We start from the raw sequence: 711,161 nt of genomic DNA on the forward strand, positions 1-711,161 counted from the left end.
CGCACTGACAGCGGCTGGTTACACCGACACCCAGGTACAAACCTTCGGCTCATCGCGCGACATCATGGTGCGCGTGCCGAACCGCGCCGCCGAAAACTCGAGCAAGGTCTCCGACAAGGTCATGGCGACCCTGGCCGCGGTACCGGGCCCCAAGGGCGAGCTGCGCCGGGTCGAGTTCGTCGGCCCGCAGGTCGGCGAAGAGCTCGCCACCGATGGCGCCATGGCGCTGCTGATGGTCGTGCTGGGGATCGTGATCTACTTGGCTTTCCGCTTCGAGTGGCGTTTTGCCGTATCGGCCATCATCGCCAACCTGCATGACGTAATCATCATCGTGGGCTTCTTCGCCTTCTTCCAGTGGGAGTTCTCGCTGCCGGTGCTGGCCGCCGTGCTGGCGGTGCTGGGCTACTCGGTGAACGAATCGGTGGTGGTTTTCGACCGCGTACGCGAAACTTTCCGCAACAGCCGCATGCGTGGCCTGACCGTGCCACAAGTGCTGGACCACGCCATCACCAGCACCATCAGCCGCACCATCATCACCCACGCCTGTACCCTGATGATGGCCTTGTCGATGTTCTTCTTCGGCGGCCCCACCCTGCATTTCTTTGCTCTGGCACTGGCCATCGGTATCTGCTTCGGCATCTACTCCTCAGTGCTGGTGGCAGCCCCGCTGGTAATGTGGCTGGGCGTGTCGCGCGAGCAGTTCATCAAGGCCAAGGTAGAGAAGGAAGAGGCCGTCGTCTGAGCGGGCATTATCCCGTTTCACGCAACAACGGCTCCACAAGGGAGCCGTTTGTCTTTTACAGCTCTTCTGCCATCATTTATAAGACTGAATGCACAAGGAATCTTTCATGACTGTCAGCACTCGTCGTATCAAGGTCTGGGATCTGCCTCTGCGCCTCTTCCACTGGAGCCTTCTCCTCTGTGTTGCGGGCGCGGTGATCAGCATTGAAGTTGCCGACAACATCGACTGGCACCAGCGCTTCGGCATCGCCGTGCTGACCCTGCTGGTGTTCCGCCTGTTGTGGGGCATCGTAGGCGGCCAGCACGCACGCTTCGCAAACTTCCTGCGCAGCCCGGCCAGCATCCTCAGCTACGTGAAGAGGATGAAAAACGAGAAAGGTCCGACCGTCGGCCACAACCCGCTGGGCGCCCTGTCTGTGGTGGGCTTGCTCGCTGTGCTGCTGTTCCAGGCCGGATCGGGCCTCTTCCTCTCCGATGAAATCATGTTCGAAGGGCCTCTATTCAAGTTCGTCAGCGGTGAGATCGCGAGCATCCTGGCCGAAGCACATGAAGCCAATGCTGGCATCATCTTCACCCTGATCGGCCTGCACTTAGCAGCCATCCTGTTCTACCGCTTCGTCAAGCGCGATAACCTGATCAAGCCGATGCTAACCGGCAGCAAGGAAGTGCCGGCAGAAACGCCGGTCCAGGACGCCAACGGCGGCTCCGCCCTGCTTGGGCTGATCACGCTGGCGGTAGCAGCCGGCGTGGTCTGGTTCATCGTCACCCTGTAACTTTGTTTCCCTGACCGAAAATGGCTTTCGCAGACAACCTCAAGCAACTCCCCGGCGTATCCCATCTGGCGGCTCTGCAACTGCTCGACGCAGAAGGCAATGTCGTCGCCACCATCGAACACAAGCCGGGCCAGATCGGCTCGCTCGCCGTCTACAACCATCTGGCCCAGTTCTTCGGCGCCGTGAACACCGAGGCCGCCAGCAAAGGGCTTGAGCTTTATGCTGAACATACTGAGGACGCACGTCAGAACCCGGGCAAGCATCTCAACATCGACCGTCTGATTTCGGTGGCCCGCGACGGGAACGTTTTGCGCGTACGCCATGTCTTTGCAGAATCCGGCTCCTGAAGCAGGGCCGTTTTGAAGGGTGCCGCCCCCGGCACTTTTGACTCCAGCAGCAGCCACCACCCAAGAGGGACACGCAATGAAGATTCAGCATCTCGCCGCCATCGCTATCGCCAGCCTGTCGATCAGCGCCGCTTTTGCGCAAGCCAAGCCGGAAGACCAGATCAAATACCGCCAGTCCGCCATGACGGTCACCGCCCGCAGCGTCGGCGTACTCAGCGCCATGGCCAAGGGCGATCTGCCCTTCAACAAGGAACTCGCTCAGCGTCACGCCAGCACGATTGCCGATCTCTCTGATCTGCCGCTCGCCGCGGGTGCTTATGGCCCCGGCACCGACAAGGGCGCACCGACCAAAGCTGATCCGAAGATTTGGAGCGAAGCCGATAAGTTCAAGGCTGCCTTCGACAAGTTCAGCAGCTCGGCGCGCAGCCTGCCCGCCGCCTCCGGCGATCTGAATTCCCTGAAGACTGCACTGGCCGATCTGGGCAAGACCTGCAAGGGCTGCCACGACGACTACCGCATGAAATAAGTCGGATAAGCAGCAAGCCCCAAGCCGATGCCCGCGCATCGGCTTTTTCATTTCAGCGTCCGTGCCGTGCCAATGCCCAGGCCACGTGCTCGCGCACCAGTGCTGACGGATCGTCAGCCCTGCTTTGCAAGGCTTCGAGCACCGCTGGACTGGTTGGTGCATTGCCCAGCCCGACCGCCAGATTGCGCAACCAGCGCTCATGGCCGATACGGTAAATGGGGGAACCCGCCAGACGCTGCGCAAACTCATCCTCACGCCAGGCAAACAGCTCGACCAGAGTGGCCCGGTCGAGCCCGTTGCGCACCGCGAAATCCGGCTCCTGAGTCAGCCGCGCAAAACGGTTCCAGGGGCAGGCGAGCTGGCAGTCGTCGCAACCATAGACACGGTTACCAATCAGCGGCCGCAAGGCTTCCGGAATGGGACCGGCGTGCTCGATGGTCAGATAGGAAATACAGCGCCGCGCATCGAGCCGGTAGGGCTCCACGATGGCCTGAGTTGGACAGGCGGGGATACAAGCCGTACAGCTGCCACAGTGCGCGCGGACCGGGGTATCCGGCGGCAATGCCAGATCCACATAGATCTCGCCCAGAAAAAAGAAGGAACCGGCCTCGCGGTTGATCAGCAAGGTGTGCTTGCCGCGCCAGCCGAGGCCGGCCCGGCTGGCCAATTCCACCTCCAGTACCGGAGCGGAATCGACGAAAACCCGATGACCGTAGTCACCGACCACCGCAGCAATGCGCTCAGCGAGCTTCTGCAGGCGAGTGCGCAAGACCTTGTGGTAATCACGTCCCAGCGCATAGCGCGAGATCGCGGCGCGGCCAGCTTCGCCTTGCAGGCGGATAGCCTCCGTTAGATCCGGCTCCGGCCAGTAATCCATGCGCAGCATGAGTACGCTGACAGTGCCCGGCACAAGTTCTGCCGGACGGGCACGCTTGAGCCCGTGACGAGCCATATAATCCATGCCGCCGTGGAAGCCGGCAGCCAGCCAGTCGAGCAAACCCTGCTCGGCCGAGCCAAGGTCAACGCCGCTCACACCCAGCCCGGCAAAGCCCAGCTCGTGGGCCCAGCTCCGGATCTGCCGCAGCAGTTCATCAGTTTGAGGAATCAAGGAATCGGGATGCATCACGCCAGCGATGATACCTGCGCCCAGCGCCTGCCACTTGCCGATGCAGCGGCCACTGAAGCCCTCGGTGCGGCACTCGCACCCGTGCTGGCGCCCGGCCTGGTGATCTGGCTCACGGGTGACCTGGGTGCCGGCAAGACCACGCTGACACGCGGCCTGTTGCGGGCGCTGGGCCACACAGGAAGTGTAAAGAGCCCCACCTACACCTTGATAGAAGTTTATGCTGTTTCTAGAATTGCGCTGTATCACTTTGATTTTTATCGATTCACGCATGCAGATGAATTTCTCGAAGCGGGGTTGGACGAATACTTTGGTGGCGAGGGCGTATGTCTTGTTGAATGGGCCGACAAAGCTCTGCCCTACGTTCCACAGCCCGATCTCGAGATCCATCTGCAAGTGGCCGGTGAAGCGCGCCTGGCCAGCCTTGTCGCCCGCAGCCCGCGCGGCGCAGCCTGCCTGAAGGACATCTGCCTGCCATGCTGAATTCAGACCAGCGTTTTGCTCCGCCCCGCCGCCGCTTGCTGAAGGCCGCAGCCGGTTTGATGACGCTCTTGGTCACACCAGTGGGTCTGGCTCAGGGCGCCTCGCGCGTGCTGGCGGTACGCGTATGGCCGGCCCGTGATTACACCCGCATCACTCTCGAATACGCAGACTCGGTGCGCTACAGCCACCAGATCGTGAAGAACCCGGAGCGTCTGGTCGTCGATCTGGAAGGCGTCGAGTTCGACAGCGTGTTGCAGAGCCTACCCAGCAAGATTTCGGACAATGATCCCTATATCAAACTGCTCCGTGCCGGTCGCAATCGCCCGGGCGTGGTGCGCTTAGTGGTCGAGCTGAAAGCCGAGATCAATCCGCAGATTTTTACCCTGCCACCGGCCGGCAGCTACGGCCCCCGCCTGGTGCTGGACCTCTATCCGACCCAGCCGGTCGACCCTTTGCTGGCCCTGCTCGAGAAGGATTCGCCAGCCGCGGTTACAAGCCCCGAAGCGCCGGCGGCAAACCCGCACGAAACGCCTCGCCCGGCTCAAGCCGAGAAGGATGCGATCAAACCGGCACGCGGTAACGTGCGCCCGATCACCATCGCGCTGGACCCCGGCCATGGCGGCGAAGATCCTGGAGCCGTAGGCGCCAAGGGATCCTTCGAGAAAAACATCACCCTCGATGTGGCCCAGCGCCTCAAGGCCAAAATCGATGCTGAGCCGAACATGCGCGCCATGCTCACGCGCGACGCGGATTTCTTCGTACCGCTGCAGCAACGCGTCGAAAAAGCCCGCCGGGTGCAGGCCGACCTGTTCGTATCCATTCACGCCGATGCCTTCATCCGCCCGGAAGCGCGCGGCAGCTCAGTCTTCGTGCTATCCGACAAGGGCGCCACGAGCACTGCCGCACGTTGGCTGGCCAACAAGGAAAACGCAGCCGATCTGGTCGGTGGCGTCAATCTCGGCGTCAAGGATGCACATCTGGCCAAGACCCTGCTCGATCTGTCGCAAACGGCCACCCTCAATGACAGTCTGAAGGTTGCCAAGTCCGTCCTTGGCGAGCTTGGCAACGTCAATCAACTGCACAAGGGCCAGGTCGAGCAGGCCAGCTTCGCCGTGCTGAAGGCACCGGATATCCCCTCCCTGCTGGTCGAGACCGCATTCATCTCCAATCCGGAAGAAGAAAAACGTCTCAATGACGAGGCTTATCAGGACCGCCTCGCCGAGGCCATGTTGCGCGGCATCAAGCGTTACTTCGCAAAAAACCCGCCGCTGGCCAGCACCCGCCCGGCCTGAGAAGCCCGCGCAACACCCGCGCAAATTCTTCAGCAATTGGAAATTTGGCAAAATTGTGACGCTCTTCGTCACCCCGGCTTCCGCCTGACGGCAAGCCGAATGCCCCGCGTGCCCGTCTGCAGGCGCAAACGCGTGATAAATATCACAACCACCTGCATGGCACAGGGCTTGCGGATGGATCTACATCCATTTCGCAACACCCACCCATGCCGCCTCGGGAATTCGAACAACTTGTCGCCCGCCTCAACCGCGAAAGCGAGCAGCGCCCGGAACTCTACCGGATCAAACTGCTCGCCCTCACTGCGTTGGGCCACCTCTACATCCTTGCACTGCTGCTGCTCTCATCCTTGCTCCTGTTGTGGGGGCTGACCGAACTCGTCCATGATGAAGTCCTGCAGGGGGCCAAGCTGCTGCTGTTAGGCAGCATTGCCGGCATCATGTTGTGGCGCTCCACCCGCATCAACCTGCCCGCACCACAAGGCCAGGCGCTCTTGCCCGCCGATGCGCCGCAACTCTTCGGGGTAATCGAAAAAATCCGCAGCAAGCTCGGCGGCCCGCCGATCCACCGTGTGGTGGTGAACGACCTTTTCAATGCGGCCATTTTCCAGGCGCCTCGGCTGGGCATCTTTGGCTGGCACCGCAACACCCTGATCATCGGATTGCCGCTGATGCAGGCGCTCTCCCGCAAGGAGTTCGCCGCCATCCTGGCACACGAATACGCCCATCTCTCGCGCCAGCACGGCCGCCTGGATACCTGGATCTACCACACCCGCCTGTTGTGGTCGCAGGTCCAAGCCTCATTCCGCCACGACAGCAGTCTCATCGAAGCCATGCTGACCCGCTTCCTGCGTGGCTATATCCCGCTCTTCCAGGCCTACAGCCTGGTGCAGGCTCGTCGCGATGAGTACGAGGCCGATCGCCTGGCCGCCAGCGTGGTTGGTGCGCAAACCATGGCGGATGCCTTGATCGCCCAAGCCATCCGCGGCCGCTTCATCGAAGAGCGCTTCTGGCAGGATCTATGGTCGCAGGCCAGCAGCAAGCAGCACCCGCCTTACCTGCCGCACACCGCGATGCGCACCGCCCTGCACCTGGGCCTGCCCCAGGAGGATGCCCAGCGCTGGTTTGACGAAGCACTGCAACACTACACCGGTGCCCAGGACACCCACCCGAGCCTGCGCGATCGCATCCTGGCCCTCGACACCGGCACCGAACTGCCACCAAACGCGGTACATAGCGCCGCTCAGTCTCTGCTCGGTGACCTTCTGCCGCGCCTGCAACAACAGTTCGACGAGCTCTGGCTGAGCCACAACGAGCAAACCTGGCGTCTGCACCATCACGCGGCCGCCTCAGCCCGAGAAACCGTGCAGCGCATGCAGGGGCGTGACGCCGCCAGCCTCAGCCCCGAAGAGCTGAGCCACTATGCGCTGGCACTGGACACGCTGGGGCGCAAGGACGAAGCCCTGCCGCTGCTCTGCCAGGCGGCCGACCATCCGCATGGCTCGGCCGACAGCGCCATGGCCGCCGCCCGCCTGCTGCGCGAGCGTGGTGACGAAGCACTCACCCACTATCTCCAGCTGGCGGTGCGGCGCAACCGCGAACTGTGTGCAGATGCCAGCCTAGAAGCCGAGCATTTCTACCGCCAGCGGGGCGATGAAGACAACGCGCGGCTGTGGGGCGAACGCCTCAACGACAGGGTGGCCTGAAAACGGGCTGGACACCATAGTTTTCATTTGTTGCCCGTCGGGGCATACGGGGTTTGCGCTAGAGTCGCTCGCATGTGATTCCGGAGTCGCCAATGCGCCTCGCTTTCCGCCTCCTCGCCGCCCTTCTTTTTGCCAGCGGCCTGTTCAGCGCAGCCGCCCAGGCTGGAGAGCTGCGCTATAGCGAAAGCGTGCTGCACGAGCCGATCAACAGCCAGGATTGGCTCGGGCGGGGGGTACGGGGCGAAATGCTCGTCACGGTATTCCGCCCGGAGGGCGCCGGCCCTTTTCCACTGGTTGTCATCAATCACGGCCGTGACAGCCAGCGTCGCGACGCCGTCCAGCGCTATCGCTTCGAATCCGCCAGCCGCTACTTCCTCAGTCGTGGCTTTGCCGTGGCCGTCCCGACCCGCCTCGGTTACGGTGCCAGTGCCGCCGCCGGCGATCCGGAGAACATCAGCAACCGCTGTGCCCTGAGTGCGTATGAGCCAGCCCTGGATGCCGCTGGCGCGCAGATCGCCCGCGTCGTCGAGCGCCTGCGCCAGGAAACCTGGATCGACCCGCAACACCTGATCCTGCTCGGCCAGTCGGTCGGCGGATTAGGCAGCCTCGCTGGCAGCGCGCGCGGAATTGTGGGCATCACCGCCACCATCAACTTTGCCGGCGGCCATGGCGGGGATGCCGAGCTGCACCCGGGCCAGCCCTGCAACCCGGAGGCTCTCGCCGAGGCTTTCCGCCAGTTTGGCGCCCAAGCCAGCAGCCCTAGCCTGTGGCTGTACACCGAGAACGACCGGCTCTTCGCACCCGAATGGGCGCAACGCTGGCATGGCGCCTACACCGCCGCCGGCGGAAGGGCTGAACTGCGCCTGCTACCGGCCTTCGGCGATAACGGCCACGCCCTCTTCGCCCGCGGCGAGCACATCTGGCAACCCATCCTTGACGACTTCCTTGCCCGCCTCGGCTTGCGCCACGCACACCGTATCGTTGGCCAACCCACTGCCGACCAGAAAGGCTGAGCGCCCCACCCAAGGCATAATGGCAGCTGCCTTCACTCAGGAACTGCCATGAGCCCGACCGAATTTGTCCTGCCTGTCCCGCCCGTCGTCTCCCTTCCGGTTGCCGGCAGCCATGCGCATTTCCCGGTACGACGCATCTACTGCGTCGGGCGCAATTATCTGGAACACATTCGCGAACTCGGCAACGACGAGAAGGAGCCCCCGATCTTCTTCACTAAGCCGCGCGATGCCATCGAGCAGGATGGCGCAACTATTCCCTACGCGTCTGCCACCCAGAACTACCACTTCGAACTGGAGCTCGCCGTGGCGCTGCAGTCAGGTGGCTACAACATCCCCGAAAGCAGCGCTCTCGACCACGTATTCGGCTATGCCGTCGCGCTGGACATGACTCGCCGCGACATCCAGAAGCAGCTCAGCGCCAAGGCCGCGCCCTGGGATGTGGCCAAGGGCTTTGATCACTCAGCCCCCTGCGGAGCCATTTATCCAGCAAGCAGCATCGGCCATCCGGCCAGCGGCCGCATCCACCTCACGGTCAACGGCGAGATCAAGCAGGACTCGGATCTCAAGGCCATGATCTGGAATGTGCCGCAGATCATCAGCCGCCTCTCGGCCTTTTTCGATCTCCAGGCGGGCGATATCATCCTCACCGGCACGCCGGCTGGCGTCGGGCCGATTCAGCCGGGCGACCTGCTGGTGGGTGAAATTGCCGGCGTCGGTCGCCTGACCACCCGTATCGGCCCGGTCGCTGCCTAAGCCCCACCCTCGGAGAATCTTCATGACTGGCTGGATCGCCCTTGGAATCCTGATCTTCGTGCTCGCCTACGGCGTGCTGCTCTATAACGGCCTGGTCAATCTCAAGCACGGTGTTGCCCGTGCCTGGGCCAACATCGACGTAGTACTGCGTCAGCGCCATGAAGAGCTGCCCAAGCTGGTCGAAGTCTGCCGCCAGTACCAGCAGTTCGAGCAGGCGACCCTGGAGCGCGTGATCAGTGCCCGCGCTGGCGTAGCCAGCGCCCGCGAGCAGCACGACATTCCAGCCCTGAGCAGCGCCGAAAACAGCCTGCGCGCGAGCCTTGGCCAGCTCTTCGCTGTCGCCGAGGCCTATCCGGAGCTACGTGCCAGCGAGCACTTTCGCCAGCTACAGGGGCGTATCAGCGGGCTGGAAAACAGCATCGCAGATCGCCGCGAGCTCTACAACGAGGCCGTCAATCTCAACAACGTGCGCGTCGAACAGTTGCCGGACCTGTTGATCGCCCGCCTGTGCGGCTTCGGCCTGCAGCCCCTGCTCGAATTCGCTGCCACCGAGAAGGCTGACGTAAATATCGCCCAGCTCTTCAAGGGCTGATGCGCCAGGCGCCTCCCGACCTCGGCTCGCTCCTGCGCGACCTGCTACCGGCACTGGCCGCGGCGCTGGGCTACATCCTGTGGCTTGGGCTGCAAGCGCAGCGCCCACAGCCCTGGCAGCTCGCCCTGCTGCTGGCCGCCAGCCTGCTCTGCCTGTGGATGGGTGCCTATCGCCGCTACCGCCACTACGCCGATACGCCCAGCGCCCCGATCGCCAGCGCGCCCCAGGGCTACATCGCCATCGAAGGCATTGGCCGTGCCCTGCCGGGTGAGCCCTTGCGCTCGCCGCTCAACTACCTGCCCTGCCTGTGGTATCGCATCGTGCAGCGAAGAAAGGATGGCCAAGGGCATTGGCATGTGGAGCGCGATGAAACCAGCGACGCCAGCTTCTTCCTCGAAGACGAAGACGGCAATCTCTGCAGCCTCGATCCGCGCGATGCGCGTATCGAGGCAGTGCACAAGGATGAGATTCGCCTCGATGATTGCCGCAGCACGCAATGGCTGCTGATCCCGGGCACCCGGCTGTTCGCCATCGGCCATTTCGAATCCCGCCGCCCGATCGAAGACCGGGCCTCAGCCGAAGCCGAGCTACGCGACAAGCTCAGTGACTGGAAACGGGACCGCAGCAGCCTGATGCAGTTCGATACGGATCGCAACGGCGAGCTGGACCAGGCCGAATGGGAACGCGCCCGGGCGGCCGCACGCACAGAAGTACTGGCCGAGCGCGAGGCGGCCGCGGACTTCCCTCCCTACCACTGCCTGCGCGAACCCGCTGACGGCCGCCCCTTCGTGATTTCAGATCACCCGCGCGAACAGGTCATCGCCCACCTGCAGCGTCGCCATCAAATGATGCTGGCCGCCTTCTTCCTCGCCTTGCTGATCACGGCCTGGCTGGCAAGCCACGCCTGAGCAGGCTTACGCGGGAAGTTCAGGTCAGCGCCAGCAAGGCGCGCAGATGCGCTTCCGATCGCTGGAACTCGCTCTGTTCGGCTGGCGTGAATTCGTAGTTCAGCACCCGCTGCACTCCGCTGCGCCCCACCACGCAGGGCACGCTCATGACCAGATCCTCCACGCCGTACTCGCCCTGCAGCAGCACCCCCAGCGGCAGCACCGAATGCTCGTTGGCCTCGATGGCGCGGATGATGCGGAACACGCTGGCCGCAATGCCGTGATTGGTGTTGCCCTTGCGCTCGAAAATGCGGAAACCGGCGTCCAGCGTCTGTTGCCGAATGGCCGCATGATCCGGTGGCGGCAGGCCGTTCAAGCGACAGTAGCTGGCGATATCCAGCCCGGCCACGTTCACCAGGCTCCAGGGCACGAAGCCGGTCGCACCATGGTCGCCCAGCAGATAGCCGACCACATTCTTCGGATCGACCTTCACATGCTCGGCCACGATGCGGATCAGGCGCGCCGTATCGATCAGGGTGCCGGCCGAGAGCAGACGCTCCCTCGGGTAAGAGGATGACCGCAGCATCACCTGGGTCATCACGTCGACAGGATTGGTCACGTTGATCACGATTGCACCGGGCGAATGGCGCTCCACCTCGCCAATGATGCCGCGCAGGATGCCGCTGTTGATGCGGGTGAGATCGTCACGGGTCTGACCCTGCTGGAGCTGGGCCCCGGCCGTGATCACGACGATGTCGCTGCCGCGCGTCTCCGGATAGTCGCCAGCGACCAGGGCAGGATTCTTGGCATATGTAAAGGCCGTGGTGTGGGCAAAATCCCAGATCTCGGCCTCGGCCTTGCCGCGGTTCTTGTCGACAGCCACGATCTCGGTCACCTCGCTCACATTGAGCAGCAAACCGACGATCTCGGTGCCCACCGCCCCCATGCCGATCACGGATACCTTCATGCCCTGTCCTTTCATCTGAGTGCCTTGCAGGCAGTCTAAACCTGCAGGTCGCTTGATCCTATCCGTAGCCGTACGGAGACGGATACGGCAAGATCTGGGTTTTCATGCATCCTCTGCCCGGAACCCTTGCCATGCTCGCTCGCCTCTCGCAGTTCATGCTCGCCATATCAGCCGTCGCACTCGCCTTCACGATTGCAGGCTGCAAGCCGAAACAGGATGAGGGCGCCAGCAGCAGCGCCGCACGGGTGGTCAAAATAGGCTTCGCCGCCCCGCTCACCGGCCCCCAGGCTCACTATGGCAAGGGCTACCAGAACGGCGTGCAGCTCGCCCTCGATGATGCCAATGCGCTGAACCCGCAGATCGGTGGTCAGGCTGTGAAATTCGAGCTGGTCGCCGAAGACGACATGGCCGACCCGCGCACCGCCACCCAAGTCGCCCAGCGCGTGCTGGATGCCGGAGTAGCCGGCGTGATCGGCCACTTCAACTCGGGGACCTCGATTCCCGCCTCCAAGGTCTATTCCGATGCTGGCATGCCGCAGATCGCCATGGCTACCGCACCGGCCTTCACTCAGCAAGGCTTCAAAACCACCTTCCGCTCGATGACTTCCGACACCCAACAGGGCTCGGTGATGGGCAAGTTCGTGGTGGCCAAGCTCGGAGCAAAGAAAGTGGCTGTCATCGACGACCGCACGGCCTATGGCCAAGGCCTCGCCGACGAGTTCGACAAGGCTGTGAAGGCCGCCGGTGGCAGTGTGGTGGCACGCGAATTCACCACCGACAAGGCCAGCGACTTCATGGCCATCCTGACCAGCATCAAGGGCAAGAAGCCGGACGTGATCTTCTTTGGTGGCACCGATGCGCAATCCGGCCCGCTCGCCAAACAGCTCAAGCAGATCGGCCTCAATGCACCGCTGTTGTCGGGCGAGATGACCCGCTCCGATACCTTCCTGAAGCTCGCCGGTGACGCTGCCGATGGCACCATCGCCTCGCTGGCCGGCCTGCCGATGGACAAGATGCCCGGGGGCCCGGATTTCGTCACCCGCTTCAAGGCCCGCTTCGGTGAGCCCGAGATCTACTCCCCTTATGGCTACGACGCCACGCGCATCCTGATTGCCGCCATGCTCAAGGCCGACTCGACCGAGGCCGCGAAATACCTGCCGGTGCTGGCGGCGATCGAGCATGCAGGCGTGACCGCACCGAAGATCGCCTATGACGCCAAGGGCGACCTCGCCAATGGCGGCATTACGGTCTACAAGGTAGTGGGCGGCAAATGGGAAGTGATGGAAACCATCGCAGAGTAAAGCGCCGCGCAGAAATGCCAAGGGCCGGCGATGCCGGCCCTTTTTTCTTTTCCTGCGCCGTTCAACGGATGCAGACCCGACGCACCTGCTGGATATCCGTATCCCCGCTCAAGACCTTCTCGATGCCATCCTGACGCAGGGTGCGCATGCCGGTTTCAAGTGCCGTCACCATCAACTCGCTGGCCGGCACGCGCTGATGAACCTGATGCCGGATCTCGTCATTGCCCAGCATCAGCTCATGCAGGCCAATGCGGCCACGATAGCCACTCTGGTTACACTCCGGGCAACCTGAGGCGCGATAGAGCACGATTCGCCCGCCAGGCGCCGCGAAACGCTCGTGCCAGTCCGCCAGGATCTCGTTACGCGCTTCGTTCGGGTTGTCGCGGAACTGGCGGCTCTTGCGCAAATCTTCGCAATACTCGTCAAGCAAGGCAGTGACCTCTTCGTCACTCGCTTCCTCGGGCGCCCGGCAATGCCGGCACAGACGCCGCGCCAGACGCTGGGCCAGCACGCCAAGCAGGGCATCCGCGAAATTGAAGGGGTCCATGCCCATGTCGAGCAGACGTACGACCGACTCCGGTGCGCTGTTGGTATGCAGGGTGGAGAACACCAGATGGCCGGTCAGTGAGGCCTCGATACCGATGTGCATGGTTTCCGCGTCACGCATTTCGCCAACCATGATCACATCCGGGTCGGCTCGCAGAAAGGCGCGCATCACGGTTGGAAAATCCATCCCGGCCTTGCGATTAACCTGCACCTGGCGCAAGCCGCGCTGGGTGATCTCGACCGGGTCTTCAGCGGTCCAGATCTTGGTTTCCGGCTTGTTGATGTACTTCAGGATCGAGTGCAGGGTGGTGGTCTTGCCAGACCCGGTCGGGCCGCACACGAAGAACACACCATAAGGCTTCGAGATCGTGGCCTCAAGGCGCGTAAGGTTGTAGGCCGACAGGGCCAGCTTGTCGAGCGGGATCGGCTCGCCCTGCTGCAGCAGGCGCATCACCACATCCTCCAGCCCGCCAGCGGTCGGGATGGTGGCCACCCGCAACTCCAGATCCAGCGGGCCGAACTTGCGGAACTTGATCTTGCCATCCTGAGGCTTGCGACGCTCCGAAATATCCAGGTCGCACATGATCTTGATGCGCGCCACCATCGGGTTGCGATAGGCCGCCGGCACTTCGATGTAAGGCACCAGCAAGCCATCCTTGCGGAAGCGCACGAGCATCTTTTCCTTACCCGGGCGAGGCTCGATATGGATATCCGAGGCGCCCTGACGATGGGCGTCGATGATGATGCGATTGACCAGCTTCACCAGCTCGTTGTCGGCCGCCGCCGTGATGTCTTCACTGGTGCTGCTTTCACCCTCTTCAGCCAGATCCGAGAGCAGGTCACCCACGCTCAGCTCGTCGTCCGTATGCTCGAAATACTGGCCGACAGTTTTTTCGAACTCGGTCTGGGTCGTCACCCGATAGGCCAGACGCACATTGGGAAACACGTTCAAGGCCACCCGGCTGCCAATGACCTGCTCCGGATCCACCGCCAGGATCACCACCCCCTCCTGCGTCTCTTCTAGCGGCAGCCAGCCATTCTGCAGCGCGTAATCGCGCTTGATATGGCGCAGCAGATCCATCGGCTTGATGCGATCCGCCCGCCAAGGCTCATAAGTCACGCCATAGAAGCGCGCCATCGATTCGCCAATATCGGCAAGCTTGCAGTGCTTGTCCTCAAGCAGCAGTTTTTCCGGCGTAATGCCACGCTGCCGCGCCAGCTCGCCCAGATGCTCCATGTCATCCACCGGCAGATGGCCCTTGATGGCCAGCCAGTGGTAGCGCGAACGCAGAGGCACGGTCTCGTGCAGGCGCTGCGAGAAGGCGATGGCAAAGGTCTGGGCAAGCGCCAGCACGCCCTCCTCCTCGACCGTGCTGAAACTATCACCATCCTGGGTGTTCATGAGCTGGATCACCCCCAACAGCGCGGCCCTGCCCGGCTGCACGAGCGGCGCCACGAGCATCTGCTTGCAATGAAAACCGCTGCGCTCATCCACTTCATGCCGGAACTCGATAGCCGGCGAAATACGCATGAGCTCTTCCGCGTCATACACATCATGGATGTTGAGCATCTGCTGATGCAGCGCACAGTAGCCGGCGATACTCTTGTCAGAAATCGGCAAGCGCAGCTTCTTGGCCATGTGCAGGCCGGTTTTCACGCGCGTGCTGATGCTGGTGCCGCCCTCGTCAACCACATAGATCGTGAGTCGCTCGGCACCGAACAGCGCACAGATATCGGTGGAGACCTCAAAGATAATCTCGTCGATATTGGCCGTGTCGTGGATGCGGGTGTTCAGCCCTTGCAGGCTCTTAAAGAAGGCCAGCCGACGCGAAATGGCGGTACCGGATTTCAGGGAAGTATTCATGTCCAGCCTCTCATACCGGGAACACAGCCAAGCCACACACCATAGTGTGCCTGCGGACCTCTAGAGATCGAAAGTCTGGCCGTTCCCGAGCAGATGCAGATGTGGGCGCAAACGCCCGTCGTAGGCCAGCACTTCGCGGGCCAGCAAATCGGCATGGCCCGGCTTGAAGTGCGTAACGAAAATTTCCGGGCTTCCGTTCAGCCTATCCAGAACCCGGTGCAGCATGCTCGGCGAAAGATGCCGGGCTGCGTGCGCCAGATCCTGATGCGCATTCGGAAACGCCGCCTCTATCAAAAGATAGTGCAGATCTTCAATCGCATTCAGGGCGGCTACCTGTTCGTCACATACCGTGGTGTCGCCAGAGAACGCCAGCGCGCCCCGCTGCCCCCGCAATGCATATCCCTGAGACGGCACCGAGTGCAGGGCCGGAATCGGTGAAATAGCCCGCTCGCCCAGATGCACGGTTTCGCCCACTTTCACCGGCTGCATCCGCAGCAAAGGGTGGAGGCGATCCGGAATGGCGGTGAAATCAGGCCAGATCAGCCAGTTGAAGACATGCGCACGCAGAATGCGCAGGGTTTCCTCGCTGGCATAGAGGGTGATCGGACGCGAACGCAGGTCCGCCACGGTGTCGATCAACATCGGCAGCATTGCCAGGTGATCGAGATGCGAGTGCGTCAGGAACACATGATCTATCGCCATCAGCGCATGAAGCGAAAGCTCGCCTACGCCTGTCCCGCAATCGATCAGAATATCCTCATCAACGAGCAGCGAAGTCGTGAGGTTGGCTTTGCCACCAATCCCTCCACTACAGCCGAGAACCCGGATCTTCATGCCGGGAAGAACTCAGGCAGCGCCATTTGCACGCAGGTAGAACTCCATCTTCACGCCAGCAATCTCGATCACGTCATGATCGCCGAGGAGATGTGCCTGGGCATCGAGTTGCTTACCGTTGAGGATAGGGAAAGAGTCGCCTTCCACATGGGTGATGAAGTAGCCATGCGGACGACGCGTGATCACGGCCACCTGCACGCCTGGTTTACCCAGCGTGGTGAGCGATTTGGAGAGTTCAAGTTCGCGCCCGGCATTGCGGCCGCTGATGATCTGCACCACCCCCATCGGCTCGTTGCCTGACAAGGGCGCGGCCTCGCTCTGGGTGCTCCAGTCCTCACCATTGGTAATCGATGCTTCGGCACCGAAGCCCACCATTGTTTCCGTGTGCGCACGCGGCGCGCCGCCAAGCTTGTTGGCTTCGGAGGGGTTGATGAAGGCCTTCTCGAAAGAGTTGCCAAGGCTGGTGTCCACCGCATCCTTGAGAAACTTGATGCGGTATTTGCCAAGCTCGACGACATCGTTGTCCTTCAGCACATGCTTCTTGACCGACTGCCCATTCACATAAGTGCCATTGGTGCTGTTGAGGTCTTCAAGAAAGGCATCGTTGAGAATAGCGACGATCACCGCGTGCTCGCCACTGATCGCCAGATTATCAATCTGGATGTCATTGTGCGGCTTGCGGCCGATGCTGGTCCGCTCCTTGGTGAGCGGGATCTCCTTCAGCACCAGACCGTCCATGCTCAGAATCAGCTTCGGCATCTTGTCCTCATTGCGTCCTGTATGCGCCCGGGCTTTTTGAGTCCAGGGAGAATATCGCTCCAGTTTGCGCGGAGCCTAGCCATTAGTATGGCATCGCTACACGCAATCCGGCAGATTTCACACTTTTGCGAGCCGTCTGCGGGGCACAGACGGCCTGCTGGTTTCAGACGTCGGTCTTGCCGACCTCGGGCTTGCGCGCGCCGAGCATTTTTCCCAAGCCCCACACCAGCAACGCTCCGCCAACGCTGGCGGCGTACTTGATGAGACTGATCGGCTCACCGGCCGCATCCGCCGTCCAGGGCAGCAACACCGGATCGGACACCGCCATATGACCCGCGATCCAGCCCAGCAGCATGGCCCCCAGCAGGATCACGACCGGGTAGCGTTCCATCAATTTGATCACGATCTGGCTGCCCCACACGATGATCGGAATGCTCACCAGCAGACCGAAAATCACCAGAGGCATCTTGTGATCGCCCCCAGCACCTTCTGCAGCGCCCGCAATTGCGATCACGTTATCCAAACTCATCACGAAGTCCGCCACGATCACAGTCTTCACCGCAGACCAGAGCCTGTCACTCGCCTGGATGTTGCTGTGCTCGTCATCGCCCTCGGGTAACAGAAGCTTGACGCCGATCCAGATCAGCAAGGCCGCGCCGATCAGTTTCAGGAAGGAAATCTTCAACAGAGTCAGCGCGAAGAAGATCAGTATCACGCGCAACACGATGGCGCCCACCGTGCCCCAGATGATGCCTTTAGTGCGCTGCGCAGGCGCAAGCTGGCGACAGGCCAGCGCGATCACCACCGCGTTGTCGCCCCCGAGCAGGATGTCGATCATGATGATCTGGCCCACAGCCAGCCAGAATTCAGCGTGTAAAAAGAACTCCATTTTCTTCCAGCAAATAACAGGACAAAGAAGGCCGGAGCTTACCCGAGTCTGTCGCCAAACGGCTGACCTGAGACAGGGCAAGCACCCGAAAAAACAAAAGGCCGCTTGCGCGGCCTTTTGTGACACCCGGTGAGGATCAGAGCATGGCCTTGAGCAGCTTGCCCATCTCAGACGGATTACGCGTCACCTTGAAGCCACACTCTTCCATGATGGCAAGCTTGGCGTCGGCGGTATCCGCACCACCGGAGATCAGCGCGCCTGCATGGCCCATGCGCTTGCCGGCGGGCGCGGTCACGCCCGCGATGAAGCCCACGATCGGCTTCTTCATGTTTTCCTTACACCACAGAGCAGCTTCAGCTTCGTCCGGACCACCGATTTCACCGATCATGATGACTGCATCGGTATCAGGATCATCGTTGAAGGCCTTCATCACGTCGATGTGCTTCAGACCATTGATCGGGTCACCACCGATACCGACGGCCGAAGATTGGCCCAGACCGATTTCGGTCAGTTGCGCCACAGCTTCATAGGTCAGAGTGCCGGAACGCGAGACCACGCCGATACGGCCTTTGCGGTGGATGTGGCCAGGCATGATGCCGATTTTGATTTCATCCGGGGTGATCAGGCCGGGGCAGTTCGGACCCAGCAGCAGGGTGCGCTTGCCACCTGCGGCTTCCTTGGCCTTCATGCGGTTGCGCACTTCCAGCATGTCGCGGACCGGAATGCCTTCGGTGATGCAGATCGCCAGATCCAGGTCAGCCTCGACGGCCTCCCAGATGGCAGCAGCGGCGCCAGCCGGCGGCACATAGATCACGGACACGGTAGCACCGGTTTCCGACGCAGCTTCCTTTACCGAACCGTAGATAGGGATATTGAAGATCGACTCGCCAGCCTTCTTCGGGTTCACACCTGCCACGAAACAGTTCTTGCCGTTGGCGTATTCCTGGCACTTCTCGGTGTGGAATTGGCCGGTCTTGCCCGTGATGCCCTGGGTGATGACCTTGGTGTCTTTATTGATGTAGATGGACATGTCTTGAACTCCTCGCCGCGGCCTCAGGCCACTGCGGAAACGATCTTCTGGGCGGCCTCTGCCATGGTGTCGGCAGAGATGATGGGCAGACCGGAGTCAGCAAGAATCTTCTTGCCGAGGTCTTCGTTGGTGCCCTTCATGCGCACCACCAGCGGCACAGCCAGCTTCACTTCACGTGCAGCGGTCACGACGCCGTTAGCGATGGTGTCGCACTTCATGATGCCGCCGAAGATGTTGACCAGAATGCCCTTCACGGCCGGGTTCTTGAGCATGATCTTGAAGGCTTCGGTCACCTTCTCGGTGGTGGCGCCGCCGCCCACGTCAAGGAAGTTGGCCGGCTCGGCGCCGAACAGCTTGATGGTGTCCATGGTCGCCATCGCGAGACCGGCGCCATTGACCAGACAACCAATATTGCCGTCGAGCGAGATGTAGGCCAGATCAAACTTGGATGCTTCGATTTCAGCTGCGTCTTCTTCATCCAGATCACGATATGCAACGATGTCCGGGTGACGGAACAGCGCGTTCGGATCAAAGTTGAATTTGGCGTCCAGTGCCTTGATGTTGCCGTTGCCTTCGAGGATCAGCGGGTTGATTTCCGCCAGCGAAGCATCGGTTTCCATGTAGCAGGTGTAGAGCTTCTTGAAGGTGTCGACAGCCTTGTCCAGCGAGCCTTCCGGCACGCCGATACCCTTCGCCAGTTCCAGACCTTGCGCGTCGGTCAGACCGGTGGCCGGATCAACGAAGACCTTGATGATCTTTTCCGGGGTGTTGTGCGCAACTTCCTCGATGTCCATACCGCCTTCAGAGGAGGCCATCATGGCAACCTTCTGGGTGGCACGATCAGTCAGCGCTGCAACGTAGTATTCCTTCTTGATGTCGGCGCCTTCTTCGATCATCAGGCGACGCACCTTCTGGCCTTCCGGGCCAGTCTGGTGAGTAATGAGCTGCATGCCGAGGATTTCACCGGCGATCTTGCTCACTTCCTCCTTGGAGCGGGCCAGCTTCACGCCACCGCCCTTACCGCGACCACCGGCATGAATCTGGGCCTTCACAACCCAGATCGAGCCGCCGAGTTCGTCGGCAGCCTTGACCGCTTCTTCAACGCTGAAGCACGGAATGCCACGCGGAGTGACTACACCATACTTGCGCAGGATTTCTTTTGCTTGGTACTCATGGATCTTCATTTTTTTGCCCTTGTGTCGCACCGCACCCTCTGCAAGCGGGGTACTGGTACGGTTTGAGTCGTCTATGGAGTGAAACGCACGACGGAACCCCGGGCTCACGACCTTCGTCGTCTGTCCGCATGACTGCGGCCATCAAATCAGGGCACGTGTATCTCTGCAGGGTAGTTGGATTCTATACCGAATCTTATATAAGAGTACGCAAACGCCGCGGCGCAGCAAATGCGGGAATGCGCTTACAGGAAGATTCGGAACAGACTTCACGGGATTTGACGGCAATGACAATCCCTTTACAGGCAGGACTGCGTAATAAGCCACGCATTGCAACCTTTTCCGGGCTTTCCCCCGTATCAAACAAGCGCCTGAGCCCCTAAAATGAGGGACTGATGAGAGATAAAAACATCCGCATCATGCCCCACGCCAGACGCCTGCTGCCAGCCCTGCTTGCCAGCCTGGGCGCGGTCACCATGTGCGTACCGGTATCGGCCATGGGATTAGGCTCTGCCAGTACCACCAGCCGGGTCGGCGGCCCCTTGCGGATCGAAATACCGGTTCAGGCGGATGACGCCGAGCGCATCGAACTTTCCTGTCTGCGGCTGGCCTCCCGGCCGTCGGACTACGGTGATGACTTGCCCTGGCTGAGCAAAGCCAAGCTGAGCATTGAGCAACGCAATGGCCATCGCCTGCTGGTGATCAGCGCACCAAGCAACAGCCACCCGGCGCTGGTGCTGGGCGTGCAGGTGAGCTGTGGCATGGAGATGCGCCGCGACTACACCCTGCTGATTCTGCCTCCGGCACCTGAACTGCAGCCCGACATCCAGGCACCTGCCCTGCGCTCGACCCCCGTCGTGGAGGCTTCAGCTACGCCCCGCCTGCCGACAGTCAATACGCTCACGACACTTGAGGGCGACACGGCTCGCAGCATTGCCAACCGCTTGTACCCTGCCGACAGCTCTGCTCAGCGCCGCATGGCCCGTGCGCTGCTGGCCCACAACGCGAGTCGCCTGAATGGCCGCAGCGGCACCTACGACCGCCTGCCTGCCGGTCTCACGCTTGAAATCCCCGCCTTGCCCGCCAGCCTCGCCGTGCCCCCTCCGCGCGAACCCGGCACGGTGCCTACACCGGGCACTGCCGTGGCAGAACGCAAACCAGTGGCCAGTGCCCCCAAGCCTCCGCCGCACAAGAGCCACGATCGTCTGGTTGTCAGCGCTGCGGGTGACGAAGCTGCACTGCAGCTTTCCACCTCGATCGGAAAACGTCGCGAACTCAATGAAGACCAGCGTGGCCGCCTACGTACCGAGATGCAGCTGATTGCCACGCTGGATGAAAAGATTGCCACCCAGCTCGAACTGGCTGATCGCCTGCGCCAACTCGAAGCCTTGCAATCCCGCCTCAAGGAAGACGCGGATCGCCTGGAAAGTGAATTGCGCGCCCAGCGCGCCCTGCAGCAATCCGGCCCGGTCGCCGCCAGCACACCGCTCGCAGTGCCCGTCGCACCGCCGGCCGTGACGCCCACCGCCGGGACGAACAGCGCCTGGTATCTCCAGCCGCTGCTCTGGCTGGCCGTAGCGGCCGGCCTTGCTGCAATACTCATAGCCGCCCGCTGGGCCTGGCTGCGCCGCCGGCACAGTCCGCTTGAAGGTGAAACGCTGCCGCTGCCTGCCGGCAACGAGGCGGGGCTGGCCGGGCACCTGATCGAACCGCTGTCCGAAGCCGACATCTGGCCGGACGAAGAAGGCCATGCGCCGCAGACCAATCCGCGCCTGGCTGCCAGTATGGAGGGGGCACTTGGCCAGTTATCCGTCTCCGGGCTGGGGCCAGCTTCGATGCTGCAGATCGTGGAGGACGATGTCGAAGAGCATGACTCTGCTGTCGAACTGGCCGAAATCATGATGTCCTTCGGACGTGTTCAGGGTGCGGCGCAGACTCTTGCGGACTTCATCCGAGCCAATCCGAAGCAGGCCGTGAAGCCTTGGATCAAGTTGCTGGAGGTCTATCGCGCGGCCGACATGCGCAGCGAATTCGATGCGCTCACCAGCCAGCTGAACAAGACTTTCAACGTACGCACAGTGGCCTGGGACGAATTCGAGATTGCCCGCCAGGCACCGGAATCGCTGGAACACATGCCGCACATCCTGGCGCGCCTGCATGACACCTGGGGCCGCCGTGAATGCCAGGCACTGCTCCACGAACTGCTGCGCGACAACCGTCAGGGCACTCGCCAAGGCTTCCCGCTTGTCATCATCGACGAGATCCTGCTCTTGCTGGGTATTCTTGAGACCCAGATCGGCCCCTACCGGCCAGAGCCGGGGGACCCGACCCTTACGCCAATCGCCACCCCGTCGCGCAGCGCCAGCTTTACTGCACCGACCGCCCCACTGGCGGTACCCTCAATCGTGCCTGAGGAGCTGGTCACCCGCCCTGCCCCACGTGAGCCGGAGCCCACTGCAGCGGTGCTAGCCAAACCCGAAGCACTGCCTTTCTCCTCGAGCAACAGCCTTGGGCAGCTCGACTTCGAGCTGGACATGACCGATCTGAGCAAGACCCTGCACATCAATCTGGACGAACTCGGCGGCGACACCATCGCACCGGACGAATCACGCCACTAAGCCTGCCTAAGCTCTGCCGTGTCGCGGGCTCAGTCTTGCGGCCAACAACACATGCAGCGCGGCTCAGACCGTGCTCTCGCCAAAGAGCCGGAATACCTTCAGAGAATCATCAACCTTGCGCGATGAGCGGGTCATCGTCTCCATCGATTGCCAGAGTTCGCGCAAGCCCTCCTGACTCACCTGGGCCAGGCTCGAGATCTGCTCCATGTTGCCGGTGATCTCCTGCCCGGCCAGCGTCTGCTGATCCGAGGCACCAGCAATATGGCGAGCCAGATCGAGCGTACGATCGCTGGCGGACTGGACGGCCAGCAGACAATCAACGCTGGAGCGCATGGTTTCAGTGCTGGCCCGGGCGACATGAGAAGTCTGATCCATGGCCATATCCACCGAAGCGGTCAGGCGCTGGATGTCCTCAACCATGGTGTTGATCTCAGCGGTGCTGCGCGTGGTGCGCTCGGCCAGCTTGCGCACCTCATCGGCCACCACCGCAAAGCCTCGCCCGGCTTCACCGGCCCGCGCCGCCTCGATGGCTGCATTGAGCGCGAGAAGATTGGTCTGATCGGCAATCTCCTTGATGGTGTGAGTGATGCTGCCAATTTCGGCCACGGCCCCGTTCAGCTCGCCAATCTCGGCGCGTGCGCTATGTACTGCAGCCATCGCAGCCTCGGAGTTGGACATGCCCTTGGCCACGATTTCGCGTCCGCTCGCCACTTGCTCACGAGACTCTCCTGCCGCCTGCGCCGCCTCGCCGGAACTGCCAGCCACCTCCACCACAGACTGACAGAACTCCTCGGTCGCCGCGGCCACCGCCGAGATGCGATCGTACTGCTCGTCGATACGCTGGCTGATCGCATCGGCATGCGCATTGGCCATGCCAGTGTTGTGCAGGCTGGTGCGCATGGCTTCGCGGATATGATCGATGCTGACCAGCCAGCGCGTCTGCATCACCGAGAGTGCATTGCTCAGACGGCCGATTTCGTCCGCTCGGGCGATATCGAAGCGATGCGAGAGATCGCCCTCACTCATCGGCACGATGGCTTCATTCAGCCGCTGCAAGGGACTAAACAGACGCTGGCGCATCAGCAGCGCACCGACCGGCAGAAGCAGCAAGGCGAGCAGCGTTGCTGCGCTGCCCGTCCAGGCCGGCCAGGCCAATGCGCCCACGAAAAGGCTCAGCAAAAGGGGAAGGGCGATAAGGGCAAACAGGGCATAGCACTGCGCGGCCAGGCTCAGCGGTGAGGAAGACCTCGCGGCCCCGCGGGCCGCAGCATCCATGCCGGCATACGCAGCCTCGGCAGCGCTGATCTGCTGCTGCGTCGGACGGCGGCGCACCGACATGTACCCGACGGTGCCGCGATTGCGCGTGATCGGCACGATCAGCGCATCCACCCAGTAATGATCGCCATTCTTGCAACGATTCTTGACGGTGCCTCGCCAGGGCAAACCGGCCTTCAGATCGGCCCACATGGCGGCAAAGGCGGCGCGCGGCATGTCGGGGTGGCGCACGATGTTGTGCTGACTGCCGATCAGCTCATCACGGGCGTAACCACTGATAGCCACGAAGGCTTCGTTGGCATCCGTGATCTTGCCGTGAAGGTCGGTCTGTGAAACGAGATAGGCGTTGGCGGGGAGTTTGACTTCGTGACGAGTGACAGGCTGATTCTTGTTCATGGTGGCATCGGGTTGGCTGCGATGACGGGTCTGATTCGCCCGCCTTCAACCCTAACGGCTCGATACCGCCCGACTTTATGGCCACACAACAATAGTGGTCATATTCGAACCTGTCATACCGCTTCGAGCTTGGCCAGACTCAGCAACAGCCACTTCACGCCGGCCGAGCCGAAGTTGATTTGCAGCTTGGCGTCCTGCCCACTGCCCTCGGCGGCGATGATCACCCCGTCGCCGAACTTGGCATGGCGCACCAGCTGGCCAATGCGCAGGCCTGCGAGATCGCGGCTTTTCTGCACGGCGCCGGCTCCCGGATTCCGCTTCGCTGCATCCGGGCTACTGTGCTGGCTGTTCCAGGCCGCGTTGCGCGAAGGGGTGTGATAAGCCCCGGCCCCAAAACCGGCTTGCACGCGCGGCGTGAGCCACTTGAGCAGGCCTTCCGGAATCTCGTCGAAGAAGCGGCTCTTCATCGCGTAACGCGTCTGGCCGTGCAGCATGCGGCTCTGCGCCAACGTGAGGTAGAGGCGTTTTCTCGCCCGCGTCACCGCCACATACATCAGGCGCCGCTCCTCTTCGAGGCTGGCCAGATCATTCATGCTCTGCTCGTGCGGGAAGAGCCCATCCTCGACACCGGTGATGAACACGGCATCGAACTCCAGGCCCTTGGCCGCGTGCACCGTCATCAGCTGCACCGCGTCCTGCCCGGCCTCGGCCTGATGGTCGCCGGCCTCCAGCGAGGCATGGGCCAGAAAGCGTGAAAGCGGGTCCCCCGGCAGCGCCTCTTCTCCCTCAGCCGGCGGCTGCTCGGCTTCGTTCATGAAGTAGCGCGCGGCACTGACGAGTTCATCAAGGTTTTCCAGCCGCTCCTGCCCTTCGCGCTCGGCACGGTAATGGGCGCGCAGGCCAGAGGCATCGAGGATGTGATCGACGATCTCGTAGAGCGGCAGGCCATCGGTGGCGCGGCGCATCTCTTCGACAAGGCGCAGGAAGCCGCCGATGGCGGCGGCCGGCTTGCCCGAGAGGTGCGGCACGGTGGCGTAGAGGCTGGTGTTGAAGCTGCGCGCGGCATCCTGCAGCTGTTCCAGCGAGCGGGCGCCGATACCCCGTGTGGGGAAATTCACCACGCGCAGAAAGGCCGTGTCGTCATCGGAATTCGCCAAGAGGCGCAGATAAGCCAGCGCGTGCTTGATTTCCTGACGCTCGAAGAAGCGCAGGCCGCCATACACCTTGTAGGCCACGCCGCTGGAGAAAAGCTGATGCTCCAGCACGCGGGACTGGGCGTTACTGCGATAGAGCAAGGCCACATCGGAACGCGAAGCACCGTCACGGATCAGCTGCTGAATCTCCTCGACGATCCAGCGCGCCTCATCCATGTCGCCCGGCGCTTCATACACGCGGATCGGCTCGCCGCTGCCCTGATCGGTCCACAGGTTTTTGCCCAGACGCTTGGAGTTGTTGGCAATGATGGCGTTGGCCGCATCGAGGATGTTGCCGTGCGAGCGGTAGTTCTGCTCCAGACGGATCACGTTGGCCACCCCGAACTCGCGCTCGAAGTCACGCATATTGCCCACTTCCGCGCCACGGAAGCCATAGATGCTCTGGTCATCATCGCCCACGGCAAACACGGCGGCGGGTGCTTCGGCGCCGTGCGCGGCGAGCAGCTGGAGCCACATGTACTGCAGGCGGTTGGTGTCCTGAAACTCGTCGACCAGGATGTGGCGGAAGCGCAGCTGGTAATGGCGGCGGATCGGCTCGTGGCGGCTGAGCAGTTCGTAGGAACGCAAGAGCAGCTCGGCAAAATCGACCACACCTTCCTTCTGGCACTGGTCTTCGTACTCCTTGTAAAGGCCCACGCGCTGGCGCGTGTAGTCGTCCCAGGCCTCGACCTGGGCGGCGCGATGGCCGGCCTCTTTGTTGCCGTTGATGAAGTGCTGCAGCTCGCGCGGCGGGAATTTCTCGTCATCCACGTTGAGGGTCTTCAACAAGCGCTTGATCGCGGCAAGCTGGTCGGCCGTATCGAGGATCTGGAAGGTCTGCGGCAGTACGGCCTCGCGGTAGTGGGCGCGCAGCATGCGGTTGCACAGGCCGTGGAAGGTACCGATCCACATCCCGCGCGTATTGATCGGCAGCATGGCGCCGAGGCGCGTGAGCATTTCCTTGGCGGCCTTGTTGGTGAAGGTCACCCCGAGAATGCTCGCCGGGTTGGCCTGGCCGGTCTGCAGCAGCCAGGCGATGCGGGTGGTGAGCACGCGCGTTTTGCCCGAGCCGGCGCCGGCCAGAATCAGGGCGGCCTGCGGCGGCAGGGTGACGGCGGCGAATTGTTCGGCGTTGAGGTTTTCGAGCAGCTTGGACATGGAGGCGCAACTTCAGACGAAGCACGCATTTTACAGGGCTGCCAGCCACCGCCGGGGCGCAGACAAAGATTTCACCCTAGGCCTCGGCCAACAGCCCCTCCAGGAGCTGGGCGGCGGCATCGAAATCGAGCGCCGAGATCAGTACGGTCAGTTGTTCAGCCAGCTCGGCGCCGCACGCGCCGGGCAAGCCTGCGCGCAGGTATTCGAAGCTGTCGAGGGCATCCATGTCGTGCTGATGCAGCTGACGCAGCAACTGCTGAAGCGCTACACGATCTGCTCCGCTGGCAGGGCTGGTTGCCTGTTTGCGGGTTTCAAGGTGAGCGGTCATGGCGGGTAGGAGCAGATCCAGACTGATCTCGATCGCATTGAGCGCAGCCAGCGCGGCATCAGCATCGCCCTGCTGCATGCCGACCTCACCGAGCCGGGCCTGCTCCGAGAGTGCATTCGCACCGATATTGGCCGCTGTCGATTTCAGGGTGTGAAAGATCCGCCCGGCATCCTTGAAGCGCCCCTGCTCAAGATGATGGCGCAAGGCTTCAGGCAAAGGAGTCGCTTCAATGCAGAACTGCAACAGCAGTTCGCGAAACAGCGCCTGGTTATTGCCAATGCGGGCCAGGGCCTCACTCGTCTCGAGACCGGAGATGGCAATCACCTCGCCGGCCGGCGTGGATTCACCCGCATCTTCCGGCGACGCCGCCACGGTGTGGGAAAGGCTGTGGCCGAGCGCGCGTTCGAGGGTCTCGATGGTCAGCACGGCGTCCAGCGGCTTGCTGAGAAAATCATTCATGCCAGCGGCCATGCATTCTTCTCGCTGCCGCTGCAGCACGCCAGCCGTCATTGCGATCACCGGCAGCTTGATGCCCAGCTCGCTGCGCAGCAGGCGGGTAGCGGTGCAGCCGTCCATCACCGGCATCTGCACGTCCATGAGAATGGCAACGTACAACTCCGGATGGGCCCGCAGGCGATCCAGCGCCTCCTGCCCGTTGCCGGCCACATCGAGGATGGCACCAGCTTGCTGGAGGATGCCACGCGCCACCATCTGGTTGATGGCGTTGTCTTCCACCAGCAGCAGTCGGGCCCCACGCAGGGAGCGCGCCCTTAACTGCACTTCGGGCAGCTGCATGATGCGGCGCAGGTCACGATTATTGTCACGCCGCGAACAAGCCTGCATCACCGAATCGAGCAGCGTGGAACTGGTGACTGGCTTGATCAGCACGCCATCGAGCGACACCAGCAGCGGATCGGCATTGAGTTGGTCCCGCCCGTGCGCGCTGGAAACGGCCAGCACGATCGGCGGCAAGGCATCCGGCTTGCGCTGGCTCAGTTGCTGGAGCAGGCGACCCCGACCGCGATCGGGCATGTTCCAGTCAATCAGCACGATATCGGGATTGCGGCCACGAGTGATCACACGGGCCATGGCCTCGGACTCACTGGCGCAGCTCTCGCAACTCACGCCCAGAGCTTCGGCAGCCGCCACCAGGGCTCCGCTGGAACTATCGCTGCCATCCACCACCAGCAGATCCTGGATCTGCAAGCCCTGCAACGGCGGCGTCTGCGAAGCCTGACCTCCGGCCAAAGCCTGCATGCGCACGGTAAATTTGAAGCGGCTGCCCTGCCCCGGCATGCTGGTGACACCGATGGAGCCGCCCATCATTTCAACCAGCCGTTTGCAGATGACCAAGCCCAGCCCGCTACCGCCATAGCGCCGGGTGGTGGAGGTATCCGCTTGGGTAAACGGAGCAAACAGGCGCCCGATCTGCTCCTCGCTCATGCCGATGCCGGTGTCGCGCACCTCGCAACGCAGGATGATTTCGTCGCCCTCTCGCTGCAGCAGGCCGATGCCAACCGACACTTCGCCGTTGCCGGTGAACTTGATCGCATTGCCAGCCAGATTCACGAGAATCTGCTGCAGACGCAACTGGTCTCCCAGCAGGATGCGTGGCAGCGCCGGGTCGACCTGGATATGCAGATCAATATCCTTGTCAGCCGCGCTAACGGCCATGATGCCAGCCAGCGCATCGCATAAATCACTGAGGTGGAAAGGCACCGGAGCCAGCTCCATGCGCCCGGCCTCGATCTTGGAGAAGTCCAGGATGTCGTTCAGGATGCCCAGCAAGGCCTTGCCGGAGACTTCGATCAGGCGCAGTTGCTCGCGTTGCTCGGCATCCAGGCGCCCGAAGCCAAGCACCTGGGCCATGCCCAGTACCGCGTTGAGCGGAGTACGGATCTCGTGACTCATGTTGGCGAGGAACTCGCTCTTGCTGCGACTGGCCGATTCGGCGGCCTCGCGCGCCTCGCGCTGCATGCGTTCAGTCTGTTTGCGCGCGCTGATGTCGTAAGCAATCCCCATGAAACCCGAAATCTCTCCCTGCACATTACGCAGGGCCGTGACGGTCAGCATCACTGCTAGCGTGGAGCCATCCTTGCGTACATAGGTCCATTCGCGCGCTTCAGCTTCACCACAGCGGGCCTTGTGCACGAAAACTTCATAACCCTCGATGAGCAAACCAGTCTGTTGCGAGAGCTCCGCCCCACGGCACCTCAGCTCGTCTGGCAAATGGAAGATGGCGGGGGTTGCACAGCCAATGAGCTCGCCAGCCGGGTAGCCCAGCATGCGCTCCGCGCCGGTATTGAAGACGGTGATCAGCCCATCTTTATCCGACGCCACAATCGAAAACTCACTGGCGGCATTGATGATGGCCTGGAGCAGGTTCTGGGTAGCTTCGATGCGCTGCTCGGCGCTGTAGCGAGCAGTGACATCGCTGACCATGGCCAGGGTCTGATGCCCCTCCGAAGTATCCACCGGGCTCAGTGCAATTTCGAGTGGAAACTCGCTGCCGTCTGCACGCAGCCCCGTAAGGTAGCGCCCCTGCCCCATCAGCCGCATCACAGGAGCCTCCTCAAAACCTTCACGCAGGCGCTGATGCAAGGCACGCGCGCCTTCCGGCAGGAGGGTTTCCAGCGGCTGTCCGAGCAGGGAGCCTTCGGCGTGGCCGAACATGGCTTCGAGCCGCCCATTGAGCAAACTCATGCGCCCCCGCCTATCCACCATCACGATGCCACTGGGGCTGGCATCAATCACCTGACGGAAGCGCGCCTCGCTTTTGCGCAAATCAACCGTCATTTCGCGGGCTTTGGCTTCAGCCTGGGCAATCACCAGACGGGAGGAGCGCGCGCCCACCAGTAGCAAGGCAAACAATAAAAAGGAAGTCAGGATGCCGCTCGCCAGCACTACTTCCGGCAACTTGTCCGCCGTTTCGGACATGAAATTTTCATTGGGCGTAAAAACAGCCTGCCATTGCCTCCCTGGCAGCTCAAGCTGCACCTGGATCACAAGATCATTGCGTGCTGCGAGTGCCAGCTCCTTGGCGGAGTCAGAGGCGTAAAGCAAATGCGCAGGGCGGGTATCGGCGCCATCAAAAAGCTGCAGGTGCAGCAACCTATTCTCCTGATGACCGAAAATCCCTTCCATGAGTTCGGCCACGCGAAAGGCCGTAAACATGAAGCCGCGGATCGCCCGACGACGCTCACTCAGCGACTCCAACGGCACACCACTCAGGTACACCGGCGCGAACATCATGACGCTTGGCCTATCCTCCCCTCCGTCCAGAAACAACCTGACCCGGCCGGTTATGCTACTGCTGGCGCTATCCACAGCAAGCGCCATAGCCTCGCTGCGTATCGGCTCGATGAATTGATCGAGGCCCAATACACGCTCTTGCGCTGCGCGCGACCAAGGCTCACCGAACACGATGGGGGCATAGCGCGCTCGATCACCTTCAGGACGGACCCGATACTCACCCAAACCGCTCTGGCGCATCAGCCGCTCATGATTCGTCAGCTCATGCCGGTGGACCAGCTCGATATAGCCAACCCCCAAGATTCCCGGATAGCGTCGCTCCAGATCCAGGCCTCGATAGTAAGTTGAGAACTCCTCACGGGTTACCTCGTCACTGGCCTGCAGGAGGCCAGTGGCGCCCAGCAGGATCTGCCGATAAGCATCAATACGCTCCTCAATCAAACGATGAGCGTCCGCCACCCGCAACTCGAAGGTGTGCTGACGCACACCCTCGACATAGCGCAGCAAGGACTGCCAGGCCACCAGGCTCAAGATCAGTCCGAACATCAGGACCAGCCAGGGAATCGCATCCCTGAGGCGCCGTCGGACCTCCGCATCCGCCAACGATCCGGAGAGCTGTCTCATGTGCCACTCTCCGCCAGCATCACCCGGTTGCGCCCCGCGGCCTTGGCCCGGTACAGCGCGGCGTCCGCCGCGGCAACGATTTCATTGTTACCGCCGTCGATAGCGGGTTTTCCAGCGGCTACGCCAACACTGACGGTCACCATGCCAAACGATGAAATTTCGTGGGGCAGCGCCAGTGCGCGCACCCTTTCAACCAGGAACTCGCCGAAGCGACAAGCCTCTTCGCGTTCGGTATTGGGCAGAATCACCGCGAACTCTTCACCGCCATAGCGCGCCGCCATCTCTCCAGGCCGGCGCGCCGACTCCTCGATGCACAGAGCGATCTGGCGCAGGCAGGCATCGCCGGCCTGGTGACCGTAGAAATCATTGAAAGGCTTGAAATAATCGATATCCACGATCGCCAGCCCCAGCGGGCCTGGCGTGCGGCGATGGCGGCGACATTCGATCAGCAACTGTTCATCGAAGGCACGGCGATTGTGGATGCCGGTGAGGCCATCGCGCATGGCCAGCTCGCGCAACTGATCCCCCTGGCGCTTGAGGGTGAGATGGGTCTTGACGCGCGCCCGCACGATCGGCTCGGAAAGCGGTTTGGGAATGAAATCCACCGCCCCGGCGGACAGCCCCGCCACCTCGTGATCGACACCGGTATATGCGGTGATGAAAATCACCGGCACATCCATCAACTCGGGAGTTTTCTTGATCAACGAGCAAGTTTCCAGCCCATCGATTCCGGGCATCTCCACGTCCAGCAGAATGATGTCCGGCATCAACTCAATGGCCATGCGGATCCCGGAATCACCGCGTGTTGCGAAATGCACGTTGCCCATGTCACGCACGAAATGGCTCACCAGACGAATACTGCTGGGCGAGTCGTCGATAATCAGGATCTTTGCTTCGCGTTCAAGCGGACGGGCAGCCATGCGTGCATGCATCTCCAAGCCGGCAGCCCGAAACAGGCTGCTTAGCGGTTTATCGGATGCGCGCGGGGAGACTTGAACTGCATGGAAGGGAGGGATGGGCAGCCTGAGCTGGGTGCTGGGTGCTGGGTGCTGGGTGCTGGGTGCTGGGTGCTGGGTGCTGGGTGCTGGGTGCGCCAGATTGTGTAGGAGCGGCCTCTGGCCGCGAAGGCTTGCGGCCAGAGGCCGCTCCTACAAGATCAAGCCCACCGGAGCGAAGCTTTTAAATCAAACTTCGCCCGACGCAAAAATCGAGTGGCAAGCGTAGCGAGCGGCTCAAGGTCGCGAGGAGCATCGCAGCCGTACTGAAGTACGGCGAGAAGCACAGTCGCGAGATTGGGCCACGCTTAGCTTGCCACCGATTTTTTTTACATGACAGCGCCAATCTGCCAGGGCAGAAACTCGTCGTTGCCATAGCCCAGCTTCTCGCTCTGGGCCTTCTCGCCCGAGGCGTAGGCAATGATCGAATCGAAGATGCGCTGGCTGATCTCTTTCATCGGCACGCCGTCGAGCAGATCACCACAGTTCACGTCCATGTCCTCGCGCTGGCGATTCCACAGGGCGTTGTTGGTGGCAAGCTTGATGGTCGGTACGCCGGCACAGCCGAAGGCCGAGCCGCGCCCGGTGGTAAAGCAGATCAGCTGGGCGCCGCCGGCAGCCTGGCCGGTCGCGGAGACCGGGTCGTAGCCCGGGGTGTCCATGTACACGAAGCCCTTGGTGTCGATCTGCTCGGCGTACTCGTACACGCCCTGCAAGGTGGTGGTGCCGCCCTTGGCGACCGCACCGAGCGATTTCTCGAGGATGGTGGTGAGCCCGCCGGCCTTGTTGCCGACCGAAGGGTTATTGTCCATCTCGCCGCCATTTACGCTGGTGTAGTGCTTCCACCAGGCGATGCGGCCGATCAGCTTGTCGGCAATTGCCGGAGTCGCCGCACGGCAGGTCAGCAAATGTTCGGCGCCATAGATCTCGGGCGTTTCGGAGAGGATGGCGGTGGCGCCGTGGGCGACCAGCATGTCCACCGCGCCGCCGAGAGCCGGGTTGGCGGTGATGCCGGAATAGCCGTCCGAGCCACCACAGTTCAGACCAATGATCAGATTGCTGATCGGCGCATCTTCGCGCTGGAAGGCATTGGCCTTGGGCAGCATGGCTTCGACCAGTTCGATACCCTTGGCGATGGCCTTGGAGGTGCCGCCGAGTTCCTGGATGTTGACGCTGCCGAGCATGCCTTCGGGATAGGTGCCGAGTTGCTCGATGAGCGGCTGAACCTGGTTCATCTCGCAGCCCAGGCCCACGAAGAGCACACCAGCGAAGTTCGGGTGCTGGGCATAGCCGAGCATGGTGCGCTTGAGCGCCAGCATGCCCTCACCTTGGCTGTTCATGCCGCAACCGAGCGGGTGCGGCATCGGCACCACGCCGTCAATGTTCGGATAGGCTGCCAGCACGCTGCGCGAGAAGTGGTTGGCAATCGCCCGTACCACTGTTGCCGAGCAGTTTACGGAGGCGATCACGCCGATGTAGTTGCGCGTGCCGACCTTGCCATTGGCACGCTTAAAACCCTTGAACAGTGCAGGCTGAGCGACTTTCGGCGGATCGAAGCGAGCGGTACCGACAGCGTAGTCGCGCTCGAATTCGCCCACGGCGAGGTTCTGCACATGCACATGCTGGCCGGCGGCGATATCGGTCTTGGCGAAACCGATGATCTGGTTGTAGCGGCGAACCGATTCACCCTGCTTGATGTCGTGTGCGGCGACCTTGTGGCCCGGCGGTACGAGATCGCGCACAGTGCAGGTTTCGCCCGGAATGGCGTTGCCCGGCATGAGCTGGCGGGTGGCGATCACCACGTCGTCATTTGCGTGAAGGCGGATGGCGATGGAAGCGTCCATGATGGTTCCTTGCGTACTGGTAGGGTGCGCACTGCGCACCGTTTCGTCATGTGTCGGGAAGAGTCCGCGTGCGCGGTGCGCACCCTACAGATTTGCCATCGCGGCCTTAACGCCCTGTGCCTTGATGGCCGTCAGCGCGCGCGTGACCTGCTCGGTCAGCCCCGCGACAGCGTTCAGATCCTCGCCCCACAGGCGCGCATCGCCGAGCATGCTGCGCACGCGACCGGCAAGGTCTTCGCCAGCCTGCCAACCGCGCCAGGCTTCGCCCAGCGCGGAGAGGATCTCGGCGTTGTCGCGGATCGGGTAGCTACCCGCATCACGTTGCCCCACGAATTCACCCTTGGCATCGAAAGTGCCCTGATAGAAGTTCAGCAGCGCGGCCAGCGAGAAGGACAGGCCTGCCGGCGCCTTGCCATGCACAGCCACGTAATCCTTGACCGTCGGCAGCACGCGCACCTGCCACTTCGACACCGAGTTCAGCGCAATCGAGATCAGCTCATGACGGATATGCGGATTGGCGAAGCGCTCCATGATGGTGTCAGCGTAGGCGCGGCGTTCGGCATCGGGCAGCGGCACGAAGGGCACGATCTCTTCGAACATCACCTGCTTGAGGTACTTCGACACCACCGGGTCTTCGGTCATCTGCTCCACGGTATCCAGCCCGGCGCTGTAGGAAGCCAGCGATGAGGCGGTGTGGGCGCCGTTCAGGATGCGCACCTTGCGGGTGCGATAGGGCTGCATGTCGTCAGTCCACACCACGCCGAGCCCGGCCTTGTGCAACGGAATTTCGTCGGCCAAGTGCGCCGGGCCTTCGATCACCCACAGCAGGAAAGGCTCGGCGGCCACCAGCAGCTTGTCTTCGTAACCGAGTTCTTCGCAAAGCTTGGCAGCCTCGGCAGCCGGGTAGCCCGGCACGATGCGGTCAACAAGGGTATTGCAGAAGTGATTGTGGGCCTTGATCCACTCGGCAAATGCGGCCGGCAAACCCCAAGCTTCGACGTGCTGCAGCACGGTGGCGCGCAGCTTCGTGCCATTGGCTTCAATCAGCTCGCAGGGCAGGAAGACCAGGCCGGACGCGGCCGTGCCGCCCAAAACTTGGTACCGCGCCCATAGCAGTGCGGCGATCTTGGCCGGGAAGTTGTCCGGGCAGGCAGCCCCCTGAGCTTCGGCCACATACGCGATGCCGGCTTCGGTGGTGTTGGAGATCACGAAACGCAGCGCCGGATCGACGGCCAGGGCCAGCATTTCATCCCATTGCGCGTACGGGTTCAGGCACTTGTCCACACAGCTCACGATGCGGCGCGACTCGAAGGTCTGGCCGCCTTGCACGCCGCGCAGCAGCACGGTGTAGAGGCCATCCTGGGCATTGATCAGGTCGGCAATACCGCGCGCCAGTGGCTGAGCGATAGTCACGCGGCCATTGAAATGCCCTGCCCCGTTGGCAATATCGATCAACCAGTCGGCAAACCCGCGCAAGAAGTTGCCGTCTCCGATCTGCAGGATCTTCACCGGCGGCTTGCCTGCCGCAGCGTCCAGCGAGTACTCGGCGCGCACCTGAGTGGTGGCAAGGGTCGAACGATTCAATGCAAGCACGGACTGCCTCCCGAAATGAAGTCACGCGGCTCAGCGCCCCAAAAGCGGCCAGTACGCCTGACAAATTAAAGAATTTGACGCATATTAGTTCAAGTTGTCTGACAACTCAAGCAGATGTAAACCCTGATCACGGGCCGGCTACAAGCCTCGAGATGAGCGCCGACGCTAACGAAAAACGGCCTGTTCCGCGAGGAAACAGGCCGTTTGGTCGGGCTGGGATAGTCCTTAGCCGAAGAAGAAAACCGGCATCGCCGCGAGCGGGATGATCGCCCCCGGATACTGGACCACGATGGAGGCCAGCTTGTTGCCGTAGCGACCGGCGATTTCGGGCGGCTGGCCAGCCAGACGGGCAGCCAGATAGCCGCCGGCAAAGGAGTCACCGGCGCCGGTGGTGTCGACGACCTTGTCCACACGGAAGGTCGGCACCATGATCGGCTCCTGGCCGCGCACGCGGATCAGGGTCGGGTCAGCACCGCGCTTGACCACCACTTCCTCACAGGGCAGCGAGTAGGCGTGGGCCAGGGCGGACTCTTCATCCAGACCGTAGAGCGCGGCATTGTCTTCGAGCGTGATCAGGGTCAGGTCAGCGTTGGCGAAGGCGCGGTCGTACCATTCGGTCGTGCGCGGATCGCCACGCCACACGCGGGGCCGATAATTGTTGTCAAAGAACACCTTGCCGCCGCGCTTGCGCAGGCGATCGCCCAGCTCGAAAAGGGTCTCGCGACCGGAATCCGGCAGCACCGCCAGCGAGATACCGCTGAAGTACAGCACATCAAGGTCGTCGATATTCTGCTCGAGCAGGCTGTTGTGCTCCTGGCCGACGAAGAAGTCCTTGGCCGCCGACATGTCGCGCCAGTAGAAGAAGGTGCGCTCGCCGGAGTCGTCCACCTGGATGGTGTAGAGGCCGGGCATCTTGCCTTCGACCCTGCGCACCATGCGCGTATCGATACCTTCCTTTTGCCAGGCTTCGACCATCTTGGCACTGAAGGCATCCGTGCCAAGCTGGGTGGCGTAGGAAACCTGGATGCCGCTATCCGCGCCGAGACGGGCCAGATACACAGCAGTGTTCAGGGTATCGCCGCCAAAGGTTTGCTGCATGGTGCCAAACATCTCGCCGCGCAGCTCGATCATGCATTCGCCGAAAAGGGCGATCCGACATTTCTTTTCCATGTGTTTTTTCCTGCTGGATTCGCGGGTTCGACGAGGGGGTCGCCGCCCGATCAAAATTCTAAACAAGTTCGCACTGCGGAACGCCGTGCCACCAGGGCTTTGCTGCCGGACGATGACTTAAATCAATCGCTTCGCCATTGTGCCATTGCCAAAGCTGATTCAGCACCCGACCACCGAGCATAAGTGCAGGAAGCATGACGAGCGGGATCACAGCCCGCCGGCAAAGCCCAGCTGCCGCCAGGCCTCGTAGGTCACCACGGCGACCGTATTGGAGAGATTCACGCTGCGCACATTGGGCATCATCGGCAGGCGCAATCGCTGCTCTGCGGCGAACTCGGCCAGCACTTCGGCAGGCAGGCCACGCGACTCAGGCCCAAAAACCAGCACATCACCGGGCTGGAAGGCCACCGTGTCATAGCGCACCGTGCCCCGCGTACTCAGGGCAAAGAAGCGCCGTCCCGCGAGTTTGGCCCGGCAGGCGGCCCAGTCGGGGTACTGGGTGACGACCGAAAGCTCGGTGTAGTCCATGCCTGCGCGCTGCAGCTGCTTGTCGGAGAGCTCAAAGCCCATCGGTTCAACCAGATGCAGACGCGCGCCGGTATTGGCGCACAGACGAATGATGTTGCCCGTATTGGGCGGAATCTCGGGTTCGAAAAGGACAATGTCGATCATCCCGGCATTATCCCTCCGGTTGCGCCTGTACGACAGTTCTGCCACCAATCCAGTGCCGGCCATCAAGCTGTCAACCGGCACAACCGTTAAAGCAATTAAAGTACGACCAAAGTCGTATCTAAGTATCTGAATTGGTTCGAGTAAGAGCCGAAGCAAGGAATGACGAACAGCCTCCCCCAGCGCCCTGCCGAAAACCCGCACCCCTCACGCGAGGAGGGCGAGCACCTGCTCGCCTGTCTCAACGCAGCCTTGGCCTACAGCCGTTTCGAGGAAGCGGCGGCGGCCGTATGCAGCGAATTGCAGGCGGTATTCGGCTGCGAGCTGGTTGCCCTTGGCCTGCTGCGCGGGCGCAGTGTGCGGCCGCTGGGCTGGTCCGGTGTGGCTGATGCGCAGGCGGCACTGGCGCTCGGGCGCAAGATCGGCGCAGCCATGGATGAATGCGTGGATCAGCGCTGCAGCCTGCGTTATCCAGCCGCCGCCGGCGACCCGCCCCGCATCACTCTGATGCACGCAGAGCTCGCCAGCGCGGATCTGGGAGCAGCGATCCTGAGTGTCCCCCTGCCCGCTCGCCTGGAAGCTGTGGGCTGTGTGATCCTGCTGCGCGGCGAGAAACAGCCCTGGAGCGATGCCGAACGCAGCATGGCCGAGGAGATTGCCGGCCTGCTTGGCCCGGTGCTGCTCCTGCGCCAGCAAGCGGACGAGCCATTGCGCCGCCGCCTGCTGCGCCAGCCGGGCGAGTTGCTGGAAAAACTTCAGGGTCCGCGCAGCCTGCGCCTGTGGCTGGGCCTGCTCGGCGTGGCAGGCTGTCTGCTTGCCGGTGGCCTGATTCCGGTGGCCGACACGGTACGGGCCGAAGCGCGTCTGCAGGGCGAGATTGAACGCAGCATCACGGCCCCGGCCGACAGCTTCATTCAGGATGTACTGGTACGCCCCGGCAGCAGCGTTGCCGAAGGCGAATTGCTGCTAACCCTGGCAGACCAGGATCTGAAGAGTGAGCAACGCCGCCTTGAGAGTGAGCATGCGCGTCACCGCAGCGAACTGGCCGAAGCCTTCGCGCGCCAGGACCGCGCCCGCATGGTGGCCAGCCAGGCCAAGGTCGAGGAGGTCGGCTCGCAGCTCGATCTGATCACCGACCAGCTCGCCCGCACACGCCTCACAGCGCCCTTCCCCGGCGTGGTGATCCGAGGGGATCTGCAGCAGCAGGCCGGTGCGCCGGTCAAGCGCGGTGACGTGCTGCTGGTGATCTCGCCACTCAGTGCCTGGCGTCTGATCCTGCAGGTTGATGAACGTGACATCGCCCGCCTCGCCGCCGGCCAGCGCGGCGAGGTGAGCTTTGTGGCCCTGCCCGGCGAGCGCTTTGCGCTGCGCGTGAGCCGCATCACGCCGGTCGCTCGGGTAGTGGACGGTCGCAACGGCTTCGAAGTGGAGGCCACCCTGGAGGGGCGCAGCCAGGCCGTCCGCCCGGGCCTGGAAGGCGTGGCCCAGCTCCACATGGGCAGGCGTCCGCTGTTGGCCATCTGGGGCAGCCGTCTCGCGGACTGGCTGAGCTTGCGCCTGTGGTCCGTATTCGGCTGAAGCATGAGCGAGTCGCTGTTCAGCCCTTACTGGTATCGCGCCGCACATCTGCATCCGCAGCTCGCCGGCAATACCCGGATCACCCGTCAAGTTTTCCGCGACGAACAGTGGTATGTACTGAGCAATCAGGCCTCCGGCCGCCAGTTCCGCGTCAATCGCCTCGGCTACCAGCTCATCGGCCGTCTTGATGGCCAGCATTCGGTGCAGGACATCTGGGATGGCCTGATCCGCGAACTCGGTCAGGACGCCCCCAGCCAGCATGAAGTGCTGCGGGTACTCTCAGAGCTGGCCGGTGCCGGCATGCTGCGCAGTGAGAGCAGCCCGGATCTGGGCGGCATTTTCGAAGCGACCCGGCGGCGGCAGCAGGGAGCGAGTCGCCTGAACCCGCTGGCCTTCCGCCTGCCACTGTGGAATCCCGCACCCGTACTGGACTTTCTGGCCCCCGCCACGCGCTGGCTCTTTACTCGCCCGGCTGTGCTGCTGTGGACGCTGCTGACACTCGGCGCACTGCTCCTCGCCCAGCTGCACTGGCCCGAGTTGCGCGCCTACGCCAGCCTGCACGTAGCCAGCCCGCGCAACCTGCTGCTGCTGTGGCTGACCTATCCCACGATCAAGCTGATCCATGAGTTTGCCCACGCCCTGGCGGTGCGGATCTGGGGCGGCGATGTGCACGAGCTGGGCGTCACCTTCTTCCTCGTGATGCCGGTACCGTATGTGGACGCCTCCTCCGCCTCGGCCTTCCCCGAGCGCCACCGGCGGATTCTGGTGAGCGCCGCCGGCGTCATGACCGAAGTCGCCATCGCCTCGCTGGCCCTGCTGCTGTGGCTCAATCTCAACGATGGTGTACTGCGCGAACTGGCCTTTGCCTGCATGCTGATCGGCGGGGTATCCACGGTGCTGGTCAATGCCAACCCGCTGATGCGATTTGACGGTTACTACGTCTTCGCCGACGCCCTCGAAATGCCGGGCCTCGCCGCACGGGCAGATGCCTGGCTGCGCTACCTCGGCGAGCGCTGGCTGCTCGGTCACCGCGAGTTGCCGCCACCGCCCGGCACCGAACACAAGCGCCTGCTGCTGAGCGTATTCGGTGCCGCCTCGCTGATCTACCGCATCAGCCTGCTGCTGGGCATGGCGCTCTGGCTGGGCAGCAAGCAATTGCTACTGGGCGCCTTGCTGGGCCTGTGGCTGCTGCTGCATTTCGCACTCCTGCCGGGCTGGCGCCTGCTGCGCCTGGTCTTTGCCGGGCGCCGCCTGCACAGCACACGCGGCCGCGCGATCGCAGGCCTCACCAGCCTGTTGCTGGCGGGAGTCGTGGTGCTGGGCGTGCTGCCGATGCCCTGGATCACGCACGCCGAAGGCCTCGTGTGGGTGCCGGACGAAGCCCGGGTGCGCAACGAGGAAGAGGGCTTCGTGAGCCGCATCCTGGTCAGCAACGGTCAGTCGGTCAGTGCCGGCACGCCCTTGCTGGAGCTCGAGAACCGCGAACTCAAGGCCCGCGCCAGCCAACTGGCCAGCCGCCTGGCCAGCCGTGAGCAGGCCTATCAGGGCTCCCTGCTGAGCAATCCCGCTGAAGCCATCGCACTGGCCGAAGAAGTGCATGCCCTGCAGACCGAGCAGGCTCGCATGGAAGAGCGGCTGGCAAGCCTGCTGCTGCGCGCACCGGTTGCGGGCATCGTCGGCATGCCCACCGCACGCGACCTTGAAGGGCGCTTCTTTGCCCGCGGCAATGTGCTCGCCAACGTGCTGAACCCGGCCACCCTCACCGTCCGCGCGGTGCTGGGGCAACAGGATATCGAGCTGTTGCGGGCCACAGACCCGCGCGTCGAGATCCGTATCGCCGGCCAGCCACGCGAGAGCCTCGTTGCCCGCAGCCGGCCGGAGCAGCCTGCGGCCGGCTACCAACTGCCCAGCGCGCTGCTCGGCGACCGCGGTGGTGGTCCTTTCCTGACCGACCCAGCTGACCCGGACGGCCTGCGAACCCTCGAGCCTGTATTCACGCTCGATTTCGAAATCCCGGGCAAAGCCCTGCCACGCATTGGCGAGCGCGCCCGGGTACACATTTACCATGCCCCGCGCCCACTCGCCGTGCAGTGGTGGCGCAATCTGCGCCAGGCCTTCGAGCCACACTTTGGTGGAGCCGGCGCATGACGAGCCGAAGCCGCCCTCCGGTGCCCGGGCTGTTGCTGGGGCACTACCCCGAACGCATCGAGCGCGCCCATCACCCGGACCTCCCCTGGCTGCGCTGCCTGCTCGCCGATCTGCCCCCCTTCGCCCATCCCCGCAGGCGCCTTCTGAGTGAGCGTGCCACGCGGATCCTTCAACGCAGCAAGCGTCTGCGTGCGACTCCGGCGGCCATGCCGCTGGCCGAGCTGGCCCGCGACGGCTTCGCCTCGGCCGCCGCCGAAGCCTGCTGTGCGCGGGTGTGCCTGGAAATCGAGAACACCCTCGGTCGTAGCCTGCGCCCGGCCCAGATCATGGCCGCGCTGTGCGTGCTCGACGGGCGCCTCGCCGAACTGCCCACTGGCGAAGGCAAGACACTCGCCAGTGCCCTCGCCGCCTGCGTCGCCGCCCTTGCCGGGGTGCCGGTCCATGCAGTGACCAGCAATGACTACCTCGCTGCACGCGACGCCGCCATGCTGCAGCCGCTCGCCGCAGCGCTGGGGCTGCGCGTAACAGCCATCGATCCGGCCATGAAGAGCGAGGCCCGGCGCCAGGCCTATGCCGCCCACATCACCTTCTGCTCTGCGCGCGAACTGGTCTTCGATTACCTGCGCGACCGCAGCCGCACGCACGACCGCGTGCTGCGCGGCCTGTGCATGGCCATCGTGGATGAGGCCGACAGCGTTTTCATCGACGAAGCGGCCACCCCCTTCATCCTCTCCGAGAGTGTCGACGAATCTACCCAGCAGGCGCTCTATGTACAGGCCCTGAGACTGGCCGGGCAAATGAAACCTGGCTTCGATTTCCGCGTGGACGGGCGCGACCAGAGCGTGCACTTCTCCGATCAGGGGCTGGCGCTGATCGAGGCCGAAACCCTGGACGACATCCCGCTATGGGGCGTGCCGCGCTACCGTCAGGAAATGGCCGAACTGGCCATACGCGCGCTCTACATCCTGCGTCGCAACGTCGATTACCTGGTCAGCGAGGGCAAGATCCACATCATCGACGCGAACAGCGGGCGCCGCGCCGAGGGGCGCAGTTGGTCGCGCGGTTTGCACCAGATGGTGGAACTCAAGGAGCGCTGCAAACCCACCCTGGCGGCCCGCGTGATCGCCCAGATCACCTTCCAGCGTTTCTTCAGCCGCTACCACCTGCTCGGCGGCATGAGCGGCACCCTGCTCGAAGCCCGCAGCGAACTGCTCGAGGTCTATGGCCTCACGGTGGAGCGCATCCCGGTCGGCCGACCCTCCAGCCTGCGCCTGCTGCCGCCGGTGGTATGCAGCCATGCCGGCGCCAGCCAGCAAAAGCTGCTTGAAGAGGTCCGTCAGATGCAGTCGGCCGGGCGACCGATACTGATTGGTACCGACTCGGTCCGCGAATCCGAGCGCATCAGCCATCTGCTGCGAAGTGCCGGCCTGCCCCATCAGGTACTCAATGCCCGCCAGGATACGGCCGAAGCCACCCTCATCGGGCAGGCCGGGCAAGCCGGTGCGATCACCGTCACAACCAATATGGCAGGCCGTGGCACCGACATCCTGATCGACGAGGCTGTTGCCCGCGCCGGCGGCCTGCATGTGTTGTCATGCCAGCACAACAGCGCGCGCCGCATCGACCGCCAGCTCTTCGGCCGCGCTGCACGCCTGGGCCAGCCGGGCAGCGCGCGCACCCTGCTATCGCTGGAAGAAGGCCTGCTGGGGCGCTACCTCGGCAGGAGGTGGCACAAAATATTGCAATTGTTTAGCTCAAAGCTAGACGACACTATGCCTTTAGTAGTAGGCAAAATGCTACTGAAAATAACCCAGTGGCTGGCCGAACGTCGTGCCCGCAATGCCCGTCAGCGCTTACGGGCAGCCGACACGCAACAAGGAGGAGGACAACTGTTTGGCACGCGCCGTGAATGAGCGCCGACAGACAGAAATAATCATGACAAGAACTTCGTACTCAGGCCCCCTGTGCAGCTTGCTCCCGGGGCTGCTGCTCCTTGCCTGCGGTAGTGTGGCTGCCGCGCCAGCGAATAGCCGCACCGGTGACATCCTCGGCTGCCTGCTCACGCCGGCCGCTGAAGCCGAGATCGGTAGCCCCGTGGTCGGCATCCTCGAGCAGGTGCTGGTCGACCGCGGCGACAGCGTCCGCAAGGGTCAGGTCATCGCCCGCCTGATGAATGACGTCGAGCGCGCCGCGGCCTCCGCCGCAACCCAGCGCTCAGAGAATCGCGCCGAAGTGGCCGCCGCCAAGGCCGCCTACGAATTCGCCCAGCGCAAGGCCGAACGCGCCGAGGAATTGCTGCTGCAGAACTTCATCTCCCCCCAGGCCCGCGACCAGGCCGTGTCCGAAGCCGAGGTGGCCGCCATGCGCTACGCCCAGGCCCAGGAGCAGCGCATGGTGGCACGCGAAGACCTGTCGGTAGCCCATGCCCAGCTACGCCAACGCAGCATCACCGCCCCCTTTGCCGGCGTGGTCGTGGAACGCTACTTGCAGCCGGGCGCACGGGTGGAAGACAAGCCGGTCCTCAAGCTCGTGCAGCTCGATCCACTGCACGCCGAAATCGTGCTGCCAGCCACCCGCTTCGCTAGCCTCCGGGTCGGCCAGAACGCCCAACTGAGCCCGGAGATGCAGGGCGCAAGCCCGATCCAGGCCCGGATCAGCCGGGTCGATGCAGTGATCGACGCAGCCAGCAACACCTTCCGCGTACGCCTCGTACTGCCCAACCCCGGCAACCGGATTCCGTCGGGCCTGCGCTGTCAGGTCGTATTCGAAGAAGGGCCGCGCTGAGCGGCACCCGCCATGTGGCTGCCCCCGCTCCTGCGCCAGTTGCTGGGCCGCACGCCGGCCCGGCCGGCGCGCGCGCGTCCGCAGCGGGCGGTGTTCGAAGAGATCGAGGCGCGCCTGCTGTATTCGGCAGACTTCGCCCCCGGCATCAGCGAGCTGGCACCGGTCGCGGAAATCCGTCTCGCCGAGCCTGACGAGGATGCAAGCGCCACCACCCAAAGTAGCCAGAGCAGCCACGCCCTGATCTTCGTTGACGCTTCGATCGAAGACGTCGCCAACCTGCAGGCTGACATCCTGCGTGCTCAGCCGGATGCCGAGATCATCTTCCTGGCGGCAGACCGTAATGGCATCACCCAGATCAGCGAAGCCCTGCAGGGGCGCACAGGCATCTCGGCCATTCACCTGCTGGTGCACGGCGGTGATGGCAGCCTGCAACTGGGCAACACCCTGCTCGATGCCAGCAGCCTCGCCCGCTACAGCGAGGCACTGGCCGGCTGGCAGGGGGCACTGAGTGCCGAGGCAGATCTGCTGATCTACGGCTGCAACTTCACCGCCGGCGAGGCCGGCCTGCAAATGGCCGATGCATTGGCACGCCTCACCGGCGCCGATGTGGCCAGCAGCGATGACCTCACCGGCAGCAGCGCGACCGGGGGTGACTGGGTGCTGGAGCAGCATACCGGCAGGATCGAAACCGCCAGCTTGCTCGGCACCGGCACAGAGCTGGCCTGGAGCGGCACGCTCAACATCGTCACCGGCACCACCAGCACCGCCACCACCGACACCATCGGCGCCACCAGCCTGACTTTCTCGCACACAGTGGATGCGGGCTCGAACAGCCTGCTGATCGTCGAATACAGCACTCGCGGCACGACCTCGCCGGCTTCCATCACCTGGAACGGGATGGCCCTCACCCGCCTCGACACAGTATCCAATGTCGATGTAGTCACCACCGAGATCTGGTATCTCAAGAATCCGGGCGCCGGCACCGCCAATATCGTGGTCACCATGCCCGGCCCGGCCAAGGAGTTCTCAGTCGGCGCCACCACCTTCCTCAACGTCGACCAGAGCAGCACATTTGGCACGGTAGCCAAGGCCACCGGCATCGGTAGCACAGCGAGCGTGAACGTCAGCTCGGCCAGTGGTGACCTTGTGATCGACAGTCTGGCCACCCGCCAGCAGACCGGCAGCCCCACCCTGGGCGCTGGTCAAAGCCAGCTGTGGACCAACTCGCCCGGTATCGGCAGCGCGGAGCCGCGTGGCGCCGGCAGTACCGAGGCCGGAGCGGCCTCGGTGAGCATGAGCTGGACCCTCACCGATTCCTGGGAGTGGGCCAGCCTGGGGGTGTCACTGAATGCGGCTCCGAACACCACGCCTACGCTCAACGCACCCGCCAGCTATGTCGCCACCGAGCAGATCAGCCTCGACCTGCAGGGCACCGGAATTACCGTGGCCGATGTAGATGGTGATGTGCTCACGGTAACGATCTCCACCCCGAGCAATAACTCGCAGTTCACTGCAGCCGTTGGCAGCACCGGCGTCAGCGTCGTCTCCGGCAACGGCAGCAAGAGCCTGGTCGTCTCCGGCACCGCCAGCCAGCTCAACAACTTCTTTGCCGGCAACGGCTCGGCCACCCTGAGCTTCCGTCAGGCCGGCGACACCCCCACCGCTTCGCTCACCATGACGCTCAGCGTCAGCGATGGCGTGGCCAGCAGCAATACCAGCTCGACGATCACGATCACCGCGGTCAACGACCCGCCAGTACTGGGTACACCGACTTCGATCAGCGTGACCGAAGACCTGGCCACGGCCCTGACCGGTATCACGGTGGCGGACAACGATGCCGCCAGTAATCCGCTGATCCTCACTTTCACGGTCGGCAGCGGCAGCCTCTCCGCCACCTCGGGCAGCGGCGTCACGGTGGGGGGCAGCGCTACAGCCCTGACACTGACCGGCACGGTCAGCAGCCTGAACAGCTTCATCGCAGCAGGCAGCCTCAGCTACACCACGGCCACCAATAGCACCAGTTCGATCACACTGGGGGTCAGCGTCAGCGACCAGGGCTACTCGGGCAGCGGCGGTACCCAGACGGCCTCTGCCAACATCACCCTCACCGTCAGCGCGGTGAATGACGCGCCAGTCATCACCAGCAACTCGGGTGGCAGCACCGCCAGCCTCAGCGTGGCGGAGAACACCTCGGCCGTCACCACCCTCAGCGCCACCGATGTGGATTCGGCCAGCCTCAGCTATGCCATCACGGGCGGCGCAGATGCAGCGCGCTTCACGATCAACAGCAGCACCGGCGCGCTGGTGTTCGCCAGTGCTCCCAATTACGAAGCCCCGAACGATTCGGACGCCAACAACAGCTATGTCGTGATCGTGCAGGTCTCGGATGGCAGCGGCGGCACCGACACCCAGACCCTCACCGTCACCGTCACCAATACCAACGAAGCACCGGTCATCACCAGCAATGGCGCTGGCGCTACGGCGACGATCAACGTCACCGAAAACGCCACGGCCGTCACCACTGCCACCGCTAGCGACGAGGATGCCGGCGCGACCCGGACCTGGTCCATCACCGGCGGGGCCGATGCCGGCAAATTCACGATCAACAGCAGTACTGGGGCACTGACTTTCTCTGTGGCGCCAAACTACGAAGCGCCCACAGATGCCGATGCCAACAACAGTTACATCGTCAGCGTGCAGGTATCGGACGGCTCCCTGACCGACAGCCAGAACATCACCGTCACCGTCACCAACGCCAATGAAGCGCCAGTCATCGGCAGCAATGGCGGCGGCGCCACGGCGGCCGTCAGCGTCAGCGAAAACACCAGCGCCGTCACCACCGCCACGGCCAGCGATGCAGATGCCGGCGCCACCCAGACCTGGTCGATCTCGGGGGGGGCCGACGCCGCAAAATTCACGATCAACAGCAGCACCGGGGTGCTGACTTTCATCGCCGCCCCCGACTACGAAACCCCCACCGACAGCGGCGCCAACAACGTCTATGACGTGGTCGTTCAGGTCTCTGACGGCAGCCTCACCGACACCCAGGCCATTGCCGTCACTGTCACCAACAGCAATGAAGCGCCCGTCATCAGCAGCAATGGTGGCGGCGCAACGGCCAGCACCAGCGTGGCGGAGAACAGCGGCGCCGTCACCACCGTCAGCGCGACCGACAGCGATGCCGCCAGCACGCTCAGCTACTCGATTTCCGGTGGTGCCGATGCCGCAAAATTCACGATCAACAGCAGCACCGGGCTACTGACTTTCATCGCCGCTCCCGACTACGAAAACCCTAGCGATAGCGGCGCCAACAACGTCTATGACGTGATCGTGCAGGTCTCTGACGGTAGCCTGACCGACACCCAGGCCATCGCCATCACGATCACTGCCGTGAATGACGGCACCCCCACCCTCACCAGTCATGGCGGCGGCACCAGCGCCTCGATCAGCGTCGCCGAAAATACCAGCGCCGTCACCACGCTCACCGCCACTGACTCCGACCTGCCGGCCCAGACGCTCACCTACAGCATCACCGGCGGCACGGATGCGGCCTTCTTCACGATCAACAGCAGCACCGGCGAACTCAGCTTCAGCACTGCCCGCAACTACGAATCCGCAGCGGATGCCAACGGCAATAATGTGTATCTGGTCGTCGTGCAGGTGTCGGATGGCACAAACACCGATTCGCAGAGCTTGTCGGTCAGCATTACCGATGTCGATGAATTTGACGTCGGCGCGATCAGCGACAGCAACGCGTCGGCCAACAGCGTGCCGGAAGGAGTGAACGGCGCCACCGTGGGCATCACCGCACACGCCACCGACGCCGATGGCAGCAGCAACACGGTCACCTACTCGCTCTCAAGCAATCCGGGCAATCTGTTCGCCGTCGATGCCAGCAGCGGCGTGGTGACCGTTGCCTCGGGTGCGAACCTCAATTACGAGGCGGCCACCAGCCACAGCATCACCGTGCAGGCCACCTCGGCCGATGGCTCCAGCAGCAGTCAGAGCTTCACCATCAGCGTCAGTGACGTCGATGAATTTGATGTCAGCAGCGTCAGCGATGGCAATGGCGGCGCCAACACGGTCGCTGAAAATGCCGCCAACGGCACCGCCGTCGGCATCACGGCCAGCGCCACGGACGCGGACGGCAGCAACAGCAGTATCAGCTACAGCCTCAGTGACTCGGCCGGCGGACGCTTCGCGATCAACAGCAGCAGCGGTTTAGTCAGCGTCGCCGATGGTAGCCAGCTCAACTATGAGGCCACCACCAGTCACAGCATCATCGTGCGGGCCACCTCGGCCGATGGCTCTTACTCCGAGCAAGGTTTCACGATCAGCCTCAGCGATGCGGACGAATTCGATGTCGGCGCCCTGACCGACAGCGATCCGGCCAGCAACGAAATCAGCGAATTCACCAGCAACGGCGCCACGGTCGGCATCACAGCCCAGGCCAGTGATGCCGACGCTACCAACAACAGCATCAGCTATAGCCTGATCGACTCAGCCGGTAGTCGCTTCGCCATCGATACCACTACCGGCGTCGTCACGGTTGCCGATGCCTCCCGACTGGACTTCGAAACCGATGGCAGTCACACCATCATCGTGCGCGCCAGCTCAGCCGATGGATCCCACACCGACCAGAGCTTCGTCATCACCCTGCTGAACGCCCAGGAAGGCGGCGTGGGGGCCATCAGGGACGGCGACGCGGGCGTAGAGAATGTCATCGAAAACGCCGGTAGTGGCACGCTGGTGGGCATCACGGCCCAGGCCAGCGACCCTGACGGCGATCCGATTACCTACAGCCTGTCCAGTGATGCAGCGGGGCGCTTCAGCATCGACACCTCAAGCGGCGTAGTCAGTGTTTCTGCCTTCGGAGGCACGCCGGGCGAGCTCGATCGCGAGCAGGCGGCCAGCTACACGATCACCGTCAAGGCCAGCAGCAGCGACGGCTCCTTCACCGAGCGCAACTTCACGATCACGCTGGGCGACGTGGATGAATCCGATGTTGGTGCCATCAGCGACAGCAATGCCAGTGCCGACAGCATCACCGAGAATGCCGCCAACGGCAGCCGGGTCGGCATCACGGCCCTGGCCTCCGATGCCGATGCCACCACAAACAGCATCAGCTACTCGCTCTCAAGCAACCCCGGCAACATCTTCAGCATCGATGCGGACACAGGCGTCATCAGCGTCGCAGATGGCAGCCAGCTCGATTACGAGACAGCCACCAGCCACGCCATCACGGTGCTGGCCACCTCAGCCGATGGCTCCACCCGCAGCCAGGTGTTCACCATCGCCGTGGTGAATCTCAACGACAACACCCCGGTCATCACCAGCAATGGCGCTGGCGCAGTGGCCGCCATCAACCTGGCCGAGAACAGCAGCGCGGTGACCACCGTCACCGCCAGTGATGGGGATGCCGGCAGCACGCTCAGCTACAGCATCACCGGCGGCGCAGATGCAGCACTGTTCAGTATCGACAGCAACAGCGGCGCCCTGACTTTCCTCGCCGCCCCTGACCGCGAGCTGGCTGGCGACGCCAATGGCGATCATGTCTATCTGGTCGATATCCAGGTCAGCGATGGCGACCGCACCGACAGCCAGAACCTGGCGATCCTCATTACCGACGTGGATGAATACGACGTCGGCACCATCACGGACAGCAACACCGGCAGCAACACGATTTCGGAAGTCGTCGCCAATGGCTCAAGCGTTGGCATCACGGCCCTGGCCAGCGACGCGGATGCCACCAGCAACACCATCACCTACAGCCTGAGCAACTCCGCCGGTGGCATTTTCAGCATCGATAGTGGTGGCGTGGTAAGAGTCGCGGACCAGAACCAGATCAATTACGAGAGCAACACTTCGCACGCTATCGTCGTGCGTGCCACTTCGGCAGACGGCTCCTTCTCCGAGCAGGGCTTCACGATCAACATCAGTGATATCAACGAGTTCGATATCAGCGCGCTCACGGACGGCAATGGCGCCGCCAACGTGGTGGCCGAGAACGCTACCAATGGCAGCCTGGTGGGCATCACCGCCCAGGCCAGTGATGCCGACGGCAGCAACAACAGCATCAGCTACGCCCTCACGGATAACGCTGACGGGCGCTTTGCGATTGACGCCAGCACCGGCGTGGTCAGTGTGCTGGACGGCAGCCGCCTCGATTACGAAAGCGCCACCAGTTATGCCATTACCGTACGCGCGAACTCCAGCGATGGCTCGAGCAGCAGCACGAGTTTCACGATCACGCTGACGGACGCCGACGAGTTCGATGTCAGCGCACCGGTCGACTTCAACCTGGCCAGCAATCTGGTAACGGAAAATGCGGCCAACGGCAGCCTGGTCGGCATCACCGCCCGCGCCCTCGACCAGGACGCCAGCAACAACAGCATCAGCTACTCGCTCAGCGATGATGCCGGGGGCCTCTTCACGATTGATGCCAGCACGGGTGTCGTGACCGTCGCCAACGGAGCGGGGCTCGATTTCGAAACCACCAGCAGCCACAACATCACGGTCCAGGCCAGTTCTGCGGATGGCTCAAGCAGCAGCGCCAGCTTCACCATCCACCTGGCCGATGCCAACGAATTCAGCATCAGCGCGGTAACGGACAGCAACGGAGCGCTAAACCAGATCACGGAAGACGCCGCCAACGGCACAGTCGTCGGCATCACGGCCAACGCCTCGGACGCGGATGCCAGCAGCAACACCATCAACTACAGCCTCAGCGATGATGCCGGCGGACGCTTCGCCATTGATGCCACGACAGGGCTTGTCAGCGTGGCCGACAGCGCGCTGCTCGATTACGAATCAGCCACCAGCCACACCATCACCGTGCTCGCCACTTCGGCCGATGGCTCCACCAGCAGTCAGAGTTTCACGATTGCGCTCACGGATATCGATGAATTCAACGTCGGAGCCATCTCCGACAGCAATGCCGCGGCCAACAGCATCAACGAGCATGCCGCCACCGGCAGCGCCATCGGCGTCACGGCGCATGCCAGCGACGCAGACGGCAGCAACAACAGCATCAGCTACGCGCTGACCAGCGACGCCGGTGGCCTCTTCAGCATCGACGCCAGCACCGGCGTGGTGAGCGTGGCCAACTCGGCCGGGCTGGACTTCGAGCTCGCCAGCAGCCACAGCATCACCGTACTCGCCACCAGCAGCGACGGCTCCACCAGCAGCCAGAGCTTCATCATCACGCTCACCGACAGCAACGACAACGCGCCCACCATCACCAGCGAAGGCGGCGGCGCCACGGCGTCACTCGCCACAGCGGAGAACAACACAGCAGTCACCACGATCGTTGCCACTGACTCCGATGCAAGCAGCAGCATCAGCTACAGCATCATCGGTGGCACGGATGCGGCCCGCTTCTCGATCGACGCCAGCACCGGCGTGCTGCGCTTTATCGCTGCACCAGATGCCGAAACCCCGATCGATGCAGACCACAACAATGTCTATGAAGTGATCGTGCAGGCCTCGGACGGACTCAACACCGACAGCCAGAGCCTGTCAGTCAGCGTCGCTGATGTCGATGAATTTAATGTTGGCAGCATCACGGATACCGATCCAGCCTCCAACAGCATCAGCGAAAATGCCGCAGCCAACAGCACAGTCGGAATCAGCACCTTCGCCAGCGATGCGGATGCGAGCAACAACGGCGTCAGCTATACGCTGCTCGACAACGCCGGAGGGCGCTTCTCGATCACCAGTGACGGCGGAGTGATCCGGGTTGCCAACCCGGCCCTGATCGACTTTGAAACGGCCAGCAGCCATACCGTTACCGTACGCGCCACGAGCGCAGATGGCTCTACCAGCACCCAGAACTTTGTGATCACCATCCTGGATGTCGACGAGTTCGATGTCACTCAGCCCAATGACAGCGACGCCAGCCCCAACAGCATCAGCGAAGCAGCCAGCAACGGCAGTGTGGTCGGCGTCACCGCGCATGCCAGCGATGCCGATGGCAGCAACAATGCCATCACCTATTCGCTGACCAGCGACGCCGGCGGGCTCTTCACCATCGATGCCAGCACCGGCGTGGTGACCCTCGCCAACGCCAGCCTGCTCGATTACGAGAGCGCCAGCAGCCACTTCGTCAGCGTGCTCGTCAGCAGCGCGGATGGCTCCAGCAGCACCCGCGCCTTCGTGATCACGGTGGCCGATGCCGACGAGTTCGATGTCAGCCCGCTCACGGACACGGACGCCCGCGCCAACAGCCTCACCGAGAATGCGGCCAACGGCACAGCCGTCGGCATCACCGCCTCGGCTTCGGATGCCGACGGCAGCAACAACGCCATCACCTACACCTTGAGCAATGATGCCGGCGGGCGCTTTGCCATCGATGCCACGAGCGGCGTCGTGACGGTGGCCAACAGCAGCCTGATCGACTTCGAGTCCGCCAGCAGCCACAGCATCACCGTGCTCGCCACCTCGGCCGACGGCTCAAGCAGCAGCCAGAGTTACACGATCAACCTCGCGGACAGTGACGAGTTCGACCTCGGCGCGGTCACGGATAGCAACGCCGCCGCCAATCTGGTGAGCGAAAACGCGGCCAGCGGCAGCCCGGTCGGGCTCAGTGCCTCCGCCACGGACGCTGATGCCAGCCACAACAGCGTCAGCTACAGCCTCAGCGATGACGCCGGCGGGCGCTTTGCCATCGATGCTGTGAGCGGCGTCATCAGCGTCGCCAACGGCGCGCTGCTCGACTTCGAGGCCGCCAGCCGTCACACCATCACCGTACTCGCAACGTCAGCCGATGGCTCCAGCAGCAGCCAGAGTTTCACGATCCAGCTTGCAGACGTAGATGAATTCGACATCGGTCCGCTCAGCGACAGCAATGCCACCGCCAACAGCGTGAACGAAAATGCCGGCGCCGGCACCTCCGTGGGGATCACCGCCAACGCGGTGGACGCCGACGCCAGCGACAGCATCCGCTACAGCCTCAGCGACGACGCCGGCGGACGCTTTGCCATCGATGCCACGAACGGCGTCGTTAGCGTCGCCAACGCCGCCCTGCTCGACTTTGAGTCCGCCAGCAGCTTCAGCATTACCGTCATCGCGCGCAGCAGCGATGGCTCGGCCAGCAGTCAGGCCTTCACCATCAGCCTGGTGAATATCAATGAAGCCCCCGGCATCACGGCGCCGGCATCCGCCAGCGGACTCGCCGGCAGCAGCCTGCCGCTGGCGGGGGTCAGCCTCAGCGATCCGGAAGGCAACATCAGCGAAGTCTCACTGAGCGTTGATCAGGGCAGCCTCAGTGTCAGCCTCAGCGGCAGCGCCCGCATCGCGGCAGGCGCCAACGGCAGCTCCCAACTCACGCTCAGCGGCAGCCAGAGCGATCTCAACACCACCCTGGCCAGCCTGCGCTATCAAGCCAGCAGCAGCTTCGCAGGTGAGGCCAGCCTGAGCCTCAGCACCACCGACGCGGGCGGCCTCAGCAGCAACACCAGCCTGCTATTGCAACTGGTGAGCATCGTCACCGACCCAGCAGCGCAAGCGCCGGTCACTGATCCGGAGCCGCCCCAGATCATCACGCCCGAGCCGGTTGTGCCAGATGAAGCGGCCCCCCCTCCGGAACCGATCCCGCTACCGAGCGGCAGCGCTGCACTGAGCGATGGCGGCAGTGCCGTCATTGAAATCACGCCAGACGATGAGCAGGCCTATCAACTCCTGAACCCTCTTGCCGCCAACAACATTGAAGAGCCCGCCAACTTCGCCCTGCTTGGGGGAGAGGATGTGCTGGCTTTACTGCGCCGTATCATCCAAAACGAACCCAGCGGACACGGTGCAGTCGTTAGCGAAACACTGTTCGTGGCCACGCCCTCACCCACGGACAAGCTTGATCAATTGCTGCGTCTGTCACCCAGCCAAGCCGGCCAGGCTGCCGCCGCAGCGCTGACTGCCGGCGTGGTGTGGTGGGCCGGCCGTGCCACGGGCCTGATCACGGCCCTGATGGCCTCGGTACCGGCCTGGCGCACGGTCGATCCCTTACCCATCCTCGGGCGCAACAGAAAGCGTGCAGTGGAAGAGGAAGAAGCCGAAACCACCACCCTGGGACTCGAACCCGAGCCGCTGCAGCCAAGGCGCGGAGAGCCCCTCCTGATGATGGACATCACAGATTGAAACTCACCCTTGGCCCTACCGCACGGATCAGCCTCGGCCTGCTCTCGCTGGCCGTCACCCTGCTGCTGGCGCTCGATCTGCTGCTCGGCGTGTTTCCCGACCCGGCCCGCCAGGCTGCCCAGGCCCGGCGTCAGTTCGCTGAGAACATCGCGATCCAGGTTGCCTCGCTGCTGATGCACGATGAGCGCGAACGGATCGGCCAGATCCTGCCCGAACTCCTGCGCCGCGATCCGGCCCTGCAGAGCATCGGCGTACGCACGGCGGACAGCCATCTGCTCGTCGCCACGCCCCAGCACGAACTGCTATGGGTGCAGGGCGATGCGCAGGAAACCGGACGCAGCCGCTTTGCCGTACCGATCGGCTCCGCCAGCCGGGGCGAAGATTCACGCTGGGGTCAGGTCGAAGTGGCTTTTAGGCCCCTCGACAAAGGCCTCTTCGCCTTCTTTACCCCGGCCATCAAGCTGATCCTCTTGTTCTCGCTGGCAGGCAGCGTGATCTATTACTTCTACCTGCGCCGCACCCTGATTCACCTCGATCCCTCTGCGGCCGTGCCCGAGCGCGTGCAGATGGCCTTTGATGCCATGAGCGAAGCCGTGGTGGTGCTAGACGCCAAACAACGCATCGTGATGGCCAACAGCAGCTTCGAAAAACTCCTGCCAGACGACACCACGCTCGTTAGCGGCCGCAGCCTGGAGAGTTTTCCCTGGCTGCGCATGGGCCTTGAGCACATTGATGCCATCCCGCCCTGGGAAGACTGTTTCCGCAGCAAGGCACGCTCCGAAACCGCCATCTTTGAGGCCACCGACGGTAACGGCAAGGTGCATCGCCTGGTCGTAAATGCCTCGCCGGTGCTCGACGCCAAGAACGCGGTGCGCGGCTGCATGGTGTCCTTCAACGACGTGACCGAGCTTGACGAAGCCAACCGCCAGCTCGTGGCACTGATGGCCGACCTCTCGGAATCCAAGGAGCAGCTCGAAGTGCAGAACCGCGAGCTGTACCGCCTCGCCAACGTCGACCCGATGACCGGCGCACGCAACCGCCGCTCCTTCTTCCCGGAATTCGAGCGCCTGTTCGCCGAAGCCCGCGAACGCGATCTGCCGCTGGCCTTCATCATGGCGGACATCGACAAGTTCAAGTCGGTCAATGACAACTACGGTCACGCCATCGGCGACAAGGTGATCCAGAAATTCGCCAGCATCCTGCTCGCCTCGGCGCGCGACACCGACATCGTCTGCCGCTACGGCGGTGAGGAGTTCTGTGTCGCGCTGCCCGGGGCCGACGCCGAGCAAGCCTGGCAGGTTGCCGAGCGCATCCGCGAGCGGGTCAAGGCCGAGGTCGGCTCATCCCTGCCACTGGACCCGCAGCCGATGATCACCTCAAGTTTCGGCGTGGCGTCCATCATTTCGGGTGCCGAAAGCGCCGAACAGCTCGCCGACTTTGCCGACCAAGCGCTCTACCACTCCAAGCACAACGGCCGTAACCGCTGCACGACCTATAGGGTAGGCATGGCGCAGGACAAGAAGGGCTGAGGAGACATCACGTCCACGCTGCACGGCTTGGACGCTCCCGCTACAAGCCCGCAGGCAAAAGCGGCTGAGTGGGCCTTGCTCAGTCCGGCCGCTCCCTGAGCGTTCTGGCCAGCACCAGATTCGTCACCCGGGCCGCGCCGGCCTGCTTGAGGCTGCGAGCCACTTCGTCCAGCGTAGCGCCACTGGTCATTACGTCATCCACCACCAGCACATGCAGCCCGCTCAGATCCGCCACGCAGCGGAAGGCACCGCGCACGCAGCGGCGCCGCTCACGTTGCCGCAAGCCAGCCAGCTGGCGCGTATCCACATCCCGCAACAGTGCCTGTGCCCGCACTGGCAGCCCCAGTTCGCGGCCAAGCCCGCGCGCCAGTTCCATGGCCTGATTGAAGCCACGCTCGGCCAGGCGCCGGCGATGCAAGGGCATCGGCAGCAGGCAATCCGCCGCCACGCCACGGCTTGCACCGGCCAGCGCCTGCACCATCCAGCCCGTGAGGCCAAAGCCTTGGCCATGCTTGAGCGCCAGCACCATTTCACGCAGCGGATGGCTGTAGATGAAGGGCGCATGGGTGGCATCAAAATGCGGCGGACGGCGCTGGCAGCGCCCGCACAACACGCCCGCGACAGGCATCGGCAAGGCGCAGCAGGGGCAACCCGGAGCCGGCAAAGCGCGCACCTGCGCCGCACAGGCCGGGCACAGCGGCTGCCGCCCCGCCTGTTCCCCGCATACGAAGCAGGTCTGCGGCCACAAGCCGCGCAAGACACTCGATCCGTACCTTGCCGCATGGATGATGCGGTTTGACAAGCCTGCGGCTTCTCCCGGATCATCGCCGGCTGTTTTCACGAAGGTCAGCCCCATGAATTCCTGTTCCCCCGCCGAGCACAAGATCTCCTTTCATCGTTCCGCCGAAGTCCGCGAAGGAGAATGGAGCACGGATGCGGTGGCCGAACTGTTCGAGCTGCCCTTTGCCGACCTGATCTTCCGCGCCCAGGAAGTGCATCGTAAGCACTTCGATGCCAACGCCGTGCAGCGCTCGACCCTTCTGTCCATCAAGACCGGCGGCTGCTCGGAAGACTGCAGCTACTGCTCGCAATCGAAGCGCTACAAAACAGGGCTGGAGTCCGAGCCGCTGATGAGTCTCGACGAAGTGCTGAAGATGGCTCAAGCCGCCAAAGACAAGGGCGCCAGCCGCTTCTGCATGGGCGCCGCCTGGCGCAGCCCGAAGGAAAAGGATCTGGAGCCGGTGCTGGAGATGGTCAGCGAGGTGAAGAAGCTGGGCCTCGAAACCTGCGTGACCCTGGGCATGCTCAAGGATGGCCAGGCCGAACGCCTGAAAGCAGCGGGGCTGGATTACTACAACCACAATCTGGACACGGCTCGCGAGTTCTACTCCGAGATTGTCACCACCCACACCATTGATGACCGGCTGGACACCATCGACAAGGTGCGCAGCCAGGGCATCAAGGTCTGTGCCGGCGGCATCGTCGGCCTCGGTGAAAACCGTCGTGCCCGCGCGGTGCTGATCGCCCAGCTCGCCAATCTGAATCCGGCGCCGGAATCGGTGCCGATCAATGGCCTGGTGCCGATCGCCGGCACGCCGCTGGCCGAAGTACCGGCGCTGGACCCAATCGAATTCGTGCGCACCATCGCGGTCGCCCGCATCACCATGCCGACGAGCTATGTGCGCCTCTCGGCCGGCCGCCAGCAGATGAGCGACGAGACGCAGGCGCTCTGCTATCTCGCCGGCGCCAACTCGATCTTCTCGGGGGACCGCCTGCTCACGACGGACAATCCGGACGCCGATCGCGATGCAGGTTTATTTGCCAGACTTGGCATTCAGGCTGTCTGACAAGCACAAGCAAAGCCTGACGTACACTGCGGATAACCTCAGCTTGGGGAATGCTTCACGCAGCCCCTAGAATGTCGCGATCACGACAATAACGACAATGAAACGCTTCCGGCCACGCGCTGGAAGCCCGCCATTGCACGCCATCAGCGAGAAAACTGCAGCAGGCCCCGTTTTTGCTGTACTCCGCCTACCTTCCAGTCACCCGTGTCCATCATGCTCAAGTCAAAGCTGTCACGCCTTCTCTCGCTACTGGCCCTGTTGCTGGCCTCGCCTGCTGCTTTCGCGGCTGGCGGCCCGGCCATTGCCGGCATCCCACTGGAGTTCTTCATTTTCGCCGCCACCCTGCTCGGCGTGGCCCTCTTCCACCACTACACATTGCAAGTCGCGCTCAGCGGGCTGGTGACCGTCACCGTTTACAAGCTGGTCTTCACCGGCTTCAAATTCGGCGCCGGCTTTGCTGGGCTGGGCCTGCATCTGGCCCATGAGTGGGTCACCCTGGCCAATCTGCTGTGCCTCTTGATGGGCTTCGCCCTCCTCGCCCGCCACTTCGAGAAGAGCCATGTGCCGGTGGTGCTGCCCAAGTACCTCCCGGACGACTGGAAGGGCGGCTTCATGATGCTGGTGATGGTCTTCGTGCTCTCCAGCTTCCTCGACAACATCGCGGCCGCATTGATCGGCGGTGCGATGGCTCACCAGCTGTTCAAGGGCAAAGTGCACATCGGCTACCTCGCCGCCATCGTGGCTGCCTCGAATGCCGGTGGCTCGGGCAGCGTAGTCGGCGATACCACCACCACCATGATGTGGATCGACGGCATCTCGCCTGCCGACGTGCTGCATGCTTACGTGGCCGCCGGTGTCGCCCTGCTGATCATTGGCTACTTCGGTGCCAAACAGCAGCATGCCTACTCGCCGATCCTCAAGAATGCTCACGCCCATACCAAGATCGATTGGGCTCGCGTTGGCATCGTTGCCACCATCCTTTTGCTGGCAATGGGCACCAACATCATCGTGAACCTTCACTATGCCGACATCTCGGACAGCTTCCCATTCATCGGCGTCGCCGTGTGGGTGGCCATCCTGATCACCATTCCGGTCCGCCGCCACGACTGGGAGTTGATGCCGGAAACCTTCAAGGGCTCGGTCTTCCTGCTCTCACTGGTGGTGATTGCCTCGATGATGCCGGTCGAAGCCCTGCCGCCGGCCTCGTGGATGAGTGCTCTGGGGCTGGGTTTCGTCTCCTCGGTGTTCGACAACATCCCGCTGACCGCACTGGCGATCCGCCAAGGTGGCTTCGACTGGGGCGTATTGGCCTACTGCGTGGGCTTCGGCGGTTCCATGCTGTGGTTCGGCTCCTCCGCGGGCGTGGCGCTCTCCAACATGTACCCGGAAGCGCGCTCGGCCGGCAAGTGGCTGCGCCATGGCTGGCATGTAGTGCTGGCCTATGTGATTGGTTTTGCCGTGATGATGGCTGTGGTTGGCTGGCATCCGCATGCGCCGCACAAGGAAGTTGCGCCGACTAGCACTGCAGCCGCCGAGCACTGAGTCGGCTCGCGTATTAAACTCAAGGCGGGCAGCGCAGGCTGCCCGCCTTTTTCATTTCCCGCCATGCCCACATCCACTGATTTCGCCCTCGATCAAGCCCTGTTGCGCCACCGCTTCGCCGCCTCGGCGCCGCAGGCTGCACAAGGCGATTTTCTCGCCCGCGAAGTCAGCAGCCGCATGGCCGAGCGCCTCGATTACATCCGCCTCACGCCAAGCCGCATCCTCGATCTGGGCTGCGGCCATGGTGCGGATCTGCCCATGCTGGCCCAGCGCTATCCCGAGGCCTCCTGCATCGGGCTGGACTTCGCCCAACCCCGGCTCGACCTGGCCCGACCGCAACGCGGCCTGTTGCAGCGCCTCTTCGGCAAAAGCACCGGCCCGCAACTCGTCTGCGCCGATGCCCAGCACCTTCCACTGGCGCGTGCCAGCACCCAACTGGTGTGGAGTAATCTGCTGCTGAACTGGTTGAGCGATCCGCTGCCAGCCATCAAGGAATGTCATCGGGTGCTGGAAGTGGGCGGCCTGCTGATGTTTGCCACACTGGGGCCGGACACCCTGAAAGAACTACGTGCAGCCCTGCCGGACCATGCCGGCGAGCGGGTGCATCGCTTCATCGACATGCACGACCTGGGCGATTGCCTGGTGCAGGCGGGCTTTGCCGACCCGGTGATGGACATGCAACGCCTCACGCTCACCTACCCGGATGCCGACGCGATTTTCCGCGACCTGCGCGCGGCGGGTGCCACCAATGCCGCCACCAACCGCCCGCGTGGCCTCGCCGGCAAGGCGGGCTGGCAAGCCGCCCGTGCCGCGCTGGAGCAAGCTCGGCAGGATGGTCGCCTGCCCCTCACCCTGGAGCTGGTTTTCGGCCATGCCTGGAAAGCAGCCCCCAAGCAGATCGAAGATGGCCGCGCAGTGATCCAGTTCCATCGCTGAGAACTACACACTTCGGGGGAATGGCTGCGCAGGAAAGCAGCCAAGTGCCGTTCCGGAACAGGCGGCAGAAACGACGAGTCAGTCCTGATGACGCGTTCCTTCTTCCTCCTCGCAGCCCTCACCCACACACACCGCATTGCGCCCACCATCCTTGGCCGCGTAGAGCGCCCGGTCCGCGCGCAGCAGCACCGACTCCATTTCCTCCTGTGAGCCGCGGAACACCGCCACGCCAATGCTCGACGAGCACACATGCTCACCCGGCTGGGTGCCGTGCAGGTGGTAAGGAGTTGCCAGCGCCTGACGCAGCTTCTCGGCTACGGCGATGACCACGCACAGCGCCTCTTCGCGGGTCTCGCCCACGTCTTCGAGCAACACGACGAACTCGTCCCCGCCAAAGCGCGCCACCGTGTCGCCCTCACGCACATTGGTAGAGATGCGATCAGCCACCAGTTCCAGCAGGCGATCCCCTTCGGCATGGCCCAGGGAGTCATTCACTTCCTTGAAGCGATCCAGATCGATATAGAGCACGGCGCCGAAGCGCTTGCTGCGTCCGCTCTTGGCAAAGGCATGGCCGAGGCGATCCGCGAACAGCCGCCGGTTGGCCAGCCCGGTGAGCGGATCATAGAAGGCCAAGTTGCGGATCTCGCTCTGGTGCTGCACCTGGCGCGTAATATCAAAGGAGCTGCCAACGTAATGCGTGGTGCGCCCCTCCTCGTCACGCACGGCGGTGATGGTGAGCCACACCGGATAGACGCGACCATCCTTGTGACGATTCCAGATCTCGCCCTGCCAGAAGCCGGAATTGTTGATGCAGCGCCACATCTCAGCATAGAACTCGACATCGTGACGACCGGAGTGGAGCAAGCGCGGAGTCTTGCCCAACACCTCCTCGGAACTGAAACCGGTGAGGTCGCAGAAAGCCTGGTTCACTTTGATGATGACGCCGGCCGCATTGGTCACCAGCATGCTCTCGTGCGATTCAAACGCCACCGCAGCCACGCGCTGAGCCTGCTCATGGCGCTTGCGCTCACTAATATTGCGCGTCACGCAGCGCAGTAGCAGGGCTCCGCCCTCCGGGTCCACCATGCAACAACTACTCAGCTCCACCGGTACCGCCCCACCCTGCGCGCACAGGTGCTCCAGTTCGTCCAGCCAGGCATGCCCAGCCTCCACCTCGCCGCGGCGATAGCACTCCACGCGCTCCCGCCAACGTGCCTGCAGCCATTCCGTGCGACGCGCCCCGAACAGCATGGCTAGCCCGCCAAGCAGCGCATCTTCCGCGCAGAAGCCGCACAGCGCCCGCAGCGATGGGCTGCAATAAGTAATTCGCATATCGACCGGATCCACGCACCACACCACATCCTGCATACTCTCGGTGAGCGTGCGGTAGCGCTGCTCGGATTGCGTCAGGTGCAGTTCGGCGTTGCGCCGCGCGGTGATGTCCACGATCACCCCGACCAGGCCGATAGTGCCGCCCTGCCGATCGAGCAGGCGTCGCGCCGAAAGCATGCCCCAGAAACTTGTGCCGTCGGCACGGCAGTAGCGCCGTTCGATATTGAGCTCGCGCATCTCACTGCTCACCAGCTCCGCAATCCGCTGGCGCACCCGCTCACGGTCTTCTGGCGGCACCAGATTTTCGTAGGGCATGCCCGGCATGCCTTCGCGTACCCGGCCAAACATCTCTGCCATGCGCTGGTTCACCCGCCGCACCACACCGAAGGTATCCACCTGCAGCATGCCCACGCCCGAGGTATCGAACACGCTCTGCAGCTCGGCCTGGCTCTGGCTCAGCTGTTGCTGAACCTCGGCACTTTCCTGCAAGGCCTCGACGGTACGCACGTGGCTGGTGAGGATCAGCCCCACCAGGCTGGCCAGCAGTGCGCTGGCCAGTGTGCCGAGGAGCAGCATGCCGCGTCCGTGCAAGCCCTTGCCGCCCTCTTCGAAGCCAGGCAGCGAGTGCGCCCGCAAACTCCAGCTTCGCCCCGCCACCTGCAGCGTGAGCGTGCTGACATAGTGCTGGCTGCTCGCCCCGGCCCAGCGCTCCGAGCGGTACAAGAGCTGCTCCGGATCCGCCGTGGCACTGTCGTAGAGTTCGAAGGCCAGTTGTGTCTGCAGCTCCGGCAACTCGCGCGCCAAGAGGCGCCCTACCAGATCCTTCATGCGCAGCGGCGCAAAGGCCCAGCCCTGCAGACTCTCGCGCCGCTGCGCCACATCCAGCCCACCTTCGCCTTCACGGTAAACCGGCACATAGAGCAGCACGCCGGCCTGCACATCCTCATCGGTTTCCTGCTCCAGATGGACGCGCCCGGAGAGCGCGACTTGTCCGCTATCACGGGCACGCGCCATGGCCTCCCGACGCACCGGATTAGTAAACATGTCAAAACCAAAAGCACGCTGATTGCGCCAGTCAAAAGGTTCCAGAAACAGGATGCTGGTGTAGAAGCTGCGCGCAGCTGCCGGGCGTACGCCGTAATTCGGAAACCCCTCGGCACGCACCCGAGCCTCGTGCCGGGCCAGTTGCTCCGGTGCAAGCAATTGCGCAAAACCAACCCCCTGGATGCCGGGATAGCGATCCCCCAGACGCAATACCGCCACGTAGTGCCGGAAGCCGGTGCGATCCACCTCGCGGCTGGCTGCAAAATAGCCCGCCACGCCCCGCAGCACCTGAGTTGAAGCAGCAAAGTGCGCATCCAGCTGGCGCACGAATTTGCTCAGCAGGAAATCAAACGCAGCCTGGCGCTGAGCCGCCTGCTGCTGCTGCTGGGCCTGCCATAGCCCGACACTGGCCAGCACCCCGCAGCCAAAAATAACCACCGGCACCAGGGCCCGCAAGCGCAGCAGCGCGGGCATGGCGGGTACGGGCAGATGCAGCAAGGTTCTCATGGCAGCCTGCATGGAAGACGGATGAATCCAGCTTCCAGCCTAGGCAGACGCTATGCATACAACCGCACACAAACCCGACAGGGCAATACAATCAGGGCTCACTTTCGCAAGGCTCGCGCATGACTCCCGTCTGGTTGTTCGATCTCGACAACACCCTGCACAACGCCGGCGTGCACATCTTTCCGCACATCAACCGGGCCATGACGGTCTACCTTGCCCGTCGCCTCGACCTCAGCCACGAAGAGGCCAGTGCCCTGCGCATGCATTACTGGAGCCGCTTCGGCGCCACCCTGCGCGGCATGGTGCGCAACCACGCCGAGCGCCCGGCCGATTTCCTCGCTGCCACCCATCAGTTTCCGGATCTGGGCGCCCTGCTGGTCTTCGACCGCGCCCTGTTGGCCAGCCTGCGCGCCTTGCCGGGGCGCAAATACATCTTCTCGAACGCGCCACGCAGCTATGTCGACGAGGTGCTGCGCCTGACTGGCCTGGATCATGTGATGGATGGCAGCTTCGCCGTGGAAGACCTGGGCTACCAGCCCAAACCGCAGATCCGCGCCTATCGCGCCGTGCTGCGCCGGCTCAAGGTGCCAGCCTCGCGCTGCATCATGGTGGAAGACACCGCCATGAACCTGCGCCCGGCACATTGCCTAGGCATGCGCACGGTGTGGATCACGCCACATGCCGCGCCGCGCCCGCTATGGGTGGATCTGCAGCTACGCAACGCCCGCCAGCTGCGCCGCGGCTTGCGGCGCATCCAAACCAGCGCGGGTGGAAAATCGTAGCGAGCGATACAAGATCGACATGAGGAGCGGAAACGTATGTGGATACGTTGAGCACCGGAGTGTCGAGCTTGCGTCGCGCAGTAGATTTGCCCCCGCGCTCAGTCCAGCGACTCGACCCGGATCCAGTACTCACTGCTCGTTTCGCTGCGCCCACGCTCATAACTCGTCAGCCCATGACCAGAGGTTTCGCTCTGCTGGCTGATGCCACCGAGCGGAATCCACTGCCCGAGTTTGCCACTCACCGTGGTCGTCAGCCCGCTGCCGGACACTCGCCCGTTCCCCGCGATGCGCTGGCTCTGCGGTGCGATCGACACCGTCACATTGTCACCCGCCAGGCGCGGCCGCGCAGCGAAGCCACTGCCAGCACTCACGTACTGGGTGGTGCGCGTCACCGTCGTGCCGCCCGGCCCCTGCACCACCTGCGTGACCGGCTGCGGCACGGACTGGCCGAGCTGGATGAAGGCCTCGCCGTCTTCCACAGTCTGCACCTGAGAGACAATGTTCTCGCGCCGCTCCCGGCTGCCCGCCTCTGCGCCGGCGCGCACGGCGCCGCCTACTTCACCGTTGCGGATTACCACCCGGCCATCTGCCCCCACATAAGTCTCCTCACGGCTCTGGCTGCCGCCCTGCCGCACTGAAATCAGCAAGCGCCGCACCGGCGTGTCGATGGCTTCCAGCGCTCGCCGCAATTGGGCCAGATTGGCAGGCGTGGTGCGCACAATGAGTTTGCCGCTCATGGCCGACAGGCTGCCACCTGGCTCCAGCAAGGGCTGCAGGGTTGGCAGCACCTGCTCGGGCAGGCGATGGCGCAGCGCAATGATTTCCATCTGCTGCTGGGCCGCCAGCGGCAGGGCGAACGCACAACACAGCAGGGCAAGAATCAGACGCAGCATGGCAAAGCTCCGGATAAAGGGATTTCGATTGTAGGTGGCCAGCCCCTAGGACACAGAGCTTTTCCGGACGCCCGGGGTGTGGCCCTGTATGATGCGCTCCCCCTCTCCACCCGGCACCTCGCCATGAACGCTCCCGAACACTTCATCCCTGGCAAGGATGCCTCCCTCGAAACCACCATCGCCACCCTGCAGGCCAAGCTTGCCGCAGTGGGCTTCCGTGCCGAGGAACACAGCTGGCTCAACCCGGTGGAAGGCGTATGGTCGGTACACCTGCGCGATGCGGATTGCCCCCTGCTCTACACCAACGGCAAGGGGGCAACCCAGCTCGCCGCCCGCGCCAGCGCCCTCGGCGAGTTCTTCGAGCGCCTGTCCTGCAACTATTTTTGGTCGCACTACTACCTCGGTGAAGCCAACGCCAGCGGCCAGTTCGCCCATTACCCGCAAGAAAAGTGGTTCGCCACCCACGACGAATGGGAATGGCCCGAAGGAATCCTGACGCCGGAACTGCAGGCCTTCTACAACCCGGATGGCGAAATCGACTCCGAAGCCCTGGTGGATATGAACACCGGCAATCTGGAGCGCGGCATCTGCACGATCCCCTATCTGCGCCAACGCGATGGTGAAACCGTGTTCATGCCGGTCAACATCATCTCCAACCTGTACGTGAGCAACGGTATGTCGGCCGGCAACACGCCGACCGAAGCCCGTGCCCAGGCCCTGTCCGAAATCCTTGAGCGCCATGTGAAGTTCAAGGTGATCCGCGAAGGCCTGTGCCTGCCGGAAGTGCCGGCAGAAGTGATCGCCCGCTACCCGGCCATTGCCGCCGGCATCAAGGGCCTGCGCGAGGCCGGTTTCGGCATTCTGGTGCGTGACGCCTCGCTCGGCGGCGAATTCCCTGTCATCAACGTCACGCTGCTGAACCCGCACGATCAGGGCGTATTCGTGAGTTTCGGCGCCCATCCGCGCTTCGAAGTGGCGCTGGAGCGGGCGCTGACCGAACTACTGCAGGGCCGTGCGCTGGATGCGCTCGACGGCTTCCCGGCCGCCAGCCACGACCTCGAAGACGTAGCCTCGACGCCCAATACCGAGATCCACTTCGTGGACTCCTCCGGCACGGTGCACTGGAACTTCCTCGCCAACACGCCGGACTTCGCATTCTGTGACTGGAACTTCGCCGGCAGCACGGCAGAAGATTTCGAGCGCCTCGCCGGCATCATCCACGCCGCCGGTCACGACATTCTGGTCGCGGACTTCACACATCTGGGCGTGTATACCTGCCGCATCATCGTGCCGGGCATGTCAGAGATCTACCCGCTGGACGAGCTGGACTTCGACAACAACAGCATCGGCAACGAACTGCGCCCGAGCATCCTGCACTGGCAGGACCTCACCGAGCCGCAATGCGCCGAGCTGCTCGAAGCGCTGAACGACATTGATCTGGACGAGCAGAAGCCAGTCGCCGCCCTCATCGGTCTGGCCGCCGATCCGGACAGTCTGTGGGCGGATCTCCGCGTAGGCGAGCTCAAGTGCCTGCTGGCGCTCGCCATCGGAGATGAAGAAGCCGTGGACGCGGGCCTGCTGTGGGTGAGCAACTTCTCCCAGATCAACCCGGCGCGTCGCCGCGTCTATAGCTGCATCGAGAACCTGTTGCGCCTGGACGACGACGAGCGCTACATGGAAGCTCTGCTGGGCCTCTACGGCAAGGAAACCCTGGAGCTGGCCATGGTGACGCTCAGCGGCGAGCTGCGCTTCTTCGGCACGCCCTCGGCGGGGATGAATCTGGAGGGCTGCGTGATGCACGGCAAGCTGCTGGAGGCTTACGCCAAGGTGCAGAAGCTGAAGTAAGCAGCGTTCAAGACATAAAAAAAGCGCCGGAAGGCGCTTTTTTTATGGGCGACAACAGCGCTGTCACTTACCCTTCTTGAGCGCAGCCGCCGCCTCTTCACGCACCCGGCGCGCTTCATCGAGCAGGAACTGCTGGTAGTCCTCCAGATCGCCGTCGAAGGGTTCGACACGGCCCTTGGAGACCAGCCAGAACTCGTCGCACACAGATCTCAATAACGCCCGGTCGTGGCTCACCAGCATCACCGTGCCCTCAAATTCATTGAGTGCCACACCGAGTGCATCGCGCGTGGTGAGATCCAGGTGATTGGTCGGCTCATCGAGCAAGAGCAGGTTCGGGCGCTGCCACACGATCATGCACAGCACCAGGCGCGCTTTCTCGCCGCCGCTCATGGTGCCGACCGGCTGGTGCACCATCTCGCCGCCGAAATTGAAGGTACCGAGATAGGTTCGCAAGGCCTGTTCGCCCGTCCCCTGCCCGCCCCTTAGGTTGGCAGGCAGGCTCTGAGCCAGGCGCACCATGTGCAACAAGGGCGAAGCTTCGGGATCCAGCACGTCCAGCTCCTGCTGGGCGAAGTAGCCGATGTTCAGACCCTTGCCCTCGCTGATCTCGCCATGCGTGGGGATGAGTGCATGGGCCACAGTCTTCACCAGGGTGGATTTGCCCTGGCCGTTGGCCCCCAGGATGCCGATGCGCTGGCCGGCCAGCACCGAGCGGTTGATGTTGCGCACGATGGTGGTGGGCGGCGTGCCAGCAGGTGCGTCGTCCGCCGGCGGGTAGCCGAAGCTGGCGTCCAGCATCGACAGCATCGGGTTCGGCACATTGTTCGGTTCCTTGAATTCAAAGGTGAATTCCGCATCCGCCAACACCGGGGCGACCTTTTCCATCCGCTCCAGCGCCTTGACACGGCTCTGCGCCTGCTTGGCCTTGCTGGCTTTGGCCTTGAAGCGGTCGATGAATTTCTGCAGGTGGGCAATCTTGTCCGCCTGCTTGGCCAGCGCCGCTTGCTGCAGCAGCATCTGTTCGGCACGCATTTCCTCAAAGCGGCTGTAGTTGCCGCCGTAGCGCACGAGCTTCGCGTTGTCGACGTGCACCGTCACCTGAGTCACTGCATCGAGGAACTCGCGGTCGTGACTGATCACCACCATAGTGCCGGCATAGCGCTTGAGCCAGGCTTCGAGCCACACCAAGGCGTCCAGATCCAGGTGATTGGTCGGTTCATCCAGCAGGAGCAGATCCGAGGGACACATCAGGGCGCGCGCCAGTTGCAGACGCATGCGCCACCCCCCGGAGAAGCTGTTCACCGGCTGATCGAGCTGGGCGGTAGAGAAACCGAGGCCAAGAATCAGGGCCTGGGCACGCGAAGCCGCATCATGCTCGCCGGCATCGTTGAGCGCCATGTAAGCGTGAGCCATGGCCATGCCATCGTCACTGGCTTCGGCCGCAGCGACTTCCGCGCGTGCAGCAAGCAGCACGCTGTCGCCCTCGATCACGAAGTCGGTCGCGCTCTGCTCGGTCTCCGGCATGTCCTGCGCCACCTGGGCCATCTGCCACTGGGTGGGAATCGAGAACTCGCCGCTGTCTTCATGCAGCGTGCCATTGAGCAGACCGAAGAAGGAGGACTTGCCGGCGCCATTGCGGCCAACCAGACCGATCTTTTCACCGGGCGCGAAATTGACTGAGGCGCGGTCGAGCACGACCTTGACGCCACGACGCAGCGTCACGTTTTTTACGAAAATCATGGAAAAGGCACTTCGAGGGGGGCCGGCATGATACCCCGCCACCGACGCCCAAGGCATCAAAAGCTACAGCCTCGAGATGAGTGCGCACGGAATCACCGTAATTTCTTGATCCGCGCACAAAACTTGCGGCACCATGCATCGCTTTCCATACCGTTCCGCGTGCCTGTTCGAATACCTGCACCGGTATGCTCACTCAACACTTCTCGTCATGGAGTTCCGCGCATGGAAGCCATCGTCAATCAGATCAACAGCATCATCTGGAGCCCGGCCCTCGTTTTCCTGTGCCTGGGCGTGGGCCTCTATTTCTCGATCCGTACCCGCTTCATGCAGGTTCGCCATATTCGCGAGATGTTCCGTCTGATGTTCGACGGCAAAGGTTCGGACGCCGGCGTATCTTCCTTCCAGGCACTGGCCATGTCGCTCTCGGGTCGAGTCGGCACTGGCAACATCGCCGGCGTGGCGGCGGCCATCGCTTACGGTGGTCCTGGCGCGGTGTTCTGGATGTGGATGACGGCTTTCCTCGGCGCCTCCACGGCTTACATCGAGTCCACCCTCGGCCAGATCTACAAGGAACAGAACGACGGCCTGTATCGCGGCGGCCCGGCCTATTACATCGAGAAAGGCCTGGGCTGGAAAAAGTACGCCTGGGTCTTCGCACTCGCCACCATCATCTCGATGGGTTTCCTGCTGCCGGGCGTGCAAGCCAACAGCATCGCCTCCGGCCTCAAGAACTCGCTGGGCATCGCACCGGAAGTTTCGGCGGCCATCATCGTGGTGCTGCTGGGCTTGATCATCTTTGGCGGTGTGAAACGCATCGCGCGCTTCGCCGAAATCGTGGTGCCCTTCATGGCGCTGGGCTACATCCTGATTGCCTGCGTGGTGATCGGCCTGAACATCGACAAGCTGCCGGGCGTGCTGAACCTGATCTTCAGCAGCGCCTTCGGGGCCGACGCCGCCTTCGGCGCCATGCTCGGCTCAGCCATCCAGTGGGGCGTGAAACGCGGCGTGTTCTCCAACGAAGCCGGTCAGGGCAGCGGCCCGCACCCGGCAGCCGCCGCCGAGGTGAGCCACCCGGCCAAGCAAGGCATCGTGCAGGCCTTCTCGATCTATGTCGACACGCTCTTCGTGTGCTCAGCAACCGCCTTCATGCTGCTGATCACCGGCCTTTACAACGTAAAGGGGCTGGACGGCACGATGCTGAGAAACGCCCTGCCCGGCACCGAAGTCGGCCCGGCTTTCACCCAGGCCGCAGTGGAATCCGTGCTGCCCGGCTTCGGCAGCATCTTTGTGGCGGGTGCGCTGTTCTTCTTCGCCTTCACAACGATCATCGCCTACTACTACATCGCCGAAACGAATGTAGCCTACATCAACCGCAAGGTGGGCCGCCCCTGGTTGCTGTTCGTGCTGAAAGTGGTGTCGCTAGCCGCCTGTCTATATGGTGCTGTGCGTTCGGCTGATCTGGCCTGGACGCTGGGTGACATCGGCGTGGGCATCATGGCCTGGCTCAATATCGTGGCCATCCTGTTCCTGCAAAAGCCCGCGCTGGATTCGCTCAAGGATTACGAAGCACAGCAGGCGAAAGGCCTGGAACCGACCTTCCAGACCACCGCTGCAGACCTGCCGAACGCCGAACTGTGGGTCGGCGAAGACTGAACACGGCCCTCACCGCGGCGGGTACTCAACCCGCCCGGTGCGGCTCCGCCAGATATTCGCGCGAGCGCATCTCGATCAGGCGTGACACGGTCCGCGGAAATTCCTGAGCATTGGGGCCTTCGCGATAGAGCTCGACGGCCTCAGTCGCTGCGCTGACGATCAGCTTCACCCGCGCTTCGTAGAGCACATCGATCAGCCAGGTGAAACGGCGGGCTTCGTTGCCTTGTTCCCGGGTCATCACCGGCACATTCGAGAGTAGTACGGTGTGATATTCGCGGGCGATATCCAGGTAATCGTTCTGCGAGCGCGGGCCGCCGCACAAAGTAGCGAAATCGAACCACACCACGCCGGGCGCAACCCTTCGCACCGGCAGCTTACGCTCCAGTACCGTGATTTCGCCGGGGCTGCCGGGCGTACCCGCCATCTTGCCAAAGTGCCCAGCCAGCTCGCGCTGAGCTGCCTCGTCTGCCGGCGTAATGAAGATATTCATGGATTCAAGACTGCGCAGGCGGTAGTCGGTACCGTCATCGACCTCGACCACGTCAAACTGCTGTTTGATAAGCGCAATGGTCGGCAGGAAATTCTGCCGCTGCAGACCATTTGGATAGAGACCATCCGGCGGGTAATTGGAGGTCATTACGAACACCACACCGCGCTCGAATAGCGCCTGCAAGAGACGGCCGAGAATCATCGCATCGGCGATGTCGGAAACGTGGAACTCGTCGAAGCACAACAGGCGCGTCTGCTTCGCGATGTCTTCGGCCACCCGGGCGAGTGGGTCATCCTCGTTCTGATGCGCACGCAATTGGGCGTGCATCTCGTGCATGAAGGCATGAAAGTGCACCCGGCGCTTGCGCTTGTAGGGCACGGCATCAAAGAAGCAATCCATGATGAAGCTCTTGCCCCGCCCCACCCCGCCCCACAGGAAAACGCTGCGTGGCAGATCCGGATGAATGAAGAGCTTGCGCAAAGCCGTGCGGCGCTGCGCCTTGAAGCTCAACAGCTCTGAGTAAAGCTGCTGCAAGCGGGAAATCGCGCGCAATTGTGCTGCATCGGCCTTATAGCCGCGCATACCGAGCAAGGCGTCGTAGGCATCGCGCACGCCGAATTCTGGGACGTTGAGGATCTGATGTGAGTCCATGCTCTTGCCTCGGTAATTCCAGCCTCTGGAAGGTTTGTTCTGTGCAGGGGAAGCGCTCCAGAAGGCTCCTGCAAATTTCGTTCGGCGACATGTATGCGAACTTCGCTGCAAAACGAAGAAGGGCAAAGGTTTTGGCCTTTGCCCTTCGCTGATGCTCAGTGCAATCTATTTAGAAGTGCAAAGAACGCTTGTCGACTGCGAGAGCTGCCTCATGCATGGCTTCCGACAGGGTCGGGTGCGCATGGCAAGTACGCGCCAGATCTTCGGCGGCGCCGGCAAACTCCATGGTCACCACGGCTTCGGCAATCAATTCGGAGGCATTGGTGCCGATGATGTGCACGCCCAGAATCTGGTCGGTTTCAGCATGCGCCAGCACCTTGACGAAGCCGGTGGTGTCACCCTGACCGAGCGCGCGCCCGTTAGCCAGGAAAGGAATCTGCCCTTGCTTGTAGGGCACGTTGCCAGCCTTGAGCTCCTGCTCGGTCTTGCCGACCCAGGCAATTTCCGGATGGGTGTAGATGACCCAGGGAATCGTGTCGTGGTTCAGGGTGGTGCCTTGACCCGCGATACGCTCAGCCACCATCACGCCCTCTTCCATGCCCTTGTGCGCCAGCATCGGGCCCGGCACCACGTCGCCCACCGCCCACACGTTCGGCAGGTTCGTGGCGCAGTGGTGATCCACGGCAATCCGGCCGCGCTCGTCGAGCGCGAGGCCCACGGCTTCGGCATTCAGGCCTGCGGTGTTGGGCACGCGGCCCACAGCCACGATGAGCTTGTCGACTTCCAAGGTCTGATCACCGTCATCGTTTTCGTACTTGATGACAACGGTCTTCTTCTTGGGGGTCACTTCCTTGATCTGCACACCCATCTGGATATTCAGGCCTTGCTTGCTGGTGAAGATCTTCCAGGCTTCCTTGGCCACGTTGGCATCAGCCGCCGCAAGGAAATCCGGCATGGCCTCAAGGATGGTGACTTCGGAGCCGAGGCGCTTCCACACCGAGCTCATTTCGAGGCCGATCACACCAGCACCGATCACGCCGAGGCGCTTGGGTACGCCGGAGATATTCAGCGCACCGATGTTGTCGACCACCAATTGCTGGTCCACCGGGATAGCTGGAAGATGGCGCGCGTGCGAACCGGTCGCCACGATGACGTGGGTGGCGGTCACGATTTCTTCACCGATTTTCACCTGCCACTTGCCATCCGCATTGGCCACGAAACTGCCATGCCCAGGAATGAAGGTAACCTTGTACTTCTTGAACAGGCCTTTGATGCCGGTAACCAGCTGGGTGACGATATTGTCCTTGCGCTTGATCATCGAGGGCACATCGATGGTCACGTTATCGGCCTTGATGCCGTGCATGACAAACGAGTGAGTTGCCTGATCGTACAGTTCGGACGAGTGCAGCAGGGCCTTGGACGGAATACAACCCACGTTCAGGCAGGTGCCGCCCAGACGCGGCTCGCCCTTGGGGTCTGCATAGGCCTCGGATTCACAGCAGGCGGTCTTCAGGCCCAGCTGAGAAGCACGGATGGCGGCCACGTAACCGGCGGGACCACCGCCGATGACTACGACGTCGAATTCTTGGCTCATGTGAATTCCTTATTCCTTGGGTAAAGCTCCGGAGCACCAGCCCCGGAGCATTCGCCGTTATCAGATATCCAGCAGCAGACGGGCCGGATCTTCCAGCGCTTCCTTCATCGCCACCAGACCCAGTACAGCCTCGCGGCCATCGATGATGCGATGGTCATAGGACATGGCGAGGTAGTTGATCGGGCGGATCACGATCTGACCGTTTTCAACCACCGGGCGATCCTTGGTGGCATGGATGCCGAGAATTGCGGACTGTGGCGGGTTGATGATCGGGGTCGAAAGCATCGAGCCGAACACGCCACCGTTGGAGATTGAGAAGGTGCCGCCGGAGAGATCTTCCATGGAGAGCTTGCCCTCCTTGGCCTTGGCACCGAATTCGGCAATCTTCTTCTCGATCTGCGCAATCGACAGCTGGTCGGCATTGCGCAGAATCGGCACCACCAGGCCACGCGGCGAACCGACCGCGATACCGATGTCGAAATAGCCGTGATAGACGATGTCATTGCCATCGACAGAGGCGTTCAGCACCGGGTACTTCTTCAGCGCGGCGACTGCAGCCTTGACGAAGAAGGACATAAAGCCGAGCTTGATGCCGTGTTCCTTTTCGAACTTTTCGACGTACTTCTTGCGCAGTTCCATGACCGGAGCCATGTTCACTTCGTTGAAGGTCGTCAGGATGGCGTTGGTAGCTTGCGATTGCAGCAGGCGTTCCGCCACGCGGGCACGCAGGCGGCTCATCGGCACCCGCTCTTCCGGGCGATCAGAGAGTACGGCTTCAACAGCCGGCGGCACAGGCGGTTGCGGCAGAGCGGCAGTCGAAGTTGCGGCCGGAGCGACCACCGCCGGGGCGGAAACCGAGCTGCCCGTAGCAGGCTTGCTCACGCCCAGGGCATCCGCCTTGGTCACACGGCCTCCGGGGCCGGACCCTTGTACCGCGGAGGGGTCCACGCCCTTCTCAGCGAGGATCTTGCGGGCGGCCGGGCCGCTACCGGAGGCGGCCGCTGCTGCGGCCGGCGCGGTAGCGGCCGGAGCGGCAGGCGCTGCTGCTGCGGCCGGGGCCACGGCACCAGCCTTGGCTTCAGTGTCGATGTGGGCAATCAATTCGCCACTTACAACGGTGGAGCCATTGCCCTTGACGATCTTGACGATCACGCCATCGGCCGGGGCCGGTGTTTCCAGCACGACCTTGTCGGTTTCAATATCGATCAGGTTCTGGTCGCGCTTCACAGCCTGGCCTTCAACTGCGTGCCAGCTCACCAGGGTCGCTTCGGAAACGGATTCCGACAGTTGCGGCACTTTGACTTCGATGATCATGTTCTGATTCTCCAGTTTTTATCCGTGCTGCTGCGCTCAGGAGCGCGGAGCCAGGTCTTGTCCGAGTTTGCCGAAGGCACCTTCCACCACTTCGCGCTGCTGGGCATTGTGCACCGCGTAGTAGCCCACGGCCGGCGAAGCCGAAGCCGGACGGCTCACCAGATACAGGGTGTGCTTGCTGCCCATCGAGCGGGTCAGGTGCTGACGCGAGGCGATCCAGTACCAGGCTCCCTGGTTGCGCGGCTCTTCCTGACACCACACCACTTCCTTGGCATTCGGGTACTTCGCCAGCTCAAGTGCAAAGGCATCGTTGGGGAAGGGATACAGCTGCTCCAGACGCACAATGACCGTGTCTTTCAGATCCTTGGCGCGGCGCTCGGCCAGCAGCTCGTAATAGAGCTTGCCGGAGCACACCACCACGCGCTTGACCTTCTTGGCATCGAACTTGTCGACTTCACCAATCACGGTCTGGAAGCTGCCATTGGCCAGGTCGTCCAGCGAGGAGATGGCATCCTTGTGGCGCAATAGCGATTTCGGTGTCATGACCACCAAGGGTTTGCGCAGCGGGCGCACCATCTGGCGACGCAAGAGGTGGAAGATCTGGGCCGGAGTGGAAGGCACGCAAACCTGCCAGTTGTTCTCGGCACACAGCTGCATGTAACGCTCCAGACGACCAGAGGAGTGCTCCGGGCCCTGACCTTCGTAACCATGCGGCAGCAGCATGGTGATGCCAGCCTGACGACCCCACTTGGCTTCGCCGGACGCGATGAACTGGTCGATCACCACCTGGGCGCAGTTGCCGAAGTCACCAAACTGGGCTTCCCACACGACGAGCTGGTTCGGCTCGGCCGTAGCGTAGCCATATTCGAAACCCAGGATGCCGGATTCGGACAGTACCGAGTCGATCACCACAAAGGGTGCCTGTTCGGGTTGGATGTTGGCCAGCGGCACAAGATTGCCGTCGTCCCACTTTTCGCGGTTCTGATCGTGCAGTACAGCATGGCGGTGGAAGAAAGTGCCACGCCCGCAATCCTGACCGGAGATGCGCACGCCGTAGCCTTGCGCCACCAGCGACGCGTAGGCGAGGTTTTCGGCCATCCCCCAGTCCAGCGGCTGACTGCCATCACCCATGGCCTTGCGGGCCTCGATGATGTTGGAGACGCGTGAGTGCAGGGTGAAATCGGCCGGCACATCGACCAGACGCTTGGCCAGACGCTTCAGCTCGGTCATCGGCACGCCGGTCTTGGCATCATCCGTGTATTCCTTCTTGATGAAGGGCGTCCAGTCCTGAGCAAACTTCCGGCTATGGCCGGAAAGCACCGGGTTGTAGAGCAGCTCGCCACGATCCAGATGTTCACGGTATTCAGCGATCATCTTGTCCGGCTCGTCAGCACTGATTACCCCCTGCCCGACCAGCTTGTCGGCGTACAGCTTGCGCGTACCCGGGTGCTGAGCAATCTTCTTGTACATCAGCGGCTGGGTGACCATCGGCTCATCCGCTTCGTTGTGACCGAGCTTGCGATAGCACAACAGATCGATGACAACATCCTTCTTGAAGGTCTGGCGGAATTCGACGGCCAACTGGCAAGCCAGCGCCACCGCTTCCGGATCGTCAGCATTGACGTGGAAGATCGGGCATTCGCCCATCTTGAAGATGTCGGTGCAGTAGATCGAGGAACGCGAATCACGCGGATCCGAAGTCGTGAAGCCGATCTGGTTGTTGATCACCAGATGCACTGCGCCACCCGTGCCATAACCACGAGTCTGGCTGAAGTTGAGCAGTTCCTGGTTGATGCCCTGGCCAGCCACGGCAGCATCACCGTGGATCAACAGCGGCACCACCTGGCTCTTGCTGACATCATTGCGGCGAGTCTGGCGCGCATAGACGGAGCCCTGAACCACCGGATTCACGATCTCAAGGTGAGAAGGATTGAAGGCCAGAGTCAGGTGCACCGGTCCACCAGCAGTGTTCACGTCGCTGGAGAAACCCATGTGGTACTTCACGTCACCAGCCGACAGGTCGGAAGCATGCTTGCCTTCAAACTCTTCGAACAGCATCTTGGGCGCCTTGCCCAGCACATTGACCAGCACATTGAGGCGGCCGCGGTGGGCCATGCCAATCACGATTTCCTGCACGCCCAGCGAGCCAGCAGTGTTGATGAAAGTATCCATCGCCACGATCGCCGTATCGCCGCCTTCCAGCGAGAAACGCTTCTGGCCGACGTAACGGGTGTGGAGATACTTTTCCAGGGTTTCCGCTGCGGTCAGGCGCTCGAGGATGCGCTTCTTGGTCGGCACATCGAAGGACGGCGTCGAGCGGATCGGCTCCAAACGGCTCTGGATCCAGCGCTTCTGCTGCACGTCGGCCATGTACATGTATTCGACCGCCAGCGTGCCACAGTAGGTCTGGCGGGCAGCGTCGAGAATCTCGCGCAGGGATGCCTGGCTCTTTTCCTGAAACTGGAAGGAGCCGATGTTGAAGCTGGTGGAGAGATCCGCTTCGGTGAAGCCGTAATAGGACGGCTCCAGCTCGGCAATCGAGGGGCGCTCCTGCCGCTTGAGCGGATCGATCTGTGCCCAGCGGTTACCAAGGAAGCGGTAGGCGTTGATCATCTGCAGCACGCTGATCTGACGCTTGTCGGCCACGCCAGGCGTAGTGACAGCCGCCGACAGAGGCTTACCCTGCTTGGCAATCTGCGCAAACGAAGCGATGACGGGTGCATGAGCCACATCACGGCTTGCACCCGGCAGGTTCTGCAGCGAATCGAAATAATCGCGCCATTGATCTGGCACGTTCGAGGGGTTCTCGAGGTAAGTCTCGTAGAGCTCTTCAATGAACGGCGCATTGCTGCCGAACAGGTAGGAATTGAGCTGGTACTGTCTCATCTTGGATGGCCTTTATCTCTGCGGGGGCCGCTGGTGACCCCCGGTTCTCGGGCGGTGTTCTTGGCTTAACGGAATGCCATCGGCTTCACATCGCGCTGCGGTGCGCCGGTGTAAAGCTGACGCGGACGACCAATCTTCTGCTCCGGATCGCCGATCATTTCGTTCCACTGCGCAATCCAGCCAATGGTGCGAGCCATCGCGAAGATGCCAGTGAAGAGCGACACGGGGATGCCCATGGCCTTCTGCACGATGCCGGAGTAAAAGTCGACGTTCGGGTAGAGCTTGCGGGACACGAAGTACTCGTCTTCCAGCGCGATCTTTTCCAACGCCATCGCCAACTTGAACATTGGGTCGTCCTGCAGCCCGAGCTCGTTCAGCACTTCGTGGCAGGTTTCACGCATCAGCTTGGCGCGCGGGTCGTAGTTCTTGTAGACGCGGTGACCGAAGCCCATCAGCTTGACGTTGGAGTTCTTGTCCTTCACCTGGGCGATAAACTCACCGATCTTCTCGACACCACCCTGCTTCATGATGTCTTCCAGCATCACCAGACAGGCTTCGTTGGCGCCGCCGTGTGCCGGCCCCCACAGACAAGCGATACCGGCAGCGATACAGGCGAAGGGGTTGGCACCGGAGGAGCCGGACAGGCGCACGGTGGAGGTCGAAGCATTCTGCTCGTGGTCCGCATGCAGGATCAGGATGCGGTCCAGAGCACGGGCCAGCACCGGGTTCGGTTCGTACTTCTCGCACGGCGTTGCGAACATCATGTGCAGGAAGTTGCTGGAATAGTCCAGATCGTTACGCGGGTACATGAAGGGCTCGCCGATCGTGTACTTGTAGGCCATCGCGGTAATCGTCGGCAGCTTGGCAATCAGGCGCATTGCCGCAACGGTACGGTGCTCCGGATTGGCGATATCCAGAGAGTCTTGGTAGTAGGCCGACAGCGAGCCGACCATGCCAACCAGAATCGCCATTGGGTGCGCATCGCGGCGAAAACCTTGATACAGACGGGTCAGTTGCTCGTGCACCATGGTGTGATCACGCACGGTCTTCACGAACTCGTCGTACTGGATCTTGCTCGGCAGCTCGCCATGCTTGAGCAAGTAGCAGGTTTCGAGATAGTCGCAGTTCACCGCGAGTTGCTCGATCGGATAGCCGCGATACAGCAGCTCGCCCTTATCGCCATCGATGTAAGTGATCGAAGATTTGCACGCAGCCGTCGACATGAAGCCTGGGTCGAAGGTAAAGGCACCGGTCTTGCCATAGAGCGTGCGGATGTCAATGACATCCGGACCGATGCTGCCGGAGAGCACCGGAAACTCGTAAGACTGGCCATTGAAGCCCAGCGTCGCGGTTTTCTGTGTAGTCATGCCTGCTTTCCCTTCTGTAGAACGTGTAGGTGCTTCTGTTGGTGCTGCTAAGGGTAGTTCCGGTGCGCTCTGCCTCAGCAGGGTCACCATGTTTTTCCACTTCTCGACCGTACATTCCTGCTTGCCGTTGAGCATGGCCCACAATTCGTGGTCATCGCAGGTCAAGAGATCCTGCAGCTCGAGCAGTTGAGCTTCGTCGAGCTTGTCGAGTTCCGTAGCGGCAAAGCGCGTGAAGAACAGGTCAATCTCCAGCAGGCCACGCCGGGCCCGCCATTTGATCTTCTCGCGCAGAGCCTTATGTTGTGCCATCGATCAGACTGCCCGCGACAACATCAATTCCTTGATCTTGCCGATGGCCTTGGTCGGGTTCAGATGCTTCGGACACACATCCACGCAGTTCATTATGGTGTGGCAACGGAACAGGCGATACGGGTCTTCAAGGTTGTCCAGACGCTCGTTGGTCTCATCATCACGCGTATCGGCAATGAAGCGATAGGCCGCGAGCAGGCCAGCCGGGCCAACAAACTTGTCCGGATTCCACCAGAAGCTCGGGCAGCTGGTCGAACAGCAGGCACACAGGATGCACTCATAGAGACCGTTGAGCTCTTCGCGCTCTTCAGGGGTCTGCAGGCGCTCCATCTCCGGCGCCGGCGAGTTGCTCACCACGTAGGGTTTGATCGAGTGGTACTGCTTGAAGAACTGGGTCATATCCACGATCAGGTCGCGGATCACCGGCAAGCCAGGCAGCGGACGCAGCGTGATCGGCTGCGGCAGGCTGTCGATATCGGTCAGGCAGGCCAGGCCATTCTTGCCGTTAATGTTCATGGCATCCGAGCCACACACACCTTCACGGCAGGAACGACGGTAGGACATCGAATCATCCAAAGCCTTGATCTTCACGAGAGCATCGAGCAGCTTGCGATCGGAAGGATCAAGTTCGACCGATAGATCCTGCATGTAGGGCGCTGCATCCTTGTCCGGATCGTAGCGGTAGATTTTGAATTTGACGGTACGGGTCATTTCTTGTCAGCTCCCGGCAATCAATAGGCACGCGTCTTGAGCGCAACGCTTTCGACGGTCAACGGTTTCAGGTTTACCGGCTTGTATTCCAGGCGATTGCCTTCACGGTGCCATAGAGTGTGCTTGAGCCAGTTGGCATCATCACGGCCATTCGGACGCTCCGGGGTATCCGGGGCATCGTCACGCACGTGTGCGCCGCGCGATTCAGTACGGGCATTGGCCGAGATCATGGTGGCCTTGGCCACTTCGATCAGGTTTTCAAGTTCCAGTGCTTCGATACGCGCGGTGTTCCAGACCTGCGACTTGTCCTTGATCTCGGTCTGCTGAACCTGCTTCTCGATCTCCAGAATCTTGTCGACGCCCTGGGCAAGCATGTCCTTGAAGCGGAACACACCGGCATGCGCCTGCATGGTGCGCTGCATGGCCAGACGCGTCTCGTGCACGTCAGCGCCATTTTTCTGGGTATCCAGACGATTGACACGCGCCAGCGCCTTGTCGATTTCGCCTTGCGGAATCTCCGGCAGAGAGGCAGGTTCGTTCTTGATGAACTCGATCATCGACTCACCCGAGCTCTTGCCGAAAACCAGCAAGTCGAGCAGCGAGTTGGTGCCCAGGCGATTCGCGCCATGCACCGAGGCACACGCACATTCACCCGCAGCGTAGAAGCCGGCGACCGGAGCGCCATTAGCCACTACTTCGCCACGATAGTTGGTCGGAATACCGCCCATCTGGTAGTGGCAGGTCGGCACCACCGGAATCGGTGCCTTGATCGGGTCGGTGCCGGCGAACTGGATCGAGATCTCGCGGATGCCCGGCAGACGCTTGTTGATCACGTCAGCATCAAGGTGGGTGATATCAAGCAGCACGTGATCCTTGCCGGTACCACAGCCGCGACCTTCGTTGATTTCGGTGACCATGGCGCGCGAGACCACATCACGCGAAGCCAGATCCTTGGCGTTCGGCGCATAACGCTCCATGAAGCGCTCACCCGAAGCATTGCGCAGAATGCCGCCTTCGCCACGCACGCCTTCGGTAATCAGCACGCCTGCGCCAGCCACACCGGTCGGATGGAACTGCCAGAACTCCATGTCTTCCAGCGGAATGCCGGCTCGCGCCGCCATGCCAACACCATCACCGGTATTGATGAAGGCATTGGTCGAGGAGTAATAGATACGACCGGCACCGCCGGTGGCGAACAGCGTAGCCTTGGCCTGGAATACCGTGATTTCGCCGGTTTCCATTTCCATTGCAATCACGCCCAGCACTCGGCCATCGGGTGCGCGCAGCATATCCAGCGCCAGCCACTCGACGAAGAACTGGGTATTGGCCTTCACATTGCGCTGATACAGCGCATGCAGCATGGCATGACCAGTCCGGTCAGCCGCCGCACAGGCACGACGCACCGGCTTCTCGCCGAAATTCGACATGTGGCCACCGAAAGGGCGCTGATAGATTTTGCCTTCGTCGGTACGGTCAAACGGCATGCCGTAGTGCTCAAGCTCGACCACGACTTGCGGGGCCTGCTTGCACATAAACTCGATCGCATCTTGATCGCCGAGCCAGTCTGAACCTTTGACCGTGTCATACATGTGCCAGGTCCAGTGATCCGGCTCGGAGTTACCCAGCGACGCGGACACCCCACCCTGCGCAGCCACCGTGTGCGAGCGGGTCGGGAACACTTTGGAAATCACCGCGGTCTTCAGGCCGGATTCGGCCAGAGTCACCGCAGCACGCATGCCGGCGCCACCAGCACCAACGATTACTGCATCAAACGTACGCTTGGCGACTTTCACTTACAGCCTCCACAGGATCTGAGCGACCCAGCCGGCATATCCGGTAAGGGCCAAAAGGGTGATGGCGTGCAGAGTCAGACGCACGCTGATCGGCTTGACGTAATCCATCCAGATGTCGCGCACACCAATCCAGGCATGGAAGAGCAACGACAAAGCGAACAGGAAGGTCACGAATTTGGTAAATCCGCCGCTCATCAGGGTACGCCACGCAGCGTTATCCCAAGCTGGCAGAGCGGCAATCCGGACCAGCATGTAGACCGTAAAGAAGGCCATCACGGTTCCAGTCACGCGCTGGGCCAGCCAGTCGCGAAAACCGTAGTGGGCACCCACTACCAGACGCTTCACCATGTCAGCACCCCCAGAAAAGCGGTCAGAGAAAGGCTGATCACCAGCACAGCCATTGCGCTGGCGCGGGCCGGGGCGAGCTCAATGCCAATATGCATATCCAGCAACAGGAAGCGAATGCCGGCACAGAAGTGATGCAGATAGGCCCAGAGCAAGCCCAGCAGCAAAAGCTTGACTACTGGCAGGCCCAGCACTGTGAAGACCATCGCCTGGCGATAGCACTCCAGTTGCTCCGGCGTACCAAGACTGGCACCGAACAAGGCGATCAACACCGGCAGACAGAGGAACAAACCGATCCCACTGATCCGGTGAAGAATCGACACAAACCCGGGCAAGGGCAATCTGATCTGCATGAGATTCAGATGTTTGGGCCTTGCCTTCCTGACTGTAGCTTCTGCCATCGTGCGCACCTCTCTTTTATATGAATCCGGCACCGTTGCGCGCGGCACCGACCTGTAAATCCGTCAACTCAGTTCATTGATATAGAAGTGTTCAGCGGTCGAGTACAGGCCGCGTCTCCACTCCACCGGCTTGTCGCCGTAGGTATACGCCAGTCGCTCAACGGAGAGCAGGGGCGTGCTCTCCTGTACATTCAGAACGTCAGCCACCGCACGGTCAGCCGACACAGCACGGATCTTCTCGGTCGCTCGCACCATGCGCACACCAAAACGGGATTCAAAAAGACTATAGAGCGAGCCTTGCCACTCCTTGAGCATTTCCAGGCTCAAGCCCTGAAAAACATCGCCCGGCAAGTACATTTCATCGATCACCACCGGCTTGCCGTCAAATTTCAGCACCCGGCGCACGATGAAGATCTGGCTGCCAGGCTCGATACCGAGGTTGCGGGCCGCCTCCTGCCCAGCCTTGCCGCGCAGACATTCAAGCGGCTGACTCTTGGGCAGCACCGGACCGCCATTGACGGCCTTCAAACGCAGAAAGCGGAATACCGCGCGCGGATCCTGATGAGTGGAGACAAACGTGCCCTTGCCTTGGCGCCGCACAAGAATGTTCTCGGCCGCCAACTCATCAACAGCCTTGCGTACGGTGCCCTGACTCACACCGAAGCGCAGCGCAAGCTCCTGCTCGCTCGGGATCGTTTGCCCCGGGAGCCATTCCCCAGAGTCAAGCGCCTGAACGATCAGATTCTTGATCTGTCGGTACAAGGGGCTGAAAGTTGGCGATTCGTGTGCCATAACGATCATTCAAGCACAAATGACCCACTTCGTCCATATCCTATTCTATATCTTATATAAGACATAAGTTAGCTTTTGACACACCAGCACTCGAAGTATAAACTCCAACGCAAATACCGCAGTACACAACAGGCAACACACCCGCAACCCCAACGAGACGCAGCGCGATCAGCGCTTATAAACAGCCCTATAGCTACAAGGAGCCCCGCATGTCCAAGTCGCCCATCCGTGTCACCGTTACCGGCGCTGCCGGTCAGATCGGTTACAGCCTGCTGTTCCGTATTGCTTCGGGCGAAATGCTCGGCAAAGACCAGCCAGTCATCCTGCAGCTGCTCGACCTGCCGCAAGCCCAGAAGGCGCTGGCCGGCGTGATCATGGAGCTGGAAGACTGTGCTTTCCCGCTGCTCGCCGGCGTGATCGCCACCGATGATCCGGCCGTGGCCTTCAAGGACACCCAGGCCGCCCTGCTCGTCGGCGCCCGCCCGCGTGGCCCCGGTATGGAGCGCAAGGACCTGCTCGCTGAAAACGCCAAGATCTTCACCGTGCAAGGTGCAGCGATCGGCCAGTACGCAGATCCGGATTGCCGCGTCCTGGTGGTGGGCAACCCCTGCAACACCAACGCCTACATCGCCAAGGAAAGCGCCAAGAAGTTCGGTCGCGTTCCGGCCAAGAACTTCACCGCCATGCTGCGCCTGGACCACAACCGTGCCCTGTCGCAACTCTCCGGCAAGACCGGTCGCCCGGTTTCCAGCCTGAAGAACCTGATCGTGTGGGGCAACCACAGCCCGACCATGTATGCCGACTACCGCTTCGTGACCAGCAATGGCGACAGCGTCAAGGCCCTGATCAACGACGAAGCCTGGAACCGCGACGTGTTCCTGCCCACCGTCGGCAAGCGCGGCGCCGCCATCATCGAAGCGCGCGGCCTGTCCTCCGCCGCCTCGGCGGCCAACGCCGCAATTGACCACATGCACGACTGGTTCCTCGGCTCCAACGGCGAATGGGTCACCATGGGTGTCGAGTCCGATGGCTCCTACGGTATTCCTGCCGGCATCATCTACGGCGTGCCGGTCATCACTGCCAATGGTGAATACAAGCGCGTCGAAGGCCTGGAAATTGACGACTTCTCGCGTGAAAAGATGAACTTCACCCTGAAGGAACTCGAAGAAGAGCGCGCCGGCGTTGCCGACCTGCTTGGCTGATCACCTCCAGCTGCAACAGAGAGCCCAATGAGCATCGCATCCAGCCGCAGCCACCTGCCCCCGGATGCCGTGCTCTATCCAGAGGGCAGTCCACTGCCCCGGATTCCCGTTGTCGAGCATTTCGCCGGCAACGAGAAAACCATGCGCAAGGCCATGGCCTTGCAAGCCGAGCGCGGCGCCGTCTTCGACATCACCTGTGATTGCGAAGATGGCGCTCCCGCCGGTGCCGAGCGCGAACACGCCGAGATGATTGCCGCACTCATCATGAGCAGCGACAACCATTTCCAACGCATCGGCGCACGCATTCACGACATCACCCACAGTGCCTGGCGCACCGACCTGGAACAGATCGTCGGCCTCGCCGGCCCCCGCTTGGCTTACCTCGTTCTACCCAAGGTGCGCGGCGTCTCTGACGTGGAGCGCGTGCTGGTTGCCCTGCGCGAAGTCGCGCAGCAAGGGGGGCTTGAACGCGAAATCCCCTTGCACGTACTGATTGAAACCCACGGTGCGCTGCACCAGGTGTGGGAGATTGCCGCCCTGCCCGGTGTCGAAACTCTGGACTTCGGCCTGATGGATTTCGTCAGCGCGCATCACGGGGCAATTCCGGCCAGCGCCATGCGCAGCCCCGGTCAGTTCGAACATCCACTGATCGTCAGTGCGAAGAGCCGCATCGTCAGCGCAGCACTGGCACATGGCGTGCTTCCGAGCCACAACGTGTGCACCGAACTGGTGGACATGGCCGTGATCGAAAACGATGCCCGCCGCGCTCGCATGGAGGCCGGCTTCCTGCGCATGTGGAGCATTCATCCCAACCAGATCGAACCCATCCTGCGCGGCATGCAGCCCAGCGAAGCAGAAATCGGGACTGCCGGAGAGATCATTCTCGCCGCCCAGGACGCCAGCTGGGGGCCGATCCGCCACCATGATCGCCTGCACGACCGGGCCTCATATCGCTATTACTGGAGTGTGCTCAAACGGGCACGCGCCACCGGCATCACCTTGCAAGATGAAGTATTGAAACGTTTATTCGCGTAACCCAAACCTGTAGAAGCGGCCTCTGGCCGCGAGCGGATTCGCGGCCAGAGGCCGTTTCTACAAAATCAGGAGGAAAGACCGTGCTAGTAGCCTACCGCCAACACGCCGCCGAACGTGCCGCCCTCGGCATCCCGCCCCTTGCGCTGGACGCCAAGCAAACGGCCGATCTGATTGAGCTGCTGAAGAACCCGCCGGCCGGCGAAGAAACTTTCCTCGTCGACCTGATCACTCACCGCGTTCCGCCTGGCGTGGATGATGCCGCACAGGTCAAAGCCTCCTTCCTGGCTGCCGTCGCCCATGGCGATGTGGCCTGCCCGCTGATCTCCAAAGCCAAGGCCACCGAGCTGCTCGGCACCATGGTCGGCGGCTACAACGTCAAGCCTCTCATTGACCTGCTCGATGACGCAGCCCTCGCCCCCATCGCCGGCGCTGCGCTGAAGACAACCTTGCTGATGTTCGACTTCTTCCACGATGTCGCCGAAAAAGCCAAGGCTGGCAACTCCGTCGCGCAAGACGTGATCAAGAGCTGGGCCGAAGCCGAATGGTTCACCTCGCGCCCCGAATTCCCCAGCAGCATCAAGCTGACGGTTCTGAAAGTGACTGGCGAGACCAACACCGATGACCTCTCGCCCGCGCCCGATGCCTGGAGCCGCCCGGACATTCCCCTGCATGCCCTCGCCATGCTGAAGAACACCCGCCCCGGCATCACGCCCGAAGAAGACGGCAAGCGCGGCCCGATCAAGATGATTCAGGACCTCGCCGCCAAGGGCAACCTCGTTGCCTACGTTGGCGACGTGGTCGGCACCGGCTCCTCGCGCAAGTCGGCGACGAACTCCGTGCTGTGGTGGACCGGCGAAGACATTCCCTTCGTGCCGAACAAGAAATTCGGCGGCGTCTGTCTCGGCGGCAAGATTGCTCCGATCTTCTTCAACACTCAGGAAGATGCTGGCGCGCTGCCGATTGAAATTGATGTCGCCAAGATGGACATGGGCGACGAGATCGAACTGAAGGTCGACCACGCAACCGGCAAGGTCACCGCCACAAAGGGCGGCGCCACCATCGCCGAATCGCAACTCAAAACCCTTGTGCTGCTCGACGAAGTGCGCGCCGGTGGCCGTATCAACCTGATCATCGGCCGCAGCCTCACCGGCAAGGCACGCGAATTCCTCGGCCTGCCCGTATCCACCCTGTTCCGCCTTCCGCAAGTGCCAGCCGACACCGGCAAGGGCTATACCCTGGCGCAGAAGATGGTCGGCCGCGCCTGTGGCCTGCCTGAAGGCACCGGCATGCGCCCCGGCACCTACTGCGAACCCAAGATGACCTCGGTCGGCTCGCAAGACACCACCGGCCCGATGACCCGCGACGAACTGAAAGACTTGGCTTGCCTCGGCTTCTCCGCCGATCTGGTGATGCAGTCCTTCTGCCACACCGCCGCCTATCCGAAGCCGGTCGACGTGAAGACGCACCGCGAGCTCCCCAAGTTCATCAGCAATCGTGGCGGCATCGCGCTGCGCCCCGGCGACGGCGTGATCCACAGCTGGCTGAACCGCATGCTCCTGCCCGACACCGTTGGCACCGGCGGCGACAGCCACACCCGCTTCCCGGTCGGCATCAGCTTCCCGGCCGGCTCCGGTCTGGTCGCCTTCGCCGCCGCCACCGGCGTGATGCCGCTGGACATGCCTGAATCGGTGCTGGTGCGCTTCAAGGGTTCGCTGGATGAAGCCCAGAAACGCGGCGTTACCCTGCGCGATCTGGTGCATGCCATCCCCATGTACGGCATCAAGCAAGGCCTGCTGACGGTCGCCAAGGCCGGCAAGATCAATGAATTCTCAGGTCGCATCCTGGAAATCGAAGGTCTGCCGGATCTGAAAGTGGAACAGGCTTTTGAATTGTCGGATGCCTCCGCCGAACGCTCCGCCGCCGGCTGCACGGTGCGCCTCAACAAGGCCCCGATCGTCGAGTACATGCGCTCCAACATCGTGCTGTTGAAGAACATGATCGCCGACGGATACGCCGACAAGCGCACCCTGGAACGCCGCATCCAGAAGATGGAAGACTGGATCGCCAATGGCGAATTGCTGGCACCGGATGCGAATGCCGAATACGCTCATGTCATCGAAATCGATCTGGCCGACATCAAGGAACCCATCCTGTGCTGCCCGAACGATCCGGATGACGCCAAGCCGCTGTCCGAGCTGGCCGGCACCAAGATCGATGAAGTCTTCATCGGTTCGTGCATGACCAACATCGGCCACTTCCGTGCAGCCTCCAAGTTGCTCGAAGGCAAGCGCGATATTCCTGTCAAGCTGTGGGTGGCTCCGCCGACCAAGATGGACGCTTCCGAGTTGACCAAGGAAGGCCACTACGGCGTCTTTGGCAGCGCCGGTGCGCGAACCGAAATGCCCGGCTGCTCACTGTGCATGGGCAACCAGGCGCAAGTGCGTGAAGGCGCAACGGTGGTGTCGACCTCGACGCGCAACTTCCCCAACCGTCTGGGCAAAAACACCAACGTGTTCCTGTCCTCAGCCGAAGTCGCGGCGATTGCCTCCAAGCTCGGTCGCTTGCCTACCGTTGCCGAGTACCACGCTGACATGGGCGTGATCAATGCCGACGCCGGCAAGATCTATCGCTACATGAACTTCGATCAGATCAGCGAATACAAGGAAGTAGCCGACGAAGTGAAGGTCTGATCGCCTGTCGCGTTCATCCCTGAAAAGAGCCCGTCCGGAGGAATCCGGGCGGGCTTTTCAGCTTTTTACCGGTCTCAGGCTGGAAAAAGCTCAAAAGACGCTGGTCAAGATAGGCCACATACATATAATGGTCAAATTCGGCAACTATAGTACTTTCGGCATATAACCAATTACTTAGACCCAGACCATCGTGGCCACGGTTCGACCCGATTCGACTGCTGCGAAACCGCTCCGCTCGCGCCTCTCCAACCCGGACCGGCACGCCCCGGAGCAGATCTACCTTTTCGAAGCCCTGCGCGAGCTGGCCTTTGAAACCTGTCTGGAAGTAGCTGGCAGCACCCTGCGCATAGGCCTCGCCGCCAGCCATTGGCAACTGGAACAAGCCCGGCGCCTGCTGGAGCAGTTGCAGCCGCAGCATCCGCCCCTTGATCGATTGCCAGCCCCCGAACTCGAACGCGTTGTGGCGCTGGCGCTTCATATCAGCCCACGCCGGCAGCGCGCTCAGGGCGTGATCTGCCTGCGCCGCGACAACCCCGCCGGCCTGCAGCTGGACCTGCTGCACCGCCCGGCACTCGACGCGCTGCGCGCACGCGGCGCACGCTTGGTCGAAGTCGAGCGACTCGCCTTTGACCAGCATATTGCGCCCGAGCAGCTCGCTCGCCCGATGATCCAGGCGCTTGCCAGCACCGTTGCGGACTGGGACAGCACCGATATCCTTGCCGAATGCCCGCGCAGCCATGCCGGCTTCTATTGCAGCCAGCTCGGCTTCAAGCGCCTGGGCAAACAGACGGACGCCAAGCGGCTCCTGCTCTGCCTCAGTCGCAAGCAGCTCACACGTTTGCAGGCCAGTAGCAGCGAAAGCTGAGTCCCGGCCTTTGCCGCCCCGCCAGAAACGCAAAAGCCCGGTTCAACCGGGCTTTTGCTTGTCCAGGGAAACGGACTATTTGCTCGCCAGCTTGCCACACAAGGTGCTCTGGCGCACCACCAGATCGTGCGTAAGAAGCGGGTTCTCGGGAATCGCACAGGCTTCCGGATAAGGCTCGCCGCGGCGCTCGCAGATGCGTCGCACCAGAAGGCGCAGCGCCACCTCGGCCATGCGCGGCGTGTCCTGCGTCATGGAGGTCAGTGGCGGGATCAGGTAGGCGCTCTCGGGCAGGTTATCCACGCCCATCACGGCAAGGTCTTCCGGCACACGCAAACCCAGCTTGTGGGCTTCGGCGAGCACACCGATTGCCATCCGGTCGCTGCCCACGAAAACCGCATCCAGCTTCGGACAGATTTCCAGCAAGCGGCGCAGGCCAGGGCCGCCGGTATGCACATCCCAATCGCCCTCCACCACGTTGCGGGCCATCTCGCTTGTACCCGCCTCGGCCAGTGCGGCCTTCCAGCCTTCAACCCGCTGCTGCGACACCCAGCGATTGGTCGGGCCGGCAATATGGCCAATATTCTTGCGCCCCAGGCTCAGCAGGTGGCGGGTCGCCACACGCCCTGCTTCGAAATTGTCAAAACTCACGGTATCCACACCAGGACGCGGCTTGGCATTGATGGCCACCAGCGGCATCGGCAGGCTGGCAGCATCGAAAGTATCCAGCCAGGCATGGCTATCACCGATTTCGGGGCCCGCCCAGATCACGCCGTCCACCTGACGCTCGATCAGATAATCCAGCATGGTACGGATGCTGCCGCTGCTGAAATCGGTCATTTCCTTGATCAGCAGCGCATAGCCCATCTTGTCGGCCTGGCGCACCATACCGAGGTACGCCACGCCGGACACCAGATAGCCCTGGCCGCCGTTACTCACGACACCGATGGTCTGGCTGCGTCCGGTGCTCAACTGGCGCGCCAGCGCACTGGGGCGGAAGCCAAGGGTATCGATGCACTGAAGCACGCGGGTGCGCGTCTCCTCGGTCACATGTTCGCTGCCATTCACCACGCGCGACACGGTCTGCTTCGAAACGCCTGCCAGCTTGGCCACGTCGGCCAGAGTCACCCGCTTGTCTGCCGCTGAATTCATCCTCTTTCCTTTCTCTTGCCCAACGAACCCGCATTGAAGCAATGCCATGCGCCGTACGAGGGCATTATTTCGGCGATTATGGCGCGAAAAGCCGCCTGGCGCATCGTTCCTGCACGCACCGAAGCCGTTCAAAACCCGGCCAGATCATCTGTGTTGAAACGCTTTTTTCAACATCTTCGAGCAAACTGCGTCCTGCTACCGAAAACAAGCCCGAATGCTCAGCGCGCGGAGCACTCTAGCCGAGAGCCCTTGCCTCCCGGCCAAGCGCCGGACGGTTCCTCGCGGGCATAATCACGGCCATGTCAGCCCCCACCAGCCTTCTCTACCTCGACACCCTGCTGTGCCTGCGCCAGCACGACAATCCGTTCGACGCCGACAGCCCCTACCTCCTGCTCTTCGCCGGCCAGCCTGGCCCACAACCACAGGCCGATGTAGTCCGCATCACCAGCCGGCACTGGCACAACCGCACCCGCAGCGGGCGCCTGCATCTGGTTAACAGCTGGGTTCATCACGATGTACGCCCCGCCAGCGTGCTTCTGGTAGCCATGCTGGAGCAGAACTGGCAGCTCGATCTCAACGATGCCGCCCTCGAATCCTTGCGCCGCGCAATGCAGACCCGCTGGAGCCATTTCGTGCGGCGCATGGCATCTGCCAGCCTGCCACTGGCTGCCCAGCATGCCTTCAAGCGCCAGCTGCAATGCCTGTTGCGCAATGATGCCCTGATCCAGATCCGCCCCCTGCCGCTGAGCACCCTGCATGGCACCCTGCCCGCACTGAACTTCAGCGGGCACGGCGCCCGCTACCGGGCCAGCTTTCACACTCGTCGCTTGCAGCCGGCTGGGCTAACACTCGCCTGACGCGCAGCGGCCTTCCGTCGCCCCGAGGGAAACCTGCGCCAGCAACGCAGGTACAAACAGGGGCTGCTTTGTACCCGTGCCCGATGCGCCTGCCCTATCCGCTCTCCCTTCCCAAGCTGCTGCTACTCGGTTTCGTACTGGTCGCCCTGCCTGCAGTGCTGGCCTTGTTCGGCGCCTATTTCTCGCTCGCCCAGCTCAGCCAGCGCAGCGAAAGCGCGATCACCCGCGCCACGACCATCACCCGCGACAGCCGTGCCCTCAGCGAACATCTCACCGCCCTGGAGCGCCTCGCCCGCCAGCAATTGGTACTCGGCGACGAAGCCGGGCTCGGCACCTATGCCCGCCAGCGCACAGCCTTCAACGAAACCGCCGAACGCCTCCAGCGGCACGCTGACACGCTTGATCTCGGCAGCAACCTGGATGCCCTGCGCTTGGCAGAAAAGAGCATCTGGCAAAGCCTGCAGCCAGCGGAACTGAGCCAGAACCGCGGCCCGGCTTTGCTCAAAGCCTTCGCGGCCATGAATGACAGCGCCAGCCTCATCATCAACCAGGCCGACGCCCGCATCGAGGCTGACATCCAGTCACTGCGGATCGAAGCGGCAGCAGCCCGCCGCCAGTTGCTGCAGCGCTTGTGGATCCTGATCCCGATCAGCCTGCTCCTGGCGCTGGGCATCACCGCCCTGATCCGGCGGCCCTTCCGCCAGATCGAGGAAGCCATGCGCGGGCTCGGCGAAGGGCGTTTCGACACCCCGATCCGTGTCACCGGCCCGCGCGACATGGCCCTCCTCGGCCAGCGTCTGGACTGGTTGCGCACGCGCCTGCAGGCACTCGACGCGCAGAAGACCCGCCTGCTCCACCACGTCTCGCACGAACTCAAGACGCCGCTCACCGCCCTGCATGAAGGCACCGCACTGCTGCTCGACAAGGTGACCGGCCCGCTCAACACCGAGCAGCTCGAAGTCGTGCAGATCCTCGCCAGCAACTGCCAGCGCCTGCGCAAACTGATCGAAAACCTGCTCGATTACAGCGGCCTGCGCTTTGCGCCGGGCGATCTGCGCCGCGAGCAGATCGCGCTGACGGAGCTCATTGCCCTGCTCATTGCCGACCACAAACTCGCCGCCGCGGCGCGCAACATCCGCATCGCCTGTGAAGGCGATGCGCTGAACTTACAGGCGGACCGCGAAAACCTCCGCGTGATCCTCGACAACCTGCTCTCCAACGCCCTCAAATACGCCCCGCCAGGCAGCAGCGTGCTCATCCGCAGCAGCGCTGGGGCCGGCCAGATCTGCATCGAAGTCTGCGACGAAGGCCCCGGCATTCCGCTCGAGCTGGCACCTGGCATGTTCGAAGCCTTCGTTCAGGGGCCGGCGCCGCAGGGCAGCCCGGTCAAGGGCAGCGGGCTGGGGCTGTCCATCGTGCATGAACTCGTCGCCCTGCATGGCGGCGAAGTTTCGCTACACCCCAATTCCCCCCAGGGCACGCGCGCCTGCGTCCGCCTGCCGCTCACCGGGTCTCCAGCATGAAAGCCCTCTCCAGCCTGCTGCTCGCCAGCGCGCTCGTCTTGCTCGCTAGCGCCTGCAGCACTACCGAACTCAGGCATGTTGGCCTGCTTCAGGCAAGCAGCGAAGCGGATCTCGACATCCTCCAGCAGAGCAGCCGGATCCGCGCCATGAACCCGGCCGAGCTCGCGGCCGAAGCCGACAGCCTGCAAAAACACTACGCCAGCAAGCGCAGCGAAGAACGGCGCCTGCAGCTCGCCCTGTTTCACGCCATTGCCCCCAGCCCGCCGGGCGACCGCGCGCGTGCCCTGAGCCTGCTGGATCTGCCCCCCTCGGACGCCAACGGCCGCGGCCGCAATCACCCGCTGGCGCAACTCTTGCTGCCCATGCTGCAGGACATCCGCCGCCTCGACGACGCCCAGGCCAGCAGCCAACAGAAGCTGCGCGAGGCGCAGGCAGGCAATGAACAGATGCGCCAGAAGCTCGACGCCTTGCGCGAGATCGAGCTGAAAATGCAGGAACGCCCGAAAGCCAAATGACTCAGCCCCCCACCGCCCCCGAAGCTGCCAACACCCGCGTGTTGCTGGTTGACGACGACCCCGACCTGCTGCGCCTGCTCTCGATCCGCCTCAAGGCCAGTGGCTTTGCCATCCGCTGTGCCGACAGTGGCCCTGCGGCCCTGGCGGCAATCGCCGCGCAGCGGCCGGACATCATCGTCACCGATCTGCGCATGGCCGGCATGGACGGACTGGCTCTCTTCGACGCGGTGCGCCAGCAGCATCTCTCGCTACCGGTGATCGTGCTGACCGCCCACGGCAATATCCCGGAGGCCATCGAAGCCACCCAGCGCGGTGTGGCCGGTTATCTCACCAAGCCTTACGACGCGGGCGAGTTAATCGCGCAGATCCGCCGCGCCGTCGGCAGCTCGGGCGATGCGGGTGAATCGCGCAAACCGGCGGCCTGGCGCAGCGAGATCCTCACCCGCAGCGCGCTGATGGAAGACTTTCTGCGCCAGGCCGAGTTGGTCGCCGCCAGCGAAGTCAGCATCTTCATCAGCGGCCCCAGCGGTGCCGGCAAGGAGCTGCTCGCGCGCGCCATCCACCAGGCCAGCTCGCGCGCCGGCAAGCCCTTCGTGGCCATCAACTGCGGGGCGATCCCCGAGCAGCTGCTCGAATCCGAGCTCTTCGGCCATGTCAAAGGCGCCTTCACCGGCGCCCATCGCGACCACGACGGGCTGTTCCAGTCCGCGCGCGGCGGCACGCTCTTCCTCGACGAGATCGGCGACATGCCCACGCCCCTCCAGGTCAAGCTGCTGCGTGTGCTAGAGGAGCGCGAAGTACGCCCGGTTGGCGCCACGCGCAGCCTGCCGATCGATGTACGCATCCTCTCCGCCACCCATCGCGATCTGCATGTCGCACGTAGCGAAGGGCGTTTCCGCGACGATCTGTACTACCGCCTGAATGTCGTCAGCCTTGCCCTCCCCTCGCTGGCCGAGCGCCGTGAAGACATTCCGCTGCTCGCCCAGCACTTCCTGTTGCGCCTCGCCGCGCGCTACAAACGTGCCGTCACCACCTATTCGCCGGAAGCCATGGCGCTGCTGCTGGCGGCGCCATGGCCCGGCAACGTGCGCCAGTTGCTGAACGTCGTCGAGCAGACCGTCGCCCTCTCCACTACCCCGGTGATCCCCGCCGCGCTGGTCCAGCGTGCGCTGCAGGATGAGGGCGGCGCCATCGAATCCTTCGAGGAAGCCCGCCAGCGCTTCGAGCGTGACTACCTCGTGCGCCTGCTGCGCCTCACCGACGGCAAGGTTGCCCAGGCTGCCCGGCTCGCCCGGCGTAACCGCACCGAGTTCTACCGCCTGCTCGCCCGCCACCACCTCGAAGCAAGCGCCTTCAAGGACGCTACAGATCCGGCCGGGCAGGCCTGATCCGGGCTGTCGCCGATTCGCGACAGCGCCTCGCCCGGCGGCAAGGGGCTTTGCCCGCAGCGGCCCGAAAAGCTGTCGCTGCAAGGCGACACCCGAGGCCCGGACGAGATCTCACAAATAACAAACAAACCGTTGATTAATAATGATTAGTTGAATCTGGCACGGCCTCTGCACTGTATCTCCTTGTCGGCGCTTCGCTCCTTGAAGGCCGCCCCGCTCACGAAGGAGACCAGATGTTCCATAAAGCCCTGCCCCGCAGTTCCGAAGCCGCAGCGGAGCGCCAGCCCCGCGTCACCCACACGCCCGGGGCCTATCCGGCGCTCCAGCCGCAGAACCGCCTGCGCGACGCCGCCGAACTGAACGCCGCCCAGGCCGCTCAGCTCGCCGCACAGACCAGCAGCAGCCCGGACACCCGCCATACACCCGCCCCGGTGGCAGACACCGAATCACCCAGCCGCCTGGTCGTCGGTCCCGAGGTCAAGCTCAAGGGCGCCGAAATTCTGGATTGCGACACCCTCATCGTCGAGGGCCGCGTCGAAGCCACCATGGATAGCCGCGTGCTGCGCATTGCCGAGAAAGGCGCCTTCTCCGGCAAGGTCGGCATCGATGTCGCCGAAATCCACGGCCACTTCGAGGGCGACCTGACTGCCCGCGACAAGCTCGTCATCCACGCCACCGGCCGCGTACGCGGCACGATCCGCTACGGCAGCCTGCTGATCGAAGCCGGCGGCCAGATCAGCGGTGACGTGCAGGCACTGGAACACGCCCGCTCAACCGAAACCCGCAACTCAGGAAAGGAGGCCGATCGCCCGAAAATCAGCGCATTGATCACTTCGGCGGCCTGATGCCGCCGGATGTTCGACAAACGGGTGGGCGACGTCCGCCGCAGCGTTCGCTGCAAGGCGCTGCGGTGCGCCCGCCAGTTTGTTGAACCGCGCTTGAAGCCGTCCGGTGGCCTGTCCTTCCTCCTCAGGTCAGCTGGCTGCCTCAAGCCACCACACTGCTCACTACTTCAGGCCCGGCCCAGACCGGGCCTTTTTTTGTGCCGGGCAAAACGCTTTACCACCCTCGCCGGATATGTATAAAATGATAATCATTCTCATTTAGTTCATCATGCCCGATACACATCCTCGGGCACAGGGAGTCCGCCGTGTCCGCCACCGCTGCATCCATCGCTGATTTTGCATTCCACCGGCAAATCGAGGCGCTCTATACCGAGCACCATGGCTGGCTGCGAGGCTGGCTGCGCAAGAAACTCGGCAATGCTTTCGATGCCGCCGATCTGGCCCACGACACCTATCTGCGCCTCCTCAGCAGCGGGCACATGCCGCAGCAGGATGAATCCCGTCGCCACTTGAGCCAGATTGCCAACGGTCTGGTCATCGATCTGTATCGCCGCCGCCAGATTGAAGCGGCCTATCTGGAGGCTCTCGCCCTCCTGCCGGAACAGCAGGCGCCTTCCGAAGAAGCCCGCGCGCTGGTCATTGAAGCCCTGGTCGAGATCGATGCGATCCTGCATGGCCTCGCTCCCAAGGCGCGCATGGCGCTCCTCATGTGCCGGCTAGATGGCCTGAGCTATCGCGAGATTGCCGAGCGCCTGGAGGTTTCAGTCTCTTCAGTCGAGAAATACATCGCCACCGGGCTGATCGCCTGCCACCGCGCGCTGCATGCCCAAAACGCCTGAGCCGCGCACACCGATGAACGCCCCGGCAGCCCCCGACGCCACTGCCCTGAGCCCGGCCATCATCGCCAAAGCGGCCGAATGGATGGCCCGTTTGTGGTCGGAAGACGCCCGTGCGGAGGATAAGGCTGCCTGCGGGCAATGGCGGGCCGCCCACCCCGATCATGAACGTGCCTGGCAGGAGCTGCAGATCTTCGAGGACAAGCTTGACGGCCTGCCGTCCGAGCTCGCCCATCATGTGCTGCGCGAGCCCGCAGATCAGGCCTGGCAGAAGCGCACGACCCTGCGCCGCCTGTTCGGCCTGGCCATCGTAGCGGGCGGCGCTGCCAGCCTGCTGCGCAGCACCGACACCTGGCAACGCGGCACGGCGGACTACGCCACTGCCACGGGCGAGATCCGCGAGATTCAGCTGGCGGATGGCACATCGATCGTGCTGGCCACCGCCACCCGGATCGATGTGCGCTTCGATGCGCAGGAGCGGCGCATCGTGCTGCACGCGGGCGAAATCCTGATCACCACCGCACCGGACCCGGCCAGCGTGCACCGCCCTTTCCGGGTGCACGGCCGGCATGGTCGCATCGAAGCGCTGGGCACCCGTTTCAGCGTGCGACAGGACGAAAACGCCTCGCAGGTCGCCGTATTCGAAGGCGCGGTGGAGCTGCGCAGCCGCCGCAGACCGGACCTGGCCATCCGTATCAGCGCCGGCGAAGGCAGCCACTATTCCGCCACCCGGATCGCGCCCCTCACACCGGTACAGGAAAGCGCAGCGGCCTGGCGCAATGGCGTGCTGCTGGCAGAGAACATGCGTGTGGCGGACTTCGTCGCCGAACTCGCCCGCTACCGGCCGGGCCTGCTGCGCTGCGATCCGGCCGTAGCAGAACTGCGCGTGAGCGGCGTGTTCTCCCTGCGCGACACCGATCGCGCCCTGCAGAACCTTGCGCTGGCCCTGCCCCTGGTGCCGGTCTATCGCACCCGCTACTGGGTCACCCTGCAGGCGAGCTGAGACGCTGATTGGCTGCTCCGTGCCAAAGGCAGGAATGCGTCCACGGCTCCGATGCGCAGGCGTAATTTTTTCGCCCCGAAAAAAATTCAGTCTGGCATTGAGGGTTTCGCAGTCTCGTTCGGAATACCTGATGAAGCCACTCAATATTCCCGAACCGAAAGGACCGCAGCATGGCCAGACACGCCTCCCTTCCCTCTTCTGCGCAACGTACTCTGCCGCGTAAGCAGGGCCTCGCCAGCTTTGCCCCGAGCGGCACCACCAGCGCCGTGCGCAGCGCCCTGATGACAGGTCTGATGCTCGGTGCCGTCGGCGTCACCACACCCCTGGCCTACGCCCAGAGCGCAGCGCCCGCCGCCAGCGCGGCGCGCAGCTACAACATCCAGGCCGGCCCGCTGGATCGGGTGCTGAACAGCTTTGCCGCCATCGCCGGCGTCGAGTTCAGCTCAGATGCCAGTCTGCTGCAAGGCCGCAGCAGCCGCGGCCTGTCCGGCATCTTCACCGTCGAGCAGGGCTTTGCCGAACTCTTGCGCGGCCAGGGTCTGAACGCCAGCCGCCAGGGCAACGGCAGCTACATCCTGGTCAAACCCGCCGAACAGGGTTCGCGCCCGTCCGGTGAAGTCACTCTGGCTGCGGTCAAGGTCACCGGCACCACCGTATCCCCCACCGACCTGCCAGCGTCCTATGCGGGCGGCCAGGTGGCGCGTGGCGCCAAGCTCGGCGTACTGGGCAACGTCGACGTGATGGACGCCCCCTTCAACGTCACGGCCTACACCGCCCAGGCAATTGCCGACCAGCAGGCCGCCACCGTCGGCGAAGTGCTGCGCAATGATCCCTCGGTGCGCTTCACCACCAGCGACGGCCACAATGCCGAGAACATCACCATCCGCGGTTTCGAGATCAACTCCTCGGAACTCGCCTTCAACGGCATGTACGGCATGCTGCCCGGCGCCCATGTGCCGACCGAATTCGTCGAGCGCGTCGAAGTCTTCAAAGGTCCGGCCGCCATGCTCTCGGGCATTGCCCCGAGCGGCGCCGTGGGCGGGGTGGTCAATCTGGTCACCAAGCGCGCCACCGAGCAGGATCTGACCCGCCTCACGACCAGCTACGCATCAAACTCGCATCTGACACAAGCCGCCGATATCGGACGCCGTTTCGGCGCGGAGAAGCGCCTCGGCGTGCGCTTCAACGGCTCGCTGGGCTATGGCGAAACCACGCTCGAAGACCAGAAAAAGCGCGACAACTTCTCCTCCCTGGGCCTCGACTACCGGGGTGAACGCTGGAAGATGGAACTGGACGCCTACTCGGCTCACCAGAACCAGTCCGACGGCAGCCCGCTGATGGTCGGCTTCAGCACCTTGGGGCGCGTCATCGATGCGCCGGATACCAGCAAGAACGCCCTGCGCGGCACCTACGCCCACCAGCGCACCGATGGTGCCATGCTGCGCGGCGAGGTGGAGCTGACCCGCGGCCTCTCCGCCTACGCGGCTCTGGGCACCGCCAACTACAACTACGATGGCTTCATCAACGGCACCCGTGTCGTACTGACCAATGCCAATGGCAACGCCACCGGCCAGACCTACAACCAGGCCGGCTATACCCGCTCGAGCTCGGGGGAAACCGGCCTGCGCAGCAGCTTCAGCACGGGCAGCATCGCCCACCAGATGGTCGCCAGCTTTGCCCAGCAACACACCACCACCGGCCTCGCCACGGTGAACACCAGCGCCAGCTACGTCACCAACATCTACGACCCGAAGACCAATCCGACCATTGCCGGCGCCCACGGTGCCGTCGCCCGCTCGGCCGACAACATCTACTCCAGCCTGGCACTCGCCGACACCCTGAGCCTGTTTGAAGACAGCACCCTGCTGACCCTCGGCGCCCGCTCGCAGAGCGTCAAGCAGAAGATGGCCACGCCCACCGCCTACGAAGAGAGCGCCATCACGCCGATGCTGGGCTTGGTCGTGAAGCCCTGGGGGCCGGAAGTCTCGCTGTATGCGAACTACATTGAAGGCCTGAGCCCGGGCGTCGTAGTGTCCTCGGTGTATGCCAACGAGGGCGAAACCCTCGCACCGTACAAGACGCGCCAGAAGGAAGTGGGCGTGAAGTGGGAGCACGGCAGCTTCATCAACACCTTCAGCCTGTTCAGCATCCTCAAGCCGTCCACGATTTCCGTTGCCACCAGCGCCTCGCGCCCCACCCTGGCACTGGATGGCGAGCAGAAGAACCAGGGCTTCGAGTGGACCATCGCCGGTCAGCTGAGCCGTCAGGTCCGCATGCTCGGTGGTGCCGCCTACACCGTGGGCGAACAGGTGCGTGCCGCGACCGCCGCCAACGATGGCAAGAAGGCGCCGGGCGTGCCGGCCTGGACCGCCAACCTCGGCAGCGAATGGGATCTGCCCTGGATCAGCGGGCTGACGCTGAACGGGCGTGTCACCTACACCAGCGCCCAGTATCTCGATGCCGCCAACAAGCTTGAGTTGCCGTCATGGACCCGCTGGGATGCCGGCGCGAACTACGCGCTCTCGGCCTTCAGCAAGCCGGTGGTGCTGCGTTTTGCCGTCGAGAACCTGACCGATGAGCACTACTGGTCCGGCCGCTTCGGTGAAGGCTTCGCCACCCTCGGCGCACCGCGTACCTACAAGCTCTCGGCCACGGTGGACTTCTGATGCTCGCGTGGCTGCTCTCCGGCCTGCTGCTCGCCCTGGCGGGCAGCTTCGCCATTCATCTCGCCTCGCCCCACCAGCGCTGGCGCGCCAGCGCGCTGGCTGCGCGCCCCGCCCGCCTGGCCGGGGCGGCCCTGCTGGTGGCCGCCCTGATCGCCCTGGGCCAGACCCTGCACAGCGTGGTAGCGATTTTCGTGCTGCTCACCTGGCTGATGCTGGCCTTCGTGTTGCTGCCCTATCTGGGGGCTCTGATTGCCCGCAAGGAAAGCCGCTGACATGACGACAACAAGCTCCAAACCTGCTCCGATCCGCCGCGACTGGATCGCCAAATCGCTCGCCGGCACACTCCTCGGCTTCACCCTCGCCATGGGCTGCAGTGGCCTGCTGATACTCGCGACTGCCGGCCTCGCGCCCGGCACGCGGGCCCAGTTCGCGATGTGGCTGGTCACCCCGATCTGGCTGGGCGTACTCAGTGGCTGCTTTTTCTTCAGCAGCGGCCTGCGTGCCTGGCTGTGGCTGGGCGGGGCCAACCTGCTGGTCTTCGCCACGCTGCTTCTGGCCCGCCCGGCCTGACCTTCTCTCCTGTACATCATGCGCAGCGACTACATCCGCATCTACAAAACCGTTCATACCTGGACCGGCATCCTCACCGGCATGGCGCTATTCATCGCCTTCTATGCCGGGGCGCTGACCGTCTTCAAGGAGCCGCTGGCCCGCTGGGCCGCTGCGCCTGTTGCCGCCCTCGAAGTACCGCTCGCGGAAACGCCCGCCCTGATCGCCAAAACCCTCGCCGCCCATCCGGGCGCCGCCAAGGGCTTCCAGCTGAATCTCAAACCTGCCGAGCATGAGCCTGCCCGCCTGAGCTGGGTCGAACGCGAAGAAGGCCAGGACGATCACGACACCCTCAATGGTCGCCACTACCGCGCCACGCTGGATGCTCAGGGCAACGCTCTCATCAGCGAAAGCCAGCCCTCGCAGCTCGCCGAGTTCATCGACATCCTGCACCGGGTGGTCGGCCTGCCCTTCGATACCGACCCCAACCGCTGGCTGATGGGCGTGGTCGCCGCGCTCTACGCGCTGGCCCTGGTCTCCGGCGTAATCGTGCTGCTGCCCACCCTGGTAAAGGACTTCTTCGCCCTGCGCCTGGGCAAGAACCTCAAGCGCATGTGGCTGGACGCGCACAACGTGGTCGGCATCATCAGCCTGCCCTTTCACATCGTGATGGCCATTACCGCCGTGGTCTTCGCCTACCACGACGGCCTCTACGCCCTGCAGGACAAATACCTCCACAGCGGCCGCCTCGCCAACGCCTTCAACCAGCAACGCCCGGCCGCCAAACCGGCCCCGCGCGACCCGGCGGACATGCTCCCGCCCGTCACCCTGCTCGAACGCGCTCAGGCGCTCTCGCCCGGCTTCGAACCCAGTTCGCTGCAATACGTGAATCTCGCCGGCCCGCGCGCCATGGTGCGGGTTTGGGGCAGCGATCCCGCTGCACTGGCCCCGCGCGCCATGGGCGGCTTCGTGGCGCTGGACCCATGGAGCGGCAAGGTTTTGAGCCGAGACTTCCTGCCCGGCGCCCAGGACGCAGCCAACACCACCCTTTCCAGCTTCTTCGCCCTGCACTTCGCCACCTTCGGTGGCACTCCGGTACGCTGGATGTACTTCCTGCTCGCGCTCGCTGGCGCCTGGCTCTTCTACAGCGGCAACCTGCTGTGGATCGAGTCGCGCCGCAAGAAACAGCGCCAGGGCGAAGCACTGCCCGGCCAGCGCCTGGATACGCGCCTCCTGGCTTCGGCCACGGTGGGCGTGTGCATCGGCTGCATCGCCGGCGTCTCGCTGACGATTGCCTGCGCCAAATGGCTGCACGGCCATGTCGCCGACCTGAATGCCTGGCACTGGTACGTGTATTACGGCGTGTTCTTCGCCAGCCTCGCCTGGGCCTTCTGGCGTGGCGCCGGCCGCGCCGTGGTGCCCCTGCTGTGGCTGGCCGCTCTGGCCACCTTCTGCATCCCGCTCACCACCCTGCTGGCCTGGCTGATTCCCGGCCTCGGCCTGTGGGCCAGCAGCAGCCTCGCCGCCCTGGGGGTGGACCTCACCGCGCTGGCCGGTGGCCTGGGCCTCGTGTGGATGGCACGCGCCACCGCCCGGCGGGTGCGCCTCGGCGCGGATGACAGCGTGTGGTCGGCCCGCCCGGCCGAGCCCACGCCCGCCTCGGCCCCAGCACCGAACGAAGCCTGAACGAAACTTGGCACGGCAGGCTGAGCGAGTGCAAGCTTGCAAAGCCTGCCGCCAAGACACGGGCAAACCGCCAATCAGGCCATGATCACTTGCTCATCCCGTGGGCGCGGAAACCAATGCGGAAGCCGCCCCAGTGGCGGCCCGCTACGTAGATGGGCGCAGAAATGTCGTACATCACCTCGCCCGTATCGCGCCGGTAAGTCTGTGTCAGGAAATCCAGTTCGTGCGCACCGCAACGGCTGCCAACACGATCACTGAAAATGCGCTTGGTGCGGTTGTTGACCATGTCGCGCGCGCGGTCGCCGGTCAGGGCCTGGCTAAAGCGCTTGTTGTGCGTCGGGAAGTAACCGCGCTTATCCACCGCACCGGCATACACGATGTGTGGATAGCGCTCCAGCAAGGGCTCCTGGATCGCCGGGAAGATCTCGTCCGTCAGCGTGTTCAAAGGCGGTGTGGAACTTCTGCGGATCGGTGCCTTGAATCGGCAGGTATTGCTCGTCGAAGAGCTGATCGAGGCTGATGCGCTTGTCGGCCAGGGCACGCTCCAGTGCCGCCCCGATCTGCCGCGCTGCCTCGCGCGCCACTTCCGGCGTTTCGCGATGCTCACGCATTGCAACTTCGCCTTCCGCGCCGATCTTGTAGACCTCTTCCAACTCGCGCATGCTCGCCGCCAGTTGCTCAAGCATGCGCCGATGCGTCGCCGCCACGCCAACCCGCCGTTCGTTCTCCTGCGCCAGGCGCACGATCTGCTGCGCCTCGGCCTCCAGTGCCTGGCAAGCCGACACCTGCGAGCCCATGTCCTGCACGATGCGCTGCACCTGATCGCGGGTCTGTTGCGCCCCCACGAAGATGGCTGATAGCGCCTCCGCTGCGCGCTGGGCACACTGTGCCCCGTCCCGCGCCTGATCACTGCTCTGGGTGATGACAGCGATGGCCTCGGCCGTGTCGGCACGCATGCCGTCGGTGATGCCGGTAATGTCGGCCGTCACCCGTGTCGTGCGTTCGGCCAGTTTGCGCACCTCATCGGCCACCACCGCAAAGCCACGCCCTTGCTCACCGGCGCGCGCCGCCTCGATGGCCGCATTGAGCGCCAGCAGATTGGTCTGATCCGCGATCTCGTGAATCTCGGCGATCATGCGGGCGATCTCCTGGCTCAGATCGCCCAGGTGCGTCACACGCTGCGCAGAATGCACCGCCGACTGGGCCAGCGACTGGATCTGTAGCTGCGCTTCACGCACCGTGCGGTCGCCCTCCTCGGCCAGCGCGCAAGCCTTCATCGCCAGCGCGCCCGCCTCGCCCACTTCTGCACTGGCGGCCAGCGTCTGCTCGCGCATGCGCACGATAGCCGCGCCAGCCGATTGCGCTGCGGCAGACTGCGTAGCCCCTGCTGCCAGCACACCATCCGTTTCCTGCTGGAGCACCAGGCAGGACTCGCTGACCCGCTGCGCATCCTGCACGATCTTGCCCAGCATCCCCTGCATGCCTGCAACGAAGCGATTCACCGCCGCAGCGGCCCGCCCGGAATCCCCCTCACCTTCGTCCACGCGCCGCGTCAGATCACCATCGGCGCTCATCCTGGTGAGCACGGAAGTAATTGCTTCGCTGCGCCCCAGGCGTCGCGAAAAGCGCTGCGCGCCCCAGGCGCCCCCCCCCCCCACCACCAGCCCGGCAAGCACAAAACGCCAAGCCGGCGCACCGTTCGCCAAGGAGCCCGCCAAGCTAGCCAGCAGAGCCAGAAAAATGCCGAACATCACCCACACGCCCTTGCCCTGCATGCTGTACTCCTCCGGCTTTCAAGCCCAAACAGAGATATCGGACGATGGCGGGGCAAACTTGACGGCCCACACCAGAACAAGGGAAGACCCGCCCTGCCTTTCGCGCGGCCCCCCCTGTTTCGTCATGCCCCGACGCACAGCCTCAAGGTATCCTTACGTTTTTCCAATCCCCATGAACAAGGACTTTCCAGAGCCGCTTCCTGCCTGGCCTCGCCCACAGCGACAGTAAAGTAGTACAGCAAGGAGGCGCGACAAGGCTGGAAGCGGTTCTGGGAAGTCCCTTAAAGGCAAAAAATGGCTCAATACGTCATGTCAATGCTGCGCGTGAACAAGGTTGTTCCGCCCAAGCGTCAGATCATCAAGGATATTTCCCTCTCCTTCTTCCCCGGCGCCAAGATCGGCCTCTTGGGCCTTAACGGCTCGGGCAAATCCACCGTGCTTCGCATCATGGCCGGCGCCGACAAGGAATATGACGGCGAAGTGCAATGGCAGCCGAACATGAGCATCGGCTACCTGCCGCAGGAGCCGGAGCTGGACCCGAACAAAACCGTGCGCGAGGAAGTTGAATCCGCGCTGGGCGAAGTCATGGAAGCCAAGCAGAAGCTCGAAGAGGTGTACGCCGCCTACGCCGAGCCGGATGCCGACTTCGACAAGCTCGCCGAATTGCAGGCCAAGTACGAGAACATCATTTCCACCAGCGGTGCAGACGTGGAAACCCAGCTCGAAATCGCCGCCGACGCACTGCGCATTCCGCCCTGGGACGCCAAGATCGGCCCGCTCTCCGGCGGTGAAAAGCGTCGCGTGGCGCTGTGCAAACTCCTGCTTTCCAAGCCAGACATGCTCCTGCTCGACGAGCCGACCAACCACCTCGACGCCGAATCCGTCGAATGGCTGGAGCAGTTTCTGGTGCGTTTCCCCGGCACCGTGGTGGCCGTCACCCACGATCGCTACTTCCTCGACAACGCCGCCGAATGGATTCTCGAACTCGACCGTGGCGAAGGCATCCCGTGGAAGGGCAACTACTCCAGCTGGCTGGAGCAGAAAGGCGCGCGTCTGGCCAATGAGCAGAAGCAGGAAGATGCTCACCGCAAGGCCATGAAGGAAGAGCTGGAATGGGTGCGCCAGGGCGCCAAGGCTCGTCAGTCCAAGAGCAAGGCCCGCTTGGCCCGCTACGAGGAAATGAGCGCGGTCGAATACCAGAAGCGCAACGAAACCCACGAAATCTTCATCCCGCCGGGCGAGCGCCTGGGTAATCAGGTGATCGAGTTCAAGGGCGTGTCCAAGGGCTTTGGTGATCGTCTGCTGATCGACAACCTCAGCTTCAACGTTCCGCCCGGCGCTATCGTCGGCGTGATCGGCCCCAACGGCGCCGGTAAGTCGACCCTGTTCCGCATGATCCAAGGCATGGAAAAACCGGATTCCGGCGAAATCGAAATCGGCTCCACCGTGAAGATCGCTGCGGTCAATCAGACCCGCGAAGGCCTCGACGGCAGCAAGACCGTGTTCGAAGCCATTGCGGACGGCGCCGACATCCTCACCGTCGGCAAGTTCGAAATGCCAAGCCGCGCCTACATCGGCCGCTTCAACTTCAAGGGCGGCGACCAGGCCAAGATCGTCGGCAATCTCTCCGGTGGTGAGCGTGGCCGCCTGCATCTTGCCAAGACCCTGGTCGAAGGCGGCAACGTACTGCTGCTCGATGAGCCCTCAAACGATCTGGACGTGGAAACCCTGCGCGCCCTGGAAGACGCGCTGCTCGAGTTCTCCGGCTGTGCGATGGTCACCTCGCACGACCGCTGGTTCCTCGACCGCATCGCCACCCACATCCTGGCGTGCGAAGGCGAATCGCAATGGACCTTCTTCGCCGGCAACTACACCGAGTACGAAGAAGACAAGAAGAAGCGTCTGGGTGAAGAAGGTGCCAAGCCCAAGCGCATCCGCTACAAGCCGATCAGCCGCTGAGCCGTTCAAGGCGCAAGCAACAGAAAGCCCGCCACTCCGGCGGGCTTTTTTTGTCCGGCCTGCACGCAAGCCAGGGGCACAACTCAAACCTCAGGCTCTGCCCGGCGCTTGCTCAGAGCCTTGTGCAGGCGGCTCAGGCGGCCGACCTCGACTTCCAGCCGGGCAATCTCGTCCGACTCGTTTTCATGATCCTGACCAGCACCGGCCAGATCGAATTTCCGGGCCCGCACCGACAGCAACCGTTCCTGGCAGGACTCCATCATTTCGCTTGCCGCCTTCAAGGCGCGCTGGATGTTCGCCGCGGAGAGCTGGCTCGCGGCATCGCTGCGCAAGGCACTCCATTTGACCAGCCCGATCCCGTAAGCCCGTACCTCGTACAGCGCAAGCAGGCTGTAGTCGGGCAGGTTCTGCGGGCGCAAGCCTTCAAACAGTGACAACTCCTCGATGCTCTCCTTGAGGCCGAAAGCCTCGTCGCGCAGTGCATGGAAGAACATCATCAGCAACTCGTACTGCGAGAACTGGCCACGCAGCAGCCGGGCGTAAAAAGCCTTGTTGCGGATGGCACTGCGGTGCACGAAGCTCGCGATGTTCTCGATGCTCTGATAGTAGTGCTCCACGAGGTGGCCGAAGCGGATGTAGTTGTCTTCGTAGTAATCGTTCAGCCAGGCCAGAAACTCCTCGCGCTCGTCCCAGTTCTGGCAGCGCTCGAGCAAGTCGTAATCAGAAAAACTCTCGCCGTACAGGCGATGGATCGCCGCCCGCCCCCTGAACAGGCCTTCGTGATCGCTCAGTTCCACTGAGTTGAGGATTTCCTGATGCAGGCGCAGGAGCTGGAAGAAGGTGTTTTCGAATGCCTGAGTTTCGGCCGCCCGTGCGCTCGCCTGGGCCTCGCGCTTGACCTGCTGCAATTGCTCGCGCTGCAACACTACCGCCACCAGCAGGCCCACCACCGATAGAAAGCCAAACACTGGGTTGAGGAGGCCGCCGAAGAAATCGCCCAATGTGCCGAGCTTGGCCGGATCCTGGGGGGCATCAACCCCCCCCAGCCCCTCGGCGTGACTCAGGTAGTAATCCAAAACGGTATAGCCGAGCGCCAGCATCAGCAGCGTGGCTGCGAGCAAGGCAGCGGCCAGCACGAACCAGTTCGACCGGACCAGCCCGAACATCACTTGCCTCACCTCTTTCATCTCGCCCTCCAAGCCCGGCACGACCGCCTCAATGAGGATTTACGACCTTGGCGCGCAAAAATTGACCGGATCGCCCAGGCCGGAAGTCATCCCTGTTGCTCACGCGCAGCCCAGTCGCCCAGACCGCGACCAGAAATACCGGAAACGACAGGCTTGTCAGAACCTTTTCCCACACCCGCAAATCCAGCCTAAACGGCGTACAAAAACCACAAACCAGGTAAAAAACCTTAAAGCCGTTCGCCACCCTCAAGCAGCCTTTCCATCCAATGCCAAAAGCATTCACGGATGAAGCACGTCACACTTTTCGAGCTCGATTCAAGCAATACCTTTCAAGGAAACCCAAGTGAAAAAAGTGTCTCTTAACAGCCTGACCTGGAGCATGTTGCTGTGCGCAGGTCTTCTGAGTGCGTGCGGCGGTGGTGGCGGTGGAAACGGTGGTGGAAGCAGCAGCGGTAACGCTTCGTCGGCGGGCAACACCAGCAGCACGGGCAGTGCCGGCGCATCTTCCGCAGCGGGCAACCCCTCTTCCAGTGTGAGCAGCGTGGCGACTTCCTCCGCCAATACCTCTGCCGGCAGCAACACCTCGTCCGCAGCCCAATCCTCCACCGGCGCCAGTTCCTCGGCCGGCAACACCTCGTCGGCAGCCGCCAGCTCTTCGGCCGGAGCAACGTCTTCTGCGGCAGCCAGCTCCTCGGCCAGCAGCATCAGTGCAGCCCTGGGCGTCACCACCGGCAATCCGTTCGCCGGCGCCGGCATGTACGTCAATCCGGATTACGCTGCCGCCGTGCAGCAATCGGTGAACATACTCTCCGCCGGCTCAAACGATGCCCGCATCGCCACGGCCATGAAGTCCCTCCCCACCGGTGTCTGGATCGACCGTATCGACGCCATTGAAGGCGGTGCCCTCAACAGCGGCCGTCTTGGCGTGGAAGGCCATCTGAAGGAAGCCCTGGCCCAGCAGAAGCTCAAGGGCGGCGCGATGACCATCACCTTCGTCGTCTATGACCTGCCGGATCGCGATTGCGCATCGGCCGCCTCCAACGGCGAGCTGAATGCTGCGACCGGAGGCATGAGCAAGTACAAGACCCAGTACATCGACAAGCTCTACAGCATCTTCGCCAAGAGCGAGTACAAGAGCCTGCGCATCACCCTGGTGATCGAGCCGGATTCGCTGCCAAACCTGGTCACCAATGCCGGTGAAGGCGCATCGATCCCGGCCTGTGTCACGGTGAAGAGCAACAACACCTATGTCGAAGGCGTGCAATATGCCGTCGGCAAGTTCGCAACGCTCACCAACGTCTACCAGTATCTGGACATTGCCCACTCCGGCTGGCTGGGCTGGGACAACAACCGTGCCCGCGCCGTGAGCTACTTCAAGACCTGGGTCGGCGGCATCAGGAATGGTGACCTCTCGGTGATCCGTGGCTTCGTAACCAACGTTGCGAACTACACTCCGCTGGACGAACCCTTCTTCAACGGCACCGCCGATGTCGTCAACACCGGCGGCAGCACGGCCTTCTACGAGTGGAACTACATGGTCGACGAGCTGAGCTATGTCGACAAACTGCGCGCCGAATTCGTGGCTGCCGGCTTCCCCTCGGGCCTGGGCTTCATGATCGACACCGGTCGCAACGGCTGGGGCAGCGCACTGCGCCCGACCTCCGCCGCGGCTGACGTCGACAACATGCGTATCGATCTGCGCAACCATCGTGGCAACTGGTGCAATGTGCGCAACACGGGTGTTGGTGCGCGCCCGAAGGCTGCACCGGACGCTTCACGCAGCTATCTGGACGCCTACTACTGGGTCAAGGGCCCGGGTGAGTCCGACGGCACCAGCGACAGCTCCGCCACCAGCGCCAACTCAGAAGGCAAGCGCTTTGACGTGATGTGCGGCAGCGGCAACATCGATGCCCTGCAGAATGCCCCGCACGCCGGCCACTGGTTCCACGATCAGTTCATGATGCTGGTTCGCAACGCCTCGCCGGCGCTGTAAAAACCACACGCAGGCAAGACGATGGGCAAACAGCTTCGCCCATGAAAAAGCCCGCCAGCCGGCGGGCTTTTTCATGCGTCCTCGCAAACCCAGGATCACTTCAGCGGCGTGAAGTCGTAACCCTTGCCACGCACACTCAGCGTTCCCACACCAGGGCTGGTCAGGTGGAAACCCGCCACCAGTGCATTCTCGGCAATCGCCAGATCGGCAATGCGCCGCCGCGTGGCCTTGGCCGCCTCGGCATCCATATCGAACATCACGGCCCACTCGGGGTTGCGCACGAACATCGAGACATTGGTGGTATCGGCCCAGTACAGCAGCTTGCGGCTACCGCCTTCGATCATGAACACGGTATGACCCGGGGTGTGGCCATACGCGGCAATGGAACGCACACCCGGCAGCACTTCCTTGCCCGGCTCGAAGCGAATCACGCTGCCAGCCAGCGGCCCGAACACGCGCCGTGCGGTATTCAGACCACCGCGCGAGGCCTCAGGCGTGGCGGTGTAGCGTGCCTCGTCCATCCACCAGTTCCATTCCGGTGTCGGCACATAGATCTTCGCATTCGGGAACACCACCTGGCCGGCCTTGTTGCGCAGGCCATTGATGTGATCGCCGTGGAAGTGGGAAATCACCACGGCCGTGATCGACTTCGGATCGATGCCCGCCTTGCTCATGTTCTCTAGCAGCTTGCCGCTGCCCGCCGCACCGAACTCGCCATTGCCGGTGTCAAAAAGCACACGCTGGCCGCCCACATCCACCACCAGCGAGTTATAGGGCACCTCCAGCTTGTCCGTCGGCAGGCCGGCCGCCTGCAGATCGGCCTGCACCTCGGCCAGCGACGCATTACGCACGAAGTTCGCGTCCAGTGCACGTGCGCCCTGACCATCGCTCAGCATGGTCACACCCACCTTGCCAAGATCCACCCGTGCCGCCCCCTCGGCCACCTGTATCGCCCGCGGCACGCTGCTGGCGCAGGCCGACAGGAACACACTTATCAAGGCCGCGCCCAGCACGGTCCAGCCTGCAGAAAACGGTCGGTTCTTCATGGTCACGCACTCCTCTGGGGATAGGTTCAAACAGTGGATAAAGGCGTCCGGGCCATGCAGCCAATGCAGCCCGGTCAGGCTTCAGGCCTGCCACACGCGAACAAAGTTCCGTGCCCGGGCGGCAGGTCGCCCGCCAGTGTAGGCCAGCACGCGCCGGCGCCCCTCTATCGAAGCCATGCAGACAGGCAATCGGCCGTACGTCGGGCCTTGCCGCTTCAGGCCCCGGCGGGGTCGCGGGAGGCGCGATAGCAGTTCCGCCCGGCCGCCTTGGCCGCGTACAGCGCCTGGTCGCCATGCAGCAGGATGTCGTCGAGCGCTTCATCAGCCAGGGCCAGATGCCCGCCCACACTCACGCTGATGGCGACCTGTGCCCCCTCCGCGCCGCTCGGCTGCGGATGGGCCTGCACTGCGGCACGCAGCCGCTCGCCGAGATGGTCGAGCACCTCCGCATCTGCCACATCGAGCAGCACCAGAAACTCGTCGCCACCCCAGCGCGCCGCCACGTCATAGGGGCGCAGAACGCTGCAGATCGTGTCCGATACCGCCTTGAGCACCTGATCCCCGACCGCATGGCCATGCCGGTCGTTGATCTCCTTGAAGTAATCGATATCCAGCCACAGGATGCCGATGCGACCATGCTCACGAGCCGCACGGGCCAGCCTCGCCTCGATGCGCTCGGTCATGCCGCGCCGGTTCAGCAGTTCAGTCAGCGGATCAATCTTGGTCAGGCGCTCCAGGGCCATCGTCCGTTCCTGGATGCGCGCCTCCAGATCCAGGCGCGATTCGATCACGCTTCGCGCCATCCGGTTGAAACGCTCCAGCAGGCCGCGGATTTCACCGGCACCGGCATGCTCCACCTGTACGGATCCGGCCGCCGAGGGCTTGCCCGATTCGATTTCGGACATGGCGTGATCCAGCTGGCTCAACGGTTTGAGCACGAAATGCCCGAGCGCAAGATTGAAGAGCAGCAGCACGCCCAGCAAGGTCAGCACATAAGCCACGAAGATGCCGGCAAAGCCTCCCAGTGGCAGCAGCACATCGAGATCCAGCAGGGTGATCTCGTACCAGTCGACTTCCGGCACATAGCTCACGCCAACCAACTGGCGCTTGCCATGGATGTTGACGAAGGTGGTGACGACGCTCTTGTGCATCGACTCCAGCTCCTTCATTGCGGCGAACACAGCCTGGCGGTCGAGCTGGCGATCAAACAGCAGGTCCAGGCTCTTGTTGGCTGCGCCGTGCCGGCTGATCGAGCTGAAATCGATGAAGGACTGGTTACGATGCAGCTGGATGGCTCCGTCATGATCCACGAAGAGCGTGGTCACACCTTCCCCTCCCACCTCCACCACATCCCGGATGAATGAGGTGAGGTCCAGCCCGGTACCTGCGATGCCCAGGATCTCGCCCCCATCGCGCATCAGCACATCCACCCACAGCTTGGTGATGCCCAGCTCCGGATCAGGATTCACATTGATGTGGAGATCGCGCCCCTGACGGATCAGGTCAAAGAACCAGGCATCCTTCGTCTCGCCACGCTTGAGAGTGTAGCGATACTCGTGACCGCTGAACGCGTTGGCGGCGTTGTTGTGAAAGTAGTGACCATTCCGGGTCAGGCCGACAAAGTAACTGTGATCGGTGAAGTTCTGCCGAAAACGCTCCATTTCATCCAGCGCCCGCGCCTTCTTCCGCGGACTGTCCGGATCGCGCGCCCATTCCAGCAGGGCGGGCGAGTCGGCCATCTGGCGCGACAGCGCCACCTCGCGCAGGATCGGCTGCAGCGTGCGGCTCCTGTCGTACAGCACCTGTTTCTCGGTGTAGCGCTGCGCCCACATCTCGAAGATGTTCTCCGCCATCGCACGCACCGTCAGCCAGGACGGAATGGCCGCCACGATGAAGAGCAGAACGGTCAGCAACAGGAAGCGTGGCTTGAGATTCATGACCAGAAAGGGATAGCGCGCCGTGCTGACCAGCATAGCCTCGTCAGCCATCGCCGAAAGTCGGAAATGCATCGGTTTCCGGCGGCTAGCCTGCAGCACCGACCTGGCCCTGGAAGCAAAAAGCCCGCCGAAAGGCGGGCTTTGAGGATGAGGGCTACAGACTGGGGATCAATAGTTCCAGTTTTCCTGGATGCGATTGACCGGTGCCGGATCCACGCCATTCCCGGGAGCGATACCTGTCTTCTTGCTGCCACCCGTCTTATCGATGGCGGTCACATCGGCGGCGGTGAGATTGCAGGAAGCAGTATTCCACTCGGCGCCGATGTCACTGGAATCGCCCGAGCCCTTTTCCACGCCCTTGAAGGTATGGCAGACCTCGATCTCGCCATTCCAGCGCAGCAGCAGCACATTGCGCAGAGTGGCTTTGTCGGCCGGCGAGCCGTTCGAGTAGCTGCTGTTCACACCCACGATGGTCTGGTGGTTGTGAATGCGCGAGTTCTCGATGATCACCGTGCGCGGGCCCTTGTTGCCGGTGCAGTCACCGCAGGAGCGATAGAACTTGCCGCCCTTGCTCTTCCAGTTGTCCGCCACGAAGCGGGTGATGTGGAGTGTGCCCTGGCCATTATGCTGGAAGGTCTTGTCGGTGCCGAGGAAAGCGCCGCCGCAATCCACCCGCATCGTGGTGCCGGGGCCGCCCTTGGCGGTAGCCGCATCTTCTCCGAGGTCTTCCCACCACACGTTGTAGACCGAGCAGTTACCCACGCAGTGCACGCCGTCTGCCGCCAGATTGCCGATCACCGCATTGCGCAGCGAGGCCCCCTCCTCCAGCAGGAACACCGGCGGCTGGCCCTCGGCCTGCCCACCGTTGGAAAGCTGGTAGCGCTTGCCGCCCGCGTCATAGGTTGTGCCAGCCGGCACCACATGGGTGGCGGTAAGTGGCACCGTATCTGCGGCCCCCACGTTCACGTAAGCCGGGCAGCCCGGCCAGGCCGAAAGCGTCACCGTGGCGCTGGTGGCCGCAGCCGAACTGGCGCTGGAGGCCTTTGAGCTGCTCACGGCCGAACTCGAAGCCTTGGAGCTGCTGGCTGCCGCAGCGCTGGAAGCAGCGGCACTGCTCGCGGCTGCGCTGGACTTGGCGCTGCTGGTCACGCTTGAGGATGAAGCCGTGCTGCTGATCGAGCACTCGTTGGTCCCGCCCGCCACCTTGGTGCCAGCACCAAAAGTGACCTCGCCGCACACGAAGCTACCCGAGAGCACTTTGTAGGTGAATTGATCGGAGCGGCCATAGGCCACCATCGTATTGGCAGCCACCGTACAGGTTTTACCCTCAGTACAGATCGTGGTGTAGCCCGCGGGCCGGTTGGCCGCACTGGCATCCAGCGCAACGCCCGCGATCAGCGCCATCAGCGCCAGGTGTTTGAATTGCATACTTGTCTCCTTGCTTTGGTTTTCTTACAGGACCGCCGAAGCAGCCCTGCGCTCGGGAGACCTGAACCAGGCGAACAAACGCAGCTCCCCGGAACATCCCCCGCCAGAAAGACTATGACCGCCACATGCCAAGCGCAAATCCGCCTGTCCATTCGAACAGGGTAAGTGCCAGACGGCAGCGTCTGGTCAGAGCCCGGATCAAGAAAAAGGCCGCCCGCAGGCGGCCTTCCAGATCGGGCGATGAAGCCTCAGCGGGTGGCGCAGAAACCGATGGAGCCCAGGCTGGCCCCGGCGGCCAGCGTACTGTTCCAGCCCGAGCCCTCGAAGCTCAGGGTGCTGCCACTTTGCTGCCAGCTCGCATTCCACATCTGGCTAACCTTGCCACTCACGGTGAGGCTGGCGCGCCACACCACTGCAGCAGCGGAGCTGTTGCGCACCGTCACACTGGCGCAGTAACCGCTCCCCCAGTCATTGTTGATGGTGTAGCTGGCGACCACGCCCCCTGCGGCAGTGCTGCTCGCCGCGGCACTCGACGAGGCAGCAGCGGAAGAAGCGGCCGAGCTGGCGGCCACTGAACTGGCGCTGGCGGCTGAACTGGCCTTGCTGGAGGATGCTGCCGACGAAGCCGCCTGCGATGAGGCGGCGGACGAGGCGCTACTGCTCCAGGTCCAGGTCGAAGCACCGCGCATGATCGAGGTGATCAACTCCGGATAAGCCCAGCTGAGCGTAGAGCGGTTCAGGAGGCCCATCACATCCGTCGTGCCGCTGTTGGTGTAGAAAACATTGTTGTCCCACACCAGCGCCGGCACGCGCGCCTTGGCGGCCGCCTTCACGTAGTACTCGGCATGCTTGATGCGCTCGGCCAGATTGCTCTTGTGCGTGCTGGCCCACTCGCCCATCACCACCGGGATGCCCTTGGCTACGTAACGGGTATTGATCCGCGCAAACAGCCCGTCGATGGCAGCCGTATCGGTAAAGGTCGAAGTACCCGGCACCTCCATCGCGAAGGCAAAGGGCAGATAACCGTGCACCGAAACCGCAATCATCGCGTCCGAGGGCAGCGTGTAGCCGTCAAGCTGATGGTCATAGGCCGAGGCCGCATAGGTCGGCAGCATCACCAGGCGCTTGGCGTTGTTGCCGCCGGTGGCGCGGATCGTCGTCAGTGCGGCCTTGTTGAGGCTGTTGATCACCGCAAAGGTCTCCGCTGTGCCCCACCAGTCGTCACCATTGCGCGGCTCGTTCATGGTTTCGAAGATCAGCTTGTCGCCATAACCCTTGAAGCGCGTGCCGATCTGCTGCCAGTACTTGCTGAGGCGATCCTTCGCTGCCGCTTCATTGGCATAGGTGGTGTTGAGCCAGCCATTCTGCGTGTGATGCACATTGATGATCACGTACAGATTGTTCTTCAGCGCGTAATTCACCACCTCTTCCACCCGGCTCATCCAGGTGCTGCTGATCGTGTAGCTGCTGCCGGTTGCGTAATCGTCCCAGGACACTGGCACGCGCACGGTCTTGAAGCCCGCCTTGGCCACCGCATCGATCATGGCCTGGGTCGTCTTCGGGTTCCCCCAGTTGGTTTCACCACCGATGGAATCCAGCGCATTGCCCAGATTCCAGCCGGGCATCATGTTGTCGGTGATCTCGAAAGGCGTATTGGCAGCCTGTGCGCCGGCGCTCAACAGCAACGCGGCCAGGAGCAGGAAATTTTTCAAGGGCTTCAATGGCTTGTGCAAGATAACTCTCCCCGGAGATATGACGAATTCGGGCCAGCACCTGAAAGAGCCCGCTGGCGGCTTCGGGAGTGATGCTCACTGAGCCGGCCGCGCCGCACCAAGCCAATCTCGACGACCGGCCGGCGGCGGCGGCGGACTGTTGCCGCAGCGCCTTACGCGCATAATGCGCAGGCCTATTCAACGCCCGAACCACCGTGCCCCTCCGCCTGCCCGAACTGAACTGGTCCTCGCTGATCACCCCGCTGCACGCAAGGCTGCCGCCCTGGCTGCAAAGCCTGCTGCAGCACCTGCGCCACCCCGGCTGGCGCGAGATCCTCGGTCTGCTGGCCCTGCCCCCGGCGCTCATTTTGCTGTGGACACTGCTGCTGATCCCCTTCACCCCGGGCATCTCGGATATCCGCAAGGCACGCGATGAATCACCCACCCGTGTGCTCACCCTGGACGGCAAGGAACTCGCCAGTTTCAAGCGCGGCAACCGGGACTGGGTTGCGCTGGAGGCCATCTCGCCGCGCGTGATCGACGCCCTGATCGCCACCGAAGACAAGCGTTTCTACGACCACTTCGGCATCGACTTCTATCGGCTGGGCGGTGCCTTCCTCGCCACCTTGCAGGGCGACACCCAAGGCGGCTCCACGATCACCCAGCAGCTCGCGCGCAACCTCTTCCCCGAGGAAATCGGCCGCCGCCAGAACATCAACCGCAAGCTCAAGGAAGCCATCACTGCGCTGAAGATCGAGGCGCTGTACACCAAACAGCAGATCCTCGAAACCTATCTCAACACGGTGCCCTTCCTCTACAACGCCTACGGCATCGACATGGGCGCGCGCACCTACTTCGGCAAGCCCGCGCGTGAGCTGGATCTGCTCGAAAGCGCCACCCTGATCGGCATGCTCAAGGGCACGGCCTACTACAACCCGGTACAGAACCCCGAGCGCGCCCGCGAGCGGCGCAACCTCGTGCTCTCGCTGATGGCCCAGCAGGACAAGCTCGAAGCCAAGCGCTACGAGGCGCTGGCGAAGCGCCCGCTGAAGCTCGATTTCGAACGCCAGAGCGTGGAGCCCGGCGAAGCCCCCCACTTCACCGCCCAGCTCAAGCGCTGGCTGATCGATTGGGCCGACAAGAATGACTACGACATCTACACTGACGGCCTCGTGGTCGTCACCACTCTGGACTCGCGTCTGCAGAAATACGCCACACGCGCCGTGGAGCAACGCGGCCGCCAGCTGCAAGGCGTTGCGGACAACGCCTGGGCTGGTCAGTGGCGCGCCGGTCACCGCATCGTCGAAACCCTGATCCGCGAAACCAAGCCGTATTCGGAAGCCATTGAAGCCGGTGAAGCACCCGAAGCCGTACTGAAACGCCTCAGCCGCGACACCCGCTTCCTGCGCCAGCTGCGAGAGGACAAGACCCGCGTGCAGGCCGGCTTCCTCGCCATCGATCCGCGCGACGGCGCAGTGCGCGCCTGGGTCGGCAGCCGCGACTACACGGACGACGCCTGGGACCATGTCCATCAGGCTCGCCGCCAGCCCGGCTCCACTTTCAAGCCCTTCGTGTATGGCGCGGCCTTCGCCCAAGGGATGAAGCCGGACGACACTTTCCTCGACGCGCCGGTCGAAATCCCGCTCGGCGGGAGTGAGGTCTGGCGGCCGGACGACGCCGAGCCGCCCAGCAATGAACCCATGACGCTCGCCACCGGTCTCGCGCTCTCGCGCAACCGCATCACCGCGCAAGTCATGCAGCAGGTCGGCCCCGCCCGCGTCGCGCATCTAGCGCGCGCCATGGGCGTGCGTGAAAGCAAGCTCGATGAAGTGCCCTCGCTGGCACTCGGCACCAGCCCGGTCACCCTCTACGAGATGGTCTCGGCCTACGCCACGATTGCCGACGAAGGCCGCTACCGCGTGCCGTACATGGTCGCGCGCATCGAAAATCGCAAAGGCGAAGTGCTCGCCGAATTCCAACCGAACGCGCCGGAGCGCACGATTTCTGCGGCTGCACTGGATACGCTGCTCGACGCCATGCGCGGCGTCGTCACCCGTGGCACCGGCGCCGGCGTGCGCGCCTGGGGCGTAAAGGGCGATCTCGCCGGCAAGACCGGCACCACCCAGGGCAACACCGATGGCTGGTTCATCCTCATGCACCCGCAACTCGTCGGCGGCGCCTGGGTCGGCTTCAACGACGCGCGCATCACCCTGCGCAGCGACTACTGGGGCCAGGGCGCGCACAGCGCGCTGCCCATCGTCGGTGATTTCTTCGCCCGTGCTCAGGGTGCGCGCATCGTCGAGACCGACGCCCGCTTCGCCAAGGCCGTAGACGACACCCTGCTCGGCCAGTTGCACAAATGGTATGACTCGGTTTTCGGCGCCGAAACGCCGGTCGAAACGCCCGCGCCACCTCGCCCCGTGCCCGCTACGGAACCAACAGCCAGTGCCCCGCAAGCCGAGGCCTCGGCACCAGAAGCGCCGCCGGCCAGCGAGTCGGCCCCGGCCGAGCCTGTAGCGCCCGGCAGCGCCCCGCTCCCGGCCGGTTCCGCGCCGGTGTCTGCAGCATCAGCGCCAGCGCCTTCGGCGAGTCAGCATTTATAAGGGAGCCGGAATACAGACACGGCCAGGCCAGGCTGCTAAAAAACCTCTCAAACCTCCAAGTCAGTCGCCTCGCCGGTCTGGCGAGCCAAGCGCCGGAAGCTGGTATCGACCATTTCCTGATAGCTGCGGACCATGGCGTCCGCCCCGCATTCTGAGTAGGTGGGGCGCGCAAAAGGAGCATCAACCTCCTCCAGTACGCGCATGACAATCAGGTGCGCCTCAGGCAAACGCCGACGTAACTCAGCAACGCTCTGAGCCAAAGCCCGGGCATGATCTTCAGGCGCCACACAGGTAATGAAGACGAGCGGAATATCAGCATCCGCCTCAATTTCGGCCAGCGCGCCGTGACTCAGATAGCGCGCCTCAAACTCCTCGCTATGCAGCACGTTGACGCACGCCTTTGCAACAACGATGGCAACCGGGTCACCAATATCCGTCACCAGGATGCTGCAGTCCCGCCGTGGATTCAGGCTGCGATAGCTGTCCGGAGTGCCGTTATCCGGTGCCGTAATGCGCAGTACAGAGCCCTGGGTCGAACTCCGGCGCAAGGAACGCTTGCGCGACATCGCCTCAATCAAGCCAGAAACTGCCCTGTTCATGTGCGCCTGCTCATCCCGGGTGATTTCGTGCTCACCGAAGTCGATATAGGCCAGCTTGACCGAAGCCAGCAAAACCTGGTCGCAGTACTCGCGCAATGGCTTGTCCTTCAGAAACTGCCTGAGCCCGCGTACCAGTTCGGGAGCATCCCCCGAGAGCGCACGCTGATAGAAACGCTCGACATGACTCAGTGCAGGCAGGTCTCCCAGCAGGATTTCAAGGAAATTCAATGCAGGCACGTAACGCCCCGCCACCACCAGACACAGCGTCAGCGGTGTGGACAGAATCAGTCCGACCGGGCCCCACAAAGCACTCCAGAAGATGGCTGAAATCACCACCGAGAGCGGCGACAAACCAGTGGAGTGACCATACAGTTTGGGCTCGAAGAACTGTGCAACCACAATCTCGACAAACATGAACACGAGCAAGGTATGGATCACGGGTGCCCATCCCTCAGCCATGGCGGCTGACATGAGCAGCGCCGCTCCTGCCGCCAACCAGATGCCGATATAAGGCACAAAACGCGACACAGCAGTGAGTGCCCCCCAGAACAAAGCACCACTGATCCCCGCCAAGCTCAAACCGGCGGCGACCAGGCTGCCCACCAGCGCATTCACCGCGAACTGGGACACAAAGAAACGTGACAGACGCTCGGTTGCGTCCGTGATCGCCTGTGTTGTGGCGCGCAGATTGCTGCCCCCTGCAAGGCGGATCAAACGATCGCGCATCAAATCAAAATCAAGCAGGATGAACACCAGCAGAATGAAGACGATTCCCCCTGTCTCAAGGGGAGGCACAATCCGCTCGGCTAGCTTAGAAATGATCTCGAAAGGCTTGGGGTGAGGCTCAGCAATCTGCACTTTCACCGGTTGCTCACGGCCATCCAATCCTGGCGAAGCAATCAGCGGAGGCAAAACGGTTTTGGCAGGCGGCTCTGGTGACAACTTGTTCACCAGATGATCGGCCTGGGTCAGCAACGCATCCAGCTTGCCGAGCGTCAAACGATCCAGCGTCTGGAGCTTGTTGCGGATGGTCGACTCATATTGCGGCAAGCTGCTCGCCAAACGGATGGCCTGGGAGCCGAGCACAACCGCCGTGATCGAAACCGCAGCGAAAAGCAGGAAGACCGAGATCGCCACCGCCTGCACCTGTCCCAGCCCCCAATGGCGAAGCCGGCGGATCAGCGGGGCGACAAGCAAACCGAGAAAAATAGCCAGAACGATGGGGACCAGAACATCCCGCCCATAGTCCAGCAATAGCAGCACCACAGCCCCTCCCAGCAATTTCGCAAGCTGGTCACTAGGTGTTGGCTTCGCAGTTTTCAGGGTTGGCATGGGGTGGGTTTCATCATGAACAGGTTGGAAAGCGTCTCTCAGAAACTGCTCACGATCTTACTGCGAGGCCGTGATCAGAGCTCATGCACTGCTCGGAATCCTCATTTATCAACATAAACGCTGGTTCCTGCGCTGCTCCTCACCCTGCTGACGGCCTCTCGCTACCGATCGTGAACAGCCTCTCACCGCTGGGGCACATACCCAGAATTGTGTACGAGCTCAGGTGTTTGAGCACGTCAGGCAAAGCGGCAAAGGACAAGCCTTATTCCTGCATATCCCGCTCTGAACGGCTAGCTCGTCATACTCAAGCACGGCCTTGCAGCCACGCAAGAAGGGGCACCCCGGTTTTCCCTGACTTAATTTCCGGACGGAAGGGACGTAATAAAACAGCATTCCGGCGCGCCGGCCGGCAATGTGTGATGCTTTGCGGGAGCGAAGTCATGGCCGAAATGCACCGGCTGGAACCCGATCAACTGAAACTGGATCAGCCCCTGCCTTGGGATGTCTATGACGGCAGCGGCCATCTGCTCCTACGCAAGGGCTTTGTAATCCAGAGCGACGACCAGATCGCAACCCTCATCGAACGCGGCATGTATGTGAATGCTGCCGAGTACCGCAAGCATGAAGCCGAGAATACACCGGCCCGGTACGATGCAATGTCACTCTGGGAAAGCGTCCAGGCCCACCTGGCTTTCATTGCCGAAGCCATGCCTCAAGACGGCAGCATGCAATCCGAAATTACCCGCCTCGCACGCCAGGCGATGCTGATCTCAGAGCGCAGCCCGGATCTGGCCCTGGCTGCAATCATGCTGCTGGATCAACGCAATTATCCGGTAGCCCACAGCCTGCATACCGCCCTGATCGCCGACATGGTCGCCCGCTCCGCTAACTGGAGTGCCGCAGAGCGGACCAGCCTCGTCTGTGCCGCGCTGACGATGAACATCGCCATGCTTGAACTGCAACTACGCCTGTGTAACCAGCAGGAAAAACTCTCACCACAGCAGCGTACCGCCATCAACAATCACCCTGCCGAAAGCGCGCGCCAGCTGATCGTTTGCGGTGTGGAAGATGACGAGTGGCTGCGTGCCGTGCTCGAGCACCACGAAACACCGGAAGGCCTTGGTTACCCGCGCAAGGTCCGCACGCCGAGCGATCTGGCCATGCTGGTCCACACGGCAGACGTCTTTTGCGCCAAGGTCAGTCCGCGCTCCCATCGCAAGCCGATGATCGCCAGCGAAGCCACCAAATCTGTATTCACCAAACTCGCGCACGGCGGGAAAAACCCCTTCCCTGCAATGCTCGTGAAAGAAATCGGCATCTACCCGCCCGGCACCATCGTCAGGCTCGTTAGTGGCGAAACCGGGGTTGTCCTCAAACGCGGGCCGAACGCAAAGTCCCCCGTCATTGCCACCCTCATGAACGCCAGCGGCATGCCGTCACTCAAGCCGGTCATCCGCCATACGGCAACCGACGCAAGCGCCGCCGTAGGTATGGCCCTTTCGCTGGACAGAATCATGATCGGCGTGAACTTTCATCAACTCTGGGGCGCCGCCGAACACTGAATGCCAGCCTCAGGTACACGCCAGAATCAGCCGCCCATCCAGATTTCGACTCGCCCAAAAGCTGTATCACCCGGCATGCTATTTATAGCGTGCCATACCCTGAACCGGACCTAATGGGGCTCGCAACCCATCAAGGTTGCATTGCAACCGGCACCGGGTTCAAAGTCTCAACGCCAGAATCCTCGTGCGCACAGACAACCCGATTACGGCCTGTCGCCTTGGCGACATAGAGTGCCGCATCGGCATGCTGCATCAAAGATTCGAGCTTTTCAGGCTTGGGCGCCGTGATCAAGCCTATGCTGATCGTCAATGTGGTCTCCAGATTGTCCACAAGAGGAATAGCCTCGACCGCCGCCCGCAAACGCTCCGCAATCGTCTGTGCCTGCGCTTTATCCGTATTGATCAGAACCAGGCAAAACTCTTCTCCGCCAATCCGCCCCAGAATGTCACCCGTGCGCAAGGTGGCCTGCAAAGCTTCGGCACACAGCCTCAACGCCTGATCTCCGATAGCGTGACCATGTCGATCATTGATCTGCTTGAAATGATCGACATCAATCATGAGCACGCTGATCGGGAATTTCCCGTGCTTGAGTGCCTGCGTACCCATGTCAGTGAATGCGCCACGATTCAGCACACCAGTTAGGCTATCCAGCATTGCTTTCCGAAGAAGATCCTGATTGAGCCACTCCAGCTTGGCCAACAGGATCACCAGCGTGCACATGATGCCGTAAGCAAGCCCGCCCAGAATCAAAATGGCCTGAATCGGGCTCTTACCGAGTAATTGTGTGAACGGTGCAGGATCCAGCCAGCACAGCAAAGCACGCACGAAAAAGCACAGAGCAAAAAGCGCCGAACTGATGACCAACCATCTTTGCAGCAATGAGCCGGGGGGCCAGGTACCACGCCTGAGCATCAAGCTGATCAGCACAACCTGGCTACCGTAAACAATACTGGTAACGATGACTCGCATGGCAATGTCATCAATAAAGATCAGCATCAAGACACAGATCAGCAATACCGGGGCAAGCATCACCCAGCGGGGAACGGCCTGATCGACCAGGCGTCCGAAAGCCAGATGGGAAACAGAAAACGCACACGCAGCACAGCCGTTGTACAGAAGGATTGCAGCCAGATGCGGCATCAACGGGCGCAGGAACAGGAGCAGGTTGCCTGTGCCATGCATGATCAGCGCTAAAGACCAGAACCGCGCGCTGGCATGACTGTGTCGCTCACACATCAGCAAGGCTGCCAGCAGCCACTGCACGATTGCCTGCGTCATCAGGAGAGTAGGAGAGTCAAGCGAGAGCATGCGTTGTCCAGTTGAGCTGGGGCATCTACGTCGCAAAGCATGGGGACGCCCGAAATAAGCCTTGTGAGCGAGACTGTCGAGGCATTTTAAGTGGCCGAACAATCACAATTTCAGGGCAAATGCTGAAAGCAGCTCAAGCGCTTGTTAATTTTCTTGTCCGCCGCGCCAAATCACACACCCGCGGCTGTGCGCGTAGGCCCCAACAACACAAGACCAGCTTCCAGACAGCGCCAGCCCCACCCTTGCGCAAAGCACTCCAGGCAAGACTGGCTACCGAAAATCGGGGCAAATTCAAACCTTGTAGCGGGCGACCACCCCCTGCATCGTCCGGGCTAACTGATCCAGCTCATTCGCAATCCGAGCGCTCCCCTGTGCCGTCTCGCTGCTCTCCTCTGCCATTTGCGCAATCCGTTCCACATGCCCGGCAATATTATTGCTGGTGCTGCCTTGCTCCCGGATAGCACTCGAGATTTCTTCAGACATATCCAGCACACCACGGCTGCTCGCATGAATCCTGTTGATGGCGTCGCAAGCCACGCCAGCACGCAGCACTCCGTTATCCACCATTGCGACCGCCTCCTTCATGCGCTTGGCTGCATCCTGAGACAGCATGCGAATCGATTCAACCATGGACGAAATCTCCGCCGTCGAGCCCGCGGTTCGCTCGGCAAGCTTGCGTACCTCATCGGCAACGACCGCAAAACCACGCCCCTGCTCACCGGCACGCGCAGCCTCAATGGCAGCATTCAGCGCCAGCAGATTAGTCTGATCAGCTACTTCGCGGATCACCAGCACAATGCTGGAGATCTTGTTCCCGTGCGCCTCAAGCTCGGTGATGCTGCTCGCTACATGGTTGACGTACTGAGCGATCGAATTGATGTCATTCACAGTCTCATTAATGACATCAATCCCCTCTCGTGCAACCTGTCCGGCTTCGCGCGAGAGATCACGCGCCTCCCCAGCCCGGTCTCCGACATGGTTGATGCTCACGGTCATCTCTTCGATTCCGGCTGCCATGCTTGAAGCCGCATCACTCTGCTTCCGGGCAGCCAATGCACCTTGCTCTGCACTCAAATTCATCTGACCCGAAGCCTGTCCAATACGGTGTGTCTGCTCCGCAATACTGCGGAAGCTCTGGGCAAGCTTGTCAACCAAGCGGTTCAGGCCCTGCGAAACGCGTGCAATCTCGTCGGCCCCTCTCACATTGGCCCGCGAAGTGAAATCCAGATCGCCTTCTATCCGGGTCATCGTTCGCTGGATGTCTGTCAGCGAGATATTGATTCCCTGGATAACCGAGTAACTCATCCAACCCACCACCAGCACCGCCACGATGCTGGTCATGATGGAGATCACAACGCTACGGTCTGCATTCGCCAATGCCGAGGCGGACTCTGCCTCAGCCGTCTTCATACCCAGCCCCAGATGCTCATCCAGCAGTTTAGAAAGCTCTGCCCGTTTGCTACCCATCGGCCCCGCCATTTGAGCATCCGTCCCGGAGGTACGTGCCCGCTCAAGGTAGGTAGAGAGCATGCCCAGATACTCGCCAAGCAAACCCTTCTCCGCCTCATACAACGCTCTGCCCTTTTCAGTACGAACCATGGCCTCATAGCTGTCGAAATTCTTGCGGATACTTCCCTTCAGTGTTTCAAGATCTCTCAGGATGGACTCCTTGGCAGCAGCATCCTGCGCCAGGGTGAACCTGAAGAGTCCCAGAGCTATCTGCTGCTGTTCTGAACGCACGGTGTGCATCAGATCAAGCCCCGGAATGGAACGGCTGTTGATCGTACTGATCGCCTTCGCTTGCTTCACCGAAGACTGAATCCCCACCAGGCTAACTATCAACAAGGCAAAGCCGGCGCAGCAGGCCAGCAAAATCAGTTTCTTGGCTATGGTCATGACAGAGCTCGCGAAATATCAGGATGAGAAAAGCGTGTCATCTTGAAATCGACAAGTGCCACGGAAGCTTGAGGCTGATTACTGGCCCTTAAAAACAAACTAGCGACAAGATCAAACAAAGAGGGCAAAAAAAGCCCGGCAACGAGGTTTTTACTTCATTTCACACATGCCCTAAGACGGCCACACACTTGGCGAACAACTCGAACAGCTCGAAACCCTCACCGGGATTCGCCCGAAACAGGCGTTTGTGGATCGCGACTATCGTGGTGCCGACGTGCCTGAGGGTTGCACGATGTACGTCTCAGGTCAGAAGTGGGGTGTTAGCGCAGCGCTCAAGCGTTGGATCAAGCGGCGCAGCGCCTTCGAGGCGCTGGCCCGGCGTTTGAACACTTGCCAAGCAAGTATCTGCGTCAGCCCGATCACTTCATGTAACAGACTGAATAGCTCGACGCTGGAGTGCACGGAGCATCACATCAAGCAATGCACGCAGGTGCAGAATGGAGTGATGCCCTACCGGCGCATTCTTCGGCATGGCCTGCAATACAGCAGACCATGCCGGCTTAAACAGAAAAATCATGCGAACGCCATTTCTTCAGCACGTACTCCGGCTGGCTGGCATTGCGCTCACTCGTGAGACACGCCCAGTTTTCACGCACGCCACTGCTCAGAGGAGGCAATAGCATCAACGCTCCAAAACCTTGCGCCAGAACTAAGGCTTCAGGAAGGGCTCAAGATCTTGCGCGAATCCAGGCGAGTTCAGAGTTGATCTCGTTACAAAGAAAATACCGGGATCAATCACATTCTGCTCGGGCGCCTTACCTGAAGCTGCTGCGTAGGCAATCCTGACCCCCAGATACCCCATTTGATAAGGCCGCTGCACCACCACACCGTACAAATGATCCTTGTTCAAGGCATCAATGAATGCCTTGCTCATATCAAATCCAATAAGCCTCACCTTGCCGGCCAGCCCCGCCTTCTGAAGCGAACTGAGGGTCGCCAGGGTTGTGGATTCATTCGGCGTAAAGATGCCATCAAAGGGTTGTTTTAAACGCTCAAGAGCGCTTTCTGAACGTGTGCGCGCTTCGCCCACATTGCTTCCGATCCACTCGTCGAGCACAACCGAAAGCCCCGCCGCTTTCACTGCCGCCATGAACCCTCGTTCCCGATCGTCTGTCGACGTCACCCCGCGCTTCATCCGAAACACGACCACCCTCCCATGCTTGCCGAGGATACGGGCCATCTCCCTGCCGGCTACGCCTCCCGCCAGATAGTTATCTGTTGCCACTATCGCGGCAGCTTCACTGCCTCCGAAACTGCGGTCGATATAAACAGTCGGCACGCCGTTCAAGCGCAGTTGAGCAACCTCCTTGGCGCGCTCAGGCACATTCGGCGCCAGCACCAAAGCGCTGCAGCGTTTTTGCGCGATCACCGCCAGAATTTCCTTCTGGGCATCCGGATTATTTTCATCAGACGGGCCACGGAAATAAATATCCAGGCCCAGCTCGAGCCCGGCCTGCCGCGCGCCACGCCCAACCTCCCCCCAAAAGGCGTAGCCCCCACCGGCAGGAACCACGCCAATACACGCCTTCTCAGCGGAAGCGCCCATGCTGACGCTGGCGCACCAGGCCAGCAACACAAAACGCATGAAGATGCTGTTGCAATGCACGTCCTTCTCCTCCGCGGAAAAGACATGAATAAGTCATCACTTTATAGGAGCGCACGCGTGCACAAGCCAAGGCCGTGCTCATACAGCGCGTGCCAAGCGACTGACAACTCAGGCCAGCCAACACCCCTCGTCAAACAGGCTGCGGCTCATGGCTTTTCAGCTCACAAGCAACGACCTCACCCGATCAGCGTGAAGCCAGCTTGAAGCGATCCACGCTGCCGTGAAGCGCATTGGCCAGCGATTTCATATCACTCGAAGTCTGCGACATCGAAGCGGCCGCCGCGGTGTTTTCATCGACCATGCGAACTACGATCTCGACCCTCCCGGCAATGTCACGGCTAGCAGCCGACTGCTCCTGGAGCGCCGAGGAAACCTCATCGATCGATTGCTGCACAGACTGCGCTTCCCGCTCGATCTCATGGATGAAAAGATCTGCGTTGCGCGCCATTTCCAGACCGCGCTGAACAGAAGAAACCGCTTCAAACAGCTTCTGACTCATCTGACTGGAGCCGGACTGGATAGCCGTGACCATTGCACCGATCTCCTGCGTGGAATTCGTGGTGCGCTCGGCCAGCTTCCGCACCTCATCCGCCACCACCGCAAATCCGCGCCCCTGTTCACCAGCACGCGCGGCCTCAATGGCCGCATTGAGTGCCAAGAGATTGGTCTGGTCCGCCAACTCCTTGATCACCTGCACGATCGAAGAGATGCGCTCCGACTCCTGGCCAAGCGCACGCGCCGTATCCGAACTCTGGTTGATCGAGTCGGCAACCGTATCGATCTGGGCCACCATCCGATTGATGTCCTTGCTTCCCTCATTGGCCTTGGTACGTGCCTGGGTTGAGGCCTGGCGAGCCTGCTGCGAAATATCGGTGATGTGATCAATGCTGGTCGACATCTCCTCCAGCGCAGCGGCCATTGCGGAGGCGGACTCCGACTGGGTCTCGATACTGTTATGAACGGCTCTGGCCGTGTCCTCAAGCTGATGGGCTGCCGCATCAACCTGCGTCGTACTGCCGCGAATGTTCCCTAAGGCCTCGCTCATGGCGAAGGTCATGCGTGCAAAAGCCGATTGCAACTGGCCAACCTCATCTTTGGAGCTGCTCTGGATGCGCACGCTGAGGTCTCCCTCCGCCAAACGGCCAGCCTGGCCTATCATCTCCTGGATAGGTGCCGTAATCGAACGGGTCACCAGCAGCGCACAGATCACAGCGGCCACCGCCGCCAGCGTAAAAGCCACCAGCAATAGCAACTGGCTGGAGCGCGCATTCGCCACCAGTAATTCGGTGATGTCCGCAGCATGCGTCTCCACAGTCGAAATCAGCTTGTCTGCAGCAGCCTGCATCGCACCTGCAGCGGGGCCACCCTTGCCCATCGTGGCCAGCGCCCCCTCGCGATCACCCGCAGAGGCCTGCCTGACGATCTCCGCCGTGGATGGCTGGAGTACATCCAGGCTCGCCTGAATGGCCGCCGCAGCCTCCTTGATATCGACTTCCGGCCCCTCGGCAAAAGGCTTCAGCTTGGTCTTGATCGCCTCCAGGCCTTCGAGCATCTTCGGCCCAATCGTCGCGTCTGACTTGAGCAGAAAATCACGCGAAACAATACGGAAACGCATGATTTCATACAGCAGGCTAGCTGCCATGCGTGAGCGCTCCACACCCTGCTGCTGCACGAGATTGGCGCCATTACGGATCTCAGCGCCCTTCAAACCCGCGAGCATTGCAGCGCTCCCAAAAAGCGCAAGCACTACACCGAACGCGAGCATGAGACGCATGCCAATCTTGATGTTTTTCACAGCCTTACTCCTGGAGCTCTTCAGTCAAGTAATCGGAGCAAGAGCCTTTCACCATTCTGAAAAGTAAGGCTCGTCGCTAACAACAGGCTTAACGACGGGTAAACCTTGATTCTGAAGGCTGTACTGTCGGACAAATATAATCTGGCGTCTTGCCTGCCTGCGTCTTGCCTGCCTTTTACCCATTGAGTCCTACCGGCTGAAAACAGCTACCTCAACGCTTGCAGCGATCAGCCTTTTCCGAGAAAGCCACTTCGATTTGTGGTCGATACGCCGGAAACTGCTTGGCCATGTGCCACACGGTCAGTACAGAAGTCGAGCACACCAGCTCGCGGATGGCGCTTTGTTTGACCGCTTCCGGCAACTCAGCGAAATCCAAATACTCCAGCCCCGTAATGAGGGTTTTACCAAGAGGTTTGGAGCGCACGGAAAGGCGGGCATAGCGAACCGAGAACGGGCGGCCACTCCATGAGCGGGTATCGTCGACTTTCAGGCCACCGTTATGACGGATCTCGTAGCAATCCGTGCTCTTGTGCGGGCAGCTTGCATGCAAGGTCCGCCCCGTCTCGATATCCCGCACGATCGGAGCGATCTGGGCTGTAGGTGTGGTGTAGGAATCCGAGCCGTAATCGTGATCGATGTAATCACTGGCATACCAGGTGCCCACCACTTCCGGATAAATCCGGGCGTCTGTAGCCGCCACGCAACCATGAATATCCAGCACAACAGCGCCCGCCATGAAGACTCCAAACAAATACCACAACCCCTTGCTCAGCCCCGCATGCATGCGCGCCGGCCAGCCGGTTTTCGCCTGGCTGATTTTTTTGTGCAGGTAAGTCACCAGGCTGGCAAAAAGCAGATACGCAAGCACCCACCAGGCAATTTCCATTTCGGTCGAGAATGAAAAACCGAAAGCGCTTTCAAGAAGGGAGGCAGCCAGCGTCCCTGTCAGGCTGAAGAACAGTGCCAGAAAGCCTAGCGCCACTACACCACCCATGAGCACTCCCTACTTCAGTCACCTGCTGCGTTTTACATGCCAGCGCTTATCGCCACACCAATCTGCCCTGCCGGAGCAAAGCGGATGGCACGGCCACTACGCTGGATTACACGATCTGAACACCCACTGGCTGGGCTTGAATCTCGCCAGCGGGCCATCGGGCACCTCCTGACCGAACTCCGCCGCAATGTCGTACTCGATCAGCGGCACATCAAACCTTGCGATCTGCCCCGTTTTGCAGGCTTGCCCCTGAATGACCTGATCGCGCGCCAATTCCAGTTCTCCCTGCACACTCTGCAAAGCAATCGCCCACGCACCGGCAATCAGCACCGGCTCCGGAAAGCGTGCCGAGATCAAACCCGTGAGTTTCTGTGGCCGCTCAGGCTCTCCATTATCAAACGCGTCATAACGAGTGATCTGCGTCCCCCTTGGCATCAGCAACTCGCCATGTTGAACGGGCTGGCTCAAGGTGAAATGAGCGCGTTTCTCGCGGTTGAGCGCCTGCTCTTTTATCTCGATATAAGTCCTGTACCCATCAAGCAAAACAAAGGCATAAAAACAATCCAGCAGTGCCACCAGAACCGCGGCCGCGATCAGTTTGCCTTTATGCCGGGCAAGGCTCTCACGCCCCGCTTCGGTACGCCGTTTCAGCACAAAAATCAGGATCAGACCCAGCGTGCCCATCAGGCACAGACCGGGCAACACCAGCGCTAGGAAAATGAAAAACAGGCCAGGAACAGGAGCAAAAATCATATGTGCGAGAATCGAGCGTGACGCAACCCAATGACCAGCTTCAGGGCTGAGATTGCCCAACCGCCAGGCCACAAGGAAACTCATGGCGACAAGGTGGCCCCGTCGCCAACTACATAAGTCTAGCGCCGCAGGTGCAGGTACAGGCACAAGGTGTACGCCATGCGAAGATGCCGCCGCACCTGCCATACCGCGCGCTGTTCCTCGGAGACCTTGAACGATGAAACCCGTCTTGCACGCACTGCTTGGCCTCGCCGCCCTGCTGCTCTCGGGCAGCATCTCGGCCCGGCCCGAAGCCCCCATGCTGCTCATGAGCACACCGGGCGAAGCACTGGTGGTCGACATCCCCGAAAACCCGCCGCTGCCACCGATGCAGCTCAAGGATGCGTGGTATGCCGTATCGCTGGAGGGGCAGAACCTGATCCTCAGCCGCACGGACAAAACCCGCGTGCCCGACTGGCAACTGGTGGCACGCAAGACCGGCCCCACGCCCCAGACCACCACACCGGTCCGCCACGCCCTCACCCTGCCCGCACCGGCCTTGCTGGCCTTCCGCCTGATGAGCACTGGCGGCAACGAGAAGCTCCCTGCGCTCAAGCCCGGCAGCTACCCCTCAGCCCTGAGCGCACCGGCCCTGCTGCACGATCGCTGGGCGGCCTCAGTGCAGGCCAATGGCAAACTCTGGTCGCTCTCCACCCCCTCGCAGCGCCGCCAGGATGGCGCCCTCCTGGCGGGCTCCCTGCAACTCGTGGCCACCGATGCGAAAGGTGAAAAGCACATCCTCGTGCCGCCGGCGCATGGCATGGCCTTCGAGCGGCAAGAGCTGTTGTGGGTCGGCGCCCTGCGCAGCGATTCCGAACTCGATCTGCTGCTCAAACGCACCTGGCTCACCGGCGAAGTGGAATACGTGCTGAAGCTCGGCGACTCACTGGGCTACGCCCGGCTGGATACGGACTATCCGATCCAGCGCTTCGCGCAAGGCATCGAAGAGTACGAAGGCACGGAAACCCATGCTTCCCAACAGCGGCGCCTGCCTGAAGGCAAGTTTGGCCTTGCAGCGCTCAACCTCTCCGAGGAAGCCTGGAACCAGGCCATCGCCAGCGCCGAAAGCGAAGGCCTGCCCCGGCAACTGTTCGATCGCCAGCTGATGCTCAACGGCGAGAAGATCCGCTTCAGCTTCGAATACCTGCCGCGCCTGGCCGCCAATGGCTCGGAGCCTTCATCCAGCCAGTTCATGTGGGAGGGGCCGGTGCTGGTGCGGGCGCATTTCCGGGGCAAGAGCCAGACCCTGCAGCAGACGGGCCCGCTCGACGGCTCCGCCCTGCGCCTGCAGGTGGACATGCTCAATGGCGAACCTGCCATCGAGATAAGCTGGGCCCCGCACTACAACAACAGCTTCGTGAGCTACTGGGTGTGGAGCGAGCGCGACAAACGCTTCCTGCTTCTCTCCCGCGCCCAATCTCAGGGCTGCTGAGGCCGGCAGCAAGGCGATATGTCCGGACTTAGAGCGGCGCGCAAACGCTGCTAGCCATGGTCATGCAGGACCTGCTGCCGGCGCTCACGCGGCAGCCTACCTCCAAGCCATCGCTCCCGCATCGAAGACGCCACCCTGAGCAGGGGCGCCTCATGCACGTGCGCAAGCATAAAACTGTTTGCGCGCCCTGCCCGTCTCCTCGTGGCAGATCCTGAGCCTTATTCCTGCGTACTTCCAGCGGCCGAACAGGCTTTTACGCTGCGGGCAGGAAACAATTTTTCCAGACGGAATTAACCTTTGTTTTCATGGCCTTCCGTACCTTCACCTAGAGTTTCCAGACACAAGGCAAGTCATATCCCCCAGCCCCTGAAAACTTTACAGAAAGACACGGATGAACCCCACGCAACGAATTGCATCCATCACCCTGTTCACCCTCAGTCTGGCGTGGTCCTCAGCGGGCAGCGCAGCCGTCAATCTGGTCGTGTCTGATCAGCAAACGTCCGATCATCCGGTTGTTCGCACGCTGGAGTTTTTCGGCCAGCGGCTCACGCAAGCCACCCGAGGCGATCTCACGGTCACGGTAAAGGCCAATGGCTCAGCAGGCAGCGAGCGTGACGCGATACTGGCCCTGCAAAACGGCACCCAGGCCCTTGCCCGACTCAATCTTGGAGCGCTCAGCGAGCAATCATCCGCCGCCACACTCGCCAGCCTGCCCTATCTCTTCCGCTCCAGCGATCACATGGGGAAGGTGCTCAAGGGAGACTTCGGTCAGCGTCTGGATCAGGAGCTGGAGCAGAAAGGCCTGATCCGCCTAGCGTATTTCGAAAGCGCTCCGCGCAACTTTTATTGCATGAAGCCGATCCGCTCGCAGGCCGATTTCGCCGGCCGCAAGATCCGCGTTCTGCCATCCCCAGTGTTCGAAGACCTGATCCGCAATCTGGGCGGCACGCCAGTACCCATGTCCTTCAACAAGATTCCGGAAGCACTGCGCGCCGGCGAGCTCGACTGTGTGGATGGCGGCACCGTGAACTTCGTAGCGGCCGAGCACCACAAGATCACCCCCTGGCTGATGCAGGACGAGCACCTGCTACTGCCCGAAGTGCTGCTGATCTCGAAAAAAATCTGGAGCACGCTGAGCACAGCGCAGCAAGACGCAATCCGGCAGAGCGCGCAAGATGCCAGCGGCCACATGACCAAACTCTGGACGGATCAGGAAAGTGCAGCACTCACGACCGCCAAGAAAGCCGGCGTAACCGTGGTTACCCGCTCGCAGATCTCGATGACCGGCATCGAATCCCTGGCCATCAAGACCTACAACAAATACATCAAGAACTCTCAGGATCTTGAAACGATCATCCGGATCATGTCGGTGAAATAAGCACGGGCACCACACAGGGCGCAGCCTGCGCCCTTGCCCAGGCCCACAGCCATCCGCGCATCAAAGCACGCCAATTCATCGCCCAGCACCTCCGGCAACATCAGCCGGATTTCATCGCCATCCCAAAGATCCTCGCGTCGCCTCGCGCAAAGTGAGGCGATAAACCGCCTCTCAAACTCGATCCGCAAGGGGCGGGAGATCTGAACGCCCCGATGAACGAGCTCAGATCATCGGGGCTCAGGAATCGGAGAGGCAAAAGGCAACGCCTGCCTCCGTGCGCACAGAAATGCGGGGGGCACATCGCGCACCATGACTGACCTCGATTTCGTAGAATTCCAGGCGCGCATTGCACACACTTACAGCGCACCGCCCACTGGATAGCCCAGTTAAAGGGCTCCATGCGCATCCGAGCGTAGTTTCTTGCGTTTGTCATCGGACTTTTCTGGCTGACACGCTTTCCCTATCGATCAACTTCACCATGTCCCTGCTCCGTCATCTCCTGGTTTCGATCACCTGCGTCCTCACAGCCAGCTCTGCGTGGAGCGCGGTTCAGATCGAAGACACGATCACCTATCTGCCCACGGCACTGCCTGACAACGCCGCCTGTGCCTGGGAACCCGGCATCGCAAAAGCCGCCATTGCCCACTCCGAAGGAACCCTCGTCCCCTTGAGCGGAACGCCAACAGCCGGCGACACCCGGCTGTCCATTCAAGTGATCGGATTCGACATCGAGCGCTCATCCCGAGAGAGCCAATACACCGTACGCGTGCGGGCAAACGTCACGCAAGGCGGCAAGCTCCTCGCCACCCAGGACTTCGATGAAGAAGAGTCCTTCAAAGACAGCCAGACCGCCTGCTCCGCCCTGACCCAGATCGGCACATCCCTTGGCGAAAGCGCTGGCGAGTGGATATCGCAAACCCGGCTCCCGGCCTGTGATGAAGCATGTACCGGCCTCCATCCAGATGAAACGATCGTCGTGGGCGCAGAGGTACTGATCGGTGACGCCGATGCCATCAACGACACCGTGCGCATCGACTGCCATTTCCAGACGGCGCTGGTCACACGCCTGGTAAAAGCCTTCAATGAAGGCGACACCCCTCCGCGTGCCAAGCTCGAAGCGCGCAGTATCGACATCGAAAAATACAGCGGGCGGCGCCTGATCCTTCGTGTGAGCAATGTTCATGCGCTCGGCGGAGGTGGCCTCTCCGGCCCCAAGTGGATGAACATGTCAGGCGAATTGCGCGATGGCAACATGCTCGTCGGCAGTTTCCATTCGCATACCAGATCGGGGCGCGGCCTCACGACCTGTCGATCCGTCGACTCGCTCAGCGAAAGCACGGTAGAGATGATTACCGAGTGGTTGAGCAATCCCTCGCTAGACGCCAAACTCTGAACGGACTTCCAGAGATCCCTGGCATTTCCGGAGAGCATCCCGGGTGCTGGCCACAGCGCTTGAACGCTTCATTCCGCACCCACCCTGAATCAACGCGGGCAAGCTGAGCTTCCGAAGCCGCGTGCGCGATGCGCATGCGGCTGGATCAGCGGCCCACCGGGCTCATCCTGATGACGCTCGCCGGCCTCGCGCGGAAGGAAGGATTTCGCGCCACCGCCGCGAGCATGTGCGCCGTTTTGCCATGCGCCGCCAGCGCTTCCTGTGACGCCCACCTCTCGACGAGAATGAATTTGTTTTCATCCTCTTCATCGCTGAAGAGCTCATATTGAATGCAACCCGGCTCCGCGAGCACCAGCGGGCGGAGCGCTTCAAACGCCTCGATCTGAATCGCACGTTTGCCCGGCTGCACTTCGATCAGCACCAGCAGATTGATTTCTTCCATGAGTTTTCCAGTTTATTCAGGGTGGAGAGGAAACAATGAGACTGATTAGCATTGAAATGCTTGAATTCAAGCCCCCTGCATTTACTATTCCGTTAGACCCCTACCACGCAACAGAGTCGCTACGTCGCTGAATCCCTTGGCATTTGCTTGAGCCAGAAGAGTCGGAGCATTTGGGACTGTACTTACATCCGCGCCATGCTCAATCAGGTATCGGGCAATGTCCGGCTTATCCCAAGCAATTGCAGCCCCTACTGGTCGGGAGCGACTAGTTGCTACTTTGATGTCCGCGCCGAACTCCAAAAGCAATTTCACCTTATCAAGAGACTCTATGGAGGCCCGCGTGAGAGGACTTAGGCCCAGCATGCCCGGCTTATTCGGGTTCGCGCCGTGTTCAAGTAGCAACCGCATCATGTCCGACGATTGGCCGGCGATTGACGCATCGAGCGGCGTGGACCCCATGAGGTTTTTCTCGTCCTTGTAGAAAGCGTTGTCACTCCCATCGCTCGGCACGGGATATGTAACTCCCAAATTAACGTCGGCGCACTGACTGATAAGGTATTCAGCCGCTGCAATGTTCGCGCTTACCGCCGCATGTACAAGCGCAGGAACCCTTGTAGGATCGTTCAGGTCCGCACCATGCCTGACAAATAACGCAAGTAAAGCAAGCGAGTCATTTCCATTTCCGTAAAAGACATTCTTATGACTAACGGATACATCATCAAATACGGAATTCAGAACGTCTTCGCTGACGCCAATGGTGAGAATGTCAGAAACGATCTGCAGGTCGCCTTGCTTTGTTGCCTCGCTAAGACGCTCCTCCATAGTGGCGAGGTCGATGGCTCCAATGCGCTCATGAGCGATTTTTTTTTGCTCTTGAGTGGGAACCGCAGCAACTCGACTGCACTTTCTAAGTGTGTTCGATTTATGATAAATGTATGATCCAACCAAGTTCTGAGATGCAGATTCTTGCTTGGCGCTACCACCATAGTTTTTGTTCGCAGCGTAGACGACACATAGCAAAACAGGAACCACTAGAACTGCAAATAATTTTCCAATCTTAGAGGGAAGTCGATTGTTTTGATGATCTGGACGAACATCGGTATTCATACTTCCATTTTTTGCAGATTTGCTCAAATCGATAACCAACTTTCGATCATATGCCTCTCTTCGCTGTGGTGATGCAAGGATCTCAACCGCATACATGAATTCCGCGTTCATACATGTATCGGCAGCCTTAATCCCGGCTATGGCCACATTGACGGCCTCGTCCGAGCTGCTTGCCGGGATGCAAAGCTGATCGTAAAGGGATGCGCGTTTCGCATGTAGCAGCCGTTCTGCAAGCTCGACTCGCAATTTATCAAGTTCGGTCATTTCGTTCTTCTCGGGTCATTTATCTATCGGTCTTGCGTTACGGTGTGCGAACGCTCTTGTCTTCCTCGTTCGTGCGGCATGGACCGTTTGCGGAGCGCAGGGTTAAGTCAAAGGGAGCAGCAGAGTCTAGTCTTGAATTGCAGCATTTTTCATTGCCTTGTGCGTCTGCTCACACATTCCCCCCCCACAAACACCAACCTCTCCGTCGCCCGCGTCATCGCGACATAGAGCAAGCGCGCTTCTTCCTCATCCGCTTCCTGCCCGGCAAGCGAGCCCGCTCCCGGGATCACCACCAGCGAAAAATCCAGCCCCTTGCTGCTGGGGGAACACCTGGGTCAGGTCTTGAATTTAAGCATCTAGGCATGAGCCAATTTTGTCGTTCGAATAACGGGACCAGGCCTTTCCTTTTGCCTCTTCCCCATCAAAAACTCACCCCAATACATGCATCGCCAGCACCTGCTGCAAATCGTAGATACTGACTTTCTTGTTGAACTTCTTCGCAATCGGCATCGGATCGCTGCCCACCCAGATTTTGAGTTCGGCATCCAGATCGAAGGTGCCGGCAGTTTCGATGCTGAATTTTGTGATCTTGCTATAGGGCATCGAGAGGTAATCAATCTTGCTGCCGGTGAGCCCCTGGATATTCACCAGGATCAGGCGCTTGTTGGTGAATACGAAGGTATCGCGCAACACCACGAATCCCACTTCAAAACTCTCACCCTCAACCAGGAGGCGGCCATAGTCCGCCGCGAGCTTGTCCGCCGGTACGACGCCTGCATTCCCCAATAGCCCGGACAGAATTCCCATCTCGCTCTCCTCTCAAGGTGCCAAAGAAACTGCTTTATTTCCTACCCTGCTCGCTCTTTCCCGCTTTAGGGGTCGCACTCAGGCTCACCTCAAGTTCGATCCCGTCGCGCGGAATGACTTGAACCACTTTCTGATCTGGCACATAGATCGCGAGCAGGCTGTCTGAACTATCAATCAGGAAGCCGCGCAGATCCGGTTTGTTTTCACGCCGCACCGTAATGCATCGTTTGGTGAGATCGGCTTGATCGCAGCCTTGGGCGTAAAGCTTCTTGTCTTGCTCGGCGCTGGTTTTGGCTGAATCAAACGCAATCCATGCCGGCAGAAAAATGAAGGTCACGGTGACTATTGGCGCAACGGCAATCACGACGCACACGCACGCCACGTAGCCATAGCAAAGTACCGTGGCAAGAAGCCATTTCGGAAACTTCTTTGCCCAGTTCCACAGTGACTGAACCGGCAGCCCGTCTTTTCCATAAAGGAGCAGGCAGGACACCACACTTGTCAGGGTGGCAACCGTTACACCCCATATAGCGAGCTTCCACCACTGTGTTTTAAAGAAAACCCACAACTTGATCATCCCTAAGAGCATGACCTGATAGCCACTGATCAAAATCCACTCGATGGACTTCGGGAACAAGTCGGAATCCAGCCCCCAATCTCTGAGGTATTCGCTGTGCTGGACATAACCAACTAGGTGCAGGATCAATCCACCCAGGGTGACAAGGACTGCGCTCCATTTCAGCAAGGAGCGACCAAGACCCAGCAAGGGATTTTCTTCAGGCGCCGTGCTCGGCGAAGAGGGGGCTTTGGCGTCTTGCGCAGCATGCTGCGCCGCGCGGGCTTCGCTTTCCGGATCGTCTTCCCGCCACTGCCGTGCTTCGCCCGCCATGTCGCCCCTCCGATGTTTTTGTCATTCTATGAGGACAAACGGCGCCTCCGGAACGACCAGCGCACGATCCAGATCAAGTCTGCGGGGAATTTGTTGTTCGGCGTGAACAAATGCACGACGAATCGGCTGATACGAAGCCGGGCTTCGGCGCTAGGCGGCGGGGCCGGATTGAATGCTGGGGCCTGTGCGGCTGAAGCCGCACCTACGGGGTCCGATAGGAATGCCGGGCGGGTTCGGAGGCGCTGCCCGGGCCGAGGCGGGCGCGTGTTTCTGTAGGGCCGGCTTGAGCCGGCGGGGCCGGAATTGAATGCTAGGGCCCGTGCGGCTAAAGCCGCACCTACGGGTTCCGATGGGAATGCCGGGCGGGTTCGGAGGCGCTGCCCGGGCCGAGGCGGGCGCGTGTTTCTGTAGGGCCGGCTTCAGCCGGCGGGGGCCGGATTGAGCGCGGGCCCGTGCGGCTGAAGCCGCACCTACGGGGTCCGATAGGAATGCCGGGCGGGTTCGGGAGCGCGGCCCGGGCTGGGGCGGGGCGCGTGTTTCTGTAGGGCCGGCTTCAGCCGGCCGGGCCCGGATTGAATGCTGGGGCCCGTGCGGCTGAAGCCGCACCTACGGGTTTCGATAGAAATGCCGGTCGGGTTCGGGGGCGCTGCCCGGGCTGGGGCTGGGCGCGCTTGTGTAGGGCCGGCTTCAGCCGGCGAGGCCCGGATTGAGCGCGGGGCCCTTGCGGCTGAAGCCGCACCTACGGGTTCCGATAGGAATGCCGGGCGGGTTCGGGGGCGCTGCCCGGGCTGAGGCTGGGTGCTTGTTTCTGTAGGGCCGGCTTCAGCCGGCGGGGCCCGGATTGAGTGCGGGGCCTGTGCGGCTGAAGCCGCACCTACGGGGTCCAATAGGAATGCCGGGCGGGTTCGGGTGCGCTGCCCGAGCCGGGGCTGGACGCGCTTGTGTAGGGCCGGCTTCAGCCGGCGGGGCCCGGATTGAATGCTGTGGCCCATGCGGCTGAAGCCGCACCTACGGGTTCCGATAGGAATGCCGGGCGGGTTCGGGAGCGCTGCCCGGGTTGGGGCTGGGCGCGCTTGTGTAGGGCCGACTTCAGCCGGCGGGGCCCGGATTGAGCACGGACCTGTGCGGCTGAAGCCGCACCTACGAGGGAAGCGGCTTGGCTTGTTGCCCGGCTTCCGTCAGCTTCGCCCCTGCCCTCTCAATCGATACGGAAGCGCGAGATCGAGGCGCTCATGGCGTCGGCCATTTCCTGGAGCTGATCGGCCACGCCGGAGGAGGCGCGGGCGTTGTCGGTGGTGCTTTCGGAGAGTTCGGCGATGTGGCGCACTTCGGCATCAAGGCGGCCACTGGCGGCGTTCTGATCGCGCAGGGCGCCGACGATGCTCTGGGTGGCGGTGGCAATGGCGGTGGCGCCGTGCTGCACTTCGTCGATCACGCCACGTGCGCGCTCGACGGCGGTGACGCCTTCATTGACCAGGGTGACGGCGCTTTCCATGGCCGAGGACACCACCCGGGCACCACTCTGGATGGAGTGGATCATGGCGGTGATTTCCTGGGTGGAGGAGCCGGTGCGCTCGGCGAGCTTGCGCACTTCGTCGGCCACCACGGCAAAGCCACGCCCCTGCTCGCCGGCCCGGGCGGCTTCGATGGCGGCGTTGAGCGCGAGGAGATTGGTCTGGTCGGCAATCTCCTTGATGATCGAGACGACCGCGCTGATGCTCTGGGCATCGCCATCGAGCTTGCCGATCTGGGCGGTAGCGCCACCCACGGCGTTTTCGATACGGGTGATGTGCTCGCGCACCACGGAGATTTCGGTGAAGCCGCTGTCTGCACAGGCAAGCATGCGGGAAGCGAGTTCCTGGGCGCTTTCGGAGGAGGCGGTGACGCTGGCGATGGATTCGGTCATGTGCTGCACGCCCGTGGCGGCATTCATGGCGGCATCGGTCTGACTAGCCGCAACCTGGGCCACGCTGGCGGCAGCTCCGGCAATCCCGTGTGCATTTTCGGTGAGCGATTGGGCATTGCTGCGCAGCTCGCCGACGAGGCTGCCGACGCTGCGCACGGTAGCTTCGAGGCTCATGCTGATGATGTCGAGCTCATTGCGGGTCTGCGGATCGATCTGGCCGCTGCCGGTGCTGCTGAAATCCCCTTCGCCGATTTTCTGCAGACGAGCCACCACGGCGCTGACCGGGCGCAACTGGCGCGTGATGAAGAGCCACAGCAGCACGCTGAGCAGGATCGCGGCCAGCGCGCCGGCAATGATGATGCCGTTGCGCAGGGCCGTGCCGGCACGGGTGTAGACCTCGATATCGCCCGTGCGGGCGACCACCACACCGCCCCAGGCTTCGGACTGCTCCCACACCGCAATGCGATGCTCACCGCCACCGGCGGGGGCGTATTCGAGTACGCCCTCGCGCTCTTTGAGCAGGGGATCGAAGACGGGCTGGCCGGCAGCGTCCGGCAGCTCCTTAACCAGCGACTTGCCTTCCAGCGTGGGGTGGAACATCAGGTTACCGGCCCGCGCGCCGCTGCTGAAGGCGACGAAGGTTTCGTCACCGTTCTGGCCGGTGCGCAGAGCGCTGCGCAGGCTGGTGAAGACGTCTGCGAGATCAAAGCCGACGAACAGGATGGCATTGGTCTGGCCATCGCTGCCGCGCACTGGGACGTATTTGGTCAGGTAGTTGCGGCCGAAGAGCGTGGCCAGGCCAAGGTAGTTCTCCCCCGCCAGCATGCGGGCATAGGCCGGATGATCGCGGGCAAGCTTGGTGCCGATGGCGCGCTCGCCTGTTTCCAGCTTGAGCGAGGTGGTGGCGCGCACGAAATCCTGGCCATCGCGCACGAAAATCGTGGCCACGCCACCGGTGGATTTGGAGAAGGCATCCACTGCGCGGTAATCGGCATTCAGCGCCTGGCCCTTGTAGCGCAGTACCGGGGCGTCGGCCTTGCCGGTGGGCATGCGCTCGGCGGCGTCGACGCTGAAGCCTTCCGGGAAGGCCTCGGTGAGGATGTTCGAGACGCGGTCGGTCTGGGAGGCGGAGATCTGGTAGGCGTTTTCGAGCAGCTGGCGCGAGCCCTGGACCTGGGCGCGCAGGCCATCACGCATGCTTTCAAGCAGGCTGGCGCGGGAGGTGAGCGAAACCTGGATGACCAGGGCGCCGATGATCAGGACCGAGAGGGCGACCGAAACGGTCACGAACTGCTGGGCCAGCGAGAGTTTTTTGAGATTCACGTGGGGCTCCGTTGCGGGGGTCTGGCTTTTCGCTCTTATCCAGGTTTTATCGACACACCCGCCTTAAGGTTGAGCAGTTTTATCGGGTATTGACCTGCCCTCCGGGTAAGGATTTGTTACATCCGGGCGGGCGAGCCGCCACAACAGGCGTGCCGAATCGACCGGCACAGAGGCTGCCAGCAGCTTGGGGGCACAGGAATGGAGCAGCTACGCCCCGGCCGGCGTTCAGCCGCCGGCCGGCTCAGAGCGGGAGGCTCCCGGCTGTGCGCGCCTAGCCCGCGAGCGCGAGCCGGGCGCTCTGCCAGCCATGGCGGGCCACGAACTGGTCCAGCGCACGGTGGAAGGCGGTATCGAAAACGTGTTCGCTCTCGATGAAGTAATCGAAGTAGCCGCGTTTGCCGACGAACTGGAAGGGCTCAAGCTGGATCGGGCGCAGGCTGCCATCCTTCATATGGCCATCGCGCACCAGCTTGTTCATGAGCTCGATGCGTGAAACCTGCATGGCATAGGAGCTGTTCATGCCGATCTCGGTTTCCATGTCGCGCTGCTCGAAGTAGTTATCCGGCATTTCGCCGATCCAGCGCGAGTTCTGCGGCCGCACGACCCAGATCGTGGAGGGGCGCGGGTCCATGTCGCACAGCTCATTGAGGATGAACTGGCGGTGGTAGGCGCCATCGATCAGGTGCATGCCGAAGTAGGTGCGCGTGTAGCCATAGCTGTAGAGATGCAGCGCGGCTTCGACGCCCTCGGCGGTGATTGGCATGTAGACGGTGCCGGGCGTCTGCTCGTGCCAGCTCACGCCGAGCCGGCTACAGGCGGCGGCATTGAGAAACAGGAATTCCTGCCCGGTGGGCGGACAGAAGGCATTGAACATGACCGCCGTGTCGCTTTCGGCGAGGGTATCGGCCACGAACTGGAAATACTCGGGCGAGCGGGTGGGCACCCAGGTCTGCGCCGGCAGTAGGCGGTCGGCCCACTCCTTGGGTTCGGAGAAAGGTGAGAGGAAGGACCAGCGCTCCCAGTACTCCGGCATCGCCGGGCGGAACACGCCGGGCAGGCCCTTGGCGAGCATCCACTGATTGCCGAAAGGCGCCGATTCAGCGGCCTTCGGCATCTCGGCCAGTTGTTCGCGCAGTTTTTCGCGCAGGTCATGGCCGGCGAGGAAATGGGCCGTCCACACGATCATGCCGGAGGTACAACTGATCGCCGCAGGGCGCACATGGCGCTCCTGGGCAGCCGCCAGAAAACCTGCACCGAAGGCATTGCCGCCTCCCAGACCACCCAGCGCGAAGGCCACGGGGCCTCGCGAACTGTTGGATTCATCCGGCTCACTGCCGCTGCGCCGTGAATTGACTCGTTCCGCTGCACCCATGCTGCACCTCCTGCTGCTCGCTGCCTGCTGCCCGACCCGCCGGAGGACGGGCCGTTTGATTCACCTACCCCGAAGGGCATACATAGGGTATACCTTTAGCTGCAGTGCACAAAAAGTCAATAGCCTCCGATCGCGAAGCCGCGTCAGGTGCGCCAGTCAGGCCTGTATAGCCGGCCCTCCGGCCAGCGCAAGGGCTCACGGCATGGGCGCAAACGGACCCGAGCTCCGGCGAGAGGTATCGCCCCCTCCCCGCAACTCATGTAACAAACATTTAATCCATGAGGCCACTATGGGCAGCGCGCCCCGCCATGCGTAAGAGGCAAGAAGGCAGGCTGAAGCGCTCAGACCAGTTGGCGGAGGTAGATCGCAAAGCCTGCCAGCGCGCCTTGCCAGCTACTGTCAAAGCCCATGGCCATGGCCGCTGCACGGGCCTGGGGCGAGCTGAAACGGGCGTGGATGCTGAGGCGGGTCTGGCCGCCCTGCACGCCAAACAGCACGGTGACCCGGCCGCGTGGCGGCAGGCCGCTGCCACAAGCGTGGCGATCATCGTCCATGCCGCGATAGACGAGGCGCTCGGGCGGCAGGATCTCTTCATAGACGCCTTCGCAGGGATAGTCCTCGCCCTGCGGGCTGCGCATGCCGATGTAGAAGCGCCCACCCACGCGCAAATCAATCTCGCAGGCGGTGGCGCTGAAGCTCGGCGGCAGCCACCAGCGGGCGGCGTGCTCCGGCTCGGTCCAGCAGCGAAAGACCAGCTCGCGCGGCGCATCGAGCAAGCGTGTGATCAAGACTTCGCTGGCGCTATCGTCCGGCACCGCCTGCTGCATGCGGGGAGCCTCCATCTTCAGGCCTTCGGCAGCTCGAAGTTCACCATCCACAGGATGCCGAACCGGTCCGCACACATGCCGAACAAGGCGCCCCAGAACATCGGCTGGAAGGGCATCTGCACCTGTCCCCCTTCGGCCAGGGCTGCGAATAGGCGGCGCGCTTCAGCCTCGCTCTCCGGGTGCAGGGACAGGGACACGTTGCTGCCGGTGGTGACCGGCGGGCACAGCGGCGGCAAGGCATCGCTGGCCATCAGCATGTTGGCGCCGATGGGCAGGGCGATATGCAGGATCTTGTCGCCCAGCTCAGGCGGCACCTCACCACCTTCGGGGCAGCCCGGACCCTCCTTGTAGCGCATAAGGGTGGCGAATTCACCGCCGAAAACGGACTTGTAGAAGTTGAAGGCTTCCTCGGCCGTGCCGGGAAAGTTGAGGTAGGTGTTCAGAGTGGTCATGGTGGCTTCTCTCTCTGTTGACAGCACACAGGCGCTTAGAAGCTGCTCACGATCTGTAGCGAGAGGCCGTCAGCAGGGTGAAGAGCCGCACAGGAACCAGAGTTTATGTTGATAAATGAGGATTCCGAGCAGCGCATGAGCCCTGATCACGGCTTCGCAGTAAGATCGTGAGCAGCTTCTTACATTGAACGCCCGTCGAAATGCTGCATGGGCAGCACATCAAGCTCGATGCCTTCCAGGCAGCGGATATTGATGGCCGCCATGGCGGCCCCACCCGGCCCCACGCCTTCACCGAAGGGGTGAATGCCGCAGGTTTTGCAGAAGCGGTGCTGGATGACGTGCTTGTTGAAGGTATAGGTCGCCAGCGCGTCCGCCGGAGTCAGCAGATGCAGGCTCGCCCGCGGCACGAACCACATCAGCGCCCCTTTGCGCTGGCAGATCGAACAATTGCAGGCCATTGCGCCCGTGAGTTCGCCTTCCACCTCGAATTTCACCTGACCACAGTGACAACTTCCGCTGTATTTCATGCCGATGCTCCTGTTGTGGGTTTGATCAGAGAGCCTGCCTGAGGGGGCTTACTCCTTGATGTCAGGCTCGACCAGGTTGGCCAGCTGCGCCAGCGACTCCTGCCAGCCCAGGTAGCACATCTCAACCGGAATCACGGCCGGAATGCCTTCCTGCACGATCTGCAGCTCGGTGCCACATACCACAGGCTTCAGCACCACCGAGACCCGGAGCTCGCCAGGCAGGTTCGGATCATCGAACTGGTCGGTGTAACGGATCAGCTCGCCCGGAATCAGCTCCAGATACTCGCCACCGAAGCTGTGCGCCTGCCCGTTCGTGAAGTTCTCGAAGGACATCCGGAAACGGCCGCCGACGCGCGCATCCATCTGCTCCACCTTGCACACGAAGCCATAGGGCGGCAGCCATTTGGCCAGCGCCTCGGCGCTGAGGAAGGCGCGGTAGATCTTCTCGGGCGTGGTGCGCAGCACGCGATGCAGGCGAACGGTTCCTGTGCTCATGGTTTGTTTCTCTCTCTGTTGATGGACCAGATCGGTCGGGCGCCGGTTCATGCCGGCAATTTTTTTGGGATGAGGTTTCAGGTGCGGGTCTGGCCCGCCTGCAGGTCGCGCAGATAGTCTTCCAGCCGATCCAGGCGCTGCTCCCAGAACTGCCGGTAATGCTCGATCCAGCCGGCCGCTTCCTGCAATGGAGCAGCCTCCAGCCGGCAGGGTCGCCACTGCGCCTGGCGCCCCTGGGTGACCAGCCCTGCCCGCTGCAGCACCTTCAGATGCTTGGTGACCGCCGGCAGGCTCATTTCGAAGGGCTCAGCCAGCTCCGACACACTGGTCTCCCCCAGCGCCAGGCGCGCCAGGATGGCACGCCGCGTCGGGTCTGCCAGGGCAGCAAAGGTTGTGCTCAGATCATCGCGAGGCATGGTGCTCAGAATATTACTTAACCGACTGGTAAATTAGTTGCCGTAGTGAAGCCTGTCAAGCTCGCCAAGGGCGCGGCGCATCCGGCCTGAATGAGCCGCACGAAGCCTTCAACGAAACTGACCCAGCCCAAGCCCCGGCGCTTCTTTGCCTGCGCAAGGGGAATTTCCGCGCGCTCGGGTTTGCATTTGGGGCGGCTCGCGTTTACCCTAGGGCGTTTCGCCGCGCCTCGGGCGGACGGACTTCCGGCAGCGCGCCGGCAGCCCGTGCAAAGGGGCTCAGCATCTTTTCGCAACCGACGCTTCGCGTCGATATTTAGACATCAAGGGACACTCCATGAAGATCGCTCTCATCATCGAAAACAGCCAAGCCGCGAAGTCCGAGATCGTTCACAGCGCACTCAAGACCGTCGCCGAGCCCCTGGGCCACAACGTGCATCACTACGGCATGTACACCCCGGAAGACAAGGCTTCGCTCACCTACGTGATGAACGGCATCCTGGCCGGCATCCTGCTGAACTCCAAGGCTGCCGATTTCGTGGTGACCGGCTGCGGCACCGGCATGGGCGCCATGCTGGCCTGTAACTCGATGCCCGGCGTGTTCTGCGGCCTGGTAATCGACCCGACCGACGCTTTCCTGTTCGGCCAAATCAACGACGGCAACGCCATCTCCATGCCCTACGCCAAGGGCTTCGGCTGGGCTGCCGAGCTGAACCTGCAAGATTGCTACCGCAAGCTGTTCGACGGCGAACGTGGCCTGGGCTACCCCAAGGAACGCGCTGCCATCATGGCCAAGAACCGCGGCATCCTGCGCGACGTGAAGGCTGCTTCCACCAAGAGCTTCGTGGACGCACTGAAGGCCATCGACCAGGACCTGCTGAAGGCCGCCGTTGCTGGCGAGAAGTTCCAGGAACTGTTCTTCGCCAACGCGCAAGACCAGGAAATCGTGGCTTACATCAAGAGCATTCTGGCCTGATCGAAGCTCCGGCTTCCAGCCTGAAAAAAGCCCGCGTCATGCGGGCTTTTTCTTTTGGAGAACCCCACATGGTGCACACGGCAAAGATGAAGACCCAGACCCTGCGCCAGCTCGGCGGCGACTATGCGGTCGCGCGACTCGCTGCAGACTCGCCCATCCCCGACTGGGCGGATGGCGAAGGCTTCGTCTCGATCAGCCGCACGGACGAGGAGCTGTCGATCACCTGTCTCGCTGCACGTGTGCCTGCAAACGCGCAAAGCTCCGGCCCCTGGCGCTGCTTCAAGCTGCAAGGGCCTTTTGCGTTTGATGAGTACGGCATCCTACTGGCGATCGTGCGGCCCTTGTCGGAAGCTGGCCTCGGGGTGTACGTGGTGTCCAGCTACGACACGGACCACCTTCTGCTGCTGCAATCAGTCGCCGAGCGAGGTATTGAATTGCTCGAAGCAGCCGGCCACCGTGTGCTGCGCTAAGACAGGGATAAGCCCCAATGAAAAAGCCCGCTTGAAGCGGGCTTTTTCATTGGGAGCGAGCGTGATCGCTTACTTCTTCTCTTCTCCGCCCGTCAGCAGCGGGATGCTGCCTTCGGATTGCGCGCCGAGCAGGCCGGAGCGCGAGTAGATGCCGAGCTTCTGGCGCGTATCCGAGATGTCCAGATTACGCATGGTGAGCTGGCCGATGCGGTCGGCCGGGGTAAAGGCGGCGTCTTCAACCTTCTCCATCGACAGGCGCTCCGGCGCGTAGGTCAGGTTCGGGCTCTCGGTGTTCATGATCGAGTAGTCGTTGCCACGGCGCAGTTCAATCGTGACTTCACCGGTGATGGCGCGCGCCACCCAGCGCTGGGCGGTTTCGCGCAGCATCAGGCATTGCGGGTCGAACCAGCGGCCTTGATACAGCAGGCGGCCGAGCTTCATGCCGTTCATGCGGTACTGCTCGATGGTGTCTTCGTTGTGGATGCCGGTCACGAGGCGCTCGTAAGCGATGTGCAGCAGCGCCATGCCCGGGGCTTCGTAGATGCCGCGGCTCTTGGCTTCGATGATGCGGTTTTCGATCTGATCGCACATGCCCAAACCGTGACGGCCGCCGATGATGTTGGCTTCATTGAAAAGCTCAACAGCGTTGGCGAAAGTCTGGCCGTTCAGTGCGACCGGCACGCCTTCTTCAAAGCGCACCGTCACGGTTTCGGTCTTGATCACCACGTCATCACGCCAGAAGGCCACGCCCATGATCGGCTTGACGATGTGCATGCCGGCATTCAGGAATTCCAGATCCTTGGCTTCGTGGGTGGCGCCGAGCATGTTGGAATCGGTGGAATAAGCCTTCTCGACGCTCATCTTGTAGTCGAAGCCGTTGGCGATGAGGTATTCGCTCATTTCCTTGCGGCCGCCCAGCTCGTCAATGAACTGCTGGTCCAGCCAGGGCTTGTAGATCTTCAGCGCCGGGTTAGCGAGCAGGCCGTAGCGGTAGAAGCGCTCGATGTCGTTGCCCTTGTAGGTCGAGCCGTCGCCCCAGATGTTGACGCCGTCCTCCTTCATCGCCACGACCAGCGCGGTGCCGGTCACGGCACGGCCCAGCGGGGTGGTGTTGAAGTAGGTGGCACCACCGCTCTTGATATGGAAGGCGCCGCACTGGATGGCGGCAATGCCTTCAGCCACCAGCTGCGGGCGGCAGTCGATCAGGCGGGCGATCTCGGCACCGTAGGCCTTGGCCTTGCGCGGAATCTCTTCGTAATCGGATTCGTCCGGCTGGCCGAGGTTGGCGGTGTAGGCACAGGGCACGGCACCCTTGCCGCGCATCCAGTGGACGGCAGCGCTGGTGTCGAGGCCACCGGAAAAGGCGATGCCGACACGTTCGCCGGCGGGAATCTTCTGGAGGATGGTTGCGGTCACGTCAGACGTCTCGGACAGGAAATCAAGTGAAGCGCGCATTGTAACGCGTGCCTGCCGTCCGCGTCTGGCAAGGCTGAGCCCGCTGCGCCAGCCGCTTGCGGGGATCGCCCGCCGAACCGGGCGGTGCACAAGCCTCCTCCGGCACCAGCCAGCCATGCAGGCTGGGCGCCATCCACGGGTCAGCCCCCCGACTTGAGCTTCTTGATGAACGCGCCGATGCCCTGGGACAGCTCGCTGTAGAGCGGGTCGTTGCGATGCTCCAACACGATTTCGCCGAGCAACTTGAGGCCTACCGCCATGGCGGCCGCATCGTCGGCGGACAAAGTGCCGCGCTGGCGCGAACGCTCAACGATGGCGAAGATGTCGTCATGGCAGCGCGCTACGAAACTCAGCGGGGCGCGCTCCGGCAAACTGCTGCCTTCCTGCGGCAGTTGCTCAAGGGTGACACGGTAGTGATGCTTTCTCATGCTGTTTCTCCTGTCTGCGCCAGCACTCAGCTGCGCTCGATTTCCTGGGCCGCATGATCAATGGCTGCGGTGATCCTGGCGGTGGCTTCAGCATCCAGTTCGCCCTTCGCAAGACGTAGATGAAGCGCCATTTTGAAGTTGTGAATGGCACGCTGCAGCTCGGGTGAGCGACGGGCATCCGCCACCGAACCCGCCGCAGCCAGACGAGCGCGAATGCGCTCCAGTGTTTCGCGCTCGGCTTCGAGCAGCACGGCGCCTTCGGCAGTAATGGCGTACTTCTTCTTGCCGCCGTGTTCGCTGACGCTGGCCTGGCCGAGTTCTTCGAGCAGGGTCAGAGTGGGATAGATCACGCCGGGGCTCGGCGCGTAATCGCCACCGGCCAGCTCCTCGATGGCCTTGATGAGTTCGTAACCGTGCCGCGGCTGCTCCTGCAGCAGGCTCAGCACCAGCAGCTTCAGATGCCCGTGCTCGAACATCCGCTTGCCCATGCCGCCGCCCCTGAATTCGCGTCCCTCGCCCATTGGGCCGCCCCGATGATGTTTTCCGTGTGGATGGCCACCATGGCCATGATGCATGCCTCGCATGTCGTACTCCTATGTCTTGTTACATCGGCGTCCGGGTGAACGCCATGAACAAAAGATATATCTAAGAATTACTCTTATCAAGAACAAAGATATATCTTTACATTCGAACAACACGCCGGCAGCGGGCAAAAAAAAGCACGCCGGCTTGCGGCGTGCTTGCTGTGCTACCAGGGCGCTCGATCGCCCCGCCGGGCCGGCTTACTGGCGCTCGAAAGCACCCAGGTCCGGGGCCGTGCCCAGATAGGAAAGGCCTACGTTCACGCCTTTGTTGATCATCTTGCTGGAAGACGAGAGGCGGAACAGGTTGTTGCTCGGCAGGCTGCCATCGGCATTACGCGCGGCAGTAGCGAGGCTGGTGTCGAGGCTGGCGAAATCCGAGCTGCTGGCGGCCAGGCTGTTCCAGGTGTTGTTGCTCGAAGTGGCATTGGCGATGCTGTCCGCACTGGTCCCCGAGAGCGAGATGTTGTTCTTGAAGATGTGCTTGGAGCCCGAAGCGACCGGCTGGCCGAAGCCGTAGTTGATGCCGTTCTTGTAGGACGTGTTGTTGTAGAGCGTGACGCTGCCGGTGTTGCTGTTCTGGTCAAAGCCCTTCTTGACGTTACCAAAGGCAACCGACTGGGTGATCACGTTGTTCTGGGCAACGCTGTTGCCACCAAGCTTGAAGCCATTGCCGTTACCGACAAAACCGCCGTAGCCCCAGATATCGACGCCGTTCTTGAAGGCCCAGCTCTTGGAAATGATGACCTTCTGGGTGCTGTCGAAGGTATCGAAGCCATCGTCGGAGTTATTCCAGGCACGACAGCCGTAGAAGGCATTGCCGGGGCCCTGGGTCTGCTTGGACGCGAAGCCGTCCGCCATGCCACCCAGTTTCTTCGGATCGTAGTTCTCGTAAGAATCGGTATTGATGACCGTGGTATAGGAGCCGCCCTTGTTGATCTCCAGCCCGCTGTTGCGGTTGTTGTAGAAAGCGGCGTTCTCGAAAGTGTTGTAGGCGCCGGTGACGTAGGCGCCCTGGTAGCCGGCGCGGGTCACGGCGATGCCCTTGAAATACCAGTAGCTGCCGGTCACATAAAAGCCGTAGGAGCTATCGACATAGGTATTGGCGGGGAAGGAGAAGTCGATCACCGCGCGGCCGCAATTGGCGGCCACCATGTAGATCTTCGCAGCGGAGGTGCCGGACTTCGACAGGGTGATGGTGTTTTTGGCCCCGGCGGTATAGGCGATGCTGTAGGTGCCGGGCTGGAGCAGGATCATCTGCCCTGCACTCACCTTCGAGAGCGCTGTGGCAAAGCTCATCGGCGCCGAGAAGCTGGTGCCGGCGCCGCTGCTGGAGGCGCTCGGCGTCACGTAATACACCTTGGATGCCGTGAGGTTGCTGGTTTCTGTGCCGCAGCCGGTCACGGTCTGGGCATGGGCGTGGGTCATCGCGAGCAAGGCAGCGGTGCCGCCAAGCAGAAGTTTGCTGAACATGTTTTGTCTCCAATTTGTTTTGATGGCTGCGGCAGAACCACAGCATTACCACCATCGTTGCAGGCTCCGGGCTTGCGCCCGGGCCGGGCAGTAACTGTTACAAACTAATCTCCGGGCGGGATCAGCGTCAAGCGCGTCCGGCGGAGATTTCCGCAGGTCGTGACGCAGTTCCGGAACGGATCGGGCGCGGCAAGCGCCACTCTCCGCTCAAGACTTGCCGCACAGCCAGCACTGCGATTCACGGCCAAGCGGCGGGAACAATAAAAACACCACAACCACCAAAATCATCACCCAACCCCTCGTGAGGCTTCCACTCGTCGCCTGTCGATCGAGGTGACGACACTTATTCTTGCTTTGAGGATCCCGGCCAACCATCTTGATCAGGCATACGCATTCCGCATATGCCGAGCAGCCTTCAGATGCTGCAAGTCATGGAGACACTTCAAAGGAGTCAGGAATCATGTTCAAGCGATTGGTTTCCGGGGTGGTGCTTGCACTACTCGCAAGCGGCGCGCTGGCAGCGAACCGGCCCGCAGGCTTCACCACGATCTGCAACGAGGGCAAGACCTGCAGTGTGGCCAGCAATACCCAGGTGGCTTTTGGCCGTGCCGACCAGTTTTTCTACAAGACGCTGAGTGGCACTTTCCTGTGCGCCGAGGCCACCTTCGGCGGTCGCGTTGCTGGCGGCACCAATGAATGTTCGATGGCAGCCGGCAGCGCCTCGTCCAGCAGCGTGGCGGCGTCTTCCGCGGCGTCATCAGCCGCCTCATCGAAAGCTTCGTCGGCCGCCTCCAGTTCAGCCCGATCCAGCGTCGCGTCCAGTGCAGCCTCCAGCGCGGTGGCCAGCAGCGCTGCGGCATCAAGCGTGGCAGTGGATCCGACGCTGAATGCCGTCGATGGCTTCGCTGCCGCGCCGGCCTTCGGCCTCGCCACGACGACCGGTGGTGCCGGCGGGCGGGCGGTAAAGGTGAGCAACCTGACCGATCTGAAGGCGCTGACGGACAGCAACGAGAAGCTGATCATCCTGATCAACGGGGTGATCGACATGCAGGGCATGGTGCCGCTGCGCTCTGACAAGACCGTGGTCGGCCTGCCCGGTGCGAAGCTGATCAATGGCGGCTTCGAGATCTACAAGCGTCAGAACATCATCATCCGTAACGTGTTCTTCCAGGGCGCACCGGACGACACCCTGAAGATCAACCAGAATACCCACCACGTGTGGGTGGATCACTGCACGTTCTCGGACGGCGATGTGTATCCGGACGGCCTCGAGCATGACGGGCTCTTCGACATCACCCGCCAGACCTCCCACATCACGATCAGCTACAGCCACTTCAAGAACCACAGCAAGACCATGCTGATCGGCCACAGCGATGGCGCCAGCACGGATACCGGCTACCTGAAAACCTCGATCCATCACAACTGGTTCCAGACCGATCAGCGCCACCCTCGCGTGCGCTTCGGCGAGGTGCACGTCTATAACAATTTCTACGATGGCAATAAGCTCTATGGCATCGCCTCGACCATGGAGGCAGACGTGGTGGTGGAAGGCAATTACTTCCGCAATGTGCTCTATCCGGCTTACGTGGGCTATGCCGAATCCGGCCCGGGCGATCTGGTTCAGCGCAACAACGTGCTGGAGAACTCGGGCAGCCTGCAGACGCGTGGCAGCGCTTTCGATCCGGCGAGCTACTACAGCTACGCGGTGGAAAATCCGGCGGGCATTCCGGTCAAGGTCATGTCTGCCGCGGGCGTGGACAAGATTGATCCGTGGAAGGCCGCAGGCGTAGCGCCCTTCTGATTCCGTCTCCGCCGCAGAACCAGGCCGGATGCCCAGCATCCGGCCTTTTTCATGCAAGCAGCGGCCTAAGCATGCCCGCGCAGGCGCGCATCAAGCTGGTCGATCACGCCCGCCCAGTCCGCATCCACACACACCTCATTACGCAGCATCTCGCGTTGCGAGGGCGACCAGAAAGAGGCCTCCGCCAGCCGGGCGTCACCTCGCAGCGGGCCATGCGCGGCAATGAAGGCGTTGATGGCCGCGTCATCCGCAGCCAGGCCCAGTTGCGCAAACAGCGCGTTCATCGAATGGACGGGAGCTTCCATGCTGACCTCCTTGCGGGCTTGAGAATTCATTCTAGGCTGCAGACGATCCGGCAAACGCGCTGCAACGTAAAATGCCGCTATGCCCGAACTGCGCCAGCTGGCCCTCGCCGCCCTTGCCACCGCTTCGCCCGACGCGAAATGCGCAGCCCTGCGGGCCATCGCGCCAGACTGCGCACTCGATACCGCCGCCCTGTTCCAGCCCGCCACACCACTGCCAGGCCGCGAAGCGAGTCCGCAGCTGGTGATGCCGCGCGATGTGCCACAGCGCGCACTCTCCAGCCCTGCTGGCCGCGCAGCCCTGATCCACGCCCTGGCGCATATCGAGTTGAACGCGGTAAATCTGGCGCTGGACATCGTGTGGCGCTTTGCCGGCATGCCCGCGGCCTTCTACCGCGACTGGCTTGGCGTGGCACGCGAAGAGGCCGACCACTTCGAGCTGCTGCGTGCGCATCTGGCCAGCCTGGGTCATGCCTATGGCGACTTTCCGGCCCACAACGGCCTCTGGGAAATGGCGGCCAAAACCAGTGACAGCCTGCTTGCCCGCCTCGCCCTCGTCCCCCGCATGCTGGAAGCGCGCGGGCTGGACGTTTCCCCCGCCATCCGTGCCAAGCTGATTGGCGCTGGAGACATGCGTGGCGCCGAGATCCTGGACGTGATCCTGCGCGACGAGATCGGCCATGTCGCCATCGGCAACCACTGGTTCAAGCATCTGTGTGAAGCCGCCGGACGCGATCCGCTCGAAGCCTTCGCAAGCCTGGCGCGCAGCTATTCCGCCAACCTGCCGCGTGGCCCCTTCAATCTCGAGGCACGCCGCGCTGCCGGTTTCAGCGAAGCGGAACTGATCGCCCTGCAACACGCTCACCACTCCTGAGCCACACCCCTCCGGTCATCGGCCGGAGGCGAACATCGACCGCCCTTTAAACGCTTTAACAGCTCGTGATGCGAGGATCTCCGGCAATGCGGCAACGACCGCATGCCCAACACACCCAAGGAGAGCCTCATGGACAAGTCTTTTGCCGACCTGCCACCGGACCTGCGCCGCCGCCTGCTGCTCGAAGGCCTCAGCGGCTTCGGTCTGATCACCCTGTTGCAGGCGTGCGGCGGTGGCGGTGCCAGCAGCAGCGCAGCCAGCAATTCAGCTGGCGCAAGCTCGGCCAGCACCGCATCAAGTGTCAGTGGCAGCGTGGCCACAAGCAGCGCCTCGGCATCGAGCGCGCGCAGCAGTTCGGCCAGTTCCGGCAACAGCGCCTGCTCGAACATTCCGGGCGAAACAGCAGGCCCCTATCCCGCGGATGGCACCAACAGCAACAGCAGCGGTCTGGTGAATGTCCTGACCCAGAGCGGCATCGTGCGCAGCGATATCCGCGCGAGCTTTGGCAGCGCCAGCGGCGTGGCTGCCGGCGTGCCCCTCACCCTCGTGCTGACGCTCACCAACACCGCCTGCACCCCCCTGGCTGGCTACGCCGTCTATCTATGGCACTGCAATCGCGATGGCAACTACTCGCTGTACTCAACTGGCATCACGGCTGAAAACTATCTGCGCGGGGTGCAGGTCAGCGATGCCAACGGCGAAATTCGCTTCACCAGCATCTTCCCCGGCTGCTACAGCGGGCGCTGGCCGCATATCCACTTCGAGGTATATGCCTCACTGGCCGCGGCCGTGAGTGGCAATAACGATGTGAAAACCTCCCAGCTCGCCCTGCCCGCCTCCAGCTGCGCCACGGTATATGGCTCAGCCAGCGGCCAGGCCAATCTGGCGGCCATCTCGCTAAGCACCGACAACGTGTTCAGCGACGATAGCGCCGCACTGCAGATGGCGAGCGTGAGCGGCGATGTGACCACCGGCTACACAGCCAGCCTGCGCGTGAGCATCGCCACCTGAGCAGGCTGTGACGCCCTGCCACAAGAGGTACTGACCGGCGTTAAGATGCGCGTCCGTACGGAGCGAGACGCTCCGTCATACCTATAAACGGAGACATCTTCATGCCGGTCAAACTGATCCAGTCGACGCCGTCTGCCTACACTTATCCGCTGCTGATCAAGCAGTTGCTGCACACCCCGCTGGCCACGGCGCCGGATCAAGAGATCAGCTATCGCGGCGGTCTGCGCTACAGCTATCGGGAATTCCGCCAGCGCCTCGGACGCCTGGCCAATGCCCTGGGCGCTCTGGGTGTGGAAGCCGGCCAGACCGTGGCGATGATGGACTGGGACAGCCACCGCTATCTCGAGTGCTTCTTTGCCGTGCCGATGATGGGTGCGATCCTGCAGACCGTGAACGTGCGCCTCTCGGCCGAGCAGATCCTCTACACCCTGAACCATGCCGAGGCGGATGTGGTGCTGGTGAACGAAGAGTTCTTCCCGCTGCTCGCCGCGATCGCCCCCCGCCTCACGCGGGTACGGCATTTCGTGCTGATCAGCGATGAGGCGGCGCCCAAGGCAGCACCGGTCCCCCTCGCTGGCGAATACGAAGCCCTGCTCGGTGCGGCAGCGGCCGACTACGACTTCCCGGATTTCGACGAGAACGCGCAAGCCACCGTGTTCTACACCACCGGCACTACCGGTGAGCCCAAGGGTGTCTACTTCAGCCATCGCCAGCTCGTGCTGCACACCCTGTCGCTGGCCAGCTCGCTGGGCACCGCGCCGGGCCAGGGGCGCATGCACCGTGAGGACGTGTACATGCCGATCACGCCGATGTTCCATGTGCATGCCTGGGGCTTCCCGTATCTGGCGACGATGCTGGGCCTGCGCCAGGTGTATCCCGGCAAGTACCTGCCGGACAGCCTGCTGCGCCTGATCCGCGAGGAAAAAGTCACTTACTCGCATTGCGTACCGACCATCCTGCACATGCTGCTGACCCATCCACACACCGCAAGCGTAGATTTCTCCGGCTGGAAGGTGGTGATCGGTGGCTCCGCCCTGCCGCAGGCCCAAGCCATCGCCGCGATGGCTCGCGGCATCGATCTGTTCACCGGCTACGGCATGTCCGAAACCTGTCCGGTGCTGACCCTGGCCAACCTCAACAGCGCCGACCTGGCACGCAGCACCGAAGAGCAGGCCACGCTGCGCGCAAAAACCGGCCGGCCGATGCCGCTGGTTGATCTGCGCGTGGTGGATCCGCACATGGCGGAGCTGGCGCACGATGGTGCCGCCACCGGCGAAGTCGTCGTGCGCACACCCTGGCTGACCCAAGGCTACCTGCGCGCACCGGAAGCCTCCGAGCATCTGTGGGATGGCGGCTATCTCCACACTCAGGACATTGGCCACATCGACGCCCGCGGCTTCCTCAAGATCACCGACCGGATCAAGGATGTGATCAAGACCGCAGGCGAATGGACTTCCTCACTGGCGCTGGAAGACGTAGTCGGCAAGCACGAAGCCGTGCTCGAAGTGGCCGTGATCGGTGTGCCGGACGCAAAGTGGGGCGAACGCCCGCTGGCCCTGGTGGTGCTGAAGCCGGATTTCGACGGCAAGGTGACGGAGCATGCCCTCCGCAACTTCTCGGCCCACCTGATCGAAGCCACCGGCATCTCGCGCCACGGCGTGCTGCTTCAGGTGCAATTCGTACAGGCACTCGCCAAGACCAGTGTCGGCAAGATCAACAAGCGCGCCATGCGCGAAGAACGCCTGGGCTGAATGCCCGGCATGCGTGCGGACGTAGCCGCGCTTCAGGCGCTCTGCAAAGTCAATCAGGCACTTCTGGCACACCACTGGCCTGAGCGCTGATCGTCGCCGGGCCACGCCCCGGTTAAGACGCCGGCCGCCTCGGCCAGCGCTGCACAAACCATCCCCCCACCAGACCGGCACCCTGCCGGTCTGGATCTCCCCTGCACAGCTTCAATCGCCCACGCACACGCGCCACAGAGCGGGAGCCTTGCCTGCCCATCGACAGACGCTGCGTTTGCACAAAAGCAACAGACTTAAAAAAACCAGATAGTTACCGAAAACATTTAATTTGTTTTCGGTAACATATCTCCCCAGAAGCTGCACAAGCAGCCATATCCAGTTTTCATCTGCGGGCCAGGCCTTCTGGCGCAGGCAGATCCGGGGGGCTAAGCAAGATCCGGCAGCCCTTTGCGCCTTCTGGCGCCCTCCCCTGAACGCAATGGCCACACTGGCCCCGGCACCTCTGCACGCTAAGCAGAGGCCGTCTCCGGTGTGGGGAAGTTCGATGCCCGCAGGCCTGGTCGCCAGAATCTGGCGCCATGCGGCGGGCAGGCAGGTGGCCGGGCTCACTCACAGGTGGGTCCGGGGTATGTAAAACAAGAGGAGACAAAATGAACATGATCAAGCGATGCGGCAGCCTTGCCGCAACAACGCTGCTCTGCGCGCTGGTGCTGTCCGCCTGCGGCGGCGGTGGCAGCTCCGGCTCATCGGAAACAGGCGGCTCGGCAAACAGTGCTTCGAGCGCAGGCACGTCAGCCAGCACATCCAGTGCGGCCACTAACAGCAGCGCCAGTTCCAACGCTGCCTCCAGCACGGCAACCAGCACCAGCTCGGTGGCCAGCGCCCAGACCTGCCCAGCCACCAGCAGCAATCTCTACTTCTGCGATGACTTCCAGGCCGGCAACACAGACAACTGGGATCTGACGGCCAACACCGGCGGCGCCTTCAGCGTAGAAGACACTACCGACTTTGCCGGCGCCACGACGAAGGCCCTCAAATACACCGCAGGCGGCACGGCCAGCAACGCGGTGATCGCCCTGATCAAAGATACCGTGTGGACGGCCAAGCTCGGCAACAAGGCGGACTACTACGTTGAGGCTCGCATCAAGCCCCTCACCAACGGCACCACCGGCAACAAGCAGCTCTATATGCTCGGTCGCTACACAGCGAGCAACAACTGGTACCTTGGCGGCCTCAACGTGCAGAACAGCACCGGCAGTACCCAGGTTGAAGCCGGTTACATGAAGGCGGGCACCATCACCCGCGCCGTACAGACCAAGCGCGCGATCAGCCAGGACAGCAACTGGTACAAGGTGCGCCTGGAAATCTCCGGCAGCACCATCACCGTCTACATGGATGGCGAAAACCTCGGCACGACGACCGACGCGACCTTCACCAGCGGCAAGATCGGCTTGTTCACCAACAACAAGTCCTTCTTCATCGACGACATCAAGGTGGGCAATCCGGCCGACAAGCCAGTGCTGTTCTCGATCAGCCCGGCAGCAACCACGTATGCGGCCGATGCGGGTGACAGCCCCTACACCATCACCGTGAATGCGGCCAAGAGCGATGGCACGACTGCGGACGACTTCAGCGTGGTCTCCGACAAGCCCGGCGTCGTCAGCGTGAGCAAGGGCGCCACCACCGGCACCAGCACGACCGTCACCCTGACCCCGCTGACCGCCGGCACGGCAAACATCACCTTCACCAGCGGCTCGGACAGCACGCTGATCAAGAAGATCGCCGCCACCATCGCCCCGCAGTACGTGGACTCCACCGCCACCTACTCGCTGAGCGCCAGCCAGGTCTATCCGGCCCCGGCAGCCACCACCGCCTACACCGACGACAATCTGAAGCTGACTTTCGATTCCGCCCCGACCCTGGGCAGCGCCGGCACCATCCGCATCTTCAAGAGCGATGGCACCCTGGTCGACCGCATCAATCTGAGTGGCGAAAGCGACAGCATCGGCGTCTCCGGCAGCAACCGGCGCGGCGTGGCCACCACCCCGATCCAGATCAGTGGCAACACGGTGACCATCACGCCCCACAGCGGCAAGCTGGCCTACGGCACGAGCTACTACGTGGGCATCTCCAGCACTGCCTTCAGCGGCGCCACCCTCAACGGCAAGGCTTTCGCCGGCATCGGCAAAGCCGCAGGCTGGAGCTTCACCACCAAATCGACGGCACCGGCCGCCACGCTCACCACCATCACGGTGGACGATGACGGCAGCAGCGCTGACTACCGCAGCGTGCAGGGCGCCCTGAACCATGTGATGACCAACATCAGCGTCAGCAACCCGGTCATCGCGGTGAAGAACGGCACCTACAACGAGCTGCTGTATCTCTACAACCGTGCCGGCGTCACCATCCAGGGCGAAAGCCGCTCCGGTGTGGTCCTGCAGTACAACAACTACGAAACCCTGAACTCGGGCAGTGGCACCAGCGCCACCGGCGCGCCGACCTCGGGTGGCGGCCGTGCCGTGTTCTTCGCGGAAAACAGCGATCTGCTCACGCTCGATACGCTGACCCTGAAGAGCACCCACACCCGCGCCAGCACCTACTCGAACCAGGCCGAAGTCATCTTCTTCAAATCAAGCACCGCCACGCTGACCAGCGGCCACCGCCTGATCGCCAAGAACGCTGACTTCTACAGCGAGCAGGACACGCTGCAACTGCAGGGCTACACCTGGTTCTACAACACCAAGGTGTCCGGCAATGTGGACTTCATCTGGGGCAACAACTACGCGTCGCTGTTCGAAAACAGCATCATCGAAATGATCGGCGACTCGCAGTACCCCGCCAGCAACGCCAGCTATGCCAACGGCACGGGGGGCTACATCCTGCAGGCCCGCACCTACTCCGGCGGCAAGGGCTTCGTGTTCCTGAACAGCTCGCTGACCTACGCTGACGGCCCCGCCGGCGTGAAGGTGGCTACCGGCAGCAATGCCTCCAGCTACCTGGCCCGCGCTGCAGCAGGCACCTGGGTAGACAACATCGCCTTCGTGAGCTGCAAGATGGATACCCACATCATCCCGCTGGGCTGGGCTGCCAATGTTTCCGGCAATCCGGCACCGAACCCGGCGACGGCCACCGCCAGCACCGGTTGGCGCGAGTACGGCAGCATGGACATGAGCGGCAATCCGCTCACGGTCTCGGGCCGCTCGAGCAACAGCCTGCAACTCACCGCCACGGATCTCGGCACCGCCGGCCTCAGCGATCGCAACGCAGTGTTCAGCGCCATTGGCTGGACGCCGACTCCGTAAGGCATCGCGCCCCGGCAATGAAAAAAGGATGGCTACGGCCATCCTTTTTTTACGTTTGCTCACGCCACGGCAACTGATTTGCGTGCCGGCGTCGGCTAGGCTGGAAGCTGCCCCGCACCGAGGAGAAAGCCATGCGCCCGCCCCTGCTTGAGGATGACGCGATCCAGGCCGCACTGATTACGCTGAACACCCACAACGAACACCCCTGGCAAGTGCAGGAAGGCAAACTCGTGAAGACCTTCCGCTTCGATGATTTTCGCGCGGCCTTTGGCTTCATGACCCGCGTGGCCGACGCAGCCAATACGCTGGATCACCACCCGGAATGGCGCAACGTGTACAACCGCGTCCAGGTCGCGCTCACCACCCACGATGCGGGCGGCATCACGGAGCTGGACTTCCGTCTGGCGCAAGCCATGGAAACCGCGCTGGCGCAGGGCACGCCAGAATAAAAAACTGGCAGAGTGCCTCTGCCAGCCAATCCTCGAACGCGACTCCGGTCTGCTTTACCAGAGCACGCTGCGGAACTCGTCAGCCCAGCGCCCGGCGCCGAACTGGGTGCTCTCCAGATGGGTCTCGTCCAGATACTCCTGGCGCTCGATTTCAACATCCGCCATGAAATCAGCAGCATCCACATAGCCATGGTTTTCTTCAGTGCTCATGATCATCTCCCTGCCTGAAAACGTTGTGCCATCACCCGGAAGCCAGCCAGCTTCCACCTGAAGCCCAGCAAAAGACGTTCCCGTTTTTTTGCGGCGCAATATCCAACCTGTCGGAAAACCGCCTCTAGCAAGGAGCAGAAAATCTTCTTATGCGGTTTCAGCACTCGGCAAGCAAGGGAATCATCTTCCTTCAGGCGCCGGCAAGGTGCATGAAATTCGGTCGTAGTGCTTGATCAGTGCGCAGGATTCACCACCCCGCAATCCTCCCGTAGCGCCCCTGTCATCGCCCTCCGCCAGAGTGCCGGGTTTTACATCCGCAAGCCCAGAGGATCATCGATGCATCACGCCCATAAACAACTGATCGCCGCACTGCTCGCCGCCTGGAGCAGTCTGGCCGCCGCGCAACAAGCCGTCACAGCAGAGCTCGCCGGTCATGCCAGCCTGCCCTTCAACACCGTGACCCAGGCGCCGAAAGCCGCCGGCCCGCTGTTCGCCACGGCCGGCAAGTTCGCCAATAACGAGCGCACCCGCAAGGATCAACTCGGCACGGAGCGGACCAATACCTCCGTAGGCGACCCGAAGGCGCCGCGCGCCTCGGGCGGAGCCCTGCCGATCAAGGGCCAGGCCGTACAGGGGTTCTCCGGCATCGTGGCACTGGACCGTGAGCATTTCCTGGCCCTCACCGACAACGGCTTCGGCAACAAGATCAATTCACAGGATGCCCTGCTGATGGTGCATCGCCTCAAGGTGGACTGGGCCAGTGGCAAGACCCGGGTCGAGAAGACCATCTTCCTGCACGACCCGGATCGCAAGCTGCCCTTCTTCATCCTCAACGAGAACAGCAAGGAGCGTTACCTGACCGGCGCCGATCTGGATGTGGAGTCGATCCAGGTCGTCGGCAAGGAATGGTGGATCGGCGACGAATTCGGGCCTTACGTGCTGCGCGTCACGCCGGAAGGCCGCGTGCTGGGCGTGATCGAAACCGTCGTCAATGGCAAGGCCTACCGCTCGCCGGACCATTATCTGAATGGCCGCGTCGGCAACCTGCCCTCCGATGGCGTGCCTGCCTGGCAGGTACGCCGCTCGGGCGGCTTCGAGCCGATGGCCCAGTCGCCCGACGGCAAAACGCTCTACCCGATGTTCGAGTGGCCGCTCTACGACGCCACCACCAAGGCCTTCGAGCAGGCGGACGGCAAACCCTATACCCATATCCTCGAACTTGATGTGGCCAGCCAACGCTACACCGGCCGCGAATGGAAGTACCGCTTCGAAGAAGCCGGCAATGTGGCGGCAGACTTCCAGTTGCTGGACGCCGGCAGCGGCCTCGTGATCGAACGCGATGACGCCAGCGAAGGCGTCGGCCCCGGCTGCCAGGCCGAGCCGCTGCGCACCGACTGCTTCACCCGCCCGGCCCGCTTCAAGCGCATCTACAAGATCGATCTGGCCAACCTGGACGCTGATGGCTTCGTGCGCAAGATCGCCTATATCGATCTGACCCGCATCGCCAACCCGCAGCACCGGGCAAAACTGGGGCCCAACGAAGACAACTTCATGCTGCCGCACCTCGGGCCGGAGGGACTCACGATCGTCGACCGCCATCACATCGTGGTCGTGAACGACAACAACTTCCCCTACTCCTCAGGCCGCCAGATCGGCAAGCCGGATGACAACGAGCTGACCCTGCTCGATATCCGTGCGCTGGTCGACGCCCGCTGAGCGCCTGCCCGGCCCTGCCTCTCCGGTGGCAGGGTCGGCCGCCTCCCCATCCGAATTCACGAGGATTACCATGCAGCCATCCTTCCTCCTGCCCCTGATCGCCATGAGCCTGAGCCTCGCTGCCTGCGCCACCGACAGCCTCCGCCTTGGCCGCGCGCCTGACGCGCAGCCACTGGTGATTGCCCACCGCGGCGCCAGCGCCCATCGCCCCGAACACACCCTCGCCGCCTATCAGCTGGCCATCGAACAAGGTGCCGACGTGATCGAGCCGGATCTCGTGATCACCCGTGACGGCGTGCTGGTCGCCCGCCACGAGAACGAGATCGGTGGCACCACCGATGTCGCCCGCCATCCGGAATTCGCCCGCCGCAAAACGCGCAAGGAAATCGATGGCATCCCGGTGGAAGGCTGGTTCACCGAAGACTTCACGCTCACCGAACTCAAGACCCTGCGTGCCCGCGAACGCATTCCAGCCAATCGGCCGGCCAATACCGCCTTCGACGGCCAGTTCGAGATCCCGACCCTCGATGAGGTGATTGCCTTGGTCAAGACCCATGAACAGAAGACCGGGCAGCGCATTGCGATCTACCCTGAAACCAAGCATCCGAGTTACTTCCGCCAACTCGGCCTGCCGCTCGAAGAACCGCTGGTGGCCACCCTGCATGCGGCCGGCTGGCGCGGCAAACAGGCACCGGTCTTCATCCAGAGCTTCGAAGTGGGCAACCTCAAGCGCCTGCGCGGCATGACCGATCTGCCCCTGGTGCAACTGCTCGACAACCCGGCTAACGCGCCGGCCGCCAATGGCACGCCGCGCAACAAGCCGTGGGATTTCATCGCCAGCCAAGATCCGCGCAGCTACGCCGATCTTGCCACTGCAGCCGGCCTGCGCGAGATCGCCAGTTATGCCGACGCAGTAGGCCCGTACAAGGAAATCGTGATCCCACGAACCGCCGACAACCACCTCGGGCAGCCCGGCCGCTTCGTGGTCGACGCCCATGCCGCCGGGCTGGCAATCCACATCTGGACCCTGCGCCCGGAAAACCCCTTCCTGCCTGTCGAGTTTCGCCAGGGCGAGCGCAGCTCACCCAGTGCGCGCGGCGACATGGCCAGCGAAATCGCTGCCTACCTGAAGGCCGGCGTGGATGGCTTCTTCAGCGACGATCCGCTAGCCGCCCGCGCCGCTGTAAAGCAATTCAGCAGCACTCGCTGAAACCGCCCGCCCGGTGTCGCCACAATGAAAAACGGCCCGTAAAGGGCCGTTTTTCCTGGGTTGGTGTCGTTCTCAGCGATTGGCGCAGAAGCCGATCGAAGTATTCACCGCCCCCGCAGCCAGGCTGCCGTTCCAGGCCATGCCCTTGAAGCTCACCGTGCTGCCGCTCTGGCTCCAGGTGGCATTCCACATCTGGCTGAGCTTTCCTTCCACGTTCATCGCAGCGCTCCAGGTCACACTGCTGCTGCCGGTGTTGGTGAGACGCACGGTAGCGCAGTAGCCCGACCCCCAATCATTGTTCACGGTGTAGCTGGCGCTGACCGAGCCGGCCCCCGCGGCGCTGGAGCTGCTCGCCGAACTCGCTGCAGAACTGGCTGCCGAGCTGCGGGCGGCCGAACTGGCGGCGGATGAAGCGGCGCTGGACGAAGCACGCGAAGAACTGGCAGCCATTGCGCTCGACGCAGCCGCAGAGGACGCGGCGCGGGAGGAGCTGGCCGCACTGCTGACGCTGCTGCTGGAGGCCGCACGCGAAGACGCCGCAGCACTGGAAGCGGCGCTACTGGAGGCGGCTGAGCTGGAAGCCACGCTGGACGAAGCGCTGCTGGTCGAGGCATTCACCACCATCAGGCGCTTGAGCAAGGCCAGCTTGTCGCTGCGCACGGTCTTCCAGTCATCCTGCAGGATGCCGCCGGTGTCACCGCTGTTCGGGTTCCACGACCAGTAGAAGAAGTTGGTGATGCGGCGCTCGATCAGGTAATCGACCAGCTTGTCCTGCCAGATCTTGTCCTTGGCTTGACCCTGACCATACTTGCCGCCGAACTCACCCGGCACCACGGCATAGTTGAGGCTGGCCGCAAAACCGAACTGGGCATCCCAGATCGCCGGCATGTTGTTCGGGAAGGCGCTGTCGCTGAAATACGGCTGCATGTAAACGTCCGGGCCATACACGTGCGGCGAGAGCACCAGGCGGTTACGCGGGATGTCCAGCGGATAGCACTTCAGCGGGGTGATGTTGCCGCCCCACCAGTAAGCACGGTAATCCGAGCAGCCATCATTGGCGCTGATGCCTTCAACGAACATCAGCCAGTCCGGCGCCACTGCCAGCACGGCCTTGGCTGCACGCTCGGCGGCCTTGTTCCAGTCCGTGGTGGCCTTGCTGTTGCCCCAGCTTGCCGCCCCATGCGGCTCGTTCTTCAGATCTAGGCCAATCACGCCGGCGACGCTCTTGTAGCGATCCGCCACGAACTTGAGATCGGCAATCCACTGTGCTTCGGTGTAGCTGTCGGTGTACCACAGCTCGGAAATCGCGTTGCAGTCCGGGCGGTGATGATCCAGCAGCACATACATGCCTTCCGCTGAGAGCTGCTTCACCACCTTGTCGAGCAATTGCAGCGAGTTCAGTCCGGAAAGATCCGGGTTGGCCGAATAATTGATGCTGTTGGGGGCCACGCCACGCAGGGTATTAGGGCAGAACGGCAGGCGCACAGCGTTGAAACCACTGGCCTTGATCTGGGCGATCGAGTCTTTCCAGTTGATCGTCCACAGCCCGTGCAGGGTGTAGTTGGTGGTTTCGAAACCGAACCAGTTCACGCCGTTGAGGCGGATTTCCTGGCCCTGGGCATTGAGCAGACGGCCGCTGTCATTGACCGAATAGGCCTGTGCAGCCGCACTCAAGGTCAGTGCGGTCGCGCACAACAGTGCAGAAAGGATGCGTCGGACTTGCATTGGTGGACTCCCCGGATATTCGTGCGGCCTGGCGCAATAGCTACGCCAGCCACCCGGATTGAATGGCGCTCGCAGCTTATGCGGGCTACGCCGGAGAAATGCGGGTGGGCCGACAGGCGAGTGCGATACGCCGCACCAGCGGAGTTTGTCCGGAATCCACCTGGACTCATGCCGGCCGGATAAAACCGACCGGGCCGGCAGATCAGGCCTGCGCGATCAGGGTTCTCAATTGCTCGAGGTTTTCCGCTTCGCTGCGCACCCGGAAAATCGCTCCCTCTTCGCTGGCGCTCTCTTCCAGCACTGCGCAGCTGGCATAAATGTCCTTGCGCAACTGTTGCGCAGACCAGGGCAGGAGCAGCTCGCCCTCAACCAAATCCTGCTGGAAGAAAGCCACGATGCGAGCGTGCATGCGAGCCACGTCAGCCGGATTACGCGCACTCATCACCACGCAGTCCGGATACTTTTCACGCAGCGCGGCTGTGCAGGCGGCCTGAGCGGCTTCGTCGCCCACGAAATCGATCTTGTTGAAGACCCGGATGCGCGGCAACTCGTCCGCACCGATCTCGGCCAGCACATGGTCGGTCACTTCGAGCTGGCGCTCGAACCCGGGGTCGCTCGCGTCAATCACATGCAGCAGCAACTCCGCATCCAGCGCCTCGTCCAGCGTGGATTTGAACGAGGCCACGAGGCCATGCGGCAAATTCTTGATGAAGCCCACCGTATCGCTCACCAATACCCGCGGTACGCTCTCCGGGTAGAGGGCGCGCACGGTGGTATCGAGCGTCGCAAACAACTTGTTGGCCACCAGCACCTCACTGCCGGTCAGTGCCCGCATCAGGGTGGACTTGCCGGCATTCGTGTAACCCACCAGAGCGACACCGGCGAGGCCTTTCCGCTCCTGACGGCGCGCACGCTGAGTCTTGCGCTCGGCCTCCATGGCAACGATCTCGAGCTGCAGCTCGGCGATCCGGTCGCGGATCTTGCGACGGTCCAGTTCAGTATGCGATTCACCGGCCCCCCGGCCCCCCATGCCGCTACGCTGGCGGCCCTGTGGCCCGGCCAGCTTGGCCGCTTCACGCAGGCGCGGCGCCATGTAACCGAGCCGCGCGATCTCGACCTGTGCCTTGGCTGCCCGCGAGCGTGCATTGCGGTGGAAGATCTCGAGGATGACCATGGTGCGGTCCATCACCTCGCAGCCCACGGCCAATTCCAGGTTACGGGCCTGCGAAGGCGAAATTTCGTGATCCACCAGAAGCGCCTCGATCTCGCCGCCCTCCGGCTCGCTCAGCAGCGGTGTGCCATCGAGTTCATCAAAAGCGGCCACACCATTCACGTACTCGGCGATTTCCTGGCGCTTGCCCGCCCCGAGGTAGCCAGTCTGGTCAAAACCAGCGCGCTTCTGCACAAAGCACTTCACCACCGTAAAGCCCAGCGTTTTTGCCAGTTCGCGCAGCTCCATGAGCGAAGCTTCGAACTCGACATCACTAACCTGCGGCAGTTGCACCGCAGCCATGATCGCGCGGCGGGCTTGGTCTTCCTGTTTCATGCGGGAGGGGCTTCTCTTCTAACAAATGAAGCCGGATGGTACATGGCTCTGCACCCGAAACCCGAGCCCACAAGCATTCAATGCGAAATACTCACGCGCAGAGGCTGTGCCACGCGGGCTCAAGCCAGCAGGCAGCGCAGGCTAACCCGCACTTCCGCCATCACCCGATTACGTTCGGCCACCGTCTGCGCTTCATTCAGCGCGCGGCGCACGCGCTGCTTGCTCACCTCAGAGAGCAGCGGCGAGTCATACAATTCGGCCAGCAGGCCCAGTTCCTGACGAATATTCATGTTTTCCATCCTCAACAAGCTGCATCAATTGCAGTTAATGGATAGAGAACGTACGCAAGCGAATGTTCCACAGAATTTTCTGATCGACACTTCTGTTTTGCTGATAGGCGCCTGCGCCGTCCCGAAGACTGGCGTACTCCGCCCAGGAGTGACGCAGATCGGCAGCAGCGTGTCCGCTGCCGGCGCTTGCCGAGCATCCCCAAGTCGCCACTCCACCGGGAAAAACAACCGCTCAGTGACGTTTAATGCGCTTTCGTCAGGCGAGCGCGAAAGACCCTTTCACTGGCATGTGGGCTGCTCAGTGATCCGGGCACCTCATCGAAACGCCCTGCCCTCCAGATCATGAAAAACACCCCGACCGCCCTCCGAACGCTCATCTCCAGTCTGAAGATGCCGGTCTGCCTGCTGACCCTGCTGTGCCTGAATGGTTGTGCGGCATTAGCAGTCAGCCTGGCTGGGGCTGGAGCAGGCGCTGGCCTGTCGCACCAGATGACCGGCACCGCCACGCGCACCTTCAGCGAGCCGCTCAGCAAGGTCGATAACGCCATGCAACTGGCCACGCGCAAGATGATGCTGGAGGTAGATGAGGTCAACAGCACCCTGAACGGCCAACAGACCCGTGCCCGGGTCGGAGAACTGAAGATCACGATCGGCCTGGAGACACTCTCCGGCAATTTGACCCGGGTGGACGTAGAAGCGCGCAAGGATTTCTTCCGCCTCGATTACGCCACTGCTCAGGAAATCGTGGTTCAGGTCGAGCGCATCTTGGAGAACATGAACATCGCAGCGGCTGAAGCAGAGGCCGAAGCCAGCCGACGCGGCGCTCTCAACGAGGCCAAGTACAAAGCCCCGGCGCCCCAGACAAACACCCCGGGCCGCAAGACCAGCAGCACAGCAAAGCGCCGCGACTCCATCTGAGCTCTTTTCTCTCCATGCCCGAAGTGGATGGCAGGTAAAGCAGGCTCATCCGCTACTTCACCAGACAGGAAGAGTAGTTCCGGCTCAGCAAAGCAAAACGCCCTGCAAAACCGGTTTCATGGTTTTGCAGGGCGTTGCTTTCTTGGCGGAGTGGACGGGACTCGAACCCGCGACCCCCGGCGTGACAGGCCGGTATTCTAACCAACTGAACTACCACTCCATGAGCGCAGTTTGAACTGCACTCCTTGCTCTTGCGAATGCTGCAAACTGCGGCACCCTCGAATCTGTGGCGTCCCCACGGGGATTCGAACCCCGGTTATCGCCGTGAAAGGGCGGTGTCCTAGGCCTCTAGACGATGGGGACTTGGCCTGTGCGCAATCACTTGCGCGCTGTCGGTAAATGGTGGAGGTAAACGGGATCGAACCGATGACCTCTTGCATGCCATGCAAGCGCTCTCCCAGCTGAGCTATACCCCCGTACCGACAGGGTTCCGACCCTTCCCGAAGGAAGGGTCGAAAGTTGGCGGAGTGGACGGGACTCGAACCCGCGACCCCCGGCGTGACAGGCCGGTATTCTAACCAACTGAACTACCACTCCATGACCACAGCAGAAGCTGCGGCCTTTGAACTGCTGAACGTTGCGCGGCTATTGCAACATCCTCGAATCTGGCGTCCCCACGGGGATTCGAACCCCGGTTATCGCCGTGAAAGGGCGGTGTCCTAGGCCTCTAGACGATGGGGACCTGGTACTGCTTTTTCTTCGTTGGAGTGGTGGAGGTAAACGGGATCGAACCGATGACCTCTTGCATGCCATGCAAGCGCTCTCCCAGCTGAGCTATACCCCCGTCCAGCGAAGAAGCGAGATTCTAGACAGCGATCGGCACCTCGTCAAGACCATTTCGCGAAGTTATTTGCATGAAAGCGCATCGCCATTCAGTCACCCAGCGCAATGGGTTCCCACTACAGAAGCTTGCCCGGATTCATCAGCCCACGCGGGTCGAAAGCGGTCTTGATGGCGCGCATCATGTCCATCTCGACCGGGCTCTTGTAGCGCAGGATTTCGTCGCGCTTGAGCTGTCCCAAACCATGTTCGGCAGAGATCGATCCGCCCAGTGTCGCCACGATGTCATGCACGATGCGATTGACCTCGGTCGTCCGGGCTACGAACGCCACATTGGCTTCGCCCCCCTGAGGCATCGAGGGGTTGTAGTGCAGATTGCCATCCCCTGCGTGCCCGAAAGCCACGATGCGCACGCCCGGGAAGGCAGCTTCCAGCGCCGCATCTGTCTGTTGCAGAAAGGCCGGAATCGCGCTGACCGGCACCGACACATCGTGCTTGATGCTGATGCCGTCCTTCTTCTGCGCTTCAGAAATGTTTTCGCGCAAGGCCCACAAGGCCTGAGCCTGGCTTTCCTTGCCTGCCAACACGGCATCAATCACCCAGCCAGCTTCAAAAGCCTCACTCAGCGCAGTTTCAAGCAAAGCTTCAAGCTCGGCAGCCGGATCACTATCAACCAGCTCGACAAGTGCATACCAGGGTGCAGGTTCAGCCAGCGGACGCACGCTGCCGGGCATTTTCTGGAGCACCAACTCATGTGCTGCCGAGCAAACGATTTCAAAAGCCGTGAGGCGCTCTCCTGCGCGCTGACGCAAACTTGCCAGCAAGTGGATAGCCGCCCCGGCATCCGGCAGCGCCAGCCAGGCCACGGCACGGCGGCTCTGGGAAGGAAAGAGTTTGAGCACGGCCGCGGTAATAATGCCCAGCGTGCCTTCGGAGCCGATGAAAAGATGTTTGAGATCGTAGCCGGTATTGTCCTTGCGTAAGCCACGCAAACCGTTCCAGATCCGCCCGTCAGGCAGTACAACCTCAAGCCCCAGCGTCAGCTCGCGGGTGTTGCCATAGCGCAGCACCTGCACTCCGCCAGCGTTGCTGGCGAGATTGCCGGCGATCTGACAAGAACCCTCGGAGGCCAGAGACAAGGGGAACAAGCGGCCCTGCTCCGCCGCTGCGGCCTGCACAGCAGCCAGCGTACAACCGGCTTCCACCGTCAAGGTGTTATTCACAACGTCCACAGCGCGCACCCGGTTCAGGCGTGCCAACGAGATGAGGACTTCATCGCCCCCTGCATGTGGCACGCCGCCACCAACCAGGCCGGTGTTGCCCCCTTGAGGCACCATGGGCACGCCAGCCGCCGCACAGGCCCGTACGACGGCAGACACCTCTTCGGTACAGCCCGGACGCACGACGCATAATGCACGCCCCTTGTAGCGCCCACGCCAGTCTTCTTCATAGGGGGCACAGTCCGGCTCCGTCGTCAGCACATTCGCCTCGCCGACGATGGACCGCAACGCCGCCAGAAATGCCTGCGCCACGACGCTTACTCGTCTGCCCACACCGGCTCGGCGTAGAGGTCGTGTACGTCGCAATCCGTGACGCGCACCTGATAGAACTTGCCGACCTCCATGTCCTGCCCTTCCGGCACAATCACCAGACCGTCAATTTCCGGCGCATCGCCTTCAGAGCGGCAGATGGCGCCCTCTTCCTCGTCGATCTGATCGACCAGCACCACGATTTCGCGGCCGATCTTGGCTTCGAGGCGCTGGGTGGAGATATCTTCCTGGAACTCCATCAGGCGGCGCTTGCGCTCTTCGCGCACTTCGTCCGGCACGGCGCCGGGCAACTGATTGGCCGTCGCTCCCTCTACCGGCGAATAGGCAAAAGCACCCACACGATCAAGCTTGGCTTCATCGAGGAACTCGAGCAGTTCTTCGAACTCTTGCTCGGTCTCTCCCGGGAAGCCGGTAATGAAGGTGGAGCGAATGGTGATATCCGGACAGATTTCGCGCCAGCGGCGAATGCGCTCGAGATTGTTCTCAGCATTCGCCGGGCGCTTCATGGCCTTGAGAATGCGCGGATTGGCGTGCTGGAAAGGCACATCCAGATACGGCAGGATTTTGCCCTCGGCCATCAACGGAATGATGTCATCCACGCTTGGGTAGGGATAGACATAGTGCAAACGTACCCACACATCGAGCTCGGAGAGCTCCTTACACAGGTCGTAGAGTTTGGTTTTCACCGGGCGGCCATCCACGAAACCGGTGCGGTATTTCACATCCACGCCATACGCGCTGGTGTCCTGCGAGATCACCAGCAACTCATTCACGCCGGCATTCACCAGCGTTTCAGCTTCACGCAATACATCGTGGATCGGGCGCGAAACAAGATCCCCGCGCAGCGAGGGGATAATGCAGAAGCTGCAGCGATGGTTGCAGCCTTCTGAAATCTTCAGATAGGCATAGTGGTCCGGCGTAAGGCGCACACCCTGCGGTGGAACCAGATCGGTGAAGGGGTCATGTGGCTTGGGCAGGTACTGATGCACCGCCGTCATCACTTCTTCCGTGGCGTGCGGACCGGTCACAGCCAGCACCTTAGGATGCGTCTGTTCAACAATACCGCGCCCCGCCGAATCTTTCTTGGCGCCGAGGCAGCCTGTCACGATCACCTTGCCGTTTTCGGCCAGCGCCTCGCCAATCGCGTCGAGCGACTCTTCAACCGCTGCGTCGATGAAACCACAGGTATTCACGACCACCAGATCGGCACCCTGATATTGCGAAGCGACGTCGTAACCCTCAGCGCGCAGACGAGTCAGGATACTTTCGGCGTCACTCGCCGCTTTCGGGCAGCCCAGCGACACAAAACCAACTCGGGGCGTGGAATTTTTGCTCATGTATTCAACCTTAAAAAACACAAGGCGCAGCCACCCGGCCACGCCTCTCTCTGATGCTGCATTTTAGCCCGGATCAGGTCGAATCCCGACTGTTTGAGGCCAAGAACCCCACGCACAGTAAGGAAAACCCGTTCGCCTCAGGGGGCATCCCCAACGTACGCTTCATGGCAGAAAAACACCGAAAAGGCCATACAGCAAGGCAATAAAAATGAACAGGGCATTATTTCGACCATCGGGCAGCCCCCGGACTTTGGACGCGACGCTGACTAAGTTGGCTGTGTCAGCTGCTTTTCCGGGCGACACCCCCCAACAAAAAAAGGAGTCACATCATGCTCAAAACACGCAATATCGTTTTCGCAGTCCTGACCAGTCTGTGCATTTCGAGCAGCTTCGCCGCAGCCCCCAAGCCTGCTCCCGGCTTTGTCAGCCTGAAACAGACCCAGCAGATACAGGCGGGCCAAAGCAAGGACGAAGTCATCCAGATGTTCGGCAAACCGGTTGCTACTCCGAAATGGAGCAACGGCACTTCGTCACTGGTCTACAAGACCGAGGACACCGCCGCATTCAAGGCTCTGCTATACGTTGATTTCGACACAAAGACTGGCTCGGTGATCAGCTCGGTCATCCGCCCGGACGACAACAGCGGCATGGGGAGCGACTCGTCTGAATGAGTCAGCCCTGCTCAGAGGGGCCCCCTCGGGAGCCCCTGCCAGTCACAGTCGATCTTAGAGGCTATTCACGATCTGTAGAGAGAGGGCGTCAGCGGAGTAAAGAGCAGCACAGGAACCGCAGTTTATGTTGATAAATGAGGATTCCAAGCAGCGCATGGGCCCTCTCAGTTATCAATGAGCGACCTCGCAGTCAAATCGTGAATAGCTTCTCAGTGGTGATGCCCGTGCTCACCATGCACATGCTGGTGAGCAATTTCCTCGGCAGTAGCAGCGCGCACATCAATCACCTTGAGCACAAAACTCAAGGCCTGACCGGCAAGCGGATGGTTGCCATCCAGCAGCACCACCGGCCCCTTGATCTTGGTGACAAAGAAATAGCGCAGCTCACCATCCGGACCCGGTCGCTGAATCTGCCCCCCCACCTTTACTCCAGGAGGAAACTCGGCCTTGGGCATGCTCTGCACCAAAGCCTCATCCCGTTCGCCAAAACAGTCCTCAACACTCAGTGACAAGCTGACCTGGTAACCCGGCTCCTGCCCTTCAAGGGCTTCCTCCAGCTTGGCAAAGATATTGTCGTAACCACCATGCAGATAGGAAACCGGGCGCTTGCCATCGTCGACAGGCATTCCTTTGTCTGTACTGACCTTCATGCTTACGGTTACAGCACTGTCTTTGGTGATTTTCATGGACTTTCTCTTGCAAAGTGAGGCGGGACGCCATTGTCCCCGAACAAGGTTCTGGAGGAAACCCGGTCGCTCAAACCGGATTGTCGATATCCACGAAGATAGCGTCCAGTTCATGCTCGCGCTGCAGCCACGTCGCCAATGCCTGCACCCCATATCGCTCGGTGGCATGATGCCCTGCCGCTAGGTAGGCCACACCGGTTTCACGCGCTAGGTGCACGGTTTGCTCGGAAATTTCGCCAGACAGGAAAAGATCAGCCCCAGCAGTAATCGCGTGCTCGAAGTAACTCTGAGCGCCACCGGTGCACCACGCCACACGCCGGACAACACGTTGCGGCTCGGCGATCAGCAGCGGCTCACGGGCGAGACGGGCAGCCACTGAGCGCGCCACCTCACCGGCAGGCATCGCATGCGGCAAGCTGCCCAATAACACAAGCGACTGCTCCGCACATGGCGACTCGACCTGCCAGCCCAGCACCTGTGCAAGCTGCACATTGTTCCCCAGCACCGGATGCGCATCTAGCGGCAAGTGATAACCGAACAAGTTGATATCGTGGGCTAGCAAAAGCCCCAGGCGCTGACGACGAATCCCGGTCACACGCGGGTCCTCGGACTTCCAGAACCAACCGTGATGCACGATGATTGCATCAGCTTGCAATGCAATGGCACGCTCGATCAACGCCCGACTGGCCGTCACTCCGCAGACCACGCGCGCAATCCCGGCGCGTCCTTCCACCTGCAAACCGTTTGGGCAATAATCGTTGAAGCGGCCGCACTCAAGCAGCGTATCCAGAATCCTCTGGAGTTCCTGGCGGTCCATGACAACTCTCCCTGCACTTGATCACGGCAGACAGCGCGTCTGCGAACGGTGAATTATGCAACGTCTCTGGCTGATTTTTGCCCAGACCGCGACCATCGCGCTGGGCGTACTCTTCGTGATCACAACCCTGAAACCCGAATGGGTGAGTCGCCCCACGCTCTTCGAAGCGCCTCCGGCAGCGCTCGAATCCTCTGCTCAGACACCCCCCGGCCCGGTCCGCGCCGCGGACAGCTACGCCAACGCGGCCCAGGCGGCCTTACCTGCTGTGGTGCACATCTTCACCAGCAAGGAAATCGAAGCACCCCGCCACCCGCTCTTCAACGACCCCTTCTTCCGCCATTTCTTCGGCGCCCCCGAGCGCACCCCGCAACGCAGCTCGGGATTAGGCTCCGGCGTGATGGTGAGCGGCGAAGGCTACATCCTCACCAACAATCATGTGATCGAAGCCGCGGACACCATCGAGGTCGCCCTCAACGACGGGCAGAAATACCGAGCCAGAATTGTCGGCCGTGACCCTGAGACAGATCTGGCCGTACTACGCATCGACAGCAAGACAGCACTGCACGCAATCAGCTTTGCAGCGGCAGACAGCGTGCGCGTAGGAGATGTAGTGCTGGCCATCGGCAATCCGTTCGGCGTCGGACAAACAGTCACCATGGGGATTGTCAGTGCTCTGGGGCGCTCGGATCTTGGTATCAACACCTTCGAGAACTTCATCCAGACCGATGCGGCGATCAATCCCGGCAATTCAGGAGGCGCTCTGGTCGATACCAGAGGTCAGCTGGTCGGTATTAACACTGCGATCTACTCGCGCTCCGGCGGCTCACTGGGCATCGGCTTCGCCATTCCGGCCGGCACGGCGCGCAGCATCATGGAGCAGATCATCAAGAACGGGCAGGTCACTCGGGGCTGGATCGGCATTCAGGTACAGGAAATCACGCCCGAACTCGCCCAGGCCCTTCAACTGCCGCAGAAAGGTGCGCTGATTGCCGGCATCGCCCGCAACAGCCCGGCCGCCAAGGGTGGGCTGCAAGCAGGCGATGTGCTCATCGCGCTGGATGGCAAGGCCATCAACAACGCTCACGGCGTGCTTGAAACCGTCGCTAGCCTGCCACCGGGCCAACTCGCCAAGGCCGCCATCATCCGCAAGGGCAAGACCATGGAGGCCGTGCTGCAGATAGCCCAACGGCCTTTGCCCACACAATCGGCACAGGACTAAAGCCAGCCAACGCAGCTCGAATGCCTGGCGGCAGACTCAGCTGCGCGAGCGCTCCAGCATGCGCGCCACCAGAATGCCAACCTCATACAGCAGGCACATCGGCACAGCCAGCATGAATTGCGACGCCACGTCTGGAGGCGTAACAACGGCGGCGACCACGAATGCCCCCACGATCACGAAACGCCGCGCCTCGGCCAGCTTGGCGGTTGTTACGATCCCCAGCGCTACCAACAACACGACCGCCACAGGCACCTCGAAAGTCGCACCGAACGCGAGGAACATACCCATCACGAAGCTCAGGTATTTGTCGATATCAGTCATCCAGGCTACGCCCTCAGGCGTGAAGCTGGCCATGACCTTGAACATGCCCGGAAAAAAGATGAAATAGGCGAAAGCCATGCCGCTCACGAAGAGCAGACAGCTCGCAACCAGCAGCGGCAAGGCCAGACGCTTCTCGTGAGCATACAAGCCAGGGGCGATGAAGGACCAGGCCTGAAAGAGGATGAAAGGCATGGCAATCAGCAAGGATAGCCAGGCCACCACCTTGATCGGCACCAGAAAGACGCCCACGACGTCTGTCGCAATCATCTGCCCGCCTTGCGGCAGTACGGCCAGCAAAGGCGCTGCCATCAACGCATAGAGATCCTTGGCCCACCACACTAGGCACAGGAAAACCACCAGCACGGCCAGCAAGGAATAGATCAGGCGATTGCGCAGCTCGACCAGATGGGAAATGAAGCTTTCTTGCGAATCCACGCCCATCACCCCTTGTGCACTTTCACTGGCTCCACGGGCATCCCGAAGAGATCGAGCTGACTATCGTCGCGCTCGGGTGGCGGAGTGGGCTCGGAAGACGCGAAGAGATCGGACTCAGCTGCCACGGTCTCTGCCGGCACTTGCTCAAGCACCACGGCCACGGCTTGAGTTTCGGCGGGCGGGAGCGGCTCCTGCACCACCGGTTCGGCCAGCGCCTTGACTTCCTGCTCCACAGCGGCAGCTCCTGCCGAAAGCTCAGCCTGAAAAGCCTGCGCCTGCTCGTTGATGGAAGCTTGCAGACTCCGCGCAGACTCCTGCACATCGGCCACTAGCGTCTTCATCTCAGAAGCTTCCATTTCGCGACTGATGTCGGACTTCACATCTGCCACATAGCGGCGCATCTTGCCCAGCAGATGACCCACCGTACGCGCCACACGCGGCAGCTCTTCGGGACCAAAGACAACCAGAGCTACGATGCCGATGAGAAGAAGCTCGGAAAAACCAATATCGAACATGCCGGGCCTGTCAGATCAATCCTGCAGCACAAAAACAAAGGGGCGCTCACGCGCGCCCCCACTCGGGAATGACTTCCCGCTTAGTCCTTCTTCTCGCGCGCTTCACCTTCCACAGTATTGGAGGCAGCAGCGATCTTCTCCGCCGGCTTGTCGTCAGCGCCTTCCTTCATGCCCTGCTTGAAGCCCTTCACCGCGCCGCCGAGATCCTCGCCGATATTGCGCAGTTTCTTGGTGCCGAAAACCAGCAGAACGATGACCAAAACAATCAGCCAATGCCAGATGCTCAACGAACCCATGTGCAGCTCTCCTCAGTATTTCAGCATGGCGGGCATTGGCTGCCCACCAAGAATGTGCAGGTGCAGATGATACACCTCCTGCCCACCATGCCGTCCGGTGTTGATGATGGTACGAAAGCCCTCGCCCGCACCCAGTTCTTTTGCAATGCGCGGCGCCAGCTCCAGCATGCGGCCCAGCACCGGTGCATCTTCCGGCATGGCATCCGCCAGCGTCGCAATATGCTTCTTCGGGATGATCAGGACGTGCACCGGCGCCTGCGGATGGATGTCCTTGAACGCAAGGATTTCATCATCCTCATACACCTTACCGGAGGGAATCTCGCCACGGGCAATACGGCAGAAAATGCAGTCGCTCATGATTTGCGGGAATTCTTTTCTTCGATGCCTGAAATGCCTTCGCGCCGGCGAAACTCGCCGAGCACGTCATCCGCCGACAAACCGAACTGCGACAACAGGATCAGCGAGTGGAACCACAGGTCGGTGACTTCATACACGATGTGGCGCAGATCCCCGTCCTTGGCTGCCATGATGGTTTCGGCAGCCTCTTCGGCCACCTTTTTGCAGATCGCGTCAGTTCCTTTGGCGTACAGGCTGGAAACATAGGACGACTCGGGCGGCGCGGATTTCCGCGCTTCAAGCGTCGCCGACAAGCGCTGCAGAACTTCCGGATCAATCATGGCTGAGGCCTTTTACAGAATTATTTCTTGGGGTAAATCTCGGCCGGATCTTTCAGAACCGGCTCGACGTCTTCCCAACCGCCACCATCCAGATGACGCTGGAAAAAGCAGCTGCGGCGGCCGGTGTGGCAGGCGATGCCTCCCACCTGCTCAATCTTCAGCAGAACAACATCACCATCACAATCCATACGGATTTCGCGTACGCGTTGAGTATGGCCGGACTCCTCGCCCTTGTGCCACAGCTTGCGCCGCGAGCGCGACCAATACACGGCCTCGCGCTTTTCAGCTGTCAGCGCCAGTGCTTCCCGATTCATCCAGGCAAACATCAGTACTTCGCCCGTATCCGCATCCTGAGCAATAGCCGGCACCAGCCCCTGCTCGTCCCACACCACATCATTGAGCCAGCGGCTGTCTTCGCTCACAGTCTCACCTCCACGCCACGTTCGCGCATGTATTCCTTGGCCTGCCGAACGGTGTACTCCCCGTAGTGAAAGATGCTCGCGGCCAGCACGGCATCCGCCCGACCTTCGATCACCCCATCCGTGAGGTGCTGCAGATTGCCCACGCCACCACTCGCAATCACCGGGATATTTACTGCGTCAGAGATTGCGCGGGTCAGCGCCAGATCAAAACCGATCTTGGTGCCGTCACGATCCATACTGGTCAAAAGGATTTCACCGGCGCCAAGCTTTTCGACGCGCTGGGCCCATTCAATGGCATCCAGCTCGGTGAGCTTGCGTCCGCCGTGAGTGAATACCCCCCACTTGCCCGGCGCAGTCTGCTTGGCATCTATCGCCACCACGATGCACTGATTACCAACCTTGCCGGAGGCTTCGGCCACCAGATCGGGGTTGTATACCGCGGCGCTGTTCATGCTGACCTTGTCCGCACCGGCATTGAGCAGGCGTCGAACATCTTCAACGCTACGCACGCCTCCGCCTACCGTTAGCGGAATGAAGACCTGATTGGCGACCTGCTCGACGATGTGCAGCATGATGTTGCGCTCGTCGGAACTGGCCGTGATGTCCAGAAAGGTCAGCTCGTCGGCGCCCTGCTCGTCATAGCGGCGGGCGATCTCGACCGGATCGCCAGCATCGCGCAGCTCAAGAAAATTGACACCCTTGACGACCCGTCCGGCAGTGACATCAAGACAGGGGATGATGCGTTTGGCGAGCATTGATCAGTCGGCCCCGCCATTGAGTTCATCGGCACGTGCCTGAGCCGCTTCGAAATCCAGCGTTCCCTCGTAGATGGCCCGGCCAGTAATGGCACCCATGATGCCTTCAGACTCGACAGCACACAGCGCATCAATATCCTTCAGATCAGTGATGCCTCCGCTGGCGATCACCGGAATGCGCAGGGCCTGGGCCAGTTTCACGGTCGCCTCGATATTCACGCCGGAGAGCATGCCATCGCGGCCGATATCGGTATAGATCACGGACTCGACACCGTAGTCCTCGAATTTTTTGGCCAGATCAATCACGTCGTGCCCGGTCAGTTTGGACCAGCCATCGACAGCCACCTTGCCATCCTTGGCATCCAGACCAACGATGATATGGCCCGGAAAGGCGCTGCAGGCATCGTGCAGGAAGCCAGGGTTCTTGACCGCAGCAGTGCCAATGATCACATAGCTGATACCGTCGTCCAGATAACGCTCGATGGTATCCAGGTCGCGGATGCCACCACCGAGCTGAACCGGGATGTCGTCACCGACCTCCTCGCAGATCGCCTTGATCACCGCCTCGTTCTTGGGCTTGCCGGCAAAGGCACCATTGAGGTCGACCAGATGCAGGCGACGCGCGCCTTTATCGAGCCACATCCGGGCCATGGCGCGCGGGTCTTCGGAGAAGACCGTGGCACCTTCCATCTCGCCCTGGCGCAGGCGAACGCAGTGGCCGTCTTTGAGGTCAATCGCGGGAATGAGCAGCATGATTTTTCAGGGGGCGTTAGCGCTTGAAGGCAAGCGGTGAAGTGATTCCGGAGGTTCCGGGCGTTCCTTGTGGGTCAGGCTCAGGGTTGCCAGCTCACGAAATTCGAGAGCAACTGCAGACCCGCAGCAGCGCTCTTTTCCGGATGGAACTGAACTGAAAAAATATTAGCTTGGGCCACCGCCGAGGTAAAGCGCAGGCCGTAATCAGTCGTCGCCGCGCTCGCCGACTCATCATCGGGCTGACAGTAGTAGCTATGCACGAAGTAGAAGCGTGCCCCCGGTTCGATACCCGCCCACAGAGGATGAGCGCGCGTGGGATCAACCCGGTTCCAGCCCATATGCGGCACCTTCAGACGCAAGCCATCCGGCCCGCTCATGCCATCAGCAAAGCGCTTCACCTGACCCGGGATGAAACCCAGCCCAGCCGTATCGCCCTCTTCGCTGTGATCGAAGAGCATCTGCATGCCAACACATACACCCAGAAAAGGTTTGCTCTGCGCAGCTTGATGCACCGCTTCGCGCAAACCACGCCCCATGAATTCGCGCATGCAGTCATGCATGGCGCCTTGGCCGGGCACCACTACGCGATCTGCCGCATGGATCTGCGCGGCTTCGCTACTGATCAGCACACTGGCACTGGCGGGCGCCACCTTTTCAATGGCCTTGGCAACCGAACGCAGGTTACCCATGCCGTAATCGACTACAACGATCTTCATTTCTGTGAGCTTCGCTACGAAGTGAGGAGTGAAGGGCAAAGCCCCTCTGGAGACTTTAGAGCGTGCCCTTGGTCGACGGCATGGCGCCAGCGGCACGTTCGTCAACTTCACATGCCGCGCGCAGGGCGCGGCCAAAGGCCTTGAACACGGTCTCACACTGGTGGTGTGCGTTCTTGCCACGCAGGTTGTCGATATGCAGCGTCACGCCGGCATGATTAACGAAACCCTGAAAAAACTCGCGGGTCAGATCCACATCAAACGAGCCAATCATGGCGCGCGTGAAATCCACATTGAACTCCAGCCCGGGGCGGCCCGAGAGGTCCACCACTACGCGCGACAAGGCCTCATCCAGCGGCACATAGCTGTGGCCATAACGGCGCAGACCCTTTTTGTCACCCACGGCCTTGGCAAAAGCCTGGCCCAGGGTGATACCCACATCCTCCACCGTGTGGTGAGCATCGATGTGCAGATCCCCCTTGGCCTCAACAGTCAGATCAATCAGGCCATGGCGGGCTATCTGATCAAGCATGTGATCCAGAAAAGGCACGCCGCTGGCAAGCTTGGCCGCACCGCTGCCATCCAGATTGAGGCTTACGGTGATTTGGGTTTCAAGAGTGTTGCGGCTGACTTCGGTTTGCCTCATGGCGGGGGCCCATGTCGAAGGAAGTGAAAGCCCGGCACAAGGGCGTCCGGGTAAGCCCTATGATAGCATTGGTGCGGCTTTGCACCATCTGCAAGACCGTGATTGCCGCGCAACGAAACCCTCGGAATGAATCCATGAGTGCCTACTGGAGCGATCTTGTTCATCGCCTGACCCCTTACGTGCCGGGCGAACAGCCCAAGATTGCTAATCTGGTCAAGCTCAATACCAACGAGAACCCTTACGGCCCCTCACCCAAGGCCTTGGCCGCCATCGCTAGCGAAGCTAGCGATGCGTTGCGCCTCTACCCGGACCCGAACTCCGATCTTTTCAAGCAGGCGGTCGCCCGCTTTTTCGCCGTGGAGCCTGCCTGCGTATTTGTCGGCAACGGCTCGGACGAAGTGCTGGCGCATGTCTTCATGGGTCTCCTGAAACACGACAAACCCCTGCTTTTCCCGGACATCACCTATAGCTTCTATCCGGTGTATTGCGGGCTCTACGACATCGCCTACGAAACCGTGGCCCTGGACGCGCAATTCGGCATTTGCGTCGACGACTATCTCGGCCGTGAAGCGGGCGCGATCATCCTCGCCAATCCGAACGCCCCTACTTCGCGTCTGCTCCCCCTGGCAGACATCGAGCGCCTCGCTGCAGGCCAGCCGGATGCGGTAATCGTCATCGATGAGGCTTATATCGACTTCGGTGGAGAAAGCGCCGTGGGTCTGACCCGCAACCACCCGAATCTGCTGGTCATCCAGACGCTCTCCAAGAGTCGCTCGCTGGCTGGGCTACGGGCCGGCTTTGCGGTCGGTCAGGCGCACCTGATCGAGGGACTGGAGCGCGTCAAGAACAGCTTCAACTCCTATCCACTGGACCGCATGGCCATCGTTGCCGCCGCGGCTGCCATGGATGACATCGCCTGGTTTGAGGACACCCGCCAGCGCGTGATCGCCAGCCGCGAAAAACTCAACACCGAGATGCAGGCACTGGGTTTCGAAGTGCTGCCCTCGGCCGCCAACTTCATTTTTGCACGTCACCCAAAGCGCGATGGCGCCGAACTGGCACAGGCACTCCGCGCCCGGGGCATCATCGTGCGCCACTTCAAGCTACCGCGTATCGATCAGTTTCTGCGCATCACCATCGGCACTGACGCGCAATGCTCCCTGTTGGTCGCCGCACTGAAGGAAATCCTCAGCTGAGTTTGCGCGTCTTCTTGCACACACCACTACGGGGATCAAAGGCGTCGAACCATAACTCCTTGCGCTGCAAGGGCTTAGGGTTAAGGAGATTGTAGTTCTCAAGCAGGAATACGCGCCGCTCGCAAAGGCGCGCACGCTTGAACACATCTGCGTAATGCTGCTTGAGCATGCGCAACAAGCTGCCGTCTCGCACCATACTTTCGAGACCCGCAGAGAGGCGTTTGTGCAAGCGCGGATGGGCCGGCGAAACAAACACATAGCCCGGCAGAGGAAACTTGAGCAGGATGTCCTGCTCGACACGCAAATTGGGAGACGCTGATCGAAGCTCGTCGAACTCGGCAAACACTTCATTCAGGCCACGCGGAAAGTAATCAATTTTCCCTGCCAACAGCCGAGCCACCAAAGGCTTGGCGCTCTCCTCCGTGTAAACCGCAAAGCCAGCAATCTCCAGCACTCGCCGCGACGACCAGGCCTCTCCCACCCCCACCCGCAACGCTCTCAGCTGATCAAGGTTCCCTACTGCGCTGAGCTTCGGCTGCACTTCTGCAGTTGTCAGAGCAATCCGGTAATTCGACAGGCCCATATCCGGCGCAATATAGATCGGCAGAAGCTGCAACTCCCAAGAAGGCTGAGTTGCGACGACCGAAACATTGACCTCGTCACCAAGCAGCATCTTGCGTAGTTGCTCTTCACGGCCCACGGGCACTTGCCGGGTCTCGATGCGATATGCGCCATAGCTTGACCTGGTTCGTCGCATCGCCTCATCCAGAACCCGTCCAGCGTAGTCATGCCCAGCGGCGCCCGTATCCTGGAGTGGGCCAAAACGGCGTAAAACATCCTCTGCAAGAGCCAGATTGGAAAAAAAGAGAAGGGCTGCGAGCGGCAGAACACTGCTCAGCAAGGAGGAAAAAGACATACGGCACCAAACTAACTTTCAGCACCTCAATCTACCCTAGAGCATTATTGCCCCCTACTGCACTGACGGGCTATCCACCCGCCCTATTCAAGCCAGATGAGGGAAGCCTGTCGCCCCGACTGAGTACCGTCTCGACGCGCCGAGAAAAAAGCGTCCGCTTCGTCATAGGTGCAGCGATCGCCACCATACACCTGCGTCACCCCCATTAAAGCCAGGCGCTGCCGTGCCAACAGATACAGATCAGCCTGCCATTTCCCCTGCTCCTTGCCCGGCAGGAAGGCCTCCGCTGCCGCGGGCGTATGCGCCAGGAAAGCCGTCCGCACTTCATCACCGACCTCGAAGCGAGCCTGCGAGATGGCAGGGCCGAGCCAGGCCATGATCGACGTGGCCGGTACCTGCATGGCGCGCGCGGAGTTCTCCAGCACGCCCCCCGCCAACCCTCGCCAGCCTGCATGTGCTGCCGCCACGGCTGTGCCGGCAATATCACAGAGCAGTACCGGCAAACAGTCGGCCGTCATCACACTGCAGATCTGGTAGCTCATGCGCGCCACGCTGGCATCAGCCTGCGCATCGGGGCATGTGCAGGCTGCATTGACGACGGTAGAACCGTGCACCTGCTCCAGCCACAAGGGCTCCATGGGCAGCTTGGCTACCAGACGACGGCGATTCTCCAGCACGTGCTCAAGTGAATCACCAACATGCTTGGCCAGGTTCAATGCAGCATAGGCCCCGGTGCTCACACCACCCCAGCGCGTCGTAGAAACGGCTCGAACCTTTTTCGGTGCAGGCCAGTCAGGCGTAATGAATTTCAGCTCGGGCATATCCAGGCGTATCGATCCGTAGCCCGGATGCAGCAAAGCGAAGCCCGGGAGCGTCCACAACACATCCCCGGATCCGGCTTGCAGCCTTCACCCGGGTTACTTTATTTGCGATATTCAGCCGACTTTGCGTGAGCCTGCAGGCCTTCACCATAAGCCAGTGTTGCAGCAACTGGGGCCAGTTCAGCGGCACCGGCAACTGACATGTGAATGATGCTGGTACGCTTCTGGAAGTCATAGACCCCAAGCGGCGAAGAGAAACGTGCGCTGCGCATGGTAGGCAATACGTGGTTTGGCCCGGCACAGTAGTCGCCCAACGATTCAACCGAACAGTGCCCGACAAAAATGGCGCCAGCATGGCGAATCCGCTCAATCCAGGGCTCGGCATCTTCAATGGCGAGCTCTAGATGCTCCGGCGCGATACGGTTAGCGATCTCACAAGCTTCGCCGAGACTCGCCACCTTGATCAGTGCACCACGATTCTTCAGTGAGGCGGCAATGATCTCGTGCCGCGGCATTTCCGGCAGCAGTCTGGCAATCGAGGCAGCAACCGCGTCGATAAAAGCGTCGCTGGTGCACAGCAGGATGGATTGCGCCACTTCATCGTGTTCGGCCTGGGCAAAAAGATCCATCGCCACCCAGTCCGGCTCACCCGTGCCATCCGAAATGATCAGCACTTCCGAAGGGCCGGCGACCATGTCGATGCCCACCGTGCCAAATACGCGGCGCTTGGCTTCAGCCACATAGGCGTTGCCTGGACCAACGATCTTGTCGACCTGAGGAATCGTCTGCGTGCCATAGGCCAGCGCGGCCACAGCCTGTGCGCCACCGATGGTGAACACTCGGTCCACGCCAGCAATGGCCGCGGCGGCCAGCACCAAGGGGTTACGCTCGCCACGCGGGGTCGGCGTCACCATGATGAGCTCGCCCACGCCCGCCACCTTGGCCGGAATCGCGTTCATCAACACCGAACTCGGGTAGCTGGCTTTGCCTCCCGGCACATACAGGCCGGCACGATCCAGCGGCGTGACCTTCTGCCCCAGTCGCGTGCCGTTGTGCTCGGTGAAGCTCCAGGATTCGAGCAGTTGCTTCTCGTGGTAGCTGCGCACGCGAGCGGCAGCGATATTGAGCGCGCTGCGTTGCTCTGGCGTGAGGCTATCGAGCGCTTCCTGTAGGGCTGATTTGGGTAGCTCCAAAGCAGCCATATCTGCCACATCAAGCTGGTCAAAGCGGTTGGTAAATTCGACCACCGCCGCATCGCCCCGCGCGCGCACCGCCGCGAGCACTTCGGTCACGGCCGCATCGACACGCGTATCAGTGCTGTTGTCGAAGGCCAGCAGTGCGTCTAGCGCAGCGATAAAGCCAGGCTCAGCAGCGCTCATGCGGCGAATCTGGCTCATGGTTTGACGGCTCCGGCAAAAGCTTCGATCACGGGTTGCAACAACTCGCGCTTCATTTTCAGCGAAGCCTGATTCACGACCAGACGTGAGCTGATCTGCATGATCTCCTCAACCTCGCTCAAATTGTTGGCGCGCAAGGTACCGCCAGTCGACACAAGATCGACGATGGCATCGGCCAAGCCCACCAGTGGAGCCAGCTCCATCGACCCGTATAGCTTGATCAGATCCACGTGCATGCCCTTGGCTGCGAAGTGCTCGCGGGCAATCTTGATGTACTTCGAAGCCACGCGGATACGCGCACCACGCTGCACGGCAGCGGCATAGTCGAAATCATTCGGCACAGCCACGCTCATACGGCACTTGGCGATATTCAGATCCACTGGCTGATACAGCCCTGCCCCGCCATGCTCGATCAGGGTGTCCTTGCCGGCGATACCCAGATCGGCCGCACCGTACTGCACATAGGTCGGCGTATCGGACGCACGCACGATCACCAGACGCACATCAGCACGATTGGTGCCGATAATCAGCTTGCGCGAAGACTCAGGATTCTCGACCGGCTCGATGCCGGCCGCAGCGAGCAGCGGCAAGGTTTCCTCAAAAATGCGACCCTTGGAAAGCGCCAGGGTAATACCGTTGTAAGTGCTCACAATCCCGTCCTCAGCTGGTGCGACGCACGCGCGCGCCAAGTGCAGCCAGTTTTTCTTCCAGCTTTTCGTAACCACGATCAAGGTGATAGATGCGCTCGATGGTGGTTTCACCTTCCGCCACCAGGCCCGCAATCACCAGGCTCGCCGAGGCGCGCAGATCGGTCGCCATCACCGTGGCACCTTGCAGTTTTTCGATGCCGGTCACGAAGGCAGTGCTGCCATCAATTTTGATATTGGCGCCCAAACGCTGCAACTCCACCGCGTGCATGTAGCGATTCTCGAAAATCGTCTCGCGGATGATCGACGAGCCCTCCGCCACGCAGTTGATAGCCATGAACTGGGCCTGCATGTCGGTCGGGAAAGCCGGGTAAGGCGAAGTGCGCAGGCTCACGGCCTTCAGGCGCGCTGGCGCCGTGATGCGAATCGCATTGCGCTCCGACATGACCTCACAGCCAGCATCCATCAGCTTGTCGACCACAGCATCGAGATACGCCGACGAGGTGTTCAGCAGACGTACATCACCAGCGGTGACGGCCGCTGCGCACAGATAGGTGCCGGTCTCGATGCGGTCCGGCATGATGCGGTGTGTGGTGCCATGCAGACGATCAACGCCCTTGATGCGGATCACGTCGGTACCGGCGCCGGAAATCTGTGCCCCCATGGAGACGAGGCAGTTGGCGAGATCGACAACCTCCGGCTCGCGAGCAGCATTCTCGATCACCGTTACGCCCTCGGCCAGACAGGCCGCCATCATCAAATTCTCGGTGCCGGTCACGGTCACCATATCGGTAAATAGGCGGGCACCCCGCAGACGCGGCGACTTGGCCAGCACATAGCCGTGCTCGACCGACACTTCAGCGCCCATCGCCTGCAGACCCTTGATATGCTGATCCACCGGGCGGGCGCCAATCGCACAACCACCAGGCAAGCTCACCTTGGTCTCACCACAACGGGCGACCAGCGGACCGAGCACCAGGATTGCCGCTCGCATGGTCTTGACCAGCTCGTAGCTCGCCACCGGATTGCTGATCACAGCAGCGTTCAGGGTCACCGTATCGCCGTTGCGCTCAACCTTCACGCCCATATCGGCCAGCAGGTGCAGCAAGGTACCGATGTCCTTCAGTTGCGGCACATTGGTGAAAGTCACCGGTTCGGCGGTGAGCAGCGCAGCGCACAGAATCGGCAAAGCCGCATTCTTGGCGCCGGAGATGCTGATTTCACCACTCAGGCGGGCACCGCCTTCAATCAGGAGTTTGTCCATGTCGTTCAGTGAAAGGGGAAGGAGAGGTGAAAAGGCTACAAACCCTTGCCTGCCACTCGTTCCCCGTATTCCTCTTCAATGGCCCGCAGGCCGGTTCAATTCAAAGGGTTTTCTGCAACTCGGCCCACTGGGCCGGGGTATAGGTGGTGAGCTGCAAGGCATGAATTTCGTTGCCCATCAGGCTTCCCAGCGTGGCGTACACGGCCTGATGCTGGCGCACGCGCATCTTGCCCTCGAATTCGGCACTCACGACGATGCCGGAAAAATGCACGCCGTCATCACCTTCGATGATCACGGTGTCGCAGGCTAGCCCCTGCTCGATCAAACGCTGGATTTCGCTGGCTTGAAACATCATTCAACCTCTCAGTTTGTAACCACGCTGCAGCATGTTCAGACACATCCCGGCCAGCACCAGCAGCGCAGCGCTCACGATGGCAAGGCTCAACCAGGGCGACGCGTCGGAGACGCCGAAAACGCCGTAGCGGAAACCGTCGATCATGAAGAAGAACGGGTTGAAGTGCGACAGTGCCTGCCAGAAGGGCGGCAGCGAGTTGATGGAATAGAACACTCCGGAAAGCATGGTCAGCGGCATGATCAAGAAGTTCTGGAAGGCCGCGAGCTGATCGAACTTGTCCGCCCAGATCCCGCCGACAACACCCAGCGTGCCCAGCAAGGCCGCGCCCAGCACCACGAAAGCCAGTGCCCACAGAGGATGTGCCACTCCGGTCCAGCTGAAAAACAGCGACGCCAGCCATACCCCACCGCCCACCACCACGCCTCGGACGATGGAAGCAATGACGTAAGCGGCATAGAACTCCAGCCAGGAGATCGGCGGCAGCAACACAAACACGATGTTGCCGGTGATCTTGCTCTGGATCAGCGAGGACGAACTGTTGGCAAACGCGTTCTGCAGCACACTCATCATCACCAGTCCCGGAACCAGGAAGCTGGTATAGCTGACGCCATCGAAGGGCTGCAGACGGCCTTCGAGCACATGACCAAAAATCATCAGATAGAGCACCGAGGTGAGTACTGGCGCCCCCACGGTCTGGAAACTGACTTTCCAGAACCTCAATGTTTCTTTGTAAAGCAGAGTGCGGAAGGCAATCATGCCGTGACCTCCGCATTCATGATTTCGACGAAGGCCTGCTCCAGATCGGGACGCGCGACTTCAACCTCCAGAATCCCGGCCCCGGCTTCACGAACCGCTGCCAGCAAGCTTTCTATCTGCGCATGGCGCTCGAAGGGAATCTGCAGCATACCGTCCTGCAACACCGCACCCTGTGTCTGCAGCGCAGCCGGCAGGCAATCAAGTCCTGCTACCCGGAGCTTGAGGGCATGGTGGCTGACACGGGCAAGAATGTTCGGCGTGGTATCAAGCGCGATGACACGCCCAGCCTTGAGCATGGCTATCCGCCCGCACAGCTCTTCAGCCTCTTCCAGGTAGTGCGTGGTCAACACGATGGTGTGGCCCGCCTCGTTGAGCTTGCGGATGAAGACCCACAGGGTCTGCCGCAATTCCACATCGACGCCGGCCGTGGGCTCATCGAGCACGATCACCGGAGGTTTGTGCACCAGTGCCTGAGCCACCAGCACCCGGCGCTTCATGCCGCCAGAGAGCTGGCGCATGTTGGTATCGGCTTTACTGGTGAGGTCTAGGCTGGCAAGCAGCTCGTCGATCCAGTCATCATTGCGACGGATGCCGAAATAACCGGACTGGATGCGCAGCAACTCGCGCACCGAGAAGAAAGGATCGAAAACCAGCTCCTGTGGCACCACACCGAGGCTACTGCGTGCGGCACGGTAGTCACTCACCACGTCATGCCCCATCACCCGGATCGAACCTGCAGTGAGACGCTGCAAACCAGCGAGCGCGGAGATGAGGGTGGTCTTGCCGGCACCATTAGGCCCCAGCAGACCGAAGAACTCACCTTGCCGGATTTCGAGGTCTACACCAGCCAACGCCTGCAGCGAGCCAAACTGCTTGACTGCCCCGCATACCTGGATGGCGGGAGAGTCAATGCTGGACACTGGTGCGGCTACCGTCGGCGGAAAGTTCAGGAAAAAGGAAGGGCGTTACGCTATACAGGCTGGCAAGGCTGACAAATGCAGCCGGGGCCGACACAATAGACAGCTGCTTGCCCGCTGCCAGTGCAGCACGCTTCCAGCTCAGCAACACGGCAATCGCGGACGAATCCACGGCTTCGATACCCGCAAGATTCACCACGCGATCGGCCTGCACGACCAGCAGTTCGCCCTCCGGCTGCAGCTCCGGCACTGTCTGCTGATTCATGGCCCCCGTGATGAAGAGCTGACCGTCGCGTTCGGAAATCACTTCTTGACCACCTCGGCTTGAGCGTTCTTGGTCTTCAGGCTCTTGATCAGGCCGTCGATACCACCAGCCTTGATCTCCTGCGCGAATGTTTCGCGATAATTGGTCACCAAGCTCACTCCGGCCACCATCACGTCGTAAACCTTCCAGCCCTCAGCCAATTTTTCCATCTGGTAATCGATCGACACCGGTTTGGCGCCAGCCTGCTTGACCTCGGTACGCACGATCACATCGCTATCTGCGGCTTGCATGCGGATCGGCTTGAAATCAATGGTCTGATTCTTGTATTGGGCCAGCGCATTTGAATAGCTGCGCACCAGCAGGATCTTGAATTCCGCCGTCATCGCATCTTTCTGCTCGGCCGAAGCATTCCGCCACTCGCGCCCCATGGCCAGTGCTGTCATGTGACGAAAATCGAAATGCGGCAGCACTTTGGCATCCACCAGCTCGAAAATGCGCTTCTGATCACCCGACTGGATGGACTTGTCGGTACGCACGATCTCCAGCACTTCGTTCATCACACGCTTGGCCAGCGCGTCCGGCGCCTCCTGCGCCACGGCCTGGAGGGCAAAAACCGACAGCAACAGACTCGACAGGAACTTGATCAGTTTCATTCTCTACTCCTTGAGGGAAGTGGCTCAGCGGTAGTCATCGTCTTCACGCGGCGGCCGGCCATCGTAAATCTGGCTCTTGCGGCGCTGCAGATAAAAACCTCTGAGATAGTTGTATTTATCAAGCGCAGCGTCTTCCAGCACGGACTCCGCACCGAGCAGACGCGTACGCGTATCAACAAACTTGGTTACGTAGCCGGCATTACGCATCGGCACGCTTTCGATAAAGTAGTCGGGATAGTTCGCCAGCTTGTCCACCACGAAACCACCGGCATCACGTACTGAACTGGGGCCAACCAGCGGCAAAACAAGATAGGGGCCACTCGGAACCCCCCAGCGCCCGAGAGTCTGACCGAAATCCTCGTCATGCTTCTCCAGGCCCAGCTCGGTCGCCACGTCAAAGAAACCAATGATGCCGATCGTGGAGTTGACGGCAAAACGGCTCAAATCATTCAAACCATCCCTCGGCTTGCCTTGCAGCAGGTTATTCACCCCAATCCACACGTCTTCCAGATTACCGAAGAAATTGCTCACATTGCTACGCGTGGGCAAGGGCACGCTGGCCCTGTAAACCTCAGCAACGGGTTTGGCGGCGTAGTCATCGAGATTGTCGTTGAAAGTCTGAACCTTGCGATTCATGCCCTCCCACGGATCATCTGGATGACCACTCGTGCTGGCACAGCCGCTCAAAGCGAGCAGTACTAACAAACAAAGCGAAAGCAGACTGCGGGCACTCACTTCAGCAGACCTCAGTTACCGGCTTTGACGGAAGAGCCTTCGGCCGTACTGAACATGAACTGACTGATCAGTTTTTCCAGCACGACAGCAGACTGGGTTTTCTTGATCACTTCGCCAGCAGCCAGCGTCTTTTCATCACCGCCTGGCTCGAGGCCGATGTACTGCTCACCCAGCAGGCCGGAGGTATTGATCGTCGCGAAAGTGTCCTGCGGGAAGGCGTAGCGCGCATCCATCTGCATGGTCACGTTGGCCTGATAGGTCTGTGAATCGAGCACGATCTTCTCCACCCGGCCAACCACTACCCCGGCACTCTTAACCGGAGCACGGACCTTGAGGCCGCCGATATTGTCGAACTTGGCTTGCAGCTCGTAGGGATCGCGCAGCTTGCTGCCGCCCAGGTTACCTACCCGCATTGCCAGAAACAGCAAGGCGCCAAACCCGATCACCACAAAAATACCCACCCAAATGTCGATGGTAGTGCGCTTCATATCCGTCAGCCCCTGAACATAAGAGAGGTCAAAATGAAATCCAGCCCGAGGATGGCCAGCGAGGAGGTCACCACGGTACGCGTGGTTGCGCGCGAAACGCCCTCTGCCGTGGCATCCGAGTCATAGCCCTCGAACACCGCCACCCAGGACACCGCCACCCCAAACACCACGCTTTTCACCACGCCGTTCAGGATGTCACGCTTGAAATCAACCGAGGCCTGCATTTGGCCCCAGAAACTGCCGGTATCCGTGCCGATTAGCACGACCCCCACAATGTAGCCGCCCAGCACTCCCATTGCCGAAAACAGTGCTGCCAGCAAAGGCATTGAGATCACGCCGCCCCAGAATCGCGGAGCAACCACGCGCGCAATCGGGTTCACCGCCATCATGTCCATCGCGTCGAGCTGCTCGGTGGCTTTCATCAGACCAATTTCAGCCGTAATCGCCGAGCCCGCACGACTGGCAAACAACAAGCCCGCAACCACCGGCCCCAGTTCGCGCACCAATGACAAGGCTACAAGCACACCCAGCGCCTCTTCCGAACCGTAGCGCGCCAGCGTGTCATACCCCTGTAAACCGAGCACCATGCCGACAAAAAGGCCGGACACCATGATGATCACCAGCGACAGCACGCCGGAAAAATAAACCTCGCGCAGAGTCAGATGGATACGCCTGAAACTCGTTCCAGAAGCCAGCAAGACTGCTACGAAAAATCGAGTGGCGAAACCCAGGTGCCACACAGCGGCCGTGGTGCGCGCACCAATGCCCTGCAATACAGACAACACAGACTCAAGCACGGCTCACCCCCAGCAAGGCAGTTTCGTAGGGCTCGGCCGCCACCTGGAAGGGCACCGGACCATCTGCCTCACCCCACACGAACTGATGCACCCAGGGATCGGTAGAGGCGCGGATTTCATCCGGCGTCCCTTCAGCCACAACCTTGCCTTCAGACAGGAAGTAGATGTAATCGACGATCTGCAGGGACTCATGCACATCGTGGGTCACCACTATCGAACTCGCCCCCAGCGCATCATTGAGCTTGCGGATCAGCTGACCGATCACGCCCAGCGAAATCGGATCCAACCCAGCGAAAGGCTCGTCGTACATCATCAGCTCAGGGTCCAGTGCAATGGCCCGCGCCAGCGCTACACGCCTGGCCATGCCACCCGAAAGCTCGCTGGGCATCAGGTCCGCCGCACCGCGCAAGCCCACCGCATGCAGCTTCATCAGCACCAGGTCACGGATGATTGGCTCCGAAAGCCCCGTGTGCTCGCGCATCGGAAAGGCCACGTTATCGAACACGGACATGTCGGTAAACAAGGCGCCAAACTGGAACAGCATGCTCATGCGTCGGCGCAAGGCATACAGCCCCTCTCGATCCAGCGCCGGCACGCTCTGACCACACACATTGAGCTCACCTCCGCGCGGCTTGAGTTGCCCGCCGATCAGACGCATCAGCGTGGTCTTGCCACAGCCGGATCCGCCCATGATGGCCACCACCTTGCCACGCGGCACAACCAGATTCACGCCTTGCAGCACGTCACGGTCGCCATATCCAAAGCGCAGATCGCGCACTTCAACCAAAGAAGGAGTTTTGCTCTGTGTGTTCAAAGTATCGGCTGCTGTCGGGGGCTCAGCGGGGGAAGCGGATTTTAGCACGCCACGTTTGCGCGGCAGCGCACACCCATGACTAGGAATCCGCTTTCTCGCGATATGAAAACGAGGAGTTAATATACATACATCCGTGGATGTATGTAAGTCAAAATCTGCAAAAGCTCGCCAATACGGGATCAAGGGTGACAGGCCTCAGAGCATCCATCCTCAAGCTCGCCGCCGGTCAGGGCAATCGAATACGCTACACTGGGCACACCCCTGTTCACCATCCAGATTGCCGCTACTGCATGCCCGCAGCCACTGCTCCGCGCCCAAGCCTGCTGCTCGTTGATGACGATCCGCTGATCCGCAGCTCGCTCGCTTACATTCTGGCCACCGATTTCGATCTGTGCATCGCCGAAAACCGCAGCGACGCTCGACAGCAAATCCTTGCCACCGGCAGGCCTCCCGCGCTGGCTCTGCTTGATCTGGGGCTCCCCCCGCACCCGCACCGCGCAGATGAGGGCCTCGCACTGATCGGCGAACTTCTAGCCAGCGACCCCCTGTGCAAGATCATTGTGCTCTCGGGACAGGACGAAGAGGCTCACGCTCGTCATGCCCGCACCCTCGGCGCCCTGGAGTTCATAGCAAAACCCGCCAGCCCGGATCAGTTACGTCAGGCCTTGCAACGCGCTTTGCAGCTACGCCGACAAGAAGAGGCTGAACGCCAGCAACCGCTAGCCCTGCAGCGCATTCGGGGTACCCACCCCGCGTTGCAGATTGTGCGCGCAGAGCTGCAACGCAGCGCCACCACACCATTTCCAGTCTTGATCGAAGGCGAATCAGGCACCGGCAAGGAAATCGCCGCACGGGCCCTGCACGAACTGGCTCGCCACCATGACAAACCCTTCGTGGCCCTGAACTGCGCAGCCATCTCGCCCGGCCTGATCGAAGCCACCCTGTTCGGCCATGCACGCGGAGCCTTTACCGGTGCAGTCGGCGCTCAAGCAGGCTGCTTCGAGGAGGCGCGTGAAGGCACATTGTTTCTTGACGAAATCGGTGAGCTACCGCTGGACTTGCAACCCAAGCTTTTACGCGTACTTGAGTCCGGCGAGTACCAGCGTCTTGGCGAAACCCAGCGCCGCCATACTGGCGCCCGGATCGTTGCCGCAACCAATCGCGATCTGCGTGGCGAGGTACGTGCCAGCCGCTTCCGAGCGGATCTTTACCACCGGCTCTCCGTACTGCGCCTGGTCATGCCGCCCTTGCGCAGTCTCGGCGAAGATCGCCTAGCGCTCTTTGAGCACTATGTGCAGGATTACGCCCACCAGTTGCAAGTGCCGCCATGCTCGCTAACGCCTAGCGCCCGCTCGGCCTGGCTTGGCTACGACTTCCCCGGCAATGTACGCGAGCTGCGCAACATCGTCGCGCGCCTGCTCAGCCGCCATGCTGGCCTCGCAGTCAGCGCCGCCCAATTAGAAGCCGAGTTCGAATCCGACCCCGACTGCCAGCCAGCCAGCCCCTCGCCAGCAGTCATGGCAGCCCCAGCTGAACAGGCCGCCCTGCTCGCCCGCCTGCAGGCTTGTGGCTGCGTATCTCTCGATGAAGAGCTGCGCCGCGTGGAAAGCGACTGGATTGCTGCAGCCCTGCAACTGGCCCACGGCAACATGAGCCAGGCCGCACGCCTGCTGGGCCTGAATCGCTCAACCCTCTACAGCCGCATCGATACCCTCGCGCGCCACGCCAGCCAAGCGCCGGCCAACGAATTCTCCAGCCAGGGATAGCCGCCATGTATCGCGAACACTTCGGACTCAGTCACCCGCCTTTCCGGATCACACCGCAAACCGAACACTTCTACACCGGCGCTCAGCGGGGACCACTACTCGAAGCGCTGCTATTCGCAGTCAGCAACGATGAAGGCATTATCCGCGTCAGTGGCGAAGTCGGTACCGGCAAGACCATGCTGTGTCGCATGCTGATCGACCGCCTGCCCACCGACACGCTGGTGATCTACATCGCCAACCCCAGCCTCAGCCCGAGCGAACTGATCACCACTGTGGCGCACGAACTGCAGGTCGAAGCGCAAGAAGGCCACAGCCTGCTGCGCCAGATCGAGCGTCGTCTGATCACGCTATATGCCGAAGGCCGGCGCGTACTCGCCATCATCGACGAAGCGCATGCCATGCCGCGCGAATCCCTGGACCAGGTCCGCCTACTCTCGAACCTCGAAACCAGCACGCGCAAACTGCTGCAGATCGTGCTCTTCGGCCAGCCCGAACTGGATACGATCCTGGCCGAACGCCCCATGCGCTCTCTGCGCGAACGCATCACCCAGAGCTTTCGCCTGCAGCCACTGGATCGGCAGCAAACCCGTGATTACCTCGATTTCCGCCTGCGTGCCGCGGGCTACCGCGGCCCCGAGCTTTTCGGCGACAAGGTGCTTAACCTGATCGTACATGCCTCGCGAGGCCTCACCCGGCGCATCAACATTCTCGCCGACAAAACCCTGCTGGCGGCCTTCGCCGACAACACCCACACCCTGAACCAACACCACGCCGAAGCCGCCTTGCGCGACGCGGACTACCATGCCCCCATTCCTTGGCAACGCATTAGCCAGATCGGCCTGATAGCCCTGCTGCTGATCGCCCTGGCAGGCGCCGGCTACCTGTGGCAGCAACGCATGCCAGGCAGCCCGACCACTACACCAGAAGCAAGCGCCTCAACACCGGCAAGCACGCACTCCACGGACAGCAGCGCAGCCAGCACGACGAGCCCGCCAGCCAAGACTGCCACTGCAGCGCTCACCGCCCGTTCCACCCCAGCGGTGGCGCCCATCACGAATACTCCGTCAAACAGCGACTCAAACACTGCCACAGAACGCTTCGCCCCGATTCCGGAACAGCTTGGTGTGCTCGCCCGCGAGCGCCTGCAGGCCTCACGTGCCGACATGCAACAGATCAGTGACAAACAGTGGTTCATCCAGCTGCGCTCGATCCCGGCCTCCAATGCCTCCACGCTGGAGAACTTCATTCCGGCCGCAACCAAAACCATCGACGTGAGCGAACTACGCCTCTACGTCGTCAAGAACGATCCACGCCAGACCATCGGGGTGATCTACGGCAGCTACCCTGATGCCACCGCAGCCCAGAACGCTCTCGCCAACCTGCCGGGCTGGATCCGTGCCGGTGGAGCTTTCGTCCGCCCCTTCAAGTCCCTACGCTGAAAAACATAAAGGCCATCTCAAGGATGGCCTTTATACAAAACGGGGTGGGAATCAACGCTCCAGAGGCGGAGCAGCCAGCAAGGGCGGCGGGGCCAGCGGAGCGGCCTGGGCTTCAGGCACCAGACGGCGCGCACCATTGAAGCGCTTCATCCAGTAACTGCTGTCGATCTCCTCGACGCGCACCACGCCACCTTTCGACGGAGAGTGGAGGAACTTGTTATCCCCCACGTAGATGCCAACGTGCGAAAACGCGCGGCGCATGGTGTTGAAAAACACCAGATCGCCCGGCTTGAGATCCTGAGCGCCAACCTTGTCGCCAATGCGGGCCATTTCAGCCGCCGTCCGGGGCAGATTGAGGCCCAGCGCATCACCAAACACCTTGCGCACCAAGCCGCTGCAATCAAAACCACCCACTTCGGGACCAGTGCCTCCCAAGCGATATTTAATGCCCAGATAACCAAAACCCTTGTCGATCAGGCTGCCAACAGCACCTTGCTCGCCCTGGGCAGCAGGCGCGGCCTCCTGTGCACTGGCCACGGCAGTGACCAGCAGCAGGGACAACACGACAAGACGTTTGGGCAGGTTTCGCATGGACTGGACTATAACCTCAGCAGAAAGAGACTGTAAACCGTGACGGATTTCCGCTGACAGGGAAATCCGCGCCGTAAAACAAAGCCGCCGCTTTGCTCAAAAACAAAGCGGCGGCCCGCATACGCCGGTTTCAGAGGGTTTCAGCCGCGTAATCGGCCAAACGCGAGCGCTCGCCACGCTGCAAGGTAATGTGACCGCTGTGTTCCCAGCCCTTGAAACGATCTACCACGTAGGTCAGGCCTGAACTACCTTCGGTCAGGTAGGGTGTGTCGATCTGCGCAATATTGCCCAAGCAGACAACCTTGGTACCAGGGCCCGCACGCGTGATCAGGGTCTTCATCTGCTTTGAGGTCAGGTTCTGCGCCTCATCGATGATCAGGAATTTGTTCAGGAAGGTGCGCCCGCGCATGAAGTTGAGCGACTTCACCTTGATCCGGGTACGAATCAGGTCGCGCGTGGTTTGCCGCCCCCACTCACCACCATAACCACCATCATCCGGGCTGCCGTTAAGCACTTCGAGGTTATCTTCCAACGCCCCCATCCACGGCGCCATCTTCTCTTCCTCGGTACCGGGCAGGAAGCCGATGTCTTCACCGACCGGCACGGTCACCCGGGTCATGATGATTTCGGCGTAGCGCTTGGTTTCAAGCACCTGAGTCAGGGCTGACGCGAGCGTCAGCAGGGTCTTGCCGGTGCCGGCCTGGCCGAGCAGCGAAACAAAATCGACCTCCGGGTTCATCAGCAGGTTCAAGGCGAAGTTCTGCTCACGATTACGCGCCACGATGCCCCAGACGTTGTTTTTCTGGTGGGTGAAGTCAATCAACGACTCCAGCACCACGACTGGGCCATCCTTCTGCTTCACGATGGCGTACAACGGCTTTTCGCCTTCCTGAAAAACCAGTTCGTTGATGACCAGTTCAGCGCAGAGTGGGCCACGGATCTTGTAATAGGTCCGCCCGGCTTCCTTCCAGGAAGACATGTCCTTACCGTGTGTTTCCCAGAAATCCGGCGGCAACTCGCGCATACCGGTGTAGAGGAGATCCGTATCCTCCAGCACCTTGTCGTTGAAATAATCCTGCGCCTCCAGCCCCAGCGCACGGGCCTTGATGCGCATATTGATGTCTTTGGACACCAGGATCACATGGCGATCCTTGCGCTTCTCGGTGAGGTACATGACCACCGCGAGAATCTGGTTATCCGCCTTGGCAGTCGGCACCGAGGCGGGCAACGTGGAGTCGATCGCCTCGGTCTGCAGGTAAAGGCGCCCGGAAGCCTGGCCCCGCGAGGGCTCCTGTAACGGGATGCCCTGCTCGATGTGATGCTCACAGGTCGTGACCACCTCATCCATGGTCCGGCTGGCCTGGCGCGCGTTGCGCGAGACTTCGGACATGCCCTTCTTGTTATTGTCCAGCTCCTCGAGGGTCATCATCGGCACGAAAACATCGTGCTCCTCGAAGCGGTAAAGACTGGTCGGATCGTGCATCAGCACATTGGTGTCGAGAACAAACAGCTTGGTGGTTGGCGGCGTAACTGCTTTTTTACGGGTGGCCATGTCTGCTTTCGAGAGTAGAAGGGAGGGGTCCAGCGGGCGGCGAGCCGCCTAACAACGCTTAAAGAGAGCGAACGAACTCCAGAACTTCCTGCACGTGGCCATCCACCTTCACGCCACGCCATTCACGCGCCAGTTGGCCTGCCGCGTCGAATACGAAGGTGCTGCGCTCGATACCGCGCACCTGCTTGCCATACATATTCTTCATCTTGATCACGCCAAAGGCTTCGCAGAGCTTTTCGTCTGCATCCGAGAGCAGCTCGAACGGGAACTCGAACTTGCACTTGAAGCCATCGTGGGACTTCACGCTGTCGCGCGAAACACCGAACACCGCCGCACCGACTGCTGCGAACTCGGCATGCAGACGTGCGAAGTCGATGCCTTCGGTGGTGCAGCCAGGCGTGTTGTCCTTGGGGTAGAAATACACAACGATCTTTTGGCCGGCCAGGGCGGCCAGTGATACAGACGCTCCGCCGGTTGCCGGCAGGCTGATATCGGGGGCAGACAGACTCATGTTTTTATGTGCTCCGCTGATGAGGAAATCGAGCATTCAGGTGCAGCGTATCGGCATTTTCAGCCCCTCGCAACAGCCCGGCCGGCCTGCTTCGCAAGCCCTTGATTACTCAGGCGGCGACTTCCAGGATCAAGGCTGCGGCCACTCGCCGCCCCTCGCTGGCGAGCAGGTTGTAGGTGCGGCAGGCCGCCCCGGTATCCATGATTTCAAAACCGATACGCGCCTCAATCAGCGGGCGCAACACGGCCGGCGCGGGGAAGCGCTGACGCACTCCGGTGCCGATCAGCAGTACAGCGGGCTGCAGCGCACAGGCTGCAGCCAGGCTCGCGGCATCCAACGCAGCGAAACCGGCAACGGGCCAGGCCTGCACCCCATCGGGCGTGATCAACAGGCTGTGCGACCAGGCTACGCCCTGCACGGTAATGGATTGAGGGTCGTGGGCGTCGACAAGAAAGATGCCGCTGGCGGCTTCGCGATTAAGCTTCATGGGAACAAGTGTATCGGCAGGAATACCGGGCCATTCCGGCGGGCCGCGCCCCTTCGGGGATTGGCAGGGATTCGCTATCATAGAGGGTTCAAGGGGCAGTTGCCCCGCCTACCGGAGCTCCGATCATGAAACACGGCCACACCCTGCACGTCGCGACCAACGAAACCCCCGGGGCTTCGGAAGCCGCCGCCCGTGCCGTGGCCCGCTCAATCGCCAAGTCCGACAAGCTCGCCAACGTCTGCTATGAAATCCGTGGCCCGGTACTGGAGCGCGCGCGCCAGATGGAGGAAGAAGGCCATCGCATTATCAAGCTGAACACCGGCAATCCGGCGGCTTTCGGCTTCGAAGCACCCGAGGAAATCACCCAGGACATGATCCGCAACATGGGCAATGCGGCGGGCTATGTTGACTCCAAGGGGATCTTCCCGGCACGCAAGGCGATCATGCATTACACGCAGGAGAAAAAGATTGCCAATGTGCATGTCGACGACATCTACATCGGCAATGGCGCCTCCGAACTGATCGTGATGGCCATGCAGGCACTCCTGAACAACGACGATGAAGTGCTGGTGCCGGCACCGGATTACCCGCTGTGGACCGCCGCCGTGAATCTCTCCGGCGGCAAGGCCCGCCATTACCTGTGCGATCCAGACAACGGCTGGCTGCCCGCAATTGACGACATCAAGGCCAAGATCACCAAGCGCACCAAAGCCATCGTCGTCATCAACCCTAACAACCCGACCGGCGCCGTCTATCCGGACGATGTGCTGCGCGAAATCATTGAACTCGCCCGTCAGCACAACCTGATCGTCTGCTCCGACGAGATCTACGACAAGGTGCTCTACGACGGCGTGACGCACACCTCGATGGCCTCACTGGCCGATGACGTGCTGTTCCTCACCTTCAACGGCCTCTCCAAGAACTATCGCGCCTGCGGTTACCGCGCCGGCTGGATGATCGTTTCCGGCGACAAGCGCAACGCTGCCGACTATATCGAAGGCCTGAACATCCTCGCCACGATGCGCCTGTGCGCCAACGTGCCAGCCCAGTTCGGCATCCAGACCGCACTGGGCGGCTACCAATCGATCAACGATCTGGTCAAACCCACGGGCCGCCTCACGCGCCAGCGCGACATCGCTTACGAGGCACTCAGTGCCATGCCCGGCATTTCCGTGGTCAAGCCCAAGGGCGCGCTGTACATGTTCCCGCGCTTTGACCCGAAGATGTACCCGATTGTGGACGACCAGCAGTTCGTGCTCGAAATGCTCGAAGCCGAACGCGTGCTGATGGTGCAGGGTACCGGTTTCAACTGGGCAACGCCGGATCGGATCCGTGTGGTGTTCCTGCCGAACTCGGACGACCTGACCGAAGTGATGGCTCGCATTGCCCGCTTCCTCGACGGCTATCGCAAGCGTCACGGGCGCTGACACACATGAGCGGGCACGCGCCACTCTCTCTCGTGAATGTCTGCAACGACGCCGGGGAAGTGGCCGAGCCGGCCTGGCTCGCCCGCGCGGAAGCCGTCCATCGTCAACTGCGCCCGGCCCTGCCTGCTGATTACGCCGCCAAGATGCGGCGCGTATTTGCCGGCGGAGCACGCATGACCCTAGCCACACGTGGCGAAGCCGTTTGCGGCCTGGCGGTATGGCGCTGGCACGAGAACACCTTCGACGGCATCAAGTTTTACATCGATGATCTGGTCACCGATGCAGCACTACGCTCTCAAGGCGTGGGAAAATCCCTCATTGCCCAGCTTGAAATGGAAGCGCAGCAGCGCGGCGCCGAGGCGCTGGTGCTGGACTCCGGCACGCAGCGCCAGCAAGCGCACCGCTTCTATTTTCGCGAAGGCTTCGTAATCACCTCGTTCAACTTCAAGAAACAGCGCGTATGAAACCGATGAATGTAGGCCTGCTGGGCATTGGCACCGTAGGCGGCGGCACCTGGACTGTCCTCTCCCGTAACACGGAGGAAATCACCCGTCGCGCCGGCCGCCCAATCCGCATCACCGCCGTGGCTGACCGCAACACGGAGCTCGCTGCAAAAGTCACCGGCGGTGCCGCGCGTGTCACGGCCGACGCCTTCGAATTGGTCCGCGACTCTGAAATCGATATCGTCGTCGAGCTGATCGGCGGCTACACCATCGCTAAAGATCTGGTCCTTGCCGCCATCGAGAACGGCAAACACGTCGTCACCGCCAACAAGGCCCTGCTCGCTGTACATGGCAAGGAAATCTTCGCCGCCGCGCAAGCCAAGGGCGTGACCGTGGCCTTCGAAGCCGCCGTCGCCGGTGGCATCCCGATCATCAAGGCGCTGCGCGAAGGCCTCTCGGCCAACCGCATCGAATGGATCGCCGGCATCATCAATGGCACCACCAATTTCATCCTGTCCGAGATGCGCGACAAGGGCCTGCCCTTTGCCGACGTGCTCAAAGAGGCGCAAGCCCTCGGCTACGCCGAAGCCGATCCGACCTTCGACATCGAAGGCGTGGACGCTGCGCACAAGATCACGTTGATGTCCGCCATGGCTTTCGGCATCCCGGTGCAGTTTGACAAGGCCTATATCGAAGGCATCACCAAACTCGAAGCCACCGACATCAAGTATGCCGAACAGCTCGGTTACCGCATCAAGTTGCTGGGCATTGCACGCCGCCGCGACGCCGGTATCGAACTGCGCGTGCATCCGACCCTGATCCCCACCAAGCGCCTGATCGCCAACGTGGAAGGCGCGATGAACGCCGTGCTGGTGCAGGCCGACGCCGTGGGCGCCACGCTGTACTACGGCAAAGGCGCCGGCGCAGAGCCGACCGCCTCAGCGGTGATCGCAGACCTCGTGGATGTCACCCGCCTGGCTACCGCCAGCGTCGAGCACCGCGTGCCGGCACTAGCCTTCCAGGCCGACCAGCTGGTCGACCTGCCCATCCTGCCGATCGAAGAAGTCCAGACCGCCTACTACCTGCGCATGCGGGTAGAGGACAAGACCGGCGTGCTCGCCGACATCACCCGCATCCTCGCAGACGGCAAGATCTCCATCGACGCCATGCTGCAGAAGGAACCGGGCGAAGGCGAATCACAGACCGACATCATCCTGCTGACCCATGTCGCTGTTGAAGGTCAAGTCAATGCAGCGATTGCGCGCATTGAAGATCTCGCCACTGTCGTCGGCAAGGTCACCAAGATCCGTCTGGAAGAACTCAACTAAGCTCACAGCCGGGCGCCAAGGCGCCCGGGCACGGGAATCCTGCAACCATGCAATACCTCTCCACCCGCGGCCAGTCGCCGCAACTCGGCTTCTCCGACATTCTGCTCGGCGGCCTGATGCAGGACGGCGGCCTGTCGCTGCCGGCCGAATATCCGCAGATCACCGACGCCGAGCTCAGCGCCATGCGTGGAATGAGCTACGCGGAGCTGGCCTTCACGATCCTGTCGAAGTTCGCCACCGACATTCCGGCCGAAGACCTGCGCGCGCTGACCGCCAAGACCTACACGGAGCAGGTCTACTGCAACGGCCGCCCGGATTCGGACGCCAAGCAGATCACGCCGCTGCGCAAGCTGGAGACCAACCTCTACCTGCAGGAGCTCTCAAACGGCCCGACGCTCGCCTTCAAGGACATGGCGATGCAGCTCCTGGGTAATCTGTTCGAGTACGTGCTGGCCAAGCGCGGTGAGGAGATCAACATCCTCGGAGCGACCTCGGGCGACACCGGCTCGGCGGCCGAGTACGCGATGCGTGGCAAGAAGGGGGTGCGCGTTTTCATGCTCTCGCCACGCGAGAACATGAGCGCCTTCCAGCGCGCCCAGATGTATTCGCTGCAGGACGCGAACATCTTCAACCTCGCCGTGCGCGGGATGTTCGACGACGCGCAGGACATCGTCAAAGCCGTTTCCAACGATCTCGATTTCAAAGCAAAGTACAAGATCGGCGCGGTGAATTCGATCAACTGGGGCCGCGTCGCCGCGCAGATCATTTACTACTTCAAGGGCTATCTGGCCGCCACCACCAGCAACGATCACGAAGTTAATTTCGCGGTGCCCTCGGGCAACTTCGGCAACATCTGTGCCGGCCACATCGCACGCATGATGGGCCTGCCGATCCGCAAGCTAATCCTCGCCACCAACGAAAACAATGTGCTCGACGAGTTCTTCCGCACCGGCGCCTACAAGCCGCGCAAGACTGCAGACGTGAAGGTCACGAGCAGCCCGTCGATGGATATCTCCAAAGCCTCGAACTTCGAGCGCTTCGTCTTCGATCTGGTCGGCCGCGACCCGAAGGTGGTGGCCGAGCTGTGGAAGGCCGTCGACTCCGGCGGCTACTTCGACCTCTCCGCCACGCCTTACTGGGCACGCATGGAAGAGTTCGGTTTCGTCTCCGGCGCCAGCAGCCATGCCGACCGCCTCGCCACGATCCGCCGCGTGTACAAGGATTACGGCCTGATGATCGACACCCACACGGCCGACGGCATCAAGGTGGCGCTGGAGCATCGCGATGCAGACATCCCGACCATCGTGCTGGAAACCGCACTGCCCGCGAAATTCGAAGAGACCATCATCGAAGCCTTGGGCGAGAAACCCTGGCGTCCCGCCAGCATGCAGAACATCGAAGCCCTGCCGCAGCGCGTGGAAGAAATGCCTGTTGATGTGCAGACGGTTAAAGACTTCGTAGTGCAGCACACGCGCTGAGCGTTACCGGCACCTGTCACGAAGGGTCGCTGTGGCGGCCCTTTTTTGTGGTCCCCGACCCTAAACAATTCGGATCACCACAAACAAAAAGGGCCGCGATTTCGCGGCCCTTTTCTTTGATACCGCGCCCTGACGGACGCCAATATCAGTGTTCGCCCAGCACGGAAACCGTAACCGGAACCACCACGTCGGTGTGCAGAGCCACTTCAATCGCGTGGTCGCCCACGAGCTTGATGGCGCCGTTCGGCAGGCGAACGCCAGCCTTCTCGACCGGGTGACCCAGTGCCACCAGCGCTTCAGCGATATCGCCAGTGCTGACGGAACCGAACAGACGACCATCCACACCGGCCTTGCGGACGATCTGAACGGTCACGCCTTCCACCTTGGCGGCGGCGGCTTGAGCACCTGCCAGCTTTTCAGCGGCAATCTTTTCCAGTTCGGCACGGCGAGCTTCGAACTCAGCCAGGCTGGCAGTAGTCGCGCGCTTGGCACGGCCGCTCGGGATCAGGAAGTTACGAGCGTAACCTTCCTTCACGTTGACGACATCGCCCAGGTTGCCGAGGTTGACGACTTTTTCAAGCAGAATGATTTGCATCGTGAGTCCCCCGGGTTACTGGTGCAGGTCGGTGTAAGGCAGCAGCGCCAGGAAACGGGCGCGCTTGATCGCGGTCGACAGCTGACGCTGGTAGCCGGACTTGGTGCCGGTGATGCGTGCCGGCATGATCTTGCCGTGCTCGGTCACGAAATCCTTCAGGATTTCGGTGTCCTTGTAATCGATCTCTTCAATCTTTTCAGCGGAGAAACGGCAGAACTTGCGACGCTTGAACAAGCCACCGCCGCGATTGCCACCCTTCTTTTCGTCCTTCTTGGGCCTGAATGCCATGATTAATTTCCTTCCAACAATTCAAATGTTCTGATGTGCAGTACCGGAGCCCGGTTTCGGGCGCTCTTGGCAGCGAGAAAGCCTTCAATGGCGAGTCTGCTACCCGGTGCTACCACTTCGATCTGCTGTGCTGCGGGGCCGACAGCCCTGAGACTGAGTTCGCAGGAGACTTCACGTTCCGCACCGGCTTCCATCTGCCGGCTCTGATGTTCGATGCGTAATTCCAGCACCGGCACCCGGGCAGGCGTCCATCGCATAGCTTCTTTTGCGACCAGGACTCCGGAGATACGAACCGTGTTCTCTCCACTCACTCCGCTCAGGCTTCCGGTTGGGCAGCCTCGGGCTTGGCTTCTTCAGCGGCAGCCGGGGTCAGCGAACGGGACTTCTCTTCCTTCATCATCGGCGAAGGAGTCGTAACAGCCTTCTTCATCTTGATGGTGAGGTGACGCAGCACGGCGTCGTTGAACTTGAACGCGTGCTCAATTTCGTCGAGGGTCGGCTGATCCACTTCGATGTTCATCAGAACATAGTGAGCCTTGTGGATCTTCTGGATCGGGTAAGCCAGCTGACGGCGGCCCCAGTCTTCCAGACGATGGATCTGTCCATTGCGCGAAGCCACGACGGACTTGTAGCGCTCGATCATTGCGGGCACCTGCTCGCTCTGATCCGGATGGACGATGAAAACAATTTCGTAGTGTCGCATGCGGACTCCTTACGGGTTGAAAACAGCTCCCCGGCATGCGTACCGGTGGAGCAAGGGAACCCGCAATACTAGTGCAAAAAGGCGCCCAGAGCAAGCGAACCGGTCATTTCGCCCACAACGCCCAAAGACCATACTGAAAGGAGGCCTCAAGCGGCTTTCCATACGCAACCGTTCTTGCGTAATACTTCGCTCATAACACTGAAAACAGCCCTGCCCCAACATGCTCAAGATACTCGTCATCGACGAAATTCAGGAACGCGCCCTGGAGATCTGCGAGGGTCTGACCCGCGCCGGCCATATGGTCGCTGCGGTACTGCCTGATGCAATCGAACTCCACGACCGGGTGCAGCAGCTGCAGCCCGACGTAGTACTGATCAATACCGAATCTCCCAGCCGTGACACGCTGGAGAACCTCGCCGTGCTGGACCGCAAGATGCCACGCCCGGTGCTGATGTTTGCCGAAGACGATGCGGACGACGTCATTCGCCAGGCCATGCGTGCCGGCGTCTCTTCCTATGTAGTGGATGGCCTAGCCCCCGAGCGCCTGCAAAGCCTGCTCAAGGTTGCCACCCTGCGTTTCGAGGAATACCTGGCCTTGCGCCAGGAGCGCGATGAAGCCCAGCGCAAGCTCTCCGAACGCACCCTGGTCGATCGCGCCAAGGGCATCCTCATGAAATCCCGCAACATGAGCGAAGACGAGGCCTATCACGCCCTGAGGAAGCTGGCGATGGAGCGCGGCCGCAAGATCGGCGAAGTGGCAGAGCAGATCATCTCGGCAGCAGACCTGCTGCTCGGCTGACCCCACGCCCTGCCGTCCCTGCCCCACGACAGGCAAGACGGGGCCGCCCTGCACCAGGAAAAAGCCGTAGCACAAGCACTTCGCACAAACCATTTCATAAAAATGGTTTTTTGATTCGGATCAAACTGGTGCCTGAGCGCCATTCCGGCACATTCACAGTGCGTCATTTTTCCTGCCAGACCACTATCAAGAAGCGCTCCATAAACATCGAGGCCTTGTAGCGCAAGGATTTCAGGAATCTGGCACGCCCCATGCTAACTCTCCATTGAAGTCGAGCCAAAGATGGCTTGCATGGACAACGGCGTCCAGCCCTTCTGCCAAGTCGGCAGCAAGGAGCTGTGGCGCCGTTTTTCTTTTGGTGCCCTTCCAATTACCCCGGAGAGAGAATCATGACGGAGAAATACGATGCCAACCTCAGCCGACGCAGCTTCCTCAAGCAAGGTGCTGCCGTGAGCAGCGCCGCCGCCGTGGCCGCCAGCGGCCTGCTTCCCGCCACCAGCGCGTGGGCAGCAGGCAGCGACAAGCCAGAGCTCACTGAAGTCAATATCGGCTTCATTCCGCTGACCGACTGCTCCTCGGTAGTAATGGCAAGCGTGATGGGCTTCGACAAGAAATACGGCATCAAGATCAATCCGACCAAGGAAGCCTCTTGGGCTGGCGTGCGCGACAAGCTGGTCAACGGCGAACTGCACGCAGCGCACGTCCTCTACGGCCTGATCTACGGTGTGCATCTGGGCATCGGCGGCCCGAAGAAAGACATGGCCAACCTGATGACCCTTAACAACAATGGTCAGGCCATCTCGCTCTCGAACGAAATGCGCGACAAAGGCGCTATCGACGGACCTTCACTGGCCAAGCTGATTGCCAAGAAGGACAAGGAATACACCTTCGCCCAGACCTTCCCGACCGGTACCCATGCCATGTGGCTCTACTACTGGCTGGCTGCCAACGGCATCAATCCTATGAAGGACGTGAAGACCATCGTTGTGCCTCCTCCGCAAATGGTGGCCAACATGCGCGTGGGCAACATGGATGGCTTTTGCGTGGGCGAACCCTGGAACCAGCGCGCCATCATCGACAAGATCGGCTTTACCGCTACCACGACACAAGACATCTGGACTGATCACCCAGAGAAGATCCTCGGCACCACGGCCGAATTCGTGCAGAAATACCCAAACACGGCCCGTGCCATGATCTGCGCGATTCTCGAAGCCTCGATGTGGATCGACACCAGTGCTGCCAACCGCAGCAAGACTGCCGAAACCATCTCAGCCAAGGCTTACGTCAACACAGACACCGACGTAATCCGTAGCCGCATGATCGGCCAGTATGAAAACGGCCTCGGCAAGACCTGGTCGGAGAAGAACTACATGAAGTTCTACAACGACGGCACGGTGAACTTCCCCTACCTCTCCGATGGCATGTGGTTCCTCACCCAGCACAAGCGCTGGGGCTTGCTCAAGGGCGAAGTGGATTACCTGGGCGTGGCCAAGAAAATCAACCAGATCGAGCTCTACAAGCAGGCCGCTGCCATCGTCAAAGCGCCGATCCCGAAGTCCGACATGCGCAGCTCGAAACTCATCGACGGCGTGGTGTGGGACGGCAAGGATCCAAAGAAGTATGCCGAGAGTTTCAAGATCAAGGCCTGACAACCGGGCATTCTGAATCCAGTCAACGGGCGGGGCCCCAGCCCCGCCCGATCAGGAGTAACGATCATGAGTGCAGCCAGCCTGAGCCTTACCGCCAACAGCAGCAACCCGGCGCCCGCAGCCGAGCCCACAAGCCCCGCCAGGACGACAGAGAATCACATGACCAGTGCAGCCCCCGCCACCATCGCCGCGAGCAAGCCGGCGCCTAAAAACTACGCCGAGCCGATCGGCCGAGCCTTGCGCGCCCTCCTCCCTCCGATCCTGGGCTTCGCCTTGCTGGTCGGCATCTGGGCCATCGTCTCGATGAAGAATAAAGGCATACCGACACCGGAAGTCGTCTGGCATGCCGCCGTCACCCTGTTCTCCGATCCCTTTTACAGCAATGGCCCGAATGACCAGGGCATCGGCTGGAACATCCTGTCCTCGCTCAAGCGCGTTGCAATCGGGTTTGGCTTTGCCGCCGCCGTCGGCATCCCGCTGGGCTTCATGATCGGCCGCTTCAAGTTCCTCAGCGCCGCGCTGGATCCGATCATCTCGCTGCTGCGCCCGGTGTCCCCATTGGCCTGGTTGCCAATCGGCCTGCTGGTGTTCAAGAAGGCCGACCCGGCCGCCACCTGGACCATCTTCATCTGTTCCATCTGGCCGATGATCCTCAACACCGCTCAAGGCGTACAGCGCGTACCGCAGGACTATCTCAACGTGGCCCGGGTCCTGAACCTCTCTGAATGGAAGGTCATCACCAAGATTCTCTTCCCTTCTGTTCTGCCCTATATGCTGACCGGCATCCGCCTCTCGATCGGTACGGCCTGGCTGGTCATCGTAGCCGCTGAAATGCTCACCGGCGGCGTTGGCATCGGCTTCTGGGTGTGGGACGAATGGAACAACCTGAAGGTCGAGCACATCATCATCGCCATCTTCGTGATCGGTCTGGTCGGTCTGCTACTTGAACAGTTGCTGATCCAGATCGCCAAGAAATTCAGCTACGACAGCAACAGCTGAGGAGAACCGTCATGAAATCACTGGTACAGATTGAAAACGTCGGCATGAGCTTCGAAACCAAGAAAGGCTCTTTCGTCGCCCTGCGTGACATCAACCTGCAGATCAACGAAGGCGAGGTCGTCTCGCTGATCGGGCACTCGGGCTGCGGCAAATCCACACTGCTGAACCTGATCGCCGGCCTGACCCTGCCCACCGACGGGGCACTCATCTGCGGCGGGCGCGAAATCGCCGGGCCGGGCCCGGAACGCGCGGTGGTCTTCCAGAATCACTCGCTGCTGCCCTGGCTGACGTGTTTTGAGAACGTCTATCTCGGCGTGGAACGCGTCTTCGGCCAGAAGGAGGGCAAAGCCAAACTCAAGGCCCGCACCATGGCCGCCATCGAAATGGTGCACATGGCGCATGCAGCAGACAAACACCCCGGCGAGATCTCCGGCGGCATGAAGCAGCGCATCGGCATTGCCCGCGCCTTCGCCATGGAACCCAAGATCCTGCTGATGGACGAGCCCTTCGGTGCACTCGATGCGCTGACCCGTGCCGCCCTGCAGGACGAGCTGATCGGTGTAATGCAGAAAACCGGCGCCACCGTGGTAATGGTGACCCACGACGTGGATGAGGCTGTGCTGCTGTCCGACCGAGTGGTGATGCTCACCAACGGCCCGGCCGCCACCATCGGCGAGATCCTCGAAGTGAATCTGGCCAAACCACGCAATCGCCTGACGCTCGCCAACGACGCGGAGTACACCCGCTGCCGGGCAGCGATCATCGAGTTCCTGTACCAGAAGCAAGTCCGGAAAGCCGCCTGACCCTCCTCCAGCAGTTGTTTGAGCGCCCGCCGGCCTGCAAGCCGGCGGGCGTTTTGTTGTTCAGCCCCTCGAACGCCCGCTCGAGCCTCAAGACAGGGCAGCGCTCGCCCACAAACGGGGCACCCCCAGGCATTCAAGGCCTTTTCAGCGCCCCAGACGGCCAATCAAATCCAATCAAATCAGTCTCTTGTGAAAAATGGCCCGGGACCTGCTTAAAACCATCCACCAAGCACCAAGCCCCGTAAAAAGCCGGGGCGTGCAATTGCACGACAAAGACGTCGCGCAGTACAGGATCAACGGCGATCTCTGGTAGCTGAATTTCAAGCCAACCCACAGAGAGAAGCAGATCCATGGACAAGCAATCCTTTCTCAAGGCCGGCCATACGCCGACCCTGCTCGCCGCCTTCCTGTATTTCGACCTCGCCTTCATGGTCTGGGTGCTGCTCGGCCCGCTGGCCGTACAGATCGCCGTGGATCTGCAACTGAGCGCCGCCCAGAAAGGCCTCATGGTCGCCACACCCCTGCTCGCCGGTGCGCTACTACGCCTGGTGATGGGCGTACTGGTCGACCAGATCCAGCCCAAGAAGGCCGGCCTGATCGGCCAGTTGATCATTCTCGGCGCACTGTGCTGTGCCTGGTATTTCGGCATCCATAGCTACACCCAGATCCTGGTGCTGGCTATCTTCCTCGGCGTGGCCGGCGCATCGTTTGCCGTAGCCCTGCCGCTGGCCTCGCGCTGGTATCCGCCGGAGCATCAGGGCACCGCCATGGGCATCGCCGGTGCCGGCAACTCCGGCACCGTGCTGGCCGCCCTGTTCGCCCCGGGCCTGGCCATGGCCGTAGGCTGGAACAATGTCTTCGGCCTCGTCCTGATCCCGCTCGGCATCGTCTTCGTCATCTACTGCGCAATCGCCAAGGATGCCCCCAACAGCCCACCGCCCAAGCGCCTCGCCGACTATGCCAAAGTACTGACTGATCGCGACGCCTGGTGGTTCATGTTCTTCTACTCGGTGACCTTTGGCGGCTTCTCGGGACTGGCCAGTTCATTGGTCATCTTCTTCAACGGCGAATACGGCCTGGACCCCAAGACCGCTGGCTACTTCGCCGCGGCCTGTGTGTTTGCCGGCAGCGTATCGCGTGCCATGGGCGGCAATTTTGCCGACCGCATCGGCGGCATCAAGATGCTCACCGGCGTCTATATCGTGGCCGCGATCTTCCTTGCCATCGTGAGCGCCGGCATCAGCAACGTCTGGCTCGCCGCTGGCGTGATCTCGATTGCCATGCTCGCACTGGGCATGGGCAACGGCGCGGTATTCCAGCTCCTGCCGCAACGCTTCCGCAAGGACATCGGCGTCATGACCGGGCTCGTGGGCATGGCCGGCGGCATCGGCGGTTTCTACCTCGCCTCCAGCCTCGGCTACGCCAAGCAGCACACCGGCAGCTACCAGATGGGGCTCTTGATCTTCATCGGTCTCGCGGTGGCTGCATTGCTGGGCCTCACCGGCGTAAAGACCCGCTGGCGCACCACCTGGGGCGCAGCGGTGGCGGCAAAGATCTAGAAACCTGATAGTGGGGAGTGTGAAGTCGGGCGTGGGATAAAGTCACGTTTCCCCACACTTCCACCTCCCACCGCCACTTCCCACTCCCCCATGCCTCTTACCGTCACCCTCGGTCACGCCTCGCTGACTGGCCCGCGCGCCCGCAACGAGGATTTCGTCGGCGCCGTCACGCCAGAAGGGGCCGAGCTCGACAACAAAGGCCTGCTCGGAGTGGTCGCGGACGGCGTGGGCGGCCACGCTAACGGGCGCGAAGCCGCCGAGTTCACCGTCCGCAGCCTGCTCAGCGATTACTACGCCACGCCGGATACCTGGGCCGTGCCTCAGGCGCTGGACAAGGTGATCGGCGCGGCTAACCGCTGGCTGGTATCACAGTCAGCCCGTCGCAGCGAAACGGCTGGCATGGCCACCACGCTCTCGGCGGTGGTTCTACGAGGCCGGCGCTGGATCACGGCGCATGTAGGCGACTCGCGTATCTATCTGCTGCGGGAAGGGCAATTGCGCCGCCTGACCCAGGATCACGTGTGGGAGCACCCGGAGCTGAAGACCGTGCTGTCCCGCGCGGTTGGCCTCGACAAGCATCTTTCCATCGACTTCGGCGAAGGCGAGCTGAATGAGGGCGACTGCTTCATTCTGCTGAGCGACGGGGTGTGGGGCACGCTGCGCGATGCACGCATCCAGAGCCTCATCGAAAGCCATCCGGACGCTCAGGAAGCCGCTTTCGCACTGGCCGACGGGGCGGTCGACAGTGGTGCGCAGGACAACTGCACGGCCCTGGTGATTCGTGTCAGCGAATTGCCGCGCGACACCCTGCGCGATTCGCTGGCCCGCCTGCGCGAGTTGCCGCTGCCGCCGCGCCTCAAACCGGGGCAAAGCCTGGACGGGCTGGAGGTGCTTGATGTGCTGCACGACTCGCGCATCACCCTGCTCTACCGTGTGCGCATGCCCGCCGGCGGTATCGCCGTGCTCAAGACCCTGCATGCCAGCGCCGACCTGGAGGATGCCGCCGCACTCGCCCACGAGGAGTGGATTGCCCGCCGGGTCACCGATGCAGCCTTCCCGCAGGTGATCCCGTGGCCCTCGCGCAGCCACCTGTACTACCTGATGAGCTGGCACGAAGGGGAGAGCCTCAAACAGCGCCTCGCCCGCGGCCACCGCTTCAATGCGTCCGAAGTAACCGAGACAGGAGAGCGCCTGCTCAAGGGGCTGGCCACTCTGCATCGGCTGGCCATCGTGCATCGCGATATCAAGCCGGACAATCTGCACCTGGGTGCCGATGGGCGCCTGCGCATCCTTGATCTGGGCGTGGCAGCCGCCGATGGCCAGCACGAAGGCGAACGCTTCGGCGAGATCAACAATCCCGGCACCCCTTCCTACATGGCGCCGGAGCTCTTCCAGCAAGGTGCCGAGCGCCCGCGCGCCAACGAATCCAGCGATCTGTACGCCGTTGGCGTCACGCTCTACGAACTCGCCACCCGCAAGTATCCGTACGGCGAGATCGAACCCTTCCAGCATCCGCGCTTTGGCGACCCGGTGCCGCCCACACGTTACCGGCCGGACCTGCCGGAATGGCTCGAATCGGTGTTGCTGAAAGCCGTGGCACGCGAACCGGAGCGCCGCTTCGAAACCGCCGAAGAATTCCTGCTGGCCCTTCAGCGCGGCGCCCATCGCCCGCTCGCCGTGCCACGCCAGCGCCCGCTGCTGGAGCGCGACCCGCACGCGCTGCTGAAGCTCGTGTGCGCCCTGTCGCTGATCGCCAACCTGCTCCTGCTGCTCCTGTTCCTGAGCAAATAAAGAGTGCGGCGCCATGCTTCAAGAACGTGCATCCTCGCCCTCCGCGAGTGCATCGAAGGCCTGATAAAAACACTATAAAAACAACCAAACCCTTGAATTTCAATGAGTTAAAAAGTCTGGCACAACGCGTGCTTTGATTTGGATCAATATCGAGCACCAAGTACGGCTGGGCAATCCTGCCGTACGCAACCGGCCAGCAACGAAGCTGTCCGGACAGGGTCAAGGGCGATCTCTGGTGTAGCTGAAGATTTATGAACAGGACGTATGTCAAGACGTCCTCAGCTTTCAACAGAGGGAACCGCATGGAAAAGCTCAAGCTCGTCATGGTTGGCAATGGCATGGCCGGTGTGCGCACGCTCGAGGAGCTGCGCAAGATCGCTCCGGACATGTACGACATCACCGTCTTCGGCGCCGAACCTCATCCCAATTACAACCGCATCATGCTGTCGCCGGTGCTCGCCGGCGAGATGACCATCCAGGACATCATTCTCAACGACTGGAACTGGTACAAAGACAACGGCATTACCCTGCAGACCGGCAAGAAGATCATCAAGATCGATCGCAAGGCACGCAAGGTTTTCGCTGAGGACGGGACAGAAGCCGAATACGATCGCCTGCTGCTGGCCACCGGCTCGAATCCCTTCATCCTCCCGGTGCCGGGCAAGGATCTGCCGGGCGTGATCGCCTACCGCGACATCGCCGATACCGACGCGATGATCGATGCCGCCGCCCAGTACAAGCACGCAGTGGTGATCGGCGCCGGCCTGCTCGGCCTGGAAGCCGCTAACGGCCTGATCCTGCGCGGCATGAGCGTCACCGTGGTGCACATCGGCGAGTGGATCATGGAACGCCAACTCGACAAGACCGCGGCCAACATGATGCAGAAGGAGCTCGAGGCCCGCGGCATGCAGTTCCGCCTCGGTGCCCACACCGCCGAACTGGTGCAGGGCGAAAGTGGCCGCGTCTGCGCACTCAAGCTCAAGAGCGGCGAAACCCTGCCGGCCGATCTGGTGGTGATGGCTACCGGTATCCGCCCCAACACCGCGCTGGCCGAATCGGCCGGCATTCACTGCAACCGCGGCATCGTGGTCAATGACACGATGCAAACCTACGATCCGCGCGTGTATGCCGTGGGCGAGTGCGCCAACCACCGTGGCATCGCCTACGGTCTGGTCGCGCCGCTGTTCGAGCAGGCCAAGGTCGCCGCCAACCACATTGCCCAGTTCGGCATCGGCCGCTATCAGGGTTCGGTCACCTCCACCAAGCTCAAGGTCACCGGCATCGACGTGTTCTCGGCCGGCGACTTCTCCGGCGGCGAAGGCACTGAGGACATCGTGCTCTCCGACCCGGCGGCGGGCGTTTACAAACGCGTGGTGGTGAAGGACGACAAGATCGTCGGCGCCGTGGCCTATGGCGACACCGCTGACGGCTCCTGGTACTTCCAGATGCTCAAGGACGGCCAGAACATCGCCGACATCCGCGATCACCTGCTGTTCGGCAAGAGCCACCTCGGCGACGCGGGGCACAAGGGCCAGAACCAGGCCGCCAGCCTGCCCGACACCGCCGAGATCTGCGGCTGCAACGGCGTGTGCAAGGGCACCATCGTCAAGGCCATCAAGGAACAGGGCCTGTTCACGCTCGATGATGTAAGGAAGCACACCAAGGCCTCCAGCTCCTGCGGCTCCTGTACCGGGCTCGTGGAGCAGATCATCGCCTCCACCGTGGGCGGCGCCTACACCCCGGCGGACTCAACCAGCAAGCCGGTGTGCGGCTGTACCGATCACTCGCATGGCGAAGTACGCAAGGCCATCCGCGATCAGCACCTGACCAGCATCCCGGCCGTGATGCACGCGCTGGCCTGGAAGACGCCCAATGGCTGCGCCTCCTGTCGTCCGGCACTGAACTACTACCTGATTTCCACCTGGCCGCACGAGGCCAAGGATGACGCGCAAAGCCGCTTCATCAACGAGCGCGCCCACGCCAACATCCAGAAGGATGGCACCTACTCGGTGGTGCCACGCATGCTCGGCGGCCTCACCACGCCCGACGAGCTGCGCGCCATCGCCGATGCAGCGGACAAGTACGCCGTACCCACGGTGAAGGTCACCGGCGGCCAGCGCATCGATCTGCTCGGCGTGAAGAAGGACGACCTGCCCAAGATCTGGGCGGATCTGTCGAAAGCCGGCATGGTCTCCGGCCACGCCTATGGCAAGAGCATCCGCACGGTGAAGACCTGTGTGGGCGCCGAGCACTGCCGCTTCGGCACCCAGCGCTCGATGGACATGGGTGTGAAGCTCGAGAAGATGCTCTTCGGCATGTGGAGCCCGCACAAGGTCAAGCTCGCTGTCTCCGGCTGCCCGCGCAACTGCGCCGAGGCCGGTATCAAGGACGTCGGCGTGATCGGTGTGGATTCCGGCTACGAGCTGTATGTAGCCGGCAACGGCGGCATCAAGACTGAAGTCGCCGAGTTCTTCTGCAAGGTGAAGACCGACGAGGAGGTCATGGAGTACTCCGGCGCCTTCCTCCAGCTCTACCGCGAAGAAGGTTTCTACCTGGAGCGCACGGTGCACTACGTGCAGCGCGTCGGCCTGGAGTACGTGAAGGGCAAGATCGTCGAGAACGCCGCACTGCGCCGCGAACTCTACGAGCGCCTGCTCTACGCGCTGCAGGACTACACCGACCCGTGGCTCGAACGCAGCACTCTGGCCAACAAGGGCACGCTGCGCGCGGCTTACGAAGACTTCACGGCCTGAACTCTGTAGGTGCGGCTTCAGCCGCACATCGCCGACTGAAGTCGGCCCTAAGGAGTTCCCTGCACATCTGACAGGAGAAACATCATGAGCGAATGGGAAACCGATTTCGGTTTTGACGACGAAGAGACACATTCGTGAGCTGCGCGCAGGGCGTAGAAAAACCCTGCCCCAACTCACGACGCCTGACTCACTACTCCCGAGAGAACAACCATGTCCGACTGGAAAAAAATCTGCGCCCTCACCGACATCCCGCAACTCGGCTCGCGCGTCGTAAAGACTGCCAAGCACGGTGACATCGCCATCTTCCGCACCTCGGAAGACGAGGTCTTCGCCGTGCATGACAAGTGCCCGCACAAACAAGGTCCGCTCTCGCAAGGCATCGTGCACGGCAAGCAGGTCACCTGCCCGCTCCACAGCTGGAAGATCAACCTCGACAGCGGCGAAGCCCAGGCACCCGATGTGGGCTGCACCAAGTCCTTCGCCGCCAAGCTCGAAGCCGGCGAAGTGTGGCTGTCGGTTTGATTGGTCGGGCGCAACAAGCGAAGCGGATTGCGCCCAAAGCCCCTGCACAGAGATAGAGGAAAACAACATGAACAGCAGCCTCAACCCCACCAGGCGTCGTGTGCTCTTCGCACTTGGCGCCCTTCCCCTGGCAGCCCGTGCGCTGGCTGCCCCCCAGAAGCCCGCAGAGATCGGCATGCTGGAGGCCATCAACCAAGCCGGTCGCCAGCGCATGCTGTCGCAACGCATGGCCAAGCTCTATGCCCAGCAACTGCGCGGCGTGCGCGAAGCCGATGCACGCGGTCTGCTGGCCGATTCGATGGCCTTGTTCGACAAGCAGCTGCAGACCCTGCGCGAGTTCGCCGCCAGGAAAAATGCGCCGGAACTGATCCAGACCTACGAGCAATTGGCCACCCGCTGGCTGGACTACCGGCGCGTGGTCGGCACCCCGGCCAGCAATGACGGCCTCAAGAGCGTCGCCGCACTCAACGAGCAGGTGCTGGCGCTGGCCAACCAGGGCACGCTGCAGCTTGAAGCCTTGCACGGCGGCTCGCTCGGCAAGCTGGTGAACATCGCCGGACGCCAGCGCATGCTGTCCCAGCGCATGTCCAAGTTCTACTTCTTCAGCGTGACCGGCGTGAACACGCCCGAAGTGAGCAAGGGCCTCGACGCGGCACGCAAGGAATTCGTGGCCGCTATGCAGACCCTCAAGATGGCACCGGAGAACACCAAGGACACCGAATCCTGGATCAAGCTCGCCGAAACCCAGTGGATGTTCTTCGACGACGCCCTGCGCGGCAATGCCAAGCAGCACGAGCAGGCCTATCTTGAAAACAACGTGGCCGTGAGCTCGGAGAACATCCTCCAGGTCATGGACAAGCTGACCGGCCTCTACGCAACCCTGAGCTGAACCGAGCAAACATGGCTGAAACCAAGGCTACCTGCCCCTACTGCGGCGTCGGCTGCGGCGTCATCATCCAGCATGATGGCGCCCGCGTGATCGAAGTGCGTGGCGACCCGGATCACCCGGCCAACTTCGGCCGCCTGTGCTCCAAGGGTTCGACCCTGCACTTCACCGCCCGTCCGGAAACCCGCCTGATCTTTCCCGAGCTGCGTCAGGGCCGCGCCGAGCCGCGCGCCCGGGTGAGCTGGGAGCAGGCGCTGGATACGGCGGCGGACAGGTTCGCCAGCGTGATCGCCGAGCATGGCCCGGACGCCGTCGGTTTCTACCTCTCGGGCCAGCTGCTGACCGAGGATTACTACGTCTTCAACAAGCTCGCCAAGGGTCTGATTGCCACCAACAACGTCGACACCAACTCGCGCCTGTGCATGAGCAGCGCGGTAGCCGCTTACAAACAGACGCTGGGTGCCGACGCACCGCCCTGTGCGTATGAAGACTTCGATCACACCGACTGCCTGCTGATCGCCGGTGCCAACCCGGCCTTTGCCCACCCGATTGCCTTCCGCCGCATCGAAGCCGCCAAGGCCGCCCGGCCTGGCATGAAGATCATCGTGGTGGACCCGCGCCGCACTGACACTGCCGCAAGCGCCGACCTGCATCTGGCGATTCTGCCAGGCACCGACATCTGGCTGTTCAACGCCATGCTCCACGTGCTGCTGTGGGAAGGCTATGTGAACATGCCGTGGGTGCGCGAGCACACCGAAGGTTTCGAAGCCCTGCGTGAAGCTGTGCGCGAAGCCACCCCGGCCACCGCCGCGCAGATCTGCGGCGTGAGTGAAGCGGACATCATCACCGCCGCCAAGTGGTGGGGCGAAGCGCAGGCCCCACTCTCCCTGTGGTGCATGGGCCTGAACCAGTCGCATCACGGCACCCACAATGGCACCGCGCTGATCGCCCTGTCACTCGCCGTCGGCAAGATCGGCGCACCCGGCTGCGGCCCCTTCTCGCTCACCGGCCAGCCCAACGCCATGGGCGGACGCGAAGTCGGCGGCCTCTCCAACCTGCTCTCGGCCCACCGCGATCTGGCCAACCCGGCGCACCGTGCCGAGGTCGCTGCGCTGTGGGGCATCGAGTCCGTACCGGAGAAACCCGGTCTGTCTGCCGTCGAGCTCTTCGAAGCGGTGCGCGAAGGCAAGGTCAAAGCCTTGTGGATCGCCTGCACCAACCCGGCCCACTCGATGCCGCAACAGGCCCTGATCCGCGAGGCGCTGGAGAAGTGCGAATTCGTGGTGCTGCAGGAAGCCTATGCCAACACCGAAACCGCAGCCTACGCCGACCTGCTCCTGCCGGCCCTGACCTGGGCAGAGAAGGAAGGCACGGTCACCAACACCGAGCGCCGCATCACCCATGTGAATGCCGCCATTCCCGGCCCAGGCGAAACCCGCGCAGACTGGGCCATCGCGCGCGACTTCGCGCTCTGCCTCGGCGCGAAGCTCGGCCGTAAGGACGTGCATCGTCTCTTCGCCTACCCCAACGCCGAATCCGTCTTCCTGGAGCATGCCGAATCCACCCGGGGCCGCGATCTGGACATCACCGGCCTCTCCTACGCCGTGCTCGACGAACTCGGTCCGCAGCAATGGCCCTTCCCGGCCGGCGCCTCGGAAGGCCGCACCCGCCTGTATGCCGATGGCAAATTCGAGACCGAGTCCGGCAAAGCGAAATTCGTCGTGCCGGCCACCACACTGACTTCTGAGGCCATCGACGCTCGCTATCCGCTGCGCCTCACCACCGGACGCCTGCGTGATCAGTGGCACGGCATGAGCCGTACCGGCAAGGCCGCCCGCCTCTACGCCCATGTCGACGAGCCACGCATCGAACTCAACAAGGCGGACATCGAACGCCGTGGCCTGCGCGATGGCGACCTCGTCAGCGTGAAGAGCCGGCGCGGTAAGGTGGTGCTGCGCGCCTATGCCACCGAAGAGATCAAGCCGGGGCACGCCTTCATCGCCATGCACTGGGGGCGCAATCTGCTCTCATCCTCAGGCGCCAACGAACTCACGCTCAACACCGTCGACCCCTTTTCCAAGCAACCCGAGCTCAAGCATGCAGCGGTGCAGATCGAAAAGGTCGATCTGCCACACCAGGCCCTGCTGATGAGAAGCGCCGTATATGCCGACGCTGCCAACGGCCTCGCCTTGGAACGCGCCGCAGCCCTTGAGCCGTGGCTGCGAAAGTTCGACTACGCCGTCATCTCGCTGGCTGGACGCGACTTTCCCTCGGTGGTGCTGCGCATCGCCCACAGCGAACCGATCCCAACCGAATGGCTGGAGCAGCTCGACGCCCTCATGGATCTGCAGGGCGATCAATGCATGGCCTATGCCGATGCGCGCCGCGGCGTGAGCAAGAAAGCCATGGTCGAGGAAGGCATCCTCACCGGCCTGCGCCTGACCGGCGAAACCGCCGCTGCGGGCTGGCTCAAGGAACTGATGATCGAGCGCGCGCCGACCGATACCGTGCGCCGCTGGCTCTTCGCTCCCTTGCCCAAGCCGCCCGGCCCCGGCAACAGCCGCGGACGCATTGTGTGCAACTGCCTCAACGTATCCGAGAACGAAATCAAGGTTGCAGTGGCCGCTGGCGCCGATCTGGCCAAGCTGCAGGAAGGGCTCAAGTGCGGCACCTCCTGTGGCTCCTGCGTGCCGGAGTTGAAGCGCCTGATCGCGGAAGGCAGCAAGGCCATCGTCTGACGCCGGGCTCAAGTCATCAAAAGGGGGAGACCTGAACCAGCGTCCCCCCCCCTTTTTTTTCTCATCTCTGAGTGCCTCATTCGACGCTTGCTGGCGCAAGCTCGCAGCACGCGCCGAAGCTCAAACTAGGCTCAGGACTTCTCACTCCCGGCAGCCTCGGCTTTTTTCGCCGCGAACGGATAGGCGCTGCCGCCCTTGCCCTTGGCCGGAATGAACACCGACAGCAGCATGGTGGTGACCAGGATGCCAAAAGTAACCGATAGCGACAGGACCACGGGGATCTTGTAGAAATCGACGATCAGCATCTTGATCCCGATGAAAGCCAGCACCAGTGCCAGACCATAGCTGAGCAGGTGGAAACGCTCATGCGCGCCAGCCAGCAGGAAATACATCGCCCGCAGCCCCAGAATGGCAAACACATTCGAGGTCAGCACGATGAACGGGTCGGTGGTGATGGCGAAGATTGCGGGAATCGAGTCCACCGCGAACACCACATCGACGATCCCGATCAGCGCCACCACGATGGCCAGCGGAGTCGCCATGCGCACGCCCTTCACGAAGGTGAAGAACTTCTCGCCGTCATAGTCCGGCGCGATCCGCACCTTGCGGCGAATCCAGTTGAGCGCCGGATTGTTGTCCAGATCAGGCTCCTGTCCGGCAGCCCACCACATCTTGATGCCGGTAAACAGCAGGAATACGCCAAAGACATACAGGATCCAGTGGAACTGGGCGATCAGCCAGGCCCCCACCAGAATCATCACCGCACGCAGCACCAGGGCCCCCATCACCCCGATCATGAGGACCCGTTTCTGAAACTCGGCAGGTACTGCGAAATAGGTGAAGAGCATCAAAAATACGAAGACGTTGTCCACCGCCAGGGCTTTCTCGATCAGATAACCCGTCGTGAATTCGATGGCCTTGGTATTGGCCAGCTCTCGCGCGGCGGCGTCATCTCCCAGCCCGCCGAGATACCACCATAGCCAGCCCATGAACAGGAAGGAAACCGCCACCCAGACCAGTGACCAGACGCCCGCCTCACGCATCGAGACTCTGTGGGCGCCTTGGCGGCTGAGTGCAAAAAAATCCAGAACAAGCGCCAGGAGGACGAATAGCGCGAATAGCGTCCACATCAAAGGCGTACCAACAGTCAGCATGATTTGTTATCCAGTGGAGAAGAGTCTGTGTGACTCAGTACGAAGCAGGATTCGGCTGGTAAGGCTTGTCCGGCCGAAGCGTAGGAATGAAGGGTTTGGGGCTGCGTAAAACATTGGCCAATTGCAGATCCCATGCATCCAGCGCTGCCCACAACAGGATGGCTTCGCCCGAATGCACAAGCTGGTCGGCCCCGATCACGCTCAGCGCTGCCCGGCACAGGCTGCGCTGCAATTCCGGCTGATCAATGTCTGCCAGCAAACGAGCGATATCGCCGGGCCTGAATTCAAGCTTGAAGTCAGGCCCCACCCGCTGGCTGCGCTGCGCGTCTTCGCAGAAATCGCCCAACACGGTATCGATGAGGTCGCGATCAATCCCCAGCTTTCTCAAGGCCGGAAAATGATCCAGGACGGCCAGCTCAAGCCGGTCCAGATCTCCATCCGCAAGCGCCGCTAAAACGAGAAAACGGGCGGCGGCTTGAGGGCTGTTCTTCGCATAACTACGCATCATTTTTCTCCTTCGATTCAATCAGGTCATGCCACTCATTCATCATTACCGCCCATACCAAGCAGGCTCAGCAGACTGGTAAAGAGGTTGTAGATCGACACATACAGACTCACCGTCGCCATGATGTAGTTTGTCTCTCCGCCATGAATGATGTTGCTGGTCTCATACAGGATCATCCCGGCCATCAGCAGCACCACGACCGCCGACACCGCCAGTGCCAGCCCTGGTACCTGGAAGAACATGGCGCCAAGCCCGGCCAGAAACGCGACCACCATCCCCACGAACAGAAAGCCACCCATGAAACTGAAGTCCCGCTTGGTCGCCAGAACCCAGGCCGACAGGCTGAAAAAGATCACGGCTGTTCCGCCCAGTGCCATGGCCACGATCATGCCGCCGTCCTGCATGGCGAGCGTGCGATTGATGATCGGACCGAGGGTGTAGCCCATGAAACCGGTGAGGCCGAACACCGACAGCAGCCCCCAGCCGGAGTTGGCGAGTTTTGCGGTCAGAAAGAACAGGCCGAAAAAGCCACCCAGCGTCAGCAGCAACCCGGGGGCCGGCAAGGCCAGTGCAGTACTGAGACTCGCCACCACCGCGCTGAACAGAAGCGTCAGGCCCAGCAGCGCATAGGTATTGCGAAGTACGCGATGCGTGCCGAGCAGCGATGCACCCCCTGCCAGCGTGCCCGTTCTGTAGGCAGAAATACCGTTTGTCATGCTCACACTCCTTTGAGAATCAAGAATCTTCAAACCAGCTCGGCCTCGGCCGGGATGCGCTCACTGCGTGCCGCATAGCGCTGGCGTGCCTGGCGCTCCAGCCGCCGCACTACCGTGCGCCCGGCCCTCGCCAGGCTGCGGTCCAGCACCTGGTACAAGTCAGCGCCCAACTCCTCCACCACGACGGAGCCCGGCTGTTGCAGGCTGATCTGCACCGTGCAGGATTTATCGTCACCACCTTTGGGGCCGTTGATATCCACCAGGCTGATGCTCACACGTGCGATCCGCCCCGCGAGTCGCCCTAGAGTGAAGCGCACACGCCGCTCGGCGTGCTCACGCAAGGCCTGGCTCACATCAATCCCGCGAAACTGGATGTCGATATGCATGATCTGCTTCCCTTTCAAGAGATGTCGGTATTGACATGCCTCACTCTAGGCGCAGAGACTTCCATTGAAAATTCGGATTATCAAAACAGATACTCCGAAAAAACGGGAATATAGAAATGACCAACTACAAGCATCTGCACTACTTCTGGATGGTCGCGAAATCAGGCGGCCTGCTCCCGGCGAGCGAGGCGCTACACACCTCGCAGCAAACCCTCAGCGGACAGATCAAGCAGCTGGAGGATCGCTTCGGCAAAGCTCTTTTTCAGAAGCGCGGGCGCAAGCTGGAACTCACCGAAGCCGGCAAGACTGTTTTCAGCTTTGCCGACGAGATCTTTTCGCTCGGCGCCGAGATGGAACAGGTTCTTCGCACTGAAACCCCGTCCGGGCGAGCCATCGAGTTCCGGGTCGGCGTGGCGGATGCCCTGTCCAAATCCATCGTCTACCACCTGCTGGAACCGGCCATGCGCCTGCCGGAGCCAGTACGCATCGTGTGTCGGGAATGGAAGCTGGACAGCCTGATGGCCGAACTCGCTACCCACCGACTGGATCTGGTGATCGCCGACAGCCCGATCCCCACAGGCCTCTCGGTCAAGGCCTATAACCACAAGCTGGGGCGCTCCGGCCAGAGTTTCTTTGCGGCGCCACAACTGGCGGCCCGTTGCACAGGCAGCTTTCCGGCCACGCTCAACGGCATGCCGATGCTCATGCATGGCGACGACTCCGAAGTCCAGAAACAGCTCGACCGCTGGCTCGAGAGCGAGCACCTGTATCCAAACGTTGCCGGCGTCTTCGACGACAGTGCACTGCTCAAGGCCTTCGGTCGTGAAGGTCACGGCATCTTTGCGGCCCCCACGATTCTGGAAGCGGAAATCATCAGTCAGCACGGTGTAAAACTGCTGGGGCGTACAGCGGCCATCTGGCAGGATTTCTATGCCATTTCGATTGAACGGCGGATCACCCATCCCTGCGTGCTCGCCATCTGCAATGCCGCACGTGGCGAGCTATTTGCTCCAATGTGACACGCAGGCCTTGCGTGCCTCCTCCAGCCCCCGGCAAGGCGGTCAACGGTGCCGTGCCGAAGAGCACGTTGCCCAGCAGGGTGTAGATGATCAGCAGCAACAGCCCCAACTCCAGTGCCAGCCCGGCCAGCAACAAAATGCCAGAGTGGCAACTGCAGAGGGCAGCAGACGAAGACATTCGCCATCTGCGCCCGCACGATGGCCATGAGGCAAGCCGTGGTCGCCTGCAGATAGAGCGGATCGCGTGGCGCCAGAGCAGTGTGCGGATGATCGCCGGTGACCATGATCGCGCGCAGCCTGGCACCGTGGCAGGGCTGCACCTCCTTCGCGGCGGATCTCCCGGCCCGAGCAGGCCACACCGATGCAGGCCCTGCTCCACGCTCACGCAAGGCTTCCAGGCGCAGGCCAGCACACGCAGGCTGCGATCGGCCATGTCGTTCTGCGCGCGCTCGAACATCTGCCGCACCGCCGCGTCCAATGGCAGCAAGGCGTCGCCCTTCATCCAACCGATGCATCCTAACTGAATCGACGCTTCGGGTAGTTCATCAACGCTTAGTCCACAATCCTTGCCTAACGCCCGCCCAAAGCGCGAGATAATCTGCTCCATGCCGCTCAAAAACCCCCTCTTCCGCCAGCACGCCTTCCTGTCTTTCTGGGTGTCGCGCATCTTCACCACCATGGCCAACCAGATGCTGATGGTGGGCGTGGGCTGGCAGATGTATGACCTCACCCACAGCGCCTGGGATCTGGGCCTGGTGGGCCTCGCGCAGTTCCTGCCGGCACTCGCGCTGACCCTGGTGGTCGGCCATGTGGCCGATCGTTTCGACCGCCGCCGCGTGCTGGGCCTGTGCCTTGTGGCGCAGGGACTGGTGGTGCTGGCAATGGTATGGGGCACGCTTTCTGGCTGGATCAGCCGTGAACACATCCTGCTGGCTTCCGTGGCGCTGGGCGCCGCCAAGGCCTTCCAGATGCCCACCCAGCAGGCGCTGGCGCCGCTGCTGGTGCCGGCCGAAATCCTGCCGCGCGCACTGGCCTTCAACTCAGCCGGCGCCCAGTTCGCCATCATTGCCGGGCCAGCTGCGGGCGGCTTCGTCTATGTGGCGGGTGCCGAGACGGTGTATGGGCTGTGCGGCCTGCTCTTCCTTACGGCGCTGATCTTTCTGGCCCGCGTGCGCTATGACCATGCACCGGCCGTCTCGCGTCAGCCGGTGAGCTGGGACAGCCTGTTCGCGGGCATCCGCTTCATCTGGCAGCGCAAGCCGGTGCTCGGCGCGATCTCGCTGGACCTCTTCGCGGTGCTGCTGGGCGGCGCCACCGCACTCCTGCCGATCTATGCGCGCGACATTCTTCATACCGGCCCCTGGGGCTTGGGCATCCTGCGCGCTGCGCCGGCCGTTGGCGCGTTTGCAATGTCGATCTGGCTGACCCATCACAGCATCGAGCGCGGTGCAGGCAAGCTGATGTTCGGCTCGGTGGCCGTGTATGGGCTAGCGACCCTAGTGTTCGGGCTATCGACGAGTTTCCTGCTGTCACTCGCGATGCTGGCGATTTCGGGCGCGGCGGACATGATCAGCGTCGTAATCCGCCAGTCGCTGGTGCAACTTGAAACGCCAGACGAGATGCGCGGCCGGGTCAGCGCGGTGAACTCGATCTTCATCGGCGCTTCCAACCAGCTCGGTGAGTTCGAGTCCGGCGCCACGGCAGCCGCCTTTGGCGCGGTCGGCTCGGTGGTGCTCGGCGGCCTCGGCACTCTGGGCATCGTCGCCCTGTGGATCCGGCTCTTTCCGCAACTGGCCCAACGCGAGCGCCTGCAGGCCTGAACCTAATCATCTTTTCCATGACACACCACGAAGCAAACGACGAATCCCCCTCCATCCACGAAGACCGCCTGTGGGTGGATCGCGGCTGGACTGCCCGCGTGATCAAGAATCAGGATGACGACGGCTGGGCCGTCGAGATGATTCTCGACGGCGAACCGGAACCCGCACTGGTCGGCCCGTGGACCATGGGACGCGATAAGAAAAACCCCAAACCGCTGGATGCCACAGCCTTCAGCACCCTGGTGAAAACCGCATCAGAAGTGATCCGCCGTCACGAGCAGCATCTGCATGCGATGCTCAATAAGCGTCTCTCCGTAAGCACCGACGACGGGGTGGTCGAAGTCTCGCTCTGCATCGTGCCGGACGAGGACGCCCCCTACGCCACACTGTCCGCACATGATGCCGCCGGCGAGCTGCTCGCCGAGCTACGGGTGGGGCCGGACTTCCGGTTCAGCCAGACGACTGCCCGTGCCTGGATTGAAAGCGACTTCCGGCAGCCCGGGCGCTAGGCCTGGAGCCGAAGCGGCCGAATGACAACGCAAAAAGCCGGGCACGCCCGGCTTTTTGCTGAGTGCTGCACGCGCTAAACCGCAGCGCCGTTAGCTGGCCGCTTTGCGACTGCGCGAGCGGGTAGCCACGGCAACAGCCTTGGCCGCAGGTTTGGCCGCGACCGGTTTGGCTGCTGGCTTGGCTACAGGCTTGGCAGCCACCAGGTTGCGTGCGGCGACTGCCGGGGCTGGCGCAGCGCTCGGCTTGGCGGCCGCACTGGCCTTTACTGCGGACTTGGGCGCAGGCTTCGGCGCGGCCTTGCTGGCAGCCTTGGCGACGACAGGCTTCGCCGCCGACTTGCTGGCCGCCCTGGGCTTGGCTGCCGGCTTGGTTGCGGCTTTGACAGGCGCTTTCGCTGCAGCCTTCGGTGCAGCTTTCGGCGCACCCCGGGCCACTGCAGGCTGCGCAAGGCTGGCACGGATCTTCGTGATAATCGCCTGCTGCGACGGATCCAGACCATGCTCAATGAAGCGCGGGTCAGCAGCCAGTGCATCGAGCAAAGCCAGGTAACGGCTGCGCTCGTCGGCATTGCTGAGGAGTTTCGGCAGGCTAGCCAGGGCACGCGCGGGCTCGTAACGGCAAATGATTTCCTGCACCCCGCGAAGCTGGCGCCAGTCAGCCCGCGCCATCTTCGGCAGCAGGTGAGCATAGCTCTCTTCGAGATCACGCTTGAGCTCGATCTGCTCCAGCAGGAAGGGTTGGCCGTGGCGCTTGATCAGGGCCGCCGTACGCACCAGCGCTTCGGCATAACCGCCGCGCTCGATGGCGGCCAGCGCCTCCTTCACCACCGCCAGCTGGCGAGGCTCGGTCACCACTTGCGGCACTTCGCGATCGGGGTCTTCCACCCCCATCAGGAACAGGTTTCCGTAGAGTTCGAAGAAGGATTTTTCGGTCATGCCATCGCGCATGTCACGATAGAAATCGAGCAGCGAACTCATCATGCTGGAGCCGAAGCGCTCAGCCTTTCTCAGCGGCGCATCTGCCGGCACGGCGCGGCGCTGGGCCTTCACCTGCGCAGCCACCGGCCCCAGCCAAGCCATCATCGGATTCAGGTCGGAGAGGATCCAACGCTGCAGGCGCAGCGGGTGCAGGGTCCGCAGAGCCTGGGCCATCGGCTCGTTGGCAATCATTTTCACCCAGGGGCGCACGAACATCTCGTAGCTGCGCTGGTTGTGCTTGGAAATCTCGGCCACGGCCTCGAAGATGTTCTCGTCCTTGCGCCCCACCTTGTTGAGGCGCTGGGAGATGTCTTCCAGACGGTGCTCGACGAACTCCACCGAATACTCAATCTTGCCGCCGGCGCCCTTTTCTTCATTGATTTTCATGGCATACAGGCCGGGCGGCAGGCTTTCGATGGACTTCATCACCTCGACGATCTGCGCATGCTCCTTCTTCGCCACCTTGCCGGAAACGAAGATGCCGAGGTGACCGATGTTCTCGTGCAGCATGCCAACGATCACCTGGCCGTTGGCCTTGATGTCGTCGGTGGAGGCATACACGTCAGCCACCCAGTTGAAGGCCTGTTGCGGAGGGGTGATGTTGTCGCCCATCGAGGCGAACAGGATGATCGGCGAGCGGATCGCGCGCAGGTCCAGGCGATCGCCGTCACGCGCACGCAGATCACCCTCCCACAGGGTGTTGCCAACGAAGAGATTGCGCACGATCCACTCGATTTCTTCGCGGTTCATCAGGAAGAATCCGCCCCACCAGCGCTCGAATTCGAGGAAGCGCGGCGGCTCGGTATCGATGTTGGCAAACACGTGGTAGTACTTGTCCCACATCGAATTCGAGGGGTGCAGGTTCTCGAAGTTCTGCACCAGCCAGGCGCCGTCGAATACGCCGTTACCCAGATCTGCCGTCAGCGACGAGAGCCAGCTACCGCCCAGCATGCCGCCGGCGTAACGCATCGGATTGTCGCCCTCGCCTTCCTTGAAGGCGCCGCCCCAGTAGGACATCGGTGCGCCGTTGATCACGATCGGGCCGGTATCTTCCGGATTGCTGGCAGCCAGCATCATCGCCGCCCAGCCGCCCTGGCAATTGCCCACCAGCACTGGCTTGGGGCTGTGCGGATGCAGGCGGCGCACTTCGGCCACGAAGCGGCGTTCGGCCTCACATACGTCAAGCAGAGTCTGGCCTGGTTCGGGCTTCGGATGGAAGGACACGAAGTACACCGGATGGCCTTCGCGCAAGGCCACGCCAACCTGTGAGTCATCCTTGAAACCACCGATGCCGGGGCCGTGACCGGCACGCGGATCGATGATGATGTAGGGCCGCAGCTTCGGATCGATCTTCACGCCCGCCGGCGGGATGATCTTCAGCAGCATGTAATTGACCGGTGTTTCAAACTTGCGTGCATCCAGCACCACTTCGTAATCGAAGTGCAGCAGTGGCGGCTGGCCGGCCTTCACGTGCTCAAGATAGTTGTTGCCGCGCTGGCGCAGGGTGTCCATGAAAAGCACGGAGCGCTGCGCGAAATCCACCACGTAATCGCCATAGCCACTCCAGAACTCCTGCGGCGTGATCTTGCCGCCCATGGCGTCGGCAAGAGCCTCCTTGAAGCGCGCCGTGGCCTGAGTGTTGGCAAGCTCACTGCGGCGGGAGAAGAGGTGGGAGGACTTCTGATACAGCTCGAAGCTGTTGCGTAGCTGCTGGGTGAATTCGGTGAACATGCGGATCTCCGACAAGGAACGGAAAGCGGTTCAGGCGGCAGGTACGGCACAACGCAAAGAGCCTGCCGGGAGTATGCTGCGCAGCAACAATACGCCTGTTTGTTTGAGCCTGACACCGCACACAAGTACAGCGTCGGGCACCAGCCAGGGGCTGTATCCGGATGCTCCGGCACCATCGGCGGGAATGCCGCAGGCACAGGCGCCTCCGAACCAATGCGTATCCTCTTTCACTTCAGCTGCTTGACGCCCCGGGCACAGGCCCTGCATCGTTCCAGGGATGAACCCCAGCCCCCTGCCCCAAGCCAGTGCCGACGAGCACGATGCCGTACAACGCGTCGTGAAGGTAAGGCGCGACTACAACACCTGGGTCGCCAGTGAAACCATCGAGGATTACGCCCTGCGCTACACCCCCAAGAGCTTCCGCAAGCTCTCGGAATGGCAGGTTGCCAATACCGCTTTCGGGGCCGCCGCCTTCCTCGTGCTGGAGGCCGTGGGCGCCACCTTGCTGGTCAATTACGGCTTCACCAACGCCGCTCTGGCCATCCTGGCCACCGGCATCATCATCTTTCTGTGCGGCACGCCGATCAGCCTCTACGCCGCTCGCTACGGGCTGGACATGGATCTGCTCACACGCGGCGCGGGCTTCGGCTATATCGGCTCGACCATAACCTCACTGATCTACGCCAGTTTCACCTTCATCTTTTTCGCCCTTGAGGCGGCGGTGATGGCCTACGCACTGGAACTCGCCTTCGACATCCCGCCCGCCTGGGGCTACCTGATCTGTGCTCTGGTGGTGATTCCGCTGGTGACCCACGGTGTCACCGTGATCAGCCGCCTGCAGCGCCTCACCCAGCCGGTGTGGCTGATCCTACTGGCCCTGCCCTTTGGCTTCGTGCTGGCCAAGAACCCCGGCGTGCTCGGCGAACTGGCCGCTTATCCCGGTGCGAATGGCCTCGGCGCAGGCTTCAACATGCATCTGTTCGGCGCCGCACTTACGGTGGGCATCGCGCTGATCACTCAGATGGGCGAGCAGGTGGACTACCTGCGTTTCATGCCCGCGCAGACGGCGCAGAACCGCAAAAGCTGGCTCGCCGCAGTGCTGGTCGGCGGGCCGGGCTGGGTGCTGATGGGCGTGGCCAAGATGCTCGGAGGTTGCCTGCTGGCTTATCTTGCACTGCGCAATTCGGTGCCGGTGGACCGGGCCGTCGACCCGAACCAGATGTATCTCGTGGGCTTCGAGTCCGTCTTCAGTCATCCAGGTTTGGCGGTGGCGATCACGACTGGTTTCGTGATCATTTCGCAACTCAAGATCAACGTCACCAATGCCTACGCCGGTTCGCTCGCCTGGAGCAACTTCTTCGCCCGCCTCACCCACAGCCACCCGGGCCGCGTGGTGTGGATGGTGTTCAACACCGCGATTGCCCTGATGCTGATGGAGCTGGACGTATTCCAGGCCCTCGGCCAGGTGCTGGGCCTGTATTCCAACATCGCGATTGCCTGGCTGGTGGCCGTGGTGGCGGACCTCGTCATCAACAAGCCGCTGGGCCTGTCGCCGCCCGGCATCGAGTTCAAGCGCGCGCATCTGTACGACATCAATCCGGTCGGCGTCGGTGCCATGCTGATCGCCTCCACGCTTTCGATCCTTGCCTATCTCGGTGTCTTCGGCGCCAACGCCCAGGCCTTTGCCAGCTTCATCGCACTGGCTGCCGCCCTGATCAGCTCACCACTGATTGCCTGGGCCACTGGCGGCAAGTACTACCTCGCCCGTCCGGCCGTGCCCGCTGCGGCCGGCACCCTGCGCTGCGTGATCTGCGAGCGCGAGTACGAGAGCGAAGACATGGCGCGCTGCCCGGCCTACCAAGGCCATATCTGCTCCCTGTGCTGTTCGCTGGACGCCCGCTGCCATGACCTGTGCAAGCCAGACGCACGCCTCTCCGCACAGTGGTCTGCCGGCATGCGCCGCCTGCTGCCGCGTTCGCTGTGGCCTTACATCGACAGCGGGCTGGGCCACTACCTGCTGCTGATGGCTGCAGTACTGGCCGGCCTCGCCGCCCTGCTCGGCGTGCTGTACTACCAGCAGGCCCAGACCCTTGTCGACCCGGTCTTGATGCCTGCCATCCGCAGCACCTTCACCAAGGTCTTCTGCGTGCTCCTGCTCGCCTCCGGCATCATTGCCTGGTGGCTGGTGCTGACCCACAAGAGCCGCCAGGTGGCGCAGGAAGAATCGAACCGCCAGACCCATCTCCTAATGCGCGAGATCGAATCCCACAAACGCACCGACGAAGCCCTGCAACAGGCCAAACAGGTTGCGGATGCGGCCAACCAGGCCAAGAGCCGTTACGTCACCGCGATCAGCCACGAGTTGCGCACGCCGCTCAACTCCATCCTCGGCTATGCCCAGATTCTGGAGGATGACCCCACCATCCCCAGCCACCGCCAGCAGGCCATCCGCGTGATCCGGCGCAGCGGCGATCACCTGCTGTCGCTCATCGAAGGCACCCTGGACATCGCCCGCATCGAGGGCGGCAAACTCAGCCTGGAAACCCGCGCCATCGACTTCAGCGCCCTCCTCGAGCAACTGGTGCAGATGTTCAGCCTGCAGGCCCAGCATAAAGCGCTGACCTTCGATTACCAGTGCCTCGGCGAGCCGCCTGCCGTGGTGCGGGCCGACGAGAAACGTCTGCGCCAGATCCTCATCAACTTGCTGGGCAATGCAGTGAAATTCACGCGTGTCGGCGGCGTGAAGTTCCGCCTGCGCCACAGCCGCGACATGGCCACCTTCGAGATCGAAGACACGGGCCCCGGCATTTCTGCCGAAGAACTGGAACGCATCTTCGAGCCCTTCTCGCGCGGCAGCAGCGCCCAGAGCACCTCCGGCACGGGACTGGGCCTGACCATCGCGCGCATGCTCACCGGCCTCATGGGCGGCGAGCTCTCGGTGAAGAGCGAACCCGGCATCGGTACCTGCTTCACGGTGCGCCTGTTCCTGCCGCAGGTGCATGCAGCCCAGGCCGCCCGCGAACTGCCACGCCGCCACTACACCGGCTACCGCGGCGAGCGCCGGCGCATCCTGATCGTCGACAACCAGGCCGACGACCGCGAGCTGCTCGCCAGCGTGCTCGCTCCGCTCGGCTTCGAGCTGGACCAGGCCGCCTCTGGCATCGAATGCCTTGAAGTACTGCCGCGTTTCCAGCCGCACCTGATCTTCATGGATCTGGCCATGCCCGGCATTGACGGCTGGGAAACCATCCGCCGCATTCGTGCTCAGCGTCCGCCGGGCCGCCCCGAGGCTGATCAGTCCGCCTCTACAACAGACGCTACGACCGAAACCAGTGCGCCCTTCATCGCCATCCTCTCGGCCAACGCCTTCGACAAGGGGCTGGAAAACGACGCTGGCGTTTCCCCGCAGGACTTCATCCTCAAGCCCTTCAAGGTGGCAGAACTGCTCGACTGGATCGGACGCACGCTGCAATTGGAATGGATCGAAGCCCCCGCCGAAATCACCGCGCCCTTGCCAGAGGAGAGCAGCAGCCAGCCGCCCCGGGCGCTGCTCGAAAAACTCGATCAGCAAGTCCGCCTGGGCTATGTGCGCGGCATCCACGCAGCCCTCGATGCGATCAGCCAGGCCAACCCGGCGCACGCCGCCTGGGCTCAACCGCTACGCGAACTGCTGGCACAATTCGATCTCGATAGCCTGCAACAGCGTGTGAAGAAAGCCCTCGATGCCGCCGCTTGACCTCGACCGCAGCCGCACCGATCTCGTCCTGATCGTCGATGACGTACCGGAAAACCTCTCCGTGCTGCACGATGCGCTCGATGAGGCCGGCTTCACTGTGCTGGTCGCCATCAATGGCGACTCGGCCCTGGCCCGCGCCCGCCAGAGCCTGCCGGACATCATCCTGCTCGACGCGCTGATGCCCGGCATGGATGGCTTCGAAGTAGCGCGTCGCCTCAAGGCCGACTTTTCCACCCGCCACATCCCGATCATCTTCATGACCGGCCTCACCGAAACCGAGCATGTGGTGGCGGCCTTCAACGCTGGCGGCTCAGACTACGTGAGCAAACCGGTGCGCACCGGCGAGGTGATTGCCCGCATCAGCAGCCACCTGGCCAGCGCCCGCCAGATGAAGCAGGCGCGCAGCGCACTGGACGCCTTTGGCCAGGCTACCCTGGCCGTGCGCCCCGAGAGCGGCCGCGTCACCTGGCAAACACCGCTCGCGCGCCGCCTGCTGGCCGACTACTTCCCGGCCGAAAGCGCTGCCGAACTGGCGCCGCCGCCGCTGCTGCAATGGATCATCCGCACCCTTGATCAGGCGCGCCGCGAACCCGGTAGCCCGCTGCTGCCCCTCAACATCGCCCACGAATCCCGGCGCCTGATCTTCACCCTGCATGATCAAACCGCCGACGGCGAATGGCTGATCGTATTGCGCGAAGAAAACGATGCCGCGCAGATCGAGGCCCTGCTTGCCGCCTTCACGCTGACCCGCAAGGAAGCCGAAGTGCTCTACTGGGTATGCAAGGGCAAGACCAGCCCGGATATCGGCGAAATCCTCGGTTCCTCACCGCGCACCGTGAACAAGCATCTGGAGCACATCTACGAGAAGCTGGGCGTGGAGAACCGTACGGCGGCCGCCAAGCTGGCACTCGAAAAACTGCGCGGCTGAGCGCCGTCCCGCCCCCGATACGAGCCGGAGCTCAGAGCTTGAAGCGCGCCAGCGAATCCCGCAGATCGTGCGCCACTTCCTGCACCTCGCCCGCCTCCTGGGCAATATCTCGGGTGGCTGCGGTCGCCGAGTCCGCCCGGCAGGACACCCGGTCCACATGACTGGCGATCTCGCCCGTCACCGTACTCTGTTCGCTCAGGGCGCCGGAAATGGCTTCCACCACCTCCCCCACGCTATGCGTCTGGGTGTTGATCTGAGCCATCCGGCTACCGGCCTCACCCGCATGCGCCACACCGGCTTCGACCTTGCCGACCGCCTGCTCGATGGTATCCAGCACACTCTGCTTGGCCGCGCGCATGTCGTCCATCATCTGGTTGATCTCGTTGGTAGCCTTGGTCGTACGTTCGGCCAGCTTGCGCACTTCGTCAGCCACCACGGCAAAGCCGCGCCCCGTTTCACCAGCCCGTGCTGCCTCGATGGCCGCGTTCAGGGCCAGCAAATTGGTCTGGTCGGCGATCTCCTTGATGATGTTGACGACCTGGGCGGCACGCTCGGACTTTTCGCCCAGCTCCTCGACCCGCTCTGCCGCCTGCGAGATCACCCCGGCAATCGCACCCATTTCGCTGACCGAATTCTGCACCACCTGCCCGCCCTCGGCCGCCGCCGTCTGCGAGGCCGCAGCGAGACGCCGCGCTTCCGCCGCCTCTCCGGTAATCATGCTGATCGAGGCGTTCATCTCCTGCATTGCCGTGGCCATGCTCTGGGTAGCTTGCCCCTGCTCGGCCGCATCGCCGGCAATCGCCTGCACCGAGGCATTCAGCCGCGTCACCAGTGCAGCCAAACGACCCGAACCCTGGCTCACGCGCTGCAGCGATTCGCGCAACTGATCCTGCATCGTGGCCACCGCCTGAATCACCGGGCTGGCCTCGCGCCGCGCGGCATCGAAGCGATAGTCGAGGCGGCCGGCGCTGACTTCCAGCGCGAAGCGGGAGACCTCGGCTGCGTCCAGCACCATCGCGCGCAAGCGCAAGGCCACAAAACACAGCACCACGGTTTCCACCACCACATACACCGCATGCAGCACCACCAGCCCGACTGTGCCGGGCTGCGGGAACACATATACGCCCAGCCCGCCGGCCTGCAGCCACGAGAACAGCACGTGATGCACCGCAATCAGCCCGGCCGCAAACACCGGCGGCTTCCAGTCGCAGTACAACACCAGAAAGGCCAGCAGCACGAAGATGCCGAAGTGGGCCTCGATCATGCCGCGCGCCTGATGAATCATCAGTCCTGAGAAAATCATGAAGGCCGCCGCCACTGCCAGTCTGGCGATCAGGCCGCCCGGCTCCAAACGGATCAGGGCCAGTGGCACGACGAGGGCCGGCACGCCCAGCAGAAGCGCCGGCAACCAGCTGCCATTGGCCACGGCAAGGCCCAGGCAGACCAGCAGTAACAGGCCCAGCACCCCAGCCAACAACCCATCGGCCCGGGCCCGAAAAGCCTGCAAGGCCTGTTGCTCGGAATTCTGTGCAGCGGATGGGTTCATGTGAGCGGCTCCTGTGGTTTGCGTACTTCAGCCAGTAGCCACCCTGCACAGGATGCCGCGCAGAGCCGCTTCGTACTCAACATAGAGCAGCCCGCCGAAACTGGCACTGAGCCAAGCGGCTAGCAGGGTCCAACGGGCAGTACGGGTACGCAGCAAGTCGTGCATGACAGTGCGGATGACAAAAGAGGGAGGCCACGCATTTATCGGCAGTGCGGACTCCTCGCTTGAATGCCCAACAGTGCGCGCGCTTCTTGCATAAGCTGAAGATAGGTTCTGCCAAGGAGACTTGCCATGCCCGAGTTGCCCTCCCGCCCGCGCGGCGTGCTGATCGATCTGGCCGGCGTGATTCACGTCGGTGATCGTGCCCTGCCCGGCACCATCAACGCCTTGGCGCGCCTGCGTGCAGCCAAGCTGCCACTGCGTTTTCTCACCAACACAACACGCAGTCCGCGCGCCAGCGTGGTCGGCAAGCTGCAGGCGATGGGCTTGGGCATCGCGCCGGATGAGGTGATGACGGCGGTGCATGCCACGCACCAATATGTACAGCGTCACCACTTGCATCCCTGGCTGCTGATTCACCCGGACATTGCCGCCGAAATGGGCCCCAGCGCCGCCGCACCGGATGCCGTGGTGCTCGGCGATGCGGCCGATGGCTTCAGTTTTGCCGCCATGAACCAGGCCTTCCGCCTGCTCAAACAAGGCCTGCCGCTGATCGCCATGGCCCGCAACCGTTTCTTCCAGGAAACCGACGGACTCACGATTGACATGGGCGCTTTCGTCACTGCCCTGGAATACGCCGCAGACGTACAAGCCACCATCATCGGCAAACCGGCTGCAGCCTTCTTCGAGGCCGCGCTGGGCGAACTGGGCATCGGCGCGCAGGAGGCCGTGATGATCGGTGATGATCTGCGCGACGATGTGCAAGGCGCCCAAGCCTGCGGGGTTGCCGCCATGCTCGTACGGACCGGCAAATACCGGCCAGCCGATGAACAGGCAGCAGGCGAGCGCCCGGCACTCGTCTGCGATGACTTCGCGGCCGCCGTCACGGCCATCCTGGCGCGCGTCTGAACATACGCCCCGGCCCAAGGAGTAAAAAAATATCAAGTTAACCCACTGGCGCTGAAAAATTCATAAGCTGGCCTCGCTTGCATCGCAGCCCATCCAGCTCACATGAACCACGCTTCCGGCGCCCTCCTCGCCCCGCCCGCCGACGCCCTCTTCAATGAAGGGGTGGCTCTGATGATGGCGGGTACCCGTACCCAAGCCGAGGGCTGTTTCCGCCGCGCGATCAGCCTGCAACCGGAATTCTCGCAAGCCTGGGTGAATCTGGGCCTGCTACTCGATCAGGGCGGCGAGGCGACAGAGGCCGAGCACTGTTATCGCCACGCCCTGGAGCTGGGCGAGCGCAGCCCGCAACTGTTCCTGAACTACGGCGCATTGCTGGCAGCCCGCCAGGACTTCGAAGCCGCCATCGCCACCTATCGCGAAGGCATCTCCAGCGACCCGCACACCCCAGCCCTGTGGTCCAACCTCGGCGCACTGCTGGTCAGCCTGCGCCGTGATGCCGAAGCCGAAGCTTGCTTGTACACAGCCCTCGAGCATTCGCCGGACTACCCCAGCGCCCGCTACAACCTGGGCTACCTGCTCCTGCGCCAGGGCAATTTCGACGAAGGCCTCAGCTACTTCGAGGCACGCGACTGGTATGCCGGCCTGGAGAATGTTCTCGGCGACACCCTTGGCATCCGCCGCTGGCAGGGAGAAGCACTGACGGGAAAGTCCATCCTGATCACCTGCGAGGCCGGCCATGGCGACATGATCCAGTTCAGCCGCTATGCGCGCCTGCTCAAGGCACGCGGTGCGGCACGGGTCGAACTGCTATGCCACCCGGGCCTGCAGCGGCTCTTTACCACGCTGGCGGGTATCGATCAGGTGCTGCCCCTCGACCACCCGGTACATCTGGCGAGCTGGGACTTCTGGTGTCCTCCGCTGAGCCTGCCCCGCTACTGCGGCACCAATGCCCGTAGCATCCCGGCCGCCACGCCCTACCTGCATCCGGATGCTGCGGACAAAGCGCGCTGGCAACGCGTGTTGCCCAACGGTGGCCTGCGCATAGGGTTGGTGTGGCGCGGCAATCCGAAATTCGAGAACGACCGCGAACGCTCCCTTCCGCACCTGCTGCATCTCGCGCCGCTGTGGTCAGTCCCCGGCGTGAGCTTCGTGAGCCTGCAGAAAGGCACTGGGGAAGACGAGGCGCATACCGTGCAGACCGCCTGCCCGATCACTCCGCTCGGCCCGCAACTGCGGGACTTTGCTGATACCGCAGCCGTGATCGCAGGGCTCGATCTCGTGATCAGCGTGGATACGGCGGTGGCTCATCTGGCCGGTGCGCTGGGCAAGCCCTGCTGGGTCATGCTGCCGCATTTCAATACCGACTGGCGCTGGCAGCTGGAGCGCGACGACAGCCCCTGGTACCCGGGCATGCGCCTGTTCCGTCAGCCCAGCCATGGCGACTGGCGCAGCGTGGTTGACGCACTGGTCGTCGCGCTGCAGGCCTTGCCTCAACGCCCGTCGCGCTGAGCACTACGCAGCGCCTACGCACTCTGACGTATTCAGCTCCCGAAGCTGACTCCCTAAAGTGGCACCACGCGATCAGGAAACGGTCGCCTGCACACCACCACACACTCAGGGAGCTTTCACATGCAATCTCGTCGCAGCTTCATCAAGATCTCGGCGCTGTCTGCCGCCATGGCCGTCGCCGGCTTTGCCTCCTTCAGCGCCTCGGCCGCTGACACCATCAAGGTGGGCGTGCTGCACTCGCTCTCCGGCACCATGGCCATCTCGGAAACCGTGTTGAAAGACACCGTGCTGATGGCGATTGAAGAGATCAACGCCAAGGGCGGCGTGCTGGGCAAGAAGCTCGAACCGGTCGTCGTCGATCCGGCTTCCAACTGGCCGCTGTTCGCCGAAAAGGCCCGCCAGCTGATCTCCAAGGACAAGGTCGCCGTCACCTTCGGTTGCTGGACTTCCGTCTCCCGCAAATCCGTGCTGCCGGTCTATGAAGAGCTGAACAGCCTGCTCTTCTACCCGGTGCAGTACGAAGGCGAAGAACTCTCCAAGAACGTGTTCTACACCGGTGCTGCGCCCAACCAGCAAGCCATTCCGGCCGTCGAGTACCTGATGAGCAAGGACGGTGGAGGTGCCAAGCGCTTCGTGCTGCTGGGTACCGACTATGTGTATCCGCGCACCACCAACAAGATCCTGCGCGCCTTCCTGAAGAGCAAGGGCGTGGCCGATGCCGACATCCTGGAGGAATACACCCCCTTCGGTCACAGCGATTACCAGACCATCATCGCCAAGATCAAGAAGTTCTCCTCTGAAGGCAAAAAGACAGCTGTGGTCTCCACCATCAATGGCGACTCAAACGTGCCCTTCTACAAGGAACTGGGCAACCAGGGCCTGAAGGCAACCGACGTGCCGGTGGTGGCTTTCTCGGTGGGTGAAGAAGAACTGCGCGGCGTGGATACCAAGCCGCTGGTCGGCCACCTGGCCGCCTGGAACTACTTCATGAGCATCAAGAACCCGACCAACACGGCCTTCGTGAAGCAGTGGAGCGACTACGCCAAGAAGAACAACATCGCCGGTCACAAGGACAAGCCGCTGACCAATGACCCGATGGAAGCCACCTACATCGGCATCAAGATGTGGGCGCAAGCTGTCGAGAAGGCCAAATCGACCGACACCGACAAGGTCATCGCCGCCATGGCCGGCCAGACCGTGAAGGCTCCGGGCGGTTTCGTTTCCACCATGGACCCGAAGAACCACCACCTGCACAAGCCGGTGTTCATCGGCGAGATCAAGGCGGATGGCCAGTTCAAGGTCGTGTGGAAGACCCCGGGCCCGGTCAAGGCCCAACCCTGGAGCCCGTTTGTTGAAGGCAACGACAAGAAGAAGGATGAGCCGGAAAAGAAGTAATCCGGTGATCTGAAAGGACAGGGGATGCATGCATCCCCTTCCTCTTCATGCCGGGTGCGCGCAGCGCGCGTGCATCAAGGCAATTCCCTTGCCCTTGCTGCAGCCGGCCTCACCGCCGGACACCCGGGCCTTACGGCCCGCCACGCCTGAATCCTGGATTTTCAAGACCGCCATGACCTTCATGCGCCCTGCCCTTCTTGCCCTGCTGAGCCTGGCTCTCACGCTTGCCAGCCCGCTCGGCCTCGCCAAACCCGCCCCCGAACTGATCCTCCAGCTCGCCACGGGCGACAACGACGCCAAGGTCGCCGCGCTCTATGCAATTGCCGGCAGCGCCGATCCAGAAGCTCTGCCCATTCTCGAAGCCCTGCGCGACGACACGCTCAAATCGCTCGGAGGCAAGCAAGCCATCATTTTTGATGGGGAAACCGCCAGCGATGCCATCAGCGGTGAAAAACTGGCCAAGGTGCCGGATGAACTCGAAGACGTGGTCAGCAATAACCGCGTCACCAATGCACTGGACGGTGCTTTCGCCGCCCTCGCGCTATCCTCGGCCGACCAGAGCGAACGCCTGGAAGCCGTGAAGAAACTGCAGGACTCGGCCAACCCGGCGATCCTGCCCCTGCTGGACAAGGCGCTGGCCACCGAGTCTGACCCGCAGATCGCCAAATTGCTGCGCCTTACCCAGGCTGCCGCCCAGCTGCAACATCCGGACAAGGCCATCCGCCTCGCGGCCATCCAGACCCTCGGTGGCAGCGGTGAGCCGAACGCCAAGGTATTGCTCGGCGCCCTGCTCGAGAAAGAGGGAAGCAGCTATCGTGAAGCCGACGAAGCCCTGCGCGTGGCAGCCCAGCAGGCCATCAACTCGATCAACTCCCACCTCAAGCTGGGTGAAGCCGCAGGCGGCCTGTTCACTGGCCTGTCGCTGGGTAGCATCCTGCTGCTCGCCGCGCTGGGCCTCGCGATCACTTACGGCTTGATGGGCGTGATCAACATGGCCCACGGCGAGCTGATCATGATCGGCGCCTACGCCGCCTACGCCGTGCAGAACCTGATCCGCGCCCACGCGCCGGGGCTCTTTGAGTTCTACCCGCTGATCGCCATCCCGGTCTCGTTCTGCGCCTCGGCGCTGGTGGGCGTGGCGATGGAACGTCTGGTGATCCGCCACCTGTATGGCCGCCCGCTGGAGACACTACTCGCCACCTGGGGCATCAGCCTAATGCTGATCCAGGCCGTGCGCAGCCTCTTCGGCGCGCAGAACGTGATGGTCGAAAACCCGGCCTGGCTCTCCGGCGGTGTACAGGTCATGAGCAACCTGATCCTGCCCTACAACCGTCTGGCCATCATCGCCTTCGCCGTGCTGGTCGTGATCGGTATGGGCCTGATCCTGAGCCGCACCCGCCTCGGCCTGTTTGTGCGCGCAGTGACCCAGAACCGCCAGATGGCGAGCTGCGTCGGCGTGGCCACCCCGCGTGTCGACACGCTGGCCTTCGGCCTGGGCTCGGGCATCGCCGGCCTCGCCGGCTGTGCGCTGGCGCAGGTCGGCAACGTAGGGCCGGATCTGGGCCAGGGCTACATCATTGATTCCTTCATGGTCGTGGTGCTGGGCGGCGTCGGCCAGCTTGCCGGCACCGTGTATGCCGCACTGGGCCTCGGTGTGTTGAACAAACTGCTGGAAGGCTTCGCCGGCGCAGTGCTCGCCAAGATCGCGGTCCTCGTTTTCATCATCATCTTCATCCAGAAGCGGCCACAGGGGCTGTTCGCGGTGAAGGGCCGGTTTGTCGACAATTGAGCGTGGAGCCACAAGTAATGAACAAGACCCTCACCGCCCGCCTCTTCGGCCCCAAAGCCTGGGCTGCACTGGCCGCCTTTGCCGCCGTCACGCTGATTCTGGTCCCCATCCTCAACCTCGTCGTGCCGGAAACAAGTGCCCTGCACCTCTCCACCTACTGGGTGACGCTGATCGGCAAGATCATGTGCTACGCCATCGTGGCACTGGCCATGGATCTGGTCTGGGGCTACACCGGCATCCTCTCGCTGGGCCACGGCATCTTCTTCGCCCTCGGCGGCTATGGCATGGGCATGTACCTGATGCGCGCCATCGGCCGCGAAGGCAACTACCAAAGCGACCTGCCGGACTTCATGGTCTTCCTGAACTGGAAGGAGCTGCCCTGGTACTGGCAAGGCACCGAGCACTTCCTGTGGGCCATGCTGCTGGTGGTGCTGGTGCCGGGCCTCTTGGCCTTCATCTTCGGTTACTTTGCCTTCCGCTCGCGGATCAAGGGGGTGTATTTCTCGATCATCACCCAGGCCATGACTTACGCCGCGATGCTGCTCTTCTTCCGCAACGAAACGGGCTTTGGCGGCAACAACGGCTTCACCGATTTCAAGCGCATCCTCGGCTTTCACATCGCAGCACCGGAAACCCGTGTCGTGCTATTCGGGCTGACCGCCGCAGCCTTGATCGGCTTCCTGTTGCTGGGCCGCTTCATCGTCACCAGCAAGCTCGGCCGGGTGCTCGCCGCGATCCGCGATGCCGAGTCGCGCGTCATGTTCTCCGGCTACAACCCCTTGCCCTACAAGCTCTTCATCTGGACGCTCTCGGCCGTAATCTGCGCGATTGCCGGTGCGCTGTATGTGCCGCAGGTGGGCATCATCAATCCCGGTGAAATGAGCCCGGCCAACTCCATTGAGATCGCCATCTGGACGGCCGTAGGCGGGCGCGGCACCCTGATCGGCCCGCTGATCGGCGCCGGCCTCATCAACGGCGTGAAGAGCTGGTTCACCGTGGCCTTCCCCGAAGTGTGGCTCTACTTCCTCGGCCTGATCTTCATTCTCGTCACCCTGTGGCTGCCACGCGGCGTGGTCGGCCAAGTCCAGGGCTATTTCAGCAAGCAGGAGAAGCGCGCATGAACGCCGCCGCGACAACAGAAAAGAAACCCGGCCTGCCGATCTCCGGCGCCGAGAGCGCCTTCGACCGCGCCGTAGGCCTTGAGCGCCCGGTTGATTCGAGCCAGCTCGATACCACGCACGGCGTGATCCTCTACCTCGAAGGCATCACCGTGTCCTTCGATGGTTTCAAGGCCATCAACAACCTGAATCTCGCCATCGACAAGGGTGAGCTGCGCTCCATCATCGGCCCCAACGGTGCCGGCAAGACCACCATGATGGATGTGATCACCGGCAAGACGCGCCCTAGCGCCGGCACCGCCTACTTCGGCCAGACCATCGATCTGACCAAGCTGAACGAAGCACAGATCGCCCACGCCGGCATCGGCCGCAAGTTCCAGAAGCCCACCGTGTTCGAAGAGCTGAGCGTGTTCGAGAACCTCGAACTCGCCATGAAGACCGACAAGGGCATCTGGTCCAGCCTGTTCTTCAAGCTCAGCGGCGAGGCCCGCAGCAAGATCGAACAGAAGCTGGAGCTCATCCGCCTCAAGGATCAGGCCCATCGCCCGGCTGGTCTACTCTCACACGGCCAGAAGCAGTGGCTGGAAATCGGCATGCTGCTGATGCAGGAACCGCTCCTGCTGTTGCTAGACGAGCCTGCGGCGGGCATGACCGATGAAGAAACCGAGCGCAGCGGCGAGCTGTTCCTGGATCTGGCCGGCGACTACACCCTGGTGGTGGTGGAGCACGACATGGATTTCATCAAGCAGATCTCCGCTCGCAACGGCAAGGTCACCTGCCTGCACGAAGGCAGCGTGCTGGCCGAAGGCTCGCTGGAGCAGGTGCAGAACGATGAACGCGTGATTGAGGTGTATCTCGGCCGCTAGCCGGGATATGTAGGGTGCGCATTGCGCACCGCATGGATGGTGCGCAATGCGCACCCTACGGAATGAATATGCTGACCATCGAAAACCTCAACCAGTACTACGGCGGCAGCCACACCCTGCGCGGCGTTTCGCTTTCGCTCAAGCAAGGCGAAGTCACCACTCTGCTGGGCCGCAATGGCGTGGGCAAAACCACCCTGCTCAAATGCCTGATGGGTCTGTTGCCCGTGGCCAAAGGCTCGGTATCTTTTGATGGCCGCGACATTACCCGGCTGGCTGCCTACAATCGCGCAGCGCTGGGCATGGCCTATGTACCGCAGGGACGCGAAATCTTCCCGCGCCTCACGGTAGAAGAGAACCTGCTGATGGGCCTCGCCAATGGCAAGGCCTCACGTGGCATTCCCGGCTACATCTACGAGATGTTTCCGGTCCTGAAAGACATGCTCAAACGCCGGGGCGGCGACCTCTCCGGCGGCCAGCAACAACAGCTCGCCATCGGCCGCGCACTCACCATGCGCCCCAAAGTTCTGATCCTCGATGAGCCCACCGAGGGCATCCAGCCCTCGATCATCAAGGATATCGGTGCCGCCATTCGCAAGCTGGCCGAAGGCGGTGAAATGGCCATCCTGCTGGTCGAACAGTATTACGACTTTGCGGAATCACTCGCGGACCAGTACGCCGTCATGGCGCGTGGCGAAATCGTCAAGGCCGGCCCTGGCAGCGAGATGCAAGCGGAGAATGTGAAGAGTCTGGTCGCCATCTAACTCGACGCCCGACTCTAGTGCATCATCACGCACCAAATGCGTGCTGATGCACTAAAAACAAGCTTCAAACCTGTCTGCGTAATGCCGGGAGCCGTTTCCCGGCATGGCACCGCTCTTGCTATGCACCGGGATAGGATTTTGAACCTGAACTCAAGTGAACGCCCCCGCTGATCCGACACACCCGCCCCCCTTCACCCAACCCCTAGGCTGGCAGGCTTCGCTCGCCTTGCGCGTGGAGAACCGGACTGGGCGCAGCGTGCTCGCCCGTAATCAGCATTACGGCCCGCTGCGCGTGCAGAAAGCGCTCTACCCGGAAGGCGATCCTGTCTGTCAGATCCTGATGCTGCACCCGCCGGCAGGTATCGCCGGCGGTGACCAGTTGCAGATCGAAGTCGAAGTCGCCGCCGATGCCCACGCCCAGCTCACCACGCCCGGTGCCGGCAAGTGGTACAAGGCACGTGGAGCGGATCAGGCGCTCGCGACGCAGGACATCACCCTGAACATAGCCGCTGGCGGCAAGCTGGAGTGGCTGCCGCAAGAAGTTATCCTATTCGACCAGGCGCAGGCGCGTGCCAGCACCCTCATCAGCCTCGCCGAAGGCGCCCGCGCCATCGGCTGGGACATCCTGTGCCTGGGCCGCCAGGCCAGCGGCGAAGACTTCAGGACCGGCTCATTCCGTCAGCGCCTGCGCCTGCAGCGCCCGGACGGCACACCGCTCTGGCAGGAAGCCATGCATCTGCAAGGCTCGGACTGCGCCATGCGCTCGCCTGTCGGACTCAATAACAACCGGGTTTTCGGCACGCTGTGGCTGGCTGGCATTACGCCGGATGCTACGCTCACCGAATCGCTGCGCACGCTCGCCATCAGCGCCGGAACATATGGGCTATCCGCCCTGCCACAAGTCACGATCGTTCGCGCCATGGCAGACTCTGCCGAAGCGATCCGCCAGTATTTTGAAGCAGTCTGGGCCATCGCCCGGCCGCATGTATTGCAACGCGAGGCAGTACCGCCCCGCATCTGGAAAACCTGATGCCATCCCGGAAACGCCTCGCGCCTGTCGACTTCGCCTTGCCGTGGCCCAGGCACTGCCTGCGGCTCGTCTTCGCGACCGGAACGTTTCCGAAATGGCATGAAATTTAGGAGAAACAATGGAACTCACCCCCCGCGAAAAAGACAAGCTGTTGATCTTCACCGCCGGCCTGCTCGCTGAACGTCGCAAGGCGCGTGGCTTGAAGCTCAACTATCCGGAGGCCGTAGCTTTCATCAGCGCAGCAATCATGGAAGGCGCCCGCGACGGACGCAGTGTTGCCGAGCTGATGAGCTATGGCACGACGCTGCTCGCCCGCGATGACGTGATGGACGGGATCGCCGAGATGATCCCCGAGATCCAGGTTGAAGCCACATTTCCTGACGGCACCAAGCTCGTCACCGTCCACCACCCGATCATCTGACGCACATGAATAAATCTACTGCGCACGCCAATCCCGAAGTTCCAGTGCTCAAGGTACTTACGTACGCCTCCGCGCCTCACTTCGGCCTTGTCGCGCTCGCTACGATTTCTTCACGCGCTTAATCCCTCAAGGAGTCCACCATGAAACGCGCTCTGATTGCCCTCGCCGCTCTGCTCCCCGCCTTCGCCTTTGCCCATGCCGGTGGCGATCATGTCCACGGCTCGGCACTGTTTGCCGGCCTCTCGCACCCCTTCACCGGCCTGGATCACATGGCTGCGATGATCATGGTAGGCGTATGGAGCATGCTGGCATTCCGCCACAACACACGTGCAGCCCTCATCACACCAGCGGCCTTTGCAGGCGTGCTGCTGATCGGCGGCCTCTTGGCCTTCGCAGGCGTACAGGTGTCCGGCGTCGAACCGATGATTGCCGCTTCCCTGCTGGTGCTGGGCCTGCTGGTCGGCCTGCAGGTGAAGCTGCCCGCCATCGTTGGCGCTGCGATAGCCGGCGCTTTCGCCCTCTTCCACGGCCTCGCCCACGGCGCCGAGCTTCCGGCTCAGCAAGCGCTGGCCGCGCTCTCCGGTATGGTCTTCAGCACTCTGGTGCTGCATGTCTTCGGCATGCTGCTGACCCGCTTCGCACTGGAACGCAGTGTGTGGTTGCCTCGTCTGTGTGGCGCAGCCGTCGCCCTGTTCGGCTTCACCCTGCTGGCGGCCTGAGGAGCACGTGATGATCCCCGGAGAACTGCTTGTCGAAGATGGCGAACACGAACTCAATGTCGGCCGCCGTACGCACTCGCTCAGCGTAGCGAACACCGGCGACCGACCCATCCAGGTCGGCTCGCATTACCACTTTGCCGAAACCAATGCGGCGCTCAGCTTTGATCGCGCCGCTGCACACGGCATGCGCCTGAACATCGCCAGCGGCACGGCCGTGCGTTTCGAGCCGGGCCAGAGCCGCACCGTGGAGCTGGTTGATTACGCGGGCGAACGCAAGGTGTATGGCTTCCGCGGCCTCGTGCAAGGAGCACTCTGAGATGGCAAAGATTTCCCGCCGCGCCTACGCGGAAATGTTCGGCCCCACCGTCGGTGATCGCCTGCGTCTAGCCGATACCGATCTGATCATCGAGGTCGAAAAAGACTTCACCATCCTCGGCGAGGAAGTGAAGTTCGGTGGCGGCAAGGTGATCCGCGACGGCATGGGCCAGAGCCAGCTGCCCGCCGCCGAGGTGGCCGACACGGTAATCACCAATGCACTGATCATCGACCACTGGGGCATCGTCAAGGCCGACATCGGCATCAAGAACGGCTACATCTGTGGCATCGGCAAGGCCGGCAATCCGGACGTGCAGCCGGGCGTGACCATCGCCATCGGCGCGGCCACCGAAGTGATCGCAGGCGAAGGCCAGATCATCACCGCCGGCGGCATCGACACCCACATCCACTTCATCTGCCCGCAGCAAATCGACGAAGCGCTCATGAGCGGCGTGACCACCATGATTGGTGGCGGCACCGGCCCATCCACCGGCACTTTCGCCACCACCTGCACGCCCGGCCCCTGGCACATCGCGCGCATGCTGCAGGCGGCCGACGCCTTCCCGATGAATCTGGGTTTTCTCGGCAAGGGCAATGTGAGCCTGCCGGGGCCATTGCGTGAGCAGGTCGAAGCAGGTGCTATCGGCCTCAAGCTGCATGAAGACTGGGGCACCACCCCGCAGGCCATCGACACCTGCCTGGGCGTGGCCGAAGAGCTGGACGTGCAGGTTGCCATCCACTCCGACACCCTCAACGAATCCGGCTTCGTCGAAGACACCGCCGCCGCCTTCAAGGGCCGCACCATCCACACCTTCCACACCGAAGGTGCGGGCGGCGGCCATGCGCCGGACATCGTCAAGCTCGCCGGCATGAAGAACGTGCTGCCCAGCTCCACCAACCCGACCCGCCCCTACACAGTGAACACCATCGACGAGCATCTGGACATGCTGATGGTCTGCCACCACCTCGATGCATCGATTGCCGAAGACGTGGCCTTTGCCGAATCGCGCATCCGCCGCGAGACCATCGCCGCCGAAGACATCCTGCACGACATCGGCGCCCTGTCGATGTTCTCATCCGACTCGCAGGCCATGGGCCGCGTGGGCGAAGTAATCATCCGTACCTGGCAGACCGCGCACAAGATGAAGCAGCAGCGCGGCGCGCTCCCCGGCGACGGCGAACGCAACGACAACTTCCGCGCCAAACGCTACATCGCCAAATACACCATCAACCCGGCCATCGCCCACGGCATCAGCCATGTGGTTGGTTCGGTCGAAGTCGGCAAATTCGCCGATCTGGTCGTCTGGCGCCCTGCCTTCTTCGGCGTAAAGCCCAGCACCATCATCAAGGGCGGCATGATCGCAGCGGCGGCGATGGGCGATGCGAATGCATCGATCCCCACCCCGCAGCCGGTGCACTACCGCCCCATGTTCGGCAGCTTCGGGGGCGGCCTGAAAACCTCGCTGACCTTCGTATCGCAAGCCTCGCTGGACAAAGGCACCCTCAAGGATCTGGGCCTCGCCAAGCCACTCGTGGCAGTGAAGAACATCCGGGGCGTGACCAAGGCCGACATGATCCACAACGACTGGTGCGGTGAAATCACGGTTGATGCCGAGACCTACGAGGTCCATGCCGATGGCGAATTGCTGACCTGCGAGCCAGCAACCAGCCTGCCGATGGCACAGCGCTACTTCCTGTTCTGACGCGGATAATGTAGGTGCGGCTTTAGCCGCACACCATGCGTGGATGGCCGACTGAAGCCGGCCATCCACCGGCGCCCCACTCACGACTTTCCATTTCTGCAACCATGCTCCTGATCGAATCCCTCTGCCCCGCCGACACCCCTGCCAGCGAAAAGCTGATCCTCGATTTCGACGCCCGCACCAAGAGCCGTCTGCGCACCAAGCTCGCCTCCGGTGAAGAGGTCGGGCTATTCCTGCCGCGCGGCACCATCCTGCGCGGTGGTGACAAGCTGCAAGCCAAGGATGGCCGCATCGTGGAAGTGATCGCTGCGCCCGAAGCCCTCGTCGAAGCCCGTTGCAACAGCGCTTTCGAGCTAGCGCGTACGGCCTACCACCTGGGTAACCGCCACGTCGCCGTGCAAGTGGGTGAAGGCGCGCTGCGCATCCAGCAGGATCATGTGCTCGAACACATGCTCGAAGGCCTCGGCGCAGAGTTGCTGCACATCGTCGCCGCATTTGAACCCGAAGCCGGCGCCTACGCGCCCGGCCATCATCATTCCGAACGCGGCGCCACCGAAGCCAAGATTCACGTGATGGGCGGCCATGCGTAACACCGTAGCCCGGATGCAGCGTAGCGGAATCCGGGGCCGGTGCCTCGACATGCTTCCCCGGATTCCGGCCAGCGGCCTTCATCCGGGCTACAGCGCATGAATCTGCAGCTCGTCCGACTCCTCCATCTGGCCAGCCCGGCTTTGCCCGTCGGTGCCTTCTCCTACTCGCAAGGTCTGGAATGGGCCGTCGAATCGGGCGCGGTCAGCTCGGAAGCCGCTGCGCAAGCCTGGATCCGCGATGCCCTGCATCTCGCGCTGGCGCGTTGCGAAGCGCCGGCCCTGATTGGCCTGCTGCGCGCCTGGAAAGCAGGCAACGCTGACGGAATCGCGCGTCTGAATGCCGAATTCATCGCCACCCGCGAAACCAGCGAATTGCGCGCCGAAACCCTACAGATGGGCTACTCGTTGGCGCGCTTGCTGCGCGACCTGCCGGATACGCCAGAGGCCACCAAAACCGCGTTGCTCGAGCTGCGCGAAATAGCCTTCCCCACTCCCTGGGCTGCTGCGGCGGCGCACTGGAACATCGACGAAACAGATGCAGCCAACGCCTATCTGTGGGCCTGGCTGGAGAATCAGGTGATGGCCGCCGTAAAGCTCGTGCCGCTGGGCCAGACCGCTGGCCAGCGCATGCTCGTCGCCCTGGCCGAAGACCTGCCCGCCCTCGCGCTTGAAGCCGTTCGCCGAGCGGATACAGAGGACTGGGAAAACTTCACCCCCGGCATGACGCTGGCGAGTTGTCAGCATGAGACGCAATACACCAGACTCTTCCGATCCTAAGAGGCCGTAGCAAAATGGTTCTGCCTTTGTTGCACCTCCTTGCCGTACCACTTGTACTGTCTGCGTCGGTACGCCGTGCCAGAATCGTTTCGCTGCGCTTCACTCCATTTTGTTACGACCTCATTGAGAACAGATCATGAACGCATCATCCCAACCCCTGCGCGTCGGCATCGGCGGCCCTGTCGGCTCCGGCAAAACCGCTCTGACCCTCGCCCTGTGCACCGCCCTGCGCGACAAGTACAACATCGCAGTGGTGACCAACGACATCTACACCGCCGAAGACGCACAGTTCCTCGTGCGCAACGAGGCCCTGCCCGCCGAGCGCATTCTGGGCGTGGAAACAGGCGGCTGCCCGCACACCGCGATCCGCGAAGATGCCTCGATCAATCTGGAGGCCATCGACCAGCTCAACCGGCGTTTTCCGGGGCTGGAGATCATTTTCGTGGAGTCGGGCGGCGACAACCTGGCGGCCACCTTCTCGCCCGAGCTCTCGGATCTCACGCTGTATGTGATCGACGTATCGGCCGGCGACAAGATTCCGCGCAAGGGCGGGCCGGGCATCATGAAGAGCGATCTCTTGGTGATCAACAAGATCGATCTGGCGCCGCTGGTGGGTGCCTCACTTGAAGTGATGGATCGCGACTCGAAGAAGATGCGCGGCACCAAGCCTTTCGTCTTCAGCAACCAGAAGACGGGTCAGGGCCTCAATGAAATCATCGCCTTCATCGAAACTCAGGGCATGCTGCGCACGGCTGCCTGACTGATCTAGCACCCAGCCCCGGCTGCTCGGCAGCCCGGGAAAGAGACTGCTTCAGCGCAGCCGGATGTCCACGTAGAGCGGATCGTGATCCGAGCTGCGGAACGGATCCGGCTGATAGCGATCCGGGGCGCAGCTTCGGCAAGCCGGCTGACGAAACTCCAGGTTGTAATCCAGATAGACCGGCTCATCGGCATTGATATGCCAATGCCCTGCACTGACGATCCGAGGCCATAGGCTTTCGTTCGAGAGGGCATGATCGAGTGCGCCCGACTCTCCGTCGAACACGTAGGAATAAGGCTTCGTATCGAAACGCGCGATCTGGTCGACCAAACCGTTATGAACCAGTTCCAGTACCGGCGCTTCGCGGGCATAGGCATTCAAATCGCCGATCAGCAATACATCCTGCGCACCGCTGCGCCGCTGCATGGCGCTAATGAAGGTGCGCGTCGCCTGCGCCTGCGCCACCCGCCGGGCATTCCAGCACCCCTGACCGTCGCCCAGTTCCCCATCCAGGCTGCCGAGCTCGGACGGGCAACGCCCCTTGGACTTGAAGTGAGCCACGATCACGTTAAAGCGCCGCCCTTGCGCAACCAGGGTCTGCGCCAGCAAGGGGCGATTATGTACCGGGCGGCTATCGCTCACGCTTGCTCCGAGCGGCACAACCCGCGCGGGTCGATAGATCATTGCGCTGCGGATCGCATCGCTCCCGGCTCCACCCTCCGGCAGAGACACGCTGGCATAAGTCCCGGCCCCCAGCCGCTCGTTCAACCCGGCCACCAGGTCCTGCACCGCTTCGTTGCCGCGATTCTCAACTTCCAGCAAGCCCACCACATCCGCACTCAAGGCCACCAAGGCGTGAATGATCTTGGTGCGCTGACGCTGCAGCTCCATTGCGCTGTCGGCGCCGCGGCAATCATTGCGGGAAGCCCCGGGGCCACAGTCCGCGCCGCTGCGATCCAGCGTAATGAAGTAATTCTGCAGATTGAAACTAGCGATGCGAAGGTCTCCCTTCGGCGCCGGAGGCAGCTCGGAACGCGGGTTGCCGCGCGTGAACAGGGGCGGTGTAAGGGGATGAAGGCGATACTCTGTCAGCCCGGCTCCCTCGTTGCCGGACAAGCCATAGTCGATCACGCCCAATAGCGACTGCACACGATCTCCGACCCGCACCTGCCCCCCGCTGCCCGGATAGGGCGTGGGATCCGGATTCTGGCGGCTGCTGCCATCGTCCAGCACGATCCGCCGGCGGGCATTCTCCGCGGCGAGAGCCCGCGCCTCCGCCGAGCCTGCCACGAACTGGCTGAGAGGGCGCATCAGGCGCCCACCTGCCGCCAGCGTAAGCTGGCCATAACGGCCGAGAAAGTAGTTCTGGGTCACGGTCAGCAGCCCGGGCAATTCAACCAGCATCCCCTCCACCCGCTCAAGATCGCCCTCTACTGCCGGGGGAAACATGATCCGCTTCGGCACCAGTGACGGGCCCGAGCTCAGGATATCGACCTGCACACGCGTCAGTTCAGTATGCGGGTTGGCGCGCGCCAGCGCGCTGCTCTCCGGCACATACTCATTCACGACCCCCTGGACCCTGACCCGGTCTCCTGGCGTTACCCAGGGCATCAGCCCCTGATGCACATAGATGCCATCCGAAGTGGCTTCATCACCGTCACCGGTTTCATCCTGCATGAAGAAGCCAAGACTGGTGGCCAGGCTCACGACCCCGGTGGTGGTAACCGTCTGCCCCTCCAGCGGGCTGCGCACGCCGCGCCCCTGGATCTGCGGAATCGATACACTCAACACGGGTTCCGCAGCCTCGGCAGCAAGGTCAAGACACAGAAAGGCAACAAGGAACAGCAAGACGTTTTTCATGCAATTCGGGGTACGGCCAGGCAGCCGCAAACTATACCTGCCCTGCTCCCCACAAAACACATGCTTGCAAAGCAGGAATTTGCGTGCCATTGGCCGCGCGAATATGATTACTGCCCCGACTGTCGCACGGCGGATGATGCATGCGGCGGCCAGGGCCGGCCTGCGAATTCTGCGCCACGCGCAAGCTGACTCCTCCTGCGGCACGCCTCTCAATCCTCACGCCCCTCCCGGCCCGGGTCTGCTGAGTTCGGGTCGCAGTTGTTTGCCCCTGCGAGCTGGCGCGACTTCGATGTACAGACCATGACCACCTACGATTCGACCCCTGCCCCATCCCGTCCCATGGGGCGCGAGGACTACAAGACTCTTTCCCTGTCCGCGCTCGGCGGCACGCTGGAGTTCTACGACTTCGTCATTTTCGTGTTCTTCTCGGCCACACTAGGCCGCCTGTTCTTTCCATCCACCCTGCCCGACTGGATGATCCAGCTGCAAACCCTGGGCATCTTCGCGGCCGGCTATCTGGCGCGCCCGCTGGGTGGCATCATCATTGCGCACTACGGCGACAAGCTCGGTCGCAAGCGCATGTTCACGCTGTCCATCTTCCTGATGGCGGCGCCCACCCTGCTCATCGGCCTGCTGCCGACCTATGAGGTCATCGGCGTAGCCGCCCCATTGTTGCTGCTCGCAATGCGCGTACTGCAAGGCGCCGCTATCGGCGGAGAAATGCCAGGCGCTTGGGTCTTCGTATCCGAACACGTACCGCCACGCCATTCCGGTTTCAGCGTCGGAGTGCTGACCTCAGGCATCTGCGGCGGCATCCTGCTCGGATCGCTGATCGCGATCGCCATCAACCGCAGCTTCACGCAGGAAGAAATCGGCAGCTATGCCTGGCGAATTCCCTTTATCCTCGGTGGCCTGTTCGGATTCATCTCGGTGTATCTGCGCCGCTTCCTGTCAGAGACCCCGGTTTTCAAGGAACTCGCCGCACAGCGCGCGCTGGCCGAAGAAATGCCCGTCAAGACCGTGCTGCGCGAGCACCGCGCGGCCTGTCTGCTGACAGGGGCCTACACCTGGTCGCTGTCCACAGCCGTCGTGGTACTGATCCTGATGACGCCGACCCTGCTCCAGAAGATGCACCACATCGCGCCAGCCACTGCGCTCGAAGCCAACTGCGTCGGAACCCTGATGCTGGTGCTCGGCTGCGGCTTCTTTGGCTGGCTGGCTGATCGCGTCGGCATGCGTCTGACGCTGCTGATCAGCTGGGGCGGTCTCGCACTGAGCGCCTATCACTTCTTCACCGTGCTGCCCGCCGGCGTGAGCTATGGCGAGCTGGTGTTCAATTACGGCCTGATGGGCTTCTTCGTTGGCGCCATCGCCACCATGGCCATTGTTGGCGTGCGCGCCTTCCCACCCATGATCCGTTACTCCGGCCTGTCCTTCGCCTACAACATCGCCTACGCAATCTTCGGCGGCCTGACGCCCGTGCTGACCCAGTTGTGGCTGCAGAAGGATGCGCTGGCCGGTGCACACTATGTGGCGCTGGTATCGGTACTGGCGATGCTGCTGGCCTTCACCTCGCTGGCAGCCTACGGCTGGGCCAACGAACACCGTCGGTAAGCTGCCTGCGGGCCTGTCCCTGCTCGCTGGGGGCAGGCCTTCTGCAGGGGCACGTTCACCGAGCTGTTACAATTCCCGGCTTCGCACCCACACAGCAGGAAGCCCAGCTTGCAGCCCTTCAAGCCCCTCAGCGACCAGGAACTCGCCGCTCATACCCCCATGATGAAGCAGTACCTCCGGATCAAAAACCAGCATCCGGACACCCTGCTTTTCTATCGCATGGGCGACTTCTACGAGCTGTTTTTCGAGGATGCCGAGAAGGCCGCACGGATGCTGGACATCACGCTCACCACGCGTGGCGCCTCAGGTGGCTCGCCGATCAAGATGGCCGGTGTACCGCACCATGCGCTGGAGCCCTATCTCGCCAAGATCGTGAAGATGGGCGAATCGGCGGTGATCGCCGAACAGGTGGGCGAGCCCGGCGTGACCAAGGGGCCGATGGAGCGAGCGGTCTCCCGCATCGTCACCCCCGGCACACTGACCGACGCGGCGCTGCTCGACGAACGCGCCGAAGCGCCGCTGCTGGCGGTACAGCTCAATCGCGGCGTGCTAGGGCTGGTGTGGCTGAACCTTGCCAATGGCGACTTCCGCCTGGTCGAGACCGAGCCCGAGAACCTGATCAGCCATCTGGAGCGCTTGCGCCCGGCCGAGGCGCTGATCCCCGAATCGCTCAAACTGCCGGCGCTGGAAGCCCGCGTGCCGGCGATCCGGCGTCTGGCTGACTGGCAGTTCGATGCCAAGACTGCGCAGGAGCTCCTCACGACGCACTTCGGCACCCGCGATCTCGCGGGTTTCGGTGCCGAAGGCCTGAACGTGGCGCTGGCCGCCGCTAGCGCACTGTTCGAGTTTGCGCGCAGCACCCAGCGCCAGACCCTGGCCCACATCACCACGCTGAAGGTGGAGAGCGAGGGCGACTACCTGCGCATGGACGCGCAGACCCGGCGCAACCTCGAAATTTCCGAAACCCTGCGTGGCGACCCGTCGCCCACCCTGCTCTCGCTGCTGGACCTGACCGAGACCAGCATGGGCTCGCGTTGGCTGCGCCACGCCCTGCACCACCCGCTGGCCAGTCGCAACGCCTGCCGCGAGCGCCACGCCGTGGTAGGCGCGCTGCTGGGAGATGCCGGTGACGGCCCGCTGAATGCAGTGGCTGCAGCACTCCGCCCGATCGCCGATATTGAACGCATCGCCACGCGCATCGCACTGACCAGCGTGCGCCCGCGCGAGCTGGCCGCGCTGCGCGAGAGCCTTGCTGCGCTCGACTCGGTGCGTGCGCCTTTGCCGCAAGCGGATTCGAGTCTCCTCAAACACATCCACATGGATCTGGAGACGCCGCTCGACACCCTGATGCTCTTGCGTGCCGCGATTGCCGAGGAGCCCGCCACTCAGGTACGCGATGGCGGCGTGATCGCGCGCGGTTATGACGCGGAGCTGGACGAGCTGCGCGACATCCAGAACAACTGCGGCGAATTTCTCATCGCACTGGAAGCCCGCGAGCGCGAGCGCACCGGCATCGCGACGCTGAAGGTCGAGTTCAACCGGGTGCATGGCTTCTACATCGAAGTCACCCACGCCAACACCGACAAGGTGCCGGAGGATTACCGCCGGCGCCAAACCATGAAGAATGCCGAGCGCTACATCACGCCCGAGCTGAAAGCCTTCGAGGACAAGGCTCTATCGGCGCAAGACCGCTCACTGGCACGCGAGAAGATGCTCTACGAGGCGCTGGTCGCGCAGCTCGCGCCGCAGGTGCCGCGCCTGCAACAGATCGCCCATGCCGTGGCCCTGCTCGACGGCCTCAACGCTTTCGCCCAGGCCGCTGCCCGCTTCGACTACCGCGCGCCCGAACTCTCGGACGAGCCCGGCATCGAGATCACGGCCGGCCGCCATCCGGTGGTCGAACGTCAGGTCGACGCTTTCATCAGCAATGACACGCGACTGGCGCCGACGCGGCGCATGCTGCTCGTGACCGGCCCGAACATGGGCGGTAAATCGACCTATATGCGCCAAGTGGCGCTGATCGTGCTGCTGGCCCACTGCGGCAGCTTCGTGCCCGCAAGTCAGTGCCGGATCGGGCCAGTGGATGCGATCTTCACGCGCATCGGTGCGTCGGACGATCTGGCCTCCGGCCGCTCGACCTTCATGGTCGAGATGACCGAAGCCGCGGCCATCCTGAATGGCGCGACCGACAAGAGTCTGGTGCTGATGGACGAGATCGGCCGCGGCACCTCCACCTTCGACGGCATGGCGCTGGCCTACTCGATCGCCAAGCATCTGCTCGACAAGAATCTCAGCTATTCGCTCTTTTCGACCCACTACTTCGAGCTGACTCGCCTCGGCCAGGACTACCCGGAGTGCGCCAACGTGCATCTGGGCGCGGTGGAGCATGGCCACAGCATCGTCTTCCTGCACGCGGTGCAGGATGGCCCGGCTTCGCAAAGCTACGGTATCGAAGTCGCCGCACTGGCCGGCATTCCACCCGCCGTGGTGCGCGACGCCAAGCGCCGCTTGCGCGCGCTGGAAAACCGCGAAGTAGCGAGCGGCCCGCAGGATGATCTATTCGCCTCGCTGCCCGAGCCGGAACCGGCGCAGGTCAGCCATCCGGCTCTGTCGGCGCTGGCCGAACTGGACCCGGACAGCATGACCCCGCGCGAAGCCATGGAAGCGCTCTACGCGCTGCGCAAAGCTCTGTGACAGTGACACCCACAGTCCCCCCGAGCCTGCCAGCACACCAGTTACTGCACGCGCGCATCGCCACCAAGGCCCACTTCTTCATCTGCGGCCTGCTCTTTGCCACCTGGGGCGTGCATGTGCCGACAGTGAAGGCGCAGTTCGGCCTCAGCGAGGCCCAGCTGGCCTGGCTGATGCTGGCCGCCGGCATCGGCTCGCTGATCACGCTGACCCGCGTCGGCGGCTGGGTGGCGCGCCACGGTGCGCGCCCGGTGGTGCTGTGCGGCGCCCGGTGGTGCTGTGCGGCGCCAGCGTGGTCTGCGCCAGCCTTGCGGCCCTGCTATTCGCACCCGGCTATGTGCTGCTCGTGCTCCTGCTGTTCGCCTTCGGGCTAGGCAGCGGCGGCTTCGATGTGGCCATGAATGCCGAAGCCGTGGCGGTGGAACGCGAGATGGGCAAGCCGATCATGCCCTCCTTCCACGGCTTCTTCAGCCTGGGCGGACTCGCCGGCGCGCTGAACGGCAGCCTCGTCGCCGGGGCCGGAATTCGCCCAGTGCTGCACGTTGCACTCACCTGTGCGGCGGGTTTTGCCCTGGTGTGGTTTGCCGCCCGCGCCATGTTGCCCACCCATGCCACCCATTCGCCGGACGAGCAACATCAGGGCTTCCGCCTGCCGCATGGCGTGCTGCTGCTTCTGGGCCTGCTGGCCGCACTGGCGCTGGTCAGCGAAGGCGCGATGTACGACTGGAGCACGCTCTACATGAGCCAGGAGCTGGCCAGCCCGGCCAGCATTGCTGCGCTGGGCTACGCCGCCTTCTCCGGCGCGATGGCGGCCGGCCGCTTCGGCGGCGACTGGCTACGCGGCCGCCTCGGCGCCAGCCTCACCTTGCAGCTGTCGACCTGGCTGACCGGCGCGGCGATGCTGCTGACCCTGCTGATCGGTGAGCGCTGGGCCGCCATTGGCGGCTTTGCATTGGTTGGGCTGGGGCTTTCGAACGTGATCCCGGTGCTGTTCTCGGCCGCCGCGCGCGTACCCGGCGTATCACCGGCCAGTGGCATCGCCGGCGTTTCCGGCATCGGCTATCTGGGCTTCATGTGCGGCCCGCCACTGATCGGCGCTATCGCCGAGCACAGCAGCCTCTCCAGCGGCCTGCTGGTGGTGGCCTTCTTTGCCGTCCTCGTGGCTTTGCTGACGCCCCATGCCATGCACGGCATCGCACGTCCGGACGCCGCCAGAGTTCCACACTGACGCTAGAGGCCAGCGCAGTACTGGCCTCTCTACGCACCTCCGGGCGCCCCTTCGAGAAAAAGGGTTTTCCCTGTTCAAGCCCCTGCTCCTGTCTGCCGCTATTTCTTGAAGCAAGCCCATCCCGGTAATGGATGGTCCGGCCGCATGTCATGCAAACCCGTCCGCTTCGCTGTGCCGGCGAGCGTCAGACCATGCGCCGCTCAACAGGAGAAGCGCATGTTCGGCCCTTCAAGAAAGCACGTTCAGGAAATCACGGAACTGCGCACCGAGCTTTCATCTCTGCGCGAAATTGCCTCAGCACTGGACCGCAGCGTGGCGCGTATCGAGTTCGGCAGCGACGGGGTGATCCGCAATGCAAATTCTCTTTTCTGTCAGACGATGGCTTATGCCGCCAGTGAAGTAATTGGCCGGGACCACCAGATCTTCTGCGAGCCTGCCTTCGCAAACAGCGATGAATATCGTGATTTCTGGCAGCGCCTACGCCACGGCGAGTCTTTTACGGGCACGTTCCGCCGCCTGCGCAAGGATGGCGGTGTCGTGTGGCTGGAGGCCACGTATTTCCCGGTAAGCGATGCGGAGGGCAAGGTCTGCAAGGTGATCAAGATCGCCAGCGACGTCACGGAACGCGTCAAGACTGCAGAGCAAAGCAAAGCCCTGCTTGATGCCCTCAACCGCTCGATGGCGGCCATCGAATTCGATATGCAGGGCCGGATCATCACCGCCAACCCGCCCTTCCTCGCCGTCATGGGTTACCGCCACGACGAACTCATCGGCCAGCATCACCGTATTTTCTGCACCGCCAGCCATGCCGCCAGTGCGGAATATGCTGAATTCTGGCGCGCCCTCAATAGCGGCCGGTTTTTCACCGGCCTCGTGGAGCGCGTCACGAAACAGGGGCAAACAGTCTGGCTTGAGGCCAGCTACAACCCGGTGCTGGATGAACAGGGCAAGCCCTGCCGGGTCGTGAAATTCGCCAGCGATGTCACACAGCGCGTGCTGCGCGCGCAGGCCGAGCATCAAAGTGCAGAAACTGCCAGCGAAGTTTCACTGCAGGCCGAAGCACTCTCCAACCATGGCAATCTGACCATCCGCGACACGATTGCGCAGATGGAAAAGCTCTCCTCCCAGATGAATGCCTCATCGAGTCAGGTGTATGGCCTGGGTGAGAAGACCAGCCAGATCACTTCCATCGTCAATACGATCAAGGAAATCGCCGACCAGACCAATCTGCTGGCCCTGAACGCCGCCATTGAAGCCGCACGTGCGGGGGAATCGGGGCGCGGCTTTGCCGTGGTGGCCGATGAAGTCCGCAAGCTTGCGGAGCGAACCAGTCTGTCCACCGGGGATATCTCGCGGATGATCAACGAGATCCAGAGCGAAACCCGCACGGTGATCGACAGCATGGACAAGAGCCTGCAGGGGGTTGAAGAAGGCACCCGGATGGTGTCGGAGGTCGGCACCACGATCCGCCAGATTCAGGACGGGGCGGGGAAAGTCGTCACGATCGTGCAAGAACTGAAGAAGGCGGCGGCACATTCAGCCAACTGAGCCCTCGTTCAGGGCACTTCAGTCAGACCGCTGCGCTGGTCATAGCTCTGCTGAGCGGCCAGGATGCCGGGCATGTTGGATTCGGCCCAGCGCGAAAGATGCTCGATGGTTTCGGCCAGCGTGTTGCCAAGCCCGGTCAACGAGTATTCGACCGTGACCGGCACCGTTGCAATCACGCTGCGCCCGATCAGGCCATCACGCTCGAGTTTCTTGAGCGTCTGCGACAAGACCTTTTGCGATACGCCATCCACCTCGCGGCGCAGCTGGTTGAAACGCAGGGTGCCGCCGCGCAGGCGGCCGATCACCAGCAGCGCCCACTTGTCCGCAAGGCGATCAAGCACCAGACGAGCCGGACAGTGACGAGAATAGACATCATAGGCGCCGGACATGCAGCGCTCACTCGAAGTCACTACAGACATGGTTTCTCCAAGGTAACCAGGTGAGTACAAAGTACCTTCTTGTTGACCTGGTTTCCAGAAGATACCATCCATCCAGACTCATCGCGAGCGAGCCAAACGCTCATGCCTGAAGCGATACAGATTTTCTCCCTAGCAGTGCCCAACCGAAAGGACGTCCTCATGAGCAAGATCGTCGTTGTGTATTTCTCCGGCTATGGCCATACCCGTCGCATTGCTGAAGCGGTTGCCGCAGGCGCCAGCGCATCGCTGCTTGCAGTCGACAGCGAAGGCAATATTCCGGAGGCAGGCTGGGATGAACTGGCAGCTGCCGATGGCATCATCTTCGGCGCGCCGACCTATATGGGTTCCGCCCCCTGGCAGTTCAAGAAATTTGCCGATGCCACCTCCAAGGCCTGGTTCACCCGCGCCTGGCAGGACAAGGTCTTCGGCGGCTTCACCAATAGCGCCAGCCTCAATGGCGACAAAGCCGTCACACTGATCAGCCTGCAGACCCTGGCTTCGCAGCACGGCGGCATCTGGGTGAGCCTCGGGCTGCCGCCGGCCAACACGCTGGCCTCCACTCGCCAGGACGTCAACAACCTCGGCGGCTCGGTTGGCCTGCTGGTGCAATCGCCATCCGACGCGGGCGCCGAAGCCATTCCGCAAGGCGACCTGGATACCGCCGGAAAGTATGGCGCACGGGTGGCCGAAATCGCCTCACGCCTGAAGGCCTGAAGGCACTTGATACATCGCACGGGGCTGCCACGGCAGCCCCTTTTTTTTGGGGCGCAAACAGCCGACGACGTGATCGGCAATCTGGGCAGCCCTGCAGAATGGCCAAGAGGGGCTAATATGCTGAAGGGCGGCTTCAGATATCTGTCGCAGCGACCGTTATGACTGCATCCGCCTTCTTACGCCTGCCATGCTCCAGCCTCCCGTACAGCACCTCATCCGACTGCTGACTCTGCTCTTCTGCCTGCTCGGCAGCACCACACTCCAGGCAGAGATCTTCACCCTGACGGCGGCGGAGAGCGGGAGCGATCCGCGCACTTCCTACAACCTGAAACTGGTGAAGCTGGCGCTGGAGAAAACCCGCGCGGAATACGGCGATTACGAGATCCGGACCAGTGCGCCAATGAATACCGCGCGGGCCCTGGCTGAAGCCAGGGCCGGTAGCCTCACCAACCTGCTGGTGATGACCACTTTTCAGAATGCCTTGCTGGATCAGGGCCTGGACTACGCCCGCTTTCCGGTTGATTTCGGTGTGACTGGCTACCGCGTGTGCTTCGTCTCCCCGGCGGCCCATGATGCAATTGCCCGCCTCGAGAGCTTCGAAGAGCTACGCAAGTACACCATCGCCCAGGGTCTGGGCTGGGCGGATGTGAACATCCTGCGCCACAACCGACTCACGGTGCAGGAGGTTGGCAGCTACGAGAGCCTGTTCGGCATGGTAGCCGCCAGCCGAGTGGATCTTTTTTGCCGCGGCATCAACGAGCTGGAACCCGAGCTGAAGAGCCATGAAGGGCAATCGAACCTGCTGGTGGACAGCTCTTTCGCCCTGGCCTATCCCTTGCCGCGCTTTTTCTTTTCCAGCGCACGAAATGGCCCGGCCCTCCAACGGATTACCCGCGGCATGCAGAGGGCGTACAAGGACGGCTCCCTGCGCAAGCTCTGGCTGGCGGAGTTCCGCAGCGCCCTGGCATTTGCGCGCCTTGATCAGCGCCGCATCTTCCACCTGCAGAACCCGGATATCGGACGCATCGATTTCGATTACCAGAAGTATTACTTCGACCCCAAGAAGCCCTTCTGATTGCCCTTGGCCCTGGCCTGGCTCAGGCCGGCCAGCGCAGGGTGGCGCGCTTGTGCACCGCCAGCGGCACCACGCCGTATTCAGCGTCGGTCACGCCTTCCATCATGCTGCTGGCTGCCACCTGCAACTGACGTTCTTCGATCCGCGCACGGCGTTCGGCCACCAGTTCCGCGCGAGCCGGCGCTGCCGGTAAGGGGCGCAGGCGGCCGGCGAGAAAGTCTGGCGTGTCGAGCAGATCGATCCGGCGTTCAGCCAGTTGCACCCACAGCAGATCTCCATCGACCAGCGCACCGATACCGCCGCCCTCATAGGCTTCCGGCACCATGTGGCCCACGCAGGCGCCCTTGGTCACGCCGGAGTAGCGGCCATCGGTAATCATGATCGAAGTCTTCTCGATCACCCCGTGATGGCGCATGTACTGGCTCGGCGCGAACATCTCGGGCATACCGAAGGCCTTCGGCCCTTGCCCGGCGATAACGAAGGCGAAAGCCAGCACGCCGCTGGTGATCATCTCGGTGACGCTCTGGTCGGCTGGTGCTCCCGCGTGGCGACGGATTGCAGCGAGCAATTCGGGGGTCAGCGCCGGTCGTGCGGCGAGGCGTTCGACGAGATTGGTCGAGCGCAGGTCGTCGTTGCAATCGATCTCGTTCTCGTAATAGCGCACCAGAAACACACGGCCGTTGAACCGTTGCCAGGACTCGCTGCTCATGCCGGCCACCTTCAGCGTGCAGGACGAGAAGAAGTTGCCGCGCATCACGTCGGTGCCGGAAATGGCGCGGATCGGCTGGATGCGGATCACCGACTTTTCCTGCGGCAGCTTTGGTGACACGGCCACCGGAATCGCCGCCACACGCTGGCGCCAGGTGAGGCCCGCCGCCGTCGGCGCATCCAGATCCATCGGCACGCCCAGGTCGGTGAGCACCTTGAACAGGCTGGTCATGCCGTGATGCAGGCCGGCAGCGGCCTGCTGGGCCAGCACGAAGGTGTCGCGCCCCTCGGTGAGGCTGTGGGCAAACACATCCGGCACGGCATGCTGATCGCGCACGCGGGCATAGTCAAAGAGGCTGACGTCGTAGCCGGCATGGCGCATCACGCAGGGCATGTGCAGCATCAGGTTGGAGGAACTGCCAGTCGCCCCGTGGATGCGAATGGCGTTGGCATAGTTCTTCTCGAGCAGATTACACACCGAATACTCGGGCTTGTTGAACATTCGGAAGAGCTGATCAACATTGCGCTGCACGACATCGGTGCCCGGCTCGTCAGTCAGCAGCTCCGATTCGGCCGGCACGAAACCGAGCGCCGCAACCAGGGTGCGCGAGGAGTTGCCGGTGCCATTGAAGGCGCAGATGCCGCCCTTGTCGTCGCAGGTGGCGGCAGCCAGCTCGTTGAGGATCGCATCGGCTTCGGCACGCGTCACCAGGCCCTTCTCCTCGGCGCGCTGCAGATGGCCGAGAAAAGCTTCGTCCGACGAGCACTGCAGGATGTAGTGGCAGTTTTCCTCGATGTCCGCGGCGAGCTGAGCGTCGCCGGCGGCGATGGCGGCATCCTGAATAGCCTGCAGCTTCTGGCGCGTGCGCTTCGGAATCGTGCCGCCCTTGAGCACATGCGCCGGCACGAAGATCGCCCATACCGGCGCGGTGCCGCGTGCAGGCTGACGCCGGGCGCGATCCGCCGAGGCGAGGCCGGAAAGGATGCCGGTCGGCGTTTTGTCGCAGCCCGACAGCACATAGGCCGCGTGGTAGCTGTGGCCCTCGAAATTGATGTTCACGGCGGTGGCCGTGTGGTTGCGCGAAGCCAGCGAGTAACTCTGGCCGATGTTGCTCTGCGCGGTGCCGTCGCAGATCACCGGGATGCCGAAGGTGAAGGGCACGCCACCGTTCTGCCAGATGCGCGCAGCGGCGCGCAGGCTGTGCTCGTAATCGAACATGTGCGCCGGGTGATCCGGCGAGCCCTGAATGATCGCCACCCGCGGGCGATTGGCCGCGAGACGCGCCACGATCGCCTCCAGCGAATGGTCTCCCAGACCCGCGAACGCTGGCTCATCGCACAGAAGGTCATCCGCCCGGCGCAACAGCGCCCGCACCGTGATCGGCTCGTTGGCCAGACCCTGGATGCAGCTGCGATAGGGGTTGTAAGCCTCATCTATATAGAGGGTGGCGAACTCGGGGTTCACGACGGCGGTGTTGTCCATGGCGCTTTCTTCCTTCCGGAACAGCAAGGGCGAGACTGCCCATCGGCTGCGTTCCAGGTGATTGTAGTACAACCGTATATCATCAGTAGTATCATGGAAAACACCTATGGGCTCATAAGAGTTTCATGCACTACATTTCACCCCAAGCCAGTCCGGTGTGCGAAAACGCTCCCGCAGCCGGGCCGGCACGACCGCAAGGAGAATCATCGTGAAACAACTGACCCCGCGCCTCGAGCACGCCGTTGAATGGCTGATGGCGCTTGCTCTCGCCGTGATGGTGGTGGCCATCGGCGCCAATGTCGTCCTGCGCTATGTGTTCAACACCGGCATTCCAGCGGCCGAAGAGGTGGCCCGCCTGATGTTTGTGTGGATGATCTTCCTCGGCGCAATCCTGGCCCTCCACCGCGGCGCGCACCTGGGCATGGAGATCCTTCAGGCCCGCCTGCCCGCCGGCCTTCGCCGCAGCTGCGCAATCGTGAGCCATCTGCTGATGCTCTACGCGCTGTGGCTGTTCCTCGAAGGCAGCTGGAGCCAGACCGTGATCGGGCTCGACACCTACTCCACCGTGCTGGGCTTTCCCACCGCGCTGATGGCAAGCAGTGGCCTCGTCTGCGCGCTGGTCATGCTGCCGATGGTGGGCCTGAACCTGTGGCGCATCGTGACCCGCCATCCGCTCGCCCGTATCCCGGGCGAGCCGCAGGCCCACGAACACGCCCCCGCCTCCGAACCTGAAGTCAGCCAATAAAGGACGCCGATCATGACGCTCGCTGTATTCCTCGGCTCCCTGCTTGGCCTGATGTTGCTGGGCATGCCGATTGCCTTCGTGCTGGTGCTCACCGGCGTGGCATTGATGTTCCATCTGGACTTCTTCGATGCCCAGCTGGTTGCCCAGAACCTGCTCTCCGGTGCCGACAGCTTCCCGCTGATGGCGGTGCCCTTCTTTATCCTCGCCGGCGAACTCATGAATGCCGGTGGCATTTCGCGGCGGATCATCGATCTGGCCGTGACGCTCGTAGGCCACATCAAGGGCGGCCTCGGCTATGTGACCATCGCCGCCGCCGTGCTGCTGGCCAGCCTCTCCGGTTCGGCGATTGCCGACACCGCCGCACTCGCCACCCTGCTGGTGCCGATGATGCGCAACCACGGCTACCCGGTGCCACGCTCGGCCGGTCTGATCGCTGCCGGCGGCATTATCGGCCCGATCATTCCGCCCTCGATGCCCTTCATCATTTTCGGCGTCACCACCAACACCTCGATCACCAACCTGTTCCTCGCCGGCATCGTGCCGGGCGTGCTGATGGGCCTGGCGCTGATCTTCGTGTGGGCCCGCCTGGCCAAGAACATGGACGTCACCCCGCAGCCGAAATGCACCTGGGGCCAGCGCGGCCAGGCGGTGGTCAAAGGCCTGTGGGCGCTGATGCTGCCCGTGATCATCCTCGGCGGTTTGCGCGGCGGGTTCTTCACGCCGACCGAAGCAGCTGTGGTGGCAGCCGCCTACTCGATGTTCGTAGCGATGGTCATCTACCGCGAAGTCAACTTCAAGCAACTGGTGCATCTGTTGATCGATGCCGCCCGCACCACCAGCACCGTGATGTTCCTGTGTGCCGGGGCGCTGGTGTCGTCCTACATGGTCACCCTGGCCGATCTGCCGCAGCAGGTCACCGAATTCCTCGGCCCGCTGATGCAGGACCCGCGCCTGCTGATGGCCGCGATCATGCTCCTGCTGCTGGCCGTGGGTACCGTGATGGATCTGACTCCGACCATTCTGGTGATGGGCCCGGTGCTGCTGCCGATCGCGCTGAAAGCCGGCATCGACCCGACCTATTTCGGCGTGATGTTCGTGCTCGTTGGCACCCTCGGCCTGATCCACCCGCCGGTGTGCACCGTGCTCAACGTGGTCTGCGGCATCTCCAAGATCTCGCTCGAAAGTGCCACCAAAGGCATCTGGCCCTTCCTGCTGGTCTACATCGTGCTGATCGCGCTGTTCGTAGCCTTCCCGGGAATCATTACCGCCCCGATGGCCTGGTATCGCTGATCTGCAACCTGTTTCGTCTCACCCCTCTTCCACGGTGGAAGAGGGGCGCTTCAAGAAGCCGCAGCCCGGCTTTGCTCTCAACCCCGCATCCGCTGGAGGAATCATGAACCGTATCTTCAAATCCATCATCATCGGTCTGGCTGTGGCCGGCAGCCTCGCCTCCGCCCAGGCGGCAGACTTCAAGCCGCGCATCGTGCGCTTTGGCTACGGTCTGGCGGAAGACAGCAACCAGGGCCGTGCGGTGAAATACTTTGCCGACGAAATGAGCAAGCTTTCCGGCGGAAAATGGAAGGTCAAGGGCTTCGGCGCCGCCAGCCTGGGCAGCGATCCGCAAATGCAGAATGCATTGATCGGCGGCGCGCAGGAAATCATGGTCGGCTCCACCGCCACCCTGGTCGGCATCGTTAGCGACTTCGGCGTGTATGACCTGCCTTTCGTCTTCGCCAACGAGAAGGAAGCCGACACCGTGCTCGACGGCCCCTTCGGCCAGAACCTGATGGCCAAGCTGCAGGCCAAGGGCATGGTCGGCCTGACCTACTGGGAAAACGGTTTCCGCAACCTGACCAACTCCAAGCGCCCGGTCAACAAGATGGAAGACATGGCCGGCATCAAGCTGCGCGTGATGCAGAACCCGGTCTACATCGACATGTTCAAGGGCTTCGGCGCCAACGCCGTACCGCTGGCCTTCTCCGAACTCTTCACCGCACTCGAAACCGGCGCCGTGGATGGTCAGGAAAACCCGGTGACGACCATCGAATCCTCCAAGTTCTACGAAGTGCAGAAATACCTGTCCATGACGCGCCACGTCTACAGCCCGTGGATCGTGACCGTGTCGAAGAAGTGGTACGACGGTCTCTCCGCCGACGAAAAGGCCGCGTTGCAGAAAGCCGCCATCGCCTCGCGTGATTTCGAGCGCAAGGACAGCCGCGCCGCCTCCATCAAGGCCATGGAAGTGCTCAAGCAGAAGGGCATGCAGATCACCACGCCGAGTGACGCCGAGCTGGCCCGCATGCGCGCCACAACCACCGCAGCGGTCGACAAGTTTGCTGCCGACGGCCACACCCAGGTCGTGAAGGATCTGCAGACCGAACTGGCCAAAATCCGCAAATAAGCCGGAAGCCGCATCGGGCCACGCCATGTGGCCCGATGCGCTTGCGCTTCCCTGCTAGGATACCGGCTGCCTGAAAACCTGAAGGAAACCGCCGTGAGCCCCAAGCTGACGAAGACCGACCGCCTGATCCATGCCTTCGGCCGTGACCTCGTCCAGGGCGTGTTCACGCCGGGCGCCGCCCTGCCCTCCGAAGCCGAGCTGTGCGAGCGCTACGACACCTCGCGCAACGTGATGCGCGAAGTCATCAAGGTGCTCGCCACCAAGCGCCTGATCGATGCTCAGCGCTACCGTGGCCTCGTCGCCATGCCACGCGAGCAGTGGAATTACCTCGACGCCGACGTGCTGGAATGGGCGCTTTCCGGCGATGCCGACCCGGCCCTGATCGCCTCCCTGATCGAAGTGCGTAGCCTGATCGAGCCAGCCATTTCGCGCTGGGCCGCCGAGCGTGCCACGGCCGTCGATCTGGTCGCCATCGAAGCCGCACTCAACGGCATGAAGGCCAACACCACGAACCGTGACGCCTTCATGGAAGCGGACATCGCCTTCCACCGTGCGATTGTCGCTGCCACCCACAACTTCGTGGTCCAGCAACTGGCCGATGCGATCAGCGCCCTGCAACGCGCGATCTTCGACCACACCTATCTCTCCGAACCCGGCCACATGGCGCTCACGATCAAGGAGCACAGCGATCTCTTCGACATGATCCGCATGAAGAATCCGGTCGCCGCCGAAGATATGGCTCAGGGAATGATCTCGCGCACTGCCAGCCGCGCCCATATCAAGCTCGAGAGCGCGGCCTGATCAAACGCGGCGGAGTCCAAAACTGCTAGGCTTGCCGCCATCGTTTTTCCTTGCCGGACCTGCCTCATGAATCAGACCCCCAGTTCTTTCGCCGAGATCGTCACCAGTCGTCGCTCGATCCGCCGTTTCCTGCCCGACCCCGTTCCGCGTGACACCCTGCTCGCCCTGCTGGACCTTGCCGCGCGCGCGCCCAGTGGCGTGAATACCCAACCCTGGCATGTGCATGTTGTGACCGGAGCGGCGAAAGAAGCCCTCAGCGCAAAGATTCTCACCGAGTACGAAACCCCCAGCTTCGAGCACAAGGGCGAGTACGCCTACTACCCGGAATCCTGGGGCGAGCCCTATCTGGGCCGCCGCCGCCACACCGGGCTGGCGCTCTACTCCTTGCTGGAAATCGACAAGAAAGACACCGCCCGGATGCGCCAGCAATGGGCACGCAACTACACCTTCTTCGACGCGCCGGTGGGCCTGATCTTCACGATCGACAAGGTGCTCGGCCAGGGCAGCCTGATCGACTACGGTGGCTTCCTGCAGACCCTGATGCTGGCTGCCCGCGCGCATGGCCTGCATACCTGCGTGCAGGCGGCCTTCTGCGAATACCATCCGATCGTGAAACAGCAGCTTGGCATCCCGGACGATCAGATGGTCGTCTGCGGCATGTCGCTGGGCTATGCCGACGAAAGCGCTCCCGAAAACACCCTGGAGCTGCCGCGCATCCCGGCAAGCGAGTTCACCCAGTTTCACGACTGAAGAACGAGCCATCGGCTCACGTCGCACCCAGACAAACTCACGATCCGCACACGCATGAAAAAGGGGCAGCCGAGGCTGCCCCTTTCTTTAACCAGTGTGCACTGGCACTCAGGGCTTGGGTGCCCAGCCGATGGCCGAGAACACCTGCTCGCGGGTGGCGTAAGGCGCGGCCTCTGCAGCACTCAGGCCACGGGCAGCAGCTACACGTCCTCCTACATTGAGCGGAGCCCCCTTCAAGGTGGCGCTGGCATATTCGCGCCAGCCGGCCTTCTCGCTGGCCTTGGCCGGATTCGGCAGCGGGTTCAGCCACCAGCCTTCGGGCGCGATGTGCTTGTCCATCCGGCTATTCACGAACACCACATTGTCGAAGTAGTTCGGGCTGCCGGCACTACGGGCGAGCACGGTGGAACCATCGGGCACCCCTTCCTCCCGGGTCAGGCGGCTGTTGAGGAAAACGTAGCCCTTGTCCGCCGCAGTGCTCACGCGGGCCTGCAGCACATAGCCGCCCTTGCTTGCATCGGTGGAATCGACCACGGTGCGGATTTCACTGTTCTCGAACAAGGCTGCCTTGGAGCTGCCCCAGATGAAGTCCACGTCCCCCGCCACCAGGGTGTTGTAAAACCAGCTGTAGGCGTTGAGCTGCAGGGTGTCCTGACGACTGATGAAGTTGGCGTTCTTCGCGATTAGACGTTCCTTATCACCCATGAAGAAAATCGTCTCAGCCTGGCCATTCACGCCCAGACGCTTGTAATGGGTGTTCTTCAGGGTCAGACGATCGATCACCAGCATGTCGGCATTGCCCACGGCGAACACCGCGCGCCCACCGCCACTGGCCACCGGCTTGTTCATGCCGATGGAAAGGCCGGTATTGAGAGACTCGTAGTTATCAAACTGGATCACCGTAGCTTCGCGGCTCTCGCCCTGAATGCTGACGTTATCCTTGCCACGCAGGAACAGGATTTCCTCATAGCTGCCTTTCTTCACGCTGATGCTGACCGGCGTTTCCTTCGGCAGTTTCATGGCGTGGTCGAGCGCCCCCTGCACGCTGCGATAGTCAGCCTTGCTGCCATCGTCATCTACCGTCAGCCGGGTCAGGGAGGCAGCCGGCGCTTTCTTGGTGACAAAGCTCCAGCCGGCCTTCTTGCCCAGCCCGGTGAAGGGCTTGCCAGCGAGTTTGGCGTCCTTCAGCAGATTGTCGGACAGCGCCACGTAGTAGGCCGTGTTGTACTCCAGCTTGCCGTTGTGCGGACGCACGACGAGCTTGTTGCCGACAACGCGCATCAGCGGCATGTTCACGCCACGGTAGAAACCATCCGGCGAGGGGCCAAAGACATTGCCTTCGCCCTTCGGACGGATGACGTCGACCAGTTGATCATCGCTGGCGCGGAAGATGCGCAAGGAGCCGATGCTGTTAAGCACCGGTGGCACATCGAAGCTCAGAGCCAGTTCGCCATCGGCATACGCAGCCTTGCTGCCCGCGGCCGGCTCGGTTTTCTTTGCTAGATTGCCGTAGCTGGCGGCAGAGAGCGCAAAGGCCGGTTCGATATTGGCTTTCACCGAACGTTGCAGAGCCGGGTTGCTGCCACTCTTGAAGGTGATGCTGGCCGAGCCAGCACTCAGCGCACGCAGGCTGACCTGGTTGCCGTGCTGGGTCACAGCCACCACCTTCGGGTCACTCGATACCACGCTGAAGCTGTCCGCCGAAGAATCCGTCTTGGTGGCGGACACTTCGATCACGCGCTCCGCGCCTCCCACCTCACCGTTCCACTCTCCCGGCTGATCCAGCGAAAGCAGGACCGGCTTGACCCTAGCATCGCCCACCACGATATCGTCGATGGCGAAGGAGCGGTTGTCCAACCACAGGCCCAGCTTGCCCGGCCCTTTGATGCTGGCATCGGTGAAGCTGCCGGTGAGGTCATCATCGATATAGAAACTGAGCGTATCGCCCTTCATTTCCATACGCAGCTTGTACCACTGGTCATTCACGATGCTACGGGTCGGAAACTGGCGTGCGCGCAGCCACTTGCCACCATTGGCCTTGTGAAACTCGACCTTGGAGCTGGCGCTGTTCTGCACGTTGAGGCAGCCGCCATACCAGTTGTTCACATCCTGATAGCGCCCCAGCAGGCACAGGAACTTGTTGCTGGTCTGATTGTTGATCGGCTTGATGCGGGCTTCAACAAAGTAATCCGCAGTCTTCACGCCCGCGAAAGCCTCACTCTTGAGCGCAGCCACCACGCCCTTGCTCTGGCCAGCGTCATATTGCATGAAGCTGTTACCGGCCTCCGTTTTCACGATGGCCACGCCATCGGCCTTGCCGATAGTGGCAGCGCCCCCCGCCGGGAGCAGATCCCAGCGTGCCAGCGTGCCACTCTCGAAGTTTTCGCAGAACCAGATCCCTGGCGCGCATTGCGCAGCCGCAGCCGGCGCAGCAGCGGGCTGGCTGCCCCCCTGCGGAACGGCGCAGGCCGCCAGCAAGGCGGCTGAAACCGTTGCGGCAGCCCGTGTGATTTGACGCAGAGAAGAAGCCATCACATCCCCTTTATTTGGTGAAAAACAGCCCGCCATACGCAGGGCTGGAACCGGTCGCATGTTACACCTGCGCTAGGGCTGCCACGCCCGGCCATCCACACTCCAGGCCGAGTCCGGCACTTCGGCGTGGCCCTGCCGCAACAGGCGCCGGCCGCTCACCACGTCAGCCTCTAACTGCAATACCCCAACGCTGGCGCGGACCACATCCCCCTGCAACGTGGCCTCGCCACCCAGGCCGAGAATCCGCTGCCGCTCGCGCGCAAAGACTTGCTCGTCAGCCAGGCCTTCGCCAGCCCAGGCCCACATCGCCAGCGAGGCCCGCTGATCCGTTGCCTGCGGCGAATGCACGGCGGTAAGGCGCAAGGCCCGCCAGGCGAGTCCGTCGTTATGCAAGGTGAAACCGATCGGCGTCCCGGCCACATCCCAGGCAGCCAGCAGGCGTAGCGCGGCTACCGCATCACCGCGACGCACAAAGAGCGTGCGGCCCGCCGGTAGCGCAATCGCCTGCGGCTGGAAAACTTGGAAATCAAAACCGCCCAGCAGCGTCGCCCCTTCAGGCCCGACGTGCTCGAAGCGCAGATCACGCACCCGCAGCTCGGTTCGATTGGCACGCGTGGAGTACAGCCAGGCCTTGCACCACACCGCCCCCTCAGGCGCCGGCAATGTGAGTTCACGCATCGCAAATCCGTCTTGCCCACCCGCCACTTTGAGCGAATGCTCGCCTCCAATCAGGTGCCGCTCTGCATCGAGGTAGTTCAGGTAGAGAAAAACTTCGCCGCCCTGCAAGCTGGCAGCCAGGCGATAGCGTTGCCCACCCTGCACCGGAAAGCTCTGCGACACCCCAACGCCCTGCGCTTCATCGCGATCGCTCAGATGCAATTCATTCACGCCCTCGCGTGCTTCGACCTGCAGGAAGCTTGTGCGGCCATTCGGCGCGTAATCCGGTCGCCAGCGGCTGACAGCCCGGAACACGTCCAGGCGTTTGTCATCCAGCCAGAATTCGGCGTCCGCCGGCAGGGTCACTACTGACTCCAGTGCCACATACTCAGGCTTACGCTCACGCACCGAGGCCAGGAACAACACCTCTCCCTCTCGCTGCACGCTGGTCAGGAAGGGCCGCAGGTGGAGCGCCTTCAGGTGACCGGAGCCCGCCTCCAGGGTCTTGTTCTGACCGTAGTAGTCACGGCGGCCATCCATGAAGAAGTTGATGATCGGTACATCCTGTCCGCCACCCAGATTAATCACCAGCGGCGAGTTGTCATGCCCCGCGTAATAGCCGGATTCGGCCGAAGCGATGCTGAAACTGCGTCCCAGATAATGCGTATGGCGCTTTTCAGGCGCCTCTCCCCAGCGGGAAGACACTAGGCGCGGGAACGGTCCCTGCAGCCAGCGGCCGGCAGCGGGCGGCGGCGGCGCCCAGGCCAGGGCGGTGTAAGGGCCGCGTGCGGGCTGAACGGGCTCTCCCGTCCAGCCCGCACGCTTCACCCAGGCGTTCAAGCCACCCAGGTTGAAGAGCCGGTCATAGTCACGGCTATGAGTACCGCCGAGGCGCTGCGCCGGCGCATACCAGTTCAGCGCAACGTCATGCCACAGCAGATCCAGTGCCTCACGTGCTTCGGCACGCACCTGCGGCTGGGCGGAAAGACGATGGATCAGGGCCAGACTTTCGAGATCAACAGGGTAATAACTCGGGCTGAGGTACTCGTTGATTCCGGTGCGACGTGTATAGGCCAGCCATTCCGTCAGCATGGCGTAGCCCTGGCGGGCCAGCGCCTCGTCCTGCAGCCCTTCACCCAGCGCGATCAAGTTCCAGCATTTCATGAGCCAGATGTTGGTGTAGCTGATGGCCACCGCGTGCCGCGTCACACCGATCCGCGCCCACTCCAGCAAGCTTCGCAACTGCTGGCGTTCTGCCACGCCGAGCTGATCGCCATAGAGCAGCCAGGCCAGCGCCGTCATGCGCGTCACGAACTCCACCCCATTGCGATCCACCAATGTCTGATCGCCCTGATACCAGTGAATATTGCCGTAGCTGCGACTCGCAGTATCGCGATCAATTTGCGCATCAATGGCTGCCAGCAAGCGTGACTGCTGCGCGGGTTCCGACCCGCTGGCCAGCGCATCCAGCAGCAGCCCGGCCGTGTCGATTACGCTGGCATGCGGTTTCAGCTGCTCCCCGCTAAAGAAGCGTTGTTCGCGCTCTGCCACGCTCTCGCGCAGCGCCGCCAATGTCGCCTCATCGAAGCCAGGCTTCACAGGCGCTGCCTGGGCGAACAAGGGCAGCAGCAGGAAAAAGACAAGGAATGCGCGCATCGCAGGCTCCGCCGGGATAGAGCGGCGAGCATAGCGCAGGGCTCATGTGACATACGTCACATGACAGTCATCTCTGCGCAAAAAATGCGCAACACGGCCGCGCCCCGCAGCAGAGCGGCCTTGGCCGGCTTTCGGATGGATTATCCACAGGCTTCTCCCCACATTGTGTGGAAAGCCCACCCGCTACCGCCCGGAAAACCGGGCCAGAAAGTCAGTTTTTCAAGCCCGGCTACTTGACAAAACCGATGCATAGCAAGGTAGGCACCCACCATCGAATGCAATCCGGATATCGTGCAATTCTTGCTCAGCACCGGATTAGTGAAGGGCTTCAAGCACTTGCCTCGCTTATCCTGCACTCATCCACAGGCTTCTCCCCATTTCGTGTGGATTCCCTAGCCACGAAGTCTGCGGCGGGCAACAAAAGCGTCCAAAAACAGCACTTTGCAGCTTGACCTTTATGGGCGCTCATGCAGGCCGACGCCCATTGGTACAACTGCTCATTTTCTGCCCGCTGCTCAAATTCCGAGGCCGATCAGGCACTTGCCCTGCTTATCCTGCAGTCATCCACAGGCTTCTCCCCGCTTCGTGTGGATTCCCTTGCTGCAAGGGACTCTGCGGGCAGCAAAAGGGGGGAAATAAGCGGTTTTGTGTCTTGACCTTTGGGCCCGTACATGCCGCCCGCCTCCTTCTGGCGAACCTGCTCCTTTTTTGCCCGGCGAGCAAATCCCGAGGCCGATCAGGCACTTGTCCTGCTTATCCGGCACTCATCCACAGGCCTATCCACGCAAACTGTGTATCAAGTCACCCGCAACACCTGCCGTAATCTCAAGAGAGCCATATCTACTGGAATCAGTCTGCCTCAGGAGACTCCGCATGAAAGCCCTGCTCGCCCCCGCACTGGCCCTCAGCTGCCTGCTGCCCACGCTATCTGCCGCTCAGCAGCCCACTTACCGCTTCTCACCGGTCAATCAGTGGGACATCACCAAGACCGCCGCTTACTGGAACCCAATCGTCCAGTACATCAGTGAAAAGAGCGGAGTAAAGCTTGAACTGAAAATCGGACGCACCTCGGCGGACACAACCAGCTATGTGCTGGCTCAGGAAGTTGAATTCGTATTCAGCAATCACCTATTCAGCCCTGAGCGAGAAACCTTGGGCTGGAAGATTTTCGGTCGTCGGCAGGCGCCGGAAATCCATGGTCAGATCGCGGTACCGGAGGACTCACCAATCACCCGCCTGGAAGAGCTCGCCGGGCAGGATATGGCCTTTGCCGGCCCCGAAGCCTTCATCGGCTACAAAGTCCCCTATGCCTACCTGCTCTCGCGCAACATCGAGGTCAAACCCGTCTTCGGCGGCAACCAGAACGCGGCATTCGCTCAACTCTTTGCCGGCAAGGCCAAAGCCGTGGGCAGTAATTCGGCGCTGGTTGAGGGCTATGCGACGCGCGAAAACAAGAAGTTCCGCGTGCTGTGGACGTCCGAGGGCTATCACGATCTGGCCCTGATGGCTTCAGGCAAGGTGGCGGAAAAGGACCTCAAGGCCGTCGCCAACGCCTTTTTCAACATGCATAAGGATCCCCGTGGCAAGGACATCCTGAGCCGCTCTGGCCAAGAAGTGGGCCTCCCGGAGCCCCCCTCCTTTGTGCCCGCCACCCAGGCGGACTACGCGTCTTACAAGCGCTTCTACCAGAAAGCCCCAAAAAACCTGCACTAAGCCAAGCCCCTGAGATGAAACTCGGTCGTCTGCTGCCGCGCTCTCTGGTCAGCCGGATCTACGCGCTGTACTCCGTGACCTGGCTGCTCTTCTGCAGCAGTGGCCTGCTGATGTTCTATCGCTCGCAATTCGTCCAGCATGTGGAGGATGTCCAGCAGACTGCGTCCATGCTGGTCGAAATCATGACGCAGACCATCGGCGAGAGCGCCGTGATCGGCGACTACGACACCATCCAGCGCACGCTGGATCTGAGCATGCGTCAATCCCCCTTCTCGGCAGCGCTCTTCATCGATCGCAGCGGCGCAAGAATCACCAGCCCGAATCCGGGAATCCGTCAGCAGTCGTCACCCGACTGGTTGCGCGAACGCCTAGCCAGTCAGCTCCTGGATGCCAATCGCATCATCAATATTGGCGGACGGGATTACGGTGTATTGCGCCTGCAGTTTGATGCAGAGGCCGTCGCCAGCAGTCTCTGGGGGGTCGTCCGCGCAGCCCTTGCGCTGGCCGTCGCCAGCATGCTTGGCGGCATGCTGATGATCTGGTACCCGCTGCGACGCTGGCTAGGGAATCTGCAACAGGGCCGCCGCGCAGCCGGGGCCGCAGAAGCAGGCCCTGTGCAACTGAGTCAGCAGTTGATCGATGATGCTCCGCTGGAATTCCGCCACACCCTGGAGACCCTGCAACACACGGCCGACCGGCTGCGCTCCGAGCTCGCAGGGCGAGAGCAGGCGCTCTCCTCACTGCACCGGCTGGTGGCCGAGCTACTGCCGGAAGCAGCCTCCGACACCTCCGCCGAAGGCGACATCGAAGAGCTCATCGCCACCATCGCACGGCTCGTGAGCGAACGCGAGGAGGCAGCTCGCCAAATGCAGGAAGCCAAAGAAGCGGCCGACGCGGCCAACCGCGCAAAGAGCGACTTCCTGGCCAACATGAGTCACGAAATCCGCACCCCCATGAACGGCATCATGGGCATGATTGACCTGACGATGGACACCCCGCTCAACGACGAGCAGCGCGACTATCTGGGCGTCGCCAAGGGTTCAGCTGACAGCCTGCTCACCATCATCAATGACATCCTGGATCTGTCGAAAATCGAGGCGGGCAAGTTGAGTCTCGAAGCCCTGCCGGTCGAACTCGCCCCACTACTCAGTGATCTTGAGCGCAGCACCCGTGCAGCGATAGGCGAACGCCCCATTCGCTGCCAACTGACAATCAGCGAGGCCCTGCCGCCAGTGCTTCAGGGAGATCCAGTACGGCTGCGCCAGATCATCTCCAACCTGTTGGGCAACGCCGTCAAGTTCACCGAGCAAGGCAGCATCACCATCGAGGCGCGCCTGTTGAACCTTGCGGGCACGGAACAGCTTGCCATCGCCGTCCGCGATACCGGCATCGGTATCGCTCAGGACAAGCAAGCCTTGATCTTCGACGCCTTCAGCCAGGAAGACGAGACCACCACCCGACGCTTCGGTGGTACAGGACTGGGGCTTTCCATCTGCAGCCGGCTAGCCGACCTGATGGGTGGTCGCATCACGCTTCAAAGTACTCCTGGTCAGGGGAGCTGCTTCGAACTGAGCATACCGCTGATCCGCCTCAGCAACGCAGCAATGCCTGCGCCACCGCAGCCTTCCCCTGCAACCGAGCGCTTCCCGCTCAGCGTTCTGGTCGCCGAAGACAACCCCACCAACCAGAAACTGGTACTCAAACTGCTCGACGGACTCGGCTGCAGCAGCCAACTCGCTCGCGATGGCCACGAGGCAGTGGAACTATGGCGCGGCGGCAACTTCGATGTCATTTTCATGGACATGCATATGCCCGGCATGGGCGGAATTGATGCCACCCTTCAGATCCGTGCAACCGAAGCCGCCTTGGGCCGTCCCCCGGTACCGATCTACGCGCTCACCGCAGCCGCTATGGCGGACGAGCAGGCCAACGGACTGGCCGCCGGCATGAACGACTATCTCACCAAACCAATCAGCCGCCGCGCCCTGGCTGAAGCCCTGCAGGCCGCGCAGGAGCGCCGTACTGTCGGTGTCTGACCGCGGCTGCCTCTGAAACCGCTAGAATCGCGGCCCCGCCATCAGAAAGCTCTGCCATGTCCGACCCCTGCATTGACATCAGCGAAGAAGATGGCGTGCGCTACCTGCATTTCGGCTCGGAATGGGTACAGGGCGCCATGCGCCTGCGCCGCCCGGTGGATCTGGAACTCGAATACACACGCGACATGATGGCCGGGTTGCTCCTGCGTGAAGGCTTTAGCGCGGAAGCCAAATGGCCCAAACGCATTCTCCTGATCGGACTCGGCGCAGGCTCGCTGACCAAGTTCTGCTACTGGAAGCTGCCACAGGCGCGCGTGACCACGGTGGAGATCAGCGAGGAAGTGTGGACCGCGGCGAGTGCGCTCTTCAAGCTGCCGCCCGAGGATCTGCGGCTCTCGATCGTGATCGGCGATGGCGTGGAGTACATGCAGAGACCCAGCCCGAAATATGACTACATCCTGGTCGATGGCTACGATGAGGACGCCAAGGTCGGCCTGCTCGACAGCCTGCCCTTTTACCAGGCCTGCTGGGCGCGCCTCAATGACGGGGGGATCCTCGCCACCAATCTCTTTGGCCGCGCACAGAAATACGCAGCGCCACTCAAGCGTCTTGGCGAAGCCTTTGAGGGCCGCAGCCTGGCGTTGCCCCCTTGCGCCAGTGGCAATGTGGTGGCCCTGGCCACCCGTGGTGTACCGGTCGCACTGTCTGGCGAGGAGCTGAAAGCGCGTGCCGTTCAGCTCAAGGCCAGCACCGGCCTGGATCTTCGCCCTTTGCTCAAACGCTTGCCGGCGGGTGCCGGGCTGCAGCTCTGAAGCCTTGGTACGCAGATTTATCCCAGAAATTCATGCAGATACAGATGCTGCTACGCACAAATCCAGCTTGAGCTTTGCTGCCGGGCTGCCACAATGAATACATCCCCTGGCGCCCGTCCCTGCATCCGGATCGCCCCTGAAAGATCTTCCGGGGGCGGGCGCCGTGAAGGGGACCCTGATCAGCGCTGCACATTTTCAGCGCGTCGCCGCGCCTGATCAACCTCAGCCTCCAGCCGGATACGTTCGCGATCTGCCTCGATGCGCAAGCGCTCGGCATCCACCCTCTGACGCTCGCGCATGACCTCCGCCTGCTGACGCGCATTCTCCGTCTGCTGGCGCGCGCGCTCGGCCTCCTGGCGTGCCTGCTCGCGCTGGCGCCGCACCTGCTCATCCTGCTCCTGCTGCTGGCGACGACGCTGCTGATCCGCGTCGGCCTCGCGGCGAATGCGCTCACGATCCTGTTCGGCCAGCCGCCTCTGCTGCTCAACCTCCGCCCTCTGGCGCTGCAACACCTCGTCCTGGGGCGTTGCGGCCTGAAGCGGCAGGCAAACCAGACACAGACTGTAAAGACTCAATCGCAAGACAAGGCGCATGACCCACTCCGGAACCCGAACAAGCCGCCATCATAGCGGCAAGCCTGCACTGCCGAAGCAGCGCTAGATCCCGCTAGCGATCGAGTCCGTCGCACGCCCGCCACACGGTGCACGTGTTCCCGTTCCCAAACCGGAACGACGGTGGCAGACTGTGCGCCTCCGCAGCACCCGCCGAGATCATGAACGTCGCCACCTATGCCCGCAAACTCTCCCGCCTGCGCCGTGTGGCTAGCCATGTCGACGCACACCTGGGTGAGTCGCTGAGCCTCGACGCACTGGCCGACATCGCGCATCTCTCACGCTTTCACTTTGAACGCGTATTCAACGAATACTCTGGTGAAACGCCGGTTGCGCGCGTGCGCCGCCTGCGCCTTGCCCTGGCGCGCCGCCGCATCGAAGCTGGGCGCGTCGGCTCACTCCTGGAGTTGGCCTTCGACAGCGGTTATGGCTCTGCTGAAGCCTTCTCGCGTGCCTTCCGGGCGGCACATGGTATGGCGCCTTCAGCCGTGCGCCCGCGTGCCGCCGAGGCTCGCCCGGTGCGCATCGAGCTGCTCACCGGCCAGCGCATACAGTATGTGCATTTTCGCGGCCGCCTGGGCGAAGGCATTCCGCCTTTCGATGAGCTGCGTGCCCACGCTCTTCTCGCAGGCATCCCGCGCGAGCGCCGCAAGGGCTGGTGCGTGCAACTGGCCGGTGACATGAACAATCCAAGCGGTGAAATCGAACTACAGGCCGCCCTGCTCTCGGAACGCCTCGGCCAGCAGGTGCCGGGGCTGCAGCAGGGACACCTGCCCGAGGGCCACTATGCCGTGCTGCGCATCGGCGGCGGCTTCGCCATCCCGGGGGCGGCTGAGCTGGCACGTCATATCGAAACCAGTACCGGCTGGCGGATGCAACCTGATGCGCCGATGCTGCGCTGTTTCCATAACACCAGCTATCTGCCGGCCGACTTCGAGCGCCAGTTCGATCTCTATGTGCCGGTAGAGAGATAAGCGCAATCCCTATCAAGACAGCCCGCCAGCCTTGCGCCATGCTCGCGCGATCCATTTCCGTCCGGCAGCCGCAGCGCGGCCTGCCATTCCGCGTCACACAGGAGAAACCATGAACCTGAATCTGCGTCTGTCCATCGTCGCCATGATCGGCGCCTCGCTGATCGGCTGTGCCAGCAATGCCCCAACTCAGGCCCCGGCCACCAGCCCGGCGGCTGCCCAGCCGGCCGTGAAGCCGCTTGCCGGCGTCACTCTGAGCGGCGTTGCCGGCGCTGGCCAGCAGAAATTCACGGTCACTGCGTATGATGCCCAAGGCAACCGCAAATCCGTCACCAGCGACGACAAGGGCGCCTACAGCCTGAGTGCCGATGGCCTGGTCGCCCCGCTGATGCTGGTCGCCGAAGCCGGCCGTACCCAGTTCGTGAGCCTCATTGCCGAACCGGCCGGCAAGGTCACCGCCAATATCAACGCGCTGACTGACTTCATCGCTTCCGGCGCCGCCAAGGATGCCAAGTTCCAGGGGCCGGCTGGCATGGTTCAGTCTGGCAAGGCTCCGGCCGTCAAGGCCGAAGCCCTCAAGAGCAAGGCCAGTAGCCTGCAACCGCTGCTTGGCTCAGCCTTGAAGGAAGCCGGCGTCTCCGACGCGGCTAACTTTGATCCGGCCAGCGGCAATGCTGGCGAAGTGCTCAAGTACATCCGCCACAACCGCGGCTATCTCTCCTCGCAAGGCGTGCTCGGCGAAACCTCGCTGTTTGACAGCAACTACCACGAGATCACCAAGCTCAGCCCGCTCTCCATGGCGCACGCCCGCGCTGAAGCCCAGGCCATCGCGGCACCGGGCGTGACCCGCATCTTCATTGCCGGCGACTCCACGGCCAGCAACTACGACGTGGACGTCACCCCACGCAATGGCTGGGGCCAGATCTTCGAGCGCCAGCTCAAGGATGCCAAACAGGTTAAGGTCGTGAACGTGGCGCAATCGGGCCGCAGTTCGCGCAGCTTCATCACCGAAGGCTGGTTCGACATGATCAAGGCCGATATCCGCAAGGGTGACTACCTGCTGGTGCAGTTCGGCCACAACGACGAGAAGTGCGGTGAAGAACCGCCGCGCCCCGCTCCGGCTCGTGACGTGATCGACATCGCCAACCTGTGCACCTACCCTGGCACCGCTGCTAGTGTGCCGGCCGAAATGGGCTTCCAGAAGACCCTGGAGAAGTACATTGCGATCGCCAAGGACGCTGGCGCCACCCCGGTGCTGATCACGCCGGTGACCCGTCGTCAGTTCAAGGACGGCAAGATCGGCGGCACGACCCATACCTGGGGCAAGGGCAAGGTGCCGGGCGATTACTCGCAGACCATCCGCGACACAGCCAAAGCCAACAAGGTGGCGCTGGTCGATCTGGATCAGAAGAGCATGGACTTCTTCAACAAGCTCGGTGAAGCCGAGTCGCTGAACTATTACCTCGCCGTCGATCCGGCCAAGTATCCGTACTACGCGACCCAGACCGGCTCACGCACTAAGCCTGACAACACCCACTTCCAGGAAAAGGGTGCCGAAGCCATTGGTGGCTTGGTCGCCCAGGGCCTCAAGGAAGCCAAGTTGCCGATCGCCAGCCAGCTGAAGTAAGCCCACGGACAGGCAAACAAAAAGCCCGGGCTCGCAAGAGCCCGGGCTTTTTGTCGTTATCTGGCTGTGCAGCGACTGTTACAGCTCAGCCCTGAAGCGCGGCAAAAGCCTTGGCGGTGATCTCTTCCACCGGCCCAAGCCCCAGGATCTTCGCGTAACGCGGCGCCTGCTTGTCACCCGTCGCCGCCCACTTGCCGTAGTACTCAACCAGCGGCTTGGTCTGCGAGTGATACACATCCAGGCGCTTCTTGACGACCTCTTCCTTGTCGTCATCACGCTGAATCAGGTCCTCGCCACTTTCATCGTCCTTGCCTGCCACCTTCGGCGGGTTGAACTTGATGTGATAGGTGCGGCCCGAAGCCAGGTGCACACGGCGGCCGCTCATGCGCTCGATGATCTCGGAGTCCGGTACATTGATCTCCAGCACCACGTCCAGTGCCACGCCGGAATCCTTCAGCGCATCAGCCTGCGGCAGGGTGCGCGGGAAGCCGTCGAACATGTAGCCCTTGGCACAGTCCGGCTGGGCAAGGCGTTCCTTCACCAAGCCGATGATGATGTCATCAGACACCAATTGCCCTGCATCCATCACGGCCTTGGCCTGCACACCCAGCGGGGTGCCGGCCTTGACGGCTGCGCGAAGCATGTCGCCAGTGGAAATCTGCGGGATGCCGTACTTCTCGGCAATGAATTTGGCCTGCGTGCCCTTGCCGGCTCCCGGCGGTCCCAAAAGAATCAGACGCATGTGCGCTATCTCCAGTTTATTGATTGTTGGCGGCAAACAAGGCTCGCACACGGGCGAGATCCTCGGGAGTATCGACCCCGGCAGGCGGTGCTTCGCTCAGGGTTTCAACGCGAATCTGGTAACCGTGCCAGAGGGCACGCAATTGCTCGAGCAGCTCGATCTGCTCGGTCGGCGCCGGGGCCAGGTTGGCAAAAGCCTTCAGAAAACCGACGCGGTAAGCATACAGGCCGACGTGACGCAGCAAGCCCAGCCCTGCGGGCAGGGGATTCCCAGGCTGCAAGACCCCTGCGAGCACTGCATCGCGCGGAAAGGGAATCGGCGCGCGCGAGAAATAGTGCGCATGACCGTTCTTCTGGCACACAACTTTCACCACACCCGGATTGAGGAAATCCTCCACCGTCACGATCGGATGGGCCGCTGTCGCAATTTCCGCATTCACATCGCGCGCCAAGGATTCAGCCACCAGACGCACCATGGCGGGATCAATCAGGGGCTCGTCACCCTGCACGTTCACCACGATATCGCCAGGAGCCCAGCCCAGCCGGGTCACAACTTCGGCTAGGCGATCGGTGCCGGTCGGATGGTCTGGCTTGGTCATCAACACCTTGCCTCCAGCCGCCTCGACGGCCTCGCGAACGCCTTCGTGATCGGTTGCGACCCACACCTCTTCGGCACCGGACTCCAACGCCCGTTCCATCACCCGTACGACCATCGGCTTGCCGCAGATATCGGCCAACGGCTTGCCGGGCAGGCGTGTCGAGGCATAGCGTGCCGGCACGATGGCCTTGAAACGCACGCAGGCCATCAGGCGGCTCCAGCTTCTTCGGCAGACAGCTGACGCGCCTCATCGGCCAGCATCACCGGGATGCCATCCTTGACCGCGTAGGCCAGGCGGCAGGGACGGCACACCAGTTCAGCGGCAGCACGGCGATGTTCAAGCGGGCCTTTGCAAACCGGGCACACCAGGATTTCAAGCAGTTTCGGATCCATGCAGACGCTCCAGAAGATGATCCAGCGCGGCATCAGCTATACAAGCCTCCACCGGCAGCACCCAGCTTTCGGCGGGCGCGAAGGTGGCGCATTTTACTGCATCCTTCTCCGTCAGCAGCAGAAGCTCACCTGCAGGCACGGCAAGATCTTCCCGCGTGTAAGCATGATGGTCTCCGAAAGACCGGGTGCTGGAGAGTTCCAGCCCCATAGCCGCAAGCGTGGCAAAGAAACGCTCCGGGTTGCCGATCCCCGCCGCAGCATGCAGACGGCGCCCGGCCAGATCAGCAGCCGAGCAGGTTTCGCTCGGCTCGCCTAGGCGCCAAAACCGGCCTGGTGTGAGCACCATGTCCACGCGTGGCTGCGGTGGCAGTAAAGCTTGGAGGGCCGGACTTAGCGGTCCGTTGCAGATCAGCAAATGAGCCTCCTTGAGGCGCCCTAGTGGCTCGCGCAAAGGCCCTGCCGGCAATGGCCAGCGATTGCCCAGAATAGTTTCGTCCAGCACCACGATTTCGGCACTGCGCGCGAGGCGATAGTGCTGCAGCCCATCATCGGTCATCAGCACATCCACTTCGGGGTGAGCACCGAGCAAAGCCCGGCCCGCAGCCACCCGATCGCGCCCGACCCACATCGGGCATCCCGTACGGCGCGCCAGCAGCACCGGTTCATCACCCACAATTTCCGGGTCACTATCCGCCAACACGGCCGTCGGCACCCGGGCCGTGCCGCCATAGCCTCGCGACAGGAGGCCTGGCGTGAAGCCACGCGCCTTCAGCGCCGCTGCCAGCCAGATCACAACCGGGGTCTTGCCGCTGCCGCCCGCAGCGATATTGCCGACCACGATCAACGGAACCGGCAAGCGCTCGTACCTCAGCCAGCCAGAACGATAGGCCAGCCGGCGCAGCGCGGAAACGGCAAAAAAAAGCCCCGCGAGCGGCAGCCACAGGATCGCAGCAGGGCTGCGGCGTGACCACCAGGCGGGGCGTTTGAGGGCCATGGCTGACCCGACTTACTTTTTCGTTTGCGCTGCAAAAGAGACGTTCGGCAGGCCGGCCTTCTGTGCAGCCTGCATCACATCGAAAACGCTCTGGAAGTTAGCCTTGGCGTCGCCATTGATGACCACCAGCGGGGACTTCTCGCTGCTTTCAGGCGCCACCCGACGCAGCGCGGCGACGATGCTCTCGATGTCACGCCCCGCCACCGGCGTACGGTTGATCAGGACCTCGCCCTGGGCATTGATAACCACATCAATCTCATTGGGCTGCTCCTGGGCTGGCGGCGCATCGGTGCTAGGCAGGTTGATTTCCAGCCCCGAGAACTTCGAATAGGTGGTGGTCAGCATCAGGAAAATGATGATCACCAGCAGCACGTCGATCAGCGGGATCAGATTGATCTCGAGTTCTTCCTTGCCACGCCCGCGCCGGAAATCCATGCCCGGCTCCTTACTTAGCAGCCGGCGCAGGACGGCGTTCACCGTGCAGCACTTCGACCAGTTTCACAGCCTGCTGCTCCATCTCGACCACGATGCTGTCGACCAGCGCGCGGAAGTGACGATGTGCAATCAGCGCCGGAATCGCGATCAGCAGACCAAAGCCGGTGTTATAAAGCGCGACCGAAATACCGTGCGCGAGTTGCTGCGGATCAGCGCCCACGCCGCCAGCACCGCCTTGGGCGCCGAACAGCTCGATCATGCCGACCACCGTCCCGAACAAACCCATCAGGGGCGCTACCGTGGCAATCGTGCCAAGCGTAGTCAGGAAGCGTTCAAGTTCGTGCGCCACCACGCTGCCAGCCTCTTCGATCGACTCTTTCATGACTTCGCGGCTGCTGCGCACATTGCGCAGCCCGGCTGCCAGCACCTGGCCCAGTGGCGAATGAGCATGAACGCGGCCGATGAGTTCATCTGTCGGACCACTCTGACGCAGGTCGCCCAGCACCTTATTGAGGAGACCGGCCGGAACGATGATCGAGCGACGCAGGGAAATACTGCGCTCAATGATCAGCGCCAGCGCGATGACGGAAGCAAACAACAGCGGAATGATCGGCCAACCAGCAGCACGGATGATGTCCCACACGGGAGCGACTCCTCGAATTTCGACAAGCCTTGAACTGTATCGCCCCGCCCTGCAGAGGGCAAGCACGCTGCTGCATGCCGGAGCAGCCATCGAGCGGAAGACCGGCGGTATGCACCAGTTCGGTGTAATCCACAAAATCTGTGGATAAGTTTGTGAGCAGTTTGCTCCGGACTAACCTAAGTCGGCCTCCTGCAAAGGATTTTTTCAATTCGGTCAAAAATGAAGCTGAAATTACAGTTTCTTTAAAATCAACAACTTGCAAAACAAGAGAGTTGTCAACAAGCACACACATCCTGCGAAGGCAGTCGTGGTGCGCCTTTGCGGGCAGGGATGTGGATTGAGCTAGAATCGACGCCATGTCCAGAGCACCGATTCATGCAGAGCGAGTAGGCACGCGGGTTTCCAGTGTGTCGGATTTCGTCTTACAACTCCGCAGCCTGATTGAAGCCAACTGCCCGCTTGGCTGGGTCGGTGGCGAAGTCTCCAATCTGGTACGGGCCGCCTCCGGACACCTCTACTTCACGCTCAAGGATGAGCGCGCCCAACTACGATGTGCAATGTGGCGCAACAAAGCCGCTCTGCTGCCCTTCCAGCTCAATGAAGGCATGCAGGTCGAAGTACGGGCCCAAGCCACCATCTATGAAGCACGCGGCGACCTGCAACTCTCCATAGAGAGTGTGCGCAAGGCCGGGTTGGGCAATCTCTTCGAGGCCTTCCTGCGCCTGAAGGCCCGCCTGGAAGCCGAGGGGCTCTTCGAGGCAGCCCGCAAACGCGCCCTGCCTCCCCTACCGCACGGGATCGGCATCGTTACCTCACCCGCTGGCGCAGCCTTGCACGACGTCCTCAGCACGCTGCGCCGGCGAGCCCCAGGACTCCTCATCACGATTTACCCCACCCTGGTACAGGGTGATGCGGCTGGGGCTCAGATTGCCGCGGCTATCGAGCAGGCGGGCAGCCGGGCGGCCAGAGATGGCTGCGAAGCCCTGATCGTGTGCCGCGGCGGTGGCAGCATCGAAGACCTGTGGGCCTTCAACCACGAAGCCGTGGCGCGAGCCATTGCCGCCTGCCCGATCCCGGTCATCAGTGGCGTCGGCCATGAAACCGACACGACCCTGGCCGACTACGCTGCCGACCTGCGCGCACCGACCCCCACGGCGGCAGCCGAACTCATATCAGCGGGTTTATATGGCCTGCGCCAGCGCCTGCCCCAACTCCAGACAGCGCTCGCGCGGGGCGGGGAACGCCGGCTACAGCAAGCCGCGCAGCGCCTCGACGAGTTGCAGCGCCGCCTGCTCCACCCGCGCGCGCGTCTCGCACGCAGCCATGAGCGCCTGACAAATTTGCGTATGCGCCTGCAGCAAGCCAGCCGCAACAGCCTGTTACACAAGGGCGCACGGCTCGAAACTCAGACGGCCCGCTTGCATGCCTGTCTGCCCGGCACCGCCGTTCTGCATGCCCGTCTGGAACGTGCGGCCCACAATCTTGTACGCAATGGCCAATGGCGTATCACCAATACCCGCCGGCAACTCGATAGCCTGGCCGGCCAGCTTGCCGCCCTCAACCCAGATGCCGTTCTGGCACGTGGCTATGCCGTCGTGCGAAATGAGCGTGGCGAGGTACTCCGCGACGCCGACGTTGCTCACAACGGTGAAGCCATCAACATCCAGCTTGCCAACAGCCAGCTGCGCGCCCGAGTCGAGAAAAGCTGATCCGGCCCTGAAAGGCGCTCGGTCACTATTACCACGATTTGCAAGTACAATCGCGGTTTAGCCCCATTCCCGAGTATTCTGCTCGGGCATTTTCAAAACTTGCACGGAGAGAGAAGAAATGGCGCACACCCTGCCCCCCCTGCCTTATGCGAAGAACGCCCTCGTTCCGCACATTTCGGAAGAAACTTTCGATTACCACTACGCCAAGCACCATCAGGCCTACGTGACCAACCTGAACAACCTGATCCCGGGCACCGAGTTCGAAAACGCCAGCCTGGAAGAGATCATCAAGAAGGCGAGCGGCGGCATCTACAACAACGCCGCTCAGGTGTGGAACCACACCTTCTTCTGGAACAGCCTGAAGCCGGCTGGCGGCGGAGCACCGACCGGCGCCTTGGCTGCCGCCATTGATGCCAAGTTCGGCAGCTTTGATGCCTTCAAGGAAGCCTTCACCAAGAGTGCCGTGGGCAACTTCGGTTCCTCCTGGACCTGGCTGGTGAAGAAAGCTGATGGCTCGGTTGACATCCTCAACACCGGTGCCGCCGGCAACCCGCTGACGACTGGCGACATCCCGCTGATCGCCATTGATCTGTGGGAACATGCCTACTACATCGACTACCGCAACCTACGTCCGAAGTTCGTCGAGACCTTCCTGACCAGCCTTGCAAACTGGGATTTCGCTGCAGCGAATTTCGCCTGAGCGATCCGTTCAAACAAAAAGGGCGAGCCTGCGGGCTCGCCCTTTTTGTTTGTAGCTGTCGCCCTTAAAGGAAGATCACCGCCGGGAATACCGTGACTGCCAGCACATAGACCAGCCACTCAAGATTGCGGCGGACCAGAAAACCGGTGAAATGCAGGATCAACACCACGATGGCCAGGATGTAGTACAGGGCAAACAGCATCTCACCTCTCCGCTCAGGAATACTTGGGCAACAAGCTTACTCTTCGACGTGGCGCAGCGACAGATCCACAGCGACGACGTCTTTCGTCAGCGCGCCGATGGAAATGCGGTCCACACCGGTTTCGGCAATCTCGCGTACGCGCTCCAGGCTGACGCCACCGGAAGCCTCGAGCTTGGCACGCCCGGCGCTGATCTTCACGGCTTCACGCATTTCGTCGAGTGACATGTTGTCGAGCAAAATCATCTCCGCACCGCACTTGAGCGCTTCGTCGAGCTCGCTCAAACCCTCAACCTCGACCTCGATGAATACGTTGGAAGGCGCCAGCGCCTTGGCACGCTTCATCGCCTGCGCCACGCCTCCAGCGGCAATGATGTGGTTTTCCTTGATCAGGATTCCGTCATACAGTCCGATACGGTGATTGACGCCCCCCGCCACCGAAACCGCATACTTCTGCGCCAGACGCAGGCCAGGCAGGGTCTTTCGAGTATCCACAATGCATGCCGAAGTACCTGCCACCGCCGACACGTACTGCGCCACAGCCGTCGCAGTGCCAGACAGCAACTGAAGAAAGTTCAGGGCCGTACGCTCAGCCGTGAGAAGCGCCCGCGCACTGGCAAACACATCACACAGAACCTGCCCGGCACGCACCTGCTCACCATCCCGCACATGCCAGACCACGGACGAATCCGGATCAACCATGCGGAATGTGGTATCGAACCAAGCCGTGCCGCACAACACGGCATCTTCACGTGTGACCACACGGCCACGCGCGCTGCTGTCTTCGGAAATCAACTGGGCCGTAAGGTCACCGGTACCCACATCCTCGGCCAATGCCTGAGCCACGCTGCGGTAAATCTCGACACGCAGCTGTTCTGATTTTTGGTTCATCATGTTCCTCTGTTGAAGCCTTGCAGCACAAAGCATGCAGGGCAGACCGAAGTCAGGAATTGTACACGCCGGGGGAGGCGCAGATGTCCGGAATACTGAGCATTCTCAGCATCAGCCTTGGAGCACTGATTGCGGCAGCCCTGCTCGCTACGCTGGTGTATTTCTATATCCGGGACATTACTCAGAAGAAACACGCCATCTTGCGCAACTACCCGATCGTCGGCCACTTGCGCTACTTCTTCGAAAACCTCGGCGAATACTTCCGCCAGTACTTCTTCCTCAATGACCGCGAGGAAATGCCCTTCAATCGCGCTACCCGTGCCTGGATTTATCGCCTGGCAAAAAAAGAAGGGGGCGCCATCGGTTTCGGCTCCACCTACAAGCTTCAGGAGCCTGGAGCCCTGATCTTCGTGAATGCCCCTTTCCCGGTCCTGGAAGAAGAACGTCAGCCCACCCCGCCACTGATCATCGGTGAAGGCTTCTGCGCCACGCCCTACATTGCCCGCTCGATCTTCAACATCTCCGGCATGAGTTTCGGTGCAATTTCAAAACCGGCCGTACAGGCCCTTTCTAGGGGTGCCGCCGAGGCCGGCTGCTGGCTGGATACCGGCGAGGGCGGCCTCTCGCCATACCACCTTGAAGGTGCTTGCGATCTGATCATGCAGATCGGCACGGCCAAGTACGGCCTGCGCGATGCCAAGGGCAACTTCTCTCCGGAAAAGCTGCGCGCCCTGGCAGCCCACGACACGGTCCGGGCCTTCGAAGTAAAACTCTCCCAGGGCGCCAAACCCGGCAAGGGTGGCGTGCTGCTGGGCGCCAAGGTCACCGCCGAAATCGCGGCCATTCGCAACATCCCGGTAGGGCAAGACTCTCTCAGCCCGAACCGCCATTACGACATCGGCAATATCGACGAGCTGCTCGATTTCGTTGAACGGGTACGCGATCTGTCCGGCAAACCGGTTGGTATCAAGACCGCCATCGGTGGCTGGCACTTCTCTAACGAACTCTGCGAAGCCGTGTTGCGCCGTGGCCTCACTAGCGCGCCAGACTTTCTCGTCATCGACGGCGGCGAGGGCGGCACCGGTGCTGCGCCGCAGGCGCTGGCCGATCACATGGGTCTGTCCATCGATGAAGCCCTACCCCGCGTAGCCGATGCACTCTATGCCAGCGGCTTGAAGGAGCGGGTGCGCCTGATCGCTTCGGGCAAGCTGGTGACCTCCGCACGGGTGGCCTGGGCACTGGCCTGTGGTGCGGACTTCGTCAATTCTGCGCGCGGCTTCATGTTCTCGCTGGGCTGCGTGCAGGCCCTGCGCTGCCACACAAACAGTTGCCCCACTGGAGTAACTACCCACGACCCGCGCCTGCAGCGCGGACTGGTGGTGGAAGAAAAATATCTGCGCGTGGCCAATTACTGCCGCGCAGTCAATGCCGAGGTGGATATGCTGGCTCACTCCTGCGGTCTCGTACATGCCCGCGAATTCCGCCGCGAACATGTGCGCATCGTGCAGCCTTCGGGTCGCTCGGAGGCGCTCTCCAGCCTCTACCCTTACCCGCCGCGTACCTGATTCAAGGCCACCACAACACCGGCCAGCGCGATCACCGCCATCCCCAGCAGAGTGAGGCCGTCCGGTACGCGATCAAAAACCAGCCAACCGAGCAAACCTGCCCACAGCAGTTGCAAATAGGTAAAGGGCGCCAGCAGCGACGCAGGGGCATGGCGATAGGCGCGCGTGAACAAGTAATGTCCCAACCCGCCGGTCACGCCAAGGCTGAACAGCAGTCCGGTTTCGAACAGGGAAGGCCAGGCAATAGCCGGCTGCCAGGGCAGACTCAGGCCGAAACACAGCGTGCCGGCCAGCGCGGCGTGAAACAGCAAGGTATTGGTGGACTCGCTGCTGGCCAGCAGGCGCGAGAGGAGCTGATAAGCGGCGCCGCAGAGCGCTGCGCACAGCACCATGGCAACCCCGAAGGCATCCAGACTGGCGCCCGGGCGCGCCACCAGCAGCACTCCGCAGAAGCCAGCGAGCACCGCTCCCCAGCGAAGCCAACCGATGCGCTCGCCGAGCAAGGGCCGCGATAACAAGACGACCAGCAGGGGTGCCACAAAACCGATCGCTGTCGCCTCAGCAACCGGCAGGCGTACCAGCCCCTGCATCATGAACAGTGTGCAAGCGACCAGGCACAAGGCGCGCACAACCACCAGCAGAGTACGCCGCGGGCGCACGAAGCCCAGACCCTGACGTGGCCATAGGATGCCCAGCATCAGGACGAGGTGCACCACGTAACGTACGAAGGCCATCAAAGGCACCGGGAAATGCGCCGCCAGATAGCGGATCGTGCTGTCCAGACAAGCAAAGAGAAATACTGCACTGGCGATCAGGAGCACGCCGCGCAACGGATGCGGGGAAGCTGTCGTCATCGTTTCAGCCAGGCATTGAAGATCCGCCGCGCAGCCGGCATGGTTTCGGAAGGCGTAAGCCCCACCGGGCCGATCCCCTCACACGCCAGCTGATCCGCTGCGCAGCCATGCAGGTGGCAGGCCGCAGCAGCGGCATCCAGCGCCGGCCAGCCCTGCGCCAGCAAGGCCACAATGAGGCCAGTCAAGACGTCTCCCATCCCCCCGACAGCCATTCCGGCGTTACCCGAGGCATTAATGAACCAAGCGCCCTGGCTGCCGGCAACGATGCTGCCGCAGCCCTTGAGGATGACTTCGGCATTGAAGCGTCGCGCCAGCGCCTGCGCCGCCCGAAGCCGGTCCGCCTGCACAGCGGCGGTGCCGGTACCGAGCAGGCGTGCCGCTTCGGCCGGGTGTGGTGTCAGCACGCCAGGCCAAGCACGACGACGCAGCAAGTCCTGCAGGGGCGGGTCTTCTGCCAGCAGATTCAGCGCATCCGCATCCAGTAACAAGGGACCGGCAAAACCCAGCGCACGCCGCAGTTGTGCCTGTGCAGTTTCGCCGCGCCCCAGGCCAGGGCCGAGGGCCAGAGCCTTGACCAGCAGCGCCAACTCGCCTGGCGCGCGCAGCATCAACTCCGGATACAGCGGATCAACCCCTGCCGACTGCGCATCGAGCAGCCCCAGAAAGACCTTGCCCGGGCCCAAATGCAACGCAGCCCGAGCCGCCAGCAAGGCAGCTCCCTGCATGCCAGCAGCGCCCCCGATCACGCCAACAGCACCGAAATCCCCCTTATGCACATTGCGACGCCGCGGCTGCAGATGCGCAGAAAAGAGTTCCGGCGCAAGGACGCGGCCGGCATCCTCCGGCACGGGTAAATCCAGGTCGAATAGGCGCAACTCGCCGCAATGGTCGGGGCCATCCAGTGTCAGCAGCCCCGGTTTGTGGGCAATGAAACTGGCGGTATGACTGGCGCGAACGGTCGGGCCAACGCAGGCACCGGTTTCCGCATCCAGCCCGGAGGGCGTATCCAAGGCCAGTACCGGACATGTCAGCGCATTCAGGCGAACAATCCATTCCGCATAGAGCCCTGCTGGCGGACGCTTCAAACCGATGCCGAAAAGCGCATCCACCGCCAATGCCCAGCGCGTGCCGATGAAATCGCTGACGATCTGGCCACCACTGGCCAGCCAGCGCTCACGCGCCGCCCGCGCATCCGGCGGCAGACTGCTCACCCCGGCCGGCGTGGCCAGCACTACCTGCAGGCCGCGAGCCGCCAGCTCACGCGCCAGTACATAGCCATCACCGCCATTGTTTCCGGGGCCCACCAAGACCAGCACCGGGCCGCGCGCCTCGCCAAGCAATTCCAGCGCCCAGGCGGCAGCGGCCTGCCCGGCCCGCTCCATGAGCGGCGGCTGAGCCTGGGCATAAAGCTGCTCCAGCGCGCGCAAAGCCTCGCTACCGAGGATCGGGATGAATGACGGAATCATGGCCGGGCGGCTCATATCAGACGGCTTTCAAGCTTGGCCGGCCTGCGTCTTATATGCAAGCCGGCCATTTCATCTGGCCTTGCTCAGATTTCCACCTGGGTGCCGAACTCCACCACCCGGTTGGGCGGGATCTTGAAAAAGTCCGCGGCACTGCCCGCGTTGCGGAACATGAAGAAAAACAGGCGCTCACGCCACATCGCCATACCCGGCTTGATATGCGGGACCAGCTTTTCTCGACCAAGGAAAAAGGTAGTTTCCATCATGTGGAAGGGCAGGCGCCCGTCCTCGGTCACAGCCTGCATGGCGGCCGGAATGTCCGGCTCATCCTTGAAGCCGTAACGCACGTACATCCGGTAGAAACCGTAATCGAGCTCCTCGATTTCGACACGATCAATGTCCGGCACGCTCGGTACGTCTTCGGTGATCACCGTGAGCAGCACAACGCGCTCATGCAGCACCTTGTTGTGCAGCAGATTGTGCAGCAGCGGGCGCGGCACACCGCTCGGCGTGGAGGTCATGAAGATTCCGGTCCCCTCAACACGTCGCGGTGGCGAGTGAAACAGTGAAGAGATGAAGATATCGAGCGGCATCGTCTCGGTATCGGTGCGCTCCTTGAGCAGGGTGCGGCCACGTTTCCAGGTCGCCAGCAGTGAAAACACGGCCAGGCCCATGGCCAACGGGAACCAGCCTCCATCTACGACCTTCACCGCACAAGCGATCACGAAGGCCAGATCGACGATCAGGAAGCCAACGAGGAACACGAGCCCCTTCCCGATCGACCAGTTCCACAGATGCTGCACCACCACGAATGCCAGCAAGGTGTCGATGAGCATGGTCAGGGTCACGGCAATGCCATAGGCCGACGCCAGGTTGGAGGACGAACGGAAGCCCAGTACAACCGCCACCACGGCCAGCAAGAGAGTCCAGTTCACGCCCGGCACGTAGATCTGGCCGATCTCCTTGTGCGAGGTGTGAATGTAGGCAATGCGCGGGCAGTAACCAAGCTGAGTGGCCTGGCGAGTCAGCGAGAAGGCACCGGAAATCACCGCTTGCGAAGCAATGATGGCGGCCGCAGTGGCCAGCCCCACCATTGGATACAGCGCCCAGGACGGAGCCAGCAGGTAGAAGGGGTTGCGCACCGCTTCGGGGTCGGAAAGCAGCAACGCGCCCTGCCCCAGATAATTCATGTAGATACAGGGCAGCACCAGACCGAACCACGCGAGCTTGATCGGACGACGGCCAAAGTGGCCCATATCGGCATACAAGGCCTCGCCGCCGGTCACCGCCAGCACCACCGAGCCCAGTGCAAGAAACCCGTGCCAGCGATGCTCAATGAAGAAGTTCACCCCGTAGAGCGGGTTGACCGCCTTCAGCACATAGGGATGCTCCACCACCTGCAGCAGGCCCAGCAGGCCCAGGGTCAGAAACCAGATCACCATCACCGGACCGAACAAGGCGCCGACGCTGGCCGTGCCCCGGCTCTGCATCCAGAACAGCGCCAGCAGCACGCACAGCGAGATCGGCAGTACAAAACGCTCCAGGCCAGGCGCGGCGATGTTCAGACCTTCCACCGCCGACAGCACCGACATCGCCGGGGTAATCACGCCATCGCCGTAGAACAAGGCGGCGCCGAACATGCCCAGCACCGTTAACAGCCACATCTTGCCCTTGGAACCGGCTACTGCGCGGTTGGCCAGGGCGGTGAGCGCCATGATGCCGCCTTCACCACGATTGTCCGCACGCATGATGAACACCACGTACTTGAGCGACACGACCAGCATCAGCGCCCAGAACACCAACGACAGGATACCCAGCACATTCGCCTCGACCGGCGCAATGCCATGTCCGCCGAACACCTCCTTCATCGTGTAGAGCGGACTGGTGCCGATATCGCCATAGACGATGCCTGTTGCGGCCAGTGTCAGGGCCGCCAGACGCTTGCGGGAAATCGCGCCGCCAGGGGCGGACGGTTCGTGGGACATGCGGGGTCATCTCCAATAGACAGACTGGCTTGCCCTCGTGCAGCACTGCCAGCGGCGCGAAGCTACCACCGCTACCGCACTGCGACAATCACGGCCGCGCAAAGCGTGGGCAATTTCCCACAAACTGCGCTTCCCGCTAAGATTCTGGCCGCAGCAACCTCCTGAATTCCCCACATGCCCTCATCCCCTCTTCCTGGCAAGGTTTTCCTGGTCGGCGGCGGTCCCGGCGATCCGGACCTGCTCACCGTGAAAGCCGTACGCCTGCTCGCCGCGGCCGACGTTGTCGTGTACGACAATCTGGTCAGCCCGGCCGTACTGGCCCATGCCCCGCCCCAGGCGCAGCGCATCTATGTCGGCAAGAAAGCCGGCAAGCACGCCTTGCCACAGGAAGAGATCAACCAACTGCTGGTGGAGCTGGCCCGCGAAGGCAAGCAGGTGGTGCGCCTGAAGGGCGGGGATCCTTACATCTTCGGACGGGGAGGCGAAGAAGCCGAAACCCTGGTCGCCGCAGGCATCCCCTTTGAAGCCGTGCCGGGTGTGACGGCCGCCGCCGGCGCCGCCGCCTATACCGGCATTCCGCTGACCCACCGCGATCACGCCCAGTCCTGCTTCCTCGTCACCGGCCACCTCAAGGACGAGAGCTGCAACCTGGACTGGCCCACCCTGGCCCGCGCGGGCCAGACGCTGGTGATCTACATGGGCCTGACCTCCTTACCCGAGATCAGTCGCCAGCTCATCGCTCACGGCATGGCGGCGGACACACCGGCGGCCTGCGTGCGCCGCGCCACCCTGCCGGATCAGCAAGTCATCACCGGTACAATCACCGACCTGCCAGCCCAGGTGCAGGCGGCCGGCTTGAAACCTCCCGCACTGCTGATCATCGGCCGGGTAGTGAGCCTGCACACAGTGCTACACCCCGCAGCGGGCACACTCGGCCAAGAGTCGTAGGGGTCTGCCGCAGCTTGCCTGGCGCCCCCATAGGGCGCCAAGCTGCCGCGCGGAGAGACAGCACCTGAAGTACCTGCACGGCATGTCAAAACAGATTCCCGGCATCGACGGGCGTCGCGGGGGGAAAACATGTTGCGTTACCTGCTGGGCCTGTGCGCCCTGCTCGGCTCCTTGTCCTTGCCAGCCCTCGCTGGCCCCACCGACACGCCGGTCTGGTCAGTCCACACCAATACCAGGCCCATGTCTTTCGAGCACGTCGAAAGCCTGCCCGCGACTGATTGGGAAGCCCTGCCACCTGGCGGCATGACCAATCGCGGCTTCCACGGCAACAGCCTGTGGCTGCAGACCCGCCTCAGTCCCGAGCGTTTCGGCAAGCAGGTGCTGGAGCTCGCCAATCCGCTGCACGACCGCATCACCCTCTACATCCTGCGTGACAACGCCCCCCCCGAAGTACGCCACGGCGGCTTTCGCCAGGCCCACACACCACAAACCTTCAGCCGTTATCACAACCAGCTCTTCGACTTCGATCTGGAAGCCGGCCAAGGCAGCACACTGTTCCTCAACATTGAAACCTCGCGCCCACTGTTTGCCTGGCCAAGGCTCTACAGCGGCAGCGACTTCTTCGGCAACAGCGTCAAGGAACGCATGTGGCTGGGGCTTTATTGCGGGCTCTTCGTCACCCTGTGCCTTTACAGCCTGATGGCCTGGGTCGGCACCCGCGACAGCAACTACTTCGATTACGCCCTATTCCTCTCGCTCATGGGTCTGGTGCAAGGCCAGATGCTGGGGGTATGGCACGAATTCTTCATGCGCGGGCATCCGGCCTGGCAAGACTTCCTCTCCAGTCTGCTGCCTGCGCTGGCTCTGGCCGCGTTCTGCCGCTTTGCGCGCAACTTCCTGAACCTGGCCGAACACGATCCACGCCTCTATCGCCTGCTCACGCTGTGCATGTGGGCCGCCCCGGCGCTGATCCTGCCGACCTGGTGGCTGTTCGGCAGCGAAGTTTCGATCCCGGTCACCGACCTCGTCTCGCTACTCTTCTCCGGCACCGGCATCTTGGCGGGTTTCAGCCGGCTTGGAGCAGGCTATCGCCCGGCACGCTACTACCTTCTCTCGCAGATTCCACTGGTCAGCGGCGGCCTGATCTATGTGAGTGCCAATCTGGGATTGATCCCGGCGATTCCATTGGCCATGTTCGGTTTTCAGCTTGGCGCCGGCCTCAGCGCCGTGATGATCGCCCTGGCACTGGCGGGCAAGCTGCGCGCGCTGCAGCAGGAGCATCTGCAGGCCCACAGTGATCGCCTGATCGCCGAGCAGCAGATGATCGAAGTCTTGCGCGAATCGGAAGCGGCACTGGAAACCCGTGTGCAGGAACGCACTCGCCAGCTCGAAGAAGCGCTGGAGCTGCAATACCGTCAGCATAATGAACTGGAGCGCAGCAATGTCAGCCTGAAGGCCCTCCACGAAGAGCGTGGAGCCTTCCTGCAGATCGCCGCCCACGACCTCAAGAACCCCACCGCCGCCATCATCAGTTATGCCGATCTGCTGCGCGAGCGCTGGCACAGTTGGGATGAAGAGAAAAAGCTCAAGCGCATCGGCAACATCCGCAGCATGGCCCAGTTGACTTTCGACATCATCCGCAAGCTGCTCGACATCGACGCCATCGAGTCCGGCAACTACGCCCTGCGCCCGACCACGCTGAACGCCTCGGAGAGCCTGCGCAGCGTCTGTGCGGAATATCGCGAGCGTTGCGAAGCCAAGGATCTGCGCTTGCACCTGAGTCTCGGCGAAGACGCACTGCGCCTGCGCATCGACAAGACCGCGCTGCACCAGATCCTCGACAATCTGGTCTCCAACGCCATCAAGTACTCCCCGCAAGGGCGCAGCATCCACGTCAGCCTAGAACAGGAAGCCGGCCATGCCCTGATCCAGGTGCGCGACGAAGGGCCGGGCATCTCAGAAGAAGACCAGAGCAAGCTGTTCCGCAAATTCACCCGCCTCAGCGCCCGCCCCACCGGCGGTGAGCACTCCACCGGTCTGGGGCTTTCCATCGTCAAGCACATGGTGGAGGCAAGCGGCGGTCAGGTTGGCTGCCTGAGCCGACTCGGCGAAGGCGCGACCTTCTTCGTGAGCCTGCCGCTGGCGGCTTGAATGATGCCCGAGCGGCTGGCTCAAGGCCGCTCCTGCAGGGCTCGGAGCGCGTCCCTTACTGCCGCACTTCGAACAGGTTCTCGGCGCACCAGTCCGCCCGATTGCTGCGGAAAGGATTGATATCCAGCCCGCCCCGCCGGGTGTAGCGTGCCCACACCGCAAGCTCGCGCGGCGCACAGCGGGTCAGGACGTCGGTAAAGATGCGCTCCACACATTGCTCATGGAATTCGTTGTGCTCGCGGAAGGAGATGATGTAGCGCAGCAAGGCCTCACGCTCGATACGCGGGCCGCTGTAGCGCAGCGCCACCATGCCCCAGTCCGGCTGGCCGGTGACCAGGCAGTTGGACTTGAGCAGATGCGAGCAAAGCAGCTCATCCTCCACCAGTTGCGCCGGATCAGCGCGCAGCAATGAGGGCTGTGGCGAATACTGCGCCACCTCGATATCCAGCGCATCGATGCACTCGCCCTGCAGATAATCGATCTCGCGGCGCGGACGACGCTCGAGCGGCTGCACGCTGACCCGCACCGAAGCGCCGGCAGCCTGTGACAGATCACGCGCCAGGGTGGCGGACACTGCTTCGGCGTCAGTCATGCGGGTCTGGTTAAAGGAGTTCAGGTAGAGCTTCAGCGACTTGGATTCGATCAGGCGCGGTGAATGCGCCGGCACCCGGAATTCGCCCAGCGCCACGACCGGCTTGCCACGTGGATTAAGCCAGGAAATCTCGTAGGCATTCCACAGATCCTCGCCTGTAAAAGGCAAGGCGGCTTCATCCAGCCCGAGCTCATCGCGCTTCTGCTTACGCGGAATCGGGAACAGCAGCTCCGGCGCGTAATCGCTACGGTAAGCCGTGGCCCGACCCAGCGGAGAGTTTTCTGGCACAAGTTTTTCGTTCATGACAATTCCGGATCAATACGGGCCAGAGATGGCCCGCCAAGGGAAAACCAGCGGAGCCCGAACCATTCCAGGCGACAGGCTCCACAACCTTATTGCGACCTAAGCCTCACGCCAGTCTGGCCCTTTCAAGGCACGTGAAATTTCATTCAGCGTCGCCCGTGCTTCCTCGAACAGGCTGAACATGGTCACGAAACCATGCACCATGCCCGCATATTCGGAATACTGCACCGGCACGCCCGCCGCTTGCAGGCGCTCGGCGTAGCGCGCGCCGTCGTCAGCCAGCGGATCACACTCAGCGGTAATCACCAGCGCTGGCGGCAGATTGGCATGACTTGCGGCGAGGGCCGGCGAAGCCCGCCAATCCTGCTTTTCAATGCCACGTGCAAAATATTGATGATGAAACCAGGCCATGGTTTCGCGTTCCAGAAAGTGGCCTGCCCCATAGCGCCGGCCACTCTCGAATTCACTCAGCAGATCGGTGGCAGGATAAATCAGCACCTGCTGACGGATCGCCGGCCCACCGCCATCGCGCGCCTTCAGGGCCAGCACCGCAGCCAGATTGCCACCCGCCGAATCCCCCGCTACCACCAGGTGATCGCTATCCAGAGCGAGCCCCTGCGCTTCACGCACCAGCCAGCGCAGTGCAAACCAGGCGTCGTCCACCGCGGCCGGAAACTGGTGCTCGGGCGCCAGGCGATAATCCAGCGCCACTACAGCCATGCCTGTGGCATTGGCCAGGGCGCGGCACCAGGCATCGTAAGCAGCCACATCGCCCAGCGTCCAGCCACCGCCATGCAGCCACAGGATCACCGGCAAACCCGCCTCCAGGCTCGGTCGATACAGGCGTGCCGCCAGCGGACCACCGGCATGCTCACGGCGCATGAGCTGCAGTTCTTCGACCGCAGCAACCGCTTCCGGCTCGCCGCGATAGGCAAACATCAGCTTGTAGAAACTGCGCCGTGCGACCTCGACCGGCAACTCATGCAGGCGCGGCGCATCGATGCGATGCAGCATCGCCAGCCAGGCAGCGGAACGGGGATCGAGAGGCATGGGCAGAACTTCAGCGCGGAAGCCGCGATTTTAGCGTGGCCGCGCCCTCAATCCGGCAAACGGATCGCGGGTCCGGTCAGCCCGGCTACGCCCAAGCGACGCAGCGTACCCGCCTCGGCTTCGGACACCACACGCTCGGCAATCAAGGCGATGTCCAGCCCTTGCGCCACGTCCACCAGAGCCTTCACAAAGCGCTGGTGATCCGGATTGCTGTCGATATCCGCGACGAAGGCTCCATCGAGTTTGAGGTAGTCCAACCCAAGATCCTGCAACCGGGCGCTGACATTGATCTGTCGGCCAAAGTGCTCGATACCGAACTTGCAGCCTGCCACGCGCAGCACCTGCGCCAAGCCACCCAGCACCTCCAGCCCGCCGGCCTCGGTCACGCCACGCTCGGAAAGTTCCACCCACAGCCGCACAGCGTCAGCCCCGGCCTCATGCAGGAGGCTGCGCAGGCCGTCCACAAAACCAGCCTCGGCGAGAGATTGCGGCGCCAGATTGATGGCGATCTCGCCAGCTTCGGCCTGCAGCCGCTCAAGCGCCAGTTCCGCAGTGAGCAGATCGAGGCGCGCCGTGAGGCCCAGGCGCGCAGCAGCCGGCATGAACTGACCTGCCGTGAACTCACGCCCCTCTGCATCCAGCATGCGCAACATCGCCTCGCGATGCATCAGGCGCCCGTCGGCAGCCAGCACAGGAAAGCTCGCCAAACGGAAACCGCGCCGCTCAATAGCGCGGTTCAGGCGCTGCAGCCATTCGTCCTGCGACACGGCCAGCAGCTGGCCGCCCCCTATTCCGCCGGCAGCCGGAACCGGCGCCGTCTCAGCCTGCATCACATAGTTATCGAGGCGTGCCAGAACCTCGCCAAGTTGCTCACCGCGCTGATAAATCGTCCAGCCAATGCTGGCCAGCACACCCTCACCTGGTAGCAGATTGGCACGCAACCGCTCGAAGGCTTCGACCAACGTGGAACTGGCAACGCGCGCCTGAGCCTCATCGAGGCCCGGGCACATAAGGCCGAACTCAGCGCCATTGAGACGTGCCACCAGAGCCTCGATAGCCACGTTCTCGCCCTCCCTGGCCGCATCAGGCGGCGGCAGTGAGGGCAACATTTCGATCAGTGCCCGCGCACAACTCTTGAGCAACTCGTCCGTTTCACGCCGACCGAGGCTACGATTGATCGCCGCCAGATCACGCAAGCGAACCAGGATCAGCAAACCAGAAGGCTCCGCACGCTCATCACTCAGCGCCGCACGCAGACTACCCATGAAGAGCGGGCGGCTGGGCACCCCGGTCAGCGAATCATGGCTTACCTCCTGGCGCAAAGCCTCGATCCGCGCCGCCTGCTCAGCGAACATGGCCTTGACCTTGTCCACCATCTTGTTCATCGCGGCGCCCACCACTCGCAGCTCCGGCACATTCGGCAAGGGCTGGATCTCGAACCGACGCTGACCAATAGCCTCGGCCTGCTCAACAATGCCCTTCAAGGGTTTTTGCAGCCAGCGCATCAGTACAGCCACAACGGCGCACAGCAACAGGCCGACGATTCCCTGGGTCAGCGCCAGCTTGAGGATGCCGGCCCACAGCTCGCCATAGGCGTAACGCGCACTGGCCCGCACCTCGACGCTCCCGGCCTGGCGCCAGCCGTCCGACACCAGCGCTTCTCCCGGTCGCGCATCGAGCGGCACCAGCGCCACGAACCAAGCCGGCGCCGTCGGCGCTGGCGCACTGGTGCGTCGCTCAGCCAGCACCTTGCCCTGCACATCGCGATACACGATGGATTCAAAGTGGCCCGAATCGAATAGCGCCGTCACCAGCAACTCGCTCATCGCAGCATCCTTGCTCTGCTGTGACATCGACAAGGCCAGCGAAGCCGCGCCATCGCTGGCCTGGGCGAAGAGCTGCTGCTCAAGATAATTGCGGGCCGTCAGCACGCTCACCACAAAGCTCACCCCAAGCGCCAGCAACATGGCGCCCAGCACGCTCAACCACAACCGTTTCAGCAAAGACATCCCGTTTCCCTTCTCAAGGCTCGTAGCCTTCAGCCCGCATCTTCGATTTCAAACCCGCCCACAACGAAAGGCGATCCACCGGCGAAGTCGGCCGCGTGGCCCCCCCCATGAACACCCCTTCGCGATTGAAACTGAATACCGGCGCGAGATCAGGCCGGCGCGAAGCGGGGCGAATGTCGGTGATCAGATTATCCAGCACCAGCGGCTCCGCATCTGGAGCGGCATAGTAGCCGAGCACCATGTGCGCCACCTGCACCGGGCTGCCCGACGAGCCCAGCGTAGCCCGCACATAGATCATGCGCAGGCGCTCGGGCGCCACGCCCAGCTCAAGCAGGCTGTGCAGCTTGGCAATCGCGTAATCCTCGCAGTCTCCAGCGCCCTGCCCCAGAAACTCGATCGGCGTAGCCCAGTAGTCCGCCACCCGCCAGACGACAATGTCATCCAGAAAACGGATCCGACGATTGAAGAAATCATTCACCCGGCGCAGCTTGTCGGCCTCTGAAAGATTGCCCGCCCCCTGCAGCATATCGCGCCAATCGCGCAGGCTCTGCTCACCGGCGCTGCCATAGCGCTCACGCATGCTGACCAGCATGCGATCGAGATCCACCCCCGCCCAGGCAACAACACCAAGGCTCAGCAGCGCGCACAAGCCGCCCAGCAGCACCGCTCGGCGCCAACGGGCAGAGCAAGTGTGAAATAGTTCTTTATAAGACATATTCCGACACAGATTGCTTCAACAAAAACGACTCCTGAGAAGGGGCAAGGCATAAAATCTAAATCAATAACAAGCCCTGCAAACCATTACCGCACCGGCACGCCCCATGAAAATAATAGCTTTATCCCTGATGCTGATCGGCAGCGTAGCGCAGGCAGCAACGCTTGCCGAAATTACCGAACGCGCCCTGGCCCGCAACCCGGAAGTCCAGATGCGCCTGCACGAATACAACGCGGCAGGTGAAGAGCAACAAGCCGCACGCGGCAGCCTGCGCCCCCGTCTCGATCTGGATGCTTACGCCGGCCGCGAACGTTACGACCCCTCGCCCGGCACCAGCAACTACTTCAACCACCCTGGCGTCGCCATCCAGCTGCGCCAGTTGCTCTTCGATGGCGGCAGTGCCCGTGGCGAAGTGCGTCGCCTCGGCTATACCAAGGCCACCCGCTACTTCGAACTGCTTGCCGCCGCCGATGACATCGGCTTCGAATCGGCGCGCGCTTACCTCGATGTACAGCGTTATCGGCAGCTTTCGCTGCAAGCGCAGGAAAATTGGGGCGCCCACAAAGAAGTTTATGAACAGATCGCCTCGCGCGTGCAGGCCGGCGTCGGCCGCCGCGTCGATCTGGAGCAGGCCTCCGGCCGCCTCGCCCTCGCCCAGTCGAACTGGCTGACCGAGACCAGCAACCTGCACGACGTTAGCGCCCGCTTCCAGCGCATCGTTGGTGAAGCGCCGCCAGTGCTGACCGAAGCGCCGGATCTGACAAAAAGCCTGCCGGAAGAAAAGAGCGTTATTTCCGACGCACTGCGCGACAACCCCAGCTTCATGGCCGCCGTCTCCAACCTGCGCGCGGCGCGTGCCCAAACCGATGTCCGCCGCTCCACGCAGAACTCGCCAACCGTTGAATTCCGCGCCTCCACCGGCGTCGAGCGCAACCGCAACGGTTTCTCCGGCAACTACAACGATGCCGCCGCTCAGGTCGTGATGAACTACAACCTGTTCAAGGGTGGATCAGACAGCGCCCGCCTGCGCCAGGCCAATGAGCAGTACTCGGCCGCTGTCGAGATGCGCGAGAAGGCCTGCCGCGAAGTACGTCAGACCACCACCATCGGCTGGAACAATGTACGCAAGCTGCGCGAACAACTGCGCTATCTGGACCAGCATCTGCTCGCCACCGAGAAGGCTCGCGACGCCTACCGCCAGCAGTTCGACATCGGCCAGCGCACCCTGCTGGATCTGCTCGACACCGAGAACGAACTCTTCCAGGCCCGCCGCGCCTACGCCAATGCCCAGTACGACCTGCGCCTCGCGGAATACCAGGTCCTCACCGCATCCCACCGCCTGTTGCCAGGCCTGGGCCTCGCACCGTCTGCGGCCAGCTTCCCGGAACTGGACGCGGCCGAATCGGAAGACGCCGTCGCCCGTTGCGGCACGGACCTGCCAGCCTACGAACCGCTGGATCTGGCCGCTGCCATGGCCGCCCGTCCAACTCCCGCCAAAGCACCACTCCCAGCACCAAGCCCCGCGCCCGTGCCAGCTACTATCACGGCCCAGTGCGAATTCGCCGTGCAGGACTGGGCCGCCGCCTGGTCGGCCAAGGACCTCAAGAAATACATGGGCTACTACTCGAACAACTTCGAGCCGCTGACCCGTGCCGACCGCGAAGACTGGCGCCGCTTCCGCGCCGAGCGCCTGGACAAGGAAAACATCTCGGTCGAACCGCGCAACCTCAGCGTGAAGCAGCTCACGGCCGACACTTGCGAAGCCAACTTCCGCCAGCGCTATCGCTCCAGCGACTTCAACGACGACGTCGACAAGCGCCTGGTGCTGAAGAAAGAAGCCAATGCCTGGCGCATCATCCAGGAAATCGCACCGAAGAAATCCAGCGCGAACTGACTGAACGGCAAGGCAAAACAAAGGGCGCCCTCGGGCGCTCTTTGTTTTGGTGCTGAGGGTGACGGCTTACGGCCAGGTGTGGTCGGTCGGTCGATGATGACTCCCGGAAGCGGGCATTCGTAGGGCGCCGCAGGGAACAATGAGCAAAGCGAATTGCGCCGGATAGTTGATTTCCACATACGGCGCAATTCGCTTTGCTTATTGACGCCCTACGAATCGTGCCGGATTGTTCGGGGTGCGCCGTACGCGGTCACGGCCAAGAGCGGACGGTCGCCTTCTCCATGAAGTGGCCGTTCGGATGACTGTTTCACCTCAAAACCAGCCTGACGGCTAATGCGAGCTGCTTGGCCTGAAAGGGCGCTGGCCGTGCAATGGCGACAAGGTGTGGCGAGCGATCATTTTATTTCCTACCCGGGGATGAGCACCGTTGACAGTTACATGCAGAGGTAGATAACCTGCGGCTAATCGCGTTACGGTCCGCTATGGGCCAAGGTGGCATTTGTGCAGGAGGTGGGTGTCTGCCCGAACTGCAAGGCTGGCAGCCTTTGCTACTCTTCTACTGACTACCGCAGTACGGTAATGCTTATCGGGAGGACGGTGCTATACCGCCTCGGTCCGTATACAGGAAGCCACCAATTCGGCTGTCGTACGGCATAACCTGAAAAGGTAATGTCATGCCTGTAAAAAACGCAGTTCTCAAGCAAACCACTTTGGCCGCCCACAAGCAGTTGTCATATGAACAACTTTTATCTGCCTGGTTTCTAAGCGATGGTTGGGAAGTTCTGATTCCAGTGATTGATCACGGCAAGAAAACTGATCTAGTTGTGGCTGACGATGACAGCTTTTATCGGATACAGGTCAAGAGTATTCAGTCCAAGAGTGAGTCGGTCCGGGTTGAGAACAAATGGAGGGGGGCGAAAATTGACTACGTTGTCTATTTTTCAACCCTTGGCGATTGGGGCTATATAACTCCTGCATTCACTGAAACAAATCGCCCACTAAATTCGCAAGGCCATATTCGGTTCTGCAACCATCAGGAAAATTTTCTGAAAGCATTCAGTCGGATTTGAAGTACCGAATCACCATATTTTTTGGCATGTCGGTAGATTTCTGTCTTATGTGGAACTCCATATAAGACCGAGTAGGAGTAGCTCGCCTCAGGTCATAAATGACCACTGCGCTCTATTTCCTGCCGCTGACAGCTCACGAGGCCGAATGCCCAGACTAGGTCGATTCCTGCCCCATAAAAAGAAAGGCGCCTCACGGCGCCTTTGTCTTGTGCAGTACTGCCGGCGCTCAGCCGCCGGTGCCACCCACGGTCAGACCGTCGATACGCAGAGTGGGTTGACCAACACCGACCGGCACACTCTGGCCTTCCTTACCACAGGTGCCCACGCCGGGGTCCAGCGCCAGATCGTTGCCGATCATGGACACGCGGGTCAGCGCGTCCGGGCCATTGCCGATCAGCGTCGCCCCCTTCACCGGCTGGGTGATCTTGCCGTTTTCGATCAGGTAGGCCTCGGCAGTGGAGAACACGAATTTGCCGCTGGTGATGTCGACCTGGCCGCCCCCGAAGTTGGCCGCGTAGAGGCCCTTCTTGACCGAGGCGATGATCTCGGCCGGATCCTTGTCGCCGGCCTGCATCAGGGTGTTGGTCATGCGCGGCATCGGCAGGTGGGCGAAGGATTCGCGGCGGCCGTTGCCGGTGGGCGCAACGCCCATCAGGCCTGCGTTGTGCATATCCTGCATGTAGCCGACGAGGATGCCGTCTTCGATCAGGGTGGTGCAGCGCGTGGGATTGCCTTCGTCGTCCACCGTCAGCGAGCCGCGGCGCCCAGTGAGGGTGCCGTCATCGACTACGGTGACGCCCTTGGCGGCGACACGCTGGCCGATGCGGCCGGCGAAGGCGGAGCTGCCCTTGCGGTTGAAGTCGCCCTCAAGACCGTGGCCGATAGCCTCATGCAGCAGGATGCCGGGCCAGCCAGAGCCCAGCACGACGGTCATGCTGCCGGCCGGGGCGGGCTTGGCGGAGAGATTCACGCTGGCCTGGTGCACCGCGCGGCGGGCGTAGTCGCGCAGCACTTCGTCGGTAAACAGCGCGTAGTCCGCACGACCACCGCCGCCCGAGGAGCCCTGCTCGCGGCGGCCGCCGTCTTCGAGGATCACGGTCAGCGACAGGCGCACCAGCGGGCGCACGTCAGCCGCCAGGTGGCCGTCGCTGCGCGCGACCAGCACCACGTCCCAGCTTGAGGCGAGGTAGGCCATGGCCTGCACGACGCGCGGATCTTCGGCACGGGCATATTGTTCGAGGCGCTCGAGCAAGGCGATCTTGGCGGCATCCGGCAGCGAGGGCAGCGGATCGACTGCGGCGTAGAGCGGCGCCGGCAGGCCGGGCGAGCGCACGCGGGTCTTGCGGCTCTGGCCCTGAGCGCCGATGGCGCGCACGGTTTTGGCGGCCTCACCGAGGGCAGACAGGCTGATGTCGTCGGAATAGGCGAAGGCGGTCTTGTCGCCAGCGATGGCGCGTACTCCAACGCCTTGCTCGATATTGAAGCTGCCTGCCTTGACGATGCCCTCTTCGAGACTCCAGCTCTCAGCACGCTGGTACTGGAAGTAGAGATCAGCGAACTGCACGTCGTGGCTCAGGATCTGGCCGAGGCTGCGATCGAGCGAGGCGGTGGTGAGGCCGTAGGGCGTGAGAAGGAGTTCGGCGGCGATATCCAGCGCGGGGTTTGCTGCGGGGTGACTCATGCGGGAAGCGTTCCAGGTTCGGTTGAGGCGGATTCTTTGAAAATGCGGTGCTGCAGGGCCGGCAGGCTCTCGCGCACGGCGGCGATACGCTTGGGGTCGATCTCCCCCACGACCACGCCGGGGCCGCTCGCGAGGGCCGATACTATCTCGCCCCAGGGATCGATCAGCATGCTGTGGCCGAAGGTGCGACGGCCCGAAGGATGTTCGCCGCCCTGCCCCGAGGCCAGCACATAGCACTGGTTCTCGATGGCTCTTGCTCTGAGCAGGATTTCCCAGTGTGCCCGCCCCGTGGTTTCGGTGAAGGCGGCAGGCACCACGATGAGGTTCGGACTGCCCATGCGGCGATAAAGTTCAGGGAAGCGCAGGTCGTAGCACACCGAGAGGCCGACCCGACCGCAGGGTGCTTCGAAGCTCACGATCTCGCGGCCGGCTTCGATAGTGCGGGATTCGTCGTAATGCTCGGCGCCACGCGTGAAGCCGAAGAGGTGGATCTTGTCGTAGCGCGCCACGCACGCGCCCTGCGGGTCGAACACCAGGCTGCTGTTGAGCACGTGCTCAGCATCTGCGGCCTGCAGCGGCAGGGTGCCGCCGATCAGCCACAAGCCATGGCGCCTGGCTTCGGCCGCGAGAAAGCGCTGAATCGGCCCCTCGCCAAAGTTTTCGCGGATGCCGATCTTGGCCTGTTCATCGGCATGGATCAGCGGGAAATACTCGGGCAGCAGCACGAGCTGCGCCCCCTGTGCAGCCGCTTCAGCGATCAGGCGGGCAGCTTCAGTCAGGTTGACGGCCACATCCGGCCCGGAAATCATCTGCACGGCGGCAACACGCATGGCGGATGGCATCATTTATCTCCCTCCTCGGCGGATGAAACTCCGGACTGGACGCCGGATTGCACGGCGGCCTTCAGGGTACTGATCTTGTCGACCCGGGGCTCAGCCCACGGGCCACGCACCTGGTATTCGTAGCTGAACATTTTCTCGACCGGGTCCAGCAGGATTTTCTGAGCCACATAGGTGGCCGCGCCAATCAGCGGATTGAATACGCCCACAGCCAGGGCGCCTCCCACGGCCACCGTTTCCGACAGGGTCGGCTGCACCATCACCTGCAGATCGTGCTGCTCGCGGCCCAGATCGGTATTGCCGGTGATGAAGACGCGGGCCGCCGGGCCACGCACTTCGAGATCGTTGGTATGCAGCACGCCGGCGGCCACGCTCATCTCGCCGCTGATGCGGTCGAAGGCGAAGCCCTGGGCATAGATGTCGCTGAAATCGAGGGTCAGGCGGCGCGGCAGGGACTGCAGGCTCATGATCCCGAGCAGGCGGCCGGCGCCGGGGTCCATCTGGCGGAAGCGGCCCTTGCGGGCCTCAAGCTTGAGGCTGCCGGACAGGCTCGGATAGTCGATCGCAGTGGGCGCGCCACGCCATTCCGCCTTGCCTTCAAAGTCGACCGTACCCTTATCGACCATGCCGGCAAAGCCCAGGCGCGCGAGCATCGCGCCGGCATCCTCGCTATGCAGGCTGAAGTCCAGATGGGTGCCCGGCTTCAAACCGACGCGCTGCCAGTGGCCACTGCCGGTGAATTCGAGATCCGGCGTCTTGAGGCTGACCTGCTCGAGCTTCCAGAGCTGGCCATCATTCACCGCACGCAGTTTGAGCTGGCCGAAATCGATGTTGCGGGTACTGAAGTGCTCGGCCTCCACATCCAGTGCCGGCAACTGGCGGCCACTGGTGGACTCGGCGACATCCACCACGCTGGCAATCTCGGCCACGCCGGCCGGGTGTTGCAGGTTCAGGCGCTTGAGACGGGCACGCAGATTGCCGGCACCCAGCTCGCCCCAGCTCAGCTCGCCGGCCATGTCCGGCCCGTCGAGCTGCAGGCTCCAGTCATTGCCACGACGCAAGGCTTTGCCCTGCTGATCTCGGAAACGGTAGCCCCCCACGCGCAGCTCGCCCACCCGGAAAGCTGCGGCCACCTGAGACTGACCGCCGCTGCCCGAGGCAAAGCCCGTCATGAACTCGTCGACCACCGGGATCCAGGGATTGACGTCCACCTGAGGCGCCACACCGGAGAAACGCCAGCCCTGCATCGGCAGCGTGGCGGTTTCGCCAACGGCCAGCGCGCCCGAGGTGAACTGGCAGGGCGTATCACCGCAGCGCTCGCTCCAGGCCACGTCGAGACGCTTGTCGAGGCGCACACGCCAGATCTGGTTTTGCCCGCCCAAGGTCTCGCGCTTTTCCTGACGCAGAGAAAAGTTCAGCGGCCAGGCCTCGCTGGCGGGTTTGGCAAAGGGCGCCGGCAAGCTGGAGCTGATGCCGATCAGGCTGGTGTCCGCACTCAGATCGAGCAGGCCGTGACGCACCCGGATCACCAGGGCCACTGGAGTTTCACCGCCAAGGTGACGCCAGGCCGGGTTGCGCACCAGTTGGTCCAGCCCGCTCGCAGTCATGCTGCCCTGGGCATCGAAGCGCAGGTTGCCGTCCGCTTCGGTCACGCCGGTGGCGCGCACACGCCGCCCCAGGAACATGGCCCCTGCAGCCGGCAGGCTGATGCCCTTCTCGGTAAAACCCAGCGTGGCGCTGGCTTCGGTGAATTCAGGCAAGGCCGGGATCAGCTGCAGGCTCGGCGCCTGGAAACGGTAATCGCCGCGCACCCGGGTGTGGATGGATTCATGCAGCGGGATTTCAATGTGCAGGTTGAGTTCTCCATTCCCGCTGGCGCGCACATTGCGCGTGAAACTGCCAACCAGATTGGCCAGCAGGTGGCTGCCATTCACGTAGCGCAGGAAATCGGGGTTGGGGCCGCTGGCCTTGCCATCCACGGTGAGCACCTGTTTGCCCTGGTCCATCAGATCCGGAATCTCGACCTTCACGCCGCGCGCGGTGGCCGCGCCGTAGCGGCCGCTATCGGCCCGGATGGTCATGCGCTGGCGATCGAGCAGGAAGCTGCCTTGCAAGGCATTCATGCCGGGCCAGCCGGAGTAGAACTCGCTGATCAGCGCGTCGCGCAGGCCGGCTTCGAGCTTGAACACGCCGGGCGCGTGATTGAAGGGGAACTGATTCAGCTCACCCGTGAGCTGGAAGGCCAGACTCTCGCCGCGCCCACCCTGCAGATAGCTGCGCAGCCAATCCACGGCCTGCACTGGCGCCACCGCCGGAATGTAGCGCCACACCGCATCGAGCCTGGCCTCCGGGGCGCGCGCGCGGACATCCAGATAGCCCGGCCCACTGGCCCGTGCCTGCCAGTAACCGGAGGCCTCGGCCTGCACATCCGGATTGCTGGCCTGCAGCCGGTCCAGCCGCACGGTGAGACGCTGGACCTTGTCCTGCGGCGCTGGCTCATAGCCCCAGCGCCCCTTGAGTTCGGCCTGATCCAGCACCATGAAGGGCTCATGCATGATGTGCGGCAGATAGAGGCCACCCTGCTTGAAACCGAGGCGGAACTCGCCGCTGCGCTCGCTGCCGCTGAGCTGGCCCGAAAGCCCCTTGAAGCCGGGAATATGCCCCACCGGATGGAGGTGCAGATCAGCAAAACGAGCCGCCAGGGTGAAATGCTCCACCGGTTTGGCCGCACTGCCCTCCCAACTGAGTTTCACATCTTCGATGCGCCCGGAAGGATCGGCCAGCACCAGCTGTCGGCGCTGCTCTTCAGGCAGCGGCAGGAAGCTTGCGAGCTGGGCCAGCACCTTCACATCCTGGGCGCTGGTGGCAAATTCGCCGCGCGCCTCGCGCCCGGCCCGGGCCGGCACGTAACGCAGGCTCAGCGTGGTCGGACCCACCTGCAGGCCGTCCTGCGCGGCGAGGCTCAGGCGCTCGGCAGCCAGATCGATACCGCCGTCACGACGGCTCAGGCGCACCCGCCCCTGCAGGGCATGCAGGTCCAGCTGCGGAATATCCTTGCCGAAGCGCAGCGACACCTCGGCCAGCGCCACATCGGCCGTCAGGCCGGTGAGCTGGAGGGCATCGAAGCTGGCCCAGGCACGCAGCCCGCCGCGTCCGCGGGTCAGACCCAGCGGGTAATCCACCCATTGCTGCCAGACCGCCAGATCCGCCTCGTCGAGCGAGGTGTAAACCGTGCCGCGCCAGTCTTCGAGCTCAGCGAAACTGCGTCCGCGCAGATCACCACGCAGATCCAGATTGGCCGAATAGGCCGCAGGCGGGCTCGCCTGCAGTGCGAAACGGTGACGCCGGCCGCTGTTTTCGAGGCGCAGACTGACCTTGTCCAGGGTCAGCGGCGGGGCCGAGCGCTGGGCATCGGCCCAGGTCAGGCGTGCATCGCGGATCAGGATCTGGTCCTGCTGCAACACGAAATCTGCCGCACCGGAGCCCTCGCCACCGGTATTCATCGCCAAGCCGGCCACGAACAGACGGCCATCGGCCTCGCGACGCACGGCCAACTCCGGTCGGATGATCTCGAGGCGATGCAGACGCAGGCCAAAATGCCACAGGGAGGACCAGGCCACAGCGACATTCACCGCAGGCAACTCCAGCGCCGGGCGACCGGCCTTGTCCAGCACCTGCACATTGCGGATCGCGAGCTCCGGGCGCAGACCATCCCAGTTTGCCTCCAGCTGCTCGATACGCACCGGCAAACCGATGGCCTGGCTCAGCGTCTGTTCGATCTCCACGCGGTGCGCGGCAATCTGCGGCGCGCCAAGATAGCGCAGCAAGAGCAGAGCCACGCCGAGCACGAAGAAGGTCAGCAGCAGCAGCGTGCGCAACAGCTTAGGCAGCATCAGGGGCAGACGCAGCCAAGCCTGCCAACGGGAGCGGGCACGCGTGCACAGCGAATCAGGAGGGGTGCCGGTCGGCTCAAGCATTCAGGCTGGACGTCGCCACTGCGGTGGCGGCATGATGGGAGGGCGATTTTATCAGGGCCGGACCTGCTGCCGCCCTTTATTCCGCCGTAGATCACAGAGTCTGACAACCGTCCGTCGCGTTTCCACCATGACCGATACCACTGCCCTGATCAGCCGCGCCTGTGCCCACAGCCGCCACCTCGAACGCCAGCTCGCAGCCCGCCCCTGGCTGGCCGAGCGCCTCGGGACGAGTCTTGCTGCATCACTCACGCGCGCCGACATGGACGCCTTCCTGGCTGAAAGCCCGCTCGACGAGACGAATCTGGCCCCGCGCCTGCGCGCCCTCAAGAGCTGGGTGGCGGCGCACGCCATGGTGCGCGATCTGGCCGGGCTGGCGCCGCTGGAGGAAGTCACCGCGGCCATGACCAACATCGCCGAGGCCGCCATCGTCACCGCCCAGCGCGTGCTCACGGCCCAGCTCACGACCCGCTTTGGCACACCACGCAATGCCGCCGGCGAAGCCCAGGCGCTGATCGTGATCGGCATGGGCAAACTCGGTGGCGGCGAGCTGAATGTGTCCTCCGATATCGATCTGATCTTTGCCTACCCCGAAGACGGCGAAACCGACGGCGCACGCAGCATCAGCAACTTCGATTTCTTCACCCGCCTGGGTCGCGCGCTGATCGGCGCGATCTCCGAGCTCACCGGCGATGGCTATGTGTTCCGCGTCGACATGCGCCTGCGCCCGAACGGCGATTCCGGCCCGCTGGTGGCCTGCTTCGAGATGCTGGAGAACTACTTCATCACCCAGGGCCGTGAATGGGAGCGCTACGCCTGGATCAAGGCGCGCCCGCTGACCGGCACACGCCACGACGAGCTGAAGAACATCGCCCGCCCCTTCATCTTCCGCAAGTATCTCGACTTCGGCGCCATCAACGCCATGCGCGAACTGCATGCGCAGATCCGCCGCGAAGTGGCCCGCCGCGAGATGGCGGACAACGTCAAGCTCGGCCCCGGTGGCATCCGCGAAATCGAATTCCTGGCCCAGGTCTTCCAGCTGATCCGCGGCGGCGGTGATCACGGCCTGCAGATCCGCCCGACCCTCAAGGTGCTGCGCGCGCTGGTCCATCGCGGTCAGCTCGAAGCCGAAACCGAAGCCCTGCTGGCCGCCGCCTACGATTTCCTGCGCCGCCTCGAACACCGCATCCAGTATCTGGAAGACGCCCAGACCCATACCATCCCGGGCAACGCCGAAGACCGCCTGCGCCTGGCCCGGGCCATGAACTGCGACGATTACGAGGGCCTCATCGCAGCACTCAATGTGCACCGCCACATCGTGGGCAAGCACTTCACCGAAGTCTTCGGCGACCCGGTGGCGCAAGATCATCGCCTCGACCCGATCTGGCAAGGCGCCTGTGAAGCCGGGCCGACCGGTGACTGCCTCGGCGAACTGGGCTACCGCAAGCCGCTCGAATCCTCCGCCCGCCTGCAGGAGTTCCGCAACAGCGCCCGCCTGCGCAGCATGGGAGACGAAGCCCGCCACCGCCTGGATGCGCTGATGCCGCGCATCCTCGAGCTCGCCGCAGCACGCCCCGATCCCGATCAGACCCTCGCCCGCATGATCGAGCTGCTCGAAGCGATCTGCCGCCGCTCGGCCTACCTCGCCCTTCTGCAGCAATACCCACAGGCCATGGCGCGGGTGGTGGAACTGGTCTCCGCTTCCAGCTGGGCCGCCACCTACGTGACGCGCCATCCGCTGCTGCTCGACGAGTTGCTGGATAACCGCAGCCTCACCGAGGAGCCGGACTGGTCCCACTTCGCCACCGCCCTGCACGAGGCCATGGAGCGCCTCGGCGACGATGTGGAGCGCCAGATGGACGTGATGCGCGAGCAGCACCATGCCCAGGTCTTCCGCCTGCTCAACCGGGATCTTGCCGGCCAGCTCAGCGTGGAGCGCCTCTCCGATCACCTCTCGGCCGCCGCGGATACGGTGCTGACCGAAACCCTCAGCCTGAACTGGAAGCGCGCCCGCCGCCACGCCGATGAACACCGCTTCGGCATCCTTGGCTACGGCAAGCTCGGCGGCAAAGAACTCGGCTATGCCTCAGACCTCGATCTGGTCTATGTGCATGACGACCCGAACACCGACTGCCAGCCGGTCTACGCCCGCCTCGCTCAACGCATCAACACCTGGCTCGACAGTCGCACCGCCGCCGGCCACCTCTTCGAGATCGACACGCGCCTGCGCCCGAACGGCGAATCCGGTCTTCTGGTGGTCTCCCTGGAAGGCTTCGCCCAATACCTGCGCAATGACGCCTGGGTATGGGAGCTGCAGGCCCTGACGCGCGCCCGCTTCTGCGCCGGCCACCCGGCCGTAGGCGCCCAGTTCGAAACCCTGCGCACCAGCCTGCTGGCCCAACAACGCGACATCACCAAGCTGCGCGAAGAGGTGCTGGGCATGCGCCGCAAGATGCGCGAATCCTTCGCCAACAAGGGGCCGGGCTTCGAGCTCAAGCATGACGCAGGCGGCCTGATCGACGTGGAATTCATCGTCCAGTATCTGGTGCTGGCCTATTCCCACGCCCACCCCGAACTCACCGAAAACAAGGGCAACATCGCCCTCCTGGGCCGCGCGGCCAATGCCGGCCTGATTCCGGCAGCGCTGGCCGAAGCCAGCGCCAACAGCTATCGCGCCCTGCGCCACGCCCAGCATGGCCTGCGTCTGAACCAGTACAAGAGCCGCGTGCCCGACGACAGCCTGGACCATTGGCGCACGCCAGTACAGGCCTTGTGGCAGAGCGTGTTTGGCGAATAGCAGCGAGGCACCTGCATCGCCCGGCTTGGGCGCTGATGGCAAAACCCACCGCATGAAAAAGCCGCCCGGCGCAACACGCGGGGCGGCTCAGCTTGGAAGTACTCGGAGCGGGATCAGTAAGCCGTCACATCTGCCGGACTCAGATCGCAATAGGCGGTGTTGAAGAACTCGCCGTTATTGGTCTGGGCCTCGCCCGGCTGCACGCCCACGGCCTGCACGCACACCTTGGGGCTGCCCTTGACGTAGTTCTTGATCTTCAGGTTACGCACCGTAGCCTTGTCGCCGTAGTTGTAGTTCAAGCGGATGGCATAGGCCTGGACGTTCTTGGCTGAATCCCAGATGCGGCCGGTGATGTTCACACGATCGATATCCAGTTTGCGCGGGCCACCGTTGTCCGAGCAATTGCCGCAGGACATCCAGAAACGGCCGATATCGCCATAGGTGTTGAAATCCCGCACCTTGACCGTGCTGCCCTTGCCGTTGTGCTGGAACACTTTGTCCGACGCATGGCTGGCCGAGCCCCCCACCACACTCATGACTTTGCCCGAGCCACCGAGCATGGTGGCCGCGTCTTCACAAACGTCTTCCCAATGCACGTTCTCGAGCGTGCAATTGCCCTTGCAATGCACGCCATCGGAACCATTGAGGCCCCCATGGATGATCACGTTCTTGAGCACCGCACCATCTTCGAGCAGGAACACCGGCTTCTGCCCTTCGTCATCACAGCTGGCGGCCTGGGCGCTAATGCCGATGCGCTGGAAGCCGTAGTCCTTGGTGGTATTGGCCGGAATGGTGACCGTCGTGGGATTGATCACAGTGCCAGTGGCCGCCGGGATACCGGCAGTCGAAGAGGCGGCTTTTGACGAAGCGGCGACGCTGGAAGCAGTCTTAGAAGAGGCCGCCGCACTGGAAGCAGCCTTGGAAGATGCTGCCGCGCTGGCTGCAGCGGATGAAGCAGCTGCGCTGGAGGCCGCCGACGTGCTGCCAGCATACGAGCACCAGGCCGAGGTGGTGTAGCTATTGCTCGGGAACGCCGAGCCGATGCAGGCAAAGCTGTCCGTCTTGGTGGCGTAAACAAAGCTGCCGGACTTGCCGAGAGCCACCGAGCGGCTGCCCGTCATCGTGCAGATCGCCCCGGTGTTCTGCGCACATTTGGTGTAGCCGGTCGGTGCATCCGAAGCGGCCTGGACGCTGACGGCCGCCAGCGCCAGCAAGGCGCCGGTAATGAAACGGAATTTCATGTCTTGTCTCCTGCCAGGCTATGTTGTGGCCATCACCGGTCCTGGCTCCCGGCAATGTGTCTCTAGCACTGAAGTAATAAGTTCAGTGGCGTGAAATATGTTCCGACGCCCTGTCCAAGTCAAGTCGCAGAGCAGCAGGCTCGGCCACCCACAAGCAGCGCAAGGCCCCGCTGCGTACGAGTGGGAGGTTTCCGGGCAGCCCGCTCAGGCCCGGAATAGTCTGCAGCAGGGGCGCCTGACCCAAAGTGCGCATCCCCACCCCAACCAGGAGAACACCATGAAAACCAGGCATCTCACCGCATCGCTACTCCTCTCGGCCCTGCTCGCCGCCTGTGCGATGCAGCCGCCAGCCCCGGCCAAACTCACTGACGGCACCCTCACCGGCAACGGCGGCATGACGCTCTACACCTTCGACCGCGATACAGCAGGCAACGGCAAGAGCGCCTGTAACGGCCCCTGCGCAACAAACTGGCCGCCGCTCTACGTGGCCGAGGGCGAAGCCCCGAGTGGGGACTACAGCATCGTCACGCGCGACGACGGCAAGAAGCAGTGGGCCTTCAAGGGCAAGCCGCTGTACTACTGGATCAAGGATCAGAAACCGGGCGACCGCACGGGAGACGGCGTGAACAACACCTGGCACCTCGCCAAGCCCTGAAGACCGCAGAAGGATGCGCCAGACACACGCGGGTCTGGCGCCGGCCTCTAAGCCCCTAGCCCCCCACGGCACCGGCCAGATTCACGAATGGCTGCTGAAGCAAGCCCTGAATCGAACGCCAGCCCTTACCCTCTGCTATGGCAGTCGCATGCCCAGGACATGGGAGCGAACCGAATAGCCAAGTTCTTCATAGACGGCCATCGCTCTCTCGTTGAAGGACCAGACCTGCAGACGCATGTCCGCGGCTCCACGTCTCGCCGCCCACTCTTCGGCCAGAGCAACCAGTGCCCGGCCAACGCCCTTGCCTCGGTGCCCTGCGGCGACACCGACAGAGCCAATCCGACCGTAGGTGACGGGCTGCATAAGCGAGCCTGTTTCACTGACAAGGCCGAAAGCGATGAATCCGATGATCCACGCATTCTCCTCCGCAACAAAAATAGCGGAATCCGGAGAAGCAAGGCGCTTCGCCCAGGCGTCTTGAACTCAGGTCCGTGAGGGAGGCTTCGCGGTAAGAAATCACGATGACGCCCAAATCCAGGCATGGCGCCCGGCACCATACTTCCCGAGCGCTCCCGCAAGGCGAATACTTAAGGCCGAACAGATCAAGATGCACCTACGCAGAAGAAGGCGCTCCGCCTGTGGGTTTGCCTTGGTTCATTTTCGCAATCTGGCGATCGTGCCAGCCCGCGAACAAGAGCATCGCGGTGCTGGCACCGATCAACGCCATGCACATATCCCACTGCGTATCCCACTGGTCGCCCTGGGTGCCAAGAAACTCGTCAGCCCCCTGCCCGAGCAGCAGTGCCGCCCACCATTCGACCAGCTCGTAACAGGCACTCACGGCCAGCGCTACGCAGATGCACAGGAAGGCAGCCATTCGCCGGCCGCGCACCCAGGCGCCGCGTAGCAGGATTTCACGCGCCACCATCGCCGGCACGAAGCCCTGCATGAAGTGGCCGAGACGATCATAGGGGTTGCGCGCAAAGCCCAGCCAGTCCTGCAGCCAGAAGCCCAGCGGCACCCGGGCATAGGTATAGGCCCCGCCATAGATCAGGACGAGGCAATGCAAGGCAATGAGGATGTAGAGCAAATCCGTGAGCGGATAGCGCTGGCGGCTGGCCACCAGCACAGCTACTGCAATCACCGCAGGCACGACTTCCATGACCCAGGTGATGCGATCGAAGGGAGCGATACCGGACACGATCAAGGCCAGGACGACCAGGACAGCAAGGCTGCGCGGCAGGGCTTCGGACGAGGTGGCGGACATGGCGAACTCCGGCATGGGCAAGGCGCCAGTGTAGCGCAGCGCCCACCCGGCTATGGCGCAGGCATGCCGGGAAAATCTGCCCGGATCGGATTCAAGGCGCCCTGGAGCCAAGCCCAGGAGGGCCTTTGTCTGCGCGGCAACGCGCGGATTTCAGCAGCGGAAGCGTGCGACAGTCTCCGTCAGGCCGCGAGCGAGATGCTCCAGTTCGCCCGCTGCCTCGCGCCCACGTTCTACGGCAGAGGAACTTACCGCGCTACTCTGGCTGATCTGCTCCACGCGCTGGGCAATCTCGGTAGAGGCGCTGGTTTGCTGGCGCGCCACTTCACTCAGCTCACGCAAATTCTCCAGCGAGCGATGGGCGCCTTCATCAAGCTGGCGCAGTGGGTCGCGCAGGCTTTCGACTTCGCTCACGCCGCTTTCCACCTGCTGCCGTGCCACACCCATTTCACCCGCCGCTTCCCGCGCCTGGCGTTGTACCTGCTCGATCATTCGCTGGATCTGGGAGGTGGCCGTAGCGGTTTTTTCGGCCAGCTTGCGCACCTCATCAGCGACCACGGCAAAGCCACGCCCACCCTCGCCGGCACGCGCAGCTTCAATTGCAGCATTAAGGGCCAGCAGGTTGGTCTGGTCCGCAATCTCGTGGATCACGTTGGCAAAACCGCTGATCTCTTCGGCGCTGCTAACGAGTGCCGTCATCGAGTTGGCGGTGCCATCCACGGTGCTCACGATGTGGCGCACCTCTTCTGCGGCGTGAAGCACAAGGTCGCGTCCACAGGTGGCCGTCTGCGAGGTTTCGTGTGCAACCTGCACCACAGCCTCGGTGCGCTCGGCAGCACTCCACACACTTTCGGTGAGACCACTCACCATCTGCGAAATACCTGCCAGGGAAGTGCTCTGCTGGCTGACTGTTTCAGCCACACCACTGGCCACACCGCTCATGGTGTGGGCGGCTTCCTCTACATTGCGCACACTGGCCTGCACCTCACCAATCACGATGCGCAAGCCCTCCTGCATGCGCGCCAGCGCCATCAGCAACTGGCCCACCTCGTCGGCGGACTGCGGTGCGATCCGCTCGGTCAGATCACCGTCGGCCACCCGGCCGGCTACGCGCACGGCATCAGCCATCGGGATGGCTATCCGGCGTGCCATGAAGAAGCTGGTGACGATGGAAAGCAACAGGGACGCGACCAGAATCGCCGCCGTCATCAGGAGTGCCTGGCGGGCATCCGCTTCGGCAGACTCATAACGCTCACGAGCCGCATCGGTCTGGCTCTCGATGGCCTGACTCATCGCCCGGACGATCTCGCGGAACACGTCGTCAGCGGTCTGCATGCCCGAGCGGCCCATGTTGGGGTCCACGGTCGCCATATCCAGCGCCGTACTCACGGCCTTGCGATAACGCGCCAGACCGCTGGCCACCTCGCCCAGCACGGCACGTTCGGCTTCCCCGATATCGTTTGCAGCGCGGATGGCCTGGACCTGGGAGTCAGTCCGGACGATGGCCGCATCGATGGCCGCGGTGCGCGCAGCCACCTTTTCGGAGGCCAGACCATCCAGCGCCGTGAACAGGCTGTAGGCCTCGGCATGAGCCTGCAGGAGGCCGTTTTCCAGCCCCTTGAGGAGAAGCACATAGTTGAAGCGTTGTTCGAACAGCTCGCGCAGGGCGGCGCCCATTGCGTTGATCGAAATGACACTGCTGGCCCCGAGGAGCAGCATGAGCAGCGCGCACAAGAGCGGTGCAGCGAGCATCCGGTGAATGATCCGCATGAAGCGCTCCCGGTGGGTATCAGGCTAGCGGGCCCGGCAGAAGCCGGCCCCTTCACGCAGGCTCAGCGCTTGTACACGCCGGCACAGACAATGTCCTCGCCGGAGCGCTCGCAATACGCTTGCTTGGGCAAAACCTTTTTGCTGACCGGATCGGTGAATTTGTAGTCCTGCCAGAACTTGCCTTTGCTTTTGGCAAGATCGACACGCTCGCGCACAAACAGCTTGCCGTCCGGATCCTTGAAATCGATCAGCTCCTTGCCGACCATCTTGTCGTTCTGGCCATGGGCCAGCACCTTTCCGGTAGTGTCATACACCACCGGATAAAGATCACGATCAATCCATTTCGGGGCTTTGGCCGTGATCTCGCTCAGCGTCGCCGCGCGGTTGGACTTGAGCGCCGCAACGGTCTTGACCACCATGCTTTCAGCCTCTTTGGCAGAAGCAAACTCATCCGCTGCGTGAGCACTACCGAACGCGGCCAGCCAGGCCACGCACAGGAAGGGAACTGTTTTCATTTTGCCTCCGGGAATCAAGCAGGCCCCACTTGGCCGCTCTCCTAATTAATAACGTCGCCAGCGGCAAGGCTTTGAGGCGCACAAAGAGGCAGCCCCTGCAACTTCATGCCCCCAAGAGGCTCAGGCCAACTCCAGGATGCGCCGGGCAATATCGGGCAGCGCCAGTTGCTCCTGCACGCCGCCCAGGCGCATGGCCTCCTTGGGCATACCGTAGACCACGCAGCTGGCTTCATCCTGCCCCAACGTGAGTGCACCGGCGTCGTGCATTTCCTTGAGGCCGCGCGCGCCATCATCGCCCATACCGGTCATGATCACGCCCAGCGCACTGCTCCCCGCGAGCTTTGCCACCGAACGAAAGAGCACGTCCACCGAGGGTTTGTGGCGATTCACGAGCGGGCCGTCAGCCACCTCCACGGCCCAACCGCTGGCCACACGCACTAATTGCATGTGGCTGCCACCCGGCGCAATCAGGGCGCGCCCCGGCAGCACCCGATCGCCATCCTGTGCCTCACGGATCTCGGGAATACAGAAGCTGTCGAGGCGTTCGGCAAAGGCCGCGGTGAATTTCTCCGGCATGTGCTGCACGATCACCAGCGGCGGGCAATCGGCCGGCATCTGGCGCAGCACGTTCTCCAGCGCCACAGTACCGCCCGTGGAGGTACCGATAGCCACCATGCGGGCGCCCGCACGGGGGGCACGCGCAACAACGGGCTCCGCACTTCGCGCTTCAGGCAGCGCCGATGAAGCGCCGGACGCCGCCTGCAGGCCACGCAGGTTGGCATGTGCCGCAGTGCGGATCGCGGCAAGCAGATCGCTGGTTACATCGTGCAAGAACTGGCGCACACCCAGCCGGGGCTTGGTGATGATGCTGATGGCCCCTGCCGCCATGGCCTGCATGGTGACCTGCGCGCCGCGCTCGGTGTGCGAGGAACAGATCACCACGGGGGTCGGTCGCTCGGCCATGATCTTGCGCAGGAAGGTGATGCCATCCATGCGCGGCATTTCGATATCCAGCACGATCACATCGGGCCAGGCATCACTCATCTTGGGCAGGGCAAACAACGGATCGGCCGCTGTGCAGGCAATTTCCATATCCGCCGCATGGCTGATCAGCTCGCTCACCACCTGGCGCACGATGGCCGAATCATCGATCACTGCTACCCGGATCCGCCTCATTTCCGGCCTCGCGCCCGCTCCATTTCGCTCGGGCTGACGCCTTGCTGCTTGAGCCACACGTCACCGCTCCAGACATCCAGCATCAGCTTGCGGTGACTTTCACCGCCCAGATGCTTGGCGATCAGCGGAATGCCGTAACGCTCCAGCTGGGCCAGCCCCATCTCGATGTTGCGCTCGCCCACATTGGCTTCGCGACGCTGCGCAATGTCAGCAAACATGTTGGCGCCGCCAAAGAGCTTGGCCTGGAACTCCTCGGGCTCGGCGGCGACCCGCATGATGTGGCCCATGAACATCTTCATGGCCTCGTCGCCATAGCGCCCGTCGTAACTTCCCCCCTCAGGGATCACCCCGCGCGAGGGCAGCATGAAATGGCACATGCCCCCCATCCGCAGCCTAGGATGCCACAGGGTGATCGAAACACAGGAGCCCAGCAGAGTGACGATACGCGTATCTGCACCACCGAAATGGAAGCCCCCGGGATTGAGGAACACCTCCTGGATGCAATCCGGGCGCTCATTGAGGAATCCGGGCGGAGTGAAGGATTGGGCTGCCATGGTGAAACGAAGGTATTCAAACAGATTTCAGGACTGCAGCCAGCCACGTGCGGGCGGCTGGCCAATGCCCCGCTCCGCACATGGGCCACTCAGAAGGTTCAGGCGGCGAGTGTTTCCCCCTCCCGGTTGTCCTGCAGGCTGCCGTGCAGTGCGCCGAGTGCAGCGAGTTCATCGAGCGAGAGCACGTGATTGACGCTGAGGATGATCACGAACTGCTCGCCAACCTTGCCCATGCCTGAGATGAAGTCCGTGCGGATGTTGGCGCCGAAGGCTGGCGGGGCTTCGATGCGGTTGGCCGGAATATCCTGCACCTCGCACACGGCGTCCACGATCACGCCGATATCGTGACGCTCGCCTTCGCCCCCGCCGATCTCGATGATCACGATGCAGGTGCGCCGGGTGATCTGGCAGCCTCCGCGGCCAAAGCGCGCCGAGAGATCCACCACCGGCACCACCGCGCCGCGCAGATTGATCACGCCGCGAATGTGCTCGGGCATCATCGGAATGGTGGTGAGCTTGCCGTACTCAATGATTTCCTTGATCGACAAAATGCCGATGGCGTAGAGCTCGCCGCCAAGCAGGAAGGTAAGGTACTGATGACTCTGCTCGTCGGCCAGAGTGGCTGCGAGCGGGCCTGCTGGAATGATGTTGGCCATGATGCCCTCCCTTCCTTTAGAAGCGCACGAATTCCTTGTCGCCCGGCTCGCCACCGGAGCCAATGCGTACGGTGTGGCGCGTGGAGCGCATGGCCTTGTCGACCACCCCGGCACTCGCCGCCCCGCCCGCCAACTTGAAGAAGGCCATCAGCTGCTGCAACTGCTCGGCCTGGCCACTCATTTCCTCGGCCGTGGCCGCCAGCTCTTCAGACGCCGAGGCGTTTTGCTGGGTGAGCTGGGAGAGCTGGGAAAGGGCGGCATTGATCTGCCCAACGCCGCCCGATTGCTCGGTGGATGCGGCAGCGATCTCCTGCACCAGTTCAGAGGTCTTCTGGATCGAGGGCACCATTTCATCGAGCAGCTTGCCAGCCTTCTCTGCCAGCTGCACCGAGCCGCCGGCCAGTTCGCCAATTTCCTGCGCGGCCACCTGGCTGCGCTCGGCCAGCTTGCGCACTTCAGCAGCCACCACGGCAAAGCCCTTGCCGTGCTCTCCGGCGCGCGCGGCTTCGATCGCGGCGTTGAGCGCCAGCAGATTGGTCTGGTAGGCAATGTCGTCGATGATGCCGATCTTGTCGGCAATCTGTTTCATGGCGAGAACGGTTTTTTCGACCGCCTCACCGCCCTCGCCGGCTTCACGTGCGGCCTTGATGGCCATGCCGTCGGTGACCTTGGCGTTATCTGCGTTCTGGGTCACCGAGCTGCTCATCTCTTCCATCGAAGCTGAGGTTTCCTCGACGCTGGCAGCCTGCTCGCTGGAGGCTTGCGAGAGAGACTGCGAGGTAGCACTGATCTGGCCGGAGGCGCCGGTGAGGCTGTCGGCCGCAGTACGCACCTCGGTGATGATCTGGGCCAGCTTGGCGCTCATTGCATCCAGCGAGCCCAGCAGCATGCCTACCTCGTCAGTGCTGTCTGCCTTGACCGTGGCGGTGAGATCCCCCTGCGCGATCCGGTTGGCCACCTCAAGCGCCTGATTGATCGGCCGGGTGATGCTGCGGGTCACGATCCAGGCCGCCAGGCCCGCAATCAACAAGGCGCCTAAGAACACCACCAGCACCAGCAGCTTGGTTTGCTCGGCCAGTTTCTCGGCGCTATGCCCATCCTCCTCCATCAGCTTGACCTGGAATTTGATCAGGTCATTCACGGCGTCCATGTAAGCGGCCTGGGTCTTGCGCAGCTCACCGAAAATGGTGGCTACTGCGTCGGCACGCCGGTTTTCGTTAACCGCCTTGATCACCACATCCTGCTGGGCGACATAACCAGCCCGCGCTACATTCACGACCTTGAGCAGCTCAATGCCCTTTTCGGAGGTAATGTTTTTCTCGAGCTTTTCGAGGCTGTCGCTAATGCTCTTGCGCAGCAGGGGAATCTGGTCCAGTTCGGCCTTCACCGCATCCGGCTTGTCGGCCAGCACGGCGTTGCGCAGACGCCGGGCCACCGTATTGAGGTCATTGATGACATTGTTGGACCATTCCGTCTTCGGGAAGCGGTCATTCACCATCACATTGACCATCTCGTCGAGCGCGACGACGCGGGTGTAGGCCAGGATGGAGATGATGCCCATCATGGCTACGACCAGACCGAAGCCGACGGCCAGCTTTACTCCGAGTTTCAGATTCTTGAACATGATCCAGCTCCTCCACATTAAAGCGATTGACTGCGGCGTCAGGCACTGGCCGGGCTGGCCGTGCGCTGGGCGCGCTCCTGATCAGCGGCAAGCGCGATCAGGGCCGGTACATCCAGGATGAGGGCGACTTCGCCGCCCCCGAGAATCGTCGAGCCGGCCACCCCGCGCAGGTGACGGAAGATGCGGCCGAGCGGCTTGATGACGGTCTGGAACTCGCCCATCAACTCATCCACCACCAGGCCTGCTTTCTGCGTGCCGTAGCGCACCACCACCACGTTTTCGCGACGCCCGGCAAGCCCGCCAAGCTCGAGGAATTCGCGCAAGCGGATGCACGGCAGCACTTCACCGCGCAGGTTGATGTAGCGGCTGCCAGCCTTGTCGGCCGACAGTTCGATGCACTCCTCGACCATGTCCAGCGGCACCACGTAGGCTGCGCCGGAAACGCCCATCAGGAAGCCATCGATGATGGCCAGAGTGAGCGGCAAACGGATGCGGAACAGGCTGCCGACGCCTTCACTACTCTCAACCTCCACCGTGCCACGCAGGGATTCGATACCGCGTTTGACCACGTCCATACCCACCCCGCGGCCAGAGAGCTTGCTCACCTGATCTGCGGTGGAAAAACCGGGCTCGAAAATGAGGCGATAGATGTCCTGATCGGGAAGCTCGGCGCCGGCTGCGATCAGGCCGCGCTCGATCGCCTTGGCGCAGATCCGCTCCCGGTTGAGGCCGCCGCCATCGTCCGAGATCTCGATCACGATGCTGCCTGACTCGTGATAGGCGTTCAGCCCCACCGTGCCACGCTCGGGCTTGCCACGCGCACTCCGCACATCCGGGGCTTCGATGCCATGATCGATCGCGTTGCGCACGAGGTGCATCAGCGGATCGCCAATCTTGTCGACCACGCTCTTGTCGAGCTCGGTTTCCTCACCCGAGATGCGCAACTCGATGTTCTTGTCCAGCTCCTTGGCCACATCACGCACTACACGCTGGAAGCGGGTGAATACCTCGCCGATCTGCACCATGCGCAGGCGCAAGGCGCTCTCGCGCACCTCCTCGACCAGGCTGGAGATGGTGGCGGTGGCTTCGAACAGGGCACTGTTGCGGGTGCGCTGGGCCACCATCGCAGCAGCCGAGCCGGCAATCACGAGTTCGCCAACAAGGTTGATGAGATGGTCAAGCTTGTCTGCCGGCACGCGGATCAGCTGGGCTTCAGCAGCACGCTTCTCTTGCGCCTTGACCTGCTTCACAGCGGCAGCCTCAACGATCTCTTTCTGAACCACCTGCTGGCTGACGAGAATTTCTCCCAGCGGTTGCAGCGCTGTTTCCAGCGGCTCACCGGCACTCTCCTCGCGGCTCTGGATCTGCAGGCTATCGAGCAGCTCCTGACGGGTGATCGCCCCGGCCGCCACCAGGATCTCGCCGATCCGCAGATTGTCTTCTGGCAGACTCATGACCAGCTCGATGTAGTCGGCCAGCTTGCTGTCCGGCGGCAGGATATGGAGCAAGCAGCTATCACGCACGAACTCGAATACGCGCTCGATCTTTTCCTTGCTCGTGTCAGCACGAAAATCAATCTCACAGCCCAGATAACAGGATTCAGGATCCATGCTGGCCGCGGCCGGAATCGCGTCCACCAGCGTAGTGATATGCACGATTTCGCCGAAGCTGGCGAGGTAGCGGATGAATGACAGCGGATCCATGCCTTCACGCAGCACGTTCTCACCGAAACGGATCGAGATGTGCCAGCAATCGTGGCCGATCAGACTGCCCGTACCCTGCTGCAGCGGCAGTTGCACGGCGGCATTGGCCGCAGCGGCCTCCGGCTGACCGCTGATCTGGCGCATGCGGGCCAGCAGTTCGGCGCCGATGGCGTCCATGTCTGCAGAAGGATTGGCGGTGTGATCCGGGATCAAGGGCAAGAGGGCGCGCAAGTGATCCACGCTGCCAAAGAGCGTATCGAGCAGCTCGGGCGAGATCGCCAGGCGCCCCTCGCGCACATCGTCGAGCGCGTTTTCAAGCACATGCGAAAAACGCTCGATGAAACCGCATTCGATGATGCCGGCGCCACCCTTGATGGTGTGCACCGCACGAAAGATCGCATTGATCAGATCCGCGTTGAGCGGATCGTTCTCAAGCGCAAGCAGGCTCTCGTCGAGCAGCGCCAGCAATTCCGTGCATTCGGCCATGAAGGCCTCGCGGACCGGATCCATGTTCAGGCCTCCCGGGCCGCTGCGGCCCTGTGTGAATCAGCGTGCATCAGCATCGGGTCGCCAAACCAGCGGGCGAGCCCAAGCAGATCGAACACTTCCTGCACCTCGGCGCTGTGAGCCACGATGGCCAGATGGCGCTGACGACGCTGCGCTTCGCGCTTGGCCAGCACCAGCACCTGCAAACCAGCACTATCGAGTTCATCCACACGCGAAAGATCAAGCTCCAGCAACTCGGTTTCTTCCAGCCGCTGCAGGAGCTGGGCCTTCAGCTCACCCGCGTTGTAGATCGTGATGCCGCCCACCGGCGTCATCTGCTGCGTTCCACTTCCAGGCATGCCACTCTCCTCGCTCAGAACAGCTCGACCTTGGGGCCACCACCACCAGCAGAGGGCGAATTGCCCAGAGCCGAAGCATGGGCATCGCGCTGCTCATCCATCACGTAGTTCGCAAACATGTCGTCCAGTGTGTCGGCCAGTGGCACCAGCGTAGGTGCCTCGGCACAGGCCGGATCAAGCACGCCGGCCATCTGTTCCAGGTGTGCGCCCAACTTGCCGATCGCCGCCAGCACGTGTTCGACCTGCTGACGCGTCACGTCCTGAAACTGGATATCGGCCATCACATCCATGAAGGTGCGGGTCAGCGCCTCGCTGGTGGTGCGCAGTTGCTCCACCGTCTCCCCTTCGCGCATCACGAAATAGCCGTAGCGCGCGCCCATCTCGATCAGCTGACCAGAGAACTCCTCCAGGGTCTCGACTTCTTCCTTCTGCACGTCATGTGCCATGCGCTGGGCGAATTGCTCTTCGACACGGGAGGCCACTTTCAGGATGCCCTCGCGAATCTGCACGACCGCGTGCTCGGTCTGCACCGAGAGCTTACGTACCTCATCGGCGACCACCGCGAAGCCACGCCCCGCCTCACCAGCCCGCGCGGCTTCAATCGCCGCATTCAAGGCAAGCAGATTGGTTTGGCCAGCCACATGCTTGATCAGATCCACGAGAGATTCCAGCGAGCGCGCATCGGCGACGATTTCCGAGATGCGGCGATGCTCGTCCTCGCTGTCTGTCACCCGGTCAGCGATATAGCGCTGCATTTCCTCGACCCGCCGGGTGTTCTTATCGAGCCCGGCACGCGAGTTCTCCATCATCATTTCGGATTGCTGGTTGAAAGCGCCGATGTAATCGTTCATTTCAGTCAGGTGTTCGTCCACCTTCTGCAGGCGCTCCATGATGCGCAGTGCGGCCGCCTCGGTTGCCACCGTTACCGCCCCCAGTTGCTTGTGCACCACCCCCTGGAAAGCAGGAAACCCCAGCAGCTCTTCACGCACCGGGTGCACCCGGCGCAGCCAGACACTATGGAATTCCCCCTCGACCTGCTCTCTCTGAGCCGCCAAGCCAAAGGCCGGATCGCGAAAAAGCAGGAGCGAAGCAATAAACTGCACCGCAAACGCACACAGCACGGCGCCCTCCACCACCAGCAACGCAGCCCCACGCGGACTTAGCCCGAACCAGTCTTGCAGGCGCGGGTTGAACCAGTCAAAGCCCAGCCAGGCCAGAAAGCCGATCACCGCTGCCGTGCCCAGCGACACCAGGGACACGCGCAGGATGAAACAGCGATGGCAGTTGAGTGGCTGCGGGGTGTTCATTTCATGACCAGCTTGATGGTGCCGAGCAGTTCGTCAGCCGTCACAGGCTTCACCAGCCAGCCCGAAGCACCGGCGGCCTTGGCCTCGGCACGCTTGGACTGCTGCGACTCGGTGGTCAGAAACAGGATCGGTACGAACTTGAAGAGGGGCAACTGACGCACGGCGCGGATGAACTCAAGTCCATTCATGCCCGGCATATTCAGATCGGTGATGACCAGATTGGGCTTGAGCCCCGAGTTGAGCTTGCCCAATGCTTCGTCGCCCGAAGCTGCCTTGCTGACTTCATAACCCGCCTTGGCCAGGATGCTGGACGTACTCAGTAGCACGGTTGCCGAATCGTCCACCAGCAGGATCGACTTCATGATGTCCCCCGTTGAGCTTCACCGGATCAGGCGGACAGATGCGCCCGGTCTCCTGAAACCTATCGGCAAGGCGTCCGGCGACTGAAGTGGAACTGTTACTTTTTGAGACGCAAACTAGGCTGCTTGCCCATCAGGACAGTAAGGCCAAACAAAAAGGGCCACCCCACGGGGTAGCCCTTGTTCGTTCCTGCATTACGGCGCTCAGTCCTTGCTGGCTGCCAGCTGCGCACGCAGATCCGGCTCCTGAATGGTCAGCAGAAGTTTGTCGACGCGATGTCGATCCATATCCACGACTTCAAACCGCATCCCCATGCATTCGAAGTGGTCTGCGACGCGCGGCACTCGGCCCAGCATATGCATCACAAAGCCGCCAATGGTGTGGAAGCCACCACTTTCACTGCCCGGCAGCTCATCCACCTCGAAGAAATCATGGAAGCGCTCCACGCTCATTGATGCTTCGATCAGCCAACTGCCATCCTCACGACGGATCGCATCAGAATCCGGCTCCTCGTCATCAGCGGGCAATTCCCCGACGATGGAGGTCAGCACATCGGTCAGTGACACCACGCCTTCGAGCTCACCGTACTCGTCCACCACCAGCGCAAACTGCACGCGAGTCTTGCGGAAATTTTCCAGCAACTGCGAAGTCGTCACGGTCTCCGGCACATACAGCGCCGGGCGGATCGCCGACTCTACATCAAGCACTTCGCCAGACAGTGCAGGCTTGAGCAGATCAGCCACATGCAGCACGCCCAGCACATTCTCCAGCCCACCCCGACACACCACCAGGCGGCCGTACTCGGTATCCGCGATCGTATTGCGCAATTCCTGCGGCTCTTCAAGATCGACGAAATGCACGTCCTTCCTCGGCGTCATGATCGTACCAATGCGCTGCTCGTCGAGCCGCAACACGTTCGAAACGATCTCCTGCTCGCTCTCGTGGAACACTCCGGCCTCAGCGCCCTGCTCCATCAGCACCTTGATCTCTTCATCGGTCACCGGTGGCTCGTCGGAACGGCGCGCATTGAAGGGGCGCAAGATCACGTCACCGGACACCGAAAACAGCCACACTAGCGGACGCGTAGCGCGGGCCAGGCCGGACATCGGGCCGGCGATCACCGCCGCAATCGACTCCGGAGCCAGCAAAGCCAAGCGCTTGGGCACCAACTCGCCAATCACTACCGACAGATAGGTGATCAACACCACCACGAAACCCACCGAAAGTGGACGAGCGTAATGCTCAAGGGTGGAAAAGCCTGCCAGCCACTCGGCAATCGGCACCGCCAGAGCGTCTTCACCCACTACGCCGCTGAGAATACCGATCGAAGTGATCCCCACCTGAACAGTGGATAGGAAGGAGGAGGGATCATCATGCAGGCGCAGTGCCACTTTCGCGCCCAGCGAGCCTTCGTCGGCCAGCTTCTGCAGCCTCGCCTTGCGCGAGGACACGACTGCTATCTCAGCCATGGCAAAAATGCCATTCAGCACGATCAGCAGCAACAGCAGAAAAACCAGATTCATACATATCGCCGGCCTGATCCGGCGAGGTTTTCACAAGCGTCGAAGAATAACACGCCGCCCTTCCGACCGCCTACGGCCCCAGATTGAGCGGCAACCACTTCCGAAGCTTGTTCAGAATCAATCGGTTGCAAAAAATGACGGATAACCCTAGCCGAAAAAAAGGGTTTACCCTAGGATTCGCCTCCCGCTATCCACGAACGCCACCAAAACATGTCTTTTCACATCGAATCAACCAGTTACTGCGCAAATGGCCAAGCGCCGCGCTGGTCCTGGTGGATCCGTGGCGTACATGGCAGCAGTCGTTATGGAATCGTCGGCACCGACGAAGATGGTGATGGTCTCTATCTCTTCATCCACCGGGGCAATCAGGCGCCCGAGCGCCAACCTCTGCTGGGACCAGAACAATTCTCGCTGGCAGGCAAGAGCTGTCGCACTGAAGCGCTCCATCAGGTTTCGCACGCTCTGAAAACACTGGGCTGGAATCAAACCGCCTGAGCCACATACTGGAGCCGTGGCCGCCAGCCAATAGCGCCACTTCAGCCGCCTGACACAGGTCAGCGTCTCCCGGAAAGATGCCAGCGCCTTCTCAGCCCGACAGCCGCTTCACAGCCACTCCGGAAATGAAAACGGCCGGACCAACATTGCGTTGATCCGGCCGTTGTATCTGGTCGGGGTGAGAGGATTCGAACCTCCGGCCTCTACGTCCCGAACGCGTTTTGACTGCTAAAACCGTGCCCCGGGTTAAGGGCAAAACCAATATAAAACATTCACTTACAAAAAACAACGCCTTCAAACTTTCCGTCAAAATCAGTGGCAATTTCGAAAAAATGCCACCAATTTGCCACTAGTTTTTCCGATTCCAGTGCCCTGCCATTAAATCGCCACTGGATACTCGGTATAGGCGCAAGTTCGAGCATAAAAACAAACCACTTTAGACAGATTACGACGACTACGTAGAGGGGGGCTTATTGGCCAGCTTCATCAAACGAACCTGGCTCAACTCCTTCAACGGGCCGCCAAATGTCGTGTATAGCGCCTCTTCCAAGTCAGGTCTTAACAATAGTTCACAGCCTTGCGTTGAGTAGCACTCAACATTCAACTCATCTCCCCGCAAACGCCACGTCCGCAACACAAGTGCTGGAGCTCCATTTTCGTCCGTCCACCGAAGTGGTGCTCCAAATACAGGGGGCTGCAGCTTAGCTTTGTGTCGTAAAGCTAGAGGCGGAACGAGCGCTAAACACTCGCCTAGCCAATCGTTAGCAGCAAACAGCTTTACTAGTTGCGGAAGCCTAGCGTTTTCTCGCGCCTCTTCCTCATCAAAGTCTTCCCACCATGGTTGCATGTCACTACAACCAAAAGGACCTGCCGAACAAGGAACCGTCCCGTCTACCTCGGTACGAACAACTCCAGCGACTAACTCTGCACATCTATCTGGAGCATCCCACCGCTGACTTTCAGAATGGAAGTAGTGCTTTTCTCGGATTGCAATTCTTATCCAACGACTGTATTTGGGCGCATCCTCTGACATCCGAAAAATAGGTTCAACTGCGCGAGAGGCCTCAGTCGGAAAAGGCATGGCTGGGCGTGGTCCAAGGCTGGCATGCAAAGCGATACGTGTTAATAAATCGGGAAGGACTATCTGGAGTATTTCATAGTCGAGCTCACTATTCCACTGACCGGTAACCCACAGATGTGCCCGCAAACCGCAGAGGGTTTCGTCAAGAACCGAAACAAGCAATTCAGATACCCACAAAAACACATCAGCCGATGGTCGGCATTTGAGGCCTCGTCCGCTCATCAGCCTTAGGTGCTCCTGCATCAATTCTTTGAAATGCTCGTTATCAATATCAGGATGCTGCATCCTCCTAGCAACAATACTGGGAAGGTCAGGCCATACTTCGGCGAGGATAGGCAAGCATTCCCCAACATCACCGTACTGAGCAAGCATGAGCCCCCGGCGTGAGGGAGCTTCATCGAGGCTCAAAGCTGGGAAAAATGGTGCGTCCTCATAAATTCCATTTTCCCCCAAAAGCAAAATGGCCAATTTAGAAAGACTCCACGATTTAGATTTGGCATAGGCACGTAATAAATTTTCATTAAACGAGATGATGCTTGTTACGTCCCAGGGAGACTGATACAGCAGTTGAAGCACCGCCTGAACAGAAGCTACAGTGGTACAACTAGTTAGAAACCAGTTAACGGGTCGCCTCAATATTTCGCCGTGCCGCTCAAGGAGCCGTACAAAACCTGCCAATGCCGACGTTCTTCTTGGGATTGATGGGTCAGTCGAGCGAACTAACAATAGTGCGACCAGCCCCTCATCCAAATTCCAGTCAGAATCATCATCAACCTCCAGCGGCTCAAAGTACCAAGTACTTCCTGTTAAAGGCAGCCGTGCAGCCATGACATCGAATGCCGCCTCCCATGCATTGGTAGCAGTGTGCACATCGCCCCACAATGCAATCTGTTGAACGAGGTGCTTAGTTAATCCGTTGAAATTGCCAAGACGAAGTTTGCGTGCTGTTTCATTTGCCAGAGCCTGAAGGGCATTGATTTTGTCTAGCTCGAGTGCTCGTCGAATAACAGATGCAAGCTCACGGTCACCAAAATTGAGCCAACCCCGTCCTCCTCGCGCGGAAGTGAACTCAAGTACATAAGCAACTGCCGCAAGCCTCGAATGCCCCGCATTTTCAAGACACTGAGCCAGCAAACGGATAGGGTGTGGTATTGATGAGTAGCTCCATCCCGTCACCTCGTGCACAAGAAAATACAGGATGCGCAGTGCTTGAACTTCCTCTCCGCGCTCCACCATCTCCGATAGTGCATAACTGAGCGGTAGCGTAAGTAGTCCGTACATACTTGTCTCATCTACTCGCTCTTTAGCTATACGACGAACGACAGTAATGATGTCAACCATCGAAAAAGTAATAGGGAACACAGGTCGAGTCCCCAGAGCAAGCTCAGTCTCTTCAGCCAAGACGGATGCCCCCCTCTGAATCTCGCGAGCCCCCCCCTGCGTTATTGAGGATGAGCGTAGGAACTGAAGGCCATGGCGTTCAGCGAAATCTTGCAATGGAGCTACGGAGCTAGCTGAGTAACTACGGGAGTCGTTCTGCGCTTGCCCACTAAGACACGTAAAGCGGTCTTCCAAATACACGGGCGCAGACTGAGCAAGTCTTTCTAACGAAGCGAGCCGCTCACGAACCATCTTTTCACCTTCGCCTTCGTACTCAATCTCGAAGAGAAGCGTCTCCCACAACGCATTTACTATCAATGGGTCAGCAGTTTCAACCACTTTATTTAAAACATCTTCAAGAGCACCCAACTCCATCCATGACGGCCCCCCAACATCGGCCGCAAAGCTTCGGCTAAGCGTCATTACTGCACGTATTTCGTCGACGTCAAGCAACGCACGAAACCACGCGTTCGGAGCGTTCTTAGTGCCTCGGTGGTCGGTATGACGCAATACAGCACTCAACAGCGGTTGAAGTCGAACCAATCCATGCAGAGCTGCTTTGCCGGGAGCCTCTTTCAAGGCGGAAACACTATCAAGAATGTCAAATAGCGCGGCATCTTTACGAAACGTGTAAGCAGTCAGAAATTGTGCCGCTTTTCTCCAATGTTCAACCGCACGTTGTCGGTTACCCACGGCGGAATGCATGCGAGCCAACCGCATGCGAAACTCAGCATGAGTGCTGTAGTACGTACCAGACGCCTCCTCATCCTCAAGTTGTTTCTCAAGAATGGTGGTAATTGCATCGGTAGCCTGAGGGTTGCCGATATGGGATAAAAGGATAGAAAAGAAGGCGCCAGCAGTTATTGGCCCGCCATCTTCTCTGTCGAAATGCGTAGCAGTTTTGCTGCGCGCCTCGAAGAGACTCTCGAGCGCCAGTTGCCAATCCTGTGCGGACCTGAGCAGCAACAAGCCGCGGCCAACGCTTTCCATGATGACGCCCCGCGAAAAGTACAGGTCACATGCTCGCGGAGTCCCAACAAATGGCCGAGTATCGACAGTCAGCTCCTGAAAGGCAGCGACCACATCAAATTCGGAATTTTCCGCAGCCAGCCCTTCGGCAACAGAAATATTAATAACAAAGCGGACCCAGCAAAGATACCAACCCGCCCCACGCACAAGCGGCAACATGTCATTCAGTTCAGTACGACCTCGTTCACTCCTCCCCAAGAGCCGCACCGTAGCCACCCAAGCCCGTAGGCTAGAGGTTTCAGGCTGCTCTTTTGTCGCCGACAAAAATGCGTTCAGCTCTGATTTTTTTACAGGCGCGTCAAAAGCTTCCTGAAGCGACGCCCCTGCATCGAGACACCAAAGCACCTCATCTAATGTGGTCGCATAGGCTAGAGCTTGGCCGGCATATGAAGGCATGGGGCCACAAAAATCAAACTCTGCTTTGGCTGCGTCAGAAAGCCCTAGCAAAAGAGCGCAGGCGGTTCCCGGCGAGAGCGCAAACGCCCCACGGTATTCGGGTTTTGCTCTGTTGACGAGTTGGCGCACTGTCGATGCAGAACAGCTCTCAATCAACAAATGCGCCAGTTTCCTAATAAATCCAGAGGTTACTTGATTGCCGGGGTTGCTTAGGAATGCAAGAGAAATACGAAGAACTCTGTAATACTGCCCCAAGTGTAAACGCCCACGAATAGCATCGAGGTAGCTTTTCTCGGTTGAAAGGAGTGTCCCAAGAGCATCAAAGTTTGATGAGTATGAATCTTCACTAGAAAAATCCGAGACAGGAAGACTGATGTACTCTCTCCAAGGAGCCGAAGCGCCTGCTGCATCAACAAGCGCACAAACGGACAGTCCTTCCTCCCTCTCCAGCGTAGCTCTCCCGTCAAAAAGGAGGCGTTCAGAAGTACTTTGAGGCCCGAATATGGAAAGAAATGTCTTCCAAAACTCCTTCCAATTGTTGTTTCCTTCGGAGAAGCACGCGTCCAAAGCCCGCCACAGTTCCCCAATCCTCATTAACGCGGGCCAATCGACGTTGCGTGCAGCAACGTCTGCCGCAAGTTCCAAATTACGCTCTATTGCAATCCGCGGATGTCCATGCTCAACACTGACGCTAACGAAGTCAGAAGCAATTTTCTGAAGAATCTCCGTCGCTCTTCCTGACCGACGCATAACAGGAAGCGAAAATCGATAGCTCTTTGCGTCAGCAAAAAAATTCTTTGACTCCAACCAAGTCGCTACAGGCTGAAGAATCTTCGCCACGGAACTTCCGCGCCTCTCAATTTCCGACATCATGAAGCGTCGAAAACTTTCGTGAAATACGCGCACACCGCCCTGCGTAGACGCTTGCGACAACACGGGAGACATAGTTGCAAGCGCACCTGCAACTCTATCTTCAAGCAAAGGTCCAACAATCTCTTGGACTTCAACAGCAGTAACTGAGAAATCGAGAACTCCAAGCACATCAGCAATAGCTTGGGCTTCTTTACTTGATGAGTCGTAGAGGTGCTGGTAATAGCGAGAAATATCCCCCTCTATCTCAGGAGCAGACTCAAGCCACTCCACAGGAGAAACAATTTCTGTCGAACGTAAGCCACTAACTAGTGCTCGGCTAAGATAGCGCGCATAGAGGGGATTACCTTCCGACCTTTGCGCAAGAGTATCAAACACAGCACGGTGCTGCTCTTCCTCATCTAAACCTAGGTCACACAGAGCGCCCGAAACACCTAATGCGACAGAAAACTCTTCTATTTCCTGACGTCCCCAAGGAGCCAAATAGTGTTCAATCACGGTCTGCTCGCCCGCACCACGAATCGCGTCGAGGTGACTACCTGGTTGTGAGCCGACAACCAATGTCACGCCCTCAGGAAGGCGCAACGTAGCTAATTTCTCAACGATATCAGTCTCGGAATCACTAAGCGAAGTAGAACCAGCCACTACACGCGCGATATGGTCCATCCCATCAACGATGACGACAACACGCCGTCCGTCTTGCGCTGCGTACTCGAGCATCCTCTCGAACTCTTCCAAACCGGCTGCGTAAGTACATTCATGGGCGGCAGAATGGCGTTCTAGAGCGTCCCGTAACTCCCCCATCAAGTTGCCAATAAAAACATCGGTCATCACACGGCGCTCGACTAATTCGTCACCCGGCTCAAGGAAACAGTAGTGACGCGCTACAACAATGCCAGATGCCTCTAAATCTTCAGAGAGTTGAGTCAGTAACCAAGACTTACCAGAGCCAGGCCCAGACAGCAGTAAATGAATTCCTCCAGCAGAGACAGCCTCCATCAATTTGTTACGCGCAGCTGTGCGCTCTTGCATAATGGCTCTGTCAATCGGGAACGCCTGAGCGACACGACCGAAGTCTGTACGAATACCCAGACGCCGAACAAAATCAATCTTCGTCAGAGTCTCGCCAGTAGTACGTGCCGTCGTCGCTATATATACAGCCAGTGCAGCCACATCCTCAACGCGCCGAGCATCATTTGGATATCGCCCAATCCCTACCCCATTCTCAAGAATTCCTAAGACAAGTTTCTCAAGTGGGCCGGGAGCATCCAAATCCAAAGACGCGAATGGAAGCCCGACTTCAATAACAAAATACTGACAAAATCGCAGCACATCCTCTCGGCTCACTCCCCCTGCATCTATCAATTTTTGATGTGCGTTAGGAAATACTAGCCCTTTATCGCGTGGCCACAACGTTGAAGCATCAAGCCTCAACTGCACCGTTGCGTACCCATCAAACGTACCAGAAACATCCGATAAAATTAATAATTTAACGAGCTCGTCATCTAACTCAGGAGCGCCCCAAGTGGCACACAAGCGATACTCGTCCGCATGAGTTTCGCCCTCATCGATGAAGGTCCTCACCAACCGGTCAAATCGTAATGACGAGCTGACATCATTAAAATCATTAAACGATATGCAGCGGTTTGGCTGCACACTTGACTTAACTTGCATGCGCAGCCGTTGCCCACCTATGCACGTTTCGACGTCATCGAAGCGGTCGTCACCAACCACTTTTTTGTCGATAACGATTCGGTCAAACCCTATAATCAATCCTTTGATAAGCAGGTAAGCAGTGAATATATCTTGATAGACATATCCTCGATGGGCAGCAGACAACCCGCTAGCATATCCAGATGAATTATTAATCATTTCTTAAAGGCGGCATCCATTAAGCATTCAGAATAAGTCTGACCCACATTTCCACATGGAGGATTCATTACATATGAATATTAAACCCATCCAATCTTGGATAGTTTTGATATTTCTCATTGCCCCCAGAGCGCCTCGTAATTCTGGCTGTATTTAAAAGGGCGATGCTGTCGCTCACCTTGCCCATCTAAGCAGATGCACAGTAATGGAGTGGCCTTTCAGCTCGAACTCCGCGACGCGGACTTGCTCCGGGACGTCCTCGCCCTGCAGCCTTTTGAGCGCACGTAACAGGCACCGTTTGAACTCTCGTGGCTCACAGTCTTGCCCGCAGTATCGCTTCAAATCCGCCAACATAAGGGGATAAGGGCCTGCGTGGGTTTGATAGAAGCCCGCCAACCACGCCGCGAGCCCAGAAAACTGATGCAGCGCAGCTTCCGCGACGTGGGTCCAGGCATTGACTCCAAAGAGTTGAGCAACACACTTGTGAACCCGAAACTCAATCGTTCCAGCCCCGCGCTCGCTTTGCGCACTCTCATCAAAGACCACTTCGACGAGTCGTGGCAACGGAACATCCCGCCGCTTATAGCGAACCCTCAATAGCGCAGCATTGAGTCGAATTAGGCTTGCACGAATGGCTGCCCGGACTTGCTCACCGTAACTTACCCCCAACTGTTGAGAGAACTGGTAGAACGACGAGTGAATCCACGCAGATTCTGGGCCAGCGGAGCCGGGTAGCCTTGTCTGGAGAGTTCGGCGAGCACGCCCGCTGCTATCAAATCGTGCTTCCAAGTCAGCGCTGGAACCCACGTTGCGCTTCGCGTTTCACCCCAGTCCTTGCCCGACTTGGCATCAATGTCTGCGTAATCTCGAAGCAGGCGAGCGCCCGCTTCCGAAAGCACAACCGCCTGGCCAGCGCCTTCAGGCAGTCTGCGCACGAGCACCAGTTTGCGTTCCGCCCAACTGCGCACGAGCCGGTTCGCGCGGACGCTGGCGTGCTCTTGCGTTCGCCAAAAGAGCTTGCCCAGCTCGGGCGCCCGCAGCCAGCCGAAGCGGTGGAGCAGGCTGAGCCCCTTGAGGTCGTTTTGTACTCGTTGAGCCTGGCTGGAGATGTGGACGGCGGGCGCGGGTTGGGGAGCTGTGTTCATACTCCGTATAGCGCCTACACCCACGCATCTCATGCCTGCCGGGTGTTGTTTCACCTGTTTGTCGGCCGATCGGCCGGCAAACAGGTGAAAGCCGCCAGGGTCGGACTTCGTCCGAGCTTTCGCCCTGGGTCGCGGCAAGCCGCTCCTTGCCGGGCTGCGCGGCCCCTTCGGTGCCTTACGGGGCAGCAGGTCCCCGTTGGTCTTCGACCACCCCTGCGGGGCCGCTTCGCGGACGGGTCTGGCGCTTTTCCCGCTCGCTCCCGCGACCGTCGTCTTCGCTACGCTCGACTGAAAACCACCAGACCCGCCCCCTTCGGGCGGGGCCCCGCTGCCGGGCTCTGCCCCCACCTCGACTCATCGGCCAACTCGCTACGCTCGCAGATGGCCTCTTCGCTTCGGCGGCTCCCCCGCCAGGCTGCTGCCTGGACCGGGGCCTGCGGCCCCCAAGCTGCTCGACTCCACCGCCCAACTCGCCTTCGGCTCGCAAGTGGGCGGCGGCGCTCCGCACTTGGCTCCCCCGCTTGCTGCCCATTGATGCTCCTAACACCTGGCTCTATCCGGCAGGCCTGCCGGACGCTGCAACAAAAACGGCACGCCGTAGTGGGCGTGCCGTTCTCTGTTGCGGGCGCCGAGCCTATAAGCCCAGGACCAACACGTCGTCCGTCAGGACTCGGAATCCATGGCGCAGCAATGCATCCCGCACCGGTCCATGCATGCCGACGATGAAAATCGGCCCATTCACCAACCCAGCGCAGAGGCGCAGATATGCCACCAGCCAGCCACGCCGGCGATATTGCACCGGCACAAACACATCGGTGATGGTAAGCCCGTCCTGCGGGGAATCTATGCCATGGGACGGCGCCGGCGAGATGACCTGAAATATCAACGCCACCCGAAAATCATCGAATTCCAGCTCTGCCTGGTAAGGCTCATGCGTTCCGGCAGCACACGCGGCTGCTATGAACTCCGATGTTTGTAATTCGACCGAGGGAAGGATTGAGAGTGAACGCTTCATGCCGCCCCCCTGCTGCGAAAATCGACGGCAATCACATTTGCAGCATTGCCTGTCAGCAGTGCAGGTGGGACTTCTGGAACTTGCGTTGATGCTTCCACAATCTCAGCAAGCGTGATGCCTGCGTCCGCCTTAAGCCGTCGCCGACCATGATGCACGTCCGACTCCTCTTCCGATGCAAAAGCTGCATCCAGACGCTTAGCCAAACTCTGAGTACAAAGGTGTGCGTATCTGAGCAACATGCGCACATCGCGGTGGCCACTAAAGTGCTGAAGGTCAACCAGCGAAAAGCCGCCGGGCGTGCTACTCCCAGCTTCAGCCACGCGCGAAATGGCCTCATGCCTCAAATCATGGATACGCAACTCGTCGGCTTCCACGAAGCCAGCTTGCACGCACATGCGCTTCCAAGCTTTGCGCAGCCCATCAACGCCTATCGGGAACACTCTCGACCCGTCGCGCGGCAATTTCTGCAACAAGTGAACCAAAGCTCGCCGTAGCGGCAACTTACGCGCCCGACCGTTTTTCGTGTCTGGCAAAAACGCTGTCTGAGCCTCGAGGTCCACATTCGCCCAAGTCAGACTCAGCGTTTCACCTCTACGAGCAGCTGTCATGAGCTGGAAGTGCACGAAGGTTTCCATCAGCGGCACGTGCTCGTAGGTCGCCTCAGCCTCCTCCGTACGGAGCTTGCGGGCACGGATGCGCCCGTACTTGCTATGCGTCCCTTCGCCCTTGCTTTGCACGAGCTGACGAAGCCGAACCTCGATGCACCGAGCTCGGTCCTCATCGTATGCGGCGCGCAGCAAACGCGCCTCTTCATCGCCCTTCAAGCGACGGTCGCGTTCGTTGAAATACTTGGGTCGCCTCACACCATCAAAAGGACTTTTCGCCACGGGAATGCGCCACGTGTTGATGGCAATGCTGCAAACGGCTGAAAAAATATCAAATTCTCTGTCGACAGTTGCCCCCTCCACCGACTGACAGCGTTCGTCGATGTAGTCCTCGAAATCCTCGGGAAGGATTGTCGCAAACCCCTTTCGGATGAACTTGCTGGTCTCGGCAGGCTCTCCCATCCGCTTGCCGTTCGGCTTACGGAATGTCATTGTCTTGACCTTGGCACACGGATTCGGATGCTCGGCAACAATCTGAACGATGTCTTGCCTCGGATAACCAGCGTCCTCCAGGATGGCGTTGATTTTGTATGCAATGACTTCGAACGACTTGTGCCGCGGAGCCTCTTCTCGCAGATAGCGAATCATCAGGTCGGCGAAACTGGTCTTAAGACCCTTGGCGTAGTTAACAAACAACCCTTGCTTCTGCTCGCTTTCAAGGCGCTGCTTGATAGCTTCGGCCTCAAGCTTGCTTGATGCAAACAGCGTTTGTTCAGGACGGGTCGTACTCCGGTCACGGACCGCGTAGTAGTCGTCCAGACGTGAGAGCTTGGGTTTGAGACCTTGCTTGGTCAGCGACGCACAGTATTCGTCGGCCTTTTTCAGGGCGTTGTGCGTGAAGGTGCGGGTGAGGTCGTCTCGGTGCTTGACTGAGACTTGGTAGTGCGAACGGTTTTCGATTGAGGCCACAGCCTGCTCCAGATGTTAAGGAGCACGGTATAGCTAGGGCACAAGCCCATCTTTCTCACCAAAACGCGTGGTTTGGAAAAAAGTCCCAACCTGACAAGGGAGAACTTTTTTTGATGGCTCAATCGCAGGCTACTGCCACTGATTTGCCACTAACCGACCCACAAACAAAAACAGCGGGTTTCGCAACCCGCTGTTTTTGAAAGGAATTTTGGTCGGGGTGAGAGGATTCGAACCTCCGGCCTCTACGTCCCGAACGTAGCGCTCTACCAGGCTAAGCTACACCCCGTTTTGTTACTGCGTTTTCAGCTGCAGCCTCAGTGATTCCGGCCAACTGCGAAAGAACATAATTGTAGCAGCACTTCCTTGAAATTGGAAGGGGGAAGTTCAATCAAAAGTGCCGCAGCGGCCTCAGCCTCACGCGCGGCATGAGCGCGCGTTGCTTCGAGTGCGCCAGTCGCGTGCACTGCAGCCATCACCTCAGCAAACAACTCGCGCCCACCCTCTTCGATTGCCCGACGCACCAGTGCTGCCTCAGCAGGCTCACCATGCTGCATCACATGGATCAACGGCAAGGTCGGTTTGCCCTCCGCAAGATCGTCACCCAGATGCTTGCCGGTTTCAGCCTCATCCCCGGAGTAATCCAGCACGTCATCAATCAGCTGGAAGGCTGTGCCGATATGGCGGCCGAATGCAGCCAGGCGCTCCTGCCCGGCGTCATCCAGACGGCCAAGAATGGCGCCCAGACGAGTAGCCGCCTCAAACAAGGTGGCGGTCTTGTAATGAATCACCCTCAGGTAATCCTCTACCGTCACATCTGCATTGTGTACATTGAGGAGTTGCAACACCTCCCCTTCGGCGATCACGTTGGTGGCATCAGCCAGTACGCTCATCACGCGCATGTCCTTCACCCCCACCATCATCTGAAAGGCGCGGGAATACAGGAAGTCACCCACCAGAACAGCAGCAGCGTTGCCGAACATGGCGTTCGCCGTGCTGCGGCCGCGGCGCAGATCAGACTCGTCCACCACATCGTCATGCAGCAAGGTGGCGGTATGAATAAACTCCACCACCGCAGCCAATTCGTGATGATGTGTGCCGCGATAGCCCAGCGCATTAGCCACCAGCAACAGCAGTGCCGGACGCATGCGCTTGCCACCAGCGCCGATAATGTACTCGGCTACCTGATTGATCAGGACGACTTCGGAAGACAGGCGCTTGCGGATGACCTGGTTGACCGCTTCCATGTCTGCGGCCACCGGCGCGTAGAGTTGTTCTAGCTGCAAGGCTTCACTCGGGGCGTTTGGGGAAAGGCGGGATGTTAGGCGGCGGCTCGCAGCAGCGTCAAGCTGAACTGAAGATACGGCTTGACTTTCCCTTTTCGAATCAACATAATCTCGCGTTTCCCACGCTCTTTGCAATTGGAGTTCCACATGTACGCGGTCATAAAAACCGGGGGCAAGCAGTATCGCGTTGCCGCTGGCGAAAAAATTAAAATAGAACAGATACCGGCAGACGTTGGCACTGAAATCACGCTGGACCAGATCCTCATGGTCGGCGAAGGCGAGTCCGTCAAGATCGGCGCTCCCCTGGTTGAAGGTGCATCTGTCAAAGCTACTGTCCTGGCTCAGGGTCGTCACAAGAAGGTCGAGATCTTCAAGATGCGTCGCCGTAAGCACTACCAGAAGCATCAGGGCCACCGTCAGAATTTCACCGAAATCCGCATCGAAGCGATTTCGGCCTAAGCAGGAGCTAATACGCCATGGCACACAAAAAAGCAGGCGGCAGTTCACGTAACGGCCGCGAATCAGAAGCAAAACGACTCGGCGTCAAGCGCTACGGTGGTCAATTCGTTCTGGCTGGCAACATCATTGTTCGTCAGCGCGGCACTGAATATCACCCGGGCGAGAACGTCGGCATCGGCAAGGATCACACCCTGTTCGCGCTGAAGGATGGCCACGTGAAGTTCGTGGTCAAGGGCCCGCAGCAGCGTCGCACCGTGACCATCGTTCCGGAAGCCCAGGCCTGATCAGCTTCCGCGCGATAGCAGAAAGCCCCTTCGCGCTGCGATGGGGCTTTTTCATTTTTGAGACTCAGGAAAGACCATGAAATTCTTCGACGAAGCGCGCATTGATGTCTATGCCGGCGACGGTGGCAACGGCAACGCGTCGTTCCGTCGCGAAAAATACATCCCCCGTGGCGGCCCTGACGGCGGCGACGGTGGCCGTGGCGGCAACATCTACGCCGTAGGCGACCGCAACCTGAACACCTTGGTCGACTTTCGCTACACCCGTGCCTTCCGCGCCGAGCATGGTGAAAAGGGCGGCAGCACTGACTGTTACGGCAAGGGTGGCGAAGACCTGTTCCTGAAGATGCCGGTCGGCACCGTGATCAAGAATCAGGAAACAGGCGAATTGATCGCCGACCTGAATCAGGACGGCAAGCAGGTGCTGATCGCTCAGGGCGGCAAGGGTGGCCTCGGCAACCTGCACTTCAAGAGCAGCACCAACCGTGCGCCGCGCCAGAAAACCAATGGTGAGCCGGGTGAGCACTTCAAGCTGGCGCTGGAACTCAAGGTGCTGGCCGACGTCGGCCTGCTGGGCATGCCCAATGCAGGCAAGTCCACCTTCATCCGCGCTGTTTCCGCCGCCAAGCCCAAGGTTGCCGGCTATCCCTTCACCACCCTCGCCCCCAACCTCGGCGTTGTACGTACCAGTGAAGGCCGCAGCTTCGTAATTGCCGACATCCCCGGCCTGATCGAGGGCGCCTCGGAAGGGGCTGGTCTGGGCCATCGTTTCCTGCGCCACCTGCAGCGTACCCGCGTGCTGTTGCACCTCGTAGATCTGGCGCCCTTTGACCCGGAAGTCGATCCGGTGCGCGAAGCCCGTGCAATCGTTGAAGAGCTGCGCAAATACGATGAATCGCTGGCCGAAAAGACCCGCTGGCTGGTGCTCAACAAGCTCGACCTGATCCCAGAAGAAGAGCGCGAAGATCGCATCCGCGCCTTCCTCGACGCCTACGGTGAGCCGGAACGCTGGTTTGCCATCTCCGGCATCAGCGGCAACGGCTGCCAGCCACTGATCTTCGCCCTGCAGGACTTCATCGACGCCCTGCCGCGCTGGAGCGAAGAGGAAGAACTGGCGGCAGTCGCCGCTGGCCCGAACGCTTACCCGATCGGCTCGGACGACGAGGAGGACGAGGATGAAGATGAAGACGATGATTACGACGGCGAGATCATCTACGCTCGCTAAGCACTCAAAATCGTAGGCTGCGCATAGCGCAGCATCTTGCTCTCAACCCCTTGCACGAAGGTGCGCATGGCGCACCCTACACACCATGCGCAATGCCATCCGCAACGCTCGCCGTCTCGTCGTCAAAGTAGGCTCCGCCCTCGTCACCAACAACGGAGCTGGTCTGGACCTGACCGCCATCGGCGACTGGGCGCGCCAGATTGCCGCACTGAGAACCGAAGGCCGCGAGATCGTACTGGTCTCCAGCGGCGCGATTGCGGCCGGCATGCAGCGCTTGGGCTGGAGTGAGCGGCCGGCCGAGACGCATGCCCTGCAGGCAGCAGCCGCCGTCGGCCAGATGGGCCTGGCGCAGGCGTATGAGGGCGCATTCAACCAGTACGGCCTGAAAACCGCCCAGCTACTGCTGACCCATGCCGATCTGGCCGATCGCCTGCGCTACCTGAATTCGCGCTCCACGCTCTCTACCCTGCTGGAACTGGGCGTGGTGCCAATCATCAACGAGAATGACACTGTCGTGACCGACGAAATCAAGTTCGGTGACAACGACACGCTGGGCGCACTGGTCGCCAACCTGATCGAAGCGGATGCACTGATCATCCTGACCGACCAGAAGGGCCTGTACACCGCAGACCCTCGCAAGGACCCTGCGGCTACATTGATCAGCGAAGGGCAGGCCGAAGACCGTAGCTATGAGGCCATGGCGGGTGGTGCCGGCAGCGGTATTTCGCGCGGAGGCATGATCACCAAGATCCGTGCGGCACAGCGCGCAGCCTCTTCCGGCGCGCACACCCTGATTGCATCCGGCCGCGAAACCGATCCGCTGATCCGCCTAGCAGCCGGCGAAGCCCTCGGCACCCTGCTCTACGCCAGCAGCACGCCGCTCGCCGCTCGCAAGCAATGGCTGGCTGATCACCTGCAGCTGGCCGGCAGCTTTGTGCTGGATGAGGGGGCCGCCAGGGCGCTCAAGGGAGGAGCCAGCCTGCTGTCGATCGGCGTGACGGAAGTGCGCGGTGAATTCGGCCGCGGCGCTGCCGTAGCCTGCCTGGATCAAAGTGGGCACGAACTCGCGCGCGGTCTCAGCAATTACGCCAGCTCAGAAGCCCGGCGCATTGCACGCCACGCTAGCAACGAATTCGAACAGCTTCTGGGCTACATTGAAGAGCCCGAGCTGATCCACCGCGACAACCTGGTTCTGCGCTGAGCGCCGAAGCAAAAAAAGAAGGGCCGGGTAAAACCCGGCCCTTCTTTTTTCTACGGATCAGCTTATTCCTGAGCGGAACGGGCGATGCGGCGCTGCCGCACACCTTCAGCCAGCGTCTCGAGCAGAGCGACCGAATCCTCCCAGCCGATGCAGGCATCGGTGATGCTCTTGCCGTACTCAAGAGCCCTGCCCGGCACCAGATCCTGGCGCCCGGCCACGAGGTGGGATTCGCACATGATGCCGAAGATACGCTCATCGCCAGCCGCCATCTGCGCCGCAACATCCCTGCCCACTTCAATCTGGCGCTCGTACTTCTTGCTGCTGTTGGCGTGCGAGAAGTCCACCATCACTTTGGAAGCCACGCCGCTGGCGGCAAGCTCCTTGCAGGCCTTGTCGACGCTGACAGCATCGTAATTAGGCTCCTTGCCGCCACGCAGAATCAGGTGGCAATCCTCGTTGCCGCTGGTCGACACGATGGCCGAGTGGCCCGCCTTGGTCACCGACAGGAAATGATGCGGCGCCGCAGCAGCCTTGATCGCATCCACCGCAATTTTCACGTTGCCATCGGTGCCGTTCTTGAAACCGACCGGACAGGACAACCCCGACGCCAACTCACGGTGCACCTGGCTCTCGGTGGTACGTGCGCCGATCGCGCCCCACGAGATCAGGTCAGCGATGTATTGCGGGGTGATCATATCGAGGAATTCGGTCGCCGCCGGTAGCCCCAACTCATTCACTTCCCACAACACCTTGCGCGCAAGGCGCAGGCCGTCGTTGATGCGGTAGCTGTTATCCATGCCCGGATCATTGATCAGGCCCTTCCAGCCTACCGTGGTACGCGGCTTCTCGAAATACACGCGCATCACGATCAACAAGTCGTCCTTGAAGCGTTCAGCCTGATCCTTGAGGCGCCTGGCATACTCGACAGCAGCATTCGTGTCATGGATCGAACACGGCCCGATCACCACCAGAAGGCGGTCGTCCGCAGCATGCAGGATGCGGTGGATCGCACTGCGCGCCTCGAAAGCGGTCTGGGCGGAGCGTTCAGTGGCCGGAAACTCGCGTAGCACGTGAGCAGGCGGAGCGAGCTCCTTGATTTCGCGGATGCGGACATCGTCGATGTGAAGCTGGTTGGAAGCACTCATGATGTTTCGTTCGGACAACAGGATCAGGACCTCATTCTAGCCCGGAACCTCACTTGAGCCCGCCTGCGCAAGGCTATCGATGCGATAAATCGCAACTTGCCCGATATCAAAGCGACCCACCGGAACAAATGACATATGGGCAGCAGTCCGTATAATCGGCCTCAATAAATATCATCCAAAAACAAAGTCCGGGGGGAAGTCTTCATGCACGCCTGTATCCGTTATCTGCCGCTCATCCTGGCTACACTTGTACTCACTGCATGCGGTGGAGGGGGTGGCGGAGGTAGCAGCACGACTACCGCAACCGCCACCAGCAGCTCATCCAGCAGTACCGCGAGTACTTGCAGCAACACGGAGCAACTGAACTTCGTGCGCAATCATGTCGACAACGACTACCTGTTCTACAAGGATGCACCGCAAACAACGGCCGCCTCCTACGCAGGCCAGCCTGCCGATTTCTTCCTTGATCTCACCAGCCGCGCCCAACCCGCCAAGGATCGCTTCAGTTTCGTGATCACCGCAGCAGAAGCTGCCGCCATGTTTCAGTCCGGCAGCGCCACCGGAGTGGGCATCGACACCCGCCGTGACAGTGCTCAGAGCCTGCGCGTAGCACTGGTGCAGCCGGGCAGCCCGGCTGCCTTGGGCGGCCTCAAGCGTGGCGACCGGATCACCGCCATCAATGGCAGCAGTGTGAGCAGCAACCTCAGCAGCGCACAGATCAACGCGCTCTACTACGGAAAGGTAGGAGACAAGGTCAGCCTGGCCTATGTACGTCAGTCCGACGGCGCCAGCATTTCCGTCACCCTGACGGCCGCCAGCTTCAGTTCCGATCCGCTGCCACTGGCCTCCACCCTCACCGCTGGCAGTACCAAAATTGGCTACCTGGCCTTCCATGAACACACCCAGCCTTCCGAGGCCAAGCTCGCAAGCGCCATCAACAATTTTGCCAAGGCTGGCATCAGCGATCTGGTGCTGGATATGCGCTACAACGGCGGCGGCTATCTGGCGATTGCCGGCGAACTGGGCTACATGATCGCGGGCAGCAAGAGTCTGGATGCCAGCAACAGCGTTGGCTACAAGACATTCCAGCGCCTGGTCCACAACGACAAGCGCAGTGCGGACAACTACGACTTTCCTTTCATGCCGCTCAAGCTGCTGAACTACTACGACACCGGTCTCGCCGTGGCGCTGCCATCCCTGAGCCTGAAGCGGGTGTATGTGCTCACCACGTCCTCGACCTGCTCGGCCAGTGAAGCCGTGATCAATGGTCTGCGTGGCATCGATGTGGAAGTGATCACGATCGGCGGCAAAACCTGCGGCAAGCCGTATGGCATGTATGAGACAGACAACTGCGGCAACGCCTACTTCGCACTCGCCTTCAAGGGCCTCAACGCCAAGGGATTTGGTGACTACGAAGCAGGCCTGACTGCCAACTGCACGGTGGCGGACGACTTCAGCCACGAACTGGGCAACAGCTCGGAGGCGATGCTGGCTGCTGCCCTGACCCATCGCAGTACCGGTTCATGCCCGACTACTTCGGTGGCCTTCGCACTGCAGAGTTCGGGAAGCGTCAGTGATGCGATCGTGCAGGATGACGTGCCACTGCGTGGGCTCGGCAGTTCCATCATGCGCTGAACCCCGCCTTCGGAGATCCGGCCTGGTCGGATCTCCGAAGCGCGCAGCCCTGCTCAAGCCAGTACGCGCTCAAGCTGCTGACAGATTGCCTTGAGAATTTTCACGCGTGCAAAGCTCTTGTCATTGGCTTCCACCACGATCCACGGCGCCTTGCCGGTACTGGTGCGGTCAATCATGTCGACCGCAGCCTGCTGATAAGCTTTCCACTTCTTGCGATTGCGCCAGTCTTCCTCGGTGATCTTGAAGCGCTTGTGCTCGATTTTCTCGCGCTCCCGAAAACGGCGCAGTTGCTCTGCCTTGTCGATCTGGAGCCAGAATTTCAACACGATGGAGCCCGCCTCGATCAGCTCATGCTCAAAGTCGTTGATCTCGGCGTAGGCGCGCAACCAGTCAGCCTCCGCGCAGAAACCTTCAATGCGCTCGACCAGCACCCGTCCATACCAGGAACGGTCGAAGATGCTAACCCGCCCCTGGCGCGGCATATGCCGCCAGAAGCGCCACAGGTAGGGCTGGGCACGCTCTTCATCGGTAGGAGCCGCCACCGGCACGATCTGGAACTGGCGCGGGTCCAGCGCAGCGGTGATGCGGCGGATGGCGCTGCCCTTGCCCGCCGCGTCCATGCCCTCGAAAACCAGCACCAGGGAGCGGCCAGCAAACTTCTTGTGGCGAGAGAGTTCTGACAGGCGGCCCTGCCATTTCGCCAGTTCGCGGGCGTATTTCTTCTCGCCCAGACGCTGCCCGAGATCCAGCGCGCTCAACACATTGCGCTCATCGATGCGTGCGGCGAGCGGTGCTGCGACCGCCAGGGGAGACTGCTGGACACTCACAGCGAGGCGTGCATTGAGCGCATCCAGCAAAGCCCGACCCACACACAGGTTGCGGTAATTGTCGTCCGTACCATCGACGATGATCCACGGCGCAGCAGCCGTATTGGTCACACGCAGGACATGGCCGGCCACCTCCTGCAACTCGTCGTACGTTTTCATGCGCGCCCACGAGAGCTTCGTTACCCGCCAGGCGGTGCGTGGATCTTTCTCGAGCCTCTCGAGACGGCACTTCTGCCCAGCCTTGCTGAGATGAAACCAGAACTTGAGCACCAGCGCACCTTCATTCACCAGCATGGTCTCGAAACGGTTGATTTCATCCAGGCGATTGTCCAGCGCGCTGCGCGGGAGCTTGCGCGCGATGCGTTCGGCAATCGGAGCCGAGTACCAGGAGCCGGAGAAAATGCCGATCCGCCCCTTGGGCGGCAACGCGCGCCAGTAACGCCACATCACGGGACGCTCACGCTCCTCATCAGAAGGCTCGGAAAAGGCCAGAGTGCTGAGAAAGCGCGGGTCCAGCCATTCATAGAGCTGGGCAATGGTTTCGCCCTTGCCTGCGCCATCCACGCCGGAAATCAGCAGCACGACCGGAAATTTCCCGAGCTTGCCGAGTGCGCTCTGCGCCAGCAGCAACTCATTGCGCAACAGCGCCTCCTGCTGGCGGAAACTTTTCTTGTCGATGCGATGGCCCACTTCAGCGGATTCAAACATGGAGGTACTCCGGTAAGGGTTCCGAAGCTTAGCGGCAAGAGGCAGAGCCTGCTTGAGGCATAATCTAGCCAGAAACCAGAGCACGCCATGAGCCGTCGCCCCTTCATCCCCCAGCGTAATATCGTCTGGATGGCCTTGCTGGCCATCCTCCTGCATGCCGCCCTGCCCTTTGTGCACGGCCTGCTGCAGACACCTGCGCGCGGTTTCTACACCAGCCTGTGCGCGGTAGGCATTCCGCAGCAAACCATGTGGGTGGCGCTGGATGAGCAGACCCAACCTGTCCAGGAAAAAGAGCAGGCGCAGATGCTGCGCTGCCCGCTGTGCATGGCGGGCGCCCACCTGGCGCTCAATCCTCCGGCCTATTTCACGCTGGCACTGCGTAGCGATCTGTTTCAGCCCCGGCCGCTGGCGGCCGCACAGCTGCACCTGCCAGGTTCAGCCACTGCCGCTTACCATTCGCGGGCACCGCCGGCCTTCTCCGCCTGACCCCGTTCACGCGCATCCTGCGGGATGCAAGGCAATGGCCACTCCTTCGGCCAACACGGAGAATTCCATGCACTATCGCAATCTACTGGCGATGCTGGCGCTTGCCGCCGGCATCCTGCCTGCCGCCCAGGCCCATGTCACCCTCGAGCAAGCCAGTGCCATCGCTGGCAGTACTTACAAGGCCGTCTTCCGCGTCGGCCACGGCTGCGCGGGCTCGCCCACCACCCGCATCACGGTCTTCCTGCCCCCGGGCTTTGTGGGCGCCAAACCCATGCCCAAACCGGGCTGGGCCCTCAGCATCCAGAACGAGCCCTTGCTGCAGCCCTATGACTCTCATGGCCAGCCCATCACCGAGCGGGCGGCGGTGATCACCTGGAGCGGCGGGCGTCTGCTGGATACCGAGTACGACGAGTTCGTCCTGCGCGGCAGCCTGCCTGCTGAAGCAGGTCAGCACTACTTCCGCGTGCTGCAGAACTGCGAAAAGGGCGAAAACGACTGGGCGGCCATCCCGACCGGGCATGACAAGCCGGCTTTCCCGGCAGCCATCCTGACCCTCACCCCGGCCGCTGCCAAGCCCTCTCACCAGCATTGATCCTCACACGCGGCGCCAGAAGGTGCCGCCCCCTGCAAAGGAATCGCTCATGTCATTCATCAAGCACTTCACTCTTCTTGCCCTGCTAGCCTGCGCTGGCGCCACTCAGGCAGCCGACTACACCAGTGGCAATCTGCGCATCAGCCAGCCCTGGGCACGTGCCACGGCACCGGGCGCGGCTGCCGGCGGTGGCTTCCTTAAGATCGACAACAAGGGGCCAGCGGACCGTCTGGTGTCCGCCAACGCAGGCGTCTCCAAGCTCGTCGAACTGCACACCATGCGCATGGACGGCAACATCATGCGCATGGCGAAACTGGAGAACGGCATCGAGCTGCCTGCCGGGCAGAGCGTCGAACTCAAGCCGGGCGGTCTGCATGTCATGTTCCTCGACCTCAAAGCCCCCTTGAAGGAAGGCGAGAGCTTCCCGCTGCGCCTGAAGTTCGAGAAAGCCGGCGAAATCACGGTGGACGTGAAAATCGAAGGACTGGGCGCTGCGATGCCTGCTCAATCCCATCATCAGCACTAAACCCGAACCAGCGTTCCATCAGGCGCCTACGGGCGCCTTTTTATTCCAAATAGAACTATAGGAATTACAGCTTATACTCAAAATACACTTTTGATGGCGCTAGAGTGCGGACATTGATTCACGCAGAGCACGCCATGAACGCCCTCGCCCACTCTCTCGCTCACACCACCTCATCCCACGCCTTGCATGCGCTGGCAGCCCGCGCCTTTGCCCGTGCCGAGCCTGACAATGCAAACGTGCTGATCGTGCCGGGCTTGCGCGGCAGCGGAGAGGCCCACTGGCAAAGCTGGCTGCATGCACAGCTCCCCGGCAGTCAGCGCGTTGAGCAGGCCGACAACACCACCCCGGATCTCGCCGCCTGGAGCGATCGCCTCGGAGCGGCCATCGACGCCGCCCGCGAACCGGTATGGATCGTTGCCCACAGCTTTGGCAGCCTGGCCAGCCTGCACGCCAGCGTCGGCCGTGAAGAACGCATCGCCGGCCTGCTGCTGGTGGCCCCCGCCGATCCAGACAAATTCGGCGTCCGTGAGCGTTTGCCGACGCAAATGCTGGATATCCCCGCCATCCTGGTCGCCAGCAGCAATGATCCGTGGATGACGCTGGACAAGGCGCGCGGCCTCGCACACCAGCTCGGCCTGAGTTTCCTGAACCTCGGTGCGGTAGGCCATGTGAATACCGACAGTGGCCACGGCCCCTGGCCGCAGGGCCTGGCGCTCCTGCGCCGGCTGCAGGCGGCGGTGACGGCCTAGGGTCTAAACAATCACTCGCCGGATCACGGATGATTGCCAACAGGGCCTAACGCCGGCGCTCGCAACCGCCTTTGAACCAGCCCTTGATGGTGGCGGCCGGAATGGTCTTGCCGACGTAGCGATCGAAATTCTTGTCGAGGCTGCAAGCCTTGCCATTGCAGTTGTAGATGAGCTGGATTTCGAGCGCCTGGCTGCGGCAGTCGTACTTGATGCCGGTATGGCGCAACAGGTTGGCATTGAAATCGGCAAAGCGGAACCAGGAGAAGACCACGCCGGCCTCGCTGCTGCTGCGACGATCGACGTCATAGCTCACGCCCTTCTCGGCAAACATGTTCTGCCAGTCGTGCTCGAAGTGGCGGCCGGCCGCGATGGCTGCGAGGGTGGTGGCGCGGCAGTCAGGTTTAGCGGCAGGCTGGGCGCAGACTTCCAGTTCGGCCGCCACCTGCGCAATCGCAGCAAGGCGCTCGAGATCCAGCGCGCGCTCCGGTTCGGGGCCGCCGGGGCGCACGGCGAAACTGTCGCTGGCGGCACGCGCCTGCTGCATCAGCTTGTTCACGCTCTCCTGATCCAGCTTGATCGTGGGCACGAAATAGAGGCGCCCCTCCGCCTGCAGATCCTCGCGGAAAAGGCCTTCCCAGTAATCGCCATTGACCCAGGTGTAACGCCCCTTGCCATGCTTGCGCCCCTGCTGCCACTGGCCGACATACTGGTCGCCACTGGGCCAGGTATAGCGGCCCTCGCCCTGCGCGAGCCCTTTGTCGAACTGGCCTTCGTAGCGGTCACCCGTCGCCGCAAAGAGCTTGCTGCCCTGGCCTTGCGGCAAGCCCTGGCGGACATCGCCGCTGTAGCGGTCGCCATTGGCGAACAGCAGCACGCCGCGCCCTTCGGGTTGATCGTTGGCCCAATCCCCCTCGTAGGATTGGCCATTGGTCCACTGCATGCGGCCGCCGCCCTGGCGTAGGCCTGCCACACAGGCGCCCTCGTAACGATCTCCATTGGCATACACGATGCGGGCCTTGCCGGTAGCCTGATCGTCTTGCCACTCACCATCGTAAGACTGACCGTTGGCCCAGTCGAAGCGCCCCTGACCATGGCGTTTGCCGGCGCGCATCTGGCCGCTGTAGCGGTTGCCGTTATCCCATTTGATCGTCAGCTCACCGGTGATCAGCTGGGTCTGCGGGTCGATCACGAAGCGTCCGGTGAACAGCGCGTCACTTGCCCGCACGCTTTGCTCGGGCGGCAGCGGCGCCGCGCCCTGAGCCGCACACAGGCCAGGCAGCACGAAGAGCAGCGTAAGGATCAGGCGGCGCACAGCCATGGGGGCATCCTGCAAAGGGAGAAGATGCCTTGACGATATGTGCTGGTCGCCCGCGCGGTCAAGCGAGATGTGCCGCTCAGGCCTGCGGCTCGAAACCGGCCTCGCTCAGACGGCTGACGATGGCTTCACGGGCCAGCGCGGTTTCCACCTTCACCTGCTTGGTCGCCACGTCGATATCCACCTTGGCATTGGCATCCAGCTCGCCAAGAATGCGGGTGATGGTTTTGGCACAGCCGCCACAGCTAATGTCCGGAACGATGAATTCGTACATGGTGCAACTCCTGACTGGAAAAGCACCATATTCATCCCTGCCATGAGGGCAAGGTCAAGCCCGGCTCAATGCTCCTGCCGGGCTTCGGAAGGCAGCTCGCCGAAAAGCTGGCGGTAGTCCTTGGCGAACTGGCTCAGATGGGTAAAGCCCCAGGAATAGGCAACGGCAGAAATCGCGCTGCGGCGATCCTGCTTGAGGGCGCGCCGCACCTCGTTGAGACGCAAGCTGCGGATGAAACTCAGCGGCGACTGGCCGGTGACCTCTTCGACGCTGTTCTGCAAAGTGCGGCGGCTCACATGCAGGTCCCGACACAGATCGGGAATTGACGGTGCCTCGCCCGGGCTGGCCAGCACCTGGCTGCGGATGCGGCTGACGATCTGCTGACGCGCAGAGACGCAACGCCGGGCGACCGGTGCCGAGGCCTTGCCTTGCTGCAGCACCTCCACCAGCACATCGAAGACCCGCGCCTGCAGAAGCGCCGGATCGTCGCCCGCCGCCTCAGCGTCCAGCAGGATGTTGCTCAGGGCCGCGCACAGGCGATGCTTGCGCGCCGGCACGAGGGAGATCACATCGCGCTGCTGGAGCACGCGATCGAGGTCGAGGCGGGCCGTTTCTTCGAGATGGCTCGCAAAGGCCGGGCGATCCACCACGATGCCGTATAGATCGAAGTCCGGCGCAGTCAGCAGATCGAACTCCACACCGCCATCGCGCACGCATACCGCGTCCGCCGCCAAGGGCTTGCTGCCCATCCACATCATGCCGTCTTCGGCGGCCGGAATGCCGAACCACACGGAATCTTTCCAGGCTGCGCAACTCTGGCGCAACTGGCGATTGGCGCGCTCGACGAAGATCTGGCTCTTGGGCAGCCAGAGCTCCATCACCTCGCCCTCGAACGCGCCCGCCGAGAGCTGGTCGTAACGCTGATCCCATTGCGAAAGGTTGAGTGCATGCTCATCCGCATCACGCGCCCGGCTCACCCGGCGCAAGGCGCGCGGCGCCGAGTCTTCCCGGGCGTCGCCCCGGTCCCTCACAAACTGATCCATGGAAGTCACATCCTGCAGCCCCTAATACTTTAGCTCTAAGCAAGCGGCGTACCGGGCCTGATCATTGCATGACCTGTTGAGGTAAGCGCACGGGCAGGCGGGATGCCGGCGGAAGCGCCGTCCTGCGCACCAAAGATACGCCCTCGTCTGGTGCAGAAAGGCTTCGGTACGGTGCCAACAAAGCTGTGCCAAATCCTGCTATCGACGTGCCAAAACTTGATACGCCTCCCGGCAGGCTTTGATTCACGATGCGCTCACCAAACCAACTCGACTGGAGTCAATCATGAGTGGATCAACGCAAGCGCCGCACGGGCTGGCGGCAAGCCTAGGCACCTGGCAACTGTGGGGCATCGCTGTCGGCCTAGTGATCTCGGGCGAATATTTCGGCTGGAGCTTCGGCTGGGCCTCGGCCGGCACGCTCGGCTTCCTGATCACCACCCTCGCCGTTGCGCTGATGTACGGCACCTTCATCTTCAGCTTCACCGAGCTGACCACCAGCATCCCGCATGCAGGCGGCCCTTTCGCCTACAGCTATCACGCCTTCGGCCCTACCGGCGGCTATCTCGCCGGCATGGCCACCCTGATTGAATTCGTGTTCGCCCCGCCGGCCATCGCGCTGGCCATTGGCGCTTACCTGAATGTGCAGTTCCCCGCGCTGGATCCGAAAATCGCGGCCGTCGGTGCCTATCTGGTCTTCATGAGCCTGAACATCGTGGGCGTGACCATCGCCGCCACTTTCGAGCTGTGCGTGACCCTGCTGGCAATCTTCGAACTGCTGGTATTCATGGGTGTGGTGGCGCCGGGCTTCTCCTTCGCCAACTTCACCAAGGGCGGCTGGGCCGGAGTCGATGAATTTTCGCTGGCCTCGATCGCCGGCATCTTCGCCGCCATCCCGTTTGCGATCTGGTTCTTCCTGGCGATTGAAGGCGTGGCCATGGCCGCCGAAGAAGTGCGCAACCCGAAACGCTCGATTCCGATTGCCTACACCGGCGGCATCATCACCCTGGTGGTGCTGGCGGTTGGCGTGATGGTGATGGCCGGCGGCGCAGGCGACTGGACCAAGCTTGCCAACATCAATGACCCCCTGCCGCAGGCCATGAAGATGATCGTCGGCGAATCCTCCGGCTGGCTGCATATGCTGGTGTGGCTGGGCCTGTTCGGGCTGGTCGCCTCCTTCCACGGCATCATCCTCGGCTATTCGCGCCAGATCTTTGCCCAGGCTCGCGCCGGCTACCTGCCGGGCTGGCTCGGCGCAGTGCATCCGAAGTTCAAGACGCCGCACCGCGCCATCATCGCTGGCGGCGTGATCGGCATCCTGGCGATCTTCAGCGACGAGCTACTGTCCTTCGGTGGCCAGACGCTCACCGCCAACATCGTGACCATGTCGGTCTTCGGTGCGCTTCTGATGTACATCCTGAGCATGGCTTCGCTGTTCAAGCTGCGTCGCAGCCAGCCGGATCTGCCGCGTTCCTACAAGGCGCCGTTCTTCCCGGTTTTCCCCGCCATCGCGCTGGGTGGCGCTGTGATCTGCCTGATCACCGTCACCTGGTTCAACCCGCTCCTGGCCGCCGTCTTCGCCGGCATCCTGGCGGTGGGCTACGGCTACTTCCGTGCCACCCACGCCCAGCGCGCGGCTGCGCCGATGGCCGCCCTGGCGGTCGAGACCGAGTAAGCGGGAGGCTGAAGAAATGTCGTATTCCGCCAGCGTGGGGGTGAGGCGTTATGTGTTCGCCGACCTCAAGACCCTGCTCGCCAAGGCCAGCCCGCTCCGCTCCGGCGATCTGCTCGCCGGGGTGGCGGCAGGCACCAGCGAGGAGCGCATGGCGGCCCGGATCGCGCTGGCGGACGTTCCGCTGGCGCGCTTCCTAGAAGAAATGATCATTCCTTATGAAGTGGACGAAGTGAGCCGCGTGATCCTGGACGATCACGATCCCGTGGCCTTCGCCCCGGTCGCCGGGCACAGTGTCGGCGAGTTCCGCGACTGGCTGCTATCAGACGCAGCAGGCAGTACGGAGCTCGCCGCGCTGGCCCCCGGCCTGACCCCGGAAATGGTGGCCGCCGTCAGCAAGCTGATGCGCAATCAGGATCTGATCCTGGTCGCAGCGAAATGCGAAGTCATCACCCGTTTCCGCAACACCCTGGGCCTGCGTGGCCGCCTCGCGGTGCGCCTGCAGCCCAACCACCCCACCGATGATGCCCGTGGCATTGCGGCCTCGATGCTCGATGGCCTGCTCTACGGTGCCGGCGATGCAGTGATCGGCATCAATCCGGCGAGCGACAGCCTGCCCGCCATCACCACCCTGCTGCACCTGATGGACAATTTCCGCGAGCAATACGCGGTGCCCACCCAGAGCTGCGTGCTCACCCATGTCACCAACACCATCCGCGCCATCGAAAAAGGCGCGCCGGTGGATCTGGTATTCCAGTCCATCGGCGGCACCGAAGCGGTCAATACCAGTTTTGGCGTCACCGCAGCGATCCTTGAAGAGTCGATGCACGCCGCACGCAGCCTCAATCGCGGCACGCTGGGCAACAACGTGATGTATTTCGAGACGGGTCAGGGCAGCGCGCTCTCGGCCAACGGCCATCACGGCGCCGACCAGCAGACCCTCGAAACCCGCGCCTATGGCCTCGCCCGGCGCTACCAGCCATTGCTGGTGAATACCGTGGTCGGCTTCATCGGCCCCGAGTACCTTTACGACGGCAAGCAGATCATCCGCGCTGGTCTCGAAGACCACTTCTGCGGCAAGTTGCTGGGCCTGCCAATGGGCTGCGACATCTGTTACACCAACCATGCCGAAGCCGATCAGGACGACATGGACACCCTGCTCACCCTGCTAGGGGTGGCCGGCATCAACTTCATCATCGGCGTGCCCGGCGCCGACGACATCATGCTCAACTACCAGAGCACCTCTTTCCACGACGCGCTCTACCTGCGCCGCGTGCTGAACCGCCGCCGCGCACCGGAATTCGAAGAGTGGCTGGAACGCATGGGCATCGCCGACTACCGTGGCGAACTCCTGCCGCAAACCGAGCAACAACCGCTGCTCGCCATGGCCGGCAACGCCTGGGGGCAGACATGAGCAAGCTGCCGATCACGCCGGACCCGTGGACACGCCTGCGCAGCCTCACCCCGGCGCGCCTGGCGCTCGGGCGCAGCGGTGTCAGCCTGCCCACCGCCGAAGTGCTGCGCTTCGGACTCGCCCATGCCCAGGCGCGCGATGCGGTACATGAAGCACTGGATGCCGAAGCCCTCGCACACGATCTGCAACTAGCCGGCTTCCAGAGCATTCAGGTCGCCAGCCAGGCCACAGACCGCGCCACCTACCTGCGCCGGCCGGACCTCGGGCGCCGCCTCGCACCAAGCTGCGCCCAGCTGCTGAAGCAGGCCGCCCCGGCCGCGCCCTTGCCACTGCTCATCGTGGTCGCCGATGGTCTCTCGTCCCTCGCCATCAGCCGCCACACCCTGCCCCTGCTGCAAGCCCTGCGGCCCTATTTCCCGACCCTGCGCGAAGCACCGGTGGTGATCGCCAGCCAAGCCCGTGTGGCGCTAGGCGACGAAGTCGGCCAGCTCCTCAACGCTGCGCTGGTCGCCGTGCTGATCGGCGAGCGCCCCGGCCTCTCCTCGCCGGACAGCCTCGGCATCTACCTCACCGGCGGGCCGCGTATCGGCCTCACCGATGCCTGGCGCAACTGCATTTCCAACGTCCGCCCGGAAGGCCTCGACTACGCCGAAGCGGCCCGCAAGCTGGCCTTCCTGATCGCGGGCGCACGCCAGCTGGGGCGCACGGGTGTCGACCTCAAGGACGACAGCGACACACCGGCGCTGGAATCCCGAACCCCTATGCCGGAGCTATCCGGCAGCGACTGAACCTCAGCTTTTCCCGCTTCCCGTTCCACCCCAACCATTGCCTGACAGGAGAGAACCATGCTCACCCTCGCACAACGCACTATCCCAGCCGCCCTCGCTGCCCTCGGCCTGGCCCTGGCGCTGCCCGCTCATGCCCAGGAAGCCGCCGCACCGGCCGCCACTCCGGACTGGAGCTTTCCCAGCAGCCTGAGCCTGACCAGCGACTACATCTTCCGCGGTCAGTCCCAGACCTGGGGCAAGCCCGCCCTGCAATACGGCATCGAGGCCGATCACAGCTCCGGCTTCTATGCCGGCTTCTTCGCCTCCAACGTGTCGGACCACTGGCTGCCGGGCGCTTCCGTTGAAACTGATCTGTTCACGGGCTACCGCAACACGATCGCCGACACCGTCGGCTATGACCTCGGCGTGATCTATTACGCCTACCCGGGCGGCAACTGGAAGAACTCCAGCTTCACCGGCTACAACGATCCGAACGAGCTCAACACTGCCGAAGCCTTCATTTCGCTGAGCTACAAGGGGCTCAGCTTCAAGACCGGCCATGCCCTCACCGAATACTTCGGCTGGAGCACCAACAACTCTCCGGTTGGCGGTGGTTTTGCTGGCGACAGCACGGCCGGCGTTACCGGCAGCACGCGCGGCTCTTACTTCTATGAACTCAATGGCAGCTTCGACGTGGCCGAAGGCTGGAACCTCAACGGCCAGCTCGGCCGCCAGATCATCGCCAATGCCACAGGGCTGGACATCACCTATTACAAGCTCGGCGTTACCCATAGCTTCGCCGACGGCTGGTCCGCCAGCCTGGCCTACTACGGCTCGAGCGAACCGGATGCCTACAAAGGCTTCCTGAGTCTTGCCGACACCACATCCGCCTCCAACATCGCCAAGGACAAGACGGTCGTCACCCTTAGCAAGGCTTTCTGAGTCGCACTTGCGCTGTGATGCCCCCGTCCGGCACGGGGGCTTCACAGCGCATCCTCCTCCCGCTTGACCCTGCCATGATGGGAAGCCCTAGAGTCAGTGTGTCCTGACCCGGAGCCCTGCCATGAGCGCGCCCACCCCTGTAGCCCACCCGACACACTTCTCCTTCCCCATCGAGGGCATGACCTGCGCCGCCTGCTCCACGCGACTGGAGAAAATGCTGCGCGCCACGCCCGGTGTGACTGAGGCGAGTGTGAATCTCGCCAGCGAGCGCGCCAGCGTGGTGGGAGAAGCCGACTTCGCGGCGCTGCTTGCCACCGTGCGCCGCGCCGGCTTCGAGGTGCCGCGCCGCACCCTGCAGCTCGACGTGGGTGGCATGAGCTGCGCCAGCTGCGTAGCGCGGGTCGAGAAAGCCCTGCTCAAACAGCCCGGCGTGGAAATGGCCGAGGTGAGTCTGGCCACCGAATCCGCGCGCATCGAAACCCGGCTCGACGCCGATCCCGCCCCCCTGCTCGCAGCACTTGAGAAAGCCGGCTTTTCCAGCCGCCTGCACCAGGCTGCCTCACCCGTCACTCGCACCTCCGCCGGCCAGCGCTGGCAACTGTTTTCGCTCGCTTGCAGCATCGCGCTGAGCCTGCCGCTGCTCGCGCCGATGCTCGTCGAACCCTTCGGCCTGCACTGGATGCTGCCTGGCTGGCTGCAGTGGGCGCTCGCCACGCCGGTGCAGTTCGTGTTCGGCGCACGCTTCTACCGCGCGGGCTGGAAAGCGGCACGCGCCGGCAGCGGCAACATGGACCTGCTGGTCGCGCTCGGTACCAGCGCCGCGTATTTCCTCTCGCTGTGGCTGCTCCTCAGCGGCCACGGCATGCATCTGTACTTCGAGGCGGCGGCCGTGGTGATCACCCTAGTACAGCTCGGCAAGTGGCTGGAGAACCGCGCCAAGCGCCAGACCACTGCGGCGATCCGTGCCCTGCAAGCCTTGCGGCCGGAAACTGCACGTATTCGCAGCTCCGATAGCGAGCAGGAGATCCCGCTTGGCCAGCTGCGCGTGAATGACATCGTGATCGTGCGCCCCGGCGAGCGCATCCCGGCCGATGGCGTGCTGATCGAGGGCGAATCGCAGGTCGATGAGTCGCTGATCACCGGCGAGAGCCTGCCGGTGCTGCGCACACCGGGCGCGGTGCTGATCGGCGGCAGCGTGAATGGCGAAGGCCTCATCGCGCTGCGCACCACAGCCGTCGGCGCGCAGACGGCGCTGGCCCTCATCATCGAACTGGTCGAAAACGCCCAGGCCAAGAAGGCGCCGATCCAGCATCTGGTCGACCAAGTCGCGGCAGTGTTCGTGCCGGTGGTACTGGTGATTGCGATCATTACCCTGCTCGGCTGGGGACTAGCCGCTGGCGACTGGCAGCAGGCCATCCTCAACGCGGTGGCGGTGCTGGTGATCGCCTGCCCCTGCGCGCTGGGGCTGGCCACACCCACCGCGATCATGGCCGGCACCGGGGCGGCTGCAAAACTCGGCATCCTGATCCGCGACGCGGAAGCGCTGGAAATCGCCCATCGCGTGCAGGTGGTGGCTTTTGACAAGACCGGCACCCTGACCCTCGGCAAGCCGACCTTGATGGCTTTGGAAAATAGCCCGGATGCAGCGCAGCGGAATCCGGGAGCCCCCCTTGCGCCACAATCCCCGGATTCCGGCCTGCAGCCTCCATCCGGGCTACAGATTGCCGCCGCCCTGCAAGCCGGCAGCGAGCACCCACTGGCGCAAGCCGTCATCGCCGCCGCGCAAGGCCTTGAGCTACCAATGGCAACCGGCGTGAAAGCCGAGGCCGGGCGCGGCATTCGCGCCACGATCGCAGGGCGCGAATACGCGCTGGGCAGCCTGCGCTGGCTCGGCGAGCTGGGCTTCGATACCACCGCACTCGTGGCCGAGGCCGCACCGCATCAGGCGCAGGGCCATACCGTGTCCTGGCTGATCGATCTGAGCAGCAAACAACGCCTCGCCCTGCTCGCCTTCGGCGACAGCCCGCGCCCCGAAGCGCAGGAGGCCATCGCCGAACTCAAATCGGCCGGCATCCGCCCCGTCCTGCTGACCGGCGACCATGCCGTGAGCGCCGCCGCCATCGCCGCGCAGCTCGGCATCGAGGATGTGCGCGCCGAGGTACTGCCGGCGGACAAGGCCCGCATCGTCGCCGAGCTGCGCGAGAAATTCGGCACGACGGCCATGGTCGGCGACGGCATCAACGACGCCCCCGCGCTGGCCGCCGCCGACGTGGGCATCGCCCTGGGCAGCGGCACCGACGTGGCCATGGCTGCGGCCGGCATCACCCTGATGCATGCAGACCCGCGCAGGGTCGCCGACGCCCTGGCCATCTCGCGCCGCACCTCAGCGAAGATCCGCCAGAACCTGTTCTGGGCCTTCATCTACAACCTGATCGGCATTCCGCTGGCCGCGGCCGGCCTGCTCAACCCGGTGATCGCCGGCGCAGCGATGGCCTTCTCCAGCGTCAGCGTGGTCAGCAACGCCTTGCTGCTGGCGCGCCAGCCGCTGCGACACTGACGGGCAAGGCGCCCCTACCCATCGGGCAGGCCACGGTGCGGCAACCGCTTCGTGGCACTAATGCTCAGGAGAGGCCTTTGCCTCGAAGGAGCGCCGCATGCAAGAAGATGCCCAGATCCACAACCCGTCCCTGCGCCAGCGCATGGCCGATCTGCCGATTGCCGCCAAGCTGAGCCTGCTCACTCTAGCCCTGCTCACCGCCGTTTTCAGTGTGGCCGGGCTGTATCTGGCGCGCTCGCTGTCCACCCAGCTCGAAGCCAACGCCACCAACGCGCTGCAAACGGCCAACCAGCGCATCGTGGACATGATCGAGGTCTATGCCGCCAATCTGGAGCAATCCGCCGCCATGCTCGGCAGCGAATTCGTCTCGCGCCTGCAGGCGGGCGTGCCCGAAACCACCCGCAGCAAGGACATCGCCGCCAGCGAGGCGAAAGCCACACCCCTGATCGACAGCTTCAGCGCTGCCTCCGGCGCGGTCGCCACCCTCTTCGTGAAGGATGGCGAGGATTTCACCCGCCTCGCCACCTCGGTCAAGGATGCCGCCGGCAAGCGCGCTGTCGGCACCCGGCTCGACCACACCCACCCAGCCTATGCCCCGGCGCTCGCCGGGCAGGCCTACACCGGTCGCGCCAAGCTCTTCGGGCGTGACTACATCACGCGCTACATCCCGCTGCTCGACAACGGCAAGGTCATCGGCATCGGCTTCATCGGCATCGACTTCACCGATGGCCTCGCCACCCTGAAGCAGAAGGTGCGCGCCATCACCGTAGGCGATAGCGGCCACGTGCTGATCTTTGAGCGCAGCGGCGCGGACGCCGGCAAGGCCGTGGTGCATCCGGAAGCCGAAGGCCAGAACCTGCTCGGCGACAGCCATCCCTGGCTACGCACGATGATCGAAGGGAAAAACGGCGCCCTGCACTTCAGCTCAGCCAAAGACAGCAAGGCCGGCACCGAACAGCTCGGCGTATTCAACAGCTTCGAGCACTGGAACTGGCTGATCGTTTCCACCGGCCCGCTCGATGAATTCACCCGCTTCGCACGCGGCATCCTGCGCGACCTGCTGATCGCCGCCGTGATCATGGCCATCCTGATCGCCAGCGGCATCATGCTCTGTGGCCGGCGCTGGATCAGCCGGCCGCTGGCCGGCGCCGTCGGCCTCTTCGAGCAGATCGCCGAAGGCGATCTGGGCACCCGCATCGAAGTGCACAATCGCGACGAGGTGGGTCAGTTGCTGGCCGCCATGCAGGGCATGACCCGGCAGCTCGCCCGCGTGATCGAGGAGGTCCGCGCGAGCTCGGAGAGCCTGGGGGGGGCCGCCAGCCAGATCACCGGCACCTCGCAGTCGCTGGCCCAGTCCTCCAGCGAGCAGGCCGCCAGCGTGGAGCAGACCTCCGCCGCCATGGAGCAGATGAGCAGCTCGGTCACCCGCAACGCGGATAACGCCCATAGCACCGATGAAGTCGCGCTCAAGGCCGCCGGTGAAGCGAATGAAGGTGGCGCGGCCGTCAGCCAGACCGTGCAGGCCATGCAACAGATCGCCCAGCGCATCGGCATCATCGACGACATCGCCTACCAGACGAACCTGCTCGCTTTGAACGCGGCCATCGAAGCGGCCCGCGCAGGCGAAGCCGGGCGCGGCTTCGCCGTGGTAGCCGCCGAAGTGCGCAAACTCGCCGAGCGCAGCCAGGTCGCTGCACAGGAGATCGGCAGCCTCGCCAGCAACAGCGTGCATGTGGCCGAAAACGCCGGCAAGCTACTGCAGCAGATCGTGCCGGCGATCCAACAGACAGCAGAACTGGTGCAGGAAATCGCCAGCGCCTCAAATGAACAGTCCGACGGCGTCACCCAGATCAACGCCACACTGAGCCAGCTCGCCCAGCTCACCCAGCAGAATGCGGCCTCGGCCGAAGAGCTCGCCGCCACCGCCGAAGAGATGAACAACCAGGCCAGCCAGCTGCAGACGCTGATGGCCTTCTTCAAGCTCGGCACAGCGTCAGCCCCGCGCGCGGGCGGCAGCGCGCCACGCGCATCCGGGGCGACACCTCGCCCCCGCGCCGGCTTCAATTCGGACTCAGGAGAATATGTACGTTTCTGAAAGAAGCCCGGCGTAAACTGGCGCTTTGCCTCGCCAGGAATTCTCATGCCCGCCAGCATCGAACACGCCGACGCGCTTGAAGCCGGCTTTGTGGACATCGGCGCTGCCGCAGCCGCCAGCGGCGTCTCGATCAAGATGGTGCGCCACTACGAAAGCCTCGGCCTGCTGGGCGCGGTGCCACGCACCGCCGCCAATTACCGCATCTACGGCGCCAACCACATCCACACCCTGCGTTTCATCGCCCGTAGCCGCAAGCTCGGCTTCTCGATGGAAGAAATCCGCGAGCTGCTCACCCTGTGGCAGGATCGCCAGCGCTCCAGCGCGGCCGTCAAAGCTATCGCCACCCGCCATATCACCGATCTGCAGACCCGCATCGCCGAATTACAAGGCATGGTCGCCACCCTCAGCCAGCTCAACCACTGCTGCGCGGGTGACGCCCGCCCGGACTGCCCGATCCTGGCTGATCTGGCCGGCCACAGCGACATGATCGAAGGCGGCGCAAGGCCCGGCCAATCCCGCTAGAATTCGCCGACGATTTTGGAGGCATGCTCGTGTACGGTCTGATCCTCACGGTTTTCTTCGGCGTAATGGCGTTCTTCCTGTACCGGGCCTGGCGGGTCTGGCAACAGCGTTTCGGCCAGCGCGACAACGATTTCGATGCCTACCAGCTTCAGCAACTGGTCAAGGAAGCCGAAGCAGGCAACCCGTTGCCGGCTCACGAAACCTTTGAAATCAAACCCCTGCCCGTCACACCAGCCGCCGCCGTGGTGGACACCACACCGCGTACGCGCCGCCCCCTGCTTGATGGCCCGGCCCAGGACGCATTCCTTCTGCTGCACGCCGACGTCGCCGCCGGCTTCCCGCTGCTGACCAGCGTCGATATTGCTACCCTGCTGGACGCCCACGGCACACCGCCGCCACGCGTCAGCGCGGACTTCGTGATCTGCAAGAAGGACTTCAGCCCCGCCGTGGTGATCTTCATCGAACGCAGCCCGGGAGATCCGATGATCGAGCGCGCCCAGACCCTCTTGCGCAGCCATCGCCTGCGCGTGCTGCGCTGGCCGGCCTCCGCTCTGCCCTCACGCGAGGAAATGCGGCGCCAGGTATTCAAGCCACGCACAGCAGCTTGAGGGCAGCGGCACGGCCATGCCGCTCAAACGATACATTCTGTAGGCGCGGTCCAAGGCCGCTTCAACGAAAGCCGTCCAGAGCCGGAATCAGAAAGAAAGCGTAGCGAGCAGGCAGAGGTCTAAACAAGGCGCATAAAACTACGTGCGCCGGTGTTTCGAGATCGGCCCACGCGCCTGCTTGATTCAGATGCCAGCACCCAGATCAAAGGTCTGGGAACTGACCATCTGTTCGCCCTGGAACACACGCAGGTTGCGCGGGCGCAGCCAGACGGTTTCGCCGGCGGCCAGCGCGAGCTGGTTATGACGCTCGCGAGTCAGCTCGACCTCGAAGATCTCACCCTGGTGTTCGACTTCCACCCGTACCAGCGGGCCGATGGCCTGCACATGCAGCACGCCGGCTGACAAGGCGCCGGCGGAGGACTCGCGCTGGATCTCGATGTCATGCGGGCGTACAAAGGCCAGCGCGTCATCCTTGGCGACATGCGCAGCCCGATCCACCTCGGCCCACTGCCCGTGCACACGGCTGTGGAACACATTCACGTTACCGAGGAAGCGATACACGAAGGGCGTGGCCGGCGCCGAGTACACCTCGTCCGGCGTGCCCAGCTGCTCGATATGGCCCTTGTTCATCACCACCACGCGGTCGGCCACTTCTAGCGCCTCTTCCTGATCGTGGGTCACGAACACCGATGCAATATGCATTTCGTCGTGAAGATGCCGCAGCCAGCGGCGCAGCTCTTTCCGCACCTGGGTATCCAGCGCGCCGAAAGGCTCGTCCAACAGCAGCACCTTGGGCTCCACCGCCAGCGCGCGGGCCAGCGCGATGCGCTGGCGCTGACCGCCGGAGAGCTGCGAGGGATAACGCTCGGCCAGCCAGTCCAGTTGCACCAGCTTCAGCAGCTTCATCACGCGCTCGCGGATCTCGCCTTCCGAGGGGCGCTCGGCGCGCGGCTTCACGCGCAGACCGAAAGCCACGTTCTCGAACACGCTCATGTGGCGGAACAGCGCGTAGTGCTGAAACACGAAGCCGACCTGGCGCTCGCGCGTATGCACATGCGTGGCCTCCTCGCCGTGGAACAGCACCTGGCCGGTATCGGCCGACTCCATACCAGCGATGATGCGTAGCAGCGTGGTCTTGCCGCAGCCGGAGGGGCCCAGTAGTGCGACCAGCTCGCCGGTCGGGATCTCCAGCGAGATGTTGTCCAGCGCCACGAAATTGCCGAAACGCTTGCTGATGTTTTTGACTTCGATGCTCATGACTCAAATCCTTGTGCAGATCAACGGGCCTCAAACCCGTCGTTCAATTCGTTGCTGTGGTTTTCTCCGGCGGCAGCACGGCATTGAGCATGTCCGTCTCCTTCTGCATCCGCCATTCCACAAAGGTCTTCGCCACCAGCGTGACCAGCGCCAGCAGCGCCAGCACCGAGGCCGCGGCAAACGCGCCAACCGAGTTGTATTCGTTGTAGAGAATTTCCACATGCAGCGGCAGGGTGTTGGTCTCGCCGCGGATGTGGCCGCTGACCACACTCACCGCGCCGAACTCTCCCATCGCCCGAGCATTGGACAGGATCACGCCGTAGAGCAGGCCCCACTTGATGTTCGGCAGGCTCACCCGCCAGAACATCTGCCAGCCCGAAGCGCCCAGCGACACGGCAGCCTCCTCCTCGTCCTTGCCTTGCGACTGCATCAGCGGAATCAGCTCGCGCGCGATGTAGGGCACGGTGATGAACATGGTGGCGATGATCATGCCGGGCAAGGCGAAGATGATCTTGATGTCGTGCGCCGCAAGCCACGGCCCGAACCAGCCCTGGCGTCCGAAAATCAGGATGAAGAGGAGACCTGCGACCACCGGGCTGACCGCGAATGGCAGGTCCAGCAGGGTCGTCAGCAGGCTCTTGCCACGGAATTCAAACTTGGCCACCGCCCAGGCAGTGGCCACGCCGAACAGGATGTTGAGCGGCAGCACGGCCAGTGCCACAAACACCGTCAGCCAGATGGCGGCCAGAGTCTCTGGTTCGGCCAGCGCCTGCCAGTAAGGGCCAAAGCCCTGGCGGAAAGCCTCGGCGAACACCGACAGCAGCGGCAGGCCCAGGAAGAAGAACAGAAAAGCAAAGGCCAGAGCCATCAGCGTCCAGCGCACGCCGCGCGACTCGGTATTCACGGTGCGAATCTGATTCATGCCTGTGCTCCTTCATCCACATGGCGGCCGGTGTGGCGACTGGCGGTCCACCACTGCAGCAGATTGATGGCCAGCAGCAGTACGAAGGAAATCACCAGCATCACCACCGCCAGCACCGTAGCGCCGGGCAAGTCGTACTGTTCAAGCTTGGAGATGATCAGCAGCGGCGTAATCTCGGAGACCATCGGCATGTTGCCGGCAATGAAGATCACCGATCCGTACTCGCCCACCGCGCGCGAGAACGACAAGGTGAAACCGGTCAGCAGCGCCGGGAACAGGGCCGGGAACAGCACCTTGCTGAAGGTCTGCCAGCGAGAGGCGCCGAGACTGGCGGCCGCCTCTTCCACTTCCGGCTCGATATCCTCAATCACCGGCTGCACCGTGCGCACCACGAAGGGAATGCCGATGAAAATCAGTGCCACCACAATGCCGGCCGGCGTGAAGGCCACCTTGAAACCGAGCCAGCCTTCAAGGACTTGGCCGACCCAGCCGGTATTGGCATACAGCGTGGTCAGGGTGATGCCGGCTACCGCAGTCGGCAAGGCGAAGGGCAAATCCACGAAGGCATCCACCAGCTTCTTGCCGAAGAATTCGTAGCGCACCAGCACCCAGGCTACGATCAGGCCGAATACCCCATTCACACAAGCGGCGATGAAGGCGGTGCCGAAAGTCACGCGGTAGGCGGCGAGCGCCCGCTCGGCGGTGGCGATCTGCCAGAACTGGGCCCACGAGAGCTCGGCGCTGCGGGCCACCAGTCCGGCCAGCGGGATCAGCACCAGCAGCGAGAGATAGACCAGCGAGTAGCCGAGCGAGAGGCCAAAGCCGGGCAGCACGTGATGTTTTTTGCTTGTCATGATGAAAACGGGCCGGCATGGCCGGCCCGTCCTTGTTCGAGAAGGCTTGAGAACTGTAGCAAAGCGAAGTGTAACGCCACGCTTCTGGCCAGGCGCTCCACCACGGGCAGCACCTCAGTACGACCAGAATCGTTTGCTTGCTGTTCTCTTATTTTGCCTGATAGACCTGATCGAAACTGCCACCGTCCTTGAAGTGGGCGGTGAAAGCCTTGTCCCAGCTACCGAAGATTTCTTCCACGGTGAAGGTCTTGATCGGCGGGAACTGCGCAGCGTACTTCTTGAGCACTTCGGCATCGCGCGGACGCAAATAGTTCTGCGCAGCGTTTTCCTGGCCGTCCTTGCTCCACAGGAATTCCAGGTAAGCCTGGGCCTGCTTGCGGGTGCCACGCTTGTCGACAACTTTATCGACGACAGCAACCGGGAATTCGGTCAACAGAGACTGGCTCGGATAGACCACATCAAAGTTGCCACGGCCAAACTCACGCGCGATCAGCTCGGCTTCGCTCTCGAAGGTGATCAGCACATCACCTTGCCCGCGCTGAATGAAGTTGGTGGTGGCGTCGCGCCCGCCGGGCGCAAAGGCCGGCGCATTCTTGAGCAGGCTGCCCACGAAGGCCGCTGCCGTCTTCTCATTACCGCCGGGCTGACGCAGCGCCCAGCCCCAGGCAGCGAGGTAGGTATTGCGACCGTTACCGGTGTTCTTAGGGTGCGGGATGGTGATCGTCACGCCGGGCTTGGTCAGATCACTCCAGTCCTTGAAGCCCTTGGGATTGCCCTTGCGCACGATGAATACCATGGTCGAGGTGTAGGGCGAAGCGTTGTTGGGCAGCTTCTTGTTCCAGTCAGCGGCCAGCAAGCCCTTCTCGGCCAGGAAACTGACGTCGGTCGGCTGGTTCATGCTCACCACATCGGCCTCGAGGCCGTCCGCCACCGCGCGCACCTGCTTGGAAGAGCCACCGTGGGACTGCTTCACGATCAGCTCTTCGCCTGTCTTGGCCTTGTACGCCGCGATGAAGCGCGGGTTGTAGTCCTTGAACACATCACGCGCAACGTCGTAGGACACGTTGAGGATGTCTTTCTGCTGGGCCTGGGCGCCCGCAACGAAGCCCAGCAGGGCCAGCGCAGCAGCGGCGGATTTGAGGATCTGGTGCATGTTCTTTCTCCGTAGGGGGCAGGATGCTACAAGTATGCCGCATCCCTTTATCCATTTCTAAAACAAAAATAGATTCACAAAGAACTATTGAGAATAACGATCTGCCGCACGTCTGCTAGCCCCAGCACGAGGGCCGCTTCCGTCCCGCCATTCGCTATGCTTGAAAAAACGGGCGACTGCCGCGCAAGCAAGCCCCGACATCTCTCGTCAGCCAGAAAGAAGATCATGCAATCCTCCCCCCTGCTCCGCCTCAGCCTGATCACAAGCTTCGCCGTTCTTGCGCTCAGTGCCTGCGGTGGCGGTAACGACCTTGCAGACACCTGGGCCGATATCACCAAGAGCGTCAAGCTCGATAGCTACTCCGACTCCTGCGATGGCGAGAACTGGAAAACGGTGTCGCGCACCAGCGGCAACCAGACCATCCTGATGACGATCACGGTCAACACCACCGGTGACGTCGAACCGCTCAAACCCGAATGGGGCATCGGTGACGGTCACTCGATCGGCAGCGGCCTGGTCTCAGCGACCAGCAGCACCGACGGCACCGGCCGCAAATTCACTCAGACTCTCGTCATCAACAGCACTGGCGACATTTCCTACCGCTTCAAGATCCGCGACAAGAACGACGATCTGCGTTACGAGACCACCTGCAAGGTGCACGTCAACTGAGCGGCAAAGACTCAGCGGCCGTCGAGCGCCGCACCCATCACGCGGCGATAGAACTCATGGAAGTGCTGCATGCCATCTTCCATCGGTGACTGATAGGGGCCTACCTCGCTGCGCCCTTCGCGCAGCAGGGCGCGGCGGCCGCGATCCATGCGCTCGCCGATCTCGTCATCCTCGATCGCCGTCTCCATGTAGGCAGCACGCTCCGCTTCGATCAGCTCCGGCTCGAAAGCCGCGATCTCTTCCGGGTAGTAGAACTCGACCACGTTGAGGGTCTTGTCCACCGCCAGCGGCTGAAGGTGACTCACCACCAGCACGTGCGGATACCACTCGACCATGATGTTAGGGAAGTAGGTTAGCCAGATCGCGCCGTGCTTGGGCAACTCGCCGCCATTGGCGGCCAGGACCGCCTTCTGCCAGCGCGCATAGGCCGGGCTGCCGGATTTCTGTAGGGAAGTCACGCCTACCCGCTGCACCGAATACCAGTCGCCAAACTGCCAGGAAAGGTCGTCACAGGTCACGAAGTTGCCCAGACCCGGATGGAAAGGCGCAACGTGGTAATCCTCCAGATAGACCTCGATGAAGGTCTTCCAGTTGTAATTGCATTCGTGATGCTCGACATGGCCCAGCACATAGCCGGTGAAATCCAGCTCGGGCGCCAGCTGCATGCCGGCCAGATCAGCATTGGCCGAACGTGGCCCCTTGAACTGCAGGCCTTGCCAGGACTCCAGCTTCTGTCGGTCCAGGTTCAGGCAGGGATTCTGCGGAAAATGGGGCGCGCCGATCAGCTCGCCCTCCTTGGTATAAGTCCAGCGATGCACCGGACACACCACATTCCGTGCCTTGCCCCGCCCTTCCAGCATGATGGCCTGGCGATGGCGGCAGATGTTGGACATGTGATGCACCCCGTCCTCACCGCGCACCAGCATGCGGCCATGGTCCTGCCAGCCCAGCGTGTAGTAATCGGAGAGTTCCGGCACCATCAGCTCATGCCCCACGTAACCCGGCCCGGCATCGAAGAGCAGGCGCTTCTCCACTTCAAAAAGAGCCTGATCAAAGTAGGCTGAAACAGGCAGCTGCGAGACTGCCGGGGCCAGCTGGACGGGTGTTGCGTTAGAAGACATGGTGCGCTTGATCCTTTCAGCCCGGAAACCGGGAGCAATAAATTATAATCGTCGGTTTATCCCCGGGGCAGCCCGGCATGCACGCGTGAGCACAATGGCCCGAAAATCCGCAGAACAAGCCGCCAGCTTCGAACAGGCACTGTCTGAGCTCGAAGGCATCGTTGCCGCAATGGAGCGCGACGACCTGCCCCTCGAAAACGCGCTCGCCAGCTATCAGCGTGGCGTAGAGCTCCTGCGTCACTGCCAAGGCACCCTGGCGGCGGCTGAACAGAAGATCCGGATTCTCGAGAACAACCAGCTGACCGACCTGCCTGGTGAGGAAAACCCATGAGCGCCCCAAAATTCACCGACTGGATGGCGCAGCAGCAGCAACGCGCCGAGCACGCCCTGGAAGCCGCCCTGCCCGCCGCTGGCATCGCGCCCGAGCGGCTGCACGAAGCCATGCGCTACACCACGCTCGGCGGTGGCAAACGCGTCCGTCCGCTGCTGGCTTTTGCAGCCGGCGAACTCTCCGGCGCCCCGGTGGCCAGTCTCAACGCCGTAGCCTGCGCGCTGGAATGCATTCACGTCTATTCGCTGGTGCACGACGACATGCCCTGCATGGACGACGACGCCCTGCGCCGTGGCAAGCCTACGGTGCATGTGCAATACGACGAAGCCACAGCCCTGCTGGTTGGCGACGCCCTGCAGACCCAGGCCTTCGACATCCTCTCGGCGCCCGGCCTGTTTGCTGACCCGGCACGTCAGCTGCGTGCCCTCCATACCCTGTCGCGAGCTTCGGGCTCGCGCGGCATGGCCGGCGGCCAGGCCATCGATCTGGCCTCTGTCGGCAAGGAACTCACGCGCGCCGAGCTCGAAGTGATGCACCTGCACAAGACCGGCGCGCTGATCCGTGCCGCCGTGCTGCTGGGTGCGCTCGCCGGCGAAGTCAGCGACGAAGCCTTGCAGCATCTGGATCGCTACGCCAAGAGCATCGGCCTACTGTTCCAGGTGGTCGACGACATCCTCGACGCCACCGCCGACACCGCCACCCTCGGCAAGACGGCCGGCAAGGACGCGGCCAATGACAAACCAACCTATGTAAGCATCCTCGGCCTAGCGGAATCCCGCGCCCTTGCCGCTGAACTTACCGCCGAAGCCGAACACGCCCTGGCCGGCTTCGGCAGCGAAGCCAGCCGCCTGCGTGAGCTCGCCCACTACATCACCAGCCGCCAGTTCTGAGCCCGGCACACCATAACAAGACAAGGCCACGCCCCCATGAACACCTATCCGCTGCTGGACAGCATCAACACCCCGGCCGAACTGCGTGCCCTACCGCGCGAGCAACTGCCGAAACTGGCCGACGAGCTGCGTGCCTTCCTCGTCGAATCGGTCTCCCGTACCGGCGGCCATCTCTCGTCCAACCTCGGCACAGTGGAGCTGACCATCGCTCTGCACTATGTGTTCGATACCCCTGGCGACCGCATCGTGTGGGATGTCGGCCACCAGACTTACGCCCACAAGGTACTTACTGGGCGCCGTGAAGCCATGGCCAACCTGCGTCAGTACCAAGGCATTTCGGGCTTTCCGCGCCGCTGCGAGAGCAATTACGACACCTTCGGTACCGCCCACTCCTCCACTTCGATCTCGGCCGCGCTGGGCATGGCCGTGGCCGCCAAGCAAAAAGGCGAGCAGCGCCATGGCATCGCAGTGATCGGCGATGGTGCAATGAGCGCCGGCATGGCCTTCGAAGCGCTGAACAACGGCGGCGTGATGGACGCCAACCTGCTCGTTGTGCTCAACGACAACGAGATGTCCATCTCGCCCCCGGTCGGCGCGCTCACCAAGATCCTCGCCCGCCTGCTCTCCGGCCGCACCTACGCTGCCGCCCGCCGCGCCGGCGAAAAGGTGCTTGGCGCCTCGCTCACGCGCAAGGTGGAAGAGCACGTCAAAGGCTTCATCACGCCCAGCACCCTGTTCGAGGAGTTCGGCTTCAATTACCTGGGCCCGATCGACGGGCACGATCTCGACGCCCTGATCCCCACCCTGCAGAACATCCGCAACATGGAAGGCCCGCAATTCCTCCACGTCGTGACCCGCAAGGGCCAGGGCTACAAGCTGGCCGAGGCAGACCCCACGCTCTACCACGGCGTAGGCAAGTTCGATCAGGCCGCCGGCATCCAGAGCGGCAAGAGCGGTGGCAAGCTCACCTTCACCCAGGTCTTCTCGGACTGGCTGTGCGACATGGCCGCCCAGGACGAGCGGCTGATGGCGATCACCCCAGCCATGCGTGAAGGTTCGGGCCTAGTGCGCTTCGAGCAGGAATTCCCGCAGCGCTATTTCGACGTCGGCATCGCCGAGCAGCACGCCCTCACCTTCGCCGCCGGCCTCGCCTGCGAAGGCATGAAGCCGGTGGTGGCGATCTATTCCACTTTCCTGCAACGTGCCTACGACCAGCTGATCCACGACATCGCTCTGCAGAACCTGCCGGTGATGCTGGCCATCGATCGCGGCGGGCTGGTCGGCGCCGATGGCGCCACCCACCACGGCGCCTTCGATCTCTCCTATCTGCTGTGCGTGCCAAACATGGTGGTCATGACGCCCTCGGACGAGAACGAATGCCGCCAGATGCTCTATACCGCCTGGCAGCACGAAGGCCCGAGCGCCGTTCGCTACCCACGCGGCAGCGGTTGTGGTGCCGTGCCACAAACTGAAATGCAGGCCATTTCGCTCGGCAAGGGCGAAATCCGTCGCCAGGGCCAGCGTGTAGCCCTGCTCGCCTTCGGCACCCTGCTGCACGATGCATTGCGCGTGGGCGAGGAGCTGGGCGCCACAGTGGTCAACATGCGTTTTGCCAAGCCGATCGACGCCGAGCTGGTCCGCGAACTCGCGGCCAGCCACGAACTGCTCGTCACCCTGGAAGAGAACGCCATCATCAGCGGCGCGGGCAGCGAAGTCGCCCGCGTGCTTGAAGAGGCCGCTCTCAGCACACCGGTCATGCGCCTGGGCCTGCCGGATCATTTCATCGACCACGGTGATCAGGGCCAGCTCCTGAACGAGATCGGCCTGGATCAGGCGGCCATCCTGCAGCGCATCCGGGCACGGCTCGGCTATGTCAGCCATAGTTGAGTTTTTCAGTCGGGATTCTTAGACTGCTTTCATGACACACCACAGTCTGGCCTCGACGCCAGACGCAGCCCCCAGCCCATGAGCACGCAACACGCCCCCATCCCTGACGTCCAGGGTTTCGAAGACCGCCGTCAGCTGGCCATCAACAAGGTCGGCATCAAGTCGATCCGCCACCCGGTGCGCGTGCTTGATCGTGCCTCCAGCGGCGTACAACACACCATCGCCAGCTTCAACATGTATGTCGGCCTGCCCCACAACTTCAAGGGCACCCACATGTCACGCTTCGTCGAGATCCTCAACACGCAGGAGCGGGAGATCTCGGTGGAGTCCTTCGAGCCGATGCTGCGCGAGATGGTCAAGCGTCTGGAAGCCGACACCGGCCTGATCGAAATGCGCTTTCCCTACTTCATCAACAAGAAGGCGCCGGTTTCCGGCGTGGAAAGCCTGATGGATTACGACGTCTGCTTCACCGGCGAGATTGACGCCACTGGCAACTACTCCCTGACCATGCAGGTCGTCGTGCCGGTCACCAGCCTGTGCCCCTGCTCGAAGAAAATCTCGGAGTACGGCGCGCACAACCAGCGCTCCCACGTCACCATCACCGCCCGCACCAACACCCCGGTATGGATCGAGGACCTGGTCGCGATCGCTGAAAGCGAAGGCTCCTGCGAACTCTACGGCCTGCTCAAACGACCAGACGAGAAATTCGTTACCGAGCGCGCCTACGACAACCCGAAGTTCGTCGAAGACCTGGTGCGTGATGTGGCCGGCCGCCTCAATGCTGATTCCCGCGTCGTGGCCTACATCGTTGAATCCGAAAACTTCGAATCGATCCACAACCACTCGGCCTACGCGCTGATCGAACGCGACAAGCGCCTGCAGCCGGCCTGAGTATCTCCGCCAGGCTCAGGCGGGCGGCAACAGGCAGCGCAAACGCTCGTTGCCGGTCTCCTCGATCAACTGCGCTGCGCGCAGCGGATCGATTTCCACTAGGCGTCTGACCGCCTCCCGAACAGCGGCCTCATTGCCGCAGCGCTGCTGACACAAGCCCATCAGGTAAAGCGGCAGCGGGCTCAGCGGCATCAGTTCGCGCACCCGCCGTAAGGGCGTGATGGCATAGGCGAATTCGCCCAGATCCATGTGCATGCGCGCCAGCGCATACCAGCCCCGCTCTTCATCCGGCTGCAGGCGTGCGGCCTGACGAAAGGCTTCGCCCGCATCATGCTTGTGCCCCAGATCATCCCGCACGCAGCCCAGTTCAAACCAGGCATCAACATCCTGTGGCGCCCATTGCACCAGTTGCTCCAGCGCCAGCGCTGCCTCGGCCCGCATCCCGCGCTGCACGGCCAAGGCTGCGTAATGCCTGGCACAGGAGACGCATTGATGCAGATTCAGCAGATGGTGAAAGATCGCCGCAGCGCGCGCATTCAGGCCCAGCAGCCTGAATAGCACCGCCTCCAGCCAAAGCGCAATGAAGCCACCTCTCATGTCCGCTCTCCCACCCAGACAAATCCACGCTTCAGCTTGGTTCAAAAGAAAAGCCCTCGCGAGGAGGGCTTTTCTTGAAGCGCAAACAATTGTGCCAGGCGGTGCTCAGTAGAGCCGGTTCAAACCGTTCAGGGCCGCCACCCGATAGGCTTCAGCCATGGTCGGGTAGTTGAAGGTGGTATTCACGAAATAGGTAATCTTGTTGTGCGGCGCCGGTTGCAGCATGATCGCCTGACCAATGTGGATGATCTCCGAGGCCTGCGCACCGAAACAATGGATGCCCAGCACCTCCAGCGTATCGCGGTGAAACAGGATCTTCAGCATGCCGGTGGTCTGGCCGGTGATCTGCGCGCGAGCCAGGCTCCTGAACAGGCTGTGGCCCACCTCATAGGGCACCTTGGCCTCTGTCAGCTCGCGCTCGGTGCGCCCCAGCGAGCTAATCTCCGGCAGGGTGTAGATGCCGGTCGGGATGTCACGTGCGAGTTCTGTGCCGGATGAACCATCCACCAGATGCGCCGCTGCGTGACGGCCCTGGTCATAGGCCGCTGAAGCCAGGCTCGGCCAGCCGATCACGTCGCCCACCGCGTAGATGTGCGGCACAGCCGTCTGGTAGTTCTCATTCACCGCGACCGCGCCACGCTTGTCCGGCACGATGCCCAGCGCCTCGAGGCCCATGTCATTGGTGTTGCCCTGGCGGCCGTTGGCCCACAGCAGGAAGTCGGTCTTGATGCGCTTGTTGGACTTGAGCTCCAGTACCACGCCGTCATCCTCGACCACCACGCGCTCGGCTTCCTCGTTGTGGCGCACCAGCACCCCCTGCTCGCGCAGGTGATAGGCCAGCGCGTCGACGATTTCATCGTCGAGGAAGGACAGCAAGCGATCCCGCGTGTTGATCAAGTTCACCTTGCAGCCGAGATTGCGGAAGATCGACGCGTATTCGCAGCCAATCACCCCAGCACCATAGATTGTGATCGATTCCGGCGTTTTGGTCAGGCGCAGGATGCTGTCGCTGTCGTGAATGCGCGGGTGGGTGAAATCGATGTCGGCCGGGTGGTAGGGGCGCGAACCGGTCGCCAGCAGGAACTGCTTGGCGCCATACACCTCGTGGCCGCCGTTGTTCAGCGCCACCTCGATGGTCTGTGCATCACGGAAACGGGCGCGGCCGTGAATCACCTGGACACCGTTGCGATCGTAGAAATTCTGCCGCATGCTGACCTGCTTGCGGATCACGCTCTCGGCCGTGCGCAGCAGGTCAGGGAAACTTACATTGAGATCAGTCGAGTCATGAAACTGCGGGCTGTCGCGCATTTCGCGCAGGCCCGAAATCACCTGCCGCAAGGCCTTGGACGGGATCGTGCCCCAGTGCGTACAGCCGCCCCCCACCTGGGTGTAGGCCTCGACCATAGCCACTTTTTTGCCAGCCTTGGCACACTTCATGGCGGCACCCTCACCGCCGGGGCCTGAACCGATCACGATCACGTCGTATTGCTGCATGTTTCTCTCCGGATATGCTGGGGCTGACTCTTGCTCTTATAGAAGACATTATCCAAGCTTTAGGCCTGCCGCGATAGGCGGAAAGCCCACCCCTGCCCAATTCCACCCGTCACGCCCCCATCTGCACCACGATGGATGCATCGAACCTCCGGGCAGATTGTTATACTCACGCCTTCGCGCGCGGAGCCCAGCGCCGTCCCCAAGAGCCCAAGAGAAGATCATGAACAAAATCATCTACACCCTGACCGACGAAGCCCCGGCACTGGCTACCTACTCCTTTCTGCCCATCGTGCAGGCATTTACCCAGCCCGCCGGCATCACCGTCGAAACCCGCGACATTTCGGTGGCCGCGCGCATCCTGGCGAATTTCCCCGAAGCCCTGAAGCCCGAGCAACAAGTCCCCGACACCCTCGCCGAGCTGGGCGAACTGGCCAAGACACCGGAAGCCAACATCATCAAGCTGCCCAACGTGAGCGCTTCGGTACCGCAGCTCAAGGCCGCCATCAAGGAACTGCAGGCGCAGGGCTACGCCGTGCCGGACTACATCGAGGCTCCGGGCAGCGAAGCCGAGCAGAAGATCAAGAACCGTTACGCCAAGGTGCTCGGCAGCGCCGTGAACCCCGTACTGCGCGAAGGCAACTCGGATCGCCGCGTGGCCAACGCCGTCAAGCAGTTCGCCAAGAAGCATCCGCACTCGATGGGCGCCTGGTCGGCTGAGTCGAAGTCCCATGTCGCCAACATGGTGAACGGTGACTTCTACGGCAACGAACAATCCGCCGTGATCGCCGCCGCCGGCAGCGTGAAGATCGAGTTCAGCGACAACGCCGGCAACACCAAGCTGCTCAAGGAAGTGAAGGTGCAGCAGGACGAGCTGATCGCCGCCACTTTCATGAGCGCCAAGGGCCTGCGCAAGTTCTACGAAGTGCAGATCGCCGACGCCAAGGCCAAGGGCGTGCTGTTCTCGCTGCACCTGAAGGCCACCATGATGAAGGTCTCCGACCCGATCATGTTCGGCTACGCCGTGCAGGCCTTCTACAAGGACGTGTTCGCCAAGTACGCCGACGTGTTTACCAAGCTGGGCGTGAATCCCCGCAACGGCATCGGTGACGCCTACGCCAAGATCCAGACCCTGCCGACCGCCCAGAAGGAAGCCATCGAAGCCGACCTGCGCGCCGCCGAAGCTGCCGTGCCGGTCGCCATGGTCGATTCCGACAAGGGCATCACCAACCTGCATGTGCCGAGCGATGTGATCGTCGACGCCTCCATGCCCGCCGCCATCCGCGCCTCCGGCCAGATGTGGAACGCTGCCGGCCAGCAGCAGGACACCAAGTTCGCGATTCCCGATCGCTGCTATGCCGGCGTGTATCAGGCCGTCATCGAAGACTGCAAGGCATTCGGCAAGTTCGACGTGACCACCATGGGCACCGTGCCCAACGTCGGTCTGATGGCCCAGGCGGCCGAAGAATACGGCTCACACGACAAGACCTTCGAGATCCCGGCCGACGGCGTAGTGCGCGTCATCGCCGCCGATGGCAGCGTGCTCACCGAGCACAAGGTCGAAACTGGCGACATCTGGCGCATGTGCCAGACCAAGGACATCGCGATCCGCGACTGGGTGAAGCTCGCCGTCACCCGCTCGCGCGCCAGCAACACCCCGGCCATCTTCTGGCTGGATGACGCCCGCGCCTATGACCGCAACCTGATCGCCAAGGTCGAGACCTACCTCAAGGATCACGACACCAGCGGACTGGAAATTCGCGTGCTCTCCCCGGTCGAAGCCTGCAAGCTGTCGCTCAAGCGTATCCGCGCCGGCCAGGACACCATCTCGGTTACCGGCAACGTGCTGCGCGATTACAACACCGACCTGTTCCCGATTCTGGAACTCGGCACCAGCGCCAAGATGCTCTCCATCGTGCCGCTGCTGGCCGGTGGCGGCATGTACGAAACCGGCGCCGGCGGCTCTGCACCGAAGCACGTGCAGCAGTTCCTCGAAGAGAACTACCTGCGCTGGGATTCGCTCGGCGAATTCCTGGCTCTGCAGGTGTCGATCGAAGAACTCGCCGTCAAGACCGGCAACAAGGCGGGCGCCGTGCTGGCCGAGACGCTGGACGAAGCCAACGCCAAGTTCCTCGACAACAACAAGTCGCCCGCCCGCAAGGTTGGTCAGATCGACAACCGTGGCAGCCACTTCTACCTCGCCCTTTACTGGGCACAGGCTTTGGCGGCTCAAAGCAAGGATGCCGGCCTGCAGGCCATCTTCAAACCGGTCGCCGAAAAGCTGACCGCCGACGAAGCCAAGATTGCCGGCGAACTGATCGGCGCACAGGGTAAGCCAGTGGACATCGGCGGTTACTACCACCCCGCTCCGGAGAAGTGCTCGGAAGCCATGCGCCCCAGCGCCACGCTGAACGCCGCATTGGCCAGTATCAAGTAAGCACGCATGAAAAGGGCGTGGTATCCACCACGCCCCAGAATGCCCAAGCCCCGGACTGCGGGGCTTTTTTTCGCCCGCCTCAGCCCCGACGCCAGGGCCGGTGAAGCCGCAGGTCGTCCAGCACCGGCACCACTGCCATCAGCACCAGCAGCAAGGCAAGCGGCAACGTCGCCAGATAGCCCACATACTTGAAACCATAGGCCCCTAGCAGCCCTCCCAGAAAAAAACTCAAAAGCAGTGATCCGAGCACCCTGAGCCGGGCGCGGTTTGCCCGCACATCCGGGTGCAGGGGGTCGCTGGAGCGATTCCAGTAGAACAGCTTGCCCAGCTCCATGCCGATATCGGTCACCACACCCGTGATGTGGGTGGTACGGATCTCGGCATTGGACGATTTGGAGATGACGGCGTTCTGCAACCCCATCATGAAACACAGCAGCATCACGGTCACCGGCACGAACAGCCCCTCAATCACCGACAGGCGTGCCCCCAACAGTCCGAAGGAGAGCAGCAGCGCAGCCTCCAGCAGCAGCGGCAAGGCATACTCGCTATGCCGAGCGCGCCGCCGGCTGTAATTGACCATGATTGCCGTTGTCGCCGCCCCACCAAGAAACGACAGCAGCGCCCCGAGCCCGGCCAGAGCGAGCCCGACATTGCCGAGCACGAAATTGTCGGCCATCGAGGAGACAATGCCGGTCATGTGCGAGGTGTATTGACGGGTGGCCAGATAGGCCCCCGCATTGGTCGCACCGGCCACGAACGCCAGGGTGAATCCCAGATGCCGGTTGCTTTCTGCGCTGCGAACCCGACCCGTCAAACGTCGTGCGTAATCGATGGGCATGCTCTTGATACACCTTCCACTCAGGTGCCAGGCACCGACGCCAAACTTACTGCCGGCCAGTACTGCCGAAACCACCTGCCCCGCGTTCGGTCGCTTCGAAAGCCTCGACCACGTTGAGCTTCACCTGCACCACCGGCACCACCACCAGCTGCGCGATGCGGTCCATAGGCTGAATCGTGAAAGGCTCCTTGCCACGATTCCAGGTCGATACAAACACCTGCCCCTGATAGTCCGAATCGATCAAACCGACCAGATTGCCCATCACGATGCCGTGCTTATGGCCCAGGCCCGAGCGCGGCAGGATCATCGCAGCCAGCCGCGGATCCTCCAGGTGCATGGCCATGCCGGTGGGGATCAGATGCGTGTCACCGGGATTGATCGTCAGCGGCTCATTGATGCAGGCACGCAAATCCAGCCCAGCCGCACCGGCAGTGCCGTACTGCGGCATGTTGTCATGCAGACGGGCGTCGAGAATCTTGATGTCGAGTTGATGCATTTTAGGAAGAAGAGAAAAAGTTAAAGAAAAAGCTCAGCCCAGCATCCGGGCCAAATGCGCCACGATGCCGGCTGCGACTTCGGTTTTGCTTGCGCGCGGCAAGGGGTGCGAGCCGGCTGCGTCAAACAGCACCACCTGATTGGTGTCGCCGCCCATGCCATCCTGCACCAGATTGCCCACCACCAGCTGCAGGCGTTTGGCCTGGAGTTTGCCACTGGCGTAGGTGTCCAAATTCTGGCTCTCAGCCGCAAAGCCGACACAGAATGGGGCGGCCGGCAACGAGGCCACCTCGGCCAGGATGTCCGGATTGCGGGTGAGGTTGAGGGTCAGGCCATCACCCGTCTTCTTAATCTTGTCGGCAGCCACATCCAGGGGGCGAAAATCTGCCACTGCCGCCACGCCGATGAAAATCCGCGCCTGCCCGACGCGCTGCATCACGGCCTGATGCATTTCACGCGCGGTCTGCACATCGATGCGCTCCACCCCATACGGCACCGGCAAGGCCACCGGGCCACTGATCAGCTGCACCTTCGCTCCCGCAAGCGCCAGCGCACGCGCCAGCGCATAGCCCATCTTGCCGGAGGAGATATTGGTGATGCCGCGCACCGGATCGATCGGCTCGTAAGTCGGCCCGGCCGTCATCAGCACTGTCTGGCCGGCCAGCGGCTTGGCCTGCAGGGCGCTAATCAGAGCTTCAACAATGGTTTCAGGCTCAGTCATGCGCCCTTCACCCACCTCACCGCAAGCCTGCTCGCCGGCATCCGGACCGATGATGCCGACGCCATCGGCGCGCAACTGATTCACATTGCGTTGCGTGGCCGGATTGCCCCACATCTGGCGATTCATGGCCGGCGCCACCAGCAAGGGGCAGGCGCGCGCCAGAGCCAGCGTCGACAACAGATCATCCGCCAGCCCGTTGGCGATCTTCGCCAGCGTATTGGCCGTGGCCGGCGCGATCAGCAGAGCATCGGCCGAGCGCGTCAGATCAATATGGCTCATGTTGTTAGCGCGGCGATCGTCCCAGGGGTCAGTCCACACCGGATTGCCTGACAGCGCCTGAAAAGTGGTTGGCGTCACGAAGCGCGCGCCGTTTTCCGTCATTACCACATGCACTCGCGCGCCGGCCTTGATCAGCAGCCGGGTCAGCTCAGCTGCCTTGTAGGCCGCGATGCCGCCGGAAACGCCCAGCACGATGGTCTTGCCCGAGAGTTCAGTCATGCCCCAGTTCCGAAAAGGTAAGAATCCCGCAGTCCGCAATTCTATCCCGCAAGCACCATGGCAATCACTGACTGGCCCGAAGAAGAACGCCCGCGCGAACGCCTGCTGGGCCACGGGGCGGCCGCACTGTCCGATGCCGAACTGCTGGCGATCTTCCTGCGCGTGGGTGTGCGCGGCAAGAGCGCGGTGGATCTGGCCCGTGATCTGATCGCCCATTTCGGCAGTCTGAGCCGCCTGTTCAATGCCCCGCTGCCCGAGTTCAAGGCCTTCCACGGAATGGGCGAAGCAAAATTCGCCCAATTGCAGGCCGTTCTGGAAATGGCACGGCGCGCGCTAAACGAAACCTTGCGCAGCCGTGATGTACTCGGCTCGCCCGGCACAGTGCGTGACTGGCTGCGTCTGAAACTCGCCCACCTGCCTCACGAGGTCTTCATGGTGCTGCTGCTCGATGCCCAGAATCAGCTCATCGAAGCGCGCGAACTTTTCCGGGGAACCCTGACGCAAACCTCCGTATACCCACGTGAAGTCGTGAAACTCGCGCTGGCTCACAATGCCGCCGCCGTCATCCTGGCGCACAACCATCCTTCTGGCGTCATGGAAGCCAGCCGTGCCGACGAGCTGCTGACCAATGCTCTGAAACAGGCTCTGGCACTGGTAGATGTGCGAGTACTGGATCACTTCATCGTGGCCGGAAACGCAACGCCGCTTTCCTTTGCCGAGCGTGGCCTGTTATAGTTGCGGTCTTTCCAGCGCGTGGGCTTGAGCTCTGCCTGATTTTCAGGCTATACTCGCGTGCTTTACGGAACCAGTTACCGGAGCGAGATATGTCTCGAGTTTGTCAAGTTACGGGCAAGGGCCCGATGGTCGGAAACAATGTTTCCCACTCCAACATCAAGACCAAGCGTCGTTTCCTGCCGAACCTGCAGAATCGCCGCTTCTGGGTCGAAGCAGAAAACCGCTGGGTCAGCCTGCGCGTCTCGAACGCCGGTCTGCGCACCATCGACAAGAAGGGCATCGACGTCGTGCTGTCCGAGCTGCGTGCTCGCGGCGAGAAGTTCTGATCGCCACCACGACTCATAGAAATAGCGGAGATTAAAAATGGCTAAAGGCGGTCGCGAAAAGATCAAACTGGAATCCACTGCGGGTACCGGCCACTTCTACACCACCAACAAGAACAAGCGCACCACCCCGGGCAAGCTGGAATTCAGCAAGTACGACCCGGTGGTTCGCAAGCACGTGATTTACAAGGAAACCAAGCTCAAGTAAGCGCTGTGTGCGGCGCGGCCCGCACCCTCGCACTCTGGCTGGTTCCGACCTGCTGTACCCGAAAGCCCGCTCCTGCGGGCTTTTGCGTTTCGATACAGGCTCTCCGAAATGACTCACGCGTCTACTGAAAATCTGAACGTCGTCTCCTTCGATCACATGCCCTCGCCGGGCGAGATCAAGGCCCGTGTGCCGCTCTCCGATGCCGCAGCGGCTTCGGTCGAATCAGGGCGTGCCACCATCAAGGCCATTCTGGATCGCAAGGATCCGCGCCCGATGGTAATCGTGGGCCCCTGCTCGATCCATGATCCGGTCGCCGGTCTGGACTATGCCCGTCGCCTCAAGGCGCTAGCCGACGAAGTGGCCGACACGCTATGCGTGGTGATGCGGGTGTATTTCGAAAAGCCGCGCACCACCGTGGGCTGGAAAGGTTTCATCAACGATCCGCGCATGGACGACTCCTTCCACATTGAGGAAGGCATGGAGCGTGGCCGCAAGTTCCTGCTCGACATCGCCGAACTGGGCCTGCCTGCAGCCTCCGAGACACTGGACCCAATCGCCCCGCAGTACTACGGCGACCTGCTCTCCTGGGCCGCCATCGGCGCCCGTACCACTGAGTCACAGACGCACCGCGAGATCGCTTCCGGTCTTTCCTCGCCGGTAGGCTTCAAGAATGGTACCGATGGCTCGCTCGACGCCGCCGTGAATGGCTGCCTGTCGGCCTCGCAGCCGCACAGTTTCCTCGGCGTGAATGACGCAGGCGAAACCTGCATCGTGCGCACCCGCGGCAACCGCTACAGCCACGTCGTGCTGCGTGGCGGCGGTGGTCGCCCGAATTACGACACGGTCTCCGTGTCGCTGGCCGAACAGGCCATGGCCAAGGCCAAGCTGCCGGCCAACATCGTGATCGACTGTTCGCACGCCAACTCATGGAAAAAGCCTGAATTGCAGCCGCTGGTGATGAAGGACGTGGTTGGTCAAATCCGGGCCGGCAACCAATCCATCGTCGGCGTGATGATCGAAAGTTTCATCGAAGCGGGCAACCAGTCGATTCCGAAGAACCTCGCAGAACTCCGCTACGGCTGCTCGGTCACCGACGGCTGTGTCGCCTGGGATACCACCGCACAGATGCTACGTGAAGCCCGCACTGCGCTGCGTGACACGGTCGCCCAGCGCCAATCCTGATCCCCTCTCTTTCCTGAAAAAGGCAGAACCATGAGTCTGGTCACCCCCTTCAAGGCCCTTCGTCCGGCCGCCGGCCGTGCCGCCGAGATCATCGCCCCGCCCTACGACGTACTCTCGTCGTCTGAGGCCATCGAGCGCGCCGCCGGCAAGCCGTGGAGCTTCCTGCACATTTCAAAGCCGGAGATCGACCTGCCTGCCGGCACCGACATCTACTCGCCCGCGGTGTATGCCAAGGCAGCCGAAAACATGCAAAAGATGCTCGACGCCGGCGTCATCACCCGCGACGACAAGGCCTGCTACTACGTCTATCGCATCATCATGGGCAGCCATGTGCAGACCGGCATCGTCGCCGCAGCCTCGGTGATCGAATACGACAATGGCCGCATCAAGCGCCATGAATTCACCCGTCCGGACAAGGAAGACGATCGCGTGCGCCAGATCGAGGCCCTCAACGCCCAGACTGGTCCGGTCTTCCTGGCCTATCCGGACGCCCCCGCCATTGACGCCGTGCTGACAGCCACCATCGCCGGCACGCCGGATGCTGACGCCACCGCCGATGACGGCATCCGCCACACCCTGTGGGTGGTACGTGATGACGCGACCATCACGCAATTGAACAAGAGCTTCGATGCCCTGCCCGCGCTCTACATTGCCGATGGTCACCACCGCTCGGCAGCCGCCTCGCGCGTCGCTGCCTCGCGTCGTTCAGCCAACCCGCATCACACCGGGGACGAGCCCTACAACTACTTCCTCTCCGTGATTTTCCCGGCCCATGCGCTGAAGATCATGGATTACAACCGCGTCGTCTGCGATCTGAACGGCCTCTCGAAGGACGAGTTGCTGGCGAAGATCGCAGCCGCCTACAGCGTGACGCCTTCTACCGCGCCGGTGAGGCCGGCAGCACACGGGGAAGTCGGTATGTATCTGGCCGGCCAGTGGTACCAGCTCAAGGTGAAACCCGAACTGATCCCTGCCGATCCGGTCGAGCGCCTGGACGTGAGCCTGCTCACCGCCCACATTCTGACCCCGATCCTGGGTATCGCCGATCTGCGCCGTGACAAGCGCATCGATTTCGTCGGCGGCATCCGTGGCCTGCCTGAGCTCGAAAAGCGCGTCAATAGCGGCGAGATGGCCGTAGCCTTCGCGATGTGTGCCACCACTATGAACGACCTGATGTCAGTCGCAGACGCAGGTCAGGTGATGCCGCCGAAGTCGACCTGGTTCGAACCGAAGCTGGCCGATGGCATGGCCTCACACGCAATCGACTGAAACACGCAACAGACGCAAAAAAGCCGACCCGCAGGTCGGCTTTTTTCATGGGCAGCATTCGCCTCAGTTGATCACGATGCGTGAGTTGAGCGGCTGCACTGGACGGTTGTTCGGGTGATGCATGACATGCGAGAAGTGGTTCACCTGCTCATCCGAGCTTTCCACCGCCTGCTTCAGCACGATCCATGACACGCCTTCGCTGCACGGTGGCGTCGTCAGCGAGCCGCTGAAGTAGTAGTAATCGCGTTTGCGCGGCAGCAGCTCCCCTGCGAGCAGCTTTCCATCAAAGGCCTGCTTGGTATTTGCAGCCTCCGGCATCTGCTGCCAGATCCGCGCCAGTCCGCTCTGTGCCTTGCCCGGCTTGAACATCACGGCTACTACGGCAAGCCTGCCGTCCTGGTCCTGATGGACGAGGTGGCCCTCAAGCGGAAACTGCTTGCCGTGAATGGTGTTTTCGCTGGGGGCATGAAAATGTACCTGCTTGAGCTCGAAGCTGTGATCGCCGAGGCGAAGCATGCTGCCCGGCGCAAAATTGGCCTGGATAGTATGACCGTTGTTGAGCACCTCGGTGACGGCTGTCGTATAGCTGAAGCGCAGTTTCGGCAAAGCCGCTTTCAGCTCGCCGCTCACGTTCACCGGCGACTGGTTCTTGCCCGCACCACAGGCCGCAAACTCGGGCGCCAGCTCGCCCCAGTGAGCGGGAGCCGCCTCACCGTCATAGGCCCAATGCACAGCTTCAGCCGCCATGCAAAGCGGGGCAGACAGCAGCATTGCCAGCGCGCTGGCAGACTTGATCCAAGCTTTTTTCATCATCAGCTTCCTTTTCAAAACACTACCTGTGCCGGCAACGCCCGTTGCCAGCGGGGGCTTGAATGCTGGTCTTGCTGCAGCGCAAAATCAAGGCGCAGGATCAAATCCGGAACGCAGCGGATATTCAGACTGCCGGATTGGCCGTTCAGCCCAGCCCCCGGAGATGCTCCAGCACCGGGTTCAGGAAAGCGGCACCGAGACGCTGACTACGTGCGCCATTCCAGCCGGTGCGAGAGTCCGGCGCATTGGCATTGTCCTTGAATGGCATTTCCAGCGTCAGGGCGACGCAACCGAAAGTGGCTGCGGCCCACTTCGAGCACAACGTCATCATCTCGTCGGTAAAGCGGTCGTCGGAGTAACCATGCTCAGTCTGAAAATCCGGGCTCACGCGCTTTAGATTCGCCAGGAAAGCCGCCTGCAACTCCAGATTGCGTGCCCCATAGCCCGGCACCATGTGACTGCCATCGATGAAAACATAAGGCAAGGTCTCGTCACCGTGAATATCGAGAAAAAGATCCGCTCCACGCTTCTTCATCGCACGCTGCGCATGCCATACCTCCGGGCTGCGCTCAAGCGTCGGCGCATGCCACTCACGATTCAGGTTCACTCCGGCCGCATTGCTGCGCAAATGCCCCAATGCGCTGCCATCCGGGTTGATATTCGGAATCAGATGGAAGCACGCCCGGCTGCGCAGCTCGCGCGCCACCGGATCGGCTGGATCAAGCAGGCGGCTGATGAACCCCTCCATGAACCACTCTGCCATGCTCTCGCCCGGATGCTGGCGCGCCTGCAGCCACACGCTTCTGGGCCCCGTTCCGATGTGCAGCAGATCCAGGTCGCGTCCGTGCAGACTGGTGCCGATACATTCGAGCTGCACCAGCGGCGAAGCTGAGCAACGCCCTAGAAAATCCAGCCGGCGCTCCTGTGAATAGGGCTCGAAATAAGCGAGCCACACAGTGTCATGCTGCGGTGTGAATTCGATGGTCAGCAGCTCTCCGTCATAGCGTGTATCGGCAATGCGGAACCAGTCCGCACGGTCATAACTCGCAGCACACTGGTAACCATGCCAGCCATCGGCATAACTGCATGCACCGGCATTTTCGATGACCAATCGCAGCGGCACTCCACGCACACCGTGCAGGCGGAAGTGGAACCACTGCAGGAACTGGCCGCCCGCATCGGGGCGAATGGCCAGACGGATATCGGCGGGATTGGCAGCATCAAGTACTTCAATGTTGCCGCTGTCGAAACAGGAACTGATATGGAGGCTCATGGCAGAACTATTCGGATGGATGCACTCAAGAAATCACATGTCACGCGCCTGCGTAACATGCCATGCAAAACAAACAGCGAGCCGCTGCGGCATCCCGGGCATGGCAGCCTGCAGCCAGCGCCGGATAGCAGGACCTTCGTCCTGCGCGGCGGCTCCCGACCAAAGAAGAAAATAGGACGAACTCCGCAGGGGGTCATCACGATAAAACAGGAAGGGCTCGTCGCTAACCCCACTATTGACATAAATGATATGCCAGCGACCACCCCGGAAGGACTGCAGAATATCCTCCGGAGCCAAACGGATACCTCCGTCCGCCAAACCACCAAATTCTGGCTGGAGATGCTTCGAAATGATCGGGGCAAGACTCTGCCTGCGGGTAACCGTAAGGCCGCGATCCACCCCCGTGCAAGGCACACCCCAAGCGACTGTAGCTACCGACAGAGTCCATACAAACAGGACGCCGCGGTAGAAAAGATGGCGAAGCATCAAGCCGCTTCACGCCGGAACACCCAGCGATCCGCGTCTGATGCCGCAGGCGTGAAGACATAGCCTTCCGCATCAAACTGCTTAAGCGCGTCCGGATCCGTCAGGGCATTGACGATGGCAAAGCGGCTCATCAGCCCGCGCGCGCGCTTAGCGTAGAAGCTGACGATTTTGTAACCGGCGCCTTTGCGCTCTTCAAACACAGGTGTGATCACTCGCGCAGCCAGCTGCTTCGGGCGCACCGACTTGAAGTATTCCTCTGAAGCCAGGTTCAGCAATACAGGCTTACCGCCCTGCTGCGCCAGCTCCGCATTCAAAGCAGTGGTGATCGTATCTCCCCAGAACGCATACAGATCCTTGCCGGCAGGATTGGCGAGCCGGGTGCCCATTTCCAGGCGATAGGTCTGCATCAGATCCAGCGGGCGCAGCAGCCCATACAGGCCGGAGAGCATGCGGAAATGCTTCTGCGCAAACGCGATCTGCGCGGGCGTGAAACTGTAAGCATCCAGCCCCTCATATACATCGCCATTGAAGGCGAACATCGCCTGCCGCGCGTTCTGCGCCGTGAAGGGTCTCGCCCATTCGGCGTAGCGGGTGAAATTCAGGGTCGCGAGGGGATCGGAAAGCGTCATCAGCTTTGCGATCTCGGCCGGACTCTTCTCGCGCAGGAGGTCAATCAGTTGCGCGCTCTGGTCGAGAAAGGCTGGCTGGGTGAAGTCGGCAACAGGCAGAGGGCTCTGGAAATCAAGGGACTTGGCAGGGGAGACGACGATCAGCATCGGAGCACGGCGGAAACGGGGTACGGGCTGCAATGATCGGCCAAATCCGGCGAGGGCGCAAAGCCGGCCCTCCCGTCCGCGGGTCGTGTGTTCGCCCCAGCCCTGGCATACACTGCAGGCAAACCGCCCACCCGCCCTGCACGGAAAACCGAACGTGGCCGAGACTCCGCCCGACAACGAGACCATCGTCCTCAATCAGACCGTCAACGCCAGCGTGCAGCGCCGCGACACGGCCCACAACGCGCTGCCGATCGGCACCCGCATGGGTGAATTCGAAATCATCGGGCTGGTCGGTGAGGGTGGCTTCGGCATCGTCTATCTGGCGCAGGATCACTCGCTGGAACGCAAGGTGGCGCTCAAGGAGTACATGCCAGCCTCGCTGGCTTCGCGTGGCAGCGATGCCGCCGTGGTGGTGCGCAGCGAGCGACATCACGAAACCTTTGCCATCGGCCTGCGCAGCTTCGTGAATGAAGCGCGCCTGTTGGCCCGCTTCGATCACCCGGCACTGGTCAAGGTATATCGCTTCTGGGAAGCCAACGGCACGGCCTACATGGCCATGCCTTACTACGACGGCCGCACCTTGCGTGATGTGCTCGCCAGCCTTGATGCGCCACCAGACGAAGCGACGCTCAAACGCCTACTGGCGCCGGTCATGGAAGCGCTGGAGCTGATTCACGCCGAGCAATGTTTTCACCGCGATATCGCACCGGACAACATCATGATCCTGCGCGATGGCCGCCCGGTGTTGCTGGACTTCGGCGCCGCCCGCCGCGTGATCAGCGATATGACCCAGGCCCTCACCGTGATCCTCAAGCCGGGCTACGCGCCGATCGAGCAATACGCCGAAATGCCCGGCATGAAACAGGGGCCATGGACCGATCTCTATGCGCTTGCCGCCGTGGTCTATTACGCCATCCTGCACAAGCTGCCACCACCTTCAGTCAGCCGCATCGTGCAGGACAGTTACGAGCCCCTGAGTCAGCTTGCCGCGGGGCGCTACAGCCACACCTTTCTGCGCGGCATTGATGCCTGCTTGGCGGTGAAGGCCGAGGACCGCCCGCCTTCCGTTGCAGCCATGCGCGCCTTGATCGGCATGGCCGGCAGTGCTCCGGCCAGCCCGCCGGCCACACCACTGGCACAGGCGCGCACCACGCCTCCAACGCCCCAGGCAGCGGCCATTCGCGTGGATCAGGACGAGCAACGCCCCCGCCCTTCCGCTCGGCCGCAGAGCCGCCTGATAATCGTATTGGTGGCCGCTGGGCTGACACTGGCCAGCGCTGCCGGCTGGCATTTCACACGCGTAAGGCCCCCGCTACCGGCAGCCCCCATCGTCACCCAAAGCGAACCGGAAACGCCGGCCAGTGCGCCAGCACCACTTCTTGCCGCAACGGCCAGTGAGCCCCAGGCCCAGGAGTCAGCCCCCATCGAGCAGCCAGTGCCGCCCGTGCCAGTGCCCGCCAGTGCTGCGACTGTGCTCGAAACAGAGTCAGCCCCTGTCGCGCCAACCGCTGCGGCAGCCAGCTCGGCCTCGACCCGCTCCGCCATAACCAAGTCCAGAGCCCGCAGCGCGAACGCCTCTGGCGATACCGAGCGCAGCCAGGCAGAGCGCGATTACATGCGCCAGCTCAATCGCGATCTGGACAAGATGCTGCGCTGAGTCCTCAGGGCTCAAGCGAGTGGAGGCTGCGCCCGGCGGCGTCCTGTAGGCGAACCGCAATCGCCGTGTAGTTGTCATGGCGCGGCGCAGGATCGGCACTGACCACCCGGGCCATGCGCTCCAACCAGTCCGGCATGCTCGCCGCCTCGGCCAGAGTCGTCACCATCTGCGTCTCATGAACATGCTCCCACCAGCCATCGGAGCAGACCAAGAAGCAATCGCCAGCGTGCAGGGGTAAAGCCTCGCCCGACACACTCACTTCGATCCCTTCCAGATTGCCGATGGCTGAGGTAAGCAGGCTGCGCTGCGGATGGGTACGGGTCAGCTCCAGGCCGCCATAACCGGCATCAATCATGGTCTGCACCAGACTGTGATCGCGGGTCTGAAACACGACCTCACCAGCACGGAAGAAATACACCCGGCTGTCTCCAGCATGGGCCCACACGGCCTCGCGCCGCTCAAGATCAATCAGCAGCAACGCGCAGGTGGCGTGCATGTCATCCACATGATCCTGCTTGGCGACCAGTACCGCGCCGTGCGCCGCCTCAATCAGACGAGCGGCCACCGCTGAGCTCACTCCAGGCGAAGCCTCGAACATGTCCAACACGGTTTCAACCACGATCCTGGCTGCAACATCGCCGCCGCTATGGCCGCCCGCCCCGTCAGACACACACAGGCAGACACACTCGCCAACCCGAACCTGGCCGCATGCGTCTTCATTGCGACGGCGCGCTCCGATATGGCTCTGCTCGGCGCTGTAAAGGGCAAGCATGGCGGGGTCAGCAGGGCCGCTCGCCCGACGGCGCAGCGATCTCATCCGGCTGCCGCTGCAGGGCCACGCCCAACAAGGTATGCAGGGTTTCGGCCGGCACTGCCTGCTGCTCACCGAGCAACAGGCGCAATTGTTCGCCGAGGCGCTCGGCCCGCAGCTCGTCCAGCTCAGCCGGCAGGCGCAGACCCTGCATGCCCAGACCGCGGATGAAGGCCTCAAGCAAGGCATGGGGGCTGCCAGCCGGAGGGCTCATACGAGTGCTGAGCTCGAAATCAAATTCCAGGGTTTCACTCACCGCCTCAGCGTCAGCCACTACCGGAGCCGCCACGGGCGGCCGCGCGGCGGACACAAGCCTCGGGCGCACCTGACGATCGGCACCGATGTGCTCGACCAGCAAGGCCCAGCCCCCCATGCCGATCAGATCCCCTTCATGAAGGGTGACGACCTTGCCTTTACCGAGCTTGCGGCCATTGATGCAACTGGGATTACCCCCCTGATCGACAAGGAAGTATTCGCCACCTAGCCACTTGATGCGGGCCTGGATGCGCGAGAGGTGCTTGCCCGGGTCTTCCAGCAGGAGGGTATTACCTTCCTCGCGACCGATGCTGCCCCCCTCAGGGCCGAATTCGGCGCACTGCGGGCAGCCAGGAGGGGCGCCATCATGGCTCTGTACGGCAATGCGCAGCACGCTGCTCTCCTGTGGTCATGGCCGGCCGCAGCCGTACCCCCTCATTGCAGCACAGGCGCACCCGCTGCTTCAAGGGCCGATGCGGGCAGACAGCATGCGCGCGGGTAAATCCAGCGCTCAGCCTCTCCACTGGGTCATGTTGGTCGCCGTGCTGGTCACCAGGCTGGAGGTGGATGTGGCGGTGTGCATTTCCAGCGAGGTGATCTGGGCCTTCTCTGCCAGCGTCAGCAGGTTCAGCGAAATCCGGAAATCATCCTCCATCAGCTCCAGCAGCGGCATCACAGTCTGCACCAGCTCGCGCAGGCGCTTACGGGCCTCTTCCTTGCTACCGGTGCGGATCTGGGTCAGGGCATGATCAACGCTGACGGCCAGGCGGCTGAAACGGCCGATATTGTCCGGCGTGACCTCGCCGGACTCGGACACTACACGGTTGCCCCCAAGCAAACAGCCGTCAGCCACGCGGGCTGCGGCAAGCTGAAGCAGTTCTTCCAGCGACAGATTGGGATCGCCGTGCGCGCTGGCCAGCCCGATGGTCAGGCTGATGCGGATACGGTGCTCCTTGTAGGTCATCACGATGGTGTCGATGGCCCGGCGCAATCGCAGGGCGAAGGCGCCACAGGCATCCAGATCGGCAGACGGCGAGATCACCGCAAACTGACCTTCGGCGAGGTGGGCGATCGTGTCTTCCTTGCGCACCTTGGCCGACAGCAGCTTGGAGAGCTTGCGATGCACCAGCTGGCCGACGCTGTGACCGTAGCTCTCGCACAGTTTGTCGTAGCCATCGACCTGGATGACCATCACCGACACATCGCCACGGTTGCGGCGCACCAGTTGCTCGCGGCTCTCTTCGAGCTCGCGGCGGGTCTGGGCCAGTTTGACGAGGGCTTCGATGCGGGCGACCAGCTCGACGCGCGGCGTGCCCTTGGTAATGAAGTCAGTGGCACCCATGGCCTGGGCCTTCATGCGTGCTTCGTTCTCGTCTTCACCCGAGATGATCAGCACCGGCAGGGTATTCACGCGCGACAGACGCGAGCCCCGGATGCGCGACAGCAGGCCGAAACCGTCGAGGCGAGGCATGCCGATGTCGGAGATCACGACCTCGATGGTCGGGTCGAGCAGCAGGGTCTGCCAGCCCGCTTCGCCATCGACCTCTTCGCGCACATCGAACTTGTCGCGGATCTGCTTGATCAGCGAGGCGCGCACCATGCGCGAATCATCCACGATCAGCACACGCGGCAACTGCGCAACCACTTCACTCATGTCATGTCCTCTGTTTCGCCACTGCGGGCAATCTGCACCACGGTGCGGCCCGTGGCGCGGGCTGCAATGAATTCACCAAACACTTGCGGCAAAGCTTCGAAAGGGATTATCCGCATGATCGAGGCAAGATGGCGCGGCCGCAGATCAGCGGCCAGCCGCGCCCATGCGCGTTCGCGCACACTGAATCCAGCATAGACCGAATCGATGCCCAATAAACTGACGCCGCGCAGGACGAAGGGCATCATCGAAGCGCTCAGATGGCCGTCGGCTGCTAGCCCGACACTTGCCACCACACCGGTGGGTTTGCTGGTGGAGAGCGCCCAAGCCAGCGTCGCGCCCCCCAGATTGTCGATCACGCCGGCCCAGATTCCCTTGTCCAGCGGCTTGAACGCATCCAGCGGCAGTTCGCTGCGCAACATCACCCGGCTAGCGCCCAGGCTGCGCAACCAGTCGGCCTGCTCTGCCTTGGCGGTGAGGGCCACTACCTCGTAGCCCCGCCCGGCCAGCATGTCGATGGCGAGAGAGCCAACACCGCCGGAAGCACCGGTCACCAGTACCGGGCCGCGCTCAGGCTTGAGGCCATTCTCTTCCATCCGAGTGATAGCCATCGCTGCGGTCAGTCCGGCGGTGCCGATGGCCATCGATTCCTGCGAAGACAGGGACGCCGGCAGCTGCAACAACCAGCCCCCGGGCAGCAAGGCGCGCTCGGCGTAACCCCCATGATGCGCCACCCCTAGTTCGTAGCCGGTAGCAATCACTTTCTCGCCCGGCGCAAACCGGGGCGCCGCGCTGCGCAACACGGTGCCGGCCAAATCGATGCCACCGACGCAGGGGAAACGGCGCACCACCTTGCCGCTACCCGTCGCGGCCAGCGCATCCTTGAAATTGACCGAAGAGCACTCCACGCGGATCAATACATCGCCCGCATCCAGCGCCGTTTCATCCAGGCTCAGAAAGCGTCCGCACAACGCCTCACGGGTCGCAGGCGCAGAGCGTTCGATGCAGAAGGCGCGAAAAAAAGTCACCGGTAACAAGCTCTCGTAAAGGAAACAGCGCAAGTGTGAGGCCAGGCTTTGTCCGGCCGCAATGCTAATCCGCTTTTACGGCGCCGAGGCCTTCCGCGGCGCAGCAATTCCGGCATACGCCGAAAGATCTACGACCAACGGCAAACAATTGATAAAGCTAAAGATCTGCTCACCCCCTGCCGTAGAACAGGGGGCATTCCCTTGCTATGAAGAACCATGCTCGCCAAACCTCTCGATTCCGTTGACAGCTATATCGCTTACTTCAGCAGCCACGAACTCCCGGTACTGAGGCGAAGCATGCGTGCGCTGGGCGAGTTGCACAGTAACGAAGATCGCATCAGCGGCCGCTCGCTGGCCTCTGAAGTGCTGCGAGACCCGATGCTGGCCCTGCGCGTGCTGGTCTATCTGGAAACCCATCGCCATCGCAAGCAGAACCACGACATCACCACCATCGATCGCGCCATCATGATGATGGGCATCTCGCCCTTCTTCGACAAGTTCGGCAAGCTGCCGACCGTGGAGGCCTATCTCGCCAGCCATCCCAAGGGCCTGGTGGGCTTGCTGCATGTAGTCAGCCGGGCGCAGCACGCAGCGCACTGGGCACGCGATTTCGCCCTGCTGCGCCACGACATCGATGTAGACGAAGTCACCGTGGCGGCCCTGCTGCACGAAGCAGCCGAAATCCTGTTCTGGTGCTTTGCGCCAGTCTGCATGCAGCAGATCGAGCAGATGAAGAAGGATCAGCCGGGCCTGCGCAGTGTGGTGGCGCAGCAAGCCGTGCTCGGCGTGAGCATTCAGGATCTGCAGGAAGCCCTGGTCCAGGCCTGGCACCTGCCCGATCTGCTGATCACCCTGATGAGCGACGAGAACGCTCAGAATCCACGCGTGCGTACCGTGCTGCTGGCCTGCGACCTCGCCCGCCATGCCGCCAACGGCTGGAACGATCCAGCCCTGCCCGACGACTACACCGCGCTGGCCGAGCTGCTGCATATCAAGCGCAGCGCCGTGATGCAGCGCGTGGGAGCCCCGGAGGAAATGTGGGCGCCCGTGCTGGCCGGAGAGATCGCGGCAGAGTAAAGGGCTACAGGAAGCGAACGAAAGCATGCGCCGGCAGCGGCGCTTGAAACGCCCTCGCCTGCCCACCTCACCACTCTCCATGCCCGATTTTCGGGATAATGCCGGCTTCCCCGCCGTAGTTGCCGCCGCATGCCTGCCATCCACAAACTCCCCGAAGTCCTGATCAACCAGATCGCCGCCGGCGAGGTCGTCGAACGCCCGGCCTCAGTGCTCAAGGAGCTGATGGAAAACAGTCTGGACGCAGGCAGCCGGGCGATTGAGGTAGCGCTGGCCCAGGGCGGCGTGAAGCAACTACGCATCACCGATGATGGCTGCGGCATCGACAAGGACGACCTGGCCCTGGCACTGGAGCGCCACGCCACCAGCAAGATTGCTTCGCTCGAAGACCTGGAGGCCGTGGGCACCATGGGTTTTCGCGGCGAAGCGCTGGCCGCCATCGCGTCCGTCGCCCGCACCAAGATCATCAGCCGCGCCACCGGCGCTGCGCACGCCTGGCGCGTCACCGAGCGCGAACGTGAGCCAGCGCCAGCAGCCCTGAATGGCGGCACGGTGATCGAGGTGGAAGACCTCTACTACAACACCCCGGCGCGGCGAAAATTCCTCAAGTCCGAGTCCACAGAGTTCGGCCACTGCGACGATGTGTTCCGCCGCGTGGCGCTGGCCCGGCCGGATGTCGGCTTCCAATTGGCCCACAACGGCCGGGTCTCCCTGCGCCTCGCGGCGGGTGATGCCGAGCGACGAGTGCGCGAGATTCTGGGCGACGACTTCATGGCCAACTGCCGCCGCGTCGAAGTGGACAGCGGCCCGCTGCGCCTTTACGGTTTCGCCGCTCTGCCGGCCTATGCACGCGCCAACCGCGACGCCCAGTTCTTCTACGTGAACGGCCGTTTCGTGCGCGACAAGCTGATCCAGCATGCCCTGCGCGAGGCCTATGCCGACATCCTCCACGGCGCACGGCATCCGGCCTTCGTGCTGTTCCTCGACATGGATCCGGCCGGAGTGGATGTGAATGTGCACCCAGCCAAGACCGAGGTGCGTTTCCGTGAAGGCCGCGCGATTCACCAGTTCGTTTTCCATGGTCTGTCGCGCTCGCTGGCCGTGCCGGTGCAGTCCGCCAGCCTGGCGCAAGAACCTTCAGCGCCCCTCGCACCCTACAGCGGCCCCACTGAACAGGCTCGTCTCGGCGTCGAAGAGCCAAGCCTGCCGCAAAACCTCTCGGCCTGGCAGACCCGCGCAGAACCCGCCCGCAGCGAGGGCTTCCGCCCGGCCAGCTTCGAGCGTCCGAATGGCGGGGCCAGCTTCAATCCGGCCATCCTCGAACGCCTTGCCCCGCAGATGCCGAACCTGCCCGCTGCCGACGCCGGTAGCGCAAGCTCGGCCCCGCTCGGCTATGCCGTCGGCCAGATCCATGGCGTCTACGTGCTGGCACAGAATGCCCACGGCCTGGTGCTGGTGGACATGCATGCCGCCCACGAACGCATTCTCTACGAGCAGTTGAAGCATGTGCTCGATGGCGCCCCCGGTGTGCAGCGCCTATTGATTCCGGCCGTATTCAACGCCAGCAAGATCGAGCTCGCCACCGCCGAGGAGCAGGCCGACATCCTCAATCGCATGGGCTTTGACGTCGCCGCCGCCGGGCCGAACGAGCTCGCCGTACGTAGCGTGCCGGCGCTGCTCGGGCGCGCCAACGTGAGCGAACTCTTGAGAGCCCTGCTCGCCGAGCTGCGCGATTTCCCGGCCTCGGAGGTGATCGCCGCACGGCGCAACGAACTGCTCGCGACCATGGCCTGCCACGGCGCGGTGCGCGCCAACCGCCAGCTGACCCTGCCCGAGATGAACGCACTCTTGCGCGACATGGAAGCCACCGAGCGCGCCGATCAGTGCAACCACGGCCGCCCGACCTGGACCCAGCTGAGCATGAATGATCTCGACAAGCTCTTCATGCGCGGGCAATAAACCGACGCCACCATTCCTGCACTCCATTCCAAGTTGCTGAAGGCCAGCTCATGAAACGCCCCTACCTCCTCGCTCTGCTGGTCTTCCTAGTCGGCTGTGCCACGCTCGCTCGCGAAGATCTCGGCGCGCTCTTCGGCCCCGCCAATCCAACCCGTTTCGATACCCCGCATGCCGAGGCCGGCCAGGTCTCTTTCCGCACTGAAGTGCTGCCGGTGCTGGAGCAGCGCTGCGTGGTCTGCCACGCCTGCTACGACGCCGCCTGCCAGCTCAAGCTCGGTTCCTTCGAGGGCATCAGCCGCGGTGCCAGCAAGGACAACGTTTATGACGCCGCCCGCCTGTTCGAGGCGAACCCGACCCGCCTCTTCATTGATGCCGACCAGCCTTCGGTCTGGCGCAAGAAGGGCTTCCATCCGGTGCTCAACGAGTTCCCGGCCACGCCAGCGGCCGAACTGCAGGCCAGCCTGCTGGCGCGTGCCCTCGATCTGAAGGAGCGCCATCCGCTCACCCCGAACGAACCCGCACCGGACTCGCTGGACTTCTCGCTGAATCGCACCAACCAGTGCCCCAGCATCGAGGAGTACAGCGCCTTCGAACGCAAGAACCCACTGATGGGTATGCCCTTCGGCATGCCGGCCATCAGCAGCGCGGAAAGCGGCTTGCTGCGGCGCTGGCTGCAGCAAGGAGCGCCCTACGAAGGTTCGCGTCCGCTGGCGGCCAGCGTGACGGCTGAAATCCGCAAGTGGGAGCGTTTCTTCAACGGCAGCTCGCTGCGCGAGCAACTGGTATCCCGCTACATCTACGAGCACCTGTTTCTCGCCAATCTGTATTTCGAAGGCGAGCCGGAGCTACGCTACTTCCGCCTGATCCGCTCCACCACGCCCTCGGGCCAGCCCGCCCGCGAGATCGCCAGCCGCCGCCCCTTCGATGATCCGGGCAAGGCCCCGTTCTACTACCGCCTGCTGCCGGTGGAAGAAAGCATCGTCGCCAAGTCGCACATGCCTTATGCCCTGAGCGCCCAGCGCATGACGCGCTGGCAGGAGCTGTTCTTCACGCCGGATTATCAGGTCACGAGCCTGCCGGGCTACGCGCCCGAAATTGCCACCAACCCCTTCAGGGCGTTTGCCGCTTTGCCGGTCAAATCACGCTACCGCTTCATGCTTGATGAGGCCGAATTCACCGTGATGGGCTTCATCAAGGGTCCGGTATGTCGCGGCCAGACCGCACTGAACGTGATCAATGATCACTTCTGGGTCTTCTTCCAGGATCCGGAAACCCTCACCAGCTCGGACGCCGAATTCCTCTCCCTGGAGAGTCGCAACCTCGCCCTGCCCGCAGCGGAGGAGAGCAACTCCCTTGTGCTCACCCCCCTGATCCGCTATTCCCGCCAGGAAGAGCGCTACCTGGAAGCCAAGTCCGCCTATCTGGAAAAACGCTTCGCCCGCCCAGAAGACGTTTCGCTGAACCTGATCTGGAATGGTGATGGCCAGAACCCCAATGCAGCTCTGACGATTTACCGCCATTTCGACAACGCCACCGTCATGAAGGGGCTTGCTGGCCAGAAACCCAAGACCGCCTGGGCCATCAGCTACTCACTGCTTGAGCGCATCCACTATCTGCTCACGGCGGGCTACGACGTTTTCGGCAACCTCGGCCACCAGGTTAACACCCGTCTCTACATGGACTTCCTGCGCATGGAAGGTGAATTCAACTTCATTTCCATGCTGCCGCAGGCCGAGCGCATTGGCGTGCGCGACTACTGGTACCGCGACGCCAGCCAGAACGTGAAAGATCACGTTTACGGCAAGTACGCCCATTTCAATCAAGAGTCAGGTATCTCCTTATCCGGCCAGGGGCGTCCAGAGCATGAACTGATGGGCCTGCTGGCAGCACGCCTTCAGCCGGCCCTGCCCTACAAACACAATCTGTCTGCCCTGCCGGACAACGGTCTGCGCCGCGAACTGGAAACCCTCGCTGCGATTCGCGGCAGCAGCCTCAGCTGGCTGCCCGAAGCCAGCTTCCTGCGCATCGAAGAGCCCGGCCGTGCGCCGCTCACCTTCACGCTGCTGCGCAACACTGCCCATCGCAACATCACCATGCTGCTGCGCGAGGACAAGGCCGTGGTGCCCGCCGAATACGGTCTGGACGTGCTGCAAGGCATCGCCACCGCCTACCCGAACGCCTTCTACCGCCTCCAGCGCAAAGATCTGGCGGAATTCACCCAGCGCATCGCCCGCCTCGGCAGCAAGGCAGACTATCGCGAACTGATGGAGCGCTTCGGCATACGCCGCACCAGCCCGGATTTCTGGGCCATGAGCGACGCTATCAATGCGGACTACCGTCGCCAGGAACCAATCGAAGCGGGCATCCTCGATCTGAACCGCTTCGAGAATCGCTGATCCTTCGCAAGTCACACACCACTTGTTGCGCAAATTTTGCGCAACAAGTGGTCTCAAAATGCGATAATCGCGGCCCTTTCTCCGCTCTACCCTCCCCCGCCGTGATGCAACTCGACAGAATTCTCCAATCTCAGGGCTTCGGCTCGCGCAAGGAATGCCGCAAGCTCGTGCGCGATGGCGAAGTGAAAATCGGCGGCGTAGTCGCCACCGATCCCTTTGCGGAATACGAGGAGAAAGGCTTCCAGTTCGAAATCGCCGAGTGGGAATGGGAATACAGCGAAAAGGTTTACGTAGCCCTGTACAAGCCTGCCGGCTACGAGTGCTCGCATAAACCCAAGCACAACGAAAGCATCTACCACCTGCTGCCCGAACCCCTGGTAGCACGTGATGTACAGAGCGTTGGCCGCCTCGATGTGGATACCACCGGTCTGCTGCTGTTCTCGGATGACGGCCAGTTTATCCACGCCATTTCCTCGGCCAAACGCCAGGTCACCAAGAGCTACCGAGCCACGACCAACCAGCCCGTACGCGACGAAGAAATCGCCCAGCTGCTGGCCGGCGTGCAACTGATTGATGAGCCCGAACCGGTCGCCGCACTCGAAGCGCGCAAGGTCGGCGAGAAGCAGATCGAGCTGGTGATCGACCACGGTAAATACCACCTTGTGAAACGCATGATCGCTGCGGCTGGCAACCATGTGGACAAGCTTCACCGCTATGGCGTGGGCGGCCTGTCGATGGAAGATGGCACCCTCCCCGAGATGGAGCCGGAAGACTGGTGTTATCTGCGCCCCAAGCATCTCGCCCTGCTCGGCTACCAGCCCTGAAAACAGGATAGATCCGCGGCACCGGGCAATTTCGACACACCGCAAGCTACCGTTGTACGCCTGCGCATCGGGTTTCGACTTTGCCCCGCTTGCCAAGAAGCTATTCACGATCTGTAGCGAGAGGCCGTCAGCAGGGCATCGATACGCACAGGAACCGGAGTTTATGTTGATCAATGAGGATCCCGAGCAGCGCATGAGCCCTCTCAGTGATCAATGAGCGGCCTCGCAGTAAGATCGGGAACAGCTTCTAAGATTTCTCCCCCTCTCATTTCTCGTATTGAAATGAAAAACCGACGCACTTCACCGCGCCGGGCTACGCTTAAAAAATTACCCTGAAGAAAAACAAGACCATGGCTGAAGACAGCAAACGCAGCAAACTCTCCCTTCCCGCCAAAACGGGCGATGCGCCCACCAGCGAGCGCCGCACCCGCGCGCCGCTGCGCGGCTCCAGCAAGCCACGCGCGCCCAAGCCAGCCACCTTCCGCCCACGCGAAGAGAGCAGCGAACGCGCGCCGCGCGAAGGCCGTGGTTCTGACGAGCGCCGCCCCTATGCAGACCGTAACGAACGCGGCGACCGCCCGCGTCGCGATGGCGAACGTCCGGCGCGCCCGGCAGGTGATCGCCCCCAGCGCGATGGGCGCAGTTTTGACGAACGCCGCCCGGCCTATTCCCGCGAGGGCGAACGCCCTCGCCGTGATGATTCCCGCCCCTCCCGCCCTGCTTTCGGTGAGCGCACGCCACGCCCAAGCGGCCCGCGTCGCGAGGAAGATCGCACGGGGTTCAACGGCCGCCTGCCGCGCGAAGAGTTTCGCGGTGGCGCCGGGCGTGGTTTCGATGAGCGCCGCCCGCAAGGGGATCGCCCGCCGCGCCGCGAAGGCGAGCGTCCGTCCTTCGGCGAGCGTCCGGCACGCGGCTTTGGCGAACGTGGAGCGCGACCGGAAGGCCGCGACGAGCGTCGCCCCGCCTATTCCCGCGAGGGTGAGCGCGCGCCGCAAGGCGATCGTCCGCAGCGCAGCTTCCGCGACGACGGCGGTGACCGCCGCTTCGGCAGCGCGGCCAAACCCCGCACCGAAGGCGAACACGGCTCACGCCGCCCGGCCTTCGAAGGCGGCAATGAGCGCCGCCCGGCTTATCCACGTGATGGCGAGCGGCCGGCTTTCAGCCCGGATCAGGAGCGCCGCCCTTATGCCGAGCGTGCCCCGCGCGAAGGCCGCAGCTTCGGCGAACGTGATGGCCACCGTGAAGAACGCCGTCCGGCTTTCCGGGAGGGTGATCGTCCGGCCCGCCCGGCTTTCCGTGACGGCGAACGCTCCCGCCCGGACAACCGTGCCGCGGATGAGCGCCGCCCTTACGCTGAGCGCCCTGCCCGCGATGGCGAGCGCGCAGCCCGCCCGGCCTTCCGCGATGGCGCCCAGGCGCGCCCGGAAGGCCGCAGCTTCGGCAGCGAGCGTCCGCGTCGTGATGAAGCCCCGCGCACTTACGGCGAGCGCCCGCGCCGCGACCTCGATCGCGACGGCCCGGCCCCGGCGCCGAAGTTTGGCGACGACCAGATGCCGGCGGCTCCGCGCGGCACCAGCTTTGGCCGCAGTCGTGCTGAAACTGCGCCCGAACCCGCACCGGAGCGCTACCACCGGCCGGTGCCGCCCGAACGCTTTGCCAACGCCCCGGCCGCCGCACCGGTGGATCAGCCGGGCGCCGTGCGTCTGTCCAAGCTGATGTCGGAACTGGGCCTGTGTTCGCGCCGTGAAGCCGATGACTACATCGAGCGCGGCTGGGTCAAGGTGGATGGCGAAGTGATTGCTGAGTTGGGCGCCAAGGTGCTGCCGACCCAGCACATCGAGCTCAATGCCGTCGCCGAAGAAATGCAGCTGCGCCGCATCACGGTACTGATCAACAAGCCGATCGGCTATGTCTCCGGTCAGGCCGAAGATGGCTACGAGCCTGCTGCCGTGCTGATCACGCCGGAGAATCACTGGGCCGAAGACCCGACCCGCCGCCGTTTCGAATCCCGCATCATCCGCAAACTGGCCCCGGCCGGCCGGCTGGACATCGACTCCACCGGCCTCCTGGTACTGACTCAGGATGGCCGTGTCGCCAAGCAGCTGATCGGCGAAACCAGCGAGGTCGAGAAGGAATACCTGGTACGCGTGGAAGGCGAACTCTCGGCCGAAGGCATGCGCCTGCTGCATCACGGTCTGGAGCTGGATGGTGTCGAGCTGCAACCGGCAAAGGTCAGCTGGCAGAACGAGGATCAGCTGCGCTTCGTGCTGCAGGAAGGCCGCAAGCGCCAGATCCGCCGCATGTGCGAGCTGGTCGGCCTGAAAGTGGTGGGCCTCAAGCGCATCCGGATCGGCAGCATTCCGCTCGGCAAACTCCCCGTCGGCCAGTGGCGCTACCTCGGCGAGCACGAAAAGTTCTGATCGATGTAACTACCGCGCGGTAGCTTCCATTCGCTCAGACGATGGTCTGAATTCCTGTCAAAAAAAGGGCTGCACATGTGCAGCCCTTTTTCATTCGAAAACCCAAGATTTACTGCAGAGGTAAATGCGCGACGCAATCGAGCACGAGTCTGGAGATCAGCTCTGCATCCGGCTCCGGCACGGCCACAGAGGGACGGCCCTTGCTGCCGGTGGCGGTGATGGCGAGCTTGCCTTGCGGATGGCTGACCACGAATTCGTTGGCACACAGGCGGCAATACACTTTGTCGCCATCCCGATGCGTGCGGAACACATTCACCACCGGGCCACAGGCCGGGCACTCCTGCACCGGCACCCCCAGATCCGAGTGACCGAGAATGTGGCTGATCGCGCCGGCTCGGGCCAGCGATACAAAACGCGCGCCGAACTCGGCGTCGAACTCGCTGCCGAGCCCGGCCTCGATGACCTGCAAGGCAGCTTCGAGTGCCAGCGGGCGACGCCAAGGGCGGGTGCTGGTCATGGCGTCGAAGGCATCGGCAACGCCGATGATACGCGCCGGGAGGGGGATTTGGAGGCCCTTCAAACCATCTGGATAGCCCCTGCCGTCCGGCCGCTCGTGGTGATGGCGGATGGCCTCGCCGAGGAAGGCGGCAAGCGGGTGCCCATCGAGCATGCGCACGCCAACGGTGGAGTGCTCCTTGACCACTTCATATTCGGACTCGATCAGGTGCTCCGGGCGCAGCAGCACTGAATCAGAAATTCCGATCTTGCCCAGGTCGTGCAGGAAACCGGCGATCGACACGAGCGCAATAGTCTCCTCGGATTGCACGCTGCCCTCTGCCAGCAGCCGCGCGTAACGCGATACGCGCCAGGCATGGCCCACGGTGTAGGGGTCCCGCGCCTCCACCATCGCAGCCGTAATGAACAGCCCGCTCAGTTCCTGCTCCAGCCTTGCCCGCATGTGCCTCACCTCCGTGTTTGCTGCAGCGCGATCATAGCAAGAGAGACTTACGACAAGATGTGTGAAATCTGCTGTCGCATGCTCGTGGAAAGCCCCGATCCCTCTGCCCTTTGGTGCAGACTATAAATGAACTAAGTCTCCATGCACTGCGGGGCGTGATGAATCGGAATCCAGGTCTTCGCTGGCAGCTCTTCTTGCTGTGGTTTTTATGCGGTACGGCAGGCACGGTGTTGCTCGGCATTTCTCACCCGGAGCTATGGCTGGCGCTCACCGGTACAGCACTGGCCTGGCTGCTACCGGGGGCGCTGATTTCGGTTTGGCTGATCCGCCGCGCCGAGTGCCGCGAGGCTGATGTGCTGGCGTTTTTCCAACGCGTCCTGGATGTGATCCCGCATCCGGTGTATCTGAAAGACGCCGATAGCCGCTACATCCTCGTCAATGACGCCTTCGTGCACGACAAGCGGCGCAGCCGCGAAGCACTGCTCGGCAGCCATGGCATCGAAGCGACGCACGCCGAATCCATCCGCCTGCAGCGGGAAGAGGATCTGGCGGTGCTGGCCGGCATACCGCTGCGCAAGGAAGAGCACAAGACGCACTCCCATACCGGCGCAGAAGTCTTCCGCCTGGTGGCCAAGGGCTGTTGCACAGACAGCGCCGGTGCCCCGGTCATTGTCGGCTCGCATATCGACATCACCGAGCTGCGCCAGGCCCAGCGCGAGCTGGCGGAGGCGGCAGACCGCGAGCGCCAGCTGCGCCGCCGCACCCAAGAATTCACCCAGCGCCTGATCGACGTGATCCCGGCCCCAGTGTATGTCCGCAGCGTCGAGGGCTATTACCTGCTGGTCAATGAGAGCTTCATGCGCGAGCGGGGGCGCAGCATGGAGGAGATCCTGTCGAATCTGGCCTGGGCCAGCGAGGAAACGGCCGAGCGGGTCAAGGCCGAGGATGCCCTTGTGCTGGCCGGCGAGGCGGTGCTCAAGGAAGAACATGTGCCCCATCCGGATACCGGTGCCGAGCGCTTCCGCCTGATTTCCAAGCGCGCCTGCGAGGATACCGACGGCCACAAGGTCATCGTCGGCGCCAACTTCGACATCACGCCCTGGCGCCAGGCTGAACGCGAGCGCCAGTCTGCGCTGGAGCGTGAGCAGGCATTCCACCGCGCCACCCAAGTCTTCATCCAGCGCATTCTCGACATGATCCCGGACCCGGTCTACGTGAAGGATGCGGCAGGGCGTTACATCCTGGTCAATGAAGCCTTTGCCCGCGAACGTGCGATGCCGCCGGAAGAAATCCTCGGCAGCACTGCACTGAACCTGACCGGCGAACTCGAGGCGCGCGAAACCTCACTGCGCGAGGATGCCGAAGTACTGGCCGGCAGCGAGATCTTCAAGGAGCAGCACAGCACCCATCCGGTGAGCGGGGCGGAGGTGTTCCGCGTCGTCTCCAAACGGCGCTCGACCGACTCCGATGGTCAGCCGGTGATCGTTGGCGCGCACTTCGATCTGACGCGCTGGAAACTCGCCGAGCGCAGCCTGCAGCAATCCCTCGAACGCGAACGCGAGTTGCGCGAGCGCGTGCAGACCTTCACTCAGCGCCTCATCGACGTGATTCCGCAGCCGGTGTATGTGAAGGATGCGCAGAGCCGCTACATCATGGTCAACGAGGCCTTTGCCGAGGATCAGCAGCGCCCGGCCAGCGAGCTGCTCGGCGCCACCCCCGAGATGTTCCCGGGCGACGCCGCCCATGTGCAGCTGGTGCGCGAAGAAGATGCACGGGTACTCTCCGGCGAGGTGTTGCTCAAGGAAGAGCGGCGCCGCCATGCCCTCACCGGGCGCGACAGCTACCGCCTGATCTCCAAGCGCAGCAGCCTGGATGCCGAGGGCAACCCGGTGATCGTCGGCGCCAACTTCAATATCACCAGCTGGCGCGAAGCCGAGGAGCGCGCCGCGCGGGCCTCGGAAGCCAAGTCCATCTTCCTCGCCAGCATGAGTCACGAAATCCGCACCCCGCTGTCGGGCGTGATCGGCATGCTGCGGATCGCCTTACGCCGGGAGGCGCTCAGCGAAACTGCGCGTGACAAACTCTCGATCTGCCTCGCCAATGCCGAGCACCTTTTGGCCATCATTAATGACATCCTCGACTTCTCGAAGATCGAGGCCGGCCAGCTGAGCCTGGAGAACATCGATTTCGCGCTGCGCCCCATGCTTGAAGAGGCCATGCAGCCCTTCCAGGTGCACGCCCAGGCCGCCAGCCTGTACTTCCGTATCGAACTGGATCCAGCCCTGCCCAGTGCGCTGCGCGGCGACCCCACGCGCCTGCGCCAGATCCTGATGAATCTGGTCAGCAATGCGCTCAAGTTCACCGAACAGGGCGAAATCTGCTTGCGGGTCCAGAGCCTCATCACCACCGGCGGTCAGTGCACCCTGCGCTTTGCTGTGGAGGACACCGGCATCGGCATCCCGAGCGAGGCGCTACCGCGCCTCTTCGAGCAATTCCAGCAGGCCGACGCCTCCACCACCCGGCGCTACGGCGGCACCGGCCTGGGGCTCGCGATCTGTCGCCAGCTCGTGGATGCCATGGGCGGGCAGATCACGGTGCAGAGTCAGGTCGGCGTCGGCAGCTCGTTCAGCTTCGTGCTGAGCCTGCCGGTGGGCACGCTCGGCGAAGCACCAGAAGCCTCGCCGCTGGCCCCGCATGCGCGCCGCCTGCGCATCCTGTGCGCCGAGGATTCCCCCACCAACCAGCTGATCGTGCAGGATCTGCTCGAAGAGATGGGCCACCATGTGGATATCGTCGCCAATGGTTTCGACGCCATCACGGCCCTCGCCCGCCGCGATTACGATCTGGTCCTCATGGACGGGCGCATGCCGCAGATGGATGGCATCGAGGCGACGCGCGCAATCCGCGCCGGTGGCCTGCCCGAATTCCGCGTGCGCAAACCACACATCCCGATCATTGCGATCACCGCCAACGCCAGCGAGGACGATCGCCAGCAGTGCCTGGACACCGGCATGGATGACTTCCTCACCAAGCCGATCAACGAACACAAGCTCCACACCATGCTTGCTGCATGGATCGAGCGCATCGAGCCGCCGCCGCCCGCACCGCACCGCACCACGCATCACGGCGGCAGTTACACGCCCTCGCCACGCAAGGGGGATTTCGTCACCCGTCTGCGCAGCATGTTTGATGCCGAGCTGCCGCAACGCATCAGCGAAATCGAGCGCGCCATGGATGCGGAAGACTTCACCAGTCTGGCGCGTCAGTTCCACAGCATCCGTGGCGGCGCGGTCTATACCGGCGATGAACACCTGCTCGAGCTGGCCGAGGTGCTCGAAGCCAACGCCGATCAGCACGATCTGCCCAGCGTGCGCAAACTGTGGCCACAGTATCGCCGCCAGCTCGAAGAAACCGTCGCCAGCCGCGCCTCTGCCGAATCCTGAAAGCGGCCCGACCTTGCGGGCAATCAAGCCCGCGCGGGGGGCGCCGTTAAAAAGCGGAAGAACCTTGCTTGCCGGAGCCCGCATGCCCCCTGCCTGGCGTCTGCCCGTACTGAGTCTGCTCGCCGCCCTGCTGCTCGCCAGCCTGCTGTGGCTGCTCGCCCTGCCCGCGCCGCTCAGTCTCGCACTGGCGGCCCTCGGCGCCTGCGCAGTGCCCCTGCTCGGGCGACGCGGGCCACACGAGCAGATCGATAGCGCCGATATGCAGCACTTCGTGCAGCGCCTCATCGACGCGATTCCCCAGCCGATCTACGTCAAGGATGCCGAAGCCCGCTTCCTGATGGTCAATGAAGCGTTCGCCCACGAGCGCCGCCGCCCGGCCAGCGAGCTGATCGGCCTCTCCTCATTCGACCTCTCGCCCAGTGCAGCCATGAGCCAGACCATCAATGACGAGGATCACGCCGTACTGGCCGGCCACGCCGTGTTCAAGGAGCAGCACACCACCTACCCGGTCACCGGCGAGGAGTGCTATCGCCTCGTCTCCAAGCGTCTGTGCCAGGCCCCCAACGGCCAGCCCCTGATCATCGGCGCGCATGTCGACATCACCAGCCTGCGTCAGACCGAGGCGGGCCTGCAGCAGGCGGTGGCGCGCGAGAGCCTGCAGCGCGAACGCATCCAGACCTGGATGCAGCGCCTGATCAACGTGATCCCGCAACCGGTCTATGTGAAGGATGCCAACAGCCGCTACCTGCTGGTCAATGAAGCCTTCTGCAACGATCGCATGCTGGCGGCCGCCGAACTGCTCGGCAAGACGCCCTTCGACCTGGCACGGGATCCGGCTCACGCCCGCAAGGTGATGGCCGAAGATCAGGAAGTGCTCAATGGCGGCAAGGTCTACAAGGAAGAGCTGATCCAGCATCCGGTCACCGGTGAACCACGCTACCGCGTGATCTCCAAGGGCAGCTGCCCCGATGCTGATGGCCACCCGGTGATCGTCGGTGCCAACTTCGACATCACCAGTTGGCGTCAGGCCGAGCAGAACTGGCGCCAGGCCAGCGCCGCCAAATCCCAGTTCCTCGCCGCCATGAGCCACGAGATCCGCACCCCGCTCTCGGGCGTGATCGGTAGCCTGCGCCTGGCCCTGCGAGCGCCCGGTCTCGAAGACGAAGCCCGCAGCTACATCCAGACCGGCCTGGGTAGCGCCGAATCCCTGCTCGCCATCATCAACGACATCCTCGACTTCTCGAAGATCGAAGCCGGCCAGTTGCGCCTCGAGCAGATCGATTTCGAACTCGCCACCACAGTGCGCGAAGCCACCCAGAGCTTCCGCGACAGTGCCCGCGCCCGCGGTCTGGCCTTTGAAACCAGCATCGACCCGCAAGTGCCGCCCTTCCTCAAGGGCGACCCCACCCGCCTGCGCCAGATCCTCATCAATCTGATCGGCAACGCGGTGAAATTTACCGAGCGCGGCAGCGTGACCCTGCGCCTGCGCTGCAGCCCTGCTCCCGAAGGCAGCCTGCGCCTGTTCGGCGAAGTGGAAGACAGCGGCGTCGGCATTCCGCCGGAAGCCCAGGAGCGTCTGTTCCAGGTTTTCCAGCAGGCCGACCTCACTACCACCCGGCGCTTCGGCGGCACCGGCCTGGGCCTCGCCATCTGCCGCCAACTGGTGGAAGCCATGGGCGGCAGCATCAGCCTGCGCAGCCAGCCGGGCCAGGGCAGCTGCTTCAGTTTTGATCTGCTCCTCGCCCCTGGCCGCAGCACGGTCCCCCCGGAAGAAGCGCCGATCACCCCGCACAGCCACCGCCTGCGCATCCTGTGCGCCGAAGACGTACGCGTGAACCAGCTGATCCTGCGCGGTCAGCTGGTTCACATGGGCCACGAAGTCGAGATCGCCGAGAATGGTCGCGCCGCCGTACAAGCGCTGGCCCAGCAGGACTATGACCTCGTGCTGATGGACGGACGGATGCCCGAAATGGATGGCGCCGAAGCCTCCCGTGCAATCCGTGCCGGTGGTCTGCCCGGCTGCGCCGTGCGGAATCCATCGATCCGCATCGTGGCCGTCACCGCCAACGCCAGCGACGAAGATCGCGACTACTACCTCGCCGCCGGCATGGACGACTTCCTCACCAAACCCCTGCGCGAAGACGCCCTCCACACCATCATCAAAGACACCATCGCCGGCCTCGCCACCGAAGGCCGCCTGAATGCACGCCACGCCCTGCGGCAATGAGCAAAGCGATGCCGGCCACGGGCCTCTGCCCGGATCGCCACCCCGCCAGCTGCAGTGATGATGGGCGCCGCAGCGGCTTGCGCCACCTCGGGAAAGCCCGCCCGCTCAGCCACTCAAGCCACTATCCGGGCACGCCGTAATAATCCGTATCGCAGCCCCCGGAGAGATCTGCCCCGGCCATGTCAGCCCTCACGCAGCGCATCCTCGCCCTGCTTGCCCAGAGCCTCGCCCTGGCCCTGATCGTAGCGGCGCTCAATCACGGGCTGGGCGCCGACCACGGCTTCGGCAGCAGCTTCCTGTCGGCCTTTTGTGCCCTGCTCCTGCTCGGCGGCCTGCACCTGCGCCAGGCCTGGTTGCAGCGCGAAGCCAAGCACACCCTGCACTCAGCCCTGGAGCGCGCCGGCCTGTCTCTGCTCCTGCTTGATGCCGAACGCGGCGTGCACCATGCCAATGCCAGCTTCCTCGCACTGGACGAGCGCAATCGCGAGGCCCGCAGCCTGCCGCACTTTGGCGTAGCCTGGCTGCACCCCCTGGAGCGCCACTTCAGTCAGGCTATGGGCAGCAAGGGTCAGTCGGAACCTGAAGAAGTGCTGCTCAAACCTGACGACGGCCGTGAGGCAATGCTCCTGCGCCTGTGCGCGACCCGTGTGAGCGACAGCCGAGGCGAGCCCTGCGTACTGATCAGTGCCGAGAACCTCAGCGCCCACAATCAGACCCTGGCGGCCGCCATCGCCCGCGAGCACGCCCTGCACACGCGCAGCCAGCGTTATGTGCAGACCCTCATCGACGTCATCCCGCAGCCGGTTTACGTGAAAGATGAGGAAGGCCGCTTCGTACTGGTGAACCAGAGCTTCTGCGCCCGCCACAACCTCACGGCCGGGGAACTCATCGGCCAGGCCCGTCAGGTGCTGGACGCCGACATCCTGCGAGCCGAGGATGCCTTGCACGAAGATCTGCGCGTGATGGCCGGCACCCCGATCTTCCGTGAGGAACATCTGCACAAGAATGAGCAGGATCTCTACTTCATCATCAGCAAGCAAAGCTGCGAGGATCCGGAGGGTCGCCGCGTACTGGTGGGCACGCAGGTGGACATTACCCCCTGGCGAACGGCCGAGCAGGCCGTGAAAGATGCGCTGGAGCGCGAAACCGAGCGCCGCGAACGCACCCAGGCCTTCTTCCAGCGCCTGATCGATGTGCTGCCCTACCCGGTTTCAATCAAGAACGCCGAGAGCCGCTACCTGATGGTCAACGAGGCCTTCGCCCAGAGGCGCGGCATGCACCGCGACGCCTTGATCAACCTGACGCCGCATGCCGTCATCGCCGCCGTCATCCCTCAGGACAGCCCCTATCGCGCAGTAGCGCTCCATCATGCCAGCCTGGGGCAGGAGGAAGACCGCCAGGTTCTGGCCGGTCTGCATCTGCGCAAGGAGGAAAACCGGCTCACTGGCCCGAACGGCGAAAGTCGCGACCAGATCGTCACCAAGACGGCCTGCGAAGATCCGGATGGCCAGCGCGTGATCGTAGTCTCCACCTTCGACATCACCGAACTGCGCAATGCCCAGCGCGAACTTCGCGCCGCTCTCGATGCCGAGCATGGCCGCGCCGAACGCATCCAGGCCTTCCTGCAGCGTCTGCTCGACGTGATCCCGGAACCCGTTTATGTGAAGGATGCCGAGGCACGCTACATCATGATCAACGAAGCCTTTGCCAGCCAGCGCCAGCAAACGGCCGCCGAGATCCTCGGCAAAACGGCGCGCGAGCTGGCCCCCAGTCCCGAAGTGGCCGCCCGGGTACTGGCCGAGGATGAAGAAGTCCTCGCCGGCCGGATCATCCGCAACATTGACGACACCCCGCACCCGCTCACCGGCCAGGCACGCTGGCGGCTCATCACCAAGGGCTCTTGCCTCGACCCGGAGGGGCGCCCGGTCATCATCGGAGCGAACTTCGATATCACGGCGGTGCGCGAAGTCGAACGCCAGCTTGCCGCCTCCCTGGCTGCCGAGAAAGACCTGCGCAGCCGCACGCAGGACTTCATCCAGCGCCTCATCGATGCCATCCCGATCCCGATCGGCGTGCGCGATGCGGCAAGCCGCCATATGCACGTCAATGCTGCCTTTCTGAGCGATGCGGGCCTCGCGCGCGAGCAGATCATCGGTCAGCGCATGAGCGACTTTCTCACCGACCCGCTGCAGATCGAATCCTCGCTGCGCGATGACCAGGCCGTGCTGGCCGGGCAAGACCTGTTTGAGGAAAAGCAGGATCTTGGCTTCAGCGGGCAGGATATCCGCGATCTGATTGTCTCCAAGCGTCGCTGCCTGGATGTGGACGGGCAGCCGGTGCTGGTCGTGGCCCAGATCGACGTGAGCTTGCAGCGCGAAGCCGAGCGCCAGGCCCTGGCCCTGATGGCCAACGAGAAATCCCTGCGCCAGCGCACCCAGGCCTTCGTCCAACGCATGATCGACGTCATCCCCCATCCCTTCTTCATCAAGGACCAGGCCGGCTGCTATGTGCTGGTGAACCAGGCACTCCTCGATGAGCTGCAGCTCGACAGTGGAGCCCTGATCGGCCGCCACACCCTGGATATCGCCGCCAGCCCGGACGCCGCCCGCGTGATCATTGAGGAAGAACAGCGCGTGCTGGCCGGCCAGGACATCAGCGAAGAGCGCCACGAACAGCCACTCAACGGCTGTGGCCCGTGGGCGGATCGCATCATCAGCAAGCGTCGCTGCCTCGACGTGGATGGCAAGCCAGTGATCGCCGTGCTGCATCTGGACATTACCGAACATCGCCGCATCGAACGTGCCCTGCAGGAAGCGCTGCAACGCGAAGCCGCCTTGCTCGGTCGCATGCAGGACTTCCTGCAACACGTCATCGACGTATTGCCGCAGGAGTTCTACATCAAGGATGCCGACAGCCGCGTCATGATGGTCAATCCGGCCTACCTCGCACGCCGCGGCCTACTCGATGCCGCAGAAGCCCTTGGCAAGACTGGCCCACAGCTCGGCGCGGATTTCCTCGAACGCCACCCCCGCCTGCAGGCCGATCCGGCCTTGCTCGCCCAAGCCCGCGAAGCGCTGCAGCAGCGCTGGGCCGAAGCACGGAGCGAAGACCAGGAGGTGCTTGCCGGCAAGACCATCCTCAAAAAAGTGGCCCGTAGCCTGCCCGGCTGCTATGACGAGCATGTCGTGGTGATCGCCAAGGCTGGCTGTCTCGACCCCCAGGGGCGCCCGGTCATCGTCTGCGCGAGTTATGACCTGACCGAACTCGATACCCGCAGTCGCGCTGGTGACCCACCCGCCGCTACCGCTCGCGATACCTGAATGTGCGTCTGCAGCATCGAAAACCCTGCCAATTCCCGCAAATTGGCAACACAATCCATCCACTCGTATTGCTGCCAGGGCCACACACCGTGCGCAACCAATCCATCCTGATGCTCGCAGGCCTGGCCGCCCTGATTGCCGCGCTCCTCGCCGTCGGGCTGGAGCTGCCTCCGGCTGCTGCAGCCGTATTGGGCGCACTCCTCGTTGTGCCACTACCACTGGCCCTCGCGCGCCAGCCAAGCCTCCGCCTGGCGGCGCAGCGCGAAGACAATATCGCCGCGCTCGCTGCCTCGCCCCACCCACTACTCCTCCTGGATGCCGAGGGCCAGTTGCTCGCCTTCAGCCGGGGCCTGCACCAACTCGCCGCCCTTCCGCCCGCCGCACACCGACAGCCCATACAGGGCCTGCCAGCGCCCTGGCAGAGCCTGATCGTGGAGCTGCACGCCGAAGCCAGGCGTAATGGCAGCAGTCATCGCCAGCAGTGGTTGGCCCGCGCCGATGGGCAGCCCGCCCTCCAGATCGACGTGCATTGCGTACAACTATGCGGAGTGGATGCCAGTCCGCAGTTGCTGATGACCTGGACGCCACTGCCCCGCCCCGAACCGGCCCTGCACAACGAAGGCCCGCCAGAGCTCGCCGAGCGCAAGCGCGCCTTCCTGCAGACCCTGATCGACGTGATCCCGCAGCCGGTTTATATCCAGCGCCTGGAAGCCGATGGCAGCCACTACCTGCTGGTCAACGAATCCTTCTGCGCCAGCCACAACCGCTCGCGCGAAAGCCTCATCGGCAGCGCCGCGGCCGAGCTGCTCGATCCGCTACAAGCCAATGCCCTGCTGCAGGAGGATCGTGCCATCGCCGCCGGCTCAGTGGTGTTCCGCGAGGAGCAGGCCGTCGATGCCAGCACTGGCCAGGAGCGCATCCTCATCGTCAGCAAGCAATCCTGCCTGTCGCCTGAGGGGGAGCGGGTGATTGTTGGCACCCACTTCGACATCACGCCCTGGCGCCTCGCCGAGCGTGAAGTACACCAAGCGCTCGACCGCGAACGCAGCCTGCGCGAGCGTACCCAGAGCTTCGTCCAACGCATCATCGATGTGATTCCCTACCCGGTTCACGTCAAGGATGCACATTCGCGCTACCTGCTCGTGAACGAAGCCTTTGTGCGCGAGCGCGGCTGCAGCCGCGCCGAACTGCTCGGCCATGATCCGAACCAGATCGCTCGCCTGATGACCGACCACAAGGCCAGCGCACGCGAGGAAGAAAACCTGCGCGCCGAAACCTCCCTGCGTGAAGATCGTGCCGTGCTGGCCGGCGACACCGTGATCAAGGAAGAGCACAACCATCACAGCGTCACCGGCGAGGAGCGCTTCCGCACTGTGTTCAAGTGCGCCTGCGAGGATATCGAAGGCCAGCCGGCAATCGTCACGGCAATGTTCGACATCACCAAGTGGAGTATCGCCGAGCGCGAACTGCAGCAGACCCTAGCCCGCGAAAAGAGCCTGCGCGAGCGCACTCAGGCCTTCATCCAGCGCTTCATCGACGTCATCCCGCAGCCGCTCTACATCAAGGATGCGCAGAGCCGCTACCTGATGATCAATGAAGCCTTTGCCCGCGAATTGCGCCGCGATCGCAGCAGCGTCATCGGCCACAGTTCAAACGAATTGGCGCCCAGTGCTGGAATCGCCGCCGACTCAGCCCGGGAAGACGCGGCCGTACTGGGCGGGGCCGTGATCCTGTGCGAAAAGCGCGATCAACCCTACAGCGGCGCACCGGCGCGTGAGCGCATCATTTCCAAGCGTCTGTGCCTGGATGTGGACGGCCAGCCGATCATCGTCGGCCACCATGTGGACATCAACGCACTGCGCGCCGCAGAGCAGGAACTGCAGGACGCGCGCCCAGGGCCAGCACCCGGATAGGAGCAAGCCCCTCTGCCGGGTTAAAATCGCCAATTCGCGAAAATTCAACCCGGATCCACCCCATGTCGTCCACGCAGGAAAAAGTCGCTTCCCATTACGACCACAGCGCCACCGAAAAAACCGCCCAGCAGTACTGGGAACGCACCGCCGCCTTCAAGGCCGTCGAAGATGCGAGCAAGCCCAAGTACTACTGCCTGAGCATGTTCCCCTACCCGTCGGGCAAGCTGCACATGGGCCACGTGCGCAACTACACGATCGGCGACGTGCTCACCCGCTTCCACAAGATGCGCGGCTACAACGTGATGCAGCCCATGGGCTGGGACGCCTTCGGCCTGCCGGCTGAAAACGCGGCGATTGCCAACAAGGTGCCGCCCGCCAAGTGGACTTTTGAGAACATCGACTACATGAAGGGCCAGCTCAAGTCGCTGGGCTTCGCCATCGACTGGAGCCGCGAGCTCGCCACCTGCAAGCCCGACTACTACAAATGGAACCAGTGGCTCTTCCTGCGCATGCTCGAAAAGGGCATCGCCTACAAGAAGACCCAGACCGTGAACTGGGACCCGGTTGACCAGACCGTGCTGGCCAACGAACAAGTGATTGATGGCCGCGGCTGGCGTACCGGCGCGGTGGTCGAGAAGCGCGAAATTCCCGGCTACTACCTCGCCATTACGCAATATGCCGATGAGCTGCTGAACGATCTGGATACGCTGGACCAGTGGCCCGAGCGCGTGCGCCTGATGCAGGCCAACTGGATCGGCAAGAGCACCGGCGTGCGCTTCGCCTTCCCGCATGAGATCAAGGACGACTCGGGCAATCTGATCAACGACGGCAAGCTGTGGGTCTTCACCACCCGCGCCGACACCATCATGGGCGTCACCTTCTGCGCCGTGGCCGCCGAGCACCCGCTGGCCACGCACGCGGCACAAACCAATCCTGAGCTCGCCGCCTTCATCGCCAAGTGCAAGTCCGGCTCAGTCATGGAAGCCGACATGGCAACCATGGAGAAAGAAGGCCTGCCCACCGGCCTCTTCGTCACCCATCCGCTGACGGGCGAGCAAGTTGAAGTGTGGGTCGGCAACTACGTATTGATGAGCTACGGCGACGGTGCCGTGATGGCCGTGCCGGCGCACGACGAGCGCGACTTCGGTTTCGCGAAGAAATACAGCCTGCCGATCAAGCAGGTCGTTGCAGTCGGAGACAAGAGTTTCTCCACCGACGCTTGGCAGGAGTGGTACGGCAGCAAGGACGGCGCCTGCATCAACTCCGGCAAGTACGATGGCCTCGGCTACGAAGCTGCCGTGAATGCGATTGCCAATGACCTCGCAGCGAAGGGCGCGGGCGAAAAGAAGACCCAGTGGCGCCTGCGCGACTGGGGCATCTCGCGCCAGCGCTACTGGGGCTGCCCGATCCCCATCATCCACTGTGATGACTGCGGCTCGGTGCCGGTGCCGGACGACCAACTGCCGGTCGTGCTGCCCGAAGACTGCGTGCCGGACGGCTCCGGCAACCCGCTGCACAAGCGCCCGGACTTCCTCAATGTGCCCTGCCCGTGCTGCGGCAAGCCCGCGCGCCGCGAGACGGACACCATGGACACCTTCGTAGACTCGTCCTGGTACTACGCCCGCTTCGCCACCCCGGGCAATGACATCGCCATGGTCGACGAACGCGTCAATTACTGGCTGCCGGTCGACCAGTACATCGGCGGCATTGAGCACGCGATTCTTCACCTGCTCTATTCGCGCTTCTGGACCAAGGTGATGGGCGACCTGAATCTGGTCACCTACCGCGAACCCTTCAAGCGTCTGCTCACCCAGGGCATGGTGCTGAACCACCTGTTCTCGCGCCGCTCAGACAAGACCGGCATCGAGTGGTTTGCGCCGGAAGAAGTCGTGCTGCAAAAGGATGACGCCGGCCGCGTCACCGGCGCCACCGCCGTGCGCGATGGCAACCCGGTCGATTACGGCGGTTTCGGCACCATGTCGAAGTCCAAGCGCAACGGCGTCGACCCGAACGCGATGATCGAGCAGTACGGCGCCGACACCTGCCGCTTCTTCATGATGTTCACCGCACCGCCCGAGCAAACCCTGGAATGGTCGGATGCCGGCATCGAAGGTTCCTACCGCTTCCTCAAGCGCGTGTGGGCATTCGGCCACGTTTTCGCCAGCCAGATCAAACCGCAGATCCCCGGCCAGCGCAAACTCGCCAACTCCAAGCTGCCGGACGATCTCGCCGCCTTGCGCCGCGAAATCCACCTGAACCTGAAGCAGGCCAACTACGATCTGGGCAAGCAACAGTTCAACACCGTCGCCTCCTCGTGCATGAAGATGCTCAACGCGCTGGAAAAAGCGCCTCGCGACACAGGCCTCGCTGCCGAAGTCATCGAGGAATGCTTCGGCATCCTGCTGCGCGTGCTCTCGCCGATTACCCCGCACATCACCCACACACTGTGGGCCGACCTCGGCTATGGCGAAGACATCCTCTCCGCCGCCTGGCCCGAGCCGCTGGACGCTGCACTGGTACAGGACGAAATCGAACTGGTACTGCAAGTACTGGGCAAGACGCGCGGCTCGGTGAAGGTGCCGGCTGCTGCTGACAAGGCGACGATCGAAGCCCTGGCCGTGGCATCCGAAGCGGCGCAGAAATTCATGGAAGGCAAGCCCGCGAAGAAGATCATCGTGGTGCCGGGTCGGCTTGTTAATATCGTCGTATGACAACAGGACTGAGGACTGAGGACTGAGGACTGAGCAGAACTTCCCGCCGGCCTGGCCGGCGTTGAGCTCCACTCCCTCGACACTCATTGCTCAGCACTTTTCCCTAAGGAAAAAAATGCTCCGTCGCGCCTTCATTGCTGTCGCCCTGCTTGCTTCGCTCACCGCCTGCGGCTTCCAGCTGCGCGGCGCGCAGTCGCTCCCCTTCGCCACGATCCAGCTGGGCATGAACCCTTACGAGGACTTCACCGCCGCCATCAAGCGCCAGATCGCCACCAGCGGCAGCACCCGTGTGGTCGAAAAGATCGAGGATGCAGAAGTACTGCTGCAAGTCGTACGCAACGAGAAGGAGAAACACATCCTCTCGCTGACCTCCACCGGCACGGTGCGCGAATACCAGCTGCGCCAACGCTTCTCTTTCCGTCTGGTCACCAGGGCAGGCGCAGAGATCATTTCGCGCAGCGATATTTTCGTCTATCGCGACGTGAGCTTCAGCGAAGGTCTCGAACTCGCCAAGGCGCAGGAAGATGCCCTGCTCTATCGCGACATGGAGAACGACATCGTGCAGCAGCTGATGCGCCGCCTCGCCAAGGCCAAGATGCCACCCGCTGCGCCTGAAGCAGCGGCCTCAGTACCAGCCGCCACGGCTTCGGCACCGGCCCGCTGAGCGGAGCACGCTTGAACCTGCGCCCGGAACAACTCGCCGCCCAGCTCCAGCGCGGCCTTGCACCACTTTACGTACTGCATGGCGACGAGCCGCTGCTGGTGATCGAGGCCGCCGACACCATCCGTGCTGCGGCACGTGCGGCCGGTATCACCGAGCGCGAAGTGATCGTCACGCACCAGCATTACCGCTGGGACGAGCTTGGGCTCGCTGCCGGCAACCTCTCGCTGTTCGGTGATCGCAAACTGGTTGATCTGCGTATCCCCAACGGCAAGCCCGGCAAGCAGGGCGGCGAGGCGCTGACCCGCCTGGCGCGCGAGCTCGACCCGCACGCCGCCGATATCACCCTGATTACCCTGCCCCTGCTGGATTGGGCCGCGCGCAAAGCCGTATGGTTCGTCGCGCTGAGCGAGGCCGGCACCGTCGTGGAATGCAATGCACCGGAGCTCGCCCAGCTACCGAACTGGATCGCGGGCCGCCTCGCGCGCCAGCAGCAGAAGGCCCCGGCCGAAGCGCTGGACTTCATTGCCGGCCATGTGGAGGGCAATCTGCTCGCCGCTCACCAGGAAATCCAGAAGCTCGGCCTGCTCTACGAACCGGGCATGCTGAGTCTGGAGCAGGTTGAAGACGCGGTACTACATGTAGCCCGCTACGACACCGAAAAACTGCGCACCGCGCTGCTCGAAGGTGATGCCCCACGCTGCGCCCGCCTGCTTGAAGGCCTCAAGGGCGAAGGCGCCGCCACCCCACTGGTGCTGTGGGGCATGGCCAATGAGATCCGAACGCTTGCCAATGTGCGCGCAGCCATGGATGCCGGTCAGAGTGTGGATGCAGCGCTGAAGGCTGAACGCGTCTTCGGCCCGCGCCAGCAACTCGTCAAACGCGCCGTACAACGCCTCAAGAGCGGTGGCCTGCGCGCCGCCCTGCTGCATGCGGCACGCATAGACCGCCTTGCCAAGGGCATCGGCCGCGGCGACGTATGGGATGAGTTCCTGCAGCTTGCCCTGCGCGTGCGTATGCGCTGAACAAGTAGCCCCCTAAGACGCCAAAGCCCTTTTCTATGGAAATCCCCCACCGGACACAGCGCCGCTCGATGAGCCGCTTCACGGTCTGAGCGCTCTATAGGCGGCTACAGGCAGGGCCGCAGGGTTTCGTCCATACGCTAGCGGATATATGATCTGGGCACCGCCCTCTGCAACAAGGCGCCTCCATGCCGCACCTTCGCACCATCCTGCTCGCCCTGCTCCTGTATCTCGGCGCAACCACCCCGGTCGCCGGCCAGGATCTGCTGCGTATCCTGAGCTGGCCCGGCTATGTCAGCAAGGATGCGATCAGCGCCTTCGAGCAACGTCATCAAGTCAAAGTACAGGTGCAGGAAGTCACCAGCGATGACGCACTGTGGTCGCTCGCCAACGCCGCAAACGGCGGTAATTTCGATCTCATCGCAGTGAATACTGCCGAACTCGCGCGTTATATCGAGGCCGATCTGCTCGCCCCGATCCGCACCGCAAACATTCCCAACACCCGGCGGCAAACGGCCCGTTTCCGCCATCCCCAGAGTATTCCGGGGCTGGTACGCAGCGGTGAGGTGTTCGGGATTCCCTACACCTACTCGGCCATGGGGCTGATCTATAACCGCAAGTTGATCACCATCCCGCCCACCTCCCTCAACGCGCTATGGGATCCACGCTACAAGGGCAAGGTACTGGCCTACGAGGGCAGCACGCATAACTTCAGCCTCGCAGCCCTATCGCTCGGCTACCACCGCCCCTTCAATCTCCAGCCAGAGCAGTTCGGCAAGGTTGTGAAGCGGCTCAAGGCCTTGCGCGAGAATGTGGCGAAGTTCTATGCCACTCCGGAAGAGGTCGTACAGGCCTTCCGAGAGCAGGAGATAGCGCTGGTCTTTGCCAATTACGGCGATCAGCAGATCCAGTTGCTGCTCAAGGCGGGTATGGACATCGGCTACGTGATCCCCAGCGAAGGCGCGCTGGCCTGGCTGGATTGCTGGGCTGTCATGCGCCGGGCAGGCAACCGGGCGCTGGCCGAAGCCTGGATCAACCACACGCTGAGCAAGGATGTGTCGTCCAGCCTCACCCTGCGCGAGGGTCTCGCCAATACGCTCAAGGACAGCCCTCGCCCAGCCATGCCGGACACGGGCAAACTGATCTGGCTGGAGCCGGTGGAAAACAGCGCCCTGCGCAGCAGTTACTGGGAACGCATCGTTACCCTGCCTCCGCGCGGGCATTGAGCGAGCGCGCTCAGACGTGTTCGGGCAGTGCCGCTTCCAGACTCAGCAAGGCGCGTAGCACGGCCGCTGCCGCACCTTGCGCAGCCGTCTGCACATCCACCCGCATGACCTGCACCTGCGGGGGATTGAGGCCGGAGTCGGCATACAGCTCATCGAGACGCGCACGCAAGCCAGGCATCAGATCGCCGCCGAGCTGGAAGGCCGCGCCCCCCACGAAAACCCGCCCCGGATCATAGGTCTGACACAAGTTGTAAATGAAAGCGCCAAGATGCCGGCTCAAGCTCTGCAAGGCCGCCAGCGCACGCGGCTCGGCGGCCTGAACGGCGCTGCGCAACTCGCTCTGTAGTGCAGCGGGTGACAGGTTGCGCGGCAGCTCAAGTTGCCGCCCCATAGCTTCCAGGGTCAACATGGCCTGCACACACCCGGCACGCCCGCAACTGCAGGCAGGGCCTTCCAGCTGCAGCGTCTGGTGCGCCACATAGCCCGCCAGACCGTGACGGCCGCGCATCAGGCGATCATGCAGCATGGCCGAGACCGCTACATTCTGCCCCACATGGACATACAACAAGGCTTCGGACAGCTCCAGCCGATTGATCTCGGCATGCTGCAAGGCGATGCAGTTGGCCGCCCGATCCACGATGACCGGTACATCCTGCATGCCTTGCGCCGCCAGACGGGCCAGCAGGCCTGCGCGCACCGGCAAGCAACTCCAGCCCGTAGATTCGGAAAACCGCAGATCCCCCGTCAGCGGATCCACCGGCCCCGGCACAGCGACGCCAATCCCGCAGATACGCCGGCCGGCGATCTGGAAGCGCGCCTGCATGTCACTGATCTGGCGTGCCAGGGTATCGAGCACAGCCTCACCGGCAAGCCCCTCGGTGCTGAGCACGCTGAGTTCAAAAACCTCGCCGGCCAGGGTGCTGGCGACCACCCGCGAGCGCTCGCCATTGATATGCGCCCCCAGCAGTACCAGGCGGAACGCATCGAACACCAGCGGCGTCGGCCGGCGCCCGAGCGTCGTCGAAGCCAGTCTCGGCTCTTCGGCCAGCCAGCCTTCTTCAGTCAGGCCCTCGACAAGGCGCCCGATGGCGGCACGCGTCAGTCCGGTCGCCTCGGCCAGGTCAGTCCGCGAAACCCCAGGCCGTTTGCGCACTTCGCGCAGGATCGCCATCCGGTTCACATTCTTGATGAGCTGCTGGTTTCCGGTAATGAGCATGAGTGGTCGCTGCAACCTCTGGTTTGGGGTCTATGCAAAATGCGGAACGATTCTGGTGCATGACTTGTGCGGCATGCAAGCCTGAAAACGCCAGAATCGTGGGCTTTCTGCTTGAAGTCACGAAATACAACAAAGAAAAAGCCGGCTTGCGCCGGCCTTTCCATACAGCCTGCGGTGCTCTGCTTACTGCTGGTAGGAACACTTGTTCGGATCACCCAGCGGGTCGACACCGAAGACGGCAACGGTACAAGCGACACTCTTACCCACGCCGACATACTTGGTCACCCACTTGCCCTTGCGGCCAAAAGCCACCCAGCCGGTGCCCTTGGTAACCGAGCAGGTTTCACCCAGTGCGGCGCACTTGGAGAAGCCGTCCGGATAGTCGCCCGTGCCGGTCAGGGTCGGGGCAGTGCTGGCGCTCGACGAAGCAGCCGCGCTGGAGGCCGCGGCACTGGAGGCGGCAGCCGACGAAGCCGTGCTGGAAGCCGCAGCACTGGAGGCAGCGGCGCTGGAGGCGGCGCTCGAGCTGCTCGCAGCGCTGGAAGCGGCACTCGAGCTGGTGGAGGAGCCGCTACAGGCCGAAGCCGTCAGCACAGCACCGTTCTTGCCCACGCCGGCATAGCTTGCCAGCTTGTCCTTCACGCATTGGGCCGTCACCGGCTCGTAGGTGTAGGTCAGGGTCTTCGGGAAGGTAGCCGTGTTGGTCCAGGCCGAAGCGCTCTTGTCGCCACTGGCCGGGGTGGTCCAGGTGATGTTGTAAGTGGCGAAATCAGCCGTGCTCAGGATGTTGTTGTTGCGCAGATCCCAGAAACCGCAGTTGCTGCCGCTGTCGTAGAAGCAGACCACCGGGTTAACGGCGTTCTGGAAGTAGTTGCGTTCGATCAGCGCATAGCCGGCCTGACGAGTGTTAATGCCCGAGCTGGTGATGCCGTCGTACAGGTTGTTGTAGACGTGGATCCAGCCACCGCGTTGCAGCGGCAGGCGGGCATTCACGTTCTTGTAGTAGTTGTGGTGATAGGTGATCTCGCGACCGCCATCGATATCGCTGGAGGAGGAGCCATCCAGGCCGACCTTCTTGCTGTCGTGGATGTAGTTGTACGACACGGTGATGTTGTGCGAGGCCTTCTTGATGTCGATGGCCGACTCGAAGGTCAGGTCGCCGTCGGGCGAGCCATTGCACTCGTTGTTCACCGCAAACATTTCGTTGTGGTCGATCAGCACATTGGAGGCACTGTCGATACGGAACATGTCCGCATCGTTGCTGGCACCGCCCAGGGCACCGATCTTCATGTTCTTGACTACGACGTTGCTGGAACCTCCGTTGAGCACGATGCCAAAGTTGGCCGAGGAGCCGTTGGCGCCTTCGATGGTCACACCAGCGGTGTAGTTCTTCACCTCGACGTAACGGTAAGCATCGCTCCAGTGCGGGGCCGGGCAGTTGCCGGAAGAATCCTTGGTGGAATCCTTGACGATCTGGGCAATCAGCGCATCTTCGTTGCCGGTATAGACGATGTGCAGCGGATAGGCGCCGGTGGCTACCTTGGTGCCCGCATCGTTGTAACGCGCATTGGCGATGATGGTGTTGATTTCCGCGTAGGTCGACACGGTGAACTTGCGGGCTGTCGAGATATTGCCGTCCGCGGTGGCGAAACCGCCGGTGGAGGCCGCGAAGGCGCTGCCGGTGAGCATGGCAATGGCTGCCGCGCTGGCTTTCAGTTTGAAGCTCATTTTGTCTCCTCAAGAGTAATGGTGCCAGCCTGAGCAGTTCATCCATGACTGCTCTTGAGCGGAAACGTCTTGTCAGAAACGCCCCGACAACTGGTGTCGGAATTAAATGCGCGGCCCGTTCAAATAACAATTCAAAGGGCGTCAACTGGGTAGTTTTTACAAGTGTTAGTTTGTATCCAGGTGTTAGCAATTAACCAAGCAAATTCATTTCATTGCCAAAAATTCAGAAAACACCTGAAAACAATAAAATAATTCTGCGGCAACGCACAAATTGTTAGCGAAACCATCCACAAATCTGACTCAAGCTGCGGCGCACAAAATCTATGCATGGCGCGCTCCGAGTCTCAGCCACCGCCGCATTTCGACCGTTCGTCGGGATTGCACGACTCAACTGCTCAAAACCTGAGCAAATTTAATTTATTTACATATAGAGATTAAGAAACATAAGGGTAATCACCTACATCCCAAGACCTAAACTAAAGTAGTAAGACAAAGTTCAGCTTGGCGTTTACCGACGCATCGCATCAAAGGCGTAGCTGCGCGCCAACGACAAATTCAAGCGTGCGCTGCCATCGCCAGCCAGTTTCTGCCCCAAGGCGGTTCGTTACACAGAGCGGAATGCGCACCCGCGAAGGATGCTCACCGCTCGATGAGCACGCCAAACAAGCCTCCGGAATCAAGCCGCCCTGAGCTCACAAACAAAGTGCAAGAAAAAATCTGAAAAGCGGCGAGGCGTGATGCAAACCCGGATCGGGTCAGCGATCAGCCATGCATGACAAAGCGAGCAGGCCAGCCTTCATTGCTCGAGACGGGCCATGCAATGCTTGTGATGTCTTCAACCGGCAGCAGCGCCGCGGCAAGCACAAGCTAGCTCTACTCGCCGGCATCGCCGGGCCTGAGCCGGCTCAGCGGGCATAAGAAACCGGGGCCGCACCTGCGCACGGCCCCATCGTCAAACCGGCAGGCGCAGCCCAGGTCGGCCGAGGTCTGGCGGCATCACTTCTGGTTCAGCACCGAGGCTCGCTGCAGGCGTGCACACCAAGCCGGATACTCGCTGTCGAGCAGCTTGGCCGGCCACTGACCGTACCAGGCATAGCCCGTGCGTCGCTCGTGGTGGATGTCGGCATACTTCGCCACCCGGATGCCATCCCGGTTAGCCAGCACCACGCTGTTGTCCTTCAGGTCATAGAAGCGCGCCCACAACAGCGGCGCAGCCGGATCCTCGACCAGCAAACGGTCCGTCGTCGCGGTGTGGTACTCGTACTTGACCGGCTGATCGAGCTTGACCGTCTCGATCTTCAGTCCCTTCAGGGCCGAGCGCTCGAACCATTTCACCCCACCTTCGATTGCGCGGATCTGGGCCGGCGTGGGTTTGTCGATCCCCATCAGGTAACGCAGCATCTCGATGCTCTCCTGCGACACGATGGAGGCCAGCTCGAAGCTGCGGCCATTGGCAGGAAGCAAGGTATCGGGGTGGTATTGACCTGCCCAGCCGGCCAATTGGCCGTTCTGCACGATCTGCAACTGCAGCACGCAAGCATCACCACGCTTGACGGCAGCCCCTGCCCGCGCACGGGTAGCCGCAGGCATAAAGGCAAAGGGCGCGCTGCCAGCGGCGATCTTGCGCAGGGTGCGCAGCACGCCGGAAGTCACCTCGTCCGCCATGGTGATGTAGGGGTGATAGGACTGCTCGCCCGGCACGGTGTGCGGCCAACCACCACACTTCTTGTGCTGATTGTTCAGGGTGAAGTCCAAACCACGCAGCAGGGCTTCGCGATAACGCGCCTCCCCCGTCTGCCCATACACGGCCGCCAGATATTCAATCTGTGAATAGACGTTACGGTTATCAAAGCTGGCCGACTCGATCTTCTGCTCTTCCTGGATCTGAGCCTTTTCAGCATAGCTCAGTACCCGTGTAGGGTCGCGGTTCTCGATCCAGCCTCCGTTGAGACGCTGGTAGAGCAAGACATTGTTGGCGATCTCCCGGATCTGCTCCGGGGCGTACTTCTCGTACTTGTCGCCGTAGCGATTGCGCCAGTGCTTGATACCGTCGTCAAAGCCCTGCAGCGATACCGCAGTGTAGCCAGCCGCCACGGACTGGCCACCAAGCATTCCAAGCAGTGCACCGAGCAGCGCGCTGCGAATCATCTTGCGAGTCATGTGTTCCCCCCGGAACGGGTTATCGAGTGCCGGGGATCATAGCCCAGAGTGGATCAGGCAGAAGAACTGGAAAAACCGTGCAGGAACCGCTGCAGGATCACGCGCAACGACTCCTGCGCAAGCGGCTTGCTGAGGTAATCATTCATGCCTGCGGCAAGGCATTCATCACGATGCACTTCGAGGGCATTGGCGGTCAGTGCCACTACCGGCAGGTCATGTCGACGCACGCTGGAATGAGGGTCGCGGATCTGGCGGGTAGCTTCCAGCCCGTCCATTTCCGGCATCTGCAGGTCCATCAGGACCAGGTCATAGTCACTCCTGCTCAGCGCGGTGAGCGCCTCGCAGCCATTCATGGCGGTATCGGCCTGCAGGCCCGTAGCCAGGCTTCCAGCCCCACACGCAAACCACTGCCCGGGCTTGACCAGCATGACCCGTCCATTGCCAGGCCAAGGCAAGGCATCCAAGAGCTGAGCGAGGCCCCAGTAAGATCCATCGTCCAGGGACACCGGTACGCGGTAAATCAGCCCCTATCCACCCTGCACCCGCTTCACCGGCCCGGCCAGAAATGGGCTGCGCTAGCGAATGATTTTTAGATGGCCGGCCGTTGCTACGGATTGTCCGGGTAGTACAGCGCAATCGCACGCTCATTGCCAGCGAGCGGATCGACATGGCTGATCCGATTGCCGGGCACGATACCGATGTTGCGGATGGCGTGGCTGTTTCCATAGAGTATCGTCAGCACGCGGCATATTTCCTCGGCATGAACCTCGCCACGATCAGCGCGAATGAAGGCCTCCACACCGCTGACCAGGTAGAGCGTGGAGATCTGCTCGCTCTCGATCCGCGCGCGCTGGGCATACCGCCGTAGCAATCCTTCCTGCACGGTCTGACGCTTCCGCTCCTGGCGCACGAACAGCGCGCTCAGCGCGCGCCCGCCAGCAACAAGCACAGCGCCACCACAGCGGGGAAAAGCACGGGATGCGTGTCTTCACGAGCAGAACGCCCAAAGTCTCCTGCCGGCCGGAGGAAACAGGCGCCCCTCACCACACCCGTCGGTAGGCACTAAAGGCAAAGCAGCCCAAGGCTTCAGCGGACGTAAAAAACCGGCCTCAGCGAGGCCGGTTTTTGGGGACACAAGTCCTCCCGAGGCTCAGGCCGCCACGGCGCCTTCACCACGAATCGCTGCGGCCAGGGCCATGTCACGCACCAGCACATGCTCGCGCAGCCAGCTGGCGAGAAACTGATCGATATCCAGCTGAGCGGTGCGGGCACCACGTGCCACGCGCGATTGCAAGGCACAGACCTCGCTCACGAAACGGTCGTGCTCGGCCTTGTGAGTGGGGTAATGCGGATAGCCGATCTGGCGCATGAAGGCTTCTTCGCGCGCGAAATGGGCTTCGGCGTAGTCACGCAGAGAATCAACGATGCTCTGGGTTTCCTGATTGATCTGACCGGAACTCATGTCCTGATGCAGGCGTTCGAGCAGGCTGAACAGGTTGCGGTGATCATCGTCGATGGCTGCGTTGCCAACAGCCAGATCACTAGTCCATTTGGCGAGACTCATGGGGAAATGCTCCTTGATACCGAGAGGAAAAACGGGTGCGCCGAAAGTCCCCGGCGCTTGGTGTCAATGATTGCCCCACTGGCAAGCGGCGGGTTGACGCAACACATCAAATTGCATTTTTTCACCGCCTCGTTGCAGTTTTCTATTGAGAGCCCTGCGCCAGCGCAAGTCCGACGGCAAGACGAAAAAAAAGGCCGGCACCGCAGTGCCAGCCTTTACTTGTTACTTACCCGGAAGGCTCAATCCCGCGAGAGGCGGGCAGTAAACACTTCATCGGCGTGATCCGGAAACTGGTAGCGCTCGAAAGTGCCACGGATCTTGTCCATGTGACGTTCTGCGTCCTTGTCGAGAAAGCTGATGCCCAGCGGCTTGCCATTAGCCGCGAGGGTCATGAAGGCAAAACGCCAGCGCCAAGTTTCAGCCAGTCGCTCGCGCAACTCGCGTTCGTTGGTAATGGCCACGCCTGCCGCCTTGATCGACTCAAGAAACTCGACGTAGGTCTGATCGCAAATCTGTTGTCCCATCTCCTGCTTTCCTTTCAACGCAAAACTGCGTCCTCCATGCGGCAAATAACGCGGCCTGTACGGGCAGGTTGACAGGTTTTTGCAGTTTTTTTCAGGGCTCGCTACGTACCGGCCCTGTCAGGAGCGGAAACGGGCGCTGCGGCAGCATCGACAGCCAAGCCGCCACGCCCGCCAGCGCTATGCCGGCCAGTGCATCCAGCGCCACATGCTGACGCGTCGCCACGGTGGACCACACAATGGCCACACACCACAGCGCGCTCGCCCAGGGCAACCAGGCCGGGCTGCCAAAATCCCGCAGCAGGCGATGCAGCCAGATCGCGGAGAACACAGCCGTGGCCACATGCAGCGAGGGGCAGGCATTGCCGGCCGCATCCACCCCCTTGAGGAAGGCCATACCCGGATAGCGGGCCCAGTCGATATCCGCTGGCGGCACAGCCGTGGGCCACAGATAGAAACTCACCAGACCAACAATACACAGCAGACCGATGCGCACGCCGTAAGCCACGATATCGACGCGCCGGAGCATGAAGATCGGTGGCAGAGACACGTAGGCCCATAGAGAAAGGTAGGGAATCAGGGCAAGTGGATGGAAGCTGATCCAGGAATCCAGCCAGATCCTGGGCATGATGAAAGTCACATCCGCCGGATTCTTAAGCAGATAGATGTAGGCCAGAAAGAAGACAAAGGTGAAGCCCATGGTGCCCAGGCTCTTGAACCAGAAGCAGCGGCGCAAGGTCTGCCAGAAGCGCTGCCCCCAACCCAGATGATGCATCTCGTGTTCCAAACCGGTCTCCGACTCTAACTGCAGCCACCCAGGGCATGCACCTGCTGCATTGTGCCAAAGCTCACCTGCCAGCGCTCACCCAGTGCGACGGAAAACGGCTGGACCCCGCTCTGCTGAAGGGATAAAATCCCGCACTTTTCAAAGACTTAGAAATCCACGTCAGCCCGATGACCGGTTCGTGCGTTTCTTGTCTGGTCTGGGTAAACCCGCAGCAACACCATGAACCGAACTCGTTCCCGTCTGCCGCTGATAGACACGCTAAAGGCGATCGCCTCACAACTGATCGTTCTTCATCACCTCGCCTTTTACGGCCCGATGTCTGACATCGCCCTGCCCTTGGCGCCTGACGCCATCAGCTGGCTCTACGACCATGCGCGCATGGCGGTTCAGGTATTCCTCGTGCTGGCGGGCTTCCTGGCTGCCCGCAGCCTTGCCCCGGCAGCCCTGCCCGGCGCCATCCAGCCGCTGCGCCTGATCTGGCAACGCTACTACCGTCTTGCCGTACCGCTGGCCATCGCCCTGCTGATCAGCGTGCTGAGTGCTGCCATGGCACGCCAGCTTTTGAACCATGAATCCATTCCTGCCGCACCCACCCTGTGGCAGATGGTTTCTCACACACTCCTGCTGCAAGGCGTTCTGGGACAGGAGTCCCTGTCAGCCGGGGTCTGGTACATCGCCATCGATTTCCAGCTCTTCGCCATGCTCTGCCTGATCCTTGGTGCCGTCAGCAAGCTCACCCACCCGGCACGCGTCGCGCTGTGGCTAGTGGCGGGTCTGACCTGTGCCTCGCTCCTGCACTTCAACCTGCAGTCGGATTGGGACAACTGGGGGCTGTACTTCTTCGGCGCCTACGGTCTGGGCGTGATGGCTCAGTGGAGCTCCCGTCACCGGCATGGCCGGGCCTGGCTGCTACTGCTGTGTTCGCTGGGCCTCGCAGCACTGGCCTATGAATTCCGGCCACGCATTGCGCTGGCCTTCGCAACCGCCACGCTGCTGGCGGCCGCTGCCCGCTCCGGCTGGCTTGAGCGCTGGCCGGACTTCCGCCTCAGTGCCTGGCTGGGCCAGATTTCCTATTCGGTGTTCCTGATTCACTTCCCGGTCTGTCTGCTGGTCAATGCCGTGTTCTCACGCGTCGCGCCAGACTCACCCGCATTGAACCTCGCCGGCATGTTACTGGCCTGGCTGTTCAGCATCGGGGCCGGCCATCTGTTCTATCACCGCGTCGAAATCGGCCTGCGCCCGCAGGCTGCCGTCCGCGCACTGCGCACTGCACTCAGCGGAGTCTGACTTGAATCTGCCATCCCCCGCCGAGCGCCGTCAGCGCCAGCGTTTTGCTGCCCTGCGTGAGGGCAAGCCTTGTATCGAAATCCAGATCGGCGATGCGCGTGGCACGCTGATCGATCTGTCGCTGGATGGTTTCGGCCTGCCAGCTACACTTCCGCTGCCCAGTACCCCCTTCGACTTCGTCCTGCGCCTGATTGACGGTTTCGGAGACAAGGTGCGCGGGCGCGCCGAACTGGTCAGCCTGACCGGAGAAGGCTCGCAGCGCCAGCAAGGTTGCCGTTTCATCGAACTCGATGCCGCCGGCGCCCAGACCCTCAAGGAGTGGCTGGTGGTGATCGTGATCTGCAGCGCCTCGGTGCGCCTCTCCAGCCGCGAGGCCGAAGCCATCGTGCAAGGCCCGTCCCTGATCTGAGCATGCAGAAACACATCGTCATCCACAACGCCGAACGCGACAACATCGACACTTGGGTCAAGTATCGCAACGGGCTGTGCGACAGCTGCAATGCGGTGTGCTGCACCATGCCGGCCGAAGTGCGCGTGCGCGACCTGATCCGCCTTGGCGTGATCGAGGCCTTCGATCTCGAGACCGACCCCAAGCATCTCGCCAAGCGCCTGCAGAAGATGGGGGTGATTGAGCACTTCAACTTCCGCCACAGCCTGTTCACGCTGGCCCGCCGGGCTGGCGGCGACTGCCACTTCCTGGATGCCAGGACACGTCAATGCACCGTGTACGAGAAACGGCCGGACACCTGCCGCGACCACCCGCAGAAGATCGGCCCACGCCCCGGCTTCTGTCCTTACCGCCAGAAAAGCCGGCCAGCGGCACGCTCCGCCGACTGAATCCGCGATTGCCGTCTATAGTGAATGAGCGCCGCCCCTTGCAGTGGCGCATTCAAGGAGGCAGCCATGAGCCACAAGGAACAGCGCGGGAACAAGGAAACCAAGAAACCGGCTTCGCACAGCATGAAGGAAAAGCGCGAGCTCAAGCACGCCAAGAAGCATGCACGCGACACCCCGGTGATCGTGCCGCCGCACAGTCCGCACTAGGATCCATCACAGGGACCAGACCGACCCTTAGTCAGCAAGCAGCTGATTGAGCAGTTGCGCCAGGCGCAGGCCGGCGCGCTCGATCTGTGCGCGGATCACGGCCACGCTGTGTTGCTGGTATGCAAGATCCAGCACGATCGGTTCGCTCAGTTTGGCGTCACATGAAAAGCCCGGCAGGGGTTCATACACTTCGCGCCGGGCAAGGTCGCGCGTTTCGATCATCCATTGCGTCGGGCTATCCACCGCCAGCAGCCCCCGGCTGACGGGCTGCGACTTGCGCGTCCAGCCAGCCAGCGCCGCATTGAGCAGCACGCCGTCCCACACGGTGTGGAAGGTGTCATCCGGCTTGAGACTCATGCCGGTTACGAGCACTTTTGCCCCGCCGCCGTTGCGATTCACACCCGAATGCAAGGGCATGTGCAGATCGCCCAGCAGATGCACCACCCACTTCAAAGCCTCATTGCGCGCTCGATGCGGCTGCGAGCGATCAGCCAGCACTGCAGCGTAGCGGATGATCAGCTGATCGACGCAGTTGCCATCACGACAAGCGCCCAGTTGCTCACTGCAAATCTGGTTGCTACGCACATGCCAGCCCTTGTAGGCAGCGGGATCGGTTTTAACGGCCTCATCGCGGATCTCGTCCGGCCAGGACGCGATCTCGCTGAGGTGCTTGCGCCCCGAAGATTTCTCCTTGCGGTCCAGATCCTCCACCAGCAAGGCACTCACCTGTCGCAACGCAGCCGGGCTCAACTGCGCCTCGGCAATAGCGGCCACTGCGGCATGGCCCTGCGCATTCCAGGCACGCGCCCCGCCAGAGATGCAGAGCAATGCAGCCACAAGCAGAAGACGGGACAGCATGACGCCTCCTGATCAGTAGTGCGGAGGGATTTCCTCGCGCAGATCGCGCTTCTCGGCACTCCCCTCCGCGCCCCCCTGCATCTGCTGGTAAAGCAGACGTAGCTGCGCCTGCAGATGATCAAGCTGTTCCTGCTGGCGCCACACGGTGCGATTGAGTTCCTCGAGCAGATCCTCAGCCAGACAGAGCTTGCTCTCGAGATTGATGATGCGATCTTCCATGGGACACTCGGCAAGGCGGATGAAGGCCGCCATTGTACCCGCCCCTCCCCGCCCGCCAGCGTTTGCCCGATACTGTGCTCCCATCGGCAGCCTCGTCTGCCATCGACTTGCCCGCAGCCAAGGAGCCCCGCCCGATGCACACTACAATCATCAGTGCCGCCACCCTGCAAGCCCATCTCGCTGATCCGGCCTGGATCGTTCTGGATGTGCGCCACGACCTCTCCGACCCGCAAGCCGGCCGTGCGGCCTATACGGCCGGCCACCTGCCCGGAGCGTTCTTCCTGCATCTGGATGAGGACCTCTCCGGCCCGAAGAACGGCAGCAATGGTCGCCACCCGCTGCCAGATCGCGCCAGTTTCGCCGCCCGCTTGGCCGGCCTGGGTGTCAATCAGGCTTCGCAGGTGGTGATCTATGACGCTCAGGGCAGCATGATGGCCGCCCGCCTGTGGTGGATGCTGCGCTGGATTGGCCACCAGGCCGCAGCGGTTCTGGATGGTGGCATGCCGGGATGGCTAGCCGCTGGCGGGGAAATCACGAGCGCATTGCCGCCCGCTCGGAACGCGGGAGACCTCATCGCCGGTGAATCCCTGGTGGGCAGCATTGATGCCGCCGGAGTCATGAGCAATCTCGCCGCGCAGGACAAGCTGGTCATCGACGCGCGCGCACCGGATCGCTTCCGTGGCGAGAACGAAACCCTTGATGCGGTTGGCGGCCACATCCCGGGCGCATGCAACCGCTTCTTTCGCGACAACCTGCAAGCAGATGGCCGCTTCAAGCCCGCGACTGAGCTACGGGCGGACTTCACCGCCCTGCTCGGTGCCCGCCCGGCCTCCCGCGTCATTGCCCAGTGCGGCTCGGGCGTGACCGCCTGTCACAACCTGCTGGCACTGGAGATCTCCGGCCTGCCGGGCGCCATTCTTTATCCGGGTTCGTGGAGTGAATGGAGCAGTGATCCGGCCCGGCCGGTCGCGACCGGCAACTGATCAGGCATGCATGCCCAGGGTGTGCTTGCAGTGTGGATAGGCCCGGCACCCCCAGTAGCGCCCCTGCTCGTTCTGGCGCGGAATCATCTTGAGGAGGCAGCCGGGGCAGGTCGGCGTCGTGTAGTCACCCTCCACCGCCAAGTTCAGCAGGCGCTGACTGCTTTCCTGCGGCAAACGTCCCAGCAGGGCGAGAAACATACGGTCATCCACCAGGGTGATCTGCTGCCCCCGGGCGAATTCCTTGGCGGCGCTGCTGAAACGCCAGGCCCCCATGAAGAAGGCCCGCTCCACGCCAGCCTCGTGCATCCGCTGCACAAGAGGCTGGAGGGCCTCGACGTCAACCTCCTGGCGACCGCGCGCCTTGCAGTGCAGCAGCGAGAAAGGCTGCTCACTGCCGGTCTGACACAGCACAGCCTCCAGACTGCCATCCGCACCGGCCGTTACCGCCCGCGCAAGCAGTTCTCGCTCCTTGTAGAAGGCCAGGCACAGATCCCCCATGCGCTTCCATTCCAGCGCATGCAACAAGGCGAGGCTCCAGTCGCGGGGTTTGGCCGCAGGCTGACTGGCCAGGCTGACCACCGCATCCAGCGGTGCCGGACTTGCTGCGGCATCGTCAAGCTCAGGGGCCTCATCCTCGGGCGCCTCCTGAATGTGTCCGAGCCCGCGCAGAATGGCCAGCACCAGCAAGCCATAGCACACGGGCAGAACCAGCCACGACAGCCAGCCGGCCGATCCGCTGTGCACCGCGCGCGGCAACACATCCCCCAGCACGAAGAGCGCGAACGCCCGCAGTGCCGGCCCCTGCCAGCCGGTGCCGAGCCAACGGGATGCACCAAGCAACGCAATGGATCCAGAGGGAACAGGGTCAGCAGCATGCATAGCAGCGTCTCGCGGTAAGCGTGTCATTCCCCGATCATAGCCAGCGCATTCTTCCCCGTTCCCCGCAGGCCACCAACAGCGGACGAGTGGCCGGATCGACAAGCCTTGCGGGCGCTAGACTGCGGCTTCTGCCACCCCGGGTCCATCGCATGGACGCAACTCGCAGCTCTACCGCTCCGCAGCATCTACTGCTGGCCATCGTGCTCGCAGGCCTCCTGCTGTTTGCGGCACATGCGGCCAGCACGCACCTGCTTGCCCCCGCGCCGGTAGCGGCCGCGCAAGCGACGGCCAGCGCCCCCAGTGATCTCGTTGCCCGCGCTGAAGAAGCCAATCAGGCTGAACTGCGTCGTGCCCGCGTCGCCCGTGAGCAGCAACTCATCGAAACCGATCGCCAGCGCCGCGAGCAGAACATGCAGGCCGCCCTGGCAGCCCGCGAGCAGGCCGATGCCTTCGACCGCATCGAGCGCGAGCGAAAGGAGCAGGCCTGGCAGCGTTTCTATGTCAAACCGCGCAAGTGCAACAATGCCAGTGAGCCGGCGATCACCGTCGAATGCAGCAACCACTTCCTGCGCGAGCAACAACGCTTCGAGAAACAGTGGGCCGAGGGCAAGCCGGACAAGCCTTGATCTACAATCGTGGCTGACCACCCTACCGGCCCGCCATGCTCAGCTATCGCCACTCCTATCACGCCGGCAACCACGCCGATGTGCTCAAGCATTCCATCCTGGTCCAGCTCCTGGCTTATCTCGGCCAGAAGGACAAGGCTTTCCAGATCATCGACACCCATGCTGGCGCCGGCCTGTATGCGCTCGACTCCGTCCATGCCGAGAAGCTTGGCGAGTTTCGTGGCGGCATTGGCCGTCTGTGGGACCGCACCGACCTGCCACCGATGCTGGCCGCGTATGTCGCCGAAGTGCGTGCGCTCAATGGCGACGGCAGGCTACAGGCCTACCCCGGCTCGCCCTGGTTTTCCCAGCGCGCATTGCGCGAGCAGGACCGCATGCGCCTGTTCGAACTGCACAGTACCGACTTCCGCACCCTGGATAGCTACTTTGGCCAGCAAGGCAAGCAGTGCAAGGTATTTGCGGACGATGGCTTTGCCAACCTCAAAGCCCTGCTACCGCCACCGAGCCGGCGTGGCCTGACCCTGATCGATCCTTCCTACGAGCTGCGCGAGGATTACAGCCGCCTGATCCAGGCCCTCAAGGATTCGCTCCTGCGCTTCCCCACTGGCATGTACGCCATCTGGTACCCGATGCTAGCCAAGCCCGAATCGAAGCAGCTGCCCCGCCAGCTCAAGGCACTCGGCGCCAGCAACTGGCTGCACGCCACCCTGAGCGTCCGTGGCCCCTCACCGGAGGGCTTCGGCATGAATGGCAGCGGCATGTTCATCATCAATCCGCCATGGACGCTGGCCGCCACTCTGCAGGCGGAACTCCCCTGGCTCACGGCCGCACTTGCCGAAGATGAGGGAGCCTGCCACACCCTTGAGCATGAAAGCACCTGAAAAGCGCAGTGGCATGTGCCGGAGGTCATGACGCAGCGCTAGAATGGCTCGCCTTCCGGCATTCCCGCCACTCAAAGGAGAGTCCCCCATGCGCAAGATCGTGATCGCCAGCCTCGTCGCCCTGTTTGCCAGCAGCGCCTTTGCCGCCACCTGCGATGAGCAGGCCGCCGACAAGAAGCTTGCCGGAGCCGCGAAGACCAGCTTCCTCAAGAAGTGCAACGCCGATGCCTCGGCCGCAACCCCCAGCGCCTGTGATGCCCAGGCTGCCGAGAAAAAGCTCGCAGGCGCCGCCAAGAATAGCTTCCTCAAGAAGTGCGAAGCCGACAGCAAGGCCACCAGCGCCGGCAACACTTGTGAAACCCAAGCCGCCGAGAAGAAACTCGCGGGAGCCGCCAAGAACAGCTTCGTGAAGAAGTGCGTGGCTGACGCCAGCGCCACCAAGTAAGCCCTGGCCACCTGACGACGGGCCTGCCCACAAGTACTCTCGGGCAGGCACGCCGCCGGGCCGTTACCGATAGCTGGCCTTGCCTGTTTACCCCGTCACAATGAATCTGCACTGGTTCGATCAGCTCTTCAGCAAGCATCCTCATCCGGATGCACGTCCCTTGCTGCGCCGCTTGCGCCAGGGCGTGCTGGTGTTCTACGCGCTGACCCTGCTGATCGTGCTGCTGGCCGTGGCCTGGATCAGCTATGCCGACTATCAGGGCACCTTGCGCAGCGCTGAACGCCAGGCCCTGTCCCTGGCCCGCTCACTGGACGAGCACGCCACCCGCTCACTGGTCTCGGTCGAGCAGGCCATGCAGAACGTGGCCGAAGACGTCGAGCGCGCCGGCGGCATGAATAGCCTGGATGAACACTGGGCGCACGAACGGATGAAGGGCAAAGTCGAGCTCACCCCGCAGATCCGCGCCATCATCGTCATGAATAGCCGCGGCACCCTTGCCGCCCATGGCCTCGAATACCCGACCCGGCGCGTGGACCTCTCCGACCGCGCCTACTTCGCCTATCACCGCAGCCACAACGATGTGCGCCTGCGCATCGGCGAGCCGATCATCAGCCGTACCGACTACAAGTGGCTGATCCCGCTGACCCGCCGCATCAATACAGCCGACAGCCAGTTCGATGGCGTGATGCTCTCCGGCGTGGAGCCGGATTACTTCCTGCGCTTCTACGATTCCCTGCAGCTCGAGCGCGGCACCAGCATCCAGTTACTGCGCACCGATGGCGTGCTGCTGCTCAATCACCCGCTGGACATCACCCAGCTAGGCAAGAACCTGCGCGACAACGACAGCGCCAGCTTCGATGCACTGCAGCTCAACCGCACCGCCTTCTTCCGTGACCAGAGCGCAGAGGGCGATCACTTCGTCGCCCAGCTGGTCAGCGCCTCCAGCGTGCCAGTGATCGTGCGGGTAAAGCTCGATACCGAACGCGTGCTGGCCAAGTTCGTAACCGATACGCGGATGCGTGTCGCGCTCTCCTCACTGATCCTGGTCGCCCTGAGCCTGATGCTCTTCGTGCTGCTGCGCCAGATCCGTCACGTCGAGGAATCCGAATCACGCCTGCAGCTGACCCAGTTCGCGATGGATGAGTCGCCCGAAATGATCCTCTGGTGCGACTCCGGTGGTCATCTTCAGTATGCCAACCGGCGCCTTGCCGAGGTCAGCCAGTTCAGCGCCAGCGAGCTGCTGTCGATGGGTTTCGGTGAGCTGATCGGCGACTCCGAGCAACGCTGGGAGCAACTCGAGAACACCCTACGCATCGTTGGCCGGCAGAGCCAGGAAAGCGTCCTGCGCTGCAAGAATGGCCAGCGCGTACCGCTGGAGCTGACCGCTGCACGCATCTCGGACAAGCATCGCCATTACCTGTGCATCACTGCCCGCGACATCAGCGAACGCCTTGCCGCCGAGGAAGAGCTGCGCCGCCATCGCGATCACCTGCAGGAGATGGTCACCGAGCGCACGGCGGAAGTACGCACCGTGCTGGATGCCAACCCGCTTGCCATCGTGCTCTCGGTGCAGGAGCACATGCAGCTCGTCAACCCGGCCTTCGAAGCCCTCTTTGGCTACGGCATGAGCAGCATCAACGGCCTGCCCGAGCGCCTGATTCATGCCTCGGAAGAATCCTACAGCCAGACCCGGCGAGCCATCGAGAATCGCGTCGCCCTCGGCGGCACCTACCGCGGTGAAGCCGAGCTGCGCCGCAGCGACGGCTCGATGTTCTGGGCCATGCTGTTTGCCCGCGCACTGGTGCCGAACGAGCCCGAGCGCGGCCTGGTCTTCATCATCGAGGATGTAACCGCCCAGCGCACCGCTGCGCTCGCCCTGCGTCAATCCGAGCAGCTCAAGCGCTCGGTGCTCGACACCACCGCCGACAGCTTCGCCCTGATCGACCGCCAGCGCCGCTTCGTAGACGTCAACCAGGCGCTATGCCTGCAACTGGGCATCAGCCGCGGCGCCCTGCTTGGCCAGACTCCCGAAGCCGTATGGGGCGAAGCCATCGCCGGACGCCTCTTCCCGCAAGATGACAAACAACTCTCCGCCACGGCCAGGCGCGAGATCATCCTGCCGATTCAGGATGGCCAGCGCCATCCCTTCATGGTCAGCTACGGCCTGATTCCGGACGATCGCGGCGAGACCGAATATGTGTTCGCCTTCCTGTCGGACATCTCACGCCAGAAGGAAATCGAGAAGACCCTGCTCGAAGCCAAGGAAGCAGCCGAAGCGGCCAGCCACGCCAAGAGCACCTTCCTCACCAACATGTCACACGAGCTGCGCACGCCGATGCACGCCATCCTCTCCTTCTCCGAGATGGGCCTGCACAAGTCCGGCGCCAATGAGGCGAGCGAACTCGCACGCTACTTCGAGCGGATCCAGAACGCCGGAAAACGCCTGCTTGCGCTGCTCAACGACCTGCTCGACATGTCGCGCCTGGAAGCGGACAAGATGAGCTACGACAAGGCCCGCCACTACCTGCAGAACACCGTGCAGGCCGCCATCGCCGAGGTGTCCTCACTGACCATGGCGAAAGCACTGAGCCTGCTCAACAATGACAGCTACCCGCGCCTCCTGGCCACCTACGACAAGGCCCGCCTCACCCAGGTGCTAATCAATCTGCTCTCGAACGCCATCAAGTTCAGCCCCGCCAAAAGCAGCATCGAGATCGACTATCTCAGCGAGGCGGACCCGGTCACTGGTCAGCCGGTGGTCGGCCTCACCGTGCGCGATCATGGCCCCGGCATCCCTGAAGGCGAGCTCGAACTGATCTTCGACTCCTTCGAACAGAGCAGCAAGGCGCCAAGCCCTGGCGGCACCGGCCTGGGGCTCACCATCAGTCGCCGCATCATGCTTGATCATGGCGGCAGCATCTGCGCAGCCAATCATCCCGATGGCGGCGCCGTCTTCACCATTCGCCTGCCCGCCGAAGCGCCCAGCCCGGCACTTACCGAGCACGCCTGAAACACCCCGCGCGCCGCAACTGCGGCGCTGCATGACGCCCTGCTGCACCAGATCAAAGATTCGCTCCCGCTTGCCGTAAACGACAGGATGAGCGGTGCTGGGCCAAGGGCGTGGCACGTTGCTTGCACTATCGCGCAAGCCCGGCTCCAGGCGCTACCGGCACGAGCGGAGAATGATGAACGCACGCCTCACCGAGACTCTTCGCCTAAACCTGTTGCTGGCCGCTGCCAGCGCCGGGCTGGGCGCGCTCGCCCTGCGTGTTGCGATCGACCCCGGCATCACCACACCGATCTTCCCCGGCACCGGCATCGCCCTGGCCGCCCTGCTGCTCTTTGGCCTGCGCGTACTGCCCGGCCTCTACCTTGGCATGCTGTGCGTGCAGCTCGCCACCTCGCTCAAGTTCGGCTTCAATCCGCTGCTCCTGCTGGGGCTGCCGGCCAGCGTCTGCCTGCAGGCCCTGTTTGGCCAGTGGCTGGCGCGCAGCCTCAAAGCATATCCCTCAGCCCTCGACGAAACCCGCGAAGTCGCCCTCTTCGTTGGCATCGTCGCCCCCATCGGTTGCCTGCCCAGCGCCACGCTCGCCACCTTGCTGCTGCAAGTGGGCACCCAGGATGCGGGGCACGCCGATTTCTTCAACTGGGCCAACTGGTGGATCGGCGACACCCTCGGCGTGCTGATCTTCACCCCGATCTGCTTCACCCTGCTGGGCCGGCCAGCCAGCCACTGGGAAGGCCGCCGCCGCACGCTGGGCATCCCGCTGCTGCTGGCCACCCTGGTCATTGCCGGCGCCCTGATGCTGGTCCGTCAGCGTGAAGAGATCCGCCTCCAGTCCGAATTCCTGCGCGACGCCGAAAGCGTTGCCAGCGTTCTGCATAGTCGCCTGCAAGCCAAGCTAGACATGCTCCTGGCCCTCGAGCGCCATCTGAGCCTCAACGAAACCCCACTCACCCCGCGCGACTGGCAACGCCTCACTCATGCCTGGCTCAACCGCTATCCCGGCATCGTCAACCTGACCTGGAACCCACGCATCCGCTTGGCCGATCTGGCCAACTTCGAGCGTGCCCAGCAGCGCGCCGGGCGCAGCGGCTTCCGGGTCATGGACCGCGATCTCGCCGGGCATCTGAAACCCGCCGAGCCCGCAGACGAATACTTCCCGATCACCCTGATCGAGCCACTCGCTGGCAATGAAAAAGTCCTGGGCCTGAACCCGGCCGGCTACGCACGCGGAGCCATCCCGATCGGCGTCTCGCGCAGCACCGGTCGCCCTGCGGCCAGCGATCCGATCACCCTGGTTCAGGGAGACCGCAGCCAACCCGGCGTGATCGTGTATCAGCCGGTATTTTCAGACGACACCCTCAACCTGCGCGGCATGGTGACACTTGCCATGCGCATGGAAGACATCGTCGCCCTCGCCCGCGAGCAGATCATCTCGCCACACATCAGCCTGTGCCTCGCCGACCGCAGCGCCGAACCCTCCTCCCAGCGCCTCGCCGGCCCGGCCGACTGCGCCCGCCCGGACTGGGCCGACAGCGGCCGCATCCTGATCCGCAGTATCGGTTTTGCCGACCGCGAATGGCAGATCATCCTGCGCAGCGAAGCCCATTTTTCCTCGGCCAGCCGCAGTTGGGCCTCGGGCGCCGCAATCGGCTCGGCGCTGGTCTTCTCGGCCCTGCTGAGCGCCTTCCTGCTGCTCACCTCGGGGCGGGCACGCCGCACCGCCGAACTGGTGGCCCAACGCACTGCCGAGCTGGCCCGCGCCAGCACCCGCCTGCGCGACCAGCAGGCCCTGCTGGCCCAGGCTCAGCGCATCGCACGGATGGGCAGCTGGGAACTCACCCCGGGTGGCGGCACCCTGCACTGCTCGGAAGAGTTCCTGCGTTTGCTGGAGCTGCCGGGCAGCACCCGCGTGCAGCGCGAGGACTTGCTGCTACGCCTGATCCCTGACGATCGTTCGCATCTCGATATGGCACTCGAAGAAGCTGCCCGCAACGGCAGCAGCCAGGCGCTGGACTGCCGCATGGCCGACCAGAACGGCGTCGAGCAGATCCTGCATTTCCAGGTCGAGAGCGAATGGTTCATGGGCCGCCTGATGCGCGTGTATGGCACCGCCCAGAACGTGACCAGCGCCCGCCAGGCCGAGGCCCACATCCAGTACCTCGCCCGTTTTGATGCCCTCACCGGCCTGCCCAACCGCAATTACTGGCTGGAACAGGCCCGCGCCGTACTGGCCGGCGCGCATCGCCATAGCGATCAGGCTGCAGTCCTGTTCCTCGATCTCGATCACTTCAAGACCATCAATGACTCCCTGGGCCATCAGGTAGGCGATGAACTGCTGGCCACCGTGGCCCAGCGTTTGCGCCAATGCCTGCGCGCCGAAGATCTGCTGGCCCGCCAGGGGGGCGACGAGTTCGTACTGCTGCTACCGCGCCTGAGCCACATCGAGGAGATCACGGCAGTGGCCGGCAAGCTCGTCAGAAGCCTGGCAGCCCCTTTGCAGATCGACGGGCACGAACTCAGCGTCTCGGCCAGCATCGGCATTGCCCACTATCCGAGCGACGCCGAGGATATCGACACCTTGCTCAAGCATGCGGACGTGGCGATGTACAGCGCCAAGCAGTCCGGCCGCAACAACTACCAGTTCTTCGTGCCGGAGATGAATCAGCGCGCGATGCAGCGCCTGCAGCTCGAAACGGCCTTGCGCCGGGCCATCGAACGCGGCGAGATGGTGCTCCATTACCAGCCTCAGATGGAGCTTGAAACGGCACGCATCGACGGCTGCGAAGCCCTGGTGCGCTGGCAGCACCCGGAACGCGGCATGGTGCCGCCGATCGAGTTCATCCCGCTGGCTGAAGAATCCGGCCTGATTCTGCCACTGGGCGATTGGGTGCTGCGTGAAGCCTGTGCACAGCAAGCCCGCTGGGCCAGAGCAGGTATGCCGCTGGCGATGGCTATCAACATCGCCGCATTGCAGTTCCAGCAGGCAGACTTTGTGCCCAGGCTGCGCCAGATTCTGGAGGAAACAGGGGCCGACCCACGCTACATCGAACTGGAGATCACCGAGGGCGCACTCCTCGCTTCCACGGACGAGTTGGTCGAACGCCTCGACGCGCTCTGCGCCATGGGGCTCTCTCTCGCCCTGGACGACTTCGGCACCGGCTACTCCTGCCTCGCCTACCTCAAACGCCTGCCCATCCAGCGCCTGAAGATCGACCGCTCCTTCATCAAGGACTTGCCGGGTGATCTCGAAGACGCGGCCATCGCCGCAGCCACCCTGTCCATGGCGCGCGACCTGGGCATGCGCGTCGTGGCAGAAGGCGTAGAAAACCCGGCGCAACGCGACTACTTGATGGCGCGAGGCTGCCACGCAATCCAGGGCTATCTGATCGGGAAACCCCAGCCTGCCGCAGCCTTCGAAGCCTGGCTACGGCAGCAGGAAGGCCTCCCGGGCAGGTCCGAACCAGATTGAGTGGGCACCTCCGCCAGCGGCGCATAATTCCGCTCAACCTGCTGCGGATGTCCGCAACTGGGTTCCAGAAAAGGAGCAGCAGCATGCACAAGTCGCTTTCCGCGAGTCTGATCGCACTCGCCTGCCTCATATCCGGCAATGCGCTGGCGCAATACGTCTATCCGGCCAAAGGCCAGTCTGCCGAGCAACAGAAGAAGGACGAATACGAATGCCACAGCTGGGCCGTCGGCCAGACCGGCGTGGACCCCACCAAACCTGCTGCGGCCGCACCCGCTCCTGCCCCCGCACCAACAGGCGGACGGGTACGCGGAGCCGCTGCTGGTGCGGCGGTAGCGGCCATCACTGACAATGACGTTGGCAAAGGCGCAGCCGCCGGAGCCGTGGGCGGTGCGGCGGCCCAACGTGGCCAAAGGCGCCAGCAGGCCGCGGCCCAGCAGCAACAGGCCACCGCCCAGACGCAGGGCAACAGCGCCGCTTACAACCAAGCCCGCGCCGCCTGCCTCAGCGGCCGCGGCTACAGCGTCAAGTAAGGCGCGTGCCGGGCGGCCCCGCCGTCCGCCCGGCCGCTCACTGCGCCCGGGGCGCCCCCGACTCAGCCCCGCCGAGCGCGGCATACAGCTGCAGCAGCGCCGCCTGCGAGCCGCGCGAGGCCTGCACCGCACTGAGCTCGGCAGCCAGCAGATCCTGCTGGGCATTGAGCACCTCAAAGTAATCCGTCACCCCGGCGCGGTAGCGCATGTCCGCCAGACGCAAGCGCTCTCGCGTGGCCTTCACACGCCGTGCCAGAGCATCGCTCTGCTCAGACAGACGCTGGAAACCGACGATCGCATCCTCCACCTCGCGCAGGCCCTGCAGCACGCTACCCGCGTAGGTTTCGGCCGCTTCGCGCTGGCGCGCCTCGGCCAGATCAAGCTGGGCCATCAGGCTGCCACCGTTGAAGATCGGCAGATTGATCACGCCTCCCGCCGACCAGGCCTCGGTGCCGGTGCTGACGACTTTCGAAAGATCGTAACTGGCCCAGCCCAGCATGCCGGTGAGCTTGATCGACGGCAGCCAAGCCTTGCGCGCGGCGAATACGCCATGCTGGGTGGATTCCAGCGCACGTTCAGCGGCCCGCACATCCGGCCGGTTCAGCAGCAGATCAGCGGGCAGCCCCACCGGCAGTGCGGTCGGGCGCGACAAATCGCTGACCATGCCGCTACGCGGCACCGCATGCGGCGGGCGACCGATCAGGATGGCCAGCGCATTCTCCGCCTGGGCACAGGCTCGCCCGATATCGGCGCGAGTCGACTCGGCGCCGGCCAGCGCAGACTCAGCCTGATTCACATCCACCATCGACACCACGCCGCCCTTGAAGCGGCGCCGCACCAGATCCAGGGAGGTGGCCTGACTGGCCACGGTACGCTCGGCAATCAGCAACTGCTCATCAAGCTCCAGCAGCAGCAACCAGCCCCCTGCAACCTGGGTATCCAGGCTGACCTGGGCAGCCCGGTAGGTTTCCTCGGCGGAGAGCCAGCTCTGGCGACCGGACTCGGCCTGATCGGCAATACGCCCCCACAGATCGAGTTCCCAGCTCAGTGCGGCGGCCAGTTGGGTGGATTCGCCGATCTGGTTGTCCAGTGCGGCACTCACCGGCTGCTTGCCGCGTGAGGCCGCGCCCTGCGCGTTCAGCGCCGGCCAGCGCTGGGCGCGCAGCACGCCATAGCTGGCAGCAGCCGCATCGACGCGGGCCGCCGCGGCACGCAGGCTGCGGTTATTGTCGCGCGCGGCCTGCAGCAGTGCGGCCAGATCCGGCCGCGCAAACAGTGCCGCCCAAGGGGCCGGCGCATCCGCCACGGTCTGGCTGGGCAGGCTGCGCCATTGCTCTGGTATTTCGAGGGCTGGACGATCTACCGTGCCCGGCGTGGCACAGCCGGCCAGCCACAGGCTGATCGAGAGAACGAGGCAGGTGTGCTTCATCATGCGTCCTCCCCCTGACGGTCTGCCGTGCCACGCCCCGCATCCCGCGCCGCATCGCGCGAACGATTCATGGCGTAGAAAAACAGCGGCGTGAAGAACACCCCGACCAGGGTCGCCGCGAGCATCCCGCCCATGATGCCGGTGCCTACCGAATGCTGGGTCGCAGCGCCGGCCCCCGAAGCCGTCACCAGCGGAATCACGCCGAGGATGAAAGCCAGCGAGGTCATCACGATCGGCCGCAGGCGCAGCTTCGCGGCTTCGATGGCCGCGTCACGGCTGCTCATGCCCTCCTCCCATTTCTGCTTGGCAAACTCCACAATCAGGATGCCGTTCTTACCAGCCAGACCGATCAGGGTAATCAGGCCTACCTGGAAGAACACATCATTGGCCGAGCCCCGCAGGAATAGGGCCAGCAGCGCGCCAAGGATGCCGATTGGCACCACCAGGAAGACCGCTACCGGCAGCCGGAAGCTCTCGTAGAGCGCCGACAGGAACAGGAACACGAAGATCAGCGAGAGCAGAAACACGAAGCCCTGCTGACCGCCGGAGAGCTTCTCCTGCAGCGACTGGCCGGCCCACACAAAGCTCACCCCCTGCGGCAGCTCGGCCTTTGAAATGCGCTCCATGGCCTCGATCGCCTCGCCCGAACTGCGCCCTGGTGCCGAAACACCATTGAGCTGGATGGCGGGATAGCCATTGAAGCGGCTCAGCGAGATCGGCGCCGAGCGCCATTCCGTTGTCGCCAGCGAGGAGAAAGGCACCAGCTTGCCTTCGGCATTGCGCAGATTGAAGTTGCCCAGAAACTCAGGATCGGAACGGAAACGTGGATCGGCCTGGAGCTTCACTTTCAGGTTGGTACCGAACTGGGTGAATTGATTCACGAAGCTGGAGCCCATCAATGCACCGACCCCGGTGTATAGCTCGGAGAGGTTCACTCCCATGGCCTTGGCCTTATTGCGATCCACATCAAGAAACAGGGTCTGCACATCAGGCGCAGCCACGCTGCGCACGCCTGCAATCGAAGCTTCCTGCGTAGCGGCCTGGACCAGCTTCAGCGCGGTTTCATTGAGTTTGACGCGGTCCCCGTCGGTGGAGATCAGGCGGTAGTCGAAGCCCGAGATCATGCCCATGCCTGAAATAGCGGGCTCGTTGATGGCAAAGATGCGCGCCTCCGGAATCGTGTACAGCGCCCGGTTGGCGCGCTGCACGATGGTAAAGGCATGATCCTTGGCCTCACGCGCAGCCCAGTCCTTGAGGGTGATGAAGAAGAAGGCCTGGTTAGCGTAACGGTAGAAGATCGAGAAGCCCTTGATCGCCAGCACCTGCTCCACTGCGGGCTCCTGGCTCATGAAGTACTGCTCGGCCTTTTCCACCACCGCCTGGGTGCGCTCGGGCGAAGCACCGGAAGGCAGATCGATGGCCACCATCACGGTGCCCTTGTCCTCGTCCGGCACGAAGCCACCGGGAATGGTCTTGAGCAGGAACGCCATGCCGCCGAGCAGCACGGCATAGAGGATGAAGCAGCGCACCCCGCGCCCGAGCATGAAACTCACCACCCCGGTAAAACGGCCTGTCAGGCGCTCAAAAAAAACATCGAATTTCTGGATCAGCTTCGGCTTATGCACGCCCGGCTTGAGAATCAGCGCACACAAAGCCGGCGTGAGGGTCAGCGCGACGATGGCCGAGAGCAGCGTGGAAATCGTGATGGTGATGGCGAACTGCTTGTAGAGCGTGCCGGTCACGCCACCCAGGAAGGCAATCGGCACGAACACCGCACAGATCACCGAGGTAACGCCCACGATGGCACCGCCAATGCCCTGCATGGCTTTCTTCGCCGCGTCTTTCGGTGAGCGCTTCTCGCTGTGCATCAGATGCTCAACGGCTTCGACCACCACGATCGCATCATCCACCACGATACCGATTGCCAGCACCATGCCGAAGAGGGTCAGCATGTTGATCGAAAAGCCCATCACCAGCATGCCGGCCAGGGTGCCGATGATGGAGACAGGAATCGCGATCAGCGGCACAAGCGTGGCCCGCACGCTGCCAAGGAAGAGGTACACCACGACCAGCACCAGCAGGAAGGCTTCGATGAAGGTATGCACCACCAGCTCGATCGACGCATTCACGAAACGCGTCGTGTCATACGAGATCACGCTCTTGATTTCGGCCGGTAAATCGGCACCCAGCTCATCCATGCGGCTGCGCACCGCCTTGGCAAGCGCCAGAGCATTCGCCCCGGGGCGCAGGTAGATACCCAGTGCAATAGCCGGCTTGCCATTGAGGCGCGAGGAGATCGAATACTCCTCGCTGCCCAGTTCAACGCGCGCCACATCGCGCAGGCGCACCACAGAACCATCCTTGTTGGCACGCAGGATGATGTCCTCGAACTCTTTCACCTCCACCAGCCCGCCACGCGTCTGCATCGGGAAGGTCAACACCTGACCGCTCGGGGCGGGCGCCTGACCAATTTCGCCGACGGCAAAATTCTGGTTCTGTTCGCGCACACCGTTGATCACGTCGGTCACGGACATGCCGTACTTGGCCAGCGAATCCGGCTCCACCCACAAGCGCATCGAGTACGGATTGCCGAAGAGTGACACATCACCCGCTCCCGGCAGACGCTTGAGTTCATTCACATAGCGCGAGTAAGCCAGGTTGGCGAGATAGGCGGCGTCAAAGCGCGGATCATCCGACTGCAGCGCCACGATCATCAGCATCGAAGGATTGGACTTCGACACGCGCAGCCCCTGCTGCAACACCACTTCCGGCAGCAGTGGCTCGACGCGCTTGACGCTGTTGTTCACATCCACCGCAGCAAGATTCAGATCGGTGCCAGGCTCGAAGGAGATGGTCAGCTCCATCAGGCCGCTGGCCGATGCGGTGGACTGCATGTCGAGCAAGCCTTCGATGCCATTCATCTCACGCTCGATCGGCGCGGCCACGGTGGTTTCGATGGTTTCCGGGCTGGCGCCGGGATAGACCGCCGTGATTTTGACTTGCGGCGGTGCGACGTTGGGATACTGCTCCACCGCCAGCTGCTTGACCGAGAGCAGGCCCAGCAGGGTGATGAACAGCGCGATGACGGTCGCGAAGACCGGACGATTGACGAAGAACCCCATGCCGCTCTCCTCAGCGCGCGGCCGGCGTGCTGGCAGAGGGAGCGGATGCAGCCGCGGGCGTTGGCACAAAAGTCTGCGCGCCCGGGCTCAGTTTCTGCCCGCCTTCCACCACCACCATTTCGCCTGCGCCAAGACCTTTGTCGATAGCCCATTTCTCGCGCTGCCACTTGCCAACCACCACATCGCGACGCTCGGCGCGACCCTTCGCATCCACCACCCACAGATAGTGCCCAGTGGGTGACTTCATCACGGCCTGCTGTGGCACCAGGATGGTGTTGGGAGACTCTCCCGAAGTCAGCTCGATACGCACGAAGAGGCCGGGCAGCAACTCAGCCTTGGGATTCGGCAGCACCGCACGCAGGGCAATGGTGCCGGAGCTTTCGCTCACTTCGATGTCAGCGAAATCAATGCGCCCGGTGGGCTTGAGCTGCGAGCCATCGGGCATGATGATGCGCGCCACCGAATCGCCATGCTCCTGAATCGCGCCGCTCTGCAGCGCCTTGCGGAAGGCCAGCGCATCGCGGTCCGAAATCGTAAAGGACACATAGATCGGATCGAGCTTATCGATCACGGTCAGGCGGGTCGGCGAGCCCTTTCCAACCAGACGCCCCTCAGGCATTTCACTACGCCCGATACGCCCGCTCTCGGTGGCCAGGATGCGCGTGTACTCAAGATTCAGCTTGGCCCGATCGACCTGCGATTCAGCGGCTGCTACCGTCGCTTCGGACTCCTTCATCGAAGCCACGGCATTGTCATACTCCTGCTGGCTGATGGCGTTTTCCTTCACTAGCGGCGCCAGGCGCGCTTCGCGCGAGGCCGCATTGACGGCGGTGGCCTTCTGTTTGGCCAGGCTAGCCTCGGCATCCCGCAGCGCCGCCTCATAGGGTGCGCGCTCCAGCGAATAAAGCAGATCGCCCTTCCTGACCTGGCTGCCCTCAACAAAGTGACGCGTCTCCAGAATGCCTTCCACGCGCGCCATGATTTCCACCGATCGATATGCCTGCGCTCGGCCAACAAACTCGGTCACCACCGGCACCGTTTCACGGGTGGACTTCTCGAGGCGTACCGGCACCGGCGGCGGGCCGGCCTTCGCTACATCCTGCTTGCCATCACAACCAGCCAGCAGGCTCGCCAGCAGCCCCGCCACTCCGATCATTATCGTGCCGCGCATGGAATTCCCCCGTTGAGTCCCTTGCAGCCTCACAGACCACTTGTAATCGGCCGCACCGCCCCTGCGGTATGGATGAGGCCTGGCCATTCGGCCACAGGGCCATGCCAACGGCAAGCGCGCGGCAGCCGGACTTTCGGGCAAGGGCGCCGCGCCGTGGGCAGCGCAGCACGGCTCAGGACTTGGCGGGTGCCACGTAGCGCTCGGCGCGCTGGCCACTGAGGCGATAGCTGGCCACGCCGAAGGGACTGTCGATGTGCTCGATGCGCAGCTCCCCACTGATCCAGAAGGGCTCCATCATGCGGCCCCTGAAGGGCTTGTCCATCACCACATGGATCGTCTGGTTGGAGGGTGGCGGCGGCGAATGGATGCATGCGCCGAAGTAAGGCACCAGCAGGAACTCACGAATATTTTCACGCTCGGCATCGAGTGGCACCAGAAACCCGGCAATTCGTACGCTCTGGCGATCCAGCGCCGGCACCGCCGGAGCCTTGTCCCAGGCTTCACGCATCTTCTGCATGAGCTGATTGGCCTGCGGATCGCCATCCTGCAGGCGGGCGATGTCCTCCTGCCGGATGCCGGCCAGCGGATCCCAGTCCTTCGGCGTGAGATCCTCCCAGAACAATTCACGATAGCTGCTGGCCGCCTTCACGGCAGCCGGCGCGAGACGCTCACCGAGCTTGTAGGCAGGAGCGTCAGTCTGCTGCGGGCCACAGGCCGCCAGCAGCAAAACCATCAGACTGAGGATCAGGCAAAGCAGTCGCTTCAGCTTCATCTCAGAACTCGTTCTGAAGCTTCTTGTAACCCGCCACCAACTCGTTGTTGGTCCGCACCACATCTTCCGAAAACTCCGCCGCTGAAGCCGTCACTTTCGGAATCGTGGCCAAATCGGTGTTCGCGTTGATGTAGGTCGTGGAGGGGACGTAGAAGCCTGCTGGCAGATCACAACCGTCAACCACCGAGTTGTGGCGCACCACACAGCCCTCCCCCACCTTGCAGTTGAAAACCACGCTGTTGAAGCCGATGAACACGCGCCGGCCAATCTCGCAGGGGCCGTGCACAATGCTGCGGTGGGCAATCGAGCTGTGCTCGCCGATCTTCACGGCAGCACCCGACTTTGAATGGATCACCACCCCGTCCTGAATGTTGCTATGCGCACCGATCACGATCGGCTGCATGCCGCCCGAAGCATCCACCTCGTCGGCACGGATCACCGCATAAGGACCAATGAATACATTGTCGTGCACGATGACTTTGCCGCAGATGATTGCGGTCGGATCGACAAAAGCGGATTCGGCAATCACGGGAAGATCGCCACTGGGGTTCTTGCGAATCATGGAACAGCTTCTCCGGGGTTGGAAAGAATGACGATCTCGTCACCCAGTACGGCATTGTAAAAGCAGGACGAGCGCCCCGTGTGACAGGCTCCGGCGTTCTGGTCGACACGCAGCAACAGGGTGTCGCCATCGCAATCGAAGCGTGCTTCGATCAGATGCTGGGTCGCGCCGGAAGTTTCCCCTTTTCGCCACAGCTTTTGTCTGGAACGAGACCAGTAGCAAACGCGGCCCGCAAGCAATGTTTCTTCGAGTGCCGTGCGATTCATCCAAGCCAGCATCAGCACTTCACCGCTATCGTGCTGCTGGGCTATCGCCGCGATCAGGCCCTCGGCACTCCAGGGTAAGTTATCGAGCACGGCAGCCAATGGCAGACGGGTGCCGCCCACATCCATCTCATGCGCGCCGAGCAGATTGGCGGCTTTCATGAATGCAGCCCCTCTAGCCTAGCAGCACGTAGCGCCGGGAAATCTAGCGGCATGACCAACAGACTGGACGGCTGGCCGCAGGAAAGCGCTGCGGACGTTGGAACTCAGTCGCTTTCAGCACGCTTGCGCTCCAGCTTCTGTTCGCGTCGCCGCCGGTCGTGAAGGATCTGATGACGGCGCGTGTCGCTCATCTTTTTCCAGCTGCGCGCCTCTTCGCGCGTGCGCAAGCAGCTCGTGCAAAAACCGGTTTTCCCGTCAAACACGCAGACGTCGATGCAGGGTGAGGGCACGGCCATAGATCAGGCTTCCTCCACGTCCTCAATGGTCTGCCAGTCCGGAAAGGGGTCCACCAAACGGGCCCAGGCAAACGGTCCGGCCTCCATCTCCAGCCCGGTCAGCAGGCAGGTGTCGAGCCGAGCGCGCAGGGCATCCTGGTCCATGGAGGTGCCGATGATGACGATCTCCTGACGGCGGTCGCCGAAGGTTTTGTCCCAACGCTCCTGGATGCGCGATTGCGCGGCTTCGTCCTGCGGCCACTGGCTGCGGTCGACTGACGCCCACCACAGGCCTGCCGGGCCGTGGCGGCGCACGGCACCGGCCAGCGCCCATTCGCCGGCCAGATCCATGCGCGAGGCGAGCCAGAAGTAGCCCTTGGCACGCAGTACGCCGGGCCATTCCTGATGCGCAACCCGCCAGAAGCGCTCGGGGTGAAAGGGGCGGCGTGCGCGATAGACGAAGCTCGTGATGCCGTATTCCTCGGTCTCCGGCGTGTGCGTGCCGCGAAGCTCTTGCAGCCAGCCCGGCGATTGCGCGGCCTGCTCGAAGTTGAAGAGGCCGGTGTCCAGCACGGTGTTGAGCGGCACGCGGCCGAACTCGGCTTCCACGATGCGCGCACGCGGATTGAATTTCTTCAGGATGCCGTAGAGTTCGTGCCGTTCCTCGGCGCTGATCAGATCGATCTTGTTGAGCACGATCACGTCGCAGAATTCGACCTGCTCGATCAAGAGATCGACCACCGAGCGCTCGTCCTCTTCGCCCAGCGATTCGCCTCGGTCCTGCAGGCTGTCGCGGCTGCCGTAGTCGCGCAGGAAATTGAAGGCGTCGACCACTGTGACCATGGTGTCGAGCCGCGCCACGTCGCCGAGGCTCTGACCCTGTTCGTCGGTAAAGGTGAAGGTTTCGGCTACCGGCAGCGGCTCCGAGATGCCGGTCGATTCGATTACGAGGCAGTCGAAACGGCCTTCCTCCGCCAGCTTGCGCACCTCGATCAGCAGGTCTTCGCGCAGCGTGCAGCAGATGCAGCCATTGCTCATCTCGACCATCTTTTCGTCGGTGCGTGAGAGTGTGGCACTGCCTTGCCGCACGAGTTCCGCGTCGATGTTTACGTCCGACATGTCATTGACGATCAGCGCCACGCGGCGCCCCTCGCGGTTTTCGAGGATGTGCTTGAGAAGCGTGGTCTTGCCAGCGCCGAGGAAGCCGGAAAGAACCGTCACGGGGAGTGCTTGCATGAAAATCCTCCAGTCAATTCCAGATTGCATCCAGCGCCAAGACGACGCGTGGCATGTCTTGTTCAATTACCGCTGGAGAGCGGTGAATCGCGCCGTGTGCAGCGTTGCCGGGCCAGGCACTCCCCTTGAGCAGGGTGATCGCGTGCAGCGGCACCCGAGCAATGCCATCTGCATTCACGATCAGGCCGGAACTTTCATCGCTGGCGCCGCCTGCCAGCCCTAGGCGCGCCCGGTCGGCCGCCTCGCCATGAAGATACTCGGTGCCTGTGCCGCGATAAGTGCACAGCATGCGGATGCCGACCCGGTCGACATGAAAACGCGGGCACATTGGTTTACGCAGCACTTCAAGACGCAGGCCTACGCTCTCGCAATCGAGCAGATCACGCATCAGTTCGGCCTGCCAGGCAATGTCTGCCAGCAAGGCGTCGCGGCCCGGCGCTTCCGGCAGGGCGTTAGCCGGCAGGAATTCGTCGGCGCCGAGCTTGTGGCGCAAGCCAGAGCCCAGGCCGCGCTGAACGTCCGGCAAGGAGAGGTAGGTCGAGATGGCGGCGAGCGGTGCGCGCTCCAGCAGCACGGCATTGGTGTCCGCCTCAAAGATGCGGGTCAGATCCAGCAATTCGCTGCAAGGTCGCAAGCCGGGCTCCACACGGGGCACCGGGAAATCAGCGCTGCCCATCGATCAGCTCCATGATTTCTTCGAAGACCGCGTCGCCCAGTGCATCGGCGCCCACCACGCACTTGCCGATCACGCGGCGGAATTCGGCTTCGGGCAGCTTGTCGCCGATAAAGACCAGCGCCGACTCGCGCGGGCCATCCGGCAGCCAGGGCTCGGCCAGGTTCAGGGCCATCAGCATGTGCACGCCCTGCATCACCACCTTCATTTCCTGATCTTCGAAGTGAAGAATGCCCTTGTAGCGCATCAGGCGCGGGCCGTATTTGTCGATCAGGGCGCCGAGCGCGAAGCGCAGGCGCAGGCCATTGAAGGGCTGCTGCGCACGGATCACGAAGGAGCCCACGTCATCGTCATGATGGTGGTGCAGAGCCTGCAGGAATTCCGGTTCGATGGACTCGGCCACCTCTAGGCTGAAGGCATCGATGTCCAGGATCTGTTCCAGCGCGGTCTCGCCGAAATGCACCTCGGCGATCGGAGCACGCAGATTGATGCCGGCAAGGCGATCCCGCAGGGCCTGCAAGGCCTCCTGCAGCACCAGATCGGCCTTGGAAATCAACAAGCGGTCAGCAAAGCCGACCTGCTCCTGCGCCTCGTGGTGCGCATCGAGCTGGCTCATGCCATGCACTGCATCCACCACGGTGATGACCGCGTCGAGCCGGTAAAAGTCGGCAATCGCCGGTTCGACGAAAAAGGTCTGCGCCACCGGCGCGGGGTCGGCCAGACCGGTGGTTTCGATGATGACCCGCTCGAACGTCAGCTCGCCGGCGGCATGGCGCTCGGCCAGCTCGCCCAACATACGCACCAGATCACCACGCACCGTGCAGCAGATGCAGCCGTTGTTCATCATCACCACCTGCTCTTCGGAGCGGTGGGCCAGCAAAGCATTGTCGATGCCGGCCTCGCCAAACTCATTCTCGATCACCGCAATACGATGGCCATGCGGCTCGGCGAGGATTCGATTGAGCAAGGTGGTTTTTCCGGCGCCAAGAAAGCCGGTGAGCACGGTGACAGGAATTCTGGCGGGGAGATTAGGCATGGCGAAAGGTTCTTATGCAACAGTGTTGCATTCTATCGCCACAACCCTTTAATGCAACCGTGTTGCAATAAAAATCAAGATCAGCCGCGCTACAGCCTCGGACTCAAACCGTCGGCGAGCGAGATGCGATAGGCGCGCCAAGCCGGCAGCAGGCTGGCCAGCAACCCGGTGGCGGCAATCCCGCCCAGCCGGAGGCACTCCTCCTGCCCCGGCCACACACCGGCCAGCACAATGCCGAAACGGCTCTGCAGCCAGGCTCCGCCCAGCCACACACCCAGTTGCAACAAGGCGAGCCCCAGCAGACAGCCAGCCAGCGTAGTCCCCAGGCCTTCGATGATCAGCAGGGCCAGCACTTCGCGTGGCCGCGCGCCGACCGAACGCAGGATCGCCAGTTCGCGCCGACGCGCATCCAGCCCGGCGAGGATCACGGCCATCAGCCCGGCGAGGCTCACCGCTGCCACCAGCGCGGACACCGCCTGTAGCGTCCGCTCGCCTGCGGCCAGCATCTGCCACAACTGATCGAGCACCACGCCGGGCATGGCTGCACTCAGCGCTTCGCCCGGAGCGGTATTGAGTTCGCGCTGGAGGCGGAACACATCGCTGCGATGCTTGAGGCCGACGAGCTGGGCAGTGATGGTTTTCGGCGTGAGATCAAACTTGCGGACCAGCTCCGGCGGCACTGAAAGGCCCGCCAGCGGCATACCGCCCTGCCAGTCGACATGGATGGCCTCCATCGAAGCGAGCGAGATGTGCACGCTGCGATCGACCGGTGTGCCAGTGGGCGCGAGGATGCCGACCACGCGGAAAGGTTTGTCGCGGTGCTCGGCACCTTCCAGCTCGGGGCTGCCATGCGCCAGCACGATGGACTGATCGAGCGTGTAACCCAGCTCACGCGCCACGCTGGCGCCGATCACGGCTTCGAACAGGCTGTCGAACAGGCGTCCACTTGTCAGCGCAAGCGCCTGTGCATCACCGTACTGGTAGCGCTTGAAATAGTCCGGCTGGGTGCCCACCACCGGGAAACCGCGATGCGCGTCGCCCAACGAGATCGGCACCGTCCAGGCCACGGCAGGATGCGCAGCGATGCGCTGGGCCGCCGCCCAGCTCAGACTCGGCGTGGGCTCACCAATCCGGAATACGCTGTAGAGCAACAGATGGGCATGGCTGCCCCGCGCACCGACCACCAGATCGGTACCAGATAGCGCGCTTGAAAAGCCTTCGCGGGCACCGGCCCGCAAGCGCTCCACCCCCAGCAGCAGAGCAGCCGCCAGGGTGATCGAAAGCAGGGTCAGGCCCAGGGCATAGCGGCGGTTCCAGGCACTGGCGAGCGCCAGCCGCAGCAGGATGAGCGCCTTCATGCAGCGCCTCCGGCATTGAATTCACTGAGCGCCTGCACGCGGCCGAAGTGAGCGGCCAGGCGCTGGTCGTGGCTAACGAAGATCAGGCTGCTGCCAGCTTCGTTTGCCTCGTGCAGCAGCAGGTCTACAAAGTCCTGCTGACGCTGGGCATCCAGTGCCGAAGTTGGCTCGTCGGCCAGCAGCAGTTCGGGTTGGCCGATCAGGGCGCGGGCGGCGGCCACGCGTTGCTGCTGGCCGACCGAGAGGGCGCTGACCGGTCTTTGCCAATCCGCCGCAAACAGGTCCAGATGGCTCAGGAGGCGCTGCGCTTCGGCCTGCAGCGAAGCAGCCCCGCGGCTCAGCGCTCGCGCCTTGCGCCGCGATGAGAAGCGGCAGGGCAACAGCACATTGTCGATCACGGACAAGTAAGGCAAGAGATTGAACTGTTGGAAGATGTAGCCGATATGCTCACCACGCAGGCGATCGCGTATCGCCGCGGGCAGATGGTCGACACGCTCACCCAGCAGATGGATTTCGCCCGCAGTTGGCCGCAGTACGCCAGCCAACAGGCTCAGCAGGCTGCTCTTGCCGCTGCCGCTGGCGCCATGCAGGAACAGGTGCTCGCCGGGCTGCAGGGCGAAATGCGTGATGGCGAGGCAGTCTGCAGACTGGCCGGGCCAGCGTTGGCGCAGCCCGCGCAGTTCGATCAGCGGGGCGCTCACCAGACAAGGCCGCGCGACGGACCGGTGAGCCGGGCAGCGCGCTGCACTTTGCTCGTCACCAGCCGGGCTTCGATCACGCGCAGGCGCTTGAAGGTGTCAAAAAAAGCCACTTCCAGGCGCTTCAGTTCCGCCGGTCGGGCACATTTGAAGCGGTAATGCGCATCCAGATCAGCGTGCTCCTGCTCGCTGGCTCCGGCTGCAGCAGATGTCGCCTTCTCGCCGAGCAACTCGGGGGAGATGGCCGCCGAGGCCAGGCTTACCCCTGACAGCGCGCAGCCGGCCGCCGGGCTCGGCAGGAGCAACGAGTCCCCGCTCCGCAGCAGCGTTGCCAGCTCACGCACCCTGGCCAGATCCTGCGCGGATTTCGGTGCCCGCTCAAAACCGAGCAGGCTTTCGAGTGGCAGTTCCAGTTCAACGCTGAAAACATCGCCCTCCAGGCTGGCGTTGAGATGACCCACGCCATGACTATGCCCCTCGGCGGCCTGTGCTGCGGCCGAAGAGAGCAGAAGCAGGATCAGGGCGACAAGTTTGCGCATGGCGGAATTCTCGACGGGGTGGATGGCCGGGAATTTGAGCACAGCCCGAGCTCAGATGCAACTTCGTTGCGTTAATAAAAAGCAGGCTGGCTCACAGCCCGAGCCGGGCCGGGTCCACGCTGTCGATCTGCTCCGCACGCAGGTAGCGCCCGGCATAGTCGAGATACACGCCGCTGCGCACGAAAAGTGCGAACAACTCGGCATCGAGATGCCCTTCCGCCACCATGCGGGCCATGATCTGCAGGGCCTCCGAAAGCGTCTTGGGCGCCTTGTAGGGGCGATCCGCCGCGGTGAGAGCTTCAAACACATCCGCGATCGCCATGATCCGTGCCGGCACACTCATCTGGCTACCGTTGAGGCGGCGCGGATAACCCTTGCCATCCATGCGTTCGTGGTGGCTACCGGCAATCTCGGGCACCGCGCGCAGATGGCGCGGGAAAGGCAGGCCCCCAAGCATGACGATGGTTTGCACGATGTGCGCATTGATGATGTAGCGCTCTTCCTCCGTGAGCGTGCCACGGCTCACGCACAGGTTGTGGAGCTCACCCCGGTTGAACCTGGCCGCAGGCACATCCATGTGAAAGCCCCAGGGATTGTCAGGCGCAATCTGCTCGCCAGGCGGACGGGCGACGAGGTGCTCGGGCTTGTCGGCAAGCAGCCGTTCAGTGGCCGGCAGACGGGCCGCAGGCTGATCCGCCAGCAACTGGGCCTCTTCTCGCGACAGACCGAGGCGATCGTCAAGCGTACGCAGCCAGGTACGCGCACCAATCGACTCAAGCCGTGCGATGCGCTCGGCATCAAGGTACTCGCCGCCCTGATTGCAGGCGGCGACAAAAGCAAACTCGTCATCCAGGTTCTGCCACTCGGCCTGCAGCGCCGCCAGCTCCTGCGCGGTGGGTGCGGACGAGCTGCGCGCGCGCCAGAAAGCCAGCTCGGCATCGCGCTTGAGCAGCTCGAAGCGGGTACGGATCTCGTGGATGCGGTTGTAGAGGGTTTCAAGCTTGGTGGCCTTATCCACCACGTATTCCGGCGTGGTCAGCTTGCCACAATCGTGCAGCCAAGCCGCGATGCGCACCGCTTCGCGTTCATCCATGCTGAGCCGGAATTCGCGCAAGGCCCCCTCCTCGCTGGCGTGAGCCGCTTCAGCAAGCATCAGGGTCAGCTCGGGCACGCGCTGGCAATGGCCGCCGGTATAGGGGCTCTTGGCATCAATCGCACCGGCCAGCAACTTGATGATGGCGTCGAGCAAGTGCTTCTGGCTTTCGACCAGGCCGCGCGTTTCGATGGCCACCGCAGCGGTGGATGACAGTGCCTCTACGAAAGCCAACTGGGGATCACGCTGGCTGCCAACGCCACGGCCGAGCGGGCGGCTGGGTTCTAGCACCAGCACGCCAACGAAATTGCGCTCGAAGGTTTCGAGCGCCACGGCGAAGACTTCGCTGCCGCGCTCACCCTGCATGCCAATCACGCTCTGGCGCGACAGCGCCACCTGCACCACGGGATGCGCGGCGTCCGCCTCCAGCGCCAGGCGCAGCGGATAAGGCGGCATGCCCTCGCCGCGTTGCTGCGAGCAGCTCAGCGTGCGCAAATCCGGATCGAAGAGATACAGCGCGCCGGAGCGGGCCTGCACGGCCGCCAGCACATCATCAAGCACCATCCCCAACAACTGTTCGAGCTGGATCTGCGAATTCAGCGCGGAATTCACTTCGAGAAAGCGCGAGATCGTGGCCCGCATCTGCCCGGTGGCACTGGTCAGCAGATCGACCTCGGCAATCCACGAGCGCTTGAGGCGGCTCGGACGAAAATCGAAACTGGTCACCGCCCGCGCCTCTTCAGCCAGATCGCGCAGCGGCCGCACCACCCGCTGGGTCAGCCAGAAGCACAGCGGAATGGAGCCCAGTACCAGCGCCAGGATCACCCACAGCTGGCGCCACAAGAGGCGCTGGGCCTCACCGAAGAGTTCGCTGCCGGGCACCGCCATGAGTACCCGCAAAGCCTTGCCACGCGCATGCAATTCTATCGGAACCGAAATCAGCTCCCAGGTTTCCCGCCCCAGCAGCACTTCGCTACGCTGCGACGCGCTGGCTGGCAAGCGCGCGGCGGCCACCAGCGCCGGCAGCCCCAGATCGCCCAGACGCGCCAGACGCGCTTCGCCTAGGCTGGCGTCGAGTACCACGGAGTGGCGGGCGTCCTCGAGTGCCACGGTCGAGGACGAGGCATCGATGATCGCCACCTGACTGCCTGGCGAAAGCTTAAGCTCGCCAAGCTCCTTGCCCAGGTCGCGCAGGGTGGCATCTGCCCCCACTACCGGGCCACCTTCGTGCACCAGGCGCGCCAGCGTCACGCCAGGCTGACGAGTCGTGAAGAAGAGATAGGGATCGGTAATGACCGAGGCGCCAGAGCCTTGCTGCTTGGCCTGGATAAACCAGGGCCGGGCGCGCGGATCGAAGCTGTAAGCGGGACGCTCTTCACGCCGCAGCAGATGGCCGGCGGCGTTGTAGAACAGGAATTCGCCGATCTGCCTCCCACTGGGGCCATTGCTGAGCGACTGCACCAGCAGGCTGGCGCCTGCCGGCGCCTGGAAACTCTCGCGCAGGCGAGCCTCCCGCAACGGACGGAAGAGAATGAAATCGCCCCCCGGATAGCCCACATACCAGGCATCGAGCAGCGGGTTGGCCTTCAACGCAGCCTGAGCCATGCCTACCGAGAGCAGACGCTCGGACAAGGTGCGGGCGCGCACGATCTCGCTGAAGCTCAACAGCTCCAGCTGGTTCTCAGCCGGCTGCAGAATGCCGCGCAGCTTTTCAGTCAGCGAACGCGACACATGACGGATCGATTCATTCACGGCCGAAGAGGCCACGGCGCAGGTGCTGTAATACGAATGCACCACCAGCACGGCCGCCATCAGTACCAGCAACAACGCCATCCCGGCGGCCGCCAGCACATGCAAGGGAAGCCTCAAGTGGCCGTGCTCGCCCCGCGCCTTCATTGCACGCACCCCATCATCATCACGACACGCCGGCTAATGCGCCATCAGCACGCACACAGGGCGATCTCCCGCCCCTCAGCCATGCTGATCGCCACGGCCTCGGTGAAAGCCATGTATTTCACACCCTCCGCAAAGCGTGTGTGACTCACAACCTCCAGGCCACGAATGGCGCTGATGAATTCTTCTTCGACACGCCAGCCGACCGCCTCCTCCACCGGGATCGGCACCGGCTGCAGCACGGCATCTCCGCGCCGCCCGCCGCTGAGCTCGCCGTCGGCAAAGCGCAGCGTGCCTTCGCTGCCAAAGAGCACGATTTCACTGGATTTGTACAACCCGCTCACGGCAGAAATCGTGAAGCAAGCCTGCGCGCCACAGGCCATGTCAGCCAACACGCTCACATGCTCCGGCACCCGCACGGCGCGCAGGCGGCCTGCCGCATCGACACGCTGGGTCACGAAAGTACGGCCCTTGGCCATCACGCTGCTAGCCTCGCCCACCCAGCGCATCAAGCTCTCGTACCAGATGCCCAGACTCATCACGTTGAGGCCGGAGAGTTCTGCATCCTGGCGCCAGTTGAGCGGTGCAGCAGGATCGAGAAAGCGACCGTCGGCCACCCGAACCTCGATGTTCAACAAGCGGCCGACAAAGCCCTCGCGCAGCAGACGCTGCACCGTACGATCCACCCCAAGGGTGAAGGGCGCCGGCACCACCTGCGCCACCAGATCCGGCCGGGCCAGGGCCGCGGCATGCATCTGGCGCGCCTCGGCAAGATTCATCGCTAGGCGCGCCTCAGTCAGCACATGCTTACCGGCGGCCAGCGCAGCCAGGCTCACCGGGCAGTGCAAGTAGGGCCAGGTGCCAATCATCACCGCGTCGATTCCCGCATCATTGATCAGCGCACGCCAGTCTGCGGCCACCTGCGGAATGCCGAACTCGGCAGCCACCTTTTCCGAGGAGGCACGCGAACGGTTCGCGACGCACACCACCTCCACACCGGGCTGCGCACGCAACCCCGGTATGTGCTTCTCGCGCGTATTGGCGCCAGCCCCGACGATACCGACGCGAATCACCTGTTTGCCTGAAGTCATTTCATCTCTCCCTTACTCCAGCCACATGCCGGTGCATTTGAAGCCTACTCCAGCCAAGTTGAGAATGGCCGCCGACTCATACCGAATGACAGCACTACGACCTTGTCGTACCTCAAAATGAATCAGCCCTCTACGGCGAATATCTATCTGCAGACTATCAAAGCGCATAGGGCTGCCACTAAAGCAATCCCTCGTAATGAAAAAACCACAAATTTTCGACTGATCCACGCCCTCTGCTATTGCTGAAGAATGGCGTCAGCACTCCAAATGCCTGGGGCCTTCTTCACGAGCAGCTCAGCATAGCGGCGTGCTTGGGCCATACGACCTTGCTGTTTGTGATAGCTCACGAGTGCCATCAGGATATCGACGTCATTTGGATATCGCACCGAGGCTTCAGCCAACAGCCTGATAGCGCGCTCCTTTTCACCGCTATCAAACAGCGCAACGGCGTGCACATACGTATAACGCGCATTTTCGGGGCTCAAACTCGCTGCTTTTCCAAGTGAGGCCAGCGCCGGCTTCATCTGCTGCGCCCGTACATAATGCAGACCAATGGCGTGCTCGATATCTGCGTGTTCGCCCAGTACGCTTCGCGCCTGCAGCAGAATGGCTTCGGCTTTATCGCCTTGCTGCTGGCTGTAGAGATCGGCCAGATTGACGTAGGCCGAGGCGTATGCCGGATCCAGTCGCAGGGCTTGTTGATAGGCTTGTTCGGCCTTGCCCTGATCGCCCAGCGCGCTGTACAGCAGCCCCAGATTGATGTGTGACTGGGGGTGTTCTGCGTTGGTGTGCGCCACCTTGATGTATTCCGCAATGCCACGCTCCAGGAGTGCCTGTTCGTTCGTGCTTAGGCTGTTGCGCGGCACGGGCGCCAGCACGCGTGCGGCTTCGAAGCGTACCGCCAGCACCGGGTCGGTCAGCAGGCCACCGGCGAGGCGCCAGCGCTGTTCGGGCGCGAGGGCTTCGAGCGGCAGCAAAGCCGAGCGTCGCACCAGGGGCGAGGGGTCTTTCAACAGGCGTGGCACAACGGCAAAAGTGGCCTGGTCGACATAGCGTGCCAAGGCGTTGGCCGCGCTGGCGCGCGCGATGTCCGGAAACTTCGGGCTGGCGGCGAGTGCCATCAGATCCGGGCCTGCCGTGAGCTGGCCCTGATTGGCGGCGTGCAGGCTCTCGCCGAAATGCCAGTTCTCCATCCAGCCCTTGCCGTACCACTGCTGCATGGCGCGGCTGGCCCAGGTCGCGCTCTTGTCGGTGTGGCACTGATTGCAGGCGTTGGGTGTGTTGAGCTTGATCGACAAATCGGGGCGTGGCACCCGGATGCTATGGTCATGGCGGGCGTGCACCACCATGAAATTCTGCGTCGGCATGTGGCAGGCCACACACTCGGCGCCTTTGCTGTCCTGCTTGTGGTGGTGATGCGTTTCGGTGACGTACTGATCTGCGCGGTGGCAGGTGAGGCAAACGGTATTTCCCGGCGCGCGCAATTTCTGGCTATGCGGGTCGTGGCAATCGGTGCAGGTCACGCCCTTGCTGTGCATCTTGCTTTGCAGGAAGGATGCGTACTCGAAGTCCTCCTCCTTGATCTGGCCGTCCGGGTGAAACAGGGGCGGGCTCAGCAGGGCAGGCAGATGGCTGTCCAGCAGCGGCTTGCCATGCTGGTAGTCCTCGCTCAGGGTGCTGCGCCGCGCGTGGCAGCGTGCGCAGGTGTCGATCTCCTTGCTTGTGTTGCGTGGCTGGCTGCGCTCGGCGACCTTGCCTTCGCCAACGAAATTCCAGCTCACGTTCTTGCGTTCGTCCAGGCGGTGCACGAGGCCCTTATTGGGCATTGTATGAGCCTTGGCTGGTTCAGCAGCCCATGTTAGATGGGCAGAGGCCGGGCCGTGGCAGGCTTCGCAAGAGACATTGATTTCGGCCCATTTCGTCTTGAAAGTATTGCTGGCCAGGTCGTAATTCTTCTTCAGCTCGGTGGAGTGGCACTCCGCGCACATGTAGTTCCAGTTCTGCGAGAGCTTGGTCCAGTGCAGTTCGTCCTTGTGGTCGACCTTCTCCATCGGATACTGGTGAAACCAGCGTTGCCCGCCCTCGGCCTGCGGCCGTGCGTCCCAGCTCAGGGCGAGCGCCTGCATGCGCCCACCGGGAAATTCAATCAGGTACTGTTGCAGTGGGTAGACGCCAAAGGTGTACTTGATTTCAAAATCCTGCAGGCTGCCATCAGCACCATCCGTGTTCACGAAGAAGCGGCCGTCACGCTTGAAAAAACGACTGCTGATGCCGTTGTAAGTGAAGCCTGCATCGTTGAAATCGCCCAGCACCGTTTTATCGTTGGCATGCTGCATCGCCTGTTCGTGATGCGAGCCTTTCCAGGCGGTGAACTGCGGCGCATGGCAGCTGGCGCAGCTTTGCGCACCGACGTAAACAGGCGTGCTTTCGGTGGCGGGGGCTTGAGCTGTCGATCGCTGATCAAGCGCGACCCAGGCGCCGATACCCAGCACGGTAGCCAGCAGCAGCCCGGCAATTGCATGGCTCGATTTCATTGGTTCTTGACGTGGTGAGAAGTGCGGTCAGTGTAACGTCAGCCCTGCCCGCAACGGAGATGCGGGCAGGTTCATGAAGGAGATCCGCGCTTCCTTACTGCTTCGGATAGATCTGTTGCCAGTCGTTTTTCATGTCGACCACCGTCCAGCCCTTGGCCTTTGCTTCGTCGAGGCCTTTGTCGAGTTTGCCGATAGGTGACTTGCGGTCGTAGGCCCATTCGCGCTCGGCATCAGTGTGATGTACGTAGAGCGCGAAGCGTGGCCCGCTACCGGCCATCGTCCATTGCAGCATCTGCAGGTCGCCGTCGGAATTGCCGAAGGCCGCAATCGGGCGGCGCCCGATGTGACGCTGGATGCCAACGGGTTTGCCGTCCTTGTCGTCGTTAAGCACCAGGCTTGGCAGCTTGACGATCACGGGTTTGCCGTCGCGGACCTCGTATTTCAACCCGCCACTGGAACCCACAACCTGCTCGGGCGGGATGCCATAGGTTTTCTCGGTCCATGGGCGCATGAACTCGATGCCACCACCCGAGACGATGAAGGTCTTGAAACCCTTGGCACGCAGGTAGCTCATGAGTTCCAGCATCGGTTGATAGACCATGGCGGTGTATGGCTTGCCGGTCTTGGGGTGCTTGGCGCTAGCCATCCAGTCAGTGACCGACTTTTCGAATTCTTCGGTCGTCATGCCGGCGTGGGTGGCCATGACCAGCGTTACCAGGCCTTTCTCGCCAGAGGCCATCAAGCCTTTCATGTCACCTTTGAGGATGGAAGCAAAGGGCTCCTTGGTCTTCCATTCGGGATGCTGAGGCGCGAGCGCCTTGACGCGGTCAATCGCGAAGAACAGCTGGAAGTAGGCCGGCTGTTCGGACCATAGCGTGCCGTCGTTATCGAAGGTGGCGATGCGCTGCGGCAGCGGCACGAAGTCCGGCGAGCCTTCCTGGGTGACTTTCTCGACGAACTGGAGGATGGCCTGCTTGGAGGCGCCTTCATTCCAGGACGGCAGCGGGTCGGCCGCATGGGCTGTCGTCGCCAGCCATGCGGTACTCAGCAAAATCAGCAGTTTCTTCATGATGTCCTCAGTCTGAGCGTGTGTGGAGGGTATTTCGATAGACGTAAAAAAGGGTGCTGTCTTTGCAGACAGCACCCCGGACACGCGACTTGATTACCTGCCGGAGGAAGTCATGCTATTGATCTGACGTTCCAGCGACTCCAGGCTCCAGTCACCCGGCTTCTGGCTGGGCGGGTAGTCCTTCAACGTCACCAGGAACTGACTGGCGACAGTCTGCAGCGGGATGAGCACGAAGGCACGGTCAATCATCCAGTCGTGGTAGGTGTTCGAGTTGTGCTGGGACTTCTCGAACGGATCGCGGCGCAGGTTGAACAGAAGCGGCAGACGCAGGTGGACCTGGGGCTCGCGCCACACGTTCAGCTGTTCAGCGCGGTTCTCTTGATAGACCGCCTTCCAGTCACCCACACGAATGGCCATCACAGCACCATCATCACCGACATAGATGAACTGATTGCGCGGAGACTCCGTAACCTTGCCACTCAGGTAGTCGACCAGGTTGTAGCCATCGATATGGTTTTTGTAGCTACGGCCATTGATTGACGTGCCCTTGAGCAGCTTTTCCTTGATGTCCGGTGCGCCAGCGATCGCTGCAAAGGTCGGCAGCCAGTCTTCGTGCGACACGATGCCGTTGAGCGTGACACCGGCAGGGAAGTGGCCGGGCCAGCGAACAAAAGCAGGTACGCGGAAGGCGCCTTCCCAGTTGGAGTTCTTCTCGCCACGGAAAGGCGTGGTGCCGGCATCGGGCCAGGTGTTGTAGTGCGGGCCGTTATCGGTTGAGTACTGAACGATGGTGTCGTTGGCAATACCCAGGTCGTCAACCAACTTGAGCAGTTCGCCCACCATCCGGTCATGTTCGACCATGCCGTCGCTGTATTCGTCCTGGCCAGAGATACCACGGTTGGCTTCTTTCACATGCGTGCGGAAGTGCATGCGGGTGGCGTTCCACCAGGTGAAGAAGGGCTTGCCGGCCTTGACCTGACGGGTAATGAACTCCTTGGCGGCTTCCAGCGATTCTTCATCGATGGTTTCCATGCGCTTCTTGGTCAGCGGACCAAGGTTTTCGATGGTTTGACCGCCCTTGCCGTCCGCTTTCGACTTGATCACGCCGCGCGGGCCGAACTGCTGCAGGAAAGTCTTGCCGTTGGGGAGCTTCATGTCCCGCGGGTAATCGCGGTTCTCCGGCTCTTCTTCAGCGTTCAGATGGTAGAGGCTACCCATGAACTCATCAAAACCGTGCATCGTCGGCAGGTGTTCGTCGCGATCGCCCTGGTGGTTCTTGCCGAACTGGCCCGTGGCATATCCCTGGCTTTTCAGGATGGTCGCCATCGTCACGTCGGTCTTCTGCCAGCCTTCGGCGGCACCAGGCATCCCGACCTTGGTCATGCCCGAGCGTACCGGCACCGAGCCGCTGATGAAGGCAGCGCGGCCTGCAGTACAGCTTTGCTGCGCGTAGTAATCAGTGAAGGCCACGCCTTCCTTGGCGACGCGGTCGATGTTGGGCGTCTTGTAACCCATCATGCCGCGGTTGTTGTGGCTGATGTTCCATGTGCCGATGTCATCACCCCAGATGACCAGGATGTTTGGCTTCTTTTCCGCAGCCTGAACCCCCCCCTATAGCGAAACTCAGGAGACATGTCACCAGAGTCCATCGATACGCGGCACTTCTGCCGCTAGCACCCGTTAAAACGGCCCGTCGATTCATGGCGAAACTCCTTGTATTTTGTCTCTGTAGGTGTGCAGGGGCTGAAACGCAAACAAGCCAAAGTCAATATTTTGGCAGGTACGTTTACGTCGACGGATCTTACCCAATCCAGATACCGTCAAAACTATGATTTTGTGTTTTACGTAACCAACTGCCCTTTTGAACAACTCAGACACAAACAAAGCCTTGCAAGAGCTTTTTGCACAAAAGGCCGGACAGCCATCGCGTAGCCGATAGACTTGCAGGATGAGCGAGCCCCTAAAGCCGAAGTACCGAGCATCCAACTGCTCTGCCTAAAACGAACCCATGCGTCAGCGTGGTTCGCTGATGCTCTGGATCGACAAGGGCTTGAAATACGCGCTCGGACTGATTTCGCAACAAAGCCGCGACAGACCCTAAGCTTGGTCAACAAGCCTGCAGGCGAGTGAAAACACGGATGGCACAGCGCTGCGCCGGAGTTCATAATTGTGGCCTTTCCGTACCAAGGGGTACGGACCAGAACCGCAAGCACCGGAGAACATCTTGAACCTGCAACGCACCGCTATTGCCCTCGCACTTCTGGCGCTGGCTGGCACTGCCAGCGCCGATATCACCGTCAAGCTCGGCGCCGCCGGCCCGCTCACCGGCCCGATCTCGCACATCGGCAAGGATGGCGAAAACGGCATCCGCCTCGCCATCGAAGACGCCAACGCCAAGGGCATCACCATCGGCGGCCAAAAGGCCAAGTTCGAGCTGGTCAGCGAAGATGACCAGGCCGACCCGCGCACCGCCACCACGGTTGCCCAACGCCTGGCAGATGCCGGCGTGAAGGGCGTGATCGGCCATGTCACCTCTGGTGCCTCCATCCCCGCCTCGCGTGTCTATGAACAGGCCGGCATCCCGGTGATCACTCCGTCTTCCACCAGCCCGGCACTGACCAATCAGGGTTTCAAGGTGACCTACCGTGTGATCGCCAACGATCTGCAGCAGGCGGATGCGATGGCCAACTATGCGGTGAAGAAACTCGGCGTGAAGCGCATTGCCGTGATCGACGACCGTACCGCCTACGGCCAGGGCCTGGCTGACGCGCTGGTCGCCAGCATGAAGAAGCTCGGCGTACAAGTGGTGGGCCGTGAATTCACCAACGACAAGGCCACGGACTTCATGTCCATCCTCACCAAGATCAAGGGCCAGAATCCGGACGCGATCTTCTACGGCGGCATGGATGCCCAGGGCAGCCCGCTGCTGCGCCAGGTGCGCCAGCTTGGCTTGAAGTCCGTGTTCCTCTCCGGCGACGGCCTGTGCACCGCCGAGATGCTCAAGCTCTCCGCCAAGGATCTGGATAACCGGGTGTTCTGCACCCAGGCGGGCATCCCAATGGAAAAGATGCCGGGCGGCGCCAAGTTCAAGGAACGCTTCAAGCAGCGCTTCAATGCCGAGGTACAGCTCTACGCACCTTACAACTACGATGCAGCCACCGCCCTGATCGAGGCCATGAAGGCGGCCAACTCGGCTGAACCGGCCAAGTACCTGCCGGCGCTGAAGGCACTGAACATCAAGGGCATCACCGGCAACATCAGCTTCGACGCCAAGGGTGACATCAAGGAAGGCGGCGTGACCTTCTACTCCTACAAGGATGGCAAGTGGGCTGCGGCCGACTGATCCTCACTCGCAGACGCACGTAAAAAGAGGCCCCGCAAGGGGCCTCTGTGTTTGGGGCCGTCGCACTCAGCCCCCCTTCCCTGCTTCCCTGATCTGCTCCAGCTGGACATGCGCCTGATGCAGCGATGCATTGAATGCCTGCACGCCGGAATAGGCTGAACCGTGGGATTCGTTTGCTAGGCGCTGCCCCATTTCTCGCAGCACGGCAAGCAGGTCTCCCAGCTCCGCAATCGTCTCGAGCCGTTCGGCCTCTCTTGAATCATCACGCATGATCAAGCTCCTTTCGCTCTGACGAGCATGCTTACGCTTTGCCCCATGCTTCTTTATAGCCGGCGAAATGCGCCCGGCAGCTCGCCGGACTGAGCCACCGCAAAGCCTTGCATTAATTCCCTACTAAAATCCCGGGCTTTCAGAATTTCCCCGTAATTCATGAACAGCGTCCAGCCGATCACCCTGCTCCGCCCCACTCCCAGCAGCCCCGACAAGCAAGCGGCCATTCCCGGTCACCGCGTCGAGCTGCAACTGCTCACCACCCTCAAGTGCAACCTGAAATGCACCTATTGCTCATTGGGCGTGGGAGAAGTGCTTGGGTCACAGCAGCATGTGGACTACTCGCTGGATCAGCTGAGCGCTTTTGTCGACAGCCAACTCACTGGCCTCGAAACCTATGTCACCTTCTATGGCGGCGAACCCACGCTGAACCGCCCCTACATGGAAGAAGTGATCGCTCGCTTCCCGAACTTCCGCTACCAGTTGCAGACCAACGGGACGCTCCTCGACGGTCTGCCGGACGCAGTGCTGGCGCGCATGTCCAACTTCCTGATCTCCATCGACGGTGGCGAAGGCACCACCGACGGCTACCGCGGCCGCGGTATCTATCGCCAGGTGATGAAGAACCTCGCAGCGATCCGCCCCAAGACCAGCGGCTCGATCACCGCGCGCATGACCTGGAGCCACCCGGAGATCAGCTTCGAGGAAATCGATCATCTCACCGAAGTCTTCGATTACCTGTACTTCCAGTTCGTAGCCGACCGTGGCGCCTATCCGGCCGAGGGCATGGCCAAGCGCAAGGCCATCATCACGCAGATGGTTGCCAAGTTCTTCCAGCTCCCGGATCGCCTCTACCCGATCATTCCAATCATGGGCATGGTGAGGAACAAGGTAATGCCCTCGAAGGCGCAGGAGCTGTATCAGGGCAAGACACAGTGTCGTGCCTCCACCCACATCCTGAATGTGATGCCGGACGGCCGCATCTTCCCCTGCCCCGACCTGCTCTACCTGCCCGAAATGCAGCAGGGTTCGGTGGTCGACAACTGGCTGCGCGCCAGCCCCCTGCAGCCGGACCCGGCCATGCCATGCGCGAGCTGCGAGGCCTACAGTTTCTGCCGTGGCAACTGCATGAAGAATCTGTATCTGGCCTACGTGAAGCAGGACGAGGATTACCGTCGCGAAGTCGTCGAGCCGATCTGCGAGCTGGTGCGTTTCATGGGCGAAGAGATCGACCGCCACGATCCGCAGGCCTGGTTTGCCCGCGCCAGCCTGCCGGTAAGAAAGCTCATCACCGACTGCGAAGTCTACGAATACGTCGAGATCATGCCCTGAGCATCGCGCCAGGCCGGCGCAGCAAGAGCGTGCTGCGGCCGGCCAGTACTGCCGACTCAGTGGGCCGTCCAGGCCCCGTCAACCGGCAATGCCGTGCCGGTCATCGATCGGGCGCCGTCGCTACAGAGGAACACGGCAAGTGCACCCAGCTCGTCCACCTCGACGAATTTCTTGGTTGCCTGCGCGGCCAGCAGCACATCGCGGATCACCTGCTCTTCCGTCATGCCACGAGCCTTGGCGGTGTCCGGGATCTGCTTCTCGACCAACGGCGTCAGCACATAGCCCGGGCAGATGGCATTCACGGTAACACCGCATTCAGCCACTTCCAGCGCCACAGTCTTGGTCAGCCCCAGCACCGCATGCTTGGTAGCGACGTAGGCCGACTTGAAGGGTGAAGCCACCAGTGCATGCGCCGAAGCGATATTGATGATGCGGCCCCAACCACGCTTCTTCATGCCCGGCACGGCGAGGCGGATGGCATGGAAAGTCGCCGAGAGATTAAGCGCTACGATGAGATCGTACTTTTCCGGCGGAAAATCCTCGATCGGGCTCACATGCTGCATACCCGCGTTATTCACCAGGATGTCCAGGCTGCCATGCGCCTGCTCCACGCTGCGGATCATGGCCTCGACAGCTTCGGTCTTCGTCAAGTCTCCCCCCACGAAGCTCACACTCACGCCAAACTCGGTGGCCAATTCGCTGCGGATCTTCTCGATTGCAACGGGCTCGCCCAGACCATTGAGGGCAATCGTGGCTCCTTGCGCCGCCAGCGCCCGGGCGATCCCGAGGCCGATACCACTAGTGGAACCCGTAACAAGTGCTACCTTGCCCTTGAGTGTCATGATCGACTCCTGTTGATGTGGCGGACGCAAGCCGGTTGATTGTGCGGCGCAAAACAGTGGCCTGTCAAAACCGGAAATGATTTTGGCATTTCATGGCATAGCGCCTCAGACCCTCGGGCGGAACGAAAAAACGCCCGCTGGCGCAAGCGCGAGCGGGCGTCTGACTGAGCCGGAAAAGGATCAGCTGGCTTCAGCTTCCATCTTGATCGCACCGCAGGGGCACTCTTCCACACACACGCCACAACCCTTGCAATAGTCGTAGTTGAACTCGAACTTCTTGCCAGGGCCAAGCTTGATGACGGCGTTATCCGGACACACCCCATAGCAGTTGTCGCACTCGAAACAGTTGCCACACGACAGGCAGCGGCGCGCTTCGAACAAGGCATTGTCTTCGTTCAGGCCCCCCTGCACTTCATCGAAGGTGCTCTGACGACGGATGATGTCCAGCATCGGACGCACCGTCTTGTCAGCATCGGTGTAGTACCAGGTGTTCAGCTTCTCGAAAGTCGCCAGCTCCTTCTTCGGCGGCTTGACGTAAGTCGTGCCCGCCAGCCATGCATTGATATGGCGCGCGGCCAGCTTGCCATGGCCAACCCCGACAGTCACGGTACGGTCGGACGGCACCATGTCGCCGCCGGCGAAGATGCCGGGGTAGCCGGTCATCATGTTTTCGCCCACCTTGACCACGCCATCTTCAAAGCTCAGATCCGGCACGCCGTTGAGCAGGCCCAGATCCACATCCTGGCCGAGCGCCAGAATCACCGAATCGGCTTCCAGGGTGTCGAACTCGCCAGTCGGTACGGGCTTGCCGTTCTCGTCCAGCTCCATCTTCTCGACCTGGATGGCGCCCTCGCCCACCTGCTTGATGGTGGACAGCCAGCGCATCATCACGCCTTCCTGCAGTGCTTCTTCCACTTCGAAGTCGTGCGCCGGCATCTTGTCGCGGGTGCGGCGGTACACGATGATGGCTTCTTCAGCACCGAGACGCTTGGCGGTGCGGGCCACGTCGATAGCGGTGTTGCCGCCTCCATACACGACCACGCGGCGGCCCAGCATCGGCTTGTCTTCACCTTCCATGCTGCGCAGCACCGATACGGCATCCAGAATCTTCGCCGATTCGGCTGCCGGAATGGCCGTGCGCTTGGCAATGTGAGCCCCCACGGCGAGGAAGGCGGCGTCAAACTTCTCGTCCTTCATCGTCTTGAGCAGATCCTCGACCTTGGTGTTGAGGCGCATTTCCACGCCCATGTCGAGGATGCGCTGCACTTCAGCGTCCAGCACTTCGCGTGGCAAACGGTACTTCGGAATACCGAAGCGCATCATGCCGCCAGCCAGCGGGCCGGCTTCAAAGATCACCACCTGGTGACCCATGCGGCGCAACTGATAGGCGGCGGACAGGCCCGATGGGCCGGCACCGACTACCAGAATGCGCTTGCCCGTTTCAGCGGCCGGGGCAGCGAACTTCCAGCCCTGCTTGATGGCCTCATCGCCAAGGAAACGCTCCACCGAGTTGATGCCTACGGCCGAATCCAGCTGGCCACGGTTACAAGCGCCTTCACACGGGTGATAGCAGACGCGCCCCATCACGGCCGGCATCGGATTGGCTTCGGTGAGGTGACGCCAGGCGGCCTCGTAATCACCAGACTCGGCGTGAAACAGCCAGCCCTGGGTGTCTTCACCCGCAGGACAGGCGTTGTTGCACGGTGGCAGGCGATTGACATAGACCGGGCGGAAACTGCGCCAGGAACCCGTCTTGTTGGCCAGCGAAGAGCCCACATTAAGGGTGATTGCAAACGGTTTGTTCATTGTTTCAAACTCCCTTTCGCCTTACTTGTGCTCGCTGCCGGGGAAACCGACAGTGGCCTTGTCTTCGCCGAGCAGACCGAACTTGCGGATGTTCTGGTCAGCCATCGCCTGGAAGCGGGCAATCAGCTCCAGTTGCGGGGTCTTGCCGAAAAGGTGGGCAAAACGACGCTGCAGGCGCAGATAGGCTTCAACCGGCTGCTTCTGGCGGATCTTCGAGACATTCGTGACTTCGCCATACTCGGCTTCAAAAACCGGGAACAGGCCGGTTTCCTTGGCCAGGCGGGCGAGCTTGATGGTGTCGCACGAAGCCGAACCCCAGCCCAGCGGACACGGCACGAAGATGTGGATGTAGCGTGCGCCGCGCATGTTCATAGCCTTGGTGACCTTGTATTCCAGGTCGCGCAGGTCAGACACCGAGGCGGTGGCCACATAGGGAATGCCGTGGGCCATGGCGATCAGCGGCACATTCTTGCCCTGCCCCCATTCATTGCCCGGATGCTCACCCACCGGCATGGTGGTGGCGGTACGGGCGGCAGGTGGCGTAGCGCTTGAGCGCTGCACCCCGGTGTTCATGTAGGCCTGGTTGTCGTAACAGATGTAGAGCACATCGTCATTACGCTCAAACATGCCGGAGAGGCAGCCGAAGCCGATGTCGGTGGTGCCACCGTCACCGCCCTGGGCGATCACGCGGGTTTCGGCCAACGGCTTGCCTGACTTCTGTGCACGGATCTTGGCGGCTGCAGCAACCCCCGTAGCCACCGCTGCGGCATTGCCGAACAGCGAGTGAATCCATGGAATCTGCCAGGAGGTTTCCGGATAGGGCGTGGAAAACACTTCCAGACAGCCCGTGGCATTCACGGCAATGAGTTGGTTGCCCGTGGCGCGCATGGCCGCATCGATCGCATAACGCGCGCCGAGTGCTTCGCCACAGCCCTGACAGGCGCGGTGACCGGAGTTCAGCGAGTTGGTGCGTTCAATCTCGGACTGCACCGAACGTTGCTCGGGCGGCAGCAGGCGGTTGCCGACGGTGAAGGTGCCGGTCTGATAAAACTTGACGTCTTGATGTCCCATGTCTGCTCTCCTCAGCCCACGTTCGACTTGGTCTGACCCAGGTCGCGCAGGATGTTTTCGGCAATCGGGCCGGAGCGACGGGTGGTGCGCTCACGATCCACTTCCTTGTTGACGATGTTCCAGTCCAGATCAAGGAAATGCAGGGCTTCGAGCTGATCGTGCATGGCCATGCGGAACACGCGGTGCAGCGAAGAGCGGGTGATGTTGCGTCCGCCCAGACCGGCCACGACCGTGTAGATACGCTTGTCCAGACCATCGAGGGCCATGCGCACGTCGGTGGCGACGATGCCGCCAATGCCGACTGCCAGGCTCTTCTCTAGCACCACGATGCGCTTGGCATGCGACAGCGCACGACGGATCGCCGAGACCGGGAAGGGACGGAAGGAGTTGATGCCGAGCACGCCAATGGAAATGCCATCGGCACGCATCTCGTCGATGGTGTCCTTGATCGTGCCAAGCACCGAACCCAGCGCAATGACCACGGTTTCAGCGTCTTCGAGCATGTAGGGGCGGACCAGACCACCGGAATTACGGCCGAAGATCTCCTCGAACTCCTTGGAAATTTTCGGGATCAATTCCAGTGCCTGCATCTGCTTGGCATGCGCCAGGTAGCGCACTTCAGAGAAGGCTTCCGGACCGACCATGGCGCCGATCGACACCGGCGCAGCGGGATCGAGAATCTGGCGCGGCGAGTACGGCGGCAGGAACTTGTCGACCTGCTCCTGCGTCGGGATATCGACGCGCTCGTAAGCGTGAGTCAGGATGAAACCGTCCATGCAGACCATCACCGGCAGGCTCAGCTCTTCAGCCAGCTTGAAAGCCTGGATGTGCAGATCGGCCGCTTCCTGGTTGGTTTCGGCAAAGATCTGGATCCAGCCACAATCGCGCTGGCTCATTGAGTCGGAGTGATCGTTCCAGATATTGATCGGCGCACCGATGGCGCGGTTGGCCACGGTCATCACGATCGGCAGGCCCAGGCCGGAAGCGTTGTACACGGCTTCGACCATGAACAGCAGGCCTTGCGAAGCGGTCGCGGTGTAAGTGCGGGCACCGGCCGCCGAAGAGCCGATGGCCACCGACATGGCAGCAAACTCGGATTCGACGTTGATGTATTCACAGTCCTTGATCTCACCGGCTTTGACCATTTCGCCAAGGCCTTCGACAATGTGGGTTTGCGGGGAAATCGGGTAGGCACAGATCACTTCCGGGCGCGACAGCGCAACAGCTTCCGCAACGGCGTGCGAACCTTCACATTGCTTAAGCATGGGCGGCCTCCTTGGCAGCGAGGGCGATGTTGTAGGCCTCGGTAGCGGCGGCGATATTGCCCTCGGCGACCTTGCCGGAGAACTTTTCACGAATCGCAGCTTCAACGGATTTCAAGGAAATCAGGCCGGAGGCGGCGGCAAAAGCACCAAGCATCGGCACGTTGGGTGCGTTGCGATTGACGTACTTGAAAGAGAGATCGGTCGCCGAGACGGTGATCAGACGCTCCGGACGGAAGCGCTTGAAGAGCTCACCGAGACCCAGCTCCTCGAAGCTGCGATTGGTGTTGAGCACCACATAGCCATTCGGCGAAAGGCCCGCGAAAACGTCGATCTGATGCAGCAGGGTGGCATCCTGGATGATCAGCGCATCCGGCTCCATGACCGGCTCGCGCAACCGGATTTCCTTGTCTGCAATACGGCAGAAAGCCACCACCGGGGCGCCTGTCCGTTCCGAGCCGAAGCTCGGGAATGCCTGTGCATGACGGCCTTCAAGGAAGGCTGCGATCGACAGCATTTCTGCCCCCGTCACCACCCCTTGACCGCCGCGACCGTGAATCCTCACCTGGAACATCCATATCTCCCTGATGTGAGACTAGCTTCGGTATCCGGAGACAAGCTGCGCACCTCATCGGGGCGGTGCGGCCGGCCTCCTGCTGGTCGCCAGGAAGGCCTTCAATGAAAGCCGCCAAGGCGATGTACGGAAACTATTGCATATAGCGAGATTTCTCTATGCGCCATATCAAGTTTTGAGGCTTGTCAGCCCGGCAAAAGCCAGTCATGACGTGGCAGCACCTCAGAAAAGCACGGTGCAGGGGCACATCGAAGCTTGGCTGGAGCAGCAATAAAAAAACGGCAGCCAGGTTGCCCTGACTGCCGTTTCCTGCCAGCTGATGCCGGAGGGGCTTACTTGAGTTCCTTGTGCAACAGGCCAAGAATCTGGCGACTAGCTTCAGTCGAAGCCGGCTTGCCTTCCTTGTCCTGCAACTGGACCACAGTCTGTTCGCCTGCGGCGCTTACAGCCACGCGGAACTGGTCGGTACCAGACTCCTTCTTGCCGCCGCCAAACCAGCCGGAGAACCAGCCGCCGCTTTCCTTCTTCTGACCCGTCAGGTCTTCAGCAGAAACATAGCGCACGAAATACAGACCCTTGGCGCGGTCGCGGTCTTCCACCACCACACCGATCCGGTCGAGCGCCAGCCCCACCTGGCGCCAGCTGCGATCCAGGCCATCCTTCACTGTCAGTTGCTGGCTGCCATCGGCGGCAGCGCCAAGCGTGGCACGTTCAGACACGGGCTTGGCAACTTCAGCCACCACTTCGCGGGCAGAGGTTTCATCACGCCCCAGACGAATCATCAGACGAGTCAGCATCTCGGCTTCCATCTCGGGATTCGAAGGTTGCAGCTCGAAATAGGTACCGGTCTGGTTACCCATGTTCGGGTTGTACATCTTCTCTTCGAGGCCACGATGGGTGATGTAGATCTCGACCTCACCCGGACGAGCGCCTTGCTCAATGCGGGTACGGTAGCGATCACGCTCGCCGTTGCTGACCATCGAACCGAGCACATAGCTCAAGGCATTGCGGACGGGATCGGAATAGACCTTGGCGCGGTTCTCGGCCCAGTCAGTTTCCATGATCAGCAACTGCTGATCGTCCTTGACCAGAACGAAACCCAGTTCCTTCCAGAAGTCACGCAGCTTCGGCCACAACTGCTCGCTGTTGCCTTGCAGCACCAGCCAACGCGTATTGCCAAAGCGCTCCATGCGGACCTTATCCGCCGCAACCGGCACTGCCACCGCCGGCTTGGCCGCCGCCGCACCCGGCGCGGCCGTAGCGGCCGTGTAACCGGAGTAAGTGGCTGAACCAGGCGTATCCGGCACCACGAAACGTTCATCGCGGCGTGGCGTCACCAGATCTGGCGGCACGATCAGGGAATCGGTCTTCACGCTGGTGTCAGCACCAGGCGTCTTGTAATCAATTTTTTCGTTCCGGTTGCCACCACAAGCTGCCACAGCCAGGCTCAGCACGGAGGCAGACAACACTACACGCAGGGATGAACGCATCAGGTCAGGACCTCTTAGAACTGGATATCGGCGGCACGCATCGCAGTGCGCACGCGCTCGTGGAAAACTTCGGAAAGCGGAGTCAGCGGCAGGCGCAACTCGCCCTGCAACAACCCCATCTGTTGGGCAGCCCACTTCACCGGAATCGGATTGGCCTCGACAAAGAGGTCACGATTGAGCAGGTAAAGCTTGCGGTTGATCTCGTTGGCGCGCACCACATCACCGGCCCGCGCGGCCACGCACAGCTCGTGCATCAGGCGCGGTGCCACGTTGGCGGACACAGAAATCACACCATGGCCGCCGAGCAGCATGAAGCACATGGCAGTCAAATCGTCGCCGGAGTAAAGCGCAAAATCGGCCGGGGCGCGCATGGCCAGATCGGTGATGCGATCGATGCTGCCGGTCGCGTCCTTGATGCCAACGATACCCGGCACATGGGCCAGACGCAGCACCGTGTCGTTGTTCATGTCGGCCACTGTGCGGCCCGGCACGTTGTAGAGAATCACCGGCAGTTCAACCGCCTCGGCAATCGTCTTGAAGTGGCGATACATGCCTTCCTGGGTCGGACGGTTGTAGTAAGGCACCACTGAGAGCTGGGCTTCAGCGCCGACCTTCTTGGCAAAGCGAGCCAGTTCGACGGCTTCAGCCGTGGAGTTGGCGCCAGTGCCGGCAATGATCGGCAGGCGACCGGCGGAATGTTCGACCGCGACGCGGATCAGCTCGCATTGCTCGTCGACACTCACCGTCGGCGATTCGCCCGTTGTCCCGACGATCACCAGACCATCGGTGCCTTCACGTGCATGAAAATCAATGAGGGCCCTGAACGCGGGCAGATCGATCTGCCCGTCTGCCGTCATCGGCGTGAGCAGGGCGACAAGGGAACCGGTGATCATGGTGGTCCGCAAGACGAATGGGAAAGCGGGGATTGTAGACCAAGGACCGCGCGCTGAGTGCTGGCCGCCGAGTAAAAGGCTTGCAGCAGCCTTGCATTCAGGCCCGGCCCCTCAGATATCCGCCAGCGCCCTGACGTGGGCAATCACGCTGCGCCCCAGCGCCGGCAGCACATACCCCCCTTCAAGCATCGACACCAGGCGCCCGCCGCAATGTGCATCAGCCCACTGCCGCAGCTCGCGGCTGATCCAGTCAAAATCCTTGTCGAGCAGACCCATCGAGGCCATGTCGTCCTCGTAGTGGGCATCGAAGCCGGCCGAGATGAACAGCATCTGCGGTTGATGGCGCGTCAGCGCCGGCAGCCACACATGCGCCAGCAGCTCGCGCACAGCATCCCCCCGGGTGCCGGCAGGGAAAGGGCTATTGAGCATGTGCGGCACCTGCACCTGGGTACCGCAGTAGGGATAAAGCGGGTGCTGGAAAAAACTGAGCATTTGCACGCGCGGATCGGCGATGAAAATATTCTCCGTGCCGTTACCGTGATGCACATCGAAATCGATGATGCTGACCCGCTCCAGCCCATGTACCTCCAGCACATGGCGTGCGGCCACCGCCACATTGTTGAAGAAGCAGAAACCCATCGCCCGCAGCCGCTCAGCATGATGGCCTGGCGGGCGGACCGCACAGAACGCGTTATGAACGCGGCCGGCCAGCACCAACTCGGAGGCCAGGATGCCGGACCCCGCCGCCCGCAGCGCCGCCTTGAGGGTATGACGGGTCATCGCCGTATCCGGATCAAGATGACGCAAGCCGCTTTCCGGCGCGATCTCGAACAGCTCTTCGACATAAGCAGGCGAATGCGCCCGGTAGAGCTGCTCCAGCGTGGCGGTGGGCGCATCCTCACGCATGTCGAGAAAGCCGTCCAGGCCCTCGCCGCGGATGCGATCAAGGATCTCGGTCAGGCGTTCAGGCGACTCCGGATGCTGCGCACCCATGGTGTGCAGCCAGCAATCGGGATGGGTAATGAAAGCCGTACGGCTCATCTCATCGGGTCTCCTGTCGGGCTGCGGCTGTTTCGCTGCAGTTCTTATGGGGTCTGCCGTTTAAACTAGCGCGGGCCTGATCCATGCGCCAGAGAACGATTGGCCAGAATACGGGTCTGCCAACCAAGAACCCATCCGGAGATTCCCATGTCTGCCCCCATCCCGCACCCCTTGTGCGCCAGTCTCCTCGCCGGCCTCGGCCAGATCCTGCTCGGCAAACCCGAGGCACTGCGCCTGTCGCTGGCCTGCCTGTTGGCGCGCGGTCATCTGCTGATCGAGGACCAGCCGGGCGTGGGCAAGACGACCCTGGCCCACGCCCTGGCAGTGTCACTGGGGCTGGCCTTTCAGCGCGTGCAATTCACCAGCGATCTGCTGCCGGCAGATCTCATCGGCGTAAGCATTTTCGATGCGGCCCAACAAGGTTTCGTGTTTCATCCCGGCCCCGTGTTCACCCAGGTGCTGCTGGCCGATGAAATCAACCGCACTACCCCAAAGACCCAGAGTGCGCTGCTCGAAGCCATGGAAGAGCATCAGGTTTCGATCGACGGCAAGACCCACGCCCTGCCCTCGCCCTTCTTCGTCATTGCCACCCAGAACCCCTCGCAGCAGCTGGGCACTTTCCCACTGCCCGAGTCACAGCTGGACCGGTTCCTGATGCGCCTGTCACTGGGCCTGCCGGATGCTGCGGCCGAACGCGCCCTGCTCGCCGGCGACGACCGCCGCGCCCTAATCGGCCAGATCCGCCCGCAAATCGACCCGGCAGGCCTGCAGGCATTGCAGCAGGAAGCTGCCGCGCTCCATGTCGGCGAGCGCCTGCTCGATTATGTGCAGGCCTTGCTGGCCAAAAGCCGTCAGTTGCCCGGTGGCGCCAGCGGACTCAGCCCTCGCGCCGGTCTCGGCCTGCTCGCTGCCGCGCGGGCCTGGGCGCTGATCGCCGGTCGCGACCATGTCCGCCCTGAAGATGTTCAGGCGGTATTGCCCGCAGTCGCCGGGCACCGCATCAATGCGCTGGATGCCCGCGCCAGCGGCGAGGCATTGGTACGCGGCCTGATCGAGACCGTACCCCTGCCGTGAGCACCGCCACTTTACGCCAGCGCTTCCGGCGCTGGGCCACGCGCACCCGCACGCCCGAAACACAGCCGATCCAGCTGCCGCAGCGGCGCGTTTACGTACTTCCCACGCGCGCCGGCCTGGCGCTGCTGGCCACGTTGCTGGCCATGCTGCTGGCCTCGATCAACTACAACCTGTCGCTCGGCTACGGCCTGGTCTTCCTGCTCGGCAGCGTCTTCATCGTGCACATCCTGCATAGTTGGCGCACCCTCACCGGCCTGCAACTGAGCCTCTCCCCCAGCGGCGAAGCTTTTGCCGGCGGCATGGCACAGTGGCGAGTGGAGCTCGTCAATGAAGCCAGCCACGAGCGGCCCGCCGTACGTCTGCGCGACAGCCAAGGACGTGAGCTGATGCTCACGGACGTCCCCGCCGGCCAGCACAGTGAGGCCTTCATCGCCCTGCCCTGCCCACAGCGTGGCGTGCTTCAGCCGGGTCAGCTCAGCGTCGAGAGCACCCAGCCGCTAGGCTGGATCAGGGCCTGGAGCTATATCGAACCGGATGCCCCGGCCGTGATCTACCCCGCCCCCGACGGCGAGCGCCCACTACCCGAAGGCTGGGGTGACAACGGCGAAGGGCGCAGCCGCGAGCGCCCGGGGCAGGATGATTTCGCCGGCCTGCGGGGTTTCCAGCCCGGCGACTCACCCCGCCAGATAGCCTGGAAGCAACTGGCGCAAGGGCGCGGCCTGCTCACCAAACAGTTCGCCAGCGCCGGTAGCCCGGCCTGCGTGCTGGACTGGAACATGCTGCCCGCCACGCTGCCGCTGGAGGAGCGCATCTCACAACTGGCCCGCTGGGTGCTGCAAACCCGCCACAGCGGCGCCCGCACCACCCTTCTGCTGCCGGACAGCCAGACCGGTCCAGGCGAAGACGCAGCCCATCATCAGGCCTGCCTGCTGCGCCTGGCCCTGTTCGGTCTGGAGCGGTCACGATGAGCGCCCGCAACGCATTACCGCGTGGCACCTGCTACGCCCTGCTGGCTACCGCCACGCTCTCGCTGACGCCTTTCCTGCCGCACATCCCCTGGGGAATGGGGCTGCTGGCAGTGCTCCTGCTCGGCTGGCGGGCTTGGCTCGCCCACCAGGAAGCCGAGCGCCCCGCCCTCACGGTATTGATCCTGCTGGCCGTGCTGGGCTGCGTGCTGTGTTTTGCCGAATACCGCACCGTGCTCGGTCGTGAAGCCGGTCTCGCGATGCTGAGCCTGTTGCTGCCGCTCAAGCTGCTCGAAGGGCGTAGCCCACGAGACGGGCGTGCCGCCCTGTTGCTGTGTTGCTTCCTGATGACCGGACAATTTCTCAACGAACAGAGTCTGCCGGTCGCGGCCATGGTGCTGGCCTGCGCCATCGCCATCCTCGCCACCTCGGCTCGCCTCGAGCGCCCCAGTCTGGCGCTGAAACCAGCCTTGCGCGGCAGCCTGCGCCTGCTGGGTGGCTCCGTGCCCCTGATGCTGATGCTTTTCGTGTTCTTCCCGCGTATCGATGGCCCACTCTGGCGCCTGCCCGGTGATGCACATGCCGGCAAGACCGGCCTCTCGGACAGCATGCAGCCCGGCTCGATTTCGGAACTGATCCAGTCCGGCGAGATCGCCTTCCGTGCCGAATTCGAAGGCGAGCTGCCACCGCCCCGCGAGCGCTACTGGCGCGGCCCGGTGCTGACCGACTTTGACGGCCAGCGCTGGCGCGAACGCCCGACCCAGTCCACCCCGCAGCCCGACTATGAAACCAGCGGCCCGGGCTATCGCTACACCCTGACCCTGGAACCACATGATCGCCCCTGGCTGCTGGCACTGGACTATCCGGCCGAAGGAGCCAGCGACGCCACCTACTCGAGTAACTTCAGCCTGCTCGCCCGGCGCCCGGTCAGCACCCGTCTGCGCATCAGCCTGCATTCCTTTCCGGCCAGCCAGGTCGGCCTGGAAGAGCGCCCGGGACGCCTGCGCGCCGCCCTCGGCCTACCGGAAGGCAGCAATCCACGCACGGTCGCTGCGGGCCAGACACTGGCCGCCGCACATGCAGACCCGGGAGCACGCGTCGACGCCGCCATCGCCTTCATGCAGGCCGCACGTCTGAGCTATACCCTGAGCCCACCGCTCGCCAATACGCATGCAGCCGACGAATTCCTCTTCGACAGCAAACAGGGCTTCTGCGAGCACTTTTCCAGCGCCTTCGTGATCCTGATGCGCGCCGCCGGTGTTCCGGCCCGGGTCGTTACCGGCTATCAGGGCGGCGAGCGCAATCCGGTCGATGGCATCCTCGTCATACGTCAGTCCGACGCTCATGCTTGGGCAGAAGTATGGCTGGCAGGACGCGGCTGGGTTCGTGTCGACCCCACCGCCGCCAGCGCCCCGGCCCGGATTGACGATGGCATCGCGCAGGCCTTGCCGGACGCAGACCTGCCGATGATGATGCGTGTCGACTCGGATTTCCTGCGCGGCCTGCGCCACCGCTGGGAAGCGGTGTCGAATGGCTGGAACCAGTGGGTGCTGGGCTACAACGCCAGCCGCCAGCTGGAACTGATGCGCCGCCTGGGACTGCCTGCGGCCGACTGGCGTCTCCTCACCGCCCTACTGGGCGCCGGCGCCGGCCTGTGGCTGGGCTGGCTCGCCTGGCGCCTATGGCCTCGCCGGGCAAAACTCGACGCGCTGGATCGCCTCTGGCAGCGAGCCTGCCGCAAGCTCGCCCGGCGCGGTCTGCAGCGGGCGGAATGGGAAGCTCCGACTGACTTCGCCCGGCGTGCCGCCTTGGCGCTACCGGCACATGCCGATACCATCACGGACATTGCCGAACATTACGCCAGCCTGCGTTTCGGCCCGACCCCACCCACCGCTGCCGCGCTCGCCGCCCTGCGTCGCGCAGTGCAAGACTTCAAACCATGACCCTGAACCGCCTGCTGAGTCTCGCCCTTGCCACCTTCGCCTGCAGCCTGCAGGCCCATGCGGCCTACTTCACCGAACGACCGGAAGTTCAGCTCTTTATCGAAGAGATCGCTGCCCGCAACAATCTGGATGCCATCCAGATCCGTAATGCGCTGGAAGGCGCCACTCCGCTGCCCAAGGTCATCGAACTGGTCAAACCGCCCGCCAACCCCGGAGTACGCTCCTGGCAGCGCTACCGTGCCCGCTTCATCGATACCACCCGCATTAAAGGCGGGCTCAGCTTCTGGCAAGAGAACGAAGCCACCCTGCGTGCAGCCGAGGCTCGCAGCGGCGTGCCGGCCGAGATCATTGTCAGCCTGATCGGGGTCGAAACGGTGTATGGTCGCAACACCGGAAACTTCAGCGCGCTCTCAGCCCTGGCCACCCTGGCCTTCGATTACCCGCCGCGCGCCGAGCTGTTCCGCCGCGAACTCGAAGCCCTCTTCATGCTGGCTCGTGAGCAAGGCCGTGACGTGACCAGCTACCGCGGCTCCTATGCCGGTGCGCTGGGCCTGCCGCAATTTCTCCCCAGCAGCGTGCGCAACTTCGCCGTGGACGGTGACAACAGCGGTCAGATCGATCTGGCCGCCAGCACCGCCGACGCCATCTTCAGCGTCGCGAACTTCCTTGCTCAGCATGGCTGGCAACGTGACGGCAAAATCGTCATGCCAGCCCGGATCAGCGACGAAAACAAAGCCCGGGAACTGGTCGAGGCGGGCATCCTGCCGACACTGGATGTTGCACGACTGGCGGCGGGTGGTGTACGCAGCGCGCTGCCGGCAGACAGCCGTGAGCTCGCCACCCTGGTCGACCTAATCACCCCCGAGGTGGGAACCGAATACTGGCTGGGTTTCCAGAATTTCTACGTCATCACGCGCTACAACCGCAGCAGCTTCTACGCCATGATCGTGCACGATCTGGCGCAAGTGCTGAAAGCGGAAAGAGCCCAGTCTGGCAGCGCACAGCCGGCCCAGGCGGGCGCGGCGTCACCCCCGAAAAAAAGCACCAAGGCTAAAACAGCACCTCGCGCGAAACACCGCGGCGCTTGAGGATGCGGCGCAGTTGCGCCAACGCCTCGAGCTGGATCTGGCGTACCCGCTCGCGAGTCAGCCCCAGCTGGGCGGCCAGATCTTCGAGGGTCAGCACCTCGACATCATCCAACCCGTAGCGGTACTGGATCACGAGACGCTGCTTCTCCGAGAGCTGGCCGATCCACTCACGAATCAGCGCCTCGACCTCGGCGGTATGAATGTTCAACTCCGGGCTGACCGCCTGCTCGTCGGCCAGGGACTCACCGATGGATAGGTTCGGATCGATATCCAGCGGTGCATCGAGTGAAGCCGTATGCTCGGAGAGGGCAAGAATGTCACGCACATCCTTGAGCGGCCGATCAAGTTTCTGAGCCACCTCTTCCAGGCGCGAAGAGTTGCCGTTGGCCGCATCCACTTGGCGCTGCGCACGCAGCACCTGATTGAGCTCCTTCACCACATGCACCGGCAAACGGATGGTGCGCGACTGGTTCATGATCGCGCGCTCGATGTTCTGGCGGATCCACCAGGTGGCGTAGGTGGAGAAACGGAAGCCACGCTCCGGATCAAACTTCTCCAGCGCGTGCATCAGGCCGAGATTGCCTTCCTCGACCAGATCCAGCAGAGGAATGCCGCGATTCAGATAGTGTTTGGCGATGTTGACCACGAGGCGCAGGTTGCGCTCAATCATGGTCTGACGAGCTTCAAAATCCCCCAGGCGCACCCGGCGCGCCAGCGCAGCCTCTTCCTCGGCGGTCAGCAGCGGGTTAAGGCCAATTTCGTTCAGATAAATCTGGGTAACGTCGCTGAGAAATTCGTTCTCGGGCTGGACGACCGGCTGGGGCTCCGGCTCGGCGAAAGCCTCCAGCTCTGCGGGCAGATCCGTTTCCTTTTCTTCTGCGTCATCGAGGAATTCCGGATCGTACATGGGGCACCCTTTATCTGGTCGGCAGTAACTTCAAAGGATCGACAGGTTTGCCCTGGCGACGGATTTCGAAATGCAGTTTCGGACGATCAGCATCAGATTTGCCCAAGGTAGCAATCTTCTGCCCTTTCTTCACCTGCTGGCCTTCTTTGACAAGGATTTCCTGATTGTGTGCATACACGCTCGAGAAATCGTTGTTGTGCTTGATGATCACCAGATTGCCATAACCGCGCAGACTGGACCCTACGTATTTAACCTCACCCGTCCCTGCGGCCAGAACCGGATCGCCCAGCTTGCCATCGAGGTCGACACCCTTGTTGCTGCTCTCGTTGAAGCTGCCGATGACCTTGCCACTTACCGGCCAACTCCAGCTGCCATCGTCAGCCACTACCGGCGCCTTGCTCTCGACCGGCGCGCTCTGCGCCGCCGGCGCTGAAGCACTGGTCACAGGAGCTTTATCGGCAGGCTGCGTCAAATCTTTCCATGCCTGAGGGGTGTAGGCGATGCGCCCGCCCTTTGGTTCAGTTTTGAGCTCCCCCGTTGCTGCGGGAGTCGAAACGCTTGCAGGCGGAAGACTGGAGCTGGCACTGGAAGCCACCGTCGAGCCAATCACTGCGGGCGGCGGTACCGGGCGCGATTCGATGCTGGAGGCTGGCGCCACAGGCTTGGCAGCAAGCACATCGGCCTGCGGCGCTACGCGCAACTCCTGCCCGACTTCGATCAGATTCGGATCGGTAAGATTGTTCCAGGCCGCCAGCTCACGGTAATCACGCTTGTGCAGATTGGCGATGCTGTAGAGCGTGTCACCTTTCTTCACTATGTAGTGGCCAGGCTTGGCCACGGCAGGTCCTTCCTGCGGACGCGCTGGAGCACGCACTTCGACAGGGGCCGGGGCGTTCGAGCTACAGGCCGCGAGAGCCAGGATCAGCCCCGCGAGCGGCAGCACCTTGTATTTCAGCATGCGTTCAACCTCATTCAGTTCCGGCCAGCAAAGGCACGAATCGTACTGCATCAAGCTTGGTCTCCTTGAGACTGCCATTGGCCTGGCGCTCGATGAGCACCATGATCTGATCTGCGCCGGCCTGGCCGAGCGGAAAGACCATGCGCCCACCCGGCGCAAGTTGTTCAACCAGCACGCGCGGCGTGGTGGTCGCAGCCGCCGCCAGAATGATCGAATCGAAAGGCGCGACTTCGGGCAGCCCCAGGTTGCCGTCGCCATGTTTCAGACGCACGTTGGGCAAGCGCAGAGGCCGCAAGTTCGCACGCGCCTTGTCCAGCAGCTTGCCGATGCGCTCAATGGCATAAACGTCGCTAGCCAGCTGCGACAACACTGCGGCCTGGTAACCACAACCGGCGCCCACTTCCAGGGTCTTGCCCATTGCCCGTCCGCCAGCGACCAGCACTTCAGCCATGCGTGCCACTACATAAGGCTGCGAGATGGTCTGCTGGAAACCCAACGGCAAGGCCGTGTCTTCATAAGCACGACTGGCCAGCGCCTCTTCCACAAAGGCATGGCGCGGCACACTCCCGATCGCCCCCAAGACACGCTCATCGCTAATGCCTTCAGTGCGCAAACGCTCGACCATTCGGGCCCGAGCCCGCGTCGCCGTCTGCAAGGTTGCCGGATTCATGGCCATCATTGCCCCAGCCAGTCCTGTACGCCGGCAATCTGACCGGTGTGGGTGAGATCGATCTGGAGCGGCGTCATCGAGACAAAACCATTGGCGACGGCATGAAAATCCGTGCCCTCGCCCGCATCTGCGGCCTCGCCCACCGGGCCGATCCAGAAAATCTGCTCACCGCGCGGATTGGTGCTGCGAATCGCCGGCTCGGCGCGGTGGCGCTTACCCAGGCGCGTGACACGGGTGCCTTGCAAGGCTTCATAAGGCAAATCCGGCACGTTCATATTGAGCAGCACCGGCTCAGTGAAGGGACTGCGCTGCACACGCTCGACCACTTCACGCGCGAGACGCGCTGCCGTGTCGAACTGCGTCGGGGAACGCCCGACCAGTGACACGGCAAGGGACGGCACGCCGAGCAGGAAGCCCTCGGTCGCAGCCGCCACCGTGCCGGAATACACAGTGTCATCCCCCATGTTGGCACCGTGATTGATGCCCGAGATCACCATGTCCGGCTGCATGTCCAGCATGCCAGTCACCGCCAGATGTACACAGTCAGTCGGCGTGCCATTGACGTAATAGAAACCACTGGGTGCACGGCGCAGTTGCAGCGGCCGATCCAGCGTCAGAGAGTTGCTCGCGCCACTGCGATCCCGCTCAGGCGCCACCACCGTGATTTCTGCCACCTTGGCCAGCTCCCGCGCCAGCGCCTGCAGACCGGGAGAAAAATAGCCATCATCATTGCTGAGAAGAATGCGCATGCTGCGTCACCGACTGATCAAGTCGATGATTATAGAGGCGGGATGCACAGCGCAGCGACTCAGCTCTGATTGAGGCGGAAAATCTCGTCGAAACGCAGTGAATTACGCTCGAAAACCTGTAGCAACCGCGGATCCATCTGCTCTGGCCGAGTCCGTGCATCGCCACGCAGCATTACATCAAGAGCCTCGGCATGCGAATAAGCGCGTTTGTAGGGCCGAGCAGCCCGCAAAGCGTCATACCGGTCACACACGGCCATGATGCGTGCCGCGAGCGGGATACGCTCCCCTATCACCCCACTCGGATAACCCGAGCCATCCCAGTTTTCGTGATGACCCAGCGCGATTTCTGCCGCCATCTTCAGATAGGCGGAACTTCCGCCACTAAGGAGCTGAAACCCCATTTCACAGTGCTTGCGCATGACAAGCCACTCATCTTGGTCCAACGGACCCGGTTTGAGCAGAATCTCATCCGGCACTCCAACCTTGCCGATGTCATGCATCGGAGAAGCCTGGGTAATGCACTCAACAAAGGCCTCATCCTGACCGATGCAGTCGGCCAGCAGACAACAATACTGGCTGACGCGCTGGATATGCCCCCCGGTGTTCACATCCTTGAACTCCATCGCCCTACTCAGCGCAAAGATGGTTTCCAGATTGGCGCCACGCAGGGCATCCGCGCTCTGCCGAAGCTCTCGCGCAAGGATGCGATTAGCATCCTCCACACGAACAACGTAGTCATGCATGCGCAGATAGTTTCCGATGCGGGTTGCCAGCTCGGTCTCATCCACGGGCTTGGCTACAAAATCCTCTGCCCCAGCTTCCAGCGCCCGCATGCGCGCAGTGCGATCACTCAGCGCAGTCATCACAACCACCGGAATGTGAGCGAGCGCCGGATCAGTCTTCAGGCGTGTCACCAGCTCGAAACCATCCATACGGGGCATTACTACGTCCGTCAGCACAACCTCCGGCCAACCCAGGCGCGCCACGATCATGGCCTCCTCGCCGTTGCAGGCCAAGCTTACAGTATGGCCGCGCGACTCCAGAATCGCCGCCACGACCCGCCGCACCGTCTCGTCATCATCGACCACCAGGACCTTGCCCTTCAACGGCACTAGCATCATCAGCTCCGATAACTCTCTTCGGGGCATATCGACTCGACCTCCCAAAACTGAAGTGGCCGTGCGGGCGAACAATTTTGCGGCCCAGATGGAGACAAGCGCAGCCCCGTCCTTCCGAAGCTTGAAGCTCAGCACACCAGAACAAAAGCGATGCCTCACAAGTTGCCAAGCGAAAAATCCCAAGGGCTTAGCGTCTACTGCACTTATGCCGGGCGTATCGCCGATAAGCCCCTTGCCAGTCATCAACAAGCTCCCTTTGGGCCTGCGCCAATGGCATATCCCCCGTACAAACAAGACACAGTAGTTTCACTTCGATACGCGACTTCCGCCCATTGGCCTTCGAACTCAGCAGTTGAAAGTTGGATAACTGCCGTGGATGCCCGCCCAGCGCGATTGCAATCCGATGGTCCAGCGCCCAGTCGGATGCTTCGTGCAGCGGGATACCGGACTCACCCATGAATCGGTATTTGATCGGGTTGGTAAAGGATGTGGATGGCCGTACCGTCGCAGAGTAGCCCTTCCGGCAAATCGTCTGCTGAAGGGTGTTCTGACGAACGTCGGGATTTAGCGCCGGAAAACCTGACGCAATGGCCATGACCGGCAAGGCCAAAACCGAGATGAGTAAGAACTTCATTGCTGAAATGGCGTACGACCCTTTTCTGGTCCGCGTGGAAGCGGAAGTCGCCGCGCGAAGAATAACGAGATGCGTGCTGACATGAAACCAGAAGCCGATACTCAGAAAGGAAAACGGCCCTGTGATCACTCACAGGGCCGTTCTGAATTTTGGGGCGACATACCGGGTTCGAACCGGTGACCACTGGAATCACAATCCCAAGAAGTCTGCATTTCCGGCCATTCCGAAACATTTACTAAAAACCATAGAACGCCCACACAGAAAGGATATCGACAAAAAGTGCTTACATTGCACCATTGATTGCCATTCCCGCCCATGCCTATAATTTGCTTACAAAGTGCTTACAAATCGCCAGAAAGCAAAGGGCAGTCATGGCAAGAAGCAAAAGCATCAAACTCACGGGGCCGAAGGTTGAAAAAGCCACCTGCGAGGCAGGCAAGGCGCAAACCTTCCTCTGGGATAGCACTGCCCCAGGCTTGGCGCTGCGCGTCACACAGGCAGGAGGCAAGGCCTATATTTTCCAAAGTCGATTCAATGGCAACGCCTTGCGCATCACGATTGGCGACCCTCGCGCTTGGAGTCTCGATAACGCCCAAGCCGAAGCGCGCCGCCTGCAAACCCTTTGTGACCAAGGCATAGACCCCCGGCAACAGAAGGCCGAAAAGGTCGCAGCCGCAGAGGCCGCACGCCAGCACGAGGCCCACGCTGACGCCCCCGCGCTGGAAGCGTGGCAGCACTACTGCACCGAACGGGCACCCAAGTGGGGCGAGGCTCACAAGCGCGACCACGCAACAGTCAGCAAGGAAGGCGGGCAGCCACGCAGCCGAGGGCGCCGCAAGGGCGACAGCACCACCACGCAGCCCGGCATCCTTCGCCCCCTACTGCTGCTGCCACTCTCGCGCATAGACGCCTCGCTGGTGCGTGACTGGCTCAAAGAGGAGGCCGCCAAGCGCCCCACGCACGCACGCCTCGCCCTGAACCTGCTGCGCGCCTTCCTGAACTGGTGCGCAGAGCAGCCGGACTATCAACCCTTCACCAACGCGAACGCCTGCCCCCCTCGCCTCGCCCGCGACACGCTGCCCAAGAAAGCCGCCAAGGATGATTGCTTGCAAAAGGAGCAGCTGCCCGCATGGTTCGCCAAGGTGCAGGCCATCAACAATCCGGTGATTGCCACCTATCTGCAAGTCGCCCTGCTGACAGGCGCAAGGCGCGGGGAAGTGGCGGGCATCCGCTGGCAGGACGTGGATTTTCAATGGCAGACGCTGACCATCCGCGACAAGATAGAAGGCGAGCGCACCATTCCGCTGACGCCCTATATCGCCCACCTGCTACGCAATCTGAAAGCCCGCAGCGAGATAGCCCCGCCGGTATCAAGAAGGCTGCGCCAGAGTGGCGCCCCCGTTCCCGAGTGGAAGCCATCGGAATGGGTTTTCTACAGCCCCACCGCCGAATCAGGGCGCCTGCAAGAACCGCGCATTCAGCACAACAAGGCCTGCGCCGCTGCTGGCATCGAAGGCATGACCATTCACGGCCTGCGCCGCTCCTTTGGCACGCTGGCCGAATGGGTGGAATGCCCGGCAGGTGTAGTTGCCCAGATACAGGGGCACAAGCCCAGCGCGACCGCAGAAAAACACTACCGCCGCCGCCCTATCGACCTGCTACGCATGTGGCATGCCAAGATTGAAAGCTGGGTTCTTGAGCAGGCAGGCATTGAATTTGACCCGGCACAAGCCAAGCCGGGATTGCGGGCCGTGTCCGGCATGTAAGCGAGTACGCCCCAGCTAGTCCGGCCAGACGAAAAGCGGGAAACCTTCGCCCGCCTGCTGGGGCACCCAATGAAGGCAACACGGGAAGGCGTGTTATGTCAGATGAAAAGCGGAAGGTTTCACAGGCTCCGGCCCCTATCTCGCCCCTTCGTGGGGGCATGACTGCACCACTCCGACCCCGTTACACAGGCAGGGCGCCCGACTGGTCTTTCTGGCTGCACATGCCGACAGTCAAAGCATGGCAAGCCTGCGCCCTATCGCTGGGCATAGACCCGGACACCATGAAGCCGAACGGATGGGTGCGAGGCGCTGTTTTCAAGGACGAAAGCTTCCCCAGCGCCAAATCAGCAGAGGATTATTCCAAGCGCCTGCGACTCTTCACAGCAAACCGCAAGTGCGACGACTACGGCGAAACCACGCTTCAAGACTTCGCCGCCTTTGCCGCCGGGCTGGGCTGGGAGGGGCTACCGCTTGAACTGGTGCAAAGCGCCTCGCCCGAAGTGAGTACAGGAGAGGCTGACGACTCAGGAGAGGGAGCCGCAAGGCCGCAATTGCTGCACCCAGCACAAGAGGATGAGATTCTGAGAATTATTGAATCGCTGGGACATTCCCCCCTTGCGCTGCCACGCCGTACGCCCGGCCAACCATGGGTAAAAGCCGCCGTTTTGGAGAAAGCTCCTAAATGGATGAAGCAAGGCACGGTATTTAAAAAAGCATGGGACAGACTACGCCAAGACAAACGAATAAAAGAGGCTTAGCACTACTCCCCCAAATTGGGGCAGTGGAAGCACTTGCGGGGGAGGATAGAAGGGCAATTTGAATACGTCCATACCGTGGAAACGGGTTACTTGGAGCGTATCAACATGACTGCACATATCCCCGCCGCGCTGGCCGAAGTATCAAAAGGCCGCGACCTTCTCGATACCGCCGAATTCGGCAAGGCGACTATTCGGGCGCCGCAAACCATCCGTAAGAATTACTGCCTGACCGGGCATTGCTTCGGCATTCGCCCGGTGAAGATTGGCAACCGCCTGATGTGGCCTGTCACAGAAGTGGCCCGCCTTCTGACCGGGGAGGGCGCGTAAATGACAAACGCCCGCCCCCACAAAGTAGAGACGAGCGCCCGCGAACAAGGCGATTCTATCCCAGCACAAGCCCGCTTTGCAGGCACGGACAACCCGCGCCATCTTCGGGCAATCCATGCCCTGCTACGCCGCCCCATGCCACGCGAACAACTGGACAGAGAAGCCGGTTGCAGCAACGGGCCGGAACTGGTGGCAGAGCTGCGCCGCCGTGGCCTCGATGTGCCTTGCACGAAAACGCCGGTTATCGACCGAGACGGCCAAGAGGTGAGACGCGGCATTTACCACCTCACGGAACAAGACCGCCGCAAGGTATATCGATGGCAAGGTAGCCGCCATCGTGGCGCAGGTCAGAGTGGGAACGAGGCATGAGCCGCGTCTATATGTTCGTATGGCGTGCGCTGTGCGCGCTGGCGTGGCAGCCTGCCGACTTTGCCGCCGGGGAGCTGGTGCTGGCGCTTTGCATTGCGTGGGCATGGTGATGGCTGCCGCGTTTGTGAGTCTCAAGAAGCTGACCGGAGCGGCAATCGTCAAGACTGCCGCCCGGCATAACCTGCGCGAGATTCAGGCCGAATTAGGGTCAGACAGTCACATCAACCCGGCGCAGACTTGCCGGAACATGCACCTGGCTGGCCCTGCAACCGCCGCAGAGGTCGCCGACCTAGCCAACAATGCCATGCAGGACGCCGGAGCCGACAAGCTGCGCAAGGACGCTGTGCGGGCAGTAGAGGTGCTGGTGTCCATGCCTGCAACCTTTGACCCCGCGAAGCTGGAAAGCATCTTTGCCGATGCGCTGGAATGGGTGCGCGGCTTCTTCGGCGTGCCGGTACTGTCTGCCGTGGTGCATCTGGATGAAGAAGCACCGCACATGCACGCCTTGCTGCTACCTCTTGCCAATGGGCGAATGGTCGGCAGTGACTTGGTGGGCAATCGTGGGCGCTTGCAGGCTATTCAGGCCGGTTTCTTCGAGTCGGTGGCGTGCCGGTATGGCCTGAGCAGACCAAGGCAGGAAAAGCGCCTGAGTCGCGTTATACGCGACGAGGCAGCGTCGGTGGCGCTGGCATGCCTGTTCTCGCACCCGGAGCGCCTGCAACAGCCCAGCGTACGCACCGCACTACATGAAGCCATCGCAACCCATCCTGAACCGATGCTTGCCGCCCTTGGGCTGGAAATGCCTACAGGAAACGCCAAGGCGCAAAAGTCATTCGTGGAAATTATGACCAAACCCTGCAAGCCGGAACCAAAATCAAACCCTGTAGGGTTTAAAGCCCCCGCTGTCACACCAGAAAGCAAACCCTATCCCTGTGTAGGGTTCGCGTAAGGAGTCCTGCTTATTCGAGAAGCTGACTCTTAAATTCATTGAGGCAAGATAGAGCTTGACTCCTGTCTTGCTCAGAGAGATTTACTTCCCCGTAATAGGCGAAGGCAACCGGGTCACTTTCCCGCTGGATTCCTACCTGCACAACAACTCCAGAAATACCTGCTGCCAGAAATCGAAGGCTCTCAACAAAATCCGCACCCGACAAAAGTGCGCCCGGTGTTTCTGAACTTCGGAACGCTTTTCCACCTTGAGAACTAAGGGCCGGCTGGCTTCCCGCTTTCATCCAGAACTCTTTTACGACGGATTTCTTCAGCGCAGGCGAACCAGACAACAAAAGGCTAGGTTTTACATCTTTGTAAGCAAGGCCCTTGATAAGGCCCATCCCTTTGGTATAAACCATCACAGATACATCTATCAGCCTCATTGTCGGAGCTTGTAGGGCGCCTTCATCAAAGCCCGTAATCCTAAGCCCGCAACCGCTTACAAGGCCTTTCTCCATCTGTACCTGCACTTGCCCCTTTAGTACCCCCGCCTCAAGAGTTGCGGCACATACGTTTGTCGCAACCAAGGCCATCAGTAGAGTCGCCACCGCATATACCGGAAACATAAAGCGCATGTTTTCAACTCCTGATGGTCTTTGCTTGGAAAAAGTGGCTTATGGACTTCTGATAATACTTCTGCATAGTACCAGTGCCTACGCAAGCAATGGCTTGGTCATAGGCGTAACAGACGGGGATACTCTTTTAATCAGCCAGGAGAGGCAGCAAGGCAAAATCAGACTTGCCGAGATAGACGCACCGGAGAAGGCCCAGCCATTCGGCCAGCGCAGCAAGGAATCCTTGTCCCGCCTCTGCTACGGCAAGCAGGCGGAAATCATCCCCCAAACCAAAGACCGCTACGGGCGAACAGTTGCCCGCGTACTGTGTGACGGCATAGACGCGAATGCGGAACAGGTACGGCAGGGCATGGCTTGGGTCTATGACCAGTATGCGACCGACCGAACCTTATACGCCGTGCAGGGCGAGGCGAAAGCCGCTAGGCGTGGCCTGTGGATTGACGCTGACCCTGTGCCACCTTGGCAGTGGCGCAAAGACCGGAAAAGCCACGGCAAGGCGATTGAGCAGCAACAGCCACCGCAAAAACAAGTCAGCCAGTGCGTAACGAAGCAGGAGTCTAACGGCCTGCGCATCGAGTGCCATTAGTACGCAGCGAATTTCCCGCATCCATAAAGAAGCCAGAAAACAACCACATAACCAATGGGTTATAGTTATTTCAAAATGCTTTGGAGGCCAGCATGGCGGGAGTCAAAGGACGTTCAGGCGCCCCCAAAGGCAACCGGAATGCAGCTCAAGGGGCTGCCATTCGTGGAGCGATACGCCGGATGCTGTATCAGGGTGGCTGGGAGAAGCTTGAGCGCGGGATAGACCGGATTCTCGACAAGGCCGCAGCAGGCGATTTGCAGGCCATCAAGTTTGTAGCGGAAACGCTGGACGGCAAGCCGAGGCGGCAGACCTGAAGGCGGAGCCTATACGTCGGGAAACGCCATAAATGCGCGCGCGATTGTCCCACTCACCCAGAGCCACAGAGAAGCAACCCAAGGCCATCACAAAACATTCCCCGAATTTGCTTACAAAGTGCTTACACGAACACCAGAAAGCAAAAGGCCCACTCCGAAGAATGGGCCTAAATGCTTGAATTTGTTGGGGCGACATACCGGGTTCGAACCGGTGACCACTGGAATCACAATCCAGTGCTCTACCAACTGAGCTAATGCCGCCACTGGCACTTCTGATTTTACATCTACTGCTGGCCTGCCCGAAGGGAATCGAACCCCTAACCTACGGCTTAGAAGGCCGTTGCTCTATCCAGTTGAGCTACGGGCAGTTCCATGTCGAGCAGGACCCCGGGCAATACCGTCCAAGTGATCACTTCAGGAACCTTGGTCGGGGCGAGAGGATTCGAACCTCCGACATCTTGCTCCCAAAGCAAGCGCGCTACCGGACTGCGCTACGCCCCGAGGGATCGAAATTATATGCGGAGCAAGGCCGCAGAGTAAACACCGAAATCGAATTTTTCTACTCTTTCGTTTCGTTCCGGAAACTCTCCGGCAGGTTGTCGTGAAAATGCGGAGGCTCTACGCGCTCATCCGGACAACTGCGGAAGCCGAATAGCGGGTACACCGGACAGTAACGAATCACTCCGGTTGCCAGAGGCACGACACCTATCCACCCCCAAGCACCGATGTAGCCTGTTGCGGCCAGAATGATGAGGGCCAAGCCAAAGATCACACGGATGGCGCGATCCGTACTGCCTACGTTCGGGTTCATGCTGTCTCTCCTTCTGGTTATACGCAGTGGCTGACGAACCATAACAACCAGCCGCAACGCTCTAAGCGGAGCCCCTGACTGCGTGTGTTCTTCCCCTGCCTCGCTGCAGGCTGCAAAGCCACGGCCTCATCACCTGCATACTTGAAGGATAGAAGCCCCTGGCGCAGGCTACCGGGGAATCACCACGAATGCCTTCATGCATAAACAGTAATACAATCAATCACATCAGCTTTTCACGAGGCAGGCTCCACCATGCAGGCGCTCGACGACTCCGCACTCAATCACGTCGCCACGTACTTCCGCGCACTCTCCGAACCGACCCGCCTGCGCATCCTTAATGCGCTGCGCGACGGAGGCAAGAACGTAAGCCAGATTACCGCCCTGACTAGTTGTGGTCAGGCCAATGTATCCAAGCATCTCGCCCTCCTCTTCGAGGCGGGGCTTGTGACGCGCAGCGCTCAAGGAACTGCGGTGTTCTACGCCATCGCCGACTCTGCGACCTTCGAGTTGTGTGACATCGTGTGCGGCAATGTGGCGCGCATCGTGGAACGCCAGTTCTCCAACGCCAGTGCGGTCAAGCGCCAGCTGGGCAAAGTGGCTCGTTAGACGAGCAGCACAGCTCCGCCAAGCACCAGCATGACGACCGTAGCGAAGCACACGCGCCTGGCCATCCCACGACTTCCCAGCACCAGGGTAAGCGCAGCTTTGGCCAGGGTATTCGCCCACACAGCGGCCACCACAGCATAAGCGGCCAACTGCAGCTGTTCGGGGGCGCGAGCGAAATCAACCATCGACAAGGTAATCGCATCGACATCTGTCATGCCTGCGAGCACCGCAACATAGATCAGGCCACTGGCCGAGAAGCTACGCCGGGCAAGCTCCACCAGTAGCAGTACAACGGCAAACAACAGACCGAACTTGGTCGCCGCCCACAAACTGAACGGATTTTTCAGCGGCACCACACCCACACGCTCGATCTGATGCGCCATATCCCGCAGACTCTGGTGGTAATACCAGCCAGCCAGAGCGGCATTCACCAGTAGCATGGCCGTGAAAGGCGCCAACAGCGGTCTCAATAGAGCGACATTAAGGAGCGTCACCATGACCAGTACCCGCACAAACATCACGCTCCAGGCAATCAGTACCCCTGCCGCATAGGCATCATCCAGTTGCCGGGCCGGATCGGCCGCGCTACGGCTCTCACGCGCCAGCGACAAGGTGACCGCAGTCGAGGACACCAGGCCGCCGGTAAGCCCAGTCACCGCCACGCCACGCGCACTCCCCAGCCAGCGCATGGCCACGTAGCCCACCAGCGAGAGTGCCGAAATCAGCACCACCAGCAGCCAGAGTTTGTAGGGGTTCAGCGCCGCCCATGGATCCACCGCTTGTTGTGGCAGCAGTGGCAGCACGATGAAGCTGGCAATCAGCAACTTGAGGCCGGCAAAGATGTCGTCCTTGCCAAGCTTCTGGATCGCACCGTGCAAGGGATCCTTCAAGGCCAGCAAGGCGGTATTGATGACTGCCAGACCGACTGCAATCGCCACCTGACCAAGCATGACCGCAGCCCCCAGCAAGAACACACTGAGACCGGCCAATTCGGTCGTAATGCCGATCGAGGCCGCATCGGCCCGTTTTTCGAGCAGGTAGGCGGCGGCGATCAGGATCAACAGCCCGATCAGCGTAGTCACGAAAATTGCCGGCATGGCGTTCTGCGCAGACAGCCAGGCCGCCAGCGCCCCGGTTTCAGACAACAGCATGAAAGTACGGATGCCCGCGAAGGAGGGCTTCTGGGTATCCGCCTTTTTCTTTTCGCGCTCAACTCCGAGCAAGGCTCCGATCAGCAGCGCAATTCCGAAGAGCTGGACGGTTTCAAGATCAGGCGTTGGCAAAGCCACGGCAGGCTCTCCGCATGAAGGCGTTCAGTGCACTAACGGCGCACCGGCAAGAAGCTGAATCATGCGCCGCAGCACACCTGCTTCAGAACTCAGGCGTTACGCGACAGCAACTCACGAATGACTTCCTCGCACAGGTCTAGCACCTGTTCGAATCCATCCGGACCTCCATAGTAGGGATCGGGAACGTCATGACCAGGATAGGTGGCCGAGTAATCCAGAAACATCTGGATGCGCTCGTGAAGATGCCGCGGACACTCCCGTTTGAGCCACACGTAATGCCCCTTGTCCATGGCCAGGATCAGATCGAAATGCTCGAAGTCCTCAGCCACCACCGGCCTGGCACGCAAATCGGCAAGCTCATAGCCGCGTTTGCGCGCGGCATTCTGGGCGCGAGGGTCCGGCGCCTCGCCTGCGTGATAGGCATGCGTGCCAGCGGAGTCAAACTCGAAGCGCTTGGCCAGCCCCTGCTCAGCCGCAAGATGGCGAGCAATGCCATCCGCTGTCGGGGAGCGACAGATATTGCCGGTACACACGAAAAGGATGCGTTTCATTCGGGGTTAGGGAGTCCGGGGTTTGAAAAAGATCGCGATTGCCCACAGCCGGCATCAATGGTGATCCGCCCCAAAAGCACGCTGGCGCAGCCTGAAAAGCTCGTCACGGGCGGCAGCGGCTTTCTCGAAATCAAGATTCTTCGCATGCTCCTGCATCTCCTTCTCGAGCTGCTTGATGGCTTTGGCGAGCCCCTTCTCGTCAAGCAAAGCGTAATCCTTGCGTGGTTCTGCCGCCATGCGGCCGGTACGCGGATTGGTTTCATCATCCTGATACACGCCGTCGATGATGTCCTTGATGCGCTTGTTAACCGATTTTGGCGTAATGCCATGCGCTTCGTTGTGGGCGATCTGCTTGGTACGCCGACGCTCGGTTTCGCCAATCGCTGCGCGCATCGAGTCCGTCATGCGGTCCGCATAAAGAATGGCCGTACCGTGCAGATGGCGGGCAGCGCGACCAATGGTCTGGATCAGCGAGCGCACTGAACGCAGGAAGCCCTCCTTGTCCGCATCCAGAATCGCGACCAGCGACACCTCGGGGATATCGATGCCTTCGCGCAGAAGGTTGATGCCGATGAGCACATCAAACTCGCCCAGACGCAGATCGCGCAGGATTTCGACCCGTTCCACGGTATCGATATCACTGTGCAGGTAGCGCACGCGCACGCCATTCTCGGCCAGGTAGTCGGTGAGATCCTCGGCCATGCGCTTGGTGAGCACCGTGATCAGCACCCGCTCGTCCACCGCCACGCGCTTACGGATTTCCATCAGCACATCATCCACCTGGCTGATAGCCGGGCGCACTTCAACAATCGGGTCCACCAGGCCGGTCGGGCGCACGACCTGCTCAACCACCTGCCCCTGATGCTCCTCCTCATATTTCGCCGGCGTGGCCGAGACGAAAACCGTTTGCGGCATCAGCTGTTCGAACTCGTCGAACTTGAGCGGACGGTTGTCCGCCGCCGAGGGCAGGCGAAAACCGTACTCGACCAGATTCAGCTTACGCGCCTGATCGCCCTTGAACATCGCGCCCACCTGCGGAATAGCCACGTGGGACTCATCGACGAACATCAGCCCATCGCTGGGCAGATAGTCAATCAGGGTTGGCGGCGGATCGCCCGGCATGCGCCCGGACATATGCCGTGAGTAGTTTTCAATCCCCTTGCAGAAACCCAGCTCAGTGAGCATTTCGAGATCGAAACGGGTACGCTGCTCGATGCGCTGCGCCTCCACGAGCTTGCCGCCGCGATGGTAGAACTCGATGCGCTGACGCAGCTCTTCCTTGATGTTCTCAATGGCCTTGACCACCGTGCTGCGCGGCGTGACGTAGTGACTGGACGGAAACACCGTGAATCGGGTGAGTTTCTGCTTCATGTGTCCGGTGAGCGGATCGAAGAGCGTGAGATGTTCGATCTCATCGTCAAAAAGCTCGATCCGCACGGCAAGCTCAGCGCTTTCAGCTGGAAAGACATCGATCACGTCCCCACGTACACGGAAGCAGCCGCGCTGGAAGTCCACGTCGTTGCGGTCGTACTGCATGGCCACCAAGCGCTGCAGCACATCGCGCTGGGGCATTTTCTCACCCTCGCGCAGATGCAGGATCATGCTGTGGTAATCGACCGGATCACCGATACCGTAGATGCATGACACGGTCGCCACGATCACCACATCGCGCCGCTCCAGCAGGCTTTTGGTAGCCGACAGGCGCATCTGCTCGATGTGCTCGTTGATCGAACTGTCTTTCTCGATGAACAGGTCACGCGAAGGCACGTAGGCCTCGGGCTGGTAGTAGTCGTAATACGAAACGAAATACTCGACCGCATTCTCGGGAAAAAACTCGCGGAACTCGGCGTAGAGCTGCGCGGCCAGGGTCTTGTTCGGCGCCAACACCAGCGCCGGGCGGCCACAACGCGCGATCACGTTGGCCATGGTGTAGGTCTTGCCGGAGCCAGTCACCCCCAGCAGGGTCTGAAACATCAGCCCGTCGCCAATGCCTTCGGTCAGCGCAGCAATGGCTGCCGGCTGGTCACCCGCAGGCGGAAAAGGCTGGTGCAGCCGGAACGGGCTGCCTTCAAAGCTCACAATTGTTGGGGAAGCCGGCTGCTCAGCCATGATAAAATCCTGCGTTTTCAGCCTCTTGCCGGTCAACCCGGCGCGCAGGCAAGCCGTTGATTATTCCGCAATTCGCCCGCCGGCGCGAACCTGCCGGCCACTTTCTTTTGACGCTGGAGAATCCATGAGTTCCTCGATCTTTGCCGCCGTTGAAATGGCACCCCGTGACCCGATTCTGGGCCTGAACGAAGCCTTCAACGCCGACACCCGTGCCACCAAGGTCAACCTCGGGGTGGGTGTGTACTTCACCGACGAAGGCAAGATCCCGCTGCTGGGCGCTGTGAAAGCGGCTGAAAAAGCCCGTCTCGAAGCGGCTCCGGCCCGTGGTTACCAGCCGATCGAAGGCCTGGCTGCCTATAACAAGGCTGTTGCCGAGCTGCTCTTCAGCAAGGAATCCCCGCTCCTGACCGAAGGCAAGACGATCACCATCGAAGCCCTCGGCGGCACCGGCGCCCTCAAAGTAGGTGCCGACTATCTGAAGCGCCTGAACCCGGCCGCCAAGGTCTATATCTCCGACCCGAGCTGGGAAAACCATCGCGCCCTGTTTGAATCGGCCGGTTTCGTGGTCGAAAACTACCCCTATTACGATGCCACCACCCGTGGCGTGAACTTCGCTGGCATGAAGGCCTGCCTGGAATCACTGCCTGCCGGCTCGGTGATCGTGCTGCACGCCTGCTGCCACAACCCGACGGGTGCCGACATGACGGATGCGCAGTGGGCCGAGGTTGTGGCTGTGTGCCAGGCGCGCGGCCTGGTGCCCTTCCTCGACATGGCCTATCAAGGCTTTGCCGACGGCATCGACGCTGACGCAGTCGCCGTGCGCGCCTTCGCCGGCTCGGGCCTGCAGTTCTTCATCTCGAGCTCCTTCTCGAAATCCTTCTCGCTCTACGGCGAGCGCGTTGGTGCGCTGACCGTGGTGTGCGACTCCAAGGAAGAGGCCGGCCGCGTGATGAGCCAGGTGAAGCGCGTGGTGCGCACCAACTACTCCAACCCGCCGACCCACGGTGGCGCCATCGTCGCGGCCGTACTGGCCTCGCCCGAGCTGCGCAAACAATGGGAAGACGAGCTGGCCGGCATGCGCGTGCGGATCCGCGAAATGCGTAGCGCCCTGGTTGAAAAGCTTGCTGCGCGCAAGGTGGCTCAGGACTTCAGCTTTGTGCTCAAGCAGCGCGGCATGTTCTCCTACACCGGTCTGACGGCCGAGCAGGTGGAACGCATGAAGACCGAGTTCGGCATCTACGCTGTCTCCACCGGCCGCATCTGCATCGCCGCACTCAACAGCAAGAACATCGACGCCGTCGCAGACGCCATCGCTGCCGTGCTGAAGTAAGTTCCGCACAAACAAAAACAAAGGGCCGCTCGCGGCCCTTTGGCGCTTCTGGTGCAACCAGATTAGTCCGGCAAGCGCGAACGCACGTTCGCCACCGTCTGCCAGGCGGTCCGCTCCGCATTCCCCAGCGCATAGTGCAACGCTTCCTCCGCGCTCTGCGCCATGAACGTCTCGATCAGACGCTCCAGCAAATGCAGCTGCGGCAACATCGGCCCACAGAACAGCACCCGTTCATCGCGCTGGATCACCAGGGTCGGGAAATTCTCGACGTCGATATCATCCGCCACCTCCGGCTCATCCTCGACATCCACCCACACAAACCCCGCCTGCGGAAATTTCTGCGCCAGCGCCTGGAACCCAGGCTGGTACTCGCGACACGTCCCGCACCAGCCCGCACACAGGCAGGCCACGAGAAACTCCGCCTCTTTCGCACTTGCCGCCATCTCACTCCATCCGCACAAAAAGAAACCGGCCCTCAGGCCGGTTTCGATGATAGGGCGAAAGGCCGTCAGCGCGCGATCAGCGAGGGCGCACTGGCTTTGCCGCTCAGCTCGAAATTGCGCGAGATGACCTCCCCTCCCGGCAGAGCAAGCGTACCACTGACCGAACCCTTCAAACGCCCATCCGGATCAATCACGAAGTTGCTCGAGCCACGCAATGCGCCGGAGGACAGCCCCTGGAAATTGGCCTGCGCCGGCGCGCCGGTGCGGCCACCAAACTTGCCTGATATCTGCTCGAAACGCAGCAAACCACCGCCGACCACACCGGTACCGCTACGGCGCATACCCTCAAGCAGACCAAAGCGATCGATGGAGCCAGACTTCAGCACATAGCTACCCTCTACCACCACGGATTTGCCAAGCTCGGCCAGAGTGTCAGCGGAGGAACTGATCTTGAAGTTGCCACTGAGAATCCCGTCCACAACCGCGCGCGGATAGAGACGATCAATCACATCCCTAGCCCGCACGCTTTCCATCTTGAGCTCGCCTTCGAGCAAGAATTTGCCCGCTGACACCAGACGCAGCACGCCGCTCAATGAGCCACCGTCACCATTGGCGCCGATGCGGTCCAGCAGCACGTAATCGTCAGCCATCTCCCCCTGGGCTACCACACTGTCAAAGCGGAACGCCGACAGCAGTTGCGGTTTGAAGTTGCCAGTCTGGACCAGCACCCCCAGTCGCCCCCCCTCGCGGGGGCTCAGATCAAGACTGATGCCGCCTTCAAGCTGAACCCGGATGCGGCTCATTGCACCGTCATCACCAAACTGCATCTCTCCGGCCGGCAGCGACAGGGGGGTATCACCAAACATCAGCTTCAGCGACGAAAACTCGATACGTGTCACAAACCGGGTGGAAGGGCCATCCACAACCCCCAGACGTGCCAGCGAGCTGGGTTTGGCCACGATTTCACCCGCAACCACCCGCACCTTGCGCGTTTTGAACTCGGTGATCCAGTCTGCCCAGTCTGGCATCATCCAGGCGCGACTGATTTCGATCGGGGTCGCCGTCATCACCTTGAGCTTGTCGAGCTCGATCGCAGGCCCCTTCTTGAAAGCATATGACTGCGCAGCAAATTCCACTGGCAGCCCGAGCCAGGTCTGCTTCTCGGGCGCAGCCGAAGCCTGGGCCCCGGAAAAGCTCAAATTGAGCAGCAAGGCAGTCTTGAGGAGCGTCGGCAGAATGCCGCGCAGGGCTCGATGAGCAATCACTTTTTGTTCTCCTGAAACGGGTCACGCGCGGCAAGGGTATCTGCCCCTAGCAAGAATCGCCAGCCAATCACGTATTTTCTAAAAAAAAACTTGACACCCCGTATAGGGATGTCTATTATTCGGCCTCTCGATTCCCCGATAGCTCAGTCGGTAGAGCGCCGGACTGTTAATCCGTAGGTCCCTGGTTCGAGCCCAGGTCGGGGAGCCAAATTCCAGAAAGCCCAGCAGAAATGCTGGGCTTTCTGCATTTCTGCGCCAGATTCCTCGCCGGGAAGCCCCGTCGTGGAAGCGAGCGATCAATGATAAGCGTTCAGGCCGCAAGCGGCCTGATTCAACGGACTGCCGGCACGGCCTGTGGTTCTGAACGGCAGAAGGCCCGCTCGCCCAGAATGTGGGTAGCTCGCACACAGCGCTCATCACCCATCATCATCAGCGCAAACAGGCGCTCGCCAAGCGCTTCAACCCCCTCCAGCCGCCAGGCCAGCTCCGGCGTCGCAGCCGAGTCCAGGACCACGAAATCGGCCTCGCGCCCGCGCTGGAAGCTGCCTATCTGTGCATCCAGCCCCAAGGCCAGTGCACCGCCCAGAGTCGCCAGATACCAGGCTCGCCAGGGCGAAAGGACTTGTCCGGCCGCCTGACTGACTTCATATGCGGAAGCCATGGACTGCAGCATGGACAAACTCGCACAGCCCCCTACGTCCGTTGCCAGCCCTAGACGAACGCCAGACGCGCTGAGTTCGCCCTGCGGGCAGAAACCGCTGCCAAGAAACAGATTGGAACCAGGGCAAAAAGCGATCGCCGTACCGCTGGCGGCCAGGCGCGTACGCTCCGATGCGCTCAGGTGGATGCCGTGACCGTAGATCGCTCGAGGCCCGAGCAAGCCGTAATGTTCATAAACATCAAGGTAGTCACGTCGCCCCGGAAACAGCTCGGCCACCCAAGCCAGTTCCTGCGGATTCTCGGAAAGATGGGACTGCAGATGCAGCCCCGGCCGGCTATGCCACAACTCGCTGGCCACCGCGAGCTGCTCGGGTGAAGAGGTCGGTGCAAACCGCGGTGTTACGCTGTAACCCAGACGGCCCTGACCATGCCAGCGCTCGATCAGCGCCATGCCATCGTCGAGTGCAGACGCAGGCGTATCACGCAGGGCCGGCGGGCAGTTGCGGTCCATCATCACCTTGCCGCAGAGCATGCGCAGATTGCGACGTGCAGCGGCACTGAAAAAGGCATCCACGGAGTGCGCATGCACGGTTGCGAAAACCGAGGCGGTGGTGGTGCCATGAGCCAGCAGGCGCTCAACGAAGAAGCTCGCCGTGCGCTGCGCCAAGGCCTCATCAGCCAATGCCATCTCAGCCGGAAAGGTGTAGTCCTCCAGCCAGTCCAGCAACTTGCGGCCCCAGGAACCCATCACGCACAGCTGCGGGTAATGGGTGTGGGTATCGACAAACCCCGGCACGATCAGCTGGCCGCGATAATCAAAATAGCGCGCAGCATCGCTGATGTGCTGCGGCACACCATCCAGCACGCTGCCCCAGGGGCCACAGGCGAGGACCAGACCATCCTCGACAAGAAGACCGCCATCTTCGAAATACTGCCAAGCCGAGGAATCGTCCGCGGGCCCCGGGTCAGCCAGGAAATGCAAAATGCTGCCCCGCACGAGAATGGCTGTCGGCAAAGGATTCATGCGCCCTCCTTGGCGAACGGGTTCAGTTGCTGATCCAGGGCTTGCCCAGGGAGGCGGGCAAATTGAGCTGGAGAAGCTTGCGGTCACGTGAAATCAGCACCAGCACCACGATGGTCGCGACATAGGGCACCGCGGCGAGCAGTTGCGAGGGCAGCTCGACGCCCAGCCCCTGCGCGTGCAGTTGCAGGATGGTCATGCCGCCAAAGAGATAGGCGCCCAGCATCAGACGGCCCGGCTTCCAGGTGGCGAACACGACCAGCGCCACGGCAATCCAGCCTCGTCCAGCCGTCATGTTCTGCACCCATAGCGGGGTGTAGACCGTGGACAGATAGGCGCCGCCGATGCCGGCCATGGCTCCGCCAAAACAGGTTGCGGCATAGCGGATGGCGGTCACCGGATAACCAATCGCATGCGCTGCCTCCGGGCTTTCGCCCACGGCGCGCAGGATCAGCCCCCAACGCGTGCGCGCCAGCATCCAGGCCAGCCAGGCGAAAGCCAACCAGGACAGATAGACCACCCAGCTCTGGCTGAAAAAGACCGGCCCGAGCAACGGGATCTCCGCCAGCCCAGGAATGATCAGTGGCTGCAGGCCCGGCAGGCTCTGACTGACGAAATACTGCCCGACGAAGGCCGACAGGCCGATGCCGAAGATGGTCAGGGCCAGCCCGGTAGCAGGCTGATTAGTACCCAGCGACAAAGTCAGGAAAGCAAACGGCAAGGCCGCCAGCGCTCCGGCCAGGGCACCGCACAACAGCCCGCCCGCCACACCCCAGTGCAGGCCGCCGGCAAAACCGGCCACCGCACCGATCAGCATCATGCCTTCGACCCCCAGATTGATCACCCCGCTCTTCTCGGTGACCAGTTCGCCCAGCCCGGCAAAGACCAGTGGCGTAGCAGCAGCGAGTGTGGTGGCCAGCACCGGAACCAAATATTCGATCATGCCGCCACCTCCTTGCGCCGGCGCAGGCGGAAATCCACGAAGGCATCCGCCCCTAGCAGGAAGAACAGCAACATGCCCTGAAACAACCAGCTGATAGCCGCCGGCAACTGCATCGAGACTTGCGCCGCCTCACCCCCCAGATAGATCAGCGCCATCAGCAGGCCGGCCAGCACGATGCCCAGCGGGTGCAGGCGTCCGACCCAGGCCACGATGATCGCGGCGTAGCCATAGCCGGGCGAGAGCGACAAGGTGAGCTGGCCAACCGGCCCCGCGGCCTCGGCCGCTCCGGCGATGCCGGCGGCTGCGCCGGAAATCACCAGGCTGACCCATACCGTCCGGTTCGCGGAGAAACCCGCATAGCGTGCTGCGGCGGGCGCCTCACCGCCCACCGCGAGCTGGTAGGCCATGAAACTCTTGGCCACGAAAAGCCAGAACACGGGCACCAGCGCGGCGGTGATGTAGACCGAGGCATTGATGCGCAGGCCCTCGAAGATCGGCACGAACATGGCCGGCTCCGAGAACAGGATGGATTGCGGGAAATTGGTACCGCCCGGATCCCGCCAGGGGCCACTGACCAGCCAGGACAGCAGATAGGTAGCAACGTAAGCCAGCATCAGGGTGGTCAGGGTTTCCTGAGCCTGAAAGCGCGTACGCAGCCAGGCCGGAATCGCACCCCACAGACCTCCGCCAACCGCCCCTGCCAGCACCATGGCGGGCAGAATCCAGGCCCCCTCCATGCCGTCTGTGTAGATCGCCACGCCACTGGCGCAGATCGCCCCGAGCAGGAGCTGGCCTTCGGCACCGATGTTGTAGATGCGGGCGCGAAAACCCAGCGCCAGCCCCTGGGCGATCAGGATCAGGGGAGAAGCCTTGAGCAGCAATTCGCTCCAGCCATTGGACGTCTCCAGCGGCTCGATAAAGAACACGTAGAAGGCCTGCAGTGGGGGTTTGCCCAGCAAGGCAAAGATGCCGGCGGCGACCAGTAGGGTCAGCAGAATGGCCAGCGGCGGGGCCAGCCAGCGCATGGTGCGGGACGGATTGGCACGGGGTTCGATAAGTTGCATTACTCAGGCAGCCTGTTGTTGGGTTCCGGCCATCAGCAGGCCGATTTTTTCCGCGTCCGTATCTTCCTTGGGGACCGGCAGCGAGAGGCGGCCAGCGGCCAGCACCGCAATCCGGTCGCAGATCTCGAAGAGTTCCTCCAGCTCCTCGGAGATCACCAGCACCGCCACGCCACTGCGCGCAAGGTCCAGCAGGGTCTGGCGCAGGAAGGCCGCAGCCCCTACATCTACCCCCCAGGTCGGCTGGGCCACGATCATGACTTTCGGGGCCTGCATGATTTCGCGGCCAACGATAAATTTCTGCAGGTTGCCACCCGAAAGGCTGCGCGCAGCCGCCTGTGGCCCTGCGCAGCGCACGTCAAAACGCTCGATGCAGCGCGCTGCCCACTGGCGTGCGCCGGCAAGATTGATCAGGCCGTGGCGGCGCAGCTCGCGCTGGCGATGCGCCGTGAGGGTGAAATTCTGCGCCAGGCTCATGGCTGGCACCGCGCCACGCCCGAGGCGCTCCTCCGGCACGAAGGCCAGACCGCGATCACGACGCTCACCAGCGTGCAAATGGCCCACCGCCTGCCCGTCGATCAGCACGCAGCTCGCTTCACTCGGCACTTCACCCGACAAAGCCGCCAGCAACTCAGCCTGCCCGTTGCCGGAAATGCCGGCAATCCCCACTACCTCACCACGATCCACGCTCAGGTCGATCTCATGCAGCGAGGCGCCGAAGGGGTCGTCATTGGCATAGCTGAGGCCGCGCAGTTCCAACACCGGAATCCGCTCGCCTTCATAGGGCGTGGCCGAGCACACCGGGAGCTCCCGGCCAATCATCATGCGTGCCAGCGAAGCGGTACTTTCCTGGCGCGGATCCGCCTCACCAGTCACCCGCCCACCCTGCATCACGGTGGCGCGCTCGCACAACTCCTGAATCTCGTGCAGTTTGTGGCTGATATAGAGGATCGAAACCCCCTCGCTGGATAGCTGGCGCAGGGTAGCAAACAGGCTGCGCACGGCCTGCGGCGTCAGCACTGAGGTCGGTTCGTCGAGAATCAGTAACTGCGGACTCTGCAACAGGCAACGAACAATCTCGACGCGCTGCCGCTCTCCCACGGACAGGCTATGCACCAGTCGCTCCGGTTCCAGCGGCAGGCCATACTTCGCCGATACTTCGCGCACGCGGCTCGCCAAGGCACGCAGATCGAACTTGCCTTCCAGCGCCAGGGCGATGTTCTCCACCACGCTGAGGGTTTCGAAGAGCTGGAAGTGCTGGAATACCATACCGATGCCAAGCTGCCGCGCGGCAGCCGGATTGCCGATCTGAACCTGGCGGCCATTCCACAGGATCTCGCCCTGATCGGCCTGCACCGCACCATAGATGATCTTCATCAGGGTGCTCTTGCCGGCTCCGTTTTCGCCCAGCACGGCGTGAATTTCACCGGGCCGCACGAGCAGACTCACATCATCGTTGGCAAGCACGCCCGGATAGCGCTTGCTGATATGCAGCAGCTCAAGACGCGGCGCTGGGTCGGGGCGGAAGGAAGTCATGCGTGGCCTGCGGACAGAAGAGGAAAAGCGGCGTGCAAAGTCTAGCAGCCCTGCCCCGCAGACAGCACAGCAATACGCCATCGAATGCTGATAAGCATCATAATCGCTGGCTGATTGACGCTACCCTGCGCCGAATCCATGCTGTGCCCTCCCGCTCGCCTCTCAAATCAGGAGTTTTCCAATGCGCTTCCTGCCCCTACTCGGCCGCCTGGCCGCCCTCGCCCTGACTGCCTGCACGCTCGCCGGCGCCGCACACGCCGAAGAACCGCTCAAGGCTGGTTTCATTTACATCGGCCCGACCGGTGACCATGGCTGGACCTACGCCCACGACGAAGGTCGCAAGGCGATGGAAGCCAAGTTCGCCGGCAAGGTAAAGACCACCTTCGTCGAAAACGTGCCGGAAACAGCCGACGCCGAACGCGTGATCCGCGACCTGGCCAGCAAGGGTCACAAGGTGATCTTCGCCACCTCCTTCGGCTACATGAACGCGATGGACAAGGTCGCGCGCCAGTTCCCGAAAACCGTGTTCATGCACGCCACCGGCTACAAGAGCGGCAAGAACCTCGGCATCTACGACGTGCGCACCTATGAAGGTGCTTACATGCTGGGCGTGGTGGCCGGAAAAATGAGCAAGTCCGGCAAGCTCGGCGTAGTCGGCTCGATCGCCATTCCGGAAGTGGTGCGCAACATCAATGCCTTCACCCTTGGCGCACGCAGCGTGAATCCGAAGGCCACCACTCGCGTCATTTGGGTCAACAGCTGGTTCGACCCGGGCAAGGAACGTGAAGCCGCCCTCGCCCTGATCTCGCAAGGCGCGGATGTGCTGATGCAGAACACCGACTCCCCGGCTGTGGTTCAGACCGCGCAGGAAAAGGGCGTGTTCGCCTTTGGCTGGGATTCGGATATGAGCAAGTTCGGCGGCAAGGCACAGCTGGCCGCCTCGGTCCTGAACTGGGAGGTGATCTACAGTCAGGAAGTGGACAAGGTACTCAAGGGCACCTGGAAGACCACCGATCTCTGGTATGGCGTGAAGGAAGGCGCCGTGACGATCGACAACTTCGGTCCGGCCGTACCGGCTGACGTGAAGAAGCTTGCCGAAGAGCGTCGCGATGCGCTCAAGGCCGGCAAGCTGCATCCCTTCACCGGCCCGCTGAAAGACAACGCAGGCAAGGAAATGGTTGCCGCTGGCCAGACCATGGCTGATGCGGACCTGCGCAAGATGAACGCCTACGTTGAAGGCGTTGAAGGCTCGATTCCGAAGTAAGTCCGTACCGTTTTAAAAACAATCGGGGCGCCCATGGGCGCCCCGATTGTTTTTACGCACCCACCGGCAGGCTCAGAAGGCGATTCGCAACTGCCCGGCCAGCGTGGCCGGCGTCTTGGATGCGGAAGGAATGTAGATCAAGGCAGCTTCCAGATAAGGCATGCGCAACACCAGCTCGGGCAGGACCGCCAAGTGGATACCGTGCTCCACCCCACCAATCTGGATACCATCCTCATACCCCGAAACGCCGCCCAGCACCACGCCGGCATGCAGACGCATCCAGTCCGGCCCGAACAGACGCCACTGGTACTCGCGCCCGGCATACACCGAGTAGCGCCGGATGCTGTTGTAATACCCGCCAGCAGTCCAGCCACCCGGCGTGCGGAAACCTATCCCCTTGTTGTTTTCGTTGTACTCGTAGCTCGGGTCATCCACCATGTGCTTGGATTGGAAACCACTGGCAATAGCCCAGTCCAGCGGCTCCTTGGAGCGATTCAGATCCGAGAAGAAACCCAGGATTGCGTTGTCTTCGGCATGCAGACTGCCGGAGAAGGAAAGAGCGATCAAAACCGTTGCGACAAGCTTCAGTATGTTTTTCATGTCAGCCACCACTAGCTTTATCTGGGCTGACCTGAACACCTCCATCGGTCAGCCTCCAGTACCGTGCAGCGCACGGTGCTTGCCCTGACAACAGAAACCAGTCGGGCGTGAGTAGGCTTACGGATCACGAAACATTTTTTTTAGAAGCGTGTGCCCTAGTGAAAACTAGCTGCGGCAAGCAAAGGTAAATATTTCCTACATAAACTTTCGGCATAAGAGAAAACCCCTAAAAGCCGGAAGTCCCCCTGAAAAGCACAGCTATTCCACACACCTGCAAGGCAATCCACGCACGGACCTCAGGCTGAGTGGGCTACATCACGAAAAGCCAGTTTTTTGCAGGGGCCCTCGGATAGCACTAAAGTCGTAGCTGTATATCCGGCGCAAGCTGCCAGCCTGAAAATCCGGAGCCGACAAACTACCGACCTAGCGATACAACACACTCACCCGGCAAGGTGCTTACACGTGTCGACCGGGATCATCTGCACTCAAGGGTTTCACCCTACCAAGATGGCGACGACAGCTCCTTCTTGGAGTACCGCCAAGCAGCCGCTTATCCCGGATCAAGGCAGCCCTGTTACAGGCACGGTTTATTACAGGCCTCACGGCAGCCATAATGCACACCATGCCCCTGGCCGAAACCCGCCTTCCCCTCAGCAGCCTGCTTCGCCCCACTGCCCCCGCCCCGGGGCTACGGCTGCTTGATCAGCTCGGCCGCCCCTTGCGAGACTTGCGCATCTCGGTGACGGATCGCTGCAACTTCCGCTGCACCTACTGCATGCCGCGCGACAAGTTCGGCCGCGAGCACGCCTTCCTGCCACACGACGAAATCTTGCGCTACGAGGAAATCGCCCGCTTGGCACGCATCTTCAGGGGGCTGGGCGTCGAGAAAATCCGCCTCACCGGCGGCGAGCCGCTGATGCGCAAGCACCTGGATCGTCTGGTCGAAATGCTCGCTGAAATCCCCGGGCTGGATCTCACCCTGACCACCAACGGCGCGCTCCTCGCTCGCCACGCCGGCGCACTCAAGGCAGCCGGACTGCGGCGCGTCACCGTGAGTCTGGATGCGCTGGACGATGCCGTGTTCCGTAGCATGAGCGATGCCGAATGCAGCGTCAGCGAAGTGCTGGCCGGCATCGATGCGGCGGCCGCAGCAGGTCTGGGGCCCCTGAAGGTGAACATGGTGGTGCGGCGCGGCGTGAATGATCACCAGATCCTGCCGATGGCACGCCACTTCCACGGCAGCGGCCACATCCTGCGCTTCATCGAGTACATGGATGTGGGCGCCAGCAACGGCTGGCGCATGGACGACGTGCTGCCGGCACGCGAGATCCTCGCGCGCATCGGCGCCGAATTCCCGCTTGAGGCGATCGACCGCGACTACCCCGGCGAGGTCGCTGAGCGCTGGCGCTACGCTGACGGCGGCGGCGAGATCGGCGTGATTGCGTCCGTCACCCAGGCCTTCTGTCGCGATTGCACGCGCCTGCGCCTATCGCCCGAAGGCAAGCTGTTTACCTGCCTGTTCGCCAGCTCCGGCCACGACCTGCGTGCACTGATGCGCGAAGAGCGCAGTGACATGGAGTTGGCCGCCTGGATCGGTGCGGTATGGCAGGCGCGCGGTGATCGCTACTCAGAATTGCGCGGCCAAGCTGGTGTGCGCGCCCAGAAAATCGAAATGAGCTACATCGGCGGATGAAACCCGCACAGCCACTCACTGGCGTGATTCTGGCCGGCGGCGCGGCACGACGCATGGGCGGACAGGACAAAGGGCTCGTCGACTTCCGTGGCCGCCCGCTGGTGGCCTGGGTCATAGATGCCCTTGCCCCGCAGGTCGATGAACTCATCATCGTCGCCAATCGCAATCTGAACAGCTATCGCGCCTTTGGCCACCGCGTGGTCAGCGATCTGCGCCCGGACTTCGCCGGCCCGCTGGCCGGCTTCGAAGCCGCACTCACGGCCGCACAGCATGACTGGGTGCTCACCTGCCCGGTCGATACGCCCCTACTGCCGCCGGACTACGCCCGCCTGCTCTGCGCCCGTCACCCGCTGCGCGCCAGCGTCGGCAGTCTCGATGGCCATTGGGAGCCGCTCTTCAGCCTGCTGCCCAAAGCCGCCCTGCCTGGCCTGAGCTCGATGCTGGATGCCGGAGAGCGCACCGCCCGGCGCTGGCTAGCCAGTCTTGATCCTGTCCTGATCGCGCTCGATGCTCAGGCAGCCAGCCTGCGGGATGCAGACGATGCCGTTGCGCTACGCGCGCTGGCCGCGCTGCCGCCCCTCACCCGGCAGTCATAAGGTCTCTGAACGGCAGCCTCCATGCTGCAGACATGCTAGATTCGGTGCCACGCCCACCCGGAGCCTGCCATGCTGCCCCTCCTGCACCGCCTCGCCCGCCCTGCACTCACTCCTTTGCTGGCCCTCGGCATACTGCTGGCCTGCGCACCGGGCTTTGCTGCCGACACACCGGCCAGCGCCACCCTGTCGATCATGAACCGCGAGGTCGTGCAGTTTCGCGCCCCGCTGCTCGGCGCCAGCCCGCAACAGCGCGTCGCCCGCAGCGAGCAAGCCTTGAAGGAAGCCGTCGCGCGTGGAGGAAAACTCGAACTTTCCGTCCAGCCGACGCCGGCCGGCAACAGCATCCTGCTCGACAAGCTCCTGCTGTTCACCCTGCAACCCGATGACGTCGACAAGCTCAGCGGCGAAACCCTCGAAACCCTCACTACCGAAACACTGCGCCGCCTCGAGCAGATCCGCGAAGAAAACCGCGAGAGCCGCAACCTGGAACTCCTCCTGCGCGGCCTCGCCTGGGTGCTGGGTGAAACCGCGATCTACGCACTGATCCTGTGGTTCTTGCTGCGCTCGCGGCGCTGGGTAAGCACTCGTCTGATGCGCGCGGCAGCGCGCCAGAGCGAACATCTGAAAATTATCCCGGGCGAACTGCTGCAACCCCGCAGGCTGCTTGATCTGCTGGGCAAGGCACTGGCGGTTCCGTACTGGGGCGCCATCGCACTGCTCGCCTACACCTGGCTCAGCACCGTGCTGGCGCAGTTTCCCTACACCCGCGCCTGGGGCGAGCGCCTCAGCGATTTCCTCATTGGCATCGTGATTACACTGAGCCAGGGCATTCTGCGCGCGATACCAGACCTCGTGATCGCGGCCTGCATGTTCCTGATCGCTCACGCAGTGGTACGCATCCTGCGCCCCTTCTTCGATCGCATCGCGGCAGGCAGTGACAGCTACAGCTGGCTGGATGCCGAAACCGTACGCCCCACGAGAAACATCGTCACCGGCATCATCTGGATCTTTGCGCTGGTGATGGCCTACCCCTACCTGCCGGGCTCCAACTCGGAAGCCTTCAAGGGCGTATCGGTATTGCTGGGCCTGATGATTTCGCTGGGCGCTTCCAGCGTGGTCGGGCAAGCGGCCAGCGGCCTGATCCTGATGTACACCCGCACCCTGCGGCGTGGCGAATATGTACGCATCGGCGAGCACGAGGGCACCATCGTCGAGATGGGCATCTTCAACACCCGCCTGCGCACCGGGCGCGGCTCCGAAATCACCCTGCCGAATTCGTTGATCGTCGGTCACTCCACGACCAACTATTCACGCACGGTCAAGGGCGCCGGCTTCGTCATCGACACCGCCGTCACCATCGGTTACGACACGCCCTGGCGTCAGGTGGAAGCCATGCTCATCGAAGCGGCCACACGCACCAACGGCATCCTCACCGAACCGCGTCCGGCGGTTTTCCAGACAGCCTTGTCAGACTTCTATCCGGAATACACGCTGGTCTGCCAGGCCGTTCCCAGCGCGCCGCGCCCGCGCGCCGAAGTGCTCAGCGAACTGCATGCCAACATTCAGGATGTGTTCAACGAATACGGCGTACAGATCATGTCGCCGCATTATCTGGGCGATCCGGCCAGCGACAAGCTCGTGCCACCCGCCCGCTGGTACGCCGCACCGGCCCGCCAGCCCGAAGCCTGATCGATGATCAGCGCCGCGGCAGCCAGCGCGCCGCACACAGGGCCATGGCCAGGCAGCTCAGGCCAATGCCAAGGAACACCGGAGGCAGACCGAAACGGTCGGCCGCCAACCCTATGCCGATGGTGCCGAGCGGGCCGGGCAGGATGGTCGCGAAGCGCATCGAAGTCACCATCCGCCCGAGTAGAGCATCCGGCGTCACCGCCAGGCGCAGGCTCAGGTAATTCACTACATACAGCGTGCTGCCGGCATTGAACACGAACAGCGCGATGCCGGCCGCCAGCGCCGTGGCCGGCCACCCCGCTTGCGGCAGCACGTACAGCAGGTAGCCCACAGCCGCCAGCGCCACGCCCGCCACCAGCGCGTTGCGCATGCCGAAACGCCGCTCCACGAAATGCGCCAACGGAGCCCCGGCCAGTCCGCCCAGCGCCCCGAGCGTGTTGATCAGGCCGATACCGCCCTCACCCAAGCCCAGATTGCGCGCAGCGTGCAGCACATAGAGCGCCTTAAAGGCGTCCGACAGCAGGATCCACACCGCCACCACACCGACCAGGCCGCGCAGCATCGGCGTGCGCCACACCAGCCACAAGCCTTCGCGGATCTGAGCAATGACGGAAGCTCCGCGATGCGGCTGTGGCACCTCATTCAGGCGAATGCTGGCGATCAACGCCCCCGCGATCACGAAGCTCGCTGCATCCACGCTCACCGCCAGCGGCGCCCCCACTGCCGCGATCAGCAGCGCGGCCAAGGCCGGGCCGCACACCTGCGCCAGCGAACTCGCAGCCGACAGCTTGCTGTTGGCAATCACCAGGCGCTCACGCCCGACCAGCAGAGTCACCAGTACCTGAGTGGCCGAGCCCCCGATGGCCTCGGTCGTCGACACCACGAAGCCCACCGCATACAGCACGCCCATGGAGAGGAAGCCCGCCTCGTAGCCCAGCGGCACCAGCGCCAGCCCGGCAGCCGCCACGAAATTGAACAGCACCGCCAGGCGCTTCTTGCGGCTGCGGTCAATCCACACCCCGGCCGGCAGGCCGATGGTGATGAAGGGCAGCAATTCACACGCGGCCAGAATCCCCATTTCGGTGGCACTCGCATCGAGCAGGCTCACCGCCGTCAGCGGCAGCGCCATCAGGGATACGGCGGTACCGAGCGCGGACAGCGTGCTGGCGATGAACAGGCGCAGAAAACCGGCATCGCGCCACAGCGAATCGGCAGGAAGGGAACGAAGCATGGAACTCTGGATGCGCTGCAACATGGGGCCGCGAGTGTGCGGGCCGCCCCGCCCCGGGGTCAAGCCAGCCGGGCGGACCTGCGCGGTGCCTGCGCCGGATTTCACAGATCGGGGCCAGGATGTTCTAATCCCTGTTTGCACCTGCTTCATCCGGTTTTCTAGATCATGAACATCCAGACCTACATGCAGACCCTCGGCCGCGAGGCCCGTGCCGCCTCGCGCCTGATGGCCGCCGCCTCGACCGAAGCCAAGAACACCGCCCTCGCCGCCATCGCCGCAAAGATCCGCGCCCGCGCCGATGAGCTCCTCGCCGCCAATGCGCGCGACCTCGAACAGGCCCGCGCCGACGGCCTCGAGCCGGCCATGATCGACCGCCTCACGCTCACCGCCAAAGGCATCGAATCCATGGCGCAGGGTCTTGAGCAGATCGCCGCCCTGCCCGATCCGATCGGTGAAATCACCAACGTGAAACGTCGCCCGTCCGGCATCCAGGTCGGCCACATGCGTGTCCCGCTGGGCGTGATCGGCATCATCTACGAAGCGCGGCCGAACGTGACGGCCGACGCCGCCGGCCTGTGCCTGAAGAGCGGCAACGCCGCCATCCTGCGCGGCGGCAAGGAAGCCCTGCACTGCAATCAGGCCATCGCCGCCTGTGTGCGCGAAGGCCTCGAGGAAGCCGGCCTGCCGGCGACCGGCGTACAAGTGGTGGAGACCACTGATCGCGCCGCCGTGGGCGAACTCATCACCATGCCCGAATTCGTCGACGTGATCGTGCCGCGCGGTGGCAAGGGCCTCATCGAACGCATCAGCCGCGACGCACGCGTGCCGGTCATCAAGCACCTGGACGGCAACTGCCACGTCTATGTGGATGACGCCGCCGACGCCGCCAAGGTGCTGCCGATTGTCGAAAACAGCAAGACCCAGCGTTACGGCACCTGCAACACCGCCGAATCGCTGCTGGTGGCACGCAGCGTGGCAGAGCGCTTTCTGCCCGAGATCGGCCGCATGCTCACCGCCAAGGCCAACGAAATGCGCGCCTGCCCCGAAGCCCTGCAGATCCTGCGGGCCGCGAACATTCCGGGCATTAAGCTGGTCGCCGCGCAGGAATCGGACTGGTCCGAGGAATACCTCGCCCCCATCATCGCCGTGAAAGTGGTGGCTGGGCTGGATGAGGCGATCGAGCACATCAACCGCTACAGCTCGCAGCACACCGAAGCCATCGTCAGCGAGAACTACACGGCCGCCATGCGCTTTCTGCGCGAGGTCGACTCGGCCTCGGTGATGATCAACGCCTCGACGCGTTTCGCGGACGGCTTTGAATACGGTCTGGGCGCCGAGATCGGCATTTCCACCGACAAGATTCACGCCCGCGGCCCGGTCGGCCTCGAAGGCCTCACCTCGCAGAAATGGATCGTGTTCGGCAACGGCGAAGTCCGCAAATGATCTGGCGGGCGGCACTCATCTCGCTCCTGCTCGCCTGCTCGTTGCAGGCGGGCGCAGTCGAGATCGGCGGCGCCCACTTCGATGAACGGGCACTTCTTGGCGGCAGCGAACTGCAGCTCAATGGCGCCGGCCTGCGCACCAAGTTCATGCTCAAGGTTTACGCGGTAGGGCTCTACCTGCCAAATAAAGCCGCCACCCCGGCAGGGGTCTTTGCCAGCCGAGGCCCCCGCCGCATCCAGATCATCACCCTGCGCGAGCTGACTGCTGAGCAATTATCCGAAGCCCTGCTGGACTTCATGCGCCGCAACCAGAGTGATCTCGAATTGCAAAAGGTCCAGAGCCGTATCGACAGCCTGCAGCAAACCATGCTGGGCATCGGCAAAGTCCCCGCCAAAACCACTATCCGTCTCGATTACATTTCTGGCCAGGGCACGCGCGTGCTGGTGGGTGGTGAGCAAAAAGGAAACGATATTCCCGGTGAAGATTTCAATCAGGCTTTGCTGAAAATCTGGCTCGGCGAACACGTACCTCAAATCTCCGTACGTGAGGCGCTGCTCGGGCAGCCCCAGTGAAATGAATCCGCTGAACGCCATTGCCCGGATTCCGGGTTGCGTGCTCGGGCTACGTCAAACAGCGAACGGCACGATCGAGGAAATCGTGTTCATGCCGCCGGAAACACCCCTCGAGATCATCACAAATCCGGTCGCAGAATCCTTCTGTCTGCAATTGGAGCAATACCGCCAGAACCCGGCTCAGCTTTTCAATCTGCCGCTACTCGCGCGCGGCACGATTTTCCAGCAGCGCGTATGGCACAGCATCCGCACTATTCCTGCAGGCCAAACTCTCAATTACGGAGACATTGCGGACCGCCTCGGATCCGCACCACGCGCGGTTGGCCAGGCTTGTGGTGCCAACCCCTTTCCGCTTGTGACCCCCTGTCACCGCGTACTCGGAAAATCCAGCATGGGTGGATTTTCTCATGCCACAGGCGGCTGGTTGCTCGATACCAAACGCTGGTTATTGCAGCATGAGGGCGCGCTGTAAATGACCAGCACCAATCACCCGGAGATTGACGCCTTCATTGATGATCTCTGGCTGCAGGACGGACTCGCCAAAAACACCCTCGAATCCTATCGCAGCGATATGAAGCTTTTTGCCCAATGGCTGCAACGGCACTCGCAGGGGGAACTCATTGATGCGCAGAGCAGCGACCTAGCCGCTTATTTCAGCGAAATTTCTGCACGCAGCAAACCTGCCACTCAGCGCCGGATCTTGTCCGTTCTGCGCCGTTTCTATCGCCTGCAATTGCAAAATCAGCGCATCGCCCGCGACCCCAGCCTCGATATCGGCACGCCCGCCGCCGCCGAACGCTTCCCGAAAACACTCAGCGAAACCCAGGTCGAAGCCCTGCTTGCCGCGCCGGAAATAGCCTCGCCTTTCGGCCTGCGTGACCGCGCCATGATCGAGACGCTTTACGCCAGCGGCCTGCGCGTTTCCGAGCTGGTAAATCTGAAGCTGTTTGAAATGGATTTACAGCAAGGCCTGGTCCGCATTACCGGCAAGGGCGCTAAGGAACGCCTGGTACCACTGGGCGAATGGGCCCTCGAATGGGTAAAGCGCTATCTCACCGAAGCGCGTCCGATGCTGCTGAAAACCCCTTGCGACGATGTTTTCCTGACCCGTTTTGGCAGTGCCATGAGCCGCCAGATGTTCTGGAACACCATCAAACAGCACGCCTTGAATGCCGCGATCGACACCCGCCTGATTTCTCCCCACACCCTACGCCATGCCTTTGCTACCCATCTCCTCAATCATGGAGCCGACCTGCGCGTAGTTCAGCTATTACTGGGCCATGCCGATATTTCAACCACTCAGATTTACACCCACGTCGCGCGCGAGCGTCTGAAAAAGCTGCATTCCGAACATCATCCACGCGCCTGAAAATCACCCGGACTTCCGGGTGATTGCCCGGCTGAAAATAAGTTCAAACTGTAAACATATAAAAATGGATTTGCGCGAATAGAATTAATAGTGGCAAAATCTGCCGCATCCACAGGCAAGCAGCTTTTATTTTCTCTCTGCACATGCCTGTATTCAGAAGGCGCCCCGGCGCCAAAAATTCCAGGCCTTACCGCGACAAAGGACATCGATATGCTGCTGACCAAATCCCAACTCAACAAAGCCACTGACAAAGACCTCAGCCAGGCTGCCGAAGCCATCAAGGCCGAAATCACCAAGCGCGCCAGCAACTCCAAAGAAAAGGCCATGAAAGAGCTGAAGGCTGTTGCCGCCAAGCACGGCATTTCGCTGGACGCTCTGCTCGGCGGCAAGCCGGCCAAGGCTGGCGCTGCCCCCAAGGCACCGCGCGCCAAGAAGGCCGGTAAGGTCCGCGCCAAGGTTGCCGCCAAATACGCCAATCCGGCCGATGCTTCGCAAACCTGGACCGGCCGTGGCCGCAAGCCGCTGTGGGTGGCCGATGCCCTCGCTGCGGGTCAAAGCCTCGAATCGCTGACCATCAAGGCCTGATTCCCCAAGGCTGAAAAAAGGCGACCTGCCCGGGTCGCCTTTTTTGTTTCTGCCCGATCGATTGCTCAACTCCGCGGCACACCCAGCGGACCTAATCCCCCTCCGCGCGGCGGTTCATCGCCATTTCGACCGCGTTCGATATATACCCCCACCCGACGCACATTTTTCATGACGCCCGGCTTGGAAATCGAAACGCGAACCCATGGCGCATTGAACTCTTCGAACATCAGCGCCACAACAAACTCACCCAGCGTTTCAAGCAGATTGAACTGACGCTCGGCCAGCACGGCGCGAATTCTCTCCACGACCTGATCGTAACCAATGGTATCCGCGATATCATCGCGCAGCGCTGCCGCATCCGGCACGCCGAAGGTCATGTTGATTTCCAGCGGCTGCGAAGCTGAACGCTCGCGCGGGAAAATCCCGACATTGGCATCCACCAGCATGCCTTCGATGAAAATAAAATCCATGTCCGAATATCCGGCCGCAAGGCCCTGAAGAAAATGCTGCTGATTCTACTCTCGCTACTCGCCGCCTACCTGATTGGCTCCATCCCCTTTGCCGTTGTCGTCAGCAAACTGATGGGGCTGGACGACCCCCGCAGTTTCGGTTCGGGCAATCCCGGCGCCACCAATGTACTGCGCAGCGGCAACAAGAAGGCAGCGCTCTTCACCCTGATCGGCGATGCTGCCAAAGGCGGTCTGGTTGTCTGGGCCGCACGTTGCTTCGGCCCGACACTTGGCCTGGATATATCCAGTATCGTTCTGATCGCCGTCGCCGTCTTTCTCGGCCACGTATTCTCGATCTTCCTGCGCGGCAAGGGTGGCAAGGGCGTTGCGACCGCTGCCGGCGTGCTGCTGGGCATTGACCTGCTGCTGGGCGGTGCGGTACTTCTGGCCTGGATTGCCACCGCCGCCATTTCCCGCTACTCCTCGCTGGCTGCCGTCGTAGCGGCCATCGTCGCACCGGTGCTGACGCGCGCCATCACCGGCTCGGAAGAATGGACGGTCGGCGTAATGGCCATGGTGGTCGTACTACTGTGGCGCCACAAGGCGAACATTGCCCGCCTGATCAAGGGCGAAGAAAGCAAGATCGGTAGCAAGAAAAAAGACGCGGCTAACTGATTTCGGCCAGTGGCCAGCGCGGGCGCACCGCAAACGCGCCCCCCGTTGCCGCAGCAGCCTTGCCGGTCTCGATGCGCATGGCACAGGCAAACGCAATCATCGCGCCATTGTCCGAGCAGTACTCCAATTCAGGGAAAAACACCTTACCGCCGCGCTTGCCGATTTCCCGCCGCAGGCGCTCACGCAGGCGCGCATTGGCCCCCACGCCGCCGGCCACCACCAGTTGCGCCAGGCCAGTCTGAGCGAGTGCAGCGCGCGCCTTGACACATAACACCTCCACCACCGCCTCCTGAAACTCGGCCGCCAGATCCGGGATCCGTTCCGGCGTGAAATCAGGCTTCTGGGTTGCCGTCAGCACCGCCGTCTTGAGTCCGCTAAAACTGAACATCAAATCACCTGAGTTTTTCATCGGGCGCGGCAACTTGAACTTGCCTGCCTCGCCCTGCCCGGCGAGTTTCGACAGAATCGGCCCGCCCGGGTAGGGCAAGCCCAGTAGTTTGGCCGTCTTGTCGAAGGCCTCACCGGCCGCGTCATCCACACTCTCGCCCAGCAAAGCGTAATCGCCGACTCCGCCCACGCGCATGAGCTGGGTATGCCCGCCCGACACCAGCAAAGCCACAAAAGGAAACGTCGGCGGCTCGCTCGACAGCATCGGCGAAAGTAGATGCCCTTCCAGGTGATGAATCGGGATCGCCGGAATATCAAGCGCCAGCGCCAGCGACTCCGCCACACTGGCGCCCACGAGCAAAGCCCCTGCTAGGCCGGGCCCGGTCGTGTAGCCGATGGCGTCCAGCTCGCTCAACTCGCGCCCTGCCACCACCATCGTCTCGCGGATCAGCGGCACAATGCGCCGCACATGGTCACGCGAAGCCAGTTCCGGCACCACGCCGCCATAAGCCGCATGCATGTCGATCTGCGAAAAGACCCGGTGCGCCAGCAGGCCACGGCCGGTTTCAACCAGGCCGATACCGGTTTCGTCGCAGGAAGTTTCAATACCGAGAACGAGTTGAGGCTTCATCATGACACCGATTTTATCGCATCGCCGTCCCCACCTCCGAACAAGGGGCTTGGAATTTTGCAAACTTGCAGATAAACTGGCGAGCTCTTCACATAGTCTGTCCAGCAAGGAACACAGAATGCCTGGTGTACGCGTCAAGGAAAACGAACCGTTTGAAGTCGCCATCCGCCGCTTCAAGCGCACCATCGAAAAGGCTGGCACGCTGACTGAACTGCGTGCTCGCGAGTCTTACGAAAAGCCCACGACTGAGCGCAAGCGCAAGAAGGCTGCGGCCGTCAAGCGTCTGCACAAGCGTCTGCGCAGCCAGACCCTGCCGCCGAAGCTCTACTGATCGGCATGCGTGCCGCTGCGGCACGCTCCAGCACGTCTGCATGAAGCAAAACCCGGAGCCCGCAAGGGTGGCCGGGTTTTTGTCTTGCCACCCAAGAATTCAGCGGAGTTTGAGATGAGCCTAAAGGAACGTATCTCGGAAGACATGAAGGGCGCCATGCGTGCCAAGGAAACAGCCAAGCTGGGTGCCATCCGCCTGCTCATGGCAGCCATGAAGCAGAAGGAAGTCGACGAGCGCATCACGCTGGACGACACCGCAATCATTGCGATCGCCGACAAGCTCATCAAGCAGCGCCGCGATTCGGTCGCCCAGTACGAAGCCGCCAAGCGCGAAGATCTGGCCGAAATCGAGCGCGCAGAAATCGCCGTCCTCGCCGCCTACATGCCTGCAGCCCTTTCTGACGCTGAAATAGATGCGGCCGTTGCAGCCGCGATCAGCCAGACCGGCGCAAGCGGCCCGGCCGACATGGGCAAGCTGATGGGCGTCCTCAAGCCGCAACTAGCCGGCCGCGCCGACATGACCGCCGTCTCGGCCAAGGTCAAGGCCGCACTGGCAAAATGACTCCCCGGGCGAAGCGAAACTTCGCCCACCCTCACCCCAAAGCCTGAGCACCGCGAGTGATCCCCGAGTCTTTCATTCAGGATGTATTGGCCCGCACCGACATCGTCGGCCTGATCGAGCGCTACGTGCCGCTCAAGAAGGGGGGCGCCAATTACATGGCTTGCTGTCCCTTCCACAACGAGAAGAGCCCCTCCTTCTCGGTCAGCCCGACCAAGCAGTTCTACCACTGCTTCGGCTGCGGCGCCCACGGCACGGCAGTCGGCTTCCTGATGGAATACTGCGGCATATCCTTTCGCGATGCGATCAAGGACCTAGCCCAGCAATGTGGCCTGCAAGTCCCCGAGGAGGATGCTCCGCAACAGGATCGCGCCCAACTCAGCAGCCTGCTCGAAGCCACCACCCGCGCGGCGCGTTATTTTCGCGAACAACTGCGGCACGCTCCGCAAGCCATCGAATACCTCAAGCAACGCGGCCTCACCGGCGAAATCGCCAAGACCTTCGGCATCGGCTATGCGCCGGACGACTGGAACGGTCTGCGCGCCGCTTTCGGCAGCGATTACGACAGCCCCGCCCTGCTCGAAGCCGGCCTGGTAATCCAGAACGACGCCGGGCGCCGCTACGACCGTTTCCGTGACCGGGTGATGTTCCCCATCCTCGATCAGCGCGGCAACATCATCGGTTTTGGCGGTCGCGTACTCGGCCAGGGCGAGCCGAAATACCTCAACTCCCCTGAAACTCCGCTATTCGAGAAAGGGCGCGAACTCTACGGCCTCTTTCAGGCACGCCAGGCCATTCGCGAGAGCGGCGTAGTCGTGGTCACCGAAGGCTACATGGATGTCGTGGCGCTGGCGCAGTACGGCTTCGGCGCCGCCGTCGCGACCCTCGGCACAGCCACCACAGCCACCCACATCCAGAAACTGTTTCGCCAGTCCGAGAAGGTCGTGTTCTGCTTCGACGGCGACAAAGCCGGTCGCAAGGCTGCGCGCCGCGCGCTTGAGAACAGCCTCGACCAACTCGCCGACGACCGAGAAGTCCGCTTCCTGTTCCTGCCCACCGAACACGACCCCGACAGCTTCATCCGCGCCGAAGGCCTCGAAGCCTTCCACCGTGCCGTGCATGACGCGATGCCGCTCTCCGAATTCCTGCTACGCGAACTTCGCGGCGACCTGAACCTGGAAATCCCGGAAGAGCGCGCCAAGCTTGTCCACGAGGCCAAGGCGCTGATCCCGAAGATTTCAGCCCCCATTCTGCAACTGCAAACCATCCGCCTGCTAGCGGACGACGCCGGCATGAGCAGCGAGGAAGTCTCCCACGCCCTCGGCATCAAGCCACCCCCACGCAACAAAGCCGCTGCACGCCCACGCGCCGGGCGCAGTGCGCCAATAGGCCCCCAACGCCAACTGCTACGCCTGCTCTCGCAAACCCCCGAGCTGCTCGACCGCCTGCCTGGCGATCTACCCGAATTGCTCGGAGACAGCGCCGAATGCGCCCTGATCCAGCTTTTCCGCGACGCACACGATCACGACCACTTCGGCCCGACTACCATTGCAGCCCTCTTCCAGAGCAGCCAGAACGACGCCCAACGCGCACTCTTGCGTGAACTGCTCAACGCTCCGGAAGAGGACACTCCACCTGCACGCGAAGATGCCACGCACAACTCCAGCAAAGCGGCGCAATCCGAACTGGACGGCCACATCGCCAACCTGCGTATCGCCATGATCGATCATGAATTCAACAGCCTGCGCCAGCGTTTGGCCGAAGGAGAAACTCTCGAAACGGCCGAAATGCGTCGTTACGCAGAGCTTCCCACGCTAAAACAGCAGCTTAGATCTGGACAGAAGACCTCCTGATCGCCTAGAATTTACGGTTCTTCAGAATTAACCTGCCTTGCACCGAGGACCCTGATGGCCAAGGAAAAAGCAACACCTACGAGCAAAGATCTCCCTAAAGCCAAAGCAGCCCGGGGCAAGGAAAAAAGCAAGAACCTGCCGATCGACATTGCGCCTTCTGACAACACCGTAGACGCCGAAGTCCGCCGCACCCGCCTGAAAAACCTCATTGCCTTAGGCAAAGAGCGCGGCTATCTGACCTATGCCGAGATCAACGACCACCTGCCGGACGACCTTGTCGACGCCGAGCAGATCGAGTCGATCATCTCCACCTTCAACGACATGGGCATTCGCGTATTCGACGAAGCCCCTGCCGCAGAAGACCTGCTGCTGACCGATGGCGTGGCGCCGGCCTCCGTTGACGAAGCCGCCGAAGAAGAAGCCGAACAGGCGCTCTCCTCGGTCGACTCCGAATTCGGCCGCACTACCGACCCGGTGCGCATGTACATGCGCGAAATGGGCACCGTCGAGCTACTCACCCGTGAAGGTGAAATCGAGATCGCCAAGCGCATTGAGGAAGGCCTCAAGCACATGGTGATCGCCATCTCGGCCTGCCCCTCGACCATGGCCGACATCCTCGGCATGGCCGACAAGGTCGCCAAGGACGAAATGCGCATCGACGAACTGGTCGATGGGCTGGTTGATCCGAACGCCACTGAAGCCGCGGCCGAAGCTCAGGAAGTCGAAGAAGACGAACTCGCTGAAGAAGAAGCCGACGACGAGGACGACGAAGACGCCGGCAACGCCGCCGCCAGCGCCTCCCTGCTGCAGCTCAAGACCGAAGCACTGGTGCGCTTCGAGACCATCCGCGGGCTCGTCGAGAAGATGATGCCAGTGCTGATCAAGAAGGGTCCGCACGAAAAGACCGTCATCAAGCTCCACGAGCAGATCAGCGCGGAGTTGATGAATATCCGCTTCACCGCACGCCAGATCGAAAATCTGTGCGACGGCGTGCGTCACATGGTGGAAAACGTGCGCAAGCACGAACGCAAGATCCTCGACCTGTGCGTCGAGCGTTCAGGCATGAGCCGCCAGCACTTCATCAAGGTCTTCCCGGGCAACGAAACCAATCTCGACTGGCTCAAGAGTGAGATCAGCTCCGGTGCGCCCTACGCCACCACGCTGATGCGCATGCAGCCGGCGATTCTGGAAGAGCAGCAGAAGCTGATCGATCTGCAGGATCACATCCAGATCCCGCTCAAGGACCTGAAGGAAATCAACAAACAGATGAGCACCGGCGAGGCCAAGATGCGCCGCGCCAAGCGCGAGATGACCGAAGCCAACCTGCGCCTCGTGATCTCCATCGCCAAGAAGTACACCAACCGCGGTCTGCAATTCCTCGATCTGATTCAGGAAGGCAACATCGGCCTGATGAAGGCGGTGGACAAGTTCGAATACCGCCGCGGCTACAAGTTCTCGACCTACGCTACCTGGTGGATCCGTCAGGCCATCACGCGTTCGATCGCCGATCAGGCCCGCACTATCCGTATCCCGGTGCACATGATCGAAACGATCAACAAGATGAACCGCATCTCGCGTCAGATCCTGCAGGAAACCGGTGCCGAGCCGGATCCCGCCACGCTGGCGATCAAGATGGAAATGCCGGAAGACAAGATCCGCAAGATCATGAAGATCGCGAAGGAACCGATCTCCATGGAAACGCCGATCGGTGACGACGACGACTCCCACCTGGGCGACTTCATCGAAGACACCGCCACCTTGGCTCCGGCCGAGGCTGCGCTGTACTCCTCGCTGAAGGACACCACCAAGGAAATCCTCGACTCGCTCACCCCGCGCGAAGCCAAGGTGCTGCGCATGCGCTTCGGCATCGAGATGAACACGGACCACACGCTGGAAGAAGTCGGCAAGCAATTCGACGTCACCCGCGAGCGCATCCGCCAGATCGAAGCCAAGGCCTTGCGCAAGCTGCGTCACCCGAGCCGCTCCGAGAAGCTGCGCAGCTTCCTCGACGGCGAAGGCTGATCCGGACACCCGTTTCACTGCTGCACGGCCGCCCACGGGTGGCCGTGTACGCATCGGGCCTCTAGCTCATGCCTGGTTAGAGCAGCGGACTCATAATCCGTTGGTGCCGAGTTCGACTCTCGGGGGGCCCACCACTCCATTCACAGAAACCCCGCCAGCGATGCCGGGGTTTCTGCTTTTGTGCGCTCGCCGCAACAGTTTTGTTCCCGAAAACATCAAACAATGTTACCGGTCAACAAATTTCCTCTGGTTCTGACTATATTTGGCGACAAGTTCGGTGGGAAGGTACTTCCCGTTACCGAAGCATATAACCAAAGACGTAGAACCAAAGGAGTTGCAGCATGCTTGTTCAGAAAAAACCCGGAATAGCCTTTTTGCTGGCCACCGCAGCCGCCCTTGTTGCCTGCGGTGGTGGAGGCGGTGGTGGCAGCTCATCCACGACAACCACGAGTTCGACAAGCAGCACTTCCTCCAGCACAGCTGCATCCAGCGCATCGACAAGCAGCAATGCAAGCTCCTCAGCCACCCTGGTCGGCTCACTCGGCGCAACGGGCTGGGCCACTTACGGCACCGGCACCACCGGCGGCAACAGCGCCACTGCGGCCAAGACCTACACCGTCAGCACCCGCGTCCAGCTGATCCAGGCCCTCTATGGCAACAGCGCCACCATCAACGCTGACGGCAGCATCGCCAGCGGCAGCCTCGATAGCAGCGCAAAAATCATCTACGTTTCCGGCGAAATCAGCCTGAATACCAACAAGGCCGGCACCGAACTCACCGAAGCAGACTACATCTGTCCGATCGGTACTTCATTCAGCTACAGCGGCAGCTCCGGCTCCGTCACAACCTCCACGACCGTCCTGTACAGCTTTGATGCGTACAAGACCCAGTACGACCCGAATGGCAGCTGGGGTACGACAGCTGTCGAGAAGAGCGGTGATCCCTACGAGGTAGCACGCGCCTGCTCGGCCGCCAACCAGAAGAAGATCGTGTATCTCTCCGTCCCGTCGAATACCTCGATCATCGGCCTGGGCTCGAACGCCAAGATCGTTCACGGCTCACTGGTCGTCGGTGCCTCGAGCAGCACAACGGTCGATAACGTTGTTATTCGCAACATTGCCTTCGAGGATGCCTTCGATTTCTTCCCGATCTGGGATCCGACGGACTCTGGCGGTCGCTGGAACTCGGCCTACGATCTGGTCTCGGTGATGTATGCCACCCACGTGTGGATTGACCACAACACGTTCTCCGATGGCAGCCGTCACGACAAGCTCTATCCCTCGCCTTTTGCCTCGCCCTATAACGCGGCCGAAATGAAGATCCAGCACCACGACGGCGCGCTGGATATCACCAAGACCGCCAACTACGTGACAGCGTCGTGGAACCACTTCCACGATCACGACAAGACCAACCTGATCGGCGGCACCGACACGGTTAGCACTTCGAACGCAGCTTCGGCCGAAAACCCGACGGCGCTGAAGATCACCTTCCACCACAACTACTGGCAGAACATCAAGCAGCGTCAGCCGCGCGTGCGCTACGGCATGGTCCACATTTTCAACAACTACTTCGAAAACACGCTGGACTCTACTGCGGATTATTACTGGTCTGCCGGTATGGTCACTGGCCAGGGCGGCAAGCTGTACATGGAGAACAACGTATTCGCGCTGAGCGGGGGTTCGCCGAGTGCGAGCACTGTCTACAGTGGTGCGTCGGATTCGACTAAAGCGACGACCTGCGCAACGACCATGAACAAGACCGTCACGGCATACACACCTGTAGCCACCTATGATGCAAATTTCTGCTCTGCCTACGCTTACGGCACGGGCAACGTACTGAACGGCAGCACTATCGATCTGAGCGCAGTGTCCGCGACCGGAGTTGTCACCTGGACGACCACGCCATGGTTTGCCTCAGGCAAAACGACTGGCACCCCGGACGCAACACCATCAAGCTACTACAGCTACACCAGCGTCTTGGAAGCTACCAGCAACCTGGCCACAACCATCCCGGCAGGCGCAGGCGCAGGCAAGCTCTAAGTCACCTGTTAAACGCTGAATGACACAGCCTCGCGGCCTTGCGAGGCTGTGTCATTTTCCGCAAAAGCAGGCAAAGCACAGCGCTTATCCCCCTATACTTCCGCCTTTCCGGCAAACACACGGCACGCATGACTGCTTCATTTGCTCTGTTGCGGGTTCACGTCCCGCCACAAGGTCTGACGGATGCCCCGCTCGACTGGCTCGGCCTGAATGGCTCGGGCCAGGCTCAGGCGCGTGGCACCACTTTGCTCTCGGACCTGCCCCCGTCAGACCGCCTGGAATTGATCCTGCCCGCCAGCCGGGTGGCGGCGCATCGTATCGAGTTGCCCGCGCTCACCGGCAAGCATGAAGCGGCGCTGATTCGCCAGGCCCTTGAAGATCGTGCCCTCGGCGATCTGGCCGCCAGCGTGATCGTCAGCGGCGCACGTCAGGACAAACTGATGTGCGTGTGGGTCTGTGAGCGTGCCTGGCTGGAGCGTCAGCTGGCGAATTTTGCCAGCCTGCGCCAGGCCGATCTGCTGACCCCTGAACAAGCCCTGCTCGCGCCCGGCCAGCACGCCGAAACCCCATCGGGCTGGATTTTCCAGCGCGCGCCCGGCGAGTACGGCCTACTGCCTTCACAGGACGTGTTGTTGTCCCTGTGCCCCAACTCCCAGGCCATCGACACCTTGCTGACGGCCCCGCCCATCAATCGCGTAAATCTGCTCGTCGGCCTGCCAGGCTTGCGCCGCGCTCAGGCCAGTTTTTCGCTGGCTCAGCTCAAGCCGGCGCTGTGGCTGCTGATCGCGGCAGCGCTGATCTACCTGCTGGCCCAGACTCTGGAATGGCGCCAGCTCGCTGCCCGCGAGGCCAACCTGCGCCAGTCCATCCGCCAGAACTTCGCTGCCGCCAATCCCGGGGTGCCGATCATCGATCCGATCCTGCAGTGGCGCCAGAGCCGTGGCCAGCCCGGCCAGCAAGGAGGGGATGCTCTCGATCAGCTTGCCCGGTTTGCGGCCCTGAGCGGACTGAGCCTGAAGCCTGCCCGCATTGAATCAGAAGAGGGTCGCCTCAAACTCACCCTCACCACGACTGACGCGAACCAGCTCAAGCCAGTCCTGCAAGGCAAGGGCATCAGTTTCGAGAGCCAGACCACCGACAAGGGTCTGGAACAACTGATCATCAAGATCGACAAGGGGCAGCCATGAAAGACCAGCTGATCCTCTGGCGCAATGGCGCCGAGCGCTACTGGCGCGCGCGCAACCGGCGCGAACAACTGATCCTGATTATCGGCGGCATCGTGCTGGTGATCGCTCTGTACCTGCTGAGTCTTTTCAGCGTGCAGGGCCGCATCGAGTCCCTGCGCCGCCGGCTGCCCGAGCTGGCCCTGAACAGCTTCGAGATCGCCGCCGGCAAGAACACTGCGCCGGTGGCTCCCACCAAGCGCGGTGAAGATCTGCGCAGTGAAGTGTTCCGCATCCTCGCCGAGCAGGGTGTGCAGGCTGAGCTGCGCGGCCTGAGCGCAGAACGCGTGGAAATGACGATGAATGCACGCGCAGGCCAGGCCATCATCAACAGCCTGAATGCCATTCGCCTCACCGCCGGTGCCCGTATCACCAGCCTGCAGATCCGCACCCTGGAATCCGGAGAGCAAGCTGAAGCCACGGTGATCCTGGAGCGTCGCCGATGAAAAAGCCCCTAACCTGGATTCTCCTGGCACTGGCGCTGAGCCTGCTCTTGCTGGTGGCCCGCTTCCCGGCCGGCCTCGCCGCGCGTTTTTTACCGACGGACATCGCCTTGGCCGGGCTGGAGGGCAGCCTCTGGCAGGGCCGCGCCACCGCGCTCGGTTACAAGGGCATCGTGGCCCAGCAAAAGCTGGCCTGGCAATTCCAGCCCGCCGCCCTATTCAAGGGGCAACTGGCTTGGACGCTACAAAGCGAGCATGCCGGGCGCCCCGGCAAGCTGCGCGCCGTGCTCGGTTTTCGTGGCCCCGTGATCGAAGGCCTGGAGCTGAGCCTGCCACTGGAGCCGCTGACTCAGTTCAATCCGACACTCGCCGGCGTGCGCCTGCGCGGCGATCTGTTCGTACAGAGCGAGCGCCTCACGCGCGGCGAACCGATCAACGTGAGCGGCCGCATCGAACGCGTCAGCTCAGCCATGGCAGGTGAAGTCACGTCGCTCGGCAGCTACCAGTTCCGCGTCACGGCGAATGCTGCTGGTGCCGGCGCCATCGAACTGAGCCATTTGAGCGGCACCCTGCACGCGCAGGGTGGTGGCAGTTTTGATCTGGCCAAGAACAAGGCCAAGCTGAACCTGCGCTTCAAGCCGGAAGCCGACCTGCCCGGCCTCTCGCCCGTGCTGGCCACCCTGCCGCGCGACGGCGACAGCTATCTGCTGAGCTATCCGCGCTGAGCCATGGCAGCCTTCAGCTACAAGGCTCTCGCAGCCGATCAGAAAACTGTCCAGCGTGGCAGCATCGAGGCCGACTCGGCTCGTCATGCACGCAGCCTTCTGCGCGAGCAGGGGCTGGCCGTGCTCGATCTGCAAGAGGCCCGTGAAGCCAGCCGCAGCTTGCGCCTGGGCGGGGCCAGCCTGGCGACCCTGACCCGTCAGCTGGCCGGCCTGCTTGATGCCGGGCTGGCGATCGACGAAGCCCTTGCCGTGCTCGCCGAGCAATCCGAAAACAAGCGTGAACAGACCTTGCTGGGCTTGATCCGCCACGATATCGCCTCGGGTGTTTCGCTCTCCGCCGCGCTGGCCCGGCATGAAAAAGTTTTCCCGCCGTTCTACCGTGCCCTGGTGCGTGCCGGTGAGGAGTCGGGCAAGCTGCCCGGCGTGCTGGCGCGCCTGGCGGACTATCTGGAGCGCCGCGAGGAGCTCAAGTCGCGCCTCGCACTGGCCTTCATCTACCCAGCCATCGTGATCTTCGTGGCCACCGCAGTGATCGTCGGCATGCTGACCTGGGTCGTGCCTCAGATGGTGCAGGTCTTCCAGGGTGCCAAGCAGGTGCTGCCGCTGCCCACCCGCCTGCTGTTGGGCATCAGTCACTTTCTGGGCAGCTGGGGCGGCTGGATCCTGTTGCTGCTGATCGTGGCCGTGGTGGCCTTCCTGCGCGCCATGAAAAAAGACGATTTCCGCCAGCGCGTGCATGCCTGGCGACTGACCCTGCCCTGGTTCGGCAAGCTGGAGCGCAGTGCCGAAACCGTGCGCTTTGCCAGCACCCTGGCGATCCTCGCCGGCAGCGGCGTGCCAGTGCTCAGCGCGATGGCTGCGGCCAGCGGCGTGATGAGCAACCTGCCGCTCAAGCGTGCCGCCGAGCAAGCCGCCCGCCAGGTACGCGAAGGCATGTCGCTGGCACGCGCGCTCGAAGCTGCGAAATCTTTCCCGCCTATCCTGGTGCATCTGGTGGCCAGCGGCGAAGCTACCGGGCGTCTGGACACCATGCTCGAACGCGCCGCAGCCGAGCAATCCTCCGGCCTGTCACGCAAGGTCGAAACCTTTTCCCAGTTACTGGGCCCTGCCGTGGTGCTGGTGATGGGCGCAGTCGTATTGTTCATCGTGCTGGCAATCCTCTTGCCGGTGTTCGAAATGAATCAGCTGATCAAGTAGGAGACAGGCAACATGCAAGCTCGCAAGCGCAACACCGGCTTCACCCTGATCGAGATCCTCGTGGTGGTTTCGATCCTCGCCATCCTCGGCGCCCTGATCGTGCCGAAGATCATGGATCGACCCAGCGAAGCCAAGGTCGTCGCCGCCAAGCAGGACATCAACTCCATCGTGGCCGCGATGAAGCTCTACAAGCTCGACAACGGCCGCTATCCCACCCAGGGCCAGGGCCTCCAGGCGCTGGTCAGCAAGCCCAGTGGCGATCAGGTACCCACCAACTGGAAAAGCGGCGGCTATCTGGAGCGCCTGCCCAAGGATCCTTGGGGCAATGACTACCTGTACCTGAACCCGGGCCTCAAGGGTGATATCGACGTGATGAGCTACGGTGCCGACGGTCAATCAGGCGGTGAAGGCTTCGACGCCGACATCAGCAACGCCACACCCTGATTCCACGCAGCACCATGCGCCGCCCGGCCACAGGCTTTACCCTGCTCGAGTTGCTGGCCGTAATGGCCCTCGTGCTCATCGTGTTGGGCATTGCTGTGGTGCGTCTGGATGATTCGGGCGAGCGCATCACTCGCGGCCAGGCTGAAGAGCTGAGTATTCGCCTTGAAGCGGCACGCGATGAAGCCGTCTACAGCGCCCGCCCAGTGGCTTTTTCGAGTGATGGCGCAGGCTATCAGTTCTGGCTCGGCGACAGCGGGCGCAAGCAGTGGATGGCCATGCCGGCCACCAGCGATCTGCGCCCGCAAGCCCTGCGCGGTGACGTGCACATCCTGAAGCAGCGGGTCAATGGACGCGAAAGTCCGCTCGGCGAGCGCCTGGTGTTTGCTGCAGACGGCCTCTCCGAACCCTTCAGCCTGACCCTCGAGGGCGGCCAGGCCCGGGTGCAGGTGATTGCCGATGCGCTCGGCCGCATCACAGTGGAAACGGTGCCCGACGATGCGCCCTGAGATCAGCTTGCGCCCCACCGGGGGCTTCACCCTGCTTGAGGTGGTGATTGCCCTGGCCATCATCAGCATTGCGCTGGCCGCCGCCATACGGGCCAGCAGCTTCGGAGCTGAACGTGCCTGGGATCTGCAGCAACGCACGCTGGCCGGCTGGGTTGCCAGCAATGTGACGAATGAAGTCTTCGCCACCCGCAGCTTCCCCGAAATGGGTGCCGAAGAGGGCAAGGCCAGCCAGGGCAGGCATGAATTCATCTGGCGCCGCGAGATCGGCCCCACCCCGAACCTGAGCTTCCGGCGCATGGAAGTGAAGGTTTTTTCGGTTTCGAAGCCCGAGGACGTGATGGCCCGCCAGATCAGCTACGTCGCCCGGGTAGGCAACTGAGCCATGCGCAACCGCGGTTTTACGCTTATCGAAGTCATGGTCGCGCTGGCCGTATTCGCCATCGTGAGCCTGCTCGCCTGGCGCGGGCTGGATCTGATGACCACCTCGAAAGCCCGCCTGGATGCTGAAATGCGCGGCTGGCGCGAGCTGGAAATGGTGTTCGAGCGCCTCAACATGGATCTCACCCAGATCGCGCCACGCAGCTGGACCGACACCGATGGGCGGGTTCGCTCGCCGGTGCAGGGCCAGATGTCGGACTCCGGCGAATCCTGTCAGCTCGATCTGCTGCGCTTCGGCGCCGACCAGGAACCAATCCATGCCCGCTATCGCCTCACCAAGGGTCGCCTGGAGTTGGAGTTCCCCGTCTTCGCCTATTCCGCGGCAGCCTCCCAGCCGGCCGCCAGCGAGCAGAAGCCTAATCTGCTGCTCGAAGGCGTGAGCGCCTGTTCGCTGGAGTTCATCGATCGCAGCAATGCCAGCCACAAGAAATGGCCGACCGAAGACCTCGCCGACATGACCCGTCCACGGGGCCTGCGCCTGCACCTCACCCTTGAAGGGCGCGGCGAGTTTGCCCGTACCTACTACCTGCCATGAACGCCGGCCGCCCTGCTCCGCCCGCCCAGCGCGGTGTCGCGCTGATCGTCTCGCTGCTGGTGGTGGCCATCGTCGCCGCAATGGCCTTGCTGTTCACCGCACGCCAGCAACTGTGGATGCGCCAGATCGAGAATCGAAACAATTTCAGCATGGCGCAGGGTGTCGCCATTGCCGCCATCAACATGACGCGTCTGACGCTACGCGACGACGCACGCAACAATCAGGTCGACCACCTGCTCGAGCCATGGACCATCCCGATCCCGCCGGTGGCCGTGGAAGAAGGCCGGGTTGGCGGGCGGATTGCCGAGATGCAGGGCAAGCTCAATCTCAGCAATCTGCTACCCGCCGCCAATACGGCGGTGAAAGAAGACGACCCAAAGCTGCAGCGCGCCGCCAGCGCCCTCAGCGTGAGCACGCGTGATCTGGCCAGCTTGCTGACCCAGTTCGTCGCCCTGCGCAAACGCGAACCCAACAGCACCCCTGAACTCAGCGAATTGCTGCGCCTCGCAGCGCTCTCGGCCGACAAGGCCGAAACGCTCAAAACCCGTCTGGTGATCCTGCCGGAGAAAACGCCGGTAAATGTGAACTTCGCCAGTGCCGAGGCGCTCCAGGCCAGTATCGAAGGCCTGAGCTCGGGAGACGCCTCCAGCCTCGTCGCCCGCCGCACTGGCAACCCCTACCTGAGTATCGAAGACTTCACCAAGGCCCTGCCGGAGAGCCTGCGCAGCAAGCTCGACCGCCAGGTCGTGGACGTTCAGAGCCGCTATTTCATGATCTATATCGATGCCTGGTTCAACGAGATGCACATGGGCTTTGAAGCCCTCGTCCAGCGCAACGGCAAGGACACGCCCAGCATGCTGTGGATGCGACGCAGCAGTCTGAGCCAGTCCTGAAGACTTTGTGACCGAACCCATATCCTTGCAGCCCGGAAAACGCTAAATTTTCGCCGTGAATATCAGACTCCCTTTCCGACTCCATCGGCCCGCCTTGCGCTGGCGCCCCGACGCCCGCTTCCTCCAGCGCGCGCTCATGGCCCTGACCTTCCTGCTCTTGAGCTGGGCGCTCTCCAGCCTGCTGGCGACCCTGCTCGGCTGGCGCAGCAATGAACCCGCCCTGAGTCTCGCAGCGCCTCCCACGGAAGACGGTGCCAGCGGCCGTCGCGCCCTGCTGCGCTGGTTCGAGCAAGCCCAGGAGGCCGCCCCGGTCAGCCCGCTGGCCAGTCTGCAACTGATCGCCGTCATCGCCGGGCACAACGGCGTGGCCCTGATCGGTGGCATCGAGGCCAGTCCGGTCGCCGTGCAAGCCGGCAAAGAAGCCAGGCCGGGCCTGCGCCTGGTCGAAGTACAGGCCGATCGCGCCATCTTCGAGCAAGCAGGCGTGCGCAACGAACTGTCCTTCCCGCCCGGCGCCACCGCCACGGTCGGCAATCTGCTCAGCCCGGCCCCGGCAGCGCCGCCTGCCGTAGTGCCGGTGAAGCCCGCAGCCAAACCCAGCCCGGCCACCAGCGTGTCGCGTGGGCGCCTCGCCTCGATCGCCCAGAGCGGCAATCTCGGCGCCTGGGACAAGGGACTTGCAGCCTTCCCCGATGGCGGCATCCGCATCACCGCCGCGGCCGAACAGCCCCTCGCTCAGATCCTTAATCTGCGCGATGGCGACATCATTCGTCAGATCAACGAGCGCGAGATCGGGCAGCTTGCCGACATCTCCCTCGTCTATCACTACTTCAGCCAGACCCAGGACGTCGATCTGCAGATCCTGCGGGACGGCAAGCCCGTGCATCTCCAGTACAAGATCCAGCCATGAAAATCAAAACCATCGCCGCCGCCACCCTGCTGTGTTTTGCCTTGTCGGCCCATGCGGCAGACGAGCGGGTGACGCTCAACTTCGTGAACTCCGATCTGGAAGCCACGCTCAAGGCCGTCACCGTCATCACCGGCAAGAGCTTCGTGATTGATCCCAAGCTCAAGGGCACGGTGAATATCGTTTCCAACCAGCCGGTGGATCGAAATCTGGTGCTGCCTATCGTGCAGAGCGCGCTGCGCCAGCAGGGCATCACCCTGATCGACAACGGCACGGTAGTGAAGGTGCTCGCCGAGGGGGATGCCAAGCAGCACGGCAGCCAGATCGTCGGCAAGGGCGCGATCCCGACGGGGGACCGCTTTGTGACCCAGGTCTATCCGCTACGTTACGAATCGGCCACCCAGCTCGCCCAGGTGCTGCGCCCGATGCTTGGCAACAACAGCGTAATCGCCGCCTACCAGGCCGGCAACGTGCTGGTGATCAACGACTACGCCGAAAATCTCTCGCGCATCAATCGTTTGCTGGAGCACCTAGATCAGCCCTCGGGCACCAACGTATTCCAGATCCCGGTCAAGCACGCTTCGGTGCAGGACGTAGCCCAGAACCTCGCTCGCCTGATGCCGGAAGTGGTGCTGCAAGGCACCGCAGCACCGGTGCCAGTGCCCGATGGGGTCAAGCGCGTGATGCTGATTACCGACACGCGCAGCAGCCAACTCATCGTGCGTAGCGACAGCTCTGCCCACACCGAGCAGCTCAAGCGCATCGTGGAGATGCTCGACCAGCCGGGCGCCACCGGCAGCAGCATGAACGTGATCTACCTGCGCAATGCCGAAGCCACGCGCCTGGCCACCACCCTGCGCGGCATCCTGACCGGGCAGGACAGCGGCGGCACCAACTCCAGTCTCTCCGGCGGCGGCTCCTCGGGCAGCAGTGGCAGCAGCACAGGCAGCAGCGCCTCGACCACCGCCGCGTCTTCAGGCGTGCAAAGCGGCCAGAGCACCGGCAACACGGCCACCTCGGTCAAGATCGACGGTGTGAACGTGATGATCCAGGCCGACGCGGTCACCAACTCCCTGATCATTACCGCACCGGACAAGATCTACCGCGACATTCGCGCCATCATCGAGAAGCTCGATGTGCGCCGCGCCCAGGTTTACGTCGAAGCCATGATTGCCGAGGTGAATGTTTCCAAGACCGGCGAATTCGGCTTCCAGTGGATGGTCGCCGGCGGCAATAACAACCTGACCGGGGGGCTGATCTCCTCGATCTCGGGGGGTGCCAACAGCATTGCAACCATCGCCAATGGCCTCATTGCCGGCAGTGCCACCGTTCCGGAAGGCGTCAACATCGGCGTGTTCAACGGCGACCCAACCAACGGTACCGCCACCCTGGGCCTGCTGGCCACTGCGATCCAGAAGTCAGGCGACGGCAATGTGCTCTCCACGCCGAACCTGCAGACCCTGGACAACGAAGAAGCGCGCATCGTGGTCGGCCAAAACATCCCGATCATCACCGGCACCCAATCCTCCACCGGCTCCAACCAGAACCCCTTCACCACCGTGGAGCGGCGTGACATCGGTATCAAGCTCAAGATCAAACCGCAGATCTCCGAAGCCGGCGCAATTACCCTGAACGTGGCTCAGGAAGTCTCCAGCATCGATACATCGGTGAATACCAGCGGCACCGGCATTGCCACCAAGGTGCGCACCATCGAGACCAAGGTGCTCGTCGATGATGGCCAGATCGTCGTACTCGGCGGTCTGATCGATGACCGTCAGTCCACCACGGACAACGGCATCCCGATCCTCATGGACATTCCCTACCTGGGCAATCTGTTCCGCTACCGCACCCGCGAGCGCCAGAAGGTCAACCTGATGGTCTTCCTGCGTCCGGTGATCCTGCGTGACAGCACAGCCAACAACAACCTTGCCAACGAACGCTACGCCTATCTGCGCGCGCGCCAGGCTGAGTACAGCCCGGAAAGCAGCTGGGTACTGCCGAATTTCCCGAACACCCAGTTGCCGGAGCGCGACAGCCTCGTCAAGGGCAAAGGGCTCGATCCGGACCGCACAGTGCCGGCCACAAACATTCCGGCCCCCGCCAGCGAAGCACTCCAGGCAGCCCCCAGCGCTCCCGCCGAGGCGCCGAAAGCACCATGAGCGAGCGCCTGATCAGTTTTGCCCATGCCCGCGAATACGGGCTGTTTGATGGCGACCCGAATGAGGATGGCCAGTTACCGGTGTGCTTCCGCGAAGGCGGCGACTTCGGCATGCTAGCCGAACTGCAGCGTGTCGCGGGGCGCCCGCTAGCGCTCGAAGTGCTCCCGGTGGAACGCTTCCAGCAACGCCTGAGTGAAGCTTTCAATCAGGGCGGCACACGGGCCTCGCGCATGGTGGAAGACATCGCCGACTCGGTCGATCTCTCCAGCCTGCTCGAGGAAATGCCCGAGACTCAGGATCTGCTTGAAGCCGAGGAGAATGCCCCAGTCATCCGACTGATCAATGCCTTGCTCACCGAGGCCCTACGCGAAGGCGCCTCCGATATCCACTTCGAGCTCTTCGAGTCCCGCGCCACGGTGCGTTTTCGTATCGACGGCGCATTACGCGACGTGATCGAACCGCAGCGCGGCCTGCATGCGGCCATCGTGTCGCGGATCAAGATCATGGGCGGGCTGGACATCGCCGAGAAGCGCCTGCCTCAGGATGGTCGCATCACCCTGCGCCTGGCCGGCCGGCCGGTGGATGTGCGAGTGTCGACACTACCCACCGCCCACGGTGAACGCGTAGTGCTGCGCCTGCTCGACAAATCCGCCAACCGGCTGGATCTGGACAGCCTGGGCATGCCGCCGCAAACGCTCACCCGCCTGCAGGGCCTGCTTGCCCAACCGCACGGCATCCTGCTGGTCACCGGCCCCACCGGCTCGGGCAAGACCACCACCCTGTACGCGGCACTGGCGCAGATGGATGCGCGCGAGCTGAACATCATGACAGTCGAAGATCCGATCGAGTACGAGCTCGACGGCATCGGTCAGACCCAGATCAACTCGCGCATCGAGATGAGCTTCGCGCGTGCGCTGCGGGCCATCCTGCGGCAGGATCCGGACGTGATCCTGATTGGCGAAATCCGCGATCTAGAAACCGCCCAGATCGCCGTGCAGGCCTCGCTCACCGGCCACCTGGTACTGGCCACCCTGCACACCAACGACGCGCCAAGCGCCATGACCCGTCTGGTAGACATGGGCGTCGAACCCTTCCTGCTGGCCTCATCCAGTATCGGGGTGCTCGCACAACGCCTCGTCCGCCGTCTATGTCCGGCTTGTCGGGTAGCCTACGAGCCTGATGCCGCCGAGCAAAAGCTTCTCGGCATCGGCCCCGAGCACCTTATCTACCGTGCCTGTGGCTGTGAGGCGTGTGCCCAGACTGGCTACAAGGGTCGCGGCGGCATCTATGAGCTGATGGTTTTCGACGAGAACACGCGCAGCCTGATTCACGATGGTGCCAATGAGCAAACCCTGCGCACCCACTCTGCCTCGCATGGCATGCAGAGCCTGCGTGAAGACGGCTTTGCAAGAGTCCGCGCAGGCTACACCGCGGTGGACGAGATCCTGCGCGTCACCCGCAGTGAGTCTGGCGACTGAAAAGCTGCACGCCCCGCCCCAAAGCCGGCTCATGCCGGCTTTTTTCTTGCCTGCTGCTCAGGGCTCAGAGGCGTGACACCGAACATCAAATCGCCATCCCCCAGACGAAAAAAAGCCACCCGAAGGTGGCTTTCTGTTTGCCGAATACAGCGCGAATCAGGAGCCGGACAGCTGGATACCGGCAGCAGCGGCATCATAGCGGTGACGATTCACGATACGCTTGTCGCGCGGGTGGGTACCCGGCACGGCGGAGATCAACGCCTTGGTGTAGGGGTGATCCGGGTTCGAGCAGATCTTCTCTGCCGGACCATGCTCCACCACCTGTCCCTTGTACATCACGGCCACGCGGTCGCAGAAGTAACGGATCACGCCGATATCGTGCGAGACCAAGATGAACGAGAGGTTCAGCGTGTCTTGCAGATCCAGCAGCAGATCCAGCACTTGCGAGCGCAGGGTCACGTCCAGCGCCGAGGTTGCTTCGTCGGCGATGATCAGACGCGGGCTCAGGGCCAATGCGCGGGCGATACCGATACGCTGACGCTGACCACCCGAGAAGGCGTGCGGGTAACGTTCCATCGCGCCGGCCGGCATGCCGACCATGGCCAGCAGCTCTTCGGTACGCTTGCGCAGCGCTTCACCCGTATGGGTGCCGGCCACCAACAGCGGCTCACCAACGATCTGACCGATCGTCATGCGGGGGTTCAGCGAAGCGAACGGATCCTGGAACACCATGCGGATTTCACGGTGGACCTGGCGCAGCTCATGCGTACCAGCCTTGGCCAGATCGGCGATGCGACCATCAGCCATGCGGAACAGCACTTCACCGCCCGAGCAGGACAGCACGCGGATCACGCAGTTGCCCAGGGTGGTCTTGCCGGAGCCGGATTCGCCCACGATACCCAGATTCTCGCCTTCGAACACGTCCAGCGAGACGTTGTCCAGAGCCTTGAACGGGGGGTTCGGCTTGCCCATGAAGTTCGAACGGGCCGGGTAAATCTTCGACACGTTGCGGATTTCCATCAGCTTCTTGTCCGTCACACGCGAACCGCGAGCGGCACGGGCCGACGTTTCCAGCTTGCGCACGGAGTCGATCAGGGCCAGCGTGTAGGGGTGCTTGGCTTCGTAGAAGATCTCTTCAGCGGAACCGAACTCCAGCATCTTGCCGTTCTGCATCACGCCGATTTCGTCAGCGATCTCAGCCACCACGCCCATATCGTGCGTGATGAACAGCACGGCCATGCCGTAGGAGGTCTGCAGTTCCTTGATCAGCGCCAGGATTTCGGCCTGGGTGGTCACATCCAGAGCGGTGGTCGGCTCATCAGCGATCAGGATCTTCGGGTTGCAGGCCAGCGACATGGCGATCATGGCGCGCTGACGCATACCGCCCGAGTACTCGAAGGTGTACTTGTCGATGGCAACCTGCGGGTTAGGAATCTCCACGCGGCGCAGCAGTTCGATGGCACGGGTGCGAGCTTCGGCCATGTCAACGTTCTGGTGCAGCAGGATGGTTTCGCAGATCTGGTTGCCGATGGTGTGGATCGGCGACAGCGAGGTCATCGGCTCCTGGAAGATCATGGAGATTTCATGACCCCGGATTGAGCGGATTTCCTTGCCACGCTCGTGCAGCTGAGCGAGATCGACCCCCTTCGGATCCTTGCCGTAGTACATCATCGAACCACCCTGGATCTTGCCGGGAGGGTCAACAATCTGAAGGATGGAGCGCGCCGTCACCGACTTGCCCGAACCCGATTCGCCCACGATACACAGCGTCTTGCCGCGCATCATCTTGAAGCTGATGTCATCAACGGCCTTCACAGCCTTCTCGCCCGTACCGAAGTAGGTGCGGAGGTTGCGAACGTCGAGAATGATGTCGCTAGTTTGGTTTGCAGTATTCACGTTATCAACCGATCCTGGAATTAATGCGAGTACGGGTCAGCAGCATCACGCAGACCGTCACCGAAGAAGTTCATGGCCAGCACGGCGAGCACGGTTGCCACGCCAGGCAGGAACAGCCAGGGAGCAGCCGAGATCACGCTGATCTTCTGTGCGTCCTTGAGCAGCACGCCCCAGGAGATTGCCGGCGGTTGCAGACCGAGGCCCAAGAAGGACAGGGTCGTTTCAGCCAGAATCATCGACGGAATGGCCAGCGTCACTGCAGCAATCACGTGGGAAGCCATCGACGGCAGCATGTGACGGAAGATCACACGGCCTTCGGAACAGCCGTCCAGCTTGGCAGCGATCACGAACACTTCACCGCGCATGGCGAGGAACTTGCCGCGCACAACCCGTGCGAGGTGGGTCCAGCCGATCAGCGAGATAATGACCGTCACCGAGATGTAGACCAAGTGCGGAGGCCAGTTTTTAGGCATGGCAGCAGCCATCGCCAGCCAGATCGGAATGGTCGGTAGCGACAGGATGAATTCCACCACGCGCTGAATGAACCAGTCGATCTTGCCACCGTAGTAACCCGAGATACCACCGAGCACGATACCCAGCACGGTCGACAGGATCACACCGATCAGACCCATGGAGAGCGTGAAACGCGCACCGTAGATCACACGCGAGAACATGTCGCGGCCCAGGCGGTCCGAACCGAACAGGAAGACTTTCTCGCCTGCTTCAGCCGGGCCGAAGAGGTGGAGGTTGGTCGGCACCAGACCCAGCATCTTGTACTCGAAACCGGGCACGAAGAAGCGGAGGTAGGTCCGCTCATCCGTGTCGACATAAGTCGGCTTCAGGGTTTCCGGATCGCGGGTCAGCTTGAACTTGGTCACGTAAGGCTTGAAACCATCGAACTTGACCATCTGCGGCGGCTGATAAACCGTACGCGAGCTGGGATCTTCCGGGTCGAAGGGCGACAGGAACTCTGCGAACACCGCCACGACGTACAGGAAGGCCACGAACATCATGCTCCAGTAAGCCACTTTGTGCTTCTTGAAGCGGGCCCACATCAGCTCCCACTGCGAGGCGTATTCGATACCGCCACGCAGGTTGGCCATATTGACCGTTGCGGCCGCCGGTTCCGCCGCGGCGGCAGCGGCCACGGTCGTTGCTTGTTTGTTTTCTGCGCTCATTGTTCCAACCTAATACGCGGATCGAGGATGACGAGAAGGATGTCGGAAATCAGGGTGCCGACCACGGTCAGCGCACATACCACCAGCAGAATCGTGCCGGAGAGATAGATATCCTGAGACATCAGGGATTGGAACAGCATCGGGCCAACGGTTTGAAGGTTCAGCACGATGGAGGTGATCACAGCGCCCGACACCAGGCTCGGCAAGATCCAGCCGATCGAGGACACGAAGGGGTTCAGGGCGATGCGCACCGGGTACTTCAGCAACAGCTTGGTTTCGGACAGGCCCTTGGAACGGGCGGTCACGACGTAGGGCATGTACAGTTGGTCGATCAGGTTGGCGCGCAGAATACGGATCAAACCAGCGGCCGATGCTGCACCCATGATGATCATCGGGATGATCAGATGCTTGCCAAGGTCAGCCACACGAGCCAGGGACCACGGGGCGTTCTGGAATTCGCTGGAGAACAGGCCGGTTACGTCCATACCGTAATACTTCTGGGCAACGAACATCATCACCAGGGCCAGCAGGAAGTTGGGCACTGCCAGGCCGATGAAACCCACGAAGGTGAAAACATAGTCGCCAATCGAGTAACGCTTGACGGCGGAATAGATGCCGATCGGCAGGGACAGGGCCCAGGTGAACAGCATTGCGGAAAGGGACAGGATGAGGGTCAAGCCAATACGCTCGCCAACCAGATCCTTAACAGGGGATTGCCATTCGAAGGAATAGCCGAAATCACCCGTCACAACACCCGTGATCCAGTGGAAATACTGGACGATCATCGGTTGATCAAGACCAAAGCGATGACGCAATTCAGCCATCTGGTCCGGAGAAAGGGTTTCGCCAGAGGAGGCCACCATGGCGGCATAACTGTCGACGAAGTCGCCCGGAGGCGCCTGAATCAGGAGGAATACCGTCAGCGACACCATGAACATGAATGGAATCGCCGAGAGCATGCGTTTGAATATGTAGTTAAGCACGGCTTGACTCTCTAAGAAGACCTCGGGAAAGGGGGGCTCAGGGGCCGGAGCCCCCGAGCTTTTACAACAGGATTACTTGTTGAACGACCAGGTCGCCGGCAGGGTCGGAGCCGGGTTCGGCCAGGTCCAGCCGTCAGGCATGGCTACCGGAACGTTCGACAGCTTGGCGCTGCGAACACCCGCGTTGGGAGCCGGAGCCACGGTACCGATGACTTCGAACTCGTTGGCAGCTTCTTCAAGGATCTGCTTGAAGAGGCCATCTGCTTCAGCCATGGTCTTGGCGCCTTGCCACTTTTCGTACAGGTCCAGGCGCTTCTGCATGCTGGCGGAAGGCTTTTCACCCTGCTTGCCATCAGTCAGATAGTACTTGGTCCATTGCAGGCTCATACGCGACTCTTGCGGATGAATAGCCAGCCACGGGCGCGGGTTGAAGGTCGGATCCAGACCGCCCGAGAACACATCCATCGAGATGTCGTACTGGTTGGTGTTGGCACGATCGTAGAACAGCGAGCGCTCGGACGAGTTGATCACCAGCTCGATGCCCACCTTCGAGAAGTGCTTGCGCAACAGCTCGGCGGTTTCCATCAGGGAGGCGTTCGAGATCATGACGATCATGCCCATCGACACGCGGCCACCGTCAGGATACGTACGGAAACCGTCAGCGCCCTTCTTGAGGCCCAGCTTGTCGAGCAGCTCTTCCGACTTCTTCAGATCCAGATTCAGATACTGAGTAGCCAGCTTCTCGTTGTAGAACTTCGAAGCCTTCTGCGGGCCGGACTGCCAGGGGTGAGCCTGACCCAGATACACGATGTCATTGATTTCCTTGCGGTCAATGGCGTGCGACAGGGCAATGCGGAAGTCCTTGTTGCGGATCAGCTTCTGCAGCTTGGCGTTGGTGGTCGAGTGGTTCAGCCACAGACCGCCCTGGTTGGCGTTGATACCCGCGCCGGAAACCAGCTTGTAGCCGCCCTTGGCTGCGTTCTCGGCCAGCACCGGACGGTTCTGGATCGAGGAGATGTGACGCATCTGGAAGTCCAGCTGGCCGTTAATGGCTGCCAGCAGGATGGTTTCCACTTCAGAGATCACTTGGAACTGAACGCGATCGATATAGGGCAGCTGATTGCCCTTGTCATCCACCTGCCAGAAGTAGGGGTTACGCTCCAGCACAACCTTGGTGGCCGAACCCGAGTACGGATCCTTGATGACCCACGGATCCATCACCGGACGAGCCGGATTGCTCCAGCGCGACGGGATTTCCAGGTCGCCACAGTACTTGCGCAGCAGACCAGCCCAATCCTTCAGGTTTTCAGCCTTGGCCTGGTCGGCCACCTTGGCGTTGTACTTCGGGTGGAACTGGCTGCAGTACTTCTTCTGATACATCGTCGGGTACTGAGCAACCGGAGTTGCCAGCTTCTCGAGGAAGGGCAGATAGGACTTGGCAAACTTGAAGACGACGGTGAAATCGTCGGTCTTGGTCACTTGCACACCCACACCACCCGGCTGGAAGTCGGCCGGCAGTGCGTTCAGGAATTCCTTGTTGGCCAGCACATCGTTCATGGAGAACAGGATGTCGTCGGCGGTGAAGGGCGTACCGTCAGACCACTTGGTGCCCTTGCGCAGCTTGAAGGTATACACGGTAGCGTCAGCATTGACGTCCCAGCTCTCAGCCAGGTTCGGCACAACCTTGTTGAAACCGGTAGATTCCCAGCGCACCAGCGACTGGTTACCGATCAGCTTCACGATATTGTTGTGGTCGTTGTTGGCGCGCATGGCGGTACGCAGAACACCGCCATACTGGCCCGTACGCTCCAGAGGCTTAACAACCTCGGGCTTCTCGGGCAGGCGCTGATCGACAGGCGGCAACGCCTTGTTGTTCGCCAGCATCGGGGCCTGTTGGTAGGCCATTGCCAGCGAAGGTACGGCGACTACGGCGACCGCTGCAACGGCAACCGCGATACGAGAGGGAATAAACCTCATCACGTCCTCCTAGTTGAAATTACCGGTTAGAGAGAGTCTGTGCAGCACCCGGACACACTGCGCGCGCCTAGTATAAGCACAAACCCCAATTAATCCTACCATCAAGACTTTTTATCCACAGGGCAAAAAAAAACCACGACGCTGCTGCTGCCCCGCATCGCATATTCCCGATGCTGCATCGTCATGACCCGCCCTTTCTGGACCCCTGCGACGGATGAACCTTAGCCCCGCAGAACCGCCCTGAACTTGTGCAAAGTCAATTTTGCCACGATTTCTTCAGGGTTTACCCTAGACCACAGCAAATATGTCACAGTGCCGCGCAATGCCGCACTGCAGCAAGCTTTTCGGGCAAGCAACCCTCCGTCAGAGAGCGCGTTTCTCAAGCCCTTTCACCCCGCGCCGATATGAGAGGGGAAGCCCCCCTGCTTGCGCCATCCCCCCCCATGAACATCGCCATCGTTGAAGACACGCCGGTCAATCTAGTGGTGATGCAGAGCCTCATCAAAAGGCTGGGCGACCACGACTGTCTCGTGTTTTCTGACCCAGAGCTTGGCCTTGCCTGGTGTCTTGATAACGCCCCGGATCTGATCATCGTCGACTACATGATGCCGCGCCTGGATGGCCTTGAGTTCGTACGCCGCTGCCGGGCCACACCGGCCTTGCGCGATCGTCCGATCCTGATGGTGACTGCCGCTGCCGAGAAGGAAGTGCGCTATGCCGCACTCGAAGCCGGTGCCACCGACTTTCTCACTAAACCAATCGACCGCAACGAATTCAATCCGCGCGTGCGCAACATGCTGCAATTACGGGCCAGCATGGCCGCCACCAGCCTGCGCGCCGACGAACTATCGATCGCCGTGCGGCGTGCCACCGAGGAAATCCACCTGCGCGAGCGCGAAACCGTCATGCGCCTGGCGCGTGCGGCCGAATTCCGCGACCCGGAAACCGGCTCGCACATCCTGCGCATGGCGCACTACTCGGCGATCATCGGTTACCAACTGGGTATGCCTGAAGAGTTCGTTGACCAACTCCTGTCAGCGGCTCCGATGCACGATGTGGGCAAGCTGGGCACGCCGGACCACATCTTGCTGAAACCCGGAAAACTCAGCTCGGAGGAAATGGAAATCATGCGCCAGCATGCGCTGATCGGTTACGAGATCCTTAAGAACTCCAGCTCCCCCGTACTGCAGATGGCCGCCGAGATTGCCCTGAACCACCATGAGAAGTACGACGGCAGCGGCTATCCACAGGGTAAAGCAGGAGAGGAAATCCCGATCGTCGGGCGGATCGTGGCGGTGGCAGATGTCTTTGACGCCCTCACTTCGGAACGTCCCTATAAGCCGGCATGGGATCTGGAGCACGCCCGCGCCCATCTAGAAGCCGGCCGCGGCAACCATTTCGACCCTCGCTGTGTAGATCTCTTTCTGGCTAGCTGGAACGAAATCATCGAGATTCACAACATTTACCAGGACTGACCCGCATGCCCACCACGCCCCCCCCTCCCCCGATCAATCGCCACTGGGTACTTGAACAGATCGGCGACGACGAAGATCTGCTGCGCGAGATCGCCGCCGTATTCATGCTTGATTCACCGGACCTGCGCCAAAGGCTGGCAGACTGCCTCAGCAGCGGCGACGCCGCAGCGCTCCACGCAACGGCTCACTGCGCCAAGAGCGCAGTCGGCAACTTCGGATCGCCGCTCGCCGTAGCCGCTGCGGTGGCGCTTGAAGAGGCGGCTAAAACCGGCGACACTGCGGCCTTGCCCGCACTGACAACCCAGCTTTGTTCGGCCTTGCTGAGCGTGGAAGAGGCCTTGCAGCGGGAGGTTCTGAACCCATAGTTTCCCCCGATGAAACCAGCCCTTGCCCAGCCGCTGCTGCTCGTTCTGCTCGCCCTCGCTTCCCCCGCGCGCGCCGATGTGTACGGCTTCATCGATGAGCGCGGTGTACACAATTACTCGGACATCCCCTCAGACCCGCGCGCGCGCCTGCTCTGGCGTGATCTCAACGGCCCGAAGGCCATCGGAATCCCCTCCAGCGCAGGCCTGATGAAAAGCCTGCCGGCGGAGCTGGTGCGACATATCGAGGCTGCGGCCAGTGCCCATGCCATTGATGCCGTCCTGCTCAAAGCCGTCGTCGCCGTCGAAAGCCACGCCAATCCGAAAGCCCGCTCCCCCAAAGGCGCGATGGGCTTGACCCAGCTGATGCCGGCCACCGCCGCCCGTTACGGCGTACGTAATGCTTACGACGCGCGCCAGAATCTTGATGGTGGCGCGCGCTACCTGCGCGATCTGCTCAAGCTCTTCAACAACGACGTGAAGCTGGTGCTGGCCGCCTTCAACGCCGGGGAAAACGCCGTCATCCGCTACGGCCACAGCATCCCTCCCTACGCCGAAACAAAACGCTACGTTCCAACCGTGCTGGAACAGATGGCCATCTTCAGGCGCCAAGCCCGCTCCTGAATACCTGCCGTCGCAAAGCAGTAAAGCGGCGCAATGACGGCCCGCCCCCAGCAGCCAGGGATTTTCATCTTCACCGGACGATGATCCGGCTCATAAGGGAGCCCGGAGCCAGGTCTGGCCCCCTTGTGCGCCGGGCGCTGCGACCGGGCAAACCCTAGTTCAAATCCATCACGTATCTGCCGCTTAATGCCAGGGTGTGCCCTCGACGGCACACCGGCCCCATAACAGATACAGAGAGACCATCATGCCCGTCATCCAGATTGCCCGTCGCATGGCTGGGCTGCTGGCGCTTGTCGCCATCAGCGCCCACGCCCAGGTTGATTCCATCAAGATCATGGCCCCCGCCAATCCCGGAGGCGGCTTCGACACCATTGCCCGCACCCTCGGCGACGCCTTGAAGGCTTCCGGCCAAGCCAAATCGGTGGCGGTTGAAAACAAGGCCGGAGCGGGTGGCGCGATCGGCCTCGCCCAGTTCATCAATACCGAAAAAGGCAGCGGCCACTCCTTGATCGTGGCTGGTGCCGTGACTGCAGCATCAGTGGAAGCCAACAAATCGCCGGTCAATCTCTCGATGGTCACACCGATCGCTCGCCTGATGGGCGAATACAACGTGATCGTGGTGCCGGCGGCCTCACCCTTCAAAAGCATGAAGGATCTGGCTGCAGCCATGAAGGCCAATCCCGGCGCGGTGGCAATCGGCGGCGGCTCGGCCGGCAGCGTCGATCATGTGATGGTGGCGCTGATCGGTGAAAAGCTCGGGGTCAGCGCCGACAGGGTCAATTACGTCGCCTTTGCCGGCGGTGGTGAGGGCAAGGCGGCCATCCTCGGCGGTCAGCTGGCCGCCTATGTCAGTGGCTACGGTGAGCTGGTGGATCTGATCAAGGCCGGCAAGCTGCGCGCCATCGGCCTCTCGGCGGAAACCAAGCAAGCGGACATCGAGGTGCCGACCTTCAAGGAGCAGGGCATCGACGTGGTGATGTACAACTGGCGCGGCGTGTTTGCCCCCGCCGGCATCAGCGAGGCACAGAAAAAAGCGCTGGTCACAATGGTCGAGGCCGCGCTGAAGGACCCGGCCTGGAAGAGCAAGGCCGACAAACTGGAATGGCTGGACCTGTATCAACCGGCTGAGCCCTTCAAGGCTTTCGTCGAATCGGAATCGAAGCGCCTCAAAACCGTCATCGGTGGCCTCAAGCTGAACTGATCTCGACCGCCCAGGGCTGGCCCGCCCCTCCCGGGCGGCAGCCCTGCTCCACCGGAGGTTTTTCCATGACCCACTGGCCCGGCCGCCATCAGGCCTACCTTGCCATTGGCGTGATCGTGCTCGGTCTCGCCATGGCCCTGCAGATCACCCAGATGCCCACTGGCGGCGGCTACGCCAGAGTCGGGCCAAACTTTTTCCCGGGCCTCATCGCGGCGGGGCTGATCATTGCTGGCGGCGCTTTGCTGCTCAAATCCACCCGCTCGTTGGGCCATTCCAGTCCGGCGGATGAAACCGGCGACGAAGGCGTACCGCCCGTACCGGAAGCAGAGTGGCGCGGCTTTGCCCTGGTTTCCGGCACCGTACTCGCCCACCTGGCCTTGATCGGCCTGATTGGCTTCACCCTCTCGGCCTGGCTACTGTGCTACGGCATCTGCCGGGCACTGGACACGCCGCGCCGCACGCTTGATCTGATTCTCTCGCTGGGCTTGGCTCTCGGCCTGTTCCATACCTTTCGCGCCCTGGGCGTCAACCTGCCTGCCTTCATCCCGGGAGTGCTGTAAATATGGAATCCCTGAACGCGCTGTTTTCGGTCGGATTCGCTACCGCCCTGAGCCTGAGTAACCTGCTCTGGGCACTTCTTGGTTGCAGCCTGGGCACCGCCATCGGGGTCTTGCCCGGCATCGGCCCGGCTGCCACGGTGGCCCTGCTGCTGCCGCTAACCGCCGGAGTCGAGCCCACCGGGGCGCTGATCATGCTTGCCGGCGTGTACTACGGCGCCATGTTTGGTGGCTCGACCACCTCCATCCTGCTCAACACCCCGGGCGAAGCCGGCAGCATCATCAGTGCATTGGAAGGCAACAAGATGGCCCACGCCGGGCGCGGCGGGGCGGCATTATCCACCGCCGCCATCGGCTCCTTCGTGGCCGGTACCATCGCCACCGTGCTGCTGACCCTGCTCGCGCCGGTCGTGGCCGATCTCGCCCTCAAGCTGGGGCCAGCCGAAAATTTCGCGATCATGGTGCTGGCCTTCGTGGCCGTTTCGGCCGTCGTCGGCGACATGCCGGAAAAAGGCTTTGTGGCGCTGTTCATTGGCCTGGCGCTAGGCATGATCGGCATCGAAGAGCAGTCCGGCCAGGCCCGCTTCACCTTCGGCATCCTCGAACTCACGGACGGCATCGACATCGTGGTGGTGGCCATGGGCCTCTTCGCCGTCGGCGAAACTCTGTACACCGCGACCTACGAGAACCGCATCAAGTCCAAGCTGGAACGCATCACGGGCTCGATCTGGATGAGTGCCGGCGACTGGCGCCGCTCCTGGAAGCCCTGGCTGCGCGGCACCCTGATCGGCTTTCCCTTCGGCACCATCCCGGCCGGCGGCACCGAAATGCCGACTTTCCTGTCCTATTCCACCGAAAAGAAACTCGCCAGCCACCCGGAGGAGTTCGGCAAGGGCGCCATCGAAGGCGTGGCCGGCCCCGAGGCGGCCAACAATGCGGCCGCCACTGGCACCCTGGTGCCTTTGTTAACGCTCGGCATCCCTACCTCGGCCACCGCCGCGATCATGTTGTCTGCCTTCCAGCAGTACAACATCACGCCCGGTCCGCTGCTCTTTGATACCAATCCGGAGCTGGTCTGGGGGCTGATCGCCAGTCTCTACATCGGCAATGTCATGCTGCTGGTGCTCAACCTGCCGCTGGTGGGAATCTGGGTACAGTTGCTGCGCATCCCGCGCCCGCTGCTCTACGGCGGCATCGTGGTGCTGGCCACGCTCGGGGCCTATTCGCTGCGCCAATCCTGGTTCGATCTGCTGCTTCTATATATGGTGGGCGTACTCGGCTTTGCCATGAAACGCTTCGAGATCCCGGTGGTGCCACTGATCGTCGGCCTGATCCTGGGGCCGATGGCCGAGAAACACTTCCGCCGTGCCATGACCATCAGCCAGGGCGATATCACCACATTCTTCACCCGCCCCGGTTCGCTCACCATCCTGATCATCGCCGGCCTGCTGCTGGTGCTGCCCCCTTTGCTCAAGCAGTGGCGCGCCCTGCGCCGAGGCTAAGGCCTGACACCCGGAGCCCCACCTGAACGGCGCTCCGGGTCGTACATTTACAAGCCGAAGCGCCGCCCCCTCGGGGTAAAATCAGCGGATGCCCGAGATCTCCCCCCACGCCCCCGCCTTCGTCCACCTGCGCCTGCACACCGAGTTCTCGATCGAGGACGGCATCACGCGCATCGACGATGTAATTGCGGCGGCGGCCAAAGATGGTCAGCCCGCCCTGGGCATCTCGGATCTGGCCAACCTGTTCGGCATGGTCAAGCACTACAAGGGCTGCCGGGGCAAAGGCATCAAGCCGGTGATCGGGTTGGACGCCTGGATCACCAACGATACCGAACGCGACAAGCCCTTCCGTGTGCTGCTGCTGGTCAAACACCGCGAGGGCTATCGCCAGATGTGCGAAATCCTCTCGCGTGGTTTCAATGAAAACAAGCACCGTGGGCGAGCCGAAATCCGTCGTGACTGGCTCACGGCCGAATCCGCCTCGGGCCTGATCTGCCTTTCCGGTGCTCAGCAAGGTGATATCGCCGCGGCCATCGCCTCCGGCAACCTGAAAGCTGCCGAAGCACTGGCGCTGGACTGGGCGCAACGCTTCCCGGATAGCTTCTATATAGAAGTGCAGCGCGCGGGCCATGCCGGCAACGAAAACTACGTACAGGCCGCCCTGCATCTGGCCGGCGAAACCAGCCTGCCGATCGTTGCCACCCACCCGGTGCAGTTCCTTAAGCGTGAAGACTTCAAGGCCCACGAGGCCCGCGTGTGTATCGCCCAGGGTTACGTCCTCTCTGATACCCGCCGGCCCAAGCCCTTCACCGAAGAGCAATATTTCAAGAGCCAGGCCGAAATGGTCGAACTCTTTCACGACATCCCTGAGGCGCTCGAAAACTCGGTCGAGATCGCCCGCCGCTGTTCGCTGTCAGTGGTGCTGGGCAAGAACTACCTGCCGCAGTTCCCCACCCCGGACGGCATGAGCCTCGACGACTTCCTCGTCTTCGAAGCCAAGCGCGGGCTGGAAGAACGCCTGCTCGAGCTTTACCCGGACGAAGCCACGCGCGACCGGGAACGCCCACGCTATTACGACCGCCTCAAGTTCGAAACCGACACCATCGTGCAGATGGGCTTCCCCGGCTACTTCCTGATCGTGGCGGACTTCATTCAGTGGGGCAAGAACAACGGCGTGCCGATCGGCCCGGGCCGGGGTTCCGGCGCGGGTTCGCTGGTGGCTTACGCCCTGAAGATCACCGATCTGGACCCGACCGCCTACGCCCTGCTGTTCGAGCGCTTCCTGAACCCCGAGCGGGTGTCGATGCCTGACTTCGACATCGACTTCTGTCAGGAAAACCGCTACCGCGTCATCGACTATGTGCGCCAGCGCTACGGTCACGATGCCGTCTCGCAGATCGCCACCTTCGGCACCATGGCCTCGAAGGCCGTGGTACGCGACGTCGGCCGCGTGCTGGACCTGCCCTATGGCCTGTGCGATCGCCTGTCCAAAGCCATCCCGGTGGTACAGAACAAGCCGCTGGGGCTGGAAGAGGCGCGCGAAGCCGAACCGGCAATCAACGAAATGATGAACGACAGCGCGGACGGCGAATCCGTCTCCGAGCTGTGGGAGCTGGCCCTGCCGCTCGAAGGCATGACGCGCGGCGTCGGCATGCACGCCGGCGGTGTACTGATCGCACCGGGCAAGATCACCGATTTCTGCCCGATCTACCTGGCTGACGGCGACGACGCAGTGACCGTGTCGCAATTCGACAAAGACGACGTCGAAGCCATTGGCCTGGTGAAGTTCGACTTCCTGGGTCTGCGCAACTTGACGATTATCGAGCTGGCGCTCAAATACGTCGAAAAGCTCACCGGCTCGCGCCCGGACCTGATGAGCCTGGGCTTCTCGGACCCTGCCGCCTACCAGATCCTGAAAGACGCCAACACCACGGCAATCTTCCAGGTGGAATCGGACGGCATGAAGAAGCTTCTGAAGAAGCTCGGCCCCGACCGCTTCGAAGACATCATTGCCGTGCTCGCGCTCTACCGACCGGGCCCACTGGGCTCAGGGATGGTGGACGACTTCATCCTGCGCAAACAGGGCAAGCAGGAGATCGACTACTTCCATCCGGACCTGAAAGCCTGCCTCGAGCCCACCTATGGCGTGATCGTGTATCAGGAGCAGGTGATGCAGATCTCGCAGATCATCGGCGGCTACACGCTGGGCGGCGCAGACATGCTGCGCCGGGCGATGGGCAAGAAGAAAAAAGAGGAGATGGACAAGCACCGCGCCACGATTGCCGAGGGTGCGGCGAAGAAAGGCTACGATCCGGCGCTGGCCGAACACCTCTTCGACCTGATGACCAAGTTCGCAGAGTACGGCTTCAACAAGTCGCACACTGCGGCCTACGCCGTGGTGACCTACCACACGGCCTGGCTCAAGGCTTACCACTGCTCGGCCTTCATGGCCGCCACGATGTCGTCCGACATGGACAACACCGACACGGTCAAGATCTTCTATGAAGACACGATCGCCAACCGGATCGTGGTGCTGCCGCCGGACGTAAACCACTCGCACTACCGCTTCGAGCCCACCGACGCCAAGACCATCCGCTACGGCCTCGGCGCCGTCAAAGGTTGTGGCGAGCCGGCCGTGCGCAGCATCATCGCCGCGCGAGAAGCCGGTGGGCCGTTCAAGGACATCTTTGATTTCTGCGCGCGCATCGACCGCCGCGCAGCCAACCGCCGCGTGATCGAAGCACTCGTGCGTGCTGGCGCACTGGACACCATCGCCCCCCTAACGGAGGAAGGCAAACCGCATCGCGCCAAGCTGCTGGCCAGCGTCGGCGTAGCCATGGAAGCCGCCGACCAGGCCGCCGCCAGTGCGGGCCAGGGCGGGCTTTTCGACATGGGCGACGGCCCCTCCGAAATAGCGCCTGAATACATCGAGGCGCGTGTCTGGAAGGAAAAGCAGCAGTTGATGGAAGAGAAACTCGCCATCGGCTTCTTCCTCTCCGGCCACCCCTTCAACAGCGCAGCCCCCGAAGTGCGCCGTTTCATCCGCACGCCGCTCTCCCGGATAGAACCCAAGCGCGAACCACAGATGCTGGCCGGCGTGGTGACCGGACTACGCATCAAGATGGGCGCGCGCGGCAAGGTGGCTTTCGTCACCATCGACGATGGCAGCACCCCGCTGGACGTGACCGTGTATGCCGAAGTGCTGGATGCCAGCAAGGGCAAGATCAATCAGGACGAGGTACTGATCGTCGAGGGCAAAGTCTCCAACGATGACTTCACCGGCGGCTTCCGCGTGATCGCCGAACGCCTGATCACGCTGGGTGAAGCGCGCGGCCGCTATGCCCGACTGCTGCGCCTGTCCATTAACGGCGAGGTCGCCAAGGCCGGTGGTGGCGCGGCCGCCGTACGCCAGTTGCTGGACCTGCTCGGTGGCTATCGCGGCAGCCGCGATGACGGCGCTTGCCCGATCCGCATCCGCTATCGCAATGGCGCCGCCGAAGGAGAGTTGCCACTGGGTGAAAACTGGCGCGTTCGTCTGGAAGACCCCCTGCTTGAAGGCCTGCGCGAATGGCTCTCGCCCGAGAGCGTGGAAATCATTTACCAGTAGCACTTTCGTACATATTGCTGTGTAGCATCTTGTCGACAGGCTGCAATCCTTTCGTCCGGTTTTACACCCACGGCCCTGCCAACACGCCAGCTGCCCGACTACAATTGAATCGTCCTTTCAACGAACTCCAGCCTTCTCGTGCGCTCGCTTCGCCTGCCCTTTCTCGTCGCCTTGTTGTGCCTCGCAGGCCAAGCGCTGCCGGCCCACGCTCAAGCGACTGGCTTGCGCCTGAAGCACACGCCGGAGAGTCAGCAAGCGGGTGAAAGCGGGCTGCGCCTGAGCTTTTCCAGCTTCAGCGCCGCTGGTGAAGTCACTGCAGCACAGTCCTCTCCCCTGTTTGATGCGGCCAATGTGCGCAACAGCCTGCGCGCGGATTACCCCGTGCTGGCCAAGGGCGTGCATACCAGTGTTGGTGTCAGCTGGAATGATCTTTCCGCCAGCACCTCAGGACAAGCCTCCTCGCGCAGCAGCCAGCTGGCAGCCGTCCCCTTTCTCGGCTTGAGCTGGCAAAGCAGCCAAGCTCGCCAGAATCGCTGGTCTCTCTCTGCCGAAGTTGGCACTGCACTGGCCGGCAACTGCAGCGGCATGGCACCCGGTTGTAGCGGAGCACCTACAACCGGACTGAACCCAAGCAGCTCCGGCAGTGGTCTGCGCCTGAATCCCTATGTGAACTTCGGCGCGACCTTCCGCTTCGATCAGTAAGCGGATGAGTGCCGGATTTTTCGATCAGGCCTTTCTGGATGCGCTAAGCGTCCGTGCCCGTGAAAATCCACGCCGGCGCCAGAACCACAATCTTCACCCAAACCTTGAAGCCCCGGCTCAGCGTTTCTTCAACGCCATCGAGCCCGGTAGCTACGTGCGGCCACACCGCCATCTGGCGCCCGGCAAGGAAGAAACCCTGCTCATGGTGCGCGGCAGACTGGGCCTGGTGTTCTTCGATGAATCCGGCGCAATCACCAGCACCTACTTGCTCTCTGCCAACAGTCAGTGCATCGGAGCGCAGATCCCGTTGGGCTGCTGGCACAGTGTCGTCGCGCTCGAAGCCGGCTCAGTGTTCTTCGAGGTCAAGGACGGCCCCTACCTGCCGATCACTGCCGAAGAGCAAGCGCCCTGGGCGCCCTCCGAAGGCGGCCCTGCTGCTGCCGAGTTTGAACAGGCCCTGTACGCACGCTTCTGACGGGCCTGTGCTAGGGTGCGGGAGTCTTCATTCCCCCGCCTCTGCCATGGCTCGCCTGCGCATCGCCAGCTACAACTCGCAGAACCTGTTCGCCCCGCCCGCCGCCCTGAACTCGCCGGAAGGCAGCGATGTGCTCAGCGACGGTCTGGAGCTCTCCACCCTGCTGCGCGAGGAAAGCTACGAGGGCGAAACCGGCAAACGCATCCTGCAACTGGTGCAGAAATACTTCCTGCATCGCGGCGACGCCAAGCACCCCTGGTTCGTACTCAATGAAATGCGCGGGCGCCTGCTCGCCATGCATGGCCGCAAGCTGCTGGGCCTGCGTGCCAAGGGCGCAGCGGACTGGGTCGGCTGGCTGCAGTGGCAGCGCATGAGCGCACCAGACGAAGGCATCCGCAACACCGCCCGCGTGATCGGCGCCGTAAATGCCGAGGTGATCGCTCTGTGCGAGGTGGAAAACCGCCCCACCCTGCAGCAGTTCAACCAGAGCGTGCTGAGCGAATTCACCCGTCCCTACCCGGTGCAAATGTGCATCGATGGCAACGATTCACGCGGCATCGACGTCGCCCTGCTCTCGCGCCTGCCACTGCGTTCGATGCGCACCCATGTCTTCGACACCTTCATTTCGCCGCTCACGGGCAAGCCGCATCCAGTATTTGCACGCGACTGCGCCGAGTACGAACTGGGCCTGCCCGATGGGCGCTCGCTGTGGCTCTTGATCAACCACTTCAAGAGCAAGGGGCCGGGCCGCCCCTCGGACCCGGCTCCGGAAAACGTCTGGCGCCGCATCCAGGCCGAGCATGTGGCGGCTTATCTGGATCGCTTTGATCTGCAACGCGATTGCGTCGTGGTCGCGGGGGATCTCAACGAAGACCCGGCCGAGGGCAATCTCGCCGCCCTGCTCGGCAAGCCAGGCCTGACCGACGTACTGACCACCGACAAAGCGCCTGAGGAAACCTGGACCCATCGCTTCAAGGACGACTGCAGCCGGCTCGACTACCTGCTGGTCTCGCAGCCGCTGCGCGAACGCCTGCTAGCCACCGGCATCGAGCGGCGCGGCATTTTTTCGCCAGAGATCGAGCAAAGCGAGCGCTTCGCAGAAGTGGTGGACCGCGCCACCCAGGCCTCCGATCACGCCGCGATCTGGGCGGATTTCGAGCTGTGAAGCGCATTCTCGCGGCTCTGCTGGCCCTGGGCTGCCTCGCCCCGGCCACCGCCGCTCCGGCAGCCTGGTATTGGTGGGTAAGCCGGACCACAGGCCAGCGCGTCTGCAGCCAGACATCCCTAGGGGAAGGCTGGCTGCACGAGAAGCGTGCCTACGACAACTCGCGTTGCGAGGCCTGAAGCGACTGGCGTTCACGCCCGCAAACAAGCAGCCCCAACTCAGTGGGCGCCGTCCCGGATGATGTGGTCAAAGGCCGACAGCGACGCCTTCGCCCCCTCGCCCATGGCGATGATGATCTGCTTGTAGGGCACCGTCGTGCAGTCTCCGGCTGCGAACACGCCCGGCACCGAGGTCTGGCCCTTGGCATCCACTTCGATCTCGCCGCGCGGCGACAGATTCACCACGCCCTTGAGCCAGTCGGTGTTCGGCACCAGCCCGATCTGCACGAAGATGCCTTCGAGTTCGATGTGCTGCACTTCGCCACTGACCCGATCCTTGTAGTTCAGGCCATTGACCTTGTCGGTGCCGGTCACCTGCGTCGTCTGCGCCGAGGTGATGATCATCACGTTGGGCAGACTGCGCAGCTTGTTCTGCAGCACGGCATCAGCGCGCAGCACGCTGTCGAACTCCAGCAAGGTCACATGTGCCACGATGCCAGCCAGATCGATGGCCGCCTCCACGCCGGAGTTGCCACCGCCGATCACCGCCACGCGCTTACCCTTGAAAAGCGGGCCATCACAGTGCGGGCAGTAGGCCACACCCTTGGTGCGGAACTCGGCCTCGCCCGGCACGTTCATGTTGCGCCAGCGCGCACCGGTGGAGAGGATCACCGTCTTGCTCCTGAGCACCGCGCCGTTCTCCAACGTGATCTCCACGCCGCCCGCCACCGGCTTGAGGGCTTGGGCTCGCTGCAGGTTCATGATGTCGACGCCGTACTCCTTCACATGCTCTTCCAGCGCCATCGCCAGCTTCGGACCTTCGGTGGCCTTCACCGAAATGAAATTCTCGATGCCCAAGGTGTCCATCACCTGACCACCAAAACGCTCGGCCACCACGCCGGTACGGATACCCTTGCGCGCCGCATAGATCGCTGCAGCGGAGCCGGCCGGACCACCGCCCACCACCAGCACATCGAAGGCTGCCTTGGCATTGAGTTTCTCGGCATCACGTGCCGCAGAATTCGTATCCAGCTTGGCAATGATTTCTTCCAGAGTCATGCGGCCCTGACCGAAGAGTTCGCCGTTCAGGTAAATCGCCGGCACACCCATGATCTGACGCGACTCGACTTCAGCCTGAAACAGCGCGCCATCGATCATGGTGCTGCGCACATTGGAGTTCAGCACCGCCATCAAGTTCAGAGCCTGCACCACGTCCGGACAGTTGTGACAGGTGAGGGAAATGAACACCTCGAAGTCGTAATGACCCGGCAGTGCCTTGATCTGCTCGATCACATCAGCCTCGACCTTTGGCGGATGGCCGCCAGCCTGCAGCAAGGCCAGCACCAGTGAGGTGAACTCGTGGCCGAGCGGGATGCCGGCAAAGCGGATCTTCATATCCGAGCCCGCACGACGTACCGCGAAGGAAGGTTTGCGCTGCGATGCATCCGTATCTTCGAGCAACGTAATTTTGTCGGAAAGCGCGCTGATCTCGTCGAGCAGCTCGCGCACCTCAGCCGACTTGGCGCCGTCATCCAGCGCGGCGACAAGTTCGATGGGATGCTGCAAGCGGGTCAGATAACTTTGCAATTGAGTCTTGAGTGTAGCGTCGAGCATGGTGATCTCCTGCGTCAGTTGAATTCATTTGGCATGCACTCATGCCATGCCTCAGCGCATCGGAGACGATGGGCTCAGGGATGGGATGAGGGGGATGGAAAGATGCCGGCCACACCCGCTTCAGCGAGAGAGGAAGCCTTGCGCAAGTGCGGCCGGCGTACTGCTCGATATCGTAGGTGCGACTTCAGTCGCACACCGCACATGGGCGGCCGACTGAAGTCGGCCCTACAAAAGCATTGTTACGCTCAGATCTTGCCGACCAGATCCAGCGACGGAGCCAGGGTGGCTTCGCCTTCCTTCCACTTGGCCGGGCAGACCTCACCCGGATGGCTGGCGACATACTGAGCAGCCTTCACCTTGCGCAGCAGTTCGGACGCATCACGGCCCACACCACCGGCGTTGATCTCGACGATCTGGATCTTGCCTTCCGGATCCAGCACGAAGGTACCGCGATCGGCCAGGCCGGCTTCTTCGATCATCACGCCGAAGTTGCGGGTGATGGTGCCGGTCGGATCACCAATCATCGGGTACTGGATCTTCTTGATGGTGTCGGAAGTGTCGTGCCAGGCCTTGTGGGTGAAGTGCGTGTCGGTCGACACGGCATACACCTCAACGCCCAGCTTCTGGAATTCGGGGTACAGATCGGCCACGTCGCCCAGTTCGGTCGGGCACACGAAGGTGAAGTCAGCCGGGTAGAAGAACACCACCGACCACTTGCCCTTCAGATCGGCGTCAGACACCTGCACGAACTTGCCGTTGTGATAGGCGGTGGCGTTGAAGGGCTTGACGCTGGAATTGATGTAGGACATGAGGTTTGCTCCTTGAAATTGGGTTTGTCGGAAGCGACAGAAGCCATCTTAAGGAGCTGGGATTAATAGATCTAATTTATTAAACAAAACGTTTCGATAGTCAATGGTTATCAAATTCTTCGGGAAGCGACTGCCCTGTGCATCGGCAGCTCAAAGCCATCCGCGGAAGCCCCGATCAGGCCTGGTATTTCGGATCAGATCCACGCAGCAAGCCTATCGCTGCCCGTGCTATCTTCGCTCCCAGTCCCGCCATGGGATTCCGGAGGCCTTATGTCGTCTGCGCAGCGATCTGCGCCCTTGCGCGTACTCTTCGTCGAAGACGACGAAAACGATGCCATGCTGCTCGCCCGCCACCTGCGTCGCGAGGGTTACCAGTTGGAGACCGGCCAGGTCAGCAGCCTCGCCGAGCTGAACGCTGCGCTGCAAGGCGCAAAATGGGACGTCGTCATCTCCGACTTTGCCCTGCCCGGCTTCTCGGCACTCGAAGCGCTCGAAACCGTACTCGCTGCGGACCCCGACACCCCCTTCATTGTGGTCTCAGGCATGATGGACGAACTGACGGCCTGCGCCATGATGCGCGCTGGCGCCCAGGACTACCTCAGCAAGGACAAACTTGACCGCCTCGCTCCCGTGATCGACCGTGAACGCCACGAAGCACGCATCCGCCAGGAGCGGCGCATGGCGCTCGAAGCCGTGCAAGCCAACGAAGAGCGCTTCCGCGCATTGGCTGCCAACATCCCGGGCGTGCTGTTCCAGATGATTCTCGGGGAGGACGGTAGACTGCCCTTCCTGTATGTCAGCGAGGCCTGCATGATGCTGCTCGGCATCCCCGCCGACGTGTTGATGTCGCGCCCCGACCCGCTCCTGGATCTCGTTCTGCCGGACGACCGTAATGGTCTCAACACCGCCCTGCGCCTAGCCGGCACGCGCGGCGGCACCCTGAACTGGGAAGGGCGCATCCTGCCACCAGGCGCGGACATCAAATGGATCAACATGCGCTGCTCACCACGCACCCTGGCCGATGGCCGTGTGCTGTGGGAGGGGGCCATGTGGAACATCACCCAGAGCAAGGTCGCCGAATCCGAGCTGCGCGCCTCACGCTCCCAGCTGGCCGAACTCTCCGAGCACCTCCAGCGCGTCAAGGAAGATGAGCGCGACCGCATTGCCCGCGACATCCACGACGTGCTCGGCGGCACCCTGGTCGGCATCAAGATCTCGGCCAAGCTGCTGGCGGGCAAGCTGGGCCAGGCCGAACCGGCTGCCCTGGCCCGCATTCACGATATCGAGGTGATGCTCGACGAAGCCATCACGACCGCCGGGCGTGTGGCCCGCGAACTGCGGCCGGGCATTCTCAAAGAGTTCGGGCTCGCAGCCGCCATCGAAAGCTATGCCGAAGACTACTCACACCGCGCCGGCATCTCCTGCACCGTGCTGTGTGCCGACCACGATATCGAGACCGACGAAAATATCTCCCTTGCCCTCTTCCGCACCTATCAGGAAGCCCTCACCAACGTCAGCAAACATGCGCAGGCAGCCCAGGTCGAAGTGCGCCTGATGCAGGAAGAGAACGACATCGTGCTCGAAATCAGTGACGACGGGCGTGGCCTGACTGAGCAGGACCTGGTCAAACCCAAGTCCTTCGGCCTGCGTGGCATTCGCGAACGCCTGAAAGGGCTGGGCGGAGACATGGAGCTTCTGCAGCGCGAGCCGCGTGGTACAACTGTCATCCTGCGCGCGCCACTGACGGCTGCATATACTGAAGGTGGCAATAACCTTGCCGTAAACAGGGTGGATGGGCTCACCACGAGCTGACAACACGGACAAGAACATGACTGGGAAAATTCACGTACTGATCGCTGACGATCACGCCATCATCCGCCAGGGGCTCAAGCAGATCCTCTCCGACACCGAGGATCTCGAAGTCAGCGGCGAAGCCGATGGCGGCATCAAGGCCCTGCAACTGATCCGCGAGAACACTTACGACGTCGTGCTGATGGACGTCTCCATGCCGGACCGCAACGGCATCGACTCGCTCAAGCTGATCAAGAAGGAGTTCCCCAAGCTGCCGGTGCTGATGCTCAGCATGCACCCGGAAGAGCAATACGCGATCCGCGCCCTGCGCGCGGGAGCAGCCGGCTACTTGTCCAAACAGGGCGCGCCCGAACAACTTGTCACCGCAATCCGCCAGGTCGCCTCCGGCAAGAAATTCGTCAGCGCAGCCGTGGCTGAAGAGCTGGCCAACTCGATCGGCGAAGACCTCGACAAGCCGCCGCACGAAAAACTCTCCGACCGCGAATACCAGACCCTGTGCATGATCGCTTCGGGCAAGACCCTCACCCAAATTGCCGAGCAGCTGAACCTCAGCGTCAAGACCGTAAGCGTCTACCGCGCTCGCCTGCTAGAGAAAATGAAACTGCGCAACAACGCCGAATTGACCCACTATGGGCTCAAACACGGGCTGGTGGAATAAGGGCGGCCTGCGGGCGAAACGCTACACAGCATGGCTGAATTCAACTCCCCTTCCGAAATCGCGCGCGAAACCCTACGCCGGCTGGCCATGCGCCGCAGCCTGCCGACTCCGGAGAATTTTCGCGAGATTTACCACGAGATCGCGGGCACCCAGGCTGAAGACCCTTTCCCCGAGCGCCAGTTGCGCCAAATTGCAGCTGCGCTGCCGCGCGCCACGCCGGAACAGCTCAAACTCGCGCGCCAGTTTGAAGCCGCTTTTGCCGAACACAACTGGGCCAGTTTTCGCAGCCACCTGATCAATCTTTTTACAGAACAGGAAAGCGAACCGCTTGCCTGGGGAAGCCTGATCCGTGAGCTGCTGGCACAGATCGAGCGCCGCCAGATGGGCCTCAACAGCGTCACCAAGCAGGAAGCCTTCAACCGCATCATGGAAAGCAGCTCGGCCGACCCCGACCTGCTCTACTCCCGCCTGCAAGGCTTGGTCAAAGGCTGGAGCCAGTTACCTGCCAGCAGCAATGCCAGTGCGGAAACACCCGACGACGAGGCAGAAAACGCGCGCCAGCGCGCCACCAGCACACCGGCACGACTCGATGCAGCGCCGGAAGCCTGGCGCAAACTACTGGCCGACACCCTGGATAGCGCCATCGGCCTGCTGCTGATCGACACCCCCGAGCTCGCCAAGGAAGCCAGTGCCCTGGGCAAACTGCTGCGCGAGCCGGTCGCGGGTGAGGAAGAAGCCTTCGGCGAGCGCCTGAAGAACTTCGCCTACAAGGTGCAATGGGTTGCGCAGGACCAGAGCTATATCCGTCAGGCCCTGCTGAACCTGCTCCAGCTGATCATCGAGAACATCAGCGAACTGGTCATTGAAGACAAATACCTGCAGGGCCAGATGACGGTGCTGCTGGAACTCTTCCGCGGCCCACTGGACAAGAGCACCCTTGAAGAGCTCGGCGAGCGCCTGCGCGACGTGATCTACAAGCAAGGCACCCTCAAACGCAGCCTCAACGAAGCGCAGAACCAGCTGCGCGAAATGCTCGCCCACTTTGTGCTGCGCCTGGGTGAGCTGGCGGACGCCACCGGCAACTACCACAGCAAGGTCAGTGCTTTTGCCGAGCGGGTGGCCCATGCCGGCAGCCTGCAGGAACTCACCGGGCTGATCGATGACATCGTGCAGGAAACCCGTTTGGTCGAAACCAGTGCCCGGAACTCGCAGGACGAGCTGCAGCATCTGCGCATCGCCGTCGACCAGGCTAATCGCGAAATTTCCCGCCTTGAAGGTGAGCTTGAGACCGCCAGCGAGTTGGTCCGCCACGACCCGCTGACCGGCGCGCTGAATCGCAAGGGGCTGGACGAAATGGTGGCACGCGAGCTAGCGCGCATGAAGCGGCGCAGCAGCAAACTCTCGATCGCCCTGCTTGATGTAGATGACTTCAAGAAACTCAACGACAGCTTCGGTCATCTGACCGGCGACGAAGTCCTCAAACATATCTCCCAGGTCATCCGCGAAACCATTCGCCCGCAGGACTCGGCCGGCCGCTACGGTGGTGAGGAATTCCTCATCCTGCTGCCGGACACCGCGCTGGATGACGGCATCTCGGCGCTACGCCGGGTGCAACGCGAACTCACCAAGCGCATTTTCCTGCACGACAACCAGAAACTGCTGATCACCTTCAGTGCTGGAGTGGCGGAAGTTCAAGCCGGCGAAAGTATCGAAACAGTGATCGAGCGCGCCGACCAGGCCATGTACCGCGCCAAGAAAGCGGGCAAAAACCGCGTCGAAGCCGGCTGATCAGTTCTCACTGAGTAAGCGCAACAGCGCAGATTCATCCGCGCCCTCGATGCGCAACACCTTCTGCCGCGAAGTTTCGCCACTGAGCAGAGTCACCGCCCGTTTCGGCAAACCCAGCGCTTCAGCAAAGAACGTCTGCAAGCAGGCGTTCGCCTTGCCCTCTACCGGTGGCGCGGCAAGGCGCACTTTCAGCGCCTCACCGTGCAGGCCGGCAAACGCGGTGCGCTTGGCGCCCGGCTGCACATGCAGACTCAGGGTGAAGGCCCCGTCCGGCTGACGCCTTACGGCGACCGGCAAGTCAGCCATCTCAGGGCAGCCAGAACATCAGGACCTGCAAGACCAGCAGCAACACCAGCGGCGACAGGTCAACATTGGCGATCGGCGGAATCACACGCCGGAACGGCGCCAGGAAGGGCCGCGTGAACATGTGCAAAGGCCCGGCCAGCGGCGAATGCGGATTCACCCAGGACAGCACGGCGCTCAGGATCACCACCCAGAACAACATCTGCAAGGCTGCCTTGATAAGCCCCAGAAAGCCGAACACCAATGCCGACAGGAGCAAACTCACGGGCTCGACCCTGCCCGCCATCAGCCCCAATATCAGCACCACCGCGACCTGGATCAACCAGGCAGGCAAAAGCGAACACAGATCCAGCTTACCCACGCTGGGCACCCATTTCTGAAACGGTAGCACCGCCCAGTTGGTCGTCGCCAGCACGAACTGGCCCAGCTGACTGACAAAGGAAATGCGCTGGAAGCGCATCACCGTGCGCACCAACAGCAGCGCGGTGAAGAAGCCCGCCACGGTCTGCAGGATCAAGGCAAAAGTTCCATAGAACATGTTCGGCTCCTTTTCAGTTCGTATCTGCGCCGAGAATCTCGCCCAGCTCGTGGCCGCGTGCTGCAGCGGCCGTCAGCGCACGCTCCACCATGGGCAGGAAACCGTCTACCGCGAAGCTCTTCAGCGCAGCTTCGGTCGTGCCGCCCTTGGAGGTCACGCGCTCGCGCAGCACCGCCGGCGCTTCTGGGCTGGCAGCGGCCAGCGCCGAGGCGCCCACCAGGGTCTGGATGGCTAGCTGGCGTGCCGTCTCAGCACTCAGGCCAAGCTTTTCGCCAGCGGCCTCAAGGGCCTCAATAAAATGGAAGACATAGGCCGGGCCGCTGCCAGACAGGGCGGTCACCGCATCGATCAGTGCTTCTTCTTCAACCCATACACTGCTGCCAACGGCCGCCATGATGCGGTCCACCGCCGCGCGTTGTGCCGCGCTCACGCTGGCATCGGCAAACAGGCCGGTCATGCCCTGTCCGATCAGCGCCGGGGTATTCGGCATGGCACGCACCAACAGGGAATGGCCACCCAACCAGCGGCCGATATCAGCCAGCCGCAAACCGGCAGCGATACTCACCACCAGCTGATTTGCCAGCTTACCGGCTACCGGAGCCAGCGCCTCGCGCATCTGCTGCGGTTTCACCGCCAACACCAGCACCTCGCAGGCCTGCGCCGCGTCATCCAGTGCCGCGACGGCACGCACGCCAAAGTCCTGCTGCAGGCGCTCACGTGCGGCTTCGTACAACTCGACGACCTGAATGTCGGTAGCGCTGAAGCCCTGCTTGAGCAAACCGCCAATGAGGGCAGAGGCCATATTGCCGCCACCAAGGAAAGTGATTTTCATGCGTGGTTTCCGTGTTTCGTTATTGATTTTTCTGACGTGTGCCAAAGATCGCCGAGCCGACCCTCACCAGCGTCGAGCCCTCGGCAATCGCCAGTTCCAGATCATCGGACATGCCCATCGACAAGGTCTCCAGCGGCAAGTCCAACTGCTCGCGCAGGCCATCGCGCAACCCAACCAGCTGACGGAAGCGGCTGCGCAACAAGGCCTCATCCTCACTGGGCTCCGGAATGGCCATCAAGCCGACCAACTCGATCCCGGGAAGCTGCGCCACGGCGGCCGCCAGCGCCGGCAATTCACCCGGCGTCACGCCACTCTTGCTAGCCTCACCGCTCACATTCACCTGCAGACACAGCTTGAGCGGCGACAAGGCCTCCGGGCGCTGCTCGGACAAGCGCTGGGCAATCTTGAGCCGGTCGACCGAATGCACCCAGGCAAAATTCTCCGCTACCAGCCGCGTCTTGTTGCTCTGCAGAGGGCCGATGAAGTGCCACTCGATTGGCAGATCCCGCAGCTCGGCCATCTTGTCGACCGCCTCCTGCACATAGTTCTCGCCAAACGCCCGCTGGCCTGCAGCAAAAGCTGCCCTCACGGACGCCGCTGGCCAGGTCTTGGAGACAGCGAGCAAACCGGTCGAACCAGCCAAACGCCCGTATTTCCGCCCGGCGGCGTCGATACGGGCACAAACAGCTTTCAGGTTTTCGGCAATGCCGGGCATATAATCCATTCAACTTCGTGTGCCAATGCGCCGAAAAGTATAGCAGTCGTGCCGAACTCCCCCTTTTGAATCCCGGGAAGCGAATTCACCATGGAAATTACCGAACTGCTGGCCTTCTCTGTCAAGAACAAGGCCTCCGACTTGCACCTCTCAGCCGGCCTGCCGCCGATGATCCGGGTGAACGGCGACGTGCGCCGGATCAATCTGCCGCCGCTGGAGCACAAGGATGTGCACGCCATGGTGTATGACATCATGAACGACAGCCAGCGCAAGCAGTACGAGGAATTCCTCGAGTGCGACTTCTCCTTCGCTGTGCCCAACCTGGCGCGTTTCCGCGTCAACGCCTTCATCCAGGAACGGGGGGCCGGCGCGGTGTTCCGGACCATTCCCTCCAAGGTGCTGACGCTGGAAGATCTGAACTGTCCCAAGGTTTTCAAGGAAATTTCGGATCAGCCACGCGGCATCGTGCTAGTGACCGGCCCGACCGGCTCGGGCAAGTCCACCACGCTGGCAGCGATGGTCGATTACGTGAACGAGAACCAGTATGCGCACATCCTCACCATCGAGGATCCGATCGAATTCGTGCACCAGAGTAAGCGCTGCCTGATCAACCAGCGTGAGGTGCACCGCGACACCCACTCCTTCTCCAACGCCCTGCGCTCCGCCCTGCGGGAAGATCCGGACGTGATCCTGGTGGGCGAGTTGCGTGACCTGGAAACCATCCGCCTCGCGATGACTGCCGCTGAAACCGGCCACCTGGTGTTCGGCACCCTGCACACTTCCTCGGCTGCCAAGACCGTTGACCGCGTGGTCGACGTATTCCCGGCCGAAGAGAAGGAAATGATCCGCGCCATGCTGTCCGAATCGCTGCGCGCGGTGATCTCGCAAACCCTGCTCAAGACCAAGGACGGTCAGGGCCGCGTGGCCGCCCATGAAATCATGATCGGCACCCCGGCAATCCGTAACCTGATCCGCGAAAACAAGGTTGCACAGATGTACTCCTCGATCCAGACCGGCCAGCAATACGGCATGCAGACGCTCGACCAGAACCTGCAGGATCTCGTTCGTCGCAACATCGTCTCGCCTGCCGAGGCCCGCGTGCGTGCGTCCAACAAGGATCTGTTCCCGGGCAACTGAGCCCTCAACGCATTGAAGCAAGGCCGGGGCACCCGGCAGTTACGGAGACAGCATGGAACGCGATCAGGCGCTCAGGTTCGTACAGGACCTGCTCAAACTGATGGTCAACAAGAAGGGGTCGGACCTTTTCATCACCGCCGGTTTTCCGCCCGCGATCAAAATCGACGGCAAGATCGTGCCGCAGTCGAACCAGATCCTCTCGCCCCAGCACACCCAGGAAATCGCCCGCGCGGTCATGAACGACAAGCAAGCCGCCGAGTTCGAATCCACCAAGGAGTGCAACTTCGCGATCTCGCCCTCCGGCATCGGCCGCTTCCGTATGAACGCCTTCGTGCAGCAAGGCCGTATCGGCCTGATCGCACGGACCATCGCGGCGCGCATCCCGACGCTGGAAGAGCTGGGCCTGCCGCCGATCATCCGCGAGATCGCCATGTCCAAGCGCGGTCTGGTGATCTTCGTCGGTGGTACCGGCACCGGCAAAACCACCTCGCTGGCCGCCCTGGTCGATTACCGCAACGAGCACACCTACGGCCACATCATCACGCTCGAAGACCCGATCGAATATGTGCACGCTCACAAGAACTGCGTGGTGACACAGCGCGAAGTGGGGCTGGATACCGAATCCTGGGAGAACGGCCTCAAGAACACCCTGCGCCAGGCGCCGGACGTGATCCTGATGGGCGAAATCCGCGACCGCGAGACCATGGACTACGGCATCGCCTTCGCAGAAACCGGCCACCTGTGTCTGGCCACGCTGCACGCCAATAGCGCCAACCAGGCCATCGACCGGATCATCAACTTCTTCCCGGAAGAGCGCCGCTCCCAGCTGCTCATGGATCTGTCGCTGAACCTGCGCGGCATCGTTTCGCAACGCCTCTTGCCACGCAAGGAAAGCAAGGGCCGCGTGCCCGCCATCGAGGTGATGCTGAACTCACCGCTGATTTCGGACCTGATCTTCAAGGGCGAAGTGACCGAGCTGAAAGATGTGATGAAGCGCTCGCGCGAAATCGGCATGCAAACCTTCGATCAGGCGCTCTTCGATCTTTACGAAGCCGGGCTCATTACCTTCGAGGATGCCTTGCGCAACGCCGACTCGGTGAACGATCTGCGCCTGCAGATCAAGCTCAACAGCAAGCACGCAGACAAGGATCTGCTCGCGGGCGTGCAGAATCTCGACATCATCTGAGCGCAATCTGCTTGCACATGACAAGGCCGCCCGGAAAACTCCGTTGCGGCCTTTTCCTTATCTGACGACGGCGCACGCATGCTGATATCCGCCCTGCTCCCCGGAATCCAGTTCCTGATCATGGGCATGGCATTTGCGCTGGGGCTCTCGATCCATCCAGAAGATTTTGCCAGCTTCTGGCGCCAGCGAAGTCAGGCGCTGAGGGCAGGCTTCGCAATGTTCGTGTGTGTACCGCTGGTGGCCGTGCTGCTGACCCGCCTGCTCCCCCTCTCTCCAGCAGCTGCCACAACCCTGATCGTGCTGGCAGCCTCGTCCGGCGTCCCGCTACTGCCACGCAAGCTTCACTGGCTGGAGCATTCGCCTTTCACCTTCGGCCTGCTGCTGAACTCGGTGTTGTGCGCCAGCTTCATGTTGCCGCTCTGGATTCATTTCGCAGCCCACCCGGAACATGAACCGCCAGCCCTGCAGGTATTCTCGGTAATGGCCCGGGCCTACCTGCTGCCGATGCTGTGCGGCATTCTGCTACACCGTCTGCGTCCAGCCTTTGCCGAGCGCCTCTCGCAAGGCATGATCAGGATCGGCAGCCTGCTGTTGCTGGCTTTGGTGGTGTGCGTACTCGGCACCCAGTGGCACCTGTTCGCGGATCTGAACGGCACGAACATGCTGGCCCTGACGCTGCTCTTCACAGCTTCGATCGCTATTGGCCATCTGCTCGGTGGCCCGGCGCCGAAGGATCGTGCGGCCCTGGCCATTAGCTGCTCGCAGCGCTTTGCCGGGGTTGCAGTGCTGCTCAGCACCAGCCCCCCGGGCGGCGAGCTGCTGTTCGGGGTGCTGGTCTATGCGCTGCTGGCTCAGCTCCTCGAACAGCCCTACGTCATGTGGCAGAAACGGCACATGGCAAGCCCGGCAGGCCTGATCAGCTCCGGTTCTGTCCCGCCACCACCTTGAACTCGAACACCCGGCAATCAAGATCCCCGTTCATGAGTGGGGTGCGTTTGCTAGCCTTGAGGCCCATGCGCTTGGCCATCTCAAGATCGGCCGTGAGGAAGTAGCAGTTCCAGCCGGCAAAGCCACGCTTGAGCGCATCACCCAGCTTCGGATACCAGTCGTAAAGTTCGTCACCGGAGGACAGACGCACGCCGTAAGGCGGGTTGCTGACCAGTACGCCAGCGTCATCCGGCGCTTCCAGATCCAGCACATCACACACCAGTAGTTCAACCTTGCCGGTAAGCCCGGCAGCTTCGAGGTTGGCCTCTGCGTTGCTGACCTGGCGCGAATCGATGTCTGCACCAAAGATCGGCAGATTGTCTGCCGTTCGCTGGCGCGCCTGGGCGGCCTTGCGGATGCCTTGCCAGAGTTCGGCATCAAACTGGCGAAACTTCTCGAAAGCGAAATGGCGCCCCAGCCCCGGTGCAATATCGAGCGCCATCTGCGCCGCTTCAATCAGGAAGGTGCCACTGCCGCACATTGGATCAAGCAGGGTCTGACCCGGTTGCCAGCCGCTGAGCTTGAGAATGCCGGCCGCCAGGTTCTCCTTCAGCGGCGCCTCGACCTTGGCACGCTTGAAGCCACGCTTGTAGAGCGGCTCACCGGAAGTGTCGAGGTAGAGCGTACAGGTCTGCTCGTCCAGAAAGGCATGAATGCGCATGTCCGGGCTATGCGTATCCACATCCGGCCGCCCGCCCTTGATGGCGCGGAAGTGATCGCAGATGCCATCCTTGATGCGCAGGGTGACGAAGTTCAGGCTCTTGAGGGGAGACTTGATCGAGGTGACATTGATGCGGATCGTATTGATCGTGTCGAAGTGGCGCGCCCAGGCCACGCTGCTGGCCAGGCGGTAGATTTCCTCCTCGCTGCGGTAGCGCGTGAAGCCCACCTTCCACAGTAGGCGCGTGGCCAGACGACTCTCCAGATTCACGCGATAGGCATAGGCCCAGTCGCCCTCGCTGGCCACCCCGCCATGGGTGGGCTCCACACGCGTGGCGCCACAGGCGCGCAATTCTTCGGCAAGCAGGGGTTCAAGGCCGCGCGGGCAAGGGGCGAAAAAGGTTTCAGTCATGGGAACAGCTCAGAAAGGACGAACGATCACAAGGATCAGGATCGCCAACAGGAAGAAGACCGGCACTTCGTTGAACCAACGGTACCAGACATGGCTGCGCGTATTGCGCTGCTCGCGGAACTCACGCAGCAGCTTGCTGCAGAAACCGTCATAACCGGTCAGGGCCAGCACCAGCAGCAACTTCACATGCAGCCAGGGCTGGCTCCACCAGGAAGCAGGCCCGGCGAGCGTGAAAGTGATCGCCACACCGAAAATCCAGGTACCCAGCATCAAGGGCAGCATGAAGCGCTTGAGGCGCTGCGCCATCCCCAGCAGGCGCGCGTACTCGCTGCTGTTCTCAAGCGGCACGGCGGCCAGATTCACATAAATGCGCGGCAGATAAAAAAGGCCGGCAAACCAGCTGATGACGAAGAAAACGTGCAGGGCCTTGAGCCACGGATACCACATGTCATTGTCCTTGAGATTGAAGTTCGGCACAGGCAGCCGCGAGGCCATCACGCACATCGGCGAAGCGCGGCGACCAGCGCAGCTCGCGGCGGATGCGGGTGTTATCGAGACGCCGCGACTCGCTCATGAAGCTCAGCGTCACGGGGGAGAGACGTTGCGCGCACTCGGCTCGGCTCAGACGCGGCGGGCGCGACAGACCGAAAATATCGGCCATTGTGTCGTAATAATCCCCCATTGCCAGCTGCGAATCGTCGCACACATTGAAGATGCGCAGGTGCGGACCACGGAACAGGGCCAGCCCGGCAGCGCGTGCCAGATCGGCGGCGTGGATGTGATTGGTAAATACATCCTCACTCGCCTGCAGCACCGGGTCTCCCCGCTGCAGGCGCGCCAGCGACAGACGCTCGGCCGCATAGATGCCGGGCGCGCGCAGGACGCGCAAGGCACAGCCGCTAGCGATGGAATGGGCCCGCAAACACCGCTCGGCGGCCACCCGACGACGCGCGCGTGCGGTGGCCGGACGCAAGGGGCGCGATTCATCGACCCACGCGCCTGCGCAATCCCCATACACACCACTGGTGCTCACATACACGATGCACCGCGGCCCCTGCCCGCGTTGCTGCAAGGCGGCCAGCAGACGACGCATGCGCGGGTCATCCTGGCCGCCCTCCGGCGGTGGCGCGCAATGCAGCAGGACATCAGCCAGCCCGCCAAGGCGGCGCAGGCTTGCAGCAGCATCCAGATCGCCCGGCACAGGGATAGCCCCGGCAGCGCGCCACTGCGCAGCTGCTTCGGCCCGCCGCACCAGGGCATACACGCGAAAGCGCTGACGCAGCCAGGGCATGGCCCGCAAGGCCACGTCGCCACTGCCGATGATGAGAAGACGATCCATGCCCGGATTATCCCAGATCACCCGGCGGCTCACGCCTTCATTTCTGCACGGCTTGGGCGATAATTCAGGGATCCGATTTTACTCAGTCCCCAACGCCCCCATGTCCTTCAAGGTCACGCTCCAGCCCAGTGGTCGCAGCTTCGCGGCCGATGCCGACACCAGCCTCCTGCAAGCCGCCCTCGATGCCGAACTGATGGTGCCCTATGGCTGCCGTGACGGCGCCTGCGGCGCCTGCAAGACCAAGGTACTGGCCGGTAGCGTGGATCACGGCCGCAGCCCGCTCACCACCCTGCCCGAAGCCGAACGCGCCCAGGGCCTGAGCCTGATGTGTTGCGCCCACGCACACAGCGATCTGGTGCTCGAATGCCGCGACGTACGCTCGGCGCACGACATCCCGGTGCGCAAGATGCCCTGCCGCGTCCAGAGCCTGGAAAAACTCGCCAGCGATGTGATCCGCTTGACCCTGCGCCTGCCGCCGAGCGACACCTTCCACTTCCTGCCCGGTCAGTACATCGACTTCCTGCTCGCTGATGGCCAGCGTCGCAGCTTCTCGGTGGCCAATGCGCAGAACGAGGACAACACCCTCGAACTGCATGTGCGCCTGATCACAGGCGGGCAATTCACCGGCCACGTCTTCACGGCCATGAAGGAGCGCGACATCCTGCGCATTGAGGGCCCGCTGGGCAGCTTCTTCCTGCGCGAGGCGCCGGAAGAAGGCGGCCACAAACCGCTGGTATTCCTGGCCGGCGGTACCGGTTTCGCGCCGATCAAGGCCATCGTCGAACACATGCTGAACCACGGCAATGGCCGCCCGGCCACGCTCTACTGGGGCGCCCGCGACCCCGGCGGCCTTTACCTGCATGAACTGGCCCAAAGCTGGGAACGCCAACTGGCCAATTTCCGCTACGTGCCGGTCATTTCCGACGCAACAGAGGGCTGGAGCGGGCGCACCGGCCTCGTGCATCAGGCTGTGATGGCAGACCTGCCGGATCTCTCAGGACATCAGGTTTATGCCTGCGGCGCACCGGCCATGATCGAAGCCGCCAAAAAGGATTTCAGTGAACGCTGTGCGCTGCCGTTAACCGACTTCTACGCAGACGCCTTCACCTTCGCCGCCAGCCCGCAAACATGATGTAACCCCGCACTGGCGCAGGGCGGCTAGACCAGAGCACATAGCAGGGAGCCCGCATCATGAGCACCGGAGTACTGATTACCCGCGAGCCCATCGTCAATCAGCAACGCGCCATCACCGCCAACCGCATCATCGTGCATGCGGCCAACATCACACAGGCCGTGCAGGCCCTTGAAGCCCTGCGCCCGCACTGGCCCGCAGTCCACCCGGTTTTCATCAGCTTCGGCCGCCTGGTGCCCTCATCCGACCTGCTCGGCTGGGCTCCACCGGACAACACCCTGATCGAGATCCCGGCACCGGCCCTGCAATACACCCAGATCCAGGAGCTTGTCGGCCGCTTTGCCGAGGCCGGCACACCACTGGCCTTGTCCTGGTATCAGCCGGGTACGGCATGGCCGGAAGGTATCGATTGCCGCTTTGCATTGGCTGACATCAACAAAGTCCCCAACCCGCACAATGCGCCCGGTTTGCCGCTGGCCTGGGGACTGGCCGACGTGCCGGCCTTCGAGCGTGCCGTCACCGCTGGTTACACCGGTGCGGCGGGCTGGTTCTTCCTGAAGGGCGTCACCCCGTCCAAGCAACTCGCCCCTTCGCATGCGCAGATCGTGCATCTGCTGAATCTGGTGCGTAATGACTCCGACATCAGCGAGATCGAAACCGCCCTCAAGCGCGATGTCTCCCTGCCCTACAAGCTGCTGCGATACATCAACTCGGCCGGCTTCGGGCTGATGGTGGAGGTGCAGTCCTTCCGCCATGCAGTCACCATTCTTGGTCGTGACAGGCTCAACAAGTGGCTATCTCTGCTGCTGGTCTCGGCCAGCAATGACCCCGCCGCACCGGCCGTGATGCAGGCGGCGATCGCGCGCGGACGGATGATGGAAATCCTCGGCGAGCAGTTCTTCGACAAGAACCAGCTCGACAACCTTTTCATCACCGGCGCCTTCTCGCTGCTGGATGTCTTGCTCGGCTCCGAGATCGGCGTCGTGCTGGAGCAGATGACCCTGCCCGAGCCGATCCACGAAGCCTTGTTGCAGGGCGAAGGCCTGTACGCCCCCTTGCTCAAGCTGGCCATTGCATCCGAGGGCTTCATGCCGGATCAGCTACGAGCCCAGACCGAATCGCTGGGCCTCACCGTGCAGCAGGTATCCGCCGCCTTGCTGCAGGCCGTGGCCTTTGCCGACACCCTCAGTTTCGGCTGAACGCGAGTCCAGAAAACACAAAGGGCGCCGTCGGCGCCCTTTGCTTGCCTGCCTGAAAACCTCAGGCGTAACCATCCGGATTGCCGCTTTGCCAGCGCCAGGAGTCCGCGCACATCTCTTCAATGCCGCGCTTGGCTTTCCAGCCCAGCAGTTCGGCCGCCATGGCCGGGTCCGCATAGCACTGGGCGATATCCCCTGCCCGGCGGGCCACAATCTCGTAGGGCACCGGCTTACCGGAAGCTTTCTCGAAGGCCTTGACCACGTCCAGCACCGAGTAGCCCTGCCCTGTGCCGAGGTTCACCGTCAGCACACCCTGCTTCTGCGCCAGGTACTCCAGCGCCTGCACATGCCCCACAGCCAGATCGACCACATGGATGTAATCGCGCACGCCCGTGCCATCCGGCGTGGCGTAGTCGCCACCGAACACCGCGAGCTTTGCCCGTTTGCCCACCGCCACTTGCGACACAAACGGCATCAGGTTGTTCGGAATGCCATTGGGATCCTCGCCGATGCGCCCTGAGGGGTGCGCGCCGACCGGATTGAAGTAGCGCAGCAAGGCCACCCGCCACTCAGGATCGGCGGCGGCCAGATCGCTCAGCACATACTCCATCATCCACTTGGTGCGGCCATAGGGATTGGTCGGGCCGGTCGGGAAGTCCTCACGGATCGGCACCGTCGCCGGATCGCCATACACCGTCGCCGATGAGCTGAAGACCAGGGTCTTCACACCAAACTCAGCCATCACTTCGGCCAGCGCCACCGTGCCCGCAATGTTGTTGTCGTAATACATCAGCGGCTTGGCTACCGACTCACCTACAGCCTTCAGCGCCGCGAAATGAATCACGGCGTCGATCGGCTGCGAGCGGAACACCCGGCGCATCACGGCCTGATCACGCACATCCGCCTGATGAAACGCCAGCAACTTGCGCCCCGCAATCTCTTCGACACGGCGGATCGCCTCCACCTTGCTGTTGGAGAGGTTGTCGATCACGATCACCTCATGCCCGCTGGCCAGCAGCTCCACGCAGGTATGAGTGCCGATATAACCGGCGCCGCCGGTGACGAGTACGGTTGCCATGCTTTCAGTCCTCAGGCGTAGCTTTCACATTGCACGAACTTCAACCCCAGCTGGTCCTTGCCAGAGAGCTGCGGCACGATGTCACCCAAGCGCCAGTCCACGCCCACGATCGGGTCGTTCCAGGCGAGGCAGCGCTCATGCTCGGGCGCGTAGTAATCGGTGGTCTTGTAGAGAAAGTCTGCCGATTCAGACAGCACTACGAAGCCGTGGGCAAAGCCCGCCGGCACCCAGAACTGGCGCTTGTTTTCAGCGGAGAGCTCGACGCCCTGCCATTTGCCGAAAGTGGGCGAGGAACGACGCATGTCGACCGCCACATCCCACACCCGGCCACTCACCACACGCACCAGCTTGCCCTGCGGTTGCTGCAGCTGATAGTGCAGGCCACGCAGCACCCCGCGTGCGGAGCGGGAGTGATTGTCCTGCACGAAATCCAGCTTCAGGCCCGTAGCCTCAGCAAAGGTTTTCGCATTGAAGCTTTCCATGAAGAAACCGCGCTCATCGCCGAAAACCTTCGGTTCGAGAATCAGCAGGCCTTCCATTTCGCCCTTGATCACATTCATTGCAACGCCCTCAAAAATGCCATTCTTCTGTCATGCGCGGCACCTGGTCGCGCAGACTACCAATGTGTTCCTCCCACCAAGCCCGGGTATTGAACCACGGGAAGGCTGAAGGGAAAGCCGGGTCTTCCCAGCGTCGCGCCAACCAGGCCGCGTGATGAATCATGCGCAGTGTACGCAGCGCTTCAATCAGACTCACTTCACGCGGATTGAAATCCGCAAAATCCTCATAACCCACAAGCAGATCGCAGAGCTGGCGCGTCATCTCGCCACGCTCGCCACTGAGCAGCATCCACAGATCCTGCACAGCCGGCCCGGTGCAAGCATCATCGAAATCCACAAAGTGCGGCCCGGCATCGGTCCACAGCACATTACCCGGATGGCAATCACCGTGCAGACGCAAGGTCTTCACGTCCCCTGCGCGCTCGAAGCTGCGCCGCACCTGATCCAGCGCGGTGCTCGTTGCACTGCGGTACGCCTCGCGCAGATCAGCCGGCAGATGCGGGCAATCGAGCACGTAGGCAGCAGGCTGCTCACCCCAGCTCACGGCATCCAGCGTCAGGCGATACTCAAAGCTGCGGGTCGCGCCCACGGCATGGATTCGCCCAATGAAACGCCCCAGCCACTCCAGCACGGCCGGATCGTCCAGTTCCGGGCTGCGGCCACCACGTCGCTCAAACACGGCCACGCGAAAACCTTCATGCCGGGCCAGAGTATCGCCATCCGGCAGCACGATCGGCGGCACGGCGGGAACCTCCTGCTCGGCCAGCTGGAGCGTGAAGGCATGCTCTTCGCGAATGGCCGCGTCCGTCCAGCGTTCGGGCCGGTAGAACTTGGCCACCACGAAACCACTGTCCTCAACCCCGGCCTGATACACCCGGTTCTCATAACTGTTCAGCGCCAAAAGCCGGCCGTCCGTACGCAGACCGGTGGCATCGATGGCATCCAGCACCAGGTCGGGCGCCAGGCGGGAGAAAGGGTGAGCGGCAGCCTCGGTCATCAGGCGCGCGCGTCGCCCCAGCGCAGGATGGTGCGGTCGTCCCCGGCATACACGGTATGGCCGGTGCGATCCACGCAGTAACGCGACGAGACGATCATCTCGGCGAAGGTCATGCCGGCACCAATGCGGGTGTATTCGAAGAGCACGCTGCGCACTACGGTCGAGGCCTTGCGAATATGGCAGCCATGGCCGATCCAGGTCGGGCCAATGATGGTGGCGCCTTCCTCGATCTTCACGCTGGAGCCGATATAGACCGGGCCCTCAATGTGCACCTTGTCCCAGTCGATATGGGTATTCAGACCCACGAACACGCCCGGGCGCACCTCCTTGCCCGGCATGTCCATCTGCGCCACTTCGCCACGCAACACGCGCTGCAGCACGGTCCAGTAATCGGTTACGCGACCGATATCGATCCAGTTGAAGAAGCGGTTCTGGGCGAAGAAGGGCAGGCCTTTCTCGACCAACGAGGGGAAGAGTTCAGAGCCGATGTCATACACCGTGTTTGACGGTACCAGATCGAGCGCAGCCGGCTCGAAGATGTAGATACCGGTGGAAGCCAGCGTGCTCTTGGCCTCCTCGGGGCTGGGCTTCTCTTGGAAGGAAATGATCTTGCCTTCCTCGTCGGCCACCACGATGCCGTAGTTCTTCACTTCGGACAGCGGCACATCCAGCGTCACCACCGAAGCAATCGCGCCCTTGGTCTTGTGCTCGTGCAGCGCGGCGCCGATATCCAGATCGATGATCGCATCACCGCACAGCACCAGAGTGGTTTCGTCGAAGAAACCGGAATTGTCCTGGATGTGCTTCATGCCGCCGGCCGAGCCGATCGGCTTGGGCAGGATGTCACCGTGCTCGTAGGCGCCCTCGTAGGAGTAGCCGATTTCCACGCCCCAGCGGTGGCCATCGCCGAAATACTCCTCGATCTTGCGGTGCATGAAGGCCACGTTGATCATGATCTCCTTCACGCCGTAGCGCGCGAGGTGCTCGATGATGTACTCAAGCACCGGCTTGCCGAGGATCGGCACCATAGGCTTGGGAATATCCTTGGTCAGCGGACGAACACGGGTGCCCTGCCCCGCTGCGAGAATCATTGCCTTTGCCATCACACGCTCCTTGTGTTCAAGATTTTTCAGTAAATCGTTTCGTTCAGAATCTGCAGCAAGTACTGCCCGTAGCCACTCTTGCCCAGGCGCTTGGCCTGCTCTTCGAGCTGGGCATTGTTGATCCAGCCGTTGCGCCAGCAGATCTCTTCCGGGCAGCACACCTTGAGCCCCTGACGCTTCTCCAGGGTCTGGATGAACTGGCCAGCATCAAGCAGGCTGTCGTGTGTACCGGTATCCAGCCAAGCATCGCCCCGGCCCAGCATCTGCACATCGAGCTGGTTCTTCTCGAGGTAGATCCGGTTCAGATCGGTGATTTCCAGTTCGCCACGCGCGGAGGGCTTGAGGTTCCGGGCGAACTCGACGACTTGCTGGTCGTAGAAGTAGAGGCCCGTCACGGCATAGCGGCTCTTCGGGGCTTTAGGCTTCTCTTCGAGGCTGATCGCGTGGCCTTCCGCATCGAATTCGACCACGCCGTAACGCTCGGGGTCGGACACCGGATAGGCAAACACGCTGGCACCCGTCGGGTTCGCATCGGCGGCCTTGAGCCGGGCCGATAGATCATGGCCGTAGAAGATGTTGTCGCCGAGCACGAGAGCCGAGGGGTGGTCGCCCACGAAGTCGGCGCCGATGATAAATGCTTGTGCCAGCCCGTCCGGGCTGGGCTGCACGGCGTACTCGAAATTCACGCCCCAAGCTTTACCGTCGCCGAGCAGCTGCTCGAAGCGCGGGGTGTCCTGCGGGGTGGAGATGATCAGGATGTCGCGAATGCCCGCCAGCAGCAGCACGCTGAGCGGGTAGTAGATCATCGGCTTGTCGTACACCGGCACGAGCTGCTTGGAAACAGCGAGCGTAATCGGGTGCAGACGGGTGCCGGAGCCACCGGCGAGGATGATGCCTTTACGGGGCTTGTGAGTGAGTGCTGCGGTCATCGCGGAAGTCTTTCGCAAAGAATATCGATGCGCAGGCGCATGGCAAACGTCGGGCAATCGCGGCTCGGGCTCGGGCTTACGCCCAGCAAGAAATCATGGTGCTCACGCCCTTGCAGGCCCTTGAGAAATTCGAGCCGGCCAGCGCGGCCCCGATTCTCCCGGCTCACCAACAGCCCCTCACTTCGCGTACGCCACTCAAGCACGAAGTCACTGCCAATGCAGCCTGCTCCGCGGGTGGCAAGAATGCTCACGACGTGATCTCCGAGCCTTGTAAAACTCCGCCAGCCCTCAAAAATGGCCGTATTAAACCACGACAACAACACACCGAAAGACATGCCCCTGCGGCAACCGTACGACGCCAGCCACCACTCATCGACAACGCACAAGGGAATGAATCTGCGTGTCTCACTTCAACACATCCGGATGACCGTAGTTTTTCGCCAGCCTCTCCAGCTCCTGGCGCTCCCAGGGCTGGCTGGTGCGATAGAGCGCCAGCACCCATTGCTGCAGGCTGGGTGGCATATCCGGCCACATCGCCAGCACCAGATCCGCCGAGAGTTTCTTGACGCCCAGTTCATACGGCCCGTACTTCAAGGCCTGCTCCAATGACGCAGCAGCCCCAGCATGATCACCGAGGGCGTAAAAACTCAGCGCCAGGTTGGACCAGGCCGCACCGTTCTGCGGGCGCAGGCGCAGAGAGGTCTGCTGGTAACCCATCGCCTCGCCGAAATAGCCCTTCCGGAGGCTGGGCTCATTCCAGCCGCGCTGGCCACGCAAGGTGTTCAGAATGCCCAGGTAATCAAAGGTGAGCGGGTTGTCCGGCATGATCTCCGCCGCAGCCAGCAGATCATCGCGCGCCTGCACCCACTCTGGCACCGTCCACTTCGCGCTACCTGCAACCCAGGTATCAATCCGGTAACGCGCTTGAATCGCGCTGAAATCACCCCGCATCAGGCGCTGGCCTTGCCACATGCCCCAACCGACTGCCAGCAGGATCAAACAAATCAGGAGCCAATTGCCCAGTTTGCGGCGCTCAAGCGGCATGACCAAGCTCCCCGCCCAGCTCGATGCCGCACAAGCGCGCCGGGCCATGAATGCTCAATTCATCCGCCAAGGCAACCCCGAAACGGCGCTCCAGCACGGCGCGGGCTTCCCGCATGCGGGGCGGGCGGCCCTGCAGATTGTGCGCATCGCTGGCAATCGCACTCGCCCAGCCCTCGTGCAGCATGAAATCTGCCGCCGCAAGCACGCGCGGGCCAAACTGCCCCACCAGCGAAGCAGCCGTCAGTTGCAGATAGCAGCCGGCATCCACAAACTGGCCGACGCGATCAGGCTTCTCCATGATCGCCTTGTTGCGCTCAGGGTGCACCAGCACCGGGCGGATGCCCATGCCAACCAGATGCCGCACCAGATTCACCGAGCCCAGTGGAATCTGCGCATCCGGCAGCTCCAGCAGCATGGTGTGATAGCCCTCGCAGTGGCCAAGGAACGGGATGTGGCCTTGCTGAACCAGCTCCAGCACTTCGTGCGACAGACGCACCTCGCCCCCGAAGGAGAGGCCCAGCTCGATACCGCGCAAACGCAGCAAATCACGAAACAGCGAAAATTCGCGCTCGATGCCTGCTTTCAGATTGTCGAACCGGCCGGGGAACACATGCGGTGTCGCCACCACATGGCGAATCCCGTCGGCCACGATGGCACGTGCCAGCGCCAGCGCTTCGTCCGGTGTCGCTGGGCCATCATCAATACCCGGCAGCAAATGGCAATGAATGTCGATCATCTGGAAACAGCTACCCGATTGGCGATGCACATCATTTGTTCGTGGCGCAGGAAACACGGATGCGTCATTGCCACCACTTTCTAAAAGACACTGGATTCCCGCCAGCGCGGGAATGACAGAACTCAAGGCAGCTCTTGCGCGAGGCATTTCAGTCCGCCAGAAACCGCAATGCCCGCTTACGCGGGCATCTTGTCAAACCGCCCGCAGCGAAATCAGGCTGCGCTTTTTGTCTTCTGCGAGTAGCCGTAGCCCTCGTAACCATCCTTGCCGTAGCCCGAGTACTCGCCGTAGTACGTCTGGGCCTTCTTGAAGTCCAGGTGGTTCAGCACCACGCCAAGCAAATTCCCGCCAGAGCGCTGCAGACGCACAAGGCCCTTGCGCACCAGCGGATACGGCGTTTCCATCGCCCGCACCACGTACACCACACTGGTCGCCAGCGGTGCAATCACCAGCGCATCGCTCACCAGCTCCACCGGCGGCGAATCGATGATGATCACTTCGTAGTGCTTGGCCAGCACTTCCAAGGTTTCGCGGAAGCGCTGCGAGAGCAAGAGCTCGGCCGGATTCGGCGGCACTTCGCCCACCGGCATCACCGCCAGCGAAGAACCCTTGATGCTGTGGATGCACTCCTCCAGCCTTGCCGTTCCTGCGACCAAAGCCGAGAGGCCACGCGCAGCCGGCGGCAGCGCCAAGCGGCGCGCCACCTGCGGGCGACGCATATCCGCATCAATCAGAAGCGTGCGCTTGGTCTGGGCATGGGCCAAAGCCAGATTGGAGGCCACGGTGGTCTTGCCTTCACCCGGCACACTCGAAGTCACCACCAGCACCCGGCAAGCCGCATCCAGGTTGGAAAGCAGCACGCCGGTCCGCGCGGTGCGCACCGCCTCCGCCAGATGGGACTCCGGCTTATCGATGAACATCGTCATGGCATTCTTGCCCGCCTGCGCACCCAGCTCGGGCAGCGCAGAGAGTACCGGCAACTGGAAGCGGCGTTCCGCATCCTCGATGCCCTTCACGGTGTTGTCGAGCTTGTCCAGCAGGAGGGAGACCAGCACGCCGGCGAACAGGCCCAGCACCAGCGCAATCGCAATCACCTGCCCCTTCTTGGGCTTCACCGGCAACATCGGCGCCACCGCAGCATCCACCACGCGCGCCACCGCACTTTGCAGATCACTGCTTTCGTGGGTTTCCTTGGCGCGGTTCATGAACATTTCATAGAGCTGCTTGTTGGTCTGCACCTCACGCTCAAGCACACCCAGCTGGAACTCCTGGCGGTTCACGTTCTGCACCGAACCACGCGCCGAATTGAGCGCGCCTTCCAGCGCACGCTCAGTAGCCTTGGCCGACTCGTACTCACGCGTCAAGCTGGCCGCCACCGATTGCATCTGGCGCATCAGGTTGTCTTTGGCCGCCTTCTGTTCGGAAGTCGCCTGCACCATCTTCGGGTGCTCGGCGCCATAACGCTGCTGCAATTCAGCCACTTTCTGGCTGGCGGCGGCCTCGGCCTTGCGGGCCTCACCCACGGCCTGGTTACGCACCACCGCCGGCACCGAGGAATAGTCACCGTCCTTCACCAAGCGCATCTGTTCATAAGCGCTCTCGGCTTCGGCACGCCGCGCCTTGGCCTCGACCAGACGCTGGGTCACTTCACCGATCTGCTGACCGATCATGGTCTGGGCCGAGCCCGACAGGCTCACGATCCCGGCCTTCTCACGATAAGCCTGAAGGGCCTGCTCCGAGCTCACCAGCTTGTCGCGCAGCGATTGAGTGCGCTCCTGCAGCCAGTTGTTGGCCTGCTGGGTCATCTTGAACTTGGCTTCACGGTCAGCGCTGATATAGGAATCCGCCACCGTATTGGCCACTAGCGCAGCCAGCTTCTTGTCTTCGGCCGTGAAGCTCACCTTCACCAGCTGACTCAGCCGCACCGGCTCCACCGACAGCTTCGCAGAGAACGCCGCCACAACGGCATCCACCAGCTTGTCCTCAGTCCAGGTGGCTTCCGTCTTCTGGATGCCCAGCGCGCTCTTGATCTTGCCGATCACGCTATCGTCAGGCTTGCGTACATCGAATTCCGGGTATTCCCACAGGCGCAGGCCGCGCACCACGCGGGTTGCCACCTCGCGGGACTTCAGGATCTCCACCTGAGTCTGGTAATGCTCCTTCTCCTGCGAAGCACCGCCATACACATCCTCGATCGAGAGCACCTTGCGCTTGCCCTGTTCGATCAGCACGGTCGTCGTGGCCCGATATTCCGGGGTAATCGAAAACACGATGGCCCCCGCCAGCACGGCCACCACCAGGCCCAGCGCAAGGATCGCCCACTTGCGTTTGGTGATGCTGCGCCAGTACTCCAGCAGCTCAAGCTTGCTCTCTTCAGACAAGCCACCACCCAGCGCAGTAAAGCCCTGCTCGGATTCGGAAACGGATTGGGTATGTTGATTCATGTTCGGGAACGACCAAAAGACAAGGGCGGTTGCGGTGCAAGCCAGCCGGAAATCAGAAGAAGCTCTCTTCCACCGTAACGATATCGCCCGGATAGACCGAGGTATTCAGATCCACCTTGAGCTGGCGCTGTTGCGGATCATCCCCGCGAATCAGGAAAAGCTTGCTGAGCGAAGCACGCTCCTTGAAGCCTCCTGCCAGGGAAGCCGCCTTGCGCACCGTGAGGCCAGGCTGGAAGGGATAGCCACCGGGCTTGTCCACCATGCCGTTGATGAAGAACGGGCGATATTCATCCACAGAAACCGACACCTTCGGATTCACCAGGATGCGGCCCTTGAGGCCTTCCACCACCTTCTGTTCGACTTCGCCCAGCGTATTGCCACGCACCGCCAGCTCACCGAGGCCCGGCATGAAAATCGAGCCGCTATCGGTCAGGCGAATCTTCTCGCGGCTCAGATCTTCTTCACCAAAGACGCGAACCGAAATCACATCGCCTGCACCAAGACGGTAAGCAGAGAGAAAACTCGAAACGGACGCAGGCTCGGCCGCAGGTGCCTGAGCAAGGCCCAGCGCACTCCAGAACATCAGCAGCACAAGGCTCACAACGCGCAAGAACATCAAGTCTCTCCAATCGAACCAGACGCAAGGGCTGCCGGCTGGCAACCCTCGCTCACAACGCCAGCATAAACCGCGCCTGCCGGCGCGGCCATTCAAGAAATACAATCGCGCGATCATGCAGGTGCATGCCCGCTGACCACCGCCGGCTAAAGCCGGCCCTACACAACCCAAACCGGCCCAATAGGCCCTGTAGGTGCGGCTTTAGCCGCATGTGCCCCAACTCAAGCTCGGGCCCCGCCGGCTGAAGCCGGCCCTACACAATCAAAACCAGCCCGATAGGCCCCGTAGGTGCGGCTTTAGCCGCATGCGCCCCAACTCAAGCTCGGGCCCCGCCGGCTGAAGCCGGCCCTACACAACCCAAACCGGCCCGATAGGCCCTGTAGGTGCGGCTTTAGCCGCATAAGCCCCAACTCAACCCGGGCCCCGCCGGCTGAAGCCGGCCCTACATAACCCAACCCGGCCCGATAGGCACTGTAGGTGCGGCTTTAGCCGCATGCGCCCCATGCCACCTCGGGCCCCGCCGGCTGAAGCCGGCCCTACCAACCCAACCCGGCCCGATAGGCCCCGTAGGTGCGGCTTTAGCCGCATGTGCCCCACACCACCTCGGGCCCCGCCGGCTGAAGCCGGCCCTACACAATCAAAACCAGCCCGATAGGCCCCGTAGGTACGGCTTTAGCCGCATGTGCCCCAACTCAAGCTCGGGCCCCGCCGGCTAAAGCCGGCCCTACACAATCAAAACCAGCCCGATAGGCCCTGTAGGTGCGGCTTTAGCCGCATAAGCCCCAACTCAACCCGGGCCCCGCCGGCTGAAGCCGGCCCTACACAACCCAACTCAGCCCGATAGGCCCTGTGGGTGCGGCTTTAGCTGCATGCGCCCCAACTCAAGCTCAGGCCCCGCCGGCTGAAGCCGGCCCTACCAATCAAACCCAGCCCGATAGGCCCCGTAGGTGCGGCTTTAGCCGCATGCGCCCCAACTCAAGCTCGGGCCCCGCCGGCTGAAGCCGGCCCTACCAACCCAACCCGGCCCGATAGGCCCTGTAGGTGCGGCTTTAGCCGCATGTGCCCCATGCCAACCCGGGCCCCGCCGGCTGAAGCCGGCCCTACATAACCCAACCCGGCCCTACACAATCAAAATCTGCCCGGCTATCAGAACGAAGCTTCCACCTTCAGCATGCTCAGGCGACGCACGTAGTCATAGGTATCCACCGTCGAATCGCGATGCGAGAAGGTGTATTCCAGACCCACGCCCAACCAGCGGCGCACGTCATACATCAGCGCAGCGGAATAGACGTACTCGTCATCCTTCCGGTTGGTGTTGCGATAGTTGGTATCCAGCTTGCCAGCCGACAGCTTGCTGTGCAGATAGCTCTTCCAGTCGTGGTTCCAGCCCAGCGACACGCTCTTGGCAATCGGCACACCGGTGAAACCATCCGGATCGTTGGCGGAACGGCCACCCATCAGGTCAAACGAGGAATAGCTCAGCGGCTTCCAGCGCACCGAAGCTTCCCAGGTCGGGCCCAGGTAATCCTGGCGGATGCTGGTATCGAAGTTCTTCTGTTGCTGGCCTGCCTTGATCGTGCCGGTCACCGCAGCCGAAGCATCCCACGAGAGCCCCAGCAGGTAACGGGTGTCATCGTTGGAGAGCAGGCTGGTGTCGTTGGTGTAATCGAAATAGGTACGGCGATACTCAGCGATCAGGCGTGTCTTGGGCATCACGCGGTAGTAGAAGCGAGCGCCCACATTGGTGTTGTCCACATCCGCCGACTCGGTGGTCGCACGATTGTTCTGGTAGCGCTTGGAGCCCCAGCCCGCATCCATTTCCACACGGCCGGCAGCCTCTTCAGCCCCGTACCGGAAGGTGGCACTCACCGCCTTGCTGCGATAGTGGTCAGCCGTCTGATTGCCGATGCTGCGGTCAGTCGAGCCGATCGGATCATAGTGATCACCGCTCGAAGCCCCCCAAGCCATCGCGGCACGCGAGCTGAACACATTCTGTGCCTGGAAAATCACATCATTCTGAGCAAGGCTGTTCGGATCGAAATTCGGGTAATGCACGAAGTCACCCTTGTAACCCAAGGTGTAACGATCTTCGCGATAGCGCGTCTCGGCGGTCACGGTCGGGCGAATGCGGTAGAAAGCCGAGCCCGGCTCCGAACCCTTGCCTGCCATGGTCACGTTGCTGTCATAACCCGTAGAGGCTTGGGCATCTGCATAGACATTAAGGCCATCAGCCACCTTCAGGGCTTGCTGCGAACGACCCGCAGCCACCGGCACACCACCGGACTCAAACACATTGCCCGGCAGCACATTGGCCGAATTCGGCACGGCGCGCGAAGAAGCAGGAATCGTGTCCGCCTCGCCAGCCGCCCACACCCCCGTTGCCGTCAAGGCAAACAGAGCGCTCATAACCAGATGAAGTTGCTTGTGTTTCATACAAACCCCCGAGTCAATTTTTGTTGATCCCATTGCCGCGATCACTTTTTTTGCTGCGCTGCAGATCTCACGCCGATGATCGCTGATTTCTGCCCGCTTGGCGCGGAACTAATACCCAAACCAAAGCCAAAAGAGCGCTAAAAGTCAGTGCGTTAGCAGGGACCTGCAGGTTGAAATCCACCCAGCTGTGGATCAGCAAACAACAGATCGCCATCGCCACACCAAACGCCATTCCCCGATTCAGGCGCGACTCCCGCTCATTCCACAAACGCGCAATCCGGCCAATCGTCAGCAGCACCGCCGCCGCCAGCAGCCCGAGCCCCACAAAACCCGTTTCGGCAGCGATCTGCACATAGTCGTTGTGCGCGTATTGCCAGAAGCCTTCCTTGTCCGCGCTCTTGAAGCGTGGAAACACCGTATAGAAACTGCCTGCACCAAACCCCGCCACAGGCCGCTCCATCACCATACCCAAGGCCTGTATCGGCGTTTCCGCCCGCTGCGCCAGCGTTTCCTCACCCCGTGCATGCTCGGTTTCCACCGCCGTGTTCTGCAGGCGCTGCACCACCCGATCCAGCCCCACCCACTGCCCCACAATCACCACATCCACCACGATCAGGCTCAGCACCAGCCAGAAAGCCGATTTGCGCAGGCGCGGATTATTCAGCATCCCCAACCCACCCACCAGCAACAGGGATGAGAAGAAAGCCACATTACCCATGCGCGAGCGAGTCAGCACCAGCGCGATCACCATGATCACAAGCATCAGGCGTACCAACATCTTTCCCGAGAGCATGAACTTAAGTACAGCCACCAGCCGCTGACGTCTGTTCGGTGCCGTACCCGAGCCCCCCATGCGCGCCAGCATCACCCCCACCCCGGCCGCAATACACAACTGCATATAGCCCGCCAGGTGATCGAAATTGGCGAAGGTACCCATCGCCCGGCTGCCTTGCTGGTAAGGCATGAAGAGATAAATGTGCTCGGCACGCGAAGCAAACAGCGCGATCGCCACCAAAGCCTGCAGCACCCCAGCCCCCAGAATCGTGCCGGCCAGCCACATCACCCGCCGCTCCGAATTCACCAGTAGCAGCACCAGCGCAAACGCTGCCGCATAGCCCATGGTCAGGATCAAGTATTGCAGGCTGTTGAAAAGCTCCGCAGAAATCGGCGCATTGCCCATCAGGGGCAAACGCTGCCCAGCCACCCACAGCCCGAAAAGCACGATACAGCCCAGCGGCCACTTGCCCGCCCCCAGGCGTGCCCAAACAGAATCACCGCGCAAAGCCAGCACCAGCACCACCAGCGCCAGCACACCCAGCAAAGCCAGCACCAAAAACCCCAGCGCCCAGGTGCGCGCGCTCGCCAGCGGCACAGGCGCCCAGGCCAGCACGCCCAGCAACGCCACAAACGCCCAGCCCTCCACCCGCTCAAGCCATGCCGCCATGCAATCCGGTACCGATCAATCCACCCAAAAACAGAAACCCGCCCCGCAGGTGATTCCCACGTGACATCCCAGACCCCATGTATTTCGTAGGTGCGGCTTCAGCCGCATATCCCACGTAATACCTCGGGCCCCGCCGGCTAAAGCCGGCCCTACAAACCCCTTAACCACCAGCCCGATGATTTCTGTAGGTGCGGCTTCAGCCGCATATCCCACGTAACACCTCGAACCCCGCCGGCTGAAGCCGGCCCTACAAACCCCTCAACCACCAGCCCGATGGTTTCTGTAGGTGCGGCTTCAGCCGCATGCCCCACGTAGCACCCCGGGCCCCGCCGGCTGAAGCCGGCCCTACAAACCCCTCAACCACCAGTCCGATGGTTTCTGTAGGTGCGGCTTCAGCCGCACGCCCCACGTAACACCCCGGGCCCCGCCGGCTGAAGCCGGCCCTACAAAACCCTCAACCACCAGCCCGATGATCTCCGTAGGTGCGGCTTCAGCCGCATACCCCACGTAACACCCCGGGCCCCGCCGGCTGAAGCCGGCCCTACAAAACCCTCAACCACCAGCCCGATGGTTTCTGTAGGTGCGGCTTCAGCCGCACGCCCCACGTAGCACCTCGGGCCCCGCCGGCTGAAGCCGGCCCTACAAAAACACGCCAGCTACGCAAACAGCCAAAGAAAATGGCAGCCGTAGCTGCCATTTACGCGGCATCGCGAAGAATCAGATGCGGCTGGAACCGCCGCCGCCGCCACTGCTGCCGGAACTCGTCAGGGCCGGGGCCGGGGTATTGCCAGTAGCAACGCCTGCAGCTTCACCCGAGCCAGCCTGCTGGGCGCCAGAGTTCGGGCCTGCAGCCGTCGGGCCACCCGCCACAGCCACCGGGTCAGCGCCCGCAGACACCAGTGCGGTCGAGGCCTCCTGAGCCGGCACACCAACACTCACCATCGCGGCCTGAGCCTGAGCCGGCGGCACGCCAGCTTCCAGCAGAGCCGCAGCAATCTGACCGGAATCAGCGCCGTCAGCCTTAAGCGCCTCGGCGATCTGTTGAGCAGTCTTGCCAGCCTTCACTTGAGCGGCCGCCTTGGCACCCAGAGCGCTGGGGGCCTTCGGAGCGCCCTGCGCGAAAGCTGCGCCGCTCACCATGGTTGCCAGCGCCAAGGCCAGCACAGAAATCTTGTTCATTACGGACATTTCATCCCCCTGTATCAAATTCGGACCATAAACGCTGCGAAGTATACCGATCACACCGTATTGACAGGGCTCAACTTTTCACCAGACAGGGCAAAAGTCACACATCCAGTCAATTGGCATCGGCACCCATGACACGCTTCAGAGCACAAACCAAGCCATGCACAGGCAAAGGGCGATTCGTGACGAAATTCACGCCCACGCAAGCCTCATACAGCGCTCGCGCCTCAAAATCGCGCACAAACAGCCCACCCGCACCACAATCGCTCCACCCCAAGGGGCAGTTTTGAAGCACGCCGCCGGCACAGGTCGACCAACCAATCAAACCCAGCCCGATAGGCCCCGTAGGTGCGGCTTTAGCCGCATAAGCCCCAACTCAACCTGGGCCCCGCCGGCTGAAGCCGGCCCTACACAACCCAACCCAGCCCGATAGGCCCCGTAGGTGCGGCTTTAGCCGCATGTGCCCCAACTCAAGCTCGGGCCCCGCCGGCTGAAGCCGGCCCTACCCGTAACGGGCACAGGTCAATGCCGCGGCGTCATGTACGCCCGGATACCCCCAACAATTGCTTGGCGGCACCAAGAATAAACAGCGTATTCGTCACGAAATAGCGCTTCCACAAACGTCGGGGCTCAGAGCACAAACGATGCAGCCACTCCAGGCCATTGCGCTGCATCCACAGCGGTGCCCGAGTGATCGTGCCCGCGTGATAATCAAAAGCCGCGCCCACTCCGATCATCACCGCATTGATCCGGCCACGATGCGCGGCCATCCATTTTTCCTGCTTCGGGCAACCCAGGCTCACCCACACGGTGCCAGCGCCTGAGGCATTGATGCGCTCAACGATCTCGGCATCCTCCTCAGGGGTCGCAGCGCGAAAAGGCGGCGAATACGCACCGGCGATCTTCAGGCCCGGCATCTTCAAGGCCAGCACCTTCTGCAAAACATCCAGCGTTTCGGGCATGCCACCAAACAGATAGATCGACTCTTCTGACCCGGCAATCGCTTCGCAATATTTCCACATCAGGTCCGGGCCGTTGATGCGTTCCTGCGCAGGATGCCCCAGCTTGCGCATCATCCACGCGACCGGTGCGCCGTCGGGCGTGGCCATATCCGCCTCGCGGATCACCTTGCCAAAGGCTGCGTCCTGACCAGTCGTCACCACCGAATGCGCATTCACGATACAAACATAGCGGCTCTCGCGTTCCGTTGCCCATGAACGTATGCGAGCAATGGCTGCAGTCCAGTCAACTACGTCCAAATATGCATTTAAAACATTTACGACCAGCCTGCTAAGCATTATCCACCTTCCTCCACCCAACCACTTTGGCAGGATTACCCGCGACTATTGCTCCTCGCGGTACGTCGCGCGAGACTACGGCCCCGGCCGCAACAACAGCACCTTCGCCAACGGTGACACCAGACAAAATTATCGCTCCAAACCCAATCCACACTCCACTCTCTATTTTTGTGTGCAACGACAAGGCGCGCACCTCTCTGACCGTTGGTGCATGGAATATCAATCCAGAGCTATTAATATCGTGATCCCTTCTGCCCACAATACCGACATTGTTTGCAATCAAACAACCAGAACCAATAGACCCTTCCACCTCAATCGTGACGTTTTTCCCAATGTACACGTCTCTGCCAACACAAAGAGAATATATCGAAGTAATCGAACAACTGCGCCCAATATATACATTCTCTCCAACCACCAAACCGGGGGACTTTAGCTTAAAAAAAAGCACTCTTATTTTTGAAAAAATAGCCTGTCTAAGACTAAATCTCATCATAAACCCTCTTCAAAAACGCTTCTTTTGCCTCCCAAGTAAAACTCGTCCTCATCACACCCACAGCCTCTAGGCTATGACGACGATACAAGTCAGCATCCTCAGCATAACCAATCAATGCATCACAAAACCCTTTGACGACCTCAAGATAACTACCAAGAGGCACCAAAACACCTCCTCCTGCCCTCAAAATCTCTCCAGCCCCCTGATGATCAATCGCGACAACAGGAATGCCTTTACTCATAGACTCCAAAACAACGTTACCAGAAGTATCTTGTACGCTTGTAAAAAGCATAACGTCTGACTTTTTATAAATCGAACTAACTTCAGAATAGTCAACAGATCCCAAAAACCTAACAACCGCTTGAAGATCGGGCCGCGCCTTCACGCTCCCCCTCCAAAAATCTAAGTCTGGCCCATCCCCTGCCACCATTAAAGAAATAGAAATATCAGGCCTTACTTTCAAAAATTCCTCGACAGCGTCCAGTGCGACACCCAAAGCCTTTCGCGCCTCAACCCGCCCAACCCAAACAACGTTAATATTATTGCGAGCAGAAATATCTCGCCCTTGACCAATTGAGGCATCTTGAACCGCCGTCTCTAATACATTAACGGCACTCCGGATAGAAAAACCATCAAACCTTCTCCGAGTTTCATCATTCGCAAACATCACAAGCGATGAGCGCTTAACCGCCAACCTCACAAACGGGTTAAATCGAACCCCTTCTTTCATCCACGCACGGACTATTTCTTTTCTCCAAGATTTTCCATAAATTCCTTTGGCCATCGCAGGAGGGGTTTGCCCACCACCCACGGGGCCCCAAATAAATTTGCACCGAGGCAAAAGCCACATCAACCCGGGAAAGTCCATCGCGTTATAAGTCACATGATGAGCCACACAAAAACCATTTCTAACATGCAACGTCAACGCATATAAAAACGCAAAAAATTGCCACGCAACATAGTAAACCTTTATGCCGGGCGCTCTATGGTCGAGTCCTGAAAAACCAAAAACATCAAAACAACAAACCTGAACACCCTTAATCCCCTCAGACAAAAGCCTTTCTTCAATATTACTTTTGTGCTGCCATCTTGTAACAACCCAAACCCGCCCAATATTTGATGATATTTTTAGCCAATTCCAACCAACATACGGCTCAGACCCCATCTTCGGATCACACGCAAAGGCCGACAATAGAATCTTCACACCCGCCCCCTCGCCAAAAAAACATTGACTCTAAAGAAAGTCCCAAAAAACACATAAAACGGTATTGCAAAAAATGGCTTTTCCATCCCGTCTTCACCAAGAGAAAAAGCTGTTATACAGATCAAAGTCATAATCGTTATGTCGCAGTATTTAAGCAAATAAGACTCAAACTGACCTGAGCACCTTTTAAGCCGCCCAACCACCACCGCACCCCTAAAATACAAAAAAGAATGCAACAGAACAATCAAAAAAAAGCCCACCACCCCTAGCCGCCCAAACGCTGACACATAAGAATTGTGTGGCTCTCTAACCACAACATCCCCGGCCAGAACAAAATCAATTAAAGGCTCTCCATAACCCTGACCAAACAAAAAAACGCGCCAATCGTTCACGGCAACATTCCATATATTTATCCACCAGTCAGTGCGATGCCCCACCCCGGCCGCTGCATCATCAAAACCCTCTGAGGGGGCGCCTGTAATGGCGTAAATATGATTCATCAAGACACTCAGATCAAAGCGCACCCCGAGTCTTGACAGCGATTCAAGATCAAATAAAGACAAAACAGAAATACCTGCCAAGCCTGCAGCAACAGCGCTGGCAATCAAAACTGCTGCCCCTTTTTTTCTCCAGGCGACGTAGATAGAAAGAAGAGCAAACTGTATATAAGTCGTTCGTGACTGAAAAACCACAACAGTGTATGCAAAAACAAGCCCAAAAATCACGACAGGCCACACTCCTTCATTTTCATTTTTTCCAACGATCAAATAAAAAGCCACCACCATTAACAATGACGCGGTAGAAACATACGAAAAAATAGTCGTCTCAGCCCCCGCGCTCGTTGTCATAGAGGGAAGAAATGGCAAAACGTAATCTCTAAAAACATAGAGCACAGCGTAGAGCAAAACAGCCATCCCGAACCACTTGGCTTTCCTTGCGAACCACGCGAAGCATGTAACAGGAATACAGTACCCCAACAAAATCGCCGAAGTTTCTATTAGATGACTTGAGTCTCTTATTGCCCAAAAACCATACTCAGGAACATCAAAAACAAGATGACAATAACCAACAACCCAAAAAAACAATAGAAACAAAAACTCTCGTTCAAAAACAAACTCTACTATCAAGCCCAATCTACCAAAAAAAACAACCGCCCCAACAGCCAGCAAAACCTCCCCAAAAGGCACCAAGGCAACCTGAACGACCTGAAGACCATAATTCAACAACAAAAATAAAAAAACCAGACAAACAAAAGACTTTTGATAAAAACTTGGCTGCGCGGGCATAAATTCACCTATCAAATGAAACTCATTTTTTTGCTTGATGACTCACAAAAAAGGCAAAAAAATACAAACAAAAAAGCACCACGCAATTAACAATCATCGCCAAATAAGGAGAGTAAAGGCCGCCAGACTTCAAAACCAGCAGAGAAGCCACAACCATCAAAAAATTAGACACCCAGCCTACAACAGGCATATCCTGGACAACCCCCGCTCCTTTCAAAATCGCCCCAAAAATAAAAATAAACAACATAAAAAAGTTGCATAAAACTATAAGAACAGAAATAGCAAAAGGACTTCTAAGCGGGTAAGAATAAACAAACCTGAAAACAATATCGCCAAAAAATATAACCGCCATCGAATATAAAAAATTCACAAAAAAAACAGCCGCAAGAAGCCCTTTCGCACTACCAAACCCAGCCAAAACACCTCTCGATCTATTTAGAGAAAACGCATTAAGCAAATACGTCGAAAGAGTTGAATTAAATTGAGCAACAGGAAGAACCATGTTGTACTCTGCACGAAACATAGCCTGCGCGACAGGGGACGAAAAAAAAGGCATGGCTAAAAATACAAAGCCGGACTGAACCCACATGCAAAGAGAAGACGGGGCAATCCGCCACCCTTCTTTTACAAGACAAACAACGCTACTCCACCTTGTTTTCGCTTTCAGCTTTTTCCGGCCAAAATACAAACCCGTTCCCGCACATACAATTGCCGAGACATAGTTAACAAACAAAGCTAGAGCAGCATCCAGAAACCCTATGAGATAGGCCACAAAAGAAGACAGAATAATAATCGCACAAAAGCAAAAGGTCGTCACAACAGACGTTGCTCCATCGCCGCTCATCATCTGATAGCGACGATACATCCAAAACAACGGAACAGCCCACCCCACCAGAGAAAACTCTAGAAAAATTGTTTTGTTTTCAAAACAATCCGGGTAAACCATCGCGACAACAAATGAAAACAAAATCCAAGAAAAAACAGAAAAAACTAGGGCCGATATAAAGTCAAACTCCTGCGGGCGGTCACTAAATTCAATCAGCATCGGCTCAATAACAAATGTATTGTGGAGCGTCTGGAAAAGTGTAGCGGCGGCAGTAAGAGTCACAAACAAAGCATAATCGGCTCGCCCCGTCGACCTAAACAGCAAGACTGACAAAAAAAGCCCAGAAAACGCCCACAACACCTGTTCAAGCACAACAAGCACTGCTCCTACGCTCACCGCACACACCCTTTATTAAAAAACCTTCTCCAAAAACAAAACTCTCTTGGATAAAAGACAATCTGCCCAACAACCCGCTTTTTCGCAATCAAAACATTGAACACGGTCGCAACAAAGACAGCACAAAAAACAGAAATAACAAACTCAAAAAATCCTGCTCCATTAAAATCGCCAGACAAAATAATAAGAACTTTCTTTTGGATGAATTGGTGGCTAGCCAAGACAGGAAGAGTAGCGGACCCAATAGCCAAAAAAATACGATTTTTTACCGGAATTGTTTTCAACAAAGAAAAAACAAAAGCGACCCCGAGTGCAGCCACAACTACTGCTCCACCAAGTGGAATCATTCTCCGGCTATCAATATCCACACTTGGCGAAAAATATAAATAGGATGACGCAAACGTCACACCAATAACAAACAAAGCTCTAAAGCTCGCCAAATCTGAATTAGCGGCAAATATCGCCTTTAACGCATAACCAAAAATTACAAACCCAGATCCGACTAGTACTAGATCAAAGCTCCAAAAACACCCACTCGACCTACAACTCCCCCAGCCAAAGCTATCAGTAATCAGAAAACCGAACTGTGAAACGGCGAACGTTCCTAGCGTGGCGACCAACAAGCCAAAAACAGCAATGCAGGCGAAACGCCGAGCACTCCTACCCACCAAGTACAATCTAAAACACTGCAAAACAGCCCAAGTAAAAATAAGACAAAGCGCTAGAGCAGGCAAAAACCAAAGCGGCCCTGGGTGCATCGTGTGCCCCGTTCCATACAAAATCCCAAGCAATAGATCAAACAGTGATGCGTTGGCAGCATCTCCTCTGCCCGCAACTAAGGGCAGTGATAACAAAGCGCATGCTACGTAAACCCAAATCAACGATGCGGCACGCCCAAAAACAGACTTCAGCGATTCCTCAGGGTTAAGGGTGGCGCCCGATAAAGAAAAAAACAGCGGCACATGAAACGAAAGAATTATTTTGTAAACCTCCGGATGCTGCAGCCAGACATAAGGATTGTGCCCAACAACAACTAGTAATATCCCTAGGGATTTACCAAAATCTATCCAAGGCTCTCTCATTTATCTCTCAATTAAAATCAGTACGAAAAAATATCCAGCCAATCCAATTGCTAGGGAGGGGCTCAAGCCATAATACTTTTACTGTTGTCGGACGCACCAACGGCGCCGATCTCTTCTAGTGCGGCCGGTATTTCCACGCAATCGCATTTGAGGCTCCCTGTAGGCAGCAACTTGCTCGGCGCGCTGAGTGCTGGCGAGAATCATTCATGCTCGATACGCTTCGAACGCGCTCCTGATCCCTTCCTCAAGCTCCACCGCCGCCTTCCACCCCAGCGCATTCAATCGCGCGCTATCCATGAGCTTGCGCGGCGTGCCGTCCGGCTTGGTGGCATCGAATTCAATCTGGCCCTGATAACCCACCACCTTGGCAACGAGGCTGGCCACATCGCGAATGGTGATATCCGAGCCAAAGCCCACGTTGATGTGGCTGCACATCGGACTGGTGTTGGCGGCGTAGGTGGCGTCGTCCAGATTCATCACGTAAATGCTGGCGGCGGCCATGTCGTCTACATGCAGGAATTCGCGGTAGGGGGTGCCGGTGCCCCAGAGGGTGACGGCCGGCCGGGGGCTGATCACTGAGGACGCGGTAATCGGCGCCTCGGCATCGAGGCCGATCATGGCTTTGATGTCTTTCGGGATTTCGCCGTGCTTTTGCTCGTTGGCGATGATGCCGGCGAGATCGCCTTCCATCGCGAGTTTGGCGAGATGGAATTTGCGGATCATGGCGGGCAGCACATGGCTATTGGCGAGGTGGTAGTTGTCGCCGGGGCCATAGAGGTTGGTGGGCATCACGCTGCGGTAATCCACGCCGTATTGGCGGTTGTAGCTTTCGCAGAGCTTGATGCCGGCGATCTTGGCGATGGCGTAGGGCTCGTTGGTGGGCTCCAGGGTGCCGGTGAGGAGGGCATCTTCACGCATGGGCTGAGGCACGGCGCGCGGGTAGATACAGCTGGAGCCGAGGAAGAGGAGTTTCTGTACGCCGGTGCGGTAGGCGGATTCGATGATGTTGGCCTGGATCATCAGGTTTTGATAGATGAAATCGGCCGGGTAGGTGTTGTTGGCGTAGATGCCGCCGACCTTGGCTGCAGCCAGGTAGACCTGGGTGGGTTTTTCGGCTTCGAAGAAGGCGCGCACGGCAGCCTGATCAGTGAGATCCAGCTCGGCGTGGGTGCGGGTGATGATGTGGGTGTGGCCTTGGGCCTGAAGCTGGCGGACGATGGCGGAGCCCACCATGCCACGGTGGCCGGCGACGTAGATTTTTTCCTGTGTGCTCATGTGTGGTTCAGTTTCAGGTTGCGCGTTTCGACGTGCCCGGCGGGGCGGGTTCGTTTCGCCTGTGCGGGTGAGGCCGCAGTTACAGGTTTGGTGCTTGGGTTTTTGCGGCTGAAGCCGCACCTACGGGTTGGTTTCTTTCGTTCTGGTTTTGCGGCTGAAGCCGCACCTACGGGTTTGTTTGTTTCGTTCTGCTTGTGCGGCTGAAGCTGCACCTACAGAGTTCGTTGCTTGGGTTTTGCGGCTGAAGCCGCACCTACAGGTTTATTTGTTTCGTTCTGCTTGTGCGGCTGAAGCCGCACCTACAGGGTTTGGCCTGCTTTCATGCAGAAGCCCGCGGTCCGTTTTTGTGGGATACGCGGGCTTCGGTGAGGCGCTTCGCCATTTCGGTTTGCTGAAGTGGCGAGTAAGGGGTTTAGCGTTCGGTTGATACCGATACGTCGAAACCGTGAGTCTTCAAGAGTGCGTGGCGGCGGGCGGCTTCGAGATCGGCGGCGACCATTTCTTCGCACATTTCCTGCACGGTGATTTCAGGCGTCCAGCCGAGCTTTTGCTTGGCCTTGCTGGGGTCGCCGAGCAGGGTTTCTACTTCAGCCGGGCGGAAGTAGCGCGGATCGATCTTGACGATCACATCGCCCACCTTGAGGGCCGGGGCTTTGTCGCCAGTGATGGCTTCAACAATGCCGACTTCGTCCACGCCCTGCCCTTCAAAGCGCAGCTTCACGCCCAGGTGCTCGGCGCTCCAGCTAATGAACTGGCGCACGCTGTATTGCACACCGGTGGCGATCACGAAATCATCGGGCTGATCCTGCTGCAGCATCATCCATTGCATGCGCACGTAATCCTTGGCGTGGCCCCAATCGCGCAGGGAATCGATGTTGCCCATGTAGAGGCAGGATTCCAGCCCTTGCGAGATGTTGGCGAGGCCACGGGTGATCTTGCGGGTGACGAAGGTTTCGCCCCGGCGCGGGGATTCGTGGTTGAAGAGGATGCCGTTACACGCGTACATGCCATAGGCTTCGCGGTAGTTCACGGTGATCCAGTAGGCGTACATCTTGGCGACCGCATAGGGGCTACGCGGGTGGAAGGGGGTGGTTTCCTTTTGGGGAATTTCTTGCACCAGGCCATACAGCTCGGAGGTGGAGGCCTGGTAGAAGCGGGTTTTCTTTTCAAGGCCGAGGAAGCGGATGGCTTCGAGCAGGCGCAGGGTGCCCATGGCATCCACATCGGCGGTGTATTCGGGGGCTTCGAAGCTCACGGCTACGTGGGATTGGGCGCCAAGGTTGTAGACCTCGTCCGGCTGCACTTCGCTGAGGATGCGGGTGAGGCAGGAGGAATCGGAGAGATCGCCGTAGTGCAGCTTGAAGCGGGCATTCTCGATGTGCGGATCTTCGTAGATGTGATCGACGCGCTGGGTATTCAGAGACGAGGCTCGGCGCTTGATGCCGTGCACTTCATAGCCCTTTTCGAGCAGGAATTCGGCGAGGTAGGAACCGTCCTGGCCGGTAACGCCGGTGATGAGGGCGACTTTTTTGCTCATGCTCTGTCTCTTTCTATGCGGAGTATCTGAAATTGGAAATTGCGGCCCGGCAGGCCATGCGCTGCCGGGCAGGAATTATTTGCGGCCGTAGGTATCTTCGAAGCGCACGATGTCGTCTTCACCCAGATAGGAGCCGGACTGGACTTCGATGATCTCCAGCGGCAGCTTGCCGGGGTTGGCGAGGCGGTGCACATGGCCCAGCGGGATGTAGGTGGATTCGTTCTCGCCGAGCAGCAGGGTTTTCTCGCCATTCACCACTTCGGCGGTGCCGGAAACAACGATCCAGTGTTCGGCGCGGTGGTGGTGCATCTGCAGGCTGAGCGTGGCGCCGGGATTGACGACGATGCGTTTCACCTGGAAGCGCGGGCCCATGTCGATGCTGTCGTACCAGCCCCAGGGGCGGTAGACCTTGCGGTGGCTGGCAGCGAGGGTTTTGCCCTCGGCCTTGATGCGGGTGACGATGTTTTTCACATCCTGAGCGCGGGATTTGTCCGCAACCATCACGGCATCGGGCGTTTCGACCACGATCAGATCCTTGACGCCGACAGTGGCGACGAGGCGGCTCTGGGCGAAGATGAGGCTATCTTGCGTGGATTCGAGCATCACGTCGCCCTGGGTGGCGTTGCCGTCGGCATCCTTGGTGCTCACGCTCCAGAGGGCATCCCAGGCGCCGACGTCGCTCCAGCCGGCGTCCATGGGAACGACGACGGGCTGGCCGAGTTCGGGATGAGCGCCGAGTTGCTCCATCACGGCGTAGTCGATGGAGTTGGACGGGCAGGCGATGAAGGCGGTTTTGTCGACGCGGATGAAGTCGCTATCGCGCTTGGCGCCCTCCACTGCGCTCTGGCAGGCGGCGGCCATGGCGGGCTGGAGGGTGGCGAGGGCTTTGAGCCAGACGCTGGCGCGCATCATGAAGATGCCGGCGTTCCACAGATAGTCGCCACTGGCGACGTATTCGGCGGCGCGGGCGGCATCGGGCTTTTCGACGAAGGCGGCGAGCTTGCGGGCGCTGGCTGCACCGGGCATCACTTCGCCGGTGCGCAGGTAGCCGTAGCCGGTTTCGGGGCGGTCCGGCACGATGCCGAAGGTGACCAGCGCGCCCGCTTCGGCTTGCGGCAGGCCTTCAGCCATGGCGGCGAGGAAGGCGGGGGTGTTGGTGACGATCTGGTCGGCAGGCATCACGAGCAGGATCGGGTCGCCCCCTTCTTGGGTGGCGACCAGCGCGGCGAGCTGCATGGCGGGGGCCGTGTTGCGGCCGGCAGGCTCCAGCACGATGCGATCCGAGCCTTTGCCGATCTGGCGCATCTGCTCGGCGATGATGAAGCGGTGCTCTTCGTTGGTGACGACGATCGGCTTGGCAATCTCGGCAGCGAAGCCTTCGAGGCGGCACGCGGTGATCTGGAGCAGGGATTCAGGGCCCGTCAGCGGCAGCAGCTGCTTGGGGTAGGTTTCACGCGAGGCAGGCCACAGGCGGGTGCCGGAACCACCAGAAAGGATGACAGGCTGAAGCATGGCGACGTTTTCCTGAAAGCTGTGAAGGCCTGATTATCGGCCAGAAGCCTGGAGCACTGGGCTCAGGGAGATGGCTAAACCTTCAAAGCCATGCAAAGGCCGGGCCAAATGCCGCCGCCCGGCGCTGTTACCTCTCAGTTGCTACGAGCCTTGAGCACGGCCAGATCGCTCAGGGCCGTGTCCCCCAAAGCAGCCGAAGCGGCAGCAAGCGGCTCGGCGCTTGCGATCGTGCTGGGTGCATCCTGTTGGCCTGCCATGAAGCCAGAAGAGAGCATGAGCCCCAGACTGGCCAGGCAAACCACTGCGCAACGGATATAGAGAGTCATGGTGTTCCCCGGGGGTAGTGCTGATTTCTGTTCTGTGTTGCTTTGTGCAGAGCAATAAACATGCACACTGGCTACGCTCATCGCTTCTGCATCACGCTCCTTTGATCTCGCCCAATGTGCGTAATCAGGGTTTGTGCGGATGTTACGGGGGGTGTGTTGCGGATGCGTGAGAAGTGGTTCTCGGTTCACGCAAAGAGCCCGATCTTTTTGCACTGCAATGCGAAAAATGTCACAGCCTCGAAGTTATTCGCGACTCAAGCCCGGCGAACGGAAGCTGCTGATTTTTAGGGGGATATGCCCTTTGGGGAAAGGGATGACCGAGTGGCAGGCACCGCAGCGGGGCAGAACGCAACGTGATGGCCTGAAGAGGTGCAGCGCGAGCCGGCCGGAGGCATCCCATCGGTGCAACTTAGCCGCAAGCAAGGGCACGACGCGTTCTGTGGGGGTGCGGCTTGGGCCGCGAACAAGGGCCCGACGCGTTTCGTGGGTGCGGCTTTAGCCGCATGACCCCTGCACCACCCCGGGCCCCTGTATTTCGTAGGTGCGGCTTCAGCCGCATAAACCCACTCCACCTCGGGCCCCTGTATTTCGTAGGTGCGGCTTCAGCCGCATAACCCCACTCCAACCCGGGCCCCGCCGGCTGAAGCCGGCCCTACAAACCCCTCAACCACTGGCCCGACGATCTCTGTAGGTGCGGCTTCAGCCGCATAAACCCACTCCAACCCGGGCCCCTGTATTTCGTAGGTGCGGCTTCAGCCGCACAAGCCCACTCCACCACGGGCCCCGCCGGCTGAAGCCGGCCCTACAAACCCCTCAACCACCGGCCCGATGGTCTCTGTAGGTGCGGCTTCAGCCGCATAAACCCACTCCACCTCGGGCCCCTGTATTTCGTAGGTGCGGCTTCAGCCGCATAACCCCTCTTACCCAAGAGTCAAATCCAGGCGGCATCCCAATGCGGATAGGCCCCTATTTCGCTTGCCAGATTTGCGCGCAATGGATTGGCAACGATGTACCGAGCCACACCCTGCAGGTCCTCGTCGGTACGTACGGCGTGATCATGAAATGCGCGCTGCCAAACCTTGCCGCGTGTGCCATGGATGGCATTGATTTCCCTTGCACTCCGGCCCTTCAGGTGCCGGATTACATCGCTCAATTCAACTTCCTGACTCAGCTCGAAGAGCCAGTGCAGATGATCTGGCATTACTACCCACGCAAGCGAACTGACCAAAGCTTGCTCATGCAAGGTTTTCAGGGTTCGTACGACTATCCGGGCGGATTGAAAATCGGCAAACACAGGTCGTCGTGATTCAGTAACCGTGGTGACGAGATAAACGCGCCCCGCTTCGGAAAAACGCCCTTTGCGTAGATGGGTGTAAGGCATAAGACCTTTCGGCGAACACGAGCAGACGGGAGGAAAGTACAGGCTCCCAGCTCACCGCAAAACAGCTACACCCACAGGGGCGGGGGGCCAAAGAAGTGCGGTTTGGGCCGCAAACAAGGGCCCGGCGCATTCTGTAGGTGCGGCTTCAGCCGCATAAACCCACGCCACCTCGGGCCCCTGTATTTCGTAGGTGCGGCTTCAGCCGCATGCCCCCTGCACCACCCCAGGCCCCGCCGGCTAAAGCCGGCCCTACAAAACCATCAACCACCAGCCCGATGATCTCTGTAGGTGCGGCTTCAGCCGCATAAACCCACTCCACCTCGGGCCCCGCCGGCTGAAGCCGGCCCTACAAACCCCTCAACCACCAGCCCGACGATCTCTGTAGGTGCGGCTTTAGCCGCATAAACCCACTCCACCTCGGGCCCCGCCGGCTGAAGCCGGCCCTACAAACCCCTCAACCACCGGCCCGATGATCTCCGTAGGTGCGGCTTCAGCCGCACAAGCCCACTCCACCTCGGGCCCCGCCGGCTGAAGCCAGCCCTACAGCCGCGCCCGGATCTGTTGCTTGAGGATGCTCGCCAGGAGGACTCCAAGCGCAGCGCCGATGAGATCAGCAGCAAGATCGTCGAATCCTGCCTGGCGGCCTGGCAGGAAGATCTGGTGCAGTTCGTCCGCTGAGCCCAGGGCGAGCGCGGCGAGTACGGCCCAACCCCAGCGCCAGCCAATGCCGGCATGCAGGATGAAGGCAAAACCTGCAAAGACGGTGGCATGGGCGACCTTATCCCACGGTGGAGTGAAGAGCCCAACGGCATAGGGCTGAGCCCCGCCGATGAAAAGCCCGAGGACAATTGCCAGAGCTGCCAAGGCGGCAAGTAGGCGAAGGAATTTGGGCATGAGTGTGAGCACAGCAGATGGCATGAGGGCAAGAGAGGTGGAGTGTACGATGCAAAGATCATGCCCTGGCTCTGTGACGGACAGGCATTTCACATTCGCCTTGCACCCTAGATTACCTGCGCAAGTGCGGTGGTTTTCGTAGGTGCGGTTTGGGCCGCAAACAATGGCCCAACGCGTTCTGTAGGTGCGGCTTCAGCCGCATAAACCCACTCCACCTCAGGCCCCGCCGGCTGAAGCCGGCCCTACAAACCCCTACCCACCGGCCCGGTGACCTCCGTAGGTGCGGCTTTAGCCGCATAAACCCACTCCACCCCAGGCCCCGCCGGCTGAAGCCGGCCCTCCCCCCCCCCAACCACCGGCCCGATGACCGCTGTAGGTGCGGCTTCAGCCGCATGCCCCCTGCACCTCGAGCCCCGCCGGCTGAAGCCGGCCCTAGAAGGTCGAAACCGTGGTGTTCAGTAGGCGGTTTCGTCCTTGGCCATGAGGCCTACCGTACGCAGGATGATCTTGAGATCCAGCGCGAGCGACCAGTGCCGCAGGTAGTGGAGATCGAGGACGATGCGACGCTCCATTTTCTCGAGCGTGTCGGTTTCTCCCCGCGCGCCATTGACCTGCGCCCAGCCGGTGATGCCGGGCCGCACTTTGTGGCGGACCATATAGCCCTTGATGAGCTTGCGGTATTCCTCGTTGTGGGCCACGGCGTGCGGGCGCGGACCAACGATGCTCATGCGGCCCTGCAGGGCATTGATGAACTGGGGGAGTTCGTCGAGCGAGGTTTTGCGCAGGAAGGCGCCGACCCGGGTGATGCGGGCGTCGTTCTTGGTGGCTTGCTTGACGACCGAGCCGTTGTCGGTGGCCGTCATGGAGCGAAATTTGTAGACCAGCACTTCCTTGCCATCCAGGCCGTAACGGCGCTGCTTGAAGATGATCGGGCCAGGAGAGGAGAGCTTCACGGCAATCGCGCAGGCAAGCAGCACCGGCGAGATCAGAACGAGGATGATGGATGAGAGGATCACGTCTTCCAGACGTTTGATCACGCCATTCATGCCCCGGAAAGGGGTGTCGCACACGGCGACAACGGGCATGCCACCGATCTGCTCGACACGGCCCTGGATGAGGTCGGTGACGAAGAGGTCTGGCGCAAAGTAGATGCTGGCGGTGGTGTCCTTGAGCTGATCGAGCAGCGCGAGGATGCGTGGCTGGGAGGCCATGGGCAGGGCGATGTAGATCTGGTCGATACCCTGGGCCTTGACGAATTGCCCCAGCTCGCTGACGGTGCCGAGCAGCGGGAGATCTGCGGAGCGCGGGCTCATACGTTCGCGCGGACGATCATCGAAGAAGCCGCGAAAACGGATACCGGCGTAGCGGTCGGTTTCGAAATGGCGGGCGAGCTCAACGCCCGTATCGTTGCCGCCAATGATCACAGCGCTGCGCTGGTTGCTGGCGAGTACGCGCTTGAGCATCTGGCGGGCGGCTTCGTGAGCGAGCAGCAAGGCAAGCAAGGTACCGACCTGCCAGACCGCGATCACGCCCTGATGGTAGTAATGCAGATAGCCGGTGGAGTGGCCGAACACGAGCAGCGTGAAGCACAGCGTGAGCCAGGCCAGCGCGGCTTTGCCGGCCATGCGCCAGCGGTCTTCGGAGATGCGCAGGATGCCCGGGAAGAGCAGCAGGAAGGTCATCAGCGAGAGCGCCAGATAATGGCGGTCGAAGCTCTGGCCGAACCAGGCTACGCTGGCGGCCAGACTGAGCACGGCGATGCTGGGGCCGAGCAGGGTTTCGACGATCCCGACGAGGGGATAGCGGCTGCGAAGACTATCTTCCTGCCCCAGCCAGGAGAAGGAGGCTGCGGTTCTCATTGTGGGTGTTTCCCCGGATTGTTGGTCTGGAGAATGCCACGCTGTGCCGCAAAAGGATTGGAACTATTTCACGCGCCGGCTGATTCCGCGCGAGCGGAGAGGTAGTCGGCCATGCGCACGTATTCGGCTACGCCGAGGGTTTCGCCGCGCGCCTGTGGGTTGATGCCCAGCGCGACAAAATCTTCGTCTGAACATAGCTCGCGCAAGGTGTTGCGCAGCGTCTTGCGGCGCTGGCCGAAGGCGGCGGTCACGATGCGCCCGAGCAGGGCTTCATCGCGACAGGCGCATTCGCTGGCGGGCTTGGGCTGCATGTACACGATGGCCGAGGTGACCTTGGGTGCCGGCTTGAAGGCGGTGGGCGGCACATCGAACAGGCTGGCCATGCTGAAGCGGTATTGCAGCATCACCGAGAGGCGGCCGTAGGCTTCGGTATCAGGCTCGGCCACCATGCGGTCGACGACTTCCTTCTGCAGCATGAAGGTCATGTCGCGTACGCGCTCGGCATAGCTGGCGAAGTGGAACAGCAGCGGCGTGGAGATGTTGTAGGGCAGATTGCCGACGACCCGCAGCGGTGCCGGCAAGGTGCTGAAATCGAACTTGAGTGCGTCGCCTTCATGGATGGTGATCTGCGCCGGCGACCAGGTTTCCTTGAGCCGGGCAATCAGATCACGATCGATCTCGACCACATGCAGGTGACCACAACCCGCCTGCAGTGGCACGGTGATAGCGCCCAGGCCCGGCCCGATCTCGACGATGTGCTCACCCTTTTTGGGCGCAATCGCCGTGATGATCTGGCGGATGATGTTGGGGTCAGAGAGGAAGTTCTGCCCGAAGCGTTTGCGGGCGATGTGGCCTTGAGGCATTGGAAATCCTTGGTGATCAGGGCGGGATTCTACCCTGCCCGACGCTACAGGCCGTAGTTGTGCGGCAGCCGGGCTCAGCAGCAAAGCCCACTCCACCCCGGGCCCTATGCATTTCGTAGGTGCGGCTTTAGCCGCATACAAGGGCTCGACGCGTTCTGTAGGTGGGGCTTTAGCCACATGACCACCACCACCCCGGGCCCCGCCGGCTGAAGCCGGCCCTACAAAATCAAAACCTGCCCGATGAACTTCGTAGGTGCGGCTTCAGCCGCATCCCCCCACGTGGCGCCCGATCCCTACATTCGCGCGGCGATCTTTTCCTTGATCTTCGGTACCGCTGCGAAGCCGGCCTGCTCGCCGCGCAGGATGGCTTCGTGGCGTTGCTGGAAGTTGGCGAGCGGCAGGCCGCTGGTATCCGGGCGGATCACCACGTCGGCATCGCGCAATTCGAAGCCACCGATGCTCACGCCCATGATGGAGATGGTGTCGAGCAGGATGTCCACGCTGCCTTGATTGCGTTTGCCGGAGGGACGACCGGAGATGTCGACCGCGATCACGATATCGGCACCGAGCTGGCGTGCGGCGCGCACCGGCACCGGGCTGGTAAGGCCGCCATCGACGTATTCCTTGCTGCGGATCACGACCGGCGAAAACACGCCCGGCACTGCGGACGAGGCGCGCACGGCGGTGCCCACGTTGCCAGTCACGAATACCGCTGGCTGACCTTCGGCAAGATCGGTGGCCACCGCCGCGAACTTGCGCTTGAGGCCTTCGATCGGCCGGCCGGCCACTTGCTGGTTGATGAATTTCTCCAGCGCTTCGCCCTTGAGGAAGCCACGCTCGAAAATGGCCCAGTCCGTGAGGGCGCTTTCGTCCATCTGGAAGGCGAGCTTCTGCAGCGCGAAGGCATCGTTCCCGGCGGCATACAGCGCGCCCACCGCGCTGCCAGCACTGGTGCCGACAACGATATCCGGCACGATGCCCTGGGTTTCGAGCGCCTTGATCACACCAATGTGGGCGAAGCCACGCGCAGCCCCGCCGCCGAGCGCGATCGCCACCTTGGGGCGCGGCTTGGGCTGTGGCATCACGACGGCAACCGGCGCAGACGCCACCGGGCGCGGCACTTCAGGCTCGGGGCGGGTGTTGCCGAAAGTACAGGCGGCCAGCAACAGGAGGCTGGCAAGTGAGAGCAGGTGTTTCATGACGGGTTCAGGGTTGCGTGGCAATCATCGCCAGCGCGCAATCGACCGCGGCAAACAGGCTGCCCGGATCGGCACGGCCGCTGCCAGCAAGGTCGAGAGCGGTGCCGTGATCCACCGAAGTACGGATGATGGGCAGGCCCAGGGTGATGTTGATGCCGCCGCCAAAGGTGGCGAACTTGAGCACCGGCAAGCCCTGGTCGTGATACATGGCGAGCACAGCATCGCCACGCGCGAGCTGGCGCGGGGTGAACAAGGTGTCCGCCGGCAGCGGTCCGATGAGTTGCATGCCTTCGGCGCGCAGGCGCTCGAGCACCGGATTGAGGATGTCGATCTCTTCACGCCCCATGTGACCGCCCTCGCCCGCATGTGGATTGAGGCCGGCAACGAGAATGCGCGGCGTCGCGAGACCAAACTTGTCGCGCAGATCGGTGTGCAGGATGCGCAGCACGGCTTCAAGCTCTTCTGCGCTGACGAAAGCCGGCACATCCTTGAGTGCGAGGTGGGTACTGGCGAGCGCCACCCGCATCCACGGACGCGGCTCGGAGCCGTACTGCCCGGCCAGCATCATCACGACGCGCGGCGTACCGGTGCGTTCGGCGAGGTATTCGGTATGGCCGGAGAAGGGAATGCCTGCGTCATTGATGACGCTTTTCTGCACGGGCGCGGTGACCATGGCGGCGAACTCGCCACTGATGCAGCCAGCGATGGCGCAATCGAGGGTCTGCAGCACATAGCGGGCATTGCTCACATCAAGCTGGCCAGCCACGGCAGGCGTGGCAAGCGGCACATGCAGCACTTCGAGCCCACGCGCTACGGGTTCAACGCCGGCAGCGTAAGGCTGCCAGGCGATGCCGGGGCAGCGTTCCGCGAGCAGGGCCTGATCACCGATCACCACAATGCGTACCGGCCACTCGCGCTGCGCCAGCGCTGCGCAGAGCTCAGGCCCCACCCCGGCGGGCTCGCCGGAGGTGATCACGATCACGGGGCGTTTCGATGCCATGCAAACGACCCCTTGAAACTTATTCAGGCTTGATTTCGACGTAGGCAGTATCACGCACCTGGCGCAGCCACTCTTCAGCAGCATCGCCAATCTTGCGCTCGCGCACCGCCTGACGCGCGGCAAACTTGCGCTGGTCAGCGGTGACGTCCATCTTGCGGCGCTCAAGCACCTGGATCAGGTGCCAGCCGAAGGGGCTGGCCACCACACCACTGAGTTCGCCCGGCTTGAGGGCATTCATGGCGCGATCGAATTCCGGCACGGTTTCGCCAGCGTTCAGCCAGCCCAGATCGCCGCCCTTGGCAGAGGTCAGATCGGAGGAGTGAACCTTGGCCATTTCTGCGAAATCGGTGCCGTTGCGGATGCGCTCGGCCAGATCTTCGAGGCGGTGAATGGCCTGGGCTTCGCCGACCACGTCGGTGGTACGGATCAGGATGTGACGTGCGTGGGTCTGCTCCACCTCGACCTTGGCTTCAGCCTTGGCGCGCACATCCAGCAGCTTGAAGATGTGCAGGCCTACCGGGCTGCGCAGGATCTTGCTCACGTCGCCCTTCTGCATTTCGCCCATTCGGTCGGCAAACAGGGGCGGCAGGCTTTCAATACTGCGCCAGTCAATCAGGCCGCCCTGCATTGCATCCTGGGCATTGGAGTAGGTGGCGGCGAGCTTGCGGAAGTCTTCACCGGCACGGATCTGGCGCATGACTTCTTCCGCCTTCTTGCCCAGCGCCATCCATTGTTCGGGGGTTGCCGCTTCCGGCGCGCGCAGCAGGATGTGGGTCAGCTGGTATTCCTGGCCCTTGGCTTCCTGCGCCGTGGCTTGCAGCACGGCAGCCACTTCAGCATCCGTCACAGTGATCGTCGCATCCACCTCACGCTCACGCAGGCGCGCCATGACGATTTCGTTGCGAATGTTTTCGCGGAACTGTTGCCAGTCCAGCCCTTCCTTGGTCACGGCCTTGCTCAGTTCGGCCGGCGCAATCTTGTTCTGCTCGGCGATCCGTTGCAGCGAGCGATCCAGTGTGACGTCATCCACACTGAGACCACGCTGCTTGGCCATCTGCAGTTGCAAGCGCTCCATCACGATGCGATCGAGCACCTGCGAGCGCAGTTGCGAGGCAGCAGGCTTCGGCGTGCCCTGCCCGGCGAGCTGGCGCTCCACCTGTTGAATACGGGCACGCAGTTCGGAGGCCAGCACGACTTCGTCATTCACCACTGCGACCACGCGGTCGAGTTCGGCAGCCTGCACGCACAAGGGCAGCAGGACGAGAGCCAATGCGGCTCGAAACATGGACTTCTTCATGGGGGTTCCGGACATGCTCAGGAAATCGGGTTCAGGCGGGCATCAATCCCCGAACTTGGGGTCGCCCACGCCGGGATCGTTGATCTTGCCATAACCGCTCACGCTACGCTTGAGCAGGTTGACCGGGTTTGACCCCACAGAGGCCAGACCGTTGAATTCGATCTGCAGGAAGATCGAGGTGTTCTTCTCATTCTCGTTGGTGACCAGCGATTGCCAGACCGTGCGGAAGACCCAGCAATCGGCCTTGTACTCCAGGCCGGCGATGATCTCGCTGGTGCGGTGATCGCGCAGGTTGCGATCATAGCGGCCCACGCCATACCAGCCGCCCCACAGGGGCCACTGGCCGGACACATCAACACTGCGGAACTGGTCACGCTGATAGCGGTAGCTCGCCGACAGGGCCTTGGACAACCCGGGCTGGTAACGCAAGCCAGTCACCGCGCGCTCCCACAGCCCTACGCGCGGATCGTACTGGAGCACGGTTTCGGCCCACAGATCGCTATGCACCCGGCCCGCCACACCGCCAAGCAGGTTGGCCGTGCTGCCGGTGCGCAGGGTTTCACCCGGCAGGGAAACACGCTGATCCGCGAAGTAGTAACGCTGGGCCAGCGCGGCGCGCAACCACTCCTCACCACTGGAGGCATCGATCATGCGCGACTGCACACCGGCGGTCAGCTGGTTGGAATCCGCGATCCGGTCGCTCCCCGAGTAGGTGTTCTCGGAGAAGATCTGCGCGAAGTTGAAGTCCGCCTTGGCTGTATCGAAGACCGGGATTTCAGTCTGGTCGCGATAGGCCGCCTTCACATAGTAGAGGCGCGGCTCAAGGGTCTGGACCTGAGCCGTATCGCCGATCTGGGTGTCGCGCTCGAAGATCAGGCCGGAATCAAGCGACATGATCGGCACCTGGCGCCGCATGGCCGCCTGACCGTCGGTGGTCGTGCGGTCCACGTTGTAGCGCGTGGCATGCAGGCCCATTTTCGGGATTACGAAAGAGGACGAGCTCTCCATCGGGTAGGACACTTGCGGATAGGCCACGGTGCGGCGCCCGTCCGGCTGGGTCTGGGTGGTTCCCGACACCGGCGTGGAGTGCGAAAAACTGGTGTACTCCATCGGCAGGGTGAAGGCGAAGCCGTGGAAATCCGGCTGGCGTGCCGTCAAGGAGAGAGAGGGCTGGCGGTTGTAGGGAGACGCCCCCTCCAGAACCTGATAGCGCTGCACCAGCAGGTTGCCGGACAGCCAGGATCCGCTGTTGTAGCCGAGCGTAGCCTGCTGCAAGAGGGTGGATTGCGAAGTTGCCGTGACACGGGAACTCAGATCATCGAAGTAGGTGCGATCGGATACCCGCGTGGCATCCACGTCGGCGGTGAAACCATTGCCCAGATTCTGATTGTGACGCCAGCTGGCCAGCGAGCGGCTGGTCTTGTCTTCCTTGTCCTCCGGCAGGACTTCTGCCTTGAGTGTGCCGGTACTGACTCCCGTCAGGTAGCGCCCTTCACCCGCTAGTTGCAGGCCACGCTTGCTCATCCAGCGCGGCGCGAAGGTGGCATCGTAATTGGGGGCAAGATTGAAGTAATACGGCAGGTAGGCATCAAAGCCCGTATTGCTGGTGGCGCCGATGGTTGGCGGCAGGATGCCGGACTGGCGCCCGCCGGACAAAGGAAAGTCCATCCACGGCGCATATGCGATCGGCACGCCCTTGAAGACCAGTGAGCTGTGTGTAGCCTCGCCCTTGTCGCGATCGAAATCGAGATCCAGATCGCTCATGCGCAGATACCAGGAGGGGTCCGGTGCCGGGCAGGTGGTGTAGGTCGCATTCTTCATGCGGTACTGGTTCTCGCCCTCCAGCATGAGCTGGTCAGCCTGGCCTGTGCCACGCACGATCTGCGTGACCGGTCCATCAGACTGAGCGTTGCGGCCACTCGAGACCGACACTTTCCGCTGCCGCTGAAGAACATAGGACGGCGTCTCGAACTCACCAAAGAGAGTGTCCAGATTCACCCGGGCTTTCGGCCCTTCGATCTCGTCATCGCCACGCTTGAGCTTGACGTTGCCTTCTGCAAACACCTCGTTGCTGACTTGATCGAACAACAGGCGATCACTGTTCAGCAGCAGATTGTCGCGTTGCAGGCGCACGTTGTTGGTGGCATTCAACCGCACCTGGTCCACACCATCGATCTTCTCGGCGTCGATACGGGTACTGCCCGGGGTGGATTGGGTTGCGCCAGGCTCGATGACCGGACGCAGTACGGTGGTACTGGGCCGGGCTTCTGGGGTCGAAGCGGTCTGTGCGTTGGCCAGCAAGGGCATGGCCGCCCACACAGCGATCACCAGCTGGCGCCGGAGGGGCAGGTCCTGATGCATGACTCGGGTTCGTTCCATGAAAGCCTTGCTGCAGCAGATCAAAGAATCCGGCAAGGAGAGCCGGGCGGGTTTGCTAAGATTGCCGGGCATTTTACATGAGCACAGCACCAGCACCGGAGCCTTCACTTGGAACGTCTGCAACAAATTCACGCCTGGTTGGAGAAATGCCTGCCCGGCAAGCGCTTCAGCCTTGCCCCGGCCTCGGCCGACGCCAGCTTTCGCCGCTACTTTCGGGCCACGCTCGAGGATGGCAGCACCCACATTGTCATGGATGCGCCGCCCAGCCATGAGGACTGTCGCCCCTATCTTAAGGTAGCGCGTCTTTTCCACGACGCCGGCGTGCATGTGCCTGAGGTTTTCGCCGAGGATCTGGAGCAAGGCTTCCTGCTGCTCTCCGATCTGGGCGGCAACACTTACCTCTCAGCGCTCACACCCGCCAATGCCAACGAACTGTATGCCGACGCACTCGGCGCCCTGGCGGCCATCCAGCGCGCCAGCCGCCCCGGCGTGCTGCCCGAATACGATCACGCCCTGCTCTTGCGCGAACTGATGCTGTTCCCGGAATGGTATGTGGCCCGCCACAAGGGCGTGAGTCTTAGCGACGCAGAAATGGCCGAGCTGCTGAAGGTTTTCGAAACCATCATGGCGGTCAACCTCGCCGAGCCTCAAGTCTTCGTACATCGTGACTACCACTGCCGCAACCTGATGGCCTCCAGCCCCAATCCGGGCGTACTGGACTTCCAGGATGCCGTGTATGGTCCGCTCACCTACGACTTGGCCTCGCTGTTCAAGGATGCCTACATCCACTGGGACGAAGAACAGACGTTGGACTGGCTGGTGCGCTACTGGGAAATCGGTCGCCAACTCGGCCTGCCGGTGCGGCCGGACTTCAACGATTTCCATCGCGACTACGAATTCATGGGCGCCCAGCGCCACATCAAGGTGCTGGGCATTTTTGCCCGCCTCTATCATCGCGACGGCAAGGACGGTTATCTGAAAGACATGCCGCTGGTGATGCTCTATCTGAAAGCCACCTGCCGACGTTATCGCGAACTGAAACCCCTGCTGCGCCTGCTTGAGCGCCTGGAACCCGAGGAGCTGCAAATTGGCTACACCTTCTGAGTCGCGAGTCCTTGATACGGCACGGCTGGAGTCCGTACTGACCGAATTCGCCCGTGTCCGCGACTGGGATCAGTACCACAATCCGCGCAACCTGATCCTCGCACTGACCGGCGAAGTCGGCGAACTGGCCGAGATTTTCCAGTGGCGAACTGACGCTGAAGCCGCGACGATCATGGAGAGCGAGAAAGCTGAGCACGTCCGCCAGGAAGTGGCTGATGTCTTCCTGTATCTGATGCGCCTGGCCATGGTACTGGGCATCGATCTGGATGCAGCCGTACGCAACAAGATTGAGCTGAACGCGAAAAAATATCCGCCCAAACTCGAGTGCTGAGCCCCTTCTCTACGCAAAAAAAAGCCGCCCGGATTCAGTCCGTGGCGGCTTTCTTTTGCTCAAAGCCGAAGAATTCCCGGCTCAAGCCCCCCTCTGCCGCCGCGCCTCGAACAGGCAGATACCAGAAGCGACCGACACATTGAGGCTTTCGACCGAGCCATGCATCGGGATCTTCGCCAGTTCATCACAGGTCTCGCGGGTGAGGCGGCGCAGGCCATCGCCCTCAGCACCGAGCACCCAAGCCACTGGCCCCTTCTGGTCGATTTCGTAGACCGTCTTCGTCGCTTCGCCTGCCGCGCCGATGCACCACACGCCGGCGTCCTGCAACTCGCGGAGCGTCCTCGCCAGATTCGTCACAACGATGTAAGGCACGGTATCCGCGGCGCCGCTCGCCACCTTGATCGCCGTGGCATTCAGGCCCACCGCACGATCCTTCGGCGCAATCACCGCATGCACGCCGGCCGCATCCGCCACACGCAGGCAGGCACCCAGGTTGTGCGGATCGGTGATGCCATCCAGTACCAGGATCAGGGCATTTTCGGTCAGGTCTTCAAGAATGTCCGAGAGGTGCAGCACCTTGTGGCGCGGATCAATCTTTGCCACCACACCCTGGTGGCGATGCGTGCCGGCCATGCCATCAAGCCGGGCAGCATCGGTCGGAATGATCCGCACCTTGGCCGCTTCGGCCTTGGCCAGCAGATCGCGCGCACGCGCATCACCGCGCTGGGCGGCAACATGGATTTCGAGGATGGATTCCGGATCAACCCGCAGCTTGGCAGCGACGGCATGAAACCCATGAATGAAACGCGACTCAGCCACGACGGCTTCCTTTCTTGTTGGCAGTAGCGGTGCCGCGGCCGGCACCTGAATTCGTATTGCGCTCTGCCGACGCAGGCCTGGCTGCCGTACTGCGCTTGCCAGAGCCGCCCAGCAGCACGGATTTCACACTCTCCAGCGGAGAGGACGGCACGCCTGCCAGATCACGCCAGCTCACCGGTTCGTCCTCACTGACAAGCTCCGGCACAACCGCTTTGGGCTTGGCCGGGCGGGCGGGCTTACGCGCTGGCACAACCTCCGGCACCTGCCGCTCGGCCTGCTGCGGTTCCACCTGACGCTCCCGCTCACGCGCGGTCTTACCGACGCGTTCGGTGGCGCGTGCCACGCCCTCAATCAGCCGGAAATCGATCTTGCGCGTTTCCAGATCCACCCGCACGAGCTCAACACTGACCCGGTCCGAGAGACGGAACTGCTGTCCGCTACGCTCACCAACCAAGGCATGACGGGCTTCGTCGTAGTGGAAATAGTCCGCCCCGAGATCGGAGATATGCACCAGACCTTCGACGAACAGATCGTCAAGGGTCACGAAGATACCAAAAGAGGTGACCGACGTAACTACGCCGTCGTACTGCTCACCGATCCGATCCTGCATGTAATAGCACTTGAGCCAGGTTTCGACATCGCGACTGGCCTCGTCGGCGCGCCGCTCGGTCTGCGAGCAATGCACGCCGATGTCTTCCCAAATACCGTTCTTGGCTGCAGAGGCGCGCTTCTTCTCCGCCTCACGTGCTGCCCGAGCAAAAGCCTCGTCTGGCTGCTTGCCACCTTTTTTACGGCGCGTGTCCTTGAGCAGCTCGACCGGGCCGCTGGCGGGCTGGTATTTGCTCCCGCACAGCACCGCCTTGATCGCACGATGCACCAGCAAGTCCGGATAGCGCCGGATTGGTGAAGTGAAGTGGGTGTAGGCGTCGTAGGCAAGACCGAAGTGGCCAACATTCTCCGGGCTATACACCGCCTGCTGCATGGAGCGCAGCATCACCGTCTGGATCAGCTGGACGTCCGGACGCTCCTTGATCTTGTCGACCACCTTGGCGAAATCTGCCGCCCGCGGAGACTCGCCACCGCCCAGACCGAGCCCGAACTCAGCGAGGAATTCGCGCAGCTTTTCAAGCTTCTCCACGGTCGGGCTCTCATGCACCCGGTACAAGGCCGGATGCTTGTGCTTCTGCAGAAACTCGGAGGCACAGACGTTGGCCGCCAGCATGCATTCTTCGATCACACGGTGCGCATCATTGCGCGCCTCCGGCACGATGCGCTCGATCTTGCCTTCAGCATCGAAAACCATCTTGGTCTCGACCGTCTCGAATTCGATGGCACCACGCTTGGCACGGGCCTTGAGAAGGATGCGGAACAGCACATCCAGCATTTCCAGGTGCGGCACAAGCGGCGCATGCTCAGCCAGCAAGGCTTCATCCTTGCGGCCTTCTGCATCACCGTAAAGCATTGCCGCAACCTTGTTGTAAGTCAGGCGAGCATGCGAGTACATCACCGCCGGATAGAAGCGATAGGCCTTGATCGCGCCGGTGGCGTTGATCGACATGTCGCACACCATGCACAGGCGCTCCACCTGCGGATTCAGCGAGCACAAGCCGTTGGAGATTTTCTCCGGCAGCATCGGAATCACCCGGCGCGGGAAATACACCGAGTTGCCGCGCTCCAGCCCTTCGCTGTCCAGCGCCGATCCGGGCGTCACGTAATGACTCACGTCGGCAATCGCCACCAGCAGGCGATAACCACGGCCATCTTTCGCGCAGTACACGGCGTCATCGAAATCCTTGGCCGTCTCACCGTCAATGGTCACCAGTGGCAGGTGGCGGATGTCCTCGCGCACGCCCCCCTCCCAGTTCCAGTCTTTCTTGCGCACCACATCCGGCAGCTTCTTGGCCTCCGCCTTCACCTCTTCCGAAAACTCGAAAGGCAGGTCGTGCTTGCGCAGCGCGATTTCGATCTCCATGCCGTCATCGGCATAGTTGCCCAAGGTTTCGATGATCTGGCCGATCGGCTGGCTGTGCTGGGTGGGCTGCTGAAGGAGATCAACCGTCACCACCTGTCCCGCCTTGGGCTTGATCTTGCCGCCGGGCGCCAACAGGATGCCCTGGCTGATCCGCCGGTTTTCCGGCAGCACCATGGCGACACCCGCCTCGACCTTCACGCGGCCCACCAGACGGGTATTCGCGCGCTCCAGAATTTCGATGATCTTGGCTTCGCGACGACCGCGCTGATCCACACCGATCACGCGCACCAGCGCCCGATCGCCATGCAGCACTTCACGCATCGCGCGCGGGCCGAGGAAGAGATCGGGGCTGCCATCGTCCGGCACCAGGAAGCCGAAGCCATCCGGATGGCCTTCAACGCGGCCGCCCATGAGGTCGGCCTTGTCTGGCAGGATGTAACTGCCACGCCGATTGCGCATCAACTGCCCGGCGCGCTCCATGGCGCCCAGGCGGCGAGCGAAGTGTTCGCTCTCCTCGGGCAGGATCTCCAGTTCTGTCGCCAGCTCTTCGCCGGACAGCGGGCAGCCGGCCTGCTCAAGGATCTGCTCGATGTACTCGCGCGACGGCAGCGGGAATTCGTACTTCTCTGCCTCACGCGTAAAGAAGGGATCGGCGCGGCGGATTTTGGATACACGGGGTTTTTTCATGTTTTTCTTGTTCTCCTGTTGACTCATTCGTTCAGTTCTCTATAATGCCGGTCTTCGCTGCTTATGCAGTGAATTGCCCAGGTGGCGAAATTGGTAGACGCGCTAGTTTCAGGTACTAGTGCCGCAAGGTGTGGAGGTTCGAGTCCTCTCCTGGGCACCAGATTCGCAGAGGAAAGCCAGCTCATCGAGCTGGCTTTTTTCTTTTGTGCGCCGGATGCGTAATGTTGCGTCAAATGTTACTCGTCGGTATGAATTAAAAATCGGGTTGAATCTGAATTGCAGAATGTTAAAGGCCGGCGGGAACGCCGGCCTTTTCTTTTTTGATCAGGCAGCAAACGGATGCTGCTTGAGGATTGTTTCATCGCGCTCCGGGCCGGTCGACACGATCGCGATCGGCACTTCGCAGACTTCTTCAAGGCGGTTCAGATAGTTCTGCGCCTCCACCGGCAGCTCTTCCCAGCGCTTCACGCGGAAGGTCGTGCTCTTCCAGCCCGGCATGCTTTCATAGATCGGTTCGCAGGCGGCCACATCGTCCGCGCCGATCGGCAGCAGCTCAATCTTCTTGCCGTGCAGCATGTAGCCTGTGCAGATCTTCAGCTCATCCAGACCATCCAGCACATCCAGCTTGGTGATGCACAGACCCGTCAGTCCGTTGATGCGCGCCGAACGACGCAGCGCTGCCGCATCAAACCAGCCGCAGCGACGCTTGCGCCCGGTCACCGTGCCGAACTCGCGACCCACGGTCGACATCTGCTCGCCCGGCGTGCCCTTGGTCTCGATATCCAGCTCGCTCGGGAAAGGACCACCACCCACACGGGTGCAATAGGCTTTGGTGATGCCCAGCACGTAGTGCAGCATGCCCGGACCGACGCCCGCACCGGCAGCCGCCTGACCAGAGACGCAGTTCGACGAGGTCACGAACGGATAGGTGCCATGGTCGATGTCCAGCAAGGTGCCCTGGGCACCCTCAAAGAGCAGGTTCTGGCCTGCCTTGTTGGCGGCGTACAGATCGTCGGAAATGTCGGACACCATCGGGCGAATGGCCTCGGCGTCCTTCATGGCCTGATCAAACACGGTCTGGAAGTCCACAGGCTCGGCGCCCAGATACTGGGTCAGCACAAAGTTGTGATAGTCCAGCACTTCGCGCAGCTTGGCAGCAAAGCGCTCCGGGTTGAACAGGTCATAGACGCGCAGGGCGCGACGTGCAACCTTGTCGGCGTAAGTCGGGCCAATTCCCTTGCCGGTCGTGCCAATCTTGTCGGCCGCGCACTTCTTGGCCTCACGCGCCTTGTCCAGCGCCGAGTGGTAAGCCAGGATCAGCGGACAGCCAGGGCTGACCTTCAGGCGCGAGCGCACCTCGATACCATCCTTCTCAAGAATCGCGATTTCGGAAAGCAGGTGATGGATATCCAGCACCACGCCGTTACCGATGTAGCACTGCACACCCTCGCGCACGATGCCCGAGGGCACGAGATTGAGCTTGTACTCCTTGTCACCGATCACCAGCGTGTGGCCAGCATTGTGACCACCCTGAAAACGCACCACGCCCTGCGCATGGTCAGTCAGCCAGTCGACGATCTTGCCCTTGCCTTCATCGCCCCACTGCGTGCCGACGACCACTACGTTCTTTGCCATTTGATTCTTCCTCAGTCTTCCAGAGCGGCGACGCACCAGGCGCCATCCTTCAAAACAATGCGGCGATCACAGCCCGCCTCACGCCACGAGCCCGTATGCCCCGGCAACTCCTGCATCACGACCTCCCCTCCGGCACGCAGCGCGCTCACGCACGCTGCCAGCTCAGCCGAATTATCCAGAGGGGCAAGAATGGCGCCCAACATACCGACGCCTGCCCCAAGCGCAGCAAGCTCGCGCAAATCGAGGCTGAAACCTGTCGCCGGACGGGCGCGGCCAAAGGCACGCCCCACTTCGTTATAGCGACCACCCAAAGCAACCGCAGTCGGTGATGCGCCGCAGTAGGCCGCGAACATCAACCCAGTGTGGTAGTGATAACCGCGCAAATCCGCAAGATCGAAGCTCAGCGGCAGATCCCCCAGCTGACGGGCCAAGTGCAGCAACTCATCAAGCGCGGCGTGCACACCGGCAACGCCCGGCAACACATCACGTGCGCGCAGCAGCACATTGGCATCACCATACAGCCCCGGCAAGGCAAGCAGACCGGAGCGCGCAGGCTCAGCCATGGCGGCGGTGAAATCACGCAGCGCCGGTACATCCTTGGCCTGCAGGATGCCAAAGAGCACTTCTTCTGCCTCACGATCCAGCCCCGCCAATTCAGCCAGGGCACGGAACAGGCCTACATGCCCCACGTCGATACGGCTGGCGCGAGCACCGGACAGCGCCAGCGTGCGCGCCAGAAGACGCAACACTTCAACATCCGCCTCGATTCCGTCGTGGCCGTACAGCTCGGCGCCGATCTGCAGCGGCTCACGCGATGCAGTCATTGAACGCGGCAGCACATTCACCACAGGCCCGCAGTAGCACAGGCGGGTCACGCCCTGACGATTCAGCAAATGGGCATCGATCCGCGTGACCTGCGGCGTGGTATCGGCGCGTAAAGCCATCGTGCGACCGGAGATTTGGTCGACGAACTTGAACATGGAGTCATCCATGTCACGCCCTGTACCGGACACCAGCGAGTCCAGATACTCGACCGTCGGCGGAATCACGAGCTGATAGCCGTTGAGGCGGAACTCGTCCAGCAGAACGCGGCGCAGGTGCTCAATGCCCTGCGCCTCGACCGGCAGCACGTCCGCAAAATATTCGGGCAGCGCCCAGCGTGGCAAAGCCATAGGAATCAGTAAACCAGGATGAAGAGCAGCGCCCCGGTGAGCAGAGAGAGCATGCCCGCAAAGCGGATCTGCCCGTCTGCCCAGCGGGTAATGCGCTGGAAGGTGGCGCGCCAGGCAGCCGGCGCGCATAGGGGGACAAGGCCTTCAAACACCAGCATCAAAGCCAGTGCGGCCAGAAAATAACGCAGCATGCTTACTTGCCGCTGTCCTTGCCGCCACCGCTCTTCATGTACTTGAAGAAATCGGAAGACGGGTCAACGACCAGCATGTCGCTTTTGCTGCGGAAAGTCTGCTTGTAGGCTTCCATGCTGCGCCAGAAACGATAGAACTCGGGGCTGCGGCCAAATGCCTCTGCGTAGATCGCGGCCGCCTTGGCATCGCCCTCGCCCTTTATCTTCTGAGCATCGCGGTAGGCCTCCGCAATCACCACCTCACGCTGACGATCCGCATCCGCCTTGATCTGCTCGGCCTCGGCCGAACCGGTGGAACGCAACTCGTTGGCCACACGCTTGCGCTCGGCCTCCATACGACGGAATACGGATTCGCTCACGTCAGTCGGCAGCTCTACGCGCTTGACACGCACATCGACAATTTCCACGCCGTACTGTACGGAATCTGCTGCAGCTTTGGCCTGCACCGCATCCATGAGTTTTTCACGCTCACCAGAAATCACGTCATGCACCTGGCGCTTGCCGAACTCCTCACGCAGCACGGCATTCACTGTTTGCTCAAGACGCGTATTGGCACGCACCTCCTCGACCCCAAAGGCACGATAGAACACGGCCGGATCCTTGATGCGCCAGCGCACGAAGGAATCAACCAGCACGTTCTTCTTTTCTGCCGTCTGGAAGAGCTCGGACTCGGGTGAATCAAGTGTCAGGATACGGCGATCAAAATACTTTACATCCTGAATCATGGGCAGCTTGAATTTCAGCCCAGGCTCAGTCTCAAAACGCTTGATTTCCCCCAACTGGAAGACCAGCGCGTACTTGCGCTGATCCACGGTGAAGATGGACATCGATAGCACGGCGACTGCAATCAGCAGTGCGCCAAAAATCACGGGCAAACGGGCATTCATCAGCGGCTCTCCCTTTCACGCGAACGCAGGGCCTCGCGACTGCGAGGATCCGGCTCCTGACGCGGCACAGCGGCCGGCGTCTCGACAACCGGCTTGCTCGCCGGCACGGCGGCATCGACAGCTGCAGCAGGAGCGGCACCTCCGTTCTGGATCAGCTTGTCGAGCGGCAGGTAGAGCAGATTGCCATTGCCCTTGGAGTCCACCAGCACCTTGGTGGTGTTGCTATAGACCTGTTGCATCGCATCGATATACATGCGGTTGCGCGTAACTTCCGGGGCCTTCGAGTACTCGGCAAAGATCTGCTTGAAGCGGCTGGCATCGCCATCCGCCTGAGCCACCACGCGCTGGGCATAGCCTTTGGACTCCTCACGCAGACGCGCGGCCGTCCCTTCAGCCTTCGGCACCACATCGTTGAAGTAGGCCTGGCCTTCGCTCTTCAAGCGTTCGCGATCCTGCCCCGCCTTGACGGCATCATTGAAAGCCTCCTGCACCTGCTCGGGCGGCTGAGCATTCTGCATAGTCACCTTGCTGATCAACACGCCACTGCCTTTGTAAGGGCCGAAGCGGTATTCATCTAGCGCCTTCTGCATCATCAGATGAACTTGCTTGGCAACAGCCTCGCGCCCTTCGTAGAGCACGAAATCCATCTTACTCTTGCCTACGATCTCGCGCATAGCCGCCTCCGCTACCAACTTCACGGTGACATCCGCATCCTTGTTGGCAAACAGGAACTCCGCCGGATCGCTCAGCGTGTACTGCACGGCAAACTGGATGTTCACGATGTTTTCGTCATCCGTGATCATCAGCGACTCATGCAGATTCTTGGACCGGTCGTTGGCGCGAAAACCGACTTCCACCGTGCGCACACGCGTGACATTGACCAATTCCACCGCCTCGACGGGGTATGGCAAGTGCCAGCGCAAACCTTCATTGGTGATTTCCTGCAGCTTGCCAAAACGTAACACCACGCCACGCTGGCTGGCATCGACTGTGTAAAACCCGCTTCCCAGCCACAAAGCCGCCGCAGCCAGAACAACCAGCACCACGCCGCCACCGAGCTGACGCGGATTCAGCGGCGCCGGTGGCGGCGTATTGCTGCCCCCCCCGCCCGAACGCTTGCCGAACATGCCGCTGAGCTTATTGTTGAAGTCGCGCCAGATGTCTTCAAGGTCTGGCGGCCCCTGCTCATCGCCGCGCTTGCCCTCACCCTGCTTGTCGTCGCTTTGGCTGTTGTTGCCCCAGCGTGGATCGTTGATTGACATGAGTAGTCCGGTAATCATGAGTCTGCCTGGTCTGAGTCATCCATCGGGGAAGCCGGCGGCTCTGAAGCCTCACCGGCAATCATGATCGGGAAGAGCTGGCGGGCCAACGCGTTGCGCAGCAAATCCAGCCCTTCGCCCGTGCGGGCGCTGAGCAAAATGCGCTCGATTTTACCATAGCCATCCTCTTCCACTGTCGGCACACCATGCGTCATGTCGATCTTGTTCCAGACGAGGATCTGCGGCACGTCGCCCGCGCCGATCTCGGTCAGCACTTCATTGACCACATCAATCTGCGCTTCGCGATCCGCCGAGGATGCATCCACCACATGCAGCAACAGATCTGCCTGTGCCGTTTCTTCTAGCGTGGCGTGAAACGCAGCCACGACCGAGTGCGGCAAGTCGCGGATGAAACCCACGGTATCCGAGAGCACCATATGACGTTGTGCATCATGCAGATAGACGCGGCGTGAAGTCGTGTCGAGGGTGGCAAAAAGCTGATCGGCCGCATAAGCACCGGCCTTGCAGAGCGCATTGAACAAGGTGGACTTGCCCGCATTGGTGTAACCAACCAATGAGACCACAGGCACCTCACTGCGTTCCCTTGAGCGGCGCCGTACCTTGCGTTGCTTCTCCAACTGCCGCAGTCGTTCCTTGAGTAGGGCAACGCGTTTGCCGAGCAGGCGGCGGTCGGTTTCGAGCTGCTTTTCACCCGGCCCACGCAGACCGATACCCCCCTTCTGACGCTCAAGGTGAGTCCAGCCACGCACCAAGCGCGTCGCCAGATGCTCCAACTGGGCCAGCTCCACCTGCAGCTTGCCCTCATGGCTCTTGGCACGCAGGGCAAAGATATCGAGGATCAAGGTCGTGCGATCAATGACCCGACGCTGCAGCACGCGCTCAAGATTACGCTGCTGCCCGGCGCTCAATTCATGATTGAAGATCACGATATCAGCCCCGGATGCAAGGACTTCGGCAGCAATTTCGTCAACCTTGCCGGAGCCCGCATACAGGGCTGGATCGGGCGCCCTGCGCCGGCCCTGAATGATGGCGACTGTTTCAGCGCCTGCCGAACCCGCCAGCATCTGGAACTCAGCTAGACATTCAGCTAGCCCCCCCGCACCAAAATCGAGCTGCACCAGGACGGCGCGATTTCCTTCCGAAGCGGGGCGATCAAACATGCGGAGGCACAGGCAAAAATCCGGGTGCAACCTCAGGCTGCACCCGGATCAGGGTATTAAGAGAAACCGCTGCCCGCCATGCGGGCAGGCGTTCATTCCTTCGGTGCGGCAGGCGCATCACCCGCATTTTCGTGCGGAATGGACACAGCACGGGCCGGCACCACGGTAGAGATGGCGTGTTTGTACACCATCTGGGTGACCGTGTTCTTCAGCAGCACCACATACTGATCGAAAGACTCGATATGGCCTTGCAGCTTGATGCCATTGACGAGGTAGATCGAGACCGGAATGTGCTCGCGGCGCAAGGTATTCAGGAAGGGGTCTTGCAGCATCTGGCCTTTGTTGCTCATGGTTTTTGGCCCTCAGAAATATTGTTATTGGAAAAGCTCGGCCAGTGAAGCACAGCGTGCGGGAAAAAGGGCACTGGCCAAAGGGGAAAGGTTAGCAGAACTTCCGCACGATCAATAGCACACGATCAAGGATAGTCTTTGTCCGCATAGGGGTTGTGCGCCGAGCGGAACTCGATGCGCAGCGGGGTCCCCTGCAGCTTGAAGGTTTCCACGAAATGATGCTCAAGATAGCGGCGATAGGAGTCAGGAATATGCTCCAGCGCATTGCCGTGCACTACCACCACAGGAGGATTCTGACCGCCCTGGTGGGCGTAGCGCATCTTGGGACGATACACCCCGTGGCGCGGCGGTTGCTGTTTGGTCAGCGCGGTCTGCAAAGCACGCGTGAGCTTGGGGGTGGCCAGCTTGATCATCGCCGCCGCATAGGCCAGATCCACCGACTTGAGCAATGGGCCGATACCCACCACTTCTAGCGCCGAGATGTAATGGTGGCGCGCGAAATCGAGGAAGTAGAGCTTGCGGGCAATCTCAGCCTTGATCCGCTCACGACGATAGTCGTCGACGCTGTCCCACTTGTTCACCGCCAGCACCAGGGCGCGGCCGGCCTCAAGCACGAAGCCGGCGATGTGGGCGTCCTGATCGGAGATGTCCTGACTAGCATCGAGCACCAGCACAACAACATTGGCCTCCTCCACCGCCTGCAAGGTCTTGATCACCGAAAATTTCTCGATCGCCTCAAAGACCTTGCCACGGCGACGCAGGCCAGCCGTATCGATCAGGGTATAGGCCTTGCCGTTGCGCTCGAAAGGCACGGCAATCGCATCACGCGTAGTACCGGGCATATCAAACGCAATCACGCGATCCTCGCCCAGCAAGGCGTTGATCAGGGTTGATTTACCCACATTGGGACGACCGACGATGGCCACCCTGGGGCCCGCCTCGTCATCATCCCCAGGCTCTGCGTCCTTGGGAAAACTATCCAGCACCAGATCCAGCAACTGACGAACGCCCTCGCCATGCGCAGAGGAGATCACATACGGCGTACCAAAGCCCAGCTCATGAAACTCGGCACTGAAAGTGTCGCGATTCATGCCCTCGCCTTTATTTACAGCGAGGAACACCGGGCGACCCGAGCGGCGCAGCGTGTCTGCGATCTGCTTGTCATGCGGCGTCAAGCCGACACGACCGTCCACGATAAACAGCAAGGCGTCGCCTTCGGCGATGGCGGACTCGGCCTGACGGGCCATTTCGGCCACGATTCCTTCCTTGGCCAGCGGTTCGAAACCGCCTGTATCGACGACCAGATAGGGGCGCGAGCCTCCACGGCCAATCCCGTAGTGGCGATCGCGGGTCAGACCCGGCATATCCGCCACCAGCGCGTCGCGGGTGCGGGTCAGACGATTGAAAAGCGTGGATTTGCCGACATTGGGTCGGCCCACGAGCACCAGCGTAGGTTTCACAACAACTCCAGATTTACTGCTTCCGCAGGCTCAAGGCGTAAAGGTCGCCATCGATGGCCTGCACCGCCATCCCGTCATTGGGCAGCGTCTGCATCAGGGCACGCACCCCGGACGAATCCACGCGGCGACTGGCCACGAACTCTCCAGAACGCGCTTCAATTACATGGACATAGCCCTGTACATCCGCCACGGCCAGCTTGTCGCCTACCAGTACCGGACGGGTCAGGCGCCGATAGGCCAGCTTGTCCTGCTTCCACTGACTAGCACCAGAAGCCAGATCGAGGGCATACAAAGTGTCGCCTGCATCGGCGAAATACAGGCTGCCGGCATCCGCGGCAATACCACTGGCCGAAGAAAAGTCACGCGCCCAACGCAGGCTGCCATTGCTGCGATCCACACAGGCAACACGCCCCTGGAAAGCAGCCACACAGACCTGATCGCCGCGCACCAGCGGATCGCCCACCACATCCGCCATGCGTTCAATCTCGTTGGAGCCCTTGGGTTGGGCAATCGTAGCCTCCCAGCGCTGCACCCCACTGGCGAGACTCAGCGCCAGCAGTTTGCCGCCCGGAAAACCGGCAAACAACACATCACCCGAACGCGCCAATCCCACCGGCGCACGCAAGGCCAGGGAGGCCTGAGCGCGCTGATAGACCCAACGGCGTTTGCCGTCGCTCACACCATATGCGGCGAGTTGATTGTCGCCAATCCGCACCACCACCATATCTTCGGCAATCAGAGGGGAGGCGAGCACTTCGCCGCCCACGGTAGTCTTCCAGCGCAAGCTGCCCTTGTCTGCTTCATAGACAAGCAATTCGCCATCACTACTGGTCACCACCACCACATTGCCATCACTAGCCACGCCACCGGAGAGGCGCGGCGCCGTCTTGACCCGCCAGACTTCACGCCCGGCCGCATCGAAACGCGCCAGCTGGCCCTTGCGGGCGGCAGCATAGACACTGCCACCAGAAAGCGTCGGGCTCAGCAGGGAGTCGCCGATCTCCGGCAAGGAAGCGGTCCACTGCTCGCGCAGCTCGCCCGTCTGTTTGAAAACGGGCAGCGGCGAAGGCTTGGGCCCGGGATCTGATGACCACAGGAAGCAACCACTCAGACTAGAACTCAGGGCCAGGGCGGCCAGCACTCGCAGTTTCATCAGGCGCCTCCAAGCGCATCCAGCTTGATCTGCACAAGATTGCGGAAAGAGGTCGTTTGCTCACCCGCCTTGGACGCGGCCTCAACGCTGCGCTTGTAGGCAGCGCGCGCCTCCGCCGTCTTGCCTTGGGCAAACAGGACATCTCCACGCAGATCTTCGAATCGCGGCAGATACGCCTCATTGGGCTCAGCCTTGAGGGTTTCCAGCGCCGGCTCAAGTTCCTTGGCATCGATTTGCAGCGCAGCCAGTCGCAGGCGGGCCACATCGCGCAACAGAGGATCAGCTTTGCTGGAAGCAGCCCACTCGAGACGGCTGCGGGCAGTCTTGGCGTCCCCCGCTTCAAGTGCGGTATGTGCAGCTTGCAAAGCAGCCAGCTCAGCCGTCACGCTGCCGCCATGCTTGGCGACCAACTCGTCAGTCAGCACGCCAACCTTGCCCACATCCTTGGCTTGCGCGGCAAGGCTCACGGCACTGTAGAGGCCACCAGCCTCAGCCGCCTGCTTGCCTTGATACCAGCGCCAGCCTTGCACGCCAGCCACGACCAGCGCCAACGCCAGCGCGCTACCCGTCACGATATTGCCGTTCTTTTCCCACCAGGCCTTGATGGCCGAAAGCTGTTCCTGCTCTTCCAGATCGTAAGCTGCCATGTTCCGTCTTCCGTCTCTTGATTGATTCTGTCCGTGCCCGGCTCACTCGCCGTAAAGGCGGTCTGCCAGCAATTCAACGAGCGCTTCGGGCGTTACCGCCTGCTGCTCGCCCTCTCCACGCAGAGGCTTGAGCGCCACCTGCCCGACCGCTGCTTCATCATCACCCACGATCACGGCATACGCCGCACCTGAACCGTCGGCCTTCTTCATCTGCGATTTGAAGCTGCCACCACCGCAATGGAACACCACCGCGAAGCCCGCGCTACGCAGCAGTTCGGCACTGCGGAAAGCAAAGGGCGCAGCCTTCTCTCCTTGATGCACCACGTACACATCGGGGCTCACCAGCGGGCCGGCATCCAGGCCTTCCTGCCACAGCAACATCACACGCTCCATGCCCATCGCGAAACCACAGGCCGGAGCCGGCTTGCCGCCGAGTTGTTCGATTAGACCGTCGTAACGACCGCCGGCGCAGAAAGTGGCCTGAGCGCCCAGGCGAGTAGTCGTCCATTCGAACACGGTGCGGTTGTAATAGTCCAGCCCTCGCACCATTCGCGGATTGATCCGGTAAGGCACGGCAGCCTCGCGCAGCAAGGCTTGCACGGCTTCGAAATGCTTGAGAGATGCTTCACCGAGATACTCGATGAGTTTGGGTGCGGCTTCGACGATCTCCTGCAGCGCCGGATTCTTGGTGTCCAGCACACGCAGTGGATTGGCGTAGAGGCGACGCTTGCCATCTTCATCCAGCTGATCCTGATACTTCTCCAGATAGGCGATCAACTCAGTGCGGTGTGTGGCGCGCTCGGCCGCATCCCCCAGGGAATTGAGCTGAAGTTCGACATCGTCCAACCCGAGGTCATCCCACAGGCGACGACACATCACGATGTGCTCAGCATCCACGTCCGGGCCGGCAAAACCCAGGGCTTCCACACCGACCTGATGAAACTGACGATAGCGCCCCTTCTGCGGACGCTCGTGACGGAACATCGGGCCACTGTAATAGAGGCGCTGCGGATTCTGGAAAATCAGGTTGTGCTCGATCACCGAGCGCACACAGGAGGCAGTACCTTCCGGGCGCAGGGTGAGGTGTTCGCCGTTGAGACGATCCTCAAAGGAGTACATCTCCTTCTCGACAATGTCGGTGTGCTCGCCAACGCCGCGCGAGAACAGCTTCGTGTACTCCACGATCGGAGTGCGAATCGGCCGATAGCCATAGCTCCGCAGCCAGTCACGAACAATTTCCTCGAACGCCTCCCAACGCTCCGCCTCTTCGGGGAGCAGGTCATTCATGCCACGCACGCCTTGCAGTTTGGTACTCATTTACTGGATCTTTTTCGGATACTTGGTGGCGACATACTCATCGAGGATGACGCGGAATTCATGGGCGATATTGTCGCCACGCAGGGTCATGGCCTTCTGGCCATCGATGAAAACCGGAGCAGCCGGCGTCTCGCCAGTGCCTGGCAGGGAAATACCGATATTGGCATGCTTGCTTTCGCCGGGGCCATTGACCACGCAGCCCATCACCGCAAGGGTCAGATTTTCAACCCCATCATACTGGTCGCGCCACACCGGCATCTGCTCGCGTACATAACTTTGCACGCTCTGCGCAAGCTCCTGGAAGAAGGTGCTGGTGGTGCGACCACAGCCCGGGCAGGCGGTAACCATCGGCGTAAAAGCACGCAAACCCATGCTCTGCAAGATTTCCTGCGCCACGATGACTTCCTGGGTGCGGGCACCGCCCGGCTCAGGGGTCAATGACACTCGAATGGTATCGCCAATGCCTTCCTGCAACAGTACGCCCAGCGCAGCGGTTGAGGCCACGATGCCCTTGCTGCCCATGCCGGCTTCAGTGAGTCCAAGATGCAGCGGGTAATCGCTGCGACGGGCCAGCTCGCGATAGGTGGCGATCAGATCCTGCACGCTGGAAACCTTGCAGGACAGGATGATGCGATCACCCGCCATGCCCACGTCTTCAGCCGCCTGCGCAGATTCGAGCGCCGACACGATCAGCGCCTCGCGCATCACCGCACCAACATCCCACGGCTCCGCTCGCTGCGCGTTGGCATCCATCATGCGCGCCAGCACAGACTGATCGAGGCTGCCCCAGTTCACACCGATGCGCACCGGCTTGTCGTACTTGCAGGCGAGCTCCACGATCTGCGCAAATTGCACATCACGCTTCTGGCCCTGCCCCACGTTGCCGGGATTGATACGGTACTTGGCCAGCAATTCGGCACAGGCAGGATTGTCCGTCAGCAGCTTGTGGCCGTTGTAGTGGAAGTCACCGATGATCGGCACCTCCACATTCATCTTCGCCAACTGCTCGACGATCTTCGGTACAGCCTTGGCTGACTCGTCGTTATTCACGGTGATCCGAACCAGCTCCGAGCCTGCGCGCGCCAGCTGGGCGATCTGAATCGCTGTCGCGACATGGTCCGCCGTATCGGTATTGGTCATCGACTGCACCACGATCGGCACTTGCGAGCCGACCTGCACACGGCCAATGCGAACCAGACGAGTCGGGTGCCGGCCCAGAGCGCCGGCAAAAGTGGAATTTTGCGACATCAGAGATTCTTACTGCAGTTTCACACGGGCCACATCGCCACGAATCAGCGGAGCCAGATCGACCGGTCGGCCCTTCCAGGAGAGCTTCACTTTGCCAGCATTGCCAATGACCAGATCGAAGGGAGCCTGTCCCTGAACCTCCTGGACACCACCAGCTTGATTAAGACGGGAGAAGACGATCTGCCCACTGGCATCACGCACTTCAACCCAGGAGTCACCCTCGAAACTCAGCGTCATGCGCGGCAGACCACCCACGGCGGGCCCAGACGCCGTCGGAGCTATCGCCACAGGAACGGACGGGGTCACGCGCACAGGAGCACTCTGCACCGCTGGCGGCGTAGCCGGCGGTACTGACTGAGCTGGCAGCATCACCGGTTGGGGCGCGCTCTGCGCCATCGGCACGACGGCAGCCACCACACTCACCGGCACACTCGCCTCGAGCTGCGGGGCAGGCACACTGCTCGCAACCAAAGGCTCGCTGACGACAGGCGACACTTCAACCACAGGCACGAAAACCTCTTCCTGCGGCGCTTTAAGCAGCGCCGTTTCCTCGCGCGCTTCGAGCCAGCCATAATGCCAGCCTGCGCCAAGCACCACGGCCAGCACCAGCACCAATGCTGCAATCGGCAACGCCGAGTAGCGCGGATTGCCCGGTGAAGGCATGCGCCCCAGGCTGGGAGTGATCATCTGCTCAGGCAGCTCGGCCACGACCGGCGCCTCATTGGTCTCACCGGCGCGCAGGAAAATCTCTGCATCCAAGCCCAGAAACCGCGCGTAGTTACGCACAAAACCACGGGCAAAGGTGCTGCCCGGCAAGGCGCTGAGATCACCACGCTCGATCGCCTCTAGCTGACGCACAGTCAGCTTGAGTTGATCGGAAACCTGGCCAAGGGAGAGCCCGCGCGCTTCACGCGCCGCGCGCAACTGGGTCCAGAGGCTCTCTGCAGCGGTCTGCGCCGCCTCCTGAATCTGCTCGCTCACTCGAACTTCCCCTGCAGAAAGTACTGATATTCGTTGGAGCCCGGAAACTCCTTGCGCATCCGCGAGCCCAGATCGGCGACTGTGCTGCGATTGCCCAGACGGTTCTCAATGCGAACGGCGAGCCACAGGATCTCAACGTTGCTGTTTTTCATCTGCTTCAGAATTTGGTCCATCCACTCCTTGGCACGTAGGTCGCGGTTGGAGCGATAGGCGATATCTGCCAGGTAGTAATAGGCCTGCAGATTGGCCGTGTCGGTCTGAACGGCCCTCAGGAAGCGCTCCTCCGCCGCAGGGATATTCTTCTGGCGAAGCAGGCACAGACCTGCATTGGTCCACGCGCGCGTTGGCGTGGCGTAGTAGGGGTTGCGTGCAGCCTGCTCAATTCGCGGCAGACCTTCAGACTCACGTCCCTGCGAGCAAAGGAACCAGCCATAGGCATTAGCGATTTCAGGGTCTCCTGGCGCCAGGCGGGAAGCCTGCTCGAAACCAGGAATCGCCTGTGAATACTGCTCCTGAGCGGCATACACCATGCCTTGCAGCAGATAGCCTGGTGCATAGGCCGAATCCGAAGCGATTGCGGCACGCGCCTCATCCAGCGCTACGCCGTTGCGCCCGCTCTGCAGATAAGCCTGCCCCAACTCGACGTGCAACTTGGCAGAGCGCCGAGCCGCAGTAGTGGCCGGTTGCTCGGCAGAAGGACGGTCAGACTCAGCATCACCACCGATGGGCAAGCCTGCCACACAACCAGAAAGCAGGCCAAACAAAGCCAGCAGCAAAACGGAACAGCGTACAGAGTTGAGCATCAACGCACCTCTTGGATGGGTACTACACGTTTCTGGGTCCGGCGCGTCTTGTCCTTGACCTGCCCGGCCAGCTGGCCACAAGCAGCATCGACGTCATCCCCGCGCGTCTTGCGCGTGGTCGTGACAATACCGGCTTCATTGAGCAGTTGCGAGAAACGACGGACTACTGGACCCGACGAGCGATGAAAGCCGGAGTCCGGAAAAGGGTTGAAGGGTATCAGGTTGTACTTGCACGGCACCTCCCGTGCAATATCGATCAACTGGCGGATGTGCTCGTCACCGTCATTCACACCTTCAAGCATGATGTATTCGAAGGTAATGAAATCACGCGGCGCCTTGTCCAGATAACGGTTGCACGCGGCCAGCAGGTCCTTCAGGGGATACTTCTGGTTGATCGGCACCAGCTTGTCGCGCAGCGCATCGTTCGGTGCATGCAGCGATACGGCTAGCGCCACCGGGCATTCGTCGCGCAGGCGATCCATCGCTGGCACGATGCCAGAGGTGGATACTGTCACGCGACGGCGCGACAGGCCATACGCATGGTCATCCAGCATCAGCTTGAGCGCTGATACCACGCTGTCGAAATTCGCCAGAGGCTCACCCATGCCCATCATCACCACGTTGCTGATGATGCGCTCGCCATTGGGTTCGGCGCCCAGCAGGCGATTGGCCAGCCACAGCTGGCCGATGATTTCTGCCGCACTCAGGTTGCGGTTGAAGCCCTGTTTTCCCGTGGAGCAGAAAGCGCAGTCAAGTGCGCAGCCCGCCTGCGAGGACACGCACAGGGTGCCGCGGGTAGCTTCCGGAATGAACACGGTCTCGACCGCATTGCCATTGCCGACATCCATCAGCCACTTGCGTGTGCCATCGGTCGACAGGTTGTCACGGATCGGCACTGGAGGCTGGATGCAGGCAGTTTCCTTGAGCAATGCACGCAGGCTCTTGGCTACATCCGTCATGGCATCAAAGTCGGTCTCCCCGAAACGGTGGATCCAGCGCAGGATCTGCCGGGCGCGAAATGGCTTCTCGCCGCGTTCGGCGAACCAAGCGATCAGGGCATCGGCATCAAGGTCGAGGAGGTTCTGCATGAGTCTTCACATCAGTGCCCGGCGCGGGCTGCGCCGGGCGGGAACTACTTAACGGCTATACACATTCATGCCGGGGAAGAAGAAAGCCACTTCCACGGCGGCAGTTTCAGCGGCATCGGAGCCATGCACAGCATTGGCGTCGATCGAATCAGCGAAGTCGGCACGGATGGTGCCGGCGTCAGCCTTCTTCGGATCAGTCGCGCCCATCAGTTCGCGGTTCTTGGCGATGGCACCTTCGCCTTCTAGCACCTGGATCATCACCGGCCCGGAGATCATGAACTTCACCAGATCCTTGAAGAAGGGGCGCTCCTTGTGCACGGCATAGAACTGACCGGCTTCGAGCTCGGAAAGTTGCACCAGCTTGGCAGCAATGATTTTCAGGCCAGCATCCTCAAAGCGCTGATAGATCTTGCCGATCACGTTCTTGGCGACGGCATCCGGCTTGATGATGGACAGGGTACGTTCGATAGCCATTTACTTCTCTCCTGTTAATGGGCTGTTGGTAAGTTATTGTTGTCAAAACCGTTCATTTTATCAGCAGACGCCCCGCCCCGGCAGCCAGACTGCCAAATCAAGCCTCACCCGGGCTAAGATTGGCGCATGACCAGCCCCACCTTGCCCCCCTCCACACCTCCAATCCCGCGTACCGGCACCTGGTTCTGGCGTCTCCCTATCCTGGCTATCGCCGCACTGGTTGCCGTGATTTCGCTCTTTCTGTGGCTAGGCCTCGCCCAGGAACGCGAGGAGCGCCGCGCTGCGCTGGTCAGTGACAGCCTGTGGATGGAGCAGAATTTACGCTACCACTTCGAAAGCACGGTGGATGAGCTAGGTCAGATCGGCAACCAGTTCGGCACCGGCGGCGAACTGCACACAGAAGCGGCGCAGGACAAGGTCCGCGAGCTCCTGCAGGGGGACGCAGGCCTCAGCGCGATTCTCTGGCTCAACTCCGATGGCGAGATGCTCAGCACCCTGCCCGCCAGCGCCGCGCCGGTGCAGGTCAGCGAAGAACACAACCTCACCGTGGTACGCGCCCGCACCCTGAACCGGCCAACCTACGACCACCCCTTCCGACTCAAGGACGGTTCCTGGGCTGTGGAAGTCGTTCTGCCGATATTTGGCGCCAACGACTTCAATGGCTACGCCGTAGGTATTTTTTCGCTCTCCCGCGTGCTCGAAAAGCACGTCCCATGGTGGTTTGCCGAGCGCTACCGGATCTCCTTCACCGATGACGGCAGCGACGAGCTGGCCAGCTCGACCCAGGCCAGTGCCGCCAACAACATCTCCTTCGGCGTGAGCTTCGACCGCATGGGCGGCCTGGGCATCCGCGTGGAGAGCTACCGCGACACCACCCGCGTGATGCCTTCCATCGTGGTCGCGGTGCTGCTGGCCTTTACGGTCGTGCTGATCTGGAGTCTGTGGATGCTGCGCACCCGGGTGCTGCGCCTGCAGGACACGGAAGCGGCCCTGCGTGCGGAACATGCCTTCCGCCTCGCCATGGAGAAATCCACCCTGGTCGGCCTGCGCGCCCGGGATCTCTCTGGACGCATCAGCTACGTCAACAGTGCCTTCTGCCGCATGGTGGGCTGGAACGAAGATGAGCTCGTCGGACTGAATGCGCCGATGCCCTTCTGGTTTGAAGACAGCAGCGAACCCCTGCCCGCCAGCATCGGCGAAGAGCCCGCGCGTGCGCGGGAGCTGCGTTTCCAACATCGCGACGGCCATGTGCTCGATGTGCTTCTGTATGAAGCAGCCCTAATCGACGCCGACGGCCACCACAGCGGCTGGATGGGCTCAGTGCTGGACATCACGGAACGCAAGCGCGCCGAAGCCCTGGCCCGCGATCAGCAGGAGCAGCTGGAGGCCACAGCCCGCCTCGTCACAATGGGAGAAATGGCCTCCACCCTGGCTCACGAACTGAATCAGCCGCTCTCAGCCATAGCCAGCTACAGTGCTGGCTGCCTGAATGCACTGAAAGCCGGCCGCTACGACGAAAAGCAATTCACCGACGTACTCGGCAAGATCAATCACCAGGCCCAGCGCGCCGGCAAGATCATCCACCGCATCTACGGTTTCGTGCGCCGCTCCGAATCGCGCCGTGACCGCATGGACGTAAATGCGGCCGTGCTAGAAGCCACCGGCCTGCTCGAAGCCGAAACCCTACGCCGCAAGGTTCGCCTGCAGGTCGAACTGGCCATGGACCTCCCCCAAATCATTGGCGACCGCGTCATGGTCGAGCAGGTCATGGTGAACCTGCTGCGCAACGGCATGGACGCCATGCGTGGCACCCCGGAAGCAGAGCGCCTGCTGCGCGTACGAAGCGAAAGTAGCGGCGAAGGCGTGCGGCTGGTCGTGCAGGATCAAGGCAGCGGCATCCCAGCCGAGATCGCCGACCGCCTGTTCGACTCCTTCTTCACCACCAAGCCCGAAGGCATGGGCATGGGCCTCAAGATCTGCCGCTCGATTGCCGAGCAGCACAATGGTCGACTGTGGTTTGAAGCGGCAGCCGAGGGCGGCACCCTGTTCTACCTCTATCTACCCATCGGCACCGAGGACAAGGACGCCTGATCAACCCCGCCAGCGCCCATCCGGCCCCCGCCACTCGATGCGCCAGCCCACTTCTCCCGGCAAAGCGCTAAAGCCTGCTGCTGCCCCCACCCCACCGATCCACAACACTTGATCCCCGCAGCACAACAGGGGCAGAGTCTCACGCCACCAGACCGGCAGATCAGCCTCCTGACACAGAACCTTGAAACTGCGCGTCGGACGATTCTCTGCCAGACGCAGACGCTCACCACCGCACCGGCTCCGCAGCAGTAAGGACTGACTGCCCGGATCAAGACGCAAACCCGCCCCAGATATCGGCAGAAAGCGCACCCCCCCCTCAGCCCAGGGCATTTCTGCCTCCCCCACCCATGGCTGCGGCGCAGGAAACATCAAGCGTGCAGATTCGGTCCAGATCCGCTCGCGATAGGCACACAAGGCCAGGTCGCCGAAACACTCGCGTACCGGCGCCTCGCCGCGCAAGGCCCGCAGCCCAGACGCCAGACGCGCCGCATCCGGCGCTTGCTCCCCCCGCTCGCGCAGCCAGTAACGCAGCAGATTGCGCCCCCGCGCCGGACTCAACGCACGCAAGCCTGAGCGCGAGCCAGGCAGCCCAAGCCTCACGACACCAGCATCCAGCACTGCCAACTCACCCAGCAGATCTTCAGCTTCCGCGAAATGCGCCGCCGCCCGCGCCAACGAGCGCTCTACGGCCGGCTGACGCGCCTTCAGCGCAGGCAGCACAGAATGACGCAGGTAATTGCGCATGAAGCGGCCATCCGCATTGCTATCGTCCTCAATCCAGCGCAAACCCTCAGCCTGCGCCCACTCGAGCAGCACGGCGCGTGGCTCGGCCAGCAGGGGGCGCCACAAGCGTCGCGCCGGATCACGCTCGCGCATGCCCGCAACCCCTGCCACCCCAGCACCACGCACAAGCCGGTGCAAGAGGGTTTCCGCCTGATCGTCCGCATGATGAGCGAGCACCACCCAGTCAGCCTCCACACTGGCAAATGCCGCATGCCGCACCTCGCGCGCCGCGGCCTCAAGCCCCCGCCCCGCATCAAGAGTTACCACCACGCGCTCGACGCGAAAGGGCAAACCCAAGGCATCACACTCTGCCTCGCAATGCTTCACCCAGTCATCGGCCCGGAGGCTCAGACCGTGATGAACATGGAGCGCAGAAAGCACAAAGCCCGCCTCAGGAGCAAGGCGGGCCAGCAGATGCAACAGAACAGTGGAATCAAGGCCGCCGCTATACGCCACACACAAACGCGTGCCGGCACAGGCACGCAAGACAGGTAGCAGGCGAGACGCGAGATCAGGGCTGGGCATGGACAAATTGTAGCCGCAGGCTGCAGCAAACCCCGACAACGGCGCTGTGCATCACCCAAGGCACGCCGGAGCGCCGCAAGCGGCCAACTCAAGCCGGGCTATTTGACTTGCTTCAGGCCGAGCTTCTGAAGCGGTGATGAAGCGAGGGGGCCGAGATCGAGGATAGGGGCGGAAACGCACTTGGGTACGCCGGACGCCAGGGTTTCGAGATCAGCCTGCACTCAGCCCCCTCGCCCCTCAGGCGGCAAGCTCCTTGAACTTGCCATAGGCAATCAGGCGTTCGAAACGCCGCTCGGTCAGCTCCTGCGGCGACAGCTCGGTCAGCGTGCGCAGCGTGTCCTGCAACGCACGCTTGAGGCTGACCGCCATGGCACGGTGATCACGATGAGCGCCACCCACCGGCTCATTGACCACCTTGTCGATCAGGCCGAGAGACTTCAGGCGCGAAGCCGTGATCCCCATGATTTCGGCCGCCTCCGGAGCCTTGTCGGCGCTCTTCCAGAGAATCGACGCACAACCTTCCGGCGAAATCACCGAATAGGTGGAGAACTGCAGCATGTGCACCTGATCGGCCACTGCGATCGCGAGTGCACCACCGGAGCCACCTTCGCCAATGATGGTGGTAATGATGGGCACGCGTAGCTCAGCCATGGCGTAAAGGTTGTGACCGATCGCTTCGGACTGGCCACGCTCCTCGGCATCAATGCCTGGGTAGGCGCCCGGAGTGTCCACAAAAGTGAACACCGGGATGCCGAACTTCTCTGCCAGCTTCATCATGCGCAAGGCCTTGCGATAACCCTCAGGCCGCGGCATGCCGAAGTTGCGGATGATTTTTTCCTTGGTATCGCGCCCCTTCTGGTGGCCGATCACCATGCAGCTCTGGCCGTTGAAGCGGGCCAGGCCACCCACGATGGCCTTGTCATCGGCAAACGCACGATCGCCATGCAACTCTTCGAAATCCGTGAACATGTGTTCAACATAATCGAAGGTATAGGGGCGCTGCGGATGGCGCGCCACCTGGGCGATCTGCCAGGGCGTGAGCTTGGCGTAGATGTCCTTGGTCAGCCCCTGACGCTTGGCCTCAAGGCGCGAAATTTCCTCGGAGATATCGACGGCGGAGTCGTCCTGAACGAAACGAAGTTCCTCGATCTTGGATTCAAGATCGGCGATCGGCTGCTCAAAGTCGAGAAAGGTTGTCTTCACGGAAGGTAAGCTGAATCAGAAAGGTTGTGCATTGTAACCGATCAGGCCCACACGACGGCTCAGCACGTTTTGTTTGAAATCAGTCACTTGCAAAAACAAAAAAAATACGGCCGCGTATGGGGCTATCAGACCGCGAAAAGATAGCTGCGAATCTCATGGTCCAGCCCATATTCGCGCTCGGGCAAGGGCAGCAGTTTCACGGTCCTGTTCTGCCCCAGCACATATAGCGGCCGCTCACTGCGTGCCGACAACGGCAGGATGACCCGCACCGGCAGACCGCGCCGCAGCGGATCAAGCAGGATGATCTTCACGCGCTGGGCGCCATCATCGGCCACAGCCCCGACCGGTTCATTACCCAGCAACTCGATCCCCACCTGATTACAACCCTTGGCAGTACGCCACAAGCGCCGCACGGTGCCCACGCGCCAGCGGTTGCCGTCAGAGGAATGCATCCCCAGCAACATGCCCAGCTGAACTTCGTCGACATCCCCTTCGGGCGCCTCAACCCCCACACCATGCGTGCTTGCATCGCGCATGCTCCAGTCCCGCAGCAGACCGCCATGCTCTTCGCTACCCAAGCGCAGCGAAAACTCCTGCAGCCCCATGGCGACAAGCAGACGGCCAGGCACTGGGTGGCGACGGTAGCGACGCAGCGGCGCATCGTTGGACCACACCCTGATCATGTGCGAGAGCACACTGCTAAGCCCGGCGGTATTGCCAGCATCATGCTGCAACAACAATCCTGCGGGTACATTTCCGGCGGACACCAGTTCAAGCAGCTCATGCAAGGCCAGAGTGGCACTAGCACCACTGAAGAACAGGCCCTGCACAATCTGTTGCGGCACCTGCATCATGCGTGCGGGCGGCAGGGTGTGGCCCAGATCCACCCAGTACAAAGTGGTGGTACCCGGGCGACTGTTCAGTTCCAGACGCGGCGACACGTAATGCACCAGGCGCGAGGCCAGCTCCAGCCGATCAGCATCCAGCTGATCCGGCCCCAGACTGTGTAAAGCCACTGCACGCAAATATTCGCGCTCGACGCTGGTCGTCGCATCACGGTCTGCACGCAGGCGCACCGACTCACGCTCCACACCACTACGTGCCGCCACGCGATAGGCCAGGTTCAACCGCGCCCACACAACGTCATCGATCGGTCCATGCCGAAAAGCATCCCACTTGGCGCGCTGCGCCCCGGCACGAATCGCCCGCACCGCCAACTGGGCCAGAAAACTGCGGGCCGAAGGCTCTCGCTCAGCGGCATGCATGATCAGCAGATCCGCATACGCCTCCAGCACCATCGACCAAAAACCATGCGTCAGCGCCCACAAGCGCTTGCGTTCGCTTGCCGACTTATGCCTCGCTGCCAGATAAAGCTCCACACAATTGCGGGCTGGCGCCTGGCTGGCTTCATCCAGGGCAAAAAGCAGACGGGCACACTCGTTGGGGCCCAGATCCGGACTCCCCACCAGCGAATCGATCCAGGGCCCGGCCGCGCCAATGGCGTCTGCTGGCTCATGCCTCGAAAGCTCCCGCACAACCTGCTCCAGAGCGTGCTTTTCAGATAGCGGATGAAACTGAACCTGCTGGGCACGCATCGAACGGCTTCCCTGTGATTTTGTTACTTATCTCAAATTTTAATGAAATCAACAAAAAAACCAATTGAGCTTCGACAGACGGGTGCGCCGCGCAAGGCACCAGTGCCGAGCTAGAATCTCGCCTCGCCCACACGAGTCTGACCCATGCGCCAATACCTCGACCTGATGCGCCACGTGCTTGAGCACGGCCACGAAAAAACCGACCGCACCGGCACCGGCACCCGCTCGGTGTTCGGCTGGCAGATGCGTTTCAATCTGGCCGACGGTTTCCCGATGGTCACCACCAAGAAGCTCCATCTGCGCTCGATCATCCATGAGCTGCTGTGGTTTCTGCAGGGCGACACCAACATCCGCTACCTGAAAGAAAACGGGGTTTCGATCTGGAATGAGTGGGCAGACGAAACCGGAGAGCTCGGCCCAGTCTATGGCAAGCAATGGCGCCGCTGGGAGACGGCCGACGGACGCACGGTGGATCAGATCAGCCAGCTCGTCGAAGGCCTCAAGAAGAATCCGGACTCCCGCCGCCACCTCGTCTGCGCCTGGAACCCAGGGGAGGTCGACAAGATGGCCCTGCCGCCTTGCCATGCCCTGTTTCAGTTCTACGTGGCGAACGGCAAACTCTCCTGCCAGCTCTACCAGCGCAGCGCCGACATTTTCCTTGGCGTTCCCTTCAACATCGCCAGCTATGCGCTCCTCACCCACATGATTGCGCAGGTCTGCGGCTACACGGTGGGCGACTTCGTTCACACCCTCGGTGACGCCCATCTTTACTCTAATCATCTCGAACAAGCCCATCTGCAGCTTGCGCGCGAGCCGCGCGCCTTGCCACGGCTGCTGCTGAACCCAGAAGTGAAAGACCTGTTTGCCTTCCGCTTCGAGGACTTCACGATCGAAGGCTACGACCCGCATCCGCACATTGCCGCCAAGGTGTCCGTCTGATGCTCCGACCAGAAATAGCCGTGATTGTGGCCCGCGCCCGCAATGGCGTGATCGGGCGTGACAACACCCTGCCCTGGCGCCTGCGCGACGATCTGCAGCAATTCAAACAGCGCACATTGGGCTGCCCGATCATCATGGGACGCAAGACCTGGGAGTCACTCCCCCGCCTCCTACCCGGCAGACAGCATGTCGTGATCAGCCGCCAGACGCAGTACGCGGCGGAGGGCGCCACCGTAGTCTCGTCCCTGGATGCCGCAATTGCGGCCTGCGGCCGTGCCGAGCGGATTTTCGTCATCGGTGGCGCACAGACCTACGCCGCAGCACTCGACCTCGCCGATGTTTTGTGGATTACCGAGATTGATGCAGCCGTCGAGGGAGATGCGCACTTCCCGGACTTCGACTCTGCCCTGTTCCGTGAAACCTCTCGCGAGCACTTTGCCGCTAGCGAACAGAATCAGTACGCCTTCGATATCGTCGAATACCGCCGGCTGGCCTGAATCAGTGACCAGAAAAAAGGGGCTGCCGCGGCAGCCCCTTCTCGTTTATAGGCGTCGCGTCAAACGCTCGGGCGATAGCCCACTTCCTTGAGCACTTCACTCACCCCGATGTGGCGCACATCGCGGCCATGCACCAGGAAGATGGTGTGCTCGGCAATATTCTTGGCATGGTCGCCGATGCGCTCCAGCGCCTTGGCGGCAAACACCACATCGATGCCGCGTGAAATGGTGCGCGGGTCTTCCATCATGTAGGTGATCAGCTGACGCATCACTGCCTTGAATTCGGCGTCCAGTTCGTGGTCATCCTTCACCACTTCAGCCGAAGCATCCAGATCCAGACGAGCCAGACCATCCAGTGCCTTGCGCAGTTGCTGCACGGCCAGTTGGCCCAGATGTTTCATCTGCACGCGCGGCGGTCCTCCCAGATCAGACTGCATCAGCGTGCGCGCCACCTTGGCAATTTTCTTGGCTTCATCACCCACGCGCTCCAGATCCGTCACCGCACGTGACACGGTCATGATCGTACGCAGATCGTTGGCGGCCGGCTGGCGGCGCGCAATGATTTGGGTACAGGCTTCGTCGAGTTCGACCTGCTGGACGTTCACGCGCTGGTCATTTTCGATCACGCGGTCGGCCAAGCCCAGATCCCCTTCGATCAGGCATTCCATGGCCTGCACCACCTGCTGCTCCACATAGCCCCCCATCTGGAGGACCCGGGTGCGGATGCCATCGAGTTCTTCGTCGTATTGCTTAACGGTATGTTCAGTCATGTCAGCCCTTTGCTGCGCGGATCAACTATCGATTGTCCCGCGCTTTGATGACAGTAATGTTTCAGCGCGAAAAAGTCTCGACGCCTTGCGGCGTGCCCAGTAGCAGCACGTCGGCTGGGCGCTGCGCAAACAGGCCATTGGTCACGACTCCCACGATCTGATTGATCCGTGCTTCGAATTCCACGGGCTGTTCGATCGCCAGACCATGCACATCGATGATGACATTCCCGTTGTCGGTAATGACGCCTTCGCGCCAGACCGGCCGCCCGCCCAGTGCGGCCAAAGCACGCGTCACCTGAGCCCGCGCCAGAGGAATGACTTCGACAGGCAGGGGAAACTTGCCCAGCACCGGAACCTTCTTGGACGCATCGGCGATGCACACGAATCTCTTTGCGACGGCCGCCACGATCTTTTCGCGCGTCAGCGCTGCGCCGCCGCCCTTGATCATGGCAAAAGAAGCATCGATCTCGTCGGCACCGTCGACATAGACGGACAGACTCTCGACCTCATTCAGATCGAAGAGCGGAATACCATGTGCCGCAAGGCGTGCAGCACTGGCCTCGGAGCTTGCCACCGCCCCCTTGATGCGCGCACGCATGCCGGCAAGACCATCAATGAAGAAGTTCGCGGTCGAGCCAGTACCCACGCCAATCACTTCGCCTTCTGGCACGTACTCAAGGGCAGCGAGCGCTACAGCCTTCTTCAATTCATCTTGGGTCATGGAATCACCTGCAACAATTCAAGTTCCGCGCATTGTAGTTGACGCGCCCCGAAACCAGAATCCACGACGGAGAGAACATGGGACTTCTTGATCAACTCGCCGGCCAGGTGCTCGGCTCTCTGAGCGACGCCAAGCAAGGCAGCAATCCACTTGTAGACATTGCGACCCAACTGATCCAGAGCCAGGGAGGCATCGAAGGTTTGCTGGCAAAACTCCAGTCTGGCGGTCTCGGCACGCAGGCCGACTCGTGGGTGGGTACTGGCCAGAATCTGCCGGTAGATAGCGACCAGATCAGCAATGCACTGGGGGCAGACACCCTCGAACAACTGGCCGGCAATACCGGACTGAACACTAACCAGCTGGCAGGAGATCTCGCCAGCGTGCTGCCACAACTGATCGACCAACTCACGCCCAACGGCAGCACGGCAGGCGCCAACGACTTGCTCAGCCAGGGACTTGGAGCTCTGCTCGGCGGGCTGAAACAGCAGAACTGAATCAGCCATGGCGCAAAAAGAAAAGCGGGTCAGTCGCCCGCTTTTCTTTTTGCGGAGACTTGTTCAGCGCTCAACCGTCAGCGCCACCCCCATGCCACCGCCGATGCACAAGGTCGCCAACCCCTTCTTGGCGTTACGACGTTGCATTTCGTGCAGCAGCGTCACCAGGATGCGGCAGCCCGAAGCGCCAATCGGGTGACCGATGGCAATCGCCCCTCCGTTGACGTTCACTTTCGAAACATCCCAGCCAAGCTCCTTGTTCACCGAAAGTGCCTGTGCGGCAAATGCCTCATTGCCCTCTATCAGCTCCAGCTCTTCATGCGTCCAGCCAGCCTTCTGCAGAGCCAGGCGCGAAGCCGGTGCAGGGCCGATACCCATGATGGCCGGATCTACGGCCGCCGAAGCGAACGACTTGATCTTCGCCAGCACCGGCAAACCCAGTTCCTTGGCTTTCGCCTCGCTCATCACCATCACTGCCGCAGCGCCATCGTTAATGCCTGAAGCATTACCTGCAGTCACCGTGCCCGCCTTGTCAAATGCGGGCTTGAGTGCAGCCAGCTGATCTACCGTGCAGCCAGACTTGATGAATTCGTCGCTATCCACCACGACGTCACCCTTCTTTGAACTGATCACGACCGGCACGATTTCGTCCTTGAATCGGCCTGCTTTCTGAGCTGCCTCAGCCTTATTTTGCGAGGCATTGGAGAAGGCGTCCTGAGCCTCGCGGCTGATCTCGTATTTCTTGGCCAGATTCTCGGCTGTGATCCCCATGTGATAGTTGTTATAGGCATCCCACAGACCATCGTTGATCATGGTGTCGACCAGCTTGGCATCACCCATGCGGAAGCCATCGCGCGAACCATTGAGCACATGCGGACTGGCCGACATGTTTTCCTGCCCCCCGGCAATCACAATCTCGGCATCGCCACACTGGATGGCTTGCGCTGCAAGCATTACGGCCTTCAGGCCCGAGCCGCAAACCTTGTTGATGGTCATGGCGGGCACGGTTTCCGGCAAGCCAGCGCGAATCACGGATTGACGCGCCGGATTCTGTCCCAGACCTGCAGTCAGTACCTGACCAAGAATCACCTCGCTGATCTGCTCCGGCTTCACGCCCGTCTTTGCCAACAAGCCGCGAATCACCGTCGCACCGAGTTCAGCAGCCGGCACCTTGGCCAGAGAGCCACCGAATTTGCCTACGGCCGTACGCACCGCTGCCACGATCACTACGTTGGTCATTTATCTCTCCTGAAGATAGGGGCGAGCGGCCCATCCGCTGCCGGCAAACGAATCCTGTTCAGCAAGAAGCGCGCCTTTTGTCTCCCGCCGGGTTCCGAGAAATATTAAGACTTCAGTATTACCGCTCCGAAACGCCTACCCCTTCGAACACGCAGGCTGTCCGTGCGGGCAAAAAAAAAGGGCTGTCCGAAGACAGCCCCTTTTGTCACTGCACCGTGAAAGTGCTCACTTCTTTTTCTGGGGAGGCAGATCGGTACATGCGCCCTCAAACACTTCTGCGGCCATGCCGATAGATTCGCCCAGCGTCGGGTGCGGGTGGATGGTTTTGCCGATATCCACCGGATCGCAACCCATTTCGATCGCCAAGGTGATCTCACCAATCATGTCACCAGCATTCGGTCCAACGATACCACCACCAATGATGCGGTGGGTTTCCTCATCGAAAATCAGCTTGGTGAAGCCATAGTCGCAGCCATTCGCTACCGCACGGCCTGAAGCGGCCCACGGGAACTTGCCCACGCCGATCTTGCGGCCGGTAGCCTTGGCTTCTGTCTCGGTCACGCCCACCCAAGCCACCTCCGGTTCGGTGTAGGCCACGCCCGGAATGACTGAGGCATCGAAATAGGACTTCAGACCCGAAGCCACTTCCGCCGCCACATGCGCCTCATGCACGCCCTTGTGTGCAAGCATCGGCTGGCCGACGATGTCGCCAATCGCGAAGATATGCGGCACATTGGTGCGCTGCTGCTTGTCGACCTGGATAAAGCCACGATCGGTCACGAGCACGCCGGCCTTCTCGGCCGAGATCTTCTTGCCGTTCGGGCTGCGACCCACCGCGACCAGCACCATGTCGTACTTCTGCTCGTCAGCCGGAGCCTGATCACCATCAAACTTGACCAACACACCATCCGGACGGCAGGTGACGCCCACCGTGCGGGTTTTGAGCATGATCTTGTCGAAGCGGTGCAGATTGCGCTTTTCCCAAACTTTCACGAGATCACGGTCGGCACCCGGCATCAGGCCGTCGCCCATTTCGACAACGTCGATGCGTGCGCCTAAGGTGGAGTATACGGTGGCCATTTCCAGACCGATGATGCCGCCGCCGATGACCAGCATGCGCTTGGGCACCGAACGCAGTTCGAGCGCGCCGGTGGAGTCGATGATGCGGGGGTCTTCCGGGATGAAAGGCAGCTTCACCACCGAGGAGCCGGCAGCGATGATGCACTTCTGGAAGCGGATGATCTTCTTCTCGCCTGTCGCGTCCTGGCCTTCGCCAGCTGTCACGCTGACTTCAACGTGATTGGCGTCGATGAAATTGCCGTAGCCGCGCACAACCTCGACCTTGCGGGCCTTGGCCATGCCAGTCAGGCCAGTTGCCATCTTGCTGATGACCTTTTCCTTGTGCGCGCGCAAGCGATCGATATCGATCTTGGGTGCATCGAAGGCAACGCCCACATCGGCAAAATGTGACGCCTCGTCGATCACATTAGCCACATGCAGCAGTGCCTTGGATGGGATGCAACCCACGTTCAAACACACGCCGCCGAGCGTGGCATAACGCTCGACCAGCACGGTCTGCATGCCCAGGTCCGCCGACCGGAAAGCCGCCGAGTAGCCGCCGGGGCCAGCGCCGAGCACGAGCATTTCACACTCGATGTCCGCCTTGCCGGCGAAACTGCCAGCCGCCACCGGAGCCGCCGAGGCGGCCGCCGGAGCGGGCGCAGCTGCAGCAGGCTTCGGCGCTTCTACCGCTGCACCGCCGGAGATCGCGTCCAGCATCAGCAGCACACTGCCTTCAGACACGCGGTCACCGACCTTCACCGATATCGACTTCACCACACCGGCAGCCGGCGAGGGCACGTCAAGCGTGGCCTTGTCAGACTCCAGCGTAGCAAGGCTGTCTTCAGCGCTGACGGTATCACCCGGCTTGACGAACAGCTCGATGATGGGAATGTCCTTGAAATCCCCGATATCGGGGACTTTCACTTCAATCAATTGGCTCATCGTTCAGTCCTCGCCTCAGAGCAGCACACGGCGGAAATCTTGCAGCACGCCGGCGAAGTAGGCGTTGAAGCGAGCGGCGGCGGCGCCGTCGATCACGCGGTGATCCCAAGACAGCGACAGCGGCAGCATCAGACGCGGCGCGAACTGCTTGCCGTCCCACACCGGGCGGATCTGCGACTTGCAGACGCCCATGATGGCCACTTCCGGCGCATTGATGATCGGCGTGAAGTACACACCGCCAATGCCGCCCAGCGAGCTGATGGAGAAACAGCCGCCCTGCATCTGATCCGGCTTGAGCTTGCCATCCCGTGCGAGCTTGGCCAGATCGCCCATTTCCTTGGCTATCTCGATCACACCCTTCTTGTCTGCATCCTTGATAACCGGAACCACCAAGCCATTCGGGGTGTCAGCAGCGAAACCGATGTGGAAGTATTTCTTCAGCACCAGGTTATCGCCATCGAGCGAGGCATTGAACTCAGGGAACTTCTTCAGTGCAGCCACGGCCGCCTTGATCATGAAGGCCAGCATGGTGAGCTTGGTGCCGGACTTCTCCAGCTCCTTGTTCATCTGCACGCGGAAGGCTTCCAGCTCGGTGATGTCCGCGTCGTCATGGTTGGTGACGTGCGGGATAACCACCCAATTGCGATGCAGGTTGGCACCGGAAATTTTCTTGATGCGGGACAGCGGCTGCGTTTCGATGCCGCCGAACTTGCTGAAATCAACCTTCGGCCAGGCCAGCAGATTGAGGCCACCCACACCAGCCCCTGCAGCGGGCGCTGCGCTCACGGCGCCAGAGGCAACCTGAGCGATCACGCCCTTGACGAAGTTCTGGATGTCATCCTTGAGGATGCGACCCTTCGGGCCGGTTGCGGCAACCTTGGTGATATCAACGCCCAGCTCGCGCGCAAAACGACGCACGCCGGGACTGGCATGGGACATACCAGCAGATGCCGTCGCGGCAGCAGCCACCGGGGCAGCCACTGCAGTCGGTGTTGCGGCAGGCGCAGCAGCCGGGGCGGCTGCGGGCACGGCGGCCGGAGCCGGAGCGGCAGCAGGCACGGCCGTAGCAGCAGCGCCTTCAAGAATGGCGAGCACGGCACCTTCAGCGACGCGCTCGCCCACCTTGACCAGCACTTCCTTGACCACACCGGCTGCCGAGCTCGGCACTTCCATGGTGGCCTTGTCAGACTCCAGCGTGGCGACCGGAGTGTCCACAGCGATCGTGTCACCGACCTTGATGAACAGCTCGATCACCGGCACATCCTTGAAGTCGCCGATGTCCGGCACCTTCAGTTCGATGCGGCCGGTCGCAGCCGGGGCAGCCACCACCGGAGCCGCGGCGGGCACGGGCGCAGCAGCAACCGGCGCTGGTGCAGCCGCCGGCGCAGCAGCAGCGCCCGCAGCCTCCAGCACGACAACGACGGCGCCTTCGCCGACACGTTCGCCCACCTTGACGCGCACTTCCTTGACCACACCGGCAGCCGAGGACGGCACTTCCATGGTGGCCTTGTCGGATTCAAGGGTCAGCAAGGGGTCATCAATCTTGACCGTGTCGCCGACCTTGACCGACACCTCGATGACGGGAACATCCTTGAAGTCGCCGATGTCCGGCACTTTCACTTCGATGAGTTGGCTCATTGTTTTCTCCGTGGGAAGAGCGAAGTGAGAAAAGTGGGGGCTCCCCCACTCCTCAAAAATCGCCCTTCACTGATTCATCAGGCAAACAGCGGGTTCGGCTTGTTGACGTCAATGCCGTACTTGGCAATCGCTTCAGCCACCTTGGCGCGTTCGACCTTGCCTTCTTCTGCCAGTGCCGAGAGGGCAGCCACGGCGACCCAGCGACGATCCACTTCGAAATGGTCGCGCAAGGCCTCGCGGGTATCCGAACGACCGAAGCCGTCGGTCCCCAGCACCACGTACTTGTTCGGCACATAGGGACGGATCTGCTCGGCATACAGACGGATGTAGTCAGTGGCCACAATCATCGGGCCAACAGAGCCTTTGAGCTTGGCTTCGACGTGCGAAACGCGCTTCTCATCCAGCGGGTGGAGCATGTTCCAGCGCGCAACGTCCTGACCGTCACGGGCCAGCTCATTGAAGCTCGGTGCGCCCCAAATGTCAGCCTCGACACCCCAGTCGGCCTTGAGCAGATCAGCCGCAGCAATCACTTCGCGGAAGATCGTGCCGCAGCCCATCAGCTGCACACGTGCGCCCTTGCTCTTGGCGCCATCGCGGAACTTGTACAGACCCTTGATGATGTCGGCCTCCGCGCCTTCCGGCATAGCCGGATGCTCGTAGTTCTCGTTCATCACCGTCAGGTAGTAGTACACGTCTTCCTGCTCGGCAAACATGCGGCGCAGGCCGTCCTGGAAGATCACCGCGACTTCGTAAGCGAAGGTCGGGTCGTAGCTCACGCAGTTCGGGATGGTGTGCGCCAGCACGTGGCTGTGACCATCTTCGTGCTGCAGGCCTTCACCGTTCAACGTAGTGCGGCCAGCGGTACCACCGATCAGGAAACCACGGGCGCGCGAGTCGCCAGCGGCCCAGCACAGGTCCATGGTGCGCTGCAGACCGAACATCGAATAGAAGATGTAGAACGGGATCATCTGCACGCCATGCGCCGAATAGGCGGTAGCCGAAGCAATCCAGTCCGCCATGGCGCCGGCTTCGTTGATGCCGTCCTGCATCACCTGACCGTCCTTGGTCTCCTTGTAGAACATGAGCTGGTCATGATCCTGAGGAATGTATTTCTGGCCTTCCTGGTTCCAGATGCCGTACTGGCGGAACATGCCTTCCATACCGAAGGTGCGCGACTCATCAACGACGATCGGCACCACGTTCTTGCCGATGTTCTTGTCCTTGAGGATGGTGTTGAACATGCGCACGATGGCCATGGTCGTGGAGATTTCACGACCTTCGCCGGACGCCTTGAGCTGAGCATCAAAGGCTGTCAGCGCAGGCACATCCAGCGCAGCGGCCTTACGGCGACGAGCCGGCAGGTAACCGCCAAGCTCCTGGCGACGGGCGCGCATGTAGTTCAGTTCGGGCGAGCCTTCTTCAAACTTGATGAAGGGCATCGACTCGAGTTGGTCGTCGGAAACCGGAATATGGAAACGATCGCGGAACGCGCGCAGCGAATCCAGCGACATCTTCTTCTGCTGGTGGCTGGTGTTCTGAGCTTCACCCGATTCGCCCATGCCGAAGCCCTTCACGGTGTGCGCAAGGATCAGCGTCGGCTGACCCTTGGTATCAACCGCGGCCTTGTAGGCTGCAAAGACCTTGAACATGTCATGGCCGCCGCGATTGAGCTTCCAGATGTCGTCATCAGTCCAGTCGGCCACGAGCTCCTTGAGCTCCGGCGTATTGAAGAAATGCTCGCGCACCCAGGCACCGTTCTTCGACTTGTAGGTCTGGTATTCGCCATCGACCACTTCGAGCATGCGCTGCTTGAGCAAACCCTTCTTGTCACGCTCGAACAGAGCATCCCAGTTGGAGCCCCACATCAGCTTGACCACGTTCCAGCCAGCACCGCGGAATTCGGATTCGAGTTCCTGGACGATCTTACCGTTGCCGCGCACCGGGCCATCCAAGCGCTGCAGGTTACAGTTGATCACGAAGATCAGGTTGTCCAGCTTCTCGCGCGAAGCCAGCCCCAGCGCACCGCGGGACTCGACTTCGTCCATTTCGCCGTCGCCGAGGAAAGCCCACACCTTGCGGCCTTCGTTGTTCTGGATGCCGCGATCCTGCAGGTATTTCATGAAGCGGGCCTGGTAGATGGCCTGCAGCGGGCCAAGGCCCATCGACACGGTCGGGAATTGCCAGAAATCAGGCATCAGCCAGGGGTGCGGGTAGGACGACAGCCCCTTGCCACCAGCTTCCTGACGGAAGTTGTCGAGCTGCTCTTCGGTCAGGCGACCGAGCAGGAAGGCGCGTGCATAGACACCGGGAATCGAGTGCCCCTGGAAGTAGATCAGATCGCCTTCCTTGTCGTCGGTCGGCGCCTTCCAGAACCAGTTGAAGCCAACGTCGTAGAGCGTTGCAGAGGAGGCATACGAAGCGATGTGACCACCAACGTTGGTATGCTTGTTAGCACGCACAACCATGGCAATGGCATTCCAGCGCAGATAAGCCTGGATACGCAATTCGATCTCAGGATCACCCGGATAGTTCGGCTGGTCAGCAGTGGGAATGGTGTTCTGATACAGCGTATTGGCGCTGTAGGGCAAGACGACGCCGGAATTGCGCAGATCTTCGATCAAGCGCTCGATCAGGTAGCGCGCACGCTCCGGACCTTCCTTCGCAACAACTGCATCAAGGGCTTCCAGCCATTCCATGGTCTCCTGCTGATCCGCATCGGATTGCAGAAGGACGTGCGGCACTACTGCCATAATCTGTCTCTCCTAACCTGGGTTTCATGGATCAGCCCGGGCGGGAGAGACCCGGGCTTTTATACTTGTCTGATGCCTGCCCATTCACCACTACCGTGGACACAAACTTGCGTCACGCACGAAGAGGGTCAGATCAAAGCGCCCGGATTACGCCAGCCGCAAGGTACAGACTCGAAAGCGGCCCGCAGGGTAGCACCCACAGGATTCTTCGAGCGGGCAATATAAAAGAAGCACCTGCCCCGCGCAACGTCAAAGCCCCATCAAATTTGATTTCCGACCCATAAAAAACTTTGAATAATCATTATGTTGCAGCGCACAAGTATTGATTTGTCATCCACGCTCCAGTACTTCACAGAAAACCTCCATACCCGATAGTCCAGCGCCTATTCCGGGCGTCAACAGCCCAGCAGGTAGGCCATAATGACTATCTCGTCTGCGAGGTAGTAAGCGGAATGGAAAGCCGCGACAACTCCGAAAACCTGGCCCCGCCTCCTCCTGCCCCGCAGTCTTCACTGCTGTCGGTGCTGATCCTCGCCATCGTGCTGGGCTTGGTGTGGTTCGCCGCCCTGCCGCAGGACAGCAATGCACTGGCCTCAGACCGCATGCGCCTGAGCCTGGCCATCATCGTGGCGCTGATCGCGGTTGCCGGCTGGGGATTGGTGCTCGCCAGCAAACAGAACCAGCGTGCTGGCCAGATCGCCGAAGAGCGCGATCTGTTCTTCAGTCTCTCACTGGACATCCTGGGCGTGCTCGGACTCAGTGGTCGCTTCGAGCGCATCAACCCGGCGGTTCTGAATATCCTCGGCCTCAAGCCCGAAACCCTGACTGAAGGCATGAGCCTGCTTGACATCGCTCATCCTGAAGACGCCCAACTGGCCACCTCCCGATTGCAAGAGCTTGCCGCAGGCAGGCCAGTCAACTTCGAGCTGCGCTGCCGCTGTGGTGACGGCAGTTGGCGCTGGCTTTCCTGGAGCGCCAACCCGGCGCTCGACGAAGCCCGCATTTATGTTGTGGCTCACGACATCACTGAACGCAAGGCCAGCGAAGAACTGCTACGCGCCGACTCATCCTTTCGCCAGGCGATGGAAAACTCGGTACTCACCGGCATGCAGGCCGTGGCGCCGGATGGCAGGATCTTGCATGTCAATCGCGCCTTTGCCGAACTGGTCGGCTGGAGCGCCGAAGAGCTCGCCGGGCAGGCTCCTCCATATGTGTTCTGGCCAGAAGAAGACCGCGAGCAGAACCGCCAGCGTCTGCGTCAATGCATGCAAGGGCAGGCCTCGCGGGAAGGCCTGGAACTGGTGATCCGGCGCCGCAATGGCGCGCGGGTAGACGTTCGCCTGCATCTCTCGCCTCTGGTCGACAATCAGGGCGAGCAGACCGGCTGGATGACGGCCATGACCGACATCACAGAGCAAAAGCGTGCCCGCACCGAACTGCAGGCCGCCAACGAACGCATCACCACCGTGCTCGACGGGCTGGACGCCGCAGTCTATGTCTCGGAAGCAGGCAGCGGAGAGCTGCTCTACACCAACCGAGCCTTCGATGCCCAGCACACCCGGGTCGGCGAAAGCTGCCTGCTGGTTGTTCCCCAACCTGAACTCGGCGATTACCCGGGTGACCCGCGCAAGCTGGGCGCTGCGGATGTACCGCGCGAGCTTTTCGATGGCGAGTTACAGCATCCTTTTACCGGTCAGTGGTTCCACCTGCGCGAACGCGCGCTGCGCTGGGTGGACGGACGCATCGTGCGCCTGGGTGTCGCTACCGACATCACCGCACTCAAGCGCGCAGAAGAACTGACCCGCGAGCAGGAGCAACGCCTGGCGCGCACTTCACGCCTGATCACCATGGGCGAGATGGCCTCCACCCTGGCCCACGAGCTGAACCAGCCGCTCTCGGCCATCGCCAACTACAGCTCAGGTTGCGTGAACCGCCTGAAGAGCGGTCAGTTCCAGATCGAAGATATTCTCGGTGCGATGGAAAAGGCCAGCACCCAGGCCAACCGCGCCGGCAATATCGTGCGCCGCATCCGTGATTTCGTGCGCAAGAGCGAACCGCGCCGCAGTCTGATCAGTATCCGCCAGGTCACCGAAGAGGCACTGGGGATCGCCGAAATCGAAGCACGCCGGCTGGGCACCCGCATCCTGACCTCTCTGCCCGATGATTTGCCGGATGTACTGGCCGACCGCATCATGATCGAGCAGGTACTGATGAACCTGATCAAGAATGCCGCCGAGGCCATGCAGGGCATCCCGCTGGACGAGCGCGTCATCCACATCGAGGCCCGCCACAGCGACGATCACATCGAAGTTTCGGTGGCAGATCGCGGCTGCGGCATCAGCACCGCCTCACTGGACGAACTGTTCTCACCCTTCTTCACCACCAAACAGGATGGCATGGGCATGGGTCTGAACATCTGCCGCTCGATCATCGAGTTCCATAAGGGTCGCCTCTGGGTTGACGCCAACCCCACTGGCGGGAGTATCTTCCGCTTCACGCTGGCACTGGAGAAATCGCTTGAATCACACCATGACACCTAATGTCCCCGTCGTCGAACAGCTGGTTTACATCGTTGATGATGACGAAGCCCTGCGCGATTCCCTCCTCTGGCTGCTGGACTCTACCGGCCTCAAGGCCCAGGCATTCGATTCGGCCGAAGCCTTCCTCGCCGCCTGGAGCCCGCGCCTGAACGGCTGCCTGGTGCTTGATATCCGCATGCCCGGCATGAACGGTCTGGAGCTGCAGGAAAAGCTCGCCGCCCTGCATTCCACCCTGCCGATCATCTTCATCACCGGCCACGGCGATGTCCCGATGGCCGTCTCGGCCTTGAAGAAGGGCGCGGTCGACTTCATCGAGAAGCCCTTCAACGATCAGGACATGGTCAAGCTGATCCATACCGCGCTGGCCGAAGACCGCAAGCATCACGACAGCCGCCTGCAGGAAGCCGACGCCCAGCGCCGCATCGAAGGCCTCACCCCGCGTGAGCGCGAAGTGCTGGAGCTGATCGTGGCAGGCCGTCTGAACAAGCAGATCGCCGACGATCTGGGCATCAGCATCAAGACGGTGGAAGTGCACCGTGCCCGCGTGATGGAAAAGATGGGCGTGAATTCACTGGCCGAACTGGTGCAGCACGTCATGTCGGCACACAAGAACGATTAAGCAAAGCTCGCCGCAAACAAAAAGCCCGATCCACGGATCGGGCTTTTTACTGTCTGGCGCGAGCCGCTTCAGGCGAACAGACGCGCCAGCTCGCTACCCGGATCCTCAGCGCGCATGAAGGCTTCACCCACCAGGAAGGCGTGCACGCCGCGATTGCGCATGGTCGCCACATCCTGCTGTGTAAAGATGCCGCTCTCGGTCACCACGATGCGACCCGCCGGGATACGCTCCAGTTGCGACAAGGTGATATCCAGCGTCACTTCGAAAGTGCGCAGGTTGCGGTTATTGATGCCCAGCAGCGGCGTGGTGAGCTGCAGCGCCAGGTCCAGCTCTTCGGCACTGTGCACCTCGACCAGCACGGCCATGCCCAGATCGTGCGCCAGTTGCTCCAGCTCCAGCATATGGCTCACGGCCGCGCGGCCTGTGCTCACATTCACCGTGCCGTCCGGCGGCAGGAAGGCAGCCACGATCAGCAGAATGGCGTCTGCACCCATCGCACGGGCTTCAAAGACCTGATAGGGGTCGATGATGAAATCCTTGCGCAGCACCGGCAGGGAGCAGGCTTCGCGTGCGGCTTGCAGAAATTCAGGCGAGCCCTGGAAATACTGGCGGTCAGTCAGCACCGACAGGCAGGCCGCGCCACCCTTTTCATACGAGGCCGCGATCTCGGCAGGGCGGAAATCCGCCCGGATCACGCCCTTGGAAGGGCTGGCCTTCTTGACCTCCGCAATCACGCCAGCCTGGCCGGCGGCAATCTTCGCACGGATCGCACCGACAAAATCCCGCACAGGAACGCCATCCCGCGCCTCTTCAACGATGGCTTCGCGCGAGCACTCACGCTCGGCGACTTCAATTTCTTCACGCTTGGTCGCAAGGATTTTCTGGAGGATGTCTGACATGGAAAGGCACTGGAACTCGTCGGGGGTTACAGGGTCGTATGGTAGCCGCAAAGCAAGCCGACCGGAGCCTGCTGCGCGTACAATCCCGCTTCCCCGCCCCGGAGACCGCATGCGCTTCCTGCCCCTGATCCTTCTCTGTCTGAGCCTGCCAGCGCTGGCGGGCGCCTCGCCGGAAGAAGCGGCAAGCGCCTTTTATTCCGCCCGCGTTGGAACAGGCAGTCTCGGAGCGCCGGGCGGGCTTGAGCTGGCGAATTACTCCGGCAACCTGGGGCCAGAGCTGGTCTGTCTGCTGGGCGCCGCCCGCCGCTACAGCGAAGCCTTCAGCAAGACGCATCCGACCGAAACAGCACCCTTTGAACAAGGAGATCTGTATTCCGGAGCACCTGCCCTCCCGAATGCTTTCAATCTTGGCAAGGCTTCGATCAAGGGCGAGCGTGCAACGCTGGGGGCCGGCTTTGCCTTCGAGGACGGCATCCATCGCGAAGCCACTCTTCAGCTCAGGATGCACAAGCGCCACTGGGTGATTCACGACATCGAATTCAGTCAGCCGGACGCGTTGGGCCTCGGCAGCCCGACCCTGATCGCCGGCCTGCGCGCCCTGCTCGAAAAGAACGACGACAGCATCGGCTGGAATGCCCGCGAGCTCAGCGGCTGTCCGCAAGGCAATGAACTGGCCCGGCTGCAGGCCGAAAAGAAAAAGAGCGCCACCAAGAAAAGCAGCAAGAAATCCAGTGCCGGCAAAAAGACCACGGCCAGCAAATCCACCAGCTCTGCCAGCAAGAAAACGAGCAAAACGCCCGCCAAGTAAGCCCGCAATGACAGCGGCAAGCCGAAGCCTGCCGCTGCGCAGGATCAGGCGCCGAAGCTGCGCGAGCGCTCGATGAATTCACCCAGCTTGCGCGTGGCAGCACCATTGCCGATCACTGCCAGCGCGCGCTCCACGCCGTCAGCCAGCGACTCGGCCACGCCCGCCACATACAGGCTGGCACCGGCATTGAAGGCCACAATGTCGCGCGCAGCCGGCAGGCTGCCATTCAGAGCGCCGAGCAGGATGGCCTTCGACTCCTCCACGTTGGCCGCACGGATCGCCGACGAGGCATGCAGCGGCAGGCGGACATCTTCCGGCGTCAGGCGGTATTCCCGCACCTCGCCATTTCTCAGCTCACCAATCAGGGTCGGCGCCGAAATGGAGATCTCGTCCAGCCCCTCCATTCCGTGCACGATCAGCACGTTGCGCGCGCCGAGCTGCTGCAGCACGCGCACCTGGATGCCGACCAGATCCGGGTGAAACACGCCCATCACCTGATTCGCGGCGCCGGCCGGGTTGGTCAGGGGGCCAAGAATATTAAAGATGGTGCGCACGCCCAGCTCGCGCCGCACCGGGGCGGCGTGCTTCATGGCGCTGTGGTGATTCGGGGCGAACATGAAGCCCAGACCCACCTCGTCGATACAGGCACCCACCTGTTCCGGCGTGAGGCTCAGATTGGCCCCCAGTGCTTCGAGCACATCGGCCGAGCCGGACTGCGAGGACACCGAGCGGCCGCCGTGCTTGGCCACGCGCGCGCCAGCAGCAGCCGCCACGAACATCGCCGACGTGGAAATATTGAAGGTATGCGCCCCATCGCCGCCCGTGCCGCAGGTGTCGACCAGGGTCTGCTTGTCGCTCTTCACCGGCACCTTGGTGGCCAGCTCGCGCATCACAGTGGCGGACGCCGCAATCTCGCCGATCGACTCCTTCTTCACGCGCAGGCCGGTAATGATGGCGGCGATCAGCACCGGCGAAACCTGCCCGGACATGATCTGACGCATCAGATCGACCATCTCGTCATGAAAGATTTCGCGATGTTCGATTACGCGTTGCAGGGCTTCTTGAGGACTCATGGGAGCTCCGTACTCAAAGGTTTTCAGAGACGACCGGGGTCGCCGATTCTAGCGGAGGCCTGATGCGAGCATTACGCATCACGCCCAGGGTGAGAAGCAGCGCGCAGACCAGAATCACCAGCATCAGGCTGCCGCGCGGAAAGCCGGGAATCGCCAGCTGGGCCGGAATGCCGAGAAACAGCAGCACGGTGATCAGACCACGCGGGGCGAACCACAGCAGCGGCTCGGTGCTCTCACGCGCCACAAAGCGCAGCAGCGCCCAACGCGGAATCAGGCTGCAGGCCAGCACCAACGCAGCCATCGACCAGGCTTCGATGGTCAGCAGATCGACGATCTGCGTGGAGTAACCGAGCAGCACGAAGAAGAAGCTGCGCACCGCGAAGGTAAACTCGGCCGTGAGGTGCTTGAAGGAATCCAGATCCTGCTCGTAACTGGGGCCAGCGGCAAAGCGCCTGCCCAGCAGCTGGCTGTTGTTGAGCACCAGCCCCACCAGCAGCACCATCACCAGCGGCGCGAGATGGGTGATCTTGCCCAATCCATACAGCAGGGTGATGCCGAAAATCATCGGCAGCATGCGCACATGATGCTCGATACGCTGGATCAGCCAGAACACGGCCAGCCCGACCCCCAGCCCGACCAGGGCCGAGAGCGTGATTTCACCGGTCAGCCGGGTCAGCATCTGGCCCACGCCGGCGAACTCGCTCAGCAGGCCATAGAACAGCACCACGCCGACGATGTCCGAAATGGAGCTTTCGTAGACGACGAACTCACGCAAGCGCGGCGACAAGGCCGCGGCGGCGGGGATCGCCACCGCCGAGCTGATCACGGCCAGCGGCACGGCACTGACCAGCGCGGCGTGCAGCGAGGCATCGAGCCAGTTGATCAGGCCGAAGGTAATGATGCCACCGGTGATCAGCACCCCTAACGTGGCGCACACGGCACTGCGTGCGATCAGCGGCGCGGCCTCACGGGTAAGACGCAGATCCAGCGCGCCTTCCAGCACGATCAGGATCAGGCCGAAAGTGCCCAGCACCGGCAGCAGATCGCCGGGCAGCGCCATCTGCCAGCCCAGCCCGTCTGTGCCCGCGCGCAGGGCCAGGCCCGAGAAGAGCAGCAGCACCACGGCCGGCACCTTGATGAAACGGCCGACGAAATCGAACAGATAGGCCACCAGCACCACCGCACTGATTGCCACCAACACCCAGGCCTGATCCATCTTGCCTCCCGCCAGAATGAAGAAGCCGCTTACGCGGCTTCAAACCATCACATGTCCAGAAAGTTCTGCAGCAGCTTGTGGCCGCCCTCGGTCATGATCGACTCGGGGTGGAACTGCACACCTTCAATCTGCAGCGTCTTGTGGCGCACGCCCATGATCTCGCCATCCTCGGTCCAGGCAGTGATCTCCAGGCAGTCCGGGCAGCTCTCGCGCTCGATCGCCAGCGAGTGATAACGCGTGGCAATGAAGGGATTCGGCAGGCCCTTGAAGATGCCCACGTCGGCATGCTGGATCGGCGAGGTCTTGCCGTGCATCAGCTGCTTGGCGTGCACGATCTTGCCACCAAAGGCCGCGCCGATGCTCTGGTGGCCAAGGCACACGCCAAGAATCGGCAGCTTGCCGGCAAAGTGCTTGATCGCCGCCACCGAGATGCCGGCCTCAGCCGGCGAGCAGGGGCCGGGCGAAACCACGAGGCGCTCAGGCTTCATGGCCTCGATCTGCTCCAGGGTGATTTCATCGTTGCGATACACGCGCACATCGGCACCCAGTTCGCCGAGGTACTGCACGATGTTGTAAGTGAAACTGTCGTAGTTATCGATCATCAACAACATGGTCATTTCCTTTGCATGAGGCCGGCGCCCTGCGCCGGCCGCCGGGGCTCAGCGCCGCGCGGCAAGAATCTCGGTGACGGCTTGAGGCGTGATCGCCCCGTGCTCGCCCAATTTCAGGAAGCCGTGACGCTCAAGGCGGGCCGGAATCCGGCTCGGCGCCTCATCGGTCCCGGCCACGCCGTACAGGCCCAGATGGGTGTGCACGCCCAGCGACTCGAAGAAGGCCTCGGTGGCCGCAATCGCGCGCTCGATGCGCTCGTCTTCGCTGCCTTCGCGAATACCCCATATGCGCTCGGCGTATTGCAGGAGCTTGGCGCGCTTGGCTTCCTTCTGGTGACGCAGCACGCCCGGCAGCACCACGGCCAGGGTCTGGGCGTGATCCAGCCCGTACTCGGCGGTGATCTCGTGGCCGATCATGTGGGTCGCCCAGTCCTGCGGCACGCCGCAACCGATCAGGCCGTTGAGCGCCAGCGTAGCGCTCCACACCTGGCTGGCACGCGCGGCGTAGTCCTGCGGATGAGCCAGGGTCTGCGGGCCGACCTCGATCAGGGTGTGCAGGATGCCTTCGGCGAAGCGGTCCTGCAGCGGAGCCTCGGCCGGGTAGGTCATGTACTGCTCCATGGTGTGCACGAAGGCATCGACGATGCCATTGGCAACCTGGCGCGGCGGCAAGCTGTAGGTGGTCTCCGGGTCCAGCACCGCGAACTGCGGGTAGCAATGTTCGCTGCCAAAACCGAGCTTGTCGCCGCTCGATTCGCGCGAGATGACGGCAAAGGTATTGGATTCCGAACCGGTGGCCGGCAGGGTCAGCACCACGCCCAGCGGCACGGCAGAAGAAACCGGGGCGCGCTTGGCCAGCATGTCCCACGGCTCGGCACCCTCAAAGCGCGCGGCGGCGGCGATGAACTTGCTGCCGTCGGCCACCGAGCCGCCGCCCACGGCAAGGATGAAGTCTGCGCCTTCGCTTTTGACGAGCGCGACCGCCTTCATCAAGGTTTCGTAGCGCGGATTGGCCTCGATGCCGCCGAACTCAAGCCAGGCGTGCGCTTTCAGCGCGGCCTTGACCTGGTCATAGACGCCGTTTTTCTTGATGCTGCCGCCGCCATAGGTGACGAGTACCTTGGCGCCAGCGGGAATCAGGCCGGCAATCGCGGCGATCTGGCCCTTGCCGAAGAGGATGCGGGTCGGGTTGTAGTAACTGAAGTTCTGCATGGCTTTCACTCCTTGGAGGTGGCTTGAAGTAGCAATGGATTCGAGCTTCAGGAACTGATCTTGGTATCCAGCCCGCTCTCGGCGATCTCGGCGGCGCGGATCACCGCACGCGCCTTGTTCAGGGTTTCCTGCCATTCGGATTCGGGATCCGAATCGGCCACGATGCCGGCGCCCGCCTGCACATGCAGCTGGCCGTTGGCGATCACGGCGGTGCGGATGGCGATTGCCACATCCACGTCGCCATCAAAACCAATGTAGCCGCAAGCACCGGCGTAGATGCCGCGCTTGACCGGCTCCAGCTCGTCGATGATCTGCATCGCCCGTACCTTCGGCGCCCCGCTCACCGTACCGGCCGGGAAGGTGGCGCGCAGCACGGCCAGCGCCGCGGCGCGCTTGTCCTGCCCTTCCGGCAACAGGCCTTCCACGTTGGACACGATGTGCATGACGTGCGAGTAACGCTCGATGGTGAACTGCTCAGTGACCTTCACCGTGCCGGTGGCGGCCACGCGGCCCACGTCGTTGCGGCCCAGATCGAGCAGTTGCAGGTGCTCGGCGAGCTCCTTGCGGTCGGCCAGCAGATCCTTTTCAAGGGCCAGATCTTCCTCATGCGTGGCGCCGCGCTTGCGCGTGCCGGCGATGGGCCGCACGGTCACGAGCTGCTGCTCGCCTTCGTTTTCGAGCTTCACCAGAATCTCCGGCGAAGAGCCGACGACATGGAAGTCCTCGAAGTTGAAGTAGAACATGTAGGGCGAAGGGTTCAGCGCGCGCAGGCTGCGATACAGCGCCATCGGGCTGGCCGCAAAGGGCTTGCTCATGCGCTGGCTCAGCACCACCTGCATGATGTCGCCCTCGATGATGTAGTCCTTGGCGCGCTGCACGGCGGCCTTGAAGGCATCCTGACCGAAGCTCGACACAGCCGGCTGCGGCGTGGCGCAGGTATCTGCCGGGATCTCGACCGGCTCGCGCAGCTTCGCGACCAGCTCGGCCAACCGGCGCTGGGCACGCTTGTACGCGCCCGGGACTTCCGGCTCGGCATACACCACCAGGGTCAGCTTGCCGGAGAGGTTGTCGACGATCGCGATCTCTTCGGAGAGCAGCAGCGCAATGTCCGGCGTGCCCATCTCGTCCTTCGCTTCATGCTTGGCCAGCTTGGGCTCGATGTAGCGCACCGTGTCGTAGCCGAAGCAGCCGACCAGGCCGCCGCAGTAACGCGGCAGGCTGAACTTGGGCGGCACCTTGATGCGCTGCATGAACTCGCCGACGTAGGCCAGCGGATCGCCGTAGTCGCGGCGCTCGACGATGCGGTCGCCTGAGAGCAGCAGCACCGTGCGATCGCGCACCTCGATGCGGGTGTGGGCACGCAGGCCGATGATGGAATAGCGGCCAAAGCGCTCACCGCCCTGCACCGATTCGAGCAGGTAGGTGTAGGGCTCGTTGGCGAGCTTGAGATAGATGGAGAGCGGCGTATCGAGATCAGCAAAGGTCTCGACGGTGAGCGGGATGCGGTTGTAACCCTGCGCGGCAAGCGCGAGGAATTCTTGTTCGGTCATCATGACTCCGGTTTCGGCAATTTCAGGAAATACCCGGCCGGCGCGTGCCGACCCGTGACGCAACACTCAGCGAGTGCGCCATGAACTCCCGTTGCGCCGCCAACCACAGGCTACGCAAATCGGGAGGATCTCCTCTGCGAGAAACAGGCTTTTGCTTGTCACGATGATGAAATTCGGGGAAAACCGCGCTCAGGCAAGCAGAGCGGGCAATTCAGTGAAGCTCGATAGTAACCCGTCGCAATCTTCAGTGTCCACGGGCACTCCCTCGTTGTAACCGTAGGTCATCAGCAGCACCGGGATGCCCGCGCGGCGGGCGCACAGGGCATCGTTGCCGGAGTCACCGACCATCAGGGCTGCCTCGCGCGACACACCGAGCTGCTCGCAGGCATGCCACAGCGGCTCGGGCTCCGGCTTCTTCTGCGCCAGGGTGTCGCCACCGATCAGCACGTCGAAAAACCCGCCCAGCCCCAGCTCGTCCAGCAGCGGCGCGATGAAGGCTTCGGCCTTGTTGGTCACCACGCCGAGCTTGAGGCCGCGGGCCTTCAGGACAGGCAGGGTCTCGACCACGCCAGGGTAGGCGCGGGTGAGCAGGCCGTTGGTGTCCTCATAGTGGCGCATGAAAAGCGCCACTGCCTCTGCCAGGCGCTCTGGTGCGACCGGGTTGCGCCCCATCGTAAGCGCGCGCTCGACCATGGTCGGAATGCCCTTGCCGACGTAGGTGGCGACTTCCGCATCGGTGCGCGTAGCCTCGCCCAGATCACGCAGCATGCGGCGCGCGGCCTCGGCCAGATCCGGCACGGAATCGACGAGGGTGCCATCGAGGTCAAAGAAAATGGCGCGGGGAGCAAAGGATTTCATGCCGGGCTTTCAAACTCGCGGAATCGTACGGTGGGGCGGCTCATTGTTGCTGCTGGGCGCGCTGGGGAGCCTGCGTGTCACACGGCTCCGGAGCCTGCTTCTGCGGGGGTGGCAGACTGCTCACGCTCAGACTTTGGCGAGCTCGGCGCGCATCGCGGCGATCACCGAGTCGTAACGGTTCGGGTCAGAATCCTTGCCGGCACCGAACACCGCCGAGCCGGCCACGAAAGTATCGACACCGGCCGCGGCGATCTCGGCGATGTTGGCGGGCTTCACGCCACCGTCGATCTCGAGGCGGATGCGACGACCGGACTCACGCTCGTAGGCATCCAGCTTGGCGCGTGCCTCACGAATTTTCGGCATCGTTGCAGGAATGAAGGTCTGACCACCAAAACCCGGATTGATCGACATCAGCATGATCAAATCGATCTTGTCCAACACATAGTCGATGTAATGCAGGGGTGTGGTCGGGTTGAAAACCAGCCCCGCCTGACAGCCGTGATCGCGGATCAGCTGCAGGGTGCGATCCACGTGGCGCGAGGCTTCGGGGTGGAAGGTGATGATGTTGGCGCCGGCCTTGGCGAACATCGGCACCAGCGCATCCACCGGCTCCACCATCAGGTGCACGTCGATCGGCGCCGTGGTGCAGGGCCTGATCGCCTCACAGACCAGCGGGCCGATGGTAAGGTTGGGCACATAGTGATTGTCCATCACGTCGAAGTGCAGCCAGTCGGCGCCGGAAGCAATCACCTTTTCAACCTCATCGCCGAGGCGGGCGAAGTTGGCAGAGAGCAGGCTAGGGGCAAGGATGAAGGAACGGTCTGACATGATCTGGCCCTGAGGGACGGCAAAGCCGTATTATCCCAGTCGCCCCCCGCCACAAGCCAGCAAAAAAATGAGTCTCCCAAAGTACCGCATCACCATCAGCGCCCAGCCCCGCTACTTGCCCGAGCAGTCGGACCCGACCGAGCCGCGCTATGCCTTTGCCTATCACATCACGATCCGCAACGAAGGCACACTCAGCGCCAAGCTGATCAGCCGCCACTGGTTCATCACCGACGCCCACGGCAACACCGAGGAGGTGGAAGGTGAAGGCGTGATCGGCGAACAACCCTTGCTGGCGCCCGGCGAGAGCTTCGAGTACACCAGCGGCTGCCCGCTCGCCACGCCCTTTGGCAGCATGCGCGGCAGCTATCACTTCGTGGCCGAAGACAGCATGCAGTTCGACGCTGAAATCCCCGAATTTTTTCTGGTCGGGCCGCGCACCCTGCACTAAAAGTCGATTCACGGACCTTCGTACCGTGTAGCAGTTCACGCTTGTTACCCGTCACCTCCTGATCTAGGTTGATTAGGGCCTTTTCTGCCACACGGCAGCTCAGGCCCTTTTCAGACACAAGCGGCAAACGGAAATCACCGCCAAGCCGCACGCTCAGGAGACAAGCAATGCACAAGACCTTATGGCTGGCCGCTGCCAGCCTGACGCTGTTCGCGGGCAGCGCCAGCGCCGCCAATCGGCCCAGCGGCTACGTAACCCTCTGCAGCGAGGGCAAGACCTGTACGGTCGCCACTGCGACCAATGTGGCCTTCGGCCGCTCAGACCAGTTCTTCTACAAGACCCTCACCGGCAGTTTCGCCTGCAGCGAGGCCACCTTCGGCGGACGGATTGCCGGCGGCGTGAATGAATGCTCGATTCCCAACGGCAGCGCGACCTCGAGCGCAGCCAGCTCTTCGGCGCAAAGCAGCAGCGCCGTGGCCAGCAGCGCCGCACGCAGCTCTGTCGCTTCTTCGGCGGCCTCTTCGGCAACGGTAACGTCCGCTGCATCATCCGCCGCATCCAGTGCGGTCGCCTCCTCCTCCGGCAGCAGCAGCTGGCCTGCCAGTACCAGTACCCGCCCGCAACTCTCGGACACGGTCGCAGCGGCCTACGATGTGGATCAGTACCTCGCCGCTGCCGGCACCGTCGGCAAGCTCGTGACCGACAACTGGAAGCCGCGTAGCAGCGTGATCAGCATGCCGGCCACGCCGGACTATCTGGTGGCCAAATCCGGCGCCACCTACAGCACGGTGCAGGCGGCCATCACCGCGGCCACCCTGGCTGGCAAGACCACGCGGCAGTACATCAAGGTGATGCCCGGCACCTATAACGAGCTGGTGATCGTGCCCAAGGGCCTCACCGTGACCCTCTACGGCGGCGGCAGCGATCCAGCCCAGACCGTGATCGCCCTGCCCACGGCCGCCAAACTCACCGGCAGCCAGTACGCGGCGCTGGCCAATCCGGGCAGTGCCGTTTTCACCAGCAGCACGCCCAGCTCGATCAAGGCCACCTATGACGCCTGCGCCGCGAAGAGCGGCAGCATCGGCACCACCTGCTCCGCCCTCTTCGTGGTGAACGCCGACAACTTCGAAGCCACCAACCTCACGATCCAGAACACCTGGAACGAATCAGCCAACGGAGAATCGCAGGCCGTGGCGCTGATGGTGGTGGGCGACCGCAACCTGTTCTACAAGACCCGCCTGCTCGCCAACCAGGACACGCTGTATGTGAAATCGACGGCCGTGGATGTGGTTGCACGCAGCTATTTCGCCCAGAGTTACATTGAGGGTGATACCGATTTCATCTTCGGGCGCGGCACGGCGGTGTTCGACAAGAGCACGATCTTCTTCACCCGGGTGCGCAAGAGCAGCAGCACCATCGGCGCGCCCAGCACGTATGGCACACACCCCTACGGCTTCCTGTTCACCGGCTGCACCTTCTCGGCCGATGCGGGCGCGGCCACGATCTCGCTGGCGCGGCAATGGCCGGAATCGTCCAGCGCCGGGGTGACCATCGGCAAGATGATCGTGCGCGAGTCCTACCTCAGCGCCGAGATCAAGAACCCGCCGTGGGCTGACTGGAGCAGCAGCACCCCGGTCCAGTACGGCACGGCAGCCAAACCTTATCTGGCCGAGTACCACAACAGCGGCCCGGGCGCAGCCCAGTAAGAGCGACCAGCCCGGCCAAACGGAGCGTCTGTGGGCGCTCCGTTTGCGTTTGAGCTTGCGGACAAGCCCCTATTCGCTGGCTTCGCGCAGATCCGGCACACTCGCGCCAATTCCTGCACGAGAGCCGCCCATGCCTGCCCACCGCCTGAAGCGCCATGCCACCCGACTGCTACTGGGCGCGTGCGCGCTGCTGGCTGCCTGCGCCCTGCCTGCTGGCGCCCCAGAAGCCCCGCTACCGGCAAAGACTTCAGCCAACCTGCCCGATCACCCGCGCCTGATTGCAACCCCGGCGGATTGGAACGCGCTGGCCGACCGCCGCGCGGCGGATCCCGACCTCGATCGACTCATCACACTGCTACTCGAGCGGGCCCGTGGCGATCTGAAGCGCGAGCCACTCGAACGCAAGCTGGAGGGACGCCGGCTACTCAGCGTATCGCGCGAATTCATCCGCCGCACCCTGCTGTGGAGCTTTGCCTGGCGTCTCACCCATGAGCACGTCTTCCTTGAGCGCGCCCGCCGCGAAATGCTCACGGTGGCGGCTTTCCCGGACTGGAATCTGAGCCATTACCTCGATGTGGCCGAAATGACGGCGGGCCTCGCACTCGGCTACGACTGGCTCTATCACGATCTACCGGCACAGGAGCGCGCGATCCTGCGCCGCGCGCTCGTCGACAAGGGCATTGCCCAAGCCCGCCACGGCCACAAGACCTTCAGCATGACGAACAACTGGGGCCAAGTATGTATCGCTGGCATGGTGCTCGGCGCACTGGCTGTGGAGGAGGATGAGCCCGAACTTGCCCGCGATCTACTGGCCGCCGCCCACAAGAATGCCTTTATCGCGCTGGACGCCTACCAACCAGACGGCATCTATCCGGAAGGCCCTTCCTACTGGACCTACGGCAGCAGCTACGAAACCCTGCTGATCGCAGCCCTGCGCAGCAGTCTGGGAACAGACTGGGGCCTGCTCGAGGCACCCGGCCTCAAACGCAGCGCGGAATTCTTTGCTCAGGCCATCAGCCCCAGCGGCCGGCAATTCAACTTTGCCGATAGCGGCGAGGGGCAGGAACTGGCACCGCCGCTCTTCTACCTCGCGCGTGAGCTGCAACAGCCAGCGCTGATCGACGCCAAACGCCAGATGATCCGCAACAAGCAAGGTCTCTCCGAGCGTTACGCCCCGCTGATCGCCCTGTGGTGGCCCAAGCCCGAAAACGCCCGCCCCGTCGCGCTCAGCTTCGCCGGCCAGGGCCCGCAACCTCTGGCGATCTGGCGCTCGGCCTGGTCCGACCCGAACGCGCTCTACTTCGCCATCAAGGGCGGCGGCGCCCATCACAACCATGCGCACATGGACGCAGGCAGCTTCATCCTCGAACTGGATGGCATCCGCTGGGCCAAGGATCTGGGCATGCAGGACTACTACTCGCTGGAGAGCCGCGGCATCGATCTGTGGAACATGCAGCAGGCTTCGCCGCGCTGGCAGGTATTCCGGATCGGTAGCGACGCCCACAACACGCTCACACTCGGTGGCAGCCTGCACAACGCACGGGGCATGGCCACGCTGCAGTTGCAAGGGAGCCACGAAGCCCTGCTTGATCTCAGCCCGGTCTTCCTGCCGGGGCAAGTCAGCCAGGCCACCCGCCGGGCCCGCATTGAAGGGCAGCGCGTCACCCTCAGCGACACGTTCAGCGGCGCCACGCCCGGCCTCCAGATCCGTTGGGCCATGAGCACCGAGGCCGCAATCCGCCTCGACGGCCAGGAGGCCATCCTGAGCCAGGCCGGCAAGACCCTCCATATCCGCTTCAGTGGCCAGCCGGTAACTCTGGCGGTGCGCGACATCGCCCAACCGCCCTCAGCCGTGGATGCTGCCAATCCAAACGTGCGCCAGCTCATCGCCACTGCGCCCGCGGCGAGCGATGGCAGCTGGCAGCTGAGCGCCCGGTTCTCGCGCGACTGAGCCCAAGCGGCAGCTGCCGCCCGCCACACTGCCCGCATGGGCGAGCCAGTTTTCCACGCCCCTCGCCGTTAAGGACGGGTAGACCTGGAAAAGGAGTCGCCATGCTGCGCCCACTGCACGCCCTGCTGCTGAGCTGTCTGCTGCACGCCCCGCTCGGCTGGAGCGCCGACGGGCCGGACTGCTCGCGCGCCTTCACCCTGGCCCTGCACGAACATGGTCAGCTCTACGCCTCGCCCAGCGACAGCGGCATCGACCGCGACATCGCCGACGAGCTGATCCGCCGCAGCGGCTGCAAAGTCACCGTCACGCTGATCCAGCGCGCACGCATCTGGCAGCTGATCGAATCCGGCGCACTGGATTTCAGCCTCTCCGGCATCAGCAACGCCGAGCGCGACAAGTTCGCCGGGTTCGCCTGGTATTTCTCCAACAAGTATTACCTGTTGGTGCGCCGCGATGCCGAAGTGGCCAAGATCAGTGACTTCGCCCGCAATCGCGAACTGCAGCTGGGCGCCATCCGCGGCTTCCGCTATAGCGCTACGGCCAACGCCTTGGTCGACCAGCTCGCCGAAGCCCAGCGCGTAAGCTATGCCTCCGGCCTGGAGCCGCTCTACCAGCTGCTCCAGGCTAGGCGCATCCAGGGCATGATCATCGAACCCTTCGACTATCCGGCGATTGAGAGCGACAAGATCCGCGAAATCAGCCAGATCCTCGAATTCGGCGATGCGCCGGTGCCACATGGCCTGATCATGTCGAAGAAGTCACTGAGCACGAGCGAGCAGGACAAGTGGCGCGCGCTGATCCGCGCCATGCGTGCAGACGGCAGCACCCGGCGCATCTTCGAGAAGTACTTCCCGGCCGAGCTGGCGCGCACGCTGACGGAGTTCAAGGACTGACATGAACCCCGCACGCCGGCACCTTCCCGTCGTGCTGGTGTTGCTCATCGCCCTGGGCAGCACCTGGCTGGCCTGGCGCCATGAACAGGAGGTATCCGAGCGCTGGCTGCGGGCGCGTTTTGACGACAGCCTGCGCGACACCACGGCCCGCATCGTGCAGCGCATGAGCGCCTACGAGCAGATGCTGCGCGGCGTACAGGGCTTTTACGCCGGTTCCGGTGAGGTCACCCGGCAGGGCTTCACCGCCTATGTGAACACCTTGCAGCTGGGCGCCGACTTCGCCGGTATCCAAGGCGTCGGCCAGATCACCCTGACCCCTGCCGCAGAACTGCCCCCCCTGCTCAAGCAACTGCACCGGCAGGGCCTTGCGGACTACAGCATCACCCCGCCCGGCGAGCGCGCGCTGTACACCCCGATCATTCAGGTCGAACCCTTCAGCGGCCGCAATCGCATGACCCTCGGCTTCGATCCTTACACCGTACCGGAGCTACGCGCCGTCATGGAGGCCGCGCGGGACTCCGGCATGCCCCGCATCACCGGCAAACTGCCGCAATTGCTCGATCCAGCCAACGGCCGGGCGCCCTCCGTAATCCTCTGTGCCCCCCTGTTCCGGCAGGGCAGCAGCATCCGCACCCTGGCGGAGCGCCGCGCCAGCCTCATCGGCTGGATCTATGCCCCGGTCCATCTGGATGAAATGATGGCTAGCCTGTACGGCGACACAGACTCCGACATCCTCATCCACGTCCACGATGGCGTCGAGCCCAGTGCCGACAATCTGCTCTTCAGCTCACACCCGGCCGAGACCAAACCGCCACGCCTTTACGCAGCCGAGTATCTCGAAATCGGCGGTCGCAACTGGGTCATCGAAGCCAGCACCCTGCCCGGCTTCGTCACCCGCGTCGGCCATAGCGACGCCACCACCATAGCCATCAGCGGCCTCTGCCTGAGCCTGCTGCTGGCCGTGCTGGCGCGCATCCTCGCCACCGCTCGCCAGCTCGCCCTCCGGCTGGCTCAGCAAATGACCGAAGACCTGCGTAGTAGCGAAGAGCGCTGGAAGTTCGCCCTCGAAGGCGCCGGCGATGGCGTGTGGGACCGTGATCTGGTCGGTGATGCCGCCTTCTACTCGCGCCGCTGCCTGGAGATTTTCGGTTACGAACCGGACGAGATCGCCCCACATCGCCAGGAATGGGTCGAGCGCATCCACCCGGACGACCGCGCTGCCGCCCTCGCCGCTACCGCGGCCTGCATCAAGGGCCACCAGGAAAGCTTTTCCAGCGAATACCGGTTGCGCTGCAAGGATGGCCGCTGGAAATGGGTACTCGCACGCGGCCGCGTCATGCGCCGCAGCGCCGATGGCAAGGCCTTGCGCCTGCTCGGTACGATCTCCGATATCGACGCGCGCAAGGCCAGTGAAGAGCAGATCCGCCACATGGCCCAGCATGACTCCCTCACCGGCCTGCCCAACCGCGCCCTGTTTGCCGACCGCCTGCAACAGGCACTGAGCCTGGTCCACCGCGACCACGCCCACCTCGCGCTGTTCTTCGTCGATCTCGATGAATTCAAGGCCATCAATGACCACTTCGGTCACGCCACCGGAGATCTGTTGCTGCAGGAAGCGGCCCGCCGCATGCACGAATGCATCCGCGCCTCCGACACCGTCGGGCGCATCGGCGGCGACGAATTCGTCGTCCTGCTGCCCAGCCTGAGCAGCGTTGAAGACGCCCGCCACGTCGCCGAAAAAATCCGTCAGGCCCTGGCCACCCCCTTTGCAATCGGTGGCCACGCGCTACGCATCTCGGCCAGCATCGGCATCGCCTGCTACCCCGAGCATGGCGACAGCGAGAGCCGCCTGTGGAGCATCGCCGATGCAGCCATGTACGCCGCCAAGGCCCGTGGCGGCAACCGGGTGGAGCTGGCCGGCGGCAGCCCAGCACACGCAGTTCTGACGCCACCGACGGACTTGCCTATCATCACGCCCTGATTCCCCACCGTAGCGCCCCGATGCCCTTTGCCCACCTCGGCCTTGCCCCCGCCCTGCTGAACGCGCTCGCCGAGCGTGAATTCACCAGCCCCACCGCCATTCAGGCTGCCGCCATTCCAGCCGCCCTGCGCGGTGAAGACATTCTCGGCTCGGCGCCCACCGGCTCGGGCAAGAGCCTCGCCTTTGGCTTGCCGATCCTGCAGCAGCTCGCCGATCTGCCACGCAAATCCATCTATGGTGCCGCACGGCGCACCCACGCGCTGATCCTCGCCCCCACCCGTGAGCTGGCCATCCAGAGCGGTGAAACCCTCAAGGATCTCGCCCGCCATCTGGCCGAACCGGTCAAGGTGGTGGTGGCCTTCGGCGGCGTCTCGCTGAACCCGCAGATGATGGCGCTGCGCGGCGGTGCCGATATTCTCGTAGCCACGCCCGGGCGTTTGCTGGATCTCATCGACCACAATGCCGTCAGCATCAACCGGTTAAGCACCCTGGTACTCGATGAGGCCGACCGCCTGCTCGACGCCGGCTTTGCCGACGAGTTGCAGCGCATCCTCGCCCTGCTGCCGGCCCAACGTCAGAGCCTGCTCTTCTCCGCCACCCTGCCGCCGGGCGTCGAAGCGCTGGCCGCAACCCTGCTGCGCACCCCCACGCGCATCGCAGAAGCGGCCGGCGAACCCGAGATCGACCAGCATGCCCTCACCGTGGATGAAAAAAGCCGCACGGCGCTTCTGCTGCACCTGATCCGCCAGGAAGGCTGGACGCGCGTGCTCGTTTTCGTCGCCACCCAGTACGCCTGCGATCTGGTGGCCAGCAAACTCGCCCGCCGCGGCATCCAGGCCGCACCGCTGCACGGCGAGCTGAGCCAGGGCGCGCGCAGCGAAGTGCTGGCTGATTTCAAGGCCGAACGCCTGCATGTGCTGGTCGCCACCGATGTGGCCGCACGTGGGCTGGATATCGCCCGCCTGCCAGTGGTGATTAACTACGATCTGCCGCGTGCCGCCACCGACTATGCCCATCGCATTGGCCGCACTGGCCGTGCCGGTGAGCCCGGGCTCGCCATCAGCTTCATCAGCGCCGCCACCGAAGCCCACTTCCGCCTGATCGAAAAACGTATCGGCATTCGCCTGGAACGCGAATTCATCGAAGGCTTCGAGCCTACCGAAACACCCCAGCCCGGCGCAGGCTCAGGCGGCATCAAGGGCAAGCGAAAGAGCAAAAAGGACAAGCTGCGGGAAGCCGCCGCCGCCGGGAGCGGGAATTCATGAGGGAGTAGGCGCGCAGCCGATGCTGAGCGCCGCCGGGCGGGCCTGTCGGCGGCGCCTTACTCTTCGACCGGCCTTCCCTGAAGCGGCTCCGGCAGCCCGCGCTGCAACTTCAGATGGTCCGTCTTAGCATGCTTTTTCGCCCAGGCCTCCGCCAGCGCATAGGGCATCGGCGCCTTCAGCTGCTCCAGTTGCAGACGCTGACTGGCCGGATCAAGGCTCACCCGGTACTTGCCCAGGTTGTAGAACAGATAGGCTGCGAAGAGATTGTCGTAATCCTCGTAACGCCCGGACTCGCGGCGGAAGTCACGCGACAGTACCGAAGGAAAGCGGTTCGGCAGATCCTTGAAAGCCACGGGCTCTTCGTCGTGCGGATCCATGTAACTGGAAGCTGCGTACTTGCGGTACAGCACCACATCCATCGCATAGCCGCGCGCCTGCCATTCGCGCATGATCTTCAGTGCCATCTCGGTCGGGATATTGGCCCGCAACGCCTTCTTGAGTAGTCGCCAGGAGAAATAGGGGCCGTTCAGCACCTCGAGCCCGGCATAGCCGGCGCCGTAGCGGAAAGCGCTGCCGATGGTCTTGGCACAGTTCAGATCCAGATAACCGTAACGCACCTCGCCCGAGTGATAGCGCGTGTCCGTCGCCTGGCGCTGGAAGTCGGCATTCAATTCGCGAAAGAAGGCTTCCAGTTCGGCCTTCTCACGCTCGGGCACGCCATACACGCGGATCCCCAGTACCGAACGCTTGTAGATCTCGCCGAAATCCAGCCCGAAGGAGGCCGTTTCGCCGAGCGAGGATGAAGTGCGAAACAGATACTCCATCTTCGGGATCCGGGTCATCAGCTCGGCGTTGTAGACGCCGCGCGCATGTGCTTCCGAACGGTCGGCATAGAAGTTCGCCGAATGCACGAACTCGTCACCAGAGGCCTTATCTCGAATCGACAAAGCCAGATGACCCGCCGAGCCGCCCTTGGAGGTGCCGTAGCTGATCAGCAGCTCCATGTCATACGGATCCTGCTGCAAGGCCTGCGCCACCGCATCGATATTGACCGGCTCCGGGCCGCCACGCGAGCCGAACTCGGCGGCCAGCGCCCCCGCACTCACGGTGAGTACAAGGAACGTGCTGACAAGACCTTTCTTCATCTCTCTCCTCCGTGGCCTGCGCATGCACAACAGACGAAAGCCTGAAGCACCATCACAACAGGCACTCAGAGCAAGTCGCCCCCTGCCGCCTCGGTCTCCTCTCCAGCCAGCATCTGGTTGGCCCATACCAGCGCCTGCGCCGCCGCCGGCATGAAGTCGGTGTAGTCGATGCCGCAACGCTGCACGGCCTCGGCGATCTGTACTAGGCGGGTGCTCGAATTAGCCTCACCCAGCACCACCAGATTCAGCGCATCCGCATAGGGCCCCGGCTTGCCCAGCAGTGCATCACGCACGGCCTCCGGCAGCGCCGCCTGCGCCAGCAACTCCGGCAGTGATCGCCCGAGTGCCTCGTCAAGCAGGGAAAACAGGCCCACCAGGAAAAGCTTGCCAGCATCCTCCGGAATCAGGCCCTTACCCGCCATCAGCTCAAGCGTACGCCCGCGCGTGAGCGCTCGTTCGGCCAGCAAGCGCTGCTGATAATCCGGCTCGGCGAAATCGAAGAGCAGCAGTGACGTCCAGCGGTAGAACTTCTCCCGCCCGATCAGCACCAGCGCCTCTGTCAGATTGTCGATCGGCTTCTGCAAGCCCATGGCCGCCGAGTTCAGGTAGCGCAGCAGCTTGTAACTCATGGTCGGCTCGCTGGAGAGCTGATCCGCGATTTCGCCGAAGCTCCGGTCGCTCATCACCATGTTCAGGATCGGCAGCAAGACCATGCGATTGATCTTGGCGCTGCTCGGCCGCAGGCTCTCGCGACTGGAGATGAAGGCCCCCTGGAAAAAATCAAAGCCGCATTTGCTGCAGAACTGATAGTCGTCGTAGCTCTGCACATTGCGCGCCACCAGTCGCAATGCTCGCCCACCCGGTCTCGCCACAGCGCGCAGGGCGCGCGTTGCGGTGCGCAGGTCAATGCCGTTGAAAGCGGTGACATTGATCTGGATGAAATCCACCTGCTCCAGCAGCGGACCCGCCATGTCGAAATCCTCATCCGCCATCAGGCCTACCAGGAAGCCCTCCTCTTTGAGCCGTGCAAAACGTGCTGGCAGGCTCTCGAGTTCCGTCGTGTGTGCGCCCAGATGCACCACGAGCACGGTGTTCTTCGGTGGCAACTGGCTGATCCGCAAGTTGCTGAGCGACTCCACCGCCACCTGGATGAAGGCCAGGCGCCGGCCGAGCAAGGACTGGACGCCCTGCAACGCCATCCGGGTCAGCAGCGCCGCGTCATAAGCCTGGCGAGTCAGCTCCTGCTCCTGATTCATGCGGGCCTGCATACTGGTCAGCAAGGAGAACTCGTAGCCGGCGATGCGCCCGCCACGCGACAGGATCGCCTCGCGACGCACGAAGGCATTGTGGGTATCCGGCGCATCCTTGCGCGGGGCAAGGCGATTGAGCTGGGCGAAATCCTCCGCCTCACGGCGCCGGCCTGACGGCACAGGCTGAGGCGCGGCGACCACAGCCGCGCCGCGCCCGATCCAGCGACCGAAACACTGCAGCAATCTCTGTCTCAAGGACATGCCCAAACCATCTCCTGAATGAAGCACCGGCCAGCGCGCACAAGAATCCCACCTTGGCCGGAACCGGAATGCGCAATCAATTCCGCGACTGCGTTCTCCGCGAACCTCGCAGCATAGCCGCAGCGCGGGCGGAGCAACACCCTCAGCATGCGGAAGAAGCGCCGGAAACCGGAAATTTCTACGGACTGCCGGGACCTGCCTCGACGCCCCCCTGGAGCGCGTCGAACAGCAACCACGATCACCACAGGGCGCATAGTCGGCCTGAATGATCAAACCAACGGGAGATATGTGCCGCCAGAAAAACTTTCTGGCATAACATCGCCGACGAAATTTCCCCTGATCAATTCACGGAGCACGCAATGAAACGGATAGTCCCTGCAATCGCACTGAGTCTGCTGTGCGCCAATGCCTGCGCCGCCGATGGCACGACGCCTGTCAGCACGATCCGGAATGGCGATCGGATCACCCGCAGCCTGCAGAAATACACCCAGGAGACCCCCACATCGAAGCCCGTGCTGGAGGAAAAAATCGCTTCCACGTCTTACACCATCGAGTCAGGCGCCGGCGACGAACGCGTATTCCGCAGCAGGAACGGCGCTGCAGAGGTCCTTGGCAAGGATCTCGCGCTGATCGCCACGATCAACAAGAACGGGGAGCGCAAGGATATTGACCCCGAGACGGTAAAGCACTGGATGCCCACCACAGAACTCAAGCCGGGCATGAAGTGGTCATTTTCTGAACGCCATGAGCAGGTGGCCTCGAACTCCACCAAAATGTGCCAATGGTTTGGCGAGTATGACGCGGAGTCTTCTGCGGACGAACGCGACCAGAACATCAACGGCAGCATCGTCCGCCTGCCCGTCATCGTGGTCGAGGTGCGTGGCAGGGTGAATATCCGAAACTGCGTCGGATCAGGCTCCGACAGGGAGGAGCGCTACGTCTACTCCAGGGACCTGGACCTTGTACTGGAACACAGCTCACTGAGTCTGAGCTCTTATGGCAAATTGCTCGGCTCCAGCCAGCAGCTGAGCATCACATCCATCTCGACCGGCAAGAAAGTCGCTCTGCTCACGCCTGCTCCCTGACAAGCCCTTGCGCAGGGCGTCACACCCCTGCGCTATGTCCCTGGCACCAGAAGCCCTGCCACAAGGGCCAACAACCCCGTTCTCTCAGGCAGCTCGACATGCCGGATCTGGCGCGCCGTCCGCCTCATTGAACCCGATCGTCATCATCTCCGGCACGGACCGCTCCCCTGCACGGTGTGTGCGCGCTCGCAGGGAACTCCGGAGGCAATTGGCAGCCGAGCAACAGAAGCCGGCCGGAAAAATCGTGCTGCGCCCTGCATGTCCGCTGCGCTGAACTATGATGCGCGGCTCAATCCAATAAATGATTCAAGGGGACATGCATGAAGGGGCTTATTTCAATGCTCGCGCTGAGCATTCTGAGTACATCCGTCTGGGCCGATCTGGCCCCCAGCAAGCCCGACCCCTTGCAAAGCGGCGATCAGGTCAGCAACGCCTTCAGGAAATATGTGCAGGACGCCCCCGGCTCCGAGCCCGTTCTTGAAAATCGCACCCTGACCTATTCCTACGCCATCGAATCCGACTCCGCTAGCGAGATTCTGTTGCGCTACGGGAATGGTTCGGCTGAAGTCCTGGACAAGAAGCTCGCCGTCATTGCCTCCATCAGCAAAACGGGAGAACGCAGAGCGATCCCGGCAGACGCAGTGGAACACTGGATGCCGAAAACAGAACTCAAGCCTGGCATGAAGTGGTCCTTCGAAAACCATTGGGAAAGCCCGGCCTCCAACGAAAGCGCTTATGTGTGCCGATTTGACGGCGAATTCAAAGCCAGATCGTCGGCCAGCGAGCGTGATGTAAGCATCAACGGCCAGATCGTCCGCCTGCCTGTGACGGTTGTGGATATCGAGGGGAAAACCTATCTTCAGGTTTGCGAAGGGGCCGTACCCTATACGCGCGAGCGCCGTGTGTATTCGAAGGACCTGCATCTCGTGCTCGAACACGAATACCTCTCACGCGATCCTTTCGGAAAACTGTTTGAAGGTTGGCTACAGACCGTCACCGCAGTGACGACCAAAAACCGGCTTTGAGCCGCACGCAATGCCTGACACGGCGAAAGCTCAGGGCAACAAAAAGCCCGCTCTGCAGAGCGGGCTTTTTGTTGCCCTGAGGTCAGGCGAAAATCACGAGCGGTAATCCGCATTGATCTTGACGTAGTCATACGAGAAGTCGCAGGTCCACACCGTGGCTGCCGCATCGCCACGCGCCAGATCGGCGCGCACGGTGATCTCGGCGCTCTGCATGATGCGCGCGCCGGCTTCCTCGACATAGCTCGCCGCGCGGCCGCCCTGCTCAGCCACCAGCACTTCTTCCTTGCCGTCACCGAGCCACACGCGCAGGCGGCTCACATCCAGATCCAGCACACCGGCATAGCCGATGGCAGCGAGGATTCGGCCGAGGTTGGGGTCGGAGGCAAAGAAGGCGGTCTTGACCAGCGGCGAGTGGGCCACGGCATAAGCCACCTGGCGGCATTCTTCGCGGCTCTTACCGCCTTCGATGACGATGCTCATGAACTTGGTGGCACCTTCGCCGTCGCGCACGATGGCCTGCGCCAGCCAGATCGAGAGATCGATCACCGCAGCGCGCAGCGCCTGGTAATCAGCGGAGGCGGCATCGGTGATCGCCGGTGCGCCGGAAGCGCCGGTGGCAATCAGAATGAAGCTGTCGTTGGTGGACGTATCGCCATCGACGGTGATGCTATTGAACGAGAGATCCGCGGCTTCCTTGACCAGCGCCTCGAGCAGCGGCTGGGCGACATCCGCATCGGTGGCAAGGAAGCCAAGCATGGTGGCCATGTTCGGCTTGATCATGCCGGCGCCCTTGCTCATGCCGGTGAGGGTCACCGTCTTGCCGCCGATTTGCAGTTGGCGCGAAGCGCACTTGGGCTGGGTGTCGGTGGTCATGATGGCATGGCAGGCCTCATACCAGCCGTCCGCCTTGAGTGCGGCCTTGGCGGCAGGCAGACCCGCGATGAGCTTGTCGACGGTGAGGTGTTCAAGAATCACGCCGGTAGAGAAAGGCAGTACTTCACGGGCACTCACGCCCAGCGCAGCGGCTACCGCGTCACAGGATGCGCGCGCATTGGCAATCCCCAGTTCGCCAGTGCCGGCATTCGCAATACCGGTGTTGATAACCAGCGCACGGATCGAGCCGGAAGCCAGGTGCTCCTTGCACACCGTGACCGGCGCAGCACAGAAACGGTTCTGGGTGAACACACCGGCCACGCGGCTGCCCGGCGCGAGTTCGATCAGAGAAAGATCGCGGCGGTTGAGCTTGCGGATTGCCGCTTCGGCCGTGCCCAGGCGTAGACCGGCGACCGGCAGGAGTTGATCGGCAACAGGCAATGGCAGGTTCACGGGCATGGCGCTTCCTTGGGATGCTTAGAGGGAAGCGCGGATTTTACGGCATCGGACGCCGGATGCACCGCACCTCTTGGCGAAGGCCCAGCGGTGCTACTTCTTCACCGCCCCGCGCGAGGCCACATGCTGGAAGCTCAGGCTGGCCTGCTGGGCGAAATGGAGAAAGCCTTGCCAGGTTTCATCGTCAGGCGGATTGGCCGGCGCGCGATCCGCGTAGAAGAAACCGATCACGCGACCGGCGGCCACGATGGGAGCGAGCATGCAGTCACGCTGGCCGGTGACGGCTTCGAGGCGATCCAGCTTGAGGCCGGCCGCCGGCTCGCCCTTGAGCCAGATCGGCGCGGACTTGGCAAACAGCAGATTGATGATTTCGCCGGGGCGCTGATCGAGCGGAAACGCGAAATGGGCGGCAAGCTTGTCCGCATCGCGCCCCAGCGCCACCTTGCCCACCACCTTGGCACGATCCGCCGTCTGCAGGGCAAACACCGCCCGACTCATGCCAAGCCCGCGATAGATGCCTTCGAGCACCAGTTGCAGCACGTCATTGAGACTCGGGTTGCCGGCCAGCAGCATTGAAAGATCACGCAGGATCTTGAGCTGCAGCATCGGATCCGGCGCGGGATCATTGATCTGGGCCACTTCGGCATCGATATCGACGAGCTCGCCCTTGGGCATCGGAATCAGGCGCGCAGCCTCTTCGGCGCCAAACTGGGCGGCTACGCGCGCGGCCTCACCGGCATTGGCGGTGAGCTCCTCGGTGATGTCCTTGAGCGGCAGGCCGATGTAGTCGGCGTATTCCGCCAGCGCAGCGCGCGCAGCGGGGGTTTCCCAGCCCCCCTCGACAGCATGAGCCAGGCGATAGCCGTGCAGGATGGCTTTTTCGTTGGCATCCGGATTGGCCGGCGGCTGGGCCGCCGCAATCACCATCGGGCCAAGGTGCCAGTCGCGCGCCAGCGCAGCGGTGAGGCTGTTGAGGCGAAAGCCCAGAACTTCGAGCTGCAGCTCTTCGGGCTTGGCATCGGGGCGCGCCTTCATGGCGGCATCGAGTTGCTCTGCCTGCTCGCCGCCAAAACACCAGAAGGCCATCTCTCCCACCCGCCCAAGCAGAGTGGCAATGAAGACTTCCTCGGCGGCCTTGCTGCTGCGCGCCCGAGCGGCCGTGCGGGCCTGCACTGCGGCATGGAAACAGCGTGCCATCTCGGCCACCACGCGTTCGCGCATACCGCTGGCGAGAAGTGCGTCGATGAGCTGGATGGAGAGGACGATGTTGCCGACCAGATCGAAACCGAGCACCACGATGGCCCGGCTGATGGTGTTCACGCTCTGCCGTGACGGATTGAACATCACGCTGTTGGAGAGCTTGAGCACCTTGGTGGTGAGGGCCGCATCCTGCAGGATGGCGCGCGAGAGGCGCGCGGTGGAGGCCATGTCGTCTTCGGTCACACTGCGCACTTCCTGCACCGTGCGGCCGAAGACCGGCATGTCCCGTTCCTTGATGCGATTGACCCATGCTTCAACGCCCGCCTGTGCTCCGCTCACGCGCATCTCTCCGGAAAACTTGTTCTCATGCGGGTTCTACGGCGTGGGGCGATCTCCCTTGAGGGGCCGGGCGGGCAAGATCCGATAACAATTGTGGCGGACTGCACACACTGTGTGCAGATTGTGACCAAACGCACCCGCCATACGCGTACGAATGCCTCAACTGGCCAGATGCGCCAACCGGCTGCGTGCATAGCGCGCCGCCGATTCGAAGCCCAGGTCGAAGAGACGCTCGAGATTGCTGCGCGACCAGTCGAACACGTCCGGCAATTCGGCTTCCGGGATGTCATCGATCAGCGGCACGCGGTGTGGCCGCTGCAGCTGAGGGTACTTGCCCAGATGCGTGGCTTCGAAGATTTTCAGATCGTCCCGCGCAATCTCGATCAGCGGGGTGAGGATGGACATCACCCAGGCGTCGTAAAGACTCTTGGGCGCACGCAGCAAGCGATCTGCACCGAGGATGTCGAACACCACCACTTCTTCGAGCTGCGGATGGCGGCTCAACAACTCGTGAAAGTTCAGGCAATCCAGCGCAGCACCTTCGATGTAGAGCCCGCCATCCAGCTCGGTCGGTGGATACAGGAAAGGGAAGGACAACGCGGCTTGCAGATGCGGCGGGCCAAGCTTGTCCTTGCGGAAATTCTCCATCTGGCGCGTGCGCAGGTTGAAGGCATTCACGCAGAAATCAGGCGTGATCTGCGGCACGGCGGCGAAATCAATGATCGTTTCGGCAAACGGTACATGTGCGCACAAGCCCAGCGACTCCGGATTGAGGTCGCTGGGGCAGGCTGAAGCCAGCATCAGCGCGCTGGAGTCTTTCACCAGCTGGGCCAGTGGGGTCTGGGCGGGCCAATCCATCATTTTCTGGATGAAGGGATTCAGACCCAGCGCGCGGCGATACAGATCGGCCAGCGTGCCCGGCTTATTAAAGACCTTGAAGTTTACCGGGAAGGCCTCGTAGAGCGGGTCAGCCACGCCCATCTCCTTCAGCCCGGCCAGCGTGCTGACCGGATCGCCATTCTTTGGCGCGCAGTACATCAGGCCCAGCAAGGCGCCCGCCCCCGCCGTGGAGATCACATCGAACTTGAGCCCCAGTTCGTGGAAGGCCACCAGCGCACCGGCGACCAGGGTCGCATTCGGTGCGCCGCCACTGATGATCAGCGCAGTGCGGGCGGTATCGGCAGACGCGGGGGAAGGAGTGCGGCGAGAGGTGGCCATGCTGTTTCTCCGGGCAGAGGCGGGGGTCGATGCAGCATAATGAGCCCCCGTTGCAGCATGCTGACAGCTGCCCCGATGTCGGCCCTCCCGGAGTCCCTGCGTGAATTGGCCCGCTGATTTCCTGCCCCATCTGAGTGCCGCGCCGAGCGAAATCAGCGAAGCCTTCGAGTTCGCCTTTGCCGGCGAAGACCTGCTCCTGAACCACCAGCACGCCCTGCCCGCCTCGGCCGTCTTGGCCGCCCTGCCTCCGCCAGAGAGCGACTTTCTGCTCGGCCAGCTAGGCGGGCGGCCGTGTCGCGCACGCCGCTGGCCGGCCGAGCTGGCACTGCCGGAAGAAGTCCAGGCGCTCAATCCACGCGCAGCCTTCGGCCTCATCGCGGATGAAACCTGGATGCTGGCCGCAAGAGCCAAGCACCTGCTCGGCTGGGATCGGGCCAGCCGCTTCTGCGGCGCCTGCGGTGCGCCCACCCTGATCGATCCGGCCGAGCCTGCCAAGCTGTGCACGGTATGCACCCACCGCAGCTACCCCCAGATCGCACCGGCCGTGATGTGCCTAGTGCGCAAGGGCAAGGAACTGCTGCTGGCGCGTTCGCCGCATTTCCGCCCCGGCATGTACAGCGCACTGGCCGGTTTCGTTGAGGCAGGCGAGAGCGTGGAGGGCTGCCTGAACCGTGAAGTATTCGAAGAAACCGGCATTTACATCACCAATATCCGCTGGTTCGCCAGCCAGCCCTGGCCCTTCCCGCAATCGCTGATGCTGGCTTTTCATGCCGACTATGCCGGTGGCGAAATCACCCCACAGGCCGATGAAATCGAGGATGCACAATGGTTTTCGCTGGACCGCCTGCCCCAGCTGCCAGCCCCGGTGAGCATCGCAGCACGCCTTCTGCAAGATGGCATTCGTCAGCTCCAGAGCGGCGAATAGCTCTATTTTGTTGCATTCGCACGACGCTCGGACTTGCCCTGCGGCGCTGGCAGCGGCATCCTTCCAGAATATCTGAGTCCGCCCATCCGGGCAGGCCTGAACCACAACGACTCCAGGAGTCCCGCATGACCTCAGCACCTCTTCGCCGCATCCTGATCGCCGCAGCCCTCGCCTGCAGCTCGCTCGCCGCCGGCGCTGCCGAACTCAAGGGGTGGGTGCGCGAAGCTGACGACTATCCGCAGCATCAAGGCCTGCAATATTTCTTCGATCGCCTCAAACTGAACTCGCAAGGCAAGCACAGCGGCAAGGTGATCTGCTGCGAAGAGATGGGCCAGCAGAAGGATGTGATTCCGAAATTCAGCAAGGGCGAAGTCGACGTGGTGCTGTTCACCTCCTCCGCCCTGCAGGACGACGTGCCTGAAATGCGCATTCTGAACCTGCCCTTCCTGTTCCGTGACCCCGAGCACATGATGAGTGCGCTCAATGGCGAAGTCGGCAAGGAGCTGCAGGTGCTGATGGAAGAGAAGGGCTATATCGCACTGACCTGGTATGACGGCGGTGCCCGCTCCTTCTACTCGAACAAAAAGTCACTCTCCTACGCATCGGACTTCAAGGGCCTCAAGATCCGCCTGCCCAAGCGCCAGGACCTGATCGCCATGGCCACCGCCCTGGGCGCCGAAGCTTCCACCATCGGTTTCGACAAGGTGCCGGCAGCCTTCAAGGCAGGCGAGCTGGACGTGGCCGAGAACGACCTCACCTCCTACTACACCTCCGAGCACTACAAGATCGCGCCTTATTACACCTTCAGCTACCACCTGGTTCAACCGATCGTGATGCTGATCTCCAAGCAGCGCTGGAGCAGCCTGTCGACCGCTGAAAAGGGCATCGTGCAGCAATCCGCTATCGAGTCCGCTGCCTACGCCGCCAAGGTGCGTGCCCAGGCCGACTCTGCGCTCAAGTCCAAGCTCGAAAAGGCCGGTGTGAAGTTCGCGCCGTTCCGCGGTTCGGCTACCACCATCTCGCTGATGAAGGATGCCTACGCCCCGGTCGTGGCCAGCCAGCGCACCACCGCCCTGATGGTCAAGATCATGACCGGCTCGCGCAAGGTTGCTACCGAGTAAGCATTCTGGTTTTCAGTTGTCCGCCTGGCGGTGCCCCGACAGCACCGCCCCGGCGCTGGCGGGCAAACGCGTAAGCCACAGCAGTGCCGTCAGCGATACCAGCGCCACCACAGCGAAGGCAGGCGGAAAATCCGCCGCCTGCGTGGCCTGATGCCCCTGCAGACTCATCGCCCCCTGCAGGGCAAATGCCCCCACCGTCACCCCCATGCCCGCCGCCAGTTGCTGCACCACGCTGGCGAGGCTGGTGGCTTGGCTCATCTGCGCAGTCTCCACATCTGCATAGGACAGCGCATTCAGGCTGGTGAACTGCAGAGAGCGGAAACAGCCGCCGACCAGCAGCACCACCATGATCAAGGCATGTGGCGTATGCGCCGTGAAGGCCCCGATCAGGAGTAATGAGACGGAGGCCAGCGCGGTGTTGACGATCAGCACACGGCGAAAGCCGAAGCGCTGCAGGATCTTCGCCGCAATGGTTTTCATCGACAGCGCCCCGGCCGCCGAAGCACAGGTCAGCAGACCCGATTCAAAGGAATTCAGGCCGAAACCCAGTTGCAGGAACAAGGGCAGCAGGAAGGGAATCGCGCCAATACCGATGCGGAAGAAAAAGCCGCCGACCACCCCGGCGCGAAAAGTCTCGATGCGCAGCAAGTCCAGACTCAGCAGCGGATACGCCTTGGCACGCGCCTGCCATACATAGATCACCATCAGCGCGGCTCCGGCAGCCATGCAGGCCAACGAAACGGGCAGCGAGACCAGATGCCGCCCGGCCGTGGCCAGGCCCAGCATCAAGGCGGAAAGGCCCAGCGCCGAGAGCAGGAAACCACTCCAGTCGAGCGGCCGGGGGACGTCTTCGCGCAGGTTCTCGATATGCCGCCCGGCCATGTAGAGGCCCAGGATGCTGATCGGGATATTGATGAAGAAGATCCAGCGCCAATGAAAGTAGGTGGCGATGAAGCCGCCCAGCGGCGGGCCGATCACCGGCCCCAGCAGGGCCGGCATGGTCAGATAAGCCATGGCCTGCACCAGCTCGGCCTTGCTGGTGCTGCGCAGCACCACCAGCCGCCCCACCGGCACCATCATCGCGCCGCCCATGCCCTGCAGGAAGCGCGCGGCCACAAATCCTTCCAGCGAAGCGGACAAGGCACAACACACCGAACCGCCCATGAACACGCCGATGGCCGCCCGGAACACCGTGCGCGCGCCGAAGCGATCGGCCATCCAGCCACTGATCGGGATAAACACCGCCAGGCTCAGCAGGTAGGAGGTCAGCGCCAGCTTCAGGGCGATCGGATCTTCCTGCAGATCCCGCGCAATGGTGGGCAGGCAGGTGGCGATCACCGTCGAGTCCATGTTCTCCATGAACAGGGCACAGGCAACGATCATCGGCACCAGGATGTGTTTCGGAATGCGCAACACGGCAGACAGCCCCGGCCAAAAGCAGCAGTGTGCCGCAGCAGGCACCCGGGACGAAACGGCTTTACGCAGCTTTGCCCTACAATCGGCCCATGCGCCGCCCTCCCAACTCTGCTCTGCCCGAACCCGCCAGGCCCGGCGAATTCCGCCCCCTCGCCACCCTTGCCAAGCTCCTGCCCTACTTGTGGCAATGGCGCTACCGGGTGGGGGCGGCCCTGATCTGCCTGATTGCCGCCAAGCTCTCCAACGTATGGGTGCCACTGGTGCTCAAACGCATCATCGACAGTCTGGCGATCACGCCCGCACAAGCCTTCATCGTGGTTCCTGCGGCTCTGCTGCTGGCCTACGGCCTGCTGCGCTTCTCGACCTCGCTGTTCACCGAACTGCGTGAAATCCTCTTCGCGCGGGTCACCCAGGGCGCGGTTCAAGCAGTGGCGCTGACGGTGTTCCGACATCTCCATGCGCTGTCCCTGCGCTTTCATCTGGAACGCCAGACCGGCGGACTCACGCGCGATATCGAGCGCGGCAACCGTTCGATCAGCAGCCTGATCAACTTCGCGATCTACAGCATCCTGCCGACCCTGGTCGAAGTGGCACTCGTCATCGGCATCCTGCTCTACAAGTACGAAGCGGCCTACGCCCTGATTGCGGCGGCCACGCTCACCGCCTACATCCTGTACACCATCAAGGTCACCAACTGGCGCACCGCCCTGAGGCGCGAGGCCAACGAGCTCGACTCAGCCGCCAGCGCCCGCGCCATCGACAGCCTGCTCAACTACGAGACGGTGAAGTACTTCAACAATGAAGACTGGGAGGCCGGCCGCTACGACGGCCAGCTCTCGGCCTGGAGCCGCGCGGCAGTGCGCAACCAGATCTCGCTGTCATTCCTGAACATGGGCCAGGCCGCGATCATCGCCAGCGGCGTCACCGCCATGATGTGGCGGGCCGCAGGTGGCGTGGCCGCCGGCCACATGAGCATCGGCGACATCGTGCTGGTCAATGCCTTCCTGATCCAGCTCTATGCCCCGCTGAACTTCCTTGGCGTGCTGTACCGCGAGATCCGCCAGGCGCTCACCGATATCGAACGCATGTTCGGCCTGCTCGGCACCGAACGCGAGATCCGTGATCGCGCTGACGCCATCGACATGCCGGCCGGGCCGCACACGCTGCGATTCGAGGCGGTCGGCTTTGCCTACGATGCGCGTCGCCCGGTGCTGCATGAAGTCTCACTGGAGGTGCCGGCTGGTCATACCCTGGCCGTGGTTGGCCACTCCGGCGGCGGCAAATCCACCCTCGCACGTCTGCTGTTCCGCTTCTACGATGTCACCGCTGGTGCCATCACCATCAACGGAGTGGATCTGCGCCAGATCCGCCAGGCCAGCCTGCGCCAGGCAATCGGCATCGTGCCGCAGGATACGGTGCTGTTCAATGACACCATCCTTTACAACATCCAGTACGGCCGCCCCGACGCCCACCGCGAAGAGGTGATCGCCGCCGCCCGTGCGGCCCAGCTGCACGACTTCATCAGCGCCCTGCCCGATGGCTACGACACCAAGGTGGGCGAGCGCGGCCTCAAGCTCTCCGGCGGCGAAAAGCAGCGCGTGGCCATTGCCCGCACGCTCCTCAAGAACCCCTCGATCCTGATCTTCGACGAAGCCACCTCGGCGCTCGATTCACGCACCGAACAGGCTATCCAGACCCAGCTCGAAGCCGCCGCGCAGGGGCGCACCGCGCTGATCATCGCGCACCGTCTGTCTACCGTGATGAATGCCGACCAGATCGCTGTGCTGGAAGGCGGCCGGGTCATCGAGCGCGGCAGCCACACCGAGTTGCTGGCGCTCGATGGCGCCTACGCAGGAATGTGGCGCCTGCAGCTGCAGGAGCGCGCCGAGGGCTGAGCGCCCTCGGCAAAGCCTTGCTCGCAGGCTGCAGGCGGGGGCTCAGACGAACCCCAGGTTGCCGCTGGCGAACTGCGCCAGATTGGGCAGCATGCTGCTCACCTGCGTCGTGCTCAGGCCCATCCAGCTCGCCAGCGTAGCCACATACTGATCCACCGAGGTACCGGGGATCCAGCGCCCCTGCCACTCCCAGCTGTTCACGCCGTAATCGTCGGCCCCGCCCAGCGCCAGATCGGGGAAACTGCCGTAGCTCAGGCCGCCCTTCACGGCCCCGCCCAGCACCAGATGATGATTGCCCCAGCCATGATCGGTGCCGCCACTTGAATTGGGCTTGAGGGTACGGCCGAAGTCCGACAGGGTGAAACTCGTCACATTGTTCTCCAGCCCCAGCTGGGCCAGCGCCGTCTGAAAAGCGACCAGCGCCGGTGCAAGTTGCGCGAAGAGGGTGTTCTGGCGCTCCAGCTGGCTGTTGTGGGTGTCATAGCCGCTCTGCGACACCACATACACATGCCGCGAACCACCCACCGAGGCGCGCTCGCGCAGGAGCTTGGCAACCTGGTAGAGCTGCTTGGCGATACTGCTGTTGTAGATCCCCTGCAGATTGCCGAAGGCTGCGTTGAGCGGGTCCGAGGGGGTGTTGGCCGGGGTGATCTTGAGCACCGGGCCGAGGCTGGCGCTGCGCGTGAGGGCCGTCTTCTGGATATTGGCAAAGGCTGCCACGAGCTGATTGCTGCGCGCGGTATTGGCCAGCGTGTCGAGCATTGCACGGCGCTTGGCGTGATTGCCACTGAAGCTTCCATCCGGCGCAAACGCCGCCCCGGGGCCAGGCAGTGCGAGGGTGCTGCGCGCCGCGCCGATCCCCAGACGCCCGGCATCGCCCAACGCAAACACCGGATCGCTGCCCAGGCTCTCCATCAGGCGCCCGCCCCAGCCGGTGCGCCCGAGCACCGAGGCGCCGCCGGACTCCCACAGGTTCTGCTGGTCGGAATGGGAGAAGAGGTTGTCCGGCAGCACCGCCGTCTTGGCCACCAGCTGAGCACGCGTCGTCGGTCTGGCCAGCGGGCCGACATTGAACACCGGCGCCAGCTTGGCTTGTGTCCAGTACGGCGCCAGCGCCGACAGCGCCGGATGCAGGCCGTAGCTGCTGCCGACCGGCACCAGACTGGCCTTGGGAATGGCCAGGGCGCCACGCACCGCGGCATAGCTGTTGTAGCCTGCCGTATCGAGCGGCACGATCATGTTGGCGCCATCGTTGCCGCCATACAGCGCGATGCACACCAGCGCACGATAGCCGCTGCTGGTCTGAGCCTGAGCCGGCGTGGCAAGCAGCAGCTCAAGGCCACCAAGGGCGCTCAGGGCACCGCCGCCGAGCATGGTTTTGAGGATATGGCGTCGATTCATCTCTGCACCTGGTATTCGGGGCTGGCAAGGATCAGGTAGAAGGCCGTGCGCACCCGCTCGGTGCGCCAGCCGCTGCTGGTGGTGCTGACCGGCCAGGCGGCCACGGCATCCACGATGCCGCTGCGGATATCGGCCGGCAGGCCGCCGGTGACGAGCAGGCGCTCAATCTCGCTGACCAGGCTGCTGGCGTTATCAGCCAGCGGCAGCCAGCTGCTGATGTCCGCAGTGCTGCCGCTCGCGCCCGGAAAACCGCCCGCCGCCAGGCCGTTCCAGTACAGCATGCGGTTCGAGAGGTTGTAGCGGGCCAGCGTGCTGTTGGGGTTCTCGATGGCAAAAGCGGGGCCGACGAGACTGGTGCCAGCCAGCGGGAAATCCGGCGGATAGAAATTGAAGACGGAGTTGGCATTGAAGATGGCCTGGCCAAACTCCTCGCCCCACCAGTAGTAGAAACCGGCGCCATCCGAACTGGTATTCATGGCCCGCAGCAGGCCGGCGATGAACTGCGCCGGCTCGCGCAGGCGACCATAGTCGGTGGCGCTCTTGCTATCGCCGCGCGCCTCGCTGTCGAGCAGGATGGCGGCGATGATGGCCTTCATGTCACCACGCTGGCCGCTGCCGATACCGAAGGCGGTGCCGCTCGCAAAAGCCTGCGATACCCGGCCGACATAGGCGGGCGAAGGATTGCTGGTCACCAGATGCTGGATCAGCTGCTTACCAATGAAGGGCGCGATATTGGGATGCTGGAACAAGGCATTGAGCACCGCGTCCATGGCCTGGGCCGGCGTATGCCCGCCCCCCAGTTTGCCGCCGCCGGGCAGGCTGCGCTCGGCCGTGTCGTGCTGGGCCGGCACCGCCAGCAGCTGGCCGCGGTAGTAGGTCGGGTTCTTCCAGCCGGAACTGCCCCAGGCGCTCACACCGCCGGCCGGATAAGTCCAGCCGGTGAGCGCGAAGGCCACCTCGCGCACGATGTTGTTGTCGTAAGTCGGCCGGCAGCTCCCCCCCGCCAGACGCCCGTCGGCCGTCAGCTCGCACAGGCCGATCGAGAACAGCTGCATCAGCTCGCGGGCGAAATTCTCGTTGGGCGCCGCCTTCTCGTTGTTGACCAGGTTCAGGTAGTCCGCCATCGCCGGGTTACGGCTCACCGCCCCGAGCAGCTCGCGCACATTGCCGAAGGACTGATCGAGCAGCATCTGGTGATAATCGCGCAGACCGTAAGTGCCACTGACCTCCGAATTCGAGACGACGAAGATCTGCCCCAGGGCGAGCGCCACGCGCTGGCGCAGCTGGTCGGCCCCGCTCAGCGCACTGACATAGAACTCGCGCGACAAGGGTTCGGCCGAGTAGTACTCCTGCCAGCAGTTCTTGCGGTAGTACTCGCTCGGGAAGGCGCCGTACTCGGCGCAGAAATCCTTCAGCCCGGTGGTATGAACCGCTGTCGAATAGGCCGAATAGTTGTCACCGGCAGCCATCATCTGGGCCACCAGCCAGTTGCGGAAGCCGCTGCCGCGCACCACGGCGAGATCACGTACGGTGGGGCCGAAGCTCGCCTGGGTCAGGAAGCGGACGGCATCCGCCTCGCTCGGCGCAGCCTCCCCCGCCGCCAGGGGCGCCGGTGCCGGCACACTCGCACCGGGCTTGCTGGAAGAGGAAGCTGCGGCCGCGCCTGTGCTGGAAGCTGCGCCTCCACTGCTGCCCCCGGCGCCACTCCCCCCACTACTGCTGCCGCCGCCCCCACCGCCGCCACAGGCCGCCAGCAGGGTCGTCAGCAGCAAGGCCCCGCCCAAGCGGATGATCCGATCCATGCCACGCACTCCGTCTGAAAACGTCTGCGAGGCTAGATGTAAATTTCGTTAAAAACATCTCGATTTGATCTGGATCAGACCGGTGGCCCGCCGAACTCGACGAACGCTCAGGCCGCCGCGCTCACCCCAGACGCTTGAGCGCTTCCCGCCGGGTGAGGCCGGAAACCTGCCCGCCATGCGCCTCGAGCCAGGCCCGCACCCAGGCCGGATCGGTGCGCGCAAACTGGCGCAGGGCCCAGCCCATGGCCTTGCGGATGAAAAAATCCGTCTGATCCAGATTGGCCGCCAGCGTGGCCGCAAGACGCACGCGATCCGTATCGCCCGCATACATCAGCTGATGCAGGATCGCCACCCGGCGCAGCCAGATATCCTCGTGCGTGGCATACCCATCCAGCCGCGCGCGCAAGGCCGGAGCCCGGCGGCACAGCCCGCCATACACATGCGCCGCAAGCAGATCCACCGAATCCCACCAGGCCTTCGCCTGCACCAATGCCGCCAGCTGTGGCTCATGCCGCGCCTCCAGGCGAGCGGCGAACTTCACCAGCAGATCGACCGCCACATACTGGCATTCGCGCTCATCAAAAGCCCACAAGGCTTGCGCCACGCCAAGCAGCCAGTCCGGGTCGGGCGCCTTGCCCAGGCTCGCCAGCAGCGGCTTGACGGCCGCCCGCCGGGCCGGTGTCGGCAGCCCGAAAAACGCGAAGCGCTGCTGCATGTAGGCGGCCATCGGCGCGGCCCGCGAAGGCTCGGCCTGCGCGGCCAGCTGCTCACGCAGCGCGACGGCAAACACCTGCGGAGCCGGCCAATCCTTCATGTCGAACGCGGCCATGACTTCAGAAGCCCGGCGCCGGATTGTCACCGCTCGCATGGCGGTAGAGGCCGTCCTTGAAGCGGTAGATCAGGCGGGCCTGAACCGCCTGAACCTGCACCAGATACTCTTCGCTGGGCGGGGCCTCCCCCTCCTCCAGCGGTTCGCTGGCCGGGGCACTCGCAGGCGCCGCCGGCGCCTGGATCGGCACGACCTGGGCACTCGTCTGCTTGCCAGTGAAACTGATCACCAGATCGCCGGGCTGGCTGCCGCCGGGCTGGATCTGCCAGGTGCCACTGACGCTGTAGCAGCCATAGTTGGTGGAGTAATCCTCCAGGCTCAGGCGATGCTGCGAACCGGGCTTGGCCGCCACCAGATCCGGGCAGCCCGGCGTGGCGCCACTGGCATCGGATTCGATCATGAGCGCTTCCTCACTGCCGAGCAGGGCATCCACGCGCTGCGCGCCCAGCGCATAGAGGCTCAGCCAGCGTCCGCACATGCCCTGCCAGCAACTGCCATTCACGACCCCCAGCGCCTGCTGGCCATTGCCGAGCGGGGTCAGCGTGAGCTCGCCCGGATCACCGAAAAAGCCGGACCAGGCAAACGACGGCTGCGAGCCCGCCAGATACCACCTGCCCTCACGGCGCTCGAACCAGTACGCCCCGAGATTGCCCGGCGTGGAGTGGCCGGCCTGACTGGCGCCCTGCGCATCCGAGGGCGTGCCGGCAACAATCAGCAGCACCCGGTCGGCCGACAGCGTGGCGACCTTGGCGGGCGTGACCTGCACCCATAGCGGCAATTCCTGCTTCACACCCGAAGCATCCGTGTCGGGCTGGGTGACCTGGGTAACGACCAGCGCGTCTTTCTTCCAGCCGGGAAAGGCCACCTGCATCAGGGCCTCGGCCTCCGTGTTGGTTGAAAAGGCTTCTGGCGCTTTACTCTTACAAGCAACAAGGAGACTGGCTAGGCCAAACAATATCGTGGCGATCAGGATGCGCATGTATTTTTCTCTCTTTCGTGATGCCGTCATTGTGCCCGTTGCGTACTGAGCCCAAGACCTTCCACGCGACAAAAGCACGGCGCTCCCGCCCCTGATCTTTGAGACCCCAGGCGAGGTCTGAATCCACAAACGTCTGCAACTCAAGACCGACCGCTAGACGTACAACATAGACGCCTGCGAAGCCCCCCCCCTCCACCCAAGCACAGCACCGTTTCCAATCCATTCGGCCAAAACTGGCCGCTTGTAAGCTCCTGCTTGAGCTGGGGCACCCATAAACCATTCAAGCTGCGGTAAAAATCAGTCTTCGCGAGCGAGCACAGCAAGCGCCGAAGCGGAGCCTCCTCCTCTGCTGCTGAATCAGCACGGCCGATAGACCGGCTGTCTCAGCAGAGAAGCCATCTCAATACACTGCAAACGCGCGCCCTTGTCTGAAGAATTACCATGACCCGCGACCTCATCGAATACGACGTACTCATCATCGGCGCCGGCCCCGCCGGCCTCGCCGCCGCGATCCGCCTGCGCCAGCTGGCCGTCAGCGGCGGGCGGGAAATCTCTGTCTGCGTGCTCGAAAAAGGAGCCCAGATCGGCGCCCACATCCTCTCCGGGGCGGTGATCGACCCCATCGCGCTGGATGAACTCCTGCCGGACTGGCGCACGCTCGGCGCGCCGCTTCAGACCCAGGTCAGCGAGGATGAAGTCGTCTGGCTCAGCGCGCAGCACGCCCTGCCCGCGCCGCACTGGAGCCTGCCGCCACAGATCGACAATCGCGGCCTTTACGTTGGCAGCCTCGGCGAGCTGTGCAGCTGGCTCGGCACGCAGGCCGAGGCACTCGGCGTCGAGCTCTACCCGGGCTTCGCCGCCGCCGCGCCCTGCTACAACGAGGCCGGCGCGCTGATCGGCGTGCTCAGCGGCGACATGGGCCGCAATGCAGCCGGCGAAGAAAGCACCCGCTTTGCGCCCGGCATCGAAATCCACGGCCGCTACACCCTGGTCGCCGAAGGCGCCGGCGGCTCGCTCACGCGCGAGCTCGAAGCCCGCTACGGCCTGCGCGAAGGCGTCGGCGAAAGCCACTACGGTCTGGGCATCAAGGAGCTGTGGCGGATCCCGGCCGAGCGCCACCGTGCTGGCAGCGTCAGCCACTTCCTGGGCTGGCCGCTGGGCGGGGAAGCCGGCGGCGGCGCGTTCCTCTACCAGTACGGTGAAGACCGGGTCGCCCTCGGCCTGGTCACCCACTTCGGCTACCGCAACCCGCAGCTCTCGCCCTTTGACGAACTCCAGCGCCTCAAGACTCACCCGCGCATCGCCGCCCTGCTCGCCGGTGGCGAGCGCCTCGGCTACGGCGCCCGCAGCATCAACGAAGGCGGCCTGCAGTCGCAGCCCCGCCTGAGCTTTCCGGGCGGCCTGCTGCTGGGCTGCGCGGCAGGCCTGCTCAATGTGCTGCGCATCAAGGGCACGCATACCGCGATGAAGTCCGGCATGCTCGCCGCCGAAGCGGTCGCCGCCGCCCTGCAGGCCGGGCGTGAGCATGACGAGCTGGCGGATTTCCCGGCCGCCGTGGCCGCCTCCTGGATCGGCCGCGAGCAGCACGACACGCGCAACGTGAAGCCACTGCTGTCGCGCTTCGGCACCGTGCTCGGTTCGCTCTTCTGCGGCGTCGAAATGTGGCTACTAGCCCTCGGCCTGCGCCTGCCCTGGACGCTACGCCACCCAGCCCCGGCGCGCAGCAAGATGGCCGCCGCAAGCGACTACCCAGCACGCCCGCCGCTGAAGCCGGACGGCGTGCTGACTTTCGACCGCAACAGTTCCCTGATGCTCGCCAACATCCGCCATGAGCACGACCAGCCGCCCCATCTGCGCCGCCAGAACACCCCGGCCCAGGAAAGCGTGCGGGTGATCCGCTTTGCTGCCCCCGAAGCCCGCTACTGCCCGGCCGGCGTGTATGAGCGGGAGGGCGACACGGTACGCATCACCAGCCAGAACTGCCTGCACTGCAAGGCCTGCGAGCTCAACGACCCAGAGCACAGCCTGCTCTGGCACCCGCCCGAAGGCGGCAGCGGCCCGCAATACATCGGGATGTAACGGAGTCAGGGGCACGCGGCTTGCCGTCGCTGCGGCTTTGCCGCACAGCCCCGCTCCACCCTGGGCCTCGCCAGATGAAGCCGGCCCTACAAAATCCCACCCGCCACAAGCCTGGAGCCCACAGGCACACAGAGTTTCGTAGGTGCGGCTTGAGCCTCACAGCCCCATGCCCACCCTGGGCCTCGCCGGCTGAAGCCGGCCCTACAAGCTCAAAACCATCCCCACAGGCACGGCTACGCGCACAGACACGCGGCTTTTCGTAGGGCCGGCTTCAGCCGGCGGGGCCCAGACGCCAGCACAGGCCCACCCCGCCAGCAGACGCCCCGCTGCAGTGCAAAACCCTTTGCACCAAATGCATCGACACCGCCTCATGCGGTGCATGTACAAGCACCGCTTGCGTGCATAAACGAAAGGCGTATGCACATATATGGCGCATCCACAGCTCGACATGTTCAAGTAAGCCATTGATTAATGAAGAAATTAACTCTGGCTCAGTTCATGCTTTAAGCAGCACTTCCGTGCAATACGAGGTCCAAAATGGAGCAGTTTCAAACTTCCGCCAACGTGCTTTTCGTGCTGCTGGGCGCCATCATGGTGCTGGCCATGCACGCTGGCTTCGCCTTTCTTGAGCTTGGCACCGTGCGTCGCAAGAACCAGGTCAATGCCCTGGTCAAGATCCTGGTCGATTTCTGTGTCTCGACGATCGCCTACTTCTTCATCGGCTATGGCATCGCCTACGGCGTGCATTTCTTCAGCGGCGCGCAAAGTCTGATGGTCAATAGTGGCTACGAGCTGGTGAAGTTCTTCTTCCTGCTCACCTTCGCCGCCGCCATCCCGGCCATCGTCTCCGGCGGCATCGCCGAGCGCGCGCGCTTCTCGCCGCAGCTAGCCGCCACCTTCATGCTGGTGGGCTTCGTCTACCCCTTCTTCGAAGGCATCGTATGGGCCGACAAGTTCGGTATCCAGCCGGCCATCGAAGCCGCACTGGGCGCCAAGTTCCACGACTTCGCCGGCAGCGTGGTGGTGCATGCCGTAGGGGGCTGGATCGGCCTCGTCGCCGTGGTGCTGCTCGGCGCACGCCGTGGCCGCTACAACAAGGATGGCGCCATCGCCGCCCACCCGCCTTCAAGCATCCCCTTCCTCGCCCTTGGCGCCTGGATCCTCACCGTGGGCTGGTTCGGCTTCAACGTGATGAGCGCCCAGAAGCTCGAAGCCATCACCGGCCTCGTCGCCGTGAACTCGCTGATGGCGCTGGTCGGCGGCACCCTCACCGCGCTGGTGATGGGCAAGAACGACCCGGGCTTCGTGCATAACGGCCCGCTCGCCGGCCTCGTCGCCGTCTGCGCCGGCTCGGACATCATGCATCCGCTGGGCGCCCTGATCGTGGGCGGCGTGGCCGGTGCGCTGTTCGTCTACATGTTTACGCAGGTTCAGAACCGCTGGAAGATCGACGACGTGCTCGGCGTATGGCCCCTGCACGGCCTGTGTGGCGCCTGGGGCGGCATCGCCGCCGGCATCTTCGGCCAGCAAGCGCTGGGCGGTGCGGGCGGCGTGAGCTTCTGGGCCCAGCTGATCGGCACCCTGGCCGGTATCGCAGTCGCCGTGATCGGCGGCGGCATCGTGTACGGCACGATCAAGAAAATCGCCGGCCTGCGCCTGGACGCCGAAGAAGAATTTAATGGCGCAGACTTGTCCATCCATAAAATTTCAGCCACACCGGAACGCGAAACCAACTGGTGATGAAGATGTTAGGCAGGAATAAAGTCTGTCGGGCTGAAATAAAGTCTGTCGGGCTTTCAGCCCCTTCCCAGCAAAAAGCCCACGGCGGATGTCGTGGGCTTTTTGTTTAGTCATGCTTTTACAGGCTCGCTTGCGCTTTGTTCAGTACCTCGGCCGATCATCGGCCTGAGCGGACGGCCGGCTTTATCCGCATCACCGCCCGCTTCCGACCCAATCCGGGCGTTCGGCCTCATGAGCTGTCAGCAGCAGGAAACAGAGCGTAGCGGTCATTCATGGCCTGAGGCGGGCTTCTCCTGCTCGGCCTTAGCTGTCATTCACGATACAAATGAAAGATGGCAGCTTTAACATTGAAAGCTGCCGTAAAAAATCTAGTAAACGAAGGGCAACTCATCAGACAGACAGGAAGTATTTCTCTGTATCACGCTATTAGGAGTTGGCAATGAAACCACGATTGCGCCAAGTAGCACGAACATAGTCTTGAAACTGATAGCCTTCCCCAAGCGTAAGGTTGTCTGCATGATCCGAGACGATAATCTGGGGAGTTACCCCTGTTTTGCCTACAGTGTCTGAACAAAATTTGGCGAACTGAGTGAACATATTCGTCACGGCGCGCATGTCATCATCGTATCTTCCTTCTCGTTTCGCCTGCTTGGCCAACTCCTTGGCATTAAAGGCATCTCCATCATCCAAAGATGCCGGAAAGTAGACCTGCGTCGGCTGATCCAAGAAAAGAATAGGGGGAATCTTGCAGTCCTGCTCAGAGCGGGCCGCAAACTGGTAGTGCAACGACATGAACAACGCAAGATGCGAGTACAGCCAGTTGGCACCACTGCCCATTGATCGGAGGTAAATGCGTGTGTCCGCATCCTGCTGGTACCACAGATCAAACGTTTCCAGATCGAAACGGAGAGCCGACGGCTTGTAGGTTTCTTCGAAGTCGAAATTGTTTCCGAGTTCGCACATCTTAGAATCGATGTCATTGCTAAGGGCTTTCAGCTTGTCCTTGATATTGTAGTCAGCAACTAGTTCGCCCAGTCGTTTCACTTCATCCGTCCAATGCTTTTCCAAGTCAGCCAGCTCGGATTCAGGCTTATCAAGCTGCTCCTGGATAGCGAGTTCAAGCTTGAGCTTCGCCTTCATCGCTTGCTCGTCGATTGACTTGGACGTCTTGAGCTTTGCGATTTCCTCATCGAGGGGGGCGAAATCGGCTTGGATACGCTTGAGCTGATCGTTAATGCGATCGAGCTGTTCCTGCAGCATGCGGCGTTCTTCAGCAAAGCTTTCGCGTGCATATGCAGACAGCGTCAGCTCTTCGTTCAGCCATTCGATGGCGCTGACCAGCTTGTTAGCCTCTACACCTGGAACATATGTCTGGGCTTCGCAGACAGGACAATGTGCTTGGGACAGCTCCGTTGAGTTAGGAATATTTTCCTTGGCCATTTCAAGGCCAAACTGAATTGTCGAGGTTATCGAACCGTTGACTAGTCGTAACTGGCCTTGAACCTTACGCTTCTCGATTAGCGCGGCGGTACGCTCCTCATCCAGATGCGCACGGCGTATCTCTGTCTCATTGGATAAAACGTCGATCTTCACTGAGCGGCCCGAGATGATCTTCAGGAAGGTCTTGGCCTTTGCGTAGATTTCTTCTGCAGTGACGTCCACTAAGGGAAAGCCCGCCAGCCCTTTGAACTCGGCTAGATGCTGTTTGTACAGAGCAATAGTGGTTTCTTTTCGCTTGACCTGTCTGGGTATTTGCGTCTGGATTTTCTTGAGTTCGTATTTCGCGAGCTCGAATTCCTTGTGGATATCGAAATATTCTTCATCCACAAGACCCATTAGGATCTTGAAGTGATCGATCGCCTGATCACGCTTACGCTTTTCGTCGAAGCGATAGAAGATCGCATGCTTGTTCGCCACCAAGTTTTGGTGCTGGAGCATGAACGATGAGAAGCTACGAACGGATGGTGTCGGAGATTTGTTACGTCCAGCCACTTTGACGAACGGATCTTCATCTACGTTTTCGAGGGTTATGGCGAAGTGGCGACCCAAGCTCTTCTTGAAGTCAGCCAATGGCATGTAATGTTTGAGATCAAAAAATGCCTTTGGTTGCTCGATCTGCTTCAGCAGATGGTCTGCATTGGTACCGTTCACCTCCAGAAGAAAACAGCGTTCTGATTTCACAGTACGCGCAGCCACCAGGAGATAGGTTGGGAACTGGAAAACGGTGAAAAAGGTCTGTGCACGCTCGGTGATCTTGCCGACTGGGATGGTGTCTTCACTGCTGCCAATGCAGTAGTCGAAGACCTCAAGAATTGCACTCTTGCCAGTCGAAGACTTGCCCGTAATGATGTTCAGCCCAGGAAACAACGGCACGTAGTGCAGCTTGTCTTGGGTATCCACCACTCCGATGTACCTCAAATAACATTTCATAGTGATTTGAATCCCAAAGTCCTATATGTCGAAACTACGTCTTCGCCTGTACAGATGAGAGCTAGTCTACGCCCTGCCTCCAGCAGCACTTGATTGGCATTTGCAGTGCGTACGTCTCCAATCGGCCTCACCGAAAGATCTTCGGTGACCTCAATACCTTGTTCGGCCCTCAGGACAAGCATCGCGGCATGGGTGAGAGGCTTGAATTCCTGCACGCGAATTGTGAGACCTACGAGCCGAGCTTGATTCTTGCAGAGGGTTCGCAGCGAACTCGTGCTGCGGACTGTCAGCAGGTAGTCACGCATGGGTGGGTAGAGCACCATTGGTAGTACTAAATAGCTCAACAGTACATCCCGCTCTTGCTGCGTCGAATGCTTATAGAACTGATGGATGATCGGTGCCAGTGCAAAGGGTGATCGCTGGAGTGTGAAGAGATGATCGATTGGGCCCGCGATCATTCCCAAAGCCTCCAGTGAAACTCGTTACTTGGAGCACTGGGAACTTCATCAGCGAGCATCTGGTATATCCCGTTGCGGAATTCCAGCGGAGTATTTTCGTAATTACAAAATTTTTCGACGTTTGCTGAGCACCGATTTAGATAGAAGCCGCGTGATTTACTCTGCAGAGCTTCGTAGTTCATACCAGATGTGCATTCTTCAATAGCGCTGAGGCGGCTGAGGCGGTGTGATTTGAAGTGGTTGCGGCGGTACGCGTCAATATCTGACTGCGAAATCGTGCAGTCCTTGATCAGCTCCATAATGTAGCGCTCTGCGTGAAGCAATTCAGTTGTCGCGTCCGGGATTAGTTTCCTCCCACCAATCTCATCAAGTTTCATAGCGAATTGCCGCTTATGCACGTCCATTTCGCACGCCTTGCGTTCAAGTGCTTCATGATCTACTTGGGGAAATTTGAGAGTCCCGACGATGTACCTAGCGGTGAGCTCGCCTATCTTTTTCGAGAATTCTGCGCCCGTGATCTTCCAGCCGTTGGACATGCGGTTTGCATTAGTCATAAAGCCGAATAGATCGTCTAAGTACTCGTCGCAGCGATGAGGCAAGATCATGCGCAGATAGCGCCTCTTGTAATGCTCGATCAGTGCTGTCAGGTCAGGCTGGTCCGCGACGATTCGGACTTTTGGCAGGGCCTTGAGGAGCGATTCGCGACGCTCGTTGTCGAGCACGTTGCGCTGTAATCTAAGCACCTTGGAAGGCTTCGCAGTTTCGTCTTCGAACGTCTCCTTATCATTCTTCTTGGCACTTCTTGCTTCAAATGCTGCATGGATGTCCTCCAGCACCTTTAATCGTTCTTCAGTCTTAAGGTCATTCCAAGGCGTAAGAGCGGAATTCTCACCAAAACTTTGTGTCGTAAGCAGAATCAGGTTGACATACTGCTGGTGGTCAAATGCAGGCTTCAGCCAGTTGTTGAGAGTGTTCCAGAAATTTGGGTGCCCATCGGTCAGGCTGTCGGCGTAGAACTTAACCTCTACCTGATCCCGTGCCTCAACTGTTACATCACCAAAGACTTCAATCCATAGGCCTTCATCGTCATCCAGGGTATGACATAAGTCTATTGCAACATGGATTTGATACTTGAGCGCTTCAGAAAGCTTGGTTGCGTCAAAATCGAGTTTAGCCTGCACATCCTCTCCTCCCTTGATGACAAGAATGGCCAGTGAGCGGTTTTTACAACTTGATTAAGAATTCTTTCAGACACAGGACTGCTATCTAGCCAACAATGTCTATGCTAACACATGAGCATAACCATAAGGTTTAGCCCAAGGCTGTGTGAAAACTGACCTATCTCGAATTCCGTAGCTACTGCGCAGTCTGCTTTGCCTCCTAAATCGGCAGCTTAGCCCAGAGGGATCGACCGGCCGCTTTGGCCGAGTTGTGTGAATTGGCCATCCGGCAGGTTTCAAAGTAAAGCGGCCATTCAGAGGGCTGCTTTGCGGCGAGAGCCACAGGCCGTTCCTGGCCGGGAACTGACATCAGACACCTGGCAGCCCGCTCCTGCAATACCGTAAAGTATGTAGTCGCCATGGCGATGTGACGAAGATCACAAAACGCATGCTTTCTCATGCTCAAAGCATTGTGAAGTGGTTATCTTGAGCGGCTAGAGGTAAGTGGCTGCTGTCGGCCAAGAACGGACCTTCAAACATACAAGCCGAAAGCGGGCACTCATGCGCTGTCATGCCTCGCTGCCTGTCCGCATATTGATACGCGTATATCGTCCTGCTCGATAAGTCGGAGCTTGCTGCCTTCGTTGCCGGTATTTCGCAGGCTGTTGATAACCGTCCCAATAGCGACTTGCGAGTTGAGCCTCTTTGTGCCACCACGTTTCTGTGCGTGCAGTAAGACCTCACGCGCGATTACAGGCAAATCCCAAGAATATAGTTGCCCATTAAGTGAATACGGCCGCGCACCGGCTTGTCTAGGGGCAGGCATGACATCGGGGTTGGAAACGTGCAGAGACAGCTGCCACACATCTACCAGCGTGGTATCCAACGCGCATTGCCGCAGGTAGTTGCGCAGCGGCTTATAGGCGTCAAATATCGCAGACATTCTATTTTCTCCTCGCGTTCAGCCACTAAGGCTTGCTTCTGTTTGGAAGCCTTCCCTTGCGGGGCGGCACAGCCGTACGTGGTTGGCGACGTTGGGATATTCAACAACCCGAAGCGTCGGCGTGGACATGCCAAAAGGTTTTTCCGATAACGTAACGAAACTAACACTAAAGCCGGCTCAAGAGCGTCTACTGGAGCCCGGGCGATTCAAATGAGGTCACGGGTATCAAAGCCGGTGTATTCGATGTCTAAAAAAAGTAGCATGTCGCATACCAACACTAAGTCACGAATCCTTAGTGGCCTTTTTCGAAAGCATCGAGCGCGCAGCCCAACGCCTCGAGTCAGTCCACTGTTAACTGCATGCAGCTTTGCTGCCGAAACTACGCAGGATGAAGCGAAGCAGCACTCGTCATCAATAGCGTCGATATTTCTAGCGGCAATATGCTCATCATGATCTACGTCACATCACTCCGGCAACCACAGCTTTACGGTGTTGCAGTGGTGCATCACCGGGGGTCTGATGGCCGTTCCCGGCTAGGAGCGGTCTGTCACTCTCGCCGTAATGCAGCCATTTGAATGGCCGCTGTGCGTTGAAACCTGCCGCATGGCCAATTCACTCTACTCGGCCAAAGCAGCCGATCGGTGCGTGGCGAAGTAATGAGCGCTTTCGCTCCATTGCAGTCAGAAGCAGGCTCGCCAGACCTCCTCATCTCCGCTCAGTCCACATGCCGTTCGTCGGGCAACTTCATCAAAACCCCCATAAAACCCATATCCGCCAGTCATAGCTGGCGAATCCACCAAAGACGCTGCAGCTGCGCTCGTATGAACGTGGCGAAGCTTCAAGGGCGCCCCATAGAATCACCGGATCGCCAGTTACTCGGGACACCTTGTCATGTCTTCGGCATTCAGCGGCATGGTCGAGGCTTTGCCGGATCGGGAAACGTTTCTCAAATTCGCTTCCCAGCGCGCGCGCCTGATTAGCGTTACCACCGCTTTGCCAGACGATCTGTTCGTCGCAGAGCGCTTCATGGGCAGTGAAGGCGTCTCCGAGGTTTCCTGCTTCGACATCGACTGTCTGTCTTCCAACGCCCATATTTCGCTCAAGGATGTTCTGGGCGAGCACATTTCGCTGAAGCTCTTGCTGGCAGACGGACGCGCGAATCGGCAGTGGCACGGCTACATCTCGATGGTTGCGCCTTTGGGGGCCGACGGAGGCTTGGCCCGCTACCGGCTGCGCCTGGAACCCTGGCTGACTGTGCTCCGCCACCGCAGGAACAGTCGCATCTTCCAGGACAAGACCGCTGAAGAAGTCCTGCGCGAGGTGTTCGCCGATTACGAGCTCGCAAACTACGAATTCCGCCTGACTCATCCGCTCAGCTCGCAGCACCTGATTACCCAGTACCGCGAGACCGACCTGGACTTTGTCCATCGCCTGCTGGCTAGCGAGGGCCTGAGCTACACCTTTGAGCACGTCCAGAACGGAACGATGGCTGGTACTCAGGATGCACCGCCGCACTCGCGCCACACGCTCGTCATCTTCGACAGCGGCCACCAACTCAGCGAGTGTGCCGAGCCGCTGATCCGCTTTCATCGTGCCGATGCAACCGAGGCGAGCGACAGCTTCCAACAATGGTTCACCCGGCAAGAGGTACTCACCAACGACGTCGTGCTGGCCAGCTGGGACCACAAGCAACTCATTTCAACCGCTGGGCAAGACGCCGTGCTCGCCTCAACCTTCGGTGGCTTGGGCAATGTGCCAAGTCTGGAACACTACGATGGCGCGGGCGTTCATCGCTTTGCAAGCACTGAAGAAGCACAACGCAGCGCTACGCTGCACGCCCAGTGGTACGCGTTGCGAATGGAGGCTCACAGCGCCTCCGGCACGGTACGCCAGCTAACGCCTGCGCAAAGCTTCACGCTCACACACCACGCCCACTACCAAGGCGATGCCGCCCGCTTTGTCACACTGCGCGTCGAGCATGAGGCTGCCAACAATCTCTCTGGCAACGCTAAAACCATCGCGGGCTTGAAATCTGCTGGAGAGCTAGAAGCGGGCACCTACCGTAACCGCGCCGTCTGTGTTCGCGCGGCACTTCCTCTGGTGCCGCAGCCCATTGAAAAACCACGCATGCAGGGGCTTCAGTCAGCCATCGTGGTAGGCAGTCAGAACGAGGTTGCGGGTTACGGCACCCACAGCGAACGGGATGGATGCGTCAGGATTCAATTCCCGTGGCAGCGGGGGACGGCCCCTCTGGCGGGAGGCCTCACCAGCGAGGTCGAGCGCGCCACCGGTAATGAAACCAACGGAATCTGGGTGCGCGTGGCCGAAACCCTGGCTGGCTCCAACTGGGGGAGTTGCTTCACACCGCGCGTAGGTACCGACGTGCTGGTCGACTTCCTGGAGGGCGATCCGGATCGGCCCGTCATTGTTGCCCAGGTCTACAACGGCCAGGACACCCCGCCATGGCCCGCCGGCCATGACAGCAACGCCAATCACTCTGGCGTACTGAGCGGCATCCACGCGCCGACGCTGGATGGTGCGGGATGGAGTCAATGGCAACTGGATGACGCCACCGGTCAGCTACGCACCCGGCTCGCCACCAGCTTTGCGCGCTCAGAACTGAATCTCGGCTACCTCATTCACCAACCCCCTGGCAGCAGCGAGCGCGGCCAGTATCGCGGCCAAGGCTTCGAGCTGCGCACCGATGGCTGGAGCATCACGCGTGCAGCGCGGGGCATGCTCATCAGCACCACTGCGCGCCAAAACGGTGGCAGTACGCAGCTTGACTCAACCGAAATGGCAAGCCAGCTCAAAGCGGCTCATGAGACGGCCAATCGCCTCTCTGACGCCGCCAGCCAGTCAGAGGCTGACGCACTCACGCAGGCGCAGCGCATCGACACTTTCCGCAACACTGTGCATGCCAAGGACGCACCGCCCGACGGCACCGACTCCCCCGACCGCGAGGTGCCCGGCTTCACCGCCCCGGCCGTGCTCGTAGAGGGGTCAAGCAGCATCAGCTTCGCCACCCCACAAAGCACAACCCTGTTCGCGGGCGAACATTTGCTGACCACGGTACAAGGCGATGCACAGCTCACCGCTCAACACACCGCCAGCCTTGTCTCAGGAGAGGCTACCAGCCTCTACACCCACGCGGGCGGCATCAAAGCCATTGCCGCCAATGCCCCACTCAGTCTCCAAGCCCACGATGGGCTTCTGGAGGTATTGGCGGACAAGGATGTGACGGTCACCAGCAGCAACGATGAAATCCATGTACTCGCCCAATCCAAGATCGTGCTGCAAGCGGGGCAATCTTCCATCACGCTCGAAGGCAGCAATATCACTTTTGCGTGCCCCGGAAAATTTACGATCAAGGGAGCCAGTACCGCGTTTGCAAGTGGTGCAAGTGTTACGGCTGAACTCGAAGCCTTGCCTGAGGGCAAGCTTGGCTCTTCGCCAGAACAAATCGAGCTGCACTACCACTACGACGATCTCACACCTGTCAAAGAAGCACCCTACAGGGTGAGCTTTGAGAACGGCACCGTCCGGCAAGGAACGCTGGACGCCAATGGATATGCATTGCTCAACGGAGTTCCAAAAGGTGGATATACCGTGGAGTACGGCGAAGACAGCCGCGCTTGGCAAGCTCCGCCATTACCACCAGATGATGCAACCTTTGCCAAGACCGACGTCCAGGCTCAAGGGCGCCAAGCCATCGAAGCGATGTTGGAGCGGGAGCCCACCCAAGTAGATGAGGTGTCGTCATGAACCGCTCTGACGTCGAAAGTTTCTTCAAAACGCTTCTGTTGGGAGACTTTGAAGAGAATCAGAACACCGCAGCCCAGTTGGTGGGGGGGCTCATCTCCTTAGTGCCCGTCCTCGATCAGGTGATGGATGCACGAGACATTACCGGCTCACTGTTTCTCATCCAGAAGCGAGGTGGGTTCAAGCACGCCAGTACGGACCAGATAGTCAATCTCGGATTTGCAGCCTTCGGTGCTATCCCCGAAGTGGGCAGTGCCTTCAAGACGGTCTTTAAACCCATATGGAAGGAACGGCGCGCCGCCAAAGGCGCAGTCCATAGCGGGCTGAACGCCATTGAGCATTTGCTCGGCATGAAGAAGGGGGGGGCCATTGCCTGGGTGCGCAACGAGCTGATTGGTAAGTGGAGCGCACGCACCAACGAGGCCATCCAGTCTGTCGAGGCAGGATTGGATGCCTGCATCGCGCTGACCGAGTTCCTTGCAACAGCCAACGGCTGGAAAAATTGGCTGGTTCCCGACCCGATTCAGGTTCTAGCGAAGGAAATGCTGCCCGGACTCAAGAGCTTAAAAGGCAAGCTGAGCGCGCCCCTTCGGCGTGCCAGCGACGAGATTCGTCATTTGCTGGAAGATCTGCTCGGCGAGCAGGCTGCCGCTGTCGTGATGGCGGTTGGTGGTCGTGCAGCAACGGCCAGCGCCGTGCCCGCCACGCGTACCCGCGCTGGCCACAATGCTGCGGCAGAGCACCCCAAGGACAAGGCTCCTATTCGCCAGCCCGACAAGAAGGTGAGCGACAAGCATGAGGCAGATGCCAAGAAAGGCGCGGGACCGGTGCATACGGCCACCCAGGCACGCCGAAATCGATTCGCTGACTTGGCGAACAAGTACGTGGGTGTTCAAGGCGAACACATGTCCGATTACTACTGTCAGAACACCAAGGGATGGGGAAAATCCAAAGCCCATCACGACAAAGAACAGGTCAATGACGCCAAACTCAATGATGGCGGCAAGCTTGTTCAGCTCTGGCCATCCAAAACGCGCGGACGTGGTATTGATGGCGCCTGGAGAACAGGCGGCTCGAAGCCTTATGCGATCATCGAAGCCAAGTACAGTTTGGATCCTACGAAATCTCTGGCAGCTTTGTTGGGAGAGTCGTGGGACAAATCAGAAGGCGGCAGTGGCGGCAATAAAGGACGGCAAGATCCAAATGCGGGTGGCGCTAGCCGAGCAGGCAAGCGCGGCGCTGCAAAGCGGGCGGATCCGATTCGTCAGACCAACGGCAAGATTACACAGATGAGCCATGGCTGGGTGCAGGGGCGTCGGCTTGAAAAAGCAGTCGGTGAAGACGTGGCTGCTGATATTCGTAAGAAGGGATATCTCCGTTACGTGCAGTTTTTCTCAGTGCCGCAGACTGTTGCTCACTCAGAGGCACTTCTAAAGCACATAACGGGTGATCCTGTACAACCATCATTCCATGCCGCACACGAAATCACCCGCGAGTGGGGCGACAGCGAGATTGATAAGGTTGTCGATAATCGTGCTGGTTTTAAAGATGCAGGGCGCAACAAGAGCGCGCGCCAACCTTGAGGCTAGATATGGACTTTCGTCAGATTAGGCGCCAACAGTTCCTCACCGAAGACAGGTACGTTGCGGCAAAAAAGCGATTACCGGAAGAGATTGCTTACTTCGCGTTGAATCCGGTAGGAAGCGGGGCGAGCGAAGCCGAGAGTGAGATGCTTGCGAGACTGCTGAGCGCAGAGCAGCGATACGACTTGCTGTCCTTGCGCTATACCGGTGGTGAGCCCATTGAGTTGCTTCGCGAAGAGCTTGAAGAAGTAGTGTTGGCTTACGAGCGATATGGCGAACAGCTCTGGAGGTATCGAAGCAACCGTAACGAATTTGTCTTTGACCCCCAGAATATTGATGAGTATTGCCAACTGCTGCAGCTGGTCGGCCTTTGCTTCCTGCTTCACCGCCGCGATTTGTTGAAGCGCATTTCCGTGCTACAAGACGGCGAGGATGGTGCAAATGGGGGGGCTGACAACCTGTACGAAGAGCTCATGTCGCACGGGCTTGGTGCCGACTCTCGCTATGAGTCGGATTGGATTAGCGCGGCAGAGCCCTATCAAGCACTTTCTGATGCTCTTTATTCCGAAACAAACGACGAAGCTATCCAACACCTTCACCATTTCCTGCAGCGCTGGTACAAGGATCTTGCCGGGACAGCTTGGCATGACTCGCACAAGCCCGATGACGCCGGGCGCCAAGGCGGGTACTACGGATATTGGAGTTTCGAGGCTGGCGCTGCGGTGTTATTGCTGGGCATTGAAGATGACAGCAGCCTGCACCAATACTTGTATTACCCGAAGGATTTGGTGGCTTGGGCGAGAGCTAATTCCGTATTGTCCGAAGACATCACCGGCACAAACAAAGTCATCTTTCTGCGATGCCCTGGTGGTGATCCGTGTCCTAAGTCCGGCTACTGGAGCACTCCTGCCAAAGTCAATTCACGCCGCCAGTTCAAGCAAGGCGAAACCATGCCAAACTTTGAGTCCAGCTATGGCGCTACGATTTGGCAGTGTGATATAGCCCAGAGCTGACAGCTACAAAGATCAAGAACCCAAAGTCGCCCCGCCGGGCAGCGACTGGAGCGTGCCAATCATCTATTTGTTACGGCACGGCTGGCCGAGACCTGGTGCGAATCAGCTTGGCGCTTTGTTTCATCGTTATTCAACTCGGGGAAAGGCTGACTCTCGGCCAATGCGGTCACTGGGCATGCCTATCGGTAACGTCAGCTATAGCGTGTAGAGCGGATGGACACGCGACGTTGTGGCTGGCTTGGTCTTTGGGGCTAACCGAGTGTCGGCAGTGCATCCATCGGGCTACGTACCCCCATGCCGCCCAGATTCAACACATGGGTGTAGATCATCGTCGTGCTCACGTCCGAATGCCCCAGTAACTGCTGGACCGTGCGAATGTCGTAGCCTGACTGCAGCAGGCTCGTCGCGAAGGAGTGGCGCAACGTGTGCGGTGTAGCCGGTTTTTCGACACCTGCCCGGCGTACCGCCTGTTTGAATGCCCGCTGAAAAGTCTGGTCGTACAGGTGGTGGCGGCGAACTACGCCCGACCGGGGATCCTTCGACAGTTCTGCCTGCGGAAAAACCCAGAACCACGGCCACGATTCGCCAGCGCGTGGATACTTCCGTGCCAGTGCATCGGGTAACTCCACGCCGGGAACACCATTTGCCACATCGGCCGCCCACAGGGCGCGCGCTCGCGCAAGTTGCTCACGCAGCCCGGCAATCAGGCTTTGCGGCAGCATCACGACGCGGTCTTTGGCCCCCTTGCCCTCACGCACGATAATTGAATTGTGCGCAAAATCCACATCCTTCACGCGCAAGCGCATGCCCTCGGCGATTCGCAGGCCTGTACCGTACAAGAGCTGTGCAAACAGCCGGTGTTCGCCCTCCAGCACCGCCAGAATTCGCGCTACCTCATCGGGCACCAGCACGACTGGCAATCGCTTTTTGACATGCGGCCGCCCGATTTCAGTCAGCCAGGGCAGATTTACGCCGAGCACCTTTTCATACAGGAACAGCAGGGCCGACAAAGCCTGCCGGTGCGTTGAGGCTGATACTTTGCGCTCATTCACCAGCCAACGCAGAAAAGCCTCCACCTCAGGCCCCGCCATTGTTGCGGGGTGACGGATGCCATGAAAGCGAATGTACGCCCGCACCCAATAGACATAAACTTCCTCGGTCCGTAAGCTGTAGTGCAGATAGCGGATGCGTTCCCGCAGCTGATCGAGCACTTTCGGGGCCTGCAGAGGCGGCAGCGGAGAAGTGAGGTTTTTCACGATTCTGTTAATGCTGTACAAAATTACAGCATAGAGCCGGAAACTCAATCTACAAGCCATTCTTCGCTGGTCGGTCGCGCCATGATAGGGAGCACGCGCCGATGATAGGCAGCAAAACTGATCCCTATAACAAGTTAGACGCTATGACAACTCAACCATTTGACTTTGCGGCGTCCCGTAGAAAAGAAGCGGAGTTTGATTCCCTCATCGATCCTGTAGTGAAGAACATTGCCAAGGAGATGAGTTTGTTGTCGGGCGGTTTGAAGGTCTGGGGCAGCCATTTCGGGGCCACAGGAATTGATCCGAAACATCTCTTCGTCTATTTCGTGCTTCCAACTCGCGCCGATGTCATCAGCCTCACAGAAGCAGGGAAATTCAAAATCGTTAGATCTTCGCTGCTCACTAAGCTCGAAGAGTGCGGCTACCCAGTGGCTGCACTGCAAGATGATTGGTTGGGCGTGTTCAGCGAGCAAGAGTGTAAGGAAGAAGCAAATGGAAATTGGTATTACTTCTTCAAGTAGCGAAAAAGCGTCTAACCCTGCAATCGAGAGGGACGTCCGCAAGCTGGCGCTTGCGGTTCCCTCCGCCTGCGGCTCCGGCCGCCCCTCATCTCCACGTTAGACGGCAAAGGAACTCAGTGAGCGACCCATATTGTCCTTTCGCGATACGCCAGGTTTTTGCCGTTGGTACGCGGGTTTTCATTTCGGGCGTCTGCGGGGGCTACCGCAATGATTCAGAAGGCGTTATTTCGAGCGATCCGGAGCCCGTTCAAACAATGCAGGGTGAAGATTTTTTCTATTGGGTGCAGTTCGACACTCCGCAACATGACCTAAGTAACGATGGCCCGTATTCAAAAGCGCAAATACTTAGTCGGTGCCTCACACATGCCGTCTAACCCTTCCGTCGAGAGGGACCGCCCACAAGCTGCGCTTGTGGGTTCCCTTCGCGGCTTTGCCGCTACGGCGGCCCCTCACGTCAAACGTTAGACGTCTCTCCCAAACAACCCACATGGCCAATCGCTGCAGAGTTTCTTCGTGTCCTTGCACCGGCTGCGATTAATCATCGAAAACTTACTGCGGTTCTACACATGCGCTTTGTAGCCATATTCGAAGATGATCCACAAATGCAGGCCGTACGCGCCGCAATCGAGCCTGCTCACCTTTCATTCTTGGAAGCCAACCGAACTGAGATTCCAATGGCTGGTGGATTAAAGAATGAACAAGACGGTTCGTACGTTGGTGGGCTTTGGGTTCTAACAGTACAAAGCAAAGCCCGCGCAATTGAACTCATCGAAAGTGATCCGTACTACATCTCACACCCACGGAAATACCGTCTCCTTGCATGGGGTAAAGCATTGCCGCAGTATCAAGTCACACTATGAACGCGCAGACGTCTAACCCTGCAGTCGAGAGGGACAGCCAACAAGCTGCGCTTGTTGGTTCCCTCCGTGCTTCGCACTCCGGCTGCCCCTCACTTCCACGTTAGGTTCCGCATGGTTCTATACGACACAAGCGCCCTTAGCCAGAAACTAAATGAAATTCCTTGGGATGCGCTCTCCACTGCTTACGGCAATGCCGCTGATATTCCTTTGGAAATCGAGCGCCTTTTCTCTCATGATTCTTCTATTGCAAAGGAGGCCTCCCATAAACTCTGGTGCGGGTTGTGTCATCAGCACGCGTTTGTTTCCTCTGCTGCCTTACCTGCGCTCCCTTTCTTATTGATGGCGCTCAATCAAGCGTCCGATGGCTTGAGAATTGACATACTTGACATACTTGCCGGGTTTGCCAAATGCTCAAAACATCAGCTCTCTGAAAATTGGGTACTCAAGCTCCGAGAAGAGTTAGTCAACGAAATGCAACTATTTGAAAGGTTGTCAAAGTCAGAAAATTCTGATGTGGCTGAATTTTCTATATGGGTATGCGAGGAGCTTTCCGATAATGATCAAACCTAACCCGGCGCTCAACCTCGCTCCTTGCAGTCGCTGGACGCTGCGCGATAAAGCTGCGCAGCGCCGGTTAGCTCTACGTTGGGGCACACGGCACAATACTCAACTCATCAACAATACAACTAAAGGGAAATCATGCTGACAAACGGCCAGATCACAGAACTTGAGAATCAGATTACCGAGGAAAAGAAGACAGTAGATTTTGATACTCGCGAATTTACGATCGAATTTCTTGTTCAGAAATATCTAAACAAAATTGATTCAGATGAAAATGACATTTTTGTGCCGGAGTATCAAAGAGAATTCGTTTGGGATGATTCGAGGCAGTCAAAACTCATTGAATCAATTGTTCTGGGCTTGCCAATCCCAATTATATTCTTGGCTGAGGACACAAACGGCCGGCTGGAAATTGTTGATGGCTCCCAGCGCATTCGAACCCTTGCGGCTTTCGTCTCAAATGAGTTGATACTTGATGACTTAGACAAGCTCACACGCCTGAATGGATTGCAGTACAAGGATCTTCCAGAGTCGAGGCGAAGAAAGATCAACAACACCCCGATCCGCATGATCGTGCTGTCGGAATCAGCAACTGAGGACGTCAGGAACGATCTCTTTGAGAGGATTAATCGAGGAAGCGACCTCTTGCGTAACATGGAAAAAAGAAAAGGGATATATCGAGGTCCGTTCAACAAGTTTATTTACGATTCATGCGCAAAAAATGCTACTTTGGTGAAACTAGCGCCATTGGCGAAATCCGTAGAGAATCGCCAAGAACTTGAAGAATTAATTCTTAGATTTTTCGCATTGATCGATCAATATCCCAACTTCAAGACTCATCGAAGCGGCATTGGCTCGGTTCTGGACGAATACATTGACGAACGGAATCTCAGCTTCAATGCAGCTGAGGAAGCAGTCAAGAAAGCTGACTTTGAGCGGATGCTTTCATTCGTCGAAAAAGCATTCCCCTTTGGCTTCGTGAAAGGGCGAGGACAGTTTGTGTCTCGGGTATTTTTTGAAGCCGTTTCGGTTGGTGTGCACTTGGCTCTTAAGGAAAATCCGAACCTAACACCAAGAGCGGTAGATGTAGCGAAATGGTTGAAGAACGAAACGTTCCACTCAATCGTGTCCGGAAAGTACAAGACACACGCTCCTCAGAAAATTAAGCAGAGAGTCGATTTCGTGAAGTCGCAGGTCTTAAGTACGCCAGGAGTCGACGTGTGAGAGGCATCCAGGCCCATATTATTGAACGAAAGGCAGAGGCACAGACTCTTCTGGAATTGATTGACGAAGTAATCGCGCGACCAAACTCAGTTGTCAAAGCTGCGGTGCTTAAGTCCAGTCATGTCTTAGTGCTCTATAACGCGATCGAAGCTACTGCGACAGAAATACTCGAACGCATACATGAAATAATTTCTCAGGAAAAATATTCTGATCTGAGTCCAGAACTACGAAAGCTCTGGACCGAGTTCTTTTTTTGCAAACAAGCAGAGAAAAGAAGGTTTGATAATTTGGAGGCAACAGTACGAGGAGATGCGCGCTTTCCACAGTTGAAAGATTTTCTTGACCACATAAACCTCTACTCTGGCAATTTAGATGCTCGGGCAATTAATCAGGTTCTAAAGAGATATGGACTCGGAGTCATCTCAACTCCTAATCAGCACAAACTTCTAGAGATAAAGAACAAGAGAAACCGTATAGCTCATGGCGAAGAAATGTTTAAGGAAGCATGCCGCCATTTAACGGCCAAAGAATTGAAATCATTTCAGGATGCTTGCTTCGATGTAATCGATAGCCTTTTAGAACAGGCGAACGAATATGTATCTACTCGGAAATACAAAGCAACAGTCATCAATGGTGTGCCCCAACCCAGCGGTCCACCGGACGCTACGCGGTAAAGCCGCGCAGCGCCGGTGACCTCCACGTTAGCGATTACATTCGAGTTATGCATATTTTAATTTCCGTATTACTTGTTTTCCTTCTTGGCGCGTGCGCGATCTCGTCGAAATCCTCTTCGGTTCTCGCGGAGCCTACACCCGGCTTCGTGTTTGCAATTATTGAAGATAAAGTTATGCCAATTGAGCGGGGAAGTAAGTATGAAGATCCGCTTGATGCCGTCCTGAAAAAATCAAATTTAGGCGAAGTCACAGGTGGGGGAAGCCTGCAAGCGGCCAACGGGGAGATTAAATGGGTTGGGGTTGATATTGAAGTTACGGATATCCACAAGGCCATTCCCCTTATTACGAAAACGTTCCGAGAGATTGGCGCCCCAAGGGGTAGTCGTCTCGAATATAAGATCAATGGAAACGAAGTTGTTACACCTATCCATGATCCGTAGTCTCAACGTTGAAGTGCAACGATCATTTGGAACCATGATAAATCTCCTTCGGCGTTTTGAATTGATGTCTTTTGCGAGGTCGAGTATTTAATTCGTTAGCAATCCAATCGCACTGTTTCTGCGTGAGCGTGCTCATGCAAATGCCCTTGGGTAGATATTGGCGAATCAATCCATTCAGGTTTTCGTTGGCGCCGCGCTCCCACGAGTGGTACGGAGTCGCAAAGTAGCAAGTGAGAGGAAAGCGAGCTTCGAGTGTCTTGTAGTCATGGAACTCGGTGCCGTTGTCCAAGGTGAGTGTGTGGAATCGACCGGCCTGCTCGGTCAGCGCCAGGCTGGCTGCGCGGGTCACTTGTTCGGTCGTGCGGGCGCTGAGTTTCTTGATTACCGCATAACCAGTTTTACGTTCCAGCAAGGTGAGAATGCAGTGGTGCTTGTCCTGCCCGATGACCGTGTCACCTTCCCAATGCCCGACCTGCAGGCGCTGTTCGATGTCTTCGCTACGCTCGCTGATATGGCGCTTGCCCGCCAGAACGCCCCGCGAATCCTTGCTGTTGTAACGCTTGCGCCGCAGCTTGGGCATGATCCGCATGCATTTGAAGAGCGAGCCCCCCGCCTTCTTGTCGCGCAGGATGTGGCGGTAGATCGCTTCGTGGCTGATGTTCCATGCACCGCTCGCGCGCAAGCTTCCGCTGATTTGCTCCGGGCTCCACTTCTGTCGAAGCAACGATTCGACAGTCTGCCATTGAGCCGGGCTGAACCAGGAGCGCCGGCGCGCTCTTCTGCGCCGCGCGCTGGCGTACTTATGCGCCTTTTCGGCTCGGTAGCGTCCGTCATGGGTGGTGCTGTTCCGCCGCAGTTCCCGGCTGATCGTGCTGGGCGAGCGCCCCATTTGGCGGGCTATCTCGGCTTGCGAGAGGCCTACACGCTGCAGTCCCGTAATGCTGTATCGTTCCTCTCGGGTGAGCTGGTGATACTTATTCATCGATGCTTCCTTTTTCTTGGCGGGAAATGGAAGCTCTCAGTATCTCTGCTCGCCCGCCTATTTCAGGGAGCGTTGCACTTCGTTTGTGAATCCGCGATCGCTAACAATTCCGTCGAGAGGGACCGCCCACAAGCTGCGCTTGCGGGTTCCCTTCGCGGCTTCGCCGCTACGGCGGCCCCTCACGTCAAACGTTAGCCTCAACCCGTCATCACTATGAAAATATTCGGTTACATGAAGACTCAAGCAGAACCGGAGCATATTGTTCCTGCGGAACTGGCAGAGATCACGTTGAGTGCCACGCCGACCGAACTGCGACGTATGGGTGAGTTCTTTGCCTCTTGCGCGGCGGAAATGGAGCGTATGGGTGATGTCTATGACCATGTTCACTTGGGCGACCGAATGAAGGAGTTCGATACCTCATCTCCTCATTTCGTCGTTACTAGAGGCGAAGTCGCGTGACCCCTAACGGCTCGGCGCCTTCATGATCTCTAGTCGCACCGCCGGGCTCGGAATGATTGTTATCGGGTGTTCAATTTATTTGGGCGGCCTAGTGGAACTGTTCTCGGGCCAGCTTATTTTTACCGGTAACGGCAAACATCCATGGTTTGATGGTTTCTTTACTTTCCTATTAGGAAAGTATGCATTTGCCGGGGCAGCCTTCTTTGCATTCTGCGTCGCTTCGTTCTTTGTTCTGTTTGGTGTTCGTCTCCTCCGGAAGCACCTTCGCCATGAGTAGCTGCAAGTCGGCTAACCCGGCAGTCGAGAGGGACGTCCAAAAGCTGCGCTTTTGGTTCCCTACGCTTCGCTCCGGCCGCCCCTCACTTCTACGTTAGACGCTATGACAACTCAACCATTTGACTTTGCGGCGTCCCGTAGAAAAGAAGCGGAGTTTGATTCCCTCATCGATCCTGTAGTGAAGAACATTGCCAAGGAGATGAGTTTGTTGTCGGGCGGTTTGAAGGTCTGGGGCAGCCATTTCGGGGCCACAGGAATTGATCCGAAACATCTCTTCGTCTATTTCGTGCTTCCAACTCGCGCCGATGTCATCAGCCTCACAGAAGCAGGGAAATTCAAAATCGTTAGATCTTCGCTGCTCACTAAGCTCGAAGAGTGCGGCTACCCAGTGGCTGCACTGCAAGATGATTGGTTGGGCGTGTTCAGCGAGCAAGAGTGTAAGGAAGAAGCAAATGGAAATTGGTATTACTTCTTCAAGTAGCGAAAAAGCGTCTAACCCTGCAATCGAGAGGGACGTCCGCAAGCTGGCGCTTGCGGTTCCCTCCGCCTGCGGCTCCGGCCGCCCCTCATCTCCACGTTAGAGCTCATTCATCGCAATGCCACAGGATTACTTGTTGGCCCCAGAGCTACCGCGCATCGAGTGCGACTTTAATGCTGTGGGCCTGAGCGATGAACCGAACGACAATTGTTTTTACTCGTTCCACCGAAACCAAGTCACTCTCCTTGATTCACTCGTCGGCTCAAAAGTGATTTTGTACGCCAACGATTCCCTGTCTGAAATCACTGCATGCGAAGCATGGATTGAGGCCTATCACAGTGGCTGGCGAGGAGAGCCGGATCAGGCTTTCCTGTTTTGCGGCTTTCGAGCGCGTCCGATAGAAGGAAGTTGGTACAGTGGGCCGGTGGCGAGTCTAGGAGAAGTCCAATGAAAGAAAGCCGGGTCATTGGTATATTTCGCCTCAAAGAGAGTGCCCAGCGCTCTAACTATTCCGTCGAGAGGGACCGCCTGCAGGCTGCGCTTGCAGGTTCCCTTCGCGGCTTCGCCGCTACGGCGGCCCCTCACGTCAAACGTTAGCCCGCATGAAAAAGTACACCGTACCAACGCTGCTGTGTGGAGCCCTCCTGTTGCTGTCCATGTTGTCGCGCGCGCTTCTTGAATGGCCGACCTTTGTTACGTACTTTCCACGCTTAATGTGGATACACGTGGCGATCATTGCGCTCGGTTTTTACGGCCTTTGGGTCCAACGCAAGGCTGCTGGTGCCCGTTTTGGTAGCTTCCGGCTATTCTTTCGAGGCCTGCCGATTTGGCTGGCAACACTGGCGCTGCCAGTAATGCTTGTGGTCGTGCCTCTTCTCAACATGCCTTCAGCGGATTGGGGTACAACGCCCGATGGCCAGCCAGTGAATCACAAGTCCTGGGTTGAGGAGAATGGCAAACACTATGTCGTTCTCAATCGCACGACCAAAGTTGAAATATCCGACGCCGAGTCTTTGGCTTCAAATCGCGAAATGTTCGTTTTCTTCTCTTCCGGCTGGATATTCTTCTCTTACTTGCTCTTTGTGCTCTGGCATTACAACCGCAGAAGGGAAGATGCGGCCAATGCGGGCTAACCCGGCAGTCGAGCGGGACGGCCACAAGCTACGCTTGTGGTTCCCTACGCTTCGCTCCGGCCGCCCCTCACTTCTACGTTAGGTTTCAGTATGTCCGACCTGCCGCCATTTCCAACACTAAAAACAGATCGCTTAGTTTTGCGTGAGATTGTGGAAGAAGATTCGCCTACACTTTTTTCAATTTACGGCGATGCAGATCTAATGCGTTGGCTTGGTGTTGATCCACTTCCTAATCAAGAGGCTGTTTCTCATCTTGTGAAAATATTTTCAAGTTGGCGAAACATCCCCAACCCTGGCTTTTACTGGGGAATTCAACAAAAAGACACCAACGCTTTGATTGGAACGATCGGCCTTTTTGCATGGAATAGAAGTTGGAAAAAATGTTCTATCGGATACGAACTAGCCCATTCGGCTCAAGGCAAAGGGTTCATGCAAGAAGCACTTGTAGCTACCCTTTCTTGGGGATTTCGCGAGATGGAGCTAAACCGCGTAGAAGCACAAGTACATCCGAACAATCTGGCGTCACTCAAGTCGGTACGCCGCCAAGGTTTCGTTGAAGAGGGGTGTCTTCGAAAAGTTGGGTTTTGGGGAGGCTGTTTTCATGACTTACTTCAGTTTTCACTTCTTAGTACTGAATGGGAGTGTCTTCGTGCACAAACCTAACCCGGCAGTCGAGAGGGACGGCCACAAGCTGCGCTTGTGGTTCCCTACGCTTCGCTCCGGCCGCCCCTCACTTCTACGTTAGCGCAAACCAATGACTCGCGTACTACCACTGCTGACCCTAATTTGTATGTCTGGTTCTGCATTCGCTGATTGGGGAGTGAACGGCGTGGCGATCCAGTGTGATCGACAAACGAATACGTTTGTTATTGCTCCCGTTATTGAGCTTAGTGAGCCCAGCAAAGGTGCAATTGACGTTGAGCCTGGATTTCAGCGTTTGAGTGAAGGAACACACAAGGTCGTATGCAATATCCACGGTTTACACATTCAAGCGAAAATTCGAGTTTTTGGCCCTTCTCCCAAAGGCATGTGCATGGGAGGCGGATATGTTGACATCCGTGCTTTACAGGCAGGGACGTCAAAAATTATTCCCGATGTGAAGCCATTCAATTGGGTTTGTACTGATCCAACATTGATTCGGATAACTATCAAAAACACCGGAAAAGAACCACCAAAATCCGAACTCTGCACAGCAGATAATTGGGAATGGGACGAAGGATTCTCGGGGGTTCGCTGTGAATCGCGCTCGTTGCGCTAACAATTCCGTCGAGAGGGACGGCCCAAAGCTGCGCTTTGGATTCCCTCCGCCTGCGGCTCCGGCCGCCCCTCACGTCAAACGTTGAACGTCTGCTTCCCAAGAATCCGACCGCCCGCAATGGGTCGGGAGTGTGAATTCGACGGATCGCGGATGAACGTTTGCGACGTTCGACGCTCAGCGGCAGCTAAGTGCTCGAGAGCAGACCACCCAGGCCTACTTGTCGAATGACTGTTCTGGCCGAGTAGTACTCACTCAACCCATGTCCTGAATAACGGCTTTGCTCAGGAACACGAGGCCAATGGCTTGATACTTCTACCTGTTGCAGCAAGGGCTCGACCGACTTTATCGCAACCCAGAAAATTCCAAAGACATATAAAGACAAGTCCGACAGACTTTTCAAACTGTTTCAAAAGATCTCAGATGCATGTAAAATCAGTGACTTATAAACAAAAACTCCGACAGACTTTATTCTTCGTTATCAAAGATGTTAGGTAGGAATAAAGTCTGTCGGGCTGAAATAAAGTCTGTCGGACTTTACACCCCCCAAAAAAAAGCCCTCCGTATCTGTGCCGAGGGCTTTTTCGTTTGACCTTACCTTAAGTGTTTCGCTTACAGCCAAGCCAAAGCTTCAGGCGGGATTACCGCCAAAATTACTATCACAACCGTAGGTGCTTACGTCCGCTTCCGACCCGGAGCGGACGATCAGATTATTTGAAAGCGGACGTTTGAACGTAGAGGTGAGGGGCAGCCGGAGCGAAGCGGAGGGAACCACAAGCGCAGCTTGTGGCTGTCCCTCTCGACTGCCGTGTTAGGCGCCACTTGAACGCTCCGCCGCCCTGGCTTTAGCAATTGCTGCCCAGGTTGCATCGTCTGGGGCCAATTCTGGATATGCAGCAATGGCGGGATTAATAATCTCTGTGACTACCTCACCCATCGCTCGACCAAATGCACGCTTGATGTTTGCCTGCTCCTGCGGCGCAAGACCAACAATTGCCTTAGCCAATGCGTCATTCAGTGCAGCCATCGCATCAATTCCGCCATCGCGCACTAGCTGAGCGCATAAGAGTGTTGGTGGGGTCATTGGGATGCCTAACATTTGACGTGAGGGGCCGCCGCAGCGGCGAAGCCGCGAAGGGAAGGGTTAGGTTTTTGTGACGCCACGCACAACGGAGCTTGGTGAGTTTTGGAATTTCCCATTGGATGAGAAGACATTTCCATTTACGACACTTCAAAGCTCAATAACTCCTTCATTTAAGACATCGCCGCCAATCATTCCCGATATGACAGCAATCCCGCCTCGTTGAATAGTAAGGTTTTTCTGAAAATGCCATTAAACCTCAGCGAACCAATGGAAGTCACGGTGATTGACCCCGTTACCATTCCGTTCAGTTCCAAAGGTCCATCAACAACGACGTCTCCTTCGATTTTCCCTTTTCGGAATTCATTACGCTCGTCCTTTATGGTGAAACCTAACGTGGAAGTGAGGGGCAGCCGGAGCGAAGCGCAGGGAACCACAAGCGCAGCTTGTGGCTGTCCCTCTCGACTGTAGTGTTAGAGCGCCCGCAGCACAGAGACATGAGCTTGCACGGCCTTCGCAGTAATTGGGCCATCTACAAACGGAGTGGACAGTTGCTGTAACACGTACCACATAGGTTCGTAATAGTCGGACACGCTGTCATTCTCGCAGCCCAGAACACAAAACTCGTCTTGCTGTAAGACCCAGTCAGCCCATTGCTGTAGTTGCTTTTCGCTGATTGTGCCCTCGATGTATTGCCCGAGGACAGGAAGTAGATCCCGCGGCTGAATATGAACCGCGACCGAATCCGTAACAGTGGGCACGTCGCGCCAAGGAATTTCACCTCTTAGTGCAAGCAACAATGTTTCGATTCGAGTCATGCGCTTTAACGTTTGACGTGAGGGGCCGCCGTAGCGGCGAAGCCGCGAAGGGAACCAACAAGCGCAGCTTGTGGGCGGTCCCTCTCGACGGAATGGTTAGCGA

The 711,161-nt window shown here is 61.8% G+C and carries 607 protein-coding genes, 13 tRNA genes and 2 pseudogenes (1 of these 622 running past the window's edge); 279 read left to right on the forward strand and 343 right to left on the reverse strand.

The window, feature by feature from the left end:
- The 4 genes from secF to C0V76_RS03990 form a co-directional block, all read left to right on the forward strand.
- Positions 1 to 742, forward strand: partial view of a protein translocase subunit SecF gene (gene secF / locus C0V76_RS03975; RefSeq protein ID WP_101941092.1) — the 3' portion only. Its footprint begins 197 nt before the window's first position; 742 of the gene's 939 nt are visible here — the last part of the coding sequence; its start codon lies beyond the left edge, outside the window; its stop codon occupies positions 740 to 742.
- 106 nt (positions 743 to 848) lie between these two features.
- The gene (locus tag C0V76_RS03980; RefSeq protein WP_158239139.1) at positions 849 to 1,514 is read left to right on the forward strand and encodes a cytochrome b/b6 domain-containing protein; all 666 of its coding nucleotides are present in this window, start codon (positions 849 to 851) and stop codon (positions 1,512 to 1,514) included.
- Between the two features lie 20 nt (positions 1,515 to 1,534).
- Positions 1,535 to 1,861: a DUF2322 family protein gene (locus C0V76_RS03985; protein ID WP_101941094.1), complete on the forward strand. Its 327-nt coding sequence runs from the start codon at positions 1,535 to 1,537 to the stop codon at positions 1,859 to 1,861.
- Between the two features lie 76 nt (positions 1,862 to 1,937).
- Complete coding sequence (locus tag C0V76_RS03990; protein ID WP_101941095.1) at positions 1,938 to 2,387, forward strand: cytochrome c; 450 nt, start codon at positions 1,938 to 1,940, stop codon at positions 2,385 to 2,387.
- A gap of 52 nt (positions 2,388 to 2,439) precedes the next feature.
- On the opposite strand, the gene queG is transcribed toward C0V76_RS03990, so the two are convergent.
- Positions 2,440 to 3,510 (reverse strand): tRNA epoxyqueuosine(34) reductase QueG, encoded by a 1,071-nt coding sequence (gene queG, locus C0V76_RS03995; RefSeq protein WP_101941096.1) that lies wholly within the window; start codon positions 3,508 to 3,510, stop codon positions 2,440 to 2,442.
- Between queG and tsaE the strand changes: the two genes are divergently transcribed.
- The 7 genes from tsaE to C0V76_RS04030 all read left to right on the forward strand — a co-directional run bounded on the left by tsaE (position 3,505) and on the right by C0V76_RS04030 (position 10,254).
- Complete coding sequence (gene tsaE, locus C0V76_RS04000) at positions 3,505 to 3,993, forward strand: tRNA (adenosine(37)-N6)-threonylcarbamoyltransferase complex ATPase subunit type 1 TsaE (protein WP_101941097.1); 489 nt, start codon at positions 3,505 to 3,507, stop codon at positions 3,991 to 3,993. The genes queG and tsaE overlap by 6 nt on opposite strands.
- Entirely contained in the window at positions 3,987 to 5,285 is a 1,299-nt protein-coding gene (locus C0V76_RS04005) for an N-acetylmuramoyl-L-alanine amidase (protein ID WP_101941098.1), read from the forward strand. Before tsaE ends, C0V76_RS04005 begins: the two co-directional genes overlap by 7 nt.
- Positions 5,286 to 5,491: 206 nt before the next feature.
- Positions 5,492 to 6,988 (forward strand): M48 family metallopeptidase, encoded by a 1,497-nt coding sequence (locus C0V76_RS04010; protein ID WP_101941099.1) that lies wholly within the window; start codon positions 5,492 to 5,494, stop codon positions 6,986 to 6,988.
- Between the two features lie 92 nt (positions 6,989 to 7,080).
- Positions 7,081 to 8,001, forward strand: a complete 921-nt coding sequence (locus C0V76_RS04015; protein WP_101941100.1) for a S9 family peptidase — start codon at positions 7,081 to 7,083, stop codon at positions 7,999 to 8,001.
- A 48-nt stretch (positions 8,002 to 8,049) separates the two neighbouring features.
- Positions 8,050 to 8,754: a fumarylacetoacetate hydrolase family protein gene (locus tag C0V76_RS04020; RefSeq protein ID WP_101941101.1), complete on the forward strand. Its 705-nt coding sequence runs from the start codon at positions 8,050 to 8,052 to the stop codon at positions 8,752 to 8,754.
- A 22-nt stretch (positions 8,755 to 8,776) separates the two neighbouring features.
- A complete protein-coding gene (locus tag C0V76_RS04025; protein ID WP_101941102.1) occupies positions 8,777 to 9,346 on the forward strand; it encodes a LemA family protein in 570 nt (189 codons plus the stop codon).
- Positions 9,346 to 10,254: a hypothetical protein gene (locus C0V76_RS04030; RefSeq protein WP_101941103.1), complete on the forward strand. Its 909-nt coding sequence runs from the start codon at positions 9,346 to 9,348 to the stop codon at positions 10,252 to 10,254. The genes C0V76_RS04025 and C0V76_RS04030 overlap by 1 nt, the downstream gene beginning before the upstream one ends.
- A gap of 19 nt (positions 10,255 to 10,273) precedes the next feature.
- Here C0V76_RS04030 and C0V76_RS04035 read toward each other — a convergent pair whose 3' ends face one another.
- The gene (locus C0V76_RS04035; protein WP_101941104.1) at positions 10,274 to 11,200 is read right to left on the reverse strand and encodes an L-lactate dehydrogenase; all 927 of its coding nucleotides are present in this window, start codon (positions 11,198 to 11,200) and stop codon (positions 10,274 to 10,276) included.
- 131 nt (positions 11,201 to 11,331) lie between these two features.
- On the opposite strand from C0V76_RS04035, the gene C0V76_RS04040 reads away from it, so the two are divergent.
- Positions 11,332 to 12,501, forward strand: coding sequence for a branched-chain amino acid ABC transporter substrate-binding protein (locus C0V76_RS04040; protein ID WP_254048187.1), 1,170 nt, complete (start codon positions 11,332 to 11,334; stop codon positions 12,499 to 12,501).
- Positions 12,502 to 12,562: 61 nt separating this feature from the next.
- On the opposite strand, the gene C0V76_RS04045 is transcribed toward C0V76_RS04040, so the two are convergent.
- The 6 genes from C0V76_RS04045 to sucC all read right to left on the reverse strand — a co-directional run bounded on the left by C0V76_RS04045 (position 12,563) and on the right by sucC (position 19,607).
- A complete protein-coding gene (locus C0V76_RS04045; RefSeq protein WP_101941105.1) occupies positions 12,563 to 14,911 on the reverse strand; it encodes a GspE/PulE family protein in 2,349 nt (782 codons plus the stop codon).
- Between the two features lie 60 nt (positions 14,912 to 14,971).
- Complete coding sequence (locus tag C0V76_RS04050; RefSeq protein ID WP_101941106.1) at positions 14,972 to 15,745, reverse strand: 3',5'-cyclic-nucleotide phosphodiesterase; 774 nt, start codon at positions 15,743 to 15,745, stop codon at positions 14,972 to 14,974.
- 12 nt (positions 15,746 to 15,757) lie between these two features.
- Positions 15,758 to 16,504 (reverse strand): FHA domain-containing protein, encoded by a 747-nt coding sequence (locus tag C0V76_RS04055; protein WP_101941107.1) that lies wholly within the window; start codon positions 16,502 to 16,504, stop codon positions 15,758 to 15,760.
- A gap of 163 nt (positions 16,505 to 16,667) precedes the next feature.
- Complete coding sequence (locus C0V76_RS04060) at positions 16,668 to 17,393, reverse strand: TerC family protein (RefSeq protein WP_101941108.1); 726 nt, start codon at positions 17,391 to 17,393, stop codon at positions 16,668 to 16,670.
- Positions 17,394 to 17,529: 136 nt separating this feature from the next.
- Entirely contained in the window at positions 17,530 to 18,423 is an 894-nt protein-coding gene (gene sucD, locus C0V76_RS04065; RefSeq protein ID WP_101941109.1) for a succinate--CoA ligase subunit alpha, read from the reverse strand.
- Positions 18,424 to 18,446: 23 nt separating this feature from the next.
- On the reverse strand, positions 18,447 to 19,607 hold the full coding sequence (gene sucC, locus C0V76_RS04070) for an ADP-forming succinate--CoA ligase subunit beta (RefSeq protein ID WP_101941110.1): 1,161 nt from the start codon (positions 19,605 to 19,607) through the stop codon (positions 18,447 to 18,449).
- 383 nt (positions 19,608 to 19,990) lie between these two features.
- On the opposite strand from sucC, the gene C0V76_RS04075 reads away from it, so the two are divergent.
- Complete coding sequence (locus C0V76_RS04075; protein ID WP_101941111.1) at positions 19,991 to 22,213, forward strand: FimV family protein; 2,223 nt, start codon at positions 19,991 to 19,993, stop codon at positions 22,211 to 22,213.
- Between the two features lie 63 nt (positions 22,214 to 22,276).
- On the opposite strand, the gene C0V76_RS04080 is transcribed toward C0V76_RS04075, so the two are convergent.
- The 8 genes from C0V76_RS04080 to C0V76_RS04115 form a co-directional block, all read right to left on the reverse strand.
- Positions 22,277 to 23,884 carry a PAS domain-containing methyl-accepting chemotaxis protein gene (locus tag C0V76_RS04080; protein ID WP_101941112.1) on the reverse strand — a complete coding sequence of 536 codons (1,608 nt, stop codon included), beginning with the start codon at positions 23,882 to 23,884 and terminating at the stop codon, positions 22,277 to 22,279.
- Between the two features lie 113 nt (positions 23,885 to 23,997).
- Positions 23,998 to 26,235, reverse strand: coding sequence for a 3'-5' exonuclease (locus C0V76_RS04085; RefSeq protein WP_101941113.1), 2,238 nt, complete (start codon positions 26,233 to 26,235; stop codon positions 23,998 to 24,000).
- Between the two features lie 76 nt (positions 26,236 to 26,311).
- The gene (locus C0V76_RS04090; RefSeq protein ID WP_101941114.1) at positions 26,312 to 30,439 is read right to left on the reverse strand and encodes a CHASE domain-containing protein; all 4,128 of its coding nucleotides are present in this window, start codon (positions 30,437 to 30,439) and stop codon (positions 26,312 to 26,314) included.
- Positions 30,436 to 31,359, reverse strand: coding sequence for a diguanylate cyclase (locus tag C0V76_RS04095; RefSeq protein WP_101941115.1), 924 nt, complete (start codon positions 31,357 to 31,359; stop codon positions 30,436 to 30,438). Before C0V76_RS04095 ends, C0V76_RS04090 begins: the two co-directional genes overlap by 4 nt.
- Positions 31,360 to 31,763: 404 nt before the next feature.
- Entirely contained in the window at positions 31,764 to 33,278 is a 1,515-nt protein-coding gene (locus C0V76_RS04100; protein WP_101941116.1) for a UxaA family hydrolase, read from the reverse strand.
- An 84-nt stretch (positions 33,279 to 33,362) separates the two neighbouring features.
- On the reverse strand, positions 33,363 to 34,871 hold the full coding sequence (locus C0V76_RS04105; RefSeq protein ID WP_101941117.1) for a tagaturonate reductase: 1,509 nt from the start codon (positions 34,869 to 34,871) through the stop codon (positions 33,363 to 33,365).
- 225 nt (positions 34,872 to 35,096) lie between these two features.
- Positions 35,097 to 36,041 carry a sugar kinase gene (locus C0V76_RS04110; RefSeq protein ID WP_101941118.1) on the reverse strand — a complete coding sequence of 315 codons (945 nt, stop codon included), beginning with the start codon at positions 36,039 to 36,041 and terminating at the stop codon, positions 35,097 to 35,099.
- Positions 36,042 to 36,248: 207 nt separating this feature from the next.
- Positions 36,249 to 36,713, reverse strand: a complete 465-nt coding sequence (locus C0V76_RS04115) for a tRNA (cytidine(34)-2'-O)-methyltransferase (RefSeq protein WP_101941119.1) — start codon at positions 36,711 to 36,713, stop codon at positions 36,249 to 36,251.
- A gap of 159 nt (positions 36,714 to 36,872) precedes the next feature.
- On the opposite strand from C0V76_RS04115, the gene C0V76_RS04120 reads away from it, so the two are divergent.
- The 6 genes from C0V76_RS04120 to C0V76_RS04145 are packed head-to-tail and all read left to right on the forward strand — an operon-like array spanning position 36,873 to position 54,880.
- Positions 36,873 to 38,288 (forward strand): efflux RND transporter periplasmic adaptor subunit, encoded by a 1,416-nt coding sequence (locus tag C0V76_RS04120; protein WP_101941120.1) that lies wholly within the window; start codon positions 36,873 to 36,875, stop codon positions 38,286 to 38,288.
- 3 nt (positions 38,289 to 38,291) lie between these two features.
- The gene (locus C0V76_RS04125) at positions 38,292 to 40,436 is read left to right on the forward strand and encodes a PqqD family peptide modification chaperone (RefSeq protein WP_101941121.1); all 2,145 of its coding nucleotides are present in this window, start codon (positions 38,292 to 38,294) and stop codon (positions 40,434 to 40,436) included.
- Positions 40,433 to 42,349, forward strand: a complete 1,917-nt coding sequence (locus tag C0V76_RS04130; RefSeq protein WP_101941122.1) for a hypothetical protein — start codon at positions 40,433 to 40,435, stop codon at positions 42,347 to 42,349. The genes C0V76_RS04125 and C0V76_RS04130 overlap by 4 nt, the downstream gene beginning before the upstream one ends.
- Before the next feature lie 22 nt (positions 42,350 to 42,371).
- A complete protein-coding gene (locus tag C0V76_RS04135; RefSeq protein WP_158239140.1) occupies positions 42,372 to 43,220 on the forward strand; it encodes an efflux RND transporter periplasmic adaptor subunit in 849 nt (282 codons plus the stop codon).
- A gap of 12 nt (positions 43,221 to 43,232) precedes the next feature.
- A complete protein-coding gene (locus C0V76_RS04140) occupies positions 43,233 to 53,351 on the forward strand; it encodes a cadherin domain-containing protein (RefSeq protein WP_101941123.1) in 10,119 nt (3,372 codons plus the stop codon).
- Positions 53,348 to 54,880 carry a sensor domain-containing diguanylate cyclase gene (locus tag C0V76_RS04145; RefSeq protein ID WP_101941124.1) on the forward strand — a complete coding sequence of 511 codons (1,533 nt, stop codon included), beginning with the start codon at positions 53,348 to 53,350 and terminating at the stop codon, positions 54,878 to 54,880. The genes C0V76_RS04140 and C0V76_RS04145 overlap by 4 nt, the downstream gene beginning before the upstream one ends.
- A 79-nt stretch (positions 54,881 to 54,959) precedes the next feature.
- Here C0V76_RS04145 and C0V76_RS04150 read toward each other — a convergent pair whose 3' ends face one another.
- Entirely contained in the window at positions 54,960 to 55,682 is a 723-nt protein-coding gene (locus tag C0V76_RS04150; RefSeq protein ID WP_371459990.1) for a ComF family protein, read from the reverse strand.
- 52 nt (positions 55,683 to 55,734) lie between these two features.
- Between C0V76_RS04150 and bioB the strand changes: the two genes are divergently transcribed.
- The 3 genes from bioB (at position 55,735) to C0V76_RS04165 (ending at position 59,205) form a co-directional block, all read left to right on the forward strand.
- Positions 55,735 to 56,727 (forward strand): biotin synthase BioB, encoded by a 993-nt coding sequence (gene bioB / locus C0V76_RS04155; RefSeq protein ID WP_101941126.1) that lies wholly within the window; start codon positions 55,735 to 55,737, stop codon positions 56,725 to 56,727.
- A 213-nt stretch (positions 56,728 to 56,940) separates the two neighbouring features.
- On the forward strand, positions 56,941 to 58,269 hold the full coding sequence (locus C0V76_RS04160; protein ID WP_216821653.1) for a citrate transporter: 1,329 nt from the start codon (positions 56,941 to 56,943) through the stop codon (positions 58,267 to 58,269).
- A gap of 63 nt (positions 58,270 to 58,332) precedes the next feature.
- Positions 58,333 to 59,205, forward strand: coding sequence for a methyltransferase domain-containing protein (locus C0V76_RS04165; RefSeq protein ID WP_101941127.1), 873 nt, complete (start codon positions 58,333 to 58,335; stop codon positions 59,203 to 59,205).
- A gap of 78 nt (positions 59,206 to 59,283) precedes the next feature.
- Here the strand turns inward: C0V76_RS04165 and C0V76_RS04170 are convergent, their stop codons facing one another.
- Positions 59,284 to 62,088, reverse strand: a complete 2,805-nt coding sequence (locus C0V76_RS04170; RefSeq protein WP_158239141.1) for a CHASE domain-containing protein — start codon at positions 62,086 to 62,088, stop codon at positions 59,284 to 59,286.
- 119 nt (positions 62,089 to 62,207) lie between these two features.
- Between C0V76_RS04170 and C0V76_RS04175 the strand changes: the two genes are divergently transcribed.
- Positions 62,208 to 62,870, forward strand: coding sequence for a pyrimidine 5'-nucleotidase (locus C0V76_RS04175; RefSeq protein WP_101941129.1), 663 nt, complete (start codon positions 62,208 to 62,210; stop codon positions 62,868 to 62,870).
- A 98-nt stretch (positions 62,871 to 62,968) separates the two neighbouring features.
- On the opposite strand, the gene C0V76_RS04180 is transcribed toward C0V76_RS04175, so the two are convergent.
- Positions 62,969 to 63,763, reverse strand: coding sequence for a secretin N-terminal domain-containing protein (locus C0V76_RS04180; RefSeq protein WP_101941130.1), 795 nt, complete (start codon positions 63,761 to 63,763; stop codon positions 62,969 to 62,971).
- A gap of 123 nt (positions 63,764 to 63,886) precedes the next feature.
- Here C0V76_RS04180 and ycaO point away from each other — a divergent pair, with 123 nt between their 5' ends.
- A complete protein-coding gene (gene ycaO / locus C0V76_RS04185) occupies positions 63,887 to 65,608 on the forward strand; it encodes a 30S ribosomal protein S12 methylthiotransferase accessory factor YcaO (protein WP_101941131.1) in 1,722 nt (573 codons plus the stop codon).
- Positions 65,609 to 65,671: 63 nt separating this feature from the next.
- Here the strand turns inward: ycaO and C0V76_RS04190 are convergent, their stop codons facing one another.
- The gene (locus tag C0V76_RS04190; protein WP_101941132.1) at positions 65,672 to 67,348 is read right to left on the reverse strand and encodes an ABC-F family ATP-binding cassette domain-containing protein; all 1,677 of its coding nucleotides are present in this window, start codon (positions 67,346 to 67,348) and stop codon (positions 65,672 to 65,674) included.
- 222 nt (positions 67,349 to 67,570) lie between these two features.
- Here C0V76_RS04190 and C0V76_RS04195 point away from each other — a divergent pair, with 222 nt between their 5' ends.
- The gene (locus C0V76_RS04195; protein WP_101941133.1) at positions 67,571 to 69,001 is read left to right on the forward strand and encodes a sodium:alanine symporter family protein; all 1,431 of its coding nucleotides are present in this window, start codon (positions 67,571 to 67,573) and stop codon (positions 68,999 to 69,001) included.
- A gap of 25 nt (positions 69,002 to 69,026) precedes the next feature.
- On the opposite strand, the gene zapE is transcribed toward C0V76_RS04195, so the two are convergent.
- The 10 genes from zapE to C0V76_RS04245 form a co-directional block, all read right to left on the reverse strand.
- Complete coding sequence (gene zapE, locus C0V76_RS04200) at positions 69,027 to 70,142, reverse strand: cell division protein ZapE (protein ID WP_101941134.1); 1,116 nt, start codon at positions 70,140 to 70,142, stop codon at positions 69,027 to 69,029.
- A gap of 169 nt (positions 70,143 to 70,311) precedes the next feature.
- Positions 70,312 to 71,736: a dihydrolipoyl dehydrogenase gene (lpdA, locus tag C0V76_RS04205; RefSeq protein ID WP_101941135.1), complete on the reverse strand. Its 1,425-nt coding sequence runs from the start codon at positions 71,734 to 71,736 to the stop codon at positions 70,312 to 70,314.
- Between the two features lie 60 nt (positions 71,737 to 71,796).
- Positions 71,797 to 73,050, reverse strand: coding sequence for a 2-oxoglutarate dehydrogenase complex dihydrolipoyllysine-residue succinyltransferase (gene odhB / locus C0V76_RS04210; RefSeq protein WP_101941136.1), 1,254 nt, complete (start codon positions 73,048 to 73,050; stop codon positions 71,797 to 71,799).
- 36 nt (positions 73,051 to 73,086) lie between these two features.
- Positions 73,087 to 75,936, reverse strand: coding sequence for a 2-oxoglutarate dehydrogenase E1 component (locus tag C0V76_RS04215; RefSeq protein ID WP_101941137.1), 2,850 nt, complete (start codon positions 75,934 to 75,936; stop codon positions 73,087 to 73,089).
- Between the two features lie 65 nt (positions 75,937 to 76,001).
- The gene (gene gltA / locus C0V76_RS04220) at positions 76,002 to 77,612 is read right to left on the reverse strand and encodes a citrate synthase (protein WP_101941138.1); all 1,611 of its coding nucleotides are present in this window, start codon (positions 77,610 to 77,612) and stop codon (positions 76,002 to 76,004) included.
- A gap of 3 nt (positions 77,613 to 77,615) precedes the next feature.
- A complete protein-coding gene (locus tag C0V76_RS04225) occupies positions 77,616 to 78,323 on the reverse strand; it encodes a succinate dehydrogenase iron-sulfur subunit (protein WP_101941139.1) in 708 nt (235 codons plus the stop codon).
- A 20-nt stretch (positions 78,324 to 78,343) separates the two neighbouring features.
- Positions 78,344 to 80,116 carry a succinate dehydrogenase flavoprotein subunit gene (gene sdhA / locus C0V76_RS04230; RefSeq protein WP_101941140.1) on the reverse strand — a complete coding sequence of 591 codons (1,773 nt, stop codon included), beginning with the start codon at positions 80,114 to 80,116 and terminating at the stop codon, positions 78,344 to 78,346.
- Positions 80,117 to 80,464 carry a succinate dehydrogenase, hydrophobic membrane anchor protein gene (sdhD, locus tag C0V76_RS20015; protein ID WP_101941141.1) on the reverse strand — a complete coding sequence of 116 codons (348 nt, stop codon included), beginning with the start codon at positions 80,462 to 80,464 and terminating at the stop codon, positions 80,117 to 80,119.
- The gene (gene sdhC, locus C0V76_RS04240; RefSeq protein WP_101941142.1) at positions 80,458 to 80,862 is read right to left on the reverse strand and encodes a succinate dehydrogenase, cytochrome b556 subunit; all 405 of its coding nucleotides are present in this window, start codon (positions 80,860 to 80,862) and stop codon (positions 80,458 to 80,460) included. Before sdhC ends, sdhD begins: the two co-directional genes overlap by 7 nt.
- Positions 80,863 to 80,925: 63 nt before the next feature.
- Positions 80,926 to 81,654 (reverse strand): GntR family transcriptional regulator, encoded by a 729-nt coding sequence (locus C0V76_RS04245; RefSeq protein ID WP_101941659.1) that lies wholly within the window; start codon positions 81,652 to 81,654, stop codon positions 80,926 to 80,928.
- A 209-nt stretch (positions 81,655 to 81,863) separates the two neighbouring features.
- On the opposite strand from C0V76_RS04245, the gene C0V76_RS04250 reads away from it, so the two are divergent.
- The 4 genes from C0V76_RS04250 to C0V76_RS04265 all read left to right on the forward strand — a co-directional run bounded on the left by C0V76_RS04250 (position 81,864) and on the right by C0V76_RS04265 (position 87,446).
- The gene (locus tag C0V76_RS04250) at positions 81,864 to 82,856 is read left to right on the forward strand and encodes a malate dehydrogenase (RefSeq protein ID WP_101941143.1); all 993 of its coding nucleotides are present in this window, start codon (positions 81,864 to 81,866) and stop codon (positions 82,854 to 82,856) included.
- 27 nt (positions 82,857 to 82,883) lie between these two features.
- The gene (locus C0V76_RS04255; protein WP_101941144.1) at positions 82,884 to 83,891 is read left to right on the forward strand and encodes a CoA ester lyase; all 1,008 of its coding nucleotides are present in this window, start codon (positions 82,884 to 82,886) and stop codon (positions 83,889 to 83,891) included.
- A gap of 80 nt (positions 83,892 to 83,971) precedes the next feature.
- Complete coding sequence (acnB, locus tag C0V76_RS04260; protein WP_101941145.1) at positions 83,972 to 86,581, forward strand: bifunctional aconitate hydratase 2/2-methylisocitrate dehydratase; 2,610 nt, start codon at positions 83,972 to 83,974, stop codon at positions 86,579 to 86,581.
- 190 nt (positions 86,582 to 86,771) lie between these two features.
- Positions 86,772 to 87,446, forward strand: coding sequence for a hypothetical protein (locus C0V76_RS04265; protein WP_101941146.1), 675 nt, complete (start codon positions 86,772 to 86,774; stop codon positions 87,444 to 87,446).
- A gap of 75 nt (positions 87,447 to 87,521) precedes the next feature.
- On the opposite strand, the gene C0V76_RS04270 is transcribed toward C0V76_RS04265, so the two are convergent.
- Entirely contained in the window at positions 87,522 to 88,595 is a 1,074-nt protein-coding gene (locus tag C0V76_RS04270) for a LacI family DNA-binding transcriptional regulator (protein WP_158239142.1), read from the reverse strand.
- A gap of 299 nt (positions 88,596 to 88,894) precedes the next feature.
- Here C0V76_RS04270 and C0V76_RS04275 point away from each other — a divergent pair, with 299 nt between their 5' ends.
- From C0V76_RS04275 to C0V76_RS04325, 11 genes are all read left to right on the forward strand, one after another.
- Entirely contained in the window at positions 88,895 to 89,452 is a 558-nt protein-coding gene (locus C0V76_RS04275; protein WP_101941148.1) for a hypothetical protein, read from the forward strand.
- An 83-nt stretch (positions 89,453 to 89,535) separates the two neighbouring features.
- Positions 89,536 to 90,975, forward strand: coding sequence for an ATP-binding protein (locus C0V76_RS04280; protein WP_101941149.1), 1,440 nt, complete (start codon positions 89,536 to 89,538; stop codon positions 90,973 to 90,975).
- Positions 90,972 to 91,490, forward strand: coding sequence for a hypothetical protein (locus tag C0V76_RS04285; RefSeq protein WP_101941150.1), 519 nt, complete (start codon positions 90,972 to 90,974; stop codon positions 91,488 to 91,490). The genes C0V76_RS04280 and C0V76_RS04285 overlap by 4 nt, the downstream gene beginning before the upstream one ends.
- Positions 91,487 to 92,878 carry a sigma 54-interacting transcriptional regulator gene (locus C0V76_RS04290; RefSeq protein WP_101941151.1) on the forward strand — a complete coding sequence of 464 codons (1,392 nt, stop codon included), beginning with the start codon at positions 91,487 to 91,489 and terminating at the stop codon, positions 92,876 to 92,878. The genes C0V76_RS04285 and C0V76_RS04290 overlap by 4 nt, the downstream gene beginning before the upstream one ends.
- 233 nt (positions 92,879 to 93,111) lie before the next feature.
- The gene (locus C0V76_RS04295; RefSeq protein WP_101941152.1) at positions 93,112 to 93,723 is read left to right on the forward strand and encodes a polymer-forming cytoskeletal protein; all 612 of its coding nucleotides are present in this window, start codon (positions 93,112 to 93,114) and stop codon (positions 93,721 to 93,723) included.
- 305 nt (positions 93,724 to 94,028) lie between these two features.
- A complete protein-coding gene (locus tag C0V76_RS04300; protein ID WP_101941153.1) occupies positions 94,029 to 94,562 on the forward strand; it encodes a sigma-70 family RNA polymerase sigma factor in 534 nt (177 codons plus the stop codon).
- Complete coding sequence (locus C0V76_RS04305) at positions 94,546 to 95,562, forward strand: FecR domain-containing protein (protein WP_101941154.1); 1,017 nt, start codon at positions 94,546 to 94,548, stop codon at positions 95,560 to 95,562. Before C0V76_RS04300 ends, C0V76_RS04305 begins: the two co-directional genes overlap by 17 nt.
- Positions 95,563 to 95,732: 170 nt before the next feature.
- Positions 95,733 to 98,228 carry a TonB-dependent receptor gene (locus C0V76_RS04310; protein ID WP_101941155.1) on the forward strand — a complete coding sequence of 832 codons (2,496 nt, stop codon included), beginning with the start codon at positions 95,733 to 95,735 and terminating at the stop codon, positions 98,226 to 98,228.
- On the forward strand, positions 98,228 to 98,500 hold the full coding sequence (locus C0V76_RS04315) for a hypothetical protein (protein WP_101941156.1): 273 nt from the start codon (positions 98,228 to 98,230) through the stop codon (positions 98,498 to 98,500). The genes C0V76_RS04310 and C0V76_RS04315 overlap by 1 nt, the downstream gene beginning before the upstream one ends.
- Position 98,501: 1 nt before the next feature.
- Positions 98,502 to 98,798, forward strand: a complete 297-nt coding sequence (locus C0V76_RS04320; protein ID WP_101941157.1) for a hypothetical protein — start codon at positions 98,502 to 98,504, stop codon at positions 98,796 to 98,798.
- A gap of 18 nt (positions 98,799 to 98,816) precedes the next feature.
- Positions 98,817 to 100,463 (forward strand): PepSY-associated TM helix domain-containing protein, encoded by a 1,647-nt coding sequence (locus C0V76_RS04325; RefSeq protein WP_101941158.1) that lies wholly within the window; start codon positions 98,817 to 98,819, stop codon positions 100,461 to 100,463.
- 85 nt (positions 100,464 to 100,548) lie between these two features.
- On the opposite strand, the gene C0V76_RS04330 is transcribed toward C0V76_RS04325, so the two are convergent.
- Together C0V76_RS04330 and C0V76_RS20075 are read right to left on the reverse strand one after the other, a co-directional pair.
- Complete coding sequence (locus C0V76_RS04330) at positions 100,549 to 100,863, reverse strand: hypothetical protein (protein ID WP_158239143.1); 315 nt, start codon at positions 100,861 to 100,863, stop codon at positions 100,549 to 100,551.
- Complete coding sequence (locus C0V76_RS20075; protein ID WP_101941160.1) at positions 100,817 to 102,238, reverse strand: methyl-accepting chemotaxis protein; 1,422 nt, start codon at positions 102,236 to 102,238, stop codon at positions 100,817 to 100,819. The genes C0V76_RS04330 and C0V76_RS20075 overlap by 47 nt, the downstream gene beginning before the upstream one ends.
- A 294-nt stretch (positions 102,239 to 102,532) precedes the next feature.
- On the opposite strand from C0V76_RS20075, the gene ettA reads away from it, so the two are divergent.
- Complete coding sequence (gene ettA / locus C0V76_RS04340) at positions 102,533 to 104,197, forward strand: energy-dependent translational throttle protein EttA (RefSeq protein WP_101941161.1); 1,665 nt, start codon at positions 102,533 to 102,535, stop codon at positions 104,195 to 104,197.
- A gap of 83 nt (positions 104,198 to 104,280) precedes the next feature.
- On the opposite strand, the gene C0V76_RS04345 is transcribed toward ettA, so the two are convergent.
- Positions 104,281 to 105,384, reverse strand: a complete 1,104-nt coding sequence (locus tag C0V76_RS04345; protein ID WP_101941162.1) for a putative phage abortive infection protein — start codon at positions 105,382 to 105,384, stop codon at positions 104,281 to 104,283.
- 343 nt (positions 105,385 to 105,727) lie between these two features.
- Between C0V76_RS04345 and C0V76_RS04355 the strand changes: the two genes are divergently transcribed.
- Entirely contained in the window at positions 105,728 to 107,377 is a 1,650-nt protein-coding gene (locus tag C0V76_RS04355; protein ID WP_143707351.1) for a glycoside hydrolase family 6 protein, read from the forward strand.
- A gap of 95 nt (positions 107,378 to 107,472) precedes the next feature.
- On the opposite strand, the gene C0V76_RS04360 is transcribed toward C0V76_RS04355, so the two are convergent.
- From C0V76_RS04360 to C0V76_RS04375, 4 genes are all read right to left on the reverse strand, one after another.
- Positions 107,473 to 108,423: an MBL fold metallo-hydrolase gene (locus C0V76_RS04360; RefSeq protein WP_101941165.1), complete on the reverse strand. Its 951-nt coding sequence runs from the start codon at positions 108,421 to 108,423 to the stop codon at positions 107,473 to 107,475.
- A gap of 215 nt (positions 108,424 to 108,638) precedes the next feature.
- On the reverse strand, positions 108,639 to 110,432 hold the full coding sequence (locus C0V76_RS04365; protein WP_216821654.1) for a GGDEF domain-containing protein: 1,794 nt from the start codon (positions 110,430 to 110,432) through the stop codon (positions 108,639 to 108,641).
- Between the two features lie 96 nt (positions 110,433 to 110,528).
- The gene (locus tag C0V76_RS04370) at positions 110,529 to 111,788 is read right to left on the reverse strand and encodes a pectate lyase (protein ID WP_101941166.1); all 1,260 of its coding nucleotides are present in this window, start codon (positions 111,786 to 111,788) and stop codon (positions 110,529 to 110,531) included.
- Between the two features lie 248 nt (positions 111,789 to 112,036).
- Positions 112,037 to 113,521: a cellulase family glycosylhydrolase gene (locus C0V76_RS04375; protein WP_101941167.1), complete on the reverse strand. Its 1,485-nt coding sequence runs from the start codon at positions 113,519 to 113,521 to the stop codon at positions 112,037 to 112,039.
- A gap of 194 nt (positions 113,522 to 113,715) precedes the next feature.
- Here C0V76_RS04375 and C0V76_RS04380 point away from each other — a divergent pair, with 194 nt between their 5' ends.
- On the forward strand, positions 113,716 to 116,103 hold the full coding sequence (locus C0V76_RS04380) for a penicillin-binding protein 1A (RefSeq protein WP_101941168.1): 2,388 nt from the start codon (positions 113,716 to 113,718) through the stop codon (positions 116,101 to 116,103).
- A gap of 47 nt (positions 116,104 to 116,150) precedes the next feature.
- Here the strand turns inward: C0V76_RS04380 and C0V76_RS04385 are convergent, their stop codons facing one another.
- A complete protein-coding gene (locus C0V76_RS04385; protein WP_101941169.1) occupies positions 116,151 to 118,034 on the reverse strand; it encodes an AI-2E family transporter in 1,884 nt (627 codons plus the stop codon).
- 440 nt (positions 118,035 to 118,474) lie between these two features.
- On the opposite strand from C0V76_RS04385, the gene C0V76_RS04390 reads away from it, so the two are divergent.
- Entirely contained in the window at positions 118,475 to 119,596 is a 1,122-nt protein-coding gene (locus C0V76_RS04390) for an HD-GYP domain-containing protein (protein ID WP_101941170.1), read from the forward strand.
- A gap of 130 nt (positions 119,597 to 119,726) precedes the next feature.
- On the opposite strand, the gene C0V76_RS04395 is transcribed toward C0V76_RS04390, so the two are convergent.
- The 7 genes from C0V76_RS04395 to C0V76_RS04420 form a co-directional block, all read right to left on the reverse strand.
- Positions 119,727 to 120,905, reverse strand: coding sequence for a GGDEF domain-containing protein (locus C0V76_RS04395; protein ID WP_101941171.1), 1,179 nt, complete (start codon positions 120,903 to 120,905; stop codon positions 119,727 to 119,729).
- A 291-nt stretch (positions 120,906 to 121,196) separates the two neighbouring features.
- Positions 121,197 to 122,801 (reverse strand): methyl-accepting chemotaxis protein, encoded by a 1,605-nt coding sequence (locus C0V76_RS04400; RefSeq protein ID WP_101941172.1) that lies wholly within the window; start codon positions 122,799 to 122,801, stop codon positions 121,197 to 121,199.
- 560 nt (positions 122,802 to 123,361) lie between these two features.
- On the reverse strand, positions 123,362 to 123,484 hold the full coding sequence (locus C0V76_RS20320; protein WP_256376395.1) for a hypothetical protein: 123 nt from the start codon (positions 123,482 to 123,484) through the stop codon (positions 123,362 to 123,364).
- Between the two features lie 26 nt (positions 123,485 to 123,510).
- The gene (locus C0V76_RS04405; RefSeq protein WP_216821655.1) at positions 123,511 to 124,467 is read right to left on the reverse strand and encodes a substrate-binding domain-containing protein; all 957 of its coding nucleotides are present in this window, start codon (positions 124,465 to 124,467) and stop codon (positions 123,511 to 123,513) included.
- A gap of 184 nt (positions 124,468 to 124,651) precedes the next feature.
- Positions 124,652 to 126,262 carry a methyl-accepting chemotaxis protein gene (locus C0V76_RS04410; RefSeq protein WP_101941174.1) on the reverse strand — a complete coding sequence of 537 codons (1,611 nt, stop codon included), beginning with the start codon at positions 126,260 to 126,262 and terminating at the stop codon, positions 124,652 to 124,654.
- A gap of 211 nt (positions 126,263 to 126,473) precedes the next feature.
- Positions 126,474 to 127,256 carry a hypothetical protein gene (locus tag C0V76_RS04415; RefSeq protein WP_101941175.1) on the reverse strand — a complete coding sequence of 261 codons (783 nt, stop codon included), beginning with the start codon at positions 127,254 to 127,256 and terminating at the stop codon, positions 126,474 to 126,476.
- Between the two features lie 96 nt (positions 127,257 to 127,352).
- Positions 127,353 to 128,093: a hypothetical protein gene (locus C0V76_RS04420; RefSeq protein ID WP_101941176.1), complete on the reverse strand. Its 741-nt coding sequence runs from the start codon at positions 128,091 to 128,093 to the stop codon at positions 127,353 to 127,355.
- Positions 128,094 to 128,226: 133 nt separating this feature from the next.
- Between C0V76_RS04420 and C0V76_RS04425 the strand changes: the two genes are divergently transcribed.
- From C0V76_RS04425 to C0V76_RS04435, 3 genes are all read left to right on the forward strand, one after another.
- The gene (locus tag C0V76_RS04425) at positions 128,227 to 129,480 is read left to right on the forward strand and encodes a hypothetical protein (RefSeq protein ID WP_101941177.1); all 1,254 of its coding nucleotides are present in this window, start codon (positions 128,227 to 128,229) and stop codon (positions 129,478 to 129,480) included.
- Positions 129,481 to 129,871: 391 nt separating this feature from the next.
- Positions 129,872 to 130,858, forward strand: a complete 987-nt coding sequence (gene dctP, locus C0V76_RS04430) for a TRAP transporter substrate-binding protein DctP (RefSeq protein WP_101941178.1) — start codon at positions 129,872 to 129,874, stop codon at positions 130,856 to 130,858.
- Positions 130,859 to 131,336: 478 nt separating this feature from the next.
- A complete protein-coding gene (locus tag C0V76_RS04435) occupies positions 131,337 to 132,251 on the forward strand; it encodes a hypothetical protein (RefSeq protein ID WP_101941179.1) in 915 nt (304 codons plus the stop codon).
- 145 nt (positions 132,252 to 132,396) lie between these two features.
- Here C0V76_RS04435 and C0V76_RS04440 read toward each other — a convergent pair whose 3' ends face one another.
- From C0V76_RS04440 to C0V76_RS04495, 12 genes are all read right to left on the reverse strand, one after another.
- Positions 132,397 to 132,693, reverse strand: a complete 297-nt coding sequence (locus C0V76_RS04440) for a putative quinol monooxygenase (RefSeq protein WP_101941180.1) — start codon at positions 132,691 to 132,693, stop codon at positions 132,397 to 132,399.
- A gap of 84 nt (positions 132,694 to 132,777) precedes the next feature.
- Entirely contained in the window at positions 132,778 to 134,064 is a 1,287-nt protein-coding gene (locus C0V76_RS04445; protein ID WP_101941181.1) for an ankyrin repeat domain-containing protein, read from the reverse strand.
- 149 nt (positions 134,065 to 134,213) lie between these two features.
- On the reverse strand, positions 134,214 to 134,372 hold the full coding sequence (locus C0V76_RS04450; RefSeq protein ID WP_101941182.1) for an ATP-binding domain-containing protein: 159 nt from the start codon (positions 134,370 to 134,372) through the stop codon (positions 134,214 to 134,216).
- A gap of 121 nt (positions 134,373 to 134,493) precedes the next feature.
- Positions 134,494 to 134,871 (reverse strand): PH domain-containing protein, encoded by a 378-nt coding sequence (locus C0V76_RS04455; protein ID WP_101941183.1) that lies wholly within the window; start codon positions 134,869 to 134,871, stop codon positions 134,494 to 134,496.
- A gap of 34 nt (positions 134,872 to 134,905) precedes the next feature.
- Positions 134,906 to 135,760: a hypothetical protein gene (locus tag C0V76_RS04460; protein ID WP_101941184.1), complete on the reverse strand. Its 855-nt coding sequence runs from the start codon at positions 135,758 to 135,760 to the stop codon at positions 134,906 to 134,908.
- A gap of 1,198 nt (positions 135,761 to 136,958) precedes the next feature.
- Positions 136,959 to 138,989 (reverse strand): methyl-accepting chemotaxis protein, encoded by a 2,031-nt coding sequence (locus C0V76_RS04465; RefSeq protein WP_101941185.1) that lies wholly within the window; start codon positions 138,987 to 138,989, stop codon positions 136,959 to 136,961.
- Positions 138,990 to 139,260: 271 nt separating this feature from the next.
- Complete coding sequence (locus C0V76_RS04470; RefSeq protein ID WP_101941186.1) at positions 139,261 to 140,361, reverse strand: hypothetical protein; 1,101 nt, start codon at positions 140,359 to 140,361, stop codon at positions 139,261 to 139,263.
- 341 nt (positions 140,362 to 140,702) lie between these two features.
- Positions 140,703 to 141,203 (reverse strand): SRPBCC domain-containing protein, encoded by a 501-nt coding sequence (locus C0V76_RS04475; protein WP_101941187.1) that lies wholly within the window; start codon positions 141,201 to 141,203, stop codon positions 140,703 to 140,705.
- Between the two features lie 2 nt (positions 141,204 to 141,205).
- Positions 141,206 to 141,640, reverse strand: a complete 435-nt coding sequence (locus tag C0V76_RS04480; RefSeq protein WP_101941188.1) for a VOC family protein — start codon at positions 141,638 to 141,640, stop codon at positions 141,206 to 141,208.
- A gap of 179 nt (positions 141,641 to 141,819) precedes the next feature.
- On the reverse strand, positions 141,820 to 142,167 hold the full coding sequence (locus C0V76_RS04485) for a GFA family protein (protein ID WP_101941189.1): 348 nt from the start codon (positions 142,165 to 142,167) through the stop codon (positions 141,820 to 141,822).
- Positions 142,168 to 142,215: 48 nt separating this feature from the next.
- Complete coding sequence (locus C0V76_RS04490; RefSeq protein ID WP_101941190.1) at positions 142,216 to 142,662, reverse strand: SRPBCC family protein; 447 nt, start codon at positions 142,660 to 142,662, stop codon at positions 142,216 to 142,218.
- A gap of 77 nt (positions 142,663 to 142,739) precedes the next feature.
- The gene (locus C0V76_RS04495; RefSeq protein ID WP_101941191.1) at positions 142,740 to 143,078 is read right to left on the reverse strand and encodes a helix-turn-helix transcriptional regulator; all 339 of its coding nucleotides are present in this window, start codon (positions 143,076 to 143,078) and stop codon (positions 142,740 to 142,742) included.
- A 334-nt stretch (positions 143,079 to 143,412) separates the two neighbouring features.
- Here C0V76_RS04495 and C0V76_RS04500 point away from each other — a divergent pair, with 334 nt between their 5' ends.
- Positions 143,413 to 144,051, forward strand: a complete 639-nt coding sequence (locus C0V76_RS04500) for an RpiB/LacA/LacB family sugar-phosphate isomerase (RefSeq protein ID WP_101941192.1) — start codon at positions 143,413 to 143,415, stop codon at positions 144,049 to 144,051.
- A gap of 68 nt (positions 144,052 to 144,119) precedes the next feature.
- Positions 144,120 to 144,521: an ACT domain-containing protein gene (locus C0V76_RS04505; RefSeq protein WP_254048188.1), complete on the forward strand. Its 402-nt coding sequence runs from the start codon at positions 144,120 to 144,122 to the stop codon at positions 144,519 to 144,521.
- Positions 144,522 to 144,590: 69 nt separating this feature from the next.
- On the opposite strand, the gene argG is transcribed toward C0V76_RS04505, so the two are convergent.
- The 4 genes from argG to C0V76_RS04525 form a co-directional block, all read right to left on the reverse strand.
- Positions 144,591 to 145,976, reverse strand: coding sequence for an argininosuccinate synthase (gene argG / locus C0V76_RS04510; protein WP_101941193.1), 1,386 nt, complete (start codon positions 145,974 to 145,976; stop codon positions 144,591 to 144,593).
- Positions 145,977 to 146,116: 140 nt separating this feature from the next.
- Entirely contained in the window at positions 146,117 to 146,404 is a 288-nt protein-coding gene (locus tag C0V76_RS04515; RefSeq protein WP_101941194.1) for a DUF3861 domain-containing protein, read from the reverse strand.
- Positions 146,405 to 146,430: 26 nt separating this feature from the next.
- The gene (locus C0V76_RS04520; protein WP_101941195.1) at positions 146,431 to 146,988 is read right to left on the reverse strand and encodes a PadR family transcriptional regulator; all 558 of its coding nucleotides are present in this window, start codon (positions 146,986 to 146,988) and stop codon (positions 146,431 to 146,433) included.
- A 198-nt stretch (positions 146,989 to 147,186) separates the two neighbouring features.
- Entirely contained in the window at positions 147,187 to 148,458 is a 1,272-nt protein-coding gene (locus tag C0V76_RS04525; RefSeq protein ID WP_101941196.1) for a right-handed parallel beta-helix repeat-containing protein, read from the reverse strand.
- Positions 148,459 to 148,918: 460 nt separating this feature from the next.
- On the opposite strand from C0V76_RS04525, the gene C0V76_RS04530 reads away from it, so the two are divergent.
- Positions 148,919 to 150,259, forward strand: a complete 1,341-nt coding sequence (locus C0V76_RS04530) for a polysaccharide lyase family 1 protein (protein ID WP_101941197.1) — start codon at positions 148,919 to 148,921, stop codon at positions 150,257 to 150,259.
- Between the two features lie 65 nt (positions 150,260 to 150,324).
- Here C0V76_RS04530 and C0V76_RS04535 read toward each other — a convergent pair whose 3' ends face one another.
- Positions 150,325 to 150,564, reverse strand: coding sequence for a DUF2789 domain-containing protein (locus tag C0V76_RS04535; protein WP_101941662.1), 240 nt, complete (start codon positions 150,562 to 150,564; stop codon positions 150,325 to 150,327).
- A gap of 79 nt (positions 150,565 to 150,643) precedes the next feature.
- Between C0V76_RS04535 and C0V76_RS04540 the strand changes: the two genes are divergently transcribed.
- From C0V76_RS04540 to C0V76_RS04560, 5 genes are all read left to right on the forward strand, one after another.
- Positions 150,644 to 151,435: a ferritin-like domain-containing protein gene (locus C0V76_RS04540; protein ID WP_101941198.1), complete on the forward strand. Its 792-nt coding sequence runs from the start codon at positions 150,644 to 150,646 to the stop codon at positions 151,433 to 151,435.
- A gap of 129 nt (positions 151,436 to 151,564) precedes the next feature.
- Positions 151,565 to 152,446, forward strand: coding sequence for an intradiol ring-cleavage dioxygenase (locus C0V76_RS04545; protein ID WP_101941199.1), 882 nt, complete (start codon positions 151,565 to 151,567; stop codon positions 152,444 to 152,446).
- 101 nt (positions 152,447 to 152,547) lie between these two features.
- Positions 152,548 to 154,197 (forward strand): fatty acid--CoA ligase, encoded by a 1,650-nt coding sequence (locus tag C0V76_RS04550; RefSeq protein ID WP_101941200.1) that lies wholly within the window; start codon positions 152,548 to 152,550, stop codon positions 154,195 to 154,197.
- Between the two features lie 641 nt (positions 154,198 to 154,838).
- Complete coding sequence (locus C0V76_RS04555; protein WP_101941201.1) at positions 154,839 to 157,490, forward strand: pectinesterase family protein; 2,652 nt, start codon at positions 154,839 to 154,841, stop codon at positions 157,488 to 157,490.
- 131 nt (positions 157,491 to 157,621) lie between these two features.
- Positions 157,622 to 157,939, forward strand: a complete 318-nt coding sequence (locus C0V76_RS04560) for a 4a-hydroxytetrahydrobiopterin dehydratase (protein WP_101941202.1) — start codon at positions 157,622 to 157,624, stop codon at positions 157,937 to 157,939.
- A 54-nt stretch (positions 157,940 to 157,993) separates the two neighbouring features.
- Here the strand turns inward: C0V76_RS04560 and C0V76_RS19855 are convergent, their stop codons facing one another.
- Positions 157,994 to 158,149, reverse strand: a complete 156-nt coding sequence (locus C0V76_RS19855) for a hypothetical protein (RefSeq protein ID WP_158239144.1) — start codon at positions 158,147 to 158,149, stop codon at positions 157,994 to 157,996.
- A 336-nt stretch (positions 158,150 to 158,485) separates the two neighbouring features.
- Here C0V76_RS19855 and C0V76_RS04565 point away from each other — a divergent pair, with 336 nt between their 5' ends.
- Both C0V76_RS04565 and C0V76_RS04570 read left to right on the forward strand, forming a co-directional pair.
- On the forward strand, positions 158,486 to 159,865 hold the full coding sequence (locus tag C0V76_RS04565) for an esterase-like activity of phytase family protein (protein ID WP_101941203.1): 1,380 nt from the start codon (positions 158,486 to 158,488) through the stop codon (positions 159,863 to 159,865).
- Between the two features lie 70 nt (positions 159,866 to 159,935).
- Positions 159,936 to 161,075, forward strand: coding sequence for a glycerophosphodiester phosphodiesterase (locus tag C0V76_RS04570; protein WP_101941204.1), 1,140 nt, complete (start codon positions 159,936 to 159,938; stop codon positions 161,073 to 161,075).
- A gap of 72 nt (positions 161,076 to 161,147) precedes the next feature.
- Here C0V76_RS04570 and C0V76_RS04575 read toward each other — a convergent pair whose 3' ends face one another.
- The 3 genes from C0V76_RS04575 to C0V76_RS19860 all read right to left on the reverse strand — a co-directional run bounded on the left by C0V76_RS04575 (position 161,148) and on the right by C0V76_RS19860 (position 164,636).
- Positions 161,148 to 162,800 (reverse strand): glycoside hydrolase family 5 protein, encoded by a 1,653-nt coding sequence (locus C0V76_RS04575; protein ID WP_101941205.1) that lies wholly within the window; start codon positions 162,798 to 162,800, stop codon positions 161,148 to 161,150.
- A 202-nt stretch (positions 162,801 to 163,002) separates the two neighbouring features.
- Positions 163,003 to 164,346 carry a GTPase HflX gene (gene hflX, locus C0V76_RS04580; RefSeq protein ID WP_101941206.1) on the reverse strand — a complete coding sequence of 448 codons (1,344 nt, stop codon included), beginning with the start codon at positions 164,344 to 164,346 and terminating at the stop codon, positions 163,003 to 163,005.
- A 119-nt stretch (positions 164,347 to 164,465) separates the two neighbouring features.
- Positions 164,466 to 164,636, reverse strand: a complete 171-nt coding sequence (locus C0V76_RS19860; RefSeq protein WP_158239145.1) for a hypothetical protein — start codon at positions 164,634 to 164,636, stop codon at positions 164,466 to 164,468.
- Here C0V76_RS19860 and C0V76_RS19515 point away from each other — a divergent pair.
- Positions 164,635 to 164,982, forward strand: coding sequence for a hypothetical protein (locus C0V76_RS19515; RefSeq protein ID WP_143707352.1), 348 nt, complete (start codon positions 164,635 to 164,637; stop codon positions 164,980 to 164,982). The two genes, C0V76_RS19860 and C0V76_RS19515, sit on opposite strands and share 2 nt — an antisense overlap.
- Positions 164,979 to 165,554, forward strand: coding sequence for a DUF3568 family protein (locus C0V76_RS04590; RefSeq protein WP_101941208.1), 576 nt, complete (start codon positions 164,979 to 164,981; stop codon positions 165,552 to 165,554). The genes C0V76_RS19515 and C0V76_RS04590 overlap by 4 nt, the downstream gene beginning before the upstream one ends.
- Before the next feature lie 143 nt (positions 165,555 to 165,697).
- On the opposite strand, the gene C0V76_RS04595 is transcribed toward C0V76_RS04590, so the two are convergent.
- The 8 genes from C0V76_RS04595 to rimO all read right to left on the reverse strand — a co-directional run bounded on the left by C0V76_RS04595 (position 165,698) and on the right by rimO (position 169,281).
- Positions 165,698 to 165,774 (reverse strand) — tRNA-Asp (locus tag C0V76_RS04595).
- Between the two features lie 67 nt (positions 165,775 to 165,841).
- Positions 165,842 to 165,917: transfer RNA gene (locus C0V76_RS04600), tRNA-Glu, on the reverse strand.
- Between the two features lie 37 nt (positions 165,918 to 165,954).
- Positions 165,955 to 166,030 (reverse strand) — tRNA-Ala (locus C0V76_RS04605).
- 44 nt (positions 166,031 to 166,074) lie between these two features.
- Positions 166,075 to 166,151, reverse strand: a tRNA-Asp gene (locus C0V76_RS04610).
- Positions 166,152 to 166,220: 69 nt separating this feature from the next.
- A tRNA-Glu gene (locus tag C0V76_RS04615) sits at positions 166,221 to 166,296 on the reverse strand.
- 26 nt (positions 166,297 to 166,322) lie between these two features.
- A tRNA-Ala gene (locus C0V76_RS04620) sits at positions 166,323 to 166,398 on the reverse strand.
- A gap of 115 nt (positions 166,399 to 166,513) precedes the next feature.
- The gene (locus C0V76_RS04625; protein WP_254048189.1) at positions 166,514 to 167,926 is read right to left on the reverse strand and encodes an FAD-binding oxidoreductase; all 1,413 of its coding nucleotides are present in this window, start codon (positions 167,924 to 167,926) and stop codon (positions 166,514 to 166,516) included.
- Positions 167,927 to 167,931: 5 nt separating this feature from the next.
- Positions 167,932 to 169,281: a 30S ribosomal protein S12 methylthiotransferase RimO gene (rimO, locus tag C0V76_RS04630; RefSeq protein WP_101941664.1), complete on the reverse strand. Its 1,350-nt coding sequence runs from the start codon at positions 169,279 to 169,281 to the stop codon at positions 167,932 to 167,934.
- Between the two features lie 329 nt (positions 169,282 to 169,610).
- Here rimO and C0V76_RS04635 point away from each other — a divergent pair, with 329 nt between their 5' ends.
- Positions 169,611 to 169,952, forward strand: a complete 342-nt coding sequence (locus C0V76_RS04635) for a hypothetical protein (RefSeq protein ID WP_101941209.1) — start codon at positions 169,611 to 169,613, stop codon at positions 169,950 to 169,952.
- A 209-nt stretch (positions 169,953 to 170,161) separates the two neighbouring features.
- Here C0V76_RS04635 and C0V76_RS04640 read toward each other — a convergent pair whose 3' ends face one another.
- Positions 170,162 to 170,638 (reverse strand): peptidylprolyl isomerase, encoded by a 477-nt coding sequence (locus tag C0V76_RS04640; protein WP_101941210.1) that lies wholly within the window; start codon positions 170,636 to 170,638, stop codon positions 170,162 to 170,164.
- A gap of 70 nt (positions 170,639 to 170,708) precedes the next feature.
- On the reverse strand, positions 170,709 to 171,455 hold the full coding sequence (locus tag C0V76_RS04645) for a Nif3-like dinuclear metal center hexameric protein (RefSeq protein ID WP_101941211.1): 747 nt from the start codon (positions 171,453 to 171,455) through the stop codon (positions 170,709 to 170,711).
- A 55-nt stretch (positions 171,456 to 171,510) separates the two neighbouring features.
- Here C0V76_RS04645 and C0V76_RS04650 point away from each other — a divergent pair, with 55 nt between their 5' ends.
- Positions 171,511 to 172,674: a Do family serine endopeptidase gene (locus C0V76_RS04650; RefSeq protein WP_101941212.1), complete on the forward strand. Its 1,164-nt coding sequence runs from the start codon at positions 171,511 to 171,513 to the stop codon at positions 172,672 to 172,674.
- 36 nt (positions 172,675 to 172,710) lie between these two features.
- Here the strand turns inward: C0V76_RS04650 and tatC are convergent, their stop codons facing one another.
- The 10 genes from tatC to hisB form a co-directional block, all read right to left on the reverse strand.
- A complete protein-coding gene (gene tatC / locus C0V76_RS04655) occupies positions 172,711 to 173,436 on the reverse strand; it encodes a twin-arginine translocase subunit TatC (protein WP_101941213.1) in 726 nt (241 codons plus the stop codon).
- Positions 173,436 to 173,945, reverse strand: coding sequence for a Sec-independent protein translocase protein TatB (gene tatB / locus C0V76_RS04660; protein ID WP_101941214.1), 510 nt, complete (start codon positions 173,943 to 173,945; stop codon positions 173,436 to 173,438). The genes tatC and tatB overlap by 1 nt, the downstream gene beginning before the upstream one ends.
- An 80-nt stretch (positions 173,946 to 174,025) precedes the next feature.
- Positions 174,026 to 174,241, reverse strand: a complete 216-nt coding sequence (gene tatA, locus C0V76_RS04665) for a Sec-independent protein translocase subunit TatA (protein ID WP_101941215.1) — start codon at positions 174,239 to 174,241, stop codon at positions 174,026 to 174,028.
- A gap of 12 nt (positions 174,242 to 174,253) precedes the next feature.
- Complete coding sequence (locus tag C0V76_RS04670) at positions 174,254 to 174,598, reverse strand: histidine triad nucleotide-binding protein (protein WP_101941216.1); 345 nt, start codon at positions 174,596 to 174,598, stop codon at positions 174,254 to 174,256.
- A complete protein-coding gene (locus tag C0V76_RS04675) occupies positions 174,595 to 174,918 on the reverse strand; it encodes a phosphoribosyl-ATP diphosphatase (protein ID WP_101941217.1) in 324 nt (107 codons plus the stop codon). Before C0V76_RS04675 ends, C0V76_RS04670 begins: the two co-directional genes overlap by 4 nt.
- Positions 174,919 to 174,938: 20 nt before the next feature.
- Positions 174,939 to 175,340 (reverse strand): phosphoribosyl-AMP cyclohydrolase, encoded by a 402-nt coding sequence (hisI, locus tag C0V76_RS04680; RefSeq protein ID WP_101941218.1) that lies wholly within the window; start codon positions 175,338 to 175,340, stop codon positions 174,939 to 174,941.
- Positions 175,337 to 176,095 carry an imidazole glycerol phosphate synthase subunit HisF gene (gene hisF / locus C0V76_RS04685; RefSeq protein ID WP_101941219.1) on the reverse strand — a complete coding sequence of 253 codons (759 nt, stop codon included), beginning with the start codon at positions 176,093 to 176,095 and terminating at the stop codon, positions 175,337 to 175,339. Before hisF ends, hisI (C0V76_RS04680) begins: the two co-directional genes overlap by 4 nt.
- Before the next feature lie 3 nt (positions 176,096 to 176,098).
- Complete coding sequence (gene hisA, locus C0V76_RS04690) at positions 176,099 to 176,848, reverse strand: 1-(5-phosphoribosyl)-5-[(5-phosphoribosylamino)methylideneamino]imidazole-4-carboxamide isomerase (protein ID WP_101941220.1); 750 nt, start codon at positions 176,846 to 176,848, stop codon at positions 176,099 to 176,101.
- A gap of 80 nt (positions 176,849 to 176,928) precedes the next feature.
- Positions 176,929 to 177,564: an imidazole glycerol phosphate synthase subunit HisH gene (hisH, locus tag C0V76_RS04695; RefSeq protein WP_101941221.1), complete on the reverse strand. Its 636-nt coding sequence runs from the start codon at positions 177,562 to 177,564 to the stop codon at positions 176,929 to 176,931.
- Positions 177,565 to 177,619: 55 nt separating this feature from the next.
- Complete coding sequence (hisB, locus tag C0V76_RS04700; RefSeq protein WP_101941222.1) at positions 177,620 to 178,207, reverse strand: imidazoleglycerol-phosphate dehydratase HisB; 588 nt, start codon at positions 178,205 to 178,207, stop codon at positions 177,620 to 177,622.
- Between the two features lie 134 nt (positions 178,208 to 178,341).
- On the opposite strand from hisB, the gene hisC reads away from it, so the two are divergent.
- On the forward strand, positions 178,342 to 179,403 hold the full coding sequence (gene hisC, locus C0V76_RS04705; protein WP_101941223.1) for a histidinol-phosphate transaminase: 1,062 nt from the start codon (positions 178,342 to 178,344) through the stop codon (positions 179,401 to 179,403).
- Here the strand turns inward: hisC and C0V76_RS04710 are convergent.
- The 14 genes from C0V76_RS04710 to C0V76_RS04775 form a co-directional block, all read right to left on the reverse strand.
- Positions 179,396 to 180,319: a hypothetical protein gene (locus C0V76_RS04710; RefSeq protein ID WP_101941224.1), complete on the reverse strand. Its 924-nt coding sequence runs from the start codon at positions 180,317 to 180,319 to the stop codon at positions 179,396 to 179,398. The two genes, hisC and C0V76_RS04710, sit on opposite strands and share 8 nt — an antisense overlap.
- A gap of 83 nt (positions 180,320 to 180,402) precedes the next feature.
- The gene (pgeF, locus tag C0V76_RS04715; RefSeq protein WP_101941665.1) at positions 180,403 to 181,140 is read right to left on the reverse strand and encodes a peptidoglycan editing factor PgeF; all 738 of its coding nucleotides are present in this window, start codon (positions 181,138 to 181,140) and stop codon (positions 180,403 to 180,405) included.
- Positions 181,141 to 181,241: 101 nt separating this feature from the next.
- Entirely contained in the window at positions 181,242 to 182,537 is a 1,296-nt protein-coding gene (gene hisD / locus C0V76_RS04720; RefSeq protein ID WP_101941225.1) for a histidinol dehydrogenase, read from the reverse strand.
- Positions 182,534 to 183,187, reverse strand: a complete 654-nt coding sequence (gene hisG, locus C0V76_RS04725; RefSeq protein ID WP_173893972.1) for an ATP phosphoribosyltransferase — start codon at positions 183,185 to 183,187, stop codon at positions 182,534 to 182,536. Before hisG ends, hisD begins: the two co-directional genes overlap by 4 nt.
- Before the next feature lie 10 nt (positions 183,188 to 183,197).
- Positions 183,198 to 184,448, reverse strand: a complete 1,251-nt coding sequence (murA, locus tag C0V76_RS04730) for a UDP-N-acetylglucosamine 1-carboxyvinyltransferase (protein WP_101941226.1) — start codon at positions 184,446 to 184,448, stop codon at positions 183,198 to 183,200.
- A gap of 100 nt (positions 184,449 to 184,548) precedes the next feature.
- Positions 184,549 to 184,800, reverse strand: a complete 252-nt coding sequence (locus C0V76_RS04735; protein WP_101941667.1) for a BolA family protein — start codon at positions 184,798 to 184,800, stop codon at positions 184,549 to 184,551.
- Between the two features lie 3 nt (positions 184,801 to 184,803).
- On the reverse strand, positions 184,804 to 185,559 hold the full coding sequence (locus C0V76_RS04740) for an ABC transporter permease (RefSeq protein ID WP_101941227.1): 756 nt from the start codon (positions 185,557 to 185,559) through the stop codon (positions 184,804 to 184,806).
- A complete protein-coding gene (locus C0V76_RS04745; RefSeq protein ID WP_101941668.1) occupies positions 185,556 to 186,470 on the reverse strand; it encodes an ABC transporter ATP-binding protein in 915 nt (304 codons plus the stop codon). Before C0V76_RS04745 ends, C0V76_RS04740 begins: the two co-directional genes overlap by 4 nt.
- Positions 186,466 to 186,783: a lipid asymmetry maintenance protein MlaB gene (locus tag C0V76_RS04750; RefSeq protein WP_101941228.1), complete on the reverse strand. Its 318-nt coding sequence runs from the start codon at positions 186,781 to 186,783 to the stop codon at positions 186,466 to 186,468. The genes C0V76_RS04745 and C0V76_RS04750 overlap by 5 nt, the downstream gene beginning before the upstream one ends.
- Positions 186,780 to 187,394, reverse strand: coding sequence for a phospholipid-binding protein MlaC (locus C0V76_RS04755; RefSeq protein ID WP_101941229.1), 615 nt, complete (start codon positions 187,392 to 187,394; stop codon positions 186,780 to 186,782). The genes C0V76_RS04750 and C0V76_RS04755 overlap by 4 nt, the downstream gene beginning before the upstream one ends.
- Before the next feature lie 24 nt (positions 187,395 to 187,418).
- Entirely contained in the window at positions 187,419 to 188,129 is a 711-nt protein-coding gene (locus C0V76_RS04760) for a VacJ family lipoprotein (RefSeq protein ID WP_256376396.1), read from the reverse strand.
- Between the two features lie 11 nt (positions 188,130 to 188,140).
- On the reverse strand, positions 188,141 to 188,617 hold the full coding sequence (gene mlaD, locus C0V76_RS04765; RefSeq protein WP_101941231.1) for an outer membrane lipid asymmetry maintenance protein MlaD: 477 nt from the start codon (positions 188,615 to 188,617) through the stop codon (positions 188,141 to 188,143).
- A 5-nt stretch (positions 188,618 to 188,622) separates the two neighbouring features.
- Entirely contained in the window at positions 188,623 to 189,399 is a 777-nt protein-coding gene (gene mlaE, locus C0V76_RS04770) for a lipid asymmetry maintenance ABC transporter permease subunit MlaE (protein ID WP_217423258.1), read from the reverse strand.
- 7 nt (positions 189,400 to 189,406) lie between these two features.
- Positions 189,407 to 190,228 carry an ABC transporter ATP-binding protein gene (locus C0V76_RS04775; RefSeq protein ID WP_101941233.1) on the reverse strand — a complete coding sequence of 274 codons (822 nt, stop codon included), beginning with the start codon at positions 190,226 to 190,228 and terminating at the stop codon, positions 189,407 to 189,409.
- A gap of 290 nt (positions 190,229 to 190,518) precedes the next feature.
- On the opposite strand from C0V76_RS04775, the gene C0V76_RS04780 reads away from it, so the two are divergent.
- Both C0V76_RS04780 and C0V76_RS04785 read left to right on the forward strand, forming a co-directional pair.
- Complete coding sequence (locus C0V76_RS04780) at positions 190,519 to 191,994, forward strand: sigma-54 dependent transcriptional regulator (protein WP_101941234.1); 1,476 nt, start codon at positions 190,519 to 190,521, stop codon at positions 191,992 to 191,994.
- A 5-nt stretch (positions 191,995 to 191,999) separates the two neighbouring features.
- A complete protein-coding gene (locus C0V76_RS04785) occupies positions 192,000 to 193,433 on the forward strand; it encodes an ExeA family protein (protein ID WP_101941235.1) in 1,434 nt (477 codons plus the stop codon).
- A 51-nt stretch (positions 193,434 to 193,484) separates the two neighbouring features.
- On the opposite strand, the gene C0V76_RS04790 is transcribed toward C0V76_RS04785, so the two are convergent.
- The 4 genes from C0V76_RS04790 to C0V76_RS04805 all read right to left on the reverse strand — a co-directional run bounded on the left by C0V76_RS04790 (position 193,485) and on the right by C0V76_RS04805 (position 196,574).
- Positions 193,485 to 194,024 (reverse strand): C40 family peptidase, encoded by a 540-nt coding sequence (locus tag C0V76_RS04790; protein ID WP_101941236.1) that lies wholly within the window; start codon positions 194,022 to 194,024, stop codon positions 193,485 to 193,487.
- A gap of 130 nt (positions 194,025 to 194,154) precedes the next feature.
- Entirely contained in the window at positions 194,155 to 195,576 is a 1,422-nt protein-coding gene (locus C0V76_RS04795) for a PhoH family protein (protein ID WP_101941237.1), read from the reverse strand.
- A 58-nt stretch (positions 195,577 to 195,634) separates the two neighbouring features.
- Complete coding sequence (locus C0V76_RS04800) at positions 195,635 to 196,087, reverse strand: peroxiredoxin (RefSeq protein WP_101941669.1); 453 nt, start codon at positions 196,085 to 196,087, stop codon at positions 195,635 to 195,637.
- 109 nt (positions 196,088 to 196,196) lie between these two features.
- Positions 196,197 to 196,574, reverse strand: coding sequence for an Mth938-like domain-containing protein (locus C0V76_RS04805; RefSeq protein ID WP_101941238.1), 378 nt, complete (start codon positions 196,572 to 196,574; stop codon positions 196,197 to 196,199).
- A gap of 125 nt (positions 196,575 to 196,699) precedes the next feature.
- Between C0V76_RS04805 and C0V76_RS04810 the strand changes: the two genes are divergently transcribed.
- From C0V76_RS04810 to thrC, 4 genes are read left to right on the forward strand one after another with little or no spacing between them, the layout of a single operon-like run.
- Positions 196,700 to 198,001, forward strand: a complete 1,302-nt coding sequence (locus tag C0V76_RS04810) for a pyridoxal phosphate-dependent aminotransferase (RefSeq protein ID WP_101941239.1) — start codon at positions 196,700 to 196,702, stop codon at positions 197,999 to 198,001.
- A gap of 5 nt (positions 198,002 to 198,006) precedes the next feature.
- Positions 198,007 to 198,465 carry an N-acetyltransferase gene (locus tag C0V76_RS04815; RefSeq protein WP_101941240.1) on the forward strand — a complete coding sequence of 153 codons (459 nt, stop codon included), beginning with the start codon at positions 198,007 to 198,009 and terminating at the stop codon, positions 198,463 to 198,465.
- Positions 198,462 to 199,772 (forward strand): homoserine dehydrogenase, encoded by a 1,311-nt coding sequence (locus C0V76_RS04820; protein ID WP_101941241.1) that lies wholly within the window; start codon positions 198,462 to 198,464, stop codon positions 199,770 to 199,772. Before C0V76_RS04815 ends, C0V76_RS04820 begins: the two co-directional genes overlap by 4 nt.
- Before the next feature lie 47 nt (positions 199,773 to 199,819).
- On the forward strand, positions 199,820 to 201,250 hold the full coding sequence (gene thrC / locus C0V76_RS04825) for a threonine synthase (RefSeq protein ID WP_101941242.1): 1,431 nt from the start codon (positions 199,820 to 199,822) through the stop codon (positions 201,248 to 201,250).
- Positions 201,251 to 201,395: 145 nt separating this feature from the next.
- On the opposite strand, the gene rplI is transcribed toward thrC, so the two are convergent.
- The 4 genes from rplI to rpsF are packed head-to-tail and all read right to left on the reverse strand — an operon-like array spanning position 201,396 to position 202,836.
- The gene (gene rplI / locus C0V76_RS04830) at positions 201,396 to 201,845 is read right to left on the reverse strand and encodes a 50S ribosomal protein L9 (protein ID WP_101941243.1); all 450 of its coding nucleotides are present in this window, start codon (positions 201,843 to 201,845) and stop codon (positions 201,396 to 201,398) included.
- 15 nt (positions 201,846 to 201,860) lie between these two features.
- Positions 201,861 to 202,133 (reverse strand): 30S ribosomal protein S18, encoded by a 273-nt coding sequence (gene rpsR, locus C0V76_RS04835; RefSeq protein WP_101941244.1) that lies wholly within the window; start codon positions 202,131 to 202,133, stop codon positions 201,861 to 201,863.
- A 2-nt stretch (positions 202,134 to 202,135) separates the two neighbouring features.
- Positions 202,136 to 202,444 (reverse strand): primosomal replication protein N, encoded by a 309-nt coding sequence (gene priB / locus C0V76_RS04840; RefSeq protein ID WP_254048191.1) that lies wholly within the window; start codon positions 202,442 to 202,444, stop codon positions 202,136 to 202,138.
- A gap of 5 nt (positions 202,445 to 202,449) precedes the next feature.
- Entirely contained in the window at positions 202,450 to 202,836 is a 387-nt protein-coding gene (gene rpsF, locus C0V76_RS04845; protein WP_101941246.1) for a 30S ribosomal protein S6, read from the reverse strand.
- 220 nt (positions 202,837 to 203,056) lie between these two features.
- Here rpsF and C0V76_RS04850 point away from each other — a divergent pair, with 220 nt between their 5' ends.
- The 4 genes from C0V76_RS04850 (at position 203,057) to C0V76_RS04865 (ending at position 207,086) form a co-directional block, all read left to right on the forward strand.
- Positions 203,057 to 203,635, forward strand: a complete 579-nt coding sequence (locus tag C0V76_RS04850) for an ANTAR domain-containing response regulator (protein ID WP_101941247.1) — start codon at positions 203,057 to 203,059, stop codon at positions 203,633 to 203,635.
- A 389-nt stretch (positions 203,636 to 204,024) separates the two neighbouring features.
- A complete protein-coding gene (locus tag C0V76_RS04855) occupies positions 204,025 to 205,284 on the forward strand; it encodes a CmpA/NrtA family ABC transporter substrate-binding protein (protein ID WP_101941248.1) in 1,260 nt (419 codons plus the stop codon).
- A gap of 66 nt (positions 205,285 to 205,350) precedes the next feature.
- A complete protein-coding gene (ntrB, locus tag C0V76_RS04860; RefSeq protein WP_101941249.1) occupies positions 205,351 to 206,283 on the forward strand; it encodes a nitrate ABC transporter permease in 933 nt (310 codons plus the stop codon).
- Positions 206,284 to 206,294: 11 nt separating this feature from the next.
- On the forward strand, positions 206,295 to 207,086 hold the full coding sequence (locus tag C0V76_RS04865) for an ABC transporter ATP-binding protein (protein WP_101941250.1): 792 nt from the start codon (positions 206,295 to 206,297) through the stop codon (positions 207,084 to 207,086).
- 133 nt (positions 207,087 to 207,219) lie between these two features.
- Here C0V76_RS04865 and C0V76_RS04870 read toward each other — a convergent pair whose 3' ends face one another.
- Positions 207,220 to 207,438, reverse strand: a complete 219-nt coding sequence (locus tag C0V76_RS04870) for a hypothetical protein (protein WP_101941251.1) — start codon at positions 207,436 to 207,438, stop codon at positions 207,220 to 207,222.
- On the opposite strand from C0V76_RS04870, the gene C0V76_RS04875 reads away from it, so the two are divergent.
- The 6 genes from C0V76_RS04875 to C0V76_RS04900 all read left to right on the forward strand — a co-directional run bounded on the left by C0V76_RS04875 (position 207,437) and on the right by C0V76_RS04900 (position 217,335).
- On the forward strand, positions 207,437 to 208,645 hold the full coding sequence (locus C0V76_RS04875) for a NarK/NasA family nitrate transporter (protein WP_101941252.1): 1,209 nt from the start codon (positions 207,437 to 207,439) through the stop codon (positions 208,643 to 208,645). The two genes, C0V76_RS04870 and C0V76_RS04875, sit on opposite strands and share 2 nt — an antisense overlap.
- A 90-nt stretch (positions 208,646 to 208,735) precedes the next feature.
- Positions 208,736 to 210,436, forward strand: a complete 1,701-nt coding sequence (locus C0V76_RS04880; protein WP_101941253.1) for a bifunctional protein-serine/threonine kinase/phosphatase — start codon at positions 208,736 to 208,738, stop codon at positions 210,434 to 210,436.
- A 302-nt stretch (positions 210,437 to 210,738) separates the two neighbouring features.
- Complete coding sequence (nirB, locus tag C0V76_RS04885) at positions 210,739 to 213,189, forward strand: nitrite reductase large subunit NirB (protein ID WP_101941254.1); 2,451 nt, start codon at positions 210,739 to 210,741, stop codon at positions 213,187 to 213,189.
- Positions 213,190 to 213,399: 210 nt separating this feature from the next.
- Entirely contained in the window at positions 213,400 to 213,711 is a 312-nt protein-coding gene (gene nirD, locus C0V76_RS04890) for a nitrite reductase small subunit NirD (RefSeq protein ID WP_101941255.1), read from the forward strand.
- Between the two features lie 67 nt (positions 213,712 to 213,778).
- Positions 213,779 to 214,600: a type IV pili methyl-accepting chemotaxis transducer N-terminal domain-containing protein gene (locus C0V76_RS04895; RefSeq protein WP_158239146.1), complete on the forward strand. Its 822-nt coding sequence runs from the start codon at positions 213,779 to 213,781 to the stop codon at positions 214,598 to 214,600.
- A gap of 11 nt (positions 214,601 to 214,611) precedes the next feature.
- On the forward strand, positions 214,612 to 217,335 hold the full coding sequence (locus C0V76_RS04900) for a nitrate reductase (protein WP_101941257.1): 2,724 nt from the start codon (positions 214,612 to 214,614) through the stop codon (positions 217,333 to 217,335).
- 131 nt (positions 217,336 to 217,466) lie between these two features.
- On the opposite strand, the gene C0V76_RS04905 is transcribed toward C0V76_RS04900, so the two are convergent.
- From C0V76_RS04905 to C0V76_RS04920, 4 genes are read right to left on the reverse strand one after another with little or no spacing between them, the layout of a single operon-like run.
- Positions 217,467 to 218,489 (reverse strand): TerC family protein, encoded by a 1,023-nt coding sequence (locus C0V76_RS04905; protein WP_101941258.1) that lies wholly within the window; start codon positions 218,487 to 218,489, stop codon positions 217,467 to 217,469.
- Positions 218,490 to 218,523: 34 nt separating this feature from the next.
- Positions 218,524 to 218,997, reverse strand: coding sequence for a hypothetical protein (locus tag C0V76_RS04910; protein WP_143707353.1), 474 nt, complete (start codon positions 218,995 to 218,997; stop codon positions 218,524 to 218,526).
- 32 nt (positions 218,998 to 219,029) lie between these two features.
- Positions 219,030 to 219,710 carry a Bax inhibitor-1/YccA family protein gene (locus tag C0V76_RS04915; protein WP_101941260.1) on the reverse strand — a complete coding sequence of 227 codons (681 nt, stop codon included), beginning with the start codon at positions 219,708 to 219,710 and terminating at the stop codon, positions 219,030 to 219,032.
- A gap of 29 nt (positions 219,711 to 219,739) precedes the next feature.
- Entirely contained in the window at positions 219,740 to 220,096 is a 357-nt protein-coding gene (locus tag C0V76_RS04920; protein ID WP_101941261.1) for an HPF/RaiA family ribosome-associated protein, read from the reverse strand.
- Positions 220,097 to 220,212: 116 nt separating this feature from the next.
- On the opposite strand from C0V76_RS04920, the gene nhaR reads away from it, so the two are divergent.
- From nhaR to C0V76_RS04940, 4 genes are all read left to right on the forward strand, one after another.
- Positions 220,213 to 221,115, forward strand: coding sequence for a transcriptional activator NhaR (gene nhaR, locus C0V76_RS04925; RefSeq protein WP_101941262.1), 903 nt, complete (start codon positions 220,213 to 220,215; stop codon positions 221,113 to 221,115).
- A gap of 86 nt (positions 221,116 to 221,201) precedes the next feature.
- Positions 221,202 to 221,639 carry a hypothetical protein gene (locus C0V76_RS04930; RefSeq protein ID WP_101941263.1) on the forward strand — a complete coding sequence of 146 codons (438 nt, stop codon included), beginning with the start codon at positions 221,202 to 221,204 and terminating at the stop codon, positions 221,637 to 221,639.
- An 81-nt stretch (positions 221,640 to 221,720) separates the two neighbouring features.
- Positions 221,721 to 222,935 carry an MFS transporter gene (locus C0V76_RS04935; RefSeq protein ID WP_101941264.1) on the forward strand — a complete coding sequence of 405 codons (1,215 nt, stop codon included), beginning with the start codon at positions 221,721 to 221,723 and terminating at the stop codon, positions 222,933 to 222,935.
- A 17-nt stretch (positions 222,936 to 222,952) separates the two neighbouring features.
- Complete coding sequence (locus C0V76_RS04940; RefSeq protein WP_101941265.1) at positions 222,953 to 223,444, forward strand: hypothetical protein; 492 nt, start codon at positions 222,953 to 222,955, stop codon at positions 223,442 to 223,444.
- 90 nt (positions 223,445 to 223,534) lie between these two features.
- On the opposite strand, the gene C0V76_RS20375 is transcribed toward C0V76_RS04940, so the two are convergent.
- Complete coding sequence (locus C0V76_RS20375; RefSeq protein ID WP_101941266.1) at positions 223,535 to 226,153, reverse strand: DUF3141 domain-containing protein; 2,619 nt, start codon at positions 226,151 to 226,153, stop codon at positions 223,535 to 223,537.
- A 277-nt stretch (positions 226,154 to 226,430) separates the two neighbouring features.
- On the opposite strand from C0V76_RS20375, the gene C0V76_RS04950 reads away from it, so the two are divergent.
- The gene (locus C0V76_RS04950; protein WP_101941267.1) at positions 226,431 to 229,889 is read left to right on the forward strand and encodes an ATP-binding protein; all 3,459 of its coding nucleotides are present in this window, start codon (positions 226,431 to 226,433) and stop codon (positions 229,887 to 229,889) included.
- Entirely contained in the window at positions 229,876 to 230,817 is a 942-nt protein-coding gene (locus tag C0V76_RS04955) for a response regulator transcription factor (protein WP_101941268.1), read from the forward strand. The genes C0V76_RS04950 and C0V76_RS04955 overlap by 14 nt, the downstream gene beginning before the upstream one ends.
- Before the next feature lie 31 nt (positions 230,818 to 230,848).
- Here the strand turns inward: C0V76_RS04955 and C0V76_RS04960 are convergent, their stop codons facing one another.
- Positions 230,849 to 232,363 (reverse strand): methyl-accepting chemotaxis protein, encoded by a 1,515-nt coding sequence (locus C0V76_RS04960; RefSeq protein WP_101941269.1) that lies wholly within the window; start codon positions 232,361 to 232,363, stop codon positions 230,849 to 230,851.
- Positions 232,364 to 232,654: 291 nt separating this feature from the next.
- Here C0V76_RS04960 and C0V76_RS04965 point away from each other — a divergent pair, with 291 nt between their 5' ends.
- The 15 genes from C0V76_RS04965 (at position 232,655) to ureG (ending at position 247,184) form a co-directional block, all read left to right on the forward strand.
- Positions 232,655 to 233,431: a TIGR01458 family HAD-type hydrolase gene (locus C0V76_RS04965; RefSeq protein WP_101941270.1), complete on the forward strand. Its 777-nt coding sequence runs from the start codon at positions 232,655 to 232,657 to the stop codon at positions 233,429 to 233,431.
- Positions 233,432 to 233,533: 102 nt separating this feature from the next.
- Positions 233,534 to 234,940 carry a tetratricopeptide repeat protein gene (locus C0V76_RS04970; RefSeq protein WP_101941271.1) on the forward strand — a complete coding sequence of 469 codons (1,407 nt, stop codon included), beginning with the start codon at positions 233,534 to 233,536 and terminating at the stop codon, positions 234,938 to 234,940.
- 120 nt (positions 234,941 to 235,060) lie between these two features.
- Entirely contained in the window at positions 235,061 to 236,335 is a 1,275-nt protein-coding gene (urtA, locus tag C0V76_RS04975) for an urea ABC transporter substrate-binding protein (RefSeq protein ID WP_101941272.1), read from the forward strand.
- A gap of 28 nt (positions 236,336 to 236,363) precedes the next feature.
- On the forward strand, positions 236,364 to 238,124 hold the full coding sequence (gene urtB / locus C0V76_RS04980) for an urea ABC transporter permease subunit UrtB (protein WP_254048192.1): 1,761 nt from the start codon (positions 236,364 to 236,366) through the stop codon (positions 238,122 to 238,124).
- 17 nt (positions 238,125 to 238,141) lie between these two features.
- Positions 238,142 to 239,245, forward strand: a complete 1,104-nt coding sequence (gene urtC / locus C0V76_RS04985) for an urea ABC transporter permease subunit UrtC (protein ID WP_101941273.1) — start codon at positions 238,142 to 238,144, stop codon at positions 239,243 to 239,245.
- On the forward strand, positions 239,242 to 240,108 hold the full coding sequence (urtD, locus tag C0V76_RS04990) for an urea ABC transporter ATP-binding protein UrtD (protein ID WP_101941274.1): 867 nt from the start codon (positions 239,242 to 239,244) through the stop codon (positions 240,106 to 240,108). The genes urtC and urtD overlap by 4 nt, the downstream gene beginning before the upstream one ends.
- A 68-nt stretch (positions 240,109 to 240,176) precedes the next feature.
- A complete protein-coding gene (gene urtE / locus C0V76_RS04995; RefSeq protein ID WP_101941275.1) occupies positions 240,177 to 240,869 on the forward strand; it encodes an urea ABC transporter ATP-binding subunit UrtE in 693 nt (230 codons plus the stop codon).
- Positions 240,870 to 241,023: 154 nt separating this feature from the next.
- On the forward strand, positions 241,024 to 241,899 hold the full coding sequence (locus C0V76_RS05000; RefSeq protein ID WP_143707354.1) for an urease accessory protein UreD: 876 nt from the start codon (positions 241,024 to 241,026) through the stop codon (positions 241,897 to 241,899).
- Between the two features lie 118 nt (positions 241,900 to 242,017).
- A complete protein-coding gene (gene ureA, locus C0V76_RS05005) occupies positions 242,018 to 242,320 on the forward strand; it encodes an urease subunit gamma (protein WP_101941277.1) in 303 nt (100 codons plus the stop codon).
- Positions 242,321 to 242,460: 140 nt separating this feature from the next.
- On the forward strand, positions 242,461 to 243,039 hold the full coding sequence (locus C0V76_RS05010; RefSeq protein ID WP_101941278.1) for a HupE/UreJ family protein: 579 nt from the start codon (positions 242,461 to 242,463) through the stop codon (positions 243,037 to 243,039).
- Between the two features lie 10 nt (positions 243,040 to 243,049).
- Positions 243,050 to 243,355, forward strand: coding sequence for an urease subunit beta (locus C0V76_RS05015; protein ID WP_101941279.1), 306 nt, complete (start codon positions 243,050 to 243,052; stop codon positions 243,353 to 243,355).
- Between the two features lies 1 nt (position 243,356).
- Complete coding sequence (gene ureC, locus C0V76_RS05020; RefSeq protein ID WP_101941280.1) at positions 243,357 to 245,057, forward strand: urease subunit alpha; 1,701 nt, start codon at positions 243,357 to 243,359, stop codon at positions 245,055 to 245,057.
- 104 nt (positions 245,058 to 245,161) lie between these two features.
- Entirely contained in the window at positions 245,162 to 245,647 is a 486-nt protein-coding gene (ureE, locus tag C0V76_RS05025; protein WP_101941281.1) for an urease accessory protein UreE, read from the forward strand.
- A gap of 96 nt (positions 245,648 to 245,743) precedes the next feature.
- On the forward strand, positions 245,744 to 246,424 hold the full coding sequence (locus C0V76_RS05030; protein WP_101941282.1) for an urease accessory protein UreF: 681 nt from the start codon (positions 245,744 to 245,746) through the stop codon (positions 246,422 to 246,424).
- Positions 246,425 to 246,560: 136 nt separating this feature from the next.
- The gene (ureG, locus tag C0V76_RS05035; RefSeq protein ID WP_101941283.1) at positions 246,561 to 247,184 is read left to right on the forward strand and encodes an urease accessory protein UreG; all 624 of its coding nucleotides are present in this window, start codon (positions 246,561 to 246,563) and stop codon (positions 247,182 to 247,184) included.
- Positions 247,185 to 247,235: 51 nt separating this feature from the next.
- On the opposite strand, the gene C0V76_RS05040 is transcribed toward ureG, so the two are convergent.
- A complete protein-coding gene (locus C0V76_RS05040; RefSeq protein ID WP_158239147.1) occupies positions 247,236 to 249,044 on the reverse strand; it encodes an ExeM/NucH family extracellular endonuclease in 1,809 nt (602 codons plus the stop codon).
- 300 nt (positions 249,045 to 249,344) lie between these two features.
- Here C0V76_RS05040 and C0V76_RS05045 point away from each other — a divergent pair, with 300 nt between their 5' ends.
- The 5 genes from C0V76_RS05045 (at position 249,345) to C0V76_RS20380 (ending at position 256,125) form a co-directional block, all read left to right on the forward strand.
- On the forward strand, positions 249,345 to 250,658 hold the full coding sequence (locus C0V76_RS05045; RefSeq protein WP_101941671.1) for an MFS transporter: 1,314 nt from the start codon (positions 249,345 to 249,347) through the stop codon (positions 250,656 to 250,658).
- Positions 250,659 to 250,817: 159 nt separating this feature from the next.
- Complete coding sequence (mutS, locus tag C0V76_RS05050) at positions 250,818 to 253,352, forward strand: DNA mismatch repair protein MutS (RefSeq protein ID WP_101941672.1); 2,535 nt, start codon at positions 250,818 to 250,820, stop codon at positions 253,350 to 253,352.
- 2 nt (positions 253,353 to 253,354) lie between these two features.
- Complete coding sequence (locus C0V76_RS20080) at positions 253,355 to 253,723, forward strand: hypothetical protein (RefSeq protein WP_216821656.1); 369 nt, start codon at positions 253,355 to 253,357, stop codon at positions 253,721 to 253,723.
- Positions 253,696 to 254,577, forward strand: a complete 882-nt coding sequence (locus C0V76_RS05055) for an MFS transporter (protein WP_216821657.1) — start codon at positions 253,696 to 253,698, stop codon at positions 254,575 to 254,577. The genes C0V76_RS20080 and C0V76_RS05055 overlap by 28 nt, the downstream gene beginning before the upstream one ends.
- Before the next feature lie 216 nt (positions 254,578 to 254,793).
- Entirely contained in the window at positions 254,794 to 256,125 is a 1,332-nt protein-coding gene (locus C0V76_RS20380; protein ID WP_101941285.1) for a PAS domain-containing methyl-accepting chemotaxis protein, read from the forward strand.
- An 8-nt stretch (positions 256,126 to 256,133) separates the two neighbouring features.
- On the opposite strand, the gene C0V76_RS05065 is transcribed toward C0V76_RS20380, so the two are convergent.
- Positions 256,134 to 256,544 (reverse strand): helix-turn-helix domain-containing protein, encoded by a 411-nt coding sequence (locus C0V76_RS05065; RefSeq protein WP_216821658.1) that lies wholly within the window; start codon positions 256,542 to 256,544, stop codon positions 256,134 to 256,136.
- A gap of 159 nt (positions 256,545 to 256,703) precedes the next feature.
- On the opposite strand from C0V76_RS05065, the gene C0V76_RS05070 reads away from it, so the two are divergent.
- Both C0V76_RS05070 and C0V76_RS05075 read left to right on the forward strand, forming a co-directional pair.
- Complete coding sequence (locus tag C0V76_RS05070; protein WP_101941287.1) at positions 256,704 to 257,258, forward strand: NAD(P)H-dependent oxidoreductase; 555 nt, start codon at positions 256,704 to 256,706, stop codon at positions 257,256 to 257,258.
- 187 nt (positions 257,259 to 257,445) lie between these two features.
- A complete protein-coding gene (locus C0V76_RS05075) occupies positions 257,446 to 258,333 on the forward strand; it encodes a hypothetical protein (RefSeq protein WP_101941288.1) in 888 nt (295 codons plus the stop codon).
- A 22-nt stretch (positions 258,334 to 258,355) separates the two neighbouring features.
- Here C0V76_RS05075 and C0V76_RS05080 read toward each other — a convergent pair whose 3' ends face one another.
- Positions 258,356 to 260,524 carry a dihydroxy-acid dehydratase gene (locus C0V76_RS05080; protein WP_101941673.1) on the reverse strand — a complete coding sequence of 723 codons (2,169 nt, stop codon included), beginning with the start codon at positions 260,522 to 260,524 and terminating at the stop codon, positions 258,356 to 258,358.
- 208 nt (positions 260,525 to 260,732) lie between these two features.
- Between C0V76_RS05080 and C0V76_RS05085 the strand changes: the two genes are divergently transcribed.
- The 5 genes from C0V76_RS05085 to C0V76_RS05105 all read left to right on the forward strand — a co-directional run bounded on the left by C0V76_RS05085 (position 260,733) and on the right by C0V76_RS05105 (position 265,221).
- A complete protein-coding gene (locus C0V76_RS05085; RefSeq protein WP_101941289.1) occupies positions 260,733 to 261,269 on the forward strand; it encodes a TRAP transporter small permease in 537 nt (178 codons plus the stop codon).
- A gap of 12 nt (positions 261,270 to 261,281) precedes the next feature.
- Positions 261,282 to 262,559 (forward strand): TRAP transporter large permease subunit, encoded by a 1,278-nt coding sequence (locus tag C0V76_RS05090; protein ID WP_101941290.1) that lies wholly within the window; start codon positions 261,282 to 261,284, stop codon positions 262,557 to 262,559.
- A gap of 103 nt (positions 262,560 to 262,662) precedes the next feature.
- Positions 262,663 to 263,670 carry a TRAP transporter substrate-binding protein gene (locus tag C0V76_RS05095; RefSeq protein ID WP_101941291.1) on the forward strand — a complete coding sequence of 336 codons (1,008 nt, stop codon included), beginning with the start codon at positions 262,663 to 262,665 and terminating at the stop codon, positions 263,668 to 263,670.
- Positions 263,671 to 263,763: 93 nt separating this feature from the next.
- The gene (locus C0V76_RS05100; protein ID WP_254048193.1) at positions 263,764 to 264,471 is read left to right on the forward strand and encodes a FadR/GntR family transcriptional regulator; all 708 of its coding nucleotides are present in this window, start codon (positions 263,764 to 263,766) and stop codon (positions 264,469 to 264,471) included.
- Positions 264,472 to 264,537: 66 nt separating this feature from the next.
- A complete protein-coding gene (locus C0V76_RS05105) occupies positions 264,538 to 265,221 on the forward strand; it encodes a nitroreductase (protein ID WP_101941292.1) in 684 nt (227 codons plus the stop codon).
- A gap of 108 nt (positions 265,222 to 265,329) precedes the next feature.
- On the opposite strand, the gene C0V76_RS05110 is transcribed toward C0V76_RS05105, so the two are convergent.
- Both C0V76_RS05110 and C0V76_RS05115 read right to left on the reverse strand, forming a co-directional pair.
- A complete protein-coding gene (locus tag C0V76_RS05110) occupies positions 265,330 to 267,753 on the reverse strand; it encodes a pectinesterase family protein (protein WP_158239148.1) in 2,424 nt (807 codons plus the stop codon).
- 72 nt (positions 267,754 to 267,825) lie between these two features.
- The gene (locus C0V76_RS05115) at positions 267,826 to 270,066 is read right to left on the reverse strand and encodes a hypothetical protein (protein ID WP_101941294.1); all 2,241 of its coding nucleotides are present in this window, start codon (positions 270,064 to 270,066) and stop codon (positions 267,826 to 267,828) included.
- Positions 270,067 to 270,939: 873 nt separating this feature from the next.
- Between C0V76_RS05115 and C0V76_RS05120 the strand changes: the two genes are divergently transcribed.
- Genes C0V76_RS05120 through C0V76_RS05130 form a run of 3 tightly spaced genes read left to right on the forward strand, consistent with a single transcriptional unit; the run spans position 270,940 to position 274,627 of the window.
- A complete protein-coding gene (locus tag C0V76_RS05120) occupies positions 270,940 to 271,779 on the forward strand; it encodes a phosphate/phosphite/phosphonate ABC transporter substrate-binding protein (RefSeq protein WP_101941295.1) in 840 nt (279 codons plus the stop codon).
- Between the two features lie 14 nt (positions 271,780 to 271,793).
- Positions 271,794 to 273,815: an ATP-binding protein gene (locus C0V76_RS05125; protein ID WP_101941296.1), complete on the forward strand. Its 2,022-nt coding sequence runs from the start codon at positions 271,794 to 271,796 to the stop codon at positions 273,813 to 273,815.
- 56 nt (positions 273,816 to 273,871) lie between these two features.
- Entirely contained in the window at positions 273,872 to 274,627 is a 756-nt protein-coding gene (locus C0V76_RS05130; RefSeq protein ID WP_101941297.1) for a spermidine synthase, read from the forward strand.
- A 179-nt stretch (positions 274,628 to 274,806) separates the two neighbouring features.
- On the opposite strand, the gene C0V76_RS05135 is transcribed toward C0V76_RS05130, so the two are convergent.
- Entirely contained in the window at positions 274,807 to 275,220 is a 414-nt protein-coding gene (locus tag C0V76_RS05135; protein ID WP_101941298.1) for a hypothetical protein, read from the reverse strand.
- Between the two features lie 179 nt (positions 275,221 to 275,399).
- Here C0V76_RS05135 and C0V76_RS05140 point away from each other — a divergent pair, with 179 nt between their 5' ends.
- Both C0V76_RS05140 and C0V76_RS05145 read left to right on the forward strand, forming a co-directional pair.
- Positions 275,400 to 276,212: an AraC family transcriptional regulator gene (locus C0V76_RS05140; protein WP_101941299.1), complete on the forward strand. Its 813-nt coding sequence runs from the start codon at positions 275,400 to 275,402 to the stop codon at positions 276,210 to 276,212.
- A gap of 109 nt (positions 276,213 to 276,321) precedes the next feature.
- Positions 276,322 to 277,836, forward strand: coding sequence for a rhamnogalacturonan acetylesterase (locus C0V76_RS05145; protein WP_101941300.1), 1,515 nt, complete (start codon positions 276,322 to 276,324; stop codon positions 277,834 to 277,836).
- Positions 277,837 to 277,921: 85 nt separating this feature from the next.
- Here the strand turns inward: C0V76_RS05145 and adk are convergent, their stop codons facing one another.
- The 6 genes from adk to C0V76_RS05175 are packed head-to-tail and all read right to left on the reverse strand — an operon-like array spanning position 277,922 to position 281,640.
- A complete protein-coding gene (gene adk / locus C0V76_RS05150; RefSeq protein ID WP_101941301.1) occupies positions 277,922 to 278,578 on the reverse strand; it encodes an adenylate kinase in 657 nt (218 codons plus the stop codon).
- A gap of 16 nt (positions 278,579 to 278,594) precedes the next feature.
- The gene (gene kdsB / locus C0V76_RS05155; protein WP_101941302.1) at positions 278,595 to 279,383 is read right to left on the reverse strand and encodes a 3-deoxy-manno-octulosonate cytidylyltransferase; all 789 of its coding nucleotides are present in this window, start codon (positions 279,381 to 279,383) and stop codon (positions 278,595 to 278,597) included.
- Positions 279,383 to 279,568, reverse strand: coding sequence for a Trm112 family protein (locus tag C0V76_RS05160; protein ID WP_101941303.1), 186 nt, complete (start codon positions 279,566 to 279,568; stop codon positions 279,383 to 279,385). The genes kdsB and C0V76_RS05160 overlap by 1 nt, the downstream gene beginning before the upstream one ends.
- Entirely contained in the window at positions 279,549 to 280,562 is a 1,014-nt protein-coding gene (gene lpxK / locus C0V76_RS05165; protein WP_101941304.1) for a tetraacyldisaccharide 4'-kinase, read from the reverse strand. Before lpxK ends, C0V76_RS05160 begins: the two co-directional genes overlap by 20 nt.
- Before the next feature lie 12 nt (positions 280,563 to 280,574).
- A complete protein-coding gene (locus C0V76_RS05170; protein ID WP_101941305.1) occupies positions 280,575 to 280,997 on the reverse strand; it encodes a biopolymer transporter ExbD in 423 nt (140 codons plus the stop codon).
- 10 nt (positions 280,998 to 281,007) lie between these two features.
- Positions 281,008 to 281,640: a MotA/TolQ/ExbB proton channel family protein gene (locus tag C0V76_RS05175; protein ID WP_101941306.1), complete on the reverse strand. Its 633-nt coding sequence runs from the start codon at positions 281,638 to 281,640 to the stop codon at positions 281,008 to 281,010.
- 356 nt (positions 281,641 to 281,996) lie between these two features.
- Here C0V76_RS05175 and xseA point away from each other — a divergent pair, with 356 nt between their 5' ends.
- Positions 281,997 to 283,349: an exodeoxyribonuclease VII large subunit gene (xseA, locus tag C0V76_RS05180; protein ID WP_101941307.1), complete on the forward strand. Its 1,353-nt coding sequence runs from the start codon at positions 281,997 to 281,999 to the stop codon at positions 283,347 to 283,349.
- A gap of 118 nt (positions 283,350 to 283,467) precedes the next feature.
- Entirely contained in the window at positions 283,468 to 284,049 is a 582-nt protein-coding gene (locus tag C0V76_RS05185) for a superoxide dismutase (protein WP_101941308.1), read from the forward strand.
- Between the two features lie 64 nt (positions 284,050 to 284,113).
- Here C0V76_RS05185 and C0V76_RS20020 read toward each other — a convergent pair whose 3' ends face one another.
- Positions 284,114 to 284,251 (reverse strand): hypothetical protein, encoded by a 138-nt coding sequence (locus C0V76_RS20020; RefSeq protein WP_170020828.1) that lies wholly within the window; start codon positions 284,249 to 284,251, stop codon positions 284,114 to 284,116.
- A gap of 36 nt (positions 284,252 to 284,287) precedes the next feature.
- Positions 284,288 to 285,139, reverse strand: coding sequence for a carboxylating nicotinate-nucleotide diphosphorylase (gene nadC / locus C0V76_RS05190; protein WP_101941309.1), 852 nt, complete (start codon positions 285,137 to 285,139; stop codon positions 284,288 to 284,290).
- 83 nt (positions 285,140 to 285,222) lie between these two features.
- On the opposite strand from nadC, the gene C0V76_RS05195 reads away from it, so the two are divergent.
- Entirely contained in the window at positions 285,223 to 286,704 is a 1,482-nt protein-coding gene (locus C0V76_RS05195) for an FMN-binding glutamate synthase family protein (protein WP_101941310.1), read from the forward strand.
- On the opposite strand, the gene C0V76_RS05200 is transcribed toward C0V76_RS05195, so the two are convergent.
- From C0V76_RS05200 to C0V76_RS05210, 3 genes are all read right to left on the reverse strand, one after another.
- Positions 286,686 to 287,558: a DMT family transporter gene (locus tag C0V76_RS05200; RefSeq protein ID WP_101941311.1), complete on the reverse strand. Its 873-nt coding sequence runs from the start codon at positions 287,556 to 287,558 to the stop codon at positions 286,686 to 286,688. The two genes, C0V76_RS05195 and C0V76_RS05200, sit on opposite strands and share 19 nt — an antisense overlap.
- The gene (locus C0V76_RS05205; RefSeq protein WP_101941675.1) at positions 287,555 to 289,024 is read right to left on the reverse strand and encodes an NAD(P)H-hydrate dehydratase; all 1,470 of its coding nucleotides are present in this window, start codon (positions 289,022 to 289,024) and stop codon (positions 287,555 to 287,557) included. The genes C0V76_RS05200 and C0V76_RS05205 overlap by 4 nt, the downstream gene beginning before the upstream one ends.
- Positions 289,025 to 289,107: 83 nt before the next feature.
- A complete protein-coding gene (locus C0V76_RS05210) occupies positions 289,108 to 291,006 on the reverse strand; it encodes a potassium transporter Kup (protein WP_101941312.1) in 1,899 nt (632 codons plus the stop codon).
- Between the two features lie 174 nt (positions 291,007 to 291,180).
- On the opposite strand from C0V76_RS05210, the gene cobA reads away from it, so the two are divergent.
- Together cobA and C0V76_RS05220 are read left to right on the forward strand one after the other, a co-directional pair.
- Positions 291,181 to 291,954, forward strand: a complete 774-nt coding sequence (gene cobA / locus C0V76_RS05215) for a uroporphyrinogen-III C-methyltransferase (RefSeq protein WP_101941313.1) — start codon at positions 291,181 to 291,183, stop codon at positions 291,952 to 291,954.
- 129 nt (positions 291,955 to 292,083) lie between these two features.
- Positions 292,084 to 294,105, forward strand: a complete 2,022-nt coding sequence (locus C0V76_RS05220; RefSeq protein WP_101941314.1) for a sensor histidine kinase — start codon at positions 292,084 to 292,086, stop codon at positions 294,103 to 294,105.
- Positions 294,106 to 294,160: 55 nt separating this feature from the next.
- On the opposite strand, the gene queF is transcribed toward C0V76_RS05220, so the two are convergent.
- The 4 genes from queF to C0V76_RS05240 form a co-directional block, all read right to left on the reverse strand.
- On the reverse strand, positions 294,161 to 295,000 hold the full coding sequence (gene queF / locus C0V76_RS05225) for an NADPH-dependent 7-cyano-7-deazaguanine reductase QueF (RefSeq protein WP_101941315.1): 840 nt from the start codon (positions 294,998 to 295,000) through the stop codon (positions 294,161 to 294,163).
- A gap of 99 nt (positions 295,001 to 295,099) precedes the next feature.
- Positions 295,100 to 296,050 carry an alpha/beta hydrolase gene (locus C0V76_RS05230; protein WP_101941316.1) on the reverse strand — a complete coding sequence of 317 codons (951 nt, stop codon included), beginning with the start codon at positions 296,048 to 296,050 and terminating at the stop codon, positions 295,100 to 295,102.
- 47 nt (positions 296,051 to 296,097) lie between these two features.
- Positions 296,098 to 298,059 (reverse strand): EAL domain-containing protein, encoded by a 1,962-nt coding sequence (locus C0V76_RS05235; RefSeq protein WP_101941317.1) that lies wholly within the window; start codon positions 298,057 to 298,059, stop codon positions 296,098 to 296,100.
- 13 nt (positions 298,060 to 298,072) lie between these two features.
- Positions 298,073 to 298,774, reverse strand: a complete 702-nt coding sequence (locus C0V76_RS05240) for a transglutaminase-like cysteine peptidase (RefSeq protein WP_101941318.1) — start codon at positions 298,772 to 298,774, stop codon at positions 298,073 to 298,075.
- Positions 298,775 to 298,880: 106 nt separating this feature from the next.
- On the opposite strand from C0V76_RS05240, the gene C0V76_RS05245 reads away from it, so the two are divergent.
- Positions 298,881 to 300,668 carry a TolC family outer membrane protein gene (locus C0V76_RS05245; protein ID WP_101941319.1) on the forward strand — a complete coding sequence of 596 codons (1,788 nt, stop codon included), beginning with the start codon at positions 298,881 to 298,883 and terminating at the stop codon, positions 300,666 to 300,668.
- 674 nt (positions 300,669 to 301,342) lie between these two features.
- Positions 301,343 to 301,738, forward strand: coding sequence for a group I intron-associated PD-(D/E)XK endonuclease (locus tag C0V76_RS05250; protein WP_101941320.1), 396 nt, complete (start codon positions 301,343 to 301,345; stop codon positions 301,736 to 301,738).
- A 226-nt stretch (positions 301,739 to 301,964) separates the two neighbouring features.
- Here the strand turns inward: C0V76_RS05250 and tldD are convergent, their stop codons facing one another.
- From tldD to C0V76_RS05265, 3 genes are read right to left on the reverse strand one after another with little or no spacing between them, the layout of a single operon-like run.
- Positions 301,965 to 303,419, reverse strand: a complete 1,455-nt coding sequence (gene tldD / locus C0V76_RS05255; protein WP_101941321.1) for a metalloprotease TldD — start codon at positions 303,417 to 303,419, stop codon at positions 301,965 to 301,967.
- Positions 303,416 to 304,264 (reverse strand): carbon-nitrogen hydrolase family protein, encoded by an 849-nt coding sequence (locus C0V76_RS05260; RefSeq protein WP_101941322.1) that lies wholly within the window; start codon positions 304,262 to 304,264, stop codon positions 303,416 to 303,418. The genes tldD and C0V76_RS05260 overlap by 4 nt, the downstream gene beginning before the upstream one ends.
- A complete protein-coding gene (locus tag C0V76_RS05265) occupies positions 304,261 to 308,235 on the reverse strand; it encodes a YhdP family protein (RefSeq protein WP_101941323.1) in 3,975 nt (1,324 codons plus the stop codon). Before C0V76_RS05265 ends, C0V76_RS05260 begins: the two co-directional genes overlap by 4 nt.
- Positions 308,236 to 308,362: 127 nt before the next feature.
- Here C0V76_RS05265 and glnE point away from each other — a divergent pair, with 127 nt between their 5' ends.
- Complete coding sequence (gene glnE / locus C0V76_RS05270; RefSeq protein ID WP_101941324.1) at positions 308,363 to 311,029, forward strand: bifunctional [glutamate--ammonia ligase]-adenylyl-L-tyrosine phosphorylase/[glutamate--ammonia-ligase] adenylyltransferase; 2,667 nt, start codon at positions 308,363 to 308,365, stop codon at positions 311,027 to 311,029.
- Between the two features lie 113 nt (positions 311,030 to 311,142).
- Here the strand turns inward: glnE and C0V76_RS05275 are convergent, their stop codons facing one another.
- A complete protein-coding gene (locus C0V76_RS05275; protein ID WP_101941325.1) occupies positions 311,143 to 312,270 on the reverse strand; it encodes a pectate lyase in 1,128 nt (375 codons plus the stop codon).
- A 277-nt stretch (positions 312,271 to 312,547) separates the two neighbouring features.
- On the opposite strand from C0V76_RS05275, the gene C0V76_RS05280 reads away from it, so the two are divergent.
- On the forward strand, positions 312,548 to 312,925 hold the full coding sequence (locus tag C0V76_RS05280; protein WP_101941326.1) for a hypothetical protein: 378 nt from the start codon (positions 312,548 to 312,550) through the stop codon (positions 312,923 to 312,925).
- Positions 312,926 to 313,060: 135 nt separating this feature from the next.
- Here the strand turns inward: C0V76_RS05280 and C0V76_RS20430 are convergent.
- The 13 genes and pseudogenes from C0V76_RS20430 to C0V76_RS05345 all read right to left on the reverse strand — a co-directional run.
- Positions 313,061 to 313,390, reverse strand: a pseudogene (locus C0V76_RS20430) (GNAT family N-acetyltransferase); the annotation flags it as partial.
- 148 nt (positions 313,391 to 313,538) lie between these two features.
- Complete coding sequence (locus C0V76_RS05290; protein WP_101941328.1) at positions 313,539 to 314,192, reverse strand: DUF2238 domain-containing protein; 654 nt, start codon at positions 314,190 to 314,192, stop codon at positions 313,539 to 313,541.
- Between the two features lie 150 nt (positions 314,193 to 314,342).
- Complete coding sequence (locus tag C0V76_RS05295) at positions 314,343 to 315,959, reverse strand: methyl-accepting chemotaxis protein (protein WP_101941329.1); 1,617 nt, start codon at positions 315,957 to 315,959, stop codon at positions 314,343 to 314,345.
- A gap of 62 nt (positions 315,960 to 316,021) precedes the next feature.
- The gene (locus C0V76_RS05300; protein ID WP_101941330.1) at positions 316,022 to 316,474 is read right to left on the reverse strand and encodes a cache domain-containing protein; all 453 of its coding nucleotides are present in this window, start codon (positions 316,472 to 316,474) and stop codon (positions 316,022 to 316,024) included.
- Positions 316,475 to 316,594: 120 nt separating this feature from the next.
- Positions 316,595 to 317,650 carry a chemotaxis response regulator protein-glutamate methylesterase gene (locus C0V76_RS05305; protein ID WP_101941331.1) on the reverse strand — a complete coding sequence of 352 codons (1,056 nt, stop codon included), beginning with the start codon at positions 317,648 to 317,650 and terminating at the stop codon, positions 316,595 to 316,597.
- Entirely contained in the window at positions 317,647 to 318,204 is a 558-nt protein-coding gene (locus tag C0V76_RS05310) for a chemotaxis protein CheD (protein ID WP_101941332.1), read from the reverse strand. Before C0V76_RS05310 ends, C0V76_RS05305 begins: the two co-directional genes overlap by 4 nt.
- A 98-nt stretch (positions 318,205 to 318,302) precedes the next feature.
- Positions 318,303 to 318,860, reverse strand: coding sequence for a chemotaxis protein CheW (locus tag C0V76_RS05315; RefSeq protein WP_101941333.1), 558 nt, complete (start codon positions 318,858 to 318,860; stop codon positions 318,303 to 318,305).
- Positions 318,861 to 318,876: 16 nt separating this feature from the next.
- Entirely contained in the window at positions 318,877 to 320,484 is a 1,608-nt protein-coding gene (locus C0V76_RS05320) for a methyl-accepting chemotaxis protein (RefSeq protein WP_101941334.1), read from the reverse strand.
- A 38-nt stretch (positions 320,485 to 320,522) separates the two neighbouring features.
- The gene (locus tag C0V76_RS05325; protein WP_101941335.1) at positions 320,523 to 322,697 is read right to left on the reverse strand and encodes a chemotaxis protein CheA; all 2,175 of its coding nucleotides are present in this window, start codon (positions 322,695 to 322,697) and stop codon (positions 320,523 to 320,525) included.
- Between the two features lie 2 nt (positions 322,698 to 322,699).
- Entirely contained in the window at positions 322,700 to 323,032 is a 333-nt protein-coding gene (locus C0V76_RS05330) for a lipid asymmetry maintenance protein MlaB (RefSeq protein WP_101941336.1), read from the reverse strand.
- A gap of 14 nt (positions 323,033 to 323,046) precedes the next feature.
- Positions 323,047 to 324,339, reverse strand: a complete 1,293-nt coding sequence (locus C0V76_RS20385; RefSeq protein ID WP_101941337.1) for a methyl-accepting chemotaxis protein — start codon at positions 324,337 to 324,339, stop codon at positions 323,047 to 323,049.
- Positions 324,336 to 324,701 carry a response regulator gene (locus C0V76_RS05340; protein WP_101941338.1) on the reverse strand — a complete coding sequence of 122 codons (366 nt, stop codon included), beginning with the start codon at positions 324,699 to 324,701 and terminating at the stop codon, positions 324,336 to 324,338. Before C0V76_RS05340 ends, C0V76_RS20385 begins: the two co-directional genes overlap by 4 nt.
- 201 nt (positions 324,702 to 324,902) lie before the next feature.
- Positions 324,903 to 326,222 (reverse strand): hemolysin family protein, encoded by a 1,320-nt coding sequence (locus C0V76_RS05345; protein ID WP_101941339.1) that lies wholly within the window; start codon positions 326,220 to 326,222, stop codon positions 324,903 to 324,905.
- Between the two features lie 210 nt (positions 326,223 to 326,432).
- Here C0V76_RS05345 and C0V76_RS05350 point away from each other — a divergent pair, with 210 nt between their 5' ends.
- The gene (locus tag C0V76_RS05350; RefSeq protein ID WP_101941340.1) at positions 326,433 to 326,717 is read left to right on the forward strand and encodes a hypothetical protein; all 285 of its coding nucleotides are present in this window, start codon (positions 326,433 to 326,435) and stop codon (positions 326,715 to 326,717) included.
- Between the two features lie 454 nt (positions 326,718 to 327,171).
- On the opposite strand, the gene C0V76_RS05355 is transcribed toward C0V76_RS05350, so the two are convergent.
- The 6 genes from C0V76_RS05355 to C0V76_RS05385 all read right to left on the reverse strand — a co-directional run bounded on the left by C0V76_RS05355 (position 327,172) and on the right by C0V76_RS05385 (position 338,362).
- Positions 327,172 to 333,312, reverse strand: a complete 6,141-nt coding sequence (locus C0V76_RS05355) for an ATP-binding protein (protein WP_158239149.1) — start codon at positions 333,310 to 333,312, stop codon at positions 327,172 to 327,174.
- A gap of 692 nt (positions 333,313 to 334,004) precedes the next feature.
- Positions 334,005 to 334,490 (reverse strand): hypothetical protein, encoded by a 486-nt coding sequence (locus tag C0V76_RS05365; RefSeq protein ID WP_101941343.1) that lies wholly within the window; start codon positions 334,488 to 334,490, stop codon positions 334,005 to 334,007.
- A 634-nt stretch (positions 334,491 to 335,124) separates the two neighbouring features.
- The gene (locus C0V76_RS05370) at positions 335,125 to 335,505 is read right to left on the reverse strand and encodes a hypothetical protein (protein ID WP_101941344.1); all 381 of its coding nucleotides are present in this window, start codon (positions 335,503 to 335,505) and stop codon (positions 335,125 to 335,127) included.
- On the reverse strand, positions 335,502 to 337,079 hold the full coding sequence (locus C0V76_RS05375; protein ID WP_101941345.1) for a site-specific integrase: 1,578 nt from the start codon (positions 337,077 to 337,079) through the stop codon (positions 335,502 to 335,504). The genes C0V76_RS05370 and C0V76_RS05375 overlap by 4 nt, the downstream gene beginning before the upstream one ends.
- Positions 337,080 to 337,288: 209 nt before the next feature.
- Positions 337,289 to 337,365 (reverse strand) — tRNA-Pro (locus C0V76_RS05380).
- Positions 337,366 to 337,393: 28 nt separating this feature from the next.
- Entirely contained in the window at positions 337,394 to 338,362 is a 969-nt protein-coding gene (locus C0V76_RS05385; protein WP_101941346.1) for a polyprenyl synthetase family protein, read from the reverse strand.
- Between the two features lie 147 nt (positions 338,363 to 338,509).
- On the opposite strand from C0V76_RS05385, the gene rplU reads away from it, so the two are divergent.
- The 4 genes from rplU (at position 338,510) to proB (ending at position 341,528) form a co-directional block, all read left to right on the forward strand.
- Positions 338,510 to 338,821 carry a 50S ribosomal protein L21 gene (gene rplU / locus C0V76_RS05390; protein WP_101941347.1) on the forward strand — a complete coding sequence of 104 codons (312 nt, stop codon included), beginning with the start codon at positions 338,510 to 338,512 and terminating at the stop codon, positions 338,819 to 338,821.
- A 17-nt stretch (positions 338,822 to 338,838) separates the two neighbouring features.
- Positions 338,839 to 339,105, forward strand: coding sequence for a 50S ribosomal protein L27 (gene rpmA / locus C0V76_RS05395; protein WP_101941348.1), 267 nt, complete (start codon positions 338,839 to 338,841; stop codon positions 339,103 to 339,105).
- Between the two features lie 76 nt (positions 339,106 to 339,181).
- Positions 339,182 to 340,327 (forward strand): Obg family GTPase CgtA, encoded by a 1,146-nt coding sequence (gene cgtA / locus C0V76_RS05400; protein ID WP_101941349.1) that lies wholly within the window; start codon positions 339,182 to 339,184, stop codon positions 340,325 to 340,327.
- An 85-nt stretch (positions 340,328 to 340,412) separates the two neighbouring features.
- Positions 340,413 to 341,528, forward strand: coding sequence for a glutamate 5-kinase (gene proB, locus C0V76_RS05405; RefSeq protein WP_101941350.1), 1,116 nt, complete (start codon positions 340,413 to 340,415; stop codon positions 341,526 to 341,528).
- Between the two features lie 62 nt (positions 341,529 to 341,590).
- On the opposite strand, the gene aroG is transcribed toward proB, so the two are convergent.
- Entirely contained in the window at positions 341,591 to 342,673 is a 1,083-nt protein-coding gene (gene aroG / locus C0V76_RS05410; protein WP_101941351.1) for a 3-deoxy-7-phosphoheptulonate synthase AroG, read from the reverse strand.
- Between the two features lie 204 nt (positions 342,674 to 342,877).
- On the opposite strand from aroG, the gene C0V76_RS05415 reads away from it, so the two are divergent.
- Positions 342,878 to 344,308, forward strand: coding sequence for a S41 family peptidase (locus C0V76_RS05415; protein WP_101941352.1), 1,431 nt, complete (start codon positions 342,878 to 342,880; stop codon positions 344,306 to 344,308).
- Positions 344,309 to 344,361: 53 nt separating this feature from the next.
- Here the strand turns inward: C0V76_RS05415 and pap are convergent, their stop codons facing one another.
- A complete protein-coding gene (pap, locus tag C0V76_RS05420; protein ID WP_101941353.1) occupies positions 344,362 to 345,843 on the reverse strand; it encodes a polyphosphate:AMP phosphotransferase in 1,482 nt (493 codons plus the stop codon).
- Between the two features lie 87 nt (positions 345,844 to 345,930).
- Here pap and C0V76_RS05425 point away from each other — a divergent pair, with 87 nt between their 5' ends.
- From C0V76_RS05425 to C0V76_RS05440, 4 genes are all read left to right on the forward strand, one after another.
- Positions 345,931 to 346,329, forward strand: coding sequence for a DUF2946 family protein (locus C0V76_RS05425; RefSeq protein WP_101941354.1), 399 nt, complete (start codon positions 345,931 to 345,933; stop codon positions 346,327 to 346,329).
- A 67-nt stretch (positions 346,330 to 346,396) separates the two neighbouring features.
- A complete protein-coding gene (locus C0V76_RS05430; protein ID WP_216821659.1) occupies positions 346,397 to 346,921 on the forward strand; it encodes a YcnI family protein in 525 nt (174 codons plus the stop codon).
- A gap of 49 nt (positions 346,922 to 346,970) precedes the next feature.
- On the forward strand, positions 346,971 to 347,447 hold the full coding sequence (locus C0V76_RS05435; protein ID WP_101941355.1) for a copper chaperone PCu(A)C: 477 nt from the start codon (positions 346,971 to 346,973) through the stop codon (positions 347,445 to 347,447).
- A 134-nt stretch (positions 347,448 to 347,581) separates the two neighbouring features.
- Complete coding sequence (locus C0V76_RS05440) at positions 347,582 to 348,196, forward strand: alpha/beta hydrolase (protein ID WP_101941356.1); 615 nt, start codon at positions 347,582 to 347,584, stop codon at positions 348,194 to 348,196.
- Between the two features lie 46 nt (positions 348,197 to 348,242).
- Here C0V76_RS05440 and C0V76_RS05445 read toward each other — a convergent pair whose 3' ends face one another.
- The 3 genes from C0V76_RS05445 to C0V76_RS05455 all read right to left on the reverse strand — a co-directional run bounded on the left by C0V76_RS05445 (position 348,243) and on the right by C0V76_RS05455 (position 350,828).
- A complete protein-coding gene (locus C0V76_RS05445) occupies positions 348,243 to 349,514 on the reverse strand; it encodes an MORN repeat-containing protein (RefSeq protein ID WP_101941357.1) in 1,272 nt (423 codons plus the stop codon).
- Between the two features lie 76 nt (positions 349,515 to 349,590).
- On the reverse strand, positions 349,591 to 349,785 hold the full coding sequence (locus tag C0V76_RS05450; protein WP_101941358.1) for a heavy-metal-associated domain-containing protein: 195 nt from the start codon (positions 349,783 to 349,785) through the stop codon (positions 349,591 to 349,593).
- A gap of 65 nt (positions 349,786 to 349,850) precedes the next feature.
- A complete protein-coding gene (locus tag C0V76_RS05455) occupies positions 349,851 to 350,828 on the reverse strand; it encodes a helix-turn-helix domain-containing protein (RefSeq protein WP_101941359.1) in 978 nt (325 codons plus the stop codon).
- Between the two features lie 283 nt (positions 350,829 to 351,111).
- Between C0V76_RS05455 and eat the strand changes: the two genes are divergently transcribed.
- The 8 genes from eat to C0V76_RS05495 all read left to right on the forward strand — a co-directional run bounded on the left by eat (position 351,112) and on the right by C0V76_RS05495 (position 361,402).
- Entirely contained in the window at positions 351,112 to 352,500 is a 1,389-nt protein-coding gene (eat, locus tag C0V76_RS05460; protein WP_101941360.1) for an ethanolamine permease, read from the forward strand.
- A 16-nt stretch (positions 352,501 to 352,516) separates the two neighbouring features.
- Entirely contained in the window at positions 352,517 to 353,911 is a 1,395-nt protein-coding gene (locus C0V76_RS05465; RefSeq protein ID WP_101941361.1) for an ethanolamine ammonia-lyase subunit EutB, read from the forward strand.
- On the forward strand, positions 353,908 to 354,699 hold the full coding sequence (gene eutC, locus C0V76_RS05470) for an ethanolamine ammonia-lyase subunit EutC (RefSeq protein WP_101941362.1): 792 nt from the start codon (positions 353,908 to 353,910) through the stop codon (positions 354,697 to 354,699). Before C0V76_RS05465 ends, eutC begins: the two co-directional genes overlap by 4 nt.
- 57 nt (positions 354,700 to 354,756) lie before the next feature.
- Positions 354,757 to 355,620, forward strand: coding sequence for a TorF family putative porin (locus tag C0V76_RS05475; protein ID WP_101941363.1), 864 nt, complete (start codon positions 354,757 to 354,759; stop codon positions 355,618 to 355,620).
- 121 nt (positions 355,621 to 355,741) lie between these two features.
- Positions 355,742 to 358,177 carry a heavy metal translocating P-type ATPase gene (locus C0V76_RS05480; RefSeq protein ID WP_101941364.1) on the forward strand — a complete coding sequence of 812 codons (2,436 nt, stop codon included), beginning with the start codon at positions 355,742 to 355,744 and terminating at the stop codon, positions 358,175 to 358,177.
- 97 nt (positions 358,178 to 358,274) lie between these two features.
- Complete coding sequence (locus tag C0V76_RS05485; protein WP_158239150.1) at positions 358,275 to 360,272, forward strand: methyl-accepting chemotaxis protein; 1,998 nt, start codon at positions 358,275 to 358,277, stop codon at positions 360,270 to 360,272.
- Between the two features lie 45 nt (positions 360,273 to 360,317).
- Entirely contained in the window at positions 360,318 to 360,794 is a 477-nt protein-coding gene (gene cueR / locus C0V76_RS05490; protein WP_101941365.1) for a Cu(I)-responsive transcriptional regulator, read from the forward strand.
- A 23-nt stretch (positions 360,795 to 360,817) separates the two neighbouring features.
- Entirely contained in the window at positions 360,818 to 361,402 is a 585-nt protein-coding gene (locus C0V76_RS05495; protein WP_101941366.1) for a hypothetical protein, read from the forward strand.
- A 183-nt stretch (positions 361,403 to 361,585) separates the two neighbouring features.
- Here the strand turns inward: C0V76_RS05495 and C0V76_RS05500 are convergent, their stop codons facing one another.
- The 4 genes from C0V76_RS05500 to C0V76_RS05515 all read right to left on the reverse strand — a co-directional run bounded on the left by C0V76_RS05500 (position 361,586) and on the right by C0V76_RS05515 (position 365,588).
- Complete coding sequence (locus tag C0V76_RS05500; RefSeq protein ID WP_101941367.1) at positions 361,586 to 362,659, reverse strand: sulfate/molybdate ABC transporter ATP-binding protein; 1,074 nt, start codon at positions 362,657 to 362,659, stop codon at positions 361,586 to 361,588.
- Positions 362,660 to 362,702: 43 nt separating this feature from the next.
- Complete coding sequence (cysW, locus tag C0V76_RS05505; RefSeq protein WP_101941368.1) at positions 362,703 to 363,581, reverse strand: sulfate ABC transporter permease subunit CysW; 879 nt, start codon at positions 363,579 to 363,581, stop codon at positions 362,703 to 362,705.
- Positions 363,578 to 364,435 carry a sulfate ABC transporter permease subunit CysT gene (gene cysT, locus C0V76_RS05510; RefSeq protein ID WP_101941369.1) on the reverse strand — a complete coding sequence of 286 codons (858 nt, stop codon included), beginning with the start codon at positions 364,433 to 364,435 and terminating at the stop codon, positions 363,578 to 363,580. The genes cysW and cysT overlap by 4 nt, the downstream gene beginning before the upstream one ends.
- 148 nt (positions 364,436 to 364,583) lie before the next feature.
- Positions 364,584 to 365,588, reverse strand: coding sequence for a sulfate ABC transporter substrate-binding protein (locus C0V76_RS05515; protein WP_101941370.1), 1,005 nt, complete (start codon positions 365,586 to 365,588; stop codon positions 364,584 to 364,586).
- A gap of 225 nt (positions 365,589 to 365,813) precedes the next feature.
- Here C0V76_RS05515 and C0V76_RS05520 point away from each other — a divergent pair, with 225 nt between their 5' ends.
- Positions 365,814 to 366,257 (forward strand): hypothetical protein, encoded by a 444-nt coding sequence (locus C0V76_RS05520; protein WP_101941371.1) that lies wholly within the window; start codon positions 365,814 to 365,816, stop codon positions 366,255 to 366,257.
- 11 nt (positions 366,258 to 366,268) lie between these two features.
- Here the strand turns inward: C0V76_RS05520 and C0V76_RS05525 are convergent, their stop codons facing one another.
- Positions 366,269 to 367,378: an aromatic ring-hydroxylating dioxygenase subunit alpha gene (locus C0V76_RS05525; protein ID WP_101941372.1), complete on the reverse strand. Its 1,110-nt coding sequence runs from the start codon at positions 367,376 to 367,378 to the stop codon at positions 366,269 to 366,271.
- A gap of 94 nt (positions 367,379 to 367,472) precedes the next feature.
- Here C0V76_RS05525 and C0V76_RS05530 point away from each other — a divergent pair, with 94 nt between their 5' ends.
- The 4 genes from C0V76_RS05530 to folE2 all read left to right on the forward strand — a co-directional run bounded on the left by C0V76_RS05530 (position 367,473) and on the right by folE2 (position 371,377).
- Positions 367,473 to 367,709 carry an exodeoxyribonuclease VII small subunit gene (locus C0V76_RS05530; protein ID WP_101941373.1) on the forward strand — a complete coding sequence of 79 codons (237 nt, stop codon included), beginning with the start codon at positions 367,473 to 367,475 and terminating at the stop codon, positions 367,707 to 367,709.
- Entirely contained in the window at positions 367,706 to 368,599 is an 894-nt protein-coding gene (locus C0V76_RS05535; protein WP_101941374.1) for a polyprenyl synthetase family protein, read from the forward strand. Before C0V76_RS05530 ends, C0V76_RS05535 begins: the two co-directional genes overlap by 4 nt.
- Before the next feature lie 36 nt (positions 368,600 to 368,635).
- Complete coding sequence (gene dxs, locus C0V76_RS05540; protein WP_101941375.1) at positions 368,636 to 370,486, forward strand: 1-deoxy-D-xylulose-5-phosphate synthase; 1,851 nt, start codon at positions 368,636 to 368,638, stop codon at positions 370,484 to 370,486.
- A gap of 78 nt (positions 370,487 to 370,564) precedes the next feature.
- Positions 370,565 to 371,377, forward strand: coding sequence for a GTP cyclohydrolase FolE2 (folE2, locus tag C0V76_RS05545; protein ID WP_101941376.1), 813 nt, complete (start codon positions 370,565 to 370,567; stop codon positions 371,375 to 371,377).
- A gap of 15 nt (positions 371,378 to 371,392) precedes the next feature.
- Here the strand turns inward: folE2 and C0V76_RS05550 are convergent, their stop codons facing one another.
- Positions 371,393 to 371,974 carry a hypothetical protein gene (locus tag C0V76_RS05550; protein ID WP_101941377.1) on the reverse strand — a complete coding sequence of 194 codons (582 nt, stop codon included), beginning with the start codon at positions 371,972 to 371,974 and terminating at the stop codon, positions 371,393 to 371,395.
- Positions 371,975 to 372,079: 105 nt separating this feature from the next.
- Positions 372,080 to 373,468, reverse strand: coding sequence for a Si-specific NAD(P)(+) transhydrogenase (gene sthA / locus C0V76_RS05555; protein ID WP_101941378.1), 1,389 nt, complete (start codon positions 373,466 to 373,468; stop codon positions 372,080 to 372,082).
- A gap of 220 nt (positions 373,469 to 373,688) precedes the next feature.
- On the opposite strand from sthA, the gene C0V76_RS05560 reads away from it, so the two are divergent.
- On the forward strand, positions 373,689 to 375,902 hold the full coding sequence (locus tag C0V76_RS05560; protein ID WP_101941379.1) for an NADP-dependent isocitrate dehydrogenase: 2,214 nt from the start codon (positions 373,689 to 373,691) through the stop codon (positions 375,900 to 375,902).
- An 85-nt stretch (positions 375,903 to 375,987) separates the two neighbouring features.
- Here C0V76_RS05560 and C0V76_RS05565 read toward each other — a convergent pair.
- From C0V76_RS05565 to coaBC, 3 genes and pseudogenes are all read right to left on the reverse strand, one after another.
- Positions 375,988 to 376,740, reverse strand: a pseudogene (locus C0V76_RS05565) (YoaK family protein); the annotation flags it as partial.
- 46 nt (positions 376,741 to 376,786) lie between these two features.
- Entirely contained in the window at positions 376,787 to 377,236 is a 450-nt protein-coding gene (dut, locus tag C0V76_RS05570; protein ID WP_101941381.1) for a dUTP diphosphatase, read from the reverse strand.
- Positions 377,237 to 377,269: 33 nt separating this feature from the next.
- Positions 377,270 to 378,454, reverse strand: a complete 1,185-nt coding sequence (gene coaBC, locus C0V76_RS05575) for a bifunctional phosphopantothenoylcysteine decarboxylase/phosphopantothenate--cysteine ligase CoaBC (RefSeq protein WP_101941382.1) — start codon at positions 378,452 to 378,454, stop codon at positions 377,270 to 377,272.
- Positions 378,455 to 378,511: 57 nt separating this feature from the next.
- On the opposite strand from coaBC, the gene radC reads away from it, so the two are divergent.
- From radC to C0V76_RS05600, 5 genes are all read left to right on the forward strand, one after another.
- Positions 378,512 to 379,189: a DNA repair protein RadC gene (gene radC, locus C0V76_RS05580; protein WP_101941383.1), complete on the forward strand. Its 678-nt coding sequence runs from the start codon at positions 378,512 to 378,514 to the stop codon at positions 379,187 to 379,189.
- 89 nt (positions 379,190 to 379,278) lie between these two features.
- Positions 379,279 to 379,515, forward strand: coding sequence for a 50S ribosomal protein L28 (gene rpmB, locus C0V76_RS05585; RefSeq protein ID WP_101941384.1), 237 nt, complete (start codon positions 379,279 to 379,281; stop codon positions 379,513 to 379,515).
- A gap of 37 nt (positions 379,516 to 379,552) precedes the next feature.
- Positions 379,553 to 379,720: a 50S ribosomal protein L33 gene (rpmG, locus tag C0V76_RS05590; protein WP_101941385.1), complete on the forward strand. Its 168-nt coding sequence runs from the start codon at positions 379,553 to 379,555 to the stop codon at positions 379,718 to 379,720.
- A gap of 108 nt (positions 379,721 to 379,828) precedes the next feature.
- Positions 379,829 to 380,902, forward strand: coding sequence for a 3-deoxy-7-phosphoheptulonate synthase (locus C0V76_RS05595; protein WP_101941386.1), 1,074 nt, complete (start codon positions 379,829 to 379,831; stop codon positions 380,900 to 380,902).
- Between the two features lie 30 nt (positions 380,903 to 380,932).
- The gene (locus tag C0V76_RS05600; RefSeq protein ID WP_101941387.1) at positions 380,933 to 382,171 is read left to right on the forward strand and encodes a DUF1015 domain-containing protein; all 1,239 of its coding nucleotides are present in this window, start codon (positions 380,933 to 380,935) and stop codon (positions 382,169 to 382,171) included.
- Between the two features lie 63 nt (positions 382,172 to 382,234).
- On the opposite strand, the gene C0V76_RS05605 is transcribed toward C0V76_RS05600, so the two are convergent.
- The 4 genes from C0V76_RS05605 to yaaA form a co-directional block, all read right to left on the reverse strand.
- On the reverse strand, positions 382,235 to 382,984 hold the full coding sequence (locus C0V76_RS05605) for a carbonic anhydrase (RefSeq protein ID WP_254048194.1): 750 nt from the start codon (positions 382,982 to 382,984) through the stop codon (positions 382,235 to 382,237).
- Positions 382,985 to 383,126: 142 nt separating this feature from the next.
- On the reverse strand, positions 383,127 to 384,254 hold the full coding sequence (locus C0V76_RS05610) for a M14-type cytosolic carboxypeptidase (RefSeq protein WP_101941389.1): 1,128 nt from the start codon (positions 384,252 to 384,254) through the stop codon (positions 383,127 to 383,129).
- A gap of 33 nt (positions 384,255 to 384,287) precedes the next feature.
- Positions 384,288 to 384,740: a hypothetical protein gene (locus tag C0V76_RS05615; protein WP_101941390.1), complete on the reverse strand. Its 453-nt coding sequence runs from the start codon at positions 384,738 to 384,740 to the stop codon at positions 384,288 to 384,290.
- Entirely contained in the window at positions 384,740 to 385,516 is a 777-nt protein-coding gene (yaaA, locus tag C0V76_RS05620; protein WP_101941391.1) for a peroxide stress protein YaaA, read from the reverse strand. The genes C0V76_RS05615 and yaaA overlap by 1 nt, the downstream gene beginning before the upstream one ends.
- 154 nt (positions 385,517 to 385,670) lie before the next feature.
- Between yaaA and C0V76_RS05625 the strand changes: the two genes are divergently transcribed.
- Positions 385,671 to 387,173 carry a serine/threonine-protein kinase gene (locus tag C0V76_RS05625; protein ID WP_216821660.1) on the forward strand — a complete coding sequence of 501 codons (1,503 nt, stop codon included), beginning with the start codon at positions 385,671 to 385,673 and terminating at the stop codon, positions 387,171 to 387,173.
- A gap of 4 nt (positions 387,174 to 387,177) precedes the next feature.
- Here C0V76_RS05625 and C0V76_RS05630 read toward each other — a convergent pair whose 3' ends face one another.
- The 4 genes from C0V76_RS05630 to C0V76_RS05645 all read right to left on the reverse strand — a co-directional run bounded on the left by C0V76_RS05630 (position 387,178) and on the right by C0V76_RS05645 (position 390,918).
- Entirely contained in the window at positions 387,178 to 387,945 is a 768-nt protein-coding gene (locus C0V76_RS05630; protein WP_101941392.1) for a PP2C family serine/threonine-protein phosphatase, read from the reverse strand.
- A 7-nt stretch (positions 387,946 to 387,952) separates the two neighbouring features.
- Positions 387,953 to 388,633: an FHA domain-containing protein gene (locus tag C0V76_RS05635; protein ID WP_101941393.1), complete on the reverse strand. Its 681-nt coding sequence runs from the start codon at positions 388,631 to 388,633 to the stop codon at positions 387,953 to 387,955.
- A gap of 117 nt (positions 388,634 to 388,750) precedes the next feature.
- Positions 388,751 to 389,893 (reverse strand): response regulator, encoded by a 1,143-nt coding sequence (locus C0V76_RS05640; protein ID WP_101941394.1) that lies wholly within the window; start codon positions 389,891 to 389,893, stop codon positions 388,751 to 388,753.
- Positions 389,890 to 390,918: an acryloyl-CoA reductase gene (locus C0V76_RS05645; protein ID WP_101941679.1), complete on the reverse strand. Its 1,029-nt coding sequence runs from the start codon at positions 390,916 to 390,918 to the stop codon at positions 389,890 to 389,892. Before C0V76_RS05645 ends, C0V76_RS05640 begins: the two co-directional genes overlap by 4 nt.
- Positions 390,919 to 391,134: 216 nt before the next feature.
- On the opposite strand from C0V76_RS05645, the gene C0V76_RS05650 reads away from it, so the two are divergent.
- The 5 genes from C0V76_RS05650 to C0V76_RS20195 all read left to right on the forward strand — a co-directional run bounded on the left by C0V76_RS05650 (position 391,135) and on the right by C0V76_RS20195 (position 399,591).
- Positions 391,135 to 391,995, forward strand: a complete 861-nt coding sequence (locus C0V76_RS05650) for an HDOD domain-containing protein (protein WP_101941395.1) — start codon at positions 391,135 to 391,137, stop codon at positions 391,993 to 391,995.
- A 129-nt stretch (positions 391,996 to 392,124) separates the two neighbouring features.
- On the forward strand, positions 392,125 to 393,951 hold the full coding sequence (gene mutL, locus C0V76_RS05655; protein ID WP_101941396.1) for a DNA mismatch repair endonuclease MutL: 1,827 nt from the start codon (positions 392,125 to 392,127) through the stop codon (positions 393,949 to 393,951).
- A 50-nt stretch (positions 393,952 to 394,001) separates the two neighbouring features.
- A complete protein-coding gene (locus C0V76_RS05660; protein WP_101941397.1) occupies positions 394,002 to 396,347 on the forward strand; it encodes a fatty acid cis/trans isomerase in 2,346 nt (781 codons plus the stop codon).
- A 104-nt stretch (positions 396,348 to 396,451) separates the two neighbouring features.
- On the forward strand, positions 396,452 to 397,171 hold the full coding sequence (locus C0V76_RS05665) for a pseudouridine synthase (protein ID WP_101941398.1): 720 nt from the start codon (positions 396,452 to 396,454) through the stop codon (positions 397,169 to 397,171).
- 350 nt (positions 397,172 to 397,521) lie between these two features.
- Entirely contained in the window at positions 397,522 to 399,591 is a 2,070-nt protein-coding gene (locus tag C0V76_RS20195; protein WP_101941399.1) for a pseudouridine synthase, read from the forward strand.
- Between the two features lie 109 nt (positions 399,592 to 399,700).
- Here C0V76_RS20195 and C0V76_RS05675 read toward each other — a convergent pair whose 3' ends face one another.
- Positions 399,701 to 400,549 (reverse strand): HD-GYP domain-containing protein, encoded by an 849-nt coding sequence (locus C0V76_RS05675; protein ID WP_101941400.1) that lies wholly within the window; start codon positions 400,547 to 400,549, stop codon positions 399,701 to 399,703.
- 158 nt (positions 400,550 to 400,707) lie between these two features.
- Here C0V76_RS05675 and C0V76_RS05680 point away from each other — a divergent pair, with 158 nt between their 5' ends.
- The 8 genes from C0V76_RS05680 to C0V76_RS05715 all read left to right on the forward strand — a co-directional run bounded on the left by C0V76_RS05680 (position 400,708) and on the right by C0V76_RS05715 (position 417,072).
- The gene (locus C0V76_RS05680) at positions 400,708 to 403,992 is read left to right on the forward strand and encodes a PAS domain-containing protein (protein ID WP_101941401.1); all 3,285 of its coding nucleotides are present in this window, start codon (positions 400,708 to 400,710) and stop codon (positions 403,990 to 403,992) included.
- 82 nt (positions 403,993 to 404,074) lie between these two features.
- Positions 404,075 to 406,219, forward strand: a complete 2,145-nt coding sequence (locus C0V76_RS05685; protein ID WP_158239151.1) for an ATP-binding protein — start codon at positions 404,075 to 404,077, stop codon at positions 406,217 to 406,219.
- A gap of 179 nt (positions 406,220 to 406,398) precedes the next feature.
- Positions 406,399 to 409,539 carry a PAS domain-containing protein gene (locus tag C0V76_RS05690; protein WP_101941403.1) on the forward strand — a complete coding sequence of 1,047 codons (3,141 nt, stop codon included), beginning with the start codon at positions 406,399 to 406,401 and terminating at the stop codon, positions 409,537 to 409,539.
- A gap of 89 nt (positions 409,540 to 409,628) precedes the next feature.
- Positions 409,629 to 411,452, forward strand: a complete 1,824-nt coding sequence (locus C0V76_RS05695) for a PAS domain-containing protein (RefSeq protein ID WP_143707356.1) — start codon at positions 409,629 to 409,631, stop codon at positions 411,450 to 411,452.
- A 62-nt stretch (positions 411,453 to 411,514) separates the two neighbouring features.
- A complete protein-coding gene (gene leuS / locus C0V76_RS05700; RefSeq protein WP_101941405.1) occupies positions 411,515 to 414,163 on the forward strand; it encodes a leucine--tRNA ligase in 2,649 nt (882 codons plus the stop codon).
- 115 nt (positions 414,164 to 414,278) lie between these two features.
- Positions 414,279 to 414,827 carry an LPS assembly lipoprotein LptE gene (gene lptE / locus C0V76_RS05705; protein ID WP_101941406.1) on the forward strand — a complete coding sequence of 183 codons (549 nt, stop codon included), beginning with the start codon at positions 414,279 to 414,281 and terminating at the stop codon, positions 414,825 to 414,827.
- 11 nt (positions 414,828 to 414,838) lie between these two features.
- Positions 414,839 to 415,849 (forward strand): DNA polymerase III subunit delta, encoded by a 1,011-nt coding sequence (gene holA, locus C0V76_RS05710; protein ID WP_101941407.1) that lies wholly within the window; start codon positions 414,839 to 414,841, stop codon positions 415,847 to 415,849.
- Positions 415,850 to 416,034: 185 nt separating this feature from the next.
- Positions 416,035 to 417,072, forward strand: coding sequence for an extracellular solute-binding protein (locus C0V76_RS05715; RefSeq protein ID WP_101941408.1), 1,038 nt, complete (start codon positions 416,035 to 416,037; stop codon positions 417,070 to 417,072).
- Between the two features lie 10 nt (positions 417,073 to 417,082).
- Here C0V76_RS05715 and C0V76_RS05720 read toward each other — a convergent pair whose 3' ends face one another.
- From C0V76_RS05720 to C0V76_RS05755, 8 genes are all read right to left on the reverse strand, one after another.
- The gene (locus C0V76_RS05720; RefSeq protein ID WP_101941409.1) at positions 417,083 to 418,288 is read right to left on the reverse strand and encodes an ROK family transcriptional regulator; all 1,206 of its coding nucleotides are present in this window, start codon (positions 418,286 to 418,288) and stop codon (positions 417,083 to 417,085) included.
- Positions 418,289 to 418,471: 183 nt separating this feature from the next.
- Entirely contained in the window at positions 418,472 to 420,016 is a 1,545-nt protein-coding gene (locus tag C0V76_RS05725; RefSeq protein WP_101941410.1) for a pectate lyase, read from the reverse strand.
- Between the two features lie 996 nt (positions 420,017 to 421,012).
- Positions 421,013 to 422,176 (reverse strand): pectate lyase, encoded by a 1,164-nt coding sequence (gene pelA / locus C0V76_RS05730; protein ID WP_216821661.1) that lies wholly within the window; start codon positions 422,174 to 422,176, stop codon positions 421,013 to 421,015.
- Positions 422,177 to 422,229: 53 nt separating this feature from the next.
- On the reverse strand, positions 422,230 to 422,604 hold the full coding sequence (locus tag C0V76_RS05735) for a response regulator (RefSeq protein ID WP_101941411.1): 375 nt from the start codon (positions 422,602 to 422,604) through the stop codon (positions 422,230 to 422,232).
- A 179-nt stretch (positions 422,605 to 422,783) separates the two neighbouring features.
- Positions 422,784 to 423,125 (reverse strand): hypothetical protein, encoded by a 342-nt coding sequence (locus C0V76_RS05740; protein ID WP_101941412.1) that lies wholly within the window; start codon positions 423,123 to 423,125, stop codon positions 422,784 to 422,786.
- 201 nt (positions 423,126 to 423,326) lie between these two features.
- Complete coding sequence (locus tag C0V76_RS05745) at positions 423,327 to 423,740, reverse strand: bacteriohemerythrin (protein WP_101941413.1); 414 nt, start codon at positions 423,738 to 423,740, stop codon at positions 423,327 to 423,329.
- Between the two features lie 239 nt (positions 423,741 to 423,979).
- The gene (locus C0V76_RS05750) at positions 423,980 to 424,264 is read right to left on the reverse strand and encodes a hypothetical protein (RefSeq protein WP_101941414.1); all 285 of its coding nucleotides are present in this window, start codon (positions 424,262 to 424,264) and stop codon (positions 423,980 to 423,982) included.
- A 91-nt stretch (positions 424,265 to 424,355) separates the two neighbouring features.
- The gene (locus tag C0V76_RS05755; RefSeq protein WP_101941415.1) at positions 424,356 to 425,036 is read right to left on the reverse strand and encodes a phosphatase PAP2 family protein; all 681 of its coding nucleotides are present in this window, start codon (positions 425,034 to 425,036) and stop codon (positions 424,356 to 424,358) included.
- A 231-nt stretch (positions 425,037 to 425,267) separates the two neighbouring features.
- On the opposite strand from C0V76_RS05755, the gene C0V76_RS05760 reads away from it, so the two are divergent.
- The 4 genes from C0V76_RS05760 (at position 425,268) to C0V76_RS20025 (ending at position 427,379) form a co-directional block, all read left to right on the forward strand.
- On the forward strand, positions 425,268 to 426,335 hold the full coding sequence (locus C0V76_RS05760) for an acyltransferase (RefSeq protein WP_101941416.1): 1,068 nt from the start codon (positions 425,268 to 425,270) through the stop codon (positions 426,333 to 426,335).
- A gap of 1 nt (position 426,336) precedes the next feature.
- A complete protein-coding gene (locus C0V76_RS05765) occupies positions 426,337 to 426,744 on the forward strand; it encodes a PilZ domain-containing protein (RefSeq protein WP_158239152.1) in 408 nt (135 codons plus the stop codon).
- A gap of 2 nt (positions 426,745 to 426,746) precedes the next feature.
- Positions 426,747 to 427,172 carry a YkgJ family cysteine cluster protein gene (locus C0V76_RS05770; protein ID WP_101941418.1) on the forward strand — a complete coding sequence of 142 codons (426 nt, stop codon included), beginning with the start codon at positions 426,747 to 426,749 and terminating at the stop codon, positions 427,170 to 427,172.
- Positions 427,173 to 427,238: 66 nt separating this feature from the next.
- Entirely contained in the window at positions 427,239 to 427,379 is a 141-nt protein-coding gene (locus tag C0V76_RS20025) for a hypothetical protein (RefSeq protein ID WP_170020670.1), read from the forward strand.
- Between the two features lie 27 nt (positions 427,380 to 427,406).
- Here the strand turns inward: C0V76_RS20025 and C0V76_RS05775 are convergent, their stop codons facing one another.
- Both C0V76_RS05775 and C0V76_RS05780 read right to left on the reverse strand, forming a co-directional pair.
- Positions 427,407 to 428,237, reverse strand: a complete 831-nt coding sequence (locus C0V76_RS05775) for a S1/P1 nuclease (RefSeq protein ID WP_101941419.1) — start codon at positions 428,235 to 428,237, stop codon at positions 427,407 to 427,409.
- Between the two features lie 12 nt (positions 428,238 to 428,249).
- Positions 428,250 to 428,456, reverse strand: coding sequence for a SlyX family protein (locus C0V76_RS05780; protein WP_101941681.1), 207 nt, complete (start codon positions 428,454 to 428,456; stop codon positions 428,250 to 428,252).
- Between the two features lie 134 nt (positions 428,457 to 428,590).
- On the opposite strand from C0V76_RS05780, the gene C0V76_RS05785 reads away from it, so the two are divergent.
- Complete coding sequence (locus C0V76_RS05785) at positions 428,591 to 429,439, forward strand: sulfurtransferase (protein ID WP_101941420.1); 849 nt, start codon at positions 428,591 to 428,593, stop codon at positions 429,437 to 429,439.
- Here C0V76_RS05785 and C0V76_RS05790 read toward each other — a convergent pair whose 3' ends face one another.
- Positions 429,440 to 430,279 (reverse strand): restriction endonuclease, encoded by an 840-nt coding sequence (locus C0V76_RS05790; RefSeq protein WP_101941421.1) that lies wholly within the window; start codon positions 430,277 to 430,279, stop codon positions 429,440 to 429,442.
- A 188-nt stretch (positions 430,280 to 430,467) separates the two neighbouring features.
- Here C0V76_RS05790 and C0V76_RS05795 point away from each other — a divergent pair, with 188 nt between their 5' ends.
- From C0V76_RS05795 to C0V76_RS19865, 6 genes are all read left to right on the forward strand, one after another.
- On the forward strand, positions 430,468 to 430,944 hold the full coding sequence (locus C0V76_RS05795; RefSeq protein WP_101941422.1) for a hypothetical protein: 477 nt from the start codon (positions 430,468 to 430,470) through the stop codon (positions 430,942 to 430,944).
- 35 nt (positions 430,945 to 430,979) lie between these two features.
- A complete protein-coding gene (locus C0V76_RS05800; protein WP_101941423.1) occupies positions 430,980 to 431,825 on the forward strand; it encodes a 23S rRNA (adenine(2030)-N(6))-methyltransferase RlmJ in 846 nt (281 codons plus the stop codon).
- 88 nt (positions 431,826 to 431,913) lie between these two features.
- Entirely contained in the window at positions 431,914 to 432,270 is a 357-nt protein-coding gene (locus C0V76_RS05805) for a hypothetical protein (RefSeq protein WP_101941424.1), read from the forward strand.
- 100 nt (positions 432,271 to 432,370) lie between these two features.
- On the forward strand, positions 432,371 to 435,280 hold the full coding sequence (locus C0V76_RS05810; protein WP_101941425.1) for a PAS domain S-box protein: 2,910 nt from the start codon (positions 432,371 to 432,373) through the stop codon (positions 435,278 to 435,280).
- Positions 435,281 to 435,452: 172 nt separating this feature from the next.
- On the forward strand, positions 435,453 to 438,746 hold the full coding sequence (locus C0V76_RS05815; protein WP_254048195.1) for an EAL domain-containing protein: 3,294 nt from the start codon (positions 435,453 to 435,455) through the stop codon (positions 438,744 to 438,746).
- Positions 438,747 to 438,829: 83 nt separating this feature from the next.
- A complete protein-coding gene (locus C0V76_RS19865; protein ID WP_158239153.1) occupies positions 438,830 to 439,276 on the forward strand; it encodes a hypothetical protein in 447 nt (148 codons plus the stop codon).
- Positions 439,277 to 439,313: 37 nt separating this feature from the next.
- Here the strand turns inward: C0V76_RS19865 and C0V76_RS05825 are convergent, their stop codons facing one another.
- From C0V76_RS05825 to C0V76_RS05910, 18 genes are all read right to left on the reverse strand, one after another.
- Positions 439,314 to 440,708: an efflux transporter outer membrane subunit gene (locus C0V76_RS05825; RefSeq protein ID WP_101941427.1), complete on the reverse strand. Its 1,395-nt coding sequence runs from the start codon at positions 440,706 to 440,708 to the stop codon at positions 439,314 to 439,316.
- Positions 440,705 to 443,827, reverse strand: a complete 3,123-nt coding sequence (locus tag C0V76_RS05830) for a multidrug efflux RND transporter permease subunit (RefSeq protein ID WP_101941428.1) — start codon at positions 443,825 to 443,827, stop codon at positions 440,705 to 440,707. The genes C0V76_RS05825 and C0V76_RS05830 overlap by 4 nt, the downstream gene beginning before the upstream one ends.
- Positions 443,828 to 443,837: 10 nt before the next feature.
- On the reverse strand, positions 443,838 to 444,998 hold the full coding sequence (locus tag C0V76_RS05835) for an efflux RND transporter periplasmic adaptor subunit (protein WP_158239154.1): 1,161 nt from the start codon (positions 444,996 to 444,998) through the stop codon (positions 443,838 to 443,840).
- A 172-nt stretch (positions 444,999 to 445,170) separates the two neighbouring features.
- Positions 445,171 to 445,770, reverse strand: a complete 600-nt coding sequence (locus tag C0V76_RS05840) for a DUF3299 domain-containing protein (protein ID WP_158239155.1) — start codon at positions 445,768 to 445,770, stop codon at positions 445,171 to 445,173.
- A 1-nt stretch (position 445,771) separates the two neighbouring features.
- The gene (locus C0V76_RS05845; protein ID WP_101941431.1) at positions 445,772 to 446,332 is read right to left on the reverse strand and encodes a carbonate dehydratase; all 561 of its coding nucleotides are present in this window, start codon (positions 446,330 to 446,332) and stop codon (positions 445,772 to 445,774) included.
- The gene (gene hisI, locus C0V76_RS05850; RefSeq protein ID WP_216821683.1) at positions 446,329 to 446,724 is read right to left on the reverse strand and encodes a phosphoribosyl-AMP cyclohydrolase; all 396 of its coding nucleotides are present in this window, start codon (positions 446,722 to 446,724) and stop codon (positions 446,329 to 446,331) included. The genes C0V76_RS05845 and hisI (C0V76_RS05850) overlap by 4 nt, the downstream gene beginning before the upstream one ends.
- Before the next feature lie 137 nt (positions 446,725 to 446,861).
- Positions 446,862 to 447,053 (reverse strand): DUF1289 domain-containing protein, encoded by a 192-nt coding sequence (locus tag C0V76_RS05855; RefSeq protein WP_101941433.1) that lies wholly within the window; start codon positions 447,051 to 447,053, stop codon positions 446,862 to 446,864.
- A gap of 3 nt (positions 447,054 to 447,056) precedes the next feature.
- Positions 447,057 to 448,268 (reverse strand): zinc metallochaperone GTPase ZigA, encoded by a 1,212-nt coding sequence (gene zigA / locus C0V76_RS05860; RefSeq protein ID WP_158239156.1) that lies wholly within the window; start codon positions 448,266 to 448,268, stop codon positions 447,057 to 447,059.
- A gap of 13 nt (positions 448,269 to 448,281) precedes the next feature.
- Complete coding sequence (locus tag C0V76_RS05865) at positions 448,282 to 448,944, reverse strand: DUF1826 domain-containing protein (protein ID WP_101941435.1); 663 nt, start codon at positions 448,942 to 448,944, stop codon at positions 448,282 to 448,284.
- On the reverse strand, positions 448,931 to 449,977 hold the full coding sequence (locus C0V76_RS05870) for a GTP-binding protein (RefSeq protein WP_101941436.1): 1,047 nt from the start codon (positions 449,975 to 449,977) through the stop codon (positions 448,931 to 448,933). The genes C0V76_RS05865 and C0V76_RS05870 overlap by 14 nt, the downstream gene beginning before the upstream one ends.
- 89 nt (positions 449,978 to 450,066) lie before the next feature.
- Positions 450,067 to 451,335, reverse strand: coding sequence for an ABC transporter permease (locus C0V76_RS05875; RefSeq protein ID WP_101941437.1), 1,269 nt, complete (start codon positions 451,333 to 451,335; stop codon positions 450,067 to 450,069).
- Positions 451,332 to 452,036 carry an ATP-binding cassette domain-containing protein gene (locus C0V76_RS05880; protein ID WP_101941438.1) on the reverse strand — a complete coding sequence of 235 codons (705 nt, stop codon included), beginning with the start codon at positions 452,034 to 452,036 and terminating at the stop codon, positions 451,332 to 451,334. The genes C0V76_RS05875 and C0V76_RS05880 overlap by 4 nt, the downstream gene beginning before the upstream one ends.
- A complete protein-coding gene (locus tag C0V76_RS05885) occupies positions 452,033 to 452,572 on the reverse strand; it encodes a DUF2796 domain-containing protein (RefSeq protein ID WP_143707357.1) in 540 nt (179 codons plus the stop codon). The genes C0V76_RS05880 and C0V76_RS05885 overlap by 4 nt, the downstream gene beginning before the upstream one ends.
- Before the next feature lie 91 nt (positions 452,573 to 452,663).
- Positions 452,664 to 455,561, reverse strand: coding sequence for an HD domain-containing phosphohydrolase (locus C0V76_RS05890; protein ID WP_101941440.1), 2,898 nt, complete (start codon positions 455,559 to 455,561; stop codon positions 452,664 to 452,666).
- Between the two features lie 44 nt (positions 455,562 to 455,605).
- Positions 455,606 to 456,649 carry a Gfo/Idh/MocA family protein gene (locus C0V76_RS05895; RefSeq protein WP_101941441.1) on the reverse strand — a complete coding sequence of 348 codons (1,044 nt, stop codon included), beginning with the start codon at positions 456,647 to 456,649 and terminating at the stop codon, positions 455,606 to 455,608.
- Positions 456,650 to 456,885: 236 nt separating this feature from the next.
- A complete protein-coding gene (locus C0V76_RS05900; RefSeq protein WP_101941442.1) occupies positions 456,886 to 459,183 on the reverse strand; it encodes a tetratricopeptide repeat protein in 2,298 nt (765 codons plus the stop codon).
- Positions 459,184 to 459,277: 94 nt separating this feature from the next.
- Entirely contained in the window at positions 459,278 to 460,252 is a 975-nt protein-coding gene (locus tag C0V76_RS05905; protein ID WP_101941443.1) for an HAD family phosphatase, read from the reverse strand.
- A gap of 93 nt (positions 460,253 to 460,345) precedes the next feature.
- Positions 460,346 to 461,830, reverse strand: a complete 1,485-nt coding sequence (locus C0V76_RS05910; protein ID WP_101941444.1) for an arylsulfatase — start codon at positions 461,828 to 461,830, stop codon at positions 460,346 to 460,348.
- A 652-nt stretch (positions 461,831 to 462,482) separates the two neighbouring features.
- On the opposite strand from C0V76_RS05910, the gene C0V76_RS05915 reads away from it, so the two are divergent.
- Positions 462,483 to 463,595, forward strand: a complete 1,113-nt coding sequence (locus tag C0V76_RS05915) for a branched-chain amino acid ABC transporter substrate-binding protein (RefSeq protein WP_101941682.1) — start codon at positions 462,483 to 462,485, stop codon at positions 463,593 to 463,595.
- A 66-nt stretch (positions 463,596 to 463,661) separates the two neighbouring features.
- Here C0V76_RS05915 and C0V76_RS05920 read toward each other — a convergent pair whose 3' ends face one another.
- Positions 463,662 to 463,865: a hypothetical protein gene (locus C0V76_RS05920; RefSeq protein WP_101941445.1), complete on the reverse strand. Its 204-nt coding sequence runs from the start codon at positions 463,863 to 463,865 to the stop codon at positions 463,662 to 463,664.
- A 159-nt stretch (positions 463,866 to 464,024) separates the two neighbouring features.
- Between C0V76_RS05920 and C0V76_RS05925 the strand changes: the two genes are divergently transcribed.
- A complete protein-coding gene (locus tag C0V76_RS05925; RefSeq protein ID WP_101941446.1) occupies positions 464,025 to 465,197 on the forward strand; it encodes a radical SAM/SPASM domain-containing protein in 1,173 nt (390 codons plus the stop codon).
- 56 nt (positions 465,198 to 465,253) lie between these two features.
- On the opposite strand, the gene C0V76_RS05930 is transcribed toward C0V76_RS05925, so the two are convergent.
- The 8 genes from C0V76_RS05930 to C0V76_RS05965 form a co-directional block, all read right to left on the reverse strand.
- Positions 465,254 to 466,039, reverse strand: a complete 786-nt coding sequence (locus C0V76_RS05930) for a 3-hydroxybutyrate dehydrogenase (protein WP_173893973.1) — start codon at positions 466,037 to 466,039, stop codon at positions 465,254 to 465,256.
- Positions 466,040 to 466,219: 180 nt separating this feature from the next.
- A complete protein-coding gene (locus C0V76_RS05935) occupies positions 466,220 to 467,845 on the reverse strand; it encodes an NAD(P)-binding protein (protein WP_101941447.1) in 1,626 nt (541 codons plus the stop codon).
- 21 nt (positions 467,846 to 467,866) lie between these two features.
- Positions 467,867 to 468,916, reverse strand: coding sequence for a thiamine pyrophosphate-dependent enzyme (locus tag C0V76_RS05940; RefSeq protein WP_101941448.1), 1,050 nt, complete (start codon positions 468,914 to 468,916; stop codon positions 467,867 to 467,869).
- 11 nt (positions 468,917 to 468,927) lie between these two features.
- Complete coding sequence (locus C0V76_RS05945; RefSeq protein ID WP_101941449.1) at positions 468,928 to 470,181, reverse strand: transketolase C-terminal domain-containing protein; 1,254 nt, start codon at positions 470,179 to 470,181, stop codon at positions 468,928 to 468,930.
- Entirely contained in the window at positions 470,174 to 470,752 is a 579-nt protein-coding gene (locus C0V76_RS05950; RefSeq protein WP_101941450.1) for a 2-oxoacid:acceptor oxidoreductase family protein, read from the reverse strand. The genes C0V76_RS05945 and C0V76_RS05950 overlap by 8 nt, the downstream gene beginning before the upstream one ends.
- A gap of 332 nt (positions 470,753 to 471,084) precedes the next feature.
- A complete protein-coding gene (bamC, locus tag C0V76_RS05955) occupies positions 471,085 to 472,242 on the reverse strand; it encodes an outer membrane protein assembly factor BamC (RefSeq protein ID WP_101941451.1) in 1,158 nt (385 codons plus the stop codon).
- A gap of 14 nt (positions 472,243 to 472,256) precedes the next feature.
- Positions 472,257 to 473,135: a 4-hydroxy-tetrahydrodipicolinate synthase gene (dapA, locus tag C0V76_RS05960; protein WP_101941452.1), complete on the reverse strand. Its 879-nt coding sequence runs from the start codon at positions 473,133 to 473,135 to the stop codon at positions 472,257 to 472,259.
- 111 nt (positions 473,136 to 473,246) lie between these two features.
- Positions 473,247 to 474,176 (reverse strand): histone deacetylase family protein, encoded by a 930-nt coding sequence (locus C0V76_RS05965; protein WP_101941453.1) that lies wholly within the window; start codon positions 474,174 to 474,176, stop codon positions 473,247 to 473,249.
- A gap of 147 nt (positions 474,177 to 474,323) precedes the next feature.
- On the opposite strand from C0V76_RS05965, the gene C0V76_RS05970 reads away from it, so the two are divergent.
- The 4 genes from C0V76_RS05970 to mltB are packed head-to-tail and all read left to right on the forward strand — an operon-like array spanning position 474,324 to position 479,246.
- A complete protein-coding gene (locus C0V76_RS05970; protein WP_101941454.1) occupies positions 474,324 to 475,250 on the forward strand; it encodes a MoxR family ATPase in 927 nt (308 codons plus the stop codon).
- Positions 475,247 to 476,218: a DUF58 domain-containing protein gene (locus C0V76_RS05975; RefSeq protein ID WP_101941455.1), complete on the forward strand. Its 972-nt coding sequence runs from the start codon at positions 475,247 to 475,249 to the stop codon at positions 476,216 to 476,218. The genes C0V76_RS05970 and C0V76_RS05975 overlap by 4 nt, the downstream gene beginning before the upstream one ends.
- Positions 476,215 to 478,158, forward strand: coding sequence for a DUF3488 and transglutaminase-like domain-containing protein (locus C0V76_RS05980; protein WP_101941456.1), 1,944 nt, complete (start codon positions 476,215 to 476,217; stop codon positions 478,156 to 478,158). Before C0V76_RS05975 ends, C0V76_RS05980 begins: the two co-directional genes overlap by 4 nt.
- The gene (mltB, locus tag C0V76_RS05985) at positions 478,155 to 479,246 is read left to right on the forward strand and encodes a lytic murein transglycosylase B (protein WP_101941457.1); all 1,092 of its coding nucleotides are present in this window, start codon (positions 478,155 to 478,157) and stop codon (positions 479,244 to 479,246) included. The genes C0V76_RS05980 and mltB overlap by 4 nt, the downstream gene beginning before the upstream one ends.
- On the opposite strand, the gene rpoS is transcribed toward mltB, so the two are convergent.
- The 6 genes from rpoS to C0V76_RS19870 form a co-directional block, all read right to left on the reverse strand.
- The gene (rpoS, locus tag C0V76_RS05990) at positions 479,209 to 480,153 is read right to left on the reverse strand and encodes an RNA polymerase sigma factor RpoS (RefSeq protein ID WP_101941458.1); all 945 of its coding nucleotides are present in this window, start codon (positions 480,151 to 480,153) and stop codon (positions 479,209 to 479,211) included. The genes mltB and rpoS overlap by 38 nt on opposite strands.
- Before the next feature lie 10 nt (positions 480,154 to 480,163).
- Entirely contained in the window at positions 480,164 to 481,162 is a 999-nt protein-coding gene (locus C0V76_RS05995) for a peptidoglycan DD-metalloendopeptidase family protein (protein WP_254048196.1), read from the reverse strand.
- A complete protein-coding gene (locus tag C0V76_RS06000) occupies positions 481,122 to 481,787 on the reverse strand; it encodes a protein-L-isoaspartate(D-aspartate) O-methyltransferase (protein ID WP_216821686.1) in 666 nt (221 codons plus the stop codon). The genes C0V76_RS05995 and C0V76_RS06000 overlap by 41 nt, the downstream gene beginning before the upstream one ends.
- Positions 481,787 to 482,530: a 5'/3'-nucleotidase SurE gene (gene surE / locus C0V76_RS06005; protein WP_101941459.1), complete on the reverse strand. Its 744-nt coding sequence runs from the start codon at positions 482,528 to 482,530 to the stop codon at positions 481,787 to 481,789. Before surE ends, C0V76_RS06000 begins: the two co-directional genes overlap by 1 nt.
- A 59-nt stretch (positions 482,531 to 482,589) precedes the next feature.
- The gene (locus tag C0V76_RS06010) at positions 482,590 to 483,651 is read right to left on the reverse strand and encodes an HD domain-containing phosphohydrolase (protein WP_158239157.1); all 1,062 of its coding nucleotides are present in this window, start codon (positions 483,649 to 483,651) and stop codon (positions 482,590 to 482,592) included.
- Between the two features lie 184 nt (positions 483,652 to 483,835).
- Complete coding sequence (locus C0V76_RS19870) at positions 483,836 to 484,411, reverse strand: hypothetical protein (protein WP_158239158.1); 576 nt, start codon at positions 484,409 to 484,411, stop codon at positions 483,836 to 483,838.
- Positions 484,412 to 484,653: 242 nt separating this feature from the next.
- Between C0V76_RS19870 and C0V76_RS06015 the strand changes: the two genes are divergently transcribed.
- From C0V76_RS06015 to C0V76_RS06035, 4 genes are all read left to right on the forward strand, one after another.
- On the forward strand, positions 484,654 to 486,048 hold the full coding sequence (locus C0V76_RS06015; RefSeq protein WP_101941461.1) for a site-specific integrase: 1,395 nt from the start codon (positions 484,654 to 484,656) through the stop codon (positions 486,046 to 486,048).
- 281 nt (positions 486,049 to 486,329) lie between these two features.
- A complete protein-coding gene (locus C0V76_RS06020; protein ID WP_143707358.1) occupies positions 486,330 to 486,806 on the forward strand; it encodes a hypothetical protein in 477 nt (158 codons plus the stop codon).
- 105 nt (positions 486,807 to 486,911) lie between these two features.
- Complete coding sequence (locus C0V76_RS06025) at positions 486,912 to 487,133, forward strand: hypothetical protein (RefSeq protein ID WP_101941686.1); 222 nt, start codon at positions 486,912 to 486,914, stop codon at positions 487,131 to 487,133.
- 472 nt (positions 487,134 to 487,605) lie between these two features.
- Positions 487,606 to 488,451 carry a plasmid recombination protein gene (locus tag C0V76_RS06035; protein WP_158239159.1) on the forward strand — a complete coding sequence of 282 codons (846 nt, stop codon included), beginning with the start codon at positions 487,606 to 487,608 and terminating at the stop codon, positions 488,449 to 488,451.
- Between the two features lie 10 nt (positions 488,452 to 488,461).
- On the opposite strand, the gene C0V76_RS06040 is transcribed toward C0V76_RS06035, so the two are convergent.
- Positions 488,462 to 489,067, reverse strand: a complete 606-nt coding sequence (locus tag C0V76_RS06040) for a hypothetical protein (protein ID WP_101941464.1) — start codon at positions 489,065 to 489,067, stop codon at positions 488,462 to 488,464.
- On the opposite strand from C0V76_RS06040, the gene C0V76_RS06045 reads away from it, so the two are divergent.
- Positions 489,066 to 489,653, forward strand: coding sequence for a thermonuclease family protein (locus C0V76_RS06045; RefSeq protein WP_101941465.1), 588 nt, complete (start codon positions 489,066 to 489,068; stop codon positions 489,651 to 489,653). The genes C0V76_RS06040 and C0V76_RS06045 overlap by 2 nt on opposite strands.
- Positions 489,654 to 489,745: 92 nt before the next feature.
- On the forward strand, positions 489,746 to 489,967 hold the full coding sequence (locus C0V76_RS19525) for a hypothetical protein (RefSeq protein WP_143707360.1): 222 nt from the start codon (positions 489,746 to 489,748) through the stop codon (positions 489,965 to 489,967).
- A 185-nt stretch (positions 489,968 to 490,152) separates the two neighbouring features.
- On the opposite strand, the gene C0V76_RS06050 is transcribed toward C0V76_RS19525, so the two are convergent.
- The 4 genes from C0V76_RS06050 to C0V76_RS06065 all read right to left on the reverse strand — a co-directional run bounded on the left by C0V76_RS06050 (position 490,153) and on the right by C0V76_RS06065 (position 490,778).
- Positions 490,153 to 490,228: transfer RNA gene (locus C0V76_RS06050), tRNA-His, on the reverse strand.
- A 30-nt stretch (positions 490,229 to 490,258) separates the two neighbouring features.
- Positions 490,259 to 490,335 (reverse strand) — tRNA-Arg (locus tag C0V76_RS06055).
- Between the two features lie 56 nt (positions 490,336 to 490,391).
- Positions 490,392 to 490,468: transfer RNA gene (locus tag C0V76_RS06060), tRNA-Pro, on the reverse strand.
- 58 nt (positions 490,469 to 490,526) lie between these two features.
- Positions 490,527 to 490,778 (reverse strand): DUF2892 domain-containing protein, encoded by a 252-nt coding sequence (locus tag C0V76_RS06065; protein WP_101941466.1) that lies wholly within the window; start codon positions 490,776 to 490,778, stop codon positions 490,527 to 490,529.
- 252 nt (positions 490,779 to 491,030) lie between these two features.
- Here C0V76_RS06065 and C0V76_RS06070 point away from each other — a divergent pair, with 252 nt between their 5' ends.
- Positions 491,031 to 491,384 carry a helix-turn-helix transcriptional regulator gene (locus C0V76_RS06070; protein WP_101941467.1) on the forward strand — a complete coding sequence of 118 codons (354 nt, stop codon included), beginning with the start codon at positions 491,031 to 491,033 and terminating at the stop codon, positions 491,382 to 491,384.
- Here C0V76_RS06070 and C0V76_RS06075 read toward each other — a convergent pair.
- From C0V76_RS06075 to uvrB, 3 genes are all read right to left on the reverse strand, one after another.
- Entirely contained in the window at positions 491,381 to 492,673 is a 1,293-nt protein-coding gene (locus C0V76_RS06075) for a DUF4010 domain-containing protein (RefSeq protein ID WP_216821663.1), read from the reverse strand. The two genes, C0V76_RS06070 and C0V76_RS06075, sit on opposite strands and share 4 nt — an antisense overlap.
- Before the next feature lie 89 nt (positions 492,674 to 492,762).
- A complete protein-coding gene (locus C0V76_RS06080) occupies positions 492,763 to 493,224 on the reverse strand; it encodes a low molecular weight protein-tyrosine-phosphatase (RefSeq protein WP_101941468.1) in 462 nt (153 codons plus the stop codon).
- A 54-nt stretch (positions 493,225 to 493,278) separates the two neighbouring features.
- Positions 493,279 to 495,333, reverse strand: coding sequence for an excinuclease ABC subunit UvrB (gene uvrB, locus C0V76_RS06085; RefSeq protein WP_101941469.1), 2,055 nt, complete (start codon positions 495,331 to 495,333; stop codon positions 493,279 to 493,281).
- 124 nt (positions 495,334 to 495,457) lie between these two features.
- On the opposite strand from uvrB, the gene C0V76_RS06090 reads away from it, so the two are divergent.
- Complete coding sequence (locus tag C0V76_RS06090) at positions 495,458 to 496,663, forward strand: amino acid aminotransferase (protein ID WP_101941470.1); 1,206 nt, start codon at positions 495,458 to 495,460, stop codon at positions 496,661 to 496,663.
- Positions 496,664 to 496,725: 62 nt separating this feature from the next.
- Here the strand turns inward: C0V76_RS06090 and C0V76_RS06095 are convergent, their stop codons facing one another.
- Positions 496,726 to 497,073 carry a thioredoxin family protein gene (locus tag C0V76_RS06095; RefSeq protein ID WP_254048197.1) on the reverse strand — a complete coding sequence of 116 codons (348 nt, stop codon included), beginning with the start codon at positions 497,071 to 497,073 and terminating at the stop codon, positions 496,726 to 496,728.
- A gap of 98 nt (positions 497,074 to 497,171) precedes the next feature.
- Positions 497,172 to 498,371 (reverse strand): hypothetical protein, encoded by a 1,200-nt coding sequence (locus tag C0V76_RS06100; protein WP_101941472.1) that lies wholly within the window; start codon positions 498,369 to 498,371, stop codon positions 497,172 to 497,174.
- A 132-nt stretch (positions 498,372 to 498,503) separates the two neighbouring features.
- On the opposite strand from C0V76_RS06100, the gene C0V76_RS06105 reads away from it, so the two are divergent.
- Positions 498,504 to 498,579, forward strand: a tRNA-Asn gene (locus C0V76_RS06105).
- A 123-nt stretch (positions 498,580 to 498,702) separates the two neighbouring features.
- On the opposite strand, the gene guaD is transcribed toward C0V76_RS06105, so the two are convergent.
- From guaD to C0V76_RS06125, 4 genes are read right to left on the reverse strand one after another with little or no spacing between them, the layout of a single operon-like run.
- Positions 498,703 to 500,055 (reverse strand): guanine deaminase, encoded by a 1,353-nt coding sequence (gene guaD, locus C0V76_RS06110; protein WP_101941473.1) that lies wholly within the window; start codon positions 500,053 to 500,055, stop codon positions 498,703 to 498,705.
- 22 nt (positions 500,056 to 500,077) lie between these two features.
- Complete coding sequence (locus C0V76_RS06115; protein ID WP_101941474.1) at positions 500,078 to 500,995, reverse strand: ABC transporter permease; 918 nt, start codon at positions 500,993 to 500,995, stop codon at positions 500,078 to 500,080.
- Positions 500,992 to 502,059: an ABC transporter permease gene (locus tag C0V76_RS06120; RefSeq protein ID WP_101941475.1), complete on the reverse strand. Its 1,068-nt coding sequence runs from the start codon at positions 502,057 to 502,059 to the stop codon at positions 500,992 to 500,994. Before C0V76_RS06120 ends, C0V76_RS06115 begins: the two co-directional genes overlap by 4 nt.
- Before the next feature lie 3 nt (positions 502,060 to 502,062).
- Positions 502,063 to 503,592 (reverse strand): ABC transporter ATP-binding protein, encoded by a 1,530-nt coding sequence (locus tag C0V76_RS06125; protein WP_101941476.1) that lies wholly within the window; start codon positions 503,590 to 503,592, stop codon positions 502,063 to 502,065.
- A gap of 181 nt (positions 503,593 to 503,773) precedes the next feature.
- On the opposite strand from C0V76_RS06125, the gene C0V76_RS06130 reads away from it, so the two are divergent.
- Complete coding sequence (locus tag C0V76_RS06130) at positions 503,774 to 504,856, forward strand: BMP family ABC transporter substrate-binding protein (protein ID WP_101941477.1); 1,083 nt, start codon at positions 503,774 to 503,776, stop codon at positions 504,854 to 504,856.
- Between the two features lie 72 nt (positions 504,857 to 504,928).
- Here the strand turns inward: C0V76_RS06130 and C0V76_RS06135 are convergent, their stop codons facing one another.
- A complete protein-coding gene (locus tag C0V76_RS06135; RefSeq protein WP_143707361.1) occupies positions 504,929 to 505,456 on the reverse strand; it encodes a hypothetical protein in 528 nt (175 codons plus the stop codon).
- 613 nt (positions 505,457 to 506,069) lie between these two features.
- Between C0V76_RS06135 and moaA the strand changes: the two genes are divergently transcribed.
- From moaA to C0V76_RS06150, 3 genes are all read left to right on the forward strand, one after another.
- Entirely contained in the window at positions 506,070 to 507,149 is a 1,080-nt protein-coding gene (moaA, locus tag C0V76_RS06140; RefSeq protein ID WP_101941479.1) for a GTP 3',8-cyclase MoaA, read from the forward strand.
- Entirely contained in the window at positions 507,146 to 507,745 is a 600-nt protein-coding gene (gene mobA, locus C0V76_RS06145) for a molybdenum cofactor guanylyltransferase MobA (protein WP_101941480.1), read from the forward strand. Before moaA ends, mobA begins: the two co-directional genes overlap by 4 nt.
- Positions 507,746 to 507,814: 69 nt before the next feature.
- Positions 507,815 to 509,434, forward strand: coding sequence for a mechanosensitive ion channel family protein (locus C0V76_RS06150; RefSeq protein WP_101941481.1), 1,620 nt, complete (start codon positions 507,815 to 507,817; stop codon positions 509,432 to 509,434).
- A gap of 7 nt (positions 509,435 to 509,441) precedes the next feature.
- Here C0V76_RS06150 and C0V76_RS06155 read toward each other — a convergent pair whose 3' ends face one another.
- Entirely contained in the window at positions 509,442 to 510,665 is a 1,224-nt protein-coding gene (locus C0V76_RS06155) for an MFS transporter (RefSeq protein WP_158239160.1), read from the reverse strand.
- Between the two features lie 165 nt (positions 510,666 to 510,830).
- On the opposite strand from C0V76_RS06155, the gene C0V76_RS06160 reads away from it, so the two are divergent.
- Genes C0V76_RS06160 through xerD form a run of 4 tightly spaced genes read left to right on the forward strand, consistent with a single transcriptional unit; the run spans position 510,831 to position 514,049 of the window.
- A complete protein-coding gene (locus C0V76_RS06160; protein WP_101941483.1) occupies positions 510,831 to 512,108 on the forward strand; it encodes a glutamate-5-semialdehyde dehydrogenase in 1,278 nt (425 codons plus the stop codon).
- Positions 512,105 to 512,680 carry a chalcone isomerase family protein gene (locus C0V76_RS06165; RefSeq protein WP_158239161.1) on the forward strand — a complete coding sequence of 192 codons (576 nt, stop codon included), beginning with the start codon at positions 512,105 to 512,107 and terminating at the stop codon, positions 512,678 to 512,680. The genes C0V76_RS06160 and C0V76_RS06165 overlap by 4 nt, the downstream gene beginning before the upstream one ends.
- Position 512,681: 1 nt before the next feature.
- The gene (locus C0V76_RS06170; RefSeq protein ID WP_101941485.1) at positions 512,682 to 513,152 is read left to right on the forward strand and encodes a methylated-DNA--[protein]-cysteine S-methyltransferase; all 471 of its coding nucleotides are present in this window, start codon (positions 512,682 to 512,684) and stop codon (positions 513,150 to 513,152) included.
- Positions 513,153 to 514,049 carry a site-specific tyrosine recombinase XerD gene (xerD, locus tag C0V76_RS06175; protein WP_101941486.1) on the forward strand — a complete coding sequence of 299 codons (897 nt, stop codon included), beginning with the start codon at positions 513,153 to 513,155 and terminating at the stop codon, positions 514,047 to 514,049.
- Here the strand turns inward: xerD and C0V76_RS19530 are convergent.
- A complete protein-coding gene (locus tag C0V76_RS19530) occupies positions 514,034 to 514,255 on the reverse strand; it encodes a hypothetical protein (protein WP_143707362.1) in 222 nt (73 codons plus the stop codon). The genes xerD and C0V76_RS19530 overlap by 16 nt on opposite strands.
- 4 nt (positions 514,256 to 514,259) lie before the next feature.
- Here C0V76_RS19530 and C0V76_RS06180 point away from each other — a divergent pair, with 4 nt between their 5' ends.
- Positions 514,260 to 514,634: an H-NS family nucleoid-associated regulatory protein gene (locus tag C0V76_RS06180; protein WP_101941487.1), complete on the forward strand. Its 375-nt coding sequence runs from the start codon at positions 514,260 to 514,262 to the stop codon at positions 514,632 to 514,634.
- A 65-nt stretch (positions 514,635 to 514,699) separates the two neighbouring features.
- Here the strand turns inward: C0V76_RS06180 and C0V76_RS06185 are convergent, their stop codons facing one another.
- Entirely contained in the window at positions 514,700 to 515,104 is a 405-nt protein-coding gene (locus C0V76_RS06185; RefSeq protein WP_101941488.1) for a dihydroneopterin aldolase, read from the reverse strand.
- Between the two features lie 33 nt (positions 515,105 to 515,137).
- Here C0V76_RS06185 and plsY point away from each other — a divergent pair, with 33 nt between their 5' ends.
- Positions 515,138 to 515,758, forward strand: a complete 621-nt coding sequence (gene plsY, locus C0V76_RS06190) for a glycerol-3-phosphate 1-O-acyltransferase PlsY (protein ID WP_101941489.1) — start codon at positions 515,138 to 515,140, stop codon at positions 515,756 to 515,758.
- On the opposite strand, the gene tsaD is transcribed toward plsY, so the two are convergent.
- On the reverse strand, positions 515,751 to 516,779 hold the full coding sequence (gene tsaD, locus C0V76_RS06195) for a tRNA (adenosine(37)-N6)-threonylcarbamoyltransferase complex transferase subunit TsaD (RefSeq protein WP_254048198.1): 1,029 nt from the start codon (positions 516,777 to 516,779) through the stop codon (positions 515,751 to 515,753). The genes plsY and tsaD overlap by 8 nt on opposite strands.
- Positions 516,780 to 516,894: 115 nt before the next feature.
- On the opposite strand from tsaD, the gene rpsU reads away from it, so the two are divergent.
- The 18 genes from rpsU to gspE all read left to right on the forward strand — a co-directional run bounded on the left by rpsU (position 516,895) and on the right by gspE (position 534,527).
- Entirely contained in the window at positions 516,895 to 517,107 is a 213-nt protein-coding gene (gene rpsU, locus C0V76_RS06200; RefSeq protein ID WP_018607882.1) for a 30S ribosomal protein S21, read from the forward strand.
- A gap of 114 nt (positions 517,108 to 517,221) precedes the next feature.
- The gene (locus tag C0V76_RS06205) at positions 517,222 to 517,668 is read left to right on the forward strand and encodes a GatB/YqeY domain-containing protein (protein WP_101941490.1); all 447 of its coding nucleotides are present in this window, start codon (positions 517,222 to 517,224) and stop codon (positions 517,666 to 517,668) included.
- A gap of 56 nt (positions 517,669 to 517,724) precedes the next feature.
- The gene (gene dnaG, locus C0V76_RS06210; RefSeq protein ID WP_101941491.1) at positions 517,725 to 519,518 is read left to right on the forward strand and encodes a DNA primase; all 1,794 of its coding nucleotides are present in this window, start codon (positions 517,725 to 517,727) and stop codon (positions 519,516 to 519,518) included.
- 54 nt (positions 519,519 to 519,572) lie between these two features.
- Entirely contained in the window at positions 519,573 to 521,540 is a 1,968-nt protein-coding gene (gene rpoD, locus C0V76_RS06215; protein WP_101941492.1) for an RNA polymerase sigma factor RpoD, read from the forward strand.
- A gap of 55 nt (positions 521,541 to 521,595) precedes the next feature.
- Positions 521,596 to 521,674: transfer RNA gene (locus C0V76_RS06220), tRNA-Ile, on the forward strand.
- Between the two features lie 207 nt (positions 521,675 to 521,881).
- Entirely contained in the window at positions 521,882 to 523,579 is a 1,698-nt protein-coding gene (locus tag C0V76_RS06225; RefSeq protein ID WP_101941493.1) for a polysaccharide lyase family 1 protein, read from the forward strand.
- Positions 523,580 to 523,707: 128 nt separating this feature from the next.
- Positions 523,708 to 524,766 carry a type II secretion system protein GspL gene (gene gspL, locus C0V76_RS06230; protein WP_101941494.1) on the forward strand — a complete coding sequence of 353 codons (1,059 nt, stop codon included), beginning with the start codon at positions 523,708 to 523,710 and terminating at the stop codon, positions 524,764 to 524,766.
- Positions 524,763 to 525,248, forward strand: coding sequence for a type II secretion system protein GspM (gene gspM / locus C0V76_RS06235; RefSeq protein ID WP_101941495.1), 486 nt, complete (start codon positions 524,763 to 524,765; stop codon positions 525,246 to 525,248). Before gspL ends, gspM begins: the two co-directional genes overlap by 4 nt.
- On the forward strand, positions 525,245 to 525,970 hold the full coding sequence (gspN, locus tag C0V76_RS06240) for a type II secretion system protein N (protein ID WP_101941496.1): 726 nt from the start codon (positions 525,245 to 525,247) through the stop codon (positions 525,968 to 525,970). The genes gspM and gspN overlap by 4 nt, the downstream gene beginning before the upstream one ends.
- 3 nt (positions 525,971 to 525,973) lie before the next feature.
- The gene (gspF, locus tag C0V76_RS06245; RefSeq protein ID WP_101941497.1) at positions 525,974 to 527,167 is read left to right on the forward strand and encodes a type II secretion system inner membrane protein GspF; all 1,194 of its coding nucleotides are present in this window, start codon (positions 525,974 to 525,976) and stop codon (positions 527,165 to 527,167) included.
- A gap of 12 nt (positions 527,168 to 527,179) precedes the next feature.
- On the forward strand, positions 527,180 to 527,611 hold the full coding sequence (gene gspG, locus C0V76_RS06250) for a type II secretion system major pseudopilin GspG (RefSeq protein WP_101941498.1): 432 nt from the start codon (positions 527,180 to 527,182) through the stop codon (positions 527,609 to 527,611).
- Positions 527,612 to 527,625: 14 nt separating this feature from the next.
- Positions 527,626 to 528,117 carry a GspH/FimT family pseudopilin gene (locus tag C0V76_RS06255; RefSeq protein ID WP_101941499.1) on the forward strand — a complete coding sequence of 164 codons (492 nt, stop codon included), beginning with the start codon at positions 527,626 to 527,628 and terminating at the stop codon, positions 528,115 to 528,117.
- The gene (gspI, locus tag C0V76_RS06260) at positions 528,107 to 528,496 is read left to right on the forward strand and encodes a type II secretion system minor pseudopilin GspI (RefSeq protein WP_158239162.1); all 390 of its coding nucleotides are present in this window, start codon (positions 528,107 to 528,109) and stop codon (positions 528,494 to 528,496) included. Before C0V76_RS06255 ends, gspI begins: the two co-directional genes overlap by 11 nt.
- Before the next feature lie 3 nt (positions 528,497 to 528,499).
- Positions 528,500 to 529,090, forward strand: coding sequence for a type II secretion system minor pseudopilin GspJ (gene gspJ, locus C0V76_RS06265; protein WP_101941501.1), 591 nt, complete (start codon positions 528,500 to 528,502; stop codon positions 529,088 to 529,090).
- Positions 529,087 to 529,983, forward strand: coding sequence for a type II secretion system minor pseudopilin GspK (gene gspK, locus C0V76_RS06270; RefSeq protein ID WP_101941502.1), 897 nt, complete (start codon positions 529,087 to 529,089; stop codon positions 529,981 to 529,983). The genes gspJ and gspK overlap by 4 nt, the downstream gene beginning before the upstream one ends.
- A gap of 136 nt (positions 529,984 to 530,119) precedes the next feature.
- Positions 530,120 to 530,893, forward strand: a complete 774-nt coding sequence (locus C0V76_RS06275; protein ID WP_143707363.1) for a hypothetical protein — start codon at positions 530,120 to 530,122, stop codon at positions 530,891 to 530,893.
- Complete coding sequence (gene gspD, locus C0V76_RS06280) at positions 530,890 to 533,049, forward strand: type II secretion system secretin GspD (protein WP_101941504.1); 2,160 nt, start codon at positions 530,890 to 530,892, stop codon at positions 533,047 to 533,049. Before C0V76_RS06275 ends, gspD begins: the two co-directional genes overlap by 4 nt.
- A complete protein-coding gene (gene gspE, locus C0V76_RS06285) occupies positions 533,046 to 534,527 on the forward strand; it encodes a type II secretion system ATPase GspE (protein WP_101941505.1) in 1,482 nt (493 codons plus the stop codon). Before gspD ends, gspE begins: the two co-directional genes overlap by 4 nt.
- Before the next feature lie 156 nt (positions 534,528 to 534,683).
- Here gspE and C0V76_RS06290 read toward each other — a convergent pair whose 3' ends face one another.
- From C0V76_RS06290 to C0V76_RS06305, 4 genes are all read right to left on the reverse strand, one after another.
- On the reverse strand, positions 534,684 to 536,423 hold the full coding sequence (locus C0V76_RS06290) for an ABC transporter ATP-binding protein (RefSeq protein WP_254048199.1): 1,740 nt from the start codon (positions 536,421 to 536,423) through the stop codon (positions 534,684 to 534,686).
- A gap of 20 nt (positions 536,424 to 536,443) precedes the next feature.
- Entirely contained in the window at positions 536,444 to 537,601 is a 1,158-nt protein-coding gene (locus C0V76_RS06295) for an ABC transporter permease (protein ID WP_216821664.1), read from the reverse strand.
- Positions 537,598 to 538,584 carry an ABC transporter permease gene (locus C0V76_RS06300; protein WP_101941507.1) on the reverse strand — a complete coding sequence of 329 codons (987 nt, stop codon included), beginning with the start codon at positions 538,582 to 538,584 and terminating at the stop codon, positions 537,598 to 537,600. The genes C0V76_RS06295 and C0V76_RS06300 overlap by 4 nt, the downstream gene beginning before the upstream one ends.
- Positions 538,585 to 538,656: 72 nt before the next feature.
- Positions 538,657 to 540,561 carry an ABC transporter substrate-binding protein gene (locus C0V76_RS06305; protein ID WP_101941508.1) on the reverse strand — a complete coding sequence of 635 codons (1,905 nt, stop codon included), beginning with the start codon at positions 540,559 to 540,561 and terminating at the stop codon, positions 538,657 to 538,659.
- 443 nt (positions 540,562 to 541,004) lie between these two features.
- Between C0V76_RS06305 and C0V76_RS06310 the strand changes: the two genes are divergently transcribed.
- From C0V76_RS06310 to C0V76_RS06360, 11 genes are all read left to right on the forward strand, one after another.
- Positions 541,005 to 542,036 (forward strand): HD-GYP domain-containing protein, encoded by a 1,032-nt coding sequence (locus C0V76_RS06310; RefSeq protein WP_101941509.1) that lies wholly within the window; start codon positions 541,005 to 541,007, stop codon positions 542,034 to 542,036.
- A gap of 5 nt (positions 542,037 to 542,041) precedes the next feature.
- The gene (locus C0V76_RS06315) at positions 542,042 to 542,401 is read left to right on the forward strand and encodes an Hpt domain-containing protein (RefSeq protein WP_101941510.1); all 360 of its coding nucleotides are present in this window, start codon (positions 542,042 to 542,044) and stop codon (positions 542,399 to 542,401) included.
- A 9-nt stretch (positions 542,402 to 542,410) separates the two neighbouring features.
- A complete protein-coding gene (locus C0V76_RS06320; protein WP_101941511.1) occupies positions 542,411 to 543,022 on the forward strand; it encodes a lytic transglycosylase domain-containing protein in 612 nt (203 codons plus the stop codon).
- Between the two features lie 244 nt (positions 543,023 to 543,266).
- Positions 543,267 to 544,223 carry a tripartite tricarboxylate transporter substrate binding protein gene (locus C0V76_RS06325; protein WP_101941512.1) on the forward strand — a complete coding sequence of 319 codons (957 nt, stop codon included), beginning with the start codon at positions 543,267 to 543,269 and terminating at the stop codon, positions 544,221 to 544,223.
- Positions 544,224 to 544,288: 65 nt separating this feature from the next.
- Entirely contained in the window at positions 544,289 to 544,783 is a 495-nt protein-coding gene (locus tag C0V76_RS06330) for a tripartite tricarboxylate transporter TctB family protein (RefSeq protein ID WP_101941513.1), read from the forward strand.
- Positions 544,784 to 544,785: 2 nt separating this feature from the next.
- On the forward strand, positions 544,786 to 546,282 hold the full coding sequence (locus tag C0V76_RS06335) for a tripartite tricarboxylate transporter permease (RefSeq protein ID WP_101941514.1): 1,497 nt from the start codon (positions 544,786 to 544,788) through the stop codon (positions 546,280 to 546,282).
- A gap of 88 nt (positions 546,283 to 546,370) precedes the next feature.
- Positions 546,371 to 549,889: a DNA polymerase III subunit alpha gene (gene dnaE / locus C0V76_RS06340; RefSeq protein ID WP_101941515.1), complete on the forward strand. Its 3,519-nt coding sequence runs from the start codon at positions 546,371 to 546,373 to the stop codon at positions 549,887 to 549,889.
- A 138-nt stretch (positions 549,890 to 550,027) separates the two neighbouring features.
- Positions 550,028 to 550,591, forward strand: coding sequence for a hypothetical protein (locus C0V76_RS06345; protein ID WP_101941516.1), 564 nt, complete (start codon positions 550,028 to 550,030; stop codon positions 550,589 to 550,591).
- Between the two features lie 4 nt (positions 550,592 to 550,595).
- Positions 550,596 to 551,066, forward strand: a complete 471-nt coding sequence (locus C0V76_RS06350; protein ID WP_101941517.1) for a WbuC family cupin fold metalloprotein — start codon at positions 550,596 to 550,598, stop codon at positions 551,064 to 551,066.
- 46 nt (positions 551,067 to 551,112) lie between these two features.
- Positions 551,113 to 552,231 carry an endonuclease/exonuclease/phosphatase family protein gene (locus C0V76_RS06355; RefSeq protein ID WP_101941518.1) on the forward strand — a complete coding sequence of 373 codons (1,119 nt, stop codon included), beginning with the start codon at positions 551,113 to 551,115 and terminating at the stop codon, positions 552,229 to 552,231.
- Positions 552,228 to 552,410, forward strand: coding sequence for a hypothetical protein (locus C0V76_RS06360; RefSeq protein ID WP_101941519.1), 183 nt, complete (start codon positions 552,228 to 552,230; stop codon positions 552,408 to 552,410). The genes C0V76_RS06355 and C0V76_RS06360 overlap by 4 nt, the downstream gene beginning before the upstream one ends.
- Positions 552,411 to 552,449: 39 nt before the next feature.
- Here C0V76_RS06360 and ahpF read toward each other — a convergent pair whose 3' ends face one another.
- Together ahpF and ahpC are read right to left on the reverse strand one after the other, a co-directional pair.
- Positions 552,450 to 554,003 carry an alkyl hydroperoxide reductase subunit F gene (ahpF, locus tag C0V76_RS06365; protein ID WP_101941520.1) on the reverse strand — a complete coding sequence of 518 codons (1,554 nt, stop codon included), beginning with the start codon at positions 554,001 to 554,003 and terminating at the stop codon, positions 552,450 to 552,452.
- Positions 554,004 to 554,248: 245 nt separating this feature from the next.
- Entirely contained in the window at positions 554,249 to 554,812 is a 564-nt protein-coding gene (gene ahpC / locus C0V76_RS06370; protein WP_101941521.1) for an alkyl hydroperoxide reductase subunit C, read from the reverse strand.
- Positions 554,813 to 555,082: 270 nt separating this feature from the next.
- On the opposite strand from ahpC, the gene C0V76_RS06375 reads away from it, so the two are divergent.
- From C0V76_RS06375 to C0V76_RS06385, 3 genes are read left to right on the forward strand one after another with little or no spacing between them, the layout of a single operon-like run.
- Positions 555,083 to 556,624: a response regulator gene (locus tag C0V76_RS06375; protein ID WP_101941522.1), complete on the forward strand. Its 1,542-nt coding sequence runs from the start codon at positions 555,083 to 555,085 to the stop codon at positions 556,622 to 556,624.
- Between the two features lie 16 nt (positions 556,625 to 556,640).
- Positions 556,641 to 557,282 carry a response regulator transcription factor gene (locus C0V76_RS06380; protein WP_101941691.1) on the forward strand — a complete coding sequence of 214 codons (642 nt, stop codon included), beginning with the start codon at positions 556,641 to 556,643 and terminating at the stop codon, positions 557,280 to 557,282.
- A gap of 30 nt (positions 557,283 to 557,312) precedes the next feature.
- Positions 557,313 to 559,070, forward strand: coding sequence for a GGDEF domain-containing protein (locus C0V76_RS06385; RefSeq protein WP_101941523.1), 1,758 nt, complete (start codon positions 557,313 to 557,315; stop codon positions 559,068 to 559,070).
- Here C0V76_RS06385 and C0V76_RS06390 read toward each other — a convergent pair whose 3' ends face one another.
- Genes C0V76_RS06390 through C0V76_RS06405 form a run of 4 tightly spaced genes read right to left on the reverse strand, consistent with a single transcriptional unit; the run spans position 559,071 to position 561,458 of the window.
- Positions 559,071 to 559,376: a DUF167 domain-containing protein gene (locus C0V76_RS06390; protein WP_101941524.1), complete on the reverse strand. Its 306-nt coding sequence runs from the start codon at positions 559,374 to 559,376 to the stop codon at positions 559,071 to 559,073.
- 1 nt (position 559,377) lies between these two features.
- Positions 559,378 to 559,911, reverse strand: a complete 534-nt coding sequence (locus C0V76_RS06395; RefSeq protein WP_101941525.1) for a YggT family protein — start codon at positions 559,909 to 559,911, stop codon at positions 559,378 to 559,380.
- 13 nt (positions 559,912 to 559,924) lie between these two features.
- A complete protein-coding gene (gene proC / locus C0V76_RS06400; RefSeq protein WP_101941526.1) occupies positions 559,925 to 560,743 on the reverse strand; it encodes a pyrroline-5-carboxylate reductase in 819 nt (272 codons plus the stop codon).
- A gap of 19 nt (positions 560,744 to 560,762) precedes the next feature.
- Positions 560,763 to 561,458, reverse strand: coding sequence for a YggS family pyridoxal phosphate-dependent enzyme (locus C0V76_RS06405; RefSeq protein WP_101941527.1), 696 nt, complete (start codon positions 561,456 to 561,458; stop codon positions 560,763 to 560,765).
- A 90-nt stretch (positions 561,459 to 561,548) separates the two neighbouring features.
- Between C0V76_RS06405 and C0V76_RS06410 the strand changes: the two genes are divergently transcribed.
- From C0V76_RS06410 to C0V76_RS06420, 3 genes are all read left to right on the forward strand, one after another.
- Positions 561,549 to 562,595 (forward strand): type IV pilus twitching motility protein PilT, encoded by a 1,047-nt coding sequence (locus C0V76_RS06410; protein WP_101941528.1) that lies wholly within the window; start codon positions 561,549 to 561,551, stop codon positions 562,593 to 562,595.
- 52 nt (positions 562,596 to 562,647) lie between these two features.
- Positions 562,648 to 563,781, forward strand: coding sequence for a PilT/PilU family type 4a pilus ATPase (locus C0V76_RS06415; protein ID WP_101941529.1), 1,134 nt, complete (start codon positions 562,648 to 562,650; stop codon positions 563,779 to 563,781).
- A 78-nt stretch (positions 563,782 to 563,859) separates the two neighbouring features.
- Positions 563,860 to 564,729 (forward strand): bile acid:sodium symporter family protein, encoded by an 870-nt coding sequence (locus tag C0V76_RS06420; protein ID WP_101941530.1) that lies wholly within the window; start codon positions 563,860 to 563,862, stop codon positions 564,727 to 564,729.
- Here the strand turns inward: C0V76_RS06420 and C0V76_RS06425 are convergent.
- From C0V76_RS06425 to C0V76_RS06435, 3 genes are read right to left on the reverse strand one after another with little or no spacing between them, the layout of a single operon-like run.
- Positions 564,698 to 565,840, reverse strand: a complete 1,143-nt coding sequence (locus C0V76_RS06425; RefSeq protein WP_101941531.1) for a class I SAM-dependent RNA methyltransferase — start codon at positions 565,838 to 565,840, stop codon at positions 564,698 to 564,700. The genes C0V76_RS06420 and C0V76_RS06425 overlap by 32 nt on opposite strands.
- A gap of 9 nt (positions 565,841 to 565,849) precedes the next feature.
- Positions 565,850 to 566,287, reverse strand: coding sequence for a CopD family protein (locus C0V76_RS06430; RefSeq protein ID WP_101941532.1), 438 nt, complete (start codon positions 566,285 to 566,287; stop codon positions 565,850 to 565,852).
- A gap of 1 nt (position 566,288) precedes the next feature.
- The gene (locus C0V76_RS06435) at positions 566,289 to 567,179 is read right to left on the reverse strand and encodes an NAD-dependent epimerase/dehydratase family protein (protein ID WP_101941692.1); all 891 of its coding nucleotides are present in this window, start codon (positions 567,177 to 567,179) and stop codon (positions 566,289 to 566,291) included.
- A gap of 100 nt (positions 567,180 to 567,279) precedes the next feature.
- Here C0V76_RS06435 and C0V76_RS06440 point away from each other — a divergent pair, with 100 nt between their 5' ends.
- Entirely contained in the window at positions 567,280 to 568,311 is a 1,032-nt protein-coding gene (locus C0V76_RS06440) for a CDP-6-deoxy-delta-3,4-glucoseen reductase (RefSeq protein ID WP_101941533.1), read from the forward strand.
- A 59-nt stretch (positions 568,312 to 568,370) separates the two neighbouring features.
- Positions 568,371 to 569,510, forward strand: coding sequence for an EAL and HDOD domain-containing protein (locus C0V76_RS06445; RefSeq protein WP_101941534.1), 1,140 nt, complete (start codon positions 568,371 to 568,373; stop codon positions 569,508 to 569,510).
- A gap of 61 nt (positions 569,511 to 569,571) precedes the next feature.
- On the opposite strand, the gene galE is transcribed toward C0V76_RS06445, so the two are convergent.
- The 30 genes from galE to C0V76_RS06600 form a co-directional block, all read right to left on the reverse strand.
- Positions 569,572 to 570,588 (reverse strand): UDP-glucose 4-epimerase GalE, encoded by a 1,017-nt coding sequence (gene galE, locus C0V76_RS06450; protein WP_101941535.1) that lies wholly within the window; start codon positions 570,586 to 570,588, stop codon positions 569,572 to 569,574.
- Between the two features lie 11 nt (positions 570,589 to 570,599).
- Complete coding sequence (rfbC, locus tag C0V76_RS06455) at positions 570,600 to 571,148, reverse strand: dTDP-4-dehydrorhamnose 3,5-epimerase (protein ID WP_101941536.1); 549 nt, start codon at positions 571,146 to 571,148, stop codon at positions 570,600 to 570,602.
- Between the two features lie 10 nt (positions 571,149 to 571,158).
- On the reverse strand, positions 571,159 to 572,145 hold the full coding sequence (locus C0V76_RS06460) for a serine/threonine protein kinase (RefSeq protein ID WP_101941537.1): 987 nt from the start codon (positions 572,143 to 572,145) through the stop codon (positions 571,159 to 571,161).
- On the reverse strand, positions 572,145 to 573,248 hold the full coding sequence (locus C0V76_RS06465) for a sugar phosphate nucleotidyltransferase (protein ID WP_101941538.1): 1,104 nt from the start codon (positions 573,246 to 573,248) through the stop codon (positions 572,145 to 572,147). Before C0V76_RS06465 ends, C0V76_RS06460 begins: the two co-directional genes overlap by 1 nt.
- A gap of 26 nt (positions 573,249 to 573,274) precedes the next feature.
- Positions 573,275 to 574,177, reverse strand: a complete 903-nt coding sequence (gene rfbA / locus C0V76_RS06470; RefSeq protein ID WP_101941539.1) for a glucose-1-phosphate thymidylyltransferase RfbA — start codon at positions 574,175 to 574,177, stop codon at positions 573,275 to 573,277.
- Between the two features lie 405 nt (positions 574,178 to 574,582).
- Positions 574,583 to 575,221: a hypothetical protein gene (locus tag C0V76_RS06480; protein WP_101941541.1), complete on the reverse strand. Its 639-nt coding sequence runs from the start codon at positions 575,219 to 575,221 to the stop codon at positions 574,583 to 574,585.
- Entirely contained in the window at positions 575,211 to 575,957 is a 747-nt protein-coding gene (locus tag C0V76_RS06485) for a tyrosine-protein phosphatase (protein ID WP_101941542.1), read from the reverse strand. Before C0V76_RS06485 ends, C0V76_RS06480 begins: the two co-directional genes overlap by 11 nt.
- A 212-nt stretch (positions 575,958 to 576,169) precedes the next feature.
- Positions 576,170 to 578,401 carry a polysaccharide biosynthesis tyrosine autokinase gene (locus C0V76_RS06490; RefSeq protein WP_101941543.1) on the reverse strand — a complete coding sequence of 744 codons (2,232 nt, stop codon included), beginning with the start codon at positions 578,399 to 578,401 and terminating at the stop codon, positions 576,170 to 576,172.
- 52 nt (positions 578,402 to 578,453) lie between these two features.
- Entirely contained in the window at positions 578,454 to 579,017 is a 564-nt protein-coding gene (locus C0V76_RS06495; RefSeq protein ID WP_216821665.1) for a polysaccharide biosynthesis/export family protein, read from the reverse strand.
- Positions 579,018 to 580,163: 1,146 nt separating this feature from the next.
- Entirely contained in the window at positions 580,164 to 581,450 is a 1,287-nt protein-coding gene (locus C0V76_RS06500) for an outer membrane beta-barrel protein (protein WP_158239163.1), read from the reverse strand.
- A gap of 67 nt (positions 581,451 to 581,517) precedes the next feature.
- Positions 581,518 to 582,894 (reverse strand): O-antigen ligase, encoded by a 1,377-nt coding sequence (locus tag C0V76_RS06505; protein ID WP_101941545.1) that lies wholly within the window; start codon positions 582,892 to 582,894, stop codon positions 581,518 to 581,520.
- Between the two features lie 717 nt (positions 582,895 to 583,611).
- Positions 583,612 to 584,073 carry a hypothetical protein gene (locus C0V76_RS06510; protein WP_101941546.1) on the reverse strand — a complete coding sequence of 154 codons (462 nt, stop codon included), beginning with the start codon at positions 584,071 to 584,073 and terminating at the stop codon, positions 583,612 to 583,614.
- A 542-nt stretch (positions 584,074 to 584,615) separates the two neighbouring features.
- Positions 584,616 to 585,257 carry a WecB/TagA/CpsF family glycosyltransferase gene (locus C0V76_RS06515; RefSeq protein WP_216821666.1) on the reverse strand — a complete coding sequence of 214 codons (642 nt, stop codon included), beginning with the start codon at positions 585,255 to 585,257 and terminating at the stop codon, positions 584,616 to 584,618.
- 112 nt (positions 585,258 to 585,369) lie between these two features.
- Positions 585,370 to 585,870: a DapH/DapD/GlmU-related protein gene (locus C0V76_RS20325; RefSeq protein ID WP_101941548.1), complete on the reverse strand. Its 501-nt coding sequence runs from the start codon at positions 585,868 to 585,870 to the stop codon at positions 585,370 to 585,372.
- On the reverse strand, positions 585,857 to 587,074 hold the full coding sequence (locus tag C0V76_RS06525) for a glycosyltransferase family 4 protein (protein ID WP_101941549.1): 1,218 nt from the start codon (positions 587,072 to 587,074) through the stop codon (positions 585,857 to 585,859). The genes C0V76_RS20325 and C0V76_RS06525 overlap by 14 nt, the downstream gene beginning before the upstream one ends.
- Complete coding sequence (locus C0V76_RS06530) at positions 587,071 to 588,360, reverse strand: O-antigen ligase family protein (RefSeq protein WP_101941550.1); 1,290 nt, start codon at positions 588,358 to 588,360, stop codon at positions 587,071 to 587,073. The genes C0V76_RS06525 and C0V76_RS06530 overlap by 4 nt, the downstream gene beginning before the upstream one ends.
- A gap of 22 nt (positions 588,361 to 588,382) precedes the next feature.
- Positions 588,383 to 589,582 (reverse strand): lipopolysaccharide biosynthesis protein, encoded by a 1,200-nt coding sequence (locus C0V76_RS06535; protein WP_101941551.1) that lies wholly within the window; start codon positions 589,580 to 589,582, stop codon positions 588,383 to 588,385.
- Positions 589,579 to 590,664, reverse strand: a complete 1,086-nt coding sequence (locus C0V76_RS06540) for an acyltransferase family protein (protein ID WP_101941552.1) — start codon at positions 590,662 to 590,664, stop codon at positions 589,579 to 589,581. The genes C0V76_RS06535 and C0V76_RS06540 overlap by 4 nt, the downstream gene beginning before the upstream one ends.
- Before the next feature lie 204 nt (positions 590,665 to 590,868).
- Positions 590,869 to 591,939, reverse strand: a complete 1,071-nt coding sequence (locus C0V76_RS06545) for a GDP-L-fucose synthase (RefSeq protein WP_101941553.1) — start codon at positions 591,937 to 591,939, stop codon at positions 590,869 to 590,871.
- A gap of 412 nt (positions 591,940 to 592,351) precedes the next feature.
- Positions 592,352 to 593,476: a GDP-mannose 4,6-dehydratase gene (gene gmd / locus C0V76_RS06550; protein WP_101941554.1), complete on the reverse strand. Its 1,125-nt coding sequence runs from the start codon at positions 593,474 to 593,476 to the stop codon at positions 592,352 to 592,354.
- Between the two features lie 75 nt (positions 593,477 to 593,551).
- Positions 593,552 to 594,988 carry a mannose-1-phosphate guanylyltransferase/mannose-6-phosphate isomerase gene (locus C0V76_RS06555; protein WP_101941555.1) on the reverse strand — a complete coding sequence of 479 codons (1,437 nt, stop codon included), beginning with the start codon at positions 594,986 to 594,988 and terminating at the stop codon, positions 593,552 to 593,554.
- 134 nt (positions 594,989 to 595,122) lie between these two features.
- The gene (locus C0V76_RS06560; protein ID WP_101941556.1) at positions 595,123 to 595,314 is read right to left on the reverse strand and encodes a hypothetical protein; all 192 of its coding nucleotides are present in this window, start codon (positions 595,312 to 595,314) and stop codon (positions 595,123 to 595,125) included.
- A gap of 931 nt (positions 595,315 to 596,245) precedes the next feature.
- The gene (locus C0V76_RS06565; RefSeq protein WP_101941557.1) at positions 596,246 to 596,695 is read right to left on the reverse strand and encodes a transposase; all 450 of its coding nucleotides are present in this window, start codon (positions 596,693 to 596,695) and stop codon (positions 596,246 to 596,248) included.
- 540 nt (positions 596,696 to 597,235) lie between these two features.
- Entirely contained in the window at positions 597,236 to 597,589 is a 354-nt protein-coding gene (locus tag C0V76_RS06570; protein ID WP_216821667.1) for a VanZ family protein, read from the reverse strand.
- Between the two features lie 455 nt (positions 597,590 to 598,044).
- Complete coding sequence (locus C0V76_RS06575; protein WP_101941559.1) at positions 598,045 to 599,448, reverse strand: undecaprenyl-phosphate glucose phosphotransferase; 1,404 nt, start codon at positions 599,446 to 599,448, stop codon at positions 598,045 to 598,047.
- Positions 599,449 to 599,516: 68 nt separating this feature from the next.
- Positions 599,517 to 600,311: a 16S rRNA (adenine(1518)-N(6)/adenine(1519)-N(6))-dimethyltransferase RsmA gene (gene rsmA, locus C0V76_RS06580; protein WP_101941560.1), complete on the reverse strand. Its 795-nt coding sequence runs from the start codon at positions 600,309 to 600,311 to the stop codon at positions 599,517 to 599,519.
- A 293-nt stretch (positions 600,312 to 600,604) separates the two neighbouring features.
- Positions 600,605 to 601,510, reverse strand: a complete 906-nt coding sequence (locus C0V76_RS06585) for a patatin-like phospholipase family protein (RefSeq protein WP_101941561.1) — start codon at positions 601,508 to 601,510, stop codon at positions 600,605 to 600,607.
- Positions 601,511 to 601,517: 7 nt separating this feature from the next.
- Positions 601,518 to 602,510 carry a 4-hydroxythreonine-4-phosphate dehydrogenase PdxA gene (pdxA, locus tag C0V76_RS06590; RefSeq protein ID WP_101941562.1) on the reverse strand — a complete coding sequence of 331 codons (993 nt, stop codon included), beginning with the start codon at positions 602,508 to 602,510 and terminating at the stop codon, positions 601,518 to 601,520.
- Positions 602,511 to 602,529: 19 nt separating this feature from the next.
- Positions 602,530 to 603,807, reverse strand: a complete 1,278-nt coding sequence (locus C0V76_RS06595) for a peptidylprolyl isomerase (RefSeq protein WP_101941563.1) — start codon at positions 603,805 to 603,807, stop codon at positions 602,530 to 602,532.
- A gap of 42 nt (positions 603,808 to 603,849) precedes the next feature.
- The gene (locus C0V76_RS06600; protein WP_158239164.1) at positions 603,850 to 606,186 is read right to left on the reverse strand and encodes an LPS-assembly protein LptD; all 2,337 of its coding nucleotides are present in this window, start codon (positions 606,184 to 606,186) and stop codon (positions 603,850 to 603,852) included.
- Positions 606,187 to 606,294: 108 nt separating this feature from the next.
- On the opposite strand from C0V76_RS06600, the gene C0V76_RS06605 reads away from it, so the two are divergent.
- Positions 606,295 to 607,290: an aminoglycoside phosphotransferase family protein gene (locus C0V76_RS06605; RefSeq protein WP_101941565.1), complete on the forward strand. Its 996-nt coding sequence runs from the start codon at positions 606,295 to 606,297 to the stop codon at positions 607,288 to 607,290.
- Entirely contained in the window at positions 607,274 to 607,621 is a 348-nt protein-coding gene (locus C0V76_RS06610) for a nucleotide pyrophosphohydrolase (RefSeq protein WP_101941566.1), read from the forward strand. Before C0V76_RS06605 ends, C0V76_RS06610 begins: the two co-directional genes overlap by 17 nt.
- Positions 607,622 to 607,702: 81 nt before the next feature.
- Here C0V76_RS06610 and rlmB read toward each other — a convergent pair whose 3' ends face one another.
- Entirely contained in the window at positions 607,703 to 608,440 is a 738-nt protein-coding gene (gene rlmB / locus C0V76_RS06615) for a 23S rRNA (guanosine(2251)-2'-O)-methyltransferase RlmB (protein WP_101941567.1), read from the reverse strand.
- The gene (gene rnr / locus C0V76_RS06620; protein WP_101941568.1) at positions 608,433 to 611,099 is read right to left on the reverse strand and encodes a ribonuclease R; all 2,667 of its coding nucleotides are present in this window, start codon (positions 611,097 to 611,099) and stop codon (positions 608,433 to 608,435) included. The genes rlmB and rnr overlap by 8 nt, the downstream gene beginning before the upstream one ends.
- Before the next feature lie 75 nt (positions 611,100 to 611,174).
- Here rnr and C0V76_RS06625 point away from each other — a divergent pair.
- Positions 611,175 to 611,259, forward strand: a tRNA-Leu gene (locus tag C0V76_RS06625).
- Positions 611,260 to 611,423: 164 nt separating this feature from the next.
- Here C0V76_RS06625 and C0V76_RS06630 read toward each other — a convergent pair.
- The 16 genes from C0V76_RS06630 to ndk all read right to left on the reverse strand — a co-directional run bounded on the left by C0V76_RS06630 (position 611,424) and on the right by ndk (position 626,945).
- Entirely contained in the window at positions 611,424 to 612,734 is a 1,311-nt protein-coding gene (locus C0V76_RS06630; protein ID WP_101941569.1) for an adenylosuccinate synthase, read from the reverse strand.
- Positions 612,735 to 612,745: 11 nt separating this feature from the next.
- Positions 612,746 to 613,906 (reverse strand): ATP phosphoribosyltransferase regulatory subunit, encoded by a 1,161-nt coding sequence (locus C0V76_RS06635; RefSeq protein WP_101941570.1) that lies wholly within the window; start codon positions 613,904 to 613,906, stop codon positions 612,746 to 612,748.
- A gap of 5 nt (positions 613,907 to 613,911) precedes the next feature.
- Positions 613,912 to 614,097 (reverse strand): DUF2065 domain-containing protein, encoded by a 186-nt coding sequence (locus C0V76_RS06640; RefSeq protein WP_101941571.1) that lies wholly within the window; start codon positions 614,095 to 614,097, stop codon positions 613,912 to 613,914.
- 2 nt (positions 614,098 to 614,099) lie between these two features.
- Positions 614,100 to 614,984 carry a protease modulator HflC gene (gene hflC / locus C0V76_RS06645; RefSeq protein WP_101941572.1) on the reverse strand — a complete coding sequence of 295 codons (885 nt, stop codon included), beginning with the start codon at positions 614,982 to 614,984 and terminating at the stop codon, positions 614,100 to 614,102.
- The gene (gene hflK, locus C0V76_RS06650) at positions 614,984 to 616,246 is read right to left on the reverse strand and encodes an FtsH protease activity modulator HflK (protein ID WP_101941573.1); all 1,263 of its coding nucleotides are present in this window, start codon (positions 616,244 to 616,246) and stop codon (positions 614,984 to 614,986) included. Before hflK ends, hflC begins: the two co-directional genes overlap by 1 nt.
- A gap of 14 nt (positions 616,247 to 616,260) precedes the next feature.
- Positions 616,261 to 617,424, reverse strand: a complete 1,164-nt coding sequence (hflX, locus tag C0V76_RS06655; RefSeq protein ID WP_101941574.1) for a GTPase HflX — start codon at positions 617,422 to 617,424, stop codon at positions 616,261 to 616,263.
- A 92-nt stretch (positions 617,425 to 617,516) separates the two neighbouring features.
- Complete coding sequence (gene hfq / locus C0V76_RS06660) at positions 617,517 to 617,774, reverse strand: RNA chaperone Hfq (RefSeq protein WP_101941575.1); 258 nt, start codon at positions 617,772 to 617,774, stop codon at positions 617,517 to 617,519.
- A gap of 125 nt (positions 617,775 to 617,899) precedes the next feature.
- Positions 617,900 to 619,234: a ribosome biogenesis GTPase Der gene (der, locus tag C0V76_RS06665; protein WP_101941576.1), complete on the reverse strand. Its 1,335-nt coding sequence runs from the start codon at positions 619,232 to 619,234 to the stop codon at positions 617,900 to 617,902.
- A gap of 13 nt (positions 619,235 to 619,247) precedes the next feature.
- The gene (bamB, locus tag C0V76_RS06670) at positions 619,248 to 620,387 is read right to left on the reverse strand and encodes an outer membrane protein assembly factor BamB (protein ID WP_101941577.1); all 1,140 of its coding nucleotides are present in this window, start codon (positions 620,385 to 620,387) and stop codon (positions 619,248 to 619,250) included.
- A complete protein-coding gene (locus C0V76_RS06675; RefSeq protein ID WP_101941578.1) occupies positions 620,387 to 621,034 on the reverse strand; it encodes a tetratricopeptide repeat protein in 648 nt (215 codons plus the stop codon). The genes bamB and C0V76_RS06675 overlap by 1 nt, the downstream gene beginning before the upstream one ends.
- A gap of 42 nt (positions 621,035 to 621,076) precedes the next feature.
- Complete coding sequence (gene hisS / locus C0V76_RS06680) at positions 621,077 to 622,351, reverse strand: histidine--tRNA ligase (RefSeq protein WP_101941579.1); 1,275 nt, start codon at positions 622,349 to 622,351, stop codon at positions 621,077 to 621,079.
- Entirely contained in the window at positions 622,352 to 623,599 is a 1,248-nt protein-coding gene (ispG, locus tag C0V76_RS06685; RefSeq protein WP_101941580.1) for a flavodoxin-dependent (E)-4-hydroxy-3-methylbut-2-enyl-diphosphate synthase, read from the reverse strand. It abuts the gene before it with no gap.
- 9 nt (positions 623,600 to 623,608) lie between these two features.
- Complete coding sequence (locus C0V76_RS06690) at positions 623,609 to 624,580, reverse strand: RodZ domain-containing protein (RefSeq protein ID WP_101941581.1); 972 nt, start codon at positions 624,578 to 624,580, stop codon at positions 623,609 to 623,611.
- Complete coding sequence (gene pilW / locus C0V76_RS06695; RefSeq protein ID WP_101941582.1) at positions 624,577 to 625,383, reverse strand: type IV pilus biogenesis/stability protein PilW; 807 nt, start codon at positions 625,381 to 625,383, stop codon at positions 624,577 to 624,579. Before pilW ends, C0V76_RS06690 begins: the two co-directional genes overlap by 4 nt.
- Complete coding sequence (rlmN, locus tag C0V76_RS06700) at positions 625,383 to 626,471, reverse strand: 23S rRNA (adenine(2503)-C(2))-methyltransferase RlmN (protein WP_101941583.1); 1,089 nt, start codon at positions 626,469 to 626,471, stop codon at positions 625,383 to 625,385. Before rlmN ends, pilW begins: the two co-directional genes overlap by 1 nt.
- A 48-nt stretch (positions 626,472 to 626,519) precedes the next feature.
- Positions 626,520 to 626,945: a nucleoside-diphosphate kinase gene (gene ndk, locus C0V76_RS06705; RefSeq protein WP_101941584.1), complete on the reverse strand. Its 426-nt coding sequence runs from the start codon at positions 626,943 to 626,945 to the stop codon at positions 626,520 to 626,522.
- A gap of 126 nt (positions 626,946 to 627,071) precedes the next feature.
- Between ndk and C0V76_RS06710 the strand changes: the two genes are divergently transcribed.
- Positions 627,072 to 629,036: a sensor histidine kinase gene (locus C0V76_RS06710; RefSeq protein ID WP_101941585.1), complete on the forward strand. Its 1,965-nt coding sequence runs from the start codon at positions 627,072 to 627,074 to the stop codon at positions 629,034 to 629,036.
- Here the strand turns inward: C0V76_RS06710 and tilS are convergent, their stop codons facing one another.
- From tilS to C0V76_RS06725, 3 genes are all read right to left on the reverse strand, one after another.
- Positions 629,037 to 630,344 (reverse strand): tRNA lysidine(34) synthetase TilS, encoded by a 1,308-nt coding sequence (gene tilS, locus C0V76_RS06715; protein ID WP_101941586.1) that lies wholly within the window; start codon positions 630,342 to 630,344, stop codon positions 629,037 to 629,039.
- Positions 630,345 to 630,581: 237 nt separating this feature from the next.
- A complete protein-coding gene (locus C0V76_RS06720; protein ID WP_101941587.1) occupies positions 630,582 to 631,547 on the reverse strand; it encodes an acetyl-CoA carboxylase carboxyltransferase subunit alpha in 966 nt (321 codons plus the stop codon).
- Positions 631,548 to 631,672: 125 nt separating this feature from the next.
- Positions 631,673 to 633,142: a hypothetical protein gene (locus tag C0V76_RS06725; protein ID WP_101941588.1), complete on the reverse strand. Its 1,470-nt coding sequence runs from the start codon at positions 633,140 to 633,142 to the stop codon at positions 631,673 to 631,675.
- Positions 633,143 to 633,286: 144 nt separating this feature from the next.
- On the opposite strand from C0V76_RS06725, the gene C0V76_RS06730 reads away from it, so the two are divergent.
- Positions 633,287 to 634,081, forward strand: a complete 795-nt coding sequence (locus C0V76_RS06730; protein ID WP_101941589.1) for a thymidylate synthase — start codon at positions 633,287 to 633,289, stop codon at positions 634,079 to 634,081.
- Positions 634,081 to 634,578 (forward strand): dihydrofolate reductase, encoded by a 498-nt coding sequence (locus C0V76_RS06735; RefSeq protein ID WP_101941590.1) that lies wholly within the window; start codon positions 634,081 to 634,083, stop codon positions 634,576 to 634,578. The genes C0V76_RS06730 and C0V76_RS06735 overlap by 1 nt, the downstream gene beginning before the upstream one ends.
- 59 nt (positions 634,579 to 634,637) lie before the next feature.
- Here C0V76_RS06735 and phoU read toward each other — a convergent pair whose 3' ends face one another.
- Together phoU and rpiA are read right to left on the reverse strand one after the other, a co-directional pair.
- Complete coding sequence (gene phoU, locus C0V76_RS06740) at positions 634,638 to 635,348, reverse strand: phosphate signaling complex protein PhoU (protein WP_101941591.1); 711 nt, start codon at positions 635,346 to 635,348, stop codon at positions 634,638 to 634,640.
- Between the two features lie 61 nt (positions 635,349 to 635,409).
- A complete protein-coding gene (rpiA, locus tag C0V76_RS06745; RefSeq protein ID WP_101941592.1) occupies positions 635,410 to 636,069 on the reverse strand; it encodes a ribose-5-phosphate isomerase RpiA in 660 nt (219 codons plus the stop codon).
- Between the two features lie 77 nt (positions 636,070 to 636,146).
- Here rpiA and C0V76_RS06750 point away from each other — a divergent pair, with 77 nt between their 5' ends.
- Complete coding sequence (locus tag C0V76_RS06750; RefSeq protein ID WP_101941593.1) at positions 636,147 to 636,563, forward strand: YidB family protein; 417 nt, start codon at positions 636,147 to 636,149, stop codon at positions 636,561 to 636,563.
- A 63-nt stretch (positions 636,564 to 636,626) separates the two neighbouring features.
- Here the strand turns inward: C0V76_RS06750 and C0V76_RS06755 are convergent, their stop codons facing one another.
- The 4 genes from C0V76_RS06755 to aceE all read right to left on the reverse strand — a co-directional run bounded on the left by C0V76_RS06755 (position 636,627) and on the right by aceE (position 644,194).
- Entirely contained in the window at positions 636,627 to 637,802 is a 1,176-nt protein-coding gene (locus tag C0V76_RS06755; RefSeq protein ID WP_101941594.1) for an acetyl-CoA C-acetyltransferase, read from the reverse strand.
- Positions 637,803 to 638,027: 225 nt separating this feature from the next.
- Complete coding sequence (gene lpdA, locus C0V76_RS06760) at positions 638,028 to 639,806, reverse strand: dihydrolipoyl dehydrogenase (protein ID WP_101941595.1); 1,779 nt, start codon at positions 639,804 to 639,806, stop codon at positions 638,028 to 638,030.
- 15 nt (positions 639,807 to 639,821) lie between these two features.
- Positions 639,822 to 641,444, reverse strand: coding sequence for a dihydrolipoyllysine-residue acetyltransferase (gene aceF / locus C0V76_RS06765; RefSeq protein WP_101941596.1), 1,623 nt, complete (start codon positions 641,442 to 641,444; stop codon positions 639,822 to 639,824).
- Positions 641,445 to 641,521: 77 nt separating this feature from the next.
- On the reverse strand, positions 641,522 to 644,194 hold the full coding sequence (aceE, locus tag C0V76_RS06770) for a pyruvate dehydrogenase (acetyl-transferring), homodimeric type (RefSeq protein ID WP_101941597.1): 2,673 nt from the start codon (positions 644,192 to 644,194) through the stop codon (positions 641,522 to 641,524).
- A gap of 452 nt (positions 644,195 to 644,646) precedes the next feature.
- On the opposite strand from aceE, the gene C0V76_RS06775 reads away from it, so the two are divergent.
- Together C0V76_RS06775 and C0V76_RS06780 are read left to right on the forward strand one after the other, a co-directional pair.
- Positions 644,647 to 646,734 (forward strand): PAS domain S-box protein, encoded by a 2,088-nt coding sequence (locus C0V76_RS06775; protein WP_101941598.1) that lies wholly within the window; start codon positions 644,647 to 644,649, stop codon positions 646,732 to 646,734.
- Entirely contained in the window at positions 646,724 to 647,353 is a 630-nt protein-coding gene (locus C0V76_RS06780; protein ID WP_101941599.1) for a response regulator transcription factor, read from the forward strand. Before C0V76_RS06775 ends, C0V76_RS06780 begins: the two co-directional genes overlap by 11 nt.
- Before the next feature lie 68 nt (positions 647,354 to 647,421).
- Here C0V76_RS06780 and trpC read toward each other — a convergent pair whose 3' ends face one another.
- Positions 647,422 to 648,252 carry an indole-3-glycerol phosphate synthase TrpC gene (gene trpC / locus C0V76_RS06785; protein ID WP_101941600.1) on the reverse strand — a complete coding sequence of 277 codons (831 nt, stop codon included), beginning with the start codon at positions 648,250 to 648,252 and terminating at the stop codon, positions 647,422 to 647,424.
- Between the two features lie 109 nt (positions 648,253 to 648,361).
- Here trpC and C0V76_RS06790 point away from each other — a divergent pair, with 109 nt between their 5' ends.
- Positions 648,362 to 649,060, forward strand: coding sequence for a hypothetical protein (locus tag C0V76_RS06790; protein WP_101941601.1), 699 nt, complete (start codon positions 648,362 to 648,364; stop codon positions 649,058 to 649,060).
- Positions 649,061 to 649,104: 44 nt separating this feature from the next.
- On the opposite strand, the gene trpD is transcribed toward C0V76_RS06790, so the two are convergent.
- The 7 genes from trpD to rpe all read right to left on the reverse strand — a co-directional run bounded on the left by trpD (position 649,105) and on the right by rpe (position 656,408).
- A complete protein-coding gene (trpD, locus tag C0V76_RS06795) occupies positions 649,105 to 650,133 on the reverse strand; it encodes an anthranilate phosphoribosyltransferase (RefSeq protein ID WP_101941602.1) in 1,029 nt (342 codons plus the stop codon).
- A 13-nt stretch (positions 650,134 to 650,146) separates the two neighbouring features.
- Positions 650,147 to 651,349 carry a cation:proton antiporter gene (locus tag C0V76_RS06800; protein ID WP_101941603.1) on the reverse strand — a complete coding sequence of 401 codons (1,203 nt, stop codon included), beginning with the start codon at positions 651,347 to 651,349 and terminating at the stop codon, positions 650,147 to 650,149.
- Between the two features lie 47 nt (positions 651,350 to 651,396).
- Entirely contained in the window at positions 651,397 to 651,960 is a 564-nt protein-coding gene (locus C0V76_RS06805; RefSeq protein ID WP_101941604.1) for an aminodeoxychorismate/anthranilate synthase component II, read from the reverse strand.
- A 48-nt stretch (positions 651,961 to 652,008) separates the two neighbouring features.
- A complete protein-coding gene (locus tag C0V76_RS06810; protein WP_101941605.1) occupies positions 652,009 to 653,172 on the reverse strand; it encodes an iron-containing alcohol dehydrogenase in 1,164 nt (387 codons plus the stop codon).
- Positions 653,173 to 653,219: 47 nt separating this feature from the next.
- Positions 653,220 to 654,722 carry an anthranilate synthase component I gene (gene trpE / locus C0V76_RS06815; RefSeq protein ID WP_101941606.1) on the reverse strand — a complete coding sequence of 501 codons (1,503 nt, stop codon included), beginning with the start codon at positions 654,720 to 654,722 and terminating at the stop codon, positions 653,220 to 653,222.
- A 189-nt stretch (positions 654,723 to 654,911) separates the two neighbouring features.
- A complete protein-coding gene (locus C0V76_RS06820) occupies positions 654,912 to 655,580 on the reverse strand; it encodes a phosphoglycolate phosphatase (protein ID WP_101941607.1) in 669 nt (222 codons plus the stop codon).
- Between the two features lie 126 nt (positions 655,581 to 655,706).
- Positions 655,707 to 656,408, reverse strand: coding sequence for a ribulose-phosphate 3-epimerase (gene rpe, locus C0V76_RS06825; protein ID WP_101941608.1), 702 nt, complete (start codon positions 656,406 to 656,408; stop codon positions 655,707 to 655,709).
- A gap of 67 nt (positions 656,409 to 656,475) precedes the next feature.
- Between rpe and apaG the strand changes: the two genes are divergently transcribed.
- From apaG to C0V76_RS06855, 6 genes are all read left to right on the forward strand, one after another.
- Positions 656,476 to 656,856: a Co2+/Mg2+ efflux protein ApaG gene (gene apaG, locus C0V76_RS06830; RefSeq protein ID WP_101941609.1), complete on the forward strand. Its 381-nt coding sequence runs from the start codon at positions 656,476 to 656,478 to the stop codon at positions 656,854 to 656,856.
- A gap of 167 nt (positions 656,857 to 657,023) precedes the next feature.
- Positions 657,024 to 658,562: a pectinesterase family protein gene (locus tag C0V76_RS06835; protein ID WP_101941610.1), complete on the forward strand. Its 1,539-nt coding sequence runs from the start codon at positions 657,024 to 657,026 to the stop codon at positions 658,560 to 658,562.
- Positions 658,563 to 658,692: 130 nt separating this feature from the next.
- Positions 658,693 to 660,513, forward strand: coding sequence for a heparinase II/III family protein (locus C0V76_RS06840; protein ID WP_101941611.1), 1,821 nt, complete (start codon positions 658,693 to 658,695; stop codon positions 660,511 to 660,513).
- A 101-nt stretch (positions 660,514 to 660,614) separates the two neighbouring features.
- Positions 660,615 to 661,406: an ABC transporter substrate-binding protein gene (locus C0V76_RS06845; protein WP_101941612.1), complete on the forward strand. Its 792-nt coding sequence runs from the start codon at positions 660,615 to 660,617 to the stop codon at positions 661,404 to 661,406.
- Between the two features lies 1 nt (position 661,407).
- Positions 661,408 to 663,387, forward strand: a complete 1,980-nt coding sequence (locus C0V76_RS06850) for a diguanylate cyclase domain-containing protein (protein WP_101941613.1) — start codon at positions 661,408 to 661,410, stop codon at positions 663,385 to 663,387.
- A 20-nt stretch (positions 663,388 to 663,407) separates the two neighbouring features.
- Positions 663,408 to 664,652, forward strand: coding sequence for a DEAD/DEAH box helicase (locus C0V76_RS06855; protein WP_101941614.1), 1,245 nt, complete (start codon positions 663,408 to 663,410; stop codon positions 664,650 to 664,652).
- 56 nt (positions 664,653 to 664,708) lie between these two features.
- Here the strand turns inward: C0V76_RS06855 and C0V76_RS06860 are convergent, their stop codons facing one another.
- Complete coding sequence (locus C0V76_RS06860) at positions 664,709 to 665,797, reverse strand: hypothetical protein (RefSeq protein WP_101941615.1); 1,089 nt, start codon at positions 665,795 to 665,797, stop codon at positions 664,709 to 664,711.
- Positions 665,798 to 665,862: 65 nt separating this feature from the next.
- On the reverse strand, positions 665,863 to 667,308 hold the full coding sequence (locus C0V76_RS06865) for an EAL and HDOD domain-containing protein (protein WP_101941616.1): 1,446 nt from the start codon (positions 667,306 to 667,308) through the stop codon (positions 665,863 to 665,865).
- A 359-nt stretch (positions 667,309 to 667,667) separates the two neighbouring features.
- Here C0V76_RS06865 and C0V76_RS06870 point away from each other — a divergent pair, with 359 nt between their 5' ends.
- Both C0V76_RS06870 and C0V76_RS06875 read left to right on the forward strand, forming a co-directional pair.
- Positions 667,668 to 668,393 carry a hypothetical protein gene (locus tag C0V76_RS06870; protein WP_101941617.1) on the forward strand — a complete coding sequence of 242 codons (726 nt, stop codon included), beginning with the start codon at positions 667,668 to 667,670 and terminating at the stop codon, positions 668,391 to 668,393.
- Positions 668,394 to 668,731: 338 nt separating this feature from the next.
- Positions 668,732 to 669,418 carry a hypothetical protein gene (locus C0V76_RS06875; protein ID WP_101941618.1) on the forward strand — a complete coding sequence of 229 codons (687 nt, stop codon included), beginning with the start codon at positions 668,732 to 668,734 and terminating at the stop codon, positions 669,416 to 669,418.
- Positions 669,419 to 669,511: 93 nt separating this feature from the next.
- Here C0V76_RS06875 and argJ read toward each other — a convergent pair whose 3' ends face one another.
- From argJ to C0V76_RS06890, 3 genes are all read right to left on the reverse strand, one after another.
- On the reverse strand, positions 669,512 to 670,750 hold the full coding sequence (gene argJ / locus C0V76_RS06880; protein WP_101941619.1) for a bifunctional glutamate N-acetyltransferase/amino-acid acetyltransferase ArgJ: 1,239 nt from the start codon (positions 670,748 to 670,750) through the stop codon (positions 669,512 to 669,514).
- 90 nt (positions 670,751 to 670,840) lie between these two features.
- A complete protein-coding gene (locus C0V76_RS06885) occupies positions 670,841 to 672,286 on the reverse strand; it encodes an HDOD domain-containing protein (RefSeq protein WP_158239165.1) in 1,446 nt (481 codons plus the stop codon).
- A 159-nt stretch (positions 672,287 to 672,445) separates the two neighbouring features.
- Positions 672,446 to 673,504, reverse strand: a complete 1,059-nt coding sequence (locus tag C0V76_RS06890) for a patatin-like phospholipase family protein (protein WP_101941621.1) — start codon at positions 673,502 to 673,504, stop codon at positions 672,446 to 672,448.
- A gap of 100 nt (positions 673,505 to 673,604) precedes the next feature.
- Here C0V76_RS06890 and nudC point away from each other — a divergent pair, with 100 nt between their 5' ends.
- Both nudC and dctP (C0V76_RS06900) read left to right on the forward strand, forming a co-directional pair.
- Positions 673,605 to 674,429 carry an NAD(+) diphosphatase gene (gene nudC, locus C0V76_RS06895; protein ID WP_254048200.1) on the forward strand — a complete coding sequence of 275 codons (825 nt, stop codon included), beginning with the start codon at positions 673,605 to 673,607 and terminating at the stop codon, positions 674,427 to 674,429.
- A gap of 125 nt (positions 674,430 to 674,554) precedes the next feature.
- Positions 674,555 to 675,550, forward strand: a complete 996-nt coding sequence (gene dctP, locus C0V76_RS06900) for a TRAP transporter substrate-binding protein DctP (RefSeq protein WP_158239166.1) — start codon at positions 674,555 to 674,557, stop codon at positions 675,548 to 675,550.
- Between the two features lie 12 nt (positions 675,551 to 675,562).
- Here dctP (C0V76_RS06900) and C0V76_RS06905 read toward each other — a convergent pair whose 3' ends face one another.
- Positions 675,563 to 676,966, reverse strand: a complete 1,404-nt coding sequence (locus tag C0V76_RS06905) for an MFS transporter (protein ID WP_216821668.1) — start codon at positions 676,964 to 676,966, stop codon at positions 675,563 to 675,565.
- A gap of 89 nt (positions 676,967 to 677,055) precedes the next feature.
- On the opposite strand from C0V76_RS06905, the gene C0V76_RS06910 reads away from it, so the two are divergent.
- The gene (locus tag C0V76_RS06910; RefSeq protein ID WP_101941623.1) at positions 677,056 to 678,861 is read left to right on the forward strand and encodes an ABC transporter ATP-binding protein/permease; all 1,806 of its coding nucleotides are present in this window, start codon (positions 677,056 to 677,058) and stop codon (positions 678,859 to 678,861) included.
- 42 nt (positions 678,862 to 678,903) lie between these two features.
- On the opposite strand, the gene C0V76_RS06915 is transcribed toward C0V76_RS06910, so the two are convergent.
- From C0V76_RS06915 to C0V76_RS06930, 4 genes are all read right to left on the reverse strand, one after another.
- Positions 678,904 to 680,262 (reverse strand): DUF1501 domain-containing protein, encoded by a 1,359-nt coding sequence (locus tag C0V76_RS06915; RefSeq protein ID WP_101941624.1) that lies wholly within the window; start codon positions 680,260 to 680,262, stop codon positions 678,904 to 678,906.
- The gene (locus C0V76_RS06920) at positions 680,259 to 682,064 is read right to left on the reverse strand and encodes a DUF1800 family protein (RefSeq protein WP_101941625.1); all 1,806 of its coding nucleotides are present in this window, start codon (positions 682,062 to 682,064) and stop codon (positions 680,259 to 680,261) included. The genes C0V76_RS06915 and C0V76_RS06920 overlap by 4 nt, the downstream gene beginning before the upstream one ends.
- Positions 682,065 to 682,185: 121 nt before the next feature.
- Positions 682,186 to 682,893: a DNA alkylation repair protein gene (locus C0V76_RS06925; RefSeq protein ID WP_216821669.1), complete on the reverse strand. Its 708-nt coding sequence runs from the start codon at positions 682,891 to 682,893 to the stop codon at positions 682,186 to 682,188.
- A gap of 4 nt (positions 682,894 to 682,897) precedes the next feature.
- Positions 682,898 to 683,872, reverse strand: coding sequence for a hypothetical protein (locus tag C0V76_RS06930; protein ID WP_101941626.1), 975 nt, complete (start codon positions 683,870 to 683,872; stop codon positions 682,898 to 682,900).
- 441 nt (positions 683,873 to 684,313) lie between these two features.
- Between C0V76_RS06930 and C0V76_RS06935 the strand changes: the two genes are divergently transcribed.
- Together C0V76_RS06935 and C0V76_RS06940 are read left to right on the forward strand one after the other, a co-directional pair.
- On the forward strand, positions 684,314 to 685,951 hold the full coding sequence (locus C0V76_RS06935; RefSeq protein ID WP_101941627.1) for an electron-transfer flavoprotein:ubiquinone oxidoreductase: 1,638 nt from the start codon (positions 684,314 to 684,316) through the stop codon (positions 685,949 to 685,951).
- Between the two features lie 537 nt (positions 685,952 to 686,488).
- On the forward strand, positions 686,489 to 687,691 hold the full coding sequence (locus C0V76_RS06940) for an ammonium transporter (RefSeq protein ID WP_101941628.1): 1,203 nt from the start codon (positions 686,489 to 686,491) through the stop codon (positions 687,689 to 687,691).
- A gap of 426 nt (positions 687,692 to 688,117) precedes the next feature.
- Here the strand turns inward: C0V76_RS06940 and C0V76_RS06945 are convergent, their stop codons facing one another.
- From C0V76_RS06945 to C0V76_RS06960, 4 genes are all read right to left on the reverse strand, one after another.
- Positions 688,118 to 690,091 carry a DUF3732 domain-containing protein gene (locus C0V76_RS06945; protein WP_216821670.1) on the reverse strand — a complete coding sequence of 658 codons (1,974 nt, stop codon included), beginning with the start codon at positions 690,089 to 690,091 and terminating at the stop codon, positions 688,118 to 688,120.
- A 26-nt stretch (positions 690,092 to 690,117) separates the two neighbouring features.
- Positions 690,118 to 690,579, reverse strand: a complete 462-nt coding sequence (locus C0V76_RS20435; RefSeq protein WP_101941630.1) for a three component ABC system middle component — start codon at positions 690,577 to 690,579, stop codon at positions 690,118 to 690,120.
- Positions 690,576 to 691,760 carry a hypothetical protein gene (locus C0V76_RS06955; RefSeq protein ID WP_101941631.1) on the reverse strand — a complete coding sequence of 395 codons (1,185 nt, stop codon included), beginning with the start codon at positions 691,758 to 691,760 and terminating at the stop codon, positions 690,576 to 690,578. Before C0V76_RS06955 ends, C0V76_RS20435 begins: the two co-directional genes overlap by 4 nt.
- Positions 691,761 to 692,298: 538 nt before the next feature.
- Positions 692,299 to 692,682, reverse strand: coding sequence for a hypothetical protein (locus tag C0V76_RS06960; protein ID WP_101941632.1), 384 nt, complete (start codon positions 692,680 to 692,682; stop codon positions 692,299 to 692,301).
- Positions 692,683 to 693,573: 891 nt separating this feature from the next.
- Between C0V76_RS06960 and C0V76_RS06965 the strand changes: the two genes are divergently transcribed.
- Genes C0V76_RS06965 through C0V76_RS06975 form a run of 3 tightly spaced genes read left to right on the forward strand, consistent with a single transcriptional unit; the run spans position 693,574 to position 699,040 of the window.
- A complete protein-coding gene (locus C0V76_RS06965; RefSeq protein WP_101941633.1) occupies positions 693,574 to 696,447 on the forward strand; it encodes a type VI secretion system Vgr family protein in 2,874 nt (957 codons plus the stop codon).
- Positions 696,444 to 698,027, forward strand: coding sequence for a hypothetical protein (locus C0V76_RS06970; protein ID WP_101941634.1), 1,584 nt, complete (start codon positions 696,444 to 696,446; stop codon positions 698,025 to 698,027). The genes C0V76_RS06965 and C0V76_RS06970 overlap by 4 nt, the downstream gene beginning before the upstream one ends.
- An 8-nt stretch (positions 698,028 to 698,035) precedes the next feature.
- Positions 698,036 to 699,040: a PoNe immunity protein domain-containing protein gene (locus C0V76_RS06975; RefSeq protein ID WP_101941635.1), complete on the forward strand. Its 1,005-nt coding sequence runs from the start codon at positions 698,036 to 698,038 to the stop codon at positions 699,038 to 699,040.
- 251 nt (positions 699,041 to 699,291) lie between these two features.
- Here C0V76_RS06975 and C0V76_RS06980 read toward each other — a convergent pair whose 3' ends face one another.
- Entirely contained in the window at positions 699,292 to 700,296 is a 1,005-nt protein-coding gene (locus C0V76_RS06980) for an integron integrase (protein ID WP_101941636.1), read from the reverse strand.
- A gap of 101 nt (positions 700,297 to 700,397) precedes the next feature.
- Here C0V76_RS06980 and C0V76_RS06985 point away from each other — a divergent pair, with 101 nt between their 5' ends.
- From C0V76_RS06985 to C0V76_RS19540, 6 genes are all read left to right on the forward strand, one after another.
- Entirely contained in the window at positions 700,398 to 700,817 is a 420-nt protein-coding gene (locus C0V76_RS06985) for a hypothetical protein (protein ID WP_101941637.1), read from the forward strand.
- A 566-nt stretch (positions 700,818 to 701,383) separates the two neighbouring features.
- Positions 701,384 to 701,677 (forward strand): YciI family protein, encoded by a 294-nt coding sequence (locus tag C0V76_RS06990; protein WP_101941638.1) that lies wholly within the window; start codon positions 701,384 to 701,386, stop codon positions 701,675 to 701,677.
- 111 nt (positions 701,678 to 701,788) lie between these two features.
- The gene (locus tag C0V76_RS19535; RefSeq protein WP_143707366.1) at positions 701,789 to 702,247 is read left to right on the forward strand and encodes a hypothetical protein; all 459 of its coding nucleotides are present in this window, start codon (positions 701,789 to 701,791) and stop codon (positions 702,245 to 702,247) included.
- Between the two features lie 129 nt (positions 702,248 to 702,376).
- Complete coding sequence (locus tag C0V76_RS06995) at positions 702,377 to 703,462, forward strand: DUF262 domain-containing protein (RefSeq protein WP_173893974.1); 1,086 nt, start codon at positions 702,377 to 702,379, stop codon at positions 703,460 to 703,462.
- Positions 703,459 to 704,136, forward strand: a complete 678-nt coding sequence (locus C0V76_RS07000) for an MAE_28990/MAE_18760 family HEPN-like nuclease (protein ID WP_101941639.1) — start codon at positions 703,459 to 703,461, stop codon at positions 704,134 to 704,136. Before C0V76_RS06995 ends, C0V76_RS07000 begins: the two co-directional genes overlap by 4 nt.
- A 146-nt stretch (positions 704,137 to 704,282) precedes the next feature.
- The gene (locus C0V76_RS19540) at positions 704,283 to 704,576 is read left to right on the forward strand and encodes a hypothetical protein (protein WP_143707367.1); all 294 of its coding nucleotides are present in this window, start codon (positions 704,283 to 704,285) and stop codon (positions 704,574 to 704,576) included.
- A 22-nt stretch (positions 704,577 to 704,598) separates the two neighbouring features.
- On the opposite strand, the gene C0V76_RS07005 is transcribed toward C0V76_RS19540, so the two are convergent.
- Entirely contained in the window at positions 704,599 to 705,558 is a 960-nt protein-coding gene (locus C0V76_RS07005; RefSeq protein ID WP_101941640.1) for an IS30 family transposase, read from the reverse strand.
- Positions 705,559 to 705,789: 231 nt separating this feature from the next.
- On the opposite strand from C0V76_RS07005, the gene C0V76_RS07010 reads away from it, so the two are divergent.
- The 6 genes from C0V76_RS07010 to C0V76_RS19545 all read left to right on the forward strand — a co-directional run bounded on the left by C0V76_RS07010 (position 705,790) and on the right by C0V76_RS19545 (position 709,162).
- The gene (locus tag C0V76_RS07010) at positions 705,790 to 706,017 is read left to right on the forward strand and encodes a hypothetical protein (RefSeq protein ID WP_101941641.1); all 228 of its coding nucleotides are present in this window, start codon (positions 705,790 to 705,792) and stop codon (positions 706,015 to 706,017) included.
- Between the two features lie 22 nt (positions 706,018 to 706,039).
- Positions 706,040 to 706,294 (forward strand): hypothetical protein, encoded by a 255-nt coding sequence (locus C0V76_RS07015; RefSeq protein WP_101941642.1) that lies wholly within the window; start codon positions 706,040 to 706,042, stop codon positions 706,292 to 706,294.
- 102 nt (positions 706,295 to 706,396) lie between these two features.
- Positions 706,397 to 706,774 (forward strand): hypothetical protein, encoded by a 378-nt coding sequence (locus C0V76_RS07020; RefSeq protein WP_143707368.1) that lies wholly within the window; start codon positions 706,397 to 706,399, stop codon positions 706,772 to 706,774.
- A 599-nt stretch (positions 706,775 to 707,373) separates the two neighbouring features.
- Complete coding sequence (locus C0V76_RS07025; RefSeq protein WP_101941644.1) at positions 707,374 to 707,904, forward strand: hypothetical protein; 531 nt, start codon at positions 707,374 to 707,376, stop codon at positions 707,902 to 707,904.
- Positions 707,905 to 707,994: 90 nt separating this feature from the next.
- The gene (locus tag C0V76_RS07030) at positions 707,995 to 708,567 is read left to right on the forward strand and encodes a GNAT family N-acetyltransferase (protein ID WP_101941645.1); all 573 of its coding nucleotides are present in this window, start codon (positions 707,995 to 707,997) and stop codon (positions 708,565 to 708,567) included.
- 91 nt (positions 708,568 to 708,658) lie between these two features.
- The gene (locus C0V76_RS19545; protein WP_143707369.1) at positions 708,659 to 709,162 is read left to right on the forward strand and encodes a hypothetical protein; all 504 of its coding nucleotides are present in this window, start codon (positions 708,659 to 708,661) and stop codon (positions 709,160 to 709,162) included.
- Between the two features lie 808 nt (positions 709,163 to 709,970).
- Here C0V76_RS19545 and C0V76_RS07035 read toward each other — a convergent pair.
- Both C0V76_RS07035 and C0V76_RS07040 read right to left on the reverse strand, forming a co-directional pair.
- Positions 709,971 to 710,186 (reverse strand): hypothetical protein, encoded by a 216-nt coding sequence (locus tag C0V76_RS07035; RefSeq protein WP_101941646.1) that lies wholly within the window; start codon positions 710,184 to 710,186, stop codon positions 709,971 to 709,973.
- A gap of 527 nt (positions 710,187 to 710,713) precedes the next feature.
- Positions 710,714 to 711,058 (reverse strand): hypothetical protein, encoded by a 345-nt coding sequence (locus C0V76_RS07040; RefSeq protein ID WP_101941647.1) that lies wholly within the window; start codon positions 711,056 to 711,058, stop codon positions 710,714 to 710,716.
- Positions 711,059 to 711,161 lie beyond the last annotated feature (103 nt).

This window comes from Uliginosibacterium sp. TH139 (assembly GCF_002855595.1).
Classification (GTDB): Bacteria; Pseudomonadota; Gammaproteobacteria; order Burkholderiales; family Rhodocyclaceae; genus Uliginosibacterium; species Uliginosibacterium aquaticum.

Bases quoted from the DNA above. Each gene is read 5' to 3' on its own strand.
- urtE (WP_101941275.1), top strand. From the start codon at position 240,177: ATGCTGACCATCGAAAACCTCAACCAGTACTACGGCGGCAGCCACACC.
- rimO (WP_101941664.1), bottom strand. From the start codon at position 169,281: ATGAGCAAAAATTCCACGCCCCGAGTTGGTTTTGTGTCGCTGGGCTGC.
- C0V76_RS06640 (WP_101941571.1), bottom strand. From the start codon at position 614,097: ATGCTGCGTTATTTTCTGGCCGCACTGGCTTTGATGCTGGTGTTTGAA.
- C0V76_RS05240 (WP_101941318.1), bottom strand. From the start codon at position 298,774: ATGTCTTATAAAGAACTATTTCACACTTGCTCTGCCCGTTGGCGCCGA.
- C0V76_RS19535 (WP_143707366.1), top strand. From the start codon at position 701,789: ATGGTTCTATACGACACAAGCGCCCTTAGCCAGAAACTAAATGAAATT.
- C0V76_RS04710 (WP_101941224.1), bottom strand. From the start codon at position 180,319: ATGTCTTTTTCCTCCTTGCTGAGCAGTGTTCTGCCGCTCGCAGCCCTT.
- C0V76_RS06735 (WP_101941590.1), top strand. From the start codon at position 634,081: ATGCTCCGACCAGAAATAGCCGTGATTGTGGCCCGCGCCCGCAATGGC.
- ureG (WP_101941283.1), top strand. From the start codon at position 246,561: ATGAACGCATCATCCCAACCCCTGCGCGTCGGCATCGGCGGCCCTGTC.
- C0V76_RS05535 (WP_101941374.1), top strand. From the start codon at position 367,706: ATGAGCGCCCCAAAATTCACCGACTGGATGGCGCAGCAGCAGCAACGC.
- hisD (WP_101941225.1), bottom strand. From the start codon at position 182,537: ATGAGCCAGATTCGCCGCATGAGCGCTGCTGAGCCTGGCTTTATCGCT.
- C0V76_RS04170 (WP_158239141.1), bottom strand. From the start codon at position 62,088: ATGAGAACCTTGCTGCATCTGCCCGTACCCGCCATGCCCGCGCTGCTG.
- C0V76_RS05325 (WP_101941335.1), bottom strand. From the start codon at position 322,697: ATGGATCCGGTCCGCGAGGCCTTCATGGCCGAATGCACGGAATTGCTG.
- C0V76_RS05265 (WP_101941323.1), bottom strand. From the start codon at position 308,235: ATGCTTGAGCCGACCGGCACCCCTCCTGATTCGCTGTGCACGCGTGCC.
- C0V76_RS06485 (WP_101941542.1), bottom strand. From the start codon at position 575,957: ATGATCGACATTCATTGCCATTTGCTGCCGGGTATTGATGATGGCCCA.
- C0V76_RS20435 (WP_101941630.1), bottom strand. From the start codon at position 690,579: ATGATCGCGGGCCCAATCGATCATCTCTTCACACTCCAGCGATCACCC.
- C0V76_RS04645 (WP_101941211.1), bottom strand. From the start codon at position 171,455: ATGGACCGCCAGGAACTCCAGAGGATTCTGGATACGCTGCTTGAGTGC.
- C0V76_RS05110 (WP_158239148.1), bottom strand. From the start codon at position 267,753: ATGGCTTCTTCTCTGCGTCAAATCACACGGGCTGCCGCAACGGTTTCA.
- C0V76_RS04010 (WP_101941099.1), top strand. From the start codon at position 5,492: ATGCCGCCTCGGGAATTCGAACAACTTGTCGCCCGCCTCAACCGCGAA.
- C0V76_RS05830 (WP_101941428.1), bottom strand. From the start codon at position 443,827: ATGGGGTTCTTCGTCAATCGTCCGGTCTTCGCGACCGTCATCGCGCTG.
- C0V76_RS04280 (WP_101941149.1), top strand. From the start codon at position 89,536: ATGCGCCTGCCCTATCCGCTCTCCCTTCCCAAGCTGCTGCTACTCGGT.
- C0V76_RS04050 (WP_101941106.1), bottom strand. From the start codon at position 15,745: ATGAAGATCCGGGTTCTCGGCTGTAGTGGAGGGATTGGTGGCAAAGCC.
- hflK (WP_101941573.1), bottom strand. From the start codon at position 616,246: ATGTCAATCAACGATCCACGCTGGGGCAACAACAGCCAAAGCGACGAC.
- gspL (WP_101941494.1), top strand. From the start codon at position 523,708: ATGACTGCTTCATTTGCTCTGTTGCGGGTTCACGTCCCGCCACAAGGT.
- C0V76_RS05925 (WP_101941446.1), top strand. From the start codon at position 464,025: ATGAACAGCGTCCAGCCGATCACCCTGCTCCGCCCCACTCCCAGCAGC.
- C0V76_RS06010 (WP_158239157.1), bottom strand. From the start codon at position 483,651: ATGATGCTAGTGCCGTTGAAGGGCAAGGTCCTGGTGGTCGATGATGAC.
- C0V76_RS04425 (WP_101941177.1), top strand. From the start codon at position 128,227: ATGAAACCCGTCTTGCACGCACTGCTTGGCCTCGCCGCCCTGCTGCTC.
- C0V76_RS04810 (WP_101941239.1), top strand. From the start codon at position 196,700: ATGAAACACGGCCACACCCTGCACGTCGCGACCAACGAAACCCCCGGG.
- C0V76_RS05310 (WP_101941332.1), bottom strand. From the start codon at position 318,204: ATGGCAGCCCAATCCTTCACTCCGCCCGGATTCCTCAATGAGCGCCCG.
- kdsB (WP_101941302.1), bottom strand. From the start codon at position 279,383: ATGGCCTGCGTGCGTTTCAAGGCCATCGTGCCGGCACGCTATGCCTCG.
- C0V76_RS04285 (WP_101941150.1), top strand. From the start codon at position 90,972: ATGAAAGCCCTCTCCAGCCTGCTGCTCGCCAGCGCGCTCGTCTTGCTC.
- C0V76_RS03985 (WP_101941094.1), top strand. From the start codon at position 1,535: ATGGCTTTCGCAGACAACCTCAAGCAACTCCCCGGCGTATCCCATCTG.
- C0V76_RS05950 (WP_101941450.1), bottom strand. From the start codon at position 470,752: ATGTTCCAGGTGAGGATTCACGGTCGCGGCGGTCAAGGGGTGGTGACG.
- C0V76_RS06730 (WP_101941589.1), top strand. From the start codon at position 633,287: ATGCGCCAATACCTCGACCTGATGCGCCACGTGCTTGAGCACGGCCAC.
- rpoD (WP_101941492.1), top strand. From the start codon at position 519,573: ATGGCCAAGGAAAAAGCAACACCTACGAGCAAAGATCTCCCTAAAGCC.
- C0V76_RS06015 (WP_101941461.1), top strand. From the start codon at position 484,654: ATGGCAAGAAGCAAAAGCATCAAACTCACGGGGCCGAAGGTTGAAAAA.
- rsmA (WP_101941560.1), bottom strand. From the start codon at position 600,311: ATGCCTCAAGGCCACATCGCCCGCAAACGCTTCGGGCAGAACTTCCTC.
- nhaR (WP_101941262.1), top strand. From the start codon at position 220,213: ATGACCAACTACAAGCATCTGCACTACTTCTGGATGGTCGCGAAATCA.
- xerD (WP_101941486.1), top strand. From the start codon at position 513,153: ATGACCAGCACCAATCACCCGGAGATTGACGCCTTCATTGATGATCTC.
- C0V76_RS04900 (WP_101941257.1), top strand. From the start codon at position 214,612: ATGGCTGAAACCAAGGCTACCTGCCCCTACTGCGGCGTCGGCTGCGGC.
- C0V76_RS05855 (WP_101941433.1), bottom strand. From the start codon at position 447,053: ATGGCCGTGCCCTCACCCTGCATCGACGTCTGCGTGTTTGACGGGAAA.
- cysT (WP_101941369.1), bottom strand. From the start codon at position 364,435: ATGACAAGCAAAAAACATCACGTGCTGCCCGGCTTTGGCCTCTCGCTC.
- C0V76_RS05890 (WP_101941440.1), bottom strand. From the start codon at position 455,561: ATGAAGGCGCGGGGCGAGCACGGCCACTTGAGGCTTCCCTTGCATGTG.
- C0V76_RS05750 (WP_101941414.1), bottom strand. From the start codon at position 424,264: ATGGGACAACAGATTTGCGATCAGACCTACGTCGAGTTTCTTGAGTCG.
- C0V76_RS05720 (WP_101941409.1), bottom strand. From the start codon at position 418,288: ATGCTCATTACCGGAAACCAGCAGCTCATCAAGAATGTGAACCGGATG.
- C0V76_RS06920 (WP_101941625.1), bottom strand. From the start codon at position 682,064: ATGGATCGGATCATCCGCTTGGGCGGGGCCTTGCTGCTGACGACCCTG.
- C0V76_RS06165 (WP_158239161.1), top strand. From the start codon at position 512,105: ATGATCTGGCGGGCGGCACTCATCTCGCTCCTGCTCGCCTGCTCGTTG.
- C0V76_RS04120 (WP_101941120.1), top strand. From the start codon at position 36,873: ATGACGAACAGCCTCCCCCAGCGCCCTGCCGAAAACCCGCACCCCTCA.
- C0V76_RS05735 (WP_101941411.1), bottom strand. From the start codon at position 422,604: ATGCTGGTCAAGCCCGGGCAGTGGTTTGCGTGTGGGGCTGGAAGCCTG.
- odhB (WP_101941136.1), bottom strand. From the start codon at position 73,050: ATGATCATCGAAGTCAAAGTGCCGCAACTGTCGGAATCCGTTTCCGAA.
- C0V76_RS06070 (WP_101941467.1), top strand. From the start codon at position 491,031: ATGCAGGCGCTCGACGACTCCGCACTCAATCACGTCGCCACGTACTTC.
- C0V76_RS04965 (WP_101941270.1), top strand. From the start codon at position 232,655: ATGCCCGAGTTGCCCTCCCGCCCGCGCGGCGTGCTGATCGATCTGGCC.
- C0V76_RS05745 (WP_101941413.1), bottom strand. From the start codon at position 423,740: ATGAGTCTCGCCAAATGGACTAGTGATCTGGCTGTTGGCAACGCAGCC.
- C0V76_RS06810 (WP_101941605.1), bottom strand. From the start codon at position 653,172: ATGCAGAACTTCAGTTACTACAACCCGACCCGCATCCTCTTCGGCAAG.
- trpC (WP_101941600.1), bottom strand. From the start codon at position 648,252: ATGTCAGACATCCTCCAGAAAATCCTTGCGACCAAGCGTGAAGAAATT.
- C0V76_RS04535 (WP_101941662.1), bottom strand. From the start codon at position 150,564: ATGGAAGCTCCCGTCCATTCGATGAACGCGCTGTTTGCGCAACTGGGC.
- C0V76_RS20025 (WP_170020670.1), top strand. From the start codon at position 427,239: ATGAGCCACAAGGAACAGCGCGGGAACAAGGAAACCAAGAAACCGGCT.
- C0V76_RS05865 (WP_101941435.1), bottom strand. From the start codon at position 448,944: ATGGGCAGCGCTGATTTCCCGGTGCCCCGTGTGGAGCCCGGCTTGCGA.
- proB (WP_101941350.1), top strand. From the start codon at position 340,413: ATGCGCAATGCCATCCGCAACGCTCGCCGTCTCGTCGTCAAAGTAGGC.
- C0V76_RS06065 (WP_101941466.1), bottom strand. From the start codon at position 490,778: ATGAACCCGAACGTAGGCAGTACGGATCGCGCCATCCGTGTGATCTTT.
- C0V76_RS07040 (WP_101941647.1), bottom strand. From the start codon at position 711,058: ATGACTCGAATCGAAACATTGTTGCTTGCACTAAGAGGTGAAATTCCT.
- C0V76_RS06115 (WP_101941474.1), bottom strand. From the start codon at position 500,995: ATGATCGAATATTTGGTTCCGGTGCTGGCCACCACACTCGCTGCTGCT.
- aceE (WP_101941597.1), bottom strand. From the start codon at position 644,194: ATGGCAGTAGTGCCGCACGTCCTTCTGCAATCCGATGCGGATCAGCAG.
- C0V76_RS05640 (WP_101941394.1), bottom strand. From the start codon at position 389,893: ATGAGTGAAGTGGTTGCGCAGTTGCCGCGTGTGCTGATCGTGGATGAT.
- C0V76_RS04530 (WP_101941197.1), top strand. From the start codon at position 148,919: ATGTTCAAGCGATTGGTTTCCGGGGTGGTGCTTGCACTACTCGCAAGC.
- C0V76_RS06445 (WP_101941534.1), top strand. From the start codon at position 568,371: ATGAGCACCGGAGTACTGATTACCCGCGAGCCCATCGTCAATCAGCAA.
- proC (WP_101941526.1), bottom strand. From the start codon at position 560,743: ATGAAAATCACTTTCCTTGGTGGCGGCAATATGGCCTCTGCCCTCATT.
- C0V76_RS04140 (WP_101941123.1), top strand. From the start codon at position 43,233: ATGTGGCTGCCCCCGCTCCTGCGCCAGTTGCTGGGCCGCACGCCGGCC.
- C0V76_RS05205 (WP_101941675.1), bottom strand. From the start codon at position 289,024: ATGATTCCGTCATTCATCCCGATCCTCGGTAGCGAGGCTTTGCGCGCG.
- C0V76_RS04435 (WP_101941179.1), top strand. From the start codon at position 131,337: ATGTCCCTGCTCCGTCATCTCCTGGTTTCGATCACCTGCGTCCTCACA.
- C0V76_RS19530 (WP_143707362.1), bottom strand. From the start codon at position 514,255: ATGTCCTTTGTCGCGGTAAGGCCTGGAATTTTTGGCGCCGGGGCGCCT.
- C0V76_RS04055 (WP_101941107.1), bottom strand. From the start codon at position 16,504: ATGCCGAAGCTGATTCTGAGCATGGACGGTCTGGTGCTGAAGGAGATC.
- hisS (WP_101941579.1), bottom strand. From the start codon at position 622,351: ATGAGTACCAAACTGCAAGGCGTGCGTGGCATGAATGACCTGCTCCCC.
- C0V76_RS05785 (WP_101941420.1), top strand. From the start codon at position 428,591: ATGCACACTACAATCATCAGTGCCGCCACCCTGCAAGCCCATCTCGCT.
- zigA (WP_158239156.1), bottom strand. From the start codon at position 448,268: ATGCAAGCACTCCCCGTGACGGTTCTTTCCGGCTTCCTCGGCGCTGGC.
- C0V76_RS05875 (WP_101941437.1), bottom strand. From the start codon at position 451,335: ATGAAGGCGCTCATCCTGCTGCGGCTGGCGCTCGCCAGTGCCTGGAAC.
- C0V76_RS05090 (WP_101941290.1), top strand. From the start codon at position 261,282: ATGACGCTCGCTGTATTCCTCGGCTCCCTGCTTGGCCTGATGTTGCTG.
- C0V76_RS06090 (WP_101941470.1), top strand. From the start codon at position 495,458: ATGAGTTCCTCGATCTTTGCCGCCGTTGAAATGGCACCCCGTGACCCG.
- zapE (WP_101941134.1), bottom strand. From the start codon at position 70,142: ATGGACTCACATCAGATCCTCAACGTCCCAGAATTCGGCGTGCGCGAT.
- C0V76_RS06415 (WP_101941529.1), top strand. From the start codon at position 562,648: ATGGAACGCGATCAGGCGCTCAGGTTCGTACAGGACCTGCTCAAACTG.
- C0V76_RS06155 (WP_158239160.1), bottom strand. From the start codon at position 510,665: ATGCTTCGTTCCCTTCCTGCCGATTCGCTGTGGCGCGATGCCGGTTTT.
- C0V76_RS04545 (WP_101941199.1), top strand. From the start codon at position 151,565: ATGGACAAGTCTTTTGCCGACCTGCCACCGGACCTGCGCCGCCGCCTG.
- C0V76_RS19545 (WP_143707369.1), top strand. From the start codon at position 708,659: ATGACTCGCGTACTACCACTGCTGACCCTAATTTGTATGTCTGGTTCT.
- C0V76_RS04215 (WP_101941137.1), bottom strand. From the start codon at position 75,936: ATGAGACAGTACCAGCTCAATTCCTACCTGTTCGGCAGCAATGCGCCG.
- C0V76_RS05245 (WP_101941319.1), top strand. From the start codon at position 298,881: ATGAAAATAATAGCTTTATCCCTGATGCTGATCGGCAGCGTAGCGCAG.
- C0V76_RS06530 (WP_101941550.1), bottom strand. From the start codon at position 588,360: ATGCCCGCGCAGCCAAGTTTTTATCAAAAGTCTTTTGTTTGTCTGGTT.
- pdxA (WP_101941562.1), bottom strand. From the start codon at position 602,510: ATGGCATCGAAACGCCCCGTGATCGTGATCACCTCCGGCGAGCCCGCC.
- bioB (WP_101941126.1), top strand. From the start codon at position 55,735: ATGAATTCCTGTTCCCCCGCCGAGCACAAGATCTCCTTTCATCGTTCC.
- C0V76_RS05940 (WP_101941448.1), bottom strand. From the start codon at position 468,916: ATGGGACATCAAGACGTCAAGTTTTATCAGACCGGCACCTTCACCGTC.
- gspG (WP_101941498.1), top strand. From the start codon at position 527,180: ATGCAAGCTCGCAAGCGCAACACCGGCTTCACCCTGATCGAGATCCTC.
- C0V76_RS06870 (WP_101941617.1), top strand. From the start codon at position 667,668: ATGAAACGGATAGTCCCTGCAATCGCACTGAGTCTGCTGTGCGCCAAT.
- C0V76_RS04415 (WP_101941175.1), bottom strand. From the start codon at position 127,256: ATGGGTGGTGTAGTGGCGCTAGGCTTTCTGGCACTGTTCTTCAGCCTG.
- C0V76_RS04315 (WP_101941156.1), top strand. From the start codon at position 98,228: ATGCTCGCGTGGCTGCTCTCCGGCCTGCTGCTCGCCCTGGCGGGCAGC.
- C0V76_RS03990 (WP_101941095.1), top strand. From the start codon at position 1,938: ATGAAGATTCAGCATCTCGCCGCCATCGCTATCGCCAGCCTGTCGATC.
- C0V76_RS06495 (WP_216821665.1), bottom strand. From the start codon at position 579,017: ATGTTCTTGCGCGTTGTGAGCCTTGTGCTGCTGATGTTCTGGAGTGCG.
- tsaD (WP_254048198.1), bottom strand. From the start codon at position 516,779: ATGATGAAGCCTCAACTCGTTCTCGGTATTGAAACTTCCTGCGACGAA.
- C0V76_RS05230 (WP_101941316.1), bottom strand. From the start codon at position 296,050: ATGCCTCTCGATCCCCGTTCCGCTGCCTGGCTGGCGATGCTGCATCGC.
- C0V76_RS04060 (WP_101941108.1), bottom strand. From the start codon at position 17,393: ATGGAGTTCTTTTTACACGCTGAATTCTGGCTGGCTGTGGGCCAGATC.
- galE (WP_101941535.1), bottom strand. From the start codon at position 570,588: ATGGCAACCGTACTCGTCACCGGCGGCGCCGGTTATATCGGCACTCAT.
- C0V76_RS04135 (WP_158239140.1), top strand. From the start codon at position 42,372: ATGACAAGAACTTCGTACTCAGGCCCCCTGTGCAGCTTGCTCCCGGGG.
- C0V76_RS06910 (WP_101941623.1), top strand. From the start codon at position 677,056: ATGCGCCGCCCTCCCAACTCTGCTCTGCCCGAACCCGCCAGGCCCGGC.
- eutC (WP_101941362.1), top strand. From the start codon at position 353,908: ATGAGCAAGCTGCCGATCACGCCGGACCCGTGGACACGCCTGCGCAGC.
- C0V76_RS04820 (WP_101941241.1), top strand. From the start codon at position 198,462: ATGAAACCGATGAATGTAGGCCTGCTGGGCATTGGCACCGTAGGCGGC.
- C0V76_RS04955 (WP_101941268.1), top strand. From the start codon at position 229,876: ATGCCGCCGCTTGACCTCGACCGCAGCCGCACCGATCTCGTCCTGATC.
- rpmB (WP_101941384.1), top strand. From the start codon at position 379,279: ATGTCTCGAGTTTGTCAAGTTACGGGCAAGGGCCCGATGGTCGGAAAC.
- C0V76_RS07010 (WP_101941641.1), top strand. From the start codon at position 705,790: ATGAAGACTCAAGCAGAACCGGAGCATATTGTTCCTGCGGAACTGGCA.
- C0V76_RS05980 (WP_101941456.1), top strand. From the start codon at position 476,215: ATGAGCGCCCGCAACGCATTACCGCGTGGCACCTGCTACGCCCTGCTG.
- C0V76_RS04035 (WP_101941104.1), bottom strand. From the start codon at position 11,200: ATGAAGGTATCCGTGATCGGCATGGGGGCGGTGGGCACCGAGATCGTC.
- C0V76_RS06275 (WP_143707363.1), top strand. From the start codon at position 530,120: ATGGCCCTGACCTTCCTGCTCTTGAGCTGGGCGCTCTCCAGCCTGCTG.
- C0V76_RS06420 (WP_101941530.1), top strand. From the start codon at position 563,860: ATGCTGATATCCGCCCTGCTCCCCGGAATCCAGTTCCTGATCATGGGC.
- C0V76_RS04815 (WP_101941240.1), top strand. From the start codon at position 198,007: ATGAGCGGGCACGCGCCACTCTCTCTCGTGAATGTCTGCAACGACGCC.
- C0V76_RS05995 (WP_254048196.1), bottom strand. From the start codon at position 481,162: ATGCAGTACGATTCGTGCCTTTGCTGGCCGGAACTGAATGAGGTTGAA.
- C0V76_RS05945 (WP_101941449.1), bottom strand. From the start codon at position 470,181: ATGCTTAAGCAATGTGAAGGTTCGCACGCCGTTGCGGAAGCTGTTGCG.
- C0V76_RS06375 (WP_101941522.1), top strand. From the start codon at position 555,083: ATGTCGTCTGCGCAGCGATCTGCGCCCTTGCGCGTACTCTTCGTCGAA.
- C0V76_RS19865 (WP_158239153.1), top strand. From the start codon at position 438,830: ATGCACAAGTCGCTTTCCGCGAGTCTGATCGCACTCGCCTGCCTCATA.
- C0V76_RS06355 (WP_101941518.1), top strand. From the start codon at position 551,113: ATGGCTCGCCTGCGCATCGCCAGCTACAACTCGCAGAACCTGTTCGCC.
- C0V76_RS04080 (WP_101941112.1), bottom strand. From the start codon at position 23,884: ATGAACAAGAATCAGCCTGTCACTCGTCACGAAGTCAAACTCCCCGCC.
- C0V76_RS06135 (WP_143707361.1), bottom strand. From the start codon at position 505,456: ATGAAAAACATACTGAAGCTTGTCGCAACGGTTTTGATCGCTCTTTCC.
- leuS (WP_101941405.1), top strand. From the start codon at position 411,515: ATGTCGTCCACGCAGGAAAAAGTCGCTTCCCATTACGACCACAGCGCC.
- C0V76_RS05070 (WP_101941287.1), top strand. From the start codon at position 256,704: ATGAGCAAGATCGTCGTTGTGTATTTCTCCGGCTATGGCCATACCCGT.
- C0V76_RS04515 (WP_101941194.1), bottom strand. From the start codon at position 146,404: ATGAGAAAGCATCACTACCGTGTCACCCTTGAGCAACTGCCGCAGGAA.
- C0V76_RS05660 (WP_101941397.1), top strand. From the start codon at position 394,002: ATGAAACGCCCCTACCTCCTCGCTCTGCTGGTCTTCCTAGTCGGCTGT.
- hisF (WP_101941219.1), bottom strand. From the start codon at position 176,095: ATGCTCGCCAAACGCATCATCCCCTGTCTTGATGTCACTGCCGGACGG.
- C0V76_RS04785 (WP_101941235.1), top strand. From the start codon at position 192,000: ATGTATCGCGAACACTTCGGACTCAGTCACCCGCCTTTCCGGATCACA.
- C0V76_RS05675 (WP_101941400.1), bottom strand. From the start codon at position 400,549: ATGCGGGCAAGGCTGGAGCAGGAACTGAGCGGGCTGTTCATTACGGCT.
- C0V76_RS05415 (WP_101941352.1), top strand. From the start codon at position 342,878: ATGCACGCCTGTATCCGTTATCTGCCGCTCATCCTGGCTACACTTGTA.
- hflC (WP_101941572.1), bottom strand. From the start codon at position 614,984: ATGAATGCCCGTTTGCCCGTGATTTTTGGCGCACTGCTGATTGCAGTC.
- C0V76_RS06170 (WP_101941485.1), top strand. From the start codon at position 512,682: ATGAATCCGCTGAACGCCATTGCCCGGATTCCGGGTTGCGTGCTCGGG.
- C0V76_RS04125 (WP_101941121.1), top strand. From the start codon at position 38,292: ATGAGCGAGTCGCTGTTCAGCCCTTACTGGTATCGCGCCGCACATCTG.
- C0V76_RS04020 (WP_101941101.1), top strand. From the start codon at position 8,050: ATGAGCCCGACCGAATTTGTCCTGCCTGTCCCGCCCGTCGTCTCCCTT.
- gspM (WP_101941495.1), top strand. From the start codon at position 524,763: ATGAAAGACCAGCTGATCCTCTGGCGCAATGGCGCCGAGCGCTACTGG.
- C0V76_RS06600 (WP_158239164.1), bottom strand. From the start codon at position 606,186: ATGGAACGAACCCGAGTCATGCATCAGGACCTGCCCCTCCGGCGCCAG.
- C0V76_RS05805 (WP_101941424.1), top strand. From the start codon at position 431,914: ATGCGCAAGATCGTGATCGCCAGCCTCGTCGCCCTGTTTGCCAGCAGC.
- C0V76_RS06425 (WP_101941531.1), bottom strand. From the start codon at position 565,840: ATGACTGAAACCTTTTTCGCCCCTTGCCCGCGCGGCCTTGAACCCCTG.
- C0V76_RS03980 (WP_158239139.1), top strand. From the start codon at position 849: ATGACTGTCAGCACTCGTCGTATCAAGGTCTGGGATCTGCCTCTGCGC.
- cobA (WP_101941313.1), top strand. From the start codon at position 291,181: ATGCCCTCATCCCCTCTTCCTGGCAAGGTTTTCCTGGTCGGCGGCGGT.
- C0V76_RS05610 (WP_101941389.1), bottom strand. From the start codon at position 384,254: ATGAGCCTCCATATCAGTTCCTGTTTCGACAGCGGCAACATTGAAGTA.
- C0V76_RS05030 (WP_101941282.1), top strand. From the start codon at position 245,744: ATGAATCTGCAGCTCGTCCGACTCCTCCATCTGGCCAGCCCGGCTTTG.
- mutL (WP_101941396.1), top strand. From the start codon at position 392,125: ATGCCTGCCATCCACAAACTCCCCGAAGTCCTGATCAACCAGATCGCC.
- C0V76_RS06780 (WP_101941599.1), top strand. From the start codon at position 646,724: ATGACACCTAATGTCCCCGTCGTCGAACAGCTGGTTTACATCGTTGAT.
- C0V76_RS04865 (WP_101941250.1), top strand. From the start codon at position 206,295: ATGAAATCACTGGTACAGATTGAAAACGTCGGCATGAGCTTCGAAACC.
- lpxK (WP_101941304.1), bottom strand. From the start codon at position 280,562: ATGGCCCTCAAACGCCCCGCCTGGTGGTCACGCCGCAGCCCTGCTGCG.
- C0V76_RS05135 (WP_101941298.1), bottom strand. From the start codon at position 275,220: ATGCGCCTTGTCTTGCGATTGAGTCTTTACAGTCTGTGTCTGGTTTGC.
- C0V76_RS04755 (WP_101941229.1), bottom strand. From the start codon at position 187,394: ATGAAACTGATCAAGTTCCTGTCGAGTCTGTTGCTGTCGGTTTTTGCC.
- C0V76_RS04565 (WP_101941203.1), top strand. From the start codon at position 158,486: ATGCATCACGCCCATAAACAACTGATCGCCGCACTGCTCGCCGCCTGG.
- C0V76_RS04570 (WP_101941204.1), top strand. From the start codon at position 159,936: ATGCAGCCATCCTTCCTCCTGCCCCTGATCGCCATGAGCCTGAGCCTC.
- tatB (WP_101941214.1), bottom strand. From the start codon at position 173,945: ATGTTCGATATTGGTTTTTCCGAGCTTCTTCTCATCGGCATCGTAGCT.
- gspN (WP_101941496.1), top strand. From the start codon at position 525,245: ATGAAAAAGCCCCTAACCTGGATTCTCCTGGCACTGGCGCTGAGCCTG.
- C0V76_RS05080 (WP_101941673.1), bottom strand. From the start codon at position 260,524: ATGGACAACACCGCCGTCGTGAACCCCGAGTTCGCCACCCTCTATATA.
- C0V76_RS06585 (WP_101941561.1), bottom strand. From the start codon at position 601,510: ATGAAACACCTGCTCTCACTTGCCAGCCTCCTGTTGCTGGCCGCCTGT.
- C0V76_RS06925 (WP_216821669.1), bottom strand. From the start codon at position 682,893: ATGGCCGCGTTCGACATGAAGGATTGGCCGGCTCCGCAGGTGTTTGCC.
- C0V76_RS06395 (WP_101941525.1), bottom strand. From the start codon at position 559,911: ATGTTCTATGGAACTTTTGCCTTGATCCTGCAGACCGTGGCGGGCTTC.
- ntrB (WP_101941249.1), top strand. From the start codon at position 205,351: ATGAGTGCAGCCAGCCTGAGCCTTACCGCCAACAGCAGCAACCCGGCG.
- C0V76_RS06405 (WP_101941527.1), bottom strand. From the start codon at position 561,458: ATGCCCGGCATTGCCGAAAACCTGAAAGCTGTTTGTGCCCGTATCGAC.
- C0V76_RS04800 (WP_101941669.1), bottom strand. From the start codon at position 196,087: ATGAGTCTGTCTGCCCCCGATATCAGCCTGCCGGCAACCGGCGGAGCG.
- C0V76_RS20075 (WP_101941160.1), bottom strand. From the start codon at position 102,238: ATGCAGGGCAAGGGCGTGTGGGTGATGTTCGGCATTTTTCTGGCTCTG.
- C0V76_RS05210 (WP_101941312.1), bottom strand. From the start codon at position 291,006: ATGTCCCACGAACCGTCCGCCCCTGGCGGCGCGATTTCCCGCAAGCGT.
- lptE (WP_101941406.1), top strand. From the start codon at position 414,279: ATGCTCCGTCGCGCCTTCATTGCTGTCGCCCTGCTTGCTTCGCTCACC.
- uvrB (WP_101941469.1), bottom strand. From the start codon at position 495,333: ATGGCTGAGCAGCCGGCTTCCCCAACAATTGTGAGCTTTGAAGGCAGC.
- C0V76_RS06710 (WP_101941585.1), top strand. From the start codon at position 627,072: ATGACCAGCCCCACCTTGCCCCCCTCCACACCTCCAATCCCGCGTACC.
- C0V76_RS06490 (WP_101941543.1), bottom strand. From the start codon at position 578,401: ATGAATCAACATACCCAATCCGTTTCCGAATCCGAGCAGGGCTTTACT.
- C0V76_RS06970 (WP_101941634.1), top strand. From the start codon at position 696,444: ATGAACCGCTCTGACGTCGAAAGTTTCTTCAAAACGCTTCTGTTGGGA.
- gspF (WP_101941497.1), top strand. From the start codon at position 525,974: ATGGCAGCCTTCAGCTACAAGGCTCTCGCAGCCGATCAGAAAACTGTC.
- C0V76_RS05775 (WP_101941419.1), bottom strand. From the start codon at position 428,237: ATGCTGTCCCGTCTTCTGCTTGTGGCTGCATTGCTCTGCATCTCTGGC.
- C0V76_RS05140 (WP_101941299.1), top strand. From the start codon at position 275,400: ATGAACGTCGCCACCTATGCCCGCAAACTCTCCCGCCTGCGCCGTGTG.
- bamC (WP_101941451.1), bottom strand. From the start codon at position 472,242: ATGCGTTCATCCCTGCGTGTAGTGTTGTCTGCCTCCGTGCTGAGCCTG.
- C0V76_RS06255 (WP_101941499.1), top strand. From the start codon at position 527,626: ATGCGCCGCCCGGCCACAGGCTTTACCCTGCTCGAGTTGCTGGCCGTA.
- C0V76_RS04005 (WP_101941098.1), top strand. From the start codon at position 3,987: ATGCTGAATTCAGACCAGCGTTTTGCTCCGCCCCGCCGCCGCTTGCTG.
- C0V76_RS06310 (WP_101941509.1), top strand. From the start codon at position 541,005: ATGAACATCGCCATCGTTGAAGACACGCCGGTCAATCTAGTGGTGATG.
- ndk (WP_101941584.1), bottom strand. From the start codon at position 626,945: ATGGCTATCGAACGTACCCTGTCCATCATCAAGCCGGATGCCGTCGCC.
- C0V76_RS05835 (WP_158239154.1), bottom strand. From the start codon at position 444,998: ATGCGCGGCACGATAATGATCGGAGTGGCGGGGCTGCTGGCGAGCCTG.
- C0V76_RS06540 (WP_101941552.1), bottom strand. From the start codon at position 590,664: ATGAGAGAGCCTTGGATAGATTTTGGTAAATCCCTAGGGATATTACTA.
- C0V76_RS06510 (WP_101941546.1), bottom strand. From the start codon at position 584,073: ATGAACAAGATTTCTGTGCTGGCCTTGGCGCTGGCAACCATGGTGAGC.
- C0V76_RS05365 (WP_101941343.1), bottom strand. From the start codon at position 334,490: ATGAACACAGCTCCCCAACCCGCGCCCGCCGTCCACATCTCCAGCCAG.
- C0V76_RS06850 (WP_101941613.1), top strand. From the start codon at position 661,408: ATGAACCCCGCACGCCGGCACCTTCCCGTCGTGCTGGTGTTGCTCATC.
- C0V76_RS05900 (WP_101941442.1), bottom strand. From the start codon at position 459,183: ATGAAATCGAGCCATGCAATTGCCGGGCTGCTGCTGGCTACCGTGCTG.
- hfq (WP_101941575.1), bottom strand. From the start codon at position 617,774: ATGAGCAACAAAGGCCAGATGCTGCAAGACCCCTTCCTGAATACCTTG.
- C0V76_RS05715 (WP_101941408.1), top strand. From the start codon at position 416,035: ATGCCGCACCTTCGCACCATCCTGCTCGCCCTGCTCCTGTATCTCGGC.
- C0V76_RS04385 (WP_101941169.1), bottom strand. From the start codon at position 118,034: ATGCCAACCCTGAAAACTGCGAAGCCAACACCTAGTGACCAGCTTGCG.
- C0V76_RS04130 (WP_101941122.1), top strand. From the start codon at position 40,433: ATGACGAGCCGAAGCCGCCCTCCGGTGCCCGGGCTGTTGCTGGGGCAC.
- C0V76_RS05015 (WP_101941279.1), top strand. From the start codon at position 243,050: ATGATCCCCGGAGAACTGCTTGTCGAAGATGGCGAACACGAACTCAAT.
- C0V76_RS04485 (WP_101941189.1), bottom strand. From the start codon at position 142,167: ATGAAATACAGCGGAAGTTGTCACTGTGGTCAGGTGAAATTCGAGGTG.
- C0V76_RS06325 (WP_101941512.1), top strand. From the start codon at position 543,267: ATGCCCGTCATCCAGATTGCCCGTCGCATGGCTGGGCTGCTGGCGCTT.
- C0V76_RS05795 (WP_101941422.1), top strand. From the start codon at position 430,468: ATGGACGCAACTCGCAGCTCTACCGCTCCGCAGCATCTACTGCTGGCC.
- queG (WP_101941096.1), bottom strand. From the start codon at position 3,510: ATGCATCCCGATTCCTTGATTCCTCAAACTGATGAACTGCTGCGGCAG.
- C0V76_RS04500 (WP_101941192.1), top strand. From the start codon at position 143,413: ATGAAGATCGCTCTCATCATCGAAAACAGCCAAGCCGCGAAGTCCGAG.
- C0V76_RS06130 (WP_101941477.1), top strand. From the start codon at position 503,774: ATGCGCTTCCTGCCCCTACTCGGCCGCCTGGCCGCCCTCGCCCTGACT.
- aceF (WP_101941596.1), bottom strand. From the start codon at position 641,444: ATGAGCCAACTCATCGAAGTGAAAGTGCCGGACATCGGCGACTTCAAG.
- plsY (WP_101941489.1), top strand. From the start codon at position 515,138: ATGCTGCTGATTCTACTCTCGCTACTCGCCGCCTACCTGATTGGCTCC.
- C0V76_RS05120 (WP_101941295.1), top strand. From the start codon at position 270,940: ATGAAAGCCCTGCTCGCCCCCGCACTGGCCCTCAGCTGCCTGCTGCCC.
- C0V76_RS06890 (WP_101941621.1), bottom strand. From the start codon at position 673,504: ATGGCCACCTCTCGCCGCACTCCTTCCCCCGCGTCTGCCGATACCGCC.
- hflX (WP_101941574.1), bottom strand. From the start codon at position 617,424: ATGTTTGATCGCCCCGCTTCGGAAGGAAATCGCGCCGTCCTGGTGCAG.
- C0V76_RS04345 (WP_101941162.1), bottom strand. From the start codon at position 105,384: ATGAAAGAGGTGAGGCAAGTGATGTTCGGGCTGGTCCGGTCGAACTGG.
- C0V76_RS05195 (WP_101941310.1), top strand. From the start codon at position 285,223: ATGTCCGGAATACTGAGCATTCTCAGCATCAGCCTTGGAGCACTGATT.
- C0V76_RS06350 (WP_101941517.1), top strand. From the start codon at position 550,596: ATGAGTGCCGGATTTTTCGATCAGGCCTTTCTGGATGCGCTAAGCGTC.
- C0V76_RS05435 (WP_101941355.1), top strand. From the start codon at position 346,971: ATGTCATTCATCAAGCACTTCACTCTTCTTGCCCTGCTAGCCTGCGCT.
- C0V76_RS04075 (WP_101941111.1), top strand. From the start codon at position 19,991: ATGAGAGATAAAAACATCCGCATCATGCCCCACGCCAGACGCCTGCTG.
- C0V76_RS05105 (WP_101941292.1), top strand. From the start codon at position 264,538: ATGAATCAGACCCCCAGTTCTTTCGCCGAGATCGTCACCAGTCGTCGC.
- C0V76_RS04440 (WP_101941180.1), bottom strand. From the start codon at position 132,693: ATGGAAGAAATCAATCTGCTGGTGCTGATCGAAGTGCAGCCGGGCAAA.
- rplU (WP_101941347.1), top strand. From the start codon at position 338,510: ATGTACGCGGTCATAAAAACCGGGGGCAAGCAGTATCGCGTTGCCGCT.
- rnr (WP_101941568.1), bottom strand. From the start codon at position 611,099: ATGAAAAAACCCCGTGTATCCAAAATCCGCCGCGCCGATCCCTTCTTT.
- C0V76_RS19515 (WP_143707352.1), top strand. From the start codon at position 164,635: ATGTTTTCCATCCTCAACAAGCTGCATCAATTGCAGTTAATGGATAGA.
- C0V76_RS04190 (WP_101941132.1), bottom strand. From the start codon at position 67,348: ATGATTTTCGTAAAAAACGTGACGCTGCGTCGTGGCGTCAAGGTCGTG.
- C0V76_RS07005 (WP_101941640.1), bottom strand. From the start codon at position 705,558: ATGAATAAGTATCACCAGCTCACCCGAGAGGAACGATACAGCATTACG.
- rpmG (WP_101941385.1), top strand. From the start codon at position 379,553: ATGGCTAAAGGCGGTCGCGAAAAGATCAAACTGGAATCCACTGCGGGT.
- C0V76_RS04675 (WP_101941217.1), bottom strand. From the start codon at position 174,918: ATGATTGATCCGGAAGTTCTGCAGCGCTTGTCGGCGACGCTTGAAGCG.
- C0V76_RS04575 (WP_101941205.1), bottom strand. From the start codon at position 162,800: ATGCAAGTCCGACGCATCCTTTCTGCACTGTTGTGCGCGACCGCACTG.
- C0V76_RS04560 (WP_101941202.1), top strand. From the start codon at position 157,622: ATGCGCCCGCCCCTGCTTGAGGATGACGCGATCCAGGCCGCACTGATT.
- C0V76_RS06440 (WP_101941533.1), top strand. From the start codon at position 567,280: ATGTCCTTCAAGGTCACGCTCCAGCCCAGTGGTCGCAGCTTCGCGGCC.
- C0V76_RS06790 (WP_101941601.1), top strand. From the start codon at position 648,362: ATGCGCTTCCTGCCCCTGATCCTTCTCTGTCTGAGCCTGCCAGCGCTG.
- rpoS (WP_101941458.1), bottom strand. From the start codon at position 480,153: ATGTACGATCCGGAATTCCTCGATGACGCAGAAGAAAAGGAAACGGAT.
- C0V76_RS05160 (WP_101941303.1), bottom strand. From the start codon at position 279,568: ATGGATCCGAAACTGCTTGAAATCCTGGTGTGCCCGGTTTGCAAAGGC.
- C0V76_RS04365 (WP_216821654.1), bottom strand. From the start codon at position 110,432: ATGCATTTCCGACTTTCGGCGATGGCTGACGAGGCTATGCTGGTCAGC.
- C0V76_RS04550 (WP_101941200.1), top strand. From the start codon at position 152,548: ATGCCGGTCAAACTGATCCAGTCGACGCCGTCTGCCTACACTTATCCG.
- adk (WP_101941301.1), bottom strand. From the start codon at position 278,578: ATGCGTCTGATTCTTTTGGGACCGCCGGGAGCCGGCAAGGGCACGCAG.
- mltB (WP_101941457.1), top strand. From the start codon at position 478,155: ATGACCCTGAACCGCCTGCTGAGTCTCGCCCTTGCCACCTTCGCCTGC.
- C0V76_RS06675 (WP_101941578.1), bottom strand. From the start codon at position 621,034: ATGGCAGCTTACGATCTGGAAGAGCAGGAACAGCTTTCGGCCATCAAG.
- aroG (WP_101941351.1), bottom strand. From the start codon at position 342,673: ATGAGTGCTTCCAACCAGCTTCACATCGACGATGTCCGCATCCGCGAA.
- C0V76_RS05810 (WP_101941425.1), top strand. From the start codon at position 432,371: ATGAATCTGCACTGGTTCGATCAGCTCTTCAGCAAGCATCCTCATCCG.
- C0V76_RS05345 (WP_101941339.1), bottom strand. From the start codon at position 326,222: ATGAATCTGGTTTTTCTGCTGTTGCTGCTGATCGTGCTGAATGGCATT.
- C0V76_RS05350 (WP_101941340.1), top strand. From the start codon at position 326,433: ATGTCTTTTCACATCGAATCAACCAGTTACTGCGCAAATGGCCAAGCG.
- C0V76_RS05965 (WP_101941453.1), bottom strand. From the start codon at position 474,176: ATGAGCCGTACGGCTTTCATTACCCATCCCGATTGCTGGCTGCACACC.
- C0V76_RS06025 (WP_101941686.1), top strand. From the start codon at position 486,912: ATGACTGCACATATCCCCGCCGCGCTGGCCGAAGTATCAAAAGGCCGC.
- C0V76_RS06820 (WP_101941607.1), bottom strand. From the start codon at position 655,580: ATGAAATCCTTTGCTCCCCGCGCCATTTTCTTTGACCTCGATGGCACC.
- C0V76_RS05260 (WP_101941322.1), bottom strand. From the start codon at position 304,264: ATGATGCCATCCGCCATGCGTGTTGCCGCCGTGCAGATGATTTCCGGG.
- C0V76_RS06975 (WP_101941635.1), top strand. From the start codon at position 698,036: ATGGACTTTCGTCAGATTAGGCGCCAACAGTTCCTCACCGAAGACAGG.
- rpsF (WP_101941246.1), bottom strand. From the start codon at position 202,836: ATGCGACACTACGAAATTGTTTTCATCGTCCATCCGGATCAGAGCGAG.
- C0V76_RS20380 (WP_101941285.1), top strand. From the start codon at position 254,794: ATGTTCGGCCCTTCAAGAAAGCACGTTCAGGAAATCACGGAACTGCGC.
- C0V76_RS04520 (WP_101941195.1), bottom strand. From the start codon at position 146,988: ATGCGAGGCATGCATCATGGCCATGGTGGCCATCCACACGGAAAACAT.
- rplI (WP_101941243.1), bottom strand. From the start codon at position 201,845: ATGCAAATCATTCTGCTTGAAAAAGTCGTCAACCTCGGCAACCTGGGC.
- rpsU (WP_018607882.1), top strand. From the start codon at position 516,895: ATGCCTGGTGTACGCGTCAAGGAAAACGAACCGTTTGAAGTCGCCATC.
- C0V76_RS06150 (WP_101941481.1), top strand. From the start codon at position 507,815: ATGCTGCCCCTCCTGCACCGCCTCGCCCGCCCTGCACTCACTCCTTTG.
- C0V76_RS04555 (WP_101941201.1), top strand. From the start codon at position 154,839: ATGAACATGATCAAGCGATGCGGCAGCCTTGCCGCAACAACGCTGCTC.
- trpD (WP_101941602.1), bottom strand. From the start codon at position 650,133: ATGAGTCCTCAAGAAGCCCTGCAACGCGTAATCGAACATCGCGAAATC.
- C0V76_RS04805 (WP_101941238.1), bottom strand. From the start codon at position 196,574: ATGAAGCTTAATCGCGAAGCCGCCAGCGGCATCTTTCTTGTCGACGCC.
- C0V76_RS06040 (WP_101941464.1), bottom strand. From the start codon at position 489,067: ATGCGCTTTATGTTTCCGGTATATGCGGTGGCGACTCTACTGATGGCC.
- C0V76_RS05680 (WP_101941401.1), top strand. From the start codon at position 400,708: ATGAATCGGAATCCAGGTCTTCGCTGGCAGCTCTTCTTGCTGTGGTTT.
- argG (WP_101941193.1), bottom strand. From the start codon at position 145,976: ATGCGCGCTTCACTTGATTTCCTGTCCGAGACGTCTGACGTGACCGCA.
- pap (WP_101941353.1), bottom strand. From the start codon at position 345,843: ATGTTTGAATCCGCTGAAGTGGGCCATCGCATCGACAAGAAAAGTTTC.
- eat (WP_101941360.1), top strand. From the start codon at position 351,112: ATGAGTGGATCAACGCAAGCGCCGCACGGGCTGGCGGCAAGCCTAGGC.
- tatA (WP_101941215.1), bottom strand. From the start codon at position 174,241: ATGGGTTCGTTGAGCATCTGGCATTGGCTGATTGTTTTGGTCATCGTT.
- C0V76_RS04305 (WP_101941154.1), top strand. From the start codon at position 94,546: ATGCCCAAAACGCCTGAGCCGCGCACACCGATGAACGCCCCGGCAGCC.
- C0V76_RS05340 (WP_101941338.1), bottom strand. From the start codon at position 324,701: ATGAAGTCGATCCTGCTGGTGGACGATTCGGCAACCGTGCTACTGAGT.
- C0V76_RS04090 (WP_101941114.1), bottom strand. From the start codon at position 30,439: ATGAGACAGCTCTCCGGATCGTTGGCGGATGCGGAGGTCCGACGGCGC.
- ureC (WP_101941280.1), top strand. From the start codon at position 243,357: ATGGCAAAGATTTCCCGCCGCGCCTACGCGGAAATGTTCGGCCCCACC.
- gmd (WP_101941554.1), bottom strand. From the start codon at position 593,476: ATGAGCAAAAAAGTCGCCCTCATCACCGGCGTTACCGGCCAGGACGGT.
- ureA (WP_101941277.1), top strand. From the start codon at position 242,018: ATGGAACTCACCCCCCGCGAAAAAGACAAGCTGTTGATCTTCACCGCC.
- C0V76_RS04360 (WP_101941165.1), bottom strand. From the start codon at position 108,423: ATGAAGAACCGACCGTTTTCTGCAGGCTGGACCGTGCTGGGCGCGGCC.
- C0V76_RS06915 (WP_101941624.1), bottom strand. From the start codon at position 680,262: ATGAATCGACGCCATATCCTCAAAACCATGCTCGGCGGCGGTGCCCTG.
- C0V76_RS04370 (WP_101941166.1), bottom strand. From the start codon at position 111,788: ATGCAATTCAAACACCTGGCGCTGATGGCGCTGATCGCGGGCGTTGCG.
- C0V76_RS06000 (WP_216821686.1), bottom strand. From the start codon at position 481,787: ATGGCCATGAATCCGGCAACCTTGCAGACGGCGACGCGGGCTCGGGCC.
- C0V76_RS07030 (WP_101941645.1), top strand. From the start codon at position 707,995: ATGTCCGACCTGCCGCCATTTCCAACACTAAAAACAGATCGCTTAGTT.
- hisA (WP_101941220.1), bottom strand. From the start codon at position 176,848: ATGCTGCTCATTCCCGCGATTGACCTCAAAGACGGCCACTGCGTTCGC.
- C0V76_RS04850 (WP_101941247.1), top strand. From the start codon at position 203,057: ATGCTCAAGATACTCGTCATCGACGAAATTCAGGAACGCGCCCTGGAG.
- C0V76_RS04015 (WP_101941100.1), top strand. From the start codon at position 7,081: ATGCGCCTCGCTTTCCGCCTCCTCGCCGCCCTTCTTTTTGCCAGCGGC.
- C0V76_RS06430 (WP_101941532.1), bottom strand. From the start codon at position 566,287: ATGTGGTATCCGTGGCTCAAGGCCCTGCACGTTTTCTTCGTCATCAGC.
- C0V76_RS06875 (WP_101941618.1), top strand. From the start codon at position 668,732: ATGCTCGCGCTGAGCATTCTGAGTACATCCGTCTGGGCCGATCTGGCC.
- C0V76_RS06435 (WP_101941692.1), bottom strand. From the start codon at position 567,179: ATGGATCGTCTTCTCATCATCGGCAGTGGCGACGTGGCCTTGCGGGCC.
- C0V76_RS05075 (WP_101941288.1), top strand. From the start codon at position 257,446: ATGCTCCAGCCTCCCGTACAGCACCTCATCCGACTGCTGACTCTGCTC.
- C0V76_RS20325 (WP_101941548.1), bottom strand. From the start codon at position 585,870: ATGATGAGATTTAGTCTTAGACAGGCTATTTTTTCAAAAATAAGAGTG.
- C0V76_RS06335 (WP_101941514.1), top strand. From the start codon at position 544,786: ATGGAATCCCTGAACGCGCTGTTTTCGGTCGGATTCGCTACCGCCCTG.
- nirD (WP_101941255.1), top strand. From the start codon at position 213,400: ATGTCCGACTGGAAAAAAATCTGCGCCCTCACCGACATCCCGCAACTC.
- C0V76_RS04325 (WP_101941158.1), top strand. From the start codon at position 98,817: ATGCGCAGCGACTACATCCGCATCTACAAAACCGTTCATACCTGGACC.
- C0V76_RS04460 (WP_101941184.1), bottom strand. From the start codon at position 135,760: ATGGCGGGCGAAGCACGGCAGTGGCGGGAAGACGATCCGGAAAGCGAA.
- C0V76_RS04740 (WP_101941227.1), bottom strand. From the start codon at position 185,559: ATGATTGCCTTCCGCACTCTGCTTTACAAAGAAACATTGAGGTTCTGG.
- C0V76_RS04470 (WP_101941186.1), bottom strand. From the start codon at position 140,361: ATGGGTGCAGCGGAACGAGTCAATTCACGGCGCAGCGGCAGTGAGCCG.
- C0V76_RS05040 (WP_158239147.1), bottom strand. From the start codon at position 249,044: ATGAAAAACGTCTTGCTGTTCCTTGTTGCCTTTCTGTGTCTTGACCTT.
- gspD (WP_101941504.1), top strand. From the start codon at position 530,890: ATGAAAATCAAAACCATCGCCGCCGCCACCCTGCTGTGTTTTGCCTTG.
- nadC (WP_101941309.1), bottom strand. From the start codon at position 285,139: ATGAACCAAAAATCAGAACAGCTGCGTGTCGAGATTTACCGCAGCGTG.
- C0V76_RS05560 (WP_101941379.1), top strand. From the start codon at position 373,689: ATGAACAAAATCATCTACACCCTGACCGACGAAGCCCCGGCACTGGCT.
- C0V76_RS04255 (WP_101941144.1), top strand. From the start codon at position 82,884: ATGAGCATCGCATCCAGCCGCAGCCACCTGCCCCCGGATGCCGTGCTC.
- C0V76_RS04505 (WP_254048188.1), top strand. From the start codon at position 144,120: ATGGTGCACACGGCAAAGATGAAGACCCAGACCCTGCGCCAGCTCGGC.
- C0V76_RS05630 (WP_101941392.1), bottom strand. From the start codon at position 387,945: ATGCTTGCCCTTTACAGCGCCGAGCAGAGCCATATCGGAGCGCGCCGT.
- gspI (WP_158239162.1), top strand. From the start codon at position 528,107: ATGCGCCCTGAGATCAGCTTGCGCCCCACCGGGGGCTTCACCCTGCTT.
- C0V76_RS06985 (WP_101941637.1), top strand. From the start codon at position 700,398: ATGATAGGCAGCAAAACTGATCCCTATAACAAGTTAGACGCTATGACA.
- C0V76_RS04880 (WP_101941253.1), top strand. From the start codon at position 208,736: ATGCCTCTTACCGTCACCCTCGGTCACGCCTCGCTGACTGGCCCGCGC.
- C0V76_RS05845 (WP_101941431.1), bottom strand. From the start codon at position 446,332: ATGATTCGCAAGAACCCCAGTGGCGATCTTCCCGTGATTGCCGAATCC.
- C0V76_RS06315 (WP_101941510.1), top strand. From the start codon at position 542,042: ATGCCCACCACGCCCCCCCCTCCCCCGATCAATCGCCACTGGGTACTT.
- C0V76_RS05905 (WP_101941443.1), bottom strand. From the start codon at position 460,252: ATGAAGAAACTGCTGATTTTGCTGAGTACCGCATGGCTGGCGACGACA.
- thrC (WP_101941242.1), top strand. From the start codon at position 199,820: ATGCAATACCTCTCCACCCGCGGCCAGTCGCCGCAACTCGGCTTCTCC.
- C0V76_RS05220 (WP_101941314.1), top strand. From the start codon at position 292,084: ATGTTGCGTTACCTGCTGGGCCTGTGCGCCCTGCTCGGCTCCTTGTCC.
- C0V76_RS05370 (WP_101941344.1), bottom strand. From the start codon at position 335,505: ATGAAGCGTTCACTCTCAATCCTTCCCTCGGTCGAATTACAAACATCG.
- C0V76_RS06805 (WP_101941604.1), bottom strand. From the start codon at position 651,960: ATGTTGTTGATGATCGATAACTACGACAGTTTCACTTACAACATCGTG.
- C0V76_RS04490 (WP_101941190.1), bottom strand. From the start codon at position 142,662: ATGAGCACAGGAACCGTTCGCCTGCATCGCGTGCTGCGCACCACGCCC.
- C0V76_RS04735 (WP_101941667.1), bottom strand. From the start codon at position 184,800: ATGTTTCAAGCCAGCGAAATCCAGCGTTTGATCGAGCAGGGGCTAGCC.
- C0V76_RS04290 (WP_101941151.1), top strand. From the start codon at position 91,487: ATGACTCAGCCCCCCACCGCCCCCGAAGCTGCCAACACCCGCGTGTTG.
- C0V76_RS06305 (WP_101941508.1), bottom strand. From the start codon at position 540,561: ATGAGGTTTATTCCCTCTCGTATCGCGGTTGCCGTTGCAGCGGTCGCC.
- ahpC (WP_101941521.1), bottom strand. From the start codon at position 554,812: ATGTCCTACATCAATTCCAGCGTCAAGCCCTTCAACGCCACCGCCTAT.
- C0V76_RS05065 (WP_216821658.1), bottom strand. From the start codon at position 256,544: ATGTCTGTAGTGACTTCGAGTGAGCGCTGCATGTCCGGCGCCTATGAT.
- C0V76_RS05010 (WP_101941278.1), top strand. From the start codon at position 242,461: ATGAAACGCGCTCTGATTGCCCTCGCCGCTCTGCTCCCCGCCTTCGCC.
- surE (WP_101941459.1), bottom strand. From the start codon at position 482,530: ATGCGCATTCTTCTCAGCAATGATGATGGCTATTTTTCTCCCGGTCTG.
- xseA (WP_101941307.1), top strand. From the start codon at position 281,997: ATGTCCAGAGCACCGATTCATGCAGAGCGAGTAGGCACGCGGGTTTCC.
- glnE (WP_101941324.1), top strand. From the start codon at position 308,363: ATGACCGATACCACTGCCCTGATCAGCCGCGCCTGTGCCCACAGCCGC.
- hisI (WP_216821683.1), bottom strand. From the start codon at position 446,724: ATGGATGTGGGCGGCACCCGTCTGCCATTGGCTGCCGTGCTCGATAAC.
- C0V76_RS05690 (WP_101941403.1), top strand. From the start codon at position 406,399: ATGTCAGCCCTCACGCAGCGCATCCTCGCCCTGCTTGCCCAGAGCCTC.
- C0V76_RS20385 (WP_101941337.1), bottom strand. From the start codon at position 324,339: ATGAACACCCCGCAGCCACTCAACTGCCATCGCTGTTTCATCCTGCGC.
- urtC (WP_101941273.1), top strand. From the start codon at position 238,142: ATGAACAAGACCCTCACCGCCCGCCTCTTCGGCCCCAAAGCCTGGGCT.
- rpmA (WP_101941348.1), top strand. From the start codon at position 338,839: ATGGCACACAAAAAAGCAGGCGGCAGTTCACGTAACGGCCGCGAATCA.
- rlmN (WP_101941583.1), bottom strand. From the start codon at position 626,471: ATGCAGAACCTCCTCGACCTTGATGCCGATGCCCTGATCGCTTGGTTC.
- C0V76_RS04445 (WP_101941181.1), bottom strand. From the start codon at position 134,064: ATGACCGAACTTGATAAATTGCGAGTCGAGCTTGCAGAACGGCTGCTA.
- dctP (WP_158239166.1), top strand. From the start codon at position 674,555: ATGACCTCAGCACCTCTTCGCCGCATCCTGATCGCCGCAGCCCTCGCC.
- C0V76_RS05300 (WP_101941330.1), bottom strand. From the start codon at position 316,474: ATGAAAACAGTTCCCTTCCTGTGCGTGGCCTGGCTGGCCGCGTTCGGT.
- yaaA (WP_101941391.1), bottom strand. From the start codon at position 385,516: ATGCTGATCGTCGTCTCCCCTGCCAAGTCCCTTGATTTCCAGAGCCCT.
- C0V76_RS06295 (WP_216821664.1), bottom strand. From the start codon at position 537,601: ATGAGCGCAGAAAACAAACAAGCAACGACCGTGGCCGCTGCCGCCGCG.
- C0V76_RS06205 (WP_101941490.1), top strand. From the start codon at position 517,222: ATGAGCCTAAAGGAACGTATCTCGGAAGACATGAAGGGCGCCATGCGT.
- C0V76_RS05430 (WP_216821659.1), top strand. From the start codon at position 346,397: ATGCACTATCGCAATCTACTGGCGATGCTGGCGCTTGCCGCCGGCATC.
- C0V76_RS04175 (WP_101941129.1), top strand. From the start codon at position 62,208: ATGACTCCCGTCTGGTTGTTCGATCTCGACAACACCCTGCACAACGCC.
- C0V76_RS04495 (WP_101941191.1), bottom strand. From the start codon at position 143,078: ATGCCTCGCGATGATCTGAGCACAACCTTTGCTGCCCTGGCAGACCCG.
- C0V76_RS20375 (WP_101941266.1), bottom strand. From the start codon at position 226,153: ATGTTCACCGAATTCACCCAGCAGCTACGCAACAGCTTCGAGCTGTAT.
- C0V76_RS05725 (WP_101941410.1), bottom strand. From the start codon at position 420,016: ATGAGCTTCAAACTGAAAGCCAGCGCGGCAGCCATTGCCATGCTCACC.
- hisC (WP_101941223.1), top strand. From the start codon at position 178,342: ATGAGTGCCTACTGGAGCGATCTTGTTCATCGCCTGACCCCTTACGTG.
- C0V76_RS05185 (WP_101941308.1), top strand. From the start codon at position 283,468: ATGGCGCACACCCTGCCCCCCCTGCCTTATGCGAAGAACGCCCTCGTT.
- C0V76_RS06565 (WP_101941557.1), bottom strand. From the start codon at position 596,695: ATGCCTTACACCCATCTACGCAAAGGGCGTTTTTCCGAAGCGGGGCGC.
- C0V76_RS04180 (WP_101941130.1), bottom strand. From the start codon at position 63,763: ATGCTGCGTCTGATTCTTGCCCTGCTGTGTTGTGCGTTCGCCCTGCCG.
- C0V76_RS06860 (WP_101941615.1), bottom strand. From the start codon at position 665,797: ATGAAGAAAGGTCTTGTCAGCACGTTCCTTGTACTCACCGTGAGTGCG.
- C0V76_RS05650 (WP_101941395.1), top strand. From the start codon at position 391,135: ATGCTCGCCAAACCTCTCGATTCCGTTGACAGCTATATCGCTTACTTC.
- C0V76_RS06570 (WP_216821667.1), bottom strand. From the start codon at position 597,589: ATGCCCAAATTCCTTCGCCTACTTGCCGCCTTGGCAGCTCTGGCAATT.
- C0V76_RS05485 (WP_158239150.1), top strand. From the start codon at position 358,275: ATGCAAGAAGATGCCCAGATCCACAACCCGTCCCTGCGCCAGCGCATG.
- C0V76_RS04910 (WP_143707353.1), bottom strand. From the start codon at position 218,997: ATGATGCGTAGTTATGCGAAGAACAGCCCTCAAGCCGCCGCCCGTTTT.
- C0V76_RS06995 (WP_173893974.1), top strand. From the start codon at position 702,377: ATGCTGACAAACGGCCAGATCACAGAACTTGAGAATCAGATTACCGAG.
- C0V76_RS06035 (WP_158239159.1), top strand. From the start codon at position 487,606: ATGGTGATGGCTGCCGCGTTTGTGAGTCTCAAGAAGCTGACCGGAGCG.
- C0V76_RS04030 (WP_101941103.1), top strand. From the start codon at position 9,346: ATGCGCCAGGCGCCTCCCGACCTCGGCTCGCTCCTGCGCGACCTGCTA.
- C0V76_RS05760 (WP_101941416.1), top strand. From the start codon at position 425,268: ATGAACCGAACTCGTTCCCGTCTGCCGCTGATAGACACGCTAAAGGCG.
- C0V76_RS04940 (WP_101941265.1), top strand. From the start codon at position 222,953: ATGACACACCACGAAGCAAACGACGAATCCCCCTCCATCCACGAAGAC.
- C0V76_RS07020 (WP_143707368.1), top strand. From the start codon at position 706,397: ATGACAACTCAACCATTTGACTTTGCGGCGTCCCGTAGAAAAGAAGCG.
- rpiA (WP_101941592.1), bottom strand. From the start codon at position 636,069: ATGACCCAAGATGAATTGAAGAAGGCTGTAGCGCTCGCTGCCCTTGAG.
- C0V76_RS05095 (WP_101941291.1), top strand. From the start codon at position 262,663: ATGAACCGTATCTTCAAATCCATCATCATCGGTCTGGCTGTGGCCGGC.
- C0V76_RS06500 (WP_158239163.1), bottom strand. From the start codon at position 581,450: ATGAAACACAAGCAACTTCATCTGGTTATGAGCGCTCTGTTTGCCTTG.
- sdhC (WP_101941142.1), bottom strand. From the start codon at position 80,862: ATGGCAGAAGCTACAGTCAGGAAGGCAAGGCCCAAACATCTGAATCTC.
- C0V76_RS04640 (WP_101941210.1), bottom strand. From the start codon at position 170,638: ATGAAAATCACCAAAGACAGTGCTGTAACCGTAAGCATGAAGGTCAGT.
- ahpF (WP_101941520.1), bottom strand. From the start codon at position 554,003: ATGCTCGACGCTACACTCAAGACTCAATTGCAAAGTTATCTGACCCGC.
- C0V76_RS04780 (WP_101941234.1), top strand. From the start codon at position 190,519: ATGCCCGCAGCCACTGCTCCGCGCCCAAGCCTGCTGCTCGTTGATGAC.
- C0V76_RS04475 (WP_101941187.1), bottom strand. From the start codon at position 141,203: ATGGAGGCTCCCCGCATGCAGCAGGCGGTGCCGGACGATAGCGCCAGC.
- coaBC (WP_101941382.1), bottom strand. From the start codon at position 378,454: ATGACTGAACTCTCGGGCAAGACCATCGTGCTGGGCGTTTCCGGCGGC.
- C0V76_RS04590 (WP_101941208.1), top strand. From the start codon at position 164,979: ATGAAAAACACCCCGACCGCCCTCCGAACGCTCATCTCCAGTCTGAAG.
- C0V76_RS05500 (WP_101941367.1), bottom strand. From the start codon at position 362,659: ATGAGCATCGAAGTCAAAAACATCAGCAAGCGTTTCGGCAATTTCGTG.
- C0V76_RS04275 (WP_101941148.1), top strand. From the start codon at position 88,895: ATGTCAGCCCCCACCAGCCTTCTCTACCTCGACACCCTGCTGTGCCTG.
- C0V76_RS05780 (WP_101941681.1), bottom strand. From the start codon at position 428,456: ATGGAAGATCGCATCATCAATCTCGAGAGCAAGCTCTGTCTGGCTGAG.
- C0V76_RS05800 (WP_101941423.1), top strand. From the start codon at position 430,980: ATGCTCAGCTATCGCCACTCCTATCACGCCGGCAACCACGCCGATGTG.
- dnaE (WP_101941515.1), top strand. From the start codon at position 546,371: ATGCCCGAGATCTCCCCCCACGCCCCCGCCTTCGTCCACCTGCGCCTG.
- C0V76_RS05685 (WP_158239151.1), top strand. From the start codon at position 404,075: ATGCCCCCTGCCTGGCGTCTGCCCGTACTGAGTCTGCTCGCCGCCCTG.
- C0V76_RS19525 (WP_143707360.1), top strand. From the start codon at position 489,746: ATGGCGGGAGTCAAAGGACGTTCAGGCGCCCCCAAAGGCAACCGGAAT.
- C0V76_RS04245 (WP_101941659.1), bottom strand. From the start codon at position 81,654: ATGGCACACGAATCGCCAACTTTCAGCCCCTTGTACCGACAGATCAAG.
- C0V76_RS06555 (WP_101941555.1), bottom strand. From the start codon at position 594,988: ATGCTTCAGCCTGTCATCCTTTCTGGTGGTTCCGGCACCCGCCTGTGG.
- C0V76_RS05450 (WP_101941358.1), bottom strand. From the start codon at position 349,785: ATGTACGAATTCATCGTTCCGGACATTAGCTGTGGCGGCTGTGCCAAA.
- C0V76_RS05455 (WP_101941359.1), bottom strand. From the start codon at position 350,828: ATGGATCAGTTTGTGAGGGACCGGGGCGACGCCCGGGAAGACTCGGCG.
- tsaE (WP_101941097.1), top strand. From the start codon at position 3,505: ATGCATCACGCCAGCGATGATACCTGCGCCCAGCGCCTGCCACTTGCC.
- dapA (WP_101941452.1), bottom strand. From the start codon at position 473,135: ATGATCACCGGTTCCCTTGTCGCCCTGCTCACGCCGATGACGGCAGAC.
- C0V76_RS04045 (WP_101941105.1), bottom strand. From the start codon at position 14,911: ATGAATACTTCCCTGAAATCCGGTACCGCCATTTCGCGTCGGCTGGCC.
- C0V76_RS05425 (WP_101941354.1), top strand. From the start codon at position 345,931: ATGAGCCGTCGCCCCTTCATCCCCCAGCGTAATATCGTCTGGATGGCC.
- C0V76_RS05495 (WP_101941366.1), top strand. From the start codon at position 360,818: ATGCTCGTGTACGGTCTGATCCTCACGGTTTTCTTCGGCGTAATGGCG.
- C0V76_RS04025 (WP_101941102.1), top strand. From the start codon at position 8,777: ATGACTGGCTGGATCGCCCTTGGAATCCTGATCTTCGTGCTCGCCTAC.
- C0V76_RS04100 (WP_101941116.1), bottom strand. From the start codon at position 33,278: ATGGACGCTTCCATCGCCATCCGCCTTCACGCAAATGACGACGTGGTG.
- C0V76_RS06480 (WP_101941541.1), bottom strand. From the start codon at position 575,221: ATGCCGCTTGAGCGCCGCAAACTGGGCAATTGGCTCCTGATTTGTTTG.
- C0V76_RS06840 (WP_101941611.1), top strand. From the start codon at position 658,693: ATGCCTGCCCACCGCCTGAAGCGCCATGCCACCCGACTGCTACTGGGC.
- C0V76_RS04455 (WP_101941183.1), bottom strand. From the start codon at position 134,871: ATGGGAATTCTGTCCGGGCTATTGGGGAATGCAGGCGTCGTACCGGCG.
- C0V76_RS04310 (WP_101941155.1), top strand. From the start codon at position 95,733: ATGGCCAGACACGCCTCCCTTCCCTCTTCTGCGCAACGTACTCTGCCG.
- C0V76_RS04395 (WP_101941171.1), bottom strand. From the start codon at position 120,905: ATGCTCTCGCTTGACTCTCCTACTCTCCTGATGACGCAGGCAATCGTG.
- C0V76_RS05520 (WP_101941371.1), top strand. From the start codon at position 365,814: ATGCAATCCTCCCCCCTGCTCCGCCTCAGCCTGATCACAAGCTTCGCC.
- ispG (WP_101941580.1), bottom strand. From the start codon at position 623,599: ATGTCGCAAAATTCCACTTTTGCCGGCGCTCTGGGCCGGCACCCGACT.
- sucD (WP_101941109.1), bottom strand. From the start codon at position 18,423: ATGTCCATCTACATCAATAAAGACACCAAGGTCATCACCCAGGGCATC.
- sdhD (WP_101941141.1), bottom strand. From the start codon at position 80,464: ATGGTGAAGCGTCTGGTAGTGGGTGCCCACTACGGTTTTCGCGACTGG.
- C0V76_RS06725 (WP_101941588.1), bottom strand. From the start codon at position 633,142: ATGCGTGCCCAGCAGGTTCAGTTTCATCCGCTATCTGAAAAGCACGCT.
- C0V76_RS06460 (WP_101941537.1), bottom strand. From the start codon at position 572,145: ATGACCGAGGCTGCCGCTCACCCTTTCTCCCGCCTGGCGCCCGACCTG.
- C0V76_RS04895 (WP_158239146.1), top strand. From the start codon at position 213,779: ATGAACAGCAGCCTCAACCCCACCAGGCGTCGTGTGCTCTTCGCACTT.
- C0V76_RS04935 (WP_101941264.1), top strand. From the start codon at position 221,721: ATGCCGCTCAAAAACCCCCTCTTCCGCCAGCACGCCTTCCTGTCTTTC.
- C0V76_RS20320 (WP_256376395.1), bottom strand. From the start codon at position 123,484: ATGCTATTGCCTCCTCTGAGCAGTGGCGTGCGTGAAAACTGGGCGTGT.
- C0V76_RS06755 (WP_101941594.1), bottom strand. From the start codon at position 637,802: ATGACCAACGTAGTGATCGTGGCAGCGGTGCGTACGGCCGTAGGCAAA.
- C0V76_RS04650 (WP_101941212.1), top strand. From the start codon at position 171,511: ATGCAACGTCTCTGGCTGATTTTTGCCCAGACCGCGACCATCGCGCTG.
- C0V76_RS05755 (WP_101941415.1), bottom strand. From the start codon at position 425,036: ATGCATCATCTGGGTTGGGGGCAGCGCTTCTGGCAGACCTTGCGCCGC.
- C0V76_RS04400 (WP_101941172.1), bottom strand. From the start codon at position 122,801: ATGACCATAGCCAAGAAACTGATTTTGCTGGCCTGCTGCGCCGGCTTT.
- mutS (WP_101941672.1), top strand. From the start codon at position 250,818: ATGATGAAGCAGTACCTCCGGATCAAAAACCAGCATCCGGACACCCTG.
- C0V76_RS05295 (WP_101941329.1), bottom strand. From the start codon at position 315,959: ATGCGGATCATTCACCGGATGCTCGCTGCACCGCTCTTGTGCGCGCTG.
- C0V76_RS04390 (WP_101941170.1), top strand. From the start codon at position 118,475: ATGGCCGAAATGCACCGGCTGGAACCCGATCAACTGAAACTGGATCAG.
- C0V76_RS19860 (WP_158239145.1), bottom strand. From the start codon at position 164,636: ATGAATATTCGTCAGGAACTGGGCCTGCTGGCCGAATTGTATGACTCG.
- C0V76_RS05330 (WP_101941336.1), bottom strand. From the start codon at position 323,032: ATGCCTGGAAGTGGAACGCAGCAGATGACGCCGGTGGGCGGCATCACG.
- radC (WP_101941383.1), top strand. From the start codon at position 378,512: ATGGCAATCACTGACTGGCCCGAAGAAGAACGCCCGCGCGAACGCCTG.
- C0V76_RS04295 (WP_101941152.1), top strand. From the start codon at position 93,112: ATGTTCCATAAAGCCCTGCCCCGCAGTTCCGAAGCCGCAGCGGAGCGC.
- C0V76_RS06390 (WP_101941524.1), bottom strand. From the start codon at position 559,376: ATGGCTGACTTGCCGGTCGCCGTAAGGCGTCAGCCGGACGGGGCCTTC.
- C0V76_RS06385 (WP_101941523.1), top strand. From the start codon at position 557,313: ATGGCTGAATTCAACTCCCCTTCCGAAATCGCGCGCGAAACCCTACGC.
- tilS (WP_101941586.1), bottom strand. From the start codon at position 630,344: ATGCCCAGCCCTGATCTCGCGTCTCGCCTGCTACCTGTCTTGCGTGCC.
- cysW (WP_101941368.1), bottom strand. From the start codon at position 363,581: ATGAATCAGATTCGCACCGTGAATACCGAGTCGCGCGGCGTGCGCTGG.
- C0V76_RS06120 (WP_101941475.1), bottom strand. From the start codon at position 502,059: ATGCAACTTATCGAACCCCGTGCCAATCCGTCCCGCACCATGCGCTGG.
- queF (WP_101941315.1), bottom strand. From the start codon at position 295,000: ATGAACGAAAAACTTGTGCCAGAAAACTCTCCGCTGGGTCGGGCCACG.
- C0V76_RS06935 (WP_101941627.1), top strand. From the start codon at position 684,314: ATGACCCGCGACCTCATCGAATACGACGTACTCATCATCGGCGCCGGC.
- C0V76_RS04250 (WP_101941143.1), top strand. From the start codon at position 81,864: ATGTCCAAGTCGCCCATCCGTGTCACCGTTACCGGCGCTGCCGGTCAG.
- C0V76_RS05170 (WP_101941305.1), bottom strand. From the start codon at position 280,997: ATGGATTTCCGGCGCGGGCGTGGCAAGGAAGAACTCGAGATCAATCTG.
- C0V76_RS05320 (WP_101941334.1), bottom strand. From the start codon at position 320,484: ATGTTCAAGAATCTGAAACTCGGAGTAAAGCTGGCCGTCGGCTTCGGT.
- pgeF (WP_101941665.1), bottom strand. From the start codon at position 181,140: ATGCCCGAGCTGAAATTCATTACGCCTGACTGGCCTGCACCGAAAAAG.
- C0V76_RS06630 (WP_101941569.1), bottom strand. From the start codon at position 612,734: ATGGCAAAGAACGTAGTGGTCGTCGGCACGCAGTGGGGCGATGAAGGC.
- C0V76_RS04950 (WP_101941267.1), top strand. From the start codon at position 226,431: ATGAACCCCAGCCCCCTGCCCCAAGCCAGTGCCGACGAGCACGATGCC.
- C0V76_RS05840 (WP_158239155.1), bottom strand. From the start codon at position 445,770: ATGAAGCTGAAGCGACTGCTTTGCCTGATCCTCAGTCTGATGGTTTTG.
- C0V76_RS05595 (WP_101941386.1), top strand. From the start codon at position 379,829: ATGACTCACGCGTCTACTGAAAATCTGAACGTCGTCTCCTTCGATCAC.
- C0V76_RS07035 (WP_101941646.1), bottom strand. From the start codon at position 710,186: ATGGCTGCACTGAATGACGCATTGGCTAAGGCAATTGTTGGTCTTGCG.
- gspE (WP_101941505.1), top strand. From the start codon at position 533,046: ATGAGCGAGCGCCTGATCAGTTTTGCCCATGCCCGCGAATACGGGCTG.
- C0V76_RS06320 (WP_101941511.1), top strand. From the start codon at position 542,411: ATGAAACCAGCCCTTGCCCAGCCGCTGCTGCTCGTTCTGCTCGCCCTC.
- C0V76_RS06180 (WP_101941487.1), top strand. From the start codon at position 514,260: ATGCTGCTGACCAAATCCCAACTCAACAAAGCCACTGACAAAGACCTC.
- C0V76_RS05445 (WP_101941357.1), bottom strand. From the start codon at position 349,514: ATGGCTGTGCGCCGCCTGATCCTTACGCTGCTCTTCGTGCTGCCTGGC.
- C0V76_RS05480 (WP_101941364.1), top strand. From the start codon at position 355,742: ATGAGCGCGCCCACCCCTGTAGCCCACCCGACACACTTCTCCTTCCCC.
- C0V76_RS07015 (WP_101941642.1), top strand. From the start codon at position 706,040: ATGATCTCTAGTCGCACCGCCGGGCTCGGAATGATTGTTATCGGGTGT.
- C0V76_RS05895 (WP_101941441.1), bottom strand. From the start codon at position 456,649: ATGACTTCAGGCAAACAGGTGATTCGCGTCGGTATCGTCGGGGCTGGC.
- ureE (WP_101941281.1), top strand. From the start codon at position 245,162: ATGCTCCTGATCGAATCCCTCTGCCCCGCCGACACCCCTGCCAGCGAA.
- C0V76_RS05770 (WP_101941418.1), top strand. From the start codon at position 426,747: ATGCAGAAACACATCGTCATCCACAACGCCGAACGCGACAACATCGAC.
- C0V76_RS05605 (WP_254048194.1), bottom strand. From the start codon at position 382,984: ATGATGAAAAAAGCTTGGATCAAGTCTGCCAGCGCGCTGGCAATGCTG.
- C0V76_RS05885 (WP_143707357.1), bottom strand. From the start codon at position 452,572: ATGCGCAAACTTGTCGCCCTGATCCTGCTTCTGCTCTCTTCGGCCGCA.
- C0V76_RS06465 (WP_101941538.1), bottom strand. From the start codon at position 573,248: ATGGCAAAGGCAATGATTCTCGCAGCGGGGCAGGGCACCCGTGTTCGT.
- C0V76_RS04085 (WP_101941113.1), bottom strand. From the start codon at position 26,235: ATGTCCAAGCTGCTCGAAAACCTCAACGCCGAACAATTCGCCGCCGTC.
- C0V76_RS04195 (WP_101941133.1), top strand. From the start codon at position 67,571: ATGGAAGCCATCGTCAATCAGATCAACAGCATCATCTGGAGCCCGGCC.
- C0V76_RS04525 (WP_101941196.1), bottom strand. From the start codon at position 148,458: ATGTTCAGCAAACTTCTGCTTGGCGGCACCGCTGCCTTGCTCGCGATG.
- urtD (WP_101941274.1), top strand. From the start codon at position 239,242: ATGAACGCCGCCGCGACAACAGAAAAGAAACCCGGCCTGCCGATCTCC.
- C0V76_RS04160 (WP_216821653.1), top strand. From the start codon at position 56,941: ATGCTCAAGTCAAAGCTGTCACGCCTTCTCTCGCTACTGGCCCTGTTG.
- rfbA (WP_101941539.1), bottom strand. From the start codon at position 574,177: ATGACCGCAGCACTCACTCACAAGCCCCGTAAAGGCATCATCCTCGCC.
- C0V76_RS04915 (WP_101941260.1), bottom strand. From the start codon at position 219,710: ATGACAAACGGTATTTCTGCCTACAGAACGGGCACGCTGGCAGGGGGT.
- C0V76_RS04110 (WP_101941118.1), bottom strand. From the start codon at position 36,041: ATGGAAAAGAAATGTCGGATCGCCCTTTTCGGCGAATGCATGATCGAG.
- C0V76_RS05045 (WP_101941671.1), top strand. From the start codon at position 249,345: ATGACCACCTACGATTCGACCCCTGCCCCATCCCGTCCCATGGGGCGC.
- C0V76_RS04635 (WP_101941209.1), top strand. From the start codon at position 169,611: ATGCTCAAAACACGCAATATCGTTTTCGCAGTCCTGACCAGTCTGTGC.
- C0V76_RS04795 (WP_101941237.1), bottom strand. From the start codon at position 195,576: ATGGCCACCCGTAAAAAAGCAGTTACGCCGCCAACCACCAAGCTGTTT.
- urtA (WP_101941272.1), top strand. From the start codon at position 235,061: ATGCAATCTCGTCGCAGCTTCATCAAGATCTCGGCGCTGTCTGCCGCC.
- lpdA (WP_101941595.1), bottom strand. From the start codon at position 639,806: ATGAGCCAATTGATTGAAGTGAAAGTCCCCGATATCGGGGATTTCAAG.
- C0V76_RS05970 (WP_101941454.1), top strand. From the start codon at position 474,324: ATGTCTGCCCCCATCCCGCACCCCTTGTGCGCCAGTCTCCTCGCCGGC.
- C0V76_RS05600 (WP_101941387.1), top strand. From the start codon at position 380,933: ATGAGTCTGGTCACCCCCTTCAAGGCCCTTCGTCCGGCCGCCGGCCGT.
- C0V76_RS05615 (WP_101941390.1), bottom strand. From the start codon at position 384,740: ATGCTTCGCCATCTTTTCTACCGCGGCGTCCTGTTTGTATGGACTCTG.
- ycaO (WP_101941131.1), top strand. From the start codon at position 63,887: ATGAACGCTCCCGAACACTTCATCCCTGGCAAGGATGCCTCCCTCGAA.
- C0V76_RS05525 (WP_101941372.1), bottom strand. From the start codon at position 367,378: ATGTCTTCTAACGCAACACCCGTCCAGCTGGCCCCGGCAGTCTCGCAG.
- gspJ (WP_101941501.1), top strand. From the start codon at position 528,500: ATGCGCAACCGCGGTTTTACGCTTATCGAAGTCATGGTCGCGCTGGCC.
- mlaD (WP_101941231.1), bottom strand. From the start codon at position 188,617: ATGAAGCGCACTACCATCGACATTTGGGTGGGTATTTTTGTGGTGATC.
- C0V76_RS04870 (WP_101941251.1), bottom strand. From the start codon at position 207,438: ATGGATCTGCTTCTCTCTGTGGGTTGGCTTGAAATTCAGCTACCAGAG.
- C0V76_RS20195 (WP_101941399.1), top strand. From the start codon at position 397,522: ATGGCTGAAGACAGCAAACGCAGCAAACTCTCCCTTCCCGCCAAAACG.
- C0V76_RS06560 (WP_101941556.1), bottom strand. From the start codon at position 595,314: ATGACTCTCTATATCCGTTGCGCAGTGGTTTGCCTGGCCAGTCTGGGG.
- C0V76_RS06545 (WP_101941553.1), bottom strand. From the start codon at position 591,939: ATGAGCACACAGGAAAAAATCTACGTCGCCGGCCACCGTGGCATGGTG.
- C0V76_RS05665 (WP_101941398.1), top strand. From the start codon at position 396,452: ATGCAACTCGACAGAATTCTCCAATCTCAGGGCTTCGGCTCGCGCAAG.
- C0V76_RS04540 (WP_101941198.1), top strand. From the start codon at position 150,644: ATGCCCGAACTGCGCCAGCTGGCCCTCGCCGCCCTTGCCACCGCTTCG.
- C0V76_RS05930 (WP_173893973.1), bottom strand. From the start codon at position 466,039: ATGACACTCAAGGGCAAGGTAGCACTTGTTACGGGTTCCACTAGTGGT.
- ettA (WP_101941161.1), top strand. From the start codon at position 102,533: ATGGCTCAATACGTCATGTCAATGCTGCGCGTGAACAAGGTTGTTCCG.
- C0V76_RS04905 (WP_101941258.1), bottom strand. From the start codon at position 218,489: ATGCTGACTGTTGGTACGCCTTTGATGTGGACGCTATTCGCGCTATTC.
- trpE (WP_101941606.1), bottom strand. From the start codon at position 654,722: ATGACCGAACAAGAATTCCTCGCGCTTGCCGCGCAGGGTTACAACCGC.
- C0V76_RS05515 (WP_101941370.1), bottom strand. From the start codon at position 365,588: ATGCACCAGATCCTCAAATCCGCCGCTGCTGCGCTGGCCCTGCTGGGC.
- cgtA (WP_101941349.1), top strand. From the start codon at position 339,182: ATGAAATTCTTCGACGAAGCGCGCATTGATGTCTATGCCGGCGACGGT.
- C0V76_RS05530 (WP_101941373.1), top strand. From the start codon at position 367,473: ATGGCCCGAAAATCCGCAGAACAAGCCGCCAGCTTCGAACAGGCACTG.
- C0V76_RS06990 (WP_101941638.1), top strand. From the start codon at position 701,384: ATGCGCTTTGTAGCCATATTCGAAGATGATCCACAAATGCAGGCCGTA.
- C0V76_RS06750 (WP_101941593.1), top strand. From the start codon at position 636,147: ATGGGACTTCTTGATCAACTCGCCGGCCAGGTGCTCGGCTCTCTGAGC.
- C0V76_RS06940 (WP_101941628.1), top strand. From the start codon at position 686,489: ATGGAGCAGTTTCAAACTTCCGCCAACGTGCTTTTCGTGCTGCTGGGC.
- C0V76_RS05305 (WP_101941331.1), bottom strand. From the start codon at position 317,650: ATGAGGCGGATCCGGGTAGCAGTGATCGATGATTCGGCCATCGTGCGC.
- C0V76_RS05825 (WP_101941427.1), bottom strand. From the start codon at position 440,708: ATGATGAAGCACACCTGCCTCGTTCTCTCGATCAGCCTGTGGCTGGCC.
- hisB (WP_101941222.1), bottom strand. From the start codon at position 178,207: ATGAGGCAAACCGAAGTCAGCCGCAACACTCTTGAAACCCAAATCACC.
- C0V76_RS06045 (WP_101941465.1), top strand. From the start codon at position 489,066: ATGTTTTCAACTCCTGATGGTCTTTGCTTGGAAAAAGTGGCTTATGGA.
- C0V76_RS04670 (WP_101941216.1), bottom strand. From the start codon at position 174,598: ATGAGCGACTGCATTTTCTGCCGTATTGCCCGTGGCGAGATTCCCTCC.
- C0V76_RS04270 (WP_158239142.1), bottom strand. From the start codon at position 88,595: ATGAATTCAGCGGCAGACAAGCGGGTGACTCTGGCCGACGTGGCCAAG.
- C0V76_RS06080 (WP_101941468.1), bottom strand. From the start codon at position 493,224: ATGAAACGCATCCTTTTCGTGTGTACCGGCAATATCTGTCGCTCCCCG.
- C0V76_RS05440 (WP_101941356.1), top strand. From the start codon at position 347,582: ATGAACGCCCTCGCCCACTCTCTCGCTCACACCACCTCATCCCACGCC.
- tldD (WP_101941321.1), bottom strand. From the start codon at position 303,419: ATGAGTCACCCCGCAGCAAACCCCGCGCTGGATATCGCCGCCGAACTC.
- C0V76_RS06125 (WP_101941476.1), bottom strand. From the start codon at position 503,592: ATGACTTCCTTCCGCCCCGACCCAGCGCCGCGTCTTGAGCTGCTGCAT.
- C0V76_RS06380 (WP_101941691.1), top strand. From the start codon at position 556,641: ATGACTGGGAAAATTCACGTACTGATCGCTGACGATCACGCCATCATC.
- C0V76_RS04480 (WP_101941188.1), bottom strand. From the start codon at position 141,640: ATGACCACTCTGAACACCTACCTCAACTTTCCCGGCACGGCCGAGGAA.
- C0V76_RS05275 (WP_101941325.1), bottom strand. From the start codon at position 312,270: ATGAAATTCCGTTTCATTACCGGCGCCTTGCTGGCGCTGGCGGCCGTC.
- hisH (WP_101941221.1), bottom strand. From the start codon at position 177,564: ATGAAGATCGTTGTAGTCGATTACGGCATGGGTAACCTGCGTTCGGTT.
- lpdA (WP_101941135.1), bottom strand. From the start codon at position 71,736: ATGAGCCAAGAATTCGACGTCGTAGTCATCGGCGGTGGTCCCGCCGGT.
- C0V76_RS05550 (WP_101941377.1), bottom strand. From the start codon at position 371,974: ATGAGAGGTGGCTTCATTGCGCTTTGGCTGGAGGCGGTGCTATTCAGG.
- C0V76_RS06930 (WP_101941626.1), bottom strand. From the start codon at position 683,872: ATGCGCATCCTGATCGCCACGATATTGTTTGGCCTAGCCAGTCTCCTT.
- C0V76_RS05235 (WP_101941317.1), bottom strand. From the start codon at position 298,059: ATGTCTTTGCTGAAACGGTTGTGGTTGAGCGTGCTGGGCGCCATGTTG.
- C0V76_RS05250 (WP_101941320.1), top strand. From the start codon at position 301,343: ATGCCTGTAAAAAACGCAGTTCTCAAGCAAACCACTTTGGCCGCCCAC.
- C0V76_RS05920 (WP_101941445.1), bottom strand. From the start codon at position 463,865: ATGCGTGATGATTCAAGAGAGGCCGAACGGCTCGAGACGATTGCGGAG.
- nirB (WP_101941254.1), top strand. From the start codon at position 210,739: ATGGAAAAGCTCAAGCTCGTCATGGTTGGCAATGGCATGGCCGGTGTG.
- C0V76_RS06835 (WP_101941610.1), top strand. From the start codon at position 657,024: ATGCACAAGACCTTATGGCTGGCCGCTGCCAGCCTGACGCTGTTCGCG.
- murA (WP_101941226.1), bottom strand. From the start codon at position 184,448: ATGGACAAACTCCTGATTGAAGGCGGTGCCCGCCTGAGTGGTGAAATC.
- C0V76_RS06865 (WP_101941616.1), bottom strand. From the start codon at position 667,308: ATGTCCTTGAGACAGAGATTGCTGCAGTGTTTCGGTCGCTGGATCGGG.
- hflX (WP_101941206.1), bottom strand. From the start codon at position 164,346: ATGAAACAGGAAGACCAAGCCCGCCGCGCGATCATGGCTGCGGTGCAA.
- C0V76_RS05115 (WP_101941294.1), bottom strand. From the start codon at position 270,066: ATGCGCGCATTCCTTGTCTTTTTCCTGCTGCTGCCCTTGTTCGCCCAG.
- C0V76_RS05935 (WP_101941447.1), bottom strand. From the start codon at position 467,845: ATGAACAAACCGTTTGCAATCACCCTTAATGTGGGCTCTTCGCTGGCC.
- pelA (WP_216821661.1), bottom strand. From the start codon at position 422,176: ATGACTCGCAAGATGATTCGCAGCGCGCTGCTCGGTGCACTGCTTGGA.
- dxs (WP_101941375.1), top strand. From the start codon at position 368,636: ATGAACACCTATCCGCTGCTGGACAGCATCAACACCCCGGCCGAACTG.
- C0V76_RS06845 (WP_101941612.1), top strand. From the start codon at position 660,615: ATGCTGCGCCCACTGCACGCCCTGCTGCTGAGCTGTCTGCTGCACGCC.
- C0V76_RS05475 (WP_101941363.1), top strand. From the start codon at position 354,757: ATGCTCACCCTCGCACAACGCACTATCCCAGCCGCCCTCGCTGCCCTC.
- C0V76_RS05465 (WP_101941361.1), top strand. From the start codon at position 352,517: ATGTCGTATTCCGCCAGCGTGGGGGTGAGGCGTTATGTGTTCGCCGAC.
- C0V76_RS05200 (WP_101941311.1), bottom strand. From the start codon at position 287,558: ATGACGACAGCTTCCCCGCATCCGTTGCGCGGCGTGCTCCTGATCGCC.
- guaD (WP_101941473.1), bottom strand. From the start codon at position 500,055: ATGAATCCTTTGCCGACAGCCATTCTCGTGCGGGGCAGCATTTTGCAT.
- C0V76_RS04875 (WP_101941252.1), top strand. From the start codon at position 207,437: ATGGACAAGCAATCCTTTCTCAAGGCCGGCCATACGCCGACCCTGCTC.
- C0V76_RS07025 (WP_101941644.1), top strand. From the start codon at position 707,374: ATGAAAAAGTACACCGTACCAACGCTGCTGTGTGGAGCCCTCCTGTTG.
- gltA (WP_101941138.1), bottom strand. From the start codon at position 77,612: ATGGCACAACATAAGGCTCTGCGCGAGAAGATCAAATGGCGGGCCCGG.
- C0V76_RS04920 (WP_101941261.1), bottom strand. From the start codon at position 220,096: ATGCATATCGACATCCAGTTTCGCGGGATTGATGTGAGCCAGGCCTTG.
- C0V76_RS04040 (WP_254048187.1), top strand. From the start codon at position 11,332: ATGCTCGCTCGCCTCTCGCAGTTCATGCTCGCCATATCAGCCGTCGCA.
- C0V76_RS05315 (WP_101941333.1), bottom strand. From the start codon at position 318,860: ATGGCCAACATCATTCCAGCAGGCCCGCTCGCAGCCACTCTGGCCGAC.
- folE2 (WP_101941376.1), top strand. From the start codon at position 370,565: ATGAGCACGCAACACGCCCCCATCCCTGACGTCCAGGGTTTCGAAGAC.
- C0V76_RS20020 (WP_170020828.1), bottom strand. From the start codon at position 284,251: ATGCTGTTTGCCCTGTACTACATCCTGGCCATCGTGGTGTTGATCCTG.
- dut (WP_101941381.1), bottom strand. From the start codon at position 377,236: ATGCATCAACTCGACATCAAGATTCTCGACGCCCGTCTGCATGACAAC.
- C0V76_RS04225 (WP_101941139.1), bottom strand. From the start codon at position 78,323: ATGACCCGTACCGTCAAATTCAAAATCTACCGCTACGATCCGGACAAG.
- C0V76_RS06965 (WP_101941633.1), top strand. From the start codon at position 693,574: ATGTCTTCGGCATTCAGCGGCATGGTCGAGGCTTTGCCGGATCGGGAA.
- C0V76_RS05125 (WP_101941296.1), top strand. From the start codon at position 271,794: ATGAAACTCGGTCGTCTGCTGCCGCGCTCTCTGGTCAGCCGGATCTAC.
- C0V76_RS04320 (WP_101941157.1), top strand. From the start codon at position 98,502: ATGACGACAACAAGCTCCAAACCTGCTCCGATCCGCCGCGACTGGATC.
- C0V76_RS06410 (WP_101941528.1), top strand. From the start codon at position 561,549: ATGGAAATTACCGAACTGCTGGCCTTCTCTGTCAAGAACAAGGCCTCC.
- C0V76_RS04930 (WP_101941263.1), top strand. From the start codon at position 221,202: ATGATCAGCAGCAACAGCCCCAACTCCAGTGCCAGCCCGGCCAGCAAC.
- C0V76_RS06225 (WP_101941493.1), top strand. From the start codon at position 521,882: ATGCTTGTTCAGAAAAAACCCGGAATAGCCTTTTTGCTGGCCACCGCA.
- mobA (WP_101941480.1), top strand. From the start codon at position 507,146: ATGAAACCCGCACAGCCACTCACTGGCGTGATTCTGGCCGGCGGCGCG.
- C0V76_RS06505 (WP_101941545.1), bottom strand. From the start codon at position 582,894: ATGGCGGCATGGCTTGAGCGGGTGGAGGGCTGGGCGTTTGTGGCGTTG.
- C0V76_RS05290 (WP_101941328.1), bottom strand. From the start codon at position 314,192: ATGTCCGCCACCTCGTCCGAAGCCCTGCCGCGCAGCCTTGCTGTCCTG.
- C0V76_RS06185 (WP_101941488.1), bottom strand. From the start codon at position 515,104: ATGGATTTTATTTTCATCGAAGGCATGCTGGTGGATGCCAATGTCGGG.
- C0V76_RS06575 (WP_101941559.1), bottom strand. From the start codon at position 599,448: ATGAGAACCGCAGCCTCCTTCTCCTGGCTGGGGCAGGAAGATAGTCTT.
- C0V76_RS06020 (WP_143707358.1), top strand. From the start codon at position 486,330: ATGAAGCCGAACGGATGGGTGCGAGGCGCTGTTTTCAAGGACGAAAGC.
- C0V76_RS04790 (WP_101941236.1), bottom strand. From the start codon at position 194,024: ATGCGAAACCTGCCCAAACGTCTTGTCGTGTTGTCCCTGCTGCTGGTC.
- pilW (WP_101941582.1), bottom strand. From the start codon at position 625,383: ATGCTCAACTCTGTACGCTGTTCCGTTTTGCTGCTGGCTTTGTTTGGC.
- C0V76_RS05280 (WP_101941326.1), top strand. From the start codon at position 312,548: ATGAAAACCAGGCATCTCACCGCATCGCTACTCCTCTCGGCCCTGCTC.
- C0V76_RS05870 (WP_101941436.1), bottom strand. From the start codon at position 449,977: ATGCCTAATCTCCCCGCCAGAATTCCTGTCACCGTGCTCACCGGCTTT.
- apaG (WP_101941609.1), top strand. From the start codon at position 656,476: ATGAGTCTCCCAAAGTACCGCATCACCATCAGCGCCCAGCCCCGCTAC.
- urtB (WP_254048192.1), top strand. From the start codon at position 236,364: ATGCATCCCCTTCCTCTTCATGCCGGGTGCGCGCAGCGCGCGTGCATC.
- C0V76_RS04095 (WP_101941115.1), bottom strand. From the start codon at position 31,359: ATGGCTGCCCGTCCGCTTGAACGCGAAGCAAAGATCCTGATTATCGAC.
- C0V76_RS05130 (WP_101941297.1), top strand. From the start codon at position 273,872: ATGTCCGACCCCTGCATTGACATCAGCGAAGAAGATGGCGTGCGCTAC.
- sucC (WP_101941110.1), bottom strand. From the start codon at position 19,607: ATGAAGATCCATGAGTACCAAGCAAAAGAAATCCTGCGCAAGTATGGT.
- C0V76_RS06330 (WP_101941513.1), top strand. From the start codon at position 544,289: ATGACCCACTGGCCCGGCCGCCATCAGGCCTACCTTGCCATTGGCGTG.
- C0V76_RS04115 (WP_101941119.1), bottom strand. From the start codon at position 36,713: ATGATCGACATTGTCCTTTTCGAACCCGAGATTCCGCCCAATACGGGC.
- C0V76_RS06855 (WP_101941614.1), top strand. From the start codon at position 663,408: ATGCCCTTTGCCCACCTCGGCCTTGCCCCCGCCCTGCTGAACGCGCTC.
- dctP (WP_101941178.1), top strand. From the start codon at position 129,872: ATGAACCCCACGCAACGAATTGCATCCATCACCCTGTTCACCCTCAGT.
- C0V76_RS06800 (WP_101941603.1), bottom strand. From the start codon at position 651,349: ATGGATCAGGCCTGGGTGTTGGTGGCAATCAGTGCGGTGGTGCTGGTG.
- C0V76_RS06775 (WP_101941598.1), top strand. From the start codon at position 644,647: ATGGAAAGCCGCGACAACTCCGAAAACCTGGCCCCGCCTCCTCCTGCC.
- cueR (WP_101941365.1), top strand. From the start codon at position 360,318: ATGCCCGCCAGCATCGAACACGCCGACGCGCTTGAAGCCGGCTTTGTG.
- C0V76_RS19855 (WP_158239144.1), bottom strand. From the start codon at position 158,149: ATGAGCACTGAAGAAAACCATGGCTATGTGGATGCTGCTGATTTCATG.
- C0V76_RS05145 (WP_101941300.1), top strand. From the start codon at position 276,322: ATGAACCTGAATCTGCGTCTGTCCATCGTCGCCATGATCGGCGCCTCG.
- tatC (WP_101941213.1), bottom strand. From the start codon at position 173,436: ATGGGCGTGGATTCGCAAGAAAGCTTCATTTCCCATCTGGTCGAGCTG.
- rpsR (WP_101941244.1), bottom strand. From the start codon at position 202,133: ATGGCATTCAGGCCCAAGAAGGACGAAAAGAAGGGTGGCAATCGCGGC.
- argJ (WP_101941619.1), bottom strand. From the start codon at position 670,750: ATGCCCGTGAACCTGCCATTGCCTGTTGCCGATCAACTCCTGCCGGTC.
- C0V76_RS05815 (WP_254048195.1), top strand. From the start codon at position 435,453: ATGATGAACGCACGCCTCACCGAGACTCTTCGCCTAAACCTGTTGCTG.
- rfbC (WP_101941536.1), bottom strand. From the start codon at position 571,148: ATGAATGTGATCAAGGGCGAAATGGAAGGCCTGCTGATTCTCGAACCG.
- C0V76_RS04165 (WP_101941127.1), top strand. From the start codon at position 58,333: ATGCCCACATCCACTGATTTCGCCCTCGATCAAGCCCTGTTGCGCCAC.
- bamB (WP_101941577.1), bottom strand. From the start codon at position 620,387: ATGAAACTGCGAGTGCTGGCCGCCCTGGCCCTGAGTTCTAGTCTGAGT.
- C0V76_RS06595 (WP_101941563.1), bottom strand. From the start codon at position 603,807: ATGAAGAAGTCCATGTTTCGAGCCGCATTGGCTCTCGTCCTGCTGCCC.
- C0V76_RS04855 (WP_101941248.1), top strand. From the start codon at position 204,025: ATGACGGAGAAATACGATGCCAACCTCAGCCGACGCAGCTTCCTCAAG.
- C0V76_RS06960 (WP_101941632.1), bottom strand. From the start codon at position 692,682: ATGTCTGCGATATTTGACGCCTATAAGCCGCTGCGCAACTACCTGCGG.
- C0V76_RS04970 (WP_101941271.1), top strand. From the start codon at position 233,534: ATGAACCACGCTTCCGGCGCCCTCCTCGCCCCGCCCGCCGACGCCCTC.
- gspK (WP_101941502.1), top strand. From the start codon at position 529,087: ATGAACGCCGGCCGCCCTGCTCCGCCCGCCCAGCGCGGTGTCGCGCTG.
- sthA (WP_101941378.1), bottom strand. From the start codon at position 373,468: ATGCAGCAATACGACGTGATCGTGATCGGTTCAGGCCCCGGCGGTGAG.
- rpe (WP_101941608.1), bottom strand. From the start codon at position 656,408: ATGTCAGACCGTTCCTTCATCCTTGCCCCTAGCCTGCTCTCTGCCAAC.
- phoU (WP_101941591.1), bottom strand. From the start codon at position 635,348: ATGACTGAACATACCGTTAAGCAATACGACGAAGAACTCGATGGCATC.
- C0V76_RS06160 (WP_101941483.1), top strand. From the start codon at position 510,831: ATGAACATCCAGACCTACATGCAGACCCTCGGCCGCGAGGCCCGTGCC.
- moaA (WP_101941479.1), top strand. From the start codon at position 506,070: ATGCACACCATGCCCCTGGCCGAAACCCGCCTTCCCCTCAGCAGCCTG.
- C0V76_RS04420 (WP_101941176.1), bottom strand. From the start codon at position 128,093: ATGAGTTTCCTTGTGGCCTGGCGGTTGGGCAATCTCAGCCCTGAAGCT.
- C0V76_RS04960 (WP_101941269.1), bottom strand. From the start codon at position 232,363: ATGAACCCATCCGCTGCACAGAATTCCGAGCAACAGGCCTTGCAGGCT.
- C0V76_RS06635 (WP_101941570.1), bottom strand. From the start codon at position 613,906: ATGGCTTTGCCACGCTGGGCGCTGCCCGAATATTTTGCGGACGTGCTG.